This window comes from Halopseudomonas sabulinigri (assembly GCF_900105255.1).
Classification (GTDB): domain Bacteria; phylum Pseudomonadota; class Gammaproteobacteria; order Pseudomonadales; family Pseudomonadaceae; genus Halopseudomonas; species Halopseudomonas sabulinigri.
Map to the genome: position 1 here is coordinate 2,297,560 of NZ_LT629763.1, position 712,441 is coordinate 3,010,000.

The window sequence follows — 712,441 nt, forward strand, 5'->3', positions numbered from 1 at the left end:
AGCAGGTGCAGGAGTGGAAGAACGTGTTGCTGCGTGGCAGCAATGCCGAGGATCAACGCAAGTACTGGGCACAGTTCGAGACCAGCGAGCAGGCCGTACAGGATGAACTGAAAAAAATACTGACACTGGACATCAGCGCGGACATACGGACCAAGGTCGAGCAACTGCTGCGCCAGCATCAAACGCTGGCCGCAGGCTATCGCACCAGCCGTGACGCCTTCATTGCGTCCGGACTGGATCCGCTCGCCGGGGACCGCAGCGCCCGCGGTATTGATCGCGAGGTCGGCGAGCAGATGCAGGAACTCTCTGCCAGCCTCAACGAGACTGCGCGCAGCGAAAGCGCGGCGATCAACCAAGCCGCCAGCCGCACAGTCTGGGTCGGCCTGGTACTGCTGTGCGTTGCAGCGCTGGTGATTGGCCTGCTCAGCCTGTGGTTGGTGAACCGCCGGCTGGTCAATCCGATCACGCTGCTGATTCGGCAGATCGATCAACTGAGTGAAGGCCGCATGGGCGCGCCGATTCACACCGAACGCCGCGACGAGCTGGGCACCCTCGCCCGCGCGGCGAACCAGTTGCGCAGCTTTCTCGGTGACACCTTCAGTCAGTTGCAACGCAGCACCACCGAGCTGGACCGCGCCAGTGGCGAGCTGAACACCATAGCTACACGCATGGCACAGGGCAGCCGCGATCAGTTCTCGCGCACCGACCAGGTTGCGACTGCCATGCAGGAAATGTCCGCCTCTGCCGCCGAAGTCGCACAGCACGCCTCGGCGGCAGCCCGCGCCGCGGATGAGGCCGACAGCAACGCGCAGGACGGCGGCCAGGTGATGCAGCAGACCATCAAGGGCATGCAGGAAATGCTGCAGCAGATCACCCACACAACCGAGGTCATCCGTCGTCTGGAAGGCGACAGCAACCGCATTGGCAAGGTACTGGATGTCATTCAGGGCATTGCCGAACAGACCAACCTGCTGGCGCTGAATGCCGCAATCGAAGCGGCGCGGGCTGGTGAAGCGGGCCGTGGTTTTGCGGTCGTGGCCGACGAGGTCCGCACCCTCGCGCAGCGTACCGCCGAGTCCACCGCCGAAATCCAGCAGATCATCAACAACGTACAAAGCGGCGCACTCGAAGCGGTGAAAGCCATTGAAAACGGCCAATCGCGCAGCGAGAGCAGCATGACTCAGGTGACTCTGGCCGGTGATCGCCTGGGGCAGATAACCCAGGCCATCGAATCGATACGCGATATGAACCGGCAGATTTCCACCGCCGCAGACGAGCAGACCAGCGTGGCGGAAGATATCTCGCGCAACATCACCGAGATTACCGATATCGCCAGCGCCAATCAGACCCAGGTCGACAACACCTCACGGGCCAGCCAGACCCTGCATGGCTTGTCCGGCGAGCTCAGCGCCCTGACCCAGCGCCTCTCCGCGTAATGACAATGCGGGTGGCCGCGGCCACCCGCATTAAGGTCAGGCGCTGACGGCTGCCGCCTGCTTCTGCTTTTCTTCTTCGTAGAGCTCTTTCTTCGACAGTTTGCCGACTGGTGTCTTCGGCAGTTCCGCGCGAATCTCCATGCTCTGCAAGCGCTCGTGCTTGCCCAGTCGGCTGGCCAGAAACGCCTGCAGGGTTTCAAAGCTGAATGGCTCGGTACCGCCTTTCAACTTGATGAACGCCTTCGGCGCCTGGCCGCGGTAGGCGTCGGCCACGCCGATCACCGAGACTTCCTCAACGCCCGGAAATTCGTAGATAGCCTCTTCAATGGTGCGCGGATACACGTTGTAACCGCTGCAGAGGATCATGTCCTTGGTGCGATCAACGATATACACAAAGCCATCGGCGTCCATGTAACCGATATCGCCGGTACGCAGGTAGCCGTCACTGGTCATGGCTTCAGCCGTGGCATCGGGACGACGCCAATAACCAGCGGTGATGTTCGGCCCCTTGATACAGACCTCACCCTTCTCGCCCACCGGCAATTCGGTTTCACCGCCATCAAGCGGCAGAATGCGGATATGCGCGCCCGGCACCGGTACGCCGCAGGACCCAGGGCGCGGCGCGGCGTCCTTGGGTGTGAAGGTGCCGGTAGTGGTGGTCTCGGTCATGCCCCAGCCCTCGCGCAGCGTACAGCCAGAGCGATTGAAGTACTGCTGCTGCACCTCGACCGGCAGCGGCGCGCCGCCGGAGTTGGACATTTTCAGCGACGACAGATCGTAATCAGCCGTCGCCGGATGGCTGAGCAAACCAATAAACATGGTCGGCACGCCGGGGAAAGTGGTGATGCGGTTCTCGCTGATTTCCTTGAGCACGCTGAGCACGTCAAAACGCGGGTGCAGGTACAGCTCGGCAGCCGCACGCAGGCCGAAAATCATGTTTACCATCAAGGCGTAAATATGAAACGGCGGTAACACCGCCAGCACCCGCTCCTGCCCCGGCTCTACCGCCGCGCTCAGCACCTCGCGCAGCTGCGCGCAGGAGGCGGTGATATTGCCATGGGTGAGCATCGCGCCTTTGGGCACGCCGGTGGTGCCACCGGTGTATTGCAGCACGGCCAGGCAGGTATTCGGGTCGTCGAGGGCGTACGTTTGGTAGTCGCCCTGGTTGTCGAGTAACTGCGCAAAGCTGCTGCACTCGGCGCCGAGCTGCGGTGCTGCCTGCGGCCCCAGCAGGTCGCGTTGTTCCGCCGTCGCGCTGGTGCAGAACTCGGTCAACTCACCCACCACCAGATGGCGGAGCCGGGTACGTGCCAGCAAGGTAGCCATGCGCGGATAGAAGGCCTGCAAGCCCAGCGTGACCATGATGTCGGTCTCGCTGTCTTCAATCTTGTGCTCCAGCGTGCGCTCGGCGTCCAGTGGCGAATAGTTGACCACTGTGCCGCCCGCCCGTAGCACGCCGAGAAAGCTGATGAAGTAGTGGGGGCAGTTCGGCAGGTACAAGCCCACGTGTACACCGGGTTTGACCCCCAGTAGCTGAAAGCCGCGTGCCGCCTGCGCAACCTTGTGGCTCAACTCACGGTAGCTCATCTTGCTGCCAAAGAAATCGATGGCCGAATTATCCGGAAATTCAGCCACCGCGGCATCCAGCAGGGCCGGAATCGGTTGTGGGTCAAACGGCAGATCCCAACGGACGTTTTCGGGATAGGACGGTATCCAGCGCGGTGCAGTAGCCACAGACAGTGCCTCCAGATCGGAATTCAGCCCGGACATCGGCGCGCCGTGTCAGGCAGTTTTATTTTGTCTCAAGGTAGACTCACAATCGCCTCAGGAGAACCCATATCCATTGCAGATATGTCGCTCCATAGGTGGCACATCGGCCTGTCGCGCGCACGACAATGTCAGACCGACACGAAGGGCACGCAAGGCCCTTGCCCCGTAACCGGGCAACAGGCTATATAGGGCGGTCAAAACAACAACTGCCCCACTCGGACTTTCCATGCGTAAACGCCTTGTACCGATCCTGATCATCGCCGTTGGGATCGTCATCTTCATCCTGCTGCGCCTGACCCGTGATGAGCCAGCTCCGATCGGCTCGCTGGAGCGCAGCTGGCGGGTGGCCACCGAGGTCATCCAGCCGGACGCTTTCGCCCCGCGGCTGACGCTCTATGGCGAGCTGGAATCGCCGCTGCTGTTTACCGTGGTTGCGCCCATGGCCGGTCGCGTCGCCGCACTACCGGCACAGGACGGTGAGCAGGTAGCCGAAGGCCAGTTGCTGATGGCCCTGGACGAAGCCGATATTGCGCCGCGCGTAGCGCAGGCCGAAGCCGACCTGGCCGATGCCCAGGCGCAACTGCAGAGCGAACAGACCGCCCATCAGAACGACCTGCGCGCGCTCAAGCTGGAGCAGCGCATCCAGGCCAACGCGCAGACCAACGTCGGGCGAGTCGAGCAGTTGATTACCCGTGGCGCCCTGCCCGCCGCCGACCTGGAAAACAGCAAAGACGCGCTGGACCGCGCCGCACTGACGGTGGCCAACCGGCAGCGCAGCATCAACAATTACCCTTCGCGCCTCAAGGCCGCACAGGCACGGGTGGACCGCGCCCAAGCGACCTTTGACAGCATGCAGCGCGATGCCGAGCGCAGCCGTTTTACCGCCCCGTTCGATGGCCTTGTCGGCAACGTACAGGCGGCAGTGGGTGACCAGGTCAATGCCAACGCTGCCCTGCTCGACTTCTATCCGCTGCAGGGCATGGAGCTGCGCGCCGTGGTGCCGCAGGTGCACAGCCAGAGTTTCATGCAGGCGTTGCAGGATGGCGGCCAGTTGCAGGCGCGCAGCCTGGATCTGGAACCGGCCATTACCCTGACCCTCAAGCGCATCGCCGGCCAGGCCGACGCGCGCGGCGTAGAGGCCATCTTCAGCGTCGACCAGCCACAACCCGGCCTGCGCCTGGGCAACCTGCTGGCGATCAGCGTGGCCCGCCCGGTACGCGATGACAGCGTCGCCCTGCCCTACAGCGCGCTCTACGGCAACGACACCCTGTATCAGGTGCTCGATGGCCGCCTACAGCGCATTGAAGTGCAGCGCGTAGGCGAGACCCTGAACGAACAGGGTGAGCGCCGCGTGCTGGTGCGCTCGCCCAAACTGAGCGGCGGCATGGAGATCGTCACCACCCATCTGCCCAATGCGGTTCAGGGACTCAAGGTGGATACCGGCGCAGCGGCACCCGAGGCGGACGCCAGCACAGGGCCACGGCCATGAGCGAGAGCAGCCCACTGGCGTTTTTTGTTCGCCACAAGGTGGCCGCCAATCTGCTGATGCTGGTCATGCTGATGGGCGGCATGCTCGGCCTCAGCCGCATGAATATCCAGTTCTTCCCGACCTTCGCGCTCGACTTTGTCACCATCCGCGTGGTCTGGAATGGTGCCGCCGCCGAGGATATCGAGCAGGCCATCACCATTCCGCTGGAGCAGCGCCTGCGCAGCATCCAGAACCTGAAGAACATGACCTCGACCTCGGCCCAGGGTGTCTCCAGCATCACCCTGGAGTTCCGCGAGGGCACCGATCCGGTGGTGGCGCTGGACGACGCGCGCCAACAGGTCGACGAATTCCGCAATCTGCCCGCCGACGCCGAAAAACCCGAGGTAGTGCGCGTCGCCCGCTACGACCCCATCGCCAAGTTGCTGCTGTACGGGCCTTACGCCCCGCATGAGCTGCGCACCATTGCCAACCGGCTGGAAGACGACCTGCTCACCAGCGGCATCGACCGCATCGAGATCGCCGGCCTGCCGGAGCAGCAGATCAGTATCGAGATCCCCAATACCACCCTGCAACGCCTCGGCCTGTCGCTTGATCAGGTCGCCGACCGGGTCAACGCCGAATCTCGCGATCTACCCGCCGGCCAGGCCGGCGAGCAGGACTCTGCGCGTGAATTGCGCGCCATTGAGCAGCGCCGCGACGCCGAAGAGTTTGCCAACATTCCGCTGCAACCCAACGGCATCAGCCACCTGCGCCTGGGCGACATCGCCGAGATCCGGCAGGAGCCGCGGCGCAACCAGGTATTGCTGCGCTACGCTGGCCAGCCGGCGGTAGAACTGTCGCTGCAACGCGCCGAAGACGGCGACTCACTGGAAGCCGCGCAAGCTCTCAATGCCTGGCTGGAGCGCGTACAGCCCAGCCTGCCGCCAGAACTGAAGATCCACGTTTACGACCAGGCCTGGCAGTTGATCAATGACCGTATCAGCCTGTTGGTGAACAACGGCCTGGGTGGCCTGGTGCTGGTAATGGTGTTGCTGTACCTGTTCCTGCCCGCACGGGTGGCGCTCTGGGTCGCGGTGGGCATTCCCACCGCGTTTCTTGCGGCCATGGCGGTGTTCTGGCTGATTGGTGGCTCGATCAACATGATCTCCCTGTTCGCGCTGATCATGGCGCTGGGGGTGATCGTCGATGATGCCATCGTCGTGGGTGAAGATGCCGACGCGCACTTCCGTGGCGGCGAGCAGCCGCAGCGCGCCTCCGAAGGCGCCGCCAAACGCATGCTCTGGCCGGTAGTGGCTTCGTCGCTGACCACCATCGCGGCGTTCATGCCCCTGCTGATGGTCGGCGGCATCTTTGGCAACATTCTCGGCGACATTCCCACCGTGATGATCTGCGTGTTGATCGCCTCGCTGCTGGAATGCTTTGTGGTGCTGCCGCACCACCTGCGTTCGGCCTTCCAGCCGAGCAGCAAAAAGGCGCCTGGCACCTCCCGCAGCGCGCGCCTGGTCGCGCGCATCGACGGCGTGCGTGAGCGCTTCGACAGCGGCTTCAACCGCTTCCGCGATGGCCGCTTCCGGCGCTTCTCGCAGCTTGCGCTGCGTTATCGCGGCGCCACCCTTGCCAGTGCACTGGTCGCGGTCATGCTCACCATTGGCTTGATGAGCAGCGGCCGTATCGGCTTCAGTTTTTTCCCCACCCCCGAGCCGCAGATGTTGCAGGCCAACGTCAGTTTTGTCGCCGGCACGCCGCGCGACACCATGGTCCGCTTCATGCGGCACCTGGAACAGACCCTGGAGCAGACCGAAAGCGAGCTGGGCGGTGACCTGATCCTCACCGCGGTGACCCGCCAAGGTCAGGTCATCAGTGAGAACGCCGGCGCGCGGCAAGGCGACAACCTGGGCGCCATGCTGATCGAAATGGTCTCGCCGGATCACCGCACGGTGCGCAACAAGGCATTTATTCGCGCCTGGCGTGAACGCATCCATCTGGTACCCGGCATCGACCAGCTGAACATCACCGAGCAGGCCGGCGGCCCGCCCGGCAAGGATGTGGATGTACGTCTGACCGGCAGCGATCCCGAGCAATTGAAGAACGCCGCCGAGGCACTGTCGATCATGATAGGGTCGATCGAAGGCGTGCTCAGCACCGAAGACGATATGTCCTGGGGCCGCGAGCAGCTGGTTTACAGCCTGACCCCCTACGGCCAATCGCTGGGCCTGAGCATCCAGAGCGTCGGGCGCCAGCTGCGCGCCGCCTATGACGGCCGCCTGGCGCAGATCTATCAGGAAGACCAGGACGAGATCGAGGTGCGCGTGCAACTGCCGCGCAGTGAGCGCGAAAGCCTTGCCAGCCTGAACGAACTGAGTATTCGCCTGGATGACGGGCGCTTCGTACCGCTCGGCCAGGTGGTGCAATTCGGCAATAACCAGGGCTTTGAGGCGCTGCGCCATGCCGATGGCATGCTCGCCACCGATGTCACGGCAGATATCGACCTGTCGCAAACCACCGCCGGCCAGGTGCTGAACAGCATCAGCCGCGAACTGCCGGCGCTGAGCAGCCAGTACAACGTGCGCTATAGCTTTGAGGGGCGCTCGGTCGACCAGCAGGAAACCATGTCCGACATGGGCACCGGCCTGATCATCGGCCTACTGCTGATGTACGCGGTACTGGTGTGGGTGTTCTCGTCGTGGAGCACACCGCTGATCGTCATGTCGGTCATCCCGCTGGCGCTGGTCGGGGCCGTGCTGGGCCATTGGGTGATGGGCCTGAATCTGACGATTCTGTCGTTGTTCGGCCTGTTTGGCCTGTCCGGCATCGTGGTGAACAACTCGATCATTCTGGTCAGCTTCTACCAGGAGCAGCGCAAGCGCGGGTTGGCGGTCAACGAGGCACTCAACGAAGCCGTAGTGCAGCGCCTGCGCGCGGTACTGCTGACATCCCTGACCACCATCGGCGGGTTGCTGCCGCTGCTGTTCGAGACCTCGTTGCAGGCACAATTCCTGATCCCGATGGCAACGTCCATCGCGTTCGGCCTGGGCTTCTCTACCCTGCTGGTGTTGATGGTCGTACCCGCGTTGTTGTCATTGCTGGAGGGCTGGAAGGAGCGGCGTGAGCAAAGGCGCACGGAAGCACCTGCAAGCTGATTGGCTAGAGCAAAAACGGCTCCCAAGCGGAGCCGTCGGACGTGTGGGTTGCAGCTACATTAAATCAGCAAGGCGGAGTGTATTGCTGATTTCCAATTTCGCCCTCACTGCGAGCTGGGGGAGATGCTTATCCATTTCCCCCAACACCCCCTAGGACACCCCAACTACGCGGCCCTGCGGGTTCGCTGCGTTGCTCGCCCGCGTAGACGGGGCCATGGGGGCGTGCACACTCGCATGACGATGGTCAGGCTCGCTTACACAGAAACGGCTCCCGCAGGAGCCGTTTCTGTGTAGCTTTTAGCTAGAAAGCTTACTTCTTGGTCACTTCCAACGTCTTGGTGATCGCCGCGACCGCCGAGCCAATATTGCTCAGTTCCGCCGGCAGAATCATGGTGTTGTTGGTTTGCGCCAGCTTGCCGAACTCCTTCACGTACTGCTCGGCAACGCGCAGCGATACCGCTTCCTGGCCGCCTGCGGTATTGATCGCCTCGGCGACACGGCGCAAACCTTCTGCGGTCGCAGTCGCGATCAGCTCGATCTCACGGGCCTTACCTTCGGCTTCGTTGATCTGGCGCTGCTTGTCGGCTTCGGACAGGTTGATGGTTTCCTGCTTCTGACCTTCGGACACGTTGATCTTGGCTTCACGTTCACCCTCGGACTGGGCGACAACCGCGCGACGCTCCCGCTCGGCGCGCATCTGTTTTTCCAGCGCATCGAGGATGGTAGCCGGCAGCTCGATGTCGGCGATCTCGTAACGCAGCACCTTCACACCCCAGGGCTTGGCTGCTTCGTCCAGCGCCTCGACCACCTGTACGTTGATGGTTTCGCGCTCCTCAAAGGTCTTGTCCAGATCGATCTTGCCGACTACCGAACGCAGGGTGGTTTGCGCCAATTGCATGGAAGCGTAGCGGTAATCATTGATGCCGTAACTGGCCAGTTTGGGGTCGACCACCTGCAGGTAGAGCACACCGTCTACCACGACCTGAATATTGTCGCGGGTAACGCAGGCCTGGCTGGGCACGTCGATCGCTTCTTCCTTGAGCGTGTGCTTGTAGGAAACGCGGTCGACAAAGGGGATCAACAGGTGAAAGCCGGCTTCCAGGGTCTTGGCGTATTTGCCCAAGCGCTCGACAATAAAGGCCGAACGCTGCGGCACGATGCGCGCAGTTTTGGCCAGGGCAACGATGACCAGGACCAGAAACGCGAGTGAAAGAATTGTGGCGATTTCCATGCTTAAACTTCCTTGAACGGGGGTGTTTTAGGGTTGGTTCGGGCGCTGGGCACTGACCTGCAGAACGATGCCGCTGTGGTTGACCACCCAGGCCGTGTCCCCGGCCTTCAGCGATTCGTCCGACTCGGCATCCCACTTGGCGCCATTGAGCTGCACATGGCCAATACCGGCGGCGAAGTCGGTCAACACGGCAACGCGTACGCCCAGCAAACCGGCATCGTCCTGATCGCGGGCGGCGAGGTCAGCCTCGCTGCCGCGTAGCCAGCGCTTGAAGTGACGCCGCAGATACCACAGCGCTAGCACGCTGATCAGCGCGAACAACACCAGTTGATAGGGCAAGCTGTCGATCACGCCAAACAGGGTCAGCAGGCCGACCACCAATGCACCTATGCCAAAGAACACCGCCACCATCGCGGGGATGAAGAACTCCGACAGTAACAGGGCCAGGCCCAGCAACAGCCAGAATGCGTAGCTCGTCAAATATCCAGTCAACATTTTGCCGTCCTTAACATGCAGCGCCGCCAGTACAACGGCCTGCCCGGAGAGTACCAGATTGCCCCTGCGAATGCGCCGCCGGCGGCGCCCTCACGCGCCCAAGCCTGTCACTACCGGTCAGCTTTGTTAAGCTGTTGGCAAACCACAGGGAGTGACACATGCCTTTACGACTAATCCAGCTGTGCCTGTTTCTCATGCTGAGCACCGCCGCCAGCTTCGCTCAGGCCAAAATACTGCAAGTGGGCATTACCGAAGTGCCGCCCTTCGTGATCAAAACCGAGCAGGGCGAATGGGAAGGTATCAGCATCGACCTGTGGCGTGCGATTGCCCGCGAGCAGCAACTGGAATACGAGTGGGTGCCGCTGTCATTTGCCGAGCTGCTCAGCCAGGTTGAAAGCGGAAAGATCGACGTGGCCGTCGGCGCCCTGACCATGACCGCCGACCGTGAAGCAGCATTCGATTTCAGCCACCCCTTCTATCAGACCGGGCTGTCGATCGGCGTACCGCACACTCCCAAGCACGGCATACTGCAAAGTCTCAAAGCGCTGTTCAGCTGGGAGTTTCTCAGCGTCATCGTGGCGCTCGGGCTGTTGCTGTTTGCCGTCGGTGTGGTGCTCTGGGTTTGCGAGCGGCGCGCCAACCCGGAACAGTTTGGCGGCAAGGCCAGTGAGGGCATTGGCGCCAGCTTCTGGTGGGCCGCCGTGACCATGACGACCGTAGGCTATGGCGACAAGGCGCCGGTCACCCTGGCCGGCCGGCTGGTGGCGCTGGTGTGGATGTTTGCCGGCTTGATCATGGTTGCGAGTTTTACCGCCGCCATAACCTCGTCCCTCACCGTCAGCAATCTGCAATACCAGATCGGCGGACCGCAGGACCTGCCTGGCAGCACCGTGGCCACCATCCCCAACACCGCCAGCGCACGCTATCTGCAAGACAACCACGTGGTGCATCGCGACTACCCCAGCCTCAGCGAGGCCATGCAATCGGTGCTCGATGGCACGACCGACGCCGTGGTTTACGACCGGCCATTACTGCAATTTCGCAATCAGCAACTGGGCGACAAACGGCTGGATCTGGTACCGGCGGTGTTCGAACAGCAGCTCTACGCACTGGCACTGCCCGCAGGCAGCAAACTGCGCGAGGCTATCAGTGAAGAAATTCTGCGCATCACCGAGTCCGATGAATGGCGCTCAATTCAGGCCGGCTACCTCGAGCAAGCTGAATAAAGCCGCTGGCCGAGCGCCTCTCGGCGCCCGGCCAGCCTGCAGAACAGCAAGAAATGAACTGCAGTTCATCGGATTTTCCCGATGAATGATCTCAGCCCAGAGCCAATGACCCGCCGGTCACAAATCCCGCCCTGCAACTGCGTCACAAAGTCTGCGCCCCTCACTTCATAAGCGTCTCAACGCTGACTATTCTCAGTTTCCTCAGGCTTAGACCTGACTGTCTCAAGACGATACAAACAACAACAAGCACAAGGAGTTTCGTCATGTCGAACAAGACCCGACTGAGTGTGGCCTGCGGCCTGGTTGCCGCGCTGGGCGTCAGCACCCAGGCCCAGGCCTTCTGGTTCAGCTCTTCGCAATACACCCAGACCAAGTACCCGATTGTACTCACCCACGGCATGCTCGGTTTCGACAGCCTGCTCGGTATCGATTACTGGTATGGCATCCCCGCCGCGCTGCGCAAGGATGGCGCCACCGTCTACATCACCGAAGTCAGCCAGCTGGATACCTCCGAGGCCCGCGGCGAGCAACTGCTCGAGCAGGTCGAGGAGATCGTCGCCATCAGTGGCAAGCAAAAGGTCAACCTGATTGGCCACAGCCACGGCGGCCCGACAGTACGCTACGTTGCCTCGGTACGCCCTGACCTGGTCGCCTCGGTGACCAGCGTTGGCGCGCCGCACAAGGGCTCGGCCACCGCTGATTTTCTGCGCCAGATCCCCGAGGGTTCGGCCGGTGAGACGGTACTGGCCGGCCTGGTCAATGCCATGGGCGCCTTTATCAATCTGGTGTCGGGCAGCAGCTCGATGACGCCGCAGAATGCGCTGGGTTCGCTGGAGTCACTCAACTCCGCGGGCGCGGCGGTGTTCAACGCACGCTTCCCGCAAGGTCTGCCGACCAGCGCCTGCGGTGAAGGCGCTTACAAGGTCAACGGCGTGCGGTACTACTCCTGGAGCGGCACCAGCCCGCTGACCAACGCGCTGGACGTCTCGGACCTGTTGACCGGCGCCGCCTCACTGACCTTCAATGGCGAAGCCAACGACGGTCTGGTGGGCCGCTGCAGCTCGCATCTGGGCATGGTGATTCGGGACAACTACCGGATGAACCATCTGGATGAGGTCAATCAGTTCCTTGGCCTCACCAGCCTGTTCGAAACCGATCCGGTGACGGTCTATCGGCAGCAGGCCAACCGCCTGAAAAACGCCGGCCTGTAACAGAGACAGTGCGACCAGCGCCCAGGCTGGTCGCACTCCCCCGCCTATTCCCGTTCGAGTTGCCTATGAAATACCTCGTTTACCTGCCCTTGGTTGCCGGCGCCCTGCTGCTGGGCTGGCAATTACTGCCCGAATCAACGCCGCCTGCCAACGCACCGGCGCTGACCAGCAGCAAGCATCAGGCTCCCGCTACAGCGCTGCCCCCGCCAACCGCCTTGACCGCTACGCACACCGCGACACCACCGCTGCCGTCCTCGCTGCGCGGCACCGAGGTTGACGGCCGCCTGCAGGTAGACGCCGATGGCAACCTGCTGATCAATGATCAACTGCGCCACCTGTTTGACTACTACCTGAGCGCCAATGGTGAGGAGACCCCCGCACAGGCGCAGCAACGGATACGCCAGCAGCTCAACCAGCAGCTGGATGAGCCTGCCAGAGCGCAGGCATTGACCATTTTCGAGCATTACCTTGGCTACCTGCAGGCGGTCGCTGAGCTGGAGCAGGCGTTCCCGGTACTCGACGATCTGGACGCACTCTGGGCGCGCGAAGAGGCAGTACAACGACTGCGCGCCAGCCTGTTCGACCCTGCGGTGCATCAAGCCTTCTTCGCCGGCGAAGAGGTCTACAACCGCTTTACCCTTGAGCGCCTGACCATCAACCGCAACCCTGATCTGGATGCCGATCAGCGCGCCGCCGCGGTAGAGGCACTGCGAGAAAGCCTGCCAGCAGAGATGCAGGAGTTGCTGGTACCGCAACTGCATCAGGACCTGCGCCGCGAAACGCTGGCACTGCAGGAACACAACGCTGCGCCGCAGCAGATACGCGACCTGAGGCTCAATCTGGTGGGCCCCGAGGCCACCGCCAGGCTTGAGGCGCTGGACCAGCAACGCGCCGAGTGGCAGCAGCGCGTCAGCGACTTCAACCGCGAGCGCGACGCCATCCTGCAGCAGCCGGGCCTGGCCGAGCAGGACAAGCAGGCGGCAATCGACGCTCTGCTGCAGGAACGCTTCGCCGCCAATGAACAACTGCGCATCGCCAGCCAGAGCAAGCGCTGAGGCATAGCGCTGGCCGGTTCTTGACCGCAAGGCGGGGCTGGCTGCCATACTGGTAACTCACTCGTCCGCCAGATGGCAACGAGAGGGCAACGAGATGGCAACGAGAGGGCAACCGTATGCGTGCCGATGAATTTCTCAAGAAACACGGTCTGGACCAGGAAGACGACAAGGACACCAGCCTGCGGGGCCAGGCTCTGGAACGCGCTCTGCACCCCAGCCGGCCGCATGCCGGAACGCCGCACGACTGGGAGGACTGGGAGCGCTACAAGGCCGAACAGGCAGCCAAGGGTGAGCCGGTTGAGCCTGCAGCACCGTCCGCCGATGACTAGCTCTGGCCGCCTCTGGCTGATCTGCTGCAGCTTGCTGATACCAGTGACCAGCCAAGCCGCGCCGACTTACTCGGCCAAGGACATGCTCAACTGGCAGGTCAAACGCTTTGCTGAAGCGACCCGTTACCAACTCGATGGCAGTAGGCTGAAAGCGCAATGCCTCGGCGGCGAAGCCAGCGCACTGTACATTGAGCAACCGATTGATCTGCGCGAAACCCCCATCCTCAGCTGGTCGTGGGCGGTCAGTGGGGTGTATGCCAATATCGATGAAGCCAGCAAGACCGGGGACGATTATCCGGTGCGGGTTTACGTGGTCAAGGATGGCGGCCTGCTGCCGTGGCGCACCCTGGCAGTGAACTACGTCTGGTCCAGCAGCCAGCCTGAAGGCAGCCACTGGCCCAATGCGTTCACCGGCAACGCGCAGATGCTGGCGGTGCGCAGTGGTGCACCTGCGCACGTCGGTGAGTTGGTCAGCGAGCGACGCAATGTGCGGGAGGACTTCCTGGCGCTGCACGGAGAAGACCTGCAGCAGATTGACGGTATCGCACTGATGACTGACTGCGACAACGCCCGCCAGCCGGTGACCGGCTGGTACGGCGCCATCGAGTGGTTGCCGGTTACCTCTGCGGCTACTTCCGCACCCAGCTCCCGCTAACCTGAATGTACTGGCCGCTCGGGGTACGATCGATCGCCTTCTGGCCGGCGATGGTTTCCACATCACCGAGCGCGATGCCGTTACTCTTGGCCACGCGCTGGTATTCTTCCTTGCGCGCCGCATTGATTTGCCGCGCAACCTCGGCCGCATTGCCGCCAGCCTTGACCACACCCAGGTAGCCATTGGGTTGTTCACCCAGCTGGCCGGCCTCCTTGGCCGCTGGCAAGGCGCTCATCGCCTCGTTCAGACTCAAGGCCCAGGCCGCGCCGCTGCCCAGCAACATCAGCATGCAGAAGGTGAAAACTGTTTTCTTGCCCATTGCCATTATCCTTGTTGCACGCGCGCTCAAAACAGCCCGCTGGATTCGTTGAAGATTTCATCCAATTGCTTATCCACCTTGATGTAGATCTCGTGTTCGATCTTCACATTCAGGTTGATATTGATCGGCTCGTTCGGCGCCGCCAGCTGCACCGTCGGCCCGGCGCACGCCGCCAGCAGCAGGCCCGCTGCCCCCATCAACAACCCTCGCCAGTGCATAGCTACTCCTTGTTGGGTTGCAGGCGCTGCTCAAGCAGGCGCTGCTGTACCCGTTGCTGAATGATGTCGCTGACCTGACTGCTCAGCTGCAGACTGGTCAACAGGGCGGGAATGTTCTCCTGCAGGTTTACGTTGAGATTAACCTGCCGCCCCTGCTGAAAATTCGGGTTGCTGCCCTGCAAGCGCAAACCCAGTTGCAGCGTACCGTCCTCGGCGTAGTCCACCTGACTGCTGAGCACAGTATAGTGAAAGTTCTCCAGCGCCCCGGCCAGTTCGCGCATGCCGCTGTTGCTCTGCGCCAGACGCTGCAGCTTGTCGGACTGATAACGCAGCACGCCACCCGGCTCCCGCGCCGCCACGGCGCCCTCATCGATCATCAGCTCGCCGTCGCGCAGCATCACTGGCAAGCGGCCGTCCAGTGTGCCACGACCGCTCAAGCCCTCTGTGGGGTAGACTTCGAACAGGGTGCCCAGTTCCAGCCCGCTCAATTCGAGGGTCATGCGTTGTTCGGCGGCGGCGAAGTCGAGCTTCACCGGCGCGGCGCTGATTTGCCCGCCCAGCAGCTTGAGCTGCGCCCGATCCAACTGCAGCCGGCCTTGCGCCATCTGGTCCAGAGAGGCCTGATAACTCGCCGCCGCGCGCAATGGCCCCATGGCCAGACCGGGGTTCAGCGTCTCCAACTGGAGATCACTGCTGCCCAACTGCAGCACATTGTTGTGCAGGCCAAGCTTGAGCGGCGCGGACAACCCGCTGAAGGCGCTGCGGTCATAGATGCCCTTCACCCCGGCAAGCGTGACATCGCCACTCAGCCCGAGCTGCTGCCCGCCGGTCACCTGAACCTCGCCGCTCAGTTGCCCGCTGGACAGGCTCAATAGCGCTGGCCAGCTAGCCAGGGTGCCAGCCAAGGGGTTGCCCGCGCGAAAGAACAGGGGCGGCACACCGACAGTAGCGCGCCAGGGCTGCGCCGCAGGCAGCGTAAAGCGGATATCCAGCGCCAGTTCGGCGGCATTGCCCAGCTTGCCATCCCATTGCAACGCGCCTTCGGTATAGTCCCAGCGGCCGTCCAGCGTCCAGCGCTGGGTTTGCAGCTGCGGATGGGTGACTGCGGCAACAGCGCCGCCAAGCTGGCTGCCGACGCGCAAACTGGCCGCGTCCTGCCATTGCTGCTCATAGGTCAGGCCTTGCAGATTGAGGTTGGCGCTACCGAGCCTCAGCTCGGCGGCATCGAGTTGCAGGCGCGACCACTGCAGTTGCCCGGGCTTGCTCGCCTGTAGCGTAACGCCCTGAGCGTCCAACTGACCGCGCAGCGCGGTGCTCAGTTGCAGCTCGCGCAGTGTGATGCCCTGATCTCGCCAACTGCCCAGTTGCAACGCCAACTGCGTATCGATCAACTGCAACTGCCAGTCCTGCGCCAGACGCAGCGCCAGATCGCCCTTGAGCTGGCCTGACAGGCCATTGGCGCCCTGCACGCGCAGCTCGGCGCCGAATGGCAAGGCATCGCCCTTGCTCAGCGCAGTGCTGGCTGCCGGGGTAATGTGCAGTTGAATCTGCTGCACTTGCAGGTCGCCCGGCAACCCGGCCAGGGCCGGCAACTGCGACTCGGTCAGCCGTAGCTGCGCGCCGCCCTGCAGTAGCTGCCAGCGGCCCTGTTGACCGCGCAACTGCAATTGCAGCTCGCCTGCGAGGCTGCCCAGCTCGGCAATCGGCCAGGCTTGCGGCAGCGCGATCTGTGCATTCACGGCAGCTTCACCGGCGAGCCAATCAGCCCACTGCTGCGGGGGCTGCGCCGTATTTAGATCCCAGTCAACCGCCAGCTGCGCACCCGGCGGCAAGCTCGCGATCGGCAATGTGCCCAGTGAAAACCAGCTGCCCAGGTACTCATAAAGCCCTTCGGTCTGCGGCCAGTCGGGCACCGTGAGGCTCCCCTGCCACTGGTTGAGGCCACGCCAATGCGACGCCAGCTCAGCGGCCGGCTGACCATCCAGCAGCAATTCGCTCCGCAAACTCAGCTGGTGGCTGCCAGCCTGTACCTCTTGCCTCAGCAGAAAATGTTGCTGCGCTGCCTGCAGCGTCAGCTCTGCGCGGGCCACCACCGGCGTGTCCGCAGCAGGGTCGGCCGCAGCACGACTGGCCTGCAGCGAGCCTGCCAGCACACAGCTGCCACTACGGCAGGGCAGCTGCGCCTGCAACTGCGCAATCGAAACCCGGTCCGGCAGCCAGTCCACAATGCTTTGCCATAGCTGCGGTGCGGTCAGGCTGGCGGCCTGCATACCGCTGTCGCCGTCATTCTCCTCGATCGCAGCAAAGCGCAGCGCTGCCTGCCCGACCTCAAACACGCGCAGCCGCGGCCCATTGCGCCAACCGGGCACCAGGCGCAGCTGCTGCAAATCAACCTGCGCCGCCGGCAGCAGGAACGACAGCCGATCCAGCGTCAGGCCGCCCGCTTGCCAGCCGATATCCTGCCATTGCACCTGCTGCACGCCGGCTTGCGTCAGCGCACGCTGCGCCCACCAGAAGGATGCTGCGAAACCTAGCGCCGCCAGCAGCAGAACCGTAATCAACCCGCCAAGCGTCTTGCGCATGCTCGCCCTCATAACCCGTAGCCGGTCACAGGTTAGCACGCAGCAGGGTTGTCGAGGTTGACCCGCCAGTCCGTCTGCGACCTATAATCGGTCGCGGTAAAGCGGCCAACCTGGTCGACACCGGAAAGGAATCACAGCCAGGATCGAGTGCCCCTCCTGCAGGAGCAAGCCCTGACCCGGCGTGAGCCAATAACAATAAACAACAAGGAATACGCACCTTATGCATTGGTATCTGGATGTTCTGAAAAAGTACGCTGTTTTCCAGGGCCGCGCCCGCCGCAGCGAATACTGGTTCTTTATCCTCTTCAATCTCATCGCGCTGATCGTACTGGGCGCCGTGGATTACACCCTGGGCCTGCAGATACTGGCGCCCCTCTACGTGCTGGCGACCTTTCTGCCCTCGCTCGCAGTGGCAGTACGGCGCTTTCACGACACCGGTCGCAGCGGCTGGTGGGTATTAATCTCTCTGGTACCCGTGATCGGCTCTATCATCTATCTGATCTTCATGTGCATCGAAGGTGAGGCCCAGGCTAACGCCTATGGCCCCAACCCCAAGGGAGAGGCGGCCGCTCCGGTTACTGCCTGAACCTGAGCAGGGCATGTCGCGGCATGCCCTGACCTGCACCCTTGCCTTGCATCGAGTCAGGCGTCAGGCTGTGGGTCTTTGCAGCCACCGCCGACTCTTCCCATGCCTCAAACCCGTTCAGTGTTACGCCGCGCTACCCTCCTGCTAGTCGTTGCGGTCACCATCAGTGGCCTTCTCAGCTCCTGTCAAAGCATGCCCGATGGGCTCTCCGTGAGCGCTCCGCTGCGCCCTGCAGAGCAACTGCGCATACTGACGGACCAGACCTACCAGAATGCGCAGGGCGAGGAGCAGATCGACCAGGCGATATTCGACGCCGCCTTTGCGCTGATTGATCAGGCGCAGAAACTGGTGGTGGTCGACATGTTCCTGTTCAATCGCTTTGCCGGCAAAGACAGCTTCCGCCCACTCTCGCAGCAGTTGACGCAGAGACTGGTCGACGCCAAGCAGCGCCAGCCCGGGATGCCGGTCGTGTTGATCACCGACCCCTTCAATACACTCTACGGTGGCGTGCGAGCGCCAGAGTTGGAGCAACTGCGCACAGCGGGCGTGGAGGTGGTGCTGACCGACGTCAACCAGCTGCCCGCCTCCAACCCGGCCTGGAGCGGTATCTGGCGGCTGTGCTGCGGTTATCTCGGCAACAGCACCGAAGGCGGCTGGCTGCCCAACCCGGTCGGTGAGGGCAAGGTGACCCTGCGCACCTATCTGCACCTGGCCAACTTCCGCGCCAACCACCGCAAGACCTTGATCGTCGACTATGGCGATGACTGGCGCGGCCTGGTCACCTCCGCCAACCCGCATGACGCCAGCAGCAAACATCACAACAGTGCCATCGTATTCAGTGGGCCTGCAGCGTTGGACTTGCTGCAAACCGAGCGCGCCGCAGCGCAACTGTCCGGTTACGCCGCTGCCGCTGACTGGCCCACAGCGCCAGCCAACCATGAGGCGGCCAGCCTGCCGCAGATTCAGGTACTCACCGAGGGCGCAATAGAACGCGCACTGCTTGAGCTGTTGGCCTCGGCGCAAGCTGGCGATCAGCTGGACATGGAAATGTTTTACCTGGCCTCACGCCCGGTAATAGATGCACTGCTCGAGGCCCAGCAGCGGGGCGTGATCATCCGCGCGATTCTCGACCCCAATCGCGACGCCTTTGGCCGCGAGAAGAACGGCATTCCCAATCGGCAAGCCGCCTGGGATCTGCACGAGCAGGGGATTGAGGTGCGCTGGTGCGCCACCGAGGGAGAGCAGTGCCATCGGAAATGGATAAGACTGGAACGCGCACAGGGCACCACCGAAGTGATCAGCGGCTCGGCCAATTTCACTCGTCGCAACCTGCACGATCTGAACATGGAAACCAGCGTGCGCCTGATCACACAACCCGATAATCCCGAGATACAGGCAATGCGTGCGGAGTTTGAGCAGGCCTGGCACAACCAGGGCGGCGCGACCCATAGCCTGCCCTACAGCGCGTTCGCCGATCACAGCTACTGGCGCTACGGACTTTACCGCTTTATGGAAGCCAGCGGCCTGTCTACCTTCTGACAGACAGACCGCCGGCAGCAGCGGCTAAGCCAGCTCGGCAAAGCACTCGGCGATGATGTCCATACCGGCCTGCACTTCCAGGTCGGTCGCGGTCAGCGGCACCAGAATGCGGATGACGTTGCCGTACTGGCCGCAGGACAACAGGATCAGGCCCTTGGCGCGTGCCTTGGCGACCACCTGCGCAGTCAACTCCGCGTGCGGATGGCCTTCTGCGGTAAACAGCTCACAGGCCACCATCGCGCCCAGCCCGCGCACATCGCCGATGCGCTTGTCGTTCACCGCAATTTCACGCAAGCGCCCGCCGATCAGCTCGCCCAGGGTGCGGCTACGTGCGAGCAGGTTCTCCTCCTCGAATACCTCAAGCACCGCCAGCGCCGCGGCGCAGGCCAACGGACTACCTGCATAGGTACCGCCCAGCCCACCGGGGGCAATGGCATCCATCACCTCGGCACGCCCGCAGACACCCGCCACCGGAAAGCCGCCGGCAATGGATTTGGCGAAGGTCGTCAGGTCCGCCGCCACGCCCATCTGCTCCATGGCAAAAAAGCTGCCGGTACGCCCGGCGCCGGTCTGCACTTCATCGGCCACCAGCAAAATACCGTGCAGATCGCACAGCTCGCGCAGCTTGGCCATAAAGGCCGGGCTGGCCACGTAGAAGCCGCCCTCGCCCTGCACCGGCTCAATGACAATGGCTGCGATATCCTGCGGCTGGGCATCGTTCTTGAAGATGCGTTCGATGCTGGCAATGGCATCCTCGTCGCTCACGCCGTGCAAGGGGCACGGGAACTGCGCGCGGTACACGCCGCCCGGCATCAAGCCCATACCCGCGGAATAGGGCGCCACCTTGCCGGTCATCGAGAGGGTCATCATGGTGCGGCCGTGATAAGCGCCGGTGAAAGCGATTACCCCCGCACGCCCGGTGGCTGCACGGGCAATCTTCACCGCGTTCTCCAGCGCTTCCGATCCAGTGGTGACCAGCAGGGTTTTCTTGGCGAAATCGCCCGGCACCAGTTGGTTGAGCTTTTCGCACAGTTCAATGTAGGGCTCGTAGGCCAGCACCTGAAAACAGGTGTGGGTAAACAGCTCCATCTGGCGCTTTACCGCGTCCATGATTTTCGGGTGGCGATGACCGGTGTTGAGCACCGCGATACCGCCGGCAAAGTCGATGTACTGGCGCCCCTCGACATCCCAGACGGTCGCGTTCTCGGCACGCTGTACCACCAGCGGGTGGATCTGGCTGACGCCACGGGCGACTGCCGCGTTACGCCGCTGCATCAGGGATTCATTGCTCTTGCTCATAACTGCCTCGCGCTTGAAATAGGGAGCAGCCGCTCCGGTAAACACGCCAGAAACCGGGCGTCAGATACCGCCCAGACAGAGATATTTGATCTCGACATACTCTTCAATACCGTACTTGGAACCTTCACGGCCCAGGCCCGATGACTTCATGCCGCCAAAGGGCGCCACCTCGGTCGAGATCAGCCCGGTATTGATGCCGACCATGCCGTATTCCAGCCGCTCAGCCACGCGGAACACCCGGCTCAGATCGCGCGCATAAAAGTAGGCCGCCAGGCCGAATTCGGTATCGTTGGCTTGACGTACCACATCGGCCTCATCGGTGAAGCGGAACAGCGGCGCCAGCGGACCAAAGGTTTCTTCACGCGCCACCAGCATGCTGCTGTCGACGTTGGTCAGGATGGTTGGCTCAAAGAAGTTGCCGCCCAGCGCGTGCGCCTTGCCGCCGGCCAGCACCTGTGCCCCCTTGGCGGTAGCATCGGCCAGGTGACGCTGCACCTTGGCCACGGCGTTGCCGTCGATCAGTGGGCCGGTGGTAACGCCCGCTGCGCTGCCGTCGCCCACGTTCAGTTGGCTCACGGCGGCAGCGAGCTTTTCGGCAAAGGCGTCGTAGACCGAGTCCTGCACGTAGATGCGGTTGGCACACACGCAGGTCTGCCCGGCGTTGCGATATTTGGAGATCATCGCGCCTTCAACGGCGGCGTCCAGATCGGCATCGTCAAAGACGATAAAAGGCGCGTTGCCGCCGAGCTCCAGCGACAGCTTTTTCAAGCTGGGCGCGCACTGCTCCATCAGCTTGATGCCCACCCCGGTCGAACCGGTGAAGGACAGCTTGCGCACAATGGGGTTGCTGCACAGCTCGCCGCCGACAGCACGCGAGGCATCCACATCGGCGGTGATCACGCTGAACAGCCCTGCCGGCAGGCCGGCCTGCTCGGCCAGCAGCGCCAGCGCCAACGCGGAAAAAGGGGTTTGCGGTGCCGGCTTGAGTACCATGGCGCAGCCAGCGGCCAGCGCCGGGCCGGCCTTGCGAGTGATCATCGCAGCGGGGAAGTTCCACGGCGTGATGGCGGCGGTCACGCCAACCGGCTCCTTCTGCACCAGGATACGTTTGTCAGGCTGGTGGCCGGGAATCACATCGCCATAGACGCGCTTGGCTTCTTCGGCAAACCACTCCAGAAAAGAGGCCGCGTAGCCTACTTCGCCACGGGCCTCGGCCAGCGGCTTGCCCTGCTCGGCCGTCATGATACGGGCCAGGTCTTCCTGGTGCTGCAGCATCAGGTCGAACCACTTGCGTAGCACCTGACCGCGCTCCTTGGCCGTGCGCTGGCGCCAGGCCTGTTGCGCCTGCTGAGCAGCCTCGATGGCCCGACGGGTTTCCGCTGCGCCCATATTGGGCACGCTGCCCAGTCGTTCGCCATTGGCCGGATTGAATATCTCGGTGCGCGCGCCGCTGTCGGCCTCACACCAGTGGCCGTCAACAAAGGCTTGTTGGCGAAAAAGTTCGGGGCAGTGAAGTTCCATCTAGCGAATCCTCGTAAAAGCAGACCTGAGCAGGCGTAACGCATTTAAAACAACAGCGTTTGAAATTTCAAACATGCTATTCGCAGCGCCGCATTCAGGCAATACCCCGAACGAGAAAAACCTTGGATGGAAATGGGATCTGGCGGCCTGACAGAGCGGCCTAATACAGTCGAGCCCACCTGACCCGCAGCAATGCGGGTCAGGTGGTGAAATCAGGCAGCTGTTTCGCCTTCAAAGAGTTCGGCTGGCGTTGTCTGCCCTTCTTCCAGCAAACCCGCGACCCGCTGCAGACTGGCCAGCAGCATCAGTTGCTCCCAGTCGGCCAGCTTGCCGAAACGATCAAGAAAGGCCGATGGCAACAAGGCCGGCTCCGCCTGAATCACCGCCGCGCCCTTGTCGCTCAGCGCCAGATGAACCTTGCGCTTGTCACTCTTGCTGCGAATGCGCTGCAACAACTCGCGGTTTTCCAGACGATCGATGATGGTGCTCAGGGTGGCCTGAGATACGCTAACCTGCTTGGCAAGGTCGCCCAGGGTGCTTTCGCCCATCGCCTTGATGCTGTGCAAAATCAGCAGCTGAATTGGCGTCAGGCCACTGTGACGGCCCAAGCGCTTGGCGTGAATCTCGCTGGCGCGCTGCAGGCGGCGCAGTGCCAGATATAGGTCGTGCATCATGTGCATATACAACTCCGGGCCAGCGCGAAAAATCAGCCGGCATTTTGCCATAAAGTCTAAATATTACAGTAATAACTAGATGCTTTTTATGCGACTCACTTGCAGGCCTTTACCGACGGCAAATTACACACAACTAACATCTCAATACGGCAAGTATTACATGATTTTTATTTTTACTTCAAAGTAAATTTCAGGCAAAAGCCGGCGCCTGGCTATTTCCTGGCGTGTGCTCGGGGATTGCACCGCCCCCGGCGGCCGGCGGCAACCACGCCTTCTGCCGGTGCCGCCGCACTGCTAGACTGCCGGGCAGAAGGCCGACTCCAGCTACAACAACAAGCCAGGCACCATGACCCAGATCCCTCGCGTCACCACCACATTATTGCTCGCCCTCGCCGGCCCGGCACTGGCCGCCGAGAGCAGCATCAAGCTGCCCACGCAAACTATTCTGGGCAGCAATCCAGCCACTGCTGCCGACGCCCTTCCCTCTGCCAGCAGCCACGTAGACAGCAACGCGATCAGCCCTTTCAGCCTGGGCGCCAACCTCTCGGAGTCGTTGCAACGCGTACCCGGCGTATTGGCGCTGAACCGGCAAAACTACGCCCAGGATGTGCAGATATCCGCGCGCGGCTTTGGTGCCCGGGCACAGTTCGGCGTGCGCGGCGTGCGCCTGACTCAGGACGGCATTCCCCTGACCATGCCGGACGGCCAGGGCCAGCCTGCGCTGTTCGACCTCGACGGCATGCAGTACATCGATGTATTGCGCGGCCCACTCAGCGCACTTTACGGCAACGCCTCCGGCGGCATCATTCAGGGCTACAGCGCTCCCGCTCCGCTGAACCCGACACTGGATAACCGCAGCGCCGTCGGCAGCGACGGACTGTGGCGCTCACGTCTCAAATACGGCGGCCAGCACGGCGACCTTGGCATCAGCTCCAATATTTCACGCCTGGAAACCGACGGCTACCGCGACCACAGCCAGGCCCAGCGCGACCTGGCGAACCTGCGGCTGGACTGGGATATCGACGACGCGTCCACGCTGACGCTCTTGCTCAACAGCCTGGACCAACCAGAAACCCAGGACCCGCTCGGACTCTCGGCCGCCGCATTGCACGAGGACCGCGAGCAAGCGGTGGCGCGCGCCGAGCAATACAACACCCGCAAGACAGTGCGCCACAATCAGGCCGGCGTTAACTACCAGCGTACGCTCGCCAACAATGACCAGCTGACGCTATTGGTGTATGGCGGCGAACGTTACGTGCAGCAGTATCTGGCTTTCACCGGCGACGATCCCTTTGCCGGCGGCGGGGTAATCGAACTGGATCGCCGCTTCGGCGGCGGTGAGATTGGCTGGCTACGCGACACGCAGCTGCTCAACGTGCCGATCGAACTGGCCGCTGGCCTTACCTATGGCTATCAGGGCGAAGGCCGCAAGGGCTTCGTCAATAACCTGGGCCGCAAAGGCGACCTCAAGCGCGACGAGTTCAACCGCGTGGATAGCAAAGAGGCCTATCTGATCAGCACCTGGGCGCTGACTGATCAATGGAGCCTGACCGCGGGCGTGCGCCACAGCCGTGTAGAGTTCGAGTCCGAAGATGATTTTCTCAGCGACGGCAGCGACGACAGCGGCAGCGCCGATTATCGGCAGACCACCCCTGCGCTGGGCATCAGCTACCAGTGGAGCCCGGCCCTCACCCTCTACGCCGCCGCCGGGCAGGGCTTTGAAACGCCGACCTTTCAGGAACTCGCCTATCGCCCAACCGGCAGCGGGCTGAACTTTGCGCTGCAGCCCAGCGAGTCGGTCAATACTGAAATCGGTTTTAAACTGCGTGAAGGTGATACCCGCGTTGATGCTGCGCTCTTCTACACCCGCGTGAACGACGAGATCGTCACTGGCGTAGAGCAGGCCACTACGGACCGCTCAACCTACGCCAACGCCGGCAAATCGACCCGCCGCGGTCTTGAGTTGGCGCTGGAACAGCGTCTGCCCTGGGACCTTAATGCTTACCTGGCTTATACCTATCTGGATGCCAAATTCGACCAATACAGCGATGGCAACGGCGACGACTTTTCCGGCAACTACCTGCCGGGCGTGCCGCGTCACAGCCTCTACGCCGAGCTTGCCTGGCAGCCGGATGGCGGTTTCAGCACCGCACTGGAGGCACAAAGCCTGAGCAAGCGCTACGCGACTGACGATAATCAAGCCACAGCACCGGGCTATGCGGCGTTCAACTGCCGCGCAGGCTACCGGCATGAACTGGGCGACTGGGCACTGGAGCCCTTTGCGCGTCTGGACAACCTGACCAACAAGGAATACATCGGCTCGTTGATCGTCAATGGCGCAGGCGCTCGCTATTACGAACCCGCACCCGAGCGTAACTGGCTGGTAGGCATTGGCGTGCAGTACCAATGGCGCTAGGTTAAGGGTCGAACTTTGTGGAAAGGCCGGGGCCGATCCCGGCCTGCGTGCTCGACAATAACCCCGTGGCTGAGAAGGAGCTAAACCTTCCCAGGCAGAGATTCAAGTCGTGGGCTTTCTGATCAGGGCTGGGTGACGACTGACTCTGCCGCCGGCACAGCCACCGCAGCAAAGGCGCCTCTGCGCCAAGCCAGGAGCACAAATATCAGCGCCGCAATGGCCATCATCATCGGCAGCGCATGGGTATTGAGCCATTCACTGGCGGCGCCAGTCGCCACCGGTCCGAGCAGACAACCCAACCCCCAGAGCATGGCGATATGGGCGTTGGCGCGCACCAGGGCATCGTCGCGAAAACGCTGCCCCACCAGAATAATCGATAGGGTATACAGCCCACCTGCACTGGAGCCAAACAGCACCAGCACCGGCCAGATCAGCACTGTGTGCAGCACCAGCGGCATGGCCAGACTGCTCAGCAGCAGTATCACGCCGCAGCATTTGAACAGCGCGGTACGTGAAAACTTGTCTGCCAGCCAGCCGATAGGCACCTGCAGCACGGCATCGCCGACCACCACGGTGCTGACCATGATCAGCGCCAGCTGCTGGGCAAAGCCCTCGCGTATCAGGTACACCGGCAGCAGCGTCAGCGTCATGGTTTCAAAGCCGGCAAACAGCACCATGGCCCAGGCGATGGCCGGCATAGTGCGGATGAACTGACGCAGGCCGCGCCCTGCCGCCGCGGCCGGATCGACCACCGGGGCGCCGTTCACGCAAAACAGCATGACCACGCCGGTAATCAACAGGCCGGTGGCCAGCCAGAAGCCACGGTCATCCAGAGTGCCGATCAGGCCCAACAGCAGCGGCCCGCACAACTGACTGAGGGCAAAGGCGCTGCCATACACGGCCACCAGTCGGCCGCGCAGGCGGTCTGGCACCAACTGGTTGATCCAACTCTCGCCGATGATAAAGGTGACGGTCAGCGAAATACCCAGCACCAGTCGCAGCAACAGCCAGACCGGATAGCTCGGCCAGATGGCCAGCATCGCCACCGACACCGCGCTGCCGGCCATGACCAAACGTAGGGTGTTTTCCGAACCCCAGCGCCCCGCCATGCGGCCGCTGAGTTTGGAGCCCAGCACGATGCCCACCGCCGGCATGCCCGCCATGATACCGATGGCAAAAGTGCTGTAACCCCAGTCGTGCAGGCGCAATGAGACCAGCGGCAGGGTCACGCCCAGCGCCAGACCGACGATAACCACCGCCGCGGTGACGATGCTGTAGGCCTTCCAGTTCATACGTGAATCCGTGAGAGAACGCCCGAGACGAACAAACGGCAATCAGCCGCGCACCGGTGCGCGGCTGATCGACGTCCTGGCTTGCTGCTTGCCGGCTCGTAGCTAGCGAGCCGGTAGCTGGATCAGAGCTTGATCCAGGTCGACTTCAGTTCGGTGTACTTGTCGAAGGCGTGCAGCGACTTGTCACGACCATTGCCCGACTGCTTGAAGCCACCAAAGGGCGCGGTCATGTCGCCACCGTCATACTGATTAACCCACACGCTACCCGCGCGCAAGGCTCTGGCGGCGCGGTGCGCCTTGGACAGGTCTGCCGTCCACACCGCAGCGGCCAGCCCGTAGATAGTGTCGTTGGCAATCGCCATGGCCTCGTCAAAGTCGTTGAAGCTGATGACCGAGAGCACCGGCCCGAAGATTTCCTCACGCGCAATGCGCATGCTGTTGTTTACGTCGGCAAATACTGTGGGCTCGACAAACAGGCCGCCGGTGTCCTGCATCACGCGGTTACCGCCCAGCACCAGGCGCGCGCCGTCTTCACGGCCCGCTTCGATGTAGCGCAGCACGGTGTCGATCTGTGTGGTGTCCACTAGGGCGCCGACCGCGGTGTTGGGGTCCAGCGGATGGCCGGGTGCCCAGCTGGCCTTGAGCGCGGCAGCGACCTTCTCCACAAACACCTCCTTGATCGACGCTTCTACCAGCAGACGCGAGCCGGCGGTGCAGACCTCACCCTGGTTGAAGGCGATGGCGCTGGCGGCAGCCTCGGCGGCCGCGTCCAGATCCGGCGCGTCGGCAAACACCACGTTCGGGCTCTTACCGCCGGCCTCCAGCCACACACGCTTCATGTTCGACTCGCCGGCATAGATCATCAGTTGCTTGGCCACGCGGGTGGAACCGGTAAACACGATGGTATCCACATCCATGTGCAGTGCCAGTGCCTTGCCCACGGTATGACCGTAACCCGGCAATACATTCAGCACACCGGCCGGCAGGCCGGCTTCCAGCGCCAGCGCGGCAATGCGAATGGCGGTCAACGGCGATTTTTCCGAAGGTTTGAGCACCACCGAGTTACCGGTGGCCAGCGCCGGGCCCAGCTTCCAGCTGGCCATCAGCAGTGGGAAATTCCAGGGCACGATGGCGGCCACCACACCCACGGGTTCGCGGGTGATCAGACCCAGCTCATCGTGTGCGGTAGGAGCGACCTCGTCGTACACCTTGTCGATGGCCTCGGCCGACCAGCGGATAGCGTTGGCAGCACCGGGAATATCGACCGCCAGCGAGTCGCTGATCGGCTTGCCCATGTCCAGGGTTTCCAGCAGGGCCAATTCCTCGGCATGCTGCTCAAGCAGGTTGGCAAAGCGCTGCATGACTTTCTTGCGCTTGGCCGGTGCACTGCGCGACCACACGCCGCTATCAAATACCGCACGGGCGTTGGCCACGGCTTGTTCGGCATCGGCCTGATCGCAGCTGGCGATCTGCGCCAACACGCGCCCATCAATTGGCGAAACACAGTCAAAGGTCTCGCCGCTGGCGGCACTCTGGTACTGGCCGGCGACAAAGGCCTGCCCCTGAATCTGCAGGGCAGCGGCGCGCTGCTCCCAATCCTGACGGCTGATAGATGCAGACATGACAATAACCTCGCTTGGCGGCCCCGTGGCGGGGCATTCGACTGAATGGACGGCAATGTCGGCCACAGTAATGAGACGCCAAAAAAAATTCAATATATTTGACACAGCACCCCGCAATTGACAGCCAATTTCTTTGCAAAACCCTCTTTTTCGTTTGTTATTTTTGACATAGACTCTGCAAACACCCATGCACAGCGCCACCACGGCCGCCCGCACTCACCCGTTTCAATGGCACCCGCCAGGAAGGTCACATGAACAGCATGCAACAACCCACGCCCGCCCAGCAGGATCTCAGCCTGGATCCGTTCTGGATGCCCTTCACGGCCAACCGCCAGTTCAAGGCCCGCCCGCGCCTGCTGGCCAGCGCCGAAGGCATGTTCTACACCGACGTGGAAGGCCGTCAGGTGATGGATGGCACCTCCGGGTTGTGGTGTTGCAACGCGGGTCACGGCCGCCGCGAAATCGCTGAAGCCGTGAGCAAGCAAATCAGCAGCATGGACTTTGCCCCGACCTTCCAGATGGGCCATCCGTTGCCCTTCCAGCTGGCCGAGCGCCTGACCGAACTATCACCGGCCGGCCTCAACCGCGTGTTCTTCACCAACTCGGGCTCGGAGTCGGTCGATACCGCGCTGAAGATCGCGCTGGCCTATCAGCGCGCCATTGGTCAAGGCACTCGCACCCGGCTGATTGGCCGCGAGTTGGGCTATCACGGCGTCGGCTTTGGCGGTATTTCGGTTGGTGGCATGGTCAACAACCGCAAGGCGTTTGGCGCCCTATTGCCGGGCGTGGATCACCTGCCGCACACCCTGGATCTGGAGCGCAACGCCTTCACCCAGGGTCTGCCGCAGTTTGGTATTGAACGTGCCGAGGCGCTGGAAGCACTGGTGACCCTGCATGGCGCGGAGAACATTGCCGCGGTGATTGTCGAGCCGATGTCCGGCTCGGCGGGCGTCATCCTGCCGCCGCAGGGTTATCTCAAGCGCCTGCGCGAGATCACCGCCAAGCACGGCATCCTGCTGATTTTCGATGAAGTGATTACTGGTTATGGCCGCGTCGGTGCGCCCTTTGCTGCGCAGCGCTGGGAAGTCACGCCCGACATCATTACCACCGCCAAGGGCCTGACCAACGGCGCCATCCCCATGGGCGCGGTGTTTGTCAGCGAGGCGATTCACGATGCCTTTATGCAAGGCCCGGCTGGCGCCATCGAGTTCTTCCACGGCTACACCTATTCCGGCCACCCGGTTGCCGCTGCCGCCGCACTGGCGACCCTCGACATCTATGCCCGCGACGGCCTGCTCACCCGCGCCGCCGAGCTGGAAAGCTACTGGGCCGAGCTGCTGCACAGCCTGAAAGGCCTGCCCAATGTGATCGACATTCGTAACACTGGTCTGGTCGGCGCGATTCATCTGGCCAGCCGCGACGGCGCGCCCGGCGCGCGTGGCTACGAGGTGTTCGACGGCTGCTTCTGGCAGGGCGCAATGATTCGCTGCACCGGCGACATTCTGGCCATGTCGCCGCCACTGATCGCCGAGAAACAGGATCTGGACCAACTGATCGACATCGTCAGCAAGGTCATCAAGCAGACTGCCTGAGTAACCCCTTTCATGGCCCGGCACCACGCCGGGCCCTCATTATCGACTTCTGGTGACATCCCATGACATTGCAACTGACCCACTACATCAACGGCCAACGCAGCCCTGCCAGCGCTCGCACTCAGGCCACCTTTGAACCGGCCACCGGCCAGCAGCGCGGCGAAGTCTCACTGGCCAGCGCCAGCGAAGTGGAGCAGGCGATCGCCCACGCCAAGGCCGCCTTCCCCGCCTGGGCCGCGACTACGCCGCTGAACCGCGCACGCGTGCTGTTCAAGTACAAGGCACTGCTGGAAGCCCACGCCGATGAACTGGCCGAGCTGATTACCCGCGAGCACGGCAAGGTGTTCGACGATGCCAAGGGCGAACTGACCCGCGGCCTGGAAGTAGTCGAGTTCGCCTGCGGCATTCCGCACCTGCTCAAGGGTGAGCACAGCGAACAGGTCGGCGGCGGCGTGGATGCCTGGTCATTGAATCAGGCGCTCGGCGTGGTAGCCGGCATCGCGCCATTCAACTTCCCGGCCATGGTGCCCATGTGGATGTTCCCCATCGCCATCGCCTGCGGCAATACCTTCATCATGAAGCCTTCCGAAAAGGACCCGAGCGTGCCGCTGCGCCTGGCTGAGCTGCTGACCGAGGCAGGCCTGCCCGATGGCGTGTTCAACGTGGTCAACGGTGACAAGGAAGCAGTCGACGTACTGCTCACCCACCCAGATGTGCAGGCGGTGAGTTTTGTCGGCTCCACGCCGATTGCCGAATACATCTATGCCACCGGCTGCGCACACGGCAAGCGCGTGCAGGCACTGGGCGGCGCCAAGAACCATATGGTGGTGATGCCCGACGCCGACCTGGAGCAAACGGTCAACGCCCTGATGGGTGCCGCCTACGGTAGCGCCGGCGAGCGCTGCATGGCGATTTCGGTTGCCGTGGCCGTGGGCGATGTCGGCGACAAGCTGATTGCCGCTCTTGCGCCCAAGGTGAAGGAGCTGAAGATCGGCAACGGTCTGGACGCCGGCATGGAGATGGGCCCGCTGGTCTCTGCCGCGCACCGGGACAAGGTCAAGGGCTATGTTGACCAGGGTGTGGTCGAAGGTGCGACCCTGGTGGTCGATGGCCGTGACATTGTGGTCGACGGTCATGAGCAGGGTTACTTCATTGGCGGCTGCCTGTTCGACAACGTCAGCAGCGACATGGTGATCTACCAGGAAGAGATTTTTGGCCCGGTGCTTTGCGTGGTACGGGTGCCGGACTACGCCAGTGCCGTGAAACTGATCAACGCGCACGAGTTTGGCAATGGCACCGCTATCTTCACCCGCGACGGTGATTGCGCGCGCCAGTTCTGCAACGAGATTCAGGTGGGTATGGTCGGCGTCAACGTGCCGATTCCGGTGCCCATGGCCTTCCACAGCTTCGGTGGCTGGAAGCGCTCGCTGTTTGGCCCGCTGCACATGCACGGCCCGGACGGCGTGCGTTTTTACACCAAGCGCAAGGCCATCACCTCGCGCTGGCCCACCGGGATTCGCAGCGGCGCCGAGTTCGCCATGCCGACCATGAAGTAAACCACTCGCCCCGGCCACTGTGCCGGGGCTTTTGCTTGCCCCCACGGAATTTCAATCATGAGCATCGACACCGTCATCGATTTTGCCAGCGCCGACACCCCGGCCGAACACTACCGCCCCGACGCCGCCAAGGTAATCAAGGGCGACCCCGCGCAGAACGTGCGCAACCATTACAGCAGCCCCGATCAGCAGTTCTCGGCCGGCGTGTGGGAGTGCCAGCCGGGGCAATGGAAAGTCAGCTACAGCGAATACGAGTACTGCGAGATTCTGGCCGGCGAGTCCATTTTGCACGACGACCTGGGCGGCAGCCGCACCCTGCGCGCCGGCGACCGTTTTGTGATTCCCGCCGGTTTCACCGGCACCTGGGAAGCCGTTCAGCCCACGCGCAAGGTGTACGTCATCTTCGAGCCGCACAGCAGCAACTGATATTCATCGGCATTGGCAGCACAAAGCTTGACCGGAGCACAAACAAACCCTAGTTTTGGCGGCCGTTTTCCCCGGAGTTGTCCATGCCGTTCTCGCTGGGTCGTATTTGCCTGTTTCTGGCGCTGCTGCTGCCCTGCACCACCCCGGCGCAGGATGCGCCGGTCGAGATCGCTATCGTCAGCGCTCCGCCCTACACTAGGATCGATCAGGATGGCCTGCCTGAGGGCCCGGTAATCGAACTGATCAAGCGGCTATTTGCCGACCTGCAACAACCCTACCGCGTCAGGGACCTGCCACCCAACCGCGTCGGGCTGCGCCTGATCAAGGGACAGGCGGCGCTGACCATCGCCTCGGAGGGCAATCCGGGCCTGTCCCGTCTCGCCCGTCAAGGCAAAGAACCGCTGCTGACGATGTCCCTGAATGTGTACCGCGCGCCCGGAACACCCGCCATCAACAACCTTGCGGATCTTGCCGGCAAACGGGTGATCGCGATCAGCGCCTATAGCTATGGCACGGCCGACGCGCAGCTGGCAGAAAACCAGCCAGCCACTCAAAAGCTCTACGCCAACAGCCATGAGGCGGCGTTGCAAATGCTGCTGCACGGCCGCGCCGATTACCTGCTGGATTACGCCGAGCCCCTGCTCGACCATCTCAAACAGCTACCGCCCGACCAGGTTCAGGCAGACCACATTCGTGACATCGCCATGTTCTGGTATCTGTCGCGCCAATACCCCCACCCCGAATTGCTCGATCGACTGGATCAGGCCGTCAGCAAGCAACGCCGCACCGGCGACCTGCAACGGCTGCTGACGCTGCCGTCTGAGTGAGCTGAACCCGGCCCAAACGTGTGAGTCCCGTTCACCGGGTGTGCTCCAGTGCGCAAACGCGCAGCAACGGCCGTTGCGACAGCAATCAAAGGTAAGCAGTCTCGGAAAGTGAACGATCATTCATAACCCTTTCTACTCTGCCTTTCTGGAGATTCGCATGCCTCGCTTGCTACTGCTCTGCCTGTTACTACCTGGCCTCGCTTTTGCCACCAACCCCGGTACCCCGGAGCCACCCACAAACCCACCAGCGGCCTGCAGCGGTCAAACCTTGCAGGCGGGTGAACACAACCTATCGGTTAACGTAAACGGCCAGCAGCGCGATTTTATTCTGTACGCTCCTCCCAGCTACAACGGCAATGCTCAGGTGCCGCTGCTGCTGGACTTCCACGCCCTGCTGACCTCCGCCGAGTATCAACGCGACAATTCAGGCACCCGAGAGGTCGCGCAAGATGAGGGCTTTCTCGTCGCCTACCCGCAGGGGATCGACAACGCTTGGAACCTCGGCCCTTGCTGCACCGAATCACGCACTGTAGATGACGTTGCCTTCGCCCGCGCCATGGTGGCCGACGTAGTCGCACGCAGCTGCGTGGATCAGAAGCGCGTGTACGCCACCGGCTACTCCAACGGCGGTGGCATGGCCTACAAGCTGGCTTGCAGCGCCGCCGACCTGGTGGCCGCTGTTGCGCCGGCGGCCTTCGACATGATCGAGGAAATGAACTGCGCGCCTTCGCGCCCCATTTCGGTGTTCGCCTACCGTGGCCGGCTCGACCCCATTGTGCCCTACAGCGGCGGCCCTTCGACGCCGCCCACCAGCTACCCGCTGCAACAGATCACCTTCCAGGGCGCGCAGGGCAGTTTCAATACCTGGGCAGCATTGAATAACTGCAGCACCGGCACCAGCAGCCCGAGCCGCAACTGCACAGCCAGCAACAGCTGCGAAGACGGCAGCGAGAACGTCCTGTGTACCGCGCGTTTTGGCGGCCATTCCGCCTGGGATGCGCAGACCAGCTGGGATTTCCTCAAGACCCACCAACTACCCTGAACCCACAGGCGCTGCCTTCACCTGAGGGCAGCGCCAGTTGGCAAGATTGCACAAACAAACTTGGTCTAAACGTGACCAACGAGTTACATTCCTCGTCACCCTGTACGTTCAAACAAACCCAATTACGTAATCAGTCCAGCCTGAGCGCAGAGCCCAGACCAGGGCCGGGCCGATAGCCGTCAGCCCCGAACGGACCGTGTGAGGAGCCAGCAAGATGTCGCGTTTACCTGTCATAGTCGGATTCGGCGGCTACAACGCCGCCGGGCGAAGCTCATTCCATCATGGCTTCCGCCGTATGGTGATCGAATCGCTGCCTGCTGCCGAGCGCCAGCAAACCCTCGCCGGCCTGGCCGTGTTAATGAAGCTGGTAAAGGTCGAGAACGACAACTACCTGGACGCTGACGATCAGCCACTCAGCCTGGACGACATCGAAAGCCGTTTTGGCCAGCAGATTCTTGATGGCACCCTGGTGCGCCGTATCGAGAAGCGCTATCTGGACGTGGATGCCGCCCACTGGCAAAAGAACCTCACCATCACCGGCGAAGCCGGCAAGCCCTTCTCGTTCATCACCCTGAACAAGCAACTGCCTGAGCCGCTCCCCAGCGACTGGGCGGTAGAAGCATTGAACGATACCGACGTGATGGTCACCGTTTACGATGGTTGCGATATCAAGGTCGATAGCTATCGCGCTCTCGCGGTCAAATCTGCCGGCCAGCTGCCCAGTGGCCTGGAGCCCGGCGAACTCTACGCCTCACGCTTTCACCCTCGCGGCTTGCAGCTGACCATAGTCGCGGCGACTGACGCCTTGCGCTCGGTGGGTATCGACTGGCAGACCATCGCCGATGCCGTAGAGCCCGACGAGGTGGCGGTGTTTGCCAGCAGCGCCATGAGCCAGCTGGATGAAAACAGCTTTGGCGGCCTGATGCAGTCGCGCCTCAAGGGCAGCCGGGTCAGTGCCAAACAGCTGGCACTGGGCCTGAACAGCATGCCGGCCGACTTCATCAATGCCTATATTCTCGGCAGCGTGGGCACCACCGGCGCCATCACCGGCGCCTGCGCCAGCTTCCTGTACAACCTGCAGAAAGGCAGCGACATGATCACCAGCGGCCGCGCCCGCGTGGTGCTGGTGGGTAATGGTGAAGCGCCGATCACCCAGGAGTGCATCGAGGGCTACGGCGCCATGGGCGCACTGGCCACCGAAGAAGGTCTGCGCCAGGTTGGCGGCCAGGACGAGGTAGATTTCCGCCGCGCCAGCCGCCCGTTCAGCCACAACTGCGGCTTTACCCTGGCCGAGTCCGGTCAGTTCTTCGTGCTGATGGACGATGAGCTCGCCATGCAGTTGGGCGCCGACATTCACGGCGCCGTACCGGATGTGTTCATCAACGCTGACGGCTTCAAGAAATCCATCTCCGCGCCCGGCCCCGGCAACTACCTGACCATGGCCAAGGCCGTGTACGCCGCCATGCAGATCGTCGGTCCGGAAGCCGTGCAGCAGCGCAGCTTTGTGCACGCGCACGGCTCCAGCACACCGGCCAACCGCACCACCGAGTCCGAAATTCTCGACCGCGTGGCGGACGCTTTCGGCATCAACCACTGGCCGGTCGCCGCCGCCAAAGCGTACGTCGGCCACTCACTGGCCAGCGCCAGCGCCGATCAGTTGGTAGCGACTCTGGGCAGCTTCCGTTACCAGATCATCCCCGGCATCAAGACTATCGATGCAGTAGCCGACGATGTGCACCAACAACATCTACAGATCAGCACCACTGATGTTGACCGCCACAGCAAGCCGCTGGAAGTCGCTTTCATCAACTCCAAGGGCTTTGGCGGCAACAATGCCAGCGCCCTGGTACTGGCGCCCAGCGTGGTCGAGCGCATGCTCGCCAAGCGCTACGGCGAAGAGGCCTTTGCCGAGTACAGCGCCCGCCGCGAACAGACCCGCGCCAAGGCCGCAGCCTACGACGCGCGCGCCCTCCTGGGACAGCTGGATATCATCTACAACTTCGGCCAGGGAATGATTGATGAGCAGGGCATCGAGATCAGTGATGCGCACATCAGTATTCCGGGGTTCAGCAAGAAGCTGACGTTCCGTAAGGATGAGCGGTTCAAGGATATGCTGGACTGAGGTTTGGTTGGCGCTAGTGGAGCCCTGGCCGTTTTCGGCTGGGGCTTTTTTGTAGTCGGCACAAGTTCCGTCGTACCGAGACCGAGGTTCGCTTGAGTGCTCGGCGGACATGGCTTCAGCAGCGTCGTCTGACTTGATTCAGCGTTCCGCCCTTAGGTCTGATGCAGGCACATTTAGTTAGTAGCCACTGTGTTTAGCTAGTTACCGCTTTCGCCTCTAGGCGAGCTAAGGGGGCATGCTTGCTCATGCCCCCTTGGCGATCCCCCAGGGCACCCAGCGGCGCGGCCCTTCGGGTTCGCTGCGTTGCTCAAGCTGCCGGGGCGCACCTGGCCGGCCGCTCACAAACTCGGCGCTTCGCACCTCAGACACCGCACGCACCTTTTTCCCGGCAGCTCTGCGCTACTCGCCCGCTCAGATGGGAGCGTTAGCCCGTGTCGTTTCTTGTTTTTGCGCTACCTAACCAAACAACAAAGCCGGAAAAATACGCCGACCTCCAGTCTTTCTCCCCCTTCCAAGCTGTCGAGTAGCGCAGGATTTGAGCGATTAAGCCGAGGACTGTTTGAGGTGCGGAGCTTGCGTAGCGCCGAGTTCCGCAGGCGCGCTCAAATCCGAGCAACGCAGAGAAGCCGCAGGCCAGTTTGGTGGGGTGGCCTTTTTTTTGGTTACTTTTGTTTGGCCAAGCAAACAAAAGTGACTCGCCAGCGAGGCGAAAGGCATGCGCGAAAATGACAAAGATATCTAACAATGCTCTCCAAAACAGGTTGTGCTCAGATCGCGAAAAGCTAAAGACCAGTTAGTTCACCAACTTACTCTGCTGATGAGCCAATCAATCCAGCGTATCCAACGACGCTCTCAAGCCACCTCATCCAGCTTCGCCAACCAACCCGCCTTTTCATCGTCCGGCAACATACTCGCCGTAATACTATTGCGCGCCAGCGCAACGGCTTGCTCGCGGGTCATGTTCAGCGCATCGCGAACGGCAATGAAATTGGCCAGCAGATAACCGCCAAAATACGCCGGATCATCCGAGTTGATAGTGACTTTCACGCCCTGTTCCAGTAGTTGCAGTATGTTGTGATCCTGCATCTTGGCGAAGACTTTCAGCTTGGTATTGGACAGCGGGCAAACCGTGAGCGGGGTCTGCTCGGCAATCAGCCGCTCAACCAGCACCGGGTCTTCAACGCAGCGCACGCCGTGATCGATACGTTCGACCTGCAACAGATCCAGCGCCTGCCAGATGTACTCTGCCGGGCCTTCTTCGCCGGCGTGAGCCACCGCACGCAGCCCCTCGGCACGCGCCATCTCGTAGACGCGCACAAAGCCCTCCGGCGGATTGCCCTGCTCTGAGCTGTCGAGCCCCACAGCGACGAAATGTTCACGCAGCGGCAGTGCCTCCTGCAGCGTGGCAATGGCGTCGTCCTCGCTGAGGTGACGCAGAAAGCTGAGGATCAGCCGCGAGCTGATAGCCAGCTTTGCCTGACCATCGGCCAGGGCGCGGCTGATGCCGGTCAATTGGGTCGCGATGCTGATGCCGCGCTCAGTGTGCGTCTGCGGATCGAAAAACGGCTCTACGTGCGCCACGCCATCGGCGGCGCAGCGCTCAAGGTAGGCCCAGGTCAGGTCGTAAAAGTCCTGCTCGGTCTGCAGCACCCCGGCGCCCTGGTAATAGATATCAAGAAAGTCCTGCAAGTTGCTGAACTGATAGGCCTCGCGCAGCGCCTCAACGCTGGCATAGGGCAGCGCCACGCCGTTGCGCTCAGCCATTTGAAACAGCAGCTCAGGCTCCAGACTACCCTCAAGGTGCATGTGCAACTCGGCCTTGGGCAGCTGGCGTAGAAAGTCGTTATCGGGAAAGCTCATGGGCGGGTTCCTCATCGGCAAGGCCTATAGCGCCGACGATAGGCGAGTGCGCCCGCCACGTCCATGACAAAACAGCTGCAAGCGCCGCTGCAGAGCAGCGCTTGCCCAGGGCAGCGGCTTATTTGCGCGCCTTGGCAGCGGCAATAAAGGCTGCCATCTCGGCGTTCTTGTCGGCCTCGACCTGCTGCACATTGGCGTTCTTAGCCAGCTCGGCCAGCAGCGCCTTGGCCTCCGGCAGGTCGGCCAGCAGGTCGATACCGAACAACTTGCCCGCCACCGCCGAGGCCAGATCGATGCTGAACAGGAACATCAGGTCGGCGATGGTCATCTCGCTACCTGCCACATAGGGCGCAAACTTGGCGTGGCGCTTGAGTGTGGCGACACCCGCCAGCAGGTCTGCCTTGGCTTTCTCCTTCACGGCGTCGTCGACCTTGCCACCGAAGAAGACTTCCATATAGCAACTGCGCGCCGGCAGCTCGATGTACAGCTCGATTTCCTTGGTCAATGCACGCACGTAACCGCGCTCATAGGGATCGCTGGGCAGTAGGGCCTTGCCACCCTGGGTTTCTTCGATGTACTCGAGGATCACGTTGGTTTCGTTGAGAAAGCCCTTGTCGGTCTCCAGCACCGGCACCTTGCCGCGCGGGCTGATGGCCAGAAAGGCTTCGTCCTGGCTGCCGTGCACGGTGTTGATTTCAAAATCGACGCCCTTTTCCAACAGCGCCAGCTTGACCATGTTGAAGTAGTTGCTGACGGCAAAGCCATGAAGTTTGATCATCTTGTTGTTCTCCATTGTCCTGCGGGTGTGAAATGCTGCACTCTTGTAACGCTGCCTGAGCAGAATATCCAGCGCCATCATGACAATGAATGGGGCGCAAGAGATCACCCGGCACCGCAGGTTGATCTCAGCTTTACTGTCTCTGGACCGCACGCCATTCCAACAAGAGGTAACGCCCCGATGCTGACACCCGATGAAATCGCTGAAATCAACCTGCTATGCCAGTTCAACCTGGCCAACTCGAAGGAAGGGCTGAAAATCCATCAGCACGACGCCGATCCGGCTACGGTGGCCGCTGCTGAGCGCCTGTTTCGCCAAGGCCTGGTCACCCAGCAGGACGGCGGCTATCTGACCAGCCTGGGCTTGGACGCGGCCGAGCACAGCCAGGCGTTGCTGACCATTCTGCGCGCTGACCCGGCATAACGAGGCGAGCAATGGCGCAGGCAGGTGAAATTCATCCACTGATCGATGAGGGCATTGACCGCAAGGCGCTGAGCACCCTGCGCAAGCGCTTTATGGCCCTCAATCAGACCCGCCTGCGTCGCGTGCTACAGGCCCTGCCTACCCGTCAGTACAACGTGTTGCAGCTGATCCCGCTGCTGTTTGACGTCAATTACCACCTGCTGCCCGGTTTTGTCTCGCGTGAAACGCCCCACGGCCTGGCCGGGTACGAAGCTGAAACCGCCGCACTGCAGAGTGCGCAAGCGCTGACCCGCAGCTATCACTACCGTCGCCACCCGGCGGGCTTTGTGCCGCAGATACTGGGCCTATACCTGATGGGCAGCGGCGGCACCATTGCCCAGTCCGAACAAAGCGACCTGGATATCTGGGTCTGCCACGAGCCGGAACTGCCGCCGCAGGCGCTGGCAGAACTCGCCAGCAAATGTCAGTTGATCACCGACTGGGCGGCTACGCAGGGCTGCGAGGCACACTTTCACCTGGTTAACCCTGCCCAGTTCAGTCGCGGTGACCGCGAGAACGAACTGAGCATCGAAGACTGCGGCAGCACCCAGCACTACCTGCTGCTCGACGAGTTTTACCGCACCGCCATTTTGCTCGGCGGGCGCTTTCCGCTCTGGTGGCTGGTCCCCAGCTACGAAGAGCAACACTACGCCAGCTACACCGAGCGCCTGCTCAGCAAGCGCTTCATCCGCGAAAAGGACAGCCTAGACCTTGGCCATGTTGCTGGAATTCCGGCCGGCGAGTTTGTGGGCGCCGGTCTCTGGCAGCTCTACAAGGGCATAGACTCGCCCTACAAGTCGGTGCTCAAGCTGCTGCTGACCGAAGTCTACTCCAGCGAGCACCCGCAGGTACGCTGCCTCAGCCTGGACTTCAAGGCCGCGGTTTACCACGGCAAGCTGGATGCCGACGAACTTGACCCCTACGTCATGCTTTACCGCCGCATCGAACGTTATCTGCTCAGCAGACAGGACACCGAACGGCTCGAGCTGGTGCGCCGCTGCTTGTACATCAAGGCCAACGTGCGTCTGAGTAAACGCAGCGGCCTGCTCGACTGGAAGCGCAACCTGATGGAAAAGCTGGTGCGCGAATGGCACTGGGGCCCGCGCCAGCTGCAGCAGATGGACAGCCGCCAGGAATGGCGCATCCGCGAGGTCAGCAACGAGCGCCGCAAACTGGTCAACGAGTTGACCCACAGCTATCGCCTGCTATCGCATTTTGGCCGCAGTCATGGCGTGATCAACCAGGTCACCAGCCGTGACCTGTCGTTGCTCGGCCGGCGCCTCTACGCCGCCTTTGAACGCAAGGCCGGCAAGATCGAATTCATCAACCCGGGTATCAGCCCTGACCTCAGTGAGGACCTCCTGACCCTCGCCCAGGCGCCGGCGAACGAGCACGGCGATGCCTACTGGAGCCTGTACTCCGGCTCGCTCGCGGCCAGCGAGCTGGGCGACCAACCACCGCTCAAGCGCTCCCGCCAACTGCTGGAGCTGCTGGCCTGGGGGCACCGTAACGGCCTGATCGACAGTGCTACGCGGTTCTCACTGTTCCCCGGTGACAGCGCGCTCAGCGAATTTGAACTGAGTAATTTGCTGCTCAGCCTGCAGCAGCAGTTTCCGCTGCCGTTGCCCGCCCTGACTGAAACCGCGCTGTCGCGCGCCAGCGAACCCTGCCAGGTGCTCCTGCTGGTGAATATCGGATTGGACCCGCTACCCGGCGCCAGCCAGAAGAACCTCCATTTGATCAGCAGCCACACCGATGCACTGGGTTATTCCGGTCTGCGCGACAATTTGATTCTCAGCGTGGACCAGGTCTCGCTGAACAGCTGGAACGAGCTGCTAGTGACCCATTACGAAGGCGAGCAGGCCTGCATGCAGGCGCTGTGCGATTACCTGAACCAGGGCCGCGAGCATCAGCGCCTGCCGGAGTTGCAGGTGCGCTGCTTCTGCCGCAACCGCTCCAGCTCCATCGCCGAGCGGGTCGAAGGCCTGTTCCGCGACGCCGCACGGCACCTGTTGGGCAGCCCGCCAGAGCGTTTTCTGGTTCAGGTGCAGAACGGCTACCGCGTGCTGGAAGGGCGCGACGAGCAAATCAACATGCTGGAGCTTGAAGACCGTGACGCGCTGCTGCGCCACCTGGGCCGCTCCCGCCCGCGCCACAGCAAACTCGCGCTGGACGCCTACGCGCTGCAAGGCCAAGACCTGGCGCTAATACTGCAGCATGACCAACCTGGCCGGATCCAGCTGTTCTACCGCCTCAAACCGCAATGGCAAGTTGAAATCAGCCTGCTTGATGAGCGCGGCGCCCTCTGGACGCACCAGCAAAGTTACCGCGACGAGCAGACCATGCTGCTCCCGCTACTGCGCTTTCTGAATGGCATCCGCCTGCGCAGGCAGGTCAAGGAAAGCCTGGAACACAGCCAATGGGAGGGCGACATTCAGCTCTACGCCATCCTGCCCGCGCACGACGGTAACCCGCTGCGGCTGGAAGCCAAACCCCTGCCACGCGCCGGCCTCAGCCCCGACTTCTACCCCGTACAGGCGATCGCCGAACCCGGCGGCAAACGCAGCTTCAACGTCACCATTTTCTGCGACCACCGCGAGTTCTCAGAACTGGAGCACGGCCCACGGCTGTACACCGAAGTCGCCAAACACATCCTCAGCCAACGCCAAAGCCAGGAGCCCTACCCCTGCTACATCACCGACCTCGACCTCTCCGCCATTGACCCCGGCGAACGCATGCAAACCGCGCAGTATTTGCGCTACCGGCAGCAGTTGGAGGGGGCGTTGAATGAGGCGATGGGGGCGTTGCGGTAGAGCACCATTGAGCTATCTGCGAATAACCCCATGTTATACAACGCAACCAGCGGACGATGCCCCAGTCATCAAAACGGCAGCTTGCCCTCGGGGGGTGGCGGTGCAGCAAACCCCTTATGCAGCTTCGTCAGAAGCCTCTGCCAATTGTCTTTCCTGCTCCCGAATGGCCTGATCAAGCTCAGGAGAGCGTTTGGCCCACTGCTCAGGCGGTAAGGGCTTGGACCATTCGATGGTTTCTGGCGCTGCCAAGTTAGGGAGATTTGCCAGTTTCTTGCGGGCCAGATGTAAATACAGCACATCGTTAAATACCAAAGTGCCCAGGCCCTCCCATAGAAAAGCGACTATCCAGCCCCTAGCAGCCACCCCCGCTTTGAAATCATGAACAAAGCTTTGCCATAACGTCATTCCGGCGTTGTGAAAAATGGATGGCTCAGGAACCACTTCTGGCCCAACTTCCATGAAACTGCGAATGCACTCCCACTGCGCCATTGAAGAAATCCCACCGCCTGCATTGACCGCCAGAACCCAGCCTTCTTTATTCGGTGCGTAGTCCTCGTACTCTTGCCCTTTCAACGGAAACCACAAAACAAGACTACCGTGCTGGCTCGCACCACCCGTATTGAGGCTGAGGGCACTGGGAGCGATGGCGTGTACCCGCTCCCAGGGCACAAACCAATGCTCACCATTAGGCTCGGTAATACAGACTTCTCGACGCTGACGGTTGAAGCGGATGGGCGGGTATAAAGGCTTGCGCCACTGCTTGGAAAACAAATACCAGAGGGTTCCCATCAGCCCCCCCCCATAACCGCAAGAATCGCAAGACTGAGCCAAATATCTCCGCTGGCCGCAATCCAGGCTGAAATAGCCAGAAACATCACCGAACCCATATGCAACGTCATCCAACCCGCGCCCATAACAAAACTGCCTATATCCATATAAACATCATTCTTACGCCAGATGATATTCATCAGATCGCTAGCTGGCTGACCGGTAGGAATCGGTAGCGGAGCAAGATGTTCCTGCTTCCAAAGCAGGCCTTGCTTTACCTCTTGGGCGCGTTCGGTCATCAAATCTCCTTGGGTTGCAATAAGTGGGAGCTCACTGGCAAAGCGCTGAATGCGTCACTTAGCAATGGCCCCGCAGTGGCAGCATGCTCGACTACACTACTGCCACGAACGATATAGCGCATACCCTTGCCGCCACCTACGATCAATTGCCTGCTGTTGAGGGTGCCAGCCTGCATGGCCAGTGGGCTATGGTACAGGACCTGTACCTGCCAATAGTGGCTGTCGAGGCGCCGGGGCAGCTTGCCACTCAGACGCAGCCCCATGCCCTGATGGATGGGGAGCCAAGTACTTTCAACACCGCTCAGCCATTCGCTCGTGCAGTCGACCGGCGTGTTGGCTGCATCAAATGCCACCACCTTGACATACAACTGCGAGCCTTGCGGGCTGGCCCCTGGAAGAGACAAGCTCAAGCTGTCAGTACGGCTGTCCAACACAACATTATTGCCGCTGCCACCAATCTGCCGGCTGGCCAAATACCCAACGGCCTGCAATCTGGGTTTGAACAGCAGGTCGATCAGGGTCTGTATCTCCTGGCTGTGCTGTTCAGGGCTATCCCCCCATCTTTTAGCCTTGCCCCAGCAACACTGCTCAAGGAAGGCTTGCAGCTCGGTGTCCTTATGGTAGTTCCACGCCAGATATAACCCTTCAACTACCAGCAAGAGCCAGTTGACCGGCATAATGCGTAAAGTGAACCACCTGATTGCCTCGTCGGTGGTCCACTTTCCGATTAGCGCCATATAGGTGGCGTATGCACCCAACCCCGTTTGCGCTGACATCAACCCAAAGAGCGCGCTGTCATGTCCCAAACGTACCCAGTGGTCAGCGGACCAGTATGCACCGTCTTTTTGCATTTCAGCAGAGAGCTTCGCCAAATCAACCGCAGCCGCAACCGCGGCCAAGCCACCAGTAATAAAACCGAACAGGGTGACGATGGGAGCTTTCAAAGCCCCTCGCTTGGCTTCAACCTGCCCCGTGGCCTGCCAAGCCGCCCCAATCACCGCCGACAGCGCCGCACCTACTTTTAGATTTTCAGCCAAATGCTCCCGTTGACGCACATCATCGTGCTCACGCCCGCGATCACGTTCGTTTATTTCGTGCACGTTATTCATGTGCAACAAAAGAGCGGCCAAGGGCAGCACTCCACCCAGAGTATTCATGCCTTTGATACGCGCAACAGTGGGAGCCATACCTCTTTGCAGAGATTGTCCTGCCATTCGGCCAAACTCCCAGATGCGTTGCCCAGTGTCGCCGCTTAGGGTGAAGCTATAACGGCCGACGTTGATCACGCTGTCAGTGCATAACCTCATCATTATCAGCAAGGCGCGCAGCGGACTGGGTAACCGCTGAATCAAATTACTCGGAGTCTGGCTGCTCGCTAGATGCTCAACTTCCAACGCAGCATAAGCAGCAGATAAGCGCGAGACTGCTTGATTCCAATCGTTGCCCTGCTCTCCTCCCAGCGCGCTGAGCCAAGCCAGCTTTTCACTGGACGCCACTAACTTACCGATAAACTGACCAATAGCCGCTTGATTCTCGCTGGTCAGCGCGCCCTGCAGCTGGGCGGCGCGATCACCTATATCCATCAGTGAGGGGGTGAAGCCACTGGAAAGCAAACTAAAGGGTTGATCAGCGGAGGGCGACCGCAGCAAATTGACGGCCAACTGGACGCCAGGGCCGCTGCTGCATAACGATCCAAGACTGCTGAGGGATAGTTCACTTAGCATGCTGCAATGCGCATCGCTGTCGTAATTCACATACCAGAGCGCTGCTCCATGTCTTGGTAGATACGAAGCCATATCCGAATAAAGTACTTCGCGCCTTGCAGTCAGCCAGTGATGGTGCGGCTCTGCAACCTCGGTGATCCAGCGCTGCATGCGCGGTAGCTCAACCCGTTCAGCAACCTGCGCGCTGGATTTGGCGTCCGTCATGTTATGAACTTTATCGGCATGATAAGACATCACCACACCTTGCAGCTGCCCATGCAAATCGGCAGGAACGAACTCCCTAGTGGGTGCGAGCACTATTTGCTCGCGCCGAACAATCTCGGCAATGCGCGCATCGGCGGCCGCGTGGCCTATCTTGTGGCGTTGGCGTTGGTTGATCTCGGTCTCTTCCGCCAACAGCGGCTGAAGGTCTCGGCGCGCCTGAAGCATGATATCGCCCTGCTCCGGGGTAAGCTGGATATCACGATCGCGGTAACGGTAGTTGATCAGGTTGCTCAACTCGGCTCCGTCTTCCGTTATCAGGCTGTTGATAAAGCCGGCGATCATTCCTTTATGCGCATTTTCCTGATCCCAGTCTTCTTCGCGCTGATTGACCCAGCCTTGCTCAGCGTTCAAGTCGCGCAACACCCCAAGATCATCGTCCAGCGTTGCAAAAACCGCGTGCAGGCTGCCAGCCTGGCTACGGGCTTTGCTTAGCCACGTGTCAGAGGCAGGCAGATCCCAGGCAACCGAGCTCCATTCACCCGGCGGGTGTTCAGCTGCTTGCGGGTGTCTGCCTGCGGCCTGTTCGCGTTCGCTTAGCCACGTACGAGCATTGGTGTAAGCGTTTACCCGCTCAGGTGTGGGCTCATCCATCATCTGCTGGCCCAGCGTATCAACACCCTTGCGATAGGCGTCGCCATTCTGCGCATAGTCATGTGCTACGAATTGATCGCGCACTTCCGGCATGAGCTCAGCAACAACTTTTTCGGCCTCACTCAGTGCAGGACAGTGTTCCACCTCAAGCCTGCGTGCAATTTCAGGTAAGGGTATGCAGCGCATGCGGGCAAGGCGCTCAGCAGGGCTGTCAGCCAAACCTTGATAAGCCGTTTTTGGCAATGGGATTTCGCTGTATAGCAGCCATGCGTCATGGTGTTTGTCCAACGCCACTCCTGCAACGCTCCCGGCAGCAACCTCGCCACTGTCATCCTCAAGGCCCTGCTCTTGCAACAAGCCATCAGTAGCTATGGCAAAGCGCCTAAGGGGCCCCTGCTGGTGCCACAGATAAAGGTAACCTACGCGCAGCCGCCGCAAAGCTTGCGGATGACTTTGACTACTTGCTGCAGGCAAGCAACAGGAATGCTCAGCACCTTGCTCGGCCAGCGCATAGCGCGCGGGCACGATGAAGAGTTCGGCTTGACCTGCAGGACAGGCACCCACTGCACTTTTTGCATCAGCGCCATTGTCATGATTGGCTGTTGAGGTATCAGACATGTTCTATCCCTGTAAGCATTGCGGCTCGGCCTTGAGCCATTTCAAAAGCACGCTGTAGGCGCTGGGAAGGCGTCTGTGGTGAGCGCTCGTGCAGTAGCTGGCTGATATCGGGGTGTGCGCTTAAAGCCGTGCCTCCCAGCAGCCCAAAGATACCGGCGTATAAATAGATATCCCCCTCACTACAAAACCCAAGGGCGTAGGCGTTATCCGCAAGCTGGGACAGTTCTGCTTGCCGTGCGGCTTGCGCCCATTCAGCGCCGTAGGCTGGAAAGTTCATCTTCATATGCAGGTCCAGCCGGCCCACCACCTGTTGAAAACTCACATCACCCAAAGCCGAAAGCTGCTCGTCACTCAACCTGTATGGAAGCTGCTTGCTAGCCTCTGTTATCTGCGCCTGCTGTTTGAACTCACGCCACTCACCGCTCAATTTGTCAGGCATGACCATACGTTCAAAAGGGCCGAGCAGCGCAGCGCGCTGATCAGTGGTAGCACACGATAAAAGTGAGCTGAAGACCGCCGGGTCGGCCAACCGCAACAACACCGTTTCGCCTGAGGGCATCTGGACCTGAGTCAGCCAACGCAGGTGTCGCACCTGAACTTCCCACGCAGCGCGGGAGAACAAAAGATAGCCGCAATCTTCATCTACCAAGGTAAGATACTGATTTAGAACAGGATCATCCTGACCCTCTATAGCAACAATACAAGGAGATACGTCAACTAGCGGTGCTTGCGCTGTCTCCAGATACAGCGGCTCGAAGACTGGCTGGTCGACCCAGTCATACAATTTTTTGGGTAGGTCACTCAGGCTAACGCCATCTAAAATCAGCACTGTTGGAAGATGCCAAGGCAAGTCGACGGGAATGGATTCAAGCGGCATTGCTGCCCCCTGTTTGCTCGTCGTTACAAATCGCGCACAAAGGCTTTTTAAGCATCAGCGCCTGACGTTGCACAGGCACCAGCAGCTTGCCCGCCTCACCCACATCAACCGCCGCCACTGCCCCCGGCAACACCGGCGCAGCCCCACTACCCTTACCCGGCCCACCACCCGAGTTGATCTTCACACTCGACCCAACCAGGGTCACGCCGCTGGGGTCGAGTTTGACGAAGCTGCCGCCGACCTTGAAGGTGATTTCCATGCCGGCTTCGAGCACGACTTTCATGCCGCTGGAGAGGTGGATTTCGGTGCCGGCCTTGACCAGTTGGCTATCGCCCAGCTTGACGTGCTGGCTGGTGCCGACGGTGAGGTGGTCGTTGGCTTTGATTTCGGTTTTGCGGTCGGCGTGGGTGGTGCGGTGTTCTTCGGCTTTGAACTCGCTGTAGCTGTTGGCTTCGACCGTGTCGTGGCGTTCGTTGCCCACGCGCACGGTCTGGTTGTTTTCTATGTTTTCGTCCCAGTCCTTTTGGGCATGCAGGTAGATCTGTTCTTCGCCCTTTTTATCCTCGATACGCAGTTCGTTGTAGCCGTCGCCTCCAGGACTACTGAGGGTTTTGAATACGCTGCGGGTTTTGTGTGCGGGTAGTTCGTACGGGACTTCGTGTTCCTTGTGGTACAGGCAGCCGGTGACCAGGGGTTGATCGGGGTCGCCTTCGAGGAATGAGATGAGTACTTCCATGCCTACTCTGGGAATGGCGATGCCGCCGTAGCGGTCGCCGGCCCAGCTGGAGGCGACTCTTAACCAGCAGCTGGTTTTGTCGTCAGCCTGGCCCTCGCGGTCCCAGTGGAACTGGACTTTGATGCGACCGTACTGGTCGCAGTGGATTTCTTCGCCCTCAGGGCCTGTGACTACGGCGCTTTGGCTGCCGAGGACCTTTGGTTTTCTGTGATCGAGCTGTGGTCGCCAGAGGATCTGCCAGGGCGTGGCCTTGAAGTGGTTGCGGTAACCCTGGGTGAATCCGTCTGCTTTGCTGACATCGCTGGTGACGCCTTCTTCGAGCACTTGTGGTTGTTTGCCTTCATGCTGGATTTCGGTCAGCAGCCAGAGGTCGTTCCAGTCGTCTCTGGGGTGACCAGTGAGCGGCATGAAGTGGCCGCTGCGCAGTTGCGGTTGATCGCTGCTGCCGTCGGCCAGTTGTTGTTCGGCGCGATGGCGTTCGAGGGCGATCTGGCTGAGCTGTTTGCCGCGCTCGCGGTCGGTGAAGCGACCGGGGTAGTCGTAGTCTTCGAGGTCGGGTTGGGGTTTATTTTGTTCTTCTGCTGTGGCCTCGCCTTTGTAGGCGGCTTCCATCAGCAGGCGGGGCTTCTCGAAGTCGTAATCCCGGCGGGTGACGCGGCTGGGGCGGGTTTCTACTCTTAAGCCGAAGCGTTTGACGACCGGCTGGTCGGCGACCAGGCCGGTGCCCTGGCTGTAGCCGATTTGTTGTAATTGCGGGAAGGCGGTCTGGTCGTCACCGAAGACAATGATGTGGCCTTCCTGGCTGTGTTCGAAGTGGTAGTGCATGCCCTCTTCTTCACACAGGCGCTGGATGAACTGCAGGTCGGTTTCGTCGTACTGGGTGCAGTAGTCGCGCGCCGGATGGTTCTGGTGCAGTTGAAAGCGGTAGGCATCGCTCTGGATGCCGTGCTCTTCCAGCAGGCGGCTGATGATCTGCTGCCCTGTCAGGTGCTGGAAGATGCGTTGATTGGTGCGGTGCGCCAGGTAGCTGAGCTGGGGGCGCAGGCACAGATGATAACGGGTGAGGCGCTTGCCGGCTTCGCCCTGGGCGAGGCGGTCGATTACGCCGTGGATGCCTGCTCCCTGGCCCATGTCCAGATAGGCGGTGTGGTGCAGCAGGGAGGCCAGGTCGATGTCCGGCTGTTCACTGACCAGCTCCAGCTCAAAGGCGTAGGGCCGGTTGAGGGCCTCGCTGCCGGTGAAGGCCAGTACCTTGAAGTCGTGGGCGGCGCCGTCGATGTGCAGGCTGAAGGCCGCTTCATTGGCTGGAGAGAACATCCGTTGTCCTTTTTACAGAATTCGTTCAGCGATCCAGGCGGGGATCGGCGAGACGCTTGAACGCGAAAAGCCACCGACTGACTCTCAAGTCACTCGGTGGCCTGGCATTGTAAAGACCTTAGGCGGCGATGGGTGTGCGCCAGTCATCAGAACCGGAGGTTCCTGAGACTTCGTGGGTCCAGACGATTTTGCGGTAGGTGAAGTAGACGTCTTCCAGGTGGGTGAAGTGCGCCATGTTCGGGTCTTGGCAGTTAGGCATCTGCGACTGCACATCGACGATGATGGCGTCGTGCAGTTCGATGGTGAAGTAGTGCTCCTGGGTGCCGGTGGCAGAGGTGCGGTACCACTCCAGGCGGCACTTGCTCAGGCGCTCGCCGGAGGTCAGAGCGTTGAAGATCAGCGGTGAGGACTTGTCGAACACCTTGGTGATCATCAGCGGCTTGTGGACGCGCTGGCCGGTGGGCTGGCCGGACTGCGGGTCACGCGGGATGATGACCTGGTGGTTGTAGCCCTGCACCAGTACCTGGTCTTCGTGGCCTTCCTGGAAGATGTTGCCGACCGAGTCTTCGGTGAACGTACCGGCGGTGATCAGGCCCTGCTTGGTGCCTTCGATGGTCAGATACGCGGGTGTTGGCATTGCTGCTCTCCTTGCTTGAAATGGGGTGACCGGTTGATCCGGTTGACCCAGTACAACCAAGAGCTGTGCCAGGAATAAAAAGGGCAATTAAATCAAACGATTGGAGTGATCAGGCAAGCAGCCGAAAAGCCGTTTGTGATCTCGGTCACGCAAAGTTGTGCAGGATGTTGCGCAGTGCTGTGCAAGTTATTGCGCAGTGGGGTGGAGGCAGCGTAGCACGGGGGTTGCAGACGCTTTTAGCAGGCTGGCGGCGTGGTTGCTGCGCCAATAGTTGCCAGCCGCGCTAGCGTCCGGCCATACGCTGCTGGCGCCGCGCACGCCGCTCGGTCGCGAGCGCTATTATCTGCAGCTGTTGTGTATCAGAGGCGTTGGCCCACTGCAGAATTTCACTCATCAGGCGGCCACAGCCCAGGCACTCATCACCATCCAGGCAACATTGGCGCACGCAGGGCGAGGGTTGCCGGCCGCGCTCGCTCACGCGGCGTCTTCGTCCAGTTCGAGCTCGACCTCATCCCCGGTGAGCTCTTCAAGCACCGCAGAGAGCACCTGGGTCAGCGACCCTTCTCCGCCATCGTGCTGCCAGCCGCTATCGTCCTGATAACCAAAGTGCAGTGTAGCATCCGGGGTGGCCAGCCAAAGCTCGCGTGACGCTGGCTGGCGGCCGATCACCAGGCGCGGCCCGTCGGCGAGCATCAGGACCAGCGAACCTTCCACCTGCTCCATGTCCAGATCAAGGTCGCAATCGTCAACCGCATGCTCGATCAGGTCCTGTATCCGATCTACCTGCTGATGAAATTCCGCTTCGCTCATGTCCTGCATGGGGCTCTCTCTAGTCAATGGCCATCGGCGCAACATGGCGCAACAGCGCGTCCGCTGAGCGGCGGCTGATGCACCGAGCCGGGTGGCTGGGTATACTGCCGCATATTCTACCTGTAAGGATTCCATCATGAAGCATATCAGCGCACTTCTCTTCGGCCTGCTGGTCCTCGCTGGCTGCGGCCAGAAGGGACCGCTCTATCTGCCGGAAGACGTCTCAGGCCAGCCGCCGACCCCGGCGCAGGAAGAACTGATCCAGGAACCGACCGAGAAGTGATGCACCCATGACCGCGTTTGATTACCGCCACGGCGAACTGTACGCCGAAGGGGTCGCATTATCTGCGATTGCCGCCGAGTACGACACCCCTTGCTTCGTTTACTCGCGCAGCGCCATAGAGCAGGCCTACCAGGCCTGGGACTCGGCGCTTCAGGGCGTGCCGCACCTGGTCTGTTTTGCCGTCAAGGCCAACTCCAACCTGGCCGTACTGAATCTGCTGGCCCGCCAGGGTGCCGGCTTCGACATCGTCTCCGGTGGCGAACTGGAGCGGGTACTGGCCGCCGGGGGCGAACCCTCGCGCATCGTCTTCTCCGGTCTGGGCAAGACCGCCGCCGAGATGCGCCGCGCACTTGAGGTCGGCATTCACTGCTTCAACGTTGAATCGGCCGCCGAGCTGGAACGGCTGCAGCAGGTGGCAGCCGAACTCAACGTCAAGGCGCCCATTTCGCTGCGAGTGAACCCCGATGTCGACGCCAAGACGCACCCCTACATCTCCACCGGGCTGAAGGAAAACAAGTTCGGCATCGATATCGCCCAGGCGCCCGCCGTCTATCGCCGTGCAGCCGAACTGAGCCACATCGAGATCTGTGGCGTGGATTGCCACATCGGCTCGCAGCTGACCGACGACACGCCTTTTATCGATGCCCTGCAGCGCCTGCTGCAACTAATCGATGGCCTGGCCGAAGAAGGCATACAGATTCGCCATCTGGATCTGGGTGGTGGCCTGGGTGTGACTTACCGGGACGAAACGCCGCCGAGCCCCGGTGCTTATCTGGCCAAGGTGCGCGAGGCACTGGCCGGCCGTGACCTGACCCTGCTGTTTGAACCGGGCCGCTCCATCGTCGCCAATGCCGGTGTGATGCTGACCCGCGTCAACCTGCTCAAACCGACCGAGCACAAGAACTTCGCGATCATCGACGGCGCGATGAACGACCTGATTCGCCCGGCCCTGTACAGCGCCTGGATGGGCATCGATGCGGTCAAACCGCGTAGCGACGTGGCCGCGCAGGCCTGGGACATTGTTGGCCCAGTGTGCGAAACCGGCGACTTTCTGGGCAAGGACCGCGAGCTGGCACTGGCCGAGGGCGACCTGTTGGCCGTACGTTCCGCCGGCGCCTACGGTTTTGTGATGAGCTCCAACTACAACACCCGTCCACGCGCTGCCGAAGTGCTGGTGGACGGTGAGCAGACCCATCTGGTGCGTCGTCGCGAGACGGTCGCCGAACTGCTGGCCGGCGAGCGCCTGCTGCCCGAGGACTGACATGCTGCTGCGATTCACCAAGATGCACGGTCTGGGCAACGACTTCATGGTCATCGACCTGGTCACCCAGCACGCGCAGCTGTCCGCCAAGCAGATACGCCAGTGGAGTGACCGGCATACCGGCATCGGCTTTGATCAGCTGCTGGTGGTCGAGCCGCCGAACGACCCGGATACCGACTTCCGCTACCGCATCTACAACGCCGATGGCAGCGAAGTGGAGCAATGCGGCAACGGCGCGCGCTGCTTTGCGCGCTTCGTGCAGGACAAACGCCTGACTGCGAAGAAAGTCATCCATGTAGAAACCAGCGGCGGCCCGATTACCCTGCGCGTGCGCCGCGATGGCCAGGTCACGGTCGACATGGGCGCACCGCGCTTTGCTCCTGCCGAGGTGCCCTTCATTGCCGAACAGGAAGCCGACCAATATGCCTTTGAGGTGGCGGGCGAGCAGTTGATGGTCTCGGCGGTTTCCATGGGCAACCCGCACTGCGTGACCCTGGTGGACGACATAAACAACGGCACACTCGAACGCCTGGGCGCGCACATAGAGGCGCACCCGCGCTTCCCGCGCAAGGTCAATGCCGGCTTTATGCAGGTGATTGATCACGGACACGCGCGACTGCGCGTATTCGAGCGCGGCGTGGGCGAAACCCAGGCCTGCGGCACCGGCGCCTGCGCCGCGGCGGTCGCCGGCATCCGCCTGGGTCTGTTACGCTCCCCGGTACAGATTCAACTGCCGGGCGGCAACCTGCAGATCGAATGGGCCGGCCCCGGCCAACCCGTACTGATGACCGGCCCTGCTACCCGGGTCTATGAAGGACAGATACGCGTATGAGCGAGCACCAGCCGCACCCCAGCGATGAGATCGATGCCGAGCAGGTCACCGAGTACCTGCGTCGTCACCCGGCCTTTTTCGCCGAGCACGACGAACTGCTGGCCGACCTGATCATTCCCCACGAGCGCGGCCAGGCCGTGTCACTGGTGGAGCGCCAGGTCAAGCTGCTGCGTGAGCGCAACATCGATGTGCGCCATCGGTTGAACCAGTTGATGGACACCGCCCGCGAGAATGACCGCCTGTTCGACAAGAGCCGCCGACTGATTCTTGGCATGCTGGAGGCGCAGAGTCTGGAGCAGGTCATTGCCAGCCTGGAAGATAGCCTGCGCAATGACTTTCAGGTGCCTTTCGTGTGCCTGATCCTGTTTACCGAAGCCGATCGCTATTCCAATGCGCACTGCGTGACCCACGCCGCCGCCAAGGAGGCCATCGGTCATCTGCTCGACAACGGCAAACCGGTCAGCGGCGCACTACGCCCGGACGAGCTGCGCTTCCTGTTTGGCGAGTCCGCCGAGGAAGTAGCCTCCACCGCCTTTGCACCCATCAGCCACCAAGGGTTGCACGGCGTACTGGCACTCGGCAGCAAGGATGCGCAGCAGTACCGCAGCGCCACCGGTACGCTGTTCCTCGGTTACGTGGCCGACGCCCTGGCCCGCATTCTGCTGCGCCAACGTCCGCTGGCTGATGAAAGCCACGCCTGAGCCGGCCGGTGCCGCCACGGCCCCGGCCGCCGACAGCGATATTGACGCCTTTCTGCGCCACCTGCGCACCGAGCGCCAACTGTCGCCGCGCACTCTTGAAGCCTACGCCCACGACCTGCAGCAGGTATTGCTGTTCCGCCAGCAACGCCAGCTATCTGACTGGGAGCAACTAACCGCCCAGCAGTTGCGCCATTACGTTGCCCAGCAACACCAGCAAGGCCTGTCGCCGCGCAGCCTGCAACGCCAGCTCAGCGCCATTCGCAGTTTTTACCGCTATCTGCTGCGTGAACGGCGCTGCCAGCTCAATCCCGCGCTGGACCTGCGCGCACCCAAGACGGGCAAGAAACTGCCGAAGACCCTGGATGCCGACCTGGCCGGCCGGCTGCTAGACGACAACGGCGATCCGGATTGGCTGCAATTACGTGATCAGGCCATGCTGGAGTTGTTCTACTCATCAGGCTTGCGCCTCGCCGAACTGGCCGGACTGGACGTCGCCGACCTGGATCTGCAACAGGGTGAGGTACGGGTACTTGGCAAGGGCAACAAGACTCGCCTGCTGCCGGTAGGGCGCATGGCCAGGGCAGCGCTGCAGGCCTGGTTGGCCGTGCGCCCCGCCTTGCCGGGCGCAGCACAGCCGGTGTTCGTCAGCCAGCGCGGCACCCAGCTGACACCCAGGGCCATTCAGCTGCGGGTGCGCCGCCGCGGCGTAGAGCGCATCGGCCAGCACCTGCATCCGCACATGTTGCGGCATTCGTTCGCCAGCCACATGCTGGAGTCGTCCGGCGACCTGCGCGCCGTGCAGGAGCTGCTCGGCCACGCCGACATCAGCACCACCCAGATCTACACCCACCTGGACTTTCAACATCTCGCGCAGGTCTACGACAAGGCCCACCCGCGCGCCAAACGCAAAGCGGATACCGAATGATTCAACTCGTTACCTTCGATCTGGACAACACCCTGTGGGAAACCGACAGCGTGGTCGCTGCCGCCGAGCAGGTGCTGCTGCGCTGGCTGGAAAGGAATGCCGCCCAGTTCGCCAAGCAGCTCAGCCCGGAGGCGCGCAAAGCGCTGCGCGATGAGGTGCTGGCGGCGCAGCCCGAGCTGCGCCACCGCGTAACGCCGCTGCGTATTGCCGTGCTGGAGTTGGGTTTGCGCAAGGCGGGTTATAGCGACGAGCAGGCCAGTGAGCTGGCGGCGCAGGGCTTCAAGGTATTCCTCGATGCGCGGCACCAACTGGAGTACTTCCCGCACGCCGAGCTGGTGCTGGAGCTGCTGTCGCGGCAATACCAATTGGCGAGCATCTCCAACGGCAATGCCGATGTGCGCCGTCTGGGGCTGGATCGCTTTTTCAAGATCATCGTTTCAGCCGACGAGGTCGGCCTGAGCAAGCCCGACGCTGCGCCCTTTCGCGCAGCGCTGCAGGCCGCCGGTGTTGAGCCGTCACGGGCCTTGCACATTGGTGACCATCCTGGTGATGACATTCAGGGCGCGCTCGACGTGGGCATGCACACCCTGTGGTTCAACCCGCAGGGCAACGCCTGGCCACAGCAGCCGCGCCCGCATGGCGAGGTGCGCTGCCTGAGCGAGATTCCGCCGTGGCTCAACCGCTACGTGAAGTACGCAAAGCGCTAGACGCAAGGCACCGCCTGAGGGCGGCGGTGCTCGCACTGGGACAGTGCCTTAGATGGGACGGCTGCCGTACTTGTTATCCGGCTTGCGTGGTGGATCAGACACCACATTGGAGTCGATCTCTTGCACCTTGCCGCCACGGGACAGAAACTCTTCCATCTGCCGCGCCAGCATCTCGCGCTCACGCTCCTTGGCTTCCAGTGATGCGCTCTCCAGCTCTTCCGGCTGGGCATTCTTCTTGCGCGGTTTGCTGGTGGCTACCTCGCCTTCAGAATCGTCATCGCTGTCATCCAGCTGATCGCTGACCTCGGTGTCTTCGACGCCGTCCAGATCATCGTCCATATCATCGCTCATGCCCCACACCCTCCCAAGGGAAAACACGCTATATATAGCGCATTCGGGTGATTTGGCTAGCCCCCCCGCAGAAAATATTTGCGAGCTGCTGCCTGTGCTAGAGGGTCGCGCCCTCGGTCAGGCGCGCCAACTGATCAAGGTCGGTCTGCACGCCGGATGTCTCGCGGATACGCGCCAGAATCTGCCGCTTCAGCTCAATAAAGGCCGGCTCCAGCTTCATGTCCTGGTGGCGCACCGCCGGCAGCGGCACGTCGTACACGCTGTCGATGCGGCCGGGCCGGGGCGCCATCAGCACAATACGGCTGCCGAGGTAGATGGCTTCTTCCACATCATGAGTAACGAACAGAATGGTGCTCTTCTCCAATCGGTGCACGTGCCGAATGAGGTCGTGCATCACCTCGCGCGTTTGCGCGTCCAGCGCACCGAAGGGCTCATCCATCAACAGAAAATCCGGGCGCGGCATCAGCGCGCGGGCAATCGCCACACGCTGCTGCATGCCGCCCGAAAGCTGGCTAGGGTAAGCGCCAGCAAAACTCTGCAAGCCCATCAGGTTGAGCAAGGCATCAGCCCGGCCGCTGGCGGTCTCGACGTCAGCCTGGCTCTTTACCGTGTCCGCAATCACTTTGAGCTGACGGCAGAATTTTATGTTCTGCGTGACCGTCAGCCAGGGGTACAGACTGTAGTGCTGGAACACCATGGCACGGTCTACGCCGGGTCCGTCAATTGGCTGATCGTGCAGCAGAATGTCGCCGCAGCTGTGGGTCTCCAGTCCCGCCAGAATACGCAGCAGAGTGGACTTGCCGCAGCCAGAGGCGCCTACAAAGGTGATGAACTCGTTAGGCTGCACTTCCAGATTGACGTCGCGCAGGGCCTCAATGCTCTGGTCGCGGGTCTCGAACAGCTTGCCAACGTTACGAATGCTGATGCAGGACTTGTCCATCACGGTTACCTCTTCTGCCAATGGAAGGCTCGGCGACCGAGCCAGCGGAACGCCTGGTCGGTCAACAGGCCGATCAAACCGATCAGCAGGATGCCGGCGAAAATCTTGTCGGTGTGCATGTAACGCTGGGCGCGCAGAATCGCGTAACCCAGGCCGGAGTTGGAGGCCACCAGCTCCGCCACCACCAGATAGGTCCAGGCCCAGCCGCAGGTGATGCGCAGAGTATCAAGCAGCGCCGGACGGGCCGACGGCAAGACCACCAACCGGATGATTTCACTGCGACTCGCGCCCATGGTTTGCGCCGCTTCGATCTGCGCCATGGGTACGCGGCGAATATCCTCAGCGGCCATCAGCACCATCTGAAAGAAGGTGCCGATAAAGATGATCAGAATCTTGGAGCCTTCGCCGATTCCCACCCAGAGCATCACCAGCGGAATAAAGGCGACCGCCGGCATATAACGAATAAAGTCGATCAGCGGCTCAAGGGTCGCCTGTACCGGCTTGTAAGTACCCAGATAGAGACCGAGCGGCAAGGCGATCAGCGCCGAAATCAAAAAGCCAGCCATCACCCGGTAGACGCTGATGGTGATGTCGCCCCAGAGGCCGTCCTCCTGCCACCAGTTCCAGGTACGTTCTGCCACCGCCCCCGGCCCTGGCATGAACAGCGGGTCGTTCAACCCCAGTGCCGTGTACAGCCACCAGATCAAAAACGGGGCGGCCAGCCCGGCGGCGGTCAGCAGCCCGGCGGTGCGCGGTGACAGCGACCCGCGTACCGCCCACCAACGCGCGCGCGGTTTTCGCACAGCCGTGGGTCGGGTTTCAGGCAATGGGGCGGGTGCGTTCATACCAGCGTCTCCTTGATCAAAGCCTGCAGGCGCGGCAAGGGAGCGCGACGCCAACCATTTTCCGGCGGATGAATACCCAACCAGGCGACCGGCAGCTCAGACCACTGCTGCGCATCGGCGGGCACCGAGAACAGGCTGCCAGTGGCAGCCGGCAGCGTGCTGTAGAGAATGTGCCAGGGCAACTCGCCGCCCTGAATGCGCCCGAAGGTCAGCTCACAGCTCAGCAGCAGCTCGGCATCACGGCTGCTGTCGTGCAGATACTGCAGCAGCGAGCGCCGTGTACTCAGACGCAGCGGACGATCAGCCGCAAACATGAAGTAGTCACCGGCGCGCAGCAGGCAGGCACGGCGCCCAGAGCCGTCGGCACTGTGCAGCCAACTTTCCGCCACCGGGCCTATCGAGTCCGGTAGGCGCTGCCAGACTTCCAGGTAACTGCCGTCCAGTGCGGTTTCATGCACTTCTTCACTGCTGACGAAGGCCATATTGCCGATGTCAGCACCGCTGTCGGGATGGAAGTCGATCGCACGGTGCCATTGGCAGCGTTGCTCGGTAGCCTGGGTCAGCCCGGCAAAACCCGCCAGGCGTGCGCGCTCCAGCGGCAGCTTGGGCGCGGGGTCGGGGATGCGCAGGTCACTGTGCAGATGCGCGCTCTGCAACCAGAACACCCGGGTAGTGGTGTCTTCGCTGCCGTCGGCAAGTCGCAGCAATGTGCGTTGCCAGACACCGTGGTAAGCCTCAGGAACAGTGTTCATTGGTGATACTCCGGGAAGCGTTTGAGGGTGCGCCAGAACGCCATGTCGTGGTTCGGCCAAAGCTCGGCACCGGTCTCACCGGCAATGCGCTTGAGTTTGCGAATACTGTCCAGCGCCATGTCCTCGCGGTCGCGCCAGCACAGTCCGGGGGCGATTTCATCGTCGAGGTTTTCGGTCAGGTCGGCGGCATCACCGGTGAGGATCACCGGCGCGCCGGTCGGTAACTCGATCATCAGCGACATGTGCCCGGCAGTGTGGCCCGGCGTGTTGATCGCCCGCAGACCAGACAGCAGGTCGTACTCGTCCTGCTGCAGGCGCCAGCGCACGTTGCCGGCAAAGTCGTCGGCGAAGTAGGCGTCATCGGCCGGCTCGCGGGCGGCGTGCAGTTCGTCTTCGTGTACATGCACCTCGGCGCCGCAAACGTCGCACAGACCACCGGCGTGATCAAAGTGCAGGTGGCTGAGAAACACCATGTCGATGTCTTTGCAGGTCAGCCCGAGCTTCGCCAGATGGGCTTCGAGCCGCTGCTCTTCACTCATCTGCGGCGGCCCCATGGGAAACTCCACCGGGTCGTACCAGCGCGCGCGCAGCGCAGGATCGCTTAGTTTGTTGTAGTCACAACCCACGTCGAACAACACCCGACCCTGTTTGGTTTCGATCAGGAAGGCCAGAATCGGCGCCTCGATCTGCACCCCGTGGCCACGGCCACGGGTCGAGATCGACTTGTCGTAGTGATGGGTGGCGGTCAACAACGGCCAGAGCTTCTGCACCTGGGTCATGCTGCCTCCCGCAGGGCGCTGAGCAGCGCCGCACTGTCACAGACCTCGCCGAAGATGCCGCCCTCGACGCCAATCATCGCCAGCGCTGCGGCGTGCAACTCGGGGTGCGCGGAGGCGCAGGCATCGCTCACGGTCAGGCAATTGAAGCCGCGGTCAATGGCGCTGCGCAGGGTCGAGCTGACGCAGACTTCGGTGGTCACCCCGGTGATGATCAGCGTGTCGATCCCGCGGCTGCGCAGGATCAGTTCCAGATCAGTGGCGGCAAAGGCGCAGTAGCCTGGTTTATCGATCACCGGTTCACCCGCCTGCGGCTGCAGCTCGTCGATCAAGTCATGGCCGTATTCACCACGTACCAGCAACCGGCCCAGCGGGCCAGAGGCACCAATCGGCGCGCCGCTGCGTTCGGCGCGGATACGCTTCCAATCCGCCAGGTCAGACAGATCCGTGCGGTGCCCCTCGCGGGTATGCACCACCAGCATGCCCGCTGTCCGAGCCGCTGCCAGCAACCGCTGCTGGGCCGGAATCGGCGCGCGCAGACAGGCGATATCCAGCCCGGCCTGGTCGGCATAGCCGCCGGGGGCGCAGAAGTCGCGCTGCATGTCGATCAGCAGCAACGCGGTGCGTGAGGGCTCCAGCGCCAGCATCTCAGGCCTCCAGTTTGAATTCGTGACGCACGGCGGCGGTGATGCCGGTGACGATGTCGTCGGCCATGCGCGCGCCCTTCTCGGCGGTCGAACCCAGCGCCGACGACAGCACCCCGGATGGCGGCACCCACTCGGTGCGGGTCGGGTACATGTCGTAGGGCGGAAAGTCGGCGGGCGGGTCGCTCGGGATCTTGTCGAGGCTGACCAGATGCGGCAGGTAGTGCAGCATCAGCGAGGTTTCGATCACCGCGGCATGCTCCAGCGCAAAACCGGGGAAGCCGTCGGGGAAGATGTCGTCCAGGGTATCTTTGCGGCAGAAGTCCCAGTGCTCAAGACGCATGACTTCCAGCTCGCAGCCGGGCCCGAGTTCGCGCAGCGCCAGTTGAATACCCTCGGTGACAAACCAGGTGTTCTCGTAGTGACCCAGCACCAGTACCAGACGCTTGACGCCATGGCGGGCAAACTCGCGCACCGCATCCTGTACCAGCGCGATCAGGGTGGCGCCGTCGAGGCTGGTGGTGCCGCAGAAATGCTGGCCGCCGCCACACTTGGGCTGCGACTTGTAGCCGTAGGCCAGCGCCGGGGCAACGATGCCATCGATCTGCGCGGCCACATCGGCACTCAATGCGGTCGACAGCAGTGCATCGGTACCCAGCGGCAGATGCGGGCCATGCTGTTCGGTCGCGCCACAGGGCAGGAGTACCACCGCACCCTGCTCGACCCGTTGCTGGTATTCGACCCAGCTGATCTGATCCATATAGACACGTGCCATCAGGGCATACTCCTCGTCAGTTGCTTGGGCGCGCGCTCCGGCCAGCCGGCCATCACCGCCGCCAGGGTGACCATGCCGGCACCCAGCCAGGTGCGCGGGGCGAGCGCTTCATCGTTAAACCAGGCCACCGACAGCACGGCAGCAATCAATTCGAATACCACCAGCACGGCGGCGCGGCTGGCTTCCAGGTGGGTCACGCCGTATTGCGCGCCCAGCGTCGCGAGAAGCAGCCAAGCCACCGCGAACAGCGCGATCCACAACCAGGTCGACGGCGCCAGCGTGGGTACGCCCTGCGCCAACAGCAGGCAGGCGGCGCCGGCGAACAGGCTGCTGCCGACAAAAGCGGCGACCGTCTTGCTCAGCATCGGCACCCGATCCGCCGCGCGGGTCGCCAGGTTGTTCAACGCAAAACCCAGCCCCGCGCTCAGCGCCAGCCAGTCTATTGCGGTCAGGCTGGCGAAGGTCTGCGCATTGACGCCCAGCGTCAGGCCGATGCCGGCCAGGGCCAGCAGCAGTGCTGCCAAGCGCAGCGCGGTCAGCCGCTCGCGCAGCAGCAACCAGCCACCGAGGACACCCCACACCGGCGCCAGATAAAACAGCAGCATCACCCGCACCAGATCCTCGCCCAGCGACAGTGATGACAACAAAGCCGCATTCGCCCAGCCGCCGAAAAGCACTATGCCCAACACACCCCAGCGCTGTTGCCACCAGGCGGCGCGCTGCCAGTACAGCAGCGGCAGGGCAAAGAGTGCGATCAGGCCGTAACTCACCAGCACCATGGGCATGCCGCTGATGCCCTGCGCGGCAAACGCCTGCAGCGGCAACCAGCTGGTGCCCCAGAGAATGGTCGCCAGGATCAGCACCCATTCCGGTCGCAGCATCAGCCACCCATCCAGGCGCCGCCGTTGGCACCAAGCATCTGGCCGGTGAAGAAACTCGCTGCCGGCGACAGCAGAAAACACACCGCGGCGGCGATTTCCTCGGGGCGCCCCAGACGCCCGGCGGGAATCGCCAGCTCCTTGGCAATCCATTCTTCGCTCATGTGCTCCAGCGACACCATGGCGGTATCCACCGGCCCCGGCGCCACGCCGTTGACCCTAATGTGCGGGGCGAACTCGCGCGCCAGCGACTTGGTCATGCCGATCACGCCGGCCTTGGCGGTGCAGTAGGCGACGTAGTTCTCGCGGCCCAGCTGGCCCAGTTCCGAGGCGATATTGACGATGGCGCCGCGACCAGCCCCGCTCATGCTTTCCAGCGCGTATCGGCAACAGCGATAAACGCCATCCAGATCGACCGCCATGATCCGCCGCCAATCCTCTTCCGAGGTGTCCAGAAAGCTCTGTTCCTGGATGATGCCGGCGTTGTTGACCAGCCCGTCCAGCGGCCCGGTGGCGGTGATGCAAGCGAACATTTCAGCCACCGCATCGGGGTCGCTCACGTCAGCTTCGATTGCCGTGGCGCGGCCCCCGGCAGCGCCGATCTGATCGACCAGCGCGGCGCTGGCATCCGCCTGCCCCAGATGGTTGATCCAAACTTCGGCGCCCTGCTCGGCCAGCATCAGCGCGCAGGCACGACCGATGCCGGTCGCGGCGCCAGTGGCCAGCACGCGCTGACCCTCGAGTGCAAATTTCATCATCAGTGCATTACCTCACCGCGGCTGACCACCAGTGCCTGGCCGGTCATCGCGGCAGCGGCGGGCGAGCCGAGAAACAGAAAAGTGCCAGCCAGGTCCGCCGGTGTGAGCAGCTCAGGGATCGCCTGGGCAGAGAGAATGTGCTGCAGCTCAGCCTGCTTGCTGCGGCCATTGTCCGCCGCGATGCTACGCAGCGAAGCCATTGCCGCATCGGTAGCAATCCAGCCGGGGCACACGGCATTCACCCGAATGCGTTGGGCGCCCAGCTCCCAGGCCAATGAACGGGTCAGGCCGATCACCGCATGCTTGCTGGCTACGTACGCGGAGAATCCCGCCACCGCACTCAGTCCCCAGATAGACGACTGGTTGATCACGCTGCTGCCCTCACCGAGCAGTGGCAGCAAGGCCCGCGTCAGGCGCCACATCGACACCACGTTGTTGTCCAGCTGCACTTGCCAGCGGCGGTTGGCGTCAGCGCTGTCGTCCAGTAACGGCGTGGGCTGCTCCATACCGGCGTTGTTGATCAGTACCTGCACCTGGGCACAGCGACCAGCCAATACCTGCGCGTACTCGCTGACGGCAGCATCATCGTTCAGATCGATCGCGGTACCTTGTACTTCAGTCGTCGTACTCAGTGCCTCGACGACCGCGGCGAGTGTTATACCGTTGCGATCCAGCAACTCCAGTTGCGCGCCCTGGGCGGCAAAGGCCTCGGCCAAGGCACGACCGATGCCGCTGGCAGCGCCGCTTATGACGACCGTGCAACCGTGATAATCGAGGGTCTGCATGCTCATACCGCCGTCAGGAAAGACACGCCCACCGCACCGTAGAAATTCTCGGCACGCTTGGGACCATCAACAAACTCGCCGTAGTCGTCGCTCAGCACCCGGCGCATGCGATGGCGATGGAAGCTGCTGAGCAGCTCGCTCATGGGCACTACCTGACGGTAGGCGTCGCCGTACAGCTCGGTGTGCATCTTTGGCAGGCGATACCAGGGCGCCACCGGTTTCTCGTGGTGCGCGTTGTGGTAAGAGAAATTCAGCAACAGCAGGTTCAGCGCCGGCCAGCGCAGCGACACCACGTTGCTGAAGGTATTGGTTTGCTCGTAAGCGCGGTCGCGCAGCTTGTCGGCCGGGATCTTGCCGTCGTCTTCCAGCACCGCGAAGGCGTCGTAGGTGTGTTGGTAGGCATCGGCGAAGCGCAGCACCGTGACCATGATCAGCCAGGCAACGCAGTACAGCACCAGTGCGCTGAACGAAAGCCAGCCGAGTACGGCAAACAGCGCCGCGCGAATCAGCAGTACCGTCAGCACCTTGCCGCGACGGGCACGGTGCTTCTCGCTCCGACTGATGAAGGGCAGCAACACTACGTAAAAATGCATGATCAGCTCGACCGCTGGGATGTAGGCCCATTCCAGTGCCAGTACCAGCTTGCGCACCCAGGCGGGCAGGCTGTTGAGGAATGCCTTGTTGTCAAAGGTGATAACGTCCGCACGGTCTACATGGTGGCGCATGTGTTTGCGCCGCAGGTCCTGGAAGTCGGCGTAACAGCCGCCTGTCATCCAGCTGAAAATCTCGCCCGCCCGCGCGTTGTGCGCCGGCTTGCTGAAAATGGTGCCATGGGCAAATTCGTGAACCAGGTAAGCGCCGATAATCATCGTGTGCGCCACCAGCAACAGGCCCGCCAGCTTGGCAGCCCAGTGTGGTGTCAGCAGCAAGGCGATGCCGGTAGCGTAACCGCCCAGGCTGTAGGCCATCGCCAGGGTGTTCCACACCCGGCCATCGGCATAGCGGTACAACGGCTTGGATGCGGGCTTGGATTTGGTTTGGGATGCGGACATGCTTCCTCCCGGAATACAGTGCATTGGGCAGGCGCTCGGCACCTGCCCGGTTGATTACTCGGTCAAAGCCTGTACGAAGCTGGCATCAAAGGTGTCGGCAAAGTCCGGTACCGCCGGGATCTGCTTGTTCTTCACCAGCAGGTCGGCAATCACCGCGCCGCTACCATAGAAGGAGGTGGTCTCTGCCGACTCGATGAAGTTCTTGCTCATCTCGTCCAGCGGGATGTTGTAGACGCCTTCCATCTGCTCCATGGCTTCGGCACCGCTGACACCCAGCACCTTGCCGATGATCTCCGCCGACTCGTCAGGGTGGGCCTGCATGTACTCCAGGCCGGCCTGATAGCCCTTGATCATCGCGCTGATGGCGTCGGGCTCGGCCTTGATCATTTTTTCATCAAAGGCCAGCACGTCGGTGATCAGACCCGGTGCATCCTTGGAGGAATAGACCACGTGGAATTTGTCGCCGCCGGCCATGCCGAGAATCTGCGAAACGTTGGGCTCATAGGTCACACCAACCGGCAGGCTGCCGGACGCCATGGCGCTGGGAATGCCCTCCGGCGTCATGTTGACTGCCTGGATGTCCTTCTCGGTCATGTCATTGACCTGCAGCGCGTAAGCGAGCAGGAAGTCGGACGGTGACAGCGGGTTGTAGCCCACCTGCTTGCCTTTGAAATCGGCAACCGTGGCGATGGACTTGTCCGCAACAATGGCATCACCGCCGTTGGAAAAGTCGATCGGCATAACCACGCGGTGCTTCAGCCCCTTGGCGACCGAGCCGACCACTTGGTCGTAGGTCAGCATGGCGCCGTCAACCGCACCGCCAGCCATGGCCGAGGGCAGCAACGCCGGGTCGTTGAAGAATTGCAGTTCGACGTCGAGACCAAACTGGTCGTAGAGATCAAGTTTGTCTGCCACATAGAAGGGACCGTAACCGGCCCAGACCACAGTGCCTATGGTCATGGAGTCGGCCGCTTGCGCAGCAACAGGAGACAGCACGGCAGCGGCAGCCAGACTGGCGCCAGCCAGGGTCTTGCGGAGAAAGCTGAAACGTGGGGCGGTCATGGGTACAACTCCTACACAGTGAAAAAAAGGCACGGGGCGACGTCGTCATGACGATCTCCCGGGCTTTTATCCCGCCGTGTAGCTCTCATTCCTTGAGAACCGGAAAACTCTCGGACCAGTCACCTGTAAAACAGGCCGGAACCCTAGTTCGCCTAAGTACTACTCCAATGTGTGATGCGTCATGAGTCAGTGACGACTCATCCCGTTTCACAGGTAATCAATGCATTCTTGGTGCCAGCACGCCAAAAACACTAAAAAGGCATTTTATTTCAGGGCGTTAGAGAAAAAAGACGCAACCTGGAAGCAGACCATGGGTGGGGCAAAACGCAATTGCGTGCCCAACCACGGAGCCAGTCACACCATTGCGGTGCGCTTACTCGCCCTGCAGAGTGGCCAGCAGATGGCGACCGCCGGCATGCACACGGTGCTCGCCCAGATAGATGCCCTGCCAGGTGCCCATGGCCAGGCGACCGTCGCTCACCGGGATGCTCAACTGCACACCCAGCAGGCTCGACTTGATATGCGCGGTCATGTCGTCCGGACCTTCATAGGTGTGTTTGAAGTAAGGGGTGTCATCCGCGACCGCACGCCGGAAAAAAGCCTCAAAGTCTTCACGCACCAGCGGATCAGCGTTCTCGTTCACCGTCAGCGAGGCAGAGGTGTGCTGCAGCCACAGATGCAACAACCCCACCCGCACCGAGCCGAGTTCGGGCAGCGCTGCGAGTATTTCCTGATCAATCAGATGAAACCCGCGCGAGCGCGCCTTAAGGTTGATGCGTTTTTGTAGCCACATACTGGCCTCTCACTCCCCTTTTTACATTTCCTGCGCGCGCTGCGCCTGCTCGGCCAGGCGCAGGGTTTCGTGCTGTTCCATGGCCAGCAAATCCTGCATCAACTCGCGGCCGCCAGCCGTCTCCGCGCGGCCTTCGAGATAACGGTACAAGTCGAGCGCATCGTTGTGCAGATCGAATACCCGTGTGCAGATGGCGTCGTAGTCCAGGCCGGCAAAACTCACTTCCAAATCCAGCGTGCGCGTGCGCGGGTTATCGGTGAAATGGTCGTACACCCAACTATCGAGCACATTGATGTCGGCCTGCTGCTCAAAGCGCGCCACCATTTGCTGCATACAGCGCTCGTGATCCGCCAGGTATTGCAGCAACCAGCGCATGCGCTCCGTGGTTTCGCCCGACACCGCACCGGCCTCCATGCACTTGGCGAGCTGCCCGTGCATATGCTGCGTCCATTCAATCAACTCACGATAGGTTTCCGCTTTCATCAAGCCTCCTGCTGGTGCGCAAGCGTTGCGCCCTGATTGTTTACCTGATTTTTTGGCCCCAGCGTGGCAGGCAAGTTCAGTACGAGCTGTAACCTGGGGTTGCAGCCGGGCCACCGACTGCCGCTGTCGGCGGTGCGCCGCGCATGACAGCCTGTTACACCAAAGGTAAACTACGCCGCCTGCGGCTGCAGCCGAAAATGCCGCCTCCCTGATATTACCTCTGCCGGAGTCACCGGCCAGGACCCCCAGCATGATCCGCATAAACGAACTGCAATTGCCCCTCGACCACCCCGCCGATGCCTTGCGTACGGCCATTGTGGCGCGCCTGAAAATCAGCGATGCCCAGTTGCTGGCTTTCAGCGTATTCAAGCGCAGCTACGACGCGCGCAAGAAGAACAGCGAAATCACCTTTGTCTACATCATTGATGCCACGCTGGCCGACGAAGCGCCAGTGCTCAAGCGCTTTGCCGAGGACCGCAACGTGCGACCCGCGCCGGACACCGCGTACTATCCGGTTGCCCAGGCACCCGAGGGGCTGACTGAGCGCCCGCTGATCATCGGCTTTGGCCCCTGCGGCCTGTTCGCCGCACTCACCCTGGCGCAGATGGGCTTCAAGCCCATAGTGCTGGAGCGCGGGCGAGACGTGCGCAGCCGTACCAAGGACACCTGGGCGCTATGGCGCAACAAGGTGTTGTCACCCGAATCCAACGTGCAGTTTGGTGAAGGCGGCGCGGGCCTATTCTCTGACGGCAAACTCTACAGCCAGATCAAGGACCCCAAGTTCTATGGTCGCAAGGTCATGCAGGAGTTTGTCCGCGCCGGCGCGCCAGAGGAAATCATGTTCGTCAGCAAGCCACACATCGGCACCTTTCGCCTCACCGGCGTAGTGTCGAGCATGCGCGAAGAAATCAAGGCACTGGGTGGCGAAGTAAGATTTGATAGCCGCGTTACCGATTTCATCATCAACGACGGTCGCATCGAAGGCGTGCAGCTGAGCAGCGGTGAAGAGTTACGCAGCCGTTATGTGGTGCTCGCGCTGGGCCACAGCGCGCGCGATACCTTCCGCACGCTACACCAGCGTGGCGTCTATGTTGAGGCCAAACCCTTCGCCGTCGGCTTTCGTATCGAACACCCGCAATCGCTGATCGACCAGGCGCGGCTCGGCAAATACGCCGGCCATCCGGAGCTGGGCGCGGCTGATTACAAGCTGGTACACCACGCCAAAAACGGCCGGGCGGTGTACAGCTTCTGCATGTGCCCGGGCGGCATGGTGGTAGCCGCGACCTCAGAGCCAGGCCGCGTAGTGACCAACGGCATGAGCCAATATTCGCGCAACGAGCGCAATGCCAATGCCGGCATTGTGGTGGGCATTCATCCCGAGCAGGACTTCCCCGGCAGCCCGCTGGCTGGCGTTGAGCTGCAGGAGAAACTGGAGTCTCGTGCCTATGAGCTGGGCGGCAGCGACTACTGCGCGCCCGGCCAGCTGGTTGGCGACTTTATCCGCGGCAAGGCCTCCAGCACCCTCGGTGAAGTGCAGCCATCCTATCAACCGGGCGTGCTGCTGGGCGACCTGGCGCAAGCGCTGCCTGCCTATGCGATTGATGCCATCCGCGAAGCTTTGCCGGCCTTTGGCAAACAGATTCGCGGCTTCGACCGGCATGATGCGGTACTCACCGGGATCGAAACTCGTACCTCATCGCCCGTGCGCATCAAGCGCGACAATCTCTCGCTGCAGAGCCTCAACACGCGTGGCCTCTACCCCGCCGGTGAAGGGGCTGGCTATGCCGGCGGCATTCTCTCGGCAGGCGTCGACGGCATCAAGGTGGCAGAGGCACTGGCCACCGCGATGCTGGCGGATTTAAAGAGCGTGTAATACCAGCAAGTTCATTTAAGACTTTATCTGTGCGGCGAAATCAAGGATGCGCTTCGCCGTGCTGTCGGTAAGTTGGCAGGACTGGCGCACTTTCAGGTACCGGTTGCGCTTTTAACTCAGCTATCAAAGCCTTCATCTCAGCAATTTCCCGCACTTGGGCTTTGATGATGCCGTCGGCCAACTCGCGCACGCGCGGGTCGCGAATACGGGCACGCTCGCTGGTCATGATCGCAATGGAATGGTGTGGAATCATCGCGCTCATATAACTCACATCATCAACCGTCTGCTGGCTGCGCACCAACCAAAGAGACCCCGCAAAAATAAGCAGCGATACGCCCAGGATCACGCTATTCAAAAGCTTGTTCGCGTACATTTTCCACATGAATAGCATCATCACCACACCCATGGTCGCGCCCATCAGCAAGGCCATCCAGGCGCGCGTCTGACTGAAAGTAACGTGCTCCACGGCGTACGTGTTGAGATACATCAGACCGAACATCACGATGGTTGATGTAGCTATCATGCTGAAGAACATGCGGTAAGACATACTTCCTCCTATCAGATGGTTTTTACCAACATCCAGATAGCCATACCGACCATCATCAGATTCTCGGTAAGCGAAATAAAGCCAAGGGGTACATTGCTGTCGCCACCGACACAAGCGCACTTGAGTTCGCGCTTATCCACATAAACCGCTTTGAATACCGATACAGCGCCAATAGTGCCTATGATCATCGCCAGCGGAATGGCCAGCCAGAGCATCGCCCCGGCGATCATCAATATGCCGGCAAGCGCCTCACCGAAGGGGTACAGATAGGCATATCGCACCCAGCGTTGCGCCAACAGGTCGTACCCTAGAAACATATTCGAGAAGCTTTCCAGGTCACGCAGCTTGAGTATCGCCAGCACACACATGGAAATGGCAACAAACCACTCCAGGGCGCGCACACTAAACACAGTGCCCAGCGCAGCAAAACTGAACCCCAGCGCCATTAGCGCCGCTGTGGCGAAGACCGCAATTACCGGTTGGTAGGTCACTGCATCCGGATCCTTTACCGACTTGCCAAAATAGCGGCGCAAATCGTCATAACCCCCTACGCGCTGGTTATCGATAAAAGTTTGCGGCGTGGTATCAACATCGTGCTTGTGCTTGAAAGCATCGGTTTCTTCGCGACTTGTCAGCCAATGATCTTCCACCTGAAAACCTTCGCGCTTGAGCAGGTCGAGAGATTTCAGCCCAAAGGGGCAGAGATGGTTTTTCATTACCATGCGATAGAGTGTTGCTTCGCGTTGTTGATCCGTCATCACCTCACCTCGCTTTATCCGTTACTAAAACTGCAGTTACCGCTGGCGTTATCAGCCGGACGGCTAACAGGAGCATTACTGGTCAATCAATACGCCGATAGCGGCGCGTCTTGGTTATTCCGACCTACATTGCTCCTGCCCTGTTCCGCCGCCAGCTAGAACATCAGGCGCACGCCAGCCACTGCAAACCAAGCCTGATCAGGCTCGCCATGTTCAGCGGCAAAATCTGCAGTGCGCCCGAAACTGCGTTCATAGACCACACCAACGTAGGGCGAAACGCTGCGGTCTATCAGGTCGTAACTCAAGCGCAGGCCCAGCTCCATGCTGCTCAGCCCGGCCCCTACACCAACCTCTTCGTCATCCGAAAAGGCCGCGTCGAGCTCAGCGGAGGGCGTTAATATCAGACGATTGCTCAGCAGGATTTCATATTCGGCATCCAGGTCCATCGACAGGTCGCCCCGATCGCTGACATACAGATTGCTATCCATCTCAACCCAATAGGGCGCCAGACCAGCCAGCCCGACAAAAGCGTACTGCCGATTCTGCCCATCGGGCGTGTCAAAGCGCAGCCCAGCCTTGGCATCAAAGAAGGTGGAAACCGGAACCTGCAATGCCAATTGATTTTCCAGCGTCTCGTAAACCTCTTCCTGGAAGTCATACTCTCCTTCAGTGATCCAGCGAAGCTTGAGATCGTCAGTGCCGTAAAAGGCATCGGCACTCCAGTAACCCAGCTCCTCGCCGCGATCACCTGCGCGGTACTCCAATTCCTCGACCTGCACGCCATAGAAATAGCCGCTGTGCATCGAATGCTTCATTTGCGCTTCCATCGCCTGCACAGGCACGGCTGGCAGCAAGCCAGTTGCCAGCGCAAAAATGACTTTCCTCATTGCGCACCTCCTGCTGCTGTGGCCGGCCCACCTTCTACAATCACGGTGCGGAACATGCCCGCCGCCGCGTGGTAAGACAGGTGACAGTGGAACGCCCATTTACCCGGCGCATCCACTTCCGTCTCCATGTAGACGGTAGTGCCCGGCGCCACACTGACCACATGCTTGACCGGGTTCCACTTATCCGCACCCACGTCCAGAATCGACCACATGCCGTGCAGGTGCATGGGGTGAGTCATCATGGTTTCGTTGACGAATTTAAAGCGTACCCGCTCGCCATACTGCAACCGTATGGGCTCAGCATCCGCCTCCTTGACGCCGTTGATCGACCAGATATAGCGCTCCATATTGCCCGTTAGGCGCAGTTCGATTTCGCGTGTGGGTTCGCGGTCGGCGTATAAGGGTTTTTGAGCCCGCAGGTCGGCGTACGACAGAAACTTACCATCGTTGTAGGCACTCGGAATCAAGCCGCTGCCGGAGGCGTAGAAGGGATCGGCAGGCAGCGCTGCTTCATCCATCGCCATCTTGGCGTGATCCATCCCAGCCATACCTGACATGTCCATCTTCGAATGATCCATGCCCTGCATACCCGACATGTCCATCTTCGAATGACCCATGCCACTCATGTCGCTGTGGTTCATGTCGCCGTGATCCATACCGGCCATGTCACCGTTGTTCATGCCGCTGTGATCCATACCCGCATGCGCCATGCCCATATCAGCCATGGTCAGCAGCGGTGCCGGGCGCAGCTCCGGCATCTCGCCCTGCATGCCTTCGCGCGGCGCCAAGGTGCCGCGAGCAAAGCCCGAGCGACCCATGGATTCGGCAAACAGGGTGTAGGCGCGGTCGTCCTTGGGCTGAACGATCACGTCATAGGTCTCGGCAACACCAATACGCAACTCATCCACCGTGACCGGCTGTACGTTATTGCCATCGGCCTGCACCACCGTCATTTTCAAGCCTGGGAGCCGCACATCGAAGTAGGTCATGGCCGAGGAGTTGATCAGCCGCAGGCGCACCCGCTCACCGGGGTTGAACAATCCGGTCCAGTTCTGCTCCGGGCCTTTGCCGTTGATCAGCCCGGTGAAGCCCTGCACATCTTCCACATCAGCCGCCATCATGCGCATCTGCCCCCACATGAGCTGATCATTCAGCGTCGCGGCAATACCATCACGCTTGCTGTCGGCCCAAAAACTGGCGACAGTCTGCTGCTGGCGATTGTAGTAATCAGGCATCATCTTCAAATTGCGCATGATGCGATCGCCCGAATGCGGGTGCTTGTCGGTGAGTTGCACCACGTAGTCGCGGTCATACCGATAAGGTTCACGACCCTGCGGCTCGATGACGATGGCGCCGTAGGCCCCGTCCGGCTCCTGAAACCCGGAGTGACTGTGGAACCAGTAGGTCCCTGACTGCTTGATCGCAAAGCGATAGGTAAAGGTCTCGCCCGGTTCAATGCCGGGATAGCTGATGCCGGGCACACCGTCCATCTGAAACGGCAGAACCAGGCCGTGCCAGTGAATCGAAGTCATTTCGTCCAGGTTATTGGTTACCTTGATAACGACCTCTTCGCCCTCTTTAAACCGCAACACTGGCCCCGGCGAGGCGCCGTTGTAACCGATGCCCGGTTTTTGGAAACTGCCGACGTCGATCATCACCCGATCAACCGTCAGCGCGTATTCACCGCCCAGCGCCATCATCGGCGCAAGCAATACCAGTAGCAGCATCTGCCGCATCACATTTATATACATCCGCGTCTATACCTCAGCCATTGGTTCCACCCACTGATCCAACCCCTCTGCTCACTGCACGCTAATCTCACCCTGCATGCCCGCCTGATAGTGGCCTGGCACATTGCAGGCAAACTGCAGATCGGCCGCTTTAGCGAATGTCCAGATAATCTCGCTCTGCTCACCGGGCTCCAGCAACACACTGTTCGGATCGTCATGTTTCATGGTCTGGCCGTTGCCCATATCCATCTCCATCATGCTGCGATCCAGCTTGTCGCCTTTCAGCACACCGTGCTGCACCATCATCAGCATTTCTGCCTGATGCCGCTCGTGCATCTCGGCGGTACCAATATTGAACTCGTGTACCAGGGCGCCCTGATTGGTAATCTCAAAGCGCACTGTTTCTCCGTCGCTGACGCTGAGGCTTTCCGGTTCGAAGTAGTTATCGTGCATGCTGATCGCAATCGTTCGCGTCACTTCGGAGGCCTTGCCTGGCTGGCCTATTGGCGCCGCAGCAGCGTGTTGATCATGCCCCACGGAGGCCTTCACGCCAGAAACAACCAGCAATGCCAGGAGCCCTGCGGTTACCGATAACAGCGTTTTCTTCATAACCTTCCACCTCTACTTCACAAGCGAATGCACACGCTTCCGGGCACTCACAAAAAATCGCTTTGAATTGACAACCACCCGGGTTGCCGATGCACTCTCACAGCCTGCTGGTCCGTGATCAGGCGCTCAGCATGGCGCGCGAAACTGAATCCTGACTGAATACATCTGAAAAGAGAGGCACCCCATGCGGCTGCTGTTGGTAGAAGATGACCCCTTGCTGCAAAGCAGCTTGCGCCAGAGCCTGGCACAGGCTGGCTTCGCGGTAGACACCAGCGACTCAGCCCGGACAGCCACGCAGCTGGGGTTGCAGGAAAGCTACCGCGTCGCCGTGGTCGATATTGGCCTGCCCGATGGCAATGGATTGGAGGTCATGCAGCACTGGCGGCAGGGCGGCTGTGAAATGCCGGTCCTATTACTGACTGCCCGCGACGGTTGGCAGGACAAGGTCAACGGTCTCAAGGCCGGCGCCGACGACTACCTGGCAAAGCCGTTTCACTGGGAAGAACTGCTGGCTCGGCTGCACGCGCTGATCAGGCGCAGTGAAGGCCGCACCGCTAACGTCATCGAGGCTGGCCGCTATCGCCTTGACGAAGAGCGCCAACGCGTCTGCACGCCCGACGGACAATGGCATGGCTTGACCGGCACCGAGTTTCGCTTACTGCGCTGCTTCATGAGCCGTCCGAACCGGCTGTTCTCCAAGGAAGATCTGCTGGAGCAACTCTACAACCTCGACGCCGAGCCCAGCCTGAACACCATAGAAGCCTATATCCGCCGGCTGCGTCTGTTGATTGGCCGCCATGCAATTCAAACCCAGCGAGGCCAAGGCTATGTCTTTACTGCCCAGGAGTAAGCCCGGACGCTCGATTCGCACCACCCTGCTGTGCTGGTTGCTACCCTTCGCCGCCGTGTTTATGGGTGTTGCCTGGTTTCTGCACGGCGTATTGCTCGAACGCATGGCGCAGGACTTCGTGCGCGAGCGGTTGCAACAGGAAGCCGCCTTCATGGAACAGCACCTGCGCAGCGCCAGCAGCGGCGAGGCACGCCAACGCATCTGGCAACAGGCGAGCCAGAGCACCGGGGCGCACCATTTGTATGCCGTCCGCCTGGCTGACAGCGAGCTGTTCTCGCATCCCCAATGGCGGCTCCAGTTGCAGCCCTGGCTGGAACAAACCCAGCCCGGCCTGCAAACGCTCAGTGCACAGCTACCTGCACACACGGCGAGAAGCCAGTTTCTCGCCTACCGCATCAGCACCCAACTGGACGGGCGGCCACTGGTTATCGTGGTGGCTGAGGACGTGAGCGTCCTCAAGGCTGGCGAACATAAACTGCACCTGTGGACAGCCATAGTCGCGATCGCGCTGCTACTAGTGCTGATCGGCATGATCCTGCTGGCCGTGCACCTGGCCCTGCGCCCCACCACGCAGCTACGCTACCAACTGCAGCAACTCCGGCAAGGCAGCCGCTCACGGCTAGACGACCAGGTGCCGGCAGAATTCCAAAAGCTCATTCAGCAGCTCAACCAGTTGCTGGACACGCTGGATCAGCGGCTGGAGCACTCGCGTCAGGCGCATGCCAACCTCTCGCATAGCGTGAAAACCCCCATCGCTGCCATCACCCAGATGATGAACAACAGCAAGGCCCCCATGACCGCCGAGATACGCCTGCAGATCGTCAGCAAGCTGGCCGAGATCAACCGTCAACTCGATAGCGCCATGCGCTGCACCCGCACCGCCGGCCCGCAACTCGGCAAAACCGCCAAGGCAGTAAACCAGACACGCGAGATGCTGTGGATGATCGGTCGCCTGCACCCGCACAAGCACTTCGAGCTGGACATCCAGGGCGATGAAAGCCAAAGCTGGCCGATAGAGGAGCAGGATCTCAACGAACTGCTCGGCAATCTGATCGACAACGCGGGCAAGTGGGCGCATTCCCAGGTACGGGTGCAGCTGCGCCAGGATGCACAGACATTCGAGATTGCGGTGGCGGACGACGGGGCCGGCGTAGCCGAAGATCAGCTCGAGCAATTGGGTACCCGCGGCATGCGGCTGGATCAGCAAATGCCCGGCCACGGCATCGGTTTGGCCATCGTCCGCGATATCGCCGCACGCTATGGCGCAACCCTGAGCTTTGCACGCAGCGCGCAGGGCGGCTTGCTAGCCCGCATTCGCTTGCCTTGTCGGCCCTGAGCTGGGACCGCAAACAAAAAGGGCGCCCACTGGGCGCCCTCTTTGTTATTTCCGGTAGTGCCAGTCAGCTTACTTCTTGCTGCTGGTGAACTCCGGATAGGCTTCCATACCGCACTCGGAGATATCGACGCCTTCGTACTCTTCTTCTTCGCTGACGCGCAGGCCCATCACCAGTTTGATGATGCTCCACACGATCAGGCTGGAGATGAATACCCAGAGGAAGATGACTACGATGCCCAGCAACTGCGCTTTCAGAGAAGCGTCGCCGTTGGTCAGGCAGACAGCCAGCAGACCCCAGATACCGACCACACCGTGAACGGAGATGGCACCGACCGGATCGTCGATCTTCAGTTTGTCCAGAGCCAGGACAGAGAAGACTACGATCACACCACCCACCGCACCGATCAGCGTCGCCTGCAGACCACCGGGGGTCAGCGGCTCGGCAGTGATGGCAACCAGGCCAGCCAGTGCGCCGTTCAGCGCCATGGTCAGGTCAGCCTTGCCGAACAGGATGCGTGCAACCACCAGACCGGCAATCAGACCACCAGCAGCAGCAGCGTTGGTGTTCAGGAAGATTTGCGCAACCGCGTTGGCATCGGAGATGTTGGACACCACCAACTGCGAACCACCGTTGAAGCCGAACCAGCCCAGCCAGAGGATGAACATACCCAGGGTAGCCAGCGGCAGGTTGGCACCAGGGATGGCGCTGATCTGACCGTTGGAACCATACTTGCCCTTACGAGCGCCCAGCAGCAGAACACCAGCCAGAGCCGCAGTCGCACCGGTCAGGTGAACCACGCCGGAACCGGCAAAGTCCAGGAAGCCCGCTTCGTTCAGGAAGCCACCGCCCCATTTCCAGAAGCCCTGGATCGGGTAGATGAAGCCAGTCATGATCACGGCGAACACCAGGAAGGCGAACAGCTTCATGCGCTCGGCCACGGCACCGGAAACGATGGACATGGCAGTGGCGACGAAGACCACCTGGAAGAAGAAGTCCGATGCCACCGAGTAGTAAGGTGCATCATCGCCACCAGCGAGGACGTCTTCAACGGTATTTTCAGCACCGATCAGTACGCCAAAGCTCGGGAAGATGCCGCCTTCCGGGCTGGAATACATGATGTGGTAACCGATCAGCAGGTACATGGTGCACGCGACAGCGTACAGGGCCACGTTCTTGGTGAGGATTTCAGTGGTGTTCTTGGCGCGAACCAGACCGGCTTCGAGCATGGCAAAACCTGCTGCCATCCACATGACCAGCGCGCCGCAAACCAGAAAGTAGAATGTATCAAGTGCGTACTTGATTTGTACGATGTCTTCCATTTTAAGCCCCCCATATAGGCTTGTTTACTGCATTCTGTGAAAGAGCGTGCTCTTAGATAGCGTCGGTATCGGTTTCACCGGTACGGATGCGGATGGCCTGCTCGAGGTTGACCACGAAGATCTTGCCGTCGCCGATCTTGCCGGTGTTGGCTGCCTTGGTGATGGACTCGATAACGCGATCCAGCATGTCGTCGCCGATGGCTACGTCGATTTTTACCTTGGGCAGGAAGTCCACAACGTACTCCGCGCCGCGATAAAGTTCGGTGTGACCCTTCTGCCGGCCAAAACCCTTGACCTCAGTCACAGTGATGCCCTGCACGCCAATCTCGGACAAGGCTTCGCGCACGTCGTCCAGTTTGAAGGGCTTGATTACAGCCGTTACTAGTTTCATTTTGATACTCCCGTGGTAATGGACTGCCCTGGGGGACAGGACAAGTCTATGCCGAGTTAGAGGCTTTTAGAAACGGACAATCCAAAAGTGCTGTCGCAGTAGTCAGAATCACCCGCAAGGCCGGTACTTTCATCCGGGCCCATATCGCTATCGGCATAAAGCAGGTCCGTGGCGCTCGGAGCGATGGCCGAAATAGCCAGGGTCAAACGCTTCATTGTTATGCTCCTGATGTGATTCATCACTGTTCTGGCTGCAAACTGAGGCGTGCCCTGAATCAGGCATACCTCGACTGTCAGCTGAGGGACACATTGCAGAAAGCCTGCCAGTTTTGTTTTTTTGTTTAAAAACAGTCACTTGAAAAATACGACCAATCAAATAACCAAGCCACAACAGTCCCTATGCACCAGTGTAGTGCGCAGTTGTGGTGCGTGCGCGCCATCAACGCACAATCAGGGCGCGCGTTTCGATCTGCGTGCACTCGGTGCTACACTGCGAGACCAACGCGGGCACAAGCCCGCTGCACGTCAACCACTGCCGCAGGTAGCCGGAATGTTGCATAAACTCGTGATAGACGCCGTGAGCAGCCAGGCCAGCAAGCTGCTGATGAGTGAAAAAGGCCTGCCCGCACCGGATGTTGAAAAGCACCTCAAGGCGATGTTGCAAAGCGCGCTCAGCAAGCTGGATGTGGTCAGCCGCGATGAGTTCGAAACCCAGCAGGCCGTTCTGCTGCGTACCCGCGAGCGTCTGGAAGCACTTGAAGCGCGCGTGGCCGAAATGGAACAGCAAAACCAATAATCCCAAGCGCCTGATTCCGGCTGTATCAGGCACACCACGTTGACGATCAAGGAGTGATCATGTCACTGGCGATAGTCCACAGCCGCGCCCGCCTGGGCATTCAGGCTCCCCCTGTCAGCGTTGAAGTACACCTGGCCAATGGCATGCCCAGCCTGACCCTGGTCGGCCTGCCGGAAACCGCCGTACGCGAAAGCAAAGACCGCGTGCGCAGTGCCCTGCAGAACGCCCAGCTCGACTTTCCCAGCCTCAAGCGCATCACCATCAATCTTGCCCCCGCCGATCTGCCTAAAGAGGGCGGCCGCTTCGACCTGGCCATCGCCCTGGGCCTGCTGGCCGCCAGCGGGCAGATACCCGGCGACGCGCTGGCCGAGTGCGAATGTATTGGCGAGCTGGCCCTGTCCGGCGAACTCCGTCCGGTGCAGGGCGTGCTGCCGGTTGCCCTGGCGTGCCGCGAGGCAGGCCGCACATTGATACTGCCGCGCGCCAACGCCGCCGAAGCCGCACTGGTAAAGGGCGTCGAGCTGATCGCGGCCGACCACCTGCTGGCACTGTGTGAGCACCTGCGCAACGAGCAACCGCTGCCAGCCCTCGCCCCACCGCCGCCAAGTCCAGCGCCCAAGGTGGCCGAACTGGCAGATGTGCAAGGACAGCAGCAGGCCAAGCGGGCGCTCATCGTCGCCGCCAGCGGCGGGCACAACCTGTTGCTGTTTGGCCCACCCGGTACCGGCAAGACCCTGCTCGCCAGCCGCCTCCCGGGCATACTGCCGCCGCTGCAGGAGCAGGAGGCGCTGGAGGTCGCAGCCATTCAATCGGTATGCGACCGCACGCCCCTGACCGCGTGGCCGGGTCGACCCTTTCGTGCGCCTCATCATGGTGCGTCAGCCGCAGCATTGGTCGGCGGCGGCAGCCAGCCGCGCCCCGGTGAGATCAGCCAGGCACACAACGGCGTACTCTTCTTGGATGAGCTGCCCGAGTTCGACCGCAAGGTACTGGAGATGCTGCGCGAGCCGCTGGAGTCGGGCTGCATTCATATTGCTCGCGCACGCGAGCAACTGACCTTCCCTGCGCGCTTTCAGTTGATCGCCGCCATGAACCCCTGCCCGTGCGGCTTTCAGGGTGACCCCAGCGCGCGCTGCCGCTGCACCCCGGAACAGGTGCAGCGCTACCGCAGCAAGCTCTCAGGCCCGCTGCTGGACCGCATTGACCTGCACCTGGCGATGCACAACGAACCCTTCTCAATGGGCGCCGAACACAGCCGTGGGGTACCGGATACCCTCACTGCCGCTGCCCAGGTTCTTGCAGCACGGCAACGTCAGGCAGCCCGTCAGCAGGGGCTCAACGCGCATCTGGGTCTGGATGGCATCCGCGAGCACTGCGCCCTGGAAGATGCAGACGCCGGTTGGTTGGAGCAAGCCATCACCCGCCTCGGGCTGTCTCGCCGGGCCAGCCACCGCAGCCTGAAAGTCGCCAGGACGCTGGCGGATCTTGCCGGAGAGGCGCGTATCAGTCGCGCTCACCTGGCCGAAGCGCTGCAGTATCGCCAACTCGATCGCCAGCCCGGTCACTGACTCAGAGCGCCGCCTGCTGGCCCGGCTGGTCTGCCGCCAGGCGCGATTACCCTGCACTGCAGGTGAGCATCGCTTGCGAAATAACTACCGCAGCGATGCCCGCAGCGCAGGAAGGCGCTCGGCCACCGGGCATAGCATCGGGGAAAAAGGGATAGGCGGCACTGGCAGGGTGCGCCAGTTGCACTATAGTGGAACCCAGCGGGGCGGCGTCGGTTTTGAATAGCATGGCGCCAGCAAAGTCGATAGTCGCCTCGCTATTACCAACCCCTGCCAACGTATCTCAGCTGATCAGCGTCGAGACCTTGTTGCTGGTCTTCAAGGCTTCATCTCGCCCCATGCTGTAGGCATCCATGAAGTAGCACAGCTCATCGAAGCTCAACGCCGGACTGATGAAATACCCCTGCACCTGCTCACAGCCAAGGCTGCGCAGCACTTCAAGCTGTTCACGCTGCTCGACGCCCTCCGCGACCACCTCCAGTCCCAGGCTGTGGCCCATATCGATCATCGCCCCCACCAACTGACGGTCGGCAGTACGTTCGGCAATGCCCTTGACGAAGCTGCGGTCAATCTTCAGCAGATTGATCGGCAAGCTGTGCAGGTGAACAAAGGACGAAAAGCCCGTACCAAAGTCGTCCAGCGAGAAGCGCACACCCAGACCGGTCATGCCATCCATGGTCATCAGCACCTGCTCGGGCTGCTGCATGACCGCGGTTTCGGTCAGCTCGAACTCCAACCAGTGCGGATCAATGCCGGTACGCTCCAGCAAGCGTTTGACCGTCGACAACAGGCGGCTGTCCTGAAACTGACGGAACGACATATTGACCGCGATATGCACCGGCGGCGTGCCCATTTTCTGCAGCCGCGCCAGGTCGTGACAGGCCCGTGCGATAACCCAATAGCCCATGGGCACAATCAGCCCGGTCTCTTCCGCTAGCGGGATAAATTCGTTCGGCCCGAGCAGACCGCGCTCCGGATGGCGCCAGCGGATCAGCCCCTCCAGCCCGACAATGTTGCCGGTACTCAACTCGACGCGCGGCTGGTAATGCAGCTCAAACTCGCTGCGGCGCAGCGCCTGTCGTAGCGCCGACTCAAACTCGATCAGGCTGTGCGCCTGCAGATTGATGCGCTCATCATAGAAATGGAAGTTACAGCCGCGCTGCCCCTTGGCCTGCAGCATCGCCAGATTCGCGTGCAGCAACAGGCTGTCTACCGTCTGCCCACCCTCGGGATAGGTGGCAATACCCACACTGCAGCCCAACAGCAGCCCTTCGCGATTGACGGTAAAAGGCTCGGCCATTTCGTTGGTCACTTTCTGCGCGATCTGCAGCAGATTGCTGGCCGTGGTGTAGTCCTCAATCACCAGGGCAAATTCATCGCTGCCCATGCGGCCGATGGTATCGGTATTGCGCAGCACGCTGCGCAGGCGTGAAACCACCTCACAGATGATGTCATCGCCGGCGCTGTGGCCCAGTGTGTCGTTAACGTGGCGGAAGTTGTCGAGGTCGATGAAAAACACCGCCAGAGGCTGGTTGGTACGCAGCGCACGGCGCATGCCCTGTTTGAGCCGATCCTGAAACATCTGGCGGTTGCAGGTGCCGGTCAGAGCGTCATAGCTGGCGGCGTGATCGAGCGCCGAGCGCAGCCGGTGACGCTCGATCGCATACTGAAAACAGCGGATGATTTCACTGCTGCTGGATTGGTCCCAGAGGGTATCGTGACGGCCGTTGCCAATACCGGAAAAGTCCGGCTCGTTGGCGAGATGAATCACCGGTACGCCACAATCGGCCAGCAACGCCAGGTTTTCGGCACGTGCCAGTACGGCCTGCACCTCACCCCGATTGATCTCGGTCTGCAGAGCGTGCCAGCTTTCCTGACGCTCGAGCACAAAGAGGCTGCTTTTCACGGCAGATAGCCGCCGGCACAGCTGCACAAAGGCGCCGTGGTCACTATCAAGTAGCACTATTCGCTGCGTTGGACTATCCGCGCTCAACTTAGCGATCCCCCAAGGATCAAAACAAATTCCGAATCAATCGGCGCCGACTCCCAATCGTCAGCGCCACCTCAACCCATTGCTATCTATATGATTTATTTCGGGTCTTGCTCACGCCAGGCGACTAGTCGCGCCCGTTCGCAAAAGATTCAGAACGCCTCAAACAATAAGTTTCTTTTAAATTTAGTTATATACAACGCTTTTATAAAGCCAGTTATAGCGAAATTCTTGCCATTAACCAAGCCTAGCGTTTGGCTACTACCAGGGCAGTTGAGCAAAAACTGCTACTATTGCCCACCCCCAGCGCAGGAGAAGCCGACCAGTGGCAAGCCTCAACCCCCGTCAACAGGAAGCCGTCGAATACATCAGCGGGCCGCTGCTGGTTCTGGCTGGCGCGGGCAGCGGCAAAACCAGCGTGATCACCCGCAAGATCGCCTATCTGGTGAAGGAATGCGGCATTCGCGCGCAACACATCATCGCCGTGACTTTTACCAACAAGGCCGCGCGCGAGATGAAGGCGCGGGTTGGCCAACTGATCAAGGGCCCAGACGCGCGCGGCCTGACGGTGTCGACCTTCCATAACCTGGGCCTGAACATTATCCGCAAGGAGCATCAACGCCTTGGCTTCAAGCCCGGCTTCTCGATCTTTGATCAGCAGGACGCCCTTGCGCTGATTACCGACCTGATGCGCCGCGACTACGGCGCCGATGATGGCATCGACGGCATTCAGGCGAAGATATCCTCCTGGAAGAATGACCTGATCCTGCCCGACGAGGCCATGGCGCTAGCCAAAACGCCACAGGACCAGACCGCCGCCAGCGTCTACATCCACTACCAGCGCACACTCAAGGCCTACAACGCGGTCGACTTCGACGACCTGATCCTGATCCCGGTGGTGCTGTTTCGCGACAACCCAGACATTCTGGAGAAGTGGCAATTTCGCATCCGTTATATGCTGGTCGACGAATATCAGGACACCAACGCCAGCCAATATCTGCTGGTCAAGATGCTGGTAGGCCAGCAGGCGCGCTTTACCGTGGTGGGCGACGACGACCAATCGATCTACGCCTGGCGCGGCGCGCGGCCAGAAAACCTGGCACAGCTGAAGGACGACTTTCCTGCGCTCAAGGTAGTGATGCTGGAGCAGAACTACCGCTCCACCAGCCGCATCCTGCGCGCCGCCAACACGCTGATCGCCAACAACCCGCACGTGTTCGAGAAACAGCTCTGGAGCGAGCTGGGCTATGGCGAGCCGCTGCGCGTGATCCGCTGCCGCAATGAGGAGGCGGAAGCCGAGCGTGTAGCGGTGGAAATTCAAAACCAGCACTTGCAGCACAAGCGCGCGTGGCGCGACTTTGCCATCCTTTATCGCGGCAATCATCAAGCGCGGCTGATCGAACTCAAGCTGCAGCATCATCAGGTGCCTTACCACCTCTCCGGCGGCACCAGTTTCTTCGCCCGGCAGGAAGTAAAAGACCTGATGTCCTACTTCCGCTTGCTGGTAAACCAGGATGACGACAACGCCCTGCTGCGCGTGATCAATGTGCCGCGCCGCGAGATCGGCCCCGCCACGCTGGAAAAGCTTGGCACCTACGCCAACGAGCGCGGCGTCAGCATGTATCAGGCCTGCACCGAAACCGGCCTGAGCGAGCGCCTGGATAGCCGCTATAGCGAGAAACTGCAACGCTTCATCCACTGGATGGATGGCGTGCGCATGCGCTGCGCCAAGGAAGACCCAATCGACGCACTGCGTCAGATGATTCTCGACCTGGACTATGAAAACTGGATCCGCCAGAACTGCTCCAGCGACGAGATCGCCGCCAAGCGCATGGGCAACGTCTGGTTTCTGCTCGACTCGCTCAAGAGCATTGTCGAGAAAGACGAAAGCGGCGAAACCAGCATCGAAGATGCCATCGCCAAACTGGTGCTGCGCGACATGCTGGAGCGCCAGGAGGAAGAAGAGGACAACGACCGCGTGCAGCTAATGACCCTGCATGCTTCCAAGGGGCTGGAATATCCGCACGTGTTCATCATGGGCATGGAAGAAGAGATACTGCCACACCGCTCCAGCATCGAAGCCGACAGCGTGGAAGAGGAGCGACGCCTGGCGTATGTGGGCATCACCCGCGCACGCAAGACGCTGTGCTTTACCTTCGCCGCCAAACGCCGCCAGTTTGGCGAAGTGTTCGACTGCCTGCCTAGCCGGTTTCTGGAGGAAATTCCCTCTGAGGATCTGGAGTGGGAAGGCACCGAAGAAGCACCCGCAGCAGAAAAGCAGGCCCGCGGCCAGGCGGCACTGTCCAACCTGCGCGGACTGCTCAAAGGCTCCTGAGCCAGAAAGCAAAACGCCCCGCACAGGGCGGGGCGTTCATTGCAGCGTGACAGCTTGGATCAGAGACCGGACATTTCCTTGATCGCCGCCAGCAGCTCTTCGTCGGAGCAGTCGCCACAGGTACCCTTCGGCGGCATCGAATTCAGACCGGCAATCGCATTTTTCAGCAGCTCATCAAGATCACCGCCGTGACGCGCACTCCAGGCTGCAGTATCACCGACCTTGGGCGCGCCCAGCACACCGGTGCCGTGACAGGCGGAGCAGAACTTGCCGACCACGTCGGCACCGGAGCGCGAACCACCACCGGCAGCAGCGCCACCGCCAGCCACTTCTTCGGCGCAAGGGTCGCCTACCAGACACACTTCACCATAGGGCTTGAGACGCTCGGCGATGGCCTCTTCGTTGGCCGTTGCTGCAAAGGCGTTACCAGCCACCACAACCAGCATGGCCGCCGAGGCCAGCAGAATCTTTCTCAAAGTCATCACCTTATGCATCCTCATCATGGCTATAAGAGTCGCGCCCAAGTACATTGCCCGGACAATGTGCGCGAGTATACCGGGAAACCCGCAAGCGACAAAATAGCCAATGCCCACAACCCGCGCAGAACACCGCGGCGAATCACCGCACAAACATGGACGCCGGCAAATTCAATGCGTATCATTGCGGCGCTGAAACCCGCCCTGCCAAAGCATGGCCGAGCGTTTCACAACACGCACCCGTAGCTCAGCTGGATAGAGTACCGCCCTCCGAAGGCGGGGGTCACAGGTTCGAATCCTGTCGGGTGCGCCACACAAAGCAAAAGGCCCAGCAACTGCTGGGCCTTTTGCTTTGTGTGGTTTACCGGACGGCAGATTCGAACCTGTCGTTCGACAAATCGCACCGCGATTTGGGCGGAGCAGAGCGGCGGGGCAGCGCCCCAAGAATCGCCAAAGCGATTCGCAGCCAATCCTGTCTCGCTTGGACCACACTAACGCCACAGCGCACCTTCAGCCATACACGTCCTTCCAGCAACCGCTGGGCCTTTTGCTTTGTGTGGTTTACCGGACGGCAGATTCGAACCTGTCGTTCGACAAATCACACCGCGATTTGGGCGCAGCAGAGCGACGGGGCAGCGCCCCAAGAATCGCCAAAGCGATTCGCAGCCAATCCTGTTGCCTCAACCCAGCGCCACATGCACTGCACAGCGCGCAGGCACATGACCTGCTATGTACCTTTGCATACTTTGTTCGGCTGTTTACGGCAAACGTTCAACGGATGGCATCAACTTGGCGGCCGTCAGTCCTTAATCACCGCCACTTCGGGCAGACACTCAAAGCCTGGCCGGGCCAACAGGTAACCCTGCATCAGATCGACGCCCGCCGCGCGCAGCCACAGATACTCTTCGCGGGTTTCAATGCCTTCGGCCAGCGGCGTGATATTCAGGCTGCGCAGCATGGCCAGGCAGTGGCTGACGATCTGCTGGCGGGTCTGATCGCGGTCGATATTGCGGATCAGGCCCATGTCCAGCTTGATGATGTCGGTCTGAAAGTCGGCCAGCAGGTTTAGCCCCGAATAGCCGGAACCGAAGTCATCCAGCGCCGTCTTGAAGCCCAGCGCCTGGTAATACTCGACGATACCCTTGATGTTGGTGCTGTCTTCGATCTTCTCGACCTCGGTGAACTCAAACATGATGCGTTCGGTCGGAAAGCCGTGCTCCTTGGCGGCCTCGAAGGTGGTGCGAATACACAGCTCCGGGCGGTAGATGGCATTGGGCAGAAAGTTGATGCTGAGCATCGAGTCAATGCCCAGCTGCGCCGCCAGCGCGATGGCCTTGATGCGACACAGCTGGTCAAAGGCATAACGGTTGCTTTCGTTTACCTGCGAGATGATCGAGTAGGCCGATTCGTTATTGAGGCCACGCACCAGCGCTTCATAACCAAACACACTGCCGTCGGCGCAATTGACTATGGGTTGAAAGGCCATCGAGAAATCGAAGCCCAGCTCCGCAGTATCCGCGCAGTGGCTGCAGGGCGGTGTTTCACCGCGGGTCTTATCGCCTTGCATTTGGGCCCTCCCAAAGACATACCAAAAATTTATCAAACTGGTGCCCACGCTGTGCCCCTGCTGCAGAAAGCATGCGTCACCTCCTTAGGCAGGCACTGGAGATCCAGCGCACGGCGAGGAGTTTCACCTCTGCCCCCTGACCCTGAGACACGCCCGGAACCCACACAGCAGTACCCGGTCAAATTGTCGAAGCGGTAAACCGCCTACGCAAGCGTTAAAAGCTTTCGGAAATCAAGCGGTTTTATAGCCTGATATTCAAAAAAAACGCAGCCTTTCAGTGGATGATACAGGGCTAGACTAGACTGTATGCTGTGTCAGCGTCTAGGACAGACAACAGGTGGAAACAATGCGGTTGAACACAGAAGAAGCTTCGCCGGTCGTACTGATCGTGGACGATCAGCCTAGTAATATTCGAGTACTGCGCGAAGCCGTCAAGGATTTGGGAGACATCCACTTTGCCACTTCAGGCGCCTCAGCAATAGCCTTGGCTAAGCAACTGCTGCCCGACCTTATTCTGCTGGATATCGAAATGCCAGGCATGGACGGCTACGCGGTATGCAGCGAGATCAAAAGCCAGCCGGCGCTGACCGAGACCGCCATCATTTTTGTCACTGCGCACGACCGGGAGGAGCATGAGCTACAGGCCCTGGCATTCGGCGGTGTGGACTTTGTCCAAAAACCATTGAATGTGCCGGTTGCCCGGGCCCGGGTCAAAACCCACCTGGCATTGCGTCATGAAGCTAAACAACGCGCCGCAGCACACCGTGATCTGGAGGACGTTATCCATAACCTGCCAGCGTTCATTGCCTATTGGGACGAAGGCAGCCGAAACCTGCTGTGCAACGACAAAGTCGGCCTCTGGTTTAATGTCACTGCCGATAGCGCCAAAGGCATGCATCTCGAAGAATTCATGGGCCAGGCTTACGCTGCGGTAGTGCCGCATTTGGAGGCTGCGCAGCAAACCGGCATTGCGCAACTTTTTGATCTGGAGATCGACCTCGGTGACGCTTCCTACCGCTATGCCCAGGCATCACTGGTCCCGCGTTTCGACGGCAGTACTTACTTTGGCTGCCTGATGCTGCTGGCAGATGTAACCGAGCGAAAAATTGCAGAAAGACAGCTATTTGCAGAAAAGGAACGTATACGGGTAACCCTAAACTCTATCGGTGATGCGGTCATTGCGACCGACGCGCAAGGCATTATCACCTTTATGAATCCCATCGCTGAAACACTGACCGAGTGGCGTGCCGCAAGTGCCGTAGGCCGACCCATAGAAGAGGTCATGCCGCTGCAGGATGGCAGCGACGCAAGAGAGCTGCGAAACCCAATCTATCTTGCTTTGGAACAGCAGCGTGTAGTGGGCATGGCGCTCAACTGCAAACTGGTTCGGCCGGGCGGCCAGGCTCTAGAAGTAGAAGACTCCGCTGCCCCCATCCGTGATGAAAGCGGGCGTATTACCGGCGCTATCGTGGTCTTTCATGACGTCAGTGAAGCTAGAGCCATGGCAATCAAAATGACCCACTTGGCGAACCACGACGCACTGACCAACCTGCCCAACAGAATGCTGCTACAAGACCGGGCAGAACAAGCGCTGCAACAGGCCCGCCGGCAAGAGCTGAGGGTAGCCCTGCTGCTGTTCGATATCGATAACTTCAAGATGATCAACGACAGCCGAGGGCATCGGGTAGGCGATGAGTTGATCATTCAGGCAGCACACCGTTTACTCAACGCATGCAGTTCGGTTGATACCGTTAGCCGTCAGGGTGGCGATGAGTTCATTATCCTGCTGCCTGAAGTCACCACCGTCGAATACGTTGTAGAAATCGCCAACCGCCTGCGGGAGACTATCGCCTCCGAGTTTCAGATATTCGGCGAATCTTACTCGCTCACAACCAGCGTGGGCATCAGCCTGTACCCAGATGACAGCAACGACATCGAGGACCTGTACCGGCATGCCGACTCGGCTATGTATCAGGCTAAACAGGAGGGAAAAAACCGCTACCGGTTTTTCTCCCAGGACGTCGAAGAAAGCTCCCGTACCCGACATGAACTTGAACAGGGCATGCGCCATGCATTGAATGAGGGCGCCTTTGCGGTGCATTACCAGGCCAAAGTCGACTCCGCAGCCGCCCACATATATGGTGCAGAGGCTTTGGTACGTTGGAAAAGGCCCGATGGTGTGCAGATGTCACCGGCCGAATTCATTCCGCTGGCCGAAGAGCTGGGACTAATCATTCCGCTCGGCCGCTTCGTACTGCAAACCGCCTGCAGGGATGCGCAACAGTGGCGCGCGCGCGGCTATAACCTGTGCGTAAGTGTGAATATCTCCGCCATTCAATTCCAGGAGCCTGACTTTTTCGACATGGTGGTCTCTAGCCTAGCCGAGGCCCACCTGCCCAGCCATCTGCTTGAGCTGGAGATAACCGAAGGGGTGCTGGCACGCGACGCTGCTTCTGCGGTCGCACTGTTGGAAAAGCTCAGAACGGCCGGCATCCGCGTCGCCATCGATGATTTTGGCACCGGCTACTCAAGCCTTTCCTACCTGAAAAATTTTCCAATCGACGTGTTGAAAATAGATCAGAGCTTTGTGAAAGACATGCTCACCGATGAAAGCGACACGGCGATCATCACTGCCATCATCACCCTGGGAAAAACGCTAGGCATGGAGCTGATTGCCGAAGGCGTAGAGACGCAGCAGCAAGTGGATTACTTGCTCAGCAAAGGCTGTCACTTGGTTCAGGGCTACTTTTACAGTCGCCCCACCCATTTTGAGCAGTTTTGTGACCTGCTGGAACACGGCATCGGCTAGCCGAGCGCCGCCCACAGGGCACCTCACCCACTAAGGTAATAGGTACTGAATAGGTTGAAAACGGCATCGCGGACACAGCAGTTCCTGGCAGGCGCGAGTGCCTTCGTGCTGGTTTCCGCTTCTCTGGTGGCCTATGTCAGCGGGAACATGGCGCGGGAGCGCGCCATTAACGCAACGTTTCTTCAGCTGGAAAACGCTGCGAGGGTACGCGCCGAAACACTCTCCCAGCTGACCCACCAGCTTGCCCTCGACGTACGCTTTCTGGCCAAGACGCCACCCATTGCCGGCATCGCCAGAGCACTCGCCAACGGTGGCTATGACGCCTTGGAGGATAGCTCAACAACCGTCTGGAAAAACCGCCTGGGAACTATTTTCAAGTCCTATACCGAGTCACGGGAGGACGTCGCCCAAGTACGCCTGATCGGCGTCGCCGACCAGGGCCTAGAGCTGGTCAGGGTTGAACGCAAGCCCGATAGAGTGGCCAACATTGCCCCCAACCGCCTCCAGATCAAGGCCAGCGAACCTTACTTCGTCGAGGGTATGCAAACCTCGTACGACCACGTCTACTTTTCCAATATAACCCTCAACCGCGAGCAAGGCGTTGTCCAACGGCCCTACGCCCCCATGCTTCGGGCGCTCACCCCAGTGTTTGACGAACATAACCAACGCTATGGCGTGGTCGTGATAAATCAGGATGTCTCCGCCGCTCTGGAGCATCTGACCATAGATGACAACGATAGCCTGCGGATTTACGCCACAGGACCGAATGGCGACTACCTAGTAAACCCTGACAAGACCCTGGAGTTCGGCGCTGACCTAGGCAAGCCCTTGCACTGGCAGGCGGATTTCACCGCCAGCCAATATAGCCAGCAGCCCGACCACTACACCGGGATCAAGGGAGAAAAGCGACTGGCAGTACGCGCTGAAGTGCTGTTGAATGGCGAGCCTCGCGACACTTATGTCTGGGCCGCCCTGCCGTACAGCCAGGTTACCAGCACAGTCGACGGTGCCCGCTTGGTAGCCTTCGGCGCCACTACCCTAATCGGCTTTTTAGGTGCGTTGTTAGCCTTTGTCTTTTTCCGTCAGAAAATGGTGCTCGAACAACACCAAAGGCGGCTGGCGGCTATAGTTGAAGGCGCGCAAGACGCCATTATTGGCCAGGACCTGAGCGGCCAGATTACCAGCTGGAACCCGGGAGCCGAGTCACTTTTTGGCTACTCGCAAAGTGAGGTAATCGGCAAAGACTTGATGGCTCTAGTTTTTCCGGAACACTTTAAGCAGAGCGAAGCCAGAGTGCTTGCCAGTATCAAGCAGCACCACCATTACCCTCACTACGAAGCGGCCGTGCGCACACGCAGCGGTGGTGAAGTAGACGTATCCGTGGCGGTATCGGTGATTTTCTCTGCGCCGGGAGAAATCATTGGTTTGTCGCGCAGTTTCCGCAACATTTCCGAACAAATGCGGGCGCAGCGGAAAATACAACAGCTCAACAGCAGCCTTGAGAGCAAAGTGGCTGCCCGCACCGCCGAACTCAAAAGCAGATCGCAAATGACTTTGGCCATTCTTGATGTGGCCCCCACCCCCATCATTACCTTCAATGCCGCCGGTGAGGTGAAAACCCGCAACTCGGCGTTCACATCCAGGCTGGGCCAGGCCTCCAACGCCGACACACCACTGCTGATTGACAACATCCTCGGCAGTCAGGACGTAACGGCGGTAGCGGATATCCGTCACCGCCTACGTAACCTAAAGGCTATGGATGACAAGCGCGATGGCCTCGAAGTGCAGTTACTGACGAGATCCGGCCAGTATTTGCCCTTCTATCTCAGCCTCGGCTTGTCCCTGATAGATGATCAGGAGTTTTGGGTCGCGATATTCACTGATCTGAGCGAGCTGAACCAGCAGAAGCTTGAACTCAAAGAGGCCATGGATAACCTTTCCATGGCAGCCGACGTTGCCGAACTGGGCATCTGGATCTGGAACCTGGCTGACAACGCGCTCTACTGGGACAGCAAGATGTACGCTATTTATGAGCTGAGCGAGGCTCAGGCTATCGATTTCGACAGCTGGCAGGAACACGTTCATGCAGAGGACAGAAGCGCCACAGTCGAGCTGATAAGTCATTTGGTACACCAGACGGCGGCCAACAATTATGAGTTCAGAATACTCACCCGCGCGGGAGGCACCCGTTACATCCAGGCCGCAGCCTATGTGCAGCGCAACGACCTTGGCACCACCACCAGAGTAGTGGGCGTGAATCGGGACATCACAGCTCAACGCCTGCTGGAGATCGAATTGAGCTCCGCAAAGGAGGTGGCGCAACAGGCCAATATCGCCAAGTCTGCCTTCCTCGCCAACATGAGCCACGAAATCCGCACGCCCATGAATGCGGTGATCGGCATGCTGCAGCTGATAGACCACCAGTCGCTCCCCACAAGCCAAAGCCAATACATCACCAACGCCATGAGCGCAGCCAAATCCCTGTTATGGCTACTCAACGACATCCTCGACTACTCGAAAATCGAGTCTGGAAAGATGGAGCTGGACCCACACTCTTTCGAGCTTGATCAACTACTGCAGGACCTGGCGGTGGTTATGACCGGCATCGTCATCGATAAAAGTCTGGAGATTCTTTTCGACATCGACCCCGGCGTCCCAATGTGTCTGCGCGGTGACGGCATGCGCCTGAAGCAGGTGCTCATCAACCTGGCGTCGAACGCGGTCAAATTTACCGCTCAAGGCCAGGTCGTGGTGGCAGTAGAGCTGACCGAAAAGACCGACGGCAGAGCGCACATTCGCTTCTCGGTTGCCGACAGTGGCATCGGTATCAGCGAAGAACAGATGACTCGCATATTTGACGGTTTTTCCCAGGCAGAAGCCTCTACCAGCCGCCAGTACGGGGGATCGGGGCTGGGACTGGTCATCAGTTCCAGGCTAGTCAGGCTGATGGGCGGCGCGTTACAAGCCGAAAGCACCGTGGGCCAGGGCAGCCGGTTTCACTTCTCGCTAGCGCTTGATTACGACCCCAGCGCCTCGGAGCTGTTCCTTGAGCGCTTGAAAATTGAGCAGCCCCTCAAAATATTGGTGGTAGACGATAACGCTTCTTCAGTTTTGATACATATTCGCATGCTGCAGTCACTGGGCTGGCTGACCGAAGGCGCCGAGTCCGGCGAAGACGCTGTCACAAAGGTCGTGCAAGCGGCAGAACAGCAACGCCCCTTTGACGTCATACTAATGGACTGGCGGATGCCCGGGCTGGACGGCATCGCCACGGCAGACCTGGTGTCTCAAGCGCTTGCTGGCGAGCGAGCGCCCGCCATCATAATGATGACGGCCTACGGTAAAGAAAATATCCAGCCGGAAAACGAACCCGCCGAGGCGCAGATAGCACTCACGCTATCCAAGCCTGCAACCCTGGCGCAGCTGCACAATGCCGTGATGCAGGCTCTGGGTAGAGAGCAGCAACCCATGACCACGGCGGAGTTTTCATTCGACGACAAAGTGCTTTCGTCTATAAAGGTACTTGTCGTCGAAGATAACCTGCTTAACCAACAGGTGGTCGCCACAATGCTGGAAAACTCCGGCGCGACCGTTGCGGTGGTATCCAGCGGTGTCGCTGCCATATCCCGCCTGACCAGCCAAAAAGCCGAGCGTCCAGATATCGTACTGATGGATGTGCAGATGCCTGATATAGATGGCCTTGAGGCTACCCGGCGACTAAGACAACACTCCGAGCTGGACGACCTGCCTATCCTAGCGATGACAGCCAATGTGTCGCCACAGGATCGCAAGAACTGCATTGCAGCAGGCATGAACGGGCACATCGGCAAGCCATTCGACTTTGCCGAACTCACCAGAACGCTACTGTACTGGACTGGAACCAAGGCTGGAGCGCTAGCCGCAGATGTCGCTGGTGCGGCCCCCACGCCAGCGGCCACAGCCGACTCAACGGCCGCCATCAGGGCACGCTTTGGCGGCAATGTAGCGCCATTTATCAGTACCTTCGTCCATTTCAAAGACGAAGCGAATAGCTTCCTAGAAAAGTATGATGCCATCGCCGCGCAACGCGACCTCGCGGCGGCGGCGGCGCTGTTCCATACCCTGAAAGGCATGGCCGGCACCCTGGGTCTGCAAGCACTCTCGACCTTCGCGGAAAAACAGGAAAAGCGGGCGGCGAACAACCACGCCGCAGAGGATGGCAACGATCTGTTCACACCCTTGTTTCGTGCCGAGTTTGCGGAGCTGACGCAAGCTGCCTGTCGCGTAGTAGAAGACCTCATCGCCGAGGAGTCGGTAGAGCCTGACAGCCTACCCTTAGCCCCTGTAGGGCAAACAGAGTCTTTGCGCGAGTTGCTTGCCCGACTGGTTCCTCTCCTGGAAGCAGGCAACCTGGAAGCACTAGATAACCTGCGCCAGCTAATGCAGCATGCCCGCGACCAGCCGGCGCTGAGCGAATCGCTGACCACCCTAGCCGGACTGATCGAACAACTGGACTTCGCCACTGCGAGCAACATCGCACGTACACTACTCGAACCGCCAGCCTAAGCACTTGATCGCTATAGAGGCTTTCAGCGTAGCGAGACATCTGTCGGCAGCAGCTGACGCTGAGTGCCCTCACGCGCGAACAACCGACTTATCCGGCACCAGGCCAGCGGATTGGTGCTGCATTCGCCACCGAAAATGGCCTGCTTGAAGTCCGCCAGATCTACCCGATTCAGGTAGCCAACGGCGTCATCCATACGCTCGGCCCGGCCAAAACCGCCTTCGAGCATTTCCGCCATTGCCTCCTCCCGCGACCAGCCGTCGTAGACAATGCGGTACATGGCGGTAACCAAGCCCGTGCGATTCTGCCCGTGCTTGCAGTGCACCAGCACGCCGCCGCGCTGCTCACCAGCGCGTATGGCACGCAGCACTGAGATAACCTCGGTATCGGTCACCCGGTCGCCACGTAACGGGATATGCACCCGCGCGATGCTGCCGTCAGTCAACCAGGCCGCATCATCCTGTTGGTAGAAGTTGATCACCGTGGTGATGCCACGGGCACGCAGTTCGGCCACATCGTCTGCCTGCGGCAACGCGCTGCGATACAGCGTTGGGCTAAGCGTGTAGAAACGAAATTCCTCGTCCAGCGGCTGCGCCCAGCCGGTCGGGCGCGGTGTCTGGGCGGCGAGAAACCGCGGCGGAAAGGCCACCTCGTCGCTACGCAATACATCAGGTCGCCAGAGAGCGACTATCGCCAGCAAAGCCAGCGGCAGGGCAAGCCATGCCGCCGGGCGCATAACGCGCTTAACTCGGTTCATAGTGAACGACTCCATCGTTTTTTATTGTCTGGGGAGCTATCACGGCGTGCCGATACAGCAGCAGACGATAACAGAAAAGACTGGTGCACCAGTCAAACAACAGCGTCCACAAGTTGTGCGACATGAAGTGCGCGCCCTGCATGGTGCGGCCCAGCGAGAACACCGCGCCCAGGCTCAGCGCTATGATCAACGCGGCGCGGGCGGCCCGCGGGCGCCGGTCGCGCAACATGAAGAACAGTGCAAGCAGGGAGAAACCCGCAGACGCATGGCCACCCGGCCAGCAGCGACCGGGCTTGGCATCGGCCGGCCGCTCACTCAGCAAGGGCGTGTGCTGCTGGTCACCGCCATACTGTTGCAGGCTCCAGGGACAGGGCACATTGCTCAGCGCCTTGAGCGGCGTTACCAGGCTGGTACACAGCGCCATGGCCAGCACCAGATAACCCAGCGGGCGACGGTGCTGGCGCAGCGGGGTAGGCAGCAGGCTGAGCAGAAATCCGCCAATCGCCAGCACGCCAATCACGATCACCGCCTGCTTGGCGCGGTCATGCAGAATATCCTCCAGGAAAAAGCTGTGACGTCCGACAAAGCCCAGGCCCGGCTCATAGAAGAGATTCGAGATGGCCACATCCAGAGGGCCCGGATCGACCAGCAGCATCAGCGCCATCAGAGCCAGCGGCAGGGCAAACCAGAGCCGAAAATTGAAGGGCCTGGAGGCTGAGCTGGGCGCGCTCATCGCTGACTCACCCGGGCCTTGACTGGCATCTCAGCATGCCAGGCCAGCAGCGCATGGCTGAAGTCATAGCTGGCGCCTTCGTAGTAAGCAATGCTACGGGCTACCAGCGGGTCGCTTGGCGTTGCCGTGGTTTCCAGACTTTCACCCAACGCATGCTCATGCCGGCGTACCAGCTGACGGGGGCTGAGAATGGCCAGATTCTCGCCATCAAACAGCCCTAGATGCTGGTAATTACCGATCAGCGCACGGCCCGGGGCGCTGTCTTCACGCAGCACGTTGCGGCCAAAGAAGGTCGAGGTGTAATCCATGTTCAGCAGGCCGAGCAGGGTCGGGGCAATGTCGATCTGGCTGGTCAGTGTGCTTACCTCGGCCGGTTGCACCACGCCAGGGGCGTAGATGAACAAGGGGATGTGGTAGTTGCTGACCGGCAGGTCTTCCTTGCCCGCGCTACCGGCGGTGTGGTCGGCCACAAAGACGAACAGGGTGTTGGCAAACCAGGGCTTTTGCCGCGCCTCACGCAGGAACTGGCCAATGGCATAGTCGGTGTACTTCACCGCGCCTTCGCGGCCACTGCCGGAGGGAATGTCGATGCGCCCTTCCGGGTAGCTGTAGGGCCGATGATTCGAGGTAGTCATCAGTTGCAGAAAGAACGGGCTGCCCTTGGCGAAATCGGCATCGGCCACTTTCAGCGTCTGCTGATACAGGTCTTCGTCGCTCATGCCCCAGGCATTGGTAAAAGTGACCTCATCATCCGGCACGCTGGCCTGATCGACAATGCGGTAACCATTGCCGGCAAAGAAGGCATTCATGTTGTCGAAATAGCCGCGCCCGCCATACATGAAGACACTGTCGTAACCCTGCGCACTGAACTGCTGGCCCAGACTGGCAAAGCCACTCTCGCGACCTACCCGTTTGACGATAGAGCGGCCCGGCGTGGGCGGGATCGACAGGGTAATGGCCTCCAGGCCCCGCGTGGTGCGGGTGCCGGTGGCATACAGGTTGCTGAAGTACAGGCTCTGCTGGCGCAGCGCATCCAGCTCGGGGCTTAGGCCGCGGGTATCGCCTTCGCTGCCAAGATACTTGGCACTCAGGCTTTCGATGGTCACCAGTATCACGTTCATGTGTCTGGGCTGGCCGGGGTTGTCGATCTGCCGGCGAATACTCAGCGGATCCGACTCTACAAAGCGCGCATTCGGCTCGCGCACCTCATCACGCAATTGCGAAGCAACCTGCTGCAGCGGCAGCACCGGATAGAACTGCTCGTAATCCAGCTCATTGTTGCGGAACGCCGCAAAAAACTGGTAAGGCCCGTTAGCGGCCAGCTCATGCTGGTAAGCGTTGCCCCCACTACTGCGCGGGAAGGCCTGCCCTACCACCACAATACTCAACCCGAACAGCAGAGCCCAGCCCATCACCAGCGTACCGCGCTGACGCCAGGCCAACACCGGCGCCGCGGCCACGCTGCGCATCGCGCCACGCAAGGCCAGGGTCATAGCGATGGCAATCAGCGCCAGCACGCTAAGCAGCGGGTAGACCGGATAGGATTCGAGAATATTGTTGAGCACTTCATCGGAATAGACCAGATAGTCCACCGCGATGAAGTTGAAGCGCACGCTGAACTCATCCCAGAACAGCCATTCCGCCACCGCCGTGAACAGCATGATGAAAATACTCAGGGTCAGTACTCCGTGCAGCAGCCGTTGGTTCCAGCGGCTATGCCAGAGTCGGGTCGGGGAGAGCAGCAGGTATAGAGCCAGTGGCGCGAGCGCGTACAGCAGAAATACCAGGTCGTAGACCAGGCCTTCGGTGTAGAGCGTCAGAGTATTGCCAAGCGTCAACTGCGCCTCCTGCACATGGGTCAATAGCAGCAGGCTGCGCGTTAGCACAAATACAGCCAGCCAGAGCAGGGAGAGCAGAGTGAGGAAACGGGTTTGCGCAAATTTTAGCGGGTGCATTGTATGATCCGGGTTGATGAAACTGGCGCAAGTGTGGCCATACTGCTGTCAGCAGATCGTCAACTCCCCGTGAAAAAAACGTTAAATATCCGCCCTGCTGCCGAGGCCACTGCATGCGTATTCTGGTAATCGAAGACAACCGCGACATCCTGGCCAACGTGCTGGACTACCTGCAGCTCAAGGGCTACACCGTGGACTGCGCGCAGGATGGCCTCTCCGGCCTGCATCTGGCCGTGACGGATCACTATGATCTGATCGTGCTGGATGTCATGTTGCCGGGCATGGACGGATACCAGTTGTGCCAACGCCTGCGCGACGATGCCCAGCGCGACACCCCGATCATCATGCTGACCGCCCGCGATCAGCTGGATGACCGTCTCAAGGGGCTCAACAGCGGTGCCGACGACTATCTGGTAAAACCCTTTGCCCTCTCCGAGCTGGTCGCACGGATCGAGGCCATCCTGCGCCGCAGCCAGGGCGGCGCACGGCACCAATTGCAGGTGGCCGAGCTGATCTACAACCTCGACACCCTGCAGGTCAGCCGTCAGGGAAAACCGCTGAAACTCAACCCTGTCGGTCTCAAGCTGCTGGAAGTGCTGATGCGCAAAAGCCCGGCGGTAGTTCGCCGCGCGGTACTGGAAGAAACCCTGTGGGGCGAGGAGCTACCCGATAGCGACAGCTTGCGCAGCCACGTACACCAATTACGCCAGGTGATCGACAAACCCTTCGAGCAGCCCCTACTGCACACCGTGCACGGCCTTGGCTACTGTCTGGCAGAGCGCAGCGATGAACGCTAAACAACCCCTGGTCCGCCGAATCGTCATTGCCTTCACGCTGATGACGCTGATCGTCAGCGGGGCGTTTTCACTCGGCATTGTGGCCATCGTGCATTTCATTGAAGAGCACCTGGTGTCGCAGGAAATGAACGAAGAGCTCGACAGCATTCTGCAAAAGGATCTCGCCAAGGGCCTGGCGCCCCGGCTGGATCTCAAGACCCGGCTGTTTGCCTCGCACATGCCCGGGTATGAGATTCCACAGAGTTTTATCGGGCTGGATGAAGGATTCAACGAATTGGTTAACGACAAGGGGGCTTTCTACGTCTTTATCCGCGATACACCGCAGCAGCGCTATCTGCTGGTGCAGGAGCAGGCCGAATTCGAAGCCCGTGAGAATGCGCTGTTTGCTGTGGTCTTCGCCGGCTTTGTGCTCAGCGTCTTGGCCGCCTGGCTACTCGGCTGGCTGATGGCTCGCACCATCATCGCGCCGCTGACCCGGCTGGCACGGCAGGTACGCCACCGCGACCAACTGCTTACCCTGGCGCCCAATCTGGCCCCCGATTACCCGGACGATGAGGTCGGCCACCTGGCCGCTGCCTTTGATGAAACCCTCGGGCAACTGCGCAACTCGCTCGAACGCGAGCGGCTATTTACCAGCGATGTCAGCCACGAGTTGCGTACGCCGCTGATGGTCATCGCCTCATCTGCCGAGTTGCTCGAAGCTGCAACATTGGAAGAACGGCAAAACCGCCAACTCAACCGCATCAAACGCGCCACCAATGAAATCAACGAGCTGGTAGAGACCTTCTTGTTGCTTGCCCGCGCCAACAACACCGCACAGCCCTTGGCCGGAGGTGCCAGCCTGGCACAGGTCGCTGATGAACAGGCGCGGCGCTGGGGGTCACGCTTTACGGAAAAGCAACTGCACTTCGAGCTGGTTACCGAAAGTCCTGCGGCAGGGGTATATCACGCGGGCCTGCTGGCCACAGTGATGTCAAACCTGTTGCGCAACGCCTTGCACTACACCGAGCACGGTGGCGTCCGGCTGGTGCTGGAGGCAGACGGCTTTCGTGTTGAAGACAGCGGTCAGGGGGTGCCCAGCGACCAGCAGGACAGCATCTTTCAGCCCTTCGTGCGCGGCGCGCAGGCCCGTGGCGAAGGGCTGGGATTGGGGCTGTCGCTGGTCAAGCGTATCTGCGCGCACCAGCACTGGCAGGTCCGCCTGTATTCACTGCCCGCTGGCGGCAGTTGCTTCGCAGTCAAGCTCGGCTGACCTGCCCCCAGCGCGCCGGCCGATTGCTGATTTTGGCTTTTCACGCTTTTTTCACATCCCTTTGACAGTCACTTGACCTGCTGCTGCGTAGTCTGGCCCGCATGAACACTCTGAGGGCCCTGTGATGACCAAGTCAAAAGCGATCGAGTTGGCGTTTTCCGACAAGTACGACCAAGAGCACGCCTACCAGTATCTGCAAAAGCATCAGACCGGACTCTCGCGCCGTCTGTCCAGCTGGCGCGACATGCAGTTGGCGCGGCGTGCACTACAAGACGCTGGCGAGCCGAATCTGGTACTGGATCTGCCCTGTGGCGCAGGGCGCTTCTGGCCGCTGCTGGCCGAGGCGCCCAACCGGGTGATTCTCGCCGCCGACAACTCCGCCGACATGCTGCAGACCGCACGGCAAGGGCAACCGGCGCACGTTGTCTCGCGGGTCAAGACTTTCCAGACCTCTGCCTTTGACATCGACCTGGGCGACAACGCCGTCGACAGCATCTTCTGCATGCGTCTGATTCATCACGTGGCCGAGCAGGAGCACCGCCTGGCGATGCTGCGCGAACTGTGCCGGGTTACCCGCGATACGGTGATCATTTCGCTCTGGGTCGATGGCAACTACAAGGCCTGGAAGCGCAAAAGACTGGAGGCCCGTCGCGCCGCCCGCGGCAAACGCACCGATAACCAGAACCGCTTTCTGGTGCAGCGGGAAACCATCGAAAGTGAATTCCGCCAGGCGGGGTTCAGCATAGTCAACCACCATGACTTTCTACCCGGCTACGCCATGTGGCGCGTCTATGTACTGCGCAAGGTGCGCAAGTGAGCGCGGTCTCGTGGCACCCCGATGGCTTGCTGCCCGATTTCGCGCAAGCGCGCTTCGAGCGCTGGTGGGGCATGGACGGCGCATGGGTCGAGGAAAAGAACCAGCGGCGTGGTGGCGAAAGCGGCGTCAAGCGCTTGCAGCCTCTGCAGCCCGGCAAGCCACCGCTCTACAGCAAGCGTCAGGTGGGCCACATCTTCCGCTCACTGCGGCATCCGCTGGGCCTGCCCACGGTATTGCGCGAAGAGCAGGCGTTGATCGCCTGCGAACAGCTGGGGGTGCCGGTGCCCAAACGCGTGTTCTGCGCCGCCCGCAAACACGGCGGTCAGTGGCAGGCGTTGCTGATTACCGAAGAGCTCAGTGGTTTTGTCAGCCTGGATGACTGGTACGCCAACCATAGTGCGGTGCTGAGCCATGCGCGCCGTCAGGCCGTGCTGCGCAGACTGGCACTGGTGCTGCGCAGGCTGCACCGGGGCAAGCGCCAGCACGGCAGCCTCTACAGCAAGCACATCTATGTCAGCCTGTCTGGCGCGCAACCGCAGATTGCGCTGCTGGATCTGGAGAAAAGCCGCTGCCGCCTGCTGCGTCGGCAGGCAATGCAACATGATATGGAGCAGTTCTATCGTCGGCGCGGCGCCATGCCACAGGCTGACTGGGACTATCTGTTGCACTGCTACTGCGACAGCCAGCTGGAACGCGGGGTGGTTGGCGATGCCTATTGATCCCCCACCCAACGACGACGCTCTGGCGCTGAAAAGTCGCGGCGGCGTCAGCCGGGTGTTCAAGGCCACCGGCTATTCGCTGGCCGGGCTGCGCGCCGCCATTGTCGGCGAAGCGGCCTTCCGCCAACTGTTGGTCCTCAGCGCGGTGCTGATTCCGCTGGCCTGTGTACTGCAAGTCAGTGCGCTGGAGCGTGCTGTCCTGCTGCTGGTGGTTTTCGTAGCGCTGATAGTGGAACTGCTCAATTCGGCCATCGAGGCCGTGGTGGACCGTATCTCGCTGAAGCTGCACCCGCTGTCGAAGCAGGCCAAGGACATGGGCAGCGCCGCCCAGCTGATCTCCCTGTTGATGATATTGACCGTCTGGCTGGTGATCCTGCTCTGACACCGATGCCCACCGCCCCCCAGGAATACTTGTAATCATGCTTTCTTCCCATCGCACGGCTGAGTCGTCTCAGTCGGTTGTAGGCCTGCGTGGCCAATTGCTGTTTGTGCTTGCCTCGCTCTTCGCGTTGACCCTGTTGCTCAGTCTGTTGCGGGCGGCCTTGCTGGCCTTCAACTGGGAACTGGCAGCAGAATCCGGCTGGGCTCAGCTGGGCGAAGCCTTTTTCAATGGTCTGCGCTTTGACCTACGCGTTGTGATCATCGCGGGCGCACCGCTGATCCTGTCGTTTTTCAGCGTCACCCTGATGCAGCGGCGTGGTCTGCAGTGCGCCTGGCTGACCTTCGCTGCCGTGTTGCTCAGCCTGCTCGGCGTGGTTGAGCTGAATTTTTACCGGGAGTTCCACCAGCGGCTGAACGCGCTGGTGTTTCAGTACCTGCAGGAAGACCCGGCGACCGTGTTGCGTATGCTCTGGTACGGCTTTCCGGTGGTGCGCCTGCTGCTCGCACTGGCGGCACTCTCGTTCGCCATGTTCCGTCTGTTCCGCTGGCTGGATCGGCATACCCGCGTGACACCAACGGCCAACAGCACTCGGCTGACCCAACGCGGCGCGCTTATCGCACGACTCGGGGTGCTGATACTCATGCTGCTCAGCTCCACAGTACTGGCGCGCGGCACCCTGCGACAGGGCCCGCCACTACGCTGGGGTGATGCCTTTACTACCGACTCGATGTTCGCCAACCAGTTGGGGCTGACCCCGGCACTCACCCTGTACGCTGCAGCCAAGGCGCAGTACTCCAGCCACCGTGACAACGCCTGGCTGGACCTGATGCCCACGCAGCAGGCCACCGCGATCACGCGCCAGTTGCTGCTGGGGCCACATGATCAGCTGGTAGAACCTGAGCTGGCACCGGTACGCCGCGATTATCTACCCCCCAGCGACGGCACGCTGCCGATTCGCAACGTAGTGGTTATCCTGATGGAGAGCTTTGCCGGATACTACACCGGCGCCCTGGGCTCACCGCTGGAGATCACCCCCGAGTTCGATAAACTGAGCGAGCAGGGCCTGCTATTTACCCGTTATTTCTCCAACGGCACGCACACGCACCAGGGCATGTTCGCCACCATGGCGTGCTTTCCCAATGTGCCCGGCTTTGAGTACCTGATGCAGGAGCCCGAAGGTGGCCATCAGTTTTCCGGCTTGCCGCAGCTGCTCGGCGCTCGCGACTTCAATGACCTGTACGTCTACAACGGTGATTTTGCCTGGGACAACCAGCGCGGCTTTTTCGGCAACCAGGGCATGACCCGCTTTATCGGCCGCAACGAGTACGTCAACCCGGTAGTCTCTGACCCCACCTGGGGCGTCTCCGACCAGGACATGTTTGACCGCGCGGTGACAGAGTTGCGCGCCATGCCCAGCGATAAACCCTTCTATGCACTGCTGCAAACGCTGTCGAATCACACACCCTACGCTCTACCCAGCCCGCTACCGGTAGCCGACGTCACTGGCCAGGGGAATTACGCCAATGAACACCTGAGCGCCATGCGCTATTCAGACTGGGCGCTGGGTCGCTTCTTCGAGCAGATCAGGAACGAACCCTATTACGCTGAAACGCTGTTCGTCATCGTTGGCGACCATGGCTTCGGCACACCGCAACAACTCACCGACCTGGACCTGCTGCGCTTCCATGTGCCGCTGCTGCTGATCGCCCCCGGCATGACCGAGCGCTTTGGCGAGCGCAACGCCATTGTCGGTAGCCAGGTCGACATAGTACCCACCATCATGGGCCGGCTGGGCGGCAAGCTACGGCACCAGTGCTGGGGCCGCGACCTGCTCAGCCTGCCAGCGGACGATCCCGGCCTGGCGATCATCAAACCCTCTGGCGGCGGCCAGACCGTGGGCATCATTCGCGCTGATCAGGTGGTCATTCAGCCCCGCGGCGAGCCGGCCAAAGCCTACCGTTATCAGCTTGGCGCCGACCCTCGGGCCATCGCCGAACCGGACGTGCCGCACCTGAATGACTGGCAGCTGCAACTGGAAGCCTACGTGCAGACCGCCACGCAGGCGCTGTTGAACGATCAGGTTGGCGTCGAGGTTGCCAAAAGCCAAGCCGTCACAGCAGATCCCGCCAGCGCGCGGTAACAGCACCCCCGGCCAACAGGCGCTGGCCAGGGGCCTTTCAGCGCGGTCAACCTGAGCTGGTTGACCAGCGTGAGGCCCTGGCGCGCTGACTCGCCCGTGCGCCTGCCTTGCGGCGCAAGCGACGCCAGCCCAGCACCACGCCGGTAACGCTGATGATCAGGCCGCCCAGACTGAAGCCAACCATCAGCACATCCCACAGCGGCCGGTTCTGCAGCAGCGGCAACCAGTCCCAACTGTGCAACAGCGCAAACAGCACGCGTGACACCCGGCGGCCGGTACCGGCCTGACTGAGAATCTCTCCAGTGTAGGGGTCGATATGCAGCCAGGTTTGTGCGGCATCCGGGTAGGCGACGCGCAGCATCGGCAACGGCTTGGCCAAGTGCCCGAGCATGCTGTGCTCGGTACGCGGGTAATAGTAGAAGTCGTAGTCATTGAGCCACTGCATGTGCGGTGGCTCGGCGGGCCACACCGCCGCTGCCGCGCGCTCGAGCACGGCAGTCGGCACACGCTCGAGGACCGGCCCACCGCCCAGGCTCACCCGCGTGGCACCTTGGGCGTCCTGCGCTACCACCAGCGCCTCACCAGCCACCTGCCGCCACACCAACTCGACCGGTATCAGCCCGCTGCGCTGAAAGCGTTGCAGCAACTGCGCCGGGCTTTGCCCGACACGTTCAGGTACCAGCGCGCCGCCGGCATAGGCTCGGGTATCCAAAGAAACAGCCGGGCTGAATACCGACCAGGGGTTCATCGACATCAGGCCGCTGAAAACCCAGGTCACCAGCAGGCCACCTGCGCCCAAGCCGACCAGATGATGCCAGCGCCCCATACCCTGATAAGGTGAGTGCGAGCCATTGCGATAACGCCGTTTACCGTGCCAACGCATCACCCCCAGCAACATGCCAAGCAGCGCCATCACCGTCGCCGCCAGCGACAGGTACACCACGGTGTTGTGCCAGGCAGGTTGCAGCCAGTTGCCACGTAGCGGATAAAGCCAGTGAATCCAGGTTCCCACCCAATTCCACAGTCGCTCGTTGGCCGTGGCGTCGCGCACCACCGCGCCGGTTTGGCTGGAGATGTAGAGCAGCCGCTGCTCGGGGTCCTGCAGTTGCACGCGGTACAGCGGCCGCTCGGTATCCAGCCCGCGCGAGTGCGTCCAGGCGTCTTCATCAATCAAACCCTGGGCCTGCATTGGCGTGTGCGGAGCAAACTGCTGCGCCGCCTGCAAGGCCTGCGCCGGGCTGATCGATTTTACCCGCGCGCCATCACGCGCATTCACCACCTGGCGCTGGCCACCGGCGAACGTCAGTACATAATGCGGCTCGCCACGCAGGCTGGTCAGCCGCACCGTCTGCAATGCGCCTTCGGCATCTGCCGTCATCGAGCTCAGCGCGACGCAGCAATTTTCCAGCGCCAGCGGCGGCAAGTGGGCCAGATGTTCGCGGGGCGTCAGTTTGGGGTAACCCACGTACACCATCACCACGCCAGAAAAAAACCACATGGCCATGAACAGGCAGAGCGCTATACCCAACCAGCGATGCCAGAGAAACAGATAGCGTTTCATCACTCTCTCCCGGCCGGCGAGTGGCTGGCACCCGCCGGCGGCTGTCTACTGGTCAGAAGCGGGTTTGCAGCGCCACTTCAAGGCTGCGCGGCGCGCCAAGGTAGAGCATGGTGGAGCCGGCCTGTCGCGCGTACACCTCGTCGGTCAGGTTGCGTCCACGCAGACTCAGCTGGGTATCTTCCACCAGCTCATAGCCAACGAAAGCACCAAAGAGCGTGTAGGACGGTACCGACAGGGTATTGGCAGCATCGGCGTAGACAGAGGCGACGTAACGCGTGTCCATACCCAGCTGCCAGCGTGGCGCGACGTCATAGGTCAGCCACAGGTTGGCGACCCTGTCGGGTACATTGCTGGGCGTGTTGCCGGCACGTGAGACCGCCACGCCAGCAACGTTGTCGTTGAACTCGTCGTACTCGGCATCGACCCAGGCGACGTTTCCCTCGGCCAGCAGCTTCTGCGTCACCCAGAGCGAGCCGGCCAGCTCAATCCCGGTGGAGGACTGCTGCCCCACTGGCAGGGTCTCACCGGGGTTGTTCGGGTCATTGGTGGCCAGATCCTTGCGAGTTATCTGGTAGAGCGCCACGGTGGCCGAGCCACGTCCATCAAGAAAGTCGAACTTGCTGCCCACCTCCCACTGCTCGCCGGTGGTCAGATCAAAATCCTGCGTCTGGCCGAAGCTCGCGGTGGTCAACACACCCGCCGGCGGATCAGCCGCCGTGCTGTACTGCACATAGACGTTGGCGGCAGGGGTAAGCTCGTAGACCAGGCCAATGCGTCCGGTGGTGGGCTCGTAGGTCTGGCCGAACTCGGCCGGGTTGGTGGCCGAGGGCGTTTGATGATTGGTCACCTGCAAGTCAATCCAGTCGTGCCGCAGGCCGGTAAGCAGCGCCAGGCGATCGGTCAGTTCGGTGCGGTTTTCCAGGTACAGCGCCCAGGTGTTGAGCTCATTGCTGCGCTGCGGATCATGCCCAGGCGTCATGCCGGGAATATCGTAGAAGTGGCCAGGGTCAAAGTTGCCCGGATCGACCACGTCAAACACCGCCGAAATCGAGCGCGGGTAGCGCGTCTGTACGTTATGGCTGTAATCCAGCCCCAGCGACCAGTCGCTTTTACGGTCGAACAGGCGGCTGTTATGCAGCAGCTCGACACGGTCGCCGTTGACCTCCTGATCGTGCCGCTGCAACAAGGCCGCCGAACGGCTGATCTGGCTGTTGTCCGGCGTGTAGGTGTAGCGCTCCAGGTTGCGATAATCCCGCTGCGCGTTGTAGTGATAGAAAGTATTGCGCAGCCGCGTCTGCTCGCTGAGCCAGTACTCGGTGATCGAGCGCAGCCAGCGCACCCGCTGCTCGTAGCGGCCATCCTCAACGTTGTAGTTCTCAAAGCGGCGGCTCTCGTCGATCTTCATTTCACCGCCGATGGGTTGTAGCACCGGCGTGCCCCAATAGGGACTGTCGACTTGTTCATTCTGATATTCCACCGCGAGGGTGTGCGACAGCCGCTCGCTGAAGTCGGTACGCAGTGACAGTGCCGAGGTAAAAGCGCTGCGTTCCTCGCGATCAACATAGCCGTTGCTGTTGGTCTGGCTGACATCCAGGCGCAGGGTATTGCGCACCTGCCCTTCGGTGAGCCGCTGGCTCAGTCCGAACGCCAACTCGCGGCTGTCAAAACTGCCGTATTTGACGCGGCCGTCGATAAACGACTGCGCTGGATCGGCTAGCTTGCTGATGTAGTTGATCGAGCCGCCAACACCGCCCGAGCCATTGAGAAAGCTTGAGGCGCCGCCGATGGCTTCAACGCGGTCGTAGACCCAGCTATCCACCGGGCGGGCGGCGATGGCATCGTATTGCACCGTAATGCCGTTGAACATCTGCGTCACCTGCGAGCCGGTAAAGCCGCGCCAGGAGGTAAAGCCGGCAAAGCCAGGCGGGGCTGCGGCCGTTACGCCAGGAATGCTGGCCAGCATGTCTTGGGTATTTTCCGCGCCACGGGCGCTGATCTGCTCGCGGTTAACCACCGACACCGAGGCGGGTGTTTCTCGGGGGGTTATATCCAGTCGCGAACCGCTCTCCGCTGGCACATCCAGCTGCAGTCCTACGGGATCCTGCTTACTGCCGATAACCTCCAGCGTGGGTAATTCGAGGGCGTCCTGAGCAAAAACATATGAGACAGGCGCGCAGAGCAGCAGCACGCCGGTAGAGCGAAGAAAAATCGATTTCATTGGGTCGTTCCTGACAAATCCGAGTGCTCACTCACCTGGCCTACAAGGCGCCTGGGAGCAAGAGCGGCAATACCGCCAGCAGGCGGTGGAAAAGTCAGAACAGCGGTGAAGCCCTGGGGTTGGCCGGCGGCCAGGCGTAGCGTGGATACAGCCGCTGCGCCGCCTGGCGCAGCGGCGTCGGGCGATCGCGGCGCAGCATGAGCAGCCACGCCAGCGCAAACAACATGCCGATGGAAATACTGATTGCACCGCAAACCGGGCACTTGAAGGCCATCATGTTGCTGCTGGCAATGGCGCCATCGTCCGCACTCAAATCAACGCTGCCGCCGTAACCCAATGAGCAGAACACGATCCCCACGCCACTCAGCTGCATGCCCGCCATCTGTCCATGCAGCAGACCGCAGGTCGGCACATTGAACAGAATGCTGAAATACAGCAGCCAGGCAAAGAGTGAGCGTTGTGAGCGAGAGGGCGTCATGCCGGCAAGTCTAGCAGGGCTTCGCGGGCCGCGGAACGCCGCGTGCAGCTACAGAATGTCGCGCCAGCCCAAGGGCAGATCACGCGGCCACAGTGGCGCTGCCTGCGAGCAGATGCGCGTCGATCAGGGGCGCCACGCGATCCGCGGCTTCCACTACCACCCAATGACCCACATCGCTAAACCGCTCCACTTTGGCCGCACCAAAACGCTCGGCGTAGCGCGCGGCAATGAACGGGTCACGCTGCCCCCACAACACCAACGTGGGATGCTCTGCGGTCACCGCCAGCATGCGGGTTTCCCAACCGGCGAAGTTAGCCGGATCCGTCGCCCGATAGAGCCTTAACACCTGTTGACGTACCGCAGCAGTGAAGTGGCGATAGGCTTCGGCAATTTGCTGCTTACTGAGGCCGGGGCCGCCGGCGCGCAGCGAGGCGCTGAACATCAGCTTGCCGATCCCGGGTATGCCCATCAGTGACATCGCCAACTCACCCAGGCGCGGCTTGCGCCAGACACGGCCCCAGAAGTGCCAGCGATAATCCTGCTGGAAGACGGTATTGGTGATGACCAGGCGGCGCACGCGCTCCGGATAGGTGGTGGCAAACGCCAGGCCGTAAACGCCGCCAAAATCGTGCAGCAGCAGATCGACCGGGCGATCAACCTGCATGGCATCGAGCAGGTGGCCGACCCAGTCAGCCATGCCCTGCAGGGTGACCTCGGCGTGATCGGCGCGCGTCTTGCTGGCGCCAAACCCCGGCAGATCGGGCACGATGAGGCGGTAGTTGCCACGCAACTTGGCGATCAGCGGCAGCCACATGACGTGGCTATCGGGGTTGCCATGCAACATCAGCACCGGTTGCCCGGCACCGCGCACATAGACTTCGTTGGTTACGCCGTTTGCCTGAACCTTCATCGTTATCCATAACCGGGGTCTAGCCCCGTATCCGTGGGGCGCGCAAGACGCGCTGGGAGCAGATCAGAACCGGCTGAAGATATCGCTCACCACCGCCACGGGGGCGCCGAACAGGTCGGCAGCCGGCAACGGCGACTGCTGCGAAACGAACACGGAGGCTGCGCCAAACACCAGGGCCAGAGCCACAGGGACAAACCAGGAAGAGCCGGACTTGATCATGCTGTTGTCTCCTTCACCCCATCTTTGTGGGATGCAGAAATATTATTTTTATTTGCTGACAACAGTTTGTTGCATAAAACATACGCCGTCCAGCGGTGCAGCGCCAGATGACTGACAATACGCGCCAAGTTTGACGCCTTGCAGCACTTGCGCCCGCAAACGACGCCGGATTGACGCCATCTGCCGTTAGTCGGTTCGGTTTATCGCTGGCGCAACAGCCGCAAGCCATTGGCGACCACCAACAGACTGGTTCCCATATCGGCAAAGACCGCCATCCATAGGGTTGCCATTCCCATCAGGGTGAGCAACAGAAACACTACCTTGATCCCCAGCGCCAGGGCGATGTTCTGCCAGAGTATGCGAATGCTGCGGCGCGACAGCCGGATGAACTGCGGAATCTTGCGCAGATCATCATCCATCAGCGCCACGTCGGCGGTCTCTATCGCGCTGTCGCTCCCCGCTGCGCCCATGGCAAAACCGATGTCCGCCTTGGCCAGGGCAGGCGCATCATTGATGCCATCACCCACCATGGCCACCCGCCGGCCCGACGCCTGCTGCTGGGCAATCCGCGCCAGCTTGTGCTCGGGTAACAACTCGCCATGGGCCTCGTCGATTCCCGCCTGTGCCGCCATCGCCGCCACCGTGGGCGCGTTGTCGCCGCTAAGCATCAGGGTGCCAACCCCCAGCGCGTGCAGCTGGGCAATGGCCTCCTGACTGCTGCTCTTCAGTCGGTCGGCCACCGCCAGGATCGCCAGCGGCGCAGCGTTCGAGCATAGCACCACAGCACTTTTGCCCTGCTGCTCAAGCGCCTGCAGCTGAGCCCGCAGCGCCGGCGATCCCAAACCCAACGAGTCCACCAACCGATGATTGCCCAGGTGGTAGTCTGCCGCGCCTATCTGTCCGCGCACCCCCTGGCCCGGCACCGCCTGAAAGCCGGTTACCGGCAGGATGCTTTGCCCCGCTGTCGCCGCGTGGCGGGCGATGGCCTGTGACACCGGGTGATCAGAGCGAGCTGCCAGGCTGGCGGCAAGCTGCGCCACCGGCAGTTCGGCGGCGGACACCAAACGCACACAATCGGTCTGCTGCGGCCGTCCTTCGGTCAGCGTGCCGGTTTTGTCGAGCGCCAGTACCTGCAGACGGTGCCCCTGCTCCAGATAAACACCACCCTTGATCAGAATGCCCATGCGCGCGGCCGCAGCCAGGCCGCTGACAATGGTAACCGGTGTGGAAATCACCAGCGCGCAGGGGCAAGCCACCACCAGCAACACCAGCGCGCGATAAATCCAGTCATCCCAGGGCCAACCCAGCAACAGTGGCGGTACTATCGCCACCAACAGGGACAGCAGCATGACCAAGGGCGTGTAAACAGCAGCAAAGCGGTCGACAAAGCACTGCATGGGCGCACGTTCAGCCTGCGCCTGCTCGACAGCGAGAATGATGCGCGCCAGGGTCGATTGCGCCGCGGGGGCGGTAACCCTGTACTCCAGCTCACCGGTCAGATTGATGGTACCGGCGAACAGCTGATCGCCTGGTGCCTTTTCAACCGGCAGACTTTCACCCGTGATAGGCGCCTGATTCAGTGCTGATTGCCCCGCACGGACCTCGCCATCCAGCGCAACACGCTCACCCGGCGCAACCCGCACGCGTGCGCCGACAGCCACTTCGGCAACCTCGCGCAATACCCAGCTGCCATCAGCAAGCTGCACGCGCGCCTGCTCCGGGCTGAGCGCCATCAAACCGGCAATGGCGTCCCGCGCGCGATCCAATGATCGCGCCTCGATCAGCTCAGCGACGGCGAACAGCACCATCACCATGGCGGCTTCCGGCCATTGGCCAATCAGCACCGCGCCGGTTACGGCGAGGCTCATCAAAGCATTGATGTTGGGACTCAGGTTGCGCAGCGCCAGCCAGCCCTTGCGGTACGTGCTGATGCCGCTGCATGCGATTGCCGCCAGGGCAAGCAGCGCCGCCGACCACTCAGGGGCCTGCCCGATAAAATGCAGCACCTCGGCGGCCAATGCCAGCACAGCACCCAGCGCCAGCGGCCACCAGGACTTTTGCGCGGTACTTGGCGGCGGCGTGGCTTGCGGGCCTAGCAACTGTGGCTTGAAGCCCAGCTCGCGCAGGCTTTGCAAAATGGCGTCGCGCTGCTTCGGCGCGTGTTCGAGAGTGAGTTGTCGCTGCAACAGATCGAATTGCAGCTGACCGACTCCCGGCTGCCCTTCCAGCTTGCCTCGGATCAGCCGCTCCTCGACCGGACAGCACATTTGCTCTATGCGTATGCGGCTGCGCTGCGCGCCCTCTGCCAGGGGCGCGGTAGGCGCTGCGGGTTTGGCCGCGGCGCAACAGCCTTGAGCGACGCAAGAAGACGTATTTTCACCTGCCATGCTGGACTCTCCAAGTAACTGTGAGGCACAGTAAAAACCCTGAAGTCGCTACAAGGTCAAGCGGAGACCACAATATGAGAATTGGCAAGCTGGCCGAATTGACCGGTACCGCAGTGGAAACCGTGCGCTACTACGAGCGGGAAGGTCTGTTACCGGCGCCCGGTCGCAGCGAAGGCAACTACCGGCAATACCACGAGCGTCACTTGGAACAGTTGGTATTTATCCGCAACTGCCGGGCACTGGACATGACGCTGAACGAGATTCGCGAGTTGCTGGCACTGCGTCTGCAACCCCAGGCCAGCTGCGGTGACGTCAACGGCCTGATTGACGAGCACATCGAGCACGTCAGCAGCCGACTACGCAGCCTGGGTCAGCTGCGCGAGCAATTGATCGATCTGCGCCACCGCTGTCGCAGCACCAGCGCTGTCGATCATTGCGGCATCCTTCACCGACTGGAAACCAGTGGCGCGGTGCAGGCGGGCGAGCCCGCATCCCGTGTCGGGCGCAGCCACGGCCATTGAGCCTCAGGCTGCTGCGCGTACTTCCTTCTCCAGCTCGGCCTTCAACGCCGGGTCGAGCTTGAGCTGGCTGGCCAGCTCCTGCAGGTAACTGCGCTCCATGAAGTTTTCTGCATCCACGATCAGCACGCTGGCCAGATACATCTCGGCGGCCATTTCCGGTGTGCTCGCGGCGCTGGCGATATCTGCCGGATCCAGCGGCTTGTTCAACTCCTGATCGAACCAGCGCTGCATGGACGGATCGCTGGTGAGCTTGGCAATTTCGGCATCAATCAACTGCCGCTCACGGTCATCCACATGGCCATCAGCCTTGGCCGCACCGATTACCGCCCGCAGGATCGCGTGGCTGTGCTGTTCCACTTGCGGTGCGGGCAGCCGGTCCACCGTCTGTGGCTGGCCTTGGGGCGCGGCCTGGTTGTTCTGCTGCCAGGTGCTGTAGGCCTTGTAGGCAACCAACCCCAACGCCGCCAGACCGCCGTACTTGACCGCCTTGCCACCAAACTTGCGGGCCTTCTTGCTGCCCAGCAACAGGCCGACGGCACCGGCGGCCAGCGCACCACCGCCAGCGCCGCTGAGCAGACTGCTCAGTTGGCTATTGCCGGCGCTGCCCTGCCGCTGCCCCTGCGGGGCGCCGCCATTCTGACCACCGAGCATGCTGCTACCAGCCTTCAACAACTGATCCAGTAATCCACCTGTATTCATTCTGCTCTCCACAATTGACTGCAATCGACAGTTCGACCCGGCGCAGCGCGCAAGGCTCCCGTGACGAGTCGGCAAGTTGTTGCTGCATTTTTCCAATCCAGCCGGGCAGAATTATTCACACTAGGCTTAACTGAAACTGACTTTGCGAAGGACATCACAATAATGAACGAGACCGCGGGCAAGACCCTGCTGGTATTTGGCGGCAGCGGACTGGTGGGCATGGAAGTACTGCGACAGGCCTTGGCCAACCCGGCAGTGAGTCAGGTAGTGGCGCCCACCCGACACCCCTTGCCGGTCTCGGTCAGTCACTATGCGCACCTGCGCAACCCGCAGGTCGATTTCGAAGCCCTGCCGGCAGACGCCGACTGGTGGCACGCCGACGCTGCGCTGTGCGCACTGGGCACCACGCTGAAACAGGCGGGTTCAAAGGATGGCTTTCGCCGGGTCGACCGCGACTACGTGGTCGCCGCGGCGCAACACGGCCTGAGCGCCGGCACGCGCACCTTTGTGCTTAACTCCTCGGTAGGCGCCAGTCCCCGCTCGGGATCCTTCTATTTGCGCGTGAAAGGCGAGGTGGAGCAGGACCTGAAAGCCATGGATTTTCGCTCGCTCACGCTGGTGCGGCCATCGCTGCTGGATGGCGGCCCCCGGGCCGATGACCGCCCCGGCGAAGTGTTCGGCCTGCTGCTGTCACGCGGCCTCAAGCCGATCATCCCCAAACGCTATCGGGCGATCAAGACCAGCGATGTAGCGGCCGCCATGCTACAGGCCGCGCTGATGGCGCCGGTCGGCCAGCAGGTGATCGAATCCAGCGCAATCCCACGCCAGCGCTAAGCGGGCATGAGGGTGCGCGCGGGACAGCCCTGAGCGCGCAAACGCTCTGAGCGATCAGGGCGCCAGCGTCACCACATCACCGCGCAGCGCAACACCGGCGATCACCCCGCCGGCATGGCACTCGTACTCGGTGGTGGAGATCATCGGATTGGCCTTGTAGTAGCTTTCCAGATTGACCACCGCGTTACCGCCCTCACTGCGCACCCGATCCTGGAAGCTCAGCAACGCGGAAAGCAGAGCCCAACGACAGGCCTCTTGGTCGCTCTTGCCGAAGGCGTTGGTCTTCTTGTTGCTGGTGTAGTTGCCGTGGCGCTCGCCGATGCTTTTACCTGCTGGCAGGCCGCCAAAGCTGAAGGTAATGGTGGAGTCGAGCTTCTCCTGAAAATCAGCCGAATTCATCGCCTCTGCAATCGATAACATCAGCTTGGTATCGCGTGCCTGCGCGTTGCCAGCGGCCAGCAGGCCCAGGGTAAGTGCCAGAGCGGTGGTAGTGAGCATTCCTTTTTTCATCGTCAGTCCTATTGGTCAGTGGTTGCTTGCGTGATGCTGTGCGCCGGGCTCAATCAGCCCAGCGGCGGAATATCAGCGACGTATTGATGCCGCCAAAGGCAAAGTTGTTGCTCATGACGTAATCGCATTGCAGCGCGCGCGCCTCGCCGCGAATGTAGTCCAGCGGCGCGCAGGCAGTATCCGGCTGGTCCAGGTTGGCGGTAGCGTGAAACCAGCCGGCGCGCATCATCTCGATGGCGACCCAGGCCTCCAGCGCGCCGCAGGCGCCCAGGGTGTGACCGGTAAAGCTCTTGAACGCGCTGATCGGCGTGGTGCTGCCAAACACCGCGTGGGTAGCGGTGCTTTCGGCCACATCGCCGCGATCGGTTGCCGTGCCGTGGGCGCTGACGTAGCCAATTTGCCCAGGCTGCAGGCCGGCATCGTCCAGGCTGTTGCGGATCGCGCGCTCCATCATCTCGGCATCCGGCTGGGTAACGTGTCGACCATCGCTGTTGGTACCAAAGCCCATGACCTCGGCGTAGATGGTCGCGCCGCGCTCCAGTGCATGCTGCAGATCTTCCAGAATCAGCGCACCGGCGCCTTCACCCACCACCAGACCGTCGCGCGCCACATCGAACGGGCGCGGCGAGGTGTGCGGCGCATCATTGCGCGTACTGGTGGCGAACAGGGTGTCAAACACCGCCGCTTCCGAGGCAGAAAGCTCCTCGCAGCCGCCGGCGATCATCGCCTTCTGGCGGCCGAAGCGGATCGCCTCATAGGCGTAACCAATGCCCTGACTGCCCGAGGTGCAGGCACTGGAGGTGGTATGTATGCGCCCGCGCACGCCGAGAAACACGCCGATATTGACGGCGGCGGTGTGCGCCATCATGCGGATATAGGAGTTGGCATTCAGCCCGTCGGTCGACTTGTTGATCAGCATATTGCCGAAATCGGCCACGGCATCCGGCTCACCGGCCGAGGCGCCATAGGCAATGCCCATGTCACCACTGCCCACCAGCGGGTCACCCAGCAGCCCTGCGTCGGCCAGCGCCAACTCACTCGCACGGGTTGCCATACGCGCGCCGCGGCCCATGCTGCGCATGGCGCGGCGGGTGTACTGGGCTGGCAATTCAAAGGGCGCGACGGGGCCGCCCAACCGGGTGTTCAGACCCTCGTATTCAGCCCAGTCATCCATATGCCGGATGCCGGTCTGCATCGCCTGCAAGTTGGCGGCGATGCTCGGCCAATCGTTGCCGATGGGCGAAAACCCCGCCATTCCGGTGATCACCACGCGGCGTCCCAGCCCATCGGCGCGCACTGCCTTGCCATCCATCAGCACAGTCCTCCATTGACCGACAGCACCTGCCGGGTGATATAGCCGGCCTCTGCCGAACACAAAAAGCTCACGGCCGCGGCCACTTCTTCCACGGTGCCGGTGCGCTGCATCGGGATCGCCTTCATCGCCTCGCTGATGATCTGCTCATCCAGCATCTCGGTCTCGATCAGCCCCGGCGCCACGCAGTTGACCGTGATCTTGCGCTTGGCCAGCTCCACCGCCAACGCCTTGACCGCACCGATCAGGCCCGCCTTACTGGCACTGTAATTGACCTGGCCGCGGTTGCCCATCACCCCGGAGACCGACGACATCACCACGATGCGCCCGGCCTTGCGGCGGCGAATCATCGGCATCATCAGCGGCTTAAGCACATTGTAGAAACCGTCCAGGTTGGTGTGAATGACCCGGTCCCAATCATCGTCGCTGAGCGCCGGGAAGGCGCCGTCAGCGGTCACGCCGGCGTTACAGACCACGCCGTAATAGGCGCCGTGCGCCTCGACGTCCGCTTCCAGTGCGGCGTTCGCGGCAGCGCGGTCGGCCACATCAAAACACAGCACCCGGGCACTGCGCCCCAACGCGCGAACCTGCTCGGCCACTTGCTCGGCGGCGGCCTGCTGGCTGCGGCAGTGCAGCACTATGTCAAAGCCGTCACGGGCCAGCCGTAATGCAACCGCCTGGCCGATGCCACGGCTGGAGCCGGTAATCAAGATGGTGTCGGTCATGGCATTTCTCCATTGCTCAGCGCAGTCAGCGCCTCGGCCGAATTGGGCTGATAAACGTTCAGGGTCGCGCTGGCCAGCACCGCGCCCTGCTGATCCAGCAGCTGGCCGCGGAAAGCGCCCAGGCCATTGTCGGCACGAAAATCCAGAAACACCTCGATGCGCAGTGGCACATTCAAGGCAAAGTGATCCACGCTGGTCTGATAGCGACGCGAACCCAGCAGAAAGCCCACCGCCGGCGGCTCGCCCGCCTGCACCGCCTGCACGCCGGACCACGCCGCCACCGCCTGCGCCATCCACTCCAGCCCGACCCAACCGGGGATACCCTGCGCCGTGGCGAACAGATCGTCCTCGCCGGGGGTGACCTCGGCGTACAGATGATCGTTGTTGAATTCGAGCAACTGATCCAGCAGGCACATGCCCTCCGCATGGGGCACGTAGGGGGCAATCGGGCAGGGGGTATTCAGCTCAATCATCAAGGCGCTCTAGCAGCAGCGCGGCGTTGTTGCCGCCAAAGGCGAAGGAGTTGCTTAACGCCCTGCGCAGCGGCGCCGCGTCGGCGGTGGCCAGGCGAATCGGCGCCAGCGCAGGGTCGGTTACGCCGTCGTTGACCTGCGGTGGCAGGCAGCCTTCGCGCAACGCTAGCCAGCAGAAGGCCGCCTCCAGCGCGCCGCAGGCGCCCAGCGTATGGCCGGTTAGCGCCTTGGTCGAGCTGCAGGGTATCTGGTCGCCAAACAGTTGATGAATGGCCTGCGCCTCCATGCTGTCGTTCTGCGCAGTGGCGGTGCCGTGCAGGTTGACGTAATCCACCTGGGCAGCGCTGATGCCGGCCATGTTCAGTGCAGCCTGGATTGCGGCCTGGGCGCCGCTGCCGTCGGCCAGCGGTGCGGAAATATGGTGCGCGTCACTGCTTTCGCCATACCCGGCGAGCTGGATGCCACCGGGTTCGGGGGTCAGCAGAAACAGTGCCGCCGCCTCGCCAATGTTGATGCCCCGGCGCTGCGGCGAGAACGGCAGGCAAGGCTGGTCACTCACCGCTTCCAGCGCGGCAAAGCCGTTTACCGTCAGCGCACAGAGACTGTCGGCGCCACCGGCGATAACCGCGTCGCAGAGCCCCAGCGCCAGCAGCCGGCGGCCACTGGCCAGTGCGCGAGCGCTGGAGCTGCAGGCAGTCGACAGTGTGTAAGCCGGGCCATCCAGCCCCAAGTGCGCGGCGACAAAGGCCGAGGGTGAGCCTATCTCCTGGCGTTGATAGGTAAAGCTCGCGGGCCAGTCGCCATGCTGCTGAAAATGCGCCACGGCCGCCTCACTCTCCCCAATACCCGAGGTACTGGTACCCAACACCACGCCAATACGCGCCTGGGGCTGCCGCGCGCGCAGGGCGGCCAGTTGTGGTGCCAGTTGCTGCAGCGCTGCGGCCAGCAGCTGGTTGTTGCGTGAGCGGTGTTCGGCCGGCCAGTCATGCATGGACGGCAACTCGCCGCTTACCAGCCCCAGTGGCAGAGCGCGGCCGGGGGTGAAACGATCCGTCACGGTCAGGCCGCGTTCCCCGGTGAACAGCTTGTGCGCAATAGCAGCCAGATTGTCACCCAGCGAGCACAAAAGCGCTGGCGTCGACAGGCGACAAGGCTGGTCTTGCAGGGCAGTCAAAAGCTCGGGCATGGCATGGTGTTCCGCGCGGCATCGGCCACGGTGATGGTGAGCTGGTAGCCGGCGTCAAGGTCGTCGATCAGGCGGCAATGGCCGTCCATTTTAACCTTGGCAATCAGCTGCTTGCGATAATAAATCGCACGTTGCTGCGGGCTGCCTTGCAGCGTCCAGCGACTGCCGGCAAAGGCCTGATGCAGAGCCTCGGCAGGCCAGAGCGACCAGGCCAGGCGGCTACCCAGCCACTCGGCATCGAAGGGAGGCTGCCACACTGCGGACTCCATGTGTGCCCCGCTGGCGTCACGTTGCCAGCTCAGCAGCCGTTGCCCCTGCGGGCTCAACAGTGCCAAGCGCAGGCTGTCGGTATCACGGCGCAGCACACCAATCATCAGATGGGTTTCACCGGCATGCTCAAAGCGCAGTTGCAGCGTTTGCGCCGGCGCCACCGGTAACGCTGCCAGCGATGGCGCTGGTGCGGGCTGCATGACACAGCCGCTGAGCCACAGCGCCAGCAGCAGACCACCAAGAGCGCGCTTCAGCATGCGCCCGCAGCCAGATCAAAGCGGCTGTCGGTGCTGCTTTCTGCCAGCGCGTCCAGGCGCCGACGGCTGGCGGCGACCAGCGGATTGTCGGTGTCCCAGGCGTAGCCAGCCAGCACCGCACTGATCATGCCCCGAATCCGCTCGGGCTGGCGCTCATTGAAAATGATCCGCGGCAGACGGCCGTCGTACCAGGCAAGCACAAACTCGCGAAAGGTATCCACACCGGCGCGCAGCGGCAGCTCGAACGCGCTCTGCCAGTCCACCGCTTCACCGCGCAGCTGACGCTGCACCAGCGGTGCCGCCAGCCAGCCGGAGTGCAGCGCTATGGTCACACCCGAGGAAAACACCGGATCAAGAAACTCGCCGGCGTTACCCAGTAGCGCAAAGCCCGGCCCATGTAGCTGCTTGACCGCGGCCGAGTAGCCTTCCAGTCGGCCAGTGTCACGCACCTGCACGGCATTTTTCAGCAGTTCAGCGTAGCGCGGCTCCTGGCGCAACATGGCCCACAAGCGCTCGGCATCATTCTGCCCGGCCTGCTCCAGCGTTGCGCGATCACCCACCACGCCGACCGAAGCGCGGCCATCACTGAACGGAATCAGCCAGTACCAGACACCCGGCAGCTGCGGGTGGATGCCGATGAGAATCTTGTTGCGGTCGTAATTCGGGCTATCAATGCGGTCTTCCACATGCATGAACAGCGCGCAGCGCGACTCCAGCACCGAGTCGCAAGCCAACCCGGTGAGCCGCGCCAGCACCCGCCCGTAGCCGCTGGCATCCAGCACAAAACGGGCCTGCAACTGCTGCGCCTCGCCCTCGGCGGTGACCAGACTGAGGCGTGGCTGCGCGGCATCGGCGACAAAGTCGGTCACCCTGCAGCCGAACAGCACCTCGGCGCCGAGCGCTTGTGCGCCTGCGATCAACCGCTGGTCAAAGTCAGCGCGCGGCACCTGCCAGGTGGTGCCGGGGCCAGCGCTGAACTTCTCGGTAAACAGTACCGCCGCCGATTCATTGCGCCAGCAGAAGGCGGCGCCATCCTTGTACTGAAAGCCACCCGCCTGCGCCGCCGCCAACAAGCCGCACTCCTGCAGGTACTGCATGCATTGCGGCAGCAGGCTCTCGCCAATCGAGAAGCGCGGGAAGGTACTTTGCTCAAGCACCCGCACGCGCAAACCCTCGCGCGCCAGCCAGGCCGCTGCCGCAGCACCGGCCGGTCCGGCACCAATAATGGCTACATCGACCTGCTCAACGGCTCCGTCTGTCAGCGTAGTGTTCTGCATCTGCGTTCCCTGCAACTAGCGTGAATGATCGAGCCGGCGGGCTCGCGCGAAGGGCACCAGTGCCCAGGTAAAAGCCAGACCCAACAAGCAGGTCAGGCCAAGAAAATGCAGCGCCGGGGTGGCGCTGAACGCCAACAGCCCAAACGCCAGCAGGCTGGACGCGCAGGACAGGCTGATCGCCAGCCAGGCCGCTTCGCTGTCGGGTTCCTGTGCACTGAAGATGCCCGCATCCAGACCAATGCCCAGCACCAGCAACAGCCCCAGCAGGTGAAACAACCCGACCCCTGCGGTCAACGACAGGCAACCCAGCGTCAGCAGCACCGCGCCCAGAGGCGGCAAGAGCGCGCGCCAGGCCGCGCCGCGAAAGCGCCAGCCGAGTAGCAGCGCAAGCAACACCACTGCCGCCGCCAGCCAGCTTGCCATGCTGTGGGCCAGGCGCGCCAGCTGCGCAGACAAGGCCGTCACCCGGTCGTGGTACAGCACATCATCGGCTTGCGCCAACTGCTGCAAAACGACCTCTCCCGCCGCCGTCGCATCGCCCAAGGCAACCACCGCAACCCACTCGCCGTGCGGCTGCTCGCCTAGCCAAAGCGCTGCATCGGCGGCCCCCGCCGGTGAACTCAGCCACGGCGTCGGTTGCAGCAAGGGAGCCTCATCAAGCGCTGCCAGCGCCTGCTGTTGCAGCCGCTCGGGCAGGCCACTGGCGGCACTCAGCTGGGGCAGTAGTTGCTGGTAACGCTCGCGCAGTTCACGTCGATTCTGCTGTTGGCGCTGCAGTGAAGGCAGTTGCCGCGCCGGATGTTGATAGGCCGACAGCTCGCCAGTGCTCAGTAATTGCTGTAACGCCGGATCGAGACGCTCCAGCCGCTGCAACAACCCCTGCTGATCCGCCGCGCTGACCAGTAAATAGCGGCTACCACTGGGTTGCTGCAAGCTGCTTTGCACCTGTTGCTGCTCTGCAATCAACTGCGCTGGCGAGGGGTTCAGTTGCCGCAGGCTGGTGTTGAATTGCAGTCTGCCAACGCTCAGCGCCAGCGCTGCCAGCAGCAACAGCGCCAGCAAAATCCAAGGCCAGCGTTGCCCGGTAGCTAAGCGTAACGGCGCGATAATGGCCGCCGAACGCGCCGTGGCCGGGTGAACCGACAACGGCCAGCGCGCCAACCAGAGACGCACCGTCAACCAGGCGCCGAGCAGGCCCAGCGCGGCAAAGCAGGCCATCTGCCGCAAACCCGGCATGGGCGTAATCAATTGCACCAGGTAGGCGATCAGCGTCGATAACAAACCCAGCAACAGCGCCGACCAGAACGACCGACCGGGCTGCGCGGCGACCAGTTCCCGCTGGCATTGCAGGTGCAGCGCGTAGTCCACGGCGATGCCGATAATGCTGACGCCGAACACCAGCGTCAGCAGATTCAACCCGCCGAAGATCAGTCCGGTCAGCGGCAGCGCCAACAGCAGGCCGCAAGCCACCGGCACCAGCAACAGCGCCAGGGTGCGCAGCCGCCGGAACACCAACCAGAACAGTACACACAGGCCCAGCAGCGAGGCCAGCCCCAGGCTGGACATCTCGCGTTGCGCCTGCGCGGCACCCGCCGCCGCATGGAAGATCAGCCCCGAACGCAACAACTGGGCTTGCGGATGCTGCGCGTGAAAGTCGGCCAGAGCGCTGGTTAGCTTTTGCTGCGTTGCCATTTGGTAAGGACTGCCGGTCAGCTCGCCACTGACCAGGGCCCACAGCTGATCGCCTTGCTGTAGCGTGGGCACACCCTCGCGCAGGGTTAACGAAGCGCCGAAGCGCTCGCCGAGCCAACTGTCGAGAATGCCGAAAGGATCTTGTGCCAACGCCTCGCTGCCGCCGGGCAGCAACAACCGGGTGAGTGCGCGCTTGAGCCATTGCGGGTTGTCAGCCGCAGCCAGATCGTCGCTGAGCAAGCCGTAGCGGTAGGCGGAAAGCGCCTGATCAGGACGATTCGTCAACGGCTCGGCGCTCAGGCCTGCGTCGCGCAGCGACTGCTGCAACGCCTTGGCATCTGCCACTGGCTGCGGGCCGCTGATGAGGATGACAAAGCGGTGCTCGAACGCGACAGACAACTGGCCGTCGGCCTGTTGCACAAGGCTGTCTTGATCGCTGGCGGGCAACAACGCGGTGATGCGCGTATCCCAAAAGTCGGCCTGCCGCAGCTGGCTAACCAGCAGCGCTGCACAGGCCAGCAAAACTCCAGCCCAAAGCCAGGCCAGCGCGCGCTGGGTCACGACGCGCCGCTGTCGCCGGGCAGCGCGGCGCAATCGGCCGGACTGAGTTGCAGGGTCATGCGGTCACCGGAAACAAAATCAATCTGCAGCTGCCGCACCTGCTCGCCACCCCGGACCTGCAGATGCTTGAGACGCTCGGCTACCACGCTGTCGGTTGGTTTCAGCGCAGCCTGCCAGTCGCCCAGCTCGCCGCTCAGCTCAACGCTAAAGTGCTCCTGCAAGGCAGCCCAGTCGCCGCCGAGCAGCCCATTCAGCACCGGCAGAATCACCTGGTAGGCCAGCGGCAATTCCGGGTTATCGGCCCTCAGCACCAGTCGGCTGTCGACGGGTGTCAGGGTTTGCCAGATCAACGCGTTGTCGCTGCGCTGAAAATAGCCGTTGCTGGCAAGCTCGGCTTCCAGGTCGTCGAGCCAGCGGGTCTGCGCAAAATGGCTGCATTGCGGGCTGTGCTCGGCCAGTTGTGCGCCCAGCGTTGTGCTATCCAGCTCTGCCGCAGCAGGCAGGCTGAACACCATAGCGACCAACAGCAGCAAGCGGCGCATCAGCGGTTCCTCTGTTGCCAGGCGGCAAGCTTCTCGCGCAGCACGGCGGGTGATTCAAAGCGCATTTCCCGATCCTCAACGCCGACCGCGACCTGCACCGTCCAGGCGCGATTAAGCCGCTTGCGCGTCTCGGCATCGCGAATGGTGTAATCGATCTTCAGGCGGTTTTCCCATTCACTGAGCCGCGCCTCGATGGCAATCTGCTGGGTGAACACTGCCGGCGCCGCGTAGCGCAGACGCATGTCGATCACCGGCCAGCCGTAACCGGAGTCACGCATCTGATTGTAGTTGTAATCCAGCTCATCCAGCAGCGCGCAGCGGGCGATTTCCAGATAACGCACGTAATGCCCGTGCCAGACGATATGCATCATATCCACATCGTGGAAGGGGATGGTCAGGCAGATTTCAGCCTGCGGCAGCGGGTGTTCAGCGGGCGTCATAGAGGCTCCAGTGGCGTTGCAGGATCAGGCCGCACAGGTGACGCAGATCGCTTTCGAGCGCGCGGTCCTCACACAAGGGGGCGACCTGCTCGCGGCAGTCGGCGACAAAAGCCGCCAATTGCACTGGCAGCGGGGCAGCGTCCGCCAGCTGGCTGCGCTGCTCCACGCCCTGACAGACCGCATGCAGCACCGCAGCTGCGACCTGTTCGACCAGCGTCAATACGCGCAACGCATCGCGCGCGGCTATGGTGCCCATGCTCACCTTGTCCTGATTGTGGCACTCGGTTGAGCGTGAGAACACACTCGCCGGCATGGTCAGCTTGAGCGCTTCGGCAGTCCAGGCCGAGGCGCCGATCTGTACCGCCTTATAGCCATGGTTCAGCGGAGCGCGCGCGGCGCTGGCACCACTGAGGTTGGCGGGCAGACCGTGGCTGAAACGGGTATCCACCAACTGCGCCAACTGGCGGTCGAGCAGGTCGGCAAGATTGGCGACCGCCTGCTTCAGGCTGTCCATGACGAAGGCCACATGGCCACCGTAGAAGTGGCCACCATGCATAACCTTGCCGCCCTCGACGTCGATCAGCGGGTTGTCGTTGGCGCTGTTCAGCTCGGTTTCCAGCAACTGCCGCCAGAATGGCAAGGCATCGGCCACCACACCGATCACGTGTGGCGCGCAGCGGGTGGAGTACCGATCCTGCAGGCGCGGTGAATTACGCGGGGTGGCCGGCGCGTGCAGATCCTCACGCAGCCGCGCGGCGACCTGCGCCTGGCCGGGGTGCGGCTTGGCGCGGAACAGTGTCTCGTCGAAGTGATAGGGATTGCCGTCCAGCGCGTAGACGCTGAGGGCGGTAAGCCGAGTGCTGAGCCGCGCCAGGTATTCGGTGCGGGCGAACGCCTGCAGCGCCAGCGCGGTCATCACCGCGGTGCCGTTCATCAACGCCAGGCCTTCCTTGGGCTTGAGCTGGTAGGCCGTGAGGCCACGCTCGGCGAACACCTCGGCGGTGGCGCGGCGTTCACCGGCAACCCAGACCTCGCGCTCGCCACAGAGTACCGCCGCCAGATAGGACAGCGGCGTCAGATCGCCACTGGCGCCGACCGAGCCCTCTTCCGGAATCACCGGCAGCACGTCCTGTTCCAACAGCCAGACCAGGCGCTCCAGCAGCTCCCAACTGACCCCGGAGTAACCTTGACACAGTGACACCAGCCGCACCATGACCACCGCCCGCGACGCCTCGGCCGAGAGCACCTGCCCCAGGCCGCAGCCGTGAAAGGTGTACAGGTGCTGCGGCAACTCGCCCAGCACCTCGGCAGGCACCGCGCGGGTGCAGGAATCGCCGTACCCGGTGGTAACGCCGTAGATCACGCCCTCTTCCGCGAGCAGTTGCTCAAGAAAGCGGTTACCCGCGCTGATGCGTTCACGGAATGCTGGTTCTAGCGACAGCGCTACGCGGCAGCGGCGCTGGGCAACGGCCAGCACCTGCTCAATGCTCAGCGGGCTGCCGTCGAGTTGCAGGCAGGCGGGCGCGGTGTCAGTGCGGGTGTTTGTCAGACTCATGTTTCTCAGCCAACCAGAAAGGGAAGAAGTTGTACCACTGCAGCGGTTGCTCACGCACCCAGCCGGCGAGGATATCGGCATAGCGCTGCATGGCCTCGGCCAGCCACTGTTCACGCGCCTTGCGCGGCAGCTGGCGGGTGTCGTCAAAGGCGGCAAAACGAATACGAAAGCGCTCACCCACGCGCACGCACGACAGGGTGTAGAGCGGGCAACGCAGCAGGGCGGCAAGCCAGAACGGCCCCTCTGGGAAGGTCGCCGGGGCGCCAAGGAAATCCAGCTCGCGCTGCCGCCCACCATTGACCGGCGGCCGGTCGGCGGCAATCACCACAAAACCGCCTGCGGCAATGCGCTCATCGAGCATTTGCGCGGTAGCCGGGGTGATTTCCGTCACTTCCAGAATCTGCGGCCGCGGCCGCCCGGTGACCTGCTCCAGCAACAGGTTGAACTTGCCGGCATTGCGCGTGTGCATCAGCACCAGCAGGTCCAGACGCGGATGTCGCTCAGCCATGGCGTTGGCGATATCCAGGTTGCCGTGGTGGGCTACCAGCACCAGTCCGCCCTGGCCGCTTTCCAGCGCCTGCGCAAAGCGCGCCACACCGTCGCCGCACAGGCGCTCGTCGGCGACCGGGGCGCTCCAGCCTGCGACCTTGTCCATCAGCGTGTTACCGAAGCTCATGAAGTGAGCAAAGCTGCGCCAGTACAGCCTAAGCGGGCGGCTCGCCAAGGCTGGTTCCAGCCGCCGCCAGTAGTCACAGGACGCGCGCCGCGCGGTGCCATGACTAAGGAAATACCAGAGCATCACCGGCCAGAGCACCAACTGAAAGGGCCAGCGACCCAGATGCCGCTGAATCCACACCAGCAGCTGCATACCCAGCAGGCTGCCGCGCTCGCCGATCTGTGCCCAATGCTCGCTCATGCGCGCTTCCTGCCGCGCAACAGCCAGCCCGGCGCACGGCGCAACATGCCAAAAAATAGCCGCGCATGCATGGCCGAGATGTGCAGATTGTCGCGCCACAGGTTGAAGTGGCTGACGCCGCCCTCCGGATAGTGCACCTGTACCGGCAGGTTGATCACCGCCCCGCCGCGCCAGTGCCAGCGCACCAGCACCTCGGTATCAAAGGCCATGCGATTGCCGCAGAGCCGCGCCGCCAGCAGACGATTGACCTCTGCCAGCGGATAAATGCGCGCACCACACATGGAATCGCGGATGGCCAGCGACAGGGTATTGATCCAGACCCAGATGTGCGTCGCATAGCGGCCGTAAAAGCGCAGCCGCGAGACGCTGTCGTCATATTGCGGATAGCCAATCACCAGGGCCTGCGGCTGCGACCGCATGGCGGCCAGAAAGCCCGGCAGATCGGCGACCGCGTGCTGGCCGTCGGCGTCTACCTGCAGGGCATGGCTGTAGCCCAGCTGCTCGGCGCGGGCGAGACCGGCGCGCACCGCGGCGCCCTTGCCCTGATTGTGCGGCAAGCGCAGCAGCTGATGGCCGGCGGCCTGCAGCTCGTCCAGCACGGCGGCGCACTCGGCATCGCTGCCATCATCGACCAGCAGCACCGGCAAACCCAGTTGCTGCAGCTGGTTGCAGACCGCTGCGATGGTGGTCGGATGGTTGTAGACCGGGATCAGCGCGCAGACCGATGGCGTCGTCATGCGGGCACATCCGCAGCGGCTAGAAAGCGCGCGGTGGCGGTGCAGTGACGGCCCGCGGCGGACTCCAGGGTGAAGGTTACCGCGTCCGGCTTGCGCGCCAGCGTCAGCTGAAAGCGCATGCCGGGACGCAGCATGGTCTGGAACTTCAAGCGCTCCAGCCGTTGAAACTGGCCCAGCGCCCCAAAGCTCTGCTCGGCGGCCTGCAGTGCCCACTGGATCATCACCACCCCCGGCACCAGGGCGAAGCCGTTGAAATGGCCGCGCAGGTAGATCAGTCGCTCGGGCACCTCATAATGCTGGCAGCAATGCTCGGCATCCTGCCACTGCTCGCCCAGCCAACGCGGCAGACGGTCATCGTCCAGATCGGCAAACAGCCGTGCGATCAGCGCACGATCCAGCTTGCCCTGCGCGTTACTGGGCAGCTGCTCGACAAACCGCCAGTAGCGCGGCAAGGCCACGCGCTCGAGTTGATCGGCCAGCAGCGTGCGCAGGCGCTCGGTCAGCGCACGGCGCGCGGCGTGGCCCTGTGGCAGAGCGTCGGCGCGCAGGGCCACCACCACACCTAGCCGGCCATCCGCACGGCCGGGATCGACGCAGCGCACGGCGGTCACCTCGGGCAATTGCCCCAGACGTTGCTCAATCTGCTCCAGCGAGACCCGTTTGCCGGCCACCTTGGCGACCCGGTCGCCGCGCCCAAGCAAGACAAAGCCGTTCGCCTGCGCCGCCACGCGGTCGGCCTGCTGCCAGCCCAGCGCCGGTTGCTCAAGAAAGGCCGAATGCAGCAACAACGTATCGCCTGCCACCTGCCAATCCACGCCCGGCAACGCGTGCCACACCGCGGACTGCGTCTGTTGGCGCGAGGCGATACCGCCCGTCTCGGTGCTGCCGTAAATCTCCAGTACCGGCGCCTGCAACAAGCGCTCGGCCTGCGCCGCGTGCTCGAGCTGCAGCGGTGCGCCGGAAGAAAAGAGCCGCAGCGGCGTACCGGCGGCGGCCCAGTCGATGTGCGCGGGCAAGCGTGAAAGAGGCGCAGGCGAACTGACCACCACAGCTGCCAGCGCGGCGTTCTGCGCCTCACTCAGACGTGCTGCCAGCACCTCGGGGTAAAGGGCGTCACGGCCGCAAAAGGGCACGCCGGCGCAGAGCGGATGCAGCACCCCGGCCAGCAAGCCGTAGATGTGCTGGTGACTGACCTGCGCAATCACCGCCGCGCCGGCCAGCGGCCAAAGCTCGGCATGCACCGCCAGTTCACTGTCGAGCTGATCAAAGCGTTTGCTCAAGCGCAGCGGCTGGCCAGTGGAACCCGAGGTATAAAGCGCCAGAGCGATGGCCTGCGGTTCCAGTGGCGGCAGTTGCTTGGGCTCAAGCTCGTCCCATTCCAGAGCGTTCGGCGGCAGGCTGGTGGGCAATTGCCCGTCCAGCTCGGCGGCGATGGCCTGCAGGGTCTCCGGACGATCATCAGCCGGCAGCACCGCGATGCGGCCACTATCCCAGAGCGCCAGTAGCGCAGCGGTAAACTGCAGCGGATCGGGCTGATGCAGCAGCCATTGGCCACTGGGCTGGTCGGCCAGCCAGTGCAGCCAGCGCCGCCGCAGCGTCAACAACGGGGGCAGCTGGCACCAGTGTGCAGGTAACTCGACGGCCGCGCCCTGACGCAGCCAGGGGCGCTCAACCAGCGGCTGAAAACTCATGTCAGCCCCCGGCGCAGGCGGCGACGGCAAAGCCATTCCACCGCGAACATCAGCCCCATCAGCAGGTAGCTGATGCAGCCGTTATACAGGGTCCAGGTGGCGAGATCGGCGTAGACCGCTGTCCAGGCCGCGATGCTGCCATTGAGGATGAAAAAGCCGCACCAGGCCCAGGTCACCTTGCGCGTGTAACGCACGCCTTCGGGCGGCAGATCAGGCTCCTGCAACCGCGCCAGACGTTCGACGATCGGCATGCCGCGCAGCAGGCTGCCGGCAAACAGCGCCAGCATGATCAGGCTGACCGCCACCGGGTAGGCCCGCATGCCCAGCTCGGCTTCGCCGAGCAAGCCGAGCAGCAGCAACAGCGCCGCCGCCAGCAAGGCCAATGGTCGCGCCTGCGGCAGGCGCCAGACCAGCAGGGCCGCGCCCACCAGCAACAGCCAGCCACTGGCCACCTGCCCGTGCAGCGCATAGACCGCAAAGGGCCAGGCGATCAGGGCGAGCATCCCTGCCCACTTCAGCATCCGGTAAACCATTGTCAGGGCTGCATGATGCGGTCGACGGCGTTAACCACATCGTCGATGGTGCGCACCGACTTGAAGTCTTCAGGGTTCAGGCGTTTGCCGGTGTAGCGCTTGAGCTCAACCACCAGATCGACGGCATCGATGCTGTCGATATCCAGGTCTTCGTACAGACGCGCTTCAGGGGTGATCTCATCCGCGTCCAGCTCGAAGAGCTCGACCAGGGTCTTGCGCACCTGGGCGAAAGTCGCCTCACGGCTTGGTGATTCAGTTGACACGGCGGTCCTCCACGAGCGCTTGCAAGGCATTCAGGCTGGTGAAGTGCTGGCGGGTTTCTTCGGCCTCGGCATCCAGCTTGATGCCGTACTGCTTCTGCAGCGCCAGGCCGATTTCCAGCGCGTCGATGGAATCCAGGCCCAGGCCTTCGCCAAACAGCGGTGCATCGGGCTCGATGTCGTCGGGGGTGATGTCTTCGAGCTCAAGCGTTTCGATAATCATCCGCTTCAGTTCCAGCGACAAATCTTGGGTTTCGCTCATGACTGAACTGCTCCAGTTCCTTGTTGAAATAGTCACTCAACCACTGGGTCAAGTGTCTGGCCTGCTGTCCCGCAGGTTGTGTTTCATCCCTGGTGACCGCGACGTCATCCAGCACGCGCAGGCGCATCTGAATCCGGCTCGGCGGGATATGATACCAAGGCTCGCCCTTGGTCAGGGTAGTGGGCGTGCAGCTAATCAGTACCGGTGTTATCGCGGTATGCGTGCGCAGCGCGATATTGGCGCCACCGCGGCGAAACTTGATCGCGCGTCGCGGCGAGGTGCGGGTGCCCTCGGGGAATAGAATCAGTGATTTGCCCTGCGCCAGGCTACGCTGCGCTGCCGCCAGCACGGCGTCCGGCTCACTGTTGGTGATGTAGCCCGCCATGTGAATTGGCCCGCGGGTAAAGGGGTTGCGCGCCAGCGCGCCATTGACGATGCAGTCGGCCTCGGCGGTGTAGGCCACCAGGTAAATCACATCGATCAACGAGGGATGATTGGCCAGCACCAGCAGCCCCGGACGCTGCAGCTTTTCTAATCCGTCGATACGGTAATCGGCTACACCGAGAAACTTCATCAGACCGATAAAGGCGCGAAAGCTGTACTGAATCAGCCGGCGAGCCGCCTGCTGGCGCCGCTGCGGGTCGCGTACCAGCAGCCATAACAGCGGCGCGGCAAACAACCCCAGCAGCGCGCCACCCACCCCGAACGCAGTAAACGACAGCGCCGTGCCGAAGCCGCGCCAGAGCCGGTCCAGCAGCGCGATCACGCCAGACTCCAGCGCTGCTGTGCCTGCAGCTCGCCGCCGTGGGCCAACCAACGCGCCACATCCAGCGGCGCCGGCTGCGCGGGTGCCTCACCGGCGCTTGCCTGCAGCGCCCGACCCCGATCGCGCGACAGTCGCAGGGCCACACAGGCCGCGGCCTCGGGGCCCGCGCTCTGCTGCTGATAGGCGGCCGGCAGGTCGCTGTCCGAAAATACCGCCAGCACCGCCGCGTGGCCTTCCAGCAGATACCCCGCCGCCTCCAGCAGCATGGCATCCAGCTCGTGGCCGCACGCCGCCAGCGCCTGCATCGAGCGAGTATTTTTTCGGGAGATGGAATGCACACCCAGCACCGCGTTGTGCACCGACATGGAAAACTTGGCAGGGGACAAGGGTTGTTGCTCCGCCAGCGCCTGCAGCATGGCCAGCGAGCTTTTCACATCGCCGTGGCGCGAGGCGTGCACCACCGGATATTGGTGTTCGGGATCGAGCAGGCTGAGCGCATCACAGACCGCGCGGCCGGTGCTGTCCAATCGCCGCCGCAGCATGGCTGGCAACGGCGGCTCGGGGCCCTCGCGCTGACTCAGGTCATGCCGGCTATCCAGCGCAAAATCCATTTTCTCGGCACTCCAGGCCAGCCAGTCTTCCAGCAACAGGTTCATCATGCGTCAGTGCTTTCATTGCGCCGCAGAGGGGGGCATTCTACGGTCGGTTGCGGTTTGGTCAAGCCTTCCACGCGGCGCACTCCGCCCCACCGATATGGCACACTGCGCAGAGGGCTCGACCCCGATGCCATTTATATCAGACTTCCGCCGGGGCACCCGCGTTTTGCCGACGAGCGCTCGCGCATGCGCCAACCAGTTCAAATAATGGCACAATGATCTCAAAACTACCCTACAGAGACCAGCCGAGAGCGTCTAGACTGACAGCTGTTGGCAGCAGCTAAAAGTCGTACATCCGGGACACCCTATGATCAGCTATAACAAAAGACGCTTCCTTATCGTCGATGACTTCTCCGACTTCCGCTCCTCGGTCAAGGGCATGCTCAACCAGATGGCCGCGCAGCACGTGGATGCCGCCGCCAACGGCGACGAGGCGATCAAGCTTTGCCGCGAAAACCAGTACGACATCATCCTGCACGATTACAATCTGGGCGAAGGCAAGAACGGTCAGCAGGTCCTCGAGGAGCTGCACCACGCTGGCCTGATCAGCCCGAACTGCATCTTCGTCATGGTCACCGCCGAGAGTAGCCAGGCCATGGTCATGGCCGCACTCGAGTTTGAACCCGATGCCTACCTGACCAAACCCTTCACCCGCGCCAGCCTGCAGCAACGCCTGGACAAACTGGTGGAACGCAAGGTCGCCCTGCAGCCGATACTCGCGCCGCTGGCCAAACAGCAATACGGCGCGGTGCTGCAGGCGTGCGAGCAGATCATCGCCAGCCAGCCGCGCTACGCGCCCCTGTGCCAGCGCTACAAGGCTGATGCGCTGAAAACCCTGGGCCTGCACGAAGAACTGGAAAGCCAGTTGCAAGGGCTGTTGGCCGATCGCCCCATGCCGTGGGCGCTGCTCATGCTGGCCAATCACTGGCTGGAGCGTGGCGAACTGGAACAGGCCGAAGCCTGCTTCGAGCAGGGCATCAGCCAGTTTCCCATGTTGCCGGCGCTGTTTGATGGCCTGGCACAGGTCAAGCAGGCCAAGGGCGAACTGCTCAAGGCGCAGGTGTTCCTTGAGCAGGCGGTGAAGATTTCGCCGAACAGCCCCCAGCGTCAAGCCGAGCTGGGCAAACTGGCACGCACCAACCAGGACCCGGAGCGCGCGGTGCGCGCCTATCGCCAGGCAGTCAGCCTGGGCCGCCATTCGCAGTTTCGCGACCCCGAGTGCCACCTGCACCTGGCCGGCAGCCTGCAGGACCAGGCCGGTGATGCCGCTCCATCGCCCAAGGCCATGCTGGAGATACGGCAGACACTGGGTGACCTGAGCAAGAGCTGGAAACACGACCCTGGTCTGACCGCACGCGCCGACCTGCTGCAAGCCAAGAGCCTGGTCAAGGCCGGCAAACAGAGCGAAGCCGATGAACTGGTGCGCAACGCCAGCCACAAGCTGGGCGACCTGAAAACCTTTTTCTCGGCCGCAGCCGCGCTGGAGGTGGCCGAGCAGTTGCGCGCACTCGGCCAGCCGGACACCGCCGACAACCTGCTGGGCACCTGCGCCGAAATGTACGGCGACGATCCCAAGGTGATGGCCGGCATTGCTGCACAAACCAGCAATCCGGCGATCCTGGAAGCCGGCCAACAGGCCCAGACCCACAACCGCGAGGGGGTTCGCCTGTATCAGCAACAGCAGTACCCGGCCGCCCTGGACAGCTTTCGCGCCGCCCAGGCACTGCAACCGCGCAATATCAGTTTTGCCCTGAATACCGCGCAGTCGCTGCTGCGCCTGTTGCTCAGCGAACCCACCGACGAGCTGCGCGACGAATGTCTGTCTTGTCTGGAGCAGGTCCGCAGCATGCCCGAGTCGGATCACCGCTACGCCCGCTACCGCAAACTGTGCGAGCGTGTGGAGGCACTATGAATCGCGAGCGCCCGGAGCAGGAAGACGAACAGGCGCTGGGGTTCTCCACCGTGATCGCCTCCACCGTGCATGACATGAAAAACTCGCTGGGCATGCTGATGCAGGCCCATGCGGCGCTGGCCGCGCGCTTGCCCGCAGAGCTGGGCGACAGCCGCGAGCAGGGCATTATCGAATATGAGTCGATGCGCCTGAACGGCATGCTGGTACAGATGCTCGGGCTATACAAACTGGGCGTTAACCAGTTACCGCTGCAGCCAACCCACATCGAGGTGGAAGACTTCTTTCAGGCTTCACTCGCGCGGCACGACAACATCCTGCGCTCCCGGCAGATCAAGGGTAGCTATCAGGTTGCCGAAGACGGCCTCATGGGCTTCTTTGATGCCGAACTGGTCGACTCCGTGGTCGGCAACGTGATCAACAACTCGATTCGCTACGCCCAGAACGCAATCGAACTGCGCGCCTGGGTAGAAGAAGAGCAACTGGTACTGGCGATCAGCGACGACGGCCAGGGTTATCCGCAACCGATGCTGGATGCGCAATCCGAATACGTACTGGGCATCAACATGAGCAGCGGTTCCACTGGCCTGGGTCTGTATTTTGGTGCGCGCATCGCCGAGCGGCATCAGCGCAATGGCGTACAGGGGCGTATCGCCATCAGCAATGACAGTGAACTGGGGGGTGGGGAGTTTCGGATTTATTTGCCGTGATCGGCGGGCCGCTGCAGGCCGGAGTCAATCAATTTGGCAAATAGACCGGAAGCGACCTCTGGTTTTCATCGGCTCTACGGGTGGCTCCCTATCGCTTTCGCCTCTAGGCGAGCCAAGGGGGAATGCTTGCCCATTCCCCCTTAGCAATCCCCCAGGGCACCCCGCTGCGCGGCCCTGCGGGTTCGCTGCGTTGCTCAAGCTGCCGGGGGAGCGCGCAAACTCGCTCCGCTCAGACATCGCGCGCCCCTTTTTCCCGGCAGCTCTGCGCTACTCGCCCGCTCAGAGGGGATTTCTGCCCCGTGCATTGGTCGAGCTGTTCGTCAAAAGCGATGAGTAGAACCTTTACGCATCCGAATACAGGCTAACGCGGCATCATCCGCACGCCTTCCAGCTCGCTCAATGGCTGCGGACGACCCAGGTGATAGCCCTGTGCATAGTCCACACCCAGCTCGCGCAGCTGATCCAGAATCGCCTCGTTCTCGACGAACTCGGCCACGGTTTCCAGGCCCATCTCGTGGCCGATGGTGTTGATGGAGGCGACCATGGCGCGGGCGATCGGGTCGTTGGCGATGTCCTTGACGAAGACGCCGTCGATTTTCAGGTAATCCACCGGTAGCGACTTGAGGTAGGCAAAGGACGACAGCCCGGAGCCAAAGTCGTCCAGCGCGAACTTGCAGCCGATCACCTTCAGTTGCTGCATGAAGGTCACCGCCTTGGCCAGATTGGCAATGGCGCTGGTTTCGGTAATTTCAAAGCAGATGCTTTGCGGCGGCACGGCGTGGCGCTCGATGGCATCCAGCACAAAGGCCAGAAAGCTTTCTTCCACCAGCGAGGCCGCCGACAGGTTGATCGAGTAGTTGCCAATATCGCCGTTGCGCCTGCGGTTGTAGTCGCCAACCCAGGCGAGGAAGTTGCCCACCACCCAGCGGTCGATGGCCGAGGCCAGATCGTAGCGCTCGGCGGCCGGCATAAAGGCGCCTGGCGGAATGATACGGCCATCGTCACCCAGCATCCGCACCAGTACTTCGTAACCCGGCACGGTCTGCTGCTGACTGATCGGATGAATCGGCTGCACGTACAACCGCATCAGGTCGCCATCCAGCGCATGGCGCAGGCGGTTCACCCACATCATTTCGCCGCGCCGTTCCAGCAGCTGGGCGTCGTCTGCCTGGTACAGGTGAATGCGGTTGCGGCCTGCTTCCTTGGCCGCGTAGCAGGCGCTGTCGGCGGCGCTGAGCAGCACATCCATGGTCGCCATCTGCTCCTCGACCGAGACCAGACCGATACTGACGCCCACGGCAAAGGTCTTGTCCTGCCAACTGAAGCGAAACTCCTCTACCAATGCGCGTATACCGTCGACGATCGGAATCGCCTCTTCCAGCGAGCAACCGGATAACAGCAGGCCAAACTCGTCGCCGCCGAGGCGGGCCAATACGTCGCTGCTGCGCACGTGCGCCTGAAACAGCTTGGCCAGCTGCCGCAGCAGTTCGTCGCCGGCGGCATGGCCGCAGGTGTCGTTGACGATCTTGAATTGGTCCAGATCCATATAGCAGAGCACCTGATCACCGCGCTCGTGCGGCTGCTTGGTCAGCGCCAGCGCCACTCGCCGCTCGAACTCCTTGCGATTGCTCAGCCCGGTCAGGGTGTCGTGCGCCGCCTGGTGCGACAGCTCTCGCGCCAACCGCCGGTTGACGGTCACATCGCGGAAGGTCAGCACTGCACCAATGATGTGGCCCTCGGCGTCGCGAATCGGCGCCACCGCATCCTGAATCGTCACTTCGCTGCCGTCGCGCCGCCGCAACTGGCACATGGCACCGTCTTCCCGCGCCAGTGCCTGGCGGTAGCGCCGCAGCAGCGCGCTGACCGGGTTGCCCAGGCGCTCACCGTCGGCCTCGTCATACAGGCAATAGACATCGTCCAGCGGGCGCCCGGCGGCTTCCTCCTCGCTCCAGCCGGTCAACTTCTGCGCCACCGGGTTGAGATACCGCACGCGGCTGTCCGGCCCGGTGGTAATCACGCCATCACCGATCGAGGCCAGGGTTACCTGCGCCAGCATCTTTTCCTGAAACAGCTGCTGCTCGATGCGCCGGCGCTCGGTGATATCGCGGATCATGCAGGTATACACATCATCATCGAAGGCGCCCCGGCTGACCGTCAGCTCCGCGACAAACTGATCGTGCTCGTTACGGCTGAACAGCACCTCGCGCATCATTTCGCTGCCGGCCTCGGGCAACGGCATGCCTTGCCAGCTGCGGTCAGCCACCAAGCGCTCGATCGGCTGCCCGATCAGGGCGCCGGCCGACATGCCGAACAGCCGTTCGGCGCCCGGATTGCAGCTGGCCAGCACGCCATCACGGCTGCAGGTGACCACGCCATCGCGAATGTCGCGAATGATGCTCTGGGTCATGCCCACGGCCCGGCGCAGCGCGTGAATCACCTTGTTGTACTGCGCGGCAATCTGGCCGACCTCGGTAAAAGGCTCGACCGGCACGTCCTGCTGCATGTCGCCGGCCTGCTGATGCGCTGCCATGGCCTCCAGCAGCTCGATCAACTCGGTACGCGCGCCGTGCTCTGCAACGTTCAAGCCCTGACGTTCCGCCTCCTCGGTGACCCGCATCGGCCAGAAGCGATTGATCCCGCGCAGCAGAATCCAGGTCAGGCCAAAGGCCCAGAGCGCGGCGACCAGCACACCCTCAATCTGCGCGATCAACTGCTCGAAACGCGTCAGACCGGTGCCCAACAGCGTGAGGTCGCCAAACAGCGCCACCGCCAGCGTACCCCAGATGCCGGCTGCCAGATGCACCGGCACCGCGCCCACGGCATCGTCGATGCGCAGGTGCGTGAGCAGCCGATCAGCAAAGTACATCACCACCGCGCCGCCGAGGCCGATCAGCACCGAGGCGCCGGCGTCCACCACGTGTGCGCCAGCGGTGACCGCCACCATGCCGGCAATCAGGCCGTTTAGCGGATAGACTGGATCGACCAAGCGCCAGCGTAGCCACGACATCATCATGCCGCCCAAGGTACCGGCGATAGCCGCCAATACCGTATTGGCGATAATCCCGGGCACCCGGCCATCAAACGCCAGCGCACTGCCGCCGTTGAAGCCGAACCAGCCAAACATCAGCATCAGCGCGCCGAGCATCGCCACCGGCAGATTCGAGCCCGGCATGCTGCGACCCTCACGATCCTGTTCATAGCGACCCTGCCGCGGGCCGAGAATCAGAATCACCGCCAGCGCGATCCAGCCGCCAATACCATGTACCACGGTAGAACCGGCGAAATCGACAAAGCCACGATTGGCCAGCCAGCCTTCGCCGTCACTGAAGCTGCCACCCCATGCCCAATGGCCAAAGAACGGATAGATCAGGCCGGCGGCGATGGCGGTAACCAACAGGTAGGCGCTGAACCGCATGCGTTCGGCAGCGGCGCCGGAGACAATGGTCGCGGCGGTGGTGCAGAACATAGCCTGGAAGAGGAAAAAGGCGGCCTGCCAGGTGTCGTTGAACGACAGCATGTTGAAGCCACTGCCGAACAGGCCGGTCGAGCTGACGCCGAACATCAGGCTGAAGCCGAACAACCAATAGAGGAAGACAGCCAGACCCAGGTCGGCCATGTTCTTCACCGCCACGTTGATCGCGTTCTTGCTGCGGGTAAGACCCGACTCCAGGCAGAGAAAGCCGATCTGCATGTTGAATACCAGCCCAGCGCAAAGCACAAGCCACAGAACATCAATCATTGAGACGGGCATAGTCGACACCTGATCCGATTCAGAACTGGCACTTTGATAGCGCGCCAATTATGGTAACGCCCTGTTTTGGGGCGACCGCAGTGTGTTTGCGGCTCCGCCGGCTCAGGACAGTGCAACCAATGCAGTTTTTGTACCAAAAGGTGTCGAAACGTCAGCAAATCGTCGCCATAAAACCGCAACGGGAGCAGAACAGGTGCAAGAGGCAGATTACAGAAGGGAGTAGGGAGGCAGGGCAAAGTGTGGCGCAGTTATCACTGAGCGGACTTTATGCCGCCCAGTGATGGCTCAGCGGGGAAAAATCAGTCGGCGATATGCACCAATTGCTTGCCGAAGTTCTTGCCCTTGAGCATGCCCTTGAAGGCTTCAACTGCGTTGTCCAGACCTTCAGCGACGGTTTCGCTGTATTTCAGCTCACCTGAGGCTACCTGACCGGCCAGCAGCGCGGTGATTTCCTGGTGCTTGTCCTGCCACTCGGTAACCAGGAAGAAGCGATGCTCAGGCTTGGGATCAAGCGCGCCGAAGATGTGGAATGGGGTTTCCACCTTGCTCTGGTCAGCTTCGTTATAGGCAGATACGTAACCGCAGATCGGCACGCGCGCACCCGGGTTGATCAGCTTGGCAACCGCCTTGGCGACGTCACCACCGACGTTTTCGAAGTACACGTCGATACCGTCCGGGCAGGCAGCCGCGAGGTCCGCGTCGAGGTTGCCTGCCTTGTAGTCGATGCAGGCATCAAAGCCCAGCTCCTCCACGACGTATTTGCACTTCTCGGGGCCGCCGGCAATACCCACCACGCGGCAGCCTTCCTTCTTCGCGGTCTGACCCACCACGGTACCGACCGGACCAGAGGCCGCCGCCACCACCACGGTTTCACCGGCTTTCGGCTTACCAACATACATCAGGCCGCAATAACCGGTGCGGCCCGGCATGCCGGCGACGCCCAGGTAGGTTTGCAGCGGCGCGCCCTGATCCTTGATCTTGTACACCATCGGAGCGTCGCCGGGGATGATGCCGTACTCCTGCCAGCCGGTGTAGGCGGTCACCACATCGCCGACGGCATAGTTGTCCGACTTGCTTTCAACCACACGGCCGATGCTTTCGCCGACGATGGGCGCGCCGATCTCGATCGGGTCCATATAGCCCTTGCTGTCGTTCATGCGCGGACGCATGTAGGGGTCGAGCGACAGCCACAGGGTTTGCAGCAGTACTTCGCCGTCTTTCAGCGCACGGACCGGCTCTTCCTTGATCAGCAGATCGCCATCCTGGATTTCGCCCTGCGGGCGCTGGTTAAGTACGACTTTACGATTGGTATGGGCAGACATATTTGCCTCTCGCTATCAGGTGTATGGGCGGACAGGTTGCCGCGAACTCGCCGATAATAGACTAGCAAAGGGGCAAGTCGTGCCCTTGCGGCCCACTATTCACGCGGCTGATTGTTTGCCAGTTGGCTGGCCGAAACCCGGTCTGGCGGATCAGCCCAAATCACTCACCGCGAGCCCCGCACCGTCGCTGATCACCCGATTACGTCCGTAGGCCTTACCGCGATACAGGCGCTGGTCGGCACAGCGGTAGAGCGTCTCCGGGTCGTTGCCGTCAACCGGCCACTGCGCCACGCCAAAGGTCGCTGCCAGCGGCACCTGCATGCCCTTGAGCTGCAACGGCCGGGCGCTCAGGGCCTCGCGCAGGTCTTCCACCAGGGTTGCACCCGCCTCCACGTCGGTATTGAGCAGCAGCAGGCCAAACTCTTCGCCGCCCAGGCGGCCCAGGTGATCGGTCTTGCGCAAGCGCTGTTGCAGCACCCTGCACAGGTGCTGCAGGGCGTGGTCGCCCACCACGTGCCCCCAACTGTCATTCACCTGCTTGAAGTGATCGACATCCAGCAGCACCAGACAAAAGGGCTGCTGGCTGCGTTCCGCCTGCTGCGCCGCCTGGACAAACAGCTGTTGAAAGCGGCCTCGATTGAATACGCCGGTCAGCGCGTCGGTTTCCGCCACCCGCTCCAGTACCCGCTGCGCCGCCGCCCGGCGCCCTTCATAGATGTGCACAAACAGCATCAGCAGCACGCCGCAGAGCATGGCATTGCCCAGGTCGATCATCCCGCCTACCGTGCGCACCGCAGCGTAACGCCAGATATACAGTGCCGCCGCCAGCACAATAAAGGGCGCGGCCAGCCAGAACCCGGCGCTGCGCCCCAGCAGCAGATACGACATGATCGGCACCAGGTACATCCAGACAAAGGCGGTCGGCGAGGCGCCGGGCATGACGATGATGTACACCATGAAACAGAAGGTGGGCAGCAGGTATAGATAGATCCAGGGCGTCAGATCCTGCACGGCGACGATCTTCCAGGCAGCCCAGAGCAGCAGCAGGCCGGCGGCGATTTCCAACAGCGCCAGCAGCAGGTTGTCGTTGCTCAGCTGCAAGACAGCAAAGCCGCACAGCGTCAGCCCGGTGGACGACAGCACCAGGCGCAATAGGCTACGACGGTCTGCATCGGCGAGCGCGTTACGCGCAGAAGCACCAGAGTCCGGTGTCGGGGGTTTGAGTTTTGCTGGCATTTCCCTCGCCTGCAGGGGCTGTGAAGCCTTTCAGTTTAGTGGGTGCACCGCATCTAGCCAGCCCAGCTTTCGCGCAGGTGCTGATCCTTGAGCCGCACATAGTTGTCGGCCGAATAGCTGAAAAACGCTTTTTCCTTGTCGGTCAGCGCGCGCACTTGCCGCGCGGGACTACCCATATAGAGATAGCCGCTTTCCAGCGTGCGATTGGCCGGCACCAGCGAGCCGGCGCCGACGATCACCTCGTCTTCCACCACAGCGCCATCCATAACGATACTTCCCATACCGATAAGCACGCGATTGCCGATGCTGCAGCCGTGCAGCAACACCTTGTGCCCGACCGTTACCTCATCGCCAATCACCAGCGGGTAACCATCGGGGTTGAACGGCCCGGCGTGGGTGATGTGCAGCACGCTGCCGTCCTGAATACTGGTGCGGGCGCCAATGCGGATGCGGTGCATGTCGCCGCGTATCACCGTGGCCGGCCACACCGAGCAATCCGCTCCGAGCACCACGTCTCCCAGCACCACGGCCGAGGGATCGACGAACACCGCCTGGCCAAGCTGTGGAATCTTGTCGCCAAAGGGTCTTACATTCATGTCACTACCTCGTTTGCCTGTTTGCCCGGCCTGCAAGAACAGCACCGCGCGCCTTGAAATGCCGGGGCCGCGCCCATAGATCTTGTGGACGACGAGGGCGTTGAGCAATCTGCTCGCCATGCCCTGCACCGATTTAATATGATGGCCGTCGAACGCCGTCACTGTCCAATCAGGAAGCCACTCCATGTCCAATCCGCTGCTGCAACCCTACGACCTGCCGCCGTTCAGTGCCATCCGCGCCGAGCACGTCAAGCCCGCTGTCGAGCAGATTCTGGCTGACAGCCGTGCCCAGGTAGAAGCCCTGCTGGCCAACCCGCCGGCCCAGTGGAGCTGGGCCAACCTGGTGGAGCCGCTGGATGACATGGGCGAAAAGCTGTCGCGCGCCTGGTCGCCGGTCAGCCATCTGAACGCGGTGATGAACAGCCCGGAGCTGCGTGAGGCCTATGAAAGCTGCCTGCCGCTGCTGAGCCAGTACTTCACCGAGCTGGGCCAGAACCAGGCGCTGTTCGAGGCCTATCAGCAACTGGCCAACAGCGCCGAGTTTACCCGCCTCGACAAGGCGCAGCAGACCATTATCGAGCACGCGCTGCGCGACTTCCGGCTGTCCGGTATCGCCTTGCCGCCCGCCCAACAAAAGCGCTACGGCGAGTTGCAGATGCGCTTGTCCGAGCTGCAAAGTCGCTTTTCCAATCAGGTGCTCGACGCCACCCAGGCCTGGACCAAGCAGCTGAGCGACGCCGCGCAGCTTGATGGCCTGCCCGACTCCGCGCTGGAACAGGCCCGACAAGCCGCCGCCGCCCGCGAACTGGACGGCTGGCTGGTCACCCTCGACTTCCCCAGCTATTACGCGGTGATGACCTACGCCAACGATCGCGCGCTGCGGGAAGAGGTATATACCGCCTTCTGCACCCGAGCCTCGGATCAAGGCCCGAATGCCGGCCAGCTGGATAACGGCCCGATTATCGAAGAAATCCTCACCCTGCGCCAGGAACTGGCGGAGCTGCTTGGCTTTGCCAACTACGCCGAACTCTCGCTGGCCACCAAGATGGCCGAAAGCACCGATCAGGTGCTTGGCTTTCTGCGCGACCTGGGCCAACGCAGCAAGGGCCACGCCGAGCAGGACCTGGCCGCCCTGCGCGCCTTCGCTGCCGAGCAGGGGTGTGCCGAACTGCAGCCCTGGGATGTCGGTTACTACAGCGAGAAACTGCGCCAACACCGCTACGCCATTTCGCAGGAAGTGCTACGCCCGTACTTCCCGGTCAACACCGTCATCAAGGGCATGTTTGGCGTCGTACAGAAGCTGTACGGTATCGAGCTGCGTGAGGTGGAGCAGTTCGAGCGCTGGCACGCCGATGCACGACTGTTTGAAGTACTGGAGAACGGCGAGGTTATTGGTCGCTTCTTCCTCGATCTCTACGCCCGCTCGCACAAGCGCGGCGGCGCCTGGATGGACGGCTGCCGTGATCGCCGCCTACTGCCGGGTGGCCAGCTGCAACGCCCGATCGCCTACCTGGTATGCAATTTCACACCGCCAGCCGGTGGCAAGCCCGCGCTGCTGACCCACGATGAAGTCACCACCCTGTTCCACGAATTTGGCCATGGCCTGCACCACTTGCTGACCCGCGTTGACTACGCCTCCGCCAGCGGCATCAACGGTGTGGCCTGGGATGCCGTCGAGCTGCCCAGCCAGTTCATGGAAAACTGGTGCTGGGAGCCAGAAGGCCTGGCGCTGATCTCCGGGCACTTCGAGACCGGTGAGGCCCTGCCCCAGGCACTGCTCGACAAGATGCTGGCGGCAAAAAACTTCCAGTCCGGCATGGGTATGCTGCGCCAGATCGAGCTCTCGCTGTTCGACTTCGAACTGCACGTACGTCAGCACCCGGAACTGAGTGTGCAGCAGGTGCTCGATCAGGTGCGCGACGAAGTGGCAGTGATGCGCCCACCGGCGTTTAACCGCTTCCAGAATGGCTTCAGCCATATCTTTGCCGGCGGTTACGCAGCGGGTTATTACAGCTACAAATGGGCTGAGGTGCTGTCGGCTGACGCCTTCTCGCGCTTCGAGGAAGAGGGTGTATTGAACGAGGCGACCGGACGTGCCTTCCGCGACAACATTCTGGCCCGCGGCGGCAGTGAAGAACCCATGGCGCTGTTCGTTGCCTTCCGCGGTCGTGAGCCGTCCATCGACCCGCTGCTGCGCCATCTTGGCCTGTCCGGAGAGGCGGCATGAGCCAGCCGGTAAAACGTTTCATCGCCGGGGCAGTTTGCCCGGCGTGCAGCACCATGGACACCATCCGCATGTTTGAGGTGGAAGGCGTGCCGCACCGCGAATGCGTGCAGTGCGGCTACGCCGATACGCTGGACGAGCGTGGTAACTCGGTGCCCAGCGAGCTGACCACACGGGTCAACGTCAGCAAACCCAAGGCAGACAAGCCCACCACGCAAACGGTGCAGTTCTTCCCCAACCCACGGCTGAAAAAAAAGCCGGAGTAATCTCCGGCTTTCTTCCTGTTCGTTGGCCGTGCCGCTCAGGCGGCGCCGCGCCACTCTATCCCTATGCCCAACTGCTCGCTCATGCATGGCCACTGTTGCCAAAGCTCGCGTCTGGCCTCGGTCTGCTGAGCTAGATAGCTCTGAAAGGTCTCCGAGCTGAAGGTATCGGCCGGCAGCAAGCCTGCAACCGCCGTTTCGACAGCGGCGTCCAGCTGATTGGCAAAGTCATCGCCCAGCAATTGATGCACGATCAGGTTGGCGCGCGTGGTATCCATTGGTATCAGTGCTTCGCCGCCGTGCGCCACATAGCGGTCGTTCACTTCTTCTACCAGCCGATGGGCCAGGTAAGCCTCATCCAGCAACGCCAGTAACCCCTGATGCTCGGCAGGCAGATCCGGCGGCTGCAGAAAGAACGCCTCGGCCACCTTCAGCACCGGCAGCAGGCGGTCGCGCATACGCGCAGCCTCGGCCACGGCGGCGGCGGCGTCGAGTACGTTGGGTACCTGTTCAACGTAGGCCTGCACAAATTTGAACAGTGTATCAATGCCATCGTCTTCCAGACGGATGGCCGGATGCAGACCTGGCAGGCGCTCGGCCAGCCAGGCACGCAGATGTTGCTGCGTATGTGGTTGATTCAGAGCCAGTTCGACCTGGCTTTTCAAAGCGGGCGTATTCATGATTTCTCTCCACAACGACAGCCGTATGCTGCAGATGAGTCGGTAGCGCGACGAGGTGCAAGACAAGCTAGCAGAGGTCGCATAACCCGTCAAAGTGGCTCAACGTGAGGCATTAGACCATTTTGCAATAACGCCGCAATAGAAATCAGTGTTGCCACAGCGCGATACCACCAAGACAATTTATAGCGGCCTTCTGCTATCTCCGCCAGCCGCCCATACCGGTTAAAAAATAACCTGTGGCAACATTGCCAAGCCGAATGCCGGGTCTATACTCGAGATTGTCCGGTAGCCATTGGGGGTACTGGCCGGGGGATTTAAAGCGACAGTCTAGTCGCTTGCTGACTCTGGTCCATCGCGTCTACAGCGACTTAATGTCGCAAGGTAGCGACTTCCCTACGCGCCTGGAGTGATAAAAAAAATAAAGGGGAACCGGGAATGTTGCGATCAGCAATGACCTGGCTGGTTGGTCTGTCCTTGTCCGCCGTTGGCACTGCCGCCAATGCCGAGTGGGGCGTCAACATGCAGCCGGGCGTCACCGAAGTTAGCCAGTCCGTGTTCGACCTGCACATGACCATTTTCTGGATCTGTGTAGTGATCGGCGTAGTCGTTTTCGGCGTCATGTTCTGGTCGATGCTCATGCATCGAAAATCCGCGGACAGCAAGCCCGCCACCTTCCATGAGAACCTCACGGTCGAGATTCTCTGGACCGTCATTCCGCTGATCATCCTCATCGTCATGGCGGTGCCTGCCACCAAGACGCTGATCGATATCTACGACGCCGAAGAGTCCGACGTCGATATCCTCGTCACCGGCTACCAATGGCGCTGGCAGTACAAGTATGTGGGCGAGGGCGTCAGCTACTTCAGCTCGCTGGCCACGCCCCGCGACGAGATCAACAACGTCGCGGAGAAAAACCCCAACTACCTGCTGGAAGTCGACAACCCGCTGGTGGTGCCAATCGGCAAGAAAATCCGCTTCCTGATTACCTCGGCTGACGTCATCCACTCCTGGTGGGTACCCGCCTTTGCGGTCAAGAAGGATGCCATTCCCGGCTTCGTCAACGAGTCCTGGACGCGCATTGATCAACCCGGCATCTATCGCGGCCAGTGCACCGAGCTGTGCGGCAAGGATCACGGCTTCATGCCCATCGTGGTGGAAGCCAAGACCCAGGCCGACTACGACGCCTGGATGGCCGAACAGAAAGAGGCCGCCGCCAAGGAAGCCGAGCTACGCGAGAAGGACTGGACGCTTGACGAGCTGGTTGCGCGCGGTGAGAAGGTTTACGGCTCTGCCTGCGCCTCCTGTCACCAGGCCAACGGCGAAGGCATACCGCCGATGTTCCCGGCGCTCAAGGGCAGCGACATTGTGCTCAACGACATTCAGGAACACATCAACACCGTCGTGAATGGCCGTCCTGGTACGGCAATGGCGGCCTTCGGCAAACAACTCTCTGAAGTGGATACGGCTGCGGTCATCACCTATGAACGCAATGCCTGGGGCAACGACACCGGTGAGGTAGTCAGCCCATTGGATATCCTCAACTTCAAAGACGGCCAATAGGAGACCTGTCATGAGCGCAGTGATCGATCACCATCACGCCGACCATGCTCATGGTCCGGCCAAGGGGCTGATGCGGTGGGTTCTGACCACCAACCACAAAGACATCGGCACCATGTACCTGTGGTTCAGCTTCATCATGTTTCTGGCCGGTGGCAGCATGGCCATGGTCATCCGGGCCGAGCTGTTCCAGCCCGGTCTGCAGCTGGTGCAGCCGGAGTTCTTCAACCAGATGACCACCACCCACGGCCTGATCATGGTGTTCGGCGCCGTGATGCCGGCCTTTGTCGGCTTGGCCAACTGGATGATCCCGCTGATGGTCGGCGCGCCGGATATGGCGCTGCCACGCATGAACAACTTCAGCTTCTGGCTGCTGCCGATGGCGTTCGGCTTGCTGCTCTCGACGCTGTTCATGGAGGGCGGCGGACCCAACTTCGGCTGGACCTTCTATGCGCCGCTATCGACCACTTATGCGCCGCCCAGCGTCACCTTCTTCATTTTCGCCATTCACCTGGCGGGCATCAGCTCAATCATGGGCGCGATCAACATCATCGCCACCATTCTCAACCTGCGCGCTCCCGGCATGACGCTGATGAAAATGCCGCTGTTCGTCTGGACCTGGCTGATTACCGCCTTCCTGCTGATCGCGGTAATGCCGGTGCTGGCGGGTGTGGTGACCATGATGCTGATGGACATCCACTTCGGCACCAGCTTCTTCAATGCCGCCGGCGGCGGTGACCCGGTGATGTTCCAGCACATCTTCTGGTTCTTCGGCCATCCCGAGGTGTACATCATGATCCTGCCCGCCTTCGGCGCGGTCAGCCAGATCATCCCGACCTTCAGCCGCAAGCCGCTGTTCGGCTACACCTCAATGGTCTACGCCACTGCAGCGATTGCCTTTCTGTCGTTCATTGTCTGGGCGCACCACATGTTCACCGTGGGCATTCCGATCACCGGCGAGCTGTTCTTCATGTACGCCACCATGCTGATCGCCGTGCCGACGGGGGTGAAGGTGTTCAACTGGGTGAGTACCATGTTCCGCGGCGCGCTGACCTTCGAAACGCCGATGCTGTTCGCCGTGGCCTTTGTCATCCTGTTCACCATCGGCGGTTTCTCCGGGCTGATGCTGGCGATCGCTCCGGCCGACTTCCAGTACCACGACACCTATTTCGTCGTGGCGCACTTTCACTATGTGCTGGTGCCCGGCGCGATCTTCGGCATCTTTGCCTCGGCGTACTACTGGCTGCCCAAGTGGACCGGCCACATGTATGACGAAGTGCTCGGCAAGACGCATTTCTGGATGAGTTTCATCGGCATGAACCTGGCGTTCTTCCCGATGCACTTTGTTGGTCTGGCGGGCATGCCGCGCCGGATTCCCGATTACAACATCATGTTTGCCAACTTCAACATGGTGTCCTCCATCGGGGCCTTCATGTTCGGCGCGACCCAGCTGCTGTTCCTGTTCATCGTCATCAAGTGCATCAAGGGCGGGCCGAAGGCGGCTGCCAACCCCTGGGAGGGCGCCGAAGGGCTGGAGTGGACGGTGCCGTCCCCGGCGCCCTACCACACCTTCACCACACCGCCTGAAGTGAAGTAGCCGGAGGCCGCCATGAGCGAGCAGCTGTCGAACGCGCGACTGGTCAAACGCCTGCTGTTTACAGTGGTGGCCATGTTCGCCTTTGGCTTCGCCATGGTGCCGCTGTACGACGTCATGTGTGATGCCCTGGGCATTAACGGCAAGACCAGCGGCACCGCCTACCAGCAGGAAAGCGAGCACATCGATGGCAGCCGCACGCTGCGCGTGCAGTTTCTGGCCACCAACGCCGAAGGCATGAGCTGGTCGTTCGGCCCGGAAGCTGACGAGCTGTCGCTGCACCCGGGGGAAACCCGCGAAATGCTGTTTCGCGCCAGCAATCCGACCGACCACCCCATGGTGGCGCAGGCCATTCCCAGCGTTGCGCCATCCAAGGCGGCGGCCTACTTCCACAAGACCGAATGTTTCTGCTTCACCCAGCAGGTGCTGCAACCGGGCGAGACCGTCATGATGCCCGTGCGCTTCATCGTCGACCCGGCACTGCCCAAGGACGTGAAACACCTGACGCTGGCCTACACGCTGTTTGATGTAACCGATCGGATGCCTGAAAAGCTGGCGCTGTCAGCCGTGCAGGCCAACTGAGTACAGACTGCCGGATAAGGAGAACAACAGATGGCGAGTCATGAAACCTACTACGTACCGGCCCAGAGCAAGTGGCCGATCATTGCCTCGGTGGGCCTGCTGCTCACCGTGTTTGGCGGTGGCAGCATCATCAATGGCATGAGCAGCGGCGAGGGCGCCGGCTTCGGCAAATGGATTTTCTTCGCCGGCGCGCTGACCATCGCTTACATGATGTTCGGCTGGTTCGCCAATGTGGTGAAAGAAAGCGATCAGGGACTGTACAGCCCGCAGATGGACCGCTCTTTCCGCATGGGCATGGGCTGGTTCATCTTTTCCGAGGTGATGTTCTTTGCCGCGTTTTTTGGTGCGCTCTTCTATGCTCGTACCTTTGCCGGCCCCTGGCTCGGCGGTGAAGGTGACAAGGGCGTCGCCAACATGCTCTGGCCGGAGTTCCAGTTTTCCTGGCCGCTGATGAACAACCCCGACCCCAAGGCGTTTCCGGGGCCGGCAGAAACCATCGGGCCCTGGCAACTGCCCTTGCTCAACACCATTATCCTGATTACGTCCAGCGTGACCGTTACCTTCGCGCATCACGCCCTGCGCGCCGACAAACGCGGCGCCACCAAGGCCTGGCTAGGCCTGACAGTACTGCTGGGCGCCGTCTTTCTAATACTGCAGGCACTGGAGTATCAGCACGCCTACCATGAGCTGGGGCTGACACTGAACTCCGGTATCTACGGCTCGACCTTCTTCATGCTGACCGGCTTTCACGGCGCGCACGTGACCATGGGCACGCTGATTCTGGCGATCATGCTAATCCGTATCACCCGTGGCCACTTCACCCCCGGCAAGCATTTCGGCTTTGAGGCAGCGAGCTGGTATTGGCACTTTGTTGATGTCGTCTGGGTGGGACTGTTTGTCTTTGTCTACATTCTCTGAGCGCCAGACCTGGCGCCCAACCAAGGCAGGCTCTGGCTCAATGCAGCCAGGGCGTGCCCCAGCGCAACTCGCCAGACCAGAAGCCCCAGGCAATCAGCGCCAGCAGCAATACCGTCAGGCTGATCCGCACGGTAAGCGCCTTGACCAGACGGCCACTGCTGTTGTCACTGTCTTTCATCAGAAAAAACAAACCGCTGAACAGGCTGCAAACCACCGCCGCCAAGAGCACCAGAATCGCAATTTTCAACCACATGGGCACCGGCTCCCCTTTGTTGTTATGGGGGCCAGTATAGCCCTGCAGGCAGACCACCGTGATCATGTCTGAAACCGGCGACAGCGCACGGCGTTTTGCACCCGGTTTGGGGCTCTGGGTGTTCACCCTGAGCCTGCTGCCACTGCTGCTGGGGCTGGGCGTCTGGCAGCTGGAGCGCGCCGGCCAGAAACAGGCACTGGAGCAGCAGATGCAGGAGCGGCGCCAGGCGCCCGCACTGCCGCTGAATCAACTGGACCACTCGCGACCCGCCAATTGGCAGCAACTGGCTCTACGCGGGCATTTTGATCGCCAACGCATCTGGCTGCTGGACAACCGCACCCGCGACGGCGCCGCCGGGGTTGAAGTACTCCAGGCGTTTCGCGCCGACAACGGACAGTGGCTGTTGATCAATCGCGGCTGGACTGCCTGGCCGGACCGCCGCGAAGCCATTCACATCAGCACGCCGAGCGGCGACCAGCAGCTGCTGGTCGAAGCGCTGCCCGATCCCGACAGCGGCTTCCGCCTCGGTGACGCGGGTGCCAGCACCCAGGGCTGGCCGCGCCTGATTACCCGCATCAACCTGAACGAACTACGCCAACAGGGCGGCGTCCAATTGGCAGAATGGCGCGCTCGCCTGATCGAGCCCGGCAGCAATGCCGCCCTGCGCCTGGACTGGCCTGCGCTACCAATGAGTTCCAGCCGCCATACCGGTTACGCCGTGCAATGGTTCTGCTTGGCCGGTGCATTACTGATCTTGTTTGTCTGGGCCGGTCTGTGGCCCGAATCACGGGGGAATAACAATAATGATGAGCATGACTGATAACCCTTCAAGCAGCCGTCCACGCGGCCAACTCAAGCTGCTGGCGATCTGCGCGGTGGTATTCGGGCCGATTCTGGTGGCTGGCCTGATGGCGCATTTCAATATTGGCATTCCGCAGACGCACTCGAACAAGTCAGATCTGGTTGCAGCCGAAATCCAGCTCGACGACTGGCAGATTGCCCTCGATCCGGTGGGCTACGGTGCGCCCTGGCGGCTAGTGGTCACCAGCCCCGAAGCCTGCACCGAGGCCTGCCTGCAACTGGTGCACGAGGCCCGTCAGATCAACGTTGCCGTGGGCCGCGAAGCCGATCGCGTGGAGCACTTGCTGGCGTCGGGTGTCGGCCTCTCCAGCCGTCAGCAGGAAAGTCTAGAAGCACGCTTTCCGCGCCTGCAGCAGGTGACCCTTTCGGCCTCAGCGTACAACAGCAGCGTGCAACAGTTGCCGGCCAGCTGGCAGCAGGGGCCGCAGTTGTGGCTGATTGATCCGCTGGGCCGCGTCGTGCTGCATCAAAGCGCTGCGGCGCCGGGCAAGCATTTGTTGGATGACCTGAAACGTCTGTTGAAACTGTCCAAGGTAGGCTGAGCCATGCACAAATCCGCCTCCAAATGGGCCCTGTTCGGGCTGCTGTTGTGCTTTGTGGTGGTGATTCTCGGCGCCTACACTCGCTTGGTGCATGCCGGCCTGGGCTGCCCCGACTGGCCCGGCTGCTACGGCTTTCTCAGCGTGCCGCAAAGTGACAGTGCGCTGGAAACGGCGCAGTTGCGTTTTCCCGATGATCCGGTTGAAGCCTTCAAGGCCTGGGCCGAGATGATCCACCGCTACGCGGCGGGTTTGCTCGGGCTGGTGATCCTTGGCCTGGCGCTGTTCAGCCTGCGCCAACGCCATCAGCCGGGGTACCCGGTGGCCTTGAGTCTTGGACTGCTTGGTTTGGTTATCTGTCAGGCGTTGTTCGGCATGTGGACGGTTACCCTGAAACTCTGGCCACAGGTAGTCACCGCGCATCTGCTGGGCGGCTTTACCACGCTCAGCCTGTTGCTACTGCTCACGTTGCGGCTGTCCGGACGCGTCCCGGCCGTGCCGCCCAGCCCACACAACACGCGCCTGCGCAAACTCGCCCGGCTTACCCTGCTGGTGGTGATAGGGCAGATCATGCTGGGCGGCTGGACCAGTACCAACTATGCCGCCGTCGCCTGCATCGACCTGCCCACCTGCCACGGCGAGTGGTGGCCGGAGATGGACTTTGCCACCGGCTTCAATCTGCTGCATCAACCCGTGGGGCCCAACTACCTGGGTGGAATGCTGGACGGCCCCGGCCGCACGGCGATTCATTTCACCCACCGCCTCGGCGCCGTGCTGACCACCCTGGTGGTTTTGCTGCTGACCTGGCGCCTGTGGCGTAGCCGCCATCCGCGGCTGGCCATGCTGATTACCCTGACCCTGGCGCTGCAGGTCAGCCTGGGCATCACCAACGTGCTGGCGCATATCCCGCTGCCGGTGGCGGTGGCGCACAACGGCGTTGCCGCGCTGTTGCTGCTGGGCGTCATCAGCGTCAATTACCGCCTGCGCGCACCGGCCCGGGAACGCTTGCGCCTGCACAGTCGCTCGCTGGCGGGTTCGGTCTGACTGACCCATACTCAAGGCACAACGATAACGGCGGGCCAGACCCGCTGAAGGGGGAACGACCATGACCACCGTGACGCAAATGCTGACGGCCCGTGCCGGCTGGCGCGATTATCTGGAACTGACCAAACCCAAGGTCGTCGCGCTGATGATCATTACCTCGGCGATCGGCATGCTGCTGGCCAGCGACGGCGCTGTGCCCTGGAGCACGCTGCTGCTGGGCAACCTGGGCATTGCGCTCTGCGCCGGCTCGGCGGCGGCGGTCAACCATGTGGTCGATCGCCGCATCGATATTCACATGGCCCGCACCCAGCGCCGCCCGCTGGCCCAGGGCCGGGTAAATCCGCTGAATGCGCTGCTGTTCGCCCTGGCCCTGGGCAGCATCGGCATGGCCATTCTGCTGCAGTGGGTCAACGCCATCACCGCCTGGCTGACGCTCGGCTCACTGCTGGGGTACGCCGTGGTCTATACCTCTTTCCTCAAGCGTGCCACACCGCAGAACATCGTGATTGGCGGGCTAGCCGGCGCCGCGCCGCCGCTGCTGGGCTGGACCGCCGTTACCGGTCAGGTGCAGGCCGAAGGTCTGCTGCTGGTGCTGATCATCTTTGCCTGGACGCCACCCCACTTCTGGGCGCTGGCGATCCACCGCAAGGCGGAATACGCCAAGGTAGACATCCCCATGCTGCCGGTGACGCATGGCGAGCGCTACACCAAGCTGCATATTCTGCTGTATACCTTTATCCTGTTGGCCGTCAGCCTGCTGCCCTTTGTGATTCACATGAGCGGCGTGCTGTATCTGGTTGTCGCCACCGCGCTGGGCCTGCGTTTTATCGACTGGGCCTGGGCCCTGTGGCGCGACAGTCGCCCGCATGCGGCGATCAAGACCTTCAAATTTTCACTGTGGTACCTGCTGTGGCTGTTTGTCGCCTTGCTGGTTGACCATTACGCGGGAGTAGCCGGATGGCTTTGAGTGGGGTGCAGAAGACCGTACTGATTTGTGCGGCCAGTGTGGCGCTGGTGTTGGGCGCAATTATTCACAAAGTCACCCGTCCGGTACCGATTGATCGCAACGCCCTGCAAAACGCCGGTATTTTTCTGTTTGATAGCCCGCGCTCGATTCCGTCAGTGAAGCTGCAGGCGGCCTCCGGCCAGCCCTGGACAACAGACGCACTGAAAGGTCAGTGGGATATGCTGTTTTTCGGCTACACCTTCTGCCCTGACATCTGCCCTACGACGCTCGCCGAGTTGCGCCAGCTGAGTGAGCAGCTGCCCGCCGAGACCCGCAACCAACTGCAGGTAACCCTAGTCAGCGTAGACCCCAACCGCGACACGCCAGAGCAATTGACGACCTACCTGGACTACTTCAACGCCGACTATGCCGGCGCGACCGGCGAGTCCGCCGAGCTGGCAAAACTGGCCAAGGCGCTGTCCATTGCCTATATCGAGCCCGATACCAGTAATGAGAACTATCTGGTCGATCACAGCGGTCAGGTGGTGCTGGTCAACCCGGCAGGCGAGTACGTGGGCTTTATTCGCCCGCCGCTGAAGAACGATCAGTTGGTCAACTGGCTGCCGCGGATCATGACGCCGTAAACATCGCAACGCAGGTGACCTCAGCGACTAGCGTGCTGGCGAGCGAATCACCTTGCCGGCTTTGGCGCTCACCGCTTCAGCCTGGCCATCGCGTTGCGCGCCCGCCCGTGTGCGGCTGATCAGCCGTGGAATCAGGCGCCCTTCAGACAACCCGGCCCAGAACCGCAACGGCATATGCCCCTGCATCACCTTCGGATTGAGCCGCGCCGGGTTGTAGATACTGCTGTAGTAGGTCTGCCATAACGGGTCATCGTGATCCTTCACCGAGGCCGCAAGGGCCGCCCAGTCTGCCGGGCAGGGCTGGCGATAATGCAGCACCTGACCGTCGTACCACACGGCATCGCGTGACGACACAATCATCCAGCGCTGACGCCCCAGCCGCTCGGCAAAGTGCAGGCTGGCACTGGCCAATACATCGTGCGCCGGCTCATGGGTGGCGACATAATCCAGCCCGCCCCGCCCCATAACCGGGTGGAAACGCACAAAAGCATGCAGGTGATGCGCCTCGCGGCTGACCGCCTTGATGCGCTTTTGCAGCTGGCTGCCGTCCGGATCACCGGCCAGCATCGCCGCGCGCTCGCCGTGCGCTACCCGCCAAAGCACGCGGTAGAGCAGGCCCCAACGCCCAGCCACGCGATACTGCGCCGCCAGCTCCAGGTCTTTCAACAGCGATGGCGGCACCCGCGGCGCGGCGCGCACAACAGGCTCGGCGAGCGGCGCCTCGTTGCCAAACAATTGGCCGTGCTCCTGGTCTTCCCAGATTACCGCGTGCGGCGGCACTGCCCGCAGCAACAACTGCCGGGCCTGCTCGCGCCAACGGGCGAACTCATTATTACAGTGCAGAATATGCATGGCCTGTACGCTCACCCCCACAACGCCATCTGCGCCGGTTGATCACTCAGCTGCTGGCGCAGTGTGCTGGACTCCTGAGCGTCCTGACGCGGGCGATAGTCACTGGTCACGATGAAGGGTTTGGCCTTCTCGATCACACAGCGCAGCCGCACCACATCGTCGTAACGTATTCGCTTTAATCGCCGCAGGCTGACGATACGCTCGGCCGAGCGAACGCCGATCCCCGGTACGCGCGCAATCAAATGCGGCTCGGCCAGATTCAGATCCAGTGGAAATAGCTCGCGATTGGCCAGCGCCCATGCCAGCTTGGGATCGATATCTAGCGGCAAATTGCCCTGCGCACCAATTAGCTCCTTGACCTTGAAACCATACCCGCGCAACAGAAAGTCCGCCTGATACAGCCGATGCTCGCGCAGCAGTGGCGGCGCTTGCATCGGTACCGAAGCAGGGCTGTTGGGAATCGGGCTGAAGGCAGAATAGTAAACCCGACGCAGCCGGTACGCCCCGTACAGCGTCTCGGCGGTATGCAGAATGCGGCTGTCGTCACTGGCATCGGCCCCCACGATCATCTGGGTACTCTGGCCGCCCGGGGCAAATTTTGGCGCTCGCCGATCAGCACGCGACTCCTGCGAGGCCGTTTCAATAGTGCCCATGGCGCCGGTGATGCTGCCGGCTTGCTTCTCCGGTGCCAGCCGAATCAGGCTATCGGGGCTGGGCAATTCGATGTTGACGCTCAAGCGATCGGCAAAGCGGCCCGCCTCGGCAATCAGCGCCGGGCTGGCCTCCGGGATGGTTTTCAGGTGAATGTAGCCGCGAAACTGGTGTTCCTCTCGCAGCACTTTCGCCACCCGAATCAGTTGCTCCATGGTGTAATCCGGCGATTGAATGATGCCGGAGCTGAGAAACAGGCCGCTGACGTAATTGCGCTGATAGAAATCCAGCGTCAGCCTGATCACTTCTTCTGGTGTAAAGCGCGCGCGTGGCACATCGCTGGAGCGACGATTCACGCAATACTGGCAGTCGTAGAGGCAAAAATTGGTCAGCAGAATTTTCAGCAGTGAGACACAACGGCCATCCGGCGTGTAGCTGTGGCAAATACCCATGCCGTTGGTCGCGCCTATACCCTCCTTGCCCCGGGAGCTGCGCTTGGGCGCGCCGCTGCTGGCGCAGGACGCGTCGTACTTGGCGGCATCCGCCAGGATGGTGAGTTTTTCAATCAACTCCATAGCGCTTTACCGCCCTATATACTGTATATAAATACAGCATAAAGAAGAGCTGAAGCCTTCTCAAGCGCTAAGCCCCGCAGCGCGGCCTGCGCCGACCGCCGGCACTAGCCCGGCACAGCAAACAACTGGCCCTCCACGACCATGACTGCCTGAGCGCCGGGTTCGGACGCCACGTTCCAGCCACCGGTGAACGCACCGAAGGAAGGCAGCACAGTGACCTGCTCACGCAGCCAGAATATCGGCGCACGCAGGCGGTCACCTGCCACCGTCAGTTGCATCGCCGGATGTACGTGGCCTGCCAACACATGCCTGCCGGGAACCGGCTCGGGCTCGTGACACAGGCGGAACGGGCCCAGATCAAGGTGTGTATGCCATTGAATACCGATATCTAGCCCCGCCGCGTGTCGGTCATGATTGCCGATGACCGCTTCAACGGATAACCCACTGTGTTCTGCCAGCCACGCAGGGAACTGCTGCAAAAACGGTTCGCCGGCAATCGGTCGGTGGTGCAGCACATCACCCAACACGATCAGCCGCTGCGCGCCAAATTCCGCCACCAGCCGACTCAGGCGCTGCAGATCATCCCGGCTCTGCCCGCTGGGCACCGCCAGCCCGCGCCGGCGCATCAGCGCGGCCTTGCCAAAATGGGTGTCGGCCACCAGCAAGGTGGCTTCGGCGGGATAAAACAGCGCTTTGTCTCCATGCAGCATTACCTCGGCGCCCGCCAGTATCCAGTCCAGCGTACGGCTCATCGGCGTTTTCCCGTCTTGCGCTGGGCGTGTTGCTCCAGGCTGGCGATCATGCGTTGCACGCGGTCTTGCCAGCTTTCGGTCGTGATGCGATTGCGCTGGCGCTCCACCCAGAGCGGGAAGGCCAGCGGCGAAAAGCGCTCGAGCGGCATCTGCAACAGGGTTTGCCCCGCTGCGCGCTGCAACACCGCCTGCAAGCGCTGCAGCTCCAGCTGATCTTCCAGCACCTCGCGGCTGGCCTGCGCCAGCAGCCGGTGCTCGGGATCGTAGCGCTGCAGGGTGTCGTACAGCAGGCCGGTGGATGCCTGCAACTGGCGGTCACTCTTGCCGCGTCCCGGAAACCCCTGAAACACCAGGCCGCTGATACGCGCTATGTCGCGAAACTGGCGGCGCGCCAGCTCGCCGGCATTCAGCGCCGCCAGCACATCGTCCAGCAGGTTGTCCGGGCTCAGCAGCGTCCGCCAGTCCGCATCGTTCAGCTCCGGCAGACGGGTAGAGGTCAACAGCTCGAGCCCGTAATCGTTTACCGACAGCGAGAAGGTCGCCGGCACCCACTGACCCAGGCGCCAGGCCAGCAACGCTGCCAGCCCCTCATGTGCCAGCCGCCCCGCAAAGGGGAAGAGAAACAGGTGTTCACCCTCCCGCGAGCGACAGCGCTCGATCAACAGCTGCGTGCGTCCCGGCAGCGCCGACTGCTGTTTCTGCAACTCCAGCACCGGCGCGATCGCTTGCACCTCTGCGTCGGCATACTCACCCGCCTGCACTTCTTCGAGTATCTCCAGCACGCTGTCGGCCAACTCGCTCGACAACGGCAAGCGCCCGCCATACCAGCGCGGCACGCGATGGCGCCGGGTCTTCGCTAGCCGCACATAGGCCACCAGGTCGCGTACCTTGACCAGTTCCAGGGCGCGCCCGGAAAACAGAAAGACGTCGCCCGGCTTGAGGCGTGCGATGAAGGTTTCCTCGATACTGCCCAGACTGCCACCCTTCATGAAACGCACGTGGATTTGTGCGTCGCTGGTAATGGTGCCGATAGACAGCCGGTGACGCCGCGCGATGCCGGTATCCTCCACGCTGTAACGGCCAGCCTGCGCCACTACGCGCTGAAACTGCGGGTAATGTTCCAGCACCGGGCCGCCCTGGGTAATAAACGTCAGGCACCAGTCGAACTGATCCCGCGTCAACGCGGCAAAGGCGTGCGTAGTGCGCACCTCATCAAAGGCCCGATCAGCGGTAAAGCCGGGGCCAGCGGCCAGCGTAACCAGATGCTGCACCAGGACATCCAGGCTCAGGCGCGGTGGCCGCCTGGCCTCAACCCGGCCAGCCGCCCAGGCGCGCCGCGCCGCAGCAATCTCGACCAGTTCAAACGCATGACTGGGCACGCAGAGAATTTCACTCGCCGCGCCCGGCTGATGACCCGAGCGGCCGGCACGCTGCATCAAACGCGCAACGCCTTTCGGGCTGCCCACCTGCACAACCCGATCTACCGGCGAAAAATCCACGCCCAAATCCAGGCTGGAGGTACACACCACACAGCGAAAATCGCCCTGGCGCAGCCCCTCCTCGATGCGCTTGCGCACACCGCGATCAATCGAGCCATGATGCAATCCCAGCTCGGTCAGCCAATCGATCCGTGCCTTGAGAATCGCCTCGAACCAGAGTTCGGCCTGCGAGCGGGTATTGGTAAACAGCAGCGCAGATTGGCCCTGCTGCAGATACTCGAGCACGCCCTCGAGTTGCGACAGGCCAAGATGCCCAGCCCATGGAAAGCGCTCTATGTTCTGTGGACACAGCCCACGAATCGTCAGCGGCTTTTCATCTGTTTCATTCGCTGCGGCAGTGATGCGCTCGCCGGGCGCTGCGCCTTCACCCAGCAACACATCCATCGCCTCATCGAGATTGCCCAGCGTGGCGGACAAGCCCCACACCACCAGCGCCGGATTGCATGCGCGCAACCAGGCCAGACACAGCTGCAGCTGTACCCCGCGCTTGCTGCCCAGTAGCTCGTGCCACTCATCTACAATTACCGCCTCCAGCTGACGAAAGCTGTCTTCAGCATTGCGATAGGAGAGCAGCACGGACAGACTTTCCGGGGTGGTCACCAAGGTCTCGGGCATTTTGCGCCGTTGCCGGGCACGGACGCTGGCGGAGGTGTCGCCGGTGCGGGTTTCGACCTTCCAGTCCAACCCCAGCGCACTGGCAGACTGCTGCAAGTGCCCGGCGGTATCGGCGGCCAGGGCGCGCAGCGGCGTAATCCACAGCACGCGCAAGCCGCCGCTGCGCGCTGGCTGTTCAAGCGCGCGGGAGACCGGCCCCAGCCAGGCTGCCAGCGTTTTGCCGGAGCCGGTAGAGGCATGAATCAAGCCACTGCGCCCGGCCCGGAAGGCCTGCCAGGCGCGCCGCTGAAAAGGCGCCGGCTGCCAGTTGTGCGCGGCAAACCATTGCTCAATTGCAGCCAGACCATCGACGCTTTGCGGTTCAGCCACCATACAAGCGCAGCAGCTCCTTGACCTGCTCCAGGGTGTCGGCCTCGGCGACGGGCTTGTCCTGCCGCCAACGCAGGATGCGCGGGAAGCGCAGAGCAATGCCCGATTTGTGCCGGGGCGAAGGCTGGATACCTTCAAAGGCGATCTCCAAGACGTGTTCAGGCTTGAGGGAGCGCACCGGTCCGAACTTCTCTACCGTGTTGCGCCGGATCCAGTGGTCGAGCTTTTGAATTTCCTTGTCGGTGAGACCGGAGTAGGCCTTGGCGATGGGCACGTAGGTTTCGGTTTGTGCCTGACCGTCGCGCACTGCCAGGGTGTAATCGGTATACAGGTTGGCGCGCCGGCCGTGGCCGGGCTGGGCATACAGCAATACCGCATCAATGGTCAGCGGCTCGATCTTCCACTTCCACCAGTCACCGCGCAGGCGGCCGCTGCGGTAGGGGCTATCCAGGCGCTTCAGCATTAACCCTTCGACCATGCGCTCACGGCTGCCTTCACGCTGCGCTGCCAGCTGCGCCCAGTCGCTGGCCGCCACACGGGGGCTGAGGCGGATGGCTTGGTCGTCAGTGCTAGCCAGCAGTTGTTCCAGCAGGGCGCGACGCTCGCGCAGCGGCTTGTCGCGCCAATCTTGCTGCTGGTACTCGAGCACATCGTAGGCGAGGAAAATTACCGGTACTTCGCGCAGCATCTTGGGGCCAACGGTCTTGCGCTGAATGCGGCGCTGCATCTGCGAAAATGGCAGCACGTCGGTATCCCAGGCGAGAATTTCACCATCGAACACCACCTCCGGCAGCGCTGCGGCAGCCGCCTCCACCTCGGGAAAGCGGCCATTCATCGGTTCTTCTCCGCGCGACCAGACCCACACCCCGCCGGGCCGGGCAATCAACTGCGCGCGAATACCGTCCCACTTCCATTCCGCCAGCCACTCGTGCGGGTCGCCCAAGGTGTCAGGTTCGCCCTCCAGCGGCGAGGCGAGAAAAAACGGGTAGGGTTGGCCTTCGCTTTCCTCGCGTTGTTCGGCATCGAACAGCGCCGTATAAAAGTCGGCGGTGGGGTCGAACTCGCCAATCAGCCGCCGTGCGATCAAGGCGCGCGGGAGTTCCGTGAGCGCCGCCAGTGCGCGCTCGACCAGCCCCCGGGAGACCCCCACTCGCAGGCTCCCGGTCAACAATTTGTTGTAGAGAAAACAGGCAGGCCTCGGCAGGCTGCGCCAGTGCGCCATTACCTGTTCTCGCTGTTGCTGCTCATCCAGCCCGCGCAAACCCAGTACCGCCTGCTCGATCCACTCGGCCAGCGAGCCTGTTACCGCGGTGCGCTCGCGGTCGTCTTCCATCAGCAAGCTGATGGTTTCGGCCAGATCGCCAACATGCTGGTAGCTTTCTTCCACCAGCCAGTCGGGTAAACCGGTCGCCTCGGCCAGCCAGTCACGCAACTTGCGCGGGCCTATCAGGCGCCGCATCCGCCGACCCGCCAGCATGTATACCGCCCAGGCGGCATCGGCGGGCGGCGCGTTACGAAAATAGGCAACCAGCGCATCCAGTTTTACCTGGGTGCGGGTGGTGGCATCGAGTTCAGCGTAGAGGTCAGCGAAAGCCTGCATCAGTCGTCCTCCGCGCCATACAAGGTGGTCAGCGCGCGGGCGTCCACGCCCTCGTGTTCGCGCAGATAGCGCACCAGATCGTCGCTGCGACCGTGGGTAGTCAGCACGGTGCTGGCACCGCAGTCGCGGATGGTCGCCAGCAACGCCGGCCAATCGGCGTGATCACTCAGCTCAAAGCCTTGATCGTAGCCACGGCGCCGACGATTGCCGCGTATGCGCATCCAGCCCGAAGCAAAACCGGTACTGGCGTTCTTGAACCGCCGCATCCACCGCGAGCCGGCCGCCGATGGCGGCGCCAGTATCAACTGGCCATTGAAGGAGGCGTCGCGGGGTAGCTCGGATACCGGCTGGGTCGGCAGCATGGCCACCCCGGCGTCGCGGTACAGCTCGGTCAGCGCCACCATGGCGCCATGCAGATACACAGTGCGGTCGGTGTGTTCGGCCAACGCGGCCAACACGCGCTGCGCCTTGCCGAAGGCATAGGTGAACAGGATGCAGGGGCGCTCCGGGTTGCTCTGCCACCACTGCCACATTTGCCTACCCACTTGCTCGACCGGCGGCCAGCGATAGCACGGCAGCGCGAAGGTGGCCTCGGTAATCAGGGTATCGCAGGGCACCACCTCAAAAGGTGCGCAGGTCGGATCGGCATCGCGCTTGTAATCGCCGCTGACGACCCACACCCGGCCATCGTCATGCGCCACCCGCACTTGCGCCGAACCCAGCACATGCCCGGCAGAATGCAGGCTCAGCGTGGTCGGACCAAAGCGCCGTTGCTCGCCATACGGCAGACCAATAAGTTCATGTTCGCCCAGGCGATGCCGGAGGATGGGCACGCTCGCCTGGTGCGCGTAGTAGAGCTGATGGCCGGACCGGGCGTGGTCGGCGTGGGCATGGGTAATCACGGCCGTGACAACCGGCCGCCACGGGTCGATATGAAAATTGCCTGCGGGACAGAACAGCCCCTCGTCGGTGGGAATGATCAGGGGATCAAGCATGCAGCGATGCACTCATTGGTCCGTATCCATTTCAGTAGTCACAGCCCTTGTGACAACGCGATCGCCCCACTGTTACCACCCACACACCGCCCGCCCGGCACAAACGGCTGAACGATTGCCCCCTCACCCAGTCGTATTTTTTAGACGCACACACTGCGCAATCCTGGCGCGCCAGCGGCTGGCGCCCTCCCTTACCGTGAGGCACGCATGAGTTCGACAACCGACCCACAGGGCGTGACCGAGGTCGCGACCTACCCGCTGAACATCGAAATCAACGGCGAAACCCGGCAACTGCAGGTTTACCCCTGGACCACCCTGCTCGACCTGCTGCGCGAGCAACTCGGCCTAAGCGGCACCAAAAAGGGCTGCGATCACGGCCAATGCGGCGCCTGCACGGTGCTGCTCAACGGCAAACGCATCAACGCCTGCCTGACCATCGCGGTGATGCACGACGGCGCCCGCCTGACCACAGTCGAAGGCCTGGCCGACGGCGATGAGCTGCATCCGATGCAAGCCGCCTTCGTCAAGCGCGATGCATTCCAGTGCGGCTATTGCACGCCGGGGCAAATCTGTTCCGCCATCGGCATGACCGCCGAGGGACGCGCCGAGACAGCGGAGCAGATTCGCGAGCAGATGAGCGGCAACTTGTGCCGCTGCGGTGCCTACCCGAACATCCTCTCGGCGATTGAAGACGCCATGCCAGATACCCGCAAACAGCTTGAGCGCAGCAGCGAGGTGAGCCGATGAACCCGTTCAGTTACGCTCGCCCAGCCGATGTGGATGAAGCCGTTGGGCTGTTCGAGCCGGGCAGCCAATACATCGCTGGCGGTACCAATCTGCTCGACCTGATGAAGGAAAACCTCACCCGCCCGGCACAGTTGATCGACATCACTCGGCTGCCGCTCAAGGACGTGGACGACACCGCCGACGGCGGGCTGCGCATCGGCGCGCTGGTCAGCAATGCCGAGCTGGCGTGGGATGCGCGCGTCGAGCAGCGCTACCCATTGCTGAGCAAGGCCATTCTCGCCGGCGCTTCGCCGCAGCTGCGCAACATGGCGACCACCGGCGGCAACCTGTTGCAGCGCACGCGCTGTTACTACTTTTACGACGCCGATACCCCCTGCAACAAACGCGAGCCCGGCTCCGGCTGCCCGGCGCGCGACGGTCTGAACCGTATTCATGCGATTCTCGGCCACAGCGAGCACTGCATCGCCGTGCACCCCTCGGATATGTGCGTGGCCCTGGCCGCGCTGGACGCGAGCGTGATCGTCAAGCGCAGCGACGGCGAACGGCGCATTCCCTTCGCCGATTTCCACCGCCTGCCCGGCGACCATCCCGAGCGTGACAACACTCTTGAGGCCGGCGAGCTGATTACTGCCGTGGAGTTGCCTGCCGAGGATTTATCTACCCATTGCGCCTACCTGAAGGTGCGCGACCGCCAGTCTTACGCCTTTGCACTGGTCTCGGTCGCGGCGGCGTTGCAGCTGGATGGCGGCGTGATCCGCGACGTGCGCGTGGCACTGGGCGGCGTCGCGCACAAACCCTGGCGCAACCGCGAGGCCGAAGCCCTGCTGGTGGGCAGAGCGGCAGAGCAGAGTGCCTTTGCCGAGCTGGCCGATGCCCTGCTGGCCGGCGCCAGCGGCTTCAACGACAACCAATTCAAGATAGCGCTGGCGCGCCGCGCGATTGTGCGCGCGCTGAGCGACGCCCTGGAAGGAGCCGCCCGATGAACGCCACCCATTCTCCCGAGACTTCTCCGGTCGGCAAAGCCCTGGACCGTGTCGATGGCCCACTCAAGGTGCAGGGGCAGGCGCACTACGCCGGTGAGTTCGCGTTACCGGGGCTGCTGTATGGCAGCGTGGTAAACAGTAATATCGCCTCTGGCCGCCTGCGTAGTATCGATACTCGCGCCGCAGAAGCGGTGGCCGGTGTCGAACTGGTACTTACACACCTGAACCGCCCGTCGATTGCCGGCTATGACAAACCCTACGAAGACGATGACGCCGCAGACGGCTCGCCGTTTCGGCCGCTGTATAACGACCGTATTCTCTATAACGGCCAGCCGGTTGCCCTGGTAGTGGCGGCCGATCCGGAGCTGGCGCACTACGCCGCCAGCCTGATTACCATCGACTATGAGCAGGACCCGCACGCCACCGATCTGCAGGCCCAGCTTGAGCAGATGAAAAAGGCCCCGGCGGACCTGCCCGACCCGCGCGGTGATGCACAGCAGGCGCTGGAGTCCGCCGCAGTCAAGGTCGAGGTGCAGTACAGCACGCCAGCCGAGCATCACAATCCGATGGAACCGCATGCCTCCACCGTGCACTACCTGCAAGGCGGCAAGCTGGATATCTATGACAAGACCCAGGGCGTGCAGAACTGCATGCGCTACCTGGAAGACGTGTTTGCTATGCAGGGGCAGATTCGCATTCTCTCGCCCTTTGTTGGCGGCGCCTTTGGCTCCGGTCTGCGGCCGCAATATCAACTGCCACTGGCGGTGATGGCGGCGCTCAAGCTCAAGCGGTCGGTGCGGGTAACGCTGAAACGTCAGCAGATGTTCACCTTCGGCTACCGTCCGCCCACCGTGCACCGGCTGAGTCTGGGCGCCAGCCGCGACGGCCAGTTGCAGGCCATCACGCACCAGACCATCGGCCAGACGTCGCGCTTTGAGGATTACACCGAAAATGAGGTGCAGTGGTCCGGCATGCTCTACAAGTGCCCGAACGTGGCGCTGGATTACCAACTGGTGCCGCTCGATGTGTACACCCCGCTAGACATGCGCGCGCCCGGCGCCACCACCGGCGTGTATGCGCTGGAATGCGCTATGGATGAATTGGCTTACGCTGCCAACATTGACCCGCTGGCGTTGCGCCAGAAGAACTTTACCGACCACAACGCCAACGAAGACAAACCCTATTCCAGCAAGGCCCTGATGGCGTGCTACGCGCAGGGCGCCGAACGCTTCGGCTGGTCAAAACGCGACATGGCGCCGCGCAGCATGCGCGATGGTCATCAACTGGTTGGCTGGGGCATGGCCACCGGTATCTGGGAAGCCCTGCAGATGCCGGCCAGCGCCAAGGCCTGTATCGACGCCAGCGGCAAGCTGATCGTCAGCAGCGCCACGACGGATATCGGCACTGGCACCTATACGGTGATGGCGCAGATCGCCGCCGAGGCGATGGGCTTTGCCATGGATCAGGTGGAATTCAAGCTGGGCGATTCGAGCCTCTCCGAAGCGCCGCTGCAAGGCGGCTCCTTCACCGTTTCATCGGTCGGCAGCGCGGTACAGAAGGCCTGCCAGGAGCTGCGCCTGAAGCTGCTCGATTGCGTGCAGCAAAGCCCGGCCTCCCATTTCAGTGGCAAAACCACCGACGAAATCGACTTTGCCGATGGCTGGCTGTTTATCCGGGAGGCGCCCGAGCACAGGGTCAAGCTGACCGATATCGCCGCCGAGACCGGCGCGCTGGAAGTGGAAGTGAGCGTCGAACCCGGCGAGGTGCGCGATGGTTACGCCACCGGCACGCACTCAGCGGTATTCGTTGAAGTGAAGGTGGATGAAGACACCGGCATGATCAAGCTCAGCCGCGTGGTCAGCGCCATCGCCGCCGGGCGCGTGGTCAATCCCAAAACCGCTGGCAACCAGATTGCCGGCGGTGTGGTCTGGGGAGTGAGCCAGGCCCTGCATGAAGAAACCCAGATGGACCACAACCTGGGCCGCTTCATGAATCACAGCCTGGCCGAATATCACATCCCGGTGCAGGCCGACATCGGTGACATAGACGTGCTCTTCGTGGAGGAGCATGACGAAATCGTCAACGCGCTGGGCTCCAAGGGCGTGGGGGAGATCGGGATTGTCGGCGTTGCCGCCGCAGTCTCGAATGCGATTTTTCACGCCACCGGCAAACGCGTGCGCGACCTGCCGGTGACACTGGATAAGCTGCTCTAAGCTACTGTGGCTGAGGTGCTGTAGCGCAATCCGCCCGGCGCTAGCCGGGCGGTTTCAGGCAGAGCTGAAACAGCGCTCAAGCCCGGCGCGGCACACCCAACGCCAGCATAAAGCACAGCACCGCGCAGACCACAATCGAGGGGCCGGCCGGGGTATCCAGATGCCACGACATGGTCAGCCCACCGACCACCGCCACGCAGCCCAACACACTGGCGCCCAGGGCCATCTGCTCCGGCGTGCGGGCGTGGCGCTGCGCCGCCGCCGGCGGAATGATCAGCAGTGAGGTAATCAGCAGCACACCGACAATTTTCATCGCCACGGCAATCACGATGGCGATCAGCAGCATCAGCGCCAGTCGAATCGCCGTGACCGGCAAACCCTCTACCCGCGCCAGCTCCTCATGCACAGTGATGGACAACAGCCGCCGCCACAGTACGCACATCAGCACCAGCACGATCAGCAGACCGCCCAGAATCCAGTACAGATCGTCGCGGGTCATCGCCAGCAGATCACCGAACAGATAGGCCATCAGGTCTACCCGCACGTTTTCGGTCAGCGCCAGTACCACTAACCCCAGCGACAGCGTACCGTGCGCTAGAATCCCCAGCAGGGTATCGCTGGCCAGCCATTCCTTGTGCTGCAGCGCCACCAGCAGCACGGCAATCAGCACGCAGCCCACGGTTACCGCCAGCGTCAAGTTCACGTCCAGTAGCATACCCAGGGCGACGCCCAGCAACGCCGAGTGTGAGAGCGTGTCGCCAAAATAGGCCATGCGCCGCCACACCACAAAAGAGCCCAGTGGCCCGGCGACCAGCGCCAGCGCCAGACCGGCCAGCAACGCGTAAAGCAGAAAATCAGGCATGGTTGCAGTCGGGTCCGTGGCTGTGTTCATGGGGCACGACTTCGCCGTGCATATCGTGGGCATGGTCGTGGTGGTGGCTGTACACCGCCAGGGCGCTGGCCTGCTCGCCAAACATGGCAACAAAGGCCGGGTCCAGGCTGACCTGCTCCGGGTGGCCGGAACAACACACGTGGCGGTTCAGGCAGACCACGGTATTGGTGGTCGCCATCACCAGATGCAGATCGTGCGAGACCATCAGCACGCCGCAGCCGTAGCGGTCACGCAACCGGGTGATGAGCTGATACAGCTCTATCTGGCCGTTCACGTCCACCCCTTGCACCGGCTCATCCAACACCAGCAGATCAGGTTCGCGCAGCAGCGCGCGGGCCAGCAGAATGCGCTGCAACTCACCGCCCGAGACCTGCTGCAGGGGGCGGTCCAGCAGGTGCTCCGCGCCCACCTCAACCAGCGCGGCGTGCGCGGCGGCCTTCTTCGCACCCGGTGCCAGCAACAGAAACCGCTGCACGGTCAGCGGCAGGGAGGCATCAATCTGCAGCTTCTGCGGCATATAGCCAATGCGCAGTCTGGGCTGCCGGTTGACCTGGCCGGCGGATGCTTTCAACAGCCCCAGCACAATACGCACCAGGCTGGTCTTGCCCGCGCCGTTGGGGCCAATCAGGGTGACGATTTCACCGCGGTTGACCTGCAGGCTGACGTGCTCCAGCACATCGGTGCCATGCAGACGCAGGCTCACGTCCTGCAACGACAACAGGGGTTTGCTCACGCAGCCTCCCGGCACTGTGCACAGAGACCGCTGATTTCCACAGTCTCGCTTTTCACGGCAAAGCCGTGCGATTCAGCCGCGCCGGCGATGGCTGCCGTGATGGCGCTGGCATCCAGTTCAATGGCGATATGACAGTTGAGGCAGATCAGAAACTGGCCCTCGTGCTGATGCTCCGGGCTGGCACAGCCAATGAAGGCATTCAGCGAAGCGATGCGATGCACCAGCCCCTGCTCCTGCAGAAAATCCAGTGCGCGGTACACCGTCGGCGGGGCTGCGCGGCGGCCATCATCACGCGACAGGGTTTCCAGAATATCGTAGGCGCCGAGCGGCTTGTGGCTCTGCCATACCAGTTCCAGAACCCGCTTGCGCAGGGTGGTAAAACGGGCACCCTCACGTGCGCAGACCTGCTCGGCGGCATCCAGGGCGTGACTCACACAGCGGCTGTGATCGTGTGGCTGCTGCGCTTCTTGCGGGGAGAGAAACTCGGTCATGGCGTCATCCTGTCGGGCAGCGCTGCAAAACCTGAGCTGTGCAGCGGCAATTGAGCTGTTATCATATTACACTTTACGATTCAGAGGTACGCCCCACCATGTCGTCATTTCGCCTGTTTGCTGTCTTGTGCGGGCTGCTGCTCAGTTCTGCTGCCCACGCCGACCAGGTGCGCGTGCTCGCCTCCATCAAGCCGGTACAACAGATTGCCGCCGCCGTCCTGGACGGCATAGATCAACCCGCCGCGCTACTACCTGCGGGCGCCTCACCGCACTCCTTCGCGCTGCGCCCCTCGGATCGGCGCGCGCTGGCCAGCGCCGAGCGAGTCTACTGGGTTGGCCCATCGCTGGAGCTGTTTCTTGAGGGCACGCTGCACTCACTACCAGGCAGCCGCGAGCTGGTAGAGATACCCGGCCTGCAGCTGCGCCACTTTGATGAGGGGGCAGACGAACACGAGCACGACCATCATGCCCACGCCGACCATGAGGCTCATGAAGGTCATGAAGGTCATGAGCATGGCCCCGGCAGCCTGGACCCGCACATCTGGCTATCGCCCGAGAACGCCGTGATCATCGCCCGCTGGATGAAAGACGATCTGGCACCGCTGTACCCGCAACAGCAAAGCCAGCTGAATGCCAACGTCGCCGCCTTCGAACAGCGCATGCAGGCGCTGGACCACCAACTGCTGGCGCGCTTTGCGCCGCTCAAGCACAAGCCCTACTTTGTATTTCACGATGGCTACGGGTATCTGGAAGGCTATCTTGGCCTGCAGCACAGCGGCGTCTTCAGCCTGGCCCATGAGATTCAACCCGGCGCCCGCCACGTTAATGAACTACGTCAGACCCTGAACGCCGCCGCACCCGCCTGCGTATTCAGCGAGCCGCAATTTACCCCACGGCTGGTGAATAGCCTGACCGAAGGCTTGCCCGTCAAAAGCGCTCAGCTCGACCCGCTGGGTAGCGCGATTGCGGTAGGCCCGCAGGGTTACGAGCAGCAGCTAAAAGCGCTGACCGAGACCTGGGCGAGCTGCCTGGAGGGGATCTGACCCGGCGCCAACAGCATCAGTCAATCTGCCGATTCCAGGCAGCGCGCCGGCGAAAGCGCCAGAACGCCCAGGCGCAAATAGCCAGCTCCACCAGAAACACCCAGTGCATGATGAAATTCAGCCACCAGGGCTGATAGCGCGCCGTGACCTTGACCAGTGCATAGCGCTGGTCCACCAGCGGGGCAAACCACCAGATATCCCCGGCCAGGGTATCCAGCAGCACGTGCAACATTCCCCCAAGGCTGAATACCAGCAGCAGCCAGGCTACCGCTGAGCGCCGCGCCAGCCAACGCCAGCCCAGGCTCAGGGCAATAAGCCCCAACCACAGTGACGGCCAATGCGTCATATAGCGGTGATGGTGCGTTTGCCCATGATCCACAAACAGGAAATAAAGCATATCGAAATCCGGCGCCACCGCACCCAACATCCCCGCCGCAATCACCCATACTGCCGATACCGGCAACGTGCGCACCCGCTCAATCAGGTAGCTGGAGAGTATGTAGCCCGAGGGCAGGTGAGCAATCAGCATGGGGGGCAGCGCCTGTTTCATATTGAAATTGGCCCCTCAAGAGGCCGAATGCCCATCAGACCACGTCGCCGCATTCGGGTTCTAGCCGGCCTCGGAAAGCAGAGCAAGGCGCACGCATCAAAGGCATACATAACCGCCCCCAAGCTATACGCGTCAGTGAGCAGCGGCCAGCAAATTGATCCAGTGGTTAACTGGCATTGGCAAATACCCCTGACTGTATTGATAGTAACCACCCAGTAAGCACCAAAATACATAGGCCTTGAAACACCACTGCGTACTTTGCCACTTGGTGTGTATAGGCACGCCTTGCATTGAGCAGGAACATTAGCGGCAAGACAACAAACGTGACTAAGGAACCCATAGTAGGCATACCGACTGAAGGCGTAAGCGGTGACAGTAAACCGACCCCAAATATAAAGAAGGCAAGAACATTTCCAATGACGGCTAGTGCTTTACTCATTTTTGATAGTTAACGCCCTTAGCACGCGCGGCTTTGTAGTGGAGGCGCAGCCGGAACGAAAAAGCCGTCGCTGTGCCTGCGATTGTTAGCGATTTTACACCCACTGATTCTCATAGATTGTTCTTCGTAGAGCCCTAGCCGCGAACAAGGCCATTTCTTCTAGCTCTCTCTCGGCCTCCTCCGGCGTGTCGATAAGCCCCTGATCATCCCAAGGGTCATTCACATGAACCCACTTATTCCGATATTTTCGAAGTATGTGCAGGTCAGAGCGAAGATCGTCTGCTATGGGCGCATCATTGATAAGTTCAAAAAGTGTGCTCCGCTCTTTCTTGACGTACTCCGAACGCAGATAAGTTTCGATCCCGGAAACAGCTGTCAGTATCGATGCCAGCTTTGCACCATGCACAAAGGCAGAATCAGATTCGCGGACAATGAAAGAGCACCATTCCGAGAGAATGCCCCCGCCTTTCAAAAGCCCCTCATCAAGGGACAAAATGTGGTTCCAACGCTCGGCTTCATTCATATGGCTAACGCCTCAAACACCGGCTTGGTGAAGGTGGCGGCTTTTTTTGGAAAAAGATGACAGCTTTACCAAGTCCGCGTGCTTTGACTTGTTAAGTTTCAATCTGCCCAACGTGTACTATATGAATGTTCTTGGCAATACTTATACATTCCCTCGTACCCGTGAATCCCTCTTCTTGTGAGTTCTTGGTGTATTTCTCGTTGAATAATCACACCATTATTTATATCTAAGGCCAACATAGGGTTTGTAACCACGCTTTCAATATGTGCAAACTCGACTTCTGCTCGATTATTGAAAGGAATACCTGTAAATTCACAAGACGTAATATTGTACTCAGCAATACGTTGTGTTTTTAGCAGTGGTCGATTATTTCTAATATCTTCCAGAAAGAGATCTTTTAAATCTCTAACTTGAGATAGATTCAATATTCTTTCGTATGATTGCATTGCAATCATTAAATATTGCCTTGTCCTACCTGCAGTCAAGCTTATTCTAGTATCGATCAACCCCCTCAGGGTTGGCCCAGAGATATGCTCAACGCCATCGATCTCAACAATTTCTGAAGCACTAATAATTCCAGGGATGCCTTGGTAAATCAAAGGCCTTTCAGCACCTGAATTACCAGTGCGCAATATTGTAGAAAGACCGCTAACTTTCAGATATGGAATTCCATTTACGCAGATTTTAGTATTTACGAAAAATGCATTCACGATTGCAGTTATATGACCTGCATTCAATACTTCAGAAGCGGCATTTAACACTAAATCCAGTTCATTTTGTTCAGTAAGTTCACTTAATGGGTGATATACAACCGCTGGTAGGTTCTGTGTCATGCTTTACCTACCATTCTGTTGTATATTTTGTTGATGTAGCTTGTTATTTCATCATAATCAAGAGAGGTATCTCCTTGGTTCTTATCAGGATGAAATTCTTTAGCTAGTTTTGCTTTCCACTCCTTAGCAGCAACCTTATCAATGTAGTGCTTTTTCGTAATGCCAAGCTCTTTGTCAAAAACTCCCTTTTCATGTTTTTTAAGAAGAAATGCAAGCTTACGCTTTTCAGAAATGAAGTATTTATCCTTTGAATAAAACTCAACACTTTTTCTATATGAATCAATCACCTTAAGGAGATCTTCCTTTCGGTCAATGGTTAGTAATCCTTCAAGCCCTAACTCTTTAGGTACTAGTATTCTTAATTCTTGAAAGCTTTCTTCCAGCTTATCGCTATCCATCAATAGCCACGAAAATTTTTCCATCTTCTTTTCTCTTTGTGAGTTGCGTAACCTTACCCATGAAAACTTAACAGCTTACTAGACCGACGGCTTTATGATTGCATATCAGTGACTTCTGCATATCAACGCTCCTCGCCGCCGGCAGGTTATTGAAAATAGCTTTAAATTCAGTGGCTTGGTCATAAGCACCCAATCACCAGTTGTATTCTCGTGACTTCCGCATTTTGTGCGGTCAATAACACTGTATGAGATGCAATGTTTCATACTTTGCTGCAGCTCGACGCTGCCACGCGGGCACAAGAACGCGCCTGGGTGGGCAAGCAAGCAGGTGCTGGAAAGCATGGGATTGGGGGCGGGCATTCTGCCTGGGGGCGAGATGCTTCTGGGTGCTGTAACACTGCGCGCCATCCTTGGGCTCCTGTAATCGGCTCATTGCCGTTCATCGAAAGTAGCGCCATATCGGTGCGCGGTAAAGCGAATGCTGCTCCGAACCTTACCTCTGCGCCGTCGATTTTCCCGGATGCGTATCGGCGCTCTATGCCGCGTTACACCGCACGCGCGGCCCCTTTTGTAGTGCCTTTCACGTTATCACTACAATTTTGCATACAAAATCTGCCATTTTTTGTACACAATATGCGACCTGCTCCACCTGACTAGCTGCTCACTTTGGTTATTGCGCTGTTTGCGCATAGCCCTGTGAGCGCAGGGGCGGAACAAAAAGTGCAAGCGCAACCGGTATGGCTGTAGCACCTGGCCATGCATGGCAAACACAACAAGACGCAAGGAAGGGCCCATGGCTAACGACGACTTTCAGATCCGCGACATTGATCCGTCGCTGTACAACGAGGACCTGGCGCCACTGCCGCCGGGCAAACGCACCTGGGGCTGGTTCGAGATTTTCAACGTCTGGTCCAACGATATTCAAAGCCTGTTCGGCTATACCCTGGCAGCGACCCTGTTCATCTCGTACGGCCTGAGCGGTTGGGCGGTGCTGGGCGGCATCGTGCTGGCGGGCTTTATCGTCATGGGGCTGGTGCAGCTCACCGGTAAGCCCAGTGTGAAGTACGGCATTCCCTTCCCGGTGATGGCGCGCTCCAGCATGGGCATACGCGGGGCGAACTTTCCGGCGGTGGTGCGCGGCATAGTGGCGATCTTCTGGTATGGCGTGCAGACCTACTTTGCCTCCACCGCAGTTGCGCTGCTGCTGAATGCGGTGCTGGAGTCTCCAGCCGACGCGGCCACCTTTCTGGGCATGACCGCCGTCGGCTGGGTGTCTTATTGCCTGGTCTGCGCCTTTCAGGTGCTGCTGTTTGTGCGCGGCATGGAGTGGATTACCCGCTTTCTGAATTGGGCTGGTCCACTGGTGTATGTGGTGATGATCGCGCTGATGTTGATCATCTGGTACCAGGCCGGCCCCAGCCTGCTGAATGAACTGGGCACCATCTTTGCCGGCAGCGGCGAGTATGCGGCGGGCCCGGTGGCCGCCTTCTTTGCGGTGGTGGGCACCATGGTCGCCTACTTCGCGGCGGTGGTGATCAACTATGGCGACTTCGCGCGGTTCGTGAAAAACGAGAAGCAGATGACCAAGGGCAACTTCCTTGGCTTGCCGGTCAGCCTGGCGATCTTTTCGCTGATTGCCCTGGTGATCACCGCGGGCACCGTGGTGGTGTTTGGTGAGACGCTGACCAATCCGACCGATATTGTTGCCCGCGTGGATAGCCTGGCGCTGACCATCATCGCGGCGCTGACCTTCTTTGCCGCGACCGTGGGCATCAACCTGGTGGCCAACTTTATTCCGCCCGCCTACGACATTGCCAACCTGGCGCCCTCGCGCATCAGCGCACGCACCGGCGGCTTTATCACCGCGGCCATCGCCTTCTTTATTGGTGCGCTCTGGGTTTCGTTTATCAGTCAGGTGGGCATCGCCGCTTTTGTCGACACCCTGGGCGCGATTCTGGCGCCGCTCTACGGCATCATAGTCGCGGACTACTACCTGGTGCGTAAGCAGCAACTGAACCTGCAGGATCTGTTCAGCGCCAAAGCGGGCTCTACCTACTACTTTGACGGCGGCTGGAACCGCAAGGCGATGATTTCCTTTGCGGTGGCCTCGGTGTTTTCCGTGGCCTCGGTATGGGTACCGGCGGTGAGCCAGCTGCATGGCTATGCCTGGTTGCTCGGCGCGCTGCTGGGTGCGGTGCTGCATTACCTGCTGATGCGCAATGCCGCCGCCCTGCACGCAGCCCAGGGTGTTGAAAGCCAGGGCTAGTCATCGCCTGGCGCCGGTTCATTGGGGCCGGCGCTGGAGCGGATGACTAAAGGCGTTGGAAGGCCTCGCCGATGGATTGGCCAGCCTTGCGCAGCCACACCTTGGTGCGTTGCCGCTCCATCATGCTCAGCTGCGCACCATCGCTGCTCTTCAGGTTGATGGCCGACCAGAAGCTGAGCGCCAGCTTGTCGATACGATGCAGGGTGGCTGTGTGCAGTTCGGGGATGTCGACTACCGCAACCAGCTGCGGCACCTCGGCGCGGCTCAGTACCGCGTCTATGTCGCTGAAGTCGTTACCTCGGCCGTGGTTTTTGACCACGACAAAGGGCATGACCGCGCCGTATTTCTGCTGAAAGGCCTGCAGTAGCATGACCGAATCGCGGCCGCCGTCCACCACGTACCAGAACACCGTCTTCAGTCCCAATTCCTCGCACATCTCCAGCACGCCGCTATCTTCCAGCCAACGATCCAGAAAGCGCTGGCTCTGCGAGGGCAGGTCGACCAGCAGTTGCTTGTCTTCTTCATCGGTGGCTATTTCAACGATCTGATCAATGCTTTCAAAATCGTCCAGCACAATGGGCTGGGTGAACTCGGGGTAATAATGGGTGAGGGTGGCGTGCGACTGGTCGGCATCAAAACCGGCATACAGCAGGCCGTTATCCAGAAAATACTGTGACAGCAGGCGTGACAAGACGGACTTGCCGACACCGCCCTTCTCGCCACCAACGAAGTGAATGGTACTCATGAACGCATCCTGTGCAGGGCTGGGAAAGTAATTCCAATGCGAAATATAGGCCAGCAATACGACCGCGTTGTGACGTTTGTCGCGCAGCCCGCCCCAGCCTAACCCAATCCGCAGCTAACCGCGCAGCGCGGCCCAGGTCTGCTGCCCCACGATGCCATCGACCACCAGCCCGGCGGCGCGCTGAAAGTTCATCACCGCCAGTTCGGTGGCCGGACCAAAGTCGCGATCAATCGCCAGCGGCACGCCCTTGGCGGCGAGCAGTTCCTGCAACTCGCCTACCGCGTCGCCAAAGGAGCCGCGCCGCAGCGCCGCGGTGCTGCCGCCCTGACGCTGCGAAATGCCGATGGCCTCGATGGCGGCAATCGCGGTTTTGGCCTTTTGCAGGTAGTTGCGCCGGTCTTCCAGCCCGTTCAGGCCACCATTGACCAGCCGCGTAGCGCGAATCAGGTCATCGCGATCCGCCGCCGGGTTGATCTCGCGCATCTGCCAGTATTCGCAAGCGATGCGCAGAGAGGTCAGCGGGTCGGCGGCCAGTTCTGGGTCGTCCTCCAGCGGCAGGTTCAGCCGCGCAGACATACTGCGGTAGTTGGACCGGCCGGTCAGTTGAATCAGTCCACGGCCCTTGTAACGCCGGCCGTCGCCGCGCTGGGTGTTGCCCAGGTCGCGGCGGCCTTCATAGGCAGCGCCGGTGGCGAACTCTTCGGTGGTGCGGAAGCCCGCGCATTCGTGGGTGACCTGCCCCATGAAATGCGCGATGCGCAGGCGCGTATTGATCTGATAGTGCGCCAGGGTGGGCGCAAAGGCGGCGGAAATCTCACCGACAATGCGCATTTGCGCCTGGGCCAGATTGCCGGAAAAACGCGGTGCTACGCTAAGAATGAAATTGCCGTCAACAGGAATCATACGCTCGGGCTCCCCTGTGGCCAGTGCAGGTGAATGATCCGAAGATCACCAAACGGCACTGCTTAACGTCGCCGCGAGTTGGGGCTTGCCGGGCAAAGGCTGCCCACGGGGTCAGCCGTAGGCGAGGGTAGTGATGCGAGCGCGGCAAGCGCATAGGCAAGCTTAGCTGCGAGGGCGCTGAACGCCAGCGCCGCAAGTCGGACAATCAGAGAGCCAGTGGCAAGCCGAGGGGGACGTTGCGGTGCTGCTGCAGCAGCTGCATGAAGTGGGCAGGGTCTTTTACCAGCACGCCGCGCTGGCCGCTGTGCTGCTGCGCGGCCAGTTGACGCGACAGCCAGAAGCGCAGTGCGGCGACGCGCAGCATGTCGGGCCAGCACTCGTGCTCGGCAGCAGTAAAGCTGCGCTGGCTGGCGTACCCGGCGAGCAGCGCCTGGGTGCGGCGCGGGTCGAGGCTGGCATCGGCGCGCAGGCACCAGTCGTTGACCGCGATGGCCACATCGTAGAGCGTCCAACCGCTGGCGGCGTTATAGAAGTCGATCACGCCGCTGAGATGATGACCATCGAACATGACGTTGTCGCGGAACAGGTCGGCATGCAGCACGGCGCGCGGCAAGCCGGGATCGTCGCGCTGCCAGGCCGCCAGAGTGCAGAGCAGGCTGTCGAGCAGCTCGGCTTGCGGGCCACTGCTGGCGTCCAGTTGCTGACGTGTTTCACTCAGCATCCATTCCAGCCCGCGCTCACTGGGCCGCGCCAGTGGCGTTTGCACCGTCGCGCTGTGCAACCGGGCCAGCCAACGGCCAACGGCCTCGCAATGCGCCGGGTCGGGCTGTTCGACATGCCGCCCCGGCAACCGCGGCTGCAGCAGCGCAGGCTTGCCATTGAGTTGCTGCAGGCAGCGGCCCTGGCGATCGGCAATTGCGTAGGGCACGGATAAACCCGCCTGATGCAAGCACTCGAGTAGTTCGACAAAGAACGGCAGCGCTTCGTTATCGCCGCGCTCGACCAGCGTCAGCACGTATTCGCCGCTGCTGCAGCTCACGAAAAAGTTGCTGTTCTCACTGCCGCCGGCAATGCCGGAGAAGGCCACCAGGCGCCCCAGCTCATAGCCCTCCAAGAAGGTCTCGAGCTGCGCCTGGCTAACCTCGGTAAAGACCGACATGGCTCAACTCACCACTCGAAGATTTTCCAGGAGGGGATGCGCATGCCATCGGGCTGGTCGGAGCGCATGTAGTTGCCCTCGTCATCCACCGCTACCAGGTAGTAGGGCGCGCCATTTTTCGGGATCACCTTGATGGCATAAAGAAAGCCGTTCACGCGGTATTCTTCCACCGTGCGATCACCTTCTTCGCGGATGGTAACGTCGGGTTCGCCGGTGATTGCGTCCTGCGCCATAACCGAGAAACTACTTGCCAGCAGAAGCACGGCCAGGCCACGGCCAAATAGTCGAATCATGGTAGTCTTGTCCTGTTGTTGAGTAACGCCCTCATTCTAGACCCATTACCTCCGGAAATGTTGACCTGACGCATGACTGACTCCGCTCCCCTTGTATTAGTTGATGGCTCCTCGTACCTGTACCGGGCCTTCCACGCGCTGCCCCCGTTGACGACCTCAAAAGGCCTACCCACGGGCGCGGTCAAGGGTGTGCTGAACATGCTCAAGAGCCTGCGCAAGCAATATCCGCAGAGCCCGCTGGCGGTGGTCTTCGATGCCAAGGGGCCGACCTTCCGCGATACCATGTTCGAGCAGTACAAATCCCACCGCCCGCCGATGCCAGATGACCTGCGCGTGCAGATCGAACCGTTGCACGCCAGTGTCAAGGCGATGGGCTTGCCGCTGCTGTGTGTTGAGGGCGTCGAAGCGGACGACGTGATCGGCACTCTCGCGCGCGAAAGCGCTGCCAACGGCCGCGCGGTGGTGATCTCGACCGGCGACAAGGACATGGCGCAACTGGTCGATGGCCACATCACCCTGGTCAACACCATGACCAATACGGTGATGGACATAGACGGCGTGAAGGAGAAGTTCGGTATTGGCCCCGAGCTGATCATCGACTACCTGGCGCTGATGGGCGACAAGGTCGACAACATTCCGGGCGTGCCTGGCGTCGGCGAGAAGACGGCGCTGGGCCTGCTGACCGGCCTCGGCGGCGGGCTGGACGTCATCTACGCCAACCTCGACAAGATCGCCGACCTGCCGATTCGCGGCGCCAAGAAACTGGCCGAGAAAATGGCCGAGCACAAGGATATGGCCTATATGTCCTACGCGCTGGCGACCATCAAGCTCGACGTTGATCTGGACATTCGCGCTGATGCGCTGATGCCCGGCGCGGCCAACCGCGAAGCGCTGATCGAGCTGTACCAGGAGCTGGAATTCAAGACCTGGCTGGACGACCTGCAGCGCGAGGCCAAAGCCGCCGCACTCGATGGTGACGCCGCTGCCGAGGTGGCGCCCGAGCAGGAAAACCATTACGAGACCATCACCGAGCAGGCCAACTTCGACCGCTGGCTCGACAAGCTGAAAGCCGCCGAGCTGTTTGCCTTTGATACCGAGACCACCAGTATCCACGCACAACTGGCTGATTTGGTGGGCGTATCGCTGGCGGTCAGCCCGCACGAGGCCGCCTATATCCCGGTAGCGCACAGTTACATGGGCGTGCCCGACCAGCTCGACCGCGATCAGGTGCTGGCCGCGCTCAAGCCCTATCTGGAAGACCCGAACAAGGCAAAAGTGGCGCAGCACGCCAAGTACGACATCAATGTACTGGCCCATTACGGCATCAACGTGCAGGGCGTGGCCTTCGACACCATGCTCGAATCCTACGTGCTGGACGCCACCGCCACCCGTCACGACATGGACAGCCTGGCGCTCAAGTATCTGGGCCAGGGCACCATCAAGTTCGAGGACATTGCCGGCAAGGGCGCCAAGCAGCTCACCTTCGATCAGATCGCGCTGGAGCAGGCCGGGCCTTATGCCGCGGAAGATGCCGATGTAACGCTGCGTCTGCACCAGACGCTGTGGGCCAAGCTGCAGCCGCAGGAGCGGGTAGCCAAGGTATTGCAAGAGATCGAGATGCCGCTGATGCCAGTGCTCGCGCGTATCGAGCGCTGCGGCGCGCTGGTGGATGCCAAGCTGCTCGGCGAGCAGAGCATTGAGCTGGGCGAGAAAATGGTCGCGCTGGAGCGCGAGGCTTTTGCCCTGGCAGAGCAGGAGTTCAACCTGGGCTCACCCAAACAGCTGGGTGCCATCCTGTATGAAAAGCAGGGTCTGCCGGTGCTCTCCAAAACCGCCAAGGGCCAGCCTTCTACGGCGGAGTCGGTGCTTGCGGAGCTGGCGGAGCAGGGTTACGAGCTGCCGCAGGTGATCATGCAGTACCGCAGCGTCAGCAAGCTGAAAAGTACCTACACCGACCGCCTGCCGGAGCAGATCAACCCGCGTACCGGGCGCATTCATACCTCCTACCATCAGGCGGTCGCGGCGACCGGGCGACTGTCGTCCTCCGATCCGAACCTGCAGAACATCCCGATCCGCAGCGCGGAAGGCCGGCGCATCCGCCAGGCCTTTATCGCGCCCAAGGGCTACAAGCTGCTGGCGGCTGACTATTCGCAGATCGAGCTGCGCATCATGGCCCACCTGGCGCAGGACGCTGGCCTGCTGGACGCCTTCAAACACAACCTTGATGTGCACAAGGCGACCGCTGCCGAAGTTTTCGGCGTTGAGCTGGACGAGGTCACCACCGAACAGCGGCGCAGCGCCAAGGCCATCAACTTCGGCTTGATCTACGGCATGAGCGCCTTTGGCCTGGCCAAGCAGATCGATGTCGACCGCAAGCAGGCGCAGGCCTATATCGACCGCTACTTCGCCCGCTACCCCGGCGTGCTGGCCTATATGGAACGCACCCGCGAACAGGCCAGCGAACAGGGCTACGTTGAAACCCTGTTCGGCCGCCGCCTGTACCTGCCAGAGATCAACGCCAAGAACCAGGCCATGCGCAAGGGCGCCGAGCGCACCGCGATCAACGCACCCATGCAGGGCACGGCTGCCGACATCATCAAGCGCGCGATGATCAAGGTCGACCAGTGGCTGGCCAACAGCAAACTGGATGCCCGCGTGATCATGCAGGTTCACGATGAACTGGTACTGGAAGTTCACGAAGACCAAATCGAGGCCGTCAGCCAAGGCCTGCAGGAGCACATGGGCCAAGCCGCCGAACTGGACGTGCCTTTGCTGGTCGAAGTGGGGGTCGGCAACAACTGGGACGAAGCGCACTAAGCGAGCGCCAGATCAGCCGCCGCACGCCTCTAGCTTGCCGGTTGCAGACGAAAAAGCCCGAGCCTAAGCGCGGGCTTTTTCATAACTAACCGATCTAAATCTTTTTTTGAACTTAGCTGCAACTCACCCGTCAGACATTACATGGACGGCTTAACAGCCCTTCATGCTCCTTAGATGTGATTTAGTGTTGGCAGAAAACCGGGCACTCCCTTTCCTAGCACAGCCCGGTAGTTAACCCCGAGCCTCCCTCCCCATAGAAGCTCGGGGTTTTTTTTGCCTGCAAGTTGGCGCGCGATCAATTGCCGGCGTCATCGCCCCAATCGTCATCACTCAGCTCTGGCGGCTCTTCTTCGTCCAGGTAGTCGCCCATCAATTCGTCTTCCGGCGGAAACAACCACTGCTCAAGACGCGCGTAGGCCTCTTCTACACCTTGCCGCTTGGGCGCAGAAAACAATTGCACGGTGGACATTTCACCAAAGGTCTTGCGCATCGTGGCCTGAATTTTCAGCAACGCATTTTTTGCCGCCCCAAACGCCAGTTTGTCTGACTTGCTGAGCAGCACGTGGGCCGGAATATTACTCATCTGCGCCCAGTCGAGCATCATGCAGTCAAACTCGGACAACGGATGACGGATATCCATCACCAGCACCACACCCGCCAGGCTGTTGCGCTGGGTCAGGTAGGCATCCAGATGCTGCTTCCAGTGTTCTTTCAGCTCCAGCGGCACCTTGGCGTAACCATAACCGGGCAGATCCACCAGGCGACGATCCTCGTCCAGCTTGAAGAAGTTGATCAGCTGAGTACGGCCGGGGGTTTTCGAAGTACGCGCCAGGCGCGCGTGGGTCAGGGTATTGAGCGCGCTCGACTTGCCGGCGTTGGAACGACCGGCAAAGGCTACTTCCAGACCGATATCGGCGGGACACTGCTCGACCAGACTGGCGCTTTTAATGAAAGTGGCCTGTTGGCAGAGCGATACGAGAGGCGTAGTAGACGACATGGGAAACCTGTTGATTCCGCCCAACGGGCTGGAAAGCTGATGACATTCACGTTTGCGGCCTGCTTAGTATATAATGCCGCGGTTGTGGGAAGCACTGACCAATTCCCCTGGCATGCATTGTCGGGTGGTTTTTCAGTCTTGCTCACCCAGCATCGTGTACCTGCGGCAGTTCGCCCATTGCGCCGGACGAAGGCGGCAGCTAGCATGAGCGGAATATAAGGCAACCTGTGATGAAAACGCGGTCATCAAGGCCGGGCAACAGGTAAGGCCATCATTTTTCTTTTAGCCGTAATTGGATTAGCCGATGAATAAACTACTCGTTAGTCTGGTATTGACCCTGGGCTTTGCCGCCTCTGCGCATGCCGCTGAAGGTAACGCAGAAGCCGGTCAGGGCAAGGTCGCCGTCTGCGGGGCCTGTCATGGTGCCGATGGCAACAGTCCTGCGCCGAACTTCCCCAAGCTGGCTGGTCAGGGTGAGCGTTACCTGCTCAAACAGCTGACCGATATCAAGGAAGGCAACCGCAACGTAGTAGAAATGACCGGCCTGCTGACCGATCTCGATGAACAGGATCTGGCCGATATCGCCGCCTACTTCTCATCACAGACCCAGACCATGGGCGCGGCCGACCCAGCGCTGGCCGAGCGTGGCGAAGCCATCTTCCGTGGCGGCGACCTGGATACCGGTCTGCCCGCTTGCACCGGCTGCCATTCGCCGACCGGTAAAGGCAACCCGCCTGCCGGCTTCCCGCACCTGGCAGGTCAGCACGCGACCTACACCGCCAAGCAGCTGACCGACTTCCGCGAAGGTAACCGCACCAACGATGGCGACGCCGCCATCATGCGCACCATCGCCAGCCGCCTGAGCAACAAGGACATCGCCGCCGTAGCCAGCTACATCGAAGGCCTGCGTTAAGCGATTGCGTTCTGTGCAGCAAAAAAGGATGGCCCAGGCCATCCTTTTTTTATGTCCCGCCGAGTATGCTTTGCCCGCATCAGCGGCAACATAGCGCGACAGCTTGCATCTGGTAATCAGGGAATCTTTGTTCTACTGTCGGGTCTGAAAATCGACATAAACCAAATAATTACCCGCTTCACTTTCTGCTTTGGAGAACTACATGCGTGCGTTGTTAACCGTTGGTCTGATCTGGCTGCTTGGCAGCTTCGGCATGGTCCAGGCGCAGGATGCCCCCTATCAGGCCGGCGTGAATTACGTAGTACTGCCGACCCCGGCCCCCACGCTTGACCCAGACAAGATCGAGGTGTCAGAACTTTTCTGGTATGGCTGCCCGCACTGCTTTGCATTCCAGCCGACTATTCACGAGTGGTCCAAATCCCTGCCTGACGACGTCAACTTCCGTCCGGTACCCGCCATGTTCGGCGGCGAGTGGAATACCCACGGTCAGCTGTTCTACACCCTTGAGAGCCTCGGCAAGCTGGATGAGACCCACGATGCGGTGTTCAACGCCATTCACAAGCAGAACAACAAGCTGAAAGATCAGGACGCCATGATCGAGTTTCTGGAGCCCTACGGCATCAGCGAAGAAGACTTCGTCAAGGCCTGGGATTCCTTCGGCGTGAAGAGCAAGATGAACCAGGCTGAACAGCTTGCCCGCGCCTACCGCGCCAGCGGCGTACCTTGCCTGATCGTCAACGGCAAGTATCGTATTGAAGGCAAGATGGCCGGCAGCTTTGAAAATATGCTGAAAATCGCCGAGTACCTGGTTGAGCAGGAACGCCAGGCGCAGTAAACAGGAGCATCGCATGCTATCGGCTGGCAACATCGCAGGTTTTCGTAACACCCGCGGCTCCATGTCGTCGGCCGAGCTGCGCACCAACCACCACTGTCAGGGTTCAGCACAAACCTTGCCCGATGTGCTGCGGCTGCTGAGCTTCAACATTCAGGTGGGTAACAACACCCAGAAGTTTCATCACTACCTGACCCGCAGCTGGCAGCATCTGCTGCCGCATGCCGGGCGCCAGGTGCAACTGAGCAAGGTCGCTCAATTGTTGAATGACTTTGATCTGGTGGCCCTGCAGGAGGTAGACGGCGGCAGTCTGCGCTCAGGCTTCGTCAATCAGGTGGAGCACCTGGCCCGCGAAAGCGGCTTCCCCTACTGGTATCAGCAGCTCAATCGCAATCTGGGGCGCTTTGCCCAGCACTCCAACGGCCTGCTCAGCCGCTACGCCCCTGACCTGCTGGAAGATCACAAGCTGCCTGGCGTACTGCCAGGGCGCGGCGCCATCCTGACCCAATTTGGCGACGGCCCGGAGTCGTTGCTGGTGGTGATGATGCACCTGGCGCTCAGCCCCAAGGGCCGCGCCAACCAGTTGGCCTACATCCGCGAGCGGATCGCCGATCATCGCCACGTGGTGCTGATGGGCGATATGAATACCCACGCCGAAGACCTGCTGGAGAAGTCGCCACTACAGGGCAGCAAGCTGCACACCGCAACCCTGCCCGGCACCTACCCGAGCTGGAAACCAGCCAAGGTACTGGACCACATCCTGATCAGCCCCAGCCTGAGCATCGAGCAGGTTGATGTGCTGCCGCACGCCATATCCGACCATCTACCGGTGGCCATGCACATACGCTTGCCTGCCAGCCTCTGCGGAAGCAGCGGCAAGGGCTAGCCAGAACCTCAGGTTCACCTATAATCTCTGGAAAAACCGTCCGGAGCCACCATGTCTGATACTCACCGATACTCAGCCGACGCTGAGCCTGAAAAGGCCTCCAGCGAGCAGGAGGAACTGCTCAAGCGTGGCTTGGTGAGAGTGAGTATCGCCGCTGACGGCATCGACCCGTTACTCGACCGACGCCTGAAGGAGCTGCGCAACTCGCTGCGCAGTGACGCGCCCCCGAAAATGCTTGGCGCTCTGCTGCCGGACCTTGAGCGCGCGGTGCTGGCGGCCGATCAGTCACGCCAGCAACGCAGCAGCGAGATCTGTACGCAGCTGAAAAAGCTGATTCGCCAACTGCAGGATAAGGAGCCGCCGAAGGAAACCGACAAGGCACTGCGCACCCTGAGCAAACAGCTGGATGCTGCAGACAATCTGGCGCAAAGCCTGCCGCGCCTGCTGCGGGACCTCACCCAACTCCAGGCCGCTACCCTCAGCAGTAGCCCGGAGGAGGCCTCTACCGGGCTGTGGTCGCGGCTGTTCGGAAAATCCAGCGAAGCTGCAGCCACCCCGCTTCCCGCGCTGGAAGATCCCATTCCGCTGGCCGCCGCCGAACCGATCGCAGAGCCAGAAGTAGAACCGCCCGAGCCCGAAACCCCAGCCCCGGTCGACGCGCTGATCCCGAGCACCGAAGCCGAACCACAACCAGCGGCCAAAACCAGCGGCAATATCAGCGGTGAAGAGCAGAGCTACTCTAAAGTCGCGGCCCACATTGAATCGATCCTACTCAACCTGCTCAGCGATATTCAGCTGCTGGAAGAACAGGAGCTCACCTGCCAGCGGCTGCGTGAGCAGATCAGCAAGGGCCTGAACTGGTACGAGCTGACCGCCGCGCTGGACGCGCTCTCCGCCCTGGTCCTGAACGCCCAGCAAAACCGACAGGTTGAGTTTGAGCGCTACCTGCAGCAGCTGAATCAGCGCTTGAGCCAGTTTCAGGGCAACCTGGAGGAAGCGCAAAGCTCCTATGTCGACTCCCTGGAGGAAGGCCGTTCGCTCGAAGGAGCCATTCGGGGTGAGGTTGAGGTACTGCATGTGGATGTGCGCGAGGCCGACGACCTCAACTCGCTCAAGGCTAATGTCGAGGCCAAGCTCAATGCGCTGTTGAGCAAGGTGGATCAGGCCCGCGCGCTGCGCGAGGCCCGCGATAGCCAGGTGTCCGAGCGCCTGAAAGTGATGGTCGAGCGCATCCAGGTGATGGAAGTGGAAGCTCAGACTTTCCGCAAGCACCTGGAAGAACAACGCCAACAGGCCATGCTCGACAGCCTCACCGGGCTGTCCAATCGCGCCGGACTACAGAAACGCATGGACGAAGAGTACGAGCGTTGGCTGCGTTACGGCGGCCAATTGCTGCTGGTAGTGCTGGATGTCGATCACTTCAAGTCGATCAACGACCGTTTCGGGCACCTGGCGGGCGACAAGGTACTGCGCCTGATTGCCACGCAGCTTTCTCGCCGCCTGCGCAAGACCGACTATATCGGTCGGTTCGGCGGTGAAGAGTTTGTCGTATTGATGCCCGGCACCTCGCTGGAACAGGGAGCCATCGCACTGGAAGAACTGCGCGCAGGCATCGAAGCCAGCCCGTTTCATTTCAAGAACGCGCCAGTACCCGTCACCATTTCCATCGGCTACACCCAGTTCTGCCAGGGCGACACCCTCGATGACGTCTTTGATCGGGCGGACAAGGCGATGTACCGCGCCAAGGATCAGGGCCGCAACCGCATAGTGCAGGATACCCAAAGCGCAGTGGCCTAAGCTGCAGGCGTGTTAACCTGCACTTTTGCGACCGTGACAGGAACCTCCCCTTGAGTTATTGGAAAGCCTTGCTGCCCGCGCTGGTCTTGCTGGCGGGCTGCACCGAGCAACTGGTCATCGACGACCGTTATCAGGCCCGCAGCCAGGACAGCCGCGTGCAGTACATAGTGCTGCACTACACCTCATCGGGCTTTGAGCGCTCGTTCAAGGTGCTCACCGAGCAGGACGTCAGTAGCCATTACCTGATCAGCGACCACGATCCGGTGATCTATCGGCTGGTGGATGAAACGCAGCGCGCCTGGCACGCCGGCGATAGCAGCTGGCAGGGCCGCACCTGGCTGAACGCCAGCTCCATCGGCATTGAAATGGTCAACGACGGCTATGTTGACGAGCCCCACTGCCGCCGCTGGCAAGCCTGGGATCAGCGCCAGATCGATGCCCTCATTGTGCTGCTGCGGGACATTCAACAACGCCACGGCCTTGGCCCCGATGCTGTGATCGGTCACAGCGATATCGCACCGCAACGCAAGGTGGATCCGGGCCCGCTGTTTCCCTGGCAGCAGCTGGTTGCCGCCGGCGTCGCACGCGGCCCGGATACCCAGCGCGTGCGGGTGATGTACAACTGGCTGGATGGTCGCGTACCGGCTGTCAGCTGGTTCCAGGCGGCGCTGGCCGAATACGGCTATCAGGTGCCGCAGAGCGGCGAACTGGATGGCCCCACGCGCAATGTGATCGCCGCATTCCAGATGCGCTTCCGGCAGAGCAACTACGCCGGCCAGCCGGATAGCGAGACTGCCAGCCTGCTCGCTGCGCTCGCGCCCAAGCAAGCCTCGTCGCTGATCAGTGCAGTGGCGCCTCGCTGGTACACACCAGTCGAGAATCCATCAGCGCCGCCGTCCGGTGAACCGCTGCCGCCCTGTAGTGCTCATCCTCCAGCAGGCTGAAAAAAGCCGACAGGGAAGGAAACTCGAACACCAGCACCTGATCCCATTGCTCTCCCTGCGGGGCGATCAGGGTATGTAACACCCGGGTTTGCAGCCGAATATGCGCGCCCACCGCCGCCATGCTGTCGCTCACCGCGCGCAGATAACGCGCGTACGCCTCGCGCCCTGAACAAGGATGAGCGTCGGTGCCGGACGGGTATTCGGCATGCGCATTGAAGCGCAGCAGGTTGAGCATCTGAATCGGCGTATCGCCGGGTACTTTCTCGCTGAGGGTCTTCAGGTTGCTGGCACTGGTATCGAGACTGGGCATGGCGCTTCCTTTACGGCAAGGCTGGACTAACTGTCAGCAAAGCAGGCAAGCTCGCTCTACGCCAGCCGCCTGCGGCATATAACCCGGCGTTGTAGATCGTTTCACAGGACATCAGGCATACATGCTCAACTGGATCTGGCTCGGTTTCTTCCTCAGCGCTTTCGCCGCGGCTCTCTGGCAATGGCTGGGACTGGGCGACGCCGAGGTGTTCAGCCGGCTGGTGACAGCGCTATTCGACATGGCGCGCTTGAGCGTCGAGATCATCCTGGTACTGGTGGGTACCATGACCTTGTGGCTGGGCTTTCTGAACATTGCCGAGAAGGCCGGGCTAATCAAGCTGATGGCGCGACTGCTTGATCCGCTGTTTCGCCGCCTGATGCCCGAGGTGCCCAGCGGGCATCCGGCGCTGGGGCATATCACCATGAACTTTGCCGCCAACGTGCTGGGCCTGGACAACGCCGCCACGCCGATCGGCATCAAGGCCATGCAGTCACTGCAGACACTGAACCCGAGCAAGGACACCGCCAGCAACGCACAGATCCTGTTCATGGTGCTCAACACCTCCTCGCTCACCCTGCTGCCGGTGACCGTGTTCATGTACCGCGCCCAGCAGGGCGCCAGCGACCCCACCGAGGTCTTCCTGCCGATCCTGCTGGCCACTACCGCGTCGAGCCTGGTGGGCCTGCTCAGCGTGGCGCTGATGCAGCGGCTGAAACTATGGGACCCGGTGGTACTGGCCTATCTGGCCGCCGGCGCGGCCTTCCTCGGCCTGCTGCTGACCACCCTGGCCGGGCTGTCTTCCGAGGCCCTGGCGGCCACTTCCACGCTGGTGGGCAACCTGACCCTGTTCGGCATCATCATCGCCTTTTTGCTGGTGGCGGCGCTGCGCAAGGTGAATGTCTACGATAGCTTTATCGAGGGCGCCAAACAGGGCTTTGAGGTGACCATCTCCCTCTTGCCCTTCCTCGTCGCCATGCTGGTGGCGGTCGGCGTGCTGCGTGCCAGCGGGGTGCTGGACGCCGGGCTGGATGGCATTCGCTGGCTGGCCGAAACCTGCGGCTGGGATACCCGCTTTGTCGATGCCCTGCCCACCGCTTTCATCAAGCCGCTGTCCGGCAGTGGCTCGCGCGCGATGATGATCGAGACCATGAACACCTTCGGCGTAGACAGTTTCCCCGCGCAACTGGCTGCCACCTTTCAGGCCAGTACCGAGACCACCTTCTATGTGCTGGCGGTGTACTTTGGCGCGGTGGGAATCAGCCGCGTGCGCCACGCGCTGGGCTGCGCGCTGCTGGCCGATCTGGCCGGCATGCTCACGGCCATTGGCGTGTGTTACTGGTTCTTCGGCTGACGCCGGCGGCAAGCCTCAAGCGTCAGGCCGGGTAGTTGCCGCTCATCGAGCGGCGTCAGAGCCCGGCCTTATGCTAACCTCCCCTTACACCCACCGCTTGTGGCTAGTAGCTTGCCGCTTGTAGCTGAGAGACCTGCATGCCCGCCCCGCGCTTTGAACAACTCCACCGCAGCCCCGGTCCCTGGTTTGTCGCGCTGGGCGGGGCGGGCATGTTCGGCGCCAATTTCTACCTGTACGGCTCAGCCGGCGAATGGATCGCGATTGACTGCGGCTTTGCCCTGAATGCCACACCCAGCGGACGCAACAGCGTGTCGGTACCTAGCCTGTCGGCGCTGGAGCGGCACGATATCAAACTGTCGGCGATCCTGATTACCCATGGCCATGAAGATCACATTGGCGCCATACCGCACATCTGGCGTGCCATGGACTGCCCCATCTACGCCAGCCCCTTTGCCGCGCGGCTGATCCGAGCCAAGCTCGACCCCGGCCTGAGTTGGCCGCGCATTCACGAGATTCAGCCGCTGGAGCCCGTCGGTATAGGCGCCTTTCAGGCCGAGTGGATACCGGTCACCCACTCGATTCCCGAGTCCCACGCGATCATGCTGGAGGTCGCTGGCAAGCGGCTGTATCACAGCGGCGACTGGAAGCTCGACCCGCAGCCGCTGGTCGGCGGCCTGACCGCACAGGGCCGCCTGCAGTCGCTGGGGCGCCAAGGCGTCGATGTAATCATTGGCGACTCCACCAACGCCCCGGTCGCCGGTGCCAGCCGTTCCGAAGCGGCGGTACAGAACGGCCTGCAGGATGCCATCCGCGGTTGCCGCGAACGGGTGATCGTCACCTGCTTTGCCAGCAACCTGGCGCGCCTGCACAGCCTGGCCGAGATCGCTTTTGACTGTGGCCGCTACGCCGCACTGCTGGGCCGCAGCCTGGTGAGCATGCACGGTTTTGGCCGGGCCCAGGGCTACCTGAACAGCCGGCCCGGCTTTATCGGCCCCTGGGAGTTGGGCCACCTGCCGCGCGAACAGCAACTTTGGGTCTGCACCGGTAGTCAGGGTGAACCCGCCGCCGCTTTGGGGCGCTTGGCCAGCGGCAACCATCCGCAGCTGAGCCTGGAGCCGGGCGATACCGTAGTGTTCTCGTCGCGCCTGATTCCCGGCAACGAAGAGGCGCTGGCACAGATCAAGCACGGCTTGAAAGAGCAGGGCGTGCAGATCATCGATGACGAGATGGCGGCGATTCACGCCTCTGGCCACCCGCCGCAGGAAGACCTGCGCCAGCTCTACGGCTGGCTGAAAGCGCGCCACCTGCTACCGGTGCACGGCGAGCTGTATCACCAACAGGCGCACATGCAGTTTGGCCGCAGTCTCGGCCTCGGCGGCCTGGTGCCGAACAACGGTGACCTGATCGACCTCAGCGCCCAGCCCTGCAAGGTAGCCGAGCTACCCCACGGGCTGGTGGAGCTGGAACAACGCTAAGGCTAACCGCCTACCAGGGCTCGTGGAATGGGCGTATTTCAGCCAGGAAGGACCAGGCGTCACGCGCCTGATGCGCCAGATGGAAGACTTCGTCGGCAATCGAGGAGGGGTGAATGAAAAAGTCATCCGGTGCGTCGGGCAGGCGCTCGCGCTGCCAGGGCAGATCGATGACCGCATCGATGATCAGATAGGCCACATGCACGCCCTTGGGCCCCAGATCCCGCGCGATGGACTCAGCCAGAATACGCTGCGCCGCCTTGCTCGGTGCGAACCCGGCAAAGTGCGCCTTGCCGCGTTGCGCCGAGGTATTGCCGGTGACAATCAAAGCACCCTCGCCAGCCGCCACCATCGCGGGCGTGGTCAGGCGCGCCAGGTGCAGCAAGGCCATGGTGTTGATCTCGAAATTGCACCGCAGCACCTCAGGGTCGATATCCATGAAGCTGCCAAAAGCACCACCCACCGCATTGTGCACCACCACCTTGGGCGAGCCGACCTGGCCGATAGCCGCCTCCAACGCCGCCAAATCGGTGACATCACACGGCAGCGCGATGGTATCGGGCAGCTCTGCAGCGAGCGCCGCCAGACGGTCGGCATCGCGCGCCAGCATGGCCACCCGATAGCCGCCTTCGACAAAGCGACGTACCACGGAGGCACCGGTACCCGGGCCTACGCCCGTCACCAGGGCAAGGGGTTTGGATTGCTCAGACATAACTGTTACTCCGCGTGGTGCGCGAGTGCCTCGCGCAGAAAATCGAGACGATCATTGCCGAAGAACATCTGCTCCCCGACAAACATGGTGGGCGAACCGAACACACCGCGTGCGGCCGCTTCATTGGTGCTGCTCTCCAGTGCAGCGACCACCTCAGGGCTATCCATGCGTGCGTCTATGGCGTTGGCATCCACGCCGGTAGCTGCGATTACTGCGAGAATCTCTTGTTTGTTGGTCAGCGCTTTGGCTTCGCCCCAGCAGGCGCGGTACAGCGCTTCGGTAATGCTGGCTGCGTCCGCCGCTGAAGAGGCGGCCAGCACTGCGCGCAGGCAGGCTTCCCCGTCGACGCTTTTCATGTCGGCTGGGTTCAGCGGCACGCCATAGCGCTTGGCCCAACGACCCAGATCCGCCCGCGCATAACGGGCCTTGGCGCTGCAAATCAGCGTGGTGGGCACGTTCCCGACCTGCTCCATCACCTTGAGGACAATCATGGGTTTCAGGCTGATCTCCACACCCATGTGCGCGAGTTGGCTGTACGCCATGTAGCTGTAGGGACTGCGAAAATCAAAGTAGAACTCAACTGTGTGCGGCATGCGTCAGTACCTTTTCTTCGGTTGCAGAGTTGCCCTCAGCGCTCGACCGGCGCCGGTGACGGGGATGAAATGGTCGGGGTAGCAGGCCTGGCAGCAGCGCTAAACCAGCTACGACGCCAGACGGCCAAGGCAATCAGCAGGCCATACACCAGCATTGCCAAGGCCAGGGCGTAGAAGACTGCATTGACGCTGTCGCTCAGTTGCAGTGCCAGCCAACCACCACCCAAGGCGATGGCCAGACGCAAGAGTCCGGCAATCAACGGCCAGCGCAGCCGGCCAGCACCTTGAGAGGCGAAATACAGCGCCAGCCCCAACCCGAAAAAACCGTAGGTAGGCCCAACAATGCGCAGATAGTCGGCTCCGGTCACCAGCGCCACGGGGTCATGCGTAAACAGACGCAACCACTGCTCAGGCCACAACGCCGCACTCAGGCCGATGGCTTCGGTGGCCACAAAGGCTACCAAGCCGCCGGTCAAGCCAATGCGCAAGGCGCGCTCCTGCTGCCCGGCGCCTAGGTTAGTGCCCACCAGCACCACCAACGGCGCGCCTATGCCAAAGGCCAGCGGCACCAGCAGGTACTCCAGCCGCACGCCGGTGCCAAAGCCCGCGACTGCCTGCATGCCGGCACCCAGTGCCACCAGCGCGGTAGCGCCGGCGATGATGATGTTGGTCAGCACAGTGGTGATGGAGGACAGCAGGCCGATATGCAAAATATCGCGCAGATAACGCCAGGCCACCGGGGTGCGGCTGAGCCTGACGACGCAGCGACCCGACAGAATGAACCAGAGCATGGCCAATGCACCGCCGACGAAAAACAGCACCATGGCCACACCGCCGCCGGCGACCCCCAACCCCGGCAGCGGGCCAAAGCCGAAGATCAGCAGCGGTGACAGGGGGATCAGCAACAGCACACCGGCGCAGGTGACCAGAGCAGGGAACAGCATATTGCCGGTACCGCGAATCACGCTGGCCAGCGCGTTCATCAGCCACAGGGCGAGCGTACCGGCGAACACTACATTGGAGTACTCCAGTGCCGCGGCCAACGCGGCGCCGTCGCCGCCCATAAAGCGGTACAGCGGCGAGCCAAACAGCAGAAACAGCAGTGAAAAAAGCAGACCTATAGCGCCGTTGATCAACAAGGCATGCCACACCAGCGCATTGGCGTCGCCGCGCCGACCCGCCCCCAACGCGCGCGCCACCGCAGAGGAAATCCCGCCGCCCATGGCCCCGGCCGACATCATCTGCATCAGCATCACGCCGGGAAACACCAGCGCCATACCGGCCAAGGCGTCTGTCCCCAACTTGGCCACCCACCAGGTCTCGATCAGGCCGGTGGACGCCTGCGCGCACATGATCAACACGTTCGGCCAGGCCATCGTTAACAACAGCGGTAGTATCGGCGCCTGCAGCAAACGGGTGGTGCGGTTGTCTGTGTCGCTCGGCGCTGCGGTGTTCGACTTCATGCTGAACTACTCGGAAGGTGACCGAGGCATGTTAGATTACAACTAGCATATAAGTAAATATGTTGGCTGTAATCTAATGGCAGCAAGCTTCAAGCCGCAAGCTACAAGCCAGCAGGAGGGAATCGAGTTAATCAGTACAATCCGCAGTTCAGAGGCAATCAGACCCCAAACGCTCTGCGGATTTTCCGCTTGAAGCTTGGAGCTTGTCGCTTGCCGCGCTTTTCCAAGCGAGCTTAGAAAAGCTCCTTGGTCTGCTCCCAAAGCATGCCCAGTGCAAGCAGGGGTGCACGCAAGCGCTGCCCGCCGGGGAAGGCCATGTGTGGCACTTTGCCGAACAGCTCAAAACCGCTGCTGGCCTGCCCGCTGATGGCCTCTGCCAGCAGCTTGGCCGAGAGGTGGGTGGCGTTCACGCCATGGCCGGAATAGGCTTGAGCGTAGAACACGTTGGGCTGATCCGGCAGTTTGCCGATCTGCGGCAGACGGTTGGCGCCAATACCGATCATGCCGCCCCATTGGAAGTCGATCTTTACCCCGGCCAGTTGCGGGAACACCTTGAGCATTTTCGGCTGCATATAGGCGGCGATGTCCGCCGGATCACGCCCGGAGTAATGGCAGGCGCCGCCAAACAGTAGCCGATGGTCAGCCGAAAGACGGTAGTAATCCAGTGCCACGCGCTGATCGCACAGCGCCATATTCTGCGGGATCAGCCCGCGTGCGCGCTCCTCACCCAGCGGCTCGGTGGCAATGATGTAACTGCCGGCGGGAATCACGGTGCCACTGAGCTTGGGGTGCAGTCGCCCCAGATAGGCGTTGCAGCCAATCACCAGTTGCGCGGCTTTCACCTTGCCGGTCGCCGTATGCACGGTAACCGTGGAGCCATAATCGATCTGGGTGACGGAGGAATGTTCGAACAGGCGTACGCCCAGGCTTTGCGCCGCCGCCGCTTCACCGAGCGCCAGATTCAACGGATGTAGATGACCCGAGCCCATGTCGCTCATACCGCCGATGTAGCGGCCGGAGTTGACCACACTATGCAGCTGGTCGCGCTCGATCATCTTCAGCTCATGTGTATAGCCCAGCGCTTCCAGCTCGGCCTTGTCGGCCAGAAAACCCTCCATGTGCGCGGGCTTGTTGGCCAGGTCGCAGTAACCCATGATCAGGTCGCAGTCGATGTTGAACTCGGCAACGCGCCGCTTGACGATCTCCACCGCCTCGATGCCCATCAGTTTTAGATTACGCACACCCTCGGCGCCCACCTGCTTCTCGAACTGGTCCACATCGTGGCCGACGCCGCGAATCAGCTGGCCACCATTGCGGCCACTCGCGCCCCAGCCGATTTGATGCGCCTCCACCAGCACCACCGAGAGCCCCTTCTGCGCCAATTCGATGGCGGTATTCAGGCCGGTAAAGCCGCCGCCAATAATGCAGACATCCGCCTGCTCCTCACCCTGCAACACCGGCAACGTGAGTTGTCGATTGACGCTGGCCGCGTAGTAGGAGGGAGCGTGCTCGTGGGTGTGCGTGGGATTGGCTGACATGGGGTATCCGTTTGAAATAGGCGAACGAGTGTCAATAAAAATTTACAGCAGCATAAACACTAAGCGCAGACAGAACAATGACAGCGCGACTTAATCTGCCTCGGGTATCGGGATGGCCAGTGTCTCTTTCAGCTCCTCCATGACGATATAGCTCTTCGACTCACGCACCCCCGGCAGGCGCAGCAGGATGTCGCCCAACAGCTTACGGTAGGAGGCCATTTCGGAGATACGCGCCTTGATCAGGTAATCAAAATCGCCCGAGACCAGATGGCACTCCAGAACGTGCGGCAGCTTGATGGCCGCGCGGCGAAAATCATCAAATATGTCCGCCGACTTGGAATACAGACTGATCTCGACAAACACCAGCAGATTGGCCTGCAGCTTCTGCGGGTTCAGCCGGGCGCCGTAGCCGAGGATGAATTTCTCCCGCTCCAGCCGCTTGACCCGCTCCATACAGGGCGTGGTTGAGAGCCCCACGCGCTCACCCAGCTCCACGTAGGACATGCGCCCTTCATTCTGCAGCAGCTCAAGGATGTGCCGGTCGATCTTGTCCAACTCGCGGCTGGAGGCTCGTTTCGTTTTCATGAAAAATCTCTGAATATCGTTATTTACAAAGAATCTTTACTCGCAGTTCTAAAAATAAACAAAAAATGAGACCAGATCACTTGCCATAGAATAGTGATATCGCCCACGGGCAACATTCTACTCATTTGGAGCGGCAACATGCAGGTGCTCATTCTCGGCAGTGGCGTTATCGGCATCACCAGCGCCTGGTATCTGGCCAAGGCCGGTCATCAGGTGACCGTGGTAGATCGGCAGAGCGGGCCGGCGCTGGAAACCAGTTTCGGTAATGCCGGCATGATCTCTCCCGGTTACTCGGCCCCCTGGGCGGCCCCCGGCGTGCCGCTGAAGGCAGTCAAGTGGATGCTGGCCAAACACGCACCGCTGGCCATCAAGCCCACCAGTGACCCACAGCAGTACCGCTGGATGCTGCAGATGCTGCGCAACTGCACCGAAGCACGCTATGCGGTGAACAAGGAGCGCATGATGCGCCTGGCTGAATACAGCCGCGACTGCCTGATGGCGCTGCGCAAGGACAGCGGTGTGGATTACGAGCACCGCGAGCTGGGCACCCTGCAGCTGTTCCGCACCCAGAAGCAAATGGACGCTGCCGCGCAGGACATCGCCGTGCTCGAACGCTGTGGCGTGCCCTACCAATTGCTCGACCGCGAGGGCTGTGTGCGCATCGAGCCCGGCCTGGCGCCCAGCGCGCACAAGATCGTCGGCGGCCTGCGCCTGCCCAACGATGAAACCGGCGACTGCCACCTGTTCACCACCCGCCTGGCGGCCAAGGCTGCCGAGTTGGGCGTGCAATTTCGCTTCAACTGCGAGATAGACGAACTGCTCAGCGACGGCACTCAGATCAATGGTGTGCGCCTGGCCAATGGCGAATCCCTGCACGCCGACCGCTACGTGCTGGCGCTGGGCAGCTTCTCGCCCAAACTCGCCCGCCCACTGGGTATGGAGCTGCCAATCTACCCGGTCAAAGGCTATTCACTGACCCTGCCGGTGACCAACGACGCCATGGCGCCGGTCTCGACCATCATGGATGAAACCTACAAGGTGGCCATGACCCGCTTTGCCGACCGTATCCGCGTGGGCGGCATGGCCGAGCTCACCGGGTTTGATGACAGCCTCAGCGACAAGCGCCGCGCCACCCTGGAAATGGTCATCAGCGACCTCTTCCCCGAAGGCGGCGCGGTCAGCGAGGCCAGTTTCTGGACCGGCTTCCGCCCGATGACGCCGGATGGCACGCCGATCATCGGCGCGAGTAAACTGCGCAACCTGTACTTCAATACCGGCCACGGCACCCTGGGCTGGACCATGTCCTGCGGCTCCAGCCAGTTACTTGCCGACCTGATTGACGGCAAGAAGACCGCGATTGGCGCCAGCGACTACAATTTCAACCGTTATGCACAAGACAAGGAACACAGCCCGCATGGCCATCCAGCGACAGCTCACTAACGAGCGCATGAGTCAGATCGTGATTCACCAAAACACCGTGTACCTATCCGGCCAGGTAGCCGCCGATGACGATCTGGACAAAGACGCCGCCACTCAGACCCGCAGCACCCTGCAGGAAATCGAAAGCCTGCTGGCCCAGGCCGGTAGCGACAAGACGCGGATTCTCTCGGTGACCATCTACCTGAAAGACATCGACGCCGACTTTGCCGCCATGAACAGCGCCTGGGACCAATGGCTACCAGGCGGCACCGCGCCAGCCCGCGCCACGGTGGAAGCCAAGCTCTGCGAGCCGGAGATCCTGGTCGAAATGTCGGTGGTCGCGGCCATCTGACCGACGCGCTTAAATCCGCCCCCCTCATCAGCCGCGCATTCCCGCCGCGGAACCGCGTCTGATAATCTTGGGACGTGATGAGCAATTGCACAGACTCTCTGCGAGTGATCAAGCGTGCAGATGCAAGGCGTGATTCGCCGCCAATAGTGGTGCTCTTGGCAAGAATCGCAACGCAGCAGATGCATGCTTGAGCGCTTGCCCTTGAGGCCTTCTGGCCAGAGAGGTTGCGCAATTGTTCAGCACGTCCCTTAGCTTAGCGGGGCATCCAGCCCCGCATTTTTTCAAGACCCTATTCATGCGCCCAGCCCACGCCCTGATCGACCTCAACGCTCTGCGCCACAACTACCTGCTGGCCAAATCCCTGTCCGGCCAACGCGCGCTGGCGGTGATCAAGGCGAATGCCTACGGGCATGGGGCGGTGCACTGCGCCGAAGCCTTGAGTGAAGTGGCTGACGGCTTTGCCGTGGCCTGTATCGAAGAGGCATTAGAGCTGCGCGCCGCCGGCGTGAGCAAACCCATATTGCTGCTCGAAGGCTGGTTTGACGCCGACGAGCTGCCGCTGCTGGTTGAGCATCAGCTCTGGGCGGTGGTGCACCATCAAGCGCAACTGGATCAGTTGGCGGCCGCGCAACTGCGCAGCCCGCTGCATATCTGGCTGAAACTGGACACCGGCATGCACCGCGTGGGCTTTAGCCCAGCCGAGTACGCCGATATCTGGCGGCGCCTGGAGGGCAGCAGTAAGGTCGCCAGCCTGACCAAGATGACCCACTTTGCCCGCGCTGATGAGCCCGACACCGGCCGTACCGAAGAGCAGCTGGCGGTGTTCGCCGACGCCACCGCCGACCTCAGCGGCCCGGCCAGTCTGTGCAACTCACCCGGCGTGCTGGCCTGGCCAGCCGCGCATGGCGACTGGCTGCGCCCCGGCATCATGCTCTACGGCGCCACCCCATTCAGTTTTTCGCAGGCGCAGGCCGAATGGTTACACCCGGTCATGCAGCTGGAATCACGCATTATCGCCGTCCGTGAACTCCCCGCGGGTGAACCCATCGGCTACGGCTCGCGCTACATCACCCAGCGTCCGACCCGCGTGGGCGTGGTCGCCATGGGCTATGCCGATGGCTACCCGCGCCACGCCAAGGACGGCACCCCGGTGCTGATCGACGGCCAGCGCAGTCAGCTGATCGGTCGCGTCTCGATGGACATGCTCACCGTTGACCTCACCGAGCTGCCCGGTAGCGGTCTGGGCAGCGCCGTTCGCCTGTGGGGTGAAGGGCTCAACGCCAGTGAGGTCGCGGCTTGGGCCGACAGCATCCCATACCAACTGTTCTGCAACCTCAACCGCGTGCCACGCCGCTACATCGGCTGAACCTCGCGCCGCGCAGGAATGACTGGACAGTCTGCGATCTGTTGAAAATTCTGAACAGCCGTGCAATGATTCGCCTCATTGTGCACACCTGCCTGTGTAACCTGTCTGACTATTCCCTGGAGGAATCTGCCTTTGGACGTTGGTGCCCGCCTGAAAACCATCCGTAAACTCAAGGGTTTATCACAACGAGAACTGGCCAAGAGAGCCGGCGTTACCAACAGCACCATCTCGATGATCGAGAAGAACAGCGTCAGCCCCTCCGTCAGCTCCCTGAAAAAGGTACTCTCCGGCATTCCCATGTCGCTGGTGGATTTCTTCTCGCTGGAGCTGGAAGAAGATGCGCAGCGCAAGGTGATCTACCGCGCCGACGAACTGCTGGATATCGGCACCAATGACGTGACCATGAAGCTGGTCGGCAAGGGGCACCCCAACCGCGCCTTTTCCTTTCTGAACGAGACCTATCCACCCGGCGCCGATACCGGCCCGGACATGCTTAATCACGAAGGCGAAGAAGCCGGCACCGTGGTCAGGGGCCAGTTGGAAGTGACCGTGGGCGGCGAGGTGTATCTGCTCGAGAGCGGTGACAGCTACTATTTCGACAGCAACCAGCCGCACCGCTTCCGTAATCCGTCGGCCGATCAGGACTGCCTGCTGATCAGCGCCACTACCCCGGCCAACTTCTGAGCAGAAGGCGCAGCGTTAGCGCTGCGCCAAGGGCTCTGCATCCATGACCGGCGCGCCGGCAATGGCCTGATACACCGACACCATGGCCACCGCCGCGTCGATACGGCTTTGCACCAGATCACTGCGCACTGCGGTGAGCGCCTGCTCGGTATCCAGCACTTCAAAGTACTCGATATACCCCTGCTCGTAGCGCAGCCGCGCCTGCTCGACCGCTTGCTCGGCAGACTCGGTGGCGGTTTGCAGCCAGTCACTGCGGCGCTGCGACTGACGTACATTGACCAGCCCATTCTCGGTTTCTTCCAAGGCGTTCAGCACCGTCTGCTGATACTGCGCCAGCCGCTCGGCGCCGCGGGCATCGGCCGCTGCGATACGCGCGCGCACTCCTTCTACATCCAGAAAGGTCCAGTCGATGCCCAGGCTGACGCGTCGCGATTCGGCACCAGCGGTGAACAAATCACTACCGCTACCCGCGACTGAACCGAGCAGCGCACCCAGGGTGAAGCGGGGGAACAGATCCGCCGTGGCCACGCCCACCTGCGCGGTGGCGGCGGCCAGACGCCGCTCGGCGGCCTGAATATCAGGCCTGCGCCGCAGCACCTGGGCCGGCGTGCCTACCGGCACCTCGGCGACCACCGCAGGCATCGGCCGCTCCTCTGCCAGCAGCGCATTCAGCGCCGCCGGGGGTTGCCCGGTGAGCACCGCCAGGCGATGCATACTCAGTTGGACCGCAGCCTCACGCTGCGGCACCAGCGCACGCAGCGAGTCCAGCTCGGCCGCGGCGCGCAGACGATCAAACTCGGTACCGCGGCCGGCCTCCAGCCGCGCGCTGACAATATCCAGCGACTCCTGCTGCAGCGCCACATTCTGCCGCGCTACCGCAAGTAACTGCTGTTGTCCGCGCAGGGCAAAATAGCTGCTGGCCAACTGGCCGGTCAGCGCTACCTGCAGCGCCTGCAGGTCAGCCGCGGAGGCTTGCAGCTCGGCCTCACTGGCCTCGACTGCACGGGCCAGGCGGCCATAGAAATCCAGCTCCCAGCTCGCCACCAGGCCGGCAGAGTATTGCTCGACGCGCTGCTGATCCGGTGTACTGCGCTCAACTTCTGCCAGGTGCTGCTCGGCAGCGCCCCCCTGCGCCCGCACACTTGGCCAGCGCTCGCGCCGGGCGCCTCGCAGCAAGGCTTCAGCACTCTGGTAACGCGCCAGCAAGGTTTGCAGATCAAGGTTGCCCGCCAGCGTCCGCTTTACCAGGCCTGCCAGGATCGGGTCGTTGAACCCGGCCCAGAAACGCTGCTCTGCCGCCGGATCCAACTGGCTATTGCTCGCCTGACTGAAGCGGTCAACCTGCACCGGCGCCGGGGCCTGGTAATCCGGGCCCACCGCGCAGGCGGTAACCAGCAAACTGAGGGCAAAGGGCAACGCGCGCTGCAGGGGTCGGTGCAGTCGCTTATTCATGGTTACTCTCCTGTTCGTGACTCGCTTTGGCAGTCGCCGTGTGTGGCGCCGCAGTGGCTGGCGTCAGCGCCAGCGATTTGCCCGACAGCTTGCGCAGGGCGACGTAGAACACCGGGGTCAGCAGCAGGCCGAACAGGGTCACGCCCAACATGCCGGTGAACACGGTAATGCCCATGGCGTTGCGCACTTCGCTGCCGGCACCGGTGGCCAGTACCAGCGGCACCACCCCGGCGATAAAGGCGACCGAGGTCATGATGATCGGCCGCAAACGCAGACGGCTGGCCTCCAGCGCGGCCTTGATGGTCTGCATACCCGCCATTTCCAGTTCGCGGGCAAATTCGACGATCAGAATCGCGTTCTTGCACGCCAGGCCCATCAGCACCACCAGGCCCACCTGTACAAACACGTTGTTATCGCCGCCACTCAGCCACACGCCAACCAACGCAGCGAGCAGACACATGGGCACAATCAGAATTACCGCCAGCGGCATCACCCAACTCTCATAGAGCGCCGCCAGCACCAGGAACACCAGCAACAGCGCCAGCGGGAAGACCACCAAGGCCGCGTTGCCCTGAGTAATCTGCTGGAAACTCAGGTCGGTCCACTCCACACTCATGCCAGCCGGCAGCGTTTGCCCGGCCACCTCGGCCACCGTCGCCAGGGTTTCACCGGACGACAACATCGCCGGATCGGACTGACCGATCAGATCGGATGCCGGGTAACCGTTGTAGCGGATCACCGGATCGGGACCAAAACTCTGCGTCAGGCTGACCATGGTATTGAGCGGCACCATGTCGCCCTGGGCATTGCGGGTGTAGAGGTGATCCAGATCGCTGGCCTCATCGCGGAACGAGGCATCCGCCTGCGCCTTGACCTGATAGGTGCGGCCAAACAGGTTGAAGTCGTTGATGTACTGCGAGCCAAAGTACAGCTGCAGCGTGCCGAACAGGTCATCCAGCCGAACGCCCTGGGCCTTGGCCTGCAGGCGATCCACCTCGGCATCCAGTTGCGGCACGTTGGCCTGGTAGGAGGTGATCGGGAAGCCCAGCCCTGGGGTTTGCGCCAATGCCATCGCCAGCGCATCGGTGGACTGCTGCAGCGCACCGTAACCGGCCCCGCTGCGATCCTGGATATACAGCGAATAGCCAGAACCCGCGCCCAGGCCAAACACTGGCGGCGGCATGAAGGTGATGGCAAAGCCTTCATTGATACCGCCCAGCTTGGCGTTCAGGTCGTCGGCAATTTCCAGCGCCGTGCGGTCGCGAATCGCGAAGTCGTCGAACAGCACAAACACAGTGGCGATATTCGGCGTATTGGTGCCCTGCAGCGCGTTAAAGCCGACAAAGGCGGCGGCGTCGGCCACGCCTTCGGTGCCCAGCGCCATTTCACTCACCCGCCGCGCTACCGCTTCGGTGCGGTCCAGGGTGGAGCCTTCCGGCAGGCGAATACTGCCAATCAGATAGGTCTTGTCCTGGGTTGGAATAAAGCCACCCGGTACCTGATTGAACATGAAGGCGGTGCTCGCCAGCAGGATCAGATAAACCCCGAACACCAGCCCGCGACGGCCAAAGCTGCGACCCACAAAGCGCTCGTAACGCAGCGCATTGCGCTGGAAGAAGCGGTTGAACGGGCGAAACAGCCAGCCAAAGCCGCGATCAAGAATACGCGTAGGCAAGTCCGGCGCAGCGCCGTGCGGCTTGAGCAGGGTCGCCGCCAATGCGGGCGACAGGGTCAGCGAGTTGATCGCCGAGATCACCGTGGTGATGGCGATAGTCACCGCAAACTGGCGGTAGAACTGACCGGTAATGCCGTCCAGAAAGGCCATGGGCACGAAGACGGCACAGAGCACCAGACTGATGGCGATGATCGGCCCGCTCACTTCACGCATGGCCTGATGGGCGGCGGCCAAGGGCGCCAGACCCTGCTCGATATTGCGCTCGACGTTCTCCACCACCACGATGGCGTCGTCCACCACGATGCCGATGGCCAGCACCATGGCGAACAGCGTCAGGGTGTTGATTGAGAAGCCCAGCATCAGCAAGACGGCAAAGCTACCGACAATCGAGACCGGCACCGCCAGCAAGGGAATCAGTGAGGCACGCCAGGTCTGCAGGAACAGAATAACCACCAGCACCACCAGCGCTACCGCCTCCAGCAGGGTGGTGATCACCGAGCTGATGGAGGTGCTGACGAACACCGTGGGATCGTAGGCGATTTCCCACTTCAGGCCCTTGGGAAAGTCGTCATCCAGCTCGGCCATCTTGGCGCGCACCGCCTTGGAGACGTCCAGCGCGTTGGAGCCCGGCGCCTGGAAAATCGGCAGGGCAACCGCCTGACGGCCATTGAGCAGGGCGCGCAGCGAATCTTCCTGCGCCGCCAGCTCGATCCGCGCCACATCGCGCAGCCGGGTGATCTGCCCATCGGCGCCGGTTTTCAGCACGATATCGCCAAACGCCTCGGTACTGTCCAGCCGCCCCTTGGCATTGATCGAGATCAGCAGGTCGGAGCCACCGGGCATCGGCGGCGCGCCAATCTGACCCGCCGAAACCTGCACATTTTGCTCCTGTACCGCCGCGCTGATATCGCCGGCAGTCACGCCCAGCGAGGCCGCCCGCTGCGGGTCGACCCACAGGCGCATGGCATAGTCACCAGCACCAAACAGCCCGGCCTGGCCCACGCCGGGAATGCGCGCCAGCTCGTCGCGAATGTGCAGCACCGCGTAGTTGCGGATGTAGGTGGCATCCAGACTGTCGTCCGGCGAGATCAGGTGCACCGCCATCATCAGGTTGGGCGACTGCTTCTGCGTAGTCACCCCAAGACGGCGCACATCTTCCGGCAGCCGCGGCAAGGCCTGCGAGACCCGGTTCTGCACCTGCACCTGGGCCTGATCCGGGTCAGTGCCCAGGGCAAAGGTCACGGTCAGCGCCAGGCTGCCGTCACTGCCGGCCACCGACTTCATGTAGATCATGTCTTCCACGCCGTTGATGGCTTCTTCCAACGGCGTAGCAACGGTTTCTGAAATGGTTTTCGGGTTGGCACCGGGGTAACTGGCGCTGACCAGCACGCTGGGCGGCACCACCTCAGGGTATTCGCTGACCGGCAACAGCGGAATGCTGATCAGGCCCACGGCAAAGATGATGATCGACAGCACCGAGGCAAAGATCGGTCGATCAATGAAAAAACGTGAAATATTCACGGCAAGACTCTCCCTGTGGCGCGCTCGCATGAGCGCGCCTCCTGGCAACAAAGATGTGGTTTTTGCGTATCAGAGAAACGCGATTACAGACTGTTCTGCGCTATGGCGTTGGCCCGCTCGGCACTGGCCATGGCGACCGGTTCAGGCGCCACCTGCATACCCGGGAAGGCAATTTTCTGCAGGCCGTTGACCACCACACGGTCGCCGTCGGCCAGACCCTCGCGGATCACCAGCAGGCCATCCATGCGCCGGCCGGTCTGCACAAAACGGCGGGTCGCCTGATTCTGCTCATCCAGCACGTAGACATAGCGGCGATCCTGATCGGTCAGCACGGCTTTCTGGTCAATCAGAATCGCCTTGCTGGCCGCGGCTACCGGCATCCGCACGCGGGCGAACTGTCCCGGACGCAATAACCCCTGCGGATTGGCCACCACGGCGCGGTATTGCAGAGTCCCCGTGGCCGCATTGAACTGATTGTCGACAAAGTCGAGCTGGCCGTTGTGCGGGTAGTCCTGGGTGTTGGCCAGGCCCACCTTGACCGGCACCGCGCTCTGCTCAGCGCTGGTGTAGGGATTGTTGTCGGCGGTCTGCTGGTCGCTCTCGAAGTACACATACATGGGGTCAACCGAAACCAGCGTGGCCAGCAGCGTGCTGTCGGCGGTGGCCAGGTTGCCGCGGGTGATTTCCGCTCGCCCCATGCGACCGCCCACCGGAGCCTTCACTTCGGTGTAGGCCAGTTCCAGCTTGGCGTTATCGAGTGCCGCCTGGGCCGAATTGACACCGGCGCGGGCAATCGCCCGGGCCGCGCTACGCTGCTCCAGCTCTTCACGGGAAATGGCCCGGCGCTCCCACAGCTGCTCGGCACGCTTGGCTTCGCGGTCACTCAGCTGCAACTGGCTGCGCGCCCGCTGCAGTTCGGCGGCCGCCATCTGCAGCCGCGCCTGATAAGGGCGCTGATCAATCACAAAGAGCACGTCGCCCTGCTTCACCAACTCGCCCTCGGTGAAGGCCACGCAATCGATGTAACCGCTGACACGCGGCCGCAAGGCCACGGTTTCCGGCGCGGCGATACGGCCGGTGAAAGTATCCCAGAGGGTCACTTCGCGGGCACTCACGGTCGCCACCTGAACGGCGGGTGCCGGTGGCGCCGCTGCCGACTCCTGACCCTGAGCATCGCAACCAGCGAGTAGCGCCAGCAGCAGCCCGAGTGCGCCGAGTTGTTTTACGTTCCTTAGGGCGAAAGTAGTCATGCTGTTTGCTCCCTGTGTGCAAATTGGCCTGGCAATGCGAAAAAGCCCTGCACGCACGAGGCGAACCGGTTCAGACAGGGCTTTGGTATGGGGGGAACGATACGCGGCCATACGCGCCATCCGATAGCGTAGTCCTGCGCAACAATTGCCTAATTCTGTTTTTGTCAGAGAAAAAGGCAATTGCCGCCATGCGCGACTTTGGGGCCTGAAGGGCGTCAAATTGCACTGCAGGAATGCAAAGCGCCGCCTTGCAGCCTTTGATTTGCGCGATCCTGCAAGCTTATTGCCTTATCCTGCAAAAGCAATCAGGCTGTCATAAGCGCAGCGAACAAGCTGCGTATACTATCGCGAAACTCCGAAACGAGGTGTAAACCAATGACCAGCCATTTCCAACCGGTAAAAGCAGAAGCGCCCATGTGCCGACAGTTGGCCGAGCTGGCGCTGGAGCACGCCACCGCTGACGGAATACACGATACCTGCATACCCGGCCTGCAGATGTTTCGGGCCGATCAGCCAAGCGCCCTGAACTGTGGGGTTTACGACCCGGCCTTATGTGTCATCGCCCAGGGCAGTAAAACCGTGCAGCTAGGCGACAAGGAAATTGCCTATGGCCCACTCACCTATATGATCTCGGCGGTTGACCTGCCGGTGGTCGGCGCAGTGATAGAGGCCTCGGCCGAGGAGCCTTATCTGGCCATCAAGCTGTCGATCGATCCGCAGGAAGTCGCAGAAATGGTGCTGGAGCTGGGCGATACCCTGCCACCATTGGATCAGCAGCGCGATTGCCCTGCAGCGGCTTGCGGCTTGAGCGTAGCGCCGGTCAACGTCGGTATTCTGGAGGCCATGACCCGGCTGGTATCGCTGCTTAACTCCCCGGCCGACTGCCGTATTCTGGCACCGCTGGTGCGCCGCGAGATTATTTACCGCGCCCTGGTAGGTGAGATGGGCTGGCGCATGCGCGACTTTGTCGCCACCGACAGCCAGGCGCACCGTATCTCCAAGGTAATTGCGGTACTCAAGGACCGCTTTGCCGAGCCGCTGCGCGTGCGTGAGCTGGCTGATGACGTGAATATGAGTGAGTCGACCCTGTTCCATACCTTCAAACAGGTGACGCGCATGTCGCCGGTACAGTTTCAGAAGAAGCTGCGCCTGCACGAAGCACGTCGGCTGATGCTCAGTGAGGGGCTGGAGGCGGCCACCGCCAGCTACCGCGTGGGCTATGAAAGCCCTTCGCACTTCAGCCGCGAGTATCGCCGCATGTTCGGCGCACCACCCCGGGCCGATGTGGTCAAGCTGCGTGGCGAGCAACCCATGCTCGCCACCATGTGAAGCAACCGCTGGTAATCAGCCTGCGGCTTAATAGGGCGGGAAGCTGCCGAGAATCTTGCCCACCAGCCGGTTGATCTGCTCTTCACGCTTGGCCGGCGTTTGTGGACGCTCGCTCAGGGTATCGCTTTCACTGCCGCGCCAGACCAGCTTGCCATCATTGCTGTCGAGCATGTCGATCTGCAGCGTCAGCTCCTTATAATCAACACTCTGGGTCTGGATCGACGGACCACCCCAGAAACCACCCCACCCTGTGCCCCAATAGCCGCCAAAACTGGTGGTGACGTTGTCCTGTCGGTTCTCGACGATCAGATAAGTCTTCACCTTGAGGTCGGCACCCTGACCAGCAACCGGGGGTCGCAGGCCACGCAGCTCCATCTGATTGGCTACCGAGGCCTTGACCCGCTCGGTAGTCAACTCGCCAGCCAGGCGCGGGTCGTTCTCGGGGCGGTAGGCCACAGCTGGCTCATCAAACTGCCAGGTGCGATAACCGGAAAAGTCGCGCGAGGCATCGTAATCCGGCTGCACCGCAGCGCCCTGACAGGCGGCAAGCAAGAGCACAGCGGGCAACAGCAAAAATAGTCGACGCATTTCAACACTCCAGAAGGTGATCGATAAGCATGAGGGCGCCGTTCGCAGAGCCGTCACAATTGCCTTTATAGCAGCCAATAGATAACAACCAACAGGCCGGCCCGCGCCAGCGCGCAGCACGATATCTGCAGTGTAACCCGAGCCAGCAGCCATTGCCGCCACCCACGCCACAAACAGCCCCCAAGGCTCTTGCAAATTGCACGACACAAATCAGCCGGTCGTGCAAAGCGCAAGTGAAAGGCGCTCATCAAAAACAAGCAAGTCATTGTTTTTATTGTAAATTTTTAATTTAAAAAAGCTGGCACAGCCCCTGCAATATCTTTTACATCGGCACACAAATGCAGCGCCGAATACGGACAAAAAACGATTCACAGGAGAAACACCATGTTCAAGATGAAAACAATCGCACTTGCTACCGCTACCGCCAGCCTGATTGGCATGATGCCACTGGCTGCCCATGCCGACGATGGCGATCTGGCCGAAGCTCGCCAGGAAGGTTCAGTCTGGACCGCGATTGCCTTGAATCGCCACCTGAACCCCTTCAGCATCGATGTTGATGTTGAGAACGGTGTTGCCAAGCTGACCGGTGAAGTAGAGAACGACGTTGACCGCGATCTGGCCGAACAGGTTGCCATGAGCATCGACGGCGTCACCGAGGTCGACAACCAACTCAAGGTCAACCCCGGCGTTGAAACCAAGTCCAACGACGAGGGCACGCCTTCGCTGTCGCAGAGCTTCAGCAACGCCACTACTACCGCCACGATCAAGTCGAAGCTGCTGTGGAACAGCAACACCGAAGGTCTGGACGTAAACGTTACTACCAAGAATGGCGTAGTTTCCCTGAGCGGTACTGCCCAGTCTGACGCTGCCAAGGATCTGGCCGGCATGCTCGCCAAGGACACCGACGGTGTGCGCCGCGTAGACAACGAGATCAAGGTCAACGCTGATGCAACTGCTGCCGCCAAGGCGCAGAACACTGCCGACGACGCCGGCGAAGCGATCAGCGATGCCTGGATCACCAGCAAGATCAAGTCCAGCTACCTGCTGAGCAGCAACCTGAGCGGCCTGGACATCTCGGTTGACACCAACAACGGTGTAGTTGCCCTGAGCGGCACCGTGATGTCGGATGCCGAAAAGGACCTGGCCATCAGCACCGCCAAGAACATTAAAGGCGTTAAAGACGTGACCGCAGAAAACCTGCGCACCGCCAGCTGATCAACCGGCCGGCCCGATACGGGCCGGCCTTTTCACCCTCTGTAACTGACAACAGATGCACAGAAGGAGATAGATCATGAGCAACAAGACAACTGCTGAACTGAATGAGCTGATCGAAATTACCCGTGACGGCAAGCGCTTTTACGAGCATGCCCGTGACGAGGTCAAGGATCCGCAACTGCAGGTTCTGTTCAAGGACATGGCGCAAGCCAAAACCGATGTGATTGTTGCACTGGAAGGCAAGGTAGCCGCCAATCACGAAGTACCCGCCAGCGGCGGTACCTTCACCGGTAAATTGCGTCAGGTGTATGCCGATACCCGCGCAGCCATCTCCAGCGATGAAGGGGCGACCTATATCGCCCAGCTGGAAGAAGCCGAGGATCGGATTCTGCATGCCTTTGAAGATGCGATGGACAGCAAGAACCCGGATCTGCGCGCCGACATTACAGCGCAAATGCCCAAGGTGCGTGCTTGTCACGACCGCATGCGCGACCTGAAGAAAGCGCAATAACCGTTACCACCCTTAACAACGCAGTAAAACAGCATTGTCGTCAGTCAGGGTTTATCCCTGGCGCGATAAACCAGAGCAAGAGCCAGTGCGGCTGACCTGACAGGGAAGCGCAGCGAGGCTTGCCACCAAGGAGAAACACCATGCTTAGTTGGGCTATTACATTTCTGATCATCGCCATCATCGCTGCCGTACTGGGCTTCGGTGGCATCGCCGGCACGGCAACGGGTATTGCCAAGATTCTGTTCCTGGTCTTCCTGGTGCTGTTCATCGTGTCCTTTATCATGGGCCGCCGACCGCGACCCTGATAGCAGGCACTGACTGCAAACACCCGCTCAGGCGGGTGTTTTCATGTCCGGCAACTTCATTTCGATCTTGCCGCCGGCAATAAAGCGATACAACACCGCACCCAGCACGCCGCCGACAATCGGCGCCAGCCAGAACAGCCACAGTTGCGCCACCGCCCAGTCACCGACAAAGACCGCCACACCGGTGCTTCGCGCCGGATTCACCGAGGTATTGGTGACCGGAATGCTGATCAGGTGAATCAGCGTCAGGCACAGGCCGATGGCGATAGGCGCGAAGCCCGCTGGCGCGCGCGCATCCGTGGCGCCCATGATCACCAGCAGGAACATCATGGTCATCACCACCTCACACACCAGCGCAGCCTGCAATGAATAGCCGCCGGGCGAGTGCGCGCCGTAACCGTTGGACGCAAAACCAGCACTGACATCGAAACCAGCCTGACCGCTGGCAATGATGTACAGCACCGCGCCGGCCAGTACGCCACCCAGCACCTGCGCAATGATGTAGGGCGCCAGCTCACTCGCCGGAAAGCGCCCGCCAGCCCAAAGCCCAATACTCACCGCCGGATTCAGATGGCAGCCGGAAATATGCCCAATGGCAAAGGCCATCGTCAGCACGGTCAGGCCAAAGGCTAGCGAGACCCCCAGCAAACCGATGCCCACGTCCGGAAAGCCCGCAGCCAGCACCGCACTGCCGCATCCGCCCAACACCAACCAGAAGGTCCCGCACATTTCCGCAGCGTAAGCTTTCATACACATTCCTCTGTGTTGTTGGCATCGCGCGCCCAGGACTGCGAACTCGGGACTGGCGACCCGTGAGTTGCACCGGCAGCGCCGGATGCAACTAAGCATAGGCTGGCCGCGCGAGCTGACAAGCACAGAGCAGACCTTCTGTCGGCTGCCCCCATCAGGGCAACGGCGCGGTCTTCGCTAACCGTGGCGGGTTCAGGCAGTAACCGGTACCAACATGGCGTCGCCACTGGCAAACAACTTGCGCTGCTCATCACCCAGCGCGTAAATCTCGGCGGCGGCAAAAACCTGCTGCCGGCCGGGTTTGACCACCCAACCGCGAATCACGAAAGTCTCTGCCACAGCGGGTCGCAGGCAATGTACCGTGTACTGGGAGGCCAGAACGCGATCGGTTTGCGTGATGGCGGCAAAGCCGCAAGCGGTGTCGATCAGCGCGCCCAGAATACCGGCGTGCAAAAAGCCGCTGTACTGACCGAACTCCTCGCGCCAAGGCAGCTGCAGGGTCACCTCGCCCGGCGTTGCCGACACCAGTTGCAGGTCCAGCCAGCGGTTGAACGCCGCCATGGGTAGTATCTGTTGGATCTTGTCGTGCAATACCTGATGTTCTTGCATGATTCGGTGCCTCTTTGACGGTGGTGGGTTAACGCGCGACCTTGAAAACGGCACTGGCCGAAGCGCACAACTGCTCGTCGGCGTAAATCCGCGCTGCCGCGTAACACAACGAGCCGCCGGCGCGCAGTACTTCCGCGCGCACTTCCAGCCACTGGCCCTGACGCGCCACGCCCAGGTAGTCGAGTGTCATGCTCACGGTCACCAGGCCCTGGATGTCTGGCAAACGCGCGGCGCAGCTCAGACCCATGGCGTTGTCGGCCAGTGCCGAGATCAGACCGCCATGCACAAACTCGCGGCTGTTCACATGCGCCTGTCCCGCGCGCAGCCCCAGGCTCAACCCATCACTGTGCGGTCGCTGGTAAATCGGCTGCCAGGGGTCGGTCAGACCACTGCGACGGTCGTGCAACTGATAGCCAACTGGAATCTCCGTATTGCTCATGCTGATACCCCTGCGCGCGAGTTGATGTAGACCAGTCTATATAATATCAGGCGAGAGTCAAACCAGTTGCTGCGGGCGGACATGGGAGCAATGCAAAAAGAGGGGCACCGCTTAGGCCAGGCTAACAGCAGCAGCGCGGCTGGCAGCGCTAAGGCGCCGGGGCGGCGCTTTCGATCAGCGCGGCCAGGTCATCACAGGCCTGAGTAATAGGCAGGGCGCTGGCCTGCACGCGCGACAGCAACAGGGCGCCTTCAACCGTGCAGATCATCAGCTGCGCCCAGCGTTGCGCGCGCTCGGCGGCCACCCCGTCGTCGCGCAATTGCAGCACAAACACCTCACACCAACGGGCGAACGCCTGCTGCCCGGCCAGGGCCAGTGGCGGCGATTGCGGCGTGGTTTCCAGCAAGGTAGTGGCGATTGGGCAACCCTCGGCAAACCCCGCCTGCGTCACCCAGCCGGCAAGTAACTGGCCATAGCCCCGGAGCATGTCTGGCGCGCAGGCGTGTTGGCTGCGCAGGTCTGTCAGAGTCTGGGTGACCACCTCAGCCGCAACCGTCACCGCCTCTTCACCCAACTGCTCCTTGCCGCCGGGAAAGTAGTGATAAAGCGATCCCTTGGGCGCGCCACTGTGCTTGAGAATGTCGTTCAACCCGGTGGCAGCGTAGCCACGCTGGCGGAACAGCCGGATGGCGGAAGCAATAATGCTGTTGCGGTGTTTGGCGGCAGTGGCCATGGCATTTACCTGCGGGCAGTGGCTGATGTTTATACAGACCAGTCTATCGGATCGTCCGCAGCCAGCACACTGGCAGCGACCGGGCTGCTAGAATCCAGCCTTTACTGCCAGCGGACTCGCCATGAAACGTTTCATCCTGCTCGACACTGCCCCCATTCCCGGCACCGCCGATGCGCTCTGCCTGTTCGAATATGGCGACGATTTCGTGATCAAGATTCAGGGCGGCAAGGGTGGCCAGTTGATGAATACCCGCACCCATGGCTCGGAGGATGCGCTCGCTGCCATCCCTTGCCGCACGCTGAGCAGCAAGGCTGACGCGCGGGTGCTGATTGGCGGGTTGGGCATGGGCTTTACGCTGGCCGCTGCACTACAGCATCTGGCGCGGAACGCTGAAGTTGTGGTGGCCGAGCTGGTGCCGGGCGTAATCGAGTGGAACCGAGGCGCACTGGGCGAGAAGTCCGGCAAGCCGCTGAGCGACCCGCGCACGCGGGTGGTCAATCAGGATGTCGCCGAGCTGCTCACGTCCGAGTCAGCTGGCTTTGACGCCATCATGCTGGATGTGGACAACGGCCCCGAAGGCCTGACGCAAAAGTCCAACAGCTGGCTGTATTCCCCCGGCGGGCTCGAGGCCTGCGCCCGCGCGCTGCGCCCCAAAGGCACACTGGCGGTCTGGTCAGCCAGTGCCGACCGTGCCTTTTCGCAGCGGTTGAGCAAAGCCGGCTTCAAGGCGCGCGAAGAGCAGGTGTACGCCCACGGTAACAGCGGCACCCGGCACACCATCTGGATCGCACAGCGTAAATAACCGGCGATAGATCTTCACCTGCACATCGAGGAGCAAACATATGAGCAACAGCAAACTGGAAGGCGTACAGGTACGCCGTGAAGTCATGGGCGACGCCTTTGTCGACCGCGCGCTGAACAACGCCACCGCGTTCAGCCAGCCGCTGCAGGAGTTCGTCAACGAGCACGCCTGGGGCGGTGTGTGGAATCGCGAAGGGCTGGATCGCAAGACCCGCAGCCTGATCACCTTGGCCGCGTTGACCGCGCTCAAGTGCCCGCAGGAGCTCAAGGGCCACGTGCGCGGCGCCTTGAACAACGGCTGCAGTGTGGATGAAATCCGTGAAGCCCTGCTGCACTGTGCGGTCTACGCCGGGGTACCGGCGGCAATCGACGCCTTTCGCGCCGCGCAGGACGTGATCGACAGCTACCAGAGCGCCTGAGCCGCGATGGACATCAGTCTGGCGCGAACCTTTCTGGAGATAGTGCGCAGCGGCAGTTTGGTCGCCGCTTCCGAGCAGCTGCACGTCACCCAGGCGGCCATCACCGCCCGGGTGCAAAGCCTGGAAAGTCAGCTCAATTGCAGCCTGTTTGTGCGTAACCGGGCGGGCGCCAGGCTGACCGCCGACGGCGAAGCCTTTGTCAGCTACGCCCATCAAATGGTGCAGGCCTGGGAAGCCGCCCAGCGCGATCTGCCGCTGCTGCAGGGCTTCGACAAGGTGCTGCGCGTGGGCGGCGAAACCAGCCTGAGCAACCCGCTGATGCTGCATTGGGTCCGGCAGCTGCGCCAGCAGATCAGTGGGCATACGATTCGCGCCGAAGTAGGCGAGGGCGCGCTGCTGCTGCGCAAGCTGGAGCAGGGCACGCTGGACGCCGCCCTGGTGTTTCAGCCAGCGTACTGGCCCGGCCTGCAGGTGGAAGAGTTGCTGGAAGAAAAGCTGATCCAGGTGTGCCTGCCAGCGCGGCCCGCCCCCTATATCTATATCGACTGGGGCGAAGATTTTCGTCGTCAGCACGATGCCGCACTGCCGGATAAGGCCAGGGCCGAACTCAGCTTCAATCTGGGGCCGCAGGCGCTGCAATACCTGCTCGAATGTGGCGGCAGCGGCTATTTTCGCCGCAGAGTGGTGCAGAGCTATCTTGATCAGGGTGTACTGCAGCGCGTGCCGCAGGCGCCCGAGTTCAGCTTCCCGACCTTTCTGGTCTACGCCCGCGAGCGTGACAACCCGGTACTGCAGCAGGCCATCGCCCTGCTGCGCGCCGCCGCGCAGAACAGCACAGACTGGTCACAGCGCTGGAGTCCGGAGCTGTAACCAGCGATCAGGCCAGATGCCGCAGCAGATCCCGGTGCAGCGCGGCGATCAGATCGGTCTGGGTCACCAGCCCCACCAGCCGCCCCTGCTCCAGTACCGGCAGGCAATGCAGCCCGCGTTCACTCAGCAGCGGCACCAGTTCGACAATATGGCAGTGCTGGTCAACCGCCACCACGGGTGAACTCATCACCTCGCGCAGCGGTGTTTTCTGGCCGCCGCCACGGCGCAGCAGGCGGCGCCCGCCACGCCCGGCAAAGTCAGCCAGATCCACCAGGCTGACAATCCCGACCAGTTGCTGCGCTTCATCCAGTACCGGCAACACCCGCAGCCGATGCTGCTGCAACAGCTGCAGGGCTTCGCGCACGCTGGTGTCGGGCGTTGCCCAGTGCAGATTGCGCGACATCACGTCGGCGGCGCACAGCGCACCCATGTGACGGCGCAGCGCAGAGACCTCAGTGGTATGGATGATCTGCGCCAGATTTGCGCGAGTGATATCGACAAACTCGCCGAACTCATCCAGCGCCGCGTCCAGATCCGCGTCGGTAATGCCCACCCGCAGGGCTGGCGGCGCATCACGGGTATGCTGCAGATCAATCACCGGAGCAGGGCGTTTCGGATAGCGTACCCCGGTCAGGTTGTTGTAGATCAGCGCAAACGCCAGCAAGGCCACGGCGTGCAGCATCACCGGCAGAATCGCCAGCTCGCCCAACTGCTGTAACGCCGGACCGGCCAGCACCACGCTGAGTGCCACCGCGCCGCCCGGTGGGTGCAGGCAGCGCAGCAAAAACATGCATAGCAGGGTGAGCCCGGTGGCCAGCGCCGCTATGCCCAAGGTATGACCACCAAACTGCGCCGCCGCCGTGGCCACCAGCGCGGCCAGCAAGTAACTACCGAGGACAGCGCGCGGTTGCGCCAGGGTACCCGAGGGCACCGCAAACAGCAGAATCGCCGAGGCGCCGACCGGACCAATCAACAGCAGCGCGACCGGCAGGCCAAATACCCACTGGCACAGCCAGACACTGGCCAGAATCCCCAGCGTGGCGCCCACCCCGGCCCGCAGCCACTCCTGCGGGCGCGGCTGAATGGCACTGTTAACACGACTGAAGAGAGTGGCAGGGCTGAGGTTGATCATCGGCGATAGCGGTCACGGAAAGAAAAACGGCGCGGGTCGGGTTAACTCACCCGATCCGCGCCGCGCAGTGTGCCGCCATTAATGAATCACAACCAGTCAATAATAATTGACTTTAAATACAGCAATACTTAATTAAAAAGCGCGCACGCTTCAAGCCGCGAAGCGTTGTTCCAGATAGGCATTGATTGCCTTGGATTCGTACAGCCAGGATGTGTCGCCGTTTTCTTCGATACGCAGGCAAGGCACCTGAATCTTGCCGCCCTGCTCCAGCAACGTCTGCCGGTCGGTCGGATTGTTCTTGGCGTCACGCAGTGCAATCGGCAGGTTGAGGCGGCGCAGCGTGCGGCGCGTCTTCACGCAGAAGGGGCAGGCATTGAATTGATAGAGGCTCAACTGAGCCGCCGCCTGATCTACTTGCGCCTGGGCTTCCGGGCTGCGTTTCATCTTGCTCGGGCGGGTGATGAAACTGAGGAAAATGATCACTTGGCCAAGGCCAACGCGCAGGGCTTTCAACAACATGGACACACACCTCCGGGTCAGTACAACAAAGGCGCGCAGCTTACCTGATTCAGTGCGCCGACGCCCGCCGGGCTGACGAGCGCGGCAACCGCAGCTCGGCCAGCGCGCCCGGGTACGGCATAATGGGCGCTGAACCGTCAGCCAGCGAGCCCTACCGATGAACCCAGAAGACCTGTTGTTGCTGGTCAGCCGCGAGATGCCCTTTGGCAAGTACAAGGGCCGCCTGCTGGCTGACCTGCCCGGCCATTACCTCAACTGGTTTGCCCGTGAGGGCTTTCCCAAGGGCGAGATCGGCCGCCTGCTGCAGCTGATGCAGGAGATTGACCACAACGGCCTGAAGCCGCTGCTTGACCCCCTGCGCGGGCGCGGCCAGCGCTGAAATCGCCTCGGCTCAGGCAATCCCGCCGTTGGCGCGCAGCACCTGACCGTTGATCCAGCCGCCCTCGGCGCTAGCCAGGAAGGACACCACCGCGGCAATATCCTCCGGCTGACCCAGACGCTCCAAGGGTGCCATGTGCGCCAGCCGCTGCACCATCTCCACCGTTTTGCCATTCAGGAACAACTCGGTCTCTACCGGGCCGGGCGCCACTGCGTTGACCGTGATCTGGCGTCCGCGCAGCTCCTTGCTGAAGACCTGGGTCATTGCCTCGACGGCCGCCTTGCTGGCGTTGTAGATGGCGTAGCCCGGCATTTTCATGGCCAGCGCCGAGGTCGACAGGTTGATGATGCGCCCGCCCTCGTTCAAGCGGGTTGCTGCCTCGCGCAGGCAAGCGAACACACCCTGCACGTTCACCGCAAAGGTCTGCGCGAAAAGCTCGTCCGTGGTGTCGACCAGCGGCATGGTCTGCATGACGCCAGCGTTGTTGACCAGTACATCCAGCGCACCTAGTTGCTGCTCACATTGGGTAAAGAGCGCGCGTATCTGCTCGGGCTGGGCCATGTCGGCCTGAACGGCCACCGCACGTGCGCCGGCGCCCTGCAGCTCACTGACCAGCTTGTTCGCCTCGGCAGCGCTGTTGGCGTAATTGATCGCCACGGCGAAACCGTCGGCGGCAAGCCGGCGGGCTATTTCGGCGCCAATACCGCGCGATGCGCCGGTCACCAGCGCGACCTTCTGTTGCTGATTGGACATCTGCTTGCCTCCTGATCGAATTGAGCAACCAGCATGCGCCGCTGACCAGCAGAGTCAAATACACAAAACTGGCTGCAGCTGGTCAGATACTCCAGCGCCAACTGCGCGAAGCCGCGCGGGGAACCTGAACCCGTGCAGGTGATCTATGCTGGTGGTTCCATTGGCATCGCCGCTTGACGGTGATGCGCCGCAAGCAGTCCGTCAGCAGACCCAACCAGGAGTAGAAAGAATGGCGAAATTACTGGTGCTTTATCATTCCATGTACGGCCACATAGAGACCATGGCGCAGGAAGTGGCGGCGGGGGCGCAGCAGATCAAGGGTGTCAGCGTCACCATCAAGCGAGTACCGGAAACCATGCCGGAACAGGCCTTCAAGGCCGCCGGCGGCAAGACTGACCAGACCGCCGAGGTCGCCAGCCCCACCGAATTGGCCAACTACGATGGCATCATTTTCGGCACGCCCACCCGCTTCGGCAACATGACCGGGCAAATGCGTACCTTCCTCGACCAGACCGGCGGCCTGTGGGCCAAGGGCGCGCTGCACGGCAAGGTGGCCAGCGTGTTCACCTCCACTGGCACCGGCGGCGGGCAGGAGATGACCATCACCTCCACCTGGACCACCCTGGCGCACCACGGCATGATCCTGCTGCCAATCGGCTACGGCACCCCAGAGCTGGCCGACATCGAGCACGGCAAGGGCGGTACACCTTACGGTGCCTCCACCATCGCTGGCGGCGATGGCTCACGCCAGCCTGACGAGCGCGAGCGAGCGATTGCTCGCTACCAGGGTAAATACGTGGCTGAAACCCTGCTCAAGCTCACCACCTGATCGCCCTGGGTGCCGGCCAGCCGGTCGGTACCTCACCTCCCTGTCTACCCAGCGCCCCTCCACACCATCGACCATCGACCATCGACCATCGACCATCGACCATCGACAGCATTGAATTACGGTCATCATATATATAGAATTACAACCGTAATTAAATGGTCGCATTTTTATTTTCCGGGGTATCTGACATGAGCACAGTAAATGACAAAGGCACTGCTTTGGTTACCGGCGCCTCCTCCGGCATCGGCGCCCGCTACGCCGAACGCCTGGCCGAGCGCGGCTACAATCTGCTGCTGGTAGCGCGCGACGAGCAGCGGCTGCAGCGCCTGTCACAGCAGCTACAGAGCCGCTTTGCAGTGACCGCGGAGGTAATGCCCGCCGATTTGACCGACGCCCGTGCGATCGAGCGAGTAGCCCAGCGCCTGCGCCAGGATCAACAGATCAGCCTGCTGGTCAATAACGCCGGTGTCGCCCTCAGTGGCTCGCTGGCGGAATCCGACCGCCACAGCGTCGCGGCCCTGCTGCAATTGAATGTGCTGGCCTTGACGCTGCTATCCAGCGCTGCTGCCGTTAACTTCAGCATTGCCGGGCGTGGCGGCATTATCAACCTGGGCTCAGTGGTAGCCTTACTGCCGGAGCGTTTTAACGCGGTTTATGCTGCCAGCAAGGCCTACGTGCTCAGCCTGACGCAAAGCCTGCAGGCTGAAGTGGGCGATCGCGGGGTCCGGGTGCAGGCGGTTCTGCCCGGCATGACACGCACGGAAATATGGCAGCGCAGCGGCGTGACACTGGACGCCTCGTTCGACGCCATGATCATGTCGCCCGACGATATGGTGGATGCGGCACTGCGCGGCTTTGATGAAGGCGAGCTGGTAACCATTCCTTCGCTGCCCGACAGCGCCGACTGGCACAACCTGCTGCAGGCGCGCATGCAACTGGCGCCCAATCTCTCGCACCGGCATCCCGCCGCGCGCTATAGCTGAAGCAAAACAGCCCCGGTCAAGTACTCGACCGGGGCTGTTGGTTATCGCCTGGGCTAACTGCCAGTCAATCCGCGGGCGCCTCCACCAGTTTGTTGAGTTGCTCGCGGGCGCTGTTGAGCAGGTGGTCAGACAAGGCTTCATCACTCACGCTGCGCGACAACAGCAGCGCGCCCACCAGCGCCGAGAGCACCAGCACGCTCTTGTCTTCGGCATCATCACCGTCGAGCTTGTCGGCCAGATTGGCCAGACGGTCATTGACCACCTGATCGGTGGTCGCGCTGGCCTGACCGCGCTGGCCCAGCTCGGCCGACATGGTCGGTAACGGGCAGCCGCGATCCGGGTTGCTGCGGTGCTCGGGCGTCAGGTAGGTATCGATCAGCGCCGAGGCCGGCGCATCAGGACCCAGGTGCATGGCCAATGAGGCGCGCAGGTTACTGGTGGCATGCTGCAGGGCCTTTTCGACCAACTCATCCTTGGACTTGAAGTGCGCGTAAAAGCCGCCGTGGGTCAGCCCCAACGCCTTCATCAGCGGCTGCAGGCCAGTCGCGCCAACGCCGTCACGGCGAAAGCGCCGCGACGCCTCTTCCAGAATCAGCTGGTGGGTTTTGGCCTTGTGATCTTCCGAATAACGCATAGCGTCTCCCGCCGTTAAATACAGAGCATCATTCTATACCCGTCAGGCCACCACTGCAGCATCAGGCATGACCGCCGGTCGCCACAGGTGCCGGCTCATCCGCTGGCGGATCATCACGCAGCACCAGGCTGCACAGCGCCGGCAGGAACAGCAGGGTGAGCAGCGTACCCATGGACACCCCGCCAATCAGCACAAAGGCCAGCGACGACCAGAACACCGAGAACGTCAGCGGAATGAACGCCAGCGCCGCCGCAAGCGCGGTCAGCACCACTGGTCGTGCGCGGCGAACCGTGGCCTCGACCACCGCCTCGTGAATCGGCATGCCGTGATTCTGGTTCTGGCGAATCTGGTCGGTGAAGATCAGCGTATTGCGCATCAGGATGCCACCGATGCCGATCAGCGCCAGGATCGCGTTGAAACCGAACGGCTGGTTGAAGATCAGCAGGGCCGGCACCGCTCCCACCAGCCCCAGCGGCGCCGTGGCGAAGACCATCAGCATGACGCCAAAGGAGCGCACCTGGAACATGATCACCACCAGCATCAGCAGAATCATGATCGGGAAGAGTACCGCCAGCGCCTTGTTGGCAATAGCGCTTTCCTCCACTGGCCCGCCCATGGTGATGCGGTAACCCGGTGGCAGCTCGGCGAGCAGATCCTGCAGATCGGCGTAGGCCGCCAGCTCGGCGTCCGGCGGCTGAATGCCAGGCGCGGTATCGGCGCGTACCTCAAAGGTGGGCTCGCGGTTGCGCCGGCGCAGGATCGGGTCTTCCATCACCGGCTCAAAACGGCCGACCTGCTGCAGCGGAATGGCGCGGCCAGCATCACTGGTAATGGTCAGGTTCTCGATGCTGTCCAGGTTCTCACGCTGCGCGTTGATCGCCCGCACCACCACCGAGACGGTGCGATTGCCCTCGCGCACCTCGGTGATCGGATTACCCGACAGCAGGGCATTGATCTGCGACTTGACCTGCGCCGGGGTAAAACCCAGCAGGCGCAGGCGATCCTGATCGAGCACCAGCCGGTAGCTGCTGGCTTTTTCGCCCCAGTCGATAAAGGTGTCGCGGGTCATGGCATTGGCCTCCACCCGCGCGCGCACCTGTTCGGCAATCTCGCGCAGCGGCCCCAGCTCCGGGCCGCTGACGCGGAACACCACCGGGAAGGGCACCGGCGGACCGAATACCAGCTGGGTCACGCGCACCCGCGCCCCCGGGAATTCACCCGCCGCCACCCGCTCACGCATACTCGCCATCAGCTCGTCACGGGCTGCCGCATCAGCCGTCTGCACGATGATCTTGGCAAAGGCCGGATCCGGTAGTTCCGGGTTCAGCGAGAGGAAGAAACGCGGTGCGCCGCCGCCCACATAGGCGTCGACAATCTCCGCTTGCGGCTCCTGCAACAGCGCCTGCTCAACGCGCTGCACCACCGCCTCGGTATTCTTGAAGGCAGTGCCCGGTGGCATGTAGACCTCAAGCATCACCTCGGAGCGGTCGGAGTTGGGGAAGAACTGTTTCTTCACCACGCCCATGCCCATCACGCAGGCGACAAACACCAGGACCACCACGCCGGTCACCGGCCAGCGCCAGCGGATGCAGTTCTCTACCAAGGCACGCAGACGACGGTACATCGGCCCAGCATAGAGCGCGTCGTGCCCACCGCTGACCGGCTTGATGTCAGGCAGCATCTTGACCCCCAGATAGGGCGTGAACACCACCGCCACCAGCCAGGAGGCAATCAGCGCAAAGCCGACAATCCAGAAGATGTTGCCGGCGTACTCTCCGGCGCCGGAGCGGGCAAAACCCACCGGCAGAAAGCCGATGATGGTCACCAGGGTACCGGTGAGCATCGGGGCGGCCGTCGAGGACCAGGCAAAGGTGGCCGCCGACAGGCGGTCCATGCCCTCTTCCAGTTTCACCACCATCATTTCGATGGCGATGATGGCATCGTCCACCAGCAACCCCAGCGACAGAATCAAGGCGCCCAGGGTAATACGGTCAAACTCGCGACCGGTCATCAGCATGATCACAAACACCACCGCCAGCGTCAGCGGCACTGCGGCGGCGACCACCAGGCCGACGCGAAAGCCCAGCGCCAGAAAGCTGATCACCATGACCACACCCAGCGCCACAAAGAACTTGAGCATGAATTCATCCACCGCGCGGCTAATCTTGCTCGCCTGGTCTGACACCTTGGTGAAATGAATACCCAGCGGCAGGCTGTCCTGCAGGCGCTGCTCTTCGGCGATCAGCGACTTGTCCAGCTCCAGCCCGTTGAAGTGCTTCTGCATGATCACGCCAAGCATCAGCGCCGGCTCGCCCTGGTGGCGAATACGGTAGCTGGCGGGGTCTTCGTAGCCCTGGCGCACCTGCGCCACGTCGGCGATGCGCAGCACCCTGCCGTTGGCTACCACAGGTACGTTTTCGATCTGCTCCAGGCTGTCAAAGGCGCCATCCAGGCGGATATAGGCGCGCGGTCCGGCGGTCTCGACCGAGCCGGCCGGCGCTACCGCGTTCTGCCGCGCCAGCGCCGAAAAGATCTGATCCGGGGTCAAACCGAGGGTCGCCAGACGCTGATAGGAAAACTCGACAAAAATACGCTGCGGCTGCTCGCCGAGAATATTGACCTTTTTCACTCCCGGCAGGTGCAGAAAGCCCTGGCGCATTTGCTCGGCCAGCTGCACCAGCTGGCGGTGCGGGAGCTGCCCGGCTTCCAGCGCGTAAAGCGCGAAATAAACGTCGTTGTACTCGTCGTTGAAGAACGGGCCGTGCACGCCGTCGGGCAATTTGCTGGCCTCGTCCGAGAGCTTCTTGCGCGTCTGGTAGAACAGCTCGGGGATCAGCTCGGGCGGCGCGGCGTTGGAGAAAATCACCTTCATCGCCACAAAGCCCGGTTGCGCCGTGGTTTCTACCCGGTCGTAGTAATCCAGCTCCTGAATCCGCTTCTCCAGCCGGTCAGCCACCTGCTCCTGCATTTCCTTGGCGGTAGCGCCAGGCCAGGCGGCGGTGATGGTCATTACCTTGACGGTGAAGGACGGATCCTCGGCGCGCCCCAGCTTGCCGAAGGCAAAGGCCCCCGACAGCAGCACGGCAATGATCAGAAACAGCGTCACCGCCGGGTTGCGCACCGCCATCGCGGAGAGATTGAAGCCCGCCATGATCAGAGCGTCCGTGCAGCTGAGTCGACCGCCCAGGACGGCGGCGGCAGCAGCTCGACAGCATCCCCCTCATGCAGCAGGTGCGCGCCCAGCGCGACTATCTGCTGGCCTTCTTCCAGGCCGGCCGACAACAACGCATATTCCTGCCCCAGGCTGGCCACGGTGACCGGGGTAAAGCGTACCCGGCTGGCGTCCTCGATGACCCAGACGCCAACGCCCTGGCCACGGTCGTAGAGCGCTCCCAGCGGGACTCGGGTAAGCGCCGAACTGGCACTGTCATCCAGATGAATACTGATGGTCGAGCCAATGGCCAGCGGCGCCTCACCATCGCCCAGCACATAGCGGGCGCGGTAAGTGCGAGTGATCGGGTCCGCGGCGGCAGACAGTTCCCGCAGCTTGGCCGGAATAACTGTATCGGGATCACCAAACAGCTGCGCGGCGGCGTTGTGATCGGCCAGGTGCCGCTGGGTTTCCGGGATACTGATGACCGCTTCGCGCGCGCCACTGTGTGCCAAGGTCGCCACTACCTGCCCGGCGGCGACCACCTGCCCGCGATCGACCAGAACATCGGTGATCACGCCGTCGGCATCGGCGCTCAGGGTCGAGTAGCCACGCTGGTTTTCCACCTGCGCGGCATCAGCGCGGGCGGAGGCCATATTCGCCTCGGCCACGCGCAGGCCGGTGACCACTTCGTCGAAGGCGCGGCGCGACACCGCGCCTTTTTCCGCCAGCTCGCGATAGCGCTTCTCGTCGTCGCGGGCCTGCTGCAACGAGGCCTGGGCCGAGCGCACGCGGTTGTTGGCGGCGCGCAGGGCCAGCTCAAAGTCGTCCACGTCGAGCACCAGCAGCACATCACCCTTGTTGACCCGTTGGCCGGGGTCAATCCGTCGCTCGATGACCTTGCCGGCCACCCGGAAGCCCAGTTCGCTTTCGGTACGTGCGGCGACGACGCCGGTAAAGGTCGCGCCACGGTTGGCAGCCGGGTGTACTTCGGCCGCCAGCACCAGGCGCGGCTGCGCGCCCTCGGGGGCTGCCTCGGCTTCGCTGTCATCCGCCTGGTTACAGCCAGCCAGTAATCCCAGCAGACACATCAGCAACAGGTTTTTCCCAGCAGACATCCTGAACTCTCCCTAGCGGGGCCGCACACGGCCCTATACGGTTTTTAATTATTGGTCCGACCCGCCATCATATGGCTTCGAGCAGGGTGGCAACGCCCTGACCGCCGGCGATGCACTGCGTGGCCACGGCGTAACGTGCGCCGGTACGCTGCAACAGCGCGGCGGCCTTGCCGGTAATGCGCGCGCCGGTGGCGCCCAGCGGATGCCCCAACGCCAGGGCGCCGCCGTCCAGATTGACCTTTTCCAACGGCATGCCCAACTCACGCAGGCAGGCAATCGACTGGCTGGAAAACGCCTCGTTGATCTCCATCAGGTCGATATCATTGATGCTCAGCCCCGCGCGGGCAAGTACTTTACGCGTCGCTTCCACCGGACCCATGCCCATGATCTCCGGCGCACAGCCACCCACCGCCACCGCCTTGATCCGCGCCAGCAGCGGCAAACCGTGACGGCGGGCAAAGTCTTCGGTGCACACCAGCACGGCCGCGCTGCCATCGGTCAGCGGCGAGGCGGTACCGGCCGTGACCACACCGCCAAAGGCCGGCTTGAGCTGAGACAGGGCCTCCAGGTTGGTGCCCGGACGAATACAGCCGTCTTCGGTAACCTGGCCATCGGGCGTGTCTATGGCTACCAGCTCATCCATCAGCAGGCCGGCCTCACGCGCCTTCGCGGCCTTGGCGTGCGACAACACGGCCAGTTCATCCTGCTCCTCACGGCTGATGTCAAAGCGCCGAGCAACCTCTTCGGCGGTGTGCCCCATGGCCATGTAAACCTCGGGGTAGCTCTGCAGCAACTGCGGGTTGGGGGAGGGGTTGAAGCCACCCATAGGCACCCGCGTCATCGATTCCACCCCGGCGGCAATATACGCCTCGCCCGCGCCCAGCATCAGCTGGCCGGCGGCGAAATGAATGGCCGTCATCGAAGAGCCGCAAAAGCGATTGACCGTAACGCCGCCCAGCGTCTCGGGGAAACCCGCCCGGAAGCTGGCGATACGCGCGATATTGGTGCCCTGTTCCGCTTCGGGGTAGGCGCAACCCATGATCACGTCTTCCAGCAGCGCAGGATCAAGATCAAGGCGAGCCACCAGGCCTGCCAGCACCTGCGCGGCTAGGTCGTCGGGCCGTAGGTTGACCAGCGCACCCTTGCGCGCAAACTGGAATGGAGAGCGAACATAACCGGCAATGACGATGGATTTCATGCTGTTTTCCTCTGGGACAGGGACAGTGATTACGGTTAAATGATAACCATAATTTAAATCACCTGTATAGCATGACAACCATAATTAAATGTGCGCTTACGCGCTTGATCTGGCGAGATAGGGCAGAAAGAGGGCACCCATGTCCTCGGCAAGTGCCTCGATGTGCGCCGGGTCGGTGTCGCGCTGGGCAAAACTGCGCAGCCCGATCACCTGACCCTGCAGCAGGCGCGCCAGCCGCGCGCAGTCCACCTCCGCGCGCAGCTCGCCCTGCGCCTGGGCGCGCGTCAGTTGCTCGGTAAACAGCTTTTCCATCTGGTCGAGCACCTGATTCGCCTGTTGTTGCAGCGCGGGCTCCTCGGCGTTCACCTCCAGCAAGGTCTTGATCACCATGCAGGCGCGCGGCGGCATACCCTCACGTACCAGGCAGGGGCCGGCCAGATTACGCAAATACTGCTGGAAACCGGCCACCAAATTACCCTCGGCGGCCAGGCACTGCGCCAGCTCCTCGCCCATCCACTGCGCGTAGCGCGTCAGGGTTTCGCTGAACAATTCACGTTTGCTACCAAAGGTGGCATACAGGCTACCGGGGCGCATATCCAGCGCCTGCTCTATGTGCTTCATCGAGGTGGCGTGGTAGCCACGCTGCCAAAACAGATCGACGGCTTTATCCAGCGCAATGCTGCGGTCGTGGCGGGCAGGTCTGGGCATGGTCGGCTCCTGGGGGCGCGCAGTCGTGCGAGGCGTTGCAAGGCTACTGCAGCGATGCTTGAACAAGCGCTCAATAATAACTTGAACGATCACTCAAATACAGCTAGGGTGAGTTTACTTGAGCAGTTGCTCAAAAAATTCCCTCTACCGACCTCGGGAGATCCCATGTCAGATTTCACTTTGCACGACAAAACCTCAGCCCCGGAAGCCTCCAAGGCACTGCTGGACAAGTCAGAGAAAGGTTTTGGCCGCATTCCCGGCCTGCACAAGGTCATGGCCGAGGCGCCCGGTCTGCTGGATGGCTATCAGGTACTGCACGGCCTGTTTCAGGACAGCAGCTTCAACGCCGACGAGCTGACCGTGGTATGGCAGACGATCAACGTCGAACACGCCTGCCACTACTGCGTACCGGCCCACACCGGCATCGCCAAGATGATGAAGGTATCGGACGAGATTACCGAGGCACTGCGCAACGAAACCCCGCTGCCCGACAGCAAGCTGGAAGCCCTGCGTACTTTCACGCTGGCCATGGTGCGCAAGCGCGGTGAAGTGGATAAGGCCGATCTGGACGCCTTCTACGCCGCCGGATACGCGCAGCGCCAGGTACTCGAAGTCATCCTGGGTCTGGCACAAAAGGTGATGAGCAATTACACCAACCACGTTGCAAAGACCCCGGTGGATGAGGTTTTCCGCCAGTACGAGTGGCATCCGGCCAAGTAAGCCCCCGGCGCGTCTCAGGCCGGGAAGCTGACCCGCACCAGCAGGCCGCCCGAGGTGGCCTCGTGCAGGCTGATCTCGGCGCGGTGCGCGCGGCAGATCTCGCCGACAATCGACAGCCCCAGCCCGGTGCCTTCCGGGCTCTGGTGATAAAAGCGCTCGAATACCCGGTCGCGTTCCTGTTGCGGTATGCCGGGGCCGTTGTCTTCCACTTCCAGCTGCCGCCCAGCGCTCAACCGCAGAATGATCTGGCCACCCTGCGGCGTATGCTGCAGCGCGTTATCAATCAGATTACCGAGCAACTCCTGCAACAGCGTGGGCTCACCCCAGACCGCAAACTCCTGTTCTACCTCCAGCGCCAGCGCGACCGCATGGCTGTGCGCCAGCGGCGCCATCGCCAGCGCCAGCTCCTGTACCAGCGGCGCCATGGGCACCAGTTCGGCACTGCCCTCGGCTACTGCGCGGGCACCGCGTTCGATCCGCGCCATCGACAGCAAACGGTTGGCCAACTGAATAGTACGGTCGGTGCTGTGTTCAGCCTCGTGCAGTGCCTGGCGCCAATCCGCCGGTTGCTCGCTGCGCAGGCCCAGCTCAATGCGCGCCTTGAGCGCCGCCAGCGGGGTGCGCAGCTCGTGCGACGCCTCGGCTATAAAGTCGCGCTGGCGTTCAAAGTTCTCGCGCAGGCGACCGGTAAAGTGATTGATCGCATCTACCAGCGGTCGCACCTCGCGCTGCAAGCCTTCGGTCTCGATGGGCCGCAGATCGTCGCTGCGCCGCTCGGCGACTTCCAGCCGCAGCCGTTGCAGCGGGCGCAGCGCCGCAGTGACCGCCAGCCAGGCCAGCAAGAGCGCGCTGGCGGCCAGCACGCCCAGATTGATCAGCGATTGGCGCAACAAGTTACGCGCCATGCGTTCGCGCGCTTCGAGGGTTTCGGCCACCCGAATCTCGGCCATACCCTGGTTGCTGGCGCCGCTGATGGGTTGCAGCAGGCTGACCAGGCGCACGCCGGTATTGCGGTACTCGGCGTTGTAGAAGCGCGCCAGGGCAGGGTAATCGTCAGTCAGAGCGATGCTGGCGTCAGCCGGTGGCAGGTCTTCATAGCCGGAGACCGAGCGCCCCTGCAGGTCGAGTACCTGATAGTAGAGCCGCCCGGTGATGTCGTAGGCGAAGTTGTCGAGGGCGATGTAGGGCACCTCGACCGAGAGCTCGCCGTCCTCATCGTACAGCCGCTCGGCAATTGCCCGCGCCGAGGACAGCAAAGAGCGGTCATAGGCGGTATCGGCGGCGCGCCGCGCGTTCCAGTAGGCGGCGCTACTGGCCAGGATCAGCAGCAGCGAGAGCACCAGCGCCAGGCGTAATAACAGCCGACCGCGCAGGCTGCCGGTCAGTCTCACGCCTCGGCCTCCAGCAGATAACCCAGACCGCGAAAGGTGACGATGCGCACGCCGCTGCCCTCCAGCTTGCGGCGCAGGCGCGAGATGTAGATTTCAATCGCATCAAGGCTGGCGTCCTGATCCAGACCAAATACCTTGCCGGCCAGTTGTTCCTTGCTCATCAACCGGCCGGGGCGGGCGATCAGGTTTTCCAATACCGCGTGTTCACGTGAGGGCAAGGCCAACACCTCGGCACCGAGGCTGAAGCGCCGGTCGTTCAGGTCGTAGACCAGCGCGCCGCATTGCTGCTGACGCTCGCCGCCCATCAGGCTGCGGCGCAGCAAGGCATTGACCCGCGCTTCCAGCTCGCTCAGCTCGAAGGGCTTTGCCAGGTAATCGTCGGCGCCCAGATTCAGCCCGCGCACCCGGTCGGCGACTTCGCCACGGGCAGTCAGCATCAGCACAGCCAGCGTCTGGCCGCGCTCACGCAATTTGCGCAGCACCTCAAAACCGTCCAGGCGCGGCAGCCCCACATCGAGGATCGCCAGGGCGTAATCCTCGCTGCGCAGGGCCAGATCGGCGGCCACACCGTCGTGCAGGCTGTCCACGGTCCAGCCCCCGTGCTTGAGCACGCGCGCCAGGCTTTCGGCCAACTCGGGATCGTCTTCTACCAGCAGAATTCGCACTGCCGTTCTCTCTTGCCAGGCTTCTGATCGGCTGAGTGTACACCGCCCGTCGGCCGCCGACAGCGCGCAATTGCTGGCCTTGCGCATGAAAGGTTGCTGAAAGGTTGCCGCATTAGCATCGCCCGACGGTCACCCACCGTACGTAGGCATCACCACAAAAAAAACAATGGAGTAAGCGCATGACCACAGCACCCGCATACAGCCGGCTACTGCCTGGCGCTCTGATCGCCACTGGCAGCCTGCTGCTCGCCCCCGTCGCCCTGGCCGACGGTTTTGTCGAAGACAGCAGCGCCAAACTCAGCACCAGCAACATCTACTTCAACCGCGACTTTCGTGAAGGCACTGGCCAATCCAAGCGCGAAGAGTGGGCGCAGGGTTTCATTCTCGACCTGCAGTCCGGCTACACCGAGGGCGCCGTGGGTTTCGGTCTGGATGCCAAGGCCATGCTGGGCGTCAAGCTGGACTCCAGCCCGGATCGTACCGGCACCGGCCTGCTGCCGACCCACGACGATGGCCGCGCCGCCGATGAATACAGCAAGCTGGGGCTGACCGCCAAGGCGCGCTACTCCGCATCCGAGCTGCAGCTGGGCACCCTGATGCCGAAAAACCCGGTGCTGCAGCCCAACACCAGCCGCATTCTGCCGCAGACCTTTCAGGGCGGCCGTGTGGATATCCACGAATTCGACAAACTCGACATCGAGCTGGGCCGTCTCACCAAGACCACCGAGCGCGACTCCACCGATGCCGAAGACATGGCACTGAATAACCGCAACCAGCGCTTTGGCGGTTCATTCAATGCCGACAATTTTGATTGGGCCGGTCTGAATTACCAATTCAGCACCAGCCTGGCGGGCAGTTATTACCTGGCACAACTGGATGATATCTACCGCCAACAGGTTTTTGGCCTGAACCACAGCACCGCGCTGGGGGCAGGTGAGTTAAGCAGCGAGCTGCGCGTCGCGATCTCCGATGATCAGGGCAGCGCTACTGCCGGCAAGATCGACAACCAGGCCTGGCAGGGCCGCGTCGGCTATGCCCTGAGCGGCCACGAGCTGAGCGCCGCGCTGCAGCAGATGCACGGCGACAACGCCTTTCCCTATATCGATGGCAGTAACCCCTTTCTGGTCAACTTCGTGCAGATCAACGACTTTGCTGAAGCCAACGAGCGCTCCTGGCAGCTCCGCTACGACTATGACTTTGCCGCCCTGGGCATCCCCGGTCTGAGCTTCATGAGCCGCTACATCAGCGGTGACGACGCCAAACCGGCCGCCGGTGGCAATGGTTCGGAGTGGGAACGCAACACCGAGCTGCAGTACGTGTTCCAGGATGGCGCACTGAAAAATCTCGGCCTGCGCTGGCGCAACGCGAGCTACCGCTCGGACTTTGCCCGCGACGCCGATGAGAACCGCCTGATCGTCAGCTACGCCTTGCCGATCTGGTAAGCCAACGCGACGCAATCACCTAGAATAAAAGCTATGAGGAGTTCCGCGATGAAATCAGCTATTCACTCTGCCCTGCTCGCCGCCCTGTGTTTCGGCATGGCCGGCTACACCCTGGCCGACGAACCCAAGCGCCCCGAGTGCATTGCCCCGGCCTCGCCCGGCGGCGGCTTCGACCTGACCTGCAAACTGGCGCAAAGCGCGCTGCTCGACGGCAAGCACCTGAGCCGCCCCATGCGCGTGACCTACATGCCCGGTGGCATCGGCGCCGTGGCCTACAACGCCGTGGTGGCCCAGCGCGCCGACGAGCCCGGCACCATCACCGCCTTCTCCACCGGTTCGCTGCTGAACCTGGCGCAGGGCAAGTTCGGCCGCTATGACGAAAGCGCCGTGAAATGGCTGGCGGCGGTAGGTACCAGTTACGGCGCCATCGCCGTGCGCGCCGACTCCGAATTCAAGACGCTGGACGACCTGGTTGCCGCGCTGAAGAAAGACCCCGCCAAGGTCGTCATCGGCTCCGGCGGCACCGTCGGCAGTCAGGACTGGATGCAGACCGCCCTGGTAGCCCGCGCCGCCGGCATCAATCCGCGCGCCCTGCGTTACGTGGCGATGGAAGGCGGCGGCGAGTTGGCCACCGCCCTGCTGGGCGGCCACATTCAGGTCGCCAGCACGGATATTTCCGACTCCATTCCGCACATCGAGAGCGGCGGCATCCGCATTCTGGCGATCCTTGCCGATGAGCGTCTGCCGGGCGAGACCGTCGAGGACATTCCCACCGCCAAAGAGCAGGGTTATGACGTCAGCTGGCCGGTGGTACGCGGTTTCTATATGGGGCCGGAGGTCAGCGATGAGGACTTTGCCTGGTGGAAGAACAGCTTTGACGAGCTGCTCGCCTCCGATGACTTCGCCACCCTGCGCACCCAGCGCGAGCTATTCCCCTTCGCCATGACCGGCGACGAGCTGGATACCTACGTCAAACAGCAAGTAGGTCAATACAAGGCGCTCGCCTCCGAGTTCGGCCTGGTTCAGCAACCCTAACCGCCATTCAGTAACAGCTTGCCAGCGCGCGGCCGCCCGGCCCGCGCTGCGCCGGCGAGGACACCACCATGCTTTATCAACGTCTGTTTGCGGCGGGCCTGCTGCTGGCTTGCCTGTGCCTCGGCACCATTGCCTGGGGCTTCCATGCACCCTTCTCCTACGAACCCGTAGGGCCGCGCGCCTACCCGCTGATGCTGCTGATTCTGCTTGCCCTCGGCGCGCTGGTACTGCTGATCAAGCCGGCCCTGGAAAGCAGCCCGAGCGATGAGCCGGCGCTGACCAAGCCCATGCTGGTCAAGGTGGCGGTGTGCCTGGCGCTGCTGCTGGCGCTGGCCTCGCTGTTCGAGACCCTGGGCTTCGTACCCAGCGCCATTCTCTTTGCTCTGGGTATGGCCCGTCTGTTTGGCGGCCGCTGGCTGCCCAGCGCGGTACTCGCCGTGGTGCTGGGCGTGGGTCTGTACTTCCTCTTTGACCGCATTCTGGACGTGCCGCTGCCGCTTGGCGTGCTGTCCGATCTGGAGATCTGATCATGGATACCTTGCAATATCTCGGACAGGGCTTCGACGTCGCGCTGAGCCCCAACAATCTGATTACCGCGCTGGCCGGCACGACCATTGGCACCATCGTCGGCCTGCTGCCGGGCTTGGGTCCGATCAATGGCGTGGCGCTACTGATTCCGGTCGCCTTTGCCCTTGGCCTGCCGCCGGAAACCGCGCTGATCCTGCTCGCCTCGGTCTATCTAGGCTGCGAGTACGGCGGGCGTATTTCCTCGATTTTGCTGAACATTCCCGGTGAAGCGTCGGCAGTCATGACCACCCTGGACGGCTACCCGCTGGCGCGACAGGGCAAGGCGGGTATCGCGCTGTCCATCTCGGCCTGGAGTTCCTTCGTCGGCGGCATGATTGCCACCCTGGGGGTGATCATCTTTGCGCCGCTGCTGGCAAAGTGGGCGGTCTCCTTCGGGCCGGCCGAATACTTCATGCTGATGGTCTTCGCCATCGTCTGTCTGGCCGGCATGGCCGGCGACAAGCCGGTGAAAACCGCGGTCGCGGTGCTGATCGGCCTGATGCTGTCGTGCGTCGGCATCGACGCCAACAGCGGCGTCTACCGCTTTACCTTCGGCAGCCTGGGCCTGTCTGACGGCATCCAGTTTGTCGTACTGGTACTGGGTCTGTTCAGCATCAGCGAGATTCTCATGCTGCTGGAGCGCACCCACCACGGCCAGACCGCGCTGAAAACCAGCGGTCGCATGCTGTTCAACCTCAAGGAAGGCGGCTCGGTACTGGCCACCAACCTGCGCAGTGGCGTCATGGGCTTTATCTTCGGCGTGCTGCCGGGCGCGGGCGCCACCCTGGCCAGTGCCGTCAGTTACATGTCGGAGAAAAAGCTCGCGGGCGACAGTGGCCGCTTCGGTGACGGCGATCTGCGCGGTCTGGCCGCGCCGGAAACCGCCAACAGCGCCTCGGCCTGCGGCTCGATGATCCCCATGCTGACCCTCGGCATCCCCGGCTCCGGCACCACCGCAGTCATGCTCGGCGCGCTGACGCTGTACAACATTACCCCCGGCCCGCTGCTGTTCCAGAACCAGCCCGACATCGTCTGGGGTCTGATTGCCTCGCTGTTTATCGCCAATACCATCCTGATTGTGATAAACGTGCCGATGATCAAGGTGTTCACGCGCATTCTGTCGGTCCCCAACTGGACCCTGGTGCCGGCCATCGCCATCATCACCTCGATTGGCGTCTACGCAGTGCACGCGACCACCTTCGACCTGTTCCTGATGATCGCCATCGGCATCTTCGGCTACCTGCTGCGCAAGCTGGACTTCCCGCTGTCGGCTCTGCTGCTGGGCTTCATCCTTGGCGACATGATGGAAAGCAACCTGCGCCGCGCGCTGTCGATCTCCAATGGCGACCTGGGCATCCTGTTCTCCAGCCCGATTGCCATCGGCCTGTGGGCGCTGGTCGCGGTGATGGTGGCGTTGCCGTTCTGGCGTCGTTACCGCGCCAAGCGCCAACTGGCGCTGGCCAATGCCTGAGACGGCTGGCCCGCGCCGCTGGCTGCTGTTTGCCAGTGCTCCGCTCGGCGGGGCACTGGGTGGTTTTCTCGCCAGCCTGATGGGCTGGCCACTGCCCTGGATGACCGGCTCGCTGCTGGCGGTCATCCTGCTGCGCTGCAGCGGCGTGCTCTGTAGCCCGCCTGCCGGCTCACGGCAGACCGGGCAATTGATCGTCGCCAGCGCCATTGGCCTGCATTTCACCACGCCCGTCTTTGAGCAGGTACTCAGCCATCTGGGACTGATTCTGCTGGGTGCCTGCGGCACCTTTCTGCTCAGCCTGATCGGCATCAACCTGCTGACCCGCGCCGGCTACGACCGCGCCACCGCCTACTTCGCCAGCATGCCCGGCGGCGCCAGCGAGATGGCGGTGATCGGTGCGCGCCACCAGGCGAATATTGCCAATGTGGTCGCCGCCCACAGCCTGCGCTTGCTGATGGTGGTGCTGCTGATTCCGGCGCTCTTTACCTGGGCCCTGCCGCCCGTTGCGGCGCCGGCGGCGTTGCCGACCAACCTGAATATTCTCGCCTGGCTACTGCCACTGGGCGGTCTACTGGCCGTACTGCTGCGTCGCCTGCGCCAGCCCAACCCATGGATGCTGGGCCCGTTGATCGTCTGCGCGGCCGGTGGCGTGCTGCTGGATATCAACATCGCCCTGCCGCCCGGCGCCAGCGACGCCGGACAGTGGCTGATCGGCAGCGCGCTCGGTTGCCATTTCGATCGCGCCTTTTTCCGCAAGGCGCCGGCCTTTCTGCTGCGGGTATTGGCCTTCACCCTGCTGGCCATGCTGGTGGCCGCCGGCGCCGCGACCTTGCTCAGCCAGTTCGGCCAGGTCGATCGCATCAGCCTGATGCTCGGCATGATGCCCGGCGGTATCACCGAGTTGTGCCTGACCGCAGAGGCGCTGCACCTATCGGTCGCTCTGGTTACTGCCTTGCAGGTGCTGCGGTTATTCCTGGTGATGTTTCTGGCGGAGCCGTTGTTTGTGCTGTGGCAGCGTATCGGCCGCAAAGAAAGCCTATAAGGCAAACAAAAACCGGCAATACTATTTACTCAATAGACCGATCAGTCTATAAATAGCAGCATGAACACTCAAGATACCCGCAGCAGACTGATCAATACCATGCAAAGGTCGTTGCAACGCAACGGCCTGCACGGCACCGGTCTGACCCAGCTGCTCAGCCTGGCAAAGGCGCCCAAGGGTAGCCTCTATCACCATTTTCCTGGCGGCAAGGAAGAGCTGGCGCTAGCCGCCATCGCGCAAACCGCCGATCAGCTGGAGCGCTTTTTCACGCGCCTGTTCAGCGAACACGCCGACCCGCTGGACGCGGTCGCGCATTGGATCGAAAGCGCGCTGCAGCGCATGGAAGCCAGCCAGTTCAGCCTCGGCTGCCCGCTCGCCTCGGCCGCGCTGGACAGCAGCCCGGACGACCTGGATCTGCGCCTGGCGATCAACCGCGCCTTCAACCGGGTGCAACAGCAGTTCGCCGCGCATATCAGCGCCGCTGGCTACCCGGCCGATTACAGTCAGGATCTGGCCGCCTTGCTGTTTTCCAGCTACGAAGGCGGGTTGATCATGGCCCGTGTGGCGGGCGACACCCTGCCGCTGGAGCGTGCCTTCCGCGCATTACTGACGCAGGTACGACTGCAACAGAAGGTCTTTCAGCATGAGCGATAAACCCAGCACCCCGCAGCCACTGACGCTGACCGCCGCCGACGGCTATGTGCTCAGCGCCACCCTCTACCCGGCAAACCAGCCCATCGGCCAGCTGCTGGTCGGCAGCGCCACCGGCGTGCCCCAGGGCTTCTACCGGCGGTTTGCCGAGTACGCCGCCAGCCGCGGCTACACCACCCTGACGCTGGATTACCGTGGCATCGGCGGCTCGGCGCCGGCCAGCCTGCGCGGCTTCGACATGGATTATCTGGACTGGGCAGAGCAGGATCTGGCCGCCGCTGTGGAGTACCTGAGCCGCAGCGAGCTGCCGCTGTACATGGTCGGCCACTCCTTCGGCGGGCATGCCTTTGGACTGCTACCCAACCACCAGGCCATCCAAGGTTTATATACCTTTGGCACCGGTGCCGGCTGGCACGGCTGGATGCCGCGCGGTGAGCAGCTGCGCGTATTGCTGATGTGGCGGGTGATCGGCCCGCTGATTGTGCGCAGCAAGGGCTACCTGGCGTGGCGCAAGCTGGGCATGGGCGAAGACCTGCCCAAGGGTGTGTATCAGAAGTGGAAACACTGGTGCCGCTATCCACGCTACTTCTTTGAAGACCCGCACATGCCGGGTCTCGAAGCCCGCTTTGCGACGATCACCACGCCGCTGACCGCCGTCAGTGCCACCGACGATCTCTGGGCTTCACCCGCCTCGCGCGACGCCTTCATGTCGGCCTACCGCAGCGCCGATTACCGGGCCATCACCGTTGATCCGGCGAGCCGCCAACTCAAGCCGCTGGGCCACATGGGCTATTTTCGTCCGCACGCACAGCCCCTCTGGCAGGACGCGCTGGACTGGTTTGACCAACTCGATCAAGCGGCCCGCGCCGCCTGACACCCTCTGAAACTGACAAGGACACCGCCATGAACCTGAAAGACATGACCGGCCTGCAAATCATGCAGGCCGCTGCCGCTGGCAAGCTGCCGCTGGCGCCGATTTCCAAGACCATTCCCATGCAGATCAAGTTGGCCGAAGAAGGCCGCGTGGTGTTTGAAGCCACCGCCAACGAAACCCACACCAACCCACTGGGCGGCGTGCACGGCGGCTTTGCCGCGACGGTGATGGATTCGGTCACCGGCTGCTCGGCACACACCACGCTGGAAGCCGGGCAGAGCTACGGCACCATCGAGCTGAACGTGAAGATGTGCAAGCCGGTCCCCTTCAACAAGACGCTGATTGCCGAGGGCAAGGTGATCAACAAAACCCGCCGGCTGGTAATCTCCGAGGGCTACCTGCGCGACGAGACCGGCTCGCTGTATGCCTATGCGACAGCGACCAATATGATTCTCAGCTGAGCAGGCTGCAGTTAGCAAAAAGGGCGCTCACCGAGCGCCCTTTTTTACTTCAGCCAGGTGGCCGAAAACTCAGTGGCTCGGCATCACCTTGAGCAGGGTCAGTAGCTCCTGCGCTGCCTTTTCCGAGGAGCCCGGATTCTGCCCGGTCACCAGCAGGCCATCGACCAGCACGTATTCGCCCCAGTCTTCACCCTTGCTGTAGACGCCGCCCTTTTCCTTGAGCGCGTCTTCCAGCAAGAAGGGCACCACATCGCTCAGGCCAACGCCATCTTCCTCGGAGTTGGAAAACCCGGTCACCCGCTTGGCGCCGATCAGGTATTCACCGTCCTTGCCCTTGGCATTTACCAGGGCGGCAGGGGCGTGACAGACGGCACCGATCGGTTTATCGGCCTTGGCGAAGGCTTCCAGCAGGGCCAGCGAGTCGGCGTCGTTGTGCAAATCCCACATGGGGCCGTGGCCGCCGGGATAGAAGACCGCATCAAAATCACTGGCCGAGACGCTGCCAAGGGTTTTGGTATCGGCCAGTTGCGCCTTGGCGGCGGCATCGGCGTCAAACCGCTTGGTGGCCTCGGTCTGCGCATCCGGCTCGGCGCTCTTCGGATCGAGCGGTGGCTGACCGCCCTTGGGCGAGGCCAGGGTGATCTCGGCACCGGCGTCTTTCAGCACGTAATAGGGCGCGGCGAACTCTTCCAGCCAGAAGCCGGTTTTGTTGCCGGTATCGCCAAGCTTGTCGTGCGAGGTGAGAACCATGAGAATCTTCATATTGTCCCTCTCTTGTCTAACAGAAGTGGCGGCTGTACGAGGCGATTGGCGTCGAACAGCATGAATACACCCTAGTTCGGGCAGCAGTCGCGGCATTTCGTTCATTGTTATTGCCGCTGCCGACAACACAGGACCCAGAACCTCATGCAAAAAATCCTGCTCAATTGCGACATGGGCGAAAGCTTCGGCGCCTGGACCATGGGCATGGACGAGGCGGTGATGCCACACGTGGATTGCGCCAACATCGCCTGCGGCTTCCACGCCTCGGACCCGAGCATCATGCGCCGCACCGTGGCGCTGGCGGTGCAACATAACGTGCGCATCGGCGCGCACCCGTCCTACCCGGATCTGGTCGGCTTCGGGCGGCGCTCGATGAACTGCTCCGCGCAGGAAGTCGAAGACCTGCTGCTGTATCAGCTGGGCGCCTTGCAGGCCATGTGCCGCGCTGAGGGCACCGCCCTGAGCTACGTCAAACCGCACGGCGCCCTCTACAACGACATGATGCGCCAGCCTGAACTGCTGCGCGCGGTGATGCGCGCGGTGGCTGCTTTCGACGCCAGCGTGCCGCTGATGCTGCTGGCTCGGCGGGACAATCGCGAGGCCGAGGCGCTGGCAGCAGAGCAGGGCATCAGCCTGTGGTTCGAAGCCTTCGCCGACCGCGGTTACGACGCCGACGGCTATCTACTGCCACGCAATCAACGGGGCGCCGTGCACCACGCTCCAGAACGCATTCTGCAGCAGGCGCTGACCTTTGCCCGTGGCGAGGCGCTATGCGCCAGGGACGGCAGTGCGCTGCTGCTGCAGGCCGACAGCCTCTGCGTACACGGCGACAACGCTGAGTCCGTGGCGGTAGTGGCGCGCATTCGTGCCGCTTTGGATGCGTTGTGACACCGCGCATTGAAAGCGTCGCCTGGGATTGTCTGATGCTGCGATTGTTCGACGCCATCGACGAGGCCAACATGCCCTGGCTGATGGCCGCCGCCGAGCGCCTGCACAGCGCTTTTGGCGCGCAGCTGATTGATCTGGTGCCCTCCTACACCACGCTGATGCTGCATTACGACGGCCTGCAACTGAGCGAAGCGCAGGCCCGCGAAGGTATCGCCAATGCACTGATTGGACTGCAGCCGCTGGCCGCAAGCGAGACCGGCCAGCGCCACGAACTACCGGTGTGGTATCACCCCAGCGTCGGGCCAGATCTGGCGCCGTTGGCGCAACGTGCTGGCTGCAGCACCGCGCAGGTGATCGAGCACCACTGCAGCCGCGATTACCAGGTCTTTACCCTCGGCTTCACGCCCGGCTTTGCTTATATGGGCCTGGTCGACCCCAGCATCGCCGCGCCACGGCTGGCGACGCCCCGGCAACGGGTACCGCGCGGCAGCGTGGGCATCGCCGAACGGCAGACGGCGGTGTATCCGCTGGTCTCGCCCGGCGGCTGGAACCTGATTGGCCGCTGTCCATTGGCCCTGTTTGATCGTGACCGCGAGGGATACAGTCTGCTGAAACCCGGCGACAGCGTGCGCTTTGTCGCCATTGGTAGGGCCGAGTTTGAGCGCCTGGGTGGCGATCCCAGCCCTATGGAAGCTGACGCATGAGCCGCCTGCGCGTGGAGCAGACCCTGGGCTTCGCCCAGCTGCAGGACGGCGGCCGCTTTGGCGTGCGGCATCTGGGCGTCACCCAGGGCGGCGCGCTGGACTGGATCGCCCAGCACTGGGCCAACTGGCTGCTGGGCAATCCGCTGAATGCCGGCGTGATCGAGATTCCGCTCGGCGGCCTGACCCTCAAGGCTGAAGCCGATGGCTGGCTGGCGCTGACCGGCGCCGATCTGGATGCCCAGCTCGACCAGCAGCCGCTTGCGCCCTGGCAGGCCTTTTCTATACAGGCCGGCCAGCAACTCAGTTTCAACCGCCCGCGCTGCGGCGTGCGTGCCTATCTGGCTGCCAGCGGCGGCTTTGTCGCCAGCCCGGTATTGGGCGCCATCGCAACCGTTATGCGTGAAGGCCTGGGTGGTTTGCATGGCGACGGCAAAGGGCTAAAACCCGGCGATCAACTGACCTATTCGGCGCAGCCTGCAGTTAGCCAAACAATGCCGCCAGAGGCGATTCCCGATTACAGCAGCGCGGTGACGCTGCAACTGCTGCTCGGCGCACAAAGCAGCCAGTTCAGCGGCGCCAGCCTGTTTCAGCTGTGCAACCAAAGCTGGACTCTGGATCAACGCGCTGACCGCATGGGCATGCGCCTGACCGGCCCAACGCTGCGTTATCAGGGCGCGGCGCTGATCTCCGAAGGCATCCCGCTGGGTGCAGTGCAGGTACCGCCAGACGGCCAACCCATCATTCTGCTGAACGACCGCCAAACCATCGGCGGCTACCCACGCCTCGGCGCCCTCACACCGCTGTCACTGGCACGGTTGGCGCAGTGCGCACCGGGACAGCAGTTGCGAATACAGCCGATCACTCAGCAGCAAGTGAGACGCGAGCAACTGGAGTTGCTCGCGCAGTGGCAGCGTTAACAGCTAGAGCATCTACATTTGCCGTGAAATAACCGCGTGCCGCGCCAGCTTGGACTCAACGCCCGGCAATTTAGCCCGCAACGCCGAACAGTTACCCGTATAACCTTCTATCTAGAATAAGGCGCCGTTTGTATGTAGGGTCGAACGGCGCTTTCGCTGATCCCGCCTTGCCCATTCTCCTCTGAACCAGCATACGAACTGGCACAGGATGCAGCAGGACTATGAAAGTCCACATCGGCTCCGTACTGGTCTGAGATTTTCATTTCGCAATTCAGCGATTGATTGGTTGCAGAAAAAAGCACCTGATACCGCTCCGCCTTGCGCGGTGTGAATGTGGCAGTAAAACTGCACCCTCGGTTCTGGTTCAACCGAGACTCCAGGTACGACACCGCAAAGGTCAGTCGTCTGTCAGCAGCAACATCTATCGGACCAACCATTTCACGAGAGCCCGCAAACATCACGTGACCCATACTTGAGCCCAATGGCGACTGCTCACAATCCGACGCTTCGTAGGCGAATATATTGAAATAGCGGGATGTTGTTCCCTCTGAATCAGAACTCAGATCAAACGCCAGCGACGCTGCAGGCGCTCCCTTCGGAACCGCATAGCCTGGCGCACATCCCGTCAAGATGAACGCACACAAGCAAACCAGCAAAACGGTAATCTTGAAGATACTCATGGATTCGACTTTTCCCTTAGCCGAGCGGGCATATCAACCTATACAGCATCCGACTCACTGGAACTAACATTCTGCGTTTCAGCTTCCCTTCGCACTGCAGCGCGCGAGACCGACCAATATCTCTGCAGCCGGTATATAGCACTGTGGAGTACCCGAGCAACTGGCCTTGCTGGAGGCGTGGGCCAGTTGAAATCAGGTCTGCCGTCACCGGCAAGCTCCCGCTCGACCTGCACCGCTGGCCGGGATGAACCCCGGCCTTCCACACCATCCACCGTCCAGCTTCTAGCTTGCGGCTCAAGGATTCTCCCGCAACCATTGCCCCAGCAGGCTGCGCTCCTCGGGGGTGATGCCGGTCATGTTGCCGAGCGGCATGTACTGAGTATTCACAGCAGCCTGCTGCACCTTGGCACTGTGCTGTTTCAGCTGCTGCAGATTTTCCAGGGTGATGCCGGCTGGCGGCGCCTGAAAGGCCGGGCTGCTCGGCTGGGCTGCATGGCAGGCTATGCAGTGGGTGGCCAACAGCTGTTGCACCTCGGCATCGGCTACCGGTGTGACGGCTACCGGCTCACCCTGGCTATCTACGGCCGGCGCAGGCGCTTCGGGCGCACTGGGTGCCATCGCCCAGATCAATAGCAGGGTTGCCAATGCGCTGATGACGAGGATCGACGGCTTGGTGATGTGCTGGTGGCGCAGGTTGAAGAAGTGCCGCGCGTAGGCGGTGATAGCGCCGATGGCAGCCAGCACGGCCCAGCCGTATTCGTGGCCGTAGAACATCGGATAGTGGTTGCTGATCATGATGAAAATGACCGGCAGCGTCAGGTAGTTGTTGTGGCGCGAGCGCACCATGGCGCGTTGCGCCAGCATGACCACGTGATCATCCGGTTTGCGGCCTTCCTCTACCGCGCTGACCAGCGCGCGCTGCGCCGGCACGATGCCGAGGAACACGTTGGCCACCATGATGGTACCGATCACTGCCCCAACGTGAATGAACGCACCGCGCCCGGCAAATACCTGGAACATGCCCCAGGACACACCGACCAGTATCAGAAACAGCACCACACCAAAGGCCAGGCCGTGCTTGGCCAAGGGGCTGCGGATCAGCGCCTCGTAAATCGCCATCACCCCCAGCAGGGTACCCATACCGATGGCGATGGCGCCAAAAGTGCTGAGCTCCAGCTTGCTCGGGTCGACCAGATAGCCGGGATTGCCGAAGTAGTAGACCGCAAACAGCAACGCCAGACCGCTCATCAGGGTGCTGTAGGCCTCCCATTTGAACCAGTGCAGCTCGGTGGGCATCTTTTCCGGGCCAACGTGATACTTGGCGACCTCGTAAAAGCCGCCACCGTGAATCGCCCAGAGGTCACCCTTGATGCCTTTCTGCTTCTTCCATTCCGGCGGCTCGCGCAGGTTGTTGTCGAGCCAGATGAAGTAGAAGGAGGCGCCGATCCAGGCTACGCCGGCGATCACATGGAACCAGCGGATGATCAGACTCAGCCATTCAGCCAGATATGCATGCATTGAGGGCAGCTCCTTTTACACTGTCGCGGTCATACCGGCACTGCCCGGCAATATAGGTACGGCGGATGGCGCGGTCGTCACCCAGGATCATCAGATCGAACAGCATGGCCTGCAGCGCACGCTCGGGCTCGTGCTTGAGGCGCAGTGCCGGGCTGGCGCTGCGATCGAGAATCAGAAAGTCGGCGTATTTGCCCGGCGCCAGGTTGCCGGTGCTGTCGTCCTGATGCAGCACGCGGGCATTGCCCAGGGTCGCCATGTAGAAGGCCTGAAACGGATTCAGGCTCTGGCCGCGCAGCTGGCAGACCTTGTAGGCCTCGGCCATGGTGGCAAGCATCGACAGGCTGGTGCCGCCGCCCACGTCGGTGGCCAGGCCTACCTCCACCTCTGCCGCGCGAGCGCTGGCCAGATCGAACAGACCACTGCCGAGGAAGGTGTTGGAGGTGGGGCAGAAGGCGATGCGGGTGCCGGTTTCCGCCAGCCGAGCGCGGTCGCCGTCGTCGATGTGAATGCCGTGCGCCAGCACGCTGCGCGCGCCCAGCAGGCCAAAGTGGTCGTACACATCCAGATAGCTGCTGCGCTCGGGGAACAGCTCCTTGATCCAGGCGATCTCGGCGTGGTTCTCGGCCCAGTGGGTCTGCATCAATACGTCGGGGTATTCGGCGAGCAACTGGCCGGCGTAGGTCAGCTGCTGCGCCGTGGAGGTCGCGGCAAAGCGCGGGGTGACGGCGTAGCGCTGGCGACCCTGGCCGTGCCAGCGCTCGATCAGCTCGCGGCTCTCCTGGTAACTGGCCTCGGTCTCATCGCGCACGCCATCCGGGGCGTGGCAATCCATCATCACCTTGCCGCTGGTGATCGCCATGTTGTAGCCCTCAGCGGCGCTGAACAGCGCTTCGGCGGCGACCTTGTGCGAGGTGCTGAACACCAGCGCCGAGGTAGTACCGTGGGTCAGCAGCAGGTCGAGAAACAGCTGCGACTGATCCGCCGCCCAGGCGGCATCGGCAAAGCGCGCTTCGGTGGGGAAGGTATAGGTCTCCAGCCACTCCAGCAGTTGGGTACCGTAGCTCGCCAGCACCGCCAGTTGCGGCATGTGTACGTGGGTATCGATCAGTCCGGGGATGATCAGGCTGTCCGGATACTGCTCTACCTCGGTGCCAGCCGGCAGGCGGGGCAGCAGCTCCGCCGCCGCGCCGTTGGCCAGCACGCGACCCTCGGCGACCACCAGCAGGCCATCAGCGTGATACTCATGGGCGCTCGGGTCGGGCGCGTTCAGGCCCGGCTCGGCAATAAAGTGCAACAGCGGGCCGCGAACGGCTGTGCAGCCAGCCGGGAAGGGCGCCGCAGTGGTATTGGTAGCGGTCATCAGCTCCCCCGGTAAGTCGAGTAGCCCCACTGGTTCAGCAGCAGCGGCACGTGGTAATGGGCAGTGGTATCGGTCAGCTTGAAGGCGATGGTCACGGCCGGATAGAAGCACTCCAGGCCCTGCTGCGCGTAGTAACCGTCGGTATCGAAGGTCAGCCGGTAGACACCGGCCGGGGCCTCGCTGCCAAAGCCGTTGAGCACGCGGCCGTCAGCATCGGTAGTGGCCTCGGCCAGAGTCTGCCAGCCGCTGTCGGTCTGACGCTCCAGGGTGATGGCGACGCCGGCAGCCGGGCAGCCGCCGCCGAGATCCAGAATGTGGGTAGTGATCGGACTCTTGGTGCTCATAGCAGTTTATCCAGACGAATATGGGTGATCTTGGCCTGCTCCGCAGCGGCGATGCGGATTTCCTCTTCGCGGGTATTGGGCAGGCGTTGTTCCAGTAGTTCCAGCATCTGCTCGGCGCTTTTGCCGGTGGCGCAGACGATGAAGATGAAGCCGAATTTAGTGTGGTAGGCGTCGTTGCCTTCCTTCAGCCGTTGCAGCACGGCGTCGGGTGCCACCCGCGCGCCGGACTGCTCGCCGCTGGCCAGCGCCTCGGTGCTGGCGTACTTGGCTTTCAGGCTCTTGATATCGCCGATCTTCGGATGCGCCTCAAAGGCCACCAGCCAGTCGGTCTCGTGCAGGTTGGGCCAGAGCGCGCGGGCGGTGCCGTGCAGCGCTTCGGCCGAGGCGTAGGGGCGCGACTCGACCATGGGCTGGGCCCAGGCATCCGCCGCGCAGCAGTCGCGAAACAGGGTAAGGGCGTCTGCCGCCGGTAGTGCGTTGAGTTCTTGCAGCGTCATTTCGCCTCCACGGGCGGGGTATTGGGGCTGGCCTCGGTGACCTCAGCCTGTTTCATCAGATCGCGCAGCGCGGGCCAGCTGACACCGCGGCGACGGGCAGGTGGCGTCGCCACGGCGGCAAGACTGAGTAGCTCGGCGCTGATCGATACGGCCACTTCCATGGGGCGTTTGCCAGGCACGTCGGAGCGCCCGACCGGGCAGCGGATGCTGTCGATCTGCGCTTCACTGTAGCCACGGTGCAGCAGCCGCTGACGGAAGCGCTCGGCCTTGGTCTGCGAGCCGATCAAGCCGACGCTGGCGGCATGGCCGGCATTCAGCAGCGCGCGGCACAGGTCGTAATCCAGTTGATGGTTATGCGTCAGAATCAGCACGTGGCTGTCGGCGCAGAGTTCGGCGACATCGGCCACTGGGTCGTCGGTATGGTGGCGGCGCACGTTGGCCGGTATCTCCGCCGGAAACGTCTCCGCGCGCGAATCCACCCAGGTCACCTGCCACGGCAACTGGCCCATGATGGCCATCAGCGCCTGGGCCACATGCCCGGCGCCGAACACCACCAGGCGCGCATCGCTGCCGCGCTGACCTTCCAGCAGCACTGAAACACTGCCGCCGCAGCACTGGCCGAGGCTGGCCCCGAGCGGGAAGTGCTCCAGCTGGGTCTCGTAACGCGCTGCCGCCAACTGCTCACGGGCCCGCGCGGTGACCAGATACTCCAGATGGCCGCCGCCGATGGTGTCGAAGGTATGCTCGCCGGTGACCACCATCTTGCTTGAGGGCTCACGCGGCACTGAGCCGGCCACGCCCACCACGGTGACCAGCACATAGGGTTCGCCGCGCCGCTCGCAGTCGGCGACGGCTTGATACCAGAGCATGCGTTTGTCCATCACGAGGCCTCCTGCTCGACGCTGGCCCAGCGGCGGGCCGCATTGACCGCCGCGAGCATGCGCTCGGGCGTGGCCGGGGTATCCAGCGGCGGGCTGTAACGGTAGTCATTGAGGCTGGCCACCGCGTCGCGCAGCGCGCTCCACACGGCGATACCGAGCATCAGCGGTGGCTCGCCGACGGCCTTGGAGCGGAACACCGTGGCCTCGCGGTTGGGGCTGGCCGGCAGCAGGTTGACGCGCAGATCGGGCGGCGTGTCGCTCACCGCCGGAATCTTGTAGGTGGCAGGGCCAGTGGTCATCAGCCGGCCCTCGTCGCTGTACACCAGCTCTTCGGTGGTCAGCCAGCCCATGCCCTGCACAAAACCGCCTTCGATCTGGCCGATGTCGATAGCCGGATTCAGCGACTGCCCCACGTCGTGCAGGATGTCGGTGCGCAGCACGCGGTACTCACCGGTGAGGGTATCGAGCACCACCTCGGAGCAGGCCGCGCCGTTGGCGTAGTAGAGGAACGGATGGCCCTGGCCGGTGGCAAAGTCGTAGTGAATCTTCGGCGTGGCGTAGAAGCCGCTGGACGACAGCGACACGCGGTTCATGTAGGCCTTCTGCACAAACTCGGCCCAGTCCAGCCGCGCTTCACCGGCGACCACCTGATTGTTCTCGAAACGCACCTGTTCGGGCTTGCACCCATACTGCTCGGCAGCAAAGGCCACCAGACCGGCCTTGATCTTCTCGCAGGCATCCAGCGCCGCCATGCCGTTGAGGTCGGAGCCGGAAGACGCCGCAGTCGGCGAGGTGTTGGGGACCTTGTCGGTGCGCGTGGCCGAGACCTTGACCTTGTCGACATCCACCTGGAACGCCGCCGCGACCACCTGCGCAATCTTGATGTACAGGCCCTGGCCCATCTCGGTGCCGCCGTGGTTCACGTGCAGGCTGCCGTCGGTATAGATCAGCACGAGCGCGCCGGCCTGATTCAGATGCTTGGCGGTAAAGGAGATGCCGAACTTCACCGGCGTCAGCGCCAGCCCACGCTTGAGAATCGGGCTCTGCTGGTTGAACGCGGTGATCTCCTCGCGGCGCGTACGGTAGTCCGAACTCGCCTCCAGCTGCGCCACCAGCTCCGGCAGTATGTGCTGCTCGATCACCTGACCGTAATGGGTGGTGTCGCGGCCGGGGCGATAGAGGTTGTGCTTGCGCACATCCAGCGGGTCGAGCTGCAGATGGCGGGCGATATCATCCACCGCCTGCTCGATCACCATCATGCCCTGCGGCCCGCCGAAGCCGCGGAAGGCGGTGTTCGAGACCGTGTGCGTCTTGCAGCAATGCCCGGTAACGCGCGCCTGATCCAGGTAGTAGCCGTTGTCGGAGTGGAACATGGCGCGCTCGACAATGGCGTTGGACAGGTCCGGCGAGAAGCCGCAGCGGCCGGCCACTATGATCTCGGCGCCCTGAATCAGGCCCTGATCATCAAAGCCGATGTCGTAGGTATTGAGAAAGTCATGGCGCTTGCCGGTCTGCACCATGTCGTCAGGCCGGGACAGGCGGTACTTCACCGGCTTGCCGGTGACATTGGCCAGCAAGGCGGCAACACAGCCCAGCGCCGCAGCCTGGGTTTCCTTGCCGCCAAAGCCGCCGCCCATGCGGCGTACCTCGGTCTGGACTGAGTGAATCGGCAGGCCAAGCACCTCGGCCACCAGTTTCTGTACCTCGGAGGGATGCTGGCTGGAGGTATGTACAAACATGCCGCCGTCTTCCTGCGGCTCGGCCAGAGCGGCCTGGCTTTCCAGATAGAAGTGCTCCTGGCCGCCGACATTGATTTCGCCCTGCAGGCGATGCGGCGCCTGGGCCAGCGCCTGATCCGGGTCGCCGCGCTGCTGGGTGTGGCTGGGCCGCACAAAGAAGGATTTATCCAGCGCCTCGCGGGTATTGAGGATCGCCGGCAAGGTTTCGTATTCGACCTTGGCCAGCCGCGCAGCCTTGCGCGCAGCGCTATGGCTGGTGGCGGCTACCGCAAAGATCGGCTGTCCAATGTGCTCGACCAGCTCGCTGGCCAGCACCGGGTCACCGGGGAACACCGGGCCGATGTCGGTGTGGCCGGGCACATCGGCCAGGGTGATCACGGCAACCACGCCGGGATAGGCGCGCACCGCGCTCAGATCCATGCTCAGCACCCGGGCATGGGCCTGCTCGCTGTGGCCGACGGCCGCGTGCAGCAGGCCTTCCGGCTCGCGCAGATCGTCAATATAACGGGCCTGACCACGGACGTGCAGCCAGGCGCTGTCGTGCAGCGCGCTCTGACCGGCGATGCCCACGGCCTGGCCGCTTTGGCGGGAGATATCACGGGGTAGCTTACGCATAGTCGGTCACCATCAGTGCAGCGCCGCCGCTGGTGGGCGCGCGGTATTCGTAGAGGGCTCGGAGCAACAGGTTGCCGGCCACCTGCTGGCGGTAGGCGGCCGAGGCGCGCACATCCGACATGGGGGTGAAATCCTGCGCCAGCGCGGCAGCCGCTGCCTTGACTGCCGGCTCGGCAAAGCGCTGGCCGCGAAGTGCCGCTTCTGCGGCCAGGGCACGTTTGGGGATACCCGCCATGCCGCCATAGGCCAGGCGGCAGTCCGCAATCTGCTCGCCGTCCAGACGCAGCCAGAACGCGGCCAGCACGGCAGAGATATCGTCATCCAGGCGCTTGGAAATCTTGTAGATGAACAGCCGCTCGTTGGCGGCTGGCTTGGCCACGCGCACCGCGCGGATGAACTCGCCGGGCTGCAGGGCGGTTTTCTTATAATCCAGAAAGAAATCTTCCAGCGCCAGCCAGCGGCTACCGTCGGTGCCGTCCAGCTGCAGCTCGGCGCCCAGGGCGATCAGCGGCGGCGGCATATCGCCAATCGGCGAGGCATTGCCGATATTTCCGCCCAGGGTGCCGCGATTGCGAATCTGCAGCGAACCCAGACGTTCGAGCATGGGCGCGAAGGCCGGCCAGTACTGATTGAGCAAGGGCCCGAACTCGACATAGCGCAGGGCCGACCCGATGGTCAGGTTTTGCTCGTCCTGCTCCAGCTCATGCAGCTCGGCCACCTGCTCGACAGAAATCAGCTGCGGCAGGGTCTTCAGCTGCTGGGTAATTTCCAGCGCCAGATCGGTGCTGCCAGCGACCAGCCGCGCCTGCGGATTCGCCGCCAGCTGCGCGCGCAGGTCAGCGAGCGATAGCGGCGCAGTAAAGCGGTTACCTGCCTCATCCTGCAGCACCGCCGCCTGCTGGCTGGCGGCCTTGAACTCGGCGCTGGCAGCCGGGCTGAACAGCGCGTTGCCGTCCCACTGCTGCACGCTATCTACCAACGTGCGCGCACCCGCCTCAACGATCGGACGGTAACCGGTACAACGGCACAGGTTACCGGCCAGCGCCTCCATCAACTGGTGTGCGTTGGCACTGCTGCCGGCACCCGCCACCTGCTGATGCAGACCCACCAGCGACATGACGATACCGGGCGTACAGAAGCCGCACTGCGAACCGTTGCATTCGACCATGGCGGTCTGGACCGGGTGCGCCGGCTCCTGCTGCAACGCATCCACGGTCACCAGGTGCTTGCCGTGCAAGGCGCCGACCAGGCCAATGCAGCTATTCATGGCCACATACTGCCATTGGTCCTGCGCATCCAGACTGCCCAGCAGCACGGTGCAGGCGCCACAATCACCCGAGGCGCAGCCCTCTTTTGTGCCGCAAAGCCGCATTTTGGTGCGCAGCCAGTCTAAAATGCTCAGGTTTGGGTCAGTCTGGTCAAGTTTTTGCGGCTGCCCATTTAGATAAAACTCAATCACTGTCGTCTCCGCGCTATCCACGATTCGCCGGTTTCCGGCGGGAGGTCTGCTCCAGTGCCTATATAGGGCCGGTGCAGGCTATGCGTTGGTATTTGCAAAAACTTGACCAACTAGTCTGAAAATATGATTTTTTATATTTTCGCGCTTTTGGCAAGCAAATTGCTCACAGACAAAATGTTGATTGGTTGGTCAGTTTATTTTAATTGAGGATGCTGAATGGCAACCGCAGAACGCTTGAGACTGGAAAACATCGTTAAGGAGTACCCCGGCTGCCGGGCAAACGACGGTGTCCACCTGTCAGTCCAGGCCGGTGAAATACACGCCCTGCTGGGTGAGAACGGCGCAGGCAAGAGCACCCTGATGAAGATCATCTACGGAGTGATCCAGCCCGACGCCGGCAGCATTACCTGGAACGGGCACCCGCTCACCTTGCAAGGACCGGCCCACGCCCGCGAACTGGGTATTGGCATGGTCTTCCAGCATTTCTCGCTGTTTGAAACGCTCACCGTCGCCGAGAACATCGCGCTCAGTCTGCCTGCCGCCCAGGCGCGTGATCGTAGCAAGCTGGATGCGCGCATTCGTGAAGTCTCCGAGCATTACGGCATGGCGCTCGACCCACGGCGCTTCGTCAACACCCTGTCGATTGGCGAGCGCCAGCGCGTCGAAATCGTCCGCTGTCTTATTCAGGATAGCTCGTTGCTGATTCTTGACGAGCCCACCTCGGTCCTTACCCCACAGGAAGTACAGGTGCTGTTCCGCACCCTGCGCCAACTGTCGAAGGAAGGCTGCAGCATTCTGTTTATCAGCCACAAGCTGCAGGAAGTGCGTGACCTCTGCCACCGCGCCACGGTATTGCGCCAGGGCCGGGTAACCGGTGAGTGCAATCCCGGCGAGATTACCACTGACGATATCGCCCGCATGATGGTCGGTAACGAAACGCCGCTGTCGACCCAGGTCGACCCCAGCGAGCCCGGTGAGCTGCTGCTGCAGGCCGACAACCTGAACTACCAGACCCGCGACCCCTTCGGCACCAGCCTCGAGAACATCAGCATGGCGCTGCGCGCCGGCGAGATCGTCGGTATTGCCGGGGTAGCCGGCAACGGCCAGGACGAGCTGCTGCGGGCGCTGTCTGGCGAGGTCAACGTCAGCCACAACAGCCTGCAGCTCAAAGGCATCAGCATCGGCGATACCGGCCCGGCGGTACGCCGTGGCCTGGGCGTTGCCGTGGTGCCGGAAGAGCGCCTGGGCCGCGGCGCGGTGCCGTCCATGTCGCTGGTCGATAACAGTCTGCTGACCGCCTCCGGCCAGGGCCTGACCAGCAAGGGCTGGGTCAGCCTTGGCAAGGTGCGCGAGTATGCCAGCCGGGTAGTCGAGCAATTTGGCGTGCGTACCGCCAGTATCGACAGCGCTGCGACCAGCCTGTCGGGCGGCAACCTGCAAAAATTCATCATCGGCCGTGAGGCCTTGCAGCAGCCCAAGCTGCTGGTCGCCTCGCACCCGACCTGGGGCGTGGACGTGGGCTCCGCCGTGGCGATTCACGAGGCGCTGGTCAAACTGCGTGACGACGGCGCCGCGGTGCTGCTGATCTCCGAGGACCTGGACGAGCTGTTCCAGCTGTGTGGCCGCATGGGCGCGATCTGTGCCGGCAAGCTGTCCCCGCTGGTGCCCACCAGCGAACTCACCATTGAGAAACTCGGCCAATGGATGGCCGGCGACTTCCCTGCTACCACCGCTACACCTCTGGAGAACAACCATGCTGTCGCTTGAGCGTCGCGCCGTCGACTCCCGCGCCATGCAATGGGCTTCTCCTTTGCTGGCATTGGTTCTTACTGTTATTACCGGGCTGTTCCTGTTCATGGCACTCGGCAAGGACCCGATCGAAGGCCTGACCTTCTTTTTCCTGATCCCGCTGAGCGATGCCCAGGGCTGGGCCGAACTTGGGTTGAAGATGGCGCCGCTGCTGCTCTGCGCCGCCGGGCTGACCATCTGTTACCGCGCCAAGATCTGGAACATCGGCGCCGAGGGCCACTTCCTCATGGGTTCGCTGTGGGCCAGCGTCGCGGCGCTGCAGCTCAGCTCGCAAAGCGGTTTCTGGGTGCTGCCCGTAGTCCTGCTGGCCGGCATTATTGCCGGTGCACTCTGGGCACTGCTGGCCGGGGTGTTGAAGACGCAGTTTCACTGCAACGAAATCCTCACCACCATCATGCTCAATTACATCGCCCTGAACCTGCTGTTGTACGCAGTGCACGGCCCGTTGAAAGACCCCTACGGCTTTGGCTTTCCGCAGTCGGAAATGTTTGCCGCCGCGGCGCTGCTGCCCAAGCTGATCCCCGATACCCGCCTGCACATTGGCCTGCTGTTTGCGCTGCTGGCCGCCGTGGCCGTGGGCGTGCTGTTTGCGCGTACCTTCATCGGCTTTCAGCTCAAGGTGTTGGGGCAGGATGAGCGCGCCGCCGCCTTCGCCGGCTTCCCGGCCAAACGTCTGACCCTACTGGCGTTCATTCTGGCCGGGGGCCTGGCCGGTCTGGCGGGCGCCAGCGAGGTGACCGGGCCGCTGGGCCAGCTGGTGCCACAGGTCTCGCCGGGGTACGGCTATACCGCCATCATTGTGGTGTTTCTCGGCCGCATGCAGGCAGTGGGCATCATTCTGGCTGCCGCGCTGCTGGCGCTGACCTTCATGGGCGGCGAGATGCTGCAGATCGCGATGAACCTGCCCAAGGCGATTACCGGGCTGTTTCAGGGCTTGCTGCTGTTTTATCTGCTGACCTGTGACGCCTTTATTCACTACCGCATTCGTTTTCGCCGCGCCCCCGCGGCCAGCGCCGGGGAGGCTTGAGATGGACGCCGTACTGCTTACCAACGTATTGGCCGCCACCGTGATTGCCGGCACCCCGCTGCTGCTGGTCGCCTTGGGTGAACTGGTGTGCGAACGCTCCGGCGTACTCAACCTGGGCCAGGAAGGCATGATGCTGATGGGCGCGGTGATCGGCTTCATGGCTGCTGTCACCTCCGGCAGCCTGGCGATTGGCGTGCTGGCGGCGATGCTCGGCGGCGTCATGATGTCGATGCTGTTCGCGCTGATGGCCGTCACCCTGGCAGCCAACCAGTATGCCGCCGGCCTGGCGCTGACCATCTTCGGCGTGGGCCTCAGCTCCTTCGTCGGCAGCGGCTATGTCGGTCAGGCCATCGACGGCTTCGACAAGGTCGCCATCCCGCTGCTGTCTGACATTCCGGTACTGGGCACCGTGCTGTTCACCCAGGACATTCTGGTCTACGCCTCGCTGGTGATCTTCGTGCTGGTGTTCTGCTTTTTGCGTTACACCCGCGGCGGCCTGATCCTGCGTGCCGTCGGCGAGTCCCCCGAAGCGGCCAATGCCAACGGTCTGCGCGTATTGCAGGTGCGCTATCTGGCGGTCGCCTTTGGCGGCGCCATGGCCGGGCTGGCGGGCGCCTACCTGTCGCTGGCCTACACCCCAATGTGGACCGAAAACATGACCGCCGGGCGGGGCTGGATCGCGCTGGCGCTGGTGGTGTTCGCCACCTGGAAACCCGAACGTGTACTGCTGGGGGCCTACCTGTTTGGCGCCGCCAGCATCCTGCATTTGGTACTGCAGGGCCTTGGCTGGCAGAGCTCGACCGAGCTGCTGGCCATGCTGCCCTATGTGGTCACCATTCTGGTGCTTGTGCTGCTGTCCTGGAATCCCACCCGGACGCGGCTCAACACACCGCTATCAATCGGCCAACCTTATAGGCCGAGCAAATAACGAGTAACACCCACTATGCCAATCAAAAAACCATATCTTGGATTATTAGGAGCATTACATGAGCACAATGCGTAAAACCCTGATTGCCGCCTGCATCGCAGCCGCCTTCGTCCCTGCAGCACACGCCGAGAAGTATTTCTCCGACTCCAGCCTGTCGATCCTCTACAGCGATGACTATCAGGCGTTCGGCAAGCAGAAACGTACCGACACCTATTTCACTTTCGAGAACGCGACCGGTCACAACTGGGGCAGCACCTTCTTCTTCTTTGACCGCAATCAGGGTCACGGCAAGGACGCAGACTCTGATGACCTGTATGGCGAGTTTGCGCCTGACATGAACCTGAGCTGGGCACTGGGCAAAGACCTGAGCGTTGGTAACGTGATCAAGGACTTCACCCTGGCCGGTCAGTACGAAAATGGCGGCGGCACCAACGTCAACAACTACATGGTTGGCCCCGGCATCATCTGGAACGTCCCTGGCATGCAGTACTTCAAGACCAGCTTCTACCGCGTGTGGAACAGCGAAACCGACGACGACTATCAAGCTACTGTGGTCTGGGGCATGCCCATGGAGTTTGGCGCTACCCGCATCCTGTTCGACGGTTACATCGACTGGTCTACCGCAGAAGACGACCACAAGTCCGATTTCCACTTCAACCCGCAGCTGAAGCTGGACGTAGGTAACTACTTCAACGCGCCCAAGGTGCTGTACGCCGGTATCGAGTACTCTTACTGGAACAACAAGTACGGCCTGAACGACGACGTAATGGACACCGAAAGCGCCGTCAGTGCGCTGGTAAAATGGCACTTCTGATCGACCACAACGGCCCGGTGTAAACCGGGCCGTTGTTACCAGTACGCCCCTTGCACGGAAGACAGGACTGATGACCACCGCCACTGCCAAATCCAAGACCTACCGTCCCGGAAAGATTCGTGAGCGCAACCACGAGTTGATTCTGGCCGCAGCGGAGCAGGAATTTGCCCTGCACGGTTTTCGCGGCGCTACCATCCAAAACATTGCCGAACGTGCCGAACTACCCAAATCGAACGTGCTGTATTACTTCAGCAACAAGAAGAAGATATATGCCGCCATGTTCGACGACATTCTTGCACGCTGGAACACCCTGTTCTCCAGCGTGACCGTCGACGACGATCCCGCCGAAGCGATCGCCGCCTTCATTCGTACCAAGGTGGAGACCTCAAGAACCCACCCGTTGGCCTCGCGCCTGTTCGCCATGGAGATCATCCAGGGCGCGCCCTTTCTGATGACCCACCTGCGCACCAATATGCGCGAATGGGTGCGTGGCCGCGCCGGCGTGATGCAGCAATGGATCGACCAGGGCCGCATGGCGCCGGTCGACCCGGTGCAGCTGATTTTCCTGATCTGGTCCTCGACGCAGCACTACTCCGACTTTCAGGTACAGATTCTGATGGTCGAGAACAAGGCCGAATACGAGCAGAAAGACTTTGACCACGCGGCCGACTTTCTCACCGAAGTAATACTGCGCGGCTGTGGCCTCGAGCCGCCGAAAAAATGAGCGGTGTGCGCCTTGCCGACGCGGCCCCGGTGGCAATCCGCCGGCGCTGCGGCGACAATGGCAACCCCATTACCCTAACCCAACCCTAGTGTTACAGCCGGACAGCCTCTGAGCCCGCCGCGCTCCTGACCGCCGAGGTACAGATGAGCCAGTTTGCGCTGCGCGATGCAGCCATTTTCACCGTAGACCCCGATAACCGGGTCATTCCCCGTGGCACCCTGATCGTTGAGGACGGCCGCATCAGCGCCGTCGGCCCCAGCGATCAACTGATCATTCCGCCGGGTATCCCGACCATAGACGCCAGCGGCCATGCGCTGCTGCCGGGGCTGATCGACGCCCATTCGCACTCCAGCCTGATGCGCGGGGTGACCGAGAACATGCAGCTGATGGACTGGCTGCCCTACTACCAGTTGGAGCACCGCGCGCTAACCGAGGAGTACGCCTATCACTCGGCCCGCCTGTGTTATCTGGAAGCGCTGAAGAGCGGCACCACCTGCGTGATGGACATGTACCGCTTCATGCACCGCTGCGCCGAGGCCGCGGACGAGGTCGGCATTCGGGTCAATCTCGCACCCTATGTGGCCGACGAAGCGGGCAAAGACTTTTTCGCCACCCGCGCCGAGAACCGCGCGCTGATCCACAGCCACCACGGCACCCAGAACGGTCGCATACAGGTGTGGATGGGCCTGGAGCATCTGTTCTACTGCACCCCCGACGCCTACCGCGAAGCGCTGGAGTGTCAGGCTGAATATGGTGTAGGCATCCACACCCACGCCTGCGAGCAAAAGGAAGAAGACGACGCTGTCAGCGCGCATTTTGGCCGCCGCTCGATTGCCCAGCTGGATCATTACGGGATTCTCGGCGAACGCACCCTGCTGGCCCATTGCGTGTGGCTGAACGACGACGAGATCAAGCGTATCGCCGATACCGGCACCAGCATCAGCCACTGCCCGATCAGCAACGCCAAACTAGCCAGCGGCGTGGCCCGCGTACCAGAGATGCTCGCCGCCGGCATCACCGTCGGCCTGGGTACCGACGGCCCGGTATGCAACAACAGCCTGAGCCTGTTTGAGGAAATGAAGTTTGCCTCGCTGATTCAGAAAGCCACCCGGCTGGACGCCACCGTGCTGCCAGCCGATCAGATGCTGCGCATGGCCACCATCAACGGCGCACGCGCGCTGGGCCTGGGCGACCGCATCGGCTCGCTGGAGGTCGGCAAGCAGGCCGACCTGTTGCTGCTGGATCTGGCCAGCCCCAACCTGACCCCAGCGGAACTGACCAACAGTGGCGGCAATCTACTGTGGAACCTGGTATTTGCCGCCGGCACGCAGAATGTGGCCGCCGTGTGGGTCGATGGCCGCCAGCTGCTTGCCGATGGCCGCGCCACCCGCGTCAGCGAGGCCAGCCTGATCGCCGAAGCCCAGCAGCAGGGTCTGGCGCTATTTCAGCAGTGTCGCGATATCAGCCACCTGCGCACGTCCATGCTTTAAGGTCCTACGGGAGTCCATACCATGACCTCACTACCGATTATCTCCGTCGCCGGCCTGCGCAGCGACGACCCGGCTGTTCGCGCCGCCACCGCCGCCGAGCTGGGCAAGGCCTGCCGCGACGTCGGTTTTTTCTACGCCATCGACCACGGCATTCCCGAGGCCGTCATGAGCGGCGCGTTCGACAACGCCAAGACCTTCTTCGCCCTGCCGCTGGAAAGCAAGCAGGCGCTGTCGATCAAACTGTCACCGCATAACCGTGGCTACGTGGCCATGGCCGATGAAAAGCTCAATCCCGAGGCCGGCGCCGACATGAAGGAAGCCTTCAACATCGGCACCGACTTTCCCGAGGATCACCCCGAGGTGGTCGCCGGCAAGCCGTTTCGCGGAGTGAATTTCTGGCCGCCGGTAGAGGGTTGGCGCAGCGCCATGCTGGGTTACTTTGACGCCTGCCTGGATCTTGGCCGGCTGATTCACCGCGGCTTCAGCATCGACCTGGGGCTGCGCGAAGACTTCTTCGACGCGCACCTGCAAGAGCCCATCGCCACCCTGCGCATGCTGCGCTACCCGGCCAGCGCCGGTGAAATCACCCGTGAAGACGGCGGCGCCGGCGCGCACACCGATTACGGCAACGTTACCCTGCTGGCCACCGACAAGGTCGCCGGCCTGCAGGTGGCTACCCGCCAGGGCAACTGGATAGATGCGCCGCACATTCCTGGCGCCTTCGTCTGCAACATCGGCGACTGCCTGATGCGCTGGAGCAACGACACCTATGTCTCAACCCCGCACCGGGTCAAGCCGCCGGAGCAGGAGCGCTACTCGATTGCCTTCTTCCTGGAAGTCGATCCGGATGCCGTCGTCGACCCGCGCGACATAGTGCCGAACGAGCAGCCCAAGTACCCGCCGATTACCTGCGCCGAGTACCTGACACACCGCCTGAACGCCACCTACGAGCACCGCACAGACGCTGACGCAATGTAATGCCTGCGCCGTGTATCATCACGGCGCAAAACCCGTTAACCGACCTTCTTCAACGCCACCGCATTCATGCAAAAACGCAGGCCGGTCGGCGGTGGCCCATCGGGGAACACATGCCCCAGGTGCGCATCGCAGACATTGCAGGTGTTCTCCACGCGTTGCATGCCGTGGCTATTGTCCATCTTGCAAGCCACCACATTGTCTTTCAGCGGCTGGGTAAACGACGGCCAGCCGCTGTGCGATTCAAACTTGTGGCTGGCATCAAACAGCTCGGTGCCACAGCACACACAGGCGTAGATACCCGGCTCGAACAGACTGCACATCTCTGAACTGAACGCCCGCTCGGTACCCGCCTGACGGGTCACCCGGTACTCCTCCTCGCTCAACTGCGCACGCCACTCGGCCTCGCTTTTTTGTACGCGGCGCTCTGGCTCAGGGTTACCGTTGGTCGCGCGGGCAATCACATCATTCCAGTTCTGCACTTTTTCACCTCCGCAAAAATTGAACAAGTTACCTGCATAGGACTCCAAAAGCTTATCAGGGTTACCGGCGGAAAACGTGCGTCGCATCGCGCAACCCCGCCTTGCCCACATCCTCTCCAATTCAGCGGAGGCAACATGTCCAACCTGTCCAGTTACGCCGTCACCGAAAAGTGGCCAGCGACCCATCCCGAGCGCCTGCAGCTCTACTCGCTGCCAACCCCCAACGGCGTAAAAGCCTCCATCATGCTGGAGGAGATCGAGCTGGCCTATGAGCCGCATCGGGTAGATTTTGGCCGGGGCGATCAACATACGCCTGAATTCCTCTCGGTCAGCCCGAACAACAAGATCCCCGCGATTCTTGACCCCAACGGCCCCCACGGCCAGCCACTGGCGCTGTTCGAGTCCGGCGCTATCCTGCTCTATCTGGCAGAAAAAAGCGGCCAGCTGGTGCCACGCGACCCAGCCGAGCGTCTCAAGTGCATCCAATGGCTGCTTTTCCAGATCGGCGGCATAGGCCCCATGTTCGGCCAGCTCGGCTACTTCGTGAAGTTCGACGGCAAGGAAGTACAAGACCCACGCCCACGGCGACGCTACATCGATGAAACCCTGCGGTTGCTGGGTGTGCTTGACCGTCAGCTGAAAGACAAGGACTGGATCATGGGCGGCCAATACAGCATTGCCGATATCGCGGTGTTCCCTTGGATTCGGGGGATGCTGGAGTTTTATGAGGCGGGGCCACTGGTGGATTTTGAGCAGTTCACCAACGTGCGGCGGGTGTACGACGCCTTTATGGCGCGGCCCGCGGTGCAGCGGGGGTTGGATATTCCAGCGCCGGAGTAAGCCTCTGCGTGCCACTTCTGCGGTGACCGTGCACTGATCGTTCCCACGCTCTGCGTGGGAATGCAGCCTCGGACCCTCTACGGCCCTACCTGCCAACCCAACACTCTTAACGACCGCTTCCTAGCTAATTAATGTACAAACCGATAGCGCGCTTCCCGCCTATCTCGCGCGCCAAGCGGGGCCGCTTGCGCGGCAGCCCTGCGCTACTCGCCCGCATAAACGGGATTGGGGGTGCGTGGGCTCTGGTCATTCTTTGTAACGCACACTCAAACGACCGACGAGACACTCTAATCTGACCCCATTTTTCGCAGTTTTTTCGCCATGCAGACAAGGGTATTGGCAGCTCTCCAATACCGAAGGGGAATTCAACGGCACTCGCGAAGTCTCACGCGATGAACCCATTGAAGCCAAGGCAGCTCGGTTAGTTGCTTTGGCTTTTTCAATCGCACTCACCGCCCGGCATCGCCTAACGGATATCACATGACCATTGTCGACATCCTCGTCGCCCTCTTTGGGCTTCTTCTCATTCTGTTTACGCTGTTCGATGCGTTGGTAACGATATTGGGCCTGCAAGGTGGCGGGCCCGGCACTACCTTTGTCACGCAAAAGATCTGGCGCGTTTTACTGATGCTCCATCGCCGCAAACCGCAGCACAGACTGCTGACTGTATGCGGCCCTGCTTTGATGGTTCTGGTGGTGCTGCTGTGGTACGCGATGCTGTATCTCGGCTGGTTTTTGGTGTTCAACTCGGTAAGCGGTGCAGTAGTCAACGACTCCACGACCATCTTCGCCTCGGACCTGCAAACCTTATACTTTACGGGCGTCACCATCAGCGGGCTGGGTTACGGTGACTTTACCGCACGCGGCTTTCCGTGGACTCTTTACGCTACCTTGGCAGTATCGACCGGTACTTTACTGACCTCCTTGGGGCTGTCTTACATTATCGCTGTGGTACCAGTTGCGTTGGAAAGGAAGCAGATTGCCCTGAAGCTGAATACGCTTGCCGCCAAGCCGGATGAGCTGATCAGGCAGCTGAACTCCAAGGAAAACGTGGATTACGTTTGGCAGTATCTGTTTTCAATCCAATCGGACGGCACAGACTTTTCCAGCAAATACGGCGCCTACCCCGTCGTCACCTATTTTCATGCGTTGCGGGTCGATAGCGTGTTCTCGTTAGCCTATTTGAACTCTGCGGATATTCTGTTTTACATCGCCAATCACCCCGACCCTTCCCTGCGACCGGCTGCGCCCGCGGTGCAAGCGTTGAGAAATATCATCAGTGCGCATACCGATAACCTGCAGCACGTGATTGAGGGTGGCAAGTCAGGTGTTTACGCAGAGACTGCTAACGGAGCTTTGCCGGAATATCTTGAGAACCTGAGCCAAGACCAGGGCTACTCGCGGCAACTGTATACCGCGCAGCGCAGGCAACTGGTGACTGCCTGTATTTACGACGGTTGGTGGGATAAGCCTAGACGTTGAGATGAGCGGGGGCAGGTCTCCAATTGGATCATTCCCAACCCCCCGGCGAGGTAACGCAACTCAGAACGCACCTGGGTCTTACCTACGGTCTGCTATGCGTAAACAACTGAATTGCTGAAGTTTTCGCTCATTGATGTGCAAGCTGATGATTCGTTTCTCGCCTACCTGGCGAGCCAAGGGGGGCCGCTTGCCCGGCCCCCCTTGGCAATCCCCCGGGGCACCCGACTACGCGACCCTTCGGGTTCGCTGCGTTGCCCGGTCTGACGGGGATGCTCGCAAACTCGCTTCGCTCAGACACCCCGCCCATCTTTTTCCCGCCAGCCCTGCGCTACTCGCCCGGGTAAACGGGAAAGGGGGCCGTGCATTCTGGTCTCTCTTTGGACTCGAACCAAAAGCAACCGCTATCCCATTTTGATCGTTCCCACGCTCCTGCGCGGTAACGCATCCCTGAACGCTCCGCGTCCATACCTGCCATCCCTAAAATCAAGTGTCTGAACGAATGCTGCCTAGCTAATTGATATGCAGACTGGTAGTTCGCTTTTCGGCTTACTGGTGAGGCAAGGAGACCAGCCTACCGCGTGGATGTCGCATGTATTCAGAATCAAACACGGTTGTTGCGCGATGCGCAACACGCTAAGGTTTGATTATGAAGACTATGCATAAGCCGCCGCATCCCGGCAATTTCATTCGGGAGATTTACCTTGAGCCTTTCGGCATCAGTTCCCGTCAGCTCGCGTCCAGCCTGGGGGGTTCACCCTCTACGTTGTCTCGCTTGCTCAAAGGGGCTAGCGGTGTGAGCCCGGAAATGGCTTTGCGGCTATCCAAAGTTCTTGGGCGTGCCCCTGAAAGCTGGTTGGTGATGCAAGATATGTACGACCTCTGGGTGGCCCGCAATACGATCAATTTGGATGGGCTCCACCCTCTGGACTTCGAAGCAGCTTAACGATAGTTGCAAGGAAATGCGCTAATGTTGCTTGCTCAGAATTAATGTCATCTGATCCCAAATTACACAGAATGTTGTGGGAGGCTTGAGTGGAGCTTATGGCCATGCACTTGGTTTCCAGGTGGGCAAGAGCATGTGGTATGGCGGAGCAAAATCGGCGAAAGCAATTCCAAGAAGCCTTGCCATAGGTGGAATGGAAGCTAATGCGATGGCGGGTGTTTTAACATGATATTGCCGAACAACTACGGCGGCATGCGTGCCTCCAGTGGCATGTCTAGCTGTAGTTGCGGAGGATAACAGTGATTATTTTCGTTTTGCTGCATGTGCTTTTTGGTATTACAACCGGAGCTATGGTCATTTATCTTCCACGGGCGTCAAGTAAAGCGAAAGCATGGGCTGTATGGATTCTTGGGATTCTTTTTACTTTCGTGCTAGTCGCAATATTTGGGGAATTTACCGTAAGAGGTAAAGTTGAGGAGGGGTACGGGCTGATTGCCGGTGTGGCCGTCATAGTGGCTTTTTTTTCGGTTTTGCTATTGGGTAAGAGGTACGGAAGAAAATAGAGAAGTGATTGGAGCCCACCCCGGTCGCCATACCAGCGTGGGGGCCTACCCCAAGGTCCCGTCTACGCGCGCGCGAGAAAAGAAGTAACTGGGGATCAAATAAAAATTATTCTAGGTTCACGCTAGAGATAAGAAATCCTGAAAAAGCATGTGAACCATGCACGGGCTCATAATCCCCGTCTACGCGGGCGAGCAACGCAGCGAACCCGCAGGGCCGCGTAGTTGGGGTGGCCTAGGGGGGTGCAGGGGAAAATGGCCATGCATTTCCCCCTCTCGTCATCAGGGCGAAAGGCTGGATCAATAACACCACCAGCGTCTTAATTTCACAGTCAGTCGTTATTCAGGCTTGGGGGTATCCCAGATGTCCCTGCCATGTCGTACTCTGTGGATTCTGGCCACCCCAGCATGACCGACCAGACACCCCAAACAGCTACTAAAAACCCAAAGCGGTGTTTGCCAATCAGCCCCTTTAAACAGGTACTGACCTGTCATGCCCAAAGCAATACCAAAGAAAAGTACGGCGCAGAGATAGTAAAGCCAGAATGTGCTCGCCAGCAGATGGTGCCTGCTGGCGAGCGAAGCTCCGCCCCCAACCAGAACTACCGTCGCAACTCCGAGCGGGAAGGCAGCCACAGAATCCCAAAATCCGCGACCTGCAGAGCTCTCATACTGCATAAAAAAACCCATCACAGAGCCCAGCAGGAAAAGCGAAGCATGGATGAAAATGACGGACTTCATACGACTTCGCGTTCCTTGAGCACACAAAGACCAACCCACAGACGCATGCAAGGTATGACTCGGAAAGGTGGGGATATGGATAGAGATCGTGGCATCCATGCCTCAAGCGTAATTAAGCTGTGATGAGTAAGAACCCGATATTGCGGCCAGCGTTAACGTTTGGCAATCCGTAGTTGGAAGACAATCCGAATACGTCAAAACCTGGCAAAACAAGTGAGCACAACTCGAACCCCAAATCCCCGTCTACGCGGGCGAGTAGCGCAGGTCTGGCGGGAATAAGCCCGAGGACTGTCTGAGCGAAGCGAGTTCCGCAGGGCCCCGCCAGCCCGAGCAACGCAGCGAACCAGCAGGGCCGTGTAGTTGGGGTGGCCTAGGGGGTGCAGGGGGAAATGGCCAAGCATTTCCCCCTGCTCGCCATCAGGCGAAAGGCTGACTTGAACACTCCGCCGCGTTACGAGACGGACGCAGAGCGACTAGCAAAGCGTTACTACGCTGGAGCGGGGGAACGATCAAGTAGAGAGCGCACCAGCGCCACTCACTTGCCTAACACCAACTCCCGCGCCAACCGATTATGTTCCTCAATAATCAACGGAATCTCCCGCGTCAAAAGCCGCCCATCCTCAACTACCTGCCGCCCATTGATGATGCTGTGCGCCACCCGCTGCGGCGTGCAGAACACCAGCGCGGCCAGCGGATCAACCAGCGCACCCGCCATGGCGATGTCGTCGGTGCGGAAGGCGATGATGTCGGCGCAGTAACCGGGTTGAATACGACCCAGCATATCGGCACGGCCAAGTACTTCAGCGCCGCCACGGGTGGCGATAAACAAGGCTTCACGCGCACTCATGGCGCCGGGATCTTCATCCCGCACCCGCGCTGAGAGCATCGCCTGACGAGTCTCGTCGAGCAGGTTGTTGGTGTCGTTGGAGGCGCTGCCGTCCACGCCCAGGCCAACCTTTACGCCAGCATCGCGCATCTTGCGGATTGGCGCGATGCCGGAGGCCAGGCGCATGTTGGAGCAAGGGCAGTGGGCGACGCCGGTGCCGGTGCGGGCGAACAGGGCGATGCCCGGGTCATCCAGATGCACGCAGTGGGCGTGCCATACGTCTGCCCCGACCCAGCCGACCGACTCGGTGTATTCGGTGGGGGTCATGCCATAGCGCTCCTTGCTGAAGGCAAGGTCCTTGGCGTTTTCGGCGGTGTGGGTGTGCAGGCCAACGCCGTAGGAGCGCGCCAAAGCAGCACCTTCGCGCATCAGGTCGGTGGTCACGGTGAAGGGTGAGCAGGGGCCGAGCGCGACCTTGATCATGGCGTCTGACGTGGCGTCGTGCAGCTCTTCCACGACCCGACGCATCTCGGTGAGGATCGCATCTTCATCCTGCTCGACCAGTGCATCCGGCGGCAGCCCGCCCTTGCTCTGGCCCAGACTCATGGCGCCGCGCACGGCGTGAAAGCGCATACCCATTTCCTCGGCGGCCTGCACGCTGTCGTCCAGCCGGGTGCCGTTCACATACAGGTAGGCGTGATCCGCGGCCGTGGTGCACCCCGACAGCATCAGCTCGGCCATCGCGGTGCGGGTGGCAGCGCGCTGCATGGCCGGGGTGATGTTCTGCCAGACCGGGAAGAGGGCGGTGAGCCAGTCGAACAGCTCGGCATCCTGCGCGGCGGGCAGGGCACGGGTGAGCGACTGGAACATGTGGTGATGGGTGTTGATCAGGCCCGGAATCAGCACGTGACCGGTCATGTCGATGACCTTGTCAGCGGTGTCTGGCAGCTCACTGGCGGGGCCGACCGCTTCGACGCGGTTGCCGCGAATAAACACGGAGCCGTTGGCTATTTCACGTTGCTCGTCATCCAGGGTGGCGATGACCAGCGCGTTCTTGAGCAGCAGAGTGGGTGACATGCGATTCCTCGATATTTCGTTATGTTGACCAGTGGGACAAAAATTCCCCATATCGCGCGACATGCAATTCCGGGGCCGCTGTAAAACCGCGCAGATTGGGTGCCATAGCCCTCATATCAGCACAGTATCAGTGCATTAGCAGGCTGTTTTGGCGCGCAATCGCGCAGTCATTCCCGTGCCAGAGGGCTTGGCACAGCCCTTGCTTTTTCAATTCTTGCGTGACTGGTCAGGTTATGAGTCGTGTCGTCCTGAACACGGGTTCGAGGACTAAACCGCAGGTCGCATTAATCCACCGCCGCCAGGCGGCGGTGCATGTACCCGCAACAGGAGACACTGATGACAACAGACTCAATACCGGTAATCGACTTTTCCCCCTTCATCGACGGCGACGCCGCCGCCCGCGCCGAGGTGGCGCGGCAGATGCGCCAGGCCAGCAGCGACTGGGGCTTCTTTTACCTGGCCGGCTGCGGCATGCCGCAGGCCAGCTTGCAGCAAGCCTTTGCCGATTCGCAGGCCTTGTTTGCCTTGAGCGACGATGCCAAGCAGGCGGTTGCCTGGCAGAACGCCGAGAGTAACCGTGGCTACGTGGGCGTGCGCCGCGAACGGCTCGATCCAAACAAGCCCGGCGACCTGAAGGAAGCCTTCAATCTGGCACCCGAGCAGCCAGAGGGGCCGCGTAATATGTGGCCCGCCGAGCTGCCCGCCTTTCGACCGCAGATGGAGGATTTTCTGCAGCAGTGCGTGGCTACCGCTGACCGCGTGCTGCAGGCCTTTGCCTTGGCGCTGCAGCAATCGCAAGACTTTTTCGTCAGCGCCCATGATCAGCATCACCACACGCTGCGGTTGCTGCACTACCCGGCGCTACCGGCGGACTTCAGCGCCCAGGGCGGCGAGAGTCGCGCGGGCGAACATACCGATTACGGCAGTATTACCCTGCTGTTTCAGGATGATGCCGGCGGGCTGGAAGTGCGCACTCGCGCCGGTGACTGGATCGCCGCCACGCCGATTCCCGGCACCGTGGTGGTGAACACCGGCGACCTGATGCAACGCTGGACCAATCACGTGTTCTGCTCAACGCCGCACAAGGTCAACCTGCGCTCCAGCAACCGCGAGCGCTATTCCATCGCCTTCTTTTGCCACCCGAATCACAACGCCGACATCCGTTGTATCAGTACCTGCAGCGATGCCGAGAACCCGCCGCGCTACCCGCCGATTAGCGCGGGGGAGCATCTGCTTGAACGCCTCAACGCCACTTACTGATTCACCCTTACAGGAGCACCACCCATGCAACAAAGAGGATTGAAACTCACCGCCCTGGCGCTTGCCCTGGGCTTCAGCGCCGCGAGCGCAAGCGCTGCCGACCTGACGCCTATCACCGTCACCACCACCTGGTATGCCCAGGCCGAACACGGTGGGCTGTACGCCGCCAAGGCCGCCGGCATCTACGAGCAACACGGGCTGGATGTGACCATCAAGATGGGCGGACCGCAGGTGAACAACGTGCAGTTGCTGATGGCCGGCAAGACCGACTTCAGCATGGGCTATGCGCTGCAGTCGCTGAACGCGGTCAAGCAGGATATCCCCATGGTCACGGTCGCGGCCTGGTTCCAGAAAGACCCGCAGACGCTGATCGTGCACGAGGGCGCCGGAGTCGACACCTTGGCCGACCTGGAAGGCAAGGGCATTCGCATGCCCACCGCCGGCCGGGTTGCCTACTGGCCCTGGATGAAAGCCGAATTTGGCTATAGTGACGATCAGCTACGTCCCTACGATTACAGCTTGGGGCCGTTTATCGCTGACCCCGAGGCGGTGCAGCAGGGCTACATCACCAACGATGGCTACTTTCTCGACAAGGCCGGTGTGAAGGGCAAGAGCCTGCTGCTAGCGGACTTTGGTTGGGGCGCTTACTCCTGCACGCTGGACGTCACGCAGAAGATGGTGGATGAGAATCCCGAGGTGGTGCAGGCGATGGTAATGGCTACCGCCGAGGGCTGGGCCGCCTACTTCAAGGACCCCGCGCCGGCGAATGCGCTGATCAAGCAGGATAACCCCGAGATGCAGGACGACCTGCTGGCCTACAGCATCGCCAAGCTGCAGGAAGACAATATTCTGCTGGCCGGCGATGCCGAGGGTGGAAAATACGGCAACATGACCGAGGCGCACTGGCAGTCGTTCTTCGACGATATGGTCAAGGCCGAGACCTTGCCGGCGGATCTGGAGTGGCAGAAGGCCTTTGATCTGACCTTCGTCAAGGCTCTGTACGGCGCGGAGTAAACACTGGGAAGGTCGAGCATCTGCTCGACCACCAGACCACCGCACATCCTGCGTGGCCGAGTTGGAACTCGGCCTTCCCGTTTAGCTGGCGAACGCCAGCAGCGCATCGGCAACCGCATCGGTCGCCACCACCTGCGGGACGTGCCCACAATCCAGGCTGACCACCTCGGCCCCCGGCACCAGCAGCTGCATGCGCCGCTGTACCGGCAGGACGACTGACCTGTCCTGGGTGGCCTCGATATACAGACGCGGCAGGCGGCCAAAGCGCTCCGGCGTCCATTCAGCCACCAGCGCGCGGGTGCCTTCCGGCTGGGCGCAAAACAGCTGCGCCGCCGCCATTGCCTGCTCACGCGGCAAGTCCTGCAAAAATACCTCGCAGACCGTCTCGGCGGGCACGCTGGACCATTGGCGATCCTCGCTCCAGCGCAGATAGGGCCAGATACCGACGGCCTCGGGGTGAGTCTTTTGCGCTTCTGCGGCCAGCTCGGCAAAACCCAGGCCGCTGGGCAGCATCATGCCGGCAATGTAGGCGACGCCCGCCACTCGCTCGGCCAGTGCCTCGGCTGCCTGGGTGGCAATCACGCCGCCGCCGGAATGCCCGACGATCAGCAGCGGTCCGCTGACACCGGCGCAGCTGTCTTCCACCGCACGCAAGCAGCCCGCCATGGTGATTTGCTCGGGCGTGGCGGGGTTACGCGAGTTGCCTGGCATATCCGGGGTGACCACGTTGTGGCCCTGGCCTTGCAGCACAGCGCGCAGACTGTCCCAAACCCAGCTGCCAGCCCAGGCGCCGTGAATCAGGACGAAGGTGGGCTGCTCAGACATAGGTCCTCCGGTACATATCCTGCAGGTGCTGTTCGACCGTGGTGGCCGGGTACTTGGGCGACTCACCCGCCGCCAGACAAACCGGCAGGCAGCGCACCTCGTGTTCGGGAGCGCCACTGTAGAAGAAGGGCACCGAATAGCGCTCGGCGCCAGAGGTGTTCACCACCCGGTGCAGGGTGGAGCGGTAGCGGTCGTTGGTCCAGCGCGCGATCATGTCGCCCAGATTGACCACAAAGGTACCGGGGATCGGCGGCGCATCCATCCAGCGTTCACCCTTGGCATCCCACACTTGCAGGCCGGGCTTGTCATCCAGCAGCAATATGGTGATGCCGCCAAAGTCGGTATGCGCGCCGCAGCCCTTTTCACCGGGCAGGGGTTTGGCCGGTTGCGGCGGGTAGTGCAGCAAGCGCAGGGTGCACAACGGCTCATGGCAGAAATCGGCGAAGAAGTCTTCCGGCAGCTGCAACGACAGCGCCAGCCCGGCCATGATCCGCTCACTCAGCGTCAGCATGGCGTCGTAGTAACCCTGCATCGCCGGGCGGAACGCAGGCAGCTCGACCGGCCACTGATTCGGCCCTTGATTGAAGCGCCCGGCCAGCACCCGCGGGTGATCCTCGGCCAGTTCTTCACCGATATAGAAGCCCTCCTTCAGGTCCGGCGGCATACCCGGCTCCAGCGTTTGCCCGCCGAGCTTTTCATAGCCGCGGTTGGCCTTGGATTGCGCCTTGTCGGTCTGCAGCTTGGTCGCCATGGGCTGGGCAAAGAAGGCCTGCGATTGCACAATAACACGCTGAATCAGCGCCGGATCAATGCCATGGCCGCTGATATAGAAAAACCCGGTGTGCTCGCAGGCCTCGCGCAGGGCGCGACCTACTGCCGCCTTGGCCTCGGCCGAAGCGGCGAACAGCGCGCTCAGGTCGATGATCGGCAGGCCGTGTGCCGGGGATGATTGCTGTGCCGCCATGGTTGCCTGGTCTCCTCTCTGGTGAGTGCAGGTTGCCCTGCTCATTTTTACTGTCCAGCTGGTCAGGTATTCATATTGCATGCCAATGCGCAGCGGCGTGCCGAATTCCTTTACCGGCGCACCAATCCACCATCAATTACCCGAGGAGCATTCATGAAACCGTCGCGCATCTGCATCGTTGTCGACTCCCGTTATGGCAGCACATTGGCACTGGCCAAGGCCATCGCTGAAGGCGCCGCCGCTGAGCAGGCAGAGGTACGCCTGTGCCGTGTGGCGCTCAGCGAGCCGGAATTCAGCGTGGATACCGAACGTGCCGATTTCATCGCCGCGCAGACCGAATACCGCAGCCTGCCGCAGGCCAACGCGGCCGATCTTGAGTGGGCCACGGGCATCATCTGGGGCTCGCCCACGCGCTACGGCCTGATGAGCACGCCACTGCGCGCCTTTATCGACGAGGTTGCGCCGCTGTGGCGCCAGGGCGCGCTGATCGGCAAGGTAGGCGCAGCCTTCACCTCTACTGGGGGCATGCACTCGGGCAACGAAATGACCCTGCTCAATCTGCTGCTGCCGTTTTTGCAGCACGGCATGGTACTCGCGGGCGTACCGCACAGCGTGCCGGAACTGGTACACACCCGCAGCGGCGGCTCGCCCTACGGCGCCTCTGCCGTGACCGGCTTTGACGGCAGCCTGGGAGTAGATGCCGGTGAGCTGGCGATCGGCCGTGCGCTCGGTGCCAGGGTGGCGAGGCTGGCCGCACAGATCATCCCGGAACCGTCCTCGGTTGACCTGGCCGCGGGTCAGGCGCACTGACGGTGCTCCGTTCACGCATGCGACGACGGTGATCATTTTTTGCGCACTGACGGTGCAGCCATCGTGATCACTGTCGCAATCCAGTGCATAAATTTACTGACCAATTGATCAGGAAATACAAAACAAGCGCTTTCAGCCATGTGGCACGCTGCTTGCTCTCCAGAAAATATTGAATAAATGGTCAGCTAATAAAATCCACTGGAGTATGAATATGCGCGACACACGTAAGCCCCTGATCTCCTCCGCCAAACGCAGCCTGTCACTGCTGGCCGGTTCGCTGGCGGTGGCCGGCAGTCTTTCATCACCTGCCATGGCAGCCGATCTGGACGAAGTGGTGTTTGGTACCAACTGGTTCGCCCAGGCCGAGCATGGCGGTTTCTATCAGGCCAAGGCCACCGGGATTTATGAAAAGTACGGTCTGGATGTCTCCATCGAAATGGGCGGCCCGCAGGTCAATGGCATGCAGTTGCTGGTGGCCGGCAAGCGCGACTTTTCCATGGGCTACCCGATCGGCAACATCAAGGCGGTGGAAGAGGGTCTGCCGGTAAAAACCGTGGCCGCGGCCTTTCAGGGTGACCCCCAGGCGCTGATCGCCCACCCCAACATCACCTCGCTGGAGCAGATCAAGGAAGAGGGCCTGCCGGTGTACATCGCCGCCTTCGCCAACACCACCTTCTGGCCCTGGCTGAAGTCCAAGTATGGCTACACCGATGACATGATTCGCCCCTATACCTTCAGCGTGGCGCCCTTCTTGGCTGACGACAGCATCGTGCAGCAGGGCTACCTCTCGTCCGAGCCCTTTGCGATGGAAAAAGCCGGTGTGAAGCCGTCTGTCTTCCTGCTCGCCGACTACGGCTACCCGGCCTACGCCACCACCATCGAAACCACCGACAAGATGATCGAGGAAAATCCTGATCTGGTGCGCCGCTTTGTACAGGCCAGCATGGAAGGCTGGGCGAGCTACTTCAACGACCCGGCACCGGGCAACGAGCTGATTCAGGAAGCCAACCCGGAAATGACCGATGAGCAGATCGCCTACGGCATCGAGAAGATGAAGGAATACGGTCTGGTCACCGGCGGCGACGCAACCAGCGGCGGCATTGGCGTGATGACCGATGCGCGCTGGGCCAAGATCCGCGAGTTCATGCTGACTGCCGGTCTGGTGGACAAGGACCTGGACATCAACGACGTCTACAGCCTCGACTTCCTGCCCAAGGAGCCGGTGCTGCCCTGAACGGCAGCAACCTGACCCTTTCCAGATAACGGTGGCCTGCCCGGCAGGCCGCCCACGGGAGCACAAGATGACCTCTTCCAGAGTCACCCCCCTGAAACCCAGCAATCCGGTGCCCGCCGATGAGCCAAGCGCCAAGGCCGGCAGCAGCAACGGTCGCCCGGTGCTGCAGGTGGAAGGCGTGAACAAGATCTACGCCAACGGCACGGTCGCGCTCAAGGGCGCGGATCTGACCGTACGCCAGGGCGAATTCGTCAGCCTGCTGGGGCCCTCCGGCTGCGGCAAGAGTACCCTGCTGCGCATCATGGCCGGACTGGGCGATGTGACCACCGGCAGCGTCAAGTTCTGGGAACAGGACTACGACGTCGTCGGCGACAAGGGCCGCAAGCTGGCCTTCGTGTTTCAGAACGCCACCCTGATGCCTTGGGCACGGGTACGCAAGAATGTGCGCCTGCCGCTGGATCTGGAGCACCAGAGCGGCCCGGCGACCGAGCAGAAGATCGACCAGGCGCTGGAGATGGTCGGCCTCAAGGGTTTCGACAACGCCTTCCCGCGCGAGCTGTCCGGCGGTATGCAGATGCGTGCCTCGATTGCCCGCGCCATGGTCACCGAGCCAAACCTGTTGCTGATGGATGAACCCTTCGGCGCGCTGGACGAGATGACCCGCAACAAACTCAACGATGACGTGCTCAAACTGTGGCAGAAAAACGGCTGGACCATCGTCTTCGTCACCCACAGCGTTTATGAGGCGGTGTATCTATCAAGCCGCGTGGTGGTGATGGCGGCGCGCCCCGGGCGCATCGTCGACGACATCAAGATCGACCAACCCTTCCCGCGCAATGCCGATTTCCGCGTCTCTACCGAGTTTGCCGGTTATTGCCGTCAGGTCTCACAGGCACTGGAGCGCGCCAGCGCCATGGGCGCAAGCACGGGTGCAACGCAGGAGAAATCGGCATGAAAGCGCCGCTGATTCAGAACGAAAACTTCGTCAAGATCGCCGCGCCGCTGGTGGTGGGCGTGTTCTTTCTGCTGTTCTGGCAGATCGCCGTGGTGGCCTTTGAAATGCCCAAGTACATACTGCCGGGGCCAATCGAGATCATGAAATCGCTGGTCACCGACTGGGCCACCCTGCTCAACGCGCTGATGATGACGCTGAAGATCACCCTGCTGGCCTTCGTGATTGCCGTGGTGCTGGGCGTCGCCGCCTCCCTGCTGTTTATCCAGAGCAAGTGGATCGAGCTGAGTCTGTTCCCCTACGCGGTACTGCTGCAGGTGACGCCGGTGGTGGCTATTGCCCCGCTGATTATCATCTGGGTCGATGACACCACCTGGGCGCTGACCGTGTGTGCGGTGATCATTGCCATCTTCCCGATCATTTCCAACACCACCCTGGGCCTGCGCAGCGTTGATCCCAACCTGCTCAGCATGTTCCGCATGTACCGCACCAGCCGCTGGCAGGAGCTGACCCGGCTGCGCATCCCCGGCGCGTTGCCGTACTTCTTTGGCGGGCTGCGGATCAGCTGCGGTCTGGCACTGATTGGCGCCGTGGTAGCGGAATTTGTCGCCGGCACCGGCGGCGCCAAGGCCGGCCTCGCCTACCTGATTCTGCAATCGGGCTACAACCTGCAGATTCCGCGCATGTTTGCCGCGCTGGTACTGATTACCCTGACCGGTATTGCGCTGTTCGCGCTGATGGTCTGGCTGTCTGACCGCGCCCTGCGCAACTGGCACGAGAGCGCGCTGGAAGTGGAACATTGAGCCGCATCAACCCAGCCACGCAGCGCTATTCCTTTGGCCTGGGTTACCTGCTGCTGGGCTTTACGGCACTGGCCTGGGGGTTGAACTTCCCGATCCTCAAGCTGGGGCTGGAAAACAGCCCACCGCTGCTGTTCACCGCCATGCGCATGGCGCTGGGCGCGATCACCATGTTCAGCATCGCCGCAGCCATGGGCATTCTGCGCCTGCCGCCGCGCGCCGATTGGCCGGTGCTGTTCTCGGTCGGTGTATTGCAGAACATGGCGTTCATCTCTTTGGTGACCCTGGGGCTGCAGTTTCTGCCCGCCGGACGGGCGGCGATCCTCGCCTATACCACGCCGATCTGGGTGGTGCCGGCGGCGGCGCTGTTCCTGGGGGAGCGCTTTACCGCACCACGCGCATTGGGCGTGGGCCTGGGGCTGGCGGGTCTGCTGACGGTATTCAACCCGCTGTCGCTGGGTTGGGATGATCCCAAGGTGTTCATTGGCGGCGGCCTTATCATGCTCGCCACCCTGGTCTGGACGGTGGGGTTGATCCACGTGCGCAAGCACCACTGGCAGGGCGACGTGCTGTCGCTGATCCCCTGGCAGGTGCTGGTGTCGGTGGTGGTACTCACGCCCTTCGCGCTCTTCTTTGAGGACCCGCGCGCAATTATCTGGGAGCCGGCGTTCGCCTGGCAGCTGGTTTTCAGCGGTGCGGTGGCCTCCGGCCTTTGTGTCGCGGCGCAGGTAGCGGCGATCCGCTCGCTGCCGGCAGTGAGCCTCTCGGTCAGCTCGGCGGCAGTGCCGGCGGTAGGGCTGCTCACCTCCAGTCTGTTTCTGCACGAACAGGCTACCCATACCGACCTGGTGGGCTTTGCGCTGATAGCCGGGGGCATTCTGGTAGTCGGCCTGGGCGATCGGCGACAGGCGCTGCGCACGCGGCGCGAGGCCGAAACCACCGGCAGCTGAGGCGCCAGCCCCGTGGCTGGGCGCACTCCGGTCGCGCCCAGCCATGGGGCGGCGCACCAACTCTGTGCACAATTCCTGACCCTGGCCCGCGCTGGCTACCTCTGTAGCCGCCGCGCTGCGAGCCTGAACCCGCTGATTGCAGGGTTTTGCGGCGTATTTACTGGCACCACGCCAAGCTGGCCCGCAATTTGCTCTTCATCACTAAAACCTGCCCAAGTGGTCAGGATATAAAGCCAAACACTAAACCCCTGTGGAGAAAGACTATGTTAAAGAAAGCATCCGGCGTTCTGGCGATGGTCATCGCCATGTCTGCCAGCGGTATGGCAGCAGCTGCCGATAAGGTTACCTACCAGCTCGACTGGTTGCCCGGTGGCGACAAGGCCCCGGTCTACGTTGGCGTACAGCAGGGCTTCTTTGCCGACGAGGGGCTGGAGGTCAGCATCGCCAGCGGCCGCGGCTCCACCGACGCTATCACCAAGATCGCCACCGGGCAGGCCGACATCGGCAGTGCCGACATTGGCGCCCTGATGGCCGCCCGCGCGCAGGATACCGTGCCGGTCAGCGCCGTTTACATGATCTTCAACCAGGGCCCGCACGCTTTCTTCTCGCTGTCTGACTCCGGCATCGAGAGCTTCAGCGACATCGCTGGCAAAAAGGTCGCCACCTCACCGTTCACCTCATCCAATGCTTTCCTGCCGCTGGTGCTGAAAGCCAACGATATGCCCGCTGACGCGGTCAGCCTGACCAAATCCGATCCGGGCGCCCTGGGCCCGATGCTGGTCACCGGCAACACCGACGCCATCATCGCCTGGGTCACCAACATCGCCCTGTTCAAGCAACAGGCCGCGGCCGCCGGCAAGGACATCAACGTGATCCGCTGGTCCGACGCCGGTCTCTCGCTGTACAGCTCCGCTGTGGTCGCCAGCGACAAGTTCCTCGGCGAGCGCCCGGACGTGGCCAAGCGCTTCATGCGTGCCTTCGACAAGTCGCTGCGCTTTACCAATGAGCACCCGGAAAAGGCCGCAGCTGACCTGCACACCATGGTGCCTGAAGTCGACGCCGCCGTTGCTACCGCACAAATCGGCGACTCCATGGAACTGGTGTTCAACGACATCAGCAAGGCCGACGGCCTGGGCAGCATGACGCCCGAGCGCATCGCCACCACCTGGAAGTGGGTCGCCGAGGCCAACGAGCTGAGCGTCGACTCGCTTGATCCGGAAACCATCGTCAACCGCGACTTCATGCCTGCTGCGGAGTAACACATGGAGCACACTAGCGAACGCGCCTTTGTGCGGATGGCGGGAGTGGGTCATCGCTACGACCCCACCCCCGGCAGTCCGATGGCGGTGCAGAACATCGACCTCGACATCAACCGCCACGAGTTTGTGGCGGTGGTGGGCCCCTCCGGCTGCGGCAAGAGTACCTTGCTGCGCATGGTGTCCGGCCTGTTGGTGCCGAGCGAGGGTGAAGTCAGCGTATTCGGCAAGCAGGTCAACGGCCCCCGTGACGACGTTGGCATCGTGTTTCAAAAGCCGACCCTGCTGCCGTGGCTGAGCGTTCGCAAGAATGTGCTCTTTCCGCTCAAGCACAAGTTTGGCCGCTATGGCGCGCAGGATGAAAAGCGCGCCAACGAGTTGCTGGCCATGGCTGGGCTCGAGGCCTTTGCCGACAAGATGCCGGACGAGTTGTCCGGCGGCATGCAACAGCGTGTGGGCATTGTCCGCGCGCTGCTGCTCAATCCCGACATTCTGCTGATGGACGAACCATTCTCCGCACTGGATGCCATGACCCGTGAACAGATCGGTTTCGATCTGCTGAAAATCTGGGACGAACAGCCCAAGACGGTGCTGTTCATCACCCACTCGATTTCCGAAGCCGTATTGCTGGCCGACCGCGTATTGGTCATGAGCAAGCGACCCGGCAGTGTGCTGGACCTGATAGAAGTAGACCTGCCGCGCCCGCGCAGCCCCGAGACCATCAAACATCCCCGCTTCAGCGAGCTGACTGACCGCATAAGGAAACATATCTATGAGCCAGACGCCCACTGACGCCGCCGCGCGCCGCGCGCTGCTGTTGAACCTCTCGCCCTGGCTATTCTTTGTGGGCTTGATCGTGCTCTGGGAGGTGGTTTGCCGCGTCTTCGAGCTGCCGACCTACGTATTGCCGGCACCCTCGGCGATTTTCAGCGCCTTTTTCGACGTTGAATTCAGCCGCTGGATGATGCATCTGTGGGCTACGCTGCGCGTGGCGCTGATGGGCTTTGCGCTGTCGATCGTGATCGCCATTCCGTTGGCCATTGCCATGATGCGCTCGGAGTTTCTCTCGCGCACCCTCTACCCGCTGCTGGTGGTGATCCAGTCCACGCCGGTGGTCGCGGTCGCGCCGCTGATCATCGTCATGATGGGCTCGGACGATCCCTCGCGCGTGCTGATTACCTGCCTGCTGACCTTCTTCCCGCTGGTGGTCTCTACCGCCACCGGGATCAACGAGACGCCGGGAGAACTGATCGAGCTGAGCCGCTCGCTGGATGCACCGACCCGCCGCGAAACCTGGCAGATCCGCATTCCCTACGCGATTCCGCACATCTTCAGCGGCCTCAAGGTAGCGATCACCTTGGCGATCATCGGCGCCGTGGTGGCCGAGTTTGTCGCCGCCGAAGAAGGGCTCGGCTATTTCATCCAGTTCTCGACCTCGTTCTTCAAGATTCCGCAGGCCTTTGCCGGTCTGTTCTTCCTCGCCATTGTCAGCCTGCTGCTGTTCAAGTCGGTGCAATGGACCCAGCAGATCTTCTTCGCCTGGAGCCTGCCGAAGAAAAAATAAGTCGCTGCCGGGCATTACAAACACTGCCCGGCCACGCCCTACATCCAGCAATAGATGCAACAAGGACCATTTTTGTGAGCCATACCGAACGCGACATCCACTTTCTGCGTGACAGCTTCCGCCTGGCCGAACAAGCCGCCGAGCAGGGCATCCACCCCTTCGCTGCCATCCTCGTCGATGCCGACGGCAAGGTGCTGATGGAGCAGCTCAACGCTTTCCTGCCCGATCACGACATGACCGGCCACGCCGAGCGGGTGCTGATGACCCGCGCCAACACCACTTACTCACCAGAAGTGCTGGCCGGCTGCACCATGTACACCTCCGCCGAGCCCTGCGCCATGTGCGCCGGCGCGGTGTACTGGGCCGGCGTTGGCCGCGTGGTCTACGGCGCCAGCGAAAAGCGCCTGAAAGAACTCACCGGCAACCACCCGGAAAACCCCACCCTGGATCTGCCCTGCCGCACCGTGTTCGAGTCCGGTCAGCGCAAGGTCGAGGTGGTTGGCCCGCTACTGGAAGAAGAATCCGCCCAGGTGCACTTCGAGTTCTGGAAAGACTGACCCTCAAGCCGGAACCGGAAGGGAGGCGGGTGCCTCCCGGCCAGCGGCGGTGGGGCTGGCCACGGCGCTAGAGATGCTGTCAGACCTTACCGGCAACGCCGCGCCCCGCTGGCGAGACCCTCTAGTTCTCAACCCTGGCAATCAACCTTGCCGGTAACGCGCCGGGGTCATGCCCTGCCAGCGGCGGAAGGCGCGAACGAAGGCGTTCTCGTCCGAAAAGCCGAGCTGTTCGGCAATGTGCGCCACGCTCTGCTTGCCCTGTAACGCCTGGCAGGCCATTTCCTGCAGCACGTTCTCGCGCAGCGCCTTGAACGACAGGCCTTCCTCGGCCAGTTTGCGGTTCAGGTGGCGACCGCTGATGTTCAATTGCTCGGCGATGCGCTCCTTGCCCCAGCGCGGCTGCAGCCGCACGGCGCGCTGGACTTCGGCGCTGAGGCTGTGCTGGCCGAGGGCTTCGAGCGTTTCATCGGCCAGCTGGCGCAGATGCTCACGCAGCGCGCTGTTGGCCTGAATCAGTGGCAGCGACAGCTGGTCGACGCTGAAGCTGAGGCGGTTGTGGCCGGCGTTGAACTGTAGCGGGCAATCGACCAGCTCACGGTAGTCGGCTTCTGCGCTGAGCGGCGCATGGGCAAAGTGAATGCTATGCGGCTGGAAGCGCCCGCCGGTCGACCAGCGCGTCAGGTTCAGCTGCGTGGCCAGCACGGCCTCGACTCGCTCGGCCTGACGTACCGCCAGATGCGGCTGGTATTCGATCCAGGCCAGTGCGCCCTGCTGCTGCAGGCTGAAATCACCGCCGGCACCAATCACCGGGGCGTACTCCACCAATTGCTCCAGCGCCTCGCCCAGAGTGTCGCAGGTGACCAGCAGCATGCCGGCGCTATCGAGATGCCCCACCTGAATATCCAGCCCCAGGCGCAGCCCGGCAAGCGGGTCGGGCAGCAGGGCGCAATAGCTTTCCCAGAGTTCATCCTGCACCGCCAGCGGTATGCGCTCGCGCGCCTGCAGCCGCGAACACAAGTGCGCGGGCAGAGCCACGCCATGCCGCGCTGCGGACTGCAGCAGCGCCTGGGCGTAGAGTGGGGTGACGCTGTGGGTGTCGTCTGACATGGCGTGAATTGCCGGTTTCCTGTCCCGTTTGGTGCGATACCCGCACAGGCTGATTAGCTAGACTCTGCATCATAACAACAATGTCCCTGATCGGAGCACACCACATGTACGCTGTCATTGGCGCCGGCCCCATGGGTCTGGCCACGGCCCGCAACCTGCAGAAACTGGATATCCCCTTCGTCGGCCTGGAGCTGAACAACGATGTGGGCGGCCTGTGGGACATCGACAACCCGCACAGCACCATGTACGAGACCGCGCACCTGATTTCCTCCAAGCGGATGACCGAGTTCGCCGAGTTCCCCATGGGCGAGGAGGTGGCCAGCTACCCGCACCACAGCGAACTGAAACGCTATTTCCGCGACTACGCCACGCATTTTGATCTGTATCGCCACTACGAATTCAACACCCGGGTGATCAGCATCAGCCCGCAGAGCGGTGGTTGGCAGCTGGTGACCGAGCGCAACGGTGAGCAGCAAAGCCGCCACGTGGAAGGCGTGCTGATTGCCAACGGCACCCTGCACACGCCCAACCGGCCACAGCTGCCGGGCGAGTTCGCTGGCCGCATCATGCACTCCAGCGAGTACCGCGACCCTTCGGTATTCAAGGACAAGCGCGTGCTCATCGTCGGCTGCGGCAACTCGGGCGCCGACATTGCCGTGGATGCGGTGCACCATGCCAAATCGGTGGATATGAGCCTGCGCCGCGGCTATTACTTTCTGCCCAAGTTTCTCAAGGGTCGGCCTATCGATACCCTGGGCGGCAAGTTCAAGCTGCCGCGCAAACTCAAACAACGCGTGGATGCGGCGCTGATCCGCTTCATCATGGGCAAGCCATCGGATTACGGCCTGCCCGACCCGGACTACCGCCTGTACGAGTCGCACCCGGTGGTCAACTCGCTGATTCTGCATCACCTGGGGCATGGCGATATCAAGGCGCGCCGCGACATTCAGGGCCTGAACGGCAATGAAGTGGATTTTGTCGACGGCGAAAGCGCCGAGTACGACCTGATCCTGCTCGCCACTGGCTACCAGCTCGATTATCCCTTTGTGGACCGTCAGCATCTGAACTGGCCGGCCCAGCTTGACGCGCCGCAGCTGTACCTCAACGTGTTCCACCCCGAATACCACAACCTATTCATGATGGGCATGATCGAAGCGGCCGGGCTGGGCTGGGAAGGGCGCAATCTGCAAGCGCGATTGGCCGCGCTCTACATTCACCAGCGCCAGCAGTGCAGCGCCGCCGCGCTCACCTTTGACCAGATCAAGCGCACGCAGGCCACAGCCAGTCTGGACGGCGGCTACGACTACATCAAGCTGGCGCGCATGGCCTACTACGTCAACAAGGATGCCTACCTGGCGGCCCTCAAGCAGCACATTGCCGAGCTTGAAGCCGGGCTTGAGCAGCACGCGCCGCAGCCGGTAGCCGCCACATGAGCGGCGCGCTGCCGATCCAATTTGATCCGGCCAGCCTGATTCTGCTCAACATCATCATGGCCGGGATGATGTTTGGCGTCTCGCTGACGCTCAAGCTGGACGACTTCAAACGCCTCCTCAAGGCGCCGGTAGCACCGGTGGCCGGTCTGTTTGCGCAGTTTCTGCTGCTGCCGCTGGCCACCTGCCTGCTGACCTGGGTGCTGCGCATTGACCCCGAGCTGGCGCTGGGCATGATCCTGGTTGCCTCCTGCCCCGGCGGCAGCTTCTCCAACGTGATGACCTGGCTGGGCAAGGGCAACGTGGCGGTGTCGGTCAGCATGACGGCTATCTCCAGCCTGGCTGCCACCGTGCTAACACCGCTCAACTTTGCCTTCTACGGCTGGCTCAACCCGCATACCCGCGCCTACCTCACGCAGATCAGCCTGGAGCCGGGCAGCATTCTGCTGATCGTGCTGCTGGTGCTGGCGGTGCCGCTGGTTCTCGGCATGCTCAGTGGCCGGCGCTGGCCGCAGCTGGCCCAGCGCAGTGAAAAGCCGCTGCGGGTGATCTCGTTGCTGGTATTTCTGGGCTTTGTCGGCATTGCCTTCAGCAACAACTTCGCGCTGTTTATCGAGCGCTTCAACAGCTTCTTCTGGCTGGTGGTGGCGCACAACCTGCTGGCGCTGTCGCTGGGGTACGGCATGGCGCGGCTGATGAAGCTGCCGGTGGCCGACCGCCGCGCGGTGACCATGGAGGTGGGTATTCAGAACTCCGGGCTGGGGCTGGTAATCCTCTTCACCTTTTTCCCCGAGGCCGGCGGCATGATGCTGATCACTGCCTTCTGGGGCACCTGGCATCTGGTTTCCGGGCTGACCCTGTCTCAGATCTGGTCACGCCAGAGCCGCCGCGCCGCCGAACACGCACAACACCTTGCCGCCCAGCGCGGCGCAGAACAGAGCCTGTAAGCATGAGCAAACGCATTCTTATCACCGGCGCGGCCGGTTACATCGGCCATCAGCTCGGGAACCGCCTGGCCAAGGATTATCACGTGGTGGGCACCGACCTGCGCAGCCGCGATGACGTCGACTTCCCACTGCAGATCATGGATATCCGCGACCGCGAACTGGCGGCGCTGCTGAAGCAAAAGCAGATCACCCACGTGGTGCACCTGGCCTCCGTTCTGCAAGCCTCGAAGGACCGCGAACGTGACTTTGATATCGACGTCAACGGCACCCGCAACGTACTGCGCGCCTGCATCGAAGCCGGCGTGCAGCACCTGACGGTCACCAGCTCGGGTGCGGCCTACGGCTATTACCCAGACAATCCGACCTGGATTGACGAAGGCGACGCCATTCGCGGCAACGCCGAGTTTGCCTATTCCGATCACAAGCGGCAGGTGGAAGAGTTGCTGGCCACCTTCCGCAGCAACCACCCCGAGCTGCAGCAACTGATCTTCCGCCCCGGCACCGTGCTGGGCACGGACACCCGCAACCAGATCACCGGGCTGTTTGAAGCCAAGCGCGTACTGACCATCAAGGGCAGCGACTCGCCCTTTGTGTTCATCTGGGATCAGGACGTGCTTGCCGCCATGGAAATGGGCATCCGCGAAGACAAGCGCGGCATTTACAACATGGCCGGCGATGGCGCCCTGACTATGCGCGAAATCGCCCAACGGCTGAACAAGCCGACGCTCACTCTTGCGCCCTGGGTGCTGAAGAGCGCACTGCAAGTCGCCAAATGGCTAGGCAAACCCACCGGCCCCGAGCAGATCAACTTTCTGCGCTACCGCCCGGTGCTGAGCAATCAGCGGCTGAAGAACGAGTTCGGCTATCAGCTGCAGAAAACCTCGGCCGAGACCTTCGATTTTTTTGTCGAAGCCCGGGGGCTGCGGCGCTGACGGGAAGGCCGAGTTCCTACTCGGCCAAGGTGCTGCGGCGCGCTCGCGGGTCGAGTTGGAACTCGACCTTCCCGGGCGGAGCGACTTTGCAGCGCAGGAACTGTTCAGCTCACATCAAACAACAATAAAAGAATACGCCAACATGAAGACAATATTGATCACCGGTGCCGCCTCCGGCCTGGGCTGGGCCATGGCGCAGCGCTGGTTTGCCGCCGGCCACCAGTTAGTACTGGCCGATATCAACGCCGAACTGCTGGCCGAGCGCGAAGCTCAGCTCAACGCGCCAGAGCGGGTGCTCACGGTGGTCGCCGACATCACCCAGGCCGAAGACATCCAGCGCCTGATCGGCGCCACCGAACAAAAGTTTGGCCGGCTGGATAGGCTGGTCAACAACGCCGGTATTACCCACCGCTCACCCGCGCACAAGACTGACCCGGCGGTGTTCCGCAAGGTCATGGCGGTCGACTGGCAGGGCCCGGTGGAACTGACCATGGCGGCGTTGCCGCTGCTGCGCGCCAGCCGTGGCGAGATTCTCTGCATCGGCTCCATGGCCGGCTGGATGCCGGTGCCGGGGCGCGCCGCCTACTGCGCCGCCAAGGGCGCGCTGACCCAGTTCTTCGAGGTGCTGCGGCTGGAGCTGGAAGCCGACGGCATCCACGTGTTGATGGTCTACCCCAGCTTTCTCGACACGCCCATCGAGCACAACGCCCTGGGCAAGGATGGCAAGCCCGCCAGCCACGCGCGCTCCATGGTCGGCGGCATGCGCAGCGCGGAATGGATGGTAGAACTGATCGACAAAGCGCTCGCAAACGGGCAACGTTGGCTGCTGCCCGAGCCGGTGTCGAAATTCGGCAGCCTGCTCTGGCGCTTCGCCCCGGCGCTTTACTTGCGTCAGGTACGCAAACGTTTTGCCGGAGAGCTAAGTTGAGGGCTCAATGATCGTCGACCCCTGGATCTGGCTGGGTGTCTTTATCCTGCTGGCTTATACCATCGAAGCCATTACCGGCTTCGGCAGCATCGTTATAGCACTGTCACTCGGCGCACTGCTGCTGCCCATCCCCGAGATGCTACCGGTTCTGGTGCCGTTGAATATCTTCATGAGCGGCTATCTGGCCTGGCGCAACCGTCAGCACATCCAATGGTCGTTGCTGCTCAAGCTGATTCTGCCGCTGATGCTGCTCGGCATGCTGCTTGGCTACGGCCTGCGGCCTTGGCTCGACGGCCAGCTGCTCAAGGGACTGTTCGGTCTGCTGGTGCTCTGGTTTGCCGGGCGTGAATTACTGCGCCTGTTTCGCGGCCATGAAAGTGCCGCCCATCCCGGCTGGCTCAGCCGCAGCCTAACGCTCGGCGCCGGCGTCACCCACGGCCTGTTCGCCTCCGGCGGCCCGCTGCTGGTCTACGCCCTGGCCGGCACCACACTGGACAAGAGCAAACTGCGCGCCACCCTGATCAGCGTCTGGTTTGGCCTCAACAGCAGCATGACCCTCCTGTTCCTGCTCGACGGCAGCCTGCTGCCCAGCGTGCCGCATATTCTCAGCTACCTGCCGCTACTGGTGATCGGCGTACTGCTGGGCGAGTTTCTGCATCACCGCCTGAACGAGCAGCGCTTTCGGCAGGTGATTTATTCGTTGCTGGTGGTGACGGGGGGGTTGTTGTTGGGTAAGGCGGTGGTGTGAGCGCGGCTGGTCGAGTTGGAACTCGACCCTCCCGGCCACGATGCGAGGCCTTTATAAACTCGCAGCGCAATCAACCCCACCGGACCTGATACCGCGTACTCCGCCCACCGCCCGGCAGGCGCTCGATGCAGCCCTTGTCCAGCAAGTCAGCCAGATGCCGCGTTGCCGTCGCCTTGGATACCTTGGCCACGGCCTGATATTGCGCTGCGCTGATGCCCTGTTCGAAACCGCGCTCGCCGCCATCCAGCAATCGGTTTAATACCTTTTTTTGCTCGACAGACAAGGCCAGGGTGCGGCGCTTTTGCCAGTAACGCGCCTTTGCAAGCAGCCGCTCAATACGCGCCAACGCCTCCTGCAGGCTGTGCAGCAGGGTAGTGAGAAACCACTCCAGCCAATCGGTAATGTCCAATCCGCCTCTTTGGCTGGCTTCCAGAATGCGGTAGTAGCCCGCCCGGTTGGCCAGGATACTGGCCGACATGGCATGTAGCCGAATAGCCTGCGGCTCGGCTTGGGCCAGCGCCAGATCGGTGATGGCGCGGGTGAGTCGGCCATTGCCGTCGTCAAACGGGTGCAGGGTGACAAACCAGAAATGCGCGATACCCGCGCGCAACAACGGATCAAGCGTGTCGTCGCGACGGCTTGCGTCAAACCAGGTCAGGAAGGCATCCAGCGCCAATTCCAGCCCTTCACGTGGTGGTGCTTCAAAATGCACCTTGGGGTTGTCCAATCTGCCGGAAACCACCTGCATGGGATCATCGCCACGCAACGCCGCCACGTGAATCGGACGCGACAGCGACGCCCCTTGGCTGGGGAACAAACAGGCATGCCAGGCAAACAGCCGCTCGGCACTCAGGGGTTGCGCCAGATTGGTGGTGGCATCCAGCATGAGGTCTGCCAGCCCCTCACTGCGCGCGCTGACTTTGCCCTCGGGCGCCAAACCCAGCCGCCGTGCGAGGGATGACCGCACCGACTGCACGTTAAGCGTTTCGCCCTCGATCGCGGAGGATGTAATGATGTTCTGCAGCAGTGCATCCAGACTAGTGCGCGCCTCTTCGTCGGCCTCGACCGCGCCCGCCATCCCCAGCAGTCGGCCCTGAGCCTGAGTACAGGCACGCAGCAACGGCGCCAGGCGCTCCGTTTGCCATACAAAGCGCGGCCAATCCGCTTGCTGCCATATCCAGAATGCTGTTTGCATCGGCTTCCCAACAGTTAATGAGCTGAATAGCCACTCTATTCGGCTCACGTTATGAGCCGAATTTACCGGCTAATCGGCTCAAATGCCAGGCTTGGAGATCGACCCTCTTGAGCGCGACACTTTTCGTTGTAGGCGACGTTAGCGGGTCCTCTGAATGCGCACGAGCCTGGTGGCCAGGACGACAGCCATTCAACAAAAAACCCCGCGCAATGGCGCGGGGTTTCTGGTTACGGCTGCAATAACCGAATTACATCTCAGGCCATACGGCGATATCGATAATGTTCTCTGGCAGGTCGGCAACCATCCCCAGCGCGGTGGGTGTGCCGGTTTTCAGGTCCACGGTGTGCAGGGTGCCGTTGGCCAGTACGTAGGCGGTGTTGCCACCTTTGCCGTCGCTGGCGATGTCCATCGCCGCGGCGTCCAGGCCTTTGGCCAGTTCACCTACCGGTTTCTGTACGCCGTCGTTCGGCGGATCCTGCAGCATCAGCATGCCGCTGGAAAGGTCGATGGTGTAAAGCTCGGTTTTTTCGGTGCCGGCGAAAGAGTCGGTGTAAGCGCCGGCCACCACTTTTTCCATCATGTTGTCGTGCTTGAAATCGGCAGCGTAGGCCACGCTACCGTCGGTGGCGACTTCACCGGTTTCTACGTTGACGCGGTAGTTGGTGCCATCGGCGGCCAGCAAACGCAGGCGGTCGGCCTTGGGGTTGAAGTCGACGACTGCATGCTCACTGCCCGGCAGCGCTGAACTCAGCTTGGCGCCGACGGTGGCTTTGCCGGTGGCGGCATCAATGGTGTACAGCTGGTCACCGCCGCCGAGGGCGTAGAGCGTGCCGTTGGCAGGGCGTACGTCTATGCCGCGCAAGTCGCTGGCGCCATCTACTTGCATACTGGCGGTCACTTTGAGGGTATCGCTGTCGATTTTGTGCAGCATGCCGTCTTCGCTCAGCGCCAGCAGGTGGGCGGCGCTGGCAGTGCCGGCGGCGAGTGTGAGTGAGGTGGTCAGGAGCAGTTTGTTGAACGTATTCATCTGTGATTCCTCGCATTCAATGGGTGATGGGCTTGGCCCATCCAGCTGGGTGCTTTGTAAGTCACCTGTTAGCTAATACCCGCGGGGATTGGGTTTGGATGTCGGCGGATGAAAATAAATTTTGCGGCGCCGCATTTGCGCCGCCCCCTGATAAAGCTCAGCAGCCAGCGATTTCCGGGGATTGGCTGGCCAGTTGAGTGCCGGTTACGCCTCCCGGCCAGAAAGAGGAAGAGGCTTGCCCATCTCCCCCTGACGCCCCCGGCACCCGGCGGCGCTGCTCGCCAGCCAGGCGCAGATACCGCCTAGTTACTCGCGATCAGTACCGCCCGCCCGATATACAACACCGGCCCGGTAGGTCGATCCAACGGCGAGCCGCCCTGCGGCTCCAGCGTCAGCTCAAACAGCTGCCCGGCCTGCACGGCGCCAATCTGCTCGGCACTCAGGGTAACGCCCTTGCCCGGCTCGATCAGGCCCAGTGAACGCGGCCCGTCCTTGGGGTCGATCAGCGTCCAGAACTGCACGCTGCGACCCGCCGGTATGGCGTCGGCCACCAGCGATTGCAGCTTCAGCGTGCCATCGCCATCGACCGTCACCACCCAGCCCGGCTTGGCGCTTTCACCCGGTACCTGCAGCACGGCGGTGAAGCTGTCGCCGCTCGGTGCATCACGCAGCACACCGGGCAGCCAACTGAGCAGTACCAGCAGCGCCAGCGCGCCGCTGGTCAAGCGCCACAGGCCAAGGCTGTTCCACCAACCGGCGGCACCCTCAGCGGCGTTAGCCTGCGCTGCAGGGGCCCAACCCAGGCTCTGCTGCACCCGCTCCCACAATACCAACGAAGGGCTTTGCGCTGGCAGCTCGTCCGCCAGTTCCAGCAGATGTTGCTCCCACTCCAGCGCCATGCGCGCGGCCTCGCGGTCGCGGGCAATCAACGCGCGCACCTCGCTGGCCTCCGGCTCTTCGAGCAGGCCCAGCACGTATTCGCCGATCAACGCCCGACGCGGCTCAATTGCCTCTGGAATCATGCCTGCAAACACTCCTGCAATGCGCGTAGTCCGGCGCGGATACGTCCCTTGATAGTGCCCAGCGGCGTGGACAGCCGACTGGCAATCTGTTCATGGGTCAGGCCCCGGTAAAAGGCCAAGAGGATCGGATGGCGACGTGGGCGCTCCAGCTGCCGCAAACAACGCCGCAGCTCACGGCCGTCCGACTGCTCGCTGGCGATGTCTTCTGCCTGCGCACCGTCATCGGCCATCTGCTCGATAAAGCCGTCGTCGGTATCAACCAGCCGCCCGCGACTGCGCAACTGATTCAGCGCCCGGTAACGCAGAATGCTGTAAATCCAGGCACGGCCCTGACCCAGCGAGCGATCAAAACGATCCGCGTTGTGCCACACCTTCACCAGCGCATCGTGCAAACAGTCCTCCGCCTGATCCCGCCGCCCCAGCAAGGTAATGGCCAACCCCAGCAACTGCCCCGCCTCGCGCTGATAAAGCCGCGCAAACGCGCCCTTATCACCCCGCGCACAGGCCTCCAGAGTGCCCTCGTAATCAAACTCGCTGTCTGCCATACCCGCTTCCTGTACTCAATCGCCGTTCCGTCCCTGCAGGCTATACCCCCGAGCAGGCATTACGGATGTCGCGCAGTGAAATAAAGTGGGGAATTCGTGAGGAATTGTTTCGGTGGCCCGCACAGCGTCAGCCGCTCACCCCGCAGCAGAGGTCAACGATATGTAGCGAAGAACGACGAGTCCGTGAGCCGAATAAAGCCGCTATTCGGCTCACAAGGGAGAAGGGTTAACCGCAACCGCCACTGGTCAAAAACAGGGTTGGCAAACCAACCAAAGCGTAGCACTATGCCAGTAACTGTTTTTTACAGACCCCTTTCTGGAGGCACGGATTCCTGACGACCCCAACCCACAAAACCAAACGCCCCGCCCGTTGCTGGCCAAGGCAGCGTTGTGACGCGCGTGCGCAGCCATAATGGACTTATATCGCACGCAGTTTAACGTGAGGAATAACAGCATGAGCACGCACAAGTGACTGATAAAAAACAAGTATCTAGTTATTTTCCACGCACGTTATACCGCGTATTAACGCAGCGTTCTATCTAATCACTGTTAGGACAGATACATGCGAAATGAAGACGGCACTTTCTGCAAAGACTGTCACTTTCAGCTTGATGAAGCCTTAACAGCTAACAAAAATTATCCATGTCCGAGCTGTGGTTCAACGGAAAGATATATAAATATGTCGATGTTTGAAGGAGTTAATCTCTACGACTCATGGGGTGCTCAGTCCAAAGATCCCAAGCATCCCGGAAAAAGAAAAGTTCGGTGGGAAACGTTTGTTGGGTGGCAACGGAGCCATAAATTACAAAGCATGGTTCATAAAACGAGAACTATTGACCGTGACAATGATACGTACCAAGAAATAGTGACCGATCCAAAAACCGGAGAGATCATTCACCGTTGTGAAGAGCCGCTCTCCGAACACTTTGGCCATGGCTCAGCAAAGCGGAAGTCCTAACAATCGGCTGTTGTCGCCCCTGCGGGGCTGGGACGGCCTTTCCGCCGCTTCGCGGCTACAAGTCCGCCCCAAAGCCGGGCGTTAAGCAGAACTATCCGGCACCACTCGGACCCAAATCCCATCTGCGCGGGCGAGTAGCGCAGAGCTGCCGGGAAAAAGGCGCTTGCGGTGTCTGAGCGCAGCGAGTTTGCAAGTGTCCCCGGCAGCTTGAGCAACGCAGCGAACCCGCAGGGCCGCGCAGCTGGGTGCCCTGGGGAGTTGTTAGAGGGGAATGGGCAAGCATTCCCCTCTAACTCGCCAGCAAGGCGAAAAACAGAGACGAGCTGCCCACCAAGACCGATCCCAGGCACAAGCCCCAAAACATGCTGCACCCGCCATCACCCCAATGATTCCCCAATAATCACCAAACCACCCCTTGGCTCCCAAGCCACCCCACCAGTGCTAACGTCACCCCATCCACAACACCAACAAGAGAGCCCCAAACATGTCCCAAGCCGCTGGCCGTCAATCCATCTTCATCACCGGTGCCGCCTCCGGCATGGGGCGTGAAACAGCGCGTTTGTTTCACCAACAGGGCTGGTTCATCGGTGCCTTCGACGTCAACCAGGCCGGGCTGGACGCGCTGCAGCAAGAGCTGGGCGCCGACAACTGTATCACCCAGACGCTGGATGTGAGCGACAAGGCGCAGTTTGAGGCGGCGGTCGCCTCCTTTGGCGCCGCTACCGATGGCCGTATGGATGTGCTTTTCAACAATGCCGGCATCATCATGCGCGGCTTTTTCGATGAGATGTCGTTCGAGGATCAGCTGAAGATCATCAACGTGAACGTGATTGGCGTACTCAACGGCACCCACGCCGCGCTGCCGCTGCTGAAGGCCACGCCCAATGCGCTGTGCTTCAACACCTCCTCATCGTCCGCGACCATGGGCATGCCACTGATTGCCGTGTATTCGGCCAGCAAGCACGCGGTGAAGGGCCTGACCGAGGCCTGGTCGAACGAATTCAAGCGCTTTGATATTCGCTGCGCCGATGCGCTGCCGGGGCTGATTCGCACCGGCATGACCTCGGACGAATTCTTGCAGACGGCGCCCACCAAGGGGCCGTTCCGGCTGATTGAAGCGATCGAGGTAGCCAAGGTGGTGTGGGCCAGTTACCACGATGCAAGCAAGCTGCACTGGTACATCCCCGAGGAGCTGGCCGAGCTGGACAAGGCCGCGAGCAACGACCCGGAGCTGCTGCGCGACAAGCTGGCGCGCAATATGCCGCAGTAACAAAAACACCAAGGGGCGCCGTGGCGCCCCTTAGTGTTGATCTAGAACAGTGTGCGTCGCTAGCTCACTCGCTGACCGAGCTGACCACCTCCGCTTCAGGCGCGGTCGGCGCCATGGGTATCTGCACCAGGTTGGCTGTTTTCGCCGGCGGCAATTTGTACATGGCGCCGGTGGCGGGATCGACTGCCAGCATGCCAATCAGGCCGCCAAACAGGAGGTTGCCCCAGTACCAGCCATCCATGCTGGAATCCATGGTGTAATCCTGATCCTCGTAACCCTCTTTGGAAAAATGCAGTTTATAACGCTCACCCTTGAAGTACCCAGCGCCTGACTTAAGGGTTACGGTGCTTGGGGTGGTGCCTTGGTGAACCAAGCTACCGTTGCGATTGCGGATCTGGTATTCAGCGCCTGACGGCTCGGATTTAACTACGACGGGGTATTGCGAGTCACTCACGATACTGGCGCAGCCAGAGACCAACAGGGAGGCAGAAATCGAAGCAGCCAAGGCCAGCTTTTTCATGGACGTCATTCAGAAGAATCCTTCTTCAATCGTTTATTTTTAGTATGTGCTGCGCAAGCAGCTTGGCGATCATAATCAGCCCCGCAAATAATGTCATTATGATATTTACGCCATTTCTACCTACTTTTCTGCGCTGATTTCAGACGCGTGACGGATCGCCAGCCGGACTGTCTCATGCACCCTGAAAAGACCTGCTCGTACCGCGAGCGCTGGCTGTCAGCCCATGAGACAGGGGCGCGCCACAAAGACAATACACAACACGCCAGTATTGGGTGTTGCGACGCTGGGCTTCAGGGGTTAGCCTCTGCTGCTGGATAAAAATGTAGTGAGCAATGCATGCAAGTTGTCGTCTGGGATCTGCCTCTTCGTCTGTTTCACTGGCTGTTGGCGCTGTGCGTCATCGGTGCTCTGGTAACGGTCAGCCTGGGTGGTAACTGGATGGTCTGGCATGAGCGGTTCGGCTTGGCGGTAGTGGGGCTGCTGACCTTCCGCCTGGTCTGGGGCCTGGTGGGCGGTACTTACGCGCGTTTTGGCGGTTTCTTCCCTACTCCGAAACGGGTTCTGGACTATATTCGCGGCCATTGGCAGGGGCTGGGACACAATCCGCTGGGTGCGCTCTCGGTCTTTCTGATGCTGGGCTTGCTCAGCTTTCAGGCGCTGACCGGCCTGTTCTCCAACGACGACGTCGCTTTTTACGGCCCCCTGACCCGCCTGGTATCGAGTGAAACCAGCGCCCTGGTCAGCGGCTGGCACCGTTCCACTGAAGAGTTCATCTATGCCGTGATCGGCCTGCACCTGGCGGCGATTGCCTTCTACCGGCTGCGCGGAAAAAAGCTGGTGGGCCCCATGCTGCATGGCCGCAAGACGGTACACCAGATGAAGGACCCGGAGAACGAGGCGGCTGGCGGTTTGGCACTGAGTGTTGCGCTGATTATCGCCATTGGCATGGTCTGGCTGGCCTACGGCGGCTGGATTCCGGCGCCACCGCCGGCACCCGCGGTACCCGCCTGGTAGCTCTGGGCCAGCCCAACACCGGGTACAAAAAAAGGGGTCGCTGCAGTGCAGCGGCCCCTTTTGCGTTGCGCCGGCCTAATCAGTCCAGGCGATACTTCTCATGGCAGGCCTTGCAGGTTTTACCCACTTCACCAAAGGCGACGCGAATGGCGTCCTTGTCTCCGGTTTTTGCCTCGGCAGCCAGGGTATTCGCGGCGGTGCCCATGTTGCCGGCCAGCTTGGCCACGTCTGGCATGTTGTCGAACAGGGCAGGGTCAACGCGGGTACGCTGGTGGCCCACGTCCTTCTCGGTGCCGGGGCCGAAGAGCGCTCCGATGCCGGAATTGGCAATCGCGGCGATGGTGTTGGCGGCGGCCTCGACCTGCTCCTGATTGTACTCAACGCTACCTTCAATCACCTGCGCCTTGAGTTTGCCCATGTTCCAGGCCATGTAGCTGAAGCCGGCCTTGCGAAGTTCAATCTGGTCCTCTGGCGAGACCTGTGCCTGAGCGGTTACGGCAGCGCTCAGCAAAAGGGCGCTCAGGGCGCCGGCAATCACGGTTTTCATGCATCTCTCCTTGTTGGGCCTCAAGCAGGCCTGGGGTCATGTTAACGGCAGCCGGGCCGAGATTGCCATGCTCTAATCAGGGCGTTTCAGCTCGGCCAGGGTGTTGAAGGCAATGTGCGTGCTGGGAAACAGTTGATCCACCTGCCGCGTGATCCAGTCGGTGTGTTCCAGGTGATCCATCAGCGGGCCCTTTACCTCTGCCAGATGCAGGTGAATGCCACGTTCGTTGAGGCCTTCGGTCAGCTCGCTGAGCATGTCCAGCCCGGTGCTGTCGATATGATTGACCGCCGACAGGATCAGTAACACTTCACGGGTATCGGGGTAGTCAGCCAGCGCCTGGTAGATCGCCTGCTCCACGGCCTTGGTGTTGGCAAAGAAGATGTTCTCGTCGATGCGCAGCGCCAGCAGCTGCGGCACGGTTTCAACCAGGTGGCGCTTGGTGTTGCGGAAGTAATGGGTATCCGGCACCCGGCCGATAACCGCGACGTGGGGCCGGCTGCCACGCCACAGCTGGGCGACAATCGACCAGCACACGCCAAGGATGATGCCGCCTTCCACGCCTAGAATCAGCACGCCAAGCAGGGTGCTGAGCAGCGTGAGGCCCTCGGCACGGTCATAGCGCCAGGCGCGGATCAGGCTGCGTACATCAATCAGCGGTGTGACCGCGACCATGATCACCGCGGCCAGCATGACCAGCGGCAGGTAGGCAAACAGCGGCGCTACCGTGAGCAGAATCAGGCCGATGATCAGCGCGGCAATCACGCCCGCCACCGGCGTATTGGCGCCAGCCTCGATGTTCACGCTGGAGCGCGAGAAGCCGCCCGCCACCGCAAAGCCACCGGTGACCGCCGAGCCCAGGTTGGCAGCGCCCAGACCCAGCAGCTCGCGGTCGGGATTGATGCTCTGGCGCTTGCGGCGAGCCAGTGACTGCGCGATGGAGACGCTCTCGACAAAGGTCACCAGGCTGATCAGCGCGGCCGGCAGCAGCAGCTGGCGCAAATCGCCCAGCCCCGGCGTGCTCCATACCAAGGCGGGCAGCCCGGCCGGCAGATGGCCGACCACCGGCACCCCATGGGCAGCCAGATCGAAGTACCAGGTCGCCCAGACGGCTACCACCACCACCACGATAGGCGCCAGCCGTGCCAACAGGGTGGCCAGCGCCCCCGGCAGGCCCAGGCCGCGCAGGTGCCCGGCCATCCAGCTGCGCGCGTAAAGCAGCCAGGCCAGCGCCGCCAGGCCCATGCCCAGCACCAGAGTGTTGACCAGATGCCATTCGCGCACCAGCTCCCGCAGCCCGTGCGGCAGGCTCTCGCGGCCCAGCAGGCTGGGCAGTTGGCTGAACAGAATGAGAATGGCCGCACCACTGATGAAACCGCTGATCACCGGGTGGCTGAGAAAGTTGGCCAGAAAACCGAGCCGCAACAGACCCAATACAAACAGCATGCCGCCCGAGAGCAGGGCCAGCCAGACCGCCAATTGCAGATAATCCGGGCTACCAATGCTCGCCAGCGGCGCCAGCAGGGTAGCGGTCATCAGCCCGGTGACCGCTACCGGGCCGACCGACATGCTCATGCTGCTACCAAACAGCGCATAGCCCAGCAGCGGCAATAGGCTGGCATACAGCCCCACCTGCACCGGCATGCCGGCGAGCATCGCGTACGCCATGCTCTGCGGGATGACCATGATGCTCAGCACCAGACCGGCGGTCAGATCACCGCTCAGCCAGGCGCGGCGATAATGCCGCACCCAGGCGAGCATTTCGGTACCGCCGGGGGGTTGTAGCCGAGGGTTATCGCTCATGCTGTCGCTCTACGGTCAGACCAGGCGAACAGGCCCATGCCGGCGAGCATGGCGAGGACAAACAGCAGCGCCTGCGGTACCAGGGCGCCCGCCGCTACCAGCGCCGGGCCGGGGCAAAAGCCCGCCACGCCCCACCCGGCGCCAAACAGCAGACTGCCGATCACCAAGCGGCGGTCGATCTGTCGGCCAGTGGGCAACTGCGCAGCCTCGCCGCGCAGGGTGGTGCCGCGGCGCTGCACCCACTGCAACGGGATAAAGGCCACGCCAATGGCCCCCAGCATCACCAGCGCCAGTGAGGGGTCCCAGGCGCCGGCCAGATCAAGAAAGCCAATCACCTTGGCCGGGTTGGCCATGCCCGAGAGCAGCAGACCCAAGCCAAAGATCAGCCCACTTGCCAATGCAATCACTGCCCGCATGTTTAGCCTCCCAGCAGGTGACGAAGTACAAACACGCAGGCAAACCCCGCGCCCATAAAGCTCAGAGTAGCCACCAGCGAGCGCGGCGACAGCCGCGCCAGACCGCATACGCCGTGACCACTGGTACAGCCCGAGCCCAACCGCGAACCAAAGCCGACCAGCAAGCCGGCAACCACCAGCGCCAGCGGCCCGGCCGTCACCTGCACTTCAGTCTGCGCGCCAACCAACTGATACAGCCAGGGCGCCAGCAGCAGCCCAAGCACGAACAACAGAGCCTCACGGTTGCCCGCCTGCCACGTCAGTAATCGACCCAGCAAACCACTGATGCCCGCAATGCGGCCATTGAACAGCATCAGCAAGGCAACGGCGGCGCCAATCAGCGCGCCGCCCAGCAAGGCTGAGTAGGGCGTGAACGCGGCCCAATCAATGTTCATCTGGCGTCTCCTCGGCGCAATAGAGACCATAGAGCGTGTGAAGAATGGCTAATGCCTCGCGGCTTGCCACACTGTAGTAGACCTGTTTGCCTTCGCGGCGGGTATCGACCAGCCCTTCGCGGCGCAACACCGCCAGCTGCTGGGACAGAGTCGGCTGGACAATCCCCAGCAGCGCCTCCAGCTCGCCGACATTGCGTTCGCCATCCACCAGTTGGCAGAGCAGCAGCAAGCGGTCTCGATTGGCCAGCGCTTTGAGCAATTGATGGGCCTGGTCTGCAGAACTGCGCAGGCGCTGGATATCGGCTTGGTTATGCATGACAGCAACACAGTCTCTTGAAGTAGGCTATTGACCGACAATATATAAAAAAATAGATTGTTTGCAAGCAGACCCACCCACCGGTAGCAGGTTATGAGTGAAGATCGCGTAGAAGTCACCCTTCAGCAGCAGGAGGGTTATCGCTTTGCAGCCCACTACCGCAACGGCACGCCAAGCCTGATCACCGACGAACCGGCGCCGCTCGGCGGCAATCAGGGGCCTAGCCCATCCCAGCTGCTGGTCACCGCCCTGGCCAACTGTCTGAGCGACAGCCTGATTTTCGCGCTGGGCAAGTTTCGCCAGCCCAGCGACGGCATCCGCACCGAGGCGGTGGGGCTGATGGGGCGCAACGCGGAGAACCGCATGCGCATAGTCGGGGTTGAGGTGACCCTGCATCTGGGCCACCCCGCGGCCGCTTTTGAACGGCTGGAGCGCATCCTCGATCAGTTCGAACAGTTCTGCACGGTGTCGCAAAGCGTGGTCAGCGCGCTGCCCATCACCCTCAAGGTACTCGACAGTGACGGCACACTGCTGAAAGGGTAAACGCAGCCCCCGATCATCCGCTGAATTGCGCATCATCACGCAAACCTGCTGGGCTGGAAACAACCTCCCGGCTGACGGATACTCCGTGGCAACCTGAACAGCCAGCATCGAGAGGACACCTCACCATGAGCAGCCAACGCTTCGATTTGACCGGTAAAACCGCCCTGATTACCGGCGCCTCCAGCGGCCTGGGCGCGCACTTTGCGCGACTGCTGGCCAGCGCGGGTGCTCGCGTGGTGGTGGCCGCGCGCCGGGCCGAACGGCTGTCTGCGCTGGTCGAGGAACTCAAGAGCCAGGGGCATAGCGCGCTGGCGGTGACCATGGATGTAACCGACAGCGATAGCGTTGAAGCCGGCTTCAGCGCCGCCGAGCAAGCCTTCGGCGTGTGCGACATCCTGGTCAACAATGCCGGCATCGGCGATCCGGTGCCGTTTCTGGAGATGAGCGAGGGCAACTGGCGCAGCATGCTGGACACCAACCTTGATGGCGCCTGGCGCGTCGCGCACCGTGCCTGCGTGGCCATGGCCAAGGGCGGGCAGGGCGGCAGCGTGATCAACATTGCCTCCATTCTTGGCCTGCGCGTGGGTACCGCGTTGAGCCATTACGCGGTGGCCAAGGCCGGCGTGGTGCAACTGACCAAGGCTATGGCGCTGGAGCTGGCGCGCGAGAACATCCGCGTCAATGCGATTGCGCCCGGCTATTTCCGCACCGAAATGAACACCGATTATTTCGACACCGAACACGGCCAGAACTACATCCGCAGCAAGGTTCCGATGCGCCGCCTGGGCCAGCTGGAAGAGCTCGACGGGCCGCTGTTGCTGCTGGCCAGCGAGGCCGGCGCCTTCATGACCGGCACGGTACTGAACGTCGACGGCGGCCACCTGAGCAACAGCCTGTAGGCGCAACCGCACTGGCAGCCGGGTGCTGCAGGGGCTATTGTCAGGCCATTGAGTCACTGTTGAAAAAGCCACAGGCGGCGTACTGCAGTCTGTGCTGTCACCCGCGGATGTGTTCATGGCCAAGGCACCACATATAAAAGCTGGCCCGCTGGTTTATCTGATCGGCGGGATCGCGCTCGGTCTGTTTTTTCTATTCCTGGCCAGTAGCGCCTGGCAACAACGCGAGCAGCAGTGGCAGGAGCAACTGGCCAGTCAGGCCGAGATTACCCGACGCAGCATTGAACAGAGCCAGGTCGCGCTGCGCAACCAGGCGCTGATGACCGCCCGCAGCCTGGCCGAAGATCCTGACACCCGCCGGCTGATCCGACGCATCAAGGCACTGAGCCAGGCCGGGCCGCAAAACCAGGGCGAGATTCTGCGCCTGCGCGCGCAACTGCGCCGCGATTTCAGCGGAGTCTGGTCGATCCTGCAGCGCGCAGGCGCGCAGGTGCTGGAGGTCCACCTGGCCAGTCCGGCGCAACCCCTGGTGCGCATGCAGCAAGTGCCCGACCCCGTGCTCGGCCTGCCCGCCAACAATCGTCCGCTGCTGCTGCGCGCGCAGACCACGGCACAGGAGCAGAGCGGCCTGGAGCTGGACCAACAGGGCCTGCGTCAGGCCGCGGTGGTACCTGTCCGCGCGCTGGACGATGCCGCCAGCCCCGTGGTCGCCAGCATCGCTGTCGGGTTCTACGTGCTCCCCAAACCTTTCGCCGACAGCCTGGAGGGTGATGCCGAGATTGCCCTGCTGGTGCCACCCTCGGCGGTGGTGGATCAGAGCCTGCTGCCGGCTACCGCCAACGGGCGCTGGCTGCTCGGCCGCTACTCCAACCCCGACATCAACCGCTGGCTGGATGCCGCCGAGCTGCCCACCAGGGTCACCGCGCCCAGCCACCAGCAGGTGCGGGTGGGCGAACACGCCTACCTGGTCACCTGGCTGCCGCTGATACCCGCAGACAGTACCGCCAGTGAGTACCAGGGCGCCGGACGGATTGCGGCCTGGCACGACATTTCCGCCGCCGCCGCTACGCACCGCAGCGAGCAGGCGCGACTGCTGGTCAACTGGCTGCTGGCCTGCCTGGCCACCGCGCTGTTGCTCAGCTTCCTGATGCTGGCCTCACGGGCAGCGCAACGGCGCCAAAGCGCCCGTCATCAGCAGGCGATTCTGGCCGAAAGCCAGCAACGCGAGCGCAGCCGCCAATTACTCTCGATCATCGCCAAGGCGCAATCGGCTTACATTCAGCGTGATCAGATCGAACGGGGCTTCGGCCAGTTGCTGGAGCAGATCCTCGAGCTGACCGACAGCCGTTTCGGCCTGGTAGCGCAGGTCGTACACGACGCCGACTCAGCCACGCGGCTGCACCCCTACGCGCTGACGCTGCAGGACTCGCCGAGCGCCGCGGCGCCGCCCCCGGCCGATCCGGCCGGCGCCGCACGCGTGCTGGCCGACAACCTGCCGCTGTTTGAGCCATTACTACAACGCGGTGAGGTCGTCATGCTGCCGGCGCTGGACAATACCAGCGGCCTGAGCGCGCTGCTGGCCATGCCGATTCACAACGATCAGCAGTTGGTCGGGGTACTCGCGCTGGGCAACCGCAGCGCCGGCTATGACCGCGACATGCTGGCGTTTCTCGGCCCACTGCTGGCCACACTTGGGCAACTGATCCAGGCGCTGCGGCACAACGCCGAGAAACATCAGATTCAGCAACGCCTTGAACGCCAGCGCCATGCCCTGCGGGCGCTCAACGAAGTGGCCGCCGCCAGCGGCATCAACCTGCAGGAACGCCTTGCCCGTACCCTGCAGCTAGGCTGCGAGCACCTGCAGCTCAGCCTTGGCCTGGTCAGCAGAATCGAAGGCGCGGTGTACACCGTCGAAGCCAGCTACGCGGCCGAGGCGCCACCCACGCCCGGCACCCGGTTCGACTTTGACCAGACCTACTGCAGCCTGACCTACCAGGCCAACGACGTGGTCGCCATCGACTCCATGGGCAGCTCACGCTTCAGCGGCCATCCGTGCTATCAGCACTTTGCCCTGGAGGCCTACATCGGCATTCCGCTGCTGGTTGCTGGTGAGCGCTGGGGCACGCTGAATTTTTCCAGCAGTGCGCGGCGCAACCCACCCTTCGATGAGGTGGACCTGGAGTTCATGCGGCTTAGCGCACGCTGGATCAGCAGCCTGCTGGAGCAGGCAGAGATCGAGCAGCAGCGTGAAGACTTGCTGCAACGCTTCAACAAGCTCACCCGTCACCTGCCCGGTATGGTGTACCAGTATCAGCTGTCGGCAGACGGCCAGGCCTGGTTCCCCTACAGCAGTACCGGGATCAACGAAATTTACGGAATTACCCCGGAACAGGCAGCCAATTCCGGCGATCTGGCGCTGGAGCGGGTACATCCGGATGACCTCGACTCGGTCATCGAGAGCATCACCGCCTCCGCCTTGCGGCTGAAAACCTGGCGCGCTGAGTACCGTGTGCGCCATCCGCTCAAGGGTGAGCTGTGGGTAGCCGGTTTTGCCAGCCCGGAGTTACTGGAGAATGGCAGCATCGTATGGCATGGCTTTATTGCCGACATCACCGCGCGCAAGCGCATTCAACTGGCGCTCGCCAGCGAGCAACAGCGCCTGGCGCGGGTCATCGACGCCACCGGCGTCGCCACTTGGGAGTGGGACCTGGCCAGCGATGCCGTGCTGATCAACGAGCGGTGGGCGCAGATGATCGGCTATCAACCCGAGGAGCTGCAGCCGGTGACGGCGCAGACCTGGATCCAACGTATTCACCCCGAGGATCATGCGCACTTCGATCAGCAGCTGGCCGCCCACCTGGGCGGAGAAACGCCGTTCTACAGTTGCCGCTGCCGCGTGCAGCACCGCGACGGCCATTGGCTGTGGGTGCAGGATCGTGGCCAGGTGGTGGAGCGTGATGCCGAGGGCCGGGCAGTGCGCATGAGCGGCACGCACGCCGACATCAGCAACGAAATGCAGCGCCAGGAAGAGATTCGTCAAGCGCGCTCCTTCCTCGACGCGCTGATTGATGCCGCCAGCGAGGTAGCCATCATGGCTGCCGACATGGACGGCAATATCACCCTTTTCAATACCGGCGCAGAAAAGCTACTTGGTTATAGTGCCGACGAAGTGATCGGCAAGCTCTCCCCGGCGGTCTTCCATTTGCCCAGCGAAATACAGCGACATAGCGAGGTATTAAGTGCTGAGGCCGGGCATCCGGTCGAAGGCAGCGAGGTATTTTTCTATCGCGCGCGGCAGGGCGGCTCGGAAACCCTGCCCTGTACCTACGTGCGCAAGGATGGCACGCATCGCCTGGTCAACCTGACCTTGACGCGAATAGCCGACCGCGACGGCGGCCTGGTCGGCTTTCTCGGCATGGCCACCGACATCACCGATCTGATCCAGACCACCCGCGCCCTGCAGAAGAGCGAGTCACGCTACCGCGGCATGGTCAGCAACCTGCCGGGCGCGGTATACCGCTGCCAGGCAGACCAGCAATGGACGATGGTCTACCTGAGCCAGGAAATCGAACGGATTACCGGTTACCCGGCCAGTGACTTCATCAACAACCAGCGGCGCAGCTATGCCAGCGTGATCCACCCAGATGACTTTGACAGCACCTTGCTGGCCAGCGCCGGCGTCAGCGCCGACGACGCCAGCTTCGAACTCACCTACCGCCTGCTGCATGCCCAGGGCCACATTGTGCAGGTGCGCGAAAAGGGTCGCGCCGAATACGACGCCCAGGGCCAGCTGAAGTGGTTCGACGGCTTCATCTGGGATGTCACCGAGCAGGTACGCGTCGAGCAGCTGAAATCGCAGTTTGTCTCGACCGTCAGCCACGAACTGCGCACCCCGCTTACCGCCATTTCCGGTGCCATCAAGCTGATCAATGGCGGTGCACTCGGCGAGGTGCCCGCGGCCATGCAGAAACTACTGGGGATTGCCGAGCAGAACACCCAGTCCCTGAATACCCTGATCAACGATCTGCTCGACATGGAGCGCTTGGCCGCTGGCAAGATTCAATTCGACCTGCAGGTGCAACCCTTGCGGCCGCTGCTGCACAAGGCGCTGGAGCTGAACAGCAGCTACGCTGATCAGTATCAGGTGAGCCAACGCTGCACCACGCTGGACGATGCCTGGGTCAGAGTCGACGCCTTGCGTCTGGGGCAGGTATTGAGCAACCTTCTCTCCAACGCCGCCAAGTTTTCACACAGCGGTGGTGACATCCAGTTGAGCAGCAAAGTAGAGGGCGGCCAGGTGTGCATCAGCGTAACGGATCAGGGCGCGGGTATACCGCCGGCCTTTCACGCGCAGATATTCCAGAAGTTCTCCCAGGTCGACAGCTCCAGCACCCGTCAGCGTGGTGGCTCAGGCCTCGGCCTGGCGATCAGCAAGGAATTGGTGCAACAGATGGGCGGCAGCATCGGTTTTGAGTCCGAGCCGGGAGTCGGCTCGCGCTTCTGGTGTTGTCTGCCGCTGCAATCCCCTCCCAACGACGACGCCCCAGACCGGCGCTCGGACAATCCCGAGGTAACCCCATGAGCGCCACTGCAGCCGAACGAGAGCAGCAACGACTGGGAGCGCTGGCGCAGTACCAGGTCATGGACAGCGCCAGCGAGCAGGCCTTCGACGACATTACTGCGCTGGCGTCGCTGTGGCTGGAGATGCCCATTGCGCTTATTTCGCTGGTGGACGACCACCGTCAGTGGTTCAAGAGCCGGGTGGGGCTCGACGCACTGGAAACCCCACGCGATCTCGCCTTTTGCGCCCACGCCATCGCCCAGGGCCACCTTATGGAAGTGCCCGATGCACGCCAGGACTCACGCTTCAGCCACAATCCGCTGGTCACTGATGCGCCCTTCATTCGGTTCTACGCCGGCATGCCGATCAGTACGCCCCAGGGCCACCTGCTAGGCACGCTTTGTGTAATAGACAACAAACCGAGACAGCTGGATGCGGTGCAACGCGAAACCCTGGAGCGACTGACCCGCATGGTCGAATACCAGCTGGAGTTGCGACTGGCGCTGATTCATAGCGCCGAGCGCGAACGGGAGTTACGCGAGCAACGCGCGCTGGCGGAAGGCGTGCTGGACAACATTCACGCCGGCGTGGTGGTCTGCAACGAGGCGGGCGAGCTGACTATTTTCAATAACACCGCGCGCGACTGGCATGGCCTGGATGTGCTCAAGATTCCGCCTGAGCAGTGGGCCCTGTACTACGACCTGTACCGCGCCGATGGCACCACACCGTTGCCGCCGAACGAGATTCCGCTGCTGCGCGCCTGGCAGGGCGAGCAGGTGGAGAATGCCGAGATCTGCCTGCAGGCTCAGGGTCAGGCGCCGCGCATCCTGCTCTGCAACGGCGGCCCGCTTGAGCGCCAGACTCGTCAGTCGTCGGCTATTGTGGTCATGCACGACATCACCGAGCTGCGCCAGGCCACCCAGCTGAAAAGCCAGTTTCTCGCCACCGTGAGCCACGAACTGCGTACCCCGCTTACCTCACTCAGCGGCGCCATCAGTTTGCTGCGCGGCGGCACCTGTGGTGAGCTGCCCGCCGCCGCCCAGCGCCTGTTGCAGATCGCCCACGACAACGGGCTCAGACTCAACGAACTGATCAACGACCTGCTCGACCTGGAGAAGCTCGAAGCCGGCAAGCTACCCCTGCTGTGCAGCAACCAGCCGCTCCGCCCGCTGCTAGAACAGGTGCTGGAAGCCAACCGACTCTATGCCCAGCGTTACAAAGTGAGCTTGCGACTGCAGGAACCCTGTGCCAATCCTGAAGTGTATGTTGATCCACGTCGCTTATTGCAGGTGCTGAGCAATTACCTATCCAACGCCGCCAAGTTTTCCCATGAGCACGGCGAGGTGATCGTTGAATGCGAGCAACTGACCGATCAAGTCGAAGTGCGCGTGATCGATCAGGGCATCGGCATTGATAGCGCACAGATCGGCAACCTGTTCCAGAAATTCACCCAGCTGGACGTTGGCGATACCCGCCAGCGCGGCGGCACCGGCTTGGGTCTGGTCATCTGCAAGGAACTGATTGAGCGCATGCAGGGCGAAGTCGGGGTATCATCCACCCTGGGACAAGGCGCGACCTTCTGGTTTCGTCTGCCGTTGACCTCGGGTACGGAGCCGCAATGAAGCAGCCGCGTTACAGCCGCCTGGCGATCAAGATACTGTTATTGATTCTGGGTGCCAGCCTGCTCGAAGTCGTGCTCTCCGGCTGGGTAACCCAGCAGGCGTTACGCAGCGACATGCAGGATCTGCTGATCGAGCAGCAGGCACGTATCAATCGCAATGCCGTTGAGCTGATCGACCGCGAGCTGGATATTCGCCAGCAGTTTCTGGCCACCCTGGCAGGTCAGCTGGCCCTCAGCGGCCGGGTCAGTTACCCGGCGGCGGCACGGCTGATCGCCAGCCAGCGCGACAACATCAACGGTTACTTTCCCGGCGGCATTCTGGTGCTCAACGATCAGGGCGTGGCGATCGGCGAATCGACCCACGTGGAGGGTCGCCTGGGAACCCGCTACGCCGATCGCCCGCATATTCAGCAAGCCCTGCGCAGCGGCCAACCCAGCATCAGCAAACCCATCATGGGGCGCACCCTGCGCACGCCCATCATCAGCATCAGCGCGCCGGTCAAGAATGCCGGCGGCGAGGTCATCGGCCTGATCGCCGGCGTGATCGAGCTGGAGCGTGAGAACCTCTTCGATGTGGCCGTGAACCTGACCCTGGGCGTGCCCTCGCGCCTGTTTGTACTGGATACCACGCATCAGATCTACGTCACCGCCACCGATCCGAAATTAGCCATGCAGCCGCTGCCGGACGATGCCGACAGCCCCTTGCTGGCAGCGCTGCGCAGCGGGCAAAAACGGGGGCTGCTGCACAACAGCGAAACCGGCGGCGACGACCTGTTCATTGCCGACGACGTGCCCCACCTGGGCTGGCGCGTGGTCAGCCTGACGCCACTGAAGCAGATCACCGACAAGCTTGAGCCGATTCTCACGCAGAAACTGGTCATCGGGCTGGTGTTCTTCCTGCTGTTGGCGCTGGCGCTGGTACTGCTGCTGCGCCGCGCCATGCATCCGCTCAGCGCCGCGGCCCAGCAAATTACCCAGATGATGGAGGGCGAACGGCCCATCCAGCCGATCCAGATCAACCGCACCGACGAGGTGGGCTATCTGGTGCATGCCTTCAATCAACTGAGCCAGCGCCAGCAACAGCAGGCGCTGGAGCTACAACGCGAGCGCGATCTGCTGCGTAGCCAGTTCGACCAGTCCTCTGATGCCATCGTGCTGCTGGATGTGCACAGCCTGCAGATTCTCGAAGCCAATCCGCAGTGCTCACGACTACTGGGCTACAGCGTCGACCGGCTGCGCGGGCGGCCCTTCGCCGAGCTGCTGGCCGCCGAGCAAGCAGCGCTGCCTGACTTGCTCAGCCAGGCCATGGCCGAAGCCGGGCACTGCAACATGGCGTTGCTGCGTCAGTTCGGCGGCAGCGTGCACTGCGAAGTAACCGCTGCCAGTGTCGGCTTGCCGGATCAGCGCCAACTCATGCTGAACCTGCGCGATATCTCCGAGCGCATGCGCAGCGAACAGCTGAAAAACGATTTTGTCTCTACCGTCAGCCATGAACTGCGCACCCCGCTAACCAGTATTTATGGCGCACTACGGCTAGCTAACAGTGGCGTACTGCACGACCAGCCCGAACAGGCCAGGTCGCTGTTGCAGGCCGCCGAAGAAAACAGCCAGCGACTCACCGCCCTGATCAATGACCTGCTCGACATCGACAAGCTGGAGGCCGGCAAGCTGGAGCTGAGCCTGCAGCCGCTCGATCTCGATCAGCAACTGCAGGACGCGCGGCGTATGCTTGCCTCGACGGCGGATGAGGCTGAGGTGCACTTGCGACTGCCCGAGCCAGGTGGCCAGCGCATCATGGCCGACCCGCAGCGCTTTCAACAGGTGCTGGCCAATCTGCTATCCAACGCCATCAAGTTTTCACCACCGGGGGCTCAAGTCGAGATCGAAACCCAGGCCTGCGAGCAGCAGGTACGCCTGACGATAACCGATCACGGTGACGGCATACCGCTGGCCTTCCAGCCCAATGTCTTCCAGCGCTTTGCCCAGGCGGATGCCACCGCCACCCGACAGCGCGGCGGCACCGGTCTGGGGCTGGCCATTACCCGCTCGCTAGTGCGCGCCATGCACGGCGCCATCGGCTTCAGCTCCACACCTGGCCAAGGCAGCCGCTTCTGGGTTAGCTTGCCCAGAGTACTGCCTGCCAACACTCAAGACCCGCGCCCTGCCGCGCCCGACAGTAATGGATCAAAGGCCCATGAATAAGCTTGAACGTATCATGCACATCGAAGATGACCCGTCGATTCAGGAAGTTGCCCGCGTCGCATTGGAGATAGTCGGCGGGTTTACGGTCAAAAGCTGTGAGTCAGGCGCAGAGGGCCTGGCCGAGGCCCCGAGCTTTGCGCCGCAGCTGGTGCTGCTGGACGTCATGATGCCCGGCATGGACGGCCCGCAAACCCTGGTCGAGCTAAAGAAGCTATCCTGCATGGAAGGCGTGCCAGTGGTGTTCATGACTGCCAAAGCACAAACCCAGGAGGTATCGGGTTACCATGATCTGGGCGCCGCCGGCGTCATCATCAAGCCCTTTGACCCCATGACTCTTTCCACGCAAATCACCGAGATATGGAATAGCTGGCATGACTAAACAGGATCTGATGGACAGCCAGCTGGCGGCCCTGGAAGCACGATTCCGCGAACGGCTGCGCAGCGAACTGGCCGATATGAAGGCGCTGGCTGACCAGTTGCAGCACACCGCCAACCCCGGCGCGCCTGTGCTGCAAGACCTGCGCGACCGCCTGCACAAGCTGGCGGGCTCGGCTGGCACCTTTGGCTATACCGACCTCGGCAGCCGTTGCCGCGAGCTGGAGCAGCAAGCGCAATACGAGCTCGAGCGTGAGCATTACGACCACAAGGCGCTGGATGCCCTGGCCATCGCCACCCAGCATCTGCACATGTTGCTGCAACGCAGCACGCCGGCCGCGCAGCAACCACAAACCTTGAGTACTGCGGCGCGCCAGACCGCGGGCGGGCGCCACATCGGCCTGCTGATCGAAGAGCAGCCGCTGGCGCAGCAGATGAGTAAAACGCTGACCAGCTTCGGTTATCAAATCAGTCTGTTTCGTCACCAGCAGGAACTGGCCAATGCCAGCCCGCCACTGGATGCGCTGATTGTCGATACCAGCCCCAGGGGCCACAACATGCTGTTGCAGGCGCCCTTTGCCGAACGCGACGGGCAGGCCCCACCGCTGCTGGTCATCAGCTCGCAGGACGATTTCATCAGCCGCCTGCAGGCGGTGCGCGCCGGCGCCTGCGGCTTTTTCACCAAGCCGGTAGACCTGCCGTCGCTGGAAAGCCGGCTGGAGCGCAGCTTCAACAACCACCAGGGCGGGCCCTTCCGCGTGCTGATCGTGGACGACGATACCGAGCTCGCCGCGCGCTACCAGTTGGTGCTGGGCAACAACGGCATGCTGGTCGACACCGCCTCGGACCCCAACCTGCTGCTCGAGAAGATGCACAATTTTCTGCCCGACGTGGTGCTGATGGACATCAGCATGCCCGATTACAGCGGCCCCGAGCTGGCCCAGGTGATACGCCTGAATGACGACTGGCTGCGCGTGCCCATCGTCTACCTCTCGGCAGAGACCAATGCCGAACGGCAGATGGACGCGTTGCTCAAGGCCGGTGATGATTTCATTACCAAACCGATCAGCGACAGCGCTCTTCTGACCACCGTCTACGCTCGCGCACAGCGCGCCCGCATGGTCAGTGAAGCGTTGGCCCGCGACAGCCTGACCGGCCTGCTCAAGCACGCCGATATCAAGGAGCAGGTCGATATTGAGATCGAACGCGCCCGTCGCTGTCAGCAGCCGATGGCCGTGGCGATGATCGATATCGACCACTTCAAGTCGGTCAACGATCAGTACGGCCACGCCTTTGGCGACAACGTGATTCGCGCCCTGTCCAACCTGCTGCGCCAGCGCCTGCGCAAGGTCGATCGGCTGGGCCGCTACGGCGGCGAAGAGTTTGTCGCCGTGCTGCCCAATTGCAACACCACCGACGCCTGGCTGATCCTCGAAGAGATCCGCGAAGCATTCAACGCGCTGCAATTCTCCACCGACGAGCATACCTTCTGCTGCAGCTTCAGCGCTGGCATCAGCGGCTGTGAAGAACCCGAATGGGACTGCGACGAGCTGCTGGACCAGGCTGACCGTCAGCTATATCGCGCCAAACACGCTGGTCGCAACCGCATTTGCAGCACCAGCAGAGACGCCGCCGACGACTGAAGTCGGTTACCCGGCAGGGAACGCCGGGATGTTCTTCAGCTGTCCCGCCGTGACCTTGCCCCTCCCGCACCCAAGTGTGTTTTAATCGCCGGCTGATTTCCCGGCCCGGACCCGCCCATGAAGCTCCTCGCCCTGCTGTTTCGCGACAATCGCCTGCCCCTGCTGGGCATCCTGCTGCTGAGTGTGGGCAGCGCCCTGCTGAGCGTCGCCGTGATCGCCTACGTCAACAACCGGCTGATCGCCGGTAGCAGTGACCTCGGCCAGGCCCTGCTCGGCTTTCTCGGCTTGCTGGTGCTGCTGTTGATCTGCGCCACCGCCGCGCAATTGAGCTTGCATGGTCTCAGCCACCGCTTCGTCTATCGCCTGCGCCGCTCGTTGGTGAAACGGGTGATGGATACCGATATCGAACGGCTGGAGCAGATCGGCGGCGCGCGCATTCTGGCCAGCCTGTCGACCGACATCCGCAATATCACCATCGCCTTTGTCGGCCTGCCGGAAATGCTCTACGGCCTATCGCTCACCGTCGCCGCCTTTGCCTATCTGGCCTGGCTGTCGCCGGCGCTGTTTATCACCACCCTGCTGTGGCTGGGCGTGACCTTTGTCGTCGGCTGGCTGCTGGTCAGCCGCGTACACCGCCACATTCAGCGCATGCGCGAGGCCGAAGACCGGCTGTATGGCAACTACCAGGATGTGATCGACGGCCGCAAGGAGCTGGCGCTCAACCGCGACCGCGCGCACCGGCTGTATCAGGAAGAGTTTGACGACAACGCCAACGCCTACAAGCGCGAGATCATCCGCGCCGATATGTACCACGGCCTGTCCGGTAACTGGGCCAACATCATGGTTCTGGGGCTGATCGGGCTGGTGTTCTTTCTCGCTGGCGGGCTGGGCTGGGCCAGCGCCAGCGTGGCAGCCACCTACGCGCTGACCATGCTGTTTCTGCGCACGCCCATGGTCGCCGCCGTGGGCACCCTGCCGCACCTGATTACCGCGCAGGTCTCGCTCGACAAACTCGAAGCCCTGGCGCTGAGCCCGCATCAGGCTGATTTCCCGCCGCTGGCAAAACTGCAACCCGACTGGCAGACTCTGACGCTGGACGGCCTCAACTACCGCTACCCGGCGGAAGAGGGCGAGGGCTTCGACGTGGGTCCGCTGCACCTGCAACTGCAGCGCGGCGAGGTGGTATTCATCATCGGCGGCAACGGCAGCGGCAAATCCACCATGGCGCGCCTGCTGACCGGCCTGTATCGCCCGCACAGCGGGCGTATCCTGCTGGACGATCAACCAATCGACGCTGACCATTGGGTCGCCTACCGCCAGCTGTTCGCCAGCGTGTTTACCGACTTCCACCTGTTCAGCCGTCTGCTTGGGCCCGCCGGCGAAGAGGCCGACGCCGAAGAAACCCGTGACTGGCTGACCCGGCTGCACCTGGACCGCAAGGTGCGCGTGGCCGCCGGGCGGCTGCTCGATACCCGCCTGTCGCAGGGCCAGCGCAAGCGCCTGGCGCTGCTGCTGGGTCTGCTCGAACACCGCGACGTGCTGCTGCTCGACGAATGGGCCGCCGATCAGGACCCGCTGTTCCGCCGTCTGTTCTACCGCGAGCTGCTGCCGGCCCTCAAGGCCGCCGGCAAGACCGTGGTCGCCATCACCCACGACGATCACTATTTCGACCAGGCCGACCGTATTTTGCGCATGGACAACGGCCAGTTGTTGGAGCTCAACGCAGAGCAACGACGCCAGGCCAGCAGTGACAGCCTGTTGCTTATATAAATGATAATGGTTTAGTTTAAGGCCCCGCTTCATCACCCCGGGGCCGTCCATGACCGCTGTTGCCCACCCACTGCCAAAGATCCCCTGCGTGCCCTTCACCGTCGCCCCCGTGCCAACGGCTGACACGCCGGCATGATTGCCGCACTTGCTTCACTGTTTCAGGGCCCGCTGGCGCCCTTGGGCGACTGGCTGACGCTGGTCGATGACCCAAGGCCAGGTATCAGCATGGCCGACTACCTGAACAGCGAGCAGCTGAGCGACCAGTTGCAGCGCTTTGCCCCGCAGTACGTCAATGCCGATCAACGCGCGCTGGTCTCGCTCTGGGGCAAGTACCACTTCATGCGGCTGGTGGCGCCGGTGGTCACAGCCAGCCTGCTGGCCAACTGGCGGCTGCCGGTGCACTTCAACGAGGTCGCGGTGATCGTCGGCGACGACGGCCTGCCCAGCGCCTTCAAACTGCCGGATCAGGGCGCGGCCTGGTCAAGCGGGCCGCGCGACGGCTTCAGCCGCTTTGAAAGCCTGTTTGATGGCCACCTGGATGTGCTGATCCGCGACCTGGCGGCGCGTTACAAGGTCGCGCCCAAGGTGTTCTGGAGCAGCGTGGGGCATTATTACGAATGGATTGTCGAGGAGGTGGCCAAGCTGCCGGTCGCCCCCGAGCGGCTGGCGCAGGCGCGGCAACTGATCAGCGACAGCAGCCGGCCAGATGGCCTGCGCAACCCGCTGTATGGCTGCGTACGCTACCGTGAACGCGCCGGTGCGCCTGAACTGCACCGCGAGCGCAAGCATTGCTGCATTCGCTATCTGCTGCCAGACAAAGCCCTGTGCAGCAACTGCCCGCACCTGGACAAACCACCGGCTGGCTACGACCCGGCGGGGCGCAGCGACTGATCATCCGCTCAGCCGCCGTAATCCCGCTCGACCCGCGCCACGCGCACCTTGAACCCGGCGTACCAGGTGTTATGCCCCAGGCGCTGGGCTTCAAGGTGCTCCGCGTTTTGCTTCCAGTTTTTTATCGCTTCTTCACTCGCCCAGTAAGACACCGTGATACCCAGGCCCTCGCGCGCGGACTCTACGCCGAGAAAGCCCTCCTGGCGGGCTGCCAGCGCCAGCATGCGCTCAGCCATCGCGCCATAGCCATGGTCGCCGTCGGTACGCAGCGAACTGAAGATGACCGCGTAATACGGTGGTTCTGGGGTTTTTGCCATGCCCGACATGCGTTTCTCCTGACGTTCAGGCGCCTACTTTTGCCGCCAGCTCAAGCGTCAGCTCGGCTGCCGTTATAGCCTTGCAGCCGCTGTTGTTCTGACCCGACCAGAGCGGTGAAAAATCGCTGCTGCCGCGTTGCTCGGCCGCGCTGCGCAGCGGCGTGATGGCGCCACCGGCCAAGGGGAAGGGTGGTGGCGTCTCGCTGAGCGGCCCCAGCTCGCGCATCACCCGATTGACGATGCCGCGCGCCGCACCACCGGAGAACAGATTGGTCAGCGCGGTGTGCTGCGCCGCCTCGCTCTGCAATGCGGCGCGATGCAGCTGGCTGGTGGTCGCCTCCGGGCACAGCAGGTAACTGGTGCCCAGCTGCACACCGGCGGCGCCCAACGCCATGGCGGCCGCCACGCCATCGGCATCGGCGATTCCGCCGGCGGCAATCACCGGAATATCCAGCGCCGCGACCAGTTGCGGCAGCAGCGCGAAGGTGCCCATCTGCAGGCTCAGGTCAGTGGAGAGAAAGTGGCCACGATGGCCGCCGGCTTCCAGCCCCTGGGCGATGACGGCGTCCGCGCCATGGGCCTGCAGCCAACGGCCCTCCGCAAGGGTAGTAGCGGTCGACAGCACCTTGCCACCCCAGCCCTTGATGCGCTCGATGATTGCCGCCTCCGGCAGGCCAAAGTGAAAGCTCACCACCGGCGGCCGGAAAGGCGCGATCAACTCCAGCGTGGCGGCATCGAACGGGCGGCGACCGGCGCCGGCGCTGATGGCCTCGATGTCCAGGCCCAGCTCGGCATAGTAGGGTGCCAGCGCGGCGCGCCACTGCTGCTCGCGCGCCGCCTCGGCCGGCGGGTTGCTGTGGGCAAAGAAGTTCAGATTCCAGGGGCCTGCCGCCTCGGCGCTGAGCAATTCCAGCTCCTGCACCAGGGCTTCGGCACTCAGCATGGCGCAGGGCAACGAGCCCAGGCCGCCAGCGCGGCACACCGCCAGCGCCAGCGCGCTGTTCTGCACCCCAGCCATGGGTGCCTGAATGATCGGCAGACGGGTACCTAGCAGCGGTTCAATGCGCATGGGGTTGCTCCTGATTCAAGGGTTGGCTCGGGCGGTTTAAGGCTTTACCACCGCTGCTGCCCATTGTGCTGGTAGCGCCGCTGCAAACCAAGCCGCAAAAGCTCAGGGCGCAGACACAGCCGCCGCTGCAGGGAGTGACCACGGAGCTGGGCTTACCTGGGCCGATAGAAGGCGGCGTTTCTGGCCGCTATCCAGCTGCGCGCGTATGCCAGTACATCAGCGGCCAGCGTGACGGGGAAATGAATCACCCCGTGCGGCGAAGACGGCAGAACATGACATTCCACCTCGGCTGACCTGCACCACCGCTCGGCCAACAGACAGCTATCGTCCAGCAGCGGGTCCTGCTCGCCGGCAAACATCAGGGCCGGCGGGAAGCCGGTAAAGTCGCCATGCAAGGGCGACAAGGGCGACGCGCGGCGTTGCTCGTCGCTCAACTCCGGCGTCAGCATGCGCATGGCATCCACCATACCCGGCCCGTCCAGCAGCAGCGTGTCTGGCGGCGCGGCGCGCACACTCGGTGTGCCCGTCAGATCGTACACCCCGTAGTAGAGCAAAGCCCCCTTCACCCGTGCCAACAGCGCTGGCCAGCGTTTCAGCTGGAGCAAGGTCGCGACCGCAAGATGGCCACCGGCCGACTCACCCACCACGGTGACCGGCAGGCCGGCAAACTCGCTGTTGGTATCGTCCAGCAGCCAGCGTGCGGCACACAGACAGTCCTCAATCAGCGCCTCCATAGGTGCTGAGACAGCAAGCCGGTAATCGACCGAGACGACCGCTACCTCGCACTCCTTCACCATGGCGATATTGAATTTGTCATTCATCTGCGCGTTGCCGATCACCCAGGCACCACCATGAATATCCAGCACCACGCCCTTTGCCCTGGTCGCGGGCCGGATGATCCGCACCGACACCGCCACACCGTCTATCTCGACCCGCCGCGTTTCCGCCCTGAGGCCGTGCTTGCGCAGCCGCCAGGCAGCGCCCAGCTGACTGACGCGCAGCAAGCCTTGCACCAGACGGAGCACCGCACGATTGAACAATTTCAAGCGCGGCAGCCGTGCCAGCTTTTTATTGAAAGCCTGCACCTGCTCCAGCTGCTGCGGGCTGGCGGGCCAGCGCATCAGGTACGCCGGCTGGCCGCTCATCACCAACTGTTCCGGCGCATGATGGCGAAGTTGAGCGCCGCCGCCACGCTAAGCCAGCCGAGATAGGGCAGCAATAGCAGACCGCTGATGACATCCAGCTTGAACGCCAGCAATACCATCATGGCGACCACCAGCCAGAGCACGGCGATGATAAGCATCGCGGCGAACAGCCGGTGCGCGCCGAAGAATACCGGAGTCCAGAGCGCGTTAAGGGCGATTTGCGCCGCCCACAGGGCCAGCAGCACCTGGCTGCCGGGGATCGCCACCAGACGATGACCAACCCAGGCCAACAGCAGATAGATAAGCGTCCAGGCCACCGGAAACGCCCAGTTGGGCGGCGTAAAACCGGGCTTGTCCAAGGTCTCGTACCACTGCCCCGGTTTGAAGATGATGCCGGTGGTGGCGGCCGCGCCGCAGGCCAACAGAAATATGAAAAAAGTCATGGTCTATCCTTGGCTGAAGTCAGCCGCCAGAAATGAACAGGGTTTTTACTCCACTGTTCAATGACTCGTTTGCGTGGCGATAAATTCCATTGATCCGCGATTTACCCCCCTGGCAGCGGGCCGATGCCCCTTCCCTGGGCGCCTGCCCGGCTGGCGCCAGCGGCCGATTGCCTATCAGCGCCTGTGCCTCGCCTGGTGACTCCACCGCCACCCGCTGCCGTGGCGGTCGCCCGACCAGGCGGAATTATTGCGGCCAACACCGGTCTCTTGCTTACCACTTGAAGGGGCGCGCAGCCCGCAGGGGTTACTGCGCCGCCATCCTGAATCAGCCTGCGAGCGATACCGATTACCGCCGCCGGCTCTGCCACCAGCGAGGAGAACACCGCATGATGAATTCGACTTCCGAGAGCAGCATTCCCCCTATCGGCATGGGTACCTTCCGGCTCAAGGGCGATGACGCCTACCAGGCCGTCAGCACGGCGCTGGAACTGGGGTATCGGCACATTGATACCGCACAGATCTACGGTAACGAGCAGGATGTGGGCCGCGCCATTGCCGACAGCGGCGTGCCGCGCGGCGAGCTGTTTGTCACCACCAAGATCTGGACCGACAACTTCGGCGAAGGCAAGCTGATCCCCAGCCTGCGCGAAAGCCTCGACAAGCTGCAGCTCGACCAGGTCGACCTGACGCTGATCCACTGGCCCTCACCTGGCGGCAAGGTGCCCATGCAGGAATACCTGGGTGAGCTGATGAAGGCCCGCGAGCAGGGCATGACGCGGCTGACCGGCGTTTCCAACTTCACCATTGATCAGCTCAATGAAGCCTTTGAACTGGTAGGGCCAGACAACATCGCCACCAACCAGATAGAGATTCACCCCTTCCTGCAGAACCGCAAACTGGTCGAGTTCGCCCGTGAAGAGGGTTTGCACCTGACCGCCTACATGCCACTGGCGGTAGGCAAGGTGATGAAAGACGAAACCCTGGACCGCATCGCCGAAGAACACGGCGCCACGCCGCCGCAGGTGGTCATGGCCTGGCTGATGCTGCAGGGCATCGCGGTGATTCCATCCTCCACCAAGCGACTGCATCTGGAGAGCAATCTGGAGGCCGACCGCGTGAAGCTCACCGCCGATGACCTCAACTTCATCCGCGAGCTGGACAAGGGCGAGCGTATTGCCAACCCGGACTTTGCGCCCGAGTGGGACTGAGCGGTCGCGCGCTTTATTTGAGTCAGGAAAGCTCATGGCCGGGATGGAGCCCGGCACTCGCCGCGTGCCGCGCTAACCATTGCAGCGACGCTGGGGCTATTGCTCCTGCAACGCCGGCAAGTCGCGGAACAGCTCAAGCGCCTCGGGATTGGCCAGCGCATCGGTATTCTTTACCGCCTGGCCGTGCACCACATTACGCACGGCCAGTTCGACAATCTTGCCGCTGCGGGTACGCGGGATATCAGCCACGGCGATGATCTTCGCCGGCACGTGACGCGGCGTAGTGTTGCTGCGGATTACCTGGCGTATCTCACCCGCCAGCGCTTCATCCAGCAACACACCATCACGCAAGCGCACAAAGAGCACGACCCGCACATCACCCTGCCACTGCTGACCAATGGCCAGCGATTCCAGCACCGCCTCGACCTTCTCTACCTGCCGGTAGATCTCCGCCGTGCCGATGCGCACGCCGCCGGGGTTAAGCACGGCATCCGAGCGACCGTGGATCAGCATACCGCCGTGGGCGGTCTCTTCGGCGTAATCGCCGTGCGCCCAGACGCCGGGGAAGCGCTCGAAGTACGCCGCGCGGTAGCGACTGCCGTCCTCATCCTGCCAGAAACCCAACGGCATGGAGGGGAAGGGGCGCGTGCAGACCAGCTCGCCCTTGGCAGGCCCTTGAAAACCTACCTGCGTTGCCATCGCGGCGTTAAAAGCAGGCTCAGAATGCTCATTTACACCACGTAAACTGCGCTTCTTCGCCTGCTTTTGCCTTGCGCTGCCTGCCTCGCCTACGCTTTTCAACAACCTGCTACTAATAGCTTGCCCATCGTCATCCCACACTTCAACGGCCATACCCAGCCCCTTGCTCTGTAACTCGCCGCGCCAGACCGGCAGCGTCGGGTTGCCCAGGGCAAAGCAGGAAAAAATGTCGGTGCCGCCGGAGATCGACGACAGGCACAGATCGCTTTTGAAGCAGCGGTAGACGTAATCAAAACCTTCGTGCGCCAACGGCGAACCGGTGGAAAGCACGGTTTTCAGATGGCTTAACCGATGGCTGGCGGAGGGGTCCACGCCGGCCTTTTCCAGCGCGGCGAGATACTTGGCGCTGGTGCCGAAGATACTAATATTTTCCGCATCGATCAGGTCGATCAGCCACTCTGCTGAGGGCTCAAACGGTGAGCCATCATAGAGCGCCAGCGTCGCGCCCAGCGCCAAGCCGGAGACCAGCCAGTTCCACATCATCCAGCCGCAGGTGGTGAAGTAGAACAGCACGTCATCGCGGGTCAGGTCGGTGTGCAGCCCGTGCTCTTTCAGGTGCTGCAGCAGGGTGCCGCCAGCGCCGTGGACGATGCACTTGGGCACGCCGGTGGTGCCGCTGGAGTAGAGAATATAGAGCGGGTGATTGAACGGCAGGGCAGCGAACAAGGGTTCACCACCGGGCGTACAGGCACGATTCCAGGTGACGCAGGGCACAACGGATTCAAAATCCGCTGGCTCCGCCGGTACGCCGCCGTAGGGCACCAGAATCAGCTGCTGCATGCCAGTAAGCTGCGGCAGTATCTCGCGCAGCTTGCTGCTCATGTCCAGTTGCTTGCCGGCGTAGCGGTAGCCGCTGCAGGCAATCAGTACCCGCGGTTCGATCTGGCCAAAGCGGTCCACTACGCCCTGGATGCCAAAGTCCGGCGAACAGGACGACCAGATAGCGCCGATGCTGGCGGCGGCAAGCATGCCCACCACCGTCTGCCAGGTGTTGGGCATCAGCGCGGCGATACGGTCACCGGGTGCCACGCCCAGCGCCAGCAGATGCCGCTGCAATCCGGCCACCCGGGCAGCCAGCTCAGCGTAGCTGAGTTGCTCGCGCTGACCGTCTTCACTGATGGCCACCAGGGCCGCGTGGTCATCGCGCCGGCGCAGCAGGTGCGCGGCGAAATTCAGCTCGGCGCCAGCAAACCACTCGGCACCGGGCATGGCATCCGGGTTACGCAGCACCTGCTGCGCCGGCTGGCTGAAATCCACCGCAAAGAACTCGGCCAGCAAGGCCCAGAACGCCGCCGGTTCATCGATACTCCACTGGTGTAGCGCGGTGTAATCGGCCAGCGCCAGCCCGTGTTGCTGATTGACCCGGCGACGAAAGGCGTCCATCTGCGTGGCCGCTACGCGCTCGGCTGAGGGCGACCACAAGGGCGTGCTCATGCCTGCTCCCGCGCCAGCAAGGCCCGCGCCACGCGCGAGCCGTTGGTTTTGCCGAGCACGTTGCAGATGTGCTGACCGGCCTGCACCAGCGCGGCCATATCGACGCCCGTCTCGATACCCAGCCCGTTGAGCAGGTAGAGCACGTCTTCGCTGGCGACGTTGCCAGTCGCGCCCTTGGCATACGGGCAACCGCCCAGCCCGGCGACCGAGCTGTCGAACACCGCCACGCCTTCCAGCAGGCTGGCGTGAATGTTCGCCAGCGCCTGCCCGTAGGTATCGTGAAAATGCCCGGCTAGCAGGCGGCGGTCGATGTCTCGGCCGACCACCTCGATCAGCCGCCGGGTATCGCCGGCGGTGCCGACGCCGATGGTGTCGCCGAGCGAGACCTCGTAGCAGCCGCTGTCGAGCAGCTCGCGGGCAATCGCGGCGACCTGCTCCGGCGCCACGTCGCCATCAATCGGGCAACCGAGCACGCAGGAGATATAACCGCGTACCCGCACGCCGTGCTCCCTGGCCGCCGCCATAATCGGTTCGAAGCGCTGCAGACTCTCGGCAATCGAGCAGTTGATGTTCTTCTGGGAAAACCCCTCGCTGGCCGCGGCAAACACCGCCACTTCCTTCACACCGGCTTCCAGCGCGCCTTCAAACCCCTTGAGGTTGGGCGCCAGCGCCGCGTAGGTCACGCCGGGCTGTTGCTGTATCGCGGCAAATACCTCGGCCGAGCCGGCCATCTGCGGCACCCACTTGGGCGAGACGAAGCTGCCGACTTCGATATAGCGCAGCCCGGCAGCGCTCAGGTCATCGACCAGGCGTACCTTGTCGGCAACGCTGATCGGCTGTTTTTCATTCTGCAGGCCATCGCGCGGGCCCACTTCGACCAGTCGCACCTGTTGCGGCATGCTCATGCCGTTGCCTCCTCAGCAAGCGGTTGCAGCGCCACCAGCACCCGGCCTTCCTCGACCAGATCGCCCTCGGCGCAGTGAATCGCCGTGACCTCGCCGGCCTCGGCAGCGCGAATACTGTGCTCCATTTTCATCGCCTCGACCACCACCAGCAGCTCGCCGGCAGCCACCTGCTGACCCGGTTCGACCAGCACCCGCACCACGCTGCCGTTCATCGGTGCGGTCAGCCCGCCGTGGCCGTGTTGCAGCGCTTCCACCTCGCTGATCGGGTCTACCTGCGTGACCCGCTGCAGCTGTCCGTCCCACTCGACAAACAGCCACTGACCGCGGCGCTGCACGGCGCGGCGACGGCCATCGACCAGCAACTGATCGCCCAACAGGCTGACACCCGTAGCGGGCAGGGCGCGTGCCTCGGCCTCGCCACAGCGCAGATGCAGGCGCTGCTCGCACGCCAGCCCAAGGCGCAGGCCGCAGGCCGCGGCCCAGGGGCTGTGCGGGTCATCGGCACGCGCAGCGGTAGGTGCCGTCAGCAGCCAGGCACGCGCGGCCAGCGCCCAGAAGGCGTCGGGCAACGGGGCGGGCGCGGGCAGCAGGGCGTCGGCATGCCGACCAATAAAACCGGTATCCAGCTCGGCGGCGGCAAAGGCCGGATGCGCCAGCACCCGGCGCAGGAAGGCGAGGTTGCTGTGTACCCCGCCCAACTGTTGCTCGGCCAACATCGCCAGCAAACGGCGGCGGGCGGTTTCCCGGTCTTCGCCCCAGGCAATCAGCTTGCTCAACATCGGGTCGTAGAACGGCGAGACGCGGTCGCCCTCGACCACCCCGCTGTCGACCCGCCGCCCAACGCCCGCCGCTGGTTCGCGGTACAGCGTCAGCTCGCCACTGGCGGGCAGAAAGTCCTGCTCCGGGTCTTCGGCGTAGAGCCGCACTTCGATGGCGTGGCCGTGCAGCACAATCTGCTCCTGGCTCAGCGGCAGCGGCTGCCCTTGCGCCACACGCAGCTGCCAGGCGACCAGATCTTGCCCGGTGATCAGCTCGGTCACCGGGTGCTCGACCTGCAGACGGGTGTTCATCTCCATGAAGAAGAACTCGCCGCGGGCGTCGAGCAGAAACTCCACGGTACCGGCGCCAACATAGCCGATGGCGGGTGCGGCGGTGACCGCCGCCTCGCCCATCGCCCGACGCAATTCGGGCGACAGGCCGGGCGCCGGCGCCTCTTCCACCACCTTCTGGTGGCGCCGCTGGATCGAGCAGTCGCGCTCGGCCAGATACACCGCGTTGCCGTGCTGGTCGGCAAACACCTGAATCTCGACGTGGCGCGGCTGCAGCACGTATTTCTCGACCAGCATGCGCGCATCGCCGAAGGCGGCCTGCGCCTCACGCTGGGCCGACGACAGCGCCTCACTCAGTTGCGCCTCGCTCTCGACCACCTTCATGCCCTTGCCGCCGCCACCGGCGGCGGCCTTGAGCAGCACCGGATAGCCGATCTTGGCGGCTTCGACGCGGAAGGTCTCCAGCGCCTGATCGGCGCCGTGATACCCGGGCACCAGCGGCACCCCGGCGGCGTCCATCAGCGCCTTGGCCGCCGACTTGCTGCCCATGGCGTCAATCGCGCTGGCGGGCGGGCCGACGAAGATCAACCCGGCGGCGTCGACCGCGCGGGCGAAATCGGCGTTCTCGGAGAGAAAGCCGTAACCGGGGTGAATCGCTTGGGCACCGGTGGCCTGGGCCGCGGCGATGATCGCCTCAACCCGCAGATAACTCTCGCTCGGCCGCGCGCCACCCAGGTTGACCGCCTGATCGGCGCAGCGCACGTGCAGGGCGTCGCGGTCGGTATCGCTGTGTACCGCCACGGTGGCGATACCCAACTCGCGCGCGGTGCGCATGATGCGGCAGGCAATCTCGCCGCGGTTGGCAATCAGCAGGGAATCAATCATGGCTCGCGCACCAGTCGGGTTGGCGTTTTTCCAGGAAGGCCGACAGGCCCTCCTGACCTTCGGGGCTGATCCGCACCCGGGCAATCGCTGCCTCGGTGTAGCGGCGCAGCGGGGTGCTCATTTCACCCAGCCCGACTTCCTGCAGCAGCGCCTTGGTGGCCATCATCGCCTGCGGGCCGTTCTGCAGCAGGTTGCCGATCCACCGCGCCAGCGCCGCATCCAGCTCGGCCGCCGGATAGCACTCGGCGAGCAGCCCCAATTCGCGGGCGCGCAGGCCGTCAAAGCGTTCGGCGGTCAGCGCATAGCGGCGGGTAGCGCGGGCGCCGATGGCCTGGGAGACATAGGGGCTGATCACCGCCGGCAGCAGGCCAATACGCACCTCCGACAGGCTGAACAGCGCGTCGTCCGCGCCAATCGCCATGTCGCAGCAACTGATCAGCCCGAGCGCGCCACCAAAGGCCGCGCCCTGCACCACCGCCAGCGTCGGCACCTTGAGCTGCGCCAGCGAGGCCATCAGCTGGGCCAGCTCGCGGGCGTCGTCCAGATTGGCGTTGTAATCCAGCGCCGCGCAGTCGCGCATCCAGGCCAGATCGGCACCGGCGGAGAAATGCTTGCCGCGGCCGCGCAACAGCATAAAGCGCACCGCCGGGTTAGCCGCCACCGCATCCAGCGCATCCAGCAGCTCGCGGATCATCTGGGCGTTGAAGGCGTTGTTCTTGTCAGGGCGCGCCAGCCAAAGGGTGGCAATGCCCTGCGCGGAAAATTCCAGTTCCAGGGTGTGGTACTGACTCATGGTCGTCATCTCGCTTGCCCGCAGGCTACATGCGGAACACGCCGAAGCGGGTCGCTTCGATCGGTGCGTTGAGTGCGGCGGAAATCGCCAGCCCGAGTACATCGCGGGTCTGCGCCGGGTCGATCACGCCGTCGTCCCACAGGCGGGCGCTGGCGTAGTAGGGGTGGCCCTGACGTTCGTACTGATCGAGGATCGGTCGGCGCAGGGCCTCGGCCTGCTCGGCGCTGAACTGCTCGCCACTGCGCTCGGCCTGCTCCTGCTTGACCTGCACAAGCACGCCTGCGGCCTGTTCGGCGCCCATCACCGAGATGCGCGCATTCGGCCACATCCACAAGAAGCGCGGATCGTAGGCGCGGCCGCACATGCCGTAGTTACCGGCGCCAAAACTGCCGCCGATGATCACCGTGAACTTGGGCACCCGGGCACAGGCCACCGCGGTCACCAGCTTGGCGCCGTGCTTGGCGATGCCGCCTTCCTCGTATTTTTTGCCGACCATAAAGCCGGTGATGTTCTGCAGGAACAGCAGCGGAATGCCGCGCTGACAGGCCAGCTCGATAAAGTGCGCGCCCTTCTGCGCGGCCTCGGAAAACAGGATGCCGTTGTTGGCCAGAATCGCCACCGGGTAGCCGTGCAGGTGCGCAAACCCGCACACCAGCGTGGTGCCGAACAGCGCCTTGAACTCATCGAACGCGCTGTCGTCGACCAGCCGCGCAATCACCTCGCGCACGTCGAACGGCTGCTTGCTGTCCGCCGGAATCACCCCGTACAGCTCCTCCACCGGATAGCGTGGCGGCAGTACTGGGCGGCTGTTCAGCTCGTCCTGCTTGTGCCAGTTCAGATTGGCGATGCAGCGGCGGGCCAGAGCCAGGGCGTGTTCGTCATTCTCGGCGTAATGGTCGGCCACCCCGGAGGTGCGGCAATGCACATCGGCGCCGCCCAGTGCCTCGGCGCTGACCACCTCGCCAGTCGCGGCTTTCACCAGCGGCGGCCCGGCGAGGAAGATGGTCGCTTGCTCACGCACCATGATGGTCTCGTCGGCCATCGCCGGCACGTAGGCGCCGCCGGCGGTGCAGGAGCCCATCACCACGGCGATCTGCGGAATGCCCGCGGCGCTCATGTTGGCCTGATTGAAGAAGATCCGCCCGAAGTGCTCACGGTCCGGGAACACCTCGTCCTGGCGTGGCAGGTTGGCGCCACCGGAGTCGACCAGATAGACGCAGGGCAGGCGGTTCTCGCGAGCGATGGTCTGCGCCCGCAGGTGCTTCTTCACGCTCAGCGGATAGTAAGAGCCGCCCTTCACCGTGGCGTCATTGGCGATGATCATGCATTCAACGCCTTCGATCCGGCCGATACCCGCGATCACCCCGGCGGCTGGCACCGACTCACCGTAGACCTCATGGGCGGCCAGCTGACCAATTTCCAGAAAGGCTGAGCCGGGGTCGAGCAGGGCGTCCACGCGCTGGCGCGGCAGCAGTTTGCCACGCGCCAGATGCCGCGCATTGGCCGCCTCGCCACCGCCCTGGGCGATGCCTGCCAACAGGGTCTTGAGGTCATCCACCAGCGCGCGCATGGCATCGGCATTGGCGTGAAACGCGGGGCTGCCCGCGCTCAGTTGAGTGGTTAGCACAGCCATGCGAAGTCTCCCTTGGCGCGGCGCTCAGCGGGTTTCATTGAACAGCTCCCGGCCGATCAGCATGCGTCGAATCTCGCTGGTGCCGGCACCGATCTCGTACAGCTTGGCGTCGCGCAGCAGGCGGCCGGTGGGGTAATCGTTGATGTAACCGTTGCCGCCGAGAATCTGGATCGCGTCCAGCGCCATCTGCGTCGCACGCTCGGCGGTGTAGAGAATTACCCCGGCGGCGTCCTTGCGCGTGGTCTCGCCACGGTCGCAGGCCTGCGCCACTGTGTAGAGGTAGGCGCGGCTGGCGTTCAGCTGGGTGTACATGTCGGCGACCTTGCCCTGGATCAGCTGGAACTCGCCAATGCTCTGGCCGAACTGCTGACGGTCGTGGATATAGGGCACCACCACGTCCATGCAGCTCTGCATGATCCCGGTCGGGCCACCGGAGAGCACCACGCGCTCGTAATCCAGGCCGCTCATCAACACCTTCACGCCGCCGTTGACCTGTCCGAGGATGTTCTCAACCGGCACCTCGACGTTGTTGAACACCAGCTCACAGGTGTTCGAGCCGCGCATGCCGAGCTTGTCCAGCTTGGGGCTGCGGGAGAAACCGGCCCAATCGCGCTCGACGATAAAGGCGGTGATGCCGTGGGGGCCACGCTCCGGTTCGGTCTTGGCGTAAATGACGTAAACGTGCGCGTCCGGGCCGTTAGTAATCCACATCTTGCTGCCATTGAGCACGAAGTGATCGCCCCGGCGCTCGGCCCGCAGCTTCATGCTGACCACATCGGAACCGGCGTTCGGCTCACTCATCGCCAACGCCCCGATATGCTCACCGCTGATCAGCCTGGGCAGGTACTGCGCCTTCTGCTCCGGCGTGCCGTTGCGGTTGATCTGGTTCACGCACAGGTTCGAGTGCGCCCCGTAGGACAAGCCCACCGAGGCCGACCCACGGCTGATCTCCTCCATCGCCACCACATGCGCCAGATACCCCAGCCCCGAGCCGCCACACTCCTCAGGCACGGTAATGCCCAGCAGCCCCATGTCGCCAAAGCGCCGCCACATATCCTGCGGAAACTGATTCTCCCGGTCGATCTCGGCGGCACGCGGCGCCAGCTCGGCATCAACCAGGTTGCGGGTCTGCTCGCGCAGCATGTCGATGGTCTCGCCAAGACCGAAATTGAACGACGGATAATGCATGATTCCACCTGCTGTTATTTTTGTTCAGTAGAAATGTGGCTGGCAGCAGATCAGAGCGTCTGCGCCAACGCCGAGCGGCACCGCTCCTCGGCGGTATCCAGTTCAATCTGCATCTGTTCAATATCGAGCAACTGCTGCGCCAGCTGCGTACGCCGCTCAGCAATCTTCTGCATAAAGGTTTCCAGCTGCTTGCGGTTGCCATGACCGGGGTCGTACAGCTCGATCAACTCCTTGCACTCCGCCAGCGAAAAGCCAATGCGCTTGCCACGCAGAATCAGCTTCAGCGTCACCTTGTCCTTGGCGCTATAAACCCGCTCCAGCCCACGCCGTTCCGGGCTGAGCATGTTCTGCTCCTCATAAAAACGAATCGCCCGCGTGGTGATATCCAGCTCACGGGCGAGGTCGGAAATGCTGTAGGTCTGGGTCATGGATCGTCTTTGATGACTGCTTTACGTTAACGTAAAGGTAAGCTGGTGGACACTGGCGCGTCAAGCGGGAAGCGGGCAGTATTATCTGCAGTGGGTAAAGCTGGTGGAAAACCAAGAGATAAATGGACGTTTGGGGTAATTAAATCTCTCTAACGACTGTTATTTTCAAAAATGCGAATTCAAGGGTTTTTTTTTCAGTTCTCAATTTGGCCTTTAGGCAATACGCAATATTACAGAGCTTGAGGGCGCAAAAATCCCTTGGAACCGTTAGTTAGAAATTTGAAGTGCCGTGCTTTTCATAGAACGCGTCTTGAGTGCGAGCAAACTCTTCGTGGTACACCTCTGCCTTACTTTCCATTTGCACCAAGGCCTCAACCACGTTTCGGTTTCTCGAGTCGACTCCCGTTGCATAGACAAGCGCACGCCAACAAAGAAAAAGCATTGTTGTCTGAGTAGTAGCCAAACGAGCATAATGTGCTCTTTCCTGTGCAATTTTGACTGCCGGTTCTCTGTGTGCCCTATCCCAAACAACGTCAATTGCCGTTTGATCTGCATGAATTAAATGACTACTTAGGCCATAACTGTGCAATAGGCTTTTATAACCTCGGAGATCTAGTCCCGGCTCGCTAAACTCGGCGAGTTTTCTAACGATCTCCGTAAACGACCACTTTTGCTTTATGGGGTTGCGCTTTGATTTTGGCCAACGCACCCGAAGTTCTTCTTCTCGTTCAGCCGATAAAATCACCCCTCCAATCAATGTTAGAGAGTCGATATCTTCATTAACATCTACGAATTGCTTTGCTTTCTCAGATCTCTGAATATCCGCAATCTCATTTAGGGCCACGCTGTATTCATAGATTAATTCTGGCCGGTCTTTTTCTCGCGCTGAGCTCACGTAAATGAAGCGTGTCGCGCACTCAAGCGCGGCCCTCATTATGATATCGGAATCCCAAAGCTTCCACTCCTGAAGCAAAACATTCAGTGATTGGCATCGCTCTGAATAATAGTGAAGTTGAGCTAACGCGAAGTTACGGTATCCTTTGTCACAGGCTGACTCATGATCCAGAACGTTTTTTATCTCGTCCCGGATCATTGAATAGACAGCAAGTGACTCTCTAAGTAATAGTTGCATATATGCCTGACAAATAAGATAACGGGCAGTCAAAATCGTAGCTTTTAGCTGTTTGGCGAATGAAGCGAGTAAAAATTAAGCACATTTTCCGCCATGAAAACCGGGGTTAGATAAACATTTCTGCGAGCTATCAACGCAGACCGTGTAAGGATTTGGCCCCACGCTGGAGCGTGGGGCCAATCAATCAACTATTTGCATCCATTTGGTTCGCCCGCACAAACCACACTCAACCCCGTTACGCTGACCAAGGCCAGCCCGACTCCTCCAATCAGAATCGCTCCATCAGCCGCAACGGTAAGCGGCGTGAGCAAGGCTTTGGCGCCAGCGCCTTCATCCGCTGATACGTACACAAGATAGCTTTTATTCAGCAAATGGTTTCTGCCGACAGGAAGAGTCCCACTGGCCGCGTACCGCTTACCCTTCATCTCAACTGTAGCTCGGCAGAGCTCTCGTTCACCAAAGCGCTTGCATGCGAATCCAGCCGCAGATGCTGCCTGTCTATCACCATCAGGCGCAGAGACAGGAACAATGAGATCAAAGCTTCCTGTCACAGTATCGGAGCGGGATACGTAGAACTGATCGAAATTCGCCTGCACTGATCGGTAGAACGACGCGCCGAAGGTGTCGGTAAGTAATTGGGGCGCTTGGAAAATATAGTGATACTCATCGCTGAAAAACACCAATTTACTGCCATCTGAGGTCACGAGGATCGAAGAGATATTCTCCTTGTATTCACGATTCTCAAACAACGAGCGCGTCATACACCCAGATAGAAGAACTGCAAAACAGACAGCCGTTATTATTATTTTCATTTTTCACCATTAAACGCTCAGACTTACGTTAAGAACATCAATCAACCTTATTACCCAATGTATGAATCCGCCATACGTCAGGCATCCGCGCGCTATTCCGCTAAAGCAGCCGGGTAGGGAGAAGAAGTAGAAAAATAGGGCGTAGCGCTTGCATGCCATCAAGGTAAGGCACTGCGGAGTGCAGTGTGTCGATATTGCTATTACTCAGCACTTTTGCCAAGCCTGGTCTTGAGGGTTACACGTAATGTACTCACGGCATGCCTGAAAAAAGGTGACCACTGCAAGGACCCCAAGTCCCCGTCTGCACGGGCGAGTAGCGCAGGGCTAGCGGGAAAAAGGTGCGCGCGGTGTCTGAGGTGCGAAGCGCCGAGTTTGCGCGTGCCCCCTCCAGACCGAGCAACGCAGCGAACCCGCAGGGCCGTGCAGTTGGGGTGGCCTAGGGGGTGTCGGGGGAAATGGCCATGCATTTCCCCTGACTCGCCATCAAGGCGAAAGGCTGATCAAAGCAACCAACTGCGGCGTCCGTTCCCACGCGGAGCGTGGGAACGATCAGAGGCTCAGGCACTCAACCTCACGCCCGCTGCCGAAACACCAAAACCAACCCCACCACAATCAACCCCATCCCAACCAAACTCCCAATCGCCATCCGATTACCCAAAAACAGATAATCCAATAACGCCGTACACCCCGGCATCAGATAAAACAAACTGGTGACATTCACCAAGTTGCCCATCCGAATCAGCCGATACAAAAGCAGCGTCGCACCCACCGAAATCAACACGCCCATGTAAAGCAGCGGCACAACAAAGCCAACAGACCACTCAACCTCGAACGGCTGAAAGGGCGCAACCAGAGCGCACATCAGCAAACCCACGGCGTATTGCAACGGCAACACATCCATTGGCGACTGCTGAATACCCTTCTGAAAGATGGAGCCCACCGTAATGCACAACAGCGCCGCCAACGACAGACCAATGCCCAGCAGCGAGAAGCGCGCCGCCAGCAGACTGTCGAGCACCACCAGCGTCAGACCTCCGAGCGCCAGCAGCAGGCCCAAGAGCCGCAGCAGGTTGGCGCGGCGTTCGACCAGCATCAGGGTAAGGATCGGCTGCACGCCCAATACCGTTGCCAGCACCCCGGGTGTGAGCCCGGCGTCCAGCGAGAGCAGGTAGAAGATGGTGTAACCGCCGGTCATCAGCACCCCCACCAGCGCTACCTGGCGGAAGCTGCCCGGCTGCGGTAACCAGCGGCGGCGAGTAAGCGCCAGCAGCCCCAGAGCAACGCAAGCCAGGGCAAAACGCAGCAGCAAAAAGGCAAAGGCCGAGGCGTGTTCCAGCCCCCATTTGGAGAAGATTGCACCCGCACTCCAGAGCAAGACAAAGAGCACGGTCGGGCCGATAGCGGCCCAGTTCAGTTGTTTGAATAGCATGACAATCACCTGTCAAAACACAGGTTCCCGACGCTAATAATCGCTAATTGGCGAGAAACGTCGAAGAACAGAAAAGGATGTTTTGGTGTTTCAGTGCGCGCGTGGTGGCGCAGCAACAACGGCAACCCGCGGTGGGGCAGCTGGCGGTGACAGAACCACTGCTTGCGAGCACGCGAACACCACGCCGGGAGGGGCGCAGGCGACAATTACAGCGGTGCTCAGCGGGTGGTTCATCAGATGACTCATGCAAAGAATGGATACAACGACGGGAAGGCTAGCAGTCGGTTGAAGCATGCGCAAGCGGGCAACGGGTATGGACGCGGAGCGTCCAAAGACGCATTCCCACGCAGAGCGTGGGAACGATCAGTGTTCCAACGAAACAGGTGACCACTGCACGGACCCCAAGTCCCCGTCTGCGCGGGCGAGTAGCACAGGACTGCCGGGAAAAAGATGTGCGCGGTGTCTGAGCGAAGCGAGTTTGCGCGCATCCCCGGCAGACCGAGCAACGCAGCGAACCCGCAGGGCCGTGCAGTTGGGGTGGCCTAGGGGGTGTCGGGGGAAATGGCCAAGCATTTCCCCTGACTCGCCATCCGGCGAAAAGCGGATCAGACCAACCTACCGCGTGATCAAGCATACGCACGTTGGGAGACGCAGAGCGTCCGGGCATGCATCCCCACGCCGGAGCATGGGAGCGATCAGCAGCAAAGGCTCAGAACCCCTCAAGCACCAACTTGCCCCGCGCCTTGCCGCTCTCCAGCAAGGCATGCGCCCGCATCAAATTGGCCGCATTGATCACCCCATAATGCTCACCCAAGGTCGTGCGCAAGGCACTGGCGTCGAGCAGCTCGGCCACCCGGTTGAGCAGTACGCCCTGTTCGGCCATATCGGCGGTCTGATGCAGGCTGCGGGCAAACATGAACTCCCAGTGGAAAGAGGCCGACTTGCTCTTCAGCTGGGTAATATCAATGCTGTCGAAGTCATCAATCACACCCAGCTTGCCCTGCGGCGCGATGCATTCGATGTACTGCGCGTAGTGATCCTTGCTGTGGGTCAGCGAGGCGATCAGCTCGACGCTGTCGATGCCCAGCGCCTGCAGCTGCGCCAGCATCGGCTGGCTGTGATCGATCACGTGATGCGCGCCCAGCTCTTTGGCCCACTCGGCGCTCTCGGCCCGCGCGGCGGTACCGACCACGGTCAACTCGGTGAGCTGGCGGGCCAGCTGAACCAGAATCGATCCCACACCACCAGCGGCACCGGTGACCAACAAGGTCTGCCCGGCACCACCACTCTCGGCCACGCCAAGACGGTCAAACAGTAGCTCCCAGGCGGTGATGGCGGTAAGCGGCAGCGCGGCCGCTTCAGCATCGCTCAGCGAAGCAGGGGCATGGCCAACGATGCGGGCATCCACCAACTGATACTCGGCGTTGCTGCCGGGGCGGTCGAGTGCACCGGCGTAGAACACCCGATCACCCGCGGCAAAGCCCTGCACGGCAGCACCAACGGCCACCACCTCGCCCACCGCATCCCAACCGATCACCTGCGGGTCATCGACCGTGGCCGGGCGCTTGCTGCGGATTTTGGTGTCCACCGGGTTAACCGAAATGGCGGCGACCTTGACCAGCAGGTCCTGCGGGCCGGGGGCGGGTTGCGGCAGCTCGATGTCGATCAGTGCATCGGCGCGTTCGAGTGAACCGGCTTGGGTGTAGGCAACGGCTTTCATGCTGTGGCTCCTGTAAGAACGGAAAGCGTTAAGGAGCCGATAGCTTGACTTGCTTGCCGAGGAAGAAAAACATGAGCTCTGGCGAATCACTTTATTGGTAATCATGAAAATACAACGGATCGACGACCTGGCGGTGTTTCTGCACACCGTGGAGGCCGGCAGCTTTTCCGCCGCCGCACGCCAGCTGAACCTGGCCCCGGCGGTGGCCAGCGCCAGTATCAAGCGGCTGGAGGAGCAACTCGGCGCCCGGTTGTTTGAGCGTACTACCCGACGCCTGCGCCTGAGCGAAGCCGGCGAGCGCTATCTGCCGCACGCCCGCGCGGCCTTTCAGGCGCTGCGTGACGCCGAGCAGGCACTGGAGGCCGACGCCACCACGCTCACCGGCACCCTGCGTCTGACCCTGCCGTCCAACCTGGCGCGCAGCCACCTGCTCGACTGGCTGGAAAACTATCTGGCCCGGCAGCCGGGCATTCGGATGGAGCTGCAGGTCAGCGATCGCGTGGCCGATCTGTACCAGCAGCCGATCGATCTGGCCGTGCGTTACGGCCAACCGGAGGATTCCAGCTTCGTTGCCCTCCCCCTGGCACCCGACAACCGCCGCGTGCTCTGCGCCTCGCCCGAGTATCTCCAGCGGCACGGCGCGCCAGCGACGGTGGCCAACCTGCGGCAGCACAACTGTCTGTGCTTTCGCCTGGGCGAGGCGGTTCACGACCGTTGGCGCTTTGCCGCGCCCGAGCCGATCAGCCTGCGTGTGCACGGTGACCGGGTGAGTGACGATGGCGATACCGTGCGCCGCTGGGCGCTGCGCGGGCAGGGCATTGCCTACAAGTCGTATCTGGATATCGCCCAGCATCTGACCAGCGGTGAACTGGTGCGGCTGCTGCCAGAGGTGACCGGCGAGCCATCACCCTTGATGTTGCTGGTAATCAATCGGCGGCGGCTGAATCCGGCGCTGCGGCAGCTGGCGGGGGAGATGGCAGCGTTTTGTCAGGGGTTATAAAAGTCCGATTCCGCGCGGGTTCGCGGGTTTGTATTAAAGATGCCCACCCAATGCACGGACTGAAAATCCCCGTCTGAGCGGGCGAGTAGCTCAGGTCTGGCGGGAAAAAGACGCTTGCGGTGTTTGAGGTGCGCAGCGCCGAGTTTGTAAGCGGCCGGCCAGGTGCGTCCCCGACAGGCCGAGCAACGCAGCGAACCCGCAGGGCCGTGCAGTTGGGGTGGCCTAGGGGGTGTCGGGGGAAATGGCCAAGCATTTCCCCTGACTCGCCATCAGGGCGAAAGGCTGATGAGGGCGATCCACGCCGCAGTGCGTTCTCACGCTGGAGCACGGGAAAGATTAAAGGTGTCTTCGTAGCTGACGTGTGATGACCAACGACCAGCTGTCACGCTAACTTTGCGGTTCGCTCATTTCCGTTTTCGCCTCCAGGCGAGCCAAGGGGCATGCTTGCCCATGCCCCCTTAGCGATCCCCCAGGGCACCCAGCTGCGCGGCCCTGCGGGTTCGCTGCGTTGCTCGATCTGCCGGGGCCCTGCGGAACTCGCTTCGCTCAGGCTAGGCGCCCCCAACATTCCTCGGGCTTATTCCCGCCAGCTCTGCGCTACTCGCCCGCGCAGATGGGAGAGGGGGCCGTGCAGTTGGCTAGTTATAGGCACCCTCTTGGTTGCGCGTGTGTAATGAACGCCCGTAAGCCGGCTCAGCGCCTGCGCCCCAACCCCCAAATCAGATAAACCCCACCCACCAGCGCCGCGAGCAGACCAGCGGGCAGCTGCTCAGGGAACAGCATATTGCGGCCCAGCCAGTCGGCCAGCACCATCAGCAGCGCGCCGATCAGCGCAGAGCCGAGCAGTTGCCCACGGGCATGCTGAAAGCCCAGCACGCGCGCCATGTGTGGCGCCATCAGGCCAACAAAACTGAGCGGGCCGACCAGCAGGGTGGCGGCGGCAGTAAGCAGGGCGGCAATCAACATGATGCTCAGACGCGCCCCGCGCATCGGCACACCCAGGCTGCGCGGCGTGCTTTCCCCCAGTGGCAGCAGCGTCAGCCAGCGCGCCAATGGCAGGCACAGCAGCAGCAACAGTGTGCCGCAGCTCACCGCGACCAGTGCCGTGGGCAGCTCGACAAAGTAGGTGGAGCCGGACAGCCAGCTGAGCACGCTCTGGCCGCGCGGATCATTCAGCGACAGCACCAGCATCTTCACCGCATCAAACAGGGCGCTGATGGCGATGCCCACCAGCAGCAGACGGTCGGGTGAATAGGCGTGGCGGCGAGCAAAACCGATGATCACCAGCAGGGTGATCAGGGCACCGAAAAAGCCCATGCCCAGCCGCGCCCACAACGGTGCACCTATCCACAAAAACAGCAGGGCCATCAGGCCTAACGCGGCGCCGGCGCTGATGCCCATCAGCTCGGGGCTGGCCATGGGGTTGCCGGTCAGGCGTTGCAGTAAACTGCCGGCCAGCCCCAGCATCAAACCCGCGCCTGCTGCGCCGAGGATGCGCGGCACCCGCCACTGTAATATTTGCGGGTCCATCGCCCAGCCCCAACCTTGCGGCCCTTGCCCCAGCAACAGCGCCATCACCCCGCCGGCAAGGGCCAGCAGCAGCAGCACTCCCAGCACCCTGCCCGAGCGCCGCAGCGGCGGCGATGCCGGCGCCGCTTGCAGCTGCGGCCGCCCGGCGGGTAAGCGCAGACGCGGGATGAGCCAGAGCAGCAGCGGCGCGCCGAGCAAGGCGGTAACCCCGCCAGTGGGCACCAGCTCGCTGAAGACACCGGAGAAATGCTGCACCGCCAGATCGGTGAGCAGCAGCACTGCGGCGCCCACCAGCGGCGCGCAGCGCAGGCGCTGCCGCAGGGTGCGGGCACCCAGCAAACGGGCAATCGCCGGCGCCGCCAAGCCGATAAAACCGATCACCCCCACCGCGCTGACCACACAGGCGGTGACAAAAACCGCCAGCCCGAGCGCGACTACCCGCAGCTTGTCGAGCGAAACACCCAGGCTGCGCGCGCCGCTGTCGTCCAGCTCCAGCAGGCCGAGCGGGCGCACCAGGCAGCACACCAGCGCCAGTGCCAGCGCCAACCGCGGCAGCAGAAAGAGTACGCCATCCCAGTTGTGCTGGCTCAGCGAGCCGGCGCTCCAGATAAACAGCGAAGCCAGCCCCTGCGGCTGCAACAGCATCAGCATCACGTTGACCGCACCTAGCAGCAGACTGACCACCAGGCCAGCGAGAATCAGCGTCAGCGGTGAGAGGCCACGGCGCCGCGCCAGGGCGAAGACCAGCAAGGTGGCCAGGGCTCCGCCGGCCAGCGCAATCCATTCACTGGCTACCAGCAGGGTGGGCGCGTAGAGCGTTGCCAGCGCCAGTGCCAACTGCGCGCCGTTGGCCACCCCGAGGGTGGTTGGCGAGGCCAGCGGGTTGCGCAGCACCTGTTGCATCAGCACACCCGCCAGCGCAAGAGCGCCACCACACAAGAGCGCCATGCACAGGCGTGGCAACCAGCTGTAGTGCACGCGCAGCTGCGTCAAGTTATGACTATCGGGCTGCAGCAGGGCGGCGAACCACTGGGCCGCCGGCAGTTGCTGCGCCAGGCTGGCCAGCGCCGCCAGCAGGCCGAGCAACAGCAGGGCGCCGAGCCAGCTGCGCGAGGGTGCGGTCAGTGCGGTACTAGTCATGCACCAGGGCCTCTTCGAACAGCCGCATAAAATGCTGCGCGGCCATCAGCCCGCCAAACTGCCAGGCCGGCGCAAAGGCATACACCCGCTGCTGCTCGACAAAGGGCAAGCGCTGCCAAAGTACGCTCTGTTGCAGCGCTGGCAGGGCGCCGAGCGGGGCCGGGGCAAAATGAATCAGCGCCGCCTCAGGCACCTCGGCCAGTTGCTCTACCCCGGCCTGAGAAAAGCCCCAGACATTATCGGCGCCCTGCCAGGCGTTGCGCTGCCCGAGCCGCTCGAGTACCGAGCTGAACAGGCTGCTGTTGCCGTACACCCGCATGTGGCGGGCGTCGATGAGGGTGACCAGGTAAAAGGGGGGTAGTGCACGGCCCGCGAGCTTGCTGCGCAATTGCCTCATCTGCTGTTCAAAGTCGGTGATCAGTTGTTCGGCGCCGGCCTGGTGCGCGGTCAGCTCGCCCAGTTCGCGGGCAATCTCGGTGGCGGTTTGCAACGGGTCGCGGCCGGGGCGGTAGATCGCCAAGCTCTGGACCGGGGCGATACGCTCCAGCCAGGGTCGCGCCGCCTCAAACTGCGGGGTGATCAGAATCAGGTCGGGCGCCAGCTGCGTCAGCAGCTCAAGATTCGGCTCGGTGCGCAGGCCCAGGTTATGCACACTGGCGGGCATCGCCGGCTCACCGACCCAACGCCGGTAGTTGGGCAGATCAGCCACGCCGACGGGCGTAACGCCGATGCCGACCAAGGTTTCGGCCAGCCCCCAATCCAGGGTCGCAATGCGCGTGTAGGGGCCCTGTTCAGCTGCCTGCACCATCAGCGGCAGGCACAGCAACAGCGCCAGCAGCCCGCGCCATACCCGCCCTGTCACCCGCGCGCCACCGCGATGGCCGAGCTGTGATCCGGGTGCGGGATGACGGTCATCGGCAAGCCGTAGATGGCCTCCAGCGCCTGATCGTTCATCAGCTCGGCGGGGCTGCCCTGCATCAGCAGGCGGCCGGAATGCAGCGCCACCAGATGATCGCAGTAACGCGCCGCCATGTTGATGTCGTGCAGTACCACAATCACGCCCAGATCCAGTTCGCGGCTGAGCCGCTGCACCAGCGCCAGCACATCCACCTGGTGGGCAATGTCCAGCGCCGAGGTGGGCTCATCGAGCAGCAGATAGCGGGTGTGCTGGGCCAGCAGCATGGCCAGCCAGACGCGCTGGCGTTCGCCGCCGGACAAAGTATCGACCAGGCTATCGGCAAAGCGGGTAACGTCGGTCAGCTCCATGGCGCGCTCGACCTCCTGGCGGTCGTCGACGCTGAAGCGGCCCAGCAGACCATGCCAGGGATAACGGCCAAAGCCGACCAGCTCGCGCACGGTCAGGCTCTCGGCGGCCGGCAACTGCTGCGGCAGGTAGGCAACCTGGCGGGCAAACTCGCGCTCGCCCCAGGCCTCCAGCGGCCGTTCATCCAGCAGGATACTGCCGGCCGAGGCGGCTTGCTGGCGTGCGAGGAGTTTGATCAGGGTCGATTTGCCGGAACCGTTGTGGCCGATCAGGCCAATCATTTGGCCTGCAGCCAGGCTCAGATCAAGCGGCTGCAACAGCGTCCGTTCCGGTACGGCGAAGGTCACGGACTGCAGCTGAAACATGCGAGCTCCGGGAACATGAAAAGAGAAAATCAGCCCCGCAATCTACGCTAAATAGCAATTATTATCAATCCGCTTTTGCCGGTGCAGAGGCCTCCAGCAGGCGTTGCAGCGCGGTTGCGCGCTGTGCTTCAGGCAGTGCACCCAGAGCTTCCACACGGCGATAGAAGTCCGGCCAATCGCTGCTCTGTGCGTAGAGTTGGGCAAACGCCGGAATCCACTGATCGTATAGGCCAAAGGGCAACAGCCGGGCGTTGTTCAACTCGCCGGCAAACCAGTGATCATAAGGTGCGACGCCTTGCCAGTGCTGGTCGCGCCACTGCCGGTAATCGGCGCGCAACTGACTGAACACCTTTGCCTTGCCGGCCAGTTTGGCGCTATCGCTGGCCTCGCTGGCATAGAGCGCAACCAGTTGCTCGCGCGCAGTCAGCAGCAGCTGTACAAACTCGCGCTCCAGTGCGCGCGGATCGCGTTGCCGCGCGCCCAACCCCTGCGCCGCACGCCATTCGCGCAACCCCTGCTTACCCACAAAACTGGCGAAGGATTCATTGAAGGCGGTGTCGTCCTTCACGTAATACTGCTGGTGCGCCAGCTCGTGGAACAGCAGCTCGGCGAGGTAATCGTCATCCCAGTGCAGCATCGAGTTGAGCAGCGGGTCGTCGTACCAACCTATGGTCGAATAGGCCGGAATACCGGCGACATAGACCTCCATACCCTTGGCGCGCCATTGCTCGGCGGCGGCGTCGGCACTGGCCTGATCGAAGTAGCCCTTGTAGGCGATGCAGCCAAAGAACGGATAACAGTGGGGCACGGCGTCCATTGACAGGGGCGCGGCGACAAACAGGTTCCACAGCGCATAGGGACGCTGCAGATCGGCGTAGCGGGTGTAGCTGGCGTTATCCGGCAGCTTTAGCTGCTGGCTGGCAAAGGCTCGGATGCGCTGCGCCTGCTGCAGCCGCTTGGCCAGTTGCGGCTCGGTGGCTGGGTTTTGCAGCACCTGTTCCAGCGGCTCGGCGCGCGCCAGCAGGTCGCGCTGACCCTGCCAGCTGTGGTGCAGATAACTCAACGAGCTGCAGCCGGGCAGCAGGCCGATCAACAGCAACAGGCATAGACCTCTCATTCGCTGCTCCCTGCCAGTTCGCTGAGCAACCAGTCGGCCAACGGCTGTGCAGCGCCTTGGGGTTGGCGCTTTGGCACCCACAGGCCCAATTGATGCTGCGTCTGAACAAAACCCCAGGGCGCGAGCAGGCGACCGGCGGCAATGTCGTCGGCGACCAGCAGCTGCGGCGCGATGGCCACGCCCAACCCGGAGAGCGCGGCCTCCAGCAGATAGTACAAATGCTCGAAACCCTGGCCTTGAGTCAGACTGGCCGGATCAATTTGCTGCAAGTGCGCCCAGTCGGCCCAGGCCTGCGAGCGGGAGTGGGTATGCAGCAGGCTCTCGTTCAACAGGGCACTGGCCGGCTGCCCTTGCAGGCGCGCTGCACCAGAGTAGCGCGGGCTGAAGACCGGGCCGATGCGCTCCTGCCGAAGCGGATAAACCTGCATATCGGCAGGCCAAGGCGGCGCGGCAAACAACAGCGTACCGCTGACCCCGGCGCGACGCGGGTCCAGCTCGCCCTCGCTGGCCGAGAGATGCAAGTTCAGCTCCGGCAGCTCGGCGTTGAGACGGTCGAGCCGTGGAATAAACCAGCGCGCGAGCAGGCTGCCGGGGCAGGCGAGCAGAAACGGGCCACGCTGGTCGGCTTGGCGTATTTCGGCACAGACCTCACGCAAGCTGCCAAAGGCATCGCGGCAAGCATCACGCAACTGGCGGCCGGCGGCAGTGAGCTGAACACCCCGCCCGACCTTGTCGAACAGCGCCACCCCCAACTCCTCTTCAAGCTGCCGTATCTGGCGGCTCACCGCACCGTGGGTGACGTGCAGCTCGTCTGCCGCCTGACTCATGCTTTCCAGTCTGGCAGCCACTTCAAAGGCTTTGAGCGCGTTCAGCGAGGGTAAGTCTCGGGCCATGTAATATGTCACTTTTTCTCACAGGTTTGCGCCATCATATCGATTTTATCGGGGCGCTGTCTGCCCTACCGTAGGCGCATCAAATCTGGAGGTGTACTCATGTCGAATGCCAACCAACATTTCCGTCGCGATGCCGACGCACAGGGCCAGTTTGGCCAGTTCGGTGGGCGCTTCGTTGCCGAAACCCTGATGCCGCTGGTTCTGGATCTGGAGCATGCCTACAAGCAGGCGCGCTCGGAACCGAACTTCATCGCCGAGCTGGACCGCTTCAACGCCGAGTTCGTCGGCCGCCCCAGCCCGCTGTACTTCGCCGAGCGGCTGACCGAGCAGTACGGCGGCGCCAGGATCTTCTTCAAGCGCGAGGAGCTGAACCACACCGGCGCGCACAAGATCAACAACTGCATCGGCCAGGTCCTGCTGGCCCGGCGCATGGGCAAGAGCCGCATCATCGCCGAGACCGGCGCGGGTATGCACGGCGTGGCAACGGCTACCGTGTGCGCTCGCTTTGGTCTGGAGTGCGTGGTCTATATGGGCGCTACCGACATCGAGCGCCAGCGCGACAACGTGGCGCGCATGCGCCTGATGGGCGCCAGCATCGTGCCGGTTACCTCGGGCACCGGCACCCTGAAGGATGCGATGAACGAGGCGCTGCGCGACTGGGTGACTAACGTCGACAACACCTTCTACATGATCGGCACCGTGGCCGGCCCGCACCCCTACCCCACGCTGGTGCGCGACTTTCAGGCGATCATCGGCCGCGAGACCTGCAGCCAGATGCTCGAGCGCGAAGGGCGCTTGCCCGATAGCCTGGTGGCCTGCATCGGTGGCGGCTCCAACGCCATGGGGCTGTTCCACCATTTCCTCGACTACCCCGAAGTGCAGATGGTCGGCGTTGAAGCGGCCGGTCACGGGCTGGATTCCGGCAAGCATGCAGCCAGCCTGAAGGGCGGCGTACCCGGCGTATTGCACGGCAACCGCACTTACCTGCTGCAGGATGAAGACGGCCAGATTACCGACGCGCACTCGGTGTCTGCCGGCCTCGACTATCCCGGCATCGGGCCAGAACACGCCTGGTTGCACGAGCAGGGCCGCGTCGATTACGTCGCGGTGACCGACCAGCAGGCGCTGGACGCCTTCCACAACTGCTGCCGCATGGAAGGCATTATTCCCGCGCTGGAAACCGCCCACGCGCTGGCCGAAGTCGCCCGCCGTGCGCCAACACTGCCCAGCGATCACCTGATGGTGGTGTGCCTGTCCGGCCGGGGCGACAAAGACATGCCCACGGTGCTGCGCCTGATGGAGGAACAAGCATGAGTAATCGTCTGCAACAACGCTTTGCCGCGTGCGCCAAACAGAACCGCGCAGCCCTGGTGACCTACATCTGTGCCGGTGACCCCGGTTATGACGCCAGCCTTTCGCTGCTGCAACAGCTGCCGGGCGCGGGTGCCGATATCATCGAACTGGGCATGCCGTTCAGTGATCCGATGGCCGACGGTCCGACCATTCAGGCCGCTGCCGTACGCGCACTCGACAACGGCCAGACCCAGCGCAAGACGCTGGAGATGGTGCGCGCCTTCCGCACCACCGATCAGACCACTCCGCTGGTGCTGATGGGCTACTACAACCCGATCCACCGCTACGGCGCCGAAGCCTTTCTCAACGAGGCGCACGCGGCCGGTGTCGATGGCCTGCTGATCGTCGATCTGCCCGCCGAGCACGACAATGAGCTGGGCCCCATGGCGCGCGACCTGGGCCTGGACATGATTCGCATGGCCAGCCCCACCACCGATGCCAAGCGCCTGCCGCGCGTGCTGGCCAACGCCAGTGGCTTTCTCTACTACGTGTCGCTCAACGGCGTGACCGGGGTAGGGCAGGCAGACAACGCCGTGGTGGATGCCGCCCTCGCGGCCATCCGTCAGCAGAGCGAGCTGCCGATCTGCGTGGGCTTTGGTGTGCGCACGCCAGAGCAAGCGGCGGCCTTTGCCCGCACGGCCACGGGTGTGGTGGTGGGCTCGGCTTTGGTTGAGGCGATGTTCAAGGGTGGCGAGGCTGCGGCGTTGGAGTTGACGCGGGGGTTGGCGGGGGCGATGCGGCGCTAGCGCGTGAGCCATTGCGTAACTAAAGCCTCTGCAGGGCTGTAGCCTCGGCGGTTGGCTAGTTATCGTTTTCGCCTTTAGGCGAGTCAGGGGGAGATGCTTGCCCATCTCCCCCTAACAACCCCCTCGGGCACCCAGCTGCGCGGCCCTTCGGGTTCGCTGCGTTGCTCGATCTGCCGGGGCCCTGCGGAACTCGCTTCGCTCAGACAGTCCTCGGGCTTTTTCCCGGCAGCTCTGTGCTACTCGCCCGCTCAGATGGGACTATTCAGTCCGTGCAGCATTCGGTTTTGGACTTCAAGTTTCGACCCAGCAACCAAACCTCAAAACCACTCCGGTCTCCGGCCGTAATTCCCCCTTCCAAGCTGTCGAGTTCCGCAGGCGCGCTCAAATCCGAGTAACGCAGAGAAGCCGCAGGCCAGCTTGGCTGGGGGTGCCCTTTCTTTGGGTTCCGTTTCTTTGGGCAAGCAAAGAAAGGGGACTCGCCAGCAAGGCGAAAAGCAATCCTGAAGACCGGCAGCGATGCTGCTAAAAGCCCCAAGGCACCCACAAAAAAGGGCTACCGAAGCAGCCCTTTCCACTATCACCAAAGCCTACTTCTTAGCCTCAGCAAAGTTCGCCTGAATCCGCTGCAACAAATAATCCGCCGCCGAAATCGGCGGATACTTGCCCGCCGGACTCTCGATCATCACGTTCTTGTTGGCCTGACAGAAGAACGCCATGCTGTAACGCGGCCCACGGTACTCGCCCGGTTTGGGCATGCGCACGCGGTGCAGGGTGGACTTGAGCTGGTCGTCGCTCCAGCGCATCAGCATGTCGCCAATATTGCAGGTGATGATGTCGTCACGCGGGATCACGCTGCTCCACTCGCGGTTGTCGCCAGCGCCTTCAGCGTCCTTGCCCGGGCTGACCTGCAGGCCGCCCTGACCTTCCTTCTGGAATACCATGGTCAGGCAGTCGAAGTCGGTGTGGGCGCCAGCGCGCCACAGGCTTTCGTCCTGATCTTCCTCCGGCATGGCGAGGTAATGCAGCAGGCGCAGGGTGCTCTGGTAGTCAGGCTGGCGGCGGTCGTGCGCTTTGGTGAAAAAGTCGCGCGCAAAGCCCAAACGCTCGGCAAAGCAGGAGAGTACCTGCATGCCCAGCTGCCAGGCGCGGTATTCAAAATCCAGCATGATGCGGTGGAATTCCGGCACTACGGTCTGGTTGGGCCAGAGGTCGTCCATGTGCGGCAGGGTGATCTGGAAGGATTCCTTCTGATCAGCTGTGCGCGTGGAGGGGCGCACCTGCGACATGAACTCCCAACCGGTGTTCAGGCCCTTTTTCAGCGGAAAGCGCGCTTTTTGCTCGTTGCTCAGGCTGAAGAAGGCTTCGGACAGCTCAAAGGCGCTCTGCACCAGTTTGACGTCCAGGCCGTGATTGACCAGCTGGAAGAAGCCGACTTCGGTGGCGGCGCTCCACAGCTGCTCGGTGATCTCCGCGCGGCGGTTCTCAAAATCAGTCAGGTCGATCAGCGGAATTTCGCGGGCGGTTTCCTTGCCCATGCCGCCGAAGGTGGTTTCCAGCTGCAGTTCTTTGAGGCCGTATTCTGGGGTTGTTGCAGTTGTCATAGTGAATCTCCGAGTAGTCCCATTGGGGGCAAATGGTGCGGAGAATGACGCGGGCGGGAAAACGGCAGAAGGCTGTGGCCTGTCAGTCCGCGTTCGCCGCGCCATGCGCATTGTCCGCTAACTGAGCAATGACCTGGGGTGGTGCCCCCTGACAGCTTCTACTCACGTTGCCGAGGATAAGCCTCAGGCAGGAATCTTCAAGCAGAAAGTGCGCCAACTCGGCCAAATCCGACGAACGTGCGGGCCAGAGCGTGCTGTGTGCTGGCTGCGCAGCTACCTGCCGCTGGCGGCTGCACCGTGATTGCGCAAAAGCTGACCATTTGCACTGGTTTTGGTCGTTTCTACTCGGCCGCGCCGCCGGAACAGCCCTAAATATGGCGGCTGGCGGGAAGCCGGCAGGTTGGTTAGAAAATTGCACTCTCTGCCACAGCAGCGCATGCTGCGGTCCATTCAACACCATGCAACAGAGTAGAAGCGGTCAGGGGTCAGACTCCGGGACATTGCTCTTGGGCTAAGGAGCACCTTCGTGGCTTACCTGATCAAGAACGCACAAGCAGTCTTTTCCCCCACCCAGGCCGACGCGACCGACATTCGTATTCGCGATGGCAAGATCACCGAGCTGGGCTGCCAGCTGCAGCCCTCAACCGAGCAGAGCGAGCAGGTCATCGATGCCGCTGGCTGTGTCGTCTGGCCCGGCCTGGTCAACACCCATCACCACCTCGCCCAATCCATCATGAAGGGTGTGCCCGGTGGCCTGAACCAGAACCTCAATGACTGGCTAGGCTCAGTGCCCTACCGCTACTGGCCCAAGGTCACCCCGGAGCTGATGTACCACGCTGCGCGATTGGGGCTGTACGAGCTGCTGCGCTCCGGCGGCACTACCTGCGCCGATCATCATTACCTTTACCACGCCACCACTAGCCCCGAGCTGGAAGATGCTGTGTGGCGTGCGGCTGATGAACTGGGCATGCGCCTGGTGCTCTGCCGCGGCAGCGCGACCTCGGTCGGCAGCCACCACGGCATGATCGAACACGGCATCGCGCCGGAAACCATCGGCCAAATCATCGAGCGGCTGGATGCCAGCCGTGTTCGCTACCACCAAGACGGCGGCGATGCCATGCGCAAGCTGGTGGTCGCGCCAACCAGCCTGATTCATTCCAGCGATCCGGATGGCCTGCGTGAACAGGCGGCCTACGCCCGCGAGTTCAAGCTCGGCATGCACTCGCACCTGCTGGAAGTCGACTTTGACGAAGTTGCCTCGCTGAAAAAGTACGGCAAACGCGCCGTGGATTACGCCGGTGATTGCGGCTGGCTGGGCGACGACGTCTGGTTTGCCCACTTGGTGCATTGCGACGATTACATCATCGACCGCCTGGCCAGCACCGGCACCGGCATCGCCCACTGCCCAACCTCCAACTGCCGCCTGGGCAGCGGCATCGCCCCGGCGATCAAGATGGAACAAGCCGGCATGGCGATCACCCTGGGCGTAGACGGCTCTGCGTCTGCCGAGTCCGGCTCCATGCTGCAGGAGCTGAACCTGGCCTGGCTGATCCACCGCGCCGTCCACGGCCCGGACGCCACCACCCTGGAAAAGGCACTCAGCTGGGGCAGCCGCAACGGCGCCGAGCTGCTGGGCTTACACGATGTTGGCGAAATCAAGGTCGGCATGGCAGCCGATCTGGTGCTCTACGACATCAACCAGCCACGCTTTGCCGGCGTGCACAGCCCGCTGACCGCGCCGCTGATGTGTGGTGAGCCGGTGAGCGTCAAATACAGTTTTGTGCAGGGTCGCGTGGTGGTGGACGGCGGCGAGGTGTGTGGATTGGATGAGGCTGAGTTGACGGCGCGGGTGCAGGAGTCGGTGGCGCAGCTCATTCGGAGCTGATTGGCGCAGCTCGCACGCCGCAAGGTCCTGGCTTGCTTACTCGGTTCTCAGCAGCAGCGTTGATTGATCTGGTTTGCCTTTCGCCTGGATGGACGAAGCGCGTCCGTGGCTGCGCTCCCGCGCGGAGCGTGGGAACAATCAGACGCAAGACGCCGGCACTGCACGGACCCCAAATCCCCGTCTGCGCGGGCGAGTAGCACAGGGCTGGCGGGAATAAGCCCGAGGACTGTCTGAGGAGCGCAGCGACGAGTTCCGCAGGGCCCCGCCAGACCGAGCAACGCAGCGTACCCGCAGGGCCGCGCAGTTGGGGTGGCCTAGGGGGTGTCGGGGGAAATGGCCATGCATTTCCCCTGACTCGCCATCAGGGCGAAAAGCTGACCCGCAGCCTGCACCGCAAGTCAGTACCGAGGCAGAACACTAAATACAGCCCATAAAAAAACCCGAACCAAAGTCCGGGTTTTTCACTACCTGCTAACCCTACCGACAGCAACGTGATGGGCACGCCGCCAGCAAGGTCACACAAAGCTTACTGCGGAATAGTGGCCGTCATACCCTCAACGTACCAATCCATCCCAGCCAGCTCTTCATGGGTCATCTCAACACCGTCAGCCACGCGAACAGTGCCGCTCTGATCCTTGATCGGACCAGTGAAGGGGTGGAACTCGCCGCTGTCGATAGAGGCGATCATCGCGTCAACCTTGCTGCGCTGCTCGGCGGTCAGCTTGTCGCTGATGGACTCGATCTTGATCACGCCATCATGGATGCCGCCCCAGTAGTCGCCTGACACCCAGTTACCGTCCATCACAGCCTGAACGCTCTTGATGTAGTAAGGGCCCCAATCGTTGACCACGGACAGCAGGTGGGCTTCAGGCGCAAAGTGGCTCATGTCGGAAGCCTGACCCACGCCCCAAACGCCGCGCTTCTGCGCTGCCAGCAGGGGAGCGGGGCTGTCGGTGTGCTGCACGATCACGTCCACGCCCTGATCGATCAGGGTGTTGGCAGCGTCAGCTTCCTTGGCCGGGTCGAACCAGGTGTTGACCCAAACTACTTTCATTTCCACATCAGGATTTACCGCACGAGCACCCATGAAGGTGGCGTTGATGTCGCGGATAACTTCTGGAATCGGGAAGGAGGCGATGTAGCCTATGGTGTTGCTCTTGGTCACCATGCCAGCGGCAGTACCGGTGACGTAGCGGCCTTCATAGGTAACCGACAGATAAGTGCCCAGGTTTTCAGCCTGCTTGTAACCGGTGGCATGCATGAAGGTTTTATCGGGATAGTCGGCCGCGACGCGCGCGGTGGCGTTCATGAAGCCGAAGGAGGTGGTGAAGATCACGTCGTTGCCGGCCTGGGCCAGACGACGAATGGTGCGCTCGGCATCGGCGCCTTCGTTGACGTTTTCAACGTAGGTGGTCTGTACCTTGTCGCCAAAGTGAGCTTCCAGCTCCTTGCGGCCTTGGTCGTGCTGGTAGCTCCAGCCGTGGTCACCAATGGGACCAACGTAAACAAAACCCACTTTCAGTGGATCGTCCGCTGCCATTACCTGCATGGGCAGCACGAGGGCTGCGGCCAACGCCAGAGTGCGTTTCAAACTCATGGATACTTCTCCTGGGATCTAGTTATCGGCGACCGCCACGCTTGCGTTGAGTACGGCGGATGCATGCTTGCAGCAAAAAGCTGGCCATTTGTTCAAGAAATGCCAAAAAACTTTATTTCTCGGTCTGACACAGTAACCACGGGCGATTGAAACCCAGTGACGGCGCAATGCTGGCACAGCTTACCGGCGCGGCAAAGCCTTGCACCGGGTTTCTGCGGCTCGGCGTCTGTCGCTTCCGGCGAGCCGGCTGCGCACCATTCTAGTGCGGTTTGGGCGTGCATGCACTGCGTCAGTTACCGTGGGCCCGCGCTGCTATATTCACAAAATGACTCAATCTGCTGCCGATGTCTGCCATTTAGCCGTTGTTTCCCTATAATCGGCTGGCAGACCCCCGCCACACACAAAAACAGGTCACCCATGGATCGCCCTTCCCAACGTCTCCGCCTTGCCCTTGTTCTCAGCCTAAGTCTTGGCCTGCTCGCCGGGTGTACGGATGAGCCTGCCCCGGCTGCGACCGAAGCCCGGCCGGTAAAGCTGTTTACCGCAGCCGACCCCAGCAGCCAGCGCGTACGCGAGTTTCCCGCGCGCTTACAAGCCCCGGAACAGGCCGAGCTCTCCTTCCGCCTGGGCGGCGAATTGCAGGAATTGAAGGTACTGGAGGGCCAAGAAGTAGCCAAGGGTGAATTGATCGCGCTGCTGGACGACACCGACTACCGCCTCAAGGTCAGCGACCGTCAGGCCAATTACGACCTGACCCGCAGCCAGTTTTCGCGCATGCAGCAGCTGCTTGAAAAGCAGATGGTTTCGCGCGCCGAGTACGATCAGCGCAAGGCGCAGTACAACTCCGCCGAAGCGGCGCTCAACCTGGCCAAGCAAGAGCTGGCCTACACCCGGCTGAACGCGCCCTTTCCCGGTGTGATTGCCCGCACCCACGTTGAGCAATATCAGGTGGTGCAACCCAATCAGCCGATCGCCACCCTGTATGCACGGGAAAGCATGGACGTGGTGTTTCAGGTACCGGAAAACCTGCTGACCAGCCTGCGCCGCGACCTGGTGCCGGCCGATATTCATCCGCGCGTGCGGCTGGGCAGCCAGCACGGCGAGCTGGTAGAGGCCATCTACAAGGAGCACGCCAGCCAGCCCGACCCCAAGACCCTTACTTACGATGTGACCCTCAGCATGCCGATGCCCGACGGCGCCGTGTTGTTGCCGGGCATGAGTGCCACCGTAATCGTCGATTTTGCCGAGCTGAGCCGCGCCGGCAACCTGCCGATCATAGTGCCGGTGGAGGCAGTCTTCAGTCCTGACACCGAGCCGCGCACCCAGCAGCAGGTGTGGGTTACCGAGGAAACCGAGCAGGGCCTGACCGTGGTCGCACGGCCAGTCGAGGTCGGCCGCCTGACTCACGACGGCATCGAGATTCTGTCCGGCCTGGAGGCAGGCGAACAGGTTGTAGCCGCCGGCGGCGCCGAGCTGCAGGCCGGCCAGCGGGTTCGTCCCTGGGTGCGCGAGCGGGGCCTGTAATGGATATCGCCGGTTATTTCATCAAGCACAAGGTCACCAGCTGGCTGGTGGCACTGATCATGGGGGTGGGCGGGGCCATTGCCTTCCTCGAACTGGGGCGGCTGGAAGACCCGGCCTTTACCCTGAAGATGGCGATGGTGATCACGCCTTATCCGGGCGCATCACCGGAACAGGTTGAGGAGGAGCTGACCTACCCGCTGGAGAATGCCATCCAGCAATTGGCCTACGTCGACAAGGTCACCTCGATCAGCAGTGCCGGGCTGTCGCAGATTACCGTGGAGGTGCAAAGTACCTACGGCGCCGAAGAGCTGCCGCAGATCTGGGACGAGCTGCGCCGCCGCATCAACGATCTGCGCCCGAACCTGCCACCGGGCGTGGAGGAGCCTCAGATCAGGGATGATTTTGCCGATGTGTACGGCATTTTCCTGATGGTCAGTGGCGACGGTTACCGCTACCGCGAACTGCGCGATTTTGCCGACTACCTGCGCCGCGAGCTGGTGCTGGTCGAGGGCGTGGGCAAGGTCAGCCTCGCCGGCGTGCCTCAAGAGCAGGTACATCTGGAGATTTCGCGCGAGCGCATGAGCGCGCTGGGCATTGCGCCGCAGCGGCTCTACGACCTGCTAAGCCGGCAGAACGTGGTGTCGGACGCCGGCAAGATGCTGGTTGGCAGCGAATCCATCCGCCTGCACCCCACTGGCGAGTTTGAGGATGTCAGCGAACTGGAACGGCTGATCATCAGCGAGCCCGGCAGCTCCCGGCGCGTCTATCTGGGCGATATCGCCACTGTTAGCCGTGGCTTTGCCGAGGAACCAAGCAACCTCTACCGCGCCCAGGGCAGGCAGGCGTTGGGGCTAGGCGTGTCCTTTGCCAACCATGTGAATGTGGTGGACGTGGGCAACGCGGTCACCGCACGGCTTGCCGAGCTGGACGCCGACCGCCCCGCCGGCATGCAGGTAAAGATGTTCTACAACCAGGCGAAGGAGGTGGAGGAGTCGGTCAGCGGCTTTGTACTCAACTTTGTCATCTCGGTAGCGATTGTCATCGGCGTGCTGCTGATCTTCATGGGCCTGCGCAGCGGCCTGCTGATCGGTCTGGTACTGGCCCTCACGGTGCTGGGCACCTTCATCTTCATGCGCCTGCTGGATATTGAACTGCAGCGTATCTCGCTGGGCGCCCTGGTGATCGCCCTGGGGATGCTGGTGGATAACGCCATCGTCATTGTCGAGGGCATTCTGGTAGGCCGCCAGCGCGGCCAGAGCACGTTGCAGTCAGCGCGCGACATAGTGCAGCAGACCAAGCTGCCGCTACTGGGCGCCACCGCCATCGCGGTGATTGCTTTCGCCCCCATCGGCCTGTCGGATGACTCGACCGGTGAGTACTGCCTGTCACTGTTTCAGGTACTGCTGATCTCGCTGCTGCTCAGCTGGGTGACCGCCATTACGCTGACGCCCTTCTTTGCCAGCCTGTTTTTCCGCGACCAGCCAGGTCAGGCGCAAGAAACGTCCGAGCATCAGGACCCATACAAAGGCCTGATCTTCACCCTGTACCGGCGCCTGCTGGGCAGTGCCTTGCGCCACCGCGCGATGACGCTGGTGCTACTGGTGGTTTTGCTCGGCGCCTCGGTTTACGGCTTCAGCCTGGTACGCCAGGCCTTCTTTCCGCCGTCCAACACGCCGATGTTCTTTATCGATCTGTGGCTGCCCAAGGGCAGCGACATCCGCTACACCGAGCAGGTCACCGCCGAGGTCGATCAGTACGTGCTGGCGCAGCCCGGCGTGACGACGGTGACCTCGACCATTGGCCAGGGCGCGCTGCGCTTCATCCTTACCTACTTCCCGCAGCGCATTCACGCCAACTATGCGCAGCTGCTGGTGCGCACCGAAGAACGCGAGCAAATAGAGCCGCTGATCGCCGAACTAGACCGCTACTTCAAGCAGCAGCACCCGACCGCGCAGGTAAAACTCAAGCAACTGATGCTCGGGCCGGGCAGCGACAGCAAGATCGAGGCGCGCTTCACCGGGCCAGACCCGCAAGTACTGCGCAGGCTGGGGGCCGAAGCGATTGCCATCATGCGCGCCGACCCGGTCAGCGATGCGGTGATGCACGACTGGCGCGAACGCACCAAGCTGGTCCGGCCGCAGTTTGTCGAGGCGCAGGCGCGCGAACTGGGTGTGGATAAACGCGACCTGGACACCTTGCTGAAGATGAATTTCAGCGGCCTGAATGTGGGGCTGTACCGCGACGGCACACGCATGCTGCCGATCGTTGCCCGCACGCCGGATGAAGAGCGTCTGGATGCCAGTACCCTGACCGACCTGCTGGTCTGGAGCAGCGCGCGCAGCACCTACATACCAGTGGAGCAGGTCGTCAGCGGCTTCGTGACCCTGTGGGAAGACCCGATGATCATGCGTGAGGACCGCAAACGCACGCTCACCGTGCAAGCCGACCCCAGCATCATCAGCGAGCAGACCGCGACCGAGCTGTTCACCCGCCTGCGACCGCAGATCGAAGCGATTGAACTACCACGCGGCTACCATCTGGAGTGGGGCGGCGAGTACGAAAGCTCGCGCGACGCGCAAAAGGCCGTGTTCGGCAGCTTGCCGCTAGGCTATCTGGCAATGTTTCTGATTACTGTGCTGCTGTTCGACTCGATCAAGCGCGCGGCCATCATCTGGGCCACGGTACCGCTGGCGGTGATCGGCGTGACCCTGGGCTTCCTTCTTACCGGCATTCCCTTCGGCTTCATGGCACTGCTGGGCTTTCTCAGCCTCAGTGGCATGCTGGTGAAGAACGGCATCGTACTGGTGGATGAAATCGGCTTGCAGATCGACAGCGGCAAGGACGCCTACTCGGCGCTGGTCGACGCGGCCATCAGCCGCGTACGCCCGGTTGCCATGGCCGCGCTGACGACCATCCTCGGCATGGCGCCGCTGCTGACCGACGCCTTCTTCCAGAGCATGGCGGTGGTGATCATGTTCGGCCTGGGCTTTGCGACCATACTGACGCTGGTGATACTGCCGCTGCTGTACAGCATGACCTACCGCATTGCCCCGCCGTGCGAGGGCGCCGCTTGAACTGGCGCGGCGCCTCGCAGCGGTCATACTGAAGAGCAGCATAACTAGCTTTAGACACCGAGGAGACGCGTGATGAGCAACCAGGACGTTGACTGCAAGCTGTCCTCATCCGCCGTGTGCGCCGACAGCGCGCCAGGCGTGCAGAAGATCACCGCGCGCAGTGCCGAGATTGGCGGCACCCTGCCGGTCAACCGGGTGCTGCCGACCCGCCAGCGGCGGCTCATTGGCGCCTGGTGCTTTCTCGACCACGCCGGTCCCGCGCACTTTGCCGCCGGCGAGGGCATGCACGTGGGGGCGCATCCGCACACCTGCCTGCAGACCTTCACCTGGATGATTGAAGGCGAGGTGCTGCACCGCGACAGCCTGGGTAACGAGCAGATCATCCGCCCCAGCGAAGTCAACCTGATGACCGCCGGGCGCGGCATAACCCACACCGAAGACTCGCTAGCCAGTAGCGATCGCCTGCACGCTGCACAGCTGTGGATAGCGCTGCCAAAGGCGCTGGGGGACTGCGCGCCGGACTTTGCCCATTACCCCGAGCTACCGCGCTGGCACGCGCAGGGAACCGAGCACACGCTGCTGGTGGGGTGCCACGCCGGGCAGACGTCACCGGTACAGGTGCATTCCCCGCTGTTGGCGATTGACCTGGCTAGCCCCCAGGGCGGCGCCTTGCAGCTGGAGCTGAACCCACAGTTTGAGCACGGCATTCTGCTGCTCGAAGGCGAGTTGAGTATCGGCACCGAAGTCTTCAGCGAGAATCAGCTGGCTTATTTCGGCAGCGGTCATGAGGCGCTAAAACTGCAGATGTCGCCCGGCTGCCGCGCTATCCTGCTGGGCGGCGAGCCCTTTGCCGACGAGATTCTGATGTTCTGGAACTTCGTTGGCTACAGCAAACCGCAGATTGCCCAGGCCTGGCGCGATTGGCAGGCCGGCGACCCGCGCTTTGGCCGCGTGCCGGGCCACGATGGGCAGCCGCTGGCGGCACCGGCGCTGCCCTGGCGCACCGTCTGAGTCAGGCTTGGCGCAGACGCGTCAGCACCGGTGCGGTGTCGGGCCGCACGCCGCGCCACAGGGCAAAGGCTTCAGCAGCTTGTTCAACCAGCATGCCCAGACCATCGATGCAGCGCGCCGCACCGTGTTTACGCGCCCATTGGTTGAAGGCCGTTTCACCGTTGCTGTACATCATGTCGTAGCACCAGGTATGCCCCGGTTTGATCAGGCTGTGCGGCATCGGTGGCACATCACCGGCCAGACTGGCCGAGGTGGCGTTAATGATCAGATCAACCGGCTCCACCAGCCATTGCAACCCGGCGGCAGCGATTGGCCCCTGATCGACAAAGAGCGCGGCCAGCTCTTCCGCCTTGCTGACGGTACGGTTGATCACGCACAGGTGCGCCGGGCCGGCGGCCAGCAACGGCTGGATCACGCCGCGCGCGGCGCCACCGGCGCCGACCAGCAGCACATTCAGGCCGGCCAGCGAGAGGCCGGCGTTGACCTGAATATCGCGCACCAGGCCTTTGCCGTCCGTGTTATCACCCAGCAGGCTGCCGTCCTCGCGGCGCAGGATGGTGTTCACCGCGCCAGCACGCTCGGCGGCGGCCGAATGCGCGTCGACCAGCGCCCAGGCCTGCTCCTTGAAGGGCACGGTCACATTGACCCCTAGGCCGGTACGCAGAAAGTCGCGCACGCTGGCTTCAAAGCCGTCCAAGGGTGCCAGCAACTTGCCGTATTCCAGCTGCTGGCCGGTCTGCTCGGCGAACAGCGCATGAATCAACGGCGACTTGCTGTGCTCTATCGGGTTGCCGACTACGGCGTACTGGTCCATCAATGCTCTCCCGCCAGCCAGTCACGCGGCGTCAGGTACTGCTCTGCCAGCAGCGCTTCCGGGCTACCAGGCTCGGGCTGCCAGTTGTAGCCCCAGCGCACCGTGGGCGGCAACGACATCAGGATCGACTCGGTGCGCCCGCCGGTCTGCAGCCCGAATAGCGTGCCGCGGTCGTAGACCAGGTTGAACTCCACGTAGCGACCGCGGCGATACTCCTGAAAGGCTTTTTGCTGCGCATCGAACGCCTGCGCACGGCGGCGTTCGATGATGGGCAGATAGGCCTCGAGAAAAGCATCCCCAATGGCACGCTGGAAGGCAAAGCTGCGCTCAAATCCCCAGTCGTTCAGGTCATCGAAAAACAAGCCGCCAATGCCCCGTGCTTCACCCCGGTGCTTGAGGTAGAAGTACTCATCACACCACTTCTTGTAGCGTGGGTACACGTCATCACCAAAGGGCGCACAGGCGTCGCGGGCCACCCGGTGCCAGTGCACACAGTCTTCGTCGTTGGCGTAATAGGGCGTCAGATCAAAGCCACCGCCAAACCACCACACCGGGTCGGCGCCGTCTTTCTCGGCGATGAAAAACCGCACATTGGCGTGCGAGGTCGGCACAAAGGGGTTCTCCGGGTGCATCACCAGCGAAACGCCCATGGCCTGAAAGTGCCGGCCAGCCAATTCCGGGCGGTGCGCGGTGGCCGAAGGCGGCATGCCGTCACCAAATACATGGGAGAAGCCCACCCCGCCTTTCTCCAGCAAACCGCCGTTTTCGATAATGCGCGAGCGCCCGCCGCCGCCGCCCGGGCGCTGCCAGCTGTCCTCGGCAAACCGGGCCTGGCCGTCAGACGCTTCCAATGCGGCGCAGATGCGATCCTGCAGGCCCATCAGATACTCTTTGACCGCAGCCACATCGGCAGCGGTAGGCAGATCGTGTTTCAAGCGGCTTCTCTCTTTCTGGCAGGCGGCCCTTCAGGACGCCCGGATGACTTTTTCAGTACGCAGATCACGAATGATACTGGGATTGCGCTGTTCACCCAATGCACCCGGCACCACGGCATCCAGCTCGCCATGGAAATACTGCTCCACACGCAGGCGCGAGCGCGCAGAAGGGCGGCCAGCGGGATTCGCCGAGGTAGACACCAGCGGGCCGGCTGCCGCACACAGCTGGCGTATTACCGGATGCGTGCTGACCCGCAGTGCCACGGTGTCATGCTGGCCAGTAATCCAGGCCGGCAGGCGACCCTGATGCGGCACCAGCCAGGTGTTCGCGCCCGGCCAGGACAAGCGCAACTTGGCCAGATGGGCGTCTGGCAGATCCCAGAGCAGAAAGTCGAACTGCTCGATATCGCCGGCTACCAGAATCAGTCCCTTGGCCACCGGCCGCTGCTTGATCAGCAACAGCCGTTCAACCGCCGCGCCTATCCAGGGATTGCAGCCCAGCCCCCAGACGGCCTCGGTCGGATAGGCAATGACGCCGCCAGCCTGCAGCAATGAGTTGAGACGGGTAGTGCGCCAGTGTGCCAGCATGGAATTTCCTCAACGGAGTCGATGCCTGCGACAGTAGCCGAGCCCGGGCGCTGGCTCAAGGCCGAGCGCGGCAAAAACCCTGCGCGCTGTTCAGCACCAGGCCATCGAGTTCAAGCTCCAGCAGCGTCTGCATCACCTGCGGAATTGGCATGCCACTGTGCTGCGCCAACCAGTCCGGGCTCACTGGCTCAAAACCCAGCCAGCGCCACAGCGGAGTGCTCGGCTCGCGTGTTGGCTCGGCGTCGCTTTGCAGCGCACTCAGCAGTGGCAGCTGCAACACATCCAGCACATCCTGCACGCTCTCCACCAGGCAGGCGCCTTCGCGTAGCAGGCGATGGCAACCCCGCGCCTGCACATTATGAATGGAGCCCGGCATGGCAAAGACTTCGCGATTCTGCTCCAGCGCCAACCGCGCGGTGATCAGCGAACCACTGTTGAGGCTGGCCTCAACCACCAGGGTCCCGAGCGACAAGCCGCTGATAATGCGGTTGCGGCGTGGAAACTGCCCAGGCTGGGGGCCCATCTCGGGCCACATCTCCGATACCAGCGCGCCGCCCTGCTCGACGATCTGCTCGGCCAGTTTGCGGTGCCGCGCCGGATAGCAGCGATCCAGCCCGGTGCCCCAGACGGCCACCGTCTGCCCGGCAGCCGCCAGCGCGCCGCGATGACAGGCGCCATCAATGCCCAGCGCCATGCCGCTGGTGACGGTCAAGCCACTACGGGTAAATTCGCGCGCGAAGGCATGCGCGGTTTCCGCACCCAGTGGGCTGGGATGGCGCGTACCCACCATGGCAATCTGCGGGTCGTGCAGCGCAGCCGGATCGCCGCGCACAAACAGCAGCGCGGGCGGGTCAGCGATCTGCCGCAGGGCGTCGGGGTAGTTCGGCTCGTCGCGGTAGAGTATCTGCTGACCCGGCTGCGCCTGCCATTCCAGCACCTGCTCAATACGGGCGAGCAGGGCAGGATCGCGTCGGCGTAGCGCCGCCAGGCTGTCGAGTATGCGTGGAGCAATGCCCAACGCACGCAGCGCGGCGATGTCAGCCGAGAGAAAGTGCCGGGGGGAAGGAAATTCCTGCAACAGACGCTGGATAAAGCGGGGGCCAACGCCATCAAGCAGCGTCAGCGCCAACCAGGCCTGCCGCGAGTCGGACAGGTCGGGGAACATGGATCATCCTTGATCTACAGAAACAACAAGGCCGCCTTCCGGCGGCCTTGAACAGCGTTCAACTCAGGGGTTGCGTACCTGATCGAGAATCGCCATCTGGCGGGTCGCGTTCAGTACGATGCCGTAACTCATCTTGTCGTACACACGGAACACCATCAGCAGGCCGGCACGTTCGGCTGGCAGCTGGATGCGCTCGTTCTGCACACGGTCACGCACGATCTCGCCGGTCTTGTAGATGGCCAGTACGTTGCCTTCGATCAGCCCTTCGCGCGCGCCCTTGTCGAGCAGCACCACGTCATACTGACCAATCTGCGTGACGCCGTTAGGCACATCCATGATCACGCCATTGATTTCCTGGCTCGGCTCGCTGGGGAAGAAGGTAGAAGCGACCGAGCGCTCTTCCGACTCCAGCAGGCGATCATCGACCAGAATTTCCTGACGGCTGCGGGTAATGTTCAGCGTTGCGATGTCGTCATTGACGGCCGCCACATTGCCGTTGCCCACTTCCTGCAAGTGAATCCCCAGCAGCTCGCCGGTTTCAGGATTGGTGTAAGCCTTGCCGCGACGGTAGATTTCATAGGCTGGCGCGTTGGCGGAGAAATCGCCACGGGCATAGACCTTGCTGCCGGCACCGGCAACCACGCTTTCAGCTGCGCCGCCCACCACGTAAGGGGCGTTTTCGATTTCCGACGGGTCGTTGATGATCCGACCGGCACGCAGGAAGGAGTTGATGGCTTCCAGCGGAATGCTGGGAATCGCTTCGGCGATTGGCCGCACGCGCGCCTGCGGAGACAGCTTGATCTTGCCGCCATTACCACGGTTGACCATCAAACGGGGCTGCCCATCAATGTACACCAGCGAAATGATATCGCCGGGATAGATGAGGTGAGGGTTATCGATTTGCGGGTTGGCGTGCCAGATTTCCGGCCACTTCCATGGCAAATTGAGGAACCGTCCAGAAATGTCCCAAAGTGTGTCTCCCCTAACCACCGTGTATGTATCTGGGTGATTTTCCTTAAAAACAGGCTCTTGAGCCTGTACCCAAACGCTCGCTGCGAGCAACAGGAGGCCGAGTAATGTTTTCCTCATGACACGAATCCCTTTATTATAGAGGCCAGCACTTAGGCCTGGCACGTGCTCCCACACGCTAGACCCGCTTTATTCCAAGCTGCTCATCATCTTAGCAGCACAAATTAGATTTGTTCCACATAAAGCATCACAAACCGATATGGCCATACTGAACATACTTGAATTTCCCGACCCACGGCTGCGTACTATCGCCAAACCGGTAGCTGCCGTGGACGCCCGCATCAAGCAGCTGGTCAACGACATGTTCGAGACCATGTACGACGCGCCGGGCATTGGCCTGGCAGCGACGCAGGTGAATGTCCACGAGCGTGTTGTGGTGATTGATCTGTCCGAAGATCGCAGCGAGCCGAAGGTCTTCATCAACCCCGAGCTAGAGCCGCTGACCGAGGACCTGGAAGAGATGCAGGAGGGCTGTCTGTCGGTGCCTGGCTTCTATGAAAACGTGACTCGCCCAGAGCGGGTTCGCGTCAAGGCCCTGGACCGCGACGGCAATGCTTTCGATGAGGTGTACGAAGGCCTGCTGGCGGTGTGTATTCAGCACGAATGCGACCACCTCAACGGCAAGCTGTTTGTCGATTACCTGTCCAACCTCAAGCGTGACCGGATTCGCAAGAAGCTGGAAAAAATGCATCGCAGTCAGGCCAGCGCCTGATACCGACCTGATCATCAAGGCTTGCTTCGGCAAGCCTTTTCTTTACGGAATCACATGAAGTCGACCGATCTGCGCATCCTGTTTGCCGGTACGCCGGAGTTCGCCGCCGCCCACCTGCAGGCCCTGATCGACGCCGGCATGAACATTGTTGGCGTCTATACCCAGCCTGACCGACCCGCCGGCCGCGGCCACAAACTGGCCATGAGTGCCGTCAAGCAGCTTGCCTTGCAACATGATCTGCCGGTCTATCAGCCAGAGAAACTGCGTAGCGCCGAGACTCAGGCCGAACTGGCCGCCTTGCAGCCAGACCTGATGGTGGTGGTCGCCTATGGCCTGATACTGCCGCAAGCGGTGCTCGACATCCCGCGGCTGGGCTGCATCAACAGCCATGCCTCATTGCTGCCGCGCTGGCGCGGCGCGGCGCCGATACAACGGGCAATTGAAGCGGGGGATCGTGAATCGGGCGTCACCGTCATGCAAATGGAAGCCGGACTGGATACCGGCCCCATGTTGCTCAAGGTGAACACCCCGATCAGCGCGCAAGACACTGGTGGCAGCCTGCATGATCGTCTGGCCGAGCTCGGGCCACCGGCAGTGCTGCTGGCCATCGACGGGCTGGCCAAGGGCACGCTTGGCGGCGACGTGCAGGACGATAGCCTGGCGACCTACGCGCACAAGCTCAACAAGCAGGCCGCCGCACTGGACTGGCAACGCCCGGCAGGTGAACTGGATTGCCTGATTCGTGCCTTCAACCCCTGGCCGCTGGCGCATGCCAGCCTCGACGGCAAACCGCTCAAGGTCTGGGCCGCACAACCTGCACCCGGTAAAGGCGCGCCGGGCGAAGTACTGGTCTGCAGCAAGGAAGGGCTGCTGGTCGCCTGCGGTGACGGCGCATTATTGCTGACTCGCCTGCAATTGCCTGGCGGCAAGCCACTGGCCTTCAGCGATCTGTACAACGCGCGGCGTGAGCAGTTTGCCCCTGGCCTGCTACTGGGTAACGGCCTGTGAGCCCACGCCTGGCCGCCGCCCGCGCACTGGCTGCAGTGATGGCCGGCAAGGCGTCGCTGGGCAGCAGCCTGCCCCGGCAGCTACAGGACGTGCCACCCCGTGACCATGCGCTGGTGCAAGAGCTGGCCTTCGGCACCGCGCGCTGGTACACCCGGTTGGACGCGCTGACCCGCGACCTGCTCAACAAGCCCATGAAAGCGGCCGATCTCGACCTGCAAGCGCTGTTGCTGGTCGGTCTGTATCAACTGCTCTACTTGCGGGTCCCCGCGCACGCGGCCATCGCCGCTACGGTCGATGCCGCTACCGAGATGGGTAAACCCTGGGCCAAGGGCATGCTCAATGCGGTGTTACGCAGGGTGCAACGCGAAGGCGAAGCGCTGCTAACCGTCGTTGACCAGTCACCCTCGCAGCGCGTTTCCCACCCCGGCTGGCTGTTCAAGCGCCTGCAACGCGCCTGGCCCGATCAACTCGATGCCATCACCAGCGCCAATAACCTGCATCCACCGCTGACCCTGCGCATCAACTTGCGCCAGACCGACCGCGACAACTACCTGCAGCAACTACAGGCTGCGGGCATCGCGGCGAGCGCCTGCCGATATAGCGCCGTGGGTATCCAGCTGGCGCAGGCCTGTGACGTACAGCAATTGCCAGGCTTCGCAGACGGCCTGGTCAGTGTTCAGGATGAAGCGGCCCAGCTGGCAGCGCCGCTGCTCGAACTGCAGCCGGGTCAGCGGGTGCTCGACGCCTGCTGCGCACCTGGCGGCAAGACCTGCCAGATACTGGAGCAACAGCCCGCGTTGCACGAGGTCGTAGCTCTGGACCTGGAGCCCGCGCGGCTCACGCGGGTGGCGGAGAACCTCGAACGCCTGCATTTAACAGCTACGCTGAAGGCAGCGGATGCTCGCGCCTTGGCAGACTGGTGGGATGGCACGCCATTCCAGCGTATCCTGCTCGACGCACCCTGCTCGGCGACCGGCGTGATTCGTCGCCACCCGGATATCAAGCTGACGCGTACGGCAGCCGATATCAAGGCATTGGCCAGCCTGCAGGGCGAAATGCTGGATCAACTCTGGCAGACCTTGGCCGTCGGCGGCATTCTGGTCTATGCCACATGCTCTGTGTTACCCGAGGAGAACACCCAGGTGATTGAGGCTTTTCTGGCACGTCAGCCCGGCGCGCGGGCAGTGGATTTTGCGGCCGACTTCGGCGTCGCCCAGCTCTGTGGCCGCCAACTGTTGCCGCAGTCTGATGGACACGACGGGTTCTATCTGGCGAAACTGGTCAAGCTGTCTGCCAGCCCGGGAAGGCTTCTCAAGGAAACTGCGCAATGAAGATCATTATCCTCGGTGCCGGACAGGTCGGCGGCAGCCTGGCAGCCCAGTTGGCCAGCGAAGCCAACGACATCACCGTGATCGACACCGACGCGGTACGTCTGCGCGAGCTGGGCGACCGTCTCGACATCCGCACCGTACAGGGCAAGGGCTCATTCCCGACAGTACTGCGCCAGGCCGGTGCGGACGATGCCGACATGCTGATCGCCGTGACCAGCAGCGATGAAACCAACATGATCGCCTGCCAGGTAGCCTACACGCTGTTTCGCACGCCGACCAAGATCGCCCGCGTGCGCGAGTCTGCCTACCTGACCCGGGGTGGCCTATTCCATAACGAAGCGGTGCCTATTGATGTACTCATCAGCCCCGAGCAGGTGGTGACCAACTACGTCAAACGCCTGATCGAACATCCAGGCGCGCTGCAGGTGCTGGATTTTGCCGAGGGCAAGGCCCAGCTGGTAGCGGTACGCGCCTACTATGGTGGGCCGCTGGTGGGCCAGGAGCTGCGCTTTCTGCGCCAGCACATGCCCGGCGTGGATACCCGGGTGGCGGCCATCTTCCGCAAGGATCGGCCGATCATTCCCAAGGGCGATACCATCATCGAAGCGGATGACGAAGTGTTCTTCATCGCGGCCACGCGCGACATTCGCGCGGTCATGAGTGAGCTGCGCCGGGTGGAGAAAACCCACAAGCGGGTGATCATCGCTGGCGGCGGCAACATCGGCGAGCGCCTGGCCGAAGCCATCGAGAGCCGCTATCAGGTCAAGATCATCGAGGCCAGCAAGGCCCGCGCTGACTACCTGTCGCAGAACCTCGACCGCGCCGTGGTGCTGCACGGCAGCGCCTCGGACCGCGAGCTGCTGATCGAGGAAAATATCGAAGAGGTCGATATCTTCTGTGCGGTCACCAACGACGACGAGGCCAACATCATGTCGTCGATGCTGGCCAAGCGTCTTGGCGCACGCAAGGTAATGACGCTGATCAACAACCCGGCCTACGTTGACCTGGTGCAGGGCGGTGAAATCGATATTGCCATTTCGCCGTCCCAAACCACCATCGGTACCCTGTTGACCCACGTGCGGCGCGGCGACATCGTCAACGTCTACTCGCTGCGCCGGGGTGCTGCCGAGGCGATCGAAGCGGTGGCGCACGGCGATGCGCGTTCTTCCAAGGTGGTCGGCAAATCCATCGGCCAGATCGACCTGCCGCCGGGCACCACCATCGGTGCCATCGTGCGCGATGAAGAGGTGTTGATCGCGCATGACTCTACGGTCATCGAATCGGACGACCACGTGATCCTGTTCGTGATCGACAAAAAACACATTCGCGATGTCGAGCGCCTGTTCCAGGTCGGCCTGACGTTCTTCTGAGGTAGCCAGCTGCATGCAGTATCCCCAGATCCAACGCATCATCGGCATTCTGCTGATGCTGTTCTCGACCAGCATGCTGCCGGCGGCGGGCGTTGGGCTGTACTACCACGAACCGGCGATGAACGCCTTTCTCAGCGGCTTTGCCATCACCATGGTAGCCGGCGCGCTGATCTGGTATCCGGTGCATGGCCAGCGTAACGAGTTACGCACCCGCGATGGTTACCTGATCACCGTTCTGTTCTGGCTGGTTCTGGGGCTGTTCGGGGCGGTGCCGCTGTGGTTGCTCGACATGCCCGATCTGAGCGTGGCCGACGCCGTATTCGAGTCCTTCTCCGGGCTGACCACCACAGGTGCCACTGTCATCACCGGGCTGGATACCCTGCCGCGCGCTTTGCTCTACTACCGCCAGCAACTGCAGTGGTTTGGCGGCATGGGGATCATCGTGCTGGCGGTGGCGATTCTGCCCATGCTGGGCGTCGGCGGCATGCAACTGTACCGCGCCGAGATGCCCGGGCCGCTGAAAGAGAACAAGCTGACCCCGCGCATCGCCGAAACCGCCAAGGTGCTCTGGTACATCTACGCCGGCCTCACCCTGGCCTGCGCGCTGGCCTACTGGGCGGCCGGTATGGACCTGTTCAACGCCATTGGCCACAGCTTTTCTACCGTCGCCATCGGCGGCTTTTCAACCCACGATGCCAGCATCGGCTACTACAACAGCCCGCTGATCGAGGCCATCTGCATTCTGTTCATGCTGATTTCCGGCATCAACTTCGCGCTGCACTTTCTCGCCTGGCGCTTCCGCTCGCTGAAGAACTACTGGCAAGACCCGGAGTGCCGCGCCTATGTGCTGATTCTCTGCGTGCTCTTTGTGACCTGTACCGCTGTGCTGATTCACTTTCAGCACCACGACGTCTGGACCTCGATCCGCTACGCAGCCTTTGAAACGGTATCGATCGCCACCACCACCGGGTTTGGCGTGACCGACTTCTCTACCTGGCCCACGCTATTGCCCTACCTGCTGCTGTACGCCAGCTTCATCGGCGCTTGCGCAGGCTCTACCGGCGGCGGCATGAAGGTGATCCGCGTGCTGCTGCTGTACAAGCAGGGCACCCGCGAGACCAAACGCCTGCTGCACCCGCACGGGGTCTTCCCGGTAAAGCTGGGGCACAAGCCGGTACCTGATCGGGTGGTCGAAGCGGTCTGGGGGTTCTGCGCGGTGTATGTCTTCACCTTCGCCATGCTGTTTCTGATCTTGCTGGGCACCGGGCTCGACTTTGTTACCGCTTTCTCGGCGCTGACTGCCTGCATCAACAACCTGGGCCCGGGCCTGGGGGAAGTGGCGGTGCACTACGGCAATCTGGAGGCCTCGGTGAAGTGGATTCTGGCCTTCGCCATGCTGCTCGGCCGTCTCGAAGTCTTCACCCTGCTGGTGCTGCTGACACCCATGTTCTGGCGGCGCTGAGGCGCTGCCGGCTTAGTCTTCGTCGAGAAACTGCATGCCGGCGCCTTCGCCAGCAACGATCCGCTGGACCGACATGCGCAGCACCGGCGCCGCAAACGGCATACCCTGCACCTGGCCCTGCACTTCGTCGCCCGGCTGCAGCCTTGCCATGTCCGGGTGTTCGACAAACACGCCACCATCGGACAGATCCTTGGTATGCGCCGTCAGCTCACCGAAGCTGGCGTGCCAGATTTTGATTTGCGCACGCATCGGCGTGCGTGGATGTTGTCGCTGGTTACTCACTCCATGTCCCCCTGAGGCAGGTGCGGAGCTTCTTGCTTGAGACCGTCACCTGTTTGCGTAAACACCTGCCGCCGACCCTCGCCGACGCTACCGCTTTAATACCACCTTTTTTCACCCTCTGGGCGCTTTTTGAACCGCTTCATGCTCCACATGTACTGACTGGGCCAGCGCCGCACATAACCCTCGATCACCGCGCTCATGCAGGCCACCGCGGTTAGTTCGTCCGCGCTGTAGAGTGCCTCGGGCGCCTCTTCGAGAATCACCTTGAAGCCGCTGTTATCGGGTAGTCGAAGGCAGTGGAAGAACAACGCTTTGGCGTCATTGCCGCGCAGCAGGTTGGGCACAAACTTGCTGGTCAGCGCCTGGGTAGCAAAGAAGGGGACGAACAGCCCACTCTTGCGCGCCGGTTCCGGGTCAGCCGGAATACCCACCGCGCCACCGCGACGCACTTCGCGCATGACGCTGATGATGCCCTCGCGGGTAGAGGCCGCTACCTTGTTGCCCAATTGCGTGCGTTGCCGCTGCAGCAGTTCGTCCACCGCTTTCTGCTTCGGCGGCCGGTAGAAGATGATCGGGCTGGCGTGCGAGCAATACCAGTGATTGAGCACTTCCCAATTGCCCAGGTGGCTGGTAATGCCAACCACACCCTTGCCCGCGGCAATGGCCTCGTCCAGTAGATGAGCCCCTTCCACTTCCTTGATGAAACCCACGGTCTTGCGCGGCGACCACATCCAGGCACACGCGCTTTCAGCCATGCTGCGCCCGGTATCGAGCAGGGTACGGCGCACCAGGTCGTCCAGTTCGGTCTTGCTCAGTTCGGGCATACAGTGACTGAGGTTGATGCGGGTCACCTCCCGCGAGCGGTTAGGCAACTTCCACATCAGCCAGCCGACGAAAGCGCCCAAACGCTGCGCCGCAGCAAACGGCAACAGGGCAAAGAGCTTGAGAAAACCAACGATGAATGCGCCTTTCAACCGCTCCACTGCATGTACCCCGGCATCAATTCAAAAACCCATTGTAAGTGGCACGGCCGCGTTGGGCGAGGGGCACTAGGGAAGCACTGATTAATTCCACACGCCCTCTGCGAGTGATCAAGCATGTAGCTGCAAGGCGTGCTGTGCAACCAATAGTGGTTCTATTGGCAAGCAGCGCAACACAGCAGATGCATGCTTGAGCGCTCGCCCTACGGGGTGTACAGGCTGGGCCGCACTCTGCGTTGTGATTTCTCGACAGGTCCCGACATGCCTTCGAAATCACGCCTTGATTGCAGCCCAGCCTGCACGCCAGAGGGCATGCGGAATTAATTAGTGTTTCCCTAGGCAGAACCGCCCAGCACGGCAAAGCGGTGGCAGTCGCGGGTATGGTCCATGACCATGCCGGTGGCCTGCATGAAGGCATAGCAAATGGTCGGCCCGACGAAAGTAAAACCGGCCTTTTTCAAGGCTTTGCTCATGTTGGCGGCGGCCGCCGTCTGTGCCGGTATTTCACTCAGGCTGGCAAAATTATTTATCTGCGGCTGGCCACCCACAAACTGCCATAACCAGGCGACCGGTTCATGCTGCTCGCTGAGCGCCAGCCAGGCCTGCGCATTGCGCCGAGCGCCATACACCTTCAAACGGTTGCGAATGATGCCACTATTTTGCAGCAGCGCCTGCAGCTGCTCGTCGCTCTGGCCGGCCATAAAGGAGGCATCAAAGCCGCGATACAGCTGCCGGTAATGCGCGCGCTTGCGTAGTACGGTGATCCACGACAGGCCAGCCTGAAAGCCTTCCAGCAGCAGCATCTCAAACAGCTGCTCGGCATCCCGACAGGGCACGCCCCACTCCTCGTCGTGGTATTGCTGATACACGGGGTCATCCGAGCACCATTGGCAGCGGGCGAGGGGGGCAGCTGATGGTTTACTCACAATTCAGACTCCTGACTGATGACGACTCCAGAACCGCGTCTGCGACGTTTATACTCTGCGCAGGATGAATTCCCAACCTCATTTTCTTCCCACAGCAAGGTGGCAACCGCGTATGAGCAATGAACTGGCAATCAATGACATTCAACTCGGTGACGGCAAGGAATGCGTCAAAGGCGCCTTGATTACCGTGCATTACACCGGCCGCCTGGACGATGGCAGCGTGTTCGACTCCTCGCATCAGCGCGGCAAGCCCTTTCAGTGCGTGATTGGCACCGGCCGCGTGATCAAGGGCTGGGATCAGGGCCTGATGGGCATGCGTGTGGGTGGCAAGCGCGAACTCTACGTACCCTCTCATCTTGCCTATGGAGAGCGCAGCATGGGACCAATCAAGGCGCACTCCAATCTGCGCTTCGAGATCGAGCTGCTGGAAGTACTCACCCGTGATGATTGAGTACCTTGCCGCCCTGTAAAGATGACTTGACATTGATCACCCAGACTGTAAAGTCAGCTTTACACTCAAACGGAGGGCACAAGATGGTCAGGTATCGGTTTATCTACCAATTCGGTTTGACCATGCTGGCTTATCTGCTCAGTGTGGTCGTCAGCAGTCAGCTGCTGACAACGCCCCACGGCGCTTTCCTCTCCATCGCTCTCGCGCTGCTGCCCGTACCCTTTCTCTGCCTGATGGCAACGGCGGTGGTGCGACAATTGCGCCGCATGGATGAGCTGGGGCAGCGCATTCAGCTCGAAGCCCTGGGTCTGGCTTTCGTAGGCAGCGCGCTGATTACCTTCAGCTACGGATTTCTGGAAACTGCCGGCTTCCCCCGCTTGTCCATGTTCTATGTCTGGCCATTGATGGGCAGCCTGTGGGCGCTGGGTTGTGTGCTCGGCGTAAGGCGCTACCGTTGAAAAGCCGTCTGCGCGAGCTGCGCAGCGCCCAGGGCTGGTCTCAGGGCGAACTGGCCAGCCGTATCGGCGTATCGCGACAGACCATCAATGCGATCGAGCAGGAGAAGTACGATCCCAGTCTGCCACTGGCCTTCAAGCTGGCGCAGGTATTCAGCCTGCCGATAGAAGCGATTTTCACGCCGAGCGGCGACTGAGTACGCAAAAAACACCGCGAAGGAGATAAGGGTGAACGCCGAGCAACTGCAATTTAATCTGGACCCGGTCATCCAGCGTTTGCTGGAGGAGGCCTATAGCCTGCTGGCCGCTTTGCCGCTGCTGCTGTTGGCGCTGATCATGGTCTGGCTGTGCTGGGCGTTGGGTGGCTGGTTATCGCGCCGCGCCCTGCTGGAGCGCGTGGCCTCACGCAACCCGTTCATGCGCGACCTGACCCGCACCACGGTGCGCTGGTCGGCGACGCTGATTGGCGTGCTGATCGCATTGGAGATCATGAATGCCACCGCACTGGTGGGCGCGGTCCTGGGCACCGCCGGGGTGCTCGGCGTCGCCCTCGGCTTTGCCTTCAAGAACACCATGGAGAACTACCTTGCCGGTATTCTCATGAGTCTGCGCCAACCCTTTGCGCCCAAGGATCACGTAGTCATCGACGGCAATGAAGGGGTAGTGGTGGCGCTGACCTCGCGTGCCACTGTGCTGATGACCCTGGATGGCAACCACCTGCGCATCCCCAACGCCCTGGTGTTCAGCAGCGTCATGCTCAACTACACGCGCAACCCCAGCCGCCGTTTTGCCTTTGATGTGGGCATCGGCGTTAACGAAGACCTGGTGCGCGCCCAGCGCATCGGTACCGACAAGCTCAATGCCCTCGATGGTGTGATGGATACCCCGCCGCCGCGGGCCTATATCACGGCGCTGGGCGATTCCAACGTGCAGGTGCGCTACCATGCCTGGGTAGATCAGCGCTCCCACGACTTCGTTAGCGTCAAGAGTGAAGCCATTCGTCAGGTCAAGCTCGCGCTGGAAGCAGCCGAGATGGACATGCCTGAGCCCATCTACCGGGTGCAGATTACCGAACGCGGCAGCGCCCCGCAGGCGACAGCCAGCGCGCAGGCCAGCAGGCAAACAAGCGCCGAAGACGCCGCTATCGATATGCGCGTAAAGCCCGACCTGGACGCCCAGATCGCCCAGGATCAACATCAGCGCGGCAGTGAAGATCTGCTTGATCCTAACGCCCCCCGCGAGTAGCCCCGCCAGCCGCCGCAAGATGCCGCTTGACCCACCCAAGCGCAAGCGGCTACATTCAAGCCCATGAACAAACCCGCACAGCTGCGCGCACAGATGATTATGACCGCCATTCCCATATCGGCGGGCTAGCTACGTGCGCACCCAAACCCGCCTTCGAGGCGGGTTTTTTGTAACGTCTCCAAGGCCAAAGCGATTTCAGGAGACAACATGAACACCGCCGTACCCGCCCTCACCAGCACACCGCCACCGACCGCCGAACCCCAACCGGTAGACGATGGCGTGAGCGACCTACCCCGCGCGCGCCTGAAACAGCTGGTCACCCGCATTCTCTCGGCGCCGGTCTACGATCTGGCGGTGGAAACCCCGCTGCAGACTGCTGCGGGGTTATCAGGCCGGCTGGGCAATCAAGTGCTGCTCAAGCGTGAAGATCTGCAACCGGTGTTCTCCTTCAAGATTCGCGGCGCCTATACCAAGATCGCGCGGCTCAGCGAGACCGCCCGCGCCAAGGGCGTGATCACCGCGTCTGCCGGCAACCACGCGCAGGGCGTCGCCCTTGCGGCGCAAAAACTCGGCATCCAGGCGCTGATCGTCATGCCCACCACCACCCCGGCGCTCAAGATCGAGGGCGTGCGCTCCCGTGGTGCTACAGCGCTGTTGCACGGCGAAGCCTTCCCTGCGGCTCTAGCCCATGCCCTGCAACTGGCCGAGCAGTACGGCTACACCTTCATCCCGCCGTTCGACGATCCCGACGTGATCGCCGGACAGGGCACGGTGGCCGTGGAAATTCTGCGGCAGCAGGGCGGCCAGCTGGATGCGATCTTCGTCCCGGTGGGCGGCGGCAGTCTGATCGCGGGCGTTTCCGCCTATGTGAAATACCTGCGCCCGGACGTCCGCATCATTGGCGTAGAATCGGAAGAGTCCGCCTGTTTGCAGGCTGCTTTGGCGGCAGGTGAACGCGTTACCTTGCCCAAAGTAGGGCGCTTTGCCGATGGCGTCGCCGTCGCCCAGGTCGGTTTGAACAACTTCGAAGTGTGCCGCCATTACGTGGACGAGGTGATCACCGTCAGCAACGACGCCATCTGCGCCGCCGTGCGGGACATCTACGACGATACCCGCTCCATCACCGAACCTTCCGGCGCCCTGGCGGTGGCCGGTCTCAAGCAGTACGTGGGGCGCGAGCAATGCCGCGATCAGGTACTGGTGGCCATCAACTCCGGCGCCAATATCGATTTCAACAGCCTGGGTTATGTGATTGAGCGGGCCGGGGTGATGGCGCGAGGCTAAGCTGCACCCATCACCTGTACGTCAGCGTCATTGCATCCCGCCGGCAAGGCACCGGCGGCCACGCCACTGAATCGCCGCAGCCTAGCCAGGCCAACTCTGCCTGGCCGCGAACGCGCTCCCGATTTGCGCGCTCGCCCCAGCAAATCCGCCGCTTTCCTGTATGTTGCCCCCTATCTGAATGTATACTTCGGCCTTTCTTTATTTCGCAGCCTACCCCGGTGAAAAACGTGACTCAGACCAATCCAGCCGTCCACACCTTCCAAGGACTGATCCTTGCCCTACAGAGCTACTGGGCAGAGCGGGGGTGTGTGGTACTGCAGCCCTACGACATGGAAATGGGCGCCGGCACCTTCCATACCGCGACCTTCCTGCGCGCCGTTGGCCCGGAGAAGTGGAACGCCGCTTATGTACAGCCCAGCCGCCGCCCGGCTGACGGCCGCTATGGCGAGAACCCCAACCGCCTGCAGCATTACTACCAATTCCAGGTGGTGCTCAAACCGAACCCTGACAACATCCAGGAGCTGTACCTCGACTCGCTGCGCCACATCGGCGTCGACCCGCTGGTACACGACATTCGCTTTGTTGAAGACAACTGGGAATCGCCCACACTCGGCGCCTGGGGTCTGGGTTGGGAAGTCTGGTTGAACGGTATGGAAGTGACCCAGTTCACCTATTTCCAGCAGGTCGGCGGCGTCGAATGCTATCCGGTGACCGGCGAGATTACCTACGGTCTGGAGCGTCTGGCGATGTACCTGCAGGGCGTGGATTCGGTCTACGATCTGGTCTATTCCGATGGCCCCTTCGGCAAGGTCACTTACGGCGACGTGTTCCACCAGAACGAGGTAGAGCAATCAACCTTCAACTTCGAGCACGCCAATGTCGACAAGCTGTTTGAGCTGTTTGACTTCTACGAGAGCGAAGCCAATAGGCTGATCGAGCTGGAGCTGCCGCTGCCGGCCTATGAAATGGTCATCAAGGCCTCGCACACCTTCAACCTGCTGGATGCTCGCCGCGCCATCTCGGTGACCGAGCGTCAGCGTTATATTCTCCGTGTCCGCACATTGTCCCGCGCGATTGCCCAGAGCTACCTGCTGGCCCGCGCTCGCCTCGGCTTCCCGATGGCCACCCCCGAATTGCGTGATGAAGTACTGGCCAAGCTGAAGGAGGCCGAATGATGCAGGCTCAGGATTTTCTGGTTGAACTGGGTACCGAAGAGCTGCCGCCCAAGGCGCTGAAAAAGCTTGCCGAGGCGTTTCTGGCCGGCGTGGAGAAGGGCCTGAACGAAGCTGGCCTGGCATACAGCGCGGCGCGCTACTTTGCCGCGCCGCGTCGGCTGGCGATCCAGGTTGATCAACTGGCCACCCAGCAGCCCGACCGCAGCAATCAAATGGACGGCCCACCGGTGCAGGCCGCCTTCGATGCCGACGGCAACCCGACCAAAGCAGCCGAAGGCTTTGCCCGCAAGTGTGGCGTGAGCGTTGCCGAGCTGGATCAGAGCGGCCCCAAACTGCGCTTTGTACAGAGCATTCCGGGTCAGCCCGCGGCTGATCTGCTGCCTGGTATCGTCGATAGCGCATTGGCTGCGTTGCCGATTCCCAAACGCATGCGCTGGGCTGATCGCAAGACCGAGTTCGTGCGCCCGACCCAATGGCTGATGATGCTGCTGGGCGAGCAGGTAGTACCCTGCGAGATTCTCGCGCAGACCGCCGGCAACCAGTCGCGCGGACATCGTTTCCATCACCCCGACAGCGTCACCATCAACGCGCCCGCCGCCTACGCAGAAGCTCTGCGCGAGGCCTACGTGATTTCCGACTTTGCCGAGCGCCGTGAGCTGATCAGCGAGCGCGTCGCCGCGCTGGCTGCCGAGCAGCAGGGCACCGCCATCGTACCGGAGGATCTGCTGGATGAAGTGACCGCGCTGGTCGAGTGGCCGGTGCCGCTGGTGTGCAGCTTTGAGGAACGCTTCCTCGAGGTGCCACAGGAGGCACTGATTTCTACCATGCAGGATAACCAGAAGTACTTCTGCCTGCTGGACGCCAATGGCAAGCTGCTGCCGCGCTTTATCACCGTCGCCAACCTGGAAAGCAAAGACCCGCAGCAGATCATCGAAGGCAATGAAAAGGTCGTGCGTCCGCGCCTGACCGATGCCGAGTTCTTCTTCAAGCAGGACAAGAAACAGCCGCTGGAAAGCCACAACGCCAGGCTCGCCAACGTCGTGTTTCAAGCCGAGCTGGGTAGCGTCTACGACAAGGCTGTGCGGGTATCAAACCTGGCCGGTTTCATTGCCGAACAGATCGGTGGTGACAGCAGCAAGGCGCAACGCGCCGGCCTGCTGAGCAAGTGCGACCTGTCGACCGAAATGGTCGGCGAGTTCCCCGAGCTGCAGGGCATCGCCGGTTATTACTACGCCAAGCACGACGGCGAGGCTGAAGACGTTGCTCTGGCCCTGAATGAGCAGTACATGCCGCGCGGCGCCGGCGCCGAGCTGCCGACTACCCTGACCGGTGCCGCCGTAGCACTGGCCGACAAGATCGATACGCTGGTCGGCATTTTCGGCATCGGCATGCTGCCCACCGGCTCGAAAGATCCCTATGCGCTGCGTCGCGCCGCGTTGGGTGTGCTGCGCATTCTTATCGACAAGCAGCTGGAACTGAACCTGAATGAAGCCCTGCAGGTTGCCGTGCAGCAGTATGGCGAGCGCGTAAAGGCTGAGGGCCTGATCAGCCAGGTGCAAGACTTCATCTTCGACCGCCTGCGCGCGCGCTACGAAGACGAAGGCATCGACACCACCGTGTACCAATCGGTGCGCGCCGTGAGCCCGCTATCGCCACTGGATTTCGATCAGCGCGTGCAGGCCGTGCAGGCTTTCCGTCGCCTGCCCGAAGCCGAGACCCTGGCTGCTGCCAACAAGCGGGTGTCCAACATCCTCTCTAAGGCAGAGGGTGAGGTGTCCAGCGCCATCGATCGCACGCTGCAGCAAGAAGCCGCCGAGCAGACGTTGACCCGCGCCGTAGAAGCCGCTGAGCAGGCCGTAGCGCCGCTGGCGAGTGAGCGCCGTTATCAGCAGACGCTTGAGCATCTGGCAGCGCTACGCAAGCCGGTAGACGCTTTCTTCGATCAGGTCCTGGTGAACGCCGAGGACCCTGCCGTGAAAGCCAACCGTTACGCGTTGCTGGCACGCTTGCGTGGCCTGTTCCTTGGGGTTGCTGACATTTCGCTATTGGGTTGAAGCAGCCACAAAGACTAAGCGGCAAGCTGTCCGCTCTGACTTGTAGCTTGCCGTGTGGAGCTTGCCGCTATGAAGCTGATCATTCTCGACCGCGACGGGGTCATCAACCAGGACTCCGACGCCTACATCAAGAGCCTGGAGGAATGGATCCCCATCCCCGGCTCAATCGACGCCATTGCGCGCCTGAGCAAGGCCGGTTGGACGGTGGCGGTGGCCACCAACCAATCCGGTGTCGGGCGTGGCTACTACAGTGAAGCGACACTGCAGAGCATGCATGAGCGGCTGCGCGCGCTGGTGGCAGGGCAGGGTGGCAAGGTCGACCTGATCCGCTATTGTCCGCACTCTCCCGAGGTTGGCTGTGATTGCCGCAAACCGGCGCCCGGCTTGTTTCATCAAATTGCGCAGGGCCTGCATGCCGATCTGGCTGGCGTACCCACCGTCGGCGATAGCCTGCGCGATCTGCAGGCCGGTATCGCCGTTGGCTGCAGCCCTTTTCTGGTACGTACCGGCAAAGGCCAGAGCACACAACACAAGGCGTTGCCCGAAGGCACGCTGATTTTTGATAATCTGGCCGCCGTTGCCGACCACCTTCTGGAAGCCTGAACCATGTCCTTGCTGATGCGCCTTCGCGTCATTCTGTTTTATTTTCTGCTGGCGTCCAGTGCCGGCATCTGGTGTGTGCTGATTGTCTTTATTGCGCCTTTTCTCAGCACCCGCTGGCGCATCAAGGTGATCATCGAGTGGTGGACGCGCGCCGCGGTCTGGCTGAGCAAGCAGATAGTCGGTCTCGATTATGAAGTGAGCGGACGCGAGAACATCCCTGATCAACCCGGGGTAATTCTGGCCAATCACCAAAGCACCTGGGAAACCTTCTTTCTGCCCCAACTGTTTCGACCACAAACCCAACTGATCAAGAAAGAGCTGCTTTACGTGCCCTTTTTTGGCTGGGCCTTTGCACTGGCCAAGCCGATTGCCATCGACCGCAGCAAGGCCCGCGACTCGCTGCAACAGCTCACCCGTATTGGCGGCCAGCGCCTGGCAGAGGGCATCTGGATTCTGGTGTTCCCCGAAGGCACGCGCAAGCTGCCCGGCGAACAGGTCAAGTTTTCCCGCGGCGGCGCGGCACTGGCCTGCGCCAACGCTGCCCCCATCATTCCGGTCGCGCATAACGCTGGGGCACACTGGCCCAAGCAGGGCTGGGGCAAAAAGCCGGGCACCATCAAGGTGATGATCGGTCCGGCGATCTACCCTGCCGGCAGTGATCCAAGATCCATCGTCGCGGCCAACAAGCAGGCCGAGGCCTGGATTAACCAGGCGCTGCAGGACACTCGCGACACCTAAGCTCAGGATGGTCCATACTGGCCGTTAAAACGCCTCTGTGGGCCCTTACAATCAACATCAGATCGGAACACGACATGGATATTCATCGCTACCTGAAAGCGCTGGTAGAAAAGGAAGGATCCGACCTGTTCTTCAGCGTGGGTGCACCGGTCACGCTCAAGCGCGAAGGTGAATTCTTTGCCTTCGGCAATCAGCCGCTGGCCAATGGCGCGGTCAAGGATCTGGCCTGGCAACTGATGAGCGAGAAGCAGATCGCCGAGTTTGAGGTCGAGCAGGAAATGAACCTCGCGGTCGGCTTGCCGCAAGTTGGGCGTTTTCGCGTGAACGTCTACTACCAGCGCGGCGAAGTGGGCATGGTGATCCGCCACATCAGCCACAAGATCCCCGCCTTTGCCGAACTGGGTTTGCCCAAGCAACTGGAGAAACTGGCACTGAAGGATCGCGGCCTGGTCCTGGTGGTCGGCGCTACCGGTTCGGGCAAGTCCACGACACTGGCGGCCATGCTGGACTACCGCAATACTCACCGCGCCGGGCATATTGTCTGTATAGAAGACCCGATCGAGTTCCTGCACAAACACAAGAAGGCAATCATCGATCAGCGTGAAGTGGGCCTGGATACGCAAAGCTTCGCCCATGCGCTGCGCAACGTATTGCGCGAATCACCCGACGTGATCATGATCGGTGAAATTCGTGATCGCCAGACCATGCAGCACGCCCTGCACTACAGCGAAACCGGCCATCTTGTCGTCGCTACTCTGCACGCCACCAACAGCGTTCAGGCGGTAGATCGCATCGTTAATCTCTTTCCCGACGGCGAACGCAAACAAACCCTTGGCGATATCTCGGCGAATCTCGCCGGTATCATCGCCCAACGTCTGGTGCCCGGCACCGAGAAGAAGCGGGTGGCGGCGGTGGAGGTACTCTTGCGTACGCCTTATATCCGCAATCTGATCGCCAGAGACGAACTGAGCGAGATCAAGGATTCAATGAACCGCGGTCAGGAGCCTGGCCTGCAGAGCTTCGATCAGCACCTGCACGAACTGGTCAGCGCCGGGACAGTGAGCATGGAAATGGCCCTGCGCTACGCTGATTCGCCAACCGATCTCAAACTCAAGGCCAAATTCAACGATACTCGTAGCGAGTCACCGTTAAAGATGGAGCAGTCCGGATCTGGCGCCCCTGCCGCCGAAGCAGAGCTGGAGTTCAAGGCCCCGTCTACCGGCTTCTCCGACTCAGATCTGACCGACGATTTCCGTTAAACACAGCGTGCAGTAAAGGCAAAAGAAAACCCCTTAATCCATACGGATTAAGGGGTTTTTCAGCACTACACACTAGTTGTTGATCACACGTCCAGGTTGGACACCGCCAAGGCGTTACTTTCGATAAAGTCACGGCGCGGTTCAACGTGGTCGCCCATCAGCGTGTTGAAGATCTGATCCGCCGCAATGGCGTCTTCGATATTCACCCGCAACATACGGCGGCTCTCCGGGTCCATGGTGGTTTCCCAGAGCTGTTCCGGGTTCATCTCGCCAAGACCCTTATAGCGCTGAATGGTGTGGCGACGGGCAGTCTCGTTCATCATCCATTCAAGCGCTTCCTTGAAGGTGCTGATCGGCTTTTTCTTCTCACCGCGCTGCATGTAGGCGCCGGATTCCAGCAGACTCTGCAATTTCTCGCCGAGTTCGGCCATGGTGCGGTAATCGTTACTGGCGAACAGATCACGGTTGAAGGTGATGTAGCTCGACAGGCCGTGGGTGATGGATTCAACCTCGGGCAGCCACAGATGACGCTCGCGGTCTTCCCGCAGGCTGACATTGTATTGCTGGCCGGATTTGTCACCGGTGGCTACACGCTCGGCAAACCCTTTCAGCCAGCCTTCCATGAAGGCTTTGTCGGCCAGGTTGTCTACGCTCAAACGCGGCAGGTAGATGAAGTGCTCCATCAGCTCCTGCGGGTAGAGGCGCGCGAGGCGCTTGAGGGTACGCATGACCGCTCGGAATTCCTGCACGATACGCTCCAGCGCCTCACCGGTGATACCGGGAGCATCTTCGTTAACGTACAGGTAGGAATCTTCCAGCGCGGACTGGGTAAGGTACTCTTCCAGCGCCTCATCGTCCTTCAAGTACTGCTCTTGCTTGCCTTTCTTGATCTTGTACAGCGGCGGCTGGGCGATATAGATGTAGCCGTTCTCGATCAATTCCGGCATCTGGCGGAAGAAGAACGTCAGCAGCAGAGTGCGAATGTGCGAACCGTCGACGTCAGCATCGGTCATGATGATGATGTTGTGGTAACGCAGCTTCTCGATGTTGAACTCTTCACGACCAATACCACAGCCCAGCGCGGTAATCAGCGTGCCAACTTCGGCGGAGGAGAGCATCTTGTCGAAGCGCGCTTTTTCGACGTTAAGGATTTTGCCCTTGAGCGGCAAGATAGCCTGCGTTTTACGGTTTCGGCCCTGCTTGGCGGATCCGCCGGCCGAGTCCCCTTCCACTATGTAGAGTTCGGAAAGACCAGGGTCTTTTTCCTGACAGTCGGCCAGCTTGCCGGGCAGACCAGCGATATCCAGCGCGCCCTTACGACGGGTCATTTCCCGCGCCTTGCGGGCGGCTTCGCGGGCGCGCGCAGCATCGATCATCTTGCCGACCACCGCTTTGGCTTCACCCGGTTTTTCCAGCAAATAGTCTGCGAAGGACTTGTTCATTTCCTGCTCGACCGCGGTCTTCACCTCGGATGAAACCAGCTTATCCTTGGTCTGCGAGGAAAATTTGGGGTCCGGCACCTTCACGGAAATGATCGCGGTCAGACCTTCCCGAGCGTCGTCGCCAGAGGTGTTGACCTTGAGCTTCTTCAACAAGCCTTCTTGCTCGATGTAAGTATTCAGCGTGCGCGTTAGGGCGCTGCGGAAACCGGCCAGGTGAGTACCACCATCGCGCTGCGGAATGTTGTTGGTGAAGCAGAGGATACTTTCGTTAAAGCTGTCATTCCACTGCATCGCCACTTCCACGGCAATGCCGTCGTCGCGCTGCAGATTGAAATGGAATACTGAGTTGATGGTGCTCTTGTTGACGTTGAGATACTCAACGAAAGCACGCAGACCACCTTCGTACTTGAACAGCTCCTTCTTGCCACTGCGCTCGTCAGTCAGGTTGATACCTACACCCGAGTTGAGGAAGGAGAGTTCGCGCAGACGCTTGGCGAGGATATCCCAGCTGAAGCTGATGCTGCTGAACGTCTCGGCAGACGGCTTGAAGTGGATCTGGGTACCTGTGCTATCGGTATCGCCTACGGCTGCCAGAGGGGCCTGTGGGACGCCGTGAACGTAGGTTTGCTCCCATACCTTATTGTGACGACGTACTGTCAGAATAAGCTCCTCAGAGAGCGCGTTCACCACGGAAACACCTACACCGTGCAGGCCGCCGGAGACCTTGTAGCTGTTATCGTCAAACTTACCGCCGGCGTGCAGCACGGTCATGATGACCTCGGCTGCGGAGACACCCTCTTCGTGAGCGTCTACCGGGATGCCGCGACCGTTGTCACGCACGGTAATGGACTCATCGGTATGGATGATGATGTCGATATCGGTACAGTGCCCGGCGAGGGCTTCATCGATAGAGTTATCGACGACTTCAAAGACCATATGGTGGAGGCCGGTGCCATCGTCCGTATCCCCAATATACATACCGGGTCGCTTACGGACTGCATCAAGGCCTTTAAGGACCTTGATGCTTGATGAATCATAGGCATTATTATCGGTCATCTTAAGTCACTCCAGACTTCATTCGGTCTGCACAATGTGTCCATGTTCCACGTGGAACATGGATAAAGGTGTTTCACTACGCCAGCAATCTCGCAGTGGATCCGCTTCCACGCAGGTGATAAAAACCTGGCAATCCAGCGATTCCAGCAATCGGCACAAGGCATCCCTGTGCTGTTTGTCCAACTCGGACGGCAGATCATCTACCAAAAACAGACAATCGCTCTGCCGTCCCAAATCTTTAAGCAGCCGCCCCTGCGCAAGCTTCAGCCCACAGACCACAAGCTTCTGTTGCCCCCGAGACAGCACCTCAGCTGCGTTCAGACCATTGATACGCAGCCGCAAATCGGCGCGCTGGGGTCCAGACTGGGTATGCCCGATAGCCATGTCTCGCTCAAACTGAGAATCCAGAACCTCAACCAAAGAGCGATCCTTATCCCAGCCACGGTAGTAGCTGAGTGAAAGACCATCCAATGACAGCAACTCGCCCAACACAGCTTCGAATACCGGTTTCAGCGCAGCTATATAAGTGCGCCGGAAGGCATCAATCTGCTCTCCGGCCGCGATCAACTCAGCTTCCCACGGGGCTAACATCGAACGCTCGATTCTACCACGTCGTAGCAATGAATTCCGTTGCTTGAGGCTTTTTTGCAGCCTTTGCCATGTCGGCAAAAAACGATGTTCCACGTGGAACACACCCCAGTCGAGGTACTGCCGCCGCTGTTTAGGGGCGCCCTCAAGTAACCGAAAGCTTTCCGGATTGATCAACTGCAGGGGCAGGGTCTCCGCGAGCTGCGCTGTACTCCGCACATTCTCACCGTTCAAACGGATCTCATAGTCAGCCTGACGATTGCGAGAAATGCCCATGGCACAAGTAGGAACACCGCTGCGCTCAATTTCCGCGAACACCGTACAGGTGGCTTGCTCATACTGAATGACGGGCTGCAGGCGGGTACTACGAAAGGAGCGTGCAAGGCCAAGAATATGAATCGCTTCAAGCAAGCTGGTTTTTCCGCTGCCGTTAGCGCCAGAGATAAGATTGATACGAGGGGAGGGGAGAATCGTCACCGGGTGCAAATTGCGCACCGCGGTGACCGTCAAACGTTTGAGGGGCATAGTGCGTTCAGAGACGCATCGGCATGACGACGTAGAGGCTGTCTTCCGACTCTGCTTCCTGCACCAACGCACTACTATTGGCGTCAGACAAAATCAGCTTGGCTTGTTCGTGGCCCAACACGTTCATGACATCCAGCAGGTAGCTGACGTTGAAGCCGATTTCCAACGGGCTGCCGTTGTAATCAACCATCACTTCCTCTTCTGCTTCTTCCTGCTCAGGGTTGTTGGCCTGAATCTTCAACTGGCCTGCCTGCAGCATCAACCGAATACCGCGATACTTTTCGTTCGACAGAATGGCGGTGCGGCTAAAAGCGTCGCGCAGTGTTTGCCGATCTGCCAATACGATCTTGTCGCCACCGCGCGGCAGTACCCGCTCGTAATCGGGGAACTTGCCGTCGACCAGTTTCGAGGTGAAGGTAAAATCACCGGTGGTAGCACGAATATGATGCGTACCCAACACGATGTTGACGCTGTTATCCGCTTCGCTCAACAGACGCGACAGCTCAAGGATGCCCTTGCGGGGAACAATGAGTTGATAACGTTCCTGGTAGTCGATTTCTGCATCGACAGTACACATCGCCATGCGGTGACCATCGGTGGCCACGGCACGCAATTGACCCTTATTGATCTCCAACAACAGGCCATTGAGGTAGTAGCGTACGTCCTGCTGCGCCATGGCGAAGCTGGTACGTTCAATCAGCCGACGCATCTTCGCCTGGCTGATAGAGAAGCTCATAGCGCCGGGGCCGTCTTCCACATTAGGGAAATCGTTTGCCGGCAACGTCGCCAGTGTGAAACGGCTGCGACCTGCCTTGATCACGGCCTTGTTTTCTTCAACCTTGAAGGTGAGGGTGGCGTCGTCTGGCAGCGACTTGCAGATATCCATCAGCTTGCGCGCCGGAACGGTGACTTCACCCGCCTCTGCGGCCTCTTCCAGATTGATGCGACCGACCAGTTCGACCTCAAGATCAGTCCCGGTCATCGCCAGGGTATTGCCATCAACAACCAGCAATACGTTGGATAGAACCGGGAGTGTCTGCCGACGCTCAACAACCCCGGCTACCAATTGCAGGGGCTTCAACAGGGCTTCGCGCTGAATGGTGAATTGCATTGTCTTCCTCGACCTCGTGCAGTTTGGCAGATGGTTATTTGACTATCAGGTAGTCAGAGTCCTTAACAGATTCTTGTAATCTTCGCGGATATCGGCGTCGGTTTCACGCAGTTCCGCAATTTTGCGTGTGGCGTGCAGCACAGTTGTGTGATCGCGCCCGCCAAAGGCGTCACCGATCTCCGGCAAGCTGTGGTTGGTCAGCTCCTTGGACAACGCCATGGCCACCTGGCGCGGACGCGCAACCGAACGCGAGCGTCGCTTGGACAGCACATCGGAGACCTTGATCTTGTAATACTCCGCCACCGTACGCTGGATGTTATCAATACTGACCAGCTTATCCTGCAGAGCCAGCAGATCTTTCAGCGAGTCGCGAATCAACTCGATGGTAATGTCCCGACCCATAAAGTGAGAACTGGCGATCACCCGCTTGAGCGCACCTTCGAGCTCACGGACGTTGGAGCGAATGCGCTGGGCGATAAAGAAGGCCGCATCGTGGGGCAAATCCACCCGCGACTGCTCCGCCTTCTTCATTAGAATGGCAACACGGGTTTCCAGCTCTGGCGGTTCAACTGCAACCGTTAACCCCCAACCAAACCGGGATTTGAGGCGCTCTTCCAGGCCGTCGATCTCGCGCGGATAGCGATCACTGGTCAGAATGACCTGCTGACCACCTTCGAGCAGCGCGTTAAAGGTATGGAAGAACTCTTCCTGCGACCGCTCTTTTTTGGCGAAGAACTGAATGTCATCAATCAGCAGCGCGTCGACCGAACGGTAATAGCGCTTGAAGTCATTAATCGCATTCATCTGCAGCGCCTTGACCATGTCGGCGACAAAACGCTCGGAATGCAGGTAGACGATCTTGGCAGCCGGGTTCTTCTTTAATAGATGATTGCCCACCGCATGCATCAAGTGGGTTTTACCCAGCCCCACGCCGCCATAAAGGAACAGGGGGTTGTAGCCGTGTTTCAGATTGTCGGCCACTTGCCAGGCAGCGGCGCGCGCCAACTGGTTGGACTTACCCTCAACAAAGTTCTCGAAGGTAAAACTGCGATTCAGGTAGCTGGTGTGCTTGATCAGATTGGCCGTGGCCTGCTCACTGCGCTCAGGACTGGTGCGGTTCTCTTCATCGGACTCTACCGGCTGGTTGGCCGACTCGGGTTGGAAGCCCTGCGCACTGACTTGTGCACGCGGCGCAGCAGCGGGCGCTGGCACAGGAGCCGGAGCAGGTGTGCTGGCCGGGGCAGCGGCAGCTTGCGGTGATGCCGCAGCGGGTGAAGTAGAACGGCGGCTGCCGATCAACAGGGAAACCAATGGCGCCTGACCGTGCGACAAATCATCCAGCAGTTCCTGAATGCGATTCAGGTATTTGTCGTTAACCCAGTCAAGTACAAAACGGTTGGGCGCATAGAGGCGAATCTCGGATTGATCGCCATCCACCTGCAAGGGACGTATCCACGTATTGAACTGTTGGGATGGAAGCTCATCTCGCAAAAAATCGATGCATTGCTGCCAAAGTGCAACAGACACTAAATCCCCCGGTCCGCCGGCACGGCGGTTCTTATTTAAGACGGATGGATACCAGCAAAAGCCTGAGCTCAAGACGGTACAACATAGCCGCTTATTCTATCCCTTCGCCCCTGACTTATCCACACCGAACAACCACTGCCGCCGACTTTTCACCGCATCCAAAAGTGCCCCATGAGCCACCATAAAGTCGCCCTGCCAGCGTAAGACCTTGTAAATAGGCACCTCTGAGCCCTGTGGAGAAGTCGCCCCCAACCTTGTTGGCAAATGGTGTTGGAATCAGTGGATAAATCTACCTGTGGATATCTAGCTCTTTTATCCACAGCCGCCGCACAGCAACCCAAGGGATCCGCCAACTGCTTGCCCACAGCCTTATACTTGTCTCAAGCCACTGATTTAAAAGCCTATTAGGCACTTACCCACAGAAAAGTGGCTTACCATATACAGTATTTACATTTATCTATTTAAAGATTTGATTTTATTTTGTTTTTACTTGTACATCAGAGCTCAAATCAAATTGACCTGACCGATCTTATTCTCTAGAATTGCCGATCCCTTGAAAGGGCACTCTGCTCTGATGTGAATTACTCAGGTATTTGAAGATGAAAAGAACGTTCCAACCCAGCGTACTGAAGCGCAAGCGCAACCATGGTTTCCGTGCACGTATGGCCACCAAAAACGGTCGTGCGGTTTTGGCCCGTCGTCGTGCCAAAGGCCGTCAGCGCCTGTCAGCATAAGAACCGGCTGCCAGGTGGGTCTCGGCTTCGCTCCTGAATTCAGGTTATTAACGCCTGCTCAGTTCAAGAACGTATTCGATGGAGCCACCTGCAAAGCCTCAGGACCCAGTCTGCTGTTGCTTGCCAGAGAGAACGACCTGGCACACGCAAGACTGGGTCTGGTTATTGCCAAGAAAAATGTCCGACGGGCAGTTGATCGCAACAAGGTCAAGCGTATCGCCCGTGAATCGTTCCGCCAGCATCGCGCTGAGCTGGGCAATCTGGACATTGTCGTGCTGGCCCGCAAGGGCGTAGGCGACCTGGACAATACTGCGCTGCATGACCTCTACCAAGGCATGTGGCGCAGGCTTATCAAGACCGCTACGAAAAATCGCTCACGCACTTCTGGACCACCGTCATCCCATGCGTAGTCTCGCGCTCGGACTGATCAAGGTTTACCGCTACGCTATCAGTCCACTGATGGCCAGCCATTGCCGTTTCTATCCCTCCTGTTCCTGCTACGCCCAGGAAGCCATTGAAGAACATGGCTTGCTCAAGGGTGCGGCATTGAGTGCCCGGCGCCTGGGGCGCTGTCACCCGTGGAATCCAGGCGGGTATGATCCTGTACCCCCTTCTGACAACCGATCTTCCCAGATGGCCAACAAACCATGAACATGCAACGAAATATCCTCATAGCTGCCTTGCTCGTGATTACCTATCTCATGGTGTTGCAGTGGAACAAGGATTTCATGCAGCAGGACTTGCCGCCTGTTGCTGAAACCAGTGTTGCGCCGGCCGGCAATTCCGATCTGCCAACCGAAACTGCACCTCTGGCCAACGGGGACAACAGCGATGTGCCCCAGCCGATTGATGCCAACGGCGATGCGAGCATCAGCGCTGCAGACCTACCAGCCAAGCAGAATGACAATCTGATTCAGGTAGCCACCGACAGCCTGAACGTAACCATCAACCCGATTGGTGGCGATATCGTCTCGCTGTCGCTGCCCAAGTATCCGGCGCGCAAGGATAGACCCGACCTGCCGTTCCAGTTGATGGAGCAATCGAGCAACCGCCTGTACGTCGCCCAGAGCGGGCTGACCGGTCGCCAGGGTCCGGACAGCAGCCAAGGCCGTGCCCGCTACACTAGCGCGCAGAGCAGCTATCAGTTGAGCGAAGGGCAGGACAGCCTGACTGTTGACCTGAAAACCAGCAACAACGGCGTCAACTTCATCAAGCGTTACACCTTCACCCGTGATTCTTACCTGGTGGAAGTAGATTACCTGATCGACAACCAGAGCAGCGAAGCCTGGTCCGGCAGCGCCTTTGGCCAGCTCAAACGTGACGACAGCGGAGACCCCTCCAGCTCAACCGCCACCGGCATGGCGACCTTCCTCGGCGCGGCCTACTGGAGCGCTGACAGCTCCTACACCAAGATGAAGATGGGCGAGCTGGATGACGAGAAGCTGAATGAAAAGGTCAACGGCGGCTGGATTGCCTGGCTACAGCACTATTTCGTTACCGCCTGGGTACCCGATGCCAACACCCAGCATACCTTCAGCACCCTGAAGGACAGCAACGGCAACTACATCGTGCGCTTCACCAGCCCTTCGGTCAGCGTAGCGCCTGGTGAGCAGTCCAGCATCAAAACCCAGTTCTACGCCGGCCCAAAAATTCAGGACGATCTCAAGGCAATCTCGCCCGGCCTGGATTTGACCATCGATTACGGTTTCCTGTGGTGGATTGCGCAGCCACTGTTCGTAGTGCTGAGCTTTATCTACAGCTTTGTTGGCAACTGGGGCTGGAGCATCATCCTGCTGACCTGTCTGATCAAGCTGATCTTCTTCCCGCTGTCGGCCACCAGCTACCGCTCCATGGCCAACATGCGCCGTGTGGCTCCCAAGCTGCAAGCGCTGCGTGAGCAGCACGGCGATGACCGTCAGAAAATGTCGCAGGGCATGATGGAGCTGTACAAGAAAGAGAAGATCAATCCACTCGGTGGCTGTCTGCCGATTCTGGTACAGATGCCGGTGTTTATCTCCTTGTACTGGGTACTGATGGAAAGCGTCGAGATTCGCCAGGCTGAATGGCTGGGCTGGATCACCGACCTGTCGCTGAAAGACCCCTACTTCATTCTGCCGATCATCATGGGCGCGACCATGTTCCTGCAGCAGCAGTTGAACCCGACGCCGCCCGACCCGATGCAGGCCAAGGTGATGAAGATGCTGCCGATTGTCTTCACCTTCTTCTTCCTCTGGTTCCCGGCGGGTCTGGTGCTGTACTGGGTAGTCAACAACTGCCTGTCCATCGCGCAACAGTGGTACATTACTCGCCAGATCGAGAAGGGCGCAGCCGCCAAGAGCTGATCGCCCTCGGGCGATAACAGACCCAGTCAAACGCCCCGTTTTCGGGGCGTTTTGCTTTCTGCCTGCTATCCCAGCCTATTGCCAGGAGCCACCATGAATCAGCCCTACCACGCCGACACCATAGCCGCGCTGGCCACTGCACCGGGGCAGGGTGGCGTCGGTATTATTCGGGTCTCCGGGCCGGCGGCGCTGAGCATCGCCAAGCAGATTGCCCGCCGCGAACCGCAGCCACGGCATGCGCATTACGGGCCATTCTGGTCTGGCGAGCAGGCGCTGGATCAGGGCCTGACGCTGTTCTTCCCCGGCCCGCATTCCTTTACCGGTGAAGACGTGCTGGAGCTGCAGGGTCATGGCGGCCCGGTAGTGATGGATCTGTTGCTCAAGGCCTGTCTGGCCGCAGGAGCGCGCCAGGCCCGCCCGGGGGAGTTCAGCGAACGCGCGTTTTTGAACGACAAGCTAGACCTGGCCCAGGCCGAGGCCATTGCCGATTTGATCGAGGCCAGCTCCGAGCAGGCTGCGCGCAATGCACTGAACTCCCTGCAAGGCGCGTTCTCCCAACGCGTTAACGCGCTGACCGAATCCCTGATTGCCCTGCGTATCTATGTAGAAGCGGCCATCGACTTCCCTGAGGAAGAGATCGACTTTCTCGCCGATGGCCATGTGCTCTCGCAACTGGAAGCGGTGCAGGCCGAACTGCGCCAGGTGCAGCGTCAGGCCGGGCAGGGCGCCCTGCTGCGCGATGGCATGACCGTGGTGATTGCTGGCCGACCGAATGCCGGCAAATCCAGCCTGCTCAATGCCCTGGCCGGGCGTGACAGCGCCATTGTCACGGATATTGCCGGCACCACGCGGGACATTCTGCGTGAGCATATTCATCTGGATGGCATGCCACTGCACATCATCGATACCGCCGGCCTGCGCGATACCGAGGATCAGGTAGAACGCATTGGAGTAGAGCGGGCCATGGCCGCCATTGCCGAGGCCGACCGCATTCTGTTGATGGTCGATGCCAGCCAGCCAGAAGCCTCAGACCCCGCGCAGCTCTGGCCCGAATTTCTGGCGGTGAAGCCCGATCCGGCCAAGGTCACGTTGATTTACAACAAGGTGGACATCACCGGCGACTCGGTGGGCGTCACCACCGCCACCGACGGCTCGGTCAGCCTGCGGCTGTCAGCGCGCCAGGGCGAAGGCGTCGAGTTGCTGCGTGAACACCTGAAAACCTGCATGGGCTTCGAGCAAACCGGCGAAAGCCTGTTCAGCGCTCGCCGGCGGCATCTGGATGCGCTAGATGAGGCCGCCCGCCAACTGGAGCACGGTTATCAGCAATTGACCCTGATGGGCGCCGGCGAACTGCTGGCCGAAGACCTGCGCATGGCGCAACAGTCACTCGGCAGTATCACCGGTGCATTCAGTGCAGATGACCTGCTGGGGCGGATCTTTTCCAGTTTCTGTATTGGCAAGTAATCCCTGTTAGCTGAACTGGTTGCGGTTGCGATTGAGTAGCCAGACCAACGACAGCATCACCGGGACCTCGACCAAAACGCCGACCACAGTGGCCAAAGCAGCCCCTGAATGCAGGCCAAACAGCGATATTGCCACCGCCACAGCCAGCTCGAAAAAGTTGGAAGTACCAATCAGGCAGGCCGGCGCTGCCACCGAGTGCGGCAGCCGCAGGCCGCGGGCAGCTACGTAGGTAATAAAGAAGATGCCGTAAGTTTGCAGCAGCAGCGGAATGGCAATCAACAGGATAATCAGGGGTTGAGCCAGGATGGTTTCTGCCTGAAAGCCGAATAGCAGCACCACGGTCGCCAGCAGGCCGACGATCGACCACGGTTTGAGCCGAGCCACGAAGGCATCGAGCCGGGCGTGATCCTCAGCGCGGTCCAACCGCCGGCGGGTCAAGGCACCGGCAATCAACGGCAATACCACATAGAGCCCGACTGCCAGCAGCAGGGTTTCCCAAGGCACCTGAATATCGCTGATCCCCAACAGCAGAGCGGTAATGGGGGCAAAGGCAAAGACCATGATCACGTCATTGATCGACACCTGCACCAGGGTGTAGTTGGGGTCACCCTTGGTCAGTTGGCTCCAGATAAACACCATGGCGGTACAGGGCGCTGCGCCCAAAAGAATCATGCCGGCGATGTACTCGGTAGCCGATTGCGGATCGACCCAATCGGCAAACAGCACCCGGAAGAACACCCAGCCGATAACCGCCATGCTGAAGGGTTTGACCAACCAGTTGATCACCAGCGTCAGCATCAAGCCCTTGGGCTTTTTGCCAACGTCTTTCAGCGAGCTGAAATCGATTTGCACCATCATCGGGTAGATCATCAGCCAGATGAGCACCGCCACCACCAGATTGACCTGGGCATACTCAATTGCCGCCAGGCTCGAAAACACACCAGGCGCCAGGCTACCCAGCACAATCCCGGCAACGATGCCCAGCCCCACCCAGAGCGAAAGATAACGTTCAAACAGTCCCATATTCCGGCTTCCTTATAACGAATCCTGGTTAACGCGCTGCATCAACTGCTCGGCGCTTTCAACCCGTTCCGAGTAGCGATCAACCAGATACGCGCTGTGGTCACGTGTCAGCAGGGTAAACTTCACCAACTCCTCAAGCACATCGACTATGCGGTTGTAGTAGGCCGAGGGCTTCATCCGATCCTGCTCGTCAAACTCCATGAAAGCCTTGGCCACTGACGATTGATTGGGAATGGTCAACATGCGCATCCAGCGCCCCAGTATGCGCAGTTGATTGACCGCGTTGAACGACTGTGAACCGCCGCTTACCTGCATTACTGCCAGCGTTTTGCCCTGGGTGGGGCGTACCGCGCCAAGAGACAAGGGAATCCAGTCGATCTGTGCCTTCATGATCCCGGTCATCGCGCCATGGCGTTCGGGTGTGCACCACACCTGACCTTCTGACCACATCACCAGCTCGCGCAGCTCCTGCACCTTTGGGTGCTGCTCGTCTTCGCTATCGGGCAGAGGCAAACCACGGGGGTCAAAAATCTGCACCTCGGCGCCCATATGCAGCAACAACCGTGCGCACTCCTCGATAACCAGACGGCTGAAGGAGCGGCTGCGCAGCGAGCCATACAACAGCAGAAAGCGTGGTTTATGACGGCTGGTCGCTGCGCTGAAGTCGGCACCGGTAGGCGCGCGAAGTTGCTGTTGATCCAGATTCGGTAAACTCAGATCGGTCAGGTTCATGCTTTGGCTCCCAATGCCCGCAAGGCTGGCAGCCATTGCTCGGATTCCAGCTCGGTGAGTGCGGCCAGTTTGTGCACCCGGTCGCTGATGGTCTGCATGCACTGCGCAAACGCGTCAGCTATCTCGGCTTCACTGCCTTGCACGCTACTGGGATCGCTCAGGCCCCAATGTACCTTGGCGGCCTTACCAAACCATACCGGGCAGGATTCACCGGCAGCCGAATCGCACACCGTGATGACCAGGTCGGGCGCGAAATCTTCATGTTCATCCAAGGACTGGCTGCGCAAGTCGTCGCTGACGACGCCCGCCGCAGCAAGATGGCTCAGGGTCAATGGGTGTACCGCTTCTGCCGGCTGACTTCCGGCACTGCGTGCCTCAATGCGGTCCCCGGCGTGATGGCGCGTCAGTGCCTCACACAGGATGCTGCGGCAACGGTTGTGGGTGCAGATATAAAGCACTTTCATGGTGTGGTCTCACAGCAGGATTCTGCAGCGTTCAAATGCAAAGAACATTCGGCCATATACAAGGGGTTGTTGCGTGCGACTGTGGTGAGCACCTCACGGGCCCAGCCGGGTAAGCACGGATTAAGGCGGTAATACACCCAACGTCCGCGGCGCTCATCAACCAGCAGCTCGCATTTGCGCAGCTCGGCCAAATGCCGTGACACCTTTGGCTGGCTAAGCTGCAACGCGGTTTGCAAATCGCAGACACAGAGTTCCTGGGCTTGCTCAACCAACAGCAGAATCTTCAGACGGGTATCGTCTGCCAGGCATTTGAAAAACGTGAGTGGCGCAGTCATGGCGTATTTCCTCTAACATCTGCCTAATCATATATATGAAATTTCAGATATCAAGCCAGAACTGCGTTTTTTTGATGCCGGGTTTTCAGTGGCCCGAGCGTGCTACGGATTGGCGGAGGCGCAACGTACTGACGACAGCGGCTACCGCAGCGAAACTGCCGGCCGCGATAAGCGAGGCGTGGGTGCCATCGTCGCTGAACAGGTTGAATGCCAGGGCCACCAGCGCCGCGCCTGTGGTCTGCCCGACTAAACGCGCGGTACTCAGCATGCCGCTGGCACCGCCACTGCGTTGCAAGGGAGCAGAGGTCAGAATGGTGTGGTTGTTGGGTGACTGAAAGAGCCCAAAGCCGGCGCCACAGATCAGCATCCGCAACATGATCTCCAGATGGCTGGCCTGCTGCGGCAAGGCGGCCAGCAGGAAAAGACCAGTGGCAAAAACCGCCAGACCCACACCGCCAAGCAAGCCGGCGTGCAAACGGTCCAGCAGGCGCCCGGCAATTGGCGCCATGACCATGGTCGCTAGTGGCCAGGGCGTCATCAACAGACCGGTTTCAATCGCACTCAGGCCCAGGGTTTTCTGAAAGTAGAAGGGGATGGAGACCATGGCCATCATCTGCGCCACAAAGGAGCAGACCGAGGTACCGATCGACAGCGAGAAAATCGGTATGCGCAGCAAATCCACCGGCAACAGCGGCAAAGGCTGATCGAGCTGCCGCCGGACAAAAAACCAGCCCACCAGCAGCGCGCCAAGCAACGGAAAAGCGATGCTCCAGCCAGCGTGACCCTGCGCAAATCCAGTCAGGGCCACAAAAAACAAACCAAAGGTTATCGCGTTAAGCAGCGCACTCCACTTATCGAAGCGTTGCTCCCGCGAGCCTTCGTTGGCTGGCAGGAATCGATACCCCATCACCAGGGCAAGCAAGCCGACGGGCACATTGATGGCAAATAACCAGGGCCAATCGGCGACGGCCAATACACCGGCGGCCACCGTGGGGCCCGCGGCGGCCGCTACCGCGACTATCAGGGTATTGATGGCCACGCCACGACCCAGCAAGTGCGAGGGGTAAATCAGCCGCGTCAATGCGCCGTTCACGCTCATCACCGCCGCCGCGCCAAAGCCTTGCAGCATACGCGCTAGGGTCAGGGTCATCAGCGAATCACTCAGCGCACAAAGCACCGACATGCTGGCAAACACGCTGAGTCCGATCAGGTAAACCTTGCGGTAGCTCCACAGATCTCCCAACGACGCCAACGACAGCAGGCTCATGGTGATGACCAGTTGGTAGGCGTTGACGATCCAGATGGAATTGGCCGCGCTGGTGCCCAGGTCGTCGGCGATGGTCGGCAACGCCACGTTGGCAATCATGCCGTCGAGCACCGCCATGGTGACGCCCAGCGCGATGGCGAAGATCGCGCCGAGGCGTTGCGGCATTGGCAGTCCGTCGGCTTGCGGCATACTGAGATGGCCCTTGCGAGAGGTCGCGCACCCAGGGCGCGGTGGAGCATTCAGCCCTGCAACATAGCACAGAATGTGGGCCGGTCTGCGGGCCGACCACCCTCGCAGTAACTGGGACTGCGCAGTTTGTCAGGGCCAGCCAAGTACCTCATGGGTCGGCGCTTCGCGCTGCAGCAGACAACGGCCGTCACGGATAGAGGCCAATACCGGAGACTGGTTCAGCAACACCTCGTAGGGCGTAGTGCCATTGACCACCATGCAGCGTGCCGGCAGACCTGGCGCAATACCGTATTCGGCAATGTTCAAAGCGGCAGCGCCGTTATCGGTTACGATCTCCAGCGCGGTTTCTATGCGCTCGATGCCCAGCATATGGCAGGCGTGCAGGCCTACATCCAGGGTGCGCAGCAGATTGCCATTGCCCATCGGGTACCAGGGATCGCGGATCGAATCTTGACCGAAGCAGACCTTGAGACCCGCATCCAGCAGCTCGGGCACGCGGGTAATACCGCGCGACTTGGGATAACCATCAAAGCGGCCCTGCAGATGAAGGTTCTCGGTGGGCAGGGCGACAAAGCGCAGGTCAGACTTCTGCAACAGGCGGAACAGCTTGCTGCAGTAGGCATTGTTATAGGAATGCATGGCGCAGGTGTGGCTGGCGGTCACCCGGCTGCCGTAATCCCGGCTCAGCGCTTCGGCGGCCAGCACCTCGAGAAAGCGCGAGTTGGGGTCGTCAATTTCATCGCAGTGCACATCCACCAGGCAATCATTCGCCTCGGCCAGTGCCATCAGCAGCTTCACCGATTCCACGCCATAGTCACGGGTGAATTCGAAATGCGGAATGCCGCCGATCACATCGGCGCCCAACTCTACGGCGCGGCGCATCAGGTCCTGCCCACCGGGATAGGAAAGAATACCTTCCTGCGGAAAGGCCACAATCTGCAGGTCAATATGCTCGCGCACCCGCTCGCGTACCTCGACCATGGCCTGCAGTGCCGTGAGATCAGGGTCGGTGACATCCACATGGGTGCGCACGTACTGGATGCCGTGCGTGGCGAACAGCTTCAAGGTTTGCTCGGCGCGCTGGATCACATCCTCTCGACTCAGTGTGGCTTTGCGTTCCGCCCAGCACTCGATGCCCTCGAAGAGCGTACCGCTTCGGTTCCAGCGCGGCTCGCCAGCGGTCATCGCGGCATCCAGATGAATGTGCGGTTCTACAAAGGGCGGCAGTACCAGATTGCCGGCGGCATCCAGCTGCTGCGCTGTGGCACTCAGGCTGTCCTGCTGCAGTTCGATGGTGCTGAAACGGCCATCGCTCAAGTGCAAGGTATGTAGCCCAGGCTGGCCGCTGAGGCGGGCGTTGATGATGGCTTCAGGCTGTTGAATCATGGTGCTGTCTCCAGGCAGGCTGACGCGCTGGGCAACTCGGCCAAAAGCGCGTGCAGCAGAATCAGGGTGTGTTGGTCGGTGGCCTTCTGTGGGTCCAGACCGGTCAGGCGAAAGAGTTTATCGAGTCGGTAGCGCAATGAGTTGCGATGGCAGCCCAGCGCCTTTGCCGCAGCACTGAGATTGCCCTGATGCGCCAACCAGGCGCCCAGGCTATCGAGCAGCGGCAACAACGCGGTTACCGGGCACTGAATAAAGGGTTGCAGAAAATCGGCCACTTCAGCTGGCGAGCCGAGCCGCTGCTGCAACCGCTCAGGCAGGCTACCGGCCAGCAGTTCCTGTTGCCGTGCCTGCTCCTGCTCGCGCTGCACTATGGCACGACTGATGGTCTCGGTAACCTGCACCATGGGCAGGGAGTAGGGTTGCTCCAGCAGCGGCATGGCCAACTGATCGGCCAGACGCAACAGGGCATTTGGCACCTGGCCTATATAGGCATCGCCGGTCAGGATCACCAACCCGGCTACCTCGCTGGCGACGGCTTCATACAGCCGCTCGGTCAGACTGCCCTGGCTGTGATGGCGGCCGATACCGGTGATGAACACCAGCTCACCACCCTTGACCCAAGGACTGAAGGAACGGTTTTCCGCCACATAGGGCCAGCGCACCACACGCTGCGCCCCTGTCAGGCCCGCACGCAACTGCATGGCGCCAAGGCCGGGCAGTTGCGGTATATCGTTACAACGTAGCAGCATGATTCAGAGGCTGCTCAGCGCGCTGGCGCGTCGTGCCTTGACGCCAGCCACCACGGTTTCCAGCAGGGCATAGCTGAAGGCGGCAACCAACACACCGACCACAGGCGCGATCCAGGCCGAGGTGTAGGCCACAAAAGAGCCGATGGCGTAGGCGCTCAAACCAATCAGGTTGAATGCCGGCAGCTGTGTACTGGCCAGATCCGGATAGGTGCCGCGATAACGCACGAAGTAATTGGCCATGATGACCCCGCCCACCGGCGGAATGAAGGTACCCAGCAGAATCAGAAAGGGTATAAGCCACTCGTACATGCCCAGCACCGCCAGCAGGGTGCCGATGGCAGCACCGACCAGGGTCACCGTCTTGCGTCGACGGGTGCGCAGCAAGTTGCAGCCGGCTACCGCGAAGTTGTAGACGGTGTTGTCCTGGGTGGTCCATAGATTAAGAAACAACATCAGAATACCCAGCGTCGCCAATCCCTGCGCCACCATGATGTCAACGATATCGGCCTGCTGATACACCAGCGCACCCAGGGCTCCGACCAGCGTCATCAAGCCATTGCCCAGGAAGAATGCTGCCAAGGTAGCCCATACCGCTGTCTTGCCGGAGCGCGCAAAGCGCGTCCAGTTGGTAGCCTGGGTGCCGCCACTGACAAAGGTACCAAACACCAGGGTAATCGCCGCCGCCATGCTCAAGTCGCTGGTCGGCGCGATGCTGGTCAGGCCAGCCAGGCCACCGGCATCGGACGCGGCAATAAACATGCTGACGGCAATCAGCACAATCATCGCCGGCACGGCCACGCTCGACAGCAACTCCAGGCCCCGATAGCCAATAAAGGCGGTGACACAAAAGCCAAAGCCAAAGAGCACCATCAACGGCAGGGTGGCCCCTTCCGGCAAACCGGTCATTTTTACCAGCAGCAGCGCCATGGTCGCCGTACCCCAGGCGTACCAGCCAATCTGGGTAAAACCGAGAATAAAATCCGACAGCTTGCTGCCAATCTCACCAAAGGCATACCGGCTCATCAGCGCCGTATTCAAGCCCGAACGCGCCGCGATATAACCCAGCACCGCGGCATAAACACCCAACAACAGATTACCAATCAACAATACCCACATCAGGGTAGCGAAATCGAAGGCCGTGCCGACAGTGCCGCCGGCCCACATGGTGGCGGTAAAGAAGGTAAACCCAAGTAGCACCAGGCCCATGGACCAAAGGCTTTTTCTGGCTGATTCGGGTACTGGGCTAAGCGGGTAATCCTGCTCCTGCGCAGTGCTGGTGGTATCTGTCATGGTGGCGCTCTCCTGTCATGGCATGCGTTTGCAGCCCAGCGCTAGTGCGCATGCGGCCGCCGGTTCAGTGAATCGAAGCGGATTTTGCAATGCCTGTGCCACACGGCGGGTTTTCTCTTCTTGGCAAACAGCGGCAGCCCACATCTTTGTGCATATTGCACATATCATCCAGTCGTGTGCGCCAATTTGAGGCCGTTGCCTGCTAGCAGAGCGCCGTGATGTGCTACCTGCGCACCACTCAAACAGCAATTAAGTGATGAATTTCACGCCAATCAACACGATGAGCCCTGTGGAAAACCCCGCCTAAGCCAGGTCCATAACCCTGTGGGTAAGCTGCGGCGAAACCCACCTGTGGATAACAGACCTACTTATACACAGGAACAGAACCCTACTACCCACCCCTGCAGTACCGCTTCCTAACAGGCTTATGCTTCTCGCAATGCTATGATCAATAAAGAGTTTTTTGGCTTACCCACAGAAAAACGGCTACTCATTAGTAGTAACTACATTAAGCTTTATATAATTCTTTTTCTTTTATTCTATTTCTGTATTCCTGTTCGACCTCCAGCAAAAGGCCTGTACAAAAAATGCTCAGTAGCAGCTGCATTTTTTTCTCCCTGAGCCTATAATCAGCCCCTTTTTCCGACGCCAGGCAAAACCTGAGCAACGAGGTGTTACGTGGATTTTCCGAGTCGCTTTGACGTCATCGTGGTCGGCGGTGGCCATGCCGGTACCGAAGCTGCCCTGGCCGCTGCGCGTATGGGCGTTAAAACCCTGCTGCTGAGCCATAACGTCGAAACGCTGGGTCAGATGAGTTGCAACCCCGCCATTGGCGGCATTGGCAAGAGCCATCTGGTCAAGGAAATCGACGCCCTTGGTGGCGCCATGGCGATAGCGACCGACAAGGCCGGCATCCAGTTTCGTGTGCTCAACAGCCGCAAGGGCCCGGCGGTACGCGCCACCCGGGCGCAGGCTGACCGCGTGCTGTACAAAGCGGCTATTCGCGAGATTCTGGAGAACCAGCCCAATCTGTGGATTTTCCAGCAGGCCTGCGACGACCTGATCGTTGAACAGGGCGAAGCCAAAGGCGTAGTGACCCAGATGGGCCTGCGTTTTCTCGCCGACAACGTGGTACTGACCACGGGGACCTTTCTCGGTGGCCTGATTCACATCGGGCTGGACAACTACTCCGGTGGTCGCGCCGGTGATCCGCCGGCCATCGCCCTGGCCAAACGCCTGCGCGAGTTGCCGCTGCGCGTTGATCGCCTGAAAACCGGGACGCCGCCGCGCATCGATGGCCGTAGTGTGGATTTCAGCAAGATGACCGCGCAGCCCGGTGATACGCCGATCCCGGTCATGTCGTTCATGGGTAACGCGCAACAGCATCCGGCCCAGGTGAACTGCTGGATTACCTACACCAACGAGCGTACCCACGAGATCATCCGCAACAACCTGGATCGCTCGCCGATGTACACCGGCGTGATCGAAGGGGTGGGCCCACGCTATTGCCCGTCGATCGAAGACAAGATTCATCGCTTTGCCGACAAGAACCAGCATCAGGTATTCATCGAGCCGGAAGGCCTGACTACCCACGAGCTGTATCCCAACGGTATTTCCACCTCGCTGCCATTCGACGTTCAGCTACAGATCGTGCAGTCGATTGTCGGTATGGAAAACGCGCATATCCTGCGGCCTGGTTACGCCATCGAATACGATTATTTCAACCCGCAGGATCTGAAGTACTCGCTGGAAACCAAGGTGATTGGCGGGTTGTTCTTTGCCGGCCAGATCAACGGTACCACCGGCTACGAAGAGGCCGCGGCGCAGGGCTTGTTGGCCGGTCTGAACGCTGCGCGTCGCGCCCAGGGTCAGGAAGCCTGGTGCCCACGTCGTGATGAGGCCTACATCGGCGTGCTGGTGGATGACCTGATCACCATGGGTACCCGCGAGCCCTATCGCATGTTCACCTCACGCGCCGAGTACCGCTTGGTGCTGCGTGAAGACAACGCCGATCTGCGCCTGACCCCCAAGGGCCGCGAACTGGGCCTGGTCGACGATGCCCGCTGGGCGGTGTTCAATACCAAGCGCGAGGCCATCGAGCAGGAAACCCAGCGCCTGCGCAGTACCTGGGTGCAGCCGGCCAGTGACATCGGCAAGGCCTACAGCGCGCGTTACAACACGCCACTCACCCACGAGTACAACCTGCTCGACCTGCTGCGCCGCCCGGAAGTGGACTATCAGGCGTTGACCGAACTGACCGGTGCCGTGGAGATTCCGCTGGATGCCGCCGAACAGGTCGAGATTCATACCAAGTACGCCGGTTACATCGAGCGTCAGCAGGAAGAAATCGACCGTCTGCGCCAACACGAGCAGACCGCTCTGCCGCTGGATCTGGATTACAGCGCGCTCAACGGCCTGTCCAACGAAATTCGCCACAAACTGGCGGATGTGCGCCCGCAAACACTCGGCCAGGCTTCGCGGATTCCCGGTGTGACGCCGGCGGCCGTCAGCCTGCTGCTGATTCATCTGAAAAAACGCAATGCCCTGGGTGGCAGCAAACTGGCCCAGGAGGCATAACATCGATGGCGGACCACGCAGCACAACTGGCCAGCGGTGCCAGTCAGTTGGGGATCGATCTGCAACCGCAGCAAAGCGACAAGCTGCTCGCCTACCTTGGCCTGTTGAACAAGTGGAACAAGGCCTACAACCTGACCGCCGTGCGTGACCCGGATGAGATGGTCAGCCGGCATCTGCTCGACAGCCTGAGCATACTGCCCTTCGTGCAGGGCGAAACCTGGCTGGACGTTGGCAGCGGCGGCGGCATGCCCGGGGTGATTCTGGCCATCATGTGCCCTGACCAGCATTTCAGCCTGCTCGACAGCAATGGCAAGAAAACCCGCTTTCTGACCCAGGTCAAGCTGGAGCTGGGGCTGGATAATCTGCAGGTATTCAATTGCCGGGTAGAAGCACTCGAAGTCGATAAACCCTTTACCGGCATCACCTCGCGTGCCTTCAGCGCGCTCGGCGACTTCGTCGACAAGACCCGCCAGCTGGGTAATGCAGAAACTCGCTGGCTGGCGATGAAAGGTGTGTATCCTGAGGACGAGCTGGCGGCAATGCCGGTCGACTTCACGCTGGAGCGTAGTGCAGAATTGTCGGTCCCCGGTTGCGTCGGCCACCGGCATCTGCTGATACTGCGTCGCACGGATCAGGGTTAATCGTAAAGGAGGTCAATGTGGGCAAGGTTTTGGCAGTGGCCAACCAGAAAGGCGGTGTGGGTAAAACCACCACCACCATCAATCTTGCCGCCTCCCTGGCTGCGACCAAGCGCAAGGTACTGCTGATCGACCTCGACCCGCAGGGTAACGCCACCATGGGCAGTGGCATCAACAAAGCTGATCTGGACAATTCGGTATACGAACTGCTGACCGGGCGCTGCGAATTCGATCAGGCATTACAGCGCTCCGAGCATGGCGGCTATGATCTGCTGCCCGCCAATGGCGATCTGACCGCCGCCGAAGTTGAATTGATGAACATCAAGATGAAGGAAAGCCGGCTGCGCTACGCCTTGGTCAAGGCGCGTACCCAGTACGATTTCATCCTCATCGACTGCCCGCCGTCGCTCAATATGCTGACGGTCAATGGCCTGGTCGCCGCCGATGGTGTGATCATTCCCATGCAATGCGAGTACTACGCACTCGAAGGCCTGTCGGCACTGGTCAACACCATCAGCCGCATCGCATCGGTGCTCAACCCCGCGCTGCAGATCGAGGGGCTGTTGCGCACCATGTACGATCCGCGCAATAGCCTGACGCTGGATGTATCCGCGCAGCTCACCGCGCATTTTGGCGACAAGCTCTATCAAACCGTAATTCCGCGCAATGTGCGTCTGGCCGAAGCCCCCAGTTTTGGTATGCCGGCATTGGCCTACGACAAGCAGTCGCGCGGCGCAGTCGCCTATCTGGCGCTGGCCGGGGAAGTAGTGCGACGTACTCGACAGGCAGCCAAAGCGGCCGCCGTGACAGATTTGAACGAATAACCAACAAGGACAATACCGGCATGGCGGGCAAGAAACGCGGCTTGGGACGAGGACTGGATGCGCTGCTCGGGCAGGGCAACACCACCGACGGTGCGAGCAACAACCAGGATCAGCAACTCAAGGAACTGCCGGTCGACCTGATTCAGCGCGGCAAGTATCAGCCCCGCCGTGACATGGACCCGCAGGCATTGGAAGAGTTGGCGGAGTCGATCCGCGCCCAGGGCGTGATGCAGCCGATTGTCGTGCGTGCCATTGCGGACGAACGCTACGAGATCATTGCCGGTGAGCGTCGCTGGCGCGCCACCCAACTGGCCGGACTGGATACCATACCCACGGTCATTCGTGATGTGCCCGATGAAGCCGCCATCGCCATGGCGCTGATCGAAAACATCCAGCGCGAAGATCTCAATCCGATCGAAGAAGCCATTGCCCTGCAGCGGCTGCAACAGGAGTTCGAACTCACCCAGCAGCAGGTCGCTGACGCGGTGGGCAAAAGTCGCGTCAGTATCACCAACCTGCTGCGCCTGACCAGTTTGCCCGACGATGTCAAAACCATGCTCGAACGCGGCGACCTGGAAATGGGCCATGCACGCGCGCTACTGGGCCTGCCCGCCGAACAACAGACCGCTGCCGCCCGCCAGGTGGTGGCCAAAGGGCTGACCGTTCGTCAGACCGAGGCACTGGTGCGCCAATGGCTCAACCCCCGTCGTGATCCCGGCCAACAGCGTCTCAATCCCGACGTCGAGCGTCTGCAACAGGACCTTGGCGAACGTTTGGGTGCCGAGGTCAAACTGCAACACGGTGCCAAGGGCAAAGGGAAACTGGTGATCAGTTACAGCTCACTGGATGAGCTCGATGGCATTCTTGGGCATATCCGCTAAGCTCCCCTGATCCTTTGCTGTCGTCCCAAGGCCTTGCCTTGGGTCAATAATTATTACAAAACATGACCGTAAAATGAGGGTATTCCAGCCTCGACCACAAGATGTAGTGGCCGGACGGCAAGCACAACCAAGTGAACGCAAACTCCCGCGAACTTCAGTCATCATGCGCCTTCGCGGGGGGGAGAGCGGCCAGCGTTTTGTTGATTCAGGGCAGGCGAACACATATAATCACCGGCGCTTTACGGGTAGTCCGGTAATTCGATACAGACACGCAGCGTCCGGCGGGATGATCAGAGCAGTTATGACGACAATGAAGACCAATGCCATTCGTCGTCCCCCGCTAGGCAAATGGTTTGCGTTCCAGGCTGGCGTAATTCTTTTAATGGGGCTGGTTTTCTGGATTAAAAGCCCCGTGGCGGCCTATTCCGCCCTGCTGGGAGGCATCATTTTCTTCCTCCCCAATGTGTATTTTGCGCTGAAGGCTTTTCGCTACAGCGGTGCGCGTGCTGCGAAGCAGATAATGGGATCATTTTACAAGGGTGAGACAGGCAAGCTCATTCTTTGCGCCATCCTCTTTGCGGTGGTGTTCAAAAGTATTAAGCCGTTAGACGTATCGGCACTGTTTCTAACATTTGCGATCATGCTGGTTACCAACTGGCTAACACCGGTAGTTTTCGGTGGTAAAGCGCAGCAAAGCTAAAGGACCTGAGAGAACGATATGGCAGGCACCGCATCAGAGTACATCAAGCACCACCTCCAGAATCTGACCTACGGGAAGCTCCCGGCTGGCTATGAGCGTGCCGACGGCAGCGTTCTGGAAAATGCCACCTGGACTATTGCCCACGGTGGTCAGGAAGCATCCGACATGGGCTTTATGGCGATCCATCTGGATACCATGGGCTGGTCCATTTTCCTCGGCGGCCTGTTCCTCTTCCTGTTCCGCATGGCGGCCAAGAAAGCCACCTCAGACACCCCCGGTGGTCTGCAGAACTTCGTTGAAATGATGGTCGAGTTCGTCGATCAGAGCGTCAAGGAAACCTTCCACGGCCGTAACAAGGTCATCGCACCCCTGGCACTGACTATTTTCTGCTGGGTATTCCTGATGAACCTCATGGATCTGGTGCCGGTAGACTTCCTGCCGCAACTGTTCCACTTGGCCGGCGTTGAATACATGAAGGTCGTGCCGACCACTGACGTGAACGCCACTCTGGGCATGTCGCTGTCGGTCTTCGCACTGATCATTTTCTACAGCATCAAGGTGAAAGGCGTTGGTGGCTTCCTCGGCGAGCTGACCCTGCACCCGTTCTCTTCCAGCAACATCTTCCTCAAGGTGCTGCTGATCCCGGTCAACCTGTTGCTCGAAGGCGTCAGCCTGCTGGCCAAGCCAGTCTCTCTCGCGCTGCGACTGTTCGGTAACCTGTACGCCGGTGAGCTGATCTTCATCCTGATCGCCCTGTTGCCCTTCTGGGCACAGTGGGCACTCTCCGTGCCATGGGCTATCTTCCACATTCTGATTATCACGTTGCAGGCGTTCATCTTCATGATGCTGACCATCGTGTATCTGAGTATGGCGCACGAAGACGGCCACTGAGTTGGCGCAAACGAACGATTTAGTTTTTACCGAAAACCCACAACTTGAAATTAACTGAAACTGGGAGCTTTAAATGGAAACTGTAGTTGGAATGACCGCGATTGCCGTAGCACTGCTGATTGGCCTGGGCGCACTGGGTACCGCTATCGGCTTTGGTATCCTGGGTGGCAAATTCCTGGAAGGCGCTGCGCGTCAGCCAGAAATGATCCCCATGCTGCAGGTCAAAATGTTCATCGTCGCTGGTCTGCTTGACGCCGTAACCATGATCGGTGTTGGTATCGCTCTGTTCTTCACCTTTGCCAACCCCTTCATTGCCCAAGTTGCTTAAGGTGCTCGCCGGCAACGGCGGCTCCGACTTGAAGGTATTGAATACGATAGGCAAGAGGTGAAGACGTGAACATTAATTTGACGATACTGGGTCAAGCTATCGCGTTCTTCATCTTCGTGGTGTTCTGCATGAAGTATGTATGGCCTCCGGTCATCACTGCTCTGCAGGAACGCCAGAAGAAGATCGCGGATGGTCTTGCAGCCTCTGATCGGGCGGCCAAGGATCTGGAGCTGACGCAAGAAAAGTCGGCCCAGGAACTGCGTCACGCCAAAGAGCAGGCAGCAGCACTGATTGAGCAGGCCAACAAGCGTGCCAACCAGATTGTTGAAGCCTCCAAAGAGGATGCTCGCAAGGAAGGTCAGAAGATTCTGGCGCAGGCTCAGGCAGAAATCGAGCAACAGCGGGTCAAGGCCAGAGATGCTCTGCGCACTGAAATCGCTGCTATCGCTGTCGCCGGTGCCGAGAAGATTCTGGAAACTTCTGTCGATGCTGACAAGCACGGCGACATGCTGAACAAGCTGGTAGCCGAACTCTAAGCGAGGTCATCATGGCAGAACTGATTACGCTGGCCCGTCCCTACGCCAAAGCGGCATTTGAGCGGGCAAAAGCCCAACAAGCGCTGGCAGAGTGGGATGAGTTGCTGACGGCCGCCGGTCAAGTGGTGGCTGATGCAGCAACTCGACAGCTGCTGACCAATCCGGGTATTGCGGAACAGAAGAAGGCGGAGTTCATCCTCGAGTGCACCGGTAAAACGGCCAGCGAGGAACAACGCAACTTTCTGATGATTCTGGCGGAAAACCGCAGGCTCGCCCTGTTTCCCGAGATTGCAACGCTTTTCAACAGCTTCCGAGCTGATCTTGAGCGCACCATCGACATCAATGTGAGCTCGCCGTTTGAGCTGACTGAAGAACAGCAGCAGAAGCTCGCCCAGGCACTGTCAAAGAAACTCGATCGCAATGTACAGATCGAGACGACACTGGACACATCATTGATTGGTGGATTGGTTGTTCGCACCGGCGACTTGGTTATCGACGCCTCTGTACGCGGAAAGCTGACCAAACTGGCCGAGTCATTGGGCTCCTGATTTCAGCATAAGGTTTTGAGGATAAAGGCATGCAACAACTGAATCCATCAGAGATCAGTGACATCATCAAGAAGCGGATCGAGCAGCTCGATATCTCTTCTCAGGCACGTAACGAAGGTACGATTCTTTCCGTATCTGACGGTATTGTGCGGATTCACGGTCTCGCCGATGTTATGTACGGGGAAATGCTTGAATTCCCTGAAGGCGTTTACGGTATGGCACTTAACCTGGAGCAGGACTCCGTAGGTGCCGTGATTCTGGGTGATTACCTGAATCTGGCCGAAGGTATGACCGTCAAGTGTACTGGTCGCATCCTGGAAGTACCGGTTGGTCCGGAACTGCTGGGCCGGGTGGTCAACACCTTGGGCGCGCCAATTGACGGCAAGGGCGAAATCAACGCCAAGGCCACCGACGCAGTCGAGAAGGTTGCCCCAGGTGTGATCTGGCGTAAGTCCGTTGACCAACCGATCCAGACTGGTTACAAGGCGGTTGACGCCATGGTACCGGTAGGTCGTGGTCAGCGTGAGCTGATCATTGGTGACCGTCAGACTGGTAAAACCGCCATGGCGGTTGATGCGATCATCAACCAGAAAGGCTCCGGCGTTAAGTGTGTGTACGTTGCTGTAGGTCAGAAGCAGTCGACCATCGCCAACGTGGTACGCAAGCTGGAAGAGCACGATGCCATGGCGCACACCATCATCGTCGCCGCTTCTGCTTCCGATCCGGCTTCCCTGCAGTTCCTGGCTCCTTACGCTGGCTGCACCATGGGTGAGTACTTCCGTGATCGCGGCGAAGACGCTCTGATCATTTATGACGATCTGTCCAAGCAGGCTGTTGCCTACCGTCAGATCTCCCTGCTGCTGCGTCGTCCGCCGGGTCGTGAAGCCTACCCCGGTGACGTGTTCTATCTCCACAGCCGTCTGCTGGAGCGCGCTTCCCGCGTTTCTGAAGAATGGGTCGAGAAGTACACCAATGGCGCCGTAACTGGCAAGACAGGTTCCCTGACGGCTCTGCCGATCATCGAAACCCAAGCCGGTGACGTATCTGCTTTCGTACCGACCAACGTGATCTCGATCACAGACGGTCAGATCTTCCTGGAATCCAACCTGTTCAACTCCGGCGTTCGTCCGGCGGTTAACGCGGGTGTATCGGTATCCCGGGTAGGTGGTGCAGCGCAGACCAAGATCATCAAGAAGCTGTCCGGTGGTATTCGTACCGCACTGGCTCAGTTCCGCGAACTGGCGGCTTTCGCCCAGTTTGCTTCTGATCTGGACGAAGCGACCCGCAAGCAGCTTGAGCACGGTCAGCGTGTTACCGAACTGATGAAGCAAGACCAGTATGCGCCCATGTCTGTTGCCGAAATGGGCATCAGCCTGTTCGCTGCCGAGAAGGGCTTCCTGACCGATGTCGAGCAGTCCAAGATCGGTGCTTTCGAGAAAGCCATGATCGCCTACTTCAAGTCTGAGCACGCAGCACTGCTTGCCAAGATCAACGAGAAGGGCGATTACAACGACGAGATCGAAGCCGGCATCAAGTCTGGCATCGAGAAGTTCAAGGCAACCCAGAGCTGGTAAGCCGAAGGCGGGATGTAGCGATGCTGCATCCCGCATCGTGCGATCCGGCCAAGGGCAAACCTGGAAAGGTGTGACATGGCAGGCGCAAAAGAGATTCGCGGTAAAATCGCGAGCATTAAAAGTACGCAAAAGATCACCAGCGCCATGGAAAAGGTGGCGGTCAGCAAAATGCGCAAGGCACAACAGCGCATGGCAGCCAGCCGCCCCTACGCTGAGCGTATCCAGCAGGTGATTGGCCATCTGGCCAACGCCAACCCGGAGTATCGCCACCCGTTCATGCAAGAGCGTGAAGTCAAGCGGGTGGGTTACATCGTGGTCAGCACGGATCGTGGTCTGGCGGGTGGCTTGAACACTAACCTGTTCAAGGCCCTGGTCAACAGCATGAAAGAGTGGCGTGACCGCAACGTTGAAACCGAGCTGTGTGTGATCGGTAGCAAGGGCGCTTCCTTCTTTCGCAGCTACGGCGGAAACGTTGTCGCGGCCATCAGCAACCTGGGCGAAAAGCCCGCGTTGAATGATCTGATCGGCAGCGTCAAGGTGATGCTTGATGGCTATAACGAAGGTCGCATCGACCGTCTGTACCTGGTCTCCAACGGCTTCGTCAACACGATGGTTCAGCAACCCAAGGTGGAACAGATGATTCCGCTGGTGCCCTCCGATGACGAGGAAGCACAAAAGGGTACCTGGGACTATCTGTACGAGCCCGATGCCCGGGAACTGCTGGACGGCCTGCTGGTTCGCTATATCGAATCCCAGGTATACCAGGCAGTGGTCGAAAACAACGCCTGTGAGCAAGCCGCGCGGATGATCGCAATGAAGAACGCGACCGATAACGCCGGTGAGATCATCGACAGTCTGCAGCTTATCTACAACAAAGCTCGTCAGGCAGCGATCACTCAGGAAATTTCGGAAATCGTCGGCGGCGCCGCCGCGGTTTAACGGTAACGGTTTCAACCATTTAGAGGAACCAACAAATGAGTAGCGGACGTATCGTTCAAATCATCGGCGCCGTCATCGACGTGGAATTCCCACGCGAAGACGTGCCGAAGGTGTATGACGCGCTGCAGGTGACTGACAAGGGCCTGACCCTGGAAGTCCAGCAGCAACTGGGTGATGGCATCGTACGTACCATCGCCATGGGTACCACCGAAGGTGTCAAGCGCGGTCTGACCGTAGCCAACACCGGTGCCAACATTTCCGTGCCGGTCGGGATCAAGACCCTGGGCCGTATCATGGACGTGCTGGGCAACCCGATTGACGAAGCTGGCCCGATCGGCGAAGAAGAGCGCTGGGGTATTCACCGCCCTGCGCCAAGCTACGACGAGCAGGCAGGTTCCAACGAGCTGCTGGAAACCGGCATCAAGGTTATCGACCTGATCTGCCCGTTTGCCAAGGGCGGTAAGGTTGGTCTGTTCGGTGGCGCCGGTGTGGGCAAGACCGTAAACATGATGGAGCTGATCCGTAACATCGCCATCGAGCACAGCGGTTATTCCGTTTTTGCCGGTGTAGGTGAGCGTACTCGTGAAGGTAACGACTTCTATCACGAGATGAAGGACTCCAACGTACTGGACAAGGTTGCTCTGGTATACGGCCAGATGAACGAGCCGCCGGGTAACCGTCTGCGCGTAGCACTGACCGGTCTGACCATGGCCGAGAAGTTCCGTGACGAAGGTCGTGACGTACTGTTGTTTATCGACAACATCTACCGTTACACCCTGGCCGGTACCGAAGTATCCGCACTGCTGGGCCGTATGCCTTCTGCAGTAGGTTACCAGCCGACGCTGGCTGAAGAGATGGGCGTTCTGCAGGAACGTATTACTTCTACCAAGACTGGTTCGATCACCTCGATCCAGGCGGTATACGTACCTGCCGATGACTTGACTGACCCCTCGCCAGCTACCACCTTCGCTCACCTTGACGCGACCGTGGTACTGTCCCGTGATATCGCTTCTCTGGGTATCTACCCTGCGGTTGACCCGCTGGATTCCACCTCTCGTCAGCTGGATCCGCTGGTTATCGGTCAAGAGCACTACGACTGTGCCCGTGGCGTCCAGTATGTTCTGCAGCGCTACAAAGAGCTGAAAGACATCATCGCGATTCTGGGTATGGACGAACTGTCCGAAGAAGACAAGCAACTGGTAGCCCGCGCTCGTAAGATCCAGCGCTTCCTGTCGCAGCCGTTCTTCGTTGCCGAAGTCTTCACTGGTGCCCCAGGCAAGTACGTGTCGCTGAAAGACACTATCCGTGCCTTCCAGGGCATCCTCAATGGTGAGTTTGACCACATGCCGGAACAGGCGTTCTACATGGTCGGCACCATCGACGAAGCGATCGAGAAAGCGAAGAAAATGTAATGGGTGCGTCCCCGGAAGGGGACGCAAAACCGAGGCGAAACAATGGCTATGACAGTGCACTGCGATATCGTAAGCGCGGAAGAAGAGCTGTTTTCAGGCCTGGTTGAGCGCGTGATAGCACACGGTAACCTGGGTGATCTGGGCATCATGCCCGGCCACGCACCGCTGCTGACCGATCTCAAGCCGGGTCCCGTTCGGGTTATCAAGCAGGATGGCAGCGAAGAGGTGTTCTACATCTCCGGCGGTTTCCTGGAAGTTCAGCCCAACGTGGTCAAAGTGCTTGCCGACACAGCTCTGCGTGCCGGTGACATTGACGAAGCAGCTGCTCTGGAAGCAAAGAAAGCCGCAGAAGCGGCTCTCAACGAGAAGGGTGCCGAGTTCGATTACGGTTCGGCTTCTGCTCGTCTTGCCGAAGCGGCGGCGCAATTGCGCACCGTGCAGGAACTTCGCAAGAAATACGGTGGACCGGCGAGCAACAATCGCTGAGTTCTCCGGCAATAAAAAAGGCAGCTTCGGCTGCCTTTTTTATTGCGCCAAATACCGCCCCTGCGCACGGCTTGCTGTCTGCACGTAGTGACCAGGGTGCACGCAAGGGCCAAGGGATCGGCAAGCCGCTGCTGCCGTGCAAATCCCGGTAGGCGCAAAATCACTTGACCGGTAATACCCCGGCCCCATCCTGATAACGCTTGCAGCTTGCAGCTTGCAGCTTGCAGCTTGCAGCTTGCAGCTTGCAGCTTGCAGCTTGCAGCTTGCAGCTTGCAGCTTGCAGCTTGCACATTTGTTATCATTCACCGCACGTTTTTACGCCAAACAGGACGTTGTTCATGAATCTGCACGTTGTCATCCTTGCCGCCGGCCAGGGCACTCGCATGCGCTCTTCACTCCCCAAGGTACTGCACCCTGTGGCGGGCAAAGCCATGCTCGGGCATGTGATTGATTGTGCACGGGCGTTGTCGCCGCAGTGTATTCACGTGGTGGTAGGGCACGGTGCCGAGCAGGTACAGAAGGCATTGACTGCCCCGGACCTGAACTGGGTGCTGCAAAGTGAGCAACTGGGCACGGGGCATGCGGTGGCGCAGGCGCTGCCGCATACCGCCGGCGCAGATCAGATTCTGGTGCTGTACGGCGATGTACCGCTGTTGCAAGCAACTACTCTGCAGCAACTCAGCCAGCAGGCCGGTGCGCAGGCACTGGGTTTGCTGACAGTGAACATGCAGGACCCGACGGGCTACGGACGTATTCTGCGGGACGCGGCAGGGCGCGTATTGGCCATCGTAGAGCAAAAGGATGCCAGCGCGGAACAGCTGCTGATTAGTGAGGGCAATACCGGCATCATGGCCCTGCCCGGCAAGCGCGCCGGAGATTGGTTGGGCAGCCTGTCCAACCAGAACGCGCAGGGCGAATATTATCTGACCGATGTGGTTGCCCTGGCGGTGGCCGAGGCTATTCCGGTCGAGGTAGCGCATCCGGCCAGCGAGCAAGAGGTGATGGGCGCTAACAATCGCCAGCAGCTGGCGGTATTGGAGCGTGAATACCAGACCCGGCAAGCGCTGCGCCTGATGGCTGCGGGCGTTACCCTGGCCGATCCGGCACGGGTGGATGTGCGTGGCGACTTGAGCGTCGGCCAGGATATCAGTGTTGATATCAACGTGATCTTTGAAGGGCGGGTGGTCATCGGCGACAACGTGATTATCGAGGCCAACTGCGTGATTCGTGACTCGGTGATCGCCTCAGGGAGCCATATCAAAGCGTTTAGCCACCTGGAGCAGGCCGAGGTAGGGCAGGGCTGCGATGTCGGGCCCTACGCGCGGCTGCGGCCGGGCACCCAACTGGCCGCCGGCGCCAAGATCGGCAACTTCGTAGAAACCAAGAAGGCGATTATTGGCGCTGGGTCCAAGGTCAACCATCTGTCCTACATCGGCGATGCCGAGGTGGGCTGTGAGGTCAATATCGGTGCCGGCACCATTACCTGCAATTACGATGGGGTCAACAAGCACCAGACACGCATTGAAGACGGCGCCTTTATTGGCACCAATACCGCGCTGGTTGCACCGGTTACGGTAGGCGCCCAAGCGACCACCGCAGCCGGCTCGACTATTACCACCGACGTACCGGCTGACAGTCTTGCAGTCAGCCGTGCCCGGCAGCGCAACATCAATGGCTGGAAGCGCCCGCAAAAGGCCTGAGGCGCCGATAGAAAACCCTCTCGCTGCGGATAAATCACATCTATTGAAGGCTGTTCTATATTCAGGAGATGTCTTTGTCCGAGCCGGAGGTGCTTTCACATGCTTGCACAACTGTCTTCCACCCTGGGTTCGTTACAGCTACCACTGCGCATCAGCCTTGCCGGCGGCGGCAGTTTTGATCTGGGCCCCAACCCGCGGGTTACACTGGAAATTCAGGATCCCACGCTGCTGCAGGAACTGACGAGCCCCACCCTGGATAAACTGGGCGAGGCCTTTATCCAGCAGCGCTTGAACATTCGCGGTGCCATCATGGATGTGATCGCGGTGGCAGATAGACTCAGCAAGTCGCTGTTGGGCGACGACCCGGAAAGCGCGCCGCAACGCAGCGCGCATGACAAGCAGACCGACGCTGACGCCATTGCCTACCATTACGACCTCTCTAACGACTTTTATGCGCTCTGGCTGGACCCGGAGATGGTTTATTCCTGCGGTTACTTTCATGCCCCTACAGATTCACTGGCCAAGGCGCAGATCCAGAAGCTGGATCACTTGTGTCGCAAACTGCGGCTCAAGCCAGGGGAGCGCTTGCTCGATGTGGGCTGTGGCTGGGGCGGTCTGGCGCGACACGCGGCGCGAGAATACGGCGTCAGCGTATATGGCATAACCCTTAGCAAGGCGCAGTTGCAACTGGGCCGTGAACGCGTGCAGGCTCAGGGTCTGCATGGCCAGGTGCAACTGGAACTGCAGGACTATCGCGATCTCAAGGGGCAGGGACAATTCGACAAGGTCGTCAGCGTGGGCATGTTCGAGCACGTCGGACACGCCAACCTCAATCGCTATTTCGCCATTCTGCATGATCAGGTCAAGCCCGGCGGGTTGGTGATGAACCACGGCATCACTGCCAAGCATAGCGACGGGCGCCAGGTGGGCCGCGGTGCGGGGCAATTCATTGGCCGCTATGTATTTCCGCATGGCGAACTGCCGCACCTGGCAATGGCGGTCAGCAGCATGAGTGATCAGGGGCTGGAGGTGGTGGATGTGGAAAGCCTGCGCTTGCACTATGCCCGTACGCTGGAACACTGGAGCGCCAACCTGGAAGCGCAGCTGGAACGGGCCAGCCAGTACGTGGATGACCGCGCGCTGAGAATCTGGCGTCTGTATCTGGCCGGATGCGCGTACGGCTTTGCCAGGAACTGGATGAACATCCACCAGATACTGGCGGTCAAGCCCCTGGAAAATGGTCAGCACCATCTGCCCTGGACGCGGGCGGATCTGTATCGATGAGCCACTCTTGATATAGCCTGAGGCCATCAACACTGCTACATTGATAAATGGACTTTCTGTTACTTGTCGGAGCGACTGTGTGTCTTTGATAGCCTTGGTTGAAGAAGACATTCCACTGGGCAAGGCCCTGCCCTGGAATGTCGTGGATGCGGACGGCAAGGTGCTGTTTCCGCACGGTCACGTGATCGACAACAAGCCATTATTGGGTCAATTGCTCAAGCTGGGGCTGTTCCGCTCGGCACCCCAGCAGGAAGCTCCCGCATCGCCAGCCGCGCCGGCGGCCGGTGATGGGCAGATATCCAGCCTGGCACAGGTGCAACTCGCGCCGGGCGATCTGGTGCAGTTGCAGACACTGCACCCGACCCACGCCGAGCGTTATCAGGTACGTATGATCGGCTTTCATGCGCCCGTCAGCCTGCTGGTTACGGCGCCGATGCAACAAGGCAAACTGGTGTTTGTGAAGGAAGGCCAGCAGTTTCTGGTACGCGGCTTTGTTGGCAAGGATGCGGTGGCCTACAAGACGCGCGTGCTGAAATCCAACCTCTCGCCGTTTCCTTACCTGCATTTGGCCTATCCCGACAGTGTGCAGTCGATGCGCATCCGCAGTTCGGCACGGGTGTCGGTCGATCTGGTTACCGCTATTGTCCGCGCTGATGGCAGCCAGGGCTCAGCGCGTATGACCGACATGAGTGTGGGCGGTGCGCGCATGTTGTCGCCCAAGCCGGTTGCGCAGAAGGAAGAACAGATCAAGTTGTCATTCCGCATCAATCCAGCCGGGCTGGATGTGTACCTGACCATCAATGCCAGGGTGCGCGCAGTCAGCAACGATGAAACCCAGCAGGGGCTGATTGCCACCGGGGTGGAGTTTGTCGACATCAGCGAGCAGGACCGCCTTTACTTGACCAACATGGTCTACCAGAACCTGCTCAAGGATAACTTGTGAGCCGCCGGCTTCTCTGGCTGGCTGGCGTACTGCTGGTCTGGCCGCCGCTCGTGGCATTGGCGGCCGAGCAACAGCTCACCCTGGGTAACCAGGTGTTCCGGTTCAGCGTGGCGGCCGACCCGGAAACGCGACGGCAGGGACTGATGGGACAGGTGTTGGCGCCGCAGACCGGCATGTTGTTTGATTTCCCGGCGGGTACACGCCCGGCGATCTGGATGCACAATATGCAGATCAGTCTGGATCTATTGTTTGTCGATGCCAGCGGGCGTATTCAACATGTGTTTGCCGAGGTACCGCCTTGCCAGCAAACGCCCTGCAGCATCTATCAAGCCAGTGAGCCAATGCGCTATGTGCTGGAGGTGCCGGCGGGCACCGCTCAGGCTTTGGGGCTCAAGCCGGGCGACCAGTTGGATGTGAGTCAGCTGCCGCCGTCTGCGCCGGCGCAATGACTAGCGCGCCGCTGGCGCTGATTGCCACACCCCGTTGCTGACCTTCTCACAGTAGGCCTTCAATACCGGCGCATCATCGGCGTCGCTGTAATAGTGAATCGTTTGCTGATAACCGACCCCTTCAGTGCGTGCGCCTGTACAGCTGCCATAGGCGCCTTCCGGACATTCGTCGATCATGCTGATGGAGAACGTCCGGTCGGGTATGTTCGGGTGGCAAAAATTGTTTGAAAACAGTTGCTTGGGGATTGTCATGTTTTGCTGACAGAGACGGATCGGCACTTGCTGATCGGTTGATTCGATCAGGCAGGCTTGAGCCCAGGCAGTAGCGTTGACCAGCATTAGAGCGAGCGCAGGCAGCACGAAAGCGAATCGGGTCATGGAGGGTAGCGTCTTTGAGCGGGCAAGCGCTTACCTTACTGGCTCAGCGTGGCTGCCCGCAAGCCCTGCTCCAGGGCGTTTGCCTGCGTGCTGTCGGTGACGATCAGCTCCACTCGGTTGTCCTCGCGCCATGGGCTGTCTGTCCAGGCAATGGCGGCGCCAGGCAGCAGGTTGAAAGCTCGCCAGCCCTGATCGGTATTGACTATGCCCTTGGCGCGTTGCCAACTGGCGACCTCAAGCCAATGCTGCAGCTTGGCCAGACTGAATTGCTGTTGCGGTGACATGCGCCAGCCCAAGGAGAAGGGTGCCTGCTGCAACTGGTGCGAGAGGCGCCAATGTGCGGGGTTCAGCCAGAGGTCGGGCAGGACGGCGGGAGCTTCAGCCGCCTGCGGCAAGTCGCGGGAAGCGGACTTACCAGGGGATTTCGGGACGGCCTGCCAGTGCAGCTCACCCTGCGTGGTAAACACCACCCTGGCTGTGGCCGGTAGTTGTTGTTGCAGGCGATGTTGGCAGCCCGCGTCAAAGCCTTCGGCCTTGTTGCACAGCAGCAGACCCGCCAGCGGCAGAGCCTGGTGTTGACTGTCGGCCAGCGGCTGTCCAGCGCTCAGGCTGGCCGCGTCCAGCACAATGATCAGCGGCTGCAGCGCCAGTACGCCCTGCCAGGGCGGCTCAGCCAATTGTCTTAACAGAGCAGCAGGGTGGCCCAGGCCAGAGGCTTCGATAAACACGCGGTCGGGTCTGGCCTTGCGCAGAAGTCGGCCCAAGCCGACCTGGAAGGGCAGGCCATTGACGCAGCACAGGCAGCCTCCCGGAATCTCGCTCAGGGTCACGCCCTGGGCAGGGTTGGCGTTGCTGCCCAGCAAGGCCCTATCGAGGCCTACCTGGCCGAACTCGTTGATCAGCAGTGCCCAGCGTTCACCAGCCGGGCGCTGACGCAACAGGCTTTGCAGCAGCGACGTCTTACCCGCGCCCAAGGGGCCGCCAATCAAGTGGGTTGGTATCTGCGTCAGCATGGCAGGCATGCCTGGTTGATCTGCGGTGGTTCCACGTGGAACCTTTGCCTATTGATCATAACCTTTTGATAAACAAGGTTAATGTATGCGGTAAATGGTTGCGCTGCGTGGTGGCTCCGCGTCTGAGCGCGGGGACCCGTCCGGGAACGGGTGGGGCGCCAGCTCCAGGTGCAGCAGCTGTTGGCCGTGCAGGTCGATGTAACCGTCATAGCGATGCTCGCCGGTCACCGTGAACTCGAAGGCATAGCGGCGTACCAGGCCTGGCCGGCCACGCCTGTTACGGGCTAAACGTACGCCCGACAGCGCAATGCTCTCATCCAGCAGTTGAACGTCACTACGTTCACATTCGCGGCGCACCAGCTGCATGGCGCGGTCTCGCAGCCCCAGATTGCGCAACAGCCACCAGCCAATCAGGATGAGCAGCATGAGCAGCGCGACGTGGCCTAGATTGAACACCGTCTAAATCCTCTCTTTTTTCAGTAACGCGATGGTGAGCAGTATGCCATGTATCGGCGTTTCTCGACGCTTACAGGTCGGCTCTCCAGATACGCAGGCAGTTACGCCCGGCCGCCTTGGCGGCATACAACGCCTGATCCGCGTGCTTGAGCAGGCTATCGGCGCTGTCGTCTTCGCGCAGTTCTGCCAGCCCGGTGCTGTAACCCAGATGATAGCGCTGCTGCAGGTACGCGCAGGGCTGCCGACTGACATTCTGATGCAGCCGGTGCAGTACCTGTTGCGCCTCGCTCAGGCTGGTGTGCGGCAACAGCAGGACAAACTCTTCGCCGCCAAAGCGGGCAAAGCCGTCGGTGCTGCGCGCCTGTTGCTGGCACTGGCGGGCAAACTGCAGCAATGCCTGATCGCCCCCCAAGTGGCCCAGACGGTCGTTGAGCTGTTTGAAGTGATCCAGATCCAGCATAGCCAGGCACAGGGGTGTGCCGTGCCGTTTGGCACGCGCCATTTCCTGCACCAATTGTTCGTGGAAGGCGCGCCGATTGAGCACGCCGGTCAATGGGTCGCGGGTGGCCAGTTCCTGCAGCTGGTCTGCCAGCAGACGACTGCGTCCGAGTACGCGTTGGGTGGTCATCAGAGTGCAGCCGACAAAGCCCATGACCAGTGCCGGAATGGCGAAGTTGTAGGGCAACAGATAGCTGAACGATTCATACGGCTGCACATAGGGCTGATCGTGCCACCAGTCGTGATAACCCAGATAGCCGCGCAGCAGGGTGACCAGAGAGTAAATACTGAGGCTTACTCCCACCAGCCACTGCGCCGGACGCGTTTGGCGGTCCTGTCGATTACGCAGCAGCAGCCAGATTGCCTGCGCCGGGAGCAAGCCGGCAATGCTGGAGTACACGCCCATGAGAAAGTCGGAATTGCCGTCAAACAGCCAGTAGTGGGTATTCACCAGTGCCATGCAGCCGGCACTGGCCGGGACTGTCCACCAGGGTAGCGGCCGGCCCATGAAACGGAAAATACCCAATAAAAACAAGGCCTCGCCGGCCAGCTGTGCGGCATTGCCGAGTACGTTGAGCACGGGGTTATGGGTAATGATAAAGCCGATAAACAGGCCGATACCGGCAATCAGCGACCAGCTGCCGGCCATCCAGAGGCCCGGGCCCTGTTCGCCGGGGGCCATGAAGCGCAATGCCGTGGCACTGACCGCAATGGCCAGTAGCAGGCAAATGCCGAGCAACATCGGGGAAAAGTACAGCACACCCATAGGTCAGGCCAGCGTCCGTTTGGCGTTTGACCGGGAGTATATAACCGAAAACCTAGGAAGTGGTTACAGCTCAGCTATCGGCGTGGGCCGGTTGTACGTCCAGAACGCGAATGCAGCTGGGGCTGGGGTAGTGCCAGCGCACGTTCAGATCCCAGAAGCACACGCCGTACTCGCGGCTGGGCTCGGGCTGCTGGTAAGCCGGCTTGGGGTCCTGTGCCAGGCACTGCTCGATTAGGGCAACCAGGTCGCTGTGCAGGCGCTCGGCGTGCTGGCGGGCCTGTTGCAGCGCGGCCTCGGACCACTCGACCTTGATCGGCGGTGGTGGTGCGGGTGCCAGCGCGTTGCGCGCCTCGGGCAGGCTGTCGGCATAAGGCACGTAGGGTTTGATATCCAGTATCGGCGTGCCATCGAGCAGGTCTATGCCGGATAACAACAGCTTGCCGTCGACTATGCCTTCGAGCTTGACCACCGATTGACCCAGCGGATTGGGGCGATGGGTGGCGCGGCTGGCGAACACGCCAATACGGCGGTTGCCGCCCAGCCGCGGCGGCCTGACACGCAGGTGCTTTGGGCCGCTGTCGGCGGCATGGAACACGAACAGCAGCCACAGGTGGCTGACCTGCTCAAGACCTTCCAGCGCCTCGGGTTGATTGTAGGGGGCGAACAGTTCAAGCGTGGCGGTGGCGGCAGGCGCCAGTAGCGGTTGTCGGGGAATGGCGAACTTTTCGCTGAAGCACGAGTGCAGTACACCAATGGGCGCGAAGCTGTAGCTCACCTCAGACCCCGGGCAGCGGCGGGATGGCATCCGGCCGGTCAGCGGTAACCAGATGGCTGCAGTCGTCAACGTCGATGATCTGCAGGTTCTCGGCTTGCTGCGCGCTGGCGCGCATGGCCGCAACCTGTAGCACCCGGTCCTTGGTCGGGACCAGGATGGCGCCGTACTTCACGTGCTGGTAGATATCGCTGCCGGTGGTGTCCATCCACTTTGCCAGGTCATTCATGTTGGTCACAAAGGTATGGCCGAACCGCGGGTTGAACGGCAGTGCCATGATCAGCTCGCGCTTGCGCGGGTTGTCCAGTGGCCCGAAGATCATCGCGCTGGCCGGGCTGATCGGTTGTTGCTGCCAGGCAAACAGATAGAAGGGCGCAAACCAGCGTGCCAGCGGCGGTACCGGTTTGTAGGGTTTGCCTTGGGGCAGCACCGGTGCCTCCAGAATCACCTCGACCTGCTCAAACAGGTCGGGGCGTTGACGTGCCGCCTCCAGGGTTACTGCGCCGCCGCGCGAGTGGCCGTGCACGCGCACACGAGTGCCGGTGGCCAGGTGTTCCAGCGCCTGATTGAGTACGCCGGCATCATAGGCGATGGTACCGGGGCGACCGCCGGGGGGGTGCTCCACTCGGCGGCGGTGAAGCGCGGCTGGTTGACCGGCAAATGATAATCGGCGCTGGTCAGCATGATCAGCTGTAGCTCGGGGTCGCTGTAGTACTCGGTAAAATAGAGGAAGTTCTCGACAAAGCCGTGCATGACAATGACGGTACCGGCGGGCGCGTCGGTGCGGCTGCGCGCAATCACGGCCGAGCCAACTTGATACAGCTCGCCGGAAAAGTCGATGGCCTGTTTCTGCGGGGATTCGCGGCGTAACAACCAGCGGCGCAGACTGGTGACGATGAGCAGCAGCAGACCGATCAGGCCAATCAGAAATTGCATTGAATCCAGCTCCGATTAAGATGATGACAGTTCGACAGCATAGCGGATTGCCTGGGGGGAATGTGCCACCCGGCTGGGCGATTGTGTAACGCTAAACGGGGCAACCTGGGTGCGCCGCTCAAGGCCCGTCGTAGAGCGTTACCTGCGCGGCTTTCATCTGGTAGCTGGCATCGGCCAGGGCGTTGCTGGTCTGGGCAACCTGCAACAGGCCCTCGACCAGTAGCGGCTGGTAAATGTCGCTGAGGTCGATCCCGGCTGGGTAATCCACCAGAATAATCTGGTTTGGCGGCGGCGGTGGCACGTGGATGCACGCGCCGGCGTAGGGCACCAGAAAAAACTGGGTGTAGCGCCCGGCGGCATCGCTTTCTATGGGCACCGGGTAACCACCGATGCGAATTTGCTGCTGATCCATGGCGGCCACCACGCGGGTCGAGTACATCACCTCGGGCAGGCTGTTGTCATCCTGACGCAGGCTGGTGGTGAAGTCGCCGTTGGCGTCCGGGCCGTTGCCGTGATCCAGCTCGGGCATGTCGAGCATCGCCTGGTAGTCCTCGGCCGGCAACAGGTCGAGCCAGTCGACCTCGCGGGGCTCGGCGGCGCTGGCCTGCATAGGGATGGTCAGCAGACAAGACAGCAGGAAGGGCAGCAGGGGTTTCAGCAGCATGGGGGTATTTCCGCAGCGTGGTGACCAGGGTCAGACCGACGCAGTCTGCGGCGGTTCCTGCCCGCGTGCAAGCCGCCGGGCTTATTCGGCCCAGCGCTCCTTGATCTCGACAATGGCGTCCAGTTGGCTAAGAAAGCAGTCCACCAGCTCAGGATCAAAGTGCTTGCCGCGCTCGCTACGGATCAGCTCAACGGCTTTCTGTACCGGCCAGGCTTCCTTGTAGGGGCGCTGGCTGGTCAGGGCATCGAAGACATCGGCAATGGCCACGATGCGTCCTTCCACCGGAATGTCCTCGCCGGACAGGCCTTTCGGATAGCCCGTACCATCCCATTTTTCATGGTGCGAAAGGGCGATGCGGCGGGCCATCTGCAACAGGCTGGCGTCGTGGTCGCCAATGATCTGAGCGCCGATCTCCGGGTGTTCGCGCATGATCTGCCATTCCTGGGCGTCCAGTTTTCCGGGTTTTTGCAGTACCGCATCCGGAATGCCGATCTTGCCCACGTCGTGCATGGGCGCGGCGTGCAGTATTTCATCGGCATCCTCCTCGCTGAAGCCAGCCGCCAGCGCGATCACTCGCGAGAAGTGGCTCATGCGGATGACGTGCAGACCGGTTTCGTTGTCCTTGTATTCCGCCGCCATGCCCAGACACTGCACTATGTTCAGGCGGGTTTCACGCAGTACATCGGCGCGTACCAGCGACAGATGCGTACGCACCCGCGCGCGAACGATCGGGCTGCTGACCGGCTTGCTGATGTAATCCACCGCGCCCAGGTCAAAGCCGCGAATCTCGTCCTCCACGTTGCTCAGGGCGGTGACGAAGATGACCGGGATGCTGTCGGTCAGTGGGTTGGCCTTGAGCCGCTCGCACACCTGGTACCCGGTCATGCCAGGCATCATCACGTCGAGCAGGATCAGGTCGGGCCGTTCGGTGCCGGCCAACTCCAGCGCCCGTTCGCCGTCGCGGGCAAACAGCAGGCGGTAATCGTCCTGCAGTATGTGCCGCAGCACATGCAGGTTGGAGGGCTCGTCATCGACCAGTAGCAGGGTGCGGCGGGTATCTTTCAGTGGCATGGCATCAGTCTTCGTTCGGGGGCGTGCTCAGCTCGGCTTCAAGCTGTTGCACGGCCAGGACAAAATCGAAATCGTTGAGCGCCTGTTGCACCAGCTCCAGGCGTTCAGGGGCAATCAGACCATCAAGTTGCAGTAAGCGCTGCTCATTCATTTCGCCGCGTTTCAACCCGACAATCAGGCTGCTCAGCAACTGGCTGCGCTGCTGGCGCTGGGCACTGTTGAGCGCCAACGAGGCCCCTCTGGCCGTCGCCTGTTCCGCCGGCAGGCAGGCCAGCGCCGCCTGCAGAGCATCATGCAGCACCTGCACCGCAGGTATCAGGCTGCTGGCGGTTTGCTGCGGCAGGCGCTGCTCCAGATCCATTGCCAGCCGCTCCACCCGTTGCAAGCCCAGATTGGCGGCGCTGCCGCGCAGCCGATGCAGGAGCGCTGCCGCTGGCTCAGTCTGCGCATCTTTCAGTAGCGCTGCCAACTGCTCGGCGGCGTGCTGGTTGCCCTGCAGGAACTGCCGCAGGGCTTGCTCCAGCGCGCTGCGATTGCCCCAGCGCTGCTCGGCGTCCAGCCAGTTGATTGGTCCGCTGCTCGCAGTCGCCGCGCCGCGGGCTTCTGGCCCGGCGGCGGCCGTGCCATCGAGGCCCAGTACCCGGCGGATCTCCTGCTGCAACGCCTGGCGGTCAACCGGTTTGGAGGCAAAGCCTTGCATGCCGGCGGCCTTGGCGGCCTGACGGTCCTTGTCCAGCACGCTGGCAGTCAGCGCGATGATGGGGGTGGGTGGGCGACCCAGGTTAGTTTCGTAGCGGCGGATGATGCGCGTGGCCTCCAGCCCATTCACCTCGGGCATCTGCATGTCCATCAGCACCAGGTCGAAACGCTCTTCGGTAATGTGTTCGAACGCGGCCATGCCGTTCTGCGCGCTGGTGACGCTGTGACCTTCGGACCGCAGCATGACTTCCATCAAGCGGATGTTATCGGCCACGTCGTCGGCCACCAGAATTTTCAGCGGCGGCAGGCTAATGCGGCTGCTGGCGCGGGTCTTGCCAATGGCCTGGGCCGGCGCCAGTGGCAGCAGCAGGGAGAAGCAGGAGCCCTGGCCAGGCTCGCTGGTGACGCTGATGCTGCCGCCCATCAGCTCAACCAGTTGCCGGGCGATGGTGGTACCCAGGCCGGTACCCCCGAAGCGGCGGCTCATGGAGGCGTCGGCCTGGGCGAAGGGCTCAAAGATGTGGCGGATGCGCTGTGGATCGATGCCGATACCCGTATCGCGTAGCTGGATACAGATGCCAGCCTCGTGCTGGCTGACTTGCAGATCGACCTGACCCTCCAGGGTGAACTTGATCGCATTACCCAGCAGATTGGTCAGCACCTGGCGCAGACGCAGGGCGTCACCGCTGTAGTGATGTTGCGGCAGCTGGTAGTCGAAGGTCAGCAGCAGCCCCTTCTGTGAAGCTTCCAGGCGGAACACGTCGAGCAGCTGCTGACACAGATCAAACAGCGAGAACGCCTGATTCTCCAGCTGCACCGCGCCCTTTTCCAGCTTGGCGGTGTCGAGAATATCGTTCAACAGGCCCAGCAAGGAGCGCGCTGCGTTATGCACGGTCTTGACGTGCTGTTGCTGCGCTGCGGGCAATTGCTCATCGTGCAGCAACACCTCGCTAAAGCCGATGATGGCGTTCATCGGCGTGCGAATTTCGTGGCTCATATTGGCCAGAAAGGCACCCTTGGACTCGGCCGCCTGCTCGGCGCGCTCCTTGGCCTCCAGCAGGTCGACCTCCATGCGCCGCCGCTCGCTCAGGTCGGTGGCCAGCACCACCACCTTGCGGGGTTTGCCATCCGCGTCGAGGATCGGGTTGTAATAAGCCTGGATATGCACGCCATGGCCGTCGTAATGGCGCAGGCTGAACTCCCCGGCCACGTACTCCCCCTGGCGCAGGCGGCGCCACAGACCGGGGTCGTCATCTGCCGGCTCAAACAGCAGGGTGTAGTGTGCGCCCAACAGGCTTGAGCGAGGATAGCCGCTGAGCGTCAGAAAGGACTCGTTGACCGACACGATGCGCGCATCCAGATTCAACTCCAGCATGCCCTGCGCCCGGCTGATGGCGTGCACTATGCCCTCGAACTCGGCGTTGCGCAGCTTGCTGTCGGTAACGTCAATCATCACCCCGTCGATCCACTGCGGTGTGCCCTGGTCGTCGAAGATGCCGCTGGCGCTTTCGGCCACCCAACGCTCGCTGCCGTCACGGTGGCGAATGCGGTACTCGACACTGTATTTTTCACGCCGTGCGATCGCCGCCATGACCAGGTCGTAGCAGCGCTGCTCGTCGTCCGGGTGAATCAGCTCGGCGAAGCTCCTGCCGTCTGCCATAAAATGCTCGGCCGGCCAGCCACACAGCGCTTCCACGGCCTCGCTGATAAACAGCATGGGCCAGTCGCCGCGCGGCAGGCAGCGAAAGGAGACGCCGGGTATGTTGGCGATCAGCGAGCTGTATTGTTGTTCGCGTTCGCGCAACTCCTGCTCCAGCGCGACCCGCTCGCTGATATCGGAGGAAAACCCCACCAACAGATTGGCGCCGTTGACCTTGGTCTGACCCACCGCCAGGCGTACCGGAAAGGTACTGCCGTCACGCCGCAGGCCCTGCAGTTCGGTAATGTTATCCAGCGCTTGCGGTTTCTGCCCGGAGACATAATCCTGCAGGAAGCGCTGATGATTGCCGTGGGTGTCGGCGGGCATCAGGCTGCGAATGCTGCGGCCAATGATCTCGGCGGCCTGCCAGCCGAACATGCGCTCGGCGGACCGACTGAAGTCCTGAATAACCCCCTGCTCATTGGTGGTGATGATGCCGTCGATGGCCGTATCGACGATCGCGCTGATCTTCGACTCGCGCGCGCGCAACTGCTGATAGAGCTGGCTAAAACGCACAATACCGTTGACCACGCCCACCAGCCCGCCGAGTACCAGTGCGGTCAGCGCAATAATCAGACCGAGTGTCAGATGCTGGGAGTACTGCGGCTGGTAGTCACTCGGCGCAACGCCGATGAAACGAGCCGCGGCCATGCCGCTGTAATGCATGGCTGAAATGCCCAGGCCCATCACCACCGCGGCCAACAGTAGGGCGCGTGGCGACTCCTGCGGCAAGCCGAAGCGAATCCACAGCGAGAGTATCGACAGGCTGATGGCGATGACGATGGACGCGGCAAACCAGGCAGGATCAAAGCGCAACTCGGCATCCATGCGCATGGCCAGCATGCCGCTGTAGTGCATGCAGCCGATGCCGGCGCCCACCAGCACGCCCCCGAGCAGCAGCTCCACACGGCCAAGATTGCGGCGCGCCAGCAGGGTCAGTGCGACCAGGGAGGCGGCCAGGGCGGGCAGGATAGACAACATGGTGATGGCGGGGTCGTACGCCACCGGCATGCCGATATCATGGGCCAGCATGCCGATGAAATGCATGGCCCAGATGCCGCCACCCAGCGCGGCGGCGCCGCTAAGCAGGGCGCCGTTGCGCGTCGAGCGGGTGCTGGCCTTGCGCGCCAGCCCGGCAACCTGCAGTGCCAGCCAGGCCGCCGCAATAGCGATGATGATCGACAGCACCATCAGCGAATGATGGTGATGACCGTGCAGCAATGGGCCGGGGTTCAGTTCGGCATTGTAAAACCAGGACCCTGTCAGCAAGGCTTACTCCCGCTCCTTACGGTGGCTCGTTGTCGAGCTACCGCATTCGACTCTCGATCAATGGGGACTACAGGCACATTGTCATCATAGAGCGCGTTGCACAGACTGCCTAGCAGGTCACTGGAAACGCCCTGGCGCAAACGCAGGATTAGCCATGACCCCTGGAGCAGCCAGACGATGCTGTTGTTACTGCAGGTTATCGGCGCTGGAAGGCGAGGCTTGAGTACCGCTCAGCAGTTGCCGCCAATGCTGACGAATGGTCTGCAGTGACCGTTCGCCACCCAGTTGGCCGCGGAACAACAGCACGCTGCCAAGCACCGTCGAGTATTGAATCAGCGCCATGGCGCGTGCGGTGCCGGGTGCAACCAGTGGCTCCAGCAGGGCTGCGCTCTGCTCGACCCGGGCGTGGTCGACGCTGGCTACCACTTGCCGGGCGTAGTCATCGCGTTGGGCATAGTCGCGAATGGCAAACTCCACCTTCATGCGTTTGAACTCCACCGCAGGACCCTCGAACATCAGCTTGAGCACGCGATCCACCTCCTGCTCGGGCGTCAGCTGAGGGTCTTGTCCCGGCTGCCAATAACGCAAGCCCTTCATGCGCAGCGCCTGCCACTGATCGAGAAACAGGTGGATAAAGCTGCCAAGGTCTTCGAAATGCCAGTAAAAGCTGCCGCGTGTCACCTTCAGGCGCTTGGCTAGTGGCAATACCCTGAGCTGATCAAAACCGCCTTCGAGAATCGCCTCGGTAGCGGCATTGAACCAGTCCTGCTGGCTGAGTACTGCACGCCCGGTCGGTCGGCCGCGGGGCTTGGGTTTGCTGGTGACGGGCATGGCAACTGTCTCGTTGAAGCGCGAAGCCGGCATTATAAGTCAGACGAAGGCGGCGTCATATCGCTTTCCATACACAGTTGACAATACACATGTGTATTGAGATTTTGATTGCCAGGACGCCCCCAGCCGGGCGATTGCGAACCGAGTCAGGAGTTACGTCATGTATCAGCAAACCGAACGGGGTCTGGATCTGCAGAAGCGCGTTGCCGCCTTTATGGATGAGCATATCTTCCCCAATGAGCAGGCCTACGAGGAAGAAATCCGCGCCAACGAAAAGGCCGGTAATGCCTACACCACCGTCAAGCTGATGGAAGAGCTGAAGGCCAAGGCGCGTGCCGAAGGTCTGTGGAACCTGTTTCTGCCGGAAGCTGAGCACGGGCCGGGTCTGAGCAATATGGAATACGCCCCGCTGGCCGAACTGATGGGCCGGGTGCCGGGCATGTGGGCGTCCGAGGTGTTCAACTGCGGCGCGCCGGATACCGGCAATATGGAAGTGCTGGCGCGTTACGGCAGCAAGGCCCAGCAGGAGCGCTGGCTGACGCCGCTGCTCAATGGCGAGATTCGCTCCGCTTTCGCCATGACCGAGCCGTTGGTCGCCTCTTCAGATGCCACCAACATCGAAACCCGTATCGAGCGTGATGGCGACGAGTACGTGATCAATGGCCGCAAGTGGTACATCTCTGGCGCCGCCAACGAGCGCTGCGAGATCATGGTGGTGATGGGCAAGAGCGACCCCGAGCACCCCAACCGTCATCAGCAGCAATCCATGATCCTGGTGCCGATGAACACCCCCGGCGTGACCGTGTTGCGCGATATGGGTTGTTACGGCTACATGGACCCGCCCTACGGTCACCCGGAAATTGTCTTTGATAACGTACGCGTGCCCGCCAGCAACATGCTGCTGGGCGAAGGCCGGGGCTTCGAGATCGCCCAAGGCCGCCTTGGGCCCGGCCGCATTCACCACTGCATGCGTGTGATTGGCCAGGCGGAGCGGGCGCTGGCACTGATGTGCGAACGCTTGAGCAAGCGCGTGGCCTTCCACAAGCCACTGTCGGAGCAGGGCGTCTGGCGCGAGCGGATTGCCGAGTCGCGGATCATGATCGACCAGGCGCGCTTCCTGGTGATGAACGCGGCCTATCTGATGGATACCGTTGGCAACAAGGTGGCGGCCAAGCAGATTGCGATGATCAAGGTGGCGGCGCCGAACATGGCTTGCCAGGTGATCGATTGGGCGATTCAGGCGCACGGTGCCGGTGGTTTCTCGTCCGATTTCCCGTTGGCTCAGTTGTACGTTTACGCGCGTCACCTGCGTACCGCGGATGGTCCGGATGAGGTGCACCGCAATGCGATTGCCAAGGCGGAGCTCAAACGCTTCCAATAATGGGCTGTGGGGTGATTGTTCCCACGTTCTGCGTCGGATTTGGTGTTTATTACCCGCTGTAGCGTTGTCTGATTATCCGTCTTTCGCCATAAAGGCGAAAGACTGACTACCCAGCAGCTGAAAGCTCCGTATTAACACCTGCATACAAGCGCAAACAAAAAAAGGCGCAACACTCGCATGCTGCGCCTTTCTCATTACCGAGCAGGGATCAATCCTTGATCAGCGCTTCCACTTCGGCAATGCGCGCTTTCAGCGTTGCCATATCTTCACAACGCAGCGTGGCGTGGCCTACCTTGCGGCCGGCCTTGAAGGCCTTGCCGTAGTGGTGCAAATGGCATTGCGCGATAGCGGTAACCTGGCTTGCGTCCGGCACTTCACCGATGAAGTTGAGCATCGCGGCTTCGCCCAGGGTGGCGGTGGAGCCCAGCGGCAGGCCGGCGATGGCGCGCAGGTGGTTCTCGAACTGACTGCACTCGCTGCCTTCAATAGTCCAGTGACCGGAGTTGTGTACGCGTGGGGCGATCTCGTTGGCTTTCAGGCCGCCGTCGACTTCAAAGAACTCAAAGGCCATGACGCCGACGTAGTCCAGCTGATCCAGCACCTTGCCGACGTAGGCTTCGGCCTGTGCTTGCAGCGGGTGCGCGGTGCTGGCCACCGAGAGCTTGAGGATGCCATTCTCGTGGGTGTTGTGTACCAGTGGGTAAAAGCGGGTCTCGCCATCGCGGGCGCGCACGGCGATCAGCGAGACTTCACCGCTGAAGGGCACAAAGCCTTCCAGAATGCAGGGCACGCTGCCCAGCTCGGCGAAGGCACCGGCCACGTCGTCAGGCGCGCGCAGGACTTTCTGGCCCTTGCCGTCGTAGCCCAGGGTGCGGGTCTTCATCACCGCCGGCAGGCCAATGCGGGCAACGGCGTCGTCCAGATCGGCCTGCGACTGAATATCGGCAAACTCCGGGGTGGGAATGCCCAGCTCGCGGAACATCGACTTCTCGAACCAGCGATCGCGGGCGATGCGCAGGGCTTCGGCGTTGGGGTAAACCGGCACAAACTGGGCGAGAAAGGCGACGGTATCGGCGGGTACGCTTTCAAACTCGAAGGTCACTACATCGACTTCATTGGCCAACTGGCGCAGTGCGGTCTGATCGTTGTAGTCCGCCAGAATGTGCTTGCCGAGGGCCTGGGCGCAGGCATCGGGCGCGGGATCGAGGAAGGCAAACTCCAGCCCTAGCGGGGTCCCAGCCAGTGCCAGCATACGGCCCAGCTGGCCGCCACCAATAACGCCGATTTTCATGGTCGATTCCTCAAGCCTGACGCGGGTCGGCGTTGTTCAGCACGTTTTCGGTTTGCTGCGCGCGAAAGTCCTGCAGCGCCTGGCTGAACTCGGGGTGCTTGCCGCCGAGAATGCTGGCTGACAGCAGTGCCGCATTGACCGCGCCGGCCTTGCCGATGGCCAGGGTGGCGACCGGCACGCCGGCGGGCATCTGCACGATGGACAGCAGCGAGTCGACACCGGACAGCATGGACGATTGCACCGGCACACCGAGTACCGGCAGATGCGTCTTGGCTGCGCACATGCCCGGCAGGTGCGCGGCGCCGCCGGCTCCCGCGATGATCACCTCGATGCCCTTGCCAGCCGCTTCTTCGGCGTACTGGAACAGCAAGTCAGGGGTGCGGTGGGCAGACACTACCTTTACTTCGTAGGGGATACCCAGTTGATCCAGCATATCGGCCGTATGGCTCAGGGTGGACCAATCGGACTTGGAGCCCATGATCACGCCTACCAGTGCGCTCATCTGTTTTGTGCCTCGTTCAGTGTTGCCGCCCGCAGACGGTAAAAACCAACAAGCCACGGCAGAGACCTGTCGTGGCTTGGAGAACACAGTGCGGGTGCTGCAGAGAGCGGCCCGCGCTGCAAAATAGAATCAAGCGGCGAAGTATACCCCGATTACGGGCAATACAGAATGCTGTATTGCCCGTGGTCTCAGCGCTTGGCGCTGACCGGGTAGCGCGCCTTGGGGGTAGCCATGGGCAGCGGACCTTCGCCGATCTGGCGGAACTTGTTGGTCTCCGCATCGTAGGCGCGAATCTGCGCAGTCTCGATGTCGTACACCCAGCCGTGGATGAACAGCTCACCGCGTGCCAGCCGCGAGGCGACCGACGGATGCGTTGCCAGGTGCTGCAGTTGGGCGATGACGTTTTCCTCGGTCATCATGCCGAGCTTTTCTTCGCTGCAGCTGCAGTTGTCTTCAACCACGATCTTGGCGACTTCAGCGTGACGCAGCCAGGCCTTGACGGTCGGTAGCGAGTCAAGGGTTTCCGGGTTGAGTACGGCTTTCATCGCGCCGCAGTCGGAGTGACCGCAGATGATGATGTGCTGCACGTTCAGCGCCAACACCGCGAACTCGATGGCGGTGGAGACGCCGCCCATCATCTGGCCGTAAGGCGGTACCACGTTGCCGACGTTGCGCGAGACGAACAGGTCGCCGGGTGAGCTCTGGGTGATCAGCTCGGGTGCAACGCGCGAGTCGGCGCAGGTGATGAACATGGCGCGCGGAATCTGCTCGTGCGCCAATTGTTTGAACAGCTCCTGCTGGGTGGGATAGACCTCGTTGCGGAAGCGGTTGAAGCCATCGACGATCTGCTTGAGGGCCTCGTCGGCTGTTTCGTTGCGTCTGGAGTCGTTGTTCATATCGCAGTCTCAATCATCAGGTTTGTACTGTTGGGATAGACGATGACCGGGTCGCATACGACACCGGCGCCTGAAGGCGCCGGTGCAGTTAATTGTCAGCGGGTGTTTCCACCCGCTGGCGGCACCGGCTCAGGCTTCGATTTCGATCAGAATGTCGCCGGGGGTCACGCGATCCCCCTTGGCAACGTTGACCGCTTTCACGGTGCCGGCGATGGCGGCCTGGATCTCACTTTCCATCTTCATCGCTTCGCTGACCAGTACCGCCTGGCCGGCTTTCACGCTGTCGCCAACGGCCACCAGCACATCCACCACGTTGCCAGGCATGCTGGTGGTCACGTGGCCGGGTTCGCTGGCCTGCTTGCGCTTGCCGCTGCCTTCGCCAACAAAGGCGTTAAGCGGTTCAAAGACGGCCTCTTCCGGCATACCGTCGAGGCTCAGGTAGAAGTGGCGCTTGCCATCGCCCTTGACGCCCACGCCGGTGATGTCGACGCGATAGGACTCGCCGTGCACGTCGATGATGAACTCGGTAGGCACGCCGTCGCTGGCGGCCGCCGGGGCGCCTTCGCCCGGCAGCGGCAGCAGCTCTTCGGGTTTCAAGGTGCCGGCTTCGCGTTCTTCGAGGAACTTGCGGCCGATGTCCGGGAACATGGCATAGGTCAGCACGTCTTCCTCGGTCTTGGCCAGTTCGCCGACTTCACCGCGCAGGCGGTCCATCTCCGGTTTGAGCAGGTCGGCCGGGCGTACGTCGATCACTTCTTCACCGCCGATGGCCTGGCGCTGCAGTTTCTGGTTGATCTGTCCCGGTGCCTGGCCGTAACGGCCCTGCAGGTAGAGCTTCACCTCGTTGGTGATGGTCTTGTAACGCTCGCCAGCCAGCACGTTGAATACCGCCTGGGTACCGACAATCTGCGAGGTGGGAGTGACCAGCGGCGGGAAGCCGAGGTCTTCACGCACCCGCGGGATTTCTGCGAACACGTCCTGGATGCGGTCCAGTGCGCCCTGTTCCTTCAACTGGTTGGCCAGGTTGGACATCATGCCGCCCGGCACCTGGTTGACCTGTACGCGGGTATCCACCCCGGTGAAGTCGCTTTCGTACTGGTGATACTTCTTGCGCACGGCGTGGAAGTACATGCCGATTTCCTGCAGCAGTTCCAGGTCCAGGCCGGTATCAAATTCAGTGCCCTTGAGCGCGGCGACCATGGATTCGGTACCTGGATGGCTGGTACCCCAGGCCATGGAGGAAATCGCGGTGTCAATATGGTCGGCACCGTTTTCGATTGCCTTGAGCTGACACATGGAAGCCAAACCCGCGGTGTCGTGCGAGTGGATGAAGACCGGCAGATCCAGCTCGGCTTTCAGCGCCTTGACCAGTTCGCCGGTGGCAAATGGCGTCAGCAGGCCGGCCATATCCTTGATGGCGATGGAGTCGACACCCATGTCGGCCATGGCGCGGGCCTGTTTCACGAAGGCCTCGACCGTGTGCACCGGGCTGGTGGTGTAGGCAATGGTGCCCTGGGCGTGCTTGCCGGCGGCCTTGACCGCCTCGATGGCGACCTTGAGGTTGCGCACATCGTTCATGGCATCAAAGATGCGGAACACGTCGATGCCGTTCTCGGCGGCCTTGGCGACGAAGGCTCGGACCACGTCATCGCTGTAGTGGCGGTAGCCCAGCAGGTTCTGACCACGCAGCAGCATTTGCAGGCGAGTGTTGGGCAGTGCGGCGCGCAGCTGACGCAGGCGCTCCCAGGGGTCTTCCTTGAGGAAGCGCACGCAGGCGTCGAAGGTGGCGCCGCCCCAGACTTCCAGCGACCAGTAGCCTACCTGGTCCAGCTTGCCGCAGATCGGCAGCATGTCTTCGGTGCGCAGTCGGGTGGCCAGCAGCGACTGGTGGGCGTCGCGCAGGATGGTGTCGGTTACGGTGATTTTGCGTGTGTTGCTCATTTTATGTTCCTCATCAGCGGCAAGCTTGAAGCTTGCCGCTAGTGTCATAGTCCGGCGTGCGCAGCAATCGCGGTGGCGATGGCCAGGGCCAATTCTTCGGGTTTGCGTTTTACCGAGTAGTTCAGCAGTTCCGGGTGCGCTTCGACAAAACTGGTGTTGAACACGCCGCTGCGGAATTCCGCGTTACGCAGAATCTCCTGGTAGTAGGGCGTGGTGGTCTTCACCCCTTGCAGACGCATGTCATCCAGCGCACGCAGGCCGCGGTCCATGGCTTCTTCCCAGGTTGGCGCCCAGACAATCAGCTTCAGGCACATGGAGTCGAAGTTCGGCGGAATGGTGTAACCGGTGTAGATCGCGGTATCCACGCGCACGCCGGGGCCGCCGGGGGCGTAATAACGGGTGATCTTGCCGAAGGAGGGGAAGAAGTTGTTCTTCGGGTCCTCGGCATTGATGCGGAACTGGATGGCAAAACCCTGGTGCTGGATGTCTTCCTGCTTGACCGACAGCGGCAGGCCAGAGGCGATGCGGATCTGCTCACGCACCACATCCATGCCGGTGATCTGCTCGGTAATGGTGTGCTCAACCTGCACCCGGGTATTCATTTCCATGAAGTAGACCTCGCCTTCGGCGAGCAGGAACTCCACGGTACCGGCGTTCTCGTAGCCCACCGCCTGCGCTGCCTTGACCGCCAGGTCGCCGATGTAGGCGCGCTGTTCGGGGGTCAGCTGCGGGCTGGGGGCGATTTCGATCAGCTTCTGATTACGCCGCTGGATCGAGCAGTCGCGCTCGAACAGGTGCACGGTGTTGCCATGACTGTCGGCCAGAATTTGCGCCTCGATGTGCTTGGGATTGACGATGCACTTCTCGAGGAAAATATCGGCAGAACCGAAGGCTTTGGTCGCCTCGGAGATAACCCGTGGCCAAGCCTGCTCCAGTTCGGCCTTGTCGTTGCAGCGGCGAATGCCGCGCCCGCCACCACCGGAGGTGGCCTTGAGCATCACCGGGTAACCAACGCGGTCGGCTTCGCGCAGCGCTTCGGCCAGGTCGGCCAGGTTGTCTTCGGTGCCGGGGGTCACCGGCACGCCAGCGGCGATCATGCTGCGGCGGGCCTGGGTCTTGTCACCCATGCGGGTAATTACATCGCCAGACGGGCCGATGAACTTGACCCCGCGTTCGGCGCAGATGTGCGCCAGCTCGGCATTTTCAGACAGAAAACCGTACCCGGGATGCAGGGCATCACAGCCGGTTTCAACCGCCAGATTCACCAGCTGACGTGGATTGAGATAGCCGGCCAGCGGGTCGCTGCCGACATTGTAGGATTCATCGGCGCGTTTTACATGCAGGGCGTAACGGTCGGCGTCGGTATAAATCGCGACCGAGGTAATGCCCATCTCGGCGCAGGCGCGGACGATGCGAACCGCGATTTCACCACGGTTGGCAATCAGGATTTTCTTGATCACGTACGCGTTCCTCGTGTGGGTGATCGAGTGGAGGCTCGAACAGCATTGTGTAAAACCTGCTTAAAGCCTTCGTATCACCGCGCCGGTGCGTGGCCGACGGGTAATACATTGCAAAATATTTCTCTGCTTACCCTAGGTGGCTGGCCTGCGCATGTGAAATGAATAATATTTGGCTTATCTATAAGTAATTGCTTATGTATGCGCTATAAGCCATCATTTTCGCCGGTTGGCGCGCGCTCGCCGCGCCGGTAAAAGTACCCATTCAGGTTAGACCATATGCGTAAATCCCTGCTGCGGATGACCCTGCGCCAACTGCAGGTGTTTCGTGCCGTGTGCGCCAGCCGTTCCTACAGCCGCGCGGCGGAAGCCATGTCGCTTACCCAGCCGGCGGTCAGTTTGCAGATTCGCCAGCTGGAGGAGCAGGTGGGGCTGCCGCTCTTCGAGTATGTGGGGCGCAAGCTGTACTTGACCGAAGCGGCGGAATCTCTGCTGCAGGCCAGTGGCGATATCTTCGACCGTCTGGACAGCCTCGAAATGAACCTTTCCAGCCTGCAGGGCAGCCTGCGCGGTGAGTTGCGACTGGCGGCGGCGAGCAGCATTCAGTATGTGCTGCCCCACCTGTTGGCGGCGTTTCGCCAGCGCTTCCCGGAGGTCAGTTTTCACGTCGAGGTCGCCAGCCGCGCGCAGATCATTCAGCGGCTGGCGGACAACCGCGACGACCTGGTGCTGATGGGCTTGGTGCCGGCCGATCGTGCGCTGGAGTTCTTTCCGTTTCTGAATAACCCGATTGTCGCGGTGGCGGCGCCGGATCATCCGCTGGCTGGCCAGCAACAGTTACCCCTCTCGCGGCTGGAGTCGAGCATGGTGTTGCAGCGCGAAGCGGGCTCTGGGATTCGCAAGGCCTGCGACGAGTTTTTGCAGCTCAAGCGCGTGCACCTGCAGCAAACGATGCAGCTGGGCTCGACCGAGGCGCTGGTGCAGGGCGCCATTGCCGGGCTGGGCGTGGCGTTGGTGCCGGGCCACGCGGCAGCGCCCTATATTCGTCACGGCGAGCTGGTTTGTCTGAATGTGGTGGAGCTGCCGCTGATGCGCAGCTGGTGCGCTGTGCACGCGCGCGGCAAGCGCCTCAGCCCGGTGGCGGAGGCGTTTCTGGGCTTTCTGCGAGAGGAGCGGGCGTTGATCCGCCGGTTGGCGGAGCCCTTTGAACCCTGAGCCCCGAGCCGCGTCTCAGTAAAGGCGCTGGCTGCGGTGGTGATCAGTTTGGCCGAGCAATTCCGGAAAGTCGCAGAAAGTGGCCTGCAGGCTCTGACTTTCGCGGTAGTCTTCGATGGCGCGCCGATAGGCCATGCGCCGTTTATCTTCCTGGCGGCGCCGCTCGCGGCGCACGTTGTTACTGGAGCTGCTGTCACTAAGGTAGTCTGGATCAAAGGCCATGGGGCTGTCTCCGCGTCACTGAGTGTTGGCAAGGAACCGGCGGCCACCCAACTGCCTTTGCGGGTTTGCCAGCGGTTCCGTAACGCGCCCATCATGAGTGCTCCGGGATGACGCGATGATGACAGCCACAGACCGTCTGTCGGCCCAGGCGAACGGCTCCGCGCCGTGCCAGCGCAATAATAAAAAACGCTAAACAGGAGTAGCGCATGTTCGAGCTGGACCGACACCTGGCACAGGATATTGTCGACCGCGCCATGGCGATCCTGCCCTACAACGTCAATGTCATGGACCGCCAGGGGCTGATCATTGGCAGCGGTGACAGCAGCCGCATCGATACCCGCCACGAGGGCGCGCAGCTGGTGCTGGCCAATCAGCGGGTCGTGGCGCTGGATGAGCAGGCAGCGGCCTGTCTGCAGGGCGTCAAGCCGGGTATCAACCTGCCGCTGCTGCACGCCGGGCGGCTGGTTGGCGTACTCGGCATCACCGGCGACCCCGATCAGGTGCGACCCTTCGCCGAGCTGCTGCGCATGACCGCCGAGATGCTGGTCGAGCAGCGGGTGCTGCAGGCCGAGCAGCATTGGCGCGGTCAGCAGCAGGAGGCCTGGCTGGTCAATCTGCTGGATCGCAAATACGCAATCGAAAGTCTGACCGAGGACGCCGAGCGCCTGCGCATGCGCTGGAACTGGCCGCTGCAACCTTGCCTGATTTGCCTGTCGGCGGAGACCGATCATCAGCACGCTCAAGGCCAGTTGGTAACGCAGATGCGGGCCCGCCACCCGGCCGATATTGTGCTGCCATTGGGTTTGCACGATGTGCTCTGGCTACGCAGCGGCAAATCGCATGCGCCCAAGCTCAGTTGGCTGGAACAGGTAGACAAGCGCGAATGGCCGGTGGGGCGACTGTTGATCGCTGAGGCCATCGATAGTCTGGCGGACCTGCGCGAAGCCACCGAGGCGCTGCTCAACCTGCGTGATTACGCCCAGGATCTGCGTCTCTCCGAGCGGCTGATTCGGTTGGCCGACTACCGCCTGGCGGTGCTGTTACACCATCTGCAACCCTCTTGGACGGTGCACCAGTTGCTGGCGCCGCTGGAGCCGCTGCTTCAGGCCGATGGCAATGGTCAATTGCTGCACACCCTGCGTGTCTGGCTGGCGCACAACGGCCACGCGCAGAGCTGCGCCGCGGCGCTGGCGATCCACCGCAATAGCCTGCGTTATCGTCTGGAGCGCATCGCCGAGATCACCGGGCTGAATCTGGATGCCATGCCACATCGCGTGCTGTTGAGTATTGGCCTGTCTTTGCTTCCGGAAAAATAGGCCGCACGCGGCTTGGGCGTCTGCCCATATACGGCAGGCGAATTAGTCTTTTTTATTGTGCGGATGCATAGGGTAATTGCGCCGCGGCTGGGCAACAATGGTTGCTTGGCTGCGCCCTGAGTGGGCTGTAGCCCGTTCACCCATACCGGCAAACACAATAAAAAGGAGTTCAGTCATGGGTCTGGTCCTGATTCTGGTCGCCCTGATCGCGTTTATCGTCCTGGCGACCGCCCGCCTTAAATTGCATCCCTTTCTTGCCCTGCTCGCTGCCGCCCTATTGGCTGGTTTTGCCTATCAGGTGCCGACCATGGAGATCGTCAAGACCATCACCGGCGGCTTTGGCGGCATTCTTGGTTACATCGGCATCGTGATTGTGCTGGGGACCATCATTGGCGTGATTCTCGAGCGCAGCGGCGCGGCCATCACCATGGCCGAAACCGTCATCAAGCTGCTGGGTGAGCGCTTCCCGACGTTGACCATGTCGATCATCGGCTATCTGGTGTCGATCCCGGTGTTCTGCGACTCCGGCTACGTGATTCTCAACTCGCTGAAAAACGCCCTGGCGGCGCGCATGAAGATTTCGGTGATTGCCATGAGCGTGGCGCTGGCGACCGGTCTGTACGCCTCGCATACCTTTGTACCGCCAACCCCCGGCCCGATTGCCGCCGCCGGCAACCTGGGGCTGGAGAATAACCTGGGCCTGGTGATTCTGGTCGGTCTGGTGGTCTCCATGGTCACCGCGCTGGCCGGCATGCTTTGGGCCAACCGCTTTATCGGCAAGGACATTCCGCTGGAGGACAACGGCGCCCAGGTGATGGATGCCGAAGACTATGAGCAGATACGCGCCAAATACGGTGTGTTGCCCAGCCCGGCCAAGGCCTTTGCGCCCATCTTCCTGCCGATCGGCTTGATCTGTCTCGGTACGCTGGCCAACCTGCCGGCCAAGCCGGTGGGCGAGGGCTTCCTGTACACGCTGCTTGCGTTTCTGGGTCAACCGGTGGTGGCGCTGGCGGTCGGCCTGGGTCTGGCCTGCACGCTGCTGCGCTCGGATAACAAGCGGGAAGAGTTCCACGAGCGCGTGGTGGAAGGTATTCAGGCCGCCGCGCCGATTCTGCTGATTACCGGCGCCGGCGGCGCCTTTGGCGCCATGCTGAAAATCACCCCGCTGGGCGATTATCTGGGTGCGACACTGTCGGCGCTGGGCATTGGTATCTTCATGCCCTTTATCGTCTCCGCCGCGCTGAAGTCAGCGCAGGGCTCCACCACGGTGGCGCTGGTCACCACCTCCGCCCTGGTAGCACCGCTGCTGGGCCAACTGGGGCTGGATAGCGAGATGGGCCGGGTGCTCTGCGTGATGGCCATCGGGGCCGGGGCAATGACGGTGTCACATGCCAACGACAGCTTCTTCTGGGTGGTGACCCAGTTCAGCCGCATGAGCGTCGGCACGGCCTATAAAGCCCAGACCATGGGTACCCTGATGCAGGGCATCGCCGGCATCATCACCGTGTGGCTGCTGAGTCTGGTACTGCTCTGATGAAACTGGTTATTGCCCCTGACTCCTTCAAGGAAAGCCTCAGCGCCAGCGCCGTGGCCGAAGCCATCGCCACCGGCTGGGCACGGGTGTATCCCGATGCCGAGCTGCTGCTCTGCCCGATGGCCGACGGCGGTGAAGGCACGGTGGACGCGGTACTCGCGGTCACCGCCGGCGAGCGCCGTGAATGCCAGGTACAAGGCCCGCTGGGCGCACCGGTCACGGCGCACTGGGGTTGGCTGCCGGGGCAGCAGGCAATGGTCGAAATGGCGTCGGCCAGCGGTTTGCACCTGGTGGCGCCGCAGCAACGCGATGTGCTGCGGGCCAGCAGCCATGGTACTGGCGAGCTGATCCTCGCAGCGCTGGATGCTGGCGCGCGGCGGCTGGTGTTGGGCCTGGGCGGTAGTGCCACTAACGATGGCGGTGCCGGCTTGCTGCAGGCGCTGGGTGTGCGTTTTCTGGGCGCCGATGGCAATGAACTGCCAGCGGGCGGCGCGGAGCTGCAGCAACTGCAGCACATCGACCTGACCGGGCTGGACACCCGTCTGGCGCGGCTCGAAGTGATGGTCGCCGCCGACGTGGACAACCCGCTGTGCGGCCCCCAGGGCGCCTCGGCGATTTTTGGCCCGCAAAAGGGCGCCAGTGAGCAGCAGGTGGCGCAGCTGGATCAGGCGCTGGCGCATTTTGCCGATGTGATGAGCGCCACCCTGGGCGAAGATGTGCGGCATTGTCCCGGTGTGGGCGCTGCCGGCGGCCTGGGTTTTGCCGCCAAGGCGGTGCTCAAGGCGCAGTTTCGTCCCGGCGTGGAGCTGGTGGCTGAGCTGTGCGGCCTGGCCGACATGCTGCAAGGGGCCGATCTGGTTATCACCGGCGAAGGCCGGCTGGATGGCCAGAGCCTGCACGGCAAGACGCCAGTCGGCGTGGCGCGGCTGGCACGCAGCGCGGGGGTGCCGGTGATCGCTTTGGCCGGTAGTCTGGGGGAAGGCTATCAACGGCTGTACGCCGAAGGTATTGCTGCGGCCTTCAGCCTGGCGCCCGGCCCGCTGACGCTGGAGCAGGCGATGACAGAAGCTGCTGCCCAGTTGACCGCGCGCGCCGCCGATCTGGCGCGGCTGTGGCAGATTGCGGGTAACGCGAGCCTGTCTCAGGCGCGATAAAAACGCCTCTCGCCTCAGCACGACAGCTGCTGCGAGGGGCGCGGTTACTGCTCAAAGTGGTACAGCTGTTCAGACGGTCAGCATCTGATAGATTGACGTCACCCCATTGCTGCCGACGCGGTCGGCGGAATCCAAGGGTGACCAGTTGCGGTTGGAGCCCATGAAGGAGCGGTGATCCAGTTCCAGCAGGCCGATTATGACTTCCGCGACCAGTCGTGCGCCGACCGGGCCCAGGCCTTCGCCCTTGCTGAAGCTCTTCTCGCCGTCCATACGGCCGATCACCCGGCCCTCGGCCAGCAGGTAAAGCCACAACGGCGTCGCCTTGGGCAGACCCAGCTTGGCGCCCGCTTCACGCACCTTGGCAATATCACTGGCCGTGATCTCCGCGGCGCCGCTGGCGGCCATGCATTCGGCGACCTGCTCGCCGGAGGGCACCAGAAAGACCTGCGCACGCAACAGGTTGCGTACCGCCAGCGAACGCTCGAAGGCGGGGGTGCTGGGGTCCATGAATGGGAGGTCGAGCAGCGCGCTGGCCAGCTTGGTATCCACCTGGCCGGCGCGCTCGTAGTCGCCGTTGCCGCTGTCGAACAGGCTTTCCCAGTCGACCACGCCATCGGCGCTGGCAACCGGGCTGAAGCCGCGACCCAACGCCGAGCTGGGGCTGAACAAGACATGCTGCGTGCCGCCGGGCTGCACGCGCATCTTCTGCGGAATCATGGTGTGGCCGAAGCGGTAGGCGGCGGTGGCAAACTCGATGGGAATGTAGGCGCCGTGGCTGCCATCGCATTCCGGCCGATACACCTTGCGCCCGTCGGCGAGAATGTCATCCACCACCCAATCACCACAAATCGTGCGCAGAAACTCGTTTACCACCAGCCATTGATAGTGCCAGGTGGTGACGCGGCGCGCGTCTTCCCATTCGCTGTGTACGTTGGCGTAAACGTGGTTGTGAAAGCGCAGCATGGCCAGCTGCAGCTGGGAAATGACGCGGTTCTCGTCATTGCGCGGATCGCCGATGATGGCCGTGCCTTTGGCCGAGCGCGGCAAATCATGGTGGCGCAGGTCGTTCGGGTCGCCGGCATCGGCATAGTCGCTGCCGGTGAGCAGCTTGTGGCCATCGTAGAGGTAGGGATGCGCCTCAGGGCCATCGCCGTAGATGCAGTCGAGATCCAGTGATGGGGTGCGGACGTTGGTGATCTCGCCGGGTTCATTGTTGTTGCGCAGCGATGAGCTGGCATCCAGGGTGATGTCGTGATCGACGAACTGGCCAAAGAAAATCAGCCCGGCGGCGACGTTCTTGGTCAGGTTGGGTAACCCGGTATCCTCCATCACGCCACCGGCCTTGCCGATATCGTGAAGCAGGGTGGGGTTGAGGTAGAGCGGGGGAAGTTGCGGGAACAGGCGACCGAAGCGGTCGGCGCGGTTTTCACCAAACAGGCAGAGATGACTCATACCCTTGAACGGCACGGTACCGTGATGTTGAACAGCCATAGCGCTATCTCCTTTAGGGCGTTGGGCTTGTTGTTCTGCGTGGCTAAACACAGGCTCGCGCTGCACAACTCCAATCTGCGCAGCGGACAGCAGCGTTAGTAAATCTAGGCCTGTGATGCGGTTAACACAAGTTATTGATTTTCAATGTTAATTCAATATCAATGAGACACTGTTTTGGAATGACTCAGTGTTGTTTTGACGGCGAATCAATGGCGCCGTGGTATAAAACGCCGACCCACAGGGCTGCAATCGAGGAAGGCACGGCAGATGGAATTGCGCGGCAAACTGATCAACTGGAACGACGACAAGGGCTTTGGCTTCATACAGCCGGCGGACGGCAGCGAGCGGCTGTTCGTGCATATTTCAGCGGTGCGTGGGGATTCTCGCCCGACAGCAGGCAGCACGGTGTATTACCTTGCCGGCCAGGATGAGCGCGGCAGGCCGCGAGCAGAACACATGCGCGGTGAAGGGCTGAGCATCGACCGCGCTGCGATCAGGCGTAAACCGCAGGCAAGCGAGAAAGGCGCCGCTAAAAAGCCAAGGTCAGCGCCGGCCAGGGTTGCCCGCCCACGGCGCACCGGGCGACCGCAAGCGGGTATCCGCCAGCTGCCTTTGAAGCTGCTGGTGTTGGCTCTGCTGCTGGTGTTGCCATTGTTGGGCAGCCTCAACGTACTGACGCGGCAGGCGGCGCTCTGGCCGCTGATGGCTTATCTATTGGTCTGCATCGCCAGCTTTCTGCAGTACGCCATCGACAAGCGCAGGGCCGAGAGCGGCCGCTGGCGTACCCCGGAAAACACCCTGCATATCACCGAGCTGCTGGGAGGCTGGCCCGGCGCGTTGATCGCCCAGCAGGTGTTTCGTCACAAGACCCGCAAGGTCCCGTTTCAGGTGGTGTTCTGGCTGATCGTGCTGCTACATCAGGCCTTCTGGTTCGACTGGTTGCTGCTGGGCGCGCGCTACAGCGGCAGCGCCCTGCAACAACTGGGTCTGATTGGCGCTTAGACCAGCACGCCCTGGCTGCGCAGGTAGTCGTCGTAGGTACCGGAGAAATCGGTTACGCCATTTTCCGACAGCTCGATGATCCGCGTGGCCAGCGAGCTGACGAACTCGCGGTCGTGGCTGACGAAGATCAGCGTGCCGGGGAAGTTTTCCAGCGCCAGGTTGAGCGCCTCGATGGATTCCATGTCGAGGTGGTTGGTCGGCTCGTCCATCAGCATCACGTTGGCTTTCTTCAGAATCAGCTTGCCGAACAGCATGCGGCCCTGCTCACCCCCGGAAATTACCTTCACCGATTTCAGAATGTCATCGTTGGAAAACAGCATGCGGCCGAGGGTGCCGCGCACCAGTTGCTCGCCGCCCTGGGTCCACTGGGCCATCCAGTCGAACAGCGTGTAGTCGTGCTTGAAGTCGTCGGCGTGATCCTGCGCGAAATAGCCGATATCGGCGCTTTCCGCCCACTTCACCTCGCCTTTCATCGGCGCCATTTCACCCACCAGGGTGCGCAGCAGGGTGGTCTTGCCGATACCATTGGGGCCGATGATGGCCACCCGCTCGCCAGCCTCGATCTGCAGGCTCAGATTCTTGAACAGCACTTCACCGTCAAAGCCCTGGCTGACGCCTTCGAGGGTCACCGCCTGGCGATGCAGCTTCTTGTGCTGCTCAAAGCGAATGAAGGGGCTGACGCGGCTGGAGGGTTTGACCTCGTCCAGCTGGATCTTGTCGATCTGCTTGGCGCGGCTGGTCGCTTGTTTGGCCTTGGACGCGTTGGCCGAGAAGCGGCTGACGAAGGTCTGCAGCTCGGCAATCTGCGCTTTCTTCTTCGCGTTGTCTGACAGCAGGCGTTCGCGGGCCTGGGTGGCAGCAGTCATGTACTCGTCGTAGTTGCCGGGGAACAGACGCAGCTCGCCGAAATCCAGATCGGCCATGTGCGTGCACACGCTGTTGAGGAAGTGGCGATCGTGGGAAATGATGATCATGGTGCTGTTACGCGCCGTGAGAATGCTTTCCAGCCAGCGGATCGTGTTGATATCCAGGTGGTTGGTGGGTTCGTCCAGCAGCAGCACGTCCGGGTCGGAGAACAGCGCCTGGGCCAGCAGCACGCGCAGCTTCCAGCCGGGTGCCACTTCGCTCATCGGGCCAAAATGCTGCTCCAGCGGAATCCCCAGGCCAAGCAGCAGTTCGCCGGCGCGCGATTCGGCGGTGTAGCCATCCATTTCGGCGAACTCGCCCTCCAGTTCGCCGACTTTCATCCCGTCCTCTTCGCTCATCTCGGCCAGTGAATAGATGCGGTCGCGCTCGGCCTTTACCTTCCAGAGTTCTTCGTGACCCATGATCACGGTGTCGATCACGCTGAACTCTTCATAGGCAAACTGGTTCTGGCGCAGTTTACCCAGGCGCACATTCTGTTCCAGCATCACCTGGCCGCCGGATGGCTCCAGCTCACCGCCAAGAATTTTCATGAACGTCGACTTGCCGCAGCCATTGGCGCCGATCAGGCCGTAACGGTTGCCATTGTTGAATTTGACAGAAACGTTCTCGAACAGCGGCTTGGCGCCGAACTGCATGGTGATGTTGGCGGTAGAGATCAAGGCAGAATCCTGCTGGAGATAAAAGTGAATGAGCACGCCGCAGAGGACGGGCGGCGCATTGTACTGGCAACGGCCCAGCGTTGACAGGGTAGCGGTAGCAGCCGCGACCAAAGGCGGTTTGCCAGTGGCCCGGCAATGCAGTACTTTTGCATGCGCTAATCATTCTCGTTCGCAATGGAGTTGGTGTTGTTGGCAGCCCAATCACAAATTCTCGCCATCGAAGACGACCCAGTCCTCGGGGCGCATTTGAAGGCCTCGCTGGAGCAGGGCGGCTTTGCCGTGACCCTGGCGGCCGATGGCGAGTCGGGACTGTCGCTGGCCAGTCGCGATCGCTATGACCTGATTCTGCTGGATGTGATGTTACCGGGGGTTGACGGCATGGAGGTGCTCAGCCGCTTGCGCCGTGAACGTTCCACACCGGTACTGATGATGTCGGCGCAGGGCGATGAAGGGCATCGCATCAGTGGTTTTGATCGCGGCGCCGATGATTACCTGCCCAAGCCCTTTGGCACCCGCGAACTGCAGGTGCGAATTGCTGCCATCCTGCGGCGGGTGGCCTATGAGCGCAGTCACACGCGGGTGCCTCCTGCAACAGGAGAGTCGGCAACGTTGTGGCTGGACGAACGGTTGTTGCGAGCCCGCTATGGTGAACACTGGTTGCCGTTCACACCCACTGAGTTTCGCCTCTTGCAGGTGCTGTTCGATAACCTCGGCGAGGTGCAGAGCAAGGCATTTCTCTACCAGCAGGTGTTGCATCGGGGTTTTTCCCGTCATGATCGGGTGCTGGATATGCACGTCAGCAATCTACGCCGCAAATTGACCGAGGCGGGGGTCGAGCATCTGCGTCTTGAGTCGGTCTGGGGGCAGGGTTATCTGCTCAGCGAGCAGGCTAGCTGATGCCGGGGCCGCGCTCGCTGTTCTGGCGGTTGGTATTGCTGGTGGCCGGTTTCTGCCTGAGTTTGATCTGGGCCACCAACTACCTGAGCACGCGGATCGATCAGTACGTATCGCACCTGCCGGAGGCCAGCCTGCGGGAGCTGCGCGGCTACGCCAGCGAGGCGGCTGCCGCCGCCGCTGCTGGCCCAGATGCACTGCGCGGCTGGCAGACCAACAACGCAGTGCTGTCGCCGGAGCTGTTGGTGGTGCTGGGCGCAGACCGGGAGCCCCTGCCCGGCCAGCAGCTGAGCGACACGCAACGTGACAGGCTGTCGTTCGTGCGCGGCTACGATCGACCGATGAGCATGCGCGGCGACGGACGACCGATGATCGCTGTTCCCATGCCGGATGAGGCGCAGCTGGTGCTGCGCTTGCCCGCGCACCTGACCCCCTGGGGGCAACGGGTCTGGTTGAATGCGCTGTTGCTGTACCTGGTACCCGGATTGCTCTCGGTACTGTTCTGCGTATTGCTGTACATGCTGCTGATTTCGCCGCTTGAGCGCCTGCGCCGGCAGGCCACCGCGATGCAGGCAGACCCCTTGCAAAACCTGCTGTCGCCGGCCCTGGCGCGGCGCCGCGATGAACTTGGCGAGCTGGGCCGGGCACTGGACTACCTGACGCGGCGGCTGCGCCAATCCATTGCCCAGCAGCGGCAGCTGCTGCGTGATGTGTCGCACGAGCTGCGCACCCCGTTGAGCCGCCTGCGGGTGGCGGCAGAAAGCGAGCTGAGTGTGCTGGAGCTACGCGAGCGGCTGGAGCGCGAGTGCGCCGTGATGCAGACGTTGGTGGATGGCACCCTGGAGCTGGCCTGGCTCGACAGTGAGCCGGGCCAGTTGCCTTGTGAGGCGATAGACGTCAACGCGCTATGGGAGGTGCTGCGTGAGGACGCCTTGTTCGAGTCGGGCTGGACGGCGGATCGGATCTGCAGCCAGGTGCCGGCCGCCTGCCGGGTGCACGGCCACCTCAACGGCCTGGCGCAGGCGCTGGAAAACGTCTTGCGCAACGCCATTCGCCACTCGCCCCCCGGTGGCAGGGTCAGTCTCTGTGCCGAACGCGATGGCGCGCACTGGGTCTTGTGCATTGCCGACCAGGGCAGCGGCGTGGCGCCGGAGCATCTGCAGCTGATTTTTCGCCCCTTCGCCCGCCTTAACGCTGCGCGCCCGGGTGGCGACGGGTTTGGCCTGGGGCTGGCCATCGCTGAAGGTCAGATTCGCTTGCAGCAAGGCCGACTGTGGGCTGAAAACGGCGCGCCCGGGCTGCGCATCAAGCTGCGCTTACAGGCTGTATAGATTGTAAATGCGCTTTACTCTCAAATAAGAATTAATATCATTCGCTCCTGTTTCGGGTTTGCCCACGCCTTAGGGAAGGGCGCAGGGCTTGCCCGCAGTGCTGTTTCAGGCCAATACGGGAGGAGGGTGCATGGGGAATTTCAGACAACATCGACTGATTTGCGCGATTGCCGCAGCCACAGCCACTATGGGGCTCAGCGCTGGCGCTGTCGCAGAGAACGTAACGGACGCCACCACGCAGACCACCGAGCTGGCGCCGATCACGGTAATTAGCGCCGCCGGCTATGAGCAGAACATCGCTGATGCGCCTGCCAGCATTTCCGTGGTCACCCGCGAGCAGCTGGAAAAACAGTCCTACACCGACATCACCGACGCCGTGCGCAACATCCCCGGCGTGTTTGTGACCGGCGGCGGCAACATGCAGGACATCAGCATTCGCGGCATGGACAGCACCTACACTCTGTTCCTGGTCGACGGTCGGCCGATCTCATCCGGCCGTATGGTCAACACCAACGGTGCTGATGGCGGCAAGCAGATAGGTCTGCCACCGCTGTCGATGGTTGAGCGCATCGAGGTGATTCGTGGGCCCATGTCGTCACTGTACGGCTCCGAAGCCATGGGCGGGGTGATCAACATCATCACCCGCCGCGGCGGTGACGAGTGGCACGGCACTATCAACACCGAATACACCAGCGCCTTGAACGACATCAGCAGCGACGCCCAGCAGGTTGATTTCTACCTCGGCGGCCCGCTGGTGGAAGGTCTGCTGGGGGCGCAGTTCACCGGCACCTACGTGGGCACCGATGAAAGCGATTACATCGGCGGTGGCGACAGCGCCGCGAGCATGCCGGAAAGCACGCGCAAGCAGGGCGGCGCCGAGTTCTACCTCACGCCCAACGAGCAAAACCGCTTCACCCTGGGATATACCGCCTCCACGCTGAAATACACCCACACCCCCGGCGAGAGCATTGCGGCCGACGCCGATGCCTCGACCTACCGTTATGAAAAAGACGTTTATACCCTGGGCCACGATGGCAACTACGGTGATCTGATCGTTAACAGCTTTCTGCAGCACGACGTCTCCGACAAACCGGGCACCGGCAGCACCAAGCAGGAAGAAGTCAGCCTGCTCAATAGCCAGGCCAGCTACTTCTGGGGCGAGCATGTGGTGACCTTTGGTGGCCAGTACAAGCAGGAAGAGTTTGTTGATGAAACCAATGGCCTGCTGACTTCAAATATTCCCGGCGCGGTGAAAAGTGTCGATCGCTGGATTGCCGCACTCTACACCGAGGTCGATTGGGCCATGACCGACAGCCTGTCGGTGACCACCGGCTTGCGTTACAACGATGACGAGCTGTTTGGTGGCGAGCTGTCGCCGCGCTTGTATGGGGTCTATCGGCTGAACCCCGAGTGGACCCTCAAGGGCGGTGTATCCACCGGTTATCGCCAGCCAACCCTATCCGACGCCACCGAGGGCTTTGGCCGTGGCACCGGTGGCGGTGGCTCGCCAGCACCGCACCCGCGCGCGCTGATCATCGGTAACTCCGAGTTGAAGCCGGAAACCAGCACCAACTACGAGGTCGGTTATGTCTACGACAACCAGCACCTTGGCCTGAATACCAGCGCCATGCTGTTTCACACCATCTACAAGGACAAGATCGCCGAAGATCGCCTGTGTGAAAGCCCGGCCGGTGATCGTAACGATCCCAGCACCTGGACCTGCGCCTTCGGCGGCAACAACTACTACTTCTTGAGTACTCGCAAGAACATTGCCGAGGCCTATATGCAGGGCGTGGAGCTGACGCTGGATTATCGCTTCCTGCCGGATTGGAGTGTCTCCAGCAGCTACACCTTCACCAAATCCGAGCAGCAGACGGGTGAGTTCGCGGGCGAGCCGCTGAACAAGCAGCCACGGCACATGCTCAACGGCCTGCTGAAATGGGCCGTCAATCCGCGGCTGAACGCCTGGCTGCAGGGTAACTATCGCAGCGAAACCTCCGATTACATGGGCCGCACCAGCATGTCCGAGGGCACGCCGGGCTACGGCTTTGTCGATCTGGGTGGTGTGTATCAACTGACCGAGACGGTCAACGTCAAGGCGGGTTTGTACAACGTGGCTGACAAGGAAGTCACCAATGACGACTACGGCGTGGTGCTCGACGGGCGTCGCCTCACGGTTGGCTTGACGGTCGATTTCTGAGTGAACCGGCCTCGCCTGGCGCGGCCATGATGCATTACCTGTAAACAGGCGCCCTGCGGTTTCACCGGGGGCGCCCGCTGCGTTGTAGCGCGGGCCAGCGGCCGTGCAAGAGAGCTGATCATGAACAAAGCGGTAACTAACTCCACAACCAGACTCTGGCCCGCCACGCTGGCGCGCGCTCTGCTGGCAGTAGTGGGCGGTTATGCCTTCACCTACAGCGTGACCGCCGCGCTGGCCCGTCTGCTACCGGGTGAGCGGATAGACGCGGCCATCAGCGCTACGCTGTTGTCCTTTCTGGTTTACACCGGCTATGTGCTCTGGGTTTATGCGGTGCCGCTGCGGCGCGGCCTGCTCAGTCTGCTGGCGATTGTGCCGTTGGTATCGATCGGCTTCTGGCCGCACCTGTTTTCAGGAGCGGCATAATGGCCAAGCAAGCTTCACTGACGCAATCGATGTCTGGCCTGCACACCTGGGCGGGGCTGATCCTCGGCTGGCTGCTGTTTGCCATCTTCCTCACCGGCACCCTGGCGGTATTCGACAAGGAGCTGAACTGGTGGATGCAGCCCGAGTTGCGTGACAGCGGGCTGGATCAGGCCAGCGCCGTGCAGGTGGCCGAAGACTGGCTGCGGGCGAAGCATGCCGGCGCCAGTGCCTGGAACATCAGCCTGCCGACCGAACGCGGCCCGTCCCTGAGTGTCTCGGCAGGGGAACAGCGGCGCGGTCAGCGCACGGTTGTTGACCCGCTCAGTGGCGAGGTCGTAACGCCGCGCGAGACGTTGGGTGGCAACTTCTTCTTCCACTTTCACTACACCCTGCACATGCCGCGCAGTGTCGGCATCTGGGTGGTTGGCTTTGCCGCCATGGCGATGCTGGTCACGCTCATCAGCGGCATCATCATCCACAAGAAAATCTTCAAGGATTTCTTTACCTTCCGCCCGGCCAAGGGGCAGCGCAGCTGGCTGGATGGTCACAACGCCAGCGCCGTATTGCTGCTGCCGTTTCATCTGATGATTACCTACACCGGGCTGGCAATCTTCTTTCTGATCTACATGCCGGCCGCGGCAGACGCGCTCTACGGCGGTGATCGGCAGGCGCTGTTCAGCGAGCTGCGCGGCGGGGGTGAGCAACAGGAGCGGGGCGTTCGGCCCGGTGAAGGTGGCCGCGCTGTACGTGACCAGGCGCCAGCCGCGAGCATGCTGCCGCTGGCGTCCTTTATCGAGCGCGGTGAAGCCTATTACGGCACCGGCATGTTGGGCTCGCTATCGGTCACTAACCCGGATCGCGCCAATGCCCGCGTAGAAGTGCGCCCCGTACTGGGCAGCCGGCTGGAGCTGACCAAGGGCGAGTCGCTGAGCTTCAATGCGCTGACCGGCGAGCCACTCGGTACACCCACGCCGACCCGGGCTACGCTGCTCACGCAGAAGGTCATGGCGGGGCTGCATTTTGCCCAGTTTGGTGGCTATGCCATGCGCTGGATCTACTTTATCTGCGGTCTGATCAGCTGCGCGATGATCGCCAGCGGGCTGGTGCTCTATACCGTAAAACGCCGCCGACAGGCGAAGACGCAAACCACCTGGCTGCGTCAGGCGGAGTGGCTGAACGTAGCGGTGGTCAGTGGCGTGATGCTGGCCTGTACCGCCCTGTTGTGGGGGAACCGCCTGCTGCCGGTGACCTTGGGTGAGCGCGAGACCTGGGAGCTGCGGGTGTTCTTTGGTAGCTGGCTGCTGGCGCTGCTGCATGCACGCGTGCGCCCGCCACTGCCGGCCTGGACCGAACAGCTGGCGCTGACAGGACTGTTGTTGCTGGCGTTGCCCTTGCTTGATCTGCTCTGCACGCGGGAATCGCTGGATAGCCTGCGCCTCGGCGTAGACGCCGGCGCGGCCGCCCTGGGGGCGACGCTGCTGTGGGCGAGCTTCCGCGTGGCCTCACGCCCGGTAGTGGATACCACCACGGCTCGGCGCGGCAATGCCCGGGCGGCGGCCAGGGGCGTCACGCCATGAGCCTGAGTCTGCTTGGCCTCGCCCTGGCGCTTACCTACAGCGGCATGCTCGCCTTATGTCTGGCCATGGAGCGGCACTGGAAGCAGCTTGCCGCCGGCTGGCCGGCCAGTTGGCGCCGTGCCTGTCGGCCACTGGGCTGTCTGTTGCTGTTGCTCGCCTGCTATCTGATGAGGCAGCTATGGCCGCCGGCCATGGCCTGGGTAGCCTGGCTAGGTTTGATGTCGCTGAGCGGCGCCAGCCTGCTGTTCCTGCTGCCCTACGCACCCCGCCTGGTGCTCGGGCTACCGCTGTTAGCCGCGCTGCTAGCGGGGTTGAGTACACTCTGGTCGTGACCGGTGAGTGGTGCCTTAGCCTGGCCGGTTGAACCTGGCCGCTGAGGTCGCCAGCACCTTTGGTCATGCGGTGGCTGGCCTTTGTGCGCGCGCCCTGTATAATGCGAATCGTTCACATTATTAATGATTCTGCTGTTGCGGTTTGGCCTCGGCTGAATCCGCACGCCATTCAGAGAGCCGCCCTATGAGTCCTTCCCTCGTGTTCAAGCGCACCGCGCTGTCGCTTGCCCTGTCTTCCGTGTTTGTCAGTGCGCTGACCCAGGCGCAGGAAGTCGATGAGCAAACCACTGATGCTGTCGAGCTGCCTTCCATGACCGTCAGCGCCAGCGCTGACGCCTCGGCCGATGGCCTGCCCCCGGCTTATGCTGGTGGCCAGGTGGCGGCGGGGTCGCGGGTGGGCATTCTGGGCAACCAGGACTACATGGAAACGCCCTTCACCACCACCAGTTACACGCAGACGCTGATTCAGGATCAGCAGGCTGCGAGTATTGGTGACGTGTTGTTGAACGACCCTGCGGTGCGGGTGGCGCGCGGCTTCGGTAACTTCCAGCAGGTGTATATGGTGCGCGGTCTGCCGATCTTCTCGGACGATATCAGCTATAACGGCCTTTACGGCCTGCTGCCACGCCAGTACATGGGCACCGAGTTTGTCGAGCGGGTTGAAGTGCTGCGCGGGGCCAATGCCTTTCTCAATGGTGCTGCGCCGGGTGGCAGCGGCTTGGGTGGGGCGATCAACATCGTGCCCAAGCGCGCACCCAACGAGGACTTGAACGAGGTTACTGCGGGCGTACGCTCCGGCGGTCAGTACTACACCGCCGGTGACTTTGGCCGCCGGTTCGCCGACGATCGCATCGGTGTGCGCCTGAATATGGCGCGTCGCGATGGCGATGTGGCAGTGGATGGCGAGTCCGGCGAGCTGGGTCTGTTGGCGCTGGGCGCCGATTATCGCGGCGACAACCTGCGCATTTCCGCCGACCTGGGTTATCAGAACCACGAGGTGGACGCTGGCCAGCCGAATATCACCATTGGTGCCGGCGTACCTGTGCCCTCCGCGCCTGACGCCGATAAAAGTGTGGCGCAGAGCTGGACCTACTCCAACGCCGAGGACACCTTTGGCACCCTGCGCGCTGAATACGACTTCAACGACTACGTGACCGGCTGGCTGGCCGGCGGTGTGCGCACCAGCGAGGAAGAGGGCAACTTCGCCAATCCGACCGTTATCAATACTGCGGGCGACACCAACGCCTACCGCTTCTACAACGTGCGCGAAGACGAGGTAGTCACCGGCGACATGGGGCTGCGGTTCCGTTTTGATACTGGCCCGGTCAGCCATCAGTTGACCACCTCGGCCTCGACCTACGAGATGAAATCAGCGAACGCGTGGGGCGCCTCCAGCTTCGCTACCCGCGAGGTGCTGGGCAATATCAATAACCCGTTCGACAGCGCACAGCCCGCCGCAACTGCGGCCGGCGCCGGCTCGCTCAGCGACCCGGAAGTCACCGAGCGGACCCGCACCAGCAGTTACGCCATCGCTGACACCCTGGGTTTCATGGATGATCGCCTGCTGGTCACGCTGGGCGCCCGTCAGCAGAACATCGCCACCTACAGCTACGCCTACGCAGATGGTTCACGTACCGCCTCTTACGATGATGATGCCATCACGCCGATTGCTGGCGTGGTCTATCGCGTCACCCCTGAAGTGTCTGCCTACGCCAACTACATCGAAGGCCTGGTCAAGGGCGATGTCGCGCCCACCACCTCTGGTGGTGCCCCGGTCACCAACGGCGGTGAGGCGCTGGAGCCCTACGTCACCCGCCAGGCCGAGCTGGGCGTGAAGTACGATGGTGGCCGTCTGGGCGGTAGCCTGGGCGTGTTCCAGAGCCGCAGGCCGGTAGCGGGTGTGGACGCTAGCAACACCTATGGCGTGGTTGGTAAGCAGCGTTACCGTGGTTTGGAATTCAGCGCCTTTGGTCAGGCCACCAATGACCTGACGGTACTGGGTGGTGTGAGCCTGCTCGACACCGAGCTGAACGGCAACGAAGGTATCGGCGCACCAGAATTGCAGGCCAGTGTCGGACTCGACTATCTGGTCCCCGGCGTCGACGGCCTGGCCTTTGACGGTCGCATGATCTACACCAGCGAGCAGTACATCGATGCCGCCAACACTCGTGATATTCCATCCTGGACGCGCTTCGATCTGGGTGCGCGTTACAGCATGCTGATCAATGACGCGCAGGAGCTGACGCTGCGTGCGCGGGTCGAGAACGTCGCCAATCGCGATTACTGGGCCTCGGCCGGTGGCTACCCCGGTTCCGGTTATCTGACGGTAGGCGCGCCGCGCACCCTGGTGGTGTCTACTACGCTGGATTTCTAAACCACCGCGGACACCTCAGCGGCGCTGAAACAGAGCGAAAAAAAGGCCGGAGAAGCCGATTTATCCTGGATAAATCGTGCTCCCCGGCCTTTTTCTTTTTAGCGCCACGCCGATCGGCGCTTTGCTCAATAGCAAAACCAGGGCGGGCGACCTTTGGCCGCCCGCTTTATTCTCGCTCAGTAACGCTCAAGCCAGTGCGCGTAGGGCGCCGGCAGCGTCCACGATGGCTTGTCGATCTTCAGCTCGCGAGCGGCGTAATAGGCCCAATGCGGGTTGGCCAGATGCGCCTTGCCGACCATTACCAGGTCCAGCTGGCCGTCCTGCACGGCTTGTTCGGCAATATGAGGTTCGCCAAAGCCCCATGCCGAGGACACCGGTACACCCGCTTCATCACGCACGCGCTTGGCAATCGGGCCCATAAAAGCAGGACCCCACGGAATCTTCGCGGTCGGGATGTTGAAGCCCATGCTCACGCTCATCATATCCATACCGCCGGCCTTGAATTGGCGAGTCAGGTCGATGGATTCGGCCATGGTCTGCTCGTCGTTACCGTCGAACTCGATCACGCCGAAACGGATGGTCAGCGGCAGGTGCTCCGGCCAAACTTCACGTACCGCAGCCAGGGTTTCGCGCAGGAAACGTCCGCGGTTATCGGCGTTCCCGCCGTAGGCATCAGTGCGCTGGTTGGCGTGTGGCGAGAAGAAACTCTGCGCCAGATAGCCGTGGGCGAAGTGCAGCTCCAGCCATTCAAAGCCGACCGCCAGGGCGCGGCGTGCGGCAGCCACGAAGTCGGCCTTGACCCTTTCAATATCCTGCAGCGTCATCGCTTCCGGCACCTTGGGTAGATGCGCACCGAAAGGCACGGCAGAAGGCGCGATGGTTTGCCAACCGCGTGGGTCGTCATTGGCGATGTGGTCGTCTCCTTCCCAGGGGCGGTTGGCGCTGGCCTTGCGGCCGGCGTGGGCGATCTGGATGCCTGGCACTGAGCCGTGCGCCTTGATGGCCTTGACTACCGGAATGAATGCGTCGGCGAGCTGATCGTTCCAGATACCAGCGCAGGCCGGCGTAATTCGGCCCTCCGGTGCGACCGCGGTCGCCTCAACAATCACTAGGCCGGCGCCACCGCGGGCCATGCCGGTGTAGTTGGCCAGGTGCCAATCGTTGATCAGCCCGTCGGTGGCCGAGTACTGGCACATGGGCGGCACAGCGATGCGGTTGCGCAGGGTGATATCTTTGAGTGAGAAGGGTTGAAACAGTGCAGACATGGAAACTCCAATAACGTTGGAAAAGCCGTAGCGGGCTTGTTTAGTTGTTCGATAATATTGGAACTATGGATCATAAGTAAAGCCTTGTGTATGATTCGCCCCATGCGACCTTTCAAACATCCCCCGATAAGTGACTTCAGCCTTGAGCGCGTGCTCTATGCGCTGAGCGACCCGGTGCGCCTGGAAGTGGTACAGCGTCTGTCTGAAGTGGAGGAGGCCAGCTGTGGCGAGCTGGATGGCGGCCGGCCCAAATCCAGCATGTCGCATCATTTTCGCGTGCTGCGCGATGCCGGGCTGGTGTGCACCAAGGGCGTTGGCACGACGCACATGAACTCGCTGCGCCGCCGTGAGCTGGATGAGCGTTTTCCTGGCCTGTTGGCGGCGATATTGGCGCAGCACGGGCGTCAGCAGTAGCGCGCTGTCTTGCCGCGCGGCTTTACCGACCGTTGAAGTCGAGCTATGGTTCTCCGGTAATGGCAGGGCGCCATTGTGGAGGACTCATGGATGGCCCGTATTCAGCGCACCGCGCTCTTTTCCGATCTGCTGATCCTGCTTGGGCGCCTGCCCTGGTGGATCAATCTGGTATTTGCCCTGTTGAGCTGGCTGTTGCTTCACCCCTTTGCCAGTAGTGCGCTGCCAGTACTTGGCCGTGTAGAAGCCGGCGGCGCTCTCACCGACTCCCTGTTTCGCCAATTGGCTCGCTTCGCTCAGTACCTGTTGCCGCTCGGCTTTTGCACTGTGGCCTTGGTCGCGCTGGGCTATCGCGTGGCACAGCATCGGCAAATGCGCTCAAGGCCGGCGCTGGCGCCGGCGGCGCTGTTGCAGAGTATGCAGTGGCCGGCGTTCCGGCTGCTGCTGGAACAGGCCTTTCGCAGCAAGGGCTATCGCGTGCTCGGTAACACGCTGGCCGGCACCGACGGCAGTTGCGACCTGCTGTTGCAACAGGCCGGTGAGCGCTATCTGGTGCACTGCCGTTATTGGCAGGCCCGGCGGTTGAAAGTGGCGCCTCTGCGCGAATTCTTTGCCCGCGTGGTGAGTGAGGGGGCCGCCGGTGGTGTTGTGGTGACCAAGGGCGAGTTCAGCGCTGAGGCAAGGGCCTTTGCCGCCGAGCGACAGCTTGAACTGGTCGATGGCACTCGTTTGCAGCGCTGGGTAGCGGTCAGCCGCAAGCGGGTCTAGCCCAGCAACGCCACTGCTTTGATCTGCGCCCACAGCGCCTGTCCTGGTTGCAACCCGAGTTGATCGCTGGAGTAGCGGGTAATCCGCGCCAGCAGCGCGCTGCCCTGCATATCCAGTTGTACCAGCAGATGGGCCGGGTTGTCGGCGGCGGCCACCGCCATTACGCGTACCGGCAGCAGGTTGAGAATGCTGCTGTGCTGTGGCTGTTGCAAACTCAGGCTGACATCGCGCGCCTGTACCCGTAACCGCAGTGGCTGACCGTACGCGATTGGCTGATGTGCAACACGCAGGCGCAGGTCGCTGTGTGGCAGCCGCAGACTGAGCAGCTGATAGTCGCGGTCATACTCGGCGGCCGTGCCGTCGATCACCACGCTGGCGTCATCGCCCTGCGCCAGCGGCAGATCGAGGCGCGGTAGCATTGCCTGCAGCGGGCCACTGGCCAGTGCCCGGCCGCTGTCGAGCAGAACCAGATGATCAGCCAAGCGTATGACCTCATCCAGCGCGTGACTGACGTACAGGATGGGGATATCCAGCTCGCCGTGCAGACGCTCCAGGTACGGCAGGATGTCGGCCTTGCGCGGAGCGTCCAGCGCACTCAGCGGCTCGTCGAGCAGGAGTATCCGCGGGCTGGTCAGTAATGCGCGAGCGATGCCCACGCGCTGGCGTTCGCCGCCGGACAGGTGCTGCGGCATGCGTTGCAGCAGGTCTTCGAGGCCGAGCAGCGCGACCGCCTGTTGTTGCTGCAAACGGCGGCCAGCGGCGGCGATGCGTTTCAGGCCAAAGCGAAGATTGTCTTGGACCGACAGGTGGGCAAACAGGCTCGCCTCCTGAAAGACGTAGCCGAGAGCGCGCTTGTGGGTTGGCACAAACCGCTTGCGCGCGCTGTCCTGCCAGCAGTCGTCACCCAGCGTCAGTTTGCCTTCCGGCGCCTGGGCCAGCCCCGCAATACAGCGCAGCAGGCTGGTTTTGCCGGACCCCGAGGGGCCGAATAGTGCCGTCACGCCGCGTGCCGGCAGCTCAAGGTCGACATCCAGCGTGAAGCTGTCCAGCGGCAGACGAAAGCGCGCGTGCATGGTGTTCACCTCAGTTGAGCATGCGGCTGCGCCCGCGACTTTGCAGGGTGAGCAGGATGGCGAAAGAAAACACCAGCATGCCGGCAGCCAGCCAGTGTGCCTGCACGTATTCCATGGCCTCGACGTGGTTGAATATCTGCACGGAGACCACGCGGGTCTGATCGGGAATGTTGCCGCCAATCATCAAAACCACGCCAAATTCGCCGATCGTGTGGGCAAAGCCCAGTACGCTAGCGGTGATCAGGCCGGGGCGGGCGAGCGGCAGGGCGACATGCACGAAGCGGTCAAACGGACCAGCGCGCAGTGTGGCGGCGACCTCCAGCGGCCGCTCGCCCATGGCCTCAAAGGCGTTCTGGATTGGCTGCACCACGAACGGCAGGGAATAGAACAGCGAACCGACCACCAGCCCGCTGAAGGTAAACGCCAGGGTGCCCAGGCCCAGACTCTGGGTCAGCGCTCCGACCGGGCCCTGCGGGCCCATGGCAACCAGCAGGTAGAAGCCGATCACCGTCGGCGGCAGTACCAGCGGCATGGCCACCAGGGCACCGACCGGCCTTTTCAGCCAGCTGCGGGTGCGGGCCAGCCACCAGGCCAGCGGCGTGCCGAGCAACAGCAGTAGGGCGGTGGTCAGGCTGGCCAGTTGCAGGGTCAGCCAGATGGCGGCAAGGTCGGCGGCAGATAGCGGCATCTGGCAGCGTGCCTAGAGCTGATAGCCGAAGGAGCGGATGATGGCGGCCGCACGGTCGCCCTGCAGATATCTCAGCAGTGCAACCGCCGCTGGGTTGTCGGCGCCGCGCTGCAGCATTACGGCATCCTGGCGAATCGGATCGTGCAGCGCTGCGGGTACTTGCCAGGCGGAACCGCTGCTCAACTGGCCGTCGCGGTAAATCTGCGACAGCGCGACAAAGCCCAGCTCGGCGTTGCCGCTGGCGACAAACTGGTAGGTCTGGCCGATGCTCTGCCCCTCCACCAGCTTCGGCGCCAGGCCATCGGCCAACTGCAGGCCCTGCATGACCTGCAAGGCAGCCAGGCCATAGGGGGCGGTTTTCGGATTGGCCATGGCCAGGTGCCGGAAGCAGTCGCTGTGCAGCACCGCGCCCTTGGCATCGACCAGATCCGCTTGCGCGGACCACAGCGCCAGCGCGCCAGTGGCGTAGGTAAAGCGCGAGCCAGCGACCGTACGACCCTCGGCCTCCAGCTTGGCCGGCGTGCTGTCATCGGCGGCAAGGAACAGGTCGAAAGGCGCGCCATGACTGATCTGCGCGTACAACTGGCCGGTCGAGCCGAAGGCGGGTGTGAGCTGGTGCCCGGTATCCTGCGTGAAAGCCTCGGCTATAGCTTGCATAGGTGCGCTAAAGTTGGCGGCGACGGCCACTGTTACCTGATCTGCCTGAGCGCTCGCGGCAGGCAGCAGCAGGCTAAGCACAAGGGCAACGAGCGATGGGCGCATGGTGTAATCCTGTGGTCGCGTGGCGGGCGTGATTAGGCGCTATATTATTGGTTATATAACGAATGGCAAGCCCGGTGTGCCGCATCTCGGATAACAGGACAGCATCAGTATGAAACTCGAAGGACAGCTCTGGTTCGCCCATGAGGGCCGGAATCTGGCAGGGCAGGGGCGTATTGAGCTACTGCAACAGATAGCGCAAACCGGCTCAATCAGCCAGGCCGCCAAGGCCGTCGGCATGAGCTATAAAACCGCCTGGGACGCGGTCGATGCGATGAACAAGGCTACCGGCTCGCCGTTGGTCGAGCGCTCCGTGGGTGGCAAGGGCGGTGGCGGTACGCGGCTGACGGCGCAGGGTGCAGAGCTGGTGGCGGCATTTCAGCGCTATCAGCAGGAGCACCAGACGTTTTTGCAGCGCCTGAGCGAAGACAGCAGCTTGCAACCCTATTTGCAGGTAATGAACCGTCTGCGCCTGCGCACCAGCGCGCGCAATCAACTGTACGCGCGGGTAGTCCGACTTGAAGCGCAGGATATGAACGACCGCATCACCCTGCAGCTCGATGGCGGCCAGCAATTGCTGGCGCTGATCACCCACGCCAGCACCGAGCGACTGGGCCTCAGCCAAGGCGCCGAAGTCTTTGCGCTGATCAAGGCGCCTTGGGTGCGTATCGCGCAAGCGCATGACAGCGAGAACCGGCTTGAAGGCACAGTTATGCAAGCGCAGCACAGCGGCAACAGCGCGGAGCTACAGGTGCAGCTAGCGGATGGGCCGCTGTTGGTCGCTTCGCTGAGCCAGGGCCAGCCGTTGCCGAAAATGGGTGAGTCAATCAGCCTGTGGGTTGAGCCAGAGCAGATTATTCTCTGTGCGGTATGACTCTTCGCTGTTCAATCCAGGAGCTAACCCGAATGACCTCAGATATTCGCGCTCAAAAACAGGCCGGCGCCAACCATCACCTGCGCTTTCATCGCGCCAGCCTGCATCTGGGCTAGGTTTTCGGTGATGGCTGGTTTGCGTTGAAGGCAGAGGCCTTTGCGCGCTTTTTTGGTACGCCGGTTTTTCTGCTAGCTCAAACGTTGATTGTGGCGCTGTGGATTGGCGTCAACGCCAGCGGGCTGATGCAGTTTGATTTGTATCCCTTCATCTTGCTCAACCTGGCGTTCAGCCTGCAGGCGGCCTATGCGGCGCCGTTGATCTTGCTGGCGCAGACCCGTCAGGCGGATCGCGACAAGGCATTGGCGCAGGCGGACGCGCAGCACCGTGAGGCGCTGGCCGAGGCTGCGGCGCAACAGGCCGACAAGATGCTGGTGCTGATGCAGCAGAACACGCGGCTAACCGAACTGACGCACCAGCTCAGTGAGCGGATCGAAGCCTTGACGCTGGAAATCCACAGTGGCGTGGTTCGCGGTGTGAAACCACAGGCCTGAACCTCGCGCGCCGCCAGGACGAAGATCAACGGCGACGCAGCAGCTGCAATACCAACATGCCCAGCAGCAAGCCCCAGAATGCGCTGCCGATGTGGAACAGCGACAACCCCGAGGCGGTAACCAGAAAAGTCAAAAACGCCGCCTCCCGCTGGCTCTCGTCATGCAGCGCGGTGGCCAGGCTGTTGCCAATGGTGCCCAGCAGGGCAAGACCGGCGATGGCCATGATCAGCGCCTGCGGAAAGGCCGCGAACAGGCTGGCGACGGTCGCCCCGAACAATCCGGTAAGCAAGTAGAACAGCCCGCCCCAGATAGTCGCGCGGTAGCGCTGTGATGGGTCGGGATCAGCGTCCTTGCCGGCGCAGATGGCAGCACTGATGGCAGCGAGGTTGAAGGTGTAGCCGCCAAAGGGCGCCAGTAGCAGGCCGGTGATCCCGGTCGTGGTCATCAGCGGCGAAGCCGGCACCTGATAGCCGTTGGCGCGCAGTACTGCCATACCGGGTACGTTCTGCGAGGCCATGGTAACGATGAACATGGGAATCCCGACACCGATCAGCGCCGTCAGTGACACGGCCGGCGCTGTCCATACCGGTTGCGCCATGGACCAGTCCAGCGCATCCAGGTGCAGCTGGCTGCCCAGCGCAGCGATCAGCACGCCAACCAGCAGGGCCAGCGGTACCACGTAGCGCGGCAACAGCTGGCGCCCCAGCAGATAGGTGACCAGCATCGCGCCGACCATCAGGGTTTGCTGCTCAAGGGCGATAAACAGGTTCAGGCCGAACGGCAGCAAAACCCCCGCCAGCATGGCGCCAGCCAGGGAGGCGGGGATCAGCCGCATGATGCGGTCGAACCAGCCCAACAGCCCGCAGAGCGTGATCAAGGCGGCGTTAAACAGAAACACGCCAATCGCCTCGTTGAGGCTGAAGCCTGGCAGTCCAGTCGCCAGCAGCGCACCGCCTGGTGTACTCCAGGCAATCAGAATCGGCGAGCGATAGCGCAGCGACAGACCGATGCTGGTGATGGCCATGCCGACACCCAGAGCCCACAGCCAGGAACTGATTTCCTGCGCGGTGGCGCCGGCGGCTTCGGCGGCTTGGAAAATGATTACCGCCGAGCTGGTGTAGCCGACCAGTACAGCAATAAAGCCGGCGGCGATATGTGAGGGGTTGAGCCAGGCCCGGATCACGCGACATCTCCAGTCATAGTGGGGTGCTTGAGCGTTATAGCGCACAGCGGCACAATAGGCCGACAATGTAGCATTCGTGCGTTATAACGCACAAAATAAAATCGCAGGTTTTTGCATGCAATCAGTGGGTGATTATCTGGGTCAGGTGCTGAAGCAGCTACGCAGTGAGCGCGGCTGGAGTCTGGATCGGGCTGCGCAGGCCTGCGGCGTCAGCAAGGCGATGCTGGGTCAGATAGAGCGGGCCGAATCCAGCCCGACGCTGGCGACCCTGTGGAAAATTGCCGGCGGCTTCAAGGTCCCCCTCTCAGCCTTCATTGCCGCGCCGCCCAACGAGCTGGAAGTGCGTCAGGCCGAGCAACTGCGGCAGCGGCCGACCAGCGATGCGATGCTGGTGGCGCCGCTGTTCCCATTCGATCCTCGCTATGGTTTCGAGTTGCTGGAGCTGACCTTGCCGGCGGGCTACGAACGCCTGTCCGAGCCCCATGACGCGGGGGTAACCGAGCACGTGACGGTGATACGGGGCGCTATGGCGCTGTTGGTCAACGGTCGCTGGCAGGCACTTGAGCAAGGCGCCGCCGTGCGCTTTGCCGCGGATGCGGCGCACGGCTATCGCAACCCGGGCAGCGAGCCGGCGGTCATCCATAACCTGATCTGTTACCCCGTCCCTCAGTCGCGGTAGAACACCTGCACCAGGTGATAGCCGAACTGGGTTTTTACCGGGCCGTGCACCACCTTCAACGGCTTCTTGAAGATGATCTGGTCGATGGCACGCACCATCTGGCCCGGACGTACCTCACCCAGATCACCGCCGCGTTTCTTGGAGGGGCAGGTGGAGTGTTTCTTGGCCAGCACATCAAAGGCCTCGCCCTCGGCGATACGCTTCTTCAGTGCGGCGGCTTCGGCTTCGGTTTTGACCAGAATATGGCGGGCCATGGCGACGGGCATGGGGGCGTCCTCGGATTACGGGCTAAGGGTGGCGATTATGTCAGAAGCACGCGCGCGAGTTACTCGGCGCTGTCTCCGCGGGCCTTGTTGGACAGGCGCAAGCCGCGCAGGCTGCGCTTTACGCTCTTGAGGTGGTTGACCAGCTCAGGCCCGCGGCGCATCGCCATGCCCATGGCCAGCACATCGATCACCACCAGGTGCGCGATACGGGAAGACAGTGGCGTATAGATGTCGGTGTCTTCCGGCACATCAATGGGGATGTGAATACGGCCCAATTCCGCCAGCGGTGTGCGGCTGGGGCACAGGCTGATCAGCGTCGCGCCGGTTTCGGCCACCAGCCCGGCGGAATGCAGCAAATCCTTGGTGCGACCGGTCTGCGAGATGGCCACGGCGACGTCCTCCGGGCCCAGCGTCACGGCGGACATCGCTTGCATGTGCGGGTCGGAATAAGCCGCGGTAGAGACCTGCAGCCGAAAGAACTTGTGCTGAGCGTCGCTGGCCACAGCACCGGAGGCGCCGAAACCGTAGAACTCGACGCGCCGCGCGTGGGTCAGGGCATCAATGGCGTGCTCGATGGCCGCTGGGTCCAGGCGCTCGCGCACGTCCATCAGCGTGGCCAGTGTGGTATCGAAAATCTTGTGCGAGAGGGTGTCGACGCTGTCGTCTTCATTGATCGAGAACTGCCCGAAACTGGCGCCGGCAGCCAGGCTCTGGGCCAGCTTGAGCTTCAAATCCTGGAAACCGCTGCAGCCGATGGCGCGGCAGAAGCGTACTATGGTGGGCTCACTCACGCCGACCTGCTGGGCCAGGTCCGCCATGGAGGAATGCATTACCTGCGCGGCCTGCGCCAGCACGTAGTCGGCGACCTTCAGCTCGGACTTTCGGAGCAGGTCACGGCTGGCGGCGATGTGCTGGAGCAAGTTCACGATGGCTTCATGTTAGTCTGCGGGTGAGTGGCTGCATGCGTGCAGTGCGGTTCAATGTGGGTTTCTGGCGCCCGGTAGGCGACCGATTTTGTAGTTATACTACAAAATCGCCCCCGGCGCTGTTTTCCGGGAGGGCGACGTGGCGGCGCAAGACGGTATCAGCTGTGACATGGTGGTGTTTGGCGGCACCGGCGACCTGGCAATGCGCAAGCTGCTGCCGGCACTCTATTATCTGCACCGTGACGGTCACCTGCATGCGGGTACGCGGATCTTTGCACTGGCGCGCGCGCAGCATACGGTGGACAGCTACCGCAAGTTGGCCAGGCGTCACGTTAGCCAGCATGTCGCGCGCAGCGACTTTGACCAGCACGCCTGGGACAGCTTTGCCGCGCGTATGGACTACCTGTCGCTGGATGTCAGCCAGCGAGTTGAATTCCCCAAGTTGACCAAGCTGCTGAAAAAAAACAGTGGCCGCGTGCGGGTGTTCTATCTGGCCACCCTGCCCAGCCTGTTTGCGCCTACGGTGAAGCACCTGGCTTCGGTCGGTCTGGCCGACGAGCACGCCCGCGTGGTGCTCGAAAAGCCGCTGGGCGAGAGCCTGATCACGGCGAATCAGATCAACGACCAGATTGGCGCCGTGTTCGACGAGGCGCGGGTGTTCCGCATCGACCACTACCTGGGCAAGGAGGCGGTGCAGAACCTGTTGGCGCTGCGCTTTGGCAATGCGCTGTTCGAACCGCTATGGCGCAACGCGCATATCGACCACGTACAGATCAGCGTGCTGGAAAGTGTGGGCGTGGAAAACCGCGGTGACTATTACGACCGCGCCGGCGCCATGCGCGACATGGTGCAGAATCACCTGCTGCAGCTGCTCTGCCTGGTGGCCATGGAAGCGCCAGTGCACTTCGAGCCGGAGGCCGTGCGTAACGAAAAGCTGAAGATTCTCGAGGCGCTGCGTCCGATCACCGGCATGGATGTGCAGGACCGCACCGTTCGCGGCCAGTACGCGGCCGGCGAACGAGCGGGTGAGCGATTGCCCGCCTACTATTTTGAGAAGCGCGTAGACCACGACAGCAATACCGAAACCTTTGTCGCGCTGAAAACCGAAATCGACAACTGGCGCTGGGCTGGCGTGCCTTTCTACCTGCGTACCGGCAAATGCCTGGCCCAGCGCAAGTCGGAAATCGTCATCCAGTTCAAGCCAGTACCCTACCGGCTGTTCCCGCGCAGTGGCGACAACCCGGAAAACAACCGCCTGATCATCAGTCTGCAACCGGACGAGGGTATTCGCCTGTCGTTGATGGCGAAATCACCGGGACGCGGCATGGGGCTGCAGAACGTGGACCTGGATCTGGATTTTGCCGATGCCTTCAAGCGTCGACGCTGGGACGCCTATGAGCGTCTGCTGCTGGATGTGATCCAGGGGGACGCCACGCTGTTCATGCGGCGTGATGAGATTGAAGCGGCCTGGCGCTGGGTCGATCCGATTCTGGCGGGTTGGCAGGATTGTTATCGTTCGCCCAAGCGTTACCCGGCGGGCAGTTGGGGGCCGGATGCGGCCGACAGTCTGCTGGAGCGTCAGGGTCACCGCTGGCTGGATGAGCGCGAGTGATCAGCGGCGCTTGCGCAGATTCGGCATATCACTGCTGCTGCTCAGCAGCGCAGTGAACTCGTCGGCCGGGATGGGTCGGCTGATCAGGTAACCCTGCACTTCGTCACAGCCATTGGCTTTGAGGAACTCCAGCTGGCGCTCGTGCTCGACGCCCTCGGCGACCACGTTGAGCGACAGGCTATGGGCCATGGCAATAATGGCGCGGATGATGGCGTCGTCGCAGTGCTCTTCATCCAGCTCGGCAACAAAGGCGCGGTCGATTTTCAGCGTACTGATCGGGAAGCGCTTGAGGTAGGCGAGCGATGAGTAACCGGTGCCGAAGTCGTCCACCGAGAGCGTCACGCCCAGTTCCTGCAGCGCTTCGATGTTGCTCGACACGGTCGGGCTGTGTTCCAGCAGCATGCTCTCGGTCAACTCCAGCTCCAGCAGCCTCGCCGGCAATTTGCAGCCGCGCAGGATGCGCGCCACATCGTCGGCGAAACCCTGCTGGCGCAACTGTTGCACCGATAGGTTCACTGATACCGCGACCGCTTGCGGGCCCTGCTGATACCACTGGCTGGCCTGGGCGCACGCCTGGCGCAGCACGCTGTCACCAAGGCGCACTATCATGCCGGATTCCTCGGCGATGCTGATGAACTCGCCGGGCATGATCAAGCCGCGTTGTGGGTGCTGCCAGCGCACCAGCGCCTCGGCGCTGCGGATGCGGTCACTGGCCAGGTGCAGCTTGGGTTGGTAAAAGACCACCAGTTGGTCGTCTTCCAGCGCCTTGCGCAGTTGGTTTTCCAGTTGCAGACGATCAAGGCTGTAGGCGCGCAGCTCATGGGTGAAGAACTGGGCGTTGTTGCCACCCAGCTGTTTGGCGTGCTGCATGGCCTGGTGTGCCTGGGTAATCATCAGCAGACTGTCGCGCGCTGTGGAGGGGAACAGACTGATGCCGATCGAGGCGGTCATGACCAGTTCCTGGCCGCCAATCTGCATGGGCTGTCGCACGGCCTCGAGTACACCGTTGGCGGTCATCGCCAGGGCCTTGTCGTTTTCCGGCTGCTCGATCAACAGCACAAACTCGTCCGCGGAGAGGCGCGCCAGCAGGTCCTGCGGTTGTGCCGCGGCGCGCAGGCGCTTGGCGATTTCCTGCAACAGGCTGTCCGCCAGCGTATGCCCGAGGGTGACGTTGATCTGTTTGAAGCGGTCCAGGTCGATATGCAGCAATGCTACCTGATGCTCGTGCTGGCGGGCGCGACTGGTGGCTTCCTGCAGCCGCTCGTTGAACAGGTTGCGGTTGGCCAGTTGGGTCAGGGCATCGTAGTTGGTCAGGTACTGCAACTGTTCTTCGGTCTGGCGGTGGGTGGTCAGATCGGCAAAGAAACCCACGTAATGGGTGATCTGGCCGCTCTGGTCGCGCACTACGGCCAGCTGCAGCCAGATTGGAAACTGCTCGCCGGTGCGGCGCCTGGCGGTCAACTCACCCTGCCAGCGGTCCTGGTTGCTGAGCAGTTGGTGCAAATGTCTGAACTGTTCGCGAATCTCGTCGTCGCCGCTCAAGTCGAGAATGTTACGGCCTACCGCGTCGGCGCTGGCCAGCCCGGTAATCACGCTGTAGGCCTGATTTACTGCCAGCACGTTCTGCTCCGGGTCGAGAATGAAAATGCCCTCGGAAGTGGCCTCGAACACGGTGGAGGCCAGCAGCGCCTGTTCATCCTGATACTTGCGGGCGGTGATGTCGCGACGGGTGCCGATCATGCGCGTCGCGCGGCCGTTGGCGTCGCGCTCGACCACCCGACCGGCGTCCTCGACCCAGACCCATTGGCCGCTCTGGTGCCGCACGCGGTATTCCATGCGATAGGCTTCGGTGTCACCTTTCATGTGCCGCACCAGGGTCTTGCGCACCATGGCGGCATCGGCCGGATGCAGACGCGGCTTGAGGTCGAGCAACATGCTCATGCCGTCATCCTGGGCAATGCCGAAGATGGTATCGACCTGCGAATGGAAAACCCGGTCGGTCACCAGATCCCAGTCCCACAGGCCCAGCCGGCTGGCGTCCATGGCCAGGCTCAACTGGGCTTCACTGGCCTGCAGGTTATGGGTTGCGCGTTCCAGCTCGGCGGTGCGTTCCTGTACTCGCGCTTCCAGGGCTTCATGGCTTTCCCGCAGTGACTGCTCGGCGTTGCGGCGCTGGCTGATCTCACGGGTCAGCTGCTGGTTCAGCTCTTCGCTGCGCTGCTGGGTGCTGCCGAGGTTGGCCAGCAGGGCCTCATTACGCAGGTTGCTCATCAGCGCCTCAAGCACCGAGCGATGAATAAAGACCGCGCAGAGCACAATGCAGACAAACAGGATCAGACCCATCAAGGCCCAGGACTGGCTGAATTCGTCCCGTTGTAGCAGCAGAAAGGCCACGGGCGGCAACCAGGCGGGAATGATGAAGCTGGCAAAGGCCGGGAAACGGCTGGCGTAGATCACCCCAACACACAGGGCAACGCCGCCGGCCAGACTGTAAACCGGCGCCTGCAGGGTGAAGTCGCCGACCGGCGTCAGCCCAACATAGACCCAGGCCAGGCACAAACCGGACGCCAGGTTGCCGAGATGGAAGAAAAAGCGCCAGCGGGCACGCAGGCGGTCGTGCGGCGGGCAGTTCTGATAGCGATTGACCAGGCGTTGGCGCAACACCGCCAGCAGGCCAATCAGGGCAACCCAGCTGAGCAAACGCGTCGGGCTGGTGTGTTGCCAGAGCAGTGGCACGATCAGCAGCGCTACGCCGAGCATCAACCATTGCGGCAGGCGCGAGTAGGCATACAGCTGATTGGTTTGCTGCAGGCGCAGGTCTAGCGCGGAGATGGGCGTGGTGCTGGAGCGCAAGATCGTCATGACGACGTGGGAGTCCTGGAACGCTGTGCGTTTCTTTTTATCATTGGCGGATCTTATAGCTGATCGAGGGCTTTATTCGGCCAACCTTACACCAGCGCATCGTTGCGGCACAGCCCCAAACGGGTAAAAAACTGCAACGCGGGCCTCTGGACCGGGAGATGCAGGCTTGGCTTTCGAGCCGAGCGTGGTCGCTGGTAGAATGCCGCAATGGATATCTCCCACCTGCTTAACTCTCTCAATGACGCCCAGCGCCAGGCGGTTACCGCCAGCCTCGGTCAACAGTTGGTCCTGGCTGGCGCCGGCTCCGGCAAAACCCGCGTGCTGGTGCATCGCATTGCCTGGCTGGTAGAGGTCGAAAAGGCCTCGCCCTGGAGCATTCTCTCGGTCACCTTCACCAACAAGGCGGCCTACGAAATGCGCGGGCGCATCGAACAGATGCTCGGTATCTCACCGCAGGGCATGTGGGTGGGCACATTCCACGGGCTGGCGCATCGACTGCTGCGGGCGCATTGGCGTGAGGCCGGTCTGGCCGAGCAGTTTCAGATTCTCGACAGCGATGACCAGTTGCGGCTGGTCAAGCGGGTAATCCGAGAGCTGGCGCTGGATGAGAACCAATGGGCGCCCAAGCAGGCGCAGTGGTGGATCAACGGGCAAAAGGATGAAGGCCTGCGACCGCAGCATATCCAAACCGCCGGTGATCTGTTTTTGACCACCATGGTGCGTATCTATACCGCCTACGAGCAAGCCTGCGCGCGCGCGGGTGCCGTGGATTTTGCCGAGTTGCTGCTGCGCTCGCTGGAGCTGTGGCGCGACAACCAGACCCTGCGCGAGCAATACCAGGCCCGCTTCAAGCACATGCTGGTCGACGAGTTTCAGGACACCAACGCTGTACAGTACGCCTGGTTGCGGCACCTGGCCGGCAAAAACCCCAGCCTCATGGTAGTGGGTGACGACGACCAGTCGATCTATGGCTGGCGCGGCGCACGGATTGAAAATATCCAGCAGTTTCAAACCGACTACCCGAATGCCGAGATGATTCGCCTGGAGCAGAACTACCGCTCCACCGCGACCATCCTCAAAGCCGCCAACGCCTTGATCGACAACAATGCCGGGCGCCTCGGCAAGCAGTTGTGGACCGACGGCAACGAGGGCGAGCCGATTGCGCTTTATGCCGGGTTCAACGAGCAGGACGAGGCGCGCTTCATCGTCGAGCGCATCGAGCAGGCGGTGCGCGACGGCATGAGCCGCAGCGAAATCGCCATCCTCTACCGCTCCAATGCCCAGTCGCGGGTGCTGGAGGAGGCGCTACTGCGTAGCGGCGTTCCCTACCGCATTTACGGCGGCCAGCGCTTTTTCGAACGCGCCGAGATCAAGAACGCCATGGCCTACCTGCGGCTGATTGGCAACCGCGGCGACGATGGCGCATTGGAGCGGATCATCAACCTGCCCACCCGCGGCATTGGTGACAAAACCGTCGAAGCGCTACGCCAGCACGCCCGTGAGCAGGACGTATCGATGTGGCAAGCGGCTTGTGATCTGCTCGACAACAAGGGCCTGCCGGGCCGTGCCGCCAACGCGGTGCAGGGCTTCATGGTGCTGATCGAGGAGCTCGCTGAGCGCGCCGAGGGCGTGCCGCTGTACAGCAAGGCGCAGATCGCCATCGAGCACAGTGGCCTGCTGCGGTTTCACGAGCAGGAGAAGGGCGAAAAGGCCCAAGCGCGTGTCGAGAACCTGGAAGAGCTGGTTTCTGCTGCACGTGGCTTCGAGAATGATATGGCCGAGGAGGACGAAGAGGGTGATGTGCTGCTGGCCTTCCTCGCCCACGCCTCGCTGGAGGCGGGCGAAACCCAGGCCGACCGGTTTGAAGATAGCGTACAGCTGATGACCCTGCACAGTGCGAAGGGTCTGGAGTTCCCGCTGGTGTTCATGGCTGGAGTAGAAGAGGGGCTTTTCCCGCACAAGATGAGCCTGGAAGACCCGGGGCGGTTGGAGGAGGAGCGCCGCCTCGCATATGTCGGCATTACCCGCGCCATGCAGCAACTGGTTATTACCTGGGCGGAAACACGCCGCTTGTATGGCAGTGAGACCTTCAACAAACTCTCGCGTTTCGTGCGCGAGGTGCCGGCGGAACTGATACAGGAAGTACGCCTGGGTAATCAGGTCAGTCGTCCGTTCGGCCCCGGCAAGACCGGCCTGTTCGCTGCCGATGCCAGCGAAAGTACCGGTTTTGCACTAGGACAGCGGGTAATGCATTCGCTGTTTGGCGAAGGTGTGGTGTTGAATTACGAAGGCCAAGGTGCGCAAGCGCGTATTCAGGTCAATTTTGATGATGAAGGCAGCAAGTGGCTGATGGTGGCGTACGCCAAGCTCGAAGCGCTCTGACCGCTGCCCGGCAAACGAGGACAACTGATGGATCGTCGTAAACTGCTGACCGCTGCAGGTCTGGGACTTGGCGTTGCTGCGCTGGCTGGCTGCAAGGAAGAATCCGTGCCGGCCAACGGCGCTGAAAAAGCGCCAGCTGAACAGCGTTTTCGCTGGAAAATGGTCACCTCCTGGCCGGAGAACTTTCCCGGCCTGGGCACCACAGCGCAGCACTTTGCCGATACCGTTGCGCGCCTGTCCAATGGCCGCCTGAGTATTCAGGTGTTTGCCGCTGGCGCGCTGGTCCCGGCGCTGGAGGTGTTTGATGCGGTCTCCAGCGGTACCGCCGAGATGGGCCACAGCGCGGCTTATTACTGGAAGGGGAAAAGTGCCGCAGCGCCCTTCTTTACCGCCGTGCCCTTCGGTCTGAATGCACAGGAAATGAACGCCTGGTTATATGAAGGCGGTGGCTTGGCGTTGTGGCAAAAGGCCTACGAGTCACTCGGCGTGCTGCCCTTGCCTTGCGGCAACACCGGGGTGCAGATGGCCGGTTGGTTCAACAAGGAGATCAACAGCCTGGACGATCTGCAGGGCTTGAAGATCCGCATGCCGGGTTTTGGCGGCGAAGTGCTGTCGCGCGCCGGTGCCACCACGGTCAACCTGCCCGGCAGTGAGATATTCACCTCGCTACAGACCGGCGTCATCGACGCCACCGACTGGGTCAGCCCCTATAACGACCTGGCTTTCGGTCTTTATCAGGCCGCTAAATACTATTACTACCCCGGCTGGCAGGAGCCCTGCGCGGTGCTTGAATTGACCATTAACCAGCAGAAGCTGGCCGAGCTGCCGGCAGACCTGCAGGACATCGTCAAGGTCGCCGCCCGCGCCACCAACCAGGCGATGCTGGACGAGTACACCAAGCGCAATGCCGAGGCCCTGGACACGCTGGTGAACGAGCACGGTGTGCAGCTACGCCGGCTGCCCGACGCAGTGCTGGAGCGTTTGCGTGATATCAGCCTGGATGTGCTGGAAGAAACCGCGGCAGCCAACCCGCTCAACCGGGAAGTATGGGACTCCATGCAAGCGTTCCGTGACAAGGTGAATGCCTGGCATGCGATCGGTGAGAGCGCCATGTACGCGCTACGTGACTGACCCACCGAAACGCCGCCAAACCCGCCGATCAGGCGGGTTTTTTGTTTTTGCATGTTCGTTGCACTTGCCGGCGGAATAAACCACGTTTTGACTTGATGGCTGCAAGATGGGTATGGTTGTTGCTTGTTTCTTACAGACAGCAGTCAATAACAAGTTGCTCCGCAGGCAGCGCCGGCAGGCGCGCCATACCGCGGCGGTGACGCTGAGGTGGAATGAATTGAGCACATTACCCGAGCAGTACGCCAGCATGAATTTTGCCGACTGGTGGCAGCAACAAGGCGACTGGGTTGAAGAACCCAACGAACGACGCGACGGCCAGAGCGGTGTGCAATACTTGCACACCGGAGATGGCAAAACCCTGTATTGCAAGCGCCAGTGCGGCCATCTCAGCCGCTCGCTGCGCTACCCCTTCGGCCGCCCTACGGTGGTGCGTGAGCACCGCGCACTGGAAGCCTACCGCGCCGCGGGCGTGCGTGTTCCTAGCCTGGTATTTGCCGGTTCGCGCAGGCAGCAGGGCGTCTGGCAAGGGCTGTTGGTCACCGAAGAGCTGAAAGGTTTTATCAGCATGGATCAGTGGTACGCGGAGGATGCGCCCAGCGTACGCGGCAACGCCACGCACCAGCATATGCTGCGCGAGCTGGCGAAAACCCTGAGTCTTGCGCATGCCGCCGGCTGGCAGCATGGTTGTCTGTACTCCAAGCATGTGTTTATCCGGGTGCGCAGTCAGGGCGTAGAGATTGCCCTGCTGGACCTGGAAAAGGCGCGCCATCGCCTGCGCAAGCATGCGGCCGTGCGCCACGATCTCAAGCAGTTTTACCGCCACCGTGGGCCGATGCCCGAAGCCGACTGGTTTACGCTGCTGCAGTACTATCAGGCGATCGGCACTATTGAGCCGACGCAGAAGCTGCTGGGTGCCAAGACACCGGTGACGCCGCACTGAGATGGGCTGAACCCCAACAGGCCGGGCTGACTATAGCGATTCCAGGTCGTCGAGTAGCTGTTCGGCCCGCGCCAGAATGGCCTCGCGCTGCGCCAGCGGTTTCTTCTGCCAGTTGGCATACACCATTTTGTTGCGCGGATTGGTGGCGAAATCGTGTTCGTGCTGCTGCATGAAGCGCCAATAAAGTGAGTTCAGCGGGCAGGCGTCGGCGCCGGTCACCTGCTTTACCTGGTAAGTGCAGTCGCTGCAGTAGTCGCTCATTTTCTGCACATAGTTGCCGCTGGCTGCGTAGGCCTTGGAGCCGACGATGCCGCCGTCGGCAAACTGACTCATGCCACGGGTGTTGGGTAATTCAACCCACTCGATGGCGTCGACATAGACCCCCAGATACCACTGGTCGACCTCATCCGGATCAATGCCGGTCAGCAGGCAGAAGTTGCCGGTGATCATCAGGCGTTGAATGTGATGCGCGTAAGCAAACTCCAGCGATTGGCTGATCGCCTGCTTCTGACAGTTCATGCGGGTCTTGGCATCCCAGAACCAGGACGGTAGCGTGCGCTGCGCGGCCAGCGCATTCAACTGCGCGTAGTCCGGCATGTTGGCCCAATAGAGGCCACGGACAAATTCGCGCCAGCCGAGAATCTGCCGCACGAAGCCTTCGATCTGTGCGACCCCTATGCGTTCTTTGCGTGGATCGGCCTGATAGTGCTCGATGGCGACACGGATGACCTGCCGCGGGTCGAGCATCTTGCAGTTGAGCGCAAAGGACAGCCGTGAATGAAACAGCGTCCATTGTCGGGCGCGGTCACTGACGTCGAGCTTGCCGGTCATGGCGTCCTGATACCGGCCAAACTGCGGCAAGGCGTAGCGGCAGAAGTGCTCCAGCAGGCCGATTGCCTGCTGCCGGTTAACCGGCCAGGGCAGTGGCGTGATGGGTTTGCCCATGGTGTCGACGTTGTGGCGCCCCAAGCGCTCAAGGATCGGGCCGACCTCGTTGGCAAACAGTAGCGGCTCGGGTATCTGCTCCAGCTCGGCGGCCTTGAGCTTGTTGCGATTGTCGGCGTCGAAATTCCATTGCTCGCCCTGGGGCGCGGCGCCGTCCATCAGAATATCGAAGCGCACCCGCAGTTTGCGGTAAAAGGCTTCCATCTGATGTCGCTTGCCAGGCTGAAAGTAGTGCGCGAGCTCTTGGTCACTGAGATAGAAGTGCTCGGTTTCCCAGGCGCTGGTGGTGACCGGCACTGCGCTGGCAAAATCGGCTAACTGCGTCCGCAGCCGGTATTCATCGGGCAACTGGTATTCGAAGCAGCTGACCCCGTATTGGGCGATCAACCGTGTCAGCAGCTCGGGGAGGGTGGCGTCGGCGCGGGTGTCATCCAGGTTCAGATGCAGCACTTCATGCCCGGCTTTGCCAAGCGCTTGGGCAAAGGCAGCCATGGCCGCGAAGAAGGCACAGATTTTCTGCACGTGGTGACGGGTATAGCCGGTTTCCTGGTGCAGCTCGGCAATCACGTAGAGCGTGTCGGCATCCTTTTCGCGATACCAGCTGTGGCGCGGGTTGAGTTGGTCACCCAATATCAGCCGCAAGCGTTTGTAGGTCTTGGCCATGCAGTGCATTCCGGTGCAAGCGAAGGGCGTTAGCCGACAGGTTCAGGCCTTCAAGCGGCCCAGCGTCCAGCTAGGTCGGCTGGGACGCGCAGGGCTCCAGTCTGGGGTATGCTGGCGCGATGAACAACCGCGTATCGTCTATCCGCCCCGTGCCGCCAGAGCGCATCATCCTGTTTGATGCGGTCTGCAAGCTGTGCAATGGCTGGGCGAACTTTCTTATCACGCATGATCACGGCCGGGTCTACCGGCTGTGCAGTGTGCAATCGACGGCTGGTGAGCAGCTGTTGCAGCAGTTCGGTTATCCGACCGACCAGGTCACCACCATGCTGGTGATTGAACAGGGCCGCTGTTGTGAGAAGAGCGAGGCTTTCTTTCGGGTGATGCGCGGGCTCGGCTGGCCATGGCGTGTACTGGTTATCCTGCGCCTGGTGCCGCGGCCGGTCCGTGATTGGCTGTACGATCGCATTGCCTTGAACCGCTACCGACTGTTTGGCCGCTATGATTATTGCAGGCTGCCCAGCGCCGACCACGCTGAACGCTTTCTGGATAACGACTGACCCCCAGCAGTGGCGCCTTGAGATGGCTTTGCCTGTGCTTCAGGGCTTACGGGGAATCTAGGCCACCGGGCGTGGTCACAGTTAGGCCTGTGCTGGCGCTCACCGAGGAGCTGTTTTGGCCACTGTCAGACCCCCGAAAATCTGGATTGCTGTGATACTGGGCATTTTTTTACAGCCCTTCGTCTTTTTGTATGTAAACCGCCCACGCCTGTTCTGGCCCTATTTGCTGGCGGCGCTGGTGGTCGCGGCAGTTGACTGGTATTTGGTGCTGGGCCTGCACCTGCTGTTCAGCCTGATCTGCCCATTGCATGCCTGCTGGATAATCCGGCGTGGCAAAAGCCTGCAGCCGCGCCGCTGGTATAGCCGGGTGTGGGTGGTGATCGGGTTTTATCTGGGATTGATGCTGGGTGTAATGCTGGTACGTGCTTTCCTTTACGAACCCTACGCCGTGCCGTCGGCGTCCATGCACCCGACGCTGGTGGAAGGCGATGTGGTCATCGTGCAGAAGTGGGGTTTTGCACAGGGGGCGTTATTCGGCCATGCCTTGCCGGGCGCGGAGGCGGTCGCACCGGAGCGGCTGCAGCGGGGCGAGGTCTATGTATTTTATCCGGCTGAGCGTGATGAGTTGTACGTTAAACGGTTGATGGCCTTGCCCGGCGATGTCATCGCGATTACCGAGCACGGTGTGGTAATCAATGGCGAGAGGCTAACGAGCCAGCGGCTGAGCGACACCGATAGCCTCAGTCTCTATGCAGAGACCGCAGAGGGAGAGTCCTACCGGATTCAGTACCTCAAGGACGCACCACCGAGGGAAACGCGGACGTTCCGAGTGCCGGAAGGACGCTACTTCTTTCTCGGCGACAACCGCGACAACTCCGACGACAGCCGCCACTGGGGCAGCGTGCCGGCTGAGCGCATTGTCGGCGAGGTGGTGGCGGTGGTGCCGAACTGAATAGCCGGCTCAGTGCGTCATCAGCCCCGGCAGCCAGGTCACCAGCCCGGGCCAGCAGGCGGCGATGATCAGCATCAGTATCTGAATCGCGATGAAGGGCAACACACCGCGGTAGATGGCGGTGGTTGGTACGCTGGCGGGGGTCACGCCGCGCAGATAGAACAGCGAGAAGCCGAACGGCGGCGTGAGGAAGGAGGTCTGCAGGTTCAGCGCGATCATCACGCCGAGCCAAACCGGATCCAGTCCCATGCTGAGCAGCACCGGGCCGACAATCGGCACCACCACGAAGGTGATCTCGATAAAGTCGAGAATAAACCCGAGCAGAAAAATCACCAGCATGACCACCAGGGTGGCGGTGAACACGCCGCCCGGCAGTTGCTCGAACAGGTGGTGGATCAGATCGTCGCCACCGTAGCCGCGAAAGACCAGCGAGAAAATTGACGCGCCGAGCAGGATCATGAACACCATGGCGCTGATTTCAGTGGTGGCCTGGGCGACTTCACGTAGCTTGCCGAACCCCAGTTGCCGCTTGGCCAGCGCCAGCAGCGCTGCGCCGAGCGCGCCCACGGCGGCGGCTTCGGTCGGTGTGGCAATGCCGGCCAGAATCGAGCCGAGAACCGACATGATCAGCAGTAGCGGCGGTAGCAGGCTCATCAGTACCCGTCCCCAGGAGACTTCGCCGCGCTCCTCCGGTGACAACGCCGGCAACTTGTTGGGTTGCCACAGGGCCACGCCCACCAGGTACAGCAGGTACAGGCCCACCAGCATCAGGCCCGGCAGCAGTGAGCCAATGAACAGGTCGCTTACGGTGACGGTCTTTGGCGAGAAGATGCCCAGGCGTATCTGTGCCTGCTGATAGGCGTTGGACAACACATCACCCAGCAGCACCAGAATGATCGACGGCGGAATGATTTGCCCTAGGGTGCCGGTCGCGGCGAGGGTACCGGTGGCAACCGAGGGGTCGTAACCGCGCCGCAGCATGGTCGGCAGTGCGAGCAGCCCGAGGGTGACCACGGTGGCGCCAACGATGCCGGTGCTGGCGGCCAGCAAGGCGCCGACAATGCAGACAGAAAAGGCCAGCCCGCCGCGCAACCCGCCAAACAGGCGGGACATGGCGTCGAGCAGGTCTTCGGCAATGCGCGACTTTTCCAGCATCACGCCCATAAAGACGAACAGCGGCACGGCCAGCAGGGTCTGGTTGTTCATGGTGCCGAACAGGCGGCTGGGCAAGGCGCCGAGGAAGCTTGGCTCGAACAGATCCAGGGCCATGCCGGCGCCGGCAAACAACAGCGACATGCCGCCGAGGGTGAAGGCCACCGGAAACCCGGCCATCAGTGCCAGGCAGATACAGATGAACAGCGCAATTGCCATGTATTCCACACCCATTACAGATGCTCCTCATGGCTGGCCGGAAGATGCGAGGGCAGGGCCCCAAAGATCACCGCCGCGGTTTTGATCAACTGTGACAGCGCCTGCAAAAACAGACTGATCACCAGCAACAGGATGAAGCTCTTCTGGATGTACACCCACGGCAAGCCGCCAGCATCGGCGGAGCGCTCCTGACGCTGCCAGGCGACGCTGACGTAGTCCCAGCAGTTCCAGGCCAGAAACAGGCACAGCGGTAACAGAAACAGCAGGGTGCCGGAAAAGTCGATCAGCGCTTTGCCGCGCGAAGAAAAGCGGCGGAAGAAAATGTCGACCCGGACGTGGGCGTCGCGCTGCAGTGCCCAGGCGGCCGCGCCCATAAAGGCCAGCGAGTGACCGTACATGATGAGTTCTTGCGTGGCGGTCGCGCCGATGTTGAAGGCGTAGCGCAGCAGTACAATCAGGCAGGTGAGCAGTACCATCAGCACGCTCAGCCAGGCGACGCTGCGCCCCAGCAGGTTATTGGCGGCATCAATGGTGCGCGCCAGCCTGAGGCTGGCGGTGAACAGCGGGCGGGGCATATCAGCGGGCACTCTATTGGGGTGGCGGCGCTGTTACTCCGGCCCGGTGGGCATCAGGATGGAATAACGCGGGTTCGGCCACGGTCATCAATGGCAACGAAGACGAAGGTCGCTTCGGTTACCTTGCGGCTTTCATCGTGGGCCAGGTCTTCGCTCCAGACTTCGACCAGCATCTTGATCGAGCTGCGGCCAATATCCAGCACGTCGCAATGGAAGGCCAGCTGGGCACCGACCGGCACCGGAACCATGAAACCCATGCGATCAATCGCCACCGTGGCTACCCGGCCACGCGCAATGCGCGCTGCAGTGCTGGTGCCGGCTACATCCATCTGGGCAACCAGCCAGCCGCCATAAATATCGCCAAAGCTGTTGCAATCGCGGGGCAGGGTGGTGATTTTCAGCGCCAGTTCACCCTGCGGAACCGGGTCCATATCTAGATCGTGCATTAAACACTCGAGTCTTGGTCTATTTGTATTTGTTTTGCTGGCCGGCGGCAGAAGGGCGCGGAAATCCGGCTAAGCCTTCTATGGTAAGGGATTGCGGCGGGTCGCTCAATCATTCTCTGTGGGGAAATGCAGGAGTTGGGCGCTGGTTGTTGCGTTTCACACAATTGTCATAATTCGTGAATAGAGTTGTCACATCACGCTTTGATACTGAGTCGCGTGTTGCAAACACTACCTCACTAGGAGAATGACATGAAACTCAAGCGTTTGTTCGCTGCTGTGACCTTCGCTGCCGCCGGCGTAGCCGCCAGCACCAGCTTTGCTGCCGTTGACCAGAGCCTGGAAGATTACCAGCGCGTTGGCGGTGTATCCGGCAACCTGTCCAGCGTTGGCTCTGACACACTGGCTAACATGATGACGCTGTGGGCTGAAGAGTTTAAGCGCATGTACCCGAACGTCAACATTCAGATCCAGGCCGCAGGTTCTTCCACTGCACCGCCGGCGCTGACTGAAGGTACATCCAACCTGGCTCCGATGAGCCGCATGATGAAGGACAGCGAAATCCAGGCCTTCGAAGAGCATTATGGTTACAAGCCGACTGCAGTACCGGTTGCCATCGATGCCCTGGCGGTCTTCGCTCACAAGGATAACCCGATCGAAGGCCTGACCATGGCTCAGGTTGACGGTATCTTCTCTTCTACTCACCTGTGCGGCGGCGAAGAGCTGGCCACTTGGGGCAAGCTGGGACTGACCGGCGCCTGGGCTGACCGTGACATTCAGCTGTACGGCCGTAACTCGGTTTCCGGCACCTACGGTTACTTCAAAGAAAACGCACTGTGCAAAGGTGACTTCCGCAGCGGCGTGAACGAGCAGCCCGGTTCTGCTTCTGTTGTTCAGTCTGTCAGCCAGTCGCTGAACGCGGTTGGTTACTCCGGTCTGGGCTACAAGACCTCCAGCGTCCGCGCTATCCCGCTGGCCAAGGCTGAGGGCGAACCCTTCATCGAAGCCAACGAAGCAAACGCTATCGCCGGTACCTATCCGCTGTCTCGTTTCCTCTACGTTTACGTAAACAAGGCGCCGAACAAGGAACTGGCTCCGCTGGAGCGTGAGTTCGTCAAGATGATGCTGTCCAAGCAGGGTCAGGAAGTCGTCTTCAAGGACGGTTACGTGCCCATGCCCAAGCGCGCAGTTGACAAGGTTCACGCTGACCTCGGCTTCTGAGCCGCGTCGGACTGGCAAGGACGCCAGAGAGAAAGGGGTGTGTCTAAACGACATACCCCTTTTTTACCGTCATACCGCTGTAACCATTTCGTCACATTGACCCTGTAGGGTGTGCGCCATGACTATGCAATCATCACCCAAGACGTCCCGCGTCGATTTCAATACGCCAGCGATGCAGCGCCACCGAGCCATGCGTCACTTCAAGGATCACTTTACCCGTTGGTACGTCGCGATCGGCGGCCTGGGTGTGATCGTCGCCGTGCTGTTGATCTTCCTCTATCTGTTGTCGGAAGTGCTGCCGCTGTTTGGTGGTGCCGATATGGAGCAGAAGGAACGCTATTCCACCAGTTGGCTGAGCCCGGCGGACCCGCCATTGATGCTGGCCATGGAGGAGCAGGGTGAGGTCGCGATTCGCGTGTCTGCCGCGGGCCAGGTGGCGTTTTTCAAGACCGCCGACGGTGGGCTTGTCGCTGAGCAGCGGCTGCCGATCCCCGAGGGCGCGACGGTTTCCAGTTTTAGCGTTGAGAGTCCCAATACCCGCCGGTTTGTGGTTGGTCTGAGCAATGGTCAGGCAATCATCGGCCAGCATAATTACCGGGTTACCTACCCGAATGACGTAAGGCTTATTACCCCCGAATTGAAGTTCCCGTTTGGCGCTGAGCCGGTGACTCTTGATAAGCAAGGTCGCGCGCTGGAGCACATCGCCATGAGTGCCAACGACAGCGGCATGACGCTGGCGGCAAACGTGGGACGCGAACTGCTGGTGACCAGTATCAGCCGGCAGGAAAACATCATGACCGGTGAGGTCAGTACCTCACAAAGTGATCTGACCCTGAACCCGTCGCAGGGCGATATCAGCAATATCCTGATTGATCCCTTGCGCCAGTGGATGTACGTGTTCAATGGCAATCAATACGTCGACGTACTGTCACTGCGTGCCAATGGCGAGCTGAACGGCCATTACAAGGTGGTTGACGGCAATGGCGTGCGGGTTACCGCCAGTAACCTCATGCTGGGTGGCATTTCGTTGATCATTGGCGACAGCAGCGGTGGCCTGCAGCAGTGGTTCATGGTGCGCGGCAACGGCAAACCGACCCTGACCCCGGTGCGCAGTTTCGATCAGCAGGCCGGTGAAGCGATTCAACTGATCCAGCCGGAAGAGCGGCGCAAGGTATTCCTGACGACCGACGTCGACGGTCAGTTGGGTATTTACAACTCCACCGCCCACAACAACCTGCTGGTTGAGCCGCTGGACGACCAACCGGTGCGATCCTTTGCGATTGGCCCACGGGCTGATCATCTGCTGGTTGAGCACGAAGACGGTCAACTGAGCTATTGGGATGTAGAGAACGAGCACCCGGAAATCTCCTGGTCATCGCTGTGGGGCAAGGTCTGGTACGAGAGCTACCCCGAGCCTGACTACGTTTGGCAGTCGACCTCGGCGACCTCCGAGTTCGAGCCCAAGTTGAGCCTGGCGCCGCTGACTTTTGGTACCTTGAAGGCGGCGTTCTACGCGATGATTCTGGCGACCCCGATTGCCATTGCGGCGGCAGTTTATACCGCTTACTTCATGGCCCCCGGCATGCGCCGCAAGGTCAAGCCGGTAATCGAGTTGATGGAAGCGCTACCCACGGTGATTCTCGGTTTTCTGGCCGGTCTCTGGCTGGCGCCGGCACTGGAGGACAACCTGCCGGGCATTGTCTCGCTGCTGATTCTCACGCCTATCGTATTTATTGCCTTTGCCTTCGCCTGGAGTCGTCTGCCGGAGCGCGTGCGGCTGACCGTGCCGGACGGCTGGGAGGCGGCGCTGCTGATTCCGGTCACGCTGATCATGGGCTGGTTCTGCTTCGAGATGAGCGTGTATATCGAGGCCTGGTTCTTCGGTGGCGACATGCGGGTTTACCTGACCCGCGATCTGGGCATCGACTTTGATCAGCGCAACTCGCTGGTGGTGGGTCTGGCCATGGGCTTTGCCGTCATCCCGACCATTTTCTCGATTGCCGAAGATGCGGTGTTCAGCGTGCCACGGCACCTTACCCAGGGCTCGCTGGCGCTGGGTGCCACGCCCTGGCAGACCATGAGCCGGGTGGTCATCCTGACCGCCAGCCCGGGTATTTTCTCGGCCGTGATGATCGGCATGGGCCGCGCCGTTGGCGAAACCATGATCGTGCTGATGGCCACCGGCAACACGCCGATTATGGACTGGAACATCTTTGAAGGCATGCGCACGCTGTCGGCCAATATCGCGGTAGAAATGCCCGAGTCGGAGGTTGGCAGTACCCATTACCGCGTGCTCTTCCTTGCCGCACTGGTGTTGCTCAGCTTCACCTTCCTGATGAACACGGCAGCAGAGCTGATACGTCAGCGCCTGCGCAAGAAATATGCCTCACTCTGACCTACAGGAATGCACACAGTGAAACAGAGCAACTTCACAACCTGGTTTAAATCAGGCAGCCCCTGGGTCTGGATGAATGCAGGCGCGGTCGCCATCGCGGTGATCATGACCCTGGGCCTGCTGATTCTGATTGCAGTCCGCGGCCTCAGCCACTTCTGGCCGGCCGACATCGTCGAAGCCGAATACACTATCCCCGGCCAGCCGGCGATTACCCTGCTGGGCGAGGTAACCACCCGCGAACAGGTGCCAACCGAGCGCCTGCAGGGCGCCGGCCTGCCGGTGGATCCGGAAAAGACCGAGTTCATGGATCGCGAGTTGCTGAAAGTCGGCAACCGTGATCTGTACGGCGCCGACTTCCGCTGGATCGTCGCCGACTGGCTGAGCGATGAGCGCTACCCGGAAGACGTCATTGCGATCGAACGTCGTGAATGGGGCAACTTCTACGGTTATCTGCTGAGCGTCAGTCACGACGGCAAAGTGGTAGCCGAGGGCGAGCAGGCGATCGACGCCTTGCAAGCCGCCGTTGAACGCGCCTCCGGCATCTATGACGAAATACACTCGCTGGAAACCGGTGCCATCGGCAAGATCAATACCGAGCTGGAGCGCCTGCGGCTGCGTGAGCGCGGCTACGAGCTGGACAACGCGCTGACAGCGGATCGTCAGGCCGAATTGGAAGCCGAGCGCGCGGTGCAGAATGCCCGTTACGCCGAACTCGAGAGCGAGCTGGTTGATCTGTATCGCGAATTCAATCGCGACAGCATCATGACTCGTGCCATGGACGGGCAGGAAAAGCGCATCAGCCTGTCGGCTATCGTGCGGGTATTTCAGCCCAACGCCATGGGCATTACCGACAAGATTGGTCACTACTTCGCCAAGCTGTGGGAGTTCGTCAGCGACGAACCGCGTGAGGCCAACACCGAGGGCGGTGTGTTCCCCGCGATCTTCGGCACCGTACTCATGGTGCTGCTGATGTCGATCATCGTGACCCCCTTTGGCGTGCTCGCGGCGGTATACCTGCGTGAATACGCCAAACAGGGGTTCGTGACCCGCACCATCCGTATTGCAGTGAACAATCTGGCCGGCGTGCCGTCGATTGTGTACGGCGTGTTCGGGCTGGGCTTCTTTATCTACTTCCTGGGCGGCAATATCGACCAGCTATTTTTTCGCGAGGCGCTGCCCTCGCCCACGCTGGGCACCGGCGGCATGCTTTGGGCCTCGTTGACCCTGGCGCTGTTGACCGTGCCGGTGGTGATTGTCGCCACTGAAGAAGGCTTGACGCGGATTCCCCGCTCCCTGCGTGAAGGTTCGCTGGCGCTGGGTGCGACCAAGGCTGAGACGCTGTGGAAGGTGATTCTGCCGATGTCCAGCCCGGCGATGATGACCGGTCTGATCCTGGCCGTGGCCCGCGCTGCCGGTGAGGTAGCGCCGCTGATGCTGGTGGGCGTAGTCAAGCTGGCGCCGACGCTGCCGCTGAACGCCAACTACCCTTACTTGCACCTGGATCAGAAGTTCATGCACCTGGGCTTTCATATCTACGACGTTGGCTTTCAGAGCCCGAACGTCGAGGCGGCCCGGCCGCTGGTTTATGCCACCGCGCTGTTGCTGGTGGGCGTGATTGCCTCGCTGAACTTTGCGGCGGTTGCGATTCGAAATCACCTGCGCGAAAAATACAAAGCGCTGGAAAACTGATAACCCTTTCAACGCGGACTCAAGACTATGTCTAACAGTACCAAAACCCACGCAATGGATATGAGCGCCCTGGGTCGCCCGCAGCAAGACATGAGCATGGATCAGGAAAGCATCGCGCTGGAAGTGCCTGGCCTGAGCCTGTTCTACGATACCAAGCAGGCGCTGCACAACGTCAGCATCAAGATTCCACGCAATCGCGTAACTGCCTTTATCGGTCCGTCCGGTTGCGGCAAATCCACCCTGCTGCGCTGCTTCAACCGCATGAACGACCTGGTCGACAGCTGCCGCGTCGACGGGCAGATTCTGCTCGACGGCAAGGACATCTACGCCAAGGGCGTGAACGTGTCCGAGCTGCGCCGCCGCGTGGGTATGGTGTTCCAGAAGCCCAATCCGTTCCCCAAATCGATCTACGAAAACGTTGCCTACGGCCTGCGCATTCAAGGCGTCAACAACAAGCGTACGCTGGATGAAGCCGTTGAATGGTCGCTCAAGGGCGCCGCGCTGTGGGATGAGGTGAAGGATCGTCTGAACGAGTCGGCCCTGGGCATGTCCGGCGGTCAACAGCAGCGTCTGGTGATCGCCCGGACCATCGCCGTGGAACCCGAAGTGCTGCTGCTGGATGAACCGGCTTCGGCGCTGGACCCGATCTCGACGCTGAAAATCGAAGAGCTGATCAACGAGCTGAAGTCGAAGTTCACCATTGTCATCGTGACCCACAACATGCAGCAGGCGGCGCGGGTATCCGACTACACTGCGTTCATGTACATGGGCGAGCTGATCGAGTTTGGTGACACCAACACCCTGTTCACCAACCCGTCGAAGAAACAGACGGAAGACTACATCACTGGCCGCTACGGCTAACCGGGGATTTTCACCATGCCAGATAAAGAATTGTTTAATCAGCACATCTCCCAGCAATTCAACGCTGAGTTGGAGGAAATCCGTACCCAGCTGCTGGAGATGGGCGGTTTGGTCGAGAAGCAGATCAACGACGCCATAGTGGCGCTGATCGAAGGTGACGCCAAGCTGGCCGAGCAGGTCCGCGAAAAGGACGAGGCCATCAACCAGATGGAGCTGGATATCGACCAGGAGTGCATGCGCATTCTCGCTCGCCGCCAGCCTGCGGCCAGCGACCTGCGTCTGGTTATCAGCATCAGCAAGATCATCGTTGACCTGGAGCGCATTGGCGACGAGGCCTCCAAGATCGCCCGGCGCGCCATTGATCTGGTGGAAGCCGGTCAAGCACCCAAGGGTTACGTCGAGTGCCGCCACATCGGACATCATGTGCGCCGCATGGTGCAGGAAGCGCTCGACGCCTTTGCCCGTATGGACACCGATCAGGCGTTCTCGGTAGCGCGCGAAGACAAGTCGGTGGATCAGGAATACAAATCGGCGATGCGCGAGATGATCACCTTCATGATGGAAGATCCACGCTCCATCTCGCGGGTGCTCAATATCCTCTGGGTACTGCGTTCACTGGAGCGGGTGGGCGACCACGCGCGTAATGTGGCGGAGCATGTGATCTATCTGGTCAAGGGTACCGATGTGCGTCACATAGGCCTCAAGCGCATGGAAGCCGAGGTACGCAAGGACAGCGCGCCGGAGTAACCCATGCTCTGGCTGTGCACAAAAAACCCGCCGAATGGCGGGTTTTTTGTCGGTGGCGGACTCAGTTGTGGCTGAGCACCCACTCGGCCAATATCTTGGCCTCTTCGTCGGTTACCTGATTCGGTGGCATGGGAATCGGGCCCCAGATGCCGGAGACGCCATTCTTGATATGCCCGGCGACGGTTTCGACCGCGCCGTCCTGGCCGGCGTACTTTTTGGCCACCTCGGTGTAGGCGGGGCCAACCAACTTGGTGTCGATCTGGTGGCAGGCGACACACGCCTTGCTCTTGTACAGGTCTTCACCTTCGCTGGCGAAGCCCGAGCCGGCGGCGAAAAGCGCGCTGGCGGTCAGTACCGGTAACAGTAGGCGTTTCATAAGACAGTCCTCACGAGCTGAACGGATTAGGCAGGTTGACCTGCTTTTAATGGACGCTTTGCGCGCGTCTTTCTGCGTTTAAACATGAACGCAAAGTGGCTACTTGGCAAGTGACGCTTTGCCACGCCCTGTTGCCGCTCGCGAGCTTCAGCTGAAGCTGACCTGAATCTGCGCGCCAGCGATGCTGATTTCGCCCGCTTCGGGCTGTTGCCCGGTGATTTTCTTGTTGCTCGGCGGCGCGTCCAGCGGCTCACCGTTCTTGTCTACCGCGATGACCTCAAGGGCAAAGCGCGCTGCCAGCGCCTCTGCCTCCTCCAGCAGTTTGCCCAGCATGGCCGGCACTACGCGGATCTCGCTAGCGCGGCCGGGCGCTGGCACGGGTACGATACGGAACTGAATCTTGGCGGCGGCGCTGGCCTGAAAGCCGTACCTGTTGGTCAGGTCGGCATTCACCGGTGCGGCGTACACCTTGGCCGCCGGCAGGCGTGGCAGAAAACGCTCGGCCAAGCTCAGCGCCTTGCTGCGAACCGCCGGCTGAGTGGCGGGCGCTGCAGTACTGGCAGTGTTGTTCTGCCCGCTGATGCTGAGGGCAACCTGAATCTCGCCGGTCGTGTCGGGCAGCGCGTAAAAGGTAGGTTGATAGCCAATCTCCTGCAGCAAACGGAGTTCTTCGCTGTCGCTGTCATGGTAGATGGCCAGCACCTGCGCCAGCGACGCGCGGTCGAGCGCTTCCTGCGCCTGGGCTACGCCCTGACCAACCGAGGCAATGATGTCGCCAATCGGTGCGGCCATGACGTCGTGGACCAGATCTTTGATAGTGGGCATGGCGTGTGTCCTGTGCAGTTGGGGTTGTCAGCCGCGCGGCTGTTGGCGCGTTCTCAGGCTTGGGTGAAGACCACCAGCACCACCTCACCGGGCGGCAGAGTCTTGCCCTTGGCGGGTATCTGGCGGATCGCCTGACCGACTGCTTGGGCGCTGTCGCCGATGCTCTGGTATGCCGCTTCCAGCTGCAGGCCCAGATCGCCTGCCAGACGCCTGGCGAGGGTTTCGGTCAGGTCGCTGAAATCTGGCACCGTAACCAGCGGCTCGCTGGTCTGGCTGTCGCTGCTGTCGGGCAGATACTCCAGCGCGACATCGGTAAAAATCCCGCTGCTGCCCTTGTCGATCTCGGCCAGGGTGGGCAGCGTCATGCTGTTGCCGCTCACCAGGGTTTTCAGGTTCAGCGACACCTTGCCCAGCCGATAGGGCACGCCATCCTCGTTGAGTTTGCTCTGCGCCTGCTGCAGTTGCCGGGCGATGTTGCTGTATAGCTCGCCGGCATCCACCTGGGTTTCCATCTGGCTTTTCAGGCGTTCACTTTCCTCGCGGGCACTGGCGGCCTCTGCGGCCGCTTCACTGCGCTGCTTGCTCAGCACTTCAAGGCGTTCGGAGACCTGTGCCAACTCCAGGTTCTTTTGGTTCAGATTGCGTTGCAGGCTGGCGGTGGACAGCTCGAACTCGGTGGACTGGCGCAGAATCTGCTCGTTCAGCTGCAGCTTGATCTGGTTGGTCGCCAGCTCGATCTGCTCGCTCCCGGCAGCGGCCGGTTTGCTTTGCAACTGCTTTTCCAGCGTCTGGATTTTCAGCTGTGCCTGCTTCAGTTCGTTGCCGGTGCTTTGTTTGTCGCGCTCCAGGGTGTTGATCAGTTGCGCCTTCTGGTTCAACTCCAGCGATTGCACCTCGATCTGCTTGCTCAGATCAGCCTGCAGCTTGAGTTGATTGCTGCTGACCGGTTGTACCTGCGGCTGAGCTCTGACCACCTGCGGGTTGATACGCAGGCTGGCCATGTTCAGGGTCAGCTTGACGATTTCTTTCGGCATGCCGGCCAACAGGTAGTCGTCGGCGGCGCTGAACGGGCTGTCACGTTCGCTGCGCGCCACAGCGTTGTCACCCAGGCGTTCGATGTCGCCGTAGGACAGGCGCACCAGCTTGCCTGGCTCGACCTTGATCAGGCCACCTTCGGCCAGCACGCGGCTCGGTTGGTTGGCTTTGCTGGCTTCGCACAGACGGACGGCGGGTAGCATTTTGTCTTCGGCCAGGTCGAGCTTCAGGGCGAAGTCGCCCTTGGCGTTCAGGCTGCCTTTGGCCGCGCTGCGCCAAACCTGTCTGGCCATGTCATAGAGTTGCAGTTCGACCTGGCCGCTGGCGGGTTTGCCGTCTGCCTCGAACACGCTACCGGTGATGCTCCATTGCATGGGAGTGTAGTCCTATGGGGTCAGGATTAGCTGGGTGAGGGTGGCGCCGCTGTTGATCAGCAGAACCAGATTGGCATTGGCCGGCAGGGCTTTGGTCAGGGTGGTGCCGACCAGGGCGCTGCCTTGTTGATCGGTCTGCACCAAGCGTTGCTCCAGTTGCACGGCGGTGCGCAGCTGGTCTTCGGTGAGATTGTTGGCGCCGGCGGCCTCGCTGAGTTGCAGACTGGCCAGCAGATCGAGATTCAGTTCAACCGGTGCCTCGGCGATGCGCTCACCGGCGCTGTTGCTGAGTTCGATCAACACTTCGCGGTGCAGTGGGCTGGCGGCGTCGGGCACGCGCTCGCGGGCGCTGATACGCAGGGTCGGCAGGCTGTTGCTGGGCGGTACCGACACCAGCCGGCCACTGAAGGTGCTGGTCAGTTCGGTGGAACCGCTGCCGGCTTCATTGCTGCGTTTGAGGTCGGGCAGCTGCAATTTCAGTTGCGGGATGCGACTGGCCTTGATGGCGCTGGTGCGCAGGTTGCGCACCGCTGCTGCGGGTTCCTGCTCGCTGGGCAGGCTGGCCTGCACCGTTGCCTTGATGCTGAAGTCGAGGTAGGGCAGGTGGTAGCTACTTTGCGGCCGCCCGAAGGCGTCGGTCGGCGGAATGTCATCCAGCACCGCCTGGGCGTCGCGCAGGCCGCGCGCCAGCCCCAGCAGTATTTGCTCGATCGAGCCGCTGACGAAGTCACTGGAGTTGCTCATAATTAGTCGGTACTCAGTTGTGGGCGTTGGCTGCGGCGTTCGGCGGCACGTTGCTGCAGCAGGTCCTGCTGGCGCTCGGCGCGGCGTGCTTCGCGGCGCTGTTCTAGCCGCCGCTCCTGCGCCTGTTCGCGGCGCTGCGCCAATTGTTCAAGCGGCCCGGTTTCGACCCCGAGCAGTCTGCGTTGACGCTGCGCGTAGCGATCGTCAAAGCTTGGCAGGCTGGTTGGCTCGCGCAGGGCTGGCGGGCTAGCGGCTGTACCGTCAAAGGCCGTATTCAGGCGGTCGGTGAGCGGCCGCAGGAGCGGCTCGCGCAGGGTTTCGCTGCGCTCCTGTTGCAGCCGGGACAAGGCATTGCTGCGCGCCTGTGCCACGCGCTGATCCAGCCGCTGCGTCAGGTTCACCTGTCCCAGTTGCTGACGGGCGGCGGCGTCCCTGGCCTGGGCTACCTGACCATCGCGCGCCTGCCACCATTGCTGCAGCGGCGTGCTGTCTGTTGCAGGTGCGCTGTGCTGCTGGGCCCGCCGCCGCTCCCAATCAGCCTGCTCGGCGCGGCGGTCAGCGCTGCTGGCTACCGGGTAAACGCGGCTGGCAGAGCCTTCCTGCGGCTGACCGCCCAGCGCGCGCATTTGCTGTTCGAGCGTCTCGCGCTGTTGCAGCAGACGCTGCAGGCCGGGCACCTGTGCGCTGAGTTGGCCAAGGCTGGCCGCTGGCGGGCTGGCGGAGCCACTGCCAGCCTGTTGGCGGGCCAGGTCGCGCCAGGTCTTGCGGCTCATTCCTCGGCCTCCAGCAGGGCGCGAATGCGTTCCTCCAGCACCGCCGGCGCAGGGACGGGTACCAGCTTGGTGCGCATGACCGAGCTGCCTTCGGCCGAGTACTGATACTTGCTGGCATAGCTGGCGCTGACCGAGCTGGCGCTGACCGATCCTGCCGCGAAGAAAGGCAGGCCCACGCCCTTGGCGCTGGCTTTTACCTGGGTGCGTTTGTAGGTAGAACTGCGCTCACTGTTGATGCTGATGGACAGCTTCAGCTCGATTACGGTATCCACAAACTGGTAGAAACTGGGGGTAAAACCCAGTTCCAGCAGGCTGTAGGACTTGCCGTTGCTGAACTCGACCTTGTAGGGCGCGTCCGGCGTGTCTTCGTCTTCATCACTGCCGGTGGCGAAACCGGCCATCATGCGCGCGATCTGCAGTGAGACCAGGTCCAGTTCAAGTTGGGCTTCGGCAATACCGACGCCCATGTTGCGCACAATCAGTGGAAAGGGCGCATTCAATAGTTCTGTGCCAACACTCATGGTGCTAGTCCTCCGTCAGCGCGGTTATTCGTCAACCGGTTCAGCCGGTTGGCGGCGAGCCTCAGCGGCTTCCATCATGCTGCGGATGCGTTCTTCGAGAATCGGCGGTGGCGGCACGGGTGAGAGCTTGGTGCGCAACAGGCTGGAGCCTTCGGCCGAGTAGGAATACTTGGAGGAGTAGCTGGCGTCGACCTGGCTGGTGGACACCGTCGAGGAGGATTTGTCCTTGCCACCAAAAATCTTGCCGAACACGCCGCTGCCCTTCTTGCTGTTGCTGTTACGGGTGGTCTTGTTGCTGCTGGTACGGCCGTATTCCGAGGTGCGGGTGATCTTGATCGCGATCTTCACCTCGATGATGGTATCGACGAAGTTGTAGAACACCGGGGTAAAGCCCAGCTCCAGCATGGACAGGCGAGTGGGTACGCGAATCTGGCCATCTTCGGTCTGGAATTTCTTGGCCGCGGCGACGATCTCGGTATAGCCCTTGTCGGTAGCAGCCAAACTGTCGGCTTCGGCAGGCGTCATGTATTCGTGGCCGAAGAAGATGCGGCTATCATCAAAGGTAATGTTGCCGTCGTCGTCGTAGATGGTGCGCAGGCCGCCCATCATTTCCGCCACCTCGATCGAACTTTCATCCAGCTTTACCTGGGCCTCGGCGATGGCGAAGGCCATCTGGCGAATCATGTCCCCCATGGGGACGTTCAGCAGTTCCTGTCCAATACTCATTGTGATGCTCCTTTCAATAGGCAGTCGCCAATCAGCTGTTTGCTCCGGGCAGACCCTCGTCGTAGAGGCGCCGCAGGACTTCGTTGAGGGCTTCGGGGGCGGGCAGCGATACCAGGCGTGCGGCAATCGAACTCGACCCTTCGGCGGATACCGAAAATTTTCGCGCGTAGGACACATCAACGCTGGCGGCCACCATGACCACGCCGTAGTTGACCTTGGCGGTCACCCCGGCCGAGACCGAGGTTTCCGTGGTTTCCGTCATACTGAACGAGAGCTTGGCTTCCACCGTGGCTTCGGTGAACGCATAGAAGCTGGGCGTGAAGCCCAGGGTCAGCAGGTTGTAGGTTTCGCCGCCCAACTCCACCGGCGTCTCGGCCATGCTTTTGGCCACGGCCACCGAGTTGGCGTCGAGCGCCGACTGCGCCTGGGCGATGGCGACGCCCAGGCGCTCGATGATCTGCGGCAGCGGGGCACTGACCAGCGAGCGGGTAACACTGACGGTCTCGCTCATGGTCTAGTCCCTCAGGTAGCTGCGAATGGTGTCGAGAAATTCCGGCGGTGCCGGGATGGACACCAGGCGCGCCGAGATAGACGAATTGCCCGTGACATCCAGCTCGAATTGCCGCGCATGGCGCACATCCAGGGTGGCGCCAAAGGCCACTGTGCTGTTGCCGGTGCGGCGAGTGGTTTCGCGCTCGCTGCTACTGTTGGCGAACTGCTCGCTGATGGTGATGCTTTCACTGCTGGTCATGCGCAGGTCGCGGCTCGAGGTACTGATCAGGTGCAACTGCACCGGGTCGCTCCTGCGTGCCAGGTTGCAGACTGCGCCACCGGCGGAAGCGCTGATCTGGCTGTCGCTGTCGGCGTTGATGCTGTTGGCCAGGTTTTTCGCGAAGGCTTGCGGGCTATCGGCAGCAAGGCCTTCGACAGCCGCGCCGGACAGCGTCCAGCTGCGGCCTTCGGCGGTCACCTGCTTGCCGTTCACACCGCTCATGTCGTTGGCGTCGAAGGTGTGAATCCAACCGTTGCTGGCAGGCTCCGAATGATCACGCCGGTCCGGCTCCACGCCGCTGATCACCTGGCCGTTGGCCCCCTGGATAACCAGCAGGTCAACATCCAGCAGAATCTGTACGCGGCGATGCGCCTGGTCATGGGGGATACCCTCCGCGCCACCGGGATTGGCCGCCGCCTCGCCCTCGGCAACCGACGCGGTAATCTGCGCCGGATCAACGCCATTGGCGATCAGTTGGCGACGCACCTCATCGACGCGGCGCTGCGACAACGCCAGGTTGTAGCCGGGGCTGGCGGGTGCATCGGCATGCCCGACCAGGCGAAAGGGCAGGCCGGCGCGGGCCAGCATTTGCGCGGTTTCCTGCAGCTCGTCACGTTGGTCGGCGCGGATGGCGTTGCGGTCGATGTCGAACAGCACTTCGTGTATCGCCTCACCCGGGGGCCAATGGGTCACGCTGTAACCGGCATCGGTAAAGGCGGTTTTTACCTTGCGCGCGTAGTTGCCGACGCTGTTGGAGCGGGTGACGGCGAGGCTGGTATCGGGGTTGGCAACGAAGGTGGTATCGCTGTTGCTGGCGATACGAATTACCCCGCCGGCATAGCCGAAGGCGCGAAAGGCCACGGCATTGGGCGACACTATGACCTGCCGCGGGCTGGCGTCGGTGGTGGGGTTGATTGGCGTTTCGTTGCGCTCAAACGCGACCGCGGTAATGTCGGCATTGCCCGCCAGACCATCGACCAGGCTGCTCAGGCGGCTGTCCAGATCCGGCCCGCTGACGGCCACACGGCTGTCGTTGATGCGCACTTCGCCGGCCGAGCGCGCGGTGATCTGCAGACTGGCTTCGCGGTTACGGGTTTCACTGCGGCTGCCGCTACTACTGCTGGAAGAGCTGCTTTCGCTGTCGTCATTGCTGGTTTCGGCATTGTTGTAGGCGCCGTTGATGCCGAAATCGACCCCGGTCGACTCTTCCACGCGCAGATGCAGATTCATTGAACAGGTGATGTCGGCGTGCTGATAGTGATAAAAGGCCGGGCTGAAGCCCATTTCGATCAATGTCTTGCCACCCAAGCCGGGAATCGGCTGAATGAAGCTGTCGAGCTGCTCAATCGAGTTGGTGTCCAGCGCCTGCTGCGCGCGGGCGATGCCCAGACCCAGGCTGGAGATGAAATCGGCGACACTGGCGTCTGCCAGTATCTCGCCGGGACGCAGACCGTTGTAATCGCTCATGCCACACTCCTGCTAAAAGGGGATCGCCGCACGGGTGCCTTGCAGGCGCTCGGGCGGCAGGGGGATCGCACGCGCCGGGTCAACCAGCGCCTTGCGCACAATGAAATACTGGTGTCGCTGCTGGGCGTCGCCCAGTTGGCGGCTGCCGACCGTGAGGCCCCGCTGGTGCCAGCCGGTAAGCTCGCGTGCCAGTGGCAAGCGGTCGGGGGCGGCGAGCTGCTGCGCCTGCTCGAAACTCGACATGGCCGCATCCAGCTGCTGCAGGCGCAGCAGAATGCAGCCGCGCCGCTGCAGGTTTTCTGCTCGGTCACGGCGTACCAGCGGCAGGCTGTCAGTCAGGCGCTGGTAGTGTTGTTCGGCTTCGTCGCAGTAGCGCAGCACGGCGTCGAGCTCGCCGCTCAGCTCCAGGCTTTCCATCACGCATTGGGTGTAATGGCGGAAAAATACCTCGGGTGACCGGCTGCTGACGGCTAGCCGCAGCGCTTCGCGATAATGCTCCAGCGCGGCCTGATGTTTACCCTTCAGGGCCAGCAGCTTGCCTTGCTCGGCGATGCCCAGATGCAGCTTCAGGCTTTGCTCAGTGGCGGCCATCGTCCATTTCCTCCCAGCTGTGCTCTATGCCCAGTTGCTCCAGTGCCTGTTGCAGCCAGCGCGGCATCAGCTCGCCGTAGATCACCGGCGAGCGCCAGGGCAGCGGAAGGCGGGTTTGGCTGTGCTCCACCAGGCCGGCTTGCGCCAGCAGCGGCAGGGCGACATCGGCATTGCCGCCGACGGTGAGTGCCAGACGGCACTGGCGCAGGGTAACCGGCACGGCCTGCACCGGTAGCTTGGCGCTGCGCCAGGCCGCAAGCCGGCTATCGAGGTTCTGGGCGGCGACGCCTTCCTCGACCACCACCGGCAGGTTGGCCAGCACGCAATCAATCAGCTCGGCCGGCAGGCCGGCAAGCCTGGGCAACTGGCTGGTGTCACTATCGGCTTGCAGTGCGCCGAGGCTCAGGTCATAGCGCATGAAGGTCAGGTCGAGCAGGCGGATGCCGCCGGCCGACTGATGCCGGCGCCACAGGTACAGTGCCTGGCGGGTGTCGATGGCCTGAAGCACCTCGCAGCTGTCCGGGTCGTACCGAATGCCCTGCTGGTGCAGGTCATGCAACAGGCTATCTAGCCCGGGGCCGGGTGCGCGGTTGATCAGCAGCTGATAGCGCGCCTCGGCGCGGGTTGAGCAGCTAAGCTCCACCTCAAGATCGGCCAGATGGCGCTGCAGCGCCTGCGCCGTCGCCTCGCTGACGTCCCCCAGTACCACGCCGGGTGGGGTGAGCAGCATGTTCAGTGCCGCCTCGGGCCGGCAGCCGAGAAAGTGCGCGAGGCGCTGGCAGCACTCTGGCAGCTGCGCGATGTTGCGCACATAGAGGGCGATGTCCAGCGTCTTACCCGGTTGCGGGCGGGGTGTGTCGGACGCTTCCAGGCGAATATGCAGGCCGGCCTGCTGCAGAATGCTGGCCAGCCCCTCGGCCTGTGCGGGTGGCAGGTCTTCAAGCAGCACCGAGGGCGCGCGGTAGAGCGCATTGGCCACGCGGCTGGCAGGCAAACCCAGCTGCCGCGCGAGCAGGCCAGCGAGGCCGGGCTGCGCGGAGCCGACCGATTCGACGACGACCCGCTGAGCACTGGTCAGGTGGGGATGAATGGATGCGTCCATGGCGAGGTCTCCTTAAGTCCGCAGCACGTGTACAGAGCACGCGCCCTCGAGCGGGAAATGGGTGTCGGGTCTTGGCAGGTGTGAAGCCGTATGGCGGTGTGAGATGGCCGGAGCGCCAGAGGCTGCGTTAACACGGGAAGGCGCGGCTTCGGCAGGCGTGACAGCGGCGCCGCCAACGTGCGCGGCGGGATGCTCATCGCAACGGGATAAGCGCAGTACAGGGGCTGCGCCGGTATTGTTGGACTTCGCCAAAACCCACACCTCCGTGTCGGGAATCGACGACAGCGACGCGGGTCAGGCGTCCGACGATCAAAAAGGAAAATTACCGCTCGCAGATCAACATAGTTCAGCGCAAAAAACTGTCAATGGTGGCCCTTTGCTGCGAAGCTGCTGGGGTTTTTGTGCCGCTCTACGCTAAGCTAGGGGCAATATTCGAGGAACCGTAAAACCATGGCAAAAGTGTCTGTGCTGATTGTTGATGACGCCCCCTTTATCCGCGATCTGGTGAAGAAGGCGCTGCGTAGCCACTTCCCGGGCTTGCAGATCGAGGAAGCGATCAATGGTCGCAAGGCCCAGCAGATGCTCTCGCGCAGCAGTTTTGATCTGATCCTTTGCGACTGGGAGATGCCGGAAATGGGTGGTCTTGAGTTGCTCCAGTGGTTTCGGGGCCAGCCGGGTATGGAGGCCATTCCCTTCATCATGGTGACCAGCCGTGGTGACAAGGAGAACGTGGTTGAAGCGATTCAGTCGGGTGTGAGTGATTACGTTGGCAAGCCTTTCACTAATGAACAGCTGCTCGCCAAGGTCAAAAAGGCGTTGCAGCGCGCCGGCAAGCTGGCGAAGTTGCAGGGCCCGCAAGCGCCGCGTCCGAGTGTTGGTACGGCGCAGGACTCTATCGCCAATCTGACCGGCGGTCGGAAAGTCGAAGCGCCGGCTGCGCCAGCGCGTCCCGCCGCTCCCGCAAAGCCAGCGGAAGCGCCGGCTGCGACCAAGGCACCCGCGGCGGCCAGCGCGCAATCGGTGCGTGGCCAGGCGCAGCTGCGTTTGGCCGGTCAGCAGTTTGCCTGCGTGATCAAGACCCTTAGCCTGCGCGATGCGCTGGTGGTGGTGCGCCGTAGTGAGCGCCTGCCGCAACTGTTTGAAAGTGGTGTGCTGGATCTGGAGCAGGACAGCGATCAGAGCGTCGCGCGCATCAATGCCTACGTCCACGCGGTGGCCGCGCTGGAGCCAAAGATGGACTCGGAGTGGGTTCGGGTGACGCTGAAATTTGTCGATCAGGATCCGGACAAACTCAACTACCTGTCACGGCTGATCGCTTCGGGTACCGCGCAGCAGCATTACAGCCCCGGCGCCTGACGCCGTTCAGGGACGACGTTTGGCCGGGAAGTGGCAGATGAAAGTGCTGCCTTCACCTGCCTTGCTGAGAATTTCCAGCCGGCCCTGATGGCGTAGCAGCACATGCTTGACGATGGCCAGACCCAGACCGGTGCCGCCGGTATTGGTGCTGCGGCTTGAATCGACCCGGTAGAAGCGCTCGGTCAAACGGTTGATATGCTGGGGCGCAATGCCCACGCCGTTGTCCTTGACCGCCAGGTGCTGGCCCTTGTCGTCACTCCACCAGTGCAGCTCAATGTCACCCTGTTCCGGGGTGTACTTCACCGCGTTGAACGCCAGGTTGGAAAATGCGCTGCGCAGCTCGCCTTCCACGCCCTGCAGTCGGGTGTTGCCGTCTATTTGCAGACTGATGTGATGGCGTTGCTCGCCAGACAGCGATTGGGCGTCCTTGCGGATACTTTCCAGCATGGGCGCAACGTCGACGTTTTCGTCTTCGCTGGTGTGGTCGGAGGTTTCCAGGCGGGCGAGAAGCAGCAGGTCGTTGAGCAGGCTTTGCATGCGGTTTGACTGCTGTTGCATCTGCTGTAGCGGCCGCTTCCAGCGCGGGTTCATCTGCTCTTCACTGTCGAGCAGGGTCTCTACATAGCCGACCACCACCGTCAGCGGCGTTCGCAGCTCATGGGAGACGTTCGCCACAAAATCTTTGCGCATTTGCTCAAGATTGTGCAGCCGCGTAACGTCGCGCACGACCATCAAACGATCCCCTGGCCCATAGCGGGTGACGGCATACTGCAGCTGGGTGTTGAGGTCTATTGGCGAATGAATTTCCAGCGGTTCGCGAAAGTCGCCATGCTCAAAATACTCGATAAAGCGTGGGTCGCGAATCAGGTTGTTCACGTGCTGGCCGCTGTCGTCCGGGGTACGCAGCCCGAGCAGGCGCTCGGCAGCGTGGTTCCACCACTCCAGGTGGCCGTCCTTGTCGATCATCACCACCGCGTCGCGCAGTGCCGAGGTGGAAGACTGGATACGATCAATCACCGCCTGCAGGCGCGCGCGCATGCGCCCGTCACGCCGTTGCAGGTGGTAGATGCTGTCGAAGATTTCGCCCCAGACGCCCTTGGCTTCGGGTGGTGGCTCGTTTGGGTGGGTGCTGAGCCACTCATAGAAGCGCGACATCTGACGCAACGTCCAGGCCAGATAGAAGCCCAGGCCTAAGACCAGGGTCCAGGCGGGTTGCTCGATGATCCAGCCAATCAGCAGACAGGCCAGCACCAGCAGTAGCAGCTGCCCCAGGACCCGACTGAAACTGTTTTTACTCACAGGCGCTCCCCAGATTCAGCTACTTCTACATGCTTTTGCGCGTGAGCTGCAATGGCACGCTGCCCTCAGGCCTTGGTCGAGAATCGATAACCGGTGCCGCGCACGGTTTGTACCAGATGCTCGTAGTTGCTGCCAAGCGCCTTGCGCAGACGCCGAATGTGCACATCGACGGTACGCTCTTCAACGTACACATTGCCGCCCCAGACCTGATCAAGCAACTGCCCGCGGGTGTAGGCACGTTCCTGGTGGGTCATGAAGAACTGCAGCAGGCGATATTCGGTGGGGCCCATTTCGGCGGCGCTGTCGTCGATGGTGACGCGGTGGCTGACCGGGTCCAGGTGCAGGCCGGCAACCTCGATGGGGGCTTCGCTGTCGACCGGGCCGGCGCGGCGCAGCACGGCCTTGAGCCGGGCGACCAGTTCACGCGGGGAAAAGGGCTTGGTGATGTAATCGTCGGCGCCGACTTCCAGGCCCTGGATCTTGTTGTCCTCTTCGCCCTTGGCGGTGAGCATGATGATCGGAATGTCCGTGGTCATCTCATCGCGCTTGAGGCGGCGCGCCAGTTCGATGCCGGTGGTGCCGGGCAACATCCAGTCGAGCAGGATCAGGTCCGGCTTGCAGTCAATGATGCTGGCGTGGGCCTGTTGGGTGTTTTCGGCTTCGAGGCAGTCGTAGCCTGCCATTTCCAGTGCAACCGCGATCATTTCGCGGATTGGAGCTTCGTCATCGACGATCAGAATGGTTTTGCCTGACATGGTTTACCGTCTCGTTGCAGATTTCTGACATGCGCCGATTAGATAACATTTTTATTTCAGTTATGTGACTGTGCCGGGTCAGGTCGATGAAAGTGTGCTGCGCCGCGCCTTTTTCAGCCCAGCCAGTAGTCGAGCGCCAGGCCGATAAACACCAGCATGCCCGCCCAGTGATTGGACAGGAAAGCGCTCAGGCAGGCATCGGCGTCGCGCTCGCGGATCAGCCAGTGTTGCCAGGCAAAGCCGAGCACCATGCCCAGCAGGCCGAGGTAGTAGTACAGGCCCAGATCAAAGCGCGCGCCAACCAGCAGCAGGCAGAGCAGCGTCAGTCCCTGCAGCATGCCGATGATGGCGCGGTCTGCCTCGCCAAACAGGATGGCGGTGGACTTGATGCCGATGCGCAGGTCGTCTTCACGGTCGCACATGGCGTACTCAGTGTCATAGGCCACGGTCCACAGCAGGTTGGCCAGAAACAGCAGCCAGAGCGCCGGTGGCAGGCTGCCGGCTTCGGCGGCAAAGGCCATGGGTATCGCCCAGGAGAACGCCGCGCCCAGTACCACCTGCGGGTAGAACGTAAAGCGCTTGCAGAACGGGTACAGCGCGGCCAGCGCCACGCCACCGAACGACAGCAGGATGGTCAACTGGTTGGTGAACAGCACCAGTACCGCACTGAGCGCCACCAACACGGAAAACAGAATCAGCGCCTGTTTGGCGCTGATCCGGCCGGTGGCCAGTGGGCGTTGCTGGGTGCGCCGCACGTGCCCATCGAAATCGCGGTCAGCGTAGTCGTTGATCACACAACCGGCGGCGCGCATCAGAATCACACCAAGTACAAAGATGATCAGGTTGGCGGTGCCGGGTACGCCTTCGGCGGCCAGCCACAGTGCCCACAGGGTCGGCCAGAGCAGCAGGTAGGTGCCGATCGGGCGGTCGAGCCGCATCAGCTGAATATAGTCGTTGGCTTTCGGGTGCAGGCGCCCCAGCGGTTTGATCAGCAGACCCAGCAAGGTGTCACTCCAGACAGGATAAAGGTTCAGGTGCCGGCCGGTGGCCAGCCCTGCAAGAATACTTCACAAACCAGCAGCTGCAAGTCGCCGTCAGAAAAGTGTGAACGCCGTGCCCAAAGCCCCTCAGCCGCAAAGTCGCGAGGCAGCCAGGCGGCCGGGTAGCGGGCGATTTCGATGGGCCCACGGCGAATCTGCGGGTTACGAAACAGCAGGTGGCCCAGGCTGGTGGTACCCAGGCCGTTGAGCTCGACGGCAGCGCTGCCGAGGGCGCTGAGCGGTGCCACCGAGCGCGCAAATACCCTGGGCGCACCATCGGTGTGCAGCAGCACCTGACGCACCCACACCGGTTGCCCAGCAGCAATGCCGAGGGCCTGTGCTTCGTCGGCGCGTGCGGGTTGCTCCTCCTGGGCGAGCAGTTCAACCCGGAAATCATCATTGCCGGCGTCGGTCAGTCGCTGGGTCAGTGAGCCTTCGGCGCACAGCCAGTTGAACAGCGGAGCAGGGGGTAGTGCCGGGTGGCGATCGGCGGCAAACCAGTCGGGCAGCATTGCGAAAAAACATCTCCGGCGGGCGGTTGAACGGGTGCCCGGCAGAGTACCACGAAACACCGTTGCACCGCGCTGGCGCGCGCTGAGACGCAGTGTTGCAGGGCGCGTGCCGGTGGGCTGGCCTTGGACTTGCATCGCAATTGCGGTAGTGTCGCCAGCAGATTGATTCCAACTATATGTGGGTAGCAGCAATGAAGAAGTGGCAGTGCATCGTGTGTGGTTTTATTTACGACGAAGCCGAAGGCTGGCCGGATGACGGCATTGCCGCCGGCACGCCCTGGGAAGATGTCCCGGCAGACTGGATGTGTCCGGACTGCGGTGTGGGCAAGGAAGACTTTGAAATGATCGAGATCGGCTGACGCAAACAGCAGGGAGATACACAGGTGAGTGACGAGGCCCCGCTGGTTATCGTGGGCACTGGATTGGCGGGTTACAACCTGGCCAAGGAAGTGCGCAAGCTGGACACTGAGCGTGAACTCTTGCTGATTACCGCCGATGACGGCCGGTTTTATTCCAAGCCGTTGTTGTCCACCGGCTTCGCCAAGGCCAAGGAGGCCGACGAACTGGCAGCGCACAGCGCCGCCAGCATGGCCGAGCAGTTGAATGCTTGCGTGCTGGACCACACCCAGGTGACGGCAATTGATCCCCAGCAGCGCCTGCTGCGGCTGGGTGAGCGCCAGCAGGCCTACTCCGAGCTGGTGTTGGCGGTCGGCGCAGAACCACGCCGCCTGCCGTGGGCCGATGAGTTGGGCGAGCAGCTGCTGTCGATCAATGACCTGCATGACTACGGGCGTTTTCGCGCTGTATTGCAGGGCAAGCAGCGGGTGGTCATCATCGGTGCCGGCCTGATTGGCTGCGAGTTCGCCAATGATCTGGTGGCGGGTGGCTTTCAGGTGAGCGTGGTCGCCTCTGACCCTTACCTTATGCCGCAGCTGATTCCCGAACCGGTCGCCGCTGCCGTGCAGGCGCAGTTGGAAGCGCTGGGTGTGGTTTTTCATCTGGGCTGTGCCATCGAATCGCTGGAACCTAACGGGCATGGCGTGCAGCTGCGCCTGAATGACGGCAGCCAGGTCGATGCCGATCAGGCACTCTCAGCCATCGGGCTGGCGCCACGATTGGCATTGGCCGAGCAGGCGGGGTTGGAGCTCGGTCGCGGGATAGTGGTCGATCGGCATCTGGCGACCAGTCAGCCGCACATTTACGCGTTGGGCGACTGCGCCGAGGTACAGGGCCTGAACCTGATGTATGTAATGCCGCTGATGACGGCGGCGCGCGCGCTGGCCAAGACCCTGTGTGGTGAGCGCAGCGCCCTGAGTTACCCGGCGATGCCAGTGATGGTCAAGACCCCGGCTTGCCCGCTGGTTGTCGCGCCACCGCTGACGGCCGAGTCAGGGCACTGGGTTACGACGGGTGAAGGGACCGACCTGCAAGCGCTGTTTCACGATGAGCAGGGCCAGCTGCATGGCTTTGCCCTGACCGGCAGCCGGGTCGCTGAAAAGTTGAAACTGACGCGCGAGTTGCCGGGCTGGCTACTGCCGGCGGCCGGCTGAATGAGGCACTTTGGCCTTTTGTCGGGAAAATGTGGTTTGCGGCACGGCTTAAGCCCTATGGTGGCTGGCGTAATCGGATCAGTCGTGCCATGCTGAACGGGCTGTGGCAGAGCGCCTGGGCCTTGCGTCCGGGTGCCTAATCACTCCCGCTGCGAGGATGCGGCGGTAACAACAAAAACAACAGATTAATGAGGCTTTATATGCGTAAACCGGATCTCGCGGCGGCGATTGCCGACAAGGCTGACCTGAGCAAGGATCAGGCAAACCGAGTACTCAATGCCGTACTGGATGAAATCACTCAAGCCCTCAGCCGCCAGGATTCAGTGACCCTGGTTGGTTTTGGAACCTTCCTGCAACGTCATCGCGGTGCCCGCACCGGCAAGAACCCGCAAACCGGCGCTCCCGTTCAGATCAAAGCCAGTAACACAGTGTCTTTCAAGCCAGGTAAAAGTCTCAAAGACGCCGTCAACTGATTGCACTGCGTAACAGGGGCCGAGCCTCGGTCCCTGTTACCGTAAAGCCTTGTTCGCGGGCTTTCAGTTCGCCGCCTGATACTTGTTGACCAGCACCCGCAGCGCATCGCGCGCCTCCAGCACCTTGCCCACAACCTCTTCCGCCTTGTCTTCGCTCAGGCCGAGCCGTGCCAGCAGTGCGTCTGGAATTGGCATCTGTGGGCCCGAGCCGATCTGATGCCGGCTGAGCAGTGCCAGCGTCAGATACACCAGATTGGCATACACATGCTCTTCGCCCTGATAGTGCGGATTGTGCTGGTGGCGCAGGGCGATGCTGACTTCATCCGGCATGTCCCAGCAGCGTGACAGCCAGCTGCCGATCTGATCACGGGTTACCCCGATCAGGTGCTGCTCAATCAGATGAGGGGCCACATGGGGGTTGGCCTCAACGTGGCGGCAGATCATCTTGAAGTACGGCGGGAAGATGTAAGCTAGCACCAGATAACCAAAGTTGTGCAGCAGTCCGGCGAGGTAGTTCAGGCCCAGCTCAGGGCGCTTCTCGCGGGGCATGGCCTTGGCCAGTCCTTCGATTACCGCCGCGGTATAGATGGCCTGCTCCCAGTAGGGAGTACTGCGCTCGGGCGCATCTTTCGGCAGTTTGAAGGTCTTGCCCAGCGCCAGCCCCACGGCGAGGTTGATCACCAGATCAAAACCCAGCACCCGCCCAATGGCATCTTCTACCGAGCGAATCTTGCCGGGCGCGGCGTAATAGGGCGAGGCGGCCCAGCTGACCACCTGTGCGGCAAGGCTGGGATCGGTCTCCACCACATCGGCCAGATCCTCAACATCAGCATCGGGATTGACCCGCAGCTTCATGATCTTCTGCGCGGACTCTGGCAGCGGGGGGATTTCGATGGTCTCCTCCAGCCGCTGTTTCATGCGCAGGGCAGTGAAATTCTGCACCGCGTCGGTCAGGTCCTGGCTGTCCTGTTCGGGGCTGCCGGCCGGATCGTTCAAGCTGCTCAACGGCACCGCGAAGCGCGCCATGCTGGCCTTGGCCATCAGTGTGCGCGCATCGTTCTGGCTAAGTTGCAGGCACCAACCGGGCAGGCCGCTGTCGAGGCTCACGTAGTTATGGTCGAGCAGGCTCTGCTCGCATACGCAGGGCGAATTGAACAGGATTGGCAGGCCCGGTAACTCGCTCAGCTGGTGTTTGCTCAGAATGCGTTGCAGCTCGCCGTCGCGCACCGGCTGAAGGTCGCGCCCCAGCAGACTGCCAACGCGTTTCAGATCAAGCAGATGATCCTTCGGAATCAGTGACAGCACGGTGCCGATGCTGTCGCACAGCAGGCAGGCCTGCACCTGTTGGGCTACCGGCCCGGCATACTCGAGGGGCCGCAGTTGATAGGCAATGCCCTGCTGCTGCAGGAGTTTTTCAATAAGATCGGGCAGGCTGGTGCCGTGGGTGTCGCGGACTGCTTCAGTGGTCATTGCACTTTCCTTGATCCGTAGGCTGAGACGGGCTAAGGGTGTCAGGCTTTTCTTTGATCTTAGCATGGTAGTCTGACCCCCTGAGCATAGCTGGCCTCAGACCTGCGCAAAATGCTGGCCCTGGGCTATCCAGCGATCCAGCAATGGCTGTACATGGCCGGGGTGTTGGCTGGCCAGTTGTTGCGCCGCCTGTTGCACCGCGGGCAGCAGGTCGGCATCGCGCACAAGGTCGGCGACGCGAAATTGTACCAGCCCGGTCTGGCGGGTGCCGAGCACCTCGCCGGGGCCGCGCAGCGCCAGATCCTTCTCGGCAATCACGAAGCCGTCGCTGCTTTCACGCATGATGCCCAGACGCTCGCGGCCAAGAGCTGACAACGGCGCGTGGTACAGCAGTACGCAATGGCTGGCTGCGCTGCCGCGGCCGACGCGGCCGCGCAGCTGGTGCAGTTGCGCCAGCCCGAGACGCTCGGGGTTTTCGATCACCATCAGGCTGGCATTGGGTACATCCACGCCGACCTCAATGACGGTTGTTGCCACCAGCAAATGCAGATCGCCGCCCTTGAACGCTGCCATGATCTCGGCCTTCTCGGCAGCCTTCATGCGGCCGTGAATCAGCCCGATCGACAGTTCCGGCAGGCTGCTGCACAGATCCTCCCAGGCGCTTTCGGCGGCTTGCGCCTGTAACTGTTCGGACTCTTCAATCAGTGTGCAGACCCAGTAGGCCTGGCGCCCTTCGGCGCAGCCGGCGCGTACCCGCTCGATGACTTCGGGGCGGCGGCTATCGGACACCAGTACGGTGTTCACCGGCGTGCGCCCCGGTGGCAACTCATCCAGCACCGAGGTATCCAGGTCGGCGTAGGCGCTCATTGCCAGGGTCCGCGGGATAGGCGTGGCGGTCATGATCAACTGGTGCGGTGAGAAGCCGCCGGCGGCGCCCTTGTCGCGTAGCGCCAAGCGTTGCTGGACGCCAAAGCGGTGCTGCTCGTCGATGATCGCCAGCCCCAGATTGTGAAACTGGACCTCGTTCTGAAACAGCGCGTGGGTGCCCACCACCATCGCCGCTTCACCGGTGGCGATCATCTGTAACTGATTGGCGCGGGCCTTGCCCTTGAGCTTGCCGGCGACCCAGGCCACCGACAGGCCCAAAGCGGAAAACCAGCGCTGAAAGTTGTTGAAGTGCTGTTCGGCGAGAATTTCCGTGGGTGCCATGAGCGCCACCTGCCAACCGGCCTCGAGCGCCTGCAGGGCAGCCAGGGCGGCGACCACCGTTTTGCCGGCGCCGACGTCGCCCTGTACCAGCCGCAGCATGGGTTGGGGTTGGCGCAAGTCAGCCAGGATTTCAGCGGCGATGCGCGCCTGGGCGCCGGTCAACGGAAAGCCCAGTTGCTGCAAAAAGGCGCTGGCCAGGGTGCCTTCTGCCTGCATGACCGGGGCGCGGTGCGCGCGCATCTGGGCGCGTAAGCGCAGCATCGCCAACTGGTGTGCCATCAGCTCCTCAAAGGCGAGGCGGTGTTGGGCCCAGTGGCGGCCGTCCTGCAGCGCCTCAAGGTCAATGTCGGGCGGTGGGCGGTGCAGTATCTGTACGGCCTGATGCAGTGAGGAAAGCTGGTATTGGTCGGCCAGCGCCGGCGGCAGCCACTCCGGCAGATGGTTGCCGTTGGCCAGCCAAGCCAGTGCCGCCTCGCTGAGACTACGCAGGCGCTGCTGCGAGAGCCCTTCGGTAGCGGGGTAGATCGGCGTCAGGGTCTGGTTCACCGGCAGCGGCTCGGCGCCGTCCAGGTTTTGCATCTCGGGGTGATAGATTTCCAGCCCGGAGGCGCCCGGGCGCACTTCGCCATAGCAACGCCAATGGCTGCCGCGGCTCAGATTGGCCTTGAGCGCGGCGGAAAAATAATAGAAGCGCAGGCTGATGGTGCCGCTGCCGTCCTGAATGCGGCAAAGCAGGCTGCGGCGGCGCCCCATGACCACATCGGCGCCTACCACCACGCCCTCGATGACCGCGTCGAGCCCTGGTTGCAGCGCGCCGATGGGCGTCACCCGGGTGCGATCCTGGTAGCGCAGCGGTAGGTGGAAAAGCACGTCCTGCACGCTGTTCAGGCCGAGCTTGCCGAGCTTTTCTGCCAGTGCCGGGCCGATGCCCTTGAGCACGGTCAGCGGCGTGTGTTCGGCGACGCTACTCACTTGGGCGGCTGACCCACCGAGCACAGGCGAATCGAGTCGCTGAGCAGCTCTACGGCCTTGGGCCGCGGGAAGCTCGCGCGCCAGGCAATGGCGACGGTGCGGTAGGGCGCCGGCGCTGCAAAGCTCTTGGTCACCAGCAGCTCCGAGCTGTAGTAGCGATCATCAGCGGCCGACATGGGTAACACCGTCATGCCGATGCCGGAAGCGACCATATGCCGAATGGTTTCCAGCGAGCTGGATTCCACCGTGGTGTGCTTGTGTTGCTCATCACCCTTGCGCAGCGTGGGGCAGGCCTCCAGCACCTGATCGCGGAAGCAGTGACCCTCGCCGAGCAGCAGCAGCTTGTTGTCGTCCAGCTCATCCAGGGTGACGCTGGTGCGCTCTGCCCAGGGGTGGCTGGCAGGAATCAGCAGGCTGAACGGCTCGTCGTACAGCGGCATAGTTAGTACGTCCGGTTCCTGGAAGGGCAGCGCGATGATGATCGCGTCCAGGTCGCCGTTGCGCAGCTTGTCGCGCAGTACGTGGGTAAAGTTTTCCTCGATGTACAGCGGCATTTCCGGCGCCACCCGGTGCAGCTGCGGCACCAGGTGCGGGAACAGGTACGGCCCGATGGTGTAGATGGCGCCCACCTTGAGCGGCGCGGCCAGCTGATTTTTGCCGGCGCTGGCCAGCTCGCGAATGGCCAAGGCTTCTTCCAATACCTTCTGCGCCTGGGCCACGATGCGCTCACCAATCGGGGTCACCCGCACCGCGCTTTTGCTGCGTTCGAAAATCATGATGCCCAGTTCTTCTTCCAGCTTCTTCACCCCCACGCTGAGTGTTGGCTGGGACACATGGCAGCGTTCGGCGGCGTGGCCGAAATGCTGTTCTTGGGCGAGGGTGACTATGTAGCGTAATTCGGTCAGGGTCATGACGTCGCGGCCTGCGCTGGCAACTGGGAAGGGTCGGGCTCTAGCATAGCCCTTTGGTCGATAGAGTAAAACAATCAGGCGACGGCGCATGCAAGGTTATCTCTGCCGCAGGGGCTGCTAGAGTGTGCCCTTGGCACTCATCAACGAGGTGATTATGAAACAGGTGGTCATTGCCGGTTGTGGCGATGTGGGTAGCGCGTTGGGGTTGCAGCTGCAGGCACGCGGTTGGCAGGTATACGGATTGCGCCGTGACCCCTCGGCGCTGCCGGACGGCATTCTGCCCATCGCGGCCGATCTGACCCAGGCGACCAAACCAGCGGACTGGCCGGCCAAGGTCGACTACCTGGTCTACTGCCCGGCGGCCGGCAAACGTGACGCGGCGCTGTATCAGCGCCTGTATGTCGAAGGTTTGCAACATGTGCTGGGTTGGATCAAGGACAGCCGGCAGCGCTTGCAGTACCTGCTGCAGGTATCAAGTACCGGCGTTTACGCCCAGGCGGACGGCGAATGGGTTACCGAAAACAGCCGCGCGGAGGCGGATTCAGCGACCGCGAAACAACTGTTGGCAGCCGAAGACGTGGCGCTGCGTAGCGGCGTGCCGGCCAGCGTGGTCCGCCTGGGTGGCATCTATGGGCCGGGGCGCAACCGCTTGATCGAGCAGGTACGCACGGGCTTGCAGGTGCCGGAAGAGCCGCCGCAGTACACCAACCGTATTCATCGTGACGATGCCGCCGGCCTGCTCGCGCATCTGCTGGCGCTGGCCGAGCGGCGTGAGCTCTTGGCGCCCTGCTATTTGGGCGTGGACGACGACCCGGCCAGCCTGTTTGAGGTCACCAACTGGCTGGCCGGGCAGCTGGGTACCAGCCTGCAACCGGACGGCCCGCGTTCGACCCGCAGTGGCAGCAAGCGTTGCAGCAACGAGCTGGCCCGCGAATCCGGCTGGCATCCGGCGTATCCCAGTTACCGCGAAGGTTACGCCGAGCTGCTCAAGGGTTGAGGCTCAAGGCTGGGCGCTGCTGACCCGCCAGATGACGTTGCCGACGTCATCGGCCACCAGCAGCGCGCCTTCGCCGTCTATGGCAACGCCGACCGGGCGCCCTTGCGCCTCGCCCTGTTCATTCAGGAACCCGTCCAGCACGGTGTAGGGCGCGTCGTTCGGTCGCCCCTCCTTGAACGGCACAAACAGCACCTGATAACCGCTGTGCGGCTCGCGGTTCCAGGAACCGTGCTGGCCGATAAACAAGCCTTCGGTGAAGGGCGCAGGCAGGCGGCTGCCCACGGCGTTGCTCAAACCCAGCGAGGCGGTGTGTGAACCCAGGGCATAATCCGGTACCAGCGCCTTGGCGACCAGCTCAGGATTTTGCGGCGTCACCCGCTCATCCAGATGCTGACCAAAGTAGCTGAAGGGCCAGCCATAGAAGCCGCCATCCTGTACCGAGGTCATGTAATCCGGTACCAGATCGTTGCCCAGGCCGTCGCGCTCGTTGACTACCGTCCAGAGCGCGCCGCTGTGCGGCTCCCACGCCATGCCCACCGGGTTGCGCAGGCCGCTGGCAAACAACCGCTTGCTGCCGTCGGCGGGGTTGATTTCCCAGATGGCGGCGCGGCCCTGCTCATGCGCCAACCCGTTCTCGGCCACGTTACTGTTGGAACCCACAGCGGCGTACAGTCTGCTGCCGTCCGGGCTGGCGATCAGGTTCTTGGTCCAGTGATGGTTCAGCGCCCCGGCGGGCAGGCTGGTAATGAGCTCACCGGGTGCGGTGATCTGTGTCTGATCAGCGCGGTACGGGAAGCGCAGCACGCCATCGGTGTTGGCTACGTAAAGGTCGTTGCCGACCAGTGCCATGCCAAATGGTGAGTGCAGGCCGGCGATAAACACCGTGCGCTGGTCGACCACGCCGTCGCCATTGCTGTCGCGCAGTAGGCTGATGCGATCGGCGCTCGGTGTGGCAGCACCCGCCTTGGCCATGGCTTTCTTGGTCAGCCAGGCCTTCACTCCGCCGTCATCCTCGGGCTTGGCGGGGGCGTTGCTTTCAGCCACCAGCACATCGCCATTGGGCAGCACGTGCAGCCAGCGTGGATGATCCAGACCGCCGGCAAACGCGTGCACCTGCAAGCCCTTGCCGGCTTGCGGTTTGGCACCGGCCGACCAACCGACCGCAGGCGCGATATTCACAATGGGCAGCAAGCCGGCTTGTGGTTCGGGCAGGGCAGGGTGCGGACCCATGCCGGCGGTGATCGGCAAGGCCGGTTGGTTGCCGCTGCAACCGCTGAGGATTAGCGCCATACCAAGCAATGGCAGATAGACGCGCGGGGAATTATTCACGGGATTTCCTTGTCGGTGTTAAGGCAGCCGGAGAAAAGCTCAGTTTAGGTGAGCTGCTGGAGAACCTCTATCACTGACCCTTTCAGGGTAGGGATGTTCACCCGGCTGGCTCGATTCCGCATGACGCCGCTGGTCAATCGGCTAGCGGCGCAACTCGCAAAACGAGGAGATACAGATGAAAAAGTCAGCATCCGCGCATTGGGAAGGCTCGCTGAAGGAAGGTAAAGGCACGATTTCTACCGAGAGCGGTGCGCTCAAGGCCAACCCTTACGGTTTCAACACCCGCTTTGAAGATCAACCAGGTACCAATCCCGAAGAGTTGATTGGCGCGGCGCATGCCGGCTGCTTTTCGATGGCCTTTTCCATGTTGCTGGGCGAGGCCGGGTATACCCCGGACAGCGTCGACACCAAAGCGGTGGTCACGCTGAGCAAGCAGGACGATGGCTTTGCCGTCACCGCGGTAGCGCTGACCATGAACGCGGTGATTCCGGGTATCGAGCAGAAAGAGTTTGATGAAATTGCCGGCAAGGCCAAGAGTGGTTGCCCGATCTCCAAGCTGTTGAATGCCGACATCAGCCTTGAGGCGAAGCTCGGCTAACGCGGCGCCGCCAGCTGCAAGCCTTAAGCTTTATGCTTCAAGCAAAAAGCAGGCTTGTGTTGGCGTGAGGGTAGTGAGGCTATTTCAAGCTGAAAAAAAACCGCGCGGTTTCGACCTGCGCGGTTTTTTTTCAGCTTTCAGTTTTCAGCTCGGGAGGCGAACGTCAGCCCACTACCATAATCCCGTCCATTTCTACCGGCACGCCCTTGGGCAGCGCGGCAACGCCAATCGCGGCGCGGGCCGGGTAGGGCTTTTCGAAGTAACGCTCCATGATCTCGTTGACCGTGGTGAAGTTGCTCAGATCGGTCAGGAAGATATTCAGCTTAACGATATCCTGCAGCTTGCCACCGGCGGCTTCGGCAACGGCGGTCAGGTTGTCGAATACGCGGCAGACCTGGGCTTCAAAGCCTTCAACCACTTCCATGGTGGCGGGGTCGAGCGGAATCTGGCCAGACAGGTAAACCGTGTTACCCACCTTGATGGCCTGGGAATAGGGCCCGATAGCGGCAGGTGCCTGCTCGCTGGTGATGACTTGCTTGTTCATGTGTGCTCCGGAAAATCAGTTTTTCAGACGGGTAATACGCATCACGCCGTTGAGCGAGCGAATGCGTTTGATGAGTTGTGACAGGTGCAGGCGGTCGCGCACCCGGATAACCAGTTGAACCACGCTGATACGACCGTCGCGTTCGTCCACGCTGATCTTGTCGATACTGGCGTCGGCGACGGTGATGCCGGTAGCCAGCTGGGCAATAATGCCGCGCTGGTGTTCCAGCTCCACCCTGAGTTCAACGGTAAATTCGCCGCTGACATCCTTGTCCCAGGTCAGATGCATGGTCTTTTCGGTGTTGTGGCGGCTGTCGACCAGGTTTTTACAGTTCTCCTGATGGATAACCATACCTTTGCCGGAAGACAGATAACCCACAATCGGGTCGCCCGGAATCGGGTTACAGCAGCGCGCGAAGCTGACCACCAGGCCTTCGGTGCCGCGGATTGCCAGCGGACTTTCGCCACTGCCGGTGTCGTCCGGGCTCTGGTCGATACGTTGTTTTTCTGTCTCTTCTACGCCGCCGTCCGCCGCCAGTAGCCGGCGTGCGACCACATACGCCATGCGGTTGCCCAGGCCGATGTCCGACAGCAGGTCTTCCAGGTGCTCCATGCCGCAGTCCTTCAACACCCGGTCAATGCGCGGCTGCGGAATCTCGCCCAGGTGGGTATCAAAGCTGGTCAGCACCTTGTCGAGTAGCCGCTCGCCCAGGGCGATGGATTCGGAATGACGCTGATGCTTGAGAAAGTGACGGATGTTGCTACGCGCCTTGCCGGTAATCACGAAGCTCAGCCAAGCGGGGTTGGGCCTGGCGCCAGGCGCGGTGATGACTTCGACGGTCTCGCCGCTTTGCAGCGGTTCGGAGAGCGGGGCTAGCCGCCGGTTGACGCGACAGGCAATGCAGCTGTTGCCCACATCGGTATGGACGGCGTAGGCAAAGTCGACCGGAGTCGACCCCTTGGGCAGCTCCATGATGCGGCCTTTGGGGGTGAAGATGTAGACTTCGTCGGGGAACAGGTCGATCTTGACGTTTTCGATGAACTCCAGCGAGTTACCGGCGTTCTGCTGCAGCTCGAGCACGCTTTTGAGCCACTGGCGGGTGCGCGCGTGATTACCGTTGATCACGTCGTCCTTGGATTTGTACACCCAGTGCGCGGCGATGCCGCTATTGGCCAGCTCTTCCATCTCTTCGGTGCGAATCTGAATCTCGATCGGTACCCCGTGCATGCCGAACAGCGTGGTATGCAGTGACTGGTAGCCGTTCGCCTTGGGGATCGCGATGTAGTCCTTGAAGCGGCCGGGGAAGGGCTTGTACAGGCTGTGCACGGCGCCGAGGACGCGGTAGCAGGTGTCGGCCTTGTCGACGATGATGCGGAAGGCGTAGACATCCATGATCTCGGTAAAGGCCTTACGCTTGCCGCGCATCTTTTGATAAATGCCGTACAGGTGTTTCTCGCGGCCCATCACCTTGCCCTGCAGGCCTTCGCGCTCGAGGCAGGCCTGCAGTGAATCAAGAATGCGGTTGAGCAGCTCCTTGCGGTTGCCCCGGGCACTGCGTACGGCGCGGTCGATCAGCTGCGAGCGCATCGGATACATGGCCTTGAAGCCAAGGTCTTCGAACTCGGTGCTCAGGCTGTGCATGCCCAGGCGTGCGGCGATGGGCGCGTAGATCTCCAGGGTTTCCTTGGCGATGCGGCGGCGCTTTTCCGGCGCCAGAGCGCCCAGGGTGCGCATGTTGTGCAGGCGGTCGGCCAGCTTGACCAGGATCACGCGAATATCGCGCGCCATCGCCAGGGCCATTTTCTGGAAGTTCTCGGCCTGCGCTTCGGCCTTGGTCTCGAAGGTCATCTGGGTCAGCTTGCTGACGCCATCAACCAGTTCGGCCACGGTGTCGCCAAACTGCGCGACCAGCGCATCCTTTGGTATGCCGGTGTCTTCGATCACATCGTGCAGCATGGCCGCCATCAGGCTCTGATGGTCCATGTGCATGTCGGCCAGGATATGGGCTACTGCGAGGGGGTGGGTGACGTAGGGCTCACCGCTGCGACGGGTCTGACCGTCGTGCGCCTGTTCGGCGTAGAAATACGCGCGCCGGACCAGGTTGACCTGCTCCGGCTCAAGATAACTGCCGAGGTTGTCGGCAAAGACTTCTATCGCAGACATGTAGCTCTCCCGCGTCCACCGAGGTGGACGTATACGTCAGGAATGCCCGGCCTGCGCAATCTGCTTACTCGGCCTCGTCGGCTTCCAGCGAGTACAGAGGTTCTTGCTGATCCTGCAGGGCTTCTTCAGCCATGATCTGATTGGTCACCAGACCTTCAGCAATTTCGCGCAGGGCAACCACGGTCGGCTTGTCGTTTTCCAGGGCTACCTTGGCATCTTTGCCGCCGGTCGCCAGCTGACGTGAACGCTTGGAGGCCAGCATGACCAGCTCAAAACGGTTTTCTACATTTTCCAGGCAGTCTTCAACGGTGACGCGGGCCATGGTGTTACTCCGGAACGGGTATCTGTGAAATCGGGTTGCGTGCAATCAAGGTTGCTTGGCAACGGCTTGATAGTAACGCAGGACCGAGCAGTTTACTTAATTGCGCCTCCATCTGACAAGAGCGCCTGCAACAGGCGGGTGTGGCGCGATTGCTGTGAGCTGGTCTGCAGATGCTTGGCGCGCAGGATGGCCTTGAGGTCATCGAGCGCCGTGGTGAAGTCGTCGTTGATCACCAGGCTGTCGAATTCCACGTAGTGGCTCATCTCGGCCACGGCCTCGGCCATGCGCTTGTCGATCACTTCGCCGGCGTCCTGGCCACGTTGGGTCAAACGCTCGCGCAGGGCGCTCTGTGACGGCGGCAGAATGAAGATGGAGTGTGCCTGCGGCAGCTTGTGACGTACCTGCTGCGCGCCTTGCCAGTCGATCTCGAGGATCAGGTCATGGCCTTCGGCAAGAGTATTTTCAACCGTGCTCTGCGACGTGCCGTAAAGGTTGCCGAAAACTTCGGCGTGCTCCAGAAAGTCCCCGTGGCCAACCAGCTCCATGAAGCGCTCGCGGCTGGTGAAGTGATAGTTGACGCCGTCTGCCTCGCCGGGGCGCATGGCGCGCGTGGTATGCGACACCGACACGTGCAGGTTTTCGGTCTGCTCGAGCAGCGCTTTGACCAGGCTGGTCTTGCCTGCACCGGAAGGGGCGGAAACGATGTACAGGGTGCCGGTGGCGTGGCTCATCAGAAACAATTTCCTGCGGGTCGATTGAGGGGGGAATGGCGCAAATTATAGGGAGTTTGCTCGCCGCCGTCATGGGTAACCTTTGTTGGGCGCATTCCGTTAAGCTTGAGCTTCAGTGAAATGGCAAACAAGGTGCGCTTCGATATGATCTCCAAATGGCAGTGGTTGCTGGCGCAGTTGACCCGCATGCTCTGGGTGCGGGCATCCCTGTTTGCCCTGCTGGCGGTGCTTGCCGCGTTGCTGGCCACCGCGGCCGACCGGGTGATGCCTGAGGGTTTGCCGCTCAGCATTGGCGCTGAATCGGTGGAGCCGATTCTGAATATCCTCGCTTCCAGCATGCTGACCGTCACCACCTTTTCGTTGACCGTCATGGTCTCGGCCTACGCTGCCGCCACCACCAGCGTGACGCCCCGCGGTGTGCGGTTACTGATGCAGGACACCACCACGCAGAACGTGCTGGGTACCTTTCTGGGCTCGTTCCTGTTCAGTCTGGTGGCGATCATCGCCTTGAGCACGAACGCCTACGGCGAGCGCGGGCGCATCGTGCTATTTGCCTTCACCTTGCTGGTCATACTCATCATTGTGGTCACCATGCTGCGCTGGATCGACCATCTGTCACGCTTTGGCCGCGTGGGAGATACCACCGACCGGGTCGAGCAGGCGACCCTGGCGGCCTTGCAGAACCGCGTCGACAACCCCTGCATGGGCGCGCGACCCTGGCTGGATGGTGTTCTACCGGCCGATGTGGTGCCGATCTACGCCGATTGCGTGGGTTACGTTCAGCATGTGGATGTAGAAAAGCTGCAGGAGGCGGTGGCCACACAAGACTTGCAGGTGCATGTCACCACGCTGCCCGGCGGCTTTGTCGATGCTGGGCGTGCCCTGGCCTGGGTGGGCGCCGCCGCAGATGTGCAAACGCGCAATGAGCTGAGCGCCGCCTTTACCGTCGGCAAGGAACGCTCCTTCGATCAGGACCCGCGTTTCGGCCTGGCGGTCTTGGCGGAAATTGCCTCTCGCGCGCTGTCGCCGGCAATGAACGATCCCGGTACCGCGATCGACGTGGTCGGTCGGGGTGTGCGTACGCTGTCGTGCTGGCCTGCCGACCCGGGTACCGTCCTGTCCAAGGCCATACACTACCCGCAAGTGAGCGTGCCGCCGCTGGCATTGGGTGATTTGTTCGACGATGTATTTGCCCCCATTGCCCGTGACGGCGCCAGCCTGCTCGAGGTGCAGTCGCGGCTGCAAAAGGCCTATGCGGGGCTGGCGGCCAAAGGCGGCAGTTTTCAGGCAGAGGCGCAGCGGCATGCCGCGCTGGCGCTCAAACGCGCCGAAACTGCGATGACGCTGGAGGAGGATCTGGCCAGGGTACGCGCGCTTGCGGCGCCGCTGGTGAGTTGATCGCGTCGCTGCTGTTGCTCGGCCGCGGCGCCAGCCGTATACAATAGCCCCCCGTTTGCCCGTATTCGAGAGACCGCTTTGATGACTGATCACCGCTCACCGCCCGAGGCGACCCGCGCTGAGCCGGATTCTGCTACCGCACCGGCACCCGACCGGCCCAAGGGCGCGTTGCGTCAGGATGCCATTTATCGCGCGATCAGCGATGCGGTGATCGAGCACCGTCTCAAGCCCGGCGCGCGCCTGCGTGAGGATGCGCTGGCGGAGGTGTTTGGTATCAGCCGCACCGGTATTCGCAAGGTGTTGCAACGCTTGGCACTGGAGCAGCTGATCACCCTGACGCCCGGCAAAGGCGCGGCAGTGACCCGCCCATCGGCCGAGGAAGCGCGGGAGATATTTGATGCCCGGCGCTTGACCGAATGCGCCTTGATGGCGCGCCTGGCAACGCGTATCCAACCCGCCGAGCTGGCGCAATTGCGCGCCTTGGCCGGTGATGAACAGCTGGCCTTGCAGGGCCACGAGCAGAGTGTGGCGATTCGCCTGTCGGCGGATTTTCACGCGCGGCTGGCGGAGCTGGCGGGGAACCAGACACTGGCGCGTTTTGTTGGCCAGTTGTGCTCGCGCTCATCGCTGATTCTGGCGGTGTATGGGCATGCCGGGAATCTGGGCTGCGAGTGCAACGATCACAATCAGTTGGTCGACCTGCTGCAGGCCGGCGATAGCGAGCAGGCAGCGGCCTTCATGCGCCGTCATCTGGATTCGATCGAAGCGTCGCTGTCGATCGACGAGGCCCCGGATGAGGCCCCGGACCTGCGCGACATTTTCTCAACCTACCGATAAGCCCCAAACGGCCACTGGTAAGCCAGGCTGAACGCAACCGGACGCTGCGTTCAGCCTGCGCGGATTACTGCCGGAAACGCTGGCAGGGCGCCCAGTACATCATCAACAGGTAGTAGCTCAACCCAGCCGGAATCAGACTGGCATACCAGGAGACGGTGGCGACATTCAGCGCCACGATAGCGCCGATGGCGGTAGCGATCAGCGCTGCATAGTTGACGCCGCGGTATGGGCCTTGGGCGTCGTAGAGGTGCTCCAGGTTCAGCGTACGCTTGCGCAGTAGGTAGTAATCCACCACCAGGATGGCGAAGATCGGGCCGAGGAACGCCGAGTAGGTCTGCACGAAAACCTGCAGGCCGGCGGCTGAGTCCGCGCTGACCAGCTTCCACGGGAAAGTGCCGAACGCCAGCAGACCGACAACGATGGTTGCCGGGCGAAACTTCATTTTGAACACGTCCATCAGCACATAGGTTGGCGGCACCACGTTGTTCAGCACGTTGGTGGTGACCTGGGCGAAGGCGATGAACAGCAGCGTGGTCATCAGCAGCGGCGTGTTATCCACCGCGTTGGCAAACACCTGAATCGGGTCAGCTACGCCGGTGGCTTCCGACACCATGTAGCCGATCAGCCCCATGAACAGGGTGCACGGCAGGATCGACATGGAGTAGATGGTGGTCAGCAGGCCGGGGCTGGTGCCGTGCTTGTGCTCGCGTGAGTAGTCGCTGACGTTGAGGATCATGGTGCTGTAGATGCCGAGAAACAGCATGGTCGCACTCCAGAACGGCAAGCCCCACGAGCCCTGCATGGTCAGCAGGTTGCTGGAAAGCTCGCCACCATAGCGCTGCACTGTGCTGTAAAACATGTACACCAGTGACGCCAGAATAAAGGCGCTGCCGACGTTCTCCAGCCACTTGATGCCCTGAAATCCCATCACCGACAGGGCGATCTGCAGGAACTGGAAGGCAATGAAGAAGAACACCAGGTTGTCGAAGCCGAACAGCGTCGCCGACACCATGTTCAGCGCACCGGCGCCAATCCAGCTTTGAAAGCCGTACCAGACGATCGCCGGCACCGCGCGCACCAGGCCGGGCAAGCGCGTGCCGCCGAAGCCGAACGCGCTGCGCGCCTGCACCATGAAGGGAATACCGTACTTGTAACCGGCGGCGCCGTTGAGCACCAAAGCGATGCCGATGACAAAGCAGCCGATGGCAATCGCCAGGGTCGCCTGCAGCAGGTTCAGCGTGCCGACCACGCTGGAGCCCATGGTGAAGGTGCCGATGGCCACACAGCCACCAAACCAGGCCAGCAGGTAGGAAAGCCGACCCATGATGCGGGTTTTCTGCGGCGCCAGCGATTCCTCGCCCGGCGCCTTGCTGGCCGCGGCCGGTTGGCCACCCAGGTTTGCGGTGTTGACGTCAGTGTTCATGAGGCAGCCTCTTGGCATTTGTTGTGCATTGTTATCTCCGGAGGTTCAGCTGTCGTTTTCTGCTTGCGAGTGGTGGTTATGCCGGCAGGCACCACGCCCGGTTGAGCGGCGCGGTAGTCAGTCCAGCGTGAGGTTGGAATAGCGTGCAAAGCTGCCGCTAAAGGGTTTCGGTAACGGAAAGGCCAGATCGCCAAACTTGCTGGTGCCCAGCCCCAGGCCGACCACGGCCTCGGCCAGTTTGACCGCGGCGGTTACGCCCTCGACGATGGGCAGGCCTACCGCTTCAGTGATCTGCGGGGTCAGGTCGGCCATGCCGCCACAGCCGAGCACGATGGCGCCGATGTTGTCTTCGCGCTTGGCGCGCAGACACTCTTCGATAATCAGTTGCAGGGCCAGATCGGGGTTGTCTTCCAGTTCCAGTACCGGAATATCCGCCGCCCGTACCTTGCGGCAACTGTGGCTGAAGCCGTAGCTATCGAGCAGATGCTCGGCGATGATGGCGGTGCGGGGTAGCGTGGTAACCACCGAGAAACGCGTGCTGATCAGGCTGGCGACATGGAAAGCCGCTTCGGCAATGCCGATCACCGGCGCGCGGGTCAGTTCGCGGGCGGCATTCAGGCCGGGGTCGCCAAAGCAGGCAATAATGTAGGCATCGGCACCTTTGCCATCACCGTCACGTTCACCGGCCAGCACCTCCTCCAGGACGCCGACCGCACTGACGGCTTCGTCGAAGTGGCTCTCGATCGAGACCGGTCCGCAACTCGGCTGGCTGGCGGTAATCAGGGTACCGGGCGAGGCGACGGCCTTGGCGGCGCTGCCGATGGTGTCGGTCATGGCGCGGGTGGTATTGGGGTTGATGACGCGAATATGCATTGCTCTGGCCTGTTCTGTAGTGAGACGCCTGTTGTTTGTACACAACAGCATTTGATAATTGTATACAATTGATCGAATGTAAAACCAAAGATAGCCCCTGCTTATTGTTCGCAATAAGCATGCCTTTTGCGCCATCGCCGCGTTTGGGCAGTAAAAAACGTAGAGAAAGGACAGGTAACCATGAGCAACAGCGCCCATTACCCCCGTGATCTGATTGGTTACGGCAGAACGCCACCCGAGGCAAACTGGCCCGGCAAGGCCCGTATCGCCGTGCAGTTTGTCCTGAACTATGAAGAGGGCGGCGAGAACTGTGTACTGCACGGCGACAGCCATTCAGAAAAGTTTCTCTCGGAGATTGTTGGCGCTGAAGCCTTTGCCGACCGCCACCTGAGCATGGAGTCCATCTACGAATACGGCTCACGCGCTGGCGTGTGGCGGCTACTCAACGAGTTTGAAAAGCGCGGCCTGCCACTGACCGTGTTTGGCGTGGCCATGGCGCTGGAGCGCCATCCCGAGGTAGCGCAGGCGTTCAAGGAACTGGATCATGAGGTGGCCTGCCATGGCTGGCGCTGGATTCACTACCAGAACATTCCCGAAGCGGTCGAGCGCGAGCACCTGCAGCGTGCGCTGGAGATATTCCAGCGTCTTTACGGTGCACAGCCGGAGGGGTGGTATACCGGCCGCGACAGCCCGAATACGCGCCGCTTGCTACTCGATCAGGGCGGATTCTTGTACGACAGCGATTACTACGGCGACGATCTGCCGTTCTGGAGCCGCGAGGCCGACAGCCAGGGCGAGCTGCACGATCACTTGATCGTGCCCTACACGCTGGATACCAACGACATGCGCTTTGCCTCGCCGCAAGGCTTCAATACCGGTGAGCACTTTTTCCAGTATTTGAAAGACGCCTTTGACGTGCTCTACGCCGAAGGTGAAGATTTGCCGAAAATGCTCTCGGTCGGCCTGCATTGCCGGCTGATCGGCCGCCCCGGACGCTTCCGCGGGCTGCAGCGTTTTCTCGATTACATCGAATCCCATGATCGGGTCTGGGTAACACGGCGCGTCGATATCGCCCGTCACTGGGCCGTGCATCATCCCGTTCAAACCCAGGAGTCAGCATGAGCAAGCAACCCACCCCCCGCAGCTATTACGCGCCCACCGGCGGGCACCCGCCACAGACCCAGCTGACTACCGATCGCGCGGTATTTACCGAGGCTTACGCGGTGATTCCCAAGGGTGTGATGCGTGACATCGTCACCAGTCACCTGCCGTTCTGGACCGGCACTCGCCTCTGGGTGTTGTCGCGCCCGCTCTCCGGCTTCGCCGAGACCTTTTCGCAGTACATCATGGAAGTGCAGCCCGGTGGTGGCAGCGACAAGCCGGAAACCGACCCGACCGCCGAGGGCGTGCTGTTTGTGGTAGAAGGTGAAATGACCCTGACCCTCAATGGTCAGCAGCACCAGATAAAAGAGGGCGGCTACGCCTTCATTCCGCCGAGCAGCGATTGGCAGTTGCACAACAACAGTGGCGCCGTGGTGCGTTTCCACTGGGTGCGCAAGGCCTACGAGAAAGTCGAGGGTATCGACGCGCCGGAAGCCTTTGTTACCAACGAAAATGATATTGAGCCACTGGTCATGCCCGGCACCGACGGCGCTTGGAGTACCACGCGTTTCGTCGATATGAGCGACATGCGCCACGACATGCACGTGAATATCGTCAACTTCCAGCCCGGCGGCGCGATTCCCTTTGCCGAGACCCACGTCATGGAGCACGGCCTCTATGTACTGGAAGGCAAAGCCGTCTACCTGCTGAACAAGGACTGGGTCGAAGTGGAAGCCGGCGACTACATGTGGCTGCGCGCCTTCTGCCCGCAGGCTTGCTACGCCGGCGGCCCTGGCCCGTTCCGCTACCTGCTGTACAAGGATGTGAACCGCCACATGAAGTTGCCAACCTTTGCGCGCTGAGGAGTGACCCATATGGCCGCTGACCTACTGCAACTCACCGCGCAGCCACTGACCCCGGAGGCCTTCGCGGCCTTCGGTGAGGTGATTGATTCGCGCAGCTCCGAGCACTTTCTGATCAACTCTGGCCGAACCCGCCGGCACCACGACCTGGCAAAGGTTGAGGTCGCAGGTGACGACGCACGCGTGCTGATCAGCATCTTCGTCAGCCAGCCGGTCACCGTGCCGCTGGAGCTGACCTTTCTGGAGCGCCACCCGCTCGGCAGTCAGGCCTTCGTGCCGATGCACGAGGAGCAGTTTCTGATTGTGGTGGCGCCGCCGGGCGATGTGATTGATCCCGCCGAGGTGCGCGCCTTCATCACCGATGGCCGTCAGGGCGTCAACTACCGTATCGGCACCTGGCACGCGATTCAGTCGGTGTTGGAGCGTGAAGGGGAGTTTCTGGTGGTCGATCGCGGCGGTGCCGGGCACAACTGCGATGAATACCCCATCGCTATTCGGGTCACCCTGGAGTGACCCTGCGCCGAGGTGGATGCCGCTCCGCAACGGAGCGGTGTTGGCTTATTCGATATTCTGAATCTGCTCGCGCATCTGCTCGATAAACACCTTCAGATCCACGGCGGCCTGGGTGCTACGGGTATCGATGGCCTTGGAGCCGAGGGTGTTGGCTTCGCGGTTGAACTCCTGCATCAGAAAGTCCAGACGGCGGCCGATGGCGTCCTTGCTGCCCAGTACGCGGCGGGTTTCGGCGACGTGGGTGTCTAGCCGGTCGAGTTCTTCGGCGACGTCAATCTTCTGCGCCAGCATGACGATTTCCTGCTCGACGCGGGTGCTGTCCAGTTCCAGCTTGGCTTCAGTGAAACGGTCAATCAGCTTTTGCCGATGGGCGCTGAGCAGCGTGGGCATCATCTCGCGTAGTATCGCGGTGCGGTCGCTGATGCTGACCAGGCGTTCTTCGATCAGTTGCTTCAGCTCGGCGCCTTCGCGGGCGCGATGATCCTTGAGTTCGACCAGTGCGGGTTCGAACAGCTCGCGGGCGCTTTTTACCAGCGCGGCCTGATCGTTTTCCTGACCGCTCAACACGCCGGGCCAGGCCAGCAACTCCAGTGGGTTGATCTGCGCCGGGTTGGCCAATTGGTCGCCCAGCTGCTCCGCCGCTTTCACCAGTTGTGTGACCAGTGGCTGATTCAGGCTGAGGTCGCGTGCGTCGTTGCTCACCGGATTAAACCGCAGCGTGCATTCCACCTTACCCCGAGCCAACTGCTTGCGAAGCCGCTCACGCAGGGGGCCTTCCAGCTCGCGGAAGGCTTCCGGCAGGCGCAGGGTGACTTCCAGATAGCGGTGGTTAACCGAGCGCATTTCCCAGGCCAGGTTGCCCTGATCGGTGCTGAGTTCGCTGCGGGCGAAGGCGGTCATGCTGTTAACCATGGGAATCCTCTGAGCTGGTTGATGCTGGCGGCAAAGGCGCATTGTAGCCGCTTGCCGGCGTCAAGGTTAAGCAGGTGGTCAGGTTGGCGGCGGGTCTGGCCCGCAGCCTGCTATACTCCGCCGACTTTACACACTGCAGTACAAGGATTCCTCTATGCAACGCCCCAGTGAACGCGCCGCTGATCAAATGCGTCAGGTAACTCTGACCCGCCATTACACTAAACACGCGGAAGGCTCGGTCTTGGTCGAGTTTGGCGATACCAAGGTCATCTGTACGGTCAGTGTCGAAGCCGGCGTGCCGCGCTTTCTGCGTGGCTCTGGCCAGGGTTGGGTCACCGCTGAATACGGCATGCTGCCGCGTTCGACCGGTTCGCGCATGCAGCGCGAGGCCAGCCGTGGCAAGCAGGGCGGTCGTACGCTGGAGATTCAGCGTCTTATCGGTCGCTCGTTGCGCGCAGCGGTTGATCTGAAAACCCTGGGTGAGAACACCCTGTACATCGACTGCGACGTGATTCAGGCCGACGGCGGTACCCGCACGGCGTCCATTACCGGCGCCTGCGTGGCGTTGGTCGATGCGCTGCGGGCGATGAAGCTGCGCGGTGCGATCAAAAAGGTGCCTGAAGTGCAGATGATCGCGGCGATTTCCGTGGGTATCTATCAAGGCGTACCGGTACTGGATCTGGATTATCCGGAAGATTCCGCCGCCGATACCGACCTCAACGTGGTAATGACCGACAAGGGCGGTTTTATCGAGGTGCAGGGCACCGCTGAGGCGGCGCCGTTCAGCCCGGAAGACCTCAACGCCATGCTGGCGTTGGCGCGCAAGGGCACCGAGGAGCTGTTTGCGCTGCAGCTGGAAGCACTGAAAGACTGAGTGTTCAGCTGATTGTTGCGCGAAAAAGGCAGGCCACTGGTCTGCCTTTTTTGTGTCTGGCGTTACAGTCCGGCGCGGCGTTGATACCCAAGCTCAGTAAACTTTGCTACAACTCTCTGGGTGTTCCATGTCGACTTGCCACGGAGAGCGCCACATGACTGATACCAGCATTCCCCCAAGTACCCCGCCTGAGGCTACACCGCCACCTGCACCGGGCACGCCCGGTCCACAGGCCCGGCAATGGGCACTGATCGCCCACCTGGCCGGTTTTCTCGGCTGCGTGATTCCCTTTGGCAACCTGATTGGCCCATTGATTGTCTGGCAATTGAAGAAGGACGAAGATCCCTTTATTGATGATCAGGGCAAGGAATCGCTGAATTTCCAGATCACGGTTTCATTGCTGTTGCTGCTCAGCTTTATCCTGATGGTGGTGGTTATCGGCCTGTTCCTGATCTGGATAGTGGCCATTGGCGCGGTGGTGCTGATGATTATCGCGGCAATCAAGTCAAACGAGGGTACGGCTTATCGCTATCCTTTCTGCTGGCGGCTGATCAAGTAAGCCGTTTGTGGGCGTACGGCAATCAGCGCCGATCTGGTTGCGTACGTCCGCGTTAAGGCGCCAAAATAACGTTTATCTTTTCCAAAAACCTAACCGAAAGTGCCTTTCTGATCGGCAATTTGGCCATCATTCGGCCAGCGTCGAACAGGTCTCATTTCACGATACCCACATGATTTGTCGGCTTGAATAGGCCGGTTTTAACGCGTACCGTCTCTTCGCCTGAAACAAAATGATAATCAAAATCATTTGAATTCGCGAAGGAGGTGGGCAGTGAGATCACTGATCAGGGAGCATGACCAGGCCCTTGGCGCGCTGGAGCCAGGAGCAGCCGAGTTCTGTTTCCGTTCGCCGCATGGCAGTGTGCGCGCCAGCGGAATGTTTCAGCGCATTACCACGGCGGCGGCGCCCGATGGTGCGGCCTTGCAGGCACAGGTAACTTCGGCCTTGGCCGAGGCGCGGGCGGCAGGGCAGTCGCGGCCTCTGGTGGTGGGCGCCATACCCTTCGATACACGCACGCCCTCCTGCCTTTACGTGCCACAGCAGGTTACCCGCTATGCGCGCAGTGACTCTCGGGTGCGCATGGCACCGATCAGCGCCGGGCGCCTGCTGGTGCGGCGCAACCTGCCGGAAGAGGCGCGGTTCAAGCAGGCGGTTGGCGAGGCGGTTGCCGCCTGTCGGCAGGGCGCGCTGGACAAGGTGGTGCTCTCGCGCTTGCTCGAACTGGAGTTTGACAGCGCGCCGCAAACCGCTGCGGTTTACAGCCGTCTGCAGCAGCTGAATCCCGAGGCGTATCACTTCTCCCTGCCGCTGCCCTGTGGCGGACATCTGATTGGCGCCAGCCCGGAACTCTTGCTGCGCAAGCAAGACAACCAGTTTATGAGCAATCCGCTCGCCGGCTCGGCGCGGCGCGAGCTGGAGGCGGTAGCTGACCGCCGTGTTGCCACGCAGCTGGTGGCCTCGGCCAAGGATCGTCATGAGCATCGGCTGGTGATTGAGCAGATGCAGCGCCAGTTGGCTCCGTTGTGCAGGTTTTTGCAGGTGCCATCGGCGCCGGACCTGCTGCCGACCACGCGGCTGTGGCACCTTTCCACACGGATCGAAGGCGAGTTGCAAGCGCCTTTGAGTGCGCTGCAGTTGGCCTGTCAGCTGCATCCCACTCCGGCGCTCTGCGGTTACCCGACGGCGCAGGCACGCCAGCTGATCGCAGCGCTGGAGCCGTTTGACCGTGGCCTGTTCGGCGGCATCGTCGGCTGGGCGGACGATCAGGGTAATGGCGAGTGGGTGGTGGTGATTCGTTGCGGCATCATCAGTGGCCGCCAGGTAAGGCTGTTTGCCGGTGCCGGGCTGGTGGAAGCCTCCTGCCCGCAGGCCGAATGGGCCGAAACCGGCGTCAAGCTGGGCACCATGCTCAACGCCTTCGGGCTGGATACGGAGGCCACGGCATGAGCATTCCTTTTACACCCTGGCCGGCTGACCTGGCCGCGCGCTACCGCGCTGCCGGTTACTGGAGCGGCGAGCCCCTGACGCGGGTAATAAGCCGCCATCTGCCGGAGCAGGGCGATCGCATTGCGCTGATCTGCGGCGCACGTCAGTTCAGTTACCGCGAGCTGGATCAGCTCAGCGATCGCCTGGCGGTGCGCCTGACGGCCAGCGGGCTGGCCTGCGGTGACCGCGCGCTGGTGCAGCTGCCGAACATCGCCGAGTTCTATCTGGTGTTTCTGGCGCTGCTGAAAATGGGCGTGGCGCCGGTCAATGCGCTGTTCAGCCATAACCGGCTGGAACTGCAGGCCTATGCCGAGCAGATTCGCCCGCGCCTGTTTATCGGTTCACGGGCGCACGCATTGCTGGCCGATGACGACTTTCTGCAGTCGCTGCAGCAGCAGGTGCCCGAGCTGCAAATCCTGCTGATGCTAGCCGATAGCGACCCGGAGCGGGATTTGCAGCAGTGGTTCCAGAGCGCGCCGCAAGCGCAGGCGCTTGCGGCGAGCGCCGCCGATCAAGTGGCGTTCTTCCAACTCTCGGGTGGCAGTACCGGCACCCCCAAGCTGATTCCGCGCACCCACGATGACTACTACTACAGCGTGCGCCGCAGCGCAGAGATCTGCGCCTTGGGGCCAGAGACCCGCTACCTTTGCGCCTTGCCGGCGGCGCACAACTTTCCACTCAGTTCACCGGGCGCGCTGGGCGTGTTCCACGCCGGCGGCAGCGTTGTGCTGGCAAGCGACCCCGGCGCCACCACCTGCTTCCCGCTGATCCACCGCCATCAGGTCAGCATGACCTCACTGGTGCCACCGGCGGTCTCACTGTGGCTGCAGGCAGCACCGGGTTACCGCCATGAGCTGGCCAGCCTGCAACTCTTGCAGGTGGGTGGCGCCAAGCTGCCGGAAGCGCTGGCAAGGCGCATTGAGCCAGAACTGGGCTGCCGTTTGCAGCAGGTATTCGGCATGGCCGAAGGCTTGGTCAACTACACCCGCCTGGACGACAGCGATGCCAAGGTAATGCTCACCCAGGGTTGCCCGATGAGCGCAGACGACGAGGTGCGCGTGGTAGACCCTGAGGGCAACCCGGTGGCCGCAGGGCAAACCGGCGCACTGCTGACCCGCGGCCCCTACACCTTTCGCGGTTACTTCCAGAGCCCCCGGCATAACGCCGAGGTGTTTGACGCCGAGGGGTTTTACCGCTCCGGTGATCTGGTGCAGCAGGATGCCGACGGTTACCTCACCGTGGTCGGCCGTCTCAAGGATCAGATCAACCGCGGCGGCGAGAAGATCGCCGCCGAAGAGGTAGAGGGGCAGTTGCTGCGCCACCCGGACATTTTGCAGGCAGCGCTGGTTTCCATGCCGGATGCGGCGCTGGGCGAGAAGAGCTGCGCCTTCATTGTCGCAACCAATCCGGGTCTCAAGCCGCTGACGTTGCGCAAGTACTTGCGCACTCGGGGCGTGGCGGACTTCAAATTGCCCGACCGCTTCGAGTTGATCGACGTACTGCCCTACACCGCCGTGGGCAAGATCGACAAGCTGCGCCTGCGCCAGCGTATCGCCCACCAATTGCAGACTCCTGCCTGATCGAGGACCGACCTATGGCCATTCCTTCCCTGACCTCTTACGCAATGCCCGCCGACTGGGCGCCAAACAAGGTGCAATGGCAGCTTGATCCGGCGCGGGCGGTGCTGTTGATTCACGATATGCAGGACTACTTCGTCGGCTTTTACGGCGCCGAGAGCGCGCTGATGAGCGCCGTGATCAAGCGCCTTGTGGCGGTGCGGGCCCAGTGCAAGGCGCTGGGCATTCCGGTGATTTACACCGCGCAGCCCACCGCGCAAAGCGACGCCGACCGCGCTCTGCTCAACGACATGTGGGGGCCAGGGCTGAACCAGCACCCCGAGCTGCAGCAGGTCGTTGCCGCGCTGGCGCCGGAGGCTGGCGATACCGTGCTGGTGAAGTGGCGTTACAGCGCCTTTCAGCGCTCGCCCTTGCAGCAGATGCTGCAGGAGCTGGGCCGGGATCAGCTGGTTATTGGCGGCATCTACGGCCATATCGGTTGCCTTATGACCGCCTGCGACGCCTTTATGCGCGACATTCAGCCCTTCATGCTGGCCGATGGCATCGCCGACTTTTCCGCCGCCGAGCACCAGATGGCGCTGGACTACGTGGCCGGGCGCTGTGGCAAGGTGGTGCCCTGCGCCGAGGTGCTGGCGCTGGGTCGCCAGCCGACGCCTGCGGCCTTGAGCAAGGCGGCCTTGCAGGCGCGCCTGTTGAGCTATATCGACCTGGATGAAGACGATGAGCCCTTTGATCCGGACGAGAATCTGGTGGATTACGGTCTGGATTCGGTACGCATCATGGAGCTGCTGACCGAATGGCGCAGCCAGGGTATCGAGCTGAGCTTTGTCGATCTGGGCAAGAATCCGAGTCTCAACGCCTGGTGGGCGCTGATTGAGGCGCAACTGGAGCAGGCAGCATGATGCCGCTCAACGCAGCTCAGCAAGGGCTCTGGTCGGGCCATGTGCTGAACGACGACAAGGCGCTGTTCAACACCGCCGAGTGTATTGCCTTCAGCGGCAAGGTGCAGGCCGGCAAGCTGGTCAGTGCCATTGAGCAGGCGGTGAGCGAGTGCGAGACGCTGGCCGGCTGCTTTGTGCAGCAGGGCGAGCAGGTGCATTTTCAGCCACGCACGTTGCCGGTGGGTGTACGGCGCCTGGCGTTGTCGCAGCTCGATGCGGCCGAGACGCCAGAGCAGCAGGTGCGACACTGGGCGCTGCGTGACCTGCGCACGCCCTTCGATCTGGAGGCGGAGCTGCCTTGCCGCTTTGCCCTGCTGGAAGGTGAGCAGCAGGATTTTCTCTACAGCTGCGTGCACCACATCGCACTGGACGGCTTTGGCACCACGCTGCTGTTTCAGCGCATCGCAGCCATTTACAGCGCGCTCTGCGCCGATCAGCCGGTTCCGCCAGCCGGCTTTGGCAACTACGCCGCAGTATTGGCGGAAGAAAACCAGCGCGAAGCGGACGGCAGCCTCGCTGCTGCGCGCGACTACTGGCAGCAGACGCTGGCCGAGCTGCCGCAAGCAGCGTCCTTCAGCGCCGAACGTGCGCCCATCGCGGCGGATTTTGTGCGCAGCAGCATCAGCGTCCCTACAGGGCTGTGGCAACGCATGAACACCTTTGCCAATGACAATCGCCTGGGTTGGGCCGATCTCTTGCTGGCCGGTCTTGGTGTGCAACTACAGATGCGCTCGGACAGCCGCGCACCGGTATTGGGCTTGATGGTGATGAACCGCATCGGCTCGGCCGCACTGGATGTGCCCTGCATGCAGATGAACATTGCGCCGCTGGCGCTGCCGGCGCACGGCGAGCACGATCTGCTGGCCTGCGCCAAGCAGGTGGTCAAGGCCAAGCGCAGCATGCGCAAGCACCAGCACTATCGCTACGAAGCCCTGCGCCGGGATCTGGGCCGGGTGGGCGGCGAGCAGCGCCTGTTTGGCCCGCTGGTGAACATCATGCCGTTCGACCACGCACTGCAATACGCCGACCTCAGTGCCCGCACGCTCAATCTCAGTGCTGGCCCGGTCGAGGATCTGACCATTGAAGTGCGCATTGGCGCAGAGGGCGTGGCGCAGCTGGATTACGACGCCAATCCCGGCTGTTATTCGGCGTCGCAGCTGCAGGATTTGCAGCAACAGCTGTTTGCCTTGCTTGGCGAGTGGCTGGCGGCGCCGCAGCTCACGCGCGATGAATTGCAGCAGCAACAGCTCGGTGTAGCGCGCCAGCAGGCCTTGCTCGGGGCGCCAGAGGCAGAAAGGCAGGCGCTGCCGGCGGCGGGTTGCGTGCTTGCCGCCATTCGCGCCCAGGCCGCGCAGCAGCCGCAAGCGCTGGCGCTGTGTCAGGGGCAGCAGCAATACAGCTATGAGCAACTGCAAACTGCGATAGAGCAGACCGCTGCCGCACTGCAAGGCGCCGGTTTCAGCAGCGGCCAGCGCCTGGGTGTGATGCTGCAACGCAGCCCGCAGGCAATAGTCGTGCAACTGGCGGCACTGGCGCTGGGTGGCGTGTATGTGCCGCTGGACGCCGAGCAGCCAGCCGAGCGTCAACAACACATTCTGCGTAGCGCCGAGCTGGCCGGTATTGTTACCGAGGCTGCGTATCGGCACCGCCTGCTGCCGCTGTTCAGCGGTCCGCTATTGCTGGCCGGCGAGCTGCAGTCACAGGGGCGTTGTTTCCAGCCGGCCAGCGGCGAGGCGGCGGCCTATCTGATGTTTACCTCCGGCTCTACCGGGTTGCCCAAGGGCGTGCAGATCAGCCATCGTGCGCTGGCGCACTTCACCGCTGCGGCCCGCCAGCGCTACGCTGTGCAGGCTGGTGACCGGGTGCTGCAATTTGCGCCGTTCAATTTTGACGCCAGCATCGAAGAGGTGTTTGTCACCCTCACGGCCGGCGGCACGCTGGTGCTGCGTACCGATGCCATGCTGCAGTCGATGGCGGCCTTCACCGACGCTCTGTGCGAACAGAACATTCAGCTGCTCGACCTGCCCACCGCCTTCTGGAACGAGTGGGTGGTGGCGCTCGCCAGCGGTCAGGTGCAGCTGCCAGCGGGCCTGCGTACGGTCATCATTGGCGGCGAAGCCGTGTATCCGCAGCAACTGACGCAATGGCAGCAACAGGGTCGCGCGGATATTCGCCTGATCAACACCTACGGCCCGACCGAAGCGACCGTGGTGGCCAGCAGTTGTGAGCTGCAGCAACGGCATGCCGGGCTTGAGCAGCTGCCGATTGGCCTACCGCTGGCCGGTACCGGCGCGCTGATTCTTGGCGCCGGCGACCATCCGGCCAGTGAAGGCGAGCTGGTGCTCTGCGGGCCACAGTTGGCCAGCGGTTATCTGGGTGAGGCGCCGGGCGGTTTTGCCCACTTGCGCATCGGCAGCGAAAACCGGCCGGTGTATCGCACCGGTGATCGGGTACGGCTGGAGGACGGCCAGCTGGTCTATCTGGGCCGGCAGGACAACGAATTCAAGATTAGCGGTTACCGGATTCAGCCTGGTGAGGTAGAGGCGCAATTGCTGACCCTGCACGGCATCGACGAGGCCTGCGTGCAAGGCGTGGTGTACGGCAGCGGCGTGCGGCGCCTGGTGGCCTTCGTCGCGGGCACGCTCAGCGATGCCCGCAGCATCAAGCGCCAACTGGCCGAGCGCCTGCCGGCAGCGATGGTGCCCACCGACTATCAGCATTACCCCAGCTTGCCGCGCACCGGGTCCGGCAAGTTCGACCGCAAGCGGCTGCTGGCCCAATACCAGCGCATCGAGCAGGGCAGTGAGCTCAGCGGCGAGCTGGAAAACCGCGTGGCGGCCATCTGGCAGCAGATCCTGGGTGTCGGCCGGATTGGCGCGCAAGACAACTTCTTCGAACTCGGAGGGCAGTCGTTGCAGACCATCCAGATCGTCAACCGGCTGGCAGCCGAGTTTGCCACCACGGTGAAGGTTTCGGACGTCTTCGACCACCCGCGTCTGCAGGACTTCTGCGGTTTTCTGGATGGCCGCCTGAGCGCCGCCGAGGAAAGTGTGGAGATGGTCTGGTGAGCGCCGCAGATCGTGCGGGCGGGCTGGATTTCAGCGCTAAACAGGTGTGGGTCACCGGCGCCGGCCGCGGCATTGGCCGGGCGATTGCCGAGCGCTTTGCCGAGCAGGGCGCGCAGGTGTTGGGGCTGGATTTGGCGTTTGCCGAAGGGCCCTGCAGCTTTGCCTGCGCGCAGCTCGACATCGGCGATGCCGCCGCGGTACAGCGGGCGGTGCAGCATTGGCTAGTCGAGGGCGGGCAGGTGGATGTGTTGATCAACGCTGCCGGCGTGCTGCGTCTGGGGCTGACCGAAGCGCTCAGTCTGGACGACTGGGATCAATGTCTGCGGGTCAACGCCTCCGGGCCCTTTTACCTGCTGCGTGAGCTGATTCCGCAGTTCAAGGCGCGGCGCAGCGGCGCGATTGTCAGCGTCAGTTCCAACGCAGCGCATGTGCCGCGCATGCAGATGGCCGCCTATGCCGCGTCCAAGGCGGCGCTCAGCAGCCTGACCAAGAGCGCCGGCCTGGAGCTGGCGAGCTATGGCGTGCGCTGCAACCTGGTCTCGCCCGGCTCGACCGATACGCCGATGCTGCGCGGCATGTGGCAGAACGCCGATGGCGCTGCGCAGACCATCGCCGGCCAGCCGGCGCAATTCAAGCTGGGCATTCCGCTGGGCAAGCTCGCCAGCGCAGCAGAAGTCGCCGACAGCGTACTTTTTCTGGCCTCCGACCTGGCCAGCCATATCACCCTGCAGGACATCGTAGTGGACGGCGGCGCCACACTCTCCTGCTAAACCCTGGCCTGCCCAGCGCGCCACCCGAGGAAGCCAATGAACGACATGATCGGACTGTTGCAGCAACTGGAACGCCAAGGCGTCAGGCTGGCGCTGAATGCGCAGGGCCAGTTGATTTCGCAATCCAGCAAGGAAGCGGTCACGCCCGCCATCGGTCAACAGATTCGCGAACACAAGGACGCGCTGGTGGCCTGCCTGCAGGCGCGGCAGCAATTCACCGCAGCGATTCAGCCACAGGGGCAGGATTGCGGGCCGCTGTCGTCGTCACAGAGCGGTTTGTGGTTTATCGAGCAATACGAGGAAAGTTCGCATCTGTACAACATGCCGGTGTACTTCCGGCTGATCGGAGAGCTGGATGAGGCGGCATTGGAATATGCCTTCGATCAGCTGTTCCAGCGTCACGCCAGCCTGCGCACGCGCTTTGTGCGCAACGCCGAGGGCAAGGGCGAGCAACAGATTCTGCCGCATCAGCCGTTCCGGCTGCAGCGCGAGGACCTCAGTGCCCTGCCGCCGGCAGCGCGCGAACAGGCGGTGGCCGAGCGAGTGCGTGCGGAAATCAACCGCCCCTTCGATCTCACCAGTGGTCAGTTGACCCGGGTGCAATTGCTCAAGCTCGGCGCGCGGGAACAACTATTGCTGCTGACGCAGCATCACATCATTTCCGATGGCTGGTCGATCAAGAACCTGTTTGCCGACCTCAAGCCCGCATTTCTGGCATACCAGAACCGTCAGCCGGCCAGCTGGCAGCCCATGTCCTTGAGCTATATCGATTACGCCCGCTGGTTCAATTCCAGTCTGTTCCTGGATTATCACCAGCAGTTCAAGGCGTTTTGGGTCGAGCGGCTGGCGGGCATCCCCGAAGTACATGGCCTGCCGTTGGACAAACCGCGCCCGGCCCATCAGGACAACGGCGGCGAGCTGGTGTTTTCGGCGATTGATGAAAACCTCTGGGCGGGCTTCAAGCAACTCTGCCAGCGCCACAACACCTCGGCCTTTATCGGCCTGCACGCGCTGTTTGCACTGCTGATTGCGCGGCTCAGTGGCGAGCGCGATATCGTCATCGGCACGCCGCTGGCCTATCGCGAGCGGCCCGACATCGAAGCCATGCTCGGTTTTTTCGTCAACACCCTGGTGCTGCGCACCCAGCTGGGCGATAGCCAGAGTTTCAGCGCCTATCTGCAGGCGTGCCGCGAGCAGGATCTGGCGGCCTTTGACCATCAGCTTTACCGCTTCGAGGCGCTCAGCGAAGCGCTGGGCACCGACCGCACCACCGCCATCAACCCGATCTTCCAGATCATGCTGGTGTATCAGGCCAAGGTGGATTTCAACGACCTGATACCCGGTTGCGATGCGGTGGAGGAGACCTCGCCGGTGTTGCCTGCCAAGACCGACATTTCGGTCAAGGTGACCGAGCTGATGGATCAGGTGCGGGTCGATTGGCTGTTTGCCACGGCGCTGTTCGAGCGCGCGACCGTACAGGCCTGGGCCGACCGCCTGCTGCATTTGCTGCAGGCGGTGGTCGAGGCGCCCGAGCAGGATATCTGGCAACTGCCGTTGGCCGCCACGCCGCTGCCAGCGCTGCCCCAGCCGCATTACCCGGATACGCGCACGGCCACTGATCTGATCGAGCACGCAGCGCAGTGTTATCCACATCATCCGGCGGTGCGCGTGGGCGAGCAGAGTATGAGCTACGCCGAGCTGGATCAGCGGGCGAATCAGCTGGCCCACTGGCTGCTGGCGCAGGGCGTAACGCCGGGCACGCCTATCGGCATTCTGGCGCAGCGCGATATAGCCTTTGCCCCGGCGCTGCTGGCGATCTGGAAAACCGGCGCCGCCTATGTGCCGCTGGACCCGGCCTACCCGGCGCAGCGGCTGGCACACATCATGACCGACACGCAAATGCGCTGGGTGCTTGGCGGGCCGCAGCCGCAGGCGCTGAGCCTGCCGGCTGGCGTGCGTTATCTGAACATCCGCAATAGCGCGCTGGCCGCTGAGCTGCCGCGCAGCGCACCGGTCATCGAGCGCGATCCGCAGCAACTGGCGCAGGTGATTTACACCTCCGGCTCGACCGGCTTGCCCAAGGGCGTGATGATTGAGCATGGCGCCCTGGTCAACCTGCTGCGCGACCACGCCGAACGCCTCGACTTCGGCGCCGCGAATGGCATGTTCAACTGCATGTCGCTGGCTTTCGATGCCGGCAATATGGCCGCACTGCTACCGCTCAGCACCGGCGGCGCGCTGGTGTTGGGTGAGCCGACCGCGGACCTGCTGGAGCAGGCCGAAGCCGCGCGCAGCAGCCACATGATTCTGCCGGTCGCCTTGCTGGCCAATCTGGCGCCGCCGGCCGAGACGAGCCTGAGCGCCATCGGCTTTGGCGGCGAGGCCTGTCCGCCTGCGCTGGTCGAGCGCTGGGGCGAGCGGGTAGCGCTGCACAACATGTATGGGCCGACTGAATGCACCGTGACCGCACTGTGCGCGCGGTTGCAGCCGGGCCGCCCGGTCACCATCGGCCAGCCGATCAGCGGCATGCAGGCGCTGATCCTCGACGAGCTGGGCAATCTCTGCGCGCCCGGCGTGCCCGGCGAACTCTGCCTGACCGGGCTGGGCCTGGCGCGGGGTTATCTCAACCTGCCACAGCGTAGCGCCGAGGCATTCTGCCAGCGCTCGCTGCAGGGCCAGACGGTGCGCTACTACCGCACGGGCGACCGGGCACGGCAACTGGCCAACGGTGATTACCAGTACCTTGGCCGGCTGGATGAGCAGGTCAAGCTGCGCGGATACCGTATTGAACCGGGTGAGATCGAGGCGCAATTGGCGCAGGTAGCGCCGGCGCTGCAGCAGGTGCGCGTTGGCGTGGCCCAGTTGGGCGCCAGTCAGCAGCTGGTGGCGTACGCCACCCTACGCCCTGGTGAGCCGGCGCCGCAGACCGATGAGGTATTGCAGCTGGCAGCCGCCCGATTGCCGGAATTCATGCTGCCGAGCCGGCTGATCCTCTTGGAGCAGCTGCCGCTGACACCCAACGGCAAGCTGGACAGCCAGCGCCTGCCGGAATTGCCGCAGGCTTCGAGCGCAGCGCAGGCGGATACGCCGCTGGAAGAACAGGTGCTGGGCATCTGGCAGCGGGTGCTGAACCAGCCGCTGGGGGTGGAGGATGACTTTTTCCGGCTTGGCGGTGATTCGATCCTCAGCATTCAGCTCAGCACTCGCCTGCGCGACGCCGGGCTGAACTGCTCGGTGAAGGATGTATTTGAGGCAAAAACCGTACGGCGCCTGTGCCGGCTGTTGCAACGCCAGCGCGCTGCAACGGCGATTCGCGCCGAGCAGGGCGCGCTGCAGGGCGAATTTGCGCTGTTGCCGATCCAGCAGTGGTTCTTCGAGCAATTGCTGGCCAGGCCGGAGCACTGGAATCAGGGCGTGCTGCTGCGGTTGCCCGCTGGTACCAGCAATCAGCAAATACAGCGCTGGCTGAGCGCCCTGCTACTGCAACACGACAGCCTGCGGCTGGCGGTGGATAAGCAGGGGCAGCGTTATCTGGCTGAATTCAGCTTGCCACCATTGCCGCAACTGAATGCGGCGGCGCTGGGTGAATCAGGTTTACAGCAGGCGTTGACCGAATTGCAGAGCCGCTTTGACCCGGCTGCGGGGCAAACGCTGGCCTGGGCGCGGGTGGATGATTGCCCGCCCGGCAACAGTGCACTGTTTCTTGCCTTTCATCATCTGGTGATCGATGCGGTTTCCTGGCGGATTCTGGCCGAGGATCTGGCGCGGCTTGCCGCAGGCGAGTCCTTGCCGGACAAAACCAGCAGCTATCGCCAGTGGGGCGAGGGATTGCAGCAGTACGCAGCGCGCGAGCAGGCGCAGTTCGATTACTGGCTGGCGCAATCCTGTGGTGGCGAGTTTGGCCCGCTGAGCGATTGGCGCAGCGCCGATGGCGGCGCTGCCGAGACGCTGCTGGCGCTGGATGCCGAGCAGACGGCCGAGCTGGTTGGCGATGCCAATCTGGCCTTTGGCACTGAAGTGCCGGAGCTGCTGCTGACCGCGCTGAGCGGCGCACTGGCTGATCTGGGCCTGCGCGAGCGGCAGGTGATCATGCTTGAGGGGCATGGCCGCGAAGCTATCGAAGCGAGTTTGGATGTCAGCCGCACGGTGGGCTGGTTTACCAGCGTCTACCCGCTGGCGCTGCACCCGCAAACCGACCTGGCTGCCCAGCTGTGTGCGGTGAAGGAGCAGCTGCGTGCGGTGCCGAACAAGGGCGTGGGCTTCAACCCCCTGCGTATGCACCACCCGCGCGGCGCCGAGCTGCGCATGGCGCCGGTGGTGTTCAATTATCTGGGTGTGTCTATGGCGGGCGAGGGTGACTGGACGCCCCTGCCCGTGGCGCCGGGCCGCCCGCTGGCGGCGGCGAATCAGCCGGAGGAGCTGATCAGCCTGCACGGCGGTGTATTTGGCGGTCGGCTGATGCTGCGGCAAGTGGGCAGCCTGCGCCAGGACTTGAGTGAACAGTTGATGCGGGATCTGCAGCGCCATGTGCAACAGGTGCTGCTGCTGTGCCGCGAGCAACGCGCGCGTGGCCGACGTTATACGCCAAGCGACTTTCCGCTGGTGAGGCTATCGCAGCAGCAGCTTGATCGGCTGCTGGGCCGTTATCAGGTGGAGCACTTGCTGCCGCTGTCGTCGCTGCAGGAAAGCATGCTGCACCAAGCCGCGCTTTGCCCGCAGGACAGTGCGTACCACCTGCAGACGCCGATTCGCTATCGTCAGCCCTTGGACATCGCCGCCTATCGTCGCGCCTGGCAACAGCGGCTTGACTGCCTCCCGGCCTTGCGTGCGGCCTTGATCAGCGGTGCGGGCGAGCCGCTGCAGCTGATCAGCCGGGAGGTCACGGTGCCACTGCAGTTCGAGGACCTCAGCGCCGAGACTGACGCGCAGCAACGTATTGCCGAATATTGCGCCGCCGATCTGGCCAACCCCTTTGCGCTGGACTGCCCGCCGCTGTTGCGGCTCGCTTGCTTCAAGCTGTCCGCGCAGGATTATCAGGTGATCTTCAGCTGCCATCACGCGCTGCTGGATGGCTGGAGCGGGCCGCAACTTCTGGGCGCCGTGCACCGCGATTATCTGGCAGTGGTGCAGGGTGAGCCACTGGATGCCAGCAGGGATGATTGTTATCTGGCGTACGGCGCCTACATCGCCAGTCAGCGTGCCGAGGCCAGTGCCTATTGGCAGCAGCAGGTAGAGTTGCTGAGTCACGACACGGCGCTGGATGCGCTCTTTGGCTGTGACCTGAATGCGAACCCTACCCAGCAGCAACCGGCAGTCTGCGCACAGGCGCTGGATAGCGAGGCTCAGGCGCTACTCAGCGCCCGAGCCACCGCGCTCGGTGTCACCCCCGGCCTGTTGGCGCAATACGCCTGGCATCGCTTGCTTGCCCGTCGCTGTGGTTTCGCCTGCACCCTGGTTGGCAATGTGGCTGCGGGCCGCGAGTACCCGCTGGAGGGCATCGATCAGAGTGTCGGCCTGTATATCAACAGCCTGCCCCTGGCGCTGGACTGGCGCCAGCCGCTGACCCTGCAGCAGCATATCCTGCAACTGCAGACGCGGCTGATGGAGCTGAATCAGCACGCCACGCAATCGCTGATTGCCCTGCATCAAGGGCGCAAACGGCTGTTTCAGAGTCTGTTTGTTTACGAAAACTACCCCGCTGGCGAGCCGCCGCAATGGAGCGATGCGCGTGCGCTGCAGCCGGAATTTGGCCGCGCCACCGAGAAGGTTGAATTGCCGCTGAATCTGGTGGTGCGCGAGCAGGACGGCTGTCTGCTGCTGCGTTTCGAGTTTGATGCAGCGCTGATCGCCCCGGCGCGCGCCGAACAAGTGTTGGCGCAGTGGCAGGCGGAGCTGCGGGCGCTGGTGAGCGAATCGTTGCAGCAGCCGATTGTAGTGGCCGCCGGGGCGCAGGCCGCAGCCGCGAAGCCGCAGAAGCTGACGCCGCCGTTGCCGCTGGAGGATGATCTGGCCGCGCAACTGGCCGATTGCTGGCAGCAGACGCTGTGCCTGAGTGAGCCGGTCTGGCAGCAGGACTTTGCCTGCTTGGGCGTCGACTCGCTACAGCAGCTGCGTTTGCTGCGCGCGCTGCAGCCGTTGTTGCCTGGCCAGCTCAGCCTGGCCGAGCTGAAAGCCTGCGGTTCACCGGCGGCACTCTACCGATGGCTGCGGGCAGAGGCGCCGCTGCGCCGGGAGGCGGTACGGTGAATACGCATTTTGAGCAGGTGTTCGCGTTGAATGCCGAGCGCGCCGCGCTGGGCATGGCCGGCGTTGGCTGGAGCTATCAGCGGCTGGCGCGGCGCGTGGCAGCGATTGCCGAACAGCTGTGCCGGCTGGGGCTGCAACCGGGTGACCGGGTGGGGTTGCATCTGGGACGCTCGCCCGACCTGTTGGCGGCGCTGCTGGCCTGCCTGCGGGGCGGCCTCTGCTTTGTTCCGCTGGAGCCGGATTTTCCTGCGCGGCGCCTGCAAGCCATTGCCAGCGAGGCGCAACTGGCCGTGGTACTGCACGACCAGCCAGCGCTGAGCTTTTGCAGCCCGGCGCAGCCGCTGACCCGCGAGGACTGCGCGCCTTTGCCCTGGCCGAAGCAGGATCCGGCGCTGCCCGCCTACATGATGTTTACCTCCGGCTCGACCGGTACGCCCAAGGGGGTGGTGATCAGCCGCCGCGCGCTAGCCTTGTTTCTGCATTCAGCAACCGACCGCCTGCGGTTGGCGGCGGATTGCCGCTGGCTGTTCGTCACCACGCCGGCCTTTGATATTTCGCTGTTGGAGATGCTGGGGCCGCTGTGGGTTGGCGGCTGCGTCGAGGTTGCCGACAGCCGCACCTACAAAGACCCGCTGGCATTGGCCGCGCGGCTGACAGAGCAGCCGGCGATCAGTCACCTGCAGGCCACCCCGGCGTTCTGGCGCATGTTACTGAAAGCCGGTTGGCCGGGCCAATCGCAACTCACGGCGCTGTGCGGCGGCGAAGCGCTGGATACCACGCTGGCGCAGCAGTTGCGTAGCTGCTGTGCGCGCTTGTGGAACTGCTACGGCCCCACCGAGGCGACGATCTGGTCGTTGCTGCGCCAGGTCGAGCTGCCGCTGGCGCAGCGGCGCGTCAGTATTGGCGGCAGTCTGGCCGGCTATCGGCACTGGGTAATGGACGAGCAGGGCAAGCCGGTGGCCGCCGGTGAAAGCGGCGAGCTGTGCATCGAGAGTGACGCGCTTTTTGCTGGCTATTGGCAACGCGACGACCTGACCGCGCAGGTGACGCTGATGCAGGGGCAACGCCGGTTGTATCGCACCGGGGACCGGGTGCGGCAATTGGCCGAGGATGAGTTCGAGTATCTTGGCCGGCGCGATGATCAGGTCAAGCTGCGCGGCTTTCGCATCGAACTGGGCGAGGTGGAGGCGGGCTTGCGCCGTCTGGCAGGCGTACAGGATGCGGCGGTGCGTTTGCAGGGCAGTGGTGAAACGGCGTGCCTGGTGGGTTATGTGGAGCTGGCAACGGCGGGCAGCCTGAGCCGGCTGGTCATTCGCAAGGCGCTGCAGCAGGTGCTGCCCCATTACATGGTGCCGGCACGCATCCTATTGCTGGAGGCGTTGCCGAAAACCGCCAGCGGCAAGCTGGATCGTAAAGCGCTGCCGCTGGCTGCCGGAGCTGAGGTGGCGGGGGTGGATTAACGCGCGAGCGGCTCGGCGTCAGGCTTGCTCAGCAGCTGCTCGACGTCGTCAATAATGGTCATGGCCGCTAGCGGACCGCCCACCGAGGTCCATAGCGAGCCGTCTACGGCACCGTAACGCTTGGCCTCGATGGCGCTCAGCTGCTGAAAGGCAGGGGTCTGTTCGGCCTGATGCAGCGCATCAACGGCTTCACCGCTGGTATCCAGGGTGCCGATGACCAGCCAATCGGCGTCCAGCAGCTCCAGCGACTCCAGGCTCAATGATTGCGAGTGGGTATGCCCGGCATCCTGCTGATAGCTCGGGCGCTGCAGGCCAAGCTCACGCACCACCTGGCTGCCGAACGAATCACGGAACATGTAGGCCGGCCCCTTGGGATTCCAGCGCACGATGCTGATGGTCTGGCCCTGCTGCGCGGCCAGGTGTTCGCGGGCTTCCAGCACTCTTGCGTCGTAGCGCTGGATAAAGGCCTCGGCGGCATCCTGACGATTGAGCACATCGGCGGTTAGCGTCAGCGTCTCTTTCCAGGGCGTGCCCCATTGGTAGGTCACAACCGTGGGTGCGATCTCGTTCAGCAGTGCCAGCACTTCGGGTTGCGCCGGGCCAGTCAGGATCAGGTCGGGCTGCTGTTCAAGCAGAATTTCCAGGTTGGGATTATCCAGGTCGCCAACCACCTTGACTCCCTCGGCGCGCGACAGCAGGTAACGCGGCAGGCTCGACTGGCCACGACCATTGACCGCGCCAGTGGGCTTGAGGCCCAGTGCCAGCGCCGCATCCAGATCAATCTCGCTGAGTGCAACAACGCGTTGTGGATCAACCGGCACCTGATGTGTCTGCCCGGCTGCGTCGGTCACTTCGCGGCTATCGGCTGCCAGAGTCTGGCCAGCGAACAGGGCTGCCAGGCACAGCAGGGCGGAGCTCAAGCTAGATGTTTTCATGCACACCTCGTGTTGAGACGGTGGAATAGGGCGCCGTTATGATAACGACAAATAGAGTTGATAACCATTATCATTGTGTTTTGCCGAGGATGCGCCGCTGTTGTTGAACTCCTTTGTTACCGAGCGTTTTGTACTGAACCTGCAGGGCGTGCAGATTCATGCGCTGCGCTTTGCCCGCGAGCATTACTGCCCGGCGCTGTTTGTTGAGGCACAGCTGCCGTTGCCGCAGTCGGTTGAACGTTCAGTAGCCAAGCGGCAGGCGGAGTTTCTGGCTGGCCGACTGGCAGCGCGCTCGGCTTTGGCTGGTTTGTCGATTGATCAACCGGTCGATATTGGCGAGTCGCGCGCGCCCCTATGGCCGGCTGGCGCCCAGGGCAGCATCAGCCACAGTGCGGAACTGGCTCTGTGCGTGGTGCGCCCCGCGCAGGGTGGCGGTCTGGGTGTGGACCTGGAAAGCCTGCTGGAGGCAGCGCTGGCCGAGCAGCTATGGCCGGGCATCGTTACCGCTCAGGAGGCGCAGTTGCTACGCCAGAGCGGTAATTTTGCGCAGCAACTGACACTGGTATTTTCCGCCAAGGAAAGCCTGTTCAAGGCGCTCTATCCACAAGTGGGTCGTTACTTTGATTTTCTGGATGCCGAGGTTCTGGCGCTGCAACCGCAACAACAGCAATTGCAGCTGGTATTGCGCCAGTCACTGAGTCCGGCGCTGCCCGCCGGCAGCTGCTTTACTTTGCACTGGCTGCCGCTGGGCAACCAGCTGCTGACGTTGCTGGCGGGCTGATCAAACCTGGCTTCGGCGTCTGGGCACGATCACCGGCGCGCCGTCGCCGGGCGCGGCCAGAATATCCACATCAGTGTGATACAGCCGGTCTACCAAATCCTTGGTGATGACCTCACGGGCTGGACCAACGGCTTGCACCTGGCCGTCAGACAGTGCGATCAACTCATCGCAGTAGCGCGCGGCCATGCCCAGATCGTGGATTACCAGCAGCACCGTCTTGCCTTCGGCGGTGATCTGGGCAATGGCTTCCATTACCTCGGTCTGATGACCGATATCCAGCGCACTGGTGGGTTCGTCGAGCAGTACTATCTCGGTATTCTGCGCCAGGATCATGGCCAGCCAGGCGCGCTGGGCCTGGCCGCCGGACAGCGAGCTGGCGTTTTGCTGCAGTATGTCCTGCAGCTGCATGCGCTCGCAGGCCGCCGCGACCTGGCGTGCGTCCTCGGCGCTCCACTGGTTGAGCCAGCCCTGATGGGGGTGCCGGCCGTAGTGCACCAGTTGTTCGACGCGAATGCCGTTGGCCAGGATCGGGTGCTGGGGCAGATAGGCGAGTACCTTGGCCAGGGCTTTCATGCTGTAGCTGGCGAGATGGGAGCCCTGCAGCAGAATCTCGCCGCGCTGCTGGTGAATCTGCCGCGCCAACAGCTTCAGCAGCGTAGACTTCCCGCTGCCGTTGGGGCCGACAATGCCGACCAGCTTGCCTTGCGGTATCTGCAGATTGACCTTCTGCAGCACGGCTTTGCTTTGATAGGAAAAGTGCAGGTCATTAACGCTGATAATACTCATCAGTCAGCCCACCGGCGGTCCTTGAACAGAAGAAACAGCAGCAGAAAGCCGCCAATGATGCGTGTCATGATGCCCGTTGGCACTTCATGCGGATGCGCCAGTACGCGCACCAGCGTATCGCTGGCCAGCAGCAAAACAGCGCCGCCCAGTGCCGCGACCCACAGTGGCACGCTGCTGCCGCCGGTGAGCCAGGAGGCGATAATCGGCGCGGCCATGGCGATGAAAATCACCGGCCCGCCAATCGCGGTACCCAGCCCCGCCACAGCGATAGCCAGCGCCAGAATGCCCAGTTGCAGCAGCGGTACCCGAATACCCAGATTCTGCGCTGTGGCATCACTGAAGCGCAGCAGCGCCAGCGGACGGCTGAGCCAGATCAGCAGTGGGCAGAGTGCGGCCAGTAGCAGGGTGATGGGCGTGAGGTTGGCGTAGGCCTGGCCAGAAAAGTTGCCCATGGTCCACAGGTACAGGCTGCCCAGGTGCACCAGGGCTTGGCGCGACATGGCAAAATCGCCGATGGCGTTGAACATCTCCGACAGGCCGATACCCACGACGATAAACAGATAACTCTGCTCACCCGGCCGCCGGCACAAACTGAACAGCACCAGGGCGGCAAAGCCGGCGCCCAGCGGCGCAGCCCACCAGGGCCAGCTGCCGAGCGTAAGGTAGAGCGAGAAAATCACGATCGACAGGGTCGCGCCTTCATTGACGCCGATCATGTCGGGCGTCGCCAGACGGTTGCGTACCAGTGTCTGGATCAGACAGCCGGACAACCCCAATGCCGCGCCCGCCACGATCACCGCGAGGACGCGCGGCAAGCGGATGCGAAACAGCATCAATTCCTGCAGACGGTTGCCCTGGCCGAGCAGTGTCTGCAGCGCCTGACCGGCGGTCATCTTGCCGGACCCCAGGCTGAGCGCGGTCAGCGCCACGGCGGCCAGCAACAGCAGCATGATCAGCGCAACCAGCCAGGCGCGCTGGTTGAACAACAGCGTTCGGCTGCCAAGGCGCAGCAGCCAGTATCCGGTGGGGGCGCAGTAGGATTTCGACATGCTATTTGACCGACAACAGGGAGCGAAAGCCGCCGCGCAGTACCACGGCAATCAATACCGGGGCGCCGATCAGCGCGAGCAGGGTACCGACCGGCAACTCGAAAGGCTGGATCAGCCAGCGGGCGAGAATGTCGGCCAGTAGCAGAAACAGGCAGCCCAGCAGGGCGGAAAACACCACCTGTCGCGCCAGGGCAACGGGTTCAATCAGGCGTGCGCAGTAGGCGGCGAGAAATCCGATAAAACCGATTGGGCCAGCCAGCGCCACGGCGCAGGCGGTGAATAGGGTGGCGGCCAGTAAAACGCCCACCCGCACCCAGGTCGTGTGGATGCCCAGCGCTCGCGCCTGACTGTCGCCCATTTGCATCAGCGTCAGCTGTCGGCATAGCAGCAGGGCCAGAATTAACGCGGTCAGCACAAAAGGTGCGAGCAGGGCCATGGCGTGTAGCTCGGTGGCCGCCAGCGAGCCGAGGTTCCAGAAGCGGAACTGGTCCAGCGCGACACGGTTGGACAGCAACAAAAAGTTGGAAAGGCCGCCGAAGATCGCTGCCAGCGCCATGCCGACCAGAATCAGTTTCAGTGGGCTGGCCTGACCGAGCATGCTGCCAAGGCCAATCACTATCAGATTGCCGGTCAGCGCGCCGAGTCCGGCCCAGAGCAGATAGCCCTGAGCCGACTCGACATCGAAGAAAATCAGCCCGAGCACCAAACCAAATACCGCGCCGGCATTGACTCCCAGCAGGCCGGGCTCAGCCAGCGGGTTTCGTGTGGCACTTTGCAGCAGCGTAGCGGCGACTGCCAGCCCGCCACCCACCAGCAGCGCCGCCAGCGTGCGCGGCAGCCGCAGGGTATTGATGATCATCGCCAGCTTGTCGTCCGCACGCAGGCTGGCATCGCCGAGCAGGTAGCCCGCGACCTCATGCGCGCCATACACGCCGGCGCCGGTCGCCATCGACAGACAAAGCAGGAGCGCGAGCGCGAAAACGCCAAACCACAGTAGCAAGTGTTGGTAGGCCGGCATGCGGCGCGGTTCTCCTCTCGGGTTACTAACAGCAAAGCCCCGCGCGCGGGGCCTGGCCTGGTTGCACTTGTAAAGCGGGGCACAAGGCCCCGATTTTAGCTGTTTTACAGCTGGTAGCTGACCCCCACATAAGCGGTACGACCCATCAGGATGGTATCCACCGAACTGGCCACATCGTCACGCTCGGTATCGGTCACGTTGGTCACGCCAAATTTGAAGCCGAGGTTGCGGGTAGCCTGCACGGTGCCGCCCAGGTCCAGCGTGTGGAAGGCATCGCTCTTGGTGTTGCCGACGCCCGGAATGGCCAGTTGCTGGCTGCCGGTGTACTGATAACTGGCAAAGGTATTCAGCACCCGCGTGGCCTGCCATTGCAAACGTGCGTTGGCGGTGTGCTGCGGAGTCTGTACCAATTCTTCATTGGTTTCTTCATCCGTGGCATCCACCAGTGTGTAGTTGCCGGTCAGGTCGAGGGAGTCGGTCAGTTCTACGCCGGACATCAATTCCACACCCTGGATGGTGGCGTTGTTGATATTGGAGTAGGTCATCACCGGTGGGCGATAACCCGGGCCCCACTGGTCGCTGACGATCATGTCTTCAATGTCGTTATAGAACAGGGTGATGCCTGCGTCCCAGCGCTCTGCCTCGTACAGCGTGCCTAGCTCGTAGCTGACTGAGGTTTCCGGCTTGAGGTTGGGGTTACCGGTCACTACGCACATGCCACGGCAGGCAACCACCGCGTAGTTCTCGTCCGACTGGGCAATGCTCGGCGCCTTGAACGCCTTGCCAGCGCCGCCCTTGATCACCCAGTTGTCAGTCAGGTTGTAGACCGCGTAGGCGCGCGGGCTGAATTCGGTGCCGTATACGTCGTGATGATCTACGCGCCCGCTGAGGGTCAGGTTCAGGTCACCAAGGGCGATTTCATCCTGCAGGTAGGCGGCGCTTTGATCCACCTTGACGTCACCGCCCTGCAGGTTGAGGTTGTGCTCCAGCTCGGTGATGCGGTATTCGGCACCGCCGGTCAGCAGGTGGTTGCCCAGCAGGCTGGTTACCTGGCCGTCGAGGGTGTGGTTGGTCTGTTCAATGTCTCCGATGACGCCGCCATTGGCCGCGACGGTCAGCTCGGAGTTGTCTTCCAGATCCACGTTCTCGTAGTAATAGCGCGCCCGCGTAGTGAAGCGGTCCCAACGGCCGTCATGGGTCAGGCCAAGGGTCGTTCGTTGCATTTCCTGCTGGTTGCGCGGCGTGGAGAAGCCCGAGTTGTTCCACAGCGCATCGCGCTCATCCTGGTTGTAGCTCAGGTCGAGGTTCAGCTCCTGCTGCTCGTTCAGTAGCCAGGTGAGGTTGCTCAGGACGCTGCCGATTTGCTGCTGCTCGCGCGAATCGGTATTGGGGTTGGTGCTTTGCTCGCTTTGCCAGGCGGCCTGATCGCGGCCTTCGAGGATCAGGTTGGCCAACAGCTTGTCCTCGATCAGCGCGCCACTGGTGTAGGCGCTCACCTTGTGGGTATCGCCGTTGTCACCTTCGCTGGGGTGGGCGTAGGTGTAGCCGACTGACGCTTCGGTTTGATTGGTTGGCTTGCGCAAAATCACGTTAACCACGCCGCCGATGGCATCGGCACCGTATAGCGACGACATAGGCCCGCGTATGACCTCGATGCGCTCAATAGCGGCCACCGGTATGGCAGAGAGGTCAAAATCATTGGCATAGGATGAGGTGAGTGCATCGCGCGAATTGATGCGCCGCCCGTTGACCAGCAGCAGGGTGTAATCCGAATCCATGCCGCGAATCTTGATTTCCTTGCGGCCGTAGGTGGAGGACGGATTGATATTGATGCCGGGCATCTCATCCACCGCGTCGGCCAGATTGTCGATGCGTCGTTCGGCCAACTCTTCGCGGGTGATCACCGACACGCTGGCCGGTGCGCTCAGTTCGCTGTGCTCGGTCTGAGTAGCGGAAACCACCATGGTGCTCAGCTCAACCGGCTCCTGAGCCTGGGTCATGCCAGATGTGGCGACCAAGCCGAGGGTGAGCAAGGCGCGTTGAATCGGGTTGCGGGTAAATCCTGTTGGTGTGTGCATTGTTTAGCTCCTTTGCATGCTGATGGGTGCAGGCCGTCAGACGGTTACTGACTTCCTTGTTCTGCTTGGCCGCTGCGCGGCTCGTTGTTATGGGGTGCGGCTTGATGGCGTGCGGCGAGCCCCTGAAGCACCAGCAGTACGCCGCAGCAAGCTGCCAGTACGCAGGCGATATTGGCCCAGGCCAGGTGATTGAAGCCCTGCAGGCTGCCATCTACGTCGGATACCAGATAACGGGCCGAGCCGATGCTGGCGATACTCGAGGCAATGTTGGTAACCGTGCTCTGGAATGACATGAAGGCCGCGCGCTGGTGTGGCGCCGGAATCGCCGACATGACGATCAGGCTGCTGCTGGTGCGCGCCGAGCTGAGCGCCATAAACAGGGTAAAAATCAGATACAGCGACCAGTCCAGCGGCGCAGCGAAGCCAAACAGGGTGACGGCGGCCAGCGCCAGGCTGGTCAGCAACACGGCGCCAGCGGCCTGACCCTTGTCGATATACACGCCGGTCACGCGCATGCTGACCAGGCTGGCCAGCCCGCCACAAAAAAACAGTGTGCCGATGCTGGCGCGGGGAAAGTTGAGGTTGAACTGGAAGAAAGTCGAGAAGTGCGGAATCAGCAGAGAATGGCCGAACATCTGCACGCACAACACCAGTAGCGCCAGCTGGCACAGGCGCAAACCCAGCAATTGGCGCACGCTACCGCGACCGCCAGCAGGCTGCGGCGGTAGCGAAGGAAAAAGCCAGATACTGGCTAACGCGGCCAGCAGGCCAATGCCGCCAAAGAGTGCGAACGGGCTTTGCCAGCCCAAGCGCATGGCCAACTCCAGCGCGACCGGTACGGCGATAATTGCCGCCAGCGAAAAGCCCATGGCGACGTAAGCCAGCTTGCGTCCGCGCTGCTCGGGTGGGATCAGGTCCAACATGCCGGCCATCAGCACCGCGCCCAGCGGGCCGGCGGCGCAGCCGGAGAGCACAAACAGCAACGTCAGCTGGCTGATGCTGTCGGCAAAGGCACAGGCCAGCAGCAAGGCAAATCGCACTGTCAGCAACACCAGCAGGGCGTGTTTGCGGTTGAAGCGATCGAGCCAGGGTGCGGCCGCCAGCCCGCTCAACGCGGCTGCCAAGGTCGCCCCCCCGCTGAGATAGCCGCTGAACTCGGCCTGCATGCCCAATTGGCGCACGAAGTCAGCCGCCAGGGGCATGACCATCATCAGGCAGCCGATCGACAGTGTGTTGATCAGCAGGGCCAAGTGAATCGCAGCAGGGGCAGAAGTCGGCGCAGCGGGAGGGGTCATGGCTGGGTCGCATGGGTGAGTGGTTGCCGCATGCTAAAGGAGTAGCGGGTATAACTCAATAAATACAAATCGTTTGCATTTAGTTTTGCGCGCTATGCCCGCTTTTCTGTACGCCCAACGTAAAACAGCCACCCAAGATGGCTGCTACCGGCAAAGCAAAGGGTTGAGACGTTAGATCGACAGCGTCCAGTCGTAATCGACAATCACCGGCGCGTGCTGTGAAAAGCGAGCATTGCGCGGAATTTTTGCCTGTTTGACAAAGCGGCGCAGGCCGGGAGTAAGGAACTGGTAGTCGAAGCGCAGGCCCAGGTTCAGGTTTTCAGCCTGCTCACTGTTGGGCCACCAGCTGTAGAGCTCGGACTCGCGGGTGACCTCGCGTACCGCATCGACGTAGCCCATGTTGCCGTAGATTTCGTCCATCCAGGCGCGTTCGGGTGCCATGAAGCCGGGCTCGTTCTGGCAGTCGCGCCAGTTTTTTACGTCCAGCTTGAGGTGGGCAACATAGAGCGAGCCGCAATAAATGAACTCACGACGTTTGCGACGCTGCTTGTTCAGGTAGCCGGCAAAGTCGTCCATGAACTTGAATTTCTGGTTCAGGTCGGCGTCGCCATCACGCCCGGAGGGCAGCAGCAGCGAACCAATGCTGACTTTGTCGAAGTCGGCCTGCATGAAGCGGCCGTAACGGTCAGCGGACTCGAAACCCAGGCCCATTATGATGGCCTTGGGAGCAATACGGGTATAAATGGCCACACCGCCCTGGTTGGCGACTTCGGCCTCAAAGCAATACTGCCAATAGCCGTCGATCCAGTACGGATCTTGCTCAAGCTCGGGTGCCGTGACGCGAATGTCCTGCAGGCAAATGACGTCCGCATCCTGCGTGCGCAACCAGTCAAACAGGCCGCGTTCGGCGGCGGCCTTCACTCCATTGACGTTGAGACTGATAATTCGCATGCATGGCCCCCCAAAAAACGTGGGTGTATGATAACCGAGCTTGATTGACTTTTGTTAACGAAGAGGGTGTAGATGCACGAATATCAGCGGGAATTCATTCGATTTGCACTGGATCGCGAGGTATTGCGCTTCGGTGAGTTCACCCTCAAGTCTGGGCGCGTCAGCCCTTATTTTTTCAATGCCGGGCTATTCAACAGCGGTGGCGCACTCAGCCGACTGGGGCGTTTTTATGCCCAGGCGCTGGTGCACAGCAAGCTCAGCGACGTTGATGTTATCTTCGGACCCGCCTACAAGGGCATCCCACTGGCGGCGGTTACGGCGGTGGCGTTGGCCGACAGCTTTGACCGTGACCTGCCTTACTGCTTCAATCGTAAGGAGGCCAAGGATCATGGTGAGGGCGGTACCCTGGTTGGCGCGCCGCTGGAAGGTCGCGTATTGATCATCGATGATGTGATTACCGCCGGTACCGCCGTGCGCGAAGTGATGCAGATCATTCAAGCGCAGGGAGCAACACCGGCTGCCGTGATGATCGCGCTGGACCGTCAGGAACGCGGCCAGGGAGAGTTGTCTGCGATCCAGGAAGTGGAGCGCGATTTCGGCATCCCGGTAATCAGCATTGTCTCACTCAAACAGGTGATGAGCTTTATCGCCGACGATCCCGAGCTACAGCAGCACCTGCCCGCGGTAGAGGCTTATCGCGCCGAATACGGTATCTGATTCTGCCATCTCGGCGTACTTGCTTCGAGCCACAGGTGCAAAACGGCAAGGGAACAGGTTAATCTTCGCCTGCCTCTTGCCGATATAATGCCAATTGGCCATAAGACAGCCCGCAAGGCTGCGTAACCCGAAGCAGAGGACGAGGATGTGCCTGCATTTAAACGGATAATGGATTGGACGTTGTTGCTGCTCGCGGTCACCGGACCCGGCGTGGCCTGTGCCGATCTCTACCGCTATATCGACGATAAGGGTGTAACCGTGCTGGATAGCCGGGTGCCACCGCATTTTATCAGTCGTGGATATGAAGTGCTGGATTCTCAGGGCCGCGTGAAGCTGGTGGTGCCGGCTGCGCCCACGGCGGCTGAGCGTGAAGCCAATCGGGCCGCGCTGGAAGCACAGAAGGCGCAGGATACCGCCGATGCCAACCTGCTCCGCCTGTACAGCAGCACGGCTGATTTGGAACGGGCGCAAAGCCGCCAGATTCAGCAGATCGAAAATCAGATCACGGCCTCCCGGGCCAGTATCGAAGATCTGCAGGCGGAACGTGAGGAATTGCAAGGTCGCGCAGCCCAAGCTGAGCGGGCCGGTCGTGCGGTTGACCCGGACGTGCTGGCCGAGCTCGCGGCAGTGGATTCAGAGACCGCGCGCCTGCAGCGCCTGATCAGTCGAAAACGGCAGGAAATCGCTGAAACCAACAGCGACTTCGAGCGTCAGCGCGAGCGGCTCAATTTCCTGCTCGACGACGAGTAGCGCCCCAAAGGGCGCGCATCTCACAGCAGTCAGGCTTCGCTCGGAGCTACCTGCTCAAACTGCCTTATCGCCTCTTTGAAGCCTGCCGGAATCGGCAGTGGCCGCCGCGTCTGCTGGTCGGCGCGAACATAGACAATCTCGCCTTCGACCAGCAAGGTCTCGTGCCGGAATATCCCCATGCTGAAGGCCATGCTGCTATTGCCCAGACGCGAAACACGCAGGCGGATGTCCAACAGGTCGTCGAACATGGCCGGCGCGCGATATTCCAGCAGGGTTTTCACCGCAAAGAACTCGTTGCCGGACAGGTCGTCGCGGCCGGGGTTGGCCGCGTTCAGCTCACGGTAGTACTCGGTGACGCCGACGTCGGCGTAATTCAGGTAGTGACCGTTGAACACGATGCCCTGCAGGTCGGCCTCGGACCAGCGTACCCGGAGCGGATAGCTGAAGCGGAACTCGCTTGGCTGCATGCTCAGGCGTCCGGCTGCTTGTTGGTGATCAGTGTGCCAACCCCGGTGTCGGTGAAGACCTCCAGCAACACGGCATTGGGTACCCGGCCATCGACGATGATGGCACTGCTGACGCCACCCTGAACGGCGTCCAGCGCGCAGCGGATCTTCGGCAGCATACCGCCGTAAATGGTGCCATCGGCAATCAGCTCGTCTACCTGTGCGGTACTCAGGCCGGTCAGCACCTTGCCGGACTTGTCCATCAGGCCGGCGATGTTGGTCAGCAGCATCAGCTTCTCGGCTTGCAGAGCCTCGGCGACCTTGCCGGCGACCAGGTCGGCATTGATGTTGTACGAGGCGCCATCCGCGCCAACACCGATGGGTGCTATGACGGGAATGTAGTCATCGGAGACCAGGCGGTTGATCAACTTGGTGTTGATCTCGACCACTTCGCCAACATGGCCGATGTCGATGATCTCCGGCTTGTCCATGCCGGGAGTGTTGCGGGTGACTTTCAGCTGTCGGGCCTTGATCAGGCCGGCGTCCTTGCCGGTCAGGCCAATAGCGCTGCCGCCATGCTGGTTGATCAGGTTGACGATGTCCTTGTTCACCTGGCCGCCGAGCACCATTTCGACCACGTCCATGGTTTGGGTGTCAGTCACGCGCATGCCTTCGATGAAGTGGCTCTCGATGTTCAAGCGCGCCAGCAGGTCGCCAATTTGAGGGCCGCCGCCGTGCACCACCACCGGGTTGATGCCGACGGTTTTCATCAGCACGATATCGCGGGCGAAGCTGTTTTTCAGCTCATCGCTCTCCATCGCGTTTCCGCCGTACTTGATGACGATGGTCTTGCCGGTAAAACGCTGTATGTAGGGCAGCGCCTCGGTCAGTACCTTGGAAACCTGTATGGCTGCGTCGCGGTTCAACATGGTGATCTGCTCTCTCCTGAAGTCGGTCAGAATGTAATTTTAACCTCGGGTGCCGCTGCTTGCAGTTGCTCCCGGAATAGTTGCTGTACGCGTTCCAGCTCGTCCTGCTGCTCGGCTTCAAAGCGCAGCACCAGCACCGGGGTGGTGTTGGAGGCGCGGATCAAGCCCCAGCTGGTGGGGAAGTCGACGCGGATGCCGTCCAGCGTGGTGACCTTGCCGTCGCCCCAGTCGGCCTGCTGACCGAGCGCCTGGATGATCGCGAACTTTTGCGTTTCACCCACCGTGAGATTGATCTCCGGCGTGCTCAGGCCCGCCGGGTAGCGACTCATCACGGTGCTCGCCGATTCCGCTTGCATCGACAGTATTTCCAGCAGGCGGCAGGCGCTATAGAGGCCGTCGTCAAACCCGAACCAGCGCTCCTTGAAGAACACATGGCCGCTCATTTCGCCGCCAAGCAGGGCGCCGGTTTCCTTCATCTTTGCCTTGACCAGCGAGTGGCCGGACTTCCACATTACCGGACGCCCGCCGGCGCGGCTGATCAGTGCCGGCAACTGACGCGTGCATTTAACGTCAAAGATGATGTCGGCTCCGGGGTGGCGAGTCACAATGTCTTCGGCAAACAGCATCATCAGGCGGTCGGGATAGATCATCTCGCCGGTCTCGGTGACAAAGCCGAGCCGATCCGCATCGCCGTCGAAGGCGACACCCAGATCAGCTCCCTCGCGTTTCACCGTGTTGATCAACTCGACCAGATTTTCCGGCTTGCCGGGATCGGGATGGTGGTTGGGGAACAGCCCGTCGACCTCGCAGTACAGCGGAATCACCTGGCAGCCGATGCCTTCGAGCAATTGCTGGGCGATCACGCCGGCAACGCCATTGCCGCAGTCGACCACCACCTTGAGCGGCCGCGCCATCACTACGTCGTCGAGAATGTACTGATGGTAGTCGCCTAGAATGTCGCGCTGCTCGCGACTGCCGCTGCCGGAGTGCAGCTGATTGTCCCGCAGGCGAGTATTCAGCGCGCTGATCTGGTCGCCTGACAGCGTTTCACCCGCGACCACGATCTTCAGGCCGTTATAGGCGGGCGGGTTGTGGCTGCCGGTCAGCATGACGCCGGAGGTGGCGCCTGTGGTGTGCGTCGCAAAATACAGTACCGGGGTGGGCACCATGCCCAGATCGGTTACCGCACAGCCGCTTTCCATCAGGCCCTTGATCAGTTGCTCGATCAACGCCGGCCCGGACAGGCGGCCGTCGCGGGCCACCATCACGCGGGACTCGCCAGCATCGATCGAGGCGCTGCCAATGCTGCGCCCCAGCCAGTAGACGTACTCTTCGGTCAGGCTTTTACCCACCACGCCGCGAATATCGTAGGCGCGGAAAATTTCCGCCGGCAGGCTGGGGATCGCTGGCCCACTGGGCGCGGTCGGACTGCTGGCGTCGCTCATGGCAAAGGGGTCACCGTCATCGAGAATATCGATGTCGAGGATCTCGTTGTCTTGGAACAGCGGGTCGGTGAGGCTTTCTGCGCCCTTGGAAGGCGCCTTGTCAGCTTTGTTCGACGGGGCGGGGGCGTCGTCGCGTTTGGGCGAGGCGCCGAGCGTCTGGCCGGAGCGCTTGACCAGCTGCATGATGTTCTGGGCCAGGGGCTCCAGCGGGCTCAGCAGCAGGCCAGCGGCCTTGTGGCCGAGGGTCAGCTGGGTCAGGGTGTGGGTGTCGGTTCGCAAGCTTTGCGTCCAGCTGCGCTGCAGCCAGAGCATGCCGAACAGGCCGCCGAGCAGTGCCAGCAGCGCTGCACCCACCAGTAAAAGGGGGTCGGCGCTGCTATGTGACAGCCCTGGTCCGGCGCGGAACTCTATGTGCCAGGCGGGGTTGCTGCTGGTGAGGCGTACTACGGCGCCCTTGCCGTTACCGCGCTTGAACAGCTCCTGCTCGGGGCCACCCGGAAAATGCTGCACCAGCCGCACCTGGCCCACGTCTGCGGCCAGTGCCGGCAGACCGTTGAGTACGCGCTCCAGCTGGAACACGCCGGTCAGGGTGCCGCCGATGGGCGCTTTCTCTGAAGCGCGCAGAGGCTTCACGCCGTACAGGCGCCAGGCCCCTTCGACTTTGTGGGCTTCCAGCGGCACCGGCAGGCCGCGCTCGGCCCGGCGGATCATATCCAACGCGGCAAAGCTCAGCGGCGCGGTCTCGTTGGATACCAGCTCGGCATCGCCGGGCGCAGCCGTGTATATGGCCAGGGTGTCGGCCAACTGATAGCGCAGCAGGCGGTCTATGGTGGCGCTGCCGCCCTGATTGAGTGCAACCTGCAGCTGCGGGTTGCTGGCCAGTTGGCCCAGGTCGGCCTGTAGTTGCTGCATGCTCTGGTTCAGACCGGCGAGCTGCTGGTTGGCGTAGCTTTCAATCAGCTCGTCGTTGCGTTGACCGGTAAAGCCGGTCAGTGCCAGCCAGAGCATGGCCGCGCCAGCGGCAACGCCGGCGATCGCCATGCCGAGTGGAATGGCGGTGTTGGGTAGTCCTGCCTTGGCATCGGTCTTTTTCATTTTCATTATGGTCCCTGCCTCCCTGCAATAATGTGGAACTACATGGTGGAGCTACAGCTTGGGGGCGCCGGCTGGTTCAGTGGCTGCCGGTGTGACCGAAGCCGCCACTGCCGCGCTGGCTGTCGTCGAACTCCTCAACGATCTCGAATCTTGCTTGCAAAACCGGCACCAGCACCAGCTGGGCGATGCGCTCACCCGGATTGATGGTGAAGGCGCTGGCGCTACGGTTCCAGCAGGAGACCATCAGTTGGCCCTGATAATCGGAGTCGATCAGGCCAACCAGATTGCCCAGCACGATGCCGTGTTTATGGCCCATGCCTGAGCGCGGCAAGATCATCGCAGCCAGACCGGGGTCGGCGATATGGATCGCCAGTCCAGTCGGCAGCAGCTGGGTTTCACCCGGTTGCAATTGCAAAGGCTCCTGCAGCATGGCGCGTAAATCAAGGCCGGCAGAGCCGGTGGTAGCGTAAGCGGGTAGTGGCCATTCAGCGCCGAGGCGGGGGTCGAGTACTTTGGCTTGCAGCGCGTGCATCAGGCTTCCTTATGCTTGTTGGTCGTCGCCATCAGGTCGGCGATGCGGGCAATGATCTCGCGTGCCAGCTTGGTTTTGCTGGCGCGGGGTAGCACGCTGCTGTTCAGCGCGCGATCAATCAGGGTGACGGCGTTGTCTTCACTATTAAAGCCGATCCCGCTCTGGCTGACATCATTGGCGATAATCAGGTCAAGATTCTTGCGCTGCAGTTTGTCGGCAGCGTAGGTCATCAGGTCGTGGGTCTCGGCGGCAAAGCCAACGGTCCAGGGGCGCTGCGGGTGCGCTGCCAGGGTGGCGAGAATATCCGGGTTGCGCACCAGGGTGAGGGTCATGCCATCGTCGCTACCCGGCGTCTTTTTCAACTTCTGCTCGGCGCAGTTGGCCGGGCGGTAGTCCGCCACGGCGGCGGAGGCAATGAACAGGTCGGCCGGCAGGGCGGCTTCGCAGGCGGCCAGCATGTCTTGCGCGCTGACGACATCAACCCGCGCGACGCGCGCTGGCGTTGGCAGGTTGACCGGCCCGGCCACCAGGGTTACCCGGGCGCCGGCTTCGACGGCCGCTTCGGCCAGGGCAAAGCCCATCTTGCCCGAGCTGTGATTGGATATGTAGCGCACCGGATCTAGGGCTTCGCGGGTCGGGCCGGCGTTGATCAGCACGTGTTTGCCGCTGAGACTGCCGCGCTGGAAGCATTCGGCGGCGCGGGCGGCGATATCGGTAGGTTCCAGCATGCGTCCCGGTCCAACGTCGCCGCAGGCCTGGCCACCGCTGCCAGGGCCGAACACCTTGACGCCACGCGCGAGCAGCAACTCGAGATTGGCCTGGGTGGCGGCATCGCGCCACATGGCCTGGTTCATGGCCGGCGCCAGAGCGATGGGAGCATCGGTGGCCAACACCAGAGTGGTGAGCAGGTCGTCACCGCGGCCTTGCGCCAAGCGTGCCATCAGGTCGGCGGTAGCCGGGGCAATCAGCACCAGATCAGCCCAGCGCGCCAGCTCAATGTGCCCCATGGCTGCCTCGGCCTCGGGGTCGAGCAGGTCGCCGTGCACCGGGTGGCCGGATAGCGCCTGTAAGGTCAGCGGCGTGATGAACTCACGTGCGGCCTGCGTCATCACCACCCTCACTTCGGCGCCAGCGTCACGCAGACGACGAATCAGCTCGGCGCTTTTATAGGCGGCAATGCCGCCACTGACACCCAGTACCACCTGTTTGTTGATCAACGGCTGCATTGTGAACTTCCCCTCATGCTGCGCCGGCGCCCATGGAGCACACGGTAAATGCCCGCTACGATAGCACAGGGCTGGTTCCGCGTGACCCTGCTGCAGCTGCTTTGCAGCGGTGGCCGGTAGCGCTGGAGCCGGAGTGGATAGCGCGCGGCAGGGAAGTACGCGCGGAGCAGCCAGGGAGCTGTATAAATGGCGATAACGGATTGGCCGCTGGCAGAGCGGCCGCGGGAAAAATTGCTGGCCCAGGGCGCGGCCGCGCTGTCGGATGCCGAACTGCTGGCGATTTTTTTGCGCACAGGTTTACCGGGACGCAGCGCGGTGGATCTGGCGCGCGACTTACTCAACGGCTTTGGCAGCCTGCGGGGGTTGTTGCAGGCAGACTTGCGCGAGTTCAGCGGGCATGCCGGTCTCGGCCCGGCGAAGTACGCACAGCTGCAGGCTGTGCTCGAGATGGGCCGTCGGCATCTGTTCGAGGACCTCAAGCGCGGTAGCGCACTGACTTCGCCCGGGGCAGTACGTCAGTTTCTGAAGAGCCGGCTGATGGCGTTGCCGCACGAGGTCTTCGCGTGCCTGTTTCTGGATAACCAGCACCGGGTGATTGCCTTCGAGGAGCTGTTTCGCGGCACGCTCGACAGCGCCAGCGTCTATCCGCGCGAGGTGATCAAGCGTGCGCTGGCGCACAACGCGGCAGCGCTGATTCTGACCCACAATCACCCGTCCGGTGTGGCCGAGCCCAGTCAGTCGGACCTGCAGCTAACGCGGCGTTTAAAGGAAAGTCTCGGTCTGCTGGATATTCGGGTGCTGGATCATCTGATCGTCGGCGATGGCGATCCAGTGTCCTTTGCCGAGCGCGGGCTGCTGTGAGTCAGGCTGCTTTAGCCCATTCCACCGCGGCCGAATCGAGGTCTGCCGGCTGACCGCTCGTCTGCCTGCAGTGTGAATAATCGTTGCTTGGCCTGGCCGTTTTTGGTATAAAGCTCCGCTCTTCTCGGGGCTGTGCCTGTTTTGGTGTATTTTGCAGGCTGGTTAATTCCACTTGCCCCGGCTGGACAACAGATTCTTTTATGGCTTCCAACCAGTTTGGGTTGGGCAATTGGTTGGAGAGGGTTAACCATGTCTCGAGTATGTCAGGTGACCGGTAAAGGTCCAGTGACTGGGAACAATGTTTCCCACGCTAACAACAAAACCAAGCGTCGTTTTCTGCCTAACCTGCAGCACCATCGCTTCTGGGTTGAGTCGGAAAAACGTTTCGTCCGTCTGCGCACTTCTGCCAAGGGCATGCGCATTATCGACAAGCGTGGCATCGACGTAGTGTTGAACGAAATCCGCGCCCGCGGCGAAAAAGTTTAAGGAGCAGTTCCATGCGTGAATTGATTCGTTTGGTTTCTACTGCCGGTACTGGTCACTTCTACACTACCGACAAGAACAAGCGTACTACTCCCGATAAGATCGAAATCAAGAAGTTCGATCCGGTTGTACGCAAGCACGTGCCTTACAAGGAAGCCAAGATCAAATAAGATCGACGCTGACTGACAAAAACCCGCCTGGTGCGGGTTTTTTGTTGTCTGGGGTTTGGCGCTGATCGGTGGTGGTTACGGCTAACCTCAGGGCTCGCCACCCACGGCAAAGTTGGGCAGGCCATCAACCGGCTGGGCAAACTCGAAGGGGATCGACACGGTCTGCAGGCCGACGTTCTTCTGCACGACAAAGTGCAGGTGCGGGCCGGTGCTGTTGCCGGTATTGCCTGACAGGGCGAGCAGTTGGCCGGTGCTGATGCGCTGACCTTCGGCGACACGTACCGAGCCGCGCTTGAGATGCAGATAGACGCTCATGGTGCCGTCGTCGTGCAGCAGGCGCACGAAGTTGCCGGAAGGGTTGTTGCCGCGGCCGGTCTGGCTGTTTTCGGTCTTGATTACCATGCCGCTGCGGGCAGCTACGATGGGTGTGCCTTCCGGCATGGCGATATCCATCGCATAGCGGCCCTTGATGCCGGTGTGGCTATAGCGCCCGCCGGGACCCTGGGTCAGCCGGAAGGGGCCGCCACGCCAAGGCAGCGGATAGTAGGTGAGTGACTGCTCGGCGCGCGGATCGCCCAGGGCATGCTCCAGCTTGTAATCGTAATGTACCGCGCCGGTGCCGGTGGGCTGCAGGGTGACCAGGCGCAGCTCCTGACGTGGCTGCATGACCCAGGTGATCGGCTCGCGCGGTACGCCGGTCACGTTCTGTGCGTTGCTGATGCTGAGTTTGATCTCGACCGGGGCATACAGGTCGTTATGTACGATCAGGGTTTCCCCGCCCGCGTGGCTGCGCTTGGTGACGTAGACCTGACGATCCACGTTCTCGACCATGGCATCACGAAACACGATGACTTCAGCGCCGGCGGTTTTCTTGTCGGTATAGGTCGTCACACCGTTGGCATCGGTGTATTTGTAGATGCTGCCGGCCATCGCAAAGGGGCTGATCAGCAGAGGGAGAAGGAGCAGTAAGGCACGCATCCGTTGCTACCTTTGAATTATTGGCAGATGTTATTGAGCGCTTGTACCCGCAGTCTAGCGCCGAACGCGGCCCGTGACGAGCCGCATTCAACGTTTGGTTCAGGCTGCGCTGGGTTGCAGGGAATAGGTGCGCAGTGAGCCGGCAAAGTCCTGCAGCGCCTTGATGCCGCTTTCCTCGGCTTGCTGACACCAGTCTTTCAGTGCTTGCAGCATGTCGTGGCCATTGGCGCTGGTACGACCCCAGATCTGTTGCAGTGCCAGCCGCTTCTCGTAGATCACCTTGAGCGCCTGACTGTGCGTCAGCATGGTATCGATGCGCGCCTGATGCTTGTCGTCCAGCAGGCTGGTCTCGCGGCTGAGCAGGCGCTTGGCGCGTCGGAACAGGTGGCGGACGGACTCGTCTACCTTCTGGATTTCCTGGCGCACCAGCGGCTTGATCACCAGCTTGCGGTACTGTGCCATGATCTGGAAGCGGTTGTTGAGGATGGCCATGGCGGTATCCATGTCCAGTGTCTGCTTGCCGGCAACCTGATGCGCGATCGGAGCGGTGCGACGCACCGAGGCCAGGCCCAGCAGGCTGAACAGGCGAATCCACATCCAGCCCATGTCAAACTCCCACTTCTTCACCGACAGCTTGGCGGAGTTGGGATAGGTGTGGTGATTGTTGTGCAGCTCTTCGCCGCCAATCAGGATGCCCCAGGGCGAAATATTGGTGGCGGCGTCGCGACACTCGAAGTTGCGGTAGCCCATGGCGTGACCCAGACCGTTGATCACGCCGGCGGCAAAAACCGGGATCCAGATCATCTGAATGGCCCATACGGTGATGCCGAGCACGCCGAACAGCGCCAGATCAATCAGCGCCATAAGGGTCACACCGGCAATCGGAAAGCGGCTGTAAAGGTTGCGTTCGATCCAGTCATCCGGGCAGTTCTTGCCGTAGATGCGCAGGGTGTCCTCGTTCTTCGCCTCTTCCATGTAAAGCTCGGCGCCTTTGCGCAGCACAGTGCTCAGGCCCTTGTGCACCGGGCTGTGCGGATCGTCCGGGGTTTCGCACTTGGCGTGGTGCTTGCGGTGGATGGCGGTCCACTCGCGGGTGTTCATGCTGGTGGTGAGCCACAACCAGAAACGGAAAAAGTGTTTGAGCGCCGGGTGCAGTTCCAGCGCCCGGTGAGCGGAATAACGGTGCAGGTAGACGGTGACGCTGACAATGGTAATGTGCGTCAGAACCAGAATCACGGCCAATACCTGCCAGCCGGATGGGTTGAGTAAGCCGTTGTACCACATAGAGCTGCATTACCTCGCTAGAATGGGCAGGCGAAAAGGCCTGCCCGGCCGATTATGGACCAAGAAATCGTCAATTAACATGACCGCGGGTCGCCTGACCCGCCCTGCTATAGTTGCCAAATGTTTATGCCAGACCCGCAGACGTGACTATGAACTCGACCGCCAGCGCCGCGTTCATTACCCTCAAATACCTCATCCTCGCCACTGTGTGGATACTCTTCAGCGACTATCTGCTGGTGCTGATGGGGTTGGATGCCGCCACTCAGCAAGCCTTGCAGAGCGCCAAGGGCGTAGCCTTTGTGCTGGTTACCTCGGCGCTGCTGTTTTTTTCTGCGCGTTATCAGTTACGCAAGCGGCGCCAGCAGGAGGAGGCGTTGCGCCAGAGCGGTGAGCGCCTGTCATTGGCGTTGGATGGCGCCAACGACGGCCTGTGGGACTGGGATCTGCAATCAGGCTCGCTTTATCTATCGGCCCGCTCACGGGAAATTCTTTGTCTGCCCGAAGGCTCGCCTGCGGATATGCAGACGCTTTGGCGCAACCAGCTGGCAGATGAAGATCAGCAGCTAACCCGTGCGGCGTTGGTGAGTCACCTGCGCGGGGAAACCGAGCGTGTTGATCGGACCTACCGCTTGCGCCTGGCCACGGGCGGCCATTGTTGGGTGCAGGCCAGCGGACGCGCATTGCGTAATGCGCAGGGCCGTGCAGTGCGGTTGACAGGGGTCCTGCGTGATGTGACCGAGCGGGTCGAGCGTGAGCATCGATTGCGCCAGGCCAGCGCCATGTTCGACTGCACCAGCGAGGGCATGCTGATCTGCGATGCTGAGCAGAACATCATCGACGTCAACAACGCCTTCTGCGAGATCACCGGTTATCGCGCCGAGGAGGTCATTGGCCGGCAGCCAGTGCTGCTTGCCTCGGGCCGCCACGACAACGCCTTCTATCAGCACATGTGGCAGCAGATCAAAGCGACGGGGCGCTGGTCGGGAGAAATCTGGAATCGACGCAAGGACGGCGAGGTCTATCCGCAATGGCAGAACATCATTGCCGTCACCGATCACCTTGGCCAACTGACGCACTACGTTGCGGTATTCGCCGATATGAGCCTGATCAAGCGCAGTCAGGAAGAAATCGACTATCTGGCTCACCATGATCCGCTGACCAAGTTGCCCAATCGTCTGCTGATAACCGAGCGGCTGACCACGGCAGTGAGTCGGGCGCGTCGCCAGCAGCAGCGACTGGGCCTGGTATTTGTTGACCTGGATCGCTTCAAGGGGGTCAACGATAGTCTCGGACACAGTCTGGGCGATCAGCTGCTGCTGACGGCCGCGCGGCGCATGGATCACCTCTGCGAAGAGGGCGACACCCTGGCCAGGCTGGGCGGTGACGAGTTTGTCATCCTGGTTGAGCGGCGCGCCGCCGTTGAGGAGCTGAGCCGGCTGGCGGAGCGCATTCAACTCGCCCTTTCTGCACCGTTCCAGCTGGAGGGGCAGTTGGTGCACATGACGGCCAGCTTGGGTCTCAGCCTGTTTCCGGATGATGGGCAGGATGGCGCCGATCTGTTGAAAAATGCGGACTCGGCCGTGACCCTGGCGAAGCAGCGCGGCCGCAACAACTACGCTTTTTATACTCAGGCGCTGACCGAGCAGGCGCGCCGGCGGATGAGCCTGGAAAGCGACTTGCATCTGGCACTGCAGCGCGGCCAACTGCGGGTGTATTACCAGCTACAGAAGGATCTGCGCAGCGGCCAGTGGGCCGGTCTGGAGGCATTGGTGCGCTGGCAGCATCCGGAGCAGGGCATCATCCCCCCCAACGAGTTTCTGCCGGTCGCACGGCACGCCGGTCTGATGGGCGACATTGATGAGTTTGTGCTGCATCAGGCGTGCCGACAGATGCGTCTCTGGTTGGATGCGGGTTACCCCTTGCGCTCCATGGCGGTGAACATGTCGGGTTACTGGATGGAGCGCGGTGATGTAGTCAGCAGTGCCCGCGCGGCACTCACCCAGTGTGGCCTGGAGGCGTCGCATCTGGAGCTGGAGGTCACCGAAGACGAGGTCATGCAGCACGGCGAACAGAGCGAGCTGCTGCTGGATCGTCTGGCAGAGCTGGGCGTGCGATTGGCGATTGACGATTTCGGCACCGGTTACTCGTCGCTATTGCGGCTCAAGCGCATGCCGGTCAACAAGCTGAAAATCGACCGCGGTTTTATCAGCGACTTGCCGGGCAGTGGCAGCGACAGCGCCATGGCCCGCGCCATTATTGCGCTGGGCAAGAGCCTGCAGCTGAGCATTACCGCCGAGGGCATCGAGACGCCGGCGCAGGAGGCGCTGCTGCGCGAGTTCGGCTGCGACACCGGCCAGGGCTACCTGTACAACGCACCGCTGCCGGCCGCGGAGGTCGAGCGGCTGTTGGCGGCGGGGCCGGCCTGATGGCGAGCTTTGCGCCGCTCAATATGGCGCGGGATCAGGCCATCTGTGTGCGCCCCGATGATCAGCAGTGGCAGGATGCACCGCAGGCGCCGGTGCGGCGCTGGCCGCTGGAGCGGGAGGCACCGGAAAGCGGTCAGGTTACCAGTTTGGTGGAGTACCTGCCCGGTACGCATTTTCCGGCGCACCTGCACCCCAAGGGGGAAGAAATTCTGGTGCTGTCGGGTGTGTTCAGTGATGACGGCGGCGACTACCCGGCAGGCAGCTACCTACGCAGCCCGGCGGGTTCGCGGCATGCGCCGTATTCGGCGGCAGGGTGCCTGTTGTTTGTGAAGCTCAACCAGTTTGCTGAAGCCGATCAGCAGGCACTGCGACTGCCGCCTGACGCGTTCTGCTGGCAGACGACCGCCTCCGGGCAGCGGCAATGCCTGCTGCACACCCACGGGCAGGAGCAGACGTGGCTGATCGAGTGCGCGGCTGGCGCGCGGCTGATGATGCCGCCGCCAGTCAGCGGCGAACTGCTGGTGCTTGGCGGCAGCTTGAGTGAGCAGGCGGGTTCAGCTGTTGTTCAACCGCTATCGCAATACAGCTGGCTGCGTGACCCGGCGCTGGGTCTGCGGATGCTCTGCGCGAGCGCGCCCACTCAAGTGTTGCTCAAGCTGGGTGCGCTGCGCCTCTGACGGCCCGTTGGCTTACAGGAAGATCCACAACAGGGCGATGCCCAGCACTAGACGGTAGATCACGAACGGCTGCATGCCGATGCGCTTGATGAAGGCCAAAAAGTAGTGGATGCACAGGTAGGCGCTGATGCCCGACAGCACCACCCCGCCGACCATGGCGGCCACATCAATCGGCACCTGCGCCTTGATCAGCTCAATGGTTTCCAGGCCGCAGGCCAGCACAATGACCGGAATCGACAGCAGGAACGAGAAGCGTGCCGAGGCCTCGCGGCTCAGGCCCAGCAGCAGCGCGGCGGTCATGGTGATACCCGAGCGCGAGGTGCCGGGAAACAGCGCCAGTGCCTGGGCACAGCCGATCAGTAGTACGTCCTTCCAGTTCATCTGGTACTCGCTGCGCTCTCCCTTGTGGCGCCAGTCGGCCCAGCTCAGCAGCAGACCAAAGGCGATCAGGCCGATCGCCAGATAAATCGGCGAGCGCAGCACCGTTTCCACGGTGTCCTTGAGTAGCAGGCCAGCGAGGCCGACCGGTATGGTGCCCAGAATCACCGCCCAGGCCAGCTTGGCGTCGGCATCCAGCTCGCGGGTCTTCAGCGAGCGGCCCCAGCTGACGGTCATGCCGAAGATGTCCCGCCGGAAGTAGATCAGCACCGCCGACAGGCTACCCAGGTGCAGCGCAACGTCGAAGGCCAGCCCCTGGTCCGGCCAGTCAGTCAGTACCGGCACCAAAATCAGGTGGGCAGAGCTGGAAACAGGAAGAAACTCGGTAACGCCCTGAACGATCGCCAGAACAATAACTTGTAGCCAATCCATAATCGGGCCAAAGCTCCTGAAAAAAATCAGGCGCAAGTAAAGCATGCCGCGCGCTGCAGCGCGAGCCCCGTTGGCGCCGCGCGGCTTATGGCGGACCAACACGCGAAGTGATTCAGCGGCCCGCGGGCTGCCGAGCCTCGCCACGGCATGGCAAGGTAGCGTGATAGAACAACAACAGGAGGCACCCGATGCGCTGGAAAAATCGACCGCAAGGCTCCAATTGGGGCGACTTTGGCGTGGATGACGAGCTCGGCAGGCTCAACCTGCTGACCCCGGAGAAGGTACTGCAAGGCGTTGCTGAGGTACGTGAGGGCCGCAGTTTCTGCCTCAGTCTGCCGTTGGATATGCCGGGCGGTAATGCACTCAATCGGTTTCGCCATCCGCCGCGCTTCTTTACCTCCGGACGCGAAGGCAAGCTCAACTACAACTTTGAGCTTAACCGCCTGAATCCGGCCTTTACCGATGTGGTCAGCGATGATGCGGTGCTGCTGTACACCCAGTACTCCACGCAGTGGGATGCCTTGTCGCATGTCGGCGGGCGCTTTGACGCCGATGGGGACGGCGTGGCCGAGCCCTTGTATTACAACGGCTGGCGCGCCGGTGAGCACGTGCAGGGCCCAGCCGGCCACGACGATGCGCTCGAGGGTGTGAAAGCGACGCGTCTGGGCATCGAGAAAATGGCGGCCACAGCGGTCAGCGGACGGGCAGTGTTGATTGATCTTGAGCGCCATTGTGGCCGCGAACGGGTGCTGGTTGATCATGCGAGGCTGATGGCTATCTGCGCCGCCGACGGCATCGAAGTCGAGCCCGGCGACATGGTGTGCCTCTATACCGGCTTTGCTGATCTGATCCTGGAAATGAACGGCGAGCCCGACGCGCACCGGCTGGAAACCAGCTGCGCCGTGCTGGATGGCCGCGACCCGGCGTTGCTGCAGTGGATCACCGACAGTGGGCTGAGTGTGCTGATTGCCGACAATTACGCGGTAGAAGCATATCCTGCCCGCGCTGCAGAGGGCTGCTGCGCTGCGCTGCCGTTACATGAGCACTGCCTGTTCAAGTTGGGTATCCATCTCGGCGAGTTATGGTATCTCAGCGAATTGGCGCGCTATCTGCGTGCATCCGGGCGCTCGCGTTTCCTGCTCACGGCGCCGCCCCTGCGCCTGCCGGGTGCGGTGGGTTCGCCGACATCGCCGGTGGCGTTGGTATAGTCTCGCGCGACGATGCACCATAGTGGCGCGTCGTCGCGCAGGTGTGCGCCGCTGTTGGGCGGCGCCAGATGATTTTCCCTCCTGTTGCGATCCTCTATTGCAGCAAAGCGCCTAAAGGCGTTTTGATATCACGCGCCCGCATGGCATGGCGCATATCTTGCTGTGAGAATGGTTATCCAATGTATTTAACGGGGAATAGCCATGGCGTCGTTACGCAGCGATGAAATGAATCTGTCAGCCGCCGAACGCAGCTGGTTACCCTGGACGGCCGCCACCGGCAAGCTGACCATGGGCTGGGCCTGCTGGGTCAACAACAACCGCTACGGCCAGCTTGAAGCCATATTCAACAGCCTGGCAGCCACCCGTGTACGTTTGTTGCAGCAGTGGTGTGAGAATCAGTGGAACGCGCTGCAGAGCATCGGTCACAGCTTGGGCGCTGAACTCACGGGGGTCACCGAGCATCAGCTGCAGGGCCTGCGCAGCAAATTGCCGGACGCCTCCGAGCTTTTGCTGCTGGATGAAAATGGACTGGTGCGCGCCAGTAGTGCTGGCCAGATCAGCGGCCTGGTGATGGACGGGCAGGCTATCCGGGCTGGCCTGCAACACCGCTTCTTGCACGGTCCCTACGTGGATCCAAGAACCAAAAGCCTCGGGCCCTCTACCTCCAGTTTCCATGATGCCGTAACCCTGATGTTCTACCTGCCGCTGCATGACGCCGCGGGGGTGCTGCTGGGCTGCCTGTGCGCGCGCGTGCCCAATGACGTGCTGGGCGACCTGATTCAGCGCGAGGCCGGGCATATCTATCAGGAATCCGGCGACAACTACATCTTCATGGTCGAGTCGCGTTTCAACCCGTCGATCGAGCCGGGTCGTGCGTTGTCGCGCTCGCGCTTTGAAGACAGCACCTTCAGTCATGGCGATAACCTCAAGAGCGGTATTCCCACCAAATGGGGCGCGGTGAGTGTGCGCGAGCACACCGAGTTCGAGGTGCGTTTTACCGACCCGGCGACGGGCGAACTGCATCCGGGGGTGCGCGAAACCATCCGCAAGGGCGAAAACCTGTATGTGAAGTACCCGGGCTACTCTGATTACCGTCACATCCCGGTGATCGGTAAGGGGGTCACTTTCAATCTGCCGGGGTCGCCGGACCGTTGGGGCATGATGTGCGAGGCGGATCTGGAAGAGGTCTATCGCTACCGCTCGCTGAGTTACGACCTGATGAAGCAGTTCATGCTGTTGATGGTGCTGGTGTTTGCCGCGCAGATCGGCTTCAGTTACGCGGGGCTGACCGGATGGGTAGAGCACCTGGCGCACGTGGGCGTGCTCGCGGCGGCAGCGCTCTGGTTCTGGCGCCGTGCTACGCGCACGCTGGCGCGGCGGCTGGGCCGCATGACGGAGATCATTCGCAATATCGCCGAGGGCGAGGGCAACCTCAGTCAGCGCATGGATACCTCGCGCCTGGTGCCGGATGAGACCGGCGAGCTGGGGCGTTGGATCAACAGCTTCATCGACAATCTCGATACCATCGTTGGCCGGGTCAAGCAGGCCAGCCGCCACGCGCTGCAGAACAGCGAGCAAATGCTCGGCCGCAATCAGCAGGCCAGCGACACCGCCGAAGAGGTGACCACCAATATTCAGCAGATGCTGAACATGATCGAGGCGCAGCTACAGACGGTGACAGCGGCCTCGGAAACCGCCGCGCAGATGAAAACCAATATGGCCAGCGTGGTCGAGGCGGCGCGGGAGCGGCTGGATACGGTTACCAGCGGTACGCGCAAGATCCGCGACATCGTCGAAAGCTCGGCGGCCAGTGTGCAGGTCCTCGACAAGCGCACCGGCGACATTGTCGGCATGGTCTCGCTGATTACCGACATTACCAGCCAGACCAACCTGCTGGCGCTCAACGCGGCCATCGAGGCGGCCAGGGCGGGCGAACATGGCCGTGGCTTTGCCGTGGTGGCCGATGAGGTGCGCGCGCTGGCCTCACGTACCGCCAAGGCGGCCGAGGAGATCAGCCAGGGCATTACCACCATCCGGGACGCTACCCGCGAAACTGTGATTGTGATGGAAAAAGGCGTCGCCGATGTGGATCACCAGCTGCAACAGGCCGCCAGTGCATCGGACGACAACGACATGCTGCACAAGACGGTGGAAGAGCTGTTTGAGGTGATCTCGGTGATGGACACCAACAGCAAGGAGCACGGTCGTCAGGCCGGCCACGTGGCCGTGGCGACGCAATCGATGAGCCAGGTGATCCAGGCGCTGCGCACCAGCTCGGGTCAGGTGAAGGAAACCGCCTCGCGTCTGCACCAGTTGTCAGACAGCTTTCAGGTTAGCGCAGACAGGTAGCCGGCCGGCAGCTGCAAGCCGCAAGCCGCACGCTGAGCAAAGAAAAACCCCGGCTCTCTCGAGACCGGGGTTTTCTTGTAGCTGTCGCTTGAAGCTGGCGGCTGCTCTTGGCCTGCGGCTTAGAGCTTGCTTTCCAGCTCAGGCACAGCTTCAAACAGGTCTGCAACCAGACCGTAATCCGCTACCTGGAAGATCGGCGCTTCTTCGTCCTTGTTGATCGCAACGATCACCTTGGAGTCTTTCATACCGGCCAAATGCTGGATGGCGCCGGAGATGCCGACTGCAACGTACAGCTGCGGTGCGACGATCTTGCCGGTCTGACCGACCTGCATGTCGTTGGGTACGAAGCCGGCGTCGACCGCGGCGCGTGATGCACCCACAGCGGCGCCCAGCTTGTCGGCCACCTTGTAGAGCATTTCGAAGTTGTCGCCATTCTGCATACCGCGGCCGCCCGAAACGACGATCTTGGCACCGGCCAGTTCAGGACGGTCAGACTTGGCCAGCTCTTCACCCACAAAGCTGGAAACGCCCGCGTCCTGCACGGAGGAAACCGCTTCAACGCTGGCGCTGCCGCCTTCGGCTGCCACGGCGTCAAAGCCGGTGGCGCGCACGGTGATGACCTTGATGGCGGCGCTCGATTGCACGGTGGCAATGGCGTTACCGGCATAGATCGGGCGCTTGAAGGTATCGGCGCTTTCGACGGCAATGATCTCGGAGATCTGGTCAACGTCCAGCAGCGCGGCAACGCGCGGCAGGTAGTTCTTACCGTTGGTGCTGGCAGCGGCCAGGATGTGGCTGTAGCCCTTGCCCAGCTCGGCGACCAGGGCCGCGATGTTTTCCGGCAGCTGGTGTGCGTAGGCGGCGTTATCAGCCAGCAGCACCTTGCTCACGCCAGCGGCCTTGGCCGCGGCGTCGGCCACGGCGGAGCAGCCTTCGCCAGCAACCAGTACGTCGATGTCGCCACCGATGGCCGCAGCAGCGGCCAGGGTGTTCAGGGTCGCTGCGTTCAGCTCGGCGTTGTTGTGTTCAGCAATAACCAAAATCGTCATTTAGATCACCTTGGCTTCGTTCTTGAGTTTGTCGACCAGTTCGTCGACGCTCTTGACCTTGATGCCGGCGCTGCGCGCGGCCGGTGCTTCAACCTTCAGGGTGGTCACGGTGGAGCTGGTGCTGACGCCCAGGTCTTCCGGCTTGAGGGTTTCCAGCGGCTTCTTCTTGGCCTTCATGATGTTCGGCAGCGACGCGTAGCGTGGCTCGTTCAGACGCAAGTCGGTGGTCACAATGGCCGGCAGTTTCAGTTCAACCGTCTGCAGGCCGCCGTCGATTTCACGGGTAACCTTGACCTTGTCGCCATCAACCGCGACTTCAGAGGCAAAGGTGCCCTGGGCGTAACCGCTCAGTGCCGCCAGCATCTGGCCAGTCTGGTTGTTGTCGGAATCGATGGCCTGCTTGCCGAGGATGACCAGCTGTGGCTGTTCCTTGTCGACAACGCCCTTGAGCAGCTTGGCAATGGCCAGCGAGCTCAGTTCTTCGGCAGACTCGACCAGCACGGCGCGGTCGGCGCCCAGCGCCAATGCGGTGCGCAGCTGCTCCTGGGCAGCAGTCGGGCCGACGGTGACGGCGATGATCTCAGTCGCAACACCTTTCTCTTTCAGGCGTACGGCTTCTTCCACGGCGATTTCGCAGAAGGGGTTCATCGACATTTTGACGTTGGCGAGATCGACGCCGGAGTTGTCCGCCTTGACGCGAACCTTGACGTTGTAATCGACCACGCGCTTAACGGCAACGAGGATTTTCATGGACGTTAGTCCTCCACAAGTCTTGAGACGCCCAAGGGCGCATGACATTAAAAGGGGTGCCTAGGATACCGGGCGCGCAGGGCGCCCGGAAGGGCAAATTGTCGCTTTTACAGACAAAAATGCCGGGTTGGCGACCTATTTGTCTCGCCGACCCGGCAGTCCGGAAGTGACTTACGCGCCGGTCAGTTGCGCTGCGTAGGCTTCCAGGTGGTAGTCATCATCACCAAACTGGTGGCTGATCATCACCAGGCGCTTGGCGTAATGCGCGCCATTGTACTCCCAGGTCATGGCGATGCCGCCATGCAGCTGGATGGACTGCTCGGCAACAAAACGCGCGGCGCGGTTGACGATGAACTTGGCCGCGGACAGCTTGGCGCTGCGCTCGGCGCTGTCTTCGTCGTCGGCGAGGCAGGCAGCCAGCGTGGTCATCGAAGTGGCACGCTCCAGCTCACTGATCATGTCGACCATGCGGTGCTGCAGAACCTGGAACTTGCCGATCACCACGCCAAACTGTTTGCGGGTTTTCAGGTAGTCCAGGGTCAGATCGCAGGTCGCGCGCATGGCGCCAACGGCTTCGGCACACAGGGCGGCAATGGCGCGGCCGCTCTGGTAACGAATGGCATCAAAGGCCTTGCCAGCTTCGCCCAGCAGTTCGCCCTTGGCGTTGTCGAGGAAGAGTTCACAGGCCTTGCGACCGTCAACGGTGGCGTACACACGGCGGCTGACGCCAGCACTGGTCGGATCAACCAGGAACAGGCTGATGCCTTGCTCGTCGCGGCTATCGCCGGCGGTACGGGCAGACACCAGAATTTTGCCTGCGGTCTGGCCACCGATGACCACACCCTTGCGGCCGCTCAGGCTCCACTCGCTACCGTCTTGCTTGGCAGTGGTGGTGACGTTGGCCAGATCGTAGTGGCTGTTCAGCTCATCCAGTGCAACGGCGGCCTGCAGCTCGCCGCTGGCAATCGCGCCCATCAGCTCTTCTTTCTGTGCGTCGCTGCCCAGCTGGCCGATCAGGCCGCCGGCCAGAATCACGGATTCCATGTAGGGCTCAAGGCAGATGCCCTTGCCCAGCTGTTCCATGATCAGCATGGTTTCTATGCCGCTGCCGCCAAAGCCGCCGAGTTCTTCGGGGAAGGGAATGGCGGTCAGGCCCAGCTCGCCCATCTGCTGCCAGAAGGCAGTGCTGAAGCCGGCTTCGCTTTCGCTGAATTTGTTGCGGCTTTCGAAGTCGTACACGTCACGAACCAGGCGCTCGGCAGTTTCCTGCAGCATCTGTTGTTCTTCGGTCAATTTGAAATCCACGGTCGGCCTCCTCAGAGCTCAAGAATCATTTTTGAGACGATGTTCTTCTGGATCTCGTTGGATCCGCCGAAGATCGACAGTTTACGCATGTTGAAATACTGCGAGGCCGGAGAGGCCGCGTAGTCGTCGACGAGCAGCTCGCCGTCGTAGTCCAGCTCCAGCTCTTCCGGCAGGAAGGGCAGGGCGTAGGGGCCCAGCGCCTTGCGCATCAGGTGGGTGATGGCCTGACGGATTTCGGTGCCTTGCACTTTCAGGATGGAGCTTTCCGAGCCAGGTACGCCGCCTTCGGAGGCCGCAGCAACAATACGCAGGGTGCTCATCTCGGCGGCCATCAGGGACATTTCGACTTCCGCGATCTGGCTGCGGAACAGCGCGTCTTCGATCAGCGGCTTGCCGTTCTTCTGCTGCTTGCTGGCAATGCGCTTGAGGTTGGTCAGCGCTGCCTTGGAAGCGCCGATGCCGGCCAGGCCAGTACGCTCGTGGGTCAGCAGGTACTTGGCGCAGGTCCAGCCCTTGTTCTCTTCGCCCACCAGGTTTTCCACCGGCACCTTGACGTCGTCGAAGAAGACTTCGTTGACTTCATGGTCGCCGTCCAGGGTCAGGATCGGACGCACGGTGATGCCCGGGGTCGCCATGTCGATCAGCAGGAAGGAAATACCGCGCTGCTGCTGGGCTTCGGGATCGGTACGTACCAGACAGAAGATCCAGTTGGCGTGCTGGCCCAGGGTGGTCCAGGTCTTCTGACCGTTGACGATGTAGTGATCGCCGTCGCGCACAGCGCGGGTCTTCAGCGAGGCTAGGTCGGAACCGGCGCCCGGCTCGGAGTAACCCTGACACCACCAGTCGGTGCCGTCGAGGATGCGTGGCAGGTAGGTGGCTTTCTGTTCTTCAGAGCCGAACTTGATGATGACCGGGGCCACCATGTTGACGCCGAACGGCACCAGGCGCGGTGCACCGGCAGCGGCGGACTCTTCGTCAAAGATGTGCTTCTCGATCGGGCCCCAAGTAGTGCCGCCGTGCTCTACCGGCCAGCCTGGCGCATACCAGCCACGCTTGGACAGAATTTTCTGCCAGCGCTCATGGTCTTCCTTGCTCAGGTGCTTGGCCAGTTTGACCTTCTGAGCGATGTCTGCAGGCAGCTCCTGTTTCAGGAATTCACGCACTTCATCGCGGAAGGCGAGCTGTTCGGGAGAAAAATGGATTTCCATTGTCAGTCCTCGTTGTAATACGGGTATCCGGTGGCCGGTGTCGGCACCGGCCACCCTGATTTATCAAAGATCGGCGAACTTGCGACCTTCTTTGGCCAGTTTTTCCAGCAGGGCGGCCGGTTTCCACCAGGCGCCATGCTGCTCGTGAAACTCACAGATTTTTGCGTACACGCGATCCAGACCCACAGCGTCGGCATAGAACATGGGACCACCCTGGAAGGCCGGGAAGCCGTACCCGTTGAGGTAGATCACGTCGATGTCGCTGGCACGCTGCGCGATGCCTTCTTCGAGGATCTTGGCACCCTCGTTGATCAGGGCATAGATGGTGCGCTCGATGATGTACTCATCGGACAGCTCGCGGCGCTCGATACCCTGCTCTTTTGAAGCAGCTTCCAGCAGCGCCGGCAGTTCCGGGTTCTCCAACGGGGTACGGGAGCCCGCTTCATAAACATAAAAGCCCTTGCCGGTCTTCTGACCCAGCATACCGGCTTCGGCCATCTTGTCCAAAACCACCGGCAGTTTGAATTCGGCTGGCAGCGTCTGGCGTTGGCGGGTGCGAATGCTCAAGCCGATATCCAGACCGGACAGGTCACGCATGGCGAAGGGGCCCATGGCCATGCCGAACTTGCGCAGTGCGCCGTCGACCTGAGCCGGAGTAGCGCCTTCTTCGACCAGAAACTCTGCCTCGCGGCCGTACTGGAAGACCATGCGGTTACCGACAAAACCGTCACACACCCCGACCGGCACGGCGACTTTCTTCAGCTTCTTGCCGATCGCCATGGCGGTAGCCAGAACGTCGTTGGCGGTCTTCTCGCCACGCACCACTTCCAGCAGGCGCATAACGTTGGCCGGGCTGAAGAAGTGCAAGCCCACCACGTCTTCAGGGCGCTTGGTGAAGTTGGCAATCTCGTTCAGATCGAGCGAGGAGGTGTTGCTGGCCAGGATAGCGCCCGGCTTGCAGTTGGCATCCAGTGCTTCGAACACTTTCTGTTTGACGCCCATCTCTTCAAATACGGCTTCAACCACCAAGTCAACGTCGGCCAAATCGGCGTAATCGGTCACGCCGCTGATCAGCGCCATGCGCTTTTCCAGTGCCGCTTCGTTCAGGCTGCCGCGCTTGACGCTCATGCCGTAGGTATCGCGGGCGCGCTGCATGGCTTTGTCGCGTGCCTCTGCAGTAATCTCCAATACCTTGACCGGGATGCCAACGTTGGCAAAGCACATGGCAATACCGACGCCCATGGTGCCGCCGCCGATCACGGCAGCAGACTGGATGTCGCGTACCGGGGTGTCCTTTGGCAGATCATCGACCTTGGAGGCCAGACGCTCGGTGAAGAAGGCGTGTACCAGGGCGGCGCGTTGCGGCGATACCAGGCACTCGGCGAACAGTTCGCGCTCGCGTTTCAGGCCTTCGGCCAGCGGCAGGGTGAAAGCGGCTTCTACCGCCGAGACGCAGCGCTGTGGCGAGAACAGGCCAGGGGTCTTCTTTTCGATCTCAGCACGCTTGGCTGCCACGGCAGCGGCGTTGTCGACACCTTCGAGCTTGTCGGTACGCTCGCCGGTGCGCCGCGGGCCCTTGCCTTCGGCGAGCAGCTGATCCGCGTAGGCCAGACCGGCAGACAGCAGGTCGCCTTCGATTAACTGATCAACGACGCCCAGTTCGACGGCTTCGGTGGCGCTGATGGGGGCGCCGCTGACGATCATGTCGAGCGCTTTGGCAACGCCGGTCAGGCGGGGCAGGCGCTGGGTGCCGCCGGCGCCTGGCAGCAGGCCGAGTTTGACTTCCGGCAGGCCGACCTTGGCGTCCTTGCGGGCGATACGGTAGTGGCAGCTGACAGCCACTTCCAGGCCGCCGCCCAGAGCGGTGCCATGGATCACGGCAACGCTGGGCTTGCTACCCGCTTCGATGCCAGCGACCACTTCGGGCAGGCTCGGCTCCTTCGGCGGCTTGCCGAATTCCTTGATATCTGCACCGGCAATGAAGGTTGAGCCTTCACAGATCAGAACGATAGCCTTGACCTCAGGATCGGCCTCGGCCGCCTTGAAGCTGTTCTGCAGGCCTTCACGCACGGCAATGCCCAGTGCATTGACCGGTGGGTTGTTGACGGTGACAACCGCAATGGCGCCTTTGCGTTCCAGAGTGACCACGTCCGACATGCTTGACCTCCGTAAGTGTGGCTAAGAGTGTTTCACCATTGGCCTATTTCACTAGGCGAAATAATGAAACCATGTTTCGCTAGGCAAAATACAAAAAAACAAATGCTTTGTCGATGCCCCTTTTGCGCGAAATGGGGGTTTATCAGTAAAGGTGATGAATCGCACCCGCGCTAGCGCGAATGGCGATTCATCACAGCGGCAAGCCTCAAGCCTCAAGCTACAAGCCGCAAGCCAGGATCAAACCAAGGGTGGATGGAGTGAGCGCACGGGTTTAACTTGCAGATTGCAGCTGAAATAGAGCGGTTGGGCGCTAAACGCCCAGCCGCTCTATGTCTCTGGCGAGCATGGCCAATTGGTGAGCCAGCTGATTCTGAACTTTCTCTTCCGAGACAAGGTAGGACGGCGCGCCGCAGGTGAGCACCATCAGGCTGCCGTCCTGCAGGTGCAGGGGCACCCCGGCGGCGTTGACGTTGCGGTCCCAGTCACCCAGCGACAGGCAGAAGCCGTGCTTTTCATATTCGGCGAAGCTTTTTTGCAGCGAGGCATTCAGCTCGGGCCAGGCGTCCGGATTACGTGCCTTGATGGCATCCATAACGTGGCTGCGTTCTTCGTCCTTCATCGCGGCGAGGTACGCGCGGCCAGCGGCGGTGGTGGCCAGCGGCAGGCGCACGCCGACGTCCATGCGCAGCGAGGTGGTTTCCGACGGCCTGCAGTTCTCGACGTAGATCATCGACAGGCGGTCGCGACACGTCAGGCCGACCGAGGTATTGGTCGTGCGGGCGAACTCATCAAGATAGGGCTTGGCCAACTGGCGCACACGCAGATTGGAGACATAGGCGTAACCGAGTGCCAGCACGCCGGAGTCGAGCTGGTACTTTTCCAGTTGGGTGGAATAGCTCAGATAACCGAGTTTGGTCAGCGTATAGGTCATGCGCGAGACGGTGGGCTTGGGCAGGCCGGTGATACGGGCGATGTCTTGATTGCCCATGACCACAGAGCCTTGGCTGAATGCACGCAAAACGTCCAACCCACGAGACAGCGCCTCGACAAACTTGCGATCCTTCGCGGTAACGGGGGCGGTGCTGGTTTCCTGCTCTTCTTTCATGGGATTGTTTACCTTGCTGGCGCATCCTGATGTTCTGGCCGATGTACGGCACTCTTACTGTTCGATGCTTGACTATTATTGTTGTCGATCAGCCGCGAAACATACCACGACAGGGCGTTCTGCACAGCGATACCATTGAGTGATTGTCTCGATCATTGCACAGTAAGGCTCAATAGAATAGCATCTTTTTGGTACTTCATTCCGCTGTGCAAAATAATAGTCCAAAAACGAGGTCAAGATGTCGACACCTGCACATTATGCCGTCGGCACTCAGCTTGCCGAGCTGGGTCATACCACCCTTTTTGATGTGCTGGAGTCTTCCTGCGCCCGCTATGGCGACGGTCCGGCTTTCTCCTGCGGGGCCGATACGCTGACGTTCAACCAGCTGCGCGGCCGTGCCGATGCCTTTGCGCGCTATCTGCGTCATCACGCTGGCCTTGAGCCGGGCGACCGCCTGGCGATTCAGTTGCCTAACCTGCTGCAATACACGGTGGCGCTCTTTGGCGCGCTGCGCGCAGGCCTGGTGATCGTCAACACCAACCCGCAGTACACCGCGTATGAAACGCGCCACCAGTTTGCTGATTCCGGCGCCAAGGCGGTGGTGGTGCTCGACAAGCTGGTGCCCCTGGTGCGCAAGATTCAGGGCTCGACCGACGTTGAAAAACTGATTGTCACCAGCATGGACGACCTGACCAACCCGCAGTACGACAGCACCGAAGCCGATGAAATGCGCTTTATGCAGGCGCTGCGTCTGGGCGATGAGCTGCCTGAAGTTGCTACCGAGCGGACGCTGGATGACTTGGCGTTGTTGCAGTACACCGGCGGCACCACCGGTGTGTCCAAGGGCGCGATGCTGACCCACCGCAACATCCTCTGCAACGTCCTGCAGGCGGTGAGCATCCTCAAGGAAGGCGACGTCGACTACGGCAAGGAAGTGCGCATCTCGCCGCTGCCGCTCTACCATATCTTTGCGTTTACCGCGAACTGCATAGCCTCGGTGTTTACCGGCTTCCACAGTGTGCTGATCACCAACCCGCGTGATCTGGACGGCATGATCAATGACCTCAAGCGCCATCCCTTCACGCTGCTGACCGGCATCAACTCGCTGTTCGTCTCGCTGATGAATCACCCGGAATTCGACAATATCGATTTCAGCCGGCTGAAGTGGGTCAACTCCGGTGGCGCGCCGCTGAATACCGAGATTGCCAAGCGCTGGGAAGCGCGTACCGGCAGCGTGATTCGTGAAGGCTACGGCCTGACCGAGACCTCCCCGGTGGTGGTCGCCTCGACGTCCAAGACGCCCTATAAAGAGGGTTATATCGGCCAGCCGGTGATCGACACCGAGTTGAAGACGGTGGATGACGACGGCGTGGAAACACCGCGTGGTGAGCCGGGTGAGGTGCTGATCCGTGGTCCGCAGGTGATGCAGGGGTACTGGCATCGTCCGGACGAGACCGCGGCGACCTTCAGCGACGATGGTTGGTTGAAAACCGGTGATGTTGGCGTGATCGACAACCAGGGCTTTCTCAAGCTGGTCGACCGCAAGAAAGACATGATTCTGGTCTCCGGCTTCAATGTTTACCCCAACGATGTGGAAGACGCCGTCATGCGTCACGCCGGCATTCGCGAGTGCGTAGCCGTGGGCGTGCCGGATGAGCGCACCGGTGAGGCGATCAAGATCTACGTCAGCCTGACTGACCGGGCGCTGGATGAAGCGGCCATTATTGCCCACTGCCGCGAGCAGCTGACCGGTTACAAGATTCCCAAGCATGTCGAGATTCGCGAAGACCTGCCCAAGTCGACCGTGGGCAAGCTGCTGCGCCGGGTGCTGCGGGACGAAGCCCGGGATGAGGCCAAGGCATGAGCAGCCTGACGCTGGTTATCGCCGATGGTATTGCGGAGATTCAGCTCGATGATGGCAAGGTCAACGCATTGTCGGAAAGCATGCTGGAGCAGCTGCTGTCTGCTATTGCTGAGGCGGCGCAGGCCGATGCTGCGCTGCTGATCAGCGGACGGCCTGGCTGCTTCAGCGGCGGTTATGATCGCAAATTGATCGACGCCGGTGGCCCGGCCTGTGACGCCATGCGCGCTGCGGGCGACCGCCTGACGCTGGCACTGCTGGATTACCCCGCACCGGTGGTCGTTGCCAGCAGCGGGCATGCGATGGCCAAAGCCGCATTTGTGCTCTTGCTGGCCGACTACCGGTTGGGCGCTGAAGGGGCGTTTCGTATCGGCTTGAACGAGGTCGCCATCGGCATGACTATGCCGCGGGGTGCCATGGCCCAGGCGCGTGCCAGGTTGGCACCGCAGTGGCTCAACCGCTGTGCGCTGCAGGCTGAATACCTGGACCCGCAGCAGGCCTTGGCAGCGGGCTTTCTGGATGAACTACAGCCAGCCGACCGGTTGCTGGAGCGCGCTCGGGAAAAAACGCGCCAGCTGGCGGCGCTGGACAGGCGCGCTTTCCGCGAGACCCGCGCGCTGCTGCATGCTTCGTTGCGCAACGAGCTGGCACAGCTGTTCGGCTGAGACTGCCGGCGGGCCCTCTCTTGCTGGCCAGCGCCCGTTCCCGCGGTTGCGCTGGCCGCATCTGCTATTCCTTGTAGTACGCCACCTGCGTTGACGTCAGTAGCAGCACGCCGTCTTCGCTCCACAGATGTGCCACCTGATCCGAATAATTATTGTGCATGCGAGTGGCGCGCGCCTGGCCGAGCAGTGGGCGGTCACCGCTGGCGGCCAGGTGGGCCGCGTCGGCGTGGAAGTAATGCGTCAGCGATACGGTGCCGGCGGGGGTGAAGCGTTGGCGGCGGTGAAAAATGCGCGGTGCAAATACATCACCGAGCGCCGTCAGTGACGCAAAGTCCAGTGGCCGTGGCGGGTTGTCGCGCGCCCACAGCAGGCTCTCGGTGCCCTCGCGCCCCTCCTTGATTTGCTCCTTGGGATGGAACAGGCCGGTTACATAACGGAAGTCGTAATGTTGAAACCAGCTGCGCTCCTGGCGAATTTGCTGCGGCAGGCTGTCAGCAGCGGGTGCGGCGGGCATGCTCTCCTGCTGCTCGGACCAGGTTTCGCGGCGCGTGGCGAAAAAAGCGGTGCCGCTGGTGACAACCTCACCGCCCTGGCGTTGCAGCAGCAACCAGTGCTGGGTCGAGCGGTTGGTGCGCAGTGGCGTGGCTTCTATCTCGAACGCGCCGGGTTGCACCGGGCCGGCAAAGTTGATGGTCAGCGATACGGGCTCACCGATGCGTTCCGGGTGCTGCAGCACGGCATTGAGCAGCGTCGCTGCGGTGACGCCGCCAAAGGGCCCCACCATGTTCTGGTAATCGTCGCTGGTGGCGCCGCTGAACAGGTTGGTAGCGAGCGGCTGCAGCGCAATCGCCCGGTCGAATGCATGGCTGGCGGGCAAGGTGGTGGTCATCAGGTCGTTCCGATTGAAATAGTAGGGCAGGGCGGGGTGAATATGATGGTCATAATAATGAGTGCCTGCGGCAGTCGACAAGCAAGCTTGGTCGCATGAATTGGCCGCCATGCGCAACGACGATGGGGGCAAGGCCTGCGATTGCTGTTGCGCCGCAGCGGTCTTGCCGACCAGCAGCGTGCTAGCCAGCGGACGCAGACTAGGCTGCGCCCGTTGTGGGTACTATCAGCCGCGTTTGTAGGTGCCGATCAGGCGGTTCATGGCGGTGGCGTTGGGCTCGATTTTTTCCAGCAGCTGCCACAGCGTAAGGCCAGCGGGCAGGTTCAATTCGGTATCCAGCGCGATGATCCAGTAGTAGTACTTGTGCTGACCATGGCCCTCTGGCGGCATGGGGCCGTTGTACCCCAGCTTGCCGAAGTTGTTCTTGCCCTGGGTGTAGTAGCCGCAGCCTTCGCTCAGCTCGTTAACGCTGCCGGGAATGTTGTACAGCACCCAGTGCACGAAACCGTAGGTGCCGTTGGCGGAGATCAGCGGCGCGTCCGGGTCGTGGCAGATCACAGCGTAGCTCTGGGTGCCCGCCGGTGCATTTTTCCAGCTCAGTGCGGGGGATACATCCTCGCCCTCACCGGTGTGCTTGCTGGGGATGACGCCCTCGGCGGTAAACGCCCTGCTTTCAAGTTTCAGATCGTTGGAAAAGGCAAATCCCATGGTGTTCTCCTTGAGTTTGGCGTGAAAGGTATCTCAATAGTAGGCCGGGAGTGGCGTCATGCAAGACTGCCAGTTCAGTTCATCAGTGCGCTGAGCAGCCAGAGCCCGAGCAGAATCCAGACAATACCGAGAATGATTTTCTTACGAATAAAGGAGCGTACGCCGACATAGATCAGGCATAGCCCTAGAATGACCGCAGCGATGCTCAGCAGATTGCTGTTTACGCCCAGGGCGCGGGCAAAGCCGTTGACGAAATCCGAGCTGGCGTTACTCAGCAGGGTAAACAGCCAGACAAGGCTGTCGATGATAAAGCGAATGACGGTGCCAAAAACCTGACCCAGCCATTCAAAAACGTTATTCGCCTGCATTCAATTTTCTCTGGTCACTGAGGGAGCGTACTCGCTGGCGACACCTTAGCAGAAGCCGGGTGTCGGCTGAACTGCCGCCACCCGGAACGCCGAGAGATCACACGCGCTCGATCACTGCAGCCACACCTTGACCCAGGCCGATACACAGACTGACCAGCGCATAGCGCTTGCCGGTGCGTTCTAGCTGGCGCAGGGCCGTTAGGGCCAGGCGAGCGCCGGAGGCGCCCAGCGGGTGGCCGACCGCAATGGCGCCGCCGTTCGGGTTCAGGCGCGGATCGTCGAAGGCAATACCCAGTTGCTTGGCGCAGCCCAGAACCTGGGAAGCGAAGGCTTCGTTGATTTCGATCACGTCCATGTCATCCAGTGTCAACCCGGCGCGGCTCAGGGCTTTCTTGCACGCCTCGACCGGGCCCAGGCCCATGACCCGCGGCGCAACACCGGAGACCGCACCGGCCAGTATCTTCGCGCGCGGCTTGATGCCGTACTTCTGGCCGATGGCTTCGCTACCGATGATCAGCGCAGCGGCGCCGTCGTTGACGCCGGAGGCGTTGCCAGCGGTGACCACGCCACCTTCAAACAGTGAGCGCAGGCCGGACAGAGCGGCTATGTCGCTGCTAGGGCGCGGGTGCTCGTCCTGGTCAACGACCTTGGCGGGCTTCTTGCGGCCTTGGGACACTTCAATCGGGTGGATCTCTTCGGCAAAGAAGCCGTCAGCCCGGGCCTTTTCGTACAGCGCCTGGCTACGAGCGGCGTAGGTGTCGGCTTCTTCACGAGTGATACCCAGGTCGGCAGCGACGTTGTCGGCCGTCTGCGGCATGGTGTCATCACCGAACTGCTTCTCCACCTTGGGGTTCGGGAAGCGCGCACCGATGGTGCTGTCGAAAGCGCGGAAGTCGCGGCTGTAGGCGCTTTCGCTCTTGGCGATAACGAAGGGCGCGCGGCTCATGCTTTCAACGCCACCGGCGACGAACAGCTCGCCCTCACCGGCTTTGACGGCGCGGGCGGCATCAAGGATGGCGGCCAGGCCAGAACCACACAGGCGGTTGACGGTAACACCGGCGACTTCCTGCGGCAGGCCGGACATCAGACCTGCGTGGCGGGCGACGTTACGCGCGTCTTCACCGGCCTGGTTGGTGTTGCCCATGACAACGTCTTCGTAGTCTTTGCCTTCGAAGGGGTTACGGGCAACGACAGCACGAATGACTTCGGCCAGCAGATCATCGGGACGAACACTGGCGATGGCGCCGGCGTGGCGGCCAAAGGGGGAACGCAGGCCATCATAGATATAGGCAGTCATGCTCTTACTCCTGAAAGTCGGGTGTGGTCAAAGGCAGATCCAGCTGTACGCGGCGGCGCAGCCAAGGGCTGGGACGATAGCGTGGTTCGCCGTAAACGGCCTGCAAATTGTTGAGAACGGCCAGAATGTTGGTGTCGCCGTAATGCGCGCCGAAGGCCAGCGGGCCCTTGGGGTAGCCCAGGGCCAGTTGAATGGCGCGGTCCAGCGTTTGCGGCGAGGTGATGCCTTTCTGCACGATCTCGCAGCCCAGGTTGACCACACTAGCGATCAGGCGCTGAATGACAAAGCCGGCTGAATCGTTGATCACTTCTACCGGTACACCGTCGGCGCTGAGGGCCTGGCGTGCTTGTGCGACCACCTGAGCCTGGGCAGCCGGCTGACGCATCAGGGTGCGCCGCTTATCCCAGTTGGCGAAGCTGTCCAGGGCCAGGGTGCGATCTGCCGGCAGGCCCAGTTGGGTCAGGGCAGTGCTGCAGTCATCGCCTAGTGGGGTGATCAGGCAGATGGCGTCGTCTGATGGCTTGCTACCGGTTTCCAGTGTGGCGCCAGCCTTGGTCAATACCTCTGCGACCTGGTTGCGCAGCGCGTCGTCGTCCGTCTCCAGCCAGAACGGGCGGTTGATCAGCACTGTCTCGGGCTGCGGTTCGGCCGGCTCGATCTTCTGGCCCTCTTCGTAGCGGTAGAAGCCCTGGCCGGTTTTGCGCCCCAGCAGGCCAGCAGCAACGCGCTGGGCGGCGATGAACGACGGGGTGTAGCGCGGGTCGTGGTAGAACTGCTCGTACACCGACTCCATCACCGCGTGGGAGACGTCCAGCCCGGTCAGATCAAACAGCTCGAACGGCCCCATGCGAAAGCCTGGGCCATCGCGCAGAATGCGGTCGATCTGCGAAGGGGAGGCCACCCCTTCGCTGAGCATGCGCAACGCCTCGGTGCCGAAAGCGCGGCCGGCGTGGTTGACCAGAAAGCCGGGGGTGTCCGGGGTGATCGCGGGGAAGTGGCCGGCGACATTGGCCAGCTCGACCAGGCCCTCAATCACGCGCTCATCGGTACGCTCACCGCGTACTACCTCGACGATCTTCATCAGCGGTACGGGGTTGAAGAAATGGAAGCCCGCCACGCGGCCCGGGTGTTTGGCGCTGCTGGCAATGCGGGTAACTGAAAGAGAGGAGGTGTTGGTCGCCAGCACGCAGTCTTCGCTGACAATGGCCTCTAGGTCGGCAAACAGCTTCTGTTTGACCTCCAGCAGCTCGACGATGGCTTCGATCACCAGGTCGCAGTCTTTCAGTTCTTCCAGCGTCTGTGCCGGCTGCATGCGGCTGAGGGTGGCCTCCAGCTCGGCTTCGGTCATCTTGCCTTTGGCCTGGGCACGCTGGAGCAGATTGCGGTTGAATTGCAGGGCGTCCTCGATGGCCTCAGCGCGGGTATCGAACAGCTGAACCTGCTGGCCGCTGCTGGCGAACAGTTGGGCAATGCCGCGGCCCATGGCGCCGGCGCCGATAACGCCAATCCGGTTGAACATGCGTGGACTCCTCAGTTGGGAATGTTTCAGGCTTTTGTTTCGCATGGCGAAACACTATTTCGTTTAATGTGCTGCGAGATTAAATCCTGTACCTTGTGAGTGCAAGTTTGGCGACAGTCTTGCGCGGTTGGCGTATGCCATACTGGTGAGCTGTCGAGACAGTCTTGCGCGTGCTCAATCCTCGTATCGTCCAAGCTGTCATTATCCCATCGAGTGTAGTGAATAAAAGGTGTTGCACCCGTGAATCAAGATGAACGTCAAGCCATCGCCCGTACCGTGACCGGTTTTTTTCAGGAGCTGGGCGCAGAACTGGAGGAGTACAGCGAGGGGCGAGCAGTGGTGGCGCTGACGCTGACCCAGAAGCACATGAACAACGCCAGCAATCTGCACGGGGGCGTGACTGCCAGCCTGCTGGATATCGCCATGGGCTTGTGCGGCACCTGGGCCGAGTCTGCACAGGAGCGTCGGGTGGCGATTACCCTGTCACTGAATACCAATTTTTCTGCGACCGCGCAGGCGGGCAACCGGGTGCGCGCGGTGGCGACGTGCCGTAGCGGTGGCCACAAGGTGTTCATGGCCAGCTGCGACCTGCTGGACCAGGATGACCGGTTGCTCGGTTTCGGCGACGGCGTATTCAAGAAAGGTGCTTATCGCAAGGACCTCCCGTGAAGCCGGTAGTGCTGCTGCCGCTTGGCGTAGCGCTTGAGCTGTTTGGCCTGTTGACGCAGCTGCACTGGTTCAGCTGGTGTGCCGCGGCCTCTTTTGCGCTCTACTTCCTGTTGCACTTCTCGCGGCTGAATCCCTATCCGCGCTGGCTGGGCATCGTCACGCTGGCGATTTTGCTGGCGGCGGTCTGGTTCGCGCGGCCGGGCGCTGAACTGTGGCCCAAGCTCGCCAGTTCGGTCGCCTATTACACCAGCTTTCTCGGCGCGCTCGGGCTGATGCAGTTGCTCGCGCAGCGGCTGCCGCAGCTGCGCGAGCTGCACAAGGCGTTGCTATCGGGCTCCAAGGTGGTGCTGTATCCGCGCTATGTGCTGACCGCCGGCAGCATCGGCTCGATCCTCAACTTCGGCATGATGAACCTGCTGTGTGGCACGCTTACCGAGCACCTGAAGCGCTACTCCCTGACTGACGAGCAGCGGCGCAGCGGCCTGCGTAGCGTGATGGTGACGACCTTGCGCGGGTTCGCGCTGGTGCCGCTGCTGGCGCCTACCAGTGTGACCATTGCCATTATTTCCCGCGAGATGCCCGAGCAGTCGTGGAGTACCATGGTGCCCTACGGCGCAGTGGCGGCATTGATGATGATTGTCGTGGGGTGGCGCCGCGAAACGCAGGGGTTGCTGGAGCTGCGTGACAATATTGGTGATTCGAGCAAGGCCGACGGCATGCTGGAGTTGCTGCTGGGTAGCCTGGTGGGTCTGGGTGCCATCGGCGTGCTGGCGTCGCTGTCGAGTCTTACTGCCTCGCAGTCGGCCATGGTGCTGGTGCCCTTCGGCGTAATCGGTTACCTGCTCTGGCGTGAGCGTTCGCCGAAGCTGGTACTGCAGGAAGTCACTGCCAATATGGCCAGCATGCATAACGAGATGTTTATCTTCGGCTGTGCTGCCTTACTTGGCGGCGTGCTTGGCGCAGTCGCGCCATTGGAAGAAATCGCCGCCTGGCTGGCGCAGGACCCCAAGTACAATATTCTGCTCGCGGTCGGCAGTCTGTTCAGCACCATCACGCTGGCGGTACTGGGTCTGGCGCCGATTGTCTCGCTGTCGTTGATTGCTGGGCTGTTGGCGCAACTGGCCTTGCTCGGCGTGCCGATTATGACGCCAGCGGTGGGGCTGATGTGCGGCTTCTCGCTGGCGATGATTTTCTCGCCCTTTGGCCCCTCGACGCTGATTCTGTCGCGCTACAGCGGTGAAACGCCGTTCCGTGTCGCGTTTGGCTGGAACGGACGCTTTGTTCTGACCGTCATGCCGCTGTTATTGTTGCTGATCTTCTTTACCTACTGGCAGCAATCCTGAATGCCCGAATTACCTGAAGTTGAAACCACCCGCCGAGGCATTGCCCCGCATCTGGAAGGCAAAACCGTCACCCGTCTGATCGTCCGGGAGCGCCGCTTGCGCTGGCCTATCCCCGAGGATCTGGCCATTCAGATTGAAGGTCAGCGGTTTGAGCGGATCGAGCGCCGCGCCAAGTATCTGTTGATGCAGATTGGCGGCGGTACCCTGATTGGTCATCTGGGCATGTCGGGGAATATGCGCCTGGTACCGGCCGGTACGCCGGCGGCCAAGCACGAGCATGTGGATATCGAGCTGGACTCGGGTATGGCGCTGCGCTACACCGATCCCCGCCGTTTCGGCGCCTTGCTGTGGGCGCGGGCAGGGGAGCCGCATCCGCTGCTGGCCAAGTTGGGGCCGGAGCCGCTGTCAGCGGAGTTTGATGGCGAGCGGCTGTACCAGCTGTCACGGGGCAAGAGCAGTGCAGTCAAACCCTTCATCATGGATAACGCCGTGGTGGTCGGCGTGGGCAACATCTACGCCAGTGAAGCGCTGTTTGCGGCGGGTATCGATCCGCGGCGCGAGGCGGGCCGGATCAGCCGTGCGCGTTATCTCAAGCTGGCGGAGGAAATAAAGCGCATCCTTGCTTACGCGATCGAGCGTGGCGGCACCACGCTGCGCGATTTTGTTGGCGGTGATGGTCAGCCGGGCTACTTCAAGCAGGAGCTGTTTGTATACGGCCGCCCTGGGCAGCTGTGCAAGTTGTGCGGCAGCACGCTTAGCGAGGTACGGTTGGGGCAGCGCAGCTCGGTGTATTGCCGCCAATGCCAGCGCTGAAAGCGCTTCAGAAAGCGCCGTAAACCAGTAATTCAGCGGTCTGCAGGCTAATTTCAGTGTGCCACGTTCCGAAATCCACGGAATGTGCCTACAATGGAGTGTGATACCAGCGATCCACGGGATAACGGATCGTGTAACAAGATCAACGCCTTTCGGGCCACAACCAGGGATTTAATATGCGCCTGTTACGTCAAACTACCGCGTTAGCGGCCGGCCTGCTGATGAGTGTCAGTGCCATGGCAGCCACCGACTACAACTCCTATCAGGAAGAGAAGCCCGGCTATCTCGCCATGATGGGCGACCTGATTATTGCTCGCCCCATGCTGTTGGCCGTCACAGCCGTTGGCGCCGCTGCCTTTGTGGTAAGCCTGCCGTTCTCCGCCGCCGGTGGGAATATCGGTGAAGCGGGTCGCGAGCTGGTGGTTCGTCCTGGTGCCGAGACCTTCGTGCGCTGCCTGGGCTGCACACGTGCCGGTTACGGCCGCAAACAGCAGGACGAGAACCTCTAGGTTCCATGCGCGAATGCCGAGTCAGGGCTGACCGCGCACCTTACCGGCAAGGCCGCTATCGCTTTTCTTACCGGATAAGCTAGCGGCCATGCCTGCGAGTCGCTCGATTCGACAGCGGCTTGTCTCGCTCCAGCCAGCGTGGCTGATTGCTGCGCTGGCTGGTTTCGTGTTGCTGTTTTTTGGTAACAACGCCTTCTCTTTGCTGCTAGCCGGCATCGCGCTGTTCATTTTGGGCATGCGCTATCTTGAAAACGGTTTCCGTGCCTTTACCGGCGGTGCTCTTGAGCGCTGGCTGACTGCCTGCACCAGCAGCGTGTGGAAGAGCCTGCTATTTGGTGGCGTAACGACCGCCCTTGTGCAATCCAGCTCATTGATTACCCTGCTCAGCATCGCCTTTCTCAGCGCTGGCCTGATCAGCCTGACCGCCGGCATTGGCATCGTGTTTGGCGCTAACCTGGGTACCACGACCGGCGCCTGGCTGATTGCGCTGATCGGGCTGAAGGTTGATCTGTCGCAGATTGCCATGCCGATGCTGGTGCTTGGGGTGATCCTGGAGCGCAACAAATCGGCGAGTTGGCGCGGTGGCGGGCAGGTGCTGCTGGGTGTTGGGCTGCTGTTTCTGGGCATCGACCAGATGAAGCTGGGTTTTGCAGGTATGGATGCTGCGCTGAATCTTTCCGTCTACGCGGCCAGTGGCTGGCAAAGTCTGCTGCTGTATGCCGCGCTGGGCACCCTGGCGACAGTGCTGATGCAATCGAGCCACGCGACCCTGATGATCACCTTGACCGCCTTGGCGGGTGGCCAGTTGGGCTACCTGGATGCGCTGGCGATGGCGGTGGGAGCCAATCTGGGGACCACGATCACCGCACTGATAGCGGCGTTCAGTGCCAATAACGCAGGCCGCCAGTTGGCCGCGGCGCATATTGTGTTCAATCTGCTGACAGCCATGGTCGCGCTGGCAATTCTGCCATTGCTGGCGCAGTGGGTGGACACGCTGAGCAGTTGGTTGGGCATTGACGAGCACGCCCTGACGCTGAAATTGGCACTTTTTCATACTCTGTTCAATCTGCTCGGTCTGCTGATCATGCTGCCTTTGGTGCCGCTGCTGGTCCGTAGCCTGCAACGCTGGCTGCCGGCGGCCGTAGAACCGGATGAGGAGCTTTCACAGCAGCCGCGCTCCAGCGCGCTTTATCTGAATGATGCTGCGCTGCTCCACGCCGACACGGCACTGCGGGTGTTACAGCAGGAGCTGGCGCACCTGGCCAGCCTGAGCCATCAGGTGATTGCCGCGGCGCTGTACCTGCCGGCCGACTTCATGCGTGATGTGCCCGCCCGCCAGAACCTGAGTAGTCGGTTGTCGATACCGCCGCTGGCCGCGCGCGAGGATGCCGATGCGCTGTATCACCGGCATATCAAGGGCGTGTACGGCGATATTATCGCCTTTCGCAGCCGTCTGGACTGCGAGCTGTTGCCGCAGCAACAGCAGCAATTGATGGACGATATGTTGTCTGCGCGTGATCTGGTAGAAGCGGTAAAGGCGGCCAAGCATCTGCAAGGTAACTTGCGTAAGTACGTTGACAGTCAGCGTCCGGCCCTGCGTGAGGGCTACCGGCAGTTGCGCGAGCAGGGCCGCTCAGTGCTCTCGGTATTGGCTAGTGGCAGTGCGCAGGCGGGTGTTGCCGCTGAGCGCGGGTCAGCGGCGCTTTCGCAGGCGCAGCAGATGTTCAGTGCCGGCTTTGAGCGCCAGCTGCATGAGCAACTGCGCAGTGGCGAGCTGGACGGCTGGCAGGCGACCTCGCTACTCAACGATCTTAATTACCTGAAGCAAATTGGTGATCACCTGCGTGCAGCGCACGACATGATCTATACCCGCGCAGCGCTGCGGGCTGCCGGCTAGCGCTGCGCCGCCTGGTTGCTTGAGCGGGCGTAACGGCCAGGCAATAAAAAACGCCCGCTGCGTGAGCAGCGGGCGTTTTCGTGAAACGGCGCCAGGGCCGTTTCGATGCAGCCAATAGTACTTACTTGGCGGCTTTCTTTTCTTTCTCTTTCGCGATCACAGTCTCGGCAACGTTAGCCGGGCATGGAGAGTAGTGCGAAAACTCCATGGAGAACTGGCCACGACCGGAGGTCATGGTACGCAGGGTGCTGATGTAGCCGAACATTTCTGCCAGCGGTACATCGGCCTTGATGCGTACACCGGTAACACCCGCTTCCTGGCCCGCGATCATGCCGCGACGACGGTTCAAGTCACCGATGACATCACCAACGTGGTCTTCAGGAGTGAACACGTCAACCTTCATGACCGGTTCCAGCAGCTGTGGGCCGGCTTTGGGCATGGACTGACGGAACGCACCCTTGGCGGCGATTTCAAACGCGATGGCCGAGGAGTCAACGGCGTGGAAGCCACCGTCAACCAGTTCGAAGTCAACGTCCAGAACCGGGAAGCCCGCCAGCGGGCCAGTGCCCATCAGCGACGCAAAACCCTTTTCGATGGCCGGGAAGTATTCCTTCGGAACGTTACCGCCAACAACCTTCGACTTGAAGGTAAAGCCGGAATTCGGCTCGCCGGGCTTGATGACGTAGTCGATCTTACCGTACTGACCGGAACCACCCGACTGCTTCTTGTGGGTGTAGCTGTCTTCGATCTGCTTGGTGATGGTCTCGCGGTAGGCAACCTGTGGCTGACCTACAACCAGCTCAACGCCGTAGGTACGCTTCAGAATGTCGACCTTGATGTCCAGGTGCAGTTCGCCCATGCCCTTGAGGATGGTTTCGCCGGAATCGATGTCGGTTTCAACGCGGAAAGTCGGATCTTCTGCAACCATCTTGCCGATGGCAACGCCCATCTTCTCGGTGGAACCCTTGTCTTTCGGCTCAACGGAGATGGAGATAACCGGCTCCGGGAACACCATGGCTTCCAGGGTGCAAGGATGCTTCGGATCACACAGGGTGTGACCGGTTTGCACGTTCTTCATACCAACGATGGCGATGATGTCGCCGGCGGTAGCGAAGCTCAGCTCGTTACGCTCGTCTGCCTGCATTTCTACCATGCGGCCTACGCGCTCGGTCTTGCCGGTGAACGAGTTGAGGATGGTGTCACCCTTGTTCAGCTTGCCGGAGTAGATACGGCAGAAGGTCAGGGCGCCGAAACGGTCGTCCATGATCTTGAACGCCAGGGCGCGGAAGGGCTCGTCTTCACTCACGATGGCGTGTTCGCCAGTGGGGTTGCCTTCTTCGTCGGTCAGCGGCTGCGGGTTTACTTCGGTCGGCGTTGGCAGGTAGTCAACGACGGCGTCGAGCAGCAGCTGCATGCCCTTGTTCTTGAACGCGGAGCCACAGTAGGTCGGGAAGAACGCCAGTTCCAGAGTACCCTTGCGGATGCAACGCTGGATGTCTTCGATGGAGGGCTCTTCACCTTCCATGTACGCCATCATGATGTCGTCGTCCATTTCCACGGCAGTTTCGATCAGCTGCTCACGGTAGGTTTCAACGTCGTCAACCATGTCGGCCGGTACGTCTTGTACCGAGTAGTTTTCAGGCTGTCCGGTTTCGTCCCAGATGTAGGCCTTGCGGGTCAGCAGGTCAACAACACCGGAGAAGGTGTCTTCTGCGCCGATTGGCAGGGTCATGATCAGCGGCTTGGCGCCCAGTACTTTCTCGACCTGAGCGGTTACGCGCAGGAAGTTGGCACCGATACGGTCCAGCTTGTTAACGAAAATCAGACGGGAAACCTTGGAGTCGTTCGCGTAACGCCAGTTGGTTTCGGACTGGGGCTCAACGCCGCCGGAACCACAGAATACGCCGATGCCGCCATCCAGTACTTTCAGTGAACGGTACACTTCCACGGTGAAGTCAACGTGGCCGGGGGTGTCGATGACGTTGAAGCGGTGGCCTTTCCAGAAGCAGCTGACAGCAGCGGACTGAATGGTAATACCGCGCTCGGCTTCCTGTTCCATGAAGTCGGTGGTGGACTCACCCTCGTGTACTTCACCCAGCTTGTGAATCTTGCCGGTGAGCTTGAGGATACGCTCGGTAGTGGTAGTTTTGCCGGCATCAACGTGGGCGAAGATACCAATATTTCGGTAAAGGGATAGGTCAGTCATGGCACTCTCTGATAAGCCGGGTGGAAAAACAGGCGGCCAATATACAGGAATCGGAAAAGAATCTCTCGGCTTTTACGATGAAATGGTGTTAAAGGCAGGTTAATGCCTGCCTTTGGAGGGGGTGGCGAGACGTTCTGTCTGTGCTACTCGATGCTAGCGCCTTGTTGCGTATACAATTTTGTGACCGCCGCAGCGCTCACCCGAGCCTCACCAATACCGCGTGGATCGCTGGCGGCGCTGAGTTGGTTGTCGGCCTTCTGCCAGGAAACCGCCTGCATATTGCCGTAGTCGCGGCCAACCGGTTCGATGCTGTGGCCCATGGCTTCAAGCGCGCTTTGCTGCTGGGCGCTGAAAGCAGCCGCTTCGACTTGAATATGATCCGGCAGATACTGATGGTGAAAGCGCGGACGGCTGACCCAGCGTTCGACCGGCTCGCCGCGCATGGCCTCCAGCGAACCCAGCAGCACCATGGTGATGATGCGGCTGCCGCCGGGTGTGCCGAGGATCGCCAGCTGCTGATCGTTTTCCAGCATGGTCGGGGTCATGCTGGACAGTGGGCGCTTGCCGGGCGCAATGGCGTTGGCTTCGCTGCCGGCCAGGCCGTAGGCGTTGACGCCATCCGGATCGGCAGCAAAGTCGTCCATCTCATTATTTAGCAGTACGCCGGTGCCGGGCACGGTGAAGGCGGCGCCAAAGGGTAGATTGACGCTGAGCGTGGCGGCCACGGCATTGCCCTGGGCGTCGATCAACGAGAAATGCGTGGTGTGGTTGCCTTCGACAAAGTCGATCAGTGGCCCCAGCTCGCTGCTCGGCGTGGCACGCTCAGGGTCGATGCTGGCCGCCAGCTTGGCGGCGTAGTCGCTGGAGGTCAGCTGCTGTACCGGCACCTCGACAAAGTCGTTGTCGCCCAGCAGCGCAGCGCGGTCACGGTAAGTGCGGCGCATCAGCTCAACCAGTTGGTGAGTCCATGGCACTGAACCGGGTGCGGCCTTGGGCAGGGTGTCGAGCCCCTGCAGTATGCCGGCCAGCGCGATACCACCGGCGGAGGGCAGCGGGGCGCTGATCACGTCAAAACCATTGGCGGTAAAGCGGATGGGCGAGCGTTCGATGACCTTGTAGTCGTCCAGGTCCGCCTGCTGCCAGATGCCGCCTGCGCTGCGCACCCCCTCAATCAGCTGCTTGCCAACCCTGCCTTTATAGAAGCCATCACGGCCCTCGGCTGCCATGGCGCGCAGGGTGGCGGCCAGTTCGGGTTGCTTGATGACAGTACCGACGGCGGGCAGCTGGCTATCGCGTAGAAAGAGGCGGTCGGTTTCCGGGTAGCGGTTCATCGCCTCCAGCCGGTAACCGGCGAGGGTGCGGTAGTGCTCGCTGATGGCAAAACCGTTCTCGGCGGCGGCAATGGCGGGTGCGAGCGTCTTGGCCAGGGGCAGCTTGCCGTAATGCTCGGCGAGATGGGCGAGCGCCGCCGGGACGCCGGGAATACCGGCCGCCAGCGGGCCATTGATCGCCGGGTCGCGTTGCACAATGCCGTCGCTATCACGGTAGAGGTCGCGGTTGGCGCTCAGCGGTGCGGTTTCGCGGGCATCGATAAAGCGGTAGGGCTGATCGCTGTTGCCCGGCTGGCGTAGCAGAAAGAAACCGCCGCCGCCCAGACCTGAACTGTAGGGTTCGACCACCGCGAGGGTAGCGGCGACGGCCACCGCCGCGTCAAAGGCATTGCCGCCCTGATCAAGGATGGTGTGGCCGGCCGCGGTAGCGAGGGGGTGGGCGCTGGCGACCGCCTGCTGGCCAGGGCCATTGGCGGCGTGCAGCGGTGCGGCGGACAACAGGCCGGCCAGACTGAGGGTGATCAGAAGGTGCCTGTTGTGCCGCATGCCCATGCTTACGCCTCGCCGGTGAGAATCTTGTACTTGTCCATCAGCTCTTGCTTGCTTTCGACATGCTCCGGATCGAGCGGAATGCAGTCGACAGGGCAGACCTGCTGGCATTGGGGTTCGTCAAAGTGACCGACGCACTCGGTGCACAGGTTCGGGTCGATCACGTAAATTTCTTCGCCCTGGGAGATGGCCCCGTTGGGGCACTCCGGCTCGCAGACATCGCAGTTGATGCAGTCGTCGGTGATGATCAGTGACATGGTTCAGAGGCTCCGCGGCGCAAGGATTCAGCTATGGTAGCGCTTGAGCAGGGCGGCATTCACATCGGGATGCACGAACTTGGTCACGTCGCCACCCAGCGCGGCGATTTCGCGCACCAGGGTAGAAGAGATATAGGAGTAATGCTCTGATGGCGTCAGGAACAGGCTCTCGACATCGGGTGCGAGCACGCGGTTCATGTTGGCCAGCTGAAACTCGTACTCAAAGTCAGAGACCGCGCGCAGGCCGCGCAGCAGTACATTGGCGTTCACTTCCTTGACGAAGTGCGCCAGCAGGGAAGAGAAGCCCACCACTTCGACATTCGGCAGATGCGCCAGCACCGTCTTGGCCATCTCGACACGCTGCTCCAGCGGGAAGGCCGGATTTTTCTTGGTACTGGCTGCAACGGCGACCACGACACGATCAAACAGGCGTGCGGCGCGCTCGACCAGATCGGTGTGACCCTTGGTGATCGGGTCGAAGGTGCCGGGATAAAGTACGGTGTTCATGGTTGGCGTGGTCCTGCGGCTGTCCAAGTGAGAGGCAGATGGTAGCCCAATGACCGCCGAAAACCCAGCCGCGCAGGCGGCTGGCCGGGTATTTTTCGGTTGGCGGCAGCCGCCGGCGATCAGCTCAGTTCAGCGGCCAGGCCGGTGGCCAGTTTAGCGACCAGGCCATAGACCGACAGTTGCGGGTTGGCGCCGATACTGGTGGGGAACAGCGATCCGTCGAGCACCGACAGGTTTTCCAGCTGGTGGTGCCGGCCACGGCTGTCGGTTACTGCTCGGGTTGGGTCCTCGCCCATGGCACAGCCGCCCATGACGTGCGCGCTGGCCAGGCGGACGTCGTGGATGCGGTAGCTCAGCTCTGCCACCTGTCGCTGGAAGTCGGCCCAGCTGTGGCTTTCGCGGCCATGGGCGTGGGTCGGTACCACGCTCTTGGCGCCCGCGGCGAACTGGATTTCGCCCATGCTCAGGTAGGCACGGCGCACGCCGTCCCAGAGGTAGTCATTCAGTGGGTAGTCGAGCACCGGGTCGCCGTTGTCGCGCAGGGCAACGCTACCGCCCTGGCTCTGCTCGTGAAAACCGTCGCGCAGCAGGGCCAGCATCAGGTTGCTTTGCGCCAGACCGTTCATGCGTTGCAGGCTTTCCTGCCCAAGTCCGCCCATCATTACCGACATCAGGCTGGGCTGCATCGGCGGTACTTCCATTTTGTAGCCCATGGGCCCCGTGGTGCCCTGATCCCACTGGAAATGATCGGAATACACCGATTGTGGGGCGCCGTAAAAGCCGTTGATGTCGCGATCAAAAAGCCCCAGGGTCATGTTCACCGGGTGCAGGAAGGTGCGCTTGCCCAGTCGCTCGTGCGGGTCGGGTGCCTTGGAGCGCAGCAGCAGGGCGGGGCTGTTGATCGCGCCGCCGGCCAACACGACGTGTTTACCGCGCAGGCGCAGCGTGCTGCCGGTGGCGGCGGTCAGGGTTGGGTTCATGCCGCGGCAACGCACCTCGCTGACTCGATCGCCCTCGAATACCAGGGTTTCCGCGCGCGCACTGTGCACCAGGGTGGCACCCTGCTCCAGCGCAGCCGGGATGGTGGTGACCAGCATGGATTGCTTGGCGTTGGTCGGGCAGCCGCTACCGCAGTAGCCCAGGTTCCAGCAGCCGCGAACGTTGCGCGGGATGATTTTCCAGTGATAGTCGAGCTTCTCGCAGCCCTGGCGAATGACGTCGTTGTTGGCATTGGGTGGCACCGCCCAAGGCGCCACGCCCAGACGTTCTTCCATCTGCGCAAACCAGGGCGCCATGCTGTCGCTATCCACACCCTTGACGCCGTGCTCGCTGGCCCAGTGGGCCAGCGTGGGATCAGGGGTGCGGAAACTGCTGGTCCAGTTGACCGTGGTGGTGCCACCGACCGTGCGGCCCTGCAGAATGCCGATGCCGCCATCGGCGGTGCCGCGCGCGGCACCTTCCTGATACAGCTCGGCATAGGCCTTGGCTTCGTCGTTCTTGAAGTCGCTGGAGGTTTTCAGCGAACCCTCTTCCACCAGCAGCACCTTGAGGCCGCGCTGGGCGAGGATCTCGGCGCTGGTGCCGCCACCCGCGCCGGTACCAATAATGATGACATCGGCTTCGAGTGTGGTGTCGGTCGCCAGGCTGGCGGCATCAATCACTTGCCAGCCGCGGGCGACGCCCTGCAGGAATAGATCGGGTACGGGCATGGAATTCCCCTGAATGCGGTAGTCGGTCAGATAACGGGTGGACCAGGATAGCCAGTCGTGGCCCAGGACAGCGGCAGCGCGTACCACGACATCATCAGCAGCTTGCTCAGGGTGTTGTAGCCCTGGCGCAGCATCTCGAAGCGGCTATCGCGCCAGCGCAGCAAAAAGGTATTGAGCTGCTCGGGGCTGGCTTTGCTCATGTCGCCCCATATCCCGGTCAGCGGGCCACGGGTGAGCGGCATGCTCAGCAGACCAAACAGGTCGAGCACGGCCTTTTGCACGAAAGGGGAGGTGTGCGCCAGCGAATAGTCGAGCTGCGCCAGAGCCTGGGCAATCGCGTCCGGATGCTGCGTCAAGGCGGGGTGCGGGCCGAGGATTACGGGGTACAGCGCACTCAGCAGCGGCAGGTCGGAGGCGCGCAGCACTTGGAATTCCGGCGCGGCGCGCTCCGAGGTGCAGCCGGTCAGGCTGGCGGTGAGTCCGACTGTGCTCAGCGCGAGGCTGGCACCCAGACCCAGTTTGAGCAGGTCGCGCCGGCCCAGCTGGGGGTTCAGGTTGGAGTCCATGGGTTCAGGCTCATTATTCTTGTTGTGGACTGAGGTGCGGGGCACCTCAGCTGAAAATACGCCAGTATTCAGCGCAAAAACAGTTTGTAGACCATTTGCTGCAGCTTGCTGCCGTAGGGTGGGTAGATCGGCCGCGAACCGTTGAAGCGCTGTTTGATGTACACGCTCTTAGCCTTGCTCAGGGTCAGGAAGCCTTCGTGCCCGTGGTAGTGGCCCATGCCGGAAGGGCCAATGCCGCCGAAGGGCATGTCGTCCTGCGCCACATGGAAAATGGTGTCGTTGATACACATGCCACCAGCGTGGGTCTGCTCCATCATGCGCTGCTGCTCGGCCTTGTCGTAGCCGAAGTAATAAAGCGCCAGCGGACGCGGACGGTCGGCGATGTAGTCGAGCGCTGCATTCAGGTCGTCGTAGGGCACGATCGGCAGCAACGGCCCGAAAATCTCGTCCTGCATCAGCTTCATGTCGTCGGTAGTGTTGAGCACCAGCGTCGGCGGCAGAATGCGGCTGTCGCTCAGGTCCTCGTTGGCCGGGTTGATCGGCAGCAGGCGGGCGCCTTTCTCTTCGGCGTCCTGCAGGTAACCCTGCAGACGCAGGTACTGGCGCGGGTTTACCACCTGGGTGTAGTCGGGGTTGTCGCGCAGTGTCGGGTACATTTTCGACAGTTGATTGCTCAGGGCCTCGACCAGGCCGTCGACTCGCGCGCGCGGGCAGAGAATGTAATCGGGCGCCACGCAGGTCTGGCCGGCGTTCATCGCCTTGCCGAAGGCAATACGTTCGGCAGCGTCGGCCAGTGGCACGTCAGCGGAAATGATCGCCGGCGATTTGCCGCCCAGCTCCAGCGTGACCGGCGTCAGGTTGTCGGCCGCTGCGCGCATGACATGTCGGCCAATGCTGGTAGCGCCGGTGAACAGCAGATGATCGAAGGCCAGCTGCGAAAAGGCCACGCCGACCTCGGCTTCACCGGTAATCACCGCCACCTGATCTTCATTGAACACCTCGGCCAGCACGCGGCCGAGCAGGTCGGCAGTTTCCGGTGTGGACTCGCTCATCTTGATCAAGGCGCGGTTGCCGGCGGCCAGCGCGGTGACCAGCGGGCCGATGGCGAGAAACAGCGGGTAGTTCCAGGGCACGATGATGCCGACTACGCCGAGCGGCTGATAGACCACCTGGGCCTTGCCCGGCTGGAAGGCCATACCCACCTTGCGCTTGGACGGCTTCATCCAGCGGCGAATGTGTTTACTGGCGTACTTGATGCCTTCAAGCGAGGGCAGAATCTCGGCCAGCTTGGTTTCATCGGCGGAGCGGCGGCCAAAATCGGCGTTGATGGCTGCGATCAGGGCGTCCTGATGCTTCAATATCGCGGCTTTCAGCTCGCCCAGTTGGCGGATGCGGCTCTCGGCATCGGGCATGGGCGCGGCGCGAAACGCGGCGCGCTGCAGGGCAAAGAGGTCGTGCATGCGATTGATCGAATGCTGCTGGTCCTGCATGTAGGCGATATCGGCTACCATGGTGCCTCCGCAATAGGCCGGGCTGAGGGATTGGCCGGCTCTTGTTGTGTGTTGTGTATGCCCGTCTGCGCGCGTGCGGACGGATTGTTTGAAGCAAGTCAGGTATTTTTAGAGTATTTGCTCTAAAGTGTCAATTCGTTCATTTAACCGGCTATCAGGTATGAAAACCCGCGACCGTATTCTTCAGGCCAGTCTGCAGCTGTTTAACGAGCAGGGTGAGCGCGCCGTTACCACCAATCACATTGCGGCTCATCTGGGCATGTCGCCGGGTAATCTGTATTACCACTTTCGCAACAAGCAGCAGATTATCGCCGAGCTGGTGGCGCGGTATGAGGCCGAGGTGGAGGGGTATTTGCAGGTGCCGCAGGGGCGTGCGCTGACGCTGCAGGACAAGGCGCATTACCTGGAGTCGATCAATCAGGGGCTCTGGCAGTACCGCTTTTTGCTGCGGGACCTGGAGCATCTGGTGTCCGCCGACCCTGAAATGGCCGAACGTTATCGGCAGTTTTCGCGGCGTTGTGTGCAAAGCGGGCAGGCGATCTATCAGGGGCTGGTGGATGCCGGCTTTCTTTGTGCCAAGCGCGCCAACCCGGAAGCCTTGGCACTGAACTCCTGGCTACTGATGACCAGTTGGGTGAGCTTTCTCTGCACCACGGTACTGGACGGAGAGCAGTCCGAGCTGACCCCGGCCATGCTGCGTCGCGGCGTGTACCAGGTGTTGTCGCAGGAGCTGGGGCTGTTAACCGAGCAGGCGCGCCCGGCGATCGAAGCCTTGCTGGCCGAATATTATCTACCGCTGGATGGCATTGGCTTGAGCTGAGCGCTCAGCCAGAGTGGTATGCGCCGCTCCAGATAGTAGCGGGGGCGCCACGGCGGCCCTTCGACAAAGCCCACATGGCCACCGTGCGGGTGCAGCTCGAACTCGGTGCCGGAGGCCAGTTCACTGCTTTCAGGCAGGCTGTGCGGATAGACGAACGGATCGTTCAACGCCTGAATGATCAGCGTCGGCACCCGAATACTGCTCAGAAAGAAGCGGCTGCTGCAGCGCCGGTAATAGTCTTCGGCGCTGGCAAAGCCGTGCAGTGGCGCGGTGATGCGGCCATCAAAATCCCAGAAGCTGTCCATGCCGGCCAGCGAGCCGAGGGCGTCGAGGCGCGCGTATTCGGCATCGCGCCCCTGATGCTGAAACAGGCGCTTCTTGTTGGTCACGTAGGCCAGCATGTCGCGCATGAAGCGGCTCTGATACACCCGTGAGAAACCAACCTGCAGGCGGTCGGCGCACTGATCCAGGCGGAAGGGCACCGATACTGCCACAGCTGCTGCGACGGCCGCGTGTTCACCCTGCTCACCCAGATACTTCAGCAGCACATTACCGCCCAGTGAGTAGCCGACCGCGACCAGCGCTTGGCCGGGGTGCAACCCTTTGACGTGGGCGATTACTTCAGCGAGGTCATCGCTGGCGCCGGAGTGGTAAGCCCGGGCACTGTGGTTCGGCTCGCCGGAGCAGCCGCGCCAGTTGAGCGCCACGCTGTGCCAACCAAGTGCGGCGAGGGCGCGCTGCTGGCCGAGAATATACAGTGAGGCCGAGCTGCCGGTCAGGCCGTGCAGCAGTAGCGCAATGGGCGCCGCTTGCGCACCTGCGCTGTGCCAGTCGAGATCCAGGTAGTCGCCGTCGCTCAAGGTCATGCGTGTGCGCTGGCGCTGCAGTGCAGGCGGCCGACGCAGCAGCGGACTGAACAGCGTCTGCAGATGACCGCCCGGCAACCAGCGGGCCGCACGGAACAGGCTCAACCCTGGCGGCGCCACAGGCTGTACCAGACCTGGCCGGCGCGCTTCTCGCGGTGCAGCTGCCAGTTGTCAGGCAGGCTCTGACGGCCAGGTGAGTTCTCGCTTTCCAGGTAGATCAAGGCGTCTGCGCTCAGCCAGCCGTTGGCCTCCAGCGCCGCACATGCGGGTTCGAGCAAGCCTTGATGGAAGGGCGGATCGATAAAGACAATGTCGTAGCGCTCGGCAGGTGGCGTGCCAAGCATGGCCAGGCCATTGTCCTGACGCACCTCGGCCTTGCTGCAGTTCAAGGTGCTCAGATGGCCGCGCAAGGTGCTGACCACGTCGCGGTTCAGGTCGACGGCCAGCGCCCAGCCCGCTCCGCGCGACAGCGCCTCCAGTGCCAGCGCGCCGCTGCCGGTGAAGAGGTCCAGGCAGCGGGCCCCCTGAATGTCGCCACTAAGCCAGTTGAACAGGGTTTCACGCACGCGATCCGGCGTGGGCCGCAGGCCCGGCTGCTCGGTGAAGCTGAAGCGGCGGCTGCCCCACTCGCCACCGATAATGCGCAGCTGGCCGACCTTGGCTTTGACCTGCTTCATGGCGTGGACTCCTCGGCTGGGCGTTGTTCAGCTGCCGCCGGGGCGGTTTCCCCGGCAGGCTCGGCGCTGGGCTCCGGCTGCGGCGGGCCGACAGTGATAGTCACCCGTTGGGCGGGGTCCAGGTGGGCGGCAAAGGCGCTCTGGATCTGCTCGACGGTCAGCGCCTGCACCTGATCCAGAAACAGCTGCATCTGGTTCAGCGGCAGATGATAGAAGCCGATCGCCGCCAGTTGGCCAACAATGGCGCTGTTGCTCGCGGTGCTGAGCGGGAATTCCCCGAGAATCTGCTGTTTGGCGCGCACCAGCTCTGCTTCGGTTGGTCCCTCGGCGATGAACGCGTCCAGCGTGCTGTTGACCACCTCAAGCGCGGTGTCGGCCTGGTCGCTGCGGGTTTGCAGGCTGATGCTGAACGGGCCGGGCGCCTGCATCGGGGTAAAACCGCTGCTCACCGAGTAGGCCAGGCCGCGTTTCTCGCGCACCTGCTCCATCAGCCGGGAGCCAAAGCCTGAGCCGCCAAGTATCTGGTTGCCCACGTAGAGCGCAGCGTAATCGGGGTCGCCGCGCTGAATGCCCTGCTGGCCAACAATCACCTGGGTCTGAGCGCTGGCAAAGTCGATATGCGTGGTGCTGGCGCTGACCGCTTCCGGCGCGGGTGTCAGCGGTGCAGCCGGCCCCTCGGGCAGTGCGTCAGCCAGGTGTTGCGCCAGTTGCTCGGCCTGCTGGCGGTCGATTGCGCCGACCAGCGCGATCACGGCGTTGCCGGCGGCGTAGTAGGTCTGGTGGAAACGCTTCAGATCGGCCTGCTTGATGGCCTGCAGCGCTTCGGCTTCGCCATCCGGCAGGGAGCCGTAGGGGTGCTGTGGATACAGCGTGGACCAGAAGGCTTCGCTGGCGATGGCCCCGGGGCGTTGCTGCCGGTACTGCAGGCCGGCGAGCATCTGCTCGCGCACTCGCTCCACGGCTTTGGCCGGGAAGGCCGGCTCGGCGAGTACCTGGGCAAACAGCGCCAGGGCAGGTTCGAGCTTGTCGCTGGCAGTCAGGCTACGCAGGCTGATCAGGCCCATGTCGCGGTAGGCGCTGTTGCTAAACTGCGCGCCGAGACGATCAAAGCCGCCGGCAATATCATCGGCGCTCAGGCTGGCGGTACCTTCGTTAAGCAGTGCATTGGTCAGCATGGCCAGGCCGGGCTGCTCGCCGTCGCGGCTGGCGCCGGCAGCAAACAGCAGCTGAATGTCGAGCATCGGCAGCTCGTCTGCCTGCATGTAGTAGACCTTGGTGCCCTGGCTGGTAGTCCAGTGCTGCAGGTCGAGTCCGCGACGGGCCGGCGGAGTATCAAGGTCAAGCTGCTCCAGCGATTCCAGTGCCGGCAGTGGCGAACCGAACACTTCCTCGGCGGTATCGGGTTCGCTGCTGCTCACCGGGGTTGCCGCAGCGGGTTCAGGTTCAGGGGCGGTGGTCGGCTCCGGCGACTTGTTCAGGAGTACGGCAATCATCACGCCAAGCGCAGCGAGTGCCAGTAACCAGCGCAACAGGGACAAAGGCTTGATCGACTTCATGGCTGCGCCTCCTTGGCCAGCGGCAGCAGGGTAGTGCGGGTCAGGCGGTCGCGTACCAGATAACGGCGGGCGACCTCGCTGACCTGTTCTGGAGTAATGGCCTGCAGTGCAGACACATCCTGATCTATCAGGTGCCAGGACAGTCCGACACTTTCCAGCGCCCCAATGCGCGTGGCCTGGGCGGTGATGTCATCCTGCGCAAACACCAGGCCCGCCACCAGTTGGGCCTGCACTCGCTGCAGTTCTTCCGCGCTGGGCGGGGTTTGCTTGATCTGCTCGATCTGATCCCAGAGAGCGTCTTCCAGCTGTTGCAGGCTGACATCGCGGGACAGGTTGGGGATGCCGCTGAGGGTGAACAGGCTGTCGCCACGGCTGAAGGGGTCATAATTGGTGCCGGCGCTGGTGGCAATATTGCTGCCGCGCTCCAGATTGCTCGGCAGGCGGGCGCTGTAGCCGCCATCGAGCACCGCATCGAGCAGGCGCAGCGCGTGCACTTCCCAGGTTTGCGTGCTGGTGCCCAGGCTGGGCACATTGAAGCCCAGCAGCAGGCTGGGCAGCTGTACATCAAGATGCTGCACCAGACTGCGTTCGCCGCCGGCGGGCAATTCCAGCGGCGTGCGAATGGGTACCGGGGTGCGTGCCGGTACCACGCCAAAGTAGCGCTCAACCAACGGCTTCACCGTTTCCGGGTAGACGTCACCAACGATCACCAGGGTCGCATTGGCGGGCACATAATGGGCGCGGTACCAGGCGCGCAGGTCTTCGATCTGCATGCGGTCGAGGTCGTGCATCCAGCCGATCACCGGTTGGCCATAGGGGCTGGCCATATAGGCCTGGGTCAGGAAACGCTCGTAGGCCAGGCCATTGGGGTTGTCATCTACGCGCATGCGACGCTCTTCCTTGATGACTTCGATTTCCTTGAGAAACTCGTCTTCGGGCAGGGTCAACTGGTGCATGCGCTCGGCTTCCAGCTCCAGCGCGACCGGCAGCTGGTCGCGGCTCAGGGTCTGGTAGTAGGCAGTGTAGTCACGCGTGGTCATGGCGTTTTCACTGGCCCCCAGGCTGCCCAGCAGCTTCGAGGCCTGGCCGGGTTCAAGGTTCTTGCTGCCCTTGAACATCATGTGCTCCAGCGCGTGCGACAGCCCGGTCTGGCCCGGTGGCTCGTCGCTGCCGCCCACCTTGTACCAGACCTGCGAGGCGACTACCGGCGCGCGGTGATCCTCGCGGATGATTACCTTCAGACCATTGTCCAGGGTGTAGCTGTGGGTGGGTTGGCGGGATTCATCGGCAACTGCCGCCAGCGGCAGCAGCGCAAACGCGAATAACAGAGAGATCAGCCGCAACATGCATTGGATCCTGTGGAGCAGGGTGGTGGGCGGCAACGAGGCGTGATCTGATCGGCAGACTGCGGCTCGCCGGTGCCCGGGAGTCATACCGCCAATGGCGGAAGTGGGGTAGGATAACCCAACCTTCAATATGGCGAAGCATTCGCCGTCAGACTCAGATAGTGACCCTTCATGTTTGGTTCCAAAGACAAGCCAGAAAGCCCCGAAAACAAAGCCGCCGAGCCTGCCGCCAAGCCGGAAAAGAAAGGCCTGTTCGGATGGGCGCGCCGCAAGGAAGCGCCCGAGACGCCGGCGGCTGATACCGCGCAGGATGCCCCGGCTCCCTTGAGCCAGCAGCTCGACAGTGTTGAAGCGCGCGAGCAGGCGGCCCGCGAGGCGGCCGCATCGCTGTTCTCCGAACTGGGCCAGAACACCGCTGAGCCAGAGGTCGTCTCCGAACCGGCCGCTGCCGAAGAGCCCAAGGGCTTCTTCTCGCGGATGAAACAGGGGCTGTCCAAGACCAGCGCCAACCTTGGCGAGGGCATGGCCAACCTGTTCCTCGGCGAAAAGGAAATCGACGACGAGCTGCTGGAAGAGATGGAAACCCGCCTGCTGATGGCGGACGTGGGTATTGAAGCCACCACCCTGATCATGGAAAGCCTGCAGGATCGCGTCACGCGCCGTCAGGTCTCCAGCCGCAAGGCGCTCTACCGTGCCCTGCAGGGCGAGCTGGAAGCGCTGCTCAGCCACGTGGCCAAGCCGCTGCAGATTGATGGCAGCAAAAAGCCCTATGTGATTCTGGTGGTCGGCGTGAACGGCGTCGGCAAGACCACCACCATCGGCAAGCTGGCCAAACGCCTGCAGGGCGAGGGCAAGCAGGTCATGCTGGCGGCGGGCGACACCTTCCGCGCCGCTGCCGTAGAGCAGTTGCAGGTCTGGGGCGAACGCAATCAGATTGGCGTGGTGGCCCAGCATACCGGCGCCGACTCGGCCTCGGTGATCTTCGACGCGCTGCAGGCGGCCAAGTCGCGCGGCGCCGATGTGCTGATTGCCGACACCGCCGGCCGCTTGCACAACAAGGATCATCTGATGGACGAGCTGGCCAAGGTCAAGCGGGTGATGGCCAAGCTGGATGTTGATGCGCCCCACGAAGTCTTGCTGGTGCTGGATGCCGGCACCGGCCAGAACGCCATTTCGCAGACCAAGCTGTTCGATCAGGCGGTAGGTCTTACCGGCCTGGCCCTGACCAAGCTCGACGGCACCGCCAAGGGCGGGGTGATCTTCGCTTTGGCCAAGCAGTTTGGCCTGCCGATCCGCTATATCGGCGTGGGCGAGCAGATCGACGATCTGCGGCCCTTTACCGCGCCCGAGTTTGTCGAGGCGCTCTTTGGCAACAAATAACCGCTTCGGCAGAACCCCGGCTGGAATGCATTCCCGATGATTCGCTTCGATCAGGTCAGCAAGCGTTACCCCAACGGCCATCAGGGGCTGGATAGGCTCGACTTTCACATTCGCGCCGGCGAGATGGTATTTATCACCGGGCATTCCGGCGCCGGCAAGAGCACCCTGCTCAAGCTGATCATGTGCATGGAGCGACCCACCTCGGGCGCCGTACACGTGGGTGGGCAGAATCTGCAGGATCTGGGCAGCGACGACATCCCCTACCTGCGCCGCCAGGTGGGCGTGGTGTTTCAGAATCACCAGTTGCTGTTTGATCGCACCGTGTTTGATAACGTCGCCCTGCCGCTGATCATCAATGGTACCCCGGCCGATGAGGTGGGTCGCCGCGTGCGCGCCGCGCTCGACAAGGTCGGCCTGCTGAGCAAGGAAGGCAGTTATCCGATTGCCCTTTCCGGCGGTGAGCAACAGCGCGTGGGTATCGCCCGCGCCGTGGTACACAAGCCTGCCTTGCTGCTCGCCGATGAGCCGACCGGTAACCTTGATCCGGCGTTATCTGCCGAAATCATGGGCCTGTTTGAAGACTTCAACCGCGTGGGTGTGACCGTGCTGATTGCCAGCCATGACCTGCCGCTGATTGCCAAGCTGGATCACCGCATGCTGACGCTGGATCAGGGTCGCCTGATCACGGATGGGGAGTGAGCATGGCTGCCGCTAAACGTAACACTGAAACCAAACGCAAGGCGCCCAAGGGCGCCGCGCGCTCCGAGCGCAATTGGCGCCACCCGCTGCGCAGCTGGCTGGGCAGCCACCGCGCCAGCGCCCGGCAGGCGCTGCGGCAGGTGGGCCGTTATCCCTTCAGCAGCGCCCTGACTGTGCTGGTGATGACTATCGCCCTGGCGTTGCCGATGGGTCTGTCAGTGCTGATCAACCAGGTTGAGCAGTTGGGGGTGAACTGGCAGGAAGCGGCGCAGATATCGGTCTACCTCAAGGATGACGTCAACGCCGAACGCCAGCAGGAGCAGCTGGCGGCGATCAAGACCCTGTCGGGTGTGGCGGCAGCGCAGTTGCTCGACAAGGAGCTGGCACTGGCCGAGTTCCAGCAGCATTCGGGTATGGGCGATGCTCTCCTGCAGTTGAGCTATAACCCGTTACCCAGCGTCATTGTGGTCACCCCGGCGAGTATCGACGGCGGCGCGGCAGCGCTGGAGCCGCTGCGCGATCGGCTGGCAGCCATTGATGGCGTGGATCAGGTGCAGATCGACTTGCTCTGGGTTGAACGGCTGGCGTCGATTCTGGCCATGCTGGAACGCTTTACCGGCGGGTTGGGCCTGCTGCTGATCATCGCGCTCTTGCTGGTCATGGCCAATACCATCCGCCTGGCTATTGAAAGCCGCCGCGAAGAAATCCTGGTGGTCAAACTGGTGGGCGGTACCGATGCGTTCGTGCGCCGGCCATTTCTTTATATAGGTGTGCTATACGGTCTGCTGGCCGGCGTCCTGGCCTGGCTGCTGCTAGCGGCAGGGCTGGCCTGGCTGAACGTCACGGTGCAACAGGTTGCCAGCCTGTACCAGAGCGATTTCGCGCTGATGGGCATGCCCTGGCGCGATGGCTTGACGCTGGTGTTCGGCGCTATGCTGCTGGGCCTGGTTGGTGCCTGGCTGGCGGTAGGGCAGCATGTGCGGGCGATAGAGCCTAGCTAGCTACAAGCTACTCGGAGTGGGTTGGTTGGGTTTTGGGTTTATCTTGCAGCTTGATGCTTGCCGCTGGTCCAAGCCTGAACTTTAGTCTGCGTTCCCAGTCTTATTTTGCAGTGATACACTGGGTCGTCATTTTTTGGGAGTTCAAACATGAGCACTGCCTTGCAACCCATCAATAGCTTGGTGCCGGGTGCGAATCTTGAAGCCTATGTTCAGAACGTAAGCAGCATTCCGGTTCTCAGCGCTGAAGAAGAGCGAGAGCTGGCCGATCGTCTGTATTACCAGGAAGACCTCGAGGCTGCCCGTCAGCTGGTCATGTCGCATCTGCGTTTTGTGGTGCACATTGCCCGCAGCTATTCCGGCTATGGCCTGGCCCAGGCTGATCTGGTGCAGGAAGGTAACGTCGGTTTGATGAAGGCGGTCAAGCGTTTCAACCCGGAAATGGGCGTGCGTCTGGTGTCCTTCGCGGTGCACTGGATTCGTGCCGAGATTCACGAGTTCATTCTGCGCAACTGGCGCATCGTCAAGGTGGCGACTACCAAGGCCCAGCGTAAGCTGTTTTTCAACCTGCGCAGTGCCAAGAAGAAGCTGGCCTGGCTGTCGCACGATGAAGTCGAGGCGGTTGCAGCAGACCTGGGCGTGGCCACGCGTGAAGTGCGCGAGATGGAAAGCCGCCTGTACGGCCAGGATTTGGGCTTTGATGGCGCCCAGGACGAGGACGACGAGGTCGCCTACGCGCCAGTTCACTACCTTGAAGACAAACGCTATGACCCGGCTACCCAGCTGGAGTCAGCCGACTGGTCCGACAGCTCCAGCAGCAGCCTGCTGACCGGGCTGGAGGCGTTGGACGAGCGCAGCCGCGATATCCTGTACCAGCGTTGGCTGGCGGAAGAGAAGGCCACATTGCACGAGCTGGCCGCCAAGTATCAGGTATCGGCCGAGCGTATTCGGCAGCTGGAAAAGAACGCCATGAACAAGCTGAAGAAAAATCTGGAAACCGAGGTCGCGCTCTGAGGCGCAGCTCGCGGTGGCGTTAATCCAAGGGCATCCGATGTGATGCCCTTTTTTATGTGCAGTGGTATTTCAAATAACAAAGGAGTGGTGCATGACCCGTCAACAAGGGGTACGTCTGGCTACGCTGCTGAGTGTGGTGATTCTGGCTTTCTTCGCTTTCGGCTTCTGGATGTCGAAGCCGCAGCAGACCGAACCCATGCAGTGGCGTGCGGCCTATGAGGAAAGCCTCTGGACGCCTTTGCAGCGTCAGCAGCTAACCCTGGGCGATGCGAGTGCGGCGCTGGGCCATGGCACCCTGTGGATGATCAGCTCGGAGGGAAAGCCGTTGCTGGTCAGCCGCTATACGCTGGAAAGTGATGGCCTCAGCTGGCGTGTGCAGGCGGTACTCAAGCTGACTGATCAGCAACGCGACAGCCTGGTACAGGCGCAGGCCTGGGAGCCGGACTTGCCGGATCAGCCGATCAACTCCTCAGTGGCCGATGCCCTGAAAGACCAGCCGGTACTGCGCTTGAGCTTGATTCCGTCTGAGCCGCTGGCACTGAGCGATATTCAGGGCACCATCGGTAATCCTGACCTGCGGTTGCCGGTCAGTGAGGGCGAAGAAGCCTGGGTTTATCCGAAGATCGGCGCCGTTGTCGCCGTGGGTGAGGAGCAGGCCCACTCCATCATGTTTGGCCTGCGCGATGATTTGAGCGGCGAATAAGCCGCTCAAGTCAACAGGGGTCAGATGTCCAGCCGGTTGCGCCAGTAACGCAGGGTGAGCCATTCCGGCCAGTCGCGCCCGGCCTCCAGTTCATCCAGATAGTGGCGGCCCCCGAGCTGCCGCATTTGCTGTTGAATCCAGACAGCTCGGCGTTGGGCATGGGCTGGCGGCTGTGCGGCGTCCCAGTTCAGTGGGCTAGGCAGCACCGCGGCCAGTTGGCTGGCCTGGCGGTTCGACAGGTAGCTGGCGCCTACATGGAAGTGATGCTGAGCGGCGGCCTCGACGCCAAAGACGCCGCGATCCCATTCGGCGATGTTCAGGTACATCTCCAGAATCCGCTGTTTCGGCCAGAGCACTTCTATCCACAGCGTGAACCAGGCTTCCAGCCCCTTGCGCAGATAGCTGCGGCCAGACCACAGAAACAGGTTCTTGGCCACCTGCTGGCTCAGGGTACTGGCACCGCGCAGACTGCCACCCTGCATGTTATGTTCTACCGCCGCGCGAATGGCCTTGAGGTCGAAACCGTAATGCTCGGCAAAGCGCTGATCTTCAGCGGCAATCACCGCCATCTTCATGCCGTCGGGGATTTGCGCGTAGGGGCGCCATTGATACTGGATGTCCAGCGCCTGTTCGCTTTGCCGTGCGGCAAACCAGCGTTCGACCATCAGCATTGAGCCGGGCGCTGGCGCCCAGCGCAGCACGACAATCGGTAGCAGGCTGACGAGGGCGAGGATCAGCAGCCACTTGGCGGCTTTGCGTAGTATCTTGTTGATCATGTGAGTCCGAATGAGCGATTCGTTCGGAGTATAAACCGGGGGGATCTGTCATGGCCAAATGGCTGTTGTTGTTGGCGTCGTTCAGTGGTTTTACCGGGGTGGCGCTCGGCGCCTTCGCGGCGCACGGTTTACGCAGCAGATTGCCGGAAAATCTGCTTAATGCCTTTCAGACCGGGGTGCACTATCAGCTCTGGCACACTATGGCGCTGATCGCGGTAGCGCTGTTGTTGCTGCGCTTTCCGGAGTCGGGCCTGTTCAAGGCAACCGGGGTACTCTTTGCCTTGGGCATGGTGCTGTTTTCCGGCAGTCTGTACCTGCTGGCACTGAGCGGCGTGGGCAAGCTGGGCATGATCACGCCGCTGGGCGGCGTAACCTGGCTGATCGCCTGGGCGTGCCTGGCGCTGGGCGTCTGGCGTACGCTTTGACCGCGCTGGCGTGGTCAGGTGGCGGCAAAGCGCGTTATCATAGCGCCCTTGTTTGGGTGACCTGCCACAGGCTGCCGGCACCTTTCCCCTTCACCCGGATACACCGAGCCGCGTATGCAGATTCAACTCAACGGCGAACCCTATTCGCTGACGCAAGCCATTACCCTGGCCGAGCTGGTCGAGCGTCTGGGACTGGCTGGAAAACGTCTGGCTATTGAGCTGAACCTTGAAATCGTGCCGCGCAGCCAGCATGCCGAAACGCCGCTGAACGACGGCGACCGGGTAGAAATCGTCCACGCCATTGGCGGCGGCTAGTCCGCGTACTGGAGACCTTGATGACTGATTTGAGCCAAGATGCGCTGGAAATTGCCGGCGTTCGTTACCGTTCCCGCTTGCTGGTAGGTACTGGTAAATACAAGGATCTGGCGGAAACAGGCCGCGCGATTGAGGCCTCAGGTGCCGAGATCGTCACGGTGGCGATTCGCCGTACCAATATCGGCCAGAACCCGGACGAGCCCAACCTGCTGGACGTGGTACCACCGGATCGTTACACCATCCTGCCCAACACCGCTGGCTGCTTCAACGCCGAAGAAGCGGTGCGCACCTGTCGTCTAGCGCGCGAGCTGCTTGATGGCCACAAGCTGGTCAAACTGGAAGTGCTGGCCGATCAAAAGACCCTGTTCCCCAATGTGGTTGAAACCCTTAAGGCCGCCGAAGTGCTGGTAAAAGATGGCTTCGACGTCATGGTGTACACCAGCGATGACCCGATCATCGCCCGTGAGCTGTCGGCCATGGGCTGCGTCGCGGTCATGCCGCTGGCTGGCCTGATCGGCTCCGGCATGGGTATCTGCAATCCCTGGAACCTGCGCATTATTCTGGAAGAAGCCACAGTGCCGGTGCTGGTCGATGCCGGTGTGGGTACTGCTTCCGATGCCACCATTGCCATGGAGTTGGGCTGCGCCGGTGTACTGATGAACAGCGCTATCGCCCATGCCGACCAGCCGGTGCTGATGGCCCAGGCCATGCACCACGCCGTGTTGGCCGGTCGCGGCGCCTATCTGGCTGGCCGTATGCCGCGCAAGCTGTATGCCACCGCTTCTTCGCCGCTAGATGGCAATATTCGCTGAAGCCTTGATGGTCATCGGTTTGCGCCGGTGACCCTGAAAATCCTACCCGAGCACCCCATGTCCGATACACCAGAGCTGCCAGAAAACGCTGAAACCGAGCCCTCCTCACCACCACGGCGGGCAATCCGCAGTTTTGTCATGCGCGCCGGGCGCATGACGGAAGGGCAGCAAAAGGGCATTGATCAGGGCTGGCCAAAATTCGGCCTGACGCTGGATCAGGGCATGCTGGATCTGGACGCCGTGTTTGCTCGTCAGGCGCCGCGCACCCTGGAGATCGGCTTTGGCATGGGGCAGTCGCTTTTGGAAATGGCGCAGGCCGCCCCCGAGCAGGATTTTATCGGCATCGAAGTGCACCGCCCCGGCGTGGGTTCGCTGCTGAACGGTCTGGTTACCAGCGAGACCGGCAACGTGCGGGTGTTCGATTGCGACGCCATTGAAGTGCTCAAGCAGTGCATCCCGGACGCCAGTCTGGACAGACTGCTGCTGTTCTTCCCCGACCCGTGGCACAAGAAGAAGCACAACAAGCGCCGCATTGTGCAGCTCAGCTTTGCCGAATTGGTGCGCAGCAAACTCAAGCCCGGCGGCGTGCTGCACATGGCCACCGACTGGGAGCATTACGCCGAACAGATGCTGGAAGTGATGAGCGCCGCCCCCGGCTACCGCAACCAGGCCGCCGATGGCACATACGTACCGCGTCCGCAGGAGCGCCCGGTGACCAAGTTCGAGCGCCGTGGCGAGCGGCTGGGGCATGGCGTGTGGGATCTGAAGTTCGAGCGAGTGGACTGACCCACCCTTTTCGCAAGAGCCGCCCAGAGCCAGGCGCAAGCCGCAGGGCGGTTGTGCCACCGGCCTTTAGCAAGGCATCGCTCTGCGGCTGACCCAGTGACCTTCCTGCTTTGGCCTCTGCTATCCGTCGAGCCGCTCATAGCGCAGGCGGATAAGTGCCAGCTCACCGCTCTGGTTGAGCTGCTCCAGCGCCTCGCTCCAGGCCGCCACCAGCGCGTCGTCACAGTCGAGGCTGAAGGCAATGTAGAGCGATGAGCGATAGATTTCGATCGGTACCCGCCGCAGTGCATTCGGTGCGATGTTGAGTTGGCGGCTGTAATAGGCCACGCCAGCGGCGGTGTCGCCGATGATGATATCGGTGCGGCCAGCCAGCAGCATGCGGTAAAGCTGCTGATTTTTGGTGGCGCTGCGGTCAAGGTTGGTGAAGCCCAACGACTGCAACAGGTCGGGAATCAGGCCGGCGTGCCGGGTAGTGATTTGTGGTGCACGCAGCAGTTGCTCCAGCGAGTGGATCGGCGGCGCCGCATTGGCCCGTTGGTATGGATAGATCGACTCCTCCACGATAGGGCCTACCCATTTGTACAAGGGCTCACGCTCGGGCGTGCGGAACAGCGAATACATGATGGTTTTCGGCCGCGTCTTCAGTTCACGGCTGGCGCGCATGCTGGGAAGTAGCGCCATGGCAAAATCATCGCCGGTGCGCGCCATGATGGCCCTGACGATCTCAGTGGTCAGGCCGGTGAGATGACCGTCCTCCTCATAGTTGTACGGCGCCCACTCCTCGGTTACCACCTGATAGGTGTCCGCGTGGGCGCGCATGCCAAGGGAGAGGAGTAGCAGCGCTGCAATGAGGGTTGACTGTTTCACATGTGCTACCGGCTTCGCTGGGCGTTTTCGAGGACGGTGATCAGCCTGTCTTTTTTCAAGCATAGCCGCTTTCAGTCCGTCCATGCCGGGCGACAGTATGCGGGCATGGCAAATCCCCTGGCCAGAGGCGTGGCGCTAGAGCTGTCATCAATGTGTCATGCCAGTGTCATAGCCTGTCGCCTGAAAACCTACAGGAGATAGCCATGCGTTTGCGCGCCCTTGCCTTTGCCCTAGTCTGCCTTGCCCCGCTTGCTCACGCCGAAGTAACGCTGCAGGGTGAGCCGGAGGTTGGTATTTTCGTCACCCAGCAACGCGATGCGCAGCCGGGAGAGCGGGTGCTGACCCGCGCGACCGATGCCATCGAGCCGACTACCCGCATTCCCGCACGGCTGGGCACGCGCTTTGGTGTGCGCTTCAGCCTGGCGGGTAAAGCCACGGCAGAGGCACCGCTCAGCATGTTCTACTTCACGCCGGGCGTCGTCACCCCGGATGGCACCCGTCACGATAAGTTCGAGGTGCATCAGAAAATCGAGCCCGCGACCGCCAGCGAGGTAATGGCCTTCGAGTTCACTGACCAGTGGGAAGTGGTGCCCGGGGAATGGCGCTTTGAGGTCTATCAGGGCGACCGTCGGCTGTTGAGCCAGGCTTTTCAGGTGCAGTAACGGCGCCGCTGTTGCTGCCATGCGTACCGGCTATGGTGCGTCATACGGCAGGCAAAGGGTTGTGGTGGATTGGGCTTGAGCTTTCTACACTGACCGCACAGTCATTGTTATGGAGAGCGTCGTGAGCTACGAAACCCTGGATTATCAGGTTGAGGATGGCATCCTCACCCTGACGCTGAATCGCCCTGACCGCATGAATGCCTTCAACGGCCAGATGCGCCGTGAACTCATTGCTGCCTTCGATGCCGCCGATGCCGACGACGCGGTGCGCGTCATCATCATGACTGGTGCGGGCAAGGCGTTCTGCGCCGGCGCTGATCTGGAAAAAGGCGGCGATACCTTCAACCGGCACAAGCGTCAGGACCAGCCGGAGGGCGACGAATTGCGCGACGGTGGCGGTACCGTTTCCCTGCGCATTTATGAGTGCACCAAGCCGGTGATCGGTGCGTTCAACGGCGCTGCCGTCGGCGTGGGCGTTACCATGAGCCTGCCCATGGATATCCGCATGGCCTCTACCAAGGCTAAGTTCGGCTTCGTATTTGCCCGTCGCGGCATCACCATGGAAGCTTGCTCCAGCTGGTTCCTGCCGCGCTTGGTGGGTCCGATGCAAGCCGCCGAGTGGGTGTATACCGGTCGCGTGTTCAGTGCTGAGGAAGCCCTCAAGGGCGGCCTGGTGCGTAGCCTGCACGAGCCCGATGAGTTGTTGCCGGCGGCGCGCGAGCTGGCTCGTGAGATTGCCGACAACACCTCGGCCATGTCTGCTGCGCTGAACCGCCAGCTGCTGTGGCGCATGATGGCGGCGGATCACCCGATGGAAGCACACATCGTTGATTCTCGCGCGATTGCCTTTATGGGTGAATCTGAGGACGCGAAAGAGGGCGTCAGCTCCTTCCTGGAAAAACGCGCACCGCAGTTCAAGTTGCGCCCCAGTCAGGACAAGCCGCCGTTTTACCCATGGTGGGATGAGCGCAAGTTCCGCTGACAGCCACCTGCCAGGGTAAGGCTTTTACTGTCGGGTGGAGCGCGACGCCATACCGACCGGATGCGACGCCCGCACACGTTCTGTGTGCGGGCGTTTCAGTGTTAGGCTTGGACCTTTTCCGCAATGGGAGCTGTTGCCATGAGTCGTCACTTTGAGGCCGCGCCGGGTCTGTGCGAAAGCCGCGATCCGGCCACCGAAGGTTTTGTCTTCAACCAAACCATGCTGCGCATCAAGAACCCGGAGGCGACGCTGGATTTCTACACTCGCGTCCTGGGTATGACCCTGGTGAAGAAGCTGGATTTCCCGCAGATGAAGTTCAGCCTGTTCTTTCTGGCGGCCATCGACAGTCACGCGCTGGGCGATTGGTCACAAGACCCGGTTGAGCGCACTCATCAGACCTTTGGCCGCCCGGCCATGCTGGAGCTGACCCACAACTGGGGTACTGAAGACGATGCCGACTTCAGTTATCACAACGGCAATGACGAGCCCAAGGGCTTTGGTCACATCGGCTTTGCCGTGCCCGATCTGGAAGCCGCCTGTGCGCGCTTTGAAGAGTTGGGTGTTTCCTTTGTGAAGCGTCCGCAGGACGGCAAGATGCACAACATTGCGTTTATCCGCGACCCGGACGGCTACTGGATCGAGCTGTTCACCCCGGCAGGCATGGCCTGAGCGGCTGACGCCGGAATGCCCTATGGCCAGGCCGCGGGCCGGGTTGAAGCCCGGCTCTCACCTGCAAGTACATAGCGTCTTAAAGCCGGTTCAGGGAAAGGTCGCGCCTTCCAGTGCACCGTGCTGAGTGCGTTTATCGTACTCGCGGTCAGCGGCGCCCATGGCGCTCAGTAGCCGTTGCCCGGCCGCGTTGGCGCTTTGCGACAACTGCTCGCAGCTAGCCTGGGGTGGTAACGCCAGCAAGGCTTGTTCAATCTGTCTGGCGTAGTCCAGCGCCAATTCCACGTGCCCATCCTGATGCGCCTGCAAAGCCAGCAGATAGCTGTCCCACTGTTTCTGCACGCTGGCCGGGCGAGTGGCGTCGGGCAGCAGGCGCGGCATGTGACTGGTGACGCTGACCTCGGTGCCGGCGCTAGAGAGACGGCACTGGCCCGGCGTGGACTCCCAGGTAAAGTGCCAGTCAACCCGGCTACCGCTGTGCTGGCGGTCACGGTTCAGGCTGGCGCGGATGGTGTCAGGGGTGTTGCCCTGTACATCGAATTGTTGAACCCGCGTGCTCAGCGCCGGTTCGGCCAGCAGCGCTGCACTCAAGCTCAGCAGCGCTGGCAGCAGGCACCACCGTTGCAGGCGCATCAGATCGGGTCCATCAGCCGCTCAAGGGCAGCGCGGCAGCGATTGGGGATGGGGAAGGCGGTGTTGCTGGCGCGGTCCACGAATACATGCACGAAGCGCCCGGCGGCGCAGGCCTCTTCGCGGCCCTGCTTGAATACCGCCAGTTCATAATGCACCGAGCTACTACCCAGGCGCGCGACCTTGACGCCAATCTCGATGGCATCTGGGAAGGCAATGGGGGCGAAGTAATCGCAGTTGGAGCTGACCACAAAGGCCACCTGGTCGCCATCATGAATATCCAGCCCGCCCTCGGCGATCAGCCAGCTGTTTACCGCGCTGTCGAAGTAGCTGTAATAGGTCACGTTGTTGACGTGACCGTAGATGTCATTGTCGTGCCAGCGCGTGGTGACCGGGTGCAGGTAGTGATAATCCTGCCGGGTGGGCTTGCTTGTGCTCATGCGAATTCTCTTGTCAGTGGTTCAACAGGCGGCATCAATAGGCCAGGTTGTAGATGGCCAGCGCGTCGGCTTCGCTGACGTCACGCGGATTATTGACCAGCAGGCGCTGCTGCAGCATGGCGTCCTTGGCCAGTAGCTCCAGCTTGTCCTTGGGTACGCCAGCGTCACGCAGGCGGCTCGGCAGGCCACAGCGTGGGCTGAGGTCAGCCAGTGCACTGACCATTTGCGCGGTGAGGTGATCGGCGTCGCCGGGCTGCAGGCCGGGGCCGACAATCAACGGCGCCAGCTCGGCGTACAGCGGGGCGGCGTGGGACGCGTTGAATTCGATGACCGTCGGCAGCACCAGCGCGTTGGACAGGCCATGCGGAATATGGAAGTGCCCGCCCAGCGGATACGCCAGCGCGTGTACCGCGGCCACCGGGGCGTTGGCAAAGGCCTGGCCGGCGAGCAGGGCGCCGAGCAGCATGGCCTGCCGCGCTTCGCGGTTCTGGCCGTTTTGCACCACCTGATCCAGGTTGCCGGCCAGCAGGCGCAGCGCTTCGCGCGCGAGCATGTCGGACAGCGGGTTCTTCTTCAGCTTGCTGGTGTAGGCCTCAATCGCGTGCACCATGGCGTCGATGCCGGTGGCGGCGGTCACGTGCGCCGGCAGGCCCAGGGTCAGGTCGGCGTCCAGCAGCGCCAAATCGGGCAGCAGAATCGGTGAGACCACGCCCATCTTGGTGGTGGCGCCGGTGGTGATGATGGCGATCTGGGTCACTTCCGAGCCGGTACCGGCGGTGGTCGGCACCTGGAACAGCGGCAGGCGCTGGCCGCGGGCATTGCCAACGCCGTAGATATCCGCCATTTGCTGTTTGCAGTCGGGGTGGGCGAGCAGGGCAACCAGCTTGGCCACATCCATCGAGCTGCCGCCACCGAAACCGATAATCAGCTCGGCCTGCATGTTGCGGGCCTGTTCAACCGCTTCGAGCACCACGTGCTCCGGCGGATCGGCCTCTACCTGATCGAAGACTTCAACGCTGACCTGCGCCTTGGCCATGGCCGGCAGAATGTTGTTCAGCAGCCCGATCTTGGTGATGCCGGGGTCGGTCACGATCAGTACCCGCTGGGCGTCCCGCTCGCGGCACAGCTCGCCGAGGCGGGCGGCGGACCCGGATTCGCAGAGAATCTGGGCGGTGGTGGCAAAGCTGAACGGGTTCATGGGGCCTCCGGGCTAGGGTTGGAGCGAAAAAAGCGGCGAAAAAAGTCGAATGAGACAATTCTGCTGACTGCGCGTTCATGCGGCAAGTGCTATTGATGCCGCCGATGTTAACGCATGGCGGCGGGTCGGTGACAGTCACACGCGTTGAGTCGCCGCGTTGCTGTTCAGGTTGCCTGCGCGCGCTGGCGCTAGAGAAACAGCTCGAGTAGATCGTTCAGAAACAGCCGTCCGCGTTCGGTTGGGCGCAGCTGGTCGGCCCAGGGTTCCAGCAACCCCTTGGTGGCGGCCTGTTGTAGCAGCGGCTCGATACTTGCCAACGACTGGCCGGTGCGTGCAGCGTAGTAGCTGGCCGGCACGCCATCCACCAGACGCAAGGCGTTCATCAGAAAGTCGAACGGCAGCTCCTCGGTAGTCAGTACCTTGCGCCCGGCGCAAACGTCCTTACCGGCGGCCAGATAATCCTTGGGCAGGCGGGTCTTCCAGTAGCGCTCGATGCGGCCATCGGTGTAAGTGATCTTGCCGTGCGCGCCGGCGCCAATGCCGAGGAAGTCGCCGTATTGCCAGTAATTCAGGTTGTGCCGCGCCTGCTTGCCGGGTTGCGCGTAGGCCGATACCTCGTATTGCGCGTAGCCGCCGGCGGCCATGCGCTGTTGGCCGGCTTCCTGAATCGACCAGAGAATGTCTTCCTCGGGCAGGGTTGGCGGTTTGGAGTAGAACACGGTATTCGGCTCCAGCGTCAGCTGGTACCAGGACAGGTGTTCCGGCGCCAGCGCCATGGCCTGATCAATGTCGGCCATCGCCTGCTCATGACTCTGGTGCGGCAGCCCGTGCATCAGGTCGAGATTCAGGTTATCGAAGCCGGCGCAGCGTGCCATCTCGACCGCCCCGAGGGCTTCGCGATCATCGTGAATGCGCCCCAGCGCTTTCAGGTGTTCAGCGTTAAAGCTTTGGATGCCGATCGACAGGCGGTTGATGCCGGTGGCGCGGTAGTCGACGAACTTGGCCTGCTCGAAGGTACCGGGGTTGGCTTCCAGGGTGATCTCGATGTCGGCGGCGAACGGCAGTCGCGCGTTCAGCGCATCCAGAAAGCGCCCCAGGCTGGCCGCGGAAAACAGGCTGGGTGTGCCGCCGCCGAAGAAGATGGACGTTAGCTCGCGACCGGCCGCCAGCGACAGATCCTGCTGCAGGTCGGTGACCATGGCGTCGATATAGGCATCTTCGGGGAGTGCGCTTTGGCTGGTGTGTGAGTTGAAGTCGCAGTAGGGGCACTTCTTCACGCACCAGGGGATATGGATGTAGGCCGCCAGGGGCGGCAGCTGCAAGCTGCGAGACAGGGCGCCGCCCCCGTCAAGCTGCAAGCGGTCTGTGCTGGCGGTTGGGGTGGTTTCTCGCTTGTTGCTTGCCGCTTGCGGCTGGGTCATAGCCCCAACCGCTGGCGTAGCTGCGCCATGGCGCGCGCGCGGTGGCTGAGCTGGTTCTTTTCCGCGGGGCTGAGTTCGGCGCTGGCGCACTTGCGCTCGGGCACCCAGAACAGCGGGTCGTAGCCAAAGCCATGGGCGCCGATGGCTTCATTCAAAATGCGGCCTTCCCAGATGCCCTCGCAAATGATCGGCATGGGATCGTCGGCGTGGCGCAGCAACGCCAGGGCGCAAATAAATTGCGCACCGCGTTCCTCTGTGGGGACGTCGCACAGCGCCTGCAGCAGCTTGGCGTTGTTGGCAATGTCGCCTTCCCCGCCGGCATAGCGTGCGGAGTATATGCCGGGCGCGCCGCCCAGTGCGTCTACTGCCAGGCCGGAGTCGTCCGCCAACGCCGGCAGGCCCGAAGCACGCGCGGCGTGGCGCGCCTTGAGCAGTGCATTCTCAACAAAGGTCAGGCCGGTTTCTTCCACGTCTTCGTCGATAAAGTCGCTCTGTGGCAGGATCTTTACCTGATCACCCAGCATCGCCTGCAGCTCGGCCAGTTTGCCCTTGTTGCTGCTGGCGAGCACCAGAGTATCGAAGGGCAGTTGCTTACTGGTCATCGGGGAAGAACTCCTGCTGGAAGCTGAGGCTGTGCACCATGGCGCCGGGCGCCGCCTGAATGTCGATCTTGAACAGCAGAACACCGCGCTGCGCTGCGCTGTAGTTGGCGACGAAGTAAATGGCATCGCCTTCCTTGATGCGCTTGAAGTCGAGTTTCACGGGCTGGCCGATCAGGCTACGCACCTCGCCCTTGAGAATGGCGTCTACCGCTTGCGCCTTGCCGTTTTCCTGGCGTTGCACGGCGATATTGATCACCCCCTGACTCGGGCCGCGCTGCAAGCCAGCGTTGGCGGCAATCTCGGGTTGCAGCAGGCTGCTGTTGAACACGTTGTGATAGACGATCAGATCGCCAAAGCGTGCCGGCTCGGCGGCGGCTTGGAGCAGCGGGTCGGCGAGCAGTGCGACGGCAAAAAGCAGGGTACGTAACATGGGTGACTCCTCAGGCTAGGGCAGGGCTCAGCGGCTGATGCGGTAAATCGCCACTTCGCCCAACAGGTTCGGCCACAGGCCGCTCAGCCAGCTGCGCTGGTGCGTCTGATCTACGACCAGGCGGTCGAGCACCTTGATGTTGCGCTCGCGGCATAGCTGCTCAAAATCCTTGAAGGTACAGAAGTGGATGTTGGGCGTGTTGTACCAGGTATAGGGCATGAATTCGGATACTGGCATACGCCCCTTGGTGCCCAGATACCAGCGGCAGCGCCAGTGGGCAAAATTGGGGAAGGTCAGAATGCCTTCATGGCCAATGCGCAACATGTCTTCCAGTACCCGGTCGGGGTAATGCATGGCCTGCAGCGATTGGGTCATGACCACAGTGTCGAAGCTGTTGTCCTCGAAATTGTTCAGCTCCTTGTCGAGGTTCTGCTCCAGCACGTTCACGCCGTGGCGGATGCAGGTGCTGATTTTCTCCGGGTCGATTTCCAGGCCATAACCCTGAACCTGCTTGTGGTCGCGCAGGTGGCGCAGCAGTTCACCCTCGCCACAGCCCAGGTCAAGCACGTGGCTGCCGGGTTTTATCCACTGTTGAATGATCTCCAGATCGGCGCGCAGGCTCATGCGGTCACCTCTATACGGTTCATATAGCCGCTGAGGGCTTCGATGTAACGGGGAATCGGCAGCAGAAAGGCGTCGTGCCCCTGCGCCGCTTCGATCTCCAGATAGCTCACCTGCTTTTTCGCCGCCAGCAGCGCATTGACCAGTTCATACGAGCGCGCAGGCGAGAATCGCCAGTCGGTGGTAAAGGACATCACCAGCGTCTGTGCCTGAATACCTGCCAGGGTTTTCGCCAGGTCGCCGCCGTGTGCGGCGGCCGGGTCGAAATAGTCCAGCGCCTTGGTCATCAGCAGATAGGTGTTGGCGTCGAAGCGGCCGGAAAATTCCTGGCCCTGATAACGCAGGTAGCTTTCCACCTCAAACTCGACACTGGTCAGGTCGTAGTTGAGCTGCTCGCTGCGCAGTTCGCGGCCAAACTTGCTGCCCATGGAGTCGTCCGACAGGTAGGTGATATGCCCGACCATGCGCGCCAGCATCAGGCCGCGCTTGGGAATAACGCCAAAGGCGGCATAGTCGCCGTGGTGGAAATCGGGGTCGGTGGTAATAGCCTGCCGCGCCACTTCGTTGAAGGCGATGTTCTGCGCCGACAACTTGGGCGCTGTGGCAATGGCCACACAATGGCGGATGCGCTCGGGGTAGCTGATCGCCCACTGCAGCGCCTGCATGCCGCCCAGACTGCCGCCGACCACCGCGGCCCATTGCTGCACGCCCAGCACGTCGGCCAGACGCGCCTGGCTGTGTACCCAGTCCTCTACGGTCAATACCGGGAAGCTGGCGCCATAGGCCTTGCCGGTTTCCGGGCTGATGCTGGAAGGGCCGGTGGAGCCGTGGCAGCCCCCCAGGTTATTCAAACTGACGACAAAGAAGCGGTTGGTGTCGATCGCCTTGCCGGGGCCGATGCAGGAATCCCACCAGCCGGGTTTGCGCTCATCGGCACTGTGGTAACCGGCAGCGTGGTGATGGCCGGACAGTGCGTGGCAGATCAGCACTGCATTGTCGGCAGCGGCGTTGAGCGCGCCGTAGGTTTCGTAAACCAGCTCGTAGGGCGCCAGGGCCTTGCCGCAGGTCAGCTGCAGCGGCTCGCTGAAGCTGTGTCGCTGGGGTGTCACCAGGCCGACGGAGTCAGCAGCAAATGTGGACATTAATACCTGTTCCTGTGTGGGTTGGCCTGGTCTGATACGGACGGCATAGCTGCCTGGCAGGCCCTGTCTGGCGGCGGGTGCGCGACTGACCAGTACGGCGCCAACAATCGAGGCGTCAGTCTAAAGAGCGCGCTGCGCTGGTGCAATATTCAGGGCCGCTGGATACCCAGTTCTGCTGGCAGTTGCTGCGGCGCGTGGATGGCAATCCGCTTCTGCCGGCTGCTCTGACCGCTGAGCAGGCTGACCTGCTATTTGCTGACGGCGAAGGCATCGGCCAGAAAGGCCAGCAACAGGCTGTTGGCCTTGCCTTCCACCGGCGGAGCGCTGATGCGCACCTTGAGACGCTCACCGTGCAGCCCGGCAAAGCCGATTTGGCTGGCGCCGGGTTGCAGGTGCAAGTTGAGCAGCAGCGTCTCGCCGCGCCAGCTGTAGAACGCGGTCACAGCGCCAGCGTCAGACCCTTGGGCATGCCGGTGGCAATCGCCATGTTGGTGATGACCAGCATGTTGAGCAGATTGAGCGCGATGAAGGCAAAGATGGGCGACAGATCCAGCCCGCCCATGGAGGGCAGAATCTTGCGGATCGGCGCGAGAACCGGCTCGCACAGCTGATTTACCAGCATGGCCGCCGGATTGGCGCTGCCCGGGGCAACCCAGGACAGGATCACACTGATGATCAGGGCGAAGAAAAACACCTTGAGGAAGAGGGCGGTAATCCCCACCAGCGACCAGGCCAGCAGCTGCAGAATGCCCGGCAGAGCGTAGCCCATCAATTTGATGATGATAGCCATCAGCACCAGTTGGATCGCCAGCGCCAGTACCAGGGAGGCGAAGTCGACCCCGGCGTAGCCGGGGATGACCCGGCGCAGCGGCATCAGCAGCGGTTTGGTGGCACGCACGATGAACTGCGACAGCGGGTTGTAGAAGTCCGCACGCACCAGTTGCAGGATAAAGCGCAGTAGTACGATCAGCAGATACAGGCTGCCGAGGGTCTGCACAATATAGATAGCTGCCATGTTCAGGCCGGTCATGGTGTTTCCTCAGGCGAGTTCTTTGGACATTTCGGCGGCGCGTTTGGCGGCGGCCTGCATGGCGTGGTCGACCATTTGTGGCAGGCCTTCTGTCTGGAAGGTCTTGATCGCCTGCTCGGTGGTGCCGCCGGGCGAGCAGACGCGGCGGCGCAGCTCGGCCACGTCGACATCGCTGTTGACTGCCATGTCGGCGGCGCCCAGCGCGGTGAACAGCGCCATGCGTTCGGCGGTGTCACGCGGCAAGCCGAGCTTTTCACCGGCGTCGATCATCGCCTCAATCATGTAGAAGAAATAAGCCGGGCCACTGCCGGAGACGGCGATCACGGCGTCGATCAGGTTTTCTTCTTCCAGCCAAACGCTGATACCGACGGCGTTGAAAATGGTCTCGGTCAGCTCTTTCTGCGCTTCGCTCACCGCGGCGGTGGCAAACAGGCCGCTGACGCCCTGGCCGCGTAACGACGGCGTGTTGGGCATGCAGCGCACAATGGGCGTAGTGTCGCCGAGCCACTCGGCCAGGCTGTCGCAGCTGATGCCGGCGGCAATCGAGATCACCAACTGGCCGGGCTTGCGCTCGGCCGGCAGCGCGCGGCAGACCGCCTGCATCACCTGCGGTTTGACCGCCAGCAGCAGCACGTCGCATTCGGCGGCGAGTAACGCATTATCGGTCACGGTACGAATCTGGAACTGCTTGCTCAGGGCCGCGCCCTGTTCCGCCTTGGGATCGCTGGCAATGATGCGCTCGGGTTTCATGTTCTTCTGCAGCAGGCCACCAATCAGGCTGGTAGCCATGTTGCCGGCGCCGATGAAACCGATAATGGGAGCAGTCATTTAGTTGGAACCTCGCTCGGAATGCGTGTTGGTTGTGGAGTAGTCGCGTGCGCCAAAGAGTGCGCTGCCGATACGCACCATGCTGGCGCCTTCCTGAATGGCTTCTACCAGGTCGTCGCTCATGCCCATGGACAAGGTGTCGAGCGGCAGTGGCAGGGCCGCCTGGGCTGCGCGCAACGCCGCTAGCGGCGCGCGGCGTGCGGCGCTGGTCTCGGCCGGCGCCGGAATTGCCATCAGGCCACGCAGGCGCAAGCGCGGTAGCGCGGCCACGGCATCAGCCAGTGCAGGCAGTTCAGCCAGGCTGACGCCGGACTTGCTGTCTTCGCCGCTGATATTCACCTGCAGGCAGACATTCAGTGCCGGCAGGTGTTCCGGGCGCTGTTCGGACAAGCGTCTGGCAATCTTCAGACGGTCAACGCTGTGCACCCAGTCGAAGTGCTCGGCGATGGTTTTCGTCTTGTTGGATTGAATGGGGCCGATGAAGTGCCAGATCAAGGGGAGGTCGGACAGCACGGAGATCTTCTCCAGCGCTTCCTGCAGGTAGTTTTCCCCTATATTCTGTACGCCTGCTGCCCAGGCGTCACGGATGGCACTGGCGGGACGGGTTTTGCTCACCGCCATCAGGGTAATGGTATCGGGGTCGCGGTCGGCAACGGCGGCGGCGCGCTGTATGCGTTCACGAACGTTTGCAATATTCTCTGCTATCGTGGACATTACTGACGTTAATACCTTGCCAATCGAATAGACTCTGCCGGCATTCTACATGCTTGCAGGTTGTAATGGGGAACCCTATGGATATTACCGAGCTGTTAGCCTTCAGCGCCAAACAGGGCGCGTCGGACTTGCACCTGTCGGCAGGACTGCCGCCCATGATTCGTGTGGATGGCGACGTGCGCCGGATCAACGTGCCGGCCATGGAACACAAGCAAGTGCATGGCTTGATCTACGACATCATGAACGACAAGCAGCGCAAGGATTTCGAGGAGTTTCTCGAGACCGACTTCTCGTTCGAAGTGCCCGGTGTTGCTCGCTTCCGGGTGAACGCCTTCAATCAGAACCGCGGCGCTGGCGCTGTGTTCCGGACCATTCCTTCCAAGGTACTGACCATGGAAGATCTGGGCATGGGCGACGTGTTCAAGAAGATTTCCGACAACCCGCGTGGTCTGGTGCTGGTCACCGGCCCGACCGGTTCGGGCAAGTCAACCAGCCTTGCGGCCATGGTCGATTACCTGAACAGCACCAAGTACCAGCATATTCTGACCATCGAGGACCCGATCGAATTCGTTCACGAGTCGAAAAAGTGTCTGGTCAACCAGCGTGAAGTGCACCGCGACACCCTGGGTTTTGCCGAAGCCCTGCGCTCGGCCCTGCGGGAAGACCCCGACATCATCCTGGTCGGCGAGATGCGTGACCTCGAGACCATTCGCCTGGCGTTGACCGCAGCGGAAACCGGCCACTTGGTGTTCGGCACCCTGCACACCACCTCGGCGGCCAAGACCATTGACCGTATCGTCGACGTCTTCCCCGGTGAAGAAAAGTCCATGGTGCGTTCGATGCTGTCCGAATCGCTGCAAGCGGTTATCTCGCAGACCCTGCTGAAGAAGATTGGTGGTGGCCGGGTTGCTGCGCACGAAATCATGATTGGCACCCCGGCGATCCGCAACCTGATCCGCGAAGACAAAATCGCGCAGATGTATTCGGCTATTCAGACCGGCGGCAACATCGGTATGCAGACGCTCGACATGTGCTTGAAAGGTCTGATTTCCAAAGGTCTGATCACCAAGGAAAGCGCCCGCGAAAAAGCCAAGGCAGTCGACGGTTTCTAACGCGGCTGGCTGTTTTTGGCGGGCCCAAGCTGCCCGCCGCGAAGGATAAAAGAGGCATAGCATGGAGTTTGAAAAGCTGTTGCGGCTGATGGTCGAGAAAGGCGCATCCGACCTGTTCATTACAGCCGGCGTTCCACCCAGCATGAAAGTGCATGGCAAGATTCTGCCGGTGACCAAGACCCCCCTCTCGCCTGAACAGACCCGCGAAACCGTGCTGGGCGTCATGACCGAAGCGCAGCGCCGCGAGTTCGCCGAGAAGCGCGAGTGCAACTTTGCCATTAGCGCGCGCGGTATTGGCCGTTTCCGTGTCAGTGCCTTTTATCAGCGCAACCTGGTCGGCATGGTCCTGCGCCGCATCGAGATCAATATCCCGACCATGGAAGAGCTGCGCCTGCCCGATGTGCTCAAGCAGTTGGCCATGACCAAGCGGGGCCTGGTGATCTTTGTCGGCGCGACCGGTACCGGTAAGTCGACTTCGCTGGCGTCGATGATCGGCTACCGCAACAAGCACTCCAGCGGCCACATCATCTCGATTGAAGACCCGATCGAATTTATCCATCAGCATCAGAACTGCATCGTCACCCAGCGCGAAGTGGGGATTGATACCGATTCTTTCGAGATCGCCCTGAAAAACACCCTGCGCCAGGCGCCGGATGTGATTCTGATTGGTGAGGTGCGCAGCAAGGAGACCATGGAGCACGCGGTGGCCTTTGCCGAGACCGGTCACCTGTGTCTGGCCACGCTGCACGCCAACAACGCCAACCAGGCGCTTGACCGCATCATTCACTTCTTCCCTACCGAGCTGCATCAGCAGGTGTGGATGGATCTGTCCCTCAACCTCAAGGCGATTGTGGCCCAGCAGCTGATCCCCTCGCCGGACGGCAAAGGCCGTCGTGCAGCCATTGAGGTGTTGCTGAACTCACCGCTGGCCGCCGACATGATCCGCAAGGGTGAAGTGCACGAACTCAAACCGCTGATGGCGCGTTCTGGCGAGTTGGGTATGCAAACCTTCGATCAGGCGTTGTACAAGCTGTACAGCCAGGGCGAGATTACCTATGAGGATGCACTGGCCCACGCCGATTCGGCCAACGACCTGCGTTTGATGATCAAGCTGGGCTCGGAGACCGACGGCAAGCATCTGATGGGCGAAGAGAACAACGGTTTCTCGCTGGAAGAGGAAGACGAAACCAGCGTTCACCACCGCACACGGCGTTAAGCGCCGCTGGGCGCCCGCGCGGTGCTCAACTGGTTGCGACCACCACGCTTGGCTACCAGCAGGGCGTGGTCGGCCTGGTTGATGGTTTCCGAGTAGCTTTCCCCTGGCTGATACTCGGCAATGCCGATGCTGATAGTGGCATTGACCGAGTCGGTCTGCGCGCGAATGGTCAGGTTCTCTATTGCCGTGCGCACCCGCTCCATGACCTTGGCCGCAGCGTCGGCCTGGGTTTCCGGTAACAGAATCAGAAACTCCTCGCCGCCCCAGCGCCCGCACAAATCCTGCTCTCTGATCTCTGCGTCCAGCACCCGGGCGATTTCGGTCAGCGCGCTATCGCCCAGCTCATGGCCGTACTGGTCGTTGATCGTCTTGAAGTGGTCAACGTCAAGCATGGCGATGGTAAAGGGGCGCTGGTAGCGCGCGTAACGCTCGGCTTCCTTCTTCAGACGGTCGACCAGCAGGCGCCGGTTAGGCAGCCCGGTCAGGGCGTCATGGGTTGAGGCTTCACGCAGTGCCTCGTTGAGGTCGCGCATCATGTTCTGGTAGCGATCGGAGATGCGCGCGACCTTCTCCAGTTGTCGCAGCTGCTTGTTCAGGCGCTCGGTCAGCGACTGCTCCTGCTGCTTGGCCATGCTCTGGTAAGCGTCGGAAATGCGGCTGATTCGGTCGATGCGTCGCGCCAGGTCCTGATGGTTGGCCCAGAGCGAGACCAGGGGTTCGCGCAACGGATTGTCCTGCTGGGCGGGATCCTCCAATAGCGCGTGGATATTGGCTTCAAGGCTCTGGTTTGGCTGTTTCATCTCGGACTCTAGGTGTGGCTGACAATATCGAACGGGAAGCTGCAGTCTTCCTTGAACTCCTCGGCCAACTCCGCGACCCGCTCGTTCTGTGGATCATAGTACCAGCAAACGGAGACCGGCTTGCCTTGCTGGTGAGCGGCTTCCAACAGGTCGAATATGTCCATCATGGCCTTGACGCTGCTGGTGTTCAGGTACAGCAGGCGCAACTCCAGTGCCAGAGGTGCAGAGGCCTGGTCCAGATAGGCTTCCATCCAGTCGAATACCTGCTGGAACATGTCGAAGGAGTTTTCCGGGTAGGAATCACCTTCCATGTAGAGCTTGCCGTTGGCCCAGTCACTACGAACTTCGGGGGTGGACTGGGAGCTGGCGATAGAAAAATCAGTCATGGGTTTAAACTCGTTACTCAATCAGATGACGGCGCGCAGGCTGAAAAAGCCGCGACCGCCGGCCAGTGGCTGCAGGGAGGCCTGCAGTGGCTCGCTGGATTTTCGTGCTATGTCGATCAACCCGAGTCCGGCGCCCGAGGGGCGCGCTTCATCACGGGGGCGACGTAGCTGTTCCTTGTAGGCGGCTTTCAGCTCGGCCTTGTCCATGCCTGCCAGGCCTTCTACGGCCTGCAGCAGGTTTTCGCCGTCGGGCATTTCGATCAGGTTGCCGGCCGACACCACATAGCGGCCGCCCTGGTTGCGCGAGACCACCACGGTCGCGCCCGCTTCCTGCTCGTTCCATTGCCGGGCGCGGGTGTAGTGGCTGATGTTCTGCGTCATTTCAATATACACCGCGAAGACATCCATGGCGGCACTGGGGTGTGCGTGCTCGGCCGACAGGTAGTTGCGCAGGGCATTACCTATCTCTTCGATCAGGCTGCGCGAGATGGGGCCGTTGAAACACAGCATTATTTGCTGGTTGTTGAAGCGCTCACGCATGGCAAAAAGGTCAATATTTTCCATTACAGCTCCTGTGCGATTCAATGAGTGGCCCGCGCTAATCGAAGCGGAAGCACAGCATGGTGATGTCATCACGTTGCGGATAATCGCCCTGATAGGACGCCAGTGTATCGCTGAATGCCGCACTTTGCTGTTGCAGCGGCAATTTGGCGTGCTGGCAGAGCATCTCTGCAAAGCGGCTGCTGCCGAAACCAAAGCCGCGGTCACCGCCCGCTTGATCCAGAAAACCGTCGGTGCACAGGTAGAAGGTGCGGCCCGCCTGCAGTGCCACCTCGCTATTGTGATACTCGCCCTGCCGCTTGTCGCCCAGCGCTCTGCGACCACCGCTCAGATGCTCCACGCTGCTGCCGTCGCTATGGTAGAGAGCGATCTTGGCGCCCGAGAACACCACGCGGCGGCCCTGCAGATCAACGTAGGCCAGGCCGACGTCCATGTTGGTGGCGACGGACTTGTATTCGGCAGAGTCGCTGAGCATGCTGCGCACGATCTGGTCGGTGCGCTGCAGTATGGCGGCAGGGTCATCCAGCCCGCAATCGCTGATGGCTTGTTCCAGGGCAGCGTGGGCCAGCATGGTCATGAGCGCGCCGGGTACGCCGTGGCCGGCGCAGTCGACTACGCCAAACAGACAGCGCGGGGCTTCGCTGCGGAAGATATAGAAGTCGCCGCCGACCACGTCGCGGGGCCGCCAGAGTACGGCGTGGTGCTGCCCGAGGGCGTTGACCAACTCGCGGTTGGGCAGGATGGAGCGCTGAATCAGGCTGGCGTAGTCGATCGAGTCTTCGATCTTCTTGCGCGCGCTGAGCATGCTCTGGTTTGCCGCTTCCAGATCCCGAGTGCGTTCCTGCACCCGCTGTTCCAGCTCGCTGGTATGGCTGCGTACTTTCTGCGCCATGGCGTCGAAGGCTTCGCTGAGCTCGCCGATTTCGTCGTTGCGGGTGTGTGGCAGGGCAACGTCATAGCGGCCTGCGGCCATGGCTTGCGCGCTATATCGCAGTTGGCGTAGTGGGCGTAGCAGCAGCCGTTCGATGGCGAAGGCAAACAGCAACACGAAGAGGATCAGCAGGGCGCCCAGGCCGAGCAGTACTGGCAGCAGCCAGGTACGGTCAATGACCTGGGCGCTGTTCAGGTCGATAGCATTGGCAACAAACCAGTTCAGCTCAGGGATGTAGGACAGGGCCAGCAGTCGCGCATGGCCGTCCAGGCTGACCGTGCGCACCTGCACGGCGCCGGGCTCGGCCTGTACCGCCTGCATGGCGGCGAGCACTGAGGCTCTCTGCTCGTCATTGGCTAGCAGGTCGAGCAGGGTGTTGCCGGCCGCGGCCTTGGCATCGGCGCCCGAGTTCAGGGCTATCAGGCTACGGTCCTGGTGCGCCTGAATAGCGCCTTCACTATCCAGAATCATCGGCGTGACGCCGCTGTCGTCGCTGGCGATGAAGTCGCGGATGAAACTCGACAAATCCACGCCCGAACCGGCCAGCGCCAGCACCTCGCCGTTGTCGTCTTTCACCACCATATTGAGCCACACCTTGGTGGTGTTCAGCTCCGGGTTCAAGTCGACATTGATGTTGAAGTTCTCAGTGTCGCGCAGCGTGGCGAAAAACCAGCTGTCGGCCGGCGCGTCGGGGTTCAGCGTGTAGCGCGGTTCGCGGCTGAGCGGCTCGTCGTTGCCGTTGAAGTAGTAGCCCATGTTGCTCAACATGCCAATGAAGTAGGCATGGTCACGAAAATCCTGGCGATACCGCTCGGCCTCGCGGAAAAACAGGTCTTTCTTTTCCGGGTTTTGCGGGTCTTTCAGCCACTGCAGGGTGACCTCGGAGTTGGCCAGTCGCAGCGACAACGCCAGCTCGCGGCTGATGGGCGCGCGAATCTTTTCCCGGCTCAGCAGTGTGGCGTTGCGCGCGTACGCCTCGCCGAAATGTTCGTGAATGCCGCTGAGTAACGACCAGCCGATCAGGCCGGCGGGCAGTAACGCCAGCAAGCCGGCCAACAGCAACGCAACAAGGGATTTACCACGCAAGCCGAAAGCGGCCATGAGAACGTCCTTTTCATGATCAGGTAAGGCCGGGGAAGGTCCCCGGCTACAGCAACATAATCAGTTCGCCTGATATACCAGTTTTCCGTTGCACAGGGTGTGGGTCACGGCAGCGGGTGCGCCCTGCCCGATAAACGGACAGTTGGCCCCGCGCGACAGCCAGTTGCGGCCAATCTCGCAGGCCTGTGCGGGGTCGAACAGGGTAATGTCCGCCGCGCCGCCCAGTGTCAGCTGGCCTGCCTGCAGATGCAAGGCAGCCGCGGGGCCAGTGGTCAGCCGTGAGAGCAGGGCGGGCAGTTCAAGCAGGCCGTCGGCCACCAGCGTCAGCGCCAGCGGCAGCAGTATCTCGACGCTGCTGATGCCCGGTGCGGAGGCAGCAAAGGGCACCCGCTTCGCTTCCGGCTCATGCGGGCGGTGGTGCGAGGCAATGGCCTGAATCACGCCGCTCTGTACCGCTTCGCGCAGCGCCCGGCGGTCTGCCGCAGAGCGCAGCGGCGGCATCACATGCAGCAGGCTGGAGAAGCCATTCAGGTCCTCATCGCAGAGTAGTAGCTGATAGGCGGCGACGTCGGCGGTGACCGGCAGACCGCGCGCCTGGGCGGTGGCCAGCATGTCGACCGCACGGGCACTGGTCAGCCCGCTGAAATGGGCGCGCACCCCGGTCTGTTCGATCAGCAACAGGTCGCGCGCCAGGGCCACGGTTTCGGCGCTCTCGGGAATGCCGACCAGCCCCAGGCGCGAGGCGGTAGGGCCCTCGTGTGCCATGCCGCCCTCAGCCAGTGAGGGGTCCAGCGGGGTGAAAATGATGGGCACATCGAAGGTAGCAGCGTACTCCAGCGATCGGCGCAGGATGCGGTTGCTGCCCATGGGGTTCAGGCCCTGGGTGAAGGCCACGCAGCCGGCATCGCGCAGCGCAACCAGCTCGCTCAGGTGTTCGCCTTCGAGGTTTTTGGTCAGTGCGCCAATCGGTAGCACCCGAGCATGGCCGGCGGCCTGACTGCGGTCGAGGATCAGCTCGGCTACCGCCGAGGTATCCAGTACCGGCTTGCTGTCCGGGGGGCAGCAGAGACTGGTGACGCCACCGGCGGCGGCGGCGCGGGTTTCGCTGTCGATGCTGCCCTTGCGGCTGTAGCCGGGCTCGCGCAGGCTGACGTTCAGGTCGACCAGACCGGGGCTGGCGATCAGGCCGCGGGCGTCAATGGTCTGATTGGCGGTGAAGCCTTCCGGCGCAGCACCCATCGCCTGGATGTGGCCGGCGGCGATATGCAGGTCGGTGATTCGGTCAAACTGGCTAGCCGGGTCGATCACCCGTGCGCCTTGAATGGTCAGTCGCATGGTTCAGTTGGCTTCCTGGGTGAGCTGGCGTTGAGTGGTCTGCCCGGTCATGGCCATGGACATCACAGCCATGCGCACGGCAATGCCGTAGGTAACCTGCTTGAGGATCACTGACTGCGGGCCATCGGCCACCTCGGACTCGATTTCGACGCCGCGGTTGATCGGGCCCGGGTGCATCACCAGGGCGTCCGGTTTAGCCAGGGCCAGGGTCTCGCGGGTCAGGCCGTAGAGTTTGTAGAACTCGCCTTCACTGGGCAGCAAGCCGCTTTGCATGCGCTCTTTCTGCAATCGCAGCATGATCACCACATCAACATCGCGCAGGCCCACGCGCAGATCGTTGAATACCCGCACGCCATACTGGTCGATGCCTTCGGGCAGCAATGTGCGCGGGGCGATCACGCGAATATCCGGGCAGCCGAGCGTCTTCAGTGCCTGCATGTTGGAGCGCGCTACGCGCGAGTGCAGGATGTCCCCAACGATGGCGACGGACAGCTTCTCGAAATCGCCGCGATGGCGGCGGATGGTCAGCATGTCGAGCATCGCCTGGGTCGGGTGCGCGTGGTTGCCGTCGCCAGCGTTGATTACGGCGACATCCGGGCACACCCGTTCGGCGATGAAGTGCGCGGCGCCCGAGTCGCCGTGGCGTACCACGAACATGTCTGCCGCCATGGCTTCGAGGTTCTGCAGCGTGTCGTACAGGGTCTCGCCCTTGCTGGTGGACGAGGTCGAGATATTCAGGTTGAGCACGTCGGCGGACAGGCGCTTGGCGGCCAACTCGAAAGTAGTACGCGTACGGGTGGAGTTCTCGAAAAACACGTTGCACACCGTTTTGCCGCGCAACAGTGGGACCTTCTTGACTGCGCGTTCGCCGACCTCAAGGAAGGAATCGGCGGTATCCAGCAGCTCGGTCAGCAATTCCCGGGAGAGGCCTTCAATGGTGAGAAAGTGGCGCAGCTGGCCCTGATGGTTCAGTTGCAGGTGATGCGGCGTCTGGCTCATGGCTGTCTCAGTTGGTAGCGGCGTTCAGGGTTAACTGCAGCGGGCTTGGGCCGGTCAATTTTACCCGCTGGCCTGGGGGCAGTGCGAGGCTGGCACCGAGAATGTCGGCACGTACCGGCAATTGCCGGGCTTCGATGTCGAGCAGGGTAACCAGCGTCACCGACGCCGGGCGGCCGTAGTCGAACAGCTCGTTGAGCGCGGCGCGAATGGTGCGGCCGGTCATCAGCACGTCATCGACCAGAATCAGGTGCCGACCGTCAACGGTAAAGGGCAGCTCGGAGGGGCGTACGCGCTGCGGCAGACCGTGCTGTTCAAAGTCGTCACGGTAAAAGGCGATATCCAGTGTGCCCATGGGCGCCTCCGGGGCGACCTGCTGATGCAGCGCTTCCGAGATCCACACGCCGCCGGTATGAATGCCGACGAAGGCAGGGTCTTCAATCTGGCGTTCTTTCAGGTAGCGGCTCAGTTGGTCGGCCATCTGCTGCAGCAGTGGGCCTACCTCGGGCAATGCGGTCATGAATTCTCCTTGGGCTGGCTGGCGAGCCAGGTTTCGAGCAGCAGGGCGGCGGCCAGGCTGTCTACCGGGTTGTCCCGATAGCTGCCGGGTGTGCGCCGCTGATCGCGCAACTGTTGTTTGGCTTCAAAGGTGGAAAGGCGTTCGTCAATGCACTGCGCGGGCAGCTGAAAGCGGCCTTCCAGACGACGGGCAAACTTGCTGGCACGGGCGCTCATCTCGGAGTCACTGCCGTCCATGTTCAGCGGCAGGCCGACAATCAGGATGTCCGGTTTCCACTCCTTGATCAGCTTGCCGATCTGCTCCCAATCCGGGATGCCATCACGGGCTCGCAGATTGGCCAGCGGTTCGGCGCTGCCGGTGAGGGTCTGACCCACGGCCACGCCAATCTGCCGGGTGCCGTAATCGAACGCCATGGCACGTTGGTGGTGCGACATCAGGCGTGGCCCGCCTGGCTGGTCAACAGCGCCCAGTCGACGCCGAGTGAGCGCGCCGCCGCGCCCAGGCGCTCGGCGCTGGGCAGCGCAAACAGGATGTGGTGGTCGGCCGGGCAGCTGAGCCAGACATTGTCGGCCAGTTCCTGCTCCAGTTGGCCAGCGCCCCAGCCGGCGTAGCCCAGCGTGATCAGCGCTTCACTGGGGCCGTGTCCGCGCGCCATGTCGGCGAGGATGTCGCGCGAAGTGGTCAGCTGCAGCGGCCCGAGGTCGAGACTGGATTCCCATTGGTGCGGGCCACGGTGCAGCACAAAGCCACGCTCGCGGTCTACCGGGCCGCCATTGAACACCTGGCACTGCTGCCCGGCGGCGACATCCAGTTCCGGCTCCAGCTGCTCCAGCAGGTCGGTGAGGTTGAGGTCGCTGGGCTGGTTTACCACCAGGCCCATGGCGCCCTGGTCCGTGTGTTCGCAGAGGTAGATCAGGCTGTGATCAAAACGCGGATCGGCCATGTGCGGCATGGCGATCAGGAAGTGATGGGTGAGGTTGCTCGGTATGCTTTGCGTCATGCGCTTAGTATTGGGCGGAAGTACGTGCAGGGCAAGGCCGCGCTGCTGATCAGGAGCTGGAAACCCGGTCGCCGGGTTCAAAGCGCCAGGTACGAATGATCTCCAGTACGTCAATGTCCATCAGGTCGCCGGTAAAGGGCGTGAAGGGAGCGGAAAGCCGCACGATGCGCAAGGCCGCGTTGTCCAGCACCTTGTGCCCGGAGGACTCGAGAATGCGTACTTCGCGCAGGGTGCCATCGCGGTTGATCGAAACCAACAAGCGCAGGCTGCCGTAAATCTTGTTGCTGCGCGCCTCCGCGGGGTAATTCAGGTTGCCGACCTTTTCGACTTTACGGCGCCAGGCGTCCTTGTAGTAGGCGCCCTTGTCTTGCATGGTCGACGCGGCGTTGAGGCGCAGCACACGGGGGCGCCGGGCATACTGCTGGCGCTCTTCGGCAAGTTGCGCTTCCAGGCTGGCAATCTCGCTGGACAGGGTGGTCATGTTGAAATGCAGGTTGGCCGGTGGTGCCTCAGTTGGCTTGGGTTTGGCCGGTGCGGTGGTGACCTGATCCAGCTTGGGGGCGCTGGTGGTGACCACTTTCTGCTCCTGCGGAACCGGTGGCGGGGCACTCACCTGTTGCTCAGGATTGACCTTGTTGATTTCGCTGTCCTGGAAATCGGCTTCCTCAGGGGTGCTGGGCGCAGCCTTTTCTTCCAGTGTGCCGCTGCCCTGCTGGTTATGCTGGGCAAGGTAGTCGGCCTGTTCTGGCTGCTCTTCGCTCTGCTGGGTGGCGAGCGTGATTTCCAGACTCTTGGACAGCTCGCTCGGGGTGGGTAGATCGAAGGTGATGCCGAGAATAATCAGCGCGTGCAACACCGCGGCGATGAACAGGGTGAAACCCAGGCGGTCACGTGCAGTGACCGTCGGTGGTGGCGCAGCAGGGGGTGTCACGGCTGTATTCATGCTATCCGTAGGCGTTGGCGTGATTCACATATGCGGTGAAGTCTGCCGCGCACGCCGGAAAAAGTCCATGCGCGGCGTCACCTTGCTGACCGGCAGTCTTCCTTCTGCCGGCACTTTTCATCGCCGCCATCAGCGCGCCGACAGTTGCTCGGCGATGGCATCCATCAACTGGCCGCCGATATCGGTCTGGTAGGCGGCGTCTATCTCGCGGATGCAGGTCGGGCTGGTGACATTGATCTCGGTGAGGTAATCGCCGATCACGTCCAGGCCGACAAACAGCAAGCCACGTTCGCGCAGCGCCGGGCCAACCTGGGCAGCAATCCAGCGGTCACGCTCGGTCAGCGGCCGTGCTTCACCGCGCCCGCCGGCGGCCAGGTTGCCCCGGGTTTCGCCTTTCTGCGGGATGCGGGCCAGGCAGTAGGGTACGGGCTCGCCCTTGATCATCAGGATGCGCTTGTCGCCATCGGTGATTTCCGGCAGATAGCGCTGCGCCATGATCTGCTCCTGACCATGACGCGTCAGGGTTTCGATAATCACGCTGAGGTTGGGATCGTTTTCCTTTATGCGGAAAATCATTGAACCGCCCATGCCGTCCAATGGTTTGAGAATAACGTCACGGTGCCGGGTGGCAAATTCGCGCAGAATATCGGCGCGGCGGGTGACGATATGCTCGGGAGCGCACTGCGGGAATTGGGTGGCAAACAACTTCTCGTTGCAGTCGCGCAGGCTGGCTGGACGATTAACCACCAGTACGCCGGCACGCTCGGCGGCTTCAAGAATGTGCGTCGCGTACAAAAACTCGTTGTCGAACGGCGGGTCCTTGCGCATCAGAATGACATCCAGTGTGCTTAGACTGAGTTGCTGCGATTCGCCAAGATCGTACCAATGGTCCGGATTGGCCTGTACCTGCAGTGGCCGCATGCAGCCCATGGCTTGACCGTCGGCCAGATACAGGTCCTGTGGTTCGAGGTAGAAGAGTTCCCATTGGCGCTCGCTGGCGGCCAGCAACATGGCCAGAGTACTGTCTTTCTTGTAGTGGATCGCGCTGATGGGATCCATGACGACGCCGAGACGAATAGGCATATAGAATTGATTTCCGCGCTGTTTCGAGGGAGGCGTCGAGTGTAACGCCAGAAGCCATAGACGAGAAAGGGCGGCTAATCTGGCTGGATGTCCCGGACATGAGTAAGCTTTATAGATTGGCCGATAAATCTATGCTAAAAGTACGCGGAAAAGGATTTGGCTGGTCAGCGGCTGCGACGTCGCAGCCATAAAGATTGAACCACCATTAATAACAAAGGCTGGTCTTATGGAAGAAAATTTCGAGAGCCTGAAGGTCATGGTGATTGATGACAGCAAGACGATTCGGCGCACGGCAGAAACGCTGCTGAAAAAGGTCGGATGCACCGTGATCACCGCGGTAGATGGCTTTGATGCGCTGGCCAAAATCGCGGACAACCACCCCGATATCATCTTCGTTGACATCATGATGCCGCGTCTTGATGGCTATCAGACCTGTGCGCTGATCAAGAACAACAGCGCGTTTCGCTCCACCCCGGTGATCATGCTATCCAGTAAGGACGGTTTGTTCGACAAGGCCAAGGGGCGGATTGTTGGCTCGGATCAGTACCTGACCAAGCCCTTCAGCAAGGAAGAGCTGCTGGGTGCCATTCGCGCACACGTGCCGCAAACCGGCAGCATGGCCGGTGCTGCAGGCGCCTGAGCCTGATTGCATTATTTTGAATTCACCGGGGGAGTCCGATGGCCCGTATTCTGGTAGTAGATGATTCGCCGACCGAGCTGTACAAGCTTACCGGCATGCTTGAAAAGCACGGTTACGAAGTGCTCAAGGCCGAGAATGGCGCTGATGGTGTCGCGCTCGCGCGCCAGGAAAAGCCGGATGCGGTACTGATGGATATCGTGATGCCGGGCCTTAACGGTTTTCAGGCTACGCGCCAGTTGACCAAGGATCCGGAAACCGGGCATATCCCGGTGATCATCGTCACCACCAAGGACCAGGAAACCGACAAGGTCTGGGGTACTCGCCAGGGCGCAAAAGACTATCTGACCAAGCCGGTCGAAGAGTCCACCCTGATCCAGACACTGAAATCGGTACTCGGCAGCTAGGAATCTCTGCCCGCTCGATGCCGCATAACAACGAGAATAGACACGGCATGTCAGAAACACAGCATCCCTTCGATCTATTGCAGGCGCTGGCCCAGCGTTGCCGCAGTGAAGCAAGCGGCCTGCCGTCTCAGGAAGTCGTCAGCGAGACCTGGAGCGGCGTTGGCTTTCGCCTCGCCGGCCATTTCATGCTGGCGGCGATGGGCGAAGTCAGTGAAATCCTCCATGAGCCACGTTACACCGCACTGCCACGGGTCAAGGCCTGGGTGCGCGGTGTCGCCAACGTGCGTGGGCGTCTGCTCCCGATTGTCGATATGAGCCGCTTCTTTGGCGTTACCAGTACGGTGCCGCGCAAGCAGCGTCGGGTACTGGTGCTCGACCGCGACGACATCTTTGTAGGGCTGCTGGTGGATGAACTGCTGGGTATGCAGCACATGCCGGTGAGTACTTTCAGCGAGCGGCTGCCCGTTCTGGACGACGCGGTACGGCCCTACGTAGTAGGCGCTTATACGGGCGATCAGACGGCATTGGTATTCAATTTTCGCGCGTTGGCGCACGATCAGACGTTTCTCGACGTGGCGCTCTGATCTGTTTTTTGGGGTGCGGCCGGGCAATCCGCTGCCGCAACGGAGCATGTTAGCTAGAACAACAAGGCTGTAGGCCAGGTAGGGGCCATAAGATGAAAAAGTTCGATAAACAGATGCTGTCCACGATGCGAAGCAACCGCACGCTCACCGGCCTGTTCGCCGCACTGATCCTGTCGTTGTTGTTGCTCTTCGTCAACTTCCTGTACCTGAATATTCAGAGCACATACGACACCGAATACATCGGTCACGCCGGCGAGCTGCGGGTACTCTCGCAGCAGATCTCCAAATCGGCCACGGAAGCCGCGACCGGTACGCCGGAAGCCTTCGGCCTGCTGCTCACCGCCCGTAATGACTTCCAGCAGCGCTGGGATTATCTGGTCAATGGGCGTGAAGAGACCGGCCTGCCGCCGACTCCGGCTGCATTGCAGGAGCAGTTGGCGCTGGCCCAGGCTGACTGGGACAAGGTACGCCGCAACGCGGATGCCATCCTGGCCAGCCAGGCGACGGTTCTGTCGCTGCACGAGGTTGCCAACACGCTTTCCGATACCGTGCCGCAGCTGCAGGTCGAATACGAGGACGTGGTAGACGTGCTGATCTCCAGCGGTGCACCCGCTGATCAGGTTGCCATCGCTCAGCGTCAGTCGCTGTTGGCCGAACGGATTCTCGGTTCGGTAAACCGCGTATTGGAAGGTGACCAGGATTCGGTGATGGCCGCTGATAGCTTCGGCCGCGACGCCAGCCTGTTCGGCCGCGTACTGCAGGGCATGTTGCAGGGTAACGCTGCCATCGGCATTACCCGCGTAGCTGATCCGGAAGCGGCGAGCCGACTGGAAGAAATTCAGTCGCTGTTCCGTTACGTATCCGACTCGGTTGACCAGATTCTGCTGACCTCGCCGGAACTCTATCAGGTACGCTCCGCTGCGAACGAAATCTTCACCGATTCGCAGTCGCTGCTGGATAACGTATCCGATCTGGCGATCGGCTTTGAGAATCGCGCCGATTCGCGGGTAGTCAATACCCTGCTGGGTTACGCGCTGGGTGTGATCGCGCTGGGCTGTATTTTGCTGACCGGTGTACAGATGACCCGCGACACCCGTGAGCGTCTGGCCGAAACCCGTGATAAGAATGAGCGCAACCAGGCGGCGATTCTGCGTCTGCTGGATGAGATCGGTGACTTGGCCGACGGTGACCTCACCGCCCAGGCGACGGTGACCGAAGACTTTACCGGCGCCATCGCCGACTCGATCAACGAATCCATTGACCAGCTGCGTGCACTGGTACAAACCATTAACGAAACCGCTCTGCAGGTGGAAGGCGCTGCCCAGGAAACCCAGGGCACAGCCATGCATTTGGCTGAAGCTTCCGAGCACCAGGCGCAGGAAATTGCCGGCGCTTCGGCGGCGGTAAACGAAATGGCGGTATCGATCGACCAGGTATCGGCCAACGCCTCCGAATCGGCAGCGGTGGCAGAGCGCTCGGTAGCCATCGCCAACAAGGGTAACGAGGTGGTGCAGAACACCATCGTCGGCATGGATACCATCCGTGAGCAGATTCAGGACACCTCCAAGCGGATCAAACGCCTTGGCGAATCCTCCCAGGAGATTGGTGACATCGTCAGTCTGATCAACGACATTGCCGACCAAACCAACATTCTCGCCTTGAACGCGGCGATCCAGGCCTCCATGGCCGGTGATGCCGGCCGCGGCTTCGCGGTAGTAGCAGACGAAGTACAGCGCCTTGCAGAACGTTCCTCTGGCGCGACCAAACAGATTGAAGCGCTGGTAAAAACCATTCAGACCGATACCAACGAGGCGGTTATCTCGATGGAACAAACCACCTCCGAGGTGGTACGCGGTGCGCGCCTGGCGCAGGACGCCGGTGTGGCACTGGAGGAGATCGAAAAGGTATCCACCAGTCTGGCAGCACTGATTCAGAACATCTCCAACGCCGCGCGGCAGCAGGCTTCCTCCGCCGGCCACATTTCCAACACCATGAACGTGATCCAGGAGATTACCTCGCAGACGTCGGCAGGTACCACCACCGCTCGCAGCATTGGTGAGTTGGCGAAACTGGCCGAGGCCATGCGCCAGTCGGTTGACGGCTTCACGCTACCGCAGCAGGACGACTAAGCTGAGTCGGAGGGTCGCTTGCGCGACTCTCCGGTTCCGCTTGGAGCGAGGGGCATAGAGTGCAGACAACGCAAAACTGGTCGTTGCAACAGCTGCCGGAAATGGACGCGCATCAATTTCAACAGTGGCAGACACTGCTGGAGGCGCGCACGGGCGTGTGCGTCAGTGATCAACGCAAGACCTTCCTGCAGACCAGCGTTGGCACGCGCATGCGCGAGCTGAAGATTGCCGACTATCAGACCTATTACGAACATGTGACCCAGGGTGCCGCGGGTGCCGTGGAGTGGTCTGCCTTGATTGAGCGCCTGACCGTGCGCGAAACCAGCTTTATGCGGCACCGCCCCTCGTTCGACGCCATCGGTCAGCACCTCGATCGGCTGCTGGTCGGGCGCGCAGCGGATCGTCCGTTGCAGCTCTGGAGCGTGGGCTGCGCCAGTGGCGAAGAGGCCTATTCGATGGCCATAGTCAGTGAGCAGAGCATTGCGGCGGCCGGCGGCCATGCCAGTGGCTACGGCATCTGGGCGACCGATATCAGTCTCAAGGCGCTGGAGCAGGGCCGCACCGCCGTGTATCCGGGCAATCGCCTGGGTGGTCTGGACGAGCGGGAGCGCCGCGAATGGCTGCAAACGCTGCCGAACGACCGTTATGAGATTGCCTACGCGCTGCGTGATCGGGTGTGTTTTTCGCGTTTGAACATTCTTGAATTGGCCCAGGCCCCGATCCGGGACCTGGATATCATCTTCTGCCAGAACCTGCTCATCTACTTCCGTCGCTGGCGTCGCCGCGACCTGCTCAACCTGCTGGCGACCCGGCTCGCGCCGGGCGGCATGTTGATCATCGGATTGGGTGAAATCATGGACTGGAACAATCCCCTGCTTGAGCGGCTGCCTGATGATCAGGTGCAGGCTTACGTGCGCCGGGAAAGCACTGGACTTCTGGAGTGAATATGGGTGATCGGCATGATTATGTCGCCCTCGATTGGGTCAAGGGCGAGATTTCCGAAACGCTGAACCAGGCGCGTCAGGCACTCGAAGCTTTTGTCGAAAACCCCGAGGATTCCACGCGTCTGCGTTTTTGTCTGACCTATATCCACCAGGTTCACGGCACACTGCAGATGGTCGAATTTTATGGCGCTGCACTGCTGGCCGAGGAGATGGAGCAACTCGCACAGGCGCTGATGAACGGCACGGTCAGCCGCGAAAGCGAAGCGCTGGAAGTGTTGATGCAGGCCATTTTGCAGATGCCCGCTTATCTGGACCGGGTACAGAGCGGCAGACGCGATCTGCCGCTGGTCTTGCTGCCCCTGCTGAACGACATGCGGACGGCGCGCGGCGACAAACTGCTGTCCGAAAACGCGTTGTTCAGCCCCGGGCTGGATACCAATGCCGCCGAGCCGGCCAGCGAGGGCTTTGCCGATCTGTCCGACAGCGACACCGTGCGCCAGCTGCGCAAACTGCGGCAGGCCTTGCAGATGTCCCAGGCTGGCGTCATTCGCGGGCAGGACGTGGCCACCAACAGTCGGCACCTGCGTAATGTCTTCAGCCGTTTGCAGCAGCTGTGCCAGGGCGCGCCCTACGCGGACCTGTGGGCGATCTTTGCCGGGGTTGCCGAAGGCCTGGAGCTGGGCAGCATCGAGAATGGCGCGGCCATTCGTCAGCTATTGCGCCAAGCCGATCAGGAGTTGCGTCAGCTGATGGCCCGCGGCGCGCCTGCTCTGCAGAGCAAGCCGCCACAGGAGTTACTGCGCAACCTGCTGTTTTACGTTGCCAAGAGCGCCGACGGCAGCCCCCGTCTGGACGCGCTGAAAGCGCGCTACCAGCTGGAGGATTCCTGGGCCGGCGGTCAGGATGATCTGGCCGCTGGCGATGCCAGGCTGGTGGGCCCGGATCGCGGAGCCATGCAGTCAGTGGTCATGGCGCTCGGTGAAGAGCTGATGCAGGTCAAGGATCAGCTCGATCTCTTTGTGCGCAGTGATCGCAGCCAGCTGGACGGCCTGTCAGCGCTGCTACCGACCATGAAGCAGATCAGCGACACCCTGGCCATGCTCGGCCTGGGTCAGCCAAGGCGGGTGTTGAGCGAACAGATAGATCAGGTTCAGCGCCTTGCCAGTGGCGAGTCCGGGGTAACCGACGCAGCGCTGATGGATGTTGCCGGTGGCATGCTCTATGTCGAGGCCAGCTTGCAGGGCATTCTTGGCCTGGAGCGCGGCGAGCAGGACGGCAGCGTCGACTCCGACATGCAGCGCCTGGCTGCCGCGCAGGACATCGCGCAGGTTCAGCACATGGTCGTGCAGGAGGCGCGTAACGCGCTGGAAGAAACCCGCGAGGCCATCAACGCATTTATCGGTAACCAGTGGGATCACAGCCAGCTGGAGCCCGTTGACGACTTGCTCAATAGTGTACGCGGCGGCCTGGCCATGGTGCCCTTGGCCCGTGCTGCGGCGGCTGTCGGCGCCTGCCGGCGCTATATTACCGAACGCCTGGTGCTGCCGCAGACGGTTCCGGACTGGGTGGCACTGGACGCTTTGGCCGACGTGATCACCAGTATCGACTACTACCTGGAGCGGTTGGCAGAAGACGACACCAACCGCGGCGACAGCATTCTCGATGTCGCCGAGGAGCGCTTGAGCACCTTGGGCTATCACCCTGCCGCGTTGCCGGTGGAAAGTGCCGAGACTGAACTGCTCGATAGCCCAGACCTTGCCGCGCCGGTTGACGCCGAGGACACTCTGATCGAAGCCGAAGCCGAAGCCGAAGCCGAAGCCGAAGCCGAAGCCGAAGCCGAAGCCGAAGCGCCGACTTCGCAGCCGGCAGAGCCGGAAGGTCAGGGCGCAGCGCCAGCGGCGGTCGAGCCCACTGCACCAGAGATTATTGAAGAAGACGAGCTTGACCCCGAACTGGTCGAGATCTTCGTTGAAGAAGCCGGCGAGGTGCTGGAGACGCTCAGCGAGTTCACTCCCGCCTGGCAGCAAAATCATGATGATCAGAAGGCGCTGGCTGAAGTGCGTCGTGCCTTCCATACCCTCAAGGGCAGCGGGCGCATGGTCAAGGCCGGCGTGCTCGCCGAGCTGGCCTGGTCGGTCGAGAACATGCTCAACCGGGTGATCGATCACAGCATTACGCTCAACGCTGACGTGTTCAGCGTAGTCAATGACGTGCGCGCGTTGATGCCGCAACTGGTAGAGGACTTTGCCAGCCATCAGCAGCGCGCCTGGCCTGAAGTGGGGCAGCTGTCTGCTGCTGCGGATGCCTTGTCACGCGGTGAGCCCTTGCCTGAGCAGAGCGCGCCAGTCGAAGAAGCACCGGCGGCCGAGCAGGACGAGGCTGAAGCTCAACTGCTGGATGCCGATAGCGATGCGCTCCTGGCGGCCGAAGGCGAGCTGCCAGAGCTGCTGGAAGATACGGCGGCAGACGCGCCGCTGGAGGCCACCGAGCTCGCTGCGCAACAGCCTACGCTCGAGCCAGACGAGGTCCTCGAGCCGCTGGCAGACCTGCCAGAGCTGGAAGCCGAAGAGATAACGCTGGACGAGTTGCCTGAGCAGGTGATGCCGCCTGAGTCCGAGCCCCTCCTGCAGGATGAAGAACTGCCGCTGATCGAGAGCGATACGCTGGACAACTGGTCAGCGCCGGCCACACTCCCTGCAGAGCCAGAGCCAGAGCCAGAGCCAGAGCCAGAGCCAGAGCCAGAGCCAGAGCCAGAGCCAGAGCCAGAGCCAGAGCCAGAGCCAGAGCCAGAGCCAGAGCCAACTGAGCCGGCGATGGATCCGGTGTTGCTGGAAATCTTCCAGAACGAAACCCGGCACCATATCGACCAGATTAACGCTTACCTCCAGGAGTGCGCGCTGCAGGGGTTACCGCGCAGTGTGAGTGACGCGCTGCAACGCGCGCTGCATACGCTCAAGGGCAGTGCGCACATGGCCGGCATTCAGTCGATTGCCGTACTGGCGACCCCGCTGGAGAAGTTGGCGAAAGAGTTCAAGGCAAACCTGATCCCCACGGATCAGGCGCTGGTCAATCTGCTGCAGGACGCCGTGTTGCTGTTTGAGACCGGCCTGGCACAGCTGGGTAACGGACCGGACCAGAACATTCCTGGCACGGATGCGTTCCTGCAGCGTCTGCAGCAGTTGCATCAGCAGGGCTTGGCCGCTCGCGAAGCCAGCCGCGCCGACCTGGATGACGGCGACAGCGTCGGCTTGATGTCGATTTTCCTTACCGAGGGCATCGACCAGTTGCTGGACGCCGCGGATGCGCTGCAGGCGCGGCGCGACGATCCTGCGGTCTCGGTCGATAGCCGCGAGCTGATCGGCGCCTTGCGCAGTCTTGGCGATGTAGCTGGCGATGTGGAGCTGCCGGCGCTGGAATCGCTCTGCGAGGCACTCGAGCATACCCATGAGCAAGTGCTCGGCGGCCTGCCGCTGGACGCCGCGGTGCTGACGGCGCTGGCCGAAGGGCATGAGCGCCTGATCAGCATGATGGATCAGGTGGCTGCGCATCAGCACCTGGCTCCAGCCCATGCCGAAATCCAGGCACTGCAGTCACTTGTATCGGCGCCTGTGTTCACTGCACAGCCGGCCCCGGTCGAGCCATCAACAAGCCCGATGCAGGGCGGCACCTGGAGCCCAAGTGAGGCAGGTACCGATGCCGAACTGGTCGACATTTTCCTCGAAGAAGCCCAGGAAATCATCGAAAGCTCCTCAGCCAGCCTGCAGCAGTGGATGGGCGACACCGGCAATACGCTGGCCGTCGAAGCCCTGCAGCGTGACCTGCATACCCTCAAGGGCGGCGCGCGGATGGCGGAAATTCGGCCGGTGGGCGACTTGTCGCACGAGATGGAGTTTGTCTACGAAGCCCTGTGTGAGCACCGTTACGAAGTAACGCCGCCGCTGTTTGAGCTACTGCACGCGTGCCACGATGCACTTGCCGACATGGTCGACGGGGTAGTGGCGGGGCGGCCGATCAGCGATGGCGCGGCTCTCATCAAGGCTATTAACACTTTCCGCAAGAACCCAAGCGAGCCACCGCGCCTGCCCGGCACGGCAGCGGAGCAGGAGGCCGAGGCAGCCACGCCCGCGGTCGCGCCGCCGAGCAACCTCGAGCCGCCGGTGCTGGATGGCATGCAGGCAATCTTTGTCGAGGAGGCGCACGAGCTGCTGGCGCCCTGCGCCGAGCTGCTGCAGCAAGGCGCTGCCGATGCGGGCGCCGCCGCCGAGTTGCTGCACCGTATTCAGACGCTCAAAGGCAGCGCGCGCCTGGCCGGCCAGCAGGCACTGGCCGAGCAGGCCAAACAGCTGGAGTTGGCTCTGCAGACCGGTAGCGACAGCGCCGTGCAAGCGCAGGCGCTGGAAGCGTTACAGGCGCAGGTTGCCGCCTTGTCGGACGCGCGGCCCGCGAGTGAGCAGGTCAGCTGGAGCGCGCCGAGCGCGCCGCTGGCTACGCCGCCACCGGCACCCGCACCGGCAGTGGTCAGCAGTCCGGCGGTGGCTGAGTCCGGCATGTCGCTGGCGGGTGTTAAGGACATTCTGCAGCGCGCCATGACGGCCAGCGAACCAGCCTCTGATAGCCAAAAGCGCGGCAGCGGTCAGGAAACCGTTAAAGTCTCCTCTACGCTGCTGGAAGAACTGGTCAACCTGGCGGGTGAGACCTCGATTTTCCGTGGTCGCATCGAGCAGCAGGTAACCGACGTAGGCCACATTCTGGAAGACGTCGAAAGCACCATTGATCGGGTACGTGACCAGCTGCGCCGTCTCGATATGGAGACCCAGGCGCAGATTCTGTCGCGCCACCAGGAGGAGCTGGAACAGAGCTACGAAGATTTCGATCCACTGGAGATGGACCAGTACTCGCAATTGCAGCAGTTGTCGCGCTCGCTGTTCGAGTCGGCGTCCGACTTGCTCGATCTGAAAGAGACCCTGGCGACCAAGAGCCGCGACGCGGAAACCCTGCTGGTGCAGCAGGCGCGGGTCAACACCGAGCTGCAGGAAGGCCTGATGCGTACGCGCATGGTGCCCTTCGAGCGACTCTTGCCCCGGATGCGTCGAGTGGTGCGCCAGGTGGCCGGCGAGCTGGGCAAGCAGGTTGATCTGGTGGTCGGCAACGCCGAAGGGGAAATGGATCGCAGCGTGTTGGAACGCATGATCGGACCGCTGGAGCACATGCTGCGCAACTCGGTCGACCACGGTATCGAGATGCCGCTGGTGCGGCAGGACAAGGGCAAGCCGGGCGAAGGTCGGGTCTGGCTGGACCTGGGACGTGAAGGCAGCGAAATCGTACTGACCCTCAAGGACGATGGCGCCGGTATCAACCTGGACGCGGTGCGGCGCAAGGCCATTGAACGTGGGCTGATGGACGCCGACGCAGAGCTTACCGACCAGGAAATCCTGCAGTTCATTCTTGAGGCTGGCTTCTCCACCGCCGAGCAGGTCACGCAAATTTCCGGTCGTGGTGTTGGCATGGACGTGGTCAACGCCGAAGTGAAGCAGCTTGGCGGCAGTATGACCCTGAGCACCGAGCCGGGCGCGGGCACCACTTTTGTCATCCGCCTGCCGTTCACGGTGTCGGTCAACCGCGCACTCATGGTGTATTCGGGGGATGACCTGTACGCGATTCCGTTGAACACCATCGAGGGTATCGTGCGTGTGTCGGGTTATGAGCTGGAAGCCTATTACGCCCCCGATGCGCCGCCGTTCGAATATGCCGGCAAGCAATATGATTTGCGTTACCTGGGCGATCTGCTGGTGACCGGCCAGCAGCCCAAGCTGACTGGCCACACCCTGCCGCTGCCGGTCATTCTGGTGCGCGGCGCCGAGCACAGCGTGGCGGTGCAGGTCGATGCGCTGGCCGGCTCGCGGGAAATTGTAGTGAAGGGGCTGGGCCGGCAGTTTGCAGTGGTACCCGGGATTTCCGGGGCGACCATTCTGGGTGACGGTCGCGTGGTGGTGATTCTTGACCTGCTGGCGGTGATTCGTGCCCAGCAGGCGCTGCACGCCCAGCAGTACCTGGCCGCAGAGCGTGCCCAGGCGAGCAGCACCCCGGAAGAGCGGCCGACCCTGGTCATGGTGGTCGACGACTCGATCACGGTGCGCAAGGTTACTACCCGTTTGCTGGAGCGCAACGGCATGGAAGTGGTGACCGCCAAGGACGGGGTCGACGCCATTGCGCGACTGCAGGACATCGAGCCGGACATCATGCTGCTCGACATCGAAATGCCGCGCATGGACGGCTTCGAAGTTGCCACCCGTGTGCGCCATGACGAACGCTTGAGCGAGCTCCCCATCGTTATGATCACCTCGCGAACCGGTGAGAAGCACCGCGAACGCGCGCTGAGCATTGGCGTCAATGTGTATCTGGGCAAGCCCTACCAGGAGGCCCAGCTGCTGGAGGTCATCAGTCAGTTGGTAGACGTGCGTGAGTAACAGCGCGGCGCCGGCCATTGCGTTGCTGGCCGGTAAGGCCAGCAAGCGCAAGCGACTGGCCGGAGAGCTGCAAGGCTTTGGCTATCGGGTGGTCTTTGCCGGTGACCCCGACGAGCTGGACGCCGAGCGCCTGCAGGCGGTACAGACCGACGCCTGGCTGTTGGAACTGGCGGAGGAGTCGCTGCTGGCGGACTGGTTGTTGGAGCACAGCCCGGTACCGGTGTTGCTCGGCGCCGGCGAAATTCCCGACGCTGCCTGCGAGGACTATCCGCGTTGGCAGCGTCGCTTGCTGGGCAAACTGTTGCCGCTGCTAGGCGAGCCGCCGCAGGTGCAGAATCTGGCGCCGGTAGTGGTTCCGCAGCTACGCCACGACGCACCTTCCTGTGTCTGGGTGCTAGGCGCGTCGCTGGGCGGTCCGGCGGCGGTGAAACGTTTCCTCGACCAGCTGCCGGCCGATTTGCCGATTGCCTTTATCTACGCGCAGCATATCGACGCGGGTTTCGAGCAGCAGCTACCGCAAATTCTTGGCCGCCAGAACGACTGGCGCATCATCAATTGCCAGCCGGGTGCGCACCTGCACCGTGGCGATGTACTGGTCGCGCCGGTGTCGCGCTCGCTGCGCTTTGGCAACGAGGGAGTGGTACAGCTCAGTGATGAGCCGTGGCCTGGCCTGTATCGGCCGTCGATCGGCGCAGTACTGGACGAAACCCTGCGCACCTTTGGCGCGGCGACAGGCGCGATCATTTTTAGCGGTATGGGCGAGGATGGCGTTGAGGCCTGTGGCCGTCTGCGCCAGCAAGGTATCGAGGTGTGGACCCAGGATGAACAAAGCGCAGCCTGTGCCACCATGCCCAAGGCGGTGCAGGACGCCGGCTTCAGTCACCGGGAGGGCTCACCCGAGACACTCGCAGCAGCGCTCCGCGATTGGCTGCAGCAGGAATGGCCATTGGCGCTTTAGCGGGCGCCCAGGGTTACACGCAATTCAATGAGGATGGCTAACGATGTCGGATGTGCTGGAAAGCCTTAACGGCCTGATCATACCGCTGGCGAACAGGTCGCTGCTGCTACCCAACGTGGCGGTCGCGGAGCTGGTGGGGTATCGCTTGAGTCAGTCGGCGTCGCAGGGGCCTGAGTGGTTTCTGGGCTGGACGTTGTGGCGCGATCAGCAGGTGCCGATGGTCGATCTCGACAACTTGTTGGCTGATGGCGCTGAGCCGGCAATGGAAGCGCAACCCCGTACGCTGATCCTCAACGCGCTGGAGGGGGTGCCCGGGCTGAACTTTATCGGTATGCGGGTGTGGGGTATTCCGCGTGCGCGGCGCCTCTCGCGTGCCGAGCTGGAGCCGACGGGCGGCGGCAGCAGCTACGTGCTGCAGCGCGTGCGCGTGGCCGACGAGCCGGGCGAGTTTCTGATTCCCGACCTGTCAGCCATTGAGCGCTCGCTGGAGCAGGCGGGCCTGTTGCGCCGCGCCCGTTGATCAGAGCGTAAAGGTCAGGCGCGCTTCGGTACCGCCGCCCACCCGGTTGAGCAACTGCACTGTGGCGCCGTGGCTGTCGGTGATACGTTTGACGATGGCCAGCCCCAGCCCGGTGCCGCGTGTTGAACGGGCCTGATCGCCGCGGATGAAAGGGCTGAACAGCGCATCGTCTTCCAGCAACTCCACGCCGGGCCCGCGGTCCAGCACGCTGACCACCAGCCGCTGCTGCGCACCAACATGCTGCAGATAGGTACAGACTTCCACCCCCGAACCGCCGTGCACCAACGCGTTGTCGATCAAGTTGGTCAGCACCCGCTTGATCGACAGACGGCGAAACTCGAACGCCGGCACCGGTTGCAGGCACAGGCGCACGGTCTCGCCGTTGGCGTTGAGTGGGGCGACCACCTCGCGGATCAGCTCATTGATATCGGCCGCCTCGCTGGCTTCCGCGCTACCGTCACGGATGTAGGCCATGAATTGGTCGAGAATCGCGTCCATGTCTTCGATGTCGCGGATCATGCCGTCGGTTAATTCCGGCTCGGCGCCCGACAGCAGTTCGGTCGATAACCGCATGCGGGTCAGCGGTGTACGCAAGTCATGCGATACCCCAGCCAGCAGCATCGACCGATCGCGGCTGGCCTGTTCCACGTCCTGAGCCATCTGGTTGAACGCGCGATATACCTCGGCGATTTCCGAGGGCCCGCTGTTGTCCAGCAGCCTGACGCGCTTGCCCTGACCGATACTGCGGGCAGCGCCCTCCAGCGTCTTCAACGGCTGGTTCAACTGGCGAACCAGCAACCAGGCGGCAGCGGTCGAGAGCATGCCGATCAATACCAGCCAGGTCACCACCATCCATACGCGCTGGCCACGTAGCGGATGCGCGTAAAGTGGCACCTTGAGCCAGTATTCGCCGTAGGCCGGCTGATGAATCCACACCGCCGGTTGGCTCTGCGTCTGCACCCGTACCTGCGTCTGGTCGCCCAGTTCATCACGTAGCTGATGGGTGAATATGCCCGAGTATGGCCAGTGAAACTCGCCCTGCGGCACCTGTTCCGGCACGGTTACGCGCATGCCGGTCATCTCTTCGATATCGCGCCGGGTCTCCGGGCTGCTGGCCCAGTAGGCGCGCACCAGCATGGCGGTGCCGTGGCTGTACTGGCGGTCGACCAGCAGGTCCTCGTTGCTGAGCAGATAAACCAGCGTCAGCAGCTTGGAAAACAGGGTGACCAGCAGTACCAGCAGGATGGTGCGGGCAAAGAAACTGCGCGGCAGCAGAGGGTGCCAGCCGGGGCCGCCCTTCACGCGCTCTGGCCGTCCGGTACAAAGACGTAGCCCACACCCCAGACAGTCTGGATGTAGCGGGGTTTGGACGGATCGGGTTCGAGCATGCGGCGCAGGCGCGAGATCTGCACGTCAATCGAGCGTTCCAGCGCGTCCCATTCACGACCGCGTGCCAGTTGCATCAGTTTGTCGCGGGTCAGGGGTTCGCGCGGATGCCGCACCAGCGCCTTGAGCACGGCAAACTCGCCGGTGGTCAGCATGTTCACTTCGTTGCCGCGCTTGAGTTCGCGGGTGGCCAGATTGAGCACAAACTCGCCGAAGGTGACCTGATCGTCGTCGGTGCTGGGCGCGCCCGGTACCTGCGGCAGCTGCCGCCGCAGCACGGCCTTCATGCGCGCGACCAGCTCACGTGGGTTGAAGGGTTTTGGCAGGTAGTCGTCGGCGCCGATCTCAAGACCCTGAATGCGGCTGGTCTCATCGCCCTTGGCGGTCAGCATGATGATCGGGGTGGTATTGCCCTCGGTGCGCAGGCGCGCGCAGGCGGTCATGCCGTCCTCGCCCGGCAGCATCAGGTCGAGAACGATAAGCGAGTAGATCTCGCGCGCCAGCAGACGATCCATCTGCTCGGTGTCTTCCACTGCGCGTACCCGGTAGCCCTGTTCACCCAGAAAGCGTTCGAGCAAGCGCCGCAAACGCACGTCATCGTCGACAATCAGGATTTTTTCGCCTTCGCTCGTCATGCTTTACCTGCCTGAAATGTTAAGCCCGCATTGTGACCCAAGGCCGCATTGATTGCGGTCTGGCCATTGTTACAAGAGGTTTCTTTTCGCCTACTTTTACCCTGTTATGGTCGTGCTATCCAGCTTGCTGATAACGCGGGTAGATTGCCTCCAGAGCGCCATCAGAGTGCCGACCTGAGCCGCTCTCTCGGTTATACTGCCCGGCCGTTACCGCGACTTGTGGAATTGATTGCCCATGCAGAGTATTGCCGCACGCATCGCCGCCGAACTGTCGGTGCGTCCCGAACAAGTAGAGGCCACCGTTGGCCTGCTGGATGAAGGCGCCAGTGTTCCCTTTATCGCCCGTTACCGCAAGGAAGTCACCGGTAGCCTGGATGATACCCAGCTGCGTTACCTGGAAGAGCGTCTGCGCTATCTGCGTGAACTCGAGGATCGCCGCGCCGCGGTGCTGTCGAGCATCGCCGAGCAGGACAAGCTCACCCCCGAGCTGGAGCGCGACATCCGCCAGGCCGACACCAAGACCCGGCTGGAAGATCTCTACCTGCCCTACAAGCCCAAACGCCGCACCAAGGGCCAGATCGCCATTGAGGCCGGCCTGGAACCATTGGCCGAGGCGCTCTACGCCGACCCCACGCTGGACCCGGAAGCCCAGGCGGCTGCCTATATTGATGCCGACAAGGGCGTGGCCGACAGCAAGGCCGCACTGGACGGCGCCAAGTACATTCTGATGGAGCGCTTCAGCGAGAATGCCGCGCTGCTCGACAAGCTGCGCCGCGCGTTGCGCGAAGAGGGCCGCGTGGTCTCGCGTCTGGTGGCCGGCAAGGAGCAGGAAGGCGCCAAGTTCAGCGACTATTTCGAGTATGACGAACCGCTGGCCAAGGTGCCCTCGCACCGCGCGCTGGCCATTTTGCGTGGGCGCAACGAGGGCGTGTTGAGCATTGCCCTGGAGTTGGGCGACGAGGCCCCGGTAGTCGGCGCCATGCACCCGTGCGAAGGCATCATTGCGCAGGCGGTCGAGATCGATAATCAGGGCCGCGCGGCAGACAAGTGGCTGGCCGAGGTGGTCCGTTGGACCTGGCGAGTGAAGTTGCTTGGCCACCTGGAAACCGAGCTGCTGGGCGAGCTGCGTGAAGGCGCCGAAGATGAGGCCATCCGTGTCTTCGCCAGCAACCTCAAGGACCTGCTGTTGTCGGCACCGGCGGGCCCGCGCATTACCCTGGGGCTGGATCCCGGGCTGCGCACCGGCGTCAAGGTCGTAGTAGTGGATGCCACCGGCAAGCTGTTGGATACCGCGACCATCTTCCCGCATGCGCCGCGTAACGACTGGGATCGCTCTCTGGCGACCCTGGCCGCGCTGTGCAGCCAGCACCAGGTCAGCCTGATTGCCGTGGGTAACGGCACAGCCTCGCGCGAGACCGACAAGCTGGCCGCCGAGCTGATCAAGCTGTGCAGCGGCCAGGCCATGCAGAAGGTGATGGTGTCGGAGGCAGGCGCATCGGTGTATTCCGCGTCGGAGCTGGCTGCCAAGGAATTCCCTGACCTGGACGTGACCTACCGCGGCGCCGTGTCTATCGCCCGTCGCCTGCAGGATCCGCTGGCCGAGCTGGTGAAGATCGAACCCAAGGCCATCGGCGTGGGCCAGTATCAGCACGACGTATCGCAGGTGAAACTGGCGCGCGGACTGGATGCCGTGGTCGAAGACTGTGTGAACGCCGTGGGGGTGGACCTCAACACGGCATCGGCGGCGCTGCTGACCCGCGTGTCAGGCCTTAACCCGAGCATCGCGCAGAACATTGTCGACTACCGCGACCAGCACGGTGCCTTCCAGAACCGCAAGCAGTTGCTCAAAGTCAGCCGTCTGGGTGACAAGACCTTCGAGCAGGCGGCGGGCTTCCTGCGCGTAATGAACGGCGACAACCCGCTGGACGCCTCTGCGGTGCACCCGGAGGCTTATCCGCTGGTGACCCGCATCGCCGAGGAAACCGGCCGCGATGTGCGTGGCCTGATCGGCGATTCGGCCTTCCTGCGCAAGCTGGAACCGGCGCGCTATACCGACGAGCACTTTGGTGTGCCCACGATCACCGACATACTCAAGGAGCTGGACAAGCCCGGCCGCGACCCGCGCCCGGAGTTCAAGGCTGCCGAGTTCCAGGAGGGCGTGGAAAGCCTCAAGGACCTCAAGCCCGGCATGACCCTGGAAGGCGTGGTCACCAACGTTGCCAACTTTGGTGCCTTTGTCGACATCGGTGTGCATCAGGACGGCCTGGTGCATATCTCCATGCTCTCGGAGCAGTTCATCAAGGACCCGCGCGACGTGGTCAAGGCCGGCGACATCGTCAAGGTCAAGGTGATGGAGGTGGACATCCCGCGTCAGCGCATCAGCCTGAGTATGCGCCTGAACGATAGCCCGCCCGCGGCGGGAGACAAGAGCGAGTCGCCCGCCGAGCGCAGCCGCGCTCGCAACCAGGGCAACAAACACAACGCCAAAACCAACAGCCAGGCCAAACCCTCGCCCGAGGGCACTTTCGCCAGCCTGTTTGCCAATGCGAAAAAGAAAAGGTGATGCCATGAGCGACTTACACCCGGCACTGGCGGCGTTTGCCGCGCAACGTACCAGCGAGTTTACCGCTTTGGTGGGTATCGAATTTGCTGCTATCGAGCGTGGCAGCTGCACCCTGCGTTTGCCGATTGGCGATAAACATTTCAACTCGACCAAACGAGTGCACGGCGGTGTGGTCTTTACTCTGCTGGATTCGGCCATGGGCGCCGCTGCTTTCAGTGTGCTTGAGGCGCATGAAAGTACCGCGACCATCGAATGCAAGATCAACTACACTCGCGCGGTAGTCGGCGGCGAGCTGGAATGCACCGGCAAGGTAGTGCACGCCGGTACGCGTACCATTGTGGTCGACGGCGAGGTCTGGCAGGAGGGCGCGCTGGTCGCCAAATGCCTGGGCACCTTTGCCCGCCTGTAACGAGCGCAAGGGCCTGCGCCTTCTATACTGATCAAGATGCCATCCGGCGGGTGTCGGGTGGTGCTACAACCGAGGAGTGACACCTTGTCACCAACGCTGAGTGAACGTCTGGGCCTGCTGCGCGATCCAGCGCTGGCGGCCCTGCTGACCGATTGCCGCCACGGCATCGAAAAGGAAAGCCTGCGGGTAACTGCAGAAGGGGTGTTGGTGCACAGTGTGCACCCGGCGGGGCTGGGCTCGGCGCTGACCCACCCGAGCATCACTACCGACTATTCCGAGGCGCTGATCGAGCTGATCACCCCGGTCAGCCGCAGTATCGATGAGCTGTTTGGCAACCTGGATGAAGTGCACCGCTTTACCTATAGCCAGCTCGGTGACGAGCGGCTATGGAATCAGTCCATGCCGTGCCGACTGCCGGCCACCGACAACGAGATCCCGATTGCCTGGTACGGCACCTCCAATGTCGGCACGCTCAAGCATGTCTATCGCCGTGGCCTGGCCATCCGTTACGGCAAGGCGATGCAGTGTATTGCCGGGGTGCATTACAACTTTTCGCTGCCACCGGCGCTCTGGGCGCTGCTGCGCGAGCGCGAGCAGGACCTGCGCAGCGAGCAGGATTACCAATCCGAGCGCTATTTCGCACTGATCCGTAATTTCCGTCGCTACGCCTGGCTGCTGATGTACCTGTTCGGCGCCTCGCCGGCGGTCTGTGCCAGTTTCCTGCAGGGCCGTGATCATCGCCTGCAAAGTCTCGGCGAAAAGAGCCTGTATCTGCCGTACGCCACCAGCCTGCGCATGAGCGATCTGGGCTACAACAACAACGCCCAGTCAGGCCTGAACATCTGCTACAACAGCCTGGATAACTACATCGCCAGCATGCTGGATGCTATCAGCCTGCCGTACGCGCCCTACGCCAAGTTGGGTACGCATGACGCCCAGGGCGAGTGGCAGCAACTGAATACCAACCTGCTGCAGATCGAAAACGAATTCTACAGCCCGATTCGGCCCAAGCGCGTGGCGCAAAGCGGCGAAAAGCCGGTGCATGCCTTGGCCGAGCGGGGCGTCGAGTACATCGAGGTACGTTGCCTGGATATCGACCCCTTCGCGCCCCTGGGCGTGGACCCGGCGACGGCGCACTTCATGGACAGCTTCCTGCTGTTCTGTGCCTTGCAGGACAGCCCTCAGCTGGAAGATGGCGAGTGCCAGGCGACCGCTGACAACTTCAATCTGACGGTCAAGCGTGGCCGTGAGCCGGGTCTGCAGCTGCAGGATGGCGGGCAGGCGCGCAGTTTGGCCGAGTGGGGTGACGCGCTGCTAGACAGCATCGCCGCCTGTGCCGAAGCGCTCGACAGCGCGCATGACAGCCAGGACTTCAGCGCCAGTATTGCCGAGCAGCGCGAGAAACTGGCTGATGCCAGCCGAACGCCGTCCGCGCGGGTGCTGGCAGCTATCAGTGAGCAGGGGGATAGTTTTTTCCGCTTTGCTCTGGCCCAGTCTGAGGAGCACAACCGTTACTTCCGGGCGCGGCCGTTGGCGGCCGAGGAACAGGCGCGTTGCGAGGCGATTGCCGCCAAGTCGGTGGCGGAGCAACAAGAGATTGAAGCGAGCGACAACATCGACTTTGACACCTATGTCGATCGCTACCTGAGTCAGCGGGTCTGAGGTCGTGGCCGGCGCCGTCAGCCAAGGGCGGCGCCGGAAGGCTTACTGTACGATCAGGTTGGTAAACAGCAGGTCATCTACCAGCGGCGCACCTTCTTCCTCGGTTAATACCGTCTGCACCGCTTCGAGTGCGCGGGCGCGTAACGCCTCCTTGCCTTCCAGCGAAACCAGATCGTCGACGGTCTGACGGGCGAACAGGGTCACCAGTGCGTTGCGGATCAGCGGATCGTGGTACTCAATCTTGGCGACGGCCGCCGGGTCTTCAGTGCGCAGCGCAACATCGGCTTTGAGGTACTGAATCCGTGGTCCGGTGCCGATGGTGCCGACAAACGAAGGTTTCATCTCCACGTAGGCGGTAGTGCTGGCGGGGCTGGCTTCTTCCTCTTCCGCGCTGGCGCTGAGCGGCAGCAGGGCGGCAACGAGGAACAGCAAGGGAAGGTGTCTGCGTAGCATGGTTTGGAGCTCCAGTAATATGGCCACAGGATAGCCGAGCAGCGCAGCGGCGCCAAATGTCCTGCGCACAGGCTAGTGTCGATGTTATGCATACCCATCACTTCAGGGCATGGTGATTGACCCCTGTGCGGGGTAAACGTCTAGACTGTGCGCATCCTAGCCACGGCGGAGCGTTGCAGAACGCGCTGCCTGCCAGTCCGGCGTTGAAGAAGACAGCGTAATAGGTATTTGCTTCAGGTGAATTACCCTTGCCCAACCACCTTCGCACGCTCTGACCCCCGGCTACTTTTGACAACCTGCTCGAGCCAAGGAGACAACAATGAAAGCTGTTCTATGCAAAGCCTATGGTCCTGCCAGCAGCCTGGTACTGGAAGAAACTGCTGATCCGGTTGCCAAGCCCAACGAAGTCGTTATCGATATTCATGCCGCCGGCGTTAACTTCCCTGACACCCTGATCATCGAGGGCAAGTATCAGGTCAAGCCACCCTTCCCGTTTTCTCCGGGTGGTGAAGCGGCCGGCGTGGTCGCCAGCGTCGGCGACAAGGTCAAGCACCTGAAAGTCGGTGACCGCGTCATGGGTCTGACCGGCTTTGGCAGCTTTGCCGAAAAGGTCGCTACCGACGCCATGCGTGTGCTGCCGATGCCCGATGATATGGACTACGTGACCGCCTCCGGCTTCAGCATGACCTACGGCACCTCCATGCACGCACTCAAGCAGCGCGGCGATCTGCAGCCGGGTGAGACCCTGCTGGTGCTGGGCGCCTCTGGTGGTGTGGGCCTGGCCGCAGTAGAGATTGGCAAGGCCATGGGCGCGCGCGTGATTGCCGCCGCCTCCAGCGCCGAGAAGCTCGAAGTGGCCAAGGCTGCGGGTGCTGACGAACTGATCAATTACAGCGAAGTCAGCCTCAAGGATGCGGTCAAGGAGCTGACCAACGGCCAGGGCGCTGACGTGATCTACGATCCGGTCGGTGGCGACCTGTTTGACCAAGCGGTACGCAGCATCAACTGGAAAGGCCGTCTGCTGGTGGTTGGCTTTGCCAGCGGCCGTATCCCGGAGTTCCCGATCAACCTGGCGCTGCTTAAGGGCTCCTCCATCGTTGGCGTGTTCTGGGGTGCCTTTGCCGCGCGCGAGCCGCAGGCCAACCTGGAGAACTTCCAGCAGCTGTTTGCCTGGCACAGTGAGGGCAAGCTAAAGCCGCTGGTGTCCAAGACCTATGAGCTGAACCAGTATGAAGACGCGCTGAACATCCTCAGTTCACGTCAGGCGGTTGGCAAGGTGGTCGTTAAGACCCGCTAAGGCCCGCTGCAGGCTGGCCCTGGCGGGAAGCCACAAGCTTCAAGCCTCAAGCTGCAAGAAAAAACCCGCGCGGTGTTGAATCGCGCGGGTTTTTTTAGGCGACGAACGACTGTAAAGCTCGCAGAAGGCATATGACGCTACCGTCGCCGAACACACCCTGATGAGGCTTGAGGCGGGGCGCGCTAAAGCGCGCCCCCATACCCCAGCTGTCGCCACGCTTCATAAATAAGAATTGCTGCGCTGTTCGACAGATTCAGGCTGCGGCTGTCAGGGCGCATGGGGATGCGCAGCACCTGGTCCGCGGGCAACGCCTCACGCACCTCAACTGGTAGGCCGCGACTCTCTGGGCCGAACAGAAACAGGTCACCGGCAGCGAACTGAACCTCGCTGAAGTTCTGCGTGCCCTTGGTACTCAAGGCAAAAACGCGATTGGGTTCCACCGCTTGCAGGCAGGCATCGAGGTTGGGATAGGTTTTGACCGCGGCAAACTCGTGGTAATCCAGCCCCGCCCGGCGCAGGCGCTTGTCATCCAGCTCAAAGCCCAGCGGTTCGATCAGGTGAAGTTGGCAGCCGGTATTGGCGCACAAGCGAATGATGTTGCCGGTATTGGGCGGAATTTCGGGTTCAAGCAGGGCGATATGAAACATGGTAAAGGCATCAAGCTGGCAGCGGGAGGGCAGTTTAGGCTCGCGTAGCCGCAAGCCGCAAGCCGCAAGCCGCAAGCCGCAAGCCGCAAGCTAGAAGCTAGAGGCGGTCCGAGTAGGGGCGGGTGTTGGTATTGGGCGGGTGGCTAAAGATAACGGCTGGCAGCCTAAAGCGCTCCGGGCTGGGTTTGCTTCCAGCTTCCAGCTGCTTTTCAATCGCCCATAAAAAAAGGCGACCCCAGCCTGCCTGAACCGAGGTCACCCCAAATACACCCATTAGTCATTTAGCATCAAGCGTGCCAGTTTTACTCCGGGCGTACTTTATTCGCTTTCGTCGTCGTCGGAGCCGTCCACATTCATGCCCAGTTCCTTGATCTTGCGGGTCAGGGTGTTGCGGCCCCAGCCCAGTAACTGCGCGGCATCGCGGCGTCTGCCGGCGGTGTGTTTGAGGGCCGTTTCGATCATGATGCGCTCGAACGCGGGTACCGCAATGTCCAGCAGGTTGGTCACGCCGCGGGCCAGTTCCTGGTCGGCCCAGGTGCGCAAACCGTGCTCCCAGTGGCCATCCGGCGCACTGTCCTGGTGCTGGGTGAGCATTTCTGGGGGCAGGTCTTCTATCAACACCTCGCGGCTGGAGGCCATGACGGTGATCCAGCGGCAGGTGTTTTCCAGCTGGCGTACGTTGCCCGGCCACGGCAGGTTGCGCAGGTAGTCCTGGGTTTGCTGTTTGAGCACCTTGGGTTCAACGGCCAGCTCCTGCGCTGCCTTGGCCAGAAAGTGCTGGGCCAGTGCCGGGATGTCTTCGCGGCGTTCGGCCAGCTTGGGAATATGGATGCGAATCACGTTGAGGCGGTGGAATAGATCCTCACGGAACTTGCCGGCCTGTACCAGGCCTTCGAGATTCTGGTGGGTAGCGGCGATGATGCGCACGTCGACCTTGATCGGCGTGTGTCCGCCCACGCGGTAAAACTCGCCATCGGCCAGTACGCGTAGCAATCGGGTCTGGGTTTCCGCTGGCATGTCGCCGATTTCATCGAGAAACAGAGTGCCGCCATCGGCCTGCTCAAAGCGGCCGCGGCGCTGCACGCTGGCGCCGGTAAAGGCGCCTTTCTCGTGGCCGAACAGCTCGGACTCCATCAGATCCTTGGGGATTGCGGCCATGTTCAGGGCAATGAAGGGGTTGCGCGCGCGCGGGCTATGGCGGTGCAGCGCGTGCGCCACCAGTTCTTTACCGGTACCGGATTCGCCGTTGATCAGCACGGTGATATTGGAATGGGAAAGCCGGCCGATGGCGCGAAACACTTCCTGCATGGCCGGGGCTTCGCCAATGATTTCCGGCGTCCGGGTCTGATCCAGCTCCTCTTCCTGCGATTCCTGTTCGTAGGTGTGGGCCAGTGCGCGGCGTACCAGGGCTACGGCTTCGTCGACGTCAAAGGGCTTGGGCAGGTACTCGAACGCGCCACCCTGGTAAGAGGCGACCGCGCTGTCGAGGTCCGAGTGCGCCGTCATGATGATCACCGGCAGCTTGGGGTGGCGTTCACGAATGCTGGCCAGCAGATCAAGACCGCTGGTGCCGGGCATGCGGATATCACTGATCAGCACATCCGGGTGTTGGCGCTGCAGGCGTGACAGAGCGGCGTCTGCGCTGTCGAAGCTCACCGGCTCCATGCCTTCCTGTTGCAGGGCCTTCTCCAGAACCCAGCGAATGGAGCGATCGTCATCGACGATCCAGACATTTTCAGCACGATTGGGTGAGCGGGTCATAAATCAGTTCTCCAGTTCCGGTGCAGCCGGCAGGCAGTTGAGACAAGGCTCGTTAATCAATGACAGCGAACTCGCGCGCCGGTGGCGGCTTGATTCGGTATCAGGCTAGGGCGGCGGGGCAGAAGCCCGAATCGACGCGCTGGGTAAACTTTGTTGCAAGGCAAATCAGTCACTTATGTCCTTTTCCAACGGCAGGAACAGGGTGAAGGTGGTGCAGCCCGGTTCGCTGTCACATTCGATCAGGCCCTGATGCTGGCCGATGATGTTCTGCGTGATCGACAGCCCCAGGCCAGTGCCTTCGGCGCGGCCACTGACCATCGGGTAAAAGATGCTTTCGACGATGTCCGAGGGGATGCCGGGGCCGTTGTCGATCACTTCCAGGCGGCAGACCAGGCGGTAGCGGGTCTGGCCGATGGTGAACTGGCGCAGCGCCCGGGTACGCAGGGTAATACAGCCCTGCTCCAGCGGGCGGTGCTCGGCAATTGCCTGCATGGCGTTACGGACGATATTGAGCAGCGCCTGAATCAGCTGCTCGCGGTCGGCATTGATGTCCGGGATGCTGGGGTCATAGTCGCGCTTGAGCTTGAGTACGCCCTGGGTTTCGGCCTCGATCAGGCTGCAAACCCGCTCGGTGATCTCATGAATGTTGATCGGGCGCAGCGCCGGGGGGCGATAGGGCCCGAGCATGCTGTCGACCAGATTGCGCAGGCGGTCAGCCTCTTCGATGATGACGTCGGTGTAGTCCTTGAGCGACTCCTCCGGCAGCTCGCGGGCCAATAACTGCGCCGCGCCGCGAATCCCGCCCAGTGGGTTCTTGATCTCGTGGGCCAGGCCGCGTACCAGCACCTTGGTGACTTCCTGCTTGGACAGTTGCGCCTCTTCCTTGGTAATGCGCAGCAGCCGATCACGCGGGTATAGCTCGATCAGCAGCCAGTTACGATTAGCAGCCATGATGGGGGTTACCGAGTAATCCACCATCAGCGTCTGCCCGTTGGTCAAACTCAGCTGCGCTTCGCGCTTGGTAAAGGGGTGGGCGTTCTCTACCGCGTTGTGGAGTGATTCCAGAGCGGCGGCGGTGTCGGTAAACAGTTCACTCACCGGCTGCTGGAACACCCGTTGGCCGCTGACTGCCAGCAACATTTCCGCCGCCGGGTTCATGAAGCTCAGGCGCAAGTCGCCATCGAGCAAGAGCACGGCGGTGGTCAGGTTGTCGAGGATCTGGCGTAAAAATCGATCAGGCAGCATAGCTATATCCATGGTTTGGGCAGAGAAATGCAAGAAGCGAACCAATTCGGGGCGCAAATGCGGCGCTCGGGTTTTTCTTTTGCTCCTTTGTGTGGCTTTCCGCTGCAGTGCTCGACGGGCGTAGCTGCACGCCTTGAATTAGGCGCCTTCAGCGTGTACTGCGCGGTCGTGACGTTAGGCTTAGCCGGCCCTCTGTGGTGGCACTAGGATGGCATTGGCAAAAGCTGCGCCAACCTTTGGCGCACGAATTGGAGCCTGCAACAGGGAGTATGCACAAAAATAGTGCGTAGCGCTGGCGCGGCGGTTGATACTGCCGCGCCGAGGGGGGTTAATTACTGCCGGGGTTCGCGGGTGGCTTGGGCACGTTCGGTGCGGTAGGCGCTGCGGGCGCCATCGGCGCCTGATTCGGGTTGCCCACCCGGCCAGGCTGATTCAACGAGGTGCGCTGGACGTGGATGGTGACCGGCTCGCTGGACAGCAGTACCTGTCCTTTGGTGTCCATGATCACGGCGCTCACCTCGTGGCTGCCGCGATCCAGGTTCGGCAGGGTCAGGGTGGCGGTAGGTTGGCCGCTGCCGGGAATCGCCTGTTCATTCAAGTTGCCATCGACCTGGGCGCGCAACAGGCTGCCCATGCGCAGCGGCGGATCTACGCTCACGGTGAGGGTTATGTTGCCATCGTTGGCCCGCACGGCGGTATCGTTGGGGGGGCTGGTAATGGTCAGGCTGCGGTATCCGGCGCTGCTGGCGGCGCTGGTGCTTGCGTTGCTGTTATCGTTGTTGCGGGATTCGAACGCCGGAATAGGCTTGGGCGGCTCGATGCTGTTGGTGGGGCCAACCTCGACTTTGGTGGACTTGGGGTTGGGCTGATCAGAGTAAATCCGATTGCCCTGTTCGTCCGTCCACGTATACACATCGCTGGCTGCCGCACTGACGCTGATGCCGCTGAGTAATAGCAGCGACAGGGCAATGCCTGACTTTTTCAACATGGTCTTTTCTCCTGGGGGCCATCGCCCATCCTTGCAGTACTCTTTATAGCCCGAGAGCAGGCCTCCCGCCATCGCCCTGTGGCTCCGGGCGACAGGCGTAAAAAAAGGGCGCCCGAAAGGGCACCCTTTTTTGACTACCGGGCTTGCGCCAGGTTCAGCAGCTGTAATACAGGTCGTATTCCAGCGGGTGAACGAAGGTGCGAACCTTGATCTCTTCGGCGCTCTTGAGCTCCATGTAGGCGTCGATGAAGTCATTGGTGAAGACATCGCCCTTGGTCAGGAACTCGCGGTCAGCGTCCAGAGACTCCAGTGCCTCTTTCAGGCTACCGCAAACCTGTGGGATCTGATTCGCTTCTTCCGGCGGCAAGTCATACAGGTTCTTATCGGCAGCATCGCCAGGGTGGATCTTGTTCTGGATACCGTCCAGGCCAGCCATCAGCAGTGCCGCGAAGCACAGGTAGGGGTTGGCAGCCGGATCAGGGAAGCGTGCTTCGATGCGGCGGGCTTTCGGGCTGGAAACGTAAGGAATACGGATCGAGGCGGAACGGTTGCGGGCGGAGTACGCCAGCATGACCGGAGCTTCGAAGCCAGGGACCAGACGCTTGTAGCTGTTGGTAGACGGGTTGGTGAACGCGTTCAGTGCCTTACCGTGCTTGATGATACCGCCAATGAAGTACAGGGCAGTGTCGGAAAGGCCGGAGTAGCCTTCGCCAGCGAAGGTGTTCTTGCCGTCTTTGGCGATAGACATGTGTACGTGCATACCGGAGCCGTTGTCACCGTACAGTGGCTTGGGCATGAAGGTAGCGGTCTTGCCGAAAGCGTCGGCAACGTTGTGTACGCAGTACTTCAGGGTCTGTACTTCGTCGCCCTTGGCTACCAGCGTGTTGAACATGACGCCGATTTCGTTCTGACCAGCAGTTGCCACTTCGTGGTGATGAACTTCGATGGTCAGGCCCATTTCTTCCATGGCATTACACATGGCAGTACGGACTTCGTGATCGTGGTCGACCGGAGGAACCGGGAAGTAACCACCTTTAACGCCAGGGCGGTGGCCCTTGTTGCCAGTTTCGAAGTCGCCGTCAGTGTTCCAGGAGGCCTGCTCGGAGTAGATCTTGAACATGGAGCCAGAGATGTCGGACTTGAACTTCACTTCGTCGAAAACGAAGAATTCAGGCTCTGGGCCAACAAAGACGGTGTCACCGATGCCGGTGGACTTCAGATACTCTTCGCAACGCTTGGCGATGCCGCGTGGGTCGCGCTCGTAGCCTTGCATGGTAGAAGGCTCGATGATGTCGCAAACCAGGATCAGAGTAGGCTCTTCGGTGAAGGGGTCCATGACCGCGGTGCTGTCATCGGGCATGAGGATCATGTCGGAAGCTTCGATGCCTTTCCAGCCAGCAATAGAGGAACCGTCGAACATCTTGCCTTCTTCGAAGAAGTCATCTTTGACATCACGAGCAGGCATAGTGACGTGCTGCTGCTTGCCTTTGGTATCAGTGAAGCGCAGGTCAACCCACTTCACGTCATACTCTTTGATCAGTTGCATCGTTTTCGACATGGTTTCCTCCAAAAGGAATCGTTTGCCAGGCATCTGGCCTGGCGCCTCTTTAATTCGAGCGGATCGGGTCCGCACATCGGTTGCATTACAAGTGAGCAAAAGGTGTGCCATTTCGGAGCATGGCCCGAAAGGCCCATTCTTGCCGGGCTTTGCTCAAAAAAGCGTCAAAGCGCACCATTATGGCGCACCTATTAAGTGCAGATGCTGGGATCTATGCACTTTTTTGGTGCTATGCCTGTGTGGATGCTGCCGCGCGCCCCGCTACCACTCTAGGGTATAATGCGAGGCTTTGCGCACCTTACACCAATCCCATGAAACTGATCATCAAATTCTTCCCCGAAATCACCATCAAATCCCGCCAGGTGCGCAAGCGCTTCGTGGCCCAGCTGAAAGCGAACCTGAAGCGTCTGTTGCGCGATATTGACCCGGATGCCCGGGTCAATGGCAATTGGGATAGCCTGGAGGTCAACCTGGGCGCTGATCCGGCGTTGCAGCAGCGCTGCATTGAGCGGCTGAAAAACACGCCCGGCATAGCGCATTGTCATGAGGTGCACGAATACCCTTTGGGCACGCTGGATGAGCTGGCAGAGCTGTGTGTCGCCACGCTGGGCGAGCAGGTGCGTGGCAAGTGGTTTTCGGTACGCTGCAAGCGCGTAGGGACGCATGATTTCAGCTCGCAGGATGTCGGCATCAAGGTCGGTAGCGCGCTGAATCAGCGCTGCGGCGCTGCCGGGGTTTCGCTGAAGGCACCCGAGGTCGTGGTGCAGATTGAGATTCGTAATGAGCGGGTGTTCCTGATCCAGGCACGACATCAGGGCATGGGTGGTTTCCCGCTGGGCACCATGGAGCCGGTGTTGAGCCTGCTTTCTGGTGGCTTCGACTCTACCGTAGCCAGCTACCAGATGCTGCAGCGTGGCCTGTTGCCCCACTTTGTGTTCTTTAACCTGGGTGGTCGCGCCCATGAGTTGGGCGTGCGCCAGGTTGCGCACTATTTGTGGGAGCGTTATGCCGCCAGCCATCGCCTGCGCTTCGTCAGCGTGCCCTTTGAAGGGGTGGTTGCGGAAATCCTGCAGAACGTGGAAAACAGCCAGATGGGCGTGGTGCTCAAGCGCATGATGCTGCGCGCCGCGGACCGAGTGGCTTACCGCCTGAATATCGATGCGCTGGTCACCGGCGAGGCCATCGCTCAGGTCGCCAGTCAGACCCTGCCCAACCTGAGCGTGATCGACAACGCCGCTGAACGCTTTGTGATCCGCCCGCTGATCACCACCGCCAAGCTGGATATCATCGATACCGCGCGGCGCATTGGCACATTGGAGTTTTCCAGCAGCATGCCGGAGTACTGCGGCGTGATCTCGGTGGGCCCGGCCATCCGTACTACGCTAGCCAAGGTAGAAGAGGTTGAGGCCTGCTTTGATTTTGACGTGCTCAAGGAAGCGGTGCAGAACGCCAGTTACAGCGATTGCAGTGAGCTCGATCAGGTGCCGGAGGGCGGTGCTGAGGTCGAGGTGGTAAGTACCGCATTGGCTGGGCAGGTGGTACTCGACATCCGTCCCCCCGACGAGCAAGAAGCGCGGCCGCTGAAGTTGGACGGCGTCGAGGTCAAACCGGTGCCGTTCTATAGCCTGAGCAGTGCTTTCGCAACGCTGGATGATTCGCGCGCCTACCTGTTGTATTGCGAAAAGGGGGTGATGAGCCACCTGCATGCGCAATATTTACTCGATTCCGGGCACGGCAACGTGCGAGTGCTGCGACTGCCGAAGCAGTGAGCCTGCAGTTACCTGAAAAGCACCGCTGGGCAGTTTTTCTGCCTGTTAGCGCGGTGCAATTGGGCCTGGGCGTGCAAAAAACATACACTGTCACGTCCGGGTCTGTATAATGCCCACCTCTTTTTTCCAGTTAGCCGGCCAGTGCCGCGCCATCCAGGACGTCCATAGTGATCGAGAATCTCCGTAATATCGCCATTATCGCCCACGTTGACCACGGTAAAACTACCCTGGTTGATGCCCTCCTGCGCCAGTCCGGCACGCTGGACCGCAAGGAGCTGGACTCTGAGCGCATCATGGACTCAAACGACCAGGAAAAGGAACGCGGCATTACCATCCTGGCGAAGAACACCGCCATCAACTGGAACGGTTACCACATCAACATCGTCGACACCCCCGGCCACGCCGACTTTGGTGGCGAAGTTGAGCGGGTAATGTCCATGGTTGACTCGGTACTGCTGCTGGTTGATGCGGTTGACGGCCCCATGCCGCAAACCCGCTTCGTAACCCAGAAAGCCTTCCAGGCCGGTCTGCGCCCCATCGTGGTGGTAAACAAGATCGACCGTCCGGGCGCGCGCCCTGACTGGGTGATCGATCAGGTATTCGATCTGTTCGACAGCCTGGGTGCTACCGACGAGCAGCTGGACTTCCCCTTCGTTTATGCCTCCGCGATCAACGGCATTGCCGGTATGGATCCCGAAGAGATGTCCGAAGACCTGACGCCGCTGTTCCAGACCGTGGTTGACCGCGTGCCGTCGCCAGACGTCGATCTGGACGGCCCTTTCCAGATGCAGATTTCCGCGCTGGACTACAACAGCTTCCTCGGTGTGATCGGCATTGGCCGCATCCGTCGTGGCAAGATCAAGGCCAACAGCCCGGTCACCTCAATCGACGCCAGCGGCAAGAAGCGTAACGGCCGTATCCTCAAGATCATGGGTCACCACGGTCTGCAGCGCGTCGAAGTAGAAGAAGCGCAAGCTGGCGACATCATCTGCATCAGCGGCTTCGATCCGCTGTTCATCTCCGACACCCTGTGCGACCAGCAGAACGTCGAAGCCATGCCCGCTCTGACCGTAGACGAGCCCACCGTGAGCATGACCTTCCAGGTCAACGACTCACCGTTCGCTGGCAAGGAAGGCAAATTCGTCACCAGCCGCAACATCAAAGAGCGTCTGGAAAAAGAACTGCTGCACAACGTGGCACTGCGCGTTGAAGAAGGCGACAGCGCTGACAAGTTCAAGGTCTCCGGTCGTGGCGAGCTGCACCTGTCGGTACTGATTGAAACCATGCGCCGTGAAGGCTTCGAGCTGGGGATTTCCCGCCCGGAAGTGGTTATCAAGGAAGTCGACGGTGAAAAGCAGGAGCCCTACGAGAACGTCATCATCGACATCGAAGAGCAGCACCAGGGTCCGATCATGGAGCAGATGGGTCTGCGCAAGGGCGATCTGTCCAACATGGTCCCGGATGGCAAGGGCCGTATTCGCCTGGAATACACCATCCCGGCGCGTGGCCTGATCGGCTTCCGCAACACCTTCCTGACAATGACCTCGGGTTCCGGCATCATGACCAGTACCTTCAGCCACTACGGTGCGGTCAAGCTGGGTGATGTGGGCCAGCGTCAGAATGGCGTGCTGGTTTCCATGGCCACCGGCAAGGCGCTGACCTACTCGCTGGAAACCCTGCAGGATCGCGGCAAGCTGTTCCTGGAGCCGGGTCAGGATATCTATGAAGGTCAGCTGGCCGGTATTCACAGCCGTGACAACGACCTGGTGATCAACCCGACCAAGGGCAAGAAACTCGACAACATGCGTGCCTCGGGCAAGGATGAAACCATTGCCCTGGTGCCGCCGATCAAGTTTACCCTGGAGCAGGCGCTGGAGTTCATTGACGACGACGAGCTGGTAGAAGTGACGCCCAAGTCGATTCGTCTGCGCAAGAAGTTGCTCAACGAAAACGAGCGTAAGCGCGCCAACAAGGGCTAAGTCCCGAATTGGTAAAAGGAAGCCCCGCTCGGGTAAACCCGGCGGGGCTTTTTTGTGTCTGCCGGCGCATCTCTGGCGCCGCTATTGCATCGCGTCCTGGCGATCTATGCAGGCACGGATGGCACAGTGAAATACGCTATCGCTGAGCCAAAGCAGGCAGCTTGATACCCGTACGATAGTTGCCAATCACAGCGGCCATCGGCAGTTACTCTAGCGCCTCACATCGCCTTCATCTCCCCTTGTAGGTCAATGCAGTGACGGAGTGTGCAGAAATCGATTTTTGCTCGCCCAAATAGGTGAGTTAGTTCGAGTTAAGACATTCGTAAGGTGTGTCTCACCAGGCAGCTTTATCCCGTTCGGTAGTCGTTTGTATACGGCGAGTCATTTTTCGCAGCTACAACAACAATGAAGACGGAGAGTTTTACGAATGATCAACAATAAGCAGAAAAGCACCCTTGTCACCCTTCTTGCCAGCAGCGCCCTATTGATGTCCTCGGTTGCTATGGCGAACAACCCGCCACCGGTAGACCCGGGTACCGGCGAAGGTTATCAGCGCGGCCCCGACCCGACTGTGAGCTTCCTGGAGGCGGCGCGCGGTCAATACTCGGTTGAAACAGAGCGTGTTTCAGCCCTGGTCGGTGGCTTCGGTGGTGGCACCATTCATTACCCTGAAGACGCGACCGGTACCATGGGCGCCATCGTGGTTATTCCAGGTTTTGTTTCGGCTGAGTCTTCGATCGAATGGTGGGGGCCGAAGCTGGCGTCATACGGTTTTGTGGTGATGACTATCGATACCAATACCGGCTTTGATCAGCCGCCAAGCCGTGCGACTCAGATCAATGCCGCGCTGGATTACCTGGTCGATCAGAACACCGACAACGGGAGCCCGGTGCAGGGCATGATCGACGTCAACCGCCTGGGCGTTGTGGGTTGGTCCATGGGTGGCGGCGGGACTATTCGTGTCGCCAGCGAGGGTCGGATCAAGGCAGCCATTCCGCTGGCGCCCTGGGATACCAGCAGTCTCTATGCGCGCCGTGCCGAGGCGCCAACGCTGATCTTCGCTTGTGAAGCCGATGTGATCGCGCCGGTTGGCCAGCACGCATCGCCGTTCTACAACGCGTTGCCCTCTGATATCGATAAGGCCTTCGTCGAGCTCAACAATGGTACCCATTATTGCGGCAACGGCGGTGGCACCAACGACGACGTGCTGGGCCGTCTGGGCGTTTCCTGGATGAAAATGTACCTCGACGAGGATACCCGCTATAAGCAGTTCCTCTGTGGCCCGAACCACGAGTCCGACTACAGCATTTCTGAGTACCGTGGTAACTGCGTCTACTAATAGGTAGTAGGCGTGTTGTGGTCTGAGCGCCGGCCCTGCAATCGCAGGGCCGGCGCTTTTTTATGCCTCACCAGTTTTGCACTGGGTTTCGGGGCCCAGCCCGCGCGCCTCGGGCCTGTGCAGTGGTCAATGGGGGAGGCGTAAGGTCGGTCGGCGGCTACGCGGTCATGAACCCTGATATATGTCGTTCCAAGTGTGTGGTGGTGCCGCGGAAGTTCACCCGTTTGGGTTAGCCAAGTTGGAAGTTTTTAAACTTTAATGAATGATCGTTCGAAAATAAAAGTAGTATTAAGTTTTCTCGATAAGTTGTATTTTTTTTAGTTTATTTATTGCAACCTAATGATTTATAAGCATTATTCTGTTTTTCCAGGTTTGGGTTGGTCGTTGTTATATCCCATGAATGGGTGATTCTGCCTAACTTGCTATTGAGTTCTAATCATCCGGCGGTCGCTGTCGTTAGTTCCACTTGCTGGAAGGCAGTGCAAATAAAAACAATCAACCTGAACCGGAATAACAACATGACTATGATGCCCAAAAAAGCATTTCGCGCCATGGTGGCCAGCGCAGCGCTGCTGTGCGCACTGCCGGCCTTTGCAACCAACCCCACGCCACCCCCGACTGATCCGGGCAATGGCAACTCCAGCTACCAACGTGGCCCGGCTCCGAGCGTAAGCTTCCTTGAGGCCAGCCGGGGTCAGCACAGCGTCTCAACCGAGCGGGTTTCCAGCCTGGTAAGCGGCTTTGGCGGCGGTACCATCCATTACCCCACTGGCACCACCGGCACCATGGCGGCTGTGGTGGTCATTCCTGGCTTTGTGTCAGCTGAATCGTCGATCGACTGGTGGGGGCCGAAACTGGCGTCCTATGGCTTCGTGGTCATGACCATCGATACCAATTCCGGTTTCGACCAGCCAGGTAGTCGTGCCACTCAGATCAACAATGCACTGGATTATCTGGTAGACCAGAATACCCGCACCGGTAGCCCGGTCCGCGGCAAGATCGACACCAACCGCCTGGGCGTGGTTGGCTGGTCTATGGGTGGCGGCGGCACCATTCGTGTTGCCGGTCAGGGCCGCATCAAGGCTGCGATTCCGTTGGCCCCCTGGGATACCTCCAGCTACTACGCGCGCCGCGTAGAAGCGCCTACGCTGATTTTCGCCTGCGAGTCGGACATCATCGCACCGGTAGGCCAGCACGCGTCACCCTTCTACAACGCGCTGCCGTCGGATATCGACAAAGCTTTTGTTGAAATCAACAACGGTAGCCATTACTGCGGTAACGGTGGCGGCACCAACAACGACGTGCTGGGTCGCTTGGGTGTGTCCTGGATGAAGCTGCACCTGGACGAGGATGACCGTTACAAGCAGTTCCTTTGCGGTCCTAACCACGAGTCTGATTACAGCATTTCCGAGTACCGCGGCAACTGCCCGTACTAATCAGAGCCTGCTGCACCACAACGCCGCCCTCATTAGGGCGGCGTTGTCGTTTCTGCCCGGCACGCCAGCGCCGGGAGCACACAGGGCCAAGGCGCTGTCTGGATTGCAACGGGCCACGAACAGAAACAACGTGAGGCTGGCAATGATCATCCACCCACACAAGCCTGAGCCGCCACTGGCTGATCCGCAATTGCAGATGCTGGCACCCCCCCCCTCGCGAGCGTCTGGAGTTCTATCGGCGGCAAATATTCAACGAAACCGGCAACCTGTCCAGTCGCACCAATGCCTATCTGACGGCGTAATCCTTTCTGGTGATTGCCTATGCTTCCTGCATGGCCTACAACATCCTGCGCTGGGGCGAGTTGTTCACGCTGGTCGTGCCGGCGACCCTGGCGCTGTTCGGCATTCTTTGCTCCTTGAGCGCCTGGCCGGGCATCAAGGCGGCCTGCGACATCATCGATCATTGGTATCCCAAGCGGAGCGGCTTGCTGCAATGCGACTCGGTGTTTGGTGAGGCTTACGACGAGTTTCCGCTGTTTTCAGACAGGGATTCGAGCTTCACCGGGCAGCGCAAAGCGCTGGCATTTTCCAAACGCTCGCCCTGGCTGTTTTGTGGCTTCTGGGTGTTTCTGGGGTTATTTGCGTTGTGGATACAATTGCCGCTGCCAGAATAAGCCAGCGCGCGCCGGCTCACGCACGCGGGGCAAGGTGACTCAGGCTCGGTGCGTGAAACAGAGCTATCAAAAAAGCCCGCCGGGTGGCGGGCTCTTGGTCAGTCGTCGAAGAAAAACGACTTTTCCCCAAAGGCCGGCTCGAGGTGATTGAGCCAGGTGGCCTCCGCGTTGTATTTGGCAAAGAAGGGGCGTTGCACCCAGTCCGGGTTGCGGCCCTGGATCATGCGCAGGGCGATCACCTTCTCGCCGTGGATTTCCGTCACGCCCTGAATTTCGACCTTGCCGGGATGTGAACTCATGGATGGGCCGCGAGCGGTACGCGCGATGCCCGAGACGCTTTGCAGGGCGTCGCGGTAAATTTCCCACGCCTTGATCAGCGGCACCTCAAAGTAGTGGCGCGCGCCGGTGTCACGTTCGACAAACATGTAGTAGGGAATAATCCCCAGCTCGACCTGAGTCTGCCACAGCCGTGCCCAGACCTCGGCACTGTCGTTGATGTGCGCCAGCAGCGGCCCCTGGGCGCGGATCTGCGCGCCGGTTTCGCGCACGCGGCGGATCGCTTCGCGGGCGATCTCGGGCTCCAGCTCCTGCCAATGGTTGTAGTGCGCCATCAGCGCCAGGTGCTTGCCAGCGGCCTGAATCTCGCGGAACAGCGCGAGCAGGTCTTCGGCGTCGTCATCGGTGACCACCCGTTGGGGCCAGAACGTCAGGGCCTTGGAGCCGATGCGAATGGTGCGAATATGCGCAAACTCCGCGCTCAGCAGCGGTTCCAGGTAAGCGCGCAGGTTGCGCGTTTTCATCACCAGCGGATCACCACCGGTCACCAGAACGTCGGTCACTTCCGGGTGTTCACGCAGGTAATCCTGCAACTGGTTGGATTCACGCGCGGCGATCTTCAGATCCTTGTCGCCGACGAACTGCGCCCAGCGGAAACAGAAGGTGCAGTAGCTGTGGCAGACCTGACCCGAGCTGGGAAAGAACAATACCGTCTCGCGGTATTTATGCTGCAGGCCTTCAACCACTGCACCGTTGAGCGTGGGAATGTTGTGCTCCAGCTGGCCGGCAGGATGCGGATTCAGCTCCGCGCGTACCTCGCTGATGATGCTCTTGAGCGTCGGTTGATCAGCGCCATTGCTCAGCGCTTCGGCGACCCGGTCGTAGTGCTCGGGTTTGAGCATGCCGCGCTGGGGGAAGGTGAGCTGAAAAATCGGATCCTGGGGTACGTTCTGCCAGTTGATCAGTTCGTCAATCACATACTGATTGACGCGAAAGGGCAGTACGCTGGCCACCACCTGCATCTCGAAGCGTTGGTCCGGGCTGAGTGACTGTAACTGGGGAATCTGATTCAACTGCTTGGCGGTAAACACCTTGAAGCGTTGATGGCTGACGTTGTTGGCGTCAAAGGTCGGCGCGTCCGGCGTGGCAATCGCCAGGATATTGGAGTTCGGCATAGTTTGTATTCAACGTATTTTCAGATCAAAAGCATTTTGTCACGCCAATGCCGGAGCGCTGGCGTGCAGGTGGGGTTCACTCAAATCAGTCATTAACCTAGGCGGTTAACGCATAAAAGCGCCGATATATGCGTAAAAAGCGATCGGGCATTGTGATGGGCTGATTGCTCAGCGGCCGGTAATGATAGCGAAATAATGTATTGATGTCTAAATAGTGACCGGCTGTGCTGGGCAAGGCTATGCTGAGACGCTGGGTCATTCTGGTATGGAGCGACTATGTTTTCCTATATAACCCTGGGCACCCGCGATCTGCAGAGCAGCATTGGTTTTTACGATCCGGTGATGGCGGCGCTGGGCATACAACGTTGTGCTACGCCAGGTGAGGAGGTCGATTGGCAGGGTTGGGCGGGTTGGGGGTTGTACCGTGATCAGGGGGCCGAGGAGTTGGCGCTATGGCTGTGCGAACCGTTCAACGGTCAGCCGCCCAGCGTAGGCAATGGCAGCATGGTGGCGCTGAAAGCCAGCAACTGGGCTCAGGTGCGTGCCTTTCATGCGGCGGCGTTGGCCAACGGCGGCAGCAGCGAGGGCGAACCGGCGTTGCGGCCGCAGTATAATCCGGATTTTTACAGCGCTTATGTCCGCGACCCCGATGGCAACAAACTGGCCGTGGTATGTCGCGGTTTTACCGCCGAGCCGGGGTAGTCTGTCGGGCTTTGTGACCCGCTACCCTCAAGGCCGCAAAGTGTTACCTCATCGCCATGGAGGCGCCCATGCCGCAGCAACCCTATGCCACGCTCGCAGCCTATAACCAATGGATGAATCAGCGCCTTTACGCGCTCTGCGAGACTTTGCCCGAGGCGGAGTACCGTCTTGATCGTGGCGCCTTTTTCCATTCCATTCACGGTACGCTCAACCATCTGCTGCTGGCCGATCGGGTCTGGTTCGGCCGCTTCACCGGTCAGCCCTTCAATGTGCCCTCGCTGGATACCGAGCTTTACGCCACGCTGGCCGAGCTGCGCGTCGCGCGCGCACAGCTTGACCAGCAGATCATCGATTGGGTGGCGACGCTGAGCGAGCACCGCATCGCCGGTGAGTTCAGCTACACCAGCCTGATAAACCCACAGCCGCGCCGTTATCCGATGTCGGTGGTGCTCAGCCACTTCTTCAATCACCAGACCCATCACCGTGGGCAGCTCACCACGCTGTTGTCGCAATGTGGAACCGATCCCGGTTTGACCGATCTTATTCATATGCCGGGCGTTGCCCTGGTAACCCCCGAATGGCAAGAGGAGAACTGAGTGGCGGCAGTGGATGAGGTGCTTGAATTCTGGTTTACCGAGTTGAAGCCGGTGCAGTGGTGGCGCAAGGACCCGGGGCTGGATCGCTTCATTCGTGAACGTTTTGGTTCGCTGCACGAGCGCGCCGAGCGCGCGGAGCTGGTGAACTGGCGCAGCACGCCGCTGGGCCGTCTGGCCGAGATCATTGTGCTCGATCAGTTTTCACGCAACATCTGGCGCGATACACCGCGCGCCTTCGCCAGTGATGGTATGGCCCTGGTGCTGGCGCAGGAGGCCGTTGCGGAGGGTATCGACCAGCAGTTGCCGGTCAAGCTCCGAGCTTTCATGTATATGCCTTTCATGCACAGCGAGTCGCTGCGTATTCATGAGCAGGCGGTCAAGTTGTTCAGCACGCCTGGCCTGGAGGATAACCTGCGCTCGGAGTTGCAGCACAAGCGCATCATCGAGCGCTTTGGCCGATACCCGCATCGCAACGGCATTCTGCTGCGACCTACCACGGCGGAAGAGGCGGCCTTTCTACAAACCGACGATTCCAGCTTCTGAGTCCTGAGACTGTTGCGCCCGGCGCGCGGCAAACTGTATAGGCTGCCTTTAGGGCGGCTGCGTTAGGCTGACATTTTCATCCGCGAGGAGCCCCCATGCCGTTGCCGATTTATCAGGTCGATGCCTTCACCGATACCCTCTTCAAGGGCAATTACGCCGCCGTGGTACCGCTGCCCCAGTGGCTGCCAGACGAGCTGATGCAGGTCATTGCGGCAGAGAACAACCTGTCTGAGACCGCCTTTGTGGTTGCGCAGTCGGCGGGGCGTTACAGCATTCGCTGGTTCTCACCCTGGAGCGAAATCGACTTCTGCGGTCATGCGACCCTGGCCAGCGCCTTTATCTTGTTTCGCCTGCATCCTGAGCTGACCCAGCTGACCTTTAACGCCGCTGCAGTGGGTGACCTTGTGGTGACGCAGGATGCCTCGGCGCGCATCAATATGCGCTTTCCCAGGCTCGACCCGCAGCCGGTGACCGAGGCGCCTACTGCGTTGCTGGCCGGGCTGTCACTGCCGCCCCAGCAGGTGCTGGTCAACCGTCAGGCCTGGTTTGCCGTCTATGCAGAGGAACAGAGCGTGCTGCAGGTCGAGCAGGACCCCGAGCAATTGAAGCAGCTGGCCCCGCGTGATGTGGTGGTGACCGCGCCCGGGCGCCAAAGCGACTGCGTTTCACGTTACTTCTGGCCTGCCAACGGTGGCCTCGAAGATATGGTCACCGGATCGATCCACGCCGGTCTCGCGCCCTATTGGGCGGACCGTTTGGGCAAGCGCGAGCTGCTGGCGATTCAGGCCTCCAGCCGCGGTGGTCGGCTGGACTGCGTGGTCGCGCCCGATCACGTGCAGATCAGCGGTCATGCGGTACTCTACCTGGAAGGCCAGATTCACCTTCCCTGAATTCATGTTCCACGGCAGCGGCAAGCGCAAGGCGCTATGCTGGACGCTGACTGTCGTTAACCGCAAAGGAGATGTTCGATGAGTGCAAACTCACCCCTGATAATGACCGCACTGCTGGGTTCGGCGCTGTTGTTGAGTGCCTGCGCCACCTCGGATCGTCCGACCAGTGATGCGCCCCCGCCGCCCCAACTGGAAGCGGACAGCGGTGTGGCGATTCTGCGCTGCGGCTCGTTGCCAGTGCGTACCACCTTCAATGCGGATCAACTGACCCTCGAGGCTGGCAGCGACAAGTACCTGCTGGAGCGCGTGCGCTCCGGTTCTGGCGCCAAGTACGAAGTGCCGGGCGACAGCTCGACCAGTTACTGGCTGAAAGGTGAAAAGGGGATGCTGGTGATCAAGGGTAAATCCTATCCAGAGTGCGAGCCTGCCGGCGCGCTCTTGCTGCAGGCCGGTGAGTGGGTGGTCAAGGACATCAACCAGGGCGGTGTCGTTGACGATTCCCGAGTGACCCTCAACTTCGGCAACGATGGCCGCGTTTCAGGCTCGGCGTCGTGTAACAGATACACCGGTGGCTATAGCGTTGCCGGCAGCAGCTTGACCGTAACCCAGCTGGTTTCCACTCGCATGGCCTGTGTGCCGGGGTTGGGTGAGCAGGAGGTCAAATTTCTGCAGACACTGGAGAGCGTCAGCCGTTTTGAAGTCAGTGGTGATGGCGCGCTGGTGCTGAAGACCGAGTCTGGCGACGCAATCACCGCGCGGCTGCAGTAAACCGCGCCGCCGGCGGTAATAAAGCAACCGCAGCGCATCACTGTGGGACAGTTGCTTGCGGCGCCGCGCTGGTGCATTGTCGTGCTTGCTGCGCCCCCCGGCGCGGTTGACCCGGACAGCGGAAAATACCGTTGCCGCCTCGTGATTATTCCTGCAAAAGGACGCTCGCATGCTGTTGCTGATTCTCGGCCTTATCGTCTTTCTCGGCGTGCATTCCACGCGCCTTTTCGCGCCGCAATGGCGCGCCCGGCAAATAGCCGCCAAGGGCCTGAAGGCCTGGAAAGGGCTGTATGCGCTGGCGTCGATCGTCGGCTTTGTATTGATTATCTACGGCTACGGGCAGGCGCGGCTGGATCCTACCTGGTTGTGGGTTTCCCCGGTCTGGACGCGCCATCTGGCGGCGCTGCTGACCCTGCCGGCGTTCATTCTGCTGGCCGCCACTTACATTCCCGGTTCCTGTCTCAAGGCGCGTATTGGCCACCCGATGTTGCTGGGGGTGAAGTTCTGGGCGCTGGCCCACCTGATCGCCAATGGCAGCCTGGCTGATCTGTTGCTGTTTGGTGGTTTTCTGGCCTGGGCGACCGCGCTCTTTGTGATCTCGCGCAAGCGCGATCGGCTGGCGGGCGTGAGCTATGGCAAGGGCAAGCCGGCGATGGACGCCGTGGTGGTGATCGTCGGCCTAGTCGCGTGGGCAGCTTTTGCTATGTACCTACACGGCGTGCTGATTGGCGTGAAGCCCCTGGGCATGTAATCGCCGCCAGTTTGCTAGCGATAACAAACCCGCAACGCTGCGGGTTTGTTGTACTTGAGCCTTGATCAGCCGCCTCCGGCGCTATTGCAGAAGGCTGCCTGCCTCCGCGCGCGGCTGGGCAGTCGGGCGGCGGATGTGTTATCACTCGGGTTTCGTTGCTGTATCGATATAGGAAGGCCGTATGCAATTACCAGCCTCAGCGCTGCGTTATTTCCCCTATCTGTTCTGCCTGGTGGGTGCGGTTGCCACCCTGGGCCTCACCTGGTTCTCGCTGCTCTGGTTACTGGCCGCACTGCCCTTGACGGTATTGGCCGTGATGGGGACCTGGGATGTACTGCAAAAGCGCCGCACCATCAGCCGCAACTACCCGGTACTGGCGCACTTTCGCTATTTTCTTGAGTCCATCGGCCCGGAGCTGCGGCAGTACTTCATTCAGTCGGATACCGATGAGCTGCCGTTCTCGCGCGAGCAGCGCAATATCGTCTATCAGCGCGCCAAGGATATTCTCGACAAGAAGCCCTTCGGCTCGCTGATCCCCATGAACGCCGAGGGCTATGAGTGGATGAATCACTCGCTGGCACCGGTGGAAATCGTCGACAAGAACTTTCGCGTCACGGTGGGCAGCCACCCGAAAACGCTGAAGCCCTACGACGTCAGTGTCTTCAATATTTCCGCGATGAGCTTTGGCTCCCTCTCGGCCAATGCGATCCTGGCGCTCAACGCCGGAGCCAAGAAAGGCGGCTTCTACCACGACACCGGCGAGGGTTCGATCTCGCGTTATCACCGTGAACCCGGCGGCGACCTGGTGTGGGAAATCGGCTCCGGCTACTTTGGCTGTCGCAAGCCCGATGGCAGCTTTGACCCTGAACTCTTTGCCAAGAACGCCCAGCTGGATCAGGTGAAGATGATCGAGATCAAGCTGTCGCAGGGCGCCAAACCGGGTCACGGTGGCATTCTGCCGGGCGCCAAGGTGACGGAAGAAATTGCCGCCGCGCGGGGCGTACCCGTGGGCGAAGATGTGGTGTCGCCGGCGGCGCACTCGGCCTTCCATACGCCGCTGGAACTGATGGCGTTCATTGCTCAGTTGCGAGAGCTGTCGGGTGGCAAGCCGGTAGGCTTCAAGCTAGCCATCGGGCACCCCTGGGAATGGTTCGGCATCGTCAAGGCGATGCTGGAAACCGGCGAGCATCCTGATTTCATCGTGGTCGATGGCGGGGAAGGGGGCACCGGCGCCGCGCCGCTGGAGTTCATCAACCGCCTGGGCATGCCGATGACTGATGCCGTGCTGCTGGTACACAACACTCTGGTGGGCGCCAACCTGCGCGAGAAAATCGCCCTGGGTGCGGCGGGCAAGGTCACCTCGGCATTTAATATCGCACGCACCCTGGCCCTCGGCGCCGACTGGTGCAATGCGGCACGAGGCTTCATGTTCTCCCTTGGCTGTATTCAAAGCCTGAGCTGCCACAACGACAAATGCCCCAGCGGCGTAGCCACCCAGGACCACGGCCGTGGCAGCAAGCTGGATGTCGCCGACAAGAGCGAGCGGGTATATCACTTTCAGCACAATACGGTGCTGGCGCTGGCCAACCTGCTGGAAGCTGCCGGGCTCAGCCACCCGCGCGAGCTGGGGCCGGAGCACATCATGCGGCGGGTGACCAAATACGAGGTGCAGCCCTACAGCGAGTTGTTCCAGTTTCTGGAGCCGGGTGTGTTGCTGGATGGCCGTGCCGAGCTGCACGTATTCAAGAAGTACTGGGCACAGGCCAAGGCCGACAGCTTTGGCGCACCCGACTTCATGATCCGGCTACGCGAAACCAAGTTGCGTTAGCCCCAGACCGAGAGGGCGAGCAGGGCAAAGGTGGCAAGCCAGTGCTCGCCCATATAGTCGCCGCGCAGGTGCGGCAGGCTCACCTGCAGGTGGGCCTCGGCGCTCGCCTCTAGCCGCGTGCGCACCGCCTCCGGCAGGTCTGCTGCCAGCGCCTGCAGGCACCAGGCGCGGCTCAGGTTCAGTCCGTCCAGATGCGCCAGCTTGCCATCGCTGCGGTCGCGGCTGTGGGCCGGGGTCAGCAGTTGCGCCGGTTCGCCTTGCGCCAGCTCTGGCAGAAAGGCGTCAAACCAGCGGTGGAATTCAGCCACCGGTAATAACCGCTGCATCAGTGCCGCCTCTTGCAGGGCCGGGGAAAGAAAGTCCTCACCGCCCGGCTCCCAGGCCTGGCATGCCCGATCCGGCAGATAGAATTCAGCGGCGCTGGCATGAATCTGCGTGAGCAGCGCCCGGTCATCGCAGGCCTCGGCGTAGTCCATCGCCAAAAGCAGTGCAAAGGCGGTGTTAGTATGCGCGCCGCTGCGAATCGGTGCACTCAGGCGTGGCAGGTACGCGCATAGCCGGCTCGCCAGTTCGCGGGCCAAGGGTTGTAATGTGCTCGCCCACGGCAGTCCGGCGGCGCTGAGTTCAGCCTGCAGCTTGAGCAGCCAGGCCCAGCCGTAGGGGCGCTCGAAGCTGCCGTTGCCCTGGCGTTGGAAGAAGGCACATTCCTGCGCCACCTTGGCCGGGGTCAGGTGGCGGTCAAACAGGGCGTCGATCTGCACGACCTCCGGCAACGCCGGTTGCAGCCGCCGAATGCGCGCCAGTAGCCAGTAACTGTGTACGCAGGAGTGCCAGTCGTAGCTGCCGTAAAAGATCGGGTGTAACTGGCTGGGAGGCAGCAGGTCTGCGGCCGATTGCAGCCGCAGCGGTTCGATGTGAGGGTATTCGCGCTCTACATGGCCCAGCGCGATGCGTGCCAGCGCGCCCAGCTCGGCGGCGGTGAGCATGCTAGCGGACCCGCTGCCAGTCGATATCGCGCAGCAGCCAGTGACCGTCCTCATCCAGCCAGAACAAGCGTATATCGTATTGACCGGCGCTGTTGGGCAGAAAGCGCTCGGCGCCGGCCAGGGTCACGCGCGCGGTGGTTTCGGCGCGTTCGGGGTACGCCGGGTCGATAGTCGTGGTCTGGCTGCTGACCAGTACGCCAATGCGCTGGTTCTGCAGAAACATCAGCCGCAGGGTGCGTTCGGCCCAGGCGTTGTCGTACTGATCCTGGGCGCTGAATTGCGGATGCAAGAGTTCGGTAACCTGCTCGCGGTCGCGTGATTCGATGCCCTCCTGCAACTGCTCAAGGGCCTGATTCAGACGTGCATCAGGGGAGGAGGGCCCGCACGCGCCAAGGCTCAGCGAAATCAACAACAGAAGTAGGATGCGCACAGGTGACAGCAGCCTCGCAGGTCAGTAATGTGATGCTTTCTCAAGAGAATGGCGCGGGCGCGGAGGATTGGGCAAAACTGCTCTATGGCAGGCCGCCCGACGCGCTGGCGCTCAGGCCAGGAGCCCATCATGCAATTGTTGTATCCGGAGATCAAACCCTACGCCCGCCATGAACTGGCCGTGGCTCCACCGCATGTTCTCTACGTTGATGAAAGTGGCCAGGAAGACGGCCTGCCGGTGGTGTTTATCCACGGCGGACCGGGTGCTGGCTGCGATGCCCTGAGCCGCCGTTTTTTTGATCCCTCGATCTACCGCATCATCACCTTCGACCAGCGCGGTTGCGGCCGCTCCACCCCGCACGCCAACCTGCAGAACAACACCACCGCCGATCTGGTTGCCGACATGGAGGTGCTGCGCGAGCACCTGGGGATCGACAAATGGGTACTGTTCGGCGGCTCCTGGGGCTCGACGCTGGCGCTGGCCTACGCGCAGGCGCACCCAGACCGCGTCATGGGCATGGTGCTGCGTGGCATCTTCCTCTGCCGCGAGCAGGACATTCGCTGGTTTTATCAGGAGGGCGCCAGCCATATTTTCCCCGACTTCTGGGAAGACTACCTCAGCCTGATTCCCGAGGAAGAACGCCACGACATGGTCGCCGCCTACTACCGCCGCCTGACCGGGGATGACGAAATCTGCCGTATGCACGCGGCCAAGGCCTGGTCGGTATGGGAAGGCCGCTGCGCCACCCTGCGCCCCAGCCCGCAGGTGATCGACCGCTTCAGCGATGCCCGCCGCGCCTACGCCATCGCGCGCATCGAGTGTCACTACTTCGCTAACAAGACCTTCCTCGAGCCGAACCAGTTGCTCAACAACATGGCGTCCATTCAGCATATTCCCGGCATTATCGTGCACGGGCGTTACGACATGGTCTGCCCGCTGGATAACGCCTATGCGCTGCATCAGGCCTGGCCGAGCAGTGAGCTGAACATCATTCGCGACGCGGGCCACGCCGCCTCCGAGCCGGGCATAGCCGATGCACTGGTGCGCGCCACCGGCGATATGGCCAAGCGCTTGCTCGACCTGGCCCCGCAGGCCGAATGAGATGAAGGGTTTGCTGCAGCGGGTGCGCCAGGCCCGGGTTGAGGTCGCAGGTGAAATTGTCGGTGCGATAGATCAGGGTCTTCTGGTACTGGTCGGCATTGAGCCACAGGACACCGAGGCCAGCGCCGACAAGCTGCTCAAACGCCTGCTCGACTACCGCGTTTTTACTGATGCCGATGGTCGCATGAATGATTCCTTGCGGCAGGTGCAGGGTGGCCTGCTGCTGGTATCGCAGTTCACGCTGGCTGCTGATACCCGCAAGGGCCTGCGCCCTGGCTTCTCCACCGCCGCGCCGCCGGCGCAGGCGGAGCTGCTATTTAACTATCTGGTGAGTCAGGCGCAGGCGCTGCACGCGCCGGTCGCCACTGGGCGGTTTGGGGCGGATATGCAGGTGCATTTGGTGAATGATGGGCCGGTGACCATTATGTTGGAGACCTGACAGGTTTGCCGCATTGGCTTGGTTCCAGTTTCACTTTTGAGCCCTCATTGCTGATTATCTTTATTAGCTTCACGCGAGTGTTTCGCCTTTTCCGGCGAGTTACTTTTCTTTGAATGGCCAAAGAAAAGATAACCAAAAGAAATCCACCCCGACCAAGCTGGCCTGCGGCTCCCCTGCGTTACTCAGAGTTGAGCGCGCCTGCGGAACTCGCTTCGCTCAGACAGTCCTCGGCTTAATCGCTCAACCCCTGCGTTACTCGGCAGCTTGGAAGGGGGACGAAGGACCTGAGATCGGTGTGGTTTTCTGGTTTGGTTGCTTGGTTAAGTCGCGCAAAAACAAGCAACGACACGGACTCCTAGTCCCATCTGAGCGGGCGAGTAGCGCAGAGCTGTCGGGAATGAGCCCGAGGACTGTCTGAGCGAAGCGAGTTCCGCAGGGCCCCGGCAGCTTGAGCAACGCAGCGAACCCGCAGGGCCGCGCAGCTGGGTGCCCGAGGGGGTTGTTAGGGGGAGATGGGCAAGCATCTCCCCCTAACTCGCCTAGAGGCGAAAGCGGAAATCAGCCAACCAAAAACACTTAAAAGCTGCACGGCTCCAGCAGCAATTTAGAGGGCCATCACCCCACCGCATAAACCCGCGACCAAACATAAATCAACACCGCCGCCGCGACCGTCCAAGCCACTACCGCCAGCACCAATGTAGTAATCAAACTGAACCGCTGGCTGAACCAGGCAATAGAGATCAGATACAACGCATAGGGGATCAGTGACCAGAGCCCGAACAACGCCGTACTGCGCAGGTCACTCGATAGCCGCTGCGTGCCGATAATGTAATGAGCGATGATGGTGAAGGTGGGAAATAATGGCACCAGACCGGCGATATAAAAGCTTTTCGACTTCGCCAGCAGGGCAATCAGCAGCACTGCAAGCGCACCCATTACACATTTGAGCGCAAGGGACAGCATGGTGGTTCTTCCGGGAGCAGGGGAGGGAACGGCTAAGCTAAGCCCGGCACGTGATTCCGTCAATTACCGCTGTGTAGCAAAGCGTTCGCCGCTGACCGACGGCGCCTTGCGGCGCCATCGAGCTGCCTGAATCAGGCCTTGGCAGCGGCTTCAACCCAGTCCAGGCGGTCCTGCCCGAAGAACATCTCATCACCCACAAAGAAGGTGGGGGCGCCAAATACACCGCGCTTTACCGCTTCTTCGGTGGTCGCTTTCAACTGTTCCTTGACCGCCGGATCGCTAACCTTGGCCATCACCTCGGCCGGATCAAAGCCGCCCTTGGCCAGCACCTTGCCGACTATCTCCGGCTGGCCCATATCCAGCTCATCGATCCACATGGCGGTAAAGATGGTCTCAAGGTAACGATCGAAATCCGCACTGCCCTGGTAGGCAGCGGCCCCGCGCATCAGCTGCAGGGTATTGATCGGGAAGAAGGGGTTCTGGTTCAGCGTGACGCCGTAGCGTTGGGCATAGCGCTGCATGTCGATGCGGCTGTGGGCGCCCTTGGCCGGCACGGTCGCCGGTGAGCTGTTGCCGGTGGCCATGAATACGCCGCCGAGCAGCATGGGTTTCAGCTCAATGCTGGCGCCGGTGCGTTCGGCCAGGGCGTCGAGTTGGGTCCAGGCCAGGTAGCTGGCAGGGCTGCCGACGTCGAAATAGAACTCGATGGTTTTGCTCATAAAAGTCTCGCTTGCAGTCAGTGGGCAATCGGTTGAACGTTGGGTCAGAAGGTTTCCATCCAGGGGCGCAGATCCAGCTCGTGCGTCCAGCTATCGCGCGGCTGGTTATGAATCGCCCAGTACTGGTCGGCAATGTGCTCCGGATTGAGAATGCCGCCCTGATCCTTCAGAGCATAGCGCTCGGGGAAATTGTCGCGGATAAAGGCGGTGTCGATCGCGCCGTCGATGATCGGGTGCGCCACATGGATACCCTTGGGCCCCAGCTCGCGCGCCATGCTCTGGGCCAGCGCGCGCAGGGCGAACTTGGCGCCGGCGAAGGCCGCGAAGCCCGAGCCGCCGCGCAGCGAGGCGGTGGCGCCGGTAAAGATGATAGTCCCCTTGCCGCGGGGCAGCATGACCTTGGCGGCTTCGCGGCCGGTGAGGAAGCCAGCGAATCCGGCCATCTCCCAGACCTTGCGATACACCCGCGCTGTGGTGTCGGTAATGCCGAAGCGCACGTTGGCGCCGATGTTGAAGATGGCGACCTCGACCGGGCCGATCTCGCGTTCGATCTGCTCGAACAGCGCGACCATTTCCTCTTCACTGCGGGCGTCGCAACCAAAGGCATGGGCCTTGCCGCCGTCGGCTTCGATCTGGCTGACCAGCTCGCTCAGGCTGTCGGCATTGCGGCGGGTAACGCAGAGGGTAAAACCTTCACGGGCAAAGCGACGGGCGATGGCGCCGCCAGTGGCGTCACCGGCGCCAATCACCACGGTCACGGGGGCGGGAGCAGTCATGCGCAGTTCCTCTTGTGGATTCGTTATTCAGCACGTAGGTTCTTTTTAAGAACTGACACGATAGTGGGTTTCTTTTTGGAACTTGTCAAGCTAGGCTGGAGCCCTTGCTACCGAGGAGTCAATCATGCGCTGGGAAGAACTCGATCAACAGCCTTGCTCGCTGTCACGCACCCTGGCGGTCATCGGCGACCGCTGGACCCTGCTGGTGCTGCGCGACTGCTTTCTCGGCGTGCGCCGCTTTGATGCCTTCGAGAAGCGGCTGGGCGTGACCCGGCACCTGCTCGCTGATCGCCTAAAAAAACTGGTCGAGCACGGGGTGCTCTACAAACAGCCCTATCAGCAGCGCCCGCTGCGCGAAGAATATCGCTTGACCGACAAGGGCCTGGCGCTGCACCCGGTAATCATGTCGCTGGTGAGCTGGGGCGATACCTACATGGCCGACGAGCGTGGCGCGCCAATCGAGCATATCCACAAGGCCTGCGGCCAGCGGATGAAACCGGTGATGGTCTGCTCGGAGTGCGCCGAGCCGGTTGGTGCGCGGGATGTTCGGGTCGAGGTGGGCGAGGCCTTTGGGGATGAGGTTCACGCACTGCTGGCGACCTGACCGACAAGTGGCTCAGATTTGCGTTGCTGTAGCCCGTTTCAGTATTTCTTCTACCAATTGCTTCGTGCTGATCTTCAGCCCGTTAACACTAATTCGAAAGGGCTTTGGTTCCTGACTCTTGCGTGCGCCCATCAGCCAGCGCCTCAGGGGTGAAAGGCCCTTGAGGTAGTCTTCGGGGTTGCGTACCCAGATGAAGACGAATCTCATGCCTTGAAATTCGAAAGGTTTGGCGAAGATGATATCGCGCCAGGAAATAGTGCCAACCTTCAGGTGTCTGTAGGTGAGTCCGGTATCGTCGAGTACCAGCTCAGGCCCCGCTTGTAACATGCGGTATAGCGAGCCTAATAGCAGAACCACGCAAAGTAGCAGAATACTCCATCCTGCGAAGCTATCATTTGCTTCATGATCGACCGTCAAGATCGTAATGATCCCGCCCAGAGAGCCAATAACTGCGAGGGAGAACTTGAATTTGGAGATAGGGATGTTGAGCGTGTCCACCGGGCGCTTCCTGTGCCGTTGTTGGATTCCGTTCCGCAAGTGCGGCCGCTAGCTGTAGCAGATCTGTTGCGAGGGTCACAGCTGCCGCGAATAACCGGCGGATTGTAGCAGCCGGCACGCCAGACAAAGACCGGCCGACTTGCGTCGGCCGGATCGCATAGATCAAGGCAAGCGATGCATCGCACAGATCTTGTTGCCGGAGGGGTCGCGCAGGTAGGCCAGGTACAGCTTCATGCCGCCGCCTTCGCGCACACCCGGTGGGTCTTCACAGGTAACCCCGCCATTGGCCAGGCCGGCCGCGTGCCAGGCATCGGCCTGCTCGGGGCTGTCGACCGCAAAGCCGATAGTGCTGCCGTTGCCGCAGCTGGCGGGTTGGCCGTTGATCGGTTTGCTCAGGGCAAAGGTGCCGGTCTTGGTGAAATAGAAGCAGCGGCCCTTGGGGTCGATGACGCCGGGTTTGCAGCCGATAACGCCCAGTGTTGCGTCGTAGAACGCCTTGGACGCTTCAATGTCGTTGGCACCCAGCATGATGTGGCTGAACATGGTTGTTCCTTTTCATTGTTGGTCTGTTTGCCGAAGCTCGGCCTCGCCAGCGTCGAGCCAAACGCGCTCGCCGTCAAGGCCCATAGGCGCGGCTGATTGGCTAACCGCGCCCATGCCGATGGAACGGTATTAGGCGATCAGATCTTCAATCGGCGTCTGGCCCTTGTACAGCTCATAAATCACGTTCTTGCTCTGACCGGTGCTCAGCACACGGGTAATCACCCGTGCCACATCGGCGCGGGCGATGCTTTGTGCATCGAGCTGCTCGGGGCGGCGGGTGGTGATCTGGCCAGTGCCGCCATCGTCTGTCAGCTTGCCGGGCCGCAGGATGGTATAGGGCAGGCCGGAGCGCAGCAGGTAGTCATCGGCCATGCACTTGGCGACCAGGTAGGGCTTGATCGGCGAGTCGATGGCATCGGGGTCATCGGCGCCGCGCGCGCTGATCATCACAAAGTGCTTAACGTGATGCTTGATAGCGTAGTCGACTGCCTTGCGCGCGGCCCAAAGATCAATCAGCAGGGTTTTGTCCGGACCGGTGCTGGCGCCGGAACCGGCGGTGAAGACCACGCGGTCGCAGCCGCTCACGGCGTGCTCAAAGTCGTCTTCCAGGTTGGCCTCGATAAACTCGATGCCCTGCAGGTGCGCCAGCTTGGCCGGGTCACGCGCCATGGCCAGGGTGTCTATGTCGGCTTGCTGCAACATCGGCAGCAGCAGCGAGCCGATCTTGCCGGTACTGCCAATTACCAGTGTCTTGCTCATGGGGGAATATCCTTGCTCGGGTGCATTACCTTCTGTGGAGTCTGGATGCCGGGGTAAGTTCAGCCTTGGGCGGGGGGCGCGCGCTCGTTGGTCGGGAGGGAGCCTGGTCCTTCTAATTCAGCGAACAGCGGTGATCTTCACCAGCTTGTTGCCTTCAAATTCGAGGCTCTGGTAGTTGCCGGAAATGTTGTAGATCCATTCTTCGATATTCATTACGCGCACGCGATCACCCACCTGCAGCCGATCAACGTAGCCGATCACCTCGCGGGAGACAGGTTCGCCGCAGGCCTGCAGCACCTTGATCTTGAGGTCGCCTTCATCCACCAGGTTGGTGCCGCAGCGCAGGGCGTAGGCGTTCATGCTGCCCAGCAGAGCGGCGAGAGTCATACAGCTAGAGATCAGGAAACGGCGGGACAGTAACATGGCAGAGGCCTCGGTATCGGCAAGGAATGCCTTGATATTCCCACCGGGCGGCGGGATACACAAGGCAGCCGACACATCAGGCCACAGCGGCGGCCAGGGCGGCCGCCGCGGCGAGCAGGTTACGCCGAGGCTTCGGCCTCGTAGTTGGCGTAGGAGTGCTTGAGGGTGGCGTGGTTGAGCAGCATCTCGGCCTTGAGCACTTCACCGCTGGCGTCATAGATGCGCGACAGCACCCAGTAAGACTCGGTGCGTTTGCTCTCTGACAGCGCGACCACTTCGCGGCGGATCAGGTAGTCCTCACCGACAAACAGCGGGCCGTCGATCATGCGGATTTCCTGATCGGCAAACAGGCCAATGACCGGCTGCTTGACGGGAAATTCGGCGTCCTTGCTGGTGTATTCCGCCAGTACGCTGACCATTTCGGTCGGGATGATGGCGCGGCCCCACGGGGTGCTGCTGGCGTCGGAGTACCAGCTGGAATTTTCGGTGATGCCTTCCAGCTTCTGATTCAGCGAAAACGGGTAAAGGTTGCCCATGTGCTGATCCGGGTCCATGCGCACTTTCTCATCGGCCGCACCCTTCATGCCCACATGCAGGTCAGCCAGAATCACCAGTTTCTCTGGCGCGCGCAGCTTGGCCATGCGCTCGTACAGCAGGCTTTCACCCGGTGCGGCGCCCAGGCTGGCGCTGGCTTCCAGTACCGGCGTGCCGTCGGCCTTTTCGGCCCAGCAGCGCACGCGCGTCGCGCCTGGCGCGGGGCGTTCAACAAAGGCGCGCAGCTGCTCGCCCTCGACCACCATGTTCTGGAAGTGCGACGAAAAACAGCCGCGCTCGAACCAGGCCTGACCCCAGATCTCGACCAGCATGGGAGCAAACATACTGAAGTGGGTAGGGCCTTCAATCGGCCCGGCGCGAAAGCCCAGCTTCTCGGCCATGCTGTCGTCGTGGATCGAGGTATGGCCGCTGTATTCCTGATCGGCCAGCATCTGTTTCGGCTCGCGCAGCGGGCCGCAGAGGTAGAGCGGGGTATCAAAACTCATGGGCAACTCCTGTCAGTGAAAAGGTGAAAGCGGCTCAGCGCAGCATGCCGGCCAGGCGTTCGCGGATGATGCCCTCGGCCTCGTTCATGATGCGCTGCACCAGCTCGGCTACCGTGGGAATATCGTTGATCAGGCCAGCCACCATGCCGCAGGACCAGGCGCCGGCATCCATCTCGCCGGTTTTCATGATTTTCGGATACACGCCGGCCACTTCATCGACGATGTCTTCAAACTTCAGGTCGGCGCCCAGACGACGCTCTTTCTCCAGTAGGCGCTCGACCGCATCGTTGACCATCACGCGCTCGGTGTTGCGCAGTGGGCGCATGACCAGGCGGGTATCCAATTCGCTGGCGGCGACGATGGCGGCCTTCACGTTCTGGTGAACCGGCGCTTCCTGGGTGGCAATGAAGCGGGTGCCCATGTTCATGCCCTCGGCGCCCAAGGCGAGCGCGGCAGCCAGCGAGCGGCCATCGGCCATGCCGCCGGAGGCGACAAAGGGAATGCTCAGCTCCTCTGCGGCGCGGGGCAGCAGAATGAAGTTGGGCACATCGTCTTCACCGGGGTGGCCGCCACACTCAAAGCCGTCCACGCTCACCGCATCGCAGCCAATGGCCTCAGCCTTGAGGGCGTGACGCACGGCGGTGCACTTGTGAATGACCTTGATGCCGTTCTCGTTGAGGATCGGCAGCCATTTGGCCGGGTTGTTGCCAGCGGTTTCCACGGCTTTCACGCCGCCCTTGATGATGGCGTCGATATAGCCGGGGTAGTCGGGCTGTTTTACCGACGGCAGAAAGGTCAGATTGACGCCAAAGGGCTTGTCGGTCATCTCGCGGCAACGGCGAATCTCGTTCGCCAGAGCTTCCGGGTTGGGCTGGGTCAGCGCAGTGATCATGCCCAGGCCGCCGGCATTGGCCACGGCGGCGGTCAGCTCGGCGTAGCCAACATGGTGCATACCGCCCTGAATGATCGGGTGTTCAATACCAAAGAGTTCTGTGATGCGGGTTTTCATGGTCTGGATGCCTCGCCTTGGCACGCGTCTGTATCGGGTGCCGGATTGTGTAACCGGGTGGTGTACCCAGCTGTTTGAAAATTAACCGGTCGAGTTTAGGCGCGGCGGCCAGAGCGGGCAAATGGTCGGTGGTGTGTTATTCATGCAGCTTATGGCCGCGCGCTTGGGCTATGCCGCGCTGCCGGCAAGGGGCCGCTTGCGGCTATCATGGGTGTTTACCAGATCATTGCCGCCCACAGGATTCGCCCTATGCAACTGCTGAAAACCCTCTGTCTTCTGGCCCTAACCGTGCTGCTCACTGCCTGCGGCGGTCATGACTTTGAGGGTGTGTATGAGAGTCGTGCGGGCTCTGACAACGATGCGCTCAACTCCATCGCGGAGCTGGTGGGTGGCGAGAAGCTGGTGATTGGCTCGGATTACATCGAAACCCAGGGCAAACGCACCGAGTTTGATGACATCTTCGAGCGTGAATCTGCCGGCGAACGCTATCTGGTATTCAAAACCGGCGAGCATGAGGAAGTGTGGCGAGTGGTGGATGACCGCACCCTGATGAAGGGCGCCGGGCTGGTCAACATCAAACTGATACGGCTGCCCTGACAGCGGCCGCGGCTACCCCATAACCAAGAGAGTCATGATGTCCTCTAGCACGCAGCGCCCCAACATGGTGATCACCGTGTTGTGCGGCACCCTTACTTCCCTGGTGGTGATCGGTTTTGCGCGCCTGGCCTACGGCGTGATTCTACCCTCCATGCGCAGCGACTTGGGGTTCTCATACCAGCAGGCCGGCTTGCTCAGCACAGTGGCGGCGCTGTCGTACGTGTGCTTCGTGCTAGCCGGCGGGCTGGCGGCGGCGCGCTGGGGCGCCAGGGCCTCTATTTTGTTTGGCATGCTGCTGGTGGCAGTGGGCTTTACCGGGCTGACAGTGGCAAGCCACTTTTGGCTGATCGCCTTACTGATGGCCCTGCTGGGGATTGGCGCCGCGTTTGCCTTCGCACCCATGATCGCCCTGCTGGCCGCCTGGTTTCCGGACCACCGCGGCCTGGTGATCGGCTGCATGAGCAGCGGTGTGGGTATCAGCGTACTTGTGACCGGCCTGCTGGTGCCGCAGCTGTTTGCCCTCTTTGGCGAGCAGGGCTGGCGCGTGAGCTGGGGCGTGTTTGCCGCTATCGCCTTCGCCGTCAGCGCCATCATCGCGTTGTTTGTGAAGAACCCGCCGCAGAGTGCGGCCAGCGAGCGCGGCCCGGTCCCGGCCGATGAAAAGTGGCTGATCTACCGTAACCCGCGCGTTCTCATTGTTGCCGCCACCTACGGCATCATCGGCCTGGGCTACATCGTACAGACCGTGTTCATGGTCAGCTTTATGGTCGAAAGCGGCTTCAGCGAAGCCCTGGCCGGACGCTATGTCGCCATGATGGGGCTGCTGTCGATCTTTGCCGGGCCGCTGTGGGGTTGGGTGTCGGATTTCTGGGGCCGGGGCAACGCGCTGGCGATCGCGCTGTTTCTGGTGATTGTGGCGGTCGGCTTGCCGTTGATTGGTCAGACCAAGACTTATTTCTTCTGCCATTATCTGCTGGTCGGGCTGTCGCTCAACGGCGTCTTCTCGATGATCCAGACCAGCGCGACCGACCAGGTCGCCCCGCGCTACATCCCCATCGCCTTCAGCTTTGCCACCCTGTTCTTTGCCGTGGGCCAGTTTCTGGGCCCGGCCATCGCCGGCTGGCTGATTGAAACCACTGAAGGCTTTACAGCCGCCTTCAGCTTTACCGTGGTGGTGCTGTCGGTCGGCTTTGGACTGGCGTTACTGATCCGTCGCTTTCCCAAGACGCTGGCGGTGGGGGAGCCTTCTGAAGCGGCGGTGCCTGACCGCTAGCCAGTGGCGCCCTGACCTGCGCCGTGTCTAGGCCGGGGTGGCGACGAGGAGCGGATTGCTGCGCTCCTCATCGCGCAGGCTGAGCACCTCGTAACCGGTCGCGGTCACCGCGAGGGTGTGCTCCCATTGGGCGGAAAGCTTTTTGTCGGCGGTGACTACCGTCCAGCCATCCTTCTTCAGCTTCACCTTGGCCTTGCCCTGATTGATCATCGGCTCGATGGTAAAGGTCATGCCCTCGCGCAGTACCAGGCCCTTGCCCTTCTGGCCGAAGTGCATCACCTCCGGCGCTTCATGCATCTCGCGGCCAATGCCGTGGCCGCAGTAGTCGCGCACTATGCTGTAGCCGTGCTTTTCGGCGTGCCGCTGTATGGCGTTGCCGACATCGCCCAGGGTGGCACCGGGGCGCACCACCTTGATGCCCTCCCACATGGCCTCGTAGGTTTTGTCGACCAGACGGCGTGCCAGCGGGTGCACTTCGCCCAGCAGGTACATCTTGCTTGAGTCGGCAATAAAGCCGCCTTTCTCCAGGGTTATGTCCAGGTTGACGATATCGCCGGACTTCAGCAGCTGGGTTGGCGAGGGCATGCCGTGGCACACCACGTGGTTGATCGAGCAGTTGAGCACGTAGGGATAGTCGTACTGGCCCTTGCTCGCCGGGCGCGCGCCCAGCTGCTCGACGATAAAACGCTCGGTGAGATCGTTGATCTGCATGGTCGAGAGTCCGACCTTTACCTGGCCATCCAGGTAGGCAAAGACTGAGGCCAGCAGCCGGCCGGCCTCGCGCATCAGCGCGAGCTCGGCCTCTGTCTTGACGATGACCTCAGACATTCGCCACCTGCCGTAGGTCAACCTCAGCCTGCTTCATCTGCTCGGCCATCAGCTGCGTGTAAGACAGTCCCGGATTGGCTTCAGCCAGCATGCCGACGCGCATCCAGAACTCGGCCTGTGCGTTGATCGAGCGCACCATCACCGCGCTGGCTTTGCGCACCTCTTCGTGCAGATCGTCGTTGATTTTTACAATGCCCATGGCAATACCTGAATATACGAAACGTATACGCATCGTATGCTCTGTGGTGTAGGCAGGCAAGCGGCTCGCTCAAAGCACCGCTTCAAAGGTTTCCAGCTGCGGGTGCCCCAGGTAGATATCGCGGCGGCTACCGGCATTGGCGTGCGCCGCGCGGAAGGCCTCTGAATGAGTCCAGGCCTCAAAGGCGCTGCGCGAATCCCAGGTTGCGTGGGAGGCAAACAGGGTGTGCTCTTCGGTGGTGGCGCCTTGCAGCAGATTGAAGTTTCTGAAGCCCGGTACTGTCTCCAGCAGGCTCTCGCGGTTCTTCCAGATATCGATAAAGTCCTGCTCGTGGCCCGGCTTGATCTTGAAACGGTTCATGGCGATAAACATGGTTTTTCTCCGGCAGTAGCAACAGTGAAACGGCAGCGGCCATTATGCGGGCCAGCGGCGTGAGAGGCTCAAATTTGCGGCTGTGAGCGCGGCATGCTCGTTCAGTCGCGGCTGGAAGGCGGGAAGCCTATATCAAAACCACGCGCATCCAGTTCACGAATCTCGGTTGGCCGGCCCTGCTCATTCAGCTCCACCAGGCCGATACCGGAGCCGTGCCAAAGGCGTTCGCCGGCCGAGGCGCGGTCCGGGTCGCGGGGCGTTACGCGCATGCGGCGGCGCTTGGTCAGCCAGTTCAACGGGGAAGCGGGCGAGTACAACCAGCGGTTGAGGCGGTCGAACCAGTCCAGCAGGCGCGGCGGGAAGGCATTCTTCAAGCCACTGCTGGTGATCTGCCACAGTTGTGGGCCCTGTTGTCGGTCGCGGATGGCGATGTCGTAGACAAAGGAGTAATGCACGTCGCCGGAGAGAATCACGTAATTACCCGGTGTGCGCCCGTGGCGAAAAATGTTCAGCAGCACCTTGGCCGCGCCGCGATGGGCCATCCAGTTCTCGGCATCCACCACTAGCGGTTTGCCGGCCAGGGCAAAGAGCTTTTGCACGCCTTCAATCAGTTTGACGCCGAACATGGGGGCGGGTGAGACGATTACCACCGCAGTCTGGTCGATCAGGCGCTGTTGCAGTTCGGTCAGGGCCTCCCAGCCCATCAGGCCCGAGGGGCGGAAGGGGCTGCGCTCGCTGCGCCAGCGGCGGGTGCGGGTGTCCAGCACCACCAAGGTGGGTGTGCCGGGAATCTGGTATTCCCAGCCGTGGAACTGCAGCAGCGCGTTAATGCAGCGGTCTTGCTCGGCCACCTCGAGCTGGCCGCTACCGGCTGCGTTGTTCAGCAATGTGGCCAGGCGCTCAAGCGGCTGCTCAATCGCCTCGGGGTCGTTGCCCCAGCCTTGGCACAGCAGATAGGCGAGCAGCGCATTGCCGATGATCTGGCGCGAGAAAGGGTGGCCATAGGCTGTGCGCTCCCAGGCCGCGGTGAGATTCCAGTCGTCAGTGACGTCGTGGTCATCGAAGATCATCAGCGTCGGCTGGTGCGCCAGTAGCCTTGCCACCTGCGGAAGGCCCGCGACGAAGGCGCTGATCTGCTCCTGCTCGGCGTCGTAGCGCTCACGCTCTTCGTCGCTCAAGCCGCCCGGCGGGGCCGGCGCGATCAGCGTCCAGGGCGTCGGCGACCACACCAGTAGATAGGTGGCCAGCATCTCCGCCAGGGTAATCAGGTGATTCTGCGCATTGGCCGAGGTAAACACCGGCTTGCGCACGCCGCCAAAAAAGCGGTCGCGTACCGCCATGTTGGCGGGCACGTCCGGCAGCAGTTGCTCACGACGGTAGTAGGTCTCTGTGGCCTGGTACAGCGCCTGACTGTCGGCCACGGTGGCGCCCTCCAGCGCTTCGTCGAACAGGCCGAGCCGTTTGATCAGGGCGTGGCTGGCTACCAGCAGCGGGCCAGATACATCATCGACATAGACCTGATCGCCGGTCATCAATAACCAGGAGGGGCGTCGTGCGGGATCATCGCGGCGTTCGGCCAGCCAACTGTCGGTGCGCACCAGCGCGTCTTCGCTGGCAAAGTGTGGCTTGCGGCAGGAGCCGTGCAACAGGCGGCGGTTATGCGAGGCGATCATCAGCGAGGGCAGCTCGCCGTCGTGGCACAGATGCGGCGCGGCTTCGCGCAGACCGGTCTCGCCCGCTGTGCCGTGCCAGCGAAGATCATAGTGAATCAGGCTGTCCTGCGGCAGAGGCGAGGCGGGCCGTACGCTGAGCAAATGAACAAAGGCATGGCGGCCAATGGGTACCACCTGCGCGTCGTGCAGCGGCAGCTGCTGCGCTTCGCCATCGGCCACGCGCAGCGTAGCGGTCAGCTCCAGCGGGCGCGAGGCCACCAGCCAGAGCAGAAGCTGCTCGGGTGCCACGCGGCGGACCAAGGGCCCCACCAGCAGATCGGGAAGGTCAGACGTGCTGTGCATCGGCGTTCTGGCTCAGTCAGGTGTGTTCTGGTCAGTCTTAACGGGTTATTGGAGAGCACAATCGCCTGTTGGTTCAGCGTAGCGCGCGCAGCGAGGTTGCCGAGATGGCGCCGCAGAGGGTAGTCGACTGCGCGTGGCCGGTGCTTGAGTGGTTACGCGCAAGCAATCAGGGTCGTAGCGGCCCTGCTTTTGGCTTAACGCCGGGCTGCGCTCCTGCCGCATCAAGAACGCAAATAGGCCATTACTGAATCCAGAACCCCGCAACCTTCTCGCCCCGCAGCGCCATCTTCACCAGATAATCCGTCTGTGCCGCAGCCGGTGTGACCTTCCAGAGATACACCCTTACCCCGTCTTGCCGCAGCACGCCCAGGTAGGCTGTTGCGTCGCCGGGCTGGAAAACACCGGAGAGCGCATCGGTCAGCTTGCTGAACTGCTCGGGCGTTAACGCCTGCGCAAAGTCGGCGTCTGCCTGCGCGACAAACTGGTCGTAATCGGCGGCGGTCAGGGCAGTGAACTGCTGCTGAAAAAGCGCAGCCGCCGCTGGCGGGGCGACCTCCGCCAGCACGGTGGCAGGCAGCGCCATGAGCAATATCAGGAGTAATGGGGCGAGTGGGGGCATGGGGTGTCCTTGTCCTTTCCTGTTAGGGCCCTGTGAAACACAGGACACAGATGAAGGCGGCTTTTGGCAACCTTCTTATGTAAGGCGTGGAGATTTTGGCTCGCGATGAGCAAGGCAGGCGCCTATATAGGTAATCAAAATTCCGAAAATAACCTGGAACCAAAAGCTAACCTGGCTCGCTAGCCTAACCTTGTTATGTGCTTCCGGCGGCATTTCGGAATATAGCTCAGAGAGGTATTCGTATTGACCAGGCTTAGCCCACGCATTTTGCTTGATTATATTCTCGTACTCCTCAAGGCGTTCGCCCTCAAAGTAGACGCTGTTTATGTAGTCAGTGCTTGCATTTTTGGTTAGGTGGGAGATGTTTGAGAAAATAAAGCCGATAAGTATAAAAATTACGCTAGTGCGAATCTTTCTTTTAGTTGGTATTAGGAGGTGCATGAAAATCCCTTTACTGTATAAGGCCTGAATTAGGGGGCGTACTCGACTGATATATCGGTGAACGCTGGCTCCTGTTTGATGATCCTGGGGGAGTATGAAAAGCAGGGGGCTTCGGCTGAGAGCCTGGTCTGACCAAATAGCCGATCTCGCGTGAAGCCAATCTAGTAGGAATGCGCCCCGAATCGGGTTAATAGGGTCCACATCCAACACTTTGTTAGTGCTTTATTGACTTTTCATACTCTCGAATACTGCGCTTTAGCTCTTTGTGCAAGTCTTTTTCAATTGCTAAAGCCTGCTTCCATAAGCTTTTCACCCTAGAGGTATTCGAATGCAGCATTTTCTCGAATGTTTGGATTAGCTTGCTTTTTAATATCGCTCTTTCCTCGGAGTCGGCACCTGTAATCGTTGTATTATTTTCAGGCGAGTACATGGTTCTATATTTCACAAAGTTTTCACGAGCTTCATCTAAAGAATACCCGCCGTTTGGACCACCAAAAGATTTTGCAGAATCGTGATCGTCTTGTCCGTCGTCTTCCCAATTACATAGATCGCATATCTCGTAGTTGGCGCGTTCCTCCAATGTGGGATAGCCACAGCATGGGCAGGTAACTCGACTTATATTTTTGAATATAGAACCGATGCCAAGATTTATTTCACTTGATAGGCTTTCAAAGCTATTTCTTTTCTCTTTTAGTTTGCTCATTCTGAATGTTGATTGCCCTAACGCCGCGCTCTGCGGAAATTTGGGAGCGCCAACGAGTAAATTTTCCGTAGCAGCGCCTTGTATGGATAATTTCTGCCGTGTTTGGGTAAATTGAGGCCCACCCCCGACGGCCATCGGGGGCCTTCATGCAGCAGCTCGGTGTAGCGCCGGCTCCTCTTTTGAGAGACCGATAACAAGTGGGTAGCGCTGCATGACTCTCAAGCGATAACTCGAACAGTCATCGGGGCCTCGAGCCCGTATAGCAAGGCAGAGTCAGCTTATTATGAACACTCCAGAAAACCAAACCCTGATCAACATCGGTGTCGACGTCGGTAAAGCTAACCTCGATATCGCCCTTCATCCGTCCGGCCAATCTTTTACCATTCCGAACAGCACCACTCATATCCGAGAGCTTGTGAAGATACTCAAGGGCTACGCCATTGAGCGGATCGTTGTAGAAGCAACAGGCCGCTACGAACATGCATTGGTTCGAGCCATCAGTCAGGCTGGGCTGCCCATCATTGTGGTCAATCCGATCAGTGTGCGGCGCTATGCCCAAGCTATCGGTGTGTTGGCAAAAACGGACCGCATCGACGCTCAGGTCATTGCCAAATATGCTGCTACGCTGAAGCCAGAATTCAAGCCCATACCGGATAAAACATCTCAAAAAATCAAAGACCTATTGGCGAGGCGCAGCCAGCTCATGGAAATGTCCACCATGGAAAAAAACCGCCTGCAAATACTGCCAAAAACACTTCACAGCTCCATCAATAGTCTACTCAAAACGCTCCAGACCCAGATCAAAACCATCACCAAGCAGATCGAGCATGAAGTCGCCAAGGTTGATCATTGGCGAAGTAAAACAGACATCCTGACCAGCGTGCCAGGCGTTGGCAAAGTCATGGCGTTTACGCTACTGAGCGAGCTTCCTGAGTTAGGCAAGCTTAACCGGCGAGAGATCGCAGCCCTGGTTGGCGTGGCACCCATCAATCGCGATAGCGGCAGACTGACGGGCAAGCGTCGGATCCGTGGCGGTCGCCATAGAGTGCGAACAGTGATGTTCATGGCGATGATGTCAGCCATCCAATGCAACCCGGTATTCAAGCAGTTCTATGAACGCCTGAAAGCCCAAGGAAAGTTACCAAAAGTCGCCCTCATTGCCTGCATGCGAAAGATGATCGTGATGCTCAACACCATGGTTAAGAATCAAGAGCCGTGGCGTGAAAAAACAGCCTGATTTGGGACGTTGACACCACAGTCACTTGTTAGCCTTGTTTTTCAATAAATTTAAACTCTCTATCAAAGCCTATTTGTGTCTCAAATACCTTCATATTTGGATAGTTGGCTGCAAGAAGTATTAGCTTCTCTCTCATTTCTGCGTGAATATGAGGCCCTAAATATAAGTTTCCGAGCTCATGCTTAGACACCTTGTAATCAGATACTAGACCTGCTTCGTTTTCCCGTTTGAAACTTGAGATACGCCATTCATCTTCATAGCTCCAATCAGGCGACTTGGTACATGAGCATGTATGTAATATGGTCTTTACTGCCTCTTCCTGCGGCTTTAGTAAAAGTTGAGCCCACCCCTCAGCGGTGTACACATGAGGCTTCTCTTCGGGGTATTCGACTTTTTTAGCCGCAAGCCACGCACTATCTAACTCATCGGCGCAAATTACTTCTAAAACTACGCCGCTGTATTTGTCGGCGTAGTGATACCACATTGAAGCTTTATCATAGTGTTCACTCAAACAAAGAATCCTGAAATTAGGGAGAAAATCTTGCCATTGCTGTTTGATGGCAAGTAAACCATCCTCAGCAGGGGAGTTTCTCTCAACCTCATCTTTTAGTCCCCCAATTAATTCTCTCTTCAATTCTTCTGTTGGATTCTGCTTCAATACCTGAATAATTATTTGGATCTTAGGAGCTAATCCACGAGGATCTTCGGGTGGATTGTTTATAAGATTGACTAAGTTATCAACCAAGGCAATTTGAATTTCTTTAGGCGTAATATCAAAAGCAAGTTCTCTTGGAACATCGAAAGGATCATTGAATTCAACGGGCGAACTCCATCGCAAGGTGGAGTTTGAAAGGACTATTTCCGCTGTAGATGAAGGCATGTATTTAAAGAAACTTTTCCTTTCATGCGTTCTGTTCGGTGAGATCATGATTCTCTCTTAGGCTAACGCCTCAAACAGGGGCGCGCCTTAGCGCGTCCCGGCCGCAGGCCCTTGCTGCTTTGATTTGTTAGGCTTTTCCATTTTGACAATTGCATGGCCTTTGAACTCATATTTCAACAGTTCATGTAGCTCTGCTATTACTTTCTCTGTGTCAGAAACAATCAAATCTACAAACTCGACAAGCTGGTCTGTAAGGTCTTTCATAGTCTCCGATAGGCGATGGCCAAGCGCAGCATTAATCTGGTTTAGGGTGACATCTTGACCATTTTGAAAGTCTGCTCGGTCCGCTACAGGCTGCACATAATTAAAATGAATTTCTGACCTTTTGCCAATTAAATTAATAGTCGATTCGACCTCTGCTTGAATTGATGACAACTCATTTAGCATGTTCGGATTTTTTGACTTAAATAAAAAATATAGAGACTCATAATCTAAATCTAGCCCACAGACCATTTCACCGATTATTGGTCTGATTGCGACGAACCTAGCGGGATGCTCTCTGAACGGGTCTATTGCCTGACGCTGAATGCTAATGAACCTGTTGTGGCAACGCATTAAAGCGAAGATAGCTTTATTACCGGCATCAACTCTCTCCTCAACTCTTTGCTCCAGCTCCTTTCGCCTTTGGAGCAAATATGCAGCCCATGCACCTGCAAAAGCAGCAGCTAGCGTTACTACAGAAGGCAGATAGTCTTTAAATTGGACATCTGAAATTTTGGCAGCCAGGCCTAGAGATATACCAACACAGAAAGACAGAATTGCTATTACTATTCTTCTTTCATTTTCTCCGGGAAATATCACTGAGTTCTCCTAGAAGCCTAACGTTGAGTTAAGCCGCATCGCGAAGCGGTGTCGGTTTGAACGAATTGTTAATTGGCAACTCGACCGTACGGACAACCAGCAAGAAGGAGATGGCTGCTAACAGGACAAGACCGGAAGGCAGAACAATTTCAAAGCTGATTACGAGCCAATTAGCCAGTTGTCCGGGGCTAGCAGGGTCACTGAACATGAGCACAAGCCTAGTTGCGAGAGGCAGCAGGGGGAGCGACAGAACGAGTGCTGTAATTGACCCAGCAAACCTCAAGCTCTGGGAGTTACGCAACCGACTGTGAAGCATCCAGCTTGCTGCCAAGACCAGCGCAAGCGCGGCAAGCACAGCTACACCGAGCCAAATATCTGGACCACGCACAGGAATATCTCCCTTGCCATTTAACAGTGATTAGACCGAACGCGGCACTAATACATAACCGCGCGTTCGAGATAACTCCGGCCCGAAGTCGCCTTTCCGTTTTGTTTTTTCCTTTAAATTCATTGCTTTACAGTCTCTGCTTTGGCTCGTTACGTATTCGCGCGGCGTCGTGATTTCACGCATTCATTACTACCGCACCCATTTGGGGGCTGGGGTAATGCGCAAAGGCATTGTCTGTCGAGAAGGGAGTCTTGCTGGCGGTGTGGTGATGTTCCGGCAGGTCCTTTGCTCTGCTCTGAGCATAGTGCAGGCCTGTGGCCAGTCCAAGCGCTTTTTGGTCGCGGGTTAACGGCGTTGGCGTGCAGGGTCTGCGGCAACGGGCTCTGCGGCTTCCAGGCCGGCGGCGCAGTTGGGGCAAAGGCAGGCCTTGTCGATTTGTTCTGCGGGTACGCGTGCCAGTGCTGCTTTGCTAACGGGGGTGCTGAAGCACCAGCAGGGCGCGGCGGCTTGTCTGGCGGTTGCCAGACCGCATTGATTGGCGTTACCGCACAGGGGGCAAAGCTCGGGTTGGTTGGGCTGCATCTTTATTTCCTTGCATTGAGGGGGCAGGTGGCCGCTGGCCTGTGGGCCGGTTGGCGGCCTTTACCGGCTGCGTGGTAGCAAACCGTATTTCAGGATGTGTGTTAGGGTGCTTGCCCTGGCATACGAGTTATCAAGTATTTTTCGCCTGCTTGTCCAGTTCGAGCGCCGTCTTCCGGCGTGTCTCGAGATCTCGCGTTCTATCGGTGGCCCGTCCGCCCTTGGCCTGCTGCTGCACCAGTAGAGGCCGCCTTCATCTTGTGCGCCCGCGGTTTATCCGCGCTTGTTGCGCCTCACTACAGAGCCTAATGGCCCGCCCCCTGGCGGTTGGGCCGCGCTCGTTTCCGCGTTTATTCGCCGCCGGTTAACGCTGGCCCGGTGCGTGATGCTACGCCTGAACATAATGGAGTCATTATGACCTTTAGAGTTGCCATTCTTGGCGCCGGCCCCAGCGGTCTGGCCCAGTTACGTGCGTTTGAAGCCGCCCGCCGCGACGGTGCCGACATTCCCGAAATCGTTTGCTATGAAAAGCAGAGCGATTGGGGTGGCATGTGGAATTACACCTGGCGCACCGGGCTGGATGCCTACGGTGAGCCAGTCCACGGCAGCATGTACCGCTATCTCTGGTCGAATGGCCCCAAGGAATGCCTGGAGTTTGCCGATTACAGCTTTGAGGAGCATTTTGGCCGGCCTATCGCTTCCTACCCACCGCGCGCTGTGCTGCGCGATTACATCATGGGGCGCGTGGCCAAGAGCAATATGCGCGAGCATATTCGCTTCAACACGGCGGTGCACTGGGTGGATTATGACGCGGCCACCGGCAAGTTTGCCGTCACCGCACGTGATCTCAAACAGGACGAGCTGAGCACCGAAGAATTTGATCATGTGATCATTGCCACCGGCCACTTTTCGACCCCCAATGCGCCCTACTTCGAAGGGTTGGAGCAGTTCCCGGGCCGTGTGCTGCACGCACATGATTTTCGCGACGCTTGCGAGTTTCAGGGCAAGGATCTGCTGCTGATTGGCAGCAGCTATTCGGCCGAAGACATCGGCACCCAGTGCCACAAGTACGGCGCCCGGTCGGTGACCTTCAGTTATCGCACCAAGCCGATGGGCTTCGACTGGCCGGAGTCCTTTTCCGAGGTGCCGCTGCTGACCGGGGTAACCGGCAAGACTGCGCACTTCCAGGACGGCACCAGCAAGGATGTGGATGCCATCATCCTGTGTACGGGTTATCAGCATCACTTCCCGTTCCTGCCCAACGAGCTGACGTTGACCACGCATAACCGCTTGTACCCCGAGGGGCTGTACAAGGGCATCGTCTCGCTGGCCAACCCCAAGCTGTTCTTCCTGGGTATGCAGGATCAGTACTACACCTTCAACATGTTTGACGCCCAGGCCTGGTACGCACGTGACCTGATGATGGGACGCATCGCGCTGCCGGACGCCGCGGCGATGGCTGCCGATACCCGTGATTGGGTGGCGCAGGAAGAGCAGGTGGCCGATCCCTTTGCAGCCATCGACTTTCAGGCAGCTTATATTCTCGACCTGCTTGGCCCGACCGATTATCCGGCCTTTGATGTGACCAAAGTCGCGGAGATCTTCAAGGAGTGGGAGCACCACAAGGAAGCGGACATCCTCGGCTACCGCAACAAAAGCTACCGCTCGACGTTAACCGGCACTCTGGCGCCGGTGCATCACACGCCCTGGATGGATGCCATGGACGACTCGCTGGAAGCCTTCCTCGCCGAAGCGGCAACCAAGCCAGCCAAGGAACGCGCATGAGCCAGCCCAGCCTGAGTCAGGCGCGTGCACGGTTTACCGCCAGCAGCATTCGCTGGGGCTTCATGTGGGCCATGTGGTGCGCGGTGCTGTGGGGCGCTTGGTATCTGCCGGGTTCTGCGGTCTGGTTTGAGGCGCCCTATGTGGATCTCAGCTACGACACCAATGCCGAGCTGTTACTCGCGGCCGCTGTGCTGACCACCTTCAACGCGGTGGCGGTGTTGTTCTTCCTGTTCGTGTGGAATGGCGTGCTGGGCAAATGGGGCGAGTACCTGCGTACGCTGCGGCAGATGCGCTACATCTCCAAGTGGTTCTTCATTGGCGCCATTTTTGGCGGACCGATGGCGATCTTCGGCTCCTATCTGGCTATCGGTTATATCGGCGGGGCCTTTGCGGCCATCTCGGCGCTGATGTACCCGATCATCGGTGCCACCCTGGCGCGGCTCTGGTATCAGGAGAAAATTACCCGCCGCGCGGCTGTAGGTATTTTCATCATTCTGGCCGGCGGCGTGACTGTCTATGCGCCGGGCATCATGGCGGAAATCAACGGCACTGGCGACGCGGGTTGGCTTGGGTACCTGGGCGGGGCCATGGCCGCCATTGGCTGGGGCGTCGAGGGGGCTATTGCCGGGCGCGGCCTGGATGTGGCTGACCCAGATGTAGGCATCACCGTGCGCTTCACCGCCGAGGTGCTGTATTGGGTCGTGCTCATATTGCCGGGCATTTATCTGTTCACTGACCAACCGGTGGTGGAGCTGGTGACGGCCACCTTCAACTGGGCGGCCATCGGCTGGCTGATGCTGGCGGGCGTGACCTTCGCCTTCTGCTATGTCTCCTGGTACAAGTCGTTCCCGCTGATCGGCGTAGGGCGCGGCCAGGCGATTGCGGCTCTGTACGGCCTGTTTGCGGTGATCTTTCTGGCGGCCTTTACGCTCAAGTTTCCGGAGTGGAATTTCCTCGCCGGGCTGGTGCTGTTTGTGGCCGGTGGTTTTGTGATGTTTACCGAAGGTAACGACGTGCTTGAAGTGGTCCGTGCCGTATCGTCCGATCGCGAAAAAGCCAACGCCGCCGCTGATGCGGGCAACCTGTGATCATTGGAGCAACCCATGAATAAATTGCATATGAAGGGCCGCATTCTTCAGCTGATTAATGCGCAGCAGGATGTGGGTATATGGGATTGGCAAGTCGCCGATGCGCTCTTGGCTGAGTACGGTTTGAGCGGTGCTTACTGGCGGGGTAATACCCGCGTCACCCTGACCGATCTGTTCTCCAGTAGCATCATCGAAAGCGTTGAAGAGACCTTGGATGATCAGGCCTATTTCGGCAAAGGTCGCGTGCTGTTCAAGTTTCGGCTTAACGACTTTGGTCGGCAACGCATGCGCGATACCGCACTGGTTTAATAACCGGTGCGACTTGCCACTCTCATCAAGGAGCTACCATGTCTGATTTTTGGGGTTTTCCGGGGGCTGATATGCTCGCCGTTGCCGTTATCATCGTGCTGAGTGGCCTGGCGCTGTACCAGGCTCGCACCTTTGTAACCAAGCTGTAAGCGGTTGAAACCGGCCGCCTGTTCGGGCGGCCGGTGCACTAACCAAGACGGCTTCAGTTGGTCAGCAGACCGTCATTCTTCATACGTGTTACCAGGTTCCGGTAAGTGTTTTGGTACACGTCCTGTTCGACTGTCAGCGGGTTGCCGGTAAAGGGCATGGCCAGCAGCATGGGCAGCCATATGACCATGGTGGCGGAGTCGGAGACGTCATATTTGTATTCCTTCTCGCCTTCGATGGCCGTGGCCTTGAGGTGTACGCGCAGCTTGGCCCATGAGGGAATCACGCCAAAGGTGAAGCCCGAGATCATCGCCGGGATAGCGGCACCGGGGGTGCTGTGATCCACGGCCACGCCGTCGATCACGATGTCGGCCTGGTCTGCGGTGTCGACAATGTCGCAGCAACCGGAGGCGCGAATGGCGGCATCAAAGTGCCTTTTGTGCGCAGCGTTGCCTTCGCGGCCGCGCCAGCTGCTGTATACCTTTACGGGCTGCTGGTTCTGCACGGCGTAGCTCTCGCGATCTAGCGTTGGCAGGTCGTTGGCTTTAAAGGCGGCGCAGCCGGAAGTCATCAGGGTGGCGGTGATGACGAGCATTCCTAGTCTTTTCATTTTTTGTGTTCTTCTTGGTTTTTATAGTGGGCACAGATTAGGGGCGTGGCGGACAGGCGTCGGCCAACGTAGCGTGGTTACGTTTGTGTGCGGTTAACTCCTCTGTGGCGATGGCCACGACAGCAGGTCAGAGATGGGCTTGATTGTTTGCAGGCAGCATCTGCCGGGCCGCGGTTGAACGGCGGGCATGGCTAGATGAGGAGGGCGCGTCAGCGGGGTATCTCGGGGTAGATCGGCTGGCAGTCCCTTGCCTGCGGCAAGAATAATCCAGCCCAATGCCGGCTCCAAGTGTTTTGTTGCGGTTTTGCTACAGCCTTGCTAACGGTGCTGGGCGGCTGCCCGGCTAGGCCAGCTGATCAAGATAAAGCGCCAGGATCAATCCGATCGCCGTGGCGATGCCAGCCCAGTAGGCATCCTCTTTAAAGGCCTTGGGAAAGACCTCGGTTGCGAGCGAAGCAACCACCGCGCCACCAGCGAAACATTGGATCAATGCCAGCAACTGCTGTGGCGCATCGTCCATGAGGACGTTGCCTGCCAGTGCGGCAATCGACAGCAGCACGGCGGTCGCTGCCCACAGGGCAAATACTTTGCCTTTGGACTTGCCGGACTCTGCCATTTCCTTCGCGCCGCCGGCGGCTTCCGGCAGGTTGGAGAGAAAAATGGAGCCAGACAGCGCCGCTACCTGCAGCGGCCCGGCACCGATCAGCGCGACCCCCAGCGCGAGGTTTTCCGGAATGCCATCCAGGGTGATGGCCGCCAGCAAACCGCCGCCGCTGGCGGAGCCCCACTTCTTTTTCACCAGATAGGCCAGCCCGGTAAACACCGCGGCGCCCAGCAGCACCAGGGCAAAAGCCTGCCACAGCGGCGCTTTTTTCATCGCAGGTTCAATCAACTCCAGCACCGCCGAGACGATCAAGGCGCCACCGGCCAGCGCCACAATAAACCCTTCCAATGGCTTGGGCAGACGCCCGTAAATCCCCCAGGCTGCACCGAGCAGTAGGGCGCCGGAAACAACCAGAATAACGACGATGGTGAGCAGCATGCAGTGACCTTATAAAAGCGCCGCCTGGCGTAAGTAGGGCTGAGGGCGCCGCGTTGATGTTCTTTGTCTGCTTGGAGAGGTGGCGGCTGTAAATAGTTTCCGTAAGCCGCGCTGCGACAGAGAGGTGGAGGACGCCGGGAGGCTGCGTCAGTCGCTCAGTAGAGCCGGGCCAGCAGCGCGGTGACCGCCGTTTCCACGCGCAAAATCCGCTCGCCGAGCTGCACCGGCTGCATGCCGGCCTCGGTCAGCTTGTCGACTTCATAGGGAATCCAGCCGCCCTCTGGGCCGATGGCCAGGGTGAGCGGTTGGTCGATGCCGCGAGGGCAGGCGGGGTGTTCGCCGGGGTGCGCGACCAGCGCGAGCTGGTTGTTGATCAGGCCCGGCAGCTGATCCTCGACGAAGGGTTTGAAGCGCTTCTCGATGCGTACGTTCGGCAGCACGGTGTCGCGCGCCTGCTCCAGGCCGAGCAGCAAATTCTCGCGCACAACCTCGGGCTTCAGGAACGGCGTTTGCCAGAAGCTTTTTTCTACCCGGTAGCTGTTCAGTAGGATGATCTCGGGTACGCCGAGGGTGGCGCAGTGCTGCAGGATGCGGCGGAACATTTTGGGCCGGGGCATCGCCAGCAACAGGGTAAGCGGCAGTTTGGCTGGCGGTGGCGTGCTGAGCTGAACGCTGAGCTCTGCGTGGCTGCTGGTCAGTGCGGTGACCTCGCCCTGGCCCATCAGGCCGTTGATGCGGCCTACGCGCAGGCTGTCGCCAACCGCGACCTGCTGAATCTCAAGCATATGCGCCAGCCGGCGGCCACTCAGGCGCACCTGGTGTTCAGCGGTAAAATCGCCGTCTTCCAGCAGCAGCAGGTTCATGCGGCGGGGGTGTCTTGCTCGTCGGCCTGATCGTTGCGCGGGCGCGCGCGGACAAAGCGGCTGAACACGATGCCCACTTCATACAGCAGCCACATGGGCACGGCCAGCAGGGTCTGCGAGATGACGTCCGGCGGGGTCAGCACCATGCCGATGGCAAAGCAGCCGACCACCACATAGGGGCGCGCTTTGGTCAGCGACTGCACATCGACAATACCCACCAGTACCAGCAGCACGGTGGCCACCGGAATCTCGAACGACAGGCCAAAAGCCATGAATAGGGTGAGTACGAAGTCGAGGTAGCTGTTGATGTCGGTCATCACCGCCACGCCTTCGGGCGCGGTGCTGGTAAAAAAGCCGAATACCAGCGGGAACACCACGTAATAGGCGAACGCCATGCCGCTGTAGAACAGCACTATGCTGGAGGCGAGCAGGGGCACGGCCAGGCGCTTCTCGTGTTTGTACAGGCCGGGGGCGATAAAGCTCCAGATCTGGTGCAGCACAAAAGGCATGGCCAGAAACAGCGCGCTGATCAGCGTCAGCTTGAAGGGCGTCAGAAAGGGCGAGGCCACATCGGTGGCGATCATGCTGGTGCCTTCGGGCATCAGCGCGCGCAGCGGCTCGGAGACGAAGCTGTAGATGTCGTTGGCGAAGTAGAACAGCCCAGCGAAGATCACCAGCCAGATACAGACGATGCGCAGCAGACGTGAGCGCAGCTCGGTCAGGTGCGCGACCAGCGGCATGTCACCGCCGGTGTTGGCCGGTGGCGGCAGTTCAGGGTTGCTCATGGCGGGGTGCTTGCTGGTCATGGGGTTCTTCAGCGGCAGATTCGTCGGACGTCTGTGGCGGCGCGGGCGTAGCTCCGACCTTGGGTACAGTCTGCGGCGTTGGCGTTACACTTTGTTGACCGGCAGGTTTCACGTTGCTGCTGCCCTTGGCCGGGCTACCGCCATTCAGGCCGTGCTTGTCGAGCTCGGCCATGATGCGCTCGTTGTGCAGCTGCTGACGGATTTCATCGGCACCGATCTCACGCTCGACCTGGCTGCGCACCTCCGAAAAGCCGCGCTTGATCCGGCCGATGGTCAGGCTCACAGTGCGAATGGCGCCGGGCAGGCGCTCCGGGCCAAGTACCAGCAGGGCGAGAACCGCCACCACCAGCATTTCCAGAAAGCCGATGTCGAACATGGGTCAGGGCCTGTTGAGGTTACGGCTTGGACTGAGTGTCCTGTTTGTGCTCTTCGGCCTTGGCATCCAGGGTTTCGCCGGGCTTGCTCTCGACCGAGGGCTTGTCATCGTCGTTCATGGATTTGCGAAAGCCCTTGATGGCTTCACCCAGATCACCGCCGATGTTTTTCAGACGCTTGGTGCCAAACAGCAGAATGACGATCGCCAGTACGATCAACAGCTGCCACAGACTGATTCCGCCAAAACCCATTACAACCTCCGGGGCAGAGCCCTGTTTACTTTGCGCGAGCGGCTTTCTCTTCCAGACCGGAGAGGTCGAAGCGGCGCTCTAGTTCTTTAAGAATGTCATCGGGGCCGAGGCCCAGGTGACTGAGCATGACCAGTGAGTGGAACCACAGGTCAGCAGTTTCGTAGATCAGCTCGGACTTGTCGTCGCTGTGTTGGCAGTCCTTGGCGGCGAGCAGTGTTTCTGTGCACTCCTCACCGACCTTTTCAAGAATCTTGTTCAGGCCCTTGGCGTGCAGGCTGGCCACATAGGACGAGTCGGCGGCGGCCTGTTTGCGCTGCTCCAGCACGGCGGCCAGTTGGCTCAGGGTATCAGACATGCTGGGTTACTCTTTCGGGTTCTTGTAGAGATCGGCCGGGTCTTTGATCACCGCATCCACGGTTTGCCACTGGCCGTCTTTCAATACGCGATAAAAACAGCTCTGACGGCCTGTATGGCAGGCAATGCCGCCGATCTGCTCGACCTGCAGAATGATCACATCGGCATCGCAGTCCAGCCGCAGCTCATGCAGCTGCTGCACATTGCCCGACTCTTCGCCCTTGCGCCACAGCCGGTTGCGCGAGCGCGACCAGTAAATGCCGCGGCCTTCCTGCACGGTGAGTTGCAGGGCTTCACGGTTCATCCAGGCGACCATCAGCACGCGCTGGGTATGCACATCCTGGGCAATCGCCGGTACCAGCCCGTCGGCATCCCATTTGATGCTGTCGAGCCAGTCGTTGTTGGGGGTTGAATCGGTCATGGGACTGTCGTTGTTCGGTTAATCTGCCAAGTGTGCCAGTTCTGCCGGGGGATGACTACGCGCGGCGCAGAATCAACCAGCCACCCACGGCAATCAGGACCCACTGCGCCGGCGCGGCATTGATCCACAGGTTGGGGTCGCCACCCAGGGTGCTGCTGCCCAGCACCAGCAGCGCAATACCCGCCACGCGCAGTGCCCACTGATTGCGTTTTGGCTCAGGTGGCTGCTCAACGGGCTGCTCGGCGATCCTGTTCAGGGCCTTTTGGGTAATCTCGATCAGCGCTGGCACCCGTTCCAGATGCTGTTGCCAGACCTTGGCCTGATGCTGCGGCAGCATGCGCTCACGCATCCAGCGCTCAAGGTAGGGTTGCGCAGTGCTCCAGAGATCGAGATCGGGATACAGCTGACGGCCCAGGCCTTCGATATTGAGCAGGGTTTTCTGCAGCAGTACCAGTTGCGGCTGTACTTCCATCTGGAAGCGGCGCGCGGTCTGGAACAGGCGCAGCAACAGCTGGCCGAAGGAGATTTCGCTCAGCGGGCGCTCGAAGATCGGCTCGCAGACGCTGCGAATGGCCGCTTCAAACTCGTTGACGCGGGTGTCGGCGGGAATCCAGCCGGAGTCGATGTGCAGCTGCGCCACACGGCGATAGTCGCGCTTGAAGAAGGCCATCAGGTTGCGCGCCAGATAGCTCTGATCTTCCGGGGTCAGGCTGCCGACAATGCCGAAGTCGATAGCAATGTACTGAGGTTCCCACGGGTGCGCGCGCGAGATGAAGATGTTGCCGGGGTGCATGTCGGCATGGAAAAAGCTGTCGCGAAACACCTGGGTGAAGAAGATCTCGACGCCGCGCTCGGCCAGCTTCTTCATGTCGGTGCGCTGATCGGCCAGCGCCGCCAGATCAGTGACCGGAATGCCGCTGATGCGCTCCATTACCAAGACCTTGTGGCGGCACCAGTCCCAGTACACCTTGGGAATGTACAGCAGGTCGGAGTCTTCAAAGTTGCGCCGCAGCTGCGAGGCGTTGGCGGCTTCGCGGTGCAGATCCAGCTCATCGAAAATGGTGCGCTCGTAATCCTCGACCACCTCGACCGGGCGCAGGCGGCGACCTTCGGCGGAGACGCGCTCCAGTCCACGGGCGGCCAGGTACAGCCATTGAATGTCCTGATCGATTACCTCGCCGATAGCCGGGCGCACCACCTTGACCACAACCTCGGTGCCATCGTGCAGCCGTGCGGCATGCACCTGCGCGACCGAGGCCGAGGCCAGCGGCTCGTCGCTGAATTCGGCAAAGACGCTTTCGATGCTTTGGCCCAACTGCTCCTCGATCCGAGTGCGGGCCTGGTCCGCCGGGAAGGGCGGCACCTTGTCCTGCAGAAAGGCCAGCTCCAGCGCGATGTCGTCAGGCATCAGGTCGCGGCGGGTGGAAAGAATCTGGCCGAACTTGATGAACACCGGGCCCAGATCTTCGCAGGCCAGGCGCAGCCGCGCGCCACGGCTGAGATCCTTGGGCGCCGGGCGCAAGCGCCAGGGGCCGAGTTTCAGGCCCAGCCGCGCCAGCGCCGGTAGCGGCAGTTCCAGCAGAATCTGGTCAAGGCGGTAGCGGGTGAAGATGTGCAGGATGCGCAGCAGGCGCGTAAAAGCGGTGAGTCTCATGCGTCTGGTGTGTCCGGGTCGGTTGGGCTGAGCAGGGCGACGCGGGCTTCGAGCCGGTCAAGCTGCAGGCGCATTTCATGGAGTAGTTCGGCGCTGGCGCGGGCTTCGGCGTTGCCGACCAGCTGGCGGCTTTCTTCGGTCAGGTATTCGCCCAGGGTCATGCGCAGGCTTTCGCGGCTGTCCTTGCCCCATTGGTGGCTGCGGCGCAGCAGGCTGCCAATGGCATGCGCGGGCACCGGCCCCAACCAGCGGGCCAGCTCGGCTTCACCGTCCAGGCGCAGGTCGCCGAATATGTTCTGCAGGCTCATGAGCACCTGGCTGTCGCCGGTCAGCTCCAGCTCAGGATGTTGCAGCAGGGCCTTGCGGTCACGGCTGACCAGTAACTTCGCCAGCACGGCACTGGGTGCGCTCAGCTGGCAGTCGGCCGCGCCGGCATAGGCGTTGAGCAGTTGCATGCGCCCCTCGGCGGGCAGCAGATAGAGCTGCCAGTCGGGCTCGCGGGCGCTGATCAGAATGACCTTGCCGGTCAGCGCAGCCAGACGGCGTGCGGTCAGGGCGTCGCGTTGCAGCGCAGCCTCGATGCTGCGCTGCGCGGCGGCCAGCAGTGCCGCCGGCAACATCAGGGTTTGATCCCCCGGTGCAGGGCTACGATGCCACCGGTCATGTTGTGGTAGGTCACACGGGCAAAGCCGGCCTCGACCATCATCGCCTTGAGGGTCTCCTGATCGGGGTGCATGCGAATGGACTCGGCCAGATAGCGATAACTGTCCGCATCGTTGGCCACCAGCTTGCCCATGAACGGCAGCAGCTTGAAGCTGTACTGGTCGTAGGCCTTGGACAGCAGTTCGCTCTTGGGCTTGGAGAACTCCAGAATCAGCAAACGCCCGCCTGGCTTGAGTACCCGCAACATGGAGGCGATAGCCGCGTCCTTGTGGGTAACGTTGCGCAAACCAAAGGCGATGGTGATGCAGTCGAAGTAATTGTCGGGGAAGGGCAGCGCTTCGGCGTCGGCCTGCACAAAGCGCACGTTGCCAGCCACGCCCAGATCAAGCAGACGGTCGCGGCCGACCTTGAGCATCGAAGCATTGATGTCGGCCAGAATCACCTCGCCCTCGGGGCCCACGCGCTTGGCAAAGCGGCGGGTCAGATCGCCCGTGCCGCCGGCAATATCCAGCACCCGGTTGCCGGGACGCACGCCCGACAGCTCGATGGTGAAGCGCTTCCAGATGCGGTGGATGCCGCCGGACATCAGGTCGTTCATGATGTCGTACTTGGCCGCGACCGAATGAAACACCTCGGCGACGCGCTGCGCCTTCTCGGATTCGGCCACGGTCTGAAAGCCGAAATGGGTGGTGTTGTCGGTGTTCTGCTTGTCGCTCATGGAATCAGTCTGCCCTGGCAAAATCAGGCCCCATTCTAACCACTTTTTCAGGCCCGGCGGAGAATTAGCTGTGCGGCTTGCCGCCACTGTTCCAGCATCTGACGCAATTGCCGGGATGACGTTCCCGAGGCTTTGCGGCATGCTACAGGGCCACCCAATTGATACACCCCATGGAGTAGTCGATGGCGACCGTAGACATTACCCGCGAGCATAGTCTGGGCAAAGAAAAGGCCAAGGAGCAGGCGCAGTTGCTGGCCGACAAGCTGGCGCAGAAACTGGATGCCAAGTGTGCCTGGCAAGGCGATGAACTGACCTTCAAACGCAGTGGTGCCGATGGCTCCATTCATGTGTCCGACTCCGACGTGCGCGTGGTGGTCAAGCTGGGCATGATGCTGTCGCCCATGCAGGGCATGGTCAAAGGCGAGATCGAAAAGGCGCTGCAAAAATATCTGGCCTGAGGCGATAAATCCGGTTTTAGTATGTCTTTTCTAATTTCGAAGCGTAGCTTGCTGAGCAAGGATCGGTGATCGGTCCATTGCAGTAACCCTACTTTTAATCAGGAGCTACCAACATGGCCAAGACTACTACCGCTAAAAAACTGGAAGACAACGCTACTACCTTCGCCAATGACGTGAAGAACTACACCCACCAGATCTGGTTGGCTGGCCTGGGCGCTTATGCCAAAGCCGGTAAAGAAGGTGCAGATTACTTCAAGAAGCTGGTTGCCGAAGGCGAAGAAGTCGAGAAGAAGGGCAAGGAGATCGTTGAAAACCAGGTTGAAGCTGCCAACAGCCGCATCGAATCCTTCAAGGAAAAAGTGCAGGAAAAAACCGGTGGTCGCTTCAGCAAGGTAGAAGAGGTATTCGACGAGCGCGTTGCTTCTACCCTGGGTCGTATCGGCATTCCGAGCAAGAAGGACATTGACCAGTTGTCTGCTAAGCTTGATGATCTGAGTGCTGCACTCAAGTCACTGCAAAGCAAGTAACGGTCACAGAGGAGTTGCTCCATGGCGGGAAAGAAAAAGGATGACAAGGATCCTGGCTGGGTCGCCGATATCGAAAGTTACTCACGTCAGATCTGGTTGGCTGGCTTGGGTGCTTACGCCAAGGTCGGGAAGGAAGGCGTAAAGCTTTTCGAAAACCTGATCAAGGACGGTGAAGCGGCCGAGAAAAAGGCCAAGGTCGAGATCGACAAACAGGTCGATGCCTTGAAAGGCAAAGCCAAGTCCGGCAAGGACCCACTTAACGCAGGCAAGGCCAAGGCTGAAAAAGCCAAGGGTCGCCTCACCGGTAAGTGGAGTGAGCTGGAAGAAGCCTTCGACAAGCGCCTCAATAGCGCTGTCGCCCGCCTCGGAGTGCCCTCACGTGATGAGGTCAAGGCGCTCAACGGCAAGGTCGATGAACTGACCAAGCTGATCGAGCAACTGGCCGGTGGCAAGGCTGCCGGGGCCAAACCTGCCGCCAAGCCGCGCACCCGCGCTGCCACGGCCAAGACCGCAGCGGCTAAACCCGCCGCGGCCAAGCCTGCAGCAGCCAGCAAGCCACCAGCGGCCAAGAGCACCACGGCAGCTAAGCCGGCCAGCAAGCCAGCGGCCAAAAAGCCGGCTGCCAAGGCGGCGCCCAGCGCGAGCAGTACGACGGCTGCGAAGCCAGCGACAGCGCGCAAGGCACCGGCCAAGCCAAAGGCAGCAGCCAAGCCTCGCGCTCCGGCCAAGCCCAAAGCGCCAGCCAAACCCAAGGCAACGCCTGCCGCCGTGAAAGCGGCCGAGCCGGCGGCGCCAGCGGCAGCAACACCGGCGCCAGGGGCCAAGCCCAGCGAGTCCTGATTCGTCGGCGGCTACCTCGTAGTACAAAAAACCCCGAACAGCTAACGCTGCTCGGGGTTTTTTATTGGTTGCGCGCCCTGCAAAAGCCGACTTATCCCTCAACCAGTGTCGCGGCCCGCGGCGGCCCACTCAGCTGTAACGGTCGATCAGCGCCTGCATCCACGCCTCGGTGGATTCATCCAGGTACGGCAGCAGCAACCCCAGCGTCTGCTGTACGCCGGCGGCCGGATCGGGTTGTTCGCCGCTGGCGATGCGTTGGTAGTCGAGCCAGAACAGGCAGGTTTGGCACAGTGCATCCAATAGCCGCTCCAGGCCTTCCTCTGCGCAGCGCAGTTGTCCGGCTGCGCGCATCACCAGCAGAATGTGCGCAAGGCACTGGCGCAGCTGATGCAGCCAGGCGTGCATGGCCTGGCGGATGAAGGGGTAGCGGCTCATCAGGTTGGAGAGATCCTGAAACAGAAAGCGGTAGGTGGCGATTGACTCGAACAGCAGATGCAGCAGCAGCCAGAGATCTTCGGGTGACACCTCTTCAGGGTTCTCCGCCGGGCTCAGCAGGTTGCGTGTGCTGAGCAGAAAGTCATCAATCAGCACTTCCAGCAGCGCTTCTTTACCCTTGAAGTGGTAGTACAGATTGCCGGGGCTGATATCCAGCTCGTTGGCCATATCCAGTGTGGTGACATTGGGCTCACCCTGCTCGTTGAACAGTTCCAGAGCACAGAGCAGGATACGGTCGCGGGTTTTCATGGGGCTCCTCAAAGCTGGTGCACGTAATGGCCGGGCGCGGGGCCCAAGGCGGGATCGGCAAGCGGGTGAACGGCGGGTTGCAGGTCGCCGCTGTGACGGGCTAGCCAGTCGGTCCAGGCGGGCCACCAGCTGCCCTCGGTGAGGCTGCTGCGGCTGGCCCAGCTCTCAGGGGTATCCTGGGCATCTGTTGGTGCGCTCTGGTAACCCGCGCGGGCCTGCCCCGGCGGGCACAGCAGGCCTTGTACGTGGCCGCCACGGCACAGGGTGAACTGGCAGTCGCCGCCCAGCCGCCCGGCCGGCAGGGCGTTGTGCCACGGCACGATATGGTCGCGCTCGGCCGCCAGATGCCAGCTGGGCAGGGACAGCCGGGTCAGATCAATATGTGCGCCGTCGATTTGCAGGCTCCCCGGCCGGCTCAGTGGGTCGCGGGTCAGCAGATCGAGCAAGTCTTCGACCAGCTGCGCGGGTAGCCGGGTGTTGTCGTGACTCCAGGTGTGCACCGGCGAACTCGGCAATGCCTCGCCCAGAGCATAGCGCTGCACCGCCGGCTGCCAGAGCAACTGCTCGGGTTTCATCCAGGTAAACAGGCTGCCCAGGCTGCGTTCGTCGAGATAACCCTGCCGCCAGACCTGGCGCCGCAGGCGTTGCTGGGTAGCGCTGCCGGCGAGGCGCTGGAGGTCGGTTTGCAGCCGTGCGTCCAGCGGCGTGATCAGCAAGCTCAGGGCGCTCAGGCAAGCGGCGCGGCCACGCGCCTGCAACCAACCGGCCAGCAGACTGGCGAGGATGCCTCCGGAGCACACCCCCAACAAGCTGGCCTGGGTGCTGCCGCTGCGCGCCAGGACCTGCATCAGCGCCTCGCGGCAGGCTCTCACGTAGTGGCTGAGCCCCCAGTTGCAGTGGCTGGGGTTGGGGTTGCGCCAACTGATCAGGTACACCGCCATGCCTTGCTGCAGCGCGTGCTGCACCAGGCTGGTGGCGGGGGTCAGGTCGAGCAGGTAGTAGCGATTGATCGGCGGCGGGATGATCAGTAAAGGCTTGCTGTATTGCTGCTTGGTGACCGGGGCGTAGTGGATCAACTCGAAGCTCGGCTGCCGCAGCACCACTTCGCCTTGGCTCAGCGCCAGCTCATGCCCGGCGCGGTATTGATTGTCGGCTTCGGGCATGGCCAGCGGCCGCTGGGTTAGCTGGTCGATCAACAGATGGCGTGCGCCGCGGCGCAGGTTGGCGCCGCGGCTTTGTCGCGTTGCCGCGATGATCTGTGGATTCAACAGGCTGTTGGAGGGCGAGCTGGCGGCGCTTAATTGGTCCAACAGCCAGCGTAGGTTGGCGCGCTCCGGCTCGCCGATATCCAGCTCGTTGAGCCATTGCTGCAGCGGTTGTTGCCAGGCCTGCCAGAGCTGCAGCAGGCGCTGTTGCAACGGGCGCTGCCAACCGGGGTGCTGAAAGCGTGGGTCATCGGCCAGCGCGGAGCAGTCGAGCTTGCGCTGCAAGGCTAGCAGGCTGAGGCGGGTAACGCGGCACAGGTAGCGTTGGTGATGGCCGGGTTGGCTCAGGGTGGAGCGCCAAAGGGCGAGAAGACTCCGGGACAGATCCGCGTTAAGAGATCCTGCGACTGCTTGTCCGTGGGGTCGTGCGCGCATCCAGGGGTTCCGGTCCAGATGGTGGGCTTATTGTTCTGCAGTCTAACGCAAGGGCTTGCGGGTACCAGCCCCTGCGTGCGCCGGCTGCTCGGCTTTGTGAGCTGGGGCCGAATTCAGTTCTTGATCAGGGCGCTGGTGGGTTGGTGACGGATCACCGCGGGCTGCTTTTCCTCCGACAGGAAGTTCATGATCAGCGGCGCAACGCTCTGCGCACGGGTGATCAGAAACAGATGTCCATCGTCGATCACGTGCAGCTCGGAGTTGGGGATGCGCCAGGCCAGCAAGCGCATGTTGACCAGCGGGATCAGCGGATCGTCGTCGCCCGCGAGAATCAGTGTGGGTTGGCGAATCTTGTGCAGCCAGTGAATGCTGGTCCAGCCGAGGCCGGCAAACAGTTGCCAGTAGTAACCCAGCTTGCCGGAGGAGCGCACCTTGTTGGCATGCGCTTCGGCCAGGTGCGGGTCGCGGCGAAAGGCGCCGCCGTAGATGTCTGGCGCAATCGCCACGCCGTGCGAGGGCTGCAGGTAACGTCGCGGACTGGCCATTTTCAGCAGCACCTTGGGACGACCGGGCACCATGACGGCGCCGGCCGAGGTGGCAGCCAGAATCAGCTTTTTGCAACGTTCCGGGTGGCTGTAGGCAAACTGCTGCGCCAGCGCGCCGCCCCAGGACACGCCAATCACGTTGACCTGCGAGTAGTCGAGGTAATCCAGCATGCGCGCCGCCAGCTTGGCCAGGCCAGGGAAGCGGAACGGTGTGGCCGGGGTAGAGGAGCCACCCACGCCGGGAACGTCGAAGGCGATAACCTCCAGCGTGGGGTCCAATGCTGCAACGAACGGGAAAACCAGTTCCAGGTTGGCGCCGATGCCGTTGAAGATCAGCAGCGGTGGCAGGCTGCTGGTGCCCGGGCGCACGGCAGTACGCAGGTACTGACCGTCGAGCTCGATAGTGCGGAAGACATAATTCTGCGGCATGGGCGCTTCCCGTGGTGACGCGTATCAGCGTTCGTGAACGTAGGTGCCGGGCGCGGGTTCCAGCGCCGGGTACTCTTCATTGCCAAGCAATTCCGGTGCCGGTTTACGCTTTCCGCCGCGGGTATGCAACCAGTCGCGCCAATGTTGCCACCAGGAATCGGATTGTTTGGTCGCGGTTTCCAGCCATTTCTTGGAGTCGTCGGTCATCTCGCTGTTGATGAAGAAGCGCGCCTTGGGGTTGCCTGGCGGGTTCAGAATGCTCTGAATGTGACCGCTGGACGACAGCACGAACTCGCACTTGCCACCGAGCAGGCGCGCCGATTTGTAGCAGGCCTCCCAAGGCGTGATGTGGTCGTTGAGGCCGGCAATCACGAAGAAGTCGCTCTTCACCTGCTTGAGGTCGATGGGGGTGCCGCAGACTTCCAATGCGCCGGGTTTGGTCAGCGGGTTGGATTTGAACATCTCCAGAAACTCGCCGTGCAGCGCGGCTGGCAGGCGGGTGGTGTCGTTATTCCAGAACAGGATGTCGAATACCGGTGGCTCATTACCCAGCAGGTAGTTGTTCACCCAGTAATTCCACACCAGGTCGTTGGGCCGCATCCAGGCGAAGATCTTCGCCATGTCGCGTCCCTCCAGCACCCCGTGCTGATAGGACATGCGCCGCGCCGCCTCGATCGAGCGTTCGTCGGCAAAGAGTGCCACCTGCGTCTTGATCTGGGTGTCCAGCACGCTTACCAGCAGGGTGAAGGAATGCACCTTCTTCTCTTTCAGCGCCGCATAGTGACCCAGCAGTGAGACAGTGGTGATGCCGCCGGAGCAGGCGCCGAGCATGCTCAGGTCCTTGCTGCCGGTGATTTTCAGTACCACATCGATGGCTTCCTTGAGCGCTTCGATATAGGTGCTCAGCCCCCACTCGCGGTGCGACTTGGTCGGGTTGCGCCAGCTGACCACAAAGGTCTGCATATGGCTGACCGACAGGTAGCGCGCCAGGCTCTTTTCTGGCGACAGGTCGAACACGTAGAACTTGTTGATCTGTGGCGGCACCACCAGCACCGGGCGCTCGTAGACCTCTTCGGTCAGCGGCTTGTACTGGATCAGCTCCAGTACCTCGTTGCGGAACACCACGGAGCCCTTGGTGGTGGCCAGGTTGCCGCCCACTTCAAAGGCATTCATGTTGACCTGGCTTGGCATGCCGCCGTTGTGGGCGATGTCCTGTGCCAGGTGAGTGAGGCCGTCGAGCAGACTCTTGCCGCCGGTCTCGAAGAAGCGTTTCAGGGCCGCCGGGTTGAGCGCAGTGTTGGTCGGCGACATCGCCTCGGTCATCAGCGAGATGACAAACTGGGCGCGACTGACATCCTGCTCGGGCAGGTCAGCGGTGGTGATCCAGGTGTTGAGTTCCTTGCGCCAAGCCAGATAGGTCTGCATGTAGCGCCGATAAATCGGGTTCTGGCTCCAGGTCGGGTCAACAAAGCGGCGATCTTCCGGCGTGGGTGCGATATCGGAGCGGCCGATCATGACGTCCTTGACCGCCAGGCCCAGACGGCCGATGTGCTTCAGGCTGTGTACCGGTTGCTTCACGGTCTGGCGCATGACCATGCGCGCAGTACTGATCAGATCCCGCGTTGGCGCGCCTATGACCGGGTTGGGACCGAGGATGCTTTCAGAGGTTTTATGACTCAAATCGTCACTGTTTATTTTATTGCCCATTTTCAACGCTCCAATCTGAGGCAGGGAAGCCAGTGCGGCGGACCATCAGTAAGGCAAACTGGCTTTCTGGTGTCGCACCCTTGAGACAACTTAGCACGAGGGTCAGGGGCTGTTAAGCGAAGTCTGCAAAACAGCAAGGCGGCTTTTCAGTCGCGCTTCAACCGTCGATCACTGCTTGGCTTGCACGGGGTATGCCAAGATCTTTTTGCACAGGCACGGTGTGCGCTCTGGACGGGATTCGCTCGCGAACAGGTTACTGTGCCGCCAGTCAGGGACTACAGCAGATAAATGTGGCAAACAGATTTAGCGACGCTCAGGGAATGAAGCGAACCGCTGAGGTATGCGGGTCTCGGGAGGCTCCAGCCGCGTGCAGCTGGTCAAGATAGGCGTTCCAGCGCGTGTCCTGTTCGGTGGCTAACTGGTACAGGTAGGCCCAGGTGTACAGGCCGCTATCGTGACCGTCATCGAAGGTCAGTTTTAGTGCATAGCGCCCTGCGGTTTCCACTGCGCTGAGAGCAACATCCTTTTTGCCCGTCTGCAGCACCGGCTTGCCGTGCCCCCGCACTTCGGCCGAAGGTGACAGCACGCGCAAGTACTCTGCCGGCAGCACAAACTCGCGACCATCGGCGTAACCCAGCTTGAGGCTGCGGGAGGTTTTCTGCAGTTTGATGGTGGTGGGTATTGGGTCGGGCATTGAAGATACCTCAGCTTCAAGCGACAAAGCAGGCCGGTGCTTGGACTCGACCTGCTTGGGGCTTGCCGCTGGTTTTAAAGGATATACCTGGACAGGTCTTCGTTCACCGCCAGCTCACCCAGATGCTCGTCGACATACGCGGCGTCTATCTTGAGCGGCTGCTCGCTGTGCTTGGAGGCCAGGTCGCCGGCGCTGAAAGAGACTTCCTCCAGCAGGCGTTCGAGTACCGTATGCAAGCGACGGGCGCCGATGTTTTCGGTTTTCTCGTTGACCTGCCAGGCGATCTCGGCAAGGCGTGTGATGGCGTCGGCGGTGAACTCGATGTTCAGCTCCTCGGTCTTCATCAGCGCGCGGTACTGCTCGGTCAGCGACGCATCGGGCTCGGTGAGAATGCGCTCGAAATCGCCGGGTGTCAGCGACTGCAGCTCTACCCGAATTGGCAGGCGGCCCTGCAGCTCGGGAATCAGGTCCGAGGGCTTGGTCAGGTGGAAGGCACCGGAGGCAATGAACAGGATGTGGTCCGTCTTGACCATGCCGAACTTGGTGTTCACCGTGCAGCCTTCAATCAGCGGCAGCAGATCGCGCTGCACGCCTTCTCGTGATACATCGGCACCGCCGCCGCTGTCGCCGCGCTTGCTGACCTTGTCGATCTCGTCGATGAAGACAATGCCGTTCTGCTCGACCACCTCGATGGCGCGGCCCTTGAGTTCGTCTTCGTTGACCATCTTGGCGGCTTCTTCGTCGCGCACCAGCTTGAGCGCATCCTTGACCTTGAGTGTGCGGCTTTTCTTCTTGCCCTTGCCCAGGCTGGAGAACATGTTCTGCAGCTGGCTGGTCATTTCTTCCATGCCGGGTGGGGTCATGATCTCAACGCCCATGGGCGTTTCCGCCACTTCGATGTCGATTTCCTTGTCGTCCAGCTCACCCTCACGCAGGCGTTTGCGGAACAGCTGGCGGGTGCTGTTTTCTGCGCGTTCCGGCTGGTCGCCGGTAGCTTGGCGGGCGGGTGGCAGCAGGGCGTCGAGAATGCGGTCTTCGGCGGCGTCTTCGGCGCGGAAGCGCACCTTGACCATTTCCTGTTCGCGCAGCAGTTTGATGGCAGCGTCGACCAGGTCGCGGATAATGGATTCCACATCGCGGCCGACATAGCCCACCTCTGTGAACTTGGTCGCTTCTACCTTGATGAAGGGCGCCTGCGCCAGTTTCGCCAGGCGGCGAGCGATTTCGGTCTTGCCGACGCCGGTCGGCCCGATCATCAGAATGTTCTTGGGGGTGACTTCAGCGCGCAGTGCCTCGGGCAGCTGCTGGCGCCGCCAGCGATTGCGCAGGGCAATGGCGACGGCGCGTTTGGCATCCTGCTGGCCGATGATATGGCGATCCAGCTCGTGCACGATTTCACGTGGGGTCATGGACATGCTGATTGCTCCGAACGCCTCAGGTATTGGCGTCCAGCTCCTCGATGGTGGTGTTGCTGTTGGTATAAATGCAGATTTCGCCAGCGATGCCCAGGCTGGATTCAACGATCTCACGAGCAGACAGCTCGGTGTGGCGCAGCAGAGCGGTGGCGGCAGACTGGGCAAATGGCCCGCCTGAACCAATGGCGATCAGGCCGTGCTCGGGCTCAATCACATCGCCGTTGCCGGTGATGATCAAAGAGGCATCCTTGTTGGCAACGGCCAGGAGCGCTTCCAGCTTGCGCAGGGCGCGGTCGGTGCGCCAGTCCTTGGCCAGCTCGACGGCGGCGCGAACCAGGTTGCCCTGGTGTTTTTCCAGTTGCGCTTCAAAGCGCTCGAACAGAGTGAAGGCGTCGGCGGTACCGCCGGCAAACCCGGCGATAACCTGATCCTTGTACAGGCGGCGTACCTTGCGGGCGTTGCCCTTCATCACGGTATTGCCGAGGGAGACCTGGCCGTCGCCACCGATCACGACCTTGCCGTGCCGGCGAACGGATACGATTGTAGTCACGCGCAACTCCTGGTTGGCTGTGGAGAAAGGGGAGGCAAAAGCTTGCCTGAAAACTATCTGGGGGCGGGTGTGGGGATTTCAAGGCGACCTCCCCTGGCGGGCAGAAGAACCGCCCCGGCGGGCGCCGGGGCAGTGCGGTATTACTGGGTGCGTTGCTGCGGCAGCAGGTTCTGGAAGCCGTTACCGCTCAGGGTGCTTTGCGCCTGGGCCAGGCTGCTCTTGTCCTTGAACGGGCCTACCTGCACGCGGTGCCAGGTCTGACCGTCGTTGAGCTTGGCGCTTTCCAGGTGCACATCCATGCCAAGCAGCAGGATCTGCGCGCGCACCTTGTCGGCGTCGGCCTGTTGCTTGAACGAGCCAGCTTGCAGGTAATAGCGGATTTTGTCGTCGGCGCTGTCGGGTTCTGCCGGCGTGGCGGGCGGCTCGACCTTGCCGGTGTTCTGCGGCACCACCACCTCGGACTCGGGCAGCAGAGTGTAGAAGTCGTAGGTCGGCTGTTGCGCGGGTGCCGGCTTGGCCGGGGCATTGGCAGGCTTGGGCGGCGGCGGGCTGCGCTTGACGTTGTCGTGGCCCGGCTCCAGCTGGAACAGGAAGGCCACGAACAGGCCGATCACCAGGCCACTGACCAGCCACAGCCAGCCGGGAATTCCCTTGCGTCTGGCGGCGGGTTGCGCGCGGCTGGCGCCGCGGCGGGGGGCTTTGCGTCCTTTTGCCATGCGGGTTACATGCGCTCCAATGTGGTAATGCCGAGCAGGTTAAGGCCTTGCTGCAGGGTGCGTCCAGTCAGGGCGGCGAGGCGCAGGCGGCTGTCGCGCTGAGCCTGACTGTCGGCCGCCAGAATCGGGCACTGTTCGTAGAAGCCCGAGAAACGTCCGGCCAGTTCATACAGATAGTGGCAGAGTACGTGGGGAGTGCCCTCGCGGGCAACATAGTTGAGTGTGTTGCCGAACTGCGCCAGGTGCGCACCCAGTTCCACTTCGGCCGGCGCCTCGAGCACCAGTGGTGCCAGGTCATCGAGTTGCGTCATTGGCCGCTCCAGCTTGCGGAACACGCTGGCCACGCGGGTGTAGGCGTACATCAGGTAGGGCGCGGTGTTGCCATCGAAGCTGAGCATCAAGTCGAAGTTGAAGCTGTAGTCGCTGCTGCGATGCTTGGACAGGTCGGCGTATTTGACCGCGCCAATGCCCACGGCGCGGGCGATCTCGCGCAGCTCGCCGGCGCTTAGCTCGGGATTCTTTTCGGCGACCAGGGTGTGTGCTCGCTCTTCGGCCTCGTCCAGCAGGTCGGTCAGTTTGACGGTGCCGCCGTCGCGGGTCTTGAACGGGCGGCCGTCGGCGCCGTTCATGGTGCCAAAACCCATGTGCTCCAACTGCATGTCCGCCGGCACAAACCCGGCCTTGCGCGCTACGGCAAACACCTGCTGAAAATGCAGCGCCTGACGTTGGTCGACAAAGTACAGCACGCGGTCGGCGTGCAGTTGCTCGTGCCGGTAGCGCATGGCCGCGAGATCGGTGGTGGCGTACAGGTAACCACCGCCGGCCTTCTGCACGATCACCGGCAGGGGCTTGTCTTCGCTGTTTTTGAACTCGTCGAGGAACACGCACTGCGCGCCCTCGCTTTCGGTCAGCAGGCCTGCGCTGCGCAGGTCGCTGACAATGCCGGCCAGTTGGTCGTTGTAGGCGCTTTCGCCGCGTACATCGGCCTGGGTCAGGCTGACGCCAAGGCGGTCGTAGACGGCCTGGCAATGGCCGAGGGAAATCTGGTTGAAGCGGTTCCACAGTGCCAGACACTGCGGATCGCCGGCCTGCAATTGCACCACGCGCTCGCGCGCGCGGTTGGCGAAGTCTTCGCTTTCATCAAAACGCTTCTTGGCCTGGCGGTAGAAGTTCTCCAGATCGCCGAGTTCTGCCTCGGCGTCGACCGGGTTTTCTTCCATGTAGGCCAGCAGCATGCCGAACTGGGTGCCCCAGTCGCCAACGTGATTCTGGCGGATGACGGTATGCCCAAGACATTCCAGCACCCGCGCCACGGCATCGCCAATGATCGAGGAGCGCAGGTGGCCCACGTGCATTTCCTTGGCGAGGTTGGGCGAGGAGTAATCGACCACCACGCGCTGCGCTTCGCCTGCCGCGCGGGCATTCAGTTGCAGGTCATCCAGCGCGCTCTGCAGTTGGGCGGCCAGCCAGGCGCTGTCCTGAAAGAAGTTGATAAAGCCGGGGCCGGCGATATTGACGTTGGCGACGGCCTGGTGGGCGGGCAGGGCGGCAACGATTTTATCGGCCAGATCGCGGGGCTTCATCTTCGCCGGTTTGGCCAGCATCATCGCCAAATTGCTGGCAAAGTCGCCGTGCGTCTTGTCGCGGGCGGTCTCGACCTGAATGTTGGGGGTGATATCGGCTGGCAGTACGCCTTCGTGCTTCAGAGTGTCGACGGCGGTGGCCAGAAGCTGGCTGATCAGGTTCTTCATTTAATGGAGTGTCCGGCAGGTGCCCAGTGAAAACCCGACATTATCCGGTTTAACCGGCGGATTGCCAAATCTTCAGCCTAGAACATGTCCAGCGGGTCGATATCGATGGACCAGCGTACCTTGCGCGCGTCCGGGTGCTGCTCCAGCAACGGCAATAGCAGATGGACCAATTGGTGCAGGGTAGAGCGCTGGGCGGCCTGCATCAGCAATTGCGCGCGGAAACGCCCGGCGCGGCGCTCCATGGGTGAGGGTACGGGGCCGAGCAGGTCGACCTCAGCCAACTGGTGCTGCTCGACCAGCAGCTCGGCGTGTTGCAGCGCCTCTTCGAGAAACTGGTTGGCGGCGCGGCCGTTGTTCGCCTCGGCGCGCAGCAGCGCCATGAAACGATAGGGCGGCAGCTGAGCGACGGCGCGCTCGGCCAGTTCGCGCTTGGCGATGGCCGGATAACCCTGCTCGGTCAGTTCGATCAGCAGGGGATGCTCGGCCATGTGCGTCTGAATGATCACCTGCCCCGGCTTTTCTGCCCGCCCGGCGCGCCCCGCGACCTGGGTAATCATCTGCGCCATGCGCTCGGGGCCGCGAAAGTCGGCGGAAAACAGCCCGCCGTCGGCATCGAGAATCGCCACCAGAGTGACATCCGGGAAGTGGTGCCCCTTGGCGAGCATCTGGGTGCCGACCAGAATGCACGGCTGGGCGCTCTGAATGGTCTCCATCATCTGCTGCATGGCTTTCTTGCGGCTCATACTTTCACGGTCGATGCGCAGCACCGGAAAGTCAGGAAAGCAGGTGTTGAGGTGCTCCTCGGTGCGCTCGGTGCCCGCGCCTAAGGGGCGTAGGTCGCTGCCCTGACACTTGGGGCAGTGTTTATCCATTGGGCGCTGGCTGTTGCAATGATGGCAATGCAGGTGCGCCGGAGACTGGTGCACCGTCATGCGTGCGTCGCAACGCTTGCATTCGGCGATCCAGCCGCAGTCGTGGCACATCAGCGTGGGGGCGAAGCCGCGGCGGTTGATAAACACCAGCACCTGATTGCCTTTGCTCAAATGCTCGCCGATCAACAGCGTGAGTGGCCGCGATAACCCGCCTTCCAGCGGACGGCTGCGAATATCCAGGCATTGGAAGCTCGGCGGCTTGGCGTTGCCGGCGCGCTGGGTCAGGCGCAGCAGCTGGTAGCGCCCCTGCTCGACGTTGTGCAGGCTCTCCAGCGACGGGGTCGCCGAGCCAAGAATGATGGCGACCTTTTCCAGGTGCGCGCGGTACACCGCCAGATCGCGCGCGTTGTAGCGCAGGCCCTCTTGCTGCTTATAAGAGAGATCGTGTTCTTCATCGACAATGATCAGGCCGGGCCGCGCCAGTGGGGTGAATATGGCTGAGCGCGTGCCGATCACGATGCCGGCGTCGCCATCGCGGGCGGCGATCCAGGCGTCCAGCCGCTCGCGGTCGTTCAGGCCAGAGTGCAGTATCACCACCGGGGCACTGAAGCGCTGCTGGAACCGTGCCAGGGTCTGCGGCGTCAGGCCGATTTCCGGAATCAGCACCAGCGCCTGATGACCGCTGCGCAGGCACTGCTCGATCGCCTGCAAGTACACCTCGGTCTTGCCGCTGCCGGTGACGCCTTCCAGCAGCCAGGCGTGAAAGCCGCTTTTGCCGAGAATGGCATCCAGCGCTGCCTGCTGCTCGTCATTGGCGGTCAGGGGTGCTTGCCTTAATAAAGGTAGCGGTTCGGCAATGTGATGCGGCGATTGCTCGATACGCTCGACCAGGCCCTTGCTTTCCAGTGCCTCCAGCGCGTCGCGGGTCAGCCCCCACTGGCTGATCAGCGCGTGTGACAGGCCATGTGGGTGCTGGGCTAAGGTCTGTACCGCGAGCTTTTGTTTTGGCGCACGCTGAATAGCCGGATGCTCCGGGTAGGCGCCGGGCAGCAATTGCCACAAGCGGTCCTGCCGTGCCAGCGCCGCCTCACCCTGGCGCAGCAACACCGGCAGCGCGACATTAAGGGTATCGCCCAGCCCGTGCTGATAGTAGCGCGCCGTCCACAGGCACAGCTGCCAAAGGCTGGGCGGCAGCAAAGGCGCGCGATCCAACAGCGCTTCGGCCGCTTTCAACTTGTCGCTGGGTACCTTACTTTGATCGCTCAGGCCGGCGATCACGCCGACCAAGGCGCGGCGGCCGAAGGGCACCCGCACCCGCTGGCCAATCTGCAATTGCTCGGGCGCCACGTCTGCCGGGGCCTGATAGTCGAACAGGCGGCGCAGCGGTGAGGGCAGGGCAACTTGCAAAATGGATGGCGGCACGCAACGGACTCCGGTAAGCAGAGGGCCATGTTACCACCGACACCCGAAAACGACCGGGCTTGCGTATAGGGCGAATTCTGTTATTATCGCCGGCCTAATTTCCGGTCGCTCTGCTTGCGAGCTGTTTGCAGCGCTTGCTACCAGCCCGGATTGGCAGAGAGTTTACTGAGTGCGGTGCCCGATCAGGTTGATCCGGTGGCGGCACAAACCAACCGAGGAAAGACCATGAAAGCTGATTTGCATCCCAAGTACGAAGAAATCAAAGCTACCTGCAGCTGCGGTAACGTGATCACTACCCGTTCCAGCCTGTGTGCACCTATCCACCTGGACGTGTGCTCCGAGTGCCACCCCTTCTACACCGGTAAGCAGAAGGTGCTGGACACTGGCGGACGTATCGAGCGCTTCAAGCAGCGTTTCGGCGCAGTCAGCAGCAAGTAAGACGAAAAGACAGGCCCTAGTGGCTTTGTCCAATCGAAGAAAGGCGCTCCAGTGGAGCGCCTTTTTTGTTGCCTGGATGTTGGCCTTGCCGTCGCAGGCGCAGGCGCGTGATGAGCTGTGTGCCATGCCGTCGGGTGCGCAGCCGGTGGTCAGTCAGCGCGTGACCGACGGCGACACCCTGCGCCTGCAGGATGGGCGCCGGGTGCGGCTCATCGGCATCAATGCGCCTGAGCTGGGGCGCAATGGCAAGCCCTCCGAGCCTTACGCCCAGGCTGCCAAGCGCGCGCTTCAGGCGTTGGTCGATGGCCAACCCCTGCAGCTGGTGACCGGTGATGAGGCGACTGATCGCTACGGCCGCACCCTGGGTTACCTGTTTGATCAGCGCGGCGAGAATCTGGAGGCGCAATTGCTGGCGCAGGGCATGGGCTACGCCGTGGCGATTCCGCCCAATCTTGCCCTGATCAATTGCCATGTAGCTGCAGAGCAGGCTGCCCGCGACGCTCGCCTGGGTCTTTGGCAAGCGCCGCCAGTCGTGGCGGTCGATACGCTGCGCCGTGGCGGTTTTCAGTTGGTGCAGGGCAAGGTCAGTGCGGTCAATACGGCAGGCACGACGCTCTGGGTTGATCTGGACGGGCCGCTGACGCTGCGGTTTACCGCCGCCGACCGCGCGTTGTTCAGCGTCTGGCCTGACGACAGCTGGGTAGGTCGCCGCCTGGAACTGCGCGGCTGGCTGCTCGACCGGCAGAACTGGGGCGGCCAGCGCCCCGGCTTTCGGCGTTTTATGCTCAACGTTCGGCACCCTTCGCAGATTCGCCGACTGCCCGCAGAATAAGCGAAAGTTGCAACCGATTGGCCTTGACATTGATGCTGTGAATAACCTTGTTAGCCCTCGGGGTTTTATGTATTCTCCGACGTCCGCATGAGCAACCTGACCGGAAACTATTGACCATGTCTGATTTGAGAACTGATGCACTCGCCTATCACGCCAATCCGCGTCCAGGCAAGCTGAGCGTAGAACTGACCAAGCCGACCGCCACCGCGCGCGATCTGGCTCTGGCCTACAGCCCGGGTGTAGCAGAACCGGTGCGCGAAATCGCCAAGGATCTGGAAAACGCCTACAAATACACCGGTAAAGGCAACCTGGTTGCCGTTATCTCAGACGGAACTGCCATCCTCGGCCTGGGTAACCTGGGTCCGCTGGCGAGCAAGCCGGTCATGGAAGGCAAGGGCGTGTTGTTCAAGCGCTTTGCCGGGATTGACGTGTTCGACATCGAAGTCGAGTCCGAAAGCCCGCAGGCCTTCATCGATACCGTCAAGCGTATCTCGTGCACCTTCGGTGGCATCAACCTGGAAGACATCAAGGCACCCGAGTGCTTTGAGATCGAACGTGCGCTGATCGAGCAGTGCGACATTCCGGTCTTCCACGACGATCAGCACGGCACCGCGATTGTGACGGCTGCTGCCATGATCAACGCGCTGGAATTGGCCGACAAGACAATCGAAAGTGCCAAGATCGTATGTCTGGGTGCTGGCGCCGCGGCCATCGCGTGCATGAAGCTGCTGGTCAGCATGGGCGCCAAGGCTGAAAACATTTACATGCTCGATCGCAAGGGTGTTATTCACTCCGGCCGCGATGACCTGAACGAATACAAGGCCATCTTCGCGACTGAGACCGACAAGCGCACGCTGTCCGATGCCATGAAAGGCGCTGACGTGTTCGTTGGTTTGTCCGGTCCGAACTTGCTGCAACCGGCCGAGCTGAAACTGATGGCGGAAAACCCCATCGTGTTCGCCTGCTCCAACCCGGATCCGGAAATCGACCCCGAGCTGGCCCATGCTTCCCGTCCTGACGTGATCATGGCAACCGGTCGCTCCGATTATCCGAACCAGGTTAACAACGTACTGGGCTTCCCCTTCATCTTCCGTGGTGCACTGGACGTTCGCGCGACCCGCATCAACGAAGAAATGAAGATCGCCGCGGTGCACGCCATCCGTGAACTGGCCAAGGAGCCGGTTCCTGAGTACGTGTCCCAGGCTTACGGCGGCATTGATCTGGCATTTGGTCGTGAGTACATCATTCCCAAGCCGATGGATGTGCGCCTGATCGAGAAGGTGCCGGCAGCTGTTGCCCAGGCCGCTATCGATTCCGGTGTGGCGACTCGCCCCTACCCGGCGCATTACCCGCTCAAGTCAGTCGAAGACTGCATCTGAGCTGGTTGATGTGAAAAACCCCGCTACGGCGGGGTTTTTTGTGTCTGCTGTTTTGCTGCGGCTCAGCATCCGGGCGCCTCGATGCTGATCTCGATTGGCCTCGCTGCGTTGCCCAGGCTGGCGCGCAGCAGGCTGCCGGGCGGGCAGCCGTCGTTACTGAGCAGACAGTGGGCAACCGCCGGCTCCAGATGGTGGCGGAAGGTGCGCGCCATGGCGCGGGCTCCGTAGCGTGGATCAAAGCCCTGTTGCGCCAGCCACTGGCGAGCAGGCTGGTCGAGCAGCAGTTGTACCTGATGTTTACCCAGGCGCTGGTTGAGGCGGGCCAGTGCCAGGTCTACCAACTGCACAAGCTGATCGCTGGGCAGGCGCTGGTAGTGAATGCGGTGATCAATACGGTTGATGAACTCCGGATCAAGCCGGGCATTGAGCGCGGCCTCCTGTTGCTGCCTTTGCCGGGCAGCGCGCCAGCGCGGCGGCAGCCATTTGTGGGCTGGCTGACCGGCGCCCAGATTGGAGGTCATGAAGATCAGGCTATTGCGAAAATCCAGCGTGTCGTTGCCGGCACTCAGGCGCAATTGGCCGTTGTCGAGGATGTTCATCAGCGCGCGAATCACCTGGTCGTCGGCCTTTTCCAGCTCGTCGAACAGCACGATGCCGGGGCGGCCGTAGTCGCCTTCAATGCGCTCGCGGTCAAACAGCGTGGTGCCTTCCTTGCTGCCGACGTAACCGGGCGGGGCGCCGGTCAGTGAGGCGGCGTAATGCGACTGCGCCAGGGTATTCATGTCGATGCGGCAGTAGGCATCAGTGCTGCCGTGGATGGCCTCGGCCAGCAGCCGCACGGTTTCGGTCTTGCCGACGCCGGTTGGCCCCAGCAACAGATACGTGCCCAAGGGGCGTTGCGGATCACCGAGTTCGGCCTTGATCACGCGCAGGCTGCTGCCCAGCTCCTGCAGCGCCGAGTCCTGGCCCAGGATGCGGCTGTGCAGGCGAGCCATCACGCTGTCTGGATCAAAGCGAAAGCGCGATTGTTGGGTGGCGGGCCTGGCCGCGACGCGCGCCTGGTTGGCGGCCAGAACATCATTGATAAAGGGCATGGCTTGCATTCACCTGCATCGGACTGCGGGGCAGCCGGCGGCACGCGCGGTGCCGCCGACAGGTTCAGGCACCGGCTTCGCGATCCTTGCCGGGGTGGGGTAGCTCGCCCACCGGGCAGTCGGCCACGCCAATGGTTTTGCGCGTCATCGCCTCGACGTTGTCACGGGCCTTTTCGGCATCCAGCACCCAGGTGCGGTAGAAGTCGAAGGGGCAATCGGCTACGCCACGGTCGCCGTCACCGGAGTTGTACATACCGGTGTAACCGCGGTGCAGCAGCTTGAACAGATGGTTCTGGGATTGGTCATTGGCGCGCGCGTCGCGGATTTGTGATACCGACAGCTGCGCGTACTGAATGCCCATGTCCTCCTCGCCGCATTCACCCAGGGTGCGCCCATCAAAGCCGATGATCGCGGAATGGCCGAAGTAGGAGTAGACGCCGTCAAAGCCGGTGGCGTTGGCCACGGCGACATAACAGTTGTTGGCCCAGGCCATGGACTTGGCCATCATCACTTGCTGTTCCTTGGCCGGGTACATGTAACCCTGGCAGCGCACGATCAGCTCGGCGCCTTTCATCGCGCAGTCTCGCCAGATCTCCGGGTAGTTGCCGTCATCGCAGATAATCAGGCTGATCTTCATGCCCTTTGGGCCTTCCGAGACGTAGGTGCGATCGCCGGGATACCAGCCTTCGATTGGACACCAGGGAATGCACTTGCGGTACTTCTGTACTATCTCGCCCTGGTCGTTGATCAGGATCAGCGTGTTGTAGGGCGCCTTGTTCGGGTGCTCTTCATGTTGCTCGCCGGTCAGCGAGAAGATGCCCCAGGTTTTCGCCTGCTTGCAGGCTTCGCTGAAAATGCGGGTTTCGTCACCCGGCACGGTGGCAGCGGTGGCCATCATCTCGTCGTGGTCGTACATGATGCCCATGGTGCTGTATTCCGGGAACACCACCAGGTCCATGCCGGGCAGGCCCTGTTTCATGCCGATGATCATGTCGGCAATTTTGCGTGCGTTATCCAGGACCTCGGCGCGGCTGTGCAGGCGGGGCATCTTGTAGTTGACCACGGCAACGCCGACGGTATCGGGGCTGCTGGAAATATCACCATGACGCATGGGTAACTCCTCCGTTCGGTTTGTCTGTCAGTTGCGCCCGATGCCGAGCTTGTCGACCCGGTAACGCAGCTGCCTGAGGCTGATATTGAGGCGTCGTGCGGCCTCGGACTGATTGTTGTTGGTCTGCGACAGCATGGCGCTGATCTGTTCGGCTTCGTCCTGCTGTACCCAGTTGTAGGAGCGGCCGTACTGGCGTGGCTCCTCGGCGGCTGGCGCTTCTGCTGGCGCGGCGGCGGTGCCGGGCATGTGGCGGTTGCCGGGAATAGTGATGGCGCTCTCCGAGGCCAGCGCCTGGCGCAGTTTTTCACCGCTGAGCAGCTCCTGTTCGCTGGTCAGCGCGGCGCGCTCCAGCACGTTCTGCAACTGGCGGATGTTGCCTGGCCAGTCGAAGTTTTCGAGGATGCCGAAGGCCTCGGGGCAGAGGCTCCAATTGCGCTCGTAGTGATGGTTGAGTTCGTTGAGAAAATGCAGGGCCAGTTGTTTGATGTCTTCCTGGCGCTCGCGCAGCGGCGGTAGATGCACCGGCACCACATGCAGGCGATAAAACAGGTCGAGGCGGAAGGCGGCCTGGTTTACCTGGGCTTGCAGGTTGACGTGGGTGGCGGTGATGACACGAAAGTCCACCGACACCGACTCGTTGCTGCCAATCGGGTCGACCTTTTTCTCCTGCAGCACGCGCAGCAGTTTCGCCTGCAGCGACAGCGGCATGTCGCCGATCTCATCGAGGAACAGGGTGCCGCCGTCGGCCTGGACAATCTTGCCCTGCTTGTTCTGGGCGGCGCCGGTAAAGGCGCCCTTGGTATGACCAAATAGCTCCGACTCGAGCAGGTCGGCAGGAATCGCCGCGCAGTTGATGCAGATGAATGGCTTCTCGCGGCGGTCGCTCTGCTGGTGAATCATCCGTGCGAATTTTTCCTTGCCGGTGCCCGACTCACCGAGCAGCATCACAGGTGCGTCGCTGTGGGCGACCTGGATGGTCGAGCGCACTGCGTCCATGAGCGCCGGGCTGCTGCCGAGAATGCCGTGCGCCAGGCTCTGTTTGACCATGCCTTCAATGGCGATGCTGTGGCGCAGGCTCTGATTCTCTTTCACCAGATGCTCGGTCTGCTCGACCACAAACTGGTGAATGCGCAGTACCTGGCCGATCATCGCCGCGGCCACGCGCAACAGGCTGATGTCGCCATCAAAGGGGCGCTCGTGCATGCCTTCGCGTTGCACCGAGAGCACCCCAATGGGCGTGCCTGACTCCAGAATCGGCACCGAGATAAAAGCCATGCGGCCACCGCTGTGGTGAGCCAGCTCGGTAATGCGGCGTACGAACAGCGGCTCGTTGTCGACGTCCGGGACCAGGCCGATCGATCCGGTGCGCATGACGTAACCGGTGACGCCCTGGTTGATGTTCAGATTGAAGCGCCCGGCTTTCAGGTCTTCGACCGACAGGCCGTAGGAGTATTTCACCTGCAGGGTGTCGGAATTGGCTTCGGGCAGGCTGACCCGTCCGCAGTTCAGCCCGTACAGCTGGGACAGCAAGCGCAGGATGCCCTGAATGGTGCGGGGCGCATCCAGCGGCTTCTCCAGCAGTTTGGCCATCTCCAGAATGACGACCAGTTCGCGCTTCATCATCTGTTGGGCTATCCGTTCAGGCATGAGATTCAAGATGAGAGAGTCCTCGCGGCGGAAATGATGTCCGCGCGACCTTTCACCGGTGTTCGGTAGGGATTCAACAACGCGGGGCTTGCCCGCCATCGCCGCAGCGCTAATGGCTGATCATCCAGGGTCGTCGCGGACCGCTCTGCTGCTTCAGGGCAGGGGGCTGACCTTCGGCGCGCGGCTTGTGCGTACAACTTCCGGAACTGCAACAACTGTGCCCGTGGCTGACCTTGGGCGCGTGGGCGCTGCGCTCGTTGGTCTCGTGCGCCTTGCGCTGCTGGGCGTTCATGGTCTGCAAGCGGGGGGCGGAAATGCGACGCTGCATAGGCTGGCTGCAGGCTGGGCAGTCGCGCGGCAGGTTGCGCTCGCTGCTGGGCAGCAGGGCTTCAAAAGGCCCGCAGGCCTCGCATTCAAAATCGTATAGTGGCATGGAGTGCTCCCGGTTGGTGCGAAGAAGTTGCGGCGGCCCGCGCCAGCTTGGTGCGGGCCGCCGTGTGCGCTCAGCCTTTCCAGAGCGCGGTGGGTACTTCGTCGCTGCTGACCGCAATGGTCGGACCGTCAGCGTTGGGCATGATGTCGAAATCGAAGATTTCGGTGGGTATCCAGACCGTCGCGCAGACGTTGGGTACATCGACGATACCGCTGATGTGGCCCTGTACTGGTGCAGTCCCCAGTAGCGAGTAGGCCTGGGCGCCGCTGTAGCCGAACTTCTTCAGATACTCGATGGCGTTGAGGCAGGCTTGGCGATAAGCAACGTGGGCATCCAGATAGTGCTGCTTGCCGCTCTCATCAACCGAGATACCCTCGAAGATCAGGTGTTTCTTGTAGCTGGGCGCCATGTCGCTGGGCTGGAAGATCGGGTTCTTGACGCCGTACTTCTTGCAGCCGTCCTTGATCAGGTTGACGCGAATGTGAATCCAGCCGGCCATCTCGATGGCGCCGCAGAAGGTGATTTCGCCGTCGCCCTGGGAGAAGTGCAGGTCCCCCATCGACAGGCCACCGCCTTTGACGTAGACCGGGAAGAACACCCGTGAGCCCTTGGTCAGATCCTTGATGTCGCAGTTGCCGCCGTGTTCGCGTGGCGGCACGGTGCGCGCGCCCTCGTTGGCCACCTTGGCGGCGGCGTCACCGGTGGCACGGCCAACGTGGGCGGTGGGTGCGTAGGGCGGGTTGGCCAGGCCGGGTACGCGATCCGGGTCGGTGTCGATCAGCGCTTGCTCGCGCTTGTTCCACTCATCCAGCAGCTCCTGCGATGGCAGGCAGCCGATCAGGCCGGGGTGCATCAGGCCGATGAATTCGACGCCCGGAATGTGGCGTGACTTGGTGTAGATACCGTTGAAGTCCCAGATGGTCTTGCGTGCCTCAGGGTAATGCTCGGTCAGGAAGCCGCCGCCATTTTCCTTGGCGAACACGCCGTTGAAACCCCACATCTGATCGGCGAAGGCGCCGATATCCAGAATGTCGACCACCATCAGGTCACCCGGCTCGGCGCCTTCGACGGCCACCGGGCCGCTGAGGTAGTGCACCTTGGTGAGGTCGACATCCCGTACGTCTTCGGCGCTGTCATTGTTGCCGATCTGGCCGCCGGTCCAGTCCATGCATTCAATGATGAAGTCGGCACCGGGTTTCACGGTGGCGACCATGGGCACATCCGGGTGCCAGCGGTTGTGAATGTTGTCGTGCTCCTGAGGGCTTTTGCTCAGGTCGATCTTGATCAGTGTTTCAGCCATGACAGGGAATCCTCTGCGTCTGGGGGGGTAGTTTGTCAGGCCCAATGACGGCCCGTGCCCAATCCCAGAGCATTAGCCGTGCCAGCTTTGTTTACAATTTGAAATGCGTTTGAAATCAGTGGCTTGAAGTAATTGTCAAGAATGGCGGCAGCTATGTCGGTGCAGTCTTGTGACAATGTCATGGGGTGATTGCTGACATTGTCATGACAATGTCATTCGCACATTGTCATTTCCCGGGTGCCTGGCTTTGACATTGCGTGACCCTGCCGAGGCGGGCCAAACCGCGGTTTTGTCTCATGCCTATGATTTAAAACAGATTTTCATTTGCAGGGGATTTATTTTTCGGCGGCTGGGAGGTGCTGGCACAGTGGTTGCTCTGGGGTGAGGGTGACAGGCAAGCGGGTAGGGAGTGCGGCCCGCTTTCCGGTTTTACCCACACTAAGGAGATTTACCCTATGCAAGATTCAACACACAGCAAGCCGGCCTGGAAGCGCCGCCTTCTCGGGTTGGCGCTGAGTACCGGGTTGGGCTTTTCCGGAATGGCCGGCGCTGCCGAAGTCAACACCACTGGCCTGGCGGTCACCGATGACACTGTGCAGGTCGGTATCCTGCACTCGATCACTGGCACCATGGCGATCAGCGAAACCGGTTCGGTAGAAGCTGAAAAGCTCGCCATTGAACAGATCAACGCGGCTGGCGGTGTGCTGGGTCGTCAGATCGAGATCATTCAGGAAGACGGCGCCAGTGACTGGCCGACCTTCGCTGAGAAAGCGCGCAAGCTGCTGGTGCAGGACAACGTAGCCGCCGTCTTCGGCTGCTGGACCTCTGCCTCACGCAAAGCGGTTCTGCCCGTGTTCGAGAAAGAAAACGGCATGCTCTACTACCCGACTTTCTATGAAGGTCTGGAGCAGTCCAAGAACGTGATCTACACCGGTCAGGAAGCGACCCAGCAGATTCTGGCTGGCCTCGACTGGATCGCCAAGGAGAAGGACGCCAAGACTTTCTACCTGGTCGGCTCCGACTACATCTGGCCACGTACCTCCAACAAGATTGCACGCAAGCACATTGAAACCGTGCTGGGCGGCACCGTTGTTGGTGAAGAGTACTACCCGCTGGGCAACACCAACTTCGGCTCGCTGATCAACAAGATCCGCCTGAAGAAGCCTGACGTTGTTTACTCCAGCATCGTGGGCGGCTCCAACGTTGCCTGGTGGAAGCAGCTGAAAGCGGCCGGTATCACCGCTGACCGTCAAACCATCATGACCATCTCGGTTACCGAGGACGAAGTGCTCGGCATCGGCGGCGAAAACATGGAAGGTTTCTACTCCTCCATGAAGTACTTCCAGTCGCTGGATAACGAAAACAACGTCGAGTTTGTTAAAGCCTTCAAAGAGCGTTGGGGTGACGACAGCGTTATCGGTGACGTAACTCAAGCCGCTTACCTTGGCCCCTGGTTGTGGAAAGCCGCCGTCGAGAAAGCCGGTAGCTTTGATGTTGATGCCGTCGCTGCGGCCTCTGCGGAAATCGAGCTGACCACCGCGCCTGAAGGCTACGTGAAAGTGCACGAGAACCATCACCTGTGGAGCAAGCTGCGTGTGGGTCAATGGCAGGCAGATGGTCAGGCCAAAGTGGTTTACGAGTCTGATCTGATCGAGCCAAACCCCTTCCCGGAAGGTTATCAATAAGCCGTCCTGGTGACGTGATGCAATCCGATGCGGCCCTCGCGGCCGCATCCTTCCGAGTCTAGGAGAGCAATTATGGGCGGTTACACATCGCAGGAGCTGACGGCCATTTTCGTCATGCAGGGCTTCAGTGGCCTGAGCCTGTTCTGCGTCTTTCTGCTGATGGCCCTCGGGCTGGCGATCATTTTCGGGCAGATGGGCGTTATCAATATGGCCCATGGTGAGTTTCTTACCCTGGGCGCTTACATCACCTGGATGGTATCCAAACTGGCCACGGAAACCTGGCCCTGGATGCAGGATTTTTACTTCCCGCTGGCGGTGGTGCTCGCCTTTGCCGGTACCTTTGTGCTCGGTTATCTGGTGGAAATGCTGTTGATCAGGCGCCTTTACAGTCGGCCGCTGGATACGCTGCTGGCGACCTGGGGGCTGGGTCTGATCCTGCAGCAGATTTACCGCTCTACTTTCGGTCCGCGTGAAGTCAGCGTGGTGATGCCCGACTGGCTGATGGGGTCTTGGGCGCCAACCGACATTATCGATATTCCATTGAACGGCCTGTTCGTGATGGGCATCACCTCCCTGATGACGCTGCTGGTAGTGATACTGCTGTATCGCTCGCGCTGGGGCATCAAGGTGCGTGCCACCACGCAGAACCGGGCAATGGCAAACGCCGCGGGTATCAATACCCAGCGGGTTGACCGTTTTACCTTTGCACTGGGTTGCGGCATCGCCGGTGTGGCGGGTGCGGCCTTTACCACTATTGCCTCCACCGGGCCGACCACCGGCGGGCTGTATATCGTCGATACCTTCCTGGTGGTGGTGTTTGGCGGTGCAGCCAGCTTGCTCGGCACCGTGGTCTCGGCGTTCGGTATTGCCCAGTCGCAATCGATTCTCGAGTTTTTCCTCAGTGGGTCCATGGCCAAGGTCATCACCCTGCTGACCGTGGTGGGCATTCTGATGTTCCGTCCCCAAGGGCTCTTTGCAAGCAAGGTGCGTCGCTAAGCGACGCCCTGGCTGGAGGTTATTGAAATGGATAAGTGGATAGCAGCATTTGGGGGGCGGCAACGGTTGTTGCAGTTGCTGGCGCTGGCCGTCCTGCTTCTGGTCATTCTGCCGCTGACGCTGGATATCTTCCGGTTGAATCTGGTCGGCAAGTATCTGACCTATGCCTTTGTGGCGGTGGGCCTGGTGCTCTGCTGGGGATACGGCGGCATTCTCAGCCTGGGGCAGGGGGTGTTTTTCGGCATCGGCGGGTACTGCATGGCGATGTTTCTCAAGCTGGAAGCGTCCAGCCCCGAGAACACCGCTATTCAAAGTACGCCGGGTATTCCGGACTTCATGGACTGGAACCAGATCACCGAACTGCCGGCGATGTGGATGCCCTTTCACAGTCTGACCCTGACCATAGCGCTGATCCTGACGGTGCCGGCGTTGTTCGCTTTCATCATCGGTGCGGCCATGTTCAAGCGGCGTGTGGGTGGGGTGTATTTTGCGATCATCACCCAGGCCATCGCGTCCATCGCCACCATTCTGATCATCGGTCAGCAGGGCTACACCGGCGGCATCAATGGTATTACCGACCTGCGCACGTTGCTGGGCTGGGATATCCGCCCGGACAGTTCGAAGTATCTGCTGTACTTCCTCTGCTGCATCCTGTTGATCGTCTGCCTGCTGATCGGTCAGTTTGTGCTTAACAGCCGCTACGGCAAGTTGCTGATTGCCATGCGCGACCAGGAAGACCGCGTGCGCTTCTCCGGGTATGACGTCGCCAACATCAAGATCTTCGTGTTTGCCCTGGCCGGGGTGTTTTCCGCGCTGGGCGGTGCGATGTTCGCGCTGCAGGTTGGCTTCATGTCGCCGTCGTTTGTCGGCACTGTGGTGTCGATTGAAATGGTCATCTTCTGCGCGGTGGGCGGTCGGCTTTCGCTGATTGGCGCGGTGTACGGCGCGCTGCTGGTCAATCTGGCCAAGACCCTGCTGTCGGAGAGCTTCCCGCAGCTGTGGATCGTGTTCATGGGTGCACTCTTTATTGGCGTGGTGCTGCTATTCCCGCAGGGACTGGCCGGTATCTACGAAGACTATGTTCGTCCTCGGGTAGCAGCGTTGTTCTCGCGCAAGTCGAGCGGCAAGCGCAGCGCTGACGACGGTGTTGCACAGGAGGCACAGTCATGACATCGCCCATTCTGTTGGCCATCGAAGATCTGACCGTATCCTTTGACGGTTTCAAGGCTGTCGACGGACTCAATCTGTACGTAGAGCGCAATGAGGTGCGGGTAGTGATCGGCCCCAATGGCGCCGGCAAGACCACGCTGCTGGATCTGATCTGTGGCAAGACCAAGGCGTCTGCGGGGTCAATCAAGTTCAAGGACACCGAGCTGACCAAATTGGTAGAGCATGACATCGTCAAGGCGGGCGTGGGACGCAAGTTCCAGACGCCCTCTATTTACGAAAACCTCAGCGTGCGGGAAAACCTGGAGCTCTCCTACCCGAAGGGGCGCAATGTCTTTGGCAGCCTGTTCTTCAAGGTGACTGACAAGGTTCAGGCGCGGGTACTTGAGGTGGCCAGAGATATTTTCCTGAGTGATCGCCTGGACACCAGCGCGGGTCTGCTCAGCCACGGGCAAAAGCAGTGGTTGGAAATCGGCATGCTGCTGATTCAGGACCCGGAGCTGTTGATGCTGGATGAGCCGGTAGCCGGTATGAGTGTTTCCGAGCGGGAGGCCACGGCCGAGCTGCTGGGCCGCATCAGCAAGAACCGCTCGGTGATCGTCATCGAACACGACATGGACTTCGTCAAGGACATTGCTCACCGCGTCACCGTGCTGCATCAGGGCAAGCTGCTCGCTGAAGGCAAGATGGATGAGGTGCAGCAGAACGAAAAGGTCATCGAGGTTTACCTCGGTCATTAACTGAGTAGGGAGCATGAGCATGTTGAAAGTAAGCGACCTGCGGGTCAGTTATGGCATGAGCGAGGTCATCCACGGCATCAATCTGGAGGTGGGCGAGAACGAGACGGTCGCCATCATGGGCCGCAATGGCATGGGCAAGACCACGCTGTTCAAGTCGCTGATCGGCATGATTCCCTGCAGTGGCGGTGAGATCACCTTTAACGACAGGGCGTTGTCGAAGCTGCAGTCCTACCAGCGGGTGGCCAGTGGCATTGCCTACGTGCCACAGGGGCGGATGGTATTTCCGACCCTGACAGTAGAGGAAAACATCATGGCCGGGCTGGAGGTCACCGGACGCCGCAAGGTACCGGATGACATCTATGAGCTGTTCCCGGTGCTGCTGGAAATGCGCCACCGCAAGGCGGGCAACCTATCGGGCGGCCAGCAACAGCAGCTGGCGATCGGGCGGGCGCTGGCGGCTAACCCCAAGGTGCTGTTGCTGGATGAGCCGACCGAGGGGATTCAGCCGTCGATCATCAAACAGCTGGCAACCACGCTGAATGAAATCAAGCAGCTGCGCAAGATCAGCATTGTGGTGTCGGAGCAGGTATTGAGCTTCGCGCTCAATGTGGCCGATCGCATGCTGGTGATCGACAAGGGCAAGATAGTGCATGAAGCCGTCGGCGAGCAGATCGACAAGGCGCACATCAGCAAGTATCTGTCCGTCTAAAGGCCATAAACACTGGCCCGGCCCGGCACCTGAACAAGGCGCCGGGCTTTTTTGTGTGCGAGATGAAAATAAGCGCTTGACGGCCCC

Annotated in this window: 664 protein-coding genes, 1 tRNA gene, 4 pseudogenes and 1 riboswitch (1 of these 670 cut by a window edge); of the genes and pseudogenes, 303 read left to right on the top strand and 366 right to left on the bottom strand. The window is 61.6% G+C overall.

Annotated elements, in window-relative coordinates:
* On the top strand, window positions 1-1,436 hold the 3' portion of the coding sequence (locus tag BLU26_RS10310) for a methyl-accepting chemotaxis protein (protein WP_092286352.1). Its footprint begins 187 nt before the window's first position; 1,436 of the gene's 1,623 nt are visible here — the last part of the coding sequence; its start codon lies off the left edge, out of view; it ends in the stop codon at window positions 1,434-1,436.
* Window positions 1,437-1,472: 36 nt separating this feature from the next.
* Here the strand turns inward: BLU26_RS10310 and BLU26_RS10315 are convergent, their stop codons facing one another.
* Window positions 1,473-3,206: an AMP-binding protein gene (locus BLU26_RS10315; protein ID WP_092286354.1), complete on the bottom strand. Its 1,734-nt coding sequence runs from the start codon at window positions 3,204-3,206 to the stop codon at window positions 1,473-1,475.
* Between the two features lie 226 nt (window positions 3,207-3,432).
* Between BLU26_RS10315 and BLU26_RS10320 the strand changes: the two genes are divergently transcribed.
* The gene (locus BLU26_RS10320) at window positions 3,433-4,695 is read left to right on the top strand and encodes an efflux RND transporter periplasmic adaptor subunit (RefSeq protein ID WP_092286356.1); all 1,263 of its coding nucleotides are present in this window, start codon (window positions 3,433-3,435) and stop codon (window positions 4,693-4,695) included.
* Window positions 4,692-7,835: an efflux RND transporter permease subunit gene (locus BLU26_RS10325; RefSeq protein WP_092286358.1), complete on the top strand. Its 3,144-nt coding sequence runs from the start codon at window positions 4,692-4,694 to the stop codon at window positions 7,833-7,835. Before BLU26_RS10320 ends, BLU26_RS10325 begins: the two co-directional genes overlap by 4 nt.
* Window positions 7,836-8,145: 310 nt before the next feature.
* Here the strand turns inward: BLU26_RS10325 and BLU26_RS10330 are convergent, their stop codons facing one another.
* Both BLU26_RS10330 and BLU26_RS10335 read right to left on the bottom strand, forming a co-directional pair.
* On the bottom strand, window positions 8,146-9,066 hold the full coding sequence (locus tag BLU26_RS10330) for an SPFH domain-containing protein (RefSeq protein ID WP_092286360.1): 921 nt from the start codon (window positions 9,064-9,066) through the stop codon (window positions 8,146-8,148).
* Between the two features lie 27 nt (window positions 9,067-9,093).
* Complete coding sequence (locus tag BLU26_RS10335; RefSeq protein WP_092286362.1) at window positions 9,094-9,561, bottom strand: NfeD family protein; 468 nt, start codon at window positions 9,559-9,561, stop codon at window positions 9,094-9,096.
* 158 nt (window positions 9,562-9,719) lie between these two features.
* Between BLU26_RS10335 and BLU26_RS10340 the strand changes: the two genes are divergently transcribed.
* The 5 genes from BLU26_RS10340 to BLU26_RS10360 all read left to right on the top strand — a co-directional run bounded on the left by BLU26_RS10340 (window position 9,720) and on the right by BLU26_RS10360 (window position 14,037).
* The gene (locus tag BLU26_RS10340; protein WP_092286364.1) at window positions 9,720-10,787 is read left to right on the top strand and encodes a transporter substrate-binding domain-containing protein; all 1,068 of its coding nucleotides are present in this window, start codon (window positions 9,720-9,722) and stop codon (window positions 10,785-10,787) included.
* Window positions 10,788-11,050: 263 nt separating this feature from the next.
* Window positions 11,051-11,998, top strand: coding sequence for a triacylglycerol lipase (locus BLU26_RS10345; protein WP_092286366.1), 948 nt, complete (start codon window positions 11,051-11,053; stop codon window positions 11,996-11,998).
* 65 nt (window positions 11,999-12,063) lie between these two features.
* Complete coding sequence (locus BLU26_RS10350; protein ID WP_092286368.1) at window positions 12,064-13,053, top strand: lipase secretion chaperone; 990 nt, start codon at window positions 12,064-12,066, stop codon at window positions 13,051-13,053.
* A 116-nt stretch (window positions 13,054-13,169) separates the two neighbouring features.
* Entirely contained in the window at window positions 13,170-13,382 is a 213-nt protein-coding gene (locus BLU26_RS10355) for a hypothetical protein (protein ID WP_092286370.1), read from the top strand.
* The gene (locus tag BLU26_RS10360; protein WP_092286372.1) at window positions 13,375-14,037 is read left to right on the top strand and encodes a DUF3047 domain-containing protein; all 663 of its coding nucleotides are present in this window, start codon (window positions 13,375-13,377) and stop codon (window positions 14,035-14,037) included. The genes BLU26_RS10355 and BLU26_RS10360 overlap by 8 nt, the downstream gene beginning before the upstream one ends.
* On the opposite strand, the gene BLU26_RS10365 is transcribed toward BLU26_RS10360, so the two are convergent.
* Genes BLU26_RS10365 through BLU26_RS10375 form a run of 3 tightly spaced genes read right to left on the bottom strand, consistent with a single transcriptional unit; the run spans window position 14,012 to window position 17,156 of the window.
* Complete coding sequence (locus tag BLU26_RS10365; protein ID WP_407920350.1) at window positions 14,012-14,326, bottom strand: YdbL family protein; 315 nt, start codon at window positions 14,324-14,326, stop codon at window positions 14,012-14,014. The two genes, BLU26_RS10360 and BLU26_RS10365, sit on opposite strands and share 26 nt — an antisense overlap.
* A 56-nt stretch (window positions 14,327-14,382) precedes the next feature.
* A complete protein-coding gene (locus tag BLU26_RS10370) occupies window positions 14,383-14,574 on the bottom strand; it encodes a YnbE family lipoprotein (protein WP_092286376.1) in 192 nt (63 codons plus the stop codon).
* Between the two features lie 2 nt (window positions 14,575-14,576).
* Complete coding sequence (locus tag BLU26_RS10375) at window positions 14,577-17,156, bottom strand: intermembrane phospholipid transport protein YdbH family protein (RefSeq protein ID WP_157719347.1); 2,580 nt, start codon at window positions 17,154-17,156, stop codon at window positions 14,577-14,579.
* A 220-nt stretch (window positions 17,157-17,376) separates the two neighbouring features.
* Between BLU26_RS10375 and BLU26_RS10380 the strand changes: the two genes are divergently transcribed.
* Window positions 17,377-17,742 (top strand): DUF805 domain-containing protein, encoded by a 366-nt coding sequence (locus BLU26_RS10380; protein ID WP_092286380.1) that lies wholly within the window; start codon window positions 17,377-17,379, stop codon window positions 17,740-17,742.
* 210 nt (window positions 17,743-17,952) lie between these two features.
* On the top strand, window positions 17,953-19,281 hold the full coding sequence (locus BLU26_RS10385; protein ID WP_231701926.1) for a phospholipase D-like domain-containing protein: 1,329 nt from the start codon (window positions 17,953-17,955) through the stop codon (window positions 19,279-19,281).
* 24 nt (window positions 19,282-19,305) lie between these two features.
* Here BLU26_RS10385 and gabT read toward each other — a convergent pair whose 3' ends face one another.
* The 3 genes from gabT to BLU26_RS10400 form a co-directional block, all read right to left on the bottom strand.
* Window positions 19,306-20,580, bottom strand: a complete 1,275-nt coding sequence (gabT, locus tag BLU26_RS10390) for a 4-aminobutyrate--2-oxoglutarate transaminase (protein WP_092286384.1) — start codon at window positions 20,578-20,580, stop codon at window positions 19,306-19,308.
* Between the two features lie 60 nt (window positions 20,581-20,640).
* The gene (gabD, locus tag BLU26_RS10395) at window positions 20,641-22,101 is read right to left on the bottom strand and encodes an NADP-dependent succinate-semialdehyde dehydrogenase (RefSeq protein WP_092286386.1); all 1,461 of its coding nucleotides are present in this window, start codon (window positions 22,099-22,101) and stop codon (window positions 20,641-20,643) included.
* A 212-nt stretch (window positions 22,102-22,313) separates the two neighbouring features.
* Window positions 22,314-22,781, bottom strand: coding sequence for a MarR family winged helix-turn-helix transcriptional regulator (locus BLU26_RS10400; protein WP_157719348.1), 468 nt, complete (start codon window positions 22,779-22,781; stop codon window positions 22,314-22,316).
* 340 nt (window positions 22,782-23,121) lie between these two features.
* On the opposite strand from BLU26_RS10400, the gene BLU26_RS10405 reads away from it, so the two are divergent.
* Window positions 23,122-25,191: a TonB-dependent receptor family protein gene (locus BLU26_RS10405; RefSeq protein ID WP_092286390.1), complete on the top strand. Its 2,070-nt coding sequence runs from the start codon at window positions 23,122-23,124 to the stop codon at window positions 25,189-25,191.
* A 122-nt stretch (window positions 25,192-25,313) separates the two neighbouring features.
* On the opposite strand, the gene BLU26_RS10410 is transcribed toward BLU26_RS10405, so the two are convergent.
* A complete protein-coding gene (locus BLU26_RS10410) occupies window positions 25,314-26,483 on the bottom strand; it encodes an MFS transporter (RefSeq protein ID WP_092286392.1) in 1,170 nt (389 codons plus the stop codon).
* A 122-nt stretch (window positions 26,484-26,605) separates the two neighbouring features.
* Complete coding sequence (locus BLU26_RS10415) at window positions 26,606-28,105, bottom strand: aldehyde dehydrogenase (RefSeq protein WP_092286394.1); 1,500 nt, start codon at window positions 28,103-28,105, stop codon at window positions 26,606-26,608.
* Between the two features lie 260 nt (window positions 28,106-28,365).
* On the opposite strand from BLU26_RS10415, the gene BLU26_RS10420 reads away from it, so the two are divergent.
* The 6 genes from BLU26_RS10420 to BLU26_RS10445 all read left to right on the top strand — a co-directional run bounded on the left by BLU26_RS10420 (window position 28,366) and on the right by BLU26_RS10445 (window position 35,670).
* Entirely contained in the window at window positions 28,366-29,697 is a 1,332-nt protein-coding gene (locus BLU26_RS10420) for an aspartate aminotransferase family protein (RefSeq protein ID WP_407920351.1), read from the top strand.
* Window positions 29,698-29,759: 62 nt separating this feature from the next.
* Window positions 29,760-31,253: a CoA-acylating methylmalonate-semialdehyde dehydrogenase gene (locus tag BLU26_RS10425; protein ID WP_092286397.1), complete on the top strand. Its 1,494-nt coding sequence runs from the start codon at window positions 29,760-29,762 to the stop codon at window positions 31,251-31,253.
* Window positions 31,254-31,310: 57 nt separating this feature from the next.
* Window positions 31,311-31,679 (top strand): cupin domain-containing protein, encoded by a 369-nt coding sequence (locus BLU26_RS10430; protein WP_092286399.1) that lies wholly within the window; start codon window positions 31,311-31,313, stop codon window positions 31,677-31,679.
* 83 nt (window positions 31,680-31,762) lie between these two features.
* Window positions 31,763-32,506 carry a substrate-binding periplasmic protein gene (locus BLU26_RS10435; RefSeq protein ID WP_092286401.1) on the top strand — a complete coding sequence of 248 codons (744 nt, stop codon included), beginning with the start codon at window positions 31,763-31,765 and terminating at the stop codon, window positions 32,504-32,506.
* Between the two features lie 157 nt (window positions 32,507-32,663).
* Entirely contained in the window at window positions 32,664-33,548 is an 885-nt protein-coding gene (locus tag BLU26_RS10440) for an alpha/beta hydrolase family esterase (protein WP_092286403.1), read from the top strand.
* 214 nt (window positions 33,549-33,762) lie between these two features.
* Window positions 33,763-35,670 carry a beta-ketoacyl synthase gene (locus tag BLU26_RS10445; protein WP_092286405.1) on the top strand — a complete coding sequence of 636 codons (1,908 nt, stop codon included), beginning with the start codon at window positions 33,763-33,765 and terminating at the stop codon, window positions 35,668-35,670.
* A 424-nt stretch (window positions 35,671-36,094) separates the two neighbouring features.
* Here the strand turns inward: BLU26_RS10445 and BLU26_RS18575 are convergent, their stop codons facing one another.
* From BLU26_RS18575 to BLU26_RS10455, 3 genes are all read right to left on the bottom strand, one after another.
* Window positions 36,095-36,415 (bottom strand): hypothetical protein, encoded by a 321-nt coding sequence (locus BLU26_RS18575; RefSeq protein WP_157719349.1) that lies wholly within the window; start codon window positions 36,413-36,415, stop codon window positions 36,095-36,097.
* A gap of 107 nt (window positions 36,416-36,522) precedes the next feature.
* Entirely contained in the window at window positions 36,523-37,530 is a 1,008-nt protein-coding gene (locus BLU26_RS10450; RefSeq protein ID WP_092286407.1) for an adenosine deaminase, read from the bottom strand.
* A gap of 118 nt (window positions 37,531-37,648) precedes the next feature.
* Window positions 37,649-38,308 carry a glutathione S-transferase family protein gene (locus BLU26_RS10455; RefSeq protein WP_092288448.1) on the bottom strand — a complete coding sequence of 220 codons (660 nt, stop codon included), beginning with the start codon at window positions 38,306-38,308 and terminating at the stop codon, window positions 37,649-37,651.
* A 180-nt stretch (window positions 38,309-38,488) separates the two neighbouring features.
* Here BLU26_RS10455 and BLU26_RS10460 point away from each other — a divergent pair, with 180 nt between their 5' ends.
* Both BLU26_RS10460 and BLU26_RS10465 read left to right on the top strand, forming a co-directional pair.
* A complete protein-coding gene (locus BLU26_RS10460) occupies window positions 38,489-38,731 on the top strand; it encodes a TIGR02647 family protein (protein WP_092286409.1) in 243 nt (80 codons plus the stop codon).
* A gap of 11 nt (window positions 38,732-38,742) precedes the next feature.
* On the top strand, window positions 38,743-41,583 hold the full coding sequence (locus BLU26_RS10465; protein ID WP_092286411.1) for a class I adenylate cyclase: 2,841 nt from the start codon (window positions 38,743-38,745) through the stop codon (window positions 41,581-41,583).
* 114 nt (window positions 41,584-41,697) lie between these two features.
* On the opposite strand, the gene BLU26_RS10470 is transcribed toward BLU26_RS10465, so the two are convergent.
* The 8 genes from BLU26_RS10470 to cyaY form a co-directional block, all read right to left on the bottom strand.
* Window positions 41,698-42,372: a hypothetical protein gene (locus BLU26_RS10470; RefSeq protein ID WP_092286413.1), complete on the bottom strand. Its 675-nt coding sequence runs from the start codon at window positions 42,370-42,372 to the stop codon at window positions 41,698-41,700.
* Entirely contained in the window at window positions 42,372-42,650 is a 279-nt protein-coding gene (locus BLU26_RS10475; RefSeq protein WP_092286415.1) for a hypothetical protein, read from the bottom strand. Before BLU26_RS10475 ends, BLU26_RS10470 begins: the two co-directional genes overlap by 1 nt.
* Window positions 42,650-45,847 carry a toxin VasX gene (locus BLU26_RS10480; RefSeq protein ID WP_092286417.1) on the bottom strand — a complete coding sequence of 1,066 codons (3,198 nt, stop codon included), beginning with the start codon at window positions 45,845-45,847 and terminating at the stop codon, window positions 42,650-42,652. Before BLU26_RS10480 ends, BLU26_RS10475 begins: the two co-directional genes overlap by 1 nt.
* On the bottom strand, window positions 45,840-46,724 hold the full coding sequence (locus BLU26_RS10485) for a DUF4123 domain-containing protein (protein ID WP_092286419.1): 885 nt from the start codon (window positions 46,722-46,724) through the stop codon (window positions 45,840-45,842). Before BLU26_RS10485 ends, BLU26_RS10480 begins: the two co-directional genes overlap by 8 nt.
* Window positions 46,714-48,777: a type VI secretion system Vgr family protein gene (locus tag BLU26_RS10490; protein WP_092286421.1), complete on the bottom strand. Its 2,064-nt coding sequence runs from the start codon at window positions 48,775-48,777 to the stop codon at window positions 46,714-46,716. The genes BLU26_RS10485 and BLU26_RS10490 overlap by 11 nt, the downstream gene beginning before the upstream one ends.
* A 118-nt stretch (window positions 48,778-48,895) precedes the next feature.
* On the bottom strand, window positions 48,896-49,414 hold the full coding sequence (locus BLU26_RS10495) for an Hcp family type VI secretion system effector (protein ID WP_092282965.1): 519 nt from the start codon (window positions 49,412-49,414) through the stop codon (window positions 48,896-48,898).
* Window positions 49,415-49,697: 283 nt separating this feature from the next.
* The gene (locus BLU26_RS10500; protein ID WP_092286423.1) at window positions 49,698-49,892 is read right to left on the bottom strand and encodes a DUF1289 domain-containing protein; all 195 of its coding nucleotides are present in this window, start codon (window positions 49,890-49,892) and stop codon (window positions 49,698-49,700) included.
* Complete coding sequence (cyaY, locus tag BLU26_RS10505; protein ID WP_157719350.1) at window positions 49,889-50,233, bottom strand: iron donor protein CyaY; 345 nt, start codon at window positions 50,231-50,233, stop codon at window positions 49,889-49,891. The genes BLU26_RS10500 and cyaY overlap by 4 nt, the downstream gene beginning before the upstream one ends.
* A 127-nt stretch (window positions 50,234-50,360) precedes the next feature.
* On the opposite strand from cyaY, the gene lptM reads away from it, so the two are divergent.
* From lptM to BLU26_RS10535, 6 genes are read left to right on the top strand one after another with little or no spacing between them, the layout of a single operon-like run.
* Window positions 50,361-50,507 (top strand): LPS translocon maturation chaperone LptM, encoded by a 147-nt coding sequence (gene lptM, locus BLU26_RS10510; protein WP_092286427.1) that lies wholly within the window; start codon window positions 50,361-50,363, stop codon window positions 50,505-50,507.
* A 7-nt stretch (window positions 50,508-50,514) separates the two neighbouring features.
* The gene (gene lysA / locus BLU26_RS10515) at window positions 50,515-51,768 is read left to right on the top strand and encodes a diaminopimelate decarboxylase (RefSeq protein ID WP_092286429.1); all 1,254 of its coding nucleotides are present in this window, start codon (window positions 50,515-50,517) and stop codon (window positions 51,766-51,768) included.
* 1 nt (window position 51,769) lies between these two features.
* Window positions 51,770-52,600, top strand: coding sequence for a diaminopimelate epimerase (dapF, locus tag BLU26_RS10520; RefSeq protein WP_092286431.1), 831 nt, complete (start codon window positions 51,770-51,772; stop codon window positions 52,598-52,600).
* Window positions 52,597-53,301, top strand: a complete 705-nt coding sequence (locus BLU26_RS10525) for a DUF484 family protein (RefSeq protein ID WP_092286433.1) — start codon at window positions 52,597-52,599, stop codon at window positions 53,299-53,301. Before dapF ends, BLU26_RS10525 begins: the two co-directional genes overlap by 4 nt.
* Window positions 53,285-54,226 carry a tyrosine recombinase XerC gene (gene xerC / locus BLU26_RS10530; RefSeq protein ID WP_092286435.1) on the top strand — a complete coding sequence of 314 codons (942 nt, stop codon included), beginning with the start codon at window positions 53,285-53,287 and terminating at the stop codon, window positions 54,224-54,226. The genes BLU26_RS10525 and xerC overlap by 17 nt, the downstream gene beginning before the upstream one ends.
* On the top strand, window positions 54,223-54,933 hold the full coding sequence (locus tag BLU26_RS10535) for an HAD family hydrolase (RefSeq protein WP_092286437.1): 711 nt from the start codon (window positions 54,223-54,225) through the stop codon (window positions 54,931-54,933). The genes xerC and BLU26_RS10535 overlap by 4 nt, the downstream gene beginning before the upstream one ends.
* Window positions 54,934-54,981: 48 nt before the next feature.
* Here the strand turns inward: BLU26_RS10535 and BLU26_RS10540 are convergent, their stop codons facing one another.
* From BLU26_RS10540 to BLU26_RS10605, 14 genes are all read right to left on the bottom strand, one after another.
* Window positions 54,982-55,284, bottom strand: coding sequence for a hypothetical protein (locus tag BLU26_RS10540; protein WP_092286439.1), 303 nt, complete (start codon window positions 55,282-55,284; stop codon window positions 54,982-54,984).
* Between the two features lie 97 nt (window positions 55,285-55,381).
* The gene (locus tag BLU26_RS10545; RefSeq protein WP_092286441.1) at window positions 55,382-56,224 is read right to left on the bottom strand and encodes an ABC transporter ATP-binding protein; all 843 of its coding nucleotides are present in this window, start codon (window positions 56,222-56,224) and stop codon (window positions 55,382-55,384) included.
* Window positions 56,225-56,229: 5 nt separating this feature from the next.
* Complete coding sequence (locus tag BLU26_RS10550; RefSeq protein ID WP_092286443.1) at window positions 56,230-57,069, bottom strand: ABC transporter permease; 840 nt, start codon at window positions 57,067-57,069, stop codon at window positions 56,230-56,232.
* A complete protein-coding gene (locus BLU26_RS10555) occupies window positions 57,066-57,821 on the bottom strand; it encodes a hypothetical protein (protein ID WP_092286445.1) in 756 nt (251 codons plus the stop codon). The genes BLU26_RS10550 and BLU26_RS10555 overlap by 4 nt, the downstream gene beginning before the upstream one ends.
* A complete protein-coding gene (locus BLU26_RS10560) occupies window positions 57,818-58,600 on the bottom strand; it encodes an N-acyl homoserine lactonase family protein (protein ID WP_092286448.1) in 783 nt (260 codons plus the stop codon). Before BLU26_RS10560 ends, BLU26_RS10555 begins: the two co-directional genes overlap by 4 nt.
* Window positions 58,597-59,244, bottom strand: a complete 648-nt coding sequence (locus BLU26_RS10565) for a cysteine hydrolase family protein (RefSeq protein WP_092286450.1) — start codon at window positions 59,242-59,244, stop codon at window positions 58,597-58,599. The genes BLU26_RS10560 and BLU26_RS10565 overlap by 4 nt, the downstream gene beginning before the upstream one ends.
* A gap of 1 nt (window position 59,245) precedes the next feature.
* Entirely contained in the window at window positions 59,246-60,016 is a 771-nt protein-coding gene (locus BLU26_RS10570; RefSeq protein ID WP_092286452.1) for a creatininase, read from the bottom strand.
* Window positions 60,016-60,897, bottom strand: coding sequence for a DMT family transporter (locus tag BLU26_RS10575; protein WP_092286454.1), 882 nt, complete (start codon window positions 60,895-60,897; stop codon window positions 60,016-60,018). The genes BLU26_RS10570 and BLU26_RS10575 overlap by 1 nt, the downstream gene beginning before the upstream one ends.
* Window positions 60,897-61,652 carry an SDR family NAD(P)-dependent oxidoreductase gene (locus BLU26_RS10580; protein WP_231701927.1) on the bottom strand — a complete coding sequence of 252 codons (756 nt, stop codon included), beginning with the start codon at window positions 61,650-61,652 and terminating at the stop codon, window positions 60,897-60,899. The genes BLU26_RS10575 and BLU26_RS10580 overlap by 1 nt, the downstream gene beginning before the upstream one ends.
* Complete coding sequence (locus BLU26_RS10585) at window positions 61,652-62,443, bottom strand: SDR family NAD(P)-dependent oxidoreductase (RefSeq protein ID WP_231701928.1); 792 nt, start codon at window positions 62,441-62,443, stop codon at window positions 61,652-61,654. The genes BLU26_RS10580 and BLU26_RS10585 overlap by 1 nt, the downstream gene beginning before the upstream one ends.
* Window positions 62,440-63,489 (bottom strand): fatty acid desaturase family protein, encoded by a 1,050-nt coding sequence (locus tag BLU26_RS10590; RefSeq protein WP_092286460.1) that lies wholly within the window; start codon window positions 63,487-63,489, stop codon window positions 62,440-62,442. Before BLU26_RS10590 ends, BLU26_RS10585 begins: the two co-directional genes overlap by 4 nt.
* A 54-nt stretch (window positions 63,490-63,543) precedes the next feature.
* Window positions 63,544-64,551 (bottom strand): ABC transporter substrate-binding protein, encoded by a 1,008-nt coding sequence (locus BLU26_RS10595; RefSeq protein WP_092286462.1) that lies wholly within the window; start codon window positions 64,549-64,551, stop codon window positions 63,544-63,546.
* Window positions 64,552-64,604: 53 nt separating this feature from the next.
* A riboswitch (guanidine-I (ykkC/yxkD leader) is annotated at window positions 64,605-64,709 on the bottom strand.
* Between the two features lie 215 nt (window positions 64,710-64,924).
* Window positions 64,925-65,344 (bottom strand): secondary thiamine-phosphate synthase enzyme YjbQ, encoded by a 420-nt coding sequence (locus BLU26_RS10600; protein ID WP_092286464.1) that lies wholly within the window; start codon window positions 65,342-65,344, stop codon window positions 64,925-64,927.
* A 21-nt stretch (window positions 65,345-65,365) separates the two neighbouring features.
* Window positions 65,366-65,827 carry a hypothetical protein gene (locus BLU26_RS10605; protein ID WP_092286466.1) on the bottom strand — a complete coding sequence of 154 codons (462 nt, stop codon included), beginning with the start codon at window positions 65,825-65,827 and terminating at the stop codon, window positions 65,366-65,368.
* Between the two features lie 250 nt (window positions 65,828-66,077).
* Between BLU26_RS10605 and BLU26_RS10610 the strand changes: the two genes are divergently transcribed.
* The gene (locus BLU26_RS10610) at window positions 66,078-67,700 is read left to right on the top strand and encodes an NAD(P)/FAD-dependent oxidoreductase (RefSeq protein ID WP_092286468.1); all 1,623 of its coding nucleotides are present in this window, start codon (window positions 66,078-66,080) and stop codon (window positions 67,698-67,700) included.
* Window positions 67,701-67,740: 40 nt separating this feature from the next.
* Here BLU26_RS10610 and BLU26_RS10615 read toward each other — a convergent pair whose 3' ends face one another.
* The 5 genes from BLU26_RS10615 to BLU26_RS10640 all read right to left on the bottom strand — a co-directional run bounded on the left by BLU26_RS10615 (window position 67,741) and on the right by BLU26_RS10640 (window position 72,231).
* Window positions 67,741-68,247 (bottom strand): DUF305 domain-containing protein, encoded by a 507-nt coding sequence (locus BLU26_RS10615; RefSeq protein WP_092286470.1) that lies wholly within the window; start codon window positions 68,245-68,247, stop codon window positions 67,741-67,743.
* Between the two features lie 11 nt (window positions 68,248-68,258).
* On the bottom strand, window positions 68,259-69,005 hold the full coding sequence (locus BLU26_RS18580; protein ID WP_157719351.1) for a MauE/DoxX family redox-associated membrane protein: 747 nt from the start codon (window positions 69,003-69,005) through the stop codon (window positions 68,259-68,261).
* A 155-nt stretch (window positions 69,006-69,160) separates the two neighbouring features.
* Window positions 69,161-69,892: a copper resistance protein B gene (locus BLU26_RS10630; protein WP_092286474.1), complete on the bottom strand. Its 732-nt coding sequence runs from the start codon at window positions 69,890-69,892 to the stop codon at window positions 69,161-69,163.
* Complete coding sequence (locus BLU26_RS10635) at window positions 69,889-71,643, bottom strand: copper resistance system multicopper oxidase (RefSeq protein ID WP_231701929.1); 1,755 nt, start codon at window positions 71,641-71,643, stop codon at window positions 69,889-69,891. The genes BLU26_RS10630 and BLU26_RS10635 overlap by 4 nt, the downstream gene beginning before the upstream one ends.
* A gap of 51 nt (window positions 71,644-71,694) precedes the next feature.
* Window positions 71,695-72,231: a cupredoxin domain-containing protein gene (locus tag BLU26_RS10640; protein ID WP_092286476.1), complete on the bottom strand. Its 537-nt coding sequence runs from the start codon at window positions 72,229-72,231 to the stop codon at window positions 71,695-71,697.
* A gap of 184 nt (window positions 72,232-72,415) precedes the next feature.
* Between BLU26_RS10640 and BLU26_RS10645 the strand changes: the two genes are divergently transcribed.
* Together BLU26_RS10645 and BLU26_RS10650 are read left to right on the top strand one after the other, a co-directional pair.
* The gene (locus BLU26_RS10645; protein WP_092286478.1) at window positions 72,416-73,081 is read left to right on the top strand and encodes a response regulator transcription factor; all 666 of its coding nucleotides are present in this window, start codon (window positions 72,416-72,418) and stop codon (window positions 73,079-73,081) included.
* On the top strand, window positions 73,059-74,417 hold the full coding sequence (locus BLU26_RS10650; RefSeq protein WP_172830657.1) for an ATP-binding protein: 1,359 nt from the start codon (window positions 73,059-73,061) through the stop codon (window positions 74,415-74,417). Before BLU26_RS10645 ends, BLU26_RS10650 begins: the two co-directional genes overlap by 23 nt.
* Before the next feature lie 69 nt (window positions 74,418-74,486).
* On the opposite strand, the gene BLU26_RS10655 is transcribed toward BLU26_RS10650, so the two are convergent.
* The 3 genes from BLU26_RS10655 to BLU26_RS18585 are packed head-to-tail and all read right to left on the bottom strand — an operon-like array spanning window position 74,487 to window position 76,343.
* Complete coding sequence (locus BLU26_RS10655) at window positions 74,487-75,737, bottom strand: ammonium transporter (RefSeq protein ID WP_092286482.1); 1,251 nt, start codon at window positions 75,735-75,737, stop codon at window positions 74,487-74,489.
* Window positions 75,738-75,789: 52 nt separating this feature from the next.
* Window positions 75,790-76,128, bottom strand: coding sequence for a P-II family nitrogen regulator (glnK, locus tag BLU26_RS10660; protein ID WP_092286485.1), 339 nt, complete (start codon window positions 76,126-76,128; stop codon window positions 75,790-75,792).
* A 56-nt stretch (window positions 76,129-76,184) separates the two neighbouring features.
* Complete coding sequence (locus BLU26_RS18585) at window positions 76,185-76,343, bottom strand: hypothetical protein (RefSeq protein ID WP_157719352.1); 159 nt, start codon at window positions 76,341-76,343, stop codon at window positions 76,185-76,187.
* Window positions 76,344-76,677: 334 nt separating this feature from the next.
* On the opposite strand from BLU26_RS18585, the gene BLU26_RS10665 reads away from it, so the two are divergent.
* Together BLU26_RS10665 and BLU26_RS10670 are read left to right on the top strand one after the other, a co-directional pair.
* Window positions 76,678-76,923, top strand: coding sequence for an accessory factor UbiK family protein (locus tag BLU26_RS10665; protein WP_092286487.1), 246 nt, complete (start codon window positions 76,678-76,680; stop codon window positions 76,921-76,923).
* A 59-nt stretch (window positions 76,924-76,982) separates the two neighbouring features.
* Complete coding sequence (locus BLU26_RS10670) at window positions 76,983-78,491, top strand: YifB family Mg chelatase-like AAA ATPase (RefSeq protein ID WP_092286489.1); 1,509 nt, start codon at window positions 76,983-76,985, stop codon at window positions 78,489-78,491.
* A gap of 280 nt (window positions 78,492-78,771) precedes the next feature.
* Here BLU26_RS10670 and BLU26_RS10675 read toward each other — a convergent pair whose 3' ends face one another.
* Window positions 78,772-80,451, bottom strand: coding sequence for a putative bifunctional diguanylate cyclase/phosphodiesterase (locus BLU26_RS10675; protein ID WP_157719353.1), 1,680 nt, complete (start codon window positions 80,449-80,451; stop codon window positions 78,772-78,774).
* Window positions 80,452-80,803: 352 nt separating this feature from the next.
* Here BLU26_RS10675 and rep point away from each other — a divergent pair, with 352 nt between their 5' ends.
* Window positions 80,804-82,813 carry a DNA helicase Rep gene (rep, locus tag BLU26_RS10680; RefSeq protein ID WP_092286493.1) on the top strand — a complete coding sequence of 670 codons (2,010 nt, stop codon included), beginning with the start codon at window positions 80,804-80,806 and terminating at the stop codon, window positions 82,811-82,813.
* A gap of 59 nt (window positions 82,814-82,872) precedes the next feature.
* Here the strand turns inward: rep and BLU26_RS10685 are convergent, their stop codons facing one another.
* Entirely contained in the window at window positions 82,873-83,298 is a 426-nt protein-coding gene (locus BLU26_RS10685) for a c-type cytochrome (RefSeq protein ID WP_092288450.1), read from the bottom strand.
* A 227-nt stretch (window positions 83,299-83,525) separates the two neighbouring features.
* Here BLU26_RS10685 and BLU26_RS10690 point away from each other — a divergent pair.
* A tRNA-Arg gene (locus BLU26_RS10690) sits at window positions 83,526-83,602 on the top strand.
* 486 nt (window positions 83,603-84,088) lie between these two features.
* On the opposite strand, the gene BLU26_RS10695 is transcribed toward BLU26_RS10690, so the two are convergent.
* On the bottom strand, window positions 84,089-84,856 hold the full coding sequence (locus BLU26_RS10695; protein WP_092286495.1) for an EAL domain-containing protein: 768 nt from the start codon (window positions 84,854-84,856) through the stop codon (window positions 84,089-84,091).
* Window positions 84,857-85,202: 346 nt separating this feature from the next.
* Here BLU26_RS10695 and BLU26_RS10700 point away from each other — a divergent pair, with 346 nt between their 5' ends.
* The gene (locus tag BLU26_RS10700; RefSeq protein WP_092286497.1) at window positions 85,203-87,665 is read left to right on the top strand and encodes a two-component system response regulator; all 2,463 of its coding nucleotides are present in this window, start codon (window positions 85,203-85,205) and stop codon (window positions 87,663-87,665) included.
* Window positions 87,666-87,770: 105 nt separating this feature from the next.
* Window positions 87,771-92,210, top strand: a complete 4,440-nt coding sequence (locus tag BLU26_RS10705) for a PAS domain-containing hybrid sensor histidine kinase/response regulator (protein ID WP_092286499.1) — start codon at window positions 87,771-87,773, stop codon at window positions 92,208-92,210.
* Window positions 92,211-92,233: 23 nt separating this feature from the next.
* On the opposite strand, the gene BLU26_RS10710 is transcribed toward BLU26_RS10705, so the two are convergent.
* Genes BLU26_RS10710 through BLU26_RS10720 form a run of 3 tightly spaced genes read right to left on the bottom strand, consistent with a single transcriptional unit; the run spans window position 92,234 to window position 95,653 of the window.
* Window positions 92,234-92,965, bottom strand: a complete 732-nt coding sequence (locus BLU26_RS10710) for a dual specificity protein phosphatase family protein (protein WP_092286501.1) — start codon at window positions 92,963-92,965, stop codon at window positions 92,234-92,236.
* Window positions 92,952-93,698 (bottom strand): phosphatase PAP2 family protein, encoded by a 747-nt coding sequence (locus BLU26_RS10715; RefSeq protein ID WP_092286503.1) that lies wholly within the window; start codon window positions 93,696-93,698, stop codon window positions 92,952-92,954. The genes BLU26_RS10710 and BLU26_RS10715 overlap by 14 nt, the downstream gene beginning before the upstream one ends.
* Window positions 93,695-95,653 (bottom strand): LTA synthase family protein, encoded by a 1,959-nt coding sequence (locus tag BLU26_RS10720; RefSeq protein ID WP_092286505.1) that lies wholly within the window; start codon window positions 95,651-95,653, stop codon window positions 93,695-93,697. The genes BLU26_RS10715 and BLU26_RS10720 overlap by 4 nt, the downstream gene beginning before the upstream one ends.
* A gap of 113 nt (window positions 95,654-95,766) precedes the next feature.
* On the opposite strand from BLU26_RS10720, the gene BLU26_RS10725 reads away from it, so the two are divergent.
* The 6 genes from BLU26_RS10725 to BLU26_RS10750 all read left to right on the top strand — a co-directional run bounded on the left by BLU26_RS10725 (window position 95,767) and on the right by BLU26_RS10750 (window position 101,760).
* Window positions 95,767-96,450 (top strand): response regulator transcription factor, encoded by a 684-nt coding sequence (locus tag BLU26_RS10725; protein ID WP_092286507.1) that lies wholly within the window; start codon window positions 95,767-95,769, stop codon window positions 96,448-96,450.
* Window positions 96,440-97,702, top strand: coding sequence for a sensor histidine kinase (locus BLU26_RS10730; RefSeq protein ID WP_092286509.1), 1,263 nt, complete (start codon window positions 96,440-96,442; stop codon window positions 97,700-97,702). Before BLU26_RS10725 ends, BLU26_RS10730 begins: the two co-directional genes overlap by 11 nt.
* 124 nt (window positions 97,703-97,826) lie before the next feature.
* Window positions 97,827-98,519 (top strand): class I SAM-dependent methyltransferase, encoded by a 693-nt coding sequence (locus tag BLU26_RS10735; protein ID WP_092286511.1) that lies wholly within the window; start codon window positions 97,827-97,829, stop codon window positions 98,517-98,519.
* Complete coding sequence (locus tag BLU26_RS10740) at window positions 98,516-99,238, top strand: lipopolysaccharide kinase InaA family protein (RefSeq protein ID WP_231701930.1); 723 nt, start codon at window positions 98,516-98,518, stop codon at window positions 99,236-99,238. Before BLU26_RS10735 ends, BLU26_RS10740 begins: the two co-directional genes overlap by 4 nt.
* Complete coding sequence (locus tag BLU26_RS10745; RefSeq protein ID WP_092286513.1) at window positions 99,228-99,620, top strand: diacylglycerol kinase; 393 nt, start codon at window positions 99,228-99,230, stop codon at window positions 99,618-99,620. Before BLU26_RS10740 ends, BLU26_RS10745 begins: the two co-directional genes overlap by 11 nt.
* A gap of 37 nt (window positions 99,621-99,657) precedes the next feature.
* Window positions 99,658-101,760 (top strand): LTA synthase family protein, encoded by a 2,103-nt coding sequence (locus BLU26_RS10750; RefSeq protein WP_092286515.1) that lies wholly within the window; start codon window positions 99,658-99,660, stop codon window positions 101,758-101,760.
* A 46-nt stretch (window positions 101,761-101,806) separates the two neighbouring features.
* Here the strand turns inward: BLU26_RS10750 and BLU26_RS10755 are convergent, their stop codons facing one another.
* The 6 genes from BLU26_RS10755 to BLU26_RS10775 all read right to left on the bottom strand — a co-directional run bounded on the left by BLU26_RS10755 (window position 101,807) and on the right by BLU26_RS10775 (window position 109,533).
* Window positions 101,807-103,321: a PepSY domain-containing protein gene (locus BLU26_RS10755; RefSeq protein WP_092286517.1), complete on the bottom strand. Its 1,515-nt coding sequence runs from the start codon at window positions 103,319-103,321 to the stop codon at window positions 101,807-101,809.
* A 52-nt stretch (window positions 103,322-103,373) separates the two neighbouring features.
* A complete protein-coding gene (locus tag BLU26_RS10760; protein ID WP_092286519.1) occupies window positions 103,374-105,539 on the bottom strand; it encodes a TonB-dependent receptor in 2,166 nt (721 codons plus the stop codon).
* Between the two features lie 94 nt (window positions 105,540-105,633).
* Entirely contained in the window at window positions 105,634-106,017 is a 384-nt protein-coding gene (locus BLU26_RS10765; protein WP_092286521.1) for a DUF2946 domain-containing protein, read from the bottom strand.
* A 79-nt stretch (window positions 106,018-106,096) separates the two neighbouring features.
* On the bottom strand, window positions 106,097-106,927 hold the full coding sequence (locus BLU26_RS10770; protein ID WP_092286523.1) for an alpha/beta fold hydrolase: 831 nt from the start codon (window positions 106,925-106,927) through the stop codon (window positions 106,097-106,099).
* Between the two features lie 63 nt (window positions 106,928-106,990).
* Window positions 106,991-107,146 carry a hypothetical protein gene (locus tag BLU26_RS18590; protein ID WP_157719354.1) on the bottom strand — a complete coding sequence of 52 codons (156 nt, stop codon included), beginning with the start codon at window positions 107,144-107,146 and terminating at the stop codon, window positions 106,991-106,993.
* A gap of 200 nt (window positions 107,147-107,346) precedes the next feature.
* Window positions 107,347-109,533, bottom strand: a complete 2,187-nt coding sequence (locus BLU26_RS10775) for a heavy metal translocating P-type ATPase (protein ID WP_092286525.1) — start codon at window positions 109,531-109,533, stop codon at window positions 107,347-107,349.
* A gap of 74 nt (window positions 109,534-109,607) precedes the next feature.
* On the opposite strand from BLU26_RS10775, the gene cadR reads away from it, so the two are divergent.
* Complete coding sequence (gene cadR / locus BLU26_RS10780; RefSeq protein ID WP_092286527.1) at window positions 109,608-110,054, top strand: Cd(II)/Pb(II)-responsive transcriptional regulator; 447 nt, start codon at window positions 109,608-109,610, stop codon at window positions 110,052-110,054.
* A gap of 3 nt (window positions 110,055-110,057) precedes the next feature.
* Here the strand turns inward: cadR and BLU26_RS10785 are convergent, their stop codons facing one another.
* Window positions 110,058-110,753 (bottom strand): tellurite resistance TerB family protein, encoded by a 696-nt coding sequence (locus tag BLU26_RS10785; RefSeq protein ID WP_092286529.1) that lies wholly within the window; start codon window positions 110,751-110,753, stop codon window positions 110,058-110,060.
* Between the two features lie 162 nt (window positions 110,754-110,915).
* Here BLU26_RS10785 and BLU26_RS10790 point away from each other — a divergent pair, with 162 nt between their 5' ends.
* Window positions 110,916-111,587 (top strand): Rossmann-fold NAD(P)-binding domain-containing protein, encoded by a 672-nt coding sequence (locus BLU26_RS10790; protein ID WP_092286531.1) that lies wholly within the window; start codon window positions 110,916-110,918, stop codon window positions 111,585-111,587.
* Window positions 111,588-111,641: 54 nt separating this feature from the next.
* Here BLU26_RS10790 and BLU26_RS10795 read toward each other — a convergent pair whose 3' ends face one another.
* The 19 genes from BLU26_RS10795 to BLU26_RS10885 are packed head-to-tail and all read right to left on the bottom strand — an operon-like array spanning window position 111,642 to window position 128,211.
* Entirely contained in the window at window positions 111,642-112,097 is a 456-nt protein-coding gene (locus tag BLU26_RS10795; RefSeq protein ID WP_231701931.1) for a hypothetical protein, read from the bottom strand.
* Between the two features lie 49 nt (window positions 112,098-112,146).
* Window positions 112,147-113,409, bottom strand: a complete 1,263-nt coding sequence (locus tag BLU26_RS10800) for a beta-ketoacyl-ACP synthase (RefSeq protein ID WP_092286535.1) — start codon at window positions 113,407-113,409, stop codon at window positions 112,147-112,149.
* Window positions 113,409-114,134: a 3-oxoacyl-ACP reductase FabG gene (gene fabG, locus BLU26_RS10805; RefSeq protein WP_092286537.1), complete on the bottom strand. Its 726-nt coding sequence runs from the start codon at window positions 114,132-114,134 to the stop codon at window positions 113,409-113,411. The genes BLU26_RS10800 and fabG overlap by 1 nt, the downstream gene beginning before the upstream one ends.
* Window positions 114,131-114,607: an ApeP family dehydratase gene (locus BLU26_RS10810; RefSeq protein WP_092286539.1), complete on the bottom strand. Its 477-nt coding sequence runs from the start codon at window positions 114,605-114,607 to the stop codon at window positions 114,131-114,133. The genes fabG and BLU26_RS10810 overlap by 4 nt, the downstream gene beginning before the upstream one ends.
* Complete coding sequence (locus tag BLU26_RS10815) at window positions 114,600-115,793, bottom strand: beta-ketoacyl-ACP synthase (protein WP_092286541.1); 1,194 nt, start codon at window positions 115,791-115,793, stop codon at window positions 114,600-114,602. Before BLU26_RS10815 ends, BLU26_RS10810 begins: the two co-directional genes overlap by 8 nt.
* The gene (locus BLU26_RS10820) at window positions 115,778-116,320 is read right to left on the bottom strand and encodes a DUF3261 domain-containing protein (protein WP_092286543.1); all 543 of its coding nucleotides are present in this window, start codon (window positions 116,318-116,320) and stop codon (window positions 115,778-115,780) included. The genes BLU26_RS10815 and BLU26_RS10820 overlap by 16 nt, the downstream gene beginning before the upstream one ends.
* On the bottom strand, window positions 116,314-117,597 hold the full coding sequence (locus BLU26_RS10825; protein ID WP_092286545.1) for an NAD(P)/FAD-dependent oxidoreductase: 1,284 nt from the start codon (window positions 117,595-117,597) through the stop codon (window positions 116,314-116,316). The genes BLU26_RS10820 and BLU26_RS10825 overlap by 7 nt, the downstream gene beginning before the upstream one ends.
* A gap of 15 nt (window positions 117,598-117,612) precedes the next feature.
* Entirely contained in the window at window positions 117,613-119,850 is a 2,238-nt protein-coding gene (locus BLU26_RS10830; protein ID WP_092286547.1) for an MMPL family transporter, read from the bottom strand.
* Window positions 119,847-120,392: a LolA-related protein gene (locus tag BLU26_RS10835; protein ID WP_092286549.1), complete on the bottom strand. Its 546-nt coding sequence runs from the start codon at window positions 120,390-120,392 to the stop codon at window positions 119,847-119,849. Before BLU26_RS10835 ends, BLU26_RS10830 begins: the two co-directional genes overlap by 4 nt.
* Window positions 120,392-120,832 (bottom strand): acyl-CoA thioesterase, encoded by a 441-nt coding sequence (locus BLU26_RS10840; RefSeq protein WP_092286551.1) that lies wholly within the window; start codon window positions 120,830-120,832, stop codon window positions 120,392-120,394. The genes BLU26_RS10835 and BLU26_RS10840 overlap by 1 nt, the downstream gene beginning before the upstream one ends.
* Window positions 120,819-122,387: an HAL/PAL/TAL family ammonia-lyase gene (locus BLU26_RS10845; protein WP_092286553.1), complete on the bottom strand. Its 1,569-nt coding sequence runs from the start codon at window positions 122,385-122,387 to the stop codon at window positions 120,819-120,821. Before BLU26_RS10845 ends, BLU26_RS10840 begins: the two co-directional genes overlap by 14 nt.
* Window positions 122,362-123,303 carry an LpxL/LpxP family acyltransferase gene (locus BLU26_RS10850; RefSeq protein WP_092286555.1) on the bottom strand — a complete coding sequence of 314 codons (942 nt, stop codon included), beginning with the start codon at window positions 123,301-123,303 and terminating at the stop codon, window positions 122,362-122,364. The genes BLU26_RS10845 and BLU26_RS10850 overlap by 26 nt, the downstream gene beginning before the upstream one ends.
* The gene (locus tag BLU26_RS10855; protein ID WP_092286557.1) at window positions 123,300-124,040 is read right to left on the bottom strand and encodes a glycosyltransferase family 2 protein; all 741 of its coding nucleotides are present in this window, start codon (window positions 124,038-124,040) and stop codon (window positions 123,300-123,302) included. The genes BLU26_RS10850 and BLU26_RS10855 overlap by 4 nt, the downstream gene beginning before the upstream one ends.
* Entirely contained in the window at window positions 124,037-125,731 is a 1,695-nt protein-coding gene (locus BLU26_RS10860; protein WP_092286559.1) for an AMP-binding protein, read from the bottom strand. Before BLU26_RS10860 ends, BLU26_RS10855 begins: the two co-directional genes overlap by 4 nt.
* Entirely contained in the window at window positions 125,728-126,252 is a 525-nt protein-coding gene (locus BLU26_RS10865) for a COG4648 family protein (protein WP_092288452.1), read from the bottom strand. Before BLU26_RS10865 ends, BLU26_RS10860 begins: the two co-directional genes overlap by 4 nt.
* Before the next feature lie 14 nt (window positions 126,253-126,266).
* Entirely contained in the window at window positions 126,267-126,527 is a 261-nt protein-coding gene (locus BLU26_RS10870; protein WP_231701932.1) for an acyl carrier protein, read from the bottom strand.
* Window positions 126,517-126,786, bottom strand: coding sequence for a phosphopantetheine-binding protein (locus BLU26_RS10875; protein WP_092286563.1), 270 nt, complete (start codon window positions 126,784-126,786; stop codon window positions 126,517-126,519). Before BLU26_RS10875 ends, BLU26_RS10870 begins: the two co-directional genes overlap by 11 nt.
* Window positions 126,728-127,552 carry a lysophospholipid acyltransferase family protein gene (locus BLU26_RS10880; protein WP_197674480.1) on the bottom strand — a complete coding sequence of 275 codons (825 nt, stop codon included), beginning with the start codon at window positions 127,550-127,552 and terminating at the stop codon, window positions 126,728-126,730. Before BLU26_RS10880 ends, BLU26_RS10875 begins: the two co-directional genes overlap by 59 nt.
* Entirely contained in the window at window positions 127,549-128,211 is a 663-nt protein-coding gene (locus tag BLU26_RS10885; protein WP_092286566.1) for a beta-ketoacyl synthase chain length factor, read from the bottom strand. The genes BLU26_RS10880 and BLU26_RS10885 overlap by 4 nt, the downstream gene beginning before the upstream one ends.
* A 304-nt stretch (window positions 128,212-128,515) precedes the next feature.
* Here BLU26_RS10885 and BLU26_RS10890 point away from each other — a divergent pair, with 304 nt between their 5' ends.
* Window positions 128,516-130,120: a response regulator gene (locus tag BLU26_RS10890; protein WP_092286568.1), complete on the top strand. Its 1,605-nt coding sequence runs from the start codon at window positions 128,516-128,518 to the stop codon at window positions 130,118-130,120.
* Window positions 130,117-130,827: a sensor histidine kinase gene (locus tag BLU26_RS10895; protein ID WP_092286570.1), complete on the top strand. Its 711-nt coding sequence runs from the start codon at window positions 130,117-130,119 to the stop codon at window positions 130,825-130,827. The genes BLU26_RS10890 and BLU26_RS10895 overlap by 4 nt, the downstream gene beginning before the upstream one ends.
* A gap of 361 nt (window positions 130,828-131,188) precedes the next feature.
* Here the strand turns inward: BLU26_RS10895 and amt are convergent, their stop codons facing one another.
* The 4 genes from amt to BLU26_RS10915 all read right to left on the bottom strand — a co-directional run bounded on the left by amt (window position 131,189) and on the right by BLU26_RS10915 (window position 137,732).
* Complete coding sequence (amt, locus tag BLU26_RS10900) at window positions 131,189-134,578, bottom strand: ammonium transporter (protein ID WP_092286572.1); 3,390 nt, start codon at window positions 134,576-134,578, stop codon at window positions 131,189-131,191.
* Window positions 134,579-134,877: 299 nt separating this feature from the next.
* Entirely contained in the window at window positions 134,878-135,900 is a 1,023-nt protein-coding gene (locus BLU26_RS10905; RefSeq protein ID WP_092286574.1) for an NADP-dependent oxidoreductase, read from the bottom strand.
* 150 nt (window positions 135,901-136,050) lie between these two features.
* Complete coding sequence (locus BLU26_RS10910; protein WP_092286577.1) at window positions 136,051-137,136, bottom strand: GGDEF domain-containing protein; 1,086 nt, start codon at window positions 137,134-137,136, stop codon at window positions 136,051-136,053.
* A gap of 53 nt (window positions 137,137-137,189) precedes the next feature.
* Window positions 137,190-137,732 carry a gamma carbonic anhydrase family protein gene (locus BLU26_RS10915; RefSeq protein WP_092288454.1) on the bottom strand — a complete coding sequence of 181 codons (543 nt, stop codon included), beginning with the start codon at window positions 137,730-137,732 and terminating at the stop codon, window positions 137,190-137,192.
* A 184-nt stretch (window positions 137,733-137,916) separates the two neighbouring features.
* On the opposite strand from BLU26_RS10915, the gene prlC reads away from it, so the two are divergent.
* Window positions 137,917-139,959: an oligopeptidase A gene (gene prlC / locus BLU26_RS10920; RefSeq protein WP_092286579.1), complete on the top strand. Its 2,043-nt coding sequence runs from the start codon at window positions 137,917-137,919 to the stop codon at window positions 139,957-139,959.
* The gene (locus tag BLU26_RS10925; RefSeq protein WP_092286581.1) at window positions 139,956-140,222 is read left to right on the top strand and encodes a YheV family putative zinc ribbon protein; all 267 of its coding nucleotides are present in this window, start codon (window positions 139,956-139,958) and stop codon (window positions 140,220-140,222) included. The genes prlC and BLU26_RS10925 overlap by 4 nt, the downstream gene beginning before the upstream one ends.
* Before the next feature lie 35 nt (window positions 140,223-140,257).
* Here BLU26_RS10925 and BLU26_RS10930 read toward each other — a convergent pair whose 3' ends face one another.
* Window positions 140,258-140,899 carry a hypothetical protein gene (locus BLU26_RS10930; protein WP_092286583.1) on the bottom strand — a complete coding sequence of 214 codons (642 nt, stop codon included), beginning with the start codon at window positions 140,897-140,899 and terminating at the stop codon, window positions 140,258-140,260.
* A 435-nt stretch (window positions 140,900-141,334) separates the two neighbouring features.
* On the opposite strand from BLU26_RS10930, the gene coxB reads away from it, so the two are divergent.
* Genes coxB through BLU26_RS10950 form a run of 4 tightly spaced genes read left to right on the top strand, consistent with a single transcriptional unit; the run spans window position 141,335 to window position 145,550 of the window.
* On the top strand, window positions 141,335-142,459 hold the full coding sequence (gene coxB, locus BLU26_RS10935; protein ID WP_092286585.1) for a cytochrome c oxidase subunit II: 1,125 nt from the start codon (window positions 141,335-141,337) through the stop codon (window positions 142,457-142,459).
* 10 nt (window positions 142,460-142,469) lie between these two features.
* Complete coding sequence (ctaD, locus tag BLU26_RS10940) at window positions 142,470-144,053, top strand: cytochrome c oxidase subunit I (RefSeq protein WP_092286587.1); 1,584 nt, start codon at window positions 142,470-142,472, stop codon at window positions 144,051-144,053.
* Between the two features lie 12 nt (window positions 144,054-144,065).
* Window positions 144,066-144,632: a cytochrome c oxidase assembly protein gene (locus BLU26_RS10945; RefSeq protein ID WP_092286589.1), complete on the top strand. Its 567-nt coding sequence runs from the start codon at window positions 144,066-144,068 to the stop codon at window positions 144,630-144,632.
* Window positions 144,633-144,662: 30 nt separating this feature from the next.
* Window positions 144,663-145,550, top strand: coding sequence for a cytochrome c oxidase subunit 3 (locus BLU26_RS10950; RefSeq protein ID WP_092286591.1), 888 nt, complete (start codon window positions 144,663-144,665; stop codon window positions 145,548-145,550).
* 37 nt (window positions 145,551-145,587) lie between these two features.
* Here BLU26_RS10950 and BLU26_RS10955 read toward each other — a convergent pair whose 3' ends face one another.
* The gene (locus tag BLU26_RS10955) at window positions 145,588-145,803 is read right to left on the bottom strand and encodes a twin transmembrane helix small protein (protein ID WP_092288455.1); all 216 of its coding nucleotides are present in this window, start codon (window positions 145,801-145,803) and stop codon (window positions 145,588-145,590) included.
* A gap of 64 nt (window positions 145,804-145,867) precedes the next feature.
* On the opposite strand from BLU26_RS10955, the gene BLU26_RS10960 reads away from it, so the two are divergent.
* The 5 genes from BLU26_RS10960 to BLU26_RS10980 all read left to right on the top strand — a co-directional run bounded on the left by BLU26_RS10960 (window position 145,868) and on the right by BLU26_RS10980 (window position 149,837).
* Window positions 145,868-146,623, top strand: a complete 756-nt coding sequence (locus BLU26_RS10960; RefSeq protein WP_092286593.1) for an SURF1 family protein — start codon at window positions 145,868-145,870, stop codon at window positions 146,621-146,623.
* Window positions 146,616-147,206: a hypothetical protein gene (locus tag BLU26_RS10965; RefSeq protein WP_092286595.1), complete on the top strand. Its 591-nt coding sequence runs from the start codon at window positions 146,616-146,618 to the stop codon at window positions 147,204-147,206. The genes BLU26_RS10960 and BLU26_RS10965 overlap by 8 nt, the downstream gene beginning before the upstream one ends.
* Window positions 147,207-147,209: 3 nt before the next feature.
* Window positions 147,210-148,247 (top strand): COX15/CtaA family protein, encoded by a 1,038-nt coding sequence (locus BLU26_RS10970; RefSeq protein WP_092286597.1) that lies wholly within the window; start codon window positions 147,210-147,212, stop codon window positions 148,245-148,247.
* A 61-nt stretch (window positions 148,248-148,308) separates the two neighbouring features.
* Entirely contained in the window at window positions 148,309-149,214 is a 906-nt protein-coding gene (gene cyoE / locus BLU26_RS10975) for a heme o synthase (protein WP_092286599.1), read from the top strand.
* Complete coding sequence (locus BLU26_RS10980) at window positions 149,211-149,837, top strand: SCO family protein (RefSeq protein WP_092288456.1); 627 nt, start codon at window positions 149,211-149,213, stop codon at window positions 149,835-149,837. Before cyoE ends, BLU26_RS10980 begins: the two co-directional genes overlap by 4 nt.
* A 27-nt stretch (window positions 149,838-149,864) precedes the next feature.
* On the opposite strand, the gene BLU26_RS10985 is transcribed toward BLU26_RS10980, so the two are convergent.
* The 6 genes from BLU26_RS10985 to BLU26_RS11010 form a co-directional block, all read right to left on the bottom strand.
* Complete coding sequence (locus BLU26_RS10985) at window positions 149,865-150,689, bottom strand: TIGR03915 family putative DNA repair protein (RefSeq protein WP_092288457.1); 825 nt, start codon at window positions 150,687-150,689, stop codon at window positions 149,865-149,867.
* A gap of 11 nt (window positions 150,690-150,700) precedes the next feature.
* Window positions 150,701-151,915: a putative DNA modification/repair radical SAM protein gene (locus tag BLU26_RS10990; RefSeq protein ID WP_092286601.1), complete on the bottom strand. Its 1,215-nt coding sequence runs from the start codon at window positions 151,913-151,915 to the stop codon at window positions 150,701-150,703.
* Window positions 151,916-152,019: 104 nt separating this feature from the next.
* Window positions 152,020-152,667, bottom strand: coding sequence for a ligase-associated DNA damage response endonuclease PdeM (pdeM, locus tag BLU26_RS10995; RefSeq protein ID WP_092286603.1), 648 nt, complete (start codon window positions 152,665-152,667; stop codon window positions 152,020-152,022).
* Window positions 152,664-155,153, bottom strand: coding sequence for a ligase-associated DNA damage response DEXH box helicase (locus BLU26_RS11000; protein WP_092286605.1), 2,490 nt, complete (start codon window positions 155,151-155,153; stop codon window positions 152,664-152,666). Before BLU26_RS11000 ends, pdeM begins: the two co-directional genes overlap by 4 nt.
* Complete coding sequence (locus BLU26_RS11005; RefSeq protein WP_092286607.1) at window positions 155,143-156,750, bottom strand: ATP-dependent DNA ligase; 1,608 nt, start codon at window positions 156,748-156,750, stop codon at window positions 155,143-155,145. Before BLU26_RS11005 ends, BLU26_RS11000 begins: the two co-directional genes overlap by 11 nt.
* Entirely contained in the window at window positions 156,750-157,745 is a 996-nt protein-coding gene (locus BLU26_RS11010) for a ligase-associated DNA damage response exonuclease (RefSeq protein WP_092286609.1), read from the bottom strand. The genes BLU26_RS11005 and BLU26_RS11010 overlap by 1 nt, the downstream gene beginning before the upstream one ends.
* A gap of 207 nt (window positions 157,746-157,952) precedes the next feature.
* Here BLU26_RS11010 and BLU26_RS11015 point away from each other — a divergent pair, with 207 nt between their 5' ends.
* Genes BLU26_RS11015 through BLU26_RS11025 form a run of 3 tightly spaced genes read left to right on the top strand, consistent with a single transcriptional unit; the run spans window position 157,953 to window position 161,688 of the window.
* Window positions 157,953-158,492 carry a (2Fe-2S)-binding protein gene (locus BLU26_RS11015; protein ID WP_092286611.1) on the top strand — a complete coding sequence of 180 codons (540 nt, stop codon included), beginning with the start codon at window positions 157,953-157,955 and terminating at the stop codon, window positions 158,490-158,492.
* Complete coding sequence (locus tag BLU26_RS11020; protein WP_092286613.1) at window positions 158,489-159,475, top strand: FAD binding domain-containing protein; 987 nt, start codon at window positions 158,489-158,491, stop codon at window positions 159,473-159,475. The genes BLU26_RS11015 and BLU26_RS11020 overlap by 4 nt, the downstream gene beginning before the upstream one ends.
* The gene (locus BLU26_RS11025) at window positions 159,472-161,688 is read left to right on the top strand and encodes a xanthine dehydrogenase family protein molybdopterin-binding subunit (protein WP_092286615.1); all 2,217 of its coding nucleotides are present in this window, start codon (window positions 159,472-159,474) and stop codon (window positions 161,686-161,688) included. Before BLU26_RS11020 ends, BLU26_RS11025 begins: the two co-directional genes overlap by 4 nt.
* Before the next feature lie 76 nt (window positions 161,689-161,764).
* On the opposite strand, the gene znuB is transcribed toward BLU26_RS11025, so the two are convergent.
* Genes znuB through BLU26_RS11040 form a run of 3 tightly spaced genes read right to left on the bottom strand, consistent with a single transcriptional unit; the run spans window position 161,765 to window position 163,804 of the window.
* Window positions 161,765-162,550, bottom strand: a complete 786-nt coding sequence (gene znuB, locus BLU26_RS11030) for a zinc ABC transporter permease subunit ZnuB (protein ID WP_092286617.1) — start codon at window positions 162,548-162,550, stop codon at window positions 161,765-161,767.
* The gene (gene znuC, locus BLU26_RS11035) at window positions 162,543-163,313 is read right to left on the bottom strand and encodes a zinc ABC transporter ATP-binding protein ZnuC (protein ID WP_092286619.1); all 771 of its coding nucleotides are present in this window, start codon (window positions 163,311-163,313) and stop codon (window positions 162,543-162,545) included. The genes znuB and znuC overlap by 8 nt, the downstream gene beginning before the upstream one ends.
* A complete protein-coding gene (locus BLU26_RS11040) occupies window positions 163,310-163,804 on the bottom strand; it encodes a Fur family transcriptional regulator (RefSeq protein WP_092286621.1) in 495 nt (164 codons plus the stop codon). The genes znuC and BLU26_RS11040 overlap by 4 nt, the downstream gene beginning before the upstream one ends.
* A gap of 98 nt (window positions 163,805-163,902) precedes the next feature.
* Here BLU26_RS11040 and znuA point away from each other — a divergent pair, with 98 nt between their 5' ends.
* On the top strand, window positions 163,903-164,847 hold the full coding sequence (znuA, locus tag BLU26_RS11045; RefSeq protein WP_092286623.1) for a zinc ABC transporter substrate-binding protein ZnuA: 945 nt from the start codon (window positions 163,903-163,905) through the stop codon (window positions 164,845-164,847).
* Window positions 164,848-164,863: 16 nt separating this feature from the next.
* Here znuA and BLU26_RS11050 read toward each other — a convergent pair whose 3' ends face one another.
* From BLU26_RS11050 to BLU26_RS18690, 4 genes are all read right to left on the bottom strand, one after another.
* Window positions 164,864-165,376 carry a metal-dependent hydrolase gene (locus tag BLU26_RS11050; RefSeq protein WP_092288458.1) on the bottom strand — a complete coding sequence of 171 codons (513 nt, stop codon included), beginning with the start codon at window positions 165,374-165,376 and terminating at the stop codon, window positions 164,864-164,866.
* Window positions 165,377-165,930: 554 nt separating this feature from the next.
* Complete coding sequence (locus tag BLU26_RS11055; RefSeq protein WP_092286625.1) at window positions 165,931-166,359, bottom strand: hypothetical protein; 429 nt, start codon at window positions 166,357-166,359, stop codon at window positions 165,931-165,933.
* A 98-nt stretch (window positions 166,360-166,457) separates the two neighbouring features.
* The gene (locus tag BLU26_RS11060; protein ID WP_092286627.1) at window positions 166,458-167,192 is read right to left on the bottom strand and encodes a hypothetical protein; all 735 of its coding nucleotides are present in this window, start codon (window positions 167,190-167,192) and stop codon (window positions 166,458-166,460) included.
* A complete protein-coding gene (locus BLU26_RS18690; RefSeq protein ID WP_197674482.1) occupies window positions 167,189-167,614 on the bottom strand; it encodes a hypothetical protein in 426 nt (141 codons plus the stop codon). Before BLU26_RS18690 ends, BLU26_RS11060 begins: the two co-directional genes overlap by 4 nt.
* Before the next feature lie 769 nt (window positions 167,615-168,383).
* Here BLU26_RS18690 and BLU26_RS11070 point away from each other — a divergent pair.
* Window positions 168,384-169,856, top strand: coding sequence for an NCS1 family nucleobase:cation symporter-1 (locus BLU26_RS11070; RefSeq protein WP_092286629.1), 1,473 nt, complete (start codon window positions 168,384-168,386; stop codon window positions 169,854-169,856).
* 46 nt (window positions 169,857-169,902) lie between these two features.
* On the opposite strand, the gene BLU26_RS11075 is transcribed toward BLU26_RS11070, so the two are convergent.
* The 4 genes from BLU26_RS11075 to BLU26_RS11090 form a co-directional block, all read right to left on the bottom strand.
* Window positions 169,903-170,601, bottom strand: coding sequence for a P-loop NTPase family protein (locus BLU26_RS11075; RefSeq protein WP_092286631.1), 699 nt, complete (start codon window positions 170,599-170,601; stop codon window positions 169,903-169,905).
* 114 nt (window positions 170,602-170,715) lie between these two features.
* Window positions 170,716-171,504, bottom strand: coding sequence for a peptidoglycan-binding protein (locus BLU26_RS11080; protein ID WP_092286633.1), 789 nt, complete (start codon window positions 171,502-171,504; stop codon window positions 170,716-170,718).
* Between the two features lie 205 nt (window positions 171,505-171,709).
* Window positions 171,710-172,663 carry a homoserine kinase gene (locus BLU26_RS11085; RefSeq protein ID WP_092286635.1) on the bottom strand — a complete coding sequence of 318 codons (954 nt, stop codon included), beginning with the start codon at window positions 172,661-172,663 and terminating at the stop codon, window positions 171,710-171,712.
* A gap of 8 nt (window positions 172,664-172,671) precedes the next feature.
* The gene (locus tag BLU26_RS11090; protein WP_092286637.1) at window positions 172,672-172,956 is read right to left on the bottom strand and encodes a DUF2782 domain-containing protein; all 285 of its coding nucleotides are present in this window, start codon (window positions 172,954-172,956) and stop codon (window positions 172,672-172,674) included.
* 72 nt (window positions 172,957-173,028) lie between these two features.
* On the opposite strand from BLU26_RS11090, the gene polA reads away from it, so the two are divergent.
* Window positions 173,029-175,773 (top strand): DNA polymerase I, encoded by a 2,745-nt coding sequence (polA, locus tag BLU26_RS11095; RefSeq protein ID WP_092286639.1) that lies wholly within the window; start codon window positions 173,029-173,031, stop codon window positions 175,771-175,773.
* Between the two features lie 295 nt (window positions 175,774-176,068).
* Here the strand turns inward: polA and yihA are convergent, their stop codons facing one another.
* Entirely contained in the window at window positions 176,069-176,770 is a 702-nt protein-coding gene (yihA, locus tag BLU26_RS11100; RefSeq protein ID WP_092286641.1) for a ribosome biogenesis GTP-binding protein YihA/YsxC, read from the bottom strand.
* A 304-nt stretch (window positions 176,771-177,074) separates the two neighbouring features.
* Between yihA and BLU26_RS11105 the strand changes: the two genes are divergently transcribed.
* From BLU26_RS11105 to BLU26_RS11125, 5 genes are all read left to right on the top strand, one after another.
* Window positions 177,075-177,683: a c-type cytochrome gene (locus BLU26_RS11105; protein WP_092286643.1), complete on the top strand. Its 609-nt coding sequence runs from the start codon at window positions 177,075-177,077 to the stop codon at window positions 177,681-177,683.
* 202 nt (window positions 177,684-177,885) lie between these two features.
* Window positions 177,886-178,518, top strand: a complete 633-nt coding sequence (locus tag BLU26_RS11110) for a thiol:disulfide interchange protein DsbA/DsbL (protein WP_092286645.1) — start codon at window positions 177,886-177,888, stop codon at window positions 178,516-178,518.
* A 61-nt stretch (window positions 178,519-178,579) separates the two neighbouring features.
* Entirely contained in the window at window positions 178,580-179,401 is an 822-nt protein-coding gene (locus tag BLU26_RS11115; protein WP_092288459.1) for an endonuclease/exonuclease/phosphatase family protein, read from the top strand.
* A gap of 51 nt (window positions 179,402-179,452) precedes the next feature.
* Entirely contained in the window at window positions 179,453-181,198 is a 1,746-nt protein-coding gene (locus BLU26_RS11120) for a GGDEF domain-containing protein (protein WP_092286647.1), read from the top strand.
* A 50-nt stretch (window positions 181,199-181,248) separates the two neighbouring features.
* A complete protein-coding gene (locus BLU26_RS11125) occupies window positions 181,249-182,142 on the top strand; it encodes an N-acetylmuramoyl-L-alanine amidase (RefSeq protein ID WP_092286649.1) in 894 nt (297 codons plus the stop codon).
* Here the strand turns inward: BLU26_RS11125 and BLU26_RS11130 are convergent.
* Complete coding sequence (locus tag BLU26_RS11130) at window positions 182,039-182,452, bottom strand: DUF1330 domain-containing protein (protein WP_092286651.1); 414 nt, start codon at window positions 182,450-182,452, stop codon at window positions 182,039-182,041. The two genes, BLU26_RS11125 and BLU26_RS11130, sit on opposite strands and share 104 nt — an antisense overlap.
* A gap of 121 nt (window positions 182,453-182,573) precedes the next feature.
* Between BLU26_RS11130 and BLU26_RS11135 the strand changes: the two genes are divergently transcribed.
* The gene (locus BLU26_RS11135) at window positions 182,574-183,803 is read left to right on the top strand and encodes a nucleoside recognition domain-containing protein (protein ID WP_092286653.1); all 1,230 of its coding nucleotides are present in this window, start codon (window positions 182,574-182,576) and stop codon (window positions 183,801-183,803) included.
* A 137-nt stretch (window positions 183,804-183,940) separates the two neighbouring features.
* Entirely contained in the window at window positions 183,941-185,278 is a 1,338-nt protein-coding gene (locus BLU26_RS11140) for a ribonuclease J (RefSeq protein ID WP_092286655.1), read from the top strand.
* 10 nt (window positions 185,279-185,288) lie between these two features.
* Here the strand turns inward: BLU26_RS11140 and BLU26_RS11145 are convergent, their stop codons facing one another.
* The 5 genes from BLU26_RS11145 to BLU26_RS11165 form a co-directional block, all read right to left on the bottom strand.
* Window positions 185,289-185,987: an SDR family NAD(P)-dependent oxidoreductase gene (locus BLU26_RS11145; protein ID WP_092286657.1), complete on the bottom strand. Its 699-nt coding sequence runs from the start codon at window positions 185,985-185,987 to the stop codon at window positions 185,289-185,291.
* Between the two features lie 5 nt (window positions 185,988-185,992).
* On the bottom strand, window positions 185,993-186,580 hold the full coding sequence (locus BLU26_RS11150; RefSeq protein ID WP_092286659.1) for a 2-hydroxychromene-2-carboxylate isomerase: 588 nt from the start codon (window positions 186,578-186,580) through the stop codon (window positions 185,993-185,995).
* 35 nt (window positions 186,581-186,615) lie between these two features.
* On the bottom strand, window positions 186,616-188,043 hold the full coding sequence (locus BLU26_RS11155; protein WP_092286661.1) for an MATE family efflux transporter: 1,428 nt from the start codon (window positions 188,041-188,043) through the stop codon (window positions 186,616-186,618).
* A gap of 233 nt (window positions 188,044-188,276) precedes the next feature.
* Window positions 188,277-189,581, bottom strand: a complete 1,305-nt coding sequence (locus BLU26_RS11160) for an NAD(P)/FAD-dependent oxidoreductase (RefSeq protein WP_092286663.1) — start codon at window positions 189,579-189,581, stop codon at window positions 188,277-188,279.
* Window positions 189,582-189,671: 90 nt separating this feature from the next.
* Window positions 189,672-190,166: an Lrp/AsnC ligand binding domain-containing protein gene (locus BLU26_RS11165; protein WP_092286665.1), complete on the bottom strand. Its 495-nt coding sequence runs from the start codon at window positions 190,164-190,166 to the stop codon at window positions 189,672-189,674.
* 138 nt (window positions 190,167-190,304) lie between these two features.
* Here BLU26_RS11165 and BLU26_RS11170 point away from each other — a divergent pair, with 138 nt between their 5' ends.
* From BLU26_RS11170 to BLU26_RS11185, 4 genes are all read left to right on the top strand, one after another.
* On the top strand, window positions 190,305-191,606 hold the full coding sequence (locus BLU26_RS11170; RefSeq protein WP_092286667.1) for a D-amino acid dehydrogenase: 1,302 nt from the start codon (window positions 190,305-190,307) through the stop codon (window positions 191,604-191,606).
* The gene (locus BLU26_RS11175) at window positions 191,581-191,937 is read left to right on the top strand and encodes a RidA family protein (RefSeq protein ID WP_092286669.1); all 357 of its coding nucleotides are present in this window, start codon (window positions 191,581-191,583) and stop codon (window positions 191,935-191,937) included. The genes BLU26_RS11170 and BLU26_RS11175 overlap by 26 nt, the downstream gene beginning before the upstream one ends.
* Window positions 191,938-192,232: 295 nt before the next feature.
* Complete coding sequence (gene alr, locus BLU26_RS11180) at window positions 192,233-193,303, top strand: alanine racemase (RefSeq protein ID WP_092286671.1); 1,071 nt, start codon at window positions 192,233-192,235, stop codon at window positions 193,301-193,303.
* A gap of 132 nt (window positions 193,304-193,435) precedes the next feature.
* The gene (locus BLU26_RS11185; protein ID WP_092286673.1) at window positions 193,436-193,987 is read left to right on the top strand and encodes a cupin domain-containing protein; all 552 of its coding nucleotides are present in this window, start codon (window positions 193,436-193,438) and stop codon (window positions 193,985-193,987) included.
* A gap of 15 nt (window positions 193,988-194,002) precedes the next feature.
* On the opposite strand, the gene BLU26_RS11190 is transcribed toward BLU26_RS11185, so the two are convergent.
* From BLU26_RS11190 to BLU26_RS11200, 3 genes are all read right to left on the bottom strand, one after another.
* On the bottom strand, window positions 194,003-195,439 hold the full coding sequence (locus tag BLU26_RS11190; protein WP_092286675.1) for an efflux transporter outer membrane subunit: 1,437 nt from the start codon (window positions 195,437-195,439) through the stop codon (window positions 194,003-194,005).
* Window positions 195,432-198,635 carry an efflux RND transporter permease subunit gene (locus BLU26_RS11195; RefSeq protein WP_092288460.1) on the bottom strand — a complete coding sequence of 1,068 codons (3,204 nt, stop codon included), beginning with the start codon at window positions 198,633-198,635 and terminating at the stop codon, window positions 195,432-195,434. The genes BLU26_RS11190 and BLU26_RS11195 overlap by 8 nt, the downstream gene beginning before the upstream one ends.
* Window positions 198,636-198,718: 83 nt before the next feature.
* The gene (locus tag BLU26_RS11200) at window positions 198,719-199,885 is read right to left on the bottom strand and encodes an efflux RND transporter periplasmic adaptor subunit (protein ID WP_092286677.1); all 1,167 of its coding nucleotides are present in this window, start codon (window positions 199,883-199,885) and stop codon (window positions 198,719-198,721) included.
* 375 nt (window positions 199,886-200,260) lie between these two features.
* Here BLU26_RS11200 and BLU26_RS11205 point away from each other — a divergent pair, with 375 nt between their 5' ends.
* Window positions 200,261-201,214: an AraC family transcriptional regulator gene (locus tag BLU26_RS11205; RefSeq protein ID WP_092286679.1), complete on the top strand. Its 954-nt coding sequence runs from the start codon at window positions 200,261-200,263 to the stop codon at window positions 201,212-201,214.
* A gap of 27 nt (window positions 201,215-201,241) precedes the next feature.
* Here the strand turns inward: BLU26_RS11205 and BLU26_RS11210 are convergent, their stop codons facing one another.
* Entirely contained in the window at window positions 201,242-201,802 is a 561-nt protein-coding gene (locus BLU26_RS11210; protein WP_092286681.1) for a DUF4136 domain-containing protein, read from the bottom strand.
* Between the two features lie 384 nt (window positions 201,803-202,186).
* Here BLU26_RS11210 and BLU26_RS11215 point away from each other — a divergent pair, with 384 nt between their 5' ends.
* From BLU26_RS11215 to BLU26_RS11225, 3 genes are all read left to right on the top strand, one after another.
* Window positions 202,187-203,017 carry a BON domain-containing protein gene (locus BLU26_RS11215; protein WP_092286683.1) on the top strand — a complete coding sequence of 277 codons (831 nt, stop codon included), beginning with the start codon at window positions 202,187-202,189 and terminating at the stop codon, window positions 203,015-203,017.
* A 76-nt stretch (window positions 203,018-203,093) separates the two neighbouring features.
* A complete protein-coding gene (locus BLU26_RS11220) occupies window positions 203,094-203,528 on the top strand; it encodes a ferritin-like domain-containing protein (RefSeq protein WP_092286685.1) in 435 nt (144 codons plus the stop codon).
* A gap of 140 nt (window positions 203,529-203,668) precedes the next feature.
* Window positions 203,669-203,833 (top strand): DUF1328 domain-containing protein, encoded by a 165-nt coding sequence (locus tag BLU26_RS11225; protein ID WP_092286687.1) that lies wholly within the window; start codon window positions 203,669-203,671, stop codon window positions 203,831-203,833.
* Window positions 203,834-203,860: 27 nt separating this feature from the next.
* On the opposite strand, the gene aqpZ is transcribed toward BLU26_RS11225, so the two are convergent.
* The 4 genes from aqpZ to BLU26_RS11245 all read right to left on the bottom strand — a co-directional run bounded on the left by aqpZ (window position 203,861) and on the right by BLU26_RS11245 (window position 206,364).
* Window positions 203,861-204,583, bottom strand: a complete 723-nt coding sequence (gene aqpZ, locus BLU26_RS11230) for an aquaporin Z (RefSeq protein ID WP_092286689.1) — start codon at window positions 204,581-204,583, stop codon at window positions 203,861-203,863.
* Between the two features lie 192 nt (window positions 204,584-204,775).
* Window positions 204,776-205,192 (bottom strand): PaaI family thioesterase, encoded by a 417-nt coding sequence (locus BLU26_RS11235; protein ID WP_092286691.1) that lies wholly within the window; start codon window positions 205,190-205,192, stop codon window positions 204,776-204,778.
* Between the two features lie 28 nt (window positions 205,193-205,220).
* Entirely contained in the window at window positions 205,221-205,631 is a 411-nt protein-coding gene (locus BLU26_RS11240; RefSeq protein ID WP_092286693.1) for a PaaI family thioesterase, read from the bottom strand.
* A gap of 148 nt (window positions 205,632-205,779) precedes the next feature.
* A complete protein-coding gene (locus BLU26_RS11245; RefSeq protein WP_092286695.1) occupies window positions 205,780-206,364 on the bottom strand; it encodes a TetR/AcrR family transcriptional regulator in 585 nt (194 codons plus the stop codon).
* Window positions 206,365-206,485: 121 nt separating this feature from the next.
* On the opposite strand from BLU26_RS11245, the gene BLU26_RS11250 reads away from it, so the two are divergent.
* The 3 genes from BLU26_RS11250 to BLU26_RS11260 are packed head-to-tail and all read left to right on the top strand — an operon-like array spanning window position 206,486 to window position 208,454.
* A complete protein-coding gene (locus BLU26_RS11250; RefSeq protein WP_092286697.1) occupies window positions 206,486-207,166 on the top strand; it encodes a spermidine synthase in 681 nt (226 codons plus the stop codon).
* A 40-nt stretch (window positions 207,167-207,206) separates the two neighbouring features.
* Entirely contained in the window at window positions 207,207-207,584 is a 378-nt protein-coding gene (locus tag BLU26_RS11255) for a carboxymuconolactone decarboxylase family protein (RefSeq protein ID WP_092286699.1), read from the top strand.
* A gap of 6 nt (window positions 207,585-207,590) precedes the next feature.
* Window positions 207,591-208,454, top strand: a complete 864-nt coding sequence (locus BLU26_RS11260) for a LysR family transcriptional regulator (RefSeq protein ID WP_092286701.1) — start codon at window positions 207,591-207,593, stop codon at window positions 208,452-208,454.
* 7 nt (window positions 208,455-208,461) lie between these two features.
* On the opposite strand, the gene BLU26_RS11265 is transcribed toward BLU26_RS11260, so the two are convergent.
* Window positions 208,462-209,586, bottom strand: a complete 1,125-nt coding sequence (locus BLU26_RS11265; RefSeq protein WP_092286704.1) for an HPP family protein — start codon at window positions 209,584-209,586, stop codon at window positions 208,462-208,464.
* Window positions 209,587-209,736: 150 nt separating this feature from the next.
* Window positions 209,737-210,105 (bottom strand): glutaredoxin family protein, encoded by a 369-nt coding sequence (locus BLU26_RS11270; protein WP_092286706.1) that lies wholly within the window; start codon window positions 210,103-210,105, stop codon window positions 209,737-209,739.
* Window positions 210,106-210,262: 157 nt separating this feature from the next.
* Between BLU26_RS11270 and BLU26_RS11275 the strand changes: the two genes are divergently transcribed.
* On the top strand, window positions 210,263-210,484 hold the full coding sequence (locus BLU26_RS11275; protein ID WP_092286708.1) for a DUF3820 family protein: 222 nt from the start codon (window positions 210,263-210,265) through the stop codon (window positions 210,482-210,484).
* A 12-nt stretch (window positions 210,485-210,496) separates the two neighbouring features.
* On the opposite strand, the gene BLU26_RS11280 is transcribed toward BLU26_RS11275, so the two are convergent.
* A complete protein-coding gene (locus BLU26_RS11280) occupies window positions 210,497-211,237 on the bottom strand; it encodes an SDR family oxidoreductase (protein ID WP_092286710.1) in 741 nt (246 codons plus the stop codon).
* Window positions 211,238-211,466: 229 nt separating this feature from the next.
* Here BLU26_RS11280 and wrbA (BLU26_RS11285) point away from each other — a divergent pair, with 229 nt between their 5' ends.
* Both wrbA (BLU26_RS11285) and BLU26_RS11290 read left to right on the top strand, forming a co-directional pair.
* Entirely contained in the window at window positions 211,467-212,066 is a 600-nt protein-coding gene (gene wrbA / locus BLU26_RS11285; RefSeq protein WP_092286712.1) for an NAD(P)H:quinone oxidoreductase, read from the top strand.
* 188 nt (window positions 212,067-212,254) lie between these two features.
* Complete coding sequence (locus tag BLU26_RS11290; protein WP_092286714.1) at window positions 212,255-213,049, top strand: SDR family NAD(P)-dependent oxidoreductase; 795 nt, start codon at window positions 212,255-212,257, stop codon at window positions 213,047-213,049.
* A 64-nt stretch (window positions 213,050-213,113) separates the two neighbouring features.
* On the opposite strand, the gene BLU26_RS11295 is transcribed toward BLU26_RS11290, so the two are convergent.
* The 5 genes from BLU26_RS11295 to BLU26_RS11315 all read right to left on the bottom strand — a co-directional run bounded on the left by BLU26_RS11295 (window position 213,114) and on the right by BLU26_RS11315 (window position 219,858).
* Window positions 213,114-213,683 (bottom strand): TetR/AcrR family transcriptional regulator, encoded by a 570-nt coding sequence (locus BLU26_RS11295; RefSeq protein WP_092286716.1) that lies wholly within the window; start codon window positions 213,681-213,683, stop codon window positions 213,114-213,116.
* Between the two features lie 61 nt (window positions 213,684-213,744).
* Complete coding sequence (locus tag BLU26_RS11300; protein ID WP_092286718.1) at window positions 213,745-216,834, bottom strand: efflux RND transporter permease subunit; 3,090 nt, start codon at window positions 216,832-216,834, stop codon at window positions 213,745-213,747.
* Window positions 216,835-216,836: 2 nt separating this feature from the next.
* Window positions 216,837-217,952, bottom strand: coding sequence for an efflux RND transporter periplasmic adaptor subunit (locus tag BLU26_RS11305; protein WP_092286719.1), 1,116 nt, complete (start codon window positions 217,950-217,952; stop codon window positions 216,837-216,839).
* 67 nt (window positions 217,953-218,019) lie between these two features.
* On the bottom strand, window positions 218,020-219,150 hold the full coding sequence (locus tag BLU26_RS11310) for a thiolase family protein (protein ID WP_092286721.1): 1,131 nt from the start codon (window positions 219,148-219,150) through the stop codon (window positions 218,020-218,022).
* Window positions 219,151-219,246: 96 nt separating this feature from the next.
* The gene (locus BLU26_RS11315; RefSeq protein WP_092286723.1) at window positions 219,247-219,858 is read right to left on the bottom strand and encodes a TetR/AcrR family transcriptional regulator; all 612 of its coding nucleotides are present in this window, start codon (window positions 219,856-219,858) and stop codon (window positions 219,247-219,249) included.
* Window positions 219,859-220,023: 165 nt separating this feature from the next.
* On the opposite strand from BLU26_RS11315, the gene BLU26_RS11320 reads away from it, so the two are divergent.
* The gene (locus BLU26_RS11320) at window positions 220,024-220,578 is read left to right on the top strand and encodes a carboxymuconolactone decarboxylase family protein (RefSeq protein WP_092286725.1); all 555 of its coding nucleotides are present in this window, start codon (window positions 220,024-220,026) and stop codon (window positions 220,576-220,578) included.
* A gap of 14 nt (window positions 220,579-220,592) precedes the next feature.
* Here the strand turns inward: BLU26_RS11320 and BLU26_RS11325 are convergent, their stop codons facing one another.
* Window positions 220,593-221,969 carry a sensor histidine kinase gene (locus tag BLU26_RS11325; protein ID WP_092286727.1) on the bottom strand — a complete coding sequence of 459 codons (1,377 nt, stop codon included), beginning with the start codon at window positions 221,967-221,969 and terminating at the stop codon, window positions 220,593-220,595.
* Window positions 221,966-222,634 carry a response regulator gene (locus BLU26_RS11330; RefSeq protein ID WP_092288461.1) on the bottom strand — a complete coding sequence of 223 codons (669 nt, stop codon included), beginning with the start codon at window positions 222,632-222,634 and terminating at the stop codon, window positions 221,966-221,968. The genes BLU26_RS11325 and BLU26_RS11330 overlap by 4 nt, the downstream gene beginning before the upstream one ends.
* A 179-nt stretch (window positions 222,635-222,813) precedes the next feature.
* Between BLU26_RS11330 and BLU26_RS11335 the strand changes: the two genes are divergently transcribed.
* The 8 genes from BLU26_RS11335 to BLU26_RS11370 all read left to right on the top strand — a co-directional run bounded on the left by BLU26_RS11335 (window position 222,814) and on the right by BLU26_RS11370 (window position 230,177).
* A complete protein-coding gene (locus BLU26_RS11335; RefSeq protein ID WP_092286729.1) occupies window positions 222,814-224,076 on the top strand; it encodes an OprD family porin in 1,263 nt (420 codons plus the stop codon).
* Window positions 224,077-224,124: 48 nt separating this feature from the next.
* Complete coding sequence (locus BLU26_RS11340; protein ID WP_092286731.1) at window positions 224,125-225,111, top strand: Bug family tripartite tricarboxylate transporter substrate binding protein; 987 nt, start codon at window positions 224,125-224,127, stop codon at window positions 225,109-225,111.
* A 68-nt stretch (window positions 225,112-225,179) separates the two neighbouring features.
* Window positions 225,180-225,638: a tripartite tricarboxylate transporter TctB family protein gene (locus tag BLU26_RS11345; protein WP_092286733.1), complete on the top strand. Its 459-nt coding sequence runs from the start codon at window positions 225,180-225,182 to the stop codon at window positions 225,636-225,638.
* Between the two features lie 2 nt (window positions 225,639-225,640).
* Window positions 225,641-227,149 carry a tripartite tricarboxylate transporter permease gene (locus BLU26_RS11350; protein ID WP_092286735.1) on the top strand — a complete coding sequence of 503 codons (1,509 nt, stop codon included), beginning with the start codon at window positions 225,641-225,643 and terminating at the stop codon, window positions 227,147-227,149.
* The gene (locus tag BLU26_RS11355) at window positions 227,142-228,191 is read left to right on the top strand and encodes an AbrB family transcriptional regulator (protein ID WP_092286737.1); all 1,050 of its coding nucleotides are present in this window, start codon (window positions 227,142-227,144) and stop codon (window positions 228,189-228,191) included. Before BLU26_RS11350 ends, BLU26_RS11355 begins: the two co-directional genes overlap by 8 nt.
* A gap of 60 nt (window positions 228,192-228,251) precedes the next feature.
* Complete coding sequence (locus BLU26_RS11360; RefSeq protein ID WP_092286739.1) at window positions 228,252-228,845, top strand: TetR/AcrR family transcriptional regulator; 594 nt, start codon at window positions 228,252-228,254, stop codon at window positions 228,843-228,845.
* Entirely contained in the window at window positions 228,835-229,716 is an 882-nt protein-coding gene (locus BLU26_RS11365; protein WP_092286741.1) for an alpha/beta hydrolase family protein, read from the top strand. The genes BLU26_RS11360 and BLU26_RS11365 overlap by 11 nt, the downstream gene beginning before the upstream one ends.
* A gap of 29 nt (window positions 229,717-229,745) precedes the next feature.
* Window positions 229,746-230,177, top strand: coding sequence for a PaaI family thioesterase (locus BLU26_RS11370; protein ID WP_092286743.1), 432 nt, complete (start codon window positions 229,746-229,748; stop codon window positions 230,175-230,177).
* Between the two features lie 69 nt (window positions 230,178-230,246).
* Here BLU26_RS11370 and BLU26_RS11375 read toward each other — a convergent pair whose 3' ends face one another.
* Complete coding sequence (locus BLU26_RS11375) at window positions 230,247-230,939, bottom strand: type 1 glutamine amidotransferase domain-containing protein (protein WP_092286745.1); 693 nt, start codon at window positions 230,937-230,939, stop codon at window positions 230,247-230,249.
* Window positions 230,940-231,083: 144 nt separating this feature from the next.
* On the opposite strand from BLU26_RS11375, the gene BLU26_RS11380 reads away from it, so the two are divergent.
* Genes BLU26_RS11380 through BLU26_RS11390 form a run of 3 tightly spaced genes read left to right on the top strand, consistent with a single transcriptional unit; the run spans window position 231,084 to window position 233,448 of the window.
* Window positions 231,084-231,827, top strand: a complete 744-nt coding sequence (locus BLU26_RS11380) for a 5-oxoprolinase subunit PxpA (protein WP_092286747.1) — start codon at window positions 231,084-231,086, stop codon at window positions 231,825-231,827.
* Window positions 231,824-232,531 carry a 5-oxoprolinase subunit PxpB gene (gene pxpB, locus BLU26_RS11385; RefSeq protein WP_092286749.1) on the top strand — a complete coding sequence of 236 codons (708 nt, stop codon included), beginning with the start codon at window positions 231,824-231,826 and terminating at the stop codon, window positions 232,529-232,531. Before BLU26_RS11380 ends, pxpB begins: the two co-directional genes overlap by 4 nt.
* A complete protein-coding gene (locus tag BLU26_RS11390; RefSeq protein ID WP_092286751.1) occupies window positions 232,528-233,448 on the top strand; it encodes a 5-oxoprolinase subunit C family protein in 921 nt (306 codons plus the stop codon). The genes pxpB and BLU26_RS11390 overlap by 4 nt, the downstream gene beginning before the upstream one ends.
* A 107-nt stretch (window positions 233,449-233,555) precedes the next feature.
* Here the strand turns inward: BLU26_RS11390 and BLU26_RS18595 are convergent, their stop codons facing one another.
* From BLU26_RS18595 to xdhA, 8 genes are all read right to left on the bottom strand, one after another.
* Window positions 233,556-234,128 (bottom strand): hypothetical protein, encoded by a 573-nt coding sequence (locus BLU26_RS18595; RefSeq protein WP_157719356.1) that lies wholly within the window; start codon window positions 234,126-234,128, stop codon window positions 233,556-233,558.
* 294 nt (window positions 234,129-234,422) lie between these two features.
* Entirely contained in the window at window positions 234,423-235,646 is a 1,224-nt protein-coding gene (locus tag BLU26_RS11395) for a urate hydroxylase PuuD (protein WP_092286753.1), read from the bottom strand.
* Window positions 235,627-237,006: a guanine deaminase gene (guaD, locus tag BLU26_RS11400; RefSeq protein WP_092286755.1), complete on the bottom strand. Its 1,380-nt coding sequence runs from the start codon at window positions 237,004-237,006 to the stop codon at window positions 235,627-235,629. Before guaD ends, BLU26_RS11395 begins: the two co-directional genes overlap by 20 nt.
* Entirely contained in the window at window positions 237,006-237,350 is a 345-nt protein-coding gene (gene uraH, locus BLU26_RS11405) for a hydroxyisourate hydrolase (protein ID WP_092286757.1), read from the bottom strand. The genes guaD and uraH overlap by 1 nt, the downstream gene beginning before the upstream one ends.
* On the bottom strand, window positions 237,347-237,847 hold the full coding sequence (uraD, locus tag BLU26_RS11410; RefSeq protein ID WP_092286759.1) for a 2-oxo-4-hydroxy-4-carboxy-5-ureidoimidazoline decarboxylase: 501 nt from the start codon (window positions 237,845-237,847) through the stop codon (window positions 237,347-237,349). The genes uraH and uraD overlap by 4 nt, the downstream gene beginning before the upstream one ends.
* Window positions 237,844-238,728: a xanthine dehydrogenase accessory protein XdhC gene (gene xdhC, locus BLU26_RS11415; protein ID WP_092286761.1), complete on the bottom strand. Its 885-nt coding sequence runs from the start codon at window positions 238,726-238,728 to the stop codon at window positions 237,844-237,846. Before xdhC ends, uraD begins: the two co-directional genes overlap by 4 nt.
* Complete coding sequence (xdhB, locus tag BLU26_RS11420; protein ID WP_092286763.1) at window positions 238,728-241,082, bottom strand: xanthine dehydrogenase molybdopterin binding subunit; 2,355 nt, start codon at window positions 241,080-241,082, stop codon at window positions 238,728-238,730. The genes xdhC and xdhB overlap by 1 nt, the downstream gene beginning before the upstream one ends.
* On the bottom strand, window positions 241,075-242,541 hold the full coding sequence (gene xdhA, locus BLU26_RS11425) for a xanthine dehydrogenase small subunit (protein WP_092286765.1): 1,467 nt from the start codon (window positions 242,539-242,541) through the stop codon (window positions 241,075-241,077). The genes xdhB and xdhA overlap by 8 nt, the downstream gene beginning before the upstream one ends.
* A 216-nt stretch (window positions 242,542-242,757) precedes the next feature.
* Between xdhA and BLU26_RS11430 the strand changes: the two genes are divergently transcribed.
* The 7 genes from BLU26_RS11430 to BLU26_RS11460 all read left to right on the top strand — a co-directional run bounded on the left by BLU26_RS11430 (window position 242,758) and on the right by BLU26_RS11460 (window position 250,311).
* Window positions 242,758-244,308: an ABC transporter ATP-binding protein gene (locus tag BLU26_RS11430; protein ID WP_092286767.1), complete on the top strand. Its 1,551-nt coding sequence runs from the start codon at window positions 242,758-242,760 to the stop codon at window positions 244,306-244,308.
* The gene (locus BLU26_RS11435) at window positions 244,295-245,377 is read left to right on the top strand and encodes an ABC transporter permease (RefSeq protein WP_092286769.1); all 1,083 of its coding nucleotides are present in this window, start codon (window positions 244,295-244,297) and stop codon (window positions 245,375-245,377) included. The genes BLU26_RS11430 and BLU26_RS11435 overlap by 14 nt, the downstream gene beginning before the upstream one ends.
* 1 nt (window position 245,378) lies before the next feature.
* Window positions 245,379-246,305, top strand: coding sequence for an ABC transporter permease (locus BLU26_RS11440; protein ID WP_092286771.1), 927 nt, complete (start codon window positions 245,379-245,381; stop codon window positions 246,303-246,305).
* 58 nt (window positions 246,306-246,363) lie between these two features.
* Entirely contained in the window at window positions 246,364-247,119 is a 756-nt protein-coding gene (locus BLU26_RS11445) for a hypothetical protein (protein ID WP_092286773.1), read from the top strand.
* A 70-nt stretch (window positions 247,120-247,189) separates the two neighbouring features.
* Entirely contained in the window at window positions 247,190-247,843 is a 654-nt protein-coding gene (locus BLU26_RS11450) for a TetR/AcrR family transcriptional regulator (RefSeq protein WP_092286775.1), read from the top strand.
* Window positions 247,844-247,986: 143 nt separating this feature from the next.
* Window positions 247,987-249,333: an amidohydrolase family protein gene (locus tag BLU26_RS11455; protein WP_092286777.1), complete on the top strand. Its 1,347-nt coding sequence runs from the start codon at window positions 247,987-247,989 to the stop codon at window positions 249,331-249,333.
* A gap of 21 nt (window positions 249,334-249,354) precedes the next feature.
* On the top strand, window positions 249,355-250,311 hold the full coding sequence (locus BLU26_RS11460; protein WP_092286779.1) for an isopenicillin N synthase family dioxygenase: 957 nt from the start codon (window positions 249,355-249,357) through the stop codon (window positions 250,309-250,311).
* Between the two features lie 35 nt (window positions 250,312-250,346).
* Here the strand turns inward: BLU26_RS11460 and msrB are convergent, their stop codons facing one another.
* Window positions 250,347-250,790 (bottom strand): peptide-methionine (R)-S-oxide reductase MsrB, encoded by a 444-nt coding sequence (gene msrB, locus BLU26_RS11465; protein ID WP_092288462.1) that lies wholly within the window; start codon window positions 250,788-250,790, stop codon window positions 250,347-250,349.
* A gap of 135 nt (window positions 250,791-250,925) precedes the next feature.
* Between msrB and BLU26_RS11470 the strand changes: the two genes are divergently transcribed.
* From BLU26_RS11470 to BLU26_RS11485, 4 genes are all read left to right on the top strand, one after another.
* Window positions 250,926-251,630: a glutathione binding-like protein gene (locus BLU26_RS11470; RefSeq protein ID WP_092286781.1), complete on the top strand. Its 705-nt coding sequence runs from the start codon at window positions 250,926-250,928 to the stop codon at window positions 251,628-251,630.
* 480 nt (window positions 251,631-252,110) lie between these two features.
* Window positions 252,111-253,112 carry a hypothetical protein gene (locus BLU26_RS11475; protein WP_092286783.1) on the top strand — a complete coding sequence of 334 codons (1,002 nt, stop codon included), beginning with the start codon at window positions 252,111-252,113 and terminating at the stop codon, window positions 253,110-253,112.
* 655 nt (window positions 253,113-253,767) lie between these two features.
* Window positions 253,768-254,055 (top strand): HigA family addiction module antitoxin, encoded by a 288-nt coding sequence (locus tag BLU26_RS11480; protein WP_197674568.1) that lies wholly within the window; start codon window positions 253,768-253,770, stop codon window positions 254,053-254,055.
* 299 nt (window positions 254,056-254,354) lie between these two features.
* The gene (locus BLU26_RS11485; RefSeq protein WP_092286787.1) at window positions 254,355-254,618 is read left to right on the top strand and encodes a hypothetical protein; all 264 of its coding nucleotides are present in this window, start codon (window positions 254,355-254,357) and stop codon (window positions 254,616-254,618) included.
* A 336-nt stretch (window positions 254,619-254,954) separates the two neighbouring features.
* Here the strand turns inward: BLU26_RS11485 and BLU26_RS11490 are convergent, their stop codons facing one another.
* Both BLU26_RS11490 and BLU26_RS11495 read right to left on the bottom strand, forming a co-directional pair.
* Window positions 254,955-255,356, bottom strand: coding sequence for a hypothetical protein (locus tag BLU26_RS11490; protein WP_092286789.1), 402 nt, complete (start codon window positions 255,354-255,356; stop codon window positions 254,955-254,957).
* A gap of 535 nt (window positions 255,357-255,891) precedes the next feature.
* Window positions 255,892-257,259 (bottom strand): 8-oxoguanine deaminase, encoded by a 1,368-nt coding sequence (locus BLU26_RS11495; protein WP_092286791.1) that lies wholly within the window; start codon window positions 257,257-257,259, stop codon window positions 255,892-255,894.
* A gap of 336 nt (window positions 257,260-257,595) precedes the next feature.
* On the opposite strand from BLU26_RS11495, the gene BLU26_RS11500 reads away from it, so the two are divergent.
* Together BLU26_RS11500 and BLU26_RS11505 are read left to right on the top strand one after the other, a co-directional pair.
* Window positions 257,596-258,519 (top strand): isopenicillin N synthase family dioxygenase, encoded by a 924-nt coding sequence (locus BLU26_RS11500; RefSeq protein ID WP_092288463.1) that lies wholly within the window; start codon window positions 257,596-257,598, stop codon window positions 258,517-258,519.
* Window positions 258,520-258,543: 24 nt separating this feature from the next.
* Window positions 258,544-259,533: an ABC transporter substrate-binding protein gene (locus tag BLU26_RS11505; protein ID WP_092286793.1), complete on the top strand. Its 990-nt coding sequence runs from the start codon at window positions 258,544-258,546 to the stop codon at window positions 259,531-259,533.
* Window positions 259,534-259,614: 81 nt separating this feature from the next.
* On the opposite strand, the gene BLU26_RS11510 is transcribed toward BLU26_RS11505, so the two are convergent.
* Complete coding sequence (locus BLU26_RS11510) at window positions 259,615-260,358, bottom strand: alpha/beta fold hydrolase (protein WP_092286795.1); 744 nt, start codon at window positions 260,356-260,358, stop codon at window positions 259,615-259,617.
* The gene (locus BLU26_RS11515; protein WP_092286797.1) at window positions 260,351-261,322 is read right to left on the bottom strand and encodes an isopenicillin N synthase family dioxygenase; all 972 of its coding nucleotides are present in this window, start codon (window positions 261,320-261,322) and stop codon (window positions 260,351-260,353) included. Before BLU26_RS11515 ends, BLU26_RS11510 begins: the two co-directional genes overlap by 8 nt.
* 153 nt (window positions 261,323-261,475) lie before the next feature.
* Between BLU26_RS11515 and wrbA (BLU26_RS11520) the strand changes: the two genes are divergently transcribed.
* From wrbA (BLU26_RS11520) to BLU26_RS11560, 9 genes are all read left to right on the top strand, one after another.
* Complete coding sequence (wrbA, locus tag BLU26_RS11520) at window positions 261,476-262,132, top strand: NAD(P)H:quinone oxidoreductase (RefSeq protein WP_092286799.1); 657 nt, start codon at window positions 261,476-261,478, stop codon at window positions 262,130-262,132.
* A 211-nt stretch (window positions 262,133-262,343) separates the two neighbouring features.
* Window positions 262,344-263,366, top strand: a complete 1,023-nt coding sequence (locus BLU26_RS11525; RefSeq protein WP_092286801.1) for an ABC transporter substrate-binding protein — start codon at window positions 262,344-262,346, stop codon at window positions 263,364-263,366.
* A 67-nt stretch (window positions 263,367-263,433) separates the two neighbouring features.
* Window positions 263,434-264,321: an ABC transporter ATP-binding protein gene (locus tag BLU26_RS11530; protein WP_092286803.1), complete on the top strand. Its 888-nt coding sequence runs from the start codon at window positions 263,434-263,436 to the stop codon at window positions 264,319-264,321.
* The gene (locus BLU26_RS11535) at window positions 264,318-265,121 is read left to right on the top strand and encodes an ABC transporter permease (protein ID WP_092286805.1); all 804 of its coding nucleotides are present in this window, start codon (window positions 264,318-264,320) and stop codon (window positions 265,119-265,121) included. Before BLU26_RS11530 ends, BLU26_RS11535 begins: the two co-directional genes overlap by 4 nt.
* Window positions 265,118-266,068: a DMT family transporter gene (locus tag BLU26_RS11540; protein WP_092286807.1), complete on the top strand. Its 951-nt coding sequence runs from the start codon at window positions 265,118-265,120 to the stop codon at window positions 266,066-266,068. Before BLU26_RS11535 ends, BLU26_RS11540 begins: the two co-directional genes overlap by 4 nt.
* A gap of 263 nt (window positions 266,069-266,331) precedes the next feature.
* Window positions 266,332-267,327 (top strand): ABC transporter substrate-binding protein, encoded by a 996-nt coding sequence (locus BLU26_RS11545; protein ID WP_092286809.1) that lies wholly within the window; start codon window positions 266,332-266,334, stop codon window positions 267,325-267,327.
* Between the two features lie 3 nt (window positions 267,328-267,330).
* The gene (locus BLU26_RS11550; RefSeq protein WP_092286811.1) at window positions 267,331-268,116 is read left to right on the top strand and encodes an ABC transporter ATP-binding protein; all 786 of its coding nucleotides are present in this window, start codon (window positions 267,331-267,333) and stop codon (window positions 268,114-268,116) included.
* Entirely contained in the window at window positions 268,097-268,888 is a 792-nt protein-coding gene (locus tag BLU26_RS11555) for an ABC transporter permease (protein ID WP_092286813.1), read from the top strand. The genes BLU26_RS11550 and BLU26_RS11555 overlap by 20 nt, the downstream gene beginning before the upstream one ends.
* Window positions 268,889-268,962: 74 nt before the next feature.
* On the top strand, window positions 268,963-269,445 hold the full coding sequence (locus tag BLU26_RS11560; RefSeq protein WP_231701934.1) for a nucleoside deaminase: 483 nt from the start codon (window positions 268,963-268,965) through the stop codon (window positions 269,443-269,445).
* A gap of 141 nt (window positions 269,446-269,586) precedes the next feature.
* On the opposite strand, the gene BLU26_RS11565 is transcribed toward BLU26_RS11560, so the two are convergent.
* Window positions 269,587-270,552, bottom strand: a complete 966-nt coding sequence (locus tag BLU26_RS11565; protein ID WP_092286817.1) for an AraC family transcriptional regulator — start codon at window positions 270,550-270,552, stop codon at window positions 269,587-269,589.
* Between the two features lie 104 nt (window positions 270,553-270,656).
* On the opposite strand from BLU26_RS11565, the gene BLU26_RS11570 reads away from it, so the two are divergent.
* The 5 genes from BLU26_RS11570 to BLU26_RS11590 all read left to right on the top strand — a co-directional run bounded on the left by BLU26_RS11570 (window position 270,657) and on the right by BLU26_RS11590 (window position 275,537).
* On the top strand, window positions 270,657-271,985 hold the full coding sequence (locus BLU26_RS11570) for a flavin-containing monooxygenase (RefSeq protein ID WP_092286819.1): 1,329 nt from the start codon (window positions 270,657-270,659) through the stop codon (window positions 271,983-271,985).
* Window positions 271,982-272,929, top strand: coding sequence for a bile acid:sodium symporter family protein (locus tag BLU26_RS11575; RefSeq protein WP_092286821.1), 948 nt, complete (start codon window positions 271,982-271,984; stop codon window positions 272,927-272,929). Before BLU26_RS11570 ends, BLU26_RS11575 begins: the two co-directional genes overlap by 4 nt.
* A gap of 2 nt (window positions 272,930-272,931) precedes the next feature.
* Window positions 272,932-273,861 carry an SDR family oxidoreductase gene (locus BLU26_RS11580; RefSeq protein ID WP_092286823.1) on the top strand — a complete coding sequence of 310 codons (930 nt, stop codon included), beginning with the start codon at window positions 272,932-272,934 and terminating at the stop codon, window positions 273,859-273,861.
* A 142-nt stretch (window positions 273,862-274,003) separates the two neighbouring features.
* On the top strand, window positions 274,004-274,789 hold the full coding sequence (locus BLU26_RS11585; protein WP_092286825.1) for an SDR family oxidoreductase: 786 nt from the start codon (window positions 274,004-274,006) through the stop codon (window positions 274,787-274,789).
* Window positions 274,790-274,796: 7 nt separating this feature from the next.
* Complete coding sequence (locus BLU26_RS11590) at window positions 274,797-275,537, top strand: sulfite exporter TauE/SafE family protein (RefSeq protein ID WP_092286827.1); 741 nt, start codon at window positions 274,797-274,799, stop codon at window positions 275,535-275,537.
* Between the two features lie 70 nt (window positions 275,538-275,607).
* Here BLU26_RS11590 and BLU26_RS11595 read toward each other — a convergent pair whose 3' ends face one another.
* The 4 genes from BLU26_RS11595 to BLU26_RS11610 form a co-directional block, all read right to left on the bottom strand.
* A complete protein-coding gene (locus tag BLU26_RS11595; RefSeq protein ID WP_092286829.1) occupies window positions 275,608-276,732 on the bottom strand; it encodes a Fic family protein in 1,125 nt (374 codons plus the stop codon).
* A gap of 247 nt (window positions 276,733-276,979) precedes the next feature.
* The gene (locus BLU26_RS11600; protein WP_092286831.1) at window positions 276,980-277,759 is read right to left on the bottom strand and encodes a DUF4394 domain-containing protein; all 780 of its coding nucleotides are present in this window, start codon (window positions 277,757-277,759) and stop codon (window positions 276,980-276,982) included.
* Window positions 277,760-278,061: 302 nt separating this feature from the next.
* Window positions 278,062-278,781 carry an anti-sigma factor gene (locus BLU26_RS11605; protein ID WP_092286833.1) on the bottom strand — a complete coding sequence of 240 codons (720 nt, stop codon included), beginning with the start codon at window positions 278,779-278,781 and terminating at the stop codon, window positions 278,062-278,064.
* Window positions 278,778-279,326: a sigma-70 family RNA polymerase sigma factor gene (locus BLU26_RS11610; protein WP_092286835.1), complete on the bottom strand. Its 549-nt coding sequence runs from the start codon at window positions 279,324-279,326 to the stop codon at window positions 278,778-278,780. The genes BLU26_RS11605 and BLU26_RS11610 overlap by 4 nt, the downstream gene beginning before the upstream one ends.
* Window positions 279,327-279,888: 562 nt before the next feature.
* Here BLU26_RS11610 and BLU26_RS18600 point away from each other — a divergent pair.
* Together BLU26_RS18600 and BLU26_RS11615 are read left to right on the top strand one after the other, a co-directional pair.
* Window positions 279,889-280,284, top strand: a complete 396-nt coding sequence (locus tag BLU26_RS18600; protein ID WP_157719357.1) for a zinc ribbon domain-containing protein — start codon at window positions 279,889-279,891, stop codon at window positions 280,282-280,284.
* A gap of 484 nt (window positions 280,285-280,768) precedes the next feature.
* On the top strand, window positions 280,769-281,554 hold the full coding sequence (locus BLU26_RS11615; RefSeq protein ID WP_092286837.1) for an SDR family oxidoreductase: 786 nt from the start codon (window positions 280,769-280,771) through the stop codon (window positions 281,552-281,554).
* 64 nt (window positions 281,555-281,618) lie between these two features.
* Here BLU26_RS11615 and BLU26_RS11620 read toward each other — a convergent pair whose 3' ends face one another.
* Window positions 281,619-282,083, bottom strand: coding sequence for a hypothetical protein (locus tag BLU26_RS11620; protein ID WP_231701935.1), 465 nt, complete (start codon window positions 282,081-282,083; stop codon window positions 281,619-281,621).
* A gap of 327 nt (window positions 282,084-282,410) precedes the next feature.
* On the opposite strand from BLU26_RS11620, the gene BLU26_RS11625 reads away from it, so the two are divergent.
* On the top strand, window positions 282,411-283,088 hold the full coding sequence (locus BLU26_RS11625) for a cytochrome b/b6 domain-containing protein (RefSeq protein WP_092286839.1): 678 nt from the start codon (window positions 282,411-282,413) through the stop codon (window positions 283,086-283,088).
* Between the two features lie 79 nt (window positions 283,089-283,167).
* On the opposite strand, the gene BLU26_RS11630 is transcribed toward BLU26_RS11625, so the two are convergent.
* The 5 genes from BLU26_RS11630 to BLU26_RS11650 form a co-directional block, all read right to left on the bottom strand.
* Window positions 283,168-283,635, bottom strand: a complete 468-nt coding sequence (locus tag BLU26_RS11630; RefSeq protein WP_092286841.1) for a c-type cytochrome — start codon at window positions 283,633-283,635, stop codon at window positions 283,168-283,170.
* A 72-nt stretch (window positions 283,636-283,707) separates the two neighbouring features.
* A complete protein-coding gene (locus tag BLU26_RS11635) occupies window positions 283,708-285,435 on the bottom strand; it encodes a SulP family inorganic anion transporter (RefSeq protein ID WP_197674485.1) in 1,728 nt (575 codons plus the stop codon).
* Window positions 285,432-285,851: a DUF6691 family protein gene (locus tag BLU26_RS11640; RefSeq protein ID WP_092286845.1), complete on the bottom strand. Its 420-nt coding sequence runs from the start codon at window positions 285,849-285,851 to the stop codon at window positions 285,432-285,434. Before BLU26_RS11640 ends, BLU26_RS11635 begins: the two co-directional genes overlap by 4 nt.
* Window positions 285,852-285,853: 2 nt before the next feature.
* Entirely contained in the window at window positions 285,854-286,285 is a 432-nt protein-coding gene (locus BLU26_RS11645; protein ID WP_092286847.1) for a YeeE/YedE family protein, read from the bottom strand.
* Window positions 286,275-286,601, bottom strand: a complete 327-nt coding sequence (locus tag BLU26_RS11650; protein ID WP_092286849.1) for an ArsR/SmtB family transcription factor — start codon at window positions 286,599-286,601, stop codon at window positions 286,275-286,277. Before BLU26_RS11650 ends, BLU26_RS11645 begins: the two co-directional genes overlap by 11 nt.
* 93 nt (window positions 286,602-286,694) lie before the next feature.
* Between BLU26_RS11650 and BLU26_RS11655 the strand changes: the two genes are divergently transcribed.
* The 9 genes from BLU26_RS11655 to fhuF all read left to right on the top strand — a co-directional run bounded on the left by BLU26_RS11655 (window position 286,695) and on the right by fhuF (window position 301,103).
* Entirely contained in the window at window positions 286,695-287,144 is a 450-nt protein-coding gene (locus BLU26_RS11655) for an OsmC family protein (protein WP_092286851.1), read from the top strand.
* A gap of 125 nt (window positions 287,145-287,269) precedes the next feature.
* Window positions 287,270-288,043, top strand: a complete 774-nt coding sequence (locus BLU26_RS11660; RefSeq protein WP_092286853.1) for an SDR family NAD(P)-dependent oxidoreductase — start codon at window positions 287,270-287,272, stop codon at window positions 288,041-288,043.
* A 115-nt stretch (window positions 288,044-288,158) separates the two neighbouring features.
* A complete protein-coding gene (locus BLU26_RS11665; protein ID WP_092286855.1) occupies window positions 288,159-292,622 on the top strand; it encodes a PAS domain-containing protein in 4,464 nt (1,487 codons plus the stop codon).
* Window positions 292,619-294,223 carry a sensor histidine kinase gene (locus tag BLU26_RS11670; RefSeq protein ID WP_092286858.1) on the top strand — a complete coding sequence of 535 codons (1,605 nt, stop codon included), beginning with the start codon at window positions 292,619-292,621 and terminating at the stop codon, window positions 294,221-294,223. Before BLU26_RS11665 ends, BLU26_RS11670 begins: the two co-directional genes overlap by 4 nt.
* A complete protein-coding gene (locus tag BLU26_RS11675; protein ID WP_092286860.1) occupies window positions 294,220-296,424 on the top strand; it encodes an ATP-binding protein in 2,205 nt (734 codons plus the stop codon). The genes BLU26_RS11670 and BLU26_RS11675 overlap by 4 nt, the downstream gene beginning before the upstream one ends.
* On the top strand, window positions 296,417-296,803 hold the full coding sequence (locus BLU26_RS11680; protein WP_092286862.1) for a response regulator: 387 nt from the start codon (window positions 296,417-296,419) through the stop codon (window positions 296,801-296,803). Before BLU26_RS11675 ends, BLU26_RS11680 begins: the two co-directional genes overlap by 8 nt.
* The gene (locus tag BLU26_RS11685; protein ID WP_092286864.1) at window positions 296,796-298,442 is read left to right on the top strand and encodes a diguanylate cyclase; all 1,647 of its coding nucleotides are present in this window, start codon (window positions 296,796-296,798) and stop codon (window positions 298,440-298,442) included. The genes BLU26_RS11680 and BLU26_RS11685 overlap by 8 nt, the downstream gene beginning before the upstream one ends.
* Window positions 298,443-298,559: 117 nt before the next feature.
* Window positions 298,560-300,212 (top strand): multidrug ABC transporter permease/ATP-binding protein, encoded by a 1,653-nt coding sequence (locus BLU26_RS11690; RefSeq protein ID WP_092286866.1) that lies wholly within the window; start codon window positions 298,560-298,562, stop codon window positions 300,210-300,212.
* A 132-nt stretch (window positions 300,213-300,344) separates the two neighbouring features.
* Window positions 300,345-301,103 carry a siderophore-iron reductase FhuF gene (fhuF, locus tag BLU26_RS11695; RefSeq protein WP_092286868.1) on the top strand — a complete coding sequence of 253 codons (759 nt, stop codon included), beginning with the start codon at window positions 300,345-300,347 and terminating at the stop codon, window positions 301,101-301,103.
* Between the two features lie 8 nt (window positions 301,104-301,111).
* Here the strand turns inward: fhuF and BLU26_RS11700 are convergent, their stop codons facing one another.
* The 4 genes from BLU26_RS11700 to tspO all read right to left on the bottom strand — a co-directional run bounded on the left by BLU26_RS11700 (window position 301,112) and on the right by tspO (window position 304,077).
* Window positions 301,112-301,429, bottom strand: coding sequence for an antibiotic biosynthesis monooxygenase family protein (locus BLU26_RS11700; protein WP_092286870.1), 318 nt, complete (start codon window positions 301,427-301,429; stop codon window positions 301,112-301,114).
* Window positions 301,430-301,445: 16 nt separating this feature from the next.
* The gene (locus BLU26_RS11705; RefSeq protein WP_092286872.1) at window positions 301,446-302,489 is read right to left on the bottom strand and encodes an NAD(P)H-dependent flavin oxidoreductase; all 1,044 of its coding nucleotides are present in this window, start codon (window positions 302,487-302,489) and stop codon (window positions 301,446-301,448) included.
* A gap of 152 nt (window positions 302,490-302,641) precedes the next feature.
* Window positions 302,642-303,634, bottom strand: coding sequence for an alpha/beta hydrolase (locus BLU26_RS11710; protein ID WP_092286874.1), 993 nt, complete (start codon window positions 303,632-303,634; stop codon window positions 302,642-302,644).
* On the bottom strand, window positions 303,634-304,077 hold the full coding sequence (gene tspO, locus BLU26_RS11715; RefSeq protein WP_092286876.1) for a tryptophan-rich sensory protein TspO: 444 nt from the start codon (window positions 304,075-304,077) through the stop codon (window positions 303,634-303,636). The genes BLU26_RS11710 and tspO overlap by 1 nt, the downstream gene beginning before the upstream one ends.
* Before the next feature lie 386 nt (window positions 304,078-304,463).
* Between tspO and dkgB the strand changes: the two genes are divergently transcribed.
* The gene (gene dkgB / locus BLU26_RS11720) at window positions 304,464-305,285 is read left to right on the top strand and encodes a 2,5-didehydrogluconate reductase DkgB (RefSeq protein ID WP_231701936.1); all 822 of its coding nucleotides are present in this window, start codon (window positions 304,464-304,466) and stop codon (window positions 305,283-305,285) included.
* A gap of 96 nt (window positions 305,286-305,381) precedes the next feature.
* On the opposite strand, the gene BLU26_RS11725 is transcribed toward dkgB, so the two are convergent.
* The 11 genes from BLU26_RS11725 to BLU26_RS11775 form a co-directional block, all read right to left on the bottom strand.
* The gene (locus tag BLU26_RS11725; protein ID WP_092286878.1) at window positions 305,382-307,478 is read right to left on the bottom strand and encodes an acetoacetate--CoA ligase; all 2,097 of its coding nucleotides are present in this window, start codon (window positions 307,476-307,478) and stop codon (window positions 305,382-305,384) included.
* Window positions 307,475-308,383, bottom strand: a complete 909-nt coding sequence (locus BLU26_RS11730; RefSeq protein WP_092286880.1) for a hydroxymethylglutaryl-CoA lyase — start codon at window positions 308,381-308,383, stop codon at window positions 307,475-307,477. The genes BLU26_RS11725 and BLU26_RS11730 overlap by 4 nt, the downstream gene beginning before the upstream one ends.
* Window positions 308,380-310,317 (bottom strand): acetyl/propionyl/methylcrotonyl-CoA carboxylase subunit alpha, encoded by a 1,938-nt coding sequence (locus BLU26_RS11735; protein WP_092286882.1) that lies wholly within the window; start codon window positions 310,315-310,317, stop codon window positions 308,380-308,382. Before BLU26_RS11735 ends, BLU26_RS11730 begins: the two co-directional genes overlap by 4 nt.
* On the bottom strand, window positions 310,310-311,110 hold the full coding sequence (locus tag BLU26_RS11740; RefSeq protein WP_092288466.1) for a gamma-carboxygeranoyl-CoA hydratase: 801 nt from the start codon (window positions 311,108-311,110) through the stop codon (window positions 310,310-310,312). The genes BLU26_RS11735 and BLU26_RS11740 overlap by 8 nt, the downstream gene beginning before the upstream one ends.
* A gap of 25 nt (window positions 311,111-311,135) precedes the next feature.
* Complete coding sequence (locus BLU26_RS11745; RefSeq protein ID WP_092286884.1) at window positions 311,136-312,743, bottom strand: carboxyl transferase domain-containing protein; 1,608 nt, start codon at window positions 312,741-312,743, stop codon at window positions 311,136-311,138.
* 24 nt (window positions 312,744-312,767) lie between these two features.
* The gene (locus tag BLU26_RS11750; protein WP_092286886.1) at window positions 312,768-313,931 is read right to left on the bottom strand and encodes an isovaleryl-CoA dehydrogenase; all 1,164 of its coding nucleotides are present in this window, start codon (window positions 313,929-313,931) and stop codon (window positions 312,768-312,770) included.
* Window positions 313,932-313,981: 50 nt separating this feature from the next.
* Entirely contained in the window at window positions 313,982-314,359 is a 378-nt protein-coding gene (locus BLU26_RS11755; protein ID WP_092286888.1) for a MerR family transcriptional regulator, read from the bottom strand.
* Between the two features lie 271 nt (window positions 314,360-314,630).
* On the bottom strand, window positions 314,631-315,491 hold the full coding sequence (locus BLU26_RS11760; protein WP_157719358.1) for a DUF5677 domain-containing protein: 861 nt from the start codon (window positions 315,489-315,491) through the stop codon (window positions 314,631-314,633).
* Window positions 315,492-315,679: 188 nt separating this feature from the next.
* On the bottom strand, window positions 315,680-316,240 hold the full coding sequence (locus tag BLU26_RS11765) for a YidX family protein (RefSeq protein ID WP_157719359.1): 561 nt from the start codon (window positions 316,238-316,240) through the stop codon (window positions 315,680-315,682).
* A gap of 634 nt (window positions 316,241-316,874) precedes the next feature.
* Window positions 316,875-317,732 (bottom strand): DMT family transporter, encoded by an 858-nt coding sequence (locus BLU26_RS11770; RefSeq protein WP_092286894.1) that lies wholly within the window; start codon window positions 317,730-317,732, stop codon window positions 316,875-316,877.
* 709 nt (window positions 317,733-318,441) lie between these two features.
* Window positions 318,442-319,452 carry a zinc-binding alcohol dehydrogenase family protein gene (locus BLU26_RS11775; RefSeq protein WP_092286896.1) on the bottom strand — a complete coding sequence of 337 codons (1,011 nt, stop codon included), beginning with the start codon at window positions 319,450-319,452 and terminating at the stop codon, window positions 318,442-318,444.
* Between the two features lie 103 nt (window positions 319,453-319,555).
* Between BLU26_RS11775 and BLU26_RS11780 the strand changes: the two genes are divergently transcribed.
* Window positions 319,556-320,452, top strand: coding sequence for a LysR family transcriptional regulator (locus BLU26_RS11780; protein WP_231701937.1), 897 nt, complete (start codon window positions 319,556-319,558; stop codon window positions 320,450-320,452).
* A 693-nt stretch (window positions 320,453-321,145) separates the two neighbouring features.
* Here BLU26_RS11780 and fhuB read toward each other — a convergent pair.
* From fhuB to BLU26_RS11805, 5 genes are all read right to left on the bottom strand, one after another.
* Window positions 321,146-323,122, bottom strand: coding sequence for a Fe(3+)-hydroxamate ABC transporter permease FhuB (fhuB, locus tag BLU26_RS11785; protein ID WP_092286898.1), 1,977 nt, complete (start codon window positions 323,120-323,122; stop codon window positions 321,146-321,148).
* Window positions 323,115-323,984 (bottom strand): ABC transporter substrate-binding protein, encoded by an 870-nt coding sequence (locus tag BLU26_RS11790; protein ID WP_092286900.1) that lies wholly within the window; start codon window positions 323,982-323,984, stop codon window positions 323,115-323,117. The genes fhuB and BLU26_RS11790 overlap by 8 nt, the downstream gene beginning before the upstream one ends.
* Complete coding sequence (locus BLU26_RS11795; protein WP_092286902.1) at window positions 323,981-324,751, bottom strand: ATP-binding cassette domain-containing protein; 771 nt, start codon at window positions 324,749-324,751, stop codon at window positions 323,981-323,983. The genes BLU26_RS11790 and BLU26_RS11795 overlap by 4 nt, the downstream gene beginning before the upstream one ends.
* Window positions 324,752-324,815: 64 nt before the next feature.
* On the bottom strand, window positions 324,816-325,868 hold the full coding sequence (locus tag BLU26_RS11800; protein WP_092286904.1) for an aminopeptidase: 1,053 nt from the start codon (window positions 325,866-325,868) through the stop codon (window positions 324,816-324,818).
* On the bottom strand, window positions 325,865-326,761 hold the full coding sequence (locus BLU26_RS11805; RefSeq protein WP_092286906.1) for a LysR family transcriptional regulator: 897 nt from the start codon (window positions 326,759-326,761) through the stop codon (window positions 325,865-325,867). Before BLU26_RS11805 ends, BLU26_RS11800 begins: the two co-directional genes overlap by 4 nt.
* A gap of 99 nt (window positions 326,762-326,860) precedes the next feature.
* Between BLU26_RS11805 and trpB the strand changes: the two genes are divergently transcribed.
* Together trpB and trpA are read left to right on the top strand one after the other, a co-directional pair.
* The gene (gene trpB / locus BLU26_RS11810) at window positions 326,861-328,075 is read left to right on the top strand and encodes a tryptophan synthase subunit beta (protein WP_092286908.1); all 1,215 of its coding nucleotides are present in this window, start codon (window positions 326,861-326,863) and stop codon (window positions 328,073-328,075) included.
* Entirely contained in the window at window positions 328,072-328,860 is a 789-nt protein-coding gene (trpA, locus tag BLU26_RS11815; protein ID WP_092286910.1) for a tryptophan synthase subunit alpha, read from the top strand. Before trpB ends, trpA begins: the two co-directional genes overlap by 4 nt.
* A 587-nt stretch (window positions 328,861-329,447) precedes the next feature.
* Here the strand turns inward: trpA and BLU26_RS11820 are convergent.
* Entirely contained in the window at window positions 329,448-330,461 is a 1,014-nt protein-coding gene (locus tag BLU26_RS11820) for an isopenicillin N synthase family dioxygenase (RefSeq protein WP_092286912.1), read from the bottom strand.
* Window positions 330,462-330,987: 526 nt separating this feature from the next.
* Here BLU26_RS11820 and BLU26_RS11825 point away from each other — a divergent pair.
* Complete coding sequence (locus tag BLU26_RS11825; protein WP_092286914.1) at window positions 330,988-332,346, top strand: amidohydrolase family protein; 1,359 nt, start codon at window positions 330,988-330,990, stop codon at window positions 332,344-332,346.
* 526 nt (window positions 332,347-332,872) lie between these two features.
* Here BLU26_RS11825 and BLU26_RS11830 read toward each other — a convergent pair.
* Window positions 332,873-333,943, bottom strand: coding sequence for a BMP family ABC transporter substrate-binding protein (locus BLU26_RS11830; protein ID WP_092286916.1), 1,071 nt, complete (start codon window positions 333,941-333,943; stop codon window positions 332,873-332,875).
* 417 nt (window positions 333,944-334,360) lie between these two features.
* Between BLU26_RS11830 and BLU26_RS11835 the strand changes: the two genes are divergently transcribed.
* From BLU26_RS11835 to BLU26_RS11845, 3 genes are all read left to right on the top strand, one after another.
* The gene (locus BLU26_RS11835; RefSeq protein WP_092286918.1) at window positions 334,361-335,467 is read left to right on the top strand and encodes an efflux RND transporter periplasmic adaptor subunit; all 1,107 of its coding nucleotides are present in this window, start codon (window positions 334,361-334,363) and stop codon (window positions 335,465-335,467) included.
* Window positions 335,467-338,541 (top strand): efflux RND transporter permease subunit, encoded by a 3,075-nt coding sequence (locus BLU26_RS11840; RefSeq protein ID WP_092286920.1) that lies wholly within the window; start codon window positions 335,467-335,469, stop codon window positions 338,539-338,541. Before BLU26_RS11835 ends, BLU26_RS11840 begins: the two co-directional genes overlap by 1 nt.
* Window positions 338,542-338,613: 72 nt before the next feature.
* Complete coding sequence (locus BLU26_RS11845; protein WP_092286922.1) at window positions 338,614-339,552, top strand: pirin family protein; 939 nt, start codon at window positions 338,614-338,616, stop codon at window positions 339,550-339,552.
* Between the two features lies 1 nt (window position 339,553).
* On the opposite strand, the gene aroE is transcribed toward BLU26_RS11845, so the two are convergent.
* The 5 genes from aroE to BLU26_RS11870 all read right to left on the bottom strand — a co-directional run bounded on the left by aroE (window position 339,554) and on the right by BLU26_RS11870 (window position 344,143).
* On the bottom strand, window positions 339,554-340,366 hold the full coding sequence (gene aroE / locus BLU26_RS11850; RefSeq protein ID WP_092286924.1) for a shikimate dehydrogenase: 813 nt from the start codon (window positions 340,364-340,366) through the stop codon (window positions 339,554-339,556).
* The gene (gene hemF, locus BLU26_RS11855) at window positions 340,366-341,247 is read right to left on the bottom strand and encodes an oxygen-dependent coproporphyrinogen oxidase (protein WP_231702066.1); all 882 of its coding nucleotides are present in this window, start codon (window positions 341,245-341,247) and stop codon (window positions 340,366-340,368) included. The genes aroE and hemF overlap by 1 nt, the downstream gene beginning before the upstream one ends.
* A gap of 84 nt (window positions 341,248-341,331) precedes the next feature.
* Window positions 341,332-341,889 carry an L-threonylcarbamoyladenylate synthase gene (locus BLU26_RS11860; protein ID WP_092286926.1) on the bottom strand — a complete coding sequence of 186 codons (558 nt, stop codon included), beginning with the start codon at window positions 341,887-341,889 and terminating at the stop codon, window positions 341,332-341,334.
* 55 nt (window positions 341,890-341,944) lie between these two features.
* On the bottom strand, window positions 341,945-343,054 hold the full coding sequence (dprA, locus tag BLU26_RS11865; protein WP_092286928.1) for a DNA-processing protein DprA: 1,110 nt from the start codon (window positions 343,052-343,054) through the stop codon (window positions 341,945-341,947).
* A gap of 63 nt (window positions 343,055-343,117) precedes the next feature.
* Complete coding sequence (locus tag BLU26_RS11870) at window positions 343,118-344,143, bottom strand: LysM peptidoglycan-binding domain-containing protein (protein WP_092286930.1); 1,026 nt, start codon at window positions 344,141-344,143, stop codon at window positions 343,118-343,120.
* A 139-nt stretch (window positions 344,144-344,282) separates the two neighbouring features.
* Between BLU26_RS11870 and def the strand changes: the two genes are divergently transcribed.
* The 5 genes from def (at window position 344,283) to BLU26_RS11895 (ending at window position 349,966) form a co-directional block, all read left to right on the top strand.
* Window positions 344,283-344,795 carry a peptide deformylase gene (gene def, locus BLU26_RS11875; RefSeq protein WP_092286932.1) on the top strand — a complete coding sequence of 171 codons (513 nt, stop codon included), beginning with the start codon at window positions 344,283-344,285 and terminating at the stop codon, window positions 344,793-344,795.
* Window positions 344,796-344,864: 69 nt separating this feature from the next.
* Window positions 344,865-345,803 carry a methionyl-tRNA formyltransferase gene (gene fmt / locus BLU26_RS11880; protein ID WP_231702067.1) on the top strand — a complete coding sequence of 313 codons (939 nt, stop codon included), beginning with the start codon at window positions 344,865-344,867 and terminating at the stop codon, window positions 345,801-345,803.
* A complete protein-coding gene (gene rsmB, locus BLU26_RS11885; RefSeq protein WP_092286936.1) occupies window positions 345,800-347,134 on the top strand; it encodes a 16S rRNA (cytosine(967)-C(5))-methyltransferase RsmB in 1,335 nt (444 codons plus the stop codon). The genes fmt and rsmB overlap by 4 nt, the downstream gene beginning before the upstream one ends.
* Window positions 347,131-348,504, top strand: coding sequence for a Trk system potassium transporter TrkA (trkA, locus tag BLU26_RS11890; RefSeq protein WP_092286938.1), 1,374 nt, complete (start codon window positions 347,131-347,133; stop codon window positions 348,502-348,504). The genes rsmB and trkA overlap by 4 nt, the downstream gene beginning before the upstream one ends.
* A 13-nt stretch (window positions 348,505-348,517) precedes the next feature.
* Window positions 348,518-349,966, top strand: coding sequence for a TrkH family potassium uptake protein (locus tag BLU26_RS11895; protein ID WP_092286940.1), 1,449 nt, complete (start codon window positions 348,518-348,520; stop codon window positions 349,964-349,966).
* Between the two features lie 12 nt (window positions 349,967-349,978).
* Here BLU26_RS11895 and BLU26_RS11900 read toward each other — a convergent pair whose 3' ends face one another.
* The 3 genes from BLU26_RS11900 to BLU26_RS11910 form a co-directional block, all read right to left on the bottom strand.
* Window positions 349,979-350,248 carry a PilZ domain-containing protein gene (locus tag BLU26_RS11900; protein ID WP_092286942.1) on the bottom strand — a complete coding sequence of 90 codons (270 nt, stop codon included), beginning with the start codon at window positions 350,246-350,248 and terminating at the stop codon, window positions 349,979-349,981.
* Window positions 350,249-350,343: 95 nt separating this feature from the next.
* A complete protein-coding gene (locus tag BLU26_RS11905; protein ID WP_092286944.1) occupies window positions 350,344-351,231 on the bottom strand; it encodes a lysophospholipid acyltransferase in 888 nt (295 codons plus the stop codon).
* 332 nt (window positions 351,232-351,563) lie between these two features.
* A complete protein-coding gene (locus BLU26_RS11910; RefSeq protein WP_092286946.1) occupies window positions 351,564-352,154 on the bottom strand; it encodes a DNA-3-methyladenine glycosylase I in 591 nt (196 codons plus the stop codon).
* Window positions 352,155-352,266: 112 nt separating this feature from the next.
* Between BLU26_RS11910 and BLU26_RS11915 the strand changes: the two genes are divergently transcribed.
* From BLU26_RS11915 to BLU26_RS11960, 10 genes and pseudogenes are all read left to right on the top strand, one after another.
* The gene (locus BLU26_RS11915; RefSeq protein WP_092286948.1) at window positions 352,267-352,605 is read left to right on the top strand and encodes an FKBP-type peptidyl-prolyl cis-trans isomerase; all 339 of its coding nucleotides are present in this window, start codon (window positions 352,267-352,269) and stop codon (window positions 352,603-352,605) included.
* Window positions 352,606-352,688: 83 nt separating this feature from the next.
* Window positions 352,689-353,063, top strand: coding sequence for a hypothetical protein (locus BLU26_RS11920; RefSeq protein WP_092286950.1), 375 nt, complete (start codon window positions 352,689-352,691; stop codon window positions 353,061-353,063).
* The gene (locus BLU26_RS11925) at window positions 353,060-353,257 is read left to right on the top strand and encodes a helix-turn-helix transcriptional regulator (protein WP_092286952.1); all 198 of its coding nucleotides are present in this window, start codon (window positions 353,060-353,062) and stop codon (window positions 353,255-353,257) included. Before BLU26_RS11920 ends, BLU26_RS11925 begins: the two co-directional genes overlap by 4 nt.
* A gap of 31 nt (window positions 353,258-353,288) precedes the next feature.
* A complete protein-coding gene (locus tag BLU26_RS11930; RefSeq protein WP_092286954.1) occupies window positions 353,289-354,305 on the top strand; it encodes a mechanosensitive ion channel family protein in 1,017 nt (338 codons plus the stop codon).
* A 207-nt stretch (window positions 354,306-354,512) separates the two neighbouring features.
* Window positions 354,513-355,568, top strand: a pseudogene (gene ilvA / locus BLU26_RS11935) (threonine ammonia-lyase, biosynthetic); the annotation flags it as partial.
* A 248-nt stretch (window positions 355,569-355,816) separates the two neighbouring features.
* Window positions 355,817-356,764 carry a glycine--tRNA ligase subunit alpha gene (glyQ, locus tag BLU26_RS11940; RefSeq protein ID WP_092288469.1) on the top strand — a complete coding sequence of 316 codons (948 nt, stop codon included), beginning with the start codon at window positions 355,817-355,819 and terminating at the stop codon, window positions 356,762-356,764.
* Window positions 356,764-358,818 (top strand): glycine--tRNA ligase subunit beta, encoded by a 2,055-nt coding sequence (gene glyS / locus BLU26_RS11945; RefSeq protein WP_092288470.1) that lies wholly within the window; start codon window positions 356,764-356,766, stop codon window positions 358,816-358,818. Before glyQ ends, glyS begins: the two co-directional genes overlap by 1 nt.
* A gap of 69 nt (window positions 358,819-358,887) precedes the next feature.
* Window positions 358,888-359,421 carry a D-glycero-beta-D-manno-heptose 1,7-bisphosphate 7-phosphatase gene (gmhB, locus tag BLU26_RS11950; RefSeq protein WP_092286958.1) on the top strand — a complete coding sequence of 178 codons (534 nt, stop codon included), beginning with the start codon at window positions 358,888-358,890 and terminating at the stop codon, window positions 359,419-359,421.
* A gap of 3 nt (window positions 359,422-359,424) precedes the next feature.
* On the top strand, window positions 359,425-360,159 hold the full coding sequence (locus BLU26_RS11955) for a lysophospholipid acyltransferase family protein (protein WP_092286960.1): 735 nt from the start codon (window positions 359,425-359,427) through the stop codon (window positions 360,157-360,159).
* A gap of 50 nt (window positions 360,160-360,209) precedes the next feature.
* Window positions 360,210-361,418, top strand: a complete 1,209-nt coding sequence (locus BLU26_RS11960; RefSeq protein WP_407920352.1) for a PilT/PilU family type 4a pilus ATPase — start codon at window positions 360,210-360,212, stop codon at window positions 361,416-361,418.
* Between the two features lie 83 nt (window positions 361,419-361,501).
* Here BLU26_RS11960 and gyrB read toward each other — a convergent pair whose 3' ends face one another.
* From gyrB to dnaA, 4 genes are read right to left on the bottom strand one after another with little or no spacing between them, the layout of a single operon-like run.
* The gene (gyrB, locus tag BLU26_RS11965; RefSeq protein WP_092286964.1) at window positions 361,502-363,916 is read right to left on the bottom strand and encodes a DNA topoisomerase (ATP-hydrolyzing) subunit B; all 2,415 of its coding nucleotides are present in this window, start codon (window positions 363,914-363,916) and stop codon (window positions 361,502-361,504) included.
* Window positions 363,917-363,934: 18 nt separating this feature from the next.
* Window positions 363,935-365,029: a DNA replication/repair protein RecF gene (gene recF / locus BLU26_RS11970; protein ID WP_092286966.1), complete on the bottom strand. Its 1,095-nt coding sequence runs from the start codon at window positions 365,027-365,029 to the stop codon at window positions 363,935-363,937.
* A gap of 7 nt (window positions 365,030-365,036) precedes the next feature.
* Complete coding sequence (dnaN, locus tag BLU26_RS11975) at window positions 365,037-366,140, bottom strand: DNA polymerase III subunit beta (RefSeq protein ID WP_092286968.1); 1,104 nt, start codon at window positions 366,138-366,140, stop codon at window positions 365,037-365,039.
* Between the two features lie 45 nt (window positions 366,141-366,185).
* Entirely contained in the window at window positions 366,186-367,667 is a 1,482-nt protein-coding gene (gene dnaA, locus BLU26_RS11980) for a chromosomal replication initiator protein DnaA (RefSeq protein WP_092286970.1), read from the bottom strand.
* Window positions 367,668-368,266: 599 nt separating this feature from the next.
* On the opposite strand from dnaA, the gene rpmH reads away from it, so the two are divergent.
* The 5 genes from rpmH (at window position 368,267) to mnmE (ending at window position 372,207) form a co-directional block, all read left to right on the top strand.
* Window positions 368,267-368,401 (top strand): 50S ribosomal protein L34, encoded by a 135-nt coding sequence (rpmH, locus tag BLU26_RS11985; protein ID WP_092286972.1) that lies wholly within the window; start codon window positions 368,267-368,269, stop codon window positions 368,399-368,401.
* 14 nt (window positions 368,402-368,415) lie between these two features.
* Window positions 368,416-368,811: a ribonuclease P protein component gene (gene rnpA / locus BLU26_RS11990; protein WP_092286974.1), complete on the top strand. Its 396-nt coding sequence runs from the start codon at window positions 368,416-368,418 to the stop codon at window positions 368,809-368,811.
* Complete coding sequence (yidD, locus tag BLU26_RS11995; RefSeq protein WP_092286976.1) at window positions 368,804-369,052, top strand: membrane protein insertion efficiency factor YidD; 249 nt, start codon at window positions 368,804-368,806, stop codon at window positions 369,050-369,052. The genes rnpA and yidD overlap by 8 nt, the downstream gene beginning before the upstream one ends.
* Window positions 369,049-370,743 carry a membrane protein insertase YidC gene (gene yidC, locus BLU26_RS12000; RefSeq protein ID WP_092286978.1) on the top strand — a complete coding sequence of 565 codons (1,695 nt, stop codon included), beginning with the start codon at window positions 369,049-369,051 and terminating at the stop codon, window positions 370,741-370,743. The genes yidD and yidC overlap by 4 nt, the downstream gene beginning before the upstream one ends.
* 93 nt (window positions 370,744-370,836) lie before the next feature.
* Window positions 370,837-372,207, top strand: coding sequence for a tRNA uridine-5-carboxymethylaminomethyl(34) synthesis GTPase MnmE (gene mnmE, locus BLU26_RS12005; RefSeq protein ID WP_092286980.1), 1,371 nt, complete (start codon window positions 370,837-370,839; stop codon window positions 372,205-372,207).
* A 6-nt stretch (window positions 372,208-372,213) separates the two neighbouring features.
* On the opposite strand, the gene arsB is transcribed toward mnmE, so the two are convergent.
* The 8 genes from arsB to codB form a co-directional block, all read right to left on the bottom strand.
* Window positions 372,214-373,230, bottom strand: coding sequence for an ACR3 family arsenite efflux transporter (gene arsB, locus BLU26_RS12010; protein WP_092286982.1), 1,017 nt, complete (start codon window positions 373,228-373,230; stop codon window positions 372,214-372,216).
* Window positions 373,231-373,242: 12 nt separating this feature from the next.
* Entirely contained in the window at window positions 373,243-373,962 is a 720-nt protein-coding gene (arsH, locus tag BLU26_RS12015) for an arsenical resistance protein ArsH (RefSeq protein ID WP_092288471.1), read from the bottom strand.
* Window positions 373,959-374,426 carry an arsenate reductase ArsC gene (locus BLU26_RS12020; RefSeq protein WP_092286984.1) on the bottom strand — a complete coding sequence of 156 codons (468 nt, stop codon included), beginning with the start codon at window positions 374,424-374,426 and terminating at the stop codon, window positions 373,959-373,961. Before BLU26_RS12020 ends, arsH begins: the two co-directional genes overlap by 4 nt.
* A complete protein-coding gene (locus BLU26_RS12025) occupies window positions 374,423-374,761 on the bottom strand; it encodes a metalloregulator ArsR/SmtB family transcription factor (RefSeq protein ID WP_092286986.1) in 339 nt (112 codons plus the stop codon). The genes BLU26_RS12020 and BLU26_RS12025 overlap by 4 nt, the downstream gene beginning before the upstream one ends.
* 85 nt (window positions 374,762-374,846) lie before the next feature.
* Window positions 374,847-376,193, bottom strand: coding sequence for an MFS transporter (locus tag BLU26_RS12030; RefSeq protein ID WP_231701938.1), 1,347 nt, complete (start codon window positions 376,191-376,193; stop codon window positions 374,847-374,849).
* A gap of 153 nt (window positions 376,194-376,346) precedes the next feature.
* A complete protein-coding gene (codA, locus tag BLU26_RS12035; RefSeq protein ID WP_092286990.1) occupies window positions 376,347-377,603 on the bottom strand; it encodes a cytosine deaminase in 1,257 nt (418 codons plus the stop codon).
* Window positions 377,600-378,352 carry a PucR family transcriptional regulator gene (locus BLU26_RS12040; RefSeq protein WP_092286992.1) on the bottom strand — a complete coding sequence of 251 codons (753 nt, stop codon included), beginning with the start codon at window positions 378,350-378,352 and terminating at the stop codon, window positions 377,600-377,602. Before BLU26_RS12040 ends, codA begins: the two co-directional genes overlap by 4 nt.
* A gap of 3 nt (window positions 378,353-378,355) precedes the next feature.
* Complete coding sequence (codB, locus tag BLU26_RS12045; RefSeq protein WP_092286994.1) at window positions 378,356-379,642, bottom strand: cytosine permease; 1,287 nt, start codon at window positions 379,640-379,642, stop codon at window positions 378,356-378,358.
* Window positions 379,643-380,320: 678 nt separating this feature from the next.
* Between codB and mnmG the strand changes: the two genes are divergently transcribed.
* The 17 genes from mnmG to BLU26_RS12130 all read left to right on the top strand — a co-directional run bounded on the left by mnmG (window position 380,321) and on the right by BLU26_RS12130 (window position 396,352).
* Entirely contained in the window at window positions 380,321-382,219 is a 1,899-nt protein-coding gene (mnmG, locus tag BLU26_RS12050; RefSeq protein ID WP_092286996.1) for a tRNA uridine-5-carboxymethylaminomethyl(34) synthesis enzyme MnmG, read from the top strand.
* A gap of 5 nt (window positions 382,220-382,224) precedes the next feature.
* Window positions 382,225-382,860 carry a 16S rRNA (guanine(527)-N(7))-methyltransferase RsmG gene (gene rsmG, locus BLU26_RS12055; RefSeq protein WP_092286998.1) on the top strand — a complete coding sequence of 212 codons (636 nt, stop codon included), beginning with the start codon at window positions 382,225-382,227 and terminating at the stop codon, window positions 382,858-382,860.
* A 17-nt stretch (window positions 382,861-382,877) separates the two neighbouring features.
* The gene (locus BLU26_RS12060) at window positions 382,878-383,681 is read left to right on the top strand and encodes a ParA family protein (RefSeq protein ID WP_092287000.1); all 804 of its coding nucleotides are present in this window, start codon (window positions 382,878-382,880) and stop codon (window positions 383,679-383,681) included.
* 20 nt (window positions 383,682-383,701) lie between these two features.
* Window positions 383,702-384,562 carry a ParB/RepB/Spo0J family partition protein gene (locus BLU26_RS12065; protein WP_092287002.1) on the top strand — a complete coding sequence of 287 codons (861 nt, stop codon included), beginning with the start codon at window positions 383,702-383,704 and terminating at the stop codon, window positions 384,560-384,562.
* Window positions 384,563-384,872: 310 nt separating this feature from the next.
* On the top strand, window positions 384,873-385,262 hold the full coding sequence (locus tag BLU26_RS12070; protein WP_231701939.1) for a F0F1 ATP synthase subunit I: 390 nt from the start codon (window positions 384,873-384,875) through the stop codon (window positions 385,260-385,262).
* A gap of 18 nt (window positions 385,263-385,280) precedes the next feature.
* On the top strand, window positions 385,281-386,153 hold the full coding sequence (gene atpB / locus BLU26_RS12075; RefSeq protein WP_092287004.1) for a F0F1 ATP synthase subunit A: 873 nt from the start codon (window positions 385,281-385,283) through the stop codon (window positions 386,151-386,153).
* A 73-nt stretch (window positions 386,154-386,226) separates the two neighbouring features.
* Entirely contained in the window at window positions 386,227-386,481 is a 255-nt protein-coding gene (atpE, locus tag BLU26_RS12080) for a F0F1 ATP synthase subunit C (RefSeq protein ID WP_092287006.1), read from the top strand.
* Between the two features lie 65 nt (window positions 386,482-386,546).
* Window positions 386,547-387,017: a F0F1 ATP synthase subunit B gene (locus tag BLU26_RS12085; RefSeq protein WP_092287008.1), complete on the top strand. Its 471-nt coding sequence runs from the start codon at window positions 386,547-386,549 to the stop codon at window positions 387,015-387,017.
* 11 nt (window positions 387,018-387,028) lie between these two features.
* Window positions 387,029-387,565 (top strand): F0F1 ATP synthase subunit delta, encoded by a 537-nt coding sequence (locus tag BLU26_RS12090; RefSeq protein ID WP_092287010.1) that lies wholly within the window; start codon window positions 387,029-387,031, stop codon window positions 387,563-387,565.
* 29 nt (window positions 387,566-387,594) lie between these two features.
* Window positions 387,595-389,139, top strand: coding sequence for a F0F1 ATP synthase subunit alpha (atpA, locus tag BLU26_RS12095; protein WP_092287012.1), 1,545 nt, complete (start codon window positions 387,595-387,597; stop codon window positions 389,137-389,139).
* A 75-nt stretch (window positions 389,140-389,214) separates the two neighbouring features.
* Complete coding sequence (gene atpG / locus BLU26_RS12100) at window positions 389,215-390,078, top strand: F0F1 ATP synthase subunit gamma (RefSeq protein ID WP_092287014.1); 864 nt, start codon at window positions 389,215-389,217, stop codon at window positions 390,076-390,078.
* A 35-nt stretch (window positions 390,079-390,113) separates the two neighbouring features.
* Entirely contained in the window at window positions 390,114-391,490 is a 1,377-nt protein-coding gene (atpD, locus tag BLU26_RS12105; RefSeq protein WP_092287016.1) for a F0F1 ATP synthase subunit beta, read from the top strand.
* 42 nt (window positions 391,491-391,532) lie between these two features.
* A complete protein-coding gene (locus BLU26_RS12110; RefSeq protein WP_092287018.1) occupies window positions 391,533-391,976 on the top strand; it encodes a F0F1 ATP synthase subunit epsilon in 444 nt (147 codons plus the stop codon).
* 338 nt (window positions 391,977-392,314) lie between these two features.
* Window positions 392,315-393,676 carry a bifunctional UDP-N-acetylglucosamine diphosphorylase/glucosamine-1-phosphate N-acetyltransferase GlmU gene (gene glmU, locus BLU26_RS12115; RefSeq protein ID WP_092287020.1) on the top strand — a complete coding sequence of 454 codons (1,362 nt, stop codon included), beginning with the start codon at window positions 392,315-392,317 and terminating at the stop codon, window positions 393,674-393,676.
* 99 nt (window positions 393,677-393,775) lie between these two features.
* On the top strand, window positions 393,776-394,960 hold the full coding sequence (cfaB, locus tag BLU26_RS12120) for a C17 cyclopropane fatty acid synthase CfaB (RefSeq protein ID WP_092287022.1): 1,185 nt from the start codon (window positions 393,776-393,778) through the stop codon (window positions 394,958-394,960).
* Between the two features lie 79 nt (window positions 394,961-395,039).
* Window positions 395,040-395,903 carry a flagellar brake protein gene (locus BLU26_RS12125; RefSeq protein WP_157719360.1) on the top strand — a complete coding sequence of 288 codons (864 nt, stop codon included), beginning with the start codon at window positions 395,040-395,042 and terminating at the stop codon, window positions 395,901-395,903.
* Window positions 395,900-396,352 (top strand): DUF192 domain-containing protein, encoded by a 453-nt coding sequence (locus tag BLU26_RS12130; RefSeq protein WP_092287026.1) that lies wholly within the window; start codon window positions 395,900-395,902, stop codon window positions 396,350-396,352. Before BLU26_RS12125 ends, BLU26_RS12130 begins: the two co-directional genes overlap by 4 nt.
* Here the strand turns inward: BLU26_RS12130 and BLU26_RS12135 are convergent, their stop codons facing one another.
* The 11 genes from BLU26_RS12135 to BLU26_RS12180 all read right to left on the bottom strand — a co-directional run bounded on the left by BLU26_RS12135 (window position 396,353) and on the right by BLU26_RS12180 (window position 407,404).
* Window positions 396,353-396,730 carry a hypothetical protein gene (locus BLU26_RS12135; protein WP_092287028.1) on the bottom strand — a complete coding sequence of 126 codons (378 nt, stop codon included), beginning with the start codon at window positions 396,728-396,730 and terminating at the stop codon, window positions 396,353-396,355. It abuts the gene before it with no gap.
* Window positions 396,731-396,765: 35 nt separating this feature from the next.
* A complete protein-coding gene (locus tag BLU26_RS12140) occupies window positions 396,766-397,743 on the bottom strand; it encodes a CobW family GTP-binding protein (RefSeq protein WP_092287030.1) in 978 nt (325 codons plus the stop codon).
* A 78-nt stretch (window positions 397,744-397,821) separates the two neighbouring features.
* Window positions 397,822-398,199, bottom strand: coding sequence for a DUF3301 domain-containing protein (locus BLU26_RS12145; RefSeq protein ID WP_092287032.1), 378 nt, complete (start codon window positions 398,197-398,199; stop codon window positions 397,822-397,824).
* 70 nt (window positions 398,200-398,269) lie between these two features.
* A complete protein-coding gene (locus BLU26_RS12150) occupies window positions 398,270-399,463 on the bottom strand; it encodes a GGDEF domain-containing protein (RefSeq protein ID WP_092287034.1) in 1,194 nt (397 codons plus the stop codon).
* A gap of 70 nt (window positions 399,464-399,533) precedes the next feature.
* On the bottom strand, window positions 399,534-400,268 hold the full coding sequence (tsaA, locus tag BLU26_RS12155; protein ID WP_407920326.1) for a tRNA (N6-threonylcarbamoyladenosine(37)-N6)-methyltransferase TrmO: 735 nt from the start codon (window positions 400,266-400,268) through the stop codon (window positions 399,534-399,536).
* Entirely contained in the window at window positions 400,240-400,767 is a 528-nt protein-coding gene (locus BLU26_RS12160; protein ID WP_331457194.1) for an alpha/beta hydrolase, read from the bottom strand. The genes tsaA and BLU26_RS12160 overlap by 29 nt, the downstream gene beginning before the upstream one ends.
* Entirely contained in the window at window positions 400,731-401,171 is a 441-nt protein-coding gene (locus tag BLU26_RS18780) for a hypothetical protein (protein ID WP_231701940.1), read from the bottom strand. The genes BLU26_RS12160 and BLU26_RS18780 overlap by 37 nt, the downstream gene beginning before the upstream one ends.
* Before the next feature lie 118 nt (window positions 401,172-401,289).
* Complete coding sequence (locus BLU26_RS12165) at window positions 401,290-401,835, bottom strand: DUF3299 domain-containing protein (RefSeq protein ID WP_092287038.1); 546 nt, start codon at window positions 401,833-401,835, stop codon at window positions 401,290-401,292.
* Between the two features lie 81 nt (window positions 401,836-401,916).
* Window positions 401,917-402,906, bottom strand: a complete 990-nt coding sequence (locus BLU26_RS12170) for a response regulator (protein WP_092287040.1) — start codon at window positions 402,904-402,906, stop codon at window positions 401,917-401,919.
* 4 nt (window positions 402,907-402,910) lie between these two features.
* Window positions 402,911-406,573, bottom strand: coding sequence for a PAS domain S-box protein (locus tag BLU26_RS12175; RefSeq protein WP_092287042.1), 3,663 nt, complete (start codon window positions 406,571-406,573; stop codon window positions 402,911-402,913).
* Window positions 406,574-406,759: 186 nt separating this feature from the next.
* Window positions 406,760-407,404 carry a TetR/AcrR family transcriptional regulator gene (locus BLU26_RS12180; protein WP_157719361.1) on the bottom strand — a complete coding sequence of 215 codons (645 nt, stop codon included), beginning with the start codon at window positions 407,402-407,404 and terminating at the stop codon, window positions 406,760-406,762.
* A gap of 160 nt (window positions 407,405-407,564) precedes the next feature.
* On the opposite strand from BLU26_RS12180, the gene BLU26_RS12185 reads away from it, so the two are divergent.
* Window positions 407,565-408,785, top strand: coding sequence for an acyl-CoA dehydrogenase family protein (locus BLU26_RS12185; RefSeq protein WP_092287046.1), 1,221 nt, complete (start codon window positions 407,565-407,567; stop codon window positions 408,783-408,785).
* A gap of 208 nt (window positions 408,786-408,993) precedes the next feature.
* Here BLU26_RS12185 and BLU26_RS12190 read toward each other — a convergent pair whose 3' ends face one another.
* The 5 genes from BLU26_RS12190 to BLU26_RS12210 form a co-directional block, all read right to left on the bottom strand.
* Complete coding sequence (locus tag BLU26_RS12190; protein WP_092287048.1) at window positions 408,994-410,076, bottom strand: 5-(carboxyamino)imidazole ribonucleotide synthase; 1,083 nt, start codon at window positions 410,074-410,076, stop codon at window positions 408,994-408,996.
* A 10-nt stretch (window positions 410,077-410,086) separates the two neighbouring features.
* A complete protein-coding gene (gene purE, locus BLU26_RS12195; protein WP_092287050.1) occupies window positions 410,087-410,578 on the bottom strand; it encodes a 5-(carboxyamino)imidazole ribonucleotide mutase in 492 nt (163 codons plus the stop codon).
* Window positions 410,579-410,766: 188 nt separating this feature from the next.
* Complete coding sequence (locus tag BLU26_RS12200; RefSeq protein ID WP_092287052.1) at window positions 410,767-411,474, bottom strand: carbonic anhydrase; 708 nt, start codon at window positions 411,472-411,474, stop codon at window positions 410,767-410,769.
* Window positions 411,475-411,603: 129 nt separating this feature from the next.
* The gene (gene oadA / locus BLU26_RS12205) at window positions 411,604-413,415 is read right to left on the bottom strand and encodes a sodium-extruding oxaloacetate decarboxylase subunit alpha (protein WP_092287054.1); all 1,812 of its coding nucleotides are present in this window, start codon (window positions 413,413-413,415) and stop codon (window positions 411,604-411,606) included.
* A gap of 44 nt (window positions 413,416-413,459) precedes the next feature.
* Window positions 413,460-414,875 carry an acetyl-CoA carboxylase biotin carboxylase subunit gene (locus BLU26_RS12210; protein WP_092287056.1) on the bottom strand — a complete coding sequence of 472 codons (1,416 nt, stop codon included), beginning with the start codon at window positions 414,873-414,875 and terminating at the stop codon, window positions 413,460-413,462.
* 276 nt (window positions 414,876-415,151) lie between these two features.
* Between BLU26_RS12210 and BLU26_RS12215 the strand changes: the two genes are divergently transcribed.
* Window positions 415,152-416,087, top strand: a complete 936-nt coding sequence (locus BLU26_RS12215) for a LysR family transcriptional regulator (protein ID WP_092287058.1) — start codon at window positions 415,152-415,154, stop codon at window positions 416,085-416,087.
* Between the two features lie 15 nt (window positions 416,088-416,102).
* Here BLU26_RS12215 and BLU26_RS12220 read toward each other — a convergent pair whose 3' ends face one another.
* Window positions 416,103-416,309, bottom strand: coding sequence for a PA3496 family putative envelope integrity protein (locus BLU26_RS12220; RefSeq protein ID WP_092287060.1), 207 nt, complete (start codon window positions 416,307-416,309; stop codon window positions 416,103-416,105).
* A gap of 206 nt (window positions 416,310-416,515) precedes the next feature.
* On the opposite strand from BLU26_RS12220, the gene BLU26_RS12225 reads away from it, so the two are divergent.
* Complete coding sequence (locus tag BLU26_RS12225; protein WP_092287062.1) at window positions 416,516-417,625, top strand: sugar diacid recognition domain-containing protein; 1,110 nt, start codon at window positions 416,516-416,518, stop codon at window positions 417,623-417,625.
* Between the two features lie 42 nt (window positions 417,626-417,667).
* On the opposite strand, the gene BLU26_RS18830 is transcribed toward BLU26_RS12225, so the two are convergent.
* Entirely contained in the window at window positions 417,668-417,802 is a 135-nt protein-coding gene (locus tag BLU26_RS18830; protein WP_269433908.1) for a hypothetical protein, read from the bottom strand.
* Here BLU26_RS18830 and BLU26_RS12230 point away from each other — a divergent pair.
* Complete coding sequence (locus BLU26_RS12230; RefSeq protein WP_092287064.1) at window positions 417,801-419,159, top strand: GntP family permease; 1,359 nt, start codon at window positions 417,801-417,803, stop codon at window positions 419,157-419,159. The two genes, BLU26_RS18830 and BLU26_RS12230, sit on opposite strands and share 2 nt — an antisense overlap.
* A complete protein-coding gene (locus BLU26_RS12235) occupies window positions 419,159-420,313 on the top strand; it encodes a glycerate kinase (protein WP_092287066.1) in 1,155 nt (384 codons plus the stop codon). The genes BLU26_RS12230 and BLU26_RS12235 overlap by 1 nt, the downstream gene beginning before the upstream one ends.
* Before the next feature lie 69 nt (window positions 420,314-420,382).
* Here the strand turns inward: BLU26_RS12235 and BLU26_RS12240 are convergent, their stop codons facing one another.
* A complete protein-coding gene (locus tag BLU26_RS12240; protein WP_092287068.1) occupies window positions 420,383-421,804 on the bottom strand; it encodes a peroxidase family protein in 1,422 nt (473 codons plus the stop codon).
* 267 nt (window positions 421,805-422,071) lie between these two features.
* Here BLU26_RS12240 and BLU26_RS12245 point away from each other — a divergent pair, with 267 nt between their 5' ends.
* Entirely contained in the window at window positions 422,072-422,806 is a 735-nt protein-coding gene (locus BLU26_RS12245; RefSeq protein ID WP_092287070.1) for a DUF1294 domain-containing protein, read from the top strand.
* Here BLU26_RS12245 and BLU26_RS12250 read toward each other — a convergent pair.
* A complete protein-coding gene (locus tag BLU26_RS12250) occupies window positions 422,803-424,392 on the bottom strand; it encodes an ABC-F family ATPase (protein ID WP_092288473.1) in 1,590 nt (529 codons plus the stop codon). The two genes, BLU26_RS12245 and BLU26_RS12250, sit on opposite strands and share 4 nt — an antisense overlap.
* A 186-nt stretch (window positions 424,393-424,578) precedes the next feature.
* Here BLU26_RS12250 and BLU26_RS12255 point away from each other — a divergent pair, with 186 nt between their 5' ends.
* The 7 genes from BLU26_RS12255 to BLU26_RS12285 all read left to right on the top strand — a co-directional run bounded on the left by BLU26_RS12255 (window position 424,579) and on the right by BLU26_RS12285 (window position 433,523).
* Window positions 424,579-425,289: a response regulator transcription factor gene (locus BLU26_RS12255; protein ID WP_407920327.1), complete on the top strand. Its 711-nt coding sequence runs from the start codon at window positions 424,579-424,581 to the stop codon at window positions 425,287-425,289.
* Entirely contained in the window at window positions 425,289-426,617 is a 1,329-nt protein-coding gene (locus BLU26_RS12260) for a sensor histidine kinase (RefSeq protein ID WP_092287074.1), read from the top strand. Before BLU26_RS12255 ends, BLU26_RS12260 begins: the two co-directional genes overlap by 1 nt.
* Window positions 426,618-426,747: 130 nt before the next feature.
* A complete protein-coding gene (locus BLU26_RS12265) occupies window positions 426,748-428,817 on the top strand; it encodes a TonB-dependent receptor domain-containing protein (protein WP_092287076.1) in 2,070 nt (689 codons plus the stop codon).
* Between the two features lie 120 nt (window positions 428,818-428,937).
* On the top strand, window positions 428,938-429,240 hold the full coding sequence (locus tag BLU26_RS12270) for an iron transporter (RefSeq protein ID WP_172830658.1): 303 nt from the start codon (window positions 428,938-428,940) through the stop codon (window positions 429,238-429,240).
* Complete coding sequence (locus BLU26_RS12275; RefSeq protein WP_092287078.1) at window positions 429,240-430,817, top strand: PepSY-associated TM helix domain-containing protein; 1,578 nt, start codon at window positions 429,240-429,242, stop codon at window positions 430,815-430,817. Before BLU26_RS12270 ends, BLU26_RS12275 begins: the two co-directional genes overlap by 1 nt.
* Entirely contained in the window at window positions 430,814-431,149 is a 336-nt protein-coding gene (locus tag BLU26_RS12280) for a DUF3325 family protein (protein WP_092287080.1), read from the top strand. The genes BLU26_RS12275 and BLU26_RS12280 overlap by 4 nt, the downstream gene beginning before the upstream one ends.
* A gap of 184 nt (window positions 431,150-431,333) precedes the next feature.
* Window positions 431,334-433,523: a TonB-dependent receptor gene (locus BLU26_RS12285; protein ID WP_092287082.1), complete on the top strand. Its 2,190-nt coding sequence runs from the start codon at window positions 431,334-431,336 to the stop codon at window positions 433,521-433,523.
* A 176-nt stretch (window positions 433,524-433,699) separates the two neighbouring features.
* Here the strand turns inward: BLU26_RS12285 and BLU26_RS12290 are convergent, their stop codons facing one another.
* A complete protein-coding gene (locus BLU26_RS12290) occupies window positions 433,700-434,788 on the bottom strand; it encodes an NADH:flavin oxidoreductase/NADH oxidase (protein ID WP_092287084.1) in 1,089 nt (362 codons plus the stop codon).
* Between the two features lie 102 nt (window positions 434,789-434,890).
* Here BLU26_RS12290 and BLU26_RS12295 point away from each other — a divergent pair, with 102 nt between their 5' ends.
* Window positions 434,891-435,202: an ArsR/SmtB family transcription factor gene (locus BLU26_RS12295; protein WP_092287086.1), complete on the top strand. Its 312-nt coding sequence runs from the start codon at window positions 434,891-434,893 to the stop codon at window positions 435,200-435,202.
* A 90-nt stretch (window positions 435,203-435,292) separates the two neighbouring features.
* Window positions 435,293-435,967: a restriction endonuclease gene (locus BLU26_RS12300; RefSeq protein WP_092287088.1), complete on the top strand. Its 675-nt coding sequence runs from the start codon at window positions 435,293-435,295 to the stop codon at window positions 435,965-435,967.
* Here BLU26_RS12300 and modC read toward each other — a convergent pair.
* Genes modC through modA form a run of 3 tightly spaced genes read right to left on the bottom strand, consistent with a single transcriptional unit; the run spans window position 435,964 to window position 438,490 of the window.
* Window positions 435,964-437,040, bottom strand: a complete 1,077-nt coding sequence (modC, locus tag BLU26_RS12305) for a molybdenum ABC transporter ATP-binding protein (RefSeq protein ID WP_092287090.1) — start codon at window positions 437,038-437,040, stop codon at window positions 435,964-435,966. The two genes, BLU26_RS12300 and modC, sit on opposite strands and share 4 nt — an antisense overlap.
* 10 nt (window positions 437,041-437,050) lie before the next feature.
* Window positions 437,051-437,728, bottom strand: a complete 678-nt coding sequence (gene modB / locus BLU26_RS12310; protein WP_092287092.1) for a molybdate ABC transporter permease subunit — start codon at window positions 437,726-437,728, stop codon at window positions 437,051-437,053.
* A gap of 12 nt (window positions 437,729-437,740) precedes the next feature.
* Window positions 437,741-438,490, bottom strand: coding sequence for a molybdate ABC transporter substrate-binding protein (gene modA, locus BLU26_RS12315; protein WP_092287094.1), 750 nt, complete (start codon window positions 438,488-438,490; stop codon window positions 437,741-437,743).
* Between the two features lie 109 nt (window positions 438,491-438,599).
* On the opposite strand from modA, the gene BLU26_RS12320 reads away from it, so the two are divergent.
* Together BLU26_RS12320 and BLU26_RS12325 are read left to right on the top strand one after the other, a co-directional pair.
* Window positions 438,600-439,361 carry a TOBE domain-containing protein gene (locus BLU26_RS12320; RefSeq protein ID WP_092287096.1) on the top strand — a complete coding sequence of 254 codons (762 nt, stop codon included), beginning with the start codon at window positions 438,600-438,602 and terminating at the stop codon, window positions 439,359-439,361.
* 32 nt (window positions 439,362-439,393) lie between these two features.
* Window positions 439,394-439,912 (top strand): annotated as a pseudogene (locus tag BLU26_RS12325) (DUF1003 domain-containing protein).
* 25 nt (window positions 439,913-439,937) lie between these two features.
* Here the strand turns inward: BLU26_RS12325 and BLU26_RS12330 are convergent.
* Window positions 439,938-441,095 carry a benzoate/H(+) symporter BenE family transporter gene (locus tag BLU26_RS12330; RefSeq protein ID WP_269433909.1) on the bottom strand — a complete coding sequence of 386 codons (1,158 nt, stop codon included), beginning with the start codon at window positions 441,093-441,095 and terminating at the stop codon, window positions 439,938-439,940.
* A 115-nt stretch (window positions 441,096-441,210) separates the two neighbouring features.
* Here BLU26_RS12330 and BLU26_RS12335 point away from each other — a divergent pair, with 115 nt between their 5' ends.
* Window positions 441,211-441,774: a helix-turn-helix domain-containing protein gene (locus BLU26_RS12335; RefSeq protein WP_092287098.1), complete on the top strand. Its 564-nt coding sequence runs from the start codon at window positions 441,211-441,213 to the stop codon at window positions 441,772-441,774.
* On the opposite strand, the gene BLU26_RS12340 is transcribed toward BLU26_RS12335, so the two are convergent.
* Window positions 441,762-442,040: a peptidylprolyl isomerase gene (locus BLU26_RS12340; RefSeq protein WP_092287100.1), complete on the bottom strand. Its 279-nt coding sequence runs from the start codon at window positions 442,038-442,040 to the stop codon at window positions 441,762-441,764. The two genes, BLU26_RS12335 and BLU26_RS12340, sit on opposite strands and share 13 nt — an antisense overlap.
* Before the next feature lie 59 nt (window positions 442,041-442,099).
* Window positions 442,100-442,966, bottom strand: coding sequence for a transcriptional regulator HexR (gene hexR, locus BLU26_RS12345; RefSeq protein WP_092287102.1), 867 nt, complete (start codon window positions 442,964-442,966; stop codon window positions 442,100-442,102).
* Between the two features lie 169 nt (window positions 442,967-443,135).
* On the opposite strand from hexR, the gene zwf reads away from it, so the two are divergent.
* A complete protein-coding gene (gene zwf, locus BLU26_RS12350) occupies window positions 443,136-444,578 on the top strand; it encodes a glucose-6-phosphate dehydrogenase (protein WP_092288476.1) in 1,443 nt (480 codons plus the stop codon).
* On the opposite strand, the gene BLU26_RS12355 is transcribed toward zwf, so the two are convergent.
* The gene (locus BLU26_RS12355) at window positions 444,579-447,440 is read right to left on the bottom strand and encodes a putative bifunctional diguanylate cyclase/phosphodiesterase (protein WP_092287104.1); all 2,862 of its coding nucleotides are present in this window, start codon (window positions 447,438-447,440) and stop codon (window positions 444,579-444,581) included. It lies immediately after the preceding gene.
* A gap of 207 nt (window positions 447,441-447,647) precedes the next feature.
* On the opposite strand from BLU26_RS12355, the gene uvrD reads away from it, so the two are divergent.
* The 3 genes from uvrD to BLU26_RS12370 all read left to right on the top strand — a co-directional run bounded on the left by uvrD (window position 447,648) and on the right by BLU26_RS12370 (window position 451,893).
* The gene (gene uvrD / locus BLU26_RS12360) at window positions 447,648-449,822 is read left to right on the top strand and encodes a DNA helicase II (protein ID WP_092287106.1); all 2,175 of its coding nucleotides are present in this window, start codon (window positions 447,648-447,650) and stop codon (window positions 449,820-449,822) included.
* Between the two features lie 27 nt (window positions 449,823-449,849).
* Entirely contained in the window at window positions 449,850-450,953 is a 1,104-nt protein-coding gene (locus tag BLU26_RS12365) for a TRAP transporter substrate-binding protein (protein ID WP_092287108.1), read from the top strand.
* 247 nt (window positions 450,954-451,200) lie between these two features.
* A complete protein-coding gene (locus BLU26_RS12370; protein WP_092287110.1) occupies window positions 451,201-451,893 on the top strand; it encodes a lipopolysaccharide kinase InaA family protein in 693 nt (230 codons plus the stop codon).
* A gap of 30 nt (window positions 451,894-451,923) precedes the next feature.
* On the opposite strand, the gene BLU26_RS12375 is transcribed toward BLU26_RS12370, so the two are convergent.
* Entirely contained in the window at window positions 451,924-453,501 is a 1,578-nt protein-coding gene (locus tag BLU26_RS12375; protein WP_092287112.1) for a cryptochrome/photolyase family protein, read from the bottom strand.
* 119 nt (window positions 453,502-453,620) lie between these two features.
* On the opposite strand from BLU26_RS12375, the gene BLU26_RS12380 reads away from it, so the two are divergent.
* Both BLU26_RS12380 and lepB read left to right on the top strand, forming a co-directional pair.
* Window positions 453,621-454,058: a thiol-disulfide oxidoreductase DCC family protein gene (locus tag BLU26_RS12380; RefSeq protein ID WP_092287114.1), complete on the top strand. Its 438-nt coding sequence runs from the start codon at window positions 453,621-453,623 to the stop codon at window positions 454,056-454,058.
* Window positions 454,059-454,173: 115 nt separating this feature from the next.
* Complete coding sequence (gene lepB, locus BLU26_RS12385; protein ID WP_157719362.1) at window positions 454,174-455,010, top strand: signal peptidase I; 837 nt, start codon at window positions 454,174-454,176, stop codon at window positions 455,008-455,010.
* Between the two features lie 9 nt (window positions 455,011-455,019).
* Here lepB and BLU26_RS12390 read toward each other — a convergent pair whose 3' ends face one another.
* From BLU26_RS12390 to BLU26_RS12400, 3 genes are read right to left on the bottom strand one after another with little or no spacing between them, the layout of a single operon-like run.
* Window positions 455,020-456,396, bottom strand: coding sequence for a TRAP transporter large permease (locus tag BLU26_RS12390; protein ID WP_092287118.1), 1,377 nt, complete (start codon window positions 456,394-456,396; stop codon window positions 455,020-455,022).
* Window positions 456,396-456,956, bottom strand: a complete 561-nt coding sequence (locus BLU26_RS12395; RefSeq protein WP_092287120.1) for a TRAP transporter small permease subunit — start codon at window positions 456,954-456,956, stop codon at window positions 456,396-456,398. Before BLU26_RS12395 ends, BLU26_RS12390 begins: the two co-directional genes overlap by 1 nt.
* A 53-nt stretch (window positions 456,957-457,009) precedes the next feature.
* Complete coding sequence (locus tag BLU26_RS12400; protein WP_092287122.1) at window positions 457,010-457,402, bottom strand: acyl-CoA thioesterase; 393 nt, start codon at window positions 457,400-457,402, stop codon at window positions 457,010-457,012.
* Window positions 457,403-457,651: 249 nt separating this feature from the next.
* Here BLU26_RS12400 and BLU26_RS12405 point away from each other — a divergent pair, with 249 nt between their 5' ends.
* The 5 genes from BLU26_RS12405 to phoU all read left to right on the top strand — a co-directional run bounded on the left by BLU26_RS12405 (window position 457,652) and on the right by phoU (window position 464,312).
* Window positions 457,652-458,620: a PstS family phosphate ABC transporter substrate-binding protein gene (locus BLU26_RS12405; protein WP_092287124.1), complete on the top strand. Its 969-nt coding sequence runs from the start codon at window positions 457,652-457,654 to the stop codon at window positions 458,618-458,620.
* Window positions 458,621-458,738: 118 nt separating this feature from the next.
* Window positions 458,739-461,015, top strand: coding sequence for an ABC transporter permease subunit (locus BLU26_RS12410; protein WP_092287126.1), 2,277 nt, complete (start codon window positions 458,739-458,741; stop codon window positions 461,013-461,015).
* Window positions 461,016-461,024: 9 nt separating this feature from the next.
* Complete coding sequence (pstA, locus tag BLU26_RS12415) at window positions 461,025-462,704, top strand: phosphate ABC transporter permease PstA (RefSeq protein WP_092287128.1); 1,680 nt, start codon at window positions 461,025-461,027, stop codon at window positions 462,702-462,704.
* 27 nt (window positions 462,705-462,731) lie between these two features.
* Window positions 462,732-463,565, top strand: a complete 834-nt coding sequence (gene pstB, locus BLU26_RS12420; RefSeq protein ID WP_092287130.1) for a phosphate ABC transporter ATP-binding protein PstB — start codon at window positions 462,732-462,734, stop codon at window positions 463,563-463,565.
* A gap of 15 nt (window positions 463,566-463,580) precedes the next feature.
* Window positions 463,581-464,312, top strand: a complete 732-nt coding sequence (gene phoU / locus BLU26_RS12425) for a phosphate signaling complex protein PhoU (protein ID WP_092287132.1) — start codon at window positions 463,581-463,583, stop codon at window positions 464,310-464,312.
* A gap of 61 nt (window positions 464,313-464,373) precedes the next feature.
* Here the strand turns inward: phoU and BLU26_RS12430 are convergent, their stop codons facing one another.
* The 11 genes from BLU26_RS12430 to BLU26_RS12480 form a co-directional block, all read right to left on the bottom strand.
* Complete coding sequence (locus BLU26_RS12430; protein WP_092287134.1) at window positions 464,374-464,688, bottom strand: c-type cytochrome; 315 nt, start codon at window positions 464,686-464,688, stop codon at window positions 464,374-464,376.
* A 147-nt stretch (window positions 464,689-464,835) separates the two neighbouring features.
* Window positions 464,836-465,513: a hypothetical protein gene (locus tag BLU26_RS12435; protein WP_092287136.1), complete on the bottom strand. Its 678-nt coding sequence runs from the start codon at window positions 465,511-465,513 to the stop codon at window positions 464,836-464,838.
* Between the two features lie 53 nt (window positions 465,514-465,566).
* Window positions 465,567-466,922: a PASTA domain-containing protein gene (locus BLU26_RS12440; RefSeq protein WP_092287138.1), complete on the bottom strand. Its 1,356-nt coding sequence runs from the start codon at window positions 466,920-466,922 to the stop codon at window positions 465,567-465,569.
* A 12-nt stretch (window positions 466,923-466,934) separates the two neighbouring features.
* A complete protein-coding gene (locus BLU26_RS12445; RefSeq protein WP_092287140.1) occupies window positions 466,935-467,666 on the bottom strand; it encodes a hypothetical protein in 732 nt (243 codons plus the stop codon).
* A gap of 2 nt (window positions 467,667-467,668) precedes the next feature.
* Window positions 467,669-468,439, bottom strand: a complete 771-nt coding sequence (locus BLU26_RS12450) for a hypothetical protein (RefSeq protein WP_092287142.1) — start codon at window positions 468,437-468,439, stop codon at window positions 467,669-467,671.
* Window positions 468,436-468,960, bottom strand: coding sequence for a hypothetical protein (locus tag BLU26_RS12455; protein WP_092287144.1), 525 nt, complete (start codon window positions 468,958-468,960; stop codon window positions 468,436-468,438). The genes BLU26_RS12450 and BLU26_RS12455 overlap by 4 nt, the downstream gene beginning before the upstream one ends.
* Before the next feature lie 24 nt (window positions 468,961-468,984).
* Complete coding sequence (locus tag BLU26_RS12460) at window positions 468,985-469,686, bottom strand: hypothetical protein (RefSeq protein WP_197674487.1); 702 nt, start codon at window positions 469,684-469,686, stop codon at window positions 468,985-468,987.
* A 31-nt stretch (window positions 469,687-469,717) separates the two neighbouring features.
* Window positions 469,718-470,197 (bottom strand): hypothetical protein, encoded by a 480-nt coding sequence (locus BLU26_RS12465; protein ID WP_092287146.1) that lies wholly within the window; start codon window positions 470,195-470,197, stop codon window positions 469,718-469,720.
* A gap of 3 nt (window positions 470,198-470,200) precedes the next feature.
* Window positions 470,201-471,925, bottom strand: coding sequence for an OmpA family protein (locus BLU26_RS12470; RefSeq protein WP_092287148.1), 1,725 nt, complete (start codon window positions 471,923-471,925; stop codon window positions 470,201-470,203).
* 12 nt (window positions 471,926-471,937) lie between these two features.
* A complete protein-coding gene (locus BLU26_RS12475; protein ID WP_092287150.1) occupies window positions 471,938-472,516 on the bottom strand; it encodes a hypothetical protein in 579 nt (192 codons plus the stop codon).
* Window positions 472,503-473,618, bottom strand: a complete 1,116-nt coding sequence (locus BLU26_RS12480; protein ID WP_092287152.1) for a hypothetical protein — start codon at window positions 473,616-473,618, stop codon at window positions 472,503-472,505. Before BLU26_RS12480 ends, BLU26_RS12475 begins: the two co-directional genes overlap by 14 nt.
* A 450-nt stretch (window positions 473,619-474,068) precedes the next feature.
* On the opposite strand from BLU26_RS12480, the gene BLU26_RS12485 reads away from it, so the two are divergent.
* Window positions 474,069-474,974 carry a response regulator gene (locus tag BLU26_RS12485; protein WP_092287154.1) on the top strand — a complete coding sequence of 302 codons (906 nt, stop codon included), beginning with the start codon at window positions 474,069-474,071 and terminating at the stop codon, window positions 474,972-474,974.
* A 6-nt stretch (window positions 474,975-474,980) separates the two neighbouring features.
* Here the strand turns inward: BLU26_RS12485 and phoR are convergent, their stop codons facing one another.
* The 4 genes from phoR to BLU26_RS12505 all read right to left on the bottom strand — a co-directional run bounded on the left by phoR (window position 474,981) and on the right by BLU26_RS12505 (window position 478,580).
* Window positions 474,981-476,273 (bottom strand): phosphate regulon sensor histidine kinase PhoR, encoded by a 1,293-nt coding sequence (phoR, locus tag BLU26_RS12490; protein WP_092287156.1) that lies wholly within the window; start codon window positions 476,271-476,273, stop codon window positions 474,981-474,983.
* 65 nt (window positions 476,274-476,338) lie between these two features.
* Window positions 476,339-477,028, bottom strand: a complete 690-nt coding sequence (phoB, locus tag BLU26_RS12495) for a phosphate regulon transcriptional regulator PhoB (RefSeq protein ID WP_092287158.1) — start codon at window positions 477,026-477,028, stop codon at window positions 476,339-476,341.
* 113 nt (window positions 477,029-477,141) lie between these two features.
* On the bottom strand, window positions 477,142-478,032 hold the full coding sequence (gene ubiA, locus BLU26_RS12500) for a 4-hydroxybenzoate octaprenyltransferase (protein WP_092287160.1): 891 nt from the start codon (window positions 478,030-478,032) through the stop codon (window positions 477,142-477,144).
* A gap of 26 nt (window positions 478,033-478,058) precedes the next feature.
* The gene (locus tag BLU26_RS12505) at window positions 478,059-478,580 is read right to left on the bottom strand and encodes a chorismate--pyruvate lyase family protein (protein WP_092287162.1); all 522 of its coding nucleotides are present in this window, start codon (window positions 478,578-478,580) and stop codon (window positions 478,059-478,061) included.
* 191 nt (window positions 478,581-478,771) lie between these two features.
* On the opposite strand from BLU26_RS12505, the gene BLU26_RS12510 reads away from it, so the two are divergent.
* The 3 genes from BLU26_RS12510 (at window position 478,772) to BLU26_RS12520 (ending at window position 480,603) form a co-directional block, all read left to right on the top strand.
* Window positions 478,772-478,939, top strand: coding sequence for a rubredoxin (locus BLU26_RS12510; protein ID WP_092287165.1), 168 nt, complete (start codon window positions 478,772-478,774; stop codon window positions 478,937-478,939).
* Window positions 478,940-478,963: 24 nt separating this feature from the next.
* Complete coding sequence (locus tag BLU26_RS12515; RefSeq protein ID WP_092287167.1) at window positions 478,964-480,130, top strand: NAD(P)/FAD-dependent oxidoreductase; 1,167 nt, start codon at window positions 478,964-478,966, stop codon at window positions 480,128-480,130.
* 200 nt (window positions 480,131-480,330) lie between these two features.
* Entirely contained in the window at window positions 480,331-480,603 is a 273-nt protein-coding gene (locus BLU26_RS12520) for an HU family DNA-binding protein (RefSeq protein WP_092287169.1), read from the top strand.
* A 63-nt stretch (window positions 480,604-480,666) separates the two neighbouring features.
* On the opposite strand, the gene BLU26_RS12525 is transcribed toward BLU26_RS12520, so the two are convergent.
* The 3 genes from BLU26_RS12525 to BLU26_RS12535 form a co-directional block, all read right to left on the bottom strand.
* Window positions 480,667-482,073 (bottom strand): aminoacyl-tRNA deacylase and HDOD domain-containing protein, encoded by a 1,407-nt coding sequence (locus BLU26_RS12525; RefSeq protein ID WP_092287171.1) that lies wholly within the window; start codon window positions 482,071-482,073, stop codon window positions 480,667-480,669.
* A 96-nt stretch (window positions 482,074-482,169) separates the two neighbouring features.
* The gene (gene recG / locus BLU26_RS12530; protein WP_197674488.1) at window positions 482,170-484,254 is read right to left on the bottom strand and encodes an ATP-dependent DNA helicase RecG; all 2,085 of its coding nucleotides are present in this window, start codon (window positions 484,252-484,254) and stop codon (window positions 482,170-482,172) included.
* Window positions 484,251-485,165, bottom strand: a complete 915-nt coding sequence (locus tag BLU26_RS12535; protein WP_092287175.1) for a hydrogen peroxide-inducible genes activator — start codon at window positions 485,163-485,165, stop codon at window positions 484,251-484,253. Before BLU26_RS12535 ends, recG begins: the two co-directional genes overlap by 4 nt.
* 151 nt (window positions 485,166-485,316) lie before the next feature.
* Between BLU26_RS12535 and BLU26_RS12540 the strand changes: the two genes are divergently transcribed.
* Window positions 485,317-486,162 carry an NAD-dependent epimerase/dehydratase family protein gene (locus BLU26_RS12540; RefSeq protein WP_172830685.1) on the top strand — a complete coding sequence of 282 codons (846 nt, stop codon included), beginning with the start codon at window positions 485,317-485,319 and terminating at the stop codon, window positions 486,160-486,162.
* Window positions 486,163-486,165: 3 nt separating this feature from the next.
* Here BLU26_RS12540 and BLU26_RS12545 read toward each other — a convergent pair whose 3' ends face one another.
* A complete protein-coding gene (locus BLU26_RS12545) occupies window positions 486,166-487,452 on the bottom strand; it encodes a PQQ-dependent sugar dehydrogenase (RefSeq protein WP_092288478.1) in 1,287 nt (428 codons plus the stop codon).
* Window positions 487,453-487,666: 214 nt separating this feature from the next.
* Here BLU26_RS12545 and BLU26_RS12550 point away from each other — a divergent pair, with 214 nt between their 5' ends.
* Window positions 487,667-488,089 carry an OsmC family protein gene (locus tag BLU26_RS12550; protein WP_092287177.1) on the top strand — a complete coding sequence of 141 codons (423 nt, stop codon included), beginning with the start codon at window positions 487,667-487,669 and terminating at the stop codon, window positions 488,087-488,089.
* Between the two features lie 163 nt (window positions 488,090-488,252).
* Here the strand turns inward: BLU26_RS12550 and BLU26_RS12555 are convergent, their stop codons facing one another.
* The 4 genes from BLU26_RS12555 to gmk all read right to left on the bottom strand — a co-directional run bounded on the left by BLU26_RS12555 (window position 488,253) and on the right by gmk (window position 491,849).
* Window positions 488,253-488,633: a RidA family protein gene (locus BLU26_RS12555; protein ID WP_092287179.1), complete on the bottom strand. Its 381-nt coding sequence runs from the start codon at window positions 488,631-488,633 to the stop codon at window positions 488,253-488,255.
* 15 nt (window positions 488,634-488,648) lie between these two features.
* Entirely contained in the window at window positions 488,649-490,796 is a 2,148-nt protein-coding gene (spoT, locus tag BLU26_RS12560; RefSeq protein ID WP_092287181.1) for a bifunctional GTP diphosphokinase/guanosine-3',5'-bis pyrophosphate 3'-pyrophosphohydrolase, read from the bottom strand.
* 64 nt (window positions 490,797-490,860) lie between these two features.
* Window positions 490,861-491,118 carry a DNA-directed RNA polymerase subunit omega gene (gene rpoZ / locus BLU26_RS12565; protein WP_092287183.1) on the bottom strand — a complete coding sequence of 86 codons (258 nt, stop codon included), beginning with the start codon at window positions 491,116-491,118 and terminating at the stop codon, window positions 490,861-490,863.
* 92 nt (window positions 491,119-491,210) lie between these two features.
* Window positions 491,211-491,849 (bottom strand): guanylate kinase, encoded by a 639-nt coding sequence (gene gmk / locus BLU26_RS12570; protein WP_092287186.1) that lies wholly within the window; start codon window positions 491,847-491,849, stop codon window positions 491,211-491,213.
* 144 nt (window positions 491,850-491,993) lie between these two features.
* Here gmk and BLU26_RS12575 point away from each other — a divergent pair, with 144 nt between their 5' ends.
* A complete protein-coding gene (locus BLU26_RS12575) occupies window positions 491,994-493,247 on the top strand; it encodes a DUF2254 domain-containing protein (protein WP_092288480.1) in 1,254 nt (417 codons plus the stop codon).
* An 81-nt stretch (window positions 493,248-493,328) separates the two neighbouring features.
* Entirely contained in the window at window positions 493,329-494,084 is a 756-nt protein-coding gene (locus BLU26_RS12580) for a GntR family transcriptional regulator (protein ID WP_092287188.1), read from the top strand.
* A gap of 64 nt (window positions 494,085-494,148) precedes the next feature.
* Here the strand turns inward: BLU26_RS12580 and BLU26_RS12585 are convergent, their stop codons facing one another.
* Together BLU26_RS12585 and BLU26_RS12590 are read right to left on the bottom strand one after the other, a co-directional pair.
* A complete protein-coding gene (locus BLU26_RS12585) occupies window positions 494,149-495,507 on the bottom strand; it encodes an NCS1 family transporter (RefSeq protein WP_092287190.1) in 1,359 nt (452 codons plus the stop codon).
* A 117-nt stretch (window positions 495,508-495,624) separates the two neighbouring features.
* Window positions 495,625-496,380 (bottom strand): aspartate/glutamate racemase family protein, encoded by a 756-nt coding sequence (locus BLU26_RS12590; RefSeq protein ID WP_092287192.1) that lies wholly within the window; start codon window positions 496,378-496,380, stop codon window positions 495,625-495,627.
* 180 nt (window positions 496,381-496,560) lie between these two features.
* On the opposite strand from BLU26_RS12590, the gene puuE reads away from it, so the two are divergent.
* The 3 genes from puuE to BLU26_RS12605 are packed head-to-tail and all read left to right on the top strand — an operon-like array spanning window position 496,561 to window position 498,857.
* Window positions 496,561-497,502 carry an allantoinase PuuE gene (gene puuE / locus BLU26_RS12595; protein ID WP_092287194.1) on the top strand — a complete coding sequence of 314 codons (942 nt, stop codon included), beginning with the start codon at window positions 496,561-496,563 and terminating at the stop codon, window positions 497,500-497,502.
* On the top strand, window positions 497,499-498,344 hold the full coding sequence (locus BLU26_RS12600) for a bifunctional allantoicase/(S)-ureidoglycine aminohydrolase (protein ID WP_092287196.1): 846 nt from the start codon (window positions 497,499-497,501) through the stop codon (window positions 498,342-498,344). Before puuE ends, BLU26_RS12600 begins: the two co-directional genes overlap by 4 nt.
* 12 nt (window positions 498,345-498,356) lie before the next feature.
* A complete protein-coding gene (locus BLU26_RS12605; protein WP_092287198.1) occupies window positions 498,357-498,857 on the top strand; it encodes an ureidoglycolate lyase in 501 nt (166 codons plus the stop codon).
* Window positions 498,858-498,902: 45 nt separating this feature from the next.
* Here the strand turns inward: BLU26_RS12605 and BLU26_RS12610 are convergent, their stop codons facing one another.
* Window positions 498,903-499,769 carry a YicC/YloC family endoribonuclease gene (locus tag BLU26_RS12610; protein ID WP_092287200.1) on the bottom strand — a complete coding sequence of 289 codons (867 nt, stop codon included), beginning with the start codon at window positions 499,767-499,769 and terminating at the stop codon, window positions 498,903-498,905.
* Window positions 499,770-499,923: 154 nt separating this feature from the next.
* Here BLU26_RS12610 and rph point away from each other — a divergent pair, with 154 nt between their 5' ends.
* The 9 genes from rph (at window position 499,924) to BLU26_RS12655 (ending at window position 516,749) form a co-directional block, all read left to right on the top strand.
* Window positions 499,924-500,643 (top strand): ribonuclease PH, encoded by a 720-nt coding sequence (rph, locus tag BLU26_RS12615; protein WP_092287202.1) that lies wholly within the window; start codon window positions 499,924-499,926, stop codon window positions 500,641-500,643.
* 154 nt (window positions 500,644-500,797) lie between these two features.
* A complete protein-coding gene (locus BLU26_RS12620) occupies window positions 500,798-501,202 on the top strand; it encodes a DUF4870 domain-containing protein (RefSeq protein ID WP_092287204.1) in 405 nt (134 codons plus the stop codon).
* 270 nt (window positions 501,203-501,472) lie between these two features.
* Window positions 501,473-502,648 (top strand): isochorismate synthase, encoded by a 1,176-nt coding sequence (locus tag BLU26_RS12625; RefSeq protein WP_231701942.1) that lies wholly within the window; start codon window positions 501,473-501,475, stop codon window positions 502,646-502,648.
* Window positions 502,645-504,267, top strand: a complete 1,623-nt coding sequence (locus BLU26_RS12630) for a (2,3-dihydroxybenzoyl)adenylate synthase (protein ID WP_092287206.1) — start codon at window positions 502,645-502,647, stop codon at window positions 504,265-504,267. Before BLU26_RS12625 ends, BLU26_RS12630 begins: the two co-directional genes overlap by 4 nt.
* Window positions 504,268-504,281: 14 nt before the next feature.
* Window positions 504,282-505,166, top strand: coding sequence for an isochorismatase family protein (locus BLU26_RS12635; protein WP_092287208.1), 885 nt, complete (start codon window positions 504,282-504,284; stop codon window positions 505,164-505,166).
* A complete protein-coding gene (locus BLU26_RS12640) occupies window positions 505,163-508,273 on the top strand; it encodes a non-ribosomal peptide synthetase (RefSeq protein ID WP_092287210.1) in 3,111 nt (1,036 codons plus the stop codon). The genes BLU26_RS12635 and BLU26_RS12640 overlap by 4 nt, the downstream gene beginning before the upstream one ends.
* A complete protein-coding gene (dhbA, locus tag BLU26_RS12645; RefSeq protein WP_407920328.1) occupies window positions 508,270-509,043 on the top strand; it encodes a 2,3-dihydro-2,3-dihydroxybenzoate dehydrogenase in 774 nt (257 codons plus the stop codon). Before BLU26_RS12640 ends, dhbA begins: the two co-directional genes overlap by 4 nt.
* Before the next feature lie 36 nt (window positions 509,044-509,079).
* Complete coding sequence (locus tag BLU26_RS12650) at window positions 509,080-515,289, top strand: non-ribosomal peptide synthetase (protein ID WP_092287212.1); 6,210 nt, start codon at window positions 509,080-509,082, stop codon at window positions 515,287-515,289.
* Complete coding sequence (locus tag BLU26_RS12655; protein WP_269433910.1) at window positions 515,286-516,749, top strand: amino acid adenylation domain-containing protein; 1,464 nt, start codon at window positions 515,286-515,288, stop codon at window positions 516,747-516,749. Before BLU26_RS12650 ends, BLU26_RS12655 begins: the two co-directional genes overlap by 4 nt.
* Here the strand turns inward: BLU26_RS12655 and BLU26_RS12660 are convergent.
* On the bottom strand, window positions 516,746-517,684 hold the full coding sequence (locus BLU26_RS12660) for an iron-siderophore ABC transporter substrate-binding protein (protein WP_092287216.1): 939 nt from the start codon (window positions 517,682-517,684) through the stop codon (window positions 516,746-516,748). The genes BLU26_RS12655 and BLU26_RS12660 overlap by 4 nt on opposite strands.
* A gap of 100 nt (window positions 517,685-517,784) precedes the next feature.
* On the opposite strand from BLU26_RS12660, the gene BLU26_RS12665 reads away from it, so the two are divergent.
* On the top strand, window positions 517,785-518,465 hold the full coding sequence (locus tag BLU26_RS12665) for a 4'-phosphopantetheinyl transferase family protein (protein ID WP_157719363.1): 681 nt from the start codon (window positions 517,785-517,787) through the stop codon (window positions 518,463-518,465).
* Here the strand turns inward: BLU26_RS12665 and BLU26_RS12670 are convergent, their stop codons facing one another.
* The 6 genes from BLU26_RS12670 to BLU26_RS12695 all read right to left on the bottom strand — a co-directional run bounded on the left by BLU26_RS12670 (window position 518,466) and on the right by BLU26_RS12695 (window position 525,642).
* Window positions 518,466-519,251 (bottom strand): ABC transporter ATP-binding protein, encoded by a 786-nt coding sequence (locus BLU26_RS12670; RefSeq protein WP_092287220.1) that lies wholly within the window; start codon window positions 519,249-519,251, stop codon window positions 518,466-518,468.
* Window positions 519,251-520,300, bottom strand: coding sequence for a FecCD family ABC transporter permease (locus tag BLU26_RS12675; protein WP_092287222.1), 1,050 nt, complete (start codon window positions 520,298-520,300; stop codon window positions 519,251-519,253). The genes BLU26_RS12670 and BLU26_RS12675 overlap by 1 nt, the downstream gene beginning before the upstream one ends.
* Window position 520,301: 1 nt before the next feature.
* The gene (locus tag BLU26_RS12680; RefSeq protein WP_092287224.1) at window positions 520,302-521,318 is read right to left on the bottom strand and encodes a FecCD family ABC transporter permease; all 1,017 of its coding nucleotides are present in this window, start codon (window positions 521,316-521,318) and stop codon (window positions 520,302-520,304) included.
* Between the two features lie 104 nt (window positions 521,319-521,422).
* A complete protein-coding gene (locus BLU26_RS12685) occupies window positions 521,423-523,396 on the bottom strand; it encodes a TonB-dependent receptor domain-containing protein (protein ID WP_157719364.1) in 1,974 nt (657 codons plus the stop codon).
* 44 nt (window positions 523,397-523,440) lie between these two features.
* Window positions 523,441-524,691, bottom strand: coding sequence for an MFS transporter (locus tag BLU26_RS12690; RefSeq protein WP_092287226.1), 1,251 nt, complete (start codon window positions 524,689-524,691; stop codon window positions 523,441-523,443).
* A 171-nt stretch (window positions 524,692-524,862) separates the two neighbouring features.
* Entirely contained in the window at window positions 524,863-525,642 is a 780-nt protein-coding gene (locus tag BLU26_RS12695) for an exodeoxyribonuclease III (RefSeq protein WP_092287228.1), read from the bottom strand.
* Between the two features lie 72 nt (window positions 525,643-525,714).
* Here BLU26_RS12695 and pyrE point away from each other — a divergent pair, with 72 nt between their 5' ends.
* Both pyrE and BLU26_RS12705 read left to right on the top strand, forming a co-directional pair.
* On the top strand, window positions 525,715-526,359 hold the full coding sequence (gene pyrE / locus BLU26_RS12700) for an orotate phosphoribosyltransferase (protein ID WP_092287230.1): 645 nt from the start codon (window positions 525,715-525,717) through the stop codon (window positions 526,357-526,359).
* 147 nt (window positions 526,360-526,506) lie between these two features.
* Window positions 526,507-527,109 (top strand): DUF4124 domain-containing protein, encoded by a 603-nt coding sequence (locus tag BLU26_RS12705; RefSeq protein WP_157719365.1) that lies wholly within the window; start codon window positions 526,507-526,509, stop codon window positions 527,107-527,109.
* Window positions 527,110-527,138: 29 nt separating this feature from the next.
* On the opposite strand, the gene BLU26_RS12710 is transcribed toward BLU26_RS12705, so the two are convergent.
* The 5 genes from BLU26_RS12710 to coaBC form a co-directional block, all read right to left on the bottom strand.
* The gene (locus BLU26_RS12710; protein WP_092287234.1) at window positions 527,139-527,576 is read right to left on the bottom strand and encodes an acyl-CoA thioesterase; all 438 of its coding nucleotides are present in this window, start codon (window positions 527,574-527,576) and stop codon (window positions 527,139-527,141) included.
* 2 nt (window positions 527,577-527,578) lie between these two features.
* Window positions 527,579-528,484, bottom strand: coding sequence for an acetylglutamate kinase (argB, locus tag BLU26_RS12715; RefSeq protein ID WP_092287236.1), 906 nt, complete (start codon window positions 528,482-528,484; stop codon window positions 527,579-527,581).
* Window positions 528,485-528,510: 26 nt separating this feature from the next.
* Window positions 528,511-531,030: a phosphomannomutase/phosphoglucomutase gene (locus tag BLU26_RS18835; protein ID WP_092287238.1), complete on the bottom strand. Its 2,520-nt coding sequence runs from the start codon at window positions 531,028-531,030 to the stop codon at window positions 528,511-528,513.
* 70 nt (window positions 531,031-531,100) lie between these two features.
* The gene (gene dut / locus BLU26_RS12725; RefSeq protein WP_092287240.1) at window positions 531,101-531,556 is read right to left on the bottom strand and encodes a dUTP diphosphatase; all 456 of its coding nucleotides are present in this window, start codon (window positions 531,554-531,556) and stop codon (window positions 531,101-531,103) included.
* A complete protein-coding gene (coaBC, locus tag BLU26_RS12730) occupies window positions 531,556-532,782 on the bottom strand; it encodes a bifunctional phosphopantothenoylcysteine decarboxylase/phosphopantothenate--cysteine ligase CoaBC (protein ID WP_092287242.1) in 1,227 nt (408 codons plus the stop codon). The genes dut and coaBC overlap by 1 nt, the downstream gene beginning before the upstream one ends.
* A 186-nt stretch (window positions 532,783-532,968) precedes the next feature.
* Between coaBC and radC the strand changes: the two genes are divergently transcribed.
* The 3 genes from radC (at window position 532,969) to rpmG (ending at window position 534,296) form a co-directional block, all read left to right on the top strand.
* Window positions 532,969-533,643: a RadC family protein gene (gene radC / locus BLU26_RS12735; RefSeq protein WP_092287244.1), complete on the top strand. Its 675-nt coding sequence runs from the start codon at window positions 532,969-532,971 to the stop codon at window positions 533,641-533,643.
* Window positions 533,644-533,892: 249 nt separating this feature from the next.
* Window positions 533,893-534,129, top strand: a complete 237-nt coding sequence (gene rpmB / locus BLU26_RS12740) for a 50S ribosomal protein L28 (RefSeq protein ID WP_092287246.1) — start codon at window positions 533,893-533,895, stop codon at window positions 534,127-534,129.
* 11 nt (window positions 534,130-534,140) lie between these two features.
* On the top strand, window positions 534,141-534,296 hold the full coding sequence (gene rpmG / locus BLU26_RS12745) for a 50S ribosomal protein L33 (protein ID WP_092287248.1): 156 nt from the start codon (window positions 534,141-534,143) through the stop codon (window positions 534,294-534,296).
* A gap of 87 nt (window positions 534,297-534,383) precedes the next feature.
* Here rpmG and BLU26_RS12750 read toward each other — a convergent pair whose 3' ends face one another.
* Together BLU26_RS12750 and desA are read right to left on the bottom strand one after the other, a co-directional pair.
* Complete coding sequence (locus BLU26_RS12750) at window positions 534,384-535,274, bottom strand: peptidoglycan DD-metalloendopeptidase family protein (RefSeq protein ID WP_092287250.1); 891 nt, start codon at window positions 535,272-535,274, stop codon at window positions 534,384-534,386.
* Between the two features lie 99 nt (window positions 535,275-535,373).
* Entirely contained in the window at window positions 535,374-536,558 is a 1,185-nt protein-coding gene (gene desA, locus BLU26_RS12755) for a delta-9 fatty acid desaturase DesA (RefSeq protein WP_092287252.1), read from the bottom strand.
* Between the two features lie 149 nt (window positions 536,559-536,707).
* Between desA and BLU26_RS12760 the strand changes: the two genes are divergently transcribed.
* Both BLU26_RS12760 and BLU26_RS12765 read left to right on the top strand, forming a co-directional pair.
* Window positions 536,708-538,984, top strand: coding sequence for a putative bifunctional diguanylate cyclase/phosphodiesterase (locus BLU26_RS12760; RefSeq protein WP_092287254.1), 2,277 nt, complete (start codon window positions 536,708-536,710; stop codon window positions 538,982-538,984).
* Window positions 538,984-539,661 carry a cupin domain-containing protein gene (locus tag BLU26_RS12765; RefSeq protein ID WP_231701943.1) on the top strand — a complete coding sequence of 226 codons (678 nt, stop codon included), beginning with the start codon at window positions 538,984-538,986 and terminating at the stop codon, window positions 539,659-539,661. Before BLU26_RS12760 ends, BLU26_RS12765 begins: the two co-directional genes overlap by 1 nt.
* Before the next feature lie 12 nt (window positions 539,662-539,673).
* On the opposite strand, the gene BLU26_RS12770 is transcribed toward BLU26_RS12765, so the two are convergent.
* A complete protein-coding gene (locus BLU26_RS12770; RefSeq protein WP_092288485.1) occupies window positions 539,674-540,471 on the bottom strand; it encodes an undecaprenyl-diphosphate phosphatase in 798 nt (265 codons plus the stop codon).
* A 188-nt stretch (window positions 540,472-540,659) separates the two neighbouring features.
* On the opposite strand from BLU26_RS12770, the gene BLU26_RS12775 reads away from it, so the two are divergent.
* Together BLU26_RS12775 and BLU26_RS12780 are read left to right on the top strand one after the other, a co-directional pair.
* Window positions 540,660-541,679, top strand: a complete 1,020-nt coding sequence (locus tag BLU26_RS12775) for a cyclase family protein (protein WP_092287256.1) — start codon at window positions 540,660-540,662, stop codon at window positions 541,677-541,679.
* Window positions 541,680-541,880: 201 nt separating this feature from the next.
* Window positions 541,881-544,028 (top strand): methyl-accepting chemotaxis protein, encoded by a 2,148-nt coding sequence (locus tag BLU26_RS12780; protein ID WP_092287258.1) that lies wholly within the window; start codon window positions 541,881-541,883, stop codon window positions 544,026-544,028.
* A 119-nt stretch (window positions 544,029-544,147) separates the two neighbouring features.
* On the opposite strand, the gene BLU26_RS12785 is transcribed toward BLU26_RS12780, so the two are convergent.
* The 6 genes from BLU26_RS12785 to BLU26_RS12810 all read right to left on the bottom strand — a co-directional run bounded on the left by BLU26_RS12785 (window position 544,148) and on the right by BLU26_RS12810 (window position 551,602).
* Window positions 544,148-545,077 (bottom strand): electron transfer flavoprotein subunit alpha/FixB family protein, encoded by a 930-nt coding sequence (locus tag BLU26_RS12785; protein ID WP_092287260.1) that lies wholly within the window; start codon window positions 545,075-545,077, stop codon window positions 544,148-544,150.
* Window positions 545,078-545,827 carry an electron transfer flavoprotein subunit beta/FixA family protein gene (locus BLU26_RS12790; RefSeq protein WP_092287262.1) on the bottom strand — a complete coding sequence of 250 codons (750 nt, stop codon included), beginning with the start codon at window positions 545,825-545,827 and terminating at the stop codon, window positions 545,078-545,080. It abuts the gene before it with no gap.
* 171 nt (window positions 545,828-545,998) lie between these two features.
* The gene (locus BLU26_RS12795) at window positions 545,999-547,132 is read right to left on the bottom strand and encodes an acyl-CoA dehydrogenase family protein (protein WP_092287264.1); all 1,134 of its coding nucleotides are present in this window, start codon (window positions 547,130-547,132) and stop codon (window positions 545,999-546,001) included.
* An 11-nt stretch (window positions 547,133-547,143) separates the two neighbouring features.
* Window positions 547,144-548,340 (bottom strand): acyl-CoA dehydrogenase family protein, encoded by a 1,197-nt coding sequence (locus BLU26_RS12800; protein WP_092287266.1) that lies wholly within the window; start codon window positions 548,338-548,340, stop codon window positions 547,144-547,146.
* Window positions 548,341-548,403: 63 nt separating this feature from the next.
* The gene (locus BLU26_RS12805; protein ID WP_092287268.1) at window positions 548,404-550,497 is read right to left on the bottom strand and encodes a 3-hydroxyacyl-CoA dehydrogenase NAD-binding domain-containing protein; all 2,094 of its coding nucleotides are present in this window, start codon (window positions 550,495-550,497) and stop codon (window positions 548,404-548,406) included.
* Window positions 550,498-550,807: 310 nt separating this feature from the next.
* Complete coding sequence (locus tag BLU26_RS12810) at window positions 550,808-551,602, bottom strand: IclR family transcriptional regulator (protein ID WP_092287270.1); 795 nt, start codon at window positions 551,600-551,602, stop codon at window positions 550,808-550,810.
* A gap of 238 nt (window positions 551,603-551,840) precedes the next feature.
* On the opposite strand from BLU26_RS12810, the gene BLU26_RS12815 reads away from it, so the two are divergent.
* Entirely contained in the window at window positions 551,841-553,466 is a 1,626-nt protein-coding gene (locus BLU26_RS12815) for an AMP-binding protein (protein WP_092287272.1), read from the top strand.
* On the top strand, window positions 553,463-554,128 hold the full coding sequence (locus tag BLU26_RS12820) for a crotonase/enoyl-CoA hydratase family protein (protein WP_092287274.1): 666 nt from the start codon (window positions 553,463-553,465) through the stop codon (window positions 554,126-554,128). The genes BLU26_RS12815 and BLU26_RS12820 overlap by 4 nt, the downstream gene beginning before the upstream one ends.
* Window positions 554,129-554,192: 64 nt before the next feature.
* Here the strand turns inward: BLU26_RS12820 and BLU26_RS12825 are convergent, their stop codons facing one another.
* The 5 genes from BLU26_RS12825 to BLU26_RS12845 all read right to left on the bottom strand — a co-directional run bounded on the left by BLU26_RS12825 (window position 554,193) and on the right by BLU26_RS12845 (window position 558,909).
* Window positions 554,193-555,017: an acyl-CoA thioesterase gene (locus BLU26_RS12825; RefSeq protein WP_092288486.1), complete on the bottom strand. Its 825-nt coding sequence runs from the start codon at window positions 555,015-555,017 to the stop codon at window positions 554,193-554,195.
* Between the two features lie 225 nt (window positions 555,018-555,242).
* Window positions 555,243-555,725 carry a YbhB/YbcL family Raf kinase inhibitor-like protein gene (locus BLU26_RS12830; RefSeq protein WP_092287276.1) on the bottom strand — a complete coding sequence of 161 codons (483 nt, stop codon included), beginning with the start codon at window positions 555,723-555,725 and terminating at the stop codon, window positions 555,243-555,245.
* Between the two features lie 74 nt (window positions 555,726-555,799).
* The gene (locus BLU26_RS12835; RefSeq protein WP_092287278.1) at window positions 555,800-556,093 is read right to left on the bottom strand and encodes a hypothetical protein; all 294 of its coding nucleotides are present in this window, start codon (window positions 556,091-556,093) and stop codon (window positions 555,800-555,802) included.
* Window positions 556,094-556,190: 97 nt separating this feature from the next.
* Window positions 556,191-557,390 carry a 3-oxoadipyl-CoA thiolase gene (locus tag BLU26_RS12840; RefSeq protein WP_092287280.1) on the bottom strand — a complete coding sequence of 400 codons (1,200 nt, stop codon included), beginning with the start codon at window positions 557,388-557,390 and terminating at the stop codon, window positions 556,191-556,193.
* Between the two features lie 4 nt (window positions 557,391-557,394).
* A complete protein-coding gene (locus BLU26_RS12845; protein ID WP_092287282.1) occupies window positions 557,395-558,909 on the bottom strand; it encodes a 3-hydroxyacyl-CoA dehydrogenase in 1,515 nt (504 codons plus the stop codon).
* Window positions 558,910-559,149: 240 nt separating this feature from the next.
* Between BLU26_RS12845 and BLU26_RS12850 the strand changes: the two genes are divergently transcribed.
* From BLU26_RS12850 to BLU26_RS12870, 5 genes are all read left to right on the top strand, one after another.
* A complete protein-coding gene (locus BLU26_RS12850; protein WP_092287284.1) occupies window positions 559,150-559,578 on the top strand; it encodes a PaaI family thioesterase in 429 nt (142 codons plus the stop codon).
* Window positions 559,575-560,921: a hypothetical protein gene (locus BLU26_RS12855; protein WP_092287287.1), complete on the top strand. Its 1,347-nt coding sequence runs from the start codon at window positions 559,575-559,577 to the stop codon at window positions 560,919-560,921. The genes BLU26_RS12850 and BLU26_RS12855 overlap by 4 nt, the downstream gene beginning before the upstream one ends.
* Window positions 560,922-561,734, top strand: a complete 813-nt coding sequence (gene mutM, locus BLU26_RS12860) for a bifunctional DNA-formamidopyrimidine glycosylase/DNA-(apurinic or apyrimidinic site) lyase (RefSeq protein WP_092287289.1) — start codon at window positions 560,922-560,924, stop codon at window positions 561,732-561,734.
* Between the two features lie 176 nt (window positions 561,735-561,910).
* Window positions 561,911-562,243 (top strand): multidrug transporter, encoded by a 333-nt coding sequence (locus BLU26_RS12865; protein WP_092287291.1) that lies wholly within the window; start codon window positions 561,911-561,913, stop codon window positions 562,241-562,243.
* An 88-nt stretch (window positions 562,244-562,331) separates the two neighbouring features.
* A complete protein-coding gene (locus tag BLU26_RS12870; RefSeq protein WP_092287293.1) occupies window positions 562,332-564,140 on the top strand; it encodes a Na/Pi cotransporter family protein in 1,809 nt (602 codons plus the stop codon).
* Window positions 564,141-564,261: 121 nt separating this feature from the next.
* Here the strand turns inward: BLU26_RS12870 and fusA are convergent, their stop codons facing one another.
* The 7 genes from fusA to BLU26_RS12905 form a co-directional block, all read right to left on the bottom strand.
* On the bottom strand, window positions 564,262-566,346 hold the full coding sequence (gene fusA / locus BLU26_RS12875) for an elongation factor G (RefSeq protein WP_092287295.1): 2,085 nt from the start codon (window positions 566,344-566,346) through the stop codon (window positions 564,262-564,264).
* Window positions 566,347-566,489: 143 nt separating this feature from the next.
* The gene (ggt, locus tag BLU26_RS12880; protein WP_231701944.1) at window positions 566,490-568,229 is read right to left on the bottom strand and encodes a gamma-glutamyltransferase; all 1,740 of its coding nucleotides are present in this window, start codon (window positions 568,227-568,229) and stop codon (window positions 566,490-566,492) included.
* 2 nt (window positions 568,230-568,231) lie between these two features.
* Window positions 568,232-568,483 carry a YfhL family 4Fe-4S dicluster ferredoxin gene (locus BLU26_RS12885; protein WP_092287297.1) on the bottom strand — a complete coding sequence of 84 codons (252 nt, stop codon included), beginning with the start codon at window positions 568,481-568,483 and terminating at the stop codon, window positions 568,232-568,234.
* A 27-nt stretch (window positions 568,484-568,510) separates the two neighbouring features.
* Window positions 568,511-568,990, bottom strand: coding sequence for a pantetheine-phosphate adenylyltransferase (coaD, locus tag BLU26_RS12890; protein ID WP_092287299.1), 480 nt, complete (start codon window positions 568,988-568,990; stop codon window positions 568,511-568,513).
* A 119-nt stretch (window positions 568,991-569,109) separates the two neighbouring features.
* Window positions 569,110-570,699 carry a GMC family oxidoreductase gene (locus BLU26_RS12895; RefSeq protein ID WP_092287301.1) on the bottom strand — a complete coding sequence of 530 codons (1,590 nt, stop codon included), beginning with the start codon at window positions 570,697-570,699 and terminating at the stop codon, window positions 569,110-569,112.
* A gap of 26 nt (window positions 570,700-570,725) precedes the next feature.
* Window positions 570,726-571,265 carry a hypothetical protein gene (locus BLU26_RS12900; RefSeq protein WP_092287303.1) on the bottom strand — a complete coding sequence of 180 codons (540 nt, stop codon included), beginning with the start codon at window positions 571,263-571,265 and terminating at the stop codon, window positions 570,726-570,728.
* Between the two features lie 68 nt (window positions 571,266-571,333).
* Window positions 571,334-572,776, bottom strand: coding sequence for a coniferyl aldehyde dehydrogenase (locus BLU26_RS12905; RefSeq protein WP_092287305.1), 1,443 nt, complete (start codon window positions 572,774-572,776; stop codon window positions 571,334-571,336).
* Between the two features lie 160 nt (window positions 572,777-572,936).
* Here BLU26_RS12905 and BLU26_RS12910 point away from each other — a divergent pair, with 160 nt between their 5' ends.
* The gene (locus tag BLU26_RS12910; protein ID WP_092287307.1) at window positions 572,937-573,596 is read left to right on the top strand and encodes a TetR/AcrR family transcriptional regulator; all 660 of its coding nucleotides are present in this window, start codon (window positions 572,937-572,939) and stop codon (window positions 573,594-573,596) included.
* Here the strand turns inward: BLU26_RS12910 and BLU26_RS12915 are convergent.
* From BLU26_RS12915 to BLU26_RS12930, 4 genes are read right to left on the bottom strand one after another with little or no spacing between them, the layout of a single operon-like run.
* Window positions 573,563-574,582: a hydrolase gene (locus tag BLU26_RS12915; protein ID WP_231701945.1), complete on the bottom strand. Its 1,020-nt coding sequence runs from the start codon at window positions 574,580-574,582 to the stop codon at window positions 573,563-573,565. The genes BLU26_RS12910 and BLU26_RS12915 overlap by 34 nt on opposite strands.
* Window positions 574,564-575,139, bottom strand: coding sequence for a 16S rRNA (guanine(966)-N(2))-methyltransferase RsmD (rsmD, locus tag BLU26_RS12920; RefSeq protein WP_092287309.1), 576 nt, complete (start codon window positions 575,137-575,139; stop codon window positions 574,564-574,566). Before rsmD ends, BLU26_RS12915 begins: the two co-directional genes overlap by 19 nt.
* A complete protein-coding gene (locus BLU26_RS12925; RefSeq protein WP_092287311.1) occupies window positions 575,136-576,695 on the bottom strand; it encodes a M16 family metallopeptidase in 1,560 nt (519 codons plus the stop codon). Before BLU26_RS12925 ends, rsmD begins: the two co-directional genes overlap by 4 nt.
* Window positions 576,692-578,041 (bottom strand): M16 family metallopeptidase, encoded by a 1,350-nt coding sequence (locus BLU26_RS12930; protein WP_092287313.1) that lies wholly within the window; start codon window positions 578,039-578,041, stop codon window positions 576,692-576,694. The genes BLU26_RS12925 and BLU26_RS12930 overlap by 4 nt, the downstream gene beginning before the upstream one ends.
* 171 nt (window positions 578,042-578,212) lie before the next feature.
* On the opposite strand from BLU26_RS12930, the gene ftsY reads away from it, so the two are divergent.
* From ftsY to BLU26_RS12955, 5 genes are all read left to right on the top strand, one after another.
* Window positions 578,213-579,421 (top strand): signal recognition particle-docking protein FtsY, encoded by a 1,209-nt coding sequence (gene ftsY, locus BLU26_RS12935; RefSeq protein ID WP_092287315.1) that lies wholly within the window; start codon window positions 578,213-578,215, stop codon window positions 579,419-579,421.
* Window positions 579,422-579,457: 36 nt separating this feature from the next.
* On the top strand, window positions 579,458-580,120 hold the full coding sequence (gene ftsE, locus BLU26_RS12940; protein WP_092287317.1) for a cell division ATP-binding protein FtsE: 663 nt from the start codon (window positions 579,458-579,460) through the stop codon (window positions 580,118-580,120).
* Window positions 580,121-580,122: 2 nt separating this feature from the next.
* On the top strand, window positions 580,123-581,121 hold the full coding sequence (gene ftsX / locus BLU26_RS12945) for a permease-like cell division protein FtsX (protein WP_092287319.1): 999 nt from the start codon (window positions 580,123-580,125) through the stop codon (window positions 581,119-581,121).
* A 147-nt stretch (window positions 581,122-581,268) separates the two neighbouring features.
* Window positions 581,269-582,132 carry an RNA polymerase sigma factor RpoH gene (rpoH, locus tag BLU26_RS12950; protein ID WP_092287321.1) on the top strand — a complete coding sequence of 288 codons (864 nt, stop codon included), beginning with the start codon at window positions 581,269-581,271 and terminating at the stop codon, window positions 582,130-582,132.
* Between the two features lie 91 nt (window positions 582,133-582,223).
* The gene (locus BLU26_RS12955) at window positions 582,224-582,835 is read left to right on the top strand and encodes a hypothetical protein (RefSeq protein ID WP_092287323.1); all 612 of its coding nucleotides are present in this window, start codon (window positions 582,224-582,226) and stop codon (window positions 582,833-582,835) included.
* Window positions 582,836-582,855: 20 nt separating this feature from the next.
* Here BLU26_RS12955 and mtgA read toward each other — a convergent pair whose 3' ends face one another.
* Window positions 582,856-583,611 (bottom strand): monofunctional biosynthetic peptidoglycan transglycosylase, encoded by a 756-nt coding sequence (gene mtgA / locus BLU26_RS12960; protein WP_092287325.1) that lies wholly within the window; start codon window positions 583,609-583,611, stop codon window positions 582,856-582,858.
* Between the two features lie 50 nt (window positions 583,612-583,661).
* On the opposite strand from mtgA, the gene BLU26_RS12965 reads away from it, so the two are divergent.
* From BLU26_RS12965 to trmB, 4 genes are all read left to right on the top strand, one after another.
* Window positions 583,662-584,036 carry a DUF423 domain-containing protein gene (locus tag BLU26_RS12965; RefSeq protein ID WP_092287326.1) on the top strand — a complete coding sequence of 125 codons (375 nt, stop codon included), beginning with the start codon at window positions 583,662-583,664 and terminating at the stop codon, window positions 584,034-584,036.
* A 114-nt stretch (window positions 584,037-584,150) separates the two neighbouring features.
* Complete coding sequence (gene thiS, locus BLU26_RS12970) at window positions 584,151-584,351, top strand: sulfur carrier protein ThiS (RefSeq protein WP_092287327.1); 201 nt, start codon at window positions 584,151-584,153, stop codon at window positions 584,349-584,351.
* Between the two features lie 20 nt (window positions 584,352-584,371).
* Window positions 584,372-585,163: a thiazole synthase gene (locus BLU26_RS12975; RefSeq protein ID WP_092287328.1), complete on the top strand. Its 792-nt coding sequence runs from the start codon at window positions 584,372-584,374 to the stop codon at window positions 585,161-585,163.
* Between the two features lie 57 nt (window positions 585,164-585,220).
* Window positions 585,221-585,949: a tRNA (guanosine(46)-N7)-methyltransferase TrmB gene (gene trmB, locus BLU26_RS12980; RefSeq protein ID WP_092287329.1), complete on the top strand. Its 729-nt coding sequence runs from the start codon at window positions 585,221-585,223 to the stop codon at window positions 585,947-585,949.
* Between the two features lie 120 nt (window positions 585,950-586,069).
* Here the strand turns inward: trmB and BLU26_RS12985 are convergent, their stop codons facing one another.
* Window positions 586,070-586,816, bottom strand: a complete 747-nt coding sequence (locus tag BLU26_RS12985) for a substrate-binding periplasmic protein (RefSeq protein WP_092287330.1) — start codon at window positions 586,814-586,816, stop codon at window positions 586,070-586,072.
* Window positions 586,817-587,019: 203 nt separating this feature from the next.
* Here BLU26_RS12985 and BLU26_RS12990 point away from each other — a divergent pair, with 203 nt between their 5' ends.
* The 3 genes from BLU26_RS12990 to gloA all read left to right on the top strand — a co-directional run bounded on the left by BLU26_RS12990 (window position 587,020) and on the right by gloA (window position 589,129).
* Window positions 587,020-587,478, top strand: a complete 459-nt coding sequence (locus BLU26_RS12990) for a DUF3859 domain-containing protein (RefSeq protein WP_092287331.1) — start codon at window positions 587,020-587,022, stop codon at window positions 587,476-587,478.
* Between the two features lie 121 nt (window positions 587,479-587,599).
* Entirely contained in the window at window positions 587,600-588,460 is an 861-nt protein-coding gene (locus tag BLU26_RS12995; RefSeq protein ID WP_197674489.1) for a crotonase/enoyl-CoA hydratase family protein, read from the top strand.
* A gap of 138 nt (window positions 588,461-588,598) precedes the next feature.
* Window positions 588,599-589,129 (top strand): lactoylglutathione lyase, encoded by a 531-nt coding sequence (gloA, locus tag BLU26_RS13000; protein WP_092287333.1) that lies wholly within the window; start codon window positions 588,599-588,601, stop codon window positions 589,127-589,129.
* Window positions 589,130-589,219: 90 nt separating this feature from the next.
* Here gloA and BLU26_RS13005 read toward each other — a convergent pair whose 3' ends face one another.
* From BLU26_RS13005 to BLU26_RS13060, 12 genes and pseudogenes are all read right to left on the bottom strand, one after another.
* On the bottom strand, window positions 589,220-589,762 hold the full coding sequence (locus BLU26_RS13005; protein ID WP_092287334.1) for a DUF922 domain-containing protein: 543 nt from the start codon (window positions 589,760-589,762) through the stop codon (window positions 589,220-589,222).
* Window positions 589,762-590,199 (bottom strand): acyl-CoA thioesterase, encoded by a 438-nt coding sequence (locus tag BLU26_RS13010; protein WP_092287335.1) that lies wholly within the window; start codon window positions 590,197-590,199, stop codon window positions 589,762-589,764. Before BLU26_RS13010 ends, BLU26_RS13005 begins: the two co-directional genes overlap by 1 nt.
* 34 nt (window positions 590,200-590,233) lie before the next feature.
* A complete protein-coding gene (locus BLU26_RS13015; protein WP_092287336.1) occupies window positions 590,234-591,397 on the bottom strand; it encodes an iron-containing alcohol dehydrogenase in 1,164 nt (387 codons plus the stop codon).
* Between the two features lie 188 nt (window positions 591,398-591,585).
* Window positions 591,586-592,818: a radical SAM family heme chaperone HemW gene (hemW, locus tag BLU26_RS13020; RefSeq protein ID WP_092287337.1), complete on the bottom strand. Its 1,233-nt coding sequence runs from the start codon at window positions 592,816-592,818 to the stop codon at window positions 591,586-591,588.
* Window positions 592,815-593,420, bottom strand: coding sequence for an RdgB/HAM1 family non-canonical purine NTP pyrophosphatase (gene rdgB / locus BLU26_RS13025; protein WP_092287338.1), 606 nt, complete (start codon window positions 593,418-593,420; stop codon window positions 592,815-592,817). The genes hemW and rdgB overlap by 4 nt, the downstream gene beginning before the upstream one ends.
* On the bottom strand, window positions 593,410-593,850 hold the full coding sequence (locus BLU26_RS13030) for a DUF4426 domain-containing protein (RefSeq protein WP_092287339.1): 441 nt from the start codon (window positions 593,848-593,850) through the stop codon (window positions 593,410-593,412). The genes rdgB and BLU26_RS13030 overlap by 11 nt, the downstream gene beginning before the upstream one ends.
* A gap of 27 nt (window positions 593,851-593,877) precedes the next feature.
* Window positions 593,878-594,468, bottom strand: a complete 591-nt coding sequence (gene metW / locus BLU26_RS13035) for a methionine biosynthesis protein MetW (protein WP_092288489.1) — start codon at window positions 594,466-594,468, stop codon at window positions 593,878-593,880.
* A gap of 2 nt (window positions 594,469-594,470) precedes the next feature.
* On the bottom strand, window positions 594,471-595,613 hold the full coding sequence (metX, locus tag BLU26_RS13040; RefSeq protein WP_092287340.1) for a homoserine O-succinyltransferase MetX: 1,143 nt from the start codon (window positions 595,611-595,613) through the stop codon (window positions 594,471-594,473).
* Window positions 595,614-595,762: 149 nt separating this feature from the next.
* Window positions 595,763-596,056: pseudogene (locus BLU26_RS13045) on the bottom strand (DUF167 family protein).
* On the bottom strand, window positions 596,053-596,643 hold the full coding sequence (locus tag BLU26_RS13050; protein ID WP_092287341.1) for a YggT family protein: 591 nt from the start codon (window positions 596,641-596,643) through the stop codon (window positions 596,053-596,055). Before BLU26_RS13050 ends, BLU26_RS13045 begins: the two are co-directional and overlap by 4 nt.
* A 9-nt stretch (window positions 596,644-596,652) precedes the next feature.
* Entirely contained in the window at window positions 596,653-597,471 is an 819-nt protein-coding gene (gene proC / locus BLU26_RS13055) for a pyrroline-5-carboxylate reductase (RefSeq protein WP_092287342.1), read from the bottom strand.
* The gene (locus tag BLU26_RS13060) at window positions 597,472-598,185 is read right to left on the bottom strand and encodes a YggS family pyridoxal phosphate-dependent enzyme (RefSeq protein WP_092287343.1); all 714 of its coding nucleotides are present in this window, start codon (window positions 598,183-598,185) and stop codon (window positions 597,472-597,474) included.
* Window positions 598,186-598,262: 77 nt separating this feature from the next.
* On the opposite strand from BLU26_RS13060, the gene BLU26_RS13065 reads away from it, so the two are divergent.
* Window positions 598,263-599,297 (top strand): type IV pilus twitching motility protein PilT, encoded by a 1,035-nt coding sequence (locus BLU26_RS13065; RefSeq protein WP_092287344.1) that lies wholly within the window; start codon window positions 598,263-598,265, stop codon window positions 599,295-599,297.
* 61 nt (window positions 599,298-599,358) lie between these two features.
* Window positions 599,359-600,513 carry a PilT/PilU family type 4a pilus ATPase gene (locus BLU26_RS13070; RefSeq protein ID WP_092287345.1) on the top strand — a complete coding sequence of 385 codons (1,155 nt, stop codon included), beginning with the start codon at window positions 599,359-599,361 and terminating at the stop codon, window positions 600,511-600,513.
* On the opposite strand, the gene siaD is transcribed toward BLU26_RS13070, so the two are convergent.
* From siaD to gshB, 11 genes are all read right to left on the bottom strand, one after another.
* On the bottom strand, window positions 600,510-601,313 hold the full coding sequence (gene siaD / locus BLU26_RS13075) for a biofilm regulation diguanylate cyclase SiaD (protein ID WP_092287346.1): 804 nt from the start codon (window positions 601,311-601,313) through the stop codon (window positions 600,510-600,512). The two genes, BLU26_RS13070 and siaD, sit on opposite strands and share 4 nt — an antisense overlap.
* An 8-nt stretch (window positions 601,314-601,321) precedes the next feature.
* The gene (gene siaC / locus BLU26_RS13080; protein WP_092287347.1) at window positions 601,322-601,699 is read right to left on the bottom strand and encodes a biofilm regulation phosphoprotein SiaC; all 378 of its coding nucleotides are present in this window, start codon (window positions 601,697-601,699) and stop codon (window positions 601,322-601,324) included.
* 21 nt (window positions 601,700-601,720) lie between these two features.
* On the bottom strand, window positions 601,721-602,263 hold the full coding sequence (gene siaB / locus BLU26_RS13085; protein WP_092287348.1) for a biofilm regulation protein kinase SiaB: 543 nt from the start codon (window positions 602,261-602,263) through the stop codon (window positions 601,721-601,723).
* 34 nt (window positions 602,264-602,297) lie between these two features.
* Window positions 602,298-604,292, bottom strand: a complete 1,995-nt coding sequence (gene siaA / locus BLU26_RS13090; RefSeq protein ID WP_092287349.1) for a biofilm regulation protein phosphatase SiaA — start codon at window positions 604,290-604,292, stop codon at window positions 602,298-602,300.
* Between the two features lie 60 nt (window positions 604,293-604,352).
* Window positions 604,353-605,627 (bottom strand): dihydroorotase, encoded by a 1,275-nt coding sequence (locus BLU26_RS13095; protein ID WP_092287350.1) that lies wholly within the window; start codon window positions 605,625-605,627, stop codon window positions 604,353-604,355.
* Window positions 605,628-605,630: 3 nt separating this feature from the next.
* Window positions 605,631-606,626 carry an aspartate carbamoyltransferase catalytic subunit gene (locus BLU26_RS13100; protein ID WP_092287351.1) on the bottom strand — a complete coding sequence of 332 codons (996 nt, stop codon included), beginning with the start codon at window positions 606,624-606,626 and terminating at the stop codon, window positions 605,631-605,633.
* 7 nt (window positions 606,627-606,633) lie between these two features.
* Window positions 606,634-607,143, bottom strand: a complete 510-nt coding sequence (gene pyrR, locus BLU26_RS13105) for a bifunctional pyr operon transcriptional regulator/uracil phosphoribosyltransferase PyrR (RefSeq protein ID WP_092287352.1) — start codon at window positions 607,141-607,143, stop codon at window positions 606,634-606,636.
* Entirely contained in the window at window positions 607,140-607,577 is a 438-nt protein-coding gene (ruvX, locus tag BLU26_RS13110) for a Holliday junction resolvase RuvX (protein WP_092287353.1), read from the bottom strand. The genes pyrR and ruvX overlap by 4 nt, the downstream gene beginning before the upstream one ends.
* A complete protein-coding gene (locus BLU26_RS13115; RefSeq protein WP_092288490.1) occupies window positions 607,577-608,143 on the bottom strand; it encodes a YqgE/AlgH family protein in 567 nt (188 codons plus the stop codon). The genes ruvX and BLU26_RS13115 overlap by 1 nt, the downstream gene beginning before the upstream one ends.
* A 49-nt stretch (window positions 608,144-608,192) precedes the next feature.
* A complete protein-coding gene (locus tag BLU26_RS13120) occupies window positions 608,193-609,086 on the bottom strand; it encodes an energy transducer TonB (protein ID WP_092287354.1) in 894 nt (297 codons plus the stop codon).
* Window positions 609,087-609,215: 129 nt separating this feature from the next.
* Window positions 609,216-610,169: a glutathione synthase gene (gshB, locus tag BLU26_RS13125; protein WP_092287355.1), complete on the bottom strand. Its 954-nt coding sequence runs from the start codon at window positions 610,167-610,169 to the stop codon at window positions 609,216-609,218.
* Window positions 610,170-610,395: 226 nt separating this feature from the next.
* Here gshB and BLU26_RS13130 point away from each other — a divergent pair, with 226 nt between their 5' ends.
* From BLU26_RS13130 to BLU26_RS13165, 8 genes are all read left to right on the top strand, one after another.
* Window positions 610,396-610,809, top strand: coding sequence for a response regulator (locus BLU26_RS13130; protein WP_092287356.1), 414 nt, complete (start codon window positions 610,396-610,398; stop codon window positions 610,807-610,809).
* 38 nt (window positions 610,810-610,847) lie between these two features.
* Window positions 610,848-611,213 (top strand): twitching motility response regulator PilH, encoded by a 366-nt coding sequence (gene pilH, locus BLU26_RS13135; protein WP_092287357.1) that lies wholly within the window; start codon window positions 610,848-610,850, stop codon window positions 611,211-611,213.
* A gap of 47 nt (window positions 611,214-611,260) precedes the next feature.
* On the top strand, window positions 611,261-611,797 hold the full coding sequence (locus tag BLU26_RS13140; RefSeq protein ID WP_092287358.1) for a chemotaxis protein CheW: 537 nt from the start codon (window positions 611,261-611,263) through the stop codon (window positions 611,795-611,797).
* 92 nt (window positions 611,798-611,889) lie between these two features.
* Window positions 611,890-613,926 carry a methyl-accepting chemotaxis protein gene (locus BLU26_RS13145; RefSeq protein WP_092287359.1) on the top strand — a complete coding sequence of 679 codons (2,037 nt, stop codon included), beginning with the start codon at window positions 611,890-611,892 and terminating at the stop codon, window positions 613,924-613,926.
* A 59-nt stretch (window positions 613,927-613,985) separates the two neighbouring features.
* On the top strand, window positions 613,986-614,870 hold the full coding sequence (locus BLU26_RS13150; protein ID WP_092287360.1) for a CheR family methyltransferase: 885 nt from the start codon (window positions 613,986-613,988) through the stop codon (window positions 614,868-614,870).
* A gap of 2 nt (window positions 614,871-614,872) precedes the next feature.
* Complete coding sequence (locus BLU26_RS13155; protein ID WP_092287361.1) at window positions 614,873-621,337, top strand: hybrid sensor histidine kinase/response regulator; 6,465 nt, start codon at window positions 614,873-614,875, stop codon at window positions 621,335-621,337.
* Window positions 621,330-622,295 (top strand): chemotaxis protein CheB, encoded by a 966-nt coding sequence (locus BLU26_RS13160; RefSeq protein ID WP_092287362.1) that lies wholly within the window; start codon window positions 621,330-621,332, stop codon window positions 622,293-622,295. The genes BLU26_RS13155 and BLU26_RS13160 overlap by 8 nt, the downstream gene beginning before the upstream one ends.
* A gap of 43 nt (window positions 622,296-622,338) precedes the next feature.
* Window positions 622,339-622,815, top strand: a complete 477-nt coding sequence (locus tag BLU26_RS13165; protein ID WP_092287363.1) for a chemotaxis protein CheW — start codon at window positions 622,339-622,341, stop codon at window positions 622,813-622,815.
* Here BLU26_RS13165 and BLU26_RS13170 read toward each other — a convergent pair whose 3' ends face one another.
* Complete coding sequence (locus tag BLU26_RS13170; RefSeq protein ID WP_231701946.1) at window positions 622,816-624,117, bottom strand: ATP-binding protein; 1,302 nt, start codon at window positions 624,115-624,117, stop codon at window positions 622,816-622,818. It abuts the gene before it with no gap.
* Window positions 624,114-624,836: an osmolarity response regulator transcription factor OmpR gene (gene ompR, locus BLU26_RS13175; protein WP_092287364.1), complete on the bottom strand. Its 723-nt coding sequence runs from the start codon at window positions 624,834-624,836 to the stop codon at window positions 624,114-624,116. The genes BLU26_RS13170 and ompR overlap by 4 nt, the downstream gene beginning before the upstream one ends.
* 235 nt (window positions 624,837-625,071) lie before the next feature.
* On the opposite strand from ompR, the gene BLU26_RS13180 reads away from it, so the two are divergent.
* The 3 genes from BLU26_RS13180 to gshA all read left to right on the top strand — a co-directional run bounded on the left by BLU26_RS13180 (window position 625,072) and on the right by gshA (window position 629,470).
* Window positions 625,072-627,399, top strand: a complete 2,328-nt coding sequence (locus BLU26_RS13180) for a Tex family protein (protein ID WP_092287365.1) — start codon at window positions 625,072-625,074, stop codon at window positions 627,397-627,399.
* 4 nt (window positions 627,400-627,403) lie between these two features.
* Window positions 627,404-627,808: a PaaI family thioesterase gene (locus BLU26_RS13185; RefSeq protein ID WP_157719366.1), complete on the top strand. Its 405-nt coding sequence runs from the start codon at window positions 627,404-627,406 to the stop codon at window positions 627,806-627,808.
* A gap of 84 nt (window positions 627,809-627,892) precedes the next feature.
* Window positions 627,893-629,470, top strand: a complete 1,578-nt coding sequence (gene gshA / locus BLU26_RS13190) for a glutamate--cysteine ligase (protein ID WP_092287367.1) — start codon at window positions 627,893-627,895, stop codon at window positions 629,468-629,470.
* 42 nt (window positions 629,471-629,512) lie between these two features.
* Here the strand turns inward: gshA and BLU26_RS13195 are convergent, their stop codons facing one another.
* The gene (locus tag BLU26_RS13195) at window positions 629,513-629,923 is read right to left on the bottom strand and encodes a flagellar basal body-associated FliL family protein (protein ID WP_092287368.1); all 411 of its coding nucleotides are present in this window, start codon (window positions 629,921-629,923) and stop codon (window positions 629,513-629,515) included.
* A 319-nt stretch (window positions 629,924-630,242) separates the two neighbouring features.
* Between BLU26_RS13195 and BLU26_RS13200 the strand changes: the two genes are divergently transcribed.
* Window positions 630,243-631,220 (top strand): NADPH:quinone oxidoreductase family protein, encoded by a 978-nt coding sequence (locus tag BLU26_RS13200; protein ID WP_092287369.1) that lies wholly within the window; start codon window positions 630,243-630,245, stop codon window positions 631,218-631,220.
* Window positions 631,221-631,402: 182 nt separating this feature from the next.
* Here the strand turns inward: BLU26_RS13200 and trmL are convergent, their stop codons facing one another.
* From trmL to glnA, 5 genes are all read right to left on the bottom strand, one after another.
* Window positions 631,403-631,867, bottom strand: a complete 465-nt coding sequence (gene trmL, locus BLU26_RS13205; protein ID WP_092287370.1) for a tRNA (uridine(34)/cytosine(34)/5-carboxymethylaminomethyluridine(34)-2'-O)-methyltransferase TrmL — start codon at window positions 631,865-631,867, stop codon at window positions 631,403-631,405.
* A 318-nt stretch (window positions 631,868-632,185) separates the two neighbouring features.
* On the bottom strand, window positions 632,186-633,628 hold the full coding sequence (gene ntrC / locus BLU26_RS13210) for a nitrogen regulation protein NR(I) (protein WP_092287371.1): 1,443 nt from the start codon (window positions 633,626-633,628) through the stop codon (window positions 632,186-632,188).
* Between the two features lie 165 nt (window positions 633,629-633,793).
* Window positions 633,794-634,873 carry a nitrogen regulation protein NR(II) gene (glnL, locus tag BLU26_RS13215; protein WP_092287372.1) on the bottom strand — a complete coding sequence of 360 codons (1,080 nt, stop codon included), beginning with the start codon at window positions 634,871-634,873 and terminating at the stop codon, window positions 633,794-633,796.
* A 328-nt stretch (window positions 634,874-635,201) separates the two neighbouring features.
* A complete protein-coding gene (locus BLU26_RS13220; protein WP_157719367.1) occupies window positions 635,202-635,861 on the bottom strand; it encodes a DUF4124 domain-containing protein in 660 nt (219 codons plus the stop codon).
* 154 nt (window positions 635,862-636,015) lie between these two features.
* Window positions 636,016-637,419 (bottom strand): glutamate--ammonia ligase, encoded by a 1,404-nt coding sequence (gene glnA, locus BLU26_RS13225; RefSeq protein ID WP_092287374.1) that lies wholly within the window; start codon window positions 637,417-637,419, stop codon window positions 636,016-636,018.
* 311 nt (window positions 637,420-637,730) lie between these two features.
* Between glnA and thiI the strand changes: the two genes are divergently transcribed.
* The 5 genes and pseudogenes from thiI to BLU26_RS13250 all read left to right on the top strand — a co-directional run bounded on the left by thiI (window position 637,731) and on the right by BLU26_RS13250 (window position 644,616).
* Window positions 637,731-639,188: a tRNA uracil 4-sulfurtransferase ThiI gene (gene thiI, locus BLU26_RS13230; protein WP_092287375.1), complete on the top strand. Its 1,458-nt coding sequence runs from the start codon at window positions 637,731-637,733 to the stop codon at window positions 639,186-639,188.
* 167 nt (window positions 639,189-639,355) lie between these two features.
* Window positions 639,356-641,167 carry a translational GTPase TypA gene (typA, locus tag BLU26_RS13235; protein ID WP_092287376.1) on the top strand — a complete coding sequence of 604 codons (1,812 nt, stop codon included), beginning with the start codon at window positions 639,356-639,358 and terminating at the stop codon, window positions 641,165-641,167.
* 487 nt (window positions 641,168-641,654) lie between these two features.
* Window positions 641,655-642,506, top strand: a complete 852-nt coding sequence (locus BLU26_RS13240) for an alpha/beta hydrolase family protein (protein ID WP_231701947.1) — start codon at window positions 641,655-641,657, stop codon at window positions 642,504-642,506.
* A 518-nt stretch (window positions 642,507-643,024) separates the two neighbouring features.
* Complete coding sequence (locus BLU26_RS13245; RefSeq protein ID WP_092287378.1) at window positions 643,025-643,942, top strand: alpha/beta hydrolase family protein; 918 nt, start codon at window positions 643,025-643,027, stop codon at window positions 643,940-643,942.
* Between the two features lie 179 nt (window positions 643,943-644,121).
* Window positions 644,122-644,616 (top strand): annotated as a pseudogene (locus tag BLU26_RS13250) (hypothetical protein).
* Between the two features lie 98 nt (window positions 644,617-644,714).
* Here BLU26_RS13250 and BLU26_RS13255 read toward each other — a convergent pair.
* Complete coding sequence (locus tag BLU26_RS13255) at window positions 644,715-646,067, bottom strand: KamA family radical SAM protein (RefSeq protein WP_231701948.1); 1,353 nt, start codon at window positions 646,065-646,067, stop codon at window positions 644,715-644,717.
* A gap of 276 nt (window positions 646,068-646,343) precedes the next feature.
* Here BLU26_RS13255 and BLU26_RS13260 point away from each other — a divergent pair, with 276 nt between their 5' ends.
* The 7 genes from BLU26_RS13260 to BLU26_RS13290 all read left to right on the top strand — a co-directional run bounded on the left by BLU26_RS13260 (window position 646,344) and on the right by BLU26_RS13290 (window position 652,145).
* Entirely contained in the window at window positions 646,344-646,769 is a 426-nt protein-coding gene (locus BLU26_RS13260; protein WP_092287379.1) for a VOC family protein, read from the top strand.
* A 68-nt stretch (window positions 646,770-646,837) separates the two neighbouring features.
* Entirely contained in the window at window positions 646,838-647,365 is a 528-nt protein-coding gene (locus BLU26_RS13265; protein ID WP_092287380.1) for a DinB family protein, read from the top strand.
* Window positions 647,366-647,908, top strand: a complete 543-nt coding sequence (locus tag BLU26_RS13270; protein WP_092287381.1) for a DUF924 family protein — start codon at window positions 647,366-647,368, stop codon at window positions 647,906-647,908.
* 95 nt (window positions 647,909-648,003) lie between these two features.
* On the top strand, window positions 648,004-648,798 hold the full coding sequence (locus BLU26_RS13275; protein ID WP_092287382.1) for a PhzF family phenazine biosynthesis protein: 795 nt from the start codon (window positions 648,004-648,006) through the stop codon (window positions 648,796-648,798).
* 78 nt (window positions 648,799-648,876) lie between these two features.
* Window positions 648,877-649,566 carry an META domain-containing protein gene (locus tag BLU26_RS13280; protein WP_092287383.1) on the top strand — a complete coding sequence of 230 codons (690 nt, stop codon included), beginning with the start codon at window positions 648,877-648,879 and terminating at the stop codon, window positions 649,564-649,566.
* 169 nt (window positions 649,567-649,735) lie between these two features.
* Window positions 649,736-650,317, top strand: a complete 582-nt coding sequence (locus BLU26_RS13285) for an NnrU family protein (protein ID WP_092287384.1) — start codon at window positions 649,736-649,738, stop codon at window positions 650,315-650,317.
* 181 nt (window positions 650,318-650,498) lie between these two features.
* Window positions 650,499-652,145: an FMN-binding glutamate synthase family protein gene (locus BLU26_RS13290; RefSeq protein ID WP_092287385.1), complete on the top strand. Its 1,647-nt coding sequence runs from the start codon at window positions 650,499-650,501 to the stop codon at window positions 652,143-652,145.
* On the opposite strand, the gene BLU26_RS13295 is transcribed toward BLU26_RS13290, so the two are convergent.
* Window positions 652,142-653,131, bottom strand: coding sequence for a DUF2891 domain-containing protein (locus tag BLU26_RS13295; RefSeq protein WP_092287386.1), 990 nt, complete (start codon window positions 653,129-653,131; stop codon window positions 652,142-652,144). The two genes, BLU26_RS13290 and BLU26_RS13295, sit on opposite strands and share 4 nt — an antisense overlap.
* 1 nt (window position 653,132) lies before the next feature.
* Window positions 653,133-653,561, bottom strand: a complete 429-nt coding sequence (locus BLU26_RS13300; RefSeq protein WP_092287387.1) for a hypothetical protein — start codon at window positions 653,559-653,561, stop codon at window positions 653,133-653,135.
* A 129-nt stretch (window positions 653,562-653,690) separates the two neighbouring features.
* On the opposite strand from BLU26_RS13300, the gene pip reads away from it, so the two are divergent.
* Together pip and dtd are read left to right on the top strand one after the other, a co-directional pair.
* Entirely contained in the window at window positions 653,691-654,662 is a 972-nt protein-coding gene (gene pip / locus BLU26_RS13305; RefSeq protein WP_092287388.1) for a prolyl aminopeptidase, read from the top strand.
* Between the two features lies 1 nt (window position 654,663).
* Complete coding sequence (gene dtd / locus BLU26_RS13310; RefSeq protein WP_092287389.1) at window positions 654,664-655,101, top strand: D-aminoacyl-tRNA deacylase; 438 nt, start codon at window positions 654,664-654,666, stop codon at window positions 655,099-655,101.
* Window positions 655,102-655,716: 615 nt separating this feature from the next.
* Here dtd and BLU26_RS13315 read toward each other — a convergent pair.
* The 3 genes from BLU26_RS13315 to BLU26_RS13325 form a co-directional block, all read right to left on the bottom strand.
* Window positions 655,717-656,061 carry a GlpM family protein gene (locus BLU26_RS13315; protein ID WP_231702070.1) on the bottom strand — a complete coding sequence of 115 codons (345 nt, stop codon included), beginning with the start codon at window positions 656,059-656,061 and terminating at the stop codon, window positions 655,717-655,719.
* 134 nt (window positions 656,062-656,195) lie between these two features.
* Window positions 656,196-656,783 carry a 2-hydroxychromene-2-carboxylate isomerase gene (locus tag BLU26_RS13320; RefSeq protein WP_092287391.1) on the bottom strand — a complete coding sequence of 196 codons (588 nt, stop codon included), beginning with the start codon at window positions 656,781-656,783 and terminating at the stop codon, window positions 656,196-656,198.
* Between the two features lie 44 nt (window positions 656,784-656,827).
* Window positions 656,828-657,559: an SDR family oxidoreductase gene (locus BLU26_RS13325; protein ID WP_092287392.1), complete on the bottom strand. Its 732-nt coding sequence runs from the start codon at window positions 657,557-657,559 to the stop codon at window positions 656,828-656,830.
* 124 nt (window positions 657,560-657,683) lie between these two features.
* Here BLU26_RS13325 and BLU26_RS13330 point away from each other — a divergent pair, with 124 nt between their 5' ends.
* Window positions 657,684-658,163, top strand: a complete 480-nt coding sequence (locus BLU26_RS13330) for a winged helix-turn-helix transcriptional regulator (RefSeq protein WP_092287393.1) — start codon at window positions 657,684-657,686, stop codon at window positions 658,161-658,163.
* A gap of 12 nt (window positions 658,164-658,175) precedes the next feature.
* Here the strand turns inward: BLU26_RS13330 and BLU26_RS13335 are convergent, their stop codons facing one another.
* From BLU26_RS13335 to BLU26_RS13360, 6 genes are all read right to left on the bottom strand, one after another.
* Complete coding sequence (locus BLU26_RS13335) at window positions 658,176-658,661, bottom strand: STM3941 family protein (protein WP_092287394.1); 486 nt, start codon at window positions 658,659-658,661, stop codon at window positions 658,176-658,178.
* 162 nt (window positions 658,662-658,823) lie between these two features.
* Entirely contained in the window at window positions 658,824-659,204 is a 381-nt protein-coding gene (locus tag BLU26_RS13340) for a VOC family protein (protein ID WP_092287395.1), read from the bottom strand.
* Between the two features lie 129 nt (window positions 659,205-659,333).
* Window positions 659,334-659,963 carry an SDR family oxidoreductase gene (locus BLU26_RS13345; protein ID WP_092287396.1) on the bottom strand — a complete coding sequence of 210 codons (630 nt, stop codon included), beginning with the start codon at window positions 659,961-659,963 and terminating at the stop codon, window positions 659,334-659,336.
* Between the two features lie 117 nt (window positions 659,964-660,080).
* Complete coding sequence (locus tag BLU26_RS13350; protein ID WP_231701949.1) at window positions 660,081-660,350, bottom strand: DUF2845 domain-containing protein; 270 nt, start codon at window positions 660,348-660,350, stop codon at window positions 660,081-660,083.
* 155 nt (window positions 660,351-660,505) lie between these two features.
* On the bottom strand, window positions 660,506-661,426 hold the full coding sequence (locus tag BLU26_RS13355) for a hypothetical protein (protein WP_092287397.1): 921 nt from the start codon (window positions 661,424-661,426) through the stop codon (window positions 660,506-660,508).
* Between the two features lie 34 nt (window positions 661,427-661,460).
* On the bottom strand, window positions 661,461-662,435 hold the full coding sequence (locus BLU26_RS13360) for an NAD(P)H-dependent flavin oxidoreductase (protein ID WP_092287398.1): 975 nt from the start codon (window positions 662,433-662,435) through the stop codon (window positions 661,461-661,463).
* 249 nt (window positions 662,436-662,684) lie between these two features.
* Between BLU26_RS13360 and BLU26_RS13365 the strand changes: the two genes are divergently transcribed.
* Both BLU26_RS13365 and BLU26_RS13370 read left to right on the top strand, forming a co-directional pair.
* The gene (locus tag BLU26_RS13365) at window positions 662,685-663,032 is read left to right on the top strand and encodes a hypothetical protein (RefSeq protein ID WP_092287399.1); all 348 of its coding nucleotides are present in this window, start codon (window positions 662,685-662,687) and stop codon (window positions 663,030-663,032) included.
* Between the two features lie 37 nt (window positions 663,033-663,069).
* Complete coding sequence (locus tag BLU26_RS13370) at window positions 663,070-664,305, top strand: MFS transporter (protein WP_157719368.1); 1,236 nt, start codon at window positions 663,070-663,072, stop codon at window positions 664,303-664,305.
* A gap of 27 nt (window positions 664,306-664,332) precedes the next feature.
* Here BLU26_RS13370 and map read toward each other — a convergent pair whose 3' ends face one another.
* The 6 genes from map to BLU26_RS13405 form a co-directional block, all read right to left on the bottom strand.
* Window positions 664,333-665,133, bottom strand: coding sequence for a type I methionyl aminopeptidase (map, locus tag BLU26_RS13375; RefSeq protein WP_092287401.1), 801 nt, complete (start codon window positions 665,131-665,133; stop codon window positions 664,333-664,335).
* Window positions 665,126-665,332: a ParD-like family protein gene (locus BLU26_RS13380; protein ID WP_092287402.1), complete on the bottom strand. Its 207-nt coding sequence runs from the start codon at window positions 665,330-665,332 to the stop codon at window positions 665,126-665,128. The genes map and BLU26_RS13380 overlap by 8 nt, the downstream gene beginning before the upstream one ends.
* Before the next feature lie 69 nt (window positions 665,333-665,401).
* Window positions 665,402-665,704 (bottom strand): antibiotic biosynthesis monooxygenase family protein, encoded by a 303-nt coding sequence (locus tag BLU26_RS13385; RefSeq protein ID WP_092287403.1) that lies wholly within the window; start codon window positions 665,702-665,704, stop codon window positions 665,402-665,404.
* Window positions 665,705-665,805: 101 nt separating this feature from the next.
* A complete protein-coding gene (locus BLU26_RS13390) occupies window positions 665,806-667,719 on the bottom strand; it encodes an alkaline phosphatase D family protein (RefSeq protein ID WP_092287404.1) in 1,914 nt (637 codons plus the stop codon).
* 241 nt (window positions 667,720-667,960) lie between these two features.
* Window positions 667,961-668,338 carry a hypothetical protein gene (locus BLU26_RS13395; RefSeq protein ID WP_157719369.1) on the bottom strand — a complete coding sequence of 126 codons (378 nt, stop codon included), beginning with the start codon at window positions 668,336-668,338 and terminating at the stop codon, window positions 667,961-667,963.
* Between the two features lie 655 nt (window positions 668,339-668,993).
* Window positions 668,994-669,617 carry a CPCC family cysteine-rich protein gene (locus BLU26_RS13405; protein WP_231701950.1) on the bottom strand — a complete coding sequence of 208 codons (624 nt, stop codon included), beginning with the start codon at window positions 669,615-669,617 and terminating at the stop codon, window positions 668,994-668,996.
* Window positions 669,618-669,765: 148 nt separating this feature from the next.
* Here BLU26_RS13405 and BLU26_RS13410 point away from each other — a divergent pair, with 148 nt between their 5' ends.
* Entirely contained in the window at window positions 669,766-670,719 is a 954-nt protein-coding gene (locus BLU26_RS13410; RefSeq protein ID WP_092283079.1) for an IS110 family RNA-guided transposase, read from the top strand.
* A 28-nt stretch (window positions 670,720-670,747) separates the two neighbouring features.
* Here BLU26_RS13410 and BLU26_RS13415 read toward each other — a convergent pair whose 3' ends face one another.
* The 3 genes from BLU26_RS13415 to BLU26_RS13430 form a co-directional block, all read right to left on the bottom strand.
* Window positions 670,748-671,647, bottom strand: a complete 900-nt coding sequence (locus BLU26_RS13415) for a DUF2971 domain-containing protein (protein ID WP_092287407.1) — start codon at window positions 671,645-671,647, stop codon at window positions 670,748-670,750.
* A 39-nt stretch (window positions 671,648-671,686) separates the two neighbouring features.
* Entirely contained in the window at window positions 671,687-672,460 is a 774-nt protein-coding gene (locus tag BLU26_RS13420) for a hypothetical protein (protein WP_157719370.1), read from the bottom strand.
* A gap of 733 nt (window positions 672,461-673,193) precedes the next feature.
* Entirely contained in the window at window positions 673,194-673,430 is a 237-nt protein-coding gene (locus BLU26_RS13430; protein WP_092287410.1) for a cysteine-rich CWC family protein, read from the bottom strand.
* 411 nt (window positions 673,431-673,841) lie between these two features.
* On the opposite strand from BLU26_RS13430, the gene BLU26_RS13435 reads away from it, so the two are divergent.
* Genes BLU26_RS13435 through BLU26_RS13445 form a run of 3 tightly spaced genes read left to right on the top strand, consistent with a single transcriptional unit; the run spans window position 673,842 to window position 676,609 of the window.
* Entirely contained in the window at window positions 673,842-675,212 is a 1,371-nt protein-coding gene (locus BLU26_RS13435) for a flavin-containing monooxygenase (RefSeq protein ID WP_092287411.1), read from the top strand.
* Window positions 675,209-676,300 carry a DMT family transporter gene (locus tag BLU26_RS13440; protein WP_092287412.1) on the top strand — a complete coding sequence of 364 codons (1,092 nt, stop codon included), beginning with the start codon at window positions 675,209-675,211 and terminating at the stop codon, window positions 676,298-676,300. Before BLU26_RS13435 ends, BLU26_RS13440 begins: the two co-directional genes overlap by 4 nt.
* Before the next feature lie 15 nt (window positions 676,301-676,315).
* Window positions 676,316-676,609 (top strand): hypothetical protein, encoded by a 294-nt coding sequence (locus BLU26_RS13445; RefSeq protein ID WP_092287413.1) that lies wholly within the window; start codon window positions 676,316-676,318, stop codon window positions 676,607-676,609.
* 202 nt (window positions 676,610-676,811) lie between these two features.
* Here BLU26_RS13445 and BLU26_RS13450 read toward each other — a convergent pair whose 3' ends face one another.
* From BLU26_RS13450 to ubiE, 11 genes are all read right to left on the bottom strand, one after another.
* On the bottom strand, window positions 676,812-677,366 hold the full coding sequence (locus BLU26_RS13450; RefSeq protein WP_157719371.1) for a hypothetical protein: 555 nt from the start codon (window positions 677,364-677,366) through the stop codon (window positions 676,812-676,814).
* Window positions 677,367-677,709: 343 nt separating this feature from the next.
* Window positions 677,710-678,408: a ZIP family metal transporter gene (locus BLU26_RS13455; protein WP_172830659.1), complete on the bottom strand. Its 699-nt coding sequence runs from the start codon at window positions 678,406-678,408 to the stop codon at window positions 677,710-677,712.
* Window positions 678,409-678,563: 155 nt separating this feature from the next.
* Complete coding sequence (locus tag BLU26_RS13460) at window positions 678,564-679,271, bottom strand: 16S rRNA (uracil(1498)-N(3))-methyltransferase (RefSeq protein WP_092287415.1); 708 nt, start codon at window positions 679,269-679,271, stop codon at window positions 678,564-678,566.
* Entirely contained in the window at window positions 679,268-680,056 is a 789-nt protein-coding gene (gene tatC / locus BLU26_RS13465; protein ID WP_197674572.1) for a twin-arginine translocase subunit TatC, read from the bottom strand. The genes BLU26_RS13460 and tatC overlap by 4 nt, the downstream gene beginning before the upstream one ends.
* Complete coding sequence (tatB, locus tag BLU26_RS13470; RefSeq protein ID WP_092287416.1) at window positions 680,043-680,453, bottom strand: Sec-independent protein translocase protein TatB; 411 nt, start codon at window positions 680,451-680,453, stop codon at window positions 680,043-680,045. Before tatB ends, tatC begins: the two co-directional genes overlap by 14 nt.
* Before the next feature lie 19 nt (window positions 680,454-680,472).
* The gene (tatA, locus tag BLU26_RS13475; protein WP_092287417.1) at window positions 680,473-680,703 is read right to left on the bottom strand and encodes a twin-arginine translocase TatA/TatE family subunit; all 231 of its coding nucleotides are present in this window, start codon (window positions 680,701-680,703) and stop codon (window positions 680,473-680,475) included.
* A 25-nt stretch (window positions 680,704-680,728) separates the two neighbouring features.
* Complete coding sequence (locus BLU26_RS13480) at window positions 680,729-681,058, bottom strand: phosphoribosyl-ATP diphosphatase (RefSeq protein WP_092287418.1); 330 nt, start codon at window positions 681,056-681,058, stop codon at window positions 680,729-680,731.
* Window positions 681,059-681,064: 6 nt separating this feature from the next.
* Complete coding sequence (gene hisI, locus BLU26_RS13485; RefSeq protein ID WP_092287419.1) at window positions 681,065-681,478, bottom strand: phosphoribosyl-AMP cyclohydrolase; 414 nt, start codon at window positions 681,476-681,478, stop codon at window positions 681,065-681,067.
* A 55-nt stretch (window positions 681,479-681,533) separates the two neighbouring features.
* Window positions 681,534-683,132, bottom strand: a complete 1,599-nt coding sequence (gene ubiB / locus BLU26_RS13490) for a ubiquinone biosynthesis regulatory protein kinase UbiB (protein WP_092287420.1) — start codon at window positions 683,130-683,132, stop codon at window positions 681,534-681,536.
* Window positions 683,129-683,752, bottom strand: a complete 624-nt coding sequence (locus BLU26_RS13495) for a ubiquinone biosynthesis accessory factor UbiJ (protein ID WP_092287421.1) — start codon at window positions 683,750-683,752, stop codon at window positions 683,129-683,131. The genes ubiB and BLU26_RS13495 overlap by 4 nt, the downstream gene beginning before the upstream one ends.
* Window positions 683,752-684,513 carry a bifunctional demethylmenaquinone methyltransferase/2-methoxy-6-polyprenyl-1,4-benzoquinol methylase UbiE gene (ubiE, locus tag BLU26_RS13500; RefSeq protein ID WP_092287422.1) on the bottom strand — a complete coding sequence of 254 codons (762 nt, stop codon included), beginning with the start codon at window positions 684,511-684,513 and terminating at the stop codon, window positions 683,752-683,754. Before ubiE ends, BLU26_RS13495 begins: the two co-directional genes overlap by 1 nt.
* 182 nt (window positions 684,514-684,695) lie before the next feature.
* Here ubiE and BLU26_RS13505 point away from each other — a divergent pair, with 182 nt between their 5' ends.
* The 3 genes from BLU26_RS13505 to BLU26_RS13515 all read left to right on the top strand — a co-directional run bounded on the left by BLU26_RS13505 (window position 684,696) and on the right by BLU26_RS13515 (window position 686,338).
* Complete coding sequence (locus BLU26_RS13505; protein WP_092287423.1) at window positions 684,696-684,971, top strand: polyhydroxyalkanoic acid system family protein; 276 nt, start codon at window positions 684,696-684,698, stop codon at window positions 684,969-684,971.
* A gap of 113 nt (window positions 684,972-685,084) precedes the next feature.
* On the top strand, window positions 685,085-685,498 hold the full coding sequence (locus BLU26_RS13510; RefSeq protein ID WP_092287424.1) for a phasin family protein: 414 nt from the start codon (window positions 685,085-685,087) through the stop codon (window positions 685,496-685,498).
* Window positions 685,499-685,519: 21 nt separating this feature from the next.
* A complete protein-coding gene (locus BLU26_RS13515; protein ID WP_092287425.1) occupies window positions 685,520-686,338 on the top strand; it encodes a phasin family protein in 819 nt (272 codons plus the stop codon).
* Between the two features lie 129 nt (window positions 686,339-686,467).
* On the opposite strand, the gene BLU26_RS13520 is transcribed toward BLU26_RS13515, so the two are convergent.
* From BLU26_RS13520 to BLU26_RS13565, 10 genes are all read right to left on the bottom strand, one after another.
* The gene (locus tag BLU26_RS13520) at window positions 686,468-687,082 is read right to left on the bottom strand and encodes a TetR/AcrR family transcriptional regulator (protein ID WP_092287426.1); all 615 of its coding nucleotides are present in this window, start codon (window positions 687,080-687,082) and stop codon (window positions 686,468-686,470) included.
* 8 nt (window positions 687,083-687,090) lie between these two features.
* Window positions 687,091-688,722, bottom strand: coding sequence for a PHA/PHB synthase family protein (locus tag BLU26_RS13525; protein ID WP_092287427.1), 1,632 nt, complete (start codon window positions 688,720-688,722; stop codon window positions 687,091-687,093).
* Between the two features lie 113 nt (window positions 688,723-688,835).
* Entirely contained in the window at window positions 688,836-689,696 is an 861-nt protein-coding gene (phaZ, locus tag BLU26_RS13530) for a poly(3-hydroxyalkanoate) depolymerase (RefSeq protein WP_092287428.1), read from the bottom strand.
* A 24-nt stretch (window positions 689,697-689,720) separates the two neighbouring features.
* The gene (gene phaC / locus BLU26_RS13535) at window positions 689,721-691,403 is read right to left on the bottom strand and encodes a class II poly(R)-hydroxyalkanoic acid synthase (RefSeq protein ID WP_092287429.1); all 1,683 of its coding nucleotides are present in this window, start codon (window positions 691,401-691,403) and stop codon (window positions 689,721-689,723) included.
* 313 nt (window positions 691,404-691,716) lie between these two features.
* Window positions 691,717-692,097, bottom strand: a complete 381-nt coding sequence (locus tag BLU26_RS13540; RefSeq protein ID WP_092287430.1) for a gamma-butyrobetaine hydroxylase-like domain-containing protein — start codon at window positions 692,095-692,097, stop codon at window positions 691,717-691,719.
* A 74-nt stretch (window positions 692,098-692,171) separates the two neighbouring features.
* Window positions 692,172-693,512, bottom strand: coding sequence for an ATP-dependent protease ATPase subunit HslU (hslU, locus tag BLU26_RS13545; RefSeq protein WP_092287431.1), 1,341 nt, complete (start codon window positions 693,510-693,512; stop codon window positions 692,172-692,174).
* A 19-nt stretch (window positions 693,513-693,531) separates the two neighbouring features.
* Window positions 693,532-694,062, bottom strand: a complete 531-nt coding sequence (gene hslV, locus BLU26_RS13550) for an ATP-dependent protease subunit HslV (protein ID WP_092287432.1) — start codon at window positions 694,060-694,062, stop codon at window positions 693,532-693,534.
* Between the two features lie 140 nt (window positions 694,063-694,202).
* A complete protein-coding gene (locus BLU26_RS13555) occupies window positions 694,203-694,778 on the bottom strand; it encodes an SPOR domain-containing protein (protein ID WP_092287433.1) in 576 nt (191 codons plus the stop codon).
* 5 nt (window positions 694,779-694,783) lie between these two features.
* Window positions 694,784-696,529: an arginine--tRNA ligase gene (argS, locus tag BLU26_RS13560; protein ID WP_092287434.1), complete on the bottom strand. Its 1,746-nt coding sequence runs from the start codon at window positions 696,527-696,529 to the stop codon at window positions 694,784-694,786.
* 77 nt (window positions 696,530-696,606) lie between these two features.
* Complete coding sequence (locus BLU26_RS13565) at window positions 696,607-698,823, bottom strand: primosomal protein N' (protein ID WP_092287435.1); 2,217 nt, start codon at window positions 698,821-698,823, stop codon at window positions 696,607-696,609.
* A gap of 225 nt (window positions 698,824-699,048) precedes the next feature.
* Between BLU26_RS13565 and rpmE the strand changes: the two genes are divergently transcribed.
* The 3 genes from rpmE to BLU26_RS13580 all read left to right on the top strand — a co-directional run bounded on the left by rpmE (window position 699,049) and on the right by BLU26_RS13580 (window position 701,472).
* Complete coding sequence (gene rpmE / locus BLU26_RS13570; RefSeq protein WP_092287436.1) at window positions 699,049-699,261, top strand: 50S ribosomal protein L31; 213 nt, start codon at window positions 699,049-699,051, stop codon at window positions 699,259-699,261.
* Between the two features lie 25 nt (window positions 699,262-699,286).
* Window positions 699,287-700,093, top strand: coding sequence for a thermonuclease family protein (locus BLU26_RS13575; protein ID WP_157719372.1), 807 nt, complete (start codon window positions 699,287-699,289; stop codon window positions 700,091-700,093).
* Window positions 700,094-700,209: 116 nt separating this feature from the next.
* The gene (locus tag BLU26_RS13580; RefSeq protein WP_092287438.1) at window positions 700,210-701,472 is read left to right on the top strand and encodes a malic enzyme-like NAD(P)-binding protein; all 1,263 of its coding nucleotides are present in this window, start codon (window positions 700,210-700,212) and stop codon (window positions 701,470-701,472) included.
* Between the two features lie 62 nt (window positions 701,473-701,534).
* Here BLU26_RS13580 and BLU26_RS13585 read toward each other — a convergent pair whose 3' ends face one another.
* From BLU26_RS13585 to fmdA, 5 genes are all read right to left on the bottom strand, one after another.
* Complete coding sequence (locus BLU26_RS13585) at window positions 701,535-702,566, bottom strand: AAA family ATPase (RefSeq protein ID WP_092288497.1); 1,032 nt, start codon at window positions 702,564-702,566, stop codon at window positions 701,535-701,537.
* Between the two features lie 64 nt (window positions 702,567-702,630).
* A complete protein-coding gene (locus tag BLU26_RS13590; RefSeq protein WP_092287439.1) occupies window positions 702,631-703,677 on the bottom strand; it encodes an aliphatic amidase in 1,047 nt (348 codons plus the stop codon).
* A gap of 27 nt (window positions 703,678-703,704) precedes the next feature.
* The gene (locus BLU26_RS13595) at window positions 703,705-705,300 is read right to left on the bottom strand and encodes a sigma-54-dependent Fis family transcriptional regulator (protein ID WP_197674490.1); all 1,596 of its coding nucleotides are present in this window, start codon (window positions 705,298-705,300) and stop codon (window positions 703,705-703,707) included.
* Window positions 705,301-705,433: 133 nt separating this feature from the next.
* Window positions 705,434-705,757, bottom strand: a complete 324-nt coding sequence (locus tag BLU26_RS13600; protein WP_092287441.1) for an FmdB family zinc ribbon protein — start codon at window positions 705,755-705,757, stop codon at window positions 705,434-705,436.
* A 70-nt stretch (window positions 705,758-705,827) separates the two neighbouring features.
* A complete protein-coding gene (gene fmdA, locus BLU26_RS13605) occupies window positions 705,828-707,057 on the bottom strand; it encodes a formamidase (protein WP_092287442.1) in 1,230 nt (409 codons plus the stop codon).
* A 539-nt stretch (window positions 707,058-707,596) separates the two neighbouring features.
* Between fmdA and urtA the strand changes: the two genes are divergently transcribed.
* The 5 genes from urtA (at window position 707,597) to urtE (ending at window position 712,354) form a co-directional block, all read left to right on the top strand.
* Entirely contained in the window at window positions 707,597-708,742 is a 1,146-nt protein-coding gene (gene urtA / locus BLU26_RS13610; protein WP_231702072.1) for an urea ABC transporter substrate-binding protein, read from the top strand.
* A gap of 72 nt (window positions 708,743-708,814) precedes the next feature.
* Window positions 708,815-709,738: an urea ABC transporter permease subunit UrtB gene (urtB, locus tag BLU26_RS13615; RefSeq protein ID WP_092287444.1), complete on the top strand. Its 924-nt coding sequence runs from the start codon at window positions 708,815-708,817 to the stop codon at window positions 709,736-709,738.
* 27 nt (window positions 709,739-709,765) lie between these two features.
* The gene (gene urtC, locus BLU26_RS13620) at window positions 709,766-710,908 is read left to right on the top strand and encodes an urea ABC transporter permease subunit UrtC (protein WP_092287445.1); all 1,143 of its coding nucleotides are present in this window, start codon (window positions 709,766-709,768) and stop codon (window positions 710,906-710,908) included.
* The gene (gene urtD, locus BLU26_RS13625; protein ID WP_092287446.1) at window positions 710,905-711,645 is read left to right on the top strand and encodes an urea ABC transporter ATP-binding protein UrtD; all 741 of its coding nucleotides are present in this window, start codon (window positions 710,905-710,907) and stop codon (window positions 711,643-711,645) included. Before urtC ends, urtD begins: the two co-directional genes overlap by 4 nt.
* Window positions 711,646-711,664: 19 nt before the next feature.
* Window positions 711,665-712,354, top strand: a complete 690-nt coding sequence (gene urtE / locus BLU26_RS13630) for an urea ABC transporter ATP-binding subunit UrtE (protein WP_092287447.1) — start codon at window positions 711,665-711,667, stop codon at window positions 712,352-712,354.
* Window positions 712,355-712,441 lie beyond the last annotated feature (87 nt).

Excerpts from the sequence above, each read along its gene's own strand:
- BLU26_RS10315 (WP_092286354.1), bottom strand. The coding sequence starts at position 3,206 with ATGTCCGGGCTGAATTCCGATCTGGAGGCACTGTCTGTGGCTACTGCA.
- BLU26_RS10320 (WP_092286356.1), top strand. The coding sequence starts at position 3,433 with ATGCGTAAACGCCTTGTACCGATCCTGATCATCGCCGTTGGGATCGTC.
- BLU26_RS10325 (WP_092286358.1), top strand. The coding sequence starts at position 4,692 with ATGAGCGAGAGCAGCCCACTGGCGTTTTTTGTTCGCCACAAGGTGGCC.
- BLU26_RS10330 (WP_092286360.1), bottom strand. The coding sequence starts at position 9,066 with ATGGAAATCGCCACAATTCTTTCACTCGCGTTTCTGGTCCTGGTCATC.
- BLU26_RS10335 (WP_092286362.1), bottom strand. The coding sequence starts at position 9,561 with ATGTTGACTGGATATTTGACGAGCTACGCATTCTGGCTGTTGCTGGGC.
- BLU26_RS10340 (WP_092286364.1), top strand. The coding sequence starts at position 9,720 with ATGCCTTTACGACTAATCCAGCTGTGCCTGTTTCTCATGCTGAGCACC.
- BLU26_RS10345 (WP_092286366.1), top strand. The coding sequence starts at position 11,051 with ATGTCGAACAAGACCCGACTGAGTGTGGCCTGCGGCCTGGTTGCCGCG.
- BLU26_RS10350 (WP_092286368.1), top strand. The coding sequence starts at position 12,064 with ATGAAATACCTCGTTTACCTGCCCTTGGTTGCCGGCGCCCTGCTGCTG.
- BLU26_RS10355 (WP_092286370.1), top strand. The coding sequence starts at position 13,170 with ATGCGTGCCGATGAATTTCTCAAGAAACACGGTCTGGACCAGGAAGAC.
- BLU26_RS10360 (WP_092286372.1), top strand. The coding sequence starts at position 13,375 with ATGACTAGCTCTGGCCGCCTCTGGCTGATCTGCTGCAGCTTGCTGATA.
- BLU26_RS10365 (WP_407920350.1), bottom strand. The coding sequence starts at position 14,326 with ATGCTGATGTTGCTGGGCAGCGGCGCGGCCTGGGCCTTGAGTCTGAAC.
- BLU26_RS10370 (WP_092286376.1), bottom strand. The coding sequence starts at position 14,574 with ATGCACTGGCGAGGGTTGTTGATGGGGGCAGCGGGCCTGCTGCTGGCG.
- BLU26_RS10375 (WP_157719347.1), bottom strand. The coding sequence starts at position 17,156 with ATGCGCAAGACGCTTGGCGGGTTGATTACGGTTCTGCTGCTGGCGGCG.
- BLU26_RS10380 (WP_092286380.1), top strand. The coding sequence starts at position 17,377 with ATGCATTGGTATCTGGATGTTCTGAAAAAGTACGCTGTTTTCCAGGGC.
- gabT (WP_092286384.1), bottom strand. The coding sequence starts at position 20,580 with ATGAGCAAGAGCAATGAATCCCTGATGCAGCGGCGTAACGCGGCAGTC.
- gabD (WP_092286386.1), bottom strand. The coding sequence starts at position 22,101 with ATGGAACTTCACTGCCCCGAACTTTTTCGCCAACAAGCCTTTGTTGAC.
- BLU26_RS10400 (WP_157719348.1), bottom strand. The coding sequence starts at position 22,781 with ATGCACATGATGCACGACCTATATCTGGCACTGCGCCGCCTGCAGCGC.
- BLU26_RS10405 (WP_092286390.1), top strand. The coding sequence starts at position 23,122 with ATGACCCAGATCCCTCGCGTCACCACCACATTATTGCTCGCCCTCGCC.
- BLU26_RS10410 (WP_092286392.1), bottom strand. The coding sequence starts at position 26,483 with ATGAACTGGAAGGCCTACAGCATCGTCACCGCGGCGGTGGTTATCGTC.
- BLU26_RS10415 (WP_092286394.1), bottom strand. The coding sequence starts at position 28,105 with ATGTCTGCATCTATCAGCCGTCAGGATTGGGAGCAGCGCGCCGCTGCC.
- BLU26_RS10420 (WP_407920351.1), top strand. The coding sequence starts at position 28,366 with ATGCAACAACCCACGCCCGCCCAGCAGGATCTCAGCCTGGATCCGTTC.
- BLU26_RS10425 (WP_092286397.1), top strand. The coding sequence starts at position 29,760 with ATGACATTGCAACTGACCCACTACATCAACGGCCAACGCAGCCCTGCC.
- BLU26_RS10430 (WP_092286399.1), top strand. The coding sequence starts at position 31,311 with ATGAGCATCGACACCGTCATCGATTTTGCCAGCGCCGACACCCCGGCC.
- BLU26_RS10435 (WP_092286401.1), top strand. The coding sequence starts at position 31,763 with ATGCCGTTCTCGCTGGGTCGTATTTGCCTGTTTCTGGCGCTGCTGCTG.
- BLU26_RS10440 (WP_092286403.1), top strand. The coding sequence starts at position 32,664 with ATGCCTCGCTTGCTACTGCTCTGCCTGTTACTACCTGGCCTCGCTTTT.
- BLU26_RS10445 (WP_092286405.1), top strand. The coding sequence starts at position 33,763 with ATGTCGCGTTTACCTGTCATAGTCGGATTCGGCGGCTACAACGCCGCC.
- BLU26_RS10450 (WP_092286407.1), bottom strand. The coding sequence starts at position 37,530 with ATGAGCTTTCCCGATAACGACTTTCTACGCCAGCTGCCCAAGGCCGAG.
- BLU26_RS10455 (WP_092288448.1), bottom strand. The coding sequence starts at position 38,308 with ATGATCAAACTTCATGGCTTTGCCGTCAGCAACTACTTCAACATGGTC.
- BLU26_RS10460 (WP_092286409.1), top strand. The coding sequence starts at position 38,489 with ATGCTGACACCCGATGAAATCGCTGAAATCAACCTGCTATGCCAGTTC.
- BLU26_RS10465 (WP_092286411.1), top strand. The coding sequence starts at position 38,743 with ATGGCGCAGGCAGGTGAAATTCATCCACTGATCGATGAGGGCATTGAC.
- BLU26_RS10470 (WP_092286413.1), bottom strand. The coding sequence starts at position 42,372 with ATGGGAACCCTCTGGTATTTGTTTTCCAAGCAGTGGCGCAAGCCTTTA.
- BLU26_RS10475 (WP_092286415.1), bottom strand. The coding sequence starts at position 42,650 with ATGACCGAACGCGCCCAAGAGGTAAAGCAAGGCCTGCTTTGGAAGCAG.
- BLU26_RS10480 (WP_092286417.1), bottom strand. The coding sequence starts at position 45,847 with ATGTCTGATACCTCAACAGCCAATCATGACAATGGCGCTGATGCAAAA.
- BLU26_RS10485 (WP_092286419.1), bottom strand. The coding sequence starts at position 46,724 with ATGCCGCTTGAATCCATTCCCGTCGACTTGCCTTGGCATCTTCCAACA.
- BLU26_RS10490 (WP_092286421.1), bottom strand. The coding sequence starts at position 48,777 with ATGTTCTCTCCAGCCAATGAAGCGGCCTTCAGCCTGCACATCGACGGC.
- BLU26_RS10495 (WP_092282965.1), bottom strand. The coding sequence starts at position 49,414 with ATGCCAACACCCGCGTATCTGACCATCGAAGGCACCAAGCAGGGCCTG.
- cyaY (WP_157719350.1), bottom strand. The coding sequence starts at position 50,233 with ATGCAGGACATGAGCGAAGCGGAATTTCATCAGCAGGTAGATCGGATA.
- lptM (WP_092286427.1), top strand. The coding sequence starts at position 50,361 with ATGAAGCATATCAGCGCACTTCTCTTCGGCCTGCTGGTCCTCGCTGGC.
- lysA (WP_092286429.1), top strand. The coding sequence starts at position 50,515 with ATGACCGCGTTTGATTACCGCCACGGCGAACTGTACGCCGAAGGGGTC.
- dapF (WP_092286431.1), top strand. The coding sequence starts at position 51,770 with ATGCTGCTGCGATTCACCAAGATGCACGGTCTGGGCAACGACTTCATG.
- BLU26_RS10525 (WP_092286433.1), top strand. The coding sequence starts at position 52,597 with ATGAGCGAGCACCAGCCGCACCCCAGCGATGAGATCGATGCCGAGCAG.
- xerC (WP_092286435.1), top strand. The coding sequence starts at position 53,285 with ATGAAAGCCACGCCTGAGCCGGCCGGTGCCGCCACGGCCCCGGCCGCC.
- BLU26_RS10535 (WP_092286437.1), top strand. The coding sequence starts at position 54,223 with ATGATTCAACTCGTTACCTTCGATCTGGACAACACCCTGTGGGAAACC.
- BLU26_RS10540 (WP_092286439.1), bottom strand. The coding sequence starts at position 55,284 with ATGAGCGATGATATGGACGATGATCTGGACGGCGTCGAAGACACCGAG.
- BLU26_RS10545 (WP_092286441.1), bottom strand. The coding sequence starts at position 56,224 with ATGGACAAGTCCTGCATCAGCATTCGTAACGTTGGCAAGCTGTTCGAG.
- BLU26_RS10550 (WP_092286443.1), bottom strand. The coding sequence starts at position 57,069 with ATGAACGCACCCGCCCCATTGCCTGAAACCCGACCCACGGCTGTGCGA.
- BLU26_RS10555 (WP_092286445.1), bottom strand. The coding sequence starts at position 57,821 with ATGAACACTGTTCCTGAGGCTTACCACGGTGTCTGGCAACGCACATTG.
- BLU26_RS10560 (WP_092286448.1), bottom strand. The coding sequence starts at position 58,600 with ATGACCCAGGTGCAGAAGCTCTGGCCGTTGTTGACCGCCACCCATCAC.
- BLU26_RS10565 (WP_092286450.1), bottom strand. The coding sequence starts at position 59,244 with ATGCTGGCGCTGGAGCCCTCACGCACCGCGTTGCTGCTGATCGACATG.
- BLU26_RS10570 (WP_092286452.1), bottom strand. The coding sequence starts at position 60,016 with ATGGCACGTGTCTATATGGATCAGATCAGCTGGGTCGAATACCAGCAA.
- BLU26_RS10575 (WP_092286454.1), bottom strand. The coding sequence starts at position 60,897 with ATGCTGCGACCGGAATGGGTGCTGATCCTGGCGACCATTCTCTGGGGC.
- BLU26_RS10580 (WP_231701927.1), bottom strand. The coding sequence starts at position 61,652 with ATGATGAAATTTGCACTCGAGGGTCAGCGCGTGCTGGCCACTGGCGCC.
- BLU26_RS10585 (WP_231701928.1), bottom strand. The coding sequence starts at position 62,443 with ATGAGCATGCAGACCCTCGATTATCACGGTTGCACGGTCGTCATAAGC.
- BLU26_RS10590 (WP_092286460.1), bottom strand. The coding sequence starts at position 63,489 with ATGTCCGCATCCCAAACCAAATCCAAGCCCGCATCCAAGCCGTTGTAC.
- BLU26_RS10595 (WP_092286462.1), bottom strand. The coding sequence starts at position 64,551 with ATGACCGCCCCACGTTTCAGCTTTCTCCGCAAGACCCTGGCTGGCGCC.
- BLU26_RS10600 (WP_092286464.1), bottom strand. The coding sequence starts at position 65,344 with ATGTGGCTACAAAAACGCATCAACCTTAAGGCGCGCTCGCGCGGGTTT.
- BLU26_RS10605 (WP_092286466.1), bottom strand. The coding sequence starts at position 65,827 with ATGAAAGCGGAAACCTATCGTGAGTTGATTGAATGGACGCAGCATATG.
- BLU26_RS10610 (WP_092286468.1), top strand. The coding sequence starts at position 66,078 with ATGATCCGCATAAACGAACTGCAATTGCCCCTCGACCACCCCGCCGAT.
- BLU26_RS10615 (WP_092286470.1), bottom strand. The coding sequence starts at position 68,247 with ATGTCTTACCGCATGTTCTTCAGCATGATAGCTACATCAACCATCGTG.
- BLU26_RS18580 (WP_157719351.1), bottom strand. The coding sequence starts at position 69,005 with ATGACGGATCAACAACGCGAAGCAACACTCTATCGCATGGTAATGAAA.
- BLU26_RS10630 (WP_092286474.1), bottom strand. The coding sequence starts at position 69,892 with ATGAGGAAAGTCATTTTTGCGCTGGCAACTGGCTTGCTGCCAGCCGTG.
- BLU26_RS10635 (WP_231701929.1), bottom strand. The coding sequence starts at position 71,643 with ATGTATATAAATGTGATGCGGCAGATGCTGCTACTGGTATTGCTTGCG.
- BLU26_RS10640 (WP_092286476.1), bottom strand. The coding sequence starts at position 72,231 with ATGAAGAAAACGCTGTTATCGGTAACCGCAGGGCTCCTGGCATTGCTG.
- BLU26_RS10645 (WP_092286478.1), top strand. The coding sequence starts at position 72,416 with ATGCGGCTGCTGTTGGTAGAAGATGACCCCTTGCTGCAAAGCAGCTTG.
- BLU26_RS10650 (WP_172830657.1), top strand. The coding sequence starts at position 73,059 with ATGTCTTTACTGCCCAGGAGTAAGCCCGGACGCTCGATTCGCACCACC.
- BLU26_RS10655 (WP_092286482.1), bottom strand. The coding sequence starts at position 75,737 with ATGGAAGACATCGTACAAATCAAGTACGCACTTGATACATTCTACTTT.
- glnK (WP_092286485.1), bottom strand. The coding sequence starts at position 76,128 with ATGAAACTAGTAACGGCTGTAATCAAGCCCTTCAAACTGGACGACGTG.
- BLU26_RS18585 (WP_157719352.1), bottom strand. The coding sequence starts at position 76,343 with ATGAAGCGTTTGACCCTGGCTATTTCGGCCATCGCTCCGAGCGCCACG.
- BLU26_RS10665 (WP_092286487.1), top strand. The coding sequence starts at position 76,678 with ATGTTGCATAAACTCGTGATAGACGCCGTGAGCAGCCAGGCCAGCAAG.
- BLU26_RS10670 (WP_092286489.1), top strand. The coding sequence starts at position 76,983 with ATGTCACTGGCGATAGTCCACAGCCGCGCCCGCCTGGGCATTCAGGCT.
- BLU26_RS10695 (WP_092286495.1), bottom strand. The coding sequence starts at position 84,856 with ATGCAAGGCGATAAGACCCGCGGTGAAACACCGCCCTGCAGCCACTGC.
- BLU26_RS10700 (WP_092286497.1), top strand. The coding sequence starts at position 85,203 with ATGCGGTTGAACACAGAAGAAGCTTCGCCGGTCGTACTGATCGTGGAC.
- BLU26_RS10710 (WP_092286501.1), bottom strand. The coding sequence starts at position 92,965 with ATGAACCGAGTTAAGCGCGTTATGCGCCCGGCGGCATGGCTTGCCCTG.
- BLU26_RS10715 (WP_092286503.1), bottom strand. The coding sequence starts at position 93,698 with ATGAGCGCGCCCAGCTCAGCCTCCAGGCCCTTCAATTTTCGGCTCTGG.
- BLU26_RS10720 (WP_092286505.1), bottom strand. The coding sequence starts at position 95,653 with ATGCACCCGCTAAAATTTGCGCAAACCCGTTTCCTCACTCTGCTCTCC.
- BLU26_RS10725 (WP_092286507.1), top strand. The coding sequence starts at position 95,767 with ATGCGTATTCTGGTAATCGAAGACAACCGCGACATCCTGGCCAACGTG.
- BLU26_RS10730 (WP_092286509.1), top strand. The coding sequence starts at position 96,440 with ATGAACGCTAAACAACCCCTGGTCCGCCGAATCGTCATTGCCTTCACG.
- BLU26_RS10735 (WP_092286511.1), top strand. The coding sequence starts at position 97,827 with ATGACCAAGTCAAAAGCGATCGAGTTGGCGTTTTCCGACAAGTACGAC.
- BLU26_RS10745 (WP_092286513.1), top strand. The coding sequence starts at position 99,228 with ATGCCTATTGATCCCCCACCCAACGACGACGCTCTGGCGCTGAAAAGT.
- BLU26_RS10750 (WP_092286515.1), top strand. The coding sequence starts at position 99,658 with ATGCTTTCTTCCCATCGCACGGCTGAGTCGTCTCAGTCGGTTGTAGGC.
- BLU26_RS10755 (WP_092286517.1), bottom strand. The coding sequence starts at position 103,321 with ATGAAACGCTATCTGTTTCTCTGGCATCGCTGGTTGGGTATAGCGCTC.
- BLU26_RS10760 (WP_092286519.1), bottom strand. The coding sequence starts at position 105,539 with ATGAAATCGATTTTTCTTCGCTCTACCGGCGTGCTGCTGCTCTGCGCG.
- BLU26_RS10765 (WP_092286521.1), bottom strand. The coding sequence starts at position 106,017 with ATGACGCCCTCTCGCTCACAACGCTCACTCTTTGCCTGGCTGCTGTAT.
- BLU26_RS10770 (WP_092286523.1), bottom strand. The coding sequence starts at position 106,927 with ATGAAGGTTCAGGCAAACGGCGTAACCAACGAAGTCTATGTGCGCGGT.
- BLU26_RS18590 (WP_157719354.1), bottom strand. The coding sequence starts at position 107,146 with ATGATCAAGTCCGGCTCTTCCTGGTTTGTCCCTGTGGCTCTGGCCCTG.
- BLU26_RS10775 (WP_092286525.1), bottom strand. The coding sequence starts at position 109,533 with ATGGCAGGTGAAAATACGTCTTCTTGCGTCGCTCAAGGCTGTTGCGCC.
- cadR (WP_092286527.1), top strand. The coding sequence starts at position 109,608 with ATGAGAATTGGCAAGCTGGCCGAATTGACCGGTACCGCAGTGGAAACC.
- BLU26_RS10785 (WP_092286529.1), bottom strand. The coding sequence starts at position 110,753 with ATGAATACAGGTGGATTACTGGATCAGTTGTTGAAGGCTGGTAGCAGC.
- BLU26_RS10790 (WP_092286531.1), top strand. The coding sequence starts at position 110,916 with ATGAACGAGACCGCGGGCAAGACCCTGCTGGTATTTGGCGGCAGCGGA.
- BLU26_RS10795 (WP_231701931.1), bottom strand. The coding sequence starts at position 112,097 with ATGAAAAAAGGAATGCTCACTACCACCGCTCTGGCACTTACCCTGGGC.
- BLU26_RS10800 (WP_092286535.1), bottom strand. The coding sequence starts at position 113,409 with ATGGATGGCAAGGCAGTGCGCGCCGATGGGCTGGGACGCCGCGTGGTG.
- fabG (WP_092286537.1), bottom strand. The coding sequence starts at position 114,134 with ATGACCGACACCATCTTGATTACCGGCTCCAGCCGTGGCATCGGCCAG.
- BLU26_RS10810 (WP_092286539.1), bottom strand. The coding sequence starts at position 114,607 with ATGATTGAGCTGAATACCCCCTGCCCGATTGCCCCCTACGTGCCCCAT.
- BLU26_RS10815 (WP_092286541.1), bottom strand. The coding sequence starts at position 115,793 with ATGCCCGAGCTTTTGACTGCCCTGCAAGACCAGCCTTGTCGCCTGTCG.
- BLU26_RS10820 (WP_092286543.1), bottom strand. The coding sequence starts at position 116,320 with ATGCTGAAGCGCGCTCTTGGTGGTCTGCTGCTGGCGCTGTGGCTCAGC.
- BLU26_RS10825 (WP_092286545.1), bottom strand. The coding sequence starts at position 117,597 with ATGCAGAACACTACGCTGACAGACGGAGCCGTTGAGCAGGTCGATGTA.
- BLU26_RS10835 (WP_092286549.1), bottom strand. The coding sequence starts at position 120,392 with ATGCGCCGCTTGCTGCTGTTGGTCGCTATGGTGTTCAGCCTGCCTGCT.
- BLU26_RS10840 (WP_092286551.1), bottom strand. The coding sequence starts at position 120,832 with ATGACGCCCGCTGAACACCCGCTGCCGCAGGCTGAAATCTGCCTGACC.
- BLU26_RS10845 (WP_092286553.1), bottom strand. The coding sequence starts at position 122,387 with ATGAGTCTGACAAACACCCGCACTGACACCGCGCCCGCCTGCCTGCAA.
- BLU26_RS10850 (WP_092286555.1), bottom strand. The coding sequence starts at position 123,303 with ATGAGCGAGCATTGGGCACAGATCGGCGAGCGCGGCAGCCTGCTGGGT.
- BLU26_RS10855 (WP_092286557.1), bottom strand. The coding sequence starts at position 124,040 with ATGACGACGCCATCGGTCTGCGCGCTGATCCCGGTCTACAACCATCCG.
- BLU26_RS10860 (WP_092286559.1), bottom strand. The coding sequence starts at position 125,731 with ATGAGTTTTCAGCCGCTGGTTGAGCGCCCCTGGCTGCGTCAGGGCGCG.
- BLU26_RS10865 (WP_092288452.1), bottom strand. The coding sequence starts at position 126,252 with ATGCTGAAGTGGGCAGGGATGCTCGCCCTGATCGCCTGGCCCTTTGCG.
- BLU26_RS10875 (WP_092286563.1), bottom strand. The coding sequence starts at position 126,786 with ATGAGCGAAACCCAAGATTTGTCGCTGGAACTGAAGCGGATGATTATC.
- BLU26_RS10885 (WP_092286566.1), bottom strand. The coding sequence starts at position 128,211 with ATGATGAACCTGTTGCTGGAAGACTGGCTGGCCTGGAGTGCCGAGAAA.
- BLU26_RS10890 (WP_092286568.1), top strand. The coding sequence starts at position 128,516 with ATGATCAGCTATAACAAAAGACGCTTCCTTATCGTCGATGACTTCTCC.
- BLU26_RS10895 (WP_092286570.1), top strand. The coding sequence starts at position 130,117 with ATGAATCGCGAGCGCCCGGAGCAGGAAGACGAACAGGCGCTGGGGTTC.
- amt (WP_092286572.1), bottom strand. The coding sequence starts at position 134,578 with ATGCCCGTCTCAATGATTGATGTTCTGTGGCTTGTGCTTTGCGCTGGG.
- BLU26_RS10905 (WP_092286574.1), bottom strand. The coding sequence starts at position 135,900 with ATGTCTGCCCATACCAATCGTAAAGTCGTACTTAACCAGCGCCCGCAG.
- BLU26_RS10910 (WP_092286577.1), bottom strand. The coding sequence starts at position 137,136 with ATGCCAGCAAAACTCAAACCCCCGACACCGGACTCTGGTGCTTCTGCG.
- BLU26_RS10915 (WP_092288454.1), bottom strand. The coding sequence starts at position 137,732 with ATGAATGTAAGACCCTTTGGCGACAAGATTCCACAGCTTGGCCAGGCG.
- prlC (WP_092286579.1), top strand. The coding sequence starts at position 137,917 with ATGTCCAATCCGCTGCTGCAACCCTACGACCTGCCGCCGTTCAGTGCC.
- BLU26_RS10925 (WP_092286581.1), top strand. The coding sequence starts at position 139,956 with ATGAGCCAGCCGGTAAAACGTTTCATCGCCGGGGCAGTTTGCCCGGCG.
- BLU26_RS10930 (WP_092286583.1), bottom strand. The coding sequence starts at position 140,899 with ATGAATACGCCCGCTTTGAAAAGCCAGGTCGAACTGGCTCTGAATCAA.
- coxB (WP_092286585.1), top strand. The coding sequence starts at position 141,335 with ATGTTGCGATCAGCAATGACCTGGCTGGTTGGTCTGTCCTTGTCCGCC.
- ctaD (WP_092286587.1), top strand. The coding sequence starts at position 142,470 with ATGAGCGCAGTGATCGATCACCATCACGCCGACCATGCTCATGGTCCG.
- BLU26_RS10945 (WP_092286589.1), top strand. The coding sequence starts at position 144,066 with ATGAGCGAGCAGCTGTCGAACGCGCGACTGGTCAAACGCCTGCTGTTT.
- BLU26_RS10950 (WP_092286591.1), top strand. The coding sequence starts at position 144,663 with ATGGCGAGTCATGAAACCTACTACGTACCGGCCCAGAGCAAGTGGCCG.
- BLU26_RS10955 (WP_092288455.1), bottom strand. The coding sequence starts at position 145,803 with ATGTGGTTGAAAATTGCGATTCTGGTGCTCTTGGCGGCGGTGGTTTGC.
- BLU26_RS10960 (WP_092286593.1), top strand. The coding sequence starts at position 145,868 with ATGTCTGAAACCGGCGACAGCGCACGGCGTTTTGCACCCGGTTTGGGG.
- BLU26_RS10965 (WP_092286595.1), top strand. The coding sequence starts at position 146,616 with ATGACTGATAACCCTTCAAGCAGCCGTCCACGCGGCCAACTCAAGCTG.
- BLU26_RS10970 (WP_092286597.1), top strand. The coding sequence starts at position 147,210 with ATGCACAAATCCGCCTCCAAATGGGCCCTGTTCGGGCTGCTGTTGTGC.
- cyoE (WP_092286599.1), top strand. The coding sequence starts at position 148,309 with ATGACCACCGTGACGCAAATGCTGACGGCCCGTGCCGGCTGGCGCGAT.
- BLU26_RS10985 (WP_092288457.1), bottom strand. The coding sequence starts at position 150,689 with ATGCATATTCTGCACTGTAATAATGAGTTCGCCCGTTGGCGCGAGCAG.
- BLU26_RS10990 (WP_092286601.1), bottom strand. The coding sequence starts at position 151,915 with ATGGAGTTGATTGAAAAACTCACCATCCTGGCGGATGCCGCCAAGTAC.
- pdeM (WP_092286603.1), bottom strand. The coding sequence starts at position 152,667 with ATGAGCCGTACGCTGGACTGGATACTGGCGGGCGCCGAGGTAATGCTG.
- BLU26_RS11000 (WP_092286605.1), bottom strand. The coding sequence starts at position 155,153 with ATGGTGGCTGAACCGCAAAGCGTCGATGGTCTGGCTGCAATTGAGCAA.
- BLU26_RS11005 (WP_092286607.1), bottom strand. The coding sequence starts at position 156,750 with ATGCAGGCTTTCGCTGACCTCTACGCTGAACTCGATGCCACCACCCGC.
- BLU26_RS11010 (WP_092286609.1), bottom strand. The coding sequence starts at position 157,745 with ATGCTTGATCCCCTGATCATTCCCACCGACGAGGGGCTGTTCTGTCCC.
- BLU26_RS11015 (WP_092286611.1), top strand. The coding sequence starts at position 157,953 with ATGAGTTCGACAACCGACCCACAGGGCGTGACCGAGGTCGCGACCTAC.
- BLU26_RS11020 (WP_092286613.1), top strand. The coding sequence starts at position 158,489 with ATGAACCCGTTCAGTTACGCTCGCCCAGCCGATGTGGATGAAGCCGTT.
- BLU26_RS11025 (WP_092286615.1), top strand. The coding sequence starts at position 159,472 with ATGAACGCCACCCATTCTCCCGAGACTTCTCCGGTCGGCAAAGCCCTG.
- znuB (WP_092286617.1), bottom strand. The coding sequence starts at position 162,550 with ATGCCTGATTTTCTGCTTTACGCGTTGCTGGCCGGTCTGGCGCTGGCG.
- BLU26_RS11040 (WP_092286621.1), bottom strand. The coding sequence starts at position 163,804 with ATGACCGAGTTTCTCTCCCCGCAAGAAGCGCAGCAGCCACACGATCAC.
- znuA (WP_092286623.1), top strand. The coding sequence starts at position 163,903 with ATGTCGTCATTTCGCCTGTTTGCTGTCTTGTGCGGGCTGCTGCTCAGT.
- BLU26_RS11050 (WP_092288458.1), bottom strand. The coding sequence starts at position 165,376 with ATGCTGATTGCTCACCTGCCCTCGGGCTACATACTCTCCAGCTACCTG.
- BLU26_RS11055 (WP_092286625.1), bottom strand. The coding sequence starts at position 166,359 with ATGAATGAAGCCGAGCGTTGGAACCACATTTTGTCCCTTGATGAGGGG.
- BLU26_RS11060 (WP_092286627.1), bottom strand. The coding sequence starts at position 167,192 with ATGACACAGAACCTACCAGCGGTTGTATATCACCCATTAAGTGAACTT.
- BLU26_RS18690 (WP_197674482.1), bottom strand. The coding sequence starts at position 167,614 with ATGGAAAAATTTTCGTGGCTATTGATGGATAGCGATAAGCTGGAAGAA.
- BLU26_RS11070 (WP_092286629.1), top strand. The coding sequence starts at position 168,384 with ATGGCTAACGACGACTTTCAGATCCGCGACATTGATCCGTCGCTGTAC.
- BLU26_RS11075 (WP_092286631.1), bottom strand. The coding sequence starts at position 170,601 with ATGAGTACCATTCACTTCGTTGGTGGCGAGAAGGGCGGTGTCGGCAAG.
- BLU26_RS11080 (WP_092286633.1), bottom strand. The coding sequence starts at position 171,504 with ATGATTCCTGTTGACGGCAATTTCATTCTTAGCGTAGCACCGCGTTTT.
- BLU26_RS11085 (WP_092286635.1), bottom strand. The coding sequence starts at position 172,663 with ATGTCGGTCTTTACCGAGGTTAGCCAGGCGCAGCTCGAGACCTTCTTG.
- BLU26_RS11090 (WP_092286637.1), bottom strand. The coding sequence starts at position 172,956 with ATGATTCGACTATTTGGCCGTGGCCTGGCCGTGCTTCTGCTGGCAAGT.
- polA (WP_092286639.1), top strand. The coding sequence starts at position 173,029 with ATGACTGACTCCGCTCCCCTTGTATTAGTTGATGGCTCCTCGTACCTG.
- yihA (WP_092286641.1), bottom strand. The coding sequence starts at position 176,770 with ATGTCGTCTACTACGCCTCTCGTATCGCTCTGCCAACAGGCCACTTTC.
- BLU26_RS11105 (WP_092286643.1), top strand. The coding sequence starts at position 177,075 with ATGAATAAACTACTCGTTAGTCTGGTATTGACCCTGGGCTTTGCCGCC.
- BLU26_RS11110 (WP_092286645.1), top strand. The coding sequence starts at position 177,886 with ATGCGTGCGTTGTTAACCGTTGGTCTGATCTGGCTGCTTGGCAGCTTC.
- BLU26_RS11115 (WP_092288459.1), top strand. The coding sequence starts at position 178,580 with ATGTCGTCGGCCGAGCTGCGCACCAACCACCACTGTCAGGGTTCAGCA.
- BLU26_RS11120 (WP_092286647.1), top strand. The coding sequence starts at position 179,453 with ATGTCTGATACTCACCGATACTCAGCCGACGCTGAGCCTGAAAAGGCC.
- BLU26_RS11130 (WP_092286651.1), bottom strand. The coding sequence starts at position 182,452 with ATGCCCAGTCTCGATACCAGTGCCAGCAACCTGAAGACCCTCAGCGAG.
- BLU26_RS11135 (WP_092286653.1), top strand. The coding sequence starts at position 182,574 with ATGCTCAACTGGATCTGGCTCGGTTTCTTCCTCAGCGCTTTCGCCGCG.
- BLU26_RS11140 (WP_092286655.1), top strand. The coding sequence starts at position 183,941 with ATGCCCGCCCCGCGCTTTGAACAACTCCACCGCAGCCCCGGTCCCTGG.
- BLU26_RS11145 (WP_092286657.1), bottom strand. The coding sequence starts at position 185,987 with ATGTCTGAGCAATCCAAACCCCTTGCCCTGGTGACGGGCGTAGGCCCG.
- BLU26_RS11150 (WP_092286659.1), bottom strand. The coding sequence starts at position 186,580 with ATGCCGCACACAGTTGAGTTCTACTTTGATTTTCGCAGTCCCTACAGC.
- BLU26_RS11155 (WP_092286661.1), bottom strand. The coding sequence starts at position 188,043 with ATGAAGTCGAACACCGCAGCGCCGAGCGACACAGACAACCGCACCACC.
- BLU26_RS11160 (WP_092286663.1), bottom strand. The coding sequence starts at position 189,581 with ATGTCAGCCAATCCCACGCACACCCACGAGCACGCTCCCTCCTACTAC.
- BLU26_RS11165 (WP_092286665.1), bottom strand. The coding sequence starts at position 190,166 with ATGAAAACGAAACGAGCCTCCAGCCGCGAGTTGGACAAGATCGACCGG.
- BLU26_RS11170 (WP_092286667.1), top strand. The coding sequence starts at position 190,305 with ATGCAGGTGCTCATTCTCGGCAGTGGCGTTATCGGCATCACCAGCGCC.
- BLU26_RS11175 (WP_092286669.1), top strand. The coding sequence starts at position 191,581 with ATGGCCATCCAGCGACAGCTCACTAACGAGCGCATGAGTCAGATCGTG.
- alr (WP_092286671.1), top strand. The coding sequence starts at position 192,233 with ATGCGCCCAGCCCACGCCCTGATCGACCTCAACGCTCTGCGCCACAAC.
- BLU26_RS11190 (WP_092286675.1), bottom strand. The coding sequence starts at position 195,439 with ATGAATAAGCGACTGCACCGACCCCTGCAGCGCGCGTTGCCCTTTGCC.
- BLU26_RS11200 (WP_092286677.1), bottom strand. The coding sequence starts at position 199,885 with ATGACTACTTTCGCCCTAAGGAACGTAAAACAACTCGGCGCACTCGGG.
- BLU26_RS11205 (WP_092286679.1), top strand. The coding sequence starts at position 200,261 with ATGACCAGCCATTTCCAACCGGTAAAAGCAGAAGCGCCCATGTGCCGA.
- BLU26_RS11210 (WP_092286681.1), bottom strand. The coding sequence starts at position 201,802 with ATGCGTCGACTATTTTTGCTGTTGCCCGCTGTGCTCTTGCTTGCCGCC.
- BLU26_RS11215 (WP_092286683.1), top strand. The coding sequence starts at position 202,187 with ATGTTCAAGATGAAAACAATCGCACTTGCTACCGCTACCGCCAGCCTG.
- BLU26_RS11220 (WP_092286685.1), top strand. The coding sequence starts at position 203,094 with ATGAGCAACAAGACAACTGCTGAACTGAATGAGCTGATCGAAATTACC.
- BLU26_RS11225 (WP_092286687.1), top strand. The coding sequence starts at position 203,669 with ATGCTTAGTTGGGCTATTACATTTCTGATCATCGCCATCATCGCTGCC.
- aqpZ (WP_092286689.1), bottom strand. The coding sequence starts at position 204,583 with ATGAAAGCTTACGCTGCGGAAATGTGCGGGACCTTCTGGTTGGTGTTG.
- BLU26_RS11235 (WP_092286691.1), bottom strand. The coding sequence starts at position 205,192 with ATGCAAGAACATCAGGTATTGCACGACAAGATCCAACAGATACTACCC.
- BLU26_RS11240 (WP_092286693.1), bottom strand. The coding sequence starts at position 205,631 with ATGAGCAATACGGAGATTCCAGTTGGCTATCAGTTGCACGACCGTCGC.
- BLU26_RS11245 (WP_092286695.1), bottom strand. The coding sequence starts at position 206,364 with ATGGCCACTGCCGCCAAACACCGCAACAGCATTATTGCTTCCGCCATC.
- BLU26_RS11250 (WP_092286697.1), top strand. The coding sequence starts at position 206,486 with ATGAAACGTTTCATCCTGCTCGACACTGCCCCCATTCCCGGCACCGCC.
- BLU26_RS11255 (WP_092286699.1), top strand. The coding sequence starts at position 207,207 with ATGAGCAACAGCAAACTGGAAGGCGTACAGGTACGCCGTGAAGTCATG.
- BLU26_RS11260 (WP_092286701.1), top strand. The coding sequence starts at position 207,591 with ATGGACATCAGTCTGGCGCGAACCTTTCTGGAGATAGTGCGCAGCGGC.
- BLU26_RS11265 (WP_092286704.1), bottom strand. The coding sequence starts at position 209,586 with ATGATCAACCTCAGCCCTGCCACTCTCTTCAGTCGTGTTAACAGTGCC.
- BLU26_RS11270 (WP_092286706.1), bottom strand. The coding sequence starts at position 210,105 with ATGTTGTTGAAAGCCCTGCGCGTTGGCCTTGGCCAAGTGATCATTTTC.
- BLU26_RS11275 (WP_092286708.1), top strand. The coding sequence starts at position 210,263 with ATGAACCCAGAAGACCTGTTGTTGCTGGTCAGCCGCGAGATGCCCTTT.
- BLU26_RS11280 (WP_092286710.1), bottom strand. The coding sequence starts at position 211,237 with ATGTCCAATCAGCAACAGAAGGTCGCGCTGGTGACCGGCGCATCGCGC.
- wrbA (WP_092286712.1), top strand. The coding sequence starts at position 211,467 with ATGGCGAAATTACTGGTGCTTTATCATTCCATGTACGGCCACATAGAG.
- BLU26_RS11290 (WP_092286714.1), top strand. The coding sequence starts at position 212,255 with ATGAGCACAGTAAATGACAAAGGCACTGCTTTGGTTACCGGCGCCTCC.
- BLU26_RS11295 (WP_092286716.1), bottom strand. The coding sequence starts at position 213,683 with ATGCGTTATTCGGAAGATCACAAGGCCAAAACCCACCAGCTGATTCTG.
- BLU26_RS11300 (WP_092286718.1), bottom strand. The coding sequence starts at position 216,834 with ATGGCGGGCTTCAATCTCTCCGCGATGGCGGTGCGCAACCCGGCGGTG.
- BLU26_RS11305 (WP_092286719.1), bottom strand. The coding sequence starts at position 217,952 with ATGTCTGCTGGGAAAAACCTGTTGCTGATGTGTCTGCTGGGATTACTG.
- BLU26_RS11310 (WP_092286721.1), bottom strand. The coding sequence starts at position 219,150 with ATGAAATCCATCGTCATTGCCGGTTATGTTCGCTCTCCATTCCAGTTT.
- BLU26_RS11315 (WP_092286723.1), bottom strand. The coding sequence starts at position 219,858 with ATGCCCAGACCTGCCCGCCACGACCGCAGCATTGCGCTGGATAAAGCC.
- BLU26_RS11320 (WP_092286725.1), top strand. The coding sequence starts at position 220,024 with ATGTCAGATTTCACTTTGCACGACAAAACCTCAGCCCCGGAAGCCTCC.
- BLU26_RS11335 (WP_092286729.1), top strand. The coding sequence starts at position 222,814 with ATGACCACAGCACCCGCATACAGCCGGCTACTGCCTGGCGCTCTGATC.
- BLU26_RS11340 (WP_092286731.1), top strand. The coding sequence starts at position 224,125 with ATGAAATCAGCTATTCACTCTGCCCTGCTCGCCGCCCTGTGTTTCGGC.
- BLU26_RS11345 (WP_092286733.1), top strand. The coding sequence starts at position 225,180 with ATGCTTTATCAACGTCTGTTTGCGGCGGGCCTGCTGCTGGCTTGCCTG.
- BLU26_RS11350 (WP_092286735.1), top strand. The coding sequence starts at position 225,641 with ATGGATACCTTGCAATATCTCGGACAGGGCTTCGACGTCGCGCTGAGC.
- BLU26_RS11355 (WP_092286737.1), top strand. The coding sequence starts at position 227,142 with ATGCCTGAGACGGCTGGCCCGCGCCGCTGGCTGCTGTTTGCCAGTGCT.
- BLU26_RS11360 (WP_092286739.1), top strand. The coding sequence starts at position 228,252 with ATGAACACTCAAGATACCCGCAGCAGACTGATCAATACCATGCAAAGG.
- BLU26_RS11365 (WP_092286741.1), top strand. The coding sequence starts at position 228,835 with ATGAGCGATAAACCCAGCACCCCGCAGCCACTGACGCTGACCGCCGCC.
- BLU26_RS11370 (WP_092286743.1), top strand. The coding sequence starts at position 229,746 with ATGAACCTGAAAGACATGACCGGCCTGCAAATCATGCAGGCCGCTGCC.
- BLU26_RS11375 (WP_092286745.1), bottom strand. The coding sequence starts at position 230,939 with ATGAAGATTCTCATGGTTCTCACCTCGCACGACAAGCTTGGCGATACC.
- BLU26_RS11380 (WP_092286747.1), top strand. The coding sequence starts at position 231,084 with ATGCAAAAAATCCTGCTCAATTGCGACATGGGCGAAAGCTTCGGCGCC.
- BLU26_RS11390 (WP_092286751.1), top strand. The coding sequence starts at position 232,528 with ATGAGCCGCCTGCGCGTGGAGCAGACCCTGGGCTTCGCCCAGCTGCAG.
- BLU26_RS18595 (WP_157719356.1), bottom strand. The coding sequence starts at position 234,128 with ATGAGTATCTTCAAGATTACCGTTTTGCTGGTTTGCTTGTGTGCGTTC.
- BLU26_RS11395 (WP_092286753.1), bottom strand. The coding sequence starts at position 235,646 with ATGCATGCATATCTGGCTGAATGGCTGAGTCTGATCATCCGCTGGTTC.
- guaD (WP_092286755.1), bottom strand. The coding sequence starts at position 237,006 with ATGACCGCTACCAATACCACTGCGGCGCCCTTCCCGGCTGGCTGCACA.
- uraH (WP_092286757.1), bottom strand. The coding sequence starts at position 237,350 with ATGAGCACCAAGAGTCCGATCACTACCCACATTCTGGATCTCGGCGGC.
- uraD (WP_092286759.1), bottom strand. The coding sequence starts at position 237,847 with ATGACGCTGCAAGAACTCAACGCACTACCGGCGGCAGACGCCCTTACC.
- xdhC (WP_092286761.1), bottom strand. The coding sequence starts at position 238,728 with ATGGACAAACGCATGCTCTGGTATCAAGCCGTCGCCGACTGCGAGCGG.
- xdhB (WP_092286763.1), bottom strand. The coding sequence starts at position 241,082 with ATGCGTAAGCTACCCCGTGATATCTCCCGCCAAAGCGGCCAGGCCGTG.
- BLU26_RS11430 (WP_092286767.1), top strand. The coding sequence starts at position 242,758 with ATGGCAACCGCAGAACGCTTGAGACTGGAAAACATCGTTAAGGAGTAC.
- BLU26_RS11435 (WP_092286769.1), top strand. The coding sequence starts at position 244,295 with ATGCTGTCGCTTGAGCGTCGCGCCGTCGACTCCCGCGCCATGCAATGG.
- BLU26_RS11440 (WP_092286771.1), top strand. The coding sequence starts at position 245,379 with ATGGACGCCGTACTGCTTACCAACGTATTGGCCGCCACCGTGATTGCC.
- BLU26_RS11445 (WP_092286773.1), top strand. The coding sequence starts at position 246,364 with ATGAGCACAATGCGTAAAACCCTGATTGCCGCCTGCATCGCAGCCGCC.
- BLU26_RS11450 (WP_092286775.1), top strand. The coding sequence starts at position 247,190 with ATGACCACCGCCACTGCCAAATCCAAGACCTACCGTCCCGGAAAGATT.
- BLU26_RS11455 (WP_092286777.1), top strand. The coding sequence starts at position 247,987 with ATGAGCCAGTTTGCGCTGCGCGATGCAGCCATTTTCACCGTAGACCCC.
- BLU26_RS11460 (WP_092286779.1), top strand. The coding sequence starts at position 249,355 with ATGACCTCACTACCGATTATCTCCGTCGCCGGCCTGCGCAGCGACGAC.
- BLU26_RS11470 (WP_092286781.1), top strand. The coding sequence starts at position 250,926 with ATGTCCAACCTGTCCAGTTACGCCGTCACCGAAAAGTGGCCAGCGACC.
- BLU26_RS11475 (WP_092286783.1), top strand. The coding sequence starts at position 252,111 with ATGACCATTGTCGACATCCTCGTCGCCCTCTTTGGGCTTCTTCTCATT.
- BLU26_RS11480 (WP_197674568.1), top strand. The coding sequence starts at position 253,768 with ATGCATAAGCCGCCGCATCCCGGCAATTTCATTCGGGAGATTTACCTT.
- BLU26_RS11490 (WP_092286789.1), bottom strand. The coding sequence starts at position 255,356 with ATGAAGTCCGTCATTTTCATCCATGCTTCGCTTTTCCTGCTGGGCTCT.
- BLU26_RS11495 (WP_092286791.1), bottom strand. The coding sequence starts at position 257,259 with ATGTCACCCACTCTGCTGCTCAAGAACGCGCTGGTCATCGCCACCCTG.
- BLU26_RS11500 (WP_092288463.1), top strand. The coding sequence starts at position 257,596 with ATGACAACAGACTCAATACCGGTAATCGACTTTTCCCCCTTCATCGAC.
- BLU26_RS11505 (WP_092286793.1), top strand. The coding sequence starts at position 258,544 with ATGCAACAAAGAGGATTGAAACTCACCGCCCTGGCGCTTGCCCTGGGC.
- BLU26_RS11510 (WP_092286795.1), bottom strand. The coding sequence starts at position 260,358 with ATGTCTGAGCAGCCCACCTTCGTCCTGATTCACGGCGCCTGGGCTGGC.
- BLU26_RS11515 (WP_092286797.1), bottom strand. The coding sequence starts at position 261,322 with ATGGCGGCACAGCAATCATCCCCGGCACACGGCCTGCCGATCATCGAC.
- wrbA (WP_092286799.1), top strand. The coding sequence starts at position 261,476 with ATGAAACCGTCGCGCATCTGCATCGTTGTCGACTCCCGTTATGGCAGC.
- BLU26_RS11525 (WP_092286801.1), top strand. The coding sequence starts at position 262,344 with ATGCGCGACACACGTAAGCCCCTGATCTCCTCCGCCAAACGCAGCCTG.
- BLU26_RS11530 (WP_092286803.1), top strand. The coding sequence starts at position 263,434 with ATGACCTCTTCCAGAGTCACCCCCCTGAAACCCAGCAATCCGGTGCCC.
- BLU26_RS11535 (WP_092286805.1), top strand. The coding sequence starts at position 264,318 with ATGAAAGCGCCGCTGATTCAGAACGAAAACTTCGTCAAGATCGCCGCG.
- BLU26_RS11545 (WP_092286809.1), top strand. The coding sequence starts at position 266,332 with ATGTTAAAGAAAGCATCCGGCGTTCTGGCGATGGTCATCGCCATGTCT.
- BLU26_RS11550 (WP_092286811.1), top strand. The coding sequence starts at position 267,331 with ATGGAGCACACTAGCGAACGCGCCTTTGTGCGGATGGCGGGAGTGGGT.
- BLU26_RS11555 (WP_092286813.1), top strand. The coding sequence starts at position 268,097 with ATGAGCCAGACGCCCACTGACGCCGCCGCGCGCCGCGCGCTGCTGTTG.
- BLU26_RS11565 (WP_092286817.1), bottom strand. The coding sequence starts at position 270,552 with ATGTCAGACGACACCCACAGCGTCACCCCACTCTACGCCCAGGCGCTG.
- BLU26_RS11570 (WP_092286819.1), top strand. The coding sequence starts at position 270,657 with ATGTACGCTGTCATTGGCGCCGGCCCCATGGGTCTGGCCACGGCCCGC.
- BLU26_RS11575 (WP_092286821.1), top strand. The coding sequence starts at position 271,982 with ATGAGCGGCGCGCTGCCGATCCAATTTGATCCGGCCAGCCTGATTCTG.
- BLU26_RS11580 (WP_092286823.1), top strand. The coding sequence starts at position 272,932 with ATGAGCAAACGCATTCTTATCACCGGCGCGGCCGGTTACATCGGCCAT.
- BLU26_RS11585 (WP_092286825.1), top strand. The coding sequence starts at position 274,004 with ATGAAGACAATATTGATCACCGGTGCCGCCTCCGGCCTGGGCTGGGCC.
- BLU26_RS11590 (WP_092286827.1), top strand. The coding sequence starts at position 274,797 with ATGATCGTCGACCCCTGGATCTGGCTGGGTGTCTTTATCCTGCTGGCT.
- BLU26_RS11595 (WP_092286829.1), bottom strand. The coding sequence starts at position 276,732 with ATGCAAACAGCATTCTGGATATGGCAGCAAGCGGATTGGCCGCGCTTT.
- BLU26_RS11600 (WP_092286831.1), bottom strand. The coding sequence starts at position 277,759 with ATGAATACGTTCAACAAACTGCTCCTGACCACCTCACTCACACTCGCC.
- BLU26_RS11605 (WP_092286833.1), bottom strand. The coding sequence starts at position 278,781 with ATGATTCCAGAGGCAATTGAGCCGCGTCGGGCGTTGATCGGCGAATAC.
- BLU26_RS11610 (WP_092286835.1), bottom strand. The coding sequence starts at position 279,326 with ATGGCAGACAGCGAGTTTGATTACGAGGGCACTCTGGAGGCCTGTGCG.
- BLU26_RS18600 (WP_157719357.1), top strand. The coding sequence starts at position 279,889 with ATGCGAAATGAAGACGGCACTTTCTGCAAAGACTGTCACTTTCAGCTT.
- BLU26_RS11615 (WP_092286837.1), top strand. The coding sequence starts at position 280,769 with ATGTCCCAAGCCGCTGGCCGTCAATCCATCTTCATCACCGGTGCCGCC.
- BLU26_RS11620 (WP_231701935.1), bottom strand. The coding sequence starts at position 282,083 with ATGACGTCCATGAAAAAGCTGGCCTTGGCTGCTTCGATTTCTGCCTCC.
- BLU26_RS11625 (WP_092286839.1), top strand. The coding sequence starts at position 282,411 with ATGCAAGTTGTCGTCTGGGATCTGCCTCTTCGTCTGTTTCACTGGCTG.
- BLU26_RS11630 (WP_092286841.1), bottom strand. The coding sequence starts at position 283,635 with ATGAAAACCGTGATTGCCGGCGCCCTGAGCGCCCTTTTGCTGAGCGCT.
- BLU26_RS11635 (WP_197674485.1), bottom strand. The coding sequence starts at position 285,435 with ATGAGCGATAACCCTCGGCTACAACCCCCCGGCGGTACCGAAATGCTC.
- BLU26_RS11640 (WP_092286845.1), bottom strand. The coding sequence starts at position 285,851 with ATGCGGGCAGTGATTGCATTGGCAAGTGGGCTGATCTTTGGCTTGGGT.
- BLU26_RS11645 (WP_092286847.1), bottom strand. The coding sequence starts at position 286,285 with ATGAACATTGATTGGGCCGCGTTCACGCCCTACTCAGCCTTGCTGGGC.
- BLU26_RS11650 (WP_092286849.1), bottom strand. The coding sequence starts at position 286,601 with ATGCATAACCAAGCCGATATCCAGCGCCTGCGCAGTTCTGCAGACCAG.
- BLU26_RS11655 (WP_092286851.1), top strand. The coding sequence starts at position 286,695 with ATGAGTGAAGATCGCGTAGAAGTCACCCTTCAGCAGCAGGAGGGTTAT.
- BLU26_RS11660 (WP_092286853.1), top strand. The coding sequence starts at position 287,270 with ATGAGCAGCCAACGCTTCGATTTGACCGGTAAAACCGCCCTGATTACC.
- BLU26_RS11665 (WP_092286855.1), top strand. The coding sequence starts at position 288,159 with ATGGCCAAGGCACCACATATAAAAGCTGGCCCGCTGGTTTATCTGATC.
- BLU26_RS11670 (WP_092286858.1), top strand. The coding sequence starts at position 292,619 with ATGAGCGCCACTGCAGCCGAACGAGAGCAGCAACGACTGGGAGCGCTG.
- BLU26_RS11675 (WP_092286860.1), top strand. The coding sequence starts at position 294,220 with ATGAAGCAGCCGCGTTACAGCCGCCTGGCGATCAAGATACTGTTATTG.
- BLU26_RS11680 (WP_092286862.1), top strand. The coding sequence starts at position 296,417 with ATGAATAAGCTTGAACGTATCATGCACATCGAAGATGACCCGTCGATT.
- BLU26_RS11685 (WP_092286864.1), top strand. The coding sequence starts at position 296,796 with ATGACTAAACAGGATCTGATGGACAGCCAGCTGGCGGCCCTGGAAGCA.
- BLU26_RS11690 (WP_092286866.1), top strand. The coding sequence starts at position 298,560 with ATGAAGCTCCTCGCCCTGCTGTTTCGCGACAATCGCCTGCCCCTGCTG.
- fhuF (WP_092286868.1), top strand. The coding sequence starts at position 300,345 with ATGATTGCCGCACTTGCTTCACTGTTTCAGGGCCCGCTGGCGCCCTTG.
- BLU26_RS11700 (WP_092286870.1), bottom strand. The coding sequence starts at position 301,429 with ATGTCGGGCATGGCAAAAACCCCAGAACCACCGTATTACGCGGTCATC.
- BLU26_RS11705 (WP_092286872.1), bottom strand. The coding sequence starts at position 302,489 with ATGCGCATTGAACCGCTGCTAGGTACCCGTCTGCCGATCATTCAGGCA.
- BLU26_RS11710 (WP_092286874.1), bottom strand. The coding sequence starts at position 303,634 with ATGAGCGGCCAGCCGGCGTACCTGATGCGCTGGCCCGCCAGCCCGCAG.
- tspO (WP_092286876.1), bottom strand. The coding sequence starts at position 304,077 with ATGACTTTTTTCATATTTCTGTTGGCCTGCGGCGCGGCCGCCACCACC.
- dkgB (WP_231701936.1), top strand. The coding sequence starts at position 304,464 with ATGATGAATTCGACTTCCGAGAGCAGCATTCCCCCTATCGGCATGGGT.
- BLU26_RS11725 (WP_092286878.1), bottom strand. The coding sequence starts at position 307,478 with ATGAGCACGCCCTTGTGGTCGCCCTCAGCCGAGCGCGTAGCGGCCACG.
- BLU26_RS11730 (WP_092286880.1), bottom strand. The coding sequence starts at position 308,383 with ATGAGCATGCCGCAACAGGTGCGACTGGTCGAAGTGGGCCCGCGCGAT.
- BLU26_RS11735 (WP_092286882.1), bottom strand. The coding sequence starts at position 310,317 with ATGATTGATTCCCTGCTGATTGCCAACCGCGGCGAGATTGCCTGCCGC.
- BLU26_RS11740 (WP_092288466.1), bottom strand. The coding sequence starts at position 311,110 with ATGAGTCAGTACCACACCCTGGAACTGGAATTTTCCGCGCAGGGCATT.
- BLU26_RS11745 (WP_092286884.1), bottom strand. The coding sequence starts at position 312,743 with ATGGCTGTGCTAACCACTCAACTGAGCGCGGGCAGCCCCGCGTTTCAC.
- BLU26_RS11750 (WP_092286886.1), bottom strand. The coding sequence starts at position 313,931 with ATGCATTATCCGTCGTTCAATTTCGGTCTTGGCGAGACCATCGACATG.
- BLU26_RS11755 (WP_092286888.1), bottom strand. The coding sequence starts at position 314,359 with ATGACCCAGACCTACAGCATTTCCGACCTCGCCCGTGAGCTGGATATC.
- BLU26_RS11760 (WP_157719358.1), bottom strand. The coding sequence starts at position 315,491 with ATGCAACTATTACTTAGAGAGTCACTTGCTGTCTATTCAATGATCCGG.
- BLU26_RS11770 (WP_092286894.1), bottom strand. The coding sequence starts at position 317,732 with ATGCTATTCAAACAACTGAACTGGGCCGCTATCGGCCCGACCGTGCTC.
- BLU26_RS11775 (WP_092286896.1), bottom strand. The coding sequence starts at position 319,452 with ATGAAAGCCGTTGCCTACACCCAAGCCGGTTCACTCGAACGCGCCGAT.
- BLU26_RS11780 (WP_231701937.1), top strand. The coding sequence starts at position 319,556 with ATGAAAATACAACGGATCGACGACCTGGCGGTGTTTCTGCACACCGTG.
- fhuB (WP_092286898.1), bottom strand. The coding sequence starts at position 323,122 with ATGACTAGTACCGCACTGACCGCACCCTCGCGCAGCTGGCTCGGCGCC.
- BLU26_RS11795 (WP_092286902.1), bottom strand. The coding sequence starts at position 324,751 with ATGTTTCAGCTGCAGTCCGTGACCTTCGCCGTACCGGAACGGACGCTG.
- BLU26_RS11800 (WP_092286904.1), bottom strand. The coding sequence starts at position 325,868 with ATGAGAGGTCTATGCCTGTTGCTGTTGATCGGCCTGCTGCCCGGCTGC.
- BLU26_RS11805 (WP_092286906.1), bottom strand. The coding sequence starts at position 326,761 with ATGGCCCGAGACTTACCCTCGCTGAACGCGCTCAAAGCCTTTGAAGTG.
- trpB (WP_092286908.1), top strand. The coding sequence starts at position 326,861 with ATGTCGAATGCCAACCAACATTTCCGTCGCGATGCCGACGCACAGGGC.
- trpA (WP_092286910.1), top strand. The coding sequence starts at position 328,072 with ATGAGTAATCGTCTGCAACAACGCTTTGCCGCGTGCGCCAAACAGAAC.
- BLU26_RS11820 (WP_092286912.1), bottom strand. The coding sequence starts at position 330,461 with ATGACAACTGCAACAACCCCAGAATACGGCCTCAAAGAACTGCAGCTG.
- BLU26_RS11830 (WP_092286916.1), bottom strand. The coding sequence starts at position 333,943 with ATGAGTTTGAAACGCACTCTGGCGTTGGCCGCAGCCCTCGTGCTGCCC.
- BLU26_RS11835 (WP_092286918.1), top strand. The coding sequence starts at position 334,361 with ATGGATCGCCCTTCCCAACGTCTCCGCCTTGCCCTTGTTCTCAGCCTA.
- BLU26_RS11840 (WP_092286920.1), top strand. The coding sequence starts at position 335,467 with ATGGATATCGCCGGTTATTTCATCAAGCACAAGGTCACCAGCTGGCTG.
- BLU26_RS11845 (WP_092286922.1), top strand. The coding sequence starts at position 338,614 with ATGAGCAACCAGGACGTTGACTGCAAGCTGTCCTCATCCGCCGTGTGC.
- aroE (WP_092286924.1), bottom strand. The coding sequence starts at position 340,366 with ATGGACCAGTACGCCGTAGTCGGCAACCCGATAGAGCACAGCAAGTCG.
- hemF (WP_231702066.1), bottom strand. The coding sequence starts at position 341,247 with ATGGGCCTGCAGGATCGCATCTGCGCCGCATTGGAAGCGTCTGACGGC.
- BLU26_RS11860 (WP_092286926.1), bottom strand. The coding sequence starts at position 341,889 with ATGCTGGCACACTGGCGCACTACCCGTCTCAACTCATTGCTGCAGGCT.
- dprA (WP_092286928.1), bottom strand. The coding sequence starts at position 343,054 with ATGTTCCCCGACCTGTCCGACTCGCGGCAGGCCTGGTTGGCGCTGACG.
- BLU26_RS11870 (WP_092286930.1), bottom strand. The coding sequence starts at position 344,143 with ATGAGGAAAACATTACTCGGCCTCCTGTTGCTCGCAGCGAGCGTTTGG.
- def (WP_092286932.1), top strand. The coding sequence starts at position 344,283 with ATGGCCATACTGAACATACTTGAATTTCCCGACCCACGGCTGCGTACT.
- trkA (WP_092286938.1), top strand. The coding sequence starts at position 347,131 with ATGAAGATCATTATCCTCGGTGCCGGACAGGTCGGCGGCAGCCTGGCA.
- BLU26_RS11895 (WP_092286940.1), top strand. The coding sequence starts at position 348,518 with ATGCAGTATCCCCAGATCCAACGCATCATCGGCATTCTGCTGATGCTG.
- BLU26_RS11915 (WP_092286948.1), top strand. The coding sequence starts at position 352,267 with ATGAGCAATGAACTGGCAATCAATGACATTCAACTCGGTGACGGCAAG.
- BLU26_RS11920 (WP_092286950.1), top strand. The coding sequence starts at position 352,689 with ATGGTCAGGTATCGGTTTATCTACCAATTCGGTTTGACCATGCTGGCT.
- glyS (WP_092288470.1), top strand. The coding sequence starts at position 356,764 with ATGCAGGCTCAGGATTTTCTGGTTGAACTGGGTACCGAAGAGCTGCCG.
- gmhB (WP_092286958.1), top strand. The coding sequence starts at position 358,888 with ATGAAGCTGATCATTCTCGACCGCGACGGGGTCATCAACCAGGACTCC.
- BLU26_RS11955 (WP_092286960.1), top strand. The coding sequence starts at position 359,425 with ATGTCCTTGCTGATGCGCCTTCGCGTCATTCTGTTTTATTTTCTGCTG.
- gyrB (WP_092286964.1), bottom strand. The coding sequence starts at position 363,916 with ATGACCGATAATAATGCCTATGATTCATCAAGCATCAAGGTCCTTAAA.
- recF (WP_092286966.1), bottom strand. The coding sequence starts at position 365,029 with ATGCCCCTCAAACGTTTGACGGTCACCGCGGTGCGCAATTTGCACCCG.
- dnaN (WP_092286968.1), bottom strand. The coding sequence starts at position 366,140 with ATGCAATTCACCATTCAGCGCGAAGCCCTGTTGAAGCCCCTGCAATTG.
- rpmH (WP_092286972.1), top strand. The coding sequence starts at position 368,267 with ATGAAAAGAACGTTCCAACCCAGCGTACTGAAGCGCAAGCGCAACCAT.
- yidD (WP_092286976.1), top strand. The coding sequence starts at position 368,804 with ATGCGTAGTCTCGCGCTCGGACTGATCAAGGTTTACCGCTACGCTATC.
- yidC (WP_092286978.1), top strand. The coding sequence starts at position 369,049 with ATGAACATGCAACGAAATATCCTCATAGCTGCCTTGCTCGTGATTACC.
- mnmE (WP_092286980.1), top strand. The coding sequence starts at position 370,837 with ATGAATCAGCCCTACCACGCCGACACCATAGCCGCGCTGGCCACTGCA.
- arsB (WP_092286982.1), bottom strand. The coding sequence starts at position 373,230 with ATGGGACTGTTTGAACGTTATCTTTCGCTCTGGGTGGGGCTGGGCATC.
- arsH (WP_092288471.1), bottom strand. The coding sequence starts at position 373,962 with ATGAACCTGACCGATCTGAGTTTACCGAATCTGGATCAACAGCAACTT.
- BLU26_RS12020 (WP_092286984.1), bottom strand. The coding sequence starts at position 374,426 with ATGAAAGTGCTTTATATCTGCACCCACAACCGTTGCCGCAGCATCCTG.
- BLU26_RS12025 (WP_092286986.1), bottom strand. The coding sequence starts at position 374,761 with ATGACTGCGCCACTCACGTTTTTCAAATGCCTGGCAGACGATACCCGT.
- BLU26_RS12030 (WP_231701938.1), bottom strand. The coding sequence starts at position 376,193 with ATGCCGCAACGCCTCGGCGCGATCTTCGCCATCGCGCTGGGCGTCACC.
- codA (WP_092286990.1), bottom strand. The coding sequence starts at position 377,603 with ATGATTCAACAGCCTGAAGCCATCATCAACGCCCGCCTCAGCGGCCAG.
- BLU26_RS12040 (WP_092286992.1), bottom strand. The coding sequence starts at position 378,352 with ATGCTGCTACGTTGTAACGATATACCGCAACTGCCCGGCCTTGGCGCC.
- codB (WP_092286994.1), bottom strand. The coding sequence starts at position 379,642 with ATGACAGATACCACCAGCACTGCGCAGGAGCAGGATTACCCGCTTAGC.
- rsmG (WP_092286998.1), top strand. The coding sequence starts at position 382,225 with ATGGCGGACCACGCAGCACAACTGGCCAGCGGTGCCAGTCAGTTGGGG.
- BLU26_RS12065 (WP_092287002.1), top strand. The coding sequence starts at position 383,702 with ATGGCGGGCAAGAAACGCGGCTTGGGACGAGGACTGGATGCGCTGCTC.
- BLU26_RS12070 (WP_231701939.1), top strand. The coding sequence starts at position 384,873 with ATGAAGACCAATGCCATTCGTCGTCCCCCGCTAGGCAAATGGTTTGCG.
- atpB (WP_092287004.1), top strand. The coding sequence starts at position 385,281 with ATGGCAGGCACCGCATCAGAGTACATCAAGCACCACCTCCAGAATCTG.
- atpE (WP_092287006.1), top strand. The coding sequence starts at position 386,227 with ATGGAAACTGTAGTTGGAATGACCGCGATTGCCGTAGCACTGCTGATT.
- BLU26_RS12090 (WP_092287010.1), top strand. The coding sequence starts at position 387,029 with ATGGCAGAACTGATTACGCTGGCCCGTCCCTACGCCAAAGCGGCATTT.
- atpA (WP_092287012.1), top strand. The coding sequence starts at position 387,595 with ATGCAACAACTGAATCCATCAGAGATCAGTGACATCATCAAGAAGCGG.
- atpG (WP_092287014.1), top strand. The coding sequence starts at position 389,215 with ATGGCAGGCGCAAAAGAGATTCGCGGTAAAATCGCGAGCATTAAAAGT.
- atpD (WP_092287016.1), top strand. The coding sequence starts at position 390,114 with ATGAGTAGCGGACGTATCGTTCAAATCATCGGCGCCGTCATCGACGTG.
- BLU26_RS12110 (WP_092287018.1), top strand. The coding sequence starts at position 391,533 with ATGGCTATGACAGTGCACTGCGATATCGTAAGCGCGGAAGAAGAGCTG.
- glmU (WP_092287020.1), top strand. The coding sequence starts at position 392,315 with ATGAATCTGCACGTTGTCATCCTTGCCGCCGGCCAGGGCACTCGCATG.
- cfaB (WP_092287022.1), top strand. The coding sequence starts at position 393,776 with ATGCTTGCACAACTGTCTTCCACCCTGGGTTCGTTACAGCTACCACTG.
- BLU26_RS12135 (WP_092287028.1), bottom strand. The coding sequence starts at position 396,730 with ATGACCCGATTCGCTTTCGTGCTGCCTGCGCTCGCTCTAATGCTGGTC.
- BLU26_RS12140 (WP_092287030.1), bottom strand. The coding sequence starts at position 397,743 with ATGCTGACGCAGATACCAACCCACTTGATTGGCGGCCCCTTGGGCGCG.
- BLU26_RS12150 (WP_092287034.1), bottom strand. The coding sequence starts at position 399,463 with ATGGGTGTGCTGTACTTTTCCCCGATGTTGCTCGGCATTTGCCTGCTA.
- tsaA (WP_407920326.1), bottom strand. The coding sequence starts at position 400,268 with ATGCCATCCCGCCGCTGCCCGGGGTCTGAGGTGAGCTACAGCTTCGCG.
- BLU26_RS18780 (WP_231701940.1), bottom strand. The coding sequence starts at position 401,171 with ATGCAATTTCTGATTGGCCTGATCGGTCTGCTGCTGCTCATCGTCACC.
- BLU26_RS12165 (WP_092287038.1), bottom strand. The coding sequence starts at position 401,835 with ATGCTGCTGAAACCCCTGCTGCCCTTCCTGCTGTCTTGTCTGCTGACC.
- BLU26_RS12170 (WP_092287040.1), bottom strand. The coding sequence starts at position 402,906 with ATGCCACTGAAAGATACCCGCCGCACCCTGCTACTGGTCGATGACGAG.
- BLU26_RS12180 (WP_157719361.1), bottom strand. The coding sequence starts at position 407,404 with ATGCCCGTCACCAGCAAACCCAAGCCCCGCGGCCGACCGACCGGGCGT.
- BLU26_RS12185 (WP_092287046.1), top strand. The coding sequence starts at position 407,565 with ATGTATCAGCAAACCGAACGGGGTCTGGATCTGCAGAAGCGCGTTGCC.
- BLU26_RS12190 (WP_092287048.1), bottom strand. The coding sequence starts at position 410,076 with ATGAAAATCGGCGTTATTGGTGGCGGCCAGCTGGGCCGTATGCTGGCA.
- purE (WP_092287050.1), bottom strand. The coding sequence starts at position 410,578 with ATGAGCGCACTGGTAGGCGTGATCATGGGCTCCAAGTCCGATTGGTCC.
- BLU26_RS12200 (WP_092287052.1), bottom strand. The coding sequence starts at position 411,474 with ATGAACAACGACTCCAGACGCAACGAAACAGCCGACGAGGCCCTCAAG.
- oadA (WP_092287054.1), bottom strand. The coding sequence starts at position 413,415 with ATGAGCAACACACGCAAAATCACCGTAACCGACACCATCCTGCGCGAC.
- BLU26_RS12215 (WP_092287058.1), top strand. The coding sequence starts at position 415,152 with ATGCGTAAATCCCTGCTGCGGATGACCCTGCGCCAACTGCAGGTGTTT.
- BLU26_RS12220 (WP_092287060.1), bottom strand. The coding sequence starts at position 416,309 with ATGGCCTTTGATCCAGACTACCTTAGTGACAGCAGCTCCAGTAACAAC.
- BLU26_RS12225 (WP_092287062.1), top strand. The coding sequence starts at position 416,516 with ATGTTCGAGCTGGACCGACACCTGGCACAGGATATTGTCGACCGCGCC.
- BLU26_RS12230 (WP_092287064.1), top strand. The coding sequence starts at position 417,801 with ATGGGTCTGGTCCTGATTCTGGTCGCCCTGATCGCGTTTATCGTCCTG.
- BLU26_RS18830 (WP_269433908.1), bottom strand. The coding sequence starts at position 417,802 with ATGACTGAACTCCTTTTTATTGTGTTTGCCGGTATGGGTGAACGGGCT.
- BLU26_RS12235 (WP_092287066.1), top strand. The coding sequence starts at position 419,159 with ATGAAACTGGTTATTGCCCCTGACTCCTTCAAGGAAAGCCTCAGCGCC.
- BLU26_RS12240 (WP_092287068.1), bottom strand. The coding sequence starts at position 421,804 with ATGGCTGTTCAACATCACGGTACCGTGCCGTTCAAGGGTATGAGTCAT.
- BLU26_RS12245 (WP_092287070.1), top strand. The coding sequence starts at position 422,072 with ATGGAATTGCGCGGCAAACTGATCAACTGGAACGACGACAAGGGCTTT.
- BLU26_RS12260 (WP_092287074.1), top strand. The coding sequence starts at position 425,289 with ATGCCGGGGCCGCGCTCGCTGTTCTGGCGGTTGGTATTGCTGGTGGCC.
- BLU26_RS12265 (WP_092287076.1), top strand. The coding sequence starts at position 426,748 with ATGGGGAATTTCAGACAACATCGACTGATTTGCGCGATTGCCGCAGCC.
- BLU26_RS12270 (WP_172830658.1), top strand. The coding sequence starts at position 428,938 with ATGAACAAAGCGGTAACTAACTCCACAACCAGACTCTGGCCCGCCACG.
- BLU26_RS12275 (WP_092287078.1), top strand. The coding sequence starts at position 429,240 with ATGGCCAAGCAAGCTTCACTGACGCAATCGATGTCTGGCCTGCACACC.
- BLU26_RS12280 (WP_092287080.1), top strand. The coding sequence starts at position 430,814 with ATGAGCCTGAGTCTGCTTGGCCTCGCCCTGGCGCTTACCTACAGCGGC.
- BLU26_RS12285 (WP_092287082.1), top strand. The coding sequence starts at position 431,334 with ATGAGTCCTTCCCTCGTGTTCAAGCGCACCGCGCTGTCGCTTGCCCTG.
- BLU26_RS12290 (WP_092287084.1), bottom strand. The coding sequence starts at position 434,788 with ATGTCTGCACTGTTTCAACCCTTCTCACTCAAAGATATCACCCTGCGC.
- BLU26_RS12295 (WP_092287086.1), top strand. The coding sequence starts at position 434,891 with ATGCGACCTTTCAAACATCCCCCGATAAGTGACTTCAGCCTTGAGCGC.
- BLU26_RS12300 (WP_092287088.1), top strand. The coding sequence starts at position 435,293 with ATGGCCCGTATTCAGCGCACCGCGCTCTTTTCCGATCTGCTGATCCTG.
- modC (WP_092287090.1), bottom strand. The coding sequence starts at position 437,040 with ATGCACGCGCGCTTTCGTCTGCCGCTGGACAGCTTCACGCTGGATGTC.
- modB (WP_092287092.1), bottom strand. The coding sequence starts at position 437,728 with ATGCCGCTATCTGCCGCCGACCTTGCCGCCATCTGGCTGACCCTGCAA.
- modA (WP_092287094.1), bottom strand. The coding sequence starts at position 438,490 with ATGCGCCCATCGCTCGTTGCCCTTGTGCTTAGCCTGCTGCTGCCTGCC.
- BLU26_RS12320 (WP_092287096.1), top strand. The coding sequence starts at position 438,600 with ATGAAACTCGAAGGACAGCTCTGGTTCGCCCATGAGGGCCGGAATCTG.
- BLU26_RS12335 (WP_092287098.1), top strand. The coding sequence starts at position 441,211 with ATGCAATCAGTGGGTGATTATCTGGGTCAGGTGCTGAAGCAGCTACGC.
- BLU26_RS12340 (WP_092287100.1), bottom strand. The coding sequence starts at position 442,040 with ATGCCCGTCGCCATGGCCCGCCATATTCTGGTCAAAACCGAAGCCGAA.
- zwf (WP_092288476.1), top strand. The coding sequence starts at position 443,136 with ATGGTGGTGTTTGGCGGCACCGGCGACCTGGCAATGCGCAAGCTGCTG.
- BLU26_RS12355 (WP_092287104.1), bottom strand. The coding sequence starts at position 447,440 with ATGACGATCTTGCGCTCCAGCACCACGCCCATCTCCGCGCTAGACCTG.
- uvrD (WP_092287106.1), top strand. The coding sequence starts at position 447,648 with ATGGATATCTCCCACCTGCTTAACTCTCTCAATGACGCCCAGCGCCAG.
- BLU26_RS12365 (WP_092287108.1), top strand. The coding sequence starts at position 449,850 with ATGGATCGTCGTAAACTGCTGACCGCTGCAGGTCTGGGACTTGGCGTT.
- BLU26_RS12370 (WP_092287110.1), top strand. The coding sequence starts at position 451,201 with ATGAATTTTGCCGACTGGTGGCAGCAACAAGGCGACTGGGTTGAAGAA.
- BLU26_RS12375 (WP_092287112.1), bottom strand. The coding sequence starts at position 453,501 with ATGGCCAAGACCTACAAACGCTTGCGGCTGATATTGGGTGACCAACTC.
- BLU26_RS12380 (WP_092287114.1), top strand. The coding sequence starts at position 453,621 with ATGAACAACCGCGTATCGTCTATCCGCCCCGTGCCGCCAGAGCGCATC.
- BLU26_RS12390 (WP_092287118.1), bottom strand. The coding sequence starts at position 456,396 with ATGGGTGTGGAATACATGGCAATTGCGCTGTTCATCTGTATCTGCCTG.
- BLU26_RS12395 (WP_092287120.1), bottom strand. The coding sequence starts at position 456,956 with ATGCCCCGCCCGCTGTTCACCGCCAGCCTCAGGCTGGCGCGCACCATT.
- BLU26_RS12400 (WP_092287122.1), bottom strand. The coding sequence starts at position 457,402 with ATGCACGATCTAGATATGGACCCGGTTCCGCAGGGTGAACTGGCGCTG.
- BLU26_RS12405 (WP_092287124.1), top strand. The coding sequence starts at position 457,652 with ATGAAACTCAAGCGTTTGTTCGCTGCTGTGACCTTCGCTGCCGCCGGC.
- BLU26_RS12410 (WP_092287126.1), top strand. The coding sequence starts at position 458,739 with ATGACTATGCAATCATCACCCAAGACGTCCCGCGTCGATTTCAATACG.
- pstA (WP_092287128.1), top strand. The coding sequence starts at position 461,025 with ATGCACACAGTGAAACAGAGCAACTTCACAACCTGGTTTAAATCAGGC.
- pstB (WP_092287130.1), top strand. The coding sequence starts at position 462,732 with ATGTCTAACAGTACCAAAACCCACGCAATGGATATGAGCGCCCTGGGT.
- phoU (WP_092287132.1), top strand. The coding sequence starts at position 463,581 with ATGCCAGATAAAGAATTGTTTAATCAGCACATCTCCCAGCAATTCAAC.
- BLU26_RS12430 (WP_092287134.1), bottom strand. The coding sequence starts at position 464,688 with ATGAAACGCCTACTGTTACCGGTACTGACCGCCAGCGCGCTTTTCGCC.
- BLU26_RS12435 (WP_092287136.1), bottom strand. The coding sequence starts at position 465,513 with ATGCCCACTATCAAAGATCTGGTCCACGACGTCATGGCCGCACCGATT.
- BLU26_RS12440 (WP_092287138.1), bottom strand. The coding sequence starts at position 466,922 with ATGCAATGGAGCATCACCGGTAGCGTGTTCGAGGCAGACGGCAAACCC.
- BLU26_RS12445 (WP_092287140.1), bottom strand. The coding sequence starts at position 467,666 with ATGAGCAACTCCAGTGACTTCGTCAGCGGCTCGATCGAGCAAATACTG.
- BLU26_RS12450 (WP_092287142.1), bottom strand. The coding sequence starts at position 468,439 with ATGAGCCGCAAGACCTGGCGCGACCTGGCCCGCCAACAGGCTGGCAGT.
- BLU26_RS12455 (WP_092287144.1), bottom strand. The coding sequence starts at position 468,960 with ATGAGTGTTGGCACAGAACTATTGAATGCGCCCTTTCCACTGATTGTG.
- BLU26_RS12460 (WP_197674487.1), bottom strand. The coding sequence starts at position 469,686 with ATGAGTATTGGACAGGAACTGCTGAACGTCCCCATGGGGGACATGATT.
- BLU26_RS12465 (WP_092287146.1), bottom strand. The coding sequence starts at position 470,197 with ATGAGCGAGACCGTCAGTGTTACCCGCTCGCTGGTCAGTGCCCCGCTG.
- BLU26_RS12470 (WP_092287148.1), bottom strand. The coding sequence starts at position 471,925 with ATGAGCGATTACAACGGTCTGCGTCCCGGCGAGATACTGGCAGACGCC.
- BLU26_RS12475 (WP_092287150.1), bottom strand. The coding sequence starts at position 472,516 with ATGGCCGCCACTGAGCAAAGCCTGAAGCTGCATCTGGGCATCGCCGAG.
- BLU26_RS12480 (WP_092287152.1), bottom strand. The coding sequence starts at position 473,618 with ATGGACGCATCCATTCATCCCCACCTGACCAGTGCTCAGCGGGTCGTC.
- BLU26_RS12485 (WP_092287154.1), top strand. The coding sequence starts at position 474,069 with ATGGCAAAAGTGTCTGTGCTGATTGTTGATGACGCCCCCTTTATCCGC.
- phoB (WP_092287158.1), bottom strand. The coding sequence starts at position 477,028 with ATGTCAGGCAAAACCATTCTGATCGTCGATGACGAAGCTCCAATCCGC.
- BLU26_RS12505 (WP_092287162.1), bottom strand. The coding sequence starts at position 478,580 with ATGCTGCCCGACTGGTTTGCCGCCGATCGCCACCCGGCACTACCCCCT.
- BLU26_RS12510 (WP_092287165.1), top strand. The coding sequence starts at position 478,772 with ATGAAGAAGTGGCAGTGCATCGTGTGTGGTTTTATTTACGACGAAGCC.
- BLU26_RS12520 (WP_092287169.1), top strand. The coding sequence starts at position 480,331 with ATGCGTAAACCGGATCTCGCGGCGGCGATTGCCGACAAGGCTGACCTG.
- BLU26_RS12525 (WP_092287171.1), bottom strand. The coding sequence starts at position 482,073 with ATGACCACTGAAGCAGTCCGCGACACCCACGGCACCAGCCTGCCCGAT.
- BLU26_RS12535 (WP_092287175.1), bottom strand. The coding sequence starts at position 485,165 with ATGACCCTGACCGAATTACGCTACATAGTCACCCTCGCCCAAGAACAG.
- BLU26_RS12545 (WP_092288478.1), bottom strand. The coding sequence starts at position 487,452 with ATGGCGCTAATCCTCAGCGGTTGCAGCGGCAACCAACCGGCCTTGCCG.
- BLU26_RS12550 (WP_092287177.1), top strand. The coding sequence starts at position 487,667 with ATGAAAAAGTCAGCATCCGCGCATTGGGAAGGCTCGCTGAAGGAAGGT.
- BLU26_RS12555 (WP_092287179.1), bottom strand. The coding sequence starts at position 488,633 with ATGAACAAGCAAGTCATCACCAGCGAGCAGGCACCTGCCGCTATCGGG.
- spoT (WP_092287181.1), bottom strand. The coding sequence starts at position 490,796 with ATGTCTGCGATAGAAGTCTTTGCCGACAACCTCGGCAGTTATCTTGAG.
- rpoZ (WP_092287183.1), bottom strand. The coding sequence starts at position 491,118 with ATGGCCCGCGTCACCGTTGAAGACTGCCTGGAAAATGTAGAAAACCGT.
- gmk (WP_092287186.1), bottom strand. The coding sequence starts at position 491,849 with ATGAGCCACGCCACCGGCACCCTGTACATCGTTTCCGCCCCTTCCGGT.
- BLU26_RS12575 (WP_092288480.1), top strand. The coding sequence starts at position 491,994 with ATGATCTCCAAATGGCAGTGGTTGCTGGCGCAGTTGACCCGCATGCTC.
- BLU26_RS12580 (WP_092287188.1), top strand. The coding sequence starts at position 493,329 with ATGACTGATCACCGCTCACCGCCCGAGGCGACCCGCGCTGAGCCGGAT.
- BLU26_RS12585 (WP_092287190.1), bottom strand. The coding sequence starts at position 495,507 with ATGAACACTGACGTCAACACCGCAAACCTGGGTGGCCAACCGGCCGCG.
- BLU26_RS12590 (WP_092287192.1), bottom strand. The coding sequence starts at position 496,380 with ATGCATATTCGCGTCATCAACCCCAATACCACCCGCGCCATGACCGAC.
- puuE (WP_092287194.1), top strand. The coding sequence starts at position 496,561 with ATGAGCAACAGCGCCCATTACCCCCGTGATCTGATTGGTTACGGCAGA.
- BLU26_RS12600 (WP_092287196.1), top strand. The coding sequence starts at position 497,499 with ATGAGCAAGCAACCCACCCCCCGCAGCTATTACGCGCCCACCGGCGGG.
- BLU26_RS12605 (WP_092287198.1), top strand. The coding sequence starts at position 498,357 with ATGGCCGCTGACCTACTGCAACTCACCGCGCAGCCACTGACCCCGGAG.
- BLU26_RS12610 (WP_092287200.1), bottom strand. The coding sequence starts at position 499,769 with ATGGTTAACAGCATGACCGCCTTCGCCCGCAGCGAACTCAGCACCGAT.
- rph (WP_092287202.1), top strand. The coding sequence starts at position 499,924 with ATGCAACGCCCCAGTGAACGCGCCGCTGATCAAATGCGTCAGGTAACT.
- BLU26_RS12620 (WP_092287204.1), top strand. The coding sequence starts at position 500,798 with ATGACTGATACCAGCATTCCCCCAAGTACCCCGCCTGAGGCTACACCG.
- BLU26_RS12630 (WP_092287206.1), top strand. The coding sequence starts at position 502,645 with ATGAGCATTCCTTTTACACCCTGGCCGGCTGACCTGGCCGCGCGCTAC.
- BLU26_RS12635 (WP_092287208.1), top strand. The coding sequence starts at position 504,282 with ATGGCCATTCCTTCCCTGACCTCTTACGCAATGCCCGCCGACTGGGCG.
- BLU26_RS12640 (WP_092287210.1), top strand. The coding sequence starts at position 505,163 with ATGATGCCGCTCAACGCAGCTCAGCAAGGGCTCTGGTCGGGCCATGTG.
- BLU26_RS12650 (WP_092287212.1), top strand. The coding sequence starts at position 509,080 with ATGAACGACATGATCGGACTGTTGCAGCAACTGGAACGCCAAGGCGTC.
- BLU26_RS12660 (WP_092287216.1), bottom strand. The coding sequence starts at position 517,684 with ATGAAAACATCTAGCTTGAGCTCCGCCCTGCTGTGCCTGGCAGCCCTG.
- BLU26_RS12670 (WP_092287220.1), bottom strand. The coding sequence starts at position 519,251 with ATGAGTATTATCAGCGTTAATGACCTGCACTTTTCCTATCAAAGCAAA.
- BLU26_RS12675 (WP_092287222.1), bottom strand. The coding sequence starts at position 520,300 with ATGTCGAAATCCTACTGCGCCCCCACCGGATACTGGCTGCTGCGCCTT.
- BLU26_RS12680 (WP_092287224.1), bottom strand. The coding sequence starts at position 521,318 with ATGCCGGCCTACCAACACTTGCTACTGTGGTTTGGCGTTTTCGCGCTC.
- BLU26_RS12685 (WP_157719364.1), bottom strand. The coding sequence starts at position 523,396 with ATGCACACACCAACAGGATTTACCCGCAACCCGATTCAACGCGCCTTG.
- BLU26_RS12690 (WP_092287226.1), bottom strand. The coding sequence starts at position 524,691 with ATGACCCCTCCCGCTGCGCCGACTTCTGCCCCTGCTGCGATTCACTTG.
- BLU26_RS12695 (WP_092287228.1), bottom strand. The coding sequence starts at position 525,642 with ATGCGAATTATCAGTCTCAACGTCAATGGAGTGAAGGCCGCCGCCGAA.
- pyrE (WP_092287230.1), top strand. The coding sequence starts at position 525,715 with ATGCACGAATATCAGCGGGAATTCATTCGATTTGCACTGGATCGCGAG.
- BLU26_RS12710 (WP_092287234.1), bottom strand. The coding sequence starts at position 527,576 with ATGCAGCCAAGCGAGTTCCGCTTCAGCTATCCGCTCCGGGTACGCTGG.
- argB (WP_092287236.1), bottom strand. The coding sequence starts at position 528,484 with ATGTTGAACCGCGACGCAGCCATACAGGTTTCCAAGGTACTGACCGAG.
- BLU26_RS18835 (WP_092287238.1), bottom strand. The coding sequence starts at position 531,030 with ATGAAAATGAAAAAGACCGATGCCAAGGCAGGACTACCCAACACCGCC.
- dut (WP_092287240.1), bottom strand. The coding sequence starts at position 531,556 with ATGCACGCGCTGCAAGCCAAAGTACTCGACCCCCGCCTCGGCGCTGAA.
- coaBC (WP_092287242.1), bottom strand. The coding sequence starts at position 532,782 with ATGCAGCCGTTGATCAACAAACAGGTGGTACTGGGTGTCAGTGGCGGC.
- radC (WP_092287244.1), top strand. The coding sequence starts at position 532,969 with ATGGCGATAACGGATTGGCCGCTGGCAGAGCGGCCGCGGGAAAAATTG.
- rpmB (WP_092287246.1), top strand. The coding sequence starts at position 533,893 with ATGTCTCGAGTATGTCAGGTGACCGGTAAAGGTCCAGTGACTGGGAAC.
- rpmG (WP_092287248.1), top strand. The coding sequence starts at position 534,141 with ATGCGTGAATTGATTCGTTTGGTTTCTACTGCCGGTACTGGTCACTTC.
- BLU26_RS12750 (WP_092287250.1), bottom strand. The coding sequence starts at position 535,274 with ATGCGTGCCTTACTGCTCCTTCTCCCTCTGCTGATCAGCCCCTTTGCG.
- desA (WP_092287252.1), bottom strand. The coding sequence starts at position 536,558 with ATGTGGTACAACGGCTTACTCAACCCATCCGGCTGGCAGGTATTGGCC.
- BLU26_RS12760 (WP_092287254.1), top strand. The coding sequence starts at position 536,708 with ATGAACTCGACCGCCAGCGCCGCGTTCATTACCCTCAAATACCTCATC.
- BLU26_RS12765 (WP_231701943.1), top strand. The coding sequence starts at position 538,984 with ATGGCGAGCTTTGCGCCGCTCAATATGGCGCGGGATCAGGCCATCTGT.
- BLU26_RS12770 (WP_092288485.1), bottom strand. The coding sequence starts at position 540,471 with ATGGATTGGCTACAAGTTATTGTTCTGGCGATCGTTCAGGGCGTTACC.
- BLU26_RS12775 (WP_092287256.1), top strand. The coding sequence starts at position 540,660 with ATGCGCTGGAAAAATCGACCGCAAGGCTCCAATTGGGGCGACTTTGGC.
- BLU26_RS12780 (WP_092287258.1), top strand. The coding sequence starts at position 541,881 with ATGGCGTCGTTACGCAGCGATGAAATGAATCTGTCAGCCGCCGAACGC.
- BLU26_RS12785 (WP_092287260.1), bottom strand. The coding sequence starts at position 545,077 with ATGACGATTTTGGTTATTGCTGAACACAACAACGCCGAGCTGAACGCA.
- BLU26_RS12790 (WP_092287262.1), bottom strand. The coding sequence starts at position 545,827 with ATGAAAATCCTCGTTGCCGTTAAGCGCGTGGTCGATTACAACGTCAAG.
- BLU26_RS12800 (WP_092287266.1), bottom strand. The coding sequence starts at position 548,340 with ATGGAAATCCATTTTTCTCCCGAACAGCTCGCCTTCCGCGATGAAGTG.
- BLU26_RS12805 (WP_092287268.1), bottom strand. The coding sequence starts at position 550,497 with ATGTCGGACGTGGTCACTCTGGAACGCAAAGGCGCCATTGCGGTTGTC.
- BLU26_RS12810 (WP_092287270.1), bottom strand. The coding sequence starts at position 551,602 with ATGAAAGAAGAGCAGGAAACCAGCACCGCCCCCGTTACCGCGAAGGAT.
- BLU26_RS12815 (WP_092287272.1), top strand. The coding sequence starts at position 551,841 with ATGTCGACACCTGCACATTATGCCGTCGGCACTCAGCTTGCCGAGCTG.
- BLU26_RS12820 (WP_092287274.1), top strand. The coding sequence starts at position 553,463 with ATGAGCAGCCTGACGCTGGTTATCGCCGATGGTATTGCGGAGATTCAG.
- BLU26_RS12825 (WP_092288486.1), bottom strand. The coding sequence starts at position 555,017 with ATGACCACCACCTTGCCCGCCAGCCATGCATTCGACCGGGCGATTGCG.
- BLU26_RS12830 (WP_092287276.1), bottom strand. The coding sequence starts at position 555,725 with ATGGGATTTGCCTTTTCCAACGATCTGAAACTTGAAAGCAGGGCGTTT.
- BLU26_RS12835 (WP_092287278.1), bottom strand. The coding sequence starts at position 556,093 with ATGCAGGCGAATAACGTTTTTGAATGGCTGGGTCAGGTTTTTGGCACC.
- BLU26_RS12840 (WP_092287280.1), bottom strand. The coding sequence starts at position 557,390 with ATGACTGCCTATATCTATGATGGCCTGCGTTCCCCCTTTGGCCGCCAC.
- BLU26_RS12845 (WP_092287282.1), bottom strand. The coding sequence starts at position 558,909 with ATGTTCAACCGGATTGGCGTTATCGGCGCCGGCGCCATGGGCCGCGGC.
- mutM (WP_092287289.1), top strand. The coding sequence starts at position 560,922 with ATGCCCGAATTACCTGAAGTTGAAACCACCCGCCGAGGCATTGCCCCG.
- BLU26_RS12865 (WP_092287291.1), top strand. The coding sequence starts at position 561,911 with ATGCGCCTGTTACGTCAAACTACCGCGTTAGCGGCCGGCCTGCTGATG.
- BLU26_RS12870 (WP_092287293.1), top strand. The coding sequence starts at position 562,332 with ATGCCTGCGAGTCGCTCGATTCGACAGCGGCTTGTCTCGCTCCAGCCA.
- fusA (WP_092287295.1), bottom strand. The coding sequence starts at position 566,346 with ATGACTGACCTATCCCTTTACCGAAATATTGGTATCTTCGCCCACGTT.
- ggt (WP_231701944.1), bottom strand. The coding sequence starts at position 568,229 with ATGGGCATGCGGCACAACAGGCACCTTCTGATCACCCTCAGTCTGGCC.
- BLU26_RS12885 (WP_092287297.1), bottom strand. The coding sequence starts at position 568,483 with ATGTCACTGATCATCACCGACGACTGCATCAACTGCGATGTCTGCGAG.
- coaD (WP_092287299.1), bottom strand. The coding sequence starts at position 568,990 with ATGAACACCGTACTTTATCCCGGCACCTTCGACCCGATCACCAAGGGT.
- BLU26_RS12895 (WP_092287301.1), bottom strand. The coding sequence starts at position 570,699 with ATGCCCGTACCCGATCTATTCCTGCAGGGCGTCGCCCGCGGCTGGCAA.
- BLU26_RS12900 (WP_092287303.1), bottom strand. The coding sequence starts at position 571,265 with ATGGACTCCAACCTGAACCCCCAGCTGGGCCGGCGCGACCTGCTCAAA.
- BLU26_RS12905 (WP_092287305.1), bottom strand. The coding sequence starts at position 572,776 with ATGGTAGCCGATATCGCCTACATGCAGGACCAGCAGCATTCGATCAAT.
- BLU26_RS12910 (WP_092287307.1), top strand. The coding sequence starts at position 572,937 with ATGAAAACCCGCGACCGTATTCTTCAGGCCAGTCTGCAGCTGTTTAAC.
- rsmD (WP_092287309.1), bottom strand. The coding sequence starts at position 575,139 with ATGAAGCAGGTCAAAGCCAAGGTCGGCCAGCTGCGCATTATCGGTGGC.
- BLU26_RS12925 (WP_092287311.1), bottom strand. The coding sequence starts at position 576,695 with ATGAAGTCGATCAAGCCTTTGTCCCTGTTGCGCTGGTTACTGGCACTC.
- BLU26_RS12930 (WP_092287313.1), bottom strand. The coding sequence starts at position 578,041 with ATGTTGCGGCTGATCTCTCTGTTATTCGCGTTTGCGCTGCTGCCGCTG.
- ftsY (WP_092287315.1), top strand. The coding sequence starts at position 578,213 with ATGTTTGGTTCCAAAGACAAGCCAGAAAGCCCCGAAAACAAAGCCGCC.
- ftsE (WP_092287317.1), top strand. The coding sequence starts at position 579,458 with ATGATTCGCTTCGATCAGGTCAGCAAGCGTTACCCCAACGGCCATCAG.
- ftsX (WP_092287319.1), top strand. The coding sequence starts at position 580,123 with ATGGCTGCCGCTAAACGTAACACTGAAACCAAACGCAAGGCGCCCAAG.
- rpoH (WP_092287321.1), top strand. The coding sequence starts at position 581,269 with ATGAGCACTGCCTTGCAACCCATCAATAGCTTGGTGCCGGGTGCGAAT.
- BLU26_RS12955 (WP_092287323.1), top strand. The coding sequence starts at position 582,224 with ATGACCCGTCAACAAGGGGTACGTCTGGCTACGCTGCTGAGTGTGGTG.
- mtgA (WP_092287325.1), bottom strand. The coding sequence starts at position 583,611 with ATGATCAACAAGATACTACGCAAAGCCGCCAAGTGGCTGCTGATCCTC.
- BLU26_RS12965 (WP_092287326.1), top strand. The coding sequence starts at position 583,662 with ATGGCCAAATGGCTGTTGTTGTTGGCGTCGTTCAGTGGTTTTACCGGG.
- thiS (WP_092287327.1), top strand. The coding sequence starts at position 584,151 with ATGCAGATTCAACTCAACGGCGAACCCTATTCGCTGACGCAAGCCATT.
- BLU26_RS12975 (WP_092287328.1), top strand. The coding sequence starts at position 584,372 with ATGACTGATTTGAGCCAAGATGCGCTGGAAATTGCCGGCGTTCGTTAC.
- trmB (WP_092287329.1), top strand. The coding sequence starts at position 585,221 with ATGTCCGATACACCAGAGCTGCCAGAAAACGCTGAAACCGAGCCCTCC.
- BLU26_RS12990 (WP_092287331.1), top strand. The coding sequence starts at position 587,020 with ATGCGTTTGCGCGCCCTTGCCTTTGCCCTAGTCTGCCTTGCCCCGCTT.
- gloA (WP_092287333.1), top strand. The coding sequence starts at position 588,599 with ATGAGTCGTCACTTTGAGGCCGCGCCGGGTCTGTGCGAAAGCCGCGAT.
- BLU26_RS13005 (WP_092287334.1), bottom strand. The coding sequence starts at position 589,762 with ATGCGCCTGCAACGGTGGTGCCTGCTGCCAGCGCTGCTGAGCTTGAGT.
- BLU26_RS13010 (WP_092287335.1), bottom strand. The coding sequence starts at position 590,199 with ATGAGCACAAGCAAGCCCACCCGGCAGGATTATCACTACCTGCACCCG.
- BLU26_RS13015 (WP_092287336.1), bottom strand. The coding sequence starts at position 591,397 with ATGAACCCGTTCAGCTTTGCCACCACCGCCCAGATTCTCTGCGAATCC.
- hemW (WP_092287337.1), bottom strand. The coding sequence starts at position 592,818 with ATGACCCAGCCGCAAGCGGCAAGCAACAAGCGAGAAACCACCCCAACC.
- rdgB (WP_092287338.1), bottom strand. The coding sequence starts at position 593,420 with ATGACCAGTAAGCAACTGCCCTTCGATACTCTGGTGCTCGCCAGCAGC.
- BLU26_RS13030 (WP_092287339.1), bottom strand. The coding sequence starts at position 593,850 with ATGTTACGTACCCTGCTTTTTGCCGTCGCACTGCTCGCCGACCCGCTG.
- metX (WP_092287340.1), bottom strand. The coding sequence starts at position 595,613 with ATGTCCACATTTGCTGCTGACTCCGTCGGCCTGGTGACACCCCAGCGA.
- BLU26_RS13050 (WP_092287341.1), bottom strand. The coding sequence starts at position 596,643 with ATGACCGGCCTGAACATGGCAGCTATCTATATTGTGCAGACCCTCGGC.
- proC (WP_092287342.1), bottom strand. The coding sequence starts at position 597,471 with ATGACTGCTCCCATTATCGGTTTCATCGGCGCCGGCAACATGGCTACC.
- BLU26_RS13060 (WP_092287343.1), bottom strand. The coding sequence starts at position 598,185 with ATGTCCACGATAGCAGAGAATATTGCAAACGTTCGTGAACGCATACAG.
- BLU26_RS13065 (WP_092287344.1), top strand. The coding sequence starts at position 598,263 with ATGGATATTACCGAGCTGTTAGCCTTCAGCGCCAAACAGGGCGCGTCG.
- BLU26_RS13070 (WP_092287345.1), top strand. The coding sequence starts at position 599,359 with ATGGAGTTTGAAAAGCTGTTGCGGCTGATGGTCGAGAAAGGCGCATCC.
- siaD (WP_092287346.1), bottom strand. The coding sequence starts at position 601,313 with ATGAAACAGCCAAACCAGAGCCTTGAAGCCAATATCCACGCGCTATTG.
- siaC (WP_092287347.1), bottom strand. The coding sequence starts at position 601,699 with ATGACTGATTTTTCTATCGCCAGCTCCCAGTCCACCCCCGAAGTTCGT.
- siaB (WP_092287348.1), bottom strand. The coding sequence starts at position 602,263 with ATGGAAAATATTGACCTTTTTGCCATGCGTGAGCGCTTCAACAACCAG.
- siaA (WP_092287349.1), bottom strand. The coding sequence starts at position 604,292 with ATGGCCGCTTTCGGCTTGCGTGGTAAATCCCTTGTTGCGTTGCTGTTG.
- BLU26_RS13095 (WP_092287350.1), bottom strand. The coding sequence starts at position 605,627 with ATGCGACTGACCATTCAAGGCGCACGGGTGATCGACCCGGCTAGCCAG.
- BLU26_RS13100 (WP_092287351.1), bottom strand. The coding sequence starts at position 606,626 with ATGAGCCAGACGCCGCATCACCTGCAACTGAACCATCAGGGCCAGCTG.
- pyrR (WP_092287352.1), bottom strand. The coding sequence starts at position 607,143 with ATGACCGCATTGCCCGAGGTAGGCCCACTGCTGCAGCAGATGGCCGAC.
- ruvX (WP_092287353.1), bottom strand. The coding sequence starts at position 607,577 with ATGTCGCACCACCAACGTGCCATGGCGTTCGATTACGGCACCCGGCAG.
- BLU26_RS13115 (WP_092288490.1), bottom strand. The coding sequence starts at position 608,143 with ATGACGCAAAGCATACCGAGCAACCTCACCCATCACTTCCTGATCGCC.
- BLU26_RS13120 (WP_092287354.1), bottom strand. The coding sequence starts at position 609,086 with ATGAATACAGCCGTGACACCCCCTGCTGCGCCACCACCGACGGTCACT.
- gshB (WP_092287355.1), bottom strand. The coding sequence starts at position 610,169 with ATGCCTATTCGTCTCGGCGTCGTCATGGATCCCATCAGCGCGATCCAC.
- BLU26_RS13130 (WP_092287356.1), top strand. The coding sequence starts at position 610,396 with ATGGAAGAAAATTTCGAGAGCCTGAAGGTCATGGTGATTGATGACAGC.
- pilH (WP_092287357.1), top strand. The coding sequence starts at position 610,848 with ATGGCCCGTATTCTGGTAGTAGATGATTCGCCGACCGAGCTGTACAAG.
- BLU26_RS13140 (WP_092287358.1), top strand. The coding sequence starts at position 611,261 with ATGTCAGAAACACAGCATCCCTTCGATCTATTGCAGGCGCTGGCCCAG.
- BLU26_RS13145 (WP_092287359.1), top strand. The coding sequence starts at position 611,890 with ATGAAAAAGTTCGATAAACAGATGCTGTCCACGATGCGAAGCAACCGC.
- BLU26_RS13155 (WP_092287361.1), top strand. The coding sequence starts at position 614,873 with ATGGGTGATCGGCATGATTATGTCGCCCTCGATTGGGTCAAGGGCGAG.
- BLU26_RS13165 (WP_092287363.1), top strand. The coding sequence starts at position 622,339 with ATGTCGGATGTGCTGGAAAGCCTTAACGGCCTGATCATACCGCTGGCG.
- ompR (WP_092287364.1), bottom strand. The coding sequence starts at position 624,836 with ATGACGAGCGAAGGCGAAAAAATCCTGATTGTCGACGATGACGTGCGT.
- BLU26_RS13180 (WP_092287365.1), top strand. The coding sequence starts at position 625,072 with ATGCAGAGTATTGCCGCACGCATCGCCGCCGAACTGTCGGTGCGTCCC.
- BLU26_RS13185 (WP_157719366.1), top strand. The coding sequence starts at position 627,404 with ATGAGCGACTTACACCCGGCACTGGCGGCGTTTGCCGCGCAACGTACC.
- BLU26_RS13195 (WP_092287368.1), bottom strand. The coding sequence starts at position 629,923 with ATGCTACGCAGACACCTTCCCTTGCTGTTCCTCGTTGCCGCCCTGCTG.
- BLU26_RS13200 (WP_092287369.1), top strand. The coding sequence starts at position 630,243 with ATGAAAGCTGTTCTATGCAAAGCCTATGGTCCTGCCAGCAGCCTGGTA.
- trmL (WP_092287370.1), bottom strand. The coding sequence starts at position 631,867 with ATGTTTCATATCGCCCTGCTTGAACCCGAAATTCCGCCCAATACCGGC.
- ntrC (WP_092287371.1), bottom strand. The coding sequence starts at position 633,628 with ATGACCCGCTCACCCAATCGTGCTGAAAATGTCTGGATCGTCGATGAC.
- glnL (WP_092287372.1), bottom strand. The coding sequence starts at position 634,873 with ATGCTGCCTGATCGATTTTTACGCCAGATCCTCGACAACCTGACCACC.
- BLU26_RS13220 (WP_157719367.1), bottom strand. The coding sequence starts at position 635,861 with ATGTTGAAAAAGTCAGGCATTGCCCTGTCGCTGCTATTACTCAGCGGC.
- glnA (WP_092287374.1), bottom strand. The coding sequence starts at position 637,419 with ATGTCGAAAACGATGCAACTGATCAAAGAGTATGACGTGAAGTGGGTT.
- thiI (WP_092287375.1), top strand. The coding sequence starts at position 637,731 with ATGAAACTGATCATCAAATTCTTCCCCGAAATCACCATCAAATCCCGC.
- BLU26_RS13240 (WP_231701947.1), top strand. The coding sequence starts at position 641,655 with ATGTCCTCGGTTGCTATGGCGAACAACCCGCCACCGGTAGACCCGGGT.
- BLU26_RS13245 (WP_092287378.1), top strand. The coding sequence starts at position 643,025 with ATGACTATGATGCCCAAAAAAGCATTTCGCGCCATGGTGGCCAGCGCA.
- BLU26_RS13255 (WP_231701948.1), bottom strand. The coding sequence starts at position 646,067 with ATGCCGAACTCCAATATCCTGGCGATTGCCACGCCGGACGCGCCGACC.
- BLU26_RS13260 (WP_092287379.1), top strand. The coding sequence starts at position 646,344 with ATGTTTTCCTATATAACCCTGGGCACCCGCGATCTGCAGAGCAGCATT.
- BLU26_RS13265 (WP_092287380.1), top strand. The coding sequence starts at position 646,838 with ATGCCGCAGCAACCCTATGCCACGCTCGCAGCCTATAACCAATGGATG.
- BLU26_RS13275 (WP_092287382.1), top strand. The coding sequence starts at position 648,004 with ATGCCGTTGCCGATTTATCAGGTCGATGCCTTCACCGATACCCTCTTC.
- BLU26_RS13280 (WP_092287383.1), top strand. The coding sequence starts at position 648,877 with ATGAGTGCAAACTCACCCCTGATAATGACCGCACTGCTGGGTTCGGCG.
- BLU26_RS13285 (WP_092287384.1), top strand. The coding sequence starts at position 649,736 with ATGCTGTTGCTGATTCTCGGCCTTATCGTCTTTCTCGGCGTGCATTCC.
- BLU26_RS13290 (WP_092287385.1), top strand. The coding sequence starts at position 650,499 with ATGCAATTACCAGCCTCAGCGCTGCGTTATTTCCCCTATCTGTTCTGC.
- BLU26_RS13295 (WP_092287386.1), bottom strand. The coding sequence starts at position 653,131 with ATGCTCACCGCCGCCGAGCTGGGCGCGCTGGCACGCATCGCGCTGGGC.
- pip (WP_092287388.1), top strand. The coding sequence starts at position 653,691 with ATGCAATTGTTGTATCCGGAGATCAAACCCTACGCCCGCCATGAACTG.
- dtd (WP_092287389.1), top strand. The coding sequence starts at position 654,664 with ATGAAGGGTTTGCTGCAGCGGGTGCGCCAGGCCCGGGTTGAGGTCGCA.
- BLU26_RS13320 (WP_092287391.1), bottom strand. The coding sequence starts at position 656,783 with ATGAGCAAAACCATCGAGTTCTATTTCGACGTCGGCAGCCCTGCCAGC.
- BLU26_RS13325 (WP_092287392.1), bottom strand. The coding sequence starts at position 657,559 with ATGACTGCTCCCGCCCCCGTGACCGTGGTGATTGGCGCCGGTGACGCC.
- BLU26_RS13330 (WP_092287393.1), top strand. The coding sequence starts at position 657,684 with ATGCGCTGGGAAGAACTCGATCAACAGCCTTGCTCGCTGTCACGCACC.
- BLU26_RS13340 (WP_092287395.1), bottom strand. The coding sequence starts at position 659,204 with ATGTTCAGCCACATCATGCTGGGTGCCAACGACATTGAAGCGTCCAAG.
- BLU26_RS13345 (WP_092287396.1), bottom strand. The coding sequence starts at position 659,963 with ATGAGCAAGACACTGGTAATTGGCAGTACCGGCAAGATCGGCTCGCTG.
- BLU26_RS13350 (WP_231701949.1), bottom strand. The coding sequence starts at position 660,350 with ATGACTCTCGCCGCTCTGCTGGGCAGCATGAACGCCTACGCCCTGCGC.
- BLU26_RS13355 (WP_092287397.1), bottom strand. The coding sequence starts at position 661,426 with ATGAGTTTTGATACCCCGCTCTACCTCTGCGGCCCGCTGCGCGAGCCG.
- BLU26_RS13360 (WP_092287398.1), bottom strand. The coding sequence starts at position 662,435 with ATGAAAACCCGCATCACAGAACTCTTTGGTATTGAACACCCGATCATT.
- BLU26_RS13365 (WP_092287399.1), top strand. The coding sequence starts at position 662,685 with ATGCAACTGCTGAAAACCCTCTGTCTTCTGGCCCTAACCGTGCTGCTC.
- BLU26_RS13370 (WP_157719368.1), top strand. The coding sequence starts at position 663,070 with ATGTCCTCTAGCACGCAGCGCCCCAACATGGTGATCACCGTGTTGTGC.
- map (WP_092287401.1), bottom strand. The coding sequence starts at position 665,133 with ATGTCTGAGGTCATCGTCAAGACAGAGGCCGAGCTCGCGCTGATGCGC.
- BLU26_RS13380 (WP_092287402.1), bottom strand. The coding sequence starts at position 665,332 with ATGGGCATTGTAAAAATCAACGACGATCTGCACGAAGAGGTGCGCAAA.
- BLU26_RS13385 (WP_092287403.1), bottom strand. The coding sequence starts at position 665,704 with ATGTTTATCGCCATGAACCGTTTCAAGATCAAGCCGGGCCACGAGCAG.
- BLU26_RS13390 (WP_092287404.1), bottom strand. The coding sequence starts at position 667,719 with ATGCACAGCACGTCTGACCTTCCCGATCTGCTGGTGGGGCCCTTGGTC.
- BLU26_RS13395 (WP_157719369.1), bottom strand. The coding sequence starts at position 668,338 with ATGCCCCCACTCGCCCCATTACTCCTGATATTGCTCATGGCGCTGCCT.
- BLU26_RS13405 (WP_231701950.1), bottom strand. The coding sequence starts at position 669,617 with ATGGCCGTCGGGGGTGGGCCTCAATTTACCCAAACACGGCAGAAATTA.
- BLU26_RS13410 (WP_092283079.1), top strand. The coding sequence starts at position 669,766 with ATGAACACTCCAGAAAACCAAACCCTGATCAACATCGGTGTCGACGTC.
- BLU26_RS13415 (WP_092287407.1), bottom strand. The coding sequence starts at position 671,647 with ATGATCTCACCGAACAGAACGCATGAAAGGAAAAGTTTCTTTAAATAC.
- BLU26_RS13430 (WP_092287410.1), bottom strand. The coding sequence starts at position 673,430 with ATGCAGCCCAACCAACCCGAGCTTTGCCCCCTGTGCGGTAACGCCAAT.
- BLU26_RS13435 (WP_092287411.1), top strand. The coding sequence starts at position 673,842 with ATGACCTTTAGAGTTGCCATTCTTGGCGCCGGCCCCAGCGGTCTGGCC.
- BLU26_RS13440 (WP_092287412.1), top strand. The coding sequence starts at position 675,209 with ATGAGCCAGCCCAGCCTGAGTCAGGCGCGTGCACGGTTTACCGCCAGC.
- BLU26_RS13445 (WP_092287413.1), top strand. The coding sequence starts at position 676,316 with ATGAATAAATTGCATATGAAGGGCCGCATTCTTCAGCTGATTAATGCG.
- BLU26_RS13450 (WP_157719371.1), bottom strand. The coding sequence starts at position 677,366 with ATGAAAAGACTAGGAATGCTCGTCATCACCGCCACCCTGATGACTTCC.
- BLU26_RS13455 (WP_172830659.1), bottom strand. The coding sequence starts at position 678,408 with ATGCTGCTCACCATCGTCGTTATTCTGGTTGTTTCCGGCGCCCTACTG.
- BLU26_RS13460 (WP_092287415.1), bottom strand. The coding sequence starts at position 679,271 with ATGAACCTGCTGCTGCTGGAAGACGGCGATTTTACCGCTGAACACCAG.
- tatC (WP_197674572.1), bottom strand. The coding sequence starts at position 680,056 with ATGAGCAACCCTGAACTGCCGCCACCGGCCAACACCGGCGGTGACATG.
- tatB (WP_092287416.1), bottom strand. The coding sequence starts at position 680,453 with ATGTTCGACATCGGCTTTCTGGAAATGCTGGTGGTGGCGGTTCTCGCC.
- tatA (WP_092287417.1), bottom strand. The coding sequence starts at position 680,703 with ATGGGTTTTGGCGGAATCAGTCTGTGGCAGCTGTTGATCGTACTGGCG.
- BLU26_RS13480 (WP_092287418.1), bottom strand. The coding sequence starts at position 681,058 with ATGTCTGATACCCTGAGCCAACTGGCCGCCGTGCTGGAGCAGCGCAAA.
- hisI (WP_092287419.1), bottom strand. The coding sequence starts at position 681,478 with ATGACCGATTCAACCCCCAACAACGACTGGCTCGACAGCATCAAATGG.
- ubiB (WP_092287420.1), bottom strand. The coding sequence starts at position 683,132 with ATGAGACTCACCGCTTTTACGCGCCTGCTGCGCATCCTGCACATCTTC.
- BLU26_RS13495 (WP_092287421.1), bottom strand. The coding sequence starts at position 683,752 with ATGTTGCCGGCGGCACTGCTGGCCGCCGCGCAGCGCAGCATCGAGGCT.
- ubiE (WP_092287422.1), bottom strand. The coding sequence starts at position 684,513 with ATGAGCGACAAGCAGAACACCGACAACACCACCCATTTCGGCTTTCAG.
- BLU26_RS13505 (WP_092287423.1), top strand. The coding sequence starts at position 684,696 with ATGGCGACCGTAGACATTACCCGCGAGCATAGTCTGGGCAAAGAAAAG.
- BLU26_RS13510 (WP_092287424.1), top strand. The coding sequence starts at position 685,085 with ATGGCCAAGACTACTACCGCTAAAAAACTGGAAGACAACGCTACTACC.
- BLU26_RS13515 (WP_092287425.1), top strand. The coding sequence starts at position 685,520 with ATGGCGGGAAAGAAAAAGGATGACAAGGATCCTGGCTGGGTCGCCGAT.
- BLU26_RS13520 (WP_092287426.1), bottom strand. The coding sequence starts at position 687,082 with ATGAAAACCCGCGACCGTATCCTGCTCTGTGCTCTGGAACTGTTCAAC.
- BLU26_RS13525 (WP_092287427.1), bottom strand. The coding sequence starts at position 688,722 with ATGCGCGCACGACCCCACGGACAAGCAGTCGCAGGATCTCTTAACGCG.
- phaZ (WP_092287428.1), bottom strand. The coding sequence starts at position 689,696 with ATGCCGCAGAATTATGTCTTCCGCACTATCGAGCTCGACGGTCAGTAC.
- phaC (WP_092287429.1), bottom strand. The coding sequence starts at position 691,403 with ATGGGCAATAAAATAAACAGTGACGATTTGAGTCATAAAACCTCTGAA.
- BLU26_RS13540 (WP_092287430.1), bottom strand. The coding sequence starts at position 692,097 with ATGCCCGACCCAATACCCACCACCATCAAACTGCAGAAAACCTCCCGC.
- hslU (WP_092287431.1), bottom strand. The coding sequence starts at position 693,512 with ATGTCCATGACCCCACGTGAAATCGTGCACGAGCTGGATCGCCATATC.
- BLU26_RS13555 (WP_092287433.1), bottom strand. The coding sequence starts at position 694,778 with ATGGCAAAAGGACGCAAAGCCCCCCGCCGCGGCGCCAGCCGCGCGCAA.
- argS (WP_092287434.1), bottom strand. The coding sequence starts at position 696,529 with ATGAAGAACCTGATCAGCCAGCTTCTGGCCACCGCCGTCGACACTCTG.
- rpmE (WP_092287436.1), top strand. The coding sequence starts at position 699,049 with ATGAAAGCTGATTTGCATCCCAAGTACGAAGAAATCAAAGCTACCTGC.
- BLU26_RS13580 (WP_092287438.1), top strand. The coding sequence starts at position 700,210 with ATGTCTGATTTGAGAACTGATGCACTCGCCTATCACGCCAATCCGCGT.
- BLU26_RS13585 (WP_092288497.1), bottom strand. The coding sequence starts at position 702,566 with ATGCCCTTTATCAATGATGTTCTGGCCGCCAACCAGGCGCGCGTCGCG.
- BLU26_RS13590 (WP_092287439.1), bottom strand. The coding sequence starts at position 703,677 with ATGCGTCATGGTGATATTTCCAGCAGCCCCGATACCGTCGGCGTTGCC.
- BLU26_RS13595 (WP_197674490.1), bottom strand. The coding sequence starts at position 705,300 with ATGATGAAGCGCGAACTGGTCGTCATTCTGGAGATGGCCAAACTGCTG.
- BLU26_RS13600 (WP_092287441.1), bottom strand. The coding sequence starts at position 705,757 with ATGCCACTATACGATTTTGAATGCGAGGCCTGCGGGCCTTTTGAAGCC.
- fmdA (WP_092287442.1), bottom strand. The coding sequence starts at position 707,057 with ATGGCTGAAACACTGATCAAGATCGACCTGAGCAAAAGCCCTCAGGAG.
- urtA (WP_231702072.1), top strand. The coding sequence starts at position 707,597 with ATGGCCGGCGCTGCCGAAGTCAACACCACTGGCCTGGCGGTCACCGAT.
- urtB (WP_092287444.1), top strand. The coding sequence starts at position 708,815 with ATGGGCGGTTACACATCGCAGGAGCTGACGGCCATTTTCGTCATGCAG.
- urtC (WP_092287445.1), top strand. The coding sequence starts at position 709,766 with ATGGATAAGTGGATAGCAGCATTTGGGGGGCGGCAACGGTTGTTGCAG.
- urtD (WP_092287446.1), top strand. The coding sequence starts at position 710,905 with ATGACATCGCCCATTCTGTTGGCCATCGAAGATCTGACCGTATCCTTT.
- urtE (WP_092287447.1), top strand. The coding sequence starts at position 711,665 with ATGTTGAAAGTAAGCGACCTGCGGGTCAGTTATGGCATGAGCGAGGTC.